Below are 912,102 nucleotides of genomic sequence, written 5' to 3' on the forward strand. Positions count from 1 at the left end.
AAGGCCGCGGCCGACGCCCACCTGCGCGACGCGGACCTCGACTGGACGATCCTCGCGCCGTCCGCGCTCACACTCGACGAGCCGACCGGCCGCATCGACGCGGCGGCGGACACAGGCACGTCGGTGACACGAGCGGACGTCGCCGCGGTCATCGCCGCGGCCCTGGCGGAGCCGGGAACCATCGGACGGACGATCTCGTTCAACAACGGCGACGTGCCGATCGGCGACGCGCTGAAGGCGTGAGGGTCAGCGACCGGCGGGAGCCGACTCGTCCTCCGTCACGGCGCCGGCGTCGGTGATCGCGCTGCGTTCGAGGAGAGCCTGCTGAAGCCTCTCGGCGAGGTAGGCGTGCCCCTGATCGGACGGATGACGCTTGCCGGCGTCGACATCGATCACGTCGAGGTAGTTGGCCGGCGTGACCCACTGCTCCTGCAGAGGAGAGATGTACCACCAGTGCCGGTCGGCTGCCGCCTTCTGCAGATCGCGATCGATCCGTGCGGTGCCCTCTTCGACCGGGAACTGGTGCGGGGTCGGACCGAAGATGACGATCTGGGCGTGCGGGTACAGCCCGGCGAAGACGTCCCAGGTCGCCTCGACCTCCTCGCGGTAGCCGCGTTCGCCCTGGAGTCGGTCGTTGATGGAGCCCTGGATGATGATGAGGTCGTAATCGGCGCGGGGGTCGAGCCACGTCGCGCGAGTGCGGAAGTCGGGACCGTCGAAGCCGGGTTTCATATAGCCCGAGCCGCGCACGCCGTCCACGGTGACGTTCCAGCCCGTCAGACGACCCAGCTGGTAGGCGTAGCCGTCGGTGGGCACCGTCGCTGCCGAGCCGTACGTCCATGAGTCGCCGAACACGAGCACGTTCGCGTCGGTGGACACCGAGAGCGGTTCGATGGCGGCGACGCCGGAGGTCGAGGTCGCGGCATCCACCGTGGGCGCAGTTCGCCACGGCTGCCAGGCGGCGAGCGCGACGATGGCCGCCACTCCCGCGGCGAGAACCCCGAGCCCCCAGGTCCTCCCACGTCGTTCAGAGGTCATGCGAAGAGGGTAAGCGATGATCCCGGGACTCGCCGACTCCGATCTTCCGCGTGCGAGGATTGCCCGGTGCAGCGTGTCGTCCGGGCGGAACTCGACCTCGAACTCGAGGGGGAGCTCGAGCTCATCCTCTCCGTCGCCGTGGCCGCCGGCACCCCCCTCGCGCACGAGCGGCTGCAGCTCCTGCGGGAGGGCGAGGAACTGCACCCCACGACCGTGACGGATGCCGCCGGCACGCGCCTGCACCGCCTCCGGGTCGCGGCAGGGCCGGTGCAGGTGCGCTACGACGCCCGCGTCGACGGTCCGCTGAACCCGGCACCGGCCTCCGATCTCGACACCGCCGTCTACCTCCGGCCCAGTCGCTACGCCCCCTCGGACTCCGTCTTCGGGCAGGCCCGCCGACAGTTCGGCGGACTTCGGGGGACCGATCTCCTCGCGGCCGTCGAGGCGTTCGTCGCCGAGACCGTCACCTACTCACCGGGGCTCTCGCTGGGGACCGACTCCGCCGTCACGACCCTCGCGACCGGTCAGGGCGTGTGCCGCGACTATGCGCACCTGGTCATCGCGCTCCTGCGGGCGATGGACGTCCCCGCACGGTACGTCGCCTGCTACGCGCCCGGGCTCGTCCCGATGGACTTCCACGCCGTGGCTGAGGCCTGGATAGACGGGCGCTGGCTCGTCGTCGATGCGACGCGGCTCTCCAACCGTCGCGGACTGGTGCGCATCGCCACAGGGAGGGATGCCGCGGACTGCGCCTTCCTCAGCTACTACGGCGCCAACCTCGCCCTGCGCCGGCTCGTCGTGGACGCGCACATCGACGGCGACGGGGAGGTCGTCGCCGCGGCATCCGATCCGCTCCGTGACGATCGGACGGCCCTCGTCTCCCTCGGGTGATTAGGGTGATCCATAGATCATGGGGGAGGAACGCGTGAAGACGGCGGATGACGTCATTCGGCGAGCGATCATCGAGGGGTACGGCGTCCTCGGCGAAGCTCCGGAAGCCGACCTGCAGGGACTGGTCCAGTTGGCCGCGACCGTGTGCGACGTCCCCACCGCCGTCATCAATCTGATCGACGATCGCTTCCAGCATCAGATCGCCGCGGTCGGCATCGAGCCGGCGGTCTGCAGCCGTGAGGACTCGATGTGCGCGGTCGTGTTCCGCAAGCCGGGGCACACCGTCGTCACCGACGCGAGCCTCGACGAGCGTTTCGCCGGCAACCCCTTCGTCACCGGTGAGATCGCGAACGTCAAGTTCTACGCCTCGAGCCCGCTGATCACGCCGACGGGAGTGCCGATCGGGACCATCTGCATCTTCGACGAGGTGCCACGCGAGCTCCCCGATGACGAGAGCGACGCCCTCGCCCTCATCGCGCGACAGATCGTGGACGTGCTGGAGCTGCGACGCATCACACGGGAGCTCGGCGAGTCCAACGAGCAGCTCGAGAACTTCGCCGCCCAGGTCGCCCACGACCTGCGGAACCCGCTCACGGCACTGACCGGCTACATCGAGCTGGCCGCGGACGTCCCCGAGGTCGCGGGCGTGCCGGCGGCGTCGCGGGCCCTGGCGCGGGCGGAGTCCGTCGCGGATCGCATGTCGGGGATGATCGCGCGACTGCTCGACTATGCGCGCGTCGGCGGCGCGCCCATCCGGCGATCCTCGGTCGACGTCGCCCCCCTCGTCGCTTCGACCATGGAGGACCTGCGCAGCGCCGGCGAGGACAACGGGGCCGAGGTGACGGTCGAGGCATCCGTCCCCGTCAACGCCGACCCGACCCTGATCGGAGTGCTGCTGCAGAACCTCGTCGGGAACGCCGTCAAGTTCGCCGGGATCGGCGGTCGCCTGCCGAAGGTCATCGTCTCGGTCGCGGCCGTCACCGCCGGCGTGCGGATCGTGGTCGACGACAACGGTCCCGGCGTCCCGCCCGCGGAGCGCGAACTCGTGCTCGAGCCTCTGGAGCGCGGGTCCAACGCCGACGCCCCCGGCTTCGGCATCGGCCTGGCCACGTGCCGCCGCATCGTCGAGTCGCACGGCGGCCGCCTCGGCATCGACGATTCGCCCCTGGGTGGTGCCCGCGTCTGGGTGGTCCTGCCGTCGGCGTGAGGACCGCCCGAAACGTAGACTTGACGGGTTATGACTCCCGAAGCGCTCTCCGCCGCCCTGCTCGCCGTCGTCACCCCGCTCGTGGAGGCGCGACGACCCGGCTCCGGTGAGGCGCTCACGCTCGCCGACTTCCCGGTCGAACGCCCGAAGAACCGCGACCACGGGGACTGGGCCTCGAACGCCGCCCTCAAGCTCTCGAAGCAGGTCGGCGCGAATCCGCGCGAGTTCGCGGCCGAGGTCGCCGAGGCGCTCGCCGCGATCGACGGCATCGCGTCGGTCGAGGTCGCGGGTCCCGGGTTCATCAACATCCGACTGGATGCCGCCGCTGCCGGCGCGCTCGCGAGGGCCATCGTCGAGGCCGGCGCAGCCTTCGGACAGGGGCGCTCGCAGGAGGGCAACACGATCAACCTCGAGTTCGTGAGCGCGAACCCGACCGGCCCCATGCACATCGGTCACACCCGCTGGGCGGCGCTCGGCGACGCGATCGCGCGCCTGCTGCTCGCCAGTGGTGCGACCCTCGTGCGCGAGTTCTACATCAACGACGCGGGCGCTCAGATGGACCGGTTCGGCCGCTCCGTGCTGGCGCGCATGAAGGGTGATCCGGCACCGGAGGACGGCTACGCCGGCGCGTACATCGACGACCTCGCGAAGCGTGTCGCCGAGGGGGAGCCGGCGATCGGCGACCTGCCCGAGGACGAGCAGATCGCCGTCGCGCGCGATCGCGCGTATGCGCTGCAGTTGGCGGAGCTCCAGGCGTCCCTCGAGAAGTTCAACGTCCACTTCGACGTCTTCTTCAGCGAGCGCACGCTGCACGCCGCCGGCGAGGACGGCGGACCGAGCCTCGTCGACCAGGCCGTCGACCGCCTGCGTGCCCAGGGCCATGTGTTCGACGCCGACGGTGCGGTGTGGGTGCGCACGACCGACTTCGGCGACGACAAGGACCGTGTCATCCGTCGCTCGAACGGTGAGTACACCTACTTCGCCGCCGACGCCGCGTACTACCTGAACAAGGGCGACCGCGGCTTCGCGCACAAGATCTACCTGCTGGGCGCCGACCACCACGGCTACGTGCACCGGCTGAAGGCGCTCGCCGGGGCGGCGGGCGACGACCCCGAGAAGGACATCGAGGTGCTGATCGGCCAGCTCGTGTCGGTCAACGGCGCCCGCTTGTCCAAGCGCGCGGGCAACATCATCGAGCTCGACGACCTGCGCGAGTGGCTGGGCACCGACGCGCTGCGTTACTCGCTTGCGCGCTACCCGGCCGACTCGCCGCTGACGCTCGACCCCGAGATCCTGCAGAAGCGCACGAACGACAACCCCGTGTTCTACGTGCAGTACGCCCACGCACGGACGCACAACGTCGCGCGCAACGCCGCCGACTCCGGCGTCTCCCGCGACGCGTTCGCCCCCGAGCTGCTGACCCACGAGACCGAGTCGGCCCTGCTGGGCGCTCTGCAGGAGTTCCCCCGCCTCGTGGCGTTCGCCGCCGAGTTGCGCGAGCCCCATCGCGTCGCGCGCTACCTGGAGGAGCTCGCGAGCCTCTACCACCGCTGGTACGACTCCTGCCGAGTGACGCCGCTCGGCGATGAGGAGGTCACCGACCTGCACCGCACCCGTCTGTGGCTGAACGACGCCACCGGTCAGGTGCTCCGCAACGGTCTCGACCTCCTCGGCGTGAGCGCGCCCGAGCGGATGTGACATGACCACCGTCACGGCGCCCCGCCGACGCCGCCGCGGCTGGATCGTCGCGATCGTCATCGTCGCGGTGCTCGCGGTGCTCGCGGTGCTGGTGGTCGCCGCCGAGTTCGCGGCGAGGGCGCTGGTGCCGCAGGTCATCCGGTCGCAGCTCGTCTCCACGCTCGGCCTGCCCGAGGATCAGCCGATCGACGTCGACATCCCCGGGCTGCTCCTGCCTCAGCTGGTGGTCGGCAACATCCCCGTGATGAGCCTGTCCGCGGACGACGTGGAGGTCGACGGCATCTCCGGCGACGTCGAGGTGACCATCGCGGATGCCCCGGTCCGCCAAGGCGGCGACTGGAGCAGCGCGCGAGCCGTGGTCGTGATGGACGAGGAGCAGGTCCGCACCATCCTCTCCCGGGTGGACGGCTTCCCGGTCGATTCCTTCCGCCTCGATCCGCCGGCGGTCGCCCTGGACACCGAGCTGAACGTGTTCGGCGCCGCCGTTCCGCTCGGTGTGCGTCTGTCGGCGGCGGCGGAGGACGGCGAGCTCGTCCTGTCGCCGACCACGTTCCGCCTCGGCGAGGTGGACGTGTCGGCCGAAGCGCTGCGGCAGCAGCTGGGCCCGCTCGTCGGGTCCTTCGTGCAGAACTGGCCGGTGTGCCTCGCGGAGTACCTGCCGCGCGCGCTCACGCTCGCCGAGGTCACCGTGGCGGAACGCGGCGTCGTCGCCTCCTTCGATATCGACAGTGCGATCCTCCGCGACAGGACCGCCCAGCAGCCGGGTTCCTGCGCCGACGCCTCGTAGCGTCACGGGGCCGGGGGCGGTTGCCGCGGTGCCCTAGACTGTGGGCACCGTCGGGGCGTGGCCACACCGCCCGGCGATCCCGTTCCCACCCCGATTGGTGCCCCTGCGTGTCCACCGCCTCCGACCGTCCCGCCGTGCCCGAGTGGCTCACGAAGCCGGACGACGCGAATGCGCTCGTCGAGGCCGTCTGGCCCGCCGGCGCCGCCCGTGACGACACCGGTGCGCTCGTGTTCGGCGGCGTCCCGGCTCCCGTGCTCGCGGAGCGATTCGGTACGCCGCTCTACGTCGTCGACGAGGACCTGATCCGGGCCCGCGCCCGCGAGGTGCTGACCGCCTTCCGGGATGCCGCGGCCCGCCACGGCGGCTCGGCTCGGGTCTACTACGCCGGCAAGGCGCTGCTGACCACCGACGTCGTCCGCTGGGTGACCGCCGAGGGTCTCGGCGTCGACGTCGCCAGCGGCGGCGAGCTCGCGGTCGCCCTGGCCGCGGGAGCGGATGCCGCACGCCTCGGGCTGCACGGCAACAACAAGCTCCCCGCCGAGATCACCCGGGCCGTCCGCGTCGGGGTCGGCTCAATCGTGATCGACTCGCTGATCGAGATCGAACGCGTCGCCGCCGAGGCCGCCGCGCAGGGCGTCGTCCAGACCGTCCTCCTCCGGGTCAACAGCGGCGTGCACGCCGAGACGCACGACTTCCTGGCGACGGCGCACGAGGATCAGAAGTTCGGCTTCGCCCTGACGGATGCCGAGGCGGCGGTCGCCCGCATCCGCGAGCTGCCCTCTCTCCGGTTCGCCGGCCTCCACTGCCACATCGGGTCGCAGATCTTCGGGACGGCCGGGTTCGCGGAGTCCGCCGCCCGCGTCGTCGAGCTCCACGCGCGCCTGCGGGAGGGCGGTGACGTGCCCCTGCTCAACCTGGGCGGCGGTTTCGGCATCGCCTACACGTCGAAGGACGACCCGACCCCCATCGCGGAGCTCGCCGACGGCATCGTCGCGGCGGTCGCCCGCGAGTGCGAGAGCCGCGGCATCCCGCTGCCCGAACTCGCCTTCGAACCCGGCCGCAGCATCGTCGGCCGCGCGGGTGTGACCCTGTACTCGGTCGGGACCGTGAAGCCCGTGCGCGTCTCAGACGAGCTCGAGCGGCTCTACGTCAGCGTCGACGGCGGAATGAGCGACAACGCGCGTCCGGCCCTGTACGGCGCCGACTACAGCGCGCGCATCGCCGGCCGACGCAGCGACGCCGAGGCGGCGCTGGCCCGCGTGGTCGGTCGGCACTGCGAGTCGGGCGACATCGTCGTCGATGCGGAGTACCTGCCGGGCGACGTGACGCCGGGGGACCTGCTCGCCGTCGCCGCCACGGGCGCCTACTGCTTCTCGCTCGCGAGCAACTACAACTATCTGACCCGTCCTCCCGTCGTCGCGGTGAGCGGCGGCGCCGCCCGGCTGATCGTCCGCGGGGAGGACGAGAACGACCTGCTGGCGCGCGACCTCGGCGTCGCACCGGCCGCATCCCGCACCACCGAGGAGTCCGCATGATCGAGCCCCGTCGCCTTCGCGTCGCCCTGCTGGGAGCCGGCGCCGTCGGGTCGCAGGTCGCCCGCCTGCTGCTCACGCACGCCGACGAGTTGGCCGACCGCGCGGGCGCCCCGCTCGACCTCGTGGGCATCGCCGTGCGCGACGTCGACGCGCCTCGCGAGGCCGACCTGCCGCGCGAGCTGTTCACGACCGACGCCGACACGCTCATCGCCGGTGCCGACATCGTCATCGAGGTCACCGGCGGACTGGAGCCCGCGCGCACGCGCATCCTCCACGCCCTCGCCTCGGGCGCCGACGTCGTCACCGCCAACAAGGCGCTCCTGGCCACCCACGGCAGCGAGATCTTCGACGCCGCCGACCAGGTCGGCGCCACGGTCGCCTACGAGGCCGCCGTCGCCGGAGCCATCCCGATCATCCGGCCCCTGCGCGACTCGCTCGCGGGCGACCGGGTGCGTCGGATCATGGGAATCGTCAACGGCACGACCAACTACATCCTCGACCGCATGGACCGCGAGGGACTCGGCTTCGACGAGGTGCTCACGGAGGCGCAGCGTCTCGGGTACGCCGAGGCCGACCCGACGGCCGATGTCGAGGGCTACGACGCCGCTCAGAAGGCCGCCATCCTGGCGAGCCTCGCGTTCCACACCACCGTCCCGCTCGAGGCGGTGCACCGTGAGGGCATCACCTCGGTGGATGCGGGTGTCATCGAGGCCGCTCGCAAGGCGGGCTACGTCGTGAAGCTGCTCGCCGTCTGCGAGCGGCTCGTCGACCAGCCCGACGCGGCGCCCAGCGGCGAGGCGATCTCGGTGCGGGTCTACCCGGCGCTGGTGCCGCGCGAGCATCCGCTCGCCTCCGTCCACGGCGCGAACAACGCCGTGTTCGTCGAGGCCGAGGCCGCGGGCGACCTCATGTTCTACGGCGCCGGCGCCGGGGGAGTGCAGACCGCCTCCGCCGTCCTCGGCGACGTCGTCTCCGCCGCACGGCGCCACGTCGCGGGTGGTCCGGGGGTCGGGGAGTCGACGCGGGCGGGCCTGCCGATCGTTCCCATCGGCCGCATCCGCACCAGCTGCCAGATCACGCTCGAGGTCGACGACCGACCGGGTGTGCTGGCCACCGTCGCGGGCATCCTCAGCGACGGGGACGTGTCCATCGCGACCGTCGAACAGACCACCTCGGGCGACACCGTCGCCCAGGGAAGCGGGGATGCCGTCGCGCACCTCGTCATCGGAACCCACACGGCCCGGGAGCAGGACCTGGCCGACACGGTCGAGCGGCTCGCTGCCACCAGCGCCGTCCGACGCGTGGTCTCGGTCCTGCGCGTAGAAGGAGACTGACATGGCACACGTCTGGCGCGGAGTCCTCCGCGAGTACGCCGATCGACTGGGCGTCACCGACGCCTCGACCGTCGTGACGCTCGGCGAGGGCGGCACGCCGCTCATCCCCGCGGCGTCGCTGTCGCAGATCACGGGCGCCGATGTCTACGTCAAGTTCGAGGGCATGAACCCGACGGGCTCGTTCAAGGACCGAGGGATGACGGTCGCGCTGTCGCGTGCCGTCGAGCACGGCGCCGAGGCGGTCATCTGCGCCTCGACCGGCAACACCTCCGCATCCGCTGCCGCCTACGCCGCGCACGCCGGGATCACCGCCGCGGTCCTCGTGCCCGAGGGCAAGATCGCGATGGGCAAGCTGAGCCAGGCGGTCGCCCACAACGGCAAGCTCATCCAGATCCGCGGCAACTTCGACGACTGCCTCGAGATCGCACGCGAGCTCGCCGGCGGCTACAAGGTGCACCTCGTGAACTCGGTCAACCCCGACCGCATCGAGGGGCAGAAGACCGCGGCCTACGAGATCGTCAGCCAGCTCGGCGACGCCCCGGACTTCCACTTCATCCCCGTCGGCAACGCCGGCAACTACACCGCCTACTCTCGCGGATACCGCGAAGAGGCCGAGCGCGGGGTCGCGACGCGCGTGCCCCGCATGCTCGGCTTCCAGGCCGAGGGGTCCGCGCCGCTCGTGCGCGGTGAGGTCGTGAAGAACCCCGAGACCATCGCCTCCGCCATCCGCATCGGCAACCCGGCGTCGTGGGACCTCGCCCTCGAGGCGCGCTCCGCGACCGACGGGTGGTTCGGGGCGATCGACGACGAGCGCATCCTCGCGGCGCAGAAGCTCCTCGCCGGCACGGTCGGCGTGTTCGTCGAGCCGGCTTCTGCGATCAGTGTCGCAGGCCTGCTCGACCGTGCCGAGGCCGGGGTCATCCCGAAGGGCGCCAAGGTCGTGCTGACGGTCACCGGACACGGCCTGAAGGACCCGCAGTGGGCGCTCCGCAACGCGGACGGCTCGCAGGTCGAGCCTCTCGTCGTGGACGCCGCGACCAGCGAGGTGGCGTCCGCGCTCGATCTCACCCGCGTGGCGGGATGACGCTCGCCGGGCGCTCCGTCGCCGTCCGCGTCCCGGCCACGAGCGCCAATCTGGGGCCGGGTTTCGACACGCTCGGACTCGCCCTGAGCGTGCACGACGAGCTCGTCGTCACCGCCCTCGACGAGCCCGGTCTCGAGATCGAGGTCACCGGCGAGGGTGCGGCGGACGTGCCGACGGATGCCTCGCATCTGGTCGTGCGCTCGATGGCGTACGCGTTCGAGGCGGCCGGCCGGCCGATGCCCGGCATCCGTTTCCGCGCGCACAACGTGATCCCGCACGGCCGGGGGATGGGGTCGTCGGGAGCAGCGGTCGTCGCCGGGCTCCTGGCGGCGCAGGGGCTCCTCGAGGGGGACGTGACGCTCGGGCCAGAGACCCTGCTGCGCCTGGCCACCGAACTCGAAGGACACCCCGACAACGTCGCGCCCGCGCTGTTCGGCGGTCTCACGATCGCCTGGATGGATCAGGACGGTCCGCAGCACAAGAAGCTCGCGGTCCACCGCGGGGTGTCACCACTCGTCTTCGTGCCGGAGTTCACGATGTCGACGTCGGTGGCCCGGGGCCTCGCCCCGCTCCACGTCACGCGTGAGGACGCGGTCTTCAACGTGTCGCGGTCAGCCCTGCTCATCGCGGCGCTCACCCAGAGCCCCGAGCTGCTCATGGCGGCCACCGAGGACAAGCTGCACCAGTCGTACCGGGCGCAGGCCATGCCGGCGACCGACGCGCTCGTGCAGTCGCTCCGCGGCGCCGGCTTCGCCGCCGTCGTCTCGGGCGCCGGCCCCAGCGTGCTCGTCCTGGCCGATGGACCGGGACGCCGCCTCGAGGCGGTCGAGTTCGCGGCGCAGTCGACGGACACGCCATGGAAACCCCTGCTGCTGGCCGTCGATGTCCGGGGTGGTACAGTGAGGGACCATACGGAGGATGCCACGTAATCACGTGAATCTGCCCTCCATCGCAATCTGCGAACCACCGCACACCCCTTCTGACGGGCCTGCGCGAATTGTGTGCCTGCGCGAACACCCCGCTGAGGAATCGGATCCGTCGTGGACGGGTCCACCTGCGGTTATGACTTTCCACATCTGAAAGGGAGAACTCGTGGAGTCCATCTCCGAGATCCAGACCGGCGACGACGTCGCCACCGACGGCACCGCCGCCGACGAGACCACTACGGACGCCGCCGCGCAGTCGGCCGCGCCCACGACCGAAGAGACCCCCGCCGAAGAGGCCCCCGTCGAGGAGGCTCCCGCTGAGGAGGCTCCCGCTGAGGAGGCTCCCGCGGAGGAGGCTCCCGCTGAGGAGGCTGCCGCGGTAGAGGCCGCCGCGCCCGTCGCCGACGAAGAGGTCGCCGCCGCCTCGCAGACGATCGACGACGCCCCCGCCGAGGAGAAGCCCGCCGAGAAGCCGGCGAAGGCCCCGCGCAAGCGCGCCCCGCGCCGTGCGAAGAGCACCGACGTGCCCGCCGCCGATGCGGCCGTCGCCGCAGACGCCGCAGAGGCTCCCGCGACCGACGCCCCCGCGACCGACGCTGCGGCCCCCGAGGCCCCGGCCGCGGATGCTCCGGCCGGCGAGGCAGCGTCCGACGAGACCCCCGCGACCGACGCAGCCCAGGCCGACGAGCCCGAGGCACCGGCCGGTGAGGCCGCGGCACCGACGGCATCCGCTGAGGACGGCGAGAACGGCGGTGAGGGCTCCGGCCGCACCCGCAGCCGCTCGCGCAGCCGCAGCCGCAACCGCAACAAGGGCGAGAACGCCCAGAACGGCGGCGCCCAGAACGGCGGCGCCCAGAACGGCAACGCTCAGAACGGCAACGCTCAGAACGCTCCGGCCGACAAGCCCGCCGTCGAGGAGAAGACCGACGACGAGCAGGGGCAGGGCCGTGGCCGTCAGCGCAACAAGCGCCGCGGACAGAACACGAACGACGAGTTCGACACCGAGATCGGCGAGGACGACGTCCTCATCCCGATCGCGGGCATCCTCGACGTCCTCGACAACTACGCCTTCGTGCGCACGACGGGCTACCTCCCCGGCCAGAGCGACGTCTACGTCTCGCTCGGTCAGGTCAAGAAGTACAACCTGCGCAAGGGTGACGCCGTGGTCGGCGCCATCAAGCAGCCGCGCGAGGGCGAGCAGTCCAGCCGCCAGAAGTACAACGCGCTCGTCAAGGTCGACGCCGTCAACGGACTGTCGGTCGAGGACGCGGCCACGCGTGTCGAGTTCGGCAAGCTGACGCCGCTCTACCCGCAGGAGCGCCTGCGCCTCGAGACGGCCCCCGAGAAGCTGACGCAGCGCATCATCGACCTCGTCGCCCCGATCGGCAAGGGTCAGCGCGGTCTGATCGTCGCGCCGCCCAAGGCCGGCAAGACGATCGTCCTGCAGCAGATCGCCAATGCGATCGCGACGAACAACCCCGAGGTCCACCTCATGGTCGTGCTCGTCGACGAGCGCCCCGAAGAGGTCACCGACATGCAGCGGACCGTCAAGGGCGAGGTCATCGCCTCGACGTTCGACCGCCCCGCGGAGGACCACACGACGGTCGCCGAGCTCGCCATCGAGCGCGCGAAGCGCCTCGTCGAGCTCGGCCGCGACGTCGTCGTGCTCCTCGACTCGATCACGCGCCTCGGCCGTGCGTACAACATCTCGGCGCCGACCTCGGGCCGCGTGCTCACCGGCGGTGTCGACGCGTCCGCGCTGTACCCGCCCAAGCGCTTCTTCGGCGCCGCGCGCAACATCGAGAACGGCGGATCGCTCACGATCCTCGCCACGGCGCTCGTCGAGACCGGGTCCAAGATGGACGACGTCATCTTCGAGGAGTTCAAGGGCACCGGCAACAGCGAGCTGCGCCTCTCGCGGCAGCTGGCCGACAAGCGCATCTTCCCCGCCGTCGACGTGAACGCCTCGAGCACCCGTCGCGAGGAGATGCTGCTCTCGGCCGACGAGGTCAAGATCACGTGGAAGCTGCGTCGCGCCCTCGCCGGCCTCGACCCGCAGCAGGCCCTCGAGGTCGTCCTCGGCAAGCTCAAGGAGACGACGTCGAACGTCGAGTTCCTCGTGCAGATGCAGAAGTCGATCCCGGCGCCCGCCGCGGGTGGCCACGGCCACGGGCACGAGAACAGCATCCGCTGATCCACCCCTCGTGTTCGAGTCCGTCCAGACGCTGATCGACGAGCACCGCGCGGTCCAGGAGGAACTCTCGGACCCCGCGGTGCACGCCGATGCGGCGCGCGCGAAGCGTGTGAACCGGCGGTACGCCGAGCTGTCGCGCATCGTCGCGGCCCACGACGCGTGGCACGCGGCCGAGGAGGACCTCTCCGCGGCCCGTGAACTCGCGAAGGAGGACGACGCCTTCGCCGACGAGGTCCCCGCGCTGGAGCAGCGTCTGGCAGAGACGCAGGAGAAGCTCCGTCGGCTCCTGATCCCGCGCGACCCGGACGATGCGCGGGACGTGATCCTCGAGATCAAGGCGGGGGAGGGCGGCGCCGAGTCGGCCCTCTTCGCCGCCGACCTCCTGCGCATGTATCTGCAGTACGCCGCGTCGCAGGGCTGGAAGACCGAATTGCTCGAGCGCAACGAGTCCGATCTCGGTGGCTACAAGGACGTCCAGGTGGCCATCAAGGGCTCCTCGAGCGACCCCGCGCAGGGCGTCTGGGCGCACCTGAAGTACGAGGGCGGCGTCCACCGCGTCCAGCGCGTGCCCGCGACCGAATCGCAGGGCCGCATCCACACCTCGACGACCGGCGTCCTCGTCTTCCCCGAGGTCGACGAGCCCGAAGAGGTGCAGATCGACCCGAACGACCTGAAGATCGACGTCTTCCGTTCCTCCGGTCCGGGCGGGCAGTCGGTCAACACGACCGACTCGGCCGTCCGCATCACGCACCTGCCGACCGGCATCGTCGTGTCCATGCAGAACGAGAAGAGTCAGCTGCAGAACCGCGAGGCGGGTATGCGCGTGCTGCGCGCGCGACTGCTCGCCAAGCAGCAGGAGGAGCGGGATGCCGCGGCCTCCGACGCCCGCCGATCTCAGATCCGCGGAATGGACCGCTCCGAGCGCATCCGCACGTACAACTTCCCCGAGAACCGGATCGCCGACCACCGCACGGGGTACAAGGCGTACAACCTGGATCAGGTCATGGACGGCGCGCTGGCCCCGCTCATCGAGTCCGCCATCGCGGCCGATGAGGAGGCGCGGCTGGCTGCCGTCGGCTCCGACGCCTGACCGTCAGATGTGGTACTCGGGCGCCGTGAGGATCGCCCGGGTGTCCTCGCCGACCGCCCGTCGCCGGGCGCGCGCCGGCACACCCACGAGCACGGAATCGGCCGGTGCGTCCTTCGTGACGACGGCGTTCGCGCCGATCACCGAGTGGGCGCCGATGACCACGGGGCCGAGGATCTTGGCGCCCGCCCCGACGGCGACGCCGTCCTCGAGGGTGGGATGCCGCTTGCCGCCGTCCCGGGTGCGCCCGCCGAGCGTCACCCCGTGGTACAGCATGACGTCGTCGCCGACCTCCGCCGTCTCACCGATGACGACGCCCATGCCGTGATCGATGAAGAACCGGCGCCCGATGCGGGCCCCGGGATGGATCTCGATGCCGGTGAGCCAGCGCGTCGCCTGCGAGAGGGCCCTGGCCGGGAACCTCCATCCCCGCCGCCAGAGCGCGTGCGCGACCCGGTGGCTCCACACGGCGTGGAGCCCCGGGTACAGCAGCGCGATCTCGACGCCGCCGCGTGCCGCGGGGTCGCGGAGCTTCGCCGCGGCGACGTCCTCGCGGACGGCGCGCACGGCGGCGACGAGGGTGCGGCGGAGGGAACGGGCGATTCCGGGCACAGCGGACCTTTCGAGACCGGACGGGATCAGTCGCGGAACTCCTCGAAGAGCGCCGTCGACAGGTACCGCTCGCCGAACGACGGGATGATCACGACGATGTTCTTGCCCTCCGCCTCGGGGCGCGCCGCGACCTGGAGGGCTGCCCAGATGGCCGCGCCCGACGAGATGCCGACGAGGATGCCCTCGCTCGTGGCGACCTTCTTGGCCGTCGCGATCGCGTCGTCGAAGGTGACGTCCTGGACCTCGTCGATGACGCCCTGGTCGAGGATCGGCGGGATGAAGTTCGGGCCGATGCCCTGGATCTTGTGCGGCCCGGGCTTGCCCTCGGTCAGCAGCGGGGAGTCCTTCGGCTCGACCGCGACGACCTTGGCGGCGGGCACACGCTCCTTGAGGACCTGGCCGACGCCCGTGATCGTGCCGCCCGTGCCGATGCCGGCGACGAAGTAGTCGACGGCGCCGTCGGTGTCGCGCAGGATCTCCTCGGCGGTGGTCTTGCGGTGGATCTCGACGTTGGCCTGGTTGGCGAACTGCTTCGCGAGCACGGCGCCGGGGGTCTCGGCGGCGATGCGCTCCGCCTCGCCGACGGCGCCCTTCATGCCGAGCGAGGGATCGGTGAGAACGAGCTCGGCGCCGTAGGCGCGCAGCAGCATCCGACGCTCGATCGACATCGACGACGGCATCGTCAGGACGACCTTGTAGCCGCGGGCGGCGCCCACCATGGCGAGGGCGATGCCGGTGTTGCCGCTCGTGCCCTCGACGATCGTGCCGCCGGGCTTCAGCTCGCCGGACGCCTCCGCGGCGTCGACGATGGCGATGCCCAGACGGTCTTTGACCGAGGAGGCGGGGTTGTAGAACTCGAGCTTGGCGAGGATGGTCCCCGGCAGTCCCTCGGACACCCGGTTCAGCCGGACGAGGGGTGTGTTGCCGAACGCGCTCGTGATGTCGGAGTGGATGCCGGTCATGGGATGCCTTCCGTGCGGGTGGGGTCGTCAGGTGCGGCTCAGGGGACCGCGATGCGCCCCAGCCTACGGTCCCGGCGACCCGTGAAGCCCTCTGTGACGCTGCGGTGGGCGGTATCCTGTGACTTCCCATGTCGACTTCACGGACTTCCGACGCGCCCGCCGGCAGCGACCTCGCCCCCCTTGTGCGCCACGCCGCAGAGCGGCTCGCCTCGGCCGGCGTCCCTTCCGCTGCCGTCGACGCCGAGCTCCTGGCCTCCCACGTCCTCGGGGTGAGCCGGGGCGAGCTCGCTGCGGCGATGATGCGCGGCGATCGGATGCCGGAGGCCGCCGCGACCCGCTTCGCTGAACTCGTCGCGCGCCGCGCCGCGCGCGAGCCCCTCCAGCACCTGACCGGAACGGCCCCGTTCCGGCACCTCGAACTCCGCGTCGGTCCCGGGGTCTTCGTGCCGCGTCCCGAGACCGAGATGGTCGCCCAGCTGGCGATCGACGCGCTGCGCGCGGCCCCGGGACCCGGACCGATCGCCGTCGACCTCGGTACCGGCAGCGGAGCGCTGGCGCTCTCGCTGGCCACCGAGGTGCCGCACGCGCAGGTGCACGCGGCCGAGAACTCCGTCGATGCGTTCATCTGGGCGAAGGAGAACTTCGCCGTGCATGCGCCGCACGCCCGGCTCGCCTTCATCGACCTCGCCGATGCGTTCCCCGAGCTGGACGGCACCGTCTCCGTCGTGGTCTCGAACCCGCCCTACGTGCCCGACGACGCCGTCCCGCGCGACCCCGAGGTGCGCTTCTGGGATCCGCCGGCGGCGCTGTACGGCGGTCCCGACGGGCTCGACGTCGTGCGCGTGCTCTCCGGGGTCGCGCTGCGGCTGCTGCATCCCGGCGGCACGCTGGTGATCGAACACGGCGAATGGCAGGGGCCCGGCATCCGCGACCTGTTGACGGCCGACGGATGGCGCGGCGCCGCCACGCACCGCGACCTCACCACCCGCGACCGCGCGACGACCGCCCTGCGGCCCTGAACCCGGGTGACGTCCTGCGCCGGTTCGCAGGCGGTCCCGAGCCCCCTCCTCGTAGAATGCTGCGGATATGTCTCCCGTCCTCGACTGCCGTGACGCCGGTCAGCTGCTTCCCGCTCTGCGCCAGGCGCGCCAGGCCATCGGCCGCGGCGAACTCATCGTGATGCCGACCGACACCGTCTACGGCGTGGCCGCCGACGCCTTCAACGCGTCGGCCGTCGCCCGCCTGCTCGCCGCCAAGGGGCGCGGTCGCCAGTCTCCGCCGCCGGTGCTCGTCTCCGGACCCGACACGATGCGCGCCCTCGTCGCCGAGGTGCCCGAACCCGTCGAGCGTCTCGTGGAGCGGTTCTGGCCGGGCGGACTCACGATCGTGCTGCCCGCGCAGCCCTCGCTGCAGTGGGATCTCGGCGAGACGCGCGGCACCGTCGCGGTGCGCATGCCGGACGACGCCTTCGCCCTCGAGCTGCTGCAGGAGACCGGTCCGCTGGCGGTGTCGAGCGCGAACCTCACGGGCAAGCCCGCCGCCCTCGAGATCGAGTCCGCGATCGAGATGCTCCGCGACAGCATCTCGGTCTACCTCGACGGGGGGCTCGTCGACACCGGCGTCGCCTCCACCATCATCGACGCGACGGGGCTCGTCGGGCGTGACCAGCGACCCGTGGCGGTGCTCCGCGACGGCGCCGTGTCGCGCGCCGACCTGCGCGAGGTGCTCGGCGACCTGCTCGAGCCGGACCCTGTCTCACCCGACGAATCCGACGCCGCGTGAGGGACTACCTGCTCGCGTTCGTGATCACCGGCGCTCTGACCTTCGCCTTCTCATGGGTCGTCTGGCGCCTGGCGATGAAGTTCGGGCTCCACCCGGCGATCCGCGAGCGGGACGTGCACAAGACCCCCACGCCGCGGCTCGGGGGAGTGGCGATGTTCATCGGCATGCTCGGGTTCTTCGTGCTGTCCTCGCAGCTCCCCGCCTTCGCCATCGTCTGGCAGGAGCCGTCCATGGTGTGGTCGCTCCTGGGCGCCGCAGCCCTCATGGTCGTGGTCGGCGTGGCCGACGACCTGTGGGACCTCGACTGGATGATCAAGCTCGGCGCCCAGTTCGTCGCCGCCTGGATCGTCGTGTCGCCCGGCGGCATCCAGATCTTCTATCTTCCCGTCGGGCAGCAGGTCGTCGTCTCCAGCTGGGTCAGCATCAGCCTGTCGATCCTGCTGATCGTGATCGTCATGAACGCCGTCAACTTCATCGACGGGCTCGACGGCCTGGTGGCGGGGGTGTGCCTCATCGCCAATGCGGTGTTCTTCGCCTACTCGGCGATGCTCGTGCGCGACTTCGACAACAGTGAGCAGAGCAACACCGGGGTGTTCATCGCCATCGTGCTGCTCGGGATGTGCGCCGGATTCCTGCCGTTCAACTGGAATCCGGCGCGCATGTTCATGGGGGATGCCGGTGCCCTCCTCCTCGGGCTGATGATGGCGTCCTCGGCGATCGTCGTCACCGGGAACCTGCCCCCGAACCTGCTCAGCGACAACGACCTCTTCGGCCGGTCGCAGCTGCTCGGTGCGTTCATCCCGGTGATCCTCCCCGTCGTCATCGTGCTGCTGCCGCTCGTCGACTTCGGACTCGCGGTCGTGCGCCGTATGGCGCAGGGGAAGTCGCCGTTCTCTCCTGACCGCAAGCACCTCCATCACCGGATGCTCGACATGGGGCACACCGACCGCAACGCGGTCTTCGTGTTCTACGCGTGGACCGCCGTCGTCTCGCTGTCGGTCCTCCTCATGTACATCGGCACCACGAAGGGCTGGCCGGGCCGCTACTGGCCGGGCGTCGCCTTCCTCGTCATCGGATGCATCGCCTGCGTCCTCGTCACCTTGCCCCCCGCGCGCCGTACCCGACCGGTGGCGCCTGAACAGAAGGCCCTCTCGTGAGCTCCCTGTCCTCCACCTCCATGCTGCGCACCGCCCTCGTGTGGTCCGGAATCGTCACCGCCGTCCTGCTCATCGCCGGGGGAGCGGTCGGACTGCTCGTGGCCGGGACGTCGGGGCTGTGGAGCGCCCTCGTCGCCGTCCTCATGGCGGCGGTGTTCCTCGCCTTCACGATCGTGTCGATCCTCATCGCCAACCGGTTCTACGGCGATCCGCTCTTCGTGCCGATCTTCTTCGGGTCGGTCATGGGTGGGTGGATCCTCAAGTTCGTGGTGTTCCTCGTCGTGCTGTTCGTCCTGCGCGATCAGCCCTGGCTGACGCCCTTGGTCTTCCTCATCTCCCTCGTCGTCAGCATCGTCGCCTCGCTCGTCGTCGACGTCGTCGTGATGCTCCGGATGCGCACCTCCGCCGTCAGCGACACGACGCTGCCCACCGCGGCCGAGGTGGAGGCCGGTGAACGCCGGCCCGGGGACTCGGCGGCGCCTCGGGACTGATAGGCTGTTCTCCGAGCCCGCCTGATCCCGACGGGAACGTCTGCGGAGTCAGCTCACCGACCATCGTCGCCCGATCCTTAGATCGACGCCCCGAAGCTGGAGCCAGCGCTGTTTACTCAAGCTGCGACCCTGATCGCTACTGCCGCCCAAGATGCCCCTGAGTTCCACGGGCCGTCCATCTCGGAGTTCTTCCCCGACGCGGTGATCCAGATCGGCGGACTCGTGATCCACCGGATCCACCTGATCCAGATGCTCTCGACGGTCGCCATCGTCCTCATCTTCTGGCTCGGCACCCGTCGCATGACGGTCGTCCCCGGTCGCTTCCAGAGCGTCGTGGAGATGGGCCTGGACTTCGTCCGCGTCAACATCGCCGAGGACCTTCTGGGCAAGAAGGACGGCCGCCGCTTCCTGCCGATCCTCACCACGATCTTCTTCATGGTGCTGTTCATGAACATCACGGGTGTCATCCCGTTCCTGAACATCGCGGGCTCCTCGATCGTCGCCGTCCCGCTGCTGCTGGCCCTCGTCGCGTACGTGACCTTCATCTACGCCGGCATCAAGGCGAGCCCCGGCAACTTCTTCCGGAACTCGCTCATGCCTCCCGGGCTGCCGTGGTTCCTCTACATCCTGATCATCCCGCTCGAGTTCCTCTCGACCTTCATCATCCGACCCGTCACGCTGACGCTGCGTCTGCTGATGAACATGATCGTCGGGCACCTCATGCTGGTCCTGTTCTTCGCAGCGACCCAGTTCTTCCTCCTCGATATCGGCGGCTGGTTCTCCGCCCTTGCTGCAGGCACGCTCGCGTTCGGGTTCGCCTTCACGCTGTTCGAGATCTTCGTCGCCTTCCTCCAGGCCTACGTCTTCGCCATCCTCACCGCGGTCTACATCCAGCTCGCGGTGGCAGAAGAGCACTAAGCGGTCCGGCGCACGCCGAACCATCCAACCGAAAGGAAACACCTCCGTGGACGCAACTACGGTTCTCGCCGCCCTCGAGGGCAACGTCGCGACGATGGGCTACGGCCTCGCCGCCATCGGTCCCGCCATCGGCGTGGGCATCGTCGTGGGCAAGACGATCGAGGGCGTGGCCCGTCAGCCCGAGCTGGCCGGTCGTCTCCAGGTCCTGATGTTCATCGGTATCGCCTTCACCGAGGCGCTCGCCTTCATCGGCATCGCGACCTACTTCATCTTCGTCTGATCCCCGAACAGATTCCTAAGGAGACAGGATGCTGAACGCTCTTGTCGCGTACGCCGCAGAAGAGGGCGAGGCGCACAACCCGCTCATTCCCGCGTGGTACGACATCATCTGGTCGGGCGTCTGCTTCGTCGTGATCCTGTTCGTCTTCTGGCGGGTCGCCCTGCCGAAGATGCAGGCTCTGCTCGACCAGCGCGCTGCCGCCATCGAAGGCAACATCGCAAAGGCCGACGAGGCGCAGCGCAAGGCGGAAGCCGCCCTCGAGCAGTACACGGCGCAGCTCGCCGAGGCTCGCAAGGAGGCCGGTGAGATCCGTGAGGCCGCCCGCGAGGACGGCAAGAAGATCGTCACCGAGGCCAAGGACACCGCTGCCGCCGAGGCCGCGCGTCTGACCGCCGCGGCGCACTCCCAGATCGAGGCCGAGCGCCAGAGCGCGCTCGTCTCGCTCCGCAGCGAGGTGGGCACCCTCGCCCTCGACCTCGCCGGCGGTGTGATCGGTGAGACCCTGTCGGACGACGCCAAGGCCCAGGCCGTGGTCGACCGCTTCCTCGCCGACCTCGAGGCATCCGAGAAGGCGGCCAAGTAATGGGCAGCGCGACCACTCAGGCCCTCGCGGCGACGACGTCGGCCCTGCAGGCCGCGCCGGGCGTCGACCTCGACGTCGCCCGCGAGCTGTTCGCCGCGGTCCGCGTCCTGGCCGGCTCGTCGCAGCTGAGCGGCGCGCTCTCCGATGCGTCGGCGCCTGCGGAGGGGCGGCAGAAGGTCGTCGCGAGCGTGTTCGGCACGTTCGCGCCGGCCACGGTCGCCGTCCTCGACGCCGCCGTGCGCGAGCGGTGGTCTTCGGCCGCCGATCTGCTCACCGGCATCGAGGAGGCGGGCATCCGTGCCGCCGCCATCGCAGCGCCGCAGGCCGACATCGAAGCCGAGCTGTTCTCGGTGGCCCGGACGATCGCGGCCAACCCCGAGCTCGAACTCGCGCTCGGCAGCCGCCTGGGTGAGGCATTTGCCAAGGGCGCCCTCATCGAGAAGCTGCTCGCCGGTCGGGCCGCCGAGCCGACGGTCATCATCGTGGCCTCGCTCGCGCAGCTCCCGCGGGAGCGGCGCTTCCGCTCGATGCTCAGCTGGGCGCTCCGCGTCGTCGCCGACCAGCGCGGACGGGCGGTGGCGACGGTGTTCGCGGCCGCCGAGCTCACGCCGGCGCAGACCGAGCGGCTCCAGCGGACGCTCGCTGCGCGCTACGGCACCGAGGTCTCGCTCAACGTCGTCATCGACCCGGACGTCGTCGGCGGCATCCGGATCGAGATCGGCGACGACGTGATCGACGCCACCGTCTCGTCCCGACTGGGCGACCTCCGCCAGCGTCTGGCGGGCTGACTCTTCCCGCTCCACCGAGGAGCGGACCCGGCAGGCCAGGTGCCCGCCACAAGACCTCACTAAGAAGGAAGACCATGGCAGAACTGTCCATCAGCCCCGACGTCATCCGTGACGCGCTGAAAGACTTCGTCGCCGCCTACGAGCCCACCGGGGCAGCGGCGACCGAGGTCGGCACCGTCGTCGACGCCGCGGACGGCATCGCCCACGTCGAGGGTCTGCCCGGCGTGATGGCGAACGAGCTCGTCCGCTTCGAGAACGGTGTCGAGGGCCTCGCGCAGAACCTCGACGAGCACGAGATCGGTGTCGTCGTCCTCGGCGACTTCGCCGGCATCGAAGCCGGTCAGAAGGTCACCCGCACGGGCGAGGTCCTCTCGGTCGGTGTGGGCGAGGGCTACCTCGGCCGTGTCGTCGACCCGCTCGGCAACCCGATCGACGGTCTCGGCGAGATCGCGACCACCGGCCGCCGCGCGCTCGAGCTCCAGGCTCCCGGCGTCATGCAGCGCAAGTCGGTGCACGAGCCGATGCAGACCGGCATCAAGGCCATCGACGCGATGATCCCCGTCGGCCGCGGTCAGCGTCAGCTGATCATCGGTGACCGCCAGACCGGCAAGACGGCCATCGCGATCGACACGATCATCAACCAGCGGGCCAACTGGGAGTCGGGCGACGTCACCAAGCAGGTCCGCTGCATCTACGTCGCGATCGGCCAGAAGGGCTCGACCATCGCTTCGGTGAAGGGCGCGCTCGAGGACGCCGGTGCCATGGAGTACACGACGATCGTCGCGGCCCCGGCATCCGACCCCGCCGGCTTCAAGTACCTCGCTCCGTACACGGGCTCGGCCATCGGCCAGCACTGGATGTACGAGGGCAAGCACGTCCTCATCATCTTCGACGACCTGTCGAAGCAGGCCGAGGCCTACCGTGCCGTGTCGCTGCTGCTGCGCCGCCCGCCGGGCCGCGAGGCGTACCCCGGCGACGTGTTCTACCTGCACTCGCGTCTGCTGGAGCGTTGCGCGAAGCTCTCCGACGACCTCGGCGCCGGCTCGATGACCGGCCTGCCGATCATCGAGACCAAGGCGAACGACGTCTCGGCGTACATCCCGACCAACGTGATCTCCATCACGGACGGCCAGATCTTCCTGCAGTCCGACCTGTTCAACGCCAACCAGCGTCCCGCGGTCGACGTGGGCATCTCGGTCTCGCGCGTCGGCGGTGACGCTCAGGTCAAGTCGATCAAGAAGGTCTCGGGAACGCTCAAGCTCGAGCTCGCCCAGTACCGCTCGCTCGAGGCGTTCGCCATGTTCGCCTCCGACCTCGACGCCGCCTCGCGTCGTCAGCTCGCCCGCGGTGCGCGTCTGACCGAGTTGCTGAAGCAGCCGCAGTACTCGCCGTACCCGGTCGAGGAGCAGGTCGTCTCGATCTGGGCCGGCACCAACGGCAAGCTCGACACCATCGAGGTGGAGGACGTCCTCCGCTTCGAGCGCGAGCTGCTCGACCACCTGAAGCGGAACACGTCGATCCTCGACACGCTGCGCGAGACGAACGTCCTCGATGACGACACCGTCGCGGAGCTCGAGAAGGCGGTCGACGCCTTCGTCCTCGAATTCCAGGGCGGCAAGGGTCAGGCACTCGGCGCGCCGGGTCACGAGGCGGTCGCCGCTGCGGAGGTCGACGACGTGAACCAGGAGAAGATCGTCAAGGGCCGCCGCGGCTGACGCCGACGGGAGACTCATAACCAATGGGCGCACAACTCAGGGTCTACAAGCAGAAGATCTCTTCTGCTCAGACGACCAAGAAGATCACGAAGGCGATGGAACTCATCGCGGCTTCGCGCATCCAGAAGGCGATGGCGCGCGTGCGCGCGTCCAACCCCTTCGCGCGGGCCGTGACGCGTGCCGTCTCCGCCGTGTCGACGCACTCGAACGTCCAGCACCCGCTGACCACCGAGCGGGAGCAGATCCGTCGGTCGGCCGTCGTCGTCTTCGGCTCCGACCGCGGACTCGCCGGCGCGTTCAACTCGCAGGTCATCCGGGAGGCGCTGCAGCTCGGTGAGCTGCTGCGCAGCCAGAACGTCGAGCCGGTCTACTACCTCGTGGGCCGCAAGCCGGTCGGGTTCTTCCAGTTCCGTCGCATCGCGACGGCGGGGGAGTGGATCGGCGACACCGACACCCCGGCCTTCTCGACGGCGGAGGAGATCTCCGCCGCGCTGATCGCCGCGTACGAGCAGGGCGGCGACGAGGGCGGCGTGGATGAGATCAACCTCGTCTACAACCGTTTCGTCAGCATGATGACGCAGACGCCGGAGACGGTCCGTCTGCTGCCGCTCGAGGTCGTCGAGGCGGAGGATGCGGCGTCCAGCCAGGTCTACCCGCTCTACGAGTTCGAACCGGATGCCGAGACGGTCCTCGACGCCCTGCTGCCGGTGTACGTGCAGAGCCGCGTGTTCAACGCGCTCCTGCAGTCGTCCGCCGCCAAGCAGGCCGCCACGCAGAAGGCGATGAAGTCCGCCAGCGACAACGCCGACAAGCTCATCACCGACTACACCCGCCTGCGCAACAACGCGCGTCAGGCGGAGATCACGCAGCAGATCGCCGAGATCGTCGGCGGTGCCGACGCGCTGGCGTCGGGCAAATAGACCACACGAAAGAAGAGAAGCCATGAGCCTCACCGCTGAGAAGACGGAGACCCCCGTCGTCGGCCGCGTCGCGCGCGTCACCGGCCCGGTCGTCGACATCGAGTTCCCGCACGACTCGATCCCCGAGGTCTACAACGCCCTCAAGACCACCATCACCATCGGCGACGAGTCGACCGAGATCACGCTCGAGGTCGCGCAGCACCTCGGCGACGACCTCGTCCGCGCCATCTCGCTGAAGCCGACCGACGGCATGGTCCGCGGCCAGGAGGTGCGCGACACAGGCGGTCCCATCACGGTCCCCGTCGGCGACGTCACCAAGGGCAAGGTGTTCAACGTCACCGGTGATGTCCTTAACGCCGCTCCGGGCGAGACCATCGAGGTCACCGAGCGCTGGGGCATCCACCGTCAGGCGCCGAACTTCGACCAGCTCGAGTCCAAGACCGAGATGTTCGAGACCGGCATCAAGAGCATCGACCTCCTGACCCCCTACGTGCAGGGTGGGAAGATCGGCCTCTTCGGTGGTGCTGGTGTCGGAAAGACCGTCCTCATCCAGGAGATGATCCAGCGCGTGGCGCAGGACCACGGTGGTGTGTCGGTGTTCGCCGGTGTCGGTGAGCGTACCCGTGAGGGCAACGACCTCATCGGCGAGATGGAGGAGGCGGGCGTCTTCGACAAGACGGCCCTCGTCTTCGGCCAGATGGACGAGCCGCCGGGGACGCGCCTGCGCGTCGCGCTGTCGGCCCTGACGATGGCGGAGTACTTCCGCGACGTCCAGAAGCAGGACGTCCTCCTGTTCATCGACAACATCTTCCGCTTCACGCAGGCCGGTTCCGAGGTGTCGACGCTGCTGGGCCGCATGCCCTCCGCAGTGGGTTACCAGCCGAACCTCGCCGACGAGATGGGTGTGCTCCAGGAGCGCATCACGTCGACCCGCGGTCACTCGATCACCTCGCTGCAGGCGATCTACGTCCCCGCCGACGACTACACCGACCCGGCTCCGGCGACCACCTTCGCGCACCTCGACGCGACCACCGAGCTCTCGCGTGAGATCGCTTCGAAGGGTCTGTACCCCGCGATCGACCCGCTGACCTCGACGAGCCGCATCCTCGACCCGCGCTACATCGGCGAGGACCACTACCGTGTGGCCACCGCCGTGAAGCAGATCCTGCAGAAGAACAAGGAACTGCAGGAGATCATCGCGATCCTCGGTGTCGACGAGCTCTCCGAAGAGGACAAGATCGTCGTGTCGCGTGCACGCCGCATCCAGCAGTTCCTCTCGCAGAACACCTACATGGCGAAGAAGTTCACCGGTGTCGAAGGCTCCACGGTCCCGATCAAGGAGACCATCGAGTCGTTCGACGCGATCGTCAAGGGCGACTTCGACCACGTGGCCGAGCAGGCTTTCTTCAACGTCGGCGGCATCTCCGACGTCGAAGAGAAGTGGGCGCAGATCCAGAAGGAGAACGGCTGACATGGCGCTGACCGTCACCCTCGTCTCCGCTGAGGCGGAGGTCTGGCACGGCGAGGCGAGCCTCGTGGTGGCCAAGACGGTCGAGGGCGAGATCGGCTTCATGTCCGGTCACGAGCCCGTGCTCGCCATCCTCGCGGAGGGCGAGGTCCGGATCACGCAGTCGAACGGCGAGAAGATCGTCGCGACGGCGGAGGACGGCTTCCTCTCGATGGAGAACGACGAGCTCACCATCGTGGCCGGGAACGCAGCCCTGCAGTCCTGACACCCCTTTCACGCAGCGCCGTCCGGTTCGCCGGGCGGCGCTGCGCTTTTCCCCGAGGTCTCTCCATGCTGATCCTGCTCCCCCCGTCCGAGACGAAACGCGCCGGCGGCGACGGGCCCACCTGGCGCTCCGACGCACTCGCCTACCCCCAGCTGTCCTCCGCGCGCGAGCAGGTGATGGACGCGCTCGTCGCGCTCAGTGGGGACGAAGACGCTGCGGCGCGCGTGCTCAAGCTGTCGACGCGTCAGCGGGGCGAGGTCGCGGTGAACGCAGCTCTTCGGGATTCGCCCACCATGCCGGCCCTCGACCGGTACACCGGCGTGCTCTTCGACGCACTCGACGCGGCCTCACTCGACGCTCCCGCGCGGGCGTGGGTGGGGGCGCACGTCGCGATCCACTCCGCCCCGTTCGGTCTGGTGGGGGCACTGGACCCGATCCCGGCGTATCGGCTGGGTGCCGGCATCCGTGTCCCGGGACTGCCGACGATGCGGGCCCTGTGGGCGGATGCCGTCGGTGCCGCGATCGCGGCATCGGCACCGTCGTTCGTCCTCGACCTGCGTTCGGAGGCGTACGAGGCGCTCGGCCCGGTCCCGAGCGGGATCCCGCAGGCGTACGTGCGTGTCGTGTCGGAGGGTCCGGACGGCGCCGTCCGCGCCCTCAACCACTTCAACAAGCACGCGAAGGGTGAGCTCGTCCGGCGGCTCTCGGCGTCCCGGCCGGAGGTCGCCGGGCAGGACGCCCTCGTGCGATGGGCGCAGGACGAAGGGATCGTCCTGCGCCCATCGGCGGCCGGCGAGCTCGAGCTCGTCGCCCTGCCCGCTACGAGATGAAGCGGAAGGTGACCGGGTAGCGGTAGCTGCCGCCGGCGTTCACCCGCACCGCGCCGAGGATCGAGAAGATGATGTTCGCGACCCACACGGCGAACGGGAGCAGGCCGCCGATGAAGCCGAGGAACGGGATGAAGGCCAGGATGCCGGCCACGATGTAGGCGACGATCATGGCGATCGTGAAGGTGATCTGCCAGTTCAGCGCCTCTTTGCCCTCGACATTCGTGCGGGGACCGCGGTCCTTGAACACGAGCCAGATGATGAGCGCCGGCAGGAAGCCGACGATGCCGCCGAGGTGGGCGAACATCGCCCACTGCTTGTCCTGGTCGGGGGTGAGCGGCGCGCCCGGCTGCGGCTGCCCGTAGCCCGGCTGCGGGTAGCCCGGCTGCCCGTACGGCTGCTGCTGCGCGTACGGCTGCTGCGGCGGCGGTGCATACCCACCGGGGTTCTGTCCCGGCGGCGGGGTCGGCGCGCCTGAGGGAGGCGGGGACGCGGGGCCGTCCTGCGGCGGCGTGTTCGGGTCTGTCATCGGTATGCCCTTCTGTCGGCGTCGCCGCGTGGCGCGGCTTCCAGCGCGCGTGCGCTGCCACACACGAAAGGTAGTGCTGCGAACTGGTCCGTGGCAACGCCCCGCACCGCGTGATGACGGGGAAGGTCGTCCACTAGAGTGTGAGGACGCTGCACCGATCAGGAAGAAGGGTGGGAGCGTGCCCGAAGCCGTCACCTCGTCCCGCGTCGTCCCCTCCGGCGCAGGCCCCATCGAGGTGCGCTGGGCCGGGGTCACCCATCAGGGCCGCCGTCGTGAGAACAATCAGGACGCCGTGCTGTCGGCCTTCCCGCTCTTCGTGGTCGCGGACGGCATGGGCGGCCACATCGGCGGCGAGATCGCCAGCTCCCGCACCGTCGAGCGCCTGTCCGCTGCGGTCGATCGTGGAACAGTCTCGCCGGAGGCCATCGAGGACGCGCTCGAGCGCGCGGTCGACGACATCGCGTCGCACGCGGAGACCACCGACGACGGCACCGGCACGACGGTGACGGGCGTCTACCTCGATCTGACCGGTGACGAGCCGACCTGGGTGACGCTCAACATCGGCGATTCCCGGGTGTACCTCCTCCGGGACGGGGCGCTGGCGCAGGTGACCACCGACCACTCCGTCGTCCAGGAGCTCATCGCCGCCGGCAGGCTCAGCCCCGAGGAGGCGGAGAACCACCCGTACGGCAATGTCATCACCCGCGCAGTGGGGCCGAGCGACGGCGTCGTCCCCGACTACGTCCGTCTCGAGGTGGTCGATCGAGACCGGTTCGTGGTGTGCAGCGACGGACTCACCAAGGAGCTCACCGACTACGGCATCCTCCATTTCCTCCTGCAGAACGAGGACCCGGCGGCCGCGGTCGACGCGATGCTCGAGGCGGCACTGGAGAACGGCGGGCGCGACAACGTCTCGATCATCGTCGTGAGCGCGCGCCACGTCCCCGCCGACGAGGACACTGCGACCGTCGAGATCTCCTCCCCGGTCACTCCCTGAGCCCCGTCGTCCCCAGGACGCCCCGGCACGCCCGAGCGCACCGGTGATGACGCGGATCCTGGATCCGTGTCCACCTTCGCCCCCGACGACCCGCTGTCCCTCCCTCGCCGCGCCGATCCCGCACCGCGGCCGCCACTGCCGCTGCTGACGGCGGTGGTCCCGGTCATCGGCGCCGGCGTGCTGTGGGCGGTGACCGGTTCCGCCTACGCCCTCCTGTTCGCTGCGCTCGGCCCTCTCATCGCGATCGCCTCGGTCGCCGACGCGGCCCGCACGTCGAAACGCGCCGCGAAGAAGGATGCCGCGACGCGCCGCCGTGAGCTGACCCTCGCCGACGCCGAGCTCGCGACACGCCACGATCACGAGCGCTCGCAGCGCTGGGCCACCCATCCCGACATCGCGCACTACCTCGAGCGCCCGGAGTCCATCTGGCGCATCGTGCCGGAGCGCGAGACCGCGCTGGTCGTCGGCTCCGGCACGGACTCCAGCACCGTCCGCACCACCGGCGGCGACGGGGATGACGCCGCCGAAGAACTCCGCCGACGCGCGTCGCGGGTCGACGGGGTGCCCGTCCTCGTCCCGCTCACCACCGGTGTGGCGGTCCTCGGTCCTCCCGCGGGGGCGGCGGCGGTGGCCCGCGCGCTCGCCCTGCAGGTGCTGCTGTGTCTCCCGCCCGGGCGCGTGCGCCTGGGCGACGACGCACCCGCGTGGGCGGATGCCGCGCCTCACCGTGCCGCCGCCGTCGGACCGCTTCTGCAGGTGCTGGAGGAAGGTGGTCTCGTCGGCGGGGATGTCGACATCCCGATCGTCGTCGTTCCCGAGGGGGCGCCTCCGCCGCCGCGGTGCGGTGCGGTCCTGCGCCTCACAGATCCCACGCACGCCCGACTCGATCTCGATGGTCGGTCCCGCGACGTGACCGTGGACGTCCTCTCCGCCGCGCAGGCGCTGCACCTCGCAGGAGTCCTGTCCGAGCGCGCGGAGCGCGCGCTCGGCCAGACGGCGGGGGACGTCCTGACCCTGCGCGAGACGCTGCGGGATGCTCCGCCCGCCCGCGGTCGCGCGCTGCCCGCGGCATTCGGCAGCGCCGGAGGAGCGGCCGTTCCCGTCGACCTCGTCGCCGACGGTCCGCACGCCGTCGTCGTCGGGATGACGGGGGCGGGCAAGAGCGAGCTGCTCACGTCCTGGGTCGTGTCGCTCTGCGCCGCACACACACCGGCGCAGCTGGGACTGCTGCTGGTCGACTTCAAGGGCGGCCGCACCTTCGACCACCTGGAGCCGCTCCCGCACGTCACCGGCGTGTTGACGGACCTCGACGAGGCCACCGCCCTGCGCGCCATCGAGAGCCTCCGGACGGAGGTCCGTTTCCGGGAGCGCACGCTCGCTGCCGTGGGCGCGCGCGACGTCGACGAGGCGGGGGAGAAGCTGGGGCGGCTCGTCATCGTCGTCGACGAATACGCGGCGCTCGTGGCGGCTCATCCGGTCCTGCATGACCTGTTCGGCGACCTCGCCGCGCGCGGCCGCGCCCTCGGCATCCATCTGGTGCTCGCCGCGCAGCGTGCGAACGGCGTCTTCCGCGACGCCGTGCTCGCGAACGCTCCGCTGCGGATCGCGCTGCGCGTCGCGGATGCGACGGACTCCCGCGCCGTCCTGGGCGTCGACGACGCCGCCCGGCTCTCCGGGCGGGCGGACGCCCGCGGCACGGCGCTCGTCCGGCGTTCCGGCGACACCGCGCCCCGACCCGTCCGCGTCGCTCTGTGCGATGCCACGGTGATCGCGGAGACGGCGGCGCGCCAGGGCGGTGCGCCTGCACGACGCCCGTGGGTGCCCGCGCTCGCGGAGCGGATCCCGCTCGACGCGGTGCGGGAGAGCGGCGTCATCGTGCTCGGGACGGCCGACGAGCCCGACCAGCAGCGTCAGCGCAGCATCGTCTGGACGGAGTCGGCGCTCGCCGTCGTGGGCGGCCCCGCGAGCGGACGGACGGGAGCGCTGCGTGTCATCGCCGCACAGACCTCTCCCGTGGTGGTTCCGGGGGACCCGGAGGGTGCCTGGGACGCACTGACCTCACTCGAACGGGTCCCCGCCGGCACGACGGTACTCATCGACGACCTGGACATGGTGCTCGCCGCCCTCCCCGGCGAATACGGCGCCGTCGCGGCGGAGGCGCTCGAACACTTCATTCGCGGGGTGCGCTCGCGCGACATCCGGATCGCCCTCACGACCCAGCGCGTCGGCGGCGGTGTCGGCAGGCTGCTCGAGCTCGTGCCGCGACGCCTCATCCTCGGCACGGGCTCCCGAGCCGAGCACGTGGCCGCGGGAGGCGAATCGAGCGACTTCCTCTCCGAACTCCCGCCCGGCCGCGGCCGCATCGGGCGCACTCTTGTGCAGCTCGCCGATGCCGGCGACATCGCGCTCGTGGGCGACGGTGACACGCCAGCGGCCTGGCAACCGGGGCGTCGTCCCGCCGCGGTCGTCGTCCCGGCCGGGGCGCGCATGCGCCGACTGACGGCGGAGTGGGAAGGGTGGGGGATCTCCGTCTGCCCGGTCGGTACGGACGCAATGCTGACCCGCGGCGGGGTGGTGATCGGACCGCCCGACGCCTGGCTCGCGCAGTGGCGGCTGCTCACCGCGGCGCGCGCCGACGCCGACCTGGTCATCGACGCGGCGTGCGCGGCCGAGTACCGCGCCCTCGTCGGCTCCCGAGACCTGCCGCCTTTCGCCGTCTCGGGCGTCGGTCGCGCGTGGCTCCACGTTCCCGACCGCCCGGTACGCCGCGTCCTGCTCCAAGGAGCATGACGAAGTGCAGTCCGCTCAGACGGTGGGGCGGATGACTCCGACGTCCCGGCCTCCGCCGGTCACCGTCAGCGGCAGATCGGCGAGCGTGCGGGCGACGTCCGCCGCCTGCAATGCGCCGGCGCGGACCAGAAGCGTGAGCGCGGTGACGGCGCCGGCGCGCGTGCTGCCGTCGAGCATCTTCAGCACGACGGTCGTGCCGTTCGGCGCGATCATCGCCATGACGCCCTCCGCGCCGTGCTTGGCGAACACGCCCAGCCGTTCGGTCACGACCGAGTCGGGCTGACCGGGGCCCTGGATCACCCACGGGTTCTCGCGGACCGCGCGGACGAGCGCGCCCGCGCTCCGGTGCAGCGCGAACGGCGACTTCTCGGACGACGCGCCGATGCGGTGGAGTGCCCGGGCCAGCGCAGCGAGCGTCATCGCGTGCACCGGCGCGCCGCAGCCGTCGATCGCCGTCGTCGTGATCTTCGTCCCGCTCAGGCGTTCGATCACTTCGCGCGTGTGTACCTGCAGCGGATGCTGCGGGTCGAGGTAGGTGGCGGTGTCCCAGCCGTTCGTCTGGCACGCCAGCAGCATCGCCGCGTGCTTGCCGGAACAGTTCATGCGCACTCGCTGCGGGCCGATGAGCTCCCGAGTCATCTCGTCGCGCGTCGCAGGATCGCCGGGCCACGACGGCGGGCACTGCAGTGCATCCTCGGCGAGGCCGGCGGCGCTGAGGATGTCGGTCACGAGGGCCACGTGACGATCGGTGCCGGAGTGGCTGGCCGTGGCGACGGCGAGGTGCGCTCCTTCGAGAGCCGCTCCCGCCGAGACGCTCGCGAGGGCCTGCATCGGCTTGAGCGTCGAGCGGGGGAGGATCGGCGCGTCGACGGCACCCAGCGATGAGACGACGCCGCCGTCCGGGTCGAGCACGATCGCCGACCCGGCGTGACGGGACTCGATGAAGCCGCTGCGTTCGACGACGGCGAGTTCGACAGCATCCGTCACAGCGAAGGTCTCAGGCACACTTCCAGCCTACCCAGCGCCCTCCCGCACCCGCGGCGGTGGCGCGTGCGAGACTGGCGACGTGCACGACGAACACCACTACCGTGTGACCACCCGTTGGACAGGCGATCGGGGCACCGGCACGAGCGGGTACCGCGACTACGACCGCGCCGTCACCGTCGAGGTCGAGGGCAAGCCCGACCTGCTCGCATCGGCTGACAAGCCGTTCCGCGGCGACCCCACCCGGTGGAACCCCGAAGATCTCCTGCTCGCGGCCCTGTCGGAATGCCACCTGTTGTCCTACCTGCACGCCTGCGTGACGTCGGGCGTCGTGGTCACCTCCTACGAGGACGACGCCACGGGCACGATGGTTCTCGACGGCAGGGGCGGTGGAGCGTTCCGCGAGGTCACGCTCCATCCCCGCGTGATGGTCGCGGACGCCGCCATGGTCGCCGCCGCCGAGGCGGCGCACCGCCAAGCCAACGAGTGGTGCTTCATCGCCAACTCGGTCAACTTCCCCGTGCACCACGAGGCGGTCGTGACCGTCAGCGACGCTCGTGCGGGAGGACCTGCTTGAGCCGTTCGACGGGATTCTGCGCGGGCACCTCGTTGTAGGCGCCCGCGAGCTCCTGGCCGGAGAGGGCGTGGATCGCGGCCATGATGTCGTCGGTCGCCTGACGGCGTGCGCGTCCGGATGACGCCGGGCCGTGGTGCGAAAGATCGATGGCTTCGCCGTAGCGGATCGTCACACGAGGCGTCATCCGCGGCCACTTGGCGCCCACCGGCATCGCGTCGTTGGTTCCCACGATCCCCACCGGAACCACTTTCGCGCCCGTCTCGAGCGCCAGGAAAGCGACACCCGTGCGGCCCTTGTAGAGGCGCCCGTCGAGCGAGCGGGTGCCCTCGGGATAGAGCGCGATCGCCTTGCCGGACTGGAGGATGCGGCGCTGCTGATCGAGCGCATCGAGGGCCGCCTGGCCCGCACCGCGCTGGACCGGGGTGGCGCCGAGGGCGCGGAAGAAGCGGTTGCTGAACCAGCCCTTGACCCCCGACCCGTCGAAGTAGCTCGACTTCGCGAGGAAGTAGACCGGGCGCGGCGCGAACAGCGGGAGGACGAACGAATCGATGAAGCTCAGGTGATTGCTCGCCAGGATGATGGGACCCGACCGCGGGATGTTGGCGACACCCTCGATGCGGGGTCGATAGATCAGCCGCGCCAGTGGCCCGAAGCCCCAGCGCACGAGGTAGTAGAGGGCCCCGGCGCGCGCGAGCTCGTCGTCGGATGACCCGGCGGAGTTCTCGGGGGGAATCGGCGCTTCGGTCACCAGATGAGGGTACTGCCAATCCCATGCGGGCCCGGACATGCCCGAGGGGGCGCGGAGGCGAGCCGAATGGCCGACTCACACCCCGGACAAAAGAAGGTGAGGGAGGATGGAGGCAATCCCTGTTCTCTGTGAGGTCTTCTCCGTGCGTCTTCGTCCCTTCGCCGCCCTGTCCGCCGTCGCCGTGGCCGCGCTCCTGCTGGCCGGGTGCGGGTCCGCCGACAACGCCGCCCCCTCCCCGTCCGGCTCGCCTGCCGCCGACCTCTGCAGCGCTGCGGCGCAGCCCGGCGAGGCATCCGATTCCGTCAAGGTCGACGGCGAGGCCGGTTCGCCCTCGACGGCGACGTTCTCCACGCCGCTGGAGCCCACGGAACTCCAGGTCACGGTGCTCGATGAGGGTGACGGTCCCGCGGTGAAGGCGGGGGAGTTCGTCTCCTACGCCATGACCGCCTACAACGCGAAGGACGGCAAGGAGCTCGCCACCATCGGCTACGAGCCCGGCCAGTTCCTGCCGTCGCAGCTGTCGCCCGACACCGTCCTCGGCCAGGTCTTCGGATGCGGACACGTCGGCAAGCGGGTCGTCGCCACCTTCCCGGCCAGCGACACCGCCCAGGCAGAGGTGTACGTGCTCGACCTCCTCGACACGGTCCCGACCGCCGCGTGGGGCGAGCCGCAGGCTGCCCCCGCCGGCTTCCCGACGGTGACCCTCGCCGACGACGGCGCGCCGACGATCGCCATCCCGGAGGGTGAGGAGCCCCCCACCGAGACAGAGGTCGCCACCATCAAGAAGGGCGACGGGTACACGGTCCAGAAGGGCGACTACGCCCTCATCCAGTACACCGGCGTCCGTTGGTCCAATGGCGAGACCTTCGACTCCACGTGGGAGAACGGGTCGCCGATCGCCTACCCGACCACCAACTACGTCGAAGGCTTCCAGAAGGCCCTCGAGGGTCAGACCGTCGGGTCGCAGGTGCTGGTCGTGATCCCGCCCGCCGAGGGCTACGGCGAGGGGGAGATCAACGAGGCCGATCTGAAGGGCGAGACGATCGTGTTCGTCGTCGACATCCTCGGTGCTCAGGCCCCGGCCGCGGGAGCCCCCGCCGAGTGACGGCTCCCCGATCGGCCCTGCCCCCGCGGGTAGGGTGAAGCGCATGCGACGCATCCTGATCCTCGGTTCGACGGGCTCGATCGGGACGCAGGCGCTCGATGTCATCCGGGCGAACCGCGACCGCTTCGAGGTCGTCGGGCTCGCCGCCGGGCGGGATTCCGAGGGCCTGCGCGCTCAGGCGCAGGAGTTCGGGGTCGCCGACACCGCGCTCGGAGCGGACGACGCCGAGCAGCTTGTGCGGAGTGTGGACGCGGACGTCGTCCTCAACGGGATCACCGGGTCGGTCGGGCTCGGACCGACACTCGCGGCCCTGGAGTCGGGGCGGGTCCTCGCGCTCGCCAACAAGGAGTCCCTCATCGTCGGCGGGGAGCTCGTCACGCGCCTCGCGGCGCCGGGGCAGATCGTTCCCGTCGACTCGGAGCACTCCGCAATCGCGCAATGCCTCCGCTCGGGCGATGCCGGCGAGGTGCGACGTCTCGTTCTGACGGCGAGCGGCGGTCCGTTCCGCGGCCGCAGTCGCGAACAGCTGGAGGGCGTCACGCCGCGCGAGGCGCTCGCTCACCCCACCTGGGACATGGGGCGGGTCGTCACCACGAACTCCGCGACGCTGGTCAACAAGGGGCTCGAGGTCATCGAGGCGCATCTGCTCTTCGACGTGCCCTACGACCGCATCGACGTCACCGTCCACCCGCAGTCGATCGTCCACTCCATGGTCGAGTTCGTCGACGGGTCGACCATCGCCCAGGCGTCTCCGCCCGACATGCGACTGCCGATCTCGCTCGCGCTCGACCATCCGCGACGTGTCGCCGGCGTCGGTACGCCACTGGATTGGACGACGGCGTCCACCTGGAGCTTCGAGCCGCTCGACGTCGACGCGTTCCCGAGCGTCTCGCTCGCAAAGCAGGTCGGGGTCGCCGGCTCCACCTATCCCGCCGTCTTCAACGCCGCGAACGAACAGGCGGTCGAGGCGTTCCACGACGGTGCGCTGCCCTTCCTGGGCATCGTCGACACCGTCGCACGTGTCGTCGACGCGCACGAGCCTCCGTCCGAGCTGACGAGGCAGACCCTCGTCGAGGCGGAGCGCTGGGCGCGCGCGACCGCCGACCGCCTCATCGCCGCCGGCTGATCCGGCTCAGGCGGGGACGGGCCACCCCGCGCGTCGCAGCGCAGCCCTGGCGGCCGCGGCGGCGTCGAACGGCGTGCGGACACCGCGGATCTCGCGGTAGTGCTGATGGCCCGGTCCCGCCCACAGGATGGCATCCCCCTCGCCGACGAGCGAGACAGCCGTCGCGATCGCCTCCTCGGGCGGAGTGACGTCGTGGATGACCGCATCCGGGCGCGCCGCGCGCGCTCCGTCGATGAGGGCTCGCCGGATGTCGGCCGGGTCCTCGGACCGGGGGTGCTGATCGGTCACGACGAGGATGTCGCTCCCGAGCGCGGCGACCGCGCCCATGTCGGCACGTTTGGTGGTGTCCCGGTCGCCGTTGGCGCCGCACACCATGACGACCCGCCCCGGGGTCACGCGGCGGACGGCGTCGAGGGTCTTCGCGAACGCATCGGGGGAGTGACCGAAGTCGAGATAGAGCGCCGGTCCGCTGTCGCCGGAGAGGCGCTGGATGCGTCCGGGGAGGTGCGCCTCGATCCGCCGGCCATCGATCATCGCGGTGAGCCCCGCCCACTCCCAGCCGGCCTCGAGCAGCATGACGATCGCGAGGGCCGCGTTCGAGGCCATGTGGGGACCGATGACGGGCACCGTCGTGGTGAGTGAGCCCGCGGGACCCGACAGTGTGAAGGTCGTCCCGTCGGGTGCCTCGTCGACGAGGTCGACGCGCCAGTCGGCATCCACCGTCGGGTCCTCGGCGATGGCGGGGGTCAGGACCGTCGTCACCGGGATCTCGGCTCGCCCGGCGATCGCCACCCCGGCCGGCTGGTCCACGCACACGACCGCGCGCCGCGCACGTTCCGGCGCGAACAGCGCCGCCTTCGCCGCGAGGTACTCCGCCATGTCGGCGTAGTCGTCGAGGTGGTCGTGCGACAGGTTCGTGAACCCCGCGACGTCGAACACGAGTCCGTCGACGCGGTGACGGGTGAGCGCCTGCGCGCTCACCTCGACGAGGATCGCATCGACGTCGCGCTCGCGCATGAGGGCGATCAGCGCGTGCATCTCGGAGGCTTCCGGGGTCGTCAGGCGCGACGGGATCACCTCGCCCGCGATATGACGTTCGGCCGTCGAGGACAGCCCCGTCGTGACACCGAGCCCGTGCAGCATGCCCTCCATGAGGTGGGTCACGCTCGTCTTGCCGTTCGTCCCGGTGACGGCCAGCAGCGGCGGGAGGTCGGCATCCGCTCCGGTCCCGTACACGAAGGCGGAGAGCCCGCCCAGGCGTGCCCTAGGGTCGTCCACCACCAGGACCGGCACGCCGAGCGCGGGGACCAGTGCGGCGCCGTCGGCATCCGTCACGATGGCGACGGCGCCCTTGGCGACGGCGTCCGGGGCGAACTCCGCGCCGTGGCGGTGCACGCCGCGGACGGCGACGAACAGCTCACCCTCGCGCAGGTCCGCGGTCGCCAGGGTCGCACCGCGCACGGACACACCCGCGAGGTCGGCCGCCGTCGTCGCTCCGAGGTGGTCGGCGACGGCCTGCAGCGGCACGGCGTGAGGGTGCGAGGGCCGGAGGACGGGGGGCGGTGCGGCGGGGTTCTGCATGGTCCCCCCATCATCGCATCCGGCCTCCGGCCGTCCGGGGTCAGACGCGTCTGCGGTTGAGCAGAGCGACGACGAGCGCCGCGGCGCCGAGGACCAAAGCGCCGCCGCCGAGCCACGTCGCGACCGGGGCGCTCTCCGCGGCGGCGGCAGCGGGTGCGGCCTCGGCCTCGGCCGCGCCGTGGTCGTCGCCGTGCTCCGACGCGGCGGCGTCCGAGGCTGCGGCGACCGCGACGATCGGCGCCGGGGACTCCAGGTCGTCCGGGTCCTGACCGTCCTCAGCGATCTGGGTCCACGCCGTCTCACCCGTCTCGCAGACCTGGGTGACGGGGAAGGCGATGTCGGTGCCGCCGACGCCGGAGGAGAACAGGGCGTCGAAGGATGCCGACGCCGCCAGACCGTCCTCGACAGGCGTCGCGGCGGTGTAGGTGACCTGCGTCGGGGTGCCGTCGTCGCCGAGGACGCGGTCGATGGTCCACACGCCGTCGACGACGGGGGTGACGTTCGCCACACCCTCGGGGACGTCGAAGACGAGTGCGGTCGTGGGGGAGCCGTCGCATCCGTGGCTGAAGGAGAACTCCAGCCGCGAGGTGGCGCCGGCGGCGGCACCGTCGGCGTGGACGTGCACATGGGCGGATGCCGCCAGGGGCGCGGCGAGGACGAGGGCACCGCCGAGGGCGACACCGGCGATGGTCAGCGCCGAGCGGCGCGCGGAACGAGTGGTCATGAGTCGAGATCTTCCGAGAGGTGTGCGGAGCGCTCCCGTGGGCGCGGCCCCGCGAGGAATGGTGAGCAGCGTGCCGCCGCGAGGCGGCCGGCTCAGCGAGGAGGTCCTCGGCGGAAGAGGTCGGTGAGGGCCAGACGGGGGCGGACGCCCCGCGGCGCTCCGTCGGGGATCGCGACGGGGCGCCGCTCGATCGCCGGGAGCTGAGGAGCGCGGATCGCCCACAGAGAGCGGATGCCTCGGGCCAGGACGCGCAGCATCCGCTCGCCGTGGCAGACGGCCACGGCGGTGACGACGGCGGCGAGAGTGTGCCCGGCGATCATGGCGCCGTCGAGTGGCATCGCGGCACCGGAGCCGGCGGCGAGCGTGAACGCGCCGTGATGATGACCGGCGGCGAGGGTCGGATGGACGTCGCCGACGAGGGCGAAGGCGGCGTGCAGAAGAGCCTGCGCCGTCGCGACGGCGATCCCCGTGCGGACCGCGGACGGACGCGACCCGACGATCGCCAGGGCGATGGGCCAGGCCAGGAGCGTCACGGTCGCCACGAGCCAGGGTGCGGGAGCGGAGCCACCGCCGAGGCTGTGTGCCGCTGCCGCCGTGAGCGTCGCGATCGCCGCTGCGCCGCCCGCGCGCACGACACGCACGCGTCGCGAGTCGGCGGGACGGGGCATCACCCTCCCAGCCTAGATCCGCGACACCAGGACGACGGCGGACGAGGTCATCGCCGCCTCATAGCGTCCGGGGGTAGCGTGTCCGCTCGTGACCGTACTCGCATTCATCATCGGTGTCGTGGTGCTCGTGGTCGGCCTCGCCGTGTCGATCGCGCTCCACGAGGTGGGACACCTCGCGCCCGCGAAGGCGTTCGGGGTCCGCGTCGGCCAGTACATGATCGGATTCGGGCCGACGGTGTTCTCGCGTCGGATCGGGGAGACCGAGTACGGGTTCAAGCTGCTGCCGCTCGGCGGCTACATCTCGATGGCGGGCATGTATCCGCCCTCGAAGGCGACGACCGGCGAGGGGGAGGGGGCCCGCCCGCGACGCCGGCGCCTGTTCGAGACGCTCATCCAGGATGCCCGCACCGCGAACGCGGAGACCCTGAAGGGCGATGGCGCGGGCCGCGCGTTCTATCAGCTGCCGGTCTACAAACGCGTCATCATCATGCTCGGCGGACCGGCGATGAACCTCGTGCTCGCCATCATCCTGTTCGCGGTCATGTTCTCGGGCATCGGCGTGCAGACGGCCACGACGACCGTCGCCGCCGTCAACGAGTGCGTCCTCCCGGCCGGAAGCGCACAGGCGACGTGCGCGGCCGACGATCCCGTGTCCCCGGCGGCGGCCGCCGGCATCCGTCCGGGCGATGTCCTCGTGTCCGTCGACGGCACACCAGTCGAGAGCTTCGCCGAGGCGTCGGCGATCATCCAGGAGTCCCCGGAGAAGACCATCCCCGTCGTCGTCGAGCGCGACGGCGCGCGGCAGACGCTCGAGGTCACGCCCGTGCTCGCGACACGCGAGATCGCGGCGGAGGACGGCACCACGAGGACCGCCGAGGTCGGCTTCGTCGGGATGTCGGCGACCGTCGCGTTCGTACCGCAGCCGATCTGGGACGGTCCGCAGGCGGCCATGGAACAGACCGGCCAGGTCGTCGGCATCATCTGGCAGCTGCCCGCGCGGGTGTATCAGACGGCGGTGGACACGATCACCGGCGCCGGCCGCGATCCGAACGGGCCGCTCTCGGTGGTGGGCGCGGGTCGCCTGGCGGGCGAGGTCGCCGCCACCGAGACGCCCATCCTCAACCGGGTCTCGGGCATGCTCGCTCTGCTGGGTTCGCTCAACATCGCCCTGTTCGTGTTCAATCTCGTGCCGCTGCTGCCGCTGGACGGCGGCCACGTCGTGGTCGCGCTGTGGGACGGGCTGAGGCGCGTCTGGGCACGGATGACCGGGCGGAGGGCTCCCGGCCCGGTGGACGCCACGAAGCTCGTGCCCATCACCTACATCGTGGTGATCGGCCTCATCATCATGGGTGGGACCCTCATCCTCGCCGACATCGTCAACCCGGTGCAGCTGCTGGGCTGACGCTCCGGATCACGCCTGGACGGGGCTCAGTGCGTGCGTCACCAGTCGCTCGAGGGTCGTGAGACCGTCGCGCGAGAGGATGGACTCGAGGTGCCCCTGCACCGACGCGTACGCCGGCCCTCGCAGCGCGTAGACGTCGCCGGTCTCGGGGTCCGCGGACACCTCGGTCGCCCCCACGACGGTCGTGCCGGGAGCGACCCGCGCGGTGAAGGTGTTGTAGAAGCCGATGGATGCCGGCGCGCCGAACACGTCGACGGTCTTCTGCAGCCCCTGGTGCGGGCTCGCCAGCGGCGCGAGTTCCATGCCCAGGCGGTGGGCGAGGACCTGATGGCTGAGGCACACCGCGAGCAGCGGAGCCCGGGCATCGAGGCGGGCCGTCACGATCTCGCGGACACGGGCGATGCGGGCGCTGTCGGCGTCCCGCGGGTCGCCCGGTCCTGGGCCCGAAACGACGAGGTCGGCCGCGGCGACGGCCGAGTCCGAGGCATCCGACCAGTGCGCGATCGTCACGTCGAATCCGAGATGCCGCAGTTGGTGGGCGAGCATCGTCGTGAAACGGTCCTCGGCATCCACGACCAGGGCGCGGCGGCCGGCGAGCGGACCGTGCCCGGGCCCGCCCTGCGGGTTCAGCCAGAACGCCGCCAGGCGGGCGTTGCGTGAGGCGAGGAGCTCGGCGATCGCGGGGTCCTCGGCGAGCGGCCGCGTGACGGGCGCGGGAGCATCCTCGTCGATCGTGCGTGCCACGACGTCGCGGGGGATCGCGCCGATGGCGCCCAGCACGCCGGCCGCCTTGCCATGGGTCTCGCCCACCTCGCCGTACGGGTCGGAGTGGCGCACGAGGGTCGCGCCGACCGGTACACGCAGCCCACCGTCGACGACGTACGCCGTGCGGATGAGGATCGGGGCGTCGAGGTCGTGCCCGCCGTCGGTGCGCGGGGTGAAGAGCGCGGCCACGCCGGAGTAGTAGCCGCGCGGGCTCTGCTCGTGACGCGCGATGACGGTGCAGGCGTTCTGCATGGGCGAGCCGGTGACGGTCGGAGCGAACATGGTCTCGCGGAGGATGTCGCGGGGATCCATCGTGCTCGTGCCGCGCAGCATGTACTCCGTGTGCGTCAGCCGCGACATCTCCTTGAGGTGCGGGCCCGTGATGCGGCCGCCGTCGCTGCAGACGGCCGACATCATCTTCAGCTCCTCGTCGACGACCATGAAGAGCTCCTCGGTCTCCTTCGTCGAGGAGAGGAACTCGGTCAGGGTCTCGGCCGTCGCCCCGCCTGCGGGGTGCCGGAACGTCCCCGAGATCGGGTTCATCGTCACGACGCCGCCCTGAGCGCTCACGTGGGCTTCGGGGCTCGCGCCGACGGCGAGGTGCGCGGGGGTCGAGACGAGGAAGGTCCAGTAGGCGCCGCGCTCGTGCTCCAGCAAGGCGCGGAACCACGTGAGCCCCGCGGTGAGCGGGTCGCCGCCGACCTGCGCGACGTAATCCCGGCGGATGACGAAGTTCGCGCCCTCACCTCGTCCGATCTCGTCGGCGATGACCCGGCGCACGATGTCGGCGTACGCCTCGTCGTCGATGTCGAATCCCGCGTCCTCGAGGGTGACGGGGGCCGTCGGCAGCTGAGCGAGGGCGTCCGCGAGGGGAAGGGCGTGCCGTTCGCCGACGACGAGGCAGCGCAGCGGTGCGCCGTCGTCGTGGCACGCGAATCCGCGCTCGACGACCTGACGGAACGGGACGAGGGCCAGGACCTCGTGCGGAGAACCCGTCGCGTCGGTGAGAGGGATGTCGGCGAGCAGCTCGACGTCGACGACGTCGCCGGTGAGCACTTCGACGGTCTCGCCGTCGCGGGCGAGGAGGGCGAAGGGCGTGCCGCTCGCGGCGAGGTCGGCGAGGATGATCGGGGTGGTGCCGGTCATGGGGGATCTTCCGTTCGGGGCGGTCGCCGGAAACGAGAAACGACCGCCGGGCTGTCAGCTCAGGCGGTCGTCGGGATGCACGCGGCGTCCGCCTCAGGCGGAGCGCCACCACGTGCGGTTCGCGAACATGGGGCCGAACCTACCACAGGCGACCCTCGCGGCATCCTCTCGGCCAGGTGCCGTGCCCGACGCTTCCCCGCGGCTTAGGCTGGAGCCGTGCCAGCTGTCAACATCGGGATGCCCCGCGTGCCGGAGGTCCTCGCCCCTCGCCGCAAGAGCCGTCAGATCAAGGTCGGGAAGGTCCTCGTCGGTGGGGACGCTCCCGTCAGCGTCCAGTCGATGACGACCACCCCCACGACGAACATCAACGCGACGCTGCAGCAGATCGCGGAGCTCACCGCCTCGGGCTGCGAGATCGTCCGCGTCGCGGTGCCGTCGCAGGATGACGCCGACGTTCTGCACATCATCGCGGCGAAGAGCCAGATCCCGGTGATCGCCGACATCCACTTCCAGCCGAAGTACGTCTTCCAGGCGATCGACGCGGGCTGTGCGGCAGTGCGCGTGAACCCCGGCAACATCCGCAAGTTCGACGACCAGGTCGGGGCGATCGCGAAGGCCGCCCAGGCCGCCGGGGTGTCGCTGCGCATCGGTGTCAACGCAGGGTCGCTCGACAAGCGCCTGCTGGAGAAGTACGGGAAGGCCACACCCGAGGCGCTCGTCGAGAGCGCCGTCTGGGAGGCCTCGCTCTTCGAGGAGCACGACTTCCACGACTTCAAGATCTCGGTCAAGCACAACGACCCCGTCGTCATGGTGAAGGCCTACCGGCTGCTCGCCGAGCGCGGCGACTGGCCCCTTCACCTCGGCGTCACCGAGGCCGGACCCGCCTTCCAGGGGACGATCAAGAGCGCGACGGCCTTCGGCATCCTGCTGGGTGAAGGCATCGGCGACACGATCCGCGTCTCGCTCTCGGCGCCCCCGGCCGAAGAGGTCAAGGTCGGGCACCAGATCCTCCAGTCCCTGAACCTGCGCGAGCGCAAGCTCGAGATCGTCTCCTGCCCCTCGTGCGGGCGTGCGCAGGTCGACGTCTACACGCTCGCCGACAACGTCACCGAGGGTCTCAAGGACATGACGGTGCCGCTGCGCGTGGCCGTGATGGGCTGCGTCGTGAACGGTCCGGGCGAGGCCCGCGAGGCCGATCTCGGCGTCGCATCGGGCAACGGCAAGGGGCAGATCTTCGTCAAGGGCGAGGTCATCAAGACCGTTCCCGAAGAGGACATCGTGGCCACTCTCATCGAGGAGGCGAACCGTCTCGCTCATGAGATGGGACCCGACGCGCCCCTCGGGACGGCGCAGGTCGTCACCTCCTGACGACCCGGTCGCCCGAGCGTCACTGCAGGCAGAACTCGTTGCCCTCGGGGTCCTGCATCTGCACGTAGTGCTCAGGCCAGGGACCCCAGGTCTGCTCGACCTCCCGGACGACGGTCGCGCCCAGAGCGATGAGCCGGTCGCGTTCGGTCGCGATGTCCGGGGTCCCGTCGGTGCGCCGTGGGGCGGTGACGTCGAGGTGGATCCGGTTCCTGCCCTCCTTCGCTCGATCCGCATGATGGAAGAAGAGCCGCGGGCCGAGTCCGCCGGGATCCTCGGCGACGGCGCGCTTCGCGAGATCCGCGTCGGTCAGCCCCGACGCGAGCAGTTCGCTCCGCAGCGGCTCGTCCCATTCCGCATACGGGTAGCCGAGGACGTCCGACCAGAATCGCGCGAGTGCAGGCGGGTCATCCGCGTAGAAGGTGATGTTGCCGAGCGCCGCCACGGGACCTCCAGGTGTGCGATGGGGCGGGATGCCGGCCACGGTACTCCTGAACGCGGTGAGCGACGAGCGTCGTATGCCCACAGCGGGATGGGCGTCATCGAATGAACGGACGGCGTGAACGTCCTCCACGTCAGCCGAGCGGATCTCGGCTTCGATGTCGACGTCGCCGAGCGCGTGCTCGCGCTCGGCGGTTCCCGACCCCGGGATACGCTGCCGGTCAGCTCCAGAGGGAGTGGTAGGCGTTGATCGCCGGCTGCCCGCCGAGGTGCGCGTACAGAACGGTCGAGTCCTTCGGGATGTCGCCGCCCTTCACGAGATCGATGAGGCCGGCGAGCGACTTGCCCTCGTAGACGGGGTCGGTGATCATCGCCTCGAGCTGCGCGCCGAGCGCCATCGCCGCCATCGTCGAGTCGACGGGGATGCCGTAGAGGTCGCCGGCCCATCCTTCGAGCACCTGGATCTCGTCGTCGCGCAGGTCGCGTCCGAGCTCGATGAGCTCCGCCGTGTTGCGCGCGATGCGGGCCACCTGATCGCGCGTCTTCTGCAGGGTGGCGGAGGCGTCGATGCCGAGGACCCGACGCCTCACTCCGGTCAGCTCCTCGAGAGCGGCGAAACCAGCGATCATGCCCGCGTGGGTGGATCCCGTCACTGTGCAGACGATGATCGTGTCGAAGAACACGCCCAGCTGCTTTTCCTGCTCGGCCACCTCGAACGCCCAGTTCGCGAAGCCCAGGCCGCCGAGGCGGTGCTCGGAGGCTCCCGCAGGGATCGGATAGGGGGTGCCACCGGCATCCTCCACCTCCTGCAGCGCCTGCTTCCAGGAGTCGCGGATGCCGATGTCGAACCCCGCGTCGTCGAGCCGCGAGTCCGCGCCCATCATCCGGGACAGCAGGATGTTGCCGACCTTGTCGTTGACGGGTTCGTCCCAGGGCACCCACTTCTCCTGCACGAGGCGGGCCTTCAGGCCCAGGTGTGCGGCGACGGCGGCGACCTGACGGGTGTGGTTGGACTGGTACCCACCGATCGACACGAGCGTGTCCGCGCCGCTGGCGAGGACGTCCGGAACGATGTATTCGAGCTTGCGGGTCTTGTTGCCGCCGAAGGCGAGTCCGCTCGAGACATCCTCTCGCTTGGCCCAGATCTCGGCTCCGCCGAGGTGCTGGGTCAGGCGCTTCAGGTGCTGCAGCGGGCTCGGCCCGAAGGTGAGCGGATGCCGGGGGAACTGGTCGAGGATCACGGGGTCTCCTGGGGGGTGGTGTCGGTCAGCAGATCGAGCCAGAGGCCTTCGGCGACGGCCGCCGCGGCGTGGGCGTCACGCGCGGCGCAGTGGAGGATGAGCTCGGCGTGGCGGGCCGCGGAGGTCTCCGCATCGCTCGAGGCGAAGCGCAGGCGCTCGGCGCGCTCGAGCACCGGGCCGTAGAGCGCGAGGACCGTGCGGACGGCGTCGTTGTCGGCACGCTCCACGGCGACGGCGTGGAACTCGTGGTCGGCCTCGAGCGCCGCAGTGGTGTCGCCGGCATCATGTGCGGCGATGAAGGCGTCGTTCGCCAGCCGCATCCGTTCGATGTCCTCGTCGGTGAGGCGGTGGGTCGCTTCCACGACCGCGATGCGGTGCATCGATGCGACGACGGCCGCAGCGTCGCGGACCTTGCGGTCGTCGACGGGGGCGACGACCGTCGATCGCCCAGGGAGCGCGAGCACGAGCCCCGAGCGTGCCAGGTCGAGAAGCGCTTCCCGGACGGGTGTCCGCGAGACGCCGAGCCACGTCGCGAGTTCGGCGTCTCGGAGCTGCTCGCCGGGCGCGAGGGTCCCGTCGACGATCGCGTCGCACAGCCGAGCGCGGACCTCGTCGCGCAGCAGACCGCGCGGCGGGAGAGAGGTGGAGGGAACCGGCATGCAATATATTGCACACTCTCGCGTCGCCCGACGCAAATCGACGCACTCAGGCGACCGCGAACTCGACCCGTCCGCCGATGACATCGGCAGCGACCAGCCGCACCTTCAGGGCCTCTCCCGGCTCCGCGTCCACCTCGGCGAGCGTCGTTTCCAGCGGCGGCGACGAGAGCGCGACGCGAGCCCCGTTCTCCCGGCGGCGCAGGACCACCGCGTCGAAGACCTCGCCTTCCCGTCCCGAGAGGACGGCCGCGGCGACGTGGTCGATGGCGGCGGCGTCCACCTGCGCGGCGACGCGCGACGAACGCTCCATCACCTCCGGCAGCTCTGCGAGCGACTGCCGGACCTCGTCCGGGACCTTCAGGCCGTTCGCCAGCGCGTGGCACACCAGGAGCGACCAGCGGTCGACCAGGCGCCGCAACGGAGCCGTCGTGTGCGCGTAAGGTGCGGCGATCGCCGCCTGTGTGGTCAGGTCGGGCAGCTCGCCGTCGAAGACGGTGTAACCCGCGCCCCGGAAGAGTCCCGCCGCCTGTTCGCGGATGGCGCGCCCGACCGGCGTGCGGGGCAGGTCGCGCAGGTAATCCCCGTAAGCGACCTCGGCAGGCCACGGCACGCCGAGCGCCACCGTCTGCGCCCGGAACGCCTCGACGTCGTCATCGGATGCCGGTGGCATCGTCCGCAGGATGCCCACCCTTCCGCCGAGCATGAGTTCGGCGGCGGCCATTCCGGTGAGGAGGGAGACCTGTGCGTTCGCGTCCTCGAGCGGCACGCCGTCGTCCACGTCGAGGTCGTAGCCGTTCGGCGTCGGGACGACGCGGATCTCGGGCAGGTTCAGACTGGCGCCGCCGCGTTCGCTCTCGCGGCGGGCGCGCTCGTCCCCGAACCACACGAGGTGCGCGATGGTCTCGGGGGCGTCGCCGCGATCGAGCGAGGCCTGTGCGTCGACGTACGACCACTGGGCGCGCGATCGGATCACCGCCCGGGTCAGCGTCGTCGTGACGGGGCGGGCACCGGCATCCAGCTCGAAGCGCCAGACGAACGCGCGACGATCACGGTCGGGCAGAAGAGAGGCGGCGTCCTCGCTGAGCACGGCGGGATGCAGCGGGATGCGGCCGTCGGGCGCGTACACCGTCTGCCCGCGCCGCCGGGCTTCGGCATCGACCGCGCCGCCGAACGGGACGAAGGCAGGCACGTCGGCGATCGCGTAGTGGAGGACACCGCCGCCGTCCGCGGTCCGCTCGAGGTGCACGGCCTGATCGAGGTCGGTCGATCCCTCGGGGTCGATCGTCAGGAACGGGATGTCGCGGAGGTCCACGAGCTCGGACGATGGGGCGACCATCACCTCGCGCGCCGACCGCTCCGCCTCCCCCTCCACGGTCGGGGGGAAGCCGGCGGGGAGATCGAACCGCTCGCGCAAGGCCGCCAGAGCCGCTCGCACGTCGGATTGAGGGGCGGAGATGAGGCGAGCGCGGCGTGAGGGCACGCGGTCAGTGTAGGCCGGGCGGTCAGGCGGCTCCTCGGATCCCTCCAGCACTTCCATAGAGCAGACGCATACCGTCATCGGCATGAGCAAATTCTCGCGACTGATCGGCATGGCCGCCAAGGCTCTCGACTCGTCCTCCTCATCGCAGTCCTCCTCGGGACGAGCCGACGGTGCGGGGGACTGGCGGGGCATGGTCCGCTCCGCTGCCGACGCCCTGACGGGGGACCGGCGGGGTGCGCCGGATGCCCGGGGAGTCGCGCCGACCTCGTCGGGATCACCGGTGGGTCTGACCCCGCCGGCCGCGGGATCCCCGACATCCGCGGAGCACGGCCGGCTGTCGGCGGCAGACCGTCAGGCGGTCGCGCGGTACGACTACCTCCTGCAGACCGCCGATCCGCATCAGGTCGAGGAGATCCATCGCGAGGCGTTCGCCCGACTGACCCCCGACCAGCGCGCGCACGTGCAGTCGAGGATGACGTCCGAGCTGCCCGCCCACGAGCAGCCCCGCTCGTCGTCGCCCGCGGACCTCGCCCGCGCGGCGGCGCGCGGCGAGGCGGCGCGACCCGGCCTGCTCAAAGGACTCCTGGCCCGTGCGGGGTCGGGTCGCGGCGCGGGTCGCCTGGCCGGGGGCGCGGTGATCGGCGCCGGTGCGGGCATCCTCGGAGCGGTGGCCGCCGGCGCCATCGTCACCTCGGTGGCAGGACCGCTGCTGGCGCAGGCCGCTGGCATGGGGGTCGACTTCGACGCGCTCGCCGAGGGTGTCGACCTCGACGGCATCGCGGGGGACGCGCTCTCGGGTGTGGGCGAGCAGGTCTCCGGATTCGGCGAGCAGGTGTCGGGCCTCGGCGACGGTCTGAGCGGCTTCGGGCTGCCGGGGCTCGACGACTTCCTGGGCCGCTGAATGCTCCTGGGCGGGGGCGTCCTGCCCTAGCACCGACATCGTGCGTGCCTGCGACTGGTCGGAGCTGACCGACTTCCGCGAACTGCAGGTGGTCATCGTGCCGGGAGCGGCGGGGATGTGCCAAGAGGTGAACGACCGGCTCGGCGGCACCGTCTGGGCGATCGACGGTGCTGACGCCGCCGAGATCGAGGAGGACGACAGGTCGCGCCTCCTCGTCCGCGGGGACGACGGCCTCATTCTGGTCGAGGGCCGTTTCAGCGATCCCGAGCGACCCGTCAACATGGATGACCTCCGCGCGGTGGCGCAGGAGCTCCTCGCCCTCAGCTGACCTCGCCGCCGGCCGCGCTGACGTCGCGCTCCGCATCGAGCGACACCCGGATGGCGACCTCGAGGGCGTCGATGAGGACACCGAGCGGCAGAGAGGGTGCGTCGGCGGGCCCGTGCCCTGCCGCCCAGGGCATGTGGATGAAACCCGCCCTGACCGGTGTGCCGTCGGTGGCGTGCAGGGCGGCGTACATCACCGCGTTGCAGACGAACGTGCCCGCCGTGTGCGAGACCGTCGACGGGATGCCGCGGTCCGTGAGGGCGGCACTGATCGCCTTGATGGGGAGGGTGCCGAAGTACGCGACCGGCCCGCCGTCGACGACGGGTGCGTCCTGCGGACGGTGACCCGCGTTGTCGGGGACGCGAGCATCGGCCAGGTTCACGGCGACGCGCTCGGGAGTGACCACCGCCCGTCCACCGGCGAGCCCGGTGGCGATCACGACGTCGGGTCGGTGCTCCTGCAGGAGTGCGGCCAGTCGTGCCGTCGCGCCGTCGAAGGTGACGGGCAGGATGTCGGTGACGAGCCGTTCCGGCCCGGCCCACCGCGCGGCGACCCCCCGGACCGCCTCCCCGGAGGGATTCACCGCGTCACCGGCGAACGGGTCGAAGCCGGTCAGCAGGACGGTGCGCATCCATCCAGGCTAAGCGCCTCACCGCCGCGGCGGGAGAGCGCGCGCACCTAGACTTGACGCTCGTGGTCACCCGTCTCTCGACATACTTCCTCCGCACGCTCCGCGAAGACCCGGCCGACGCCGAGGTCACCAGCCACCGTCTGCTGGTGCGCGCCGGCTACATCCGCCGCGCCGCCCCGGGCATCTTCACCTGGCTGCCGCTGGGCCTTCGCGTCAAGGCGAAGCTCGAGCAGATCATCCGCGAGGAGATGGCGACCGCCGGGGCATTCGAGGTCCACTTCCCCGCCCTCCTTCCGCGGGACCCCTACGAGCAGTCCGGACGGTGGACGTCCTACGGCGACGGCATCTTCCGGCTGCAGGACCGCAAGGGCGCCGACTACCTCCTCGCCCCCACGCACGAGGAGATGTTCACGCTGCTCGTGAAGGATCTGTACTCGTCGTACAAGGACCTTCCGCTGACGATCTTCCAGATCCAGGACAAGTACCGGGATGAGGCGCGGCCCCGCGCGGGCCTGCTCCGCGGCCGTGAGTTCACGATGAAGGACGCCTATTCGTTCGACTACACGGACGCGGGGCAGGATGCGTCGTATCAGTCGCAGCGGGATGCGTACGAGCGGATCTTCACCCGGCTCGGTCTCGAGTACGTGATCGTCGCCGCCGACAACGGGCTGATGGGGGGCGCGCGCAGCGAGGAGTTCCTCCACCCCATCGCGGTCGGCGAGGACACCTTCGTCCGTTCGGCCGGTGGGTACGCCGCCAACGTCGAAGCCTTCACGACCGTCGTGCCCGACGCCCTGCCGATCCCCGACGGGGCGCCGGTCGTCTTCGACTCGCCGAACACTCCGACGATCGAGACGCTCGTCGCCCACGCGAACGCCCACCTCGACGCGCCGGTCCCCGGTGTCGCCGGTCCCGCGACCGACGGCGCCCAGGCGTGGACGGCGGCCCACACCCTGAAGAACGTCGTCCTCGCGCTCACGCACCTCGACGGCACCCGCGAGCTGGTGGTCGTCGGCATCCCGGGAGACCGCGACGTCGAGGACAAGCGCGCCGAGGTCGCCTTCGCGCCCGCCGCCGTCGAGGCCGCGACCGAGGCCGATTTCGCGAAGCACCCCGGTCTCGTGAAGGGGTATATCGGCCCCTGGTCGGCGAGCGGGCCGGTCCTCGGCGAGGAGTCCGCCACAGGCATCCGCTACCTCGTCGACCCCCGCGTCGTCACGGGCACGGCATGGGTCACGGGTGCGAACGAGCACGAGAAGCACGCGCACTCTGTCGTCATGGGCCGTGACTTCGCGGCCGACGGTGTCATCGACGTCTCCGATGTGCGCGCCGGGGACCCCGCGCCCGACGGTTCGGGTCCGGTCGAACTGGCACGCGGTATGGAGATCGGGCACGTGTTCCAGCTGGGGCGGTTCTTCGCCGAGACGCTCGGGCTCAAGGTGCTCGACGAGAACGGCAAGCTCGTCACGGTCACCATGGGCTCGTACGGCATCGGTGTCACCCGCATCCTCGCGATCCTGGCGGAGCTGAACAACGACGATCGCGGGCTCATCTGGCCGGAGTCGATCGCGCCGTTCGACGTGCACGTCGTCGCGACCGGTCGCGATGCGGCGGCGTTCGAGCTCGCCGAGACGCTCGCCGCCGACCTCGAGTCCGCGGGCCGCGACGTGCTCCTCGACGATCGGCCGAAGGTCTCGCCGGGCGTGAAGTTCGGCGACGCCGAGCTCGTCGGTGTCCCGTGGATCCTCATCGTGGGACGAGGTGCCGCCGAGGGGCAGGTCGAGCTGTGGGACCGCCGCTCGGGCGAGCGCACGACGCTGGCCGCCGCCGAGGCGGTCGCGGCGCTCACCGCCTGAGCTGCAGCATCCGTCGTCATCCGTTCACCCGACGGAAGCCGGATCGTGACAGCCTGGGGAGATGTCGCCGAGTTCCGCATCCTCCCTCGACGGTGACGTCACCGACGCCGTCCGCGCCCTCCTGACGGAAGCCGGTGTGACCGACGACGCCGATCTCGTCGCCCGCATCCTCGTCACGGGGCTGGGGATGGGGGTCGACGACACCGACCGACTCGACCTGAAGATCGCGTCGGCCGCGCTCGCGGAGATGCGCTCCGCGTTCGCGCTGTTCGCGCCCTACCGGGCGAACCCGAAGGTGACCATCTTCGGCTCCGCGCGAACGCGCCCGAACGATCCGCTGTACCGGGCCGCCGCCGACATCGCCGGTGCGCTGGCGCAGCGCGGGTGGATGGTGGTGACGGGCGCCGGTCCCGGCATCATGCAGGCCGCTGCGGAAGGGGCGGGACCGGACCACTCCCTGGGGGTCTCGATCCGGCTGCCGTTCGAGGAGAAGCCGAACGCGGTGATCGCCGAGGCGGACCGCGTCGTCGCCATGAAGTACTTCTTCACGCGCAAGCTCATGCTCGTGAAGGAGTCCCGCGGCTTCGTCTGCGTCCCGGGAGGCTTCGGCACGCTCGACGAGCTGTTCGAACTGCTCACGCTGCAGCAGACGGGCAAGGCCGAGCCGACGCCGATCGTGCTGCTGGACGCTCCCGGGGGGACGTTCTGGCAGGGGCTGGAGAGGTTCGCGGCGGACCACCTGATCCCCTCGGGGGTGATCTCGCCGGATGATCTCGACCGGGTGCTCGTGACCGACTCCGTGGCGGAGGCCGAGGCCGAGATCACCGGCTTCTGGCGCAACTACGACTCGCTGCGCTGGATCGGTTCCCGTCTCGTGCTGCGGCTGTGCGCGGAGCCGACGGATGCCGAGGTCGACGACCTGAGTCGGCGGTTCTCCCACCTGCTGACCGGCGGACGCATCCAACGCACCGCACCCCTGCGCCGGGAGCGACAGGACGGCGACCGGCTGGAGCTGCCGCGGCTGCTGCTCGACTTCGACCGTCACCGCATCGGCGAGTTGCACCACCTCATCCGCGCCGTCAACGAGCTGCCCTCGGCGCCGCCCGCGAGCCCACCGATCGAACCGCACGCCGTACCCTGAGGCCATGATCCGGCTGCCGCGTCGCGTCGCCCTCGCGGCGCTGCTCGCGGCGGGATTCGCGCTTCCGGCCGGCTGCGCATCGGCACCCGTTCCCACCTCGACCCCGAGCCCTGCCGTTCGGGTCTGGTTGCATCAGGAGCGCTCCGACGAGGCGGCCCGCAGAGCACAGATCCGGATCGCGAACGACTCGCCGGACGAGCTGGACGTGCGGAGCGTCCGTCTCGTCGACGACCGCCTCGGCGACGCGGTGGAGACGGAGGGGTGGGCGCTCGGTCCTGGCGAGTCGATCGACCTGCCCGTGATGCTCCCCGAGGTCGCGTGCGAGGACGAGTCGCCCGACCGGGCGTGGGAGGTCACCCTGGAAGACGGCGAGCTGCTGCGAGGCGCGCTCGAGGACGCTCTCGGGTTCCTCGACCGGCTCCGCGCCCGGGAGTGCCTGGCTGCCGAGGTCGCCCGAGCGGTGAGGGTGTCGTGGGGTGAGGTGCGGGTGCCGGCGTCCGGTGATGCCGTGCTGCCGCTGCGGATCGAGACGATCGACGCCTCGGCCGACGTAGCCGTCGTCGCGGTCCGGTCCACGAACCTCCTCCAGTTCGGCCCTGGCGTGGCGATCTACCCGGTCGGGGGTCGCACAGGGACGTTCGAGGTCCCCCTCGTCCCGCAGCGATGCGATCCGCACGTCGTGCAGGAGGACAAGCGCGGGACCGTCTTCGGTGTCGACGTCGAGGTGCGCGGAGAGGCAGGGCGGATCGAGGTGGCGGCGGGGGAGCGCAACAGGGCGCGGATCCTCAGCTGGGTCGCCGAGATCTGCCGGTTCGGCGGGAGGTGACCGTCAGAGCTTCGCGTAGCGGGTGCGCAGGAAGCTGAAGACGGCGTAGACGACGAGGCCGAGCCCGACGAGGAAGACGAGCGCGGGCCCGATCATCTGCTCCAGCAGGGCCTCGATGGCGGCGTCGAAGCCGCCGGCGGCCGCCGAGTCCTGCTTGACCGCCGCGACGATGAGGAGGATGCCGACGATGAGCACCGACATCCCCTTCCCGATGTAGCCGAGGACCCCCGACACGGTGACGGCGGTGCCCATCGGGCCGCTCGGAATGCGGACCTGCTTGTCGAAGGACCGGCGGACGCCGATCGAGGCGAAGACGAGCGCTCCGATCACGAGGCCGACTCCGGCCGCGGCCACGACGAAGACGCCTCCGGGTGTGTCCAGCAGGCCGCGCGTGATCTCCTGAGCGGTGCGGTCGCCGTCGGGGCGGGCGCCGAGCGCGACCGTGATCGCGATGGCGCCGAGGGCCAGATAGACGAGCGACTGGCCGGCTGCCGAGCCGCGCCGTCCCCAGGCCGAGGCATCCCTGCCCTTGGTGAGGAATGCCCGCAGAGCCTGGAACAGTCCCAGGGCGGTCAGGAGGAGACCGAGGATCCACACGAGCAGCAGGCCGAGAGGAGCCTCGAGCAGGGACTTGAAAACGCCTGCCTGATCGGACTCGCCGCGTCCACCGAAGGAGATGACGATGACGACGACCCCGAAGACGAGGTGGACGACGCCGTTGGCGGCGTAGCCCCCGCGGGCCAGCGCCCGGGCGACGGGGGAGCGGCGCACACTGCGTGCGGCCTCCTCCACGGCATCGGTCATCCGTCGATCTTCTCAGGTCGCACGCGGTCCCATCGGGTAACGTTGGTGGGATGCCGCGACGCACCGGGAGACCGGGCGTGATCGCGGCGCCGTGTTGAGCAACTGAAAAGGGAGGCACCTGTGGACATCGACCTGGGGCTGCTGCGGACTGTCGAGCGCGAGCGGGAGATCCCGTTCGACGAACTGGTCCGGATCATCGAGCAGGCCATCCTGACCGCTTACGCGAAGCACACCTCTCCCGACGGTGAACTCCCCGACGGCGCGCGCGCCCGCCTCGACCGCAAGACCGGTCACGTCGCGGTCTACATCCCGCTGCGCGACGAGGAGGGCGCGGTCATCGGCGAGGAGGAGTCCACGCCCGACGACTTCGGCCGGATCGCCGCCTTCGCCGCCAAGCAGGTCATCAGCCAGCGACTGCGCGACATCGCCGACGACGCCGTGCTCGGCGAGTTCAAGGGCAAGGAGGGCGACATCGTCGCCGGTGTGGTCCAGCAGGGTCCGAACCCCCGCATGGTGCACGTCGACCTCGGCACGATCGAGGCGATCCTGCCCCCCGAGGAGCAGGTCCCCGGCGAGGACTACGCACACGGCTCACGCCTGCGTGTCTACGTGACCTCGGTGTCGAAGGGTCTGAAGGGACCGCAGATCACCGTCTCGCGTACGCACCCCGGCCTCGTCCGCAAGCTCTTCGCCCTCGAGGTCCCCGAGATCGCCTCGGGCGTCGTCGAGATCGTCTCGCTCGCGCGGGAAGCCGGCCATCGCACCAAGATCGCGGTCAAGGCGAACGATCCGGCCGTCAACGCGAAGGGCGCCTGCATCGGGGAGCTCGGTCGCCGCGTGCGCGCGGTCACGGAGGAGCTGGGCGGCGAGAAGATCGACATCGTCGACTACGACGAGACGCTGCCCAAGTTCGTCGCCAACGCCCTCTCGCCGGCCAAGGTGACCTCGAGCTTCGTGCTCGATCAGGCCACGAAGGCCGTGCGCGCGCTCGTCCCCGACTATCAGCTGTCGCTGGCGATCGGGAAGGAAGGGCAGAACGCCCGGCTCGCGGCGAAATTGACCGGCGCGAAGATCGACATCCAGCCCGACAGCATTCTCGACGAGTCCTGACGCGGTAGGATGGAACCTGTTCGAACGTGCGTGGGATGCCGCGCGCGTGCCCCCCGGTCCTCGTTGCTTCGCATCGTGGCCCGGGACGGTGCCCTCGTCATCGACGAGAAGGCCGTCCTGCCGGGAAGGGGCGCGTGGGTGCATGACACGGACAGGTGCGTGAGCACCGCCCTCACACGACGCGCATTCGGACGCGCACTACGGGCATCCACTCCACTGGACACAGCGGAACTGGATGCGCGGACCACCAGAGAATCCCTCCAGCGAAACGGCTGAACGGCTATGGACACAAAGTGAACGGCTCGAAATGAGACCCGTCCGCGAATGACGGTCCGCCCTGTCCGGGGCGGGCCCCAGACAGGAGAATTGTGGCAAAACCACGCGTGCACGAGATCGCTTCCGAGCTCGGCGTCGACAGTAAAGTCGCCCTCGCGAAGCTGAAGGAGCTCGGCGAATTCGTCAAGAGCCCCTCATCCACCATCGAGCCCCCTGTGGCTCGCAAGCTCCGCGCCGCCCTCGAGGCGGAAGGCGTGAAGGCACCTGCCGCCGCGCCCGCGAAGCCCGCGGCGAAGGCCCCGACATCCGGCGTGACCCCCGGTCCCCGCCCGTCGGCGCCCAAGCCCGCCCCGGCCCCCGAGCCCGCCGCGCCGGCGGCGCCCGCTCCGTCGGCCGCCGAGAAGCCCGCACCGTCGGCTCCCGAGGGCGGCGCGCCGAAGCCCGGCGCCCCCGCTCCCGCCAAGCCCGCCCCGCAGGCACCCCGTCCCGGTGGTGCCCCGCGCCCCGGCAACAACCCCTTCGCCAGCTCGCAGGGCATGGGTCAGCGTCCCGCCGGCCCCCGTCCCGGCAACAACCCCTTCGCGTCGTCGCAGGGCATGGGCCAGCGTCCGACCCCGGGCAACATTCCGCGTCCGCAGGCGCCGCGTCCCGGCGCCCCCCGTCCCGGCGCGCCGCGTCCCGGTGGCGCCGGTCGTCCCGGTGGCGGCGGTCGTCCCGGCGCACCCTTCCAGCAGCGTCCGGGCGGTCCCGGTCGTCCCGGTGGCGGCGGCTTCGGCGCTCCGCGTCCGGGAGCCCCGGCTGGCGGTTTCGCCGGTCGTCCCGGTGGCGGCGGTGGCCGTGGCCGTGGGCCCGGTGGTGGTACCGCCGGTGCCTTCGGTAAGGGCGGCGGCAAGTCGAAGCAGCGCAAGTCGCGTCGGGCGAAGCGGCAGGAATTCGAGATGCGGTCGGCGCCGGTCGTCGGCGGCGTCAACGTCCAGAAGGGCAACGGCGAGGTCATCCGGCTCCGCCGCGGCGCATCCATCGCGGACTTCGCCGACAAGCTCGAGGCCCTGCGCGGGTACACCGTCCAGCCCGGCACCCTGGTGACGATCCTCTTCAACCTCGGCGAGATGGCCACGGCCACCGAGTCGCTGGACGAGGCGACGTTCGAGATCCTCGGCGAGGAGCTCGGCTACAAGATCCAGATGGTCTCGCCCGAGGACGAGGACAAGGAGCTCCTCGAGGGCTTCGGTCTCGACCTCGAGGCCGAGCTGGAGGCGGAGAACGAGGACGACCTCGAGATCCGTCCTCCCGTGGTCACCGTCATGGGCCACGTCGACCACGGTAAGACCCGACTGCTCGACGCCATCCGTCAGACCAACGTGGTCGCGGGCGAGGCCGGCGGCATCACGCAGCACATCGGTGCGTACCAGGTCTGGACCGAGCACGAGGGCATCGAGCGCGCCATCACCTTCATCGACACCCCCGGTCACGAGGCGTTCACCGCCATGCGTGCCCGTGGTGCGCAGGTGACCGACCTCGCGATCCTCGTGGTCGCGGCCGACGACGGCATCATGCCGCAGACGGTCGAGGCGCTGAACCACGCTCAGGCGGCGAACGTGCCGATCGTGGTCGCGGTCAACAAGGTCGACAAGCCCGACGCCAACCCGGCGAAGGTCCGTCAGCAGCTCACCGAGTACGGCCTGGTCGCCGAGGAGTACGGCGGCGACGTCATGTTCGTCGACGTCTCGGCGCGTCAGAACATCGGCATCCAGGACCTCCTCGACGCCGTGCTGCTCACCGCCGACGCGGGTCTGGACCTCACGGCCAACCCGAACAAGGCCGCGCGCGGTGTCGCGATCGAAGCGAAGCTCGACAAGGGCCGCGGTTCGGTCGCCACGGTGCTGATCCAGTCGGGAACGCTCCGTGTCGGTGACGCGATCGTCGCGGGCACCGCCTACGGACGCGTCCGCGCCATGATCGACGAGAACGGCGATGCGGTCGAGGAGGCCTACCCGTCGCGTCCGGTCCAGGTGCAGGGTCTGAACTCCGTGCCCCGCGCCGGTGACGTCTTCATCGTCACCGAAGAGGACCGCATGGCCCGCCAGATCGCCGAGAAGCGTGAAGCGGTCGAGCGCAACGCCCAGCTGGCCAAGGCCCGCAAGCGCATCTCGCTCGAGGACTTCACCCGCGCTCTCGAAGAGGGCAAGGTCGAGTCGCTCAACCTCATCATCAAGGGTGACGTCTCGGGTGCCGTCGAGGCCCTCGAGGAGTCGCTGCTCAAGATCGAGGTCGACGACAGCGTCCAGCTGCGCATCATCCACCGCGGTGTCGGTGCGATCACCGAGTCGGACATCAACCTGGCGACGATCGACAACGCGATCGTCATCGGCTTCAACGTCCGCCCCGACACGAAGGCCCGCGAGCGTGCCTCCCGCGAGGGCGTGGACGTCCGGTTCTACTCGGTCATCTACAACGCGATCGACGACGTCGAGCAGTCGCTCAAGGGCATGCTCAAGCCGGAGTTCGAAGAGGTGCAGTCGGGTGTCGCCGAGATCCGCGAGGTGTTCCGCTCCTCGAAGTTCGGCAACATCGCCGGTGTCATCGTCCGCTCGGGCACGATCACGCGCAACGCCAAGGCGCGGGTCATCCGCGACGGCGTCGTGATCGCCGACGGCCTGGCCATCGAGTCGCTGCGCCGCTTCAAGGATGACGTCACCGAGGTCCGCACGGACTTCGAAGCCGGTATCGGCCTCGGCAAGTACAACGACATCCAGATCGGCGACGAGATCGAGACGACCGAGATGGTGGAGAAGCCGCGCGGCTGATCTGCAGGTTGCTACGGCGATGGATGCCGCCGGGATAACGGGACCCCCAAGACCCCGACTATCCCGGCGGCATCCATCGCCTCCGCAGTTCCTTCGTCGGCCGATCGCGGGCGGGGGAGAGAAGAGGAGAAGGATTATGGCCGGGGAACGGCAGGCACGGTTGGCGGACCGCATCCGCGTGCTCATCGCGGAGCGCCTCGAGAAGGGGCTGCGCGACCCGCGGCTCGGATTCGTCACGATCACCGACGTGCGCGTCACGGGTGACCTGCAGCACGCGTCGGTGTTCTACACGGTCTACGGCGACGACGAGGCCCGCGAGGGCACGGCTGCGGCGCTGAAGGCCGCGACGGGGATGCTGCGCAGCGAGGTCGGGCGTCAGCTCGGCACGCGCCTGACCCCGTCGCTGGAGTTCATCCTCGACGGGCTGCCCGAGAACGCGGGCCACATCGAGGACCTGCTGCGCGAGGCGCGTGAGCGCGACGCGGCGGTGGCCGCCACCGCGGCCGGCGGCAGCTACGCCGGCGAGGCGGACCCGTACGTGAAGCCGCGCGAGAGCGACGACGAGGACTGACGGGGTCGATCAGCGGGGAAGGTGCAGCGCGCCGCCCGTGACCTCGACGAGTCCGTCGGCGATCAACGAGTCGATGGCCCGGTCCCGCTGCACGGGATCGGGCCACTCCGGGGCCACCTCGTCCGCAGGGACGGGGTGGCCTTCGGCATCCCGCAGCACCTTCATGATCGCGCCGCGCGCCTGGCGGTCGCTGCCCTCGTACCGCGCCTGCTTGCGTCTGCCGTCACCGGTGTCGGGGTATCCCGCCGCACGCCAGGCGCACAGGTCCGTGAGCGGGCATGCTTCGCACCGGGGCGACCGCGCCGTGCAGACCACCGCGCCGAGTTCCATCGCGGCGGCGTTGACGATCGCCGCCTGCGCGTCGTCATCGGGCAGGATCGCCGTCATCGCGGCCAGATCGGCTCTCGCCGGCGGCCCCGGCTGCGACCGGCCGTCGACGGCGCGGGCCAGGACGCGACGCGTGTTGGTGTCGACGACGGGATGCCGGTCCGCGTACGCGAAGACTGCCACCGCGCGTGCGGTGTAGTCGCCGATCCCGGTGAGGGTCAGGAGCGCGTCGACGTCGCGGGGCACCACCCCGTCGTGGCGATCCCGGATCTCGGTCGCGGCGCGGTGCAGCCAGAGCGCACGGCGGGGGTAGCCGAGATTCGCCCACAGGCGCACCGCCTCCGCCGGGGGAGAGGCTGCGAGATCGGCGGGTGTCGGCCATCGTGCGAGCCACTCCTCGAGCCGCGGGATGACCCGCGCCACCGGCGTCTGCTGCAGCATGAACTCGCTGACGAGGGTGCCCCAGGCGCCGAATCCCTCTCGGCGCCACGGCAGATCACGGGCGTTCTCGCGGTACCACGCGATCAGCGGCGAGGCGAGGTCGGGCACCGCTCCAGCCTAGGCTGGAAGCCATGCAGCAGAGCCAGGGGAGCGGCGGGATCCTCCTCGTCGACAAGCCGGCCGGCGTCACGAGCCATGACGTCGTCGCCCGCGCCCGCCGCGCGCTGAACACCCGCAAGATCGGCCATGCCGGCACGCTCGACCCCATGGCGACCGGTCTGCTCGTCCTCGGCGTCGGCCACGCGACCCGGCTCCTCACGTACGTCGTCGGGCTCGACAAGACCTACGAGGCCACGATCCGCCTCGGGGTGAGCACGGACTCCGACGACGCCGACGGCGTCGAGACCGCACGGACGGATGCGGCAGGCGTGACCGACGAGGCGATCCACCGCGGCATCCGGTCGCTCACCGGGCCGATCTCGCAGGTGCCGAGCACCGTCTCCGCCATCAAGGTCGGAGGGCGGCGGGCCTACGATCTCGCTCGCGCGGGCGAGCAGGTCGAGCTGAAGGCGCGGGACGTCGTCATCAGCCGGTTCGACGTGCTCGGCATCCGACGGGAGGAACGAATCGTCGACGTCGACGTCATCGTGGACTGCTCGAGCGGCACCTACATCCGTGCCCTCGCCCGTGACCTCGGCGCCGACCTCGGCGTGGGCGGGCACCTCACGGCGCTCCGCCGCACCCGGATCGGCCCGTTCGGCGTCGCCGATGCCGTCACCGAGCTGACCGCCGAGTCGCCGCTGCAGGATCCCGCGGGTGTCGCGGCATCCCTCCTCGGCTCGTTCCCGGTCACGGCGGACGAGGCGAGAGACCTCCGCCACGGCAAGCGCCTCCTCGGGGCATCCGATCGGTTGCAGACCGAGACGCCCGCTGCGATCGCCCCCGACGGCACGCTCATCGGGATCGTCGGTCGGCGCGGCGACGACGTCAAGAGCCTGATGAACATGCCCGAGGAGCAGCCGTGATCGCCTGGTTCACCGTCGTCCAGATCGTGGTCGCGTGCGCGGCGGGGCTGCTGTGCACGGTGCTGGGCCTCGCGGGGCGCCGTCCGAGCGACCTCTCGGTCGGCACGCAGGCGCTCGTGCTGCTGCTGCTGATCGTGCAGGTCGTCATCGCGATCATCGCCCCGCTCGCGGGAAACCCGCCGACGGGCGACCTGCTCGAGTTCTGGGTGTACCTCGTCTCGGCGGTCCTCATCCCGCCGGCCGCCGTTGCGTGGGCGCTCATCGAGCGCGGTCGCTGGAGCACGGTCGTCATGGGTGTGGCCGCGTTCGCGATCGCGATCATGATCTGGCGGATGAACGTCATCTGGACGGTGCAGGTCGCCTGACCCGGGCCGACCCGTCGCCGCGGCGGTCGTAGGATTGAGGTGCCATGCCTGAGACCGCGCCGACCTCGACCGCTCCGTCGGCTGCACCCCGACGCCGGATGACGGGTGTCGGACGCGTCCTCGTGGTCGTCTACGCCATCATGGCGCTCGGGGCGACGGGACGCTCGTTCGTCCAGATCGTGCGCGAGTTCGACGAAGCCCCGCTCGCGTATTCGCTGTCCGCGCTCGCGGCCCTCGTCTACATCCTCGCCACCCTCGCCCTGATCTTCAGCGCGTCGGAGCGCTGGTACCGCGTCGCCTGGGCGGCGATCGTCTTCGAGCTCGTCGGCGTCCTCGTCGTCGGAACGCTCTCGCTGACGCATCCCGAGCTGTTCGACCACCCGACGGTGTGGTCGGGATACGGCATCGGGTACGTCCTGATCCCTCTCGTGCTGCCGTTCCTGGGCCTGTGGTGGCTCATCGCGCACCGACGCGCCCGCCCTGCGGGGGACGCCGCGTGATCGTCTTCCGCGATCCCGCCGAGGTGCCCGCCGACTTCGGGCCGAGTGTCGTCGCCATCGGCAAGTTCGACGGCGTGCACTCCGGTCACCGCGCCGTGATCGACCGTGCGCGCGTCGCGGCGATGGATGCCGCCGCGCGGGTGGTCGCGGTCACGTTCGACCGCAACCCGCTCGCCCTGCTGCGACCGGATCGCTGCCCGGAGCCCCTCGTGAGCGTCGAGCAGAAGATCGCCCTCCTCGCCGACTCCGGCGTCGACGCGGTGCTGGTCCTCAGGTTCGACGAGGGACTCGCCGGTCTCGCGCCCGAGGAGTTCGCGCAGCGGATCCTCGTCGATGCGCTGCGCTCCGTGTGCGTCATGGTCGGCGTCGACTTCCGGTTCGGGCGAGGGGGAGCGGGTGATCCCGCCTTCCTGACGTCCTTCGGCGCGGCGCACGGGTTCACCGTCGACGTCGTCGGTGACGTCCAGGGCGGGGGTCGCCGGGTCTCGTCCACCTGGGTGCGCGAGATGCTCGCGGCAGGCCAGGTCGAGGATGCGGCGCGGCTGCTCGGGCGCCCGCACGCCGTCCGTGCCGAGGTCGTCCACGGACTGCAGCGCGGGCGGGAGCTCGGCTACCCGACGGCGAATCTCGCCCAGACGGCCGAGGGGTTCATCCCCGCGGACGGTGTCTACGCCGGCTGGCTGATCGACGAGGGGACGGATGCCGGGCGCGTCCGCCCCGCGACGCGGTACCCCGCGGCGATCTCGGTCGGGACGAACCCCACGTTCGACGACGTGCCGCAGCGCCAGGTCGAGGCCTACGTCCTCGACGAGACCGGCCTCGACCTCTACGGGCACACCGTGCAGGTGCAGTTCACCGCGCGCATCCGCGGGATGGTCCGCTTCGAGGGCATCGAGGCCCTCATCGAGCGGATGGATGCCGACGTGGCAGAGGTCCGGGCCGCGTTGCAGCCCGGTACCTGAGAGACGGGAACGGGGTCAGTACGACGAGGAGTCGACGGCCCCGGTGGCCTGGTCGCCCGCGTCGATGCGGCGGGCTTCGCCGAGGATGACGGCGCTGCCGCTCGTGCCTAGCCGCGTCGCGCCGGCTTCGAGCATCGCGATCGCGTCGGCGTAGCTGCGGACACCGCCCGACGCCTTCACCTCGACATCCGCACCCACGGTGCGACGCATGAGCTCGACGTGCGGCACGGTCGCGCCGCCGCCGGCGAACCCGGTCGACGTCTTGACGAAGTGCGCGCCGCCGGCCTCGGTGAGGCGGCTGCCGCGCTCGATCTGCTCCTCGTCGAGGAGAGCGGTCTCGAGGATGACCTTGGTGACCCGGCCTCCGGACGCCTCGACGACCGCACGGATGTCGTCGACCACGACGTCGTCGAAGCCCGAACGCAGTGCGCCGATGTTCACGACCATGTCGACCTCGCTCGCGCCGTCGGCGATCGCCTGACGGGTCTCGGCCACCTTGGCCGTCGTCGAGGTCGTGCCGTGCGGGAAGCCGATGACCGTGCCGACGGCCACGCCGGTGCCGGCGAGGCGCGCCACGGCGTGGGGGATGTCGCTGGGGCGCACGCACACGCTGAAGACGCGCCATTCGGCGGCGATGTCGAGCTCGGCGTCCACGTCTGCGCGGGTGAGCTCCGGCTTCAGGATCGCGTGGTCGATGGTGGCGGCGAGTTCGCGTTCGGTGGGCATGTCACCAGCGTACGCGGCGACGTGCACGACACCGGCGAGCCCGGTCGACGGGCGACGGCGGTGACGCGCTAGAATGAGGGGGAAGGGCCCGTCCCGTCGCCGCCGCTCGCAGAAGCGAGTACCCGCAGCCGTGACGACCCGGGGACCACATTCGTGTCGCGACCGACCTCGCGGCCTCGCAGACCGTCGTCTCGTACGACGCTCGCCGGCATCTGCCGGTGTCACGCTCAGGAGGAGCATGCCGACCACGGCAGCCACCGCCCCCAAGACCGCCGCTCGGCGTCGTCGGGGATCATCGTCGCGCCGAGACGACGAGGCACCCCTCATCCCGATCCTCGCCCGGAAGGTGCGCGAGGTCGAGGCCAAGGCCCAGCGGGGCAAGCTCGGGCCGACCAACCGCGTCAAGTTCCAGGTGATCGCCTTCCTCGTGCGCGAGGAGCGCGCGCGGGTGAAGGCGGCGGCCGACATCGCCGACGGCGCTCGCGCCGAGCTTCTGAAGCGTCTGGACGGCGTGGCGACGATCCTCGCGAAGACCGCCGCCCGCGACACCTCGCTCATCCAGCTGCTCGAAGTCGACCAGGCGACCTCGCCGGTCGCGCGTCGCATGCGTCGTGACTGGCTCCTCGAGTCCGGGGCGGAGCTGCCCGAGGACGAGCTCATCATCACCGACGCGAAGCCCGTTCAGGCTCCGGTCGTCCCCGAGGCGATCGCGGACCGTCAGGTCGTGCCGCCGCAGGTCCAGGCCCGCAAGGAGGCCAACCCGTTCCTCGCCCCGGACGTCGCACTGCGCGCGCCGGTCGCGACGCCGCGACGCCGGCTCGACGGGTGGGAGCTGATGGGACCCCTCTACAAGGCGTTCGAGACCGGCGCCGGCGGCGGGTCCGCCACGATGGAGCTGCCCGCCGTCCCCGAGTTCGACCGCATCTCGCCCAAGGGTCTCGACGTGATGCCGCATCAGTCGCGGTTCCTCGAAGCCGTCCGCACCGGCCACCGCAGCTTCCTGCTGGCCGATGAGCCGGGCCTCGGCAAGACGGCGCAGTCGGTGCTCGCGGCATCCGTCGCCGACGCGTACCCGCTGCTGGTCGTCGTCCCGAACGTCGTGAAGATGAACTGGGCGCGCGAGGTCGAGCGGTGGACGCCCCAGCGCTGCGCCACCGTCATCCAAGGCGACGGCGAGACGATGGACGCCTTCGCGGACATCTTCATCGTCAACTACGAGATCCTCGACCGCCATCTGTCGTGGCTCAGCTCGATCGGCCTGAAGGGCATGGTCGTCGATGAGGCGCACTTCATCAAGAACCTCACGTCGCAGCGTTCGCGGAACGTGCTCGCCCTCGCCTCGCGGATCCGCGAGCAGGTGAGCGACCCCCTGCTGCTCGCCCTGACGGGCACGCCGCTCATCAACGACGTCGAGGACTTCGACGCCATCTGGCGGTTCCTCGGCTGGACGAACGGCGAGAAGCCAGGCCCCGAGCTGATGGCTCGCCTCGACGAGACCGGTCTGACGCCCGCCGACAAGGCGTTCTACCCCGAGGCCCGCTCCGCGGTCATCTCGATGGGCATCGTGCGACGCAAGAAGAAGGACGTCGCCGCCGACCTCCCGGACAAGCTCGTGGCCGACCTCCCCGTCGAGCTCGACGACGAGTTCGGCCGCTCGATCCGCGCCGCCGAACGCGAGCTGGGCGAGCGCCTCGCCGCGAAGTACCGCCGCATCATCGAGGCTCGCGGCGACCGCGTCATCCGCGGTGACGTCGACGAGGACATCGTGCGCCTCGTCGCGCACGGGGAGCTCGAAGAGGCCAAGGCCGCCGGCTCGGGCTCTGAGAACGTCTTCACGATGGTGCGTCGCATCGGTCAGGCCAAGTCCCACCTGGCCGCCGATTACGCGGTGCAGCTGCAGCGCTCTGTCGGCAAGGTCGTCTTCTTCGCCAAGCACATCGATGTGATGGATGCCGCGGAGGCGCACTTCGCGTCGGCGGGGCTCCGCACGGTCTCGATCCGCGGCGACCAGACCACGCCGGTCCGTCAGCAGGCGATCGACGCGTTCAACGGCGACCCGGACGTCGCCATCGCGGTGTGCTCGCTCACGGCGGCCGGCGTCGGCCTGAACCTCCAGGCCGCATCCAACGTCGTGCTCGCCGAGCTCAGCTGGACGGCCGCCGAGCAGACGCAGGCGATCGACCGCGTGCACCGCATCGGGCAGGACGAGCCGGTGACGGCCTGGCGCATCATCGCGGCGCACACGATCGACACGAAGATCGCCGAGCTCATCGACAGCAAGCAGGGACTCGCACAGCGCGCCCTCGACGGCGACGCGGTCGACCCGACCTCGAGCGACTCCGTGCAGCTGTCGGCGCTCATGCACCTGCTCCGGCAGGCGCTCGGCGCCGCCTGAGTCCGCTCGGCTGGCAGGTGATGCCGTCGCGGCGATAGTGTCGTCGAGGCAGCGTCGCCCCCAGCATCAACCCGAGATCACCTAAGGACCATCATGAAGATCGGTATCCTCACGAGCGGCGGCGACTGCCCAGGCCTGAACGCCGTCATCCGGGGCATCGTGCTGAAGGGCACGACGACCTACGACATCGAGTTCGTGGGCATCCGCGACGGCTGGCGCGGTGTGGTCGACGGTGACTTCTTCCCCCTCACCCGTCACGAGGTGAAGGGTCTGTCCAAGGTCGGCGGAACGATCCTCGGCACGAGCCGGACGAACCCCTACGAGGGTCCCCGCGGCGGCGCCGAGAACATCTCCAAGACGATGTACGGCCACCGCCTCGACGGCATCGTCGCGATCGGCGGCGAGGGCACCCTGGCTGCCGCCGACCGACTGCACAAGGACGGCATCAACGTCCTGGGTGTGCCCAAGACGATCGACAACGACCTGCACGCCACCGACTACTCGTTCGGTTTCGACACCGCCGTGAACATCGCGACCGAGGCGATGGACCGGCTGCGGACCACCGGCGACTCCCACCAGCGCTGCATGGTCGCCGAAGTGATGGGGCGCCACGTCGGCTGGATCGCGCTGCACTCGGGTATCGCGGCGGGTGCACACGTCATCTGCATCCCCGAGCACCCGATGTCCATCGACGAGATCGCCGAGCAGGTGCAGAAGGCGCACGACCGCGGGCGCGCGCCGCTCGTGGTCGTCTCCGAGGGCTTCACCCTCACGGGGATGGAGGAGGCCTACAGCGACAAGGGCCTCGACGCCTTCAACCGTCCCCGTCTCGGCGGCATCAGTGAGATCCTCGCCCCCGAGATCGAGCGGATCACGGGTATCGAGACGCGGGCGACCGTCCTCGGCCACATCCAGCGCGGCGGATCGCCCTCGGGCTTCGACCGCGTGCTCGCCACGCGGCTGGGCCTCCACGCCGCAGACGCGGTCGTCGACGGTGCCTGGGGTCAGATGGTCGCCATGCAGGGCACCGAGATCGTGCGGGTGCCCTTCGCGGAGGCGCTCGGATCGCTGCACACCGTGCCGGCGCACCGCTACGAAGAAGCCGCCGCGCTGTTCGGTTGAGTACGGCCGGCGTGACGAGCCCGCCGGCGCGGCTGGCGCCCGCTCTGCTGGGAGCGGTGTCGGTCGGCGTCCTCACGGCCGTCCAAGCGCGCATCAACGGCCAGCTCGGCGTGCGTCTTGAGCATGCGATGGCCGCCGCGGTCATCTCCTTCGGGAGCGGCCTGTTGCTGATCGCGCTCGTCTCCGTGCTGACCCCCGCGGGGCGCCGCGGTGCGGCCCTGCTTGCCCGCGGCATCCGTGAGCGCAGCATTCCGTGGTGGATGCTGGTGGGCGGGGCCGCGGGAGCGCTGACGGTCGGCACGCAGGCCGTTGCCGTCGGGATCGTGGGGGTGTCCCTCTTCACCGTCGGCATCGTCGCGGGGCAGACGGTGGGTGGTCTGATCCTCGACCGCGTCGGCTACGGGCCCGGCGGGGTGGTCGCGGTCACCGTCCCACGCCTGGTCGGCGGTGCGCTCGCGCTGGCCGCGGTGGGAGTCGTCCTGATTTCGGGGGACGGCCTCGCCGGTGTCCCCGTGTGGATGGTCGTGCTCCCCGTGGTCGTCGGTGCCGGACTCGCGTGGCAGCAGGCGACCAACGGCCGCCTGCGCGCCCGCGTCGGGACCCCCGTCACGGCGACGCTGGTGAACTTCACTCTGGGCACCGCGATCCTGGCGGTCCTGGCCGTCATCGTGACGATCGTCGAGGGCCCGCCGGCGCCGTTGCCGACCGAGCCGTGGCTGTACCTCGGCGGCGCGCTGGGCGTCACCTACATCATGCTGTCGGCCGCGCTCGTGGCACGCACGGGCGTGCTCCTGTTCGGGCTGGCGGCGGTGTCCGGCCAGCTCCTCGCGTCGCTCGCCCTCGACGTCCTGTGGCCCGCTCCGGCCGGTCCCGGCGTGGTGATCGAGGCCGTCACCGTCGTCATCGGCTTGACGTCGGTGTTCGTCGCGGCGTTCTGGCGCGTGCGCCGCTGAGGCGGGTCAGCCCGTCGGTGCGGGCGACGGCGCCTCCGGCGTCGGAGTGTCGGCCGGTTCGGGCTCGGTGACGGTGTCGTCGGTGGGCGCCGGACTCGGTTCCGTGGGGTCGGTATCGCCGCCGTCGGTGGCGCCATCGTCGGTGACCCCCTCGTCGGAACCGTCTGTCGTGCCGGTGTCCTCGGCGGGGTCGGTGGTCCCGTCGTCGGGCGTCGCCTCGTCGACGGGGGGCTCGCTGGTCTCCTCGGGTGTCGGCGTCGTGTCCTGCTCCTCGGTCGTGCCGCTGTCGCTGACCGTGTCGACCTCCTCGGCGGTGTCCTCCTCGTCGACCGGAGCGGTCGGGCTCACGCCGGGCGTCGGGTCGGTCACTGGAGGCGGATCCGCCGGAGTGCCCTCGTCGCCGCCGGCGGTGAGGGCCAGGATGCCGCCCGCCCCGGCGACGATCGCCGCCGCGGCAGCCGCGGTGACCCAGATCGTCGCGCGGCGACGTGGGCGTCGGCGGTTCCGCCGTGCGGTCGGCTCCGCTTCGGCGGGTGCCGTCCGTGACGGCACGGAGTCCGCCGCCCGTGTCGCCACGTCTGCCGGCCGGGCGCCGGAGGGGGCCGCCAGCACGCTGGTGGGGGCCGTACCCGGCGCAGACGGAGGCGGCGCGGCATCGCCCGCGGCGGTTCCGGCGGGCAGGGCCTCAGTCGCGGCATCCGCCGCCGTGCCGTCACGTGTGTCCGCCGAATCGTCGCGGACGACGCCGTCGGCCATCGCCGCGCCGATGGTTCCGGCCGCGGCCACTCCGGCGGGAAGGGCCTCGGTGGGTGCATCGGACGTCGTCGTGGCGAGCGAACGCGCTCGGATCGCGACGTCGAGGGCGGTGGGCCGCTCGGCCGGGTCGACGCGCGTCATGGCGCGCAGGAGTTCCTGCCACGCCGGGTCGAGTCCCGCGGGGATCTCCGGCGGGGCTTCGAGGCGCGCGAGCGCGGTCGCGACGCCTGCCGCGTCCGGGAAGGCCCGTGACCCCGTGAGGGATTCGATGAGGACCAGGCCGAGTGCGTAGACGTCGGCGGGCGGTGCCGGATCCACGCCCCGCACCTGCTCGGGAGCGAGGTAGGCGGCGGTGCCGATCACTTCGCCGGGATTCGTCACCCGGGCCGTGTCGACGAGGTAGGCGATGCCGAAATCGGCGAGTTTGGCGCGGAACTCGTGATCGGGCAGATGAGAGGGTGCGAGGAGGACGTTCGACGGCTTCACGTCACGGTGCACGACACCGGCCCCGTGGGCGACGTGGAGGGCTTCGCCGAGGTCGGCCGCCATGATCGCCGCCGCAGGCGGTGTCAGCGGGGATCGGGCGATGCGCGTCGTGAGGGTCGGCCCCTCGACGAGCTCCATCACGAGATAGGGCGGGTCGGCGTCGAGCTGAGCGTCGTAGAGGGTCACCAGCGACGGGTGGTTGAGCGCAGCCAGCACACTGACCTCGCCGCGCGCGCGACTGTCGGCGGCGACCCCGTCGGCGCCCGAGCGCACGATCTTGATCGCGACCTCGCGACCGAGGACGACGTCCTCGCCGCGGAAGACGTCCGCCATCCCGCCGCGTCCCAGGGTCTCGCCGAGGCGGTAGCGGCCACCCAGCAGGTCGTCGGTGGCGTCGGTGGTGTCGGGCATGTGCATCCTCCGACCGCGGCGACTCTCACCGCGCTCGTGGCCACGGTAGATGCGACAGGCCGCGGCGACACCAGGGTTGACGGTGTCGTCGCGGCCTGCAAGCGGGCGGTCGCCGCTGACGTCAGTCGTTCTTCGGTGTGAACGAGAGCGACAGCGAGTTCATGCAGTAGCGGTCGCCGGTGGGGGTGCCGAAACCGTCAGGGAAGACGTGCCCCAGGTGCGAGCCGCAGTTCGCGCAGCGCACCTCCGTGCGCACCATTCCGTGACTGCGATCCTCGATCAGCTCGACGGCCTCCGGGCGCACCGACTCGTAGAAGCTCGGCCAGCCGCAGTGCGAATCGAACTTGGTCCCGCTCTGGAACAGTTCGGCGCCGCACGCCGCACAGGTGTAGAGGCCGGCCCGGTCCTCGTCGAGGAGTTCGCCCGTCCATGCGCGCTCCGTTCCCGCCTGCCGCAGCACGGTGTACTGCTCGGGTGTCAGCTCCTCCCGCCACTGCTCGTCGGTCTTCTCCACGCGATAGCTCATGTGTTGTTCCTTCCCTCGACATATTCAACCGGACGAACCGCCCCGATGTTCCGCGATGACCGATGATGCTCGTCGTAGCGTGGGGGAGTGCCCCTCTCCGATCGCGACCGCGCCGTCCTCGACTTCGAGGCGCGCTGGCCCGGGCACTCCGGGGCGAAGGAGGAGGCGCTGCGTGCGGGCCTCTCTCTGACCCCTGCGCGCTACTACCAGCTGCTCGGGCGGATCCTGGAGTCGGCGGACGCCGTCGCCTACGACCCGGTCCTCGTGCACCGGCTGCGGCGCCTTCAGGCCGCACAGGAGCGGGAGCGCCGCTCGCGCGCCAGGATCCTCCCGGCGTCGGCCCGATAGCATTCTCGGGTGCCGTCTCCGACCTCCCCTGCCGAGCCAGAGCAGCCCACCTCCGCGGAAGCACCCGCATCGGCGGTGCGCGCTGTCGCGAAGGATCGCTTCGACGACGTGCCGCATCACCCCGCTCGGGTCGGGGCGCATCGGGCGGAGAACCCCCGGCTGCGCGTGGGCGTCATCGTGCTGTGGTCGGTGGTCGCGACCGTCGCGATCGTCGCGGTGGGTGTGCTCAGCACGATGTTCGCGACCGGTCGTCTCGATTTCGCTCCCCGCTCGGAGTCCACCGCCACATCGCAGGTGGTCGCCCCGCAGGTCGACACGTCGTATCAGGTCCTGATCCTCAACGCGACGCCGGATGCCGCTCTGGGACAGGCCGTGCGCGACGATGTCATCGCCGCAGGCTGGGCCGAGGCGGATGTCGAGGAGAGCAACGCCAGCTCGGACGACTTCCCGACCACCACCGTGTACTACGGCACCGCGGCGGACGAGGCCGCCGCCCGTGGACTGGCCGACGCGATCGGCGGCGCGGAGGTGTCGCTCGACGACACCTACCAGGTGGTCGCACCGCCCGAGACGGCGAGCGCGGAGGGCGAGACGCGCTCTCAGCTCGTGGTGGTCGTTGGGCTCGACTTCGGCTCGGAGTGACCCCTTCCGCGGCGGCTCGACCGCCGCGTGTTTCGCCGTCGTAAACACTTCGGTTCGGGGGTGTCAACAAAGCCCGGAACCGCCGGATCCGCCGTCGAGGCGTGGCTAGCATTTCGGTGTCCCACAGCTTCAGGAGATTCGCATGACCCAGGGAACCGTCAAGTGGTTCAACGCCGAGAAGGGCTTCGGCTTCATCACCCTCGGTGACGGACAGGACGTCTTCGTCCACTACTCGAACATCGAGATGTCGGGATTCCGTGTCCTCGAAGAGGGTCAGTCGGTCGAGTTCACCGTCGGGACCGGTCAGAAGGGCCCGCAGGCCGAGTCGGTCCGCGTCGTCGCCTGACACCCCGCATCCCTCCATCTCGGGCGCCGCGATCAGAGGCGCCGTCACGCGAAGAGACGTCCCGCAGTGGGCGTCTCTTCGCGGTTGTGGACGGTCGATGAGGGCTGCTGAGGCGTCCCGTCGGGAACCTCGGACCCCCGTTCGGCGCAGACGTCGTCCCGCACGCCGCGACACATCCGGTGCGGCTTGCACTCCCTAGGGTCGAGTGCCAGAATGATTTAGCACTCACTCATCATGAGTGCCAGAACTATCCCGCTCCCAGTCCCTGGGGGCACGGTACTGAACCTCACGTCCGGGAGGGACGACACACTTATGGCAAAGATCATCGCTTTCGACGAGGAGGCCCGTCGCGGCCTCGAGCGCGGCCTCAACACCCTGGCCGACGCCGTCAAGGTGACGCTCGGCCCCCGCGGCCGCAACGTCGTGCTCGAGAAGAAGTGGGGCGCCCCCACGATCACGAACGACGGCGTGTCGATCGCCAAGGAGATCGAGCTCGACGACCCATACGAGAAGATCGGCGCGGAGCTCGTCAAGGAGGTCGCGAAGAAGACCGACGACGTCGCCGGTGACGGTACGACGACGGCCACCGTCCTCGCCCAGGCGCTCGTGCGCGAGGGTCTGCGCAACGTCGCAGCCGGTGCCGACCCGATCTCGCTCAAGAAGGGCATCGAGAAGGCCGTCAAGGCTCTCTCCGACGAGCTGCTCGCCGGCGCGAAGGAGATCGAGACGAAGGACCAGATCGCGGCGACGGCGTCCATCTCTGCTGCCGACCCCGAGATCGGCGCCCTGATCGCCGAGGCCATCGACAAGGTGGGCAAGGAAGGCGTCGTCACGGTCGAGGAGTCCAACACCTTCGGCACCGAGCTCGAGCTCACCGAGGGCATGCGCTTCGACAAGGGCTACATCAACCCCTACTTCGTCACCGACGCCGAGCGTCAGGAAGCGGTCTTCGAGGACCCCTACATCCTGATCGCGAACCAGAAGATCTCGAACATCAAGGACCTTCTGCCCGTCGTCGACAAGGTGATCCAGGACGGCAAGGAGCTCCTGATCATCGCCGAGGACGTCGAGGGTGAGGCTCTCGCGACCCTCGTGCTCAACAAGATCCGCGGCATCTTCAAGTCGGCTGCCGTCAAGGCCCCCGGCTTCGGCGACCGTCGCAAGGCCCAGCTGCAGGACATCGCCATCCTCACCGGCGGCCAGGTCATCACCGAGGAGGTCGGTCTCAAGCTCGAGAACGCCACCCTCGACCTGCTCGGCCGTGCGCGCAAGGTCATCATCACCAAGGACGAGACCACCATCGTCGAGGGTGCCGGTGACGCGTCGCAGATCGAGGGTCGCGTGACCCAGATCCGTCGCGAGATCGAGAACACGGACAGCGACTACGACCGCGAGAAGCTGCAGGAGCGTCTCGCCAAGCTCGCCGGCGGCGTCGCCGTCATCAAGGCGGGCGCGGCCACCGAGGTCGAGCTCAAGGAGCGCAAGCACCGCATCGAGGACGCCGTCCGCAACGCGAAGGCGGCCGTCGAGGAGGGCATCGTCCCCGGTGGTGGCGTCGCGCTGATCCAGGCGGGCGAGAAGGCCTTCGCGAACCTCGAGCTGGTCGGTGACGAGGCGACCGGTGCGAACATCGTCAAGGTCGCGATCCAGGCTCCGCTGAAGCAGATCGCGCTGAACGCCGGTCTCGAGCCCGGTGTCGTCTCGAACAAGGTCGCCGAGCTCCCCGCGGGTCAGGGCCTCAACGCCGCCACGGGCGAGTACGTCGACATGTTCGCTGCGGGCATCATCGACCCGGCCAAGGTCACGCGCTCGGCGCTGCAGAACGCTGCATCGATCGCCGGTCTGTTCCTGACCACGGAGGTCGTCGTCGCGGACAAGCCCGAGAAGGTCGCGGCGCCGGCAGGCGACCCGACCGGTGGCATGGACTTCTGATCGACCGCTGAATCGCGAGCGAAGGGCCCCTCCTCCGGGAGGGGCCCTTCGTCGTTCCCGGCACGGTCAGCGGAACATCCCCGCGGCGGCCATCTCGGTCTGGGCATACTGCTGACCGACGGCGCCGAGAGCCGTGCTGATGTCGGCGAGGGCGGCGTCGAGTTCACGCTGCGCGGCCCGCCAGCGCTCGACCACGGACTGGAAGGCCACGGACGCACTGCCGGTCCACGATCCCTGCAGCTGGGTCAGATGCCCGAGCATCGCGGTGGTCTCGGACTGGACCCGGTCGCCGGTGGCCCGGATGGTGCTGGTGGCGGCGAGGACGGCGTCGCTGTCGACGGTGAAGGTGGACATCGCGGTTCCTTTCGATCGGATGCCGCCACGCTAGAAGCGCTCCGATCGACACCCGCCTCTCCGCACGACACCGGGGAGGGGGCGGGCGGGACGAGGCCTGGGGAGGAGGTCTCAGGCGTCGGGAAGCGAGGTGCGCGGCAGCGGCTGCGTGGACAGGTCGAGCGCGGCGCCGGCGGTGGCCCGATCGACCGCGAGAGGCAGCCAGACGGTGAAGGTCGCGCCGCCACCGGGGGTGTCGGTGACCTCGATGGTGCCCTGCAGCGTCGCGACGATGGACGCGACGATCGACAGGCCGAGACCCGAGCCGCCCGTCTCGCGGGTCCGAGAGGAGTCCGCTCGCCAGAAGCGCTGGAAGATCTTGGCGCGGATCTGCTCCGGGATCCCCTCGCCGTGATCGGCCACCGAGATCCAGCCGCGCGACGACTCGAGGTCGGCGCCCACGGCGAGCTCGATCGGCGACCCCTCCGGGGTGTAGCGGCGTGCGTTGCCGAGCAGGTTCGCCACGACCTGACGGATGCGGTTCTCATCGCCGAGCACGATCGGGGCGGCGGTCTGCGGCGTGGGCACGACGATGGGCGAGGTCACCAGGGCCGGGGGCGGGGCATCCGCTCTGCCGCGACGGCGGAGCAGACGTCCGGCGCCGGCGATGGGCCCCGGGCGCCGCTTGGGTGCCTCGGGGTCCGGCTCGGCGAGCATCGCCAGGGGGATGACCGAGCTGGCTGTGTGCCCCGTGAAGGTCACCTCGCGGTCCGGGGCGGCGGCGCGCGCGTCCAGAGCGGCATCGCGGGCGATGGGACGGAGGTCGACCGGGACGACGGCGATGTCGCGCTGCTCGTCGAGGCGCGCGAGCGCGAGGAGGTCTTCGACCAGCGCGCCCATCCGTATCGCCTCCTTCTCGATGCGCTCCATCGCCTGCGTCGTCTGCTCGGGGTCCTGGATCGCCCCCATCCGATAGAGCTCCGCATAGCCGCGGACCGTCACGAGAGGGGTGCGGAGTTCATGGCTGGCATCGCCGATGAACCGCCGCATCCGTTCCACCGTCGAGTCGCGCTCGCCGAGGGCCTCGTCGATGCGGTCGAGCATGACGTTGATGGCGGTCTTCAGGCGCCCCACTTCGGTGCCGGGGGCGATGTCGCTCATTCGCTGGCTGAAGTCGCCCTTCGCGATCGTCATGGCCGTGGACTCGACCTGGCCGAGCCCGCGGAACGCGAGGGTCACGAGGCCCCGGGTGAGAACGGCGCTGCACAGGATCGTGAAGAGGGCGAGCGCCGTGTAGATGCCGATGTAGTTGGCGACGGTGCGGTTGACGTCATTGAGAGGGAGGGCGACCAGCTGCGTGTAGTAGTCGCGCGAGCCCGGGATCGGGAGGGTGTCGACGCTCGCGCGGTAGCGCACGGTGCCGTCGGCCGAGGAGAGATCGAAGGGGGCCGTCCCGTTGAGCACGGTCTGGTCGAGGGAGAACGTCTCGGGGAACTGCGGCGGGGACAGCGAGGAATCCCCGCCGGCGACGGCGAGCAGCCGCCCGTCGCCCTTGCCGCTGTAGACCGCGACGGCGAAGTCCGTCGGTGCCGCAGCGATCGGGGTGAAGCTCGCCTCGCCGTCCTCGATCGTGACGTTCATGAGGTTGCTCGCGATGTCGGTCGTCACCGTCTGCGTGAGGGACTGGTCGACGGCGTTCAGCTGCGCGTTGCGCAGGAAGATCATGGTGCCGACACCCGCGCCGATCATGCCGAAGGCGAGCACGCTGACGGTGACACCCGTGACCTTCGCACGCAGGCTGAGGCCTCGCCACCAGCGGGTGACGCGGTCCTGCTTCTCGGTCGGGCCCAGGGGGCGCCTCCGTTCAGGCGGTGCGGTCGGCCTTCAGCATGTACCCGAAGCCGCGCTTGGTCTGGATGAGCGGCTCGGACGAGTGCGGGTCGATCTTGCGGCGCAGGTACGAGATGTAGCTCTCCACGATGCCGGCGTCGCCGTTGAAGTCGTACTCCCACACGTGGTCGAGGATCTGCGCCTTGCTGAGCACCCGGTTGGGGTTGAGCATCAGGTAGCGCAGGAGCTTGAACTCGGTGGGGGACAGGTCGATGGAGACGTCGCCGACCTGGACGTCGTGGGTGTCCTGGTCCATCGTGATCTCGCCGGCCTTGATGATGGAGTCCTCGTCGGCCTGCATCGTCCGGCGCAGGATGGCCTGGATGCGGGCGACGATCTCGTCGAGGCTGAAGGGCTTGGTGACGTAGTCGTCGCCGCCGGAGTTGAGGCCCTCGATCTTGTCCTCCGTCGCGTCCTTCGCGGTGAGGAAGAGGATGGGGGCGGTGTATCCCGCGCCGCGGAGGCGCTTCGTGACGCTGAACCCGTTCATGTCGGGCAGCATGACGTCGAGGATGATGAGGTCGGGTTCTTCCTCGAGGACGGCCGAGATGGTCTGGGCGCCGTTCGCGACGGCGCGGACCTGGTATCCGGCGAACCGAAGACTCGTGACCAGCAGGTCCCGGATGTTCGGCTCGTCGTCGACGACGAGGATTCGCGCAGCGGTCATGTGCCCATACTGGCACCGGAATCCATCGGTTTGCTGGACATTCCCGCGTCGGGTCGCCTCGGGGTACGATCCCCGTCCGGGGTGGGACAGGATGGGACGGTGACTGTTCCGCAGCCCCGACCTCCGCATCCCCTTCCCGCCGACGCGACCGGGAACGGTCTCGCGTTCCACCGTCTGGTCTTCGCGCGCGAGCGCCGCGGGTGGTGGGTGCCGCTCGTGACGGGCATCCTCGGTGTCGTCTTCTTCCTCGTCGGATCGCTGCTGATCGGTCTGCTCTTCGGCATCCTGGTGTTCGCTGCGGATCCGACAGCCGGCGCCGACGCGATGCTGCGCCGGCTGACCGTCATGGACGTCACGGACCCGATCGGGCTCGCGGTGATCCTGCTCTCGCTCGCGATCCTCTGGCCGTCGTACCTGTTCGCGTCGTGGATCGTCGCGGGCAAACGCATCGGCCACATCTCGTCCGTCGCAGGACGGCTGCGGTGGCGGTGGATGCTGCTGTGCGCCGGGGCCGCGGTCGTCGTCTACATCGTCGTCTCGGCGCTCACCTTCCTCATCCCCGTCGAGGAGGGGTCGAGCGGCGACCTCGTCGCACCCCAGGACAACGCGTCGTTCGTCGCATCGCTGCTGGTCGTCCTCCTGCTCGTGCCCTTCCAGGCGACCGCGGAGGAATACGTCTTCCGCGGCTACCTCATGCAGACGGTCGGTCGCTGGCTGCGGCATCCGGCCTGGGCGATCCTGCTGCCCGTCCCGCTGTTCGTCCTCGGCCACGTGTATGACGTGCTGGGGCAGACGAGCGTGGCGGCGTTCGCGATCGCGGCGGGCTGGCTCACCTGGCGCACGGGCGGTCTGGAGGCCGCGATAGCGCTGCACGTCATCAACAACATCGTCGCGTTCGGGTTCTCGGTGTTCGGACTCAGCGACGCCAATGCGACCGACACGACGGTGATGGGGCTGGTCTCGTCCGTCGTGATGATCGCCATCTACGTCGGGGTCGTCGAGTGGCTGTGGCGGCGTGGCGACGGTCGACGCACGCTGCGTCTGACACCGGCGCCCGAGCCCGTCTACACGCCGCCCGTCTACGGCTATGCCCCCTACGGGCAGCCCGCGTACGGCTTTGCACCCTCCGGGCAGCCGGTCTACGGCCAGCCGCCCGTCTACGGACAGCCGCCGGTGTACGGACGGCCTCCCGTCTACGGGCAGCCGCCGGTCGCGCCGGCGCCCGATCCGGCTCCCGCCGAGCCGTACTCCGGGCCGCCTCTCCAGCCGCACCAGGCTCCGCGGTGGGGCGAGTACGCACCGGCACCCGACCACTCGCGGGCGCCGGAGACCCCGACCGCCGACCCGAGCCCGGCACCGGACGGCTCCGGCTCGTCGGGTGACGGCGGGGCGTCCGGGTCGTCGTCCTCGTCGAACTGAGGCTCCCGACCTGCGCGTCGCTCAGGCGGCGCGCAGGTCGTCGGCGTCGAGGATCGTGTAGCTGTAGCCCTGCTCGGCGAGGAACCGCTGGCGGTTCTGCGCAAAGTCCTGGTCGACGGTGTCGCGGGCGATGAGCGTGTAGAAGCTCGCCTTGTGCCCGTTGGACTTCGGCCGCAGCAGACGGCCGAGGCGCTGCGCCTCCTCCTGGCGTGACCCGAAGGAGCCCGACACCTGGATCGCGACGGACGCGTCCGGCAGGTCGATCGAGAAGTTGGCGACCTTCGAGACGACGAGCACCGGGATGCGGGCATGCCGGAACGCGTCGAACAGCTCCTCGCGCTCGTCGACCGGGGTCGAACCCGTGATCTTCGGCGCACCGAGCTCCTCGGAGAGCACGTCGATCTGGTCGAGGTACTGCCCGATCACGAGGATCTGCTCGCCCTCGTGCTTGGCGACGAGGTCGCGGACGACGTCGATCTTGGCGTGCGCCGTCGCCGCGAGCCGGTAGCGCTCGTCGTCGGCGGAGGCGGCGTACTCGAGCCGGTCGGATGCCGGCAGGTCGATGCGCACCTCGTAGCAGACCGCGGGGGAGATGAAGCCCTGCGCCTCGATCTCCTTCCACGGTGCGTCGAACCGCTTGGGGCCGATGAGGCTGAACACGTCGCCCTCACGGCCGTCCTCGCGCACGAGGGTCGCGGTGAGGCCGAGCCGGCGTCGCGCCTGCAGATCGGCGGTGAGCTTGAAGACGGGCGCGGGGAGCAGATGCACCTCGTCGTAGACGATCAGCCCCCAGTCGAGCGCGTCGAGCAGCGCGAGGTGCGCGTACTCGCCTTTCCGCTTCGCCGTGAGGATCTGGTAGGTGGCGATGGTGACCGGCTTGACCTCCTTGGACTGACCGGAGTACTCGCCGATCTCCTCGGGGGTCAGGGACGTGCGCTTGAGCAGCTCGTCGCGCCACTGGCGTGCGCTGACGGTGTTGGTCACGAGGATGAGGGTCGTCGTCTTCGTGTCGGCCATCGCCGCCGCGCCGACGAGCGTCTTGCCCGCGCCGCAGGGGAGCACGACGACTCCCGATCCGCCCTCGCTGAAGATGTCGACGGCCTTGCGCTGGTAGGGGCGCAGCGTCCAGCCGTCCTCGTGGAGCTCGATCTCGTGCGGGGTGCCGGGCGTGAACCCGGCGTGGTCCTCGGCGGGCCAGCCGATCTTCAGCAGCTCCTGCTTGATCTGGCCGCGCGCCCACGCGTCGATGACGTAGGTGTCGGGGGTCGGATGCGCGATGAGAAGCGGCTGGATGCGGCGGTTCCGCGCGATCTCGGCGAGCACCGCCTTGTCGGTCGAGCGCAGGATGAGTGTGCCTTCGTCGTCGCGCTCGATGACCAGGCGGCCGTAGCGGCCGACGGTCTCGCGGATGTCGATGGACACCGACGGCGGTACGGGGAACTTCGCCCAGCGCTCCAGGGTCGCCAGCATGTCCTCGGCGTCATGCCCGGCGGCACGCGCGTTCCACAACCCGAGCCGCGTCACGCGGTAGGTGTGGATGTGTTCGGGGGCGCGCTCGAGCTCGGCGAAGATCGCGAGCTCGTGGCGCGCGTTCTCCGCGTCGGGGTGCGCCACTTCGAGCAGCACAGTGCGGTCGCTCTGGACGATGAGGGGGCCGTCAGCCATAACCGGCAAGTCTACCGGCCGCGCCGATCAGACCGGGCGGACGCTGACGATGCTCGACAGCGGCAGGGTGCGTTCGACGTCGGCGGCGCGGTCGCGGCCGCGCAGACGGCCTCCGCCCAGCCCCGCCGCTTCGAGGGTGACGTCGCGCGAGGAGCCGTCGGGCATGCGTACGGTGATCTCGATCGTCGCCCGGGTGCGGACGGCCTGATCGAGCTCGCGTTCGAGCCAGGCGGCATCCGCATCCTCCGACAGGCTCGCCCGCAGCTTCTCGATGAGGGTGCGGTAGCGCTCGGATGCCGGGGGTTCCGGCGCGGCACGGTCGCCGGTCTCGTGCCGATCGGGGGTTCGGGGTACGCCGTCGGCGTCCACCGCGAGCACGGAGTAACGGGCGTCGGCGAGCATGCGGAACGTCGTCTCGGGGCTGATGCGGGTCACGAGGTCGTCGCCGTCGGATACGAGCCCGAGCGGGCGAAGGGCCTGGTCGACGCCTATTGCCTCGAGCAGGTCGGCGTCGCCGGACACGCGCGTCCATCCCTGCCAGTCGGGCCCGACGCGCAGTCGACCGTGCCGCGCGGCGGCCCGCTCGATCTCGTAGGCCAGCGGCTGCGGGACGCCGGTGAGCGACAGGGTGTTCAGGAACTCGGTGAGGGATGCCGCGGTCTCCCCGGCGGCGAAGGCGGCGCCGATCGTCTCGGCCGTGAACCGGTAGGTCGCCGCCTGGGCGCGCGATTCCCGACGCGCCGTGGTGCGCAGGCGCTGATCGAGCCGCGGCTCCAGCGGACCGGGGGCGATCGCAGTGAGGTCGTTCTGCAGGTATACCTTGTCGACCTCGTGGGGCAGGAGCGAACGCAGGGTGCCGGTGTCGGCATCCGCCCCGCGTGCGAGCCCTGCGGCCCACCCGGGCGGCGTGCCGTCGGGGGCGGTCATCGCCCACTGCGTGAGCAGAGCGGCCAGTCGTGTCACCCGATCGGGCCAGGCCGGATCGTACGGGTGGGCGCCGGGCCATTCGGCGGCTGGGCGCCAGCCGCCCTCGAGCGTGCGCAGCGCGCGGGGGAGCCGCTCCCGCAGGCGGTGAGCGACCTCGAGCCACCGCTCGAGGGTGCGCGTCCCGAGCCACCGCATCCCGGCGTCGGAGACCGCCCACGTCCGCTCCGATCCCGACAGCAGTCCCGCCTGCGCGGCGATCGCGACGAGCGTGTCGGCGTCCTCCGGGGTCTGTGCCGCGCCGGTCTCGACGAGGCGCCGACGGTCGCCCGCGCTGAGCGCACCGGAACCGATGCGCCCGAGCGGTGTCCGGGCGGTGGCGTGGAGGATGTCGGCGAGGGATGCGACGGCGTCGAATGCCCGCTCGGCGCTCGCGGCATCCGACTCGGCTCTGCCGGCGAAAACCGCGGGTGCCACCACCGGCGTCGCGGCGGCCAACCCGGTTGCGACCGCGTCATATGGGCGGCCGTCGGCGTCGGCGAGGGCGCGAGCGACGAGGCCGTCGCGGACGGAGGGCGTGACCGCGGTGCCCTCCGTGATCGCGGCGCGGAGGGCGGTCGCCTCGAGATCGGAAAGATCCGCGAGGGCACGGTTCAGCTGTGCGGGGTCCAGCAGTGCGTCAGCGGCATCGAAGAAGTCGGTCCACGATGTGCCGGGCGAGATGTGCCGGGCGTCGAAGAGAGCGGCGAGGGCATCCGGGTCGAGCGTCGCGAGGCGGGTCGCGAGGGCACGAGCGTCGGAGGCGGTCACGTCAACGGCCCTTGTTCGCCCGTCCCCGTCGTACGAAGGTCATGATCAGCAGCGCCAGGAGGAGCGCGAAGGCCACCGGCGGGGCGACGTACACGATCAGCGTCACGACGGGCCACATCCCCGTTGCGAAGTCGGCCTGCTCCAGGCCGCCCGGACCGGACGCGATGATGATCGAGAAGAAGCAGATGACCGAGAGCACCAGCAGACCCAGGGACATGAACGCCAGGATGCGGTCGATGCGACGGACGGGAAGGTCGCCGGCCGAGGGCGGAGTGGTCATCCGATCAGAGTAGCGGCTCGCCGGGGTGCCGTAGTCTGGTGGCTGGGGCTGAGACGGTCCCACTTTTCCATGCCCGCGTGCGGGCTCGAGCAGCGAGGTTTCGACACATGCCCACCGGCAAGGTCAGGTTCTACGACGAGGCCAAGGGATTCGGCTTCATCACCGGCGACGACGGTCAGGACGTCTTCCTGCACGCGACGGCGCTCCCCGCGGGGACCACGACGATGAAGCCCGGCACGCGCCTGGAGTTCGGCGTCGCCGACGGCCGCCGCGGCCTGCAGGCGCTCGCCGTCCGCGTGCTCGACGCCCCCGTCAGCCTCAGCAAGCGCAACCGTCCGAAGGCCGACGACATGGCCGTGATCGTCGAGGACCTCGTGAAGCTCCTCGACGGCATCGGCGGGGATCTGCGCCACGGCCGCTACCCGAGCACGTCGCACGGCAAGAAGGTCGCGGCGATCCTGCGCAAGGTTGCCGATGACCTCGACGCCTGAGCACCCCGACCAGCCTGAGCAGCCCGAGGTCGCCGAGCGGTCGGAGGTCGCCGAGCAGTCGGAGGTCGCCGAGCAGCCCGAGGCCGCCGAGCAGCCGGACGTCGCCGAGCAGTCGGAGGTCGCCGAGCAGTCGGAGGTCGCCGAGCAGTCGGAGGTCGCCGAGCAGCCGGAGGTCGCCGAGCAGCCCGAGGCCGATCCGGCTCCGGAGGTCGAGGAGCCGGTGACGGAAAAGCCCGTCGTCGTCGACCCGCGCCTGTTCGACGCACATGACCTGGCACGGGCGGCGCTGCTCGAGGTGACTCCGGAGTCGACGATCGGCGAGGCCGCCGGCTACGTCGTCGAGGACGGCGGTGTCGTCTCGTTGCGGTTCGCGAACCGCATGGACGGCTACCCCGGGTGGTTCTGGACGGTCAGCGTGGCTGTCGTCGAGGGCGCCGACCCGACGGTCCTCGAGGTGGAGCTCCTCCCCGGCGACGGCGCGCTGCTGGCGCCCGAGTGGCTGCCGTGGGCGGAACGTCTCGCCGAGTACCAGGCGGCTCAGGCCGCCGCCGGCGAGGACGACGACTCCGACGAGGACGACGCGTCCGACGAGGACGAGGACGATGTCGAGGACGGCGACGACATCGATGACGCGGCCGACTTCGACAGCGACGGATCCCCGATCCTGCACGCGGGAGACGTCGACGGTGTGGACATCGACGAACTCGACGACACCGCAGCTGCAGACGACGACGATGAGTCGGACGACGATGACGAACAGTCCGACGACGAGGATGACGAAGAGTCCGAGGTTGAGGACGACGAGTCTGACGACGAGGACGACGAGTCCGACGACGACGAGGATTCGCGGGAGTCGCTGCGCGAGTACTGACGCGCAGCATCCGCTCTCACACGGACGCGCCCCCGGGGATCTCTCCTCGGGGGCGCGTTCGTCTGCGGAGGTCAGTCGGCGAGGTGCTCGACGGTGTAGTCGATGGCCCCGATGAGCGTGCGGACGTCCGACGGCTCGATCGAGACGAAAGTCGCCACACGCAGCTGGTTGCGACCGAGCTTGCGATACGGCTCCGTGTCGACGATGCCGTTGGCGCGCAGGCTCTTCGCGATCGCAGCCGCGTCGATGGACTCGTCGAAGTCGATCGTGACGACGACGGGGGAGCGGTCCGCAGGGTTCTGGACGAACGGGGTCGCGAAGGATGCGGCATCCGCCCAGGCGTAGAGCGCACCGGACGACTCCGCCGTGCGGGCGCCCGCCCACGCGAGACCGCCGTTCCCGTTGATCCACTGCAGCTGCGTGTCCAGGAGCTGCAGGGTCGCGATCGCGGGGGTGTTGAGGGTCTGCTGCAGGCGCGAGTTGTCGAGCGCGTTCTTGAGGCTCAGGAACTCGGGGATGTAGCGACCGGATGCCGAGACCCGCTCGATCCGCTCGATGGCCGCCGGCGACACCGCGGCGTACCAGAGGCCGCCGTCGGAACCGAGGTTCTTCTGCGGGGCGAAGTAGTAGACGTCCGTCTCGGTCACGTCGAAGTCGATGCCGCCGGCAGCGCTCGTCGCGTCGACGACGGTCAGCGCACCGGCGTCGCCGTGGACGCGGGAGATCGCCGTCGCGACACCGGTCGAGGTCTCGTTGTGCGGCCAGGCGTAGACGTCGACACCCTCGACCGCCTCCGGTGCGACGCTCGTGCCGGGCTCCGCCTTGCGGACATCCGGTGCCTCGAGCCACGGCGCGCCGGCGGCGGCGGCGAACTTGCCGCCGAACTCGCCGAAGACGAGGTTCTGCGCGCGCTTCTCGATGAGCCCGAACGCCGCGGCGTCCCAGAACGCGGTCGAGCCGCCGTTGCCGAGGATGATCTCGTAGCCGTCGGGAAGGCGGAGGAGTTCGGCGAGACCGGAGCGCGTGCGGCCGACGAGATCCTTGACGGGAGCCTGGCGGTGGGAGGTGCCGAAGAGGGTCGCGCCCTGCGTGACGAGCGCCTCGAGCTGCTCGGCACGGACCTTGGACGGACCGCAGCCGAAGCGGCCGTCGACGGGCAGGAACTCGGGGGGCAGGGTCACAGTCGCCATGCCGAGAAGTCTAGGGCGCCCGCCTCGGCCGCCCCGGCCCCGTGACGCCGCGTGACCCGATGCCGGATAGGCTGGGAACGCACTGTCTCCCGCGCGAAAAGGCCTCTGATGACCGACCTCATCGACACCACCGAGATGTATCTGCGCACGATCCTCGAACTCGAGGAGGAGGGCATCACGCCCCTCCGCGCCCGCATCTCGGAGCGCCTCGGGCACTCGGGCCCGACGGTGTCGCAGACGATCGGCCGGATGGAGCGCGACGGTCTCGTCGTGGTCTCGGAGGACCGCAAACTCGAGCTCACCGACCCGGGCCGTCAGAAGGCCGTCGACGTGATGCGCAAGCACCGTCTCGCCGAGCGACTGCTCTCGGACGTCATCGGTCTCGACTGGGCGTACGTCCACGAGGAGGCCTGCCGCTGGGAGCACGTCATGAGCGAGCTCGTCGAGCGCCGACTGATCGAGCTGCTCGACCATCCGACCGAGTCGCCCTACGGCAACCCGATCCCGGGACTCGACCAGCTGGGCGACGTTCCCGCGAACACGTTCGACAGCGGGGTCGTGGGTCTGGTCCGCCGGCTTACGGATGCCGGTGGCCCCCTCACGGGCAGCGTCCGTCGTCTCGCCGAGCCGATCCAGGTCGACCCCGAGCTGCTCGCGCAGCTGCGCGACGCGGGCGTCGTGCCCGGCCGATCGGGCTCGTTCCGCTTCAACGAGGGCTACGTGCTCGTCGAGATGGACGGTGCCGACGACGCCCTCGAGCTGCCCGTCGAGGTCGCCTCGCACATCTTCCTCGTCGACGTCCGCGAGCTCTGAGCCGGTCTGCCGGTTACCGGGTTCAGAGCCCGGAGCGTGACTTATTCGTTACCTTCGGGTAGCCTCGGAGGGTCCATCGGCGAGAAGCCCGCCACGGACCGCTTCGCGAGTTGCCTCTCCGGCTCGTCATTCGCGAAGTGCCCCGTACATCTGTGCCCGACACTGAGTGCCGACGAGCCAGCATCCTGCCAGCAGGGATGCGGAGGCGCCGGAGGACAGCTTGGCTGAAGAGTTCCACCCGTCGAACGAGATTTCTGAGGCGTCGACGGCCCCCCGTAAAGGTCGTCTGAGCCGCCGGGTCGCTGCGAAAGCGCCCGCGACCCGTTCGACCGCCGCTCGTCCGCACCCCGTCCGCAGCTTCGTCACCGTCGCCGCCGTCGCGGGAATGGTCGCGACGGTCGCCATCCCCGCCTTCGCGGCGGCCGACCGCGGCGATGTCGCCGAGGCGCGGACGCTGCAGCAGGTCTCCGCCGACGATGCGCAGTCGCTCGTCGTCGCCTCGGAGGGCAGCCCCGAGACCCTCGAGCGCGGCGGGTACTCCGCCACGACGCCCGAGGAGATCGCGGCGGCGAAGGCGAAGAAGGCGGCGGAGGAGGCGGCGAAGGCCGCGCTCGCCGCCCGCCTCGCCGCGGCTTCCAGCGCGTCGAGCTCGAGCTCGCGGTCGTCGAGCTTCTCGTCCGCCGTACCGCTCGTCGCGCCGGGCTCGGGCACCGTCCGTCGCCCGCTCGCGCACTTCAACAACTTCGGCCGTCCGTACGCGGGCCACAAGGGCACCGACTACATGGTCGGCCGCGGCGAGCCGATCTACGCGGTCGCCGACGGCACCGTGGTGGCCTCGTCCGAGTCCGGACCGGGCTGGGGTGTGTACGTGAAGATCGCCCACAACATCGGTGGGACGAGCGTCACGTCGCTCTACGCGCACATGGACTGGGGCACGCGACGCGTCTCGGTGGGCGACAGGGTCTCGGCCGGGCAGCTGATCGGTCAGGTCGGTGACACCGGCCGTGCCAACGGCACCCACCTGCACCTCGAGATCCGCGTCAACAACGGCTACACCAACGCCGAGTCGTGGCTGCAGGCCAACGCCGGCTGACGACACACGGCATCCGTTCGTCTGCTGTTCGCCCTCGGGCATCCCGGGGTGTATTACCCTGACCCCGACGCTCGTTCGAGCCGAGGGGAGCCGCATGGACATCCAACCCCGCATTCGCAACCGGAATGCGCTAGGTCGGCATGTGCTGCGGCATCGTGTGCACGATTGCCACGACGTCGGTCGTGCGATGAAGGCGCTGTCATCATGACAGCGCCTTTTTTCGTGCCCGCATCCCTCTCGACCCGTGCCGCGTCGACACAACGGAAGGCCGCTGAAGCCGTCACGGCAGTTCGAGAGGACACCCACATGCGCACTCTGGTGCTGAACGCAGGTTACGAACCCCTGGCCGTCGTCTCCTTCAAACGAGCTCTCGTGCTCGTCATGACGGAGAAGGCCACCATCATCGAGCGCGTCGAGGAGGACCCCGTCTGGGGCACCCGCGACGTCTACGACCGTCCGGCCGTCATCGTGCTGACGCGGTACGTGCGCATCCCCGCCGGGCGCCGCGTGCCCGTCACGCGCCGAGGTGTCCTTCGCCGCGACGGGAACCGGTGCGCGTACTGCGGGAAGAGCGCGACGACGATCGATCACGTTCTCCCCCGATCGCGCGGGGGAGCGGACTCGTGGGAGAACCTCGTCGCGGCATGCCTCCGGTGCAACAACGTGAAGGGCGACCGGACGCCTCAGGAGATGCACTGGGAGCTGCGGTGGATCCCGTCCGCCCCACGCGGCGCCGGATGGCGCGTGCGGGGGACCGAGCGCACCGACCCGGCGTGGGAGCCCTACCTGGCGCTCGCCGCGTAGGCGGTTCGGTCGGAATACTCGTGGGCGGCTCGCGTTGGGCCGTATATACCCCCAGGGGGTATAAGCGAGAGGAGTGACATGCACGCGGAACACGAGATGCACTCCGGGCACGACATGCACGCGGGTCACGATGTCCACTCCGGGCATCAGGCCCATGACATGCACGGCGGGCACGGTGACCACGTCGGGCAGTTCCGGCGGCTGTTCTGGATCAACCTCCTGATCGCGGTCCCGGTGGTCGTGACGTCCCCGATGTTCGCGATGATCCTCGGCTACGACGTGACGGGGTGGATGCGGTGGGTCGCCCCGGTGCTCGGAACCGTCATGTTCGTGTGGGGCGGGCGTCCGTTCCTGACCGGCGCTGTCGCGGAGCTGCGACGCCGCTCGCCGGGGATGATGCTCCTCATCGCCCTCGCGATCACCGTCGCGTTCCTCGCATCGTGGGGGGCGAGCCTCGGCATCCTGCATCACGAGCTCGAGTTCTGGTGGGAGCTCGCGCTGCTCATCGTCATCATGCTGCTCGGACACTGGATCGAGATGCGCTCGATCGCGCAGACCAGCTCGGCCCTCGACTCGCTCGCCGCGCTCCTGCCCGACGAGGCGGAGCGCGTCGAGGGCGATGCGGTCGTCACCGTCGCCCCGAGTGAGCTGCGGGTCGGCGACGTCGTCGTCGTGCGCCCTGGCGGCAGCGTCCCCGCGGACGGCCGCGTCGTGGACGGACGCGCCGAGATGGACGAGTCGATGATCACGGGCGAGTCCCGCCCCGTCGCGCGCGGAGAGGGCGACGCCGTCACCGCCGGCACCGTCGCGACCGACTCCGGACTGCGCGTCGAGGTCACGGCGACCGGGGACGACACGGCGCTCGCCGGCATCCGTCGCCTCGTCAGTGACGCGCAGAACTCGTCGTCGCGGGCGCAGCGCATCGCCGATCGCGCCGCGGCGCTGCTGTTCTGGTTCGCGCTCGGTGCGGCCGTCGTGACGGCGCTCGTCTGGAGTCTCATCGGGATGCCGGACGAGGCCGTCGTGCGGACGATCACCGTCCTCGTCATCGCCTGCCCGCACGCGCTGGGCCTGGCGATCCCGCTCGTCGTGTCGATCGCGACCGAGCGCGCGGCCCGGGGAGGCGTGCTCGTGACCGACCGGCCGGCCCTCGAGGCGATGCGGACGGTCGACACGGTGCTGTTCGACAAGACCGGGACCCTCACGAAGGGCGAGCCGGTCGTCGCGAAGGTCGCGGCATCCGCTCACCTCGGTGAGGCCGAGGTGCTCGCCCTCGCCGCGGCGGCGGAGGCGGACAGCGAGCACCCGCTGGCGCGCGCGATCGTGCGCGCCGCGGGGGAGCGTGGGCTGGGCGTGCCGGCGGCGACGGGCTTCTCGTCGTCGCCCGCGGTAGGGGTGACGGCATCCGTCGAGGGCGCGTCGGTGCGGGTCGGCGGTCCGCGCCTGCTCGAGGAGATCGGCGCGGGCGAGGTGGATGCCGCCGAGGCATGGCGGGCGGATGGGGCGATCATCCTGCACGTCGTGCGCGACGGCGAGGTCGTGGGCGGGCTGAAGCTCGCGGACGAGGTGCGGCCCGAGTCGCGTGCGGCCGTCGACGCGCTGCATCGCATGGGCGTGCAGGTGGTCATGATCACGGGCGACGCCGAGGCGGTCGCGCGGTCGGTGGGTGACGAGCTCGGGATCGATCGGGTGTTCGCGCAGGTGCGTCCCGAGGACAAGTCCGACGCGGTCGCCGCCCTCCAGGCGGAGGGGCGGAAGGTCGCGATGGTCGGCGACGGTGTCAACGACGCACCTGCGCTGGCGCGCGCCGACGTCGGGATCGCGATCGGCGCGGGGACCGATGTCGCGATCGCCTCGGCGGGTGTCGTGCTGGCGGGGTCGGATCCTCGCAGCGTGGTGTCGGTGATCGCGCTGTCGCGCCGGTCATATCGCAAGATGCAGCAGAACCTGTGGTGGGCGGCGGGGTACAACCTGCTGTCGGTGCCCCTCGCGGCGGGTGTCCTCGCGCCGATCGGGTTCGTGCTGCCGATGTCGGTGGGCGCGATCCTCATGTCGCTGTCGACGGTGGTCGTCGCGCTCAACGCGCAGCTGCTGCGACGGATGGACCTGCGGCCGGAGGTCAGCGTCCGCGAGGTGTGAGGCGGGGGTGGTGTGAGCGGGAGGCGATGTCGGGGGCCGTGCGTATCTTCGAACTCGACCGCTTGAGTCACTCGAACAAAGCTTCTACCATGTCGAGGTGAGATCCATCGTGCGCACCACCGCCACTGCCCAAGAGGTGCAGCGGCTGCGTGCGCAGATGGCCCAGATCCAGGGGCGCAAGCTCGATGCGCCGCCTCTTCCCACCCATCCTGCCCTGGCCGAGCTGCTGCCGGGCGGCGGACTGCGCCCCGGTTCGTCGTATGCGATCGGCGGCTCGATGTCGCTGCTGTTCGGCCTGCTGGCGCAGCCGTCGCAGACCGGCAGCTGGTGCGGGGTGGTCGGGATGCCGGGGTTCGGCGCCGAGGCGGCGGAGAAGGCGGGGGTCGATCTGTCCCACCTCGTGCTGATCCCCGAGCCGGGGCCGCGCTGGCTCGCGGTGACCGCGACGATCGCCGACGTGCTGCCGGTCGTCGCGGTGCGACCCCCGGGCAGGGCGAAGGATGCCGAGATCTCGCGACTCGCGGCGCGCATGCGCGAGCGGGGGGTCGTGCTGCTCGTGCAGGGTCCGTGGCCGCAGACCGAGGCGATGATCGACGTGACGGATGCGCGGTGGTCGGGCCTCGGCGACGGGTACGGCGTGCTCGAGGGACGCGAGCTGACCGTGACGGTGACGAGCCGGCGCTTTCCGGTGCCGCGGTCGTCGCGGATGCTGCTGCCCGCTCCGGACGGTGCGATCGCGGTGCGTGAGCAGCCCGTCGCCCCCGTGGTCGACCTGCCGATGCGGGCGGTGAGCTGATGGATCCCGCGCTCGTCGACACCGGCACCGAGCCGGTCCGCAGTCTCGTCGTGTGGGTGCCGGATTGGCCGGTCGTCGCGCTCGCTCGCGAGGGGCTCGCGGACTCCGCGCAGCCGATCGCCGTCTTCGCAAAAGGGACCGTCGCGGCGACGTCGCCCGCCGCGCGCGGCGACGGGGTGCGGCGGGGGATGCGGCGCCGCGACGCGCAGGCGCGGTGCCCGCAGCTGCAGGTCGTCGACGCCGACGACGCACGCGATCACCGCACCTTCGCCCCCCTCATCGCCCGGCTCGAGGAGATCGCCCCGGGCGTGCAGTTGCGCGAGCCGGGGCTGTGCGCGCTGCGGGTGAAGGGCCCCGCCCGGTTCTACGGCGGCGAGGCGGGAGCGGCGACCGCACTGACCGGCGCGCTCGCCGAGCTCGGTGTGCTCGATGTGCGCGCGGGGGTGGGCGACGGCCCATTCACGGCGGAGCAGGCGGCGCGGGCGACCGGCGCCGATGCTCCGCTGCGGATCGTGCCGCCGGGTGCGGCGGCTGCGTTCCTGTCGCCGCTGCCGGTGACGGCGCTCGAGGACGAGGCGGTCGCGAGCCTGTTCGCGCGTCTCGGCATCCACACCCTGGGGCAGCTCGCCGCGCTGCCGCCGCAGCGGCTCGTCGAGCGGCTCGGTCCCCGCGGGGCACGGCTGCACGCGCTCGCGTCGGGGCTCGATTCGCAGCCCGTGCAGCCGCGCACGCCGCCGCCCGAGCTCGAGCGCGAGGTCAGCTTCGAGCCGCCGCTCGAGATCGCCGACCAGGTCGCGTTCGGCATCCGGCTCGCGGCGGAGCAGTTCATCTCGGGACTCGGCGCCGTCGACCTCGTCTGCACCGAGCTGCGTGTCGCGCTGACGGGCGACCGCGGCGACCACAGCGAGCGGGTGTGGCTGCATCCGGGGGCGTTCGATGCGGCGGCCGTCGTCGACCGCGTGCGCTGGCAGCTCGCCGAGCGCGGGCTCAAGAGCGCCGTCGCCAAGGTGCGGATCGCGCCCGAGAAGGTGGACGCGGCATCCCATCACGTGAAGGGGCTGTTCGGATCGGGGCCTGAGGAGCGAGTGCACTCGGCGCTCTCGCGGGTGCAGGCGATGCTCGGGCACACCGGGGTGGTCACTCCGCAGGTCGGCGGCGGGCGCTGGCTCGCCGAGCGGCAGGTGCTCGTGCCGTGGGGCGACCGTGCCGTCATCGCCGAGCGGGCGCGGCCGTGGCCGGGGAGCCTTCCCGATCCGCTGCCGGCGACCGTGTTCCCCGAGCCCGTGCCCGTCGCTGTCATCGACCGCGACGACGACATGGTCGCCGTCGACGGTCGCGGCGAGCTGACGGCCGAGCCGGTCGCGCTGATCCTCCCCGGCGCGCCGGACGCGTCGGGGGCGCGCAAGCCTCGGCATCCGCGTCGCATCGCGTCGTGGGCGGGGCCGTGGCCCGTCATGGAGCGGGGGTGGGATGCCGCACGCGCCCGTCGCGCGCACCGGTTCCAGGTCGTCGACGAGGCGCAGACGGCCTGGCTGCTCGTGTGCGAAGAGGGTGTCTGGCACGCCGAGGGCAGGTACGACTGATGGGCTGGGGCAACAACCCGTCGGTCTCGTGGTCGGAGATGGAACGGATCCTCAGCGATCGGCGCCGTCCGGAGGGTGCGCCGGCGGGCACCGACGGCGGCGACAGCCCGGCGTGGTCGCACAAGCGAGGCAAGTACCGCGCGCCCGAGATCGAGCGACCGCGCGACGTCGTGCCGTACGCCGAGCTGCACGCGCACTCGTCGTTCTCGTTCCTCGACGGGGCGTCCTCACCCGAGGACCTCGTCGAGGAGGCGGAGCGCCTCGGCCTGCACGCCCTCGCGATCACCGACCACGACGGGTTCTACGGCATCGTCCGGTTCGCCGAGGCGGCCGAGCACCTGCAGCTGCAGACCGTCTTCGGCGCCGAGCTGTCGCTCGGGCTGCCCGGTCCCCAGAACGGCGAGCCCGACCCGCATGGCCGGCATCTGCTCGTGCTCGCGCGCGGCGAGGAGGGCTACCACCGGCTCGCCGCCGCCATCACGCACGCGCAGCTGTCGGGCGGTGAGAAGGGACGCCCGGTCTATGATCTGCACGACCTCGCCGACCGGGCGGGCGGGCACTGGCAGGTGCTGACCGGATGCCGGAAGGGCGCCGTCCGGCAGGCGCTCGCCGCCGACGGGCCGGCCGCCGCGGCATACGAGCTCGACCGGCTCGTCGACCTGTTCGGGGCGGACCGGGTCGACGTCGAGCTCATCGACCAGGGGGCGCCGACCGACTCGCGCGACAACGACGTGCTCGCCGCGCTCGCCGCCGAGCGCGGGCTCCCGGTGGTCGCGACGAACAACGTGCACTACGCCGTGCCCGAGAAGGTGCACCTCGCCGCGGCGGTCGCGGCGGTGCGCGCGAACCGCGGGCTCGACGAGCTCGACGGCTGGCTGCCCTCGCACGCGAGCGCGCACCTGCGCTCGGGCGCTGAGATGGCACGGCGGTTCCGGCGGTATCCGGGGGCGGTCGAGCGGACGGTCGAGCTCGCCGACGAGCTCGCGTTCCCGCTGCGCCGCGCGAAGCCCGCGCTGCCGAAGATGCAGGTGCCCGAGGGGCACACACCGATGACGTGGCTGCGGCACCTCGTGTGGGAGGCGGTGCCCCGCAAGTACCCGGATGCCACCGAGGCGAACCGTGCGCGCATCGAGAAAGAGCTGGGCGTCATCGAGCAGAAGGACTTCCCGGGGTACTTCCTCATCGTGCACGGCATCGTGCAGGAGGCACGGCGCCGCGGCATCCTCTGCCAGGGGCGGGGATCCGCCGCGAACAGTGCCGTCTGCTACCTGCTCGACATCACGGCGATCGACTCGATTTTCTACGACCTGCCGTTCGAGCGGTTCCTGTCGGCGCTGCGCGACGAGGAGCCCGACATCGACGTCGACTTCGACTCGGACCGGCGCGAGGAGATCATCCAGTGGGTCTACGAGACCTACGGACGCGAGCGGGCGGCGCAGGTCGCGAACGTCATCCAGTACCGCCCGAAGAACGCGGTCCGCGACATGGCGAAGGCGCTGGGGCACTCGCCGGGGCAGCAGGATGCCTGGTCGAAGCAGGTCGAGCGCTGGGGAGCGGTGCTCGACACCCCGCCCGATCACGACATCCCGGAGCGGGTGGTCGAGTACGCGGGGGAGCTGTTGAAGGCGCCGCGACACCTCGGCATCCACTCCGGCGGCATGGTGCTGACGGACCGCCCGGTCGGCGAGGTCGTGCCGATCGAGCACGCCCGCATGGAGAACCGCACCGTCATCCAGTGGGACAAGGACGACGCGGCGTGGATGGGGCTCGTGAAGTTCGACCTGCTGGGGCTCGGGATGCTCGCCGCCCTGCAGTACTGCTTCGACATGATCCAGGCGGCGACGGGGGAGACCTGGTCGCTCGACACGATGCCCAAGGAAGAGGCCGCGGTCTACGACATGCTGTGCCGTGCCGACTCGATCGGGGTGTTCCAGGTCGAGTCGCGTGCGCAGATGGGACTGCTGCCCCGCCTCCAGCCGCGGAAGTTCTACGACCTCGTGGTCGAGATCGCGCTCATCCGTCCAGGGCCGATCCAGGGCGGCGCGGTGCACCCGTTCGTGCGGCGCAAGCTCGGCGACGAGCCGATCACCTACGCGCACCCGAAGCTCAAGCCGGTGCTGGAGCGGACGCTCGGCATCCCGGTGTTCCAGGAGCAGCTCATGCAGATGGGCATGGCCGTCGGCGATCTGTCGGGGGAGGATGCCGACCTGCTGCGCCGCGCGATGGGGTCGAAGCGCGGCATCGAGCGGATCGACTCGCTGAAGAAGAAGCTGTACGAGGGGATGGCGCGCAACAACCTCACGGGCAAGGCCGCCGACGACATCTACGTGAAGATCCAGGCGTTCGCGAACTTCGGCTTCGCCGAGAGCCACTCGCTGTCGTTCGGGCTGCTCGTGTATGCGTCGTCGTGGCTGAAGCTGCACTACCCGGCGGCGTTCCTCGCCGCGCTGCTGCGTGCGCAGCCGATGGGTTTCTACTCGCCCGCGACCCTGACCGCCGACGCGCGTCGGCACGGGGTGGAGGTGCGCCGCCCTGACCTGCACGCCTCGGGGGTGGATGCCGGGCTTGAGCCGGTGGGTGCGGGCGACACGCACCGCCGCGCCCCGACCGGCCGGGACGCGTGCACCGACCGCATCCAGCCGCCCGTGCCCGAGTTCGACCGGTCGCTGCCGGACGAGTCGGCGGCGCACCGACGGGACGGGAACGTCGCGGTGCGGCTGGGGCTTGCGTCGATCACGGGGATCGGCGTGCCGTTGGCGACGAGAATCGTGACGGAGCGCGAGGCATCCGGTCCGTACCGGGATCTGCGCGACCTCGTGCGGCGGACGGGCGCGACGGCGGCGCAGCTCGAAGCACTTGCGACGGCGGGCGCGTTCGAAAGCCTCGGGATCACGCGACGCGAGGGCATCTGGTTGGCGGGGGATGCCGCGCAGGACCGCCAGGAGTTCCTCGAAGGCTCGCTCGTGTCGGTGCAGCCGCCGCTGTTCCCCGACCAGTCGAGCTACGACGTGCTCGCCGCGGACCTGTGGGCGACGGGGGTGTCGGCCGACGACCACCCGCTGACGCACTACCGCTCGCAGCTCGACGCGCGCGGGGTGATCACCTCACGCGGGATGCGCGAGCACGAGGTCGGGCGGCGCATCGAGGTTGCGGGTCTGGTGACGCACCGGCAACGGCCGGCGACGGCATCCGGGATCACGTTCCTGAACCTCGAGGACGAGCACGGCGTCATGAACGTCATCTGCTCGGTCGGAGTGTGGAACAGGTACCGCCGCATCCTGCGCGACAGTCCCGCCCTGATCGCGCGCGGCATGCTCGAGCGCTCGCCCGAGGGGGTGACGAACCTCGTCGCCGACGGGTTCGAGGACCTGCGGGTCGGGGTGCAGCACCGGTCGCGCGACTTCCGGTGAGCGGCGCACCTAGCGGGACAGGAGCTCCGCGTGGATCCTCTGCGCCACCGCTTCGCGGAGGGGGCGCACCGCATCGACGTCCCACGCCTCGGGGTTCGGGAACGACCACTCCAGGACCTCGCCCCGCGGGGCGGAGGGCAGCGCCAGCCCCGGCTTCATGAGCACGACGATGTCGGCCTCGTCGAGGTCGGCGGGCGCGACCGCCCGCGGCACGCGTGCCGAGATGTCCACGCCCAGCTCGGCGAGCGAGGCCGCGACCGCGTCGTTCACCTCGCTCGCGGGGGAGAGTCCTGCCGACGTCGCGGTGAACCGGTCGCCCGCGAGCTCCTCGAGAAGGGCGGCGCCCAGTTGCGAACGGCCGGCGTTGTGCTGGCAGATGAACAGGACGGTGGGGGCTGTGGTGCTCATGCTGTCTTTCGGGTCGGGTCAGCTCGCGGCGAGCCGGGGGGCGAGTTCGGTGATGCGACGTTCGAGCTCGTCGTAGGCGTGGTCGAACGCGTCGTCCGTCCCCACTCGCACCGGGTCGGGGATGGACCAGTGCAGGTCGCCCGCGACGTCGAGCTCCTCGTGCGCGTTGTCACACACGGTGACGACGAAGTCCGTTTTGGCGAGAACCGCATCGAGGGATCGGGGCTCCGCGTCCTGCAGGGGGAGGGCGTGCCGCGCGGCGACCGCCGCGGCCCCGGGAGCGATCTGATCGGCCGGGTGTGTCCCGCCGGATGCGGCGGGGATGCTGCTGCGCTCGGCCCACAGCGCGGCGGCGAGCTGGGATCGCGCGGAGTTGGCGGTGCACACGAACACCACCCGACTCGCCCGCGCCGTGCGCCCCGGGGTCAGCCCGGTGAGCGCGGTCGGGGTGAGGCGGACGTAGTTGCGTCGGCGGTCGCCTTCGGAGCGGGATCGCGTCACCATGCCGAGGGATTCCAGCACCTGCAGGTGGTGGGCGACCAGATTGGAGGGCAGGCCGAGCGCGACGCCGATCTCCGTCGGGGAGAGGTCGCTCAGCGTGAGCAGGTCGACGATCCGCAGGCGCGACGCATCCCCGAGGGCGGCATGGCGTGCGGCTCGCTCGGTTAGCTCTCGGTTTTGCTCAACATTCATTGACTCAATCTTGACTGAACTACCGTGATCGGGTCAAGATGATCTCGCCATGAACGTCGCCTCAGCCGTCGCCTCCCGCCCGCACCTGCTTCGTCGGGTCCTCGCGGAGTTCGTCGGCACCGCACTTCTCGTGACCGTCGTCGTCGGTTCGGGGATCGCGGCGCAGCGCCTGTCGCCCGGCGACGTCGGCCTGCAACTCCTCGAGAACAGCCTGACCACCGCGCTCGGGTTGGCCGTGCTCATCCTGATGCTCGGCCCCGTGTCGGGAGCGCATTTCAACCCGGTCGTCACACTGGCGGACTGGTTCCTGGGCCGCCGCGCGGGCACCGGGCTGCCGCTCGGTACGGCCGGCTCGTACATCGCTGCGCAGATCGTCGGCGGCATCAGCGGAGCCCTCCTCGCCGGTGTCATGTTCGACGTGGCGCCCGCCTTCTCTCAGAACGACCGGGCGACGGGTGGGCACCTCGTGGGCGAGGTGGTCGCCACGGCTGGGCTCGTGCTGCTCATCTTCGCGCTGGCGCGAAGCTCGACAGCTCCCGTGACCGCCGCGGCGGTCGGCGCCTACATCGGCGCGGCGTACTGGTTCACCAGCTCGACCTCGTTCGCCAACCCGGCCGTGACGATCGCCCGCATGTTCACCGACACCTTCGCCGGGATCGCGCCGGGCGCTGTGCCGCCCTTCGTCCTGGCGCAGGCGCTCGGCGCTGCTCTCGGCATCGCGCTGCTGCTGGCGCTGTACCCGACCGCGCGCCGCACAGCCGGCGACGCCGTCGTCCCCACCCAGCCCGACACCACCCCCTGAGAGGCACCCATGCACCTTGTCGCCATCGGCGGAAGCGACGCCGGCATCTCCACCGCCCTTCGCGCGCGCGAGCTCGACCCGTCGGTCGAGGTGACCGTCGTCGTGGCCGACGCCTATCCGAACTTCTCGATCTGCGGCATCCCGTACTACTTCTCGCGCGAGGTGCAGCCGTGGCAGTCCCTTGCGCACCGCACCCACGCCGATCTCGAGGCGACCGGCATGAACCTGCGGCTCGACACCCGTGCCACCGCGATCGACGTCGACGGTCGCCGGCTCACGGTGCGCGACGCGTCGGGCGCGGAGTCGACGATTCCCTACGACGCCCTCGTGGTGGGTACCGGCGCGTCCCCGTCGACGGCCGGCATCGCGGGGATCGACGAGCTCGGTCCCGACGACGGCGTCCACCTGCTGCACTCCATGGGTGACACGTTCGCTCTCGAGCGCTACCTCGACGAGCACGAGCCCCAGTCGGCGATCATCGTCGGCGCGGGCTACGTCGGACTCGAGATGGCCGAGGCGCTCACCGTCCGCGGGCTCCATGTCACACAGCTGCAGCGCGGACCCGAGGTCCTGTCGACGCTCAATCCCGAGCTCGGCGCGCTCGTGCGCGACGAGCTCACGCGTCACGGCGTCGAGGTCCACACCGACACCCGCGTCGAGGCCGTGCGCCGGGAGGACGGCCGCCTGACGGTGAGTGGCTCCCGTCGGGGCGCGCCCGTGATGCACTCCGCGGACCTCGTCCTCGTGGTCGTCGGGGTCCGTCCCAACACCGACCTGCTGACGGACGCGGGCGCCGCCACCGGTGCGGGCGGCGCGGTCGTCGTCGACGAACGGATGCGGACCGGTCTGCCGAACGTCTGGGCGGCCGGGGACGGGGTCGTGACGCACCACCGGCTGCTGGGCGTGACCTACCTTCCGCTCGGAACCACCTCGCACAAACAGGGGCGCGTCGCGGGCGAGAACGCGATCGGCGGCGATGCGCAGTTCGCGGGGAGCCTCGGGACCCAGGTCGTCAAGGTCTTCGATCTCGTGGCGGCACGGACGGGACTGCGGGATGTCGAGGCGTCCGCCGCCGGGTATCAGCCGCTCAGTCACACCGCCGTGGCGGACGATCACAAGCGCTACTACCCGGGGGCCACGCCCATCAGCATCCGCATCACCGGCGATGATCGGGACGGCCGCCTGCTGGGCGCGCAGCTGGTGGGGACGCGGGGCGCCGAGATCTCGAAGCGCGTCGACACCTACGCGACCGCGCTGCACCACGGCATGGGTATTGCGGCGATGAGCGAGCTGGATCTGTCCTACACGCCGCCGCTGGGGTCGCCGTGGGACGCCGTGCAGATGGCGACCCAGGCCTGGGAGAAGCAGGCCCGCGAGGCGCTCGCCGTCTGACGGGCGCCCCGCGGTGCTGCGTCAGTGCGTCGCCGCGCGCCGCCGCTGCGCCGCGTCGACCGCGACGTCGATCACGACGAATGCGGCGAGCGTCCAGCCGACGAGGGGCAGCGCGAGGCCGAGGAGCACCCCGCCGACGACGACGGCGGCGACACCCCACCAGGGCGCGCCGTCGAGGACACCGCGGCGGGGCCGCATCCCGACCCTCGCGGTCTTCGTCGGGCGGCGCTTCACCCACATCGCGTAGCCGAGCACGACCATGCCGGCGATGCCGACGGCGAGCAGCAGCATGACGATCTGGTTGGCGAGGCCGAACATCGTGCCCATGTGGATCGAGACACCCCACGACGCCAGCTTCGCCGGCAGGGAGAAGTCGGCGAAGTCCACCCGGTCGACCGGCTGCAGCGTCGCTCCGTCGATCGCCACGGCGTCGAGGTGACCCGGGAAGCCGCGGTCGATCTCCTGCACCTTCCACGCCTGGTCCGCAGCCGCCGGCGGCGTGATCTGCACGAGTCCGGTGTCGATGTTCACCTGCTGCGCCGCCGCGAGCACGTCGTCGAAGAGCGCCGAGTCCACCGCAAGAGCAGCGGATGCCGCGCCGTGAGCCGCGTGCTCGTCCTGCGCGGTCTCGGCACCGAGGCTGGTCGACACCGCGGGCGTCCCCCAGTCGAGTGCCGCGCGCAGGTCGGTCACGTTCTGCCCGCCGTAGGTCGACCAGGTGATGCCCGTCGCCGAGAGGAACACCGCACCGAGCGCGACCCAGATCCCGACTGAGGTGTGCCAGCTGAACAGGCGGCGGTACCCGGTGAGCTTCCGCGACGGCCGCACGAAGTCCTTCTTCGCCCGGGCCTTCCGGATGCGCATCACCCAGAGGATGACGCCCGCCACGACGACGATCCCGAGCCACGACGCCGCGAGCTCGCTGTACAGACGACCCGGCTCGCCGAGTCCGAGGTTGCGGTGGAACGTGCTGATCGCGGTGCGCAACGGGAGCGATCCGCTCGTGCCGTAGACGGTCTCGTCGCCGAGGATCTCGCCCGTGCCCGGGTCGACGAACACGGCGCGCGACTCGCTCGCGCCGAGCCCGTCCTGCGCGAACATCACCCGGGTCGTGTCGCCCGGTTCCGGGGCGGGACGGACGGCCGACAGCGTCGCCGCGTCGCCGACGTGCGCCTCGGCGATCTCGACCTGCTCGCCGAGCGTGAGCTGCGTGTCGGTCACCGGTGCGTGCAGCTGGCGCCCGTAGACGGCCTGCTCGATCGTCGGCGCGATCGCATAGAGCGCGCCGCTGAGGGCGGCGACGAGGATGAACGGACCGACGAGGATGCCGGCGTAGAAGTGCAGGCGTACGAGCAGCGCGCCGAACCAGGCGGGGCGGGACGCGGGTCGGGGAGGGGAGGACGGAGGGGTGGGAAGGGTGGCGGTCATGATCGCTTTCAGACGAAGAAGGATGCCGAGGCGGCAGGGGAGCGCGCCGAGGGGCGGCGCGGCGCGCCGCGGCATCCGTCGTCGAAAGCGGGGAGGCGGCGCGTGTCAGATCGTCCGCGCGCGCGGGGGTCCGCGTCGGGCGGGAACCCGGAGCACGACCGAGCGCAGCACCGGCGCGACGCCGGGCGCGGTGGGAAGGGTGGGCCGGTCGACGGCGCCGAGGGGGAGGACGGCGGCGAGGATGCGGCGGCGCGCCCACTGTGCGAGGTCCGCCGCGACGGCGAGCAGGCGCTGGGCGGCGCGCTCGCCGCGGTGCAGCACGGCGACGGTGAGGAGGGCGGCGACGCCGTGCATGACCCACATGAGGGGATCGGCGGGCATCGAGGCGGTGGAGGCCACGGCATCCGTCATCGGCAGCAGGTGATGCGCGTGCGTCGCGCCCGACGGGGTCACGGCGCCGAGGACGAACAGGGTGTGGAACAGCACCTGGCTCGCCGCGACCGCGGGCGCGAGTCGCCCGAGCGACAGGCGGCGCCCGGCGAGGGCGGTGCAGACGGCGATCGAGAGGATGAGCGGAACCGTGATGCCGAGCCATCCCGGCATCTGCCCGCCGGCCGCGACGTGCGAGAGGAGCGCCGCCCAGGTGGCCACGGATGCCGCGACTCCGCCGCGCGCGACGCGGGAGAGACGGGACGGGCGCACGGGTCCATCATCGCAGGAGTGTTCCCGTCGGGATTGCAACCCCTGGGATCACCGCGGTCAGCGCACGTAGCGTGAGGGTACGCTCAACGGTCGGAGGCCACCATGTCGAACCAGGCACAACGGAACGCAGCGATGCAGCGCAAGCAGATGGGCTCGGGTGCGTTCATCGCTATCTTCATCAGCCTCGTGTTCCTCGTCGTGGCGGCGGGCTTCGCGATCCTCGGCGTCCTGTTCATCACCAACCCGATGCCGGTAATCGTGCTGGGCGTGCTGATGCTGATCGGAGCCGTCGTCCTGCTGGCGACGAGCGGCGCCTGCATCGTTGCAAGTGTGCAGGCGATCGCGCGTCCGGCGAAGGCGAAAGCGCGCGTCGACCGCATGGCGTGACGCCGCGCACCCGATCGATGCGAGGATCGGCGGATGCTGTCTGATGTGCTCGAGTTCCTCTTCGAGGCGGTCGGGGGCGTCCGAGAAGCGCTGCGTGGCCCCCGCTTCATCCACAGTCGGTTCCGGCTGATCGACGGCGCCGCGGGTGGGATGGTGCGCGGCGAGGAGATCGCCGCGGAAGCGATCGTGGACCACCGCAGCATCACGCTGGGGGACCTCGAGCTAAGGGGTGTCGCTGTCTCGTCGCAGTCGCTGCGCATCTCGTATCTCGACGACATCGACCAGCGCGCGCAGGTCGTGCGGGTCGAGTTCGACGGCGGCGCGGGGGAGTGGACGATTCCGGCATCCGTGGATCGGCGGAGACTCCGCAAGCGGATCGGCGCCTCGCTCTGAGATCCGCGCCCCGAACGCACGAGAGCCCCGAACCGACCGGTCCGGGGCTCTCGGGAAATCTGGGGGTCAGACGGCCTGCGCGAGGGCGAAGCCGACGGAGCCGTCCTCCTCGAGACGGGCGTCGAGGACGCGGTCGCCGAGCGCGACGCTCGCGGCCTGGTCGACGAACACTCGCGCGCCGTCGCTTTCGACGACGGTGTCGCCCTCGACGGGCTCGGGCGCGAGGGAGAGGGCGTACCCGTTCTGCGGGTCTGCAGCCTCGGCGATGCGGAGTCCACCGGTCTCGGTGGGGATCTGCGAGGCGAGGCTCTTGACGGCGGTGCTGGCGTTCTCGGTGAGAGTGAGCATGGTGCTCCCTTCCGTGGATTGCGTGCGTGGGCGGGCCACGATTCCGAGAATCCGCCCGTCCTGCAACCGCTGACACACCTTGCCGCGGCACTCACACGGTTTACGGAGGTTCGTCGCCCGCTGGGAGGATGGCGGTATGCCGCTCCGTGTCGCCGCCGTCCAAGCCGAATCCGTCCCGGGCGCGGTCGAGCGCAATGTCGCCGTCGCGGCGCAGTTCGTGCGACAGGCGGCATCCGAGCGGGTCGGGCTGATCGTGTTTCCCGAGGCGTTCCCGACCGGCTACGACGCGGGTGTTCGCGGGAGCGCTGCCGATGGCGGACGACCTGAGCTGGCTCGAGCCGATGCAGCGTGCGTCGGACGAGACGGGTGTCGTCGCGGTCGTCAACGCCGCTCTCGACCACGGCACGCATCGGTCGCTGTCGAATGTGCTCGTCACGCCGGGCGCAGGGACGGCAGTCGTCTACGCGAAACAGCACCTGCACGCCGAGGAGCGCGCGGTATTCACCGCGGGGGAGCACGGCTTCTCGTTCGGGGTCGACGACGCCGAGGTGGCCATGTCGGTCTGCTACGACGCGAACTTCCCGGAGCACGCGGCGGCGGCCGCGGCATCCGGTGCGGACGTCTACGTGAACAGTGGCGCCTACTTCATCGGCGGCGAGCACCGGCGCGACCTGCACTACGCCGCGCGAGCGCTCGACAACGGCGTGTACGTCGTGTTCGCCGGGCTCGTCGGCGGCGGGTTCATCGGCGGGTCGGCCGTGTTCGATCCGCTCGGATGCCGCATCGCCGCGGTCGAGGGACATGAGGGTCTCGCGATCGCGGACATCGACCCCGAGGTGCTGGCCGAGGTGCGGTCGCAGCAGCGCATGTGGACCGATCGCCGCGCCGACCTCGGCCCGCGGCTGCGAGCGACGGCTGTCGGGTAACGCAAGGGATCATTCGCCCTGGGGACTGCAGATGGCGAGAAGTGAGCGGAGGCCGAAGCAACCGCCCGGCCTCCGCTCACCTCTGCGACGTCACTTGATCGCGACGAAGATCTTGTCCGCGATCATGCCCGGGCTGATCGCCAGGACGCCATCGACAGGCGCCGGCACCTGAATGGTGCGATTGCCGGTTGCCGAGGCTCCCTCGAAGAGCGGGCTCAAGGAATCGAGCTCGTCCGGACCCACGACGAGCTTTTCGAATGCGTCGACGGTGACACCGTCTGCCGTCACATAGTCAATCCCGACGAAGGCGGGGGACTGACCGTCGGGGTCATCGCCCGTGTACGTGATCGTCACGTTGACCGAAATGTAGACGGTTCCTTCGTCGGCGGGCTCGTTGAACTCGTTTTCCGCAGCGACCTCTTCGGTGGCGTCGAGATCGACGCTGTTGACGACGGCAGTCCACTCCTCGCCCTCGATCGGCGCACCCAGAGGTGCGGGGTTGGCGCGAGTTCCGAGCTCGTCGCCCGCGGCTTGGCCAGCGTCCGCCGGCTGCTCCTCGTCGGCTTCCTCGACGACAGTCGAGTCGCCGACCGATGATTCGGCGCCGCCGAAGGAGTCGTTGAAAGCTGTGGCCACCACGGTCACGAACACGATCACGCCGATGATCGTGCCGACGATCGAGACGATGATCGCCGTGATGGCCTGCCACTTGGGCTTGCCGGACATGAAAAGTCCCACGATGCCCATGATGAATCCGACGGGCAGCAGGATCCATCCGACGATGAGAGCGCCCGGGATGCAGGCGAAGATGAAGCCGACTGCCGCAACGACGAGGGCGATGATGCCGACCGTGTTGCGCCCCTTCTTGGCAGGTGCCTGCTGCATCGGCTGAGGAGCGGGAGCAGGTGCTCCCTGATAGGGCGGCGGAGTAGTGGTCATGAGAACCCCCAGGTGGTGCGGTGGAGCAGCACGGCGCATCGGATGCGGGCTGGACCCCCGTCCGCCACGCGTGCCATGTGAGTCTTCCAACCTATCTCATAGGGAAGACACACCGTCGTCACAGGTTGGGAACGAAGCAGCCGCGGCTGCGCCCGACGGCGGCGGGCTGACTCACGATCATCCGACCGGCGTACGCGGATCATCACGCGGGCCGATTCCGCCCGGCGGCGCAGCGGCTTGGCTGGAGTCATGTCCCACCGCACCGCATCGTCTTCGTCCCGTCGTCTTCGTCTCGCCGCTGCCGCCGGCCTCGTCGTCCCTCTCCTGGCCCTCACCCTCGCCGCGTGCAATCCGATGGACATGCTCGAGAAGGTGCACTCCGAGGAGTTCGGCAGTCGCGCCGACGCCGAGAAGGGCTGGGTCGGTGTCGCCATGCCCGAGTGGATCCCCGCGGATGCCGAGAAGATCAAGAACACCGCGACGAGCAACGAGACCAACTCCGTCATCGCCGTCGAGGGCGGCAGCGCCCCGGAGGGGTGCGAGAAGAAGGAGCGACTGGCGCTGCCGTTCGACAGCCGTTACGGCGAGTTGGGCGAGCCGCTCCCGACAGAGGTGTTCGCGTGCGAGCCGTACGAGGTCGTGCAGACCGAGACCGGCTGGCTCGGCTGGTTCAACGCGCGCGAGGAGAACCAGACCCCCGACGATCTCCGGTGAGACACTGGAGCCTCGATCTCTCGGGAGGCAACCATGGCTCGGATGAGGATGCGTGCGGCCGGCGCCTGCACCGGAGCGCTCGCCGTCGCAGCGCTGCTGCTCGCGGGCTGCGCACCCGAGCCCGTGCCGTCGCCGACGGCGTCCCTCTCTTCGCCGGCACCGACCGCGTCGGCTCCGTCCCCGACGGTCTCGGCTCCGGCCTCCCCCTCGCCGAGCGCGACCTCGACACCGACGCCGGACGGTCCGCCGGCGACGCGTCCCGTCGAGCCGCCGACCGGCACCGACCCGGATGCCGCCGGGATGACCGGCGCGCAGGCCGGGGAGCTCTGCGCCGCCGAGCAGCGGAACGGACTCGGCGCCGGCGACACGCAGGTCGGCGAGCCGACGACCTACGAGCGGACCGTCGAACCGACCTGGTACGTGACGATCCTCGCCGAGAACGAGTTCGGGCAGTACTACCAGGAGTGCGTGCTGGGCGGCTCCACCGACGCCCCGGACTGGTCGGTCGTGCAGCAGACGCCGAAGGACGAGCTGACGAAGGTTCATATAGAGCACATGCGCACCGAGAACGAGGGGTTCGACGAGGATCACTGATCCCCGGCTACGGTGAGGCATGGCCATCACCGTTTTTCCGCCGCGCGACTTCGCCCTCGAGGGGCAGCGCTGCCGCGTGCACGTGTACGACGTCGTCACGGGCACAGATCGCATCGTGTTCGAAACCGACGACATCCTGCTTGAGGCGCCGAATTGGGCGCCGGAGGGTCTGCTGCTGAACGGCGCAGGAAAGCTGTGGTCGCTCGAAGCGGATGCCGAGGCGGGTGACATCAGCGAAGTGCCGCTCACCGGCATCCCGCCCATCAACAACGACCACGTGCTGGTGCGGGGGACGGGCGACATCCTGCTGTCGGCGAACGACGGCCAGATCTACCGGGCGCCGCGGACCGGGGGAGAGGGTGTGCGGATCACGAATCCGGACGACCCGTTCATGCACTTCTTGCACGGGGTGAGCCCGGATGCCGCGTGGATCGCGTACACGGCGCTGTCGATCGACGACGGTCGGGTGCTGTCGGCCGACCTGCGCACGGCGCGGATCGACGGGTCGGAGGACGAGCCGCTGACGACGGACGAGGTCGCCGACGGCAGCGAGTGGGCGCCCGACGGGTCGTGGATCTACGTGAACACCGAGCGCTTCTCCGAGACGCCGGGTCACGCGCAGATCGCGCGGATGCGCCGTGACCGTTCGCAGGTCGAGCAGCTGACGTTCGACGACCGCGTGAACTGGTTCCCGCATCCGTCGCCGACCGGGCGGGATGCCGTGTACATCAGCTTCCCGCCGGGGACGCAGGGCCACCCGGCTGATCTCGAGGTCGAGCTGCGGCTGGTGCGGAACGGGCACTGGGGTCATCCCGAGACCATCGCGACGGTGTTCGGTGGGCAGGGCACGATCAACGTGAACAGCTGGACCTCGGACGGGTCGCGATTCGCGTACGTCGACTATCCCGTGGGGTGACGCATCCGGCAACCGTGCTGTTTTCGTTACCCGCGACGGTTCGGCCGGATGAAAGGCTGACGGTGTCGAGAGTTTCGGGGGATGGAATGGCAGTGGTGAGTGCGCGCCTGCGTGCGCGGGTCGTCGGAGTGCTGGCGCTGGGCGGCCTGCTGACGGGATGTACCGCGACCGCCACGCCGACGGCGTCGCCGTCCGCGACGACGGAGGTGTCGCCGGCGCCGACGGAGGTGTCGCCGGCGCCGAGCCCGGCAGTCTCACCCGAGTCGTCGCCGTCACCGACTCCGGATCCGACGGGGGATGCGGCGGCTATGAGCGAGTCCGAGGCGGCTGACGTGTGCAAGCAGTGGCACCTCTCCGAGCCCATCGGGGAGACGACCGTGCAGACGGGGGAGCCGGTGGCGCTTGAGCGGTACGACCGGCCCGAGTGGTACGTCTACATCCCGGCCGAGAACGAGTTCGGCCCGCTGTACCAGCAGTGCGTAGTCGGCGGGACGGCGGCGGAGCCGACGTTCCTGATGGTCAGCGAGACGTCGACCGATGACTTCGACCAGGTGATCGAGGATATGCGGTCGGCCGATCTCGAGGGCTACTGAATCGAGCGTTCTTGATAGGCAAGTGACTACTTGCCTATGCTTGCGGCATGGGCGACGTCTACAAGGCTCTCGCCGACGAGACGCGTCGGATGATCCTCGACGAGCTCGCTGAGCGCGACGAGCAGACGCTGTTCGAGCTGTGCGTGCGTCTGGCCGAGCGCGGTGTGACGCCGACCCGGCAGGCGGTATCGCAGCACCTGGCCGTCCTCGAAGAGGCGGGTCTCGTGCACAGCGAGCGTCGCGGCAAGTTCAAGTTCCACACCATCGACACCCGGCCGCTCGCGCAGATCGCGGAACGCTGGCCCCGTCCGTCAGGAGAATCATGAAGATCCAGACCGTCAGCGTGTTCGTCGACGATCAGCAGCGCGCGCTCGAGTTCTACACCGAGAAGCTCGGCTTCACGGTCGCCGCCGACGTCCCGATGGGGGAGTTCCGTTGGCTGACCGTCGTCGACCCGGCCTCGCCCGACGGCACGCAGCTGTCGCTCGAGCCGAAGGGGCACCCCGCGGTGGTGCCGTTCACCGACGCGCTGCTCGAGGACGGCATCCCGTTCTTCGTCCTCGGCGTCGACGACGTGCCGGCCGAGTACGACCGGCTACGGGGGCTCGGTGTCGAGTTCACGCAGGCGCCGATCGATCACGGACCGGTGACGACCGCGGTGTTCAGCGACACGGTCGGGAACCTGCTGCAGCTCGCGGCGTTCAAGGGCTGAGGTCACTCGGCCGGCGGAGCGCCGGTGTCGATCTCGAGGTACTGCGGCTGCAGCGGGATGACGTCGCCCGGGTGGATGACCGGGGGCTCGGCGGCCCACTCGCCTGTCAGTGAGGTCAGGTAGTACAGGTCGAAGCAGAAGCGGTCGCGGATGCTGCGCCAGTTGTCGTTCGCCGCGACGGTGTAGTCGATGAGGGTGCCGTCGGCGTCGGAGCGGCTCGTGCCCTTGGCGCCGTAGGCGACGCCGGTGTCGAGCGGCGCGCCGGTGACGTTCGCGCGGGAGACGGGGGAGTTGTACTCGATCGGCTCCCAATCGATGGACGCGACGATCGGATGACCGCTTCCGTCGGCCGGGCAGGCCGGGAAGAGGTAGCCCGACGCGCGGCGGGCGTCGGCGAAAGACTCCTTCTGCAGGGCGATGTGCTCGCCCGCGATGAGGGTAGTGGCGTTCGGATCGTAGATCTCGTAGAGCTCCTCGAGGTCGAGGCAGAACCGGTTCGCGATGCCCTGCAGGGTGTCGTTCGCAGCGAGCACGTAGATCGTGGCGAGTCCGTCGTCGTCGCGCTCGTACACCGCGCCGTCGGCGCCAGTGCGATGACCGGTGTCGGCCCGTTCCGGTGAGGCGGCGCAGGTCTCTCGGACCTTCTCCTGCTCCGCTCTCGCTTCGTTCGACACCCCGGCGACCGCCTCCGCCTCAGCCGGCGCGGCGGGCGATTCCTCGACTGGCTCCGACGTATCGACCGTGCAGCCCGCGAGACCGGTCGCCAGGATCGCGAAGAGGGCGACGGTCGCCCGAGCGGATGCCGGGCGCCGAGGTGGCGTGTTTCGCGCGGCGCTCATCCCCGCACGCTATCGGCCGGCGGGGCGATCCTCAAACGTTTCGAAGAACGCGACTCGCGAAGCGCTTGCCGATGAGGCGTTGCGCTTCGGGGCTCGGGTGGAGGCGGTCGGGGAGCGGGTGGGTGGCGGCATCCGCTTCGCCGTAGAGGGCGAGGCCGTCGACGAGGTGCAGGTGCGGGTCGTCGCGGTGCGCGTGGACGTCGGCGAGGGCGTCGCGGATGACGCGGAGCGTGAGGCGTCCGCCGGCGGTGTCGCCGGGGGTTCCGGCCGCGCCGAAGAGCAGGGTGCCGGTGGCGAAGGACTCGGGCTCGATGGTGCCGGGGCCGGGGGTGTCTTCGTGGATGCCGCACCAGATCGGCGTGATGAGGTGCAGGGGCGTGTCGGGGTGGCCGTCGCGGATCGTGTCGAGGAAGCCGTGCACCGCCGGCACGAACGCGCGCAGCCGCATGGCGTCAGCGTTGACGACGTTGATGCCGAGCGCGACGCTGATGACGTCGGCGGGGGTGTCGCGGATGACGCGGGCCATGAACGGGTCGACCTGGGCGCTGCCGCCGACGCCGAGGTTGCGCAGGTCGAGTCCGGCGCGGCGGGCGGCGAGCGAGGCCCAGGTGGCGCTCGGCTGCGTCGCGTTGGAGCCCTGGCTGATCGAGCTGCCGTGGTGCACCCAGCGCGGACGCTCGGTCGTGTCGGGGGAGGCCGGTGCGTCGGCGCGCAGCGCGATGAGCTCGATCGTCTCGTTGTGCGGCAGCCAGAGCTCGACGAGCTTGTCGCGCGGGTCGAGTCCGTCGACGGTGATGCGCTGCGCAGGTCCTTCGATGAGCTGGCGGATGCCGGTGGCCGGATCGGTGTCGAGCGTGTCGCCGCCGTCGAGCTCGACACTGTCATGCAGGGCGCCGTCGATGCGGACGTCGACGCGTCCGCGCGGGCGGGAGAGCCCGCGCAGGGTGGCGCGCGTCGAGTGCAGATCGAGCTCGAGGCGGGATGTCGCGGTGCGCACCGCGATGCGGGCGCCGGCGGGCTGCGCCTCGACGCCGAGGAGTTGCGGCTCGGGGTACTGGGTGCGGACCCACGCGGGTAGGCGGTGCGGGCGCAGGCCGCGGCTGGTGGGTTCGAGCTCGGCGAGTCCGCGGACGGTCGTGGTGTCGAGGGTGATGTCGATCATGCGGGGTCCTTCGGAGTCCAGGTGCGGAGCGCGCGGTCGAGGGCGTCGAGGGCGCGGTTCCAGGAGGCGTCGGTGGCTTCGTCGCGGTGGGCGAAGGACGAAGCGGCTTCGAGGGCGAGGTAGCCCGCGATGGTGGCGCTCGCAAAGCGCACCGCGTGGACGGTCTCGCTCTCGGGCAGGGCGTAGTCGTCGAGTGATCCGACGACGAGCGCAGAGATGCGGGATGCCGCCGGCTCGGTGATCTCGTTGCGCTCGACCGGCTGTGAAATCATCGCCCAGCGCGCCGGGTGCGCGAAGGCGTAGGCGCGCTGCGCGTTCGCGAGGTCGCGGAGGGTGGGGGCGTCGCCGATGGTGTTGGCGAGATCGTGGAAGACGGCGGACTGGACGGCGCTGCGGAGCGCGGCGAGGTCGCGGACGTGCGCATACAGGCTTGCAGTCTGCACGCCGACGCGGCGGGCGAGCGCCGACATGGACAGCGCGTCGGGTCCGTCGGCGTCGACGAGGTCGAGCGCCGCTCGGGTGAGGGCATCGGGGGAGAGGTTCGCGCGGGGCACGAGGAGTTAACCTACACCCTTTAGGTTTAGTCTTCGACCCGTAGCCTGAGGCGATGTTCCTCAGCCGGAGAGCTCGGTCGGCCACATCTCGCCGCCAGTATCGCGGGCCCAGCGATAACAGCCTTTGGAGTTCTCCTCGAGGTAGTACCCGTCGACGCCGCCATCGATGAAGGAGACATTCCGGCTGACGATGGAGATCGTGCCGTCTTCGCGGACCCAGTCGTCGTACTTGCCGAAGGAACCAGGGTCGACGTCTTTGATTCGCGAGAGGTACTCGATCGCGCGCGGCTCGTCGGCTTCGCGGTAGTAGGCGTACCAGGCGCCGTGCAGATTGGCGCACCACCACCACTTCTCCGCCGTCTCGGCACCCTGGAGACCTGCGGGGAAGCTGTAACCGTCGGGCATCGGCCGATCGAACGATGCAACGGCGTCCGTGTAAGCGTCATGTGCCGTGGACGCCTCAGAGGGCGCCGGTGTTACCGGACTCGAGGTCGTGGCCGACGGTGGAACAGCGACGACGGGGTCTTCCGCCCCGTTGAGAAGCGACACCGTGAACGCGGTCACCGACACGATCGCCACCAAACCTGCAGTCGCCAAAGCTGCGACTTTCACCCCCGTGCGCACACTGCACGCTAACCCGGCCCGCCGGAACGCGGCAATTCGGCCTCACCGCTTCGCCGCCGAACTGTGACCCCTCGCTCGACTCGTGCGCGCTACCTTCAGCGGAAGGGGATCATTCGGGCGAAGGGGCACGCATGGCCGGCAGCAGGTTGTGGTGGCAGCGGGTCGCGGTGACGGTCGGGGCGGTGCTGGGTCTGCTCGCCATTGGCGCCCCCGCTGCGTCCGCTGCCCAAGGCGACATGCCCCCCGACGTCACCGCCGCGTTCTCGATGGACACCGCGGTCGCGCTCGGTTCAGACGAGGCGAGCGGCCTTGGACTTCTGGCGGATGCGGCATCCTTCGGCACCGTGCATCGGGTGCACGCGTGGAGCTCGTCGCTGATCGCGGGGGAGGCGGGCGACCCGGTGTCGGCGATGGACGAGTGGGTGGCGCCGGTCCTGTCCGAGTCGGGTGAGGCTGTCGGTGTCTACCGAGTGTGGCGTGAGACGCCGGACTCCGACGCCACGTTCGCCGGAGTCGACGGCGATGCCGCGACCGCCGCAGCGCTCGCCGAGGTCGCTGCCGGCACGACGGTAATCCAAGACCCGACGATCGCCGCCTGGTACACGCTCGATGCCGGGATGGTGACGCCCGTGGGTTCCGCGCGGTTCGACGACGTCCGGGTGCCGACGCCGATCGATCGGGTGGCGGAGATCGTGTCGGCGCGGTTCGCGCAGAACGTGCGGGATGCCGCGCCTCCGGTGGGTCTCTCGTACGAGAGCTGGATATGGGCCGGCATCGCGCTGCTGGTGGTGGCGGCGGTCGGGGTCGGCTTCGTGGTGCGGCGGCGTCGCCTGCCGGCGTGAGGGAGGGATAGCGCGCGTGGGAGCATGACGGCATGGATCCTGAGGATGAGCTGCCGCGACTCCACCATCACGCCGTCGACCCCGCTGCGCTCGAGGGTGAGGGTGAACCGTTCGTCGACCTCGTGCGCCGGTGCGGTGCCGACCCGATTCCGGTGCCGGTGGCGCAGGGGTGGCGGATCCTTCGGCAACACGAGTCGAGCGCCGTCATCGGCGCTCCGGCGGACGCTGACCGTCAGACGTGGTGGGTGGGTACCGTCCACGAGGGCGAGAGCGTCTGGGCCGAGGAAAGCCCCGCGCGGCTTCGCGGAAGCTACGCCGAGCGGCGGCGCGGTCTGGCGCTGCGGTGGCCGGCAGGTCAGCGGACGGATGCCGGGCCCGACGGCTTCGCGATCGACATCGTCAATGAGGGCGAACGGCGGTGGGAACCCGAGGGCGACACGTTCCACGTCGTCGGTGCGGTGGCGGGGCCGGAAGAGTCGCGAACGATGATGATGTGGATGGCGACCTCCGGGACGCCGGCGGTGGCGCTCGATCCCGGTGAGTACGCGCGAGTGGCGGTCGTGATCGAGGAGGACCGGTGGGCGCGGGCCGTGCCAGGCGCCGCGACGCTGCATGCGTTACTGGTTCCCCTGCAGGTGGCGGCCGAGCCGCTGCCGATCACCGTCACCGCCGCATCCATCGACGCGGTGCAACGGACCGATACCTGGGCTCACACGGGGTGGTCGTTGCGGGAAATGGTGCAGGAGCTCCGGCAGCAGCGGGCGGTGTCGGATGCCGCATCCCGCCTCGTGGACATCGCCACCGCCCTCGACGGTACGACGACCGAGGATGAGGCGGTCGACGCGATAGCGTCGCGGCTCGACGTCGATGTTGCGGATGCAGAGGCGATCTTCAACGCATTCCTGCGGGACCTGCACCCGGCCTCGGCGGACGACCGACGAGAGCGGATCCTCGATGTGGAACGGACGATCGAGTGGCAACGCAGCGTCGTCGACTGATTCCGTCCCGCGGGGGAGGTGCTGCGATCGTCGCCAGGCCTAGCCTCGGAGCGCGGAAGGAGTGAACCATGACGAAAGAGAAGGCGGACGTACCTGTCGCGGTCTGGTACTTCATCGGAGCGACGTTCGCCGGAGTGGCGCCGGTGCTGTTCTTCAACTTCGCGGAGTGGTGGGTGAAGCTGCTGTTCATCCCCGTGGCGCTCGGTCTGATCGTGGCCGGGTTCGTGCAGCTACGACGCGAGACCGGGTGGGGCAAGAGCGAGGGCGATCAGCCTCCGACGGGATGACGCGTCAGGACTGCCCGGCCTTCCAGGGGAACGGGTTGAAGATGAAGTTCGGCTGCAGGGTGAAGTCACCCTGGCGCATGCCGCTGTAGACGCCGTCGTACCAGTCCTCTGGCGACGTGCCTGCGTAGTTGTTCGGGAACGCGTCCGACAGATAGGCATCGCGGATGACGTCGAGGTAGCCGAGGGCGGCATCCTCATCTCCCCGGCCGAAGGCGGCGCGTGCGGCGTCGACGTTGGCGTACTCGAAGTAGCTCCAGATGCGGTTGGCGGTGACGACCTCGGCCCAGTTCGGCCCGTCTTCGGGGCGGTCGTAATAGCCCGGGTCGACGGGGAAGGAGTACCCGGCGGGGAGCGGGAAGGGGAACGCCGTCGCCGCGGCGCGGTAGTACTCGAGGATGCCGTCGAGGTCGCGGTGCAGCATGTGGTGCGGGTTCGCCTGCATGTAGGTCTCGGCATACTCCGCGGGGGAGACCGGCTCGGAGGGGAGGCCCTCCCAGTAGGGGGCGTGGTGGCCGGCGGTGTCGGCTGACTCGGGCGATGCGGGGGTCGCGGCAGGCTTCTCGCTCGTCGCGACGATCTCCATTGCCGAGCACGCCGTGAGCGATCCCGCCGTGAGTAGCACCGTGGTAGCGAGGGTAAGGGTCGTCGAGGGGCGGCGCATGGGGGCAGTCTGGCAGACGGGGCGGTGGGGTGCATCGCCCGATGAGGTGAAGGCGGGCGGACCCCGTTTGGCAAGGCGACGGATGGCATCGGCGTCCTGAGAGAATGGCGCGCGAAGGACCGTCAGCTGGGCAGTGCGTCCAGCACCGTCCGGTGATCCCACGTCGCGTGCAAAACGTGGGCAAGTTCAGGGTCCGGGCTCGACGTGCATTCCGGTAGCGCATTCTCGTCTCGCGCCTCGACACGGACCGCCCGCCCTCCGAGCCCGAAGGGCGGGATATCGTTTGCGAGGATGCCGTCGATGGCGAGGCTGGCGTAGCCCGGCTCCCACCACGTGTCGTAGGCATGCCTTAGATCTTCTTGCCGCACCGCCACCCAGACGCCGAAGGTGACGGAGTACCCGTCGGTCAGCTGCACGGTGAGGAGCGCGCGCAGGAAGCATCCGACGTGTTGAACCATGAGGAACGTGGACCGCATCGGGTCGCCGTCAACCAATCCCCACGTGTCGTCGGCGTGCTCCGAGCCGGGGCGCGCGAGTACCGGGTCGGGAAGGCGGAAGCGGATGTTCCGGTCGTGCTCATCGAGTTCATGACCGCAGTGGGCGCACACGTGCTCGATCATCAGGCCTGCAACCGGAAGTTCATGGCAGGAGGCTAGCGCGACTCCGAGCTTCCGTCGCAGGTCTCGAACACATACGCAGAGTCATCCGGCGTGACGAGGTCCCGATCCCGCAGGACGACGGATGCCGGTGTCTCCGGGTCGGCACAGACCTCGTCCCACGAGCGGGGGAGGTTGTCGGTGTACTCGATGACGAGGACGTGATCGCCGTAGACCTCGGTGTAGGCGGAGCACTCCTTGTAGGCCGCGCACTCCTCCACGACGGCGAAGTCGAAGCCGGCGCGCGAGCGGAGGAGCGAGGCATCCTCGGCGGCGTTCTTCTGACCGGCTGCGAGACCGACGTCGTGGGCAGTGTCGACGAGCAGGGTCGCGAGGCCGAGCGCGTCGTCGCGGGTGAGGGCGCCGTCGGTGCGGGTGTAGGTGTCGAGGTTGTCGAACTCGACGGCGTCGAACCCGTCGGACGCGCAGTCGCGAATCCACGGTCCGACGATCTTCGCGATCTCGTCCGCCTTGCGAGTGTCGAGGATGACCTCGTCCGGCCAGTCCGGGTCGATGACCGGCTCGCCGTCGTCATCGCGTAGGAGGAGATCGTCGGGCCATGCGTCGAGTTCGCCCGGCTGCGTCTGGAAGCCGTTGACGTAGCAGACGGAGTAGAGGTCGTCGACGGATGCCGCGGCCCGGTCGCGCACCACGATGTCGACGCCGTCGGGTGGGTCGTACGCTCCGCCGAGCTGGTAGTCGAGCTGGCCTCCGACGGGCGGCAGCTGTGGTCCGGCGGGCGGGTCGTGTGGTGGCGGTTCCTGGCCGGCGCATCCGGTGAGCAGCAGCGCGGTCGCGGCGAGCAGGGGGAGTTTTCGCCGGACGGTCATGTCGCGAACCTACCGGACGCCGGGGGATCGGTAGACTCGACGGGCCAGCCTCTGTAGCTCAATGGAAGAGCAGTTCCGTCCTAAGGAAACGGTTGGGGGTTCGAGTCCCTCCAGGGGCACCGAAGCTGCCATCCTCTTTCATGCAGTCGCGCCCTCCGCGGAGACCCGCGATCATCTCAGATGTCGATGCGCGGCCCGAGTCTCACCCCAGTCGCCATCTGACAACGAGGGCGGAACGCGTTCCTGCCACGAATGGGTCAGGATGAATGAATCGCGGCCGCTCGGCCGTTCGATCTTCGAGCTCTACAGCAGGAGTGCCCACCTGTGGTGAATCACGTCGCCTTCATTTGGAATATCGCCGAGTCTCTTCGCGGCCCGTTCAAGCCCTCGGAGTACGGATCGGTCGTGCTGCCGTTCACCGTGCTCCGCCGCCTGGATGCGGTACTCGCCGACACCAAACCCGCCGTCCTCGAGGCGGCGAAGGGCATCGAGTCGCTCCCCGAGATGCTCCAGACGATCAAGCTCGCCGAGGCGGCCGGCCACCAGTTCTACAACACTTCCCCGTTCGACTTCGCCAAGCTGGTCGCCGACCCGGCCGACCTCCGTGCGAACCTCTCCGCATACCTGGCCGGGTTCTCCCCGAACGTGCGGGACATCTTCGAGCGGTTCGAGTTTGACAAGACGCTGAACAAGCTGGCGGAGAAGAACAAGCTGTTCGCGGTGACGGAGAAGTTCGCGCAGGCCGACTTCCACCCCCGCACGGTCAGCAACATCCAAATGGGTCTGGTGTTCGAGGAGCTGATCCGCTTCGCGAACGAGAAGTCGAACGAGACTGCCGGCGACCACTACACCCCCCGCGAAGTCATCAAGCTCATGGTCGAGCTGCTGTTCGCGCTCGACGACGACGCCCTGTCGAAGTCGGGGGTGGTGCGGTCCATCTACGATCCGACCGCCGGCACCGGCGGCATGCTGTCGGTCGCCGACGAGTACCTCCGAACCTTGAATCCGGGGATCCAGCTGAGCCTGTACGGGCAGGACTACAACGACGCCTCGTACGCGATCTGCAAGGCCGACATGGTCATCAAGGGCCAGGGCGTCGACAACATCGCCCTCGGCGACACCCTCACCGAAGACCACTTCGACGACAAGAAGTTCGACTACGGCCTGTCCAACCCGCCGTTCGGCGTCGACTGGAAAGACCAGCGCACCTACGTCGACGACGAACACACCAAACTCGGCTTCAACGGACGCTTCGGCCCCGGCACTCCCGCCGTCAGCGACGGCGCGATGCTGTTCCTGCTGCATCTGGTGTCGAAGATGCGCAAGCCCGAAGACGGCGGCTCCCGCATGGCGATCGTCCTCAACGGGTCGCCGCTGTTCTCCGGCGGTGCCGGCGGCGGCGAGTCGAACATTCGCAAGTGGCTGCTCGACAACGACCTCGTCGAGGCGATCATCGGGCTGCCGAAGGACATGTTCTACAACACCGGCATCTCCACCTACATCTGGGTCCTCACCAACCGCAAGGACGAAAACCGCAAGGGCCGTGTGCAGCTCATCGACGGTCGGGAGATGTTCACCAAGCTCCGCAAAGGGCTCGGCTCCAAGCGCAACGAACTCTCCCCGAAGAACATCGAGACCATTGTCGGCCTATACGCCGGGTTTGAGGAGGGCGAGCACTCGAAGATCTTCGGAAACGAGGACTTCCTCTACCGCAGCGTCACCGTCGAACGCCCCCTCAAGCTCAACTGGCACGCCACCCCCGAACGCATCGACACCGTCTTCGACACCAAGGCCATCCAGAAACTGAGCGAGGCGCATGCCGCAGCCTTGCGTGCTGCGCTCGACCGGCTCGGAACCGAAACGGTCTGGAAGAACCGGGCCGAATTCCAGAAGGTGCTGAAAGATGCCGCGAAAGCCGAGAGCCTTACCCTCCCCGCGCCGCTGCTTAAGGTCGTGACGACGGAGCTCGGCGAGCAGGACGACACCGCCGACACCTGCACCGATCCAAAGGGGAACCCGGAACCGGACGCGTCGCTCCGCGACACCGAGAACGTGCCCTGGGACGAGGATGTCGACACCTACGTCGCCCGCGAAGTCCTTCCGTACGCGCCCGACGCATGGGTCGACCACTCCAAGACCAAGGAAGGCGCGGAGATCCCCTTCGCCCGCCACTTCTACCAATACATCCCGCCGCGCCCGCTCGAGGAGATCGACCGCGACCTCGATGCCGTCATGGACCAACTCCGCACAATGCTCGTCGAGGTGGAGCGGTGAGCGAGGTTGCCTTCGGCCGTACCGTGCGGCTGGCCACTGAAAGGTCCACGATTCGGAGCGAGTTCCGGATTGGTCTCGAAGCAGTCGAGAAGGCGACCGGTCGACTGAGCTTCGACCCCGACGTGCAGTACGACGGCGACGGGATTAGCTTCCGTCGCGGCGACGTGCTGTTCGGCAAGCTCCGTCCGAACCTACGCAAGGCCTGGCTCGCGGACACGGACGGCGATGCGGTGGGCGACTTCCACGTCTACCGTCCGGTTCCAAATCTGATGACGAGCCGGTACCTCGCCTACCTGGTCCTGTCCGAGCCCTTCCTTGAGCCGGTGATCGCCTCCGTCTACGGGGCGAAGATGCCGCGGGCGGACTGGGGTGAGGTTCGGAACATCAAAGTGTGGGTTCCGGGCATCGATGCGCAGCGGGCGATTGCGGACTACCTGGATCGGGAGACGGCGCAGATCGACGCGTTCATCGCTAAGAACGAGGAACTCATCACCCTCCTCACCGAACGCCGCGCTGCTGTTACTGCCCAAGCGGTGACGCGCGGCATCGAGGAGTCCGCGGCACTAAAGGAGTCAGGATTCGGATGGCTCGGCAGGATTCCGGAAGACTGGGAAGTCGTGCGGGTCAAGTTCGCTGTTCGCTCTCTTCCCGGGTTCGCGTTCGCGAGCGGCGATTTCGTTCACGATAGCGGGGCGACGCGCTTGCTCCGCGGCATCAACGTCGGAGTGGGATCCATCTCGTGGGGGGAGACGGTCGGGGTCGACAACCCGCCACGATATGTTGAGAGCCGCTACAGGCTCAACGAAGGTGATCTCGTGCTCGGGATGGACCGGCCGGTGATCAGCGGGGGACTCCGTGTCGCCTCGGTAGGTCAAGGGGACGCCGGCGCGCTGCTCGTTCAACGAGTGCTCCGACTCAGAGGCACCCGTGTTCGCAATGACTACCTTGAGTACTCGTTGGCATGGGGTGGGTTCGCGATGTACATAGAGCCCGATTTCACCGGTGTCAGCGTGCCCCACATGAGCGAACGGCAGGTCGGCAACTTCACCATTGCCTTCCCGGACCTGTGCACGCAGGCACGCATCGTGGAGCACATTCAAGATCAACATTCAGCGATCGACACCGCTCTTAACGCCGCGCGGCGATCCATCGAGTTGATGCGTGAACGTCGTGCCGCGCTGATTTCGGCGGCGGTGACGGGCAAGATCGACGTGGGGGTGGCTGCATGAGCGGCATTGCGGGGGCACATCTGGAGTCGGTGCTGGAGAACGAGATCGCCGAGCACCTTGCAGCGAACGGCTGGCTGTACTCGCCGACCGACGCCGGCTACGACCGTGAGCTCGCGCTGTTTCCCGAGGACGTGCTCGGCTGGCTCAAGGATTCGCAGCCGACCGAGTTCGCGAAGGTCGTCCGCCCCGAAGACACCGAGGCACAGCGAAACGGCGCGGGCGACAGCATCCTGAATCGGCTCGCGAAGTCGCTGGATCTGGACCCCTTGAAGAACGGCGGGACGATCCGGATTCTGCACGAGGGCTTCTCGATCGTGCCGATGCATGGTGGTGCGGTGAAGTTCCGTCTGGCGCAGTTCCGGCCGGCGACGACCAACAACCCTGAAACGCTTGACACCTACGCGAAGATGCGGGTGCGGGTGATGCGTCAGGTCCACTACTCGGCGAAGCATCCGAACAAGGCGTTGGATCTGGTGCTGTTCGTCAACGGCATCCCGGTCGCGACAGTGGAGTTGAAGACGGACTTCACGCAGGCGATCGACAACGCGGTGGACCAGTACCGGTTCGACCGGTCGCCGACGGGTGAGCCGTTGTTCGGGTTTGCCAAGCGGTCGCTCGTGCATTTCGTAGTGTCAAATTCCGAGGTGCGGATGACGACGAAGCTCGCAGGAGCCGCGACTCGGTTCTTGCCCTTCAATAGGGGTGCGGATGAGGGAGCGGGGAACCCGGCCAACCCTGACGGCTCCGCATCCTCCTACTTCTGGGAGGAGATCCTGCAGCGCGACACCTGGTTGCAGCTGCTGGCTTCGTTCGTGCACCTACAGGTCGAGGTCGACGTCGATCCCGACACGGGTAAGAAATCGAAGTCGGAGAAGGTGCTGTTCCCCCGATACCACCAGTGGCGCGCCGTGACGCGGCTTGTCGAGGCGGCGCGGGCTGAAGGTGCGGGCAACCGGTACCTGGTGCAGCACTCGGCGGGATCGGGAAAGACGAACTCGATCTCGTGGCTCGCGCACCGTCTCTCCCAGCTCCACGACGACCACAACGCACGGGTGTTCGACACGGTCGTGGTGGTTACCGACCGGACGGTGCTGGACAAGCAGCTGCAGGATGCGATCGGCCAGTTCGAGAAGCAGGCCGGCGTGGTGCAGTCGATCACGAAGGATGCGGGGGAGTCGAAGTCGAAGCAGCTCGCCGCAGCGTTGACCGGTGGCAAGAACATCGTGATCGTGACGATTCAGTCGTTCGAGGCGCTCATCACCGCGATCCAGACCCTGCCGGAGTTGCAGGGGCGCCGGTTCGCGGTGATCGCGGACGAGGCCCACTCATCTCAGACCGGATCGACCGCCGGCGCGCTGACCAAGGTGCTCTCACCGGACGAGCAGGCCGCGGCCGCGGAAGGCGCACCGATCAACGCGGAGGCGTATCTGCAGTGGGCGATGGAGGTCACCGCAGCTGCTCCCAATATCTCTTACTTCGCGTTCACCGCGACCCCCAAGGCAAAGACCCTCGAGCTGTTCGGGCGAGTCCCGGAGGATGCGGGCCCGGATGCGACGCCGGAGCCGTTCGACCTGTACTCGATGCAGCAGGCGATCGAGGAGGGCTTCATCCTCGACGTCTTGCAGAACTACACCCCGTACAAAGTGGCGTGGAAGCTTCAGCATCCCGACTCCGACTACGACGATGGCGGCGAGGTCGACGAGTCGACGGCGGTGAAGGCGCTTGTGCAGTACGTGCGACTGCATCCAACGAACATCAGCCAGAAGGCGAAGATCGTCGTCGACCATTTCCGCACCTTCGTGCAGCCACTGTTGGACCACAAGGCGAAGGCGATGGTGGTCACAGGCTCGCGAGTGGAGGCCGTGCGGTGGAAGAAGTACCTCGACGCCTACATCGCAGATGCGGGAATGCAGGGTGTGCGATCGCTGGTCGCGTTCTCGGGCACGGTCGAGGATCCGGAGGATGTCGGTGAGGGGCTGACGGAGCGCACCCAGAACCCGGGGGTGCCGTCGGATCTCTCGGAGGCGTTCAAGCCGGCGACGTTCAACGTGATGATCGTCGCGGAGAAGTTTCAGACCGGGTTTGACCAGCCTCGACTCGTTGCGATGTACGTCGACAAGAGACTCGGTGGCGTCCAGGCCGTGCAGACTCTGTCGAGGTTGAACCGGACCTATCCGGGCAAAGACAAGACGTTTGTCCTCGACTTCGTAAACGACCCTCAGGAGGTGCTGGACGCGTTCCTGCCGTACTACAGGAAGGCGACGCTCACCGCGACGACCGACCCAAACCTGATTTACGACCTTGTCGTCAAGCTTGACTCGTCGGGGATCTATGACATGTCGGAGGTTGAGCAGGCGTTCGACGCTGCCCTCTTCGGTGGGGTCAATGCGAACTCGAAGGTGTCGGCGGCCACGAAGCCGGCCGTGGATCGGTTCCAGAAGCGCTGGGTCGCCGCGGTGCTCGATGATGACAAGGCCGAGCAAGACGAGCTGCGCCTGTTCAAGGCGGATGTAGGCAACTTTGTGAAGTTCTACGACTTCATCTCGCAGGCCCGCAACCTCGAAGACACCGACCTGCCGCGCCGGCACTACTTCTTCCGCCGCATCCTTCCGCAACTTTCGACCGCGACGCTCCTCGAACCCGTCGACATCTCGGATGTCACCCTTGTCGGCTACAAGATCAGCGCGGGCGAGTCCGTGAAGCTGAATCTCGAGCAGGGTCCGGGGCTGGATCCGATCACGGCGATCGGATCGGGCGCGATCCACGAGAAGCATCGCAGCGCACTCGAGGAAATCATCCAGAAGCTCAACGAACGCCTTGGCGATAAGTACGGCGTCGGCGTCATCGACCTGCAGATGAACCACATTGTGGGGAAGCTTGCGTTGGACGTCGATCTTGCCAACCAGGCAGCGGTGAACAGTCCGCAGCAGTTTGCCGAGTCGCCGGCGCTGCCGAAGGCGTTCACCAAGGCGCTGCTCAGCGTGCGGGACGAGACGCCGGCCTTCATCGACGACCTGTTCGGCGAAGGCGGGCTGTTCTCCGACCTGAGCAAGGCGCTGCCCGCGATGCTTTACGAGCACTTGAAAGCCAAGGCAACTTCGAGCCCCGCGGGAGGCGATGCGTGAACATCTGGGGAGTCCACAACAACACCCTCACGACCGAGCTCGTGGACGAGGGGTTCATCAGTCTCGGTTGGGACAACCTGGGTGATCTGCAATCCATTGGTGGAGGGCGTGAAGGCCTGAAGGGCGCGCTCACAGAAGCGGAGCCCGACGCCAAACCGCGCTCGATCGCGGGGCAGGCAGGTGTGCTCACCCGCTTTCGCGATGAAATGCGTGTGGGTGATGTCATCGTGGCCCCCTACAAGCCCGACTCCACCATCAACCTCGGGCTCGTGGTGAGCGAGTATTACTTCGAACCGACTGCAGAGACACACAAGCACAGGCGCCGTGTGGAATGGAAGCGCGTCGGTCTCCCGCGCACCGTTTTCTCCCAGGCTGCGTTGTACGAAATAGGTTCTGTACTCGCAGTGTTCCGCGTCCGTCGTCACGGGGATGAATTCCTCGCCGCGTTGGACAGCCCGGAGGATTCCTTGGATGAGCTCGCCAAGACAATCGACCTGGCGGCAGACCAATCGGCGAGCGATGACGAAGCCGATGAGCCGCGAGCATCCCGAATCGAGCGACACACTCGTGACTTCGTACTCGAGACTCTGCATAGGAAACTAAGCCACCAGGACTTCGAGGAGTTCACGGCGGCGCTGCTGCGCGCGGTTGGTTACCAAGCACGAGTGACTCAGTACTCCCAGGACGGCGGAGTCGACGTGATCGCGCACCGCGACCCCCTCGGAGTCGAACCACCCCAGATCAAGGTTCAGTGCAAACACCGCACAGGCACAGTGGGCGCACCTGACGTCCAACAGCTCATAGGCACGCAGGGTCCAGGCGAGCTCTCTCTGTTCGTAACTCTCGGAAGCTACTCGCGTGATGCTCTTGCGATCGAGCGGCAACGCCCTGGACTCCGACTTTTGTCCGGCGAGGATGTCGTCACGATGGTGCTCGAAAACTATTCGGAACTACCCGAGTCGTGGCGTGCCGTCATTCCCCTCACGCGAGTCCTCGTCGTAGCGGACATTGCCGAGGGCTGACATCCAACATCAAGGCGCTCAGCGCGGACGGCAGTGGTCGAAGCTCAACTCGCGCATCGCGATCAGGCTGCACATGGCCGTCAACGTCGAGGGCGATCTCGCCGCCCGCGCCGCCGTACTCGCCCGGTACAGGTACATGCTCGCCCACACCGGCGAGAACGCCCAACGCGCCTGCGTCGTCTCGCTCGTCTTGCGTTGATCGGCGCAGATCGAAGCCAACCGCGCTCGTCTGATCGCGCAGCGGTTGGCGTCGCACGGCGGCTCCCCGCCGAGCGTAGAAGTGCTGCAGCAGATCGCCCGCCGTGCGCGGGTGGTGGTGCGCCCGATCGAACCGGCCGATCTCGATAAGGTGTGGCAAGGGGCGCGCCTCCGCGACGAGACCGAAGCGATCGGTCCGAGTTCGGTCACCCGTGCGCGCATTCCATTCACTGCGACATACCCGCGAGCCCTCCACCTGGACCTGATTGCTGGCGGGCGATCGTTGACGCGGACGAGTGGTCCACATCCTGCAGCGGAAGATTCAGCGCTGCGTCGCTAAGCGGTGCCGCGTCCGCTATCGCCAGCACGGAGGGGCTTTTAAGATGACCGGTCACGCCGGCGCGGGTGGAACAAAGATGCCGCGCGTCGCGCCCGCGGCGCTGGCGTCGTGGCGGCGTCGGGTGCATCCGTCTGCGGCACATCAAACGATATCTGTGACTCGCGCGGGCCACGTGTGGACTGTCGTCAAGTTGATTCGCGAGGACGTAGTCCGGCGTCGATGAGCTCAGCCGGTGATCGCCCAGGGCGCTAGGAGACGACGCTATGCCGGCGAACCGAGAGGATGCAGAAGTCTTGGTGCAGGCCCTCAGCCGAGACGGCGCATGGAACCTGAGCTGATGTGATGGATGTGACATCGAGCATTAGCTCAGCTCCTGTGAATTCACCCTCGTCGGGACGGTATTCCTTGAGCAGGAGCTGGTCACCGACTCGGAAATCACGGTCATTGCGGCGCAACTCGTGGGTGCGAACTCCAGTTGATAACGGGCCGAAGAAGGTTGGCCAGCTCTTCAGTTCATGAAGCACCATGTCCTCCCCCCGGTTCGATGAAGCTCACTAGGTCGATATTGAGTCTAGCTTCGGCGACCGACACCGGGCGGGTTGCGAGGGACTCAAGGGAGTCACCCTCCACATCTGCCTGCGGTTGCGAATCGATCTCGTGTGAGCCCGACCAGTACTCCACGTTGGACAACGTTCGATCGGTGCGTGGCAACTCATCGAGTAGCCCGCGCAGGAACCCCTCGCAGATGACCCTAACTTCGTCGACGAGAGCGTTGTCGTCAAAAAACCCCTCGACGTAACTGTCGAGGAAGATCACGCCGACCACTGCCGACGCAGATTCCTGCAGCACTGGGATCGCCAGAAGCGACCGCACGTCGGCCGACATCGGCCGCGCCGCAGACTCCAACTCCAGGTGATCCATGTTGGCTCTCACCTCGTCCGACCTGCTTCCTGTGCGGGACTTCACTGTCCGCCGCGTTAGGAATGCCTGTCCGATCAATCCGTTCCTGGTCGGGAAGGTACGACCTGCGGTGGACTCCTGATCCTCGAGATTTAGACCCCGATAATCGCAGCACTGCTGAAGCACTGTCTCATTCCCAATCGCGACCGCTCGATGCAACGTCACGCGGAGACGTCGGGACGCATCATGCGTCTGAGCAAGGTGATCTGCGATAGCACCGCACACTCCTGCCGCGAGCACCCTCGTCACTGCCGGGAGATGCTCGCGGTTCCAATGCGCCTTCTCATCGGGCAGCGGCACCCCGAGCGGCCGGTCGAAGTAGCCTCCACCCCATCGGACGGAGTCGTCCTGTCGACACCGGGTCCGAAGGTCAGGGTCGACCGGCTCGTTGTCAGGCGTCATTACCGTTTTCCGTAGGTCGCCGCCCAACACGCGCGCAAGATTCTCAAACGGCTTGGGTCCGTGCCTGAGCACAACGTGGTCGCCGCCGATCGCCTCTGCCTCCTTGATGCCTTCCAGATCACCCGCGCGCAAATCAAATCCTCCGACGACGAACAGCATCCATGCAAGTAGCTGGTTCTGGAACGAGACACGACGCCCCTCGAAGAGTTCCACCAGCCCATAATTCTCCCGAAGCTGCATAACGGCAGCGGTGTCGTGACGCAGCCGTCGCCGCAGCCGCGACTCCGCTAGCTGTGCATCGGTCTGATGAGCTTGCCAAGCCTCCTCGAACGCGGGAATCGCGCTGGCGCCAGGTTCGAGTGTGGCTTTCACTTCGCGAAGCGCCCCCACGAAGCTCGTCATCCCCTCGAACAACTCTCCGAGAATCCTGTCTTGCCTGAAGTTCATAATCCGCAAGCGGAAGAGGTCAATCCAGCCGCCGTCTCCGTATCCAGAGACCAGATAGTCAGTCCTGGTTCTGTCTAGCGCAGGTTGGGCCAGTGTTTCGTTCCTCCAATATGAGAACGCTCCATCAACCTCGGTGCCGAACCCCGTAGCCAACACAACCAGGTCGAAGGTCTCGCGGTTGCCACTCCGTGCATCTTCGCCCTTCACCCTGGCAGGTTCGCGGACATCCCTCTCCTGACCTATCCACTCGATGACGAACTTGTCCTCAACCCGATCGACCCGACTACGGCCCACATTGCAGAACAAGCGCGCGGAGAACTCCTCCTTGACGGTGGCGAGCAATTCGCGCCAGGCAGACTCGACTTGGACTACGACATCGCTAGCTCGGGCCGCCGTCCAGTTCAGGACGGGTAGCCCAGCAGATGACGCTTGGCTCCCGGGAGCTGGCCAGTCATAGATGTGGGGATGAAGCCAACGAGAGTCCGCGCCTTGCTGCAGGGGCAGAATGGAGTCCCTTTGCTCGAGGATGGTGACGTCCGCCGGAATATCCTTGCCCGCGAGGCCGGCTACAAACGACAACCCTGCAAATCCTGCGCCGATGACGGCAATCCGAGGCCGCTTCTCCGGCGCCAGCAAGTCCGCGTGCTCGAGCGCCCACACAAGATTGAGCGCCCGGACCTGTTGGCTCAGCACGGTCACAGCGCTGTCAAACAGCCCGACGCCGTACATCTCCAGGGTTGGCACAAGTCGGTAACAGTCAAGCAATGCGCCGTCATCAGTCATTGCACTGTCTCCTGTTGCGCTGCCCACAAGTGAACGGTAGCCGCCCATGCGTCTCGCATTCGGGCATGACAAGGGGAAGAGTAGTCGAGTCGGCCACAGCCGAGTTCGACATCCGGGAGCCGCCGTCCCCCCAATACCGCAGCATCGGCTGTTCACTCCCACCGTCCGCGACGCCGTCTTCGCGCGCAGCGGAGACTCTACTACGGTACCGCTCACCGTGGTCCGCGACGGCAACCGCACCCTGCACGCCGTCGGCACCGGCGTGCGCTACCGAGGAGCGGATGCCGACAACCTGCTCGAAACTTTCGACGCGCCCCTCATGGCACCCGGCGAAGGCAGGCTCCTGACGTTCGACAACCGCCAGCCCGACCTGTCCCTCGGGTGGGATGTGAACCACCACAACGATGTGTGGGGCACGAACTTCCCCACGTGGTTCGGTGACGATGAGAGGTTTGGGTTCCGCTTCACGGGACGCGCGATGAGTCGGTGACGGATACTGGGGCCCTGCACCGGGCAGCCGTGCCGTCAATGGTTTCGCCTCATTCGCCACCCGTGTGACACTCACCCCATGCGCACCATCGTCATCACCGGAGCCAGCGACGGGATCGGGGCCGCGGCATCCCGTCAGCTCGTCGCTCGGGGTCACCGTGTCGTCCTCGTCGGGCGTTCGCCGAAGAAGACGCGGGCGGTCGCGGCTGAGCTCGGCACGCCGTACCACCTGGCGGACTTCTCCGACCTGGCGCAGGTGCGCCGGCTGGCAGGGGAGCTGCTGGATGCGTACTCGCGGATCGACGTGCTCGCGAACAACGCGGGCGGGGTGTTCGGTAAGCGGCAGCTGACGGGCGACGGGTTCGAGCAGACCTTCCAGGTGAACCACCTCGGGCCGTTCCTGCTCACGAACCTGCTGCGCGAGCGGCTGGTCGAGAGCGAGGCATCCGTCATCCAGACCGCGAGCGCGGCGGCGCGGCTGTTCTCGCGCTTCGACGTCACCGACCTCAACGCCGCGCGCCGCTACTCGGGCTGGCGGGCGTACGGCAACGCGAAGCTCGCGAACATCTTGTTCACGCGCGAGCTGCAGCGGCGGTGGGGGAGTGACGGCGTCTCGGCGGTCGCGTTCCACCCCGGCGTGGTCGCGACGAACTTCGCCGGCAACACGGGCGGCGCGCTGCGGTGGATGTACCACAGCCCCCTCGCGCGCCGTGTGCTGACGACGACGGAGGAGGGTGGCAAGCGCCTCGTGTTCCTCGCCGACGGCACCCCGCGCGAGGACTGGCTGCCCGGTGCCTACTACGAGAACGATCGCGTGACGAAGACGCACCGGCTCGCGACCGATCCGCGCCTCGCGCAGGAACTGTGGGAGCGCAGCGCGGAGATGGTGCAGCTCGGCTGAGGTGGCGTGCGGGCGCGAGCATCGCGCCGCGCGAGTCGTTAGCAGAGGAGGCTGGAGTAGAGACCGGTCGCTGCCGGTCCGGCGACGCCGATGATGCCGAGGGAGACCGCGGCGCCCCACAGCATGCGCACGCGTTTCGCGGTCACGACCTCACGCTGCAGGGCAGCGAATCCGGCTGAGTCGGTCGCGGCCGCCACTTCGCTGGTCCACGTCTCGCGGGCTCGTACCACGTCGTTCAGTGTCGATAGCTGACCCGCATCGACGCGCGGCTTCCGCCGCTTCAACCAACGGAGGAGGTCGCTCGCCTCGAGCACCGTCACGTCCTCCTGCTGTTCTCGGACGCTCACCTGCCTCGCGCCGACGATGACAACGACAGCCGCTACCGGAACAGGTCTCCCTGTCGCAGCGGTCAGGAGCTTCTCAGTCCGGCGCGCCTCGTACCGCGCGTTCCGAAGATGGTCCTTCGGCTGGCCATTGACGAACAGGCGGCGGCGTCCGAGCCCGACTCGAGCGCCCTCCTGGTGCTTCGTGTTGATGGTGAAGACGCCGGCGGCCCCGACGACGACATGGTCGATGTCACTACCGCGCGTACCCACCGGGACGGAGTGAACGACCGTCCAACCGTCGCCCAATGACGCGAGCCGACGCGCGACCTCCAACTCACCCAACGCACCGAGGTACCAGGAGCGGGATGCATCGGACAACGGAGAGCGGCCGAGCAGTCGAGCAAGCCACGAGCGTGGTCGGGCCTCCGCTTGTGTGCGAAGGCACTCCGCGATCACCGCAGCGCCAGCAACGGTGCCGAACGCAGTCGGCGGAACGGGGGTGCCGCGAACGGCACCCATCGAGGAAGCTTCCGAGGTCATCGAGCTGAGTCTAAAGATCAGTCCAGCCGGCTACCCGGTCCTACTCGGACGCCCACCCCGCCGCGATGCGGTTGCACTCCGCTCGCGTCTCGCCAAGATCGACGAGGTCCCGTTCGAAATCGGCAACCTGTGGGTCGAGGTGGTCGTCCGCTGTCCGATGCCTGGACAAGAGGTCGAGATTGGCTCGCGCCGTGTGGTTCGTGCCCTCGAGCGCCGCCCGCAGAGCCTCCACCGCGACGCGGAGATCCGCCTCGACGTGCGGATTGCCGATCTCAGACAGCAGCCGGACCTCCTCGAGAAGGGATGCCGCGACCCGGCCGACGTCCAGCGCCGACGCGACGGCATCGACCGTCGCCTCCCGGACCGCCCGCTCCCGGTCGGGACCCTGGTCCATCGCAAGAGCCGCTCCGAAGGCCGCGGACCGGACGCCGTCCTCCTCGGCGACCTCCATCGCCAGGCGCCGCTTGTCGCTGAGTCGATGCTCAGCCTGTCGAGCCTCGAGGTCGTCGGCAGTGTAGGCCGCCACCATCCCGAGCAGCCCCGCGGCGATAGCCGTCATGACGCCGCAGGCAGCGCCTCCGCCCGGCGCGCCCTTCGCCTGGGCGAGACGGTCCACCCATTCGGCGAGCGGCGTCTCTGCGGGGTCGATGTCATCGCTGGCCATGCGACGACGCTACCCGCAGCGACTCCCGGCGACGAAGCGGGCGGGATGACGGCCGGCGAGGGTACGGCCGCGGTCGCCCGCTGCAACCCTTCGAGGCGAAAAGACACCGTGCTTTACCGTGACACCATGACCCGCCCCCTGCCCTTCGACATCGCGCCGTGGAGCATCGGCCTCAGCGGCGTCGACGTCGACCGCCTGCCGCATCGCGAGTCCGTCTTCGCTCTCTCCAACGGGAACATCGGCTGGCGCGGGCTGCTCGACGAGGGGGAGCCCCACGGCGTTCCCGGCAGCTACCTCAACGGCGTCTTCGAGGAGCATCCGATGCCCTATGCCGAGGACGGCTACGGCTACCCCGAGTCGGGCCAGAGCGTCATCAACGTGCCGAACGGCCAGGTCATCCGCCTCACCGTCGACGACGAACCCCTCGACATCCGCGAAGGCACCCTCCGCGACCACGAGCAGCACCTCGACTTCCGAGCCGGCACCCTGGAACGCACGCTCACCTGGACCTCGCCCGCCGGCGGCACCGTCCGCATCCGCTCGACCCGCCTCGTCTCGCTCGCCCACCGGTCCATCGCGGCCGTCCGGTACGAGGTCGAAGCCGTCGACGGCCCGGTCGCGATCACCGTCCAGTCCGAGCTCGTCGCGAACGAACCCCTGCCCGAGCCGCACCCCGACCCGCGCGTGCAGGACATCCTCGAGACCCCGCTGCGCAGCGCGGGCAGCTTCGTCTTCGGCAGCGCCGCGACCCTCGTCCACGAGACCCGCAACAGTGGGATCGGCGTTGCCGTCAGCATGGATCACCTCGTGTCGGGCGCGACCGCCGAGGTGCGCACCGCGGCATCCGACGACCTCGCCCGCACCACCATCCGCGCACGCCTCGCAGCCGGCGAACGGGTCGAGGTCGTCAAGATCGTCGGGCACGCATGGGCTACCGGACTGTCGGCGCCCGCACTGCGCGACCGCGCCGAAGCCGCCGTCGCCGACGCGATGCGCGACGGCTGGAGCGGCCTCGCCACCGCGCAGCGCGAAGGTCTCGACGACTTCTGGGCCTGCGCCGACGTCCGCGTCGACGGGCAGCCCCGACTGCAGCAGGCGGTGCGGTTCGCGCTGTTCTCGGTGTTCCAGGCGGCCGCGCGCGCCGAGCAGCGCTCCGTCCCCGGCAAGGGGCTGACCGGCGCAGGCTACGCGGGCCACACGTTCTGGGACTTCGAGGCCTACGTCCTGCCCGTCCTCACCGCGACCGCACCGGATGCCGCGCGAGAAGCCCTCCGCTGGCGCCACGCCACCCTCGACCACGCCCGCGACCGTGCGCGCCAGCTGCACCTGCGCGGAGCGGCATTCGCGTGGCGCACCATCGACGGACGCGAGTCGTCGGGATACTGGCCCGCCAGCACCGCCGCCTTCCACATCAACGCCGACATCGCCGCCGCCGTCGTCCACTACGTCCGCGCGACCGGCGACGTCGACTTCGAACGCGACGCCGGGCTCGAGATCCTGATCGAGACCGCCCGCCTCTGGCAGTCCCTCGGCCGCACCGACGCCGACGGTCGCTTCCACATCGACGGCGTCACCGGCCCCGACGAGTACACCGCCCTCTACGACGACAACGTCTTCACCAACCTGATGGCCCGGGCGAACCTCGAAGCCGCCGCGGATGCCGCGCGTCGGCATCCGGACCTCGCCCGTGATCTCGGGGTCGACGACGGCGAGATCGGCGGGTGGGTGCGCACCGCCGCCGCGATGCATGTGCCGTACGACGAGGAACGCGGCGTGCACCCGCAGGCCGCGCGGTTCACCGAGCTGGAGCGGTGGGACTTCGAGACCGACACCCCCGGCGACGAGCTGCTGCAGGAGCGCTACCCGTACGTGCAGCTCTACCGCAAGCAGGTGCTGAAGCAGGCTGACCTCGTGCTCGCACTGTTCTTCTGCACCGACGCGTTCACGGCGGACGAGAAGGCGCGGGCGTTCCGCTACTACGAGGCGCTGACCGTGCGCGACTCCTCGCTGTCGGCGGCGATCCAGGCGGTCGTCGCCGCCGAGGTCGGGCACCTCGGGCTCGCGGCCGACTACCTCGCCGAAGCCGCGACCATCGACCTCGACGACCTGCACGGCAACGCCGAGGACGGCCTGCACATCGCGTCGCTCGGCGGCATCTGGACGGCGCTCGTCGCCGGCTTCGGCGGCATGCGCGACACGGCCGACGGACTGCGATTCGCCCCTCGGCTGCCGGAACAGTTGACGGGGCTCGCGTTCGGCATCCGCTGGCACGGCCGCACCCTGCGTCTCGAGATCGCGCCGGATGCCACGACCTATCGCATCAGCGCCGGCGCGCCGCTGACGATCCGGCACTTCGGCGAGCCGGTGGAGCTGAGGTTCGGCGCAGACGTGACGATGCCGACACCGCCGCTGCCGGACCCGGGGGAGCGCCCCACCCAGCCCAAGGGTCGCGAGCCGCGGCCGTTCGCAGAGGCGCTCGCGGAGTGACGCGCGGCGCGGTCTGATCTCGCTCGCCCGCTGTCGACCCGGCATCCGAAACCGATGTCGGAGGCCCTCACCACAATGGGAGTATGACCACCTGGCACGGCACGATCGGCACGCGGGAGCGACTCGCGCCCCTCGCCGACATCGCGCACGAGGCGGTCATGGCCGAGAAGCTGCTCACCCAGGCGCAGATCGTGCAGCTGCAGGTCCTCGCCCGCGCGGGCGAGCTCGCCGAGAAGCAGGCCGCTGATTCGCCCGCGCGTGTGCAGGCGCACGACATGGCGCTGCGTGCGATCGCCGCCGAGCTCGGCGGGCTCATGCGCCTAACCGACCGCACCGTGCAGCGCCGCATCACCCAGGCGCGCACGATCGTCGAGGACTACGCCGCCTCTCTCGAGGCCTGGCGCGCAGGCTCCATCACCCGCGCGCACGTCGACATCATCGTCGACGCCGGCGCCGACCTCCCTGCTGACGTCCGCCTGCCGTTCGAGGCTGTCGCGATCCAGCGCTGCCGTCGCGACACCCCCAACCGCGTCCGCGCCGAGATCGAGATGCTCGCGTTGCGCATGCACCCGCGCACCTTCACCGAACGGCACCAGGATGCTGCGGCCCGCCGCGCCGTCCGCCTCATCCCCGGCCGCGACGGCATGAGCGACCTCGTTGCGACTCTCCCGACCGTCATCGCCGAAGGCATCCACGACCGGCTCACCCGCCAGGCCCGCGCCATCATCGACACGCGGACCGAGCGCTCGAGCGACGTCGTCGGCACCGACGGCCGCAGCACCGACCAGGTGCGCGCCGACGTCTTCGCCGACCTCCTGCTCGCCGGAACCCCAGCCCTCGACGACACCCGCGACACCACCGCCGGCCCGCTCGGTGCAATCCGGGCCCACGTGCAGGTCGTCATCCCCGCGCTCGCCCTCTCCGGCGCCGAGGTGCCCTGCGACCTCGTCGGTCGCACCCCGATCGACGCGGCCACAGCGCGGCGCCTCGCCGGCGACACCCCCTCGTGGGAACGCCTCGTCAGCGACCCTGTCACCCACACGGTGCTCGCCGTCGACACCTACCGGGTGCCGCATCCGCTGCGCCGGCACCTGCGCGCCCGCGACCAACACTGCCGATTCCCCGGATGCCGCGTCCCCGCCATCCGCTCCGAGATCGACCACACGCACGACCACGCCCTCGGCGGGCGCACCGAGAGGTCGAACCTCGCCCATCTGTGTCAGCGACACCATTCGATGAAGCAGTTCACCGCCTGGAGAGTCCGACAACTCGGGGGTGGCGTCCTCGAATGGACCTCACCCCTCGGCAGGATCTACCGCGAAGACGCACCCACACCCGCCGTCGCGTTCGCCCCTGCCAGGCGGAAACCGCACACCCACGATCCGGCGCCGTTCTGAGAGCCGCCGTCCCGACTCACGCGAGGCCGTGCCGCGGGATCGAGCAGGACGGCGAGGCTCCGCGCGGCGTGAACCGTCCCCACACGTTCACGCCGCACGGCATCCGTCGATGTGTCGCGCGGGGCGATCCATCCCCCAGAAGTCACGCCGCGCGGCATCCATCGTCATTGTCGGGCCATGCCAGCGTAGGGATGCCGCGTAACCAATCGCGATGGGGACTCCTCCCCATTGCGCGACCAGCGCCGACCAGCTTCAGGGCAGGATGCTGTCGACGTACCCGCCGTCGACGCGCAGCGCGCCGCCGGTCGTCGCCGACGCCAGCGGCGACGCGAGGTACACGACCATGTTCGCGATCTCCTCGGGCTCGATCAGACGCCCGATCAGCGACTGCGGACGCGCGGTGCGCATGAACTCGCGCTGCGCGGCATCCCACTCCAGCGACCGGTCGACCATCTCGTACACGAAGTCCTCGACGCCCTCGGTGTGCGTCGGTCCCGCGATCACCGAGTTCACCGTCACGCCCGTCCCCGCCGCCGCCTTCGCGAAGCCGCGCGAGACCGCGAGCAGCGCGCTCTTCGACGCGCCGTAGTGGATCATCTCCTCCGGGATGACGACCGCCGAGTCGCTCGCGATGTTCAGCACGCGACCCCAGCCGCGATCCGTCATCCCGGGCAGCACCAGCCGCGTCAGTCGCGCCGCGCTCAGCACGTTCACCTCAAAGAACCGTCGCCACTCGTCATCGGTGATCTCGAGCGCCGGCGTCGAACCGAAGACGCCGAGGTTGTTGACGAGGATGTCGACACCACCGGCGGCATCCACCAGCGCCTGCGCACCCTCGGCGGTCGTCACGTCAGCGGCGACGCCCCGCACCGGAAGCCCGCTCAGCGACGCGACCGCCTGCGACACCCGCTCCTCGCTGCGCCCGTTGATCACGACGTCCGCGCCCGCTTCGGCGAGACGCCGCGCGATCGCGAGCCCAATGCCCTGCGTCGAGCCGGTCACCACCGCGGTCCTGCCGCTCAGGTCCAGCATCAGTCCGTCAGTCATGCGTCGTCCTCTCTCGTACCTCCTTCGATGCTCGCAGACCCACGCGGCCCCGGCGCCGCAATGCGATGGCACGCTGGAAGGGTGACGTCCGCACCGCCCTACCTGACCCGCATCCGCGGACGCGTGCTCACCGCCCTCGCGGGCGACCCGACCGGAATGGCGCCCTACGTCCGCGCCCTCGCCGACGGCGACGACGCCGGACACTTCGCCGAGAACGGCCCCGCCTGGACGGTCCACGCCGGCATGGGAACCCTCGTCGCCGGCATCCGTGCCCTGCTCCTGCAGGCCCTCCACCCGGGCGCCCTCGCCGGCGTCCACGACTGGTCGCGCTACCGCGACGACCCGATCGGCCGGCTCACCGGCACCGTCCGCTGGGTCATCACCCTCACCTACGGCTCGACGGAACAAGCGGATGCCGAGACGGCCCGCGTCGGCCGCTTCCACCGCCGCGTGCAGGGCGAGTACGTCGCCGGCGACGGCTCCGCCCGCACCTACACCGCCGAGCAGACCGACCTCGTGCGCTGGGTGCACCTCGCCTTCACCGACGCCTTCCTGCGCAGCCACCAGGCGTATGGCGGGCCGATCCCGGGCGGACCCGACGCCTACGTCGCCGACTGGGCGACTGCCGGCCGGCTCATGCGCGTCACCGACCCGCCTCTCACCGACGCGGCGCTGAGCGCCGAGATCGACGGCTTCCTCGACCGCGGCGAGCTCCGCCGCGACGAGCGCGTCGACGACGTCGTCCGGTTTCTGAAGAAGCCGCCGTTCACCGGGATGATGGGCGTCGCCTACCGCGTCCTGTTCGCCGCGGCGGTCGCGACCTTCCCGCCGCGCATCCGACGGATGCTGGGCCTGCGCCGCTCCTGGCTTCCGGTGAAGACGGCGACGCGGATCGTCCTGCGCGTCACCGAGCGCGCGCTGGGGTCAGGCCCTCGCGCGCAGGACATGGCGCGACTGCGGCTGCGTCGGCTGGGGCTCTGACACCGCAGGTCCTGGATGACGCGCGCCCCGTCCGATAGCGTGCCGTCCATCGACGAAGGGGATGCCGCAATGCCGCAGTACGCCGTCCTGATCTACACCGACGACTCCGCGCACGCGCTCGACGCGACCGACGAGCAGCTCACCGAACCCAACGGCCACGGCGACGAGCTCGCCGCGTCCGGAGCGATGCGAGCCGCCTTCGCCTTCACCCCGCGCGCGCTCGCCCGATCCGTCCGCGTCGGCGGAGTGAGCGGCGGGCCGTTCGTCGACGCACCCCAGGTCGTCGCAGGCGTCTACGTCATCGAGGCGCCCGACGAGGACGCCGCCCTCGCGATCGCGTCGACGAACCCCGCCATCCGCGGCGACTCCGGCGTCGAGGTCAGGCTCATCCACAGCGGCACCTGACGCCGACGCGGCGCGACCCTCCCCAGGGTCGCGCCGCGTGGCATCCGTCAGCTCTGGATGAACGCCAGGATGTCGGGGTTCAGCACATCGGCGTGCGTCGTCAGCATGCCGTGCGGGTACCCCTCGTAGATCTTCAGCGTGGAGTTCTGCAGCATCTCGGCCTGCTGCAGCGCCGCCGCCTTGTACGGCACCACCTGGTCGTCGTCGCCTTGGATGACGAACACCGGCACCGTGATCGCCGCCAGGTCCTCGCGCTGATCCGTCTCGCTGAACGCCTTGATGCCCTCGTAGTGGGCCAGCGCGCTGCCCGTCATGCCCTGACGCCACCAGTTGTCGATCACCGGCTGCGACGGCGTGACACCCTCGCGGTTGAACCCGTAGAACGGGCCGGATGCCACGGCCTCGAAGAACTCCGCACGGTTCGCCGCGAGCGCCTCACGGAACCCGTCGAACACCGAGATCGGCGTGCCCTCGGTGTTCCAGTCCGTCTGCAGCATGAGCGGCGGCACGGCGGCGACCAGCACCGCCTTCGCGACGCGCCCCTGCGGCTCGCCGTACTTCGCGACGTACCGGGCGACCTGGCCGCCGCCGGTCGAGTGACCGATGTGCACCGCGTTGCGCAGGTCGAGGTGCTCGACGACCGCGCTCACGTCGCTCGCATAGTGGTCCATGTCGTGACCCGTCGCGATCTGCGACGACCGGCCGTGACCGCGGCGGTCGCTCGCGACGACGCGGAACCCCTTGCCGAGGAAGTACAGCATCTGTGCGTCCCAGTCGTCGGACGACAACGGCCATCCGTGGTGGAAGACGATGGGCTGGGCGTCCTTATCGCCCCAGTCCTTGAAGTAGATCTCGGCGCCGTCGTCGGTGGTGATGAAAGGCATGGGCGTGTCTCCTCTATCTGTGGGTGGGTGGTCTCAGCCGAGATCGGCGATCGCGTCGGTGATCACCGTCACGACCTCGTCGGGGTGCGAACGCATCACGAGGTGCGGGGCGTCGAGCTCGACCACCGACCGCAGACCGGCGCGGGAATACCCGAAGCGCTCGACGTCGGGGTTGATCGTGCGGTCGGCCGACGACACGACACCCCAGGCCGGCTTCGTCTTCCACGCCGCGACCGGCGCGGGCTCGCCGAACGCGAGCGCCGCGAGCGGGCGCTGCGACACCGCGAGCACCTCGGCGACCTCGCGGTCGACGCCCGCGGCGAAGATCTCGGGGAACGCGTCGACGTTCACCGAGACGTCCGTGCCGGGCTCGCCGCCCTCGACGGGGAAGGGCGTGTAGATGAGGTTGGCTGCAAGGTCCGAATCGGGGAAGCCACCCTGCAGCTGGCCGAGGCTCTCACCCTCGTCGAGCGCGTAGCCCGAAAGGTAGACGAGGCCGACGACGTTCTCCGCGACACCGGCGACGGTGATGACGGCGCCGCCGTAGCTGTGCCCGACGAGCAGGACCGGGCCGTCGATCTCCTCGACGACCGAGCGAATGTAAGCCGCGTCGCCGAGCAGGCTGCGGTTCGGGACGGCGGGCACGCGGACGGTGAAGCCGCGGTCGAGCAAGAGGCGTGTGACGGGGGCGAAGCTCGCGGAGTCCGCGAACGCCCCGTGCACGAGGACGACGGTGGGAGAGGTCATGACGATGCATCCTTCCTGGGCTGGGGGTGGATGCCGCTCACGCTAGAACCGGGCGATGCGAGCTGTCGTGGCCCTCCGAGTACACGTCAGAGCGCCGACCCCCGGTGCTTCGCGAGCCGGCTCCCCGACGTCGGCGTCGACACGCCCGGTGCCGGAAGGGTGATCGTGCCGTCGACGAGCTTCTGCCGCAGCTCGACGAGCGCGCGCTCGCCGAGGCTCCCCGGGATGCCGTAGCAGATCACGGTGTAGAGACCGGGGTGCGCCTCGAGGATCTGCCACTTCATGTCGACCCACCCGTGGTCGGGGAAGTAGTTCGGCGCCGTACCCGAGGTGAGGGGGAGCGCCTCGTGCTGCTCCCACATCGCCGCGAAGTCGGCATCCTCCAGGAGCAGTCCGATGATCTCCTGCCACCGCCGGTCGGAGGGGTTGCCGTAGTACCGCACCCGCGACACCGTCGTGCGGGCGCCGTCCTGCCAGGACGCGAGCTCGCGCAGCTCCGGCGGCGCCTCGAACTGCATGAGGGCCAGGTTGTTGCCGACCTCGACGTAGCCCGGCGCGACCGCGCGGATGAGGTCGTTGACGACCACGATGTCCTGATTGCGGTCGATGATGTACGCCGCCGTGTGCTCCCAGTGCGTGATCATCTCGACGAGGTCCGGCGGCGGTTCCTCTCCCTGGTGCACCTCGTATGGCGCCTCCGAGTCCGGGAGGGCGAGCCGCAGCAGGTAGGCCGTGCCGGCACGGTCGAGGTGCAGCGCGCGGGCCAGCGAGTTGCACACCTGCAGCGACATCTGGTGTCCGCTGCCCTGCTCGAGCCGCCGGTAGTACTCGACGCTGATCCCGGCGAGCCGCGCGACCTCCTCGCGTCGCAGGCCACGCACACGGCGATGGGGCTCCGAGGGGATGCCGACGGCATCCGGCGTCAATGCGGCACGTCGCGCGCGGAGGAAGCTCGCGAGCGCGCTCTTCTCCGACGCGGGTCGATCAGTCGTCACACCCACATCCTGCATCAGACGTGTTTCGGGGAGGGGCGCGTCAGCGGTGCCGTGCGACACCTTTCAGAATGCGGTCGACGGCGTTCTTCGCGCCGTGCACGGCAACGCCGACGAGGTCGAGATCGACGCCGGCGACCGCCGCGACGACCTCCCGATTCGCGGCGTCGTGTCCGGTCGCGAACATGCCCCGGTCGTAGACCGCGACCCGCATGCCCCGATCCACCGCCCGGACACGCACGGCCGCAAGGGTCTCGCCGTCGCCCTCGTACACCATGACCGGTTGCGCCAGCAGAGGCAGGTATCGGGTGCCGTCGGCATCCTCGTACTCCTCGCCCTTCATCTCGTCTGCCGTGACGCCGCTCGCGAGGAACGCGGCGACATTGAGCGCCTGCCAGGGTGCGAGGTCGCTACGGAGTACGAGGGCGATACGGGTGGGGAAGCGAATCGGGTCGTCCATGGCTCCATCGTTCAATCCGCCGACCGTCCCGTCTTGTACGTTTCTCACATGGCTCCCGGCACCGCGCAGCGCGTCTGGAAGCCTGCCGTCCCCGGCGTCAACGAAGTCCTCCACGCGCGCATGACCACCCACGTCTACCCGGCGCACGTCCACGGCGACTGGGCGCTGATGGTCATCGACCGCGGCGCCGTCTCGTACGACCTCGGCGGCCGTCACCGCATCGCGGACGGGACATCGGCGACCCTCCTGCCACCGGGCATCGCCCACGACGGACGTGCCGCGCCCGGCAGCGGCGGCTTCGTGAAACGCGTCGCCTACCTCGATCACACCTGGCTCCACGACGCACGGGCGGGCGGTGTCGTCGACCGACCCGCGCGTCCCGCATTGCGCCGGCTCGCGCTCGCCGCACACGACGCCCTGGCTCAGCCGGGGGAGGAGCTCGCCGCCGAAGGAGCAATCCTCGCGCTCGCCGGGGTCATGGCGGGGGAGCGAGTCGGCGTGCGCGACGCCGGCGTCGCCTCATCCCTGCGCGACCTGCTCGAGGCGCACCTGACCGAACCGCTCACACTCGCTGCCGCGGGACGCGAACTCGGCGCCCACCCGAACCACCTGTCGCGCGCATTCGCGGCGGAGTTCGGCATCCCACCGCACCGCTACCTGACGTCGCGACGAGTGGATGCCGCCCGCCGATACCTCGTCGCGGGCGCGCCGATCGCTTCGGCCGCCGTCGCCGCCGGCTTCCACGACCAGGCACACCTCACGCGGCACTTCCGACGCGTGCTCGGTCAGACGCCCGGTGCGTTCGTCCGGTCGCGGCTGGGCTGAGCGGTCTGGTCAGACCAGCTTCTCGAACACCATCGTCGCCTGGATGCGGTCGCCGCCGCCGAAGCCCGTGCTTGTCGACGATGACGTCGAGATCGTGTGCAGACGATAGCCGAGCGCTGCCTGGTTGTTGATCGCGGCCTCGAGCTCGATGAGGTTGTTCGAGCCGCTGCCCCACATCTTCTCCTTGAGCACGACCTGCAGCACCACGTAGCTCATGCCCGGCGGTGCCTGACGCGGCTGCGCGCCGGCAGCGGCGTCGGTCTGCGCCTGCGCGATGAAGCCACCCAGGCCACCCTGCGGGGGAGCGGCCGGCTGCGTCTGCTCGGTCCAGGCCTTCCCGTCCCACCAGCGCATCGTGCCGGAACCGTCGTCGTACCACCCTGCTGCCGTGTCGCTCATGTCGTCACCGTAGTGGTGCGCAGAGCCCGCGGTGAAGAGTCAGGCGGAGCCAGGCGCGCCGATGAGCCACGCCATGAGGGCGATCGTCGTGATCAGCCCGGTGACAGCCGCGACCGCGCCGAGCGATCCGCCGGTCAGCGCGAGCGGCTTCGACTGGCCGCGCGTGAGGGCGAACACCCCGAGCGCGAACGCGGAGAGCCCGAGCAGCAGGCCGACCCACGGGACGAGCCCGGTGAGGAATGCGAGGATGCCCACGATCAGCGTCGTGATCGCGAGACCGTTCGTCGGCGTCGCCTGCGGCTGCGTCATCGTGTCTCCTTCTCGTCCAGCTCGACGGTGGTCAGCAGCTCGAGCTGTCGGCGCAGCGTCCCGACGATGTCGATCGCGTCGGGGTCGTGCATCCACTGCACCTGCAGGCCGTCCCACAAGGCCAGCGTAGACACCGCCGCGAACTCGGCGTCGACGCCCGGGCGCAGCAGTCCGGCATCCGCCATCTCGCGGAACGCCGCCGCGAACTCCGCACGCACGCGCGCGTATCGCAGGAAGAAGTACTCGTTGCTCGGATGCTCGGGCGTCGTCGACTCGGCGGCCAGCAGCGTGTAGAGCTCGACGATGCCCGGGATCCTCTCGTTCGCGCGCGCGAGCCGGAGGAACGCGGCGGGGATGTCGGCGGGACCCGCCGCGGCATCGGGAGCGGCGTCGCCGAGGCTCCGGGTGTCGCGGTCCTCGAGAACCCGCTGCAGCAGCACGCTCTTGTTCGCGAAGTGATGCAGGATCGTCGACGCGTCGATCCCGACCCGGTCCGCGATCTCCTTCAGCGAACCCGCGCGGTAGCCGCGGGTCGCGAACACCTCGCCGGCCGCGTCGAGGATCTCGCGCTGCCGCGCGGCGGTCTTCGCATACGGGCCGCGCTTGCTGGACGTCATGGGCACAGCCTACCGATCAAAACCCAACGCCCATGGGAATTTGCGATACCGTGAGCGCACACGACTCACGGGAGAGCACATGGCGACGTCGGCATCCGTCCGCTGGATCACCACCACCCAACACGAGCCCTGGCGGGAGCTTGCAGCGCCTTCCGTGGGAGACGTGCGCGGAATGCCCTCCGTGTTCCTGCAGACCGACGACCCGCAGCAGACGATGGAGGGCTTCGGCGCCTCGTTCAACGAGCTCGGCTGGACCTCCCTCGCCCATCTCACCGACGAGGACCGGGATGCCGTGATGCGTGAGCTGTTCGCGCCCGGCACCGGCCTCAATCTCACGCGCTGTCGGATGCCCGTCGGCGCGAACGACTTCTCCACCGACTGGTACAGCTACGACGAGACGCCGGGCGACCTCGCCCTCGAGCACTTCTCGATCGAGCACGACCACGCCACGCTCGTTCCGTTCATCCAGGCGGCGCAGGCGCATCAGCCGGACCTCGCGCTCTGGGCGTCGCCGTGGAGCCCGCCGACCTGGATGAAGGCGAACGGCCACTACGCCGGTGCGAAGGGCAGCCCGATCGCCGCGGGAGTGGACAACGGCATCCGCGACGATCAGCTCGGCGCCGAGGGCACCGACATGATGCGCCTCGACGACGAGCACCTGGCCGCCTACGCCGCCTACTTCGGGCGGTTCGTCGACGCGTACGCCGAGCTCGGCATCCCGATCACGATGGTCATGCCGCAGAACGAGTTCAACTCCGCGCAGATCTTCCCGAGCTGCACGTGGACCCCCGAGGGCCTCGCCGCGTTCGTCCGTCACCTCGGACCCGAGATGGCCCGCCGCGGCGTCGACGTCTTCCTCGGCACCCTCGAGCGCGCCGACGACGGACTCGTCGAGCGGGTGCTCGCCGACGCGGATGCCGCCCGCTGGATCACCGGCGTCGGCGCCCAATGGGCGGGCAAGGGGGCGGTCCCGTACCTGCACCGCCACCACCCGGAGCTCACGATCTACCAGACCGAGCAGGAGTGCGGCGACGGCCGCAACGACTGGCGCCTGGCGCGGCATGCGTGGTTCCTCATGAAGCACTTCCTCCTCCACGGCGCGACGGCGTACATGTACTGGAACATGTCGCTCCTGCAGGGCGGTGTGAGCCGGTGGGGGTGGGCGCAGAACTCGCTCGTCGTCGTCGATCCCGAGACGCGCTCGTACGAGTTCACGCACGAGCACCACGTGCTCAAGCACGTGTCGCATTTCGTCGCGCCCGGTGCGCGCCGCATCCCGACCCTCAGCTACACGGGCCACGAGAACCAGCTGGTGTTCCGGAACCCCGACGGCAGCCTCGTCATCGTCGTGCAGAACGACCTCGCCGAGGAGATGCCGATGTCTTTCCTGATCGACGGTCGGGCGCTCGAGGTGACCCTGCCCGCCGACTCCCTCAACACCCTCGTCGTCGACGCCTGATCTCGGGCGAGACGGACCGATGCCAGGATGGTCCGGTGGCCGAAGCCGTGAACGTCCTGCAGAACCATCCCGGTGACGTCGAGTACCCCGTCCAGTCCCGTCGCCGTTACGCGCGCATGCTCGAAGCGCGGCGCAAGGCCGACCCGGCCGAGATGCGCCGTCGCGCGCTCCCCGTGACGCTCATCGCCGCGCCGTTCGGCATCGCGGCGTTCGTCCTGTCGCTCGTCTGGGACGTCAGCGACATCGGGCTCAACTTCTTCGCTTTGTTCATCGGCGTGTGCCTCGGCCTCCTGATCGCGTCGATCGTCCTCGCCGTGAGGGATGCCGACGCTCCCCGCCGTGCGCAGCTCGCCTACGTCGCGGCATCCGGTCGCCCCTCGCTCACCGAACGCCAGCAGCAGATCCTCGCTCTCGACGTCGCGAGCGACTTCGCCGTCCGCGGCTGGAACGCCTCCCTCGCCTTCACGCCGACCTTCGCCGAGCTTCCGCAGGATCTGCGTGCCAGGCACCGCGACGGCGAGGACGGCACCCCGTGGTTCGCGCTGCCGATGACCCCGCTCAAGCAGCTGCGCGGCGCCCTCGACGAGCAGTTCAAGATCGTGACGAAGGCCGACGCCGAACTCCTCGTCGCCGACACCCTGGTCATGGGTTTCAACTCGCAGCGGTTCGTCGAGGTCGCCCACGGCGACAACGCCGAGCACATGATGTCGCGCGTCGCCGCGCTCACCGACCTGCCCGTCTTCGACATCCAGGACCTGCTGCGCGGTACCGAAGAGCGCCCGGCCCGGCTGCTGCTCGCCGCCGACATCGAGCGGGGGATCGGCGGCATCCGATACGCCTACGTGGCCGGCTACCTCACCGCCGACGAGACGTGGGCGCTCCTCGAGCCGCTCGCGGAGAAGGCGTTCAGCACCTATCGCAGCTGGGACGAGTACTGGCGCGAGGTGAGCATCGCGACGGCGTTCCGCACCGATTCGCTGCAGGCCGTGCAGAGTCAGCGCGACGCGCTCGCCGAGCTGCGCACGTCGCGGTGGCCGGCGGCATCCGTCGCCTGGCCGGCCCCGTAAGCGAGGTCTTCGCGCTCAGCGCTCGACCGGGCGACCCTCTGCGATCCACGAGCCCGTGCCGCCCTCGACGTTCGTCGTCTCGAGACCGTGGTGCTCGAGGAAGGCCGCCGCCCGCGCGCTGCGCCCGCCCGCCTGGCAGATGAGGTGCAGGTCGTCGAGCTCGCGCAGTTCGTCGACGTGGTCGGGCACCGTGGCGAGCGGGATGTTGCGCGCCCCCGGCACGTGACCCGCCGCGAACTCGTCGGGTTCGCGCACGTCGATGATGTTCGCGGGGGAGGCCTCGGCCAGCTGCGCCGTCGTGATGGAGTGCATACCTCGATGCTCGCAGATCAGAGCGGATGCCGGGCCGATAGTCTTCGCTCATGATCCCGATCGAGAACCTCCTCGCCTTCGGCCTGGCGTCGATCGTGATCATCGTCATCCCGGGGCCCGGCGTCCTGTTCGTCGTCGGGCGATCGATCGCACTCGGCCGCCGCGCCGGCATCCTCAGCGTGCTCGGCAACTCCCTCGGGAACATCCCCGCGATCCTCCTCGTCGCCTTCGGCGTCGGGGCGATCGTCGCCTCGTCTGTCGTCGCCTTCACCGCGATCAAGATCGTCGGCGCGATCTACCTCGTCTACCTCGGCGTGCAGGCGATCCGCCATCGGCGTCACCGCGTAGAGCAGGGGCGGCCGACCGCGGCATCCACCGTCACACTGCTGCGCCAGGGGTTCGTCGTCGGCCTGACGAACCCGAAGACGATCGCGTTCTTCGTCGCCGTCCTGCCGCAGTTCGTCGCGCGCGACGCAGGCCCGGTCTGGCTGCAGCTGCTGCTCCTGGGCCTGATCTTCCAGGTGCTCGCCGTCGTCTGCGACAGCGCCTGGGCGATCGCGGCCGGCACGGCGCGGACGTGGTTCGGTCGCTCGCCGCGGCGGCTCTCGGCGCTGTCGGGCACCGGCGGCATCCTCATGATCGGTCTCGGCGGCGCGCTCGCGTTCACGGGCGCGAAGAGCTGACGCGGGAATGTTCCGGCGCCCCGATGCGCTGAACCCCGCATGACGAACACCACGAAGCCTGCACAGTCGTCCGGCACGTTCCGCATCGGCGGAGACCTCGAGGTCAACCGCCTCGGCTACGGCACGATGCAGCTCACCGGCCCCGGCATCTGGGGGCCGCCGAAGGACCACGATGAGGCGATACGCGTCCTCCGCCGCAGCGTCGAGCTCGGCGTCAACTTCTTCGACACCGCCGAGTCCTACGGCCCGTACGTCGCGGAGGAGCTCCTCAAGGAGGCGCTGCACCCGTACGCCGACGACGTCGTCATCGCGACGAAGTCCGGCCTCACCCGCACCGGCCCGAACGTGTGGCCGCCGCTCGGCCGCCCCGAGTTCCTGCGCCAGGGTGCCGAGATGAGCCTGCGCCGCCTCGGCCTCGAGCGCATCGACCTGTTCCAGCTGCACCGCATCGACCCGAAGGTCCCGCTCGAGGACCAGGTGGGCGAGCTGAAGGCGCTGCAGGACGAGGGCAAGATCCGCTACATCGGCCTGTCCGAGGTCTCGATCGACGAGGTGAAGGAAGCGCAGAAGATCGCTGAGATCGTCACGGTCCAGAACCTCTACAACCTGCAGCACCGCGACGCCGAGGCGCTCCTCGACTGGTCGGAGGAACAGGGCATCGGCTTCATCCCCTGGTTCCCGCTCGCGACCGGCGGACTCACCGGTCCCGACTCGCCGCTCACCGACATCGCCGAGCGCAAGAACGCGACGCCCGCGCAGGTCGCGCTGGCCTGGCTGTTGAAGCGCTCGCCGGTCATGCTGCCGATCCCCGGCACGTCGAGCGTCGCGCACCTCGAGGACAACCTGCAGGGTGCCGTCATCGAGCTCAGTGACGAGGAGTTCACGGAGCTGTCCAAGCTCGGCAGCTGACCCCCTCGCGTCACCCGCCCGCCTCTGCAAGGGTGGGCGGGTGACGCATACCAGTGGCCAGCCCATCGTCCGGATGTGGACGGGCGTCGTCCGTGCCGAGGACGAGGACCGATACGTCCAGTACGTCGAACGCACCGGCATGGACGCGTACCGCGCGACACCGGGGAACCTCGGCGCGTGGCTGTTGACGCGGGATCTCGGCGACGGCCGGACCGAGATCACCACCCTCTCGCGCTGGGAGAACCTCGCCGTCATCGCGGCGTTCGCCGGTGACGACATCGAGAAGGCCGTGTTCTATCCCGAGGACGATGAGTTCCTCCTCGAGCGCGACGAGCGGGTGCGGCACTACCGGCAGACGTGACCCTGGGCGGGCGGCATCCGTCTCAGTGGGGCAGGGTAGAGGCGTGGCCGTCGTCTCCGAGCTCTATCGCTATCCCGTCAAGGGGTTCACGCCCGAACCCCGCGCCGAACTCCACGTGCAGGCCGACGGCCGCATCGCCGGTGACCGTGTGCTCGCCTTCCGCTTCGCAGATGCGACCGAGCCCGAGGATGCCGGTGGCCTCGAGTCGTGGCCGAAGAGCAGAGGGCTGTCGCTCATGGACTTCCCCTCGATCGCCCGCGTGCGCGCGGACTTCGATGCGGAGACCGGCCGGCTGCGTCTGAGTGAGGACGGGCGGCTCCTGGCGGAGGCGGGGCTCGACGAGACGGGGCGACACGAACTCTCGGCGGCTGTCACGGGATACGTCGAACGGTCCCCGGACGGGCGGCTGCTGCAGCGCCCGGGCGTACTGCCCCTGCACCTCGTGGGCGACGGCCGCACCGCGCGGTTCCAGGATCGCGCTCGCGGTTACGTGTCGGTGCACGGCGCGGCCACCGTTGCGGACGTGGATGCGGCGACGCCCGCGCCCGTCGACAGTCGCCGCTTCCGTTCGAACATCGTCGTCTCGGGGATCGCGCCCTGGGCCGAGCTTGAATGGTCCGGTCGCGTCCGCATCGGCGAGGTCCGGTTCGACGTGCAGCGTCCCATCGGGCGGTGCGCCGCGATCACCGCGAACCCCGACGACGGACGGCGGGATGCCCGTCTGCTGCGGATCCTGACGACCGAGTTCGGCCAGGACGAGGCGACTCTGGGGGTCCTCCTGCTACCCGCGGGCGGCGGCGGGGTCGTGCGTGTCGGCGACGAGGTCGTCGTCGAGGCGGGCTGACCGCTCGAACGAGACCGTGGCGGCCAGTGTGGCCACGGCGGCTGCACGGTCGTTCTCCCGCGCAGCGAGGTCGAGCGTCCGGGTCTCGACCGCGGCCTGTTGCGCGCGCAGATCCGTGCTGATGTCCGCGAGTCGATCGGCGAGGAAGGCCGCGAGGCCGTCGTGGAGCTCTTCGAGTGTCGTGTCGTGGATCTCGAGGCGACGGTCGGCCACCGTCAAGGTGACCGATCCGTAGCCGGCGTCCGCGAGCAGCCGCGCGGTGTCGTCGCCCACGATCTCGTCGATCTCGGCCTTGTCCGGCCGCCGGTCGAACACCGCATGGACGGTGTACCGCTCGGGTGCGGCCGCTGTCAGCAGTCCGGCGGGAAGAGACCCGACGAGGACCGAGCTGAGGCCGAGGACGTCGGCGGTGCCGCGTCCCGATTGCGTGTGTGTGCTCATCTTCGGACGATACGCCCCTCAGATGTGCGCCTCACAGGTTGGACCGGCCGGTGCGCGATAACGGGACCGTGACGGTCAGCAGCACCCGCCCGCGTCGCCGCAGCCGCAGACGGCCGCGCCGGTGTGACAGGCGCCGTGCGCCGGCGTCGGGGCCGGTACGTCGAGCGTGGGGTTCTGGTCGAAGAACCCGTGGGGCACGAGCGAGAAGCCGGTGCTGTCCACGGGCATGATGGGCCAGTCCTCGGTGCGGGGGAAGTGGGTGAGACCGAACGTGTGCCACACCACGATGTCCTGGCCGTCGATGTCGGCGTCGCGCTCGATCCACCGGTCGATCGTGCCGTGGCCGTCGTTCTGGTTCACGAGCTCACCCGAGGGGAACCGCTCGGTGGGGGAGTACCGCGTCACCCACAGGTCATGGGTCGTGAAGGCGGCCCGCCGTGCGATGGAGGACTCCGGGTCGGCGAGCAGGCTCGGCTGGCCCTCCGACCGCAGCGTGTAGCCGACCGGTTTGCCGACGATGTTCGTGACCTCGGGGTTCACGATGTGCCACACCCGGCCACGCTTGCCGTCGGCATCCCTCACGCCCTCGCGCTCGGTCCGCAGGCGCGTCGTCGAGAGCGTGAAGCCGTTGCCGTAGGGGTTCTCGGCCGAGATCGGCACCCGCTTCGCCTCGAGCTCGTCGACCGCGTTGCGCACCCCGTCGAGGGTGACGTCGAGGCGAGCCGAGAACAGGTGCTGGTGGTACGGAGCGCCGATGCCGGGGGCGATCTGCGACGCCCACGGATAGTCGCTCCCGTCGGGCTGCACGCCCGGGTATGCCGAGGCGAAGACCACACCCGTCGCCTTGCATTCCAGCTGGATGCGCCCGTCGAGGTAGAAGTGCCAGTAGAAGCCGTAGTCGTAGTTGCCGACGGTGATGAAGAACGAGACCACGAGCCGTCGGTTCCGGCGCACGTCGGTCGAGTGGTAGTACTCGTCGGTGTGCTTCCAGAGGATCGAGGCGTCCTCCTCGTGCATGCAGATCGCGTTCCGGATCGTCTGCGGACGTCCGTCGGTCGCCGCGATCGTCGCGTCGAAGTAGCGGATCTCGCCGAGGCAGTCGCATCCGAGCGCGAGCGAGTTCGCCGACTTGCCGAGGGAGTACTCGCCCGCGTCGAAGTAGTTCTGCCAGAACCGCACCGGGCTCGGGTCGCCGTAGGGGACGACCATCTCGGCCACCGACGCGCGGTACAGGATCGATCGGTGACGGTCGCCGTCCGTGAACCCCACCTCGTGCAGGGTCAGCCCTTCCACCTGGTTGAAGCCGATGCGGAAACGCCACTTCTCCCACTCGACGACGTCCCCGTCGACCGTGAAGCTCGGACCCTCCGGTTGCGTGATGACGATCGGCTTCTGCGTCGTCCGCGCCGGCGGCAGCTCGTCGGCACGGTGGAAGTTGTACGGCTCGCGCGGAACGTCGAAGAGCCGGTCGTCGATGAGGCGGATCACCTCGCCGGTGATGAGATCGACATAGGCGACCACCCCGTCGACGGGGTGCGCCCAGGCGTTGTCGTCAGCGTCGAGCTGCAGGAAGGACAAGCATCGGACGATGCGGCGACCGTCCTCGTCGGCGAGGCCGAACCGCCCGGCCGAGAGCGCCGAGATGCGCACGAGCGACACGTCGTCGATCCCGCGCTTCGCCATCGCCGCCGTCCACCCCTCGTGCGCGCGCAGCAGCTCCTCGATCCGATCGAACTCCTCGAGCACGATCGGCGGCTGCCCCTCCGTGACGACGTCGACGACGCGCTGCGAGACGAGCACCCGGGCATCCACGTCCGTCGTCACCTCGGTGACCGTCCCCTCTCGCCGGTCGAGGAGGACGTTGCCGACGAGCCGCCCACGCGCGGACCCGCCGAGCACGGCGGACTTCTCGGGCTCGATGAGGTTGACCAGCATGAACGCCGTCGCCTCCTCATCGAAACCCGCTTCGAGGACGAGCGAACGGTTCGTCTCGATCTCGGCGCTCGAGAGTCGGGTGAGGGGATGCGTCATGGTCATGCTCCTGCAGCGGTTCAGCGTCAGCGCCCGGCGAACCAGGTCGTCTTCAGTGCGGTGTAGTTGTCGAAAGCGTGGAGGGACAGGTCGCGTCCGAAGCCGGACTGCTTCATCCCGCCGAAGGGAGTCGCGACGTCGAGGGCGTCGACGGTGTTCACCGACACCGTGCCGACCCGCAGCGCCCGGGAGACGCGCAGCGCCCGGTGGATGCTGTCGGTGAAGACGGATGCCGCGAGCCCGTACTCGCTGTCGTTCGCCAACCGGATCGCCTCGGCTTCGTCGTCGAACGGCGTGATGGCCAGGACCGGGCCGAAGACCTCCTCGCGCCACAGCGTCGCATCCGTCGGGACGTCGGCGAACACCGTCGGCTCGAGGAAGAATCCGCCGTTCTGCTCGACGGCCCCGCCGCCGGCGACCAGACGTGCCACCGGTCGGGCAGCGTCGACGTAGCCGCGGACGCGCTCGAGCTGCGCAGCGCTCACGAGCGGCCCCATGCCGGCATCCGGGTCGAGCGGATCTCCCACCGTCAGGGCACGCGCACGTGCGGCGACCCGCTCGGTCAGCTCGGCCGCGATCGAGCGTTCGACGAGGAGGCGCGAATTCGCCGAGCACACCTGGCCGCTGCAGGCGAAGATCCCCGCGACGGCGAAGTCGGCGACCGCGTCGAGGTCGGCGGCATCCGCGAAGACGATGTTCGCGCTCTTCCCGCCGCACTCCAGCCACACCGCCTTGCCGTTGGACCGGCTCGAGTACTCCAGGAACTTCTTGCCGACCGCCGTCGAGCCCGTGAACGCGATGACGTCCACGTCCTCGTGCAGGCCGAGCGCCTGACCCGCCTCGTGGCCGAACCCGGGGACGACGTTGAGCACCCCGTCCGGCAGGCCCGCCGCCGCGGCGAGTTCCGCGAGGCGCAGCGCGGACAGCGGCGTGTCCTCGGCAGGCTTCAGGACCACGCTGTTCCCGGCGGCCAGTGCCGGGGCGATCTTCCAGATCGCGGTCTCGAGGGGGTAGTTCCACGGCACGACCGCGCCCACCACTCCGACGGGTTCGCGTGTGACGACCGCGAGATCGCTTCCCGCCGTCGGCGCGACCTCGCCGTAGATCTTGTCGATCGCCTCGGCGTACCACTGCAGGATCGCGGCGCTGCCGGGGGCATCGATCGCCGAGGTGTCGGCGATGCGCTTGCCCCCGTCGAGGGTGTCGAGCAACGCCAGTTCATCGGCGGCCTCGCGGATCGCAGTCGCGACCGCCAGCAGCACGCGCTTGCGCTCGCCGGGCGCGGCCTGCGACCAGATGCCGGACTCGAACGAGGCACGTGCGGCGGCGACGGCTCGGTCGATCTCCGGTCCGCGGCCACGGGCGACCTCAGCGAGCACCTCTCCCGTGGCCGGGTTCACGGTCTCGAACGTGGCGCCGTCGGCGGCGTCGGTGAACGCGCCGTCGATCCACGCCCGAGTCCGCGGAGTGATCGTCGCAGCCAGACGCGTCCAGTCAGCGTGTGTGCGCATGAGTCTCCTGTTCGGGGTGGGTGAGCGCGTCGACGATCGTCTGCGCCATGAGTGTCGCACCGTCCAGCGCCGCGCGGTCGCCCGCCGGGGTGACGGTCGCGTCGGCGAAGGCCGCCTGATGGTTGACGGCGGGCGCCGAATCGATGCCGAGGTACGGGTGGATGGCTCGGATGCGCCGCGACACGTTTCCCATGTCGGTGGACGCGGTGTTCATGCCGCCCGGGCGCCGCTCGGCGGCATCCATGTCCCGTCCCAGCGTCGCCGCCCGCGCGGCGAACGCCTGTGCCAACGGCTCGTCGTTGCGGAACTCCGAGTAGCGCGGACTCGTCTCGCGGATCTGCAGCGCGCACCCCGTCGCGAGCGCCCCGGCTTCGAAGCAGGCGCTCACGCGGCGGAACGCCTCCTCGAGTTCCTCGAGCGACGACGCACGGACGTACCAGTTGCCGAGCGCGGAGCCGGGGATGGCATTCGGTGCGGTCCCGGCCTCGCGCACGATGCCGTGGACCCGCACGCTGGGCGGAAGCTGCTGACGCAGCAGGCCGATCGCCACCTGCGCGACGGTGAACGCGTCGGCGGCGTTGATCCCGAGCGTCGGGTAGGCCGACGCGTGCGATTCGAGGCCGGTGTAGACGACGTCGAAGTGGGCGACGGCGAGCGGCCGTGCCCACAGCGCGTCGGCGGGCCCGGGGTGGATCATCATGGCGAGGTCGACGTCGTCGAACACACCGGCATCCAGCAGATGGATCTTCCCGCCCCCGCCCTCTTCGGCGGGTGTCCCGATGACCTGGACGGTCGCGTCGAGCTCGTCGGCGAGCGGCGTGAGAGCGGCCGCCGCCCCGACCGCCGCCGCCGCGATGATGTTGTGCCCGCAGGCGTGGCCGAGACCCGCGAGCGCGTCGTACTCCGCCACGAGGGCGACCGTCTGCGAGCCGGTTCCCGCGCGAGCGACGAACGCGGTGTCGAGTCCGCCCACCCCGGTCTCGACCTGCATGCCGAAGGAGGCGAGCGTCCTCGTCAGCAATCCCACGGATCGACGCTCGTGCCACGCGATCTCAGGATCCGCGTGCAGGGCGTGGCTGACGCCGAGGATCACATCGTGGCGCGCAGCGACGGTCTCTGCGACGCGTGCCGCGAGAGCGTCATTCATCGCCGGGAACGCCGTACGACGGAGCGGATGCCGGGGCGACGGCCCGCGTCAGATAGTCGGCCTTCTGGGGCGACCACAGCTCCCACAGACGCCGGAGCTCGACGATCGGCTGGTCGTGGTCGTCGACGCGCAAGTCGGTCGTGCGCCACGACGCTCCCTCGACCACGGCGAGACCCGCTGACCGGAGCGGTCCCGCCTCGCCTCCGGCGGCCACCGCGGCCTCCAGCGCGGCGAGCAGGCGATCCTCCAGCGGACCGGATGCCGTGGCGAACCCCGCGACCATCGCGTCGAGCACGTCGGCGCCGGCGAGGAGGTTGCCGGCCGCGACGCATCCGTCGCCGACCGACGCGCCGTGGATGCCGAGGGCCTGCGCCCCCGAGTGGACCGACACCCGGCCGGCCGCGTCGACGGCGGTGACCTGCCGGTAGTCGGCGTAGGCGTCCGCGGCGAGGGCGGCCGCGATCGCGGCATCCGGCCCGGCGCCCGCGGCCAGTGCGTCGAGCGTCGCCGGTCCGAGCGCGGGATTCGTGACGTTCTGCGAGGCGACCGCACCCACGCCGGGGCGCACATGTGCGCACCGGGAGGCGACGGCGGGGCTCGAGGAGGAGATGACGATGCCGAACGCGCCATCGAGATGCGCGACGAGGGAGAGCGTCACAGCGTCACCTCCGTGTCGTCCGCGGGGTCGCTGATGACCGCGGTCGCGTCGATCTCGACGAGCCACTCCGGTCGGGCGAGAGCGTCGACGACGAGACCCGTCGACACCGGATAGACGCCCTTCAACCAACGCCCCATCGTGCGGTACACCGGCTCGCGGTACCGGATGTCGGTGAGATAGACGACGACCTTCACGACGTCCTCGAGTCGGGATCCCGCCTCGCGCAGCAGCATGTCGATGTTCGCCATCGCCTTCTCGGCCTGAGCTTCGACGTCGCCGACACCGACGCTCTCCCGAGTCTCGAGGTCCTGCCCGATCTGGCCCCGGAGGTAGACGACGCCGCCGGCGACGACCGCCTGGCACAGGTCGTTGTCGAGCGACTGCTCCGGATACGTGACCTTCGTGTTGAAGGGGCGGATGCGGGTGTGCGCGGTCATCGGACTGTCTCCTTCTCACGTGCGGAGGATGCCGACTCGGTGGTCGGGCGGTATGCGGCGTACATCCGTTGGATGCCGATGTGGTCGGCGACATGCTTCGCGTCGTGCCACACGCCCCAGATGAAGCTCGAACCGCGACGGGACTGCCACGGCAGGCCGAGGAAGTAGATCCCGGCCTCCGCCGAGACACCGCGCCGGTGGGCGGGGCGGCCTGTGGCGTCGAGAGCGCCCGCCGGGAGCCAGCTGTAGTCCGATGTGAATCCGGTCGCCCAGATCACGGTGTTCACTCCGGCGGCGGCGAGGTCGAGCTCGCGGAGCGGCGCGGTCACGCAGGCCGGTTCCGGACCGAACTCGCGCGCTTCCGGCTCCTCGGGGAGGTCCAGGCCGTGGCGCTCGACGTACGCGTCCGCCTCGTCGAGCAGGTCGAGGTAGTTCGCATCGCCGGCCGCAATGTTGCGCGCCAGGTCGTCACCGAACTCCACCACCCCGTTCCGGTATCCGTTCGCCCGGCCGACGAGCGTGACCCCCTCCGCAGCGAGCCGACGGAAGTCCACCGTGTGACCCCCATCCGCGCCGCTCACGGCGATCGTGACGTGTTCGGCGCCGCGCGGGGGTGTCGCGGCATCCCACTTGTCCAGCACGCCCAGCCACCACACGAAGTCGCGGCCGCGGTAGCTGCGCGGCGGCCGGTCGTGCGGACCGACCGCCAGGTGCACATCCCGGCCCGACCGCTGCAGCTCGGCGGCGATCTGCACGCCCGAGCTGCCGGCCCCGACGACGAGGACGCCGCCCGCAGGCAGCTGCGCGGGGTTGCGGTACTGCGACGAGTGCAGCTGGACGATGTCGTCTTCCGCGGGGATGAGCGAGGGGATGACGGGGGTCTGGAACGCTCCCGTGGCCGCCACCACGTAGTCGGCTCGGTAGACACCGTCCGTCGTGTCGACCTCGAAGCCCCGCGCACCGTCGAGTCGGTGGACGCGCCGAACCTCGACGCCGCACCGCACCGGCGCGCCGAACCGCTCGGCGTAGTCGGTCATGTACCGCGCGACCTGCTCCTTCGTCGCGAAGCCGTCGGGGTCGACATCGTCGAAGGCCATGCCGGGGAACCGGTCGTGCCAGGCCGGACCGTTCGCGACCAGCGAGTCCCAGCGCTCAGACCGCCAGCGCTCCGCGATGCGTCCGCGCTCGAGGACGAGGTGACGGATGCCGGCGCGCGACAGGTGCTCGCTCATCGCGACGCCGGCCTGACCTGCGCCGACGACGATCACCTCCACGTCGCGCGGAACGGGGGCGGTGGTCGACTGGGGGGTTAACGCCATGGTGCGGATGCTTTCGATCGGGGGTGAAGTCCTCCCCGAGTCTCGGAAAGCCATCGGCGTGCGCGCAAATACCGGATCACGCGCTTTTGCATCTAAAATGCAGATGCAGACTCCATAGCAATATCTCTGAAACACATCGGAAATGTGAGCCCATGCGACCCACCTCCCGCCCGGACATCTCGCTCGCCCAGTTGCGCTATTTCGTCGCGGCGGCCGAGCACGGCAGCATGACCTGGGCCGCGGAAGAGCTCTTCGTCGCTCAGTCGGCCATCTCGACGTCGATCGCCAACCTCGAGAAGGCTCTCGGAACCCAACTGCTCATCCGCCGCCGCGCGAAGGGCTTGCAGCTCACCGCGCAGGGGATCGACCTCCTGCAGCGCAGTCGCGGGATCCTCGCGGCGGTCGACGACGCCGTGCACGCTCTGCGTCCCGAGAACACCTCGGGTCGCGTGAGCGTCGGGTGCTTCCGCACCCTCGCGCCGTTCTACCTGCCCGACATCGTGAGTGCTCTCGAAGACAGCCATCCCGAGCTGCAGCTCGACGTCACCGAGCTGCTCGCCGACGGCGTCAACGACGCGCTGCACGACCAGTCGATCGAGGTCGCGCTGAGCTACGACCTCGGCCTCGACGGGGACATCGACCGGGAGGTCCTCGCCTCCGTCCCGCTCTACGCCGCCGTCGGCGCGGAGCACCCGCTCGCTTCGCGCGACCGAGTCCGGCTCGCCGACCTGGTCGACGAGCCGATGGTCCTGCTCGATCTCCCGGTCAGTCGCGACTACTTCTTGCAGGCATTCACCGACAACGGCCTGCGGCCCTCGGTCCGTTACCGGTTCGCCAACTTCGAGGGGGTGCGTGCGATGGTCGCCAGCGGACACGGGTTCACCCTGCTGAATCAGCAGCCGAAGCTCGGCTACACGTACTCCGGCGGCGAGCTCCATCGGCTGGCGATCGTCGAACCGACCACGCCGCTGGACATCGTCCTGGCGCGGCGGGCGTCATCGACCCGGCTCACGCGCAAGGCCGAACTTTTCGCGGCGGAGGCCCGGAGCGCCGTCGCGCGCGTGCTGGGCGCGGAGACTCAATCCGCCTCGTAGACGACCTGCCCGCCGACGACCGTCCGGAGCACGCGCGCGGCGCCCAGTCCTGTCACGTCCCTCACATCTCGATCGATCCAGACGAGGTCTGCGAGCATCCCCTCGCGGAGCGCTCCCGTCGTCTGTTCGAGTCGGTTGATCCATGCCGCCTGCGACAGGTAGGCGTCGAGCGCGGTCGACAGGGGCAACGCCTGCTCGGCGAGCAGCGGGACGGCGAGCACGTCGGTGCCGATCGCGTGCGGGTCCTCCGGGACGCCCGTCCGGGTCACCGCCGTGCGCACCGACCACAGCGGGTTCGGGTCCGTCACCGGCCAGTCGCTCCCGCCGACGATGCGGCCGCCGGCTGCCGCGATGGAGGCGAAGGGGAAGTGCCTGCGAGCGCGCTCGGGACCGAGCAGGGGGAGCTTCCGCGTCACGATCTCCTCGTCGGTCCGCGCCCACAGCGCCGTCACGTTCGCCGACACGTCCAAGGCCGCGAACCTCGGGACGTCGGCGTCGTCCACGACGTCGAGGTGAGCGATGTGATGGCGGTTCGGTGTGGCGCCCCGGTGCGCGTGGATCGCCTCGACGGCGTCGAGACAGCTCCGGACGGCGCCGTCGCCCACCGCGTGATAGTGGATCTGGAAGCCCGCGGCATCGAGAGCCACGCTCAGGGCGTCGAGGTCCCCCTGCGCGATGAAGGTCACGCCTCGATCGTCGCCAAAGCCGTCGAAGGGCTCGAGCATGGCGGCCGTCCGGTTCTCGACCATCCCGTCCACCATCACCTTCACCGTGCCACCGTCGATGCGGCCCACCGCCGCCAGTCGGTCGCGGATCGCGAGGAGGTCGTCGATCTGGCCGAGGCCGCGCGCCCTGTCCCACCAGAGGGCGGCGACCACCCGCGCCGTCAACCGCCCGTCTGCAGCCGTGCGCTCGTAGGCGGGCAGGGCGTCCGGTCCGATGTCGGATGCGCCGACCGCGGCGTCCTGCCAGGCGGTGACACCCATCGAATGCAGTCGACCCTGTGCCGCGAGGAGCGCGGCGACCAGGGTGTCCGCATCGGGTTCCGGCAGCAGGTCGACGATGAGTCCGACGGCGGCTTCGACGAGCATTCCGGTCGGATGTCCGGTCTCGTCACGGAAGATGCGCCCGCCCGCGGGATCCACGGTCGCGGCGTCGATGCCCGCGGCGCGAAGCGCCGCGCTGTTGACCCAGACGCCGTGCGCGTCGTGGCTGTAGAGGACGACGGGTCGGTCCGCAACGACCTCATCGAGATCGGATGCCGAGGGGAAGCCGCCCGGGAAGACGTCGCCGAACCACCCTCCGCCGCGCAGCACCGCGGCATCCGGATGTGCGTCGTCGAACTCGGCCACGATCCGGAGGTATCCCTCCCGTGAATGCGCCGGCGTGAGATCGACGCCGATGAGTTGCAGCCCCGCGAGAACGGGATGCACGTGCGCGTCCTGAAAGCCGGGAAGCAGCGTGCCGCCCCGAAGATCGACGACCTGATCGGCGGCGGGCGCAGGTGCGGCGGCGGGGAGGACGGCGGCGATCCGGTCGTCGTCGACGAGGAGGTGGCCGGGCTCACTCCGACCATCGCCGAGGTAGAGCAGGCCGTTGGTGTAGAGCGTCGTGGACATGCTGTCCTCTCGATCGGGGGAGGCCCTCACTGTCCGGGGTCCGCGTTTCGCATTTGTAACGCCGATATTGCCGGCTAGTTGCATCACATTTTTTGATGTACCGTCACGATCTCCGCTATTTGCAGACCTCCCGCCGCGGTGCCGATCCTGGACGAACCCGCCCGACACCTGTTCCTGGAAGGACACGCATGTTCCGCTCCACCCGCTTCCCCCATACGGCCGCCGCGGTCGGGATCGCCGCCGCATCCGCCTTCGCATTCACCGCCTGCGCCTCCACCGGCGCGACCGCCGGCTCGGCCGGCGGCACCGACACCGTCGGCATGGGCATCCAGCCCTGGCTCGGTTACGGTCCCTGGTACATCGCCGACGAGAAGGGCTACTTCGCTGACGAGTCCGTCGACGTGACCATCACCAACTTCATGAACGACGCCGACATGAGCGCCGCCTTCGCGTCGGACCGGATCCAGGTCGCCAACGTGGCGAGCCACACCGCCCTGCAGCTCAAAGAGCAGGGGCTCGACATCTCGATCGTCCTGCTGCTGGACGCGTCGCTCACCGCCGACGCCATCCTGACCGACGGCAGCATCACCGATGTCGCCGACCTCAAGGGCAAGAACGTCGCCTTCGAGGAGGGCTCGGTCAGCAACCTCCTGCTCGGGTACGCGCTGGAGGAGGCGGGGCTCAGCCTCGACGACATCACGCCGGTCCCGATGGACCCTTCCGAAGCCGCGACCGCCCTCATCGGTGGCAGCGTCCCCGTCGCCGTCACGTATGAGCCCTACATCTCGGAGGCCAGCCAGGCCGGCGATTTCGAGAAGATCTTCACCGCCGCCGAGAAGACCGGACTGATCAGCGACGTGCTGATCGTCGACAACGGCTACCTGGAGGAGAACCCCGAGGCCGTCCAGAAGGTCGTGAACGCCTGGGGCCCGGCCGTCGACTTCTACAACTCCGACACCGATGAGGCTCGCTCCATCATCGCGGAGAACGTCGGCAGCGATGTCGACGCGCTCGCCACCGCGTTCGACGGTGTCGAGTTCTACTCGCTCGCCGACAACAAGGAGCGCTTCGGCGGCGACTACGCGGAGTCGGTCCTGCCCGCCGTCGAAGAGGTCGCCACGCAGATCGGCCTGCTCGAGGGCGGTGCGGACCTCGCCGCGCTCATCGACACGGAGTTCGTCGAGAACGCCCCGTGACCCTCACCTCGACCCCGGAGGTCACTCCTATGACCATCACCCCTCCGACGGCTCCCGTCGCGCGCCGGTCGCGCGCGGCGGGCGCCGCCCGGCCCGTGGTCGGCGCGCCGCTGACGCGTCGGCAGTACCTCATCACCGCGGTCATCGGCTTCGTGGCCCTGGTCGCCGTGTGGACCGCGATCACGGTGTCGGAACTGGTCAACCCGCTGTTCCTGCCCTCGCCGATCGCCGTCGTGCAGAAGCTCGGAGAGCAGGCGGCGAACGGCGAGCTCTGGTCCGACATCGGCGTGAGCACGTACCGGGTGATGGTGGGCTTCCTCGCCAGCACCGTCCTCGCGATCCCGCTCGGCCTTCTGTGCGGCGCGCTGGTGCGCGTCGAGGCAGCGGTCGAACCCATCGTCGACTTCATTCGCTACATGCCGGTGGTCGCCTTCGTGCCGCTCACGATCCTGTGGGTCGGGACCGATGACGCGCAGAAGTTCCTCATCATCTTCCTCGGCACGTTCTTCCAGCAGGTGCTGCTGTTCGCGGACGCCGTCCGCCGGGTCCCGGTGTCCTACCGCAACCTGGGGGCGACGCTCGGCCTCAGCCGCGGCCAGATCCTGCTGCGCATCGTGCTGCCGTCCGCTCTGCCGCGCATCTGGGATGCCCTGCGCATCAGCCTCGGGTGGGCGTGGACCTGGCTGGTGGTGGCCGAACTCGTCGCCGCCACGTCCGGAATGGGCTACCGCATCACGCAGGCGCAGCGCTTCCTCGAGACCGACCTCATCATCGGCTACGTCATCGTGCTCGGCCTGCTCGGCCTCGTGTTCGACCAGATCATGCGCGCGCTCGGCCGCCGCTTCTTCCGCTACCTGAAGGGACGCTCCTGATGTCCGCGACCGCCGTCCTCACACCCAAGGTCCGCATCGACGCCGTCGACAAGCGTTTCGGTGACGTCCACGCCCTCAGTGAGGTCTCGCTGACCCTCGGCGATCAGGAGTTCGTCTCAGTCGTGGGTGCCTCCGGCTGCGGCAAGAGCACGCTCCTGTCGATCATCGCCGGGCTCGAGTCGCCGACAGCCGGCGAGGCATCCATCCAGGGCACCCCCATCCAGGGGCCCGGGCGCGACCGCGGCGTCGTCTTCCAGTCCGCGACGCTCCTGCCCTGGCTGAGCGCCATCGACAACGTCGTCTTCGCCCTGCGCGGCGAGCCCGGCATGACGCGCCGTCAGCGCGTGGACCGTGCACGGGACGTTCTCGCTCAGGTCGGACTGTCGGGCTTCGAGGACTCCTATCCCGCACAGCTCTCGGGCGGCATGCAGCAGCGCGTCGCGCTGGCGCGCTCCCTCGCGTACGGTCCCGAGGTCCTCCTCATGGACGAGCCGTTCGGTGCCCTCGACGCGCTCACTCGTCGCACCATGCAGGAGCTGCTGACGACCGTCTGGGAACGCAACCGGATGACGGTCATGCTCATCACGCACGACATCGAGGAAGCCGTCTTCCTCTCCGACCGCGTCGTCGCGATGACCCCTCGGCCGGGCAAGGTCCGAGCCGAGTTCACGATCGACCTGCCGCGTCCGCGCGACCCCGAGATCATCGGCAGCCCCGAGTTCCACCGGTACTACAGCGACATCCTCGGCCTCATCCACCATGGCTGATGCCTTCGACTACGTCGTGGTCGGAGGCGGGACGGCGGGGTGCATCGTCGCCGCCCGGCTGAGCGAAGACCCCGACGTGTCGGTGTGCCTGATCGAAGCGGGTCCGAGCGACGAGCACGAGGAGCGCGCGGGTTCCATCCGCCGCTGGGCGGAGATGCTGGAGGGGGAGTACGACCGGGACTACCGCAGCGTTCCGCAGGAACGCGGCAACTCCGGCATCCGTCAGGCCAGACTCCGCATCCTCGGGGGATGCTCCACGGCGAACACGATGATCACCTGGCGACCCCTGCGCGGCGACCTCGACGAGTGGGCGGCGCTCGGCAACGAGGGGTGGGACTACGACACGGTCTCGCGCGCGTTCGACCGCGTCGTCGGACCGATCGGTCCGGTTGCCGTCCAGGATCGCAACCCGTACATCGCGGACGCGGTCGAGGCAGCGGCATCCGCTCTCGGGCTCACGCGGCGGGAATCGTGGAACGACACCGAGTTCACCGAGGGTGCCGGGTTCTTCGAGATCGGGTACGACCCGGCGACCAACCTGCGCTCATCCACCTCCCGCGCCTACCTGCACGGTGTCGAGCGCCCGAACCTCACGCTCATGCTCGACACCACGGTCGACGCCGTCGTTCTCGACGACGGGCGCGCCGTCGGCGTCCGGGTGGAGGACGGGGTCGTCTCGGCCAGGCGAGAGGTCATCGTCAGCTGCGGCGCGATCGATTCGCCCGCGCTCCTCATGCGCTCGGGGATCGGGCCCTCGCAGGTGCTCGCCGAGGCGGGCGTCGCCGTCGCGGTCGATCTCCCCGGTGTCGGTGAGAACCTGCAGGACCATGCGGAGGGTCTGATCGTGTGGGAGGCGACGGGGGAGCGCAGCGACGTGTGCGCAACGGGGTGGGACGCCGGCTACGTCTTCCGCGTCGATGCCGACAGCATTGTTCCGGATGTCTCGACACACATCCCGCTCGAATCGTGGACGGTCCACGCCGAGAATCACGGTGCGGTGATTCCGGAGAACAACGTGTCGTTCGCGCCGAACGTCGCGAAGCCGCGCAGTCGCGGCCGGGTGTGGATCACGTCCGCCGACGCCGACGCCGCTCCTCAGATCGACTACCGCGCGTTCACCGACCCTGAGGGGCGGGACGAACGGATGCTGGTCGCCGGCGTCCGTCGGGCACGCCAGGTCGCGCTGCAGGAACCGTTCGCCTCGCACGTGGTCCGCGAGGTGTTCCCCGGCCCGGGCGTCCAGACCGACGAGGATCTGTCAGCCGTCCTTCGCGCCACGCACCAGACGGTGTACCACGTCTCGTGCACCTGCCGGATGGGGGCCGACGACGACGCATTCGCCGTCGTGGACAGTGAGCTCAAGGTGCGGGGCGTGCAGGGTCTGCGCGTCGTGGATGCATCCGTGTTCCCGACCGTCACCGCCCTGAATCCGGTGGGGACGGTGATGGCCGTCGCGGAGCGCGCCGTCGACCTCATCCGCGCCGATGCGGGGTCCTGACGTCTTGGGACCGATCCCATAGACTCATCGTCGGCTCCCTCCATGGACACCGACACCCCGAACCCCGCTGCACCGCGCCGCGACGTCCAGGGCCTGCGCGCCCTCGCCGTCATCGCGGTCATCGGCGCACACGCCGCCGGGTGGCCGGCGGGCGGCGTCCTCGGCGTCGACGTGTTCTTCGTGATCTCCGGCTTCCTCATCACCGGGATGCTGCTGCGCGAGGCGGGGGAGACGGGCCGGATCTCGCTGCGCGGGTTCTACGCCCGTCGCGCTCGCCGGCTTCTGCCCGCGGCGCTCGTGGTGCTCATCGCCGTCGCGACCGCCGCGTGGCTCCTGTTCAACCGCACGCGTGGCGAGCAGACGCTGTGGGATGCCGCCTGGGCCGCCCTCCTCTCATCCAACTGGCGTTTCGCTGCGCTGGGCACGGACTACTTCGCCGACACCGGCGCGGTCTCACCGCTGCAGCACTTCTGGTCGCTCTCCGTCGAGGAGCAGTTCTACCTCGTGTGGCCCGTCCTGCTGATCGGACTGCTCGCCCTCGTGGGGCGAGGTCGACTCCGCGCCGTGGCGGCCACGCTTGCCGTCACCGTCGTCGCCGGATCCTTCGGGTGGGCTCTGATCCAGTCCGACACGCAGGCGACCGTCGCCTACTTCTCCACGCTGACGCGCGCGTGGGAGCTGGGAGTCGGTGCGGTCGTCGCCGCGTGCGCGCCGCTCCTGCGCAGGCTCCCGCGCGCCCTCGGCGGCGCGTTCCAGTGGGTCGGTCTCGGTGCCGTCGTCGCCTCCCTGCTGCTCATCGACCCCGCGGGAGGCGGGTTCCCGGCGCCGTGGGCGGCCGCACCCGTCGCCGCGACCGCGCTGGTGCTCGCCGGCGGCGTCGCGGGCGACCCCCGGCATCGCCACCTCCTGCCGCTGTCCAACCCGATCGCCGTCTTCCTCGGCGACGCCTCGTACTCGCTGTACCTCTGGCACTTCCCGGTCGTAGTCTTCGCCGAGGCGCTGCTCCCGACTTCCGAGATCCGCCTCTGGATCGTCCTCAGCGCCTCCCTCGTCCTCGGGCTCGCGTCCTACCTCATCGTCGAGCAGCCCCTCCGGTACGCGCCGTTCCTCGGTGGGATGCCGCGGGGCGCCGCGGTCCCCGGGCCGGCGCGCGCGCCGATCGAACCGCCGCGAGCGGCGACACCGGCGCGCGCCGCGACACCGGCGCCCGCCGCCACGCACCGGCCGGCTGGATGGACACCCGGGACGCGGTACTACCCCGGGCAGACCCGACCGAGCGCGCCGGCGCCGGAGCCCTCCAGGGCGATCGCGGCGCCCGCGCCGTCGACGCCCACGGCTGCTGTTGTGCCCGCGCCTTCAGTGTCGACGCCCCTGGCGGCGGCAGCAGCCCCGGCCGGATCCGCGGGGCTCGCAGCCTGGCGCGAGCGCTTCGGCGGCCAGGTCTTCCTCGCCACCGCCGGGCTCGTCATCGTCGCCCTCGCCGGCGCCCTGTGGGTCACCGCGTCGGGTCACGGCCCGCGGATCACCCTGCCTGAGACGGCGCCCGCGCCGTCCGCTCCCACCGTCGTCGGCGACCCCGGTGCCGACCTGCAGGCCGAGCTCGCCGCCGCCGTCACCGCCGACGCCTGGCCGGCGCTCGACCCGTCGCTCGATCGGGTCATGAGCGCCTCGTCCGGCGCGAACCCCGCGCATGCGTGCTTCGATCCCGGCGCGACGCCCGACCCGGCCTCGTGTTCGTGGGGGAGCGGTGCCGCGCCCCTGCACATCTGGGTCGTCGGCGACTCGACGGCCATGGCGTACGCGCCCGCCTTCCGAACGATGGCGGACGACAGCGCCGGCGGCATCCGCGTCACCGCGATGGGGATGTACGGATGCCGCTTCACCGACGTCCTGGTCGAGAACGACGACCCGCAGGTCATGGCGAGCTGTCAGGAGCGCAAGGCCGCCGTGCGGTCGATGATCCTGGCCGACCGCCCCGACCTGGTCGTCATGTCGAACGCGTTCACCCTCGGCCACACGGTCGCCGGTCAAGACCTGTCGGCTGACGCGCTGATCGCCGCGCAGAGACGCGAGGCCGCGACCTACGAGATGGGTGATCGGATGCTGTTCCTCGCCCCGCCGCCGCCGGGTGTCAGTCTCACCGCCTGCTACACGCCGTCCTCCTCGCCCCGTGCGTGCGACAGCGCCGTCGACGGCACCTGGCGCACGATGGAGGCGATCTCGGAATCGTCGGCGAAGACGGACGGCGGCCACGCGCTGTCGTCCCTGCCGTTCACCTGTGCCGACGAGGTCTGCCCGCCCTTCGCGGGGACGATTCCCACGAAGTACGACCAGACGCACCTGACGGTCGAGTACGCACAGCACATCGCCCCGGCGCTGCGGCAGGCGCTCGATGCGATGGGGCTGCTCGAGGCGCCGCGATAGACTCGGGCGCATGGGAACGATATTCGCAGCGCCGACGACGGCGTTCGTCTTCTCGGTCCGCGACCGCCGCGCCTGACGGCGCGTCGCTGGTCCCGCGTGATCGCGCCGTCTTCCGGGATGTCCTCGCACCCCGGCAGCGCGTCGTTCCCCGTACCCGCTCACCGGGGTGCTCCGATCCTTCCTTTGGAGCGCTCATGCGTACCCGTTCCGTCCACGGCGGCCGCCACGAACTCGGCCAGAACTTCCTCATCCACCAACCCACGATCGACCGGATCGCTGCGCTCGTCGCGGCGACCAACGGCGCGATACTCGAGATCGGCGCGGGTGGCGGCGCACTGACCACCGCGCTCGCCGGACTCGGCCGCGACCTCTGCGCGATCGACATCGACGAGCGCCGCATCGCCGCGCTCCGCCGGGCGCACCCGGGGGTGCGTGTCGCGCACGCCGACGCCCTGCGGCATCCGCTCGATGCGGCGGTGATCGCGGGCAATGTCCCGTTCCACCTCACGACGCCGATCCTGCGGCGACTTCTCCAGCGCCCCGTCTGGCGCGACGCCGTCCTGCTCACCCAGTGGGAGGTCGCGCGCAAACGCGCCGGCGTCGGCGGCGGCACCCTGCTCACCGCACAGGCGGCGCCGTGGTTCGAGTTCGCGCTGCACGGCCGGGTTCCCGCGCGCGCGTTCCGGCCGATGCCGAGCGTCGACGGCGGCATCCTCTCCGTCACCCGGCGTGGTTCACCGCTCGTCCCGCTCGCGGAGCGCCGCGCCTATGAACGGTTCGTCGGCGACGTCTTCACCGCGCGCGGACGGGGGATGGCCGCGATCCTCTCGACGGCGGGGCGGATGCCGCGGCCCGCAGCGCGGCGCGTGCTCGACCGAGTCGGGATCGAGCACGACTCCCTTCCGCGCGATCTCAGCGCTCACCAGTGGTCGGGTCTGTGGCACGCGAAGGACTTCTGACAGGCTCCGTTGCATCCGCACGACGAGGTCATCTCCGTCCTCGCGACCGTCGACGGGGTCCGCCGACAGATTGCCGAGGAACGATCGCGCAGGGTTAGCCTTGGTCACCATGACCATTCAGCACACCGTCGTGTTCGCCCTCCACCACGCGGAGGACTCCTCGGAAGAGAAGACGTTCCTGACGGACGCCCAGCGGTCGCTCACGGCGATCCCCGGGGTGCAGCAGTTCCGTGTCAACCGTCAGATCAGCGACGAGAGCGACCTGCGCTGGCAGTTCACCATGCTCTTCGACGACCAGGACGCGTACGACGCGTACACCGCGCATCCCGACCACGTCGCCTTCGTCGAGAGCCGCTGGCAGCACGAGGTGCGTGCCTTCCAGGAGTACGACTTCGTCGCGGGCGACTGATCCGGCTCAGCGCTCCGCGCGCACCTCGGCCAGCGACGGGTAGTCGGTGTAGCCGACGGCCCCGCCCGTGTAGAAGTACTCCGGCCGCGGCTCGTTGAGCTCGGCCCGCTGCTCCCACCGAAGGGCCAGGTCGGGGTTCGCGATCGCGGGACGGCCCACCGCCACGGCGTCGGCCCAGCCTTCGAGCACGAGCTCTTCGGCCTCCTCGCGCGCCGTGATCGTGCCGAAGCCGGAGTTCACGATCGACGGTGCGGCCGCCTCGTGCCGGATCCGCTGGACGATCGTGCTCTTCGGGTCGGCGTGCAGGAGGTCGACGAACGCGAGACCGAGCGGGGCGAGACCCTGGGCGAGCGCGGTGTAGGTCGCGAGGGCGTCCGCGTCGTCCGATTCGAGCACACCCGGGATCTGGTGCTGCGGTGAGAGACGGATGCCGGTGCGCCCCGCCCCGACCGCGTCGGCGACCGCGCGGGTCACCTCGACGGCGAAGCGTGCGCGGTTCTCCGGGGACCCGCCGTAGACGTCGTCGCGGACATTCGACTCGGCGGAGAGGAACTGGTGCACGAGGTAGCTGTTCGCCCCGTGGACCTCGACGCCGTCGAAGCCCGCGGCGATCGCGTTGCGCGCCGCCTGCACGAACTGCTCGACGACGCCGGAGACCTCCGCCGTGCTCAGCGCGTGGGGGACGGGCAGGGCGACCTTGCCGTCACGAGTGCGCCCCTCACCGGGAGAGGCGATCGCGCTCGGGCCGACGACGCGGTCGACCCCCGAGATCGCAGGGTGCGAGACGCGGCCGCCGTGCATGAGCTGCATGACGATCGTGCCGCCCTCGGCGTGCACCGCGTCGGCGACGCGGCGCCAGCCCTCGATCTGCTCGGGCGTCTCGATGCCGGGCTGCCCGAGGTACGACATCCCCTCGCGCACCGGCCAGGTGCCCTCCGAGACGATGAGACCCATGCCGGCGCGCTGCCGGTAGTACTCGACCATGTCGTTCGTCGGCACGCCGTCGTCGCCCGCACGTGTGCGGGTCAGCGGCGCCATGACGACGCGGTTGGAGAGGTCCAGATCACCGAAGACGGCGGATTCGTACAGGCTCATGCTGAGGGGGAACGACACCGGCCGACCGTCGTATTCCACGAGATTGCACCGACATTGCACGCAGTCGACGGGCCACGGATGTCGCTCGCCCGGGTCTTATCGTCGCGAGAGGACGCGATTCATGCGACGAGAGGGAGCCGATGGACCTGGAGATCGACCTGCTGGGGCCGCTGCACGTCCGCGCCGACGGGCGGGACGTCCCGCTGGGAGGCGACCATCCCCAGGCGATCCTCGCCCGATTGGCGACGACACCGGGCGAGCCCGTTCCGACACACGAGCTCATCGCCTCGGTCTGGACCGACCCACCCGCTGCCGTGGTCTCCACACTGCGTGCCCACATCTCGCGCATGCGCCTAGGCGGCCTTCGTGATGTGATCGTCGGCGAGCGCGGCGGATACCTCCTCGACGCCTCCGTCGACGACGTCGATCTCCTCCGCTGGCGGCACGCGGTGACCCAGCCGTCCACAGATGACGCCGCTCGACTGCGGACCCTCATCGCCGCCACCGCGGCGCTGGCACGGACGCCCCTGCCCGGGTTGAAGCACCATCCTCACGTGAAACGCCTGCAGCGCGAGGTCGCTGACGAGCGCGCGTTCCTCGAGGAGGAGCTCGGTGACCTCGCCCTCCGACTCGGCGACGTAGGACTCGCGACGGCCGTCCTCTCGGAGACGACGACCCGGCATCCGCTGCGTGAGCGCCCCGTCCGGACGCTCGCGATGGCGCTGGCACGCGCCGGGCGTATGTCGGACGCCGTCGCCGTCATCGACGCGCTCCGCGACCGCCTGCAGGAGCACGGCGGTATCCGGCTGTCCAGCCGGCTCGAGGAACTGCGCGCGGCCGTCATCCGTTTTGATCCCGCGGTCGTCTCGCCCTTGGCCGCCCCGGCTCCCGCCGTCCGACGAGTGGGGATCGCCATCCCGCTGACACGCTTCGTCGGACGGTCCGTGGACCTTGCGCGGCTCGCGCGCCTCGGGCACACCGACCGGCTCGTCACACTGGTGGGGCCGGCGGGCGTCGGCAAGACCCGCCTCGCGGTCGAAGCGGCCCGCCGTTCGGGGGTGGACCGCGAGCAGTACATGGTGGACCTCGCCGACATCGCCGAGCCCGACGGCGTCATCGGAGCGATCGCGACCGTCGTGCGCGCGCCGGAGACATCGGTCGACGCCATCGTCCGTCGCCTCCACGGCGCGGGCGCCCTCCTCCTGCTGGACAACGCCGACCTCGTCATCGGCGCCCTGTCGGTCGTGATCGACGCCATCCTGGCCGATCCGGACGGTGCGAGGGTCGTGGTGACCAGTCGGGAGGCGCTGCGCGCCCCCGGTGAGCGCACCGTCGTCATCCGTCCACTCGCGGGTGACCATGCCGACGAGGCGTGGCAACTGTTCGAGCAACGGGCCGTCGACGCCCGCGGTGGACGTCCCTTCACCGAGGACGAGCAGCTGCCCGCCCGCGCCCTGTGCGACTCGCTCGACGGGCTGCCGCTCGCGATCGAACTCGCCACCGCCCGCCTCGACGTCCTGGGCATCGAGGAGGTGCGGGCGGGCCTCGGAGCGGTCCCGGGGCCTCCCGGCCGGCACTCGAGCCTGCAGTCCGCGATCGGATGGACCGTCGCACTGCTCGACTCCGCCGACAGCGCCGGCCTGCACGCGGTCGCGCGGTTCGCCGGGCCTTTCACCGTCGAGGCGGTCGCGGGGATCATGCGGATGCGGCTGGCCGAGGCCGACGCCCTCGTCGACCGGCTCGTCTCCCGGTCTCTCGTCGCCGCAGACCGCACCGCAACGGGGCGGCGCCGATTCCGTGTTCTCGAGGCCATGAAGGAGGTCCTGACGCCGGAGGACGACCCCGAGCTCGCCGCGGCATGGCACGAGGCGCATCGGCGCTGGTTCTCCGACCTCGCGTACAGCACGGCCCCCACGCTGCGCGCATTCGAGGGACGCGACACCGCTGCGATCCTCGACGGCTTTCAGGCCGACCTCGACCTCGCTCACGCACACAACCTCGTGGTCGGCGACCGCCTCGGCGCCGTCCGACTCGCCGGCGGGCTCGCCCACCACCGATACCTCCGCGGGCGGCTGGCCGAGGGACGTCGGTGGATCGACGAGGCGCTGGCTCTGTCCGGCGAGTCCGACGCCGGCGCCGACGCGCTGGCGAACATCGAGCTCGCCAACCTCGCCTATCAGCTGGGCGACGCGCCCGCCGCGTTCACGGCGATCGCCGACGCGCTGCGCCTCGCGATCGCGGCGGACGACGCATCCGTCCAGATGGTCGCCCTCAGTCGTGCCGGGTACGGCCGCTCCCTGTTCGGTGACGTCGAGACCGGTGCAGGCCTGCTCGCGCAGGCCGCCACGCTCCACGAGCGGGCCGCGCCGTGGGCGGTCAGCGAGTACCGCATGTCGCACGGGCAGGTCCTGCGCGCGCAGGGACGCCTCGACGAGGCCCTGCGCGAGCTCACCGAGGCGCACCGCGTCGCCGCATCCATCGGATACACCTGGATGGTCACGTCCGCCTCGTACGTCATGGTGAAGACGCTCATCGACGCCCGGCGCCCCCGCGATGCGGTCGCGGTGGGGCGGACGGCGGTGCTGACCGCACGGGCAGACGAGGATGCCGCCGGTGCGCTCGCCGTGCTCCACGCGCTCGCCGCCGCCGCAGCGGCCGTCGAGCGGCACGAGGAGGGCGCCATGCTCCTCGGGGCCGTCGACGAACTCGGACTTCGCTACGATTACTCGACCATGACCGCCGAGGGTGAGGACGCCGCCCGGCTGCGTGCCGTCGTCTCGGCGGGCCTGCGAGCCGACGAGTTCACGCGCGCCGTGACCGCGGGGCGCCGGATGGACTGGGACGCCGTCGTCGCGATCATCGACCGGCTGCCGGGAGTGGGGCCGGCTGTGTCGATGTCGGGAGGCTGACGCATGCGCATCGGTCTCTTCGGCGGCTTCACCGTCTCGCAGGGGCCCGATCAGGTGCGTGGGGCGATTCCGCAGGCGATCGTCGCCCGGCTCGCCGTCACTCCGGGGACGCCGGTCACCACGGACGAGCTCCTCGCCGATCTCTGGTCCGCACCCACGGCATCCGTCGTCTCCAGTCTGCGGGCCCACATCTCGCGGCTGCGCGCGAGGGGGTGGGGCGACATCCTCTCGAACGGTCGTCACGGCTACCGCCTGGATGTGGCGCCCGACGACGTGGACGTCGTGCGGTACCGGCAGCTCGTCGACATCGATCGGGATCATCCCGCACGGGTCGAACGCCTCACGGAGGCGGAGGCCCTCTGGACCGGTCCGCCGCTGGCATCCCTGCGCGGTTTCCCCTTCGCCGCGCGGATCGTCCCCGACCTCGACGGGCGCCGCCGATCCGCGGTCCTCGAGCTCGCCCGGCGACGACTGACAGCCGGCGACGCCGCGATCGCGTCCGCCGTCCTCGCCGGCTACCTGTCCGAACATCCGCCCGACGAAGAGGTCGTGCGGCTTCACGCACAGGCCCTCTCGGCCTCGGGTCGCACGTCGGAAGCGCTCGACATCATCGACGCCCACCGCGACGCGGGCGACATGTCGGACCTCCGGGCGGCGATCGTGCGGCAGGAGCCGGCGCTGACCGGTGCCGGTGACCCGGACCGGCGCCGGGTAGACCGCACCGGCATCCCGATCCCGCTCACCCGGTTCGTCGGCCGCCAGGGCGAGCTCGACGCGGTCGCTCGTGGACGGGCGCAGTCCCGGCTCGTCACCCTCGTCGGTCCCGCCGGCGTCGGGAAGACACGCCTCGCCATCGAGGCCGCCCGGCGCGTGGGTCCCGAGGTCGACGACGTCCAGCGCCTCGTCGATCTGGCGGCCGTGCCGGGTCCGGATCAGGTCCGCGGCGCCGTTGCGGACGCACTCGGGGCCGCGGAGCACTCCGTCGAAGCCATGGCGCGGCTCCTCGGTGGACGCCGGGCTCTCCTGCTCCTCGACAATGCGGAGCACGTCCTCGGCGCGACCGCCGCCCTGTCGTCGGCCCTGCTCGAGCGCTGCGAGGGGCTCCACATCGTCATCACCAGTAGAGAGGCGATGCGGATGCCGGGGGAGCGCGTCATCGCCGTCGAACCGTTCGTCGGCGGCGCCGCGACGGACGCGGTGACCCTGTTCCAGCAGCGCGCGGCCGACGTGAACGGCGCCGTTTCGTGGACCGAGCCGGACCTCGCCCGGGTGAGCGAGCTGTGCGAACGCCTTGACGGTCTCCCGCTCGCGATCGAGCTCGCGGCCGCCCGTCTCGACATCCTGTCGCTCGACGACGTGATCGCCTCCCTCGAGGCGCCTACGCGTTCGGCGGGTGGACGGCACGACTCGATCGACGACGCCATCGCCTGGTCGATGCGTCTCACGACCGCGTCCGAACGCACCGTGCTCGGGCAGCTCGTGGAGTTCGCCGGTTCGTTCACGCTCGACGCGGTCGCCCGCATCTGCGCGGGGGACGACATCGACGCGCGGGAGGCGACTGCGGCCCTCGCGCGTCGCTCGCTCGTGGCCCCGCTCGCCGTCGAGTGGGGCGAGCGGCGGTTCCGGGTCCTGGACGCGGTGCGGCGTCACGTGCGTCGCAGTGCGGCGGAGGCAGACCTCGACGGGTGGCGCGACCGCCGTGCCGACTACCTCATCGGCCTCGCTGCCCAGCTGTCGGCGCGGCTGCGCACGCCGGACGTACTCCGCGCGAAGGCGACCTTCGCGGCCTGGCGCGCCGACCTCGACGATGCGCTGGCCCGGATGATCCAGAGCGGTGACCGGGCATCCGCGGTCGCCCTGCTCTCCTCGCTCGCGTGGTACTGGTACGAGCGGGGCCTCGGCGCCGACGCCGTCGCCACGATCGACCGGGTGCTCTCGCTGCCCGGCGAAACGGACCCCGACAGGGAATCGGCGATCCTCCACGCGGCGGCTTTCCTGCGTGCCGTCGGTCCCGACCCGCTCGAGACGGTCCGCATGACGCACCGCTTCGCCGGCGTCGCCGATCGCACCGCGGCGCCCCAATGGCCGGCGCTCGCGGACGTCATGCTCGCCTACCTCGCCGCCGGCGCCGGGGACGACGATGACGCCGAGGAGCACCTCGCGACCTCGCGCCGCCACGCCGACCGCATCCCCGACGACGCCGCGTGGGCCCGCTTGGACGTGCAGATGATCCGCGGGGACGCCCTTCGGCTGCTCGGCCGCCCGTCGCAGGCGCTGGACGTTCTGGCGGACGCCTACCGCACCGGCACGTCTATCGGCCATACCTGGGTGGTGAAAGGGGCGTGTTTCGTCACCGGCAAGGTGCTGACCGAGGTCGGTCGACCCGCCGACGCTGTCGCGATCCTCCGCACCGGCGCCCTGCGGTCCCTGGAATCCGGTGACGTCACGAGTGCGTTCGCCGCCATCGGGGCGACCGCGGCTGCCTTCGTCCGCCTCGACCGCGCCGAAGCGGCGGCGACCGTCCTCGGCGCGGTCGACACCGTCGGGGCTCGGCACGGCTACAACCCGGCGGGCTCCGACGGGGAGTACACGACGCAGGCGAGGACGGCCGCACGGGCCGCGCTCACCGACGTGGAATGGGACGCCGCCTACGCCGCCGGCGCGGGCATGAGCGTCCGCGCCGTCATGGAGTTCCTCGTCGCGGCATCCTGACCCGTGCACCGCCGACATTGCACAGCGATTGCACCGGCGGATCCGCCCCGAACGGGGCATCGCCGGATTCCTACCTTGGGTGATGCGCCGAGACGCGGCGCCCCACACAAAGGAACACCATGATCGTCGAATCGCTCCCCGTCCCCGCTCCGGCAGCCGCCGAGATCGCCCCCGCCCGCGACTGGCGCCCCAGCCGTCGTGCCCGCGGGATCACCCTCGCCGTCGGGGGCGCGGCCTACGCCCTCAGCCACATCCTCAACCTGTTCGGATCGACCCCCGGCCTGAACTCGCCGACGGAGATCGCCGCCAAGGTGCTCTTCGCCGCGGGCGCGCTGCTCATCATGGCCGGCCTCAGTTCGCTCCTGGCGCAGTTCCGGCGGTCGCCGCTGGGGGTGCTCGGCGTTCAGCTGACCTGGGTCGGGATGCTCTTCATCCCCCTGTCGGCCTACTCCATCCTCTTCATTTACCCCGCCTTCGGCTGGGAGGGTCTCGCCGCCATCGAAGAGAACGCCGCGCTGCTGAGCCTGCTCACGATCCCCACCGTCCTGGCGGGGCCGGTCCTCCTGTCGATCGCCGCGTGGCGGCACCGGGTGATGGCGTGGTGGAACGCGTCGCTGCTGCTCCTGTCGGTCATCGGTCTCATGGGCATGATGGCCGTCCCCGAACTCGAGCCGGTCTTCGCCATCTCGTCGACCATCGTCGCCGGGGTCGCGTATATGTTCGCCGGGGTCCGAGTCGCGCGTCGCGGCGCGTCGGTCTGAGTCGGGAAGGACGCACATCATGGCCACCGCTCTTCCCGCCACCGGCGCGACACCCTCGGCCGTCCGCTGCGACACGTCGGACATGCTGCTCGTGCACCGTCTGCTCCGCTCGCTGTACGTCGGCGCAGGATGCCTCGTCCGCACGGTCGGCGACGACCAGCCGCAGCGTCGCCGCAACGTGTCGGCGCACATCGCGATGATCGCCGGCATGCTGCACCACCATCACCACACCGAGGACACGCTCCTCTGGGACGACCTCGCCGAGCGCGCGCCGGCCTGCGGCCTGCACGTCGACGCCATGCGCCGCCAGCACGCCGCCATGGCCGTACTGCTCACCGATCTGAACGCCGGAATCGACGCGTGGGATGCCCGGGGTGGCGCCGACGACGGCACCGTGTCGGGGCTGCTGGAACGCATCCGCCTCACCCTCGATGCTCACCTGGGGCAGGAGGAGGAGCTGATCCTCCCGTTCGCCGAGCGTGTCTTCAGCCAGACTGAGTGGAACAGGCTCGGAGAGATGGGGTCTGCTCACACACCGAAGGACCTCATGTTCATACAGCTCGGTTACCTGATCGCCTCGCTTCCGGAGGATCGAGCCGCCCACTGGGTCGCGTCCAACCTGCCGCTGCCCGCTCGGGTGCTGTGGGCCTGCATCGGTCGGCGCCAATACGCGCGCTACCGTCGGGGACTGGCGGTGGCGGCATGACGCGCATCCATCTCATCGGCGGCGGACGTGAGGAGAGCGATCTCGTCCCGCTCGTCGCCCCGGCCCTCGACGCCGGCGCCGTCGGTCTCCTGCTCGTCCTCGAGCCGGACGACGCCGTCTCGGTGCTTCGCTTCTCGCGCGTCCTTGAACTCGCCGGCGCGTCGGACGTCCGGGTCGCGACGGTCGTCGAGGGGGAGCGGTTCGCTCCGGATGCGCTCGACGGCCTCGGCACCCTGATGGTCGGCGGCGGGTTGACCCCCGCCTACGCACACGCCTTCGCCGATATCGCACCGCTCGTGCGCGAGCGCGTGGCGGGCGGGATGCCGTACATCGGCTTCTCCGCAGGGTCGGCGATCGCGGCATCCTCCGCTCTGGTCGGCGGGTGGCGGCTCGACGGCGTGCCCGTGGCGAGCGAGGACGCCGCCGAGGAGGAGGACGAGCTCCTCGTCGTCCCCGGACTGGGTCTCGTGCCCTTCGCCGTCGACGTCCACGCCGCGCAGTGGGGCACCGTCACCCGGCTGACCGCCGCCGTGGCCGCCGGGCTCGTCCCGTCCGGTTACGGCATCGACGAGCACACCGCGCTCGTCGTCACCGACCCTGGCAGCACGCCGACAGTCGCCGGACTCGGCGCCGCCTGGCACGTCGCACCCGGCGGGCGGTCGGCCCTCGTCACTCGGCTGACCGCCCGCGGGTGAGACGGGCTCACTCGGTCGGCGCGTTCTCCTCGACCGGCGCGTCGACGAGATCGTCGTGCGCCTGCTCGAACTGCGATCGGTACAGGCGGTAGTACGCGCCCTGCGCTGCGATGAGCTCCTCGTGCGTGCCCTTCTCGACGATGTCGCCGTGCTCCATCACGAGGATCAGGTCGGCGTCGCGGATCGTCGAGAGCCGGTGTGCGATGACGAACGAGGTGCGTCCCTCGCGGAGCGCGGCCATCGCGTGCTGCAGCAGCAGTTCGGTGCGGGTGTCCACCGATGAGGTCGCCTCATCGAGGATCAGCACGGCCGGCTGGGCGACGAACGCGCGGGCGATCGTGATCAGCTGCTTCTCGCCCGCCGAGACGTTCGAGGCGTCCTCGTCGAGCATGGTGTCGTAGCCGTCGGGAAGCGACCGGACGAACCTGTCGACGCGCGTCGCCACTGCGGCATCCACGATCTCGTCGTCCGTCGCCGACTCGCGGCCGTAGCGGATGTTCTCGCGGATCGATCCGGCGAACAGCCACGGATCCTGCAGCACCATGCCGGTGCGGGAGCGGACGTCGTCGCGGGAGAGCTGGGCGATGTCCTGCCCGTCGAGGAGGATCCGGCCGCCGTCGAGCTCGTAGAACCGCATGAGCAGGTTCACGAGCGTCGTCTTGCCTGCACCCGTCGGCCCCACGATCGCGACCGTCTGACCCGGCTCCACCCGGAAGGAGAGGTCCGTGATGAGGGGGTGCTCCGGGGTGTAGGAGAACTTCACGTGCTCGAACTCGATGACGCCGCGGCCGTCGCCCCGGGCGGGGGCGTCGGCGGCATCCGGATCCTGCTCGTCGGCGTCGAGCAGCTCGAACACCCGCTCAGCCGAGGCGGTGCCCGACTGCACGACCGCCGCCATGCCGCCGAGCTCCGACAGCGGCTGAGTGAACTGCTGCGAGTACTGGATGAACGCCTGCACGTCGCCGAGCCGCAGCTGGCCGCTCGCGACCTGCAGACCGCCGAGGACCGCGATGCCGACGTACGTGAGGCTGCCGATGAACGTCATGCCGGGCATGATCATGCCCGACAGGAACTGCGCCTTGAACGCGGCCTGGAACAGCTCCTCGTTCTCCTCCTGGAACTTGGCCTGCGCGTCGGCCTCGCGACCGAACACCCGCACGAGCGAGTGGCCGGAGAACGACTCCTCGACGCGGGCGTTGAGGCGACCGACCTTGCGCCACTGCACCCCGAACGCCTTCTGCGACTTCGGTCCGATGATGCCGAAGATGACCGCCATGAGGGGGAGCGCGACGAGCGCGACGATGGCGAGCTGCCACGAGATCGAGAACATCATCACGAGCACACCCACGACCGTGAGGATCGCGGTCAACGCGCCCGAGAGCGACTGCTGCATCGTCTGGGTGATGTTGTCGATGTCGTTCGTGACGCGGGAGATCAGTTCACCGCGCTGCACCCGGTCGAAGTGCGACAGCGGCAGCCGGTTGAGCTTCGCCTCGACCTGCTCGCGCAGCCGCCACATCGTGCGGACCATGATCACGTTGATGACGTAGCCCTGCATCCAGGTCAGGACCGCCGAGACGACGTAGATCACGAGAACCCACGTGATGACGACCTTCAGTGCGTCGAAGTCGACGCCGGCGCCCGGGGCGTAGTTCTGCATCGCCCCCACGATGTTGGCGAAGTCGTCCTGGCCCTGAGAGCGCAGCGCGGCGACGGCCTCCTCCTGCGAGAGGCCCGCCAGCGCGGGGTTCTGCCCGAGGAAGTTCGACAGGAAGCCTTCGAAGACGATGTTGGTCGCCTCGCCCAGCACCTTCGGGGCGATCACGGCGAGCACGACGCCGATCGCGCCGGCGACCGTGACGAGTCCGAACCACCACTTGAACGGGGAGAGCAGGCCGATCATGCGGAAGAAGCTCGGACCGAACTGCGACGCCTTGCCCGGGGCGACGGAGTCCCAGCTGCCGCTGTTGAGGCGTGCCTGTTCGGCGAGCTCCGCCTCGGCGCGCTCCTCCTCGGTCATCTCCTTCTCGGGCGCGCTCATGCGTCCACCCCCAGCTGCGATTCGACGATCTCGCGGTACGTCGCGTTCGAGGCGAGCAGTTCGTCATGCGTGCCGACGCCGACCATCCGACCGCCGTCGAGCACAACGATGCGGTCGGCATCCGTGATGGTCGACACGCGCTGCGCGACGACGATCTTGGTCACCTGCGGCAATTCGCGCCACAGCGCCTGCCTGAGCTTCGCGTCCGTCGACAGGTCGAGAGCCGAGAACGAGTCGTCGAAGACGAGGATGTCGGGCTGATGCACGATCGCGCGCGCGATCGACAGACGCTGACGCTGCCCGCCGGAGACATTCGTGCCGCCCTGCGCGATGCGCGCGCCGAGACGGTCATCCATCTCCTCGACGAAGTCGCGCCCCTGTGCGATCTCGAGGGCGTGCCAGAGCTCGTCATCGGTCGCGTCCTCGCGCCCGAACCGCAGGTTCGAGGCGACGGTCCCCGTGAACAGGAAGGCCTTCTGCGGCACGAGACCGATGCCCTTCCACAGCTCGTCGAGGTCGGCATCGCGCACATCGACACCGGCCACCCGCACCGACCCGCTCGTGACGTCGAACAACCGCGGGAGGAGAGACACGAGCGTGGTCTTGCCGGCGCCGGTGGAACCGACGATCGCGACCGTCTCACCGCGTGCGGCGGAGAAGCTCACGCCCGCGAGGACCGGCTCATCGGCTCCGGGGTACGTGAAGGTGACGTCGTCGAACTCGACGGTGCCGGGCGTCGGGAACTGCGAGACCGGCTGCGCCGGCTTGACGAGGCCGCCCTCGACGGCGAGGACCTCGCCGATGCGGTCGGCCGACACCGCGGCGCGGGGGATCATGATCGTGATGAACGTCGCCATGAGCACGCCCATCAGGATCTGACCGATGTACTGCATGAAGGCGAACAGGGTGCCGATCTGCACGGACCCCTCGTTCACCTCGATGCCGCCGAACCAGATGACCCCCACGACGGTGACGTTCAGGATCAGCATGGCGAGCGGGAACATGAGGACGAACAGCGAGCCGACCTTGCGGCCGACGATCATGATGTCGGTGTTCGCGCCGCGGAAGCGCTCCTCCTCGATGCGCTCGCGCACGAAGGCCCGGACCACGCGCACACCGGTCAGCTGCTCGCGCATGATGCGGTTCACCGCGTCGAGCTTCTTCTGGTAGCTGCGGAACAGCGGCACCATACGGCTGATGATGAGGATGCCGACGACAAGCAGCGTCGGCACCGAGACGCCGATCAGCCAGCTGAGGCCGACGTCCTGCTGCAGCGCCATGATGATGCCGCCGATCGCCAGCAGCGGTGCGGTCACGAGCATCGTCGCGCCCATCATCGCGAGCATCTGCACCTGCTGCACGTCGTTGGTGTTGCGGGTGATGAGCGAGCCGGCCCCGAACTGCGTCACCTCGCGCTCCGAGAAGCCGCTCACCCGCTGGAAGACGTCGCGACGGAGGTCGCGCCCGACGGCCATCGCGGCCCGGGCGGCGAAGAAGGTGGCGATGATCGAGGCGACGATCTGCCCCAGAGCGATGGTCAGCATCAGGACACCGTGCGACCAGATGTAGCCGATGTCGCCGCGGGTGACGCCGTTGTCGATGATGTCGGCGTTCAGGCGGGGAAGGTACAGCGCGGCCATCGCGGACGCGAACTGGAAGACCAGCACGCCCACCACCAGCCAGCGATAAGTGCGCAGGTAGCGCACCAGAAGGGTTCCGAGCATACGAATCAGAGTGCCACCGGCCGCCGACATCCGCGTCCCCCTACGGGCGGATGTCCGCTGTCGGCGTAGCGGTCGTCAGCCCGCGTGCTCGAGCAGCTCGGTGACGTGCGCGACGATCTCACGCGGCCGGAACGGCTTGGCCACGACTTCGTCGACGCCCGCCCGCAGCGCCTCCTCGCGGTCCGAGGTGTGCACGCGTGCGGTGAGCATGATGATGTGCGGCTGCGGGATGTCGGCGGCGCGGATCTCCCGAGAGGCCTGGATGCCGTCGGTGCCGGGCATCATCCAGTCCATCAGGACGACCCGGGGGCGGTCGGCGACGACCCGCTCGACCGCTTCGCGGCCGTTGCCCGCGCGCCCGGCGACGATCCCGGCTCGCTCGAGACTGGAGACAAGGAGCATAGCGATGTCGTCGTCGTCGTCAACCACGAGCACGGATATGTCCACCCCCGTACTCTGACACGATCACGGGTCGCGGAAGAACCCGGGTCGCGGCGGGGGGATCGCCGGAGCTTTTCTGGTAAAAGGGGGCCGATGTGAGCAGGAAACCTCTGTGGACACCGATGCAGTCGGGGGATCTGTTCCTGCGGCTGCAACTGCCGTTCCTCGCGGGCACGCTCTTCGTCGTCGTGGCAGCGGGTCTCGCGGTGCCGAGCCTGTGGACGTCGCCGCTGCTGCTCGCCGGCGCGGGTGCGGCGGTCGCGGCATCCGTCGCCTTCGTCCCGTCACGGGGCGGCTGGCTGCTGACGCCGTGGGGCATCGTCGTCCCGCTCGTCGACGTCGTTTCGGTGGCGCTGGTCCGCGCCGAACTGTTCGGCTACATCCCGACCGTCGGTGTGCTCTGCCTCATGCCGTTCGCGTGGATCGCACTGCGGTACCGCTGGCCGGCGCTGTCCTTCGTCCTCCTCGGCGGGATCCTCATCTCCGCCCTTCCGCTGGCCATGCGGCTCGAGTCGCTCTCGACGCCGCTGATGGTCCTCAACCTGGTGACGCTGCCCGTCCTCACGACGGGCATCTCGGTCGGCATCCATCTCGCGGCGGGCAGCTTCCGCCGGAGCCGGCGAGAAGTGCAGGACACCGCCGAGTCGCTCGCGTCGACGCTCGCGCAGTCGAGGGACGACGAACTCGTGCTGCGCACCGTGCTCGACACCGTCAACGGTGCGGTCGCCTTCTACAACGCCGACGGTCGTCTGGTGCTCGCCAACCGTGCCGCGCAGAAGCTCGCCGAATCGGTCGGGTTCCGTTTCGACGATCCGCCCTACGCGGGGCCGAACGTGTGTCGGGGCGACCGGACGACACCCGTCCCGTGGGAGCAGCAGCTCGTGCCGCGCGCCCTCCGTGGCGAGGTCATCCACAATCATCTCGAGTGGTGCGGTCCGGAAAGCAACCAGACGGCGATCCTCTCGTCGTCCCGCCAGGTGCACCGGCCCGACGGAGCGCTGCTCGGCACCGTGATCGCGGCCTACGACGTCACCGACCTCGCTGACGCCGTCGAGGCGCGCGAGGAGTTCCTGACGACCGTGTCGCACGAGCTGCGGACACCGCTGACTTCTGTCGTGGGGTACACCGAGCACGTCGTCGACACGCTCGGACCGGATGCCGAGAAGCTCGGCGTCGCGCAGGCGCTGAGCGCGATCGCACGCAACGGTGAGGTCCTGCTCGAGCGGGTCTCGCAGCTGCTCACCGCGGGCAACAAGCGGATGGTGCTCGCGCCCGCGCCGGTCGATGTCGTCGCGCTGGTCGAGGAGACCGTGGCCGTCGTGACGCCCTTCGCCAGTCAAGCGGGTGTGTCCCTGTCCGTCGAACGCGAGGGCGACGGCGTCGTCGCCGACGTGGACGCGCGCCGCATCGAGCAGGCGATCGAGAACATCCTGACCAACGCCGTCAAGTTCACTCCGCGCGGCGGCTCGGTCACGGTGCGCGTCGGCGGCGAGGGCGAGCGGGCGCTGATATCGATCTCCGACACCGGTATCGGGATGAGCGCGGAGGACAAGCAGCGCGTGTTCGACCGCTTCTACCGCGCGAGCTCGGTGCGCAAGAACGCCGTCCAGGGCATCGGGGTGGGGCTGTCCATCGTGAAGTCCATCGTCGACGCGCACGGCGGCGAGGTCACGATCGAGAGCGAACCGGGCGAGGGGACGACGATCGGCCTGTCGCTCCCGCGCACGAGGGAGACGACGCCGCCGGCGGAGGAGTTCGCCCTGTCGGCATGAGGAGAGTGGATGCCGGTGCGCGCGTCGCTAGGATGACGCCGTGACAGCCTCCGGAGACGAGCCGCGGGACAGCCGGTCCTCGCGGAACACCCGGTGGCTGCGCGAAGCGACCGACCGGGTGCCGACCGCCTGGATCCCCGGCGTCCTCACCGCGGTGTTCCTCGGTGCGGCGGCCGCGTTCGGCGGCCTCGAGGCCGTCGCCGCCCCGCCCCTCGCGACGCTGCAGCCGGGCGACGAGCACCGCAACGACATGCTGTCCATCACGGTGGAGCGGGCGGTGCTGATCGACACCCTGCCCGACGCGGGGGCCTACGCCGACCCGGAGAAGGGACAGCGTGTGGTCGCTGCCGTCGTCCGCGCGGAGAACGTGTGGGACACCGCCCTGCCCGGAGGGACGTCGACGTCGACGCCGACGGGGCTGGCGGGCTCGCTCATCGCCGCCAACCTGGACGGACGGGCGCCGGATGCGGTCGCGCGACTCGACGACGCGACGACGTCGGTCTGGCTTCAGCCCGGTGTTCCCGCCGAGCTCGTCGTCGCCTGGGTCATCGACGAGGACGAGCTGTCGGCGGACGACGCACTCGAACTCGAGATCCGGGACTTCACGCTCCGGGAGGGCGCCTTGATCCTGGAGGGGCGCTGGTGGGACACCCCCATCGTCGTCGCGACGATGGACGTTCCACTGACGGATGTCGGCGCCGGGGCCGACCAGCCGCCCGCGGAGGAGTCGGAGTGAAACGTGCGGGAGTCTGGGGCGTCGGCATCCTCCTGCTCGTCGCCGCGTGGTTCGTCACCCAGGTGACCCCGGGGCAAGAGCTCACCGAGTCCTCCTTCATCCAGACCGTGGCCGTCGGGGATCACGCCGTCGGTCGCGAGATGATCGTCACCGTCACCGACGTCGGGGCAGCGGACGCACTGTCGGATGCGAACGGGTGGTCTGCGGAAGGCAACTGGGTCTTCGTCGACGCGGACGTCGAGTCGCGATCGACCGAGATCTCCGTGCGTCTCGGGTTGGCCGTGCTGGTCATCGACGGCGCGACCTACCGCGCGAGTGAGCGACCGGAGGCGTCGTTGTTGGGCCGGCAGCTCGAAGTCGGTGTTCCGACGAGCGGCAGCCTGGCGTTCGAACTGCCGGCGGACCTCCGTCGCGGTGACGCCGTCATCCGGCTCACGGTCGACGATCAGGACTGGCGGCTGGACTCCGTCGTCGAGCTCCCCGTCGAGCTGGGGCAGCTGCCCCGGGACGACGACCACGAACTGGCGGCATTGTCGGGGGGTGGCGTGTGAGCGGCTGGTGGCGACGCAATCGGGGCGCACTTCTCGCTCTCGGCATCCTCGTCCCCGTCACGGTCGGAGTCTTCTGCGGCTGGGAGTGGTGGAAGGCCGCGAGCGGGCAACCGACGTTCGCCGTCACTGCGCAGCAGGGGGAGTCCGTCGACCTCGGCGGCGTCACCTTCGGGCCCGCGCGAGTGACGGAGACCACCATCGCTGACACGGAGATCCCGGCGGGCACGAAGATCCTCGCCGTCAGGGTCCCGGTCGACCGGCACGGGGGCGTGACGGGGTGCCAGGTCTACGCGCTCCGCGAGCTCGACGGGAGGGAGCGGGTCTTCGAAGCCGACACGGCACTCGTGCCGTGGGACTACAACCGGTACACGCTGTGTCCGATGGATCCCGAGGCCGAGCTATTCCCGGCGGGCCCGTTCAGCATCGACGTCCCGTTCATCGTCCCCGACGACGTCGACGGACCGCTCGGCGTCGAGCTCCTGATCGTGGACGAGCTGCCGCGCTACGCGCGACTCGTCGTCGTGCCCTGACGCGACGACGGGGGCCCCGATGAGAGCACCCACGGTGGCGTCGTACGTGCTCGCGATCAGCACCGTGCGGAACGGTTCGATGATGAGCGGCGCGACCAGGAGGAAGATCGCCCCCCATGATCGCCAGAACTCGACAGGGCTCTGCGGTCCGACCAGGCGCGTCACCGCGAAGTCGATGTAGTCCTGGCCGAGCAGCAGCAGGACGTAGGCGAGGACGTACCCGCCGATCAGGATCGGCCCACCGCGCCACATCAGGACGAGTGCGCGCCAGACGGGCTGGAACCTCGCACCGACGCTCGCGCCGATGTCGCCCAGTCTGCGGCGCAGCCGCTGCGGGACGGTGCCGTAGCGCTGCCGCGCCCGTTCCACGAGGCGTCCGCGCCACTGCAGCCCTTGAGGAGCCACGGCCTGGCCGTAGATGACCCCCGCGACGGTCAGCCAGGCGAGGGGCACGCCGATGAGCCCCGCGGCGGCGGCGACGACGGTGGCCACGGCATCCCACGCCCATCCGAGCGGCGCGAACCAGGCGCCGACGGTCTCGCGGAGATCGCCGATCCAGGCGATCGCACGACGCGACTGCACCCAGGCCGAGACCTGCCCCAAGGCATCGCCGATGAAGTAGGCCGCCAGGAACACCCACAGGCCCTCGAGGTAGGTCGCCGCGAGGGAGCTCCAGCGAGGGAAGCGGTCACGCCAGCGGTTCCACGCCCAGCGGCCGGCGAACGCGAGGACGACCACGAGGATCGTCCACGGCTCCCACGAGAGCTTGTCCACGGCGCCGGAGGTGTCGATGTCGACGCCCGTGGCGGCGGCCGTCGCGTCGCGGCCAATCTTGACCTGCAGTGCGGTGTCCAGGTAGCTGGCGACATCCTCGGTCAGGAACCCCAGGGCCGCGTAGACGGCGATGAACGGCAGGGTCGACGACAGCATCGCGTCGCGGAAGGCCATGCGCCGCGCCCGCGGTTCCGTCGGCGGAGGGGCGATCGCCCCCAGCCGCACCATGCCGTCCCGAAGGACGAGGAACATGCCGACGTAGCCCAGGAGTTTCGCCAGGATGGCGATCGGGATCAGCAGGATGCCGCCGAGGGCCGTGTATCCGCCGACGAAGCCCGCGACCTCGAGGCCGATGTAGCGGCCCAGGGTTCCCGCGAGGTACCAGGCGAGCAGGGCCGGCCAGTGGCGCACGAGCAGCCGCCACGCCAGGCCGAGCATCGTTCGCACGGTCTCACCGTAGTGGCCCCGGCACGACGACGCCCGCCCGACCACGGGGATCGGGCGGGCGTCAGCGGATGCCGCGACTCAGCCGGCGCCGCCGTCCGAGTCGCCGGTTCCCCGCCGTCCCCGGCGCTCGCGCTTCGCGGCGGCCGCTGCGAGCTCGGCACGGATCGTGTCGGTGCGGACGTCGGTCGGGCGGTCACCGGCATCCCACATCCGGTCCACGGCCGCCTGCGGGTGGCCCTCCTCGGCGGCGAGCGACGCCTCGAGCGCGCGCTCGTAGCGGCTCTGGCGCCGCTTGAGCCACAGACCCGCGACGAGCAGCACGGCGAGCACCGAGTAGGCGACCGCGGCGAAGGGGTGCAGCACGAGGTCACCGAGGTCGCCCTGGCTCAGCTGCAGCGCCTTGCGCAGCTGCTGCTCGCCCATGGGGCCCAGGATGAGGCCCACGATCAGCGGCGCGATCGGGAAGCCGAACCGGCGCATGAAATACCCGAGCGCTCCCACGATCAGGAGGATCGCGATGTCGAGCGTCGAGAAGCTGACCGCGTACGCTCCGAGCACCGCGAAGGTGATGATGCCCGCGTACAGGTACGGCCGAGGGATCTGCAGCAGCTTCACCCAGATGCCCGCGAGCGGCAGGTTCAGGATGATCAGCAGCACGTTGCCGATGTAGAGGCTCGCGATGAGCGCCCACACCAGGTCGCCCTGGTTCTGGAACAGCTGCGGGCCGGGCTGGATGCCGTACGACTGGAACGCCGTGATGATGATCGCGGCGGTCGCCGTCGTGGGCAGGCCCAGCGTCAGCAGCGGCACGAGCACGCCGGCCGCCGCCGCGTTGTTCGCGGCCTCGGGACCGGCGACGCCCTCGATCGCGCCGCGACCGAACTGGCTCTTGTTCTTCGAGAGGCTCTTCTCGCTCGCGTACGAGAGGAAGGTCGCGACGTCCGCGCCGCCGGCGGGGATCGTCCCCACCGGGAAGCCGATGAACGTGCCGCGCAGCCACGGCTTCCACGAGCGCTTCCAGTCCTCGCGGCTCATCCAGTTGCGCCACCCGCGGGTCACCGGGATCACGGGGATCGGTCCGTGCCGCAGCCGCGCCGCGACGTAGAACGCCTCGCCGATCGCGAAGAGGCCGACGGCGACGAGCACCACGCTGATGCCGTCCGACAGAGCCAGGATGCCGAGCGTGTACCGCGCCTGCCCGGTCGTGACCTCGGTGCCGATGAGCCCGATGAGCAGGCCGATGCCCAGCGAGGCGAGACCCCGCGCGGGCGAGGACCCGAGAAGAGCGCCGACGGTGATGAAGGCGACGACGATCAGCGCCACGAAGTCCGCCGGAGCCAGGTTCACCGCGAAGCGCGCGATGATCGGGGCGAACAGCGTCAGTAGGGCCGTCGCGATCGTTCCGGCGACGAACGAGCCGATCGCCGCGGTCGCGAGTGCCGCGGCGCCCCGGCCGAGCTTGGCCATCTTGTTGCCTTCGATGGCGGTGATGACCGACGCCGATTCGCCGGGGGTGTTGAGCAGGATGCTGGTGGTCGACCCGCCGTACATGCCGCCGTAGTAGATGCCGGCGAACGTGATGATCGCCGCCGTCGGAGAGAGGGAGTAGGTCAGCGGCAGCAGCAGCGCGACGGTCATCGCCGGGCCGATGCCCGGGAGCACACCGACGGCGGTGCCGACGATCACGCCGATGAAGGCGAAGAGGAGGTACTCAGGCTGCAGCGCTGTCGCGAAGCCCGCCATGAGGGAGTTCAGAGCGTCCATGATCTCTTCCGATCAGCCGAACAGGGGACCGGGGCCGTACCACCAGTCGAAGGCCATGCCGCGGGGCAGCGACAGGCCGAGGCCCTCGCCGAACAGCAGCTGGGTGCCGATACCCAGGACGAGCCCGGCGAGGAAGGCGACCCACGGCCGCTTGGCGCCGAGGGTCCAGGCGGCGCCGCCGAAGAGGAGCGCCGCGACCATCCACCAGCCCAGGATCTCGAGGAGGACGATGACGCCGACGACGAGCCCCACGAGCTTGAGGATCGTCCACCAGTCCGTCTTCGCATCCGGGTCGATGTCCTCGCCGTCCTCAGGGGTGGCGACCCTCCCGCGCATCGCGGCGACGACCAGGAACGCACCCGAGGCGAGGAGGATCGCCGAGACCAGGAACGGGAACACCTGGGGGCCGATCACCCCGCCGGCCGGCACACGGATGGAGAATGCGCCGACCAGGGCGAAGACCCCCAAGGCGACGATCACGGCGGCGAAGATCAGGTTGCCGATGCGGTCCGCCCCCCAGCCGGGGCGCGCGGTCTCCTGCGCGCCCCGGTCCAGAGTGCTCTCGCTCATGACACGAGACCGATGTTCTTCAGCGTCCCCGTGACTTCGGTGATGTTGTCGTCGACGAAGGTCGTGAACTCGTCGCCGGTGAGGAAGGCGTCTGTCCAGCCGTTGGTCTCGAGCGCCTCCTGCCAGGCGGCCGACTCGTGCATCTCGGTGACGAGGTTCACCAGGCCCTCGGCATCCGCGTCGCTGATCCCGCCCGGGGCGAGCAGGCCGCGCCAGTTCGTGTAGGTGATGTCGAAGCCCTCGTCGATCATCGTCGGCGTCTCCGGCAGCAGCTGCGCCGGCTCCTCGCTCGAGACGGCGAGGGCGCGGAGGTCGCCGGACTCGACGTACTCCGCGAACTCGCCGACACCCGAGATGCCGGCGGCGGCGTTGTTGCCGAGCAGGAGCGAGACCGCCTCGCCACCACCGGCGTTCGGGATGTAGTTGAGCTTCTCGGTGATGCCGGCGCCGTCGAGGCCTGCCTCTTCGAGCAGGAGCCCAGCGAGGATGTGGTCCGCGCCGCCCGCGGAGCCGCCCGTGATGGTGACGGACTGCCCGTCCGCGACCACGGCGTCGACGAGATCCTGCAGGGTCTGGTACTCGCTGTCGGCCGGGACGACCACCACGAGCGGCTCCTCGGTGAGGCGAGCGATCGGGGTCGTGTCCTCCATCCGGTTCTCCGCGGCGTTCGTCTCCACGGCGCCGACCATCACGAGGCCCGTCACCATGAGCGTGTACGGATCCTTCTCGTTGGCGAGGCTCGCGAGACCGACCGTGCCGCCCGCGCCGCCGATGTTGGTAACGGCGGCCGTCCCGACGAGGTCCTCGTCGGTGAGCACCGCGGAGACGGCGCGACCGGTCTGGTCCCAGCCGCCGCCCGGGTCGGCGGGGACGATGATGCTGACGTCGTCGACCTGGGCCGCAGCCGCTTCGGATTCCGTGCCGCCGCCGCCCACGGCGGCGCCGCGGGGGTTGCAGCCCGAGAGGGCGAGGGCGGCGACACCGGCGAGGGCGACGATCGCGAGGGACTTGCGCATGGGGGACTCCTCTTCGAGTTCCGCCGAGGCATCCTCGCCTCGACGTCCGTTCGGACAGACGCTAGAGACCGCGCCGAGGGCTGTCGCGCTTGCGCAACTAAGAGCGAGTTCGGAAAGTATTGGTCCCGCTCGCGGTGGGCATGCCCGGGCGCCGCGGGGGAGAATGAGCGCGTGCCCCGAGCGATGTCGCTGAGATGGCAGCTGCTGCTGCTGCAAGCCTTCATCGTCTGCGTCGTCATCGTGATCGCCGGGGTCGTCGCGATCTCCCTGCAGGAGCGCTCCATCCGAGAGTCCTACCGGGAGCGGATGGTGGGGGTCGCCCTCTCCATCAGCCGGTTGCCCTCCATCGCCGAGGCGTTCGACGACCCCGACCCGAGCGCGACGATCCAGCCGATCGCCGAAGTGATCCGCGAGGCATCCGATCTCACCTACGTCGTCGTGACGGATGCGGCCGGCATCCGCTATTCGCATCCGAACGAGGACCGCATCGGCGAGGCGGTCTCGACGGACCCGTCCGCTCCACTGTCGGGTCAGGTGTGGTCGGGCACCGAGACCGGCACGCTCGGCGAGTCCTACCGGGTGAAGGTGCCGCTGTACGCGGGCGGAGCCGTCTCGGGGGAGATCATCGGATCGGTGTCGGTCGGTGTGCTCGAGTCCGAGCTCGCCGCCGACGTGCAGTCCCGCCTGCCGTGGCTGCTGCTCGCCCTCGGCGGCTCCGCCGTCGTCGGCGTGTTCGGCGCGGCCGGCGTGGCAGCCCTCATCCGTCGCCGGATCCTGGGGCTGGAGCCGGGTCAGATCGCCGAGCTCGTGGGAGAACGCGAGACGATGCTCCACCGCCTGTCGGAGGGCGTCGTGCGTGTCGACCGCGACGGCGTCGTCGTGAGCGCCAACGACGCAGCGGTGCGCTTGCTCGGTGCGGGCCCGCTCGTCGGAGAACGGGCCTCGGACGTGCTCGAAGGGCCCATCCACGAGGTGCTCGTCAACGGCGAACGCGAGGGGCGCCTCGTGCTCGCGGGGGAGCGGCCGCTGATCGCGCGTGCGACCGGTCTCCACGACGACGACGGCAGGCCCGTCGGCGGCACGCTGCTGCTGCGCGATCACACCGAGCTGCACCAGGCGGTCCGCGAGATGGACGGTCAGCAGTCCCTCACCGACGGCCTGCGCGCGCAGGCGCACGAGTTCGCGAACTCGATGCACGTGGTGTCGGGGCTCCTCGAACTCGGCGCCTGGGACGACGCGCGCGACTTCATCGCGCGGATGCAGCCGGGCGGTTCGCTCGACATCGGTGCCGCCGGCGAGCAGCTCGGTCCCGAGCTCGCCGCACTTCTGTCGGCGAAACTCGCGCGATCGCGGGAGCTCGGCATCACGTTCTCGATCGATGCCGAGGGTGCCGTTCCCGCCGCCGTCGCGGGCGATCTCGTCACCGTCGTCGGCAACCTCGTCGACAACGCGTTCGACGCCTGCCGTGCGGGCGACACCCTGGCGCTCGCCGTCCGCGCCGATGCCGACGGAGTCGTCATCGTCGTCGAGGACAGCGGGCCCGGCGTCGACCCGGCTCTCGCCGACCGCGTGTTCGATGAGGGTGTCAGCACGAAGGATCCGAGCGCCCGCACCCGGGGTGTGGGGCTCGCACTCGTGCGTCGCATCGCCCGCCGACACTCGGGCGACGTCGTCCTCAGCCGCTCCGAACTCGGTGGCGCCTGCTTCCGCGTCGTGCTGCCCGTCGCCGCGAGGGTGTCGTGAGCCTCCGCGTGCTGGTCGTCGACGACGCTCCTGCCGTCGCGCACCTCCACGGTCGATTCGTCGCCGCCCACCCGGAGTGCGAGCTCATCGGCACCGCGGCATCCGGTCCCGATGCCGTCGCGGCGATCCGCTCGCTCCAACCCGACCTGGTGCTCCTCGACGTCCACCTGCCAGGCTTCTCGGGCATCGAGGTGCTGCGTGCCGTCCGAGCGGATGCCGCCGTCCGCCAGCCCGAGGTCGTCGCCGTGACCGCTGCCCGCGACGTCGAGACAGTCCGCGACGCGCGGCTCATGGGCGTGCGCCACTACATCGTGAAGCCGTTCACCGCGCACGACCTGCACCAGCGGATCGACGACGTCATCGCCGAACGAGGGGCCGCGGCATCCGGTGGCACCCTCGATCAGACGCGGATCGACGCGGTCATGCGTCCGTCCGCGCGCAGGTCGCTGCCGAAGGGACTCACCCGCGAGACGCTCGACCTGGTGCACGACGCGCTGCGGCGCCTCGGCGGGGGGACGGCGGCCGACCTCGCCGCCGAGCTCGGCCTGTCACGTGTGAGCTGCCGGCGTTACCTCGAGCACCTCGCCGATGAGGGGGCTGCCCGCCGCACGATGGACTACGCGACGGCGGGTCGGCCGAGCACGCGGTACGTCGTGTAGGCGATCAGCGCGCCGCCGCGTACTCCTCGATCACCACTCCGGAATCGAACGCGCGCGCACGGCCCAGGTCGAACGACCGGGGCGTGTAGGCCGATCCGCCGAAGAGCGGGAGGCCGGAGCCGAACGTCACGGGGTTGCGCTTGAGTATCAGGCGGTCGATCTCGGGGAGCAATGACCCCGCGAGCTGACCACCGCCGCACAGCCAGAGGTCCGCGCCCGGCTCGGTCTTCAGCTCGCGCACCGTGCGCAGCGGTTCATCGGTGACGTCGAGTTCGGCGGAGAGCCCGTGCGGCCGGTGAGTCGCGACGACCTGCCGCAGATGCGGGTAGGGGCTCGGCACCCCGATCTCCAGAGCCGGAGCCAGTGTGTTGCGCCCCATGATCACGGTATCGAATCGTCCCGCGGCGAGTGGGATGCCGAGGGTCTCGGCGACGTGCACGGGAAGGGTCTCCGGGAACTCATCGAGCAGGGTGCGCATGTGATCCCCCTCGACCGGGAATGCATCCGTCTCGCCGTCAGGTCCGGCGATGAAGCCGTCCAGGCTGACGGCGACGTAGTAGACGAGTTCACGCATCACAGCTCCATTCACGACGTTTGTCGTGGTTAATGTACGACATGTGTCGTGATCGCGCTACAGTCGCCTCATGGCCCGCAACGACGAACGACGCGCCGCGCTCGCGGACGCCGGGATCCGCGTCCTCGCCGTCGAGGGGGCACGCGGGCTCACCCATCGCGCCGTCGACGCGGCCGCCGGGACTCCGCAGGGCACGGCGTCGAACTACTTCGCGACGCGGGCCGACCTCATCGCCGCCCTCGTGGCACGGATCGGACAGCGCCTCGCGCCCGACCCCACCGCCTTGGCGCCTCTGCGTGATCGGGAACCCAGCCGCGAGGTGTTCGGTGACTACATCCGTGACATCGTCCGCCGCCTGATGGCCGACCCGCACGTCGCACTCGCCCTGTTCGAACTGCGTCTGGAGGCCGCGCGTCGTCCCGAGGTCGCGGGCGCACTCGCCGAGTGGCGTCGTCAGGGCTTCGAGAACGACGTCGCCTTCAATCGCGCAGCGGGTCTGCCCGGGGATGCCCTCGAGATCGCCCTGTTCCACTACGCGGTCGACGGTCTGGTCTTCGACCGGCTGACCCAGCCGCTGGACGACGGTCTCGGCGTGGACCACGCTGTCGACGTCCTCGTGTCGCGGTTGCTGCCGTGACCGGCAGCGGCGGGACCACCTTCACCGAGGTGACCCGCGTCGCGTGCGACCCCGCGACGCTGTTCGACCTCTCGCTGTCGATCGACGCGCACCTGGACTCGATGCGTCGATCGGGCGAGCGCGCCGTGGCCGGCGTCACCAGCGGCACGATCGGGCTGGGGGAGACGGTCACCTGGCGCGCGCGTCACTTCGGGGTGATGTGGACCATGACCTCGAAGATCACCGCCCTCGACCGCCCGCGGCGATTCGTCGACGAGCAGGTGCGAGGGCCGTTCCGCGCCTTCCGCCACGAGCATCGCTTCGAGAGGGACGGCGACCTCACCCTGATGACCGACACGGTGACGCTGTGCTCGCCGCTGCTCGGACGGATCGTCGAACCGCTCCTGCTGACGCCCTACCTGCGGCGGCTGATTCGCTCCCGCAACGAGGTCCTGGTCGAGAAGGTCACCGCCAATCGGGGCGTCGACGGCCGGTGAGGCGGCGACTCTTCCCGTCCACCGGGGATTTCCGTGCGCGGCGCGATAGCGTGGGAGCGCGTCCGTCCCCCGCGAGAGGAACCCATGAGCACTGGCAGTGAACCGGCACGTGCGTTTGCGCACGTCAGCGGGGGGTCGGCACGGTTCACGACGCTCGACGGCGTCGATCAGGTGCTCGACGCCGTCGACGCGGACGGCGTCCGGCGGCTCATCGTCGATCGGGTGAGAGCGGATGCCGCGGCCACCGGCATCCCCGTCGAGCTGCACACCAGTGGCGACCGCGGTGAGCACCTCCTCGTCATCGATCCGTCCGGCGATATCGACGTCGAGGTCGACGACCGCACGGTCACGCGCGCGGAGCTGAGACAGCAGGCGTGGTGGACCACCGACCCGGCCCCCGCCGACGAGGAGGATGCGGGAGCAGAGGACGAGCAGGACGCCGCCGTCGTCGAGCCGGCCGGTGAGCCCGGCCTCGTCGACGAGGTCCCCGCGTTCTTCCCCGCGTCTCCGACGCCCGGAGACGAGACCGACGATCGCGCGCCGGTCTTCGACAGCGGCGACGACGACGACCTCGACGACGATGAGGCTCCCGCCGAGTGGGCGCCCGCCCGTGTGACCGAGATCCCCGCGGCCGCCCCTGCGACGGAAACCGGTCCCGTCGACGTCGCCCGCGAGTCCTTCGATGCCGAGGATGACGCGGTACCCGAGCCGGAGCCGGCACCTGAGCCCGACGCGACGCCCGAGCCCGACGAGACGCCCGAGCCGGATTCCCAGCCCGAGCTCGAGTCCGCGGCGGAATCCGAGCCCGCCACCGCGGAGGCGGCCCCGTCGCCGGAGACGCCGTTCGAGGGTTCCGCCGCGGACGGCGCTCGCCCGTCGTTCATCGAGCCGCCCACGAACCACCCCGCACAGGTGACCGGCTGGCGGTCCTTCTTCGTGCGGCTCGGCATCAAGATCCCTCCCTCCAAAGCCGAGCTCGAGCGCGCGGAGCGCGAGAGGACGGTCTCCCGCCAGTGGGCCGGATGCCGCGCCATCGCCGTCGCCAACGGCAAGGGCGGCGTCGGCAAGACGATGACGACGGCCGTCCTGTCGGCGGTGTTCGCCCGCCACGGCGGAGGCAACGTCCTCGCCTGGGACAACAACGACACCCGTGGCACCCTCGGGTGGCGCACCGAGCAGGGCGACTACGACACGACGATCCGCGACCTGCTCCCCGAAGCAACGCGGCTGCTCGAGGCGACGGCATCCGTCTCCGACATCGCACGATTCGTCCACCACCAGTCCGTCGACCGCTACGACGTGCTGCGGTCGAACCCCGAGCTGCTGGCCGCCGACCAGCGCATCACGACCGCCGACTTCGATCTGCTCGCACAGGTCGCGGCGCGGTACTACCGCATGGTCATCTTCGACTCCGGCAATGACGAGTCCGCCGACCGCTGGCTGCGCATGATCGACTCCGCGCACCAGCTGGTCGTCCCGACGCTGGCTGCCCCTGAGTCGGCGGAGTCGGCGGCGCTCCTTCTCGACGCGCTGCGCAAGCGGGATGAGCACTCCCGACGTCTCGCCGACGGTGCCGTCGTCGTGGTCGGTCAATCCGAACGCGCCGGCATCGGTGCCGCGCAGCGCATCGCTGCCGGGTTCGAGGGGCACGTGCGCGCCGTCGAGATCATTCCCTTCGACGATGCCCTCAAGGCGGGGCGGATCCGCTACGACGCCCTGCAGTCCCGCACGAAGGACGCCTGGATGCGCGCCGCCGCCGCCGTCGCGGACGGGCTGTAAGCCAGCGAGCGGGCCCGCGGAAGCTCTCGATCGGACGCTCGTCCCACGTCGTGAACGGATCGTCGCCCACCTCGGCCATGAGCGCGGGACGCGCGGCAGCCGCGGACTCCGCGGATTCCCACAGCGCGATCCCGACGAGGCGGCCGCCCTCGTCGTCGACCACACCCGTCCACTCGAGCCCGGGCTGCTCACGGGCGACCCGGCTGTAACGGCGCATCGAGTCGATCACCGCGTCGCGGTGTTCCGGCTTGGGTGAATGGACGGAGATCACGGCGAACGTCATGCCCGGCAGTCAATCACCCGTCGGCGGGGCGGACCACCCGTGTCGGCCGCCGCTGCAGGTCGCCGCCGCAGTTCGGGCAGACGTGTCCGGGGAATCCATCGCGGCATTCGGCGCACCACGTGCACTCGTACGAGCAGATGTACGCCTCACCCCCCGGCGGCAGATCGCACGCACAGGATTCGCAGGTCGGGCGCATCTCCAGCATCTCCCGACGATAGGACGGGCGACGAGCTCGTCGCGGGCCGACACCTGCCGCCCAGCGGCAGAATCCTGCCGATTCCGTCGCGCCCGACGTGGGGGAGGATGGGCAGATGACCGGCGAGACGGACGACACGCGGCTGATCGAGATCGCCGCGCGGCTGAGCGTGGCTCCCGCCGGTGATTTCGTCGCGTTGCGCACCGCGGCCGCGGCGGAGGCTTCCGACAAGGCTCTCGCGACGGCGATCAAGAAGCTCCGGAAGCCCGTCCTCGCCGCCTGGGTCGTCAACCTGCTCGCGTCCGATGACGCCGACGCGCTCACCCCGGCCGCCGACCTCGCAGACGAGTTCCGGGAGGCAGTGGATGCCGGCGACGCCCGCGCTCTCACCGATCTCAGCCGCCGTCGTCGCAGCATCCTCCGCGACCTCGTCGACCGCGCCGTGAAGCGTGCGGGCGAGCGCGGTGTGGAGGTGGGCGGCGCCGTCCGCATCGCGGTGGAGCAGACCCTCGACGCCGCGCTGCGGGATCCGGATGCCGCGGCCGCCGTCTCGAGTGGGCGGCTGCTGCGCCCCATCGAGGCCACGGGAATGGACGCGCCCGACCTCACCGACGCGGTCTCGGGCCCGTTCGAGGTCGGAACAGCCCGGCCGGAGCCGAACGATGAGCTCGCCGAGCGCCGCGCCGCGCGTGATGCCGCTCGCGCGGCAGCCGAGGCTCGTCGCCACGCCGAGAGCGCCGAGCGCGACCTCGCCCGTGTCGAGGAGGACTGGCGGAAGGCGCAGGAGCGCACGGCGTCGCTCGAGGATCGTCTCGCCGAACTCGATCGCGAGCGGGCTCGGCTCGAGGACGACATCGCGCGGGCCCGCGACGCTCACACCGACCTCACGGAGCAACGCCGACGCGCGCGCGAGGCGGCGAGAAAGGCGAGATCGGCTGCGGAGCGGGTGCGAGAGTGATCAGCCGCGGGCGCGGTGCTGATCGAGCGCGGTCGTCGCCGTGGACCAGACCAGGGTCTGAGCGACCTCCTCGGCACGGTCGTACCGCGGACCGCTGAGGACCACGAACACCGCTCCGACGACGTCGATGAAACCCGCCACCTCACCCGCGATCCGGACCTCGTAGCGGTCTTCCGCGATCAGGTCCCATTGGATGCGCGATGCGCGCGGCGGGGCGTCGGCGGGCCGACGAGTCGGCAATGCACGCAGCGTCTCCGAATCCACGTACATGTTCCGCACCTCATCCCGCTCGCCCAGTCGACAAAGATCCCAGGTGACCACCATGGACCGGGAGCAGGGGCGGGCAGAGGGGATTGACGACGCGCGACCCGCGCGCTACGCGATCGCCGGCGACCGCTCGGCCGCTTCTCGGACAGCGGATGTGACGGTGTCGAGCAACCGGGAGGCGAGGTTCCACCGCTGCCAGAACAGCGGAACCTCGATCGTGTCATCGGCGAGGACGACGAGGGTCCCATCAGCCACGCCGGCCTCGAACTGGCCCGGGAGCAGCATTCCCCACCCGAGCCCGATCGTGATCGCGTGCGCGAACTCGGCCGACGCACTGATGATGTGCCGGGGCGCGTCGCGTCGTGCGCCGTGCCGGCGCGCGAACGCGCCCTGCAGCGTGTCGTGGCGGTCGAAGTCCACTCTGGGCGCCGTCTCGAGCGCAGTGCGGCCGAGGCCGTCGGGGAACCAGCGATCGGCGAAGTCGCGCGTCGCCACGGCGGTGTAGCGCATCCGGCCGAGCGGTGAGGCGACGCATCCGGCGACGGGTTCGCGCTGCGAGGTGACCGCCGCCATCACCGTCCCCGCCGCGAGGAGCTGCGCCGTCCGTTCCTGGTCCTCGCGGTGGAGCTCGAATGTGACGGCGTGCTCCGCGGTGACCGCCGTCAGCGCCGGAAGGAACCACGTGATCAACGAATCGGCATTGACGGCGAGCGGCACGAGCGGCGTCCCGGTCTCGTCGCCGAGGGCAGCGCGGGCATCGTGCTCCAGGAGGTCCAGCTGGCGGGCGAGCCGCACCAGCGGTTCGCCCGCCTCGGTGGCCGTCACCGGCTTGGTCCGTCGTAGCACCACACGCCCGACGCGCTGCTCGATCACACGGATCCGCTGACTCACCGCGCTGGGGGTGATGCCGAGTCGAGCCGCCGCACGGTCAAGGGTGCCTGCGTCGACGGCGGCGGCCAGCGTGCGCAGGTGCTCGAGCGGGATGTCCATGCCCGCGAGCCTAATGAAGCTTTACTTCACATCGTGCAGAATCCTTCGCTGTACTGCATGCGCCTTCCACACCTACCGTGAGAGCTGTGACCCCCGAATTCGTCGCTCTGCTCTCCGGCCTCGGCCTCTGCCTCGGTCTCATCGTCTCCATCGGCGCCCAGAACGCGATCGTGCTGCGGCAGGGGCTGCGGCGCGAGCACGTGGGGATCGTCGTCCTGGTCTGCGTCGTGAGCGACGCGATCCTGCAGACCCTGGGCGTCGCCGGCGTCGCGACCCTCGTCACCGCGCACCCCTGGCTCGAGACCATCGCCCGATGGGCGGGCGCGGCGTTCATCGTCGGGTTCGCCGTCGTGAGCGCGCGTCGCGCATGGCGCGGCGGCGGAAGCCTCGAAGCCGCGGAGCCGGAGGCCCCGACGGATGCCGCGGCTCCGGGTGCGGTCCTCGTGCGCCCTCGGGCGGCGACCCGCACGGCGACGCTCCTCACGATCCTCGCCGTGACCTGGCTCAACCCTCACGCCATCGTCGAGACCACTGTCGTGCTCGGGTCCGTGGCGGCCACCCACGGCGATGCGCGGTGGTACTTCCTCGCAGGCGGCATCGCGGGGAGCACGCTCTGGTTCGTGCTCTTCGGTTATGGAGCGCGCTACCTCGCGCCGCTCCTGCGAACCGCACGTGCATGGCGGATCCTCGACGGCGGCATCGCCGTCGTCATGCTGGTGATCGCCGTGAGCCTCATCCTCGGCTGAGAGGGCTCGCCGCGGTCAGTGCGCGGCGTCGTACGCGTCGAGCACCTGGGCCGGGACGCGTCCGCGCTCGGACACCTGGTAGCCGTTCTTGGCCGCCCACTCGCGGATGGGCGCGTAGTCGCGCTGGCCGGCCCGCTTCTGCTGGCGACCGCCGCCGTTCGACGAGGTCGTCGTGCGGGCGGTCGTCGCGCGCGACGAGACACGGCGCGCTGCGTCGATGTAGGGAGCGAGCACGTCGCGCAGGGCGGTGGCATTGTCGTGGGTGAGGTCGATCTCGTAGGCGGTGCCGTCGAGCGAGAAGAGGACGGTCTCCCCGTCGCCGACCTCGAGGACGGTGCCGTCCAGGTCGTCGACGAGCTGATGCACGATTTTGCGAGCCATGCGCTCACCCTAGTGGCGCGGGTGCCCGCTACGGCAGAAGGCCGGCACGGCGCGCCTTGGCGACCGCGGCGTGCCGGGTCGAGGCATCCAGCTTCGCCATCGCCGCCTGCAGGTACGACTTGACCGTCCCCTCGCGCAGCGACAGCGACGCGGCGATCTCGGCGTTCGTGGCGCCGAGGGCGCAGCAGGCCAGCACGTCGAGCTCGCGAGGGGAGAGCGTCACATCCAGTGCCGCCTCGGCGGGTGCGGGCCGCGACATCCCGGCCAGACGTCGCTCGACCGCCGCGATCCGCTGCCGGAGATCCGGATCGGTGACGGATGCCGCGATGCTCCGCAACTCGGCGTAGCTCTCCCGCAGGTCCTCCTGGGCGGAGGCGGGGAGAGCGGGCTCGGCGGGCTGAAGGGCAGCGACGCGCCGGTCGACCTCTTCACGGACCCGCAGCTCGGTGGCGAGCATGTCGGCGGCGCGGAAGGCGGGTCGGCTGACGAGATCGCCGACGGGGCCGGGCGTCCACGATCCGCAGTAGACGATGCCGCGGGGACGCCCGGTGACGACCACCGGAACGGCCAGGAGGGTGGAGATGCCCTCTCCGAGGATGGCGCGGTCGTAATCGTGGGTGATCGTCCGCGCCGTCCGATAGTCGAGCGCGAGACGCGGACGCTTCTCGATCATGGCGGCCCCGCCCAGCCCTCGGCCCGCTTCGACGACGAGCCCCTCGATGCTGCGCGTGCGCGCCCCCGAGATCGCCGTCACGTGGACAGCGCCGCCGCGTTCGAGACCGCCGAAGACGACGGGGAAGCGCGTCTGACGGGCCAGATCGGACACGGCTCGGGAGACGAGCCGCGTGTCCGCGTCGCTCTCGACCGACGATCCCACGCGTACCTACTTCCGGGGGTGACGGCACCTCTGCCGCCTTCGTACGGTCGAACCTACCACGCGGCTGATTCTCAGGAACGGCCCGTGCGAGCACCGTCGCTCACCCCATGAGGCAAGGAGGCCACATGTCGTCCCAGTCACCCCACAGAGGCGTGGAGGGGAGTGCCATCGACTACGTCGCGGTCGAACGATCGCCGCGGTTCGTCGAGCTGAAGAAGAAGCACCGCAGCGTGGTCTTCCCGCTGGCCGTGCTGTTCCTCCTCTGGTACTTCGTCTACGTCCTGCTCTCGTCGTTCGCCCCGGACTTCATGGCGCAGGAGGTGTTCGGCCACATCACCATCGGCCTGCTCCTGGGTCTCGGTCAGTTCGTCACCACGTTCGCGATCACGATGGGCTACGTCGCGTTCGCGAACCGCCGGCTCGACCCGATCTCCTCCGAGATCCGCGCCGACCTCGAGAGGCAGGAAGCCCGATGAGCCCGATCCTCCTCGCCGCGGCACCCACCGGAGCGGCCGAGAACAACCCCGTCCTCAACATCTCGATCTTCGGCGCGTTCGTCGCGGTGACCCTGTTCATCGTCATCCGCGCGAGCCGCAACAACAAGACGGCCGCCGACTACTACGCGGCCGGCCGCTCCTTCACCGGCCCCCAGAACGGATTCGCCATCGCCGGCGACTACCTGTCGGCGGCATCCTTCCTGGGCATCGTCGGCGCCATCGCCATCAACGGGTACGACGGATTCCTCTACTCGATCGGCTTCCTCGTCGCGTGGCTCGTCGCCCTGCTCCTGGTCGCCGAACTCATGCGCAACACCGGCAAGTTCACGATGGCCGACGTGCTGTCGTTCCGTCTGAAGCAGCGCCCGGTGCGGCTCGCCGCCGCGATCACGACGCTCGCCGTGTGCTTCTTCTACCTCCTCGCCCAGATGGCAGGCGCCGGCGGGCTCGTCTCGCTGCTGCTGGGAATCACGGAGCAGATCGGTCAGTCGATCGTCGTCGCCGTCGTCGGCGTGCTGATGATCGTCTACGTCCTCATCGGTGGCATGAAGGGCACGACGTGGGTGCAGATCGTCAAGGCGTTCCTCCTCATCGGCGGCGCCATCGTCATGACGATCTGGGTCCTCGCGATCAACGGGTTCAGCCTCGACACGCTCCTCGAGGCGGCCGTGCAGAAGTCGACGACCGATCCGCAGGACGCGATCCTCGGTCCCGGCCTGCAGTACGGGGCCAATCCGTGGGACTTCATCTCCCTCGCGATCGCGCTCGTGCTCGGCACTGCGGGTCTGCCTCACGTCCTGATGCGGTTCTACACCGTCCCGACGGCCAAGGAGGCGCGTCGTTCGGTGGTCTGGGCGATCTGGCTGATCGGACTCTTCTACCTGCTGACGCTGGTCCTCGGCTACGGCGCCGGCGCCATCGTCGGATCCGAGACGATCAAGGCGGCACCCGGTGGCGTCAACTCGGCGGCACCGCTGCTCGCGGCGGCGCTCGGCGGGCCGGTCCTGCTCGGCTTCATCTCGGCTGTCGCGTTCGCCACGATCCTCGCCGTCGTCGCAGGACTCACGATCACCGCGGCCGCGTCCTTCGCGCACGACATCTACGCGAACGTCGTGAAGAAGGGGAACGTCCCGCCGGACGGCGAGGTGAAGGTGGCCCGTCGCACGGTGATCGTGATCGGCGTGCTGGCGATCCTCGGCGGGATCGGCGTGCAGGGACAGAACGTCGCGTTCCTCGTGGCGTTGGCCTTCGCCGTCGCGGCCTCGGCGAACCTGCCGACGATCCTGTACTCCCTGTTCTGGCGCAAGTTCACGACGCGCGGCGCCGTGTGGAGCATGTACGGCGGCCTCGCGACCGCCATCGTGCTCATCGTCCTGTCGCCGGTGTTCTGGGGCACCGAGACGAGTGTGTTCAAGAACGTCGGGACGGCGATCTGGCCGCTCAACAACCCGGGCATCATCTCGATCCCGGTGGGCTTCCTGCTCGGCTGGATCGGGTCCGTCACTTCCCGCAAGGCGGAGGACGCGACGAAGGCGGCGGAGATGGAGGTCCGCTCGCTCACCGGCTACGGCGCCGAGAAGGCGGTCGACCACTAAGCGCGCACGCCGCGGCGAGGCGGGCAGGGACGGCCTACACGTCCCTGCCCGCCTCCGTCATGTGCGGCCCGTCGAACCGGCGACCCGCTCCTCGAGGTCGAGGAGGAACCGCTTGTGCTCCGGCCGGCCGCCGTATTCGCCGAGCGACCCGTCGCTGCGGATCACCCGGTGGGCAGGCAGCACGATCGACCAGGGCGTACGGGCGCACGCGGTCCCCACCGCGCGGTGCGCCCGCGGCGACCCCGCGACCACGGCGATCTCGGCGTACGAGGCCGTCTCGCCGTACGGGACCTCGACGATGGCCTCGAGGGCCCGTCGGGTGAACCCGCCGGTCAGGCGCCAATCGAGCGGCACCGTGAACGCCCGTCGAGTGCCGGCGAAGTACTCGTCGAGCTCTTCCGCCGCCCTCGAGGACGGACCGTCGTCGGGGGTCGGCACGGCGTGCAGCAGCATGCTGAGCCGCGAGACCTCCGCGTAGGCCGGGCCGTCGAGGACCGACAACGCGACCAGGCCCGCCTCGGTCGTCACCAGGAGGGCCTCGCCGATCGGTGTCCGGTGCACCGAGTAGGTTGCGATCGTCATGACCACATCATGGCTGTCGGGTCCGCGTGTCGAGAGCGGGGGAGGGTGCGGGCGGTGACAGGCGGCATCCCGCCCCGGTTGTGGAGGAAAGTCCGCCCGCGCGGCCACCGATCCGCGAAACTCGGCCGTCGATCCCGCTTTCCCAGCCTGACGCGCCTAGTGTTTTCGGTGTGTGGCGAGCAGAGAGCGGTGCTGTGCGCGGCGAGAGTGCCGAGCAGATGCCCGCGGTGACCCCGGCGGACGTGACCCTGTCCGACCCCGAGGTGCTCGTCATGCACGCCGCGGTCCCGGAGCGCAAACGACTGCGCGAGGAGGCCGCCCAGCTGGGTGGTCCCTCGACGCTGCTGCACTACCGTGACGACGGCGATGCCGGCATCGACATCACCAAGGCGCATCCCGGCAGCCTCCCGCAGTTCATCACGGGGCGCCCGACACTGCTGTCGAACATGTTCCGAGACGAGGTGGCCCTCCGGACGGCGCGTCTGGCCGCTGAGCGCATCACGTCCAAGGACGTCGAACTGCGCACCGCGCGCGGGCTCGACACGGTGCACCTCGCGATCGGCATGGCCTCCTGGCGGATCGGCGGCGTGAGCTGCACCGCTCCCGTGCTGCTGCGTCCGCTGACGATCCGCCGGCACCACACCGATTTCGATCTGAGACTGCACGGCCCCTTCCATGTCAACCGCGAGCTGGTCACGGCCGCGCGCATCCACTTCGGCGTCGACCTGGACGGCGAGGCGCTCGCCGCGCTCGCCTACGACGGCGGGGTGTTCCAGCCCCAGCCCGTCATCGACCGACTGCGTGCCCTGACCGCGCACGTGCCCACCTTCACCGTGCAGCCGCGTCTGGTGGTCTCGACGTTCGCCGACGTCGCCTCCGACATGGAACGGGATGCCGTCGACCTCGACCACCCCGTCCTCAACGCGCTCGCCGGCCACCCGGCAGATCGCGAGCGTCTCTCGTTCGTCCGTCCCCAGCCCGACGCGGTCAGCCCCGACGATCGCACGCCCGCCTCGGATCGGCTGATCCTCGACGCGGATGCGGAGCAGGAGGCGGTTCTCGCCCGCATCACCGAGGGACAGTCGCTCGCCGTCCACACCCTTCCCGGAACCGGCGGGACCCAGACCGTCATCAACGCGGTCGGCGAGCTGGTCCGCTCAGGCAAGCGCGTGCTGGTCGTCAGCGCCCGTCGGTCGACCCTCGACGGCGTGCGTCACCGTCTCGCCGGGATCGGCCTGCCCGGCCTCGCCGTCTCGCCCACCCGGTTGCACCGCGACCTCATCCGCGCGATCGCGCGCAACGAGAAGGCGGAGCAGCCCAAGGTCGCCGAAGTGGACGACGCGCTCGTGCGCCTGCGCACCGTGCTGCGCGACTATCGCGCCGCGCTCACGCAGCGCCACGCCTCAGTGGGTGTCTCGCCGCTCGAGGCACTGCGCGAGCTGACGCGCATCGCCGAGCACGAGCCGCAGCCCACCGCGACCGCGCGCTTCGACCTCGCGACCGTGCAGCGTCTCGCGACGCGACGCGTCGAGGCGGCAGAGGCCCTCGCGGCATCCGCTCGACTCGGAGAGTTCCGGATCGGGCCCGACGACTCGCCCTGGTACGGGGTGGCGTTCTCGACGACGGACGAGGCGCGGGCCGCGCACGCCCTCGCCGGTCGCCTGCACCGCGCCGAGGTCCCCGCCCTCCTCGAGCGCGGCTACGAACTCATCGGTCAGACGCGGATGCGGCCGTTCACGACGATCGCCGAGATGGGCTCGTACGTGCAGCTGCTGCAGGGCATCCGCGCGTCGCTCGACCGCTTCAGCCCCACCGTGTTCGAGCGCCCCCTCACGGATCTGATCGCCGCGCACTCGTCGCGTCGTGACTCCGCCCAGATGACGACGGCGAACCGCCGCCGCCTGCGTCGGCTGTCGAAGGAGTACGTGCGGCCCGGCATGCACGTCACCGACATGCACGAAGCCCTGCTGCGGGTGCAGAACCAGCGCACGCAGTGGCAGCAGCTCGTCGACGCGGGGGTCGTCCCCGAGATCCCGATCGGCCTCGACGACGTCGCGGCCGCCTGGCAGCGGGCGAACGCCGACCTCGCCGACCTCGACCGGGCACTCGGGCGCTCGGAAGGGTTGGCCGGCCTGCCGATCCCGGAGCTGCTCCGCACGCTCGCCGGGCTCGCCGCGGCATCCGACGTCTTCGACAACCTCGTCGAGCGGGCGGCACTGCGCAGCGAGCTCGCCCAGCTGGGTCTCGAGCCGCTCCTCATGGAGCTGTCGACGCGGCACGTGCCGGAGTCCGAGGTCGCCGCCGAGTTCGAGTACGCCTGGTGGCGCTCCGCGCTCGAAGCCATGCTGCGGTCGGACCGAGCTCTGCTCGGCGCGAACACGACCGTCCTCGATCGGCTCGAGCGCGACTTCCGCCTCGTCGACGAAGCACACGCCTCGTCATCCGGGCCGCTGCTGGCCTCCGAGCTGGCCAAGCGGTGGCGGATCGCCATCGTCGACGAGCCGCGCGAGGCCGCCTCGCTGAAGGCCGCGCTGCGCGGCGGGACGGCATCGGCATCGGAACTGGTCGCCTCCGCGCCCACCCTCATGCGCGTCCTGGCACCCGTGTGGCTCGCCTCTCCGTACGAGGTGCCGCACGTTCCGGACCACCCCGAGTTCGACGTCGTCATCATCGCCGACGCCGCAGCTCTGTGCCTCGCCGAAGCGACCCCCGCGCTGCGCCGTGCGCGCCAGGTCGTCGTTTTCGGTGACCCGGTGACGCAGCGGCCGACCCCCTTCCGGCTGTGGTCGGGACGCGGCGACGACCTCGACACCCCGGAGGTGCCGTTCGACGAGACGAGCGTGTTCGAGCGGCTCCGCGAGCTGATCCCGGTAGAGACCCTCACCCGCAGCTACCGCGCCGGCGGGGAGGACCTCGCCGAGCTCGTCAACGACGCGTTCTACGGCGGTGCGATCGGCTCACTGCCCTGGGCGGGCTCCTACCTCGGCCGCGGCAGCCTCAGCGTCGACTACGTCGAGGGCGGCACTGGAGCGCCGGACCCCGACACGGGCGCCGTCGAGAGTCCAGACGCCGAGGTCGCCCGCGTCGTGACCCTCGTCGTCGAGCACGCGATCAACCGTCCCGCCGAGTCGCTCATGGTGGTGACGGCCTCTGCGCGGCACGCGGAGCGCGTCCGCGCCGCCGTCGCCAGCGCCTTCGCGGGCCGGTCGGACGTCGCCGACTTCGTCGGGCGAGAGACCGCCGAGCCCTTCGCGGTGCTCGGCCTCGAGGAATCCGTCGCCGAGAGCCGCGACCGTGTCATCTTCTCGCTGGGGTTCGGCCTGACCAAGCACGGCCGTGTCCTCAGCGATTTCGGCGACCTGTCGACCCCCGACGGCGAACGACTGCTGACGGTCGGCATGACGCGCGCACGCCGTTCGATGGTGATCGTCTCGTCGATCCGTCCCTCGGCCTTCGACGAAGGACGTCTCACGTTCGGCGCCGCCACCCTCATGGCGATCCTCGGTCGGATCGCCGCCCGCGGGCGAGATGCACGACTCGAGGACCTGGCGGATCCGCTCACCCTGACGCTCGCCCAGCACCTGCGGAGCTTGGGCGTCTCGGTCGATGTGCACTATCGCGGCGGACAGTTGCCGCTCGTGGCGCAGTTCAAGGGCAAGGCCGTCGTCGCCGACATCGATCCTGAGACGACCCACGACAGCCTGCGCGAGACCCTCCGGCGGCGCCCTCAGCTGCTGCGCCGCCTGGGATGGCACTACGTGCGAGTCCACGCGTTCGACGTGTACAACGACCCGGCCGCTGTCGCCCTTCGCATCGCGGGGGTCATCGGGGTCCAGCCTGAGACGCCCTCGGCGCCCGGATCCACCCAGCCGATCGATGTCGACTGATCGCCAGCGCGTCGAACGGGTCCCGGGGTCGCGTCGCGCCAAGCTGACGCCTGCGCCGGGGACGGACCCGAGCCCCGAGACGAAGAACGGGCCGGACGCGGGTGAACCCCCGGCATCCGGCCCGAACGATGCGCGCATGCGGGACGATGTCCCGCCGCACTACTGACGCGTCAGATCGACGGCGACGGCGGTTCGCTCACCCGCGTGGGTGCTCCCGTTCCGCGCTGCTGCTCGAGCAGGTCGCGGATCTGGACGAGCAGCTCGGCCTCGGTCGGGAGCTTCGCCTCTTCCTCGACCACGCCGGCCTTGGCGGCCTGACGCTCCTTCCACTTGTTCATCGGGACGACGAACACCAGGTAGACGACGATCGCCACGGCGAAGAAGCTGATGATGGCGGTGAGCAGGCCACCGAGCGGGAAGACGACCGGATCGCCGTGAAGACCGGTGAAGCTGGGCCCCACCTTGTCGGAGTTCGGGTCCGGCTTGTAGAAGAGCTCGATCAGCGGGTTGATGATGCTGTTGACGATGGCCGTCACGAGAGCAGTGAACGCCGTGCCTATGACGACAGCGACCGCCAACTCGATGACGTTGCCGCGCATGATGAAGTCTTTGAAGCCCTGGATCATGGCTGTCCTCCCTCCGCCGGCACGGAGCCGGGCTACGAACCCGCGGGAGCGGGCGAAGCGGATGCTTCGGATTTCTTCGATGATGTCGAAGAACCCGAGCCCTCGCCAGAGGACGCGGGGGAGCTGGTGCTGCGCGAATCGGTGCGGTAGAAGCCCGAGCCGTTGAAGGTGACGCCGATCGAGCCGTACTGCTTGCGGACGAGCCCGCCGCACTCGGGGCATTCGGTGAGGGCGGCGTCGGAGAACGACTGGACGGCGTCGAAGCGGTGTCCGCACGCGGTGCAGGCATAGGCGTAGGTGGGCATGAGACCTCGGTGGTTCAGCGGAGGGGGAGACGGACGGTGCGGGTGGGGGTGACGACGCCCGAGACGGGCTGGTCGTGGAGCTCGCGGGGGACCTCGTCGACCAGCTCGGAGTCGAAGATGACGGCATAGACCGGCGGGCACTTCTCCATCGACCCGATGGTCTTGTCGAAGTAGCCGCGACCCCAGCCCAGCCGCATCCCGCTCCGGTCGACGGCGGCAGCGGGGATGACGAGCAGGTCGACGTCGTTGACGGCGACGGGGCTGAGCAGTTCGCCCACGGGTTCGGGCAGACCGAACATCCCCTCGGCGATGTCGCCCTCGTGCTCGGCGACGGTCCAGTCGAGCAGGCCGTCCGCCCGGGTCACGGGCAGGAGGACGCGGATGCCGCGGCCCACGGCAGCGGCGATGAACTCGCGCGTGCCGGGCTCCGTGGTGGTCGAGAGGAAGCAGGACATCGACCGGACGCCGTGTTCGGCGACCAGAGCGTCGAGCTGCGCCCGGATGCCTGCGGCGGCCTCATCGAGAGCGGCGGCCGAGCGCTGCTGTCGGCGTTCGCGGAGTTCGGCGCGCAGGGCACGCTTCTCGGTGTCCACGGGGCCGGTCATGGTCCGATTCTAAAGGGACACGCCCACCGTCCCGCCGTGTCGTAGACAGGACACGAGTGATCTGTATGGTGAGGGTCATGTCTTCCGAGCGCATCAAAGCCGTCATCCCTGCCGCGGGCCTGGGCACCCGCTTCCTGCCCGCCACGAAAGCCATGCCGAAGGAGATGCTGCCGGTCGTCGACAAGCCCGCGATCCAGTACGTGGTCGAAGAGGCCGTCTCCGCCGGGATCGACGATGTGCTCATCATCCTCGGGCGCAACAAGAACAACATCTCGAATCACTTCGACTCCGTCCCCGAGCTCGAATCCAACCTCTCCAAGAAGGGCGACCACGAGAAGCTCAAGCGGGTGCAGGACTCGTCGGTCATGGCCGACATCCACTTCGTCCGTCAGGGCGAGCCGAAGGGCCTCGGTCACGCGGTGCTGCGTGCCCGCTCGCACGTCGGCGACAGCACCTTCGCCGTGCTGCTCGGCGACGACCTCATCGATGCGCGCGACGTGCTCCTCGAGAAGATGCTCGAGCAGAACAAGAAGACCGGCCTGACCGTCATCGCGCTCATGGAGGTCTCGCCCGACCAGATCCACATGTACGGCGCGGCCGCCGTCGAGGAGACCGGGGAGCCCGACGTCGTCAAGGTCACGGGCCTGGTCGAGAAGCCGAAGAAGGAGGACGCACCCTCCAACTACGCCATCATCGGTCGCTACGTCCTGACGCCCGGCGTCTTCGAAGTGCTCGAGCGCACCGAGCCGGGCAAGGGTGGCGAGATCCAGCTGACCGACGCGCTCGAGGAGCTCGCCTCGACTGAGGGCGTCCTCGGCGTCGTCTTCCGCGGTCGGCGGTACGACACGGGTGACCGCGCCGACTACATCAAGGCGATCGTGCAGCTCGCGGTCGATCGCGAGGACCTGGGCGCCGAGCTCCGGCCCTGGATCAAGGACTTCGCATCGGGTCTGTGAACCCGACGCGTCACTGATGGGCATGGACGGCCCGGTCGTGCGCGCGCACGGCCCGATATCGATCCGGCTCGTGCGCCCGCGTGACGCGAAGACCCTGCAGACCGAACTGGTGCAGAACCGGTCGTGGCTCAGGCAGTGGGAGGCCACGAGCCCGGACGGCCCGATCTCCCTCGACATGCGCAGCGGGGTGCGCCGGTTGCTGCAGCAGTATCGCGACGGCATCGGTGTGCCTTTCGTCATGGAGTACGACGGCGAGATCGCCGGCCAGCTGAACGTCTGGGGCATCGCCCGCGGGTCGCTGTCTTCGGCGACGATCGGGTATTGGGTGAGCGAGCGCTTCGCCGGGAAGGGAATCACGCCGACCTCGGTTGCGCTCGCAACGGACGTCTGCTTCGAGGACCTGCGTCTGCATCGGATGGAGATCTGCATCAGGCCCGAGAACACGAAGAGCCTTCGGGTCGTGCAGAAGCTGGGCTTCCGCTACGAGGGGCTGCGGCGCCGCTACATCCATATCGACGGCGACTGGCGGGACCACTACGCGTTCGCGCTCGTGCGCGAGGAGGTCCGCGAGGGGGTCCTGAACCGGTGGTTGGCCGGGCGGGCGCCGCAGGACGCGGCATCCATCCCTCCCTCCGACCGTTAACCCTCAACCAGAAGTTCAGACACGCCCAGCGGATGCCGGGTCGTGGCGCTCCGGCGACATACGGTGAGCGGCATGGGTGAGCAGGTGATGGGTGGCGGGGTGATCGTCCTCGTCGCTGTCCTCTTGTGGCTGGTGTACCTCCTGCCGTCGTGGCACGGCCGTCATCAGTATCAGGCGGCTGAGCGCAACGCCGTGCGCCTGAACCAGGCCCTCCGGGTGCTCGCCGAGACGAGCGAGACACCCGGCGAGGTCCGTCTCGAGCTGAACGCCCGCACCGCCCTCGCGCAGCAGCGCCTGGCCCGTCGCGTCCAGGCCGAGCAGGAGAGCGTCGGCCTCGAAGCCGCGCGCGCCGAGCTCGCCGCGGCCAAGGCGCAGGCCGCCCTCGACCGTGAGCTCGCCAAGGCCGAGCGGCGTCGCGCGATCGCCGACGCGGGAGCTGCCCGCGAGAAGGCGCGAGCGGATGCCGCGATCGCTCGGGAGCGTGCCGTCGCGGAGGCCGCCGCCGCCCGTGCCCTGCCCGCCGCCCGTCGTGCCCGCGCCCGTCGGCGGGTGCGACTGACCGCCTCAATCGCGGGCGCTGCGGCTGTCGTCGTCGCCGGTGTCGGCGGCTACCTCGGCGCGATCGGCGCCGGCTGGACCGTGCTCGCCGTCGCTGTCACGACGGTCGTCGCGAGCCTCCTCGTCCTCGTCCGCATGAACACCGTCGCGCGACGAGCGGCATCCCGCGTGGTACCCGCTGCCGTCGTGCGCGAGGCGGGATCCGTGCAGGACGTCGCTCTCGAGTCGGATCGCGCGGAATGGACCCCCCGCACGCTGCCGCGTCCGCTCACGGCATCCGCCGGCTCACGCGCGGCCGCCGTGCTCGACGCATCCGAGGCGCGCGAAGCGCTGCGTCACGCGGCCGTCGAAGAGGCTCTGCGCGAGCGCGCGGCGCAGGCCGCGCCGCCGTCCATCGACACCGCCCGCCGTACCCGTGCGGCAGAGGTCGCCTACGCCGGACCCGCCGACGATGAGCGCATCGAGGCACATGTGCGGGAGCTGCTCGCACGCCGCGCATCGGGGCAGTGAGAGCCCGCCTCGCGTTCGAGCGGCCCTGTCGGTCGTGGTAATGTTGAGGCTTCCGGGCCTGTGGCGCAGTTGGTAGCGCGCTTCGTTCGCAATGAAGAGGTCAGGGGTTCGAATCCCCTCAGGTCCACCACGAAAGGCCCCCGTTCGCGGGGGTCTTTTCTTCTGTCAGAGCCCACCCTTCTCGTTGACGACGGTGTCGACGAGGTCGGGGGTGAAGGCGTCCACAACCGATTCGCCGTAGCCGACTTCCTGGTCGTCACCGCGCACCGTGCAGTCGCCGTACAGCGGACCGTTCTCGTTCTCGCCCTCCATCACGACCCACCACGCACCGCCCCGGGTGAGGAACGCGTATGTCTCGCCGGTCAGGGTGGAGTCGACGTCTGCGCGGTCGTGCGCGGCCACGCATTCGGTGATGGCATCTGCGCTGCTCGTCGTCGGCGCGGCGTATGCGTCGTCGGCGACGGCGCCCGCGTCGGGCGCCGGGCTCGCTGCGGGTGTCGGCGACGCGGTGACCGTTTCGGTGACAGTGACCGTCGTGGTGGGCGCCGGTCCCGCTTGCGGCGTGCAGCCGGCGAGCACGAGCGTGGCTGCGCAGGCAGCAGACAGGGCGATGGCGGTGTTCTTCATTTCTCCCCCTCGAGCGACGGACGTGATGCGTCGTCGATGCCACTATCGCCGACACATCCGCCCTGCGGTGGTCACGACGCGCGGGCTGTCAGCGCGGGAAGAATGATGTCGTCGACGAGCTCGGTGATCTGCGCTGCGGTCAGAGCGCGGCGCCGCAGCACGACGCTGCCAAAGGCCGCGGTCGGGATGACCGAGGCGATCAGGCGAACCTTCGTCTCCCTGGGCACCCTGCCCCGATCGCGCCAGCGCTCCACCACGGCGATGAGCGTCTCGGTCGGGGGAGCGCCGATCTTCTCGTAGGCAGCGTCGTACAGCTCCCGGTCGCGGCCCATCTCGCTCAGGACGCTCGCGAGCACCGATCCGGCCCGGTCACCCGAGTCGCTGTAGTGCATCGCCGAGGCGAGGAGATCCTCCCGGAGGTCGCCGGTGTCGGGGAGCGAGGGTGAGACCTGCGTGGCCAGCACCGCAGCGACGACCAGTTCGGCCTTCGTGGCCCACCGCCGGTAGATGGCCGACTTGCCGCAGTGCGCACGCGCTGCGACTGCGGCGATCGTCGTGCCGGCGTAGCCCTCCTCGATCAGGAGGTCTTGCGTCGCCGTGAGGATGCTGCGGTCGACGTCCGGGTCGCGTGGGCGTCCGGCGGCGACGGCAGCGGAGGGAGTCGGCATCCGGTCATTATATCTACCGGTTCCCAGCGGTACCGTATCCGTATCGGTACTGATCGGAACCGATATCCACCGCCTCGCGATCGGAGACGTCATGGCCACTCTTTCCGCGCCGAAGCCCATCACGCGGTTGCGCCCGCGCACCGCCCTGCTGCTCGCGGCGGCGACGATCGTCGCCGTCCTGCTCAATGCGGGTGCGGCAGCCGTCGCGATCTCGCTGGGGGCGCCCGCCGACTTCGGCCCCCTCTCGGTTCCGGCGCAAGCGCTGTTCAGCGTCATCGGCATCACCGTGGGATGGATCGGCTGGCGACTCGTCCGCGCGCGGGCGAAGAACCCGCGGCGCGTCCTCGCCGTGCTCGTCCCCGCGGTCCTCGTCGCGTCCTTCGTGCCGGACGTGTTGCTGGTCGCCTTCCCGGTGATCCCCGGGTCGAACCCGCCGGCCATCCTGGGGCTCATGGTCATGCACGTGATCGTCGCCGCCTGCGCGGTGGCTGCGTACGTCGCGGCCGACCGGGCCGCCGCCCCGTAGCCTCAGGGAGCGTCGAGGAACGCGCTCACCCGCCGATGCGTGTCGGCGAGTCTCACCATCTGCGCCTCGAGATCGTCTCGCACCTCGGCGAGTCGTCGGCGGACCGCATCATGGGTCTCGGCCGGGACGTCCCCGATGCAGGTGAGGACCGACGCGACGACGTCGCGCGGGAAGCCCATGTCGAAGAGCAGATGGATGGCGCTCGCCCGCACGACGGCCGCGGGGTCGTACTCGCGGTAGCCGTTGTCGGCGCGGTGGGAGGTGAGCAGTCCGTGCTGCTCGTAGTACCGCAGTGAACGAGGGCTCACGCCGCTTCGGCGACTGAGTTCGCCGATACGGATCGTCTCGCTTGACCTTGACACGGTGTCAAAGTTTAGCGTGAGACGCATGACGCAGACAGATCGATCCGTGACCGCGCACCGCGACACTCTCGCCCTGGGGGATCGCGAGCGCACCTTCACCGTCGTCGGGGAGCCGCGCGCGGCATCCGGGCGAGCCCTCGTCCTCGTCTTCCACGGGTCGCGGCAGACGGGGGAGACGCACCGCCGGATGACGGGTGGCGCCCTCGACCGGCTCGCCGCCGACGGCCGAGCGGTCGTCGCGTACCTCGATGGCCATCGCGGCAACTGGAACGACGCCCGGCGCGGCAGCCGGTTCCCGGCACGGCAGCAGGACGTCGACGACGTCGGTTTCGCCCACGCGGTCGTCGAACGCCTGCACCGCACGCACGCCATCGATCCGGCGCGCGTCGTGCTCACGGGGTTCTCGAACGGGGGCCAGCTGGTCCTCCGCCTGCTGCACGACGTCCCCGAGCTCGCAGCCGGCGCCGTCGTCGTCGCGACGACGATGCCCGTGCGTGAAGACTTCCTGGCCGGGTTCTCCGAGACTGCGGCCGTCTCGGCGCCTGTCACGATCGTCGCCGGGACGGCGGACCCGATCGCCCCCTACCGCGGCGGGCGGATGGCGTGGTGGGCGCGAACGCTGTTCCGCGTCGACGGTCATTCGCTGTCCGCTCCCGCCACGGCCCAGTACTTCGCGGCCCGCGCGGGTGTCACGACCGCGCCGCGAGTGGTCCCCATCCCGCCCGCACGCGCGGGTCAGCGCACGCGCACCACGCGGACCGACTACGGCGACGGCGACGCGCCCGTGGTGTCGCTCGTCACCGTCGAGGGTGGCGGTCACACGGTTCCGGCGGCGAAGCCCGGTCCGGCGATCGTCGGAGCGACCGGACAGGACCTCACCATCGACACGCTCGTCGAGGAGATGCTCGACCGGATCTAGTCCGGCAGGCGCACCGCCGCGCGCGCGGCGTCGAGCTCGGCGCCGCGACGATCCGGGGTCCAATCGAGCTCGGTGCCGGCGATGTCCGCGGCCGCCGACAGGACGTCCTCACCCGGATCCCCGCGCCGCCCGATGCCGGTGCGGTTCAGCAGGATGTCGGTGAGGTGCTGCACCGATTCGTGCCGGGCCGCGAACGCGACGCCGGCGAGCAGCTCCCCGTCGTCGGTCGCCGGCCGTGACAGCAGGACGGATTCCGCGGCGACGGCCCGGAGGGCACCGGCATCCGATCCGTACAGGCGGTCGACGAGATCCGAGGTGCCGGTGTCGGCGAGATCGGCGCCGTCGAGCGGGACGTCGGCGGTGCGGCTCGGCGCCGCGGTCCGCCCGATCGCGTGGGCGAGTGCCGGCACGGTCTTCTCGGCGAACGCGCGCGCGGTCGTGTACTTGCCGCCCGTGGCCGTCACGATGCCGGCAACGCCGTCCTGCGCGTGGTCGACCATCTCCGATGCGCGCGAGGCGCGGTAGGTGTCGGTGCCGCTCGTCTCGGTCAGCGGGCGGAGTCCGCCGTAGGCCGCGACGACATCGGCGAACGACAGGTCGACGGGCAGGCGACCCGCCGCGTTGATCTCATCGAGGAACCGCTCGATCGACTCCCGCGTCAACCGCCACTGCGAGACCTCGCCCTGGTACGGCGTCTCGGTCGGGCCGATGAGCGTCCGTCCGCGCCACGGCGCGAAACTGAAGTGGCCGCCGGAGGAGACGGTCAGCACCATCGTCTCGGTGATCGGCCTCGTGAGGAGGTAGATGCCCTCCGAGCGCACCGCGGGGCGCGGGCCCGCGGCATCCCGCAGCAGTCCCTCCGCCGCCAGCACGTCGTGAGCCCAGGGGCCGCTCGCGTTCACCGTGATCCGCGCCCTGATCTCGTGCTGCGTCCCCGTCACGAGGTCCGTGACCCGCGCGCCGCGGACACGACCGGATGCCGCGACCAGCCCGTCGGCGCGGGCATAATTCGCGACCTGCGCGCCGTGCGCCACGGCGGACCGGACGAAGGCGAACGTCAGCCGTTCGGGGGAGAGCATCATCGCGTCGTGGAACAGGATGCCGTGTTCGAGGTGTCCGAGCCCGCGTCGGCGCAGCTCGTCGCGGCTGAGGCTGCGATGACGAGGGATGCGATGACTCTCCGGCACCCGACTGCGGTCGAACGACAGCAGGTCGTACGCCGTCAGGCCGAGGTGCTCGATCGGTCCCGGATCAGGGAGCACCATCGCGATGGGCGAGACGAGCCCCGGGGCGATGCGCGAGAGGATGCGCCGCTCGGCGAGGGACTCGCGGACAAGGCCCACCTCGAGGTTCTTCAGGTACCGCAGCCCGCCGTGGATGAGCTTGCCCGTGGCGGCGGAGGTCGCCGCGCCGAAATCCCCCTGCTCGACGAGTGCGACCGACATGCCGCGGCTCGCCGCCTCGTACGCCATCGCGGCCCCCGTGATCCCACCTCCGACGATCAGGACGTCGACGGTCTCGCCGCCGCTCGGGAGGCTGCGCCGGACGGTGGTGGTCATCGCGTGATCACCGAGCGGATGCCGCCGAGCAGCCGCTCCCGCTCGCTGGGGATGTCGAGCATGCCGAGCCGCAGGACCCGCGCAGCGGTCGCCCATCGGTCGAGTCGCGCGGTGGTGACACCCGTCACGGACAGGTACTCCGACAGGTACATCCGCCCCATCGCGCCGCGCGCCGCACCGTAGACGAGCAGTTGAGCGCGCGTGGCGCCCGGGAAGAGTTCGGCCTCGGTGAACAGCAGCCGCGTCATGGCGACGTCGGCCGCCGGGTCGCCGCACGCCGTGGACTGCCAGTCGATCGTCGCGATGCCGCCGCCGTGGCGGAAGACGTTCATCGGGTGGAAGTCCAGGTGCAGCGCACTGTCCCCGCCCGGGAGCGAGGCGAGGTGATCGAGCAGCGCGCTGCGCTCGCGCGCGGACAACGCCCCGAACGGGGCGGTGCCCACGAGTTCCGCCGCGACGTCGCGGACGTCGGGGAAGCGGTCGGTCGTGACGCGGTGGATGCGGGCGTGCTCGCGGGCGAGCGATCGGGCGACCCGTCGCATCCGCAGCGGATTCTTCTCCGCGACGGTGGTGAGCGCGACGCCGTCGATGCGGTCGAACGCGACCGCGCGGCGACCGCCGGCATCCGCTCTGCCGTGGCATCGGATGGGCGTGAGCCCGAGTTCGGATGCGGCGGTGGCGTCCTCGACCTCGCGGTCGATCGCGTCGTCCGGCCACTCGTCGTGGTACACCTTCAGGATCCGGTCGGGGGTGTAGGAGTGCACGTCGGCCGAGCGCCCGTGCGCGACGAGTCCGCCCACGCCGCTCACGCCGACACCGGCTTCGTCGCGCCGTAGCCGAGCCGGGTCGCGTGTGCGATCACGGCCCGCTGCTGCGCCTCGTCCAGCGGACGCGGAACACCCGCGGCTGCGGCGCGCAGATACAGGTCGGCGAGCCATTCGACGAGCAGGGCGTTCCCGATCGCGCCGGTGAGGTCGGGTCCCAGGGCGACGGCGCCGTGGTTCGCCATGAGTGCGGCGAGCCGGCCGTCGAGGGCTGCGCCGACGGCCGCGGCGAGCTCGGGCGTCCCGAAGGCGTGGAACGGGGCGACGCGCAGCGCGCCGCCGAGCGTGAGCTGCTGGTAATGGATCACGGGCAGCTCGTCGAGCACGAGGGACAGCGCGGTCGCGTTCGGCGCGTGGGTGTGGACGACGGCGGACACGCGCTCGGGGGGCGCGGAACGCAGGACGCCGAGATGGAGAGCGAGCTCGGACGTGGGTGCGAGGGATCCCTCGATCACCGCGCCGTCGAGATCCACGACCGTGACGTCGTCGACGGTCGCGTCCGCCAGCACCGCACCGGTGGCCGTGACGGCGACGACGTCGCCGCGCCGGGCACTGACGTTGCCGGCGGTTCCGATGAGCAGACCGTGCTCGGCGAGGGTGCGGGATGCCGCGGCCACGGACGCACGGAGATCGTGATGGTGCGACGTCGTCGTCATGCTGCTAACGTTGCCGCCACCCCTAATCAAAGTCAAGTTTGATTCGCATGGACACCCCTGACGACACGGATGCCGGCACGGCCCAGGACTGGGCGTCGATCGCGCTGCGCCGCACACCCACGCAGCAGCGCTCGCGAGAGAAGTTGACGCGCGCGATCGTCGCCGCCGAGAACCTCGTCCTCCGCGAGGGCGTCGACGTGATCACCCTGCCCCGCGTCGCTTCGGAGGCCGGCGTCAGCGTGGGCGCCCTGTACCAGTACCTGCCCGACCGGCAGGCGATCCTCGGTGCCATCGTCGCGCGCTACCACGAGCGCCTCGAACGTCTCCTCGACGAGGCGATCGACCGCATGCGGGACGATCCGCGGACGGCGGACCCCGTCGGGCGGGTGCTGCGCGCCGTGGCGGACGTGTACCTCGACGAGAGCTCGGCCCGCTCGCTCGGCACCGTGGCGATCTCGGCCGAGGCGGACGCCGCGCGGCGCCGACACAAGCGGGCGATGGCCGACCGCGTCCACAGCCTGCTGCGCCTGGCGGGGGTCCTGGACGGTGTCGAGCCCGAGCGCGGCGCCGCTGTCGCACGGGTCGCGTTCGCCTCGGCGGACGCCGTGCTGCACGAGGCGTTCGCCGCGTCCGAGGCGGAGCGGGTGCTCCTGCTCGCGGAGCTCGAGCGTGCGCTGCGCGCGTCGCTCGGCGCCTGACCGGATCAGGCGGCGGTGCGCCGCCAGGCCGGGACCGCGGCGACGAGAAGCAACGCCGGCAGGAGAAACGCGAGGCCTGATCCGGTCACGTCGGTGAGCACACCGACGCCGACGGCGCCGAGGACCGCGCCGGCGTAGTTGAAGAGGTTGACGCGGGCGATCACCTCGTCGCTGCGGGCCGGGTCGATCGCACCGGCGAGACCGAACGCGATCGGCACGAGGGCTCCGACGGCGAGACCGCTCACGGCGAAGGCCGCGATCGACACGACCGGGGAGGGCACCGCCGCGACGACGATCGCCCCGACGACGCCGAGCAGGAGGCCGGCCGCGAGCAGCCGGCCGCGGCCGAGGCGGCGGACCACGGCATCCGTCGCCAGTCGCGCCGCGAGCACGCCCCCCTGGTAGGCCGCGAGACCCACCGGCGCGAGGGCCCCTGCCGCCCCGATGGCGAGGAGGTGCACGGAACTCCACGAGCTGACAGCCGAGTCGACGGTGTAGGCGGCGAGGATCACGAGACCGACGACGGTGATCGCGCGTCCGTCGAGCCGGGGGCGGCGCGGGCCGCTCCACTCGGTGCTGCGCGCGGCCCGCTGGCGGCTGAGCAGCCGGGAGAACGCGACGACGAAGACGACCTGCAGGACCGCCGCTGCGACGAGCGCCGCGAACGCGGGCGCGCCAGCGGTGAGGATCCCGGCCATTCCGAGCGCCCCGACGATGGAGCCGGTCGTGAGGGTCGCGAAGAACCGTCCGAGCAGTGGCGTCCCGCGCCCCCGCTGGACGAGCACCCCCTGCATGTTCGACGAGGCGTCGATCAGGCCGAGCCCGAGTCCGTAGAGCAGGACGGATGCCGCGAGGGCGGCGGTCCCGGGGGAGAACGCCGTCGCGACGAGGCCCGCTGCCTGCAGCGACAGGCCGACGATGACCCCGTGGCGGCTGCTGGCGCGCCGCGCGATCACGTCGGCGGCCAACGAGCCGAGGGCGGCGGTGACGCACACGCCCAGCAGGATCACCGCGATGCCGGTCGCATCCAGTCCGGTGCGCTCCTGGAACGCCGGCAGCGCGGTCACGATGACCGCGTAGCCGAGGCCCTGCAGCCCGTACACCCCCGCAACGGCGAGGACGCCGCCGGTCGTCGCCCGCGCGATGGTGCCGGTCACCCTCACACCGCCGCGGGGTGACGCGTACGAACTGCCGCGAAAGCGTCTGCGGCGATCTCGACGGTGCGGTCGACATCCGCCTCGGTGACCGCCGCGTTCAGGAAGTGGTTGTGGTGCGAGGTGAGGTAGGCGCCGCGCCTCACGCATTCAGCGATCCAGTCCTGATGCAGCATGAGCGAATCCTCCGGATCGGTCACGCGCAGATAGAACAGCGCGGGCGCGCCCGAGGGCACGAGGGTGAAGCCCGCATCGGATGCGGCCTCGGTCAGCCCGTCCGTGAGACGTCGCCCGAGCCGGTCGAACAGCGCGGGGGCATCGAGGTCACGCAGCTTCCGCTGCGTTGCGATCCCCGCCGCGAATGGAACGGCGCTCATCCAGTAGCTGCCCGTGTAGGTGATGGAGCTCACCGCCTCCTTCAGCGAGTCCTTGCCCAGGAGCGCCGACACGTTGTACCCGTTGGCGAGCGCCTTGCAGAAGCAGATGAGGTCGGCCTCGAACCCGAAGTAGTGGTCGCTGCCGGCGAGATCGAGCCGGAAGCCCGCGCGCACGTCGTCGATGATGAGCACGACGCCGTGCTCGTCGCAGAGCTTCCGCACCGCCTGCCAGTAGCCCTCCGCCGGCAGCGCGTTGTCGACGAAGTTGCCGTGCATGTAAGGCGTGGAGATGAGGGCCGCGACTTCTCCGCGGTTCTCGGCGAGCAGGCGCCGGAGCGCGTCGAGGTCGTTCCACGGGACGTACAGGTTGTTCGCGACGTCCTCCTCGAGGACGCCGGGGTAGTCGAGCTTCTGCGTCCACGGGGCGACGCCGTGATAAAACCCCTTCACGAAGACGACCTTCTTGCGCAGTGTCGCAGCGCGGGCGGTCATGATCGCGAGCGTCGTCGTGTCGCCGCCGTTCTTGGCGAACATCGCCCAGTCGGCGCTGGCGACCTGATCGACGAGCAGTTCGGCGAAGTCGATCATCACCGTCGAGGGGAGCGAGACGACGTCCTCCTTCTTCGCCTGCTCCCGAGCCGCGGCGGCCACGTCGGGGTCGTCGTACCCGAGGACGTTGGGTCCGTAGGCACACATCCAGTCGATGAACTCGTTGCCGTCGAGATCCCAGAACCGGGTGCCCTCGGCGCGGATCGCGAACTTCGGGAACCCTTCGTGGGGGAGGTGCAGTCCCTCGGTGGGACCGAGGTGGCCGGGGATGCCGCCCGGGATCACCCGCTGGGCGCGGCGGAAGGCAGCGAGGCTCTTGTCGAAGGTGTACACGGAGGCGCTCACTTTCCGAGGTAGTGGCCGACGCGGTCGAGGATGCGGCTCGTGTTGTCGACGAGGGGGATGTAGCCGCGGATGGCGATGCGCCCGTCGCCCACGCACGCGAGCGCGCTCTCGCGACCCGCGAGGACGTCACCGGCGGTCTGCAGATCCGCGAACCGGAAGATGGCCCGCGGCGCGGTCTCCGTCACCGGAATGCGCGAGAGCCGGTGGTCCCGCACGCGCAGCCGGTGTCGCAGCGCGTCGCCGACGGCGATGTCAAGGTCGCCGTCGGTCATCTGCGCCGCGCTGAAGCGGCCCGACCGGTCGCGGTTCGCGACGACCGTGATCGCCCCGACCGCGACCTCGAGCAGCATCGTGCGGTGCGTCTCGGTGAAGACGGGATCCGCGAGGTCGGCGTCGGACGGCCGCAGGTACCGGCCGAGCAGGTCGCTGAGCGGGGTGAACGCCCGGACGAGGAAGCGGAGCCCCGCGGGGCCTGCGAGCGGGAGCGGCGAGCCGCGGCCGTCGAGGACCGCGTTCAGATGGGCGGGGGAGCGGAACACCAGGGTGGCCGCCGTCGCGCCGGCGGGGTCGCCGTCGGCGAGGCGGACACCGTCCCGCGCGAACACGAGGCGGAGGGTGTCGCCACCGACGACACGGACGGTCAGCAGCACGGGCCGTGGCAGGTCCGCGAGCAGACTCGACGCCTCGGGAGCGACGTCCGCGAGCCGCGGCAGCGCGCCGAGGACGGCGTGCAGGTTGACCGCGGCGAGGACGCGGTCGTCGATCTCAGTCAGCACGGGTGGTCCCTTCGGTCGGTGCCCCGAGCGGGGCGGATGCGGCGGCGAGGGCGGCGGCGGCGAACGCCGCCGTGCGGCGCACGGCATCCGTGTTCCCGTCGGCGAGCCACGTCGTGGTGATGCCGTCGACGACCACCACGAGGTGACGTGCGAGGTCGGCGACGGGCTGCGTCCACCGGCTGTGCGTGATCTCCGCCGCGTAGACGAGGACCTGCTCGGCGGCGCGGAGGTACGTCTGCCACTGCGCGCGCATCTGGCCGGCGGGATCGCGGCGACGCGCGACGAGGGCGAGCTCCAGGAGCGCGATCTCGTGGTCGGGGTCGCTCTCGAGCAGATCGATGTAGCCCTCGAGACCCGACCGCAGGGCGGCGGTCATCGATGTCGGGTCGATGGCCCGCGATTCGGCCGCGAAGCGTTCCTGCTCGATGACGGTGTCGATCACCGCGGACATCATCGCGTCCTGTGTGCCGAAGATGTACGTGAACGCGCCGAGCGGCATGCCCGCCTCGGCCGTGATCGCGCGGGTCGTCGCCGCAGCGACACCGCGCCGGGCGATGACGCGGATGGCCGCGGCGATCAGTTCGTCCCGACGCTCTTCGGGTGGCATCCGCCGCATCAGGCGCTCCCCACGGCGCGGGCCGCGACCCAGAGGCGCACCCGGCGGGGGGAGACCCGCGCGACCCAGCCCTGCAGACGGTTGGCCGCGCCCACCGTGCGGACCGGGGAGGGGTTCGAGGAGTCGAGTACGGCGAAGGCCTCGTCGAGTACCTCGTCGACCGACTTCGTCGCACCGACCTTGAAGGTCTCGGAGCCGGCGGCTGCGAAGAACTCCGTCTCGGTGGGGCCGGGACACAGCGCGAGGACGGTGAGGCCCGTCCCGCGGGTCTCCTGCCAGATCGCCTCGGTGAGGGAGGTGACGTACGCCTTGGTCGCGGCGTAGACGGCGAGACCGGGGAGCGGCTGGTGTCCCGCGTTGCTCGAGACGTTGACGAGCACTCCGCGCGACGAGATCAGCTGCGGGAGGAGCGCGCGGGTCAGCAGAGTCAGCGCCGCGACGTTGACCTGCACCTCGGCGGCGACGCGCGCGGCGTCTTCGTCGACGAAGGCGGATGCGGTGCCGAACCCGGCGCTGTTGACGAGGCCCGCGGCGTGGATGCCGCGCTCGGTGAGTTCGGCGGCGATGGCCGCGGGTGCCGCCGGATCGGCGAGATCCGCGGCGAGGACGGTCGCCTCGACGCGGTGGAGCCCCCGCAGTTCGTCGGCGAGCGACTCGAGGCGCTCCGCGCGGCGCGCGACGAGCACGACGTCTCTGCCTCGCGCCGCGAACCGGCGGGCGAACCCGGCGCCGATGCCCGAGCTCGCTCCGGTGATGACGATCGCTCCCGGCATGGGGCCTCCTCTGTCGAGACGCGGAAGTTGTACATATGTACAAGTCCGGTGGTGACCCAGTATGGCCGCACCCGCGCGCGACGTAAAGGGGCGGATGCCGGTGAGTCCCGGCATCCGCCCCTGTGTCGGTCCCTCAGACCGCCGCCGGCTCGCGCCTTCCGGCCGAGAGCCGCTCGGCCGCGTAGGCCTCGGCCGCGTCGAGCGGGGTGACGCCGCGCGCGGCGGCGTCGTCGAACAGGCGCCGCAGGGTGTCGCCGATGCCGTCGATGCGCGTCGCGATCTCGTCACGGTGGCCGGGAGTGCGCGCCTCGACGTCGAGGTAGATGACGCCGCCTGCGTTCGCGACGAAGTCGGGGGCGTAGAGGATGCCGCGGTCCGCCAGGCGCGCGGCACCCGCGCGCTCGGCGAGCGGGTTGTTCGCCGGTCCGCAGACCGCCCTCGCGGCCAGCGCGTCGATGACGTCGTCGTCGAGCACGCCGCCGATACCCGCGGGCACGAACACGTCCGCAGGGACGAGGTGCTCGGTGCCGGGTTCGACCCAGGTCGCGCCGAGCTCGGCGGCCAGCGACATCTTGGCGGGGTTCACATCCGTGACGGTGAGCAGTGCGCCCTCGCCCGACAGGCGGACGGCGAGGCGGCTGCCGACCTGGCCGAGCCCGGAGATCGTGATGCGGCGTCCGGCCACATCACCCGAACCGGCGATCCGCTCGAGGGTCGCACGAAGCGCGGCGTACACGCCGCGGCTCGTCGGGCCGGCGGGTTCGCCCGAGCCGCCCACCGAGTCGGGCAGACCGACCACGTGGGTCGTGCGCTCGCTGACGACCAGCATGTCGTCGGTCGTCGAGCCGACGTCCTCCGCCGTCCGGTACTGGCCGCCGAAAGACTCCACCGCGTCGCCGAGGTCGAGGAACGCCGCACGCCGACGGTCGGCGTCGAGGGTGTCGGCCTCGCCGAGGGCGATGACCGACTTCCCGCCACCGGCATCCAGTCCCGCCGTCGCGTTCTTGAGCGTCATCGCCGCCGACAGGCGCAGGGCGTCGCCCATCGCGTCCGACCAGCGCGGGTAGCGCCACAGACGGGCGCCGCCGAGGGCGGGTCCGAGCGTCGAGGAGTGGAGGGCGACGGTGATCACGAGTCCGCTGCGCCGGCCCGTCATCACCTCCACACGTTCATGGGCGAAATCGGGCAGGGGCAGGGTGTGCGACATTGCATTCCTTCTCGGCGGGCCTTGTGGGCACTGCGGTGCGGATGCCGCCGATCTGCGGCATCCGTCATCATTCTGCCTCGCATATCGCTCGCCGCCTAGGCTGTGCACCATGCAGACCGAGCGGTACTCCCACGGCCATCACGAGAGCGTGCTGCGGGCGCACACCTGGCGGACGGCGGAGAACTCGGTCGGGTACCTGCTGGCGCATCTGCGTCCCGGCGCCTCGCTCCTCGACGTCGGGTCGGGGCCCGGCACCATCACCGTCGACCTCGCGCGCCGCCTCGCGCCCGGACGCGTCGTCGGACTCGACGCGTCCGCCGACGTCGTCGCGCAAGCGCAGGCCCACGCCGCCGCCGAGGGCGTCACGAACGTCACCTTCCAGACCGCGGACGCGTACCGCCTCGACGCGGCGGACGGCTCCTTCGACATCGTGCACACGCATCAGCTCCTGCAGCACCTCGCCCGCCCCGTCGACGCCCTGCGCGAGTTCCGTCGCGTGGCAGGACCCGACGGACTCGTCGCCGCGCGCGAGGTCGACTACGCCGGCATCATCATCCACCCGCACATCCCCGCACTCGACGAGTGGCTGGACCTCCTGCTGCGGATGGGACGTAACAACGGCGGAGAGCCGTCGGCCGGGCGACGCCTGAAGGCGTGGGCTCGGGCCGCCGGCTTCGCCGACGTGACCGTCAGCGCGTCGACGTGGCTGTTCGAGACCGATGAGCAGCGAGCGTGGTGGGGCGGGTCGTGGGCCGACCGTGTGCTGCACTCCTCGTACGCCGACCACGCGCTCGAGCAGGGCCTCGCGGACCGTACCGACCTGGAGCGCATCTCGGCGGGATGGCGTGAGTGGGCGGCGTCCGAGGACGGCTGGCTGCTCATGCCCCACGGTGAGATCCTCGCGAAAGGCTGACCGATGACCGAGCACCTGAGCACCCGCAGTCGCCTCGTCCACGACGCCCTTCGCGCCGCCGGCATCCCCGGCGAGATCGTCGTCCTCCCGGACGCCGCCTCCACCGCGGTGCTGGCCGCCGCCGCCCTCGGGGTCGAGGTCGGGGCGATCGCCAACAGCCTCGTCTTCCAGTGCGACGGCGCCCCGCTGCTCGTGATGACCAGCGGTGCCCATCGGGTCGACACCGCCGCCCTCGCCGGGCGCATCGGGCGCGGGAGGATCAGCCGGGCCACACCCGAGCAGGTCCGCGAGGCGACGGGTCAGGCCATCGGAGGGGTCGCCCCCGCCGGACACCCGGCGCCGCTCGAGACCCTCGTCGACGAGGACCTCGCCCGGTATCCGCAGATCTGGGCGGCGGGCGGCACCCCCCACACCGTCTTCCCGATGACGTTCGACGAGCTCGTCCGCCTCACCGGCGGCCGGGTCGTCTCCGTGGTCTGACGAACCGCGTCGTGCTCAGGTGTGGATGAGCTCGCGCCAGTTCAGCGGCACGCGTCCCCGAGGGCCGGGGGAGGGCTGGTCGGCGGGGTGGCTCGTGGGCGGCGCCAGCTCCGGGCCCTCGAACATCGCCTCGTCGACGTAGTCCCAGTACCAGTCCTCGCCCGGTTCGAAGCTCTGGATGAGCCGGTGCCCCGTCTCGCGATAGTGCGCCGTCGCGTGCTGTCCGGGCGACGTGTCGCAGCATCCGATGTGACCGCACGACGCGCAGCGTCGCAGGTGCACCCAGAACCCGGACTGTTCGTCGCACTCGTGGCAGCCGCTGCCCGAGGGGGCGACGTTCGTGTCGATGTCGGAGCTCATCCGGTTCCTTCCGGTCAGTAGGCGAGCGCGCGGTGGACGGAGGCGACGGCGCTGGAACCCTCGCCGACCGCGGCGGCGACACGCTTCATCGACCCGCGGCGGACGTCGCCCGCTGCGAACACCCGCGGTGCGGACGTCTCGAACGGGAAGGGTTCGCGGCCGAGGTTTCGCCATTGCGCGATCGACTGCACCGCGACATCCGTCCCCGTGCGGATGAAGCCGTCCGTGTCGCGGTCGAGAGTGGGCACCCAGGAGGTCGCCGGGTCCGCCCCGATGAAGCAGAACAGGCCGCGCGCGTCCACCGCGCCGGCCGTGTCGATGGTCACCGATCCGAGGGTGCCGTCGCCGTCGAGCCCCGTCACCTGGGATGCGGTGTGCAGCCGCACCCGCGGATCCTCGGCGAGCCGGTCGGCGAGGTAGCTCGACATCCGCGCGCGCAGGTCGGTGCCGCGGACGACGAGGTGCACGGGGGAGCCGTGCGCGGCGAGGTAGAGGGCGGCTTGCCCGGCCGAGTTCGCTCCGCCGACGACGACGACGGGCTTGCCCTGCACCTGCCGGAGCTCGAGCGGCGTCGCCGCGTAGTAGATGCCCGAGCGCTCGAAGTCCTCCCAGTGGTCGAGCGCGAGGCGGCGGTAGGCGGCGCCGGAGGTGACGATCACGCTCCGCGTGCGGATGACGCGACCGTCGGCGAGGGCCACGTCGAGGAGGTCTGCGCCGACCTGGTCGAGCGCGACGGCCTCGCACGGCGCGTACACGCGCACACCGAACTTCAGCGCCTGCAGCACGGCCTGCCCGATGAGGTCGCCGCCGCTGACACCGAAGGGGAACCCCAGGAAGTTCTCGATGCGGGACGTGGATGCGGCTTGCCCGCCCGGCGCGACGGCGTCGAGCAGCACCGTGCTGAGGCCCTCGGACGCACCGTAGATCGCGGCGGCGAGTCCGGCGGGCCCGCCCCCCACGACGACGAGATCGACCACTTCGTCGGACTCGGCCTGGTAGCTGAGTCCGAGCCGCTCGGCGACGAGCCCGGGGGTGGCGCGGGGGATCGGCTCGCCCTGGATGTACGCGACCGGCAGATCCTCGGGCGACATGTCGTGACCGTCGAGCGTCGCCAGTTCGTCCGGGGCGACGGCGACCGCCTTGTGCACGAGATCGAGGCGTTCGGCGAAGCGACGCAACGAGAGGAAGTCGTTCGAGGTGGTCGTTCCGACGAACTTCAGCGTCAGCGCCGCGGGTCCCTTGCGAAGCGACTCGCGGCGGGCCCACAGCGCGTGCAGGATGAGGTCGCAGAGCTCGTCGTCCTCGCTCATGATCTCGCGCAGCGCGGCGCGGGAGAGGCGGTGCACACGACCCGCCGTCGTCACGCGCGCCGAGAGGAAGGCGGGCTGCCCGTTCAGGATGCCGAGCTCGCCCGCGAACCTGCCCGGTCCGACCGTCGTGATGACCGCCTCGCCGACCCACCGGAGGGCGTCACGGACGATCTCGACCTCGCCGGTCTCGACGAAGATCAGGTCGTACCCGGCTTCGCCGGTCCGGAAGACGTAGTCCCCGACCTCGACGTCCTGCGGCACGGCGGCGGCCGTCAGCCGGCGCCAGTGCGCGTCTGACAGGTCGGGCGACATCATGGCGTCCATCGCGAGGGGAGCGGTCTCGTCGATCATGTCGATCAACCTACCGACCCGCCGGCGCGACGGGCGCGTCGGCGTCCCACTGGAGCGCGCGGATCAGCGTCTGTGCGTCGTACGGGCCCGTGTGCCGGCGGCCGTTGACGAAGAACGTCGGCACGGAACGGATGTTCATCGCCTCGGCGTCGAACATGTCGTCGCGCACGCGACCGGCGACGTCCGGCGAGGTGAGGTCGCGCTCGAACCTCGGGACGTCGAGCCCCAGCTTCTCGGCGAGCCGCACGATGTCGGAGGGCAGCTGGTTGTCCTGGTCTGCGAACAGCCCGCGCTCGAACTCGAAGAACTTGCCCTGCTTCGCGGCGGCCTCCGAGGCCTCGGCGCCCGCGAGGGCGTTGGGGTGCTGTTCGGTGAGCGGCGCGTGCCGCCAGACGTAGCGCAGGTTCGGTCCGAGCTCGGCCATCACCTCCTGGATCGAGCCGGACGCCTTGAGGCAGAATCCGCACTGGAAGTCGCCGTACTCGACAATCTCGTAGGGGGCGTCCAGCGAGCCGAAGATGTGATCGCGACGGGGGTCGACGGGCCGCACGAGCGTCTGTCCGACCTCCTCCTCGGGGTGACGCGCGTCCGCGACGCGGAAGACGAGCGCCCCGAGTGCGAAGGCGAGGACGGATGCCGCGAGCACCCCCACCCGCGCTTCGTTCTGCGCGTCGGGGTCTTCGATCGCGAGGTCGATGATGAACAGCGAGATGGTGAAGCCGATGCCGGCGAGGGCGGCGCCGCCGGCGATGCGGTCGAGCGAGAGACCCGGGCCGAAGTCGCCGACGCGCAGCGCCTTGAGCGCCGCCGTCGACCCCCAGATGCCGGCGAACTTGCCGACGACGAGGCCGACCACGATGCCCCAGGTGAGCGGCGACACCGCGGCCGCCGCCAGGATCTGGGGACTCAGGGTGACGCCCGCGTTCGCGAGGGCGAACAGCGGCAGGATCACGTAGGCGACGTACGGGGCGTATGCCGTCTGCAGTCGCTCGTTGATCGAGATCGACTCGCGCAGGCTGTTCGCCGCCGCACGGGCGTACTCGGTGCTGGGGGACTGGCGGAACGTCCGGGCGAGCTCGAGGGCGTGCTCCACGTCGCGGCGGTCGGGGCGGTAGACCGGCACGAGGAGCGCGATCGCGACACCGGCGAGGGTCGGATGGACCCCGGAGGCGAGGAAGGCGAGCCACACGACGATCGCGAGGGTGGCGTAGATCGGCCCACGCCCGCCGCGCAGGTAGCGGACGAAGTAGATGCCGACGAGACCGACCGCGGCGATGAGCAGCGGCATCGGGGTGAATGTGTCGGTGTAGACGAGGGCGATGATGCTGAGTGCCCCGATGTCGTCGACGACCGCGAGAGCGAGGAGGAACACGCGCAGACGTCCGGACCCCCGCGGCCCGATCAGCGCGAGGGCGCCCACGAGGAAGGCCGTGTCGGTCGAGATGACGACGCCCCAGGCATCCGCGTTCCCGGTGGGACCGGCGATGAGGACGAACAGCAGCGCCGGCAGGGCGAGACCCGCCACCGCGGCGACGACCGGGACGACAGCGCGCGACCAGCTGGTCAGCTCGCCGATCGCGAACTCGCGCCGGACCTCGAGGCCGACGGTGAAGAAGAAGATCGCCATGAGGGCGTCGTTCACCAGGGCGTGCAGAGTGAAATCGAGCCGGATGTCACCGAGTCCGATGGACAGGTGCGTCTCCCAGAACCCGTGATAGGTGCCCGAGGACACGTTCGCCCACACGATGGCGGCGGCCGTCGCGATGAGCAGCAGCAGGGCGCCCGTCCGGGTGCGTCCCATCCTGCCGATGTGGTCCGCGATCGAGGCGAATCTCCGCGCCATGCGTCCTCCGGGGGATCGAGTCGGAAGTCAGTCTCCACCCGAACCGGGGGATCTGTCAGCCGGTGCGCGTGACGATCTCGTGACACACGACGGCAGCCGCCGCCGACCACGCCTGCGGACGGCACGCCGCCGGGTACGGGGCCGGCACGGCGACGTCGCTCGCGGCGTCGCCGGCGTGCAGCTCCGGCATGCGGTACCCGAACGCCTCGGCGGCGGCGAGCATTCCGTCGACGAGCACGGCGGCGTGCCGGTGCAGTCCGGCCTCCGCCATGCCGCGCGCGACGATGGCCGTGTCGTGCGCCCACACACTCCCGCCGTGATAGCTGAGCGGCCAGTAGCCACCGGCATCCGTCGACATGGTCCGCAGGCCGAAACCGGACGACATCGACGGTCCGACGAGCAGATCGGCGACGGCGCGTTCCTCTTCCGGGTCGAGGATGCCGGTGCCCAGCAGGTGTCCGGCGTTCGAGGTCAGCGTGTCCACCGGACGGCCGTCGCGATCCAGCGCGATCGCGGGGTAGCGGCCCTCGGGCGTCTCGACCCAGAAGCGATCGCGGAACCGTGTGCGCAGCTCCGCCGCCCAGGCGCGCAGCCGCTCAGCCCCGTCCTCCTCGAGCGCGTCGAGCAGGTCGGCGGCCTTCACGGCTGCCTCGTACGCATAGCCCTGCACCTCGGACAGGGCGATGGGACCGGCGGCCAGCGACCCGTCGCGCCACTGGATCGAGTCGCCGGAATCCTTCCAGCCCTGATTCGAGAGCCCGTGCCCGGTCTCGTCGACGTAGTCGAGGAAACCGTCCGCGTTGGCCGCGGCGACCATCCAGTCGAGGGCGTCGTGCATCGTCGGGAGGAGGTCTCGGACCTCGGCCTCCGGCATCCCGGCTTCGTGGGCCTCAGCCAGAAGGGTCACCCACAGCGGGGTCGCGTCGACCGTGCCGTAGTACAGGGGCGGCAGCGAGATACCCTCGCCGGGCATCGTCAGAGTGCCCGCGCGCAGCTCGTGCGCGATCTTGCCCGGCTGCTCGGCCGTCTCGGGGTCCGCCGCACTTCCCTGCAGTCGACCGAGGACGCGCAGAGTGGATGCCGCCATGCCCGGGTCCACGGGGAGGAACAGCCGCGCCGCCCACAGCGAGTCGCGCCCGAAGAGCGTGAAGAACCAGGGTGCGCCGGCGGCGAAGAACTCGTCGAGATTCCCGGGGAGCGTGAGGCGCAGCGCATCGAGGTCGCCGAGCGCCTGCGCCAGCCAGCGGTGCAGCCGCGGGTCCGCGCCCGGAGTCTCGGGCACGAGCCACTCGATGTCGCGCGCGGTACCGCGGACGACGAGCGACGGATCCTCGAGGTCGACGTGCCACGACACCGTCATCCGGGCCCGCGGCGGGCACTCCAGCCGCCAGGTGAGGACGATGTCGTCCTCGGCTGCGGCGACGTCGGCGCCGGGCGCCGACAGCTGCATCGATGCGTCGCCGGCGGTGAGCGAGGCGACGTCCCCCGCCAACGTCCGCTCGACCGCGGCCAGCGGGGCGGCTCCCGACTTCACGTCCTGCATCGAGGTCGCATCAGGGGTCACGGCCACCTCGAGGATGAGCGGGACCTGCTCGTCGAGGTGCGACACGAGGGTGAACTCCTCGGTGACGCGTCCGTCGCCGACGATCCGTCGGCGCGTCAGCCGGATCTTCGGGTCGGGTGTCCGGTCGTCCAGGCGGCGGAGCAACGCCTCGAACCGCACGTCGGATGCCGAGTCCGCCGACCTCGAGATCCATTCCGGCGCGTGGGCCGCGGCATCCGCCCCGTATCGGACACGCGTCGCGCGGACGAAGCGGGTGTCGCCGTGGAAGACCCCGTCGATCGCGCCCGCGCCGATCTCACCGTCGGGCCGCGACCACACCTGCGTGGGGGCGCGGAGGGCGACGACGGCGTCGGACAGGAAAGGCTGGAGGCCTGCGGTCATCCCTTGACTGCTCCTTCGGAGGTGTTCATGATGCGTTTCTGGAAGAGGAAGAAGACGACGGCGACGGGGATCGTCATGAGCGCCGCGGCCGCGAGCTTCAGCGGATACTGCGTGCCCTGACTCAACTGTCCCGATGACAGGCTGGCGACACCGCGAGTGAGAGTGAACAGGCCCGGGTCCTGAACCGACACGATGAAATGCGTCAGCTCGTTCCATGATCCCTGGAACGACAGGATCACGATGGTGATGAGCGCGGGGCGGGCCATCGGCAGGACGACCGACCAGTACACGCGGAACGTCCCGGCGCCGTCGATGCGCGCCTGCTCCTCGACCGAGGGCGGGATGGACTCGAAGAAGTTCTTCATGATGAAGACGCCCGCCGCATCGACGAGCAGCGGCAGGATCATGCCCGCGTACGAGTCGTACATGCCGAGCTGGTTCAGGACGAGGAAGCGCGGGATGAGGAGCACGACCGCCGGCACCGCCATGACCGCGACCACCAGCGCGAAGATGACGCTGCGGCCGCGGAAGGTCAGGCGAGCGAGCGCGTAGCCGGCGAGTGAGACGAAGAACACGCGCCCGAGGGTCACGAGGATCGTGACGACCGCCGAGTTGGCGAACCAGAGGGGGAAGTCGCTGTTGAGGAACAGCCGCTCGTACGCCGCCGTCGTGAAGGTCTGCGGGATGAGCGAGATCGGATTGGATGCCGCCTCCTGCTCGCTCTTGAACGAGGTCGCCACCTGCACGAGGAACGGATAGATGTACACGAGCGCGAGCGCCGCGAGGACCGCGTAGAGCATCACCTGACCGGGCACCGAGCGCGGGGTGGGACGCCGGCGTCGCGACGGGGCGGCGTCGATCGGGGCGTCGGTGAGCGTCTTCGTACGGGCGAGGGTCCGGCTGTCGGTCACGACCGTGCTCCCTTCGGGGTGTACGCACGGATGCGTCGCTTCGAGACGGGTCGCTCCCGCAGGATCCACCGCTGGAACAGCGTGAAGGCGATGATGATGAGGAAGAGGATGAACGCGATCGCCGCGCCGATGCCCCAGTCCTGGTTGCTGAAGGCCGACGTGTACGACAGATAGGCGGGCGTGATCGTCGTCTTGCCCGGTTGGCCCTTCGTGCCCGTGTAGATCTGATCGAAGACCTGCCAGCAGCCGATGAGACCGAGCGTGATGACGGTGAACAGGGTGGGCCGCAGCTGGGGCAGGGTGATGCGCCAGAAGCGCTGCCACGCGTTCGCGCCGTCCATCATGCCCGCCTCGGTCAGCTCGAAGCCGACGTTCTGGAGGGCGGCGATGAACAGCAGCATGAACGTGCCGCTCGTGGTGAAGACGGCCATGAGGATGAAGGCGCTCATGGCGACGGACGGGCCGGCGATCCAGTCCCAGCCCGACAGACCGAGGAACCCGGGCTGCGAGATCGCCGCGGGTGCGGCATCCACCCCGAACAGTCCGAGGAATAGGTGCACGATGCCGCGGGGGTCGTTGAACCAGTTGGGACCCTCGCCGCCGGTGACGGCGGCGATCAGGGCGTTGACGGGGCCGGCCGCGCTGAAGAGGAAGATCCACAGCACCGTGATCGCGACCGAGCTCGTGACGGACGGGAAGTAGAAGGCGGTGCGGAAGAAGCCGCGCGCCCGCATCATGCGCCGGCTAACCAGGACCGCGAGGAAGAGCGAGAGCGCGGTCTGCAACGGCACGACGAGGAACACGTACCACGCGTTGTTGCGCAGTGCCGTGCCGAAGTCGCGGCTGCGCAGTCCCTGACCCGAGGTCAGTTCGGCGTAGTTGTCGAGACCCACGAAGTTGACGTTCGGGGAGAGGGGGCTGCCCCGGCCGCCCCAATCCGAGACGCTCACCCAGAGCGCCATGAGGACGGGGAGGAAGAGGAACACCCCGAGGATGACGACGACGGGGGAGACGAAGAGCCACCCGGCGACCCCCTCGCCGCGACGCAGACCGCGGGAGCGGTGGTCGCGGCGAGGAGGCTTCTCGGGTGCCCGTTCGGTGGCGACGGGCGTCGACATGTCAGCCGACGATCGCCTCGAGGTTGCCCTGGACCGACTGCAGGATCGTCGCCGGGTCCCCGTCCTTCAGCGTCGCGAGCTGCGCGTTGAAGTCGGTGAACACATCCGAGACGCCGTCGTTGGTCGGGACGCCCTGAGCGTAGTCCGCACCGGCGAGGAAGGCGGCGAGGTCCGGGTTGTCGGCGGTCCACTGGTCGGCAGCGGACTGCACCGACGGCATGGGGCCGAACGCCTTCGAGAAGGCGAGCTGCTGCTCCGCGCTGGTGAGGTACTCGACCAGGTCGAGTGCGGCCTGCTGGTTGGGGCTGTCGGCGGCCATGCCCCAGCAGTTCGTGAACTGGAGGGTGCCCTTGCCGGCGGGGCCGGCGGGGAGCTCGACCACGAGCGGGTCGACGTCGGGGTAGTCGCCGAGCGCGCCGGTGATCCAGTTGCCCTCGATCGTCATGGCGCCCAGCTGCTTGCCGAACGCCTCACCGCCCCAGCCGGCACCCACGTCGGCGGCGTACGCGAACGTGCCGTCGGCGAGGTGCTCCTTGACGTAGGTCAGCGCGTCGATGTTCTCCTGGCTGTCGGCGACGGCGGAGGTGCCGTCCTCGGACACCAGGCGACCGCCCGCCTCCGCCATGAAGGCGCCCACGCGCTGGTACTCGCCGCTGAAGACGAGGCCCGTCGTGTCGCCCGAGGTGAGCTTCTGCGCCGCGGCGGCGAGCGAATCCCAGTCGGTGGGGATGTCGGCATCCGTCAGACCGGCCTGATCCCACAGGTTCTTGTTGATGATGAGCTGCAGCGTCGAGAAGTCCTTCGGAGCGCAGTAGAACTGATCGTCGTAGGTGAAGTTCTGCACGAGCGACGGGTAGAAGTCGTCCTTGTTCTCGAGCATGTCGCCGTAGGGGATGACGGAGCCGTTGTCGGCGTAGCCCGCGAGGAGCTCGGTGGCGAGGTAGAACAGGTCGGGCGGGTTGCCGCCGGCGAAGCCCTGCGAGAGCTGCTGCGTGAGGTCGGTGGCCGCCACGACCTCGGCGTCGACGCCGGATTCCTCCGACCATGCGGCGACGGCGTCCTTGACCGCCGTCGTCTCGGCGTCGCCGGACGAGCCGATCATGATCGTGAGCGCGTCGTCCGACGAGGTGAGCTCGCCGCCGCCTTCTCCGGCGCCACCCGAGGCGGCGGGTCCGTCGTCGAAGCCCGAGCCGCCGCATCCGGCGAGAGCGAGTGTCGCCACGATCCCGATGCCGCCGAGGGCCATCCATCTGCTGTGTCGCATGTCCGTATCTCCTTCGATCCCGGTGCCGTTCGATCGTTCCGGCCGTGCTGATCTCGGTCGACTTTGAACGATCAAATTGTGGAATGATGCCCAACGTAAGAGGCTGGGTCCGTCACTGTCAAGGGGGGGGTGCGCCGGTGAGTGAGAAGTCGATCACGATCGAGGACGTCGCCGCCCTGGCGGGTGTGTCGCGGCAGACGGTCAGCAACGTGCTCAACACTCCGACGATCGTCAGGACCGCCACCCGCGAACGGGTGCAGGACGCCATCACCCGGCTCGGCTACTCGCCGCACGCCTCGGCGCGGCGGTTGCGCACCCGCCGCAGCGCGACCATCGGCATCCACCTCGATCCCTATGCGGGCGGGATCTCGGGGGTCGTGCTCGACCGCTTCGTGCACGCGCTCACCGAGCGCGCCGGCGACCGGGGTCTGCGGGTGCTCGTGTACGCGGCATCCGATCAGGACGAGGAGATCCGGCGGATGTCCGAGCTCGTCGACGCCGGCGACGTCGAGGCCGTCGTAGTGACCGGCACCCGGTACGGCGACCGCCGACTGACCTGGCTCACCGAGCGCGGCGTGCCGTTCGTGTCGTTCGGCCGCCCGTGGGACGTCGCCGCGCCCGAGGACAGTGCGCATCTCTGGGTCGACGTCGACGGTGCCTCGGGTACCCGCGCGGCGACGCAGCACGCGCTCACCGTCGGCCCGCGCGTCGCGTTCCTCGGCTGGCCCGCCGGCTCGCCGACCGGCGATGACCGCGAGCGAGGATGGCGGGAGGCGATGACGGATGCCGGTGCCCGCCCCGACCTGCGTCTGTCCGCCGAGGAGCAGGTCGCCGAGGCCCGCGCGCAGGTGAGCACGCTGCTGGCGTCCACCGCGGTCGATGCGATCGTGTGCGCGAGCGACACCCTCGCCGTCGGGGCGCACGTCGCCGCGGTCGCGGCGCAGCGGTCGGACGTCCTCATCATCGGCTTCGACAACACCCCTGCGGTCGAGGCCCTCGGCCTCTCGAGCGTCGAACAGCTCCCCGAACTCGTCGCCGCCGGTACCCTCGACCTGCTCATGGGCGGCGGGAGCCGCATCGAGCGCCGCGCCGCGGGGGAGAGCGAGGGTCACGTGCTCGTGCAGCCGCGCCTCGTTCTGCGCTGACCGTCGGCGCGGTAGGGCTGCCGGATGCTGCGTGCGCGGCGCAGTCGGATGCTGCGGCGCTGGTGCGGGCGCGCCTGCCGCGACCGCGGCTCGATGGCCGGAGAGGAGCGCGCAACCGCCTCGAGGCTGAATCGACGGAGGAGGTACGGCGCGGCGGTCCCGCATCCGGCGCGGTCAGCGGCGTCCGATGCGGCGGGAGAGCTCGGCGGCGGCGTCCGCCGCGAGCGCGGCGAGCCGCTCCGGGTCGGCGGCGGCGTCCTCGGGCCAGGTGACGGCGATGGCCGCAGCGGGCCAGTCGGCGTGGTCCCGGACGGCGACGCCGACCGAGCGGAAGCCGAGTGTGACCTCCCCGTCCTCGCTCGCGTGGCCGGCGGCTCGGGTCTGCCGCAGCAGCTCGCGCAGCTCGGCGGGCCGTCCGGGGCCGCGTCCCGTGCGCTGGGTGGAGAGGGATGCGGCGTCCGGGAACAGCGCACGGACCTGCTCGCGGGGCAGGGCGGCGAGCATCGCGCGGCCCGTCGCGGTGAGGTGCGCGGGCAGGCGCACACCGACGTCGGTGATGAGCGCGGGCCGACGGGGCGCGCGCTCCTCGACGATGTACAGCACGTCGCGGCCCGTCATGACGGCCAGGTGCGCGCTCTCGCCCGCCCGGTCGGCGAGCTGCGCGACGATCGGGCGGCCGAGCCGGGCGAGGGGCTCCTGCCGGGCGTACCCGCCTGCGAGCTCGAACGCCGCCGTGCCCAGACCCCAGCGGCGGTCGCCCTCGAGATGCACGACGAAGCCGTGGGGTTCCATCGCCGCGAGCAGGTGGTAGACGCTCGAGCGCGGCAGGTCGAGTTGGCTCGCGATGGTCTGTGCCGCGACGGGTCCTCGCTGATGGGCGAGGAACGTGAGGATGCGGAGCGTCTGATCCGCCGCCGGGACTTTCGGCCGATCGGCCACCGGCGCCCGCGCCTTGTCTGAGATCACAGACAGAGGATGTCATGACGGACTGCGCACCACCACCCGCGGGCGCTGGAATCGGACCATGCCCGCCTCCGCCGTCCTCACCACCGTCACCCTCGGCGATGCCCCGCTCACCCCCGCCGAGGTCGTCAGCGTCGCTCGCCACGACGCACGCGTCGCCCTCTCGGACGCCGCGCTCGCCCGCACCGCGGAGACCCGCGCCCTCATCGAGCGCCTCGCAGACGACCCGCACCCGCATTACGGCATCTCGACCGGTTTCGGCGCTCTCGCGACGACGTTCATCGCCCCCGATCGGCGCCGGCAGCTGCAGGCGAGCCTCATCCGCTCGCATGCCGCCGGAACCGGACCGGAGGTCGAGCGCGAGGTCGTCCGCGCGCTTCAGCTGCTTCGCCTGCAGACCCTCGCGACCGGACGCACCGGGGTCCGCCCGGTCGTCGCCCTGACGTACGCGGCGATGCTCAACGCCGGCATCACCCCGATCGTGCACGAGTACGGCTCGCTCGGCTGCTCGGGCGATCTCGCCCCGCTCTCGCACATCGCCCTGGCCGCGCTCGGCGAGGGGCCGGTCCGCGCGGCGGACGGCACGAGACTCGACGCCGCCGAGGCGCTGGCGGCCGCCGGCATCCGTCCCCTCGTCCTCGAGGAGAAGGAGGGGCTCGCCCTCATCAACGGCACCGACGGCATGCTCGGGATGCTGTCGCTCGCCCTCGCCGACCTCGACACCCTCCTGGCGACAGCCGACCTCGCCGCCGCTCTGTCGGTCGAGAGCCAGTTGGGGACGGATGCCGTCTTCGCGGCCGACCTCATGGCGCTCCGCCCGCAGTCGGGTCAGGCGGTCTCGGCGGCGAACCTCCGCCACGCGCTCGCCGATTCACCGATCGTCGCGAGCCACCGGGACCCCGCCGTCTGCACCCGCGTGCAGGACGCCTATTCGCTGCGCTGCTCGCCGCAGGTGCATGGGGCCGCGCGCGACACCCTGGACCACGCCCGCACCGTGGCGGAGCGGGAGCTCGCCGCCGCCGTCGACAACCCGGTCGTCACGCCCGACGGACGCGTCGAGTCGAACGGCAACTTCCACGGCGCACCCGTCGCGTACGTCCTCGACTTCCTCGCGATCGCCGTCGCCGACGTCGCCTCGATCTCGGAGCGCCGCACCGATCGGGCGCTCGACCGCACCCGCAGCAACGGGCTGCCGCCGTTCCTCGCCGACGAGGTCGGTGTCGACAGCGGCCTGATGATCGCCCAGTACGCCGCGGCGGGGATCGTCTCGGAGCTCAAGCGGCTCGCGGTGCCGGCATCCGTCGACTCCATCCCCTCGTCGGCGATGCAGGAGGATCACGTCTCGATGGGGTGGGCGGCAGCGCGCAAGCTGCGCCGCGCGATCGACGGACTCGCGCGCGTGCTCGCCATCGAGGTCGTGACCGGATGCCGCGCCCTCGACCTGCGCGCGCCGTTGCAGCCCGCGCCCGTCACCGGCGCCGTGCGCGAGCTCGTCCGCTCGGTCGTCGAGGGGCCGGGGCCCGACCGCTTCGTCGCCCCCGACCTCGAGGCCGCCACGCAGCTCGTCGTCTCGGGCGACATCGCCCGCACCGCGTTCGCAACGATCGAAGGAGATCACGCATGACCGACACGACCACGCGCACCGTCCGCGCGGCGCGCGGCGCCACCAAGACAGCGAAGAGCTGGGGCGCCGAGGCCGCCAAACGGATGCTGATGAACAATCTCGACCCCGAGGTCGCCGAGCACCCCGAGGACCTGGTCGTCTACGGGGGGACAGGCAAGGCCGCCCGCTCGTGGGAGGCATACGACGCGATTGTCCGCACCCTCGACGAGCTCGAGCCCGATGAGACGCTGCTCGTCCAGTCCGGCAAGCCGGTGGGCGTCTTCCGCACCCACGAGTGGGCGCCGCGGGTGCTCATCGCGAACTCGAACCTCGTCGGCGACTGGGCGACGTGGCCGGAGTTCCGCCGCCTCCAGCACCTCGGCCTCACGATGTACGGGCAGATGACGGCGGGGTCGTGGATCTACATCGGCACGCAGGGCATCCTGCAGGGCACCTACGAGACATTCGCCGCCGTCGCCCGTTCGCTCGGCCGTGACTCGCTCGCCGGCACCCTCACCCTCACGGGCGGCGCGGGCGGCATGGGCGGCGCGCAGCCGCTCGCGGTCACGATGAACGGGGGAGCGGTCCTCGTCGTCGATGTGGACGAGTCGCGCTTGCGCCGCCGCGTCCTGCACGGCTACCTCGACGAGCAGACCGCCGACCTCGACAAGGCCGTCGAGCGGGCACTCGCGGCGAAGGCGGCAGGTGAGGCGCGTTCGATCGGCGTAGTCGGGAACGCGGCCGAGGTGTTCCCCGAGCTTCTGCGCCGCGGCATCCCGATCGATGTCGTCACCGACCAGACGAGCGCGCACGATCCCCTCGCCTACCTGCCGTCGGGCGTCGCCTTCGAGGGCTGGAAGGCCGAGGCGTCCGCCGACCCCGACGGCTTCACCGAGCGTTCCCGCGCGTCTATGGCCCGCCACGTGGAGGCGATGGTCGGCTTCCAGGACGCCGGGGCCGCGGTCTTCGACTACGGCAACTCGATCCGCCGCGAAGCCGAGCTGGGCGGGTACACCCGCGCGTTCGCCTTCCCCGGATTCGTCCCCGCGTACATCCGACCGCTCTTCGCGGAGGGCAAGGGCCCGTTCCGCTGGGTCGCCCTCTCGGGGGATCCCGAGGACATCGCCAAGACCGACCGCGCCGTCGCCGAGCTCTTCCCCGAGGACGCGGCGCTCCACCGCTGGCTCGAGAAGGCGGGCGAGAAGGTGCATTTCGAGGGGCTTCCCGCGCGCATCTGCTGGCTGGGCTACCAGGAACGCCACCTCGCCGGGCTGAGGTTCAACGAGATGGTCGCGTCGGGCGAACTGTCGGGGCCGATCGTCATCGGGCGCGATCACCTCGACGCGGGATCCGTCGCGAGCCCCTACCGGGAGACGGAGGCGATGGCAGACGGCTCCGACGCGATCGCCGACTGGCCGCTGCTGAACGCCCTTCTGAACACCGCGTCGGGCGCCGCGTGGGTGTCGATTCACCACGGCGGCGGCGTCGGCATCGGTCGCTCGATCCACGCCGGTCAGGTCACGGTCGCCGACGGCTCCGCCCTCGCCGCCGAGAAGCTCGCCCGGGTCCTCGTCAACGACCCCGGCACCGGTGTCATGCGCCACGTCGACGCCGGCTACGACCGCGCGAAGGAGGTCGCCCGCGAGCGCGGCCTGACCGTCCCGATGCTGGACGCGTGATGGCGACCCTGTTCACCGGCATCGCCGAGCTGACGACGAACGCGGATGCCGCGGCCCCCACCGCGACCATCGAGGACGCCGCGCTGCTCATCGACGCGGGCCGCGTCGCGTGGGTGGGGGCGGCCGCTGACGCCGAGACAGCAGCGGCAGCCCGAGACAGTGGTCTGTCGTCGACGTCTCGGGCTTCGGCTGCTGTCTCGCGGTCAGAGGTCGAGGTCATCGACCTCGGCGGGCGGGCGGTGATCCCGGGGTTCGTGGACAGTCACACGCATCTCGTGTTCGCCGGCGATCGTGCTGACGAGTTCGAGGCGCGGATGACCGGTGTGCCGTATGCCGCGGGCGGCATCCGGCGCACGGTCTCGGCGACGAGAGCAGCCACCGACGACGAGCTCCGCGCCCGCCTGGCCGCGCTCGTGGCCGAACTGCACGCGCAGGGGACCACGACGTTCGAGGTCAAGACGGGCTACGACCTGACGCCCCGCGGTGAGGCGCGTCTCGCTCGCCTGGCCGCGGAGGTGACCGACGAGGTCACGTACCTCGGCGCGCATGTCGTTCCTGAGGGGACCGACCACGCGGCGTACGTCGATCTCGTGTGCGACCGCATGCTCGACGCCGTCCGACCGCACGTGCGCTGGGTGGACGTGTTCTGCGAGCGGGGTGCCTTCACCGAGGCAGAGAGTGAGCGCATCCTCCGTGCCGGGGCGGAGGCCGGCCTCGGCGTCCGCGTGCACGGCAACCAGCTCGGCGAGGGCCCGGGTGTGCAGCTCGCGGTCCGAATGGGCGCGGCATCCGTCGACCACTGCACCCATCTGACGGATGCCGACATCGTGGCGCTGGCGGCATCGGACACGGTCGCGACGCTGCTCCCGGGCGTCGAGTTCTCGACGCGCCAGCCGTACCCCGACGCGCGTCGGCTGATCGACGCGGGTGTCACGGTGGCCCTCGCGAGCGACTGCAATCCCGGCTCGTCCTTCACGAGCTCGATGCCGCTCATGGTCGCGCTGGCGGTCCGTGAGATGGGGATGACGGTCGGCGAAGCCGTGTGGGCGGCGACCGCCGGTGGAGCGCGCGCACTGCGCCGCGACGACGTCGGGCACCTGGGACCGGGAGCGCGCGCCGACCTGGTCGTGCTCGATGCGCCGAGCCGGCGCCACCTGGCCTACCGGCCGGGTGTCCCGCTCGTGCACCGCGTGTACCGCGGCGGCGAGGTGCTCAGCCCTCGCTGACGTCCCGCGGGGTGTCCAGGTTCCAGCGTGCCGGCGGGGTCGCGGTCGCGACGTCCCAGTCGTCGGTGTCCCAGACGAAGGTCGCGACAGCGCAGGTCGGCATCGCACCGATGCCCCCGTCGGACAGCCGCTCGGCCAGCACCGTCATCCCGGGATCGTGGGCGACGACCACGACGTCCGACACACCGCTCGAGGCTGCGGCCGCGAGGAGCTTCGCGCCCGGTGCGCCGTACAGCGTCTCATCCGTCTCGACGGAGATACCGAGGGCGTCGGCGAACGCCTGCGCCGTCGTCCGTGCGCGCACGGCGGTGGACGACAGGATGCGGGCGGGCCGCACATCCGTCGCGGCGAGGCGGCGCGCCATCGCGGGGGCGTCCCGGCGGCCGCGGTCGTTGAGCGGACGTTCGTGGTCATCTCGACCGGTGCCCCAGTCGCTCTTGGCGTGGCGGACGAGGATGAGGGTGATCATGCGAGGGCCCTTCCGGCGAGCAGTTCCAGGACGCAGAGCGCTGCGAGACGGACGGTGCGGCCATCCGCCGCATCCGCCGTCGCGTCGACTTCGACGACGTCCGCACTCACGACCCGTCGATCCCCGGTCGCCGCACGGACGAGGGCCCGCAGCTCCCACGCCTCGAGCCCGCCGGGGACGGATGCCGGGCACCCCGGCGCGACGGCGCGGTCGCACACGTCGACGTCGATGTCGAGGTGCACGTCGCCCGCCGATCCCGCGATGGCGAGAGCTTGGATCATGACGTCCTCGGCGCCACGGCGGCGCACCTCGTCGAGGGTGATGACCGTGATGCCGAGGTCGGCGGCCCGCTGGGCATAGGCGACCGAGTTGGCGAAGTCCGCGATGCCGATCTGCACGATCCGCCGCGGGTCGAGTCCATCGTCGACCAGTCGGCGGACGGGGGAGCCGTTGGACACCCCGTCGCGCAGATCGAAATGCGCGTCGAGGGTGATGAGACCCGCGACATCCGCACCCTGCGCGGTCGCATAGGTCACGGAATTGTCGCCGCCGAGCGCGATCACGAGGTCGGACTGGTCCCGGAGGGCGCAGACGCGTTCACGCACCCGAGCCTCGCCCTCGGGGCCGTCGGGATCGTCGACGTCGCCGGCATCCGCGATCCGGAGCGCGGCGGCCAGGTCGATGGGGGGAGGACCGAGCAGGGTCGGGCTGAACCGGCGCAGCGCCTCGCGCACGGCGGCCGGCGTCGCATGAGCGCCCGTCGGCGAGAGCGATGTGCGGAAGGCGGGCAGGCCGAGGAGCACGGCATCCGCTCGTCCCTCCGGCGACGGCCAGTCGCCGGCACGGGGCCAGAGAGGATCGACGGAGAGCGCCATCTCAGGGCAGCAGCAGGTGGGCGACGGTGAAGATCGCGAGGCCCGCCAGGGCGCCGACGATCGTGCCGTTGAGGCGGATGTACTGCAGGTCGCGACCGACCTGCAGCTCGATCTTCTGACTCGTCTCGTCGGCGTCCCAGCGCTCGACGGTGTCGGTGATGATCGAGGCGATGTCGTGGCGGTAGCGGTCGACGAGGAAGACGGCGGCATCCGCGATGCGCTTGTCGACGCGCTCCTGCAGGGCGGTGTCGGTCGCGAGTCGGTCGCCGAGGTCCCCGAGCGCGGCGGTCACGCGGCGTCGGAGCGGGCTGTCCTGGTCGGCGAGGGAGCGCAGCAGGCCCGCCTTCGCGGTGTTCCACGCGTCGGCGGCGAGGGCGCGCACGCGCGGGCTGTCGAAGACGGCGCTCTTCGCCCCCTCGAGCCGGCCGATCGTCTCGGGGTCGTGCTGCAGGTTGTCGGCCAGCCGTTCGAGGTACTGATCGAGCGCCTTCCGCGCCGGGTGCTCCGGGTCGCGCTGCACGGCCGCGACGAACTTCGTCGCCTCGTGATAGACGGTGTCGTCGACGAGTCGCATCGCGACCGACGGCACCCAGGACGGCAGGCGACGCGAGACGAGCCCGTCGAACGCCTCGCGGTTCGCGTCCAGCCAGCGGGCGATGCTGTCGACACCCAGGTCGACGGCACCGCGGTGAGCGTCGGCGTCCACCACCCGCGACAGCCACGTTCCGAGCGAGGGACCCCACGACGGCGACAGCAGGTGCTCGTGGGCGAGGTCGCTGATGAGGTCCTGCACCTCGTCGTCGCTGAGGGCGGTGAGGATGCCGGTGGCCATCGTCGACGCCTCGGCCGCGACGGTCTCGGCGTGGGCGGGGTCCTGCAGCCAGGTGCCCGCGGTGCGGGCGATGTGCGTGGATTCGAGCTTCTGGCGGACGACGCCGCCTTCGAGGAAGTTCGTCTCGACGAACTCTCCGAGGGTGCGCCCGATCTCGTCCTTGCGCCGCGGGATGATCGCGGTGTGCGGGATCTTTATCCCGAGCGGATGCCGGAACAGCGCCGTCACCGCGAACCAGTCGGCGAGCGCGCCGACCATGCCGCCCTCGGCCGCCGCGCGCACATATCCCCACCCCGAGACGTCCTTCTCGAGGATGAATGCGATGACGAAGACGATCGCCATGAACAGCAGCGCGCCGAGCGCGACCGCCTTCATGGTGCGGAGCCCGCGATACCGCTGCTGATCAGCGGTGCTCAGCGAGCCGTACGGGATGCGGGCCATTCGGCCATCCTGCCACGGCGGCCCTCAGGCGCCGGGGCGACTCACGGCTCGACCGGGCCCAGCCACGCGTTCGCGAGGGCGCTGTGCACCGACTCCGGGTCCGACGGGTGGAACAGGCCGGCGAGCACGTCGCGGTAGAGCCTGCTGAGCTCGTTCCGGGTGAAGAAGGAGGACCCGCCGGCGACGAGCATGGCCTCATCGACGACCTGCTTCGCCGTCACCGCGGCGCGGTGCTTGATCGCCGACAGCTTCGGGAACCACATCGCACCGTGGTCGGCGACGGTATCGACGTCGACGGCGAGCGATTCGACCTGCACCGGCAGGGCGTCATAGGCGAGGGCCATGTCGGCGACGCGCCACCGGATGTCGGGGTCCTGGCTGTAGCTGCGGCCCGTCTTCTTCGACGTGCGCGAGCGGGCCGTCTCGACGGCCAGGTCCAGCGCACGGCGGGCGATGCCGGTGTAGACCGAGGCGAGCAGGATCTCGAACGCGCTGAAGATGCCGAACACGAGCGGGTCGGGGCTCGGCCCGACGGGCAGCCGGCGCACGATGCGGTCCGCCGGGGCGATCGCCCCATGCAGCTCCGTCGTGCGGGACTGGGTGCCCCGCATCCCCAGCGTGTTCCAGTCGTCCCGTGTGACGACGGCATCGCTGCGGGGAATGAATGCGAAGACGAGGCGCGGGTCGGTCGGGTCGGAGGAGTCGAGGCCATGGAGCCCCAGATGCGTCCACACCGGCGCGAGCGAGGTGAAGATCTTGGTCCCTGTGAAGGCGTACGAGCCGTCGGGCTGAGGCACGGCATCCGTGTCGCTTGCGAACAGAACGAGGTCGTTGCCGGCTTCGCTGATGCCGAAGGCGAACACCTCGCCCCGGGCGGCGCCCTCCTGCAGGAAGTGCAGAGCGTCGTCGCCGCGGTCCGCCATCACCTTCGCGACACCGGTCCACACCAGGTGCATGTTGATCGCGAGCGCGGTCGCCGGCGCCGCCCCCGCGAGCCGCTGCTGCATGATGGATGCCTCGCGCAGCCCGAGGCCGGCGCCGCCGAGCTCGGTGGGCACGAGGATCGCGAGGTAACCGGCCGCGCGGAGCTCGGCCAGGTCCTCGTCGGGGAAGACGTTCTCGGCATCGACGGCCGCCGCGCGCGAGCGGATGCGCTCGAGCAGATCGTCGGGCAGGTGCACCGTGGGATCGAACGTCATGCGTCGAGGCCCCATCCGCGGATCGCGTGGAGAAGCGCCGCCGCGGCGGCATCCGGATCGTCGCGGTGCGGCGAGTGCCCGGTGCCCGGGACGACGCGCATCGTCACGACGGGGTTCTGCAGGACCTCGTCGGCGAGGGCGCCCGTGAAGATCGAGTAGACGGCCGGATCTCCGCCGATGACGTGGGTCGGGACGGTGAGACGGGATGCCGCCTGCCGCACGTCCCATGTCGTGTTCTGGTCGCTCGTCTGTTCGACGGCCCACCGGCTCGCCTGTGCGGCGGCGACCGCCTTGAGCTCGATGTCCAGCTCGAGCCACTCCGGGTGCGCCGCGCGCACGGCGGCGACGGAGGTGTCGGCGAAGGCCTGCTCCTGGCTCGCGCGGACGACGTCGCGATCGGCGTCGGCGAGGTGGATCGCGGGGTCGACGAGGACGAGGTGCCGGGTCCACGCGGGGGTGTCGGCTGCTGCGACCGTGGAGGCGGCACCGCCGAGCGAGTGGCCGAGGACGAGGTCCCACGGCTCGTCACCCGCCGGCACGGTGTGGACGAGGTCGGTCGCGAAGGCGGCGATCGAGTAGTCCAGTCCACGAGGCGCCGTCCCGTGTCCCCGGAGATCGACGGCCTCCGCGCGCCAGCCGGCGTCGGCGAGTGCGACCCCGTAGCGCCACATGAGCGCGCCGTTCGACCCCAGTCCGTGGACGAGCAGGGCGCGCCGTGGCGCGCGGACATCGCCCCAGCCGAGGCGGGGGAGCGTGACGGGTGACGGCATGCTCCCAGCCTAGGACGGACCCCGCCCGGCCGAGCCGGGCCAGGATGGGGTGATGATCTCCACCGACTTGGCACGCGAGCTGCGCGCGAGTGGCCTGATCTGGCGCCCCCGTTCCGGCGATCGGTTCCAGCTCGACGAGCCGGAGTTCGAGGCCGATGTCTACACGGTCAGCGAGATGACCGTCGAGGCGCGCAGCTATCCGACCGGCGACCTGCTCGCCTTCAACGGCACGACGGAATGGGCGCTCGACTCCGTCGCCCTCGAGGATGCGCTGTGGCTGCCGTCCGAGGCGCAGCTGCGCGAGCTGCTGCGCGGCACCTTCCGCGCACTTCGTCGCCTGCCCGACACGCACGAGGTGGAGATCGAGGTGGATGCCGCGCCCCACCGCTTCCGGCATCCCGAACCCGCCGACGCCTACGGCATGGCGGTGCTGTTCCTGCTCGGACGGACGCGCTGATCCCGCTCAGGTGATGAGGGGGACCGGTTCGGTGTCGGGGATGGGACTCGCGTCGCGGCCGCGGAGGTCGGGGAAGCCCCGCACGAACACCGCGGCGACGAGAGCCCCGGCGAAGGCGAACGCCGACGCGGCGAGGAACGCGCCGACCGAGCCCATGCCGTCGATGAGGAACCCGGCGACGGCGGACCCCGCGGCGGCGCCGATGAGCTGGCCGGTGCCGATCCAGCCGTAGGCCTCGGCCGTCTCGCTGAAGCGGACGCTCGCGCTCGTGATGGCGAACATCACGGCGAGCGCCGGTGCGATGCCGAGACCGGCGACGAAGAGCGAGGCTCCCATCCACCAGGCGTTGAGGCTGACGATGACGAGGGTGACGCCGACGGCGACGATCGTGAGGCGCCGCGCCATCGCCCAGCGGCCGATCGGGATGTGCCCGAAACCGAGGCCGCCCGCGAGGCTTCCGACCGCGAAGACGGCGAGGACCAGACCTGCTTCGAGGCCACCGTGGCCGAACGTCGCGACGACGCCCGCCTCGACCGCCGCGCACGCCCCGACGAGCAGGAAGCCCGTGACGGTCGACAGCAGCACGACGGGCTTGCCCAGGACCCGCCCGAAGCCGCGACGACTGCGGGGGATGCGGACGCGTCCCACCTCGGGGGAGGCGATGAACCACGCGCACCCGCCGATGAGGATGACGACGATCAGCAGGAGCGCCGGCACAGTGCCCACCTGGGTGGCGACGAGGGTGATGACGACGGGCGCGAAGATCCAGATGATCTCCTGCAGGCTCGCGTCCAGCGAGAACAGAGGGGTGAGCTGACGGGACGTGACGATCTTCGGGTAGATCGTGCGGACGGCCGGCTGCACGGGTGGATTCGCGATGCCGGCGATGAAGCCGAACACGATGAACCCCGGCATGCCGAACGGATTGAGCGCGAGGGCGAAGACGGCGGCGGCGCAGACGGCGGCGGTCAGGGTGAGGACGCGGCGCATGCCCCAGATCCCCATCCACCGGCTCGTCACCGGTCCCGAGATCGCCTGACCGATCGACACCGCCGCGAGCACGATGCCGGCGGCGCCGTAGGAGCCCGTCGACTGCTCGACGTGGAGGAGGACGGCGAGGCTCGTCATCCCGCTCGGGAAGCGTGCCGTCAACTGTGCCGCGATGATGCGCGCGACACCCGGGACGCGCAGGAGCTCCGAGTATCCCGCCACTGCTCCATCGTACCGGCCGGCACCGTCGCCCGACGGGCCCGCCCGGGGCGGCGACACGCCGCGACACGCCCGACACGCCGACCGGTGTCGGAATCCGATGTCGGTGGCCCGCTCTAGCGTGCGACCTGTGGACAACCGTCCGAGCCCGAGCGGATTTCGGCCGGAATCCTGGCCTTTTCGATCCCGTTCCGGATGTACCGGATTGGGGATGAAACGGTGGACAACTTGTGTTGTACCTGTGGAGGACGGCGGAAAAACTACACGGATGTAACTACTACCCCTTGTGGTGCTTCCCGGTGTCGGTACCCATATGTAGTATTGAGCTCCCGGCGGGCTCCCAGCCTTCCGGCCAACGGATTCACCCCCTGATTTCACACGACGAGGACCCCGCGCGACGGGATCCGGAGGACGAGAGAGGTTCGACGAATGGCGATCACTGTGTACACGAAGCCGTCCTGCGTGCAGTGCAATGCGACGTACCGCGCGCTGGACTCCAAGGGCATCGACTACGAGGTCCTCGACCTCTCCGAGGACCCGGCCGCGCTCGAGCACGTCAAGTCGCTCGGCTACCTGCAGGCCCCCGTCGTCGTGACCGACGAGGACCACTGGTCGGGCTTCCGTCCCGACAAGATCGACGAGCTCGCCGCCCGCCTGGTCTGACCGATGAGCGCGGCCGTCATGACGAACGTGCCGCTGCTCGTCTACTTCTCGAGCGTGTCGGGCAACACGGCGCGTTTCATCGAGAAGCTCGGGATGCCGGCTCGCCGCATCCCACTCCACTCCTCCGACCCCGTGCTCCACGTCGATGAGCCGTACGTCCTGGTCACCCCCACCTACGGGGGCGGCCAGGGCCGAGGAGAGGAGAAGGGCGCGGTCCCCAAGCAGGTCATCCGCTTCCTCAACGACGAGGGCAACCGGAGCCTGCTCCGCGGAGTCATCTCCGCAGGCAACAGCAATTTCGGCGAGGCGTTCTGCCTGGCCGGAGACATCATCAGCCGCAAGTGTCAGGTGCCGCACTTGTACCGGCTGGAAGTATTCGGCACGCCCGAGGACGTCGACCGCGTGAGCGGCGGATTGGAAGACTGGTGGAAGCTGCAGTGACCGATATGGCCTTCAAGACGGAGGCACGCTTCGAGGGCATGGACTACCACGCCCTGAACGCGATGCTGAACCTCTACGGTGCGGACGGGAAGATCCAGTTCGACGCCGACAAGCGTGCGGCGCGGGAGTACTTCCTGCAGCACGTGAACCAGAACACCGTCTTCTTCCACTCGCTGAAGGAGAAGCTCGACTACCTGGTCGAGAAGGAGTACTACGAGGGCGCCGTCATCGACGCGTACCCCTTCGAGTTCATCCAGTGGCTGAACGACCACGCCTACGCGCAGAAGTTCCGCTTCGACACGTTCCTCGGCGCGTTCAAGTACTACACGAGCTACACGCTCAAGACCTTCGACGGCAAGCGCTACCTCGAGCGCTTCGAGGACCGCGTCGTCATGACTGCCCTCGCCCTCGCCGCAGGTGACCAGGAGCTCGCCACCAAGCTCGTCGACGAGATCCTCTCGGGTCGGTTCCAGCCCGCGACGCCCACCTTCCTCAACGCCGGCAAGGCGCAGCGCGGCGAGCTCGTCTCCTGCTTCCTCCTGCGCATCGAGGACAACATGGAGTCGATCGCCCGCGGCATCAACTCCGCGCTGCAGCTGTCCAAGCGCGGCGGCGGCGTCGCCCTGCTGCTCTCGAACATCCGCGAGGCAGGCGCCCCGATCAAGCAGATCGAGAACCAGTCCTCGGGCATCATCCCCGTCATGAAGCTGCTCGAAGACAGCTTCAGCTACGCGAACCAGCTCGGGGCGCGCCAGGGCGCCGGTGCCGTGTACCTCTCGGCGCACCACCCCGACATCATGAAATTCCTCGACACCAAGCGCGAGAACGCGGACGAGAAGATCCGCATCAAGACGCTGTCGCTGGGTGTCGTCGTCCCCGACATCACGTTCGAGCTCGCCAAGAACGACGAGGACATGTACCTCTTCTCGCCCTACGACGTGGAGCGGGTCTACGGCGTGCCCTTCGGCGACATCTCGGTCACCGAGAAGTACCGCGAGATGGTCGACGATGCGCGCATCAAGAAGACGAAGATCAAGGCGCGCGAGTTCTTCCAGACCCTCGCCGAGATCCAGTTCGAGTCGGGCTACCCGTACATCATGTTCGAGGACACGGTGAACAAGGCCAACCCGATCAAGGGCCGGATCAACATGTCCAACCTCTGCTCCGAGATTCTGCAGGTCAACACGCCGACGACGTTCAACGAGGACCTCTCGTACGACCAGATCGGCAAGGACATCTCCTGCAACCTCGGCTCGATGAACATCGCCCTCGCGATGGACGGCCGTGACCTCGCCGGGACGGTGGAGACCAGCATCCGCGCCCTCAGCGCCGTGAGCGACCAGAGCCACATCCGCTCGGTCCGTTCCATCGAGGACGGCAACGACAAGTCGCACGCCATCGGCCTCGGCCAGATGAACCTGCACGGCTACCTCGCCCGCGAGCACGTCCGCTACGGCTCGGAGGAGGGTGTCGACTTCACGAACATCTACTTCTACACGGTGCTGTTCCACGCGCTGCAGGCCTCGAACAAGATCGCCATCGAGCGCGGTCAGGTCTTCGACGGCTTCTGGGACTCGAAGTACGCGACCGGCGAGTTCTTCGACAAGTACACCGAGCAGGAGTGGAAGCCGGCGACGGCGCGTGTCGAGGAGCTCTTCGAGGGCATCCGCATCCCGACGCAGGAGGACTGGCTCGCGCTGAAGGCATCGATCCAGGAGCACGGCATCTACAACCAGAACCTGCAGGCGGTCCCGCCGACCGGTTCGATCTCGTACATCAACAACTCGACGAGCTCGATCCACCCGATCGCGTCGAAGATCGAGATCCGCAAGGAAGGCAAGATCGGCCGCGTCTACTACCCGGCGCCGTTCATGACGAACGACAACCTCGAGTACTACGAGGACGCGTACGAGATCGGCTACGAGAAGGTCATCGACACCTACGCCGCCGCGACCCAGCACGTCGACCAGGGTCTGTCGCTGACGCTGTTCTTCAAGGACTCCGCCACCACGCGTGACATCAACAAGGCCCAGATCTACGCCTGGCGCAAGGGCATCAAGACGATCTACTACATCCGCCTCCGTCAGATGGCGCTCGAGGGCACCGACATGACCGAGTGCGTCTCCTGCATGCTCTGACCGGCCGAGACTCGATAGAGGAAGAAGACATGACCCCCGAACCCCTGAAGCTCCTCGGCTCGGTCCAGGCGATCAACTGGAACCGCATCCAGGACGACAAGGACCTCGAGGTGTGGAACCGCCTCGTGAACAACTTCTGGCTGCCCGAGAAGGTGCCGCTGTCCAACGACATCCAGTCGTGGGCGACGCTCACCCCCGAGGAGCAGCAGACCACGATGCGTGTGTTCACCGGGCTGACGCTGCTCGACACCATCCAGGGCACCGTCGGTGCCGTCTCGCTCATTCCCGACGCGATCACGCCGCACGAGGAGGCCGTCTACACGAACATCGCGTTCATGGAGTCGGTGCACGCGAAGAGCTACTCGTCGATCTTCTCGACGCTCGCCTCGACGCCCGAGATCGACGACGCATTCCGCTGGTCGGTGGAGAACGAGAACCTTCAGAAGAAGGCCCGCATCGTCATGGACTACTACCGTGGCGACGAGCCGCTCAAGCGCAAGGTCGCCTCGACTCTGCTCGAGTCGTTCCTCTTCTACTCGGGGTTCTACCTGCCGCTGTACTGGTCGTCGAAGGCGAAGCTGACGAACACGGCCGACATCATCCGCCTCATCATCCGTGACGAGGCCGTGCACGGGTACTACATCGGCTACAAGTTCCAGCGCGGACTCGAGACGCTCGGCCAGGCCGAGCGCGACGAGCTGAAGGACTACACGTTCTCGCTGCTCTACGAGCTCTACGACAACGAGGTGCAGTACACGCAGGACCTCTACGACGGCATCGGCCAGACCGAGGACGTCAAGAAGTTCCTGCACTACAACGCCAACAAGGCCCTGATGAACCTCGGCTACGAGGCGATGTTCCCCGCGACGGTCACCAACGTGAACCCCGCGATCCTGTCGGCCCTGTCGCCCAACGCCGACGAGAACCACGACTTCTTCAGTGGGTCGGGCTCCTCGTACGTCATCGGCAAGGCGGTCGCGACCGAGGACGACGACTGGGACTTCTGAGTAGGTATCGGGCGTCAGCGAACCTGAGCTTTTCCAAGTCAAGGTGATCTCTCGTCAGCTCACTTGATCCTTTTCGAGTAGTTGAGCCATGGAAACACTGGGATCGTCTGCGGGGAGGCCTCGGAAGCGAGGCTTCCCCGCAGAAAACACCGATGGGTGGCCGCAGGCGCCGGCTTCCTCTGACGACGTCGAGGTCGCTCGATTAATCGTCGTGAATCTGATCTCTGCGATGGAGGGGCGAGGGGTGAGGGGTGTTGACCAGAAGACAGGCATCGACGAGAAGACACTCCGGCAGCTGATCGCTTGTTCGCACGCCGAACGGGAACGATTACGGCCGAGCGCTCGTTCGCGCCTATCAATCACGGTTCTGACCCACCCAGGTGATGACGCGGGCGCTCCACGAACGTAGTGAAGTGAGCGCGTTCGTAGTGACTCAGGGTGCACAGCGACGACGGAGAGAGGCTCCTGGCGCGTCTGCTCTGAATCAATGCCGGATCGGGCTGACCCAAAGCGACCGGAGGCGCCACCTCTACACCGCCGGGGCGACGGTAGTCGAAGGTCTCCCAGGCGCTACAGGAGTCGCCGCTGACGCTGTGGCGCTGCACCAGTAGGGGTTGCCGCTCGGCCTGTTACTGCGCCCGTTCGAGGCCCAGCCGAGGGCCCAAGATCGATAGAAATGCAGCCGCTATCAGGACCGCGACTCCGCCTGCTGTCGTTCCACCTGGCAGCCCCGACGTGATCGGATTATCTGCGAGAGCCGAGACGTAGATCAGAAGCGCAGCCACGATGACGACCAGGGTCAGAAGCAGACGACCCGCGCCAGGTCGCTCCGCGTCAGCCAGGACCGCTCGAGCGTCGAGCCAAGTGAGCACGATTGTAAGGGAGGTCAACGCCGCGGCGGCTACCAGGCCTACGACAACCAGCCACAGGGCATCTCCGGCAAACGCGGCCACGGCGATGTAAAGCGCTAATCCTTCCGCCGGGATGTAGCGAGCGAGCGACGCCAGCGCGTCCAAGACTGGACGTTGCGGCCCCCCAAGCTGCCGTATGACTGGCGGATAGAAGGCGCGTTCAGCGTAAGAAGAAGCGCTCATGAATCACCCCAAATGATCCGAAAGGCGTCGACTCCGACGCTTGCCACTTTGTACACACCCAAGTTCGCGTTGATCAAAGCAGCACGACTGCTTGGCGAGCACGCTCGGCTTTCGCGCGAGGCAGTCTACTGATCCGACGGGCAACTCCTGGCCGTACATCGGCGCTCAGCCCGTTCGCTCGTTGGCGGGCGAGACGAGAGGGTATCGAGGCACTTGGGCTACGGCGCGCACCGTCACCGATCGCGCCCGAAACCTGGCGGGAACGCAGTCCGGTCGATGCGCAAGGGGCGTTGCGGGTTGCGGAGCCTCCGATATGACCTCCGTATCGAAGGGAGTGTGATGACCCAGGGAGATGTCGAAACATTTTGGCAGGCGGGCAGCTGGCGCAACCGGATCGAGGGTGGCGAGGTGATGAACGGTGAATACCCCGTACGGTCGATCGCGGTCGCGGTGGGCTGCGCGATAGCACTCAGCCGACACGTGGCCCACGTCGTCTTCGATGAGAATGGTGCTGCGATCCACAGGGACGACTTCCGCCGCTTCGAAGAGTAACGATCCAGGGGCTTTAGTGAGTACCCACTAGTCCGATTCGGGGAGTGTACGAGTGTACGAGGCAGGGTTCTCTGGCATCCGCTACTTGGGAGGATTGCCCCGGATTATGGGAGCTTTGAACACCAGACGGTGAGCCCTTCGAGTCGCGTCGAACTCTGTTGTGCCGGCGATCGGGTCTCTTACCGCTGCTCGCATCGCCTCGTCCATCTTCGCCCAGCCGTAAAGCACTGGGCTGCACTCATTAGCGCCCACCGCCCGTTCATCTCGACTATTGCTCGGTCCGCGGCTCGCGGCGGGGGCCGGGGTGTCGTCGGCGCGTCGGAGCCCGTCGAGGTCAGCACCCGAGCCGGTCTGCGGGATGACGCGGCGGAGAACGGCGTCCAGTGCGAGTGCGCGAACACTCGGGCGATGTCTAGGACTGCCAGGGAGCGTGTGCGAGCGCCGGGGACGGTGACTCAACTTGAGCAAGATGCCGATTCGCTTGGGCTTGCTGCGCATACCCCGCTGGGTCACGAACGCAAGCGGGGCACCAGTGTCCCGCTGCGAGGATCAGCCGAGGGCTACCTGCGAAGACATGCTCGAGAGCGCAACGCCAGACCAACGGCGTCGCCACCGAGCCCACCTCCGTGCTGAGCAACTCGCCGCCTCGAAATCGCGCGGCGCCGGCGTAATCCTCGAGCGACCACTGTGCGGGGTCCTTCTCTTCGTCGTAACCGTGATCGAGTAGGCGGGGAACGCGCGACGGTTCGGGCGCTGTGAAAGTGCTCCAATCGCCGATCTCCTCCCACGCCTCCCGCGAACCGAATGACGCCGCTATTTCGTCAGCCTGGTTGGCTCGCACCGCCGCCATGGTGCCGCGGGGCTTGAGCGTGATCGGGCGCATCACGAGATTCTTCACGATCCACGGCGGCACCTTTCCCGCCAAGCGGACCGACGCGGGGACCGCCGCGATTGCACGGTCTAGCGCATCGGTCACGGTGTCTTGACGGAATGGGATGAGGTCATTGAGTCGATCGCTGTCGGTGTACCACTGGCCGTGGAAGTTCTTCAGCGCGAACCAGTTGCGGTCGTACCACCGGCGGATGTCGCGTACACCCAAAGCCTCGGCGATGAGGTTCTGCAGCTGCCAGTTAGTGAGCCGCCACTGCTCGCCGCCGCCGATGTTGTAGATCCCGCCCCAGAACTCGTCGGGAACGTCGACACATGCCGCGCCCACAAGCAGCCGCGCGGAATCCTCCGCGGTCGCCCACTCCATGACGCCCGCAAAGGGCGAATGCGTCATGATCGGGTCGCGGATCTCGAGCATGCCGGGGTGGAAGATGCCGGTCTGGCGCAGCCAAGCCCATCTCGGCAGTCCAGAGTCGATGAGGAGGCGCTCTGCGATGATCTTGGTCTGACCGTACTCGTCGAACTGGGACACCCGCAGCGGGTCGCCGACGCGTCCCCAGTGCACAGGCGCCTGGCGGTCGCCGGTTTCGGCGACCGAGCCGACTCCGACGATTGCGACGGCTCCAGGATTGGGCAGTTCCTTCACCGAGCGGATGAGGTTCTGCATCGCGCCGATATTCACCCGACGCGCGAGCTCGGGCCGCTCGTCCGCGAATGGCGAAACGACGGCCCCGACGTGGAGGACGACATCGACGTCTTTGATTGCCGACCGCACGTCGGTGAACCGCGTGAGGTCTCCACGTACGGTTTCCAGGTTCGGCATTCCCTTGAACTCCTCGAGAGCCGCGTCGTCGGCACGCGTGGGCAAAGCGAAGGCGCGGACTCGTATGTCGGATCGCTCGCTAAACGCACGGAGGGTCGCGCGCCCCCAATTTCCGGTTGCTCCGGTGAGAAGAACGGTGCGGGTCTGCGTCACGGTCATGCCGCCGGCGCGGGCCGTTTGCTGAGCCCGATCAGCTGCTCCAGAGCCTCAACCGGAATCGCGCCGTTCGTGAAGACCAGGAACTGTTGCATCGGCATCGATTCGACCATCTTCAAGCCGTCCGGGTTCTGCTGAGCCTGCTCCGCCTGCTCGGGGGTCATGGATGCCGTGAGCCCGGCCATGAGCTGGGGCCCAACGATGGGGTGCCCGAACCAGTCACCGACCGTCGACTCCAGCGTGAGCTCGCGCACCAGCGAGTCGCCCGCGAGAGTCACCGTCTCCTCCGCGACGACGGATGACGCGTTGTCACACACCTGCACCGCGTACGCACCGGCGGGGACCACCCAGTCGCCCACTTCGATGTCCCAGTACGCGAACGCGCGGCGGTCTAGTTGGAAGTCGACGCGACGCGACTCCCCGGGCTTGAGCACCACTTTCTCGAACGCTCGCAGCTCGCGCAGGGGGCGTCGGACAGGTCCTGTCGAAGTGGAGACGTACACCTGCACGACGTGCTTGCCGGTGCGCTCGCCGATATTGGCGACGGTCACGCCGACTCTCACGGCGTCGTCACCCTCGACCTGGACGTCCAGGGCGTCGGTGCGGAAGGTCGTGTACGACAGGCCGTGCCCGAAGGGGTATCGCACGGGCACCCCGGCGGTGGTGTAATGGCGATAACCGACGAAAACGCCCTCCCCGTACCGCACATGCCCTTGTTCGCCAGGGAAGTTCAGCCAGCTCGGGTTGTCTTCCAAGCGGAGGGGGATCGTCTCGGCGAGATGCCCTGACGGGTTCACTACGCCGAAGAGCACGTCGGCGATGGCGCCGCCACCGGCCTGCCCCAGGAGCCATGCCTCTGCGATGGCGGCGACGTCGTCGTGCCAGCCTTCGAGTGAGACGACTCCGCCATTCGAGAGTACGACGATCGTCGGTGTTCCGGTCGCGGCGACCGCGCGGATCAGCGTCACCTGCTCCTCTGGTAACAGCAGGGTCTCGCGGTCGAAGCCCTCTGACTCCTCGCGGTCGCTCAGCCCGGCAAAGACGATCGCGACGTCGGCAGCGGCGGCGACCTCAACGGCCTCGCTGCGCAACGCTTCGGCATGGCCGGCGGGAGTGTTGCCGTCGAGAGAGAATCCAGGAGCCGCCGTTACCCGCGAGTGCCGCGCCTCGCCGAGCGCGCGCATCTCTTCGAGGGCCGTGTCGACACGGGTCGGGTTGATATGCGAGCTGCCCCCGCCCTGATATCGCGGTGCGGTCGCGAAGGCGCCGACGACGGCGATCGTTGCTCCGGTCGCCAGGGGGAGGACGCCGTCGTTTTTCAGCAGCACCACCGAGTCCGCCGCGGCCCTTCGGGCGACGGCATGGTGACCGTCAACGTCGAGGTCGTCGGTCGCGTCGTGTGGGAGGTCGGTCAGCCTGAGGACTCGCCGCGCGGATGCGTCAACGAGCGCCTCATCGAGGCGGCCATCGCGCACCGCGGCGACGATCTGCGCGTCAGTCGCACCGTGGCTGCCAGGCATCTCCAGGTCCATACCTGCGCGCACACCTTCGACACGGTCGCTGACAGCGCCCCAGTCAGACACGACCGCGCCCTCAAAGCCCCAGTCGTCGCGCAGGACCTTGGTGAGCAGCCACGGGTTGTGCGAGGCGTAGACGCCGTTGACCTTGTTGTACGAGCACATGACGGTCGCCGGCTTCGCCTGGCGGACGACTCGTTCGAAGGCAGGGAGGTAGATTTCCCGGAGGGTGCGCTCATCGACGTCGGCGCTGATGCGCATGCGCTCAGCCTCTTGATTGTTCGCCGCGAAGTGCTTGACCGAGGCTCCCGGTCCGGCGCCCTGGAGGCCTTGCACGTGGGCGGCACCGAGCTCACCAGAGAGCAGCGGGTCTTCGGAGTAGTACTCGAAGTTGCGACCACATAGCGGCGACCGCTTGATATTGATGCCCGGCCCGAGAACGACCGATACGCCGAACGCTGCACCTTCATCGCCGACTGCAGCACCGACGGTGCGCGCGAGCTCCCGATCCCAGCTGGACCCGATGGCGACGGCTGGAGGGAAGCATGTGGAGGGAAGGCTGTCGTGGATGCCTAGGTGATCGGCATCGCCTGCCTGGCGACGGATGCCGTGCGGTCCGTCGGTGAGCACGATCGAGGGCACGCCCGCCTCGTCGATCTCCTTCGTTGACCAGAAGTCGCGCCCGGAGAGCAAGGAAGCCTTCTGCTCAAGGCTGAGGTGGGAGACGTCGACGGTCATGCGGATGCTCCTTCAGAGGCGCGAGCCAGGGCGGCGGCGAGGTCGTCACGCAGCTCATCGGACGCACCGGGCACGTACTCGAGCATGGTGCTGACGGTCATGAACGCCGCTTCCGGGGCGTTTCCGTCGAGGGGTACCCCGGGGAAATGGGCGGAAAAGGCACCGAAGAACTCCCGCCACGCGGCGGGGTCGTCAGCGATTTCTTTGAGGGTGGAATCGAGGTCGTAGCTGCCTCCCGCGGCCGCGGGAATCTCGTAGGTCCAGCGGTGCGTCCCGCCACCCACCTCGTGTGTCTCTCCGTCGGGGTGCGACGGGAGGACGACCTCGGCAGTGGCGCCGTCCGGAACCATTGCGATGAGCGTCATGCTCTGCCCGTCGCGCTGCCACGACACCTCCACGTCGCCGGCGACAGTCGTGTGTCGAAGCGACGCCGAGGTGAGACCGCCGCCGACCTGGGGAGCGATCCGCATATGGGTGTAGCCCGGCTCGAGCGCAGAGAGCCCGCCGATCGTCCGGTGCATCCAATCGACCACGGCGCCGAGAGCGTAATGGTTGAGCGACGTCATTCCCGAGGGGTTGATCGTGCCGTCAGGGCGCACCGAGTCCCAACGCTCCCAGATGGTGGTCGCGCCCATTGTGACCGGGTAGAGGAACGACGGGCAGCCGGTCTCCATGAGCAGGAGGTAGGCCTCCTCGAGGTGTCCGGTGCTGGATAGGGCATCTGTCACCAGGGGCGTGCCTGCGAAGCCTGTCGAGATGCGGTATCCGGCCTTCGCGACAAGGCGGGCAAGGAGATCGCCCGCGTGCGCGCGCTGCTCGTCGTCCAGGATGCCGAAAGCGATCGCTAGAGAGTACCCGGTCACGGTCTCGCCGGCGACGCGCCCTTTCTCGGTCACATACTCGCGGCGGAAGGCGGCGCGCACGCGCTCGGCGAGGGCGGCGAACTCCGCAGCATCCTGATCATGACCGAGAACGCGCGCGGTATCAGCCATCTCGCGCGTCGTCTTGCACAGGTAGGCGGACGCGACGAGGTGACGGTCGGTCTTGCCGCCGGCCGGGTTGTCGTCAGGCGCATCGGGGTCGAGCCAGTCACCGTACTGGAAACCGCTGCTCCACAGTCCATCCCCGTCGAGGAGACCTTCGACCTGACGGATGAAGGATGTCATCGATTCATAGGAGTTCTCGAGGATCGCGCGGTCGCCGTACTCCCGGTACAGCGCCCACGGCAGACTCACCGCTACGTCGCTCCACAGTGCCGTGGGAGACGACGGGGTCGAGAGGACATCGGGCACGACCCACGGGACGAATCCGGTTGCCTTTTGCTCCACGGCGAGGTCCTGAAGCCAGGAGCGGAGCACCCCCCGCACGTCATAGAGGAACGCCGCGGTGGGAGCGAAGGCATTGATGTCGCCTGTCCAGCCCAGCCGCTCATCACGTTGGGGGCAATCGGTCGGGACGCCCACGAAGTTGTCGCGCATCGACCACACCGCGTTGGAGTGCAGCTGGTTCAGCAGCGGGTCAGACGTCTCGAGCCAGCCGGTACGGCGCATGTCGGAGTGCGTGACGACGGCGGAGATGGTGGTGGGGTCGACCTCTCCGGGCCAGCCGTCGAGTTCGACGTACCGGAAGCCATGAAAGGTGAAGCGCGGCTCCCAGGTCCTGGTGCCGCCGGCGGAGATGAAGCGATCGGTCGCCTTCGCTGTCCGCAGCGTCTCGACGTCGATCTCGCCCCCGGTCATGACCTCTGCATGCCGGAGGGTGATGACGGTTCCCGCCTCGGCGGTGACCGTGAAGCGCACGCGACCCGAGAGGTTCTGGCCGAAATCGACGACTGTCTTGCCCGAGGGCGTCGTGAGGATTTCGACGGGGGGAAGAATTTCGACGCGGCGGATGGGCTCGGCGGGGGAGTCGGTGAGCGCCTCGAGCGGCCACTCGACCACCTCGACACCCTCCCATGACGAATCATCGAAACCCGCGACATCCCACCCTGCCTGCTCCAGGCGAGCGTCGAATGTTTCGCCGTCGTAAATGCTGTTGTCCCTGGTGCCACCGGTGCCGGCGCGGAATGTCGCATCGCTCCCGATGATCTCGGTGCGGTCGCCATACTCGAGAACTAGCTCGGCGAAAAGTGCGGGGCGCGTGGTGTAGTGATTGCGCTTGTTCTCCCACCCGAGGCGGCCCAACGCCCAACCTTCGCCGACGATCGCAGCGAGGACGTTTTCGCCTAGCACGAGCGCATCGGTGACATCGTGCTCGGCCACGACGAGGCGGTGACGGTACGAGGTCCACCCTGGTGCCAGGACCTCGTCGCCCACGACCGTGCCGTTCAGTCGCGCCTCCATTACGCCGAGGGCCGTGGCTCGGAGGGTTGCCCGCTTGGGCAGTGACGTGAGTGCGAAGGGGCGACGGAGGTACGCGGCGGCCTCCCCCTCTGCCCCTGTGGATGACATCGGGGTGATGAAGGCGCCGAGTCGGGATGTCGTCATTTCTGTGGAGCTCTCTGCTGCAGGGGCGGAAACGAGGGTCTTAGCGGACCGAACGGATGCGGAGCACAATCGCTCCGGCGGCCACGACGCAGACGGCGCCGATGACGTAGAGCAGCGTGTAGTTCCGAGCTTCTCCGGTGACCCCGACAAGCAGAATCCCGGAGGCCACGAGAGGTGCAACGGACTGCGGGATGGAAGTTGCGAACCCGACGATGCCCATGAAGCGCCCCGCGTTATTCTCACGCTCGGGGAGTACGTCGAGGAGGAGCGCCTGGTCGACCGCGGCGAACATTCCCAAGCCGATCGATCCCAGCAGCGAGCCCACGATGAGGAAGGTGAGGTCGGGGGCGAATCCCTGCGTGAGCATGCCGGCCGCCATGATCACCCCACCGACGAGCACGAAGATCCGGCGGCGGTGCAGGCGGTCCGAGAGGAAGCCGCCGCCCAATGCCCCGAGCGTAACCGCGAGGATTCCGCCGAGGCTGAGGGACGCGATGACCCCGGTGACCGACTCAACGGGGACGCCCATACGGTCTGCGAAGAAGAACGCGGTGTAGGTCGTACTGAGGGTGATGCCTGTGTAGAAGAGGAAGCGGCCTAGCCAGTTCCAGGAGAAGTCTGGGTGCTTGCGTGGGTTGTAAATGTACTTGGAGAGTAGCTGCGTCACCGTCATCGGGTCCTTAGGTATGCCGCGGCTATCGTCCTCGTGAACGAGCACGACGAAAAGCGTGACCAGGATCACGCCGAAGGCGCCGGGAACCAGGAAAAGCAGAAGCGGGTCGCCGGTGAAGAACTGAGCGATCACCACGCCAAATACAGGAGCTATCTGGGTCGCGAAGCTGCTGAGCCCCGCCACACGGCCGCGCTGCGACTCGGGGAGTCGGTCGGCTTGAGAGATGTTGAGGTTGCTCAGCGTTGTGCCCCATCCCCATTGCGCGAGGATCCAGCCGAAGCCGACGATGAGCACATTCGGCGCCAGTGCCATAACCAAGAGGGAGATCACGCCGACCAACATGCCGCCGATCATGAACGGGCGTCGCCGGCCGAACCGCGTGCGCGTGCGGTCGCTCCAGATACCCATGAAGGGCGAAGTGAGCATGACGAAAAGTGCGCCGGCTCCTGTGATGAACCCGAGATATTCCGGGTGCCCCGGGGCGAGCGTGTTCACGCGGATCGTCAGGGAGATCGCGAGGGGAGTAATGAATGCCATGAAGACGCCCAACTGCGCGAGCGTCATCAACCAGATGTAACGCGCGCCGACCTTCGGTAGTTCCGCTGCCGCGTCGCGATCGGTTATCAGCTCCGACGCCGCACCGGGAGCGGGTGGAACCGGATGCGGCATGGGAACGTCGGTGGCTGAGTTGTGGTCGGAGGGGGCGCTCATCGTGGAGACTCCATTGTCGGATAGCGGTCGGCGCTGAAACGTTTCAGCAGCGTCACTTGCGCGTGCAAGCGGGAAGAATCTATCAGGGGACAACTTGCGCCCGCAAGTAGAGTGAGCACATGCACGCGAAGAAGGCGATGACGTGACGACGGGTTCGCATACGCGCCGCGCTACCGCGGCCGATATCGCGCGCGTCGTTGGGGTTTCCCGCGCCACGGTGGGCTACGTGTTGAACGACACCCCCGGGCAGTCCATCTCGGCAGCGACTCGCGAGCGGGTTCTCGACGCCGCGCGGGCCCTCGGCTACCGCCCGCGTGCGGCCGCCCAGGCCCTTGCGAGCGGTCGGACACGCATCGTCCTGTTGATTCTGCCCGACTGGCCCCAGGGTTTCAGCGTTCACAACTACATCGAGGAGGCGTCACTCATCCTCGATGAGGCGGGGTACTCGCTAGTCACGTGGACGCCCCACGCCACGGGAAAGACCCGCCCGCTATGGCAACTGCTAGACCCAGACGTGGTGTTTGGGTTTCTGCCATTTGCAGAGGCAGACGTTGCGGCCATGCGCGAGCAGGGCATACGCGTGATCATCCCCGACCCGAACGACGCGACGGCTGTCGACGACGGCGACACTGGAGGCCACGGCCCGGTCCTCCAGGTCGAGCACCTAAGCGATCTTGGACACCGCCGGATTGCGATCGCCACGACACCTGACCCCCGCCTTGTCAATCTCAGCCGTCAGCGAAGCGAGGCCGCGCAACGAACAGCAGCGGCGCTTGGAGTGACATGCGAGCCGCCAACGCCCGTGACCGCTGCCAGAGAAGATCTCGAAGCGCTCGTCCGCGGCTGGGTTGCTGAAAGTGTCACCGGGGTCGTCGCTTACAACGACGACATCGCGGCGATGGTCATCGGTGCGGCAATGGCTGCCGGGGTGGACGTGCCGGGCGACCTCTCGGTGATCGGCCACGATGATTCTCCCCTCGCGTCCCTCTTCATCCCTCACCTTTCGAGCATCCGCATCGACGGGGCGGCACTCGGTCGGCTCATCGCTGACCTCGTGCTGGCGAAGCTCGAGGGGCGTGAGGCGGACGATACAGGGGGGCGCGCCTTCGAGCAGATCATCCCCCGAGCGTCGACGGGGCCAGTGAAGAGTCTGCCCCGATCAGGTGCCATCCCGGCTGACTAGAGGAGACGCGGCGAGGGGCTCACGAACATCTGACCAGTGCCGTCCTTGGAATACACCGAGGAATACGGCCGATCGCGGATGATCACTCGGTCCGGCCGCAATGGTGGTCATGACCAACCATTCATGCGCCGGGGCCGCGTTAGGTGACCGCTACCTCAAGTCGATGTCGTCACAGGCAAACGGCTGCGATCAGGCTGAACCGGAGATCCAGCCCCCGCGCTCCGCCCTGACCGGGCATTCTCTGAACCCCGAGGCCTGATGCCGCGGCGATAAGGACACGGCGAGACGGTAGCACCAAGGGCCGCGCCTCCTCGTCGGAGAGCGCGGCCCGTGGTCCGTGTTTTATTGCTGGAAGGCCGCGTCCATTTTCGACAGGACTCCGTCGACGGTGTCCTGACCGCTGAAGAGGGCCTGGACGCCGTCAAACATGGCGGGCTGGACCGTGGTGCTGGGCCAGAGCTGGTCGGGCCACGTCGAGATCTTGTTCTCGGAGACGTATCCGCTTACGAGCTCGGCGACCTGGCTGTCCTGCGTGAGGTCGCCAGGGAGGGCGGCGGTGTCGCCGTACGACGTCGCGTAGGCGATCTGCGTCTCGGGGCTGGCGAGGAAGTCGAGGAACTTCTTCGCCAAATCGAGCTTCGAGCTCTTCGAATTGACAGCGAAGGACGGACCGGTGGTCGCGGAGAGGTACGTGTCCTCCGCGTTGTCCGTCGCCGGGAACGCGGCATAGGTGAGCTGCAGACCGTCAGGGCCGGTGGAGGCGATGGCCGCTGTTTCGGCTGCGACGCTGACCGTCGCGAGCGTGTCACCGCTGCGAATGCCGTCCTGCGCCTCGGAGTACGGCGTGCCGTTTGGGGACTCGTTGAAGCACCCCGCGTCGTCCAGTTCGAGGTACTTGTCGAGAGCGTCGGCCCATGCCGAATCGGTGAACGTGGCCGTCCCGTCGACTTGCTGCTGAGCGAAATCGGGCTGGGAACCGTAGACGAGCGTCGCGGTCAGCGCGTATGGGATCAGCTGCGTGGTCCACGTGTCGGCGAGGCCCAGGCCGTAGGGCACCTTGCCGGCATCGGTTGCGGCCGAGCAGAAGTCGAGCACCTCCTGCCACGTCGTCGGGATCGCGAGGCCCAGCTCGTCCAGCTCGCCCTGGTTATAGATGCCCCCGATGGAGGAGAACGTCATCGGCACCGCCACAAGAGCGCCGTCGGAGGTGCTGAGAAGGTCGCGCGCTGCGTCAGGGATCTCCCCGGCCCACTCGGCGTCGGAGACGTCCGCGAGGAAGCCTTTGTCGCCGGCGATCTTGACGCTGACGTTGTTGCCGGTGCCGGGGAAGACCTGGACGACGTCTGGGGCCGTGTTGCCGGTGAGCTGTGTTGCGGTGATCTGCTGATAGTTCTCGGGGGAGTCGCGGATCTCGACTTTGACGCCGGGGTGGGCCGCCATGAAGTCGTCGATGACGGACTTCATCGCGTTTCCGCCATTGGTGCCGACGGTAAGGGTTTGCGCGTCCCCGCCCCCGCCGCCGGTGCCGGCGGGAGAGGTGGAGCATGCCGCGAGCGCCGTAGCGCTTACGGCGATCACGAGGGCAGCGGTGCCCGCGCGTGTTGATGTCTTCAGTGACAGCATGATGTGCCTTCCGGGTGATGGTGCAAGAGAGGCGGAACGGGAGTGTTCAGCCCTTGAGACCTGATGCGAAGCCCTGCATGATGAAGCGCTGCATCAGGAAGTAGGCGATGAGGATCGGGATGACCGAGGTGATCAGAGCCGAGAAGACGAGCGGCCAATTGGCGCTGTAGACGCTCACGAAGGTGTAGACCGACAGCGGGGCCGTCTGACTGCTGCTGCCCGCCAGGTAAAGCAGGGGCGTGAAGAAGTCGTTCCACACCGACAGGGCGGTCAGGATGCCGATCGTGCCCGTGACGGGACGGAGCAACGGAAACACGACCGACCAGAACATCCGCAGTGACCTCGCGCCGTCGAGCGTCGCGGCTTCCTCGTAGTCGCGGGGGAGGTCTCGGAGGAATGCGGAGTACAGGAAGATCGAGAACGGCAGGAACCCGCCGACGTTGATGAGGACCACCGCGAGAGGGTTCCCCACCAGGCCGAGCGAGGCGAAGCTGAGGTAGAGCGGCAGCATGGCGAGCTGGCCGGGGAAAAGGAAGCCTGCGAGGAACAGGTAGAACAGGCCGCGCGAGAGCCGCTGCAGTCTGCGGGTCAGGGTGTACGCGGCCGTCGCCGACAGGCCGATGATCAGCGCCACCGACACGGTGGTGATCACGGCGCTGTTCACGATGCTGGGGCCCATCGCCGATTCGTTCCACGCCGTCGCGAGGTTGCCGAGGTTGAGCGGCCAGGTGAAGCCGAGGAATCCCTCGGTCCCGTTCGGATCACGCAGTGCCACAGCGAGCAGCACGAACATCGGGATCATGAAGATCACGGCGACCGCGACGAGGACGACCTCCAGGGCAAGCGTGCGGGTCGTGTAGCGGTTCATCCGAGGGCCTTCCGCTGGGTGAGTCGGAACTGGGCGAATGCGATGACGCCGACGAGGACCGTGAGCACGACACCCTGCGCGAGCGCGCTCGGGTACTGCAGATAGGTGAAGGCCGTCTTGTAGACGAGTGTGGCCATCGTCTCGCTCGCGCCTGAGGGTCCGCCCTCCGACATGGAGAAGACGGTGTCGAACTGCTTAAGGTTGGCGATGAGTGTCAGCAGGAGGTTCACGACGATCGCGCCGTTGATCAGCGGGAGCGTGATCGACCAGGTCCGGCGGAACGAGCCCGCCCCGTCGATGGCGGCGGCTTCGAGAGCTTCGGCGGGTACGGCCTGGAGCCCCGCGAGGTAGATGACCATCGAGTAGCCCGCGCCCTGCCAGATGATCGCTGCGCAGATCGAGTAGATGACGATGTCGGGGTCGCCGAGCCAGTTCTGCTGCAGCGCACCGAGCCCGACGCTCTCGAGGAAGGTGTTGACGGTGCCGTTGGGGGTCAGCAGATACCGCCAGAGGTACCCGGCCACGATCGGGGTGAGCACGACGGGGAGGAAGAACACCAGGCGGAGGACGTAGCGGCTCTTGATGGGGGCGTTGAGGCCGAGGGCGAGGAGCAGACCGACGACGTTCTGCCCCACCGTCACGACGATGGTGAGCAGGAACGTGTTGACGATCGCGCGGATCGAGTTCGGGTCGGAGAGGACGCGGGTGTAGTTCTCGATGCCGACGGCGTCCCAGACCGAGCCGAGGCCGTCCCAGTTCGTGAACGAGTAGAACAGGCCCTGACCGTTCGGCCACAGCACGATGGCCGTATACAGCGCGAGGGCCGGCACGACGTACCAGAACGGCGGGCGGATGCCGGTGGCCACCGGCATCCGCTTCTTCCGCACTCCGGGCGCAGACGGTTCCGCCTGTCGTGCGGACGGCAACGAGCCCACCTGCACGGTCATGACGCGACCTGGAACGGACAGTAGATGCTTCGCACCGAATCTCCCTCGACCGGCACCACGATGGCGCGGACTAAAAACGTTTCAAGCCGCGACGATAGAACGTTCCCGAGGTGGTTGTCAACGAGAAACTAAAACCGATTTTAGGTTAGGGTGGCCACGCCTACCGCCACACGAAAGGGTGCCCTGTGACAACGACTGTCGCCACGACTCTGATGGCCGAGGTCCAGCCGTGGACAACGCCTCTTCGCCCGCATCCGATGACACCCGCCGCCTCGAAAGGCCCGGGCCTCACCAACCGCTACCTCACCCGGGACGGCGCCCCGTACTTCCCGGTGTCGGGTGAATTCCACTTCACCCGCGTCCCGCGGAGCGAGTGGGACCGGCGGCTGCGGCTGATGCGCAACGGCGGACTCACCGCCGTCGCGGCGTACATCTTCTGGAACCACCACCAGCCGCGTCCCGACAATCCGCCCGCCTTCGACGGCAACCGCGACGTCGCCGGCTTCGTCGACGCGGCCGCCCGCGCGGGGTTGGACGTCATCCTCCGCATCGGGCCGTGGTGCCACGGCGAGGTTCGCAACGGTGGGTTCCCCGATTGGGTGCAGCACGCGGAGGTCGCGCACCGGACGGACGACCCGGCCTACCTGGCGCTCGTCCGGCCGTGGTTCGAGGAGCTGGGTGCGCAGCTCGCCGGGCGCCTGGGAGAGGGAAGCCGGGTCATCGGCATCCAGATCGAGAACGAGCTCTACGATCAGCCCGGCCACATCACGACGCTGAAGGGCATGGCCGTGGAGGCGGGGCTCGTCGCCCCCCTGTACATGGCGACGGCATGGGGCGGTGCTCAGCTGCCCGCGCACGAGGTGCTGCCGATGTTCGGCGGGTACGCCGACGGCTTCTGGGTCGACGCCGATGCGCCGTGGGACGACACGTTCCGCGAGCATTTCTTCTTCAGCCACGTCTGGGACGATCCCGGTATCGGTGCCGACGTCCGCGCTGCGCACGACACGCAGGCCCCGGCGGATCGGCGACCGCCGAGTGACGAGTTCCCCGCCGTGACCTGCGAGCTGGGCGGGGGGATGGCCACGGCCTACCACCGTCGACCGGTCCTCGACGCGGCGGACATCGCCGCGGTGGCCAACGCGAAGATCGGCAACGGCTCGGCGTGGCAGGGGTACTACATGTACGCCGGGGGTTTGAACCCGGGTCCCGGGCTGCAGGAGTCGTTGGTGACCGCCTATCCAAACGACATGCCGGAGTACGATTACGACTTCCACGCTCCCATCGGTGCGGCCGGTCGACCCACCCGCACGCATGCTCTGCTGCGGACCCAGCACGCGTTCCTCCGGCACTTCGGGTCTCACCTCGTGCAGATGCCGTCGACGCTCCCCGACTCCGGTCCTCGCGATGTGCGCGACGGATCCACGCCGCGGTGGGCGGTGCGATCGGATGGCACGACCGGCGTCGTCTTCGTGAACTGGCAGCAGCCGCACGACACCCTCGATGACATCTCTTCCATCCGATTCCACATCCGCACACCCGAACGGGACATCGTGTTCCCCGATGACCCGATCGGTATCCCGCAGGGCACCGTCGCGCGCTTCCCGTTCGGTCTGTCGGCAGGGCAGACGGAAGTCGATTGGGCAACGGCGAGTCCGCTGGCCCTCCTCGACCGCCCCGGTGGCGGTTCGGTGCTGGTCCTGCTCGCGCACGAGGGTATTCCGCCTCGCGTCCAGATCGGAGGCGAGGTGCGGGAGGCGACAGGCTCGACGTGGGCGTGGGTCGTCGGCGACGACGCCGTCGTCGTCCTCGCCGCGGAGCACACCTTCGACGTCTGGATGATCGACGATCAGCTCTATCTGAGTCGCGACGAGCTCGACGTCGACGCCGAGGGAGTCATCGCGTGGTCTCGGACGGGTGACCCCGTCCGCCGGCTCGACCTCGACAGCCTCCGCGTGCGCACGCTCGAGCCCACCGGCCCGGATGTCCTCGCGGCGCGCGACTTGGCCGTCGTCGCCGGAGCGACGGGCGCGGGGCCTGCCGCGACCTACGGTGCGCGTGAGGGCCGGGCTGCGGCACCGGGCACCCAACGCGTCATCGAGGATGGCGACGAGTACACGGTGGAGGTGCCTGCGGATCTGCGCGCGCACGCGCTCGAGGCGACGATCGACTGGATCGGCGACGTCGCGGTCGTCCACGCCGACGGAGTCATCCTGAGCGATCGCTTCTGGGACGGCACGCCGTGGAACGTCCGAGTGCCGGCGGGCACGTCGCGGTTGACGCTCCACGTCCTGGGCTTCCACCCCGACGCGGCCGTCTGGCTACATCCGGTCGCCCGCCGCAGGCTGGCCGAGGCACCTTCCCACGGGGTGATGTCGGTCAGCGCGCAGGCGGCCGATCAACGACGCCGACACCGATGACGCCGCGCGCGTACGCCCTCAAAGCCGGCGGGTGGACCGATCCGGTCGGCATCCACAGTCCGACTCCGCCCCTGTCGTGGCGGGTGGGCGGCGCTGCAGACGATCTCGAGGGGTTCGTCGTTCGCCTCGCGGGTTCCCCGGACGAGTTGCCCGCCGCTGCCGAGCAACCGGTGCCGGGTGCCTTCCTCGAGTGGCCCCGGCAGCCCCTCAGCGACGGCGAGGTCGTCTACTGGCAGGTCGGCACGCGGGCGGAGGGGGGCATCGAGTGGTCGGATGCCGCACGGATCGAAGCCCCGGTGTGGGATCTGGGCGCCGCAGCCGCGATCACCCACCCCGCGTGGGTCGACCCCCGCGCGGATGTCGGGATGCCGGAGCTCGCGACATCGCTGCTGATCGAGGACACGGTCACCCGCGTGCTCCTGTCGTTCACCGGAAACGGAGTCGTCGTCCCGCTCGTCGACGGCAGGACGGCGATCGCGGGGGAGTTGGAACCCGGGTACGCGCAGCCCGGCGGGAGTACCCCCGCGGTCACGTGGGACATCACCGATGCCCTGCCGCCGGGTGCACGACGACTCTCGCTGGCACTGGGCGGCGGGATGGCCTACCTGCCGGATCTGCCGGGCCGGTACACGAAGTACCTGCGTACCGGTCAGTCGCTGTGGGTGCGGGCCCTCATCCAGATCTGGCGCGCCGACGGCACTCGGCAGACCGTCGTCACGAGCGGGGACTGGGAAGCCCGGTCGTCGGGGACGACCGTTGCGCACTGGTACGGCGGGGAAGTGGATCACGGGCCGGGCGGCGATGCATGGACGCCGGCCGTGGAGGTCGCCGCGCCGCCGCACCACTGGCGAGCCGCGCCATCGGTCAGGGTCGTGGCAGAACTCGACGGCACCCCCACCCGCGACCGGGGAGGGAAGCAGCAGTGGGACTTCGGTGTGAACACCGCCGGGCGGCCCCGGATCACCGTCACCGGCGACGAGGCGGCCACGATCACACTCATCCCCGGTGAGATCCGGGGGACAGACGGTCGGGTCGATCAGTCGACGACCGGTTCGCCCATATGGGACAGGGCCGTCCTCGGACCGGCGCGCCGGTCGTGGTCGCCCCGATTCGTCTATCACGGAGGGCGGTACCTCGATGTCGAGGGTGCTCCAGCCGGCACCACGGCGACGTGGCAGGTTCTCCGAGCCGGGAACGAGTCCCTGCTGCGGTTCTCGAGTTCGTCCGACTTCCTGAATCGCCTGCACGGTGCGGTCGATCGCGCGGTGCAGTCGAACATGTTCACCACGTTCACGGACTGCCCCCACCGCGAGAAGCTCGGCTGGCTCGAGCAGCAGCACCTCTGCTTCGACACGCTCACGTACGGCTACGACGTCCGTGCGCATCTCACCGAAGCCGTGCGGCAGATGGTCGCCGCGCAGACGCCGGAGGGGCTCATCCCCAACATCGCACCCGAGCATGTCGTCTTCGACTACTGGCCGCACAAGGGCGACATCACCGCCTTCCGCGACGACGTCAACTGGGGGCGCGCGATCGTCGAGGTGCCTCTGCGGCTGCACGAGCAGTACGGCGAGGTCGCCGCTGCGCGGCTGGCCTGGCCCGCCGCGCAGCGATACCTGTCCTACCTGCAGACCCGGGAGGAGGCGGGGCTGCTGCGCCACGGGCTCGGCGACTGGGTGGAGATCGACGAGTCGACGCCCGTCGAACTAGTGGCGACATGGGGGTACGCGAAGGCGCTCGACGGCGCCGCGGCGCTCGCGGGGCTCCTGCACTACGATGACGCCCGCCGGGCCTACTCGGCGCACGCCGACCGGGTCTGGCGCAGGTGGCGGGAGGAGTTCCGCGACGAGGATCCCGGCTCCTGGGGCTCCGGGAGTCAGGCATCCCTCGCCCTCGCTCTCGACTCGCGCGCAGTCCCTGATGAAGAGCGCGCCTCCCTCACGGCGGCGCTCCTGGCTGCCGTCCAGCGGGCCGGGAACTCGTTCACCGTGGGTGAGATCGGCCTCCCCGCGCTCGTGCGGTCCCTCAGCGCGGCGGGTCGCGACGATGTCGTGATGGACGTCATCTCACGCACCGACGTGCCGGGGTACGGTCGCCAGCTCGCGCGCGGCGCGACGGCGCTCCCGGAGTCATGGCACGGCTCCGACGGTGAGGCGGGCGTCATCTCCCAGAACCATTTCATGCTCGGAGCCATCGACGGATGGATCATCGGTCGTGTCGGCGGGCTGCGGCGGCACCCGGACGACGTCGGCTGGCGGCGGGTCGTCGTCGACCCCGCCACGGTGCCCGGGGTCGACCGAGCCGCCGTGCGCTACGAATCGCCCTTCGGGATGTACGAGGTGGCCTGGGAGAGGAGCGCGCGGGGTTCCGAGCTGACGGTGACGGCACCACCCGGCTCTAGGGTGGAGATCGCGCGCCCCTGGCAGTGGGGGGAGATCTCCACCACCAGGATGATGCAGCGGCGCTGACGGCGGGAAGGAGATGACATGACGGACCCCGTCTACACCGCACCCCGACGACGGCGGCAGAAGAACACCGTGACGATCCAGGACGTGGCGACACGCGCGGGGGTGTCGATCGGCACGGTCTCGCGTGTCCTCAACGACCGGAACTGGGTCAAGCCCGAGACCCGCGCGCGGGTCATGGACGCGGTCGCGTCGACGGGCTTCGTCCCCAATGCCCGCGCGCGGTCCCTCGTGACCCAGCGCGCGCAGAGTGTCGCGCTCGTTCTGGGTGTGGAGCCCACGAAGCTGTTCGAGGATCCCAACTACGCATTGATCCTTGAGGAAGCCACCGACGCCCTCGCGGATGCCGACTACTCGCTCGTGCTCCTGACAGCGGCGACGGGTCCCGCTCGGGAGCGGGTGTCGAGATACCTCCGTGCGGGGCACGTCGACGGTGTGCTGTTCATCTCGCCCGCGGAGCCGACGATCGACCCTCTCGTCGCCTTCTTCCAGGAAGGGCATCTCCCCGTCGTGGTCTGCGGCAATCCCTTCAGCGAGCCGGTCGGTCTGCCGATGGTCTACGCGGACGATGAGACCGGTTCCCGCGCGCTGGGCGAGCATTTCCGCGCGTCGGGGATGCGGCATCCCGCGGTCGTCGCGGCGTACCCGCACACCTCCGGACCGGCTGAACGCATCGGCGGGTTCGCCGCGGGTTACGGCGAAGGGCCGATCCACGTCCAGTCCGCGATGGAGTACTCCCGGGCTGCCGGTCGCGCGGCGGCCGTGGAACTCCTGCAGAGCGGTCGGACACTCGACAGCATCTTCGCCACCTCCGACCTCCTGGCGCTCGGCGTCATCGATGCGCTTCACGCGGCGGGTCTCGCGGTGCCCGGGGACGTCGCCGTCGCCGGCTTCGACGACTCGTCGGCGGCGACCCAGGCGGATCCCGCCCTCACGACGGTCCATCAGCCGGTGTCGAGCGTCGCCCGCGCGATGGTCGAGGAGATCCTCGGAGCCATCGAGGGTGAGACTGCTCGTACCCGGGTCCTGGCGACCGACGTCGTGCTCCGAGACTCGACGCGACGGTGAGCGGAATCCGCGCTCGGGTGGATTTCCGCTCGCCGAGCAACACCAATGCGAGTCCTCTCCTCTTCGGCGTCGCCAACGAACCGTCACGCGACCACGCCGCGGATGTATACCCGCTGCTGCAGGCGGCGGGTATCCGCTTCCAGCGGGGCACGATCCACACCAACCGTCTGTTCGCAGACACGCATCCCCGCGCGACCCTTGCGCAGTGGAGGTCGGGTGATGCGTCGCTCATCGATCCCGACACCTGGGACTGGGGCGCACTCTCCTTGCTGACGCGGGCGAAGGATGCGGGCATGCGCACGCAGCTGAACATCCTCCACACGCCCCGGTGGCTGTCCCACAACGGGCGCGAGACAGGTCTCCCCGTCGACTGGGGCGTGTGGGAGAGCATTGTCGAGCAGATCCTGCGGCGGTGGGGGACGCACATCGACGAGGTCGACATCCTCAACGAACCGCTCACACCGGCGATGATCGACATCGACGGCAGTGCGTTCGCGACGGCCGAGGACGCCGCAGTGGAGGTCTACGTCCACACGTCGCGCGCGATCCGTCGTGTCGACCACCACGTGCGGGTCGGCGGTACAGGGGAGGATCGGCGAGGCGGCGATTTCGGCAGCATCGGTCCCCTCCTGCGTGACGGACGCATCCCGGCCGGCGATCTGCAGTTCGCGAGCTACCACGTCTACGACCCACGCCCTGCCGACCACCTGCAGCTCGACGCGTTGCGCGACCTGTTCCACGAGGCCGGCCGGTCCCTGCCTGCGGTGTACCTCAACGAGTGGAACATCGATTGGCGACCGGATGCCGCGCAGCCCGAGATCGCGGGAACCGCAGCCTGCGCCTATGCCGCCGGCGCGCTGATGATGCTCGCCGAGGTGCCGGGTCTGACGGGAGCCGCTTTCATGTCCGCGCTGCCGTGCAACGTCGACCTCCACCCCGATCAGAACTACGACGGCCGGATCGTGCAGGGTATCTACGACTGGCACGGCGACCATGCGACGCTGCGGCCCCAGGCGGACGCCTTCCGCTTGCTGAGCATCGAACTGGGGCTCGGAGCCGGCGCTTTCATCACCTACGAGAGCGAGTCACCCACCGGCGTCCAGGTGCTCGGTGCCCGCAACAGCGCGGGGGAGCACGGGCTCGCGGTCGTCAACCACGGCGGGGCCGAGATCGACCTGGTCGTCGAGGTCTGCGGTCTCGCCGAAGGGAAAATCGATACCTCGACCGGGCGTCGCAGCGACGGGCGCGGCGTATCACGCGCATCGGCGGCGGAGATCTTCGCCTCGGCCGAGGGGATCCGCTTCCGGCTGCTCCCCGCGTCTGTAGCCGTCGTTCGGCTCGCCTACAGCGGCGTCGTCGCAAAGGATTGACGGGCCTGTCAGCCGCTGTTGGCGCGTCGCCGTCGGCATCCCTGGAACCCTCGTCTGGCCGGAACTCTTTATCTTCCGGTTTGACATAGGGAACGCTAAGGTTCGAGCACCCGCGGGCAATGTTGCTGCGGCCTTCATGACGACAGGTCGGGGCCTGGGTGCGTTTCTTCGGCTAAGCGGTTGATGTCTGCGGTTTCGGTGGGTTTGCTCAGCGCAGCGTTGTTGGTGGGCATCGCGGCTCCCGCGTACGCCGCGCTCCCCACCGGACCAGTCACGGTCGGGGTGACGGGATCTCGGCCGGGTGCGACCGAGATCCCGTTCCAGATCTCCGACCAGGTCGGTGTGGGGGCGGATGTCGCGACGGGAAACCTGCGCGTGTCGACTCGCAGCTTGTCGCTGGTGGGCGTGACCGGCCAGGTCGGCATTGGGCAGACGTACGACTCGTTGAGCTCCTCGGCGGGCGCGTCGAACACTGCGGTAGCGAACCGGTGGGTGTTCACCGCGCAGGGTGCCGGGTTCCTCGCGGCCTCGTACGGCGGGGGAGGGCTGACTTACACCGCCGGTGACGGGTCAACCTGGAAGTACACCACTGGGACCGGGAGCGCGTTCACGAGCCCGGCGGGGGCGAAGGCGGACCTGGTGTCGATAACGGGTGGGTACAAGCTCACCGACCGGCAGTCGCGTCAGGTGATCACGTTCAACAGTGACGGGCGCGCGACCTCGATCGCAGACCGCAACGGGAACACCACCACTCTCACGTACGACCCGTACGGGACAGTGGGGACGGTGGTCAGCAGCGCGGGCCCGACTACGGCGCGCACCGCGACGTTCACATACTCGAGCACCACCCGCACCCTGACCGCCTCACAGACGACGGGCGCGTTGTCGCGGTCGGTGAAGTGGGTGAAAGACACCTCCCAGAACCTGACCTCGATCGTCGACGGGGAGAACAAGACCACCTCGTTCGGGTACACCGGGCAGCAGCTGACCAGCATCACGGGTCCCTCCGGCGCGGTCGTGACGATCGGGTACGAGTCGTCGACGTCGTCCCGGGTGGTGTCGGTGTCGCAGGCGAACACGACCGCGGGGTCTCCGGGGACGAGTGTGACGCGGTTCGCATACCCGTCGTCGACGAGCCGGTATCTGGCTCGTCCGAACACGGATTAGGCAGCCTCGGTGGCGTCGGTTCCGCACATCTCGTACACGATCAACAGTTCCACGCGCTTGGTGACCAAGTCGGTGGATGAGATGGGCCGGGAGAAGGCGAAAACCTACACCCCTAACGGGGACACTGCCACGGCAACTTCCCGCGCCGGTTCCACCGCCGGCACCGCGACCGCAACGTATGGGGCGAATGGGGGAGACTCGCTCACCTCGCTGCAGGCACCGGGCGGGCAGACCAGCTCGCAAGCGTTCGCGAACACCGCCGCATCGACGCAGTACCTCGCGTCCTCCTCGACGGACAGCGCCGCGAACTCGTCGACGTACACGTACAACGGGGTCGGGAATCAGCTCACCAGCACCGAAGCGAACGCGGCGACCGCGACCCTGACGTACAACTCGGATGGGACGGTTGCGACGGCGTTGGCGCCGGGGAACGGGTCGAACAAGACCCTCTACGGGTACAACACCAACAAGCAGCTCACCTCGATGACCCCCGTCACCGGCTCCTCGCTCGGTGCGCGTGCGTTCGCGTACGACGACTTCGGGCGGCTCAAGACCGCGACCGATGGGGATGGCACGACCACCACGTACACGTACGACAAGCTGGACCGCCTGCTGACGACATCGTTCTCGGACGGGACCGCGACGGTCACGAACACGTACACCGACCGTGGGCTCCCGGCGACGCGCGTCGATGCGAACGGGACTACCACGTACACGTACGACCAGCTGGGTCGTCTCATCGCCAGGGTGAACAGCTTCTTCGGCGGGACGATCAGCTACGGCTACGACCAATCGTCGAACCTCGTCACCGTCACTGACAGCCGCGGCACCACCACCAACGCTTTCGACGACGCGGGAGTCCCCACCCAGATCACTTATGGCGCGGGTGACGTCCTTCGGTTCGCCGTCGACGACCAAGGCCGCCGCACAGACTCGTGGCTGCGGACCGATGCGACCAACACCACGTGGACCGCGCACACACGTCAGGTGTACGACACCTCCGGCCGGGTGTCCCGAGCGATCGGCGAAACCCGGACAAGCAACGGAACCGTCACCACTCAGTTCGACACGTCCTACTGCTACAACATCACCAGCACCTCCTCGTGCGGGACAGCCACTGCCAACGACCGGGCGAAGCTGCACTGGTCAAAGGACAACATCACGGGAATGATCAACGTCTACGGGTACGACACCGCGGCGCGGCTGACCAGCGTCACCCAGAGTGGCGGCACGAACCCCGCCACATGGACGTACACGTACGACGCGCGAGGCAACCGGCTCACCGCCAACGTCACCGGCGGCACGTCACCGTCGAGCCAGACCCTGACCTTCAACGCAGGCAACCAACTCACCACAACGGGGTACACATACGACGGGACCGGGAACCTCACCGCCGACACCGCCGGGACGTACACGTACAACGGCGCGCAGCAGATGACGAAGGTCACCAAACCGGGCGGGAACCAGTACAACTACAAGTACTCCGGCACCAGCCAGGTCGAAGTCCTCCAGCAGGAGTACAGCGCCCGCGACTACAAACTCGTCTACGGCCGCACCAACCAGGCGGGTCTCCCCGTCGTTGAGCAAGTCCAAGCCGGCACCACCATGGCGTGGATCGACAACGGCCCCGTCACCGGTGAACCCCTCATGCTCACCACCGCCGGCGGCGTCCAAACCCTGTACGTCTACGACGGACTCGGCACCCCCGTCGGCATGCTCACCGACTACGCCACCACCGCCTACTCAACACGTTCGACCCCTACGGCACTGGCGTCCTCACCGGTGGCGGGCAGGGCAACGGGTTCCTCTCCAACCCGTTCATGTTCAAGGGCGGCATCCAAGACCGCGCCACCGGATGGGTCCACTACGGCAACCGCTGGTACAACCCCACCCTCGGCCGCTGGACCCAACAAGACACCCTCGACACACCACTCGACCCCAACAACGCCAACCGATACGCCTACGCCGGCGGCGACCCCATCAACAACATCGACCCCACCGGCCAGATCTTCGGCGTAAATAGATGTGTGGCGTCCGCGGCGAGAGCAGCATTCATCGGCGGTGCGGCTGCAGAGACACTTCACCTAGGCGGCATTGCCGTAGCGGCGGGAACCGCCGCCGGGGGCCCCGCTGGGGGTGCTGCCGCAGGCGCTGCAGTGGGAGTCGCAGGGGCAGAAGTGATCGGCGCAGTTTAGTTGTCGAAGGCATAGCGGTGGCGGAATGCGCGAGCGACGTCTTCTAAGGCGGATGATCATCGCCTCGAGCCTGACGCTGGTGTTAGGAGGCGTAGGCGCGGTGTTCGGCTTTGTGGGCTACATCACTGATTCCGAAGCCGCGAAGGCCGTGATGATAGTTCTGTGGCTGGCCGGCATATGCTCCGCGATCATAGCCTCCATCCTGCGCCGTCGGATTCGTCGTGCTCCCGGGCCGCGTGACGGTTCAACCCCAACGAATGAGCGGTAGAAGGGGACCGCGTGTAGTCAAGTGCAATCCGAGCCTGTTCGTGAGCTAGGGAGGCAAGCGTGAGAGCTCCAGTCCCCGTCCTCTTCATAGGATCGTTGGTCACCTTCCTCGGCGCCGTCGCTCTCGTCATCTTTGCGTTTTCGACTGGGGCGGTAGATCCACCGCCGGGTATCGGCCTTGTTGTACTCGAGTCAAGGACACCGCGCTGGATAAGGGCGCTCATCTATGGAGCTCGGTCAGTGCGCTCTCCGCAAGGATCGTGCACCCCAAGCCTCCGCAGACCAACGGCAGGCCTCCAGCGCCACTTCGACCGACGCCGCTTTCAGACCGCGGGAGTGCACGCGGTCTCCTCGGAGTCGGCAGCGGTGATCTCGTTCTCAACGGCGACCGCAGCCTCCTCTTCCTCGGGGGCTATTCGACGGGCTTCCGCAACCGGCTGTACGTCGCAGAATCCGTGAGCGGAAGCTCACTCGTGGACGCCGATTGGGCGGTCCAGACCGATCGCAGAGGTCGGGCTCGGGCGATCGTGGCGGACCCGCCCCGGACGGCGTGGGACGGCGGCGGGATGCACACACCGTCCTACCTTCCGGCATCCGGCGCTTTCCCCGCCCGCATCTATTACGCGGGCCGCAGCGGCAGAAGCCATGTCGGGCCCACCAGTCGATACTCGATCGGCGTCCTCGAAATGGTCGAGGGTCGATGGCAGCGCAGCGGGGAGCCTCTCGTGGCGGGGGATGACGAGAGGCCGAGCGCTCTCGAGCCGCGTGTCGTCCGGGAGTCCGGTCGGCACGTGATGTGGTACCTCGCCACTCCGCATGAAGTCGCCGCCGGGGAGCTGCCGGACTACGAACTGCGCTGCACGACGAGCCTCGACGGGATCACCGGCTGGAGCGAGCCGCGGACGTTCGCCACGTCACGCGAAGGATTCTTCGACGTCGCCCTCGCCCGCATCCCCGAAGGGTGGGTGATCGTGCTCGCCCGCGGTACGAACCTGCATCGCACGTCCCCGTATCCGGCGCAGGGGCTCTGGACGATGACCGCCGCATCGGCGTCGCCGGATCGCGCCGCGTGGAGCGCGCCTCGACGTATCCTCGACACCGACGATCCGGACACCCCGGCCTGGATGAGCGCGGGGGTGTGCGATCCGGCAGTCCACATCGACACCAACGGAGGCATGACGGTCTTCGTGACGGGGACACGCCACTACCGGTCCTGGTGGGCTCTCGCCCTCGATCGCCTTCGCCACGGCCGTACGCCCCCGGTGCCCGCGCCGTTTCATCTCGCGACAGGGATACTGACCTTCCAAGACTGAGACGCGCTGCGACAACGCGAGAGGTCCCCGCCCATGAGGGCGGGGACCTCTCCGACCGACGTCAGTCGTCCTGTTCGTCGGACTCCTGCTCGTCCTTCGTGATGTCGTCGTCGCCGATGTCGCCTTCGGCCTGACTCGGCTTGTCTGCGATGGGATCGCTCATGATGTCCCTTTCCTGATCAGTTGTCGCTGACGTTGCTGCGCGCTTCCTGCGCGCGGTCCGTGACCGTCCCTGCCGCGCTGGATCCTTCATCCTTCATGGTCTCGACCGCTTCCTGCGCGCGGTCCTTGACCGCCGCGGCGGCCTCCTGGGCCGGTTCCTTCAGGTGGCTCGCGGCATCCTTCGCCACTTCACCGAGCTCGTCGACGAGAGGCTGCGCCTGCTCCTTCGCCGTTTCGGCGAGCTCCTTCTCCTTCGCAGAAGCAGGGATCAGCGAGGCAGCGAGGAGACCAGCGCCGAAGGCGATCAGGCCCACTGCGAGCGGGTTGCCCTCCGCCTTCGCCTTGACGTCGTGCGCGACGTCGTGAGCCGATCCGGCGAGATCGTGGGCGGATGAGCCGGCGCCCTCGGCCGCGCCCATGACCCTGTCGCGGACGGAGCCGACGGCACCCTTGATCTTGCTCGTCTGGCGGTCGACGATTTTGGACGGGTTGACCTTGTCGGCCAGCGCGTCCACGTCGGATCCGAGTTCGGCGCGGGTCCGCTCGATGTCGGCGCGGATGGCGTCAGGTGAATCGCTCATCGGTTCTCCTCGTTTCTCTTGAATGTCTCAGGGATCTCCTGCAGGGTCTCGACGGTCTGCGGCGCTCCCTGCACTTCCTTCAGTTGCTTGCGGCCGACCACGTACAGGACAGCCGCGACGATCGCCCACAGGACCGCGACGATCACGCCCGACCAGCCCCAGCCGACGAGGGTCGCGAGAGCGGCCCACAAGGCGAGGGACAGGAAGAGGACGACCATGGATGCCGCGTACCCGGCGCCGCCGAGCAGACCTGCGCCCTTCGCGGACGTCGTGGCGGATTCCTTCAGTTCGGCCTTCGCGAGCGTGATCTCCTGCCGCATGAGCGTCGACAGGTCGCGCGTCACCTCACCGAGCAGGTCGCCGAGAGAGGTCGTGGCGGCCTTGCGCTCAGAAGGTGTCGCGTCGCTCATCCGAGATCCTCCCGTCTGCGCCACCGAGGGTTCCCGCCGACTCGTCGTAGAGAGGCGTCTCGGACGACGGCAGTACACCGGAGGTGTCGCCCGCGATGGGGTCGAGGCTCGACGGCTCCGCTGCCGCGACCGGTGTGGTCGGAGCGGACACCGGCACCGGCGGGGCGGCCCGAGGCGGCGTCAGCGCCGAGCTGGATGACGCCGTACCCGCGTCATCATGCGATGCCAACGCGCGGACGAGCCGGCCCGCGACGACACCCACGACCGCCGCGCCCGCGATGAAGACGAGGGGGCGTCGCCGTGCGAACCTCTTGACCTCATCCAACACCGCGGCGGGGTCCCGGTCGCCCAGCCAGGCCGCAGCGCCGGTGAGACGATCGGACAGCTGCTGCACGAGGTCCGTGGCGATGCCGCCGCCGTCTGCGTTGCGAGCCATGGATCCGAGTTCTTCGCCCGCGGCTCGGAGTCCACCCGCGATGCGTTCCTGCTGCTGTGCCGCCTGGTCTGAGACCTCCGACCGGCTCTGCGCGTAAAGGTCCCTCAGCTGGGTCTTCGCCTCGGTGGCGACGGATGCGGCCTCGTCCTTCGCGGTGTGTGCGACGTCCTTGGCTGCGTCGGCTGCGGTGCCCGTGACGGCGGACGCCTCTTCCTTCACGGTCTCTGACTTCGCCGACTGAGCGTCGGCCCCGCCGGTGCCCGCGGGTCCATTTCCGACTGACATAGTTGCTCCCTTACTTCGAGGACTCGTGTCCTGGGAGCGCTACTGTGCGAGCGTTTCGGGCGGCCCGTACCGGGGTTGCGCACTGCCCTGCGAGGCGGTAAACGCGGGAGCCGAGGTGAGGTGTCCCGCATCAACCGAGCGGGGTCAGAGGTCGATGCCGTCGTATCGGGCGAATGCCTCCAGGCTCGTGCGCACCGAGTCCAGCTCGGATCCCGCGGAATAGTCCTGTTCGAGCAGCATGTACGCGAAGTTCGGGAGCTGCGAAGCCGCGTCGATGATGTCCTGGATCGGGAGCACACCCGTGCCGACTTCGGCGAACTCCTCCGCCTTCTCGAGTTCCAGGAACATCGGCATGTCGATGGATGCGTCGGGTGCGACGCTGCCGTCGTACATGTTCAGTGGGCGGGGAGAGTCTGCGGGGAAGTCCTTCTGGTGGCTCATGACGAACCGGTCCGGGTAGGTCCGGAAGAGCTCGATGGGGTCGGCGCCGCCGCGATACGCCCAGTAGGTGTCGAGCTCGAATTTCACGAGGTCGGGGTCGGTGTAGTCCATCAGGAGCTCGTACACGGTGCGGTCACCGAAGCGCTGAAACTCCATGTAGTGGTTGTGGTAGAAGAACGTCATGTCGCGTTCGGCGGCGTTGCGTCCGACCTCGTTGAAGAAGTCCGCGCGGCGCTTGACGTACTCGACGTCGCCGTACGGGTAGAACTCGATGTCGCATCCGATGCGGCGATTTCCGATCTTCTCCTGGAACTCGAGGATCGCCGGCAGGCGGTCGAGGTCGAGAGGGTTGATCTGGCAACCGATGATCTCGATCCCGCGCTCCCGCATGAGTTGCGCGAGGAATTCCGCCGGGATGCCGAAGCCGATTCCGTCCTCGGTGAGGGCGCGGTGGTTTGCTCCTTCGAGGCGGGTCAGTCCCATGTCGGCGAGGGCGTTCAATGTGCCCTCGGGGTCGGCGGCGAGGGAGTTCCGCACCGAATACAGCTGGATACCGATCTGAATGGACATGTCCGTGTCTCCTGTGATGTGGGCGTTTCAAGGGGTCTGTCGGCGCCAACGCGCGATGACACTGTCGAGGTAGTCGTCGAACGCCGCGACGAGGTCGAGTCGGCGGTCCAGCAGCCATTGGAGCTGCAGGCCGTCCATCATCGCGCTCAGCCGCTGCGCCTCGACGCGCGCTGCCGCCGGATCGATCGACGCGATCTCGCCGATGTCGGCAGCCCGGAGGATTTCCTCCTGCAGTCGGTCGGCGATGTGGGAGTAGCGGGCCACGAAGTAGTCGTGGGCCGGATGGTCGGGCGCGGTCGCTTCGGACCCGAGCGTCAGAAAGAACTCCACCCAGGTGGGGTTGTCACGGCTGTAGGCCATGCGGGTGCGCAGCTCCTCGACGTAGGCAAGCCCGTGATTCTCGCCCACGGTGACCTGTTGCGCGTCCCAGTGGTCGAGCACGGCTGTGAGGAGGCCGTCCTTGCTGCCGAAGTGGTTGACGATCTGGGATGCGGGCGCGCCGATGGTGTCCGCGATCATGCGCAGCGAGCCGCCACGGAATCCGTGTTCGCCGAACACGAGGATGGCGTTCTCGATCAGCGCCCTCCGCGTCTCGATGCCGGTGCGATACGGTCCGCGCGCGCCGGTCATGTCGACTCAATGTCGCGGAGGATCGCGGCGGCTGCGCGCACGGCGCTCGTCATCCCGATGAGCGTGGAGTTGCAGGCGAGCGCCGTGGCGATGACGCCGTTGCCGGCGACGAACAGGTTGTCGAAGCCCCAGACCCGGCCGTCGAGGTCGCACACGCTCGTGCCGTCGTCCGCGGGCCCCATCCGGACAGTCCCGGTGTAGTGCAACGAGCCGCCGGCGCCCAACGCCGCCGACTCGGTCGCCGGGTCGAAGGCTCCCATACGGGAGGCAGCCACCGCTTGGTCCGCACGCGCCGCCTCCAGGCCGGCACGGTCGGTGTCGGTGTAGTCGAAGTGAACGGTGATGCGCGGCATCCCCGTCGCATCCACCTCGGTCTCCGAGAACTCGAGTCGGTTCTCGCGCTGGATCTCGGTGCGGATGTAGTACTCGATGCCGACCGCGTAGCCGGTCGGGGTCAGATCGTCGTCGACGAGCGTCTTGGTCATGACGTGCACCTGGAAGGGCTGAGACTCGTCGCTCTGCGGCACCCAAAGGCAGTCGGATGCCCACTCGAGGTCGGTCGGCGGCACCAGCTCATCCACGGAGATCCCGAGACGATCGGGGTCTGCGATGACCTGCCCGGTGAGGAAGTAGTGCTCGTTCAGGTAGCGGCCCAGAGCGTCGGGTCGGATGCCGGATGCGAACAGCAGCTGGGGTGTGCGGATCGCGTCGGCGCAGACGACGATCCGCCTCGCGCGCACCTCGAAGGTCTCATCACTGTCGATGTCGCGGCATACCGCGCCCGTCGCGCGGCCGTCCTCGTGCAGCAGCGAGGTGCTCAGACTGTTCGCGATGAAGGTGAACGACGGGTCTGTGGCGGGCTTTGCCAGAGGCGCGAAGATGACGGACGGGCTCGTCCGCTCCTTTCGCCCGTCGTCGCGCAGGTTGACGGCCATCGGCATGTTCTGCACTTCGCGTCCCGGCGCTTGGCGGGCGTCGAAGTGGGCGCTGAGTTCGCGTGCGACGGCCTCGCCGGCCGGAGTCAGCGGGAACGGCTCCCGGTTCACGCGAAGCAGATCGGACGCGCGGTCGATGTCCCGCTGCCACTCGGCGTCGCTCAGCGCGGGATCGAGCTCCGAGCCCCAGGGCGTCGGGGTCGCCGCGGTCCAGTGGATGCCCATGCCGCCCGCGTTCCACGCGACGGAGGCGCTCGGCATCTCAGCCGCCTCTTCGCCGAGCGAGGTGAGGTGGTACATCCCGGGGGAGACGTCGCGCATGCTGCCGCCGACTCCCTGGCTGGGCTTCACGCCGGTGTAGAAGGCCTGCACGCCTGAGGACACTTTGCGGTTGTAGCGCGCCCACACCTCCGGATCCTCGACGTCATGAAGGTGCTGACCCGGGGTGTCGCCGACACTGGGACCGCCGGCGACCATCGCGATGCGGATCTGCGGGTCGGCGTCGCGGAGCAGTCGCGCCACGGCGGCTCCCATCATCCCGCTTCCGACGATGAGCACGTCGTGAGTGTCGTCGATGGTCATCCGCAGTGCTCCTCGGTGGTCGATATGCGCGTGGCTTTCGTCTTGACGTGGCCTGAGCGTATACATAATCTGTACGCCTGTAAAGAATTCGCCGCCACACACGAGGGAGACGGCATGCGCATCAGCGTCAGCGAATGGGTGCTCGGGGACCGGCCGACTGCCCTCCGGCGGGCCGTAGCGGCGGGTTTCGACGCGATCGAGCTCGATGCGATCCCAGGCGCGGACACCGTCGCCCTGCGGGAGGAACTCGCGTCTGCGGGTCTGTCGGTGCCATCGATGTGCTGGGCCTGGAACAGCGACGCGGAGCTCGGTTCCCCCGATCGGGCGTCCCGCGCTCGTGCGCAGAGCTATCTGCGCGGCGCGCTCGAGCAGGCTCACGAGCTCGGCGCGGATCAGATCGTGGTCCTGCCGGCGTGTCGCAACACGCCGTGGCAGGACGAGCCGCGGATCCGCGGTTTCGAGCGGGCAGCGTCAGCGATCGCGGAGGTGCTGCCGGACACACCCGCGGGCGTCGGGATCGCCCTGGAGGGGCTCCGACGCGTCGAGAGCTTCCTCATGAACACTCTCGATCACTCCGCCCTGATGCGATCGATGATCGGGATGGACAACCGGGTCGGGCTCCTCGCGGACTGGTACCACCTCGTCGCCGAAGAGGTCGACCCCGTGGAGGCCATGACCCGGCACGCCGACGCGATCAGCCTCGTGCATCTCGCGGCGACCGAGCGCGGTCCGCTCCTGGCCGAATCGGTCGGTGCGTCCGATCTCACGGTGCAGCTGCGCACCATGCCCGCGGTCGCGTCGTACACGATCGAGTACAACGTCGGCGACGACGATGCGGCGCTTGCGGCGAGTCTCGCGTTCGCGCGCAGCGTGTGACCGACTACGTACGGGCGGCGCGGGCGCTCCAGCCGGAGCTGGTCGCGCTGCGGCGGCGCATGCACCGCGAGCCCGAGGTCGGCCTCGCCCTGCCCGTGACGCAACGTCTCATCCTGGACGCCCTCGAGGGGCTGGACCTCGAGATCACCACCGGTGAGGCACTTTCCTCGGTGGTCGCTGTCCTCCGCGGATCACAGCCCGGCCCGACGGTGCTCCTGCGGGCGGACATGGACGCCCTGCCACTGCCCGAGGAATCCGAGGTCCACTTCGCCTCGACCAACGGCGCCATGCACGCGTGCGGTCACGATCTGCACACCGCCGCCCTGATCGGCGCCGTGCATCTGCTTGCGGAGGCGCGAGGGGGCCTCGCGGGCGACGTCGTCTTCCTCTTCCAACCCGGGGAGGAAGGAGACGACGGCGCAGCCCTGATGATCGCGGAAGGCGCTCTGACTGCTTCAGGTTCACATCCCGTGGCCGCCTACGCCGCGCACGTGATCCCCGGCCCCGCGGGACGCTTCCGCACCCGGCGAGGGCCTCTCATGGCCGGGGTCGCCGACCTCCACATCTCGATGCACGGAGCCGGAGGGCACGGCTCGCGCCCGTACGATGCGATCGATCCCGTCGCGGCCGTCGCGGAACTGGTCACCGCGCTGCACGTCATGGTCACCCGCAGGTTCTCGATGCTCGATCCGGTCGTCCTCACGGTCACGCAGCTCACCGGGAGTTCGGCGATCAATGTGATCCCCGATACCGCCTCGCTCGGCGCCACCGTGCGCGTGCTGTCGCCCGGGTCGGATGAGCGGATGCGCCGGGAGGTCCAGCGCGTGGCCGACGGCGTCGCGGCGGCACACGGGTGCCGCGCCGAGGTCGCGTTCTCCGCGGACTACCCCGTCCTCGTCAACGATGACGCCGAGGCGGAGTTCGTCCATACGATCCTCGCCGAGACGTTCGGTGCGGATCGTTCCGACCTCGGGGGAGAGGCGCTGATGGCGTCGGAGGACTTCTCGCGGGTGCTCCAAGCCGTTCCCGGCGCGTTCGTGCTGCTGTCGGCCTCACCCGCAGACGCTGACCCGGCCGAATGGAACCATTCGCCGCGGGTCCGCTTCGACGATGCCGTGGTGGGCGACCTGGCGGCCGCTCTGGCGACACTCGCTGCCCGTCGTCTCGATCGGTGACTACGGGTCGAGGCGTCCTTGCTCTGCCAGCGAGAGCGCCAGATCGAAGTCGGTGCGGTCCCGGGTCGAGGAGAGGCTTCGTCCGGTGATGTCCTCGATGAGCTGGATGCGGTGACGGAGCGTGTTCGGGTGCACGTACAGTTCGTTCGCGGCGGCGCTGAGCCGTCCGCCCGTGCGCAGGAACACCTCGAGAGTGTGGAGGAGCTGGCCTCCACGCTCGTCGTCGTAGTCCCGCAGCGGGCGCAGCAGCGCCGCCCCGGTCTCGCGGATGAGCTCTGACGCCTCCGAGTACATGATCGTCGAGGGGCTGTTGAGGTCCTCGGCCCCGACGACGGCGCCGGAGCCCGCGCGTCGGGCGAGTGACAGGGCGTGCTCGGCCTGCATGAGCGAGAGTCGCAGCCGGTCGGCCGGGCCAGCTGAGCCGCGGCCCGTAGATGAGCCCCGCGGGAGTCCGGAGACCACACGGTCCGCGACCGCGGCGCCGGCGATGCACACGAGCACCGCATCGTCGAAGCGCGCAGCCGCGGCATCCGAGCCCGCCTCACGACGGACGGCCACGAGGACCGCATCGGGATCGCGGTGCCGCACGGCGAGTACAGCGAGGTCGTCCGCTCCTGTCACTCCCAGAGAGCGCAGCCGGGCGAGAATCGTGACCGCGTCGTGGTCCTCGCTGCGCACCCACGTGAAGAGTTCGCGCGTGTAGCCGTCCACGGTCCGTCGGACCGACCGGATGCGTTCGACCTCGAGGGCGATGAACGGAACACCCACGGACAGCACCGCCTGCTGTTCAACGCTGAACGACGCGGGGTCGGTCGCGCTGTAGAGCTCGGCATCGATGACGCCCTCGCTGAGAAGCGGGATCGGGAACATCGCCTCGGTCGTGGTCACCCCCGACACCTCCCGGTCCGCGACGAGACCGATCGTGGTGCCGAGACCGCTCGACAACGAGGCGAGCATCGACGCCAGGCTGCGGTCCTCGCGCAGCGCCGCCACGAACGTCCGGTAGTAGTCGAGATGCCGTCGCAACGGGCGCTCCCAGGTGCGTCGCTCCGCCTGGACGAAAGTCTTGATGACGCTGATGAAGGGCACCTCGATCGGCACGAGGAAGAACGTCAGCCCGAGACGTTCGCACGCCTCGACCAACTGGGTCGGAAGCTCGTTCACCGTGTTCGTGAGACCGAAGCCGAGGGCGATGACGCGTGCGGCTACCAGGTCGCGCACGTAGACGTCGGCGGACACAGCGGGCCACCACTGCCCCGAGGTGAGGGCGACCTCCCCTCCCGACATGAACTCGGATGCGGGGTACCGATCGATGGCGTGCACCCACTCGATCGGGGCGTCGAGGTCGCCCGCCACAGCGAGCGTCAGGGAGAGGCTCGGGTCAGCGAGCAGCTCTCCCACGTTCATGCGGCCATTCTCGATCCTTGTGCCCTCGCCGACTCGGCGACGAGCGGGTGGGAAACACCCGCTGAGGCCCGTCGAAACGCCGTCGAAACATTGCGGCTTCTTTCGTCGCCGACGTCGGAGAAGTCTCCAACGCGACAGTCGGAGACAGGCGTTTCCTCCAATTCCGGAGGTTCCGACGCATCAACAGGATAGGCGTACACGTCCTGGATGTTCCTTTGCTCCACCCACTTCTCAGTGACACCCGAACCGAGAAAGGCTCACCATGTCCCGAAACCGCACCGCGGTCGCAGCGACGGTCGCATCCGTCGCCGCCGTCCTCGCGCTCACCGCGTGTTCCCCGTCCAGTCCCTCACCCTCCGCCGAAGCCGGATCCGGTCTGAGCGGCGAGGTCACCTTCGCCGGCTACGGCGGCGCAGGTGGCGACGCCATCACCGCCGCGTGGCTCGACCCCTTCTCGGAGGAGACCGGAGTCGACGCGATCCTCGATCCGTCGATGGACAACTCGAAGCTGCTGCAGATGATCGAAAGCGGAAACGTGACCTGGGACGTCGCCGAGGCTGGTCTGGACTTCGGGCTCACCGAGGCGAACGACGGGCTCGCCGACATCGACTGCGACATCGTCGAATGCGATGCGTTCGACGGTCAGTGGCCGGTCACCGCCAAGGGCGTCCCGATGTTCGTCTACTCGACGGTCGTGACCTACAACACCGACGCCTTCGGCGACGCAGGCCCCCAGAACTGGGCGGATTGGCTCGACGGTGACGCGTTCCCCGGGAAGCGTGCCATCAACGCGGGCGAAGGCTTCTTCGGTCTCGCCGAGGCCATCCTCCTGGCGGACGGCGTCAGCCGCGACGACCTCTACCCGCTCGACATCGACCGGGTGTTCGCCGCCCTGGCGCCGATCAAGGACGACCTCATCTTCATCACCAGCGGTGCGGAGTGCATCGACCTGGTGACGTCGGGCGAAGCGACCGTGGGAGCGTGCTACAACGCCCGCGTCACCGCAGCCGAGGCCGAGGGTTCTCCGATCGCGATGTCATGGGACGGGCAGATCCAGTCGGCCGACTACGTCACCATCCCGGCCGACAGCCCAAATCTGGACAACGCCATGGCTCTCGTCGCCTACATCACCTCGACCGAGCACTCCGGTGACCTCGTGAACTACCTCACCTACGGTCCCGGCAACCCCCACGCCACGATCCCGGACGACAAGCTCGCCGACGTCCCGACCTCGAACGAGGGCACGGGTGACGCGGCTCCGATCGTCCCCGACTTCGAGTGGTGGAACGCGAACCGCGCGGACGTCCTCGAGGCAGTGTCCGCATGGGTGGCATCCTGATCCATCACGGAGGGGGTCGACGCTGGTGGATCAGCGTCGGCCTCCTCGGCTTCCTCTTCGTCGTCCTCGCGCTGATACTCCCGCTTGCGATCGTCGTGCAGCGGGCTTTCGACGCCGGATTCGGCAACTTCGCCGACGCGCTCGCCTCGGCATCCTTCCTCCGCTCCATCGGCAACACCGCGACCCTCGCGGCCACAGTCACCCTCAGCTCCGCGGTCATCGGCTACCCCTACGCCTACGCGATGGCCCGCTCTGGACCCGTCCTGTCCCGCGTCCTGATGGTGGCTCTCATGCTGTCGTTCTGGACGAGCCTGCTCGTGCGCAGCTACGCGTGGCAGGTGCTGCTCAACGACACCGGGCTCATCAACACTTTCCTGCAGACGGTCGGTGTCATCCAGGAGCCGATCCAGCTCATCCGCACACCTCTGGCCACCCTCATCGGCATGACCCACATCCTCGTTCCCTTCTCCGTGCTCGCGATCTACGCCCAGCTGCGCGGGATCTCGCCGGACCTCGCGGTCGCGGCCCACGGGTTGGGCGCGACGCGCGCACGGGCGTTCTGGAGCGTGACCTTCCCGTTGTCGCTCCCCGGTCTCGCCGCCGGGAGCCTCCTCGTCTTCGTCCTCACGCTCGGGTACTACATCACTCCGCAGCTTCTGGGCGGCGCGGGGAACCAGGTCATCGGGCAGTCGATCGTCGAGCAGACCAACACCCTGCTCAACACAGGCGTGGGGTCGGCGATGGCCGTTCTGCTGCTGGCCGCCGTCATCGTCATCCTGGGCGTCGCGTCTCGATTCCTCGGGCTCGGGCGCGTGCTGGGTATCGCCACGGAGAGGACCTCGGTATGAGAGTCGGCATCACCGTCCGCATCGTCGGCGTCATCATCGCGGTCGTTCTGATCCTCCCGACGATCGTCATCTGCGCGACCGCCTTCACCAGCGGGACCCAGGTCACCTTCCCGCCGGACGGCGTCTCGTTGCGCTGGATCGAGGACGTCCTGGGCGATCGGCGGTGGATGAGAGCGTTCGGTAACTCCTTCGCCGTGGGGCTGCTCGCCGCGGTCTTCGCCATGGTCGGCGGCGGCGCCCTCGCGCTGGGAGCCGCACGCACCCGGGGCCCCATCGCCTCCGTCTTCACGGCGGTCTCGGTTCTTCCGATGATCCTCCCGCTCGTGGTGGGAGCCATCGGCTTCTACCTGGTCTACGTGCGACTCGGGCTCACCGGCAACGTCCTCGGGCTGGCGCTCGCACACGGCGTGCTCGGCCTGCCGTACGTGTTCGTCAACGTCCTCGCCCTCCTGCGGACGCTCGACCCTCGGGTCGAGGAGGCGGCACGCGTACACGGAGCGGGACAGTTCACAACCCTCGTCACCATCACGCTGCCTCTCATCGCACCCGCGACCATGGTGGGCGGGCTGCTGTCCTTCATCTCCTCGTGGGACGAGGTCGTCGTCGCGACGTTCCTCAGCGACGCGCGGTTCCAGACCCTCCCGGTGCTGATGTACAGCCAACTCCGCTCGGGTGTCGAGCCCTCGGTATCCGCGGTGGCGCTCATCGTCACCGTCGTCACCTTCGCGATCGCGCTGATCGTGTTCGCCATCGGGCCGATCAGCGCCCGTTTGTCCGCCCGTGCCCTGAAGAGACCGAGGAGCTCCCGATGAGTCCCACCGCACCGCCGCGCGCGCCCGGCGCCGCACTGAGCGTCCGTTCCATCACCAAGAGATACGGCGGCACGCCCGCGGTCGACGACGTGAGCCTCGAGGTCGCCGCCGGCGAGTTCGTGACTCTCCTCGGCGCCTCCGGCTCCGGCAAGACGACGCTGTTGCGGATCATCGCCGGTTTCGACGACGCCGACGAGGGATCGCTCCTGCTCGACGGACGCGAGTTGCGCTCGGTTCCCGTGCACAAGCGCGACATCGGCATGGTGTTCCAGAATTACGCTCTCTTCCCGCATCTGAGCGTGGAACAGAATGTCGCCTACCCCCTCCGCATGCGCCGGCTCTCGCGGGCCGAACGTCAGCGCCGCGTCGCGGAGGCGCTCGAGGCGGTGCGCCTCCCGACCTTCGGCAGACGTCGTATCACTCAGCTGTCCGGTGGCCAGCAACAGCGCGTCGCACTCGCCCGCGCGATCGTCAGCCGGCCGCGGCTCCTCCTCATGGACGAACCGCTCGGCGCGCTGGACCGGAACCTGCGCGACGCACTGCAGCTCGAGATCAGTCGACTCAGCCGAGAACTCGGGCTGACCGTCATCAACGTCACGCACGATCAGGAGGAGGCCCTCACCATGAGCGATCGCATCGCCTTGCTCGATCACGGTCGCCTCGTTCAGTTCGCCACGCCCGACGAGCTCTACCACCGGCCGGCTGACGACACCGCAGCGGCCTTCGTCGGCGAGTCGAACCTGTTCCGAGGAGCCGTGCGGGGTGACGGCACGCTCGAGCTCGCCGAAGGCATCGTGTTCTCCCCGCCGACGCTCGTCGATGGCTCGCCCGTCGGTGACGCGGCTGTGGCGGTGATGGTGCGACCGTCGCTGGTCGACATCGCCGAGCCCGGACGGGCGCCCGAAGCGCACTCGCGTGTGGACGGCGTCGTGCGCGGCGTCGTGTACGCCGGTGACTCGCGAAAGGTCATCGTCGTCACCGGATCGGGAGCCGAGTTGATCTCCCGCGAGGATGCCGCACGTCCCACCCGGGTCGCAGTGGATCAGCACGTGACCCTGCACTGGGATCCGCGCGCATCGGTCGTGACCCGTGTCAGCCCCGACTCCCACTCCCACGCAGAAAGCACCGCATCGTGACCAGTGCCATCGACTCCACCAAAGAGGTATCGGACGGCCGATTCCATCACCTGATGGGACCCGAGCCGCTGCCGGCATTCCATGACGAGCTGCCCGATGTGTGGGGACGTCGTTGGGGTGCGGCCGACGAGGTCGGCAGGCTTCGCTCCGTCCTGATGCGTCGGCCCAGCGCGGGTCTCGCCGCGGTGCGCGCTGAGGCGTATGAGCCGGACATGGGCGCGTTCGTCGATCCGGATCGCCGCTGGTACTGGACCGGCGAGGACCTGCCCGACCTCGACCTCGTCCACGCCCAGTACGACGGATTCCTGGACGCGCTGCGCGCGGAGTCGATCGACGTCGTCTTCGCCCCCGATCTCGACCCGAGCTTCACGAAGGCGGTCTACACGCGCGATCCCCTCATCACTGTGCCGGGCGGCGCGGTGATCGGGCGGCTCGCGCCTCGGATGCGACGGGGGGAGGAGCAGTCGATCGCCGCAACCGTGGCGGGAGCGGGCATGCCGATCCTCGGCATGATCACGGGTTCGGGGCTCGTCGAAGGAGGCAGCTTCGTCAAGGTGCGACCCGATCTCGCCTTCTTCGGGACTTCGGTGCGGTGCAATCCGGAGGGAGGGCGTCAGCTGATGCGCATCCTGGAACCGCTCGGCATCCGTGTAGAGCAGGTGAGCCTGCCCGGCTACCTCATCCACCTCGACATGTGCTCGGTCATGCTCGACGACGATCTCGCCCTCATCAATCCGCGTCTGGCCCCCTACGACTACATGGCGGCGCTCTGGTCCCTCGGTATCGAGACCGTGAACGTTCACCCTGATGAGGAATGGTCGACGAACCTCTTGGTCACCGACCGCCGACGCGTCATCCTCCCCGCCCATCTGCCGCGCACGGCCGAGATGCTCGCCGATCGGCACGGCGTCGAGGTGATCCCGATCGAATTCCGCGAGATGCTCAAGAACGGCGGGGGACTGCACTGCTCCACGATGGAGCTCGTCCGGGAGTGGGACCGATGACGCAGAGCGGCTTCCTGGACGACTTCCGGCAGATGTCCGCCTTCGGAGCAACCCCGGGCGGGGGCGTGGAGCGGCAGGCCGCCAGCGCGGCCGACGGCGAGACCCGCGGATGGTTCTCCGCGTGGCTCGCCGGCAACGGCCTCCGGGTCGAGACCGACGCCATCGGCAACATCTTCGGCCTGATGGAGGTCGTGCCCGGCGCGCCTTACGTCCTCGTGGGCTCCCATCTCGACAGTCAGCCGCTCGCCGGACGCTTCGACGGCGCCTACGGCGTGCTGGCTGCGGCGCACGCTGCGCGGACCGCCGTCGGCTCCGTGTCGCAACCGCGGTTCAACGTCGCCGTCGTCGACTGGTTCAACGAGGAGGGCAGCCGCTTCAAGCCGAGCATGATGGGGAGCGCGGTCTTCACGGGCCTCCTCGGCGTAGCCGACGCTCTGGCCACGACGGACCCGGCAGGCACGACAGTCGCGCAGGCTCTCGATGACATCGGCGGTCGCGGTGCGTTCGCGGGGCTCGACGTCGCCGCCTACCTCGAGATCCACGTCGAACAGGGTCGTGAACTCGAGGAGACGGGCACGACGATCGGTGTCGTCGCGACGACCTGGACGGCCCACAAACTCGAGATCGTCGTGAGCGGGGAACAGTCCCACACCGGTGCAGCGCCGATGGCCGATCGCAAGGACGCCCTGTACGGGGCCGCTGAGCTGATCGTCGCCGTCCGACGTCTCGTCGACGGGTTCGAGCCCGAGCAGCTTCACACGGCGGTGAGCGAGATGTACCTCGACCCGAACTCCCCGGTCGCGATCGCTCGTGAGGTCCGCATGCTCGTGGATGTCCGGTCGCCCGCCACCCACATCCTCGACACCGCGATCGATACGTTGAAGGCGCGTATCGATGAGATCAGGCGCCTCGCGCGCGTCGACATCGAGATCGTCAGGGTCACCGAATGGTCCAGCGGCCCGTTCCTCGAGGAGGGCATCGTCCTCGCCGCGGAGGAGGCGGAACGGCGGGGGCATCCGCATCGCCGTTCCGCCACCGTGGCCGGCCACGATGCGACGAACATGAAGGAGGTCGTGCCCACGATCCTCCTGTTCGTCCCGAGCGTCGACGGCATCTCCCACAACGAGCGTGAGTTCACGTCGGACGACGACATGCTCGCCGGCCTCGAGGTGCTCACCTCGGTGCTGACCCGCGTCGTCGCCGGTGAGCTCGAGGCGGCCTCGTCGTCGGCGGTGGCGCTCTCATCCGGGGTGGAGCTCGGATGACCGGTGGCAGAACCGGCGGGGACGTGGCGGTCGAGACTCTCCGTGCACTCGGCGTCGACCGCGTGGTCGGCATCCCCGGCCAGCACGCGCTCGGCCTGTTCGACGCGCTCCGTCGCGCACCGATCGAGCTGCTGCCGGCGCGCGTCGAGAACAACGCGGGCTTCATGGCCGACGGCCTCGCTCGCTGCAGCGCCACGGTCGCCCCTCTCCTCCTCTCGACGGGACCCGGTGCTCTCACCGCGCTCCCGGCCCTGATGGAGGCTGCGGGGTCATCCGTGCCGGTGCTCGCCATCTCGGCGCAGATCCCCGTCGACGGTCTGGGAGGATCGCGGCGCGGTCACCTCCACGAACTCGAGGACCAGTCGGCGGCATTCGCCCAAGTGGTCAAGGGCAGCTGGACCGTGCGTACCTCCGCACAGATCCCGTCCGCGCTCATCGAGGCGTGGGAGCTCGCTCTCTCGGTGCCGCAGGGTCCGGTCCTGGTGGAGATCCCGCAGGACATCCTGCTCGCGCCCGTCGGGAACGACGTCCCGCCCGTCGTCGACGCTCGGGTGCATCCGAGGTCCCCGCGCGTGCGTGACGAGCTGATCGCTGAGGCCGCCCGGATGCTGGACGTCGCTGAACGACCCGTGATCCTCGCGGGCGGCGGCGCCGTTCGAGCGGGAGCATCAGACGCCCTGCTCCGGGTCGCCGAGGCCATCGACGCGCCCGTCTTCTCGACCTTCAGCGGACGGGACGCGGTGCCGACCACGCATCCTCTCGCTGCAGGGACGTGGATCGAGGATATCGCCACGACCGAGTACCTCGAAGGGGCGGACGTCCTGCTGGTCGTCGGCAGCGGGCTCGGGGAGCTGTCGAGCAACTACTTCACGCTCCGCCCGCAGGGACGGGTCATCCAGCTCGACGCGGATCTCGGCGTGCTCGGGTCGAACCACTCCGGCCTCGGCCTCCACGGTGACGCGCGCGATGCGCTCGAGCGCCTCTCCGACGCCCTCGGTTCGGGGAGCGATCCGAGGCGGCGGACCGACCGCGTCGAGGAGATCGCCGCGCTGGCCGACGTGGTCCGCGCACGCCTCGACAGCCAAGGGCTGGAACTCGAACGCGGGATCCTCGCGTCGATCCGTGAAGGGCTTCCCGACGACGGAGACAGCTTCTGGGACATGACGATGATCGCCTACTGGGCGTGGTCGGCCTGGGACAGTCGCGACGGGACGTTCGCGACGGCGCAGGGCGCGGGCGGCCTCGGGTACGCCTTCCCCGCAGCGATAGGCGCGGCGTTCGCGGATCCCTCCCGCGCGGTGCTGGCCGTGACCGGAGACGGAGGCGCCATGTACGGCATCGCCGAGATCGCCACGTGCGTCCAGTTGGGTCTGGACCTCACGTGGCTCATCGTCGCCGATGGCGGCTACGGCATCCTGGCCGAGTACATGACGGGCGCGTTCGGCGCGGCGACCGCGACCGATCTCACGATGCCCGATTTCGTCGCCCTCGCGCAGTCCTTCGGCGCGCATGCCGTTGCCACGACGCCCACGACTCTGGCCGCTGATCTCCGTACCGCGTGGGAGACCCCCGGCCCGTCGGTGATCGTGCTGCCGCAGACGATCGGGCTCTTCGCGCCGACGCACACGGAGCGTTCCGCGTGAGCGTGGTGGTCATCACGGAAGTCGGCGACCTGGATCCGCGGCCGGGGATCATCCTGCTCGAGGATGCCGGGTTCGAGGTCGTGGTGCTGTGGGACGGTCTGGACGCTCCACTGCCGCCCGGCGCGGATCGGGCGACAGCGGCGATCGTGGGGTTCGCGGCTTTCGGGCAGGTGCAGCTCGATCTGTTCCCATCGCTGCGGCTCGTCTGCACGACGTCCACCGGCGTCGACATGGTCGACATCGCGGCCGCGGACGCACGAGGTGTCGAGGTGGTGGGGCTCGGGGGTGTCTCCTCGCAGGAGGTTGCCCTCCACGCCTTCGCGCTCATCCTGGCCGCGCTCCGCGAGTTACCCGCGGGTCGGCGAGTGGTGTCGGGCGGCGGATGGACGGCAGATCTGGACGTCGTCCCGCGCGCCGCGAACGACCTCGTGCTCGGCCTCATCGGCTACGGGCGGATCGGACGCGAGCTGGCGCGCCTTGCACGGCCGCTCTTCGCCCGGATCGTCGCGGCCGATCCTGCCGTCATGGAGTCCTCCGACGGTGTCGAGCTGACGGGCATGGACGACGTCCTGAGAGAGTCCGACGTCGTCTCCCTCCACCTCCCGGCGACCCCGTCGACAAGAGGCATCATCGACGCCGATGCTCTCGCCCGGATGCGTGCTGGCGCGCTGCTGGTCAACGTCTCGCGTGGCGAACTCGTCGACAGCACGGCCGCGCGCGCCGCACTCGACCGGGGCGACCTCTCCGGCTATGTCGCCGACGTCCTGGACGCCGAACCGCCCGCCGGCGACCATCCGCTTCGCACGCATCCGCGCGCCATCGTCACGCCTCACATGGGCTTCCTCTCGACGGCGTCCCTCGAGCGGTACGAACTCGACCCTGCGAGGACCGTCATCGAGCGGCTCGCCCACGCGCCCTCGGACCGAGCGGACTCCGTCCGATCACCCTCGTCCTGACCGCTCTCGCCGGCGGTGCCGCTTGCTGACGCGACAGATGCGCGCGGACACGCCGGGCTGCAGATCGCTCTCGCGGCGTGTCGGGTCGGATCCGTTGCATCCGCGGACATGCCCACGAATGAGCCGTCGACGGCGCCCTCATCCCACGGCGCGGCTCAGCCCGCGCGGCCGCACTCCGACACCGCGAGCAGGTCGAGCCCGGGGCGCCCGTCGACGGTGGACTCCGTCACATCCACAGACACGTTCGTCTCGGCGCGACTGAGCCGAACGGTCGCGATGTCGAGGTCGACGCCGGCGGGTTCGAGGGCCCACCCGTCGCCGAGGGCGACAGGAAGCTCGGTGACGGTGGTCGCGGCATCCGTCCCCTCGGGGAGGCTGACCGCGCCGTGCACCGTCGCGAAGTCGCCGGCCGCCCGTCCGCGCGGGCTCACCTCCGAGTCGCACGTCTGCGCGCGGGCTCCGCCGTCGGGGAGGAACTCGGCGCCGTCGGGAAGGGCGGCGACGATCTCCGCGACGGCATCCTCGACCTGGGCGCGCACCTCGACGTAGGACGGGCCGGAGCTCGCGGAGCAGGCGGTGAGGCCGGTGAGGAAGGTCACGAGCAGCATCGTCGCTGCGCCGGACCGGGCGCGCATCAGCCGCCGCTTCCGCGGGCCAAGGAGGCCAGAAGCAGGCGTACATCCTTCAGGACGGTTCCGTTGGTGCGTCCGTCGCCGCTGAACAGCCGATTATGGAGGTCGAGCCCCTGCATGAGCATCGCGCCGACGGAGCCCGTCGCCTGCTCCTCGGTGTATCCCGGGTCGACGATCACCACCCCGGGGATCTCCTCGGGACCGACGCCGTAGCCGATGTCGCCGACCTGGAAGCCGGCGTAGTAGCGGTTGACATCCTCCGCCGCCTGCGCCGCGTAATACGCTGTTCCGGCCACGGGCTGGTAGCCGTCCGTGGCACCGACCCCGCCCGCGAGGAACCGCACGTCGAAGCGGGCGCCGTGCACCTCGGCTGCGCTGCCGACCTGCGAGCCCGCGGAGTGCTCGTAGCTGAGCGTCGGAAGACCCGGGAAAGCGACGTCGATTCCCTTCACGATGCGAGCGTAGTCCGCGCCGGCGGCCGTCGCGATCGTGTTGTTCTGCGGTCCCGCCACCACATCGAGCGAGATCTGAGGCATCGGGGCGGCGAGCACCGTGAATGCGACGATGGGCGAGCTGGGATCGGCGTTGGCCACTTGCCAGTCGGCGAAGGAGGTGACTGGGTCGTCCACCATGAAGCTGCGCACCGACGCGTTCGTGCCCGGCACGACGAGCAGGATGCCGGTGGCCGTCGACGGATCTCCGGCCATCTCGATCATCGCGCCGCGCTCGGGAGCGTACAGGTAGAGGTGCACGTCGCCGGCGACGACCCTCGTGAGGTAGCGGCGCTCGAGCAGGAGGTCACCGAGCTGCGCGGCGTCGTCCTCGTCGTCGCCGCGGGTCAGGCGCTGGAGTCGTTCGTCGACACGCGCCAGTCGGGTGCGCGCCGCGTACCGGTTCGCCCGCACGCGATCGACGGCGTCGATGCCGTCGAGCGAACCGACGAGGAGGGGCGCGGTGCGGATGAGATCTGCGCGATGCGCGAGATCCATCCCCGTCCACCACGCCGCGGCCTCGCCGGCCGACGTCCGCGTCAGCAGGGTCGCGATCAGCCCGGGGGTCCGTTCGAGCAGATCGGCGATGCCCGCGCGATCGAGAGAGGCGAGCTCGGCGAGGGCCGCGGGGACGCTGGGGACGGCGGTATGGACGTGGTGATCCGGTACCGTCGTGGCAGCGGACGCCTCCGACACGGGAGCCACCAGGGCGAACGCCATCACCGCAGCGGCCAACGCTGCGGTGGGATGGGCGTTCGCGCGCATCATAGCGCTGATTGTATTGGCTCCCGGGGCCGGTCCCTGCCACGCAAATCACGGGCCGGCTGTCCCTTGACTCATAGACTGCTCGCGTGGCAGATACCCCGACCGAGGATGCACCGCGTTTCAGCCCGGTGATCGCACTGCTCGCCGTCTCCGCCGCGTGGGAGTCGCAGCTCGCCGCCGAGCTCCGCGACCTCGGCATCTCGACGCGGAAATTCGGTCTGCTCGGTCATATCGGCGCCGAACCCGGGATCTCCTTCTCAGAACTCGCGCGCCGGTCCCGGATCACCGTCCAGTCGGCCCATGCGGCGGTGCATGCCCTCGTCGACGACGGCCTGGTGGCCGACGCGACCGCACAGGCCGGGGCCGCCAGTGACCTCAGCGTCACCCCGCGGGGGGCGAAGGTCCTGCAGGACGCGCAGGAGCGGCTCGCCGCGCTCGACCGCGCCCTCGCGCAGGCGCACCCCAAGGTCGCCGAGTCCTTGGACGGCATCCGAGCCGGCGTGGTCGAATGACGCGACGTCGCAACCGGTCGCGGCGCGATCCGCTGCGCTCTGTTGCGCGATCGGCGCTGGCGGCCGTCCTAGTCGCCGCCGGCGCCGGTCACCTCACGACCCTCCGTCGCGGCTTCCGCGTCGCTGTGCCCGACTGGGCGACCCGTCTGCTGCGCACCGACAAGGACACCATCGTCGTCGTGTCGGGCGTGGTCGAGCTGATGCTCGGGGCGGGGCTCGTCCTCCTGCCGCGCGAGCGGCGTCGTATCGGGGTCGCGGTCGCCGCGCTGTTCGTGGCCGTCTTCCCCGGCAACGTGCACCATTGGCGCACCGGCCGTGACGTCCCGGGGCTCGACTCCGATGCCAAGCGTTTCGCTCGGCTGTTCCTGCAGCCGGTCCTCGTCGCGTGGGCACTGTGGTCGACGCGCCGCTGATCGATCACAGCTATCGCGCAGGCTCGGCGGCGTCCTTCAGGTAGCCTGAAGGGGTGTTCCGCACCCCCGCCACCCTGTATCGCGTCCTCGCCATCGGCGAGCTGATCTCCTGGACCCTTCTGATCGCCGGACTCATCGTCCGCGCCGTCGGCGGGCCGGCCGTCGCCGTCACCATCGGCGGCGGCATCCACGGCTTCGTCTTCCTCTCGTACGGGGCGACCGCCATCCTCGTCGCCCTGAACAACCGCTGGCGTCCGGGGGTCGCCCTGCTCGCCGTCGCCTCGGCGATCGTGCCGTACGCGACCCTCCCGATGGAGATCTGGCTGCGCCGCACCGGGCGCCTCGACGGGCAGTGGCGGCTCGACGAGACCGACGACCCCCGCGACCGCCGCCCGATCGACCGGCTGCTGCGGTGGTTCCTCCGCCACGCGGGCATCCTCGTCGCCCTCATCGTGGTCGCCGTCGTGGCGTTGTACGTCGCCCTGCTGATCCTCGGACCGCCGGGCGGCCGGTGAACGCTCGTCAGCGACGCGTCGACACCGTCACGGTGAACTTCGCATCGCGCGCCACCTGCCGCGTCGGTCCCACGATCCGCTCGAGCTCGCCCCGGTAGCGCAGTCCGGAGTTCCAGACGCACCACAGTTCTCCGCCGGATCTCAGGACGCGAGCCGCGTCGGCGAACATCCGCGGCGCGAGCCGATCGGTCACTGCCGCGCCGCTGTGGAAGGGCGGGTTCAGTGCGATGAAGGATGCCGAGGCCTCCGCGCGTGCCTGGAGCAGGTCGTCCCTCACCACCTCGACCCGATCGGCCACACCGTTCGCCTCGGCCGTCGCCCGGGCCGACGCGACGGCGGCAGCCGACTGATCGGACGCGTAGACGCGTCGCTCCGGGTGAGCGAGGGCGAGATGGGCGGCGACCGCGCCCGTCCCGCAGGCGAAGTCGATGAGCGGGTCGGCGGTGTCGCCGCCGGGGTCACGGGGGAGGTGGGCGAGCAGCAGACGGGTGCCGATGTCGAGCCGCGCACCCGCGAACGCGCCGCCGAAGGCGCGCAGGGCGAGACCGTCGGCCTCCCCGTGAGCCGGCACGGGATCGTGGCCGTCCTGCGGAGACCGTGCGACCAGCACGCGGGATTTCTGGCGCGCCAGCGTGACGTCGAGCTGCACGAAGGAGCGCGCCAGAACGTCGTTCATCGCGCGCGTCATGTGCTTCAGCCGTGCTCCGGCGTAGACGACGACGTCCGGGCGGGCGTGCGCTGCGATGAGCGCGGCGACGTCGTCGAGGGCGTCGAGCGAGCGGGGGAGGCGCAGCAGAACGACGCGGGCGCCCGAGACGACCTCGGCGGCCAGGGGGAGCGAGGTCACCTGCGCGGCGAGCCCGAGCGCAGCGGCGTTCCGCGCAAGCGCGCGCTCGGCGACGAGGGCGTCCTGATGGACACGGATGCCGGTGCCGCCGTCCCATGCCGCCCCCAGCGCGAGCGCGCCGTAGGCGTCGCCGATGACCGCGATCTCACCGGGCGCCGCGGCGGCCCGCGCTGCGGCCGATTCGTCGAGGATCAGCCGATCCGCGGCATCCGCCGCCACGAGCCCGGGCGCCTCGACGTCCGGAGAGCGGGACAGCCGCGCGAACGGGAAGGGCGCGAGGGAGGTCACGATTCGAGGGTATCGCCGGGCCGCGGCATCCCCCGTCGGGGGATACTCGGACGATGAAGACTCTCGCACGCTGGGTACTCGCCGGCGCCATGGTGTTCGCCGGCCTCAGCCACCTGTTCTGGGCGCGCACGGAGTTCCAGGCGCAGGTCCCCGACGTCGTCACCGATGTGCTGCCGATCGACAAGGACGGCGTCGTGGTCGCCTCGGGCGCCGTCGAGATGATGCTCGGCGCTGCGCTGGTCGCGCTGCCGAAGGAGCGGCGCCGGGTCGGAGTCATCCTGGCGACCTTCTTCATCGCGATCTTCCCCGGCAACGTCGCGCAGGCGCTCGGCCGGCGCGACGGCTTCCGCCTCGACAGCGACAAGGCCCGCTGGGCGCGGCTGCTCTTCCAGCCGGTCCTCGTCGCGTGGGCGCTGTGGTCCACGCGGGATCAGGGGTGCACGCGGGATCAGGGGTCGACGCGGGACTGACGAGATAAGAGTGGCCCCGGTCAGACGGACCGGGGCCACCCTCATCTCCGTCGCACCGTCAGGTGCGGATACCCCCGGTGCGCAGTCGCGACAGCGCGTCGACCGTGGCGGCGAGGATCAGGACGCCACCGGTGACGAGCAGGTTGAAGCCGGCATCCATCTGCAGCAGCCCCAGCCCGTTGATGATGATGGCGATGACGAGCGCGCCGATCGCGGCGTGGATGAGACGCCCGCGACCGCCGAAGAGGCTCACGCCACCCACGACAGCCGCCGCGACGCCGGAGAGGACGATGTCGCGCCCCACCGCGCCGTCGACCGAGCCGACACGCGTCTGGTTGAAGAGCAAGGAGACCACCGACAGGCCCGAGGCGATGACGAAGCACCACCACTTCACCCAGCGGACCTTGATACCCGCGCGCCGTGCCGCCTCGGCGTTGCCGCCGATCGCGTAGACGTATCGGCCGAACTTGGTGCGGTCGAGCACGAACGTCCCGATGAAGAGGATCGTGAGCACGACCGGGACGATGATCGGCACGCCCTCGATCGGGATGATCGACTGCGAGCGGTTGAGGTTGAGGACGAACACCGCCGCGCCGCCGAGGATCGCCAGCACCGCGAGCTTCGCCCACACGAGCGCGATCGGCCGGTTGGGAACGCCCGCCCGGGTGCGGCGTCGGCGGTCCCAGAACGACAGTCCGCCCGAGACCAGCAGCATCACGGCGAGCATGACCCAGCCTCCCCAGACCGGGAGTCGTCCGTTCTGCAGGGCCAGCAGCTCGGGCGCCTCGATGGGGTACAGACCGCCCGCGCCGATGATGAGCAGAGCGAGGCCCTGGTACCCGAGGAACAGGCCGAGGGTGACGACGAACGACGGGATGCCGATCCGCGCCACGAGGAAGCCGATCAAGGCTCCCGTCGCCAGGCCGATGAGCAGGCCGAGAGCGAGTGCGAGCGGCCACGGGACGTCGAGCTTGACGTTGAGGACGACGAAGGATGCGATGCCCACGCCGCCGGTGACACCCGCCGACAGGTCGATCTCGCCGAGGAGCAGCACGAACACCAGCGCCATGCCGAGGACGACGAGGGATGCCGCCTGGCTCATGAGGTTCGCGAAGTTCACGGGAGTGAAGAAGAAGCGGCTCAGGATGCTGAAGAGGATGACGAGGAGGATGAGACCGCCGACGGCCGGCAGCGCCCCCATCTCGCCGCCGCGCACACGCTGCAGCCAGGCATTGATCTGATCGCCGACGCCGCCCTCGACGCCGCTGCCGATGAGGTCGCTGACGACGGGGTCGGGTGCCGCCGCGGTCCGGGTGCTGGTGCTCATGCGTCGCCTCCGACGGGGATCGTGGATGTCCCGACGAGCTGCACGCCCGGCGGGACCTTGGTTCCGGTGATGTAGCCGACGATGTCGTCGCGGGTGGTCTCGGTGGTCGCGACCTGGGCGACCATCTGGCCGAGGTAGAGGACGGCGATGTCGTCGGCGACCGCGAACACGTCGGCCAGGTTGTGGCTGATGAGCACGACGGCCACACCCTGATCGGCGAGCCGTCGGACGAGGTTGAGGACCTGCTCCGTCTGCGCGACGCCGAGGGCTGCGGTGGGCTCGTCGAGGATGACCACACGCGCCTTCTTCAGCACCGCGCGGGCGATTGCGACCGTCTGCCGCTGGCCGCCGGACAGGCTCGAGACCTTCTGGCGGACGCTCTTGACGGTCCGCACGGACAGCGACCGCAGCGTGTCGGACGCCTCCTTCTCCATGCGCCCCTCGTCGAAGGTGCCGCCGATCACCTCCTCGCGGCCGAGGAACATGTTCTGGACGATGTCGAGGTTGTCGCACAGGGCGAGGTCCTGGTAGACGACTTCGATCCCCAGGGCACCCGCTTCGCGGGGGGTCCGGAGCGACTGCTCCTGGCCGTCGACGAGGATCTCGCCGGTGTCGTAGGGCTGCACGCCGGCGAGGCCCTTGATGAGAGTGGACTTTCCGGCGCCGTTGTCGCCGACGAGGGCGGTGACCATTCCCGGTCGGACCGTGAGGTCGACGCCCTTGAGGACGCTGACCGGGCCGAAGGACTTCGTGACGCGCCGGAGTTCGATGATGGGTTCGCTCATGCGGATTCTCCTGAGAGGTCGAGGTGTCGCGCAGACAGGGAGGGTGGGGATGCCGCGGCTCGCGGCATCCCCACCCTCGTCAGATCACTCGACGCCGTACTCGGCGCACTTGTCGGCGAGGCTGACGCCGGCGATCTCGCCGGAGCAGACGTCCGAGGCCGAGGCGTCGCCGGCGGCGACGACATCCTTGACCTCGTCGGGCCCGACGAGCTGCGGCGTCACCGCGATGTACGGCGTGCCGTCCTCGAGCTTCTGGTCGGCGCTCGGCGTCGATCCCTGGAGGAGGTCGGTCGCGACCTTGATCGCGGCCTCGGCCTCATCCTTGACCGGCTTGTAGACCGTGGCGGTCTGCCACCCGGTGAGGATGTTGCGCAGGCCCTCGACGTTCGCGTCCTGGCCCGAGACGGCGACACCGGTGAGGTCGCGGTCCTGGAGCACCTTGATGACGCCGTCCGCGTTGGTGTCGTTTGCGGCCCAGACGCCGTCGACCTTGCCGCCGTTGGCGGTGAGCGCCTGCTCGAAGTTGGTCTGCGTCTTCGCGCCGTCCCAGACTCCCGGGGGCTCCGCGACCGGCTTGATGCCGGCTGCTTCCATGACCTCGACGGCGCCCTTCTTGAACATCGCCGCGTTGCCGTCGGTCGGGTCGCCGCCCATGTAGTAGACGGCCGCGGTCGCCGGGTCCTTGCCCGCGGCCTCGAGGCCGTCGAGGACCGTCTGCCCTTCGAGCTTGCCCACCTCGACGTTGTCGAAGGAGACGTAGTAGTCGGCGCCCTGGAACGGACGGTCGTAGGCGATGACGGGGATGCCCTGGGACTTCGCCTTGGTGGCCACACCCACAGCGGCGCCGTTGTAGTCGACGAGCAACATCACGCCGCAGCCCTGGGTGAGCTGCTGGTCGCCGATGGTCGCGTACTTCGAGGTGTCGCCCTGCGCGTTCTGGATGTCGACGTCGAAGCCGGCGGCCTTGAGGCCCTCATCCAGGTACTTGCGGTCGAAGTTCTCCCAGCGGGGCGAGGACGCCGCGTCGGGGAGGATGACGCACGCGCGGCCGGCTTCGGCCGGTTCGGCGCCGCCGCTCGAGCCCGCGGGTGCCGGGGTGTTCGAGGTGGAACAGCCGGCGAGCAGGAGTGCAACGGCCCCCAGGGCTGCTGCGACGGACAGGGACTTCTTCATCGTTCGCCTTTCGACAGTGAAATCAAACGAGCGCGACATCGCGCTTGACGATGATCTTGATGCGTTCACGAAATGAAGTCAAGATGTGAACATAACGCTTTCGTCACCGCTGACGACCCGCTGCGCGGCGACCCACAGCGTCCTCCGGCGCGGGTGCGACTCGCTAGAGGGCGCCGGATCCCATCCGCGACCGCCGGGTGACGGCGTCGAGCGCGACGGCGAAGACGAGGACCGCTCCGGTGACCATGAACTGCACGGCCGAGCTCAGGTTCACGAGGGTGAGGCCGGAGGAGATCGCCTGGATCACCACGACGCCCAGCAGCGCCGCGAAGGCCGACCCTCGACCTCCGAAGAGGGACGCGCCACCGATGATGGCCGCCGCGATCGCGTTGAGGTTCGTGTCGGCGGCACCGGTGCTCTGGTTCGCCGCCGCCAGGCGAGCGGCCGCCAGCAGCCCGCCGGTGGCCGCCAATGCCGAGCACAGGACGAAGACCGAGATCACGACGCGGTCGACACGGATGCCGGCCCGCCGCGCCGCCTCGATCGAGCCGCCCGCTGCGAACACCGACCGCCCCCAGCGGGTGCGGGTCAGGGCCAGATGGGCCATCACGACGAGCACGACGAAGAGCACGAACATGACACCGACGCCGCGCGAGAGACCCAGGTACCAGCACGCGCCGACGAGCCCGGTCAGAAGCAGCACGCCGCGGATGACGATGGTGAGGGTGCGCTCGCTCTCGAGCTCGGCTGCCGCTCGCCGTCGCGCGCGGCGGAGCAGCGTCGCGGTGTAGGCGACCGCGGTGCCCACGGCGAGCGCATACGCCAGCCAATGCGGCAGGTACATCTGCTGCGCGAACTGCACGATCCACGAATCGAACGGGAGGTTGATCGACCCGGCGTCGCCGAGGACCCACAACTGGACCCCGAGGAGGCCGAGCAGCCCCGCGAGCGTCACGACGAAGCTCGGCAACCCGAGCTTCGTCCGGAGGACGCCGTAACAGACTCCTACGACGCAGCCGGCGGCGATCGCGGCCGCCACCGCCAGCGGGAGCGGCCACCGCAGCTGCACGGCTCCGACGGCGAGGATCGCGGCGGCGACACCCGACATCGAGCCCACGGACAGGTCGATCTCGCCGATGAGGAGGACCAGGACGATGCCGAGCGAGATGGTGCCGATCGCCGCGCACTGCATGAGCAAGTCGCTCAGGTGCCGACTGGTGAGGAAGACGGGGTTGAGCGTCTGGAAGACGATCGCGATCACGACCAGGGCGATGACGACCGGCATCCGACCCAGTTCGCCTGACCGCAGGCGCGCGAGCGCAAGGGCGACGACGCCGGCGTCGCGGGTCATCGATCGCCCTCCGCGCGCCGTCGGGCCTCGGCGAGAGGGATGACGGGGGCGCGTGGTTCGAGGTCATCGCGATGCGGGCGCGCAGCGTCCAGGGCGCCGGTGATCGCCGCGATCAGAACCTCGCTGGTGGCCTCCTCGGCGTCGAATTCCCCGTTGTTGCGCCCGAGGCGCAGGACGACGATGCGGTCGGCGACGGCGAGCACGTCGGTCAGATTGTGGCTGATGAGCACCACACCGTGCCCGCGGTCCCGCAGTCGCTCGATGAGGTTGAGCACCTCGGCGGTCTGCGCGACGCCGAGCGCCGCGGTGGGCTCGTCGAGGATGACGATCCGCGGCTCGCCGATGAGCGAGCGCGCGATCGCCACCGTCTGACGCTGACCCCCCGAGAGCGTCGAGACCGGCACCCGCACGGAGGGGATCTTCGCGGCGAGTTCGCGCAGCAGCATCCAGGTCCGCTCCTCCATCGCGACCTCGTCGAGCCGCCCCCGTTCGAGGAGCTCCCGGCCGAGCCAGAGGTTGGCGACGACGTCGAGGTTCTCGCACAGCGCGAGATCCTGGAAGACCGTGGCGATGCCGAGGTCCTGGGCGTCGGCGGGGGTGGAGAGCTGCACCGTCTCGCCGTCCAGCTCGATCGTGCCCGAATCGGCGGGGTGGACTCCGGCCAGCACCTTCACGAGCGTGGACTTGCCCGCGCCGTTGTCGCCGACGAGGGCGACCACCTCGCCCTCGCGGACGCGGAAGTCGACGCCGTTCAACGCGCGGACGGCACCGAACCGCTTGTCGATGCCGCGCATCGTGAGGACGTGGTCGCCGGTCCGGCGCGAGGAGACGGTCACGGGTGGCTCACTCCAATCCCGCTGCGGCGCACGCCTGGGCGTAGGCCGGGGTGCAGATGTCCTGCAGGGTCCAGAACCCGTCCGCGACGACGGTGGTGGCGATGTCGTCGACGGTGACGGCGACGGGCGTGAGGAGCGTCGCGGGGATGCCGTCGACCGTCGTGTCGCCCGTCGGCCGGTCCCCGGCCGCGAGCTGCATGGCCACGTCGGCCGCGATCGTCGCCTCGGTGCGCAGGGCCTTGTAGACGGTCATGTACTGATCGCCCGAGACGATGCGCTGGAGCGCGGTCAGTTCGGCGTCCTGCCCGGTGACGAGGGGGAACGGCGAGACGTCGGCCGCGCGGAGGGCGGCGATCGCGCCGCTCGCGGTGCCGTCGTTCGCGGCGTACACCGCGACGATCTCGTCGCCGTACTGCGCGATCTGGCCGGCGACCCAGGCTTGCGCCTTGTCGGGGCTCCAGTCCGGGGTGTCGTACTCGGCGAGGATGCGCAGACCGGCGTCGGCGATGACCCGGCGGGCGCCCTCGCGGAACTGCGCCGCGTTGCTGTCCGTCGGCGAACCGTGGACCATGAGGATGCCGCCGTCCGTCCGGCCCTCGCGCTCGAGCCCCGCGACGAGCGCCTCTGCCTGCAGCTCGCCGACCCGCTCGTTGTCGAACGACACGTAGTACGCGGGCGTCCCACCGCCGACGATCATCCGGTCGTACGAGATCACGGGGACGCCCTCGGCGGTCGCTGCGGCCAGGATCGACGCCGCGGCGCGTCCGTCGACGGGGTCGAGCACGAGCACCGCCGCGCCCGCCGCGAGGGCGGACTCCGCCTGCTGCTGCTGGCGTGCGGCATCCTGATCCGCGTTCGTGTACAGCACCTGGGCGTCGCCGAGTTCTGCGATGCGCTCCTCGAAGACCGGCCGGTCGAAGGTCTCGTACCTGGCGGTCTTCTTGTCGGGGAGGAGGAGGCCGATCGTCGTGCGGCCGGGGGAGTTGTCCGGCAGCGCGCAGCCCGACAGTGCGGCGGCCGTTGCCCCCACCACGACGAGGGCGGCGAGCAGCCGTCTCATGCGGTGAACGCGACCAGGTCTGCGTCCACCGCGACGTGATCGAGAGCGAGCGCGATGGCTCCGCGGGTCTCGGCCCATTCCGCGAAGTCCGACGCCACGATCTCGGGGACACCTCCGCCGAGGACGGAGCGCTCGAGGGCGTGACGCAGGGGCGCGAGGAGGATCTCGCCGGCGCGCGCGAGCTCACCGCCGACGACGATGCGTTCGGGGTCGATGAGGTTGCACAGGCTCGCCGCGGCGATGCCGATGTGGCGCCCGGCATCCGCGATCGTCCGCTGGGCCGCCGCGACGCCGTCACCCGCTGCCGTCACGAGGTCGCGCAGGCGGTGGATGCCGTCGGCCTCGGTGAATCCCGCGAGCAGCGCGGGGCCGGCGGCGACGGTCTCGAGGCAGCCGCGATTGCCGCAGCGGCAGCGGCCGCCGTTCTCATCGATCGTCATGTGGCCGATCTGACCGGTGCGGCCGCTCACACCGCGGAAGAGGTCGCCGTCGACGAGCAGGCCCGCGCTGATCGAGTGGCCGACGGTGATGTAGACCGAGGAGGAGGCGCCGCGGGCGGCGCCCTCGCGTGCCTCGGCCAGGGCACCGAGGTTGGCTTCGCTGTCGACGTGGACGGGGCGGCCGATGCGGGCCGACAGGCTGCGCGCGATGTCGACGCCGTCCCACCCGGGAAGGAGCCCCGGAGTCGAGATGACGGAGGTCCGCGGGTCGACCGGCGCCGGGAGGGCGAGCCCGACGGCGAGGAGGTCGGAGAGCGACCCGCCCAGGCCCTCCACCATGTCGCCGAGCAGCAGACTCAGGCGGTCGAGTTCGGCGTCGTGACGATGATCGGGCGCGAGCGGCAGCGAGGTCTCGGCGACGACCGACCGCGTGGCGTCGGCGATCGCGACGTGCAGCTTGCGAGTCGAGAAATGCGCGCCCGCGACCAGGCCCACCTGGCGGGCCAGGGAGACGAGGGTGGCGCGACGGCCGCTGCGCGAGGTGAACGAGGTGTGCAGCACCCCCGTCGCGGTGAGCTCCTTGACGATGTTGGACACCGTCGCGGGGGAGAGGCCGGTTGCTCCCGCCAGCTCGATCTGCGTCAGACGCCCATGACGCTTCAGCGAATCGAGCAGACGTGCACGATTCGCTTCTCGCAGCGAGGACTGCGAGCCGGGCGGTGTTGACCGGCGAGCCACGGGGACACCCTACCGCGCAAGGGCTGTCTCGGGCCCGCCATGTCAGACGGCGTCGACGAGCCGGACGCGCACGATGTTCGTGGTCTCGTCCAGCTCGGCGACCTTCGGATGATCCTTCACGAAGTCCGAGAACGAACGGTGACCGAGCGCCTTCTCGCTGAAGGACGGGTCCATCCGCTTCAACAGGTTCTTCACGGCCGACAGGTGCACCCACTCCTCGTCCGTGCGCTCGTGCTCCAGCCGGAGTGCCCGCGACAGGAGCTGCTCGACGGGGTCGACGGTCTTGCGGCGGCGTCGAGCCGCGGTCGGAGCCGCCTCGGGAGCGGGCTCGGGTTCGGGGACGGCCACCCCGGGGAGCGCGTCGTAGGCGTCGAACTGGTCGCAGGCGGCGGCCAGGGACTTGGCCGTCGATCCCGCGACGCCGACCGCGACGACGTAGCGCCCGAGGCGCTTGCACCTCTGCGCCAGCGGGACGTAATCGCTGTCGCCGGCGACGATGACGACGTGGGTGAGGTCCTCGAGGCGGAAAAGGTCTTCGACGGTGTCCACGGCGAGGCGGATGTCGGCGCCGTTCTTCGCGTACGCCGCCGCGGGGAACAACTGCACGAGGTCGACGGCTCGGGCGACGAGCTGCTGCCGGTACAGCGAGTTGACGGGGGAGGACCAGTCCGCGTACGCCCGGGTCAGGACGAGCGTCCCGAACGAGGCGGCGTAGTCCATGATCGCGCCCACGTCGATCATCGCCGTCGACAGGCGGTCGGCGATCTCCTTCTCGTCGGGATCCGCGGCGATCCGCTGTCGATCCCGTGAGTAGCTGTTCCGACCGTGCACCCGGTCGTACCAACTCATGACGATGTTGTCGAAATCGAGGTAGACCGCGACACGCGGGGTGGAGGAGTCCGGCATCCCCCCAGTCTTACAGTTCGCGGCGCGAAGGTGTCCCGGGAACCGTGTCGCTGAGACCGAGAACGAAGGTGAGGATGTCCCGCGCCGGTGCCGAGCGTGCCGGACCGCGGCCGAGGGACCAGCCCGCGTCCTCCGCCACGAGGGTGGCGCCCGACACGGCGGCGCGGCGCTCGAAGGGCATGCGCGTCACGGCATACAGGGCGACCGCGCCGCTGGTCGTGGCGGGCAGGTCGATGGGTCGATCGCCCGCGAGGACGAGCAGTGCGCGCGTCGCATCGACGAGGGATCGGATGCGGCGGCGCCGACCGGCGCGGATGCGCGCCGCCGCGTCGGCCAGCGGCAGCGCCCCGTCGAGGCCCGCATCGGCGAGGAACCGAGCCTCGTCGTCAGGCGAGGTGATCAGCGGGGCCGCTGAGAGGACGGCATCCGCCATCGCCTCGCGCCAGTCGCCCGTCACGGCGGACTCGTCGACGCGTTCGCGGTTGCTGAGCGGCAGATGACGCGAGAGGTCGGACATGCGGTCAGCTTAAATCGGGAATCGGCGCTCGCGTCGATGTGACAGACGCGTCTGTCACACGTGGAAGCCGTGAATCCGTGAGACATAGGGTGGGTCGAGGGGGTTCGTGTGCATAATGGCGCTGAATCCATGTGACCGTGAACATCCAGCGAGGGGCCCGATGAGCGACGATGCCGCCGGCCGGAGAGCGAGTATCCGGGACGTCGCGCGCCTCGCCGAGGTCTCGCACCAGACGGTCTCCCGCGTCTTGAACGACCATCCGAGCATCCGGCCCGAGACGCGCGACCGCGTGCTCGCGGCCATGAGAGAGCTCTCCTACAGCCCGAACCGAGCGGCGCGTGCCCTCGTGACGAGTCGGTCGCGGACGATCGGCATCCTCGCCGCCTCGGCGACGCAGTACGGACCCGCCTCCTCCATCGCCGCGATCGAGGCCGCCGCTCAGGCCCGCGGCTACTGGGTCTCCACGGCGAACATCGATCCCGGCGATCCGCAGTCGATCCCGGACGGCATCTCGCACCTGATGGCGCAGTCCGTCGAAGGCCTCGTCGTGATCGCCCCGCAGGTGCGGGTCATCCGCGCCATCGCCGCGCACGCCGTGGACGTCCCCTTCGTGACGCTGCAGTCCACCGACCAGGCCGCCGGGCATTCCGTCGCGGTCGACCAGATCACCGGCGCGCGCCTGGCCACGCGTCACCTGATCGAGCTCGGGCACCGTTCCATCTACCACCTCGCCGGTCCGCAGGACTGGATGGAGGCCGAGGCGCGCATGACGGGCTTCCTCGAGGAGATCAACGCGTGGGATCTCGCCACGACGGCGCCGATCCTGGGGGACTGGACGGCGGATTTTGGCTACTACGCGGGGCGGGAGCTCCTGCGCTACCGCGACTTCACCGCGATCTTCTCCTCCAACGATCAGATGGCGCTCGGGCTGCTCCACGCCGTACGCGACGAGGGCCTCGACTGTCCGCGTGACGTCAGCATCGTCGGGTTCGACGACATCCCCGAGGCGGGACACTTCTGGCCGCCGTTGACGACCGTTCGCCAGGACTTCGCCGAACTCGGACGTCGATGCGTCGAGGTCCTGCTCGACGACGCTGCATCCTCTCCCTCCGCAGCCCTCGCGCCGGAGCTCGTCGTGCGCTCGTCGACGGCGCCCGCGGGTCGGCTCTGACCCTCGCGGCGCGTCGTGTTTGACATCTCTGCGGCTGTGGGTGCATCATCTCCGATGTGAACGGTCACATGGCCATCACCCGAGAGGGGTGACGGCGGCCGCGCAAGACGAAGGAGTCGGGCAATGACGTCGAAGGACGAGCGGTACGTGAGCGGGGTGAAGACCGAGGTCGCCGTCGCCCGCACCCGCGAGCGCGTGGCTTCGCTCCTGATCGACCTCTCCCGCCGCGGCCTCTCTGCGGCGACGCTCTGCGAACGCGTTCCCGGCGCCGACCTGTTCGTCACCCGTCCGACGGACGTCGAGGACGATTCGACCCCCGAGAAGATGATGGTGCTGTCGCTGACCGGTCGGCCGGTCGCCGGAACGCCCGGAGAGAGCGGCATCCGTCCTGCCGATGTCGAGCTCTACGCGGCGGTCCTGCGCGAGCTCGACGGGGCGACGGCCCTCGTCCACCTCGAGACCGGTCACGCGGCGGCGTGGGCGGCGCGCGGGCGGGAGATCCCCTGCCTCACGGCGCAGGCCGCTCGCGAGTTCGGCGGAACCGTGCCCGTCCTTTCCGGTCCGCGGGTCGATCCGGTGGCGCTCATCGAGGCGCTGCGCGGCGGCGACGCACCCGCTGTCCTCGTGACGGGCCTGGGCGCCTTCTGCGTGGCCCCATCATCGCGCGAGGCGGTCCGGATCGCGCAGGTCCTGGAGGGGATCGCTCGAACCGCCACCCTCGCCGCCGTCGCCGGCGACACCGAACCCCTCTCGGCGGAGTCGATCGCGGACCTCTCCGGTCGCGCGCGACTGCTCCGGGAACCGATCACCGACGGCCGCCGGTAGCCCGTTACCGGGCGCGGCCACCCCACACAGACCCTCACGGGTCGAATGCACCACACCGGACACCACGACACCGAAGTCCACGGGAAAGGAAACACAGTGAAACTCAAGAGGATCATCTTCGTCGGCATCGCAGCCGGCGCCCTCGCGCTCACGGCGTGCGCCGGAGGCGGCAACACCGCCGGTGGCGGCGGCAACGAGGGCGGCGGCGACGGCGGCCTCATCGGCGTCGCCATGCCCACCAAGAGCTCCGAGCGCTGGATCCAGGACGGCGACGCCGTCAAGAAGGCCCTCGAGGACCAGGGCTACCAGGTCGACCTCCAGTACGCCGAGGACGACATCCCCACCCAGGTCTCGCAGATCGAGAACATGATCACCAAGGGCGCGGAGGCGCTCATCGTCGCATCGATCGACGGCACGACGCTCACCGAGGCCCTGCAGAACGCGGCGGATGCCGACATCCCGGTCATCGCCTACGACCGCCTCATCAAGGGCACCGAGAACGTCGACTACTACGCGACGTTCGACAACGAGCTCGTCGGCAACCAGCAGGCGTGGACGGTCCTGAACGGCCTCGGCCTGACCGACCTCGAGGGCAACCCCGTCGACGGCGCGCCCGAGGGCCCGTTCAACATCGAGCTGTTCGCCGGCTCGCTGGACGACAACAACGCGTTCTTCTTCTTCAACGGAGCGATGGACGTCCTGAAGCCGTACATCGAGGACGGAACGCTCGTCGTGAAGTCGGGTCAGACGAGCATCGAGCAGGCAGCGACGCTCCGCTGGGACGGCGAGACCGCTCAGAGCCGCATGGAGGACATCCTGACGGCGAACTACAGCGACGGCACCCAGGTCGACGCGGTCCTCTCGCCCTACGACGGCATCTCCCGCGGCATCATCTCGGCTCTCGCCGACGCGGGCTACTCCGTCGGGGACGAGTGGCCGATCATCTCCGGTCAGGACGCCGAGGTCGACTCGGTCAAGGCCATCCTGAGCGGTGAGCAGTACGCGACCATCTTCAAGGACACCCGCGAGCTCGCCAAGGTCGCCGCGGACATGGCCGTCGCCGTGCTGAACGACGAGGAGCCCGAGACCAACGACACCACCACGTACGACAACGACGTCAAGGTCGTCCCGTCGTACCTGCTGGCGCCGGTCCCGGTCGTCAAGGACAACGTGCAGTCGGCTCTGGTCGACACCGGCTACTGGACGGCGGAGGAACTGGGTCTCTGACCCCGCTCCACCACTGACCATCCGCGTCGGCGGCGGGGTTCGCCTCGCCGCCGACGCACCCCCATCCATCCCTCACGGAAGTCGGAGATCGTGACCGAGACCATCCTCGAGATGCGCGGCATCACCAAGACGTTCCCGGGCGTGAAGGCGCTGTCGAACGTCAACTTCGCCGTCGAGCGCGGAGAGATCCACGCCATCTGCGGCGAGAACGGCGCGGGCAAGTCGACGCTCATGAAGGTGCTGTCGGGTGTCTACCCGCACGGCACCTATGACGGCGAGATCCACTACGCCGGTGACGTCGTCGAGTTCAAGAGCCTGCGCGACAGCGAAGCGCGCGGCATCGTCATCATCCACCAGGAGCTCGCCCTCAGCCCCTACCTGTCGATCGCCGAGAACATCTTCCTCAACAACGAACGCACGGGCCCCGGCGGCCTGATCGACTGGAACAAGACCAACTTCGAAGCCGCCGAGCTCCTGAAGCGCGTCGGCCTGCGGGAGAACCCGACCGCGAAGGTCAATCAGCTCGGTGTCGGCAAGCAGCAGCTCGTCGAGATCGCCAAGGCACTGTCGAAGGAGGTCAAGCTCCTCATCCTCGACGAGCCGACCGCCGCGCTCAACGACGAGGACTCCGACCACCTGCTCGACCTGATCCTCAGCCTCCGCGAGGAGGGGATCACGTCGATCATCATCAGCCACAAGCTGAACGAGATCAAGAAGGTCGCCGACGCCGTCACGGTCATCCGCGACGGGAAGACGATCGAGACGATCGCGAAGACCGACGTCACCGAGGACCGCATCATCAAGGACATGGTGGGTCGCGACCTCGAGCACCGGTACCCCGACCACGAACCGCAGATCGGCGACGAGCTGCTGCGGGTCGAGAACTGGACCGCGCACCACCCGCAGGACCCGACGCGCGTCGTCGTCGACGACGTGTCGATCACCGTCCGTGCGGGCGAGATCGTCGGCATCGCGGGCCTCATGGGCGCCGGTCGCACCGAGTTCGCGATGAGCCTGTTCGGGCACAGCTACGGCACCCGCATCTCGGGCAGGGTCTTCATGCGCGGCAAGGAGATCCGCACTCGCACCGTGTCCGAGGCCATCGCCAACGGCTTGGCCTACGCGACCGAGGACCGCAAGACGTACGGCTTGAACCTCATCGAGGACATCAAGCGCAACATCTCGATGGCATCGCTGAAGAAGCTCGAGAAGGCCGGCCTGGTCGACGACAACGAGGAGTTCGCCGTCGCCAACCAGTACCGCAAGAGCATGAACATCAAGGCGCCGACCGTGCTCGCCAAGACGGGCAAGCTCTCCGGCGGCAATCAGCAGAAGGTCGTGCTGTCGAAGTGGATCTACTCCGATCCCGAGGTGCTGATCCTCGACGAGCCGACGCGAGGCATCGACGTCGGAGCGAAGTACGAGATCTACACGATCATCAACAAGCTCGCCGCCGCCGGGAAGGGCGTCATCGTCATCTCGTCGGAGCTCCCCGAACTGCTCGGCATCTCCGACCGCGTGTACGCGCTGTCGGAGGGCCGCATCACCGGTGAGGTGCCCATCAGCGAGGCCACCCCCGAACACGTCCTCAAGCTCATGACCATGGAGAAGCCCCGCTGACGGGGCAGGAGACACACATGTCGAACACCACCACACCCCCGGAGACGGCCGCCGGCGGCGGCATCAACCCCGCCGACAACCGCGTCACCCGCTGGCTGACGACGGTCCTGTCCGACCTCGGCCGCAACGGCATCTTCATCGCCCTCATCGCGGTCGTCGTCCTGTTCGCGATCCTCACCGACGGCATCCTGCTGCGTCCGCAGAACCTGTCGAACCTCGTCGTCCAGAACGGCTACATCCTCGTGCTGGCCATCGGCATGGTGATGATCATCATCGCGGGTCACATCGACCTGTCCGTCGGCTCGGTCGCCGCCTTCATCGGTGCGGTCTCGGGTGTCCTGGCGGTCCACTGGGGACTGCCCTGGGGCCTCGCGATCGTCCTCTCGCTCCTGATCGGCGCCCTCGTGGGCGCGTGGCAGGGCTTCTGGGTCGCCTACGTCGGCATCCCCGCGTTCATCGTGACCCTCGCGGGCATGCTCATCTTCCGCGGCCTCGCCCTCGTGGTCCTCGGCAACCAGAACATCGGCTCGTTCCCGACCGAGTACCGCTCGCTCGGCAACGGCTTCCTCGCGGGCCTGTTCGGCGAGTCCGACCCCGACCTGTTCACCCTCGTGATCGGAGCCGTGGCCATCGTCGCCCTCGCGGTGCAGCAGGTGCGCACGCGCCTCGGGCGGCAGAAGTACGACCAGGACGTCGACCCCCTTCTCTGGTTCATCGCCAAGCTCGCGCTGGTCGCGGTCGTGATCGGATGGTTCACCCTCGCACTGGCGTCCTACAAGGGCATCCCGGTCACCCTGATCGTGCTGGCCGTGCTCGTGCTCGTGTACGGGATCGTCATGAACCGCACGGTCTTCGGCCGCCACATCTACGCGATCGGCGGCAACCGGCACGCGGCGGAGCTGTCGGGCATCAAGACGCGCCGAGTGGACTTCTGGCTCTTCGTCAACATGGGCGTCCTCGCCGCTCTCGCGGGCCTCATCTTCACCGCGCGTCTGAACCTCGCCGGGCCCAAGGCGGGTGAGGGCTTCGAACTCGAGGCGATCTCGGCGGCCTTCATCGGCGGGGCCGCCGTCCAGGGCGGTGTCGGCACGATTGGCGGCGCCATCATCGGTGGTCTGATCATCGGTGTCCTGAACAACGGCATGTCCATCATGGGCATCGGCATCGACTGGCAGCAGGCCGTGAAGGGCCTCGTGCTGCTGTTCGCGGTCGCCTTCGACGTCTACAACAAGCGTCGGGCAGGTCACTGAGATGGCGAAGCAGATGTCCTCGGGAGGCGACCTCGACCGTCCCGGCCCCACGACAGCGCGGATCACGATGTGGATCTGCGGCGGCGCCGTGGGTCTCTACATGGTCGTGAGCGGCCTCATCGGTGCCCTGACCAACGGCTGAATTAGCCCGCTCGCCGGCCGACCGCATCCCCTCCTCCTCCCGTGGAAGAGGGGATGCGGTCGTTCATCGCCCGCTCATAGACTCGGGCCCATGCCCTATCTGGTCTCGCTCGTCGTCCTGGCCGGGATGATCTTCGCGCTCGTCGACATCATCACGCGGGACCAGAGTCTCGTGAAGCACATGCCCAAGACGGTCTGGATCTTCGTCGTCATCCTGCTGCCGTTCCTCGGCACCGTGCTGTGGTTCGCGATCGGCCGGGAGTACCCTCGCCGCGAGGTCAGTCGTCCGCCGCAGTTCGCCCCGTGGGCGACCGAGCCGCCGGCCGCTCCGGTGCGACCCCGGGACGCGCGTTCGACGGAGCAGCAGCTCGCCGACCTCGAACGCGAGATCGAGGAGGAGCGGCTGCGGGCCGAACTCGCCCGCCGCCGACGGGACATCGGCGACCCGGCCTGAGACCGCCGCTCAGCCGCGCGGGTACACGACGCCGATCTGCCGACGGATCTCGTCGAGCGTGCCCATGATCGCGACGCTCTCGTCGATCGGCAGGATGTCGCCGTCGGTGCGGCCCTGCGAGATGAGCTGTTCGGCGTGGAGGGCTTGGAACTGCATCCCGCGCCCCTCGATCTCGGTGCGGAACTCCTCGACGACCACTCCCTCGCGGTCGAACACGCGGAAGGTCGTGGGCGCGTAGAACACGCCGTCGATCTCGATGCGCCCCGCCGTTCCGACGATCTGCGCGGCGTTGGCGCCCGCGGCACGTGAGGACGTCAGCAAGGACGAGACGCCGCCGCCCGCGTGCACCATGGCGATCGCGACGTCGGTGTCGGCTCCCGTGCTCCCCAGCTGCGCCGTCGCGCGGATCTCGGCGGGCGCTCCGAGGACGTCCCACGCGAAGGAGATCGGATAGATCCCGAGGTCCAGGAGCGCGCCACCGCCGAGTGAGAGGTCGTTGAGCCGGTGCGTCGGGTCGTCGGTGATGTTCTGCGTGTGATCGGCGCTGACCACGCGGACCTCGCCGATGACACCGTCCGCCAGGATCTCGCGGAGGCGCACCATGTGCGGAAGGTAGCGCGTCCACATCGCTTCCATCGCCAGGAGGCCGTGGTCGGCGGCGAGGTCGCGGATCGCGACGGCCTGGTCGGCGTCGAGGGTGAGCGGCTTCTCGATGAGCACGTGCTTGCCGTGCTCGAGCGCGAGGGCGGCACCGGCGAGGTGATGACTGTGCGGTGTCGCGACGTAGACGATGTCGACCTCAGGGTCGGCGACGAGGTCCTCGTACGAGCCGTGGGCTCGGGGGATCGCGTATCTCTCCGCGAACTCCCGGGCGGATTCGAGCCGGCGCGACCCGACCGCCGTCACCGTACGGCCGGCGGTCTTCAGGTCGGAGGTGAAGGCGTGCGCGATGCCGCCGGTGGCCAGGATTCCCCAGCGAAGAGAGGTCATGTCCCGAGCCTATCGGCGTGGGCGGCGGGCCCGATCTAGAGTCGGATCGTGACCCGAACCGACGCCGCCGCCGTGGAGCGGTTCCGCGAGCTGCTGCGGATAGCGACGGTGTCGATGCCGACCGACGACCCTGCAGCCGACGACACCGCGTTCGTCGCCTTCCGCGACGCCATCGCCCGGCTCTACCCCTCCCTCCACGGCGTGCTCGAGCGCGACATCGTGGGCGGGTACTCGCTCCTCTACCGCTGGCGCGGGACGGATGCCGCGGCTCCGCTCGTGCTCATGGCCCACATCGACGTCGTGCCCGTCGTGGCAGAGGAGTGGACGCGCCCCCCGTTCGCCGCCGAGACGGTCGGGGCCGGCGAGGAGGCCGAGATCCACGCCCGCGGCGCGGTCGACGACAAGGGCTCGCTCGTCGCGATCCTCGAGGCGGTCGACGCCCTCGTCGCCGAGGGGTTCACGCCGCGACACGATGTCTACCTCGCCTTCGGCCACAACGAGGAGATCGCCGGCGACGGCGCGCAGGCGATCGTCGCGGTGCTGCGCGAGCGCGGCGTGCACCCGTCGCTCGTGCTCGATGAGGGCGGAGCGGTCGTGGAGGGCGCGATCCCCGGGGTGCAGGTTCCCACCGCGGTCATCGGTGTCGCCGAGCGCGGCGTCATGACGGTGCGCCTCACGGCCCGGGAACTCGGCGGGCACGCGTCGACACCGCCTCGCGATCCCGCGACCGCGCGACTCGCGCGTGCCGTCCTGAGACTCCACCGGCGCCCCTTCCCGACCCGGCTGGTGCCGCCCGTTCGCGCGATGTTCGAGACCGTCGCCCCGCACACCTCAGGACCCCTCCGCCCCGTGTTCGCGAGCATCGGCGTCACCGGGAGACTTCTCGCGAAGGTCTTCCCACGTCTCGGCCCCGAGCTCAACGCCCTCGTGCGGACGACCGCGGTGGTGACCGAGCTCTCCGGCGCCGCGGGGGCGAACGTGCTCGCGACCTCCGCCCGCGCCAGCGTCAACGTGCGCCTCCTGCCGGGGGACACCGCGGCGTCGGCCGCCGCCCGCATCCGTCGCGTCATCGGCGACCGTCACATCCAGGTCGAGGTCGAGTCGGCGTCGGAGCCCTCGCCGGTGTCGCCGTGGTCGGGCTCCGCGTGGGACCGCCTCGCCGCCGCGACGGCGTCCGCGCTCGGCGGAGACGTCCTCCCGACGCCCTACATCCAGCTGGGGGCGAGTGACAGCAGGTGGTTCACGTCGATCAGCGATCACGTGTATCGGTTCACACCGTTCCATCTGACGCGCGCCGAGCGGGAGGCCCTCCACTCGCACGACGAGCGCATCCGGGTCGGGTCGTGGCTGCGCGGGATCGGGTTCTACCGCGATCTCCTGCGGGCGAGCTGACCTCAGCCGCGCTCCGCGAGCGCCTTGGAGATGCGCTGCAGCGAGACGGGCTCCGCGGTGCCGAGGCGCTGGGCGAACAGACTGATCCGGAACTCCTCGAGCAGCCAGCGCGCGTGCGCGAGGTGCGCAGGAGCGCCGGACGGAAGGGGGAGCGTGCCGCCGGCATCCGCGTACAGGGCGGCGGCCCGTTCGTATTCGGTCATCCGCTGACGATCGCGACCCGGGTTGTCGGCCAGGGTGTCGACCCGCTCCTTCGCCCCCTGCAGGTATCGGGGCAGGTGGGCGAGGCGGTCGGTGCCGGTGCGGGAGAGGAAGCCCGGGTGGATGAGCGCCGCAAGCTGACCCTTCACGTCGCCGAGGGCCGCGAGCAGCGTCATCGAGTTCTGGTTCTTGACCGCGCGTTCGACGTCGCGCTGCAGGGTGAGGATGCGGGCTGCCAGCGACACCGTCTGGAACAGCTCGTCGACGATACGGCGCGAGAAGGCGTCGCGTGCGGCCTCGAACCCGGCCACCGTGCGGATGACCGTCTCGCCCATGACGGCGTCGGCCACGGCGACCCGGGCATCCTCGATCAGGGCCTTCGCCGAGGGGTAGGGCGACGCCGCGAGCGCCAGCTTCTCAGGCGAGGTCAGGTGATCCATGACGTAGGCGGTGGGGGAGGGGACGGCGAGCAGCAGCAGACGGCGGACGCCCGCCCGCGTGAGCTCGGCCGCCCGCTCGGCGGTCGCCTCGATGCGCAGCGACACCGCATCCTTCGTGTCCACGAGGGCGGGGTAGCCCCGTACGACACCGCCCGCCACCTTCGTGTCCACGACGGCGGGCAGGTCGCCGACGTCCCACGTCGTGATGCCCGTGCGCTCGATCGGCGCGCTCGCGGCCGCAACGGCTGCCGACGGGGATGCCGACGGTGCGGGCCCCTTCGTCGGGGTGAGCGACCGGGCCACCGACTCCCGGGCTCGGCCGGCGAGGCGGTCCTGGAGCGCGCGCAGGTCGCGGGACGACGCCACCGTGCGACCGCGCTGGTCGACGGCGCGGAACGAGACCGTGAGGTGCGCGGGAACCCGGTCGAGGTCGAAGTCGCGCTCGGTGACCGGCTGATGGGCGACCCGCTGGATGCGCGCGGCCAATGCCGCCCGCAGCGACGAGGCCGGGAGGCCGTCGGTGTCCTCGGGGCCCGAGCCGCGCAGCTCGTCGCCGAGGGTCGCCGCCCAGTCCGCAGCGGGGACGACGTGTCGGCGTATCGCCTTGGGGAGCGCCTTGATGAGCGCCGTGACGAGCTCGTCGCGCATGCCGGGGACCTGCCAGTCGAATCCGTCCGGCCGCAGCTGCGCGAGCAGGGCGAGCGGCACGACGATGCTCACGCCGTCGTCGGGGGCTCCGGGTTCGAAGCGATACGCGACGGAGAGCACCTGGTCGCCCTGTCGCCAGCGGGCGGGGAAGTCACGCTCGTCGGTGCGTGCGGCCTCGCCGAGGAGGTCCGCCTCCGTCATGTCGAGGAGCTTCGGGGTGCGCGGCTGGGCTTCGCGCCACCATGCTTCGAAGGAACGCACGTCGAACACGTCGTGCGGGACCCGCGTGTCGTAGAAGGCGTACACGGCCTCGTCGCCGACGAGGATGTCGCGGCGCCGCTCCCGCTCCTCGATGCGCTCGAGCTGCCGGCGGAGCTCCCCGTTGCGACGCTCGAACGCGGTCAGGCGCTTGTCGAGGTGCTGACTGTTCCACTCGCCCTCGACGAGCGCGTGACGCAGGAACAGCTCCCGCGCCAGATCGCGGTCGCGGCGGGCGAGCTGCACCCGGCGGCGGGGGATGATCTCGACGCCGAAGAGCGTCACCTTCTCCGCCGCGACGGCAGCGCCGGCATCCTTCGACCAGTGCGGATCGCTGAGGCTGCGGTGCGCGAGGTCGCCCGCGAGGTCCTCGGCCCAGGCGGGGTCGATCGCCGCAACGGTGCGACCGAACAGGCGCGAGGTCTCGACGAGCTCGGCGGCCATGACGGCGTCGGGGGAGGCCTTGCGCAGTCCCGAGCTGGGGAAGACCGCGAACGAGGCGCCCCGCGCGCCGCGGTACTGCGGCAGGGGCTTGCGAGCGTTCTTCTTGGCGGGATCGGTCGTGACCGAGCGGGTGTCGAGGATGCCGATGTGCGAGAGGAGCCCCGACAGGATCGCGCGGTGCAGCGCGTCGGGGTCGGCGGCGCCCGCGGGTTGCCGCGGGGTGTCCTTCGGCGACCCGGAACGCGACAGCGTGCTCAGCTGCCGGTGCACGTCGAACCACTCCCGGACGCGGACGTAGTTGAGGTGTTCGCTGCGGCACAGGCGCCGGAACGCGCTGGAGCCGAGCTCGCGCTGCTGCTCGCGCAGGTGGTTCCAGAGATTCAGCAGCGTGAGGAAGTCGCTCGTCGGATCGACGAACCGCGCGTGCAGCCGGTCGGCCTCCTCCCGCCGCTCCTCGGGGCGCTCCCGCACGTCCTGGATCGACAGGCCGGCGACGATCGCGAGGACGTCCCGTGAGACCCCGAGCTTCTCGGCCTCGAGCAGCATCCGTGCGAAGCGCGGGTCGATCGGCAGGCGTGCGATGCGGCGGCCGAGTCCGGTGAGCCGGAGGGCGCCCGTGCGGCCGGCGACGGCGCGCAACTCGGTCAGGAGCTCGACTGCCGCCTTCACGCCGCGACTGTCGGGCTTCGTGAGGAACGGGAACTCGGTGACGTCGCCGAATCCGAGCGAGAGCATCTGCAGGATGACGGAGGCGAGCGACGTGCGCAGGATCTCGGGCTCGGTGAACTCGGGACGAGCCGCGAAGTCGTCCTCACCGTAGAGACGGATCGCGATGCCCGCCGAGGTGCGCCCGGCGCGGCCGGAGCGCTGCTGCGCCGACGCCTGCGAGATCGCCTCGATCGGCAGGCGCTGGATCTTCGAGCGCACGCTGTAGCGCGAGATGCGCGCCGTGCCGGTGTCGACGACGTAGCGGATGCCGGGGACCGTCAGACTCGTCTCGGCGACGTTCGTGGCGAGGATGACGCGGCGCCTCACGCCCGCGACCGAGGACGGCTCGAAGACGCGGTGCTGCTCGGCGGACGAGAGCCGGCCGAACAGGGGCAGCACCTCGGTGGGGCGGGCGTCCTTCGCGTACAGGCCGCGGACGGCATCCATCGCGTCGCGGATCTCGGCCTCGCCGGGAAGGAAGACGAGCACGTCGCCGTCGGGCTCGCGGTCGAGTTCTCGGAGTGCGGCGAGGAGCCCGTCGACGTCGTCCTCGGACTCGGTGTCGTGCGGGCGGTAGCGGATCTCGACGGGGTAGGTGCGGCCCGAGACCTCGATGATCGGCGCAGGCACGCGCTCGCTGTCCGCGCCCGGCGCCGCGAAGTGCGCCGCGAAGCTCTCGGGATCGATCGTCGCCGAGGTGATGATCACCTTCAGGTCGGGACGCTCGGGCAGGAGGCGGGCGAGGTAACCCAGCAGGAAGTCCACGTTGAGCGACCGCTCGTGGGCCTCGTCGACGATGATGGTGTCGTAGCGGCGCAGCAGCCGGTCGCGGTGGATCTCGTTGAGGAGGATGCCGTCGGTCATCAGCGTGACCTGCGTGGCCTCGGTCACCTCGTCGGTGAAGCGGACCTTGTAGCCGATCGCGCCGCCGAGCGGCACCTGCACCTCGTGGGCGAGGCGCTCGGCGATGGAGCGGGCGGCGATGCGCCGCGGCTGGGTGTGCGCGATGCGGGTGCGGCCCAGTTCGAGGCACATCTTGGGCAGCTGCGTCGTCTTGCCCGAACCGGTGGCACCGGCGACGATGACGACCTGATGCTCCGCGATGGCGCGCGCGATCTCGTCCCGTGCGGCGCTGACGGGCAGCTCCGGGGGATACGAGATGACGGGGACGGGTGCGGACACAGCCTTCGATGCTATCGCGCGGCCGGATGCCGGCGGTCGCCGCCCGCCCGTCCGAGGACCGGCGGTCAGCGGTCGGCGGTCTGCGGGGCGTCGAGGAGGGGCAGGTCCGCAGCCGTCACGAGGCGCGAGAGCACGGCGTGCTCGACCAGCCGCGCGCGGCGATTGGTGGCGAGCTTGCCGGCGCCGCCGCGGAGGCCCTGGACGCCTTCGCGGTCGAACTTGTCGCACACGTTGTCGAGCTTGCGGTTGAAGGTCGTGAGCGGCCACCCCAGGCGCTCCGCCGCCTTCGCGGACGAGGGGATCTGACTGGATCCCATCATCCCGCCGCGCAGGATCGGTTCGCACAGTGCGATCAGCAGCAGGCGCTGGCTCGCCGTCATCGGGACCGCGCCGATCGTCGTGCCCCCGTCGGTGCTGTCGCCCTCGAGGGCCGAGATCCTGCCGGTGAACCGGGCGGAGCCGTTGCGGATCGTGAACTCGTACGTGTAGGCGCCCGCGGTGAACATGACGACGAGCTCGGGGAAGACCAGAGGCACCCGTGTCCCGGGACCGAGCATCGCCTGGTACGCACCGTCGGCGGTGGCGAGGGCGACCGAGATCGATCGTCCCGTGTTGGTCAGCCACCACATCCCCTGCGAGGACTCGATCTCGAGGAGCCGCCGGTGCAGGTAGGGGTTCGTGTCGATCACGAGGTCCGCATCGCGACCGATCGAGAACGTCTCGCCCGGCGTGGGATGGAACCACTCCCCGCAGAATTCGATGCCGAGCTCGGCGGCCTCCGTCTCGGCCGTCATCTCGATGTCCTCCGTCATCCGATTCCCCCCTGAACGATCACGACGATGCCCCACACGGCGGCGGCGACGATCGCCGTCCCCGCGAGGGCGACAAGCAGCAGGATGCCTCCGTGGGTCCGCCTCGGCGGCGCGGACGGCGTTAGCGGCGGCGCCGCGATGTCCGTCCGCACGATGGCGGGGCCCGTTTCGACGCGACGGGGCCTATAGACGGACTGGGACACGAGCGTGCCCGGCGCCGAGGCCGTCCGCGGGGTGTCCGCCCGCCCGTGCGCGATGGCGGTGCCCCCGGTGGTGGGCCGGGGCACGAGCGGCCTCGCCGTCGCGCGGGTCGGGTCGTCCGTGCGCCGATCGGCGATCAGCGTCTCGTCCTCGGAACCGGCCGTCGGGTCGGGAGCGGAGCCGGTGCGGCGGGCCACGATGCGCGTCGCCTCCTCGCGATCCGCACGCAGCTCGCGACGTGTGCGGGGCGCGTGACGGGTCTGGTCGTCCAGCGGGTCAGTCATGGCGTCTCCGTCGCGACGGCACGGTCTCCACCTCGATCGTGCCGGTCGCGGGCTCGCTCGTGACGAGCCCGCCCGTCGTGTCCTCGAGACGGGGGTGGATGCCGCCGCCCACCACGTCGACGACGATCGCCGTCACGTTGTCACGTCCGCCGTGAGCCAGGGCCTGGGCGACGAGCGCACCGGTCGTCTGCGCCGGCGATGCACCGCTCAGGAGTCCCGCCCGGATGGCCTCGTCCGTGATCTCCCCGGACAGGCCGTCGGAGCAGACGAGGAGGCGCTCGCCGGTGACCACCGGCAGCAGCCAGAAGTCGGCCGGACTGCGCTCGCCGCCGACGGCGCGCGTGATGACGTTGCGCCCTTCGAACGAGGACATGTCCTCGCGTGCGAGGCGCCCGGCATCCACCATCTCCTGCGCGATGGAGTGATCGATCGTCAGCTGTTCCAGCCGCTCCGCGATCAGGCGGTAGACGCGGGAATCGCCGATGTTGACGACCAGCCACCGCTGCTCGCCGTCGTGCTGCACCGCGACGATGCCGGTGAGGGTCGAGCCTGCGCCGCGGGTCGTGCCGCGCGCAATGGCCCCGACGGCGCGATGGGCGGCGTGAACCGCCTCGGCGACCTCCTCCGGCGCGACGTCGCTGCGTCCCACGAACCCACGGAATGCGTCGACCACGGCCGCGGCCGCACGGTCGCCGGCCTCATGACCGCCCATGCCGTCGGCCACGATGAAGACCGGGTAGCTCGCGAGGTGTGCGTCCTCGTTCACCCGACGTCGCAGGCCGGTGTCGGTGAGTGCGCCGCTGATGACGTCGACGTGCGGCGACCGGTCAGAAGTCATCTCGCCCCCGTGTCGAGGAACAGCTCCGCGTCGCCGAGGAGGAACCGGCCCGCGAGGGCGACCGCCGTGCCCACCGCGATCTCGCTGTCGCCGTCGCCGACGATCACGCCGTTCGTCGACGAGAGGTCGGTGATGCTCCACCCTCCGGCGTCGCGGCGGAGCAGTGCGTGGGTCTTCGAGATCGTCTTCGTGGCGTCGTCGACCGCGACGGGATGGGCACCGGGGGCCTCGGCCGGCGGACTCGGGTTCCGCCCGAGGACGACGAGATCGCCGGCGAGTGCGACCGTCTGCCCGTTCGGAAGGCGCAGCGACGCGGCCGGGCGTCGGTGCGCGGCGATGACCGTATGCTCCTCGACCTCGGTGCCGGTCGGCCAGGACGCGGCGGGGGCCGCGGGCGGCGCGGCGGGCGTGGCGGGCGCGAGCGACGGCGGCGACCAGGCCGGGGCGGGGGAGGCTGCCGGGGAGGGGGCCGAGGCGGGTGGGGCGAACGCGGCCGTGTCCGCCGGGGCCGATGCCGCCGAGCGCGCGGGCCGCGGGTCGTCGGCGAACGGTGTCGGCGGCAGGCCGGGGCGTGACAGCCCCCGCCAGCGCGCCGATCCCCAGCCGATGACGGAGGCCCAGACGGGGAGGAGTGCGACCCCGAGCAGGACGAACCCGGCGCCACGCTCGAAACCGCGGTTCAACGGTCCCATCATCCGGAGGAGGAGGACGACGGCGGCCGCGAGGAAGACGAGGAGGAGGAGGATCGGGACGAGCGTGGCGCCCAGGAGTGCGCCCGCGGCGTCGCCGCCGGAGCCGCCGAAGGCGGCGTTCTGCGCGGACGCCACGAACAACGCGTTGGTGACCGAGGCCAGGACGGCGGTGAGGAGGCCGCCGCCGATCAGCACGACCGCCCACCACCCCTTCATCCCGGCCACCTCGAACAGGATCCAGAGGTTGAGGACCGGGACCCACGCGCGGGAGGGGGGGCGGTCGACCTTGCGGAAGACCGCGCCGAGCGCCAGAGCCGTCCACACGTAGAGGCCGGCGGCCAGGATCAGCTGCACGACGGCGAACACGAGCGCGGCGACGGCGACGCCGGCCGCGGCCCCGGCCGCCTCTGCGACCTCCGCCGCGACAGGGACCTCCGTGATCACGCTCTGCATCTGTGCTCGTCCTCCGTCATCGATTCCGTCGATCCCGCACCGCACACCCTATCGGCGCCCCGCGCGTCGGCGCGGCAGCAGGGAGCGCAGCGACAGTCGCGCCCGCAGCCGCGCCCACCAGCCCTTCTCCGCGGCGAAGCGCGCGCGCTCGGCGGCCACGATCCGCCAGAACTCGTCGTTCTCGGCCGCGCTCGGTGGAGCGGCGTCGAAGGCGGACCGGTCCGCCCAGGTCGCCAGACGCACACCGGCCGCGTCCTCAGCGCCGCCGGCGAACAGGCGCGCCAGCTCCTGACGCGTCAGGTGCGCGGGCGCCGTGTAGCCGTGGTCGACCGCCGTGTCGACGTACTCCTCCCACCCGCCGGTGAACCGCGCCGCGACGTCGCCGCGCCGTCGGCCACGGCGGCGGAGGGCCTTGACGGTCAGGATCGTCACGAGGGGGCCGACGAGCACGACGAGCGCGAGGAGCGAGACGCCGCCGATCCGCAGCGCAGTCCACAGCGCCGTCAGATCGGCCTCCTGCGGGGTGGACTCGGGTTCGCTGCGCTCGCCGTCGGCGGGCGAGGCGTCGGCGGGGAGCACGGGCTCGGCCTCGTCCCGGCGCACCTGTGTCGGGTTCTCAGGGTCGCGGCGCTGCTCGAGGTCAGGGGAGGGGAAGCTCTCGTGTTGGGGGGTCACGTCGACGGGGACCCATCGCCCGGCCGCATTCGCCACCTCGATCCAGGCCGCGAGATCGCCGCCGCGGCAGACACCGTCCTCGCACACGGGCAGTCCCTCGGGGGAGGCGAGTCGGGTTCCGACCACGACGCGGGCGTCGAACCCGAGCTGGTCGGCGATGAGCATGGCCGCGACGGCGAACTGCTCGTCGTCGCCGACGGCGGCCACGAGGTCGGCGTCGGAGCCGTCCGGCGAGCTCGACTCACGCTCGATCAGCTGCGTGAAGAGCGCGCCGATGCGATCGGTGGAGTGGCCGGCGCGGGATGGCTGGAATCCCGCCTCCCCGAGGTCTCGCAACCAGGCCGGCGCATCGCCGCCCGGAAGGAGCAGCGCGTGGCTGAGATACCCCCGGCTCCGAAGTCGGTCGAGAAGCGTGTCGAGCGCCGCGCCGCCGGTTCCCGCGTTCTGCGTGTCCATCCACTCGATCAGCGAGGCGGGCACGACCTCGGCGGGCAGGGCGGGGCCGCTGCGTGACGGGGTGAGGGATGCCACCGGCTCGGCCTCCGCCGGAACCAACGCCACCAGGCGGTACGCGTCCCCGTCGGCGGGGGCCGGATCGGCGATGTCGATCGCGGCGCCCGTCGCGGCGTTGAGGAAGAAGCCGTCCGCGAGCTCGGCCGCCCGGGACCCCTCGAATGACACGGCGCGCAGGTCGCCGACCGTGGGCACCCAGATTCCCGTGCCCGCCTGGATGCGGACGGACACCGCGACCTCGCCGGGCGCGTCGGCATCGAGTCGGGACGGGACGCGGGTGAAGGCCGTCGCCGGATCGGTGAGACCGGCGTCCGGGGCGACCGCGCGCACAGTGCGTCCGTCGTAGAAGGGAAGCGTGGCGACGCGCACCCGGTCGACGCCCTGCGCGGGCGAGACCGTGAACAGCGCCTCGTCGTACCGGTCGTCGTCGAAGGACGCCCGGTACGCCGCGAGCGGGCTCGGCGCACGCTCGAGTTTGAGCACCGGCTCGACGACGCTGCGCGCCACCTCGCGCGGCCGGTCCGCCAGCGCCCATGGCCCCCACAGCGCGGCGACAGCGGTGGCGGCGATCACCATCCCCGTCGCGGTCGTCACACGTGCGGTGAGGCCACGGCGACGACCGCGCGGACCTCGCGCCACCCCCGAGGCCGCGGCCGCGGTGGCCAGTGCCCGCCGGCGATCGTGGTCGGACCGCCACACCACCGCGACGAGGGCGGCAAGGACGGCGCCGACTCCGACGAGGGTCTCGGGCTGGACGGCGAGGGTGCCCAGGCGCAGTGGAGCGGACAGGGCGCGCGCGCCGAAGGCGACTCCGAAGGCGGTGGGGAGGAGGGCGACGAGGACCGCGGGCATCCACCATCTCCTGGCTCGCCAGGCGATCGACAGTGCGGCGACGGTGCAGCCGACGAAGACGAGGAGAGCAGGAGCGAGGGTCGCCTGGTACGAACCCAGCGGGAGTTCGAGGGTGAGCAGGTCCTTCCAGCCGGTCACGGGGGCTGTCGCGACGTCCACCAGCGCGCGCAGGGCGGCGTCGGGGGAGGCCAGCGAGCCCGTGGCGGCGACCGGGACACCGATGGCGACGTAGACGGCGAGGGTGGCGAGGGCGACCCACCACGCCGACCAGCGCCACCGCGTGCCGAGGGCGGCGACGAGGTGACCGGCCGCGATCCCGGCGGTGAGCACGATGATCAGCGCAGTGCTGCGGTAGATCGGCCACGTGGCGACGGCGCCGACGGCGAGGACGAGATCGAGCACGAGCGCCTGGCCGAGCAGGAAGCCCGCACCCGACGGTGCCTGCGGGGGCCGACGAGCCGTCCGCCGAGCGCTCTGCTGCTCGATCGCGGCGCTCACGACTGGGCGCCCTTCGCGAGGAGGTGGCGGAGGTCTTCGAGCAGTCCGATGGAGACGACCGTCATGCTCCCGAGCCGCCGGATGCCCGGCTCCGCCGTCGGCGCGCAGACCAGGGCGACGACGGCCACCTCCGTCCCGAAGGCGAGCGCGGCGCTCTGCAGCTGCGACGGCGTGAGGGAGGATCCGCAGACGAGGAAGGCGATCGAGGCATCCGCGTGGCGCGCAGCCGAGAGGGACGCGACCTCGCGGAGGGGGCTCGGATTCACACCGCGGTCGATCCCGGCGAGGTCGTCGAGCAGGGTCCGTGTCGAGATCGTCGTGAGCGTGCGGAAGGTCCGCATCCGACCGCGGGCGAACTCCGGGATCTCGGCACCGGCGACGACATCGACGTCGCGTCCGTCGCGGATGCCGCGCACCCCGATGGACGCGGCGGCGCTGACCGCGAGCTCGAACTCGTCGTCGTCGGCGAACTCGTCCTGTCCGCGCGCCAGCACCAGGATCATGCGGGAGCGGCGGGTCTCCTCGTATTGGCGCACCATCATCGCGCCGGTCTTGGCGGTCGACTTCCAGTGCACCTGACGGGGGGAGTCGCCCGGGACATAGGGGCGGAGCGCGTGGAACGAGAAGTCGGCGTCGACGATCGTCCGGGACGGGCTGCCCTCGAGATCGCGGATGAGGCCGCTGGCGGTGCTCCGCAGCGGCGTCGTCACGGGGTGCACGTACAGCGTGTGGGTCTCCTGCCACGTCGCCTCGCGGGTGAGGATGCCGAGAGGATCTCCTCGGACCGTGCGGGCGGGACCGACGGTCACGATGCCGCGCCGCCGTGCGGGGATGGCGACCGTCTCGGCGATCTCGTGCCGTGGCCGCAGGAGCGGGACGTGGACGTCCACGAGGCCGTCGCCCACCGGGAGGTCGACCCGTCCGGGCAGCGCCGTACGGCGTCCGATGTTCGTGACGACGAGTCGCCCCTCGACGGTGGTCCCCGCGACGACACGGTCGTGCGCGAGGCGCAATGCGACCTCGTACGCGCGGGCGCCGAACAGGAACGGGACCGACAGCAGGAGCAGGACCCCCGCCGCCGCGCCCGCGACGGCGCACTCGAGGAGGCCGAAGGTCACGCCCCCCACGAGGCCGACTGCCGCGACCGCGACGACGACCCAGCCCGCGGGCGACACCGTGTCGGCCACGGAGCGCACGATGCCGGTGACCGCTCCCCGCAGCCGGCGCCATCCCTGCAGACCGCGGACGGCGAGCACCGTGGTGCTCCGCTCGGCCGCGAAGCCCGTGCGGATATGCCCGGTCGCCGCCGACGTCCGGGTGAGGCGCGACTCGGTGGAAGAGCTCACACGTTCTCTCGCTGACCGCGCTCCGCGGTGCGCTCCTGCTGCGTGGGGGGCACGACGTCGAGCAGGACCTGACCGACGACCGCCTCCGCCGTGACGCCGTCGAACTCCGCCTCGGGATCGAGGATCAGTCGGTGTGCCAGCACAGGGACGGCCAGCGCCTTCACGTCGTCAGGAGTCACATAGGTACGCCGGTGCGCGAGCGCCCAGGTGCGGGCGGCCTTCGTCAATGCGAGTGCTCCGCGCACGCTGACACCCAGGCGCACCTCCCGTGCCAGGCGGGTCGCCTCGACGATGCGGGCGATGTAGTCGAGCACGAGCGGGCCCAGGTGAGCGCCGCGCGCGATGTCGGCCATGCTCACGACCCCCTGCGGGGTGATGACGGGGCCGACCTCGCGCGGGCCGTCGCTGGAGCCGTCGAGGATGCGGATCGTGGCCGCACGGTCGGGGTAGCCGAGCGATGTCTTCATCAGGAAGCGGTCCAGCTGAGCCTCGGGCAGGCGGTAGGTGCCGGCCTGCTCGACCGGATTCTGGGTGGCCACGACCAGGAAGGGGACACCCACGCCGCGCGTGATGCCGTCGACGGTGACGTGACCCTCCTCCATGACCTCCAGGAGAGCGGACTGGGTCTTCGGCGACGCGCGGTTGATCTCGTCCGCCAGCACGACGTTCGCGAAGATCGGACCCTGATGGAACTCGAACTCACCGCGCCGCTGGTCGTAGACGGTGATGCCGGTGACGTCGCCCGGCAGGAGATCGGGCGTGAACTGGATGCGGGAGCTCGTCCCCTGGACCGAACGGCCCATCGCACGAGCGAGCGAGGTCTTGCCGGTGCCGGGGTAGTCCTCCAGGAGCAGGTGCCCCTCGGAGACCATCGCCGTGAACGCGAGCTCGATGACGTGCCGCTTGCCGAGCACCACCTGTTCGACGTTGTCCACGAGCTTGGTGAAGGTGTCGGCGAACCAGGCGCCCTGCTCCGGGGTGATCGTCATGGTGGTCCTCTCAGATCGCTCGGCGGGGAGGGTCATGGTCCCTCTGCGCCGGGCGGCGTGGTCTCGGTCGGGTCCGGATCATCTGTGGGGTCCGGATCCGGGGCGGGGGGAGGCTCGGTCGGCGGCGGGATCTGCTCGCAGTCGACGCCGACGGTCACCGGATCGAGCTCGCGGAGCGCGCCGGTCCATCCGATCGTGTACTCCACTCGCTGCACTCCGGATGCACCCTCGGTGACATCCTTGCGGACGGATGCCACATCGGTGCCGATCCCACTCGGGAACCAGTCGGGAGCCGCCTCGTCGGAGCGGCACGACGGCAGGTCGTTCGTCGAGACGAACACGGGCCAGTCGGCGCTCCCGCGGGCGGGGACGATCGGGGTCGGATCGGAGCACTCGACCTCGATGCCCACGAAGGTGTCGCACCACTGGGCGCTCCACTGATCGTCCGGCTCGTTGACGCGGGGGGCGAAGTCGTCGACCACCTGGCCGTTCCGGAGGTATCGCAGCCGCGCATCGTCGAAGGGCGGTCGTCCTGGATCGCTGTGCGCGCTCGCCGCGTAGGTGAACCCGGATCCCTGGTCCCCGGTCGGTGCGGCGGACACGGTGTACGTGAGTCGAGCCGGTGCGCTGACGCTCCCCGTGGGACGGGCGGTGATCTCGCCGGCCGTGACGCCGAAGCCGTCTCGTCCCTGATAGGTGCTCGTGACGCAGACGTAGACGGTCTTCGAGCGGAAGGCCTCGGCGGCGAACGTCCGGCGGGACTCGCGGGTGTCGGGCGTGCACTGCGCCGCGGACTGCTCGCTGTACCCGAACAGCGGCTCGGTGCCTTCGCTCTCCGCCGTGACCTGCACCGAGACGGTCATGGAGTCGGAGGTGGTCGACTGCGACAGCGACACGCTCGGCGCACCCACGCCGTGGGCCTGCAGCTCGAGCGAGCGCCCCTCGCTCGAGCCGCCTGCGACCCGCGGCAGCTCGAACTCCGTGAGCGGTGTCGCCGTGAGGCTCTTCGCATCGTTGGCCCCGACGAGATAGCCGGTGAAGACAGCCACCCCGTTCCGCACCGGTTGCGTCGCGCTGCCCGCGACCCCTCCGGCGAGGCGGACGCTGCCGGTCGTGTCGTCGAGACCGGTCACCGTGACGGTGGCACGTCCGCCGTCGCGCCCGTTCGGCACCGGCTCGAAGCTCGCGCCCGTCGGTCGGGAGGGTGGCCGGTAGGCCCACGCCTCGGTGCGGGCGGTGCCACGGGAGGCGCCGACCCCGTTCACCGCGCGCGCCTCGTACACGCGCTGCTCGCCGACGGGGGCGGAGATCGGTTCGCATCTGCCCGACGCGGGGCACGAGGCGACCTCGCGGCCGTTCAGCGTGATGCGGTAGCCCTCGACAGCGGGGTAGGAGGCGGTGTCCGACGTGACCCGGAGCGACACCGAGTCATCCGTGTAGGCCGTCCACTCCAGCCGCGTCGGGTCGGCGGGCAGCCCTCGCAGGTCGAGGATCACCGAGCCGTTGCGGTCCCCACTGGACTGGCGGCCCTGGGCGTCCTCGACGACGAACGTCCCCGCGCAGCGCGCGGCACCCTCGGCATCCGATCGCCAACTGGCGCGCACCGCGCGATCGCCCGCCGGCGCGAAGCTGACCCCCGCACAGGTGCCCGAGCTCGCAGCGGCCACGACCCGGAGCGGGGTGCCGGGCAGAGGGTTGACCTCGCCGTCGGCGCCGATCACCTCGATCGTGCAGGAGGAGCTGCCGTCGGATTGCGAGCAGGTCTGCACCGCCGACCCTCCGCGCGGGAGGGCGGACGGCGACGGCCCGACGGTGAGGACGAGCCCCGCGGGACTCGCATCGGGGTGGCTCGGGAGGGAGATCCTCACCTGCTCCTCGCGGCCGGGACGCGCCTCGTCGAGAGCCGTCACCGCGACGAGGGCACCGTCCGCGGCCACCTCGAACTGGTCACCGGAGTAGTCGACGTCGAAGACGAGTGCGTCCTCGTCGGCGACACCGGCCCAGCGCACCATCCGCGTCAGGTCGTAGGTCTGCGTCTGCCCGGGACGGACGCCGAGCGAGGCGCTGCGCAACGACGGCTGCGGGATCTCCGCCTCGACCTCGACGGGAAGCGTCAGGTAGGTCGGCTGCTGCTGCCCGGCGACCCGTGCGGCGACGATGCAGGAGTCCGACCACGGGGCGCCGCGCCCGGCGGTGTAGCGCACCACAGTGCCCGACACGACGCGGCATGACGCATCGGCGCGGGCACCGCCGGCCTTGGCGCCGTCGCGGTCCACGACCAGGACGGCGTCGTCCGGCAGGGCGACGAGATCCGCGACGTCCGCATCGACGCTCTCACCCTCGCGCACGCGGAGCGGGTCGAGGCCCGCACGGAGGGCGACGCGCACGTCGTCGGTGCCCGGGACGCGCAGGAACCCGTAGGTCGTCACGTCGGTGCCGTCGTAGGCCGTCCCGCTCACGGCGAAGGGGATGAGCCGCGTGCGCTCGGGGAGCGGACCCGAGATCCGCCAGCCCGACACGCGGAGGTCGCTCGGGTCGCCCCACAGGCGCAGGCTCAGGCCGGCCGGATCGCCTGCGGTCCACGACACGCGGCCGCTGAGGACGTCCACTCCGCCCGTGAACCCGTCCCGGTCCTCGATCGAGAGCACCGTGTCGGCGATGACGGGATGATCGGGGACGGGATCGCGCACGACCTTCACCACGAGGAGCCCGATCGCGGTGTCGCCGTCCGCGTTGGAGACCTCGTACGTGTAGGAGAAGGTCCCGAGCGCGGTGCCGGCGACGACGGTGACCGCGCCGTCGTCGGCCACGGTGATGCGGTCGGCCAGTGCCGCGTATTCGGGACCGTCCTCCGGAGCGTTCGGTGTGACGCCGGTGAGTTCGAGGGGGCTGTCGAACGGATCGACGTCGTTGTCGGTGGGCCGCACCACGACCGTGCTGTCCGTGCCCGCCTGCACCTGGACGTAGTCGCTGAAGGTGACGGGGCTCGGGTCGCTCTGTCGGGCGGTCACCCCGACGCGCACCTCGGCGATGCCCGTGCGACCCCGGGCATCCTTCACCCGGTATTCGAACCGCACTTGGCCGGTCGCACCCTCGCGGCTCGTGTAGACGATCGACTGACCGTCCGCGGAGATCGTCGCCGACCCGTCGGCGGGCTGGGTGGTGATGGCGTCGAGGGACACATCGTCGCCGTCGGGATCGACGCCGTATCTGTCGAAGCCGATCGTGACCGACTGGCCCGCGACCACGCGACCGACGAGCGCGCGGGGGACCGGATCGCGGTTCTCGTCGCCCCCGGTGACGGTGACCGTGACGCGGGCGGTGTCGACGATGTCGGGGAATCCGAGCCGGTAGACCGTGTACGTCAGGGCGTAGGTGCCCGCCTCGCGCGGCGCCAGGTACCGCAGCATCCGCCCCGAGGCGAAGGCGAGACCGCCGCCGGTCTCGTTCACGATCGACGACGGGTCGATCGCGATGAGGGCGCCCGCGGGTGCGTGGTCGTTGTCGAGGACGGGGATGTCGACCTGAGTCCCGCCGCGTACGGTGACCGTGTCGTCGACGGCGGTCGGCCGCTCCGCCGATCCGGTCGGCAGCAGGATGACGGTGACCTCGCCCTCCGCGAGGGGTGCTGAGCCCTCGCGGCCGTCGGTGAGCCGGTAGCGCACGACACCGAGACGGCCCGGTTCGCCGTCGTCGGTCGTCCCGCTGACCCGGAGGAGGCTCTGCCCGACGAGGTCGACGGCGAGAGAGGCCGTCGGATCGCTGTCGGGTCGGATGTCCTCGAGCAGCAGGACGACACCGGCCGGGTTCGAGGCCGCCGAGGCGACGTCGATCGTCGTGTCCTCACCCGGGCGCACGAAGGCGGTCAGAGGGGGTGTGGTCACGACCGCGTCGGCGGGATCGCGGACCGTGATGCGGGCGATGGCGGATGCCTCACCGACCCCGTCGCGCACGGAGTACTGCACGACGTACGAGCCGGCCTCCCGGGCGTCGAAGGTCATGCGCAGCGTCGCGGGGTTCGGCGTGACCGTCGTCCGCTCCGTGTCGAGGGCGACGAGGGAGCCGATGGTGAGTGCGCCGGCCGCGCCGGTGACGTGAGGCGCCAGGTCGATGTCGAGCGGCTCGCCGACGACCCCTGTCGCCGCGAAGGACTCGGCGTGGAGATCGGGTGAGGGGGTGACCCGTACCGTGACCGCCTGGGCCGCTGTCGCGCCGCGCGCGTCGGAGACGACGACCGAGACCGGGATGCTCGCAGCCTCCGTCGCGTTCGGATCCGGGTGCCGGTACGTGAACTCGCCCTCCGGCGAGGTGGTCGCGGTGCCGACCGAGGGCGCCCCGTCGATCCCGGCGAGGTACACGGGGTCGCCGTCGGGGTCGACCCAGCCGCGCAGCAGGTCGGCCGAGACGGTGCCGCCGGGGGCGACGGACAGCGCGGGCCACGTGGCGAGGCATCCATCGACTCCGCACCAGACCGGCGCCGCGTTGTCCTCCTCGGGCACGACGCGCAGGGTCACGGTCGCGTACTCGGAGAGCCGTCCGCCGGTGGACGTGCCGTCGGTGACGCGATAGCGGAAGGTCGTCGTCCCGGTCGCCTCCGGGGCGACGCTGAAGGAGATCTGCTGCTCCGCGCTCGTGACCGAGGCGGTGCCGAAAGCGCTGTCGACGCCCTCGATCCCGCCGACGTCGATGCTCAGGACGTCCTCGTTGGGGTCGTGGTCGTTCAGGAGCACGGGGAGGAGGGCGACCGATCCCGCCCGCACACCGAAGTCGTCGTCGACGGCGACGGGCGGCTTCGGGTCGAGGACGCGCTCGACCGGATCGTCGTTCTGCGGCGCGGCCTCGCTGGTGTCCTCGACCCGCCACTGCTGCGACGACGGGATGAGCGCACCGTCGGGGACGCGCCACACCCAGCCCGACGCCCGATCGTTCAGCGCCATCCGCGAGCCGTTGCCGATGAACACGGGATCGACCGCGTCGCCGATGTCGGCGCCCGCGTAGTCCAACGACGTCGTCTCGGACGGCCGGCTGCTCGACCAGAGCGTGCCCGCTCCCGCGCCGTCGCCGAGCCACGCTGCGTGGACGGTTCCGCCCGACGCCACGGGGACGGCGGGCGTCCCGAGACCGGGGGAGTCGAGGACCCGCTCTGCATCTCCCGCATCGAGCGGGATCCGCGTGATGCCGCCGGGGTCGGCGATCACGACGCCGGTCCCGCCCGTCGCGGCCCGCTGGAGGACGGCACCGCTGACCGGCTCCGACGCGACGACGTCGTCCCGATCCTCGACTACGACGTCGCCGGTCGCGACGTCGTAGAGCACCCAGCGGCCGCCGACGGCGCTCAGCTGCGCGTCGACGGGTGAGATGGGCGTCGGGTCTTGGGAGAGGATGCGGCCGGTCGCCGCGTCGGCGCGCACGATGACGCTCTCAGCCGCCGAATAGGCGTACGCGACACCGTCGGCGTCGACCGCGACGGCGGATGCCGCGAAGCTCGGTGCCTGTTCTCCCGGGGCGCGTTCGACCTCGGCATACGGGTCGATCGGCGATGCCGCCCCGTCGCCGGACAGTGTCGCACCGAAGACACCGCCGCCTTCGGTGCGGTAGACGATCGCGTCGCCGGCGGAGACGATCTCGATGGTGCCGGCCGGAGTCGGCGACGAGGCGTCCTCGTCGTCCCCGGTGAGGTCGGCGGGCTGGGCGAGGTCGACGTCGGAGAAGGCCGACCCGCCCTCGCTGAACACGAACAGACGGTCGGCGGTCTGGGCGACCTGTGTCGCATTGACCACCTGCTTGACCGTGTCGACCTCGCGGAGATCGAGGTTCACGCGGGCGTAGCCGCTTCCGGCTCCGGTCTGAAGCGCCCAGACGGTCGGGTCCTCGACGGGCGTCTGCTGCGCGTCGTAGCCCGGCCAGACGACGGCGAGCGTCCCGACCACCGCGACGATCGCGGCGACGGCACCGGCGCCGATCCAGGTCGAACGGCGGACGGGAGGGCGGTCGTCGTGCGGGCGCGCCATTCAGCCGGCTCCGCCGAGGAGGAAGAACGTCGTCGCGGCGCCCGCACCGGCGAGCACGACGCCGCCGACGACCATCGCGATCACGGTGCCCCGCCGCATCCGCTCGGCCGGCTCGGCACCCGCCAGCACCGTGCCCTCGTCGGGCCGCCGCGGCGGCGTCCGACGCCGGCGTTCCGGGCGCGCCGTGGCGCGGGTGACGGAGGAGCGGACGGGCCCGCGCGGGCGGTCGTCGCCGAAGTCCACGTGGGCTCCCGCCGAGGCCCACTCGTCGACGGCCACCTCCAGCGGGGTGTGCGGCAGTCCCATGCGGTGCTGGACGAGCTGCAGGTCGTGCGCGAGAGCGGCGGCTGAGGGGTGGCGCGCGGCAGGGTCGCGGCTGAGCGCGCGCGCCAGCACGGCGTCGAGTTCCGGCGGCACGTCCGCGCGACCGACGGGGGTGTAGACCGCCTTCCGGATGCGCGCCTTCAACTGGTCGCGCGTGTTCTGTCCGCGTCCGGGACGCTCGAACGGGCTGCGTCCCGCCAGCAGGGAGTAGACCGTGGCGCCCAGGCTCCACACCTCGGCCGCGATGGACCCCGAGACCCGCTCGTCGACGATCTCGGGCGCCGACCACGGCACCGACATGGCGAAGACCTCCTCGGCCTCGGGCCTGCCGTCGACGGCGGCGGCGATGCCGAAGTCGGACAGCACGGGCGACCCGAATGCCGTCACCAGGATGTTCGAGGGTTTGATGTCCCGGTGGAGCAGACCGGCGCGATGCGCGGTCTCGAGCGCTGAGCCGATCTTGACTCCGAGCTGCAGGACCTCGGACACCGGGATCTCCTCGCGACGGTACCGGTGGGTCAGCGAGGTCGGGCAGTACTCCATGACGAGGTACGGTCTGCCGTCGGCCGAGACGGACGCCTCGTGGATCGTGAGGATCGAGGGGTGCGCGCTCAGACGCGCCATGACGTCGGCCTCAGCGTTGAACATCCGCAGCACGTTCTCATCGACGACGTCCTCCAGCAGGACCTTCACCGCGACGGGCCGTCGCGGCAGGTTCTGCTCGAACAGGAAGACGTCCGCGAATCCGCCGGCGCCCAACGGTCGGACGTAGGTGAAGCCCGAGATCCCGGGCGGTGTCGAGGGGAGTCTGCTGGACACGCGGCCCGTCATCCCGCCGTCAGCGGCCCGGCGGTGTCGAACACGGCGGTCACACCGTCACCCAGGTCGAGTTCGGTTCCGAGGGGCACGCGTGAGGCCGCACCGCCGCGCAGGAGCGCCGCTGCGCCGGTCGGCGGACGCACGATCGTGCCGTTCGTCGAGTCGAGGTCTCGCACCACCAGGGTGTCGCCGTCGAGGACGGCCTCGAGGTGCGTCCCCGAGATCTCCTTGCGCGGCGACGGTACCGGCTCGATGCGGGCCCCCGGGTGGCGCGCGGGCCGCGGGCTGCGGCCGAGGACGACGGGGCGGTCGAGCGGCACCGTGCGGCCACCGGGCAGGCGCAGGGCGTAGCCCGTCGGGGCGGATCCGCGCCGCGAGGCGTACAGCGTCCGGTCGTCGGGTGCCTCCGTCGCTGCGGCGTCCTCGCGGAGGAAATCGGGGAGCTCGAGCTCCTCGTCGTCCCCGAACGGACGCGCGAACAGACTGCGGTCGACCGAGATGGTCTGCAGGACGTCGATCTCCTCGCCGCGGACCGGGGCGGGCGCGGGAGGCGACACGGGCGGCGTCACCGTCGGGATCGCGACGGTCACGGGCGCCGCGGTCCCCGGGGGCGCATCGCCCTCGGCGGCCGGCGTGACGTCCGCCGAGGGCTCGCGCCCGGTGGGGAAGGGACGTCCCCACGACAGTTCGTCGGCGCGCGTCACGCCGAGCCCGAGGGGCAGGAGGTCGCCGCCGGCGGGTTCTGCTCCGAGGGCCAGACGGATGCCGACGGCGCCCGCCAGCGCCGTCTCGATCCACGTCCGCGCATCGGCGCCGGAGACCCGCGTGCGGTCGGAGGTCTCGACGACCGCACGGCCGCGCACGGCGACGCGCACGGCATCGGATCCGTCGTCGGGGAATTCGGCCACGGCGAAGTCGGGGAGGTCATGGATCCCGCCGGCGACGAGGACGCTCAGCACGTCCTCGAGCACGGCGGTCTCGGCCGCGGCGGCGTTCCACAACCGGGCGATCACGCCCTCACCCACGCCGGAGCCGAGCAGGATCGCGAAGCGGTCGCCGGCGATGGCGTACCCGGCCTCGGCGGCGAGCGTCGGGGTGGGATAGCGGAACACGCCCCCAGCCTACTGACGGGTCGTCCTCAGACCCATCCCGTCAGCCAGTTGTGCAGCCAGTAGAACTCCCACGGCACCCGGATCGCCGACCAGAGCGGGTACCAGAACGCGGAGACGGCGAGGATCACTCCGAGGATCACGAGTACCGTGCGGCGCCCGGCCGCTCGACGGTGGGGGTCGGCGTGCCGGGAGCCCGCGATCGCCCGCAGCGCGAACGTCAGCGCGAGGATCAGGAAGGGGAGGATCAGCACGGTGTAGAACTGGAAGATCGTCCGGCTCGGGTAGAACAGCCACGGCACGTAGGTTGCGGCGACGCCCGCGAGGACGACGGCGGCGCGCCAGTCCCGCGTGCGCACCCCGTGGACGGCGAGCCACAGCACGGCGAGGACACCGAGCCACCAGAGCAGCGGGTTCGGCATGGAGTAGAGGATCTCGATGCAGCCGCGCGCGCTCGCGCAGCCGCCCACGCCGTCGGCCGTGCTGTTCGCGTACATCGACGTCGGCCGCAGCAGGAGCGGCCATTGCCAGGCGGGGCTCGCGTAGGGGTGGGACGAGGTGATCTCCGCCGTCGCCGTGTAGATCGTCTGGTGGTAGTGCCACAGGTTCTGCAGGGGCAGCGGCACCCATGACCAGAATCCGCGCGCGGGGTCCGCATCGACGGAGTGTCGCTCGTAGCCGCCGTCGGTGGTGAGCCACGTGGTCCAGGCGGCGAGGTAGACGAGGACCGCCACCGGCACGAGGAGCACGAAGGATGCGACGCCCTGGCGCACGGCATCCGCCGGCCAGAAGTGGATGCCGAGGCGTCGCCGCGCGAGAGCGTCGCTGACCACCGTGTAGAGCCCGAGGGCGGCGAGCACCCAGGCGCCCGACCACTTCACCCCGCACGCCGCCCCGCCGGCGATCCCCGCGGCCACCAGCCACGGGCGTCCCCAGAGCACCGGTCCCCACCAGGCGGCGCGACCGGCCGCATCCCGTCTGAGCATCGCCTCGGCCAGACGGTCGAGATGACGACGGCGGTCGATGAGGAAGAACCAGACCGACAGGAGCACGAAGAACGTGAGGAGGACGTCGAGGATCGCCACCCGGCTCATCACGATGGCGAGACCGTCGATCGCCATCAGACCTGCGGCGACCGAGCTGAAGAGCACCGATCGGGTCAGCTGCCACGCGATCAGATAGAGGACGAGGACCGCCAGCGTCCCCGCCAGGGCGACGGCGACGCGCCATCCGAACGAGGAGGTCGGGCCGAACAGGGCCATCCCCGCCCCGATGAGGAGCTTGCCGAGGGGTGGATGCACGACGAAGCTCGGCGCGTCCGTGTAGATGTCCGTCTCGCCGTCGGTGAACCGGGCGTCGGCGTCCTCGGGCCAGGTGGACGCGTAGCCCAGGTTCCACTGACTCCAGGCATCCTTCACGTAGTACGTCTCGTCGAAGACGATGGCGTGGGGGTGCCCGAGGTTCCAGAACCGCAGGATGCCGGCGAGCAGTGTGATCGCCAGCGGCGCGATCCAGGCGAGACGGCGACCGAGCACCGCGTCGACGGCGAGGCGCCGCCGCGCGGTGTCGAGACGGGCGCTCAGGGGCTGCCGCGCGGGGACCGCGGGCAGCAGCGGTTCCGCGGTCGAGCTCACGGCGACCAGCCTATGCTGGGGCGGTGCTGATCCTCGCCGCGACCCCGATCGGAAATCTGGGTGACGCGACCGGGCGGCTGCGCACCGCACTCGAGCAGGCGACCGTCGTCGCCGCCGAGGACACCCGCACCACGCAGCGGCTGCTGCAGGCACTCGGGATCGACAATCGGCCGCGTCTGATCGCCCTGCACGACCACAACGAGAAGCAGCGCGCCGCGGAGCTCGTCGCGCTCGCCGCGAGCGAGGACGTGCTGCTGCTCAGCGACGCGGGGATGCCGACGGTCAGCGACCCCGGCTACGCGGTCGTCGCCGCCGCCGTGGAGCAGGGCGTCGACGTCACGGCGCTGCCCGGTCCGAGCGCGGTCATCACGGCGCTGGCCCTGGCGGGGCTGCCGACCGACCGGTTCACCTTCGAGGGATTCGCGCCGCGCAAAGCGGGGGAGCGCCGGGCGGTGTTCGGCGCGCTCGCGTCCGAGGCGCGCACGATGGTCTTCTTCGAGGCGCCGTCTCGCCTGGCCGACACCCTCACGGCGATGGAACAGGCTTTCGGGTCCGGGCGTCGCGCGGCGGTCTGCCGCGAGCTGACGAAGCTCCACGAGGAGGTCGTGCGCGCTCCGCTGGGGGAGCTCGCGGAGTGGGCTCGGCAGGGCGTGCGCGGCGAGATCGTCGTCGTCGTCGAGGGCGCGAGCGTCCGAGCGGTGAGCGAGGATGACGCGCTCGCGCAGGTGCAGGCGCTCGTCGCGTCGGGGATGCGGTTGAAGGATGCCGCCGGCGAGGTCTCGCGGGAGACCGGACTCCCCTCGCGAGACCTCTACCGTGCCGCGGTCGCGGCGAAGAAGCCGCTCAGCCCTTGACGGAGCCCGCGGTCAGACCTCCCACGATGTAGCGCTGCAGCGACAGGAACAGCGCCAGCACCGGCACCGAGGCGAGGATCGCCCCCGCGGCGAAGAGTCCCCAGTTGCTCGCGAGCTGGTTCGACACCCACTGGAACATCCCGACCGCGAGCGTCCAGTTGTCCTCCGAGACGAGCACGATCTTGGCGATGATGTAGTCGCCGAAGGCCGCGATGAACGCGAGCAGGCCGACGACGGCGAGGATCGGCGTCACGAGCGGCATGATGAGTCGCCAGAAGATCTGCGCGTGGGTCGCGCCGTCGATCTTCGCCGACTCGTCGATCTCCATCGGGATCGTGTTGAAGAACCCGTACATGAGGAAGGTGTTCACCCCGAGCGCACCGCCGAGGTAGACGCAGATGAGCGCGATCTTGGAGTTCAGCCCGAGCGCCGGGAACACCTCGCCGAGGGTGAGCAGCATGAGGAAGATCGCGACGAAGGCGAGCGCCTGCGGGAACATCTGCACGATGAGCAGCGCCGTGAGGCTCACGCGTCGACCCGCGAAACGGAACCGCGAGAACGCGTAGGCGGCCGCCGCCCCCATGAGGACGGCTCCCGCGGCCGATGCGCCGCCGACCAGCAGGGTGTTGCCGTACCAGGCCCAGTAGCTCGTGCCGCCGAGGGCGGTGTAGTTGCCGATGTCGACGACGGAGAAGAGGGCATTCGCCGCCGACAGGGTCCCGTTCGGATTGAACGACGCCGACAACACGTAGACGAGCGGGAACATCGCGTAGAAGAGGATGCCGGCGGCGACGAGGTACTTCCAGCCGACCTCCAGCACCCAGCGCTTGCGCTGCGCGGGGCGCAGCGTCGCCGGACGAGCGGGGCGGGCGGATCCGGTCGTGATCGTCGCGGTGTTCGCGGCGGCGGGGGAGGGAGCGGACATCACTGGTACTCCTCGAGCTTCTTGGTCTGACGGAAGGCGATCGCCGACACGACGCCGACGACGAGGAACACGAGGATCGACAGGGCGCTCGCGAGGCCATAGTCGGCCGCGCCGCCGGAGACACCCGAGATGTCGTAGATCGCGGAGATGAGGATGTCGGTGTATCCGAGTGCGTACGGTGCGCCGGGGATCGCCGGCCCGCCGTTGTTGAACATGTAGATGATCGTGAAGTTGTTGAAGCTGAACGCGAAGGACGAGATCAGCAGCGGCGCCGTCGAGACGAGCACGAGCGGCAGGATGATCGCGCGCAGCTGACGGAACCGGCCCGCCCCGTCGATCGAGGCCGCTTCCAGCGCATCCTGCGGAAGTGCCTGCAGGGCGCCCGTGCAGACGAGGAAGTAGTACGGGTAGGTCAGCCAGACGTTCACGAAGAGGACGGCCCCTCGTGCGAGCCACGGGTCGCCGAGCCAGTCGATGTTCGCGCCGCCGAAGAAGAACTCGTTGATGACACCGAACTCCGCGTTGAACATGCCGCGGAACAGCAGTGCCGACATGAAGGCCGGGAACGCGTAGGGGAGGATGAACAGCGTCCGCAGGACCTTGCGTCCCCGCACGCGGGGATCGTTGAAGATCAGGGCGAACACGAGACCCATCGCGAAGGGGATGAGGACCGAGAGGACGGCCCACGCGAAGGTCCAGCCCGTCACGAGACCGAGGGGTTCGAGGATCGCCGGGTTCGTGAACAGTTCGACGAAGTTCGCGAAGCCGACGTTGACGACCCAGCCGGTCGGGAGGGCGGTTCCGTCGTCGGCGACGAAGTTGCCGGTGGGGGTCGCGTGGTAGACGAGGCCCGTCGCGCTGTCGGTGATGGTCTGCGTCTCGGCATCCCACGTCATCGTCGACAGGTAGACCGCGCCGCTCGACCCGTCGCGCGTGCGGATCGATCCCTCGTTGGGGTCGTCGGACACCGGCACGCGCAGGTCGATGACCGCCTGCTGCGTCGCCTGGTCGCCGATGATCTGGTTGCGCGGGACGACGTTCCAGCCCGGCACCTGGGTGGCAGCGCCGGATGCCGGGGCGGGGCCGACCGCGCTCAGCGGGTCGTCGGCGGATCCCGCCAGGACCTGGCCGTCCTCGACGACGGCGAAGCCGAGCTCGCCGCCGCGCTCGACGACGGTGAGAGGAAGGGTCGGAGCGCCTTCGACACGGCGCTCGCCCTGCGCGAGCGAGGAGGTGACGGCCTGCTCCTGCGAGCCGATGTGGCCCGCGCCGTAGTTCGTGAAGGCGATGTAGCCGGTGTACAGGAAGATGAAGACCTGGAAGACCAGGAGGAACGACAGTCCCGGGAGCAGGTACTTCAGGGGCAGCGCCCGCTTCGTGAAGTACACGACGTCGGCGGCGAGCAGCAGCGCGACGGCGACGCCGAAGACGATCCAGGACTCCGCCTGGAATGCGGCGACGATGCCGAGCAGTCCGACCGCGTTCACGAGGCCCATGAGGACCAGCTTGACCAGGAACCCCCAGCCGGGCCCGGACCAGCGTCTGGCGTGCGACTCGGCCGGCGCGGGCGCCTCTTCCGGCAGGGTGGGGCTCTGCAGAGCCGTCATGTCGTCTCCCTCTCGAGGAAAATGGTGCCCGGGGGCGGGGGCGATGCGCCCCGCCCCCGGACGACTGTCAGCCGATCGTCGCCTCGAGGTCGGAGACCATCTTGGTCCACGTCCCCGCCGGGTCGGCGCCCTTGATGATCTGCACCTGGGCGGCGTTCCAGAGGTCCCAGACCGAGCCCATCTGCGGGATGTTCGGCATCGGCACACCGTTCTGCGACGACGCGACGAAGCCGGCGATCACGGGGTCGGAGGAGACCTCCTCGGCGAGCTCGGACCACGCCGGGATGCGCGGGTCGGCCTCGTACAGAGCCTTCTGCGCGTCGTAGGTGGCGAGGTACTTCGTCAGGAACTCCTGCGCGACGAGCGCGTTCTTGCTCTCCGAGGAGATGTAGAAGCCCTGCACGCCCACGAACGGCGAAGCCGTCTCGCCGCCGGCGGACGGGATCGGGTTGACCTTGATGTTCGCGCCCTGCGCCGTGAGCGTCTCGACGGCCCAGGGGCCCTGGATCGTGTACGCGGCCTTGCCGGAGGCGAAGAGCTCGTTGTTGGTGTCGTAGTCGATCGTGGTCGAGATCTCGCCCGAGCCCTTCTCGCCGTGCTCGCCGAGCCAGGTCGCGAACGCAGTGCCGGCGTCGCCGCCCATGCCGACCTCGCTCGTGTACGAGCCGGAGTCGTCCTGGACGAAGACCGGCGCACCGAACGACGTCTGCAGGCCGTACATCGTGTAGGCGTCACCGGTCTGGCCCGCCGTGTTGATGACGAACGGCCGCTCCGCGCCGGACTCGGTGCCCGCGGCGATCATGTCGTCGAACGTCGCCGGTGCGTCCTCGCCGACGAGATCCGTGTTCTGGATGAGCGCGATCGTCTCGAGCGAGTACGGCAGCGCGTAGGTCTGACCGTCGTAGGTGAACGCGTCGGTGGCCACCTTCTCGAAGTCGGATGCCGACTCGCCCAGGTCGACCGTCGAGACGACACCGGCCTGGACGAGGCTGCCGAGCCAGTCGTGCGCGCCGATCGTGATGTCCGGGCCCTCGCCGGTGGGCACCTGGTTGGTGAAGTCGTTGCGGATGTCCTCGAAGTTCTTCTGGACGAGCTCGATCTTCGCGCCGGTCTCGTCCTCGAACGTCTTCGCGGCCGCCTCGATCGCCGGCTTGCGGTTCTCGTCGGTCCAGACGGTGAGGGTGACGCCGCTGGCATCGATCGGAGCCTCGGACTCCGCCGGGGCGGGGGTCGTGCCGGTGCCGCTCGCGCAGCCGGCGAGCAGGAGGGAGCCCGCCGCCAGTGCGGCGAGGCCGATACCCATCTTGCGCATGGATCTTCCTTCCGGATGTGGTCGGTCCGGCGGCCTCTGGCGAGGTCGCGCCGTCACGACCGGGGTGTGATCGTCGTGGCCGGGTGGCCACGACGGCTTCTCTCTCAGTGCGGTCGACGGTGTCCCGTCGTGGGGCGATCGGTCATCGATCGCCCCGTGGAGCTGTGTGCGCCACACGGACGACGGCGACGTCGCCCCCGGGGAGCACCAGCGTGTCCCGGACATCGGCCTGCGTGAGCAGATCCGTGCCGGAGGTCGTGAGCGACACCTCGTCGGTGCCGTGGTTGATCGCCACGAGGTAGTCCGCCGCGTCACCGCGCCGGAGGATCGTCTCGACGCCGTCGGGCGTCGGCGGCAGGTCGATGCCGGCGTCCGCGTAGACCTCGCGCATGATCGCGCGCAGGCCCTCGGCATCCGGTCGCGTGCTGATGTACCAGCCGACACCTCCACCGTGCACGTTCCGCGTGACGGCGGGCCGCCCCTCGGCGGGACCGTCGGTGTACACGGCGCGCACATCGGCGCCCGTCACCACGAGGTCCTCCTGCCAGACGTCGGCGGCGAAGCGCTCGTCGCCGAGTGCGATCCCTGCAACGTCCCCCTGTCGCAAGGGCAGGTGCTCCTCGACGCGGACTCCGAGCGCGTCCTGCAGCGGCGCGCCGTACCCACCGGGGTGGACGGCGTCGTTCTCGTCGACGACCGCCGAGAAGAAGGACACGACGAGCGTGCCGCCGCGCGCGACGTAGGCCGTGAGGTTCGCGGCATCCGCTGCGGACAGCAGGTACTGCGACGGGACCACGACGAGGCGGTAGGGCGAGAGGTCGTGGCCGGGGAGGGCGAAGTCGACCGTGATGTCGTCGCGCCAGAGTCGCTCGTAGAAGGCGCGGATGCGCTCGTCGTGGCTGACGTCCTCGGAGGGGCGCCACTCGAGGTCCTGCGCCCAGAAGGACTCGAAGTCCCACAGGACCGCGACCTCGGCCTCGACGCGTGATCCCTGCACCTCGGAGAGCCGGCCGAGCTTCGCGCCGAGGTCGACGACCTCGCGGAAGACGCGCGATGCGGTGCCCGCGTGGGGGAGCATCGCGGAGTGGAACTTCTCCGCGCCCGACCGTCCCGCCCGCCACTGGAAGAAGAGGATGCCGTCGGCCCCGCGTCCGAAGTGGCTGAGGGAGTTGCGCGCCATCTCGCCGGGGCGCTTCGCGACGTTCCGCGGCTGCCAGTTGACGGCCGAGGTCGAGTGCTCCATGAGGATCCAGGGCTTCCCGCCCCCGACCGACCGCGAGAGGTCCGCGGCGATCGCGAGTCCGATCTCGCCCTCCTCGTCGGCCGCCCACAGGTAGTGGTCGTCCGAGACCACGTCGACCTCGTCGGCCCAGGCCCAGAGGTCGACGCCGTGGTGCTGGTTCGCCATGAAGTTCGTCGTGATGGGCTGGGACGCGTGCGCGCGGATCGCGGCCTTCTCGATGCGGAAGCACTCGCGGAGCATGGCGTCGGTGAACCGCGCCCAGTCGAGCTTCTGCGCCGGGTTGATCGTCGAGGGGGCCGCGGCGGGGGCCCCGACGTGGTCCCACTCCTCGTAGTGCTGTCCCCAGAAAGCCGTTCCCCAGGCGGCGTTGAGGCCCGCGATCGAGCCGTACTTCTCCTCGAGCCAGCGCCTCCAGGCGCGGACCGCGTGAGGCGAGAAGTCCTCGCCCACGGGGACGCCGTACTCGTTGTGGATGTGCCACAGGACGACGGCGGGGTGGTCGCCGTACCGCTCGGCGAGGGCGCCGGCGATGCGGGCGATCGCGGCGCGGTACTCGGGCGCCGAGTGCGACACCATGCCGCGGGCGCCGAAGCCCATCGATACGCCGTCCTTGGTCACGGCGCGGGCGTCGGGATACTGCGCGAAGAACCAGGCCGGGGGAGAGGCCGTGGGCGTGCCGAGGTCGACGGCGATGCCGTTCGCGTGGAGCAGGGCGATGACGTCGTCGAGCCAGCCGAAGTCGAACTCGCCCTCACGGACCTCGAGGAGGCCCCACGAGAAGATCCCGATGCTGACGAGGTTCACCCCCGCCTCGCGCATCAGACGCACGTCCTCGTCCCAGACCTCGCGCGGCCACTGCTCCGGGTTGTAGTCACCGCCGTAGGCGATGCCCTCCAGTCGCGGCCAAGCGGGGCTCGTCATGCTCCGGTGCCATCCTCATCGATCGGGCGGTGTCGCGGTGCCGCGCCCTGGAGAGGGCTGGGACCGGTAACAGGTTCGATCGGAGTCTATTGCGGATGCCGTGCGTCACCCGGCTCCTGTTATCGAACTGTGACCGGTCCCAGACCGCGTCGGGGCCTGTGCCGAGTCGGGTATAGAGTCAGCGCGTGGTCCTCCCCTCCGAGCGCAGACGTCCCACCATCCGGGACGTCGCAGAGGTCGCCGGCGTCTCCCATGGCACCGTCTCGCGCGTGATCAACGGCGGTCGGTGGGTGTCGGAAGCCTCCCGCGTCGCCGTCGAGGCGGCGATCCAGGCGACCGGCTACACCGTCAGCCACGCCGCGCGTGCGCTGGCGACCGGCCGGGCGAACTCGGTCGCGTTCCTCCTCACCGAGCCGCAGCACCTGCTGTTCGCCGATCCCACGTTCGCGCTCCTGCTGCGCGGGGCGACCGAGGCGCTCGCGGCTCGCGACACGACGCTGGTCCTCCTCATCGCCGAGCACCCCTCGCAGTACGCGAACATCGAGCGCTACGTCCGGGCCGGTCACGTCGACGGCGTCCTGCTCATCTCGTCCCACGAGTCCAATCCGCTGCTGGCCGCCCTCACCGGTGCAGGGGTGCCCACCGTGTGCACCGGCGTCCCGCTCGGCGACCGCGCGCACGTGCCCACGGTCTCCGTCGACGAGGAGGGCTCCGCGCGGGAGATGACCCGACATCTGCTCGACCGCGGCTACCAGCGCATCGCGATCATCACCGGTCCCGACGACACCCCGGGCGGGCGGTACCGCCTCATCGGGTTCCGCGACGAGATGGGCGACCGCTTCGACCCCGCGCTCGTCGAGCAGGACGTCTATTCCAGCGAGGCGGGCGAGGCGGCGATGACCCGCCTGCTCCAGCGGGCGCCCGACATCGACGCCGTGTTCGCGGCATCCGACATCATGGCGGTCGGAGCGATCGCCGCGCTCCGCCGCGCGGGTCGTCGCGTCCCCGAGGACGTCGCGGTGGCGGGATTCGACGACTCCGGCCTCGCCGCGACGACCGATCCGCCCCTCACGACCATGCGACAGCCGTGGTCGGAGATCTCGCGACGGATGGTGGAGGTCCTGCTCGAGGTCATCGACGGCGGCCCGGGAGAGTCGATCGTGCTCCCCACGACACTCGTCCCGCGCGCGAGCGCCTGAGCCGTCATGAACGGCGTCGCCCGCGCCGTCGCCCGTAGAATCTCCTGGTGACTTCCGGCGGCTCCTTCTACATCACCACCCCCATCTACTACCCGAGCGATCTGCCCCACATCGGGCACGGGTACACCTCGGTGGCGGTGGACACGCTCGCGCGCTGGCACCGGCAGGCAGGCGATGACACCTGGATGCTGACCGGCACCGACGAGCACGGGCAGAAGATGCTCCGCGCCGCGACCGCGAACGGCGTCACCCCGCAGGAGTGGGTCGACAAGCTCGTCGAGGAGAGCTGGTTCCCGCTGCTCACGACGCTCGACGTCGCCAACGACGACTTCATCCGCACGACGCAGCCCCGCCACGAGGAGCGCGTCAAGAAGTTCGTCCAGGCGCTCTACGACAGCGGCTACATCTACGCCGGTGAGTACGAGGCGCTGTACTGCGTGGGCTGTGAGGAGTTCAAGCCCGAGGCCGAGATCGTCGACGGCACCGGTCCGTTCGAAGGACTGAAGGTCTGCGCCATCCACTCCAAGCCCCTCGAACTGCTGCAGGAGAAGAACTACTTCTTCAAGCTCAGCGAGTTCCAGGATCGGCTGCTCGAGCTCTACAAGACCCAGCCCGACTTCGTGCGCCCGGACTCGGCGCGCAACGAGGTCGTCTCGTTCGTGCGATCCGGCCTCAAAGACCTGTCGATCTCGCGTTCCGCGTTCGACTGGGGCATCCGCGTGCCGTGGGACGAGTCGCACGTCATCTACGTCTGGGTGGACGCGCTGCTGAACTACGCGACCGCGGTCGGCTACGGCGACGACCCGGCGGAGTTCGAGCGGCGCTGGCCTGCCTACCACGTCGTTGGCAAGGACATCCTCCGCTTCCACGCCGTCATCTGGCCCGCGATGCTCATGGCTGCCGGTCTCGAGGTGCCGAAGGGGATCTTCGCCCACGGCTGGCTGCTCGTCGGCGGCGAGAAGATGTCCAAGTCGAAGCTCACCGGCATCGCGCCGACCGAGATCACGGATGTCTTCGGCTCCGATGCCTACCGGTTCTACTTCCTCTCGGCGATCGCGTTCGGACAGGACGGGTCGTTCTCGTGGGAGGACCTGTCGGCGCGTTACCAGGCCGAGCTCGCGAACGGTTTCGGCAACCTCGCGTCGCGCACCATCGCCATGATCGGACGCTACTTCGACGGTGTCGTCCCCACCCCGGGCGACGCCACGGACCTCGACCTCCGCGTGCAGTCGACGGTGGCGGATGCCGCGGCCGCGGCCGACGCTGCGATGACCGCGTTCCGCCCCGATGAGGCGATCGCCGCGATCTGGACGATCGTCGACGAGCTCAACGGCTACATCACCGAGAACGAGCCGTGGGCGCTGGCGAAGGACGACGCGAACCGCGGTCGCCTCTCGACGGTGCTGTACACGGCGGCGGAGGGTCTGCGCGCGCTGGCCGTGCTGCTCTCGCCCGTCATGCCGACGTCCACCGCGACGCTGTGGGACGCCCTCGGCGCTCCGGGCGAGCTCACGGCGCAGCCGCTGCGTGAGGCGGGCGCCTGGGGACAGCTGCCGGCCGGCACCCGCGTGGGGGCGCTCGCGCCGCTGTTCCCGCGTGTCGAGCAGACGGCATGACGACCGATCCCAGCACCTACGTCCGTCAGCGGGAGCAGTCGGCCCGCGACGTCCGCTGGCCGGAAGCGCCCGATCCGCTCCCTGTCGCCGTCTACGACAACCACGCTCACCTCGAGATCGAGGACGGCGACGAGCCGCGGGGCCTCGATGACCAGCTCGCTCGCGCGGCCGAGGTCGGTGTGGTCGGCGTGGTGCAGGCCGGCGGCGACATCGAGTCGTCCCGGTGGTCGGCGTGGGCCGCGGCATCCCATCCGGCGGTGCTCGCCGCCGTCGCCATCCATCCGAACGAGGCCCCCGCCTACCACGCCGCCGGTCGGCTGGACGAGGCGATCTCGGTCATCGACGAGCTGGCGGCGCAGCCGCGGGTGCGCGCGGTGGGGGAGACCGGGCTCGACTTCTTCCGCACCGAGGACGAGGGCATCCCGGCTCAGATGCTGAGCTTCGAGGCGCACATCGACATCGCCAAGCGTCACAGGATCGCGATGCAGATCCACGATCGTGACGCGCATGCGGCGGTCCTCGAGACCCTGGACCGCGTCGGAGCCCCGGAGCGGACCGTCTTCCACTGCTTCTCGGGCGATGCCGACATGGCGCGGTACTGCGCCGACCGCGGCTACTGGCTGAGCTTCGCCGGGAACGTGACCTTCAAGAACGCCCAGAACCTGCGGGACGCCCTCGCCGTGACCCCGCGCGAGCGGATCCTCGTGGAGACGGACGCGCCTTTCCTCACACCGACTCCGCACCGGGGGCGCCCCAACGCCCCGTACCTCGTGCCGGTCACCGTGCGGTTCATGGCCGATGAGCTCGGCATCCCCCTCGAGGAACTCTGCGCACAGCTCGCGCAGAACACCCTCGAGGTCTACGGCGCCTTCACGGACTGAGCGAGCGCGGCCGGCACCGGCGGACGCGTCGTCGACCCCGGTACGAGCTCCCACGGCAGGTCCACGACCCGCGGGCCGTCGTCGAGGAGCGCGGCCGGGAGCGTGTCGAACATCGCCTCCGCCGCGAGGTCCGGCCGGATGCAGACGTGCGTCACGCCCAGGCGGCGGTTGACGGCGCAGTCGGTGGAGCAGAGGGCGACGAGCTGGACGTCGCGGGGGATGACGAGCCGCATCTCCTCGAGCTGCAGATAGACGTCCGGCCCGTCCTCCGCGCCGGCGAAGATCGCGTCCGCGCCGTCGGCGAGGACATCGGTGATGAGGCGGGGGAGGGTGCGCCGCGAGGCGTCGACTGCGCGCACGAGAGGCTCGCGGCCGCGCACGGAGCTCCAGATCTCGTACGCGGCCCGCCCGATCTCATCGCGGGGAGCGCCGCCGTCCTCCGTCAGGAACGCGATCCGCCGAGCGCCCGCGCGTGCGAGCTCGTCGAGTCCCGCGCGTACCGCGGCGTCGTAGCCGGTGCGGATGCTGAGACCCCGGGAGCCGTCGACGAACTGATCGTCCGCGACGATCGGGATGCCGCGGGCGATGGCGGCGAGCAGCAGCTCGCGGTTGCCGCGGGCGTCGGGGACGTAGAGGGCGTCGAGGGTCGTGCCCGCGAGGAGGTCGGGGTTCGAGTCCGGCAGCACCGTGACGGTGAACCCGTGCGCCGCGGAGGCGCGGACGAGGGAGGTCAGCTTGCGCACGCGCCGGAGTTCCCCCCGCCGATCGCCGTCGGGATCGTCGCCCATGACGAAGCCGACCGTCATGGTGCGACCGCTGCGCAGCGCCGTCGCATGCCGATTGGGGACGTACCCGAGTTCCGCGGCGATCGCTTTGATGCGTTCGCGCGTCTCGGGACGCATGCTGCCGCGATCGTTGAGCGCCTGACTGATGGCCGCCGTCGACACGCCGGCGGCGCGCGCGATGTCCTTCAGAGTGACGCTCGGAGTCACGGCTGCTCGCCCTCGTCCGGTGAACCGCCGTGGCGCGGCTCGGGCAGCACGGTGCGTATCGCCTCGGCCCACTCCGGCCCCGATCCCGACGAGGCCAGCGTGTGGCCGCGAGCGATCAGCTGGTGCAGCAGGACTCCGGAGAAGTGCCGCAACGCGGTCTCGACCTCGGCCGAGTCGCCGCGCCGTCGTGCGCGGGTGAGTTCCTCATCGAGCACGGTGTGCACGAAGCCCCGGAGGTCGACGACCGACGGAGACACCTCGTGCACACGTCGCGCCGCAGCGTGCCGCTTCGCGGCGGCCTCGACGATCTCGCGCGCCTGCCCGACGGTCTCGGCCTCGTCGACAGGGGCGTGCAGTCGGATGGTCTCGAGGTCGAGCAGTTCGACGCCGGGGAGCAGGGCCACCTCAGGGTCGACGTTGCGGGGCAGGCCGAGGTCGATGACGACCTGGGCGCGAGTGCTGCCCGCACGGGCGGTCGCGTGCGAGAACGCGTCGAGGGCGAAGGTGTCGGTCGTGGCCGTGCAGGTCACCACGACGTCGGCGGCAGCGGCCTCGGCGGCGTAGTCCGCCACACTCACGTGCACGAGGTGCTCGCGGTTCGCGAACTTCTGGCGGCCCGAGCGGGAGTGCACGCGGATGTCGGCGGCCCCCACAGCGCGCAGCGCCGCCAGGGCAGCGGCCGCGTAACGGCCCGTTCCGACGAGGAGCACACGGGACGTGGCCCAATCGACGCGGGGGCTGACGAGATCGACGGCGAGGCGTACGAGGGAGCGGCCGGACTCGCCGAGTCGCGTCGTGTTCTTCACGGCGCGCGAGGTCTCCGTCGCGCGCTGGAACAGGTGCTCGAGGGGCGCCGTGGTCAGTCCCCGTCCGCGCGCCGCCTCGAGGGCGCGACGGACCTGCCCCGCGATCTCGTCCTCGCCGACGGCCACGGAGTCCAGGCCCGACGCGACGGTGAACAGGTGATGGGCGACCTGGTTGCCGTGGGCGAAGTCGACGTTCTCGCGCAGCGACCGGTAGTCCATGTCGGCGGCGCCGGCGATCTCCTCCATGGCGGCATCCATGGCGGGGACGGGGGAGGCGAGGTCGGGCTCCTCGGCGAGGTCGAAGTACGCCTCGAAGCGGTTGCAGGTCGCCAGGACCACCGCGCCCCGGATCGAATCGTGGACCGCGGACAGACGCTCGGCCAGGTCGTCGCCGACCGTCGACAGCCGCTCGAGGGAATCGAACGGCGTGGAGCGCTGATGCGCGGTGAGGCAGACGAGCACGGTGCGGAGAACCCCCTTGGATCGCGACTAGTATATCGATTAACCGATTCGAGGAGCTCATCATTCCCGGCATCAGCCACCCCCTCATCGCCGCGCGCACCCGCGAGTCCCGTCTTGTCCGCGCGCTGCTGGGCGACCGCCCCCGGACGACGCCGGTCTGGTTCATGCGGCAGGCGGGCCGGTCCCTGCCCGAGTACCGCGCGCTCCGCTCGCAGGGCTCGATGATCGACGCCTGCCTCGACCCGGCCCTCGCGAGCGAGATCACGATGCAGCCGGTGCGCCGGCACGGCGTCGACGCCGCCATCTTCTTCAGCGACATCATCGTGCCGCTGGCTCTCATCGGCATCGACGTGGAGATCGTCGCCGGTCGCGGCCCCGTCTTTTCGCAGCCGTTGCGCACCCCCGCCGACATCGCCCGGGCCGTCGCGATCGACCCGGCGCTCGTCGTCGAGCGTGGCGGCGTCATCGCGGATGCCGTCGGTCGCACGACGGCGATGCTCGCCGAGCTGTCCGAGGAGCGCGGTGAGCCGCTGCCCCTCATCGGCTTCGCCGGCGCGCCCTTCACGCTCGCGGCCTACCTCGTCGAGGGGGGTCCCTCGAAGGATCACCTCGCCGCGCGGCGCCTCATCCACGAGGACGCCGCTGCGTGGGAGGACCTGACGATGTGGCTCGCCGAGGTCACCGGGCGCTTCCTCGCTCTGCAGATCGACGCCGGTGCCAGCGCGGGGCAGCTGTTCGACTCGTGGGCGGGCGGACTGCACCCGGACGACTACCGCGCGTCGGTGCTCCCGGCATCCGTCGCCGCGCTGCAGCATGCCCGCTCGCTGCCGCTGCCAGAGGGAGTCGATCGTCTGCCGCTCGTGCACTTCGGCGTCGGGACGGGTGAGATCCTCGCCGACATGGCGACGCCCGACATCGACGCGCTCGGCGTCGACTACCGCGTGCCCCTCGACGAGGCGCGCCGCCGCATCGATCGCGACCTGACGATCCAGGGCAACCTCGACCCGGCGCTGCTGTTCGCCCCCGAGCCGGTGCGGACCGCGGGTGTGCACCGCGTGCTGGAGTCGGGACTCGCTGCCCGTGCGCATGTCTTCAACCTCGGGCACGGTGTGCCCATGGAAGCGGACCCCGACGCGATCTCGGCGGTGGTCCGGGCGGTCCACGACTGGCGCGCACCGTGACCGGTTCCCCTGCCGTGCACGACGTCGTCGTCGTCGGAGGCGGCGTCGCCGCGCTGACCGCGGCGTGGGAGCTGGCCGGCGCCGGGCGGGACGTGGTCGTGCTCGAGGCGGGGGATGCCGTCGGAGGGATGCTGCGCCGCGGCACCGTCGCCGGGGTCGCCGTGGACCTCGGAGCCGAGTCCTTCGCCACCCGCACGACCGGGGTCGCCGACCTCGTGGCCGACGCGCGCCTCGCCGTGCAGCTCGTCGAGCCCCGCCCCGGCGGGGCGCACGTCGCGTTCCGCCGGCGGATGGGACGCGTCGGACGGGCGCCGCTCCCGCGGCGGGCCCTCATCGGGATGCCGGCGGATGCCGCCGCGGCCGATGTCGTCCGTGTGATCGGCCGCGCCGGTGCGCGCCGGGCGGCGCGGGAACGCCATCTCCCCGTCGATCCGGCCGTCTTCGAGGGTGTCGAGCCGAGCCTCGCGGAGCTCGCGACGGCACGGTTCGGCGCCGCCGTCACGGCTCGCCTCGTCGAGCCCCTGTGCGCGAGCGTGTACTCGCAGCGCGCCGATGCGGTGACCCTCTCGGCTCTTCATCCGGCCCTGTGGGGGCGTTTCCAGGAGCTCGGCTCGCTGACGGCGGCCGTCGACGCCCTCGCGCCGCACGCGCGTGCCGGCTCCGCCGTCCGCGGCGTGGAGGGGGGGCTCTGGCGTCTGGCGGCGGAACTCGAGATGGCAGCGCTGCGCGCCGGCGCCGTCATCCGCACCGGAGCGACCGTCCGCGAGATCCGCACGACGAGCGCCGGCGCGGACGTCGTCCTCGACGGCGAGACGCTCGTCGCCCGCGAGGTCGTGGTCGCGACCGGACCTGCATCCGCGTCGCGTCTGCTCGGCGTCGCGGCGCCCGCGGCCGCACCCGTGCGTCTCGTCGTCGCCGAGATCGCCTCGGCGGCGTTCGACCGCCACCCGGTCGGGTCCGGCGTCATCGCCGCCCCGGACGTGCCCTCGGCCGCCAAAGCGCTCACCCACGTCGACGCCAAGTGGGAATGGGCCGCCGCGGCGCTGCCGGCGGGTGCGCACGTCATCCGGCTGTCCGCACGGGACGCCGCCGCCGGCGGCCTCGAGACGCCCGCCGAGATCGCCGCCGCCGTCCGCACGCTGACCGGTGTCTGTGTCAACCCCGCTGACGTCCGGGAGATCACGCCGGTGTCATGGTCGGACGCCGTCGTCACCCCCGAGGTGAAGGTCGCCGCTGCGGCCGCGGCCGCGAGCCGCGGCATCCGGCTCCTCGGTGCGGTCGCCTCGGGGACCGGTCTCGCCTCCGTCATCCCTCACGCTCGCGCCGTCGCGGCGGAACTGCTGTCCCACCCCACCCCCTCCGAAGGAGTACGTCATGTCTGCTGACGATCTGTCAGCCCCCGGCCTCGGCTACACGCTCTTCTCGATCCTGGCCGGCCCCCGCCCGCGCGTCGCCGCATCGAGCGCCGACCTCGACGCACTGCGCACGGCCGTCGACGCGCTGCCCGCCTCCGAGGTGACCCTCCGCGGGTTCTACGACGTCACCGGGATGCGAGCCGAGGCCGACGTGATGGTGTGGCTCCACGGAGAGGACCCGGCAGCTCTCCAGAAGGCGTTGCGCGGCCTCCGCCGCACCCCCGTGCTCGCGGCCTTCACGAACGTGTGGAGCGCGATGGGCGTGCACCGCGAGGCCGAGTTCAACAAGCGTCACGTCCCCGGGTACCTGCGCGGCGAGCACGCCCGCGGGTGGCTCTGCCTCTACCCCTTCGTCCGCAGCTACGAGTGGTACCTGCTGCCCGAGGAGGAGCGCTCCCGCATGCTCGCCGAGCACGGCCGCAAGGGCGCCGCCTTCCGCGACGTCGTCGCCAACACCGTCTCGACGTTCGGCCTCAGCGATTACGAGTGGCTCCTCCCGCTCGAGAGCGACGACCCGATCAGCCTCGTCGACATGATGCGTGAGCTGCGTGCCACCGACGCGCGTCGTCACGTGCGCGAGGAGGTCCCGTTCTACACGGGACGGCGCGTGGAGATCGACGAACTGGCGGAGGTGCTGTCGTGAGCGCGCAGAACATCGGGTCCCCGGGCGCGGGGTTCCGCCCGAAGCCACCCCGCGCATCGGGGGTGGTCGTGGCCGACGGCTGCGTCATCCCGAACGCGACGGAGGGGACCTGCGCGGGAGAGCCGCACGCCACCACGCCGGTGGCCTACGACGGCATCCTCCTGCTCGGATTCGGCGGCCCCGAGGGACAAGACGACGTCATCCCGTTCCTGCGCAACGTCACCGCCGGCCGCGGCATCCCCGACGAGCGTCTCGAGGAGGTCGCCCACCACTACCGCCACTTCGGCGGGGTGTCTCCCATCAACGAGCACAACCGCGAGCTCAAAGCCGCCTTGGACGCCGAGCTCGCCTCGCGCGGACTCGACCTGCCGGTCTACTGGGGCAATCGCAACTGGATGCCGTACGTCACCGACGCGATCGACTCCGCCGTCGCCGACGGCCGGCGCACGCTCCTCGCGATCGCCACGAGCGCGTACAGCTCGTACTCGTCGTGCCGTCAGTACCGCGAGGATCTCGCGGACGCCGTCGAGGCCACCGGCCACCAGAAGGACGTGCAGATCGACAAGGTCCGCCAGTTCTTCGACCACCCCGGGTTCGTCGCGCCGTTCGTCGAGGGCATCCGTGCGGGGATCGCCGAACTCGCCGAGCGCGGTGTCACCGACCTCGCGAACGACGTCGAGATCCTGTTCTCGACGCACTCGATCCCGACCTCCGACGCCGACCGCTCCGGCCCGCCGGAGCGAGGCTTCGGACCCGGCGGGGCGTACGTCGCCCAGCACCTCGCGGTCGGTGAGGAGATCATCTCGCGGCTCGGTTTCCCGGGCGCCTGGCAGCTGGTCTTCCAGAGCCGCTCCGGCCCGCCGCAGGTGCCTTGGCTCGAGCCCGACATCAACGACGCGATGCAGGAGCTGCCGGGTCGGGGACGCAAGGCCGTCCTCATCGTGCCGCTCGGGTTCGTGAGCGACCACATGGAGGTCATGTGGGACCTCGACACCGAGGCGATGGAGACCGCGGAGGATCTGGGGCTCATCGCCGTCCGCACCGCGACCCCCAGCACGCACCCGGGCTACGTCGCGGGTCTGGTCGACCTCGTCGAGGAGCGCCTGAACGGCACCCCCGCCGCCGAGCGCCCCGCCGTCACCGACCTCGGCCCCTGGTACGACGTGTGCCGCCCCGGATGCTGCGAGAACAAGCGTCTCGGCTTCCAGCCGGCACTCTCGGGGGTGGCACCGTGACCTCGGCGCTCCGCTTGGGCACCCGGGCGAGCCTGCTGGCGACGACCCAGTCGCAGCACGTGGCGGATGCTGTGGCGGCGGCATCCGGTCGGAGCGTGGAACTCGTGCCGATCACGAGCGAGGGCGACGTCCTCACCGGCCCGCTCGCGCAGATGGGCGGCACGGGCGTGTTCGCGACGGCGCTGCGGGATGCCCTCCTGCGCGGCGAGTGCGACTTCCTCGTGCACTCGATGAAGGACCTGCCGACCGCGCCGTACCCCGGCATCGTCGTCGGCGCCGTCCCGGAGCGGGCCTCGCAGCGCGACGTCCTGCACTCGCGCGACGGGCTCGCCCTCGACGCGCTGCCCGCGGGATCCCGCGTCGGCACCGGCTCACCGCGCCGCGTCGCCCAGGTGCGGGCGCGTCGCCCCGACCTCGTGGTCGAGGGCATCCGCGGCAACGTGGACAGCCGGCTGCGGAAGGTCGCCGAGGGGCAGTACGACGCGATCATCCTCGCCGAGGCGGGCCTCCGGCGCATCGGCCGCGATGCCGCCATCACCGAGGTGCTCGACTGGCCCACCTCGGCCGCGCAGGGCGCGCTCGCCGTCGAGGTCCGTGACGGCGACACCGCCGTCGCCGAGGCGGTCGCGCTCATCGAGGACGCCCAGACCGCGCACGCCGCGCATCTGGAGCGCGCCGTGCTGCGACGCCTCGAGGCCGGGTGCGCCGCACCGGTCGCGATCGACGCCGTCCACCACCGCGACGTGGTGACCCTGGTCGCGCACGTCTACGCCGAGGACGGTACGCGGTCGGTCACGGCCGAGCGTCGCCTCGACCCGCACGTCGACCTCGCCGCCGCCGCCGCCGACGTCGTCGCCGAGCTCCTCGAGGGCGGTGCCGCCGACCTCGCCGATCTGGCGGGCACCTCCCGATGACCGGGGGAGGCCTGCGCGGCGCCCACGTCCTCGTGCCGCGCGGCGGTGGGTGGGGCGACCGGGTCGCCGCCGACCTGCGCGCCCGTGGTGCCCAGCCCGTCGTCGCTCCCGTCATCTCCTCGGCCCCGCCCCGCGACACCGCGGCGCGTGATCGGGCCTTCGCGGCCCTGTCGGACGGAACCTACGCCTGGCTGTTCGTCACGAGCGCGGCGAGCGTCGATCAGCTGCGACAGCACGGGGTCCGCATCCCGGAGACGACCCGGATCGCCGCCGTGGGTCGCGCCACGGCGCGCGCGGTCGCCGAGGCCGGTTGGGAGGTGGACTTCGTGCCCGCCGGACCGTCGTCGGCCGCGGCGCTCGCTGCGCAGTGGTGCGCGGACCGGACGCCCGCGTCGACCGGCCGTTCCCTCGTCGTGCGCAGCGACCTCGCCCAAGCGGTCGTCAGTGACGAGCTCGAGGTGCGCGGCTTCGCCGTCGACGTCTGCATCGCCTACCGGACCGTCGGCGTGGACCTCGAGCCCGAGGTCGCGGGCGGTCTCCGCTCCGGCGCGATCGACGTCGTGCTGCTGACCTCGCTCAGTGTCGGCCGGGAGCTGCGCCGCCAGGTGGGGCGCTTGCCGGCATCCACACTCGTCGCCTCCATCGGACCGGGGACGACGCGCGATGCGGCTGTTCTCGGATTCACCGTCGCCCACACCGCACAGACCCAGAGCATCGACGCGTTGATCGCCGAGCTCGACGCCCATCTCCCCGTCAAGGAGTCGTCATGACCTCGTTCCCCACCCGTCGCCTGCGCCGTCTGCGCGGCACGCCGGCTCTGCGCCGCCTCGCGGCCGAACACCACCTGGTGCCCTCGCAGCTCGTGCTCCCGGTCTTCGTCAAGGAGGGCATCACCGAGGCCCAGCCGATCGCCAGCATGCCCGGGGTCTCGCAGCATCCGCTCGACGCGATCGCCGACGTCGTCGATGAGGCCGCGGCCGCGGGGATCGGCGGGATCATGCTGTTCGGCGTCCCCGCCGTGCGCGACGCGGTCGGCAGCGGCGCTACGGACCCGGAGGGCATCCTCAACCGCGCGATCGCCGTCGCGGCGCGCGCCGCGGCCGGGCGGCTGACGGTGCAGGCCGACCTGTGCCTCGATGAGTTCACCGACCACGGCCACTGCGGTCTGCTGGCCGCCGACGGCTCGGTCGACAACGACGCGACGCTCGAGGTGTACGCCGAGATGGGTGTCGCGCAGGCTCGCGCCGGCGCCGACGTGCTCGGCCTGTCGGGGATGATGGACGGCCAGGTCGCCGCGGTCCGCGCGGGACTGGATGCCGCCGGGTTCGCGCACGTGGCGATCCTCGCCTACTCCGCGAAGTACGCCTCCGCGTTCTACGGCCCGTTCCGCGACGCCGTCGAGTCGACCCTCCAGGGCGACCGTCGGACCTACCAGATGGACCCCGCCAACGCCCGCGAGGGCGTGGAGGAGGCACTCGTCGACATCGCCGAGGGCGCCGACGTCGTCATGGTCAAGCCCGCCATGCCGTACCTCGACGTGCTCACCCGTGTCTCGGACCGCTCGAGCGTGCCCGTGTGGGCCTATCAGGTCTCGGGGGAGTACGCGATGATCGAGCACGCCGCCGCCGCCGGCCTCATCGACCGCGAGCGCGCGATCGGCGAGAGCCTCGTCGGCATCCGCCGTGCCGGTGCCGACGTCATCCTCACCTACTGGGCCGTCGAGGTCGCGCACTGGCTGCGCGCCGGGAAGGAACTCGCATGAGCCGCAACCAGGAGCTGTTCGACCGCGCCCGCGGAGTCATCCCCGGCGGCGTCGACTCGCCCGTCCGCGCCTACGGTTCCGTCGGCGGCACGCCGCGGTTCATGGTGTCGGCGCAGGGCGCCTACGTGACCGATGCCGACGGCCGCGACTACGTCGACCTCGTCGCCAGCTGGGGCCCCGCCCTCCTGGGCCACTCGCACCCGGCCGTGATCGAGGCTGTCGTGCAGGCGGCGCAGCGCGGGCTCTCGTTCGGCGCGCCCACATCCGCCGAGACCGAGCTGGCCGAGGAGATCCGCGCGCGCGTCCCCGCCGCCGAGAAGATCCGTCTCGTCTCCACCGGCACTGAGGCGACCATGACGGCGATCCGTCTCGCGCGTGCCGCGACCGGTCGCGACCTGCTCGTCAAGTTCGCCGGGCACTACCACGGTCACTCCGACGGGCTCCTCGCGCAGGCCGGTTCGGGTCTCGCGACCCTCGCGCTGCCGGGGTCGGCGGGGGTCCCCGCACCGATCGCCGCGCAGACCCTCGTCATCGGCTACAACGACCGGGCCGCGGTCGAGGAGGTCTTCCGCGCCCACGAGGGACGGATCGCCGCCATCATCACCGAGGCCGCGGGCGCCAACATGGGCGTCGTGCCCCCGGCACCCGGCTTCACGGCCTTCCTGTCCGAGATCGCGCACCGGAACGGCGCCCTCCTCATCAGCGACGAGGTGCTCACGGGCTTCCGCTCGTCGCGCTCGGGCTACGCGGGTGTGCTCGAGGCCGCGGGGGAGCATGTCGTCCCCGACCTCATCGCCTTCGGCAAGGTCATCGGCGGGGGTCTCCCCGTCGCCGCCGTCGCCGGGCGCGCCGACATCATGGACCTCCTCGCGCCGACCGGTCCCGTCTACCAGGCGGGCACGCTGTCGGGGAACCCGGTCGCCGTCGCAGCGGGTCTTGCAACCCTGACCCACGCCGACGACGCGGTCTACCGCACGCTCGATTCCGTCGCGCGCACCGTCGCGGACGCGGCATCCGCCGCTCTGACGGATGCCGGTGTCCCGCACGTCGTGCAGTGGGCGGGAACCCTTTTCAGCATCTTCTTCGGCGAGGCCGTCGTGAACGGCGTGCCCGATTACGCGACCGCGACCTCCCAGGATGCGGATGCGTACGGGCGGTTCTTCCACGCGATGCTCGAGGGCGGCGTCTCGATGCCGCCGTCCGCGTTCGAGGCGTGGTTCGTCACGGCCGCGCACGACGCCGCCGCCATCGGCCGCATCGTCGACGCCCTGCCCGCGGCGGCGCGGGCGGCCGCCGGCTGAGGAGGCGTGCGGCTAGGGTGAGCCGCATGCCTCGTCGCGTCATGCTCGCCGTGGCCGCAGCCGTCCTGGTGCTCGGACTCCCCGGGTGCGCGACGGCGGCAGCGGCCACGCCCGACGAGATCGCGGAGCGCGTCTCGCACCTCGGTGTCGACCCCGTCCTCGTGGTGACCACCACGATCGACGGGTACGACCTGGCCCCGCAGTCCGTGAACGAGACGGACGAGGGCGGGATGACCGCGACGTGGTCGAAACCGGGCACCGGCGACATGATCACCGTGCGCAGCGGGCCGGGGGAGATGGACGCCGCGGCGTGCGCCGCCCAGCAGATGTGGGGCGGTGGTGACGCCACGTGCGTGCAGGACGGCGGAACCTGGCGACGGTCCGCGGGAGGGATCGAGGAGTACGCCGTCGTCGAGCCCGGCCGGACGGTGCTGATCGTCGGCGGCGACGGCTATGGCGCCCCGTCCGCGGATCTGAGAGAGGCGGCCGCGGGCCTTCGTGCGCCGACCGTCGCGGAGACCGATCGGATGTTCGCCGAGCTGCAGCGGCGGGCCGACCGCGGAGGTCCCGTGGAACGCGGCGACCTGCCCGACGGCTGGGACGGGGCACCCATCGACCCGGGTGGCGAGGGCGGCTGAGCCGCCCGCACGGATCGGTCAGGACGTGCGTGACCGACCGATGAGAGCGAGGAGACTCTCGAGGCCCGTCCCCGTCCCCGGCCAGTGGCGCTCGATGGCGTCCCGGCCCGCATGCCGCAGCGCGAAGCGCAGGGCGATCACCACGACGACGGCATCATCCGCGTATCCGAGCACGGGGATGACGTCGGGGACGAGATCGATCGGCGAGAGCAGGTAGACGAGGAGCCCCGCGAGCCACCAGCGGGCGCCGCGAGGCACCGCGCGGTCCGCGACGAGCCGGCGGATCAGGCGGATCACGTCCGGGACGAGTCGCACCGCCTCGCGCCACTCGATCGCTCCGCCGGCACGCCGCACCTGCAGGGCGAGGACCACGAGCAGCGCGACCCACAGCAGGACCAGGCCGCCGGCAACGCTCACCGCGATCGCCCAGCCATCCGTCATCCGCCCATCATCCCCTGATCGGCGGGGCGAACCCCGGCAACTAGGCTGGAACCCATGCCCGTCACCCTCCTCGGAGCCGCCGAGATCCGCGCGCTCGCCGCCGACCTCGACGTCACGCCGACCAAGAAGCTCGGGCAGAACTTCGTCGTCGACGCGAACACCGTGCGCAAGATCGTGCACGCCGCGCGGGTCACCTCCGCCGACCGGGTGGTCGAGGTCGGACCGGGCCTCGGCTCGCTGACCCTCGCGATCCTCGAGACCGGGGCGCCCGTCACCGCGGTCGAGATCGACCACCGCCTGGCCGAGCGTCTGCCGGTCACCGCCGCCGCACACGGCGTCCCGGATGGCGCCCTCACCGTCGTCGCGCAGGACGCGCTGCGTGTGAGCGAACTCCCCGGCGAACCCGATGTCCTCGTGGCGAACCTGCCCTACAACGTCAGCGTGCCGGTGCTCCTCCACTTCATGGAGCACTTCCCGTCGATCCAGCGCGGCGTCGTCATGGTCCAGGCCGAGGTGGGGGAGCGGCTCGCCGCGCCTGCGGGGTCGAAGGTCTACGGGGCGCCGAGCGTCAAGGCGGCCTGGTACGGGCCGTGGCGACTGGCCGGGACCGTCTCGCGCCAGGTCTTCTGGCCGGTGCCGAACGTCGACAGCGTTCTCGTCGGGTTCGAGCGTGACACCGATCCTCGCGGCACCGAGGAAGAGCGCCTGCGCACCTTCGCCATCGTCGACGCGGCGTTCCAGCAGCGTCGCAAGATGCTCCGCCAGGCGCTCTCGGGGGTGCTGGGCGGCTCGTCCGCATCGGCGACCGAGGTGCTCGAGCGCGCCGGCGTCGCACCGACCGCCCGCGGCGAGGACCTGACGATCGAGGACTACGTCCGCATCGCACGCGCCTGAGCCGGCGGCATCCGTCGATCCCTCCGGAGCCGATGCGTCAGCACAGAGTTTCCGATGACTTCGTGCGTCGTTCACCGCGCGTTCCCGAAACATGCCGGTAACATTCCAGGGCAAGGCGGAGGCACCCGAGTCCCCGCACCGACGGAAGAAGTGACCATGCGCCGCGCCGAGCATCCGGCCGCCGAACGGATCCTGCTCCACCTCAGCGACACGCATCTGCGCGGTCCTGGCCCCCGGCTGTTCGACAGCGTCGACGGCGAGGCCTCGCTCACCGCGGCGCTCGCCGCCATCGAGTCCAGCGGCATCGCCCCGGACGCCGTCGTCTTCACGGGCGACCTCGTCGACCTCGGCGAGGCGGCCGCCTACGACGCGATCCGCGCGCTCGTGGAGCCCTTCGCCGAGCGGCTCGGCGCGCGTCTGCTCTGGGTCATGGGCAACCACGACGACCGCGGTGCGTTCCGAGCGCGTCTGCTCGACCAGACCCCCGCCGACCCGACGGCGCCGTACGACCGCGTGGACGAGCTCGACGGTCTGCGCATCGTGACGCTCGACACGAGCGTGCCGGGGCACCACCACGGCGAGCTCTCCGACGCGCAGCTGCGCTGGCTCGCGGACGTGCTCGCCACCCCAGCGCCGCTCGGCACCGTGCTGGCCATGCACCATCCGCCGGTACCCAGCGTCCTGCCGCTGGCGTCGAGCGTCGAGCTGCGCGACCAACGACGACTCGCCGACGTCGTCCGCGGGACGGACGTTCGCGCGATCATCGCGGGACACCTTCACTACTCGACCTTCGCGACCTTCGCGGGCATCCCCGTCTCGGTCGCGTCGTCGACATGCTACGCGCAGGACCTCACGGTGCCCGTCGGCGGCACGCGGCCGCAGGACGGCGCACAGGCGTACAACATGGTGCACGTCTACGACGACACCGTCGTCCACTCGGTGGTCCCGCTCGACGTCTCGACGCCGCTGGAGTACATCGACCCCGATGAGGCTCAGCGCCGCCTTCGCGTGGCGGGAGTGACCGGTTCGGTCACGCGTGCAGCTCGACCGAGCGTACCGGCGCTGCGCTGAGCGCCGGGTCCTCCCACGGCGCGCGGACCGGGAAGAGCCGCTCGAGCAGTCCCGTGACCGCGCGTACGCGCACCGGTTCGGGGACCTCGTGGTCCCCGCCGTCGTTCAGGCAGAACATGTCGACGTCGCTGCGCTCGGCGAGCTTCTCCATGCGGCGCAGCGACGCGGCCTGCGTCGTCTGGAAGTACCGCACGCGCGGCGCCGTCGAGGCGATCGCACGACCGGTGAACTGCGCGTAGTAGTGGTAGAGGCAGTTGGTCACCGACACGTCGGTGGCGGAGCGGAAACGGGATGCCGCGGTGCGCCGGATCTCCTCGGGGAACTCGCGCTCGAGTTCGAACATCACCGAGCGGCGCAGGGGAGCGGCGCAGTGCTCGAGGTCGCGGACGATCGTGCGTCCGAAGCGCTCGCGCAGCAGCTCGCGGTTGAGGCGCAGGGCGTTGTCGTGGCCGCTGCGGGCGACGCGGCGCGGGCCTGTCCCGATGCGGACGTCGCACTCGACGAACGACGAGACGCCGGCGGGCGAGAAGAACAGCTCCGGTGAGAGCGGACGCCCGAAGAACATGTCGTCGTTCGAATAGAGGAAGTGCTCCGACAACCCCTCGATGCGGTGGAGCTGGGCCTCGACGGCGTGGGAGTTGTGCGTCGGGAGGACGGACGGGTCCTCGAAGAACTCCTCGCTGCGCACGATCGTGACCTTCGGGTGGTCGAGCAGCCACGCGGGGGCGGGGGAGTCGGTCGCGATGAAGATGCGGCGCACCCATGGGGCGTACATGTGGACGCTCCGCAGCGCGTAGCGCAGCTCGTCGACATGGCGGTAGCGGGCGGGACCGTCGTCGCCGTCGCCGACGACGTACTCGGACAGCTGCGCGGCCCGCTGGCGCTGGAACTCGGAGGACGAGCCGTCGACCCAGGAGAAGACCATGTCGATCTCGTGGGTGACCTCGCCCGGGTGCGGGTCGAACATCCCGTTCACGGTCTGCCAGGTGCGGCCGTAGCGCTCCACGGTGGCCGGCTCGACGTCCTCCGCGGCGAAGGTGCGTCGCGTGAGGTCGTTCGCGTGCGGCGCCTCGACCAGCTCCTCGCCGAACCGCCAGAACTCGACGCGCACGCCGCAACCGGCTCCGTAACGGAGCTCGCCGGCCACGCGGGGCCGGAAGACGCGCACGGAGGACGGGCCGGAGGCGCGCAGGCGCAGTTCGCCGAAGGGCACCGGCGTGCCGCCTTTCGCCTTCGCGTAGATCGGTTCGGTGAGGGCCCGACCGGACAGAGCCGTCAGGGCACGCGACCGGTGGGCGAGGTCGACGACGAGCCCGGGGACCGAGCGCGAGTGACGGATGAGGAGATGGGGGATCCCGGCATCGGCGAGCGTGTCGGCGATCAGCAGCAGATCGGCGATGCGGGCCTGCTCGGGGGTGGTGTCGTCATGGCGCAGGTGCAGCATGCCTCCGATGAGGACGATGTCCTCGCGCTCGAGAAGAGCGGTCCAGGAACCACCCTCGGACGGCAGTGCGGTCAGTCGCGCCATATGTTCTCCCTCGATGTGTCTGTCCCGTCGGGCAAGACTAGGTCTCCGTCGTTTCGCCGACGTTTCGGGTGCCTGCGATCGATAGCCTGGGGTGATGACCGATTACGCGGACCGTTTCCCCTCGTCGCGCAATGGCGACACCCACCGCCCCTATCAGGCGGCGTCCTCCCGCTACGATGCGGGGGCTTTCCGCCAGGTCGGTTCGAGCGGCCTGTATCTGCCGGCGATCTCGTTGGGACTCTGGTGGAACTTCGGGGACAACATCCCCTTCGACAACCAGCGTACCCTGCTGCGTCACGCCTTCGACCGTGGTGTCACGCACTTCGATCTGGCCAACAACTACGGCCCGCCCTTCGGGTCGGCCGAGACCAACTTCGGCCGCATGATGCGCGAGGACTTCGCGCCCTATCGCGATGAGATCCTCATCTCGTCGAAGGCGGGGTACGACATGTGGCCCGGTCCGTACGGCAACAACGGGTCGCGGAAGTACCTCATCGCGAGCGCCGAGCAGTCACTCAAGAGGATGAGCGTCGACTACGTCGACATCTTCTACTCGCACCGCGCGGACCCCGTGACGCCCATCGAGGAGACCATCGGCGCCCTCGACACGCTCGTCCGGCAGGGCAAGGCGCTCTACGTCGGCATCTCGTCGTACAGCGCGGAGCGCACCGAGGAGGCGGTCGCCGTCGCGCGGGATCTCGGGACCCCGCTCGTCATCCACCAGCCCTCGTACTCCATCCTCAACCGCTGGGTCGAGGACGGGCTGACCGAATCGCTCCGCACGGCGGGGATGGGGGCGATCGCCTTCACGCCGCTCGCGCAGGGCCTGCTCACCGACAAGTACCTCGGCGACGGTACGGCCGACCGGGCGCAGAGCCGCTTCTCGTTGCCCGACGGTCAGCTGAACAAGAAGGCGCTCGACACGCTGCGGGGCCTCGACGACATCGCGCAGCAGCGCGGCCAGACCCTTGCGCAGATGGCGATCCAGTGGGTCCTCCGCGACGAGGTCGTGACCTCTGCGCTCATCGGGGCCTCGCGGCCGGAGCAGCTGGACCAGAATCTCGCCGCCACCGAGGGTGCACCGTTCGACGACGACGAACTCGCCCGCATCGACGCGCTCTCGGGCGCGATCGACGTCGACCTCTGGGCCGACTCGGCGAACGCGTGAGCCTGAGCATCGACCCCGCTCGGCGCGTGCACGTGCGCGCGCCGGGCAAGCTCAACCTCTTCTTCGACGTGGGCGCCGTCGGCGACGACGGCTATCACGAGGTCGCCTCGGTCTATCAGGCGGTCTCGCTGTACGAGGACCTCTGGGCCTCGCACGACGAGGGGTTCCATCTCGCGGTCACGGGCGATGTCGACGTCTCGGGCGTTCCGCTCGACGAGCGCAACCTCGCCCTTCGTGCCGCCCGCCTGGTGACCGACGCGGTCGGGTGGGAGGGCGGCATCCGTCTGCAGATCCACAAGGGCGTACCGGTGGCCGGCGGTATGGGCGGGGGATCCGCGGATGCCGCGGCCGCCCTCGTCGCCGTCAACGAGCTGATCGAGGCCGGGCTCTCCACGTCCGAGCTGCACGAGCTCGGCGCGGGCCTCGGTGCGGACGTCCCGTTCGCGCTGCTCGGCGGCACCGCCGTCGGCACCGGTCGCGGCGACGAGCTCGCCCCGGCGCTCGGTCGGGGCCGATTCTCGTGGGTGCTGGTCACCGACGGCGACGGACTCTCGACGCCCGAGGTCTACGGCACGCTCGACCGCCTCCGCGACGTCGCCGACATCGGGCCCGGTCGCCTGATGCCCGAGGTCGACCCGGCGGTGCTGCGTGCCCTGCGGTCGGGGGATGCCGCGGCCCTGGCGGCCGTCATCCGCAACGACCTGCAGCTCGCCGCCGTGCACCTGCGCCCGGCACTGGCCGAGGTGCTGGACGCGGGCATGGCCGCCGGCGCCCTCGGCGGACTGGTCTCGGGTTCGGGCCCGACGGTCGCGTTCCTCGCGTCCGACGACGACCACGCGCGAGAGATCGCGGCGCAGTTGTCGGATGCTGGTCGCACCGCCCACACGGTCAGCGGACCGGTCGCCGGCACACGGATCGTCTGACGCACGTCGGCGGCTCCCCCTAGCCTGGAGGGCATGACCTCACTCGGCGACGCCTTCCACTCCGCTCCGCTCGACGAGACCCTGCGTGCCGCGATCGAGGCCGACGGCCTCCGCATCGACCGCGTCGGCGACGAGGACCGTGCCGCCTCGGACCGGTGGACGGATGCCGTCGCCCGCGGCTTCCTCGACGGGGAGCGCAACGACGTGCAGCGCGGGGAGTCCTTCGTCCGCAGCCGGTACCGCCGGAAGATCGGCGTCTACGACCCCGCTGCCGTGCAGCCGGACGAACCCGTCACCACCTTCGCGTCGTGGATCGCCGACCTCACGCTCCCGGGCGCGGCCACGATCCCGATGTGCGCGATCAGCGCGGTCACCGTCGCGCCCACGCACCGTCGGCGGCGGCTGCTCTCGCGTGTGATGGCCGGCGAGCTGCGCACGGCGGTGGCGCAGGGCGCCCCGATCGCGGGTCTGACCGTCAGCGAATCGGGCATCTACGGGCGGTTCGGATTCGCGCCCGCGGCCGCAGCCGCGTCGTGGGAGATCCAGACCCGGCGAGCGGGGTGGATCGGTCCGATCGCTCCGGGCCGGCTCGACTACGTGACGCGCGAACAGGCGCGGGAAGCCGCGACCGCACTGCACGAGCGCACCCGCCTGACGTCTCCGGGTGAGATCGCGATGCCCGGCGGTCACTGGGACCGCACCTACGGCACACGTCCCGACGCCGAGAAGGCCGACCGGCTGCGTGCGGTCCAGTACCGCTCGCCGGAGGGCGAGGTCGAGGGTGTCGCCCTGTACTCGGTCAGCGAGAACGACGACGACTGGGCCGCGTCGATCGCGACCGTCCATCAGCTCCTCGCGGTGACGGATGCCGCGTACGCGGGCCTCTGGCGCTTCCTCCTGTCGCTCGATCTCATCGGCACCGTGCGAGCGAGCGAACTGTCGGTCGACGAGCCGCTCTGGTGGATGATCGCCGATCAGCGTGCCGCCCGCATCCGGATCGCCGACCACCAGTACCTGCGGATCCTCGACGTGCCCACGGTGCTCGCAGCGCGCGGGTACGACGTCGACGACGTGGTGGCTCTGGAGGTCGCCGATCCGCTCGGGATCGCCGAGGGCACGTTCGTCCTGTCGGCCGGTGAGGAGCCGGGCGTCGACGTGGTCGACGAGGCGCCGCTCGGCGTCCCGCTCGCGAAGCTCGGTGTCGCCGAGCTGTCGGCGATCCTGCTCGGCGGCGTCTCGCCCGTGACGCTCGCTCGCGCGGGACGCATCGAGACGGACGATCCGCACCGCCTCGCCCGCGTGTTCGCCTCGACGACGACACCGCGCCTGAGCTTCTGGTACTGAGCGGGCACCCTCCCCGCGCCGCGTAGCCTGGAGGGGATGGCACATCTTCTCGGGGCCGAGGCCCTGCACCTGGAGTACCCGACCAAGGTCGTCTTCGACGGCGTCTCGCTCGGTGTCGACGAGGGCGACCGCATCGGCATCGTCGGCCGCAACGGCGACGGCAAGTCGAGCCTCATGGCGATGCTCGCCGGGCGCCGCGAGCCGGACTCGGGGCGCGTGACGGTTCGCGGTGGCGTCACCATCGGGGTGCTGGAGCAGACGGACGTCCTGCCGGACGACCTGACCGTCGGTCGCGCCGTCGTCGGCGACGGACCCGCGCACGAGTGGGCCGGCGACCCCCGGGTCCGCGACGTGATCGCCGGGTTGCTGTCCGACCTGGATTGGGATGCCGCCATCGGCACGCTCTCGGGTGGTCAGCGCCGTCGCGTCGCCCTCGCGCAACTGCTCGCGGGGGACTGGGACGTGCTCGCGCTCGACGAGCCCACCAACCACCTCGACGTGGAGGGCATCGCGTGGCTGGCCGAGCATCTCAAGCGACGCTGGTCGGCGACCTCGGGTGCGCTCATGGTCGTGACGCACGACCGGTGGTTCCTCGACGAGGTCTGCACGAAGACGTGGGAGGTGCACGACCGCATCGTCGAGCCTTTCGAGGGCGGCTACGCCGCGTACATCCTGCAGCGCGTCGAACGCGACCGGCAGGCCGCGGCCATCGAGGCCCGTCGGCAGAACCTCGCCCGCAAGGAGCTCGCCTGGCTGCGCCGCGGTGCACCGGCCCGCACGAGCAAGCCGAAGTTCCGGATCGACGCCGCCAACGAGCTCATCGCCGACGTCCCCGAGATCCGCGATCGGGTCTCCCTCCAGTCGCTCGCCGTCGCCCGCCTCGGCAAGGACGTCGTCGACCTGCTCGACGCGGGGGTGTCCTACGACGGCCGCGAGATCATCCGGGGCGTCGAGTGGCGCATCGCCCCGGGTGAGCGCACCGGCATCCTCGGCGTCAACGGCGCCGGGAAGTCCACCCTCCTGGGACTCGTCTCCGGCGTCGTGCAGCCCACCGCGGGGCGCGTGAAGCACGGCAAGACCGTGAAGGTGGCGACCCTGACGCAGCGCATGGACGAACTCGACCCCCACCTCGACGAACCGGTGCGCGTGGTCGTCTCGCGCCTGCGGACCACCTACACCTTCGGCGCGGGTTCGAAAGCGCAGGAGCTCACGCCCGGGCAGCTGCTCGAGCGCATGGGCTTCTCGTCGGCCCAGCTGTCCACGCCCGTGAAGGACCTCTCCGGCGGGCAGAAGCGCCGCCTCCAGCTCCTCCTGATCCTCCTCGACCAGCCGAACGTCCTCATCCTCGACGAGCCCACGAACGACCTCGACACCGACATGCTCGCCGCGATCGAGGATCTCCTCGACTCGTGGGCGGGCACCCTCATCGTCGTCTCCCACGACCGCTACTTCATGGAGCGGGTCACGGACCAGCAGTACGCCGTCATGGGCGGCACGCTGCGCCACCTGCCCGGCGGCATCGAGGAGTACCTGCGCCTGCGGGCCGCCCAGCCGCAGGCGACAGGGGCGGCGACCACCGGTGGCCAGAAGGCGGATGCGGCAGCGCCGACGGCATCCGCTCTCACCGGAGCCGAGCGACGCGCGGCCGAGAAGGAGCTCACGAGCCTCGAGCGGCGCATCGAGAAGCTCAGCGCCCAGATCGGAGCCGCCCGCACCGCCCTCGCCGACCACGATCAGGCAGACTACGTCGGGCTCGGGGAGGAGATGCAGCGCATCGGTGCCATGGAGGCGGAGGTCGCCGAGGCCGAGGAGCGGTGGTTCGAACTCGGCGAGCAGCTCGCGTGATCAGTCGGAGGGCGCCTCGCGCAGACGCAGCCCCGTCGTGAACTCGCGGGCGTGCCCCGTCAACGGGTCGACGAACCGCAGTTCTCGCGCCAGCAGCTGAAGCGGTCGCTCCGGGTCGTCCGGGGCCTCGTCGAGGAGGTCCGGATAGAACCGGTCGCCGAGGATGCCGAGTCCGATGCCGGCGAGGTGAGTGCGGAGCTGGTGCATGCGACCGGTCCGCGGGAAGAGCCGGAGGTGCGCCCGTTCGGCGGTGACCCGGATCGCCTCGACGCGCGTCTCGGCGTTCGGCTCCCGGTCCTCGTGGACGATCGCGCGGAGGCTGCCGCGCGAGCTCGTCAGGTGCGAGCGCACGACGAGGGGGAGATGCGGCATCCCGTCGGCGGGCACTGCGGTGACCGCCTCGTAGACCTTCTCGACCGCCCGGTCGGCGAACAGCGTCTGGTACGCGCCGCGGGTCGCGGGTCGCACGGAGAACATCACGAGCCCCGCCGTCGCGCGGTCCAGACGGTGGATGGGGGTGAGGTCGGGGTTCTCGAACCGTTGACGCAGCCGGACGAGGGCGGAGTTGTACAGGAATCCGCCGCCGGGGGTGGTCGGCAGGAAGTGCGGCTTGTCGACCACGAGGAGGTCGTCGTCGAGGTGGCGCACCGTCACCTCGTAGGGGACGCGGGGCTCGTCGGGCGGCTCCCGGTAGTACCAGATGAAGTCCTCCGCCCCGAGCGGCGTCTCACGCGTCAGTCGGGTGCCGTCGATCGCGACGACCTCACCGCGGTCGAACCGGGTGAGGAGGATGTCGGGGTCGATGTGCGCGAACCGTCCCGTCACGTAGTCGGCGATCGTCGCCCACGGTCCCGTGCGCGGCACCCGAAGGCGTGTGGGACCGACCCCGTCGCGGACGGGCAGCGGAGCGCGCATCGCCATCGCGGGTCAGACGTCGAAGCCGAGGCTGAGCTTGCGCAGCAGAGCGGCGAGACGGTCGCGGTCGGCCCGGGATATCTGGCCGAGCAGCTCCGCCTCCGCGTCGACGAGGCGGGTGATCGCGGCGTCGACGCGATTGCGACCCTCCTCCGTGAGGGTCACGAGCACTCCGCGGCCGTCACCGGGGTCGGCTGCGCGGACGACCAGTCGGCGATCGACGAGCCGGTCGATGCGGTTGGTCATGGTGCCGCTGGAGACGAGCGTCTGCTGCAGGAGCTGCTTCGGGCTCAGCGTGTACGGCTCGCCCGCGCGCCGCAGCGCGGACAGGACGTCCCACTCCCACGGCTCGAGGTCGCTCCGGTGGAACGCCTCACGGCGGGCACGATCGAGGTGGCGCGACAGCCGGTCCACACGCGAGAGCACCTCGAGCGGGGAGAAGTCCAGATCGGGCCGCTGCGCGATCCAGGCGCTCACGATCCGGTCGACCTCGTCGTGTTCGGGAGCCATCCCCTCATCATCGCAGAGCGGCTGCGGCGCCCCGTCGTCCTCGCCCGCCCCCGCTCGCATGGCAGACTTGACGGGCGGCCGCCGGGACCCCGGAGCGCCGCGGTCCGCCGTGGTGTAATGGCAGCACGACAGCCTTTGGAGCTGTGAGGTCTAGGTTCGAGTCCTGGCGGCGGAGCATGACCGAGAACGCGCTCGACTCCCGCCTCGCCGTCGTCATCCTGGCCGCCGGCCAGGGCACGCGGATGAAGTCCTCGCTCCCGAAGGTGCTGCACCGCATCGGCGGGCGTCCCCTCGTCGGACATGTCCTCGACACCGCGCGCGACCTCGCTCCCGCTCACGTCGTGGTCGTCGTGCGGCACGAACGCGAGCAGGTGGCCGCCGCCGTCCTGGGCGTGGCGCCCGAGGTCGTCGTCGTCGACCAGGACGAGATCCCCGGCACCGGCCGCGCCGTCGAGGTCGCCCTCGACGCCCTCGAGGGGTTCGACGGCGATCTGCTCGTCCTCAGCGGCGACTGCCCGCTCGCCGACGCCGACACCCTCGGCGCCTTCGTCTCGGAGCACCGCACGGCGCAGGCGGACGCGACCCTCATGACGGCGGTCATCGACGACCCGACCGGCTACGGTCGCATCATCCGCGAGAGCGACGGCAGTGTCGCCCGCATCGTCGAGCAGAAGGATGCCTCGGCCGAGGAGGCCGCCGTCACCGAGGTCAATGCCGGCATGTACGTGTTCGCGGCCACCGCCCTCCGCGAACATCTCCCGCAGGTGGGCACCGCGAACGCGCAGAACGAGAAGTACCTCACCGACACCGTCGCGCTGCTGCGTCGCGCCGGGCGACGGGTCGCGGCATCCGTCGCCGAGGACGCCACCGTCACCTACGGCGTCAACGACCGCGTGCAGCTGTCCGAGGTGGGGCGCCTCCTCAACGCCCGCACGGTGCGCCGGTGGCAGCTGGAAGGCGTCACGGTCCTCGACCCGGCGACGACGTGGATCGACGTGACGGCGACCCTGGCTCCCGACGTGACCGTGCTTCCCAACACGCACATCCTCCGGTCCACCAGCGTCGCCGAGGGGGCGACGATCGGTCCCGACACGAGCCTCGTGGACTGCGAGGTCGGCCGGGGCGCCACCGTGACCCGCACCGACGCGACCCTCGCCGTCATCGGGGCGGAGGCCACCGTCGGCCCGTTCGCCTACGTCCGTCCGGGCACGGAGCTGGGCGAGCGCGGGAAGATCGGCACGTTCGTCGAGACGAAGAACTCGACCATCGGCGAGGGCAGCAAGGTCCCTCACCTGTCGTACGTCGGTGACACGACCATCGGACGCAACGTCAACCTCGGCGCGGGGGCGATCACCGCCAACTACGACGACCTCACGAAGCACCGCACCGAGATCGCCGACGAGGTGCACGCCGGCTCGCACAACGTGTTCGTCGCGCCCGTTAGGATCGGTGAGGGCGCGAAGACGGGTGCGGGAGCCGTGATCCGCAAGGATGTTCCGGCCGGCGCCCTCGCCCTCAGCATCGCCCCCCAGCGGAACATCGCCGGGTGGGTCGAGAACAATCGACCGGGAACGGGAGCGGCAGAAGCCGCCGCTCGCGCCCGGTCCGCACAGGAAGCTGGCGATGGGTCGCAAGAAGCAGCACACGGTTGACCTCGACACCGAGCGCGGCATCGCGCCGGGCCTGGTGGCCAAGACCAAGAAGCGGCTCGTCGTTGCGTCCGGTCGCTCGCACGAAGAACTCTCGGCCGAGGTCGCCACGGCCCTCGGCACGCAGCTGGTGCCGACCGAGCACCGCACGTTCGCCTCGGGGGAGATCCTCACCCGCTTCGAGGTGTCGATCCGCGGCTGCGACTTCTTCCTCATCCAGAGCTTCGGGCCGCCCGTCAACGAATGGCTGATGGAGACCCTCATCATGCTGGATGCCGCCAAGCGCGCATCCGCGAAGCGCATCACCGTCGTGGCGCCGTACTTCCCCTACTCCCGACAGGACAAGAAGGGCCGCGGTCGTGAGCCGATCAGCGCCCGCCTGGTCGCCGATCTGTTCAAGACCGCCGGGGCGGACCGCGTCATGAGCGTCGACCTCCACGCCGCGCAGATCCAGGGCTTCTTCGACGGTCCCGTCGACCACCTCTTCGCCAAGCCGGTCCTGCTCGAGCACTTCGAGAACACGCTCTCGGCGGAGGATCGCGCGAAGCTCACGGTGGTCTCGCCCGATACGGGTCGCGTCCGTGTCGCCGACACCTGGTCCGACAGCCTCGGGGCACCGCTCGCGATCATCCACAAGCGCCGCGACCCGAATGTCGCCAATCAGGTCACGGTCAACGAGATCGTCGGTCAGGTCGACGGTCGCGTCTGCCTGCTCGTCGACGACATGATCGACACCGGCGGCACGATCGTGAAGGCGGCCCAGGCCCTCAAGGCCAACGGCGCCGAGCGGGTCATCGTCGCCGCGACGCACGCGATCTTCAGCGACCCTGCCGTCGAGCGTCTCCAGGACCCCTCGATCGACGAGGTCGTCGTCACCGACACCGTGCCGCTCCCCCCCGAGAAGCGGTTCCCCGCCCTCACGATCCTGCCGATCGCTCCGCTGCTGGCACGGGCGATCCGCGAGGTCTTCGAGGACGGTTCGGTCACGAGCATGTTCGACGGCGCCGCCTGAGGCCCCGCGTCCCGATCCGGTTCGCAGGAGATCCATAGACTTCTGCAAGCACCGCCCTGTCGGCGACCGCTTTCCTGGAGTCATCGCCCCGCGCCCCCGACCGGGCGGGCACGACAGAAGGAGGACCTCTCATGATCCGCACCACCGCCGTACCCCGACCGATTCGCGTCGGCGCCGCCGCCGCCTCCGTTGCGGGGCTCGCCCTGCTCGCCGGGTGCGCCGGCCAGACGACGACCGGCGGCGGCGAGTCGTCGCAGCCGTCGGCGGATGCCGGCAGTGGTTCGTCCTCGGGGACCTACGAGGACGGCACGTACACCGCCGAGGGCTCGTATCAGACCCCCGAGACCGTCGAGACGATCAGCGTCACGCTGACGCTCGAATCGAACGTCGTCACGGCCGTCGAGGTGACCGGCGATCCGCAGGCGCGGGAGAGCGAGCAGTACCAGAGCGAGTTCATCGGCGGCATCCAGGACGAGGTCGTCGGCAAGAACCTCGACGACCTGTCCGTCGATCGGGTGGGCGGATCGTCCCTGACCAGCGGCGGGTTCAACGCAGCGGTCGCCGAGATCCGGACCGAAGCCGCGTCATGATCACGGCCGGCCCGCTCGTCCACACCTGGACGTTCGAGGCGATCGGCACCGTCTGGCGGATCGAGACCGCCGACCCCCTGGACGATGGCGTCCGTGACGAGATCACGGACGCCATCGCCGCGTTCGATCGCGAGTGGTCGCGGTTCCGCTCGGACTCCCTGGTCGCACGGCTGGGGGAGCGCGGAGGCGAGGTCGCCGCACCCGCCGACACCACCGCGATGCTGGATCTCTACGACGCCCTCGACACCGCGACCGGTGGTGCGGTGAACCCGCTCGTCGGAGAGAGCATCGCCCGCCGCGGGTACGACGCGGCGTACTCGCTGACCGATCGGGGCGCCCTGGCCGCTCCGCGGGAGTGGCGCGGCCTCCTGAGCTGGTCGGACGGCATCCTGCGTCTGACCGCACCCGCGGTCATCGACGTCGGCGCCCTCGGCAAGGGGCGGCTCGCCGATGTCGTCCTCGCTCGCGTGCCCGGCGCGGCGGTGGTGGATGCCGGCGGTGACGTCGCGATCCGGGGCGTCACTCAGCGGATCGCCCTCGAGCACCCGTACGACGCGTCCCGTGCCATCGGTGTCTGGACGGTGACAGATGCCGCGCTCTGCGCGTCCGCGGTCAACCGGCGCGCGTGGGGTGACGGTCTCCACCACGTGCTCGACGCGCGCACGGGCGAACCGGTGCGCGCCTACGCGGCGACGTGGGCGGTGGCATCCGACGCCATGACGGCGGATGCGGTCGCGACGGCCTTGTTCTTCGACGGCGGCCCGCAGCTGGCCGCAGAATGGGGAGTCGCCTGGGTGCGCATGCGCACCGACGGCTCCGTCGAATGGTCCCCCCGATGCGAAGCGGAGTTGTTCTCGTGATCACGTCCCTCAATGCCGCATGGAGCCGTGCCTTCGGCGTCCTCGGCCGGCTGTCCATGTACCGTCTCGTGCTCCTCGCGCTCGCGGCGCTGGCCTTGATCACCTTCGCCCTCTCGCTCGGCGGCGGGGTCTCGGTCACCCCCGTGGAGTTCCTCGCCACGCTCGCCGTCCTGGTTGTCGCCATCGCCCTCGTCGACGCGGTCGCCCAGCGGATCGTCCGGCGCTCCTGGCGCATCGAGTCCGCGCTCATCACCGCATTGATCCTCGTGTTCGTGCTGCGCCCGACGCTCGAGCCCCTTCCGCTGATCGGTGTCGCCGTCGCGGGGGCACTCGCCTCTGCATCCAAGTACCTCCTGGCCTGGCAGGGACGGCACATCTTCAACCCCGCCGCCGTGGGGGCGACGGCCCTCACGATCCTCAGCATCTGGGCGCCGGACCTCGGCGCGGCGGCGTGGTGGGTCGGCACTCCGATCCTGGCGCTGCCCGTGCTGCTCCTCGGACTCGTCGTGCTGGTGCGCACCGAGAAGGTCCGCGTCGTGGGGCTCTTCCTCCTCGTCGCGATCGCCGTCGCGCTCGTGCGCACCATCGTGCAGGCGCAGTCGGCAGGGTTCGCTCTCGACCCCGGCATGACGTTCTCGGCGGTCGTGCTGTCGTCGCCGTTCCTGTTCCTCGGCGCCTTCATGCTGTCCGAGCCGCTCACGCTCCCGCCGCGCCGCTGGCAGCAGTTCGTCGTGGCCGCAGTCGTCGGCGTGCTGGCGGGTTGGCCGATCTCGCTCGGCGAGATCACGCTCGGCCAGGAGCGCGCCCTGCTGGTCGGCAACCTCGTCGCCTTCGTGTTCGCGATGCGCACTGCTGTGCGCCTGACGATCGTCGAGCGCACGCCCCTCACTCCGAGCGTCCGCGAGTACAGCTTCCGAGCGGAACGCCCGGTGCGATTCGCCCCCGGGCAGTACCTCGAGCTCGAGGTGCCTCACGCGCACCCCGACTCCCGCGGGACGCGCCGCGAGTTCAGCATCCTCTCCTCTCCGGCCGAGCTGCCGCTGGTCAAGATCGCCATGCGCGAGGGATCGCAGTCGAGTTACAAGAAGGCGCTCGCCACGGTCGAACCCGGCGACGAGTTGGCCATCACGGGGATCTGGGGCGACTTCGTCCTGCCGCGCCGTGCCGACGCCCCGGTGCTGATGGTCGCCGCCGGGATCGGTGTGACGCCGTTCGTCTCGCACCTGCGCCACCTCCGGCTGACGCAGGACCGCCGGGACGTCGTCTTCGTGTACGTCGCGTCGGGCAGTGAGGAGCTCGCGTTCCGCGACGATCTCGAGGCCGCCGGCATCCCGGTCATCGTCGTCACCCGTGACGAGCCCGAGGACCTCCCCGCAGGCTGGGTCTGGGCCGGCGGTGCGCGCCTCGACGCCGACGGGCTGCTGCGCCTCGTGCCCGACATCGCCCGGCGTCACGCCTACGTCTCCGGGCCGCCCGCGCTGATCGCGACCCTCACTCCCGCCCTCGAGAGGGCGAAGTCCCTCACGACGGACGCGTTCAGCGGCTACTGAGCGGGGGAGTCGGGCCGGGCGGGCATCCGGACCTCGAAGGTCGTCGCGCCCGGCTCGGACGTCACCGAGATGCGCCCGCCGTGACCCTCCACGATCGCCTTCACGATCGAGAGGCCGAGACCCGTGCCGCCGGTCTGCCGGGCGCGGGACGAATCGGCGCGGCTGAACCGCTCGAACAGCTCGTCGACGACGGAGGGGTCGATGCCGGGTCCGTCGTCGTGGACGCGCAGGACCGCGTCGCCGTCCTCGGTCGCCACGGTCGCCGTCACGCGCGTACCGGCGGGGGTGTGCACACGGGCGTTCGTGAGCAGGTTCGCGGCGACCTGATGCAGTCGGCCGGCGTCGCCGGCGACGATGACGGGCTCGTCGGGGACCTCGAGCACCCAGTCGTGGTCCGTTCCCGCGACACGCGCATCGGAGACGGCCTCCACGGCGAGGCGGCTGAGGTCCACCGCGCTGTAGACGAGCTCGGTGCCTTCGTCGAGTCGTGCCAGCAGGAGCAGGTCCTCCACGAGCGCCGTCATCCGCAGGGACTGCGCCTGGATCCGTTCGAGCGACTCGCGAGTCGTCTCGGCGACTGCTCCGGCGGTTGCGCCGCCGCCGGCCTCGGCCTGACGGATGCCGCGCAGCGAGAGCTCCGAGTAGCCGCGGATGGACGCCAGGGGCGTGCGCAGCTCATGGCTCGCGTCGGCGACGAATGCGCGCATCCGCTCCTCGTTGCGCTGTCGCGCGGCCAGGGAGGTCTCGACATGGTCGAGCAGGGTGTTGAGTGCGTGCCCCACCTGGCCGACCTCGGTGTGGGTGTCGGTGTCCTCTTCGGGGACTCGCTCGCTGATCGTGACGGCACCCTCCGCGAGGGGCTGCGCCGCGACCCGCGAGGCCGTCGACGCCACGGATCGCAGCGGTGCGAGGGCGCTGCGGATGAGGAGCGCGATGACCGCGGCGAGGACGAGGAGGCCGCCCGTGGTCAGGAGGGCGACGGTGGTGACGATGCGCGCACTCACACTCGTGACCTCGGAGGTCGGGAGGCCGATGATGCTCGAGTAAGGACCGATGCGCAGTCGGTAGTCGCCGAGGCCGGCGATCGTCGCGTCCGCCCAGCTGTTGCCGTCCGGCGCGCTGACCTGGATCTTGCGGGTGTCGAGTGTGCGCACATCGCCGTCGCCGTCGACGTAGGCCGCCGTGGGGCCGGCGAGGTTGTTGACGACGAGCAGTGTGCCCCGCTCCTGACGACTCGCACCCAGGATCTGGTCCGCGCGGTGGTTGTAGTCGAGCGCGATCGTGTCCTGCACCCGCGTGACCTTCGCGTCGAGGTTCTCGCGGAGGATGGACTCGAGCACCGTCCCCGTGCCGAGGCCGACGGTGATGAGGATGACGGACACGAACGAGACGACCGCCGTGATCAGCCGCGCCTGCAGGCTCCAGCGGTGCCGTCGACGACGGGGGGTCGTGCTCACTGGCTCGCTTTGATCATGTAGCCCACACCGCGGACCGTGTGGATGAGCGGCTCCTTGCCGGCGTCGATCTTCTTGCGCAGGTAGGAGATGTACAGCTCCACGACGCTCGATCGGCCGCCGAAGTCGTAGTTCCAGACGCGGTCCAGGATCTGCGCCTTGGACAGCACGCGGCGCTGGTTGCGCATGAGGTAGCGCAGCAGCTCGAACTCCGTGGCGGTGAGCTCGATCTCGTCGTCGCCCCGGAAGACCTCGTGCGAGTCCTCGTTGAGCGTGAGGTCGCCCACCCGCAGGATCGGGTCGGCGGCACCGGCGGATGCTCCGGCGCGGCGCATGAGCCCGCGCAGACGTGCGACGACCTCCTCCAGGCTGAACGGCTTCGTGACGTAGTCGTCGCCGCCCGCGGTGAGCCCGGCGACCCGGTCGCTCACGGAGTCCTTCGCGGTGAGGAAGAGCACCGGGACGTCGTCGCCCCCCTGGCGCAGACGCTGCAGCACCGCCATCCCGTCGAGGTCCGGCATCATGATGTCCAGGACCATCGCGTCGGGGGCGAAGTCTCGCGCGGCCGTGAGCGCATCGAAGCCCGACGCGGCGGTCCGCACCTCCCAGCCCTCCATGCGCAACGCCATCGAGAGCAGGTCGGTCAGCATCTGCTCGTCATCGACGACGAGGACGCGCAGGGGGGAGCCGTCGGGGCGCTGGAGGAGGGGGGCTGGCATGGTCATGATTCCATTCTCATGACCTTCCTATGACCGCGCTATGTCCCCGCTTCGGTCATGCTCGGTATTCCTGCTGCCGCCGTGGATGCGGGGGAGAGAGCAAGAACGCCAGCAGCAGCATGAGGCACATCCCGACGACCGAGCCCAGCGTGTTGGCGATCACGTCGCGGACATCGGCGACCCGGCTGTCGAGCAGGAGCGCCTGCAGGGTCTCGATGGCCGCACTGGCGAGCGCCCCGAGGATCGGCGCCGTCCACCACCCGCGCACCCCGAACCAGAGCACGGCGATCACGCCGAGGGGGACGAACATCGCGACGTTCGCACCGAACTCGACGCGGTCGAAGGTGATCCAGGCGGTGGACTGCCGCTGCGCGAACCACTCGAGCAGCCGGTTGAGACCGGACGCGATGTCGGACCCGTACGGCGCCGCGCGCAGCGTCATCCAGCCGACCATCCACGCGTAGAGCGCGGTCAGGATCGCCAGGACGATGCGCGCGGCGGCACGGTGGACGCGCAGCGCGGTGTCGCTGCGGCTCAGTGGGTGTCCTCCGCCTCGACCTCGCTGCGGTCGCCCGACCACAGGGTGTGGAAGGTGCCGTCCTTGTCGATGCGCTTGTAGGTGTGGGCGCCGAAGAAGTCGCGCTGCCCCTGGATGAGGGCGGCGGGCAGGCGCTCGGCGCGCAGGCCGTCGTAGTAGGCCAGCGAGGAGCTGAAGGCGGGCGAGGGGATGCCGGCGGCCGAGGAGATCCGCACGACCTCGCGCCATGCATCCTGCGTACGGCCGAGCGCCTCCACGAAGTACGGGGCGGTGAGGAGGACGGGGAGGTCCGCTTCGGCGTCGTACGCGTCGGCGATGCGGTTGAGGAACTGGGCGCGGATGATGCAGCCGCCGCGCCAGATCTTGCTCACGGCGCCGAGGTCGATGTTCCAGTCGTACTGGGCGGCGCCGGCGCGGATCTCGTCGAAGCCCTGGCTGTACGCCACGATCTTGGAGGCGTAGAGGGCGAGACGGACCTGCTCGATGAACGCGTCGGCGTCGTCGACGGTGAAGTCCTCGGGGGAGGGGCCGGGGAGGCCGCCCGCGACATCGCGCTGCTCGCGGTGGCTGGAGAGCGACCGGGCGAAGGTGGCTTCGGCGATGCCGGAGACGGGCACGCCCAGGTCGAGCGCGGTCTGCACCGTCCACGCGCCGGTGCCCTTGGCGCCGGCCTGGTCGACGATCACGTCGACGAGGGGCCGGCCGGTGGCGGCGTCCGTCTGGCGGAGCACCTCGGCGGTGATCTCGATGAGGTAGGACTCCAGCTCGCCCTTGTTCCACTCGGCGAAGATGTCCGCGATCTCCACGGGGGACTTTCCGGTGCCGCGGCGGATGAGGTCGTAGGCCTCGGCGATGAGCTGCATGTCGGCGTACTCGATGCCGTTGTGCACCATCTTGACGAAGTGTCCGGCACCGTCGTGCCCGATGTGCGTGACACACGGCTCGCCCTCGGCGACCGCGGCGATGGACTTCAGGATCGGGCCGAGGGTGACCCACGCCTCGTCGGGTCCGCCGGGCATGAGCGACGGGCCGTTGAGCGCACCCTCCTCGCCGCCGGAGACGCCCATGCCGACGAAGTTGTAGCCGGCCTCAGAGACGGCCTTCTCGCGGCGGATCGTGTCGGTGAACAGGCTGTTGCCGCCGTCGATGATGATGTCGCCCGGCTCGAACACGCGCATCAGCTCGTCGATGACCGCGTCGGTCGGCTTGCCGGCCTTGACCATGATGATCGCGGTGCGCGGCTTCTGCAGCGAGGCGGCGAACTCTTCGTACGTGAAGGCGGGGACGAACTCGGCCTCGGGGTGCGCCTCGATCAGCTCGTCGGTCTTCGACCGGGAGCGGTTGAACACGGCGACCGTGTTGCCCTCGCGCGAGGCGAGGTTGCGGGCCAGGTTCGACCCCATGACCGCGAGACCGACCACACCGATGTTCGCCGGACCCTCCGAAGCGTTCGTCGACGCCGCCTCGGGGTGGGTGGGACGTTCGACCTCTTCGGGCTGCGGCGCCCCCTCGTGCTGCAGCGTCGCCTCGTGCGGAGCCTGATCCTGATCCGTCGAGGGGCCGGTGGGAGAGGGGGTCGACGACATACGGGGCTCCAGGTCTACGTGAGGTGTGAGCGTGATTGGGGTGGGTGATGGGACCCTCCGGTCACTGTAATCGCTGGACCGGGAGGGGCGATCGCGTGTGACGCGTCAGTCCTTGTAGGCGCGGCCCATCGAGTAGAAGGCACCCACGAGGCACACGGCGGTCGCGGCACTCAGAGCTCCGACGAACCAGAGCAGTGCGTGCGACATCCATCCGTAGTCCATGGGTCCTCCGTGTCTCGGGGGTGAGGGGCTGAGATTCCATCGTATCCGTCGCGCTGATAGACTCGTCCCGAACTTCGGCGAGGGATGCAGCGCATCCGTGATCGACGCGGTGAAGCAGGCTTCGCGGCTTTCCTCACGCGCACGCGTTCGAGTCGAACCACAGACCACGTCTGGGCCGTATCGGCCCCGACTCTTGACGAGGCCGCACCGGCCCCGCACGACTGGGCCGTGATGGCCCGCAAGGAGAACACTCATGTCGACTGAGACCGACACCAAGGTCGTCGCCGAGCTGCGCGAGCAGTTCGGCAAGGGCTTCGCCCGCCGTCTGCGCGCCGCCGGCAAGATCCCCGCCGTCATCTACGGTCACGGCACCGATCCCGTGCACGTCGCGCTTCCCGGTCACCAGGTCTCGCTGCTCATCCGCCGCGCCAACGCGCTGCTCGAGCTCGAGATCGCCGGCAAGCAGCAGCTGACGCTGGTCAAGGACGTCCAGAAGGACCCCGTGCACCAGATCATCGAGCACATCGACCTCCTCGTCGTGAAGAAGGGCGAGAAGATCCAGGTCGACGTCCCCGTTTCCGTCGTGGGCGAGCCGTTCCCCGGCACGATCGCCAACCTCGAGAACACCACGGTGTCGCTCGAGGTCGAGGCGACCCACATCCCGCAGAACATCGAGGTCTCGGTCGAGGGCCTCGAAGACGGCACGCACATCACGGCCGGCGAGCTGACGCTGCCCCGTGGCGCCACGCTCGTGACGGAGGCCGACACCCTCGTCATCGGTGTCGCGCTGCCGCCGGCTCCCGTCGAGGACGAGGCGGAGGAGTCCGAGGAGGGCGCCGAGGCCGAGGCCGGCGAGGCACCTGCTGCCGAGGAATCCGCCGAGTAAGTCGGACACGATCGAAGCCCGTCGCCGCTGTCGCTGCGACGGGCTTCGTCGTCAGAAGGGACGGTCATGGCCGACACCTGGTTGATCGTGGGCCTCGGGAACCCCGGTCCGCGCTACGAACCGACGCGACACAACGTCGGGCAGATGGTCATCGACGAGCTCGCCCGGCGCCGCTCGGAGACACTGCGCTCGCACAAGGCCAACGCGCGCGTGGCCGAGACCTGGCTGCGCCCGGGCGGCCCGAAGCTGGTGCTCGCCAAGCCGAATTCGTTCATGAACGTGTCGGGCGGCCCGGTGTCGGCCTTGGCGCAGTTCTACGGCATCCCGGCGGAGCGCATCGTCATCGTGCACGACGAGCTCGACATCCCGTTCGACTCCCTGAAGCTGAAGGTGGGCGGCGGCCACGGCGGCCACAACGGCGTCCGCGACGTCGCGAAAGCGCTCGGCTCGCCGGACTTCCCGCGCGTGCGCGTGGGCATCGGCCGCCCGCCGGGACGACAGGATCCCGCGGATTGGGTGCTCGACCCCTTCGGCGCGGCGGAACGTGCGAACCTGCCGATCGCGATCGCCGATGCGGCGGATGCCGTGGAGCAGCTCGTCGAGGAGGGGCTCCTCGCCGCGCAGCAGCGCCATCACGCGCCGCGCACCTGACGCCCGCCCGCGCCGACCGGCGCCGGTGTCCGGCGCGCCGCGTAGACTTCCCCGGTGACAATTCCCGGGATCGTGCGCGCCCTCGAACAGGCTGACAGCTTCCGGGAGGCCCTCGACGGCGCCGACTCGGACGTCGACTTCTCGGCGGTGACCGGCCTCGACGCCCCGTTGCTCGCCGGGCTCCTCGAACGACGCGCCGCGTCGGGACGGCCTCCCGTGCTGCTCCTCGTCGCGCCCACCGGACGGCGTGCCGAGAGCATCGGCGCAGCCCTGCAGTGCCTGCTCCCCGACGCGGTCGTGCGGCATCTGCCGGCGTGGGAGACCCTGCCGCATGAACGCCTCAGCCCCAGCGCCGAAACCGTCGGGCGCCGGTTGAGCGTGCTCCGCGAGGCTGCCGACTGGGACGGTCGCACGCCTCTCGTGGTCACGGCATCCGTCCGCGGCGCCCTGCAGCCGATCGCGGCGGGACTGACGGATGCCGGTGTGGTCCGCCTCGAACTCGGGACCCGCGGTCAGGAGCTCGACGACGTCGTGCGCCGGCTCGTGGACCTCGCCTACCACCGCGTGGACATGGTCTCGCGGCGCGGGGAGTTCGCGGTGCGCGGCGGCATCCTCGACGTCTTCCCGCCGGTCGCGGACCACCCCTACCGCGTGGACTTCTTCGGCGACGAGGTCGACCAGATCCGGGCCTTCTCCGTCGCCGACCAGCGGTCGCTCCCCGGAGATGTCCGTGACGTGACCCTCCTTCCGAGCCGCGAGCTGCTGCTGACCGAGGCGGTCCGCGAGCGCGCCGCCGCGCTGCGGGATCGGATGCCGGGACTCGGCACGATGCTCGAGAAGATGAGCCAGGGAATCCCGGTCGAGGGCATGGAGTCTCTCCTGCCCGCCGTGGCGGACGCCGTCCTTCCGCTCGTCGACTACCTCCCCGAGGGCGCCGCCGTCGCCGTCGTCGACCCCGAGCGCGCCGTCACCCGCGCGATGACCCTCGCCGAGACCAACCGTGAGTTCCTCGAGGCCGCGTGGAGCGCGGCGACCGCCGGAGCCGAGAGCCCCGTCGACCTCGGTGCGGGCGACTTCCTCACGCTCCCCGAACTGCGCGAAGCCGCCTCGTCCCGTCGAGGCGTCTGGTGGACGCTGAGCACGTTCGACTCTGGCGCCGCGGACGCGGCGGACGAGGGGCTCATCGACAGCACCGGTGCCGCCGTGCGGCTGCCCGCCGCCGCCGTCCCGTCCTTCCAGGGCAACGTCGACGGCGCCACCGCACACATCGCCGGGCTGCTGGGCGACGGCTGGCGGGTGGTGGTCGCGGCATCCGGCTCAGGTCTCGTCGAGCGCTCGCGCGATGTCCTCGCCGAACGCGGGCTGGCCGCACGCTCTGCCGACGCCCTCAGCCAGCCCCCTGAGACGGGGATCGCGGTGGCGACGGTCGCGACCCTCGAGGCGGGGTTCCTTTTCGCCGACGCGAAGCTCGCCGTCTTCACCGAGAGCGACTTCTACGGTCGGACCATCGGCGCGGACTCGCGTGTCGTCAAGAAGCTCGCGTCGCGCCGCCGCAACGTCGTGGACCCGCTGCAGCTCAAGCCCGGCGACCACGTCGTCCACTCCACCCACGGCATCGGTCGGTTCGTGGAGCTCGTCCAGCGGGAGGTGTCCTCGGGCGGTCGCAACGCGGTCAAGAGCAAGCGCGAGTACCTGGTCCTCGAATACGCCCCCTCCAAACGCGGGCACCCCGGAGACAAGCTGTTCGTGCCGACCGACCAGCTCGACCTGCTCTCGCGCTACGTCGGCGGCGAGGCGCCGCAGCTGTCGAAGATGGGCGGGTCGGACTGGGCCGCCGCCAAGGGCAAGGCACGCCGGGCCGTCCGCGACATCGCGGTCGAGCTCGTCAAGCTGTACTCGGCGCGGATGGCCTCGAAGGGGTATGCGTTCGGGCCGGACACGCCGTGGCAGCGCGAGCTCGAAGAGGCGTTCCCGTTCGCGGAGACCCCCGACCAGCTGCAGACGATCGACGAGATCAAGGCCGACATGGAGAAGCCGATCCCGATGGACCGACTGCTCTCGGGCGACGTGGGCTTCGGCAAGACCGAGGTCGCCGTCCGCGCTGCGTTCAAGGCGATCCAGGAGGGCAAGCAGGTCGCGATGCTCGTGCCCACCACGCTCCTGTCCAAGCAGCACCTCGAGACGTTCACGGAGCGGTTCGCGGGCTTCCCCGTCAAGGTGCGGCCGCTGTCGCGGTTCCAGACCGCCAAGGAGGCGAAGGACACCATCGCCGGACTCGCCGACGGCACGGTGGACATGGTGATCGGCACCCACCGCATCCTCACCGAGAAGGTCGTGTTCAAGGACCTCGGTCTCATGATCATCGACGAGGAGCAGCGTTTCGGCGTGGAGCACAAGGACGCGCTGAAGAAGCTCAAGACCAACGTCGACATCCTGGCCATGAGCGCGACCCCCATTCCGCGGACGCTCGAGATGGCGGTCACGGGGATCCGTGAGATGTCGACGCTCGCGACGCCGCCTGAGGAGCGGCATCCGATCCTCACCTACGTCGGACCGCGCAGCGACAAGCAGATCGCGGCCGCCATCCGTCGTGAGCTGCTGCGCGAGGGGCAGGTCTTCTTCGTCCACAACCGGGTCTCGTCGATCCAGCGGGTCGCGGCGCAGCTCGCCGAGCTCGTCCCCGAGGCGCGCATCGTCGTCGCCCACGGGCAGATGGGCGAGCACGCCCTCGAGCAGGTCGTCGACGATTTCTGGGAGCGGCGGGCGGACGTCCTCGTCTCCACGACCATCATCGAGACGGGCCTCGACATCGCCAACGCGAACACGATCATCATCGACCGCGCGGACAAGTACGGTCTGTCTCAGCTGCACCAGTTGCGCGGTCGCGTCGGACGCGCCCGCGAGCGCGCCTACGCGTACTTCCTCTACGACGAGAACAAGCCTCTCAGCGAGACCGCGGCCGACCGTCTGGAGACGATCGCCGTCAACAACGATCTCGGGTCCGGCATGCAGGTCGCCCTCAAGGACCTCGAGATCCGCGGCGCGGGCAACCTCCTCGGCGCCGAGCAGGCGGGTCACATCGCCGGCGTCGGCTTCGACCTGTACCTCCGCATGATCGGCGAGGCGGTCGCGACCTTCCGCGGCGAGGACACTGAGGGTCCCACGGAGCTCCGCCTGGAGCTCCCGGTGCAGGCCCGCATCCCCGAGTCGTACATCGACAGCGAGCGGCTGCGCCTCGAGGCCTATCAGAAGCTCTCGGCCGCGGCATCCGTCACCGCGGCGGACGATGCCATCGACCTCGTCCTGGAGGAGCTCACCGACCGCTACGGCGCGCCGCCGGCCGAGGTCGACGGGCTCATCTCCATCGCACGGCTGCGGCGCCGCGCGGCGCAGTCGGGGCTGTCGGACGTCGTCGCGATGGGACCGAACCTCCGGATCGCCCCCGCGCACATCCCGGACTCCATCCGCGTGCGCCTGCAGCGTCTGCACCCCAAGGCGAAGGTCGTCTCCGGTGGCGAGGCGATGGTCGTCCCGCTGCCGGCCGCCGGCGGCGAAGCGCTCGCCGATGCGGACCTCATCGCGTGGACGGCGCAGCTCCTCGACCAGATCTTCCCGCTGCCGGTGCCGGTGACCCAGGACGCCTGAGCCGCACGGCAACGCCCCGGCGCTGCGACGCCGGGGCGGGACGCGTGTCAGCGGATGCCAGGGCTCAGCCCGTGTTCTGCAGTCCGGCTGCGACGCCCGAGACCGACAGCAGGAGGAGGCGCTGGAGGTCCGGATCGACCTGCCCGCCCGCCTGCGTCTCCCGGAGGCCGCGCAACGCGCGCAGTTGCAGCAGCGACAGCGCGTCGACGTAGGGGCTCCGCATCTTGACGGCGCGACCGAGCACCGGACGGTTCGAGAGCAGCTCGGTGCCGCCCGTGAGCGTCACCACCCATTGGCGGGTGAGGGCCATCTCCTCCCGGACGAGCGCGGCGAGATCGTCGCGGTCGCCGAGCTCGAGGTAGTGGCGTGCGATCCGGTCGTCGGTCTTGGCGAGACTCATGGCGACGTTGTCGATGAGAGTGCGGAACAGCGGCCACTCCTCGTAGGCACGGCGCAGGGTCGCTTCGTCCCCGACCGCCTCGAGCGCCGTGCCGAGCCCGAACCATCCGGCGAGGTTGATCCGTGCCTGCGTCCACGCGAACACCCACGGGATCGCCCGGAGGTCGGCGAGGGACTCGACCGACAGTCCGCGACGGGCGGGGCGCGAACCGAGCGCCAGGAGACCGATCTCCTCCATCGGCGTGACCTGGGCGAACCACGGTGCGAAACCGGGCGCCTTCACGAGGGAGAAGAACCGCTCGCGCGAGGCCGCGTCCATGGTCGCCGCGACCGAGGCGTACCGCTCGGCGGCGCTCCGGTTGCGGTCCTCGATGGAGGGAGCCGAGGCGAGCAGGGTCGCCGCGGCGACCTGGTCGATGTGCCGCATCGCGATGGCCGGGTCGCCGTAGCGGGCGAAGATGACCTCCCCCTGCTCGGTCAGCTTGAACCGGCCGTCGACGGAGTGGGGCGGCTGCGCCAGGATCGCGGAGTTGGCGGGTCCGCCGCCGCGCCCGAGCGCACCACCGCGACCGTGGAAGAGGGTCAGCTCGATCCCTTGCTCCACCGCCCACGCCGAGATCTTCGCCTGCGCCTCGTACAGGGCGAGGTTCGCCGCGACCGGGCCGACGTCCTTCGACGAGTCGGAGTAGCCCAGCATGACTTCCAGACGTCGGCCGGTCGCCTCGAGCCGCGACGCGAACGCCGGGTGGTCGACGATCTGCGCCAGGATGCCGGGGGCGGCCTGCAGATCGGCGAACGTCTCGAACAGCGGGATCACGTCGAGGACCGGGGGAGTGCCGTCGGGGCCGACCGCGTACCGCGCCAGGGTGTGGACGGCGGCGAGGTCGTCCGCGGACTGGGTGAAGGAGACGATGTAGCGGCCGGCGGCGCGCGGGCCGTAGCGGTCCTGCAGGAAGGCGATGGTGCGGAAGACTTCGAGCACCTCGTCCGTCAGCTCCGATCGCGATCCGCCCGCCTCGAGCTCGGCCAGCACCTTCGCGTGCACGGCCGAGTGCTGGCGCACCTCGAGTTCGGTGAGGTGGAAACCGAAGGTCTCGACCTGCCAGATGAGGTGCTGCAGGTGTCCGTACGCCTGACGGGGAGCGCGCGCCGCGACGAGGGAGTCCTGCAGGACGCGCAGGTCGGCGAGCAGGTGCTCGGGATCGCGATAGGCCAGGTCGGCGTTGCGGGTGCGCGTCGCGGCGATCTTGCGGGCGAGCAGCAGCATGATGCGCCGGTAGGGCTCGTTGGGGGAGCGCTTCGCGATCTCCGCTGCCGCCTCCTCGTCGGCATCCTTCAGCCGCTGCCAGAGGGACAAGAGTTCAGCGGTCGGCGGCGTCGACTCGGCGTCGAGGGTCAGCGTGCGCCCGACGCGGCCGGCGGTGCGCTCGAGACCGAGAAGGACGTGCTCGCTCGCGATCGCGGCGGCCTTTCGCGTGGTCTTCGCCGTCACGAACGGGTTGCCGTCGCGGTCGCCTCCCACCCAGGAGCCGATGCGCATGAACGGCCGCACGAGGGGCGCCCGGGACCCCGCATCCTCGCCCTGCAGGACGTCGTCGATGCGGCGGTAGACGTGGGGGATCGACGTGTAGAGGGTCTCGTCGAAGATCGCCATGACGGCGCGCACCTCGTCGGTGGGCGAGGGCTTCTCGGCGCGCAGCGGAGCGGTGCGCCACAGGGTGTCGACCTCCTCGAGCATGCGACGCTCGGCGCGACGTCGGTCGGGGCTCTCGGTCTCGGCGGCGTCGCGCTCGCGCAGGAGGTCGGCCAGGCGACGGATGCTGTTCGACACCGCACGGCGCCGCGCCTCGGTGGGGTGCGCCGTGAAGACGGGGTGGAAGCGCAGCCCCTGCAGACGGTCGAGCGCCGCCTCCCCTCCGATCTCGTCGGAGAGCCGACGGTACGCCGAGACGATCGAATCGCCGGCATCACTCGCGTCGCCGCGACCGCTGCGCTCGCGCAGCACCCGCACCCGCTGGTGTTCCTCGGCGAGGTTCACGAGGTGGAAGTAGCAGGTGAAGGCGCGGGCGACTTCCTCGGCGCGCTCGAGGGTGAACGCGTCCGCGATGGATGCTGCCCGCGCGAACGCCTCGGGCGTCGGGTCGGTGTAGGCCTGGATGGTCGCGACGCGGAGCCGTTCGACGTCCTCGAACAGGCCGGGCGAGCCGCTCTCGCGCAGCACGCGCCCGAGCAGCGCGCCGAGCGTGCGCACGTCGGCGCGCATCCGCTCGGGGATCTCCTGCTCGGCTTCATAGCGGCCGACGAGGTCGATGGCTTCGGTGGGGGTCGGTTCGTGCACCGTTTCACGTTAGCGAGGATTGCGAGCGACATTCTCCGCGTGACGGCGGATGCCGGCACTCGCCACCCTCACACGGCGATGACGCCCTGTGCGATGAGGACGACGGCGACCACGGCGCCGATCGTCGCCAGGGCGAACAGCGCCGCCTCGGGGGGTGTGAACACCCGCGCCCGCTGCTGGCGACGACCGATCACGAACAGGATCGTGCCGGGAACGATGATGACCAGGCACAGCAGCAGATAGGTCGCCCCCGCCGCCCACAGCAGGTACAGCGTGTAGAGCGTCGCGAGCACCGCGACGATCCCATCGCCGAGACGACCCCGGCGGCCGTCCTGCACGGCGAGCTTGAGTGCATACGCGGCGGAGAGGAAGAAGGGGATGAGCGCCAGCGCGCTCGTGAGCTCGAGGGCGGCGTCGAAGGCATTCTGCGCGAACAGGACGACCACGAGCATCGCCTGCGCGAGCAGCGACGACATGGTGAGTGCGCCGGTGGGGGTGTCCTTCGCGTTGGTGCGCCGCAGGAAGCGCGGCAGATCGCCCGCGCGGGCGGCGGACAGCAGCACCTCGGCGGCCATGAGGGTCCACGCCAGGTAGGCGCCGAGCACCGCGACCACGAGAGCGACTCCGATGAAGGCCGCACCCCATCCGCCGACCGCGGCCTCGAGCACGCCGCCCATCGAGGGCTGACGCAGCCCTGCGATCTCCTCCCGCGGGATCACGCCGTAGGAGACCACCGTGACCGAGGCGAACACGGCGAGCACGCTGAGGAAGCCGAGCACGGTGGCGCGTCCGACATCCGACCGGCGCCGCGCGTGCCGGGAGTTCACCGTCGCACCCTCGATGCCGATGAACACGAAGACCGTCACGAGCATCGTCGTCCGGATCTGCTCGCCGAGACCGGTCGCGGCGTCGCCCGACCAGTTCGCGGCGAACACCGCTGGATCGAAGACCGTCAGGCAGAGGACGACGAACACGACGATGGGCACCGTCTTCGCGATGGTGACGATGCGGTTGAGTGCCGCCGCCTCGCGCACGCCTCGGCGGATCAGGACGTAGAACAGCCAGATCCCGACCGACGAGATCACCACCGCGATCGGGGTGTTCCCTTCGCCGAGGGCGGGGAAGACCGCGCCGAGGGTGCCCGTGATGAAGACCCAGTAGAAGACGTTGCCCACGCAGGCGCTCGCCCAATAGCCGAAGGCGGCGAAGTAGCCGACGTAGTTTCCGAACCCCTCTTTCGCGTAGCTGAAGATGCCGGCGTCGAGGTCGGGGCGTCGCACCGCGAGACGCTGGAAGACGAGGGCGAGCATCAGCATCCCGCCGCCCGCGATCGCCCACGCGATGAGCGTGCCCGCGACGCCGGTCGACTCCGCGAAGGTCGCCGGGAGCGAGAAGACGCCGGCGCCGATCATGGATCCGACGACGAACGTGCTGAGGGTCAGCAGGGAGACGTGGGTCGCGCTCGCGGGCGCGGCGGGACCCTGTGCGGAGGTGGCGGGGGTCACCGTCCCACCCTATGCGCGCCGCCCGGACCGGACCGCCCGGTGTGCGGAACCGGAGCACCCGGCATCCCTCGTATCGTGTCCCTCATGACGGACCATGCCCGCGAATCCCACCGCGACCCCTTGCGGGAGGCCGTGGAGACCATGCACGCCGTGCGCGACCGCTGCGTGTGGACGCAGCAGATCGACCACGCCGACCTCGTGCCCTACCTGCAGGAGGAGGCGGCCGAACTCGTCGACGCCGTCGAGGCGGGCACCCGCGCGGACCTCAAGGAGGAGCTGGGCGACCTGCTGTGGCAGGTGCTCTTCCACGCCGAGATCGCCTCGCGTGACCAGACGGATCCCTTCGACATCGACGACGTCGCCGCGGCGCTCGCCGAGAAGATGGTGCGCCGGCATCCGCACGTGTTCGGCGACGCGGTCGCGACCACGCCCGAGGACGTGCTCGTCCACTGGAACGCCGCCAAGGCGGCCGAGAAGCGCACCCGCACGAGCGTCCTCGACGGGGTGTCGATGCACATGCCGTCGCTCGCTCTCGCGCAGAAGATGCTGGGCAAGGCCCGGCAGGTGGGAGTGGCGCCCGAGCCTCCGTCGACGCCCCCCGCCGACGAAGCCGGGCTCGGTGACGCGCTGCTCGCACTCGTCGTCCGGGCGCGCGAGGAGGGGTGGGATGCCGAACGCGCCCTCCGACAGCGGTTGCGCACGCTCGCCGGGGAGGTGCGTCAGGCGGAGTCCCGCTGATCGCGCGCGCCGGACCGGGGAGCGGTGTTCTGAGAGACTAGGACGGTGCCCTCCGTGAATCCGCCGCGCGGCATGCGCGATTTCCTCCCCGCAGACAAAGCCCGCCGCGAGCGGGTGCTCGCGGTCATCCGCGACCGTTACCGTGCGCACGGGTTCGACGAGATCGAGACCCCCGTCGTCGAGGATTACGAGCGGCTCCACGCGGGGATCGGCGGCGACAACGAGAAGCTCGCCTTCAACGTCCTGCGTCGCGGGCTCGACGCCGATGCCATCCGCGAGGCGGCGGAGGACCCCGCCGCGTTGTCGGACCTGGGTCTGCGGTACGACCTGACCGTTCCGCTCGCCCGCTTCTACGCCACCAACCGAGCGCAGCTGCCCGCGGTGTTCCGGGCCGTTCAGATCGCCCCGGTGTGGCGGGCGGAACGGCCCCAGAAGGGGCGTTACCGGCAGTTCGTCCAGTGCGACATCGACATCATCGGCGACGAGACCGCCCGCGCCGAGGTGGAGCTGCTCACCGCGAGCCTCGACGTGCTGGACGCGCTCGGCCTCGAGGGCGGCACGATCCGCATCAACGACCGTCGCGCCCTCGATGAGATGCTCGCCGCCTTCGGTTTCACCGCCGGTGACCGAGCCGGGGTCCTCATCACGATCGACAAGCTCGACAAGGTGGGACCGGTGGGCGTCGTCGCGGAGCTCCGCGACCGTGGCGCCGACCAGGGTGCGGTGGACGCGTTGGAGGCGTTCCTGAGCCGTCCGCAGACCCGCGAGTACCTCCCGTTCGGTGAGGCGCAGATCCGCAAGGCGCTTCCCGCAGGCGTGTCCGATGAGGTCGTCGCCCACCTCGTCGGCATCGGCGAGGCGGTCGCCGCCGCCCGGGGCACCGCAGAGGTACCGCTGCACTTCGATCCTTTCCTCGTGCGCGGCATGGGCTACTACACCGGCACCATCTACGAGCTCGCTCACCCGTCGGTCTCCTACTCGCTGGGTGGCGGTGGGCGCTACGACGGCATGATCGGGCGGTTCCTCGGTCAGGATGTCCCGGCGGTGGGGTTCTCGATCGGCTTCGAGCGGATCGTCGACCTGATCGGCGCCGGGGAGGATGCGGCATCCACCGCGGTCGTCCTCATCGCCGATCGCGACGTCCCGCTCGCGGAGTTGGCGGCGCACAAGGCCTTCTTCGTCGGGCAGGGTTCCCGCGTGCGCCTGGAGCAGCGGACCAAGAATCTCAAGGCGCTGCTGGAGCGGTCGGCGGCAGACGGCTACACCTCGTTCGGCACCGTGTCGACGGGCCTGTCGTCCGCCGCGATCGAGCTGCGCCCGCTCGGCTGACAGCCTGGGTCACGACTGCTAGCGTTCGGCGCATGACGCTGCATGTCCGTACGGTGCTGCCCGAGAACGGCCCCGCCACCGCGATCGAGTTAACCGACGAGCAGGTCGAGGCGCTCGGCGGGGGCAAGCGGGCGGCGGTCCGCGTGACGATCGCCGGGCGCACGGTGCGCCTGCGCCTCGGCGTCATGGGCGGGCGCAACCTCGTCGGCATGTCGAAGGCCGCGCGCGCCGAGCTCGGGGTCGAGATCGGCGACGAGGTCGACGCCACGATCGAGCTCGACACCGATGACCGCGAGGTGGAGGTGCCGGAGGAGCTCCTCACGGCCCTCGACGGCGAGCCGCAGGTGCGCGCCGCTTTCGACGCCCTCGCGCCGTCGCGTCGCAAGGAGATCGTGCGTTCCGTCGTCGACGCGAAGAAGGCGGAGACCCGCGAGAAGCGCATCGCCGCCGCGGTGGACTCCCTCCGGGCACCGGCCACGACCTGATCTCGGGCGTCACCCCCGCGTCGCCCGGTGTTCACCGGGTCGCGGTGGAATGCGCTCGTGCCACTCTCGTCCCGCATCCTCCTGCCTGTCGCTGCCGCCGCCGTCGGGGTCGCGGGCGCCATCGGTCTCGGCATCCGCGTCGGCCTCGCGCGCCAGGCGGCGATCGCCCGGCGCCGGATCGGCAAGCCGTTGGGGGAGACGGCCCCGTCGGCGGACCGCGTGTGGCGAGCCGGTCTCGGCGGCGCGCCCCTCGACCTTCTGATGCTCGGCGACTCCATCGCCGCCGGTCTCGGGGCCCAGCATCGCAAGGAGACCCTGGGTGGACGCCTCGCGAAGGGTCTGGCCGGAGAACTCGACCGTCCGGTGCGCCTGCGCACAGGGGCGGTCATCGGGGCGGAATCGGCCGACCTCGCCGGCCAGCTGGACGCGCTGCCGTCCGACTACCGTGCCGACGTCGCCGTGATCATCGTCGGTGGCAACGACGTGACGCATCGGGTGCCCGTGCCCGTCGCCGCCGGGCACCTGGCGGAGGCGATCCGCCGCTTGCGCGCCGACGGCACCGCCGTCGTCGTCGGCACGTGCCCGGACCTCGGCGCGCTCCGCGCCGTGCCGCAGCCGTTGCGGAGCATCGGTTCCCGGGTGTCTCAGCAGCTGGCCACGGCTCAGGCCGACCGCGCCCGCGCCGAGGGCGCGGGGGTCGTCTCCCTGCGGCGAGCCGTCGGGCCCTTCTTCCGCATCGATCCCGACGGCATGTTCAGCCTCGACCGCTTCCACCCGAGCGCTCTCGGCTACCGGCGGACCGCCGAGGCGCTCCTCCCGGTCGTCCGGGACGCGGTCACGGCCGGCGCCGGCGCCGGAGCACCCGGTACGCGAGGCCCAGCACCAGGACGCCGAGGCCGACCGGCACCGACGGCCACGGCAGGGTGACGACGAGCACGACGCATCCGATCCCGCCGACGATCTGCAGGAACCGCGGGTAGCGCCGCGCCTCGCCCCGCTGGCGGAAGGCGGCGAGGTTGGCGACCGCGTAGTAGATCAGGACCCCGAAGGACGAGAACCCGATCGCCCCGCGGATGTCGCCGAGCGCGACGATCGCGACGACGACGGCGACGACGGCGATCTCGGCGTTGCGAGGGACCTGCCAGCGTGCGTCGACGGCGGCGAGGGCGCCGGGCAGATCCCCCTCCCGAGCCATCGCGAAGGTGGTCCGGCCGACGCCGGCGATCAGAGCCAGGAGTGCACCGAGGGATGCCGCGGCCGCTCCGATCCGGACGATCGGGGTGGCGGCATCCCAGCCGGCGGCCTGGACGGTGGCCACCAGCGGGGCCGACGCGGCGGCGAGCCCGTCGGGACCGAGGGCATGAAGGGCGACCACGCCGATGACGGCGTAGACGACCAGGGCGCCGCAGAAGGCGAGGACGATTGCGCGGGGGATCGTGCGGGCGGGATCGCGCACCTCCTCGCCGAGGGTGGCGATGCGCGCGTAGCCCGCGAAGGCGAAGAACAGCAGTCCGGCCGACTGCAGGACGCCGAGCGGACCAGAGGCGAAGGCCCCCTCCCCCCAGAACGGCATCGGCGCGCTCGGAGCCGACGAGCCGGCCACCACCACGACCGCCAGAACGACCAGGACGACGGCCACCAGAACGCGTGCCACCTGCGCGGTCCGGGTGATGCCGAACAGATTCACGGCCCCGAGTGCCATCGCGGCGACCGCGGCGACCGGACGTTCCCATCCGGGCGGGGCGACGTACGCGGCGAAGGTCAGTGCCATGGCGGCGCAGCTGGCGGTCTTGCCGATCACGAAGCCCCACCCGGCGAGGAAACCCCACCACGGCCCGAGCTCGGCACGTCCGTAGGCGTAGACGCCTCCCGACGTCGGATGCACGGCGGCGAGCTGCGCCGTCGAAGTCGCGTTCCCGAAGGCGATGACGGCAGCGAGGGTCAGACCGACGAGAAGGCCGGAACCGGCGGCCTGCGCGGCCGGGGCGAAGGCCGCGAAGACGCCGGCGCCGATCATCGCCCCGAGTCCGATGACGACGGCATCGCCCAGCCCGAGTCGTCGCGACAGGCCGGGGGAGGACACGGCGAGAGCGTAGCGGACCTACGCGAATGGAGATGTTAGTTATAGTTGCGCTATAATTAACGCATGCTCATCCGTGTCGATCCTCAGAGCGCCGTTCCGCTGTTCACGCAGATCGCGGCGGCGGTGCGCGGCGAGATCACGTCCGGCCGGCTGGCGGCGGGAGAGCGGCTTCCCGCGGCGCGCGACGTCGCGGGCGCGCTCGAGGTCAACCTCCACACCGTGCTGCACGCCTACCAGGATCTCCGCGACGAGGGTCTCGTCGACCTGCGGCGCGGGCGAGGGGCGGTCGTCACCCCGGCAGGTGCGGCCCTCGGCGGGCTGCGCGCCGAGATCGCCGCGTTGGTCGACAAATCCCGGGCACTGGGCGTCTCGCCCGACACCCTGTCCGCTCTCGTCAAGGAGGCCGCTCGTGACCACTGACATCCACACCCTCGCCCGCCGACGGTTCACCCTCGTCGCTGTCCTGCTGCCTGCGCTCGTGACCGTCGTCGCGCTTGTCGCGCAGGTGCTGCTTCTGCCTCTGGTGCCGGACGTCGTCGCGACGCACTGGGGGTGGACCGGCACGCCCGACGGGTTCGCGCCCTCCTGGGCCGTGCCGTTGATGACGGCGCTCCTCGGCCTGGGGCTCCCCGCCCTCCTCTTCGCTGCCGCCATCGGGGGGCTCCGCCGCGGCGACCACGGCGCCTCCTACCGTCTGCTCGGCGCGGTCGCGTTCGGCCTCGCCGTGCTCATCGCCGCGCTGGGGGTCGCGACCCTCGGCATCCAGGTCGGACGGACCGACCCCGGGGTCCCCCTCCCCGTGCTGCTCCTGCCGGGCACCCTCCTCGCGGCCGCCGCGGCCGGTCTGGTCGGATGGGCGGTTCAACCCCGCCTGCCGTGGCGTCCCACCCCGAGGGCGACCGCCGCCCCCGTCCCCGTCCGCGCGGGGGAGCGCGTGGTCTGGATGCAGGGGGTCACCCTCGCGCGTGCCGGTGCCGTCGTGCTCGGGATCGCGTTCGTGATCGGATGCCTCGCCGTGCTGCCGGTGCTGTTCTTCGGCGACCCCGTCGCAGCGATCATCTCCGGCCTCGTCGTCGTGGTCCTGTTCGTCGTCGTCGCCACGACCCTGCGCTTCCACGTCCGCGTCGACGCGGAAGGTCTCACGGTCGTCTCCGCCGCGGGGTGGCCGCGCGTCCACATCCCGACCGAGGACGTCCTCTCGGCCGAGGTGGTCGAGGTCTCGCCCTTCGGTGAGTTCGGCGGGTGGGGCGTCCGCTGGTCCGGCGGCGGACGGCAGGGCGTCGTGCTGAGGGCGGGGGAAGGGATCCTCGTGCGCCGGCGCGACGGAGGCACCCTCACCGTCACCGTCGACGATGCCGCCGCCGCGGCGGGGCTGCTGACCACGTATGCCGCGTTGACGTCGGGGCGCCGGGGCGATTGAGTGGCGACATGGTGCATCCTCATCCGTACGATCCGGTCCCCGCTCGCTGGAACGACGTCGACGACTACCTGACGACGACACTCGTCGCCCACGACGACGCGCTCGCCGCCTCGGTCGCCTCGCTGGCCGAGGAGGGGCTGCCCGAGATCGAGGTCGCGCCGCTGTCCGGCAAGCTGCTGCACCTGCTGGCGCGGATCAGCGGTGCGCGCCGCGTGCTCGAGATCGGGACCCTCGGTGCCTACTCGACCATCTGGCTCGCCCGCGCGCTTCCTGCCGGTGGCCGGGTGGTCTCGATCGAGGCCGAACCCCACAACGCCGCCGTCGCGCGGCGCAACCTCGAACGCGCCGGCGTCGCCGACAGGGTGGAGGTGCGGGAGGGGCGCGGCGAGGATGTCCTGCCGACCCTCGAGGGCGACGAGCCTTTCGACCTCGTCTTCATCGACGCCGACAAGGAGTCCAACGCCCTGTACCTCGACTGGGCGGCGAGGCTCGGCCGACCGGGCACCGTCGTCGTCGTGGACAACGTCGTCCGGTCCGGCCGTGTGGTGGAGACGGATGCCGGGGCGCAGGTCGACGGCGTGCGCGCCGGCCTCGCGATGCTCCGGGACGATCCGCGGTTCGAGGCGACGGCGCTGCAGACGCTCGACCGGAAGGGGTGGGACGGCATCGCGATCGCGCTCGTCGTGTGACGGCCGGTCCTGTGCGGCATCCCGCGCGTCACTAGACTCGTCTGCGGACCGACGACGCTCCCGTTCCATCCTCCACAAGCAAGGAGACACCCCCGTGGCATTGATCGAGGCAGTAGGCGCACGCGAGATCCTGGACTCGCGCGGCAACCCGACCGTCGAGGTGGAGGTTCTGCTCGACGACGGCATCGTCCAGCGCGCAGCCGTCCCCTCCGGAGCATCGACCGGCGCCTTCGAGGCGTACGAGCTGCGTGACGGCGACAAGAGCCGGTACGGCGGCAAGGGCGTCCTCAAGGCCGTGAACGCCGTCATCGACGAGCTCGGCCCCGCCATCGAGGGCATCGACGCCAGCGAGCAGCGCGTCATCGACGAGATCCTCATCGCCACTGACGGCACCGAGAACAAGTCGCGCACCGGCGCGAACGCCATCCTCGGCGTCTCGCTGGCTGTCGCGAAGGCGGCCGCCGACAGCGCCGACCTGCCGCTCTACCGCTACCTCGGCGGACCCAACGCCCGCGTGCTGCCCGTGCCGCTGTTCAACGTCATCAACGGTGGCGAGCACGCCGACAACGGCATCGACATGCAGGAGTTCTTCCTCGCTCCGATCGGTGCGGAGAGCTTCTCGGAGTCGCTCCGCTGGGGTGCGGAGGTCTACCAGGTCCTGAAGAAGGAGCTGCAGGCCGCCGGCTACGCGACGGGCCTCGGCGACGAGGGCGGCTTCGCCCCGGATCTCCCCAGCAACCGCGAGGGCCTCGACTTCCTCGTCAAGGCGATCGAGAAGGCCGGTTTCACGCCCGGTTCGCAGATCGCCCTGGGCCTCGATGTGGCCGCGACGGAGTTCTTCAACGACGGCGTCTACCGCCTCGAGAACAAGGACTGGACCGCCGAGCAGCTCACCGACTACTACGCCAACCTCGTCGACTCGTTCCCGATCGTCACGATCGAGGACGCGCTGGCCGAGGACGACTGGGAGAACTGGACCGCGCTCACCGAGCGTCTCGGCAAGAAGGTGCAGCTGGTCGGCGACGACCTCTTCGTCACCAACCCGAAGCGACTCGCGGACGGCATCGCGCGTGGCGCGGCGAACTCCCTCCTCGTCAAGGTCAACCAGATCGGCACACTCAGCGAGACGCTCGACGCCATCGACGTCGCCCACCGCGCCGGCTACACCACGATGCTCTCGCACCGTTCGGGCGAGACCGAGGACACGACGATCGCGGACCTCGCGGTGGCGGTCAACTCGGGTCAGATCAAGTCGGGCGCGCCCGCTCGGAGCGAGCGGGTCGCGAAGTACAATCAGCTTCTGCGCATCGAGGAAGACCTGGGCGAGGCTGCGGAGTTCATCGGCGCCGCCGCGTTCCCGCGCTTCAGCGCCTGACGGGCGAGCGCACCGCACACTGACCGACGAGAAGGGGGAGCCGTGGACAGACCATCGGCTCCCCCTTCCCGTGCGGCCCGGAGCTCGCGTGAGCAGTCACCTACTGAGCGCGGGGGTCGTCGGGTCGACGTACGCGACTGGGTCGGCGGCATCCGGATGTCCGGGTTCATGGGGATCATGCTCGGACTCGTCGTGCTCGCCGCCTTCGTCCTCGTGCCCACGATCGGCACCTATGTCGACCAGCGGCAGCAGATCGCCGCGCTCACGCACGACGTCGAGGCCACGAAGGACGAGATCACCGAGCTGACGACCGAGCGCGAGCGGTGGCGTGACGAGGCCTACATCGTCGCCCAGGCCCGCGAGCGGCTCTACTACCGTCGGCCGGGCGAGGTGGTCTACCTCGTCGCCGACGACCTCCCCACCGACCTCATCGAGCCCTCGCAGCGACCTGTCAGCGACGACGTCCAGGAGACCCAGCGCGACTGGATGACGCAGTTCCTGCGCTCGGTGACCGAAGCCGGTCTCGCTGAGACGGTCGCCCCGGGCTAACGCCCACCTCCCGGACCCGGGGCCGGGTACCCTTGACCGGTGCCTCATCCGACCCTCTCGCCCGCCACCGCCGCCGATCACGACACCATGCGTGAGCAGCTCGGACGGCCCATGCGCGGCGTGATCGGCATCGCCGCGCGGTGCGTCTGCGGCAACCCGACGGTCGTCGCCACCGAGCCGCGGCTGCCGGACGGCACCCCCTTCCCGACCTTCTACTACCTGACCCACCCGGGCGCGACCGCCGCCATGTCCGCGCTCGAGGCGACGCAGGTCATGAGGGAGCTGAGCGACGACCTCGCCGCGGACGAGGAGCTCGCTGCGGCCTACGCACGCGCCCACGCCGCGTACCTCTCGGACCGCGAGGTCCACGGCACCGTGCCCGAGATCGCGGGTGTGTCCGCCGGCGGGATGCCGACCCGCGTGAAGTGCCTCCACGCCCTCGCGGCGCACTCCCTCGCCGCCGGCCCCGGCGTGAACCCCATCGGCGATCGCGCTCTCGCGCGCGGGTCGTGGTCGCCCGAGCGCTGCACCTGTGCGACACCGAGGGTGGCCGGATGACGCGGGTCCGCACCGCCGTTGCCGTTGCGCTCGTGGCCGTCGCCGCGCTGCTCACCGCCGCCGCGCCGGGCCCGACCACCACTCCGCCGCCCGTCGACCCGGTGCGCAACATGGAGTATTGGCTGAAGGAGTACGGCATCGCCGACGCGTGGAAGACCACGAAGGGCGCCGGCACGACCATCGCCGTCATCGACACCGGCATCGGCAAGGGGCCGAAGGAACTCGATGGGGCCGTGACGGGCGGCGCGGACTTCTCGGGCGTCGGCAAGGCGGACGGACGCACCCCCGTCGGGGACAGCGATCGCAACCACGGCAGCTGGGTAGCCTCCCTGGCGGCCGGGCGCGGTACCGCAGCGGACAAGGGGATGATCGGTGTCGCCCCCGAGGCGGACCTGCTCTCGCTCTCCATCGGGTTCGGTGACTCGGCCAGTGTCCCCTTCGTCGACCAGGTCGCCGAGGCGATCCGGTGGGCGGTCGACCACGGCGCGGACGTCATCAACCTCTCCTTCACGACCAACACCCTCGATTGGGACAGGTCGTGGGACGACGCGTTCCTCTACGCCTTCGACCACGACGTCGTGATCGTCGTCGCCGCCGGCAACCGCGAGAGCGGCACCGAGGAGGTCGGCGCTCCCGCGACCATCCCCGGGGTCTTGACGGTGGGCGGCGTGGACCGGGAGGGGCGGGCGAGTCGCACCGCGTCGACGCAGGGGATCGTCATCGGCATCTCCGCGCCGAGCGAGGAACTGCTGGGTGTCTCCGCCAACGGCGACCTCGTCATCTGGGACGGCACGAGCGGTGCGGCGCCGATCGTCGCCGGAGTCGCCGCGCTCGTGCGGTCGGCTCATCCGGACCTGGACGCCGCGAACGTCATCAAGCGGATCATCGCCACCGCGACGCCGAGCGATCGCGCCGAGAAGGTCCCGGACCCGCTGTACGGCTACGGGCTGATCAACGCCGCGCGAGCGGTCTCGGCGCCCGTGGCGAAGGTCTCCGCGAACCCGATGGGGGACCTTCGCGAATGGATCCGGCTCTACCGCCGCGCCGAGTCGACCCCCCAGGCCAGCCCCACGCCGACGCCGTACACGGTCGCGCCGCTGCCCGAGGCGGAGCCGCCCAGCGACGCGGTCTCGCCGCTGCTGCCCAGCAGCGATACGCTGCGCTACGGCACCGTGCCGCTCGTCGTGGTCAGCCTGGGGACTATACTGGTCGTGCTCGGGGTCACCGCTGCTGCCCGGCGCATCCGATCGGCGCGCACCCCGCGACCGCCGAGCCGTTGAATCAAGGAGTTCTTCCGACTGTGACTACCACTGTGCCCAAGATCCTGGTCGTCGGAGGCGGCTACGCAGGTTTCTACACCGCGTGGAAGCTCGAAAAGCACCTCCGCAAGGGTGAGGCCGAGGTCACGATCGTCGACCCGCTTCCGTACATGACGTACCAGCCCTTCCTCCCCGAGGTGGCAGCGGGCGGCATCGAGGCGCGCCACGTCGTGGTCGGTCTGCGTCGCCACCTGAAGCGCACGCGCATCGTCATCGCCAAGGTCACCGGCATCGACCACGCGACCAAGACCGCGACGATCACGCCCGAGCTCGGCGAGCCGTGGCAGGAGCAGTACGACCAGATCGTCGTGACCGCCGGCGCGGTCTCACGCACCTTCCCGATCCCCGGCATCGCCGAGAACGCGATCGGACTGAAGACCATCGAAGAGGCCGTCGCGATCCGCGACCGCATCCTCACCAACTTCGACCGCGCCGCCAACCTGCCCCCCGGGCCGGAGCGCGACCGTCTGCTGACCGTCGTCGTCGTCGGCGGTGGCTTCGCCGGCATCGAGGTGTTCGCCGAGACGCGCGCCTTCGCGAGCGCGCTGCTGAAAGACTACCCGACGATCTCGTTCGACGAGACGCACTTCCACCTGATCGAGGCGATGGGGCGCATCATGCCCGAGGTGTCGCTGAAGACGAGCGAGTGGGTCCTGAAGGACCTCGCCAAGCGCGGCGCCAACGTCCACCTCGACACCCAGGTGAAGGGTGCCGTCGACGGCAACGTCGAGCTCTCGACCGGTCAGGTCATCCCGACCGATCTGATCATCTGGACTGCCGGTGTCATGGCCAACCCCACCGTCGTCCGCGGCAGCGACCTGCCCGTCGAGGAGCGCGGGCGTCTCCGCACCCGCGCGGACCTGCGAGTGGGCACCCCGGAGGAGTTCGTGGAGGGTGCATGGGCAGCCGGTGACGTGTCCGCCGTGCCGGATCTCTCCGGTGGCGGTGTCGGCGGCTTCTGCGTCCCGAACGCCCAGCACGCGGTTCGTCAGGGCAAGCTGCTCGCGAAGAACATCGTGGCCGTCCTCCGGGGCGAGGAGCCCAAGGAGTACTTCCACAAGAACCTCGGCGCGGTCGCCGGGCTCGGCCTCTACAACGGCGTCTTCCAGTCCGGCAAGATCGCGGTCAAGGGCTTCTTCGCCTGGATCGCCCATCGCGGCTACCACGGGCTCGCCATGCCGACCTTCGAGCGCAAGTTCCGCGTCGTCGGCGACTGGTGGCAGAACTTCTGGCTCGGCCGGGACAACGTGTCCATGGAGACGCTGCAGAACCCTCGCTACGTCTTCGAGGAGTTCGCCGCGCGTCCGCGCCCGGCCGCTCCCGAGACCCCCGCGATCGACCCGAAGACGGTCGCCGCGGAGAAGGCCGGCAAGGTCGCCGCAAGCTGACCACGCGTCCGTGAGACCCCCGTTCCGGCTTCCGCCGGGGCGGGGGTCTTCTGGTGTTCCGGGATACCCTGACGGAGGCCCCCGTAGCCCAATGGCAGAGGCAGGCGACTTAAAATCGCTTCAGTCTGGGTTCGAGTCCCAGCGGGGGCACGGCCTTTCGGTCAGTGCGGCAGGATGCTGGGCGGGTCCGCATCCCGCCATCGTTCGATGGTCTGGGCCGTCCAGTACACGGCGAACGCGCCCAGGGCGACCGCTTCGCCGATCAGCACGCCCACCGTGTCCGGGTTCGCGATCGCCGCGCCGACCGTCGTGACGAGGGCCGCCGCGATGACGACGGACACCGCGAGGTAGACGCGGCGATACCCCGCCGCAGGGGGATCCTCGCCGAAGGACGTCACCCAGGGGATCGCCGCGAACATCGCGAAGAAGCAGACCGTCGCGACCAGGTGAAGGTTGATCCCACCGGGAAACGGGAACACAGCCGCAGGACCCGGGGCGAATGCGAGGGTCGCGAGAGCGATGACGACCGCGGACGCGGTGCCCCCGACGATCGCCACCCGCCGCCAGGCCAGGTCCCCGCGTGCCGCGAGGACGATGCCCAGGGCGACGAGGATCGTCACCATCGTCAGGTACACGCCGACCCCGTTCCGGACGGTCGGCAGGACGTCCGACGGGACGGACGGCTCACCGCGGTAGCCGGTGGGGACGATGGCGATCAGCGGGGCGAACACGGCGGCGATGTCGAGGAGCATGGACTCCGCGTCGCGGCCCGAGAGGACCAGCAGGGCGACGCCGGCAGCGGTCAGCGCGCCGACGAAGACGCCGCCCGCGGGGGAGTAGTAGTAGTCGCTGATGGACGGGAGGGGCCGCCCGCCGCTGCGTATCAGCTCGATGAGAACGGATGCCGCCACGGCCACCACGATGCCCACGAGGGCGAGTCGGAGGTACCGGTGTGTGCGCAGACCCGTCACACCTGCGACCCTACAAGCCAGGCCCCGTGTGCAACGCCTGAGAAGTGCGGCCGGGCATCCGCATCCATCGGGCCCGCCTCGTTAGGATGATCAGGCTATCGATCGGAGACTCATGGAAATCCTCATCGCGGTCCTCGTCGTCGTCGCCCTCCTTGTCATCGTCGGCGTCTACCTCTGGGCCACCTACAACTCGCTCGTCGCCCTGAACGTGCGCGTCGATGAGGCGTGGAGCGACATCACCGTGCAGCTCAAGCGCCGCGCGGACCTGCTGCCCAATCTGATCGAGACGGTCAAGGGATACGCGGCGCACGAGAAGGCGGTCTTCGAGAACGTCACGCAGGCGCGCGCCGAGACCCTGACCGCGACCACTCCGGCCGATGCGGGTGTCGCCGAGGGGCACATGCAGCAGGCGCTGAAGTCGCTGTTCGCGGTCGCCGAGGCCTACCCGCAGCTCCAGGCGAGCCAGAACTTCCTCCAGTTGCAGCAGGCCGTCGTCGACACCGAGGACAAGATCCAGGCCTCGCGACGGTTCTACAACGGCGGCGTCCGCGAGCTCAACACCAAGATCAAGGTCTTCCCGAACAACCTCTTCGCGCGTCGGCTCGGATTCGGCGAGCGGGAGTTCTTCGAGGTGGTCGACGGCGCGGCGATCGCCGAGCCGCCGCGGATCCAGTTCTGACCCGCCGCGCCCGCAGAGGCGCACGTCCTAGGATGGCCCAGTGAGCGGCACCGACGACAAGCACCGGAACGGGTTCCTCGACGTGCTGCGCTCACGCACGGTCTCCACCGAGGTGTCGGGGACGGTGCCGCGCGGACTGAAGGTCGCCACCGCCTACGCGTGGCGGTTCCTCGTGCTCGCCGCGGCGATCGCGGTGCTCGTGTGGATCGTCATCCAGCTGCGGCTGCTGATCATCCCCCTCCTCGCGGCCATCCTCCTCACGGCGCTCGTGTGGCCGCTGTTCTCGCTCCTGCTGCGACGACTGCCGCGATGGCTCGCCCTGATCCTCACCCTGCTGTTGACGATCGCCGTCGTGGTCGGGCTCCTCTGGGTCGCCATCTGGCAGATCACGCGGGATGCCGCATCCGTCCGCGACCGCACCATCCAGGGCATCGCGCAGTTCCGCGACTACCTCATCGAGGGCCCGCTGCATCTGACGGGCGGGCAGATCGACGACGCCGTGCGGCAGGCCTTCGAGATCCTTCAGGAGCAGGCCCAGCTGCTGTGGTCGGGGGCCCTCGCCATCGGGTCCACCCTCGGCCACGTCGCCACCGGCATCCTGCTGACGCTCTTCATCCTCATCTGCACGCTCGCGGACGGCGGCGGGATCTGGCGGTGGACGGTACGGCTGTTCCCGACGCGCGCCCGCGCCGCGGTCGACGGGGCCGGCCGGGCGGGATGGCGCACGGTCATCAACTACGCGCGGACCCAGCTCCTGGTCGCGACGATCGACGCCATCGGCATCGGTGTCGGTGCGGCGCTGCTCGGTGTGCCGCTCGCGGCCCCGATCGGCGTACTCGTCTTCCTGGGCGCCTTCGTGCCGTTCGTCGGCGCCGTCCTGACCGGCGCACTCGCCGTGTTCCTCGCGCTCGTCTACAACGGGCCGTGGATCGCACTCTGGATGCTCGTGATCGTTCTGGGCGTGCAGCAGCTGGAGGGCCATGTCCTGCAGCCGCTGCTCATGGGGTCGGCGGTCAAGGTGCACCCGCTCGCGGTCGTGCTCGCCGTCGCCGGGGGAGCGATGATCGCCGGGATCGCGGGCGCGGTGTTCGCCGTCCCGCTGGCCGCATTCGTCAATGTCGTCTGGCTCTACCTCTCGCGGCGAGGGTGGGAGCAGCCGGTGGACCCCGGACCCGACGACCTCATCTGGAGTACCGTGCCGCGACGCAGGAGGATGACCGCGTGACCGAACAGGCGAAGATCGCCGCCCCGACCCTGGCCGAGTTCGAGGCCGCCGCGACCGAGCTGGCCGGCGTCGTCTCGCGCACGCCCGTCGAGGATTCGGAGTTCCTCTCGAGCGTCCTCGGCGCCCCTGTGCACCTGAAGCTCGAGAACCTCCAGCGCACCGGATCCTTCAAGATCCGCGGGGCCACCTACCGTCTCTCGCGCCTGACCGAGGAGGAGCGATCCCGCGGCGTCGTCGCCGCCTCGGCGGGCAACCACGCCCAGGGTGTCGCACTCGGTGCGCAGACCCTCGGCATCCCGGCCACGATCTTCATGCCGCTCGGTGTCCCCGTCCCCAAGCTCCTGGCCACACGCGGCTACGGAGCGGACGTCATCCTCGAGGGCGCGACGGTCGAAACACCCCTGCGATTGGCCCAGGAGTTCGCGGAGCGGACCGGGGCGGTCTTCATCCCGCCCTACGACAACCACGACATCATCCTGGGGCAGGGCACCCTCGGGCTCGAACTCATGGACGAGATCCCCGGCCTCGAGACGATCGTCGTCGGGATCGGTGGCGGGGGACTGGCCGCGGGCGTCGCCGCGGCGACGAAGGCCCGCGCGGCGGCCGAGGGACGGACCATCCGGGTCATCGGCGTGCAGGCGGAGAACTCGGCGGGATACCCCGGTTCGCTCCTCGCGGGGCGCCCGATCGACGCCGAGCACACCTCGCCGACGATCGCGGACGGCATCGCCGTCAAGCGTCCCGGGACGATCCCCTTCGACATCATCCGCGACCTCATCGACGAGGTCGTCACCGTGAGCGACGACGACATCGCTCGCGCGATCCTCGTCCTCATCGAACGTGCGAAGCAGGTCGTCGAGCCCGCCGGCGCGGTCGGGGTGGCAGCGATCCTCACCGGCAAGGTGACCGCGTCGGGTCCGACGGCGGCGATCCTCTCCGGCGGCAACATCGACCCGCTCCTCCTGCAGCGCGTCGTCGCGCACGGATTGGCGGCATCCGGTCGGTACATGACTCTGCAGATCCCGCTGCCCGACCGTCCCGGTCAGCTGGCCCGCGTGTCCGAGCTCCTGTCGGTGGTGGGGGCGAACGTCATCGAGGTCCTGCACACCCGCCACGGCCAGGGACTGCAGATCAGCGAGGTCATCCTGCAGCTGAGTGTCGAGACGCGCGGTGAGGAGCACCGGACGCAGGTGCTCGCGATCCTGCAGGACGCCGGCTACGCGCCGACGGTCGTCCCCAACTGAGTCCGCTCGCCGGCCGGTCGCCTCACCGACACGTGAGGCTCACTGACCGGAGTAGGTCTCGACCTTGACGATCTCGACGGCGATCTCGCGACCGTTCGGAGCGGTGTAGCTCGTCTTCTCGCCCTCGCGCAGACCCATGATGGCCTCGCCGAGGGGGGAGGCCTCGCTGTAGACGTCGAGCTCGCTGTTCGCGCCGATCTCGCGGTTGCCCAGGAGGAACACCTCTTCGCCGCCGGCGACGACCGCGGTGACGACGGTGCCGGACTGCACGGTGCCGTCGGACTCCGGCGCGACGCCGACCTTGGCGTCCTTCAGGAGCTGCTGCAGGGTGCGGATGCGGGCCTCCTGCTTGCCCTGCTCGTCCTTGGCCGCGTGGTAGCCGCCGTTCTCCTTGAGGTCTCCCTCTTCGCGGGCGGCCTCGATGCGCTTGGCGATCTCCTCACGGCCGGTCGTCGAGAGCTCTTCGAGCTCGGCGGCGAGGCGGTCGTAGGCCTCCTGGGTCAGGAACGTCTCGGACACGTGATCTCCCGGTGCGGTCGATGGGTAAGCCAAACGCCCCGGCAGGTCCACCGGGGCGCGAGAACCTTCAGCTTAGATGATCCAGCAGGAGCGGACAAAACCCGTCGTCGCAGGCGCTGTCGTGGGGATCTGCGCGGTGACGATGCGGGAATGGTCGTCGGATGCCGGCACCTCGACGATCTTCCACCCCACGATCCCGTGCTCAGCGTCCTGCGCTTCGAGCGAGCAGGCCACCCGTGTCCCCGGGTTCACCGTCACCTGCACGCGCACCTCGACGGTGCGCTCGTCGGGGAGGGTGAAGCCCGTCGTGTCGGCGTCGACCGAGTTGAGCGCGTTCGACACCGTGGTCCACCCCAGCAGTCCCGTGGCGGCGACCGCCACGGCCCCGATCGCGACCCACGTCCAGCGGCGCGACGCCGCGGATCGCGTCCGGCCGTACCGATCCGCGAGCTTGCGGTCGACGTCGGTCAGGGTCATGCGGCATCCGTTCTAGGCTGGAATCCCAGGCTATTCGCTCTGGCTGAGGAATGAGGTCACATGCCGGATCTGCGATGGCTCGCCGTCTCGCCGAGCCCCACCCCGACGACGCCGCCCCCCGAGGCCGTCACCCCCGGGGTCGCCGGCTTCATCGCGATCGCGGTCGTGGCGATCGTCATCGTGCTCCTCGCGATCGACATGCTGCGCCGCATCCGTCGCGCACAGTACCGCTCGGACGTCAACGAGATGCTCGACGCGGAGGAGGCGGCCGCGCGCGGTGAGCGCGCGGAGGATGAGGGCGGGGACGCCCCCGACGGGCTCAGCCCGGGAGGCCCAGCGAAGGGCTGAGCGGATCGATCGAGATCAGCAGGCACGCACTCCAGTGGCACAGGAAGGCGAGCACCGTGCAGACGTGGAAGATCTCGTGGAATCCGAAATGCCCCGGCCAGGGGTTGGGGCGCTTCAACGCGTAGACGATCGCGCCGCCGGTGTACAGCAGTCCGCCGACGATGACGAGCACCATCATCGCGACGCTGGCCCGCAGCAGGTCGCCGAGGTACATGACGGCGGCCCAGCCGAGCAGCAGGTAGAGCGCCACGTAGAGCCACCTCGGCGCGTGGATCCAGAAGACGCGGAACAGGATGCCGAGGAGGGCACCCGACCAGACCAGGATCAGCAGCAGCGTGCCCTGACCGGGCGCGAGGGCGAGTGTCGCGATGGGGGTGTACGTGCCCGCGATGAGCAGCAGAATGTTCGCGTGGTCGATGCGCTTGAGGACGACCTTGGTGCGGGGGCTCCAGTCGAACCGGTGGTACAGCGCGGAATTGCCGAACAGCAGCAGCGACGTGGCCATGAAGACCGCGGCCGCCCATTTCCCGGGGGTCCCCTGGGCCAGCACGATCAACACCACGCCGGCGGCGATCGCCACGGGGAACGTCCCGGCGTGGATCCAGCCGCGCCAGGTCGGCCGGACCTCGACCTGACTGCCGACCACGCCGGCCTCGAGAAGCGGGAGCTGAGGCATCTCGGGGCCGTCGTGGGAGTCGTGTCGTGTCACGCTGTGAGCCTACGCGGGCTGTCATGCGTGACGCTGAATACGCGCCCGGCTCACCGCCGGCGTCCTGCCGGAGTAGCGTAGCGGTGTGACCCGCGCCTCCTCGACTCAAGGACGGGGGCTGCTGTACCGCCTGTACAGCTCCCGGCTGCGGCGCGAGATCGAGGCCGGCACCGTGCCTCATCACGTCGCGATGATGATCGACGGCAACCGCAGGTGGGCGCGGCAGCTCGGGTACACCACGGTGTCCCACGGGCACCGTGCCGGCGCGGCGAAGATGCACGAGTTCCTGCGGTGGTGCGACGAGCTGGGCATCCAGGTCGTCTCGCTCTACCTGCTCTCCACCGACAACCTCGTGAAGCGGGACTCGCAGGAGTTGACCGATCTGATCGAGATCATCGCCGACCTCGCCGACACCCTCTCGCAGGAGCCGGGGTGGCGGGTCAAGCACGTCGGTCGGGCCGAGATCCTGCCGCCCGAGCTCGCCGCTGGCCTGCGGACGGCCGAGGAGCGCACCCGCGAGAACACGGGCCTGCATGTCAACCTCGCCGTCGGGTACGGCGGGCGTGGCGAGATCGTCGACGCGGTCCGCAGCATCATCTCGAAGCATCAGGGCAAGGGCGGCTCGCTGGAGGAGCTCGCCGAGAGCCTCACGCCCGAGCAGATCGGCGAACACCTCTACACCGGCGGACAGCCCGATCCCGATCTCGTCATCCGCACGTCGGGCGAGCAGCGACTGAGCGACTTCCTGCTGTGGCAGTCCGCGCACAGCGAGTTCTACTTCGTCGAAGCCCTCGGGCCGGACCTCCGCGAGGTCGACTTCCTCCGCGCGATCCGCGACTTCGGTGACCGGGACCGGCGCTTCGGCGGCTGAGGTCCTCGCCCGGGTCCATGGGACAATCCATCGGTGAGTGATCTGGAGTCGTATCTGGCCGGTTTCGACGTGGACACCGGCTACCTCAACTGGGCATCGTTCGGTCCGCTGTCGGTCGCTGTCCGGGAGGAGGCGCGGGCGGACGAGGAGCTCTCGGCCACCGGGAGGCCCTCGGGGATCGAGCTCGTCGCCGGCCACGTCGACGAGGCACGCGCGCTGGTGGCGGGCGCGCTGGGCGCGGCCGTCGACGACGTCACCCTGGTGCCGTCGACGACGGATGCCCTGTTCCACGCGCTGTTCGGCCTGGCGGGGACGGTCCTCCTGTCGCCGCATGAGTATCCGTCGATCCCCGTCGCCGCGCGCCGGGCGGCCGATGCGCGCGGCCAGCTGACGGTCCGGGAACTCGACGCCGGGATCACCCGCGTGACGCCCGAGGCGGTGCAGGACACGCTCACCGACGATGTGACCGCGGTGGCCGTGAGTCTCGTGGACTACCGGACGGGGTACCTCGTGGATCTGCCCGCCCTGCGGGAGGTCGTGGGCGATCGCCTGCTCATCGTCGACGCGATCCAGGGATTCGGCGTCGTCGACGTCGATTGGGCGGCAGCCGATGTCGTCGCCGGTCACGGCTACAAGTGGCTGCGCGCGGGCCGGGGCACCGGCTTCGCCCGGTTCTCCCCGCGCGCCCGTGAGCGCATCGCGCCCGTGCTCGCCGGAGTCGCGGGGACCGAGGCCGAGCTCGGCGACCTCGACGTGGGACCGCTGAAGGCCGGCGCAGCCGCCTATGCCGTCTCGCGACCGGATCCGCAGGCGGCGGGCCGGCTGCGTGCGGCCCTGCGGGAGATGACGGATGCCGGCATCCCCTCGATCGCCGCCCTCGTCGCCGAGAACGCGCGTCGCGTCATGGCCATCGCGGACGCCCACGGCATCCCGGTCCTGACAGATCGTGACCGGCATGCGGGGATCGTCACGCTGGCACCGGACACCGGGCGAGCAGGGCTCATCGCCGCCGAGCTGACGAACGCGGGGGTGACGGCGACGGTGCGCGGCGGGGTGATCCGGATCTCACCGCACGCGGGAACCCCGGACGCCGCGTTCGAGCTCCTGGACGCCGCATTCGCCGCCGCCCGCGTCGGTCCGATCCTCTCGACGCCGACGCCGGCGCCCCTCCTGCCCGGCTGACACGGAGAGTTCACGCATCCGACGCATCCGGCGGCGTGTCGTGGCGCCGCGGTGTCGCCGGCGACGCCTACGTTCATCCCAACGGGCAAAGCGCCTGTTCGAGTCGGCCTCTCACGACTCGTGACCCCAGGTCGACTCGTGACTGCCGGGTGGGTTCCACCCGGGGCGGGAGTGGGTTGTGGCCACACGAGCACCTGAGACGCAGCAGCACCAGCACGAGTCCGCGGGAGCGACTCCGGACCAGGATCTCCGCACGTACGTGCTGGACACCTCGGTCCTGTTGAGCGATCCGCGCGCACTGTTCCGCTTCGCCGAGCACTCGGTCGTGCTGCCGGTCGTCGTCGTCACGGAACTCGAGCGGAAACGGCACGATCCGGAGATCGGCTACTTCGCCCGCCAGGCTTTGCGTCACCTCGACGAGCTGCGGGTGGAGCACGGACGGCTCGACTTCCCCGTGCCCGTCGGCGCCGACGGCACGCTGCGTGTCGAACTCACCAACACCGACCCGACCGTCCTCCCGGCCGGCATGCGGCTGGGGGACAACGACACCCGCATCCTGTCGGTCGCGATGCACCTGAGCCAGGAGGGCCAGTCCGTCACGGTCGTGTCAAAGGATCTTCCGATGCGTGTGAAGGCCGCCTCGCTGGGCCTGCACGCCGAGGAGTACCTGGCTGAGCAGGCCGTGGATTCGGGCTGGACCGGCATCGCGTCGATCGACCTCTCCGGAGACGAGGTCAGCGACCTCTACGACAGCGAGGTCGGCGTGAGCGAGGACGTGCGCGGCCTGCCGGTGAATACGGGCCTCGTGATCCACTCCGAGCGCGGCTCGGCCCTCGGGAGGGTCACCGGCGACGGCTCGTACCGTCTCGTCCGCGGGGACCGGGACGTCTTCGGACTCCACGGTCGCTCCGCCGAGCAGCGCATCGCCATCGACCTCCTGCTCGACCAGGAGGTCGGCATCGTCTCACTGGGCGGGCGGGCCGGCACCGGGAAGTCGGCGCTCGCCCTCTGCGCGGGCCTCGAGTCCGTGCTCGAGAAGCAGCAGCAGAAGAAGATCATCGTCTTCCGCCCGCTGTTCGCCGTCGGTGGTCAGGAGCTCGGCTACCTGCCGGGCGACCAGCAGGAGAAGATGAACCCCTGGGGGCAGGCGGTGTTCGACACGCTCGGGTCCGTCGTCACCGGCAACGTCCTCGAGGAGGTCGTCGCACGGGGGATGCTGGAGGTCATGCCGCTGACGCACATCCGTGGTCGTTCCCTCCATGACGCGTTCGTGATCGTGGACGAAGCCCAGTCGCTCGAACGGAACGTCCTGCTGACCGTCCTCAGCCGCATCGGTCAGAACTCGCGCGTCGTGCTCACCCACGACGTCGGTCAGCGCGACAATCTCCGCGTCGGCCGTCACGACGGGATCGCCTCGGTCATCGAGACGCTCAAGGGACACGACCTGTTCGGACACGTGACCCTCGTGCGCTCCGAGCGGTCCGCAATCGCCGCCCTCGTGACCGACCTCCTGGAGGCGGGCGAGCTGAGCTGATCCGGCAGTGGAAGGACGACGCCCCCGACCGAGCGGTCGGGGGCGTCGCCGCGTCAGGGACTCACTCCCAGCGGTAGCCCTCGCCACGGACCGTCACGATGCGGTCGGAGCCGAGCTTCGCGCGGAGGTAGCGCACATAGACGTCGACGACATTGGAACCCGGGTCGAAGTCGAGACCCCAGACCCGGCTGAGCAGCGCCTCGCGGGTGAGCACGTCGCCGGAGTGGCGGAGGAACTGCTCGGCGAGGGCGAACTCCCGCGAGGAGAGCTCCACGTCGCGGCCGTCGACGGTGGCGCGGCGAGCCAGGATGTCGAGCGTGACTCCGCCGCGGGTGAGCGAGGTCGGTGCGCTCGCGGCGCTGTCACGCAGGCGCGAGCGCACGCGCGCCATCAGCTCGGCGACCGCGAACGGTTTGGGGACGTAATCGCTCGCTCCGGCATCCAGCCCTTCGATCGTGTCGCTCGTCCCGCTGCGTGCGGTCAGCATGATGACAGGGGTCGTGTGGCCGGCCCCCCGCAGTTCGCGGAGCACGTCGAAGCCGTCCATCGTCGGCAGGCCGACGTCGAGCACGATGAGGTCGATGTCACCCGCGAGCGCGATCTCGAGGGCGTCCGGGCCGTCGTCGGCGCCGACGGCCTCGTAGCCCTCGGCGTGCACCGCGCGCGAGACGAGCGAGACGATGTGCGGTTCGTCGTCGACGATGAGGATGCGGGTCATTCAGTGGCCTCTCGCTGCAGGAGGACGTCGCCGGCACGGATCGGGGACGGCAGCGCCCCCCGGGTGCCGATCGGGATCTCCAGGGTGAACGTAGCACCGCCGCCGGGGGTGTCCGCGACGGCGCAGTGGCCGCCGTGGGCCTTCGCGATGGCGTCGACGATCGCGAGTCCCAGGCCGGACCCGCCGATGCGGCGCTTGCCCGCGCCGCGGTCGAAGCGGCGGAAGATGCGGTGCCGCACCGCCGGGGGGATGCCGGGGCCGTGATCACGGACCCAGAGCTGCGCACCGCCGGCGTGGACCGCGCTGCCGATCTCGATCGCCGTTCCGGTCGGCGTGTACTTGGTCGCGTTGTCCGCGAGTTGCAGCCATGCCTGCAGCAGGCGGTCGCCATCCGCGCGGATGACGCCGTCGGCGCTCTGCTCCACCCGCCACGTGTGGTCGCCGATGACGCCGACCATCTCGAAGACGCGCTGCGTGAGGGCGGCGAGATCGACGTCGCCGCGGGAGAGCTGCCCGCCCTCGACCGCGGCCAGCACATCGATGTCGCCGATGAGGCGCGTCATGCGGTCCAGCTCGGCGATCCCGAGGGAGCGGATCGACTCGACGTCGTCGGGGTCGGCGGCATCCATCATCTCGAGGTGACCGCGGACGATCGTGATGGGGGTCTTCAACTCGTGGCGCACGTCGTCGAGAAGGCGGCGCTGCGTCTCGAACGCTCCCTCGACGGTGTCGCCGGCCGGCAGCGAGGCGACGCTGCGGCGCTCGAGGATCGCCCACCCCACGACACCGACGCCGGCGAGCGCGGGGACGGCGGCCGCGGCCCAGACGAGCGCGGTCCAGCCGGCCGTCTCGGGCGCGGTCAGCACGGCGACGGCGAACGCCGCCGCACCCACGCCGACGAGGCCCGCCGCAGCGACCGCGAGAAGGATCCCGAGGCCCGGCGTGCCCCGTCGCGGTGGTGCGGCGGCGCTATTCACGCTCCGATTATCAACCCGGGTGGGTCATCGAGAGGAGGTCGAGCTTCTCGTCGAGCTGCTGCTCGGTGAGTTCGCCCCGCTCGACGTACCCGAGGTCGATCACGGCGTCGCGCACCGTGATCCCCTTGGCGACCGAGTGCTTGGCGATCTTGGCGGCCGCCTCGTACCCGATGAGCTTGTTCAGAGGGGTGACGATCGAGGGCGACATGCCGGCGTAGGCGGCCGCACGCTCCTCGTCGGCTTCGAGGCCGGCGACGGTCTTGTCGGCAAGGACCCGCATCGCGTTGGACAGCAGCCGGATCGACTCGAGGAGTGCCGTGCCCATGACGGGGATCGCGACGTTGAGCTCGAAGGAACCGGATGCCCCGGCCCACGCGACCGTCGCGTCGTTGCCGATCACCCGCGCGGCGACCATGAGAGTCGCCTCCGGGACGACCGGGTTGACCTTGCCGGGCATGATCGACGACCCCGGCTGCAGGTCGGGGATGTGCAGTTCGCCGAGACCCGTGTTCGGCCCCGAGCCCATCCACCGGATGTCGTTGTTGATCTTCGTGAGCGATACCGCGATCGTGCGCAGCGCACCCGACGTCTCGACGAGGCCGTCGCGGTTCGCCTGCGCCTCGAAGTGGTCCTTCGCCTCGGTGATGGGCAGCTCGGTCTCGGCCGCAAGGAGCGCGATGACCTTCTGCGGGAACCCGAGGGGGGTGTTGATGCCGGTGCCGACGGCCGTCCCGCCGAGGGGCACCTCGCCGACGCGGGGGAGCACCGACTGCACGCGCTCGATGCCCAGACGCATCTGACGCGCGTAACCGCCGAACTCCTGGCCGAGGGTCACCGGGGTGGCGTCCATGAGGTGGGTGCGGCCGCTCTTGACGACGCTCTTCCAGGTATCGGCCTTCTCCTCCAGCGCCACCGCGAGGTGGTCGAGCGCCGGGATGAGGTCGTCGATCAGCGCCTGCGTGACGGCGATGTGGACGGAGGTGGGGAACACGTCGTTCGAGGACTGCGATGCGTTCACGTGGTCGTTGGGATGCACCGGCGACCCCAGCCTGCGGGTCGCGAGGGTCGCGAGGACCTCGTTCATGTTCATGTTCGAGGACGTGCCCGAGCCGGTCTGATAGGTGTCGACGGGGAAGTGCTCGTCGTACGCCCCGGTCACGACCTCGTCGGCGGCCCAGGCGATCGCGTCCGCGATCGCGCCGTCGAGCGTCCCGAGCTCCTTGTTGGCGAGGGCGGCTGCCTTCTTGATGCGCGCCAGCGCCGCGATCTGGGTCGACTCGAGGCCGGAGCCCGAGATCGGGAAGTTCTCGACGGCGCGCTGGGTCTGTGCGGCGTAGAGGGCGTCCTTCGGTACGCGCACCTCGCCCATCGTGTCGTGCTCGATGCGGTACTCGGTCGGCTCAGTCATGGTCGTTCACGTCCTCGTTTCAGGTGACTGTCGTGGGGGAAGGGGTGCTCAGGCGACGTCGCCGACGACCACGTCGGGGACGGCCGTGCCGTCGGCGAGGCGGTAGTTCGCGCCGACGATCGCGACGCGACCCTCGGCGACCGCCTCGCTGATGAGCTCGGACGCGCGGAGGATGCCCGCGACGGTGTCGCGGAGATGCTCGCGACCGACTTCCTCGGCATCCACCGTCTCGGCGGTCGTCCCGTCCTTCGCCTTCAGGACGCGACGTACGGCCGGGACGATCGGTGCGACCTGGCGCCAGATGTTCGCGGGGAGAGCGGGCGCGTCGACACCGGTCGAGTCGATGGCCGCGCGGACGGCACCGCATTCGTCATGGCCGAGCACGACGATGAGCGGGACGTTGAGCACCGCGACGGCGTACTCGAGGCTGCCGACGACCGAGTCGGAGACGACCTGGCCGGCATTGCGGATCACGAACAGGTCGCCGAGACCCTCGTCGAAGATGATCTCCGCGGCCAGTCGCGAGTCCGAGCACCCGAAGAGGGCGGCACTCGGGCGCTGCGCGTGCGCGAGCTCGTGACGGCGTTCCGCGTCCTGGCGAGGATGCCGCGGCTCACCGGCGACGAATCTCCGGTTCCCTTCCAACATCGCCGTCCAGACGTCTGCGGGGGTCGTCGTGCTCAACGGAGCTCCTCTCTCAGGGTGCGGATCTGGTCGCCCAGGCTCTCGGCGACGGTCTCGGCGGCGCCGCGGTCGGTCGATGCGGCCAGGCCGATGACGACGGTGTCGGTGCCTGCCGTGGTGGCCAGGGCGTAGTCGATGGTGTCGACCGCGCTGGGGAGGTCGTAGACGTCCCACTCGATGCCGTCGATCGTCGTCGTCGCAGTGGGGGCGTAGCCGCCGAGCTGCCGGGCGACCCAGCCCTCGGGGGGAGCGAAGGCCTGCGTCACCTCGACGTACCCGGTGGCGGGGGCGTACACGATGCGCCATTCGCCGCCCTCGACCTCCGCCGAGTTCACTCGCCAGGCGTCCGGGGCGCCGGGCACGACCACACCGTGGCCCGCCGTGCGCTCGGCTGCGGCGGCGGCCGCCGGGACGTCGGCCTCCGGGGTCTCGGCAGGGGTCCCGCGGGGGACACCCAGGTAGACCACGGCCATGATCCCGACGCAGACGATGAGGGCCGCGATCAGGTTCCGGAAGGTCTTGCTGGACCGGTAGCGCTCGGATGCCGCGGCCTTGCGTGCGGCGGTCTCCTCCGGGGTCTCGGGCCTGCCGAGCTCCGCGACGATGCGGGGCCGGGCCATCAGGAGGCGGTCCCGCCGTCGGGGCGCGCCTCGTCGAGGCGCCGCTTGGCGCCGAGCAGCCATTCCTCGCACCGGGCCGCGAGCGCCTCGCCGCGGGTCCACAGGGCGAGGGACTCCTCGAGGGTCGGCGAGCCCTGCTCGAGCTGGGCGACCACGTGCACGAGTTCGTCGCGGGCCTGCTCGAAGGAGAGGGTCGACACATCCCCCGCGTCGGTCGTCATGGCTCCCATCCTAGATCGCGGCCGGCGGGCCGTCCGCCGCGGACTCCGCCACCTCGCCGGTCGAGCGCGCGGCGAACGAGCCGCGTCCGACCGTGACGACGACGTCCGTGCCGCGGGGTGCCTGCTCGGCGTCGCGGACGATCGCGCCCCCGGGGAGATGGGCGATCGCGTAGCCGCGGTCGAGGGTCGCGCCGGGGGAGAGGGCGCGCAGCGACGCGCGCAGCTCTGCCGTCGTGCGGGCCGCGGCATCCCATCGTCGTCTCATGACGTCACGAGCACGGGAGGACAGCGCGACGACCTCCTGGACGCGGCCGGTCAGCATCGACTCGGGGTCGCGCAGCACCGGACGCGAGCGCAGCTGGGCCAGCGCAGCGATGTCATGCGAGACGCGTTGCGTGAGCCGCGAGCGGGCGCGGCTGCGCAGCTGCTGCACCAGGGCGCGCTGCTCGGACACGTCGGGGACGACCCGCTTGGCGGCATCCGTCGGCGTCGAGGCCCGCAGATCGGCCACCTCGTCGAGGAGCGGGTGGTCGTTCTCGTGACCGATCGCCGAGACGATCGGAGTGGATGCCGCGGCCACCGCCCGCACGAGGCGCTCATCGCTGAACCCCAGCAGCGACTGCGGGTCGCCGCCGCCGCGGGCGATGATGATCACGTCGACCTCGGGATCCGCGTCGAGGGTCCGCAGAGCGGCGAGCGTCTCCGGGACGCAGCGGTCGCCCTGAACGGCCGCGTAGACGGTGCGGAAGGCGACGTGGGGCCAGCGGAGCTCGGCGTTGCGGTGGACGTCCTTCTCGGCGTCGCTGCGCTCACCCGTGATGAGCCCGATCACGTGGGGGAGGAAGGGAAGGGGCTTCTTGCGGGCCGGGTCGAACAGGCCCTCGGCACGCAGCGCAGTGCGCAGCCGCTCCAGGCGCTCGAGCTGGTCGCCGAGGCCTGTATGACGCATCGCCGAGACCGTGAAGCTGAAATCGCCCGTCTTGGTGAAGTAGTCCGCTTTCACGCACGCGATCACCCGGTCGCCGACCTTGAGGTCGTCCGGGGTGCGCTGCAGGGTGGACGACCACATCCGGAAGGAGAGCATTCCGTCACCGCCGGCATCCTTCAAGCGCCCGAACACGTGACCGCCGCGGAGGTTCCACGCCGTGATCTCGCCCTCGACCCAGACAGAGCCCCACTTCTGCACGAAGTCGCGGATCGTCTCGTTCAGGCGGGAGACCGACGTCGGCGCGTCGGGCGAAGAGTCCCGCGGGTGCACCGCGTCCGGGGGAGCTGCGGCGCCCGGCTCGGTCTGGAAAGTCGTCACGGACACCCATCTTGCTGCACACGTCCCCCACACAGTCGGGGGTTCGTACAATCGAGGGGTGACTTCTCCCGCCGTTTCGCTGCCGATGCCCCGTATCCCGGGAGCCCGCGGGCGGCTCGTCGACCTCCCCGTCCAGGGCTCCAAGCGTGTCCTGCTCGCTGCGCCCCGCGGCTACTGCGCCGGCGTCGACCGTGCCGTCATCGCCGTCGAGAAGGCGCTGGAGCGCTACGGCGCTCCGGTGTACGTGCGCAAGCAGATCGTGCACAACATCCACGTCGTCACGGAGCTCGAGTCCCAGGGCGCCATCTTCGTCGATGAGGTCGACGAGGTTCCCGAGGGCGCCCACGTCGTCTTCAGTGCGCACGGCGTCTCTCCGGCGGTGGTCAACGCCGCCGCCGACCGCGGACTGCAGGCCATCGACGCCACATGCCCGCTCGTCACCAAGGTGCACCGCGAGGCCGTGCGTTTCGCCCGCGACGATTTCGAGATCCTCCTCATCGGGCACGACGGTCACGAGGAGGTCGAGGGGACGGCCGGTGAGGCCCCCGATCACGTCACCGTCGTCAACTCGCCCGACGAGGCGGACACGGTCGTCGTGAAGGATCCCGACAAGGTCGTCTGGCTCTCGCAGACGACGCTCTCCGTCGACGAGACGATGGACACCGTGCGCCGCCTGCGTGAGCGATTCCCGAACCTGCAGGACCCGCCCTCGGACGACATCTGCTACGCGACGCAGAACCGTCAGGTCGCGATCAAGAAGGTCGCGAAGGATGCCGACCTCGTCATCGTGGTGGGATCCGCCAACTCCTCCAACAGCGTCCGACTCGTCGAGGTCGCCCTCGAGTACGGCGCGAAGGCGGCGTACCGCGTCGACTACGCCCACGAGATCAAGCAGGAGTGGCTCGACGGCGTCGAGACGGTCGGCGTCACCTCCGGTGCGTCGGTGCCCGAGGTGCTCGTGTCGGAAGTGCTCGAAGACCTGGCCGGTGCGGGTTACCGCGACGTCGCCGAGGTCAAGACGGCTGAGGAGGACCTCATGTTCTCGCTCCCGAAGGAACTGCGCCAGGACCTGTCCGGTCGCCGGGACGACCGTGCTCTCGGGGGACGGAACCGCTCGTGAGCGACGACCCCCGGCCGCGACCGCAGTACGGGGAGTACGCGACGCCCGAGCAGCAGCGCGCGGCGATCCATCACCCGGAGCCGTCACCCGCGGCATCCGTCGATCCGCCTCACCCGCCCACCGCTCCCGCGACGACCGTGGCGGCCCGGCCCACCCGGATGGCCGACCGCATCATCACGGTCGCCCTGCTGGCCTACGGGTTGGTCACCGTCGTCGGCGCGATCCCGCAGCTGGTGGACTTCCGCTCCTTCGCCGACACGTGGATGGAGGTCGCCGGCGTGGACGGCGAGTTCACGAACACGGCGCAGGGCGCACTGTGGGGCGGCATCGGCGCGGCCGTCTTCGCCGTCGGCTGGCTGGTCACCGCCGCCTGGGCATGGCGGTCGCTGGCGCGCGGACGGGTCAGCTGGTGGATCCCGCTCGTGGGGGCGATCGCGACCTTCGTGATCGTGAGCGTCTGCCTCGTGATCCCGATCTTCGGAGATCCCGGGCTTGTCCGCGGCCTCGCCATCGGCTCATAGCACCTGGTACTTTTACGGCTGCTGCGGGTGTTCCCTCGCGTGCATCATCTCGGGAGGGGAATCGTGACCGGCACACTCCGGAGGATCGCCTCCGCCACCGTCGCTCTGACGGCCATCGTCGGCCTGCTGCTCGCGGGGGGCCCCGCCACGGCCGCCACCTCACCGACACCGTCGGCCACCACGGCAAATCCTGCGACCGCGCCTGCGCTGACCGCAGGGACCGTGCGTGTCACCGGGACCGCGGCCGTGGGCGCGAAGCTCACCGCCTCCGTCGCCGGTTTCGGCCCCGCTCCCGTGTCGGTCGCCTACCAGTGGCTGCGCGGGGGGACGGCCCTCGCCGGTGCCACGGCGGCGTCGTACACGCCGGTCGCCGCCGACGGCGGTGCGACCCTCTCGGTCCGCGTCACGGTCACCAAGACGGGATATGCGCCGCTCGTGCGCACGAGTGCGGGTGTCGTCGTCGGGCGAGTCATGTCCCCGCCGCCCTCCGTCACGATCACGGGCACGGGTACGGTCGGGGCGACTCTCACGGCGGTCCCGGGCACGTGGGTCCCTGCGGGGGTCAGCCTGACGTATCAGTGGTTGCGCGGCGGAGCCCCGATCACCGGAGCGACGGCGCGGACGTACCGCCTGGTCGCGGCCGACGCCGGGACCAGCGTCTCGGTGAGGATCGCGGGCACGAAAGCCGGATACACGACCGCCGTCCGCACCTCCTCCGGCGTCGGCGTGCTCGCCACCTTCACGGCGACGCCCACACCGACCATCAGCGGGACGGCAGCGGCAGGCAAGGTCCTGACGGTGAACCCAGGAGCGTGGCGGCCGACCCCGGACCAGGTGCGTGTCCAGTGGCGGGTGGACGGGACAGCTGTCGACGGCGCGACCGGGACGAGCTGGGAGGTGCCGACCTGGGCGGCGGGACGATCGATCAGCGTCGCGGTGACCGGCGTCAAGAAGAGTTACCGGAGCGTGGCGACGACGTCAGCGGGCAAGAGCGTCGCCTGGTCGCTCGGATCGGTGATGACTCCCGGCACGACCCTGCGCCCCGGGGTGCAGCTGGCCTCACCCGACGGCCGGTACACGTTCGGGCTGCGTGGTGACGGCAACGTCGCGCTCACGCGCGACTACACGCTCCTCCGCACCGCTCGGACGACCGGAACGCTCGACGCCAGCCTGCTCTTCTCCGGCGATGGCGAGCTCCTCCTGCTCGATGAGCGCGGCGTCTCGGTGTGGTCGTCGCAGACGGCCGGACTCGAGGTGCGAGCCGCGACGCTCGGCAATGACGGCATCCTGCGGCTGCTGGACGCTGAAGGTGACAGTATGTGGACGAGCGCTGCGATGTCGGCTGATCCCGGTGCCACCGCCGCGGGGCCGTCGGTGCCGGGGCGGTACGGATGGGCGTACCCGTTGCGGCCGAATGGCAGATTCACGACGTACTCGGGCCACAGCGGTGACGACATCGCCGCCCCGACCGGGACTCCCGTCTATGCGATGCGCGGCGGGACCGTCTCGGTCCGAGAGGTGTGGATCAGGACCGGGTGCCCGTCGTGGGCTCCCAACAACACCAAGCAGAAAGAGGTCGTCGTGACCTCGACGGTGGACGGGATGCGACTGGAGCAGGTGTACGCCCACCTCAGCGCGTTCTCGGTGAAGACCGGACAGGTCGTCGCGGCGGGCCAGCGCGTCGGCTCGGTCGGCTCCACGGGGTGCTCCACCGGGCCCCACCTCCACACCGCATTCGCGGTCGACGGAGTCCGGTACGCCCTCTACCCGCGCGATGTCCTCGGCACCGCGTCCTACTGACTCCTCACACGACGAAGCCCCGGTCCGCGCGGACCGGGGCTTCGTCGTATGGAGCCGTAGGCTCAGACGCCGAGCGACTTGCCGGCGGAACCGAGCTGCTGCGTCGCGGCGACGACGCGCTCGGCCATCGCGGATTCGGCGATCTTGCCCCAGGCGCGCGGGTCGTACTGCTTCTTGTTGCCGACCTCGCCGTCGAGCTTCAGCACACCCTCGTAGTTCGAGAGCATGTAGCCGGCCACCGAACGGGTGAAGGCGTACTGGGTGTCGGTGTCGATGTTCATCTTGACCACGCCGTTGCTGACCGCGAGCGCGATCTCCTCGTCCGACGAGCCGCTGCCGCCGTGGAACACGAGGTCCAGGGGCTTCGGGCCGGTGCCGAAGCGAGCCGCGATGCCCTCCTGGATCTCGCCGAGGAGCTCGGGACGCAGCTTCACGCCGCCCGGCTTGTACACACCGTGGACGTTGCCGAAGGTCAGGGCGGAGATGTAACGACCGTTCTCGCCGAGACCCAGCGCCTCGACGGCCTTGGTGACGTCGGCCACCGTCGTGTACAGCGCGTCGTTCGACCCCTCGTGCGCGACGCCGTCCTCCTCGCCGCCGACTACGCCGACCTCGATCTCGAGGATGGCGCTGATGTTCTTCATCCGGGGGAGGAGCTCCTGGGCGATCTCGATGTTCTCGTCGAGGGGCACGGCGGAACCGTCCCACATGTGCGACTGGAAGATCGGGTTGCGGCCGGCCTTGACCTCGGCCTCGGACGCTTCGATGAGGGGGAGGACGAAGCCGGGAAGCGCGTCCTTCGGGCAGTGGTCGGTGTGGAGCGCGACCGTGATCGGGTAGTTCTTCGCGACCTCGGTGACGTATTTCGCGAAGGCGAGGGCGCCGGTGGCGCGGCCCTTGACGGTGTGGCCCGCGAAGTAGTCCGCGCCGCCTGTGGTGACCTGGAGGATGCCGTCGGATCCGGCCTCGGTCAGGCCCTGGAGGACCGCGTTGATGGTCTGCGAGCTCGACACGTTGATCGCGGGGTAGGCGAATCCGCCTGCCTTCGCGCGATCCAGCATGTCGGCGTACTGGTCAGGGGTGGCGACGGGCATGTGAGCTCCTCGGGAAGGGGTGTGGATTCAGCCCAACTCTATCGAAGCCGCCGCGTCGGCCTTGCGGGTCCACGGGCTCGAGCTCGACGCGCGAACAGACTCTTCACGCACGGAAAGATTCGGCATTCCTTCGGGCTGGGTGCCGCGGAATCCGCGGACGCCCGCATCGAGCGGATCTAGGCTGAGCCCATGGTGAGTCTGACTGCCGACATGAGTCCGCTGCATCCCGATCGCAACCTCGCTCTGGAACTCGTCCGTGCGACGGAAGCGGCGGCGATCCGTTCCGTCCCCTTCATCGGGCGCGGCAAGAAGGAACTCGCCGACGGGGCGGCCGTCGACGCGATGCGGGCGTTCCTCACCACGGTCAACTTCGACGGCGTGATCGTGATCGGCGAGGGCGAGAAGGACAACGCCCCCATGCTCTTCAACGGCGAGCGCGTGGGAACCGGACGCGGACCTCAGTGCGACATCGCCGTCGATCCGATCGACGGCACGACCCTCACCGCCGAAGGCCGCAACAACGCGCTCTCCGTCATCGCCGTCGCGGACCGAGGCGCCATGCTCGACGCCTCATCGGTCTTCTACATGGACAAGATCGTGACCGGCCCGGCGGGTGTCGGTGTCGTCGACATCCGGTTGCCGATCGCAGAGAACATCCGCCGCCTGGCGAAGGCGCTCGACAAGCCCGTCGACGAACTCGTCGTCTCCGTCCTCAACCGACCGCGTCACGCGAAGCTCATCGAGGAGATCCGCGAAGCGGGCGCCGGGACCCGCCTGATGAGCGACGGCGACGTCGCCGGCGGCATCAACGCCGCCCGCCACAACGCCCGCACCGACATGTGCGTGGGTGTCGGCGGCAGCCCCGAGGGCATCGTCACCGCGTGTGCGATCAAGGCGCTCGGTGGTCACATCCAGGGCCGGCTGTGGCCCCGCGACGACGACGAGAAGCAGCGGGGGATCGACGCGGGGCTCTCCCTCGACGACCACGTCTACGAGGCGGACGATCTGGTGCGGGGCAACAACACGCTCTTCGTCGCGACAGGTGTCACCAATGGCGAACTCGTCGCCGGTGTGCGTCGCGTCGGGGATTTCGTCTACACCGAGAGCGTCGTCCTGCGCGGTGCATCGGGGACCCTTCGGCGGATCTCCTCGGAGCACCTGACCTCCAAGTGGCTCTGACCGGATCTCACGCAGCGGGCCTTAGCGGACACGCGCGCTGAGCGTCAACCCAGGATGCGGGCCGGCCCCTCTGGCACAATGGTCGGTGGTGTCAGCTGTCCCCGGCACTCGCCACCGCCCCCAGGAGTCCACATGTCGACCGCATCCAGTGACCCGCGCACCGGCCAGCTCTCGCTCACGGGTCACCTCCCCGTCACGCCGACGGGCCAGATCCCGATCGTGGGTCAGGCGAACGGTGGTGTGCGCCCCGTGACGGCGCCCGTCGCCGTGGTCGATGACCCGGCCCGGCGTCCGGACGTCCTGTTGCGGCGTCGGATGCCCCCTGGGCACGAGGTGAACGCGTGGTGGCTGATCGGCGCCTTCCTCGCGGTGTCGGTGGGTGTCGTGGGCCTCATGACGTTCTTCCCGTCCTGACGCGTCACTGTTCCGCGAGGCGCCCTCGCAGGTCACCCAGGTCGGCGGGAAGCCGGGCCTCTTCGAGGAGCTCGGGAGCCGTCAGGCGGCGGGTCGTCGCATCGATCGTCACCGGTGAGGGGAGCGCCTCGAGCTGCGTGTCGTCGATCCCGGGGAACCGCCTCGCGCTGACCAGCACGCGGGTCTCGAGAGACCCGGCGAAGCGGTTGTAGCTGTCGACGGTGCGTTCGATCGCGCGTCGCAAGTCGTCGGCGTGGCCCGCGAGCGATCCGAGCCGGTGGTACAGCTCGTTGCCGAGGTCGAAGAGCCGACGGGCCTCGGTCGACACGTCCTGCTGCGTCCACGTATAGGCGACGGTCTTGAGAACGGCCCACAGATTGACAGGGGAGGCCAGGGCGACGCGTCGGCCGAACGCGTACTCGAGGAGGGCCGGATCCTCCGCCAGCGCCGCTGCGAGCAGCGACTCGCTGGGGATGAAGCAGACCACGAACTCGGGGCTCGACGGCATCCCGGCCCAGTAGCGCTTCTTCGCCAGGGCGTCGATGTGACCGCGCACGGCGGCGACGTGCCGGGCGAGGAGCCTCCCTCGGCGGGCGGCCTCCTCGCCGACGGCGGTGACGGGGATGGCGCTCGCCTCGAGATAGGCGTCGAACGGCACCTTCGCATCGATCGCGAGCGCCTTGTCGCCCGGGAGCCGGACGATCATGTCGGGGCGGCCCGCCCCGGCATCGGTGGAGATCGAGGTCTGCGTGTCGAAGTCGACGTACCGCGTGAGTCCCGCCGACTCGACGATCCGGCGCAGCTGCGTCTCGCCCCACACGCCGCGCGCGCCGTTCGAACGCAGGGCGCCCGCCAGCGACTCGGTCGTCGCCCGCAGCGCCTCGTCGGATTCCTGCGCGCGCCGCAGCTGCTCGGCGAGCGACCCGTACTGCTCCTGCCGATCGCGCTCGAGGTGATCGACCTTCTGCTGCATGGTCGCGAGGGTCTCCTGCACGGGGGCGAGGGCGCGCAGCACGGTCTGCTCGCGACGTTCCCGTTCGTCGCGCGCCGCCTGCTCGGCGTGGATGCGCGCGGTGACGTCGCGGTGGAGGGCGCGCTGCTGGTCGAGCTGAGTCTGCAGGGCGTCTCGCGCCGCCTCCGCCGCGGATGCCTGGGCGTGCAGCGCACCGCGTCGTCCGACTTCGCGGGCCGAGACGACCGCACCCGCCGCGAGGGCGCCGACGGCGAGACAGATCACGGCGAGAAGGACGGAGAAGACGGCATCCATGTGTGTCATGGTGCCCGAGGGCTCCGACATCGGGCCCGCGCCGCGCGGACCGTGTCGCCTCAGGCGGCTGTGGCGGGGGCGGGTGCCGGGATCTGCGGGATGCGGACCCCGAGCAGCATCGCGAGCTCGACGAGGTCGCCCGCGCCGGCGCGCGCGGCAGCGTCGATGACGATCTGCGCGCACGCGAGCGCGTCCGCGGTCGCGTCGTGATGGGCGAAATCGAGGTGCCCTGCCGCTGCCGCGACGAACGGGAGCCGGTACGACGGCAGATCGTAGGTCTTGCGCGCGACGTGCAGGCTGCAGAGGTAGCGGGCCTCGGGAGCGAGGTGCCCCGTCACCTCGCACGCGCTGCGCAGGACACGCATGTCGAAGCCGGCGTTGTGTGCGACGAGGATGTCCTCGCCGACGAAGTCGAGCAGGCGGGGCAGCTGTTCGGACCAGGTCGCCGCCGTCGCGACGTCGCTCTCACGGATGCCGTGGATGCCGACGTTGATCTCGAAGAAGCGGTCGTGCCCCTCCGGGGGGCGGATCAGCCACCCCTCCGACGCGACCACCCTGCCGCCACGGACGCGGGCGAGTCCCACGGCGCACGCGGAGGCGTTGGAAGGATTCGCCGTCTCGAAGTCGATCGCGGTGAAGTCCAGGGGCATGCCTTCACCCTCGCCGCCGGTGGGGCGGGCGGGGCGGAGGCGCGCCGCCGGTCGCGCGGACCCGTTCCGGCGCGCAGCCGCACGACCGCCGCGTAGAGTGGATGCCCGTGGCTCTCACCATCGGAATCGTCGGACTGCCCAACGTCGGCAAGTCCACCCTCTTCAACGCCCTCACCAAGAACGACGTGCTCGCGGCGAACTATCCGTTCGCGACGATCGAGCCGAACGTCGGCGTGGTGAACCTGCCGGACCCGCGCCTCGACGCCCTCGCGGAGATCTTCTCGTCGGAGCGCATCCTGCCCGCCACCGTGTCGTTCGTCGACATCGCCGGCATCGTCCGCGGCGCCAGCGAGGGCGAGGGCCTCGGCAACAAGTTCCTCGCGAACATCCGCGAGGCCGATGCGATCGCGCAGGTCGTCCGCGGGTTCGCCGACGACGACGTCGTCCACGTCGACGGTGCGGTCGACCCGAAGAGCGACATGGAGACCATCAACGCGGAGCTCCAGCTCGCCGACCTCGAGACCCTCGAGAAGGCGATCGTGCGCTACGAGAAGGAGGTGCGCGGCAAGAAGCTCGACCCCTCGGTGCTCGAGACGGCCAAGGCCGCGCAGGAGGCGCTGCAGCGCGGCGAGCTCCTCTCGGCATCCGGAATCGACCTCTCGCCGATCCGCGAACTCGGGCTCCTCAGCGCCAAGCCGTTCATCTTCGTCTTCAACGTCGATGAGGCCGTCCTGACGGACCCCGCCCGCAAGGCGGAGCTCGCGGCACTCGTCGCGCCCGCGCAGGCCGTCTTCCTCGACGCGAAGATCGAGTCCGAGCTCGCCGAACTCGACCCGGAGGATGCCGCGGAGCTGCTCGCCTCGACGGGACAGGACGAGTCCGGTCTCGACCAGCTCGCCCGCGTCGGCTTCGATACCCTCGGTCTGCAGACCTACCTCACCGCCGGTCCCAAGGAGGCCCGGGCCTGGACGATCGGCAAGGGCTGGAAGGCGCCGCAGGCCGCGGGCGTGATCCACACCGATTTCGAGAAGGGCTTCATCAAGGCCGAGGTGATCTCGTTCGAGGATCTCGTGGCGACCGGCTCGGTGCAGGAGGCGCGCGCCAAGGGCAAGGCGCGTCTCGAGGGCAAGGACTACGTCATGCAGGACGGCGACGTCGTCGAGTTCCGCTTCAACAACTGAAGGACCCTTCCATGACACAGATCCAGCGCCAGGTGTTCGACGCCGAGGCTCGTGCCATCCCGTTCATCGACGAGGGTGACGGCCCCGTCCTCATCCTCCTCCCCGCGCAGGGCCTCGACGTCGCCTACCTCGGCGGACTCGCGAGCATCCTCGAGGAGGAGGGATTCCGCATCGTGCGGATCGGATCGCGGCGTCCGGGCCCGGCTCCCGTCTCGATGCATGAGCTCGCCCAGGACGTCGTGGACGTGCTCGACCACCTCGGCATCGGTGCGTCGTGGATCGGCGGTCATGCCTTCGGCGGCGCCGTGGCGCGCACCGTGGCCCTGGATCACCCCGGCCGGGTCAGCGGCGTGCTGCTGCTCGGTGTCGAGGCGACGCGGGCGCTGCACGACGATGCGGCCCGAGCCCTCCAGACGGTGTTCGCCACGCCCGTCGACGCTCCCGACGACGGCGCTGTGCGCACTCTCGTGGGCCCGGGTGTGGACCTCGCCCTCGCGTGGGATGTGTTCGCGCGCTCGCGCGACCTGGTGGTCGAGGACCTGCAGAGCGCGGCCCTCGCATCGACGCCCGCAGCCGAGTGGGCGACGTTGGCGGCGTCGCTGCCGATTCTGATCATCCAGGGCGCCGAGGACGCGATCACTCCTCCGGCCAACGGCGACGACCTCCAGGCGACTGCGGCGGACCGCACGAGTGTCGTCCGTCTTCCCGGCGCCGGACACCTCTTCCCGATGACGCACCCCGGGGAGACGGCCTTCCAGATCGAGGATTACCTCGGCTGGGACTGATCAGCGACCGCGCCTGAGCGTCTCGCTCGGCTGCTCGCCGAACTGCTCGCGGTAGTGCTTCGCGAAGCGTGGCAGGTGCGCGAAGCCCCACCGTCGCGCGATCTCGGCGACGGTCGCCCCCGACGGCCCCGCCTCGGCGAGCTCCGCATGCACGGCGCTCAGACGTGTCGTCCTCACGTACGCGGCCGGTGTGGTGTCGAGCACACGGGCGAACGCCGACTGCAGTCCACGGACGCTCAGCCGCGCCGCGCGAGCGATGTCGCCGACGCTGAGCGGCTCACCCAGGCGTTCCTCGATGAACACCGTCGCCCGGCGGACGGCATCCGACCCGGCTCGCGCGTCCGTCCGCTCCGCGTCGGACCGGATGTCGAAGGCGTGCACCGTCGCCGCGAAGACGGCGTCGACCGCGGCTTGGCGGATGAGGGGATTGTGCAGCAGCTCGCTGTCGCCGAGCACCCGCGTCACGTGGTCGATCGTCAGGTCCCAGTGACGTTGCAGGTCGGGGGAGAGGGCACTCGTCGCGCCGAAGTGCAGGATGGATTCGTCGAACCCGGTGAAGGCGCCGACGGCCGACAGGTCGAGGCTGACGAGGTCGGCCGTGAGGTTCTCCGACCACGATTCCGCTGTGCCCGGCCGGAGAAGGAACGGACGACTCGCGTCCACTTCCTCTCCATTGGTGACGGCCCGGAGGACGCCGTTCCGCCGGCGCGCGATGCCGATCGCGCCGGAGACGCCCGACTCGAAATGCAGCCCGGGCGAGATCGTGAAGGACGTCAGGAGCAGGCGATCATCGCCCACGGTGCGCTGCCGGAGTCGGAACGGCGTGCCGGTCTCGTGGATCACGACGTCGGATGCCAGCTGCGCGAGAGCGGCCCGGGCGCCTGCGGCGTCGGTCGCGATGACCGTCTGATCCCGGACGCCCTCGCGGAGGTCAGCGCCCATGCGGCATCCGTCCGCCCGAGGGGCGGAACATCAGCCGATCCGCTCCGACGAGCCGACACCGGCGGCCGCGCCGCCCTGCGGCTCCGGCACGAGATACAGTCCTGACGGCGAGTTGGCGACGTAGCTCAGCGCGTCGAGCCAGGCCGGGTTGAGAGTCGGCTGTCGGCTCCCGAAGTACTGGAAGTTGAGGTCGGCGCCGGCGTGCAGCCAGACCACCTGGCGGCCGTCTCCCAGACTCTGATCGTTGCGCCACATGAAGGTGAACGACTCGCCGCGGCGCAGCTTGGTCGTGATGACCACCTGCAGGTGGGCGAGCACCCGATCCTCGAAATCCACACGGATGCGGTCGTTGTAAATGAACTTTCCCACGGGACTCCTTCTGCGGCGGTCTATCCATTATGCGCATTAGTATCCATTTCCCGCACATTCATCGATCCGCTCCGCGTCGTCGTGCGCCACGTAAAATGGCAGGCGGGCACCGGTGTGAGGAGACCCATGACCGTGATCGAGGAGCACTTCCGATCCGCAGATCTCGGCGAGGCCGAGGAGTACATCCGACGCAGCTACGGCAATGTCCAGCTCGACGCCGACGACCTCGTGTTCGAGGAGTCCAGCACGGGCGATGAGCGGTTCGGGCTGCGTCGCCTGAATGTCGAAGGCGGCTACAGCGCCTCGTGCGACCTCGAAGCCGTCATCGTCGTGCAGAGCGACGATGGATACGAGTGGGAGGTCGGGGGTGTCCGCGGCACCGCGCAGTCGCCGGTGCTCTTCCAGCCGGGAACGCTCGACTGCCGGCTCCAGGACGCCCGCGTGCGAGTCGTCGCGCTGCCGGTCGACGTCCTGACCGATGTGGCCCGGACGGTCTACAACGACGACACCCTGACGCTGTCGTTCGACGGTGCGTCGGCGCTATCACCGGCTCTGTCCATGGCATGGCGGTCGACCACGGCGATGGCGTTCGACGCAGAGCCGTTGTTCGGCAACGACCTCGTGCGGGCATCGGTCTTCCGCTCGCTCGCGGTCTCCACCTTGGAGACCTTCGCCACGGTCGATGGGACGCGCTCACGCCGAGAGACGGTGGAGCAGCAGCAGACCGCCTATCGTCGGGCGGTCGCCTTCCTGGAGGATCACGCTTCCCTGCCCATCACCATCGACGATGCCGCAGCAGCGGCCGGTGTCGGCGCTGCCGCGTTGGCCCGCGCGTTCCGGACGCATTCCCTCGCGGGGCGCACACCCGAAGAGCACCTGAGCGCGGTCCGACTCGATGCCGCGCACGCCGACCTCGTCCGTGCTCCGCTGGGCGGCTCGGTGACGGTCGCCGAGATCGCGGCACGATGGGGGTTCGCCGAAGCTGCCTTCGTCCGCCTCCACCGGCGGGCCTACGGCGTCACTCCTGGCGAGCTGCTCGGGGTCTGAGCCGCCTCCTCAGTCCTCGTCGGCTTCGGGCTGGCCGGGTCCGGGTCCGGGTCGCGCGACGGCCCCGTCCGCGATGTCGATGCGGGTGACACCGTCATGCTCGCTCACCCGCACGTCGTACTCGGCGCTGGGCGCGCCACGGTCCTCGGGCCGTTCCACTCCCTCAGGCTGCTCCGTCATGGTCGGTCCTTTCGTCGCGTCGTCCGGGGGAACCTTAACGCTCCCCGGTCCGGCGGAAGGCTCACCTTGCGTCGACGTCGACCCACCGCTAGACGGCGGCTCCGACCTCGTACACAGCGGATCGCGGCAGACTCGAGGGATGCGTGTCCTCTCGTCCGTCCCCGCTGCGCTCCGCGCCGTTCTCGCCGGCGTCCTTCTGGCGCTGGCCGCCGTCCTCACCGTCGCCAACCCGGCCGCGGCGCACGATGAGCTCGTGGGCAGTTCACCGGCCGTGGGCGCCGACCTCGCCGAGGCGCCGGCGGAGATCACCCTCACCTATTCGGCGGCCATCATGACCGAGGGCGCGACGGTCGCTGTGTTCGACGCTTCGGGGCGCGACTGGGCAGAGGGCGCGCCGGCCATCGACACGAACACGCTCACCCTTCCTGTCGCCGACCTGCCGGCAGCCGGATACGTCGTCGAGTGGCGTGTCGTCTCCAGCGACGGTCATCCCATCAGCGGGACCATCCCGTTCACGGTCGGCGGCGGCGCCCCCATCACCTCCGACGACGTCGCCGGCGCGGCCATGCCCGAGGACGAGGGAGCCGTGGTCCCGGTCGTCGTCGGAGCCGTGATCGCGGTCGCCGTCATCGGGATCACGCTGTGGATCGTGCTCTCGCGTCGCCGGTCGGGCGCAGCGGAGCGCTGAGACGACGGATGCCGCGCGCCCGCGTGTGTGCGGGTGCGCGGCATCCGGTCGGTCAGACGGTCTGGGCGGCGTGACGTCCCTCCGCGATCTCCTCGACGAGCTTCGCATCGAAGGCGGGCAGGTCGTCGGGCGTGCGGCTCGAGACGAGGCCGGCGTCGACCACGACCTCCTCGTCCTGCCAGGTCGCGCCCGCATTGACGAGGTCGGTCCGCAGACTGGGGTAGCTCGTGAGCGTGCGGCCGCCGAGGACGTCGGCTTCGACGAGGAGCCACGCCGCATGGCAGATCGCGCCCACCGGCTTGTGCTGCGCGAAGAAGTCGCGCGCGAAGCGGACGGCTGCCTCGTCGAGGCGCAGGTCGTCGGCGTTCACGACTCCGCCGGGGAGCACGAGGGCGTCGAACTCCGCCGCCTCCGCGTCGGCCGTCGTCATGTCGACGGGCTGTTCGTGGCCGTTCTTGCCGGTGATGGTTCCGGACTCGGGCGAGATGAGGACCGCGGTCGCACCGGCATCCGTCACCGCCTGCCACGGCGAGGTCAGCTCGCTGTCTTCGAATCCGTCGGTCGCGACGAACGCGACACGCTTACCGCTGAGGGTTCCGTTCGAGGTGCTCATGCCCGGCACGCTACGCCGCGACCGGGACCCGTCGCGGGCCCTTGACCGCGGCCCTGACCGGGTTTATGCGGCGTAGGCTGATCGTCATGGCGACTTCGAACCTGCCGACCCCGATCCTGCAGCCCGTCCCGACGACGCCGGATGCCGCAGACGAGAAGCCGACGCTGCAGATCATCGACCAGAGCGCGTCGTGCTGCGGCGGCGGCGGCGCCTGCAGCATCGACTGACGGCTCCCGCCCAGCGGCCTCGGCTTCGCCGGCGGCGTCCTCCGCTCACGCCGCGCAACGCGGCGATCGCACGGCGGCGTGCCGGCGGTCAGTGCGCGGCGGCGGGGAGGTCGGCGTCGTCCTGATCAGCCGGCTTGCGGACGAACAGGGCGAGCGCGACTGCTGCCGTGGCGACGATCGCGCCCACGAGGAATGCGGCGTGGATGCCGTCGGCCTTGGCGATGACCTCGTCGCTGCCGCCGGCGATGGCACCGGCCGTGACCACGGTCATGATCGCGACGAACACGGCGGTGCCGGCGGCGCCCGCGACCTGCTGCAGCGTGCCCACCGTCGCCGAACCGTAGGGGTAGAAGCGGCGGGGGAGCGAGCCGAGTGCGGATGTCATGAGCGGGGTGAAGGTGAGTCCCAGCCCGAGGCTCAGCGTGAGGTGCACAGCGATGACGAAGGCGACACCGGTGTCCGGACCGAAGAACGTCATGCCCCACAGAGCTGCGGCAGCCAGCACCATCCCCGGGATCACGAGGGGGGTCGGCCCGAAGCGGTCGAAGGCATTGCCGACGAACGGCGCCATCGCGCCCATGAGGATGCCGCCCGGGAGCAGTACGAGGCCCACCCCGAGCACGTCCAGGCCGAGGACCTGCTGGAGGTAGATGGGCAGCAGGATGATCGACCCGAACAGCGCCATGAACACGATGACGACGAGCACGATCGCGAGTGAGAATGCCGGCGTCTGGAACGTCCGGAGATCGAGGAGGGCGCTGTCGGTCTTCTGCAGGTGGAGTTGGCGCAGGACGAAGAGGACGAGGGATGCGGCGCCGACGGCGAGGGGGATCCAGACGGGCACAGGGGTGTGACCGGATGCCGACTCCCCGATCGCGCTGAAGCCGTAGATGAGTCCTCCGAAGCCGAATGCCGAGAGAGGGACCGAGAGCAGATCGAAACGTGCGTCGGGTCGCGTCGTGGTGACGTTCTTGACCCACACCGCTCCGAGTCCCAGGGCGATGAGGGCGATGGGCAGCATGACCCAGAAGATCGCGTGCCAGGTCAGCGTCGACAGGATCACGCCGGAGACCGTCGGGCCGATCGCGGGGGCGACCGCGATGACGACGGAGATGAGGCCCATCATCCGTCCGCGGTGCGACGGCGGAACGATGTTGAGGACCGTCGTGAACAGGAGCGGCAGCATGATCGCGGTGCCGCTGGCCTGCACGATGCGTCCCACCAGGAGGAAGCCGAAGCCGGGGGCGAGGGCGGCGATGAGTGTGCCGACGGCGAACAGGCTCATCGCCGCGAAGAAGACGGCGCGCAGCGGGAAGCGCTCGAGCAGGAAGCCGGTCAACGGGATGACGACGGCCATCGTCAGCAGGAAGCCGGTGGTCAGCCACTGACCCGAAGCGACGGTGATGTCCAGGTCCGCGACGATGTCGGTGAGGGCGACCGACATGGTCGTCTCGTTCAAGATGACGACGAATGCGGCGACGACGAGCAGCGCGATGACCGGACCGGTTCTCGCGGTTCGCGAATCGGCCGGGACGACGGGAGTGGAAGCGGTGTCCGAAAGGGGCACGGGAATCCTTCGAGTGGGGCGGGAGGCGGCGGAGGTGCCGAGCCCGAGACGAGCCGTTCAGCTTAACGGATGCTGTGAGCGCGGCATTCCCGCGACGGCGCCCCGATCCTCGCGCGGGGTTATGGTGACGGGATGAGCATGGGCGGACCCGGCGGCGGACGGGGCGGGTTCCGGGCTGTCGACGAGGAGGCCCAGCGGCGCCGCAACGCCTCGGCGCCCCGGGTCCCCGACCTCGGTCGGCGCGTCGTGGCGCTGTTCCGTCCGTACCGTCGTCGGCTGGTGGTGACGGCCGTCCTCGTCATCCTGGGGGCGGCGGTGGGGGTGATCCCGCCGCTGATCGTCCAGCGGATCTTCGACGACGCGCTCTTCCCCGTCGACGGCTCCGCGCCCCGGATCGGGCTGCTCGGCATCCTCGTCCTGACGATGATCGCCCTGTTCGTCCTCGGGGCCGGGCTCGGCATCGCGCAGACCTGGCTCACCTCGACGGTGGGCAACCGCGTCACGGGCGACCTCCGGGTGAGGATGTTCGAACACCTGCAGGCGATGGACCTCGGCTTCTTCACCCGGACGAAGACCGGGGTCATCCAGTCGCGGCTGCAGAACGACGTCGGCGGCGTCTCGGGAGTGCTGACCAACACGGTCACGAGCATCCTCGGCAACACGGTGACCGTCATCTCCGCGCTCGTCGCGATGGTCCTGATCGACTGGCGCCTCACGCTCATCGCGGTCGTCATGATGCCGGTCCTCGTCCTCGTGCAGCGCCGAGTCGGCCAGGTGCGCGCGCGCATCGCGGGTCAGACGCAGGAATCGCTGTCGGAGCTCAGCGCCATCACCCAGGAGACCCTGAGCGTCTCCGGCATCCTTCTGTCGAAGTCCTTCAACCGCCAGCGCGCCGAATCCGCCCGCTACGCCGCCGAGAACCGCACCCAGATCGGTCTGCAGGTGCGGCAGGCGATGAGCGGGCAGGGCTTCTTCGCCGTCGTGCAGATCATCATGTCGTCGGTCCCGGCCATCATCTACCTCGTCGCCGGCCTGTTCATCAGCGGCGGGGGTCCCGCGATCACGGCGGGCGCCGTCGTCGCGTTCACCACGGTGCAGGCGCGCCTGTTGATGCCGCTGATGGGCCTCATGCGGGTCGCGCTGGACGTCCAGACCTCGCAGGCGCTGTTCGCGCGCATCTTCGAGTACCTCGACCTGCGCCCCGCCATCACCGACCGCGCGGACGCGATCGAGGTCACCTCCGCTCCGGGGCCGCTCGGACGCATCGAGTTCCGCGACGTGTCCTTCCGCTATCCGGATGCCGGTCCGCAGAGCCCTGCGACGCTCGACGGCGTGTCCTTCGTCGCCGAGCCCGGCCAGCATGTCGCGTTCGTCGGCCCGTCGGGGGCCGGCAAGACCACGATCCTCTACCTGGCTCCCCGGCTCTACGAACCCGGGGCGGGGACCGTGCTGTTCGCGGGCGCGGACGTGCGGAGCCTCACCCACGCCTCGATCATCGACCGCATCGGGATCGTGTCGCAGGAGACCTATCTCTTCCATGCATCGATCCGTGACAACCTGCGCTACGCCCGGCCGGAGGCGACGGATGCCGAGATCGAAGCCGCCTGCATCGCCGCCAACATCCACCACGTCATCTCGGGCTTCGAGGCCGGCTACGACACGGTCGTCGGCGAACGTGGCTATCGGCTCTCCGGCGGGGAGAAGCAGCGCATCGCGATCGCGCGCGTGCTCCTGAAGGACCCGCCCGTCCTGCTGCTGGACGAGGCGACCTCGGCGCTCGACACCGTGTCGGAGCGCGTGGTGCAGGAGGCGATCGACGAGGCCGCCCGCGGGCGCACGACGCTGTCCATCGCGCACCGACTCTCGACGGTGGTCGGCGCCGACGTCATCCATGTCGTCAGCGGCGGACGCATCGTCGAATCCGGCACGCACGCCGAGCTCCTCGCCCGCGACGGGCTGTACGCCGAGCTCGCTGCCCAGCAGATCGCCGCGAGCCGGATCGAGGGCGCCGTCTAGGAGGCCGCGGCGCTCACCAGGCGAGGGCGGCGGCGCGGAGTGCTGCGGAGTCGGCGTCGAGGTCGAGCCCCTCTCGCGCCGCGCGGTCGGACAGGTCGCGGGTGAACGCTCCGAGGAGCCGGCGGTAATCGTCGTCGGGGTGGTGCTCGGCGACCCGCACCAGGGCGGGCACGTCCATACCGAGGATGAGCCGGACGCGTGACTGCGCCGCGGCGGAGTAGCCGCCCGCGTCGAGGACCGCGAGGCCGCCCCGCATCCCGTCCAGATAGTCCTGGAGCACGGGGACGGCGTGCCGGCGCTGCGTGATGGAGGTGCCGTCGGCGCGCTCGCGCCACTGCACGACGACGTCCGGGACGACATCGATGGCGCGCGCCGCGGTGTACAGCTGCTGCGCCACCACCTGGTCCTCGTACGCCCGCTCCTCGGCGAAGCGCAGGCCCTCGCGGCGCCACAGGTCGGTGCGGCTGACCTTCGACCAGGCGACGATGTTGCCCGAGACGTCGGGGTGCTCGGCGAGCGTCGTGCCCTGCCGCGCGGGAGCGGTCGACGCAGCGACCCACGGTTGGACGACACCGGGGGCGTAGTGACCGGCGGCATCCGCTCGCAGCCGGACGTACGCGCCGACGGCGACGTCGCTGCCGGAGTCCTCGAGGCTCCCCACGAGCGTCTCGAGGGCGCGCGGCGTCATGACGTCGTCGGCGTCGAAGAATCCGACGAACGGGGTCGCCACGAGCTCGAGCGCCTCGTTGCGGGACGCGCCGAGGCCGCGCGCGACCTCGTGACGGAGCAGCCGGAAGCGAGGATCGGCGGCGGCGACCTCGGCGAAGACCTCCGCCGTGCGATCCCGCGAGGCGTCGTCGACCAGGATCACGCGGAAGTCGTCGCGGGTCTGGGCGCGGAGGGAGGTCACGGCTTCGTCGACGTAGGCGCCCACATCGCGTCCGGGCACGATGATGGTGACGGTCGAGGAGGTCATCACCGCGATCGTACCGCCGCGACGGATGCCGCGACCGCGTCGGCGATCGGTGCGGGGTCACCGCTGAAGTGATGGCCGAAACTGAACCGCACCGAGGTCTGGGCGACCTCCGGCGCGACACCCAGGGCGACGAGGACGTGCGACGGCTCGTCGCTGCCCGCGGCGCAGGCCGATCCGCTCGAGGAGACCACACCCCGCCGCTCGAGTTCCAGCAGGATCGCCTCGCCGCTCACTCCCGCGAAGGTGAAGCTCGCCGTCCCGGGCAGGCGTCGCGTGGGGTGGCCCGTCAACGATGCCTCGGGGACCAGCTCGCACACGCGGCGGATGAAGACGTCCCGCAGTGCGGTGGCGCGCGCCGCCGCATCCGTTCGTTCCCGCTCGGCGAGCTCGAGCGCGACGGCGAAGCCGACGGCGCCCGCGACGTTCTGCGTGCCGCTCCGGCGGTCGCGTTCCTGCCCTCCGCCGTGGAGCAGGGGCTCGAGCGGCACGCGGCCGCGGATGGCGAGCACGCCGATCCCCTGCGGGGCGCCGATCTTGTGGCCCGCGAGCGACAGCGCGTCGGCGCCGGTCCCGGCGAGCGGCAGCCATCCCGCCGCCTGGACCGCGTCGAGGTGGAACGGGATGCGGCGGGGCGCCGTGACGGCGGTGAGGGCCGCGGCATCCTGCACCGTCCCGATCTCGTTGTTGGCGTAACCGACCGAGACGAGCACGGTGTCGTCCCGCAGGGCGTCCGTCAGTGCCGTGGGGGAGAGGAGACCGTCCCCGTCGACCGGGACGTGCGTGACGGCCACGCCGTGCACGCGCTGCAGGTACTCGGCCGACGAGAGGACCGACTCGTGCTCGATCGCGGTGGTCACGACGTGGCCCGGGCGTCCGCGACGCAGGAGCGCAGCCACAGCGATGCCCTTGATGGCCAGGTTGTTCGCCTCCGTCGCCCCGGAGGTGAAGATCACGTCGCCGGGGCGCATCCCGAGCACGCCGGCGACGCGGCGGCGGGCGTCCTCGAGGGCCTGTGCGACATCCTCACCGACCGTGTGATGGCTCGACGGGTTGCCGAAGCGGTCGCCGAGGAAGGGCGACATCGCCTCCCGCGCCTCCGCGCGCACGGGACCGGACGCGGCGTGGTCGAGGTAGAGCACGTCAGGCCTCGTCGATGCGGACGTCGAGCCCCAGGTCGAGCGCGCGCGCCGAGTGGGTGAGGGCACCGACGGAGATGACGTCGACGCCGGTCTCGGCGATGGCGCGGACGGTCTCGAGGGAGACACCGCCGGATGCCTCCACGGTCGCGCGCCCGGCGACCTGTCCGACCCCGGTGCGCAGGTCCTCCAGGGAGAAGTTGTCGAGCATGATCGTGCCGATCCCCGCGGCGAGGACGGCCTCGATCTGGTCGAGGCGGTCGACCTCGACCTCGATGTGCGTCGTGTGCGGGAGTCGTGTCTTGGCCTCGCGGAGGGCCTCGGTGACCGACAGCCCCGAACGGAGCAGGACCGCGAGGTGGTTGTCCTTGGCCATGACGGCGTCCGAGAGCGAGTATCGGTGGTTCGCGCCGCCGCCGCTGCGGACGGCGTGACGCTCGAAGGCGCGGAGCCCCGGTGTGGTCTTGCGCGTGTCGGTGATCCGCACCCCGGTGCCGGCGACCGTATCGACGTACTGCGCGGTCAGCGTCGCGACCCCCGACATCCGCTGAGCGAAGTTCAGCCCGATGCGCTCGCCCGTCAGGACGGCCCGCGCCGGGCCGGAGACCGTCGCGAGCACGTCGCCGGGCGCGAAGCGGGTGCCGTCGGACGCATGGACGAGCGCCTCGACCCTCGGATCGGTCAGGGTGAAGGCGGCGGCGAAGACCTCGCCGCCGCTGAGCACACCGCTCTCGCGAGCGACGAGCTCCGCCGTCGCGGTGGCGGATGCCGGGATCAGCGCCTCGCTCGTGAGGTCGCCCCACGGGGCGTCCTCGGCCAGGGCGGCGCGGACGGTGTTCTCGATGACGACGGCGGAGAGCATCATGCGGCCCCTTCCAGGTCGGTGCGGGCGCCACCGTGGGCGGACGCGGCGGGGTCGTCGGTGCGCAGGTGCGATCCGACGGAGCCGGTGCGCGCGCTCGCCGCGGCGACGACGAGCTGGGCGACCTGGAGCAGGCCTGCGTCCTCGTGCTCGCGGACGCTCACGGGAGCGGGCATCTCCGCCCGCCACGCGGCGAGGGTGCGGCCCGCGTGCCTCAGCCCGGCGCCGTCGCGGGCGACACCGGCATCCGCCCACATGAGCTCCTGCAGCGCGCGGCGGGAGAACGGCGGATGCGGGATGCCGACGGCCACCGTGTCGGCGTCCGGCGGCGTCGATGCGCCGGCGGCCACGGGCCAGGCTCGGACGGCATCGGCCGCTGCCGCGGCACCGGCGCGGGCGCCGAACACGGCGCCCTCCAGCAGGGAGTTGGAAGCCAGGCGGTTCGCTCCGTGGACGCCCGTGCGGGCGACCTCACCGACGGCGTAGAGCCCTGGGACGTCGGTCCGTCCGTCGAGGTCCGTCACGACTCCACCCATGAGATAGTGCGCGGCCGGGGTGACGGGGATCGGCTCGCGCGCCCAGTCCAGACCGCGGTCGCGGACGGCCGCGTCGATCGTCGGGAACCGGGCCGCGAGGAACGCTGCCCGCTGATCCGGGTCGGGGCTGTGGACGGCGGTCGCGTCGAGCAGGACGGGGCGCCCGCCCTGGCGTGCCATGGCACCCGCGATCGCGCGCGCCACGACGTCCCGCGGGGCCAGCTCGCCGTCGGGGTGAGCCTCGAGCGCGAAGCGCCGTCCGCGCTCGTCGCGCAGGACGGCGCCCTCGCCGCGCACGGCCTCGGAGACGAGGAAGGCGTCGCCGACGGCCAGCACCGTCGGGTGGAACTGGACGAACTCGAGGTCGCGGACGGCGGCGCCGGCGCGTGCGGCCAGCGCGATACCGTCACCCGTCGCGACGGCCGGGTTGGTGGAGTGCGCGAACAGCTCGCCCGCACCACCGGTGGCGAGGATCACGGCGTCCGCCGCGATGCGCTCGCCGCCGTGCAGCTCGACGCCGACCACACGGCCTCCCCGGCGGACGAGGTCGGTGACGAAGGCGTGCTCCCGCAGCCGTACGCCGCTCGAGCGCAGGCGCGCGATGAGCGCGCGCTCGATCTCGGCCCCGGTCGCGTCACCGCCCGCGTGGAGGATGCGGGGGAAGGAGTGCGCACCTTCCAGACCGCCCCGCAGAGCGCCGTGCTCGTCGCGGTCGAAGGCGACGCCGGCCGCGATGAGGTCGCGAATCCGGTCGGGGCCTTCCTCGACCAGGACCGTCACGGCCGCGGGATCGGCCAGACCCGCCCCCGCCACGAGGGTGTCGCGGGCGTGGTCGTCGGTGCGGTCAGCAGGGGAGAGGGCTCCCGCGATGCCGCCCTGTGCGTAGCGGGTGTTCGCCTCGGCGACCGTCGCCTTCGTCACGAGCGTGACGTCGCACCCCGCCCCGTGGGCGTGCAGGGCCGCGGTGAGGCCCGCGATCCCCGATCCGACGACGACGACCGTGGTCACGGCTTGGCCGCCAGCATCCGCTCGAGCGCGACCCGCGCAGGAACCGCGACGTCCGACGGGACCTGGATGCGGTTGCGCACCTCGCCGGCCACGAGGCCCTCGAGCACCCACGCGAGGTATCCCGGGTGGATGCGGTACATCGTCGAGCACGGGCAGACGACGGGGTCGAGGCAGAAGATCTCGTGCTGCGGGAACTGGGCCGCGAGGCGCTGGACGAGGTTGATCTCCGTGCCGATCGCGAACGTCGTCGGTTCGGTCGCGGCGGCGATGGCCTTGCGGATGTAGTCCGTGGACCCCGCCTCGTCGGCGGCGTCGACGACGTCCATCGGGCACTCGGGGTGGACGATCACGCGGACGCCGGGGTGCTCCGCGCGCGCCTGGGCGATCTGGTCGACGGTGAAACGGCGGTGCACCGAGCAGAACCCGTGCCAGAGGATGACCCGGGCGTCCTCGAGATCGGCCTCGGTCGAGCCGCCGAGGGGCTTGCGCGGATTCCACATCGGCATCCGCTCGAGCGGGACCCCCATCGCCTTCGCGGTGTTGCGCCCCAGATGCTGGTCGGGGAAGAAGAGGACCCGCCGGCCGCGGGCGAACGCCCACTCCAGCACCGTGCGGGCGTTCGAGGACGTGCAGACGATGCCGCCGTGACGACCGACGAAGCCCTTGATCGCCGCGGAGGAGTTCATATAGGTCACCGGGATGACGGGGAGCAGCCCCTCGGCATCCGGGGTGTCCATGTCGCCGTAGACGTCGGCGAGCTGCTCCCAGCACTCCTCGACCTGGTCGATGTCGGCCATGTCGGCCATCGAGCAGCCCGCGGCGAGGTTGGGGAGGATGACGGACTGCTCGGGACGGGAGAGGAGGTCGGCGGTCTCGGCCATGAAGTGGACGCCGCAGAAGACGATCGCCTCCGCCTCGGGGTGTTCGAGCGCCGCGTTGGCCAGCTGGAAGGAGTCGCCGACGTAGTCCGCGTGGGTGACGACCTCTTCGCGCTGGTAGAAGTGCCCGAGCACCACGACGCGGTCGCCCAGGGTCGCCTTCGCCGCGACGATGCGGGCGGCGAGCTCCTCCTCGGCCGCCTCCCGGTACTCGGCGGGCAGTTGGCCCTGGCGCGGGGCGCCCGTCGGGATCACGTCGCCCATCGACGATCCGGGTCCGTATCCCGGGCGGGTGTCGAAGGTCCACGGGCCGGCGGCCAGATCCGTGTTGCACGTCTCGGTGGTCAGGTCGCCGGCGACGATCGCCTGGATCTCATGGTCGACGCTGGGGTCGAGCGGGCGGGGCTGGAGGGTGACGGGGGTGGCGCTCATGACGGGTCGGGTCCTTCACTGCGGGAGCGGGCCGCGATCGGCCAGCTCGACGTCCTGGTTGTAGCGGTAGAGCCGCGCCGGGCGGTGGCTGCCCGTGCGGAAGTCGTCTGTCGGGATGAGGGTGCCGGACCCCTCGACCTGACGCCGGAAGTTGGCGGGATCCAGGCGGCGCCCCAGGATGGCCTCGTTGACCTCCCGGAGCTCGGCGAGCGTGAAGCGGTCGGGGAGGAAGCCGTGCGCGATGCGGCTGTAGCCGACCTTGTTGCGCAGTCGCCAGAGGGCGTAGTCGACGATGTGGTTGTGGTCGAAGGCGAGGGTCGGCAGCGCCGTCGCATCGAACCACGCGACGTTGTGCTGCTCGGTCGCCTGCGCGACGTCCTCGCGGACGAGGGCCCAGTACACGATCGACACGACCCGTCCGGGCGAGCGGCCGACGTCCCCGAAGGCGTACAGCTGCTCGAGATAGCTGGGCGCGAGTCCGGTCGTCTCCGCGAGGGTGCGCGATGCGGTGGCTTCGAGGTTCTCGACGGGATCGACCCATCCCCCGGGGAGGGCCCACTGGCCTTCGTGCGGATCGCGCGTCCGGCGGACGAGGGGAAGCTCGATGCGCGCGTCGTCGGCCTCGCGCCGCAACCGGAAGATGACGGTCGAGACGGCGACGCCGATGGGGGGAGGGGAGGATGTTCGTGTCATGGTGACCTTAACTGCCGGATCGATCTTATAGTCGAACTGACCAGAACCGCAACACGAACCGATTTCCCAGCAGCCGCGGCCTACGCTGATCCAGAGGAACCGCCGGCTCTCCCGGGCGGACTCGTCAAGGGAGGCCCGTCGTGCTCGTCGTCGACATCATTGTCGTGCTCGTGCTCATCGCCGCGCTGTTCGGCGGCCTTCTGCGCGGGCTCGTGGCCACCGCCGGCACCCTCATCGGTATCGTCCTCGGAGCGGTCCTGGCCGTCTGGCTCACCCCCGTCATCGCGCCCGCCTTCACCGGGTGGGAGTACCGCAGCCTCGTGCTCGCGATCATCGCGCTTGCCATCGTCATCCTGCTCGCCGCGCTCGGGACGGCGGTCGGCAGGCGACTGCGCCGGGGTGTCGACAGGGCCCGCCTCGCACCGCTCGACCGCATCCTCGGGGGAGTGGTGAACACCGCCGCCGCGGCCGTGGTCCTCCTGCTCACGAGCGGCGCGATCGTCGGATCCGGGATGCCGGTGGTCGCCCCCGCGGTCGCGTCCTCACGCGTCCTCGGCGCGATCGATGCGCTCACGCCGCCGGGGGTCGACTCCGCGCTCGCCGAGTTCCGCGGCTTCATCGTCTCGGAGGGGATCCCGCGCGTCGGCGAGCTGCTGGCCCCCGAGGTGGAGCCCACAGCACCCCCGGTCGCGCTCGACGATCCGCAGCTGGAGCGGGCCGCGGCATCCGTCGCCCGCATCAGCGGCAACGCGTACGCGTGCGGTGCGTCGCTCACGGGTTCGGGCTTCGTCGTCGCCGAGGACCTCGTCGTCACGAACGCCCACGTCGTCGCCGGCGTGGACGCCCCACTGGTGGAGCTGCCCGGAAGGGATGCCGAGGAGGGGCGGATCGTCTACTTCGACCCGATCGACGACCTCGCCGTCATCAGCGTCGACGGGCTGGATGCCGCGCCGCTGACGATCGTGGACCCGGTCGCGGCCGGCACCCCGGTCGCGGTGCAGGGCTATCCGCTGGGCGGACCCTTCACGAGCAGTGCCGCCTACGTGCTGTCGGTCGGCAGCGCGGTCGTCTCCGACATCTACGAGGACGCCTCGCAGCCCCGCGAGATCTACGCGCTGGAGGCGGACGTGCGTCCGGGCAACTCCGGCGGTCCGCTCCTCACGGAGGACGGCGAGGTGACCGGTGTGGTGTTCGCCCGCGGCCAGGACGACGCGTCCCGCGGCTACGCGATGACGACCAACGAGCTGCGTCCGGCGCTGGAGGCCTCGCCCGACGACGAGACCGTCTCGTCAGGGGCATGCGCCACCGACTGACCGGGTCGTATCGGCGCGACGGGCCCCGGTGATAGGCTCGCGCTCACAACCGCACACCGGACCATCGCGTCTGCTCGGGAGAAGCCCTCGCGGCTGCCGAAGGAGCAATCCCTCCCCGGAATCTCTCAGGCCCCCGTACCGAGCCGACATGGTCACTCTGAAAAGCGGCACCCGTGTGGTGCCCGCCGACGGGGCAAGCGGGCATGGCCCGCGAAATCTCTCAGGCCGATGACAGAGGGGGAGGAACTCACCCGCATCCCGCTGCGCCGTCAGGAGTTCCGTTGACCCCCTTCCTCTCTCCCTCCGCTCGATCGACGCGATGTCCATGAGCATCGGCGTGTTCGACCTCTTCACCGTGGGTATCGGTCCATCGAGTTCCCACACGGTGGGGCCGATGCGCGCCGCCGCCGACTTCGTCTCCCGCATCGACACGCGACGCGCCGCGCGCGTACGGGTCGACCTCTACGGATCGCTGGCGGCGACCGGGCGCGGCCACGGCACACTGACGGCCGTCCTCCTCGGACTCGAGGGGTGTCAGCCGGAGGAGGTCCTCCCCGCCGAGGTCGAGGAGCGGACCGTCGCGATCTCGTCGGAGCGCCGCGTGCGGCTGGGTGGTGACGGTGACGTGCCGCTGTGCGAGGACGACATCGTCCTCCACCCCCTGACCGTCCTGCCCGCGCACACCAACGGGCTCCGGCTGCAGGCCTGGGATGCTGACGACGTCCTGCTGGACGATACCGTCTACTACTCGATCGGCGGCGGCTTCATCGTCCGCGACGGCGAGGGCAGCGCTGAGACCGCCTCGGACCCGGTGCCCTTCCCCTTCGAGACGGCCGCCGAGCTCCTCGCCCATTGCGAGCGCGAGGACCTGTCGATCGCGGAGGTGCAGCAGCGCAACGAGCGGGTCTCGCGCGCCGATGACGACATCGCAGCCGGCATCCTCCACCTCGCCGACGTGATGGCGGCCAGCGTCGCGTCCGGCGCCGCGCGTGAGGGGATGCTGCCGGGCGGCCTGCGGGTCGCACGCCGCGCGCCGGCGTGGCACGAGCGTCTGCTGCGCGACGACCCGGCGGGAAACGACCCGGCGCTCTGGCAGGAGTGGGTGAACTTCGTCGCCCTCGCCGTCAACGAGGAGAACGCGTCGGGTGGACGGATCGTGACGGCACCCACGAACGGCGCAGCCGGCATCATCCCTGCTGTGCTCCACTACGCGATCCACTACGCGGCGCCGACGCGCCCCCGTGACGAGGTCGTGGTGCCGTTCCTGCTGACCGCCGCGGCCATCGGCGTCCTCTACAAGGCGCGCGCGTCGATCTCGGGTGCCGAGGTCGGGTGCCAGGGGGAGGTGGGTTCGGCCTCCTCGATGGCCGCCGCCGGACTCGCCGAGGTCCTCGGCGGAACCCCGCGGCAGGTCGAGAATGCGGCCGAGATCGCGATGGAGCACAACCTCGGTCTCACGTGCGATCCGATCGGCGGGCTCGTGCAGATCCCGTGCATCGAACGTAACGCGATCGCCGCGGCGAAGGCGATCAACGCCGCCAAGATGGCGCTGTGGGGAGACGGCACCCACCGCGTCTCGCTCGACGAGGTCATCGCGACCATGCGCGAGACGGGGCGCGACATGAGCAGCAAGTACAAGGAGACGGCGCTCGGCGGCCTTGCGGTCAGCGTCGTGGAATGTTGAGCGGAGACGGCATGACCGACACCACGACCGACGCGCGGCGATCGCCGCTGCACGAGCTGCACGAGCGGCTCGGGGCATCCTTCACCGACTTCGGCGGCTGGCTGATGCCGGTCCGCTACACGTCCGATCTGGCCGAGCACCACGCGGTTCGCCGGGCGGCCGGGATCTTCGACATCTCGCACATGGCCGAGTTCCGCATCGAGGGGACGGATGCCGGGGGGTTCCTCGACCGTGCCCTCGCCGGCCGCATCTCGTCGATGAAGGTCGGCAAGGCGAAGTACTCGCTCGTCCTCGCCGCCGACGGCGGCATCGTCGACGACGTGATCGTCTACCGGATCACCGACGAGGAGTTCCTCGTCATCTCCAACGCCGGCAACCGCGATGAGGTCGCGGCGGCCCTCGGGGCGCTGGACGCAGGTGACGCGCGGATCGAGGACATCACCGACCGGATGTCACTCATCGCCGTGCAGGGTCCGGCGGCGCGCGGCATCCTCGAGTCCACTGCCGGCATCGAGGACGTCGAACCCGCCCTCGCCGACATGACCTATTACTCCTGGGCGGCCGGATCATTCCAGGGGCACAGCCTCTTCGTCGCCCGCACCGGTTACACCGGTGAGGACGGCTTCGAGCTGATGATCCCGACCGAGGTCGCCGCGAGCCTCTGGGAGGCCGTCACCGATGCGGGTGCCGACCGCGGACTCGTCCCCGCCGGACTCGCCGCGCGCGACACGCTGCGTCTGGAAGCCGGGATGCCGCTCTACGGACACGAGCTCTCGCGCGACATCGTGCCGTCGCAGGCGGGGCTCGGCCGCGTCGTCGCCCTCGACAAGGCGGACTTCGTCGGCAAGGGCGGCCTCGCGGCGCGTGACGTGACCGACGCTCCCGTCCTGGTCGGACTCGTCGCGGACGGCCGTCGCGCGGGGCGCGCCGGCTACGCGGTGCTCGCCGGCGACGACACCGTCGGCGAGATCACCTCGGGAGCGCTCAGCCCGACCCTCGGCCATCCCGTCGCGATGGCACTCGTCCACCCCTCGGCATCCGCTGAGGGCACTGCCCTGACCATCGACGTCCGGGGGACCCGCATCCCCGCGACCGTCACCGCCCTGCCCTTCTACCGGAGACAGAAATGACCGATCTGACCGCCCTGTCCTACACCGCCGAGCACGAGTGGATCGCCTTCGACGGCGACGTCGCGACCGTCGGCATCACCGACTACGCCGCCGAGAAGCTCGGCGACGTCGTCTTCGTCGAGTTGCCCGCCGTCGGCACGACCGTCACCGCGGGGGAGACCTGCGGTGAGATCGAATCGACCAAGTCGGTCGGCGAGCTCTATGCCCCGCTGACCGGTGAGGTCGTCGAGGTGAACGACGCCGTCGTGGACGACCCCTCGTCGGTCAACGCCGGCGCCTTCGATGCGTGGCTCGTGAGGATCAAGACCGACGGCTCGCCCGCCGGCGACCTCCTCGACCGCGACGCCTACGTCGCGCTGACGGGCGGCGACGCGTGAGTTCGGCTTTCCGCGACCGTCACATCGGGACCGACTCGGCCGCGCAGGCCGAGATGCTGCGGGTCCTCGGGCGAAAGTCCGTCGAGGCGCTCGTCAACACCGCCGTCCCGGACGCGATCCACGTCGCCGAGCGCGCGAGCATCATCCCGCCCGCGGCGACCGAGGCGGAGGCACTGGCTGAGCTCCGCGACCTCGCGGCCCAGAACCGCTCGGCGCGCGCGATGATCGGCCTGGGCTACTACGACACCCTCACGCCGTCGGTCATCCAGCGGAACGTGCTGGAGAACCCGTCCTGGTACACGGCCTACACGCCGTATCAGCCCGAGATCTCGCAGGGCCGGCTTGAGGCGCTCATCAACTTCCAGACGATGGTGACCGACCTGACCGGACTGGCGACGGCGAACGCGTCGATGCTCGACGAATCGACCGCGGTCGTCGAGGGGATGCTGGTGGCCCGCCGCGCCTCGAAGTCGGCGTCGAACGTGTTCCTCGTCGACGCGGACGCACTCCCGCAGACGAAGGCGCTCCTGCATCACCGGGCCGCGGCCGTCGGGGTCGAGATCCGCGAGACCTCCTACGGCGACGATGTCCCGGAGGCGTTCGGCGCGTTCGTCCAGTACCCCGGCGCGACCGGGCGCGTCTGGGACCCGACCGCGGTGATCGCCGCCGTCCAGGCGCAGAAGGGACTCGTCGTCGTCGCGGCGGACCTGCTCGCCCTCACCCTGCTCCGCTCGCCGGGCTCGATGGGCGCCGATGTCGCCGTCGGGACCACGCAGCGTTTCGGCGTGCCGATGGGCTTCGGCGGTCCGCACGCCGGGTACATGGCGGTGCGGGCCGGCCTCGAGCGCCAGCTCCCGGGGCGCCTGGTGGGCGTCTCGATGGACGCGTCCGGCGCGCCGGCCTACCGCCTGTCGCTGCAGACGCGCGAGCAGCACATCCGTCGCGAGAAGGCGACCTCCAACATCTGCACGGCGCAGGTGCTCCTCGCCGTCATGGCGTCGATGTACGCGGTCTACCACGGTCCCGACGGGCTGAAGCGGATCGCCGAGGAGACGACCGCCAAGGCGTCCCTCCTGCACGACTGGCTCGTCGAGGCCGGTGCCGACGTCATGCACGAGGCGTTCTTCGACACGCTGGTCGTGCGCACGCCCGGCCGCGCCGAGGACGTGATCGCCGATGCCCGCCGCCGTGGGTACCAGCTGTGGTTCCGCGACGCGGACTCCGTCGGGCTGTCGGTCGACGAGACGACGACCGTGGCCGACCTCCAGGCCGTGGCATCCGTTTTCGGCGTCGATTCGTCGAAGGTGTTCGTACCGCTGCGCGATCGACACGCGCACCTTCCCGAGGCCGTCCACCGCACGGACGAGTACCTGACGCACCCGGTCTTCAACACGCACCGCTCCGAGACGGCCATGATGCGCTACCTCAAGCAGCTCGCGGACCGTGACTACGCGCTCGATCGCGGGATGATCCCGCTCGGGTCCTGCACGATGAAGCTCAACGCGGCGACCGAGATGGCGGCGGTGTCGTGGCCGGAGTTCGCCCGGGTCCACCCGTTCGCCCCGGCGGACGACGTCGCCGGCTACCTCGTGATGATCGACCAGCTCGAGGCGTGGCTCGCCGAGGTGACCGGGTACGACGCGGTCTCGCTGCAGCCGAACGCGGGGTCGCAGGGTGAACTGGCGGGTCTCCTCGCGATCCGCGGGTACCACCACTCGCGCGGCGACGTGCACCGCGACGTCTGCCTCATCCCGTCGTCGGCGCACGGGACGAATGCGGCATCCGCGGTCCTCGCCGGCATGCGGGTGGTCGTCGTGGCGTGCGACGAGGCGGGCAACGTCGATCTCGACGACCTCCGGGCCAAGGTCGCGGCGCACGCCGAGAACCTCGCGGCGCTCATGATCACCTACCCGTCGACGCACGGCGTCTACGAGCACGACGTCATGGACATCACCGGCGCCGTGCACGAGGCCGGCGGCCAGGTCTACGTCGACGGGGCGAACCTGAACGCCCTGCTCGGGTTCGCCCGCTTCGGCGATCTCGGCGGCGACGTGTCGCACCTCAACCTGCACAAGACGTTCGCGATCCCGCACGGCGGCGGTGGCCCCGGTGTAGGTCCGGTGGCGGCGAAGGCGCATCTCGCGCCGTTCCTGCCGTCGCACCCGATGGCGCAGCGCGCCGAGCACGCCGGCGGTCACGTCTTCGACGGCGGTCCGGTCTCGGCGGCGCCCTACGGCTCGGCGTCGATCCTGCCGATCTCGTGGGCGTACGTGCGGATGATGGGGGCCGAGGGCCTGCGTCAGGCGACGGCGGCGGCGGTGCTGGCGGCGAACTACGTCGCCCGGCGGCTCGAGGGTCACTACCCGGTGCTGTACGCGGGGGAGGGTGGACTCGTCGCGCACGAGTGCATCCTCGACCTCCGCCCGCTCAAGGAGGCCACCGGCATCACGGTCGACGACGTCGCGAAGCGGCTCATCGACTACGGCTTCCACGCGCCGACGATGTCGTTCCCGGTCGCGGGCACGCTCATGGTCGAGCCCACGGAGTCCGAGGACCTCGCGGAGCTGGACCGGTTCGTCGAGGCGATGATCGCGATCCGCGCCGAGGCCGACGCGGTCGCGGCAGGGGAGTGGCCGGCGAACGACAACCCGCTCGTGAACGCGCCGCACTCGGCGGCATCCGTCATCACGAGCGAGTGGGCCCACCCCTACCCCCGTGAGATCGCGGTCTACCCCGTGCCCGGCATCGTCCGCACGAAGTACTGGCCGCCCGTGCGCCGCATCGACAACGCCTACGGCGACCGCAACCTGGTGTGCGCCTGCCCCCCGATCGAGGCCTTCGCCTGACGGGGGCCGGGGCCCGTTTCGCGAGACTGCACGTGGCCGCCGAGACCGCGGGGTGAAACTCCGGTCTCGGCGCGGGAGTGCAGTCTCGCGGCGGGACGGCGCGGGGCGAGCGCGATCCGGGCGGTCGCGAGGCAGTAGGGGTCGGGGAGTGCGACCCGAGGCACGCCCGCGCCGCGGAGGATACCGTCCAGAGCGTCGGGGTCGACCAGGTCGGACCAGCCCCAGTGCACGACAGAGCGGATGCCTCGCGACCGGAGTCGGTGATCCCGTTCCCGGCGGCCGCGCAGCAAGGACGCGGGGTCGCCGTACCGGCCGTCGTACTTGAGGTCGCCATCAGCCTCTCCCGCGATCCCCGATCCCGGCCACCAGAAGTCGGTGCGGTCGGTCGCGACCGGCCCGCTCCACTCGGTCTGGAGCTCGGGTTCCTCGTAGCCGAGCAGCTCGATGATCGCTCGGCTCGCGGACTCGAGCGTGGACTCCGCCTCCGCCCTGGCACGATGCAGAGGCCACCGGGCGATGCGGCGTCCGCGCGAACTCGGTCTCTGCTCGTTCTGTGCGACGAGCGACTCCACGGATGCTGCGGAATCCAGGCGGAGCGCGGCGTCGGCTGCGATGAGCCCCACCACCACGTGCCTCGCTCGCGCGAGATCGACGGCACAGTCCGAGGGTGCGACGGCGGCGAACCCGCCGAGGTCGACGACGTCCCGCGCGCCCGTCGTGGTGTGCATGCGCAGGCCGGCGTGCAGGCGCGAGGTGCGGGTCGGGTCGCCCAGGGCATGGACGACACCGGGGTCGTCGAGGACCGGCATCCCCCAGACGGCCGCAGCCGACTCGTGACTGAGGACGAGCCCGGAGTGAGTGAGGATCGTGGCGTGGACGCGGGCCAGGTAGCGATCCCACGCAGGGAGCTGCCGCCACGACGCGGAAGGCGAATAGACCCCGCGCACCACGGACACGAGCTCGCCGCGTGCCGCCGCACGTGCGGCGTGCGGCACGTCCCGCGCCCGCAGAAGCGGCACGGGGCAGGCGACGGGGGCCTGGCGCAGGACGGGCGAGGAGGCAGCGATCGCGGGCATGGCTCCGAGGGTTCCCGCCCTGCGCCGCCCCGAGCGCATCGCGCGACTCTGGTGTGGACGCGGTCACCCCCGCCAGCCCGGGGGAGGAACCCGTGCCCATCCCCGATCCCGCCGCGAGACTGCACCGGGGTTACGAGACCTCATCGCGCATCCGCTTTCTCGGCGCGGACGTGCAGTCTCGCGAGACGGAGCCGCGCGCCCGCGCGTCAGCCTGCAGGCGGGGCGAACACGCCGGGCCACCAGAGCGCCGCGAGCGGGTAGCCCACGAACGCGATGATGTCGATCAGGACGTGCGCCACCACGAGGGGCATGACACGACCCCAGCGCGAGTAGACCCATCCGAACACGACGCCCATCGCCATGTTGCCCACGAGTGGGCCGAAGCCCTGGTACGCGTGGTAGCAACCGCGCAGGGCCGCGGTCGACAGGATGATCGTCCACGTGTTCCATCCGAGCTGCCGCAGTCGGTCGAAGAGGTAGCCGACCATGATGACCTCCTCGAGCAGGCCGGCGCGCAGCGCGGCCAGCAGCAGAAGCGGCACCGTCCACCACGACGAGTCGAGCGGCGAGGCATCCACTTGGACAGTGATGCCCAACTCGCGTCCGACGGCGTAGAGGAGGAGACCGGGCACACCGATGACGAGGACGAGCAGCGCGCCGCCTCCCACATTCCGGCCGAACCGCTCGAAGGTCAGTCCGATCTTGGCGAAGCCCGACCGGGCGGGCTCCCAGAGCAGATAGATCGCGAGGGCGACCGGCGCGAACCCGAACACCGCGTTCAACAACTGGCCGATGACGTCCCACACCTCCGACGGTGCGGCGCCCGGGTTCAGCGACGTCTGCTGGTCGGCGAGCGGCGCGCGCGTCAGCGCCTCGATCAGCGACAGCACGGAGTAGACCGCCGACCGCCCCAGCGACAGGGCGAGGACGATCCCGATCTCCCACCACAGGCGCGCTCGGCGACGCGGGGCAGGATCGACGGTGAGAGCGGTCGGGGTGGCCATCCGGTCAGGATGCCACGGCATCGTATGAGTGGGATGCCGATGGCCCCACCGATCAGACTGCTTCATCGTCGGCTTGCCAAGTAAAGGCTGTGTAACGGTCTTCTGAGGGATTTGTCGCATTGCGCTCAACGTGCTTAGTGTGCTTGTCATCACGCCTGGGTCGCGAAGCCTCGACCCGGGCTTTCATTAGGTCTCATGGAGGACACTTTGAAGCGCAACAAGATCGGCGTCGCAGGGCTCGCCCTGCTCGGCGCCACCAGCCTGGTTCTCGCCGGCTGCGCCAGCTCCGGCGGCGGCACGGGCACGGAGACCGAGGGCACCGGCGGTTCGACCGACGCGGTCATCACGACCAACGGCTCCGAGCCCCAGAACCCGCTCATCCCCACGAACACCAACGAGACCGGTGGCGGCAAGATCGTCGACTCGATCTTCGCCGGCCTCATCTCCTACGAGGCCGATGGCTCGGTCGTCAATGACGCCGCCGAAGAGATCACCACGGACTCGCCCACGCAGCTCACGGTCAAGATCCGGGACGGCCTGACGTTCACCAACGGAGAGGCGGTCACGGCCGACAGCTTCATCAACGCCTGGAACTACGGTGCCCTCGCATCGAACGCGCAGAACGCCTCCTACTTCTTCGAGGACATCGAGGGGTTCAGCTACGAAGAGGACTCCGAGCTGACCGGCCTCAAGAAGGTCGACGACCTGACGTTCACCATCACGCTGAACAAGCCGGCCTCCGACTTCGCGCAGCGTCTCGGCTACTCGGCCTTCTACCCGCTCCCCGAAGCCGCCTTCGACGACATGGAGGCCTTCGGCGAGAACCCGATCGGCAACGGCCCGTACAAGCTGGCCGAGGAGGGCGCGTGGCAGCACGACGTCCGCATCGACCTGGTTCCCAACGAGGACTACGACGGCCCCCGTGCTGCGAAGAACGGTGGCCTGGACATCGTCTTCTACGCAACGCAGGATGCCGCGTACCAGGACCTGCAGGCCGGCAACCTCGACGTGCTCGACGCCATCCCGGACAGCGCGCTCGAGACCTACGAGTCCGACCTGGAAGGCCGTGCGGTCAACCAGCCCGCGGCGATCTTCCAGTCGCTGACGATCCCGGAGTGGCTCGACGGCTTCCAGACCGACGAAGAGGGCAAGCTGCGTCGCGCCGCGATCTCGCACGCGATCAACCGCGACCAGATCACCGAGGTCATCTTCAAGGGCACGCGTACCCCGGCGAAGGACTTCACGTCGCCCGTCATCGACGGCTGGAGCGACTCGGTCCCCGGCAACGAGGTCCTGGAGTACGACCCCGAGCTCGCCAAGGAGCTGTGGGACCAGGCCAACGCCATCCAGCCCTACAGCGGCGAGGACTTCACGATCGCCTACAACGCCGACGGTGGTCACCAGACCTGGGTCGACGCGGTCGCGAACTCGATCTCGGGTGCGCTCGGCATCACCGCGGTGGGCCAGCCCTTCCCGGACTTCGCGAGCTACCTCGACGCCCGTGACAACGAGAAGGTCGGTGCGTTCCGCGCCGGTTGGCAGGCCGACTACCCCGGTCTGTACAACTTCCTCGGCCCGCTCTACGCGACCGGCGCCGGATCGAACGACGGCAAGTACTCGGACCAGGCGTTCGACGACCTGCTGGCCGAGGGCATCAGCGAGACGGATGAGGCCGCACGCAACGCGACCCTCCTCGAGGCGCAGTCGGTCCTGTTCGAGGACCTCCCGGCCCTTCCGCTCTGGTACTCCAACGTGAACGGTGGCTGGGCCGACGGCGTGCAGAACGTCGAGTTCGGCTGGAACTCGGTGCCGCTCTACTACGAGATCACCAAGTAACCCGCACACAGCATCACCTCGCACGAGGCGGTGACGGTCACCCGTCACCGCCTCGTGGCGTGACCCGCCTGTCTCACCGTTCTCACAGGGGACGGGCAGAGGATGGATGAACAGGGGCGCCGCAGAGCGGGGCCCTTCTTCGTGCGTCAGCACTGATACGTCTTTTCCCTGAAAGGGGGCCGAGGGTGGCCTATTACATCCTCCGACGGATCCTTCAGGTCATTCCGGTCTTCATCGGCGCGACCCTGTTGATCTACTACATGGTCTTCGGACTCCCGGGCGACCCGATCGCCGCGCTCTTCGGCGACAAGCAGCCGCCGCAGGCGGTCATCGACGCGATCCGTGACCAGTACAAGTTGAACGAGCCGTTCATCGTCCAGTACGCGAACTACCTCGGCGGCGTCCTCCGCCTCGACTTCGGGAACACCTTCTCCGGTCAGAGCGTCAACGACGTCCTCGCGCGGACCATCCCGGTCACCATGCGCCTGGCCATCATGTCCGTCGCGATCGCCTTCGTGCTCGCCCTGGTCATCGGTGCGCTGTCTGCGGTGTGGAAGGGCTCGATCTTCGACAACGGCGCCCTCGTGACGGCGCTGATCTTCATCGCCATCCCGATCTTCGTCCTCTGCTTCCTCGCGCAGTACTTCTTGGGTGTGCAGCTCGGCTGGTTCAAGCCGACCGTCGGCGGTCAGAACGACTGGGGCGACCTGTGGCTGCCCGCGATCGTCCTCGGTCTCAGCATCTACGCGTCGAGCATGCGTCTCACGCGTGCGTCCATGATCGAGTCGCTCGGGCAGGACTGGGTCCGCACCGCCTACTCGAAGGGCCTGCCGCGTCGCCGGGTCATCCCCGTCCACGTGCTCCGCAACTCGATGATCCCCATGGTGACCGACACGGCGACCCAGTTCGGTGTCCTCATGGTCGGCGCCACCGTGACGGAGGGCATCTTCAACGTCCCCGGCGTCGGCAACACCCTCTTCAACGCGATCATCCGCCACGAGACCCCGACGGTCGTCTCCTTCGTCACGATCTTCGTCGTCATCTACGTGCTGGTGAACCTGGCCGTCGACCTTCTCTACGGCCTGCTCGACCCGAGGATCCGCTATGTCAAGTAACTCCACGCACTATGTGGCGCCGACCCGCACCGAGACGGTGGTGGTCGACCAGCTGCGCCTGTCCGAGAAGAAGAGCAATCTCTGGCTGGATGCCTGGCGCGACCTGCGTCGTCGTCCGACATTCTGGATCTCGATCGTCTTCTCGCTGCTGATCATCGTCATGGCGGTCGCGCCGAATCTCTTCACCTCGGTCGCCCCGTCGGGCGGTGCGTGCGACCTCGCGAAGAGCAACGGCGGCCCGGAGGCGGGGCATCCGCTCGGCTTCACCTACCTCGGCTGCGACATCTGGTCGCGTGTCGTCCATGGCACCGGCGTGTCGATGTCGGTGGGTGTCCTGGCCACCGTCATCTCGACGGTCATCGGCCTGATCATGGGGACGCTGGCCGGCTTCTACGGCGGTTTCCTCGATTCGCTGCTGTCGCGCGTCGGCGACGTCTTCTTCACGATCCCCTACATCGTCGCTGCCGTCGTCGTGATGTCGGTCCTGGCGGAGTACAAGAACGTGTTCGTCCTCGCCCTCGCGATCGGTGGTTTCTCGTGGGCGAGCACGGCCCGTATCGCCCGGGCCGAGGTGCTGCGGGTGAAGCAGTCGGATTACGTGACGGCGTCGATCTCCATCGGTCTGTCGCGCTTCCGCACACTGCTCAGCCACGTCATCCCCAATGCGATGGCTCCCGTGATCGTCGTCACGACCCTCGGTCTCGGCACCGCGATCGTCGCGGAGGCGACCCTGTCCTTCCTGGGCGTCGGCCTCGGTGGCGTGTCGTGGGGTGCGGACATCAGCCAGGCGCAGTCCTCGATCCGCACCGCACCGTTCGCCCTCCTGTGGCCGTCGCTCGCCCTGACGATCTCGGTGCTCGCGTTCATCACCCTCGGTGAGCTTCTGCGCGACGCCGTCGACCCGAAGTCGAGGGCCCAGCGATGACCGACACCACTGGGATCCCGTCGAGCCGCGCCTCGCTGCGCGGCAGCAACAAGGAGAGCGCCGTGTCGCAACCCCTTCTGCAGATCCGCGACTTGAAGGTCGCCTTCTCCACCGGGAAGAAGGAGCGAGAGGTCCTCCACGGCGTCGACCTCGACGTCTTCCCGGGAGAGACCGTCGCGATCGTCGGCGAGTCCGGTTCGGGCAAGTCGACGACCGCCGCGGCTGTCATCGACCTGCTGCCGGGCACCGGGAAGGTCACCGCCGGGTCGATCATGCTCGACGGGGTCGACCTGACGACGGCGAGCCGCCGCGACATGGAGTCGATCCGCGGTCGCGACATCGGCTACGTTCCGCAGGACCCGATGTCGAATCTCAACCCCGTCTGGTCGATCGGCTTCCAGGTCGAGGAGGCCGTTCGGGCGAACGGTCTGGCGTCCAGCCGCAAGCAGGTGCGACAGCGCGCGATCGAGGTGCTGAAGCAGGCCGGTCTCGCCGATGCCGAGCGACGTATGCACCAGTTCCCGCACCAGTTCTCTGGCGGGATGCGGCAGCGCGCCCTCATCGGCATCGGTCTCGCCGCCGACCCGAAGCTCCTCATCGCTGACGAGCCCACCAGCGCGCTCGACGTGACGGTGCAGCGGGTCATCCTCGACCACCTCGCCTCGCTGACGCGCGAGAAGGGGACTTCCGTCCTCTTCATCACGCACGACCTCGGTCTCGCCGCAGAGCGCGCGGACCGGATCGTCGTGATGAATCAGGGCGAGATCGTCGAGGCGGGTCCGAGCCGGGTCATCCTCGAGAATCCGCAGCACCCCTATACCCAGCGACTGGTCGCCGCGGCTCCGAGCCTCGCTTCGCAGCGCATCCAGGCCGTCGCCGAGCGGCGCGGCGTGGAGCACCTCGACGCGGTCGCCGACACACAGCCGGTCGTGGAGGTGCGCGACCTCGTCAAGGAGTACAAGATCCGTTCCGGCGGGTTCCGCAGCGAGCCCTTCCGTGCGGTGGACGGTGTGTCGTTCCAGATCCCCCGGGGCAAGACGCTCGCGCTCGTGGGTGAGTCCGGGTCGGGCAAGTCGACCGTGGCGAAGATGGTCCTCCAGCTCGAGCAGCCCACGAGCGGTGCCGTGATCGTCGACGGCGCCGACACGTCGGGCATGAGCCGCAAGGAGATCTTCGCACTGCGGAGCCGCATGCAGCCGGTCTTCCAGGACCCCTACGGGTCGCTCGATCCGCTGCGCAGCATCGGCGCGCTGATCGCGGAGCCGCTGCGCGTGCACGGTGTGGGCGACGAGAAGTCCCGGCGCGATCGGGTGTTCGAGCTGCTCGAGCAGGTGTCGCTTCCGCGGGAGGTCGCCTGGCGATACCCGAACGAGCTGTCGGGTGGCCAGCGGCAGCGCATCGCGATCGCGCGGGCGCTCGCGCTCAAGCCCTCGATCGTCGTCCTCGACGAGGCGGTCTCCGCGCTCGACGTGCTCGTGCAGGACCAGATCCTGCGCCTGCTGGCCGAACTGCAGTCCGAGCTCGACCTGACCTACCTCTTCATCACCCACGACCTCGCCGTCGTCCGTGTCGCGGCCGACCTGGTCTGCGTCATGGAGCAGGGCCGCGTCGTGGAGCAGGGCACGGTGGACGAGATCTTCGCGTCGCCGACGCAGGAGTACACCCAGCGTCTTCTCGACGCCATCCCCGGTGCGGACATCCCGCTCGGAGGGCGTGCATGACGACGCCTTCGGGTGGCGGAGGGGGCGGGCAGGATGCCCGCTTCCTCCGCCCTCGAGTGTTCCGCGCGTCCTCGACGATGGTCTCCTTCTGGGTCGTCGTGGCGATGCTCGCCTTCTTCATCGGCGACGCGGCGGTCCGGGGCAGCTGGGTGTTCCTGGCGAAGTGGACGGCGCCGATGCTCCTCATCGGGTGGGGTGCGTGGCTGCTCTTCTGGCGGTCGCAGGTCCGGGCGGATCGTGACGGTGCGGTGATCGTCAACGCGCTGCGCATCCACGAGCTGCCCTGGTCCTCGGTCGAGGAGGTCGTCCAGTCCGCGCAGCTGCGTGTCGTGCTCGTCGGAGGGCGCCGCATCGACTGCTGGGGCGGGCCCTTCCCTGCACGTCGGAGGATGACCCGGACGCCGGAGGCGGCCACGGATGCGGCCCTCATCATGGAGGCGCTGCGGGAGGCGGCCACGCCGTCCGAGCGGGTGGCGACATCGCGCTGGGACGTTCCCGCGCTGCTCGTCGGCGCCGTGCTCGGGGTCCTCACGATCGCCTCTGTGACACTTGTGCATCCGTGAAGTAAAGATCGTGAAACGAACTGTTCACCGTTTGGTCGGATCGATGGGCATGTTTGTTAGCGTTGTGCGGACGGGGCAGCGAAGCCCCGATTGGCAAGGCGTCCTCGACGCCGGAACGGCCGGAGAGGACACCCGAGACGCGTGACGCTGTATCTGATCAGGAGAATCCTGAATTACGCGATCCTCACCCTCGTAGCGACCTCGATGGCCTACGTGCTCGCGAGCATCGGACTGGTCCCCGAACGCCGGTTCCTTCAGCGGAACCCTCCGGTGCCGCAGTCGACCATCGACGGGATCCTGGACCGTTGGGGTGTCAATCCCGAGGACCCGCTGCTGCTCCGGCTCTTCCGCTGGCTCGGCAACCTCTTCACGCAGGGATCCCTCGGTCTGACCACGGGTAATCAGCCGGTCGTCGAGCAGATCTTCACGCGTGCGGGAGTCAGTCTGCAGCTGCTGTTGGTGGGCTCGATCATCGGAGCGATCCTCGGCGTGGTCCTCGGCGTGTGGGGCGCCGTGCGCCAGTACCGGACGAGCGACCGCATCGTCACTGCAGCGTCCTACCTGCTCTTCGCAACGCCGACGGTCGTCATGGCCATCCTGCTCATGATCCTCGCCACCTATTTCAATCAGGCGGCGGGATCGCAGATCATCCGGTTCACGGGTCAGTACTCGCCGGGCATCCCGAACGAGTTCTGGCCGCAGCTGGGGGATCGGCTCTCACACCTCCTGCTGCCCACCCTGGTCCTCATCCTCGGCGCCGCCGCGTCGTACAGCCGGTACCAGCGCAGCGCGATGCTCGACGTGCTCGGTGCCGACTACATCCGGACCGCGCGGTCGAAGGGCCGCACGCGCGGCTCGGCTCTGGTCCGGCACGGTGTGCGCGTCGCCCTCATCCCGATGTCGACGTTCTTCGCCTACAGCTTCGGCACCCTCGTCGCGGGGGCGACGATGCTCGAGATCATGTTCGGCTGGCACGGGATGGGCGAGCTGACGATCCAGGCGGTGCAGCAGGACGACGTCAACGCGGTGGCCGGCTCGACGATGTTCGTCGCCGTCCTCATCCTCTGCTCGTCGACGCTCTCCGAAATCTTGTACGCCGCCCTCGACCCGCGCGTGCGGAGGTAATCATGGTCATCCCTCTCGAACAATCGGCCGAGGTCGCCGAGCTCTCGGTCTCCGCCGACCAGAAGCCTCGCAAGCCGCTCACCCGTTCACGCCTGATCTGGCAGCGGCTGCGCTCGTCGAAGCAGTTCTGGATCGGCTCCACGGTGCTCGTGGCGATCATCCTGTGGGCGGTCATCGGGCCGCTCGTCTGGCCGATCTCGCACACGACGCGCGACTACTTCTCCCTCAACCAGGGGCCGAGCCCGGCGCACCCGTTCGGCACCGACACCCTCGGCTACGACCTGTTCGCTCAGACGATGGCCGGTCTGCGCATCTCGCTGATCGTCGGATTCGTCGCCGGTCCGCTCGCGACGCTCATCGCCGGTTTCGTCGGCGCCATCGCCGGCTACGTCGGCGGCTGGAGCGACAAGGTCATCGCCTGGTTCATCGACCTGCTGCTCGTGCTGCCCGCCTTCTTCATCCTGGTGCTGCTGTTCCCCTTCTTCCGGGAGTCCGGCTGGATCGTCATGACCTTCTTCCTCGCCCTGTTCGGCTGGATGATCATGGCGCAGGTGATCCGTTCGCAGACACGCTCGCTGCGCGAGCGTGAGTTCGTGAAGGCCGCGCGCTACATGGGCTTCGGCACGTGGTCCGTCGTCACCCGCCACGTCGTCCCGAACGTCGCCTCGCTGCTCATCATCGACGCGACGCTGGGTGTGGGCGCGATGATCCTTGCCGAGACGAGTCTCAGCTTCTTCGGGTTCGGTGTGCAGGCGCCCGAGGTGTCCCTCGGCACGCTGATCGCCGCCGGCAACACGGCGGCCGCGACCCGCCCCTGGCTGTTCGTCTTCCCCGCCGGCACGCTCGTCGTCCTGCTGTTGAGCCTGAGTCTCGTCGGCGACGCTCTGCGCGACGCCATCGATCCCACGTCTGGAGCCAACCGTGGTTGACGAATTGCTGCGTTCGGTCGAGGAGTCCGCTCGCGACAAGCGACGCCCGATCCTCGAGGTCCGCAACCTGTCGGTGACCTTCCCCCAGCGCGACGGGGCGCCCGTGCGCGCCGTGCGCGATGTGAGCTACACGATCCACGAGGGCGAGTTCCTCGGCATCGTCGGGGAGTCCGGGTCCGGAAAGTCGGTGTCCTCCCTGGCCGTCATGGGTCTCCTGCCCGACACGGCGCAGGTCGAGGGCGAGATCCTGTTCCAGGGACAGAACTTCCTCACCCTCGACGACCGGCGACTCTCCGGCATCCGCGGCCGTGAACTGGCGATCATCTTCCAGGATCCGCTGTCTGCGCTGACCCCCGTCTACACCGTGGGCGACCAGATCGCCGAGGCGCTGCGCCTGCACGACTCCGCCCTCAGCAAGCAGGCGGCCGCGGCGCGCGCCGTCGATCTGCTGAAGGTCGTCGGCATCCCCGATGCCCCACGTCGAGCCAAGGCGTTCCCGCACGAGTTCTCCGGCGGCATGCGTCAGCGGGCGATGATCGCCATCGCGATCGCCAACAACCCGCGCCTGATCATCGCGGACGAGCCGACGACCGCCCTCGACGTCACGATCCAGGCGCAGATCCTGGAAGTCCTCGAGGAGGCGAAGCGCATCACGGGCGCAGCCGTGTCGCTCATCACCCACGACCTCGGTGTCGTGGCCGGTCATGCCGACAACGTCGGCGTGATGTACGCCGGCAAGATGGTCGAGTACGGCAGCGTCGAAACCATCTTCCGCGAGCCGGTCATGCCGTACACGGTCGGTCTGCTCCGGTCTGTGCCGAACATCCGCACCGCGGGGACCGAGCGACTCGTTCCGCTCGAGGGGCGTCCGCCGTCCCTCGCATCGCTTCCGAAGGGCTGTCCCTTCGCGGCGCGTTGCCCCGCCGCGATCGCGGTGTGCCATGAGGTCGAGCCCGAACTCGTCCCCGCCGGGCGTGCGGTCGGTCAGTTGGCCGCCTGCCACCGCTCCGATGAGCTGGCGGAGGGGACGTTGCGGCGCTCCGAGATCTTCCCCCGTCCCGAGCCCTTGCCGGCCGAGGTCGTGGCGGAGACCACAGAGGCGCCCATTGTCGAGGTACGCGACCTGAAGCGGCACTTCCCGCTCTACCGCGGCGGCGTGTTCCGTCGCCGGGTGGGCGACGTCAAGGCCGTCGACGGCGTCTCCTTCGACCTGCGGGAGGGTCGCGTACTCGCCCTGGTGGGGGAGTCCGGATGCGGCAAGACGACCACCATCCTCGAGATGATGGAGCTCACCGCCCCGCAGGGCGGTCGGATCACCTTCGACGGGAAGGACGTCGCGTCGCTGACCCGCAAGGGTCGACGCGACCTGCGACGCGACATCCAGATCGTCTTCCAGGATCCCGCCGCCGCCGTGGACCCGCGCCTTCCGATCGGCGAGGTCATCGCGGAGCCGCTCCTCGTGCACGACGTCCCCAAGGCTCAGCGCGACGAACGGGTCGTGGAGCTCCTCGAACTCGTGGGACTCGACCCCGCCATGGCCGACCGCTATCCGCACGAGTTCTCGGGCGGTCAGCGGCAGCGGATCGGCATCGCGCGAGCACTCGCGACGAACCCGAAGGTGCTCGTCCTCGATGAGCCCGTCTCGGCCCTCGACGTGTCGATCCAGGCAGGTGTCATCAACCTGCTGCAGGACCTGCGCGACCGCCTGGGGCTGTCGATGGTCTTCGTCGCACACGACCTGGCGGTGGTCCGTCAGCTGGCCGACGACGTGTCGGTCATGTATCTGGGTCGGATCGTCGAGTCCGGCCCGATCGCCGAGGTCTTCAGCAACCCCCGGCATCCGTACACCCAGGCGCTCATGTCGGCGGCTCCCATCCCGGACCCGCACATCGAGCGCACCCGGGAGCGCGTGCTGCTGGACGGCGACCTGCCGAGCCCGGCCGTCGAGATCCAGGGATGCCGCTTCCGCACCCGGTGCCCGCTGTTCCGACTCCTTCCCGAAGAGGACCAGCGGCTCTGCCTGGGGGAGTACCCCGAGCTGGCGCGGCACGGCCGCGTCGAGGTCTCCTGCCACCACGTCGACAAGAACGTCCTCGTCGTCACCTGACCCCTGAACTCCGTCCTTTCCGGCGGACCCAAGAAGAAAGTAGATGCACATGATCCGTAAGACAGCACTTGCGGGTCTTGCTGTGCTCAGCGCGGGAGCTCTCATGCTCACCGCCTGTGCTGGCGGGACCACGTCGTCGCCGTCGCCGTCCTCGTCGGCGTCGCCCGAATCGCTCCCCCTGGTCGGTTACGAGGAGGTGTCCTACGGCGACCTCACCGACGGCGGCAACCTCAACCTGTCCGTCACCAGCAGCCCGACCGATGAGGGCAGCTGGAACCCGAACCACGCCCTGGCGGCCAACGTCGACGTGCAGAAGCTCCTCGAGCCGACGCTCTCCTCGATGTGGGTCATCGCCGAGGACGGCAGCTGGACGGCGAACCCCGACTACGCGACCTCGATCGAACTCACGAGCGAGGAACCGCAGGTCGTCACCGTCAAGCTGAACGAGAGCGCCGTCTGGCCCGACGGCAGCCCGATCACGGCCGAGGACTACGCCGCGACCTACGCGGCTGCCGGCGGCGCGGAGGAGGGCTACGAGGTCGTCCCGTCGTCGGTCTTCGACGCGATCGACTCCGTCGACGTCGTGAGCGACTTCGAGTACACGGTCTCCTTCACGGGTGCGTACGCCGACTGGCCGAGCCTGTTCAGCACCCCGGTCCTCCCCGCTGACATCGCGAACGACAAGGAGGCCTTCAACAGCGGCTTCGCCTCCGAGGCCGTTCCCTCCGCGGGTCCCTACGTCGTCGACGAGATCGACAACAGCGCGAAGATCTTCAAGCTGGTTCCGAACCCGAACTGGTGGGGCGCCAACGCTCCGAAGCTCGACAGCATCACCTTCAAGGTGATCGCGCAGGAGACGCTCCCGCAGGCGTACGCCAACGACGAGATCGACTCGATCGAGATCCAGACTCCCGACGCCCTCGAGACCGCCAGCGGCAAGGAAGGCGCCGTCGTCGGTCGCTCGGGTGGCGTCACCTGGTCGCACCTGACCTTCAACGCGACCGCCGCGCCGTTCGACGACGTCAACGTCCGCAAGGCCGTCGGCATGGCGATCGACCGCGAGCTGATCGCGCGCGTCGCCAACGAGCCGCTGGGCGCCCCGGCTACCACGCTCGGCGACTGGATCTTCATGCCCGGTCAGGCCGGCTACAGCGACGTCTTCGGTGAGGTCATCGGCAGCGACACCGACGCGGCGGAGAGCCTGCTCGAGGAGGCCGGCTGGACCAAGGGCGACGACGGCTGGACGAAGGACGGCGAGACCCTCACCTTCGCGATCACCGTCCCCGCGGGCACGCAGTCGAACATCAACCGCGCGCTCGGTGTCCAGGACTCCCTGGCTCGCATCGGTGTCGAGGTCACGCTCAACGAGGTCCCGAGCGAGAACTACTTCACCAACATCGACGCCGGTGACTTCCAGGCGGTGACGTTCGGTTGGCAGGGCACCCTGTTCCCGATCTCGTCCGCTGAGACGATCTACACCCCCGCCGACTCCCCGCAGAACTACTCGGGCGTCACGGACGACCGTCTCGCCGGCCTCTGGGAGCAGGCGAACGCCGAGCTCGACGAGGACGCGCGTCTGGGCATCGCCAAGGAGATCAACGAAGTGATCGCCGACTTCCTGCCGAGCGTTCCGATCTACCCCTACCCGGAGGTCGTCGCGACCGACGAGGGCCTCGCGAACTACGGCACCGCCACGTTCAAGAACACGGACTGGACCCTGGTCGGCTACACCGAGTGATCCGAGCATCGCTCACCTGCATCACCTGAACACCGGCGGGGCGGGGACCGAAAGGTCCTCGCCCCGTCGGCGTGTCACGGGCTGCGGTAAAGTGGACTGCCGGCATCCCGGCAACACCCTCTCTGCAAGGAACTCCCTTCATGGCGCACGCCCTCCGTCCTGACCTCCGCAACGTCGCGATCGTCGCGCACGTCGACCACGGCAAGACGACGCTCGTCGACGCCATGCTGCGCCAGACCGGCTCGTTCGGTGAGCACGCGCATGTCGAAGAGCGCGCGATGGACTCGAACGACCTCGAGCGCGAGAAGGGCATCACGATCCTCGCCAAGAACACGGCGATCACCTACAACGGCGTCCACACCGATCAGCCGATCACGATCAACGTGATCGACACCCCGGGGCACGCGGACTTCGGCGGGGAGGTCGAGCGCGGCCTGTCGATGGTCGACGGCGTCGTCCTGCTGGTGGATGCCTCCGAGGGCCCGCTCCCGCAGACGCGATTCGTCCTGCGCAAGGCGCTCGAGGCCAAGCTCCCCGTCATCCTGCTCGTGAACAAGACCGACCGTCCCGACGCCCGCATCGCGGAGGTCGAGGAGGAGGCGCACGACCTGCTGCTGGGCCTCGCGTCCGACCTGCAGGACGATGTCCCCGACCTCGACGTCGACGCACTGCTCGACGTTCCGGTCGTCTACGCCTCCGGTCGCGCCGGCGCCGCCTCGCGCACCCGCCCCGACAACGGCTCGCTGCCCGACAACGACGACCTCGAGCCGCTGTTCGAGGCGATCCTCGAGCACGTCCCCGCGCCGTCGTACGACGACGAGGCCCCGCTGCAGGCCTGGGTCACGAACCTCGACTCGTCGCCGTTCCTCGGGCGTCTCGCGCTCCTGCGCGTGTTCAACGGCACGCTCAAGAAGGGCCAGACGGTCGCGTGGGTGCGCTCCGACGGCTCGACGAGCAACGCCCGCATCACCGAGCTGCTCATGACGCGCGCGCTCGAGCGCTATCCCGCCGAGTCGGCCGGTCCCGGCGACATCGTCGCGATCGCCGGCTTCGAGAACATCACGATCGGCGAGACCATCGCCGACCCCGAGGACATCCGTCCCCTTCCCGCCATCACGGTGGACGACCCGGCCATCTCGATGACGATCGGCACGAACACCTCGCCGCTCATGGGCAAGGTCAAGGGGCACAAGCTCACGGCCCGGATGGTGAAGGATCGCCTCGACCGCGAGCTCATCGGCAACGTGTCCCTGAAGGTCGTCGACATCGGCCAGCCGGACGCGTGGGAGGTCCAGGGTCGCGGCGAGCTCGCCCTTGCGATCCTCGTCGAGAACATGCGCCGCGAGGGCTTCGAGCTCACCGTCGGCAAGCCGCAGGTCGTCACGCGTCGTGACGAGAACGGCAAGCTCACCGAGCCGTTCGAGCACCTCACGATCGACGCCCCCGAGGAGCACCTCGGCGCGATCACGCAGCTCATGGCCGGCCGCAAGGGCCGCATGGAGACGATGACGAACCACGGCACCGGCTGGGTGCGCATGGAGTTCATCGTCCCCTCGCGCGGTCTCATCGGCTTCCGCAGCGAGTTCCTCACCATCACGCGCGGCACGGGCATCGCCAACGCGATCTCGCACGGCTACGACGAGTGGGCGGGTGCGATCTCGACCCGTCAGAACGGCTCGATCGTCGCCGACCGCGCCGGTGTCGTCACCCCCTTCGCGATGATCGCGCTGCAGGAGCGCATGAGCTTCTTCGTGCAGCCGACCGAGGAGGTCTACGAGGGCATGGTCATCGGCGAGAACTCGCGCGCCGACGACATGGACGTCAACATCACGAAGGAGAAGAAGCTCACGAACATGCGTTCGTCGACGTCGGACTCCTTCGAGTCGATGACGCCGCCGCGTGTGCTCACGCTCGAGGAGAGCCTCGAGTTCGCCCGCGACGACGAATGCGTCGAGGTGACCCCTGAGAAGGTGCGCATCCGCAAGGTCGTGCTCGACGCGACCGAGCGCGGCCGCGCCGCCTCGCGGCTGAAGCGCCAGGACGCCGGCTCCTGACGCGGTGACGGGGGAGGAGCAGCCTCCGACGCGGCGGGCGTGGCGCGACTCCCTCGGAGTCGCGCTGGCGACGAGCGCGTACGGGGTCTCTTTCGGCGCCCTCGCCGTGGCCTCCGGGCTCGATGTCTGGCAGACCTGCGTCCTCAGCCTGTTCATGTTCACGGGCGGATCGCAGTTCGCCTTCGTCGGTGTGATCGGCGGCGGAGGACTCCCGGGCGCGGCGATCGCGTCGGCGGGACTTCTCGGCATGCGCAACGTGGCCTACGGGCTGCGGATGTCGCCGGTCGTCGGGTCGGGCTTCTGGCGGCGGGCCGCGGCATCCCACTTCACCATCGACGAGTCCACGGCGGTGGCCCTTGCGCAGACGGATGCCGGTGCGCGCCGCATCGGCTTCTGGGTGACCGGCGTCGGCATCTACCTCGGCTGGAACCTCACCACCCTCGCCGGCGCGTTGCTGGGTGACGTGCTCGGGGACGTCCGCGCCTACGGATTGGATGCCGCGGCCGCGGGAGCGTTCCTCGCTCTGCTGTGGCCGCGTCTGCGCCGTCGTCAGGCGATCGCGGTGGGCGTCGCGGCGGCGGTCGTCGCGGCGATCTCGACGCCGCTTCTCATGCCGGGCCTCCCGGTCCTCGTCGCCGCGGTCGTCGCGCTCGTCGTCGGGTGGGCGAACTGGCTGGGTGCCCGTGAGACCACCTCGGAGGTCGCGTCGTGACGCTGTGGCATTCCATCCTTCTCGCCTCGATCGTCTGCGTCGCGCTGAAGACCGTGGGCTATCTGGTGCCGCCGGCGTGGTTCGATGCGCCGCGACCGTCGCGCACGATCGACCTCCTCACGGTCGCCCTGCTCGCGGCGCTCGTCGTCGTCCAGACCCTGGGTGCAGGTCAGGCCGTCGTCGTCGACGCCCGGCTGCCTGCCGTCCTGGTCGCGGCCGGGCTGCTGGTCATCCGTGCACCCTTCCTCGTGGTGGTGGTCGCGGCCGCCGCGACCGCGGCTCTGCTGCGACTGTGGGGCTGGGCGGCATGAGCGGCCCGGAAGCGCGCGCCTAGACTGTGCAGGTGAACGCACTGCTCGCCCGGATCGCCACGTGGGTCCTCGCCGCCGTCATCGGCGTCGTCTACGGGGTGGCCGGCACGATCGGCCAGGCGGTCGTCTGGGGAGTGGTGCCGGTCGGCCTGCTCGTCGCGGCCACGGGGTTCACCGCGCTCCTGATCGCGGTGCGCACCCTGACGGGGGAGCGCGCGTCGGCCCTCGCCTGCGGCCTCGGTGCGATGGTCGCGACCCTGCTGTTCGCCAACGAGGGACCCGGCGGCTCCGTCGTCGTGCCCGCCCCGCCGGAGGGTGCGGCGATCACGCCCGGCCTGATCTGGACCTTCCTCGTGCCGCTGGTCGCCGCGCTGGTCGTGGCGTGGCCGTCGGCATCCCGCCTCCGATCCACGAACTAGACTCGATCCCGTGACGTATGTGATCGCCCTCCCGTGCGTGGATGTCAAAGACCGAGCCTGTATCGACGAGTGCCCCGTCGACTGCATCTACGAAGGCGAGCGGTCGCTCTACATCCACCCGGACGAGTGCGTCGACTGCGGCGCCTGCGAGCCGGTCTGCCCGGTCGAGGCCATCTACTACGAGGACGACCTCCCGGCGGAGTGGCAGGACTACTACACCGCGAACGTGGAGTTCTTCGAGGACATCGGCTCGCCCGGTGGTGCCGCGAAGGTCGGGGTCATCGCGAAGGACCACCCCGTCATCGCGGTGCTTCCGCCGCAGGCGCACTGACCTCCCATGAGCGTCCGCGACCTCGCCGACTACCCATGGGACGCCGTCGCCCCGTACGCGCAGCGCGCGAGGCAGCATCCTGACGGCATCGTCGACCTCTCCATCGGCTCACCGGTGGACCCCACTCCCGACGTGGTCGCCGACGCACTCCGGCGGGCGACCGACGCGCATGCCTACCCGCAGACGGTCGGCACCCCGGCGCTGCGCGAGGCGATCGCCGCCTGGTACGCGCGCCGACGCGGCGTCCCCGGGCTCACGTCCGCTCACGTGATCCCGACGGTCGGTTCGAAGGAGCTCGTGGCGCTGCTGCCGCTGCTGCTCGCGCTCGGGCCCGGCGACACCGTCGTCCATCCCCGGGCGGCCTACCCGTCCTACGAGGTGGGTGCGCGTCTGGTCGGCGCCGACGCGCTCGCGTCCGACGACCCCGACGAATGGCCCGCGGGGACCCGCCTGGTCTGGCTCAACTCGCCCGGCAACCCCGACGGTCGTGTGCTGGGCGTCGACGACCTGCGCCGCGCCGTCCACCGTGCGCGCGAACTGGGGGCGGTGCTCGCCTCGGACGAGTGCTACGCCGAGCTCGGGTGGGACGGTCCGTGGGCGGATGCCGCTGTGCCGAGCGTCCTCGACCCGCGGGTGACAGACGGGCACCTGACGGGCCTGCTGTCGGTCTACTCGCTCAGCAAGCAGTCCAACCTCGCCGGGTATCGCGCCGCGTTCCTCGCCGGCGACGCCGACCTGGTGGCGGGACTCGTGACCGCGCGGAAGCACCTGGGCCTGATGGTGCCGGGTCCCGTGCAGGACGCCATGGTCGCGGCGCTGGCCGACGACGCCCATGTCGAGCACCAGCGGGCGCTGTACCGGGCGCGTCGCGACGTCCTCAAGCCGGCCGTCGAGGCGGCGGGCTTCCGGATCGATCACAGCGAAGGCGGGCTCTACCTGTGGGCCACCGCGGGGGAGGATGCGTGGGAGTCGATCGCGCGGCTCGCCGAGCTCGGCATCCTCGCGGGTCCGGGACACTTCTACGGCTCGCACTACCCGCAGCACGTGCGGTTCTCGCTGACCGCGACCGACGAGCGCATCGCCGCGGCGGCCCGGCGGCTGACCGCATCCTCGTAGCATCTTCGTAGGTTTCCTCTCACGGATGCCGCGATCCGTTGGGCGCGTCAGGAGAGGCGCCATCTCCCCGTTAGGCTGTAAAGACCGCTCCCGACGACCGCAAGGAGGCTTCGTGACCAACGCGGACACCCCTCAGAAGGCCACCGTGACCATTGGTGACACGACCGCGGAGCTTCCGCTCGTCGCCGGGAGCGAAGGGGTGCCGAGCGTCGACTTCTCCTCGTTCACGAAGCAGACCGGGTACACCTCGCTCGACTACGGCTTCGTGAACACGGCGTCGACGAAGTCCGCCATCACCTACATCGACGGCGATCAGGGCATCCTGCGCTACCGCGGGTACCCGATCGAGCAGCTCGCCCAGCACAGCACCTACCTCGAAGTGGCATGGCTCCTGCTGTACGGCGAGCTCCCCACCGCAGACGAGCTGGCGGGCTGGGACGAGAAGATCCGTCGGCACACCCTCCTCCACGAGGACCTCAAGCACTTCTTCTCGGCCCTGCCGCACACCGCGCACCCCATGTCGGTGCTCTCGGCTGCGACGGCCGCGCTCTCGACGTACTACGAGGGTCAGAGCGACCCTCACAACCCCGAGCACGTCGAGCTCAACACGATCCGGATGCTGGCGAAGCTCCCCGTGATCGCGGCGTACGCGCACAAGAAGAGCATCGGACACGCGTTCCTCTACCCGGACAACTCGCTCAGCTTCGTCGACAACTTCCTGAAGCTGAACTTCGGCAACAACGCCGAGCCCTACGAGATCAACCCGGTCATGTCCCGCGCGCTCGAGCGGCTGCTCATCCTCCACGAGGACCACGAGCAGAACGCCTCGACCTCGACCGTCCGCCTCGTCGGATCGACGGGCGCCAATCAGTTCTCGTCGATCTCGGCGGGCATCAACGCTCTCTACGGCCCTCTTCACGGCGGCGCGAACGAGGCCGTCCTCGACATGCTCGCGCGCATCCGCGATTCGGGCGAGAGCGTCCAGCGCTTCGTCGAGCGGGTGAAGAACAAGGAGGACGGTGTCAAGCTCATGGGCTTCGGACACCGCGTCTACAAGAACTACGACCCGCGGGCGAAGCTCGTGAAGGAGTCCGCCGACGAGGTGCTCCGCGAGCTCGGGGTCGAGGATCCGCTCCTCGCCCTCGCCAATGAGCTCGAGGAGATCGCGCTCAACGACGACTACTTCAAGGAGCGTCGCCTCTACCCGAACGTGGACTTCTACACCGGCGTCATCTACAAGGCGATGGGCTTCCCGACGCGGATGTTCACGCCGCTGTTCGCGATCGGCCGCCTCCCCGGGTGGCTCGCGCACTGGCGCGAGATGCAGAACGACCCGCAGACCAAGATCGGTCGCCCGCAGCAGCTGTACACCGGGGCGACGGAGCGGGACTACCCCGTTTCCCGCTGACGCCCCGGCGGCATGCCGCTATGGTGTGCCCATGGGGTGGATGCCGGAAGTGGCGATGTCGTCCGACGACGGCGAGTACGTCGATGACGGCGTGGTGGTCGTCCCGCCGGGGATCGACGACGGTGGTCTCATGGGGACCGGCATGGATGGCATGGCGTCGGGGTTCTCCGCCGTCTTCGGGCTGATCCTCGTCCTCGGGATCGGCGCCGCGATCTTCGGACTCGTGATCCGGGCACGGAAGTACCGCATCCTGCAGGACGCCGGCATCGATCCGCTGACGGTGGACGCGCAGATCGCGGCGCGGGTCCTCCGCAGCGACGTGCTCGCCCCGGCGGAACCCGTCGCCGCCGCACCGGCTGCGCAGCCGTCGATCGAGCAGCGACTGGTCGAGCTCGACGACCTCCGCGCGCGCGGCATCATCAGCGACGAGGAGCATCGCGAGGCGCGCGCCGCCGTCCTACGGGGCTGATCCGCTCAGGCGTGCAGATCGGCGTTGAGGGTGACGCCCACACCCTCGCGCCGGACGGCTTCGACGGCGCCGGTCAGTGAGTTGCGACGGAAGAGGATGCCGCTGCGCCCCGACAGCTCGGCGGCCTTCGCCGTCGGGACCGTGCCGTCGGCCCGCGGGGTCTCGCCGGAGAGGATCACCTTCGTGCCGGCCGTGATGTACAGGCCCGCTTCGACGATGCAGTCGTCTCCGAGGGAGATGCCGATGCCGGCATTGGCGCCGAGGAGGGTGCGCGCTCCGATGGAGACCCGGTGACTGCCGCCGCCGGACAGCGTGCCCATGATCGATGCGCCGCCGCCGATGTCGCTGCCGTCGCCGACGACGACACCCTGGGAGATGCGCCCCTCGACCATCGAGGCGCCGAGGGTTCCGGCGTTGAAGTTCACGAACCCCTCGTGCATGACGGTGGTCCCGGGGGCGAGGTGCGCACCGAGGCGCACGCGGGAGGCGTCGGCGATGCGCACGCCGGTGGGCACGACGTAATCCGTGAGCCGCGGGAACTTGTCGATGCCGGCGACCTGGATGCCGGCGCGCTGGAGCGCGGGCCGCAGGCGGGTCAGGTCATCGGGGTGCACCGGGCCGGCATTCGTCCACGCGACGTTCGGCAGGTGGCCGAAGATCCCGGTGAGATCGAGCTCGTTCGGTGCGACGAGACGGTGGGAGAGGGCGTGCAGTCGCAGGTAGGCGTCGGATGTCCCGGCGGGCGGGGCGTCGAGGTCGATCTCCACGACCACGACTCCCACCGCGACGGCGCGGCGGTCATCGGCACCGGCGTAGGCGTCGAGCGCTGACGTGTCCACGTCGGCGGGTGCGCGGCCGAAAGCCGGCGCGGGGTACCAGGTGTCGAGGACGGTGCCGTCCTCGCTCGTCGTCGCCAGACCGATACCCCAGACCCACCGCGCGTCACTCATGATTCCAGGCTATCGGGCCGTCGTTAGACTCGACGTCATGCCCCGGCTCGACCTCCGCTCCTCCGCCGTCGACCTGACCCGGACCATCTGCGACATCCCGAGCGTGTCAGACGACGAGACCGTCCTCGCCGACGCGATCTTCGAGGCCGTCTCGGAGCTCCCGCACCTCGAGGTCCACCGCGACGGCGACACGATCGTCGCGCGGACGCAGCTCGGGCGCGCGCAGCGCGTCGCGATCGCAGGGCACATCGACACCGTCCCGATCAACGGCAACGTCCCCACGCGCGACGTGGACGTGGACGGTGAGGCGTTCCTCTGGGGGCGCGGCACGGTCGACATGAAGGCCGGGGTGGCCGTCCAGCTGAAACTCGCGGCGGAGCTCACCGACCCTCGGGTGGACATCACGTGGATGTGGTACGACCACGAGGAGGTCGCCGCCGAGTTCAACGGGCTGACCCGGCTCGCGGCATCCCGTCCCGATCTCTTCGCGGCGGATTTCGCGATACTGGGTGAGCCGTCGAACGGTCAGGTCGAGGGAGGCTGCAACGGCACCCTCCGTGCGGTCGTCCGCACCGCGGGCGTGCGTGCGCACAGTGCCCGGGCGTGGGTCGGCGAGAATGCGATCCACAAAGCCGCTCCGATCCTCTCCCGCCTCGCCGAGTACCGGCCGCGCGAGATCGAGGTCGACGGACTGCTCTACCGCGAGGGACTCAACGCCGTCGCCATCCGCGGCGGCATCGCCGGCAATGTCATCCCCGACGCCTGCGAGGTCGAGGTCAACTACCGCTTCGCTCCGAGCAGGGACGCCGCAGCCGCAGAGGCGCACGTGCGCGACGTCCTCGCAGGCTTCGAGGTCGAGATCGTCGACCTGTCCGAGGGAGCCCGGCCGGGGCTCGACGCGCCTCTCGCTCAGGACTTCGTGGCGGCGGTGGGCGCGGTCCCGAAACCGAAGTACGGCTGGACCGACGTCGCGCGCTTCTCGGCGATGGGTGTGCCCGCGGTCAACTACGGTCCCGGTGATCCGCACCTCGCCCACCACGACGAGGAGCGCGTGCCTCTCGCTCAGATCGAGGACGTCGAGCGGGGCCTGCGGGCATGGTTGAGCGGCGACTGAGGTCCGCAGCCTCCGTCGCCGGCACCGTCGCCGCCGTCTACCTCTCGGCCCGCCTCGTCACCACCCTGTTCTTCTGGGCCGCCGCCACCCTGTCGGGTCCCACGTCGCGTTTCGGAGCGGACGCGACCATCCCGTCGCTGGCCATGGGATGGGACGCCCAGTGGTACTGGGTCATCGCGGATCGCGGCTATCCGTCGGTCCTGCCGGTGACGGACACCGGGCAGGTGACGGAGAACGCGTGGGCCTTCCTGCCGCTCTACCCGTGGCTCGCGCGTGCCCTCGGGACCGTCCTCGGGGGCTACCCGGCGGGAGCGGTCGTGCTGGCGCTGGTCGCCGGCTACGCGGCATCCGTGGTCCTGTTCCTGATGCTGCGCGAACGGATCGGCGAGACGGCAGCGCTGTGGGCGGTCGTCCTGTTCGCCAACGGCCCCCTCGCGGCGCTGTTCCAGATGGGCTACGCCGAGTCCCTCGGCCTGCTCTGGCTCCTCCTCGCCCTGTGGGCCCTCATGCGGCGGCGCTTCGGCTGGCTCTATCCGCTCATCGTGCTGATGGGGTTCACCCGGCCGGGCGTCCTCGCCTTCGCGCTGCTCCTCGGCCTCTACGGGATCCATCGATGGATGCATCGGCGGGTCGACCCGCTGCCGACACGGCAGATCGTGCACATCGTCGCAACGGGTGCACTGGCGACGATCGTGGGCTTCGCGTGGCAGGTGATCGCCGGCGTGGCGACGGGCGACCCGTCTGCGTACCTGGAGACCGAACTGGCGTGGCGGCGCAGTTGGGTCGGGTCGGAGGAGCAGTTCGTCCCGTTCTCGGGATTCCTGACGGCCGCCTCGGTCTGGTTCGGGATCTGGGGTCTGCCGCCCATGCTCGGCCCGGTCGCCCTCGTCATCCTGGTCATCGGGGTCGCCGTCGTCCTGGCGCGCGCCCCGCAGGTGCGCCGTCTGGGCCCGGAGGTCCGGCTGTGGGGCGCGAGCTACCTGGTCTACCTGCTCGCGGTCTTCTTCCCGCAGTCGAGCACCTTCCGGCTGCTGCTTCCCCTCACCCCGGTGGCGGCGGCCGTCGCCGTGCCGCCGTCGCGGTGGTGGCGGATCGGGGTGCTGGTGCTGTGCCTGGGCGGGCAGTGGCTGTGGATCCACGAGATGCTCGCCTTGGGCGACACGTTCTTCCGGATCCCGTGACGATAAGCGTCCGCTGAGAGGCGCGCGCGCCGAAGGCGATCACCCCATTGGGTAGACTAATGGGGAAGGCCGAAGACGAAAGGGAGCCCCACAATGGCAGCCATGAAGCCGCGCACCGGAGACGGACCTATGGAGGCCGTCAAGGAAGGCCGCCTCATCATCGTGCGTGTTCCGCTCGAGGGGGGCGGTCGACTCGTCGTCTCGGTGAACGACGACGAGGCGAAGGAACTGCACAGCGTCCTCAGCGGGGTCGTCGGCGCCGCCTGACCCTGACTCGATGCGAAAGGCCGGTCTCCACGGGGACCGGCCTTTCTGCATCCTCGGACGCGGTGCGAGCGCTCAGGAGCCGTCGGCGACGGTGGTCAGCTGCAGCAGACCCTCGCCGACGATCGACAGGGCTCCGATCACGGCGGGTGAGGCCTGCGTCTCCTGGATCAGCGATCGGTAGGCGGTCTCGAGGGGGCCACGGCGGACAGGGTCGGCGACGGCGCCGCCGGCGAGGACCCGGGGGACGAGGACCGTGCCCCCGGCTCGGACCAGGCGCAGTCCGTGTTCGACGTACTCGATGACGCCGTCGGGGTCGGCGTCGATGAGGACGATGTCGTAGGAGGCCTCGTTCATGCGGGGAAGGACGTCGGCGGCGCGCCCCGTGATGAAACGCACGCGTGCGGCCGGGACACGGGCATCGGTGAAGGCCTTGCGTGCCACGGCGAGGTGCTCGGGCTCTTTGTCGATCGTGGTGAGGGTCGCCCGCGGTGAGCCGTGCAGCAGCCACAGGCCCGAGACGCCGCCGCCCGTGCCGATCTCGACGATGTTGAGGGCGCGGCTCGCGCCGGCGATGACCGCGCACTGCGCTCCCACCTCGGGGCTGACCGGGCCTGCGCCGATCTCGAGAGCGTGAGCGCGCGCCCGAGCGATGGCATCGGGCTCGACCGTCGACTCGGCGGCGAATCTGCGTACGGCCTCGTGATCTCCCATGTGGTGAACCTCCGTGGCCCAGCCTAAGCGGGGGCGGATGCCGTGACCCTCAGGCGCACGGGTAACCTGGGAAGCATGTCGAACGGGCTCGATCTGGAGAAGATCCTCCTCATCGCGCTCATCGCCGCACTCCTGCTCGGACCCGAGCGGCTGCCGGGTTATGCCGCCTCGCTCGCGCGGCTGACCCGCCGCGTCCGCGACTGGCTCGACGGCGCCCGCACGCGGGTGAAGGAGGAGATGGGCGACGACTTCGACGAGATCGAATGGCGCAAGCTCGACCCGCGCCAATACGATCCCCGGCGCATCATCCGCGAAGCCCTCATCGACGACGCGCCCGTCAAACCTGTGGCGGCGGGTGCCGCGGCCATGGCCGCCGCCGCGGTCGCCTCCCCGCCGGCAAGCGACCCGGTGAGGTCCGCGGATGCCGAGACGGGCATCGTCCCGTTCGATTCCGAAGCGACCTGACGCGCGGCATCCGCCGCCGGTGATCCTCAGGCGGGGGAGACCGGCAGGGCGCGCCCGGCCAGTGATGGTCGTGTCGTCGTCAGCGCGTCGGCGACAGCCGAGATCGCGCGAGCGGCGGGGTCGCCGGGGTCGGAGAGCACGACGGGCGCACCGGTGTCACCGCCCCGGCGCAGGGCCGGACTCAGCGGAACGGACCCGAGGAGGGGGACCGAGTCACCCGCGGCGGAGAGCGCGGAGGCGACCGCTTCGCCGCCGCCGGCACCGAACACGTCCACGACCGTCCCGTCGGGGAGTGCGAACGCCGCCATGTTCTCGATGACCCCGATGATGCGTTGACCCGTCTGGCGAGCCACGATCCCGCTGCGGACCGCGACGTCGGCCGCCGCCGCCTGAGGCGTCGTCACGACGAGCACCTCCGCATGGGGCAGGAGCTGACCGACGGAGATCGCGACGTCGCCGGTGCCCGGCGGCATGTCGATGAGCAGGACGTCCAGGTCGCCGAAATGGACGTCGGTGAGGAACTGCTGCACGGTGCGGTGCAGCATCGGACCGCGCCACGCCACCGCGGGGGAGGCGCCCTCGGCGAGGAACATGCCGATCGAGATCGTCTTCACCCCGTGCGCGACGGGCGGCAGCATCAGGTCGTCCAGGCGCGTGGGCTGCGGCGGGCGGCCGTCCTCGCCGACCAGACCGAGCAGACCCGGGATCGAGAAGCCGTGCACGTCCGCGTCGATGAGTCCCACGGCGAGCCCGCGCGCCGCCAGGGCGACCGCGAGGTTGGCGGTCACCGTGGACTTGCCGACGCCTCCCTTGCCGCTCGTGACGGCGATGACCCGTGTCAGCGCGTCGGGGGTGAACGGCATGCTCCGCACGCCGCGGATCCGTTCCACGAGCCCCGCTCGCTCGGAAGGCGTCATGACCCCCACGTCCACGCGGACGTCCTCCACGCCGGTGACGGATGCCGCGGCTTCGCGGACCTCGCGTTCGATGCGCTCCGCGGCGGGGCATCCGACGATCGTCAGCGCGATCCCGACGCGCGCCGTGCCGTCGCTGACGGCGATGTCCCGGACCATGTCGAGCTCGCCGATCGGACGTCGCAGCTCGGGGTCGACGACCGCGGACACGGCCCGGCGGACGTCATCCACCGTCGAGGGCGTGCTCACGACGATCGCGCGCCGTCGCCCGGCTGCTCGCGCTCGTCCAGCCGCTCGAGGAGTGCCTTGAGCTCCTGTCGGAGCACGTCGCGACTGATCATCTCGTCCTGCATGTCCGTGAGGGCCATCCGCAGGGCCACGACCTCGCGGGCCAGGTACTCGGTGTCGGCGAGGTTGCGCTCGGCGCGCTGGCGATCCTGTTCGATCTGCACGCGGTCGCGATCGTCCTGTCGGTTCTGCGCGAGGAGGATGAGGGGCGCGGCGTAGGAGGCCTGCAGCGAGAGCATCAGCGTGAGGGCGGTGAAGCCGAGTGCGGCGTCGTCGAACCGCAGCCCCTCCGGCGCCGCGGTGTTCCACACGATCCAGGCGACGCAGAACAGCGTGAGGATCAGCAGGAACGCCGGAGTGCCCATCGCTCGCGCGATCCATTCGGTGAAGCGCCCGAACCGGTCGCGCGAGGGCTGCGCCGGTCGGCTGAGGACGCGGCTGCGTCGACCCCGCGGCGCCTCGAACCCCGACTTGGGAGCGCGTGCCATCATCGCCGCACCTGCGGCGTCTCGCGCGGGGTGTCCTGCGAACGCCAGTCATCCGGCAACAGGTAGTCGATGACGTCGTCGACCGTGACGGCACCCACGAGGTGGCGGGCCTGATCGACGACGGGCAGCGAGACGAGGTTGTAGCTCGCGAGGAGGCGCGCGACCTCGGCGGCGCTGGCCGAGACGGTGATCGGCTCGACGGTGTCGTCGATGATGGCACCCAGTCGCTCGTGGGGCGGGTAGCGCAGCATCCGCTGGAAGTGGACCACGCCCAGCAGACGCCCCGTCGGCGTCTCATACGGCGGCAGCGTCACGAAGACGGCGGCGGCGAGCGCCGGGTGCAGCTCGTGGCGACGGATGAGGGCGAGAGCCTCGGCGACGGTCGCATCGGCGGAGAGCACGATGGGCTCGCTCGTCATGAGGCCGCCGGCGGTGTCGGGCCCGTGCTCGAGGAGGGCGCGGACGTCCTCCGCCTCCTCGGGCTCCATGAGGTCGAGCAGCTGGCCGGCGCGGGCGTCGGAGAGCTGGCCGAGGACGTCGGCGGCGTCGTCGGGTTCCATGGCGTCGAGGATGTCGGCGGCGCGCTCGTCTCCGAGGGCCTCGAGGATGTGCACCTGCTCGTCCTCGGGCATCTCCTCGAGCGCGTCGGCGAGGCGGTCGTCCGGCAGCTCCTCCGCGACTTCGAGCAGGCGCTCCTCGGGGAGGTCGAGGAGTGTGTTGGCGAGGTCGGCGGGCTTGAGTTCGGAGTACGACGCGACCAGGAGCTCGGCGGACTGCGTCTGCCCCGCCACCTGATCGTCGCGTACGTCGTTCCACTGCGCGAAGGTCGTCGGTCCCTTCGCGAACGGCGATGCGCTGGTCTTCGGGCGGCGCAGGAACAACTGTCCGACCTGCCAGTCGCCCAGTCGATCGCGTTCGATGGCGACGTCCTCGATCACGGCCGAACCCGACCCGTCGGTGAGGTGGACGTTGCGGCCGATCAGCTCGGTCATGACACGGACCTCGCCGCCCCGCTGCTCGAAGCGGCGGACGTTGATGAGTCCTGTCGTGATGACCTGACCGGTGGCGATCGAGGTCACCCGTCCGATGGAGAGGAACACGTTGCGTCGGCCGGGGATCTCGACGACGAGACCGACGACTCTCGGAGGGTCGTCCTTGCGGTAGATCACGACCACATCGCGGACCTTACCCAGACGGTCGCCCGCGGGGTCGAAGACGGCGCACCCGGTCAGGCGCGCGACGAAGACCCGTTGCGTATTCACCAGACCAGCGTAGTCGGCGGATCCCTCGCCCTCACTGCGCCCACGCAAAGGCGGGCATGGGAGACTGAGCGCATGAGCATGATGGGCGGGGCCCCGAAGGAGCACGGCGCGACGGTCGCCGAATACACGTCGTACGAGGCGGCGCAGAAGTCGGTGTCGACCCTCATCGGCTCCGATGTGCCGGCACAGGACATCGCGATCGTCGGTCGGGGCCTGCGCTCGGTCGAGCGCGTCACGGGCAGGCTCGGCTACGCGACCGCAGCGCGGTCGGGCGCGATCAACGGCGTCCTGCTGGGCCTCCTGTTCGCCGCCATCTTCGTGCTCGGCAGCCCGGGCGCCGCTCTGCAGCTGTTCGTCGGCGTGATGCTCGTCGGTATCGCCCTGGGCATGCTCATGAGCATCATCAGCTACTCGATCCTCCGCCGTCGCCGGGACTTCACCTCTGTCACCCAGGTGATCGCCGACCACTACGACGTGACCGTGCTGCCGCGGAGCTTCGGCCGTGCCAAGGAACTCCTCGGGGCGGGCGCCGCGCCCACCGCGCCGCAGGCACCGCGAGAGGACCTGTCCGCTCCGCCCCGCTATGGCGAGCGCGTGGACCCCGCCGCCCCCGCCCCCGCATCCGGGGAGCGCGTCGATCCCGCGCCCGCCCCGGTCCAGGGCGAGCGCGTCGACCCCGTTGCCCCGCCGCGCTACGGCGAACGCGTCGACCCGGCGCCTGCGCCGCCCGTGATGCCGCCGCAGGACGGCGACGCACCCGCGCAGCCGCCGGCCCCCGACGCTCCGCGATGATCCCCGTCGCCCTGCCGACCGGCAGGGCCGAGGTGACCGCGGCGGTCGACGTCGCCGACGATCCGATCGCCGTCGTGGCCCTCGCCCACGGCGCCGGAGCCGGGCACGAGCACCCCTTCCTCGCGGGCGCGGCGCGGGCGTGGGCCGCGGCCGGCTTCACGACGGTGCGCTTCGACTTTCCGTACCGGCAGGCGGGACGACGGATGCCGGGCCCCGCCGCACACGCCGTCGAGACGTGGGCCGCGGTTCAGGATTTCAGCCGCCGGCTGGCCCCCGGCATCCCGTTCGTCGCGGCGGGCAAGTCCTACGGCGGGCGGATGGCGTCGATGGCCGCCGCCGAAGGGCGCATCGCGCCCGGCGCCCTTCTGTATCTCGGCTACCCGCTCCACCCGCCGGGCAAGCCCGAGAACGCCCGCACCGCGCACCTGCCGGCCGTGCCCGCGCCGCAGCTGTTCCTCTCCGGTACCCAGGATCCGTTCCTGCAGCCCCTGGCCGACCTGGAGGTGGCCGTCGCGTCCTGCCGGGACGCGGAGATCCTGTGGTTCGAGGGTGCCCGGCACTCCTTCGAGGTCGCGGGGCGGGCCCTCCCCGCTGTGCAGGTCGGGGCGGCGACCGCGTCGGCTGCGCTGCCGTGGCTTCGCGAGCGGCTTCAGCGCCCCGCCGCGTAGCCCTGCACACCGCGGGGATTCGCTGCCGCCCAGAGGATGCCGGTGGCACGGTCCGCGCCCACCGCCGACAGCCTGCCGAGCGCCCAGTCGCCGGCGCGGGTGACGGTGTGTCCGAGGGCGGAGAGACCCCGGAGGACCTCTTCGCCGAGACGGTCCTCGGCGACGACGCCGGTCGGATCCCAGGTTCGAGGCCAGAACGAATCGACCATCGCCGTCGTGTGGAGGGTGGGGGCGTCGATCGCCTGCTGCGCGGTGTAGCCGCCCACGAACATCCGCAGCAGCATGGGGAGCTGCCACTGATCCTGCTGGTCGCCGCCGGGCGTCCCCAGGGCGATCCGGGTGTCGCCGTCGTGCACGAGAGTCGGCGACAGCGTCGTACGGGGCCGCGCACCGGGTCGGAGCGCCGCGGGCGAGTGCTCGTCCAGCCAGCACATCTGCAGGCGGGTTCCGAGGCAGAAGCCCAGTGAGGGGATGGTCGGGGACGACTGCAGCCACCCGCCCGACGGCGTGACGGACACGACGTTGCCCCACCGATCGGCGACGTCGATGTGGCACGTGTCGCCTCGCGTCGAGCCGGACCGGTCGACGGTCGGCTCGCCGGTGCCCGCGGCCGCGGCGACGTCGCGACGGAGCGGCGGTGTCCAGGGGTCGGTGTCCGCACGTCGCGCGGGGCGCCACTGCGACGAGGCCCGCGCGCCCAGGTCGGCGCGCCGATCGGCGGCGACCTCGTCGGTGAGGAGGGCACCGGCATCCGCTCCGTCGCCGAAGGACGCGTCGCGATCGGCGAGGACGAGCTTGAGCGTCTCGACGAGGGTGTGGGCTCCCGCCGTGGTCGAGGGGTCGAGCAGGTCGTCGGGAAGGGGCACCATGATCCGCAGCGCGGCGAGGAGCGCGGGACCCTGCGACCAGGCATCCGCTTTGAACACCCTGCGCCCGCGGAAGGCGACCGACAGCGGCTGCTCGTACCGGGCAGGTGCCTCGACGAGGTCCTCGCGGGTGAGGACGGCGGCGTGATCGGTGCCGCTCGAATGACGGTGCGGATCTGCGAGGACCTCGCAGGCGTCACCGAGGAGCTCGCGCCACTCCGAGCGGGCCGCGTCGATGGCGGCGACACGGTCGCCCCTGTCCGCGCCGGCCGCCGCGAGACGGCGCAGCACCGCGGCATAGGCGGGGTTGCGGTGCAAGGTTCCCGCGGCCGCGGGGGAGCCGTCGGGCATCCACAGCTCGGCGGAGGCGGGCCAGTGATCCCGGAACAGGTCCGCGACCCGTCCGATCGTCGCCGACGCCGCAGGAAGCAGCGGATGCCCCGCCTCGGCGTAGTCGATCGCGAACGACAGCACGTCGGCGACCGACCAGGTGCCGTGGTCGCGGAGGAGGAGCAGCCACGCGTCGACCGCGGCCGGGATCGCCGCGGCGAGTCCGCCGGCACCCGGGACGAGGTCGAGGCCCTCGCGTCGGAAATGCGCGATGGTCGCGCCGGCCGGCGCGGCACCCTGGCCCATGAGGACGGTGGGGGTCGGGGCGTCCGCCGGTTGGAAGAGCCCGACCAGGTCGCCGCCGGGCCCGTTCAGGTGCGGCTCCACGATGTGCAGCACGAACCCGCCGGCGCAGGCGGCGTCGAAGGCGTTGCCGCCGCGTTCGAGCACCGCCATCGCCACGGCCGTCGCCGTGGCGTGCGTCGACGCGGCCATGCCGAAGGTCCCGGTCAGCTGCGGGCGCGTCGTGAACGCCGACGGCGCTGTGTATCCGGCGGTGGTCATCGAGCGGATCTCAGGCGCGGCCGCGTGCGATCCAGGCCTCGACCTCGTCCGCGGTCCGAGGGATGTCGGCCGACAGGTTCACCGGGCCGTCGGCGGTCATGAGGATGTCGTCCTCGATGCGCACCCCGATGCCGCGGAACTCCTCGGGCACGGTGAGATCGTCGATCTGGAAGTACAGCCCGGGCTCGATCGTGAAGACCATCCCCGCCTCGAGCTCGCCGTCGTAGTACATCTCGCGGCGGGCCTGCGCGCAGTCGTGCACGTCGATGCCGAGGTGGTGGCTCGTCCCGTGGACCATGTAGCGGCGGTGCTGGCCGCCGCGGTCGGCGTCGAGCGCCTCCTCCGCGCTCACGGGCAGGAGACCCCATTCGGCCGTGCGGGCCGCGATGACGGCCATGGCCGCCTCGTGGATGGTGCGGAACTTCACGCCCGGTCGCGCGGCGGCGAAGGCCGCGTCGGCGGCCTCGACGACGGCGTCGTAGATGCGTCGCTGCACCGCGGAGAAGGTCCCCGACACGGGAAGGGTTCGCGTGATGTCAGCCGTGTAGAGGCTGTCGACCTCGACGCCCGCGTCGATGAGGACGAGATCGCCGGGCACGACGGCGCCGTCGTTGCGGGTCCAGTGCAGGTAACAGGCGTGGGGACCCGAGGCGGCGATGGTGTCGTAGCCCTCGCCGTTGCCGTCGGTGCGCGCGCGCAGATGGAAGACCCCCTCGATCGCCCGCTCGCCTCGCGGTGTGTCGACGATGCGCGGGAGCTCGGCGATGATGTCGTCGAAGCCGCGGCCGGTGGCCTCGACCGCGAGACGCATCTGGGCGATCTCGTACGGATCCTTCACGAGACGCATCTCCGACACGAACCGCGTGAGTTCGTCGTCGACGTCGACCGAGCGGTCCTCAGCCGTGCTCTCGAAGGCATCGATGTGGGCCGTCGGGATGCCGAGATCCGCCGCGACGGCGTCGAGTGCGGGCCGCGGGCCGATCCAGAACTCGCCGATCGTCGCGTCGGCGTAGAACTCCGTCGTCGTCCGGTCGGCACGCTCACGGAGGTAGAGCGTCACGTCGTGTCCGTCACCCGTCGGCTCGAACACGAGGAGCGAGTCGGGCACGGCGTCGGCGCCCCACCCGGTCAGGTGCGAGAAGGCGGAGTGGGCGCGGAACGGGTAGTCGGTGTCGTTCGAGCGCTGCTTGTACGAGCCCGCCGGGATGACCAGCCGTGCGCCGGGGAACGCGGCGGAGACCCGTGCGCGCCGCGCTGCGGTGTAGGCGGCCTCGGGCCGCTGCGCAGGCAGCGATGCAGGGCGCTGCGCCCAGCCTGTCGAGATCGAATCCAGGAACCCGGCGGGGAAGGGCTGCTTGCGGTTGGTGGTCGCCGCAGCCGCGGTCTCGGTGGTCTCCGGTGCGATGGTGTCGCGATCGTCGGTGGTCATCGTCCCAGTCTCGCACCGACTGTGCGGGACGTCAGCCCGCCCGCTCCAACTGCACGATCACCGGACGGTGGTCGCCGCCCGAGCCGTCGAGCGAGGTGACGACCACGGAACCGCTGGCGCGCCACGCATCCGTCGTCATCACGTGGTCGATCGGCGTCCCGATCAGAGCAGGCCAGGCGGTGTCCCACGTGCCGACGGCTCCGTTGCCGGTGGCCGAGGCGGCGTCGTGGCAGCGGCCCATCGTGCCGCCGCCGGTCCCCAGACGGCTCATGTGGTCGACGGTCGCGTTGAAGTCGCCCGCCATGATGACGTCGTCGCTCGCGCACTGGTCCGCGATCCAGCGGAGGTCGCTGCGCCACTGGTCCATGTCGCCCTGGCGCGGGGCGACGGCGTGGACGGCTACGACGATCGGCCCGTCCCCGTTCACGGGCATCGCGACGACGCTCGGGACGACCGAGGTGTTCGTCGTCCCCGACGCATCCGATTCGACGACCGCGTAGTCGCCGAGGTCGGGGGAGATGAGCAGCGTCGTGTAGGTGGCGTCCCAGCCCTGGTAGTTCTCCTCGTGCACCCACATCGGGTTGCCGCGGTCGCGCATCGCGATCGCGATCGCCTCACCCGTGTCGTCATTGGTCTCGGGGAGTGCCACGATGTCGACGTCCATCGCGATCGCCGTCGTGACGACGGCGTCGACGTCGGTGGCGGGACCGGCGGTGTTCCACGTCATGACGCGGATGCTGTCCGCGGTCTTCTCGGGGAGTCCGGTCGTGCCGACACCGCGGACCACCAGGATGCCGACGTTCGCCCCCGCGGCCAGGACGCCGATCATCGCGAGCCCGGCGCCGAAGCCGCGCGAGCGCCGCCCCAGGCAGATCAGCAGCCCGACGAGCGCGAGGACCGCGAAGGCGAGCGCGACCACCGGGCGCAACGACACCAACTGCGCGATCGGGAAGGTCTGTTCGAGACGGAAGAACTGCGGCCAGGTCAGCACGGCGGCGACGATGGCGGTGGCGATCGTGAAGAGGATCCCCGTCAGTCGCAGCACACCACGACATTAGGCGGGCAGGCTGGGGAGTTTCTGCGCGCGGTACGCTCGAGATCATGTCCGCCGGGTCCGTCGCTCCCTCGGGCCCGCTCGCGCCCGGCGACCTGCACCTGCACTCGGATCACTCCGACGGGACCGAGCCCCCCGCCGCAGTCATGGCGGCGGCCCACCGGCACGGCATCCGCACCGCGGCGCTCACCGATCACGACACGACGTCGGGGTGGGCCGAGGCGGCCGATGCCGCCGTCTCGCTCGGCATGTCCTTCCTGCCGGGGATGGAGCTCTCGGCGCGCCATGAATGGCGGAGCGTGCACGTGCTCGCCTACCTCATCGATCCCGACGACGCGGGTCTGCGGGCACTGACCGACCGCATCCGGGAATCCCGGCTCACCCGAGCCCGGACGATGGCCGACCGGATCGGCCGCGATTACGCCCTCACGTGGGAGGACATCGAGGCGCAGACGGCCGAAGGGGCGACGGTGGGGAGGCCGCACATCGCCGACGCCCTGGTCGCCCGCGGTCACGTCCGCGACCGCGGCGAGGCGTTCAGCGGCATCCTGTCACCGCGCAGCGACTACTACGTCGCGCTGTACGCACCCGACCCGGTCACGGCCGTCGCGGCCGTCGCGGGCGCCGGCGGCGTGCCCGTCATCGCGCACCCCGCCGGTCGGGCGGGGCTGCTGCCCGACCGCCTCGTTCGCGGCATGCTCGATGCGGGCCTCGCCGGGTTCGAACTCGGGCACCGTGAGAACACGGAGCCCGCCCTCGGGACGCTCCGCAGACTCGTCGTGGAGCACGATCTCATCGCGACGGGCTCGAGCGACTATCACGGTCGCGGCAAACCCAACGTCCCCGGGGAGAACACCACGCCCGAGGCCGCGATCGCGCGGATCGTCGCCCTCGGGACGGGGAGCTCGCTCGTCACGCCTTAGCGCGACGACAGGTGATCAGGCGCCGGCGACCGGCGCCCCGGCGCCGGATCCGCCGCGACGACGGCGGCGCCGGCGTGCCGGAGCGGGCTTGCCGTCGTGGTGCTCCTTGCCGGCTCCGTCGTGCGTGCCGGCCCCGTCGGCGGTGCGGTCCTGCGTGTCACCCGAACCCGCGGACGAGTCGGATGCCGCGGCATCCGCCCCCTCGGCGAACGTCGAGCCGACCTTCGCCTCGCCGCCACCGGAGCGCCGCCGGCGACGACGGCGCGTGCCGGCCTCGCCGGACTGGTCGGCCGCCGCGTCAGCAGCCCGCTCCGGTGCGGCCGATGAGCGTGCGGGGGCCGACTTGGGCGCCGTGGCGATGCGTCCCTTCGTGCCCGCCGGGATGTCGAGGTCCGTGTAGAGGTGCGGGCTCGACGAGTAGGTCTCGACGGGCTCGGGCTGACCGAAGTCCAGCGCACGGTTGATGAGGGCCCACTTGTGCAGATCGTCCCAGTCGACGAACGTCACGGCGATACCGGTCTTCCCGGCACGGCCGGTGCGGCCGGCGCGGTGCAGGTAGGTCTGCTCGTCGTCGGGGATCGTGTGGTTGATCACGTGCGTGACGTCGTCGACGTCGATTCCGCGGGCGGCGACGTCGGTGGCGATGAGGACATCGCGCTTGCCGGCCTTGAACGCGGCCATGGAGCGCTCGCGCGCCTCCTGGCTCATGTCGCCGTGCACGGCGCCGGCGCTGAAGCCGCGGTCGTTCAACTCGTCGACGAGACGCTGCGCGGCCCGCTTGGTACGGGTGAAGATGACCGTCTTGCCGCGACCCTCGGCCTGCAGGATGCGGGAGATGACCTCGTCCTTGTCGAGCGAGTGCGCGCGGTAGACGAGGTGCTTGATGTTCGCCTGCGTGAGGCCCTCGTCGGGGTCGCTCGCGCGGATGTGGATGGGGTTCGACATGAACCGGCGGGCGAGGGCCACGATGGGGCCGGGCATGGTCGCCGAGTAGAGCATCGTGTGCCGGACCGGCGCGACCTTCTGGAAGATCTTCTCGATGTCGGGGAGGAACCCGAGGTCGAGCATCTTGTCGGCCTCGTCGAGGACGACCTCGGTCGCGTTCGACAGGTCGAGCAGCCGCTGGTTGTTCAGGTCGATGAGGCGGCCGGGGGTGCCGACGACGATCTGCGCGCCGGCCTTCAACTGGTCGATCTGACCCTCGTAGGCCTTGCCGCCGTAGATGGCCACGACACTCGTCGCGCGGCCCGAGGTCAGCATGTCCATGTCTTCGTAGACCTGGACCGCGAGCTCACGGGTCGGAACGACGATGAGGGCCTTCACGCCCGGCTCGGGGTTCAGGCCCAGACGCTGGACGACGGGGATCCCGAAGCCGAACGTCTTGCCGGTGCCCGTCTTGGCCTGGCCGATGATGTCCTGACCCGGCAGGCCGAGGGGGATCGTCTGCTCCTGGATCGGGAAGGTGTCGACGATGCCCTTGTCGGCGAGGGTGTCGACGATGTCCTGGTCGACTCCGAGGTCTGCGAACGTGGTCATGACTGCTTCCGTGCCTGTCTGGCGGTGAGACGCCGCCGTGATGAGGGTCCACGCCCTTCACTCAGCCCCAGGCGCGGGGTCCCGATCCGACGCCGGGACGCATCCACCCTACCGGAGGGGTGCGCCCGGCCCCGTAGGCTGGTGCCGTGGTGAGGTGGTTCTGGCAGCGGCGGCCCCCCGGTCGCATCCTACGGCTGCGCTCGCGCGACGAGGCGAGCGACGTCCGTCGTGTGGACTTCGAGCAGCTCGCGCCCGACGTCGCCACCTACCTGGGGCAGGCGGCCTACCTGCAGCTGGGGTACGTCGAGACGCTCAGCTCCGTCATCGAGCGCAGCCCGGAGCTCGCTCACAAGGAATCCCTCTCGCGGGCCGCAGGGGCGGCGCTGTCCAAGCACCAGGCGCTCGTCGCTCTCATCCGCGATCGCGGCGAGGATCCCCTCGAACTCATGCTGCCGTTCCGCGAGCCGCTCGACGCGTTCCGCCGGGCCACTCACGGCGCGCGAGCTCTCGAGACGATGCTGTCGGTCCACCTGACGGCGGGCCTGCTCGACGACTTCTACCTGTCGCTGTCCGGCAGCTACGGCGAGACGGGACGCCGCGCGGCGGCGATCCTCCGAGCGGATGCCGACCGGTCGCCGCTCGTGGGCATCATCACCGACGCCATCTCCGCCGACGATGAACTGCGTTCGCTGTTGAGCCTGTGGGGGAGGCGCCTCGTCGGAGACACCCTCCTCGTCGCCCGGGCCGCACTGCGACCGGGTACCTCCGAACGACCGGGCGCCCTCGACCGGGACGACGAGAAGCAGGTGGAGCCCGTGTTCACCCAGCTGCTGGGGGCGCACTCGCGCCGCATGACGAGCATCGGCCTCGACGCCTGACCGGGGCCGCCTGCGGGGAACTCAGGCGATGCCGAGCTCGCGGCGGGTGCGCGCGTCGCGCGAAGCGCGCGAGCGCGAGACGAGGGTGAGCGCCGCGGCGGTCAGCACGATGGGGAGGAGGATGCTGGCGAGCCAGATCCATCCCGCATCGGGACCGAGGCCCGCCCAGGTCAGCGCGGTCCAGGTAGCGGTGCCGGAGGACGCACCCAGCAGAGGGCCGACTGCGACACCCCGCAGCGCGCGCTGCGGGAGCGCGAAGTGCACGGCCGTCCCCCCGATCGCCCCGAAGACCAGCGCCAGGACGATCAGCATGTCAGGCGACGAAGCCGACGCGGCGCGACTGGTCGGTGCCGACCTCGACGAATGCGATGCCGGCGGTGGGGATGACGTAGGTGGCGCCCTTGGAGTCGGTGAGGGTCACGTAGGTCGCGCCGCTGTCGAGAGCGGCGGTGACGGTCTGCTTCACGGCGTCGGCCGTCTCGTTCGAGTCGAAGCCGAGCTCGCGCGAGTTCGCGATGCCGATGCGGATCTCCACGGTGGTGCCTGCCTTTCCCGGCCCGGGTCTCCGGGCGCGTCTCGAGCCTACGACACCGGCTCGGGGCGGGACGCGCGCAGCCGCTCGCTGTCGGCGAACGTGCCGACGTGCGACGCGCGGTCCGCTGCGCGACGGGTGTCGGCGGTGCCGATTACCGTGGATCGCATGCCCGCACCGCCGTTCGTCCTCGATGCGGCGCAGCAGGCGGTGGTGCAGCTCGATCCGATGACGTCGGGTGTCGTGATCGGTGCGCCGGGGGCAGGCAAGACGGCGACCCTCGTCGCCCGTGTCGTCGCCCTCATCGACGACGGGATGCGTCCGGACGAGATCATCGTGCTCACGCCGACACGGTCGGCGGCGACCGCGCTGCGCGATCGACTCGCCGTCGGCGTCGGCGTCGCGACGAGTGGGCCGCTCGCCCGGTCCGTGCCGGCGTTCGCCTACCAGGTGGTGCGGTCGCACGCTGTCCACGCGGGGGAGGAGCCGCCGCAGCTGCTCACCGGGCCCGATGAGGACCGCATCATCGCGGACCTGCTGATGGGAGACGCGGAGGACGAGGCCACGGGCCCGTCGCGATGGCCCGATTGGCTTCCGGCAGACATCCGGGGCACGTCCGGGCTGCGTGCCGAGATCCGCGCCTTCCTCGCGGAGATGACGACGCTCGGCATCGAGCCCGACGAACTCGCGGCGCGTGCCGCGGCCACGGATCGCCCGGTGTGGGCCTCGCTCGCGTCTTTCGCACGCGAGTACCGCGCCGTCCGCGCGCGGATGCGCGGCGCGCACCGGGACGCGGCGGGACTCGTTCGTGAGGCGGTCGGACTGCTGCGCGACGCGCCGGTGGGCTCGCCGGCGCTCGGGGCGGTGTCGGGTCTGCGCGTGATCCTCGTCGACGACGCGCAGGAGCTGACGCTGGGCGGCGTGGAGGTGCTCGAGGCCTGTCGGGCGCGGGGGGTCGCGGTGCTCGCGTTCGGCGATCCCGATGTCGGCTCCGGCTCCTTCCGCGGCGCGCGCCCAGAGAACTTCGCCCGCCTCGCGACGCAGACCCACGTCCTGGACCGCGTCCATCGCGGCACCGCCGCTCAGCGGGACATCGTCGCTCAGATCACCTCGCGCATCGGCGCTGCGGGCCTCGTGGCCCACCGGCATCCGCCCGCCGGCGTCGACCCGGACGACAGCGTGCGCGCCTTCTCTCTCCGCTCGGGGGCGGAGGAGTTCGATCTCATCGCCCGCGCGCTCCGCGAGCGGCACGTTCACGACGGTGTGCCCTGGGAGCAGCTGGCCGTCATCGCCCACGACTCCCGCCAGGTGAACGCACTGGAGGCGGAACTGTCGGCGCGGGACGTGCCGACGGCGGCCGTCGGTCCGGCGCGCGCCCTCGCCGAGACGCCGATCGTCCGGGACCTCCTTCGGGCCGTCGACCTCGCAGCGGTGACCGAGGAGGTCCGCACCGACGACGACGTCCTCGACGTGCTCGTCGGCGGCGGTCTCGACCCGGTCGAGCTCCGGCGGCTGCGCGCGGCGCTGCGTCATGCGGAACTCCGCGGCGGCGGCGAGCGGTCCGCGCGCGAGCTCCTCGCCTCGGGTGTGCGTCACCCCGTGGAGTTCGATGTCATCGACACCCCCGAGGCCCGGCGGGCCGCCCGTCTCGCTCGGACGTTGGCCGACGTGGCCGAGCAGATCCGGTCCGGTGCGACGGCGCACGAGCTGCTGTGGACGGTGTGGGAGCAGCGCGGGCTCGAGCGCCAGCTGCGCACGCTCGCCGACGGACAGGGGCCCTTGGCCGATCAGGCGCGCCGCGACCTCGATGCGGTGGTCGCCCTGTTCGAGGCGGCGAAGCGCCACGGCGAGCGGGAGGATGGCACAGCCCCCGTCGACCACCTGCGGGCGCTCCTGCACTCGGAAGTGGCCGAGGACCGCCTGCGTACGGGTACCGTCGCGACGGGCGTGCAGATCTCCACGCCCGCTGCCGCGCTCGGACTCGAGTTCGACACCGTCGTCGTCGCCGGGGTGCAGGACGGTGTGTGGCCGAACCTCCGACTGCGGGGCAGCCTGCTCGAGACGGCGCGATTGGCCGAGGAGGACACGGAGCTCGACACGGCGGATCGCCGCCGGAGTGTGCTGCACGACGAGCTCCGGCTGTTCGCGCGGGCGGTGTCGCGAGCGCGCTCACGACTCATCGTCACGGCCGTGGACGACGACGACACCGGACCGAGCGTCCTGTTCGACCTCCTGCCGCCCGCCTCGCCGGCACCGCGATCGGCGGAGCACCCGCTGACCCTCCGCGGCCTCGTCGCCGCTCACCGGCGACGCCTGACCGACCCACGGTCCTCGGACGCGGATCAGGCGGATGCCGCGGGTCAGCTCGCGCTCCTGGCGGCGGCCGGTGTGCCCGGAGCAGACCCGGCCCAGTGGTACGGCCTCGCCGATCCCACGAGCACCGCGGCGCTGCGAGACCTCGACGCGGCGCCGTTGCGCGTCTCGCCGTCCCGTATCCACGCGCTCGAGCAGTGCCAGCTGGATTGGGCCATCGGTGACCTGGGCGGAGACCCCGGAACCGCCGTCGCGGGCCTCGGCACCCTGCTCCACGGCGCCCTCGAGCACGTCGCCACCGCAGATGAGGATGCGCTCTGGTCGTACGTCGAGGCCGGCTGGGCGCAGCTGGAGTTCGAGGCGCCGTGGATCGACGAGGCCGAGCGCCGTCGTGCGCGCGATCTGGTCTCGCGCCTGGCCGCGTATCTGCGCGACACGGAGCGGGCGGGCACGACCCTGGTGGGCGCCGAGCCGCACTTCGAGGTCGAGCTCCCGGTTCCGGATGCCGCCCACCCGGCGATCCTCTCGGGCTACATCGACCGCGTCGAGCGGACCAGCGACGGTCGCGTCGTCATCGTCGACCTCAAGACGGGGCGCAGTGAGGCGACCAGCGATCGTGCGGCGACCGACAACCCGCAGCTCGCCGCCTACCAGCTCGCATTCGAGCGCGGCGCGATCCCCGCGGCGGTGGGTGCAGAAGCCGGCGGTGCGAAGCTGCTGGTGCTCAAAGGGACACGCAACGGACCCTACGCCGAGCCGCGGCAGGAGCCGTTCGACGACGAGACGCGTGCTGCGTTCCTCGGCCGGGTCGACGACGCGGTGCGGATCATGCGCGGCACCACCTTCATCGCCCCCTTCGAGGAGCACTGCCGCGACGACCACACACGGGGGCTGTGCCGCATCCATACGATCGGGCCGGTGAGCTCCGCGTGATCCCGGCCGTCCTCAGCCCCGAGGCCGTCGCCGCGGCCCTCGGGCAGTTCCCTCCCACGCCAGAGCAGTCAGCTGTCATCTCGGCGCCCTTGTCGCCTGCGCTCGTCGTCGCGGGCGCTGGCAGCGGCAAGACCGAGACGATGGCCGGTCGCGTCGTGTGGCTCGTTGCGAACCGGCTGGTGCGCCGCGACGAGGTGCTCGGGCTGACCTTCACGCGGAAGGCCGCCGGCGAGCTCGCGGAGCGCATCGGATCACGTCTGCGACGGCTTGCGGAGTTCGAACAGCGCGGCCTGCTGCCGCACCTGGGGCGCCTTCACGCCGAGGGCCGCCTCGACGTGTTCGGCGAGCTCGAGCGGACAGGCGCGCCTGAGTCCGCACGGCGTGCGGCTCTTGATGCACTCGCCCCGCCCCCGGCGGCACCGGATGGGGCGGACGGCCTCCTGGAGCGGCCGGCGGTCTCGACCTACAACAGTTTCGCCGACGCCATCGTGCGCGAGAACGCCGTTCGGATCGGTCGCGACGCCGAAGCGGTCGTACTGAGTGAATCCGCGGCATGGCTGCTCATGCGGCAGGTCGTCCTGTCCTCCGATGATCCCCGTCTGCCCGATCGCGCGGAACGTCCGTCCACGATCATCGACGCCGCGCTGCGCCTCGCCCGCGACAGCGTCGACAACCTCGTCGATCCGACGGACATCGAGGCCTTCGCCGCCGAGTTCCAGGACGTGTTGGAGCGGCCGAGCCAGCGGGCCGGGACCACCGTCTACACCGACGTCCGCACGGCGGCCGAGAAGGTCTCGGGACTTTCCGTCCTCGTCGAGCTCGCCCGGACCTACGAGGCGGAGAAGCGTCGTCGGGGGCTCATCGACTTCTCCGACCAGGTCTCCGGCGCCCTGCAGGTCGTGCGGTCGCATCCGGCCGTCGCCGCGGAGCTCCGCGAACGCTACCGGGTCGTGCTGCTCGACGAGTACCAGGACACGTCGGTCGTGCAGACCGATCTCCTCGCGACGCTCTTCGGGGGCACCGCCGTCATGGCTGTGGGCGACCCTCATCAGTCGATCTACGGATGGCGCGGAGCGAGCGCCGGCAACCTCGGCGACTTCGCTCGGACGTTCGACCCGCATGCGGAGGGACGCACCTATGCGCTGCTCACCAGCTGGCGCAACGGCGTCGACGTGTTGCGCGCGGCGGGCGCGGTGCTCGCTCCTCTCGACGCCCCTGTCGACGTGGGATCACTCCGTCCGCGTCCGGGCGCTCCCGACGGCAGGGTCGACATCGTCGTCCGCGACGATGTCGACGCCGAGGCGGATGCGGTCGCCGAGTGGTTCGGGGTGGTGCGGGAGGAACGTCGCCGCATCGGACGGGCGACGACAGGCGCCGTCCTCCTGCGCAGCAAGAAGCACATGCTGCGTTTCGCGGAAGCCCTCGGACGGTGCGGCATCCCGCATCGCATCCTGGGGCTCGGCGGACTGCTGTCGACACCGGAGGTCGTGGATGTCGTCTCGGCGCTCCGGGTCATCAGCGACCCGCGGGCCGGTTCCGCCCTGATCCGCCTGCTCGGCGGACCCCGCTGGTCGATCGGCCTCGCCGACCTGCGAGAGCTCGCGCAGGTGGCGGCACGCCTGGTCCGCCATGACACCGCCCTGCAGCCTCTTCCGCCGGAACTGGCGGAGATCATCCGCGGATCCGCGGGCGACGAGGGTGGCTCGCTCGTCGCCGCGCTCGACTTCGTCGCCCGCCAGAAGGCCGATCACGGGTGGCTGAGTGGCTTCACGCCCGCCGCGCGCGAGCGACTGCGTGAGGCCGGTGCCGTCTTCGCCGGGTTGCGGCGGGCGGCCGCCTTGCCGATCCCGGAGCTCGTCCGGCTCATCGAGAACGAACTCCGGCTCGACATCGAGCTCGCGGCCAACGAGTCACGCGGTCCCGCGCGCACGGCATCCGATCAGCTCCGGGCCTTCGTCGACGAGTTGCACGGCTTCCTGCAGACCGACGAGCGGGGATCGCTGCCCAGCCTGCTCGCCTGGCTGGACCGCGCCGAGCGGATCGACGAGTTCGCCCCCCGCACCGAGCCCCCCGAGGACGATGTCGTCCAGCTCCTCACGATCCACGGATCGAAGGGCCTGGAATGGGATGCCGTCGCCGTCGTCCGCGCCGTCGAGGACGAGCTGCCCGCGGCACTCCGGGACGCACAGGGATGGCTCGGCTTCGGTGTGCTGCCGTACTCGTTCCGCGGCGACCGGGAGTGGCTGCCGGAGTTCCTCTGGCGCGCACACGACGCCCCGACGCAGCAGGACCTGAAAAAGGAGCACGGGGTGTTCAAGGACGGCATCCGCGAGCGGCATCTCGCCGAGGAGCGCCGGCTCGCTTACGTCGCGGTGACCCGCGCGAGGGAGCACCTGTTGATCTCTGCGGCGCCGTGGGCGGGGACGAAGAAGCCGCGAGAGGTCAGCCGTTTCGTGCGTGAGATCGCCGAGGAGCTCGGGACCCCGCTGCCGGAGTCCGACCTGACGGACAACCCCTACGAGGGTGCGCGGGCGACCTTGGCGTGGCCCATCGACCCGCTCGGCGCGCGGGCGACACGCGTGCGGGATGCCGCGGTGCGAGTGCGAGAGGCGATGTCGCTGCCGCCCGCGACGCCGACGCGCGACCTGGAACTCCTGCTCGCCGAACGTGCGGCACGCGCGGCCGGGCGCGCTCAGCCCGCTCCCACGCGCATCCCGGCATCCCGGTTCAAGGACTTCGTGGCCGACTACGCGGCCGCCGCGACCGCCGCTGCGCGGCCGCTGCCGGAGCGCCCGTACCGCCAGACCCGCCTCGGAACCCTCTTCCATGCGTGGGTCGAGCAGCGCTCGGGCCTCGTGGGGCGCGGACGTTCGGCGGACGACGTCCTGTGGGATGACGACGATGATGCGGTGTCGTCGACCTCGCCTGCGGATGCGGAGGCGCTGAACCGGCTCCGGCAGGCGTTCCTCGCGTCGGAGTGGGGAGACCTGCAGCCGATCGAGGTCGAGACGGAGATCGACTTCGTCGACCCCGACGCGCTGGGGGACGGTCGCCCGCACGTCGTGATCTGCAAGCTGGACGCCGTCTACCGCCGCGGCGACCGGATCGAGATCGTCGACTGGAAGACCGGGCGCCCGCCTCGCACCGAGACGGAGCGGACGGAGCGGATGCTGCAGCTCGAGCTCTACCGCCGTGCGTACCACGCGAAGCACGGCGTGCCGATGGAGCAGATCGACGTCGCGCTCTATTACGTGGCCGACGGCATCATCCTCCGCGGCTGACGACGAAACCCTCAGGCGGTGCCCGTCCACCGGCGCAGCGCGTTCTTCGCGGCGTCGTCGGGGTCGCGCTCGTCCGCGGCGGGGGCCTCGTCTGCACCAGGCCAGTCGCTGAACTCGATCGGTTCGGTCTCCTGGTCGAGGGTGCCGGCAGCGGCGGGCTCCGAGGGGGCGTCGTCATCGACGAGGTCGTCGATGAGTCCCGGATCGTACGCATCGGTGTGCATCGACGTGTCGACGGCGTCGGTGGCCCCTGCGGGCACCCGCCCCAGCGCCGCGATGGCGTCGTCGACGCTGACCGTCCCGCTGCCGATCGGCGGCTCGTCGCGCACACTCTCGTCCAAGGACTCGAGCAGCGTCACGGCGTCCGCCATGACGGACTCGGAAGCCGAATCGTGGCCGTGCACCAGCCACTTGGCGAACTCGAGCTCAGCGTGCAGGCGGGCCCGTTCGGCGAGCATCGGGTCGGGGGAGCGGCCGGCGGCGGAGCTGTACGCGACGATGACGTCGGATGCCGCATCGGGCGCGCTCGCGATCCACCGCAGGTCCTCGGCGGGATCGCCGATGCTCACACCGCCCCAGGTGAGCAGGCCCGCGACCGTGGGAACCCCGTCGACGTCGGTCACGGTGAATGCGGACGGGTCCACTCCGCCGAGGGTCACCGTGGGTTCGACGTGCCAGAGGGCGTCCAGGGCGACGGCGCGGCTCCACCGACGGAGGAGTCCGAACGGCAGGCGACCGGTCGCCTCGGCGCGATCGAGGAGTCGCTCCGTGTCCGCGCGGACCTGCGCGGCCGTGCGCACGGGGAGGCCCGCCCCCTGCACGATCGACGCAGGCAGATCGTGGATGCCGGCGATCGCTGCGGCGATGGCCGTGGCGACACCGCGTCCGGGCGGGATCTGGGTGGCGTCGACGCGATAGCCGGGCAGGTGGGTCTGCACGCGCGCGGTGCGCGAGCCCAGACGCGTCTGGCCGATGTGCTCGGGGGCGCGGAACGGGATCATGGCCCGGACACCCGCCGTCAGTGCGGCCAGCGCGGTCGTCTCGCGGACGGCCTCCGCCTCGGCCTCGTCGCTCTCGGGCACCCGCACCACCAGACGGGTCCCGTCGTCGAGGTGCACCACGGCGCTGTCGAACCGCCCGCCGGCGCCCTCGGTGAGGGTCGCGGCACCCGTGATGCTCGTGCGCACACCCGTCGCCTGCGAGAGGACCGCCGTGGCAGCCGCGGCTAGAGTGAGAGGAGAGCGTGCCATGCCCCCCAGGGTAGGCGGGGCGCGCCCCGGCGCACCGGCGCCACGCCCGCAAGAGAGGTCCTCGATGACGACGAAGGACGTCCCGCCGCCACTGGCCCGCGCAGTCATCGACCGCGCGGCCGAGGAGCGGCTCGACGAGAATCTGCTCGAGCGCATCCGCGCCGATGCGAACACCCGCGTTCTCCTGCTGCACGGCGACCGTGCCCCCGTGGCGCCGTCGAACGCCCTGCGGTGGGTGGCACCCGATGTCGTGCCCGAGGGGGCACGGTGGGCGTTCCTCGGTCGTGACGACGCGCATCGTGCCCTCGCGGTCGCTGCACTCCCGTCATCCGCCGACGAGCCCGCGATCGCGGACGTCGAGTGGGGCGGCCTGCGTGCCCTGGGCGGCGACCTCGATCCCGATGAGGCCGGCCGCTTCGTGCAGGGTCTGAGCATCGGACGGTGGCTCATCGACGCGCCGTTCTGTCCGGCGTGCGGGGGAGAGACGCGCATCGAGCAGGCCGGGTGGTCCCGCCGCTGTCTGCAGTGCGGTCGGCAGCACTTCCCGCGGACGGACCCCGCCGTGATCGTCGCCGTCGCCAGTGCCGACGGCGAGCGGCTGCTCCTCGGCCGGAACGCCGCGTGGGGGGACATCCCCACGTATTCGACCTTCGCCGGATTCGTCGAGGCGGGCGAATCCCTCGAGACGACCGTCGAGAGGGAGGTCGCGGAGGAGGCGGGGGTCCGGCTCGATCGCGTCGTCTACCGCGGGTCGCAGGCGTGGCCGTACCCGCGATCGCTCATGCTCGGGTTCACGGCCCACGCGGTCGCCGACGACGAGGCGCGCGCCGACGGCGAGGAGATCCTCGACGTCCGATGGTTCAGCCGCGACGAGATCCGCGACGCCCTCGCCGGTCGAGGGGAGATCCGCCTGCCGGGCCGCGCGTCCATCGCGCGGAGCCTCATCCTCCGGTGGGTGGGGGAGTGAGCGTCGACCCCCTCGCGGACCTCGACGAGCGGCAGCGCGAAGCCGCATCGACCCTGCGCGGCCACGTGTGCGTGCTCGCGGGCGCCGGGACCGGGAAGACCCGTGTCATCACGCATCGGATCGCGCACGGCGTCGACACCGGCGCCTACTCCCCGCAGCGGGTCATGGCGGTGACGTTCACGACGAAGGCCGCGGGGGAGCTGCGCGGGCGTCTGCGGGCCCTCGGCGTCGAGGGTGTCGCCGCGCGGACCTTCCACGCTGCCGCCCTCGCCCAGCTGAACTTCTTCTGGCCGCAGGTCGCCCGTGACACCGCGCCCGCCATCGTCGACAGCAAGGTGCGGCTTCTTTCGCACGCCGCGGACGGGATCGGCCTCCGGCTGGACGCCTCCACGCTGCGCGACGTCGCCTCGCAGATCGAGTGGCGCAAGGTCACCATGCGGTCGATCGAGCAGTACGCGATCGACCGTCCCGGCGGCATCCCGGGTCTGGCCCTCGACCCCCTTCTGGCGCTGCAGCGCACCTACGAGAAGCTGAAGGACGAACGCCGGCAGCTCGACTTCGAGGACGTCCTGCTCGCGTGCGCGGGGATGATCGAGTCGGAGCCGCGAGTCGCCGCAGCCGTGCACGAGCAGTACCGGCATTTCACCGTCGACGAGTTCCAGGACGTGTCACCGGTGCAGAACCGGCTCCTGGAGCTGTGGCTCGGCGACCGGCGTGACCTGTGCGTCGTGGGTGACGCCAGCCAGACCATCTACTCGTTCGCGGGCGCCGACCCCCGGTATCTCCTCGACTTCGCCTCGCGCGAGGACGATGTGACCGTCGTGCGGCTGGAACGCAACTATCGATCGGATGCCGCGGTCCTCGCCGTCGCGAACGAGCTCATGCGCGGTCGTCCCGGCGCTCTGCAACTGGTCACCTCGGCACCGGCGGGGCCCGCGCCCGAGGTGACGGCGTACGACGACGACGCCGCCGAGGCCGACGGCATCGCGAACCGGATCGCGGCGCAGATCGCCGCCGGGGTCGATCCGCAAGAGATCGCCGTCCTCTATCGGTTGAACGCCCAGTCGGCCCCGCTGCTGTCCGCGCTGTCGTCGCGCGGCATCCCGGCCACGGTCCTCGGCGGGAAGAGGTTCTGGGACCTTCCCGAGGTCCGCCAGGCTCTGCTGGCCCTTCGCGGTGCCTCCGTCGCGCCACTGTCGGGATCGTTCCTCGCGACCGTCCGGGACGTGCTCCGCTCACTCGGGCTGACGGATGAAGCGCCACCCGCGGGCGGGGCGCTTCGCGATGCGTGGGAGGCGCGCGCCGCCGTGCTCCGTCTGGCCGAGGAGGCCTCCGACGGCACGACGCTTCGAGCGTTCACGGACGAGCTCACCGCGCGGGCGAAGGCGCAGCACGAACCGACGATGCGGACGGTGACCCTCGCGACACTGCACGCCGCGAAAGGCCTCGAATGGCCGCACGTGCACCTCATGGGGCTCAGCGAGGGTCTGCTCCCGATCTCGTACGCGACGACCTTCGAGCAGATCGACGAGGAGCGCCGTCTGACCTACGTCGGGGTCACGCGGGCCGCGCGTACGCTGTCGCTGTCGTGGGCCCGGCGTTCCGGGAATCGTGAGCGTCAGCGCTCCAGATTCCTTCAGGAGATCGGCAGAGGCACGCTGCGTGAGGGCGGTGCACGCGGGTCTCGCGCTGTCCGCCGGCCGCGGTGAGGACGACCGACCTCCCCGCGTCCCCGGTGCGCAGGATGCGTGCGGCGAGCGCCGCCGCCTCGACCGCGAGGAGCGGTTCGGTGGGCACGGACGGTCGCGCGAGCAGCTGAGCCGCCACGAGCGGCCAGTCCGGATCGCTGTCCCGCCGGTCGGCGTGCAGGCACGCGATGCAGGCCGAGGTGCCCGGGACGACGAAGGGGCCGACGACGACTCGATCCCCGGCCAGTTCGACGGGGAGGTGCGGGGTGTCCTCTGCGGTGAGACGCGCGGCGCGGTGCGGGTCGATGAGATGCGCGGCGACGACCACGACGGGGCCCCTGCCCGGCGGCAACGGCCACCGTTCGCACGCGTCGATCTCGAGGCCGGCACCGGCGAGGCCCGCCAGCAGCGTCCGCTCGTCGTCGTGTCCGAGATCGGCGGGCAGCTCGACGCGCACCGGCGGCACCGGCTCGGCCTCGGTGACCAGGGCGTCCGCGATCTGCGTGAGGAACGCCCGCGCCTGCTCCGGGCTCGCTCCGAGCTCGCGAGCGAGCGGGACGAGCCGGCCGTCCGGGATGCCGCTCACCAAGGCGTCGAGCAGACGCTCCTGCCACGGCTGCACGCCGGTCAGGGGGCGTCGATCGTCGATGCCGAGCTGCACACTGCTGGGGGTGCGCCACAGCGGGGGATGGGAGGCAGCCAGTCGGAGCATGGGGCGATTCTGACCGGGATGTGCCCGGCCGCCGCCCTGCCGTCCACAGATCCTCCGCCGCGCGGCCGCGGCTGTCGCCTGTGGAGGAGGCGGGCCTCAGACGGGTCGAGGTCCGCCGGGGGCGGTGTCCCCGTCGTGCGGGTCGTCGGACGACGACGTGTCGTCCTGCCCGCCGGTCTCCTCCTCGAGCAGCGCCTCGAGGGCGTCGTCGAAGGCGTCCCGCTCGGGCGCCTCGCCGCGCTCCCGCGCTTGAAGCCGGGCGACGAGTCCCGCGGGGTCGTCGAGGTCCTCGGCGCTGGGCATGAGGTCGGGGTAGTCCCAGAGACCATCGCGCACCGCGGGGCCCACGGCATCCGTCACGGCCCGCCACATCGCCGCAGCCTCGCGCAGGCGGCGCGGGCGCAGCTCGAGACCGACGAGCGACGCCATCGCCTGCTCGCCGGGACCGCCGACGGCACGTCGGCGACGCACCGCTTCGGCGATGCGATCTGCGGAGGGGACCCGGGTGGTCGCATCGGCGGTGACGACGTCGACCCAGCCCTCGATGGTCGCGAGGAGGTTCTCGAGCCGGGTGAGGGCCGCGACCTGAGCCTCGGACCGCTGCGGCAGGAGTGCGCCGCTCTCGATCGCGGCCCTCAGCTCCTCGGGGGAGGAAGGATCGAAGCGCGAGGCCAGGTCCTCGAGGGCGTCCGTGTCGACGTGCACTCCACGGGCGAAGTCGGTCACCTGCGAGATGACGTGCAGACGCAGCCACTTCGCGTGACGGAAGAGCCGCGCGTGAGCGAGTTCACGGGTCGCGAGGACGAGCGCCAGCTGATCCTCCTCGATCTCGAGGTCGCGTCCGAAGTCGGCGAAGTTCTGGGGGAGGATCGCGGCCTCGCCGGTCGGCATCAACGGGATGCCGACGTCGCCGCCGCTCACCACCTCGAGCGAGAGCTTGCCGATGACCGCGCCCAGCTGACCGGCGAACAGGGCGCCGCCGACGCGCCGCATGAGGCGCCCGGCGCCTTCGATGGCGGGACGCATCTCCTCGGGGGTCTGCGACTCGAGCGCCGCCGTCAGGGCATCGCTGATCGAGCTCGCGACCGGTTCGGCGAGCTCCTGCCACACAGGGAGCGTCGCCTCGACCCACTGACCCCGCGTGATCGGGCGCGGTGTCTGCGCGAGTTCGCCGATGGACGTCGCCTCGCTGAGCCATAGGGCTGCCAGGGCGAAGGCCTGATCGAACTCCGTCCGTGCGCCCGCGGTGATGCCGAGCCCGTCGCGGTTCGCGATGTGCAGCGCCTGCGTCCTCGCTGCCGACCAGTCGACTCCGTCGTCTCCGCCGTCGCCCGCCATGGCGGCCTGGAGCTGCTGCATGATCGTCCGCATCATGGCCGGGTCGATGCCCATGGCCGACAGCTGACGCAGCTGCTCCGGGTCGATCCCGCCCTGACCGCCCAGCATCCGCCGCAGCATCTCGGCGAGGTCGTCGTCGCCCGGCAGATCGTCGCCGGTCTTGTCCGCGTCATCGGTCATGTCAGGCGCCTTTCAGCAGGGGGGAGACGTCTCGTTCTACGCTAATGGCAGGTTTTCTCCGCCCGGTCCGAGCGGGAGACATCCCGTGTACGCCGGTCGCGAACGAGCGCCGGAGGAAGGACCCGTGTGTCGCTCTTCGAGGACGCCGATACCCCCGTCGCACCGCGATCATCCCGTCGCTCCCGTCGCTCCCGCCGCTTCTCCGGCGGTGTGTGGGCGCTCGTGATCGCCCTGGTGGCGCTCCTCGTGCTGAGCTTCCTGCCCACGGGGTTCGTCATCCAGCGCCAAGGACCCGTCGTCAACACCCTCGGTTCGGTCGAGAACGCCGATGGTGACGACGTGCCCCTCATCTCGGTCCGCGGTGCCGAGACGTATCCGACGGCCGGCGCCCTCGACCTCACCACCGTGCAGATCGCGGGTACCCGGGAACGCACGCCGTCGTGGTTCGAGCTCGCAATGGCGTGGTTCGACGCGTCCGAGGCCGTGCTGCCGATCGACCAGGTGTTCCCGGCCGGGACGACCACCGAGCAGCGCAACGAGGAGAACGCAGCGCTCATGGTCGACTCGCAGAAGGAGGCCACGGCTGCCGCTCTCACGGAGCTGGGCTACACGGTGCGCGCCCATGTCGGCGTCGGCGCGCTCACCGAGGACTCTCCCGCCACCGGCATCCTCGAGGTCGGTGACGAGATCGTCTCCGCAGACGGAACCTCGATCGAGGACACGGCGCAGCTGCGCTCCGTCATCAACGCGGGGCAGGGGGACCCCGTCGAGCTCGTGATCCGCCGCGACGACGCCGAACGCACGGTCCGCGTCACGCCCGTGCAGACCGAGTCGACGGACGGCCCGGTGTGGATCATCGGCATCACCACGGCGCGCGACTTCGAGTTCCCCATCGACGTCACGATCCAGCTCGACCGCATCGGCGGCCCCAGCGCCGGCCAGATGTTCGCACTCGGGATCATCGACACCCTCACTCCCGGCGAGCTCAACGGCGGTGAGCAGGTCGCGGGGACCGGGACGATCGACTCGGCGGGGACGATCGGTCCTATCGGCGGCATCCGTCAGAAGCTGTACGGCGCTCTGGATGCCGGCGCCGAGTACTTCCTCGCTCCGGAGAAGAACTGCGACGAGGTCGTGGGACACATCCCGGGCGACCTCCGGGTCATCCCCGTGTCGACGTTGGACGACTCGCTCGCCGCGCTCGACGCGATCCGCACGGGCGACGGCGTCGACGACCTCCCGGTCTGCAGCGCCGGCTGAGCACCCCCGCGCTCTGCCCCTGCGATTCCGCCCAGAGCGGAGCCGGCCCGGCCGTGCCCGTGACGACCCCCGCCTAGGATGAGGGGGTGACCTCGACACCTGCCGGACCGGCCACGTCCACTCCTCCGAATCCCGTCCGTCGCACGATCGCCATCACCGTCGGCGTGCTCGTCGTCCTGGTGATCGCGTTCTTCGCGTTCGCTGGGCTGTACACCGACTGGCAGTGGTACCGGCAGCTGGGCTTCGACGGCGTCCTCGTGACGCAGTGGACTGCCCGCGTCATCATGTTCCTCGTCGGATTCGTCGCCATGGCGGCCCCCGTGTTCGCGGCCATCCAGCTCGCCTACCGGCTCCGACCGGTCTACGCACGGCTGAGCTCGCAGCTCGACCACTACCAGGAAGTGGTCGAGCCCCTCCGCCGTCTCGCGATGTGGGGCATCCCCGTCTTCTTCGGGTTCTTCGCCGGTTTCGCCGCGTCGGCGCAGTGGGAGACCGTCTGGCTGTGGGTCAACGGGGTCCCCACCGGCATGACGGACCCCCAGTTCGGTCTCGACACCGGGTTCTACCTGTTCCAGATGCCGTTCTACAGCGTGGTGCTCGGGTTCGCCTCCGCCGTCCTCCTGATCTGCCTGTTGGTCACCGCCGTCGTCTCGTATCTGTACGGCTCGGTGCGCGTCGGTCAGCGCGAGCTCCGCATCTCGAAGGCCGCCCGCATCCAGCTGGCGATCGTCGCCGCGCTGTACCTCGCCGTGCAGGCGGCGAGCCTGTGGCTCGACCAGTACAAGACCCTGACCACGCAGGGCGACCGCTTCACGGGTGCGAGCTACGTCGACGTCAACGCGGTCATCCCCGGCCTCGGGATCCTCTCCGTCGCGGCAGCCATCGTCGCAGCCCTGTTCGTCGTCACGGCGATCATCGGTCGTTGGCGGTTCCCGCTCATCGGCACCGCACTGCTCATCGTCTCCTCGCTCGTCGTCGGCGTCGCCTACCCCTGGGCCGTCACCCAGTTCCAGGTGGCGCCGAACCTCGAGACGTACGAGGCGCCGTACGTCGAACGCAACCTGGAGGCGACGAAGTTCGCCTACGGCATCGACGGCCTCGACAAGACCGAGTACGAGGCCGTCACCACCGCGGAGCAGGGCCAGCTGCGTGCAGACGCCGAGACCACGGCATCCCTCCGGATCATGGACCCCGCCATCATCGGCCCGACCGTCCGCCAGCTCGAGCAGTACCGCTCCTACTACCGGTTCACGGACCCGCTCGACGTCGATCGCTACGAGATCGACGGCGAGACGCAGGACGCCGTCGTGTCGGTGCGGGAGCTCAACCTCGACCAGCTCGGCAACGCGCAGTCCTGGTACAACAACACGCTCGTCTACACGCACGGGTACGGCATGGTCGCCGCGAAGGGCACCGATCGGACCGCCGACGGCGATCCCGTCTTCCTCGAGCGCGGCATCCCGACCTCGGGCGACCTCACGACCGAGTCCGACTACGAGCCGCGCATCTACTTCGGCGAATCGTCGCCGACGTACTCGATCGTCGGTGCGCCCACCGACAGCGACCCGGTCGAGCTCGACTACCCGCGCGGTGAGGACGGTGCCGGTCAGACCCGGTACACGTTCACCGGTGACGGCGGGCCTGACGTGGGCAATCCCTTCAACCGTCTGCTGTACGCGCTGAAGTTCCAGTCGACGGACATCCTCTTCTCGGACGGCATCAACGACCAGTCCCAGATCCTGTACGACCGCAACCCGGTCCAGCGCGTCGAGAAGGTCGCTCCCTACCTCGAGCTCGACAGCGACCCCTACCCGAGTGTCGTCGACGGCCGCGTGGTGTGGATCATCGACGGCTACACACTGAGCAACAACTACCCCTACTCCTCGATCGTCAGCCTGCGAGACGCCATCTCGGATTCCACGAACACGCAGCCGCGAGTCGCTCTCGACGACGTCAACTACATCCGCAACTCGGTCAAGGCGACGGTCGACGCGTACGACGGCTCGGTGACGCTCTACGCGTGGGACGACCAGGATCCGCTCCTGCAGGCGTGGCAGAAGGTCTACCCCTCGACGCTGAAGCCCGTCAGCGAGATGTCCGCGGAGCTCATGAGCCACGTGCGCTACCCGACGGATCTGTTCAAGGTGCAGCGTGCGATGCTCGGGATGTACCACGTCGATGACGCGCAGTCCTTCATCCGACGCGACAACGCGTGGCGGACCCCGCAGGACCCCGTGACCGAGACGAACCTGCAGCCGCCGTACTACCTGACGATGCAGATGCCGGGCCAGGACGACCCGACGTATTCGATGTTCACGTCGTTCATCCCGGCCGCCGAGGGGGACAACGCGCGCAACGTCCTCATGGGGTACCTCGCGGTCGACTCGAACGCAGGGAACACCGCGGGCGAGAAGAGCGCGGACTACGGCAAGCTCAGAATGCTCGAGATCAGTGCCGACGTCTCCGTGCCGGGTCCGGGCCAGGTGCAGAACACGTTCAGCTCGAACGAGACCATCGCGCAGCAGGTCAACCTGCTGCGACAGGGTCAGTCGCAGGTGCTTCCCGGCAACCTGCTGACGCTGCCCGTCGGTGGCGGTCTGCTGTACGTGCAACCGATCTTCGTCCAGGCCTCCAGCGGCACGCAGCTGCCGCAGCTGCGCAAGATCCTGGTCGCCTTCGGTGATGAGGTCGCCTTCGAGGACACGCTGCAGGAGGCGCTCGACCAGCTCTTCGGCGGCGACTCCGGTGCAACCGCGGGCGACGACGGCACCACGCCCACACCCTCTCCGACCGAATCCGCGGGACCGACGCCGACGCCGACGCCCACCGATGACGGCGGCGGGACCGACGCCCCGGGCACCGGCGACGAGTTCGCGCGACTGCTCGACCAGGCGCAGCAGGTGATGATGGACCGCAACGAGGCGCTGCAGTCCGGTGACTGGGCGACCTACGGCCAGCTCGACGAGCAGCTCACGAACATCATCAACCGGCTCATCCAGCTCGAAGGGGAGTGACCCCGCACCGATCCGAGTGGTGGCTGCTCAGCGACTGAGCAGCCACCACCAGATCAGGATCAGCGTCACGAGGAACCCCGCGATCTGATTCAGCCACAGGAAGCGGTCCCAGCCTCGGGTGGCTGCCGCGGCATCCTCGTCCCGGATGGAACGGTACGGCCACACCGTCACGAGGTAGGGGATCACCACGATCGCGGCGAGAGGGCCCGGCCACGAGGTCGCGAGCATGAGCATCCCGGCGGCGCCGTACGCGACGAGGGCGAATCGCACGGTCCAGGCGGCGCCGCGCGCCGTTGCGATGGAGGAGATCGCTGCCTCGCGGTCGGCGACGACATCCTGGACCGCGCCGAACGCATGGGATGCCACACCCCACAGGGCGAAGGCGACGATCACGATGACGAGCTGCGGCGTCCAGGTCGCGCCTGTGAGGACGAGGGCGTACACGGCGGGTGAGAAGAAGTGGATGCTGCTGGTGACGGAGTCCGCGAAGGGACGCTCCTTGAGTCGCAACGGCGGTGCGCTGTAGAACACGACGGCGAGCAGGCTCAGAGCGAGGACGAGCCAGGATGCCGGGGGACCTGCGACGATGAGGAACACGGCGAAGGGGGCGCACAGGAGCCCCGACGTCCAGAGGACGGCCGAGTGCAGCCCCTTGTCGAGGATGGCGCCGTGCGCACCGCCCTTCCGGGGATTGCGCAGGTCGGATTCGTAGTCGAAGACGTCGTTGATCCCGTACATCGCGACGTTGTAGGGGATGAGGAAGAAGAGCGTGCCGATCACGAGCACGAGGTCGACCTCACGCGCGCTGAGCAGGTAGGCCGCAGCGAACGGGTAGGCGGTGTTGATCCAGCTCACCGGGCGCGACGAGACGAACAGCTGACGGGCGAACATGAGCGGACTCATGCGGTCTCCGTCCGCGAAGGCAGGAGCGCGCCGATCGCCGGCAGCAGGAATGCGGCGCAGAGCGGATACGAGAAGTCCTCGATCGGCGCGAGGCCGACGCGGATGCCGCTGATGTGCTTTTCCGGGTAGGTGAACAGATCGGCGGCGATCATCAGATTGTCGAAGACCGCGGTGAAGGCGATGAGCACCAGCGCGGTCCACAGCGAGGCGACGAAACGCTCACGGGCGCCCGGGCGTCGGAGCGAGACGAGGGTCACGATGACAGTGACGGCCGCGAACGGGACGATGAGCAGCGGATAGGTCACGCCGCCTCCCGCCGGTCTCGCCGGCGCGCTGCGATCCGTGTGGCGAGCGCGTGCACCACGAGGGTCAGGTGGCAGAGGAACGCGAGGAAGACGGGCTCCTCGAGCGGCAGGTGCGGGGCGAGGTCCACGCCGAGCAGGAGCGGACTGTCGCCCCGCACGAAGACACCGGTCGCGATCCCCGCGATGTCCCAGATCAGCAGGAAGACGGTTCCGCAGGCGACGAGGAGAAGCGTCCTGCCGGGCGCGGCCCCGAGAGCGAGCCGGTGCCGCAGGTCGACGGTCAGCACTCCGAGTGCCGAGACGACCAGGGCGACGAGATACAGTCCCGTCACCGCGTTCAGCTCTCCGCGTGTGCCGGTTCGGCGAGCTGACCCGTGGACGCGTCCCCGTCGAGCAGCTTCACGACGAGCTCCGCCGAGATGAGGCACATCGGCAAGCCGACTCCGGGGAGGACGGTCTGGCCGGCGTACAGCAGGCCGTCGACCTTCGACCGCAGGCCGGGGCGGAACATCGCCGACTGACGGAGCGTGTGCGCGAGCCCGAGCGCGCCCCCGCGGAACGAACCGAAGTCCGCGGCGAAGTCGCCGGGGGTGATGGTCCGCCGGACACGGATCCGATCGGCGAGGTCGGCGACCCCCGTCCAGTCGGCGATCTGGGCGATCACGGCATCGGCGGCCGCCTCGATGCGGGCGTCCCCGGCCCCGTCGACCCCTCCGCGTCCCATCTCCGGCGCCGGGGGCATCGGAACGAGCACGAACAGGTTCTCGTGGCCGGCCGGAGCCACGTCGCCGTCCGTCGCGCTCGGCTTGCAGACATACAGCGACGCCGGGTCCGGGATGCCGGCCGACGCGGCCTCGCCGAAGATCGCGTCGAAGTTGGCCTTCCAGTCCTTCGTGAACAGCAGCGTGTGGTGCTCGAGCTCGGGGAGGTCACCCTCGACGCCGAGCAGGATGAGGAGCGCGCCGAACGACGGCGTGCGCTTGTCCCACCACGCCTCGGTGCGCGACCGCGACTCCGGCTCGAGCAGCGCGGTCTCGGTGTGGTGCATGTCCGCGGTCGAGATGACATGGTCGGCCGTGACGACGGTGCCGTCGGAGAGGCGGATGCCGGTGGCCCGCCCGCCTTCGGTGAGGATGCGCTCGACCCGGCTGCCGGTGCGGATCTCCGCGCCGCGGCCCTCGGCCAGACGCGCGATCGCACGGATGACCTGCACCAACCCGCCGCGCGGGTAGAGGACGCCGTCGTCGAGGTCGAGGTGGCTCATGAGGTGGTACAGGCTCGGAGCGTCGTAGGGCGAGCCGCCGAGGAACACCGCCGGGTAGCCGAGCACCTGCTGCAGGACCGGGTCGGCGAACCGGCTCTCGACGTGCGCCGAGAGCGGACGCAGCAGCAGCGGGATGAGGGTTCCGAGCTTGCGGAGAACGTCGGGGTGGACGAGGCCCTTGAGCGACACGTAGGGGTCGTACAGGAATCGGGAGACCGCGAGGTCGTAGATCTCCGCGGCCGAGTCGAGGTAGGTCGCGAGCTTCGCGCCGGCGCCGGGTTCGCGGCCCTCGAAGGCGGAGACGGCGGCATCCCGCCCGGACACGACATCGAAGGGGGCGGGCTCGCCCTCGTGGTAGACGCGGTAGGCCGGGTCCAGTCGGACGAGATCCAGTTGCTCGTGGGCGCTCGTCCCGAGAAGCGCGAAGAAGTGGTCGAACACCTCGGGCATGAGGTACCAGCTCGGGCCCGTGTCGAAGCGGAAACCGTCCTTCTCCCAGCTGCCGGCGCGTCCGCCCACGTCGTCCAGGGCTTCGAAGACGGTCACGTGATCGCCTCGGTCGGCCAGGAGTGCGGCGGTGGCGAGGCCCGTGATGCCGCCGCCGATGATCGCGATGCTCCGGCTCATTCGGAAGGTCTCCGGTTCTGTCGTGTCGTGTGGCGGGAAGACGTGCGACGGTGTGCGACCGCGGCGCGAGCCGCGATGGCGGCCTTGACCGGCGTGGGGACGCGGACGCGGACGCTCAGGTCCTCCGTCTTGCGGAGCCGTTCGGTCAGCTCCGCGAACAGCCCGTGCGCGGTGGCCACCGCGACACGGCAGTCGGGGGGCAGGAGCGGGATCGTCGCGGCCGCGGCATCCAAGTCGCGGTCGATGCGGGCGAGGACCTCGCGCCGGCGTGCGGCACCGTCGGCCACGCCGAGGTAGTCCCGCCCGAGCCGTCCGGCGTCGTCGGCGTGGTCGCGGAGGAAGTTGATGTCCTGGAAGGCGGCGCCCAAGCGGCGCGCGCCGGTGACGAGGACGGGCTCGGGGTCGCGCGGTGCGGGCGCGCCCGCGTTCACGAACACCTGCAGGCACATCAGGCCGACGACCTCGGCGGATCCGTAGACGTAGTCGTCGTGCGAGGCGTCGTCGTGCTCGGCGCGCTCGAGATCGGTGCGCATGGACGAGAAGAACGGTTCGATGTGCCGCCGGGCGATGCCGCATTCGCGGGCCGTCCGTGCGAAGGCGTGGACCACGAGGTTGGCGCTGAATCCGCGATCGATCGCCGCGTAGGTCTCGGTCTCGAGGGCATCGAGGACCTCGCGCTGCTCGTCCTCCGGCACGCCCGCCGCCGACGCCGCACCGTCGACGATCTCGTCGGCGACGCGCACGAGCGCGTAGACGTTGCGCACGTGGGGCCGCACTCGGGGACCGAGGAGGCTCGTCGCCAATCCGAACGAGGTCGAGTAGGCACGGATGACGGATGCGGCAGCCGCGACGGCCGTCTCGTCGTAGAGCGTGTCGGTCATCGCGGGATGCGATCCTCCACGGCGGCGGCGAGTGCGGCGAGGAGGACGACGGCGTCCCGGGGGAGCGCGGCGTCCGCGGCGAGGTTGCGTGCGGAGCGGAGGGTCTGCGCGATCATCTCGACGGTCCGCTCGCGCGCACCGCTCGCGGTGAGCTCGCGCTGAGCCTGCTCGATCGCGATCGGGCCGGTGGGAGCCAGGGCGAGGGCGGACGCGACCTGCGGCCACGCCTCGGTCTCGGCCGCCATCGCGATCAGCGGGGTCCGCTTGGATGCGCGCAGGTCCGCGCCGGGCTCGCGCCCGGCTTCGGCCCGCGTGCCGAAGGTTCCGATCAGGTCGTCGGCCAGCTGGAAGGCGACGCCGATGGCGGAACCCGCCGATTCCAGGGCGGCGCGCTCGTCGTCGCTCGCACCGGCGAGGAGGGCACCCGCGGCCAGGGGGGCCTGGAACGAGTAGAACGCCGTCTTGTCTCGCGCCGTCCGCAGCAATGAGTCCGTCGGCGGCAGGTCCGCGCCGATGGACTGTTCGACATCCGCCAGTTCCCCTGCCGCCGAGACCAGGATCGCGTCATCGAGCAGGACGAACAACGCCGCTCGCTGGGGTGCCGTCACGGGCGCCGTCGCGATCAGTCGCGTGGCCTCGAACAGCAGCAGATCTCCGGCGAGCACCGCTGCAGCCGAGCCGAGCAGGCGCGACTCGTCGGCGTCGCCGCCTCGGGCACGGGCCCGTTCCTGGAAGCGCCCGACGACGTTCGGGATGCCGCGCCGTTCGACGTCGCCGTCGATGAGGTCGTCGTGCACGACGAACGCGGCGTGCAGCAGCTCGAAGGCGGCGGCGACCCGCCAGAGGCCGGGGGAGCGACCGGTGTCGCCGCCGAATGCCTCGAACGCGGCGACGACGAGCGCGGGCCGGAGGCGCTTGCCCCCCGTGGCCGAGGCCGCGGTGGCGTCACCGAGCGCGGCGGAGGCCTCGCCCAGTGCCGCCGATCGCACCCGCAGTCGCTCGAGGGCGACGTCCAACGCGTCGTCGATCTCGCGCCAGGTAGACGACGGCAGGGCGATCACGAGGCCCTCCGTTGCTCGTGCGGAGCGAACAGCTCGAGCTGCTGTGCCTGCAGGACGAGCCACGGGCTGAAGGCCCACGGTGTCGTCGTGATCGAGGCGTCCAGGTCGGCGGGGTCCACCCAGCGAGCCTCGGCGACCTCGTCGGGGTTCAGGTGCGGTTCGTCATCGGTGTACGCGACGTACACGGGGCAGATCTCGTGCTCGACGATGCCGGAGGCGTCGGTGGCGCGGTAGCGGAAGAGGGGGAGCGCGAGGGAGACGTCGCGCAGAGTGAGTCCCACTTCGAACGCGGCGCGGCGGTGGACGGCATCGATCACGGGCTCGGCGGGGGCGGGGTGTCCGCAGAACGAGTTCGTCCAGACCCCCGGCCATGCGGCTTTGCCCAGTGCGCGGCGCGTCACGAGCAGCTCCCCGCGGGTGTTGTAGACGTGGCAGGAGAATGCCAGGTGCAGTGCGGTGTCCGTACCGTGGACGCTAGCCTTCGGAGCCGTGCCGATCTCGCGTCCGTCATCGTCCAGCAGAACGACGTATTCGATGTCCGACACGATTCCTCCCGTAGTTTGCTAGATTATCTAGCAATCACTCGACATGCTACAGACCGACCGGAAAGGTGTCCAATGGTGGCGGAACCATGGATTCCGAGCAATGAACGCGATGCCGTGGTGCTCGGTGCCCTGGAGGCCGTCCGCGCCTTCTCGGACGCCTTGGACCGAATGTACGCCTCGATGCGCGGCGACATGGACATGAACACGACCGACCTGGCGGCCCTGCGGATGCTGATCATCCGCGAGCAGCACGGCGAGGTGGTCAAGCCGCACGATCTTGCGACGCATCTTGCGATCTCGACGGCATCGACGACGAAGCTCCTCGATCGCCTCACGGCGGACGGATACCTCACGCGCAAGCCGCACCCGCACGATCGCCGTGCACGTGTCGTCGCCTTGACCGACGAAGCGCGTTCCACCTTCCGCCGCCATTTCGGCGAACGCCTCCGGCGCATGAAGGAGGCGACCGGACCGTACTCCGATGACGAGCTCCGCACCATCGTGCGCTTCCTCGCCGACATGGAGCGAGCGATGCTGCCCGACTGACGCAGGCCTGGATGACCCGGAAAGCGAAGAAGGCGCCCCCTCCGGAGAGGGAACGCCTTCTTCTTTTTGTTGCGGGGACAGGATTTGAACCTGCGACCTCTGGGTTATGAGCCCAGCGAGCTACCGAGCTGCTCCACCCCGCGGCACAAGAGAAAACTCTAGCACGGCTTCTGGCGGTGCGCGAATCGGTCCGGTGAACGGCCACGCCGTCGGCAGGATGGGTTCATGGTCCGCCTTGACACCGATGCCACCGCCGATGCCCGGCCCGACGGTCGCGATGAGACGCGCGACGAGCGCGCCGACCGCAACTGGAGCGAAGTCCTCCAGGAGTTGCGGGTGCTGCAGACCGGCACGCAGATCCTCACCGGGTTCCTTCTCGCTCTGGCGTTCCAGCCGTCGTTCGCCGATCTGGGATCCGCGCAGCGACTCGGCTACCTGGTCCTCGTCGTCCTCTCCGCCCTCAGCGCCGTCGTGGCGCTGGCACCGGTCTCGGTGCATCGGCTCCTCTTCGCCCGTGGCGCCAAGCCGGTGATCGTCCGGTTCGGGCACGTCTGCATGATCGGAGCCCTCGTGCTGGTGTCCGCTCTGCTCGTCGGGGTCGTCGCCTTCGTGTTCGACGTCGTGGTCGGCGGTGCGGCATCCTGGATCTCGGGTGTCGCCCTCGCCGGCGTGATCCTGGCGCTGTGGCTGCTCGTCCCGCTCATCACGCGCCGTCGTTCGGAAAGGACTCCATGACCGTCGCTCCGCTCGGCCTCGCCGTCGCCCAGTTCGCCCCGTCCGCCGACGAGGCGGCCAATCTCGACGCCATCGCCGACCTCGTCTCACGTGCGCGCAACCGCGGGGCTGGGGTGGTCCTGTTCCCCGAGTACTCCAGTTACTTCGTGGACCCGTTCGACGCGTCCCTCGCGGCCCACGCCCAGAGCCTCGACGGTGCGTTCGTGAGCGCCCTCGCCGGACTGGCCCGCCAGCACGAGCTCCACATCGTCGCCGGTCTCGTCGAGCGCGCCTCGAGCGGTGATCGCGTCCGCAACACGGTCGTCGCGGTCGGTGCGGACGGCGTCGTCGCGCGCTACCGCAAGCTGCACCTCTACGACGCCTTCGGCCAGCGCGAGTCGGACTGGGTGGAGCCGGGCACGATCGAGGCGCCCGAGACGTTCGAGGTCGGCGGCATCCGTTTCGCCCTCATGACCTGCTACGACCTGAGATTCCCCGAGGTCGCCCGCACCCTCGCCGACACCGGTGCACAGGTCGTCCTCGTGGCTGCCGAGTGGGTGCGGGGGCCGCTGAAGGAAGATCACTGGCGCACGCTCCTGCAGGCACGTGCCATCGAGAACACGCTTTACGTCGCGGGCGCCGATCATCCGCCCCCGCTCGGCGTCGGTCACTCCCTCGTCATCGACCCGCTGGGGGTCCCGGTGGCGTCGATCGGAACCGCGACCGACGTGGCGGTGGCCTACATCGACGCCGGAGTCGTCGACCGGGTGCGACGAGTGAACCCCGCACTCAAGCTGCGGCGGTACACGGTCGCCCCCCGCGCCTGACGGTGCTTGGACGGTGCGCGGTCAGCCTGCGGAAGCCGCCAGGCGACGCGCGGCCTCGGCGATGACGTCCGTCCGCTTGCATGCCGCGAAACGGACGAGACTCGCGTATTCCGCGCGGTGGTCGTCCGACACGAAAGCCGTGAGCGGGATCGCGGCGACGCCGGCCCGCTCGGGGAGGGCACGGCAGAAGTCCGCCGCATCTTCGCCCGACTCGAGCGCAGGCCGGACGTCGGCGACCGTGAAGTACGACCCCGCCGGAGTGGAGACGTCGAAGCCGGCGGCGATCAGGCCGCTGCCGAGGAGATCGCGCCGTTCGCGTTGCGTCGCGGCGAGATCCTCGAAATAGACGTCGGGCAGTCCGAGCCCCACCGCGATTGCGGGCTGAAACGGAGCGCCGTTCACGTATGTCAGATACTGCTTCACCGCCAGGACGGCGTCGATCAGATCGGCCGGACCGCTGACCCAGCCCACTTTCCAGCCGGTCGTCCGGAACGTCTTGCCGCCGGACGAGATCGTCAGGGTGCGCTCGGCGGCGCCGGGCAGAGTGGCGATCGGGGTGTGCGTCCCCTCCATGATCAGGTGCTCGTACACCTCATCGGTGACGATCAGGGCGTCGTGAAGCTCGGCGAGGCGCAGGATCTCGCCGCGCACCTCGGCGGAGAAGACCGTGCCCGTCGGGTTGTGCGGGTCGTTCACGAGGATCACCCGCGTCCGGTCGCTCACCGCCGCCTGGAGATCCCCGAGGTCGGGCTCCAGGGCCGGCCACCGGAGCGGAACGGGGACGAGTCGCGCGCCGGCGAGAGCTATCGCTGCGGCGTACGAGTCGTAGTACGGCTCGAAGACGACGACCTCGTCGTCGGGGCCGTCGAGAAGGGCGAGAAGGGTCGCGGTCAGCGCCTCCGTGGCGCCGGCGGTGATCAGTATCTCCCGCTCAGGATCGAGGTCGATTCCGTAGAACCGGCGCTGGTGATCCGCGACGGCCTCGCGGAGGACCGGCATGCCGCGGCCCGGCGGGTACTGATTCATCCCTGTGCGGATGGCACGGATCGCGGCGTCCAGGACCTCGGCGGGTCCGTCCTCGTCAGGGAAGCCCTGACCGAGGTTGACGGCGTCATGGCGGACAGCCGCGGCGGTGATCTCGGCGAAGATCGTCGGGGCCAGCATTCCGTCGGGGGCGAGGAGGCCGGCGCCGCGGGCTGCGCGTTGCCAGGCACCGGGGATGTGCAGCACCGGCCCAGCGTACCGTCCGCTCGCGCCGACGACACCCGGTACGACCCCGGGCGTCATCCACTCCCATAGGCTGATCGGAGGGTCGGCATAGCTGGCCCACAGACTCCGGGAGCACTCTGAAGTCGCCTCGAAGAAGGAGCAGTCCCATGAGCGATTCGAACACCCCCGACCCGAACACGTCCGGCGCCTCTGTGCCGCCGCGTCCGCCGCTGCCCGACTCGGGTGCCACCGGTCACCCCGCTCCCGGCACGGCCGGCCAGCCGGAGACCGGCGCCCCGTACCCGGGGAACGGGTGGTTCGCCCACGCGCCGCAGACGACACAGCACCCCCAGACGTCCGGCCACCACGCCGCGGGCGCCGGCTTCGGTGCGCAGCCGACCGACACGCACGCCTCCCGCACCACTGAGGCGAAGGTCGGCTCCGGCAAGATCGTCGCTGTCCTCGTCGCCGCCGCCATCGTCGGCGCGGTCTCCGGGCTCGGCGGCGCGGCCATCGGCAACGACATGTTCGCCGCCGACGGCGGCTCCGTGGTGTCGCAGGGATCGACGACGGTCACCGTCAACGACCCCGACACGGTCAACCAGACCACCGGCATCGCAGCCAAGACCCTCCCGAGCGTCGTCACGATCAGTGCGACGTCCTCGAACGGCGGCGGCACCGGCTCCGGGGTGGTCCTCACCTCCGACGGCTACATCGTGACCAACACCCACGTGGTGACGCTGGACGGCGCGAGCTCCGACGTCGCATTGCGCGTGACCACCTCCGACGGGAAGGTCTACGACGCGAAGGTCGTCGGGACCGACCCGATCTACGACCTCGCGGTGATCAAGCTGACGGGCGCGAGCGGGCTCACGCCCATCACCTTCGCCGACTCGGGCAAACTCAATGTGGGCGACACGACGGTCGCCGTGGGCGCCCCCCTCGGCCTGGCGAACACCGTGACCACGGGTATCGTCAGCGCGCTGAACCGCTCCATCCAGATCGCCTCCTCCGCCGTGCCGGACTCGGGCGAGCAGCAGCAGGACCAGGGGCAGAACGGAGAGTCACCCTTCCAGTTCGACTTCGGCCAGGGCCAGCAGGGCGGCTCGGGGTCGTCGGGCACGATCTCCATCGCGGTCATCCAGACGGACGCCGCCATCAACCCGGGCAACTCCGGCGGCGCACTCGTCGATGACAAGGGCGACCTCATCGGCATCAACGTGGCGATCGCGACGGCCGGCGGCGGATCCTCCTCCTCGAGCGAGGCGGGATCGATCGGTGTGGGATTCTCCATCCCGTCGAACATCGTCAAGCGCGTCACGGACGAGATCATCGCGGACGGCTCCGCCACACACGGCCTGCTCGGCGCGATGGTCGGGAACGCCGCGGACGCGCAGGACAGTGACATCGCCGGCGCCCTCATCAGTGACGTCACCTCGGGAGGCGCCGCGGCCCAGGCTGGACTGAAGTCCGGCGATGTGGTCACCGAGTTCGACGGCGTCCCGGTGCGGGACGCGACCGACCTCACGGCGCAGGTGCGCGCATTGGCCGCCGGCGCGAAGGCGAGTCTCGTGTACGTCCGGGACGGCAAGACGCTGAGCGCCGACGTGACACTCGGCGAGCTCACCGAGTAGCAGCATCCGGAGCACGACCCCACCCCGCGATAGGCTCGCGGGGTGGGGTCGTTCTCTTTCGCGTCGGGCAATGCCGCCCAGGTGATGAGGCTCCCGCTGCACGTCCTGGGCGTCGTGGCCACCCGGGTGATCCCGCGCTCGCGCGATCTGTGGGTGTTCGGTTCCTCGATCGGGATCGGGGAGGGTGCCCTCGCGCTGTGGCAGGTTGCCAGCGCCGCGGGAGAACGCGCCGTCTGGCTGACCGGGACGGAGAAGGATGCCGACGCTGCGCGACGTGCCGGGATGCCCTCGGCGCCCAAGCGCGGACTTCGTGGCTTCTGGCTCACGGCGCGCGCCCGCGTCGTCGTCATCACCCACGGTTCCGGTGACGTGAACCGTTACGCCACGTCCGGGTCCTACCTGGTCCAGCTGTGGCACGGCATCCCGCTGAAGCGGCTGGGACTCGATTCCCCGGTCACGGCGCGCGCTCCGTTCCCCGTGCCGGGACTGAGCCGACTCCTGCAGATCGCCTACCGGCGCACGCAGCGGCGCATCCGCGTGCTCCCCGCCGCGTCGCACCTGGTCCGCGGCCGACTGGAATCGGCCTTCGGCCTCGGTCACGAGCAGGTCCTCGTCACGGGCGAGCCTCGCGTGGACGTGCTGTCGAGCGGTCGCGAGACGGCAGAGGCACGGGCCGATGTCGAGGGGCTCGTCGGCCCGCTCGACGGCGCGAGGATCGTGCTCTACGCGCCGACCTGGCGCGACGGGGAGACGGACCCGGCGGTTCCGTCCACCGCCGAATGGGACATGATCGGCGCGGCGCTGGAGCGTCTCGATGCCGTGCTGCTGGTGCGATCGCATCCGCTCGGCGCAGGGGAGTACCGCTCCGGGACGTCGAACCGACGCATCCGTCTTCTGGGGTCGGACCTGCTGGCCGACGTGACCCCCGCGCTTCCCGCCCTCGACGTGCTCATCACGGACTATTCGTCGCTGGCGTACGACAGCGCGCTCATTCCGCTGCCGGTCGTCTTCTTCGCACCCGACGAGGACCGCTACGCCGTGGAGCGCGGCTTCTACGGGCGATACCGCGACGTGGCCGGGGAAGACGTCGCGACGGACTGGGCAGGGGTCATGACGCAGGTCGCCACCGTCCTCACCGATGACGTCGAGCGCGCGCGCCGGCTTGCCCGCGCCGAGGCACTGAGCGCACGCGTGCACGCGTTCCGCGACGGATGCAACGCGGAGCGCGTCTACGGCGCCATCCGGCGTGGGCTTGCGACGACGACCCGGACGAGGAGGCAGCCGTGATCGAGGTATCCCTCCTCCCCGGCGGCCGACTGGCCCTCGACGGTACCGGCGCCGTCCCCGCCGGCGTGCGCGCGGTCGGCCCTCGAGCGTCGTCCGACGCGGTCGTCAGCCGTACGGATGCCGGGTGGCGCGCCGTGCTGCCGCTGCGGGTGTCGCGGTGGGGAGGAGCGGAGCGCGCCCTCCCGAGCGGAAACTACCGCCTGGAACTCGACCTCACAGGGTCGTCCGCGCCGGAACTCGCGCCAATGCGACGCACTCTAGGGGAGGACGTCGCCGTCGAGATCCGAGGTCGAGAGCTGATCGTGGGCCCGCCGCTGTCGGACGTGGACGGAACCGCCGCGGGTCAGGCTGCGCTCGAGCGCGCGTATGCGGAGGGCACCGGCGACCTCGAGAACGCGGTCTTCTTCGAGAGCTTCTACGGACGCAACGCGAGCTGCAACCCTCGCGCGATCGACGAGGAGATCGCGCGGGTCGCCCCGACCGTCACCCGCTACTGGAGCGTCGTCGACCGATCCGTAGAGGTGCCGACGGGTGGGGTGGCGGTCGTCGAGGGGTCACCGGAATGGTGGCGTGCGCGCGGCGCGGCGAGGCTGCTCGTCGTCAATGATTGGCTGCGTCGTCGTTTCGTCCGGCGACCGGGCCAGCACGTCCTGCAGACGTGGCACGGCACACCGCTCAAGCGGCTCGCACTGGACCGGCCGGGGTTCGACCCCCGTCGGGTTCTCGCCGTCCTCCGGGAGAGCCGGCGGTGGGACGTGCTGCTCGCGCAGAACCCCTATGCCGCCCGCATCCTGAGCGCGGCATACGCCTTCCGTCGCCGTCCCGTCTGGGTGGAGGGGTACCCGCGTAACGACGTCCTCCTCACCGGCGATCGAGCCGCGATCCGTCGCGGACTGGGTGTCGCCGAACAGGAGAGGGTGATCCTTTACGCCCCGACGTGGCGGGACGACAGGGATCAGATGGTCGACTTCCTCGACCTGCAGGCGTTGGCGCGGGATGCCGAGGCCACCGTCCTCGTCCGCGGACACTCCCGGACGCTCCTACCGGGCTCGGACGCGAGCGGTCATCGCGTCATCGACGTGACCGGGTACCCCGACATCTCGGCGCTCCTGCTCGCGGCGGACGCGCTCATCACCGACTACTCCTCGGTCATGTTCGACTTCACGGCCACCGGGAAGCCGGTCTACTTCTTCGTCCCGGATCTCGAGCACTACCGCGGTCGGCTGCGAGGGTTCTACTTCGACCTGGCCGAGCGTGCGCCGGGGCCCGTCGCCATGACGCAGGAGGATCTGACGGCGGCTCTCACAGACCCCGCTGTGCCGGAGCGGTTCGCGGACCGGTACGAGTCGTGGTCAGCCCGCTTCAATGCCCGCGACGACGGGCGCGCCGCCGAGCGTGTCGTCGCACGTCTGCTCGATCAGGGGATGATCGCGCGGGACTGAGACCGCACCGGTCAGGGGAGCGGAGTGTTGCGATCGAGCCGCGACGTGTCGATCGTGTCCTTCGCCCCCCGCACCAGACCGACGAGGAACCCGGCGCCCCACGCGAGGTGCATCGTGGGCAGGACGACCAGGAGCCAGCACCGCTCCCGCAGTGCTCGACCCGCGATGAGGCTGACGGCGACGATGCCGAGGACGTAGAGGGCGAGCGGAAGGTGGAACACGGACAGGACCGCCGAGAGTGCGCCTCCCACGATGCCCGCACCCTGCAGCACACCCACCACGACGCTCGCGACGACGGCGAGGACCAGCGCCGGCGGAGCGAAGAACCGCAGCGAGTTCGACCGCCCGAAGCGGCGCACGAGCTCGCCGCGCCACGTTCCGGTCGCGAGGAACTGCCGAGCCAGTCGCACCCAGCTCTCCCGCGGCCAATAGGTGACGGCGAGCTCCGGATCGAACCAGACGCGGTACCCCGCGCGCCGGATGCGGAGGTTCAGCTCCCAGTCCTCACCACGGCGGATGGTCTCGTCGAACAGCCCGACCTGCTGGAGTACCTCGCGCCGCATGACCCCGAGGTACGCGGATTCGGCGGGACCTTCCGGTGCGCCGACGTGGTACGCCCCCCCGCCGAGACCGATGGGGGAGTTGTAGGCGATCGCGACGGCGCGCTGGAACGGCGTGCGTCCGTCGGCACGCATCACCCCTCCGACGTTCGCGGCGCGGGCGCGTTCCAGGGTGGCGAGCGCACGACGGGTGTACCCCGGCGCGAGCTCGGAGTGGGCGTCGACGCGCACGATCGTGGGGTGGTGGGCAGCGCGGATCGCGAGGTTGAGGGCGACCGGGATGTCCGCACGCGGGTTGTCGACGAGTCGGATGCGGTCGTCCTCGTCCGCAAGTCGCCGGGCGAGCTCCGTGGTGCCGTCCGTCGACGGACCCAACGCGAGGATCAGCTCCGCAGGTCCGTCCACATCCTGCTGCAGGACGGTCTGCACGGCGCGCTCGAGGTAGTCCCGTTCGTTGAGCACGGGCATCACGAACGTGACACCCGATCCGGGCACGGGAACGGGCGCGTCGACTGTCACGGAGTGCCCGAGGATCGCGCGGCAGAGCCGTGGGACGCAGGCGCGCGGGGGACCAGGGTGTCGAACTGCGCGAGGACCTCGGAGGTGTAGGTCCCGACATCGAGGGATGCCGGGGCGACCCGACCCGCGAGGAAATCCGCCATGCCCGCGGCGAGGGCCGAGTCGTCGCGGTCGACGATGTGCATGTCGTCCCCGGGGAGGGCGCCGCGAGCCGAGCCGAAGGCGGTCGACACGATCGGCAGCCCGAGTTGAGCGGCCTCGATCAGCACCATCGGCTGGCCCTCGTAGTCGCTCGAGAGGACGAAGCAGTCGCAGCGCCGCATGACGGATGCCGGATCGCGCAGCGGTCCTGTCAGGATCACGCGACCGGTGAGGCCGGCGTCACGCACCTGCTGCTCCAGCTCCGTCCGGAGGGGGCCGCCACCGACGATGAGCAGCTGCGTGTCGGGGTCGGTGGCGGACAGCATCGCGAAGGCCCGGATCAGTCGGGCATGGTTCTTCTCGGTCGAGAGCCGCCCGACGGTGATGAATCGGCGGATGCCGGGCACAGCGAGCGCGGCGTCCAGCGTCTCGCCCAGCGCGGCGTCCTCCTCGGGCTCCTCGCCCTCCTCATCACGTTCGTCGAGCGCCGGCGTGGAGACGAGGTCGGGCAGGTTCCGGAGGGTGACGAAGCGGTCGCTCGGGGCGTACTCCGCCAGCTCGGCCCGGTTGAGGTCGGTGAGAGCGGGCGAGACCGAGACGAGCTGATCGTAGGCGCGGTACATCGCGAAGACGCGACCGAGCGAACGGCGGAAAGGCTGCTTGCCGTTCACGGTGCGATCGCGGTCGGCCGCCATTTCGTTGTGCAGCCAGATCGCCCGCACCGCGCGCGGTGAGTGCAGCATCAGGTGCGCCCAGAAGGGGCTGTATCCGCTGAAGTCGGCCACCCAGTCGAACTTGGCGGACCCGAAGATGCGCGTCCATTCGTCCCGCCACAGCGTTCGGTGCCCGAGCCGCCGGTGCGCACGGAGCGGGTCGGTGCTGACGTCGGCGACGCGACGCATGATCTGTCGAGCCTTCGATCCGTTCATCCCGCCGAGGCGGAAGACCTGCCGGATGCCGGGGTCCAGGCGGGACTGGTTGTGCTTCGTCGTCCCTCCTCGGGGGAACGCCATCAGCGCCGTGACGTCGTATCGCTCGGGGTCGAGGGAATTGAGGAGGTTCACGGCAGCGGTCGTGATCCCGTTCAGGCGCATCCCTCCGAGGTAGAAGAGCAGGCGAGGGCGCTCATCGCGCCGCACGGGGCGGACGCGGCGGTCGGCTGTGCGCCCGCGGAACACGATGTCGACGACCCGGGAGGTGGCCGAGCCGTCCTCGTAGGGTACGAAGCGACGGGCCCACTCCGCGTACCGCGGGTGCGCGTCGGCTCCCGTTGCCATCAGCGGTGCGAGGTCGCGTCCGAGCGCCTCGGCGGCGGTGTGCACGGGACCGGGGAGCTGGTCGAGCGGCATGTAGGTCCCCCGCTCGGCGCCGTAGGCGTCGCCGTCGGGGACGAGGAAGCCGATCGGGCGATCCGTCGCGAGGAAGTCGAAGAAGATCGACGAGTAGTCGGTGACCAGTGCATCCGCGAGGCCGAGGAGGACGTTCGTCGGAGTCGTGTTCGGTACCAGAAGGCGACGGAGCGCGGGGATGCCGCTCGCCGCGCGGTGCACCACCTGGTGCGTCTTCAGGAGCACGATCGAGTCATCGCCCAGGGCGCGCTGCAGTCCAGCGGCCTGATCGGCCAGGTGCGCGAGATCGGCGTCCGGAGCCTGGAAGGAACTCCCGCGCCAGGTGGGTGCGAACAGCACGATGCGCTTGCCGGTCAGGTCGACCCCGAGAGCCGCGCCGAGGTCGGCAATGCGCTGCCGACGATCGACGTCGGACATCCGCTGCCGATCGATGCGCGGATAGCCTTCCTCGATGATGGCGCCGCGGTACACGTTGCGCAGCTGATAGGCGTCCTCGTACATCGTCTCGGCCATGAACGGGTTGGCGGCGAGGAGATAGTCGGCGTTCAACAGGTTGCGGAGGGTGTTGGCGGATTCCCGCGCGCCCCCCGGCATGTCGAAGCCCATCAGCTTCAGCGGCGTGCCGTGCCACGTGTTCAGGTACACCTGTCCGACCCGCTTGCTGAACGCGGGAGGGAAGGTCGCGTTGTTGATGAGGTAGCCGGCGGTCGACACCGCGCGCCAATAGGCGCCGCTGCCGCGACGGACGATCACGACGCGCCGGTCCCCCTCGAACTCCGCACGGAGCGCGGCTGCGGCGTCCGCGTCACTGATCGCCCAGATGTGCGTGAGATCGGCGAACTCCGGGTCAGCGAGGAGGGCCCGGAAGATCGCCTCCGGATTGCAGAGCGCGCCGTTGCCTGCGAACGATTCGTACAGGACGGTCCGGGACTGGATGGGTCGCGACCGTGCCCAGGCGATCAGTTCGGAGGTCGGCACGCGCTTCGCGCGGGTGAGCAGCGATCGGACGGCGCGGGTGACGGCGGGCGGAAGGGGCGAACGCATGAGGGGTGCTGTGCTCTCGTCGACGGCAGGTCAGGGCGCGACTTCTCCGGCCCGGCGACGCGCTCGCGCCGCAACTGCTCGGTGAACGCGTCGCGCCGCCTTGTGCATTCTAGCTTCGACCGCCTCGTAGAACCCCCAGGCGACGAGCAGGCTGAGGGGTACACCGAGCGCGCCGACGAGGGCCCAGGCCTCGGAACCGAAGGCGAATGCGAGTGTGGCGAGCACGGGGACGTGGACGAGGTAGAGGCTGAAGGAGATCTTGCCGAGCCACTGGATCGGGCGCGTCTCGAACAGTCGGATGGCCGGCCCCCACGCGAGGGCGACGAGGACGATCCCGGCCGCGCCCGGCGCGGCGAAGGCCCACAGGAGATGGTTGAGGTCGGTCCCGCTGGGGAAGATCGGCCGGGCGAGCCAACTGCCGATCAGCATGAGGACGCTCACGACGGTGAACAGGGGCATGAACCACCGCGGCCTCGGGCGCTCGACCCAGGCGAGCAGGTCGGGCATACGCGCCGCCATGATGGTGCCGATGACGAAGACGGGGAAGTAGAGCAGCTCGCTCTGTTCGAAGAGGCGCCCGACGACGCTCAGCGCGCAGCAGACGATGACAGCCGTGAGGGCGTGTCGACGCACCAGGAGCGCGAGCGCGGTGGCCAGCGGTAGCACGATCGAGTAGAGCAACTCCCAGTGCAACGACCACAGGGGGTTGTTCAGGGGATACTGTCGCGGCACGAGCGACGCCTGAGAGAGGAACGACCCGACCGCGACGCTGTCTGCGTGGGTCTCCGCCATCCAGGACCCCTCCGGCATGCTCGAGCGGTCGCGCGGCACCAGCAGGATGAGGATCGCGCTGAGTGCGAGGGACGCGATGACCGGGCCGTAGAGACGGACGACGCGGGCCGAGAGGAACCCCATCCAGGAGAAGTTCTCACGGAAGACCGGGAGGACGACCACCAGTCCGGAGAGAACGAAGAAGACCAGCACAGCCTCGTTCCCCGCGGTCAACAGCTTCACCGGGGACTGGGAGATCACCGCCCAGCTGACCGTTCCTTCGAGGAGCGGTTCGGCGATCAGCAGCCAGTGGTGCAGGAGGACGACGAGCGCAGCGACCCCGCGGAGCCCGTCCAGGCTCTGGATCCGGCCGGACGGCTGCTGCGGGGGAGTCGTGACCACTCGTCAACGCTAGTCACTGTTCGCCGGCCGTCCACACCACTTGCGCGCCGCGGGCCCGGTGTGCAGACCCGCCCGGCTCAGGCGCCGACGCCGGCCGCGGCGAGGATCGCGGCGATCGAGGAGGCCACCGCGAGAAGGAGGGCGACACCGATGAGGACCGCGTGCACGATCAGGAACCTGGTGGGGCGACCCTGCGAGTCGCGGGCCCGGGCGTCGCGCGCGACACGACGGAAGAAGGTCGGCCAGACGAGCAGGTTGAACAGCGCGTTGATGATGAGGAGCGTGATGAGGAGCGCGAGCACGCGGCCACGCTACCGGTCGAGGTCGGGTTCGGCGCCGCGCGCCTTCCGGCGGACGCGCAATGACCGGCGCGGCTCGACCGTCGCCAGCTCGGCGGGGAAGCTGACCGGCGCCGGCCCGAAGGCGCGCCGGGAGCCCACGATGACTCGGCGTCCCAGGAGGTGATTGCCTCCGCCGCCGATGACAGCTCCGATTCCGAAGGGCAGGGCCCGTCCGAGGAGCGACGCGCTGCCCTGAGCGGCGAACCGTCGGAGGAACGCTCCTTTGAGACGGTCGATCAGCGGTCCGACCGCCGCACGTGGCAGAGAGGTCGTGATCATCTGCCCCCAATACGCGTCGCGGGTGGGGCCTGTGCCGCTGACCTGGCGGGCGAACTGGCTCACCAAGTCGACGCCCTCGCGCCCGACCATCATCGTCAGGACGAGTGCACGCGCCCGGTCGGGGTCGTTGACGCGGATGCCGTGAACCTCGGCGAGTGATTGAGCGAAGAGGGCCGTCGCCTCGAGGAAGCCAACGGTCTCAGCCCCGCTGAGCGCGAGTGTCACCCCGGTGCCGATGCCCGGGACAACGGCCGTGGCGCCGACAGCGGCTCCCCCCGTCGTGACGGCGGCGAGATAGCGACGCTCGAGGATGCGCGCGATCTCCGCCGGCCCTGCCTGCGGGTGTCGAGTGCGGATCGCGCGCAAGTGGGCGAGGACGGCCGGCCGCTGGACGGCGAGCACCCGGTCCAGCACGCGGATCATCCACGGATGCTCCGGGGAGCCTTCGGGAGGAAGACCGCCCACCCACGGCGCGTCATCGGGGAGTGAGTGTATGCGCGGCACATCGCTCATGGCGGATCTGACGACGCGGTCGGACGCGTCGTTCCCTGTCTCAGACGTAGAGGTTCGCCCGGTCGAGGTCCTCTGCGAAGTCGACTTCGACAGCGTAGAGGTCGGAGATGTCGAGCGGGCGCAGCTTCAGACCGTTGTCGGCGATCGCCAGCTCGAGGCCGCGCTCGAAGTAGTCCTGGTTGTCGACCTGCGTCAGCTGAGCGATCAGCGCGGGCTTGTCAGCGCGAGAGATGAAGTTGATGCCGACAGCCTCGCCGAGGCCGCCGACCACGGTCTTGGAGAGCTCGGCGATGTCGCCGTTCTGGTCGACCGTGTACTTGACCTCTTCGTCGCTCACCTTGGAGGTGTTGACGGTGACGAAGGACTGCTCGGCCTCGATCAAGGCGAGTGCGCGTCCGAGGACACGCGGATCGAAGACGACGTCACCGTTCATCCAGAGGACACCCGACTTGCCGGTGGCTTTGAGCGCGCGCAGAAGGCTCTTCGAGGTGTTGGTCTGGTCGTACCGGTCGTTGTACACGTAATCGACGTCGGGGAACGCTTCGACGATCGTCTCCGCGCGATAGCCGACGACCGTCGTGATGTGCGCCTTCGGGCCGAAGGCAGCGTGGATGTTGTCGTGCTGCTGACCCATGATGCTGCGACCGTCGCTCAGCGCGGTCAGCGGCTTGGGCAGACTCCGGCCGAGCCGCGAGCCCATACCGGCTGCGAGGATGACGATCTTGGTCACGTGGTGCTCCTGACGATGTGGTCACTGTCCGTACATCGGAAAGACACATCTTCGTGCCGTCTGAAATGCTATCGGTGTCACCTGAAAAGGGCCCGTATCCTGGCCTGCCGTTGTGCATTCGTGATAGTGCGACGTCGGGGATAACGCCTGAGGGTCGGCCAGTCCGGCTTGCTAGGTTTAAGGGGTGACGCCTCCCAAGACACGACCGCCCCGCAAGAAGGCTCCCGTGTCCGGCGCCGCCACTGCGGTTCCGTCGCCGCCTCCCGTTTCGACCGACGAGACGACGCCGCTTCCCCCCAAACCCGACGTGCCCGCGGCGGTTGCGGCGGCCCGCCTAGAAGAAGGCCTCCCGGTCGTCGAGCCTTCTTCGCACGCGCCGTCGTCCGATCCGGTCATCACCTCGGATGCCGCGGTCCCCGACGTCGAAGACCCAAGGGGCGATCCGGCCCTCGACGACAGAGACGCCGCTGTGGCGCCCGGGTCGGACCTCGACGTCGCGCCCCCGGCAGTCGACCCGGAACCCGCCCCGGACCCTGAGCCTGTGCCTGCCCCGCAGCCGGAGCCGGAGCCTGAGCCTGAGCCGGAGCCGGAGCCGGAGCCGGAGCCGGAGCCTGAGCCTGAGCCTGAGCCTGAGCCTGAGCCTGAGCCTGAGCCGGAGCCGGAGCCGGAGCCGGAGCTCGAGCCTGAGCCTGAGCCTGCCCCGGAGCCGGAGCCGGAGCCTGAGCCTGAGCCTGAGCCTGATGCAGATCTCCCGCCGGCTGAGGAGCCGGCGACAGCGGTCCTCGCCGTCGACGAGGTCGCGGATTCCGACGACGCTCCTGCGCCGGCGTTGCTTCTGACGCAGGTGTCGAAGTCGTTCGGTCGGACTCGAGCGGTCGACGCGGTGGATCTGGAGATCCCCGCGGGCACCTTCTACGGCTTGGTGGGGCCGAACGGTGCGGGCAAGACGACGACTCTGTCGATGATCGCCGGTCTGCTGCGACCGGACGCGGGGTCGATCGTGGTCGGCGGGGTCGACCTGCAGCGCAATCCCCGGGCCGCGAAGGCGCTCATGGGTGTCCTGCCGGATCGCCTGCGGACGTTCGATCGCCTGACCGGTCGGCAGCTTCTCCACTATTACGGCGTCCTGCGCGGTCTCCGCCCGGCCGTCGTCGCCGAGCGCACCGAGGACCTCGCCCGCGCCTTCGATCTGACGGCCGCACTCGTCCGGCCCGTGTCCGACTACTCCGCCGGCATGACGAAGAAGATCATGCTCGCCGGCGCGATGATCCACGCGCCTCGACTCCTCGTGCTGGACGAGCCCTTCGAAGCCGTCGACCCGGTCTCGAGCGAGGTCATCCTCGACATCCTGACGGCTTATGTCTCGCGAGGCGGCACCGTGATCCTGTCGAGTCACGGGATGGAGCTCGTCGAGCGCGTCTGCGACGGCGTCGCGGTCATCGTGGCCGGGCAGGTGCTCGCTCAGGGTTCCGTGGACGACGTGCGCGGCGATCACACCCTTGCGGAGCGCTTCGTCCAACTCTCCGGCGGTCTCAGCGACGTGGAAGGCCTGGAGTGGTTGCACACGTACTCCGACTGAGGTTGGCGCTGCTCGCGGGGTCGCTCAATGCGCGTCCGATGGTGCTCGTCCGTCGTCTTGCGGCCTTCGGCGTCCTCGCGGTCGCGGTGGCGGCGGTGTGTGTCGCGCTCGTCCGACTCGATCGTGTCCCGGATGCCGATGCGGCGACGCTCATCGTCGTGGGCGGCTCGCTCTTGGTGGGCGGCTTCCTCCTCGTCCCGCTCTTCACCGGTGCCGATGACCCCCTGGATCCGCGCCGATTCGTCGTGACGGGAGCGGATCCGCGCACGGTCGCGTGGTCGGTGATGGCGGCATCCCCTCTCGGACTTCCCGGGCTCGTCGTGATCGCCGTGGCCGTCGCGATGATCGTCGCGTGGACCGGTCACGGAGCGCCGGCGGCCCTCGCGGTCCTCGCCGCGCTCCTGCTGGTCGCCACGACGGCGCTTGCGGCTCGGTGCGCGATGGCGGTCTCCGCTGTCGCGCTCCGCGATCGCCGGTCGCCGCAGCTCACGGGGCTGATGGTGACGGCGGCGGCCATCGTCGTGATCCCGGTGGCGGTGTTCGCGTTCTCGCTCGAGTGGTCCGGCGGGCTGCCCTCGCAGCTCGCTGAGGCGGCTCAGGTGCTCGCCGTCACGCCGTTCGGGGCGGCGGCGGCGATCCCGCTTCGTTCCGGCGGCGCCCTGATCGTCTCGATCCTCGTCGCGCTCGCGACGATCATCGCTCTGGCCGCGACGTGGCGGCTGCTCGTCGGCGTCATGATGAGCGCCACGGAGCGAGAGGTGTCGATGCGCGAACGTCGCGGCCTCGGGTGGTTCGCGGTCATGCCGGGAACTCCGGGCGGCGCGGTCGCCGCACGCAGCATCGTCTACTGGTCGAGCGACCCGCGGCATCTCGCGAACGTGGTGATCGTCCCGATCGCCTCCGTCCTGATCGTGCTCCCGTTGCTGGTCGTCGGAGTACCGCTGCAGACGGTGGCGCTCATCCCGCCGCCGATCCTCGCGCTCTTCCTCGGCTGGCTGGTGCACAACGACGTCGCCTACGACTCGACGGGCGTCTGGCTGCACATCTCGGCCGGCGTCCGAGGTGTGGCCGACCGTGCCGGCCGGCTCGTGCCGGTGCTGCTCATGGGAGTGCCGTTGCTGGCACTCGCGGTGACGGCTGCGGTCTGGGTGCATGGACGATGGGCGGTCCTCCCCGCTCTCGTCGGTGTCTGTGTGTCGCTGTTCGCCACGGGGCTGGGGCTGAGCTCGATCGCATCGGTTGCGGCGCCGTACGCGGTGTCCCGTCCGGGGGAGGGGCCGTTCGAGCAACCCCAGCGCACGGGGGGTTCCGCCGCGCAAGCCGCGGTCCTGTTCGGCGCCATCGTCCTGTCGATGCCTGCTCTCTGGACGGCGTGGCTTGCCCTGGGCGGAGACGAACAGGCTGCCTGGACATCCTTCTGGAGCGGAATCGTCGTCGGAACCGTTGTCCTGGCAGCGGGAATCGTGATCGGCGGGGTGGTCTTCGAGCGTCGCACGAGCCGGATCATGGAGTTCGCAGAAACCCTCTGACGCCCCGCCGTGCCCGCCCGACCCGCAGTACACTCGGGGGAATGAGCACGCCGATCGACAGCCCGGATCAGGGCGGCCTCGCCACACTCGACCGCGAACTCGAGGAGCTGATCCGCGAGGAGTCCATCGAGCCGGGTGACCATGAGCGGTTCTCGCACTATGTGAAGAAGGACAAGATCCTCGAGTCGGCGATCACCGGGAAGCCGGTCCGCGCGCTGTGCGGCAAGAAGTGGACTCCGGGGCGGGACCCGGAGAAGTTTCCGGTGTGCCCCACGTGCAAGGAGATCTACGCCTCGCTGACCTCGTAGACCGTCGGCAGAGCCGGGTCGGCCCGGCTGAGAGCGAGGGCGGTCACCGGGAGCTCCTCCCGGACACGGAGGTGGTGCTCCCGCGCGGCGGTCACGCCCGACGGGCCCAGGGCGGCGGCATCCGCTGACCCCTCCCCGACGAGAAGGACCTGCAGAGGTCGGGCGTCCGGGTGCGCAGCGGGCGTGTCGAGGTCGTCGAAGCCGGCGGCGATCGCCACGAGCTCGCCGGTCGCGACGCCGTCGACGCGCGTGCGGAACGCCGCCTTGCGGCCCCCGACCGACGCCTTCGAGGTGGACGCCTTCGCGACGGAGACCCATCCGCCGTCCTGTCCCTGGCGGGCGACGAGCTTGTAGACCATCCCCGCCGTCGGCGTGCCCGACCCCGTGACGACCGACGTCCCGACGCCGTAGGCATCGACGGGGGATGCCGCCAGCGCGGCGATCGCGAATTCGTCGAGGTCGCTCGTCACGGTGATGCGAGTGCTCGTCGCACCGAGCTCGTCGAGCTGTTCGCGCACGGACGCGGCGACGGTGGGAAGGTCACCGGAATCCAGGCGCACGCCGCCGAGGCCGGTACCCGCGACACGGATCGCGGTCTCGACGCCCTGGCGGATGTCGTACGTGTCCACGAGGAGGGTCGTGTCGGTCCCGAGAGCCGCGATCTGGCTGCGGAAGGCGTCCTCTTCCGTGTCGTGAAGCAGGGTCCACGCGTGGGCGGCGGTGCCCATCGTCGGGATTCCCCACGTACGCCCCGCCTCGAGGTTGCTCGTCGCGGAGAAACCCGCGATGTAGGCGGCGCGGGCAGCGGCGACAGCGGACCGCTCGGCGGCGCGTCGCGAGCCCATCTCGGCCAGAGGACGGTCACCCGCGGCGATGCTCATGCGGGCTGCCGCGGTGGCGACGGCGGAATCGTGGTTGAGGATGCTCAGGGCGAGGGTCTCGAGGATGACCGCCTCGGCGAACGAGCCCTCCACCGTGAGGATGGGCGAGCCGGGGAAGTAGAGCTCGCCCTCGCGGTACCCGCTGATCGTCCCGCGGAATCGGTAGTCCTCGAGGTAGCGGACGGTCTCGGCGCTGACGATGCGGTTGTCCCGGAGGAAGGCCAGCTCCGCCTCGTCGAAGCGGAAGTCGGCGAGCTCGGAGAGCAGTCGCCCCGTTCCCGCGACCACTCCGAATCGGCGCCCGCCGGGCAGTCGACGACCGAACAGCTCGAACACACAGCGCCGGCTGGCGGTGCCGTCGCGGAGCGCGGCGTCCAGCATGGTGAGCTCGTAGCGATCGGTCAGCAGCGCCGTGGAGATGCCCATGCGGTCACTCTATCCACGCGCGAACGCGCCCCCGCGCGAGACTAGGCTGGACGATCGTGACGGACGCACCGATCGGGATCTTCGACTCCGGAGTGGGCGGTCTCACCGTCGCCCGGTCCGTCTCGCAGCTGCTGCCGAGGGAGTCGGTCCTCTACATCGGCGACACCGCACACTCGCCCTACGGGCCGAAACCGATCGCCGACGTGCGACGCTACGGCCTCGAAGTGCTCGACGCCCTGGTCGCAGAGGGCGTCAAGATGCTCGTGATCGCCTGCAACACGGCGTCGGCGGCGTTGTTGCGCGATGCCCGCGAGCGCTACGACGTCCCCGTCGTCGAGGTCATCGGTCCCGCCGTCCGCACCGCCATCTCGACGACGCGCAACGGTCGGATCGGGGTCATCGGCACGGCGGGGACGATCGGTTCGGGCGTCTACCAGGACATGCTCGGCGTCAATGAGCGGCTGAGCGTCTTCGCGCAGGCGTGCCCGCGTTTCGTGGACTTCGTGGAGGCGGGCATCACCGACACGCCGGACGTGCTGCGCGTCGCCGAGGAGTATCTCGCGCCGCTGCGTCACGCCGGGGTGGACACCCTGGTGCTCGGCTGCACCCACTATCCGTTCCTCGAGGGTGCCATCAGTTACGTGATGGGCCCCGACGTGTCGCTCGTCTCGAGCGACACCGAGACCGCCAAGGACGTCTACCGTCAGCTCGTCTCGCGCGACCTGCTGGCAGGGGCGGACGCCGAACCCACACACGTGTACGAAGCGACGGGGGACTCCGCAGAGGACTTCCTCCGCCTCGCCGACCGGTTGATGGGACGCGGTGTCAGCACCGTCCGTCTCGTCCAGACCGGCGCCATCGACCTACCCAAGGAGACCTCATGACCGAGACGACACGAGCGGACGGCCGCGCCGTCGACCAGCTGCGCCCCGTCACCATCGAGCGCGGCTGGAGCGCGCACGCCGAAGGATCCGCCCTCGTCTCCTTCGGCGGGACGAAGGTGCTGTGCACGGCATCCTTCACCAACGGCGTGCCGCGCTGGCTGACCGGCAAGGGCAAGGGGTGGGTCACCGCCGAGTACGCGATGCTCCCCCGAGCGACGAACTCCCGCAACGACCGCGAGTCGATCAAGGGGAAGGTGGGTGGTCGCACCCACGAGATCTCCCGCCTCATCGGTCGTGCGCTCCGCGCCGTCGTCGACACGAAGGCGCTGGGCGAGAACACGATCGTCATCGACTGCGACGTCCTCCAGGCCGACGGCGGCACCCGCACGGCGGCGATCACGGGTGCCCACGTCGCCCTCGCCGACGCGATCGAGTGGGGTCGGGCGAAGGGCTTCGTCGGCAAGAACGCCAAGGCGCTGCTCGACTCGGTCTCGGCGGTCTCGGTCGGAATCATCGACGGGGAGCCCATGCTCGATCTCGCGTACGTCGAGGACGTGCGTGCCGAAACCGACATGAACGTCGTCGTCACCGGGCGCGGTCTGTTCGTGGAGGTGCAGGGCACGGCGGAGGGCGCGCCGTTCGACAAGCGCGAACTCGACGCGCTGCTCGAGCTCGGAGTGAACGGATGCGGCGACCTGCGCGACATCCAGCTCGCCGCGCTGGCGGAGGAGCGTGCGTGAGCCGCATCGTCCTGGCGACCCACAACGCGCACAAGGTCGAGGAGTTCGGCGCCATCGTCGCGGCGACGCGGCCTGACCTCGAGGTCGTCGGGTACGACGGACCGGAGCCCGTCGAGGACGGGGTGACCTTCGCGCAGAACGCGCTGATAAAGGCGCGCGCTGCCGCCGCCCACACCGGCCTGCCTGCCATGGCGGATGACTCCGGCATCAGCGTCGACGTGCTCGGCGGCTCGCCCGGTGTGTTCTCGGCCTATTGGGCGGGGCATCGCAAGGACGGCGTCGCGAACTACGAACTGCTCCTCGACCAGCTCTCCGACATCGCGAGCCCGCATCGCACGGCGCAGTTCGTCTCGACGATCGCCCTCGTCGTACCGGGCGGTGACGAGCACGTCGTCGAGGGCGTCTGGCCGGGCCGTCTCGCCCAGGCTCCCGCGGGAGAGAACGGATTCGGGTACGACCCCGTGTTCCTGCCCGACGACGCGCAGGGACGCACAGCTGCGCAGCTGACGGCCGCCGAGAAGAACGCGACGTCGCATCGCGCCCGCGCGTTCGAGGCGCTGGTTCCTCTGCTCGCCGCCCTCTAGGAGGCCACCGGCGTCGCGCTGAGCCTGAGAATCGGATTCATTCCCGAGTTGCTCGGCATCGCCGTGACGGCGTCGGCCGCGTCCTACCCTCGAGGTATGCACGATCACGCGCCGAGCGGCATCCGGGGAGGCCATCCCCGTCGGCTGCTCGCCGTCTCGCTCGGCATCACCGCGACCGTCCTCGTGATCCAGCTCGTGGGGGCGATCCTCACGGGATCGCTCGCGCTGCTGGCCGACGCCGGGCACATGTTCACCGACAGCTCCGGCCTCGTGATCGCTCTGATCGCGGCATCCGTCGCCGCGCGACCCGCCGACGAACGCCAGACGTACGGCTACCAGCGTGCCGAGGTGTTCGGAGCGCTCCTCAACGCCGTCATCCTCATCGTCCTCGGCGCATGGATCGCGGTCGAGGCGGTCGGACGGCTCATGGACCCGGCGGACGCTGAGGTCCAGGGTCTGCCGATGCTCGTCGTCGCCGTGATCGGCCTGATCGCGAATGGTGTCTCGCTCTACGTGCTGAGCGCCGCCCAGCGCACGAGCATCAACGTGCGCGGCGCCTACCTCGAGGTCATGGGGGACCTCCTCGGCTCCGTGGTCGTGATCATCGCGGCGGGGGTCATCTGGCTCACGGGCTGGATGCCGGCGGACGCCGTGGCATCCCTCCTCATCGCCGCGCTCATCGTGCCCCGAGCCGTCAGCCTGCTGCGCGAGGTGTTCGCCGTGTTGGGCGAACGAGCGCCCGCGGGGACGAAGGTCGCCGACATCCGCGATCACATCCTCGGGACGGAGGGCGTCGTCGATGTGCACGACGTCCACGTCTGGCAGCTGACGCGCGGCGCGCCGGTATTCACCGCACACGTCGTGGTCGCGCCGGACCACTTCGCCGACGATCGCGCGGGCGCGCTGCTGTCCCGTCTGCAGTCGTGCCTGTCCCGGCACTTCGACGTCGAGCATTCGACCTTCCAGCTCGAGCCCGCCGGTCACGTCGAACACGACGCCCACGCCTGAACCGGGAGGACCGACGCATGACTGATCTGGCGACCCCGAATCTGCCATCGCGGGACTTCGACTCCACCTTGTCGTTCTACGGTCGCCTGGGATTCGCCGCCGCGTACCGCGACGAGGGATGGCTCATCCTCCGTCGCGACGGTGTGCAGCTCGAGTTCTTCCCAGCGCCCGACGTCGACCCGCTCTCGAGCTCGTTCATGTGCTGCCTCCGGGTCGACGAGCTCGACGAATGGTACGAGCGACTCGTAGAGGCGGGTGTGCCGGAGACGACGACCGGCTTCCCCCGCCGTCATCCGCCGCGGATCGAGCCCTGGGGAGGGAGCGTCGCGTTCCTCGTCGACCCCGACGGAACGCAGCTCACCCTCATCCAGAACCGCTGAAACCCGGTCAGTTCTCCATACGAACGTCGTCCGGCGTCTTGTCGGGCCGCAGCCCCCGCCAGCGCGCGTGCCGGAGTGTGCCGTTCGGCGTCGCCTCGGCGTACTCGACCTCGCCGACGACCTCCGGGCGTACCCAGAGCGCATCGGATGCCTCGGCCCGGCCGACGTCGACGAACGGGTTCTCATCGGTCCGCAGCGGGGTGAGAGCCGCGTCCAATCGGGCCAGGGTCGCGTCGCCGAATCCGGAGCCGACGCGGCCGACGTAGTGGAGACCGTCCGGAGTCGGGATGCCCATGAGCAGCGATCCGATCTCGCCCGTTCGTCCGCCTTTCCCTGGACGGATGCCGCCGATCACCACCTCCTGCATCAGGGTGAGCTTCACTTTCAGCCACTGCTCGCTGCGCTGGCCCCGTCGGTAGCTCGACGAGGGGTCCTTGACGACGATCCCTTCCAGGTCGAGGCCACGGGCCGTGGCGAGGGCGTCGTCGACGTCGTCCGCGACGGGCGGCAGGACGATCGGCTCGTCCACGCCGGCAGCGAGCTGTTCGAGGAGTTCCCGCCGCTGTGCGAGCGGCAGTGGCGCGGCATCCGTCCCGTCGATCTCGAGAAGATCGAACAGCATGAACTGCACCGGGATCCGCCGCGATTCACGCTCGATCTCGGCCGCCTTCGTCAGATGCATGCGGTGCTGCAGGAGCGAGAAGCTCGGACGCCCGCGCTCGTCGAGCGCGACGATCTCGCCGTCCACCACGCACGGTGCGGGGCCCAACCCCGGCGCGGCGGTCAACTCGGGGTAGCGCGCCGTGATTTCGGTGCCGCTGCGGGCCCGCAGTCGCAGCTGCTGACCGTCCCAGAGCCCGAGGGCGCGCACCCCGTCCCATTTGAATTCGACCCAGGCCCCCCAGCGCTCCGCCGCGCGGCGCGCCAGGGGAGGGGTGGATGACGTCGCGAGCATCGGCGCCGGGGCGGGCGGCGTCGAGGCGGTCGGCGTCGGCGCGGGCGTTCGCCGAGCGGATGCGGCGGGTGCGGCATCCGTCTTCATCCGGTGGAGGAGCCACTGGGACTTCTCTCCCTCGCCGCTCGTGCGGATGAGGGCAAGGCGCACGGAACCGAGCGGGCCGTCGTCGCGCCCCCTCGCGGTGAAGATCACCTCGTCGGCGCGCCACTTCTCGAGATCGAAGGTGCCGGTGTCCCAGATCGACATCGACCCGGCACCGTACTCACCGGCGGGGATCTCGCCCGCGAAGTCCAGGTACTCCATGGGGTGCGGCTCGGTCATGACGGCCAGATGGTTGGTCGAGGGGGAGTCCGGGATGCCGCGCGGCACCGCCCAGCTGACGAGCACGCCGTCGCGTTCGAGGCGCAGGTCATAGTGCAGGCGGCGGGCGTGGTGCTCCTGGATGACGAAGCGGGCGGTGCCGACGGACGGCGCACCGGCGGGGGAGTCCGGCACGGGTTCGGGCGTCTTCGCCGCGGAGCGTTTCGCGATGTACGAGGTGAGAGGCCCCGCGTCGGTCGGCGCGAGCGGCGCGAACAGGTCGCCGAGGTCCGCGACCCGGTCGAGGACCTCGTCGAACAGCAGATGGCGCAGGTCGGGGTCGTCGAGCTCGTCCCAGCTGCGGGGCGCCGCGACGGTCGGTCGTTCCCGGCCGCGGAGCGAGTAGGGCGCGATCGTCGTCTTCTTGCCGTTGTTCTGGCTCCAGTCGAGGAACACCTTGCCCGGCCGCGCCGCCTTCGACATCTGGCTGACGACGAGGTCGGGGTGGTCGGCTTCGAGCAGGCGTGCGAGCTCCTTGGCGAAGGCGCTGATCTCGTCGCTCGTGCGGGATCCGTCGAGGGGCGCGTAGAGGTGGATGCCTTTGCTGCCGCTGGTGACGGGCAACGGGTCCATCCCCAGGTCGGTGAGGATGGTGCGCGCCCAGCGCGCGACCTCTGCGCACTCGGCGAGCCCTGCGCCGGGGCCCGGGTCGAGGTCGAGCACAAGGCGGTCGGGATTCCTCCGCTCGCCGGTCGCGTCGAACCGCCATTGCGGGACGTGCAGCTCGATCGAGGCCACCTGCGCGAGATAGACGAGGGTCGGTATCCCGTCGACGAGCGGGTAGTCCTTGGCGCCTGTCGAGTGCTCGATCGGGAGGCGGCGCACCCACGACGGCGCACCCGCCTCGAGGTGCTTCGCGAAGAACGAGCCCTCGCTGGTCCCGTCGGGCCAGCGGATGCGGGTGACGGGCCGATCGGCGAGGTGAGGCAGCATCGCCGGCGCGATCCGGGTGAGGTAGTCGATGACCTCGCCCTTGGTGGTCCCCGTCTCGGGGTACATGACCTTGTCGAGATTCGTCAGCCGCAGACGCCGTCCGTCGACGACGACCTCCTGCGGTGCGGCTGGCATGGGCCCAGAGTAGTGCGCAAGCCCTGTCGGAACCGGCTGTGACGGGTGTCTACTGGTGTGATGCGAGCGATCTGGAAAGGCGCCCTGACTTTCGGCCTGGTCAACGTCCCCGTCAAGGTGTACTCCGCGACGGAGGACCACGACGTGTCCCTGCATCAGGTGCATGCGGCCGACGGCGGCCGCATCCGTTATCAGCGCATCTGCGAGATCGACGGGGAGGTCGTTCCGTACGCCGACATCGACAAGGCGTACGACGACGGCGAACGCACCGTGGTGTTGACCTCGGACGACTTCGCGGCGCTCCCGAGTGAACGCAGCAGGGAGATCGAGGTGGTCGAGTTCGTGCCGACCGAGCAGATCGACCTGCTGACGCTCGACAAGGCGTATTACCTCGAACCGGACTCGAAGAGCCCGAAGGCCTACGTCCTGCTGCGCCAGACGCTCGAACAGACCGATCGCACCGCGATCGTCCGCTTCGCGCTCCGGCAGAAGACGCGTCTGGCCGCCCTCCGCGTGCGGGGCGACGTCCTCGTGCTGCAGACGCTGCTGTGGGCGGACGAGGTGCGGGAGGCGTCGTTCCCGGTGCTGGACGAGCCGGTGAAGATCTCGAGCAAGGAGCTGGAGCTCTCGGCATCCCTCGTCGACAGCTTCTCGAGCGACTTCGACCCGACCGAGTTCGCCGACGAATACCAGCAGGAGTTGCGCACGCTGATCGAGGCGAAGCTCGAGAAGGGCGACGCCTTCGACACGGCGGAGACCTTCGGCGAGAAGACGGATGCCTCCGGTGGCGAGGTCATCGACCTGATGGAGGCGTTGCGGGCGAGCGTCGAGAAGAGTCGCGCCGCCCGAGCGGGTTCGGGTTCCGGGAAGAAGGATGCCGCCGCCGACGAGAAGCCGGCGGCGGCGAAGAAGAAGCCCGCGAAGAAGAAGGCGTCCTGATCAGGGGCGCCGGGTCTCGCCGTCGGGGCGCTCGTCGAACGCCTCGGGCTCGAGGACGAGCTGCTGCGCCTCGGCCTGGTCGGTGACGCCGTCGGGTCCGGCGGCCATCTCGCGCTTGACCTTGCGCTTCTCGGCGAAGTAGTGCCACACGATGAAGATGATGGTGCCGGCCACCGCCACCAGCAGGATGACGTCGATGTACTCGGCGACGAACTCGCCGACGCCCGGGATGAGGCTCACGAGGTAACCGACGACCGTCAGACCGAAGCCCCAGATCACGGCGCCGATCAGGTTGTAGAGCGAGTACTTGTGCCATGCCATCTTGCCGACGCCGGCGGCAACCGGGGCGAAGGTGCGCACGATCGGCACGAAACGGGCGAGGATGACCGTCACGCCACCGTAGCGCTCGAAGAACGCATTCGTCCGCTCGACGTTGCTGCGACTGAAGAGGCCGGACTCCTTGCGTTCGAACACGGCGGGTCCGCCCTTGCGACCGATCAGGTATCCGACCTCACCGCCGAGGAACGCCGCGAGACCGATCAGCAGGCCGACCACCCAGACGTTGATCCCGAAGACGCCGTTCGGGGCGTGGGTGACCGGGTTCGACAGCAGGCCCGCCATGATCAGCAGGGTGTCACCCGGCAGCAGGAAGCCGACGAGCAGGCCGGTCTCGGCGAAGACGATGAAGCAGACCACGACGAGGGCCCACGGGCCGGCCGCGTTGATGATGGTCTCGGGATCGAGCCAGGGAAGCAGTGCGAAGGGGTGCACGGAGGTCCTTCGATTCGCGGCGGTGGGCCCGCCGACGGATGGGCGCAAGGTGTGAGGCACGCGGGTGCCTCGTGCGGAAGGGGGGACTTGAACCCCCACGCCCGAAGGCACAGGAACCTAAATCCTGCGTGTCTGCCGATTTCACCACTCCCGCTGGTGCGTTCAGTCTAGGGCGCGCGGTGGGAGACACCTGAGAGGGATATCCCGACTCCTGGCGGCGGTCGGATCAGCTCGGGGTCGTCCAGCAGGGGCGCCCGGAAGTCGGCGTCCACGTGGGGACCTGGGCGAAGTAGTGGAGGATCCCTTCGCCCGCGTGGGGGGGGCGCCGCTCCACGCAGGAGTCGTGGCGTGTGGATAACTCCCGCGCGGCTCCGGGCGGGGTTGCGAGGATCCCAGGCCATGAGCTTCGCGTCCTCCACGACTTCGCCCCGTGGGCAGTCCGCGGTCGCCGAGCGGGTGCGCGAGCGGTTGCGAAGCGAACAGGTCGATCCCTCCCGCGACCCGGACCGCGCGGCGTACATCGCCCGAGCCGAGGTGCGCCGGCACAACGATTTCGCGCTCGCTCGTGGCGTCGACGTCATCGAAGACGAAGCGGCGTCCGTCCGCGACATCCTCTCCACTGTCGCAGGGTACGGGCCGCTGCAAACGCTGCTGGATGACCCCGAGGTCGAGGAGATCTGGGTCAACGCCCCCGACAGGGTCTACATCGCTCGAGAAGGCCGCAGTGAGCGCGCGCCGATCGTCCTGACCGACGCGGCCGTGCGCGACCTCGTCGAGCGGATGCTGCACGCCACCGGCCGACGCGTGGATCTGAGTCAGCCCTTCGTCGATGCATCCCTGCCGGACGGCTCACGGCTTCACGTCGTCATCCCGGACATCACGCGCCGCCACTGGGCGGTCAACATCCGGAAGTTCCTCGCCCGCTTCCGCACCCTCGACGACCTCGTCGCCGCCGGTTCGGTCCGTGCGGAAGCAGCAGCGATCCTGCGGGAGGCGATGCGCGACGGCACGAGTGTGATCGTCTCGGGTGCCACCCACGCCGGCAAGACCACCCTCCTCGGTGCGCTCATCGCCGCCGCGCCCGGGCATCACCGGATCGTGACGGTCGAGGAGACGTTCGAGCTGAACGCGCAGGCGCCCGATCTCGTGGCGCTGCAGGGCCGCCAGTCCAGCCTCGAGGGAACCGGTGAGGTGTCCCTGCGCCGCCTCGTGAAAGAAGCGCTGCGCATGCGGCCCGACCGGCTCGTCGTGGGCGAGGTGCGCGACGCCGAGGCGCTCGATCTGCTCCTCGCCCTCAACACCGGCGTGCCCGGGGCCGCGACGATCCACGCCAACTCCGCGAGGGACGCGCTCCGCAAGCTCGGCTCGCTGCCCCTTCTGGCCGGGCGAAACATCGACCGGGACTTCCTCCTCCCGGCGATCGCCGCGTCCGTCGGACTCGTCGTCCACTGTCGACGGGATGCTGACGGTCGCCGCGCGGTCGTCGAGATCGCCGCTCCGACAGGTCGGGTCGTCGACGGCGTCGTCGAGACCCGGTCGTTGTTCGGCGGTGACGACGGATGACCACGCTCCTCGGCATCACCCTGGCCGCCGGGATCCTGCTCGCTCTGGCGCCGTGGCTCTGGCCACCGCGCTCCGCAACCCCCGCGCCCGGACGACGGGACGGCGCATCCGCTCGGCTGCTCCAGAACGCCGGATTCGGGCACGCCACACCCGGTCACCTCGTCGCGACCTCGTGCGCTGCGGGAGCCCTGTCGGGCGCGGTCGTGTGGCTCGTCACGGCACTGCCCGCGTTCGCTGCGGTCGCCGCAGCTGCGGGATCCTTCGCACCGGCAGCATGGCTGCGCGGCCGAGCCCGCCGCCGCCAGAAGAGCCGTCGACAGCTCTGGCCCGACGTGTGCGATCTGCTGGTCGCATCCGTGCGATCCGGGATGTCGCTGCCCGATGCGGTCTCGGCGCTCGGGGAGGTCGGTCCGCCGCCCCTCCGTCCGGCCTTCGCCGCCTTCGCCTCCGACGTCTCGGCGTCAGGACACTTCGACTCGAGCGCACTGCGCCTGAAAGCCCGGCTCGCAGATCCCGTGGCTGACCGCATCCTCGAGGCTCTCCGCATGGCACGACAGGTGGGTGGTACCGAACTCACCAGCGTGCTCCGCGCGTTGTCCGCATCCGTCCGGGCGGAGGCGGCACTTCGCGCCGAGATCGAAGCGCGTCAGTCGTGGATCCGCGGCGCCGCTGTGCTCGGAGTGGTCGCGCCCTGGGTGATCCTCGGACTGCTCGCTCTCCGCCCCGAGGGTGCGACGGCCTACAGCAGCCCCGACGGGGTTGCCGTGATCTTGCTGGGGGCTGCGGTGTCGGTCGTCGCCTTCCGGCTCATGCTCGGCATCGGCCGGCTGCCGGAGCCGCGGCGGTGGTTCGCATGAGCGGGCTCACGGAGGTGGCGATCGCCATCGTGCTCGGCACCGCGTTCGCCGCGGGCATCGTGCTCGTCGCCACGCGGGTGCCCCGCTTGGCCGCCCCGACGCTGTCGCGGCGTATCGCGCCGTACCTTCGGGACATCGCAGATCCGCGTGGTCTCACACCCCTGGATGCGGCCGGATCGGAATGGCGGACGCGACGCGACCGTCTGATGGCCGCACTGGGCGGCGCGGCCCGACTGGAACAGCGTCTGCGCCAGGCTGGATGGACGCAGGATGCCGCGGCTTTCCGCGCTCGCCAGCTCACCTGGGTCGTGCTGGGGTCTCTCGCCGGCGGGATCGTGCTCGTGGCGTTGGCGCTGATCGGTCGCATGAGCCCGGGCGCCGTCGTGCTCCCGCCGGCAGCGGCGGTCGCGGCTGCCGCCTTGCTGGATCTGCGGCTGACGTCGGCGGGACGCAGACGTCGAGCCCGTGTCGAAGAGGAACTGCCGACGCTGCTGGAGTTCCTCGCGCTCTGCCTGGCCGCAGGCGAAGGGCTCCGTGATGCCCTGCGGCGGGTGGGGGAGCTCGGCTCGGGGGAGCTCGGCTCGGGGGAACTGACGGTCGAGATCCGCCGAGCGGTCCTGGACAGCGGCACCGGCTCGAACCTCTCCGACGCGCTCGTCGATCTCGGTCGACGACTCGACGTGCCCGCCCTCGCGCGGGCGCTGGAACACCTCGTCGCGGCGATCGACCGCGGCGCGCCGCTGGCAGGCGTGTTGCAGGCGCAGGCCGGCGACGCGCGCGAGGACGCCAAACGTTCCCTCATCGAGAGCGCCGGCAAGAAGGAGATCGCGATGCTGTTCCCGATCGTGTTCCTCCTGCTGCCGATGAGCGTCCTCTTCGCCGTCTTCCCGGGCATCGTCATGCTGCGGCTCGGGGTCGGCTGACTCATGTTCGAAAGGAGAACACCATGATCCGTTCCACACTCTCCCGACTGCGCACAGTCTGGGGTGCCGTCGTCACGGACGTCCGCGACGACGAGAGGGGCGACGTGCCCGGCTGGGTGCTCATCACGTTGATGACCGCCGGACTCGTCGTCGTGATCTGGGCCCTCGCGGGGCCTGCGCTGGCTCAGCTGTTCGAGCGGGCGATCGACCAGGTCTCGAGTTTCTGAGAACCTCGAATGCGGCGGCTGCTGTCTGACGAACGCGGATCGACTCCGGTCGAATTCGTGCTCGTGGGAGTGCTGTTGACCGTGCTGACGCTCGGCGTCCTGCAGCTCGGACTGGCCGTGTACGTCCGCAATGTCGTCCATGACGCCGCAGTCGAGGGCGCGTACCACGCGGCTCTCGCCGACGTCGAGACCGCGGCCGGCGCGCAGCGGGCCCGCGAAGTCGTCGAACGGGCCGTGGGGGATGGGTTCGTCGAGACCGCGACGGCCGCGGACTCGACCGCGCTGGGCTACGACACGGTCGCGGTGACGCTCACGACGCGGCTCCCACTGATCGGACTGCTCGGCGTGCCGCACGGATGGGAGGTGACGGTCCATGCCGCGGCTGAGGTTCTCGAGTGAGGCCCTCCGCGACGACGAGCGCGGGTCCGCCGCACTCGAGTTCATCGTCGGCGGAGTGGTCCTCCTGGTGCCCATCGTGTACCTCATCGTGGCGCTCGGGACCATCCAGTCGCATGCCCTCGGCGTCGAGTCGGCGTCACGACACGTCGCGCGGGCCGTGTCGCTTGCGGAGGGCGCCCGGGATGCCGACGCCCGCGCGGTAGCGGTCCTCGACTCGATCGTTCGGGAGTACGACCTCGACCCCGACACGATCGAGGTCGACGTCTCGTGCGTGGGGGAGTCGGCGGCGTGCCCCGGGGCGGGGGAGACCGTCCGGGTGACGGTCGCGGCGTCCGTCCCCCTGCCTCTCGTGCCGCCGGTGCTGGGACTCCAGGATGCGGCCCGCGTCGGTGTCGAGTCCTCCGCCGTGCAGAAGGTGTCGCGGTACTGGAGGGACGGATGACGGCGCGCGACGACGACGGCAGCGTCCTCCTGCTGACCATCGGCTACGCACTGCTCGCACTGGTCCTCGTCTTCGTCTGCGTCGACGCGACGAGTCTCTACCTGGCGCAGAAGCGGACGCAGGCGGCAGCGGATGCCGCGGCCCTGGCGGGCGCGGACGGTTTCACTCTCGAGGTGCGGGACGGTGAGCCGCGGGCGCAGCTCACCGATGCGGGAGTCCGCGAGCAGGCGGAGGCGCTCATCGAGGTGGACGGTGGGGTGAGGTTGATCTCGGCGGTGACACCCGACGGCGTCTCGGCGCGCGTGACCGTCTCGGCGACGTGGCATCCGCCGATCTCGTCGGTCTTCGTCCCCGCTGGTGTCGCACTCGACGCGACGGCGACGAGCCGCACCTCGCTCGACTGACGAAACGAAGGGAGACCGTCAGCGGCTCACATGCGGCAGGAACCGCGGCAGCCAGCGCACGAAGGCGACGGCTCCCAGCAGGCCGATCACGCCGACCGCACCGGCGGCGAACGACAGCGACGAGATCGCCGTGATGCCGGTCACGATCAGCGGGGTCGTGGCGCCACCGGCATCCGTCAACGTCCGCCACGATCCGAGGAAGGGGGCGGGGTCGTCCTTCGGGGCCAGATCCGCGCCGATGGTCAGGAGGATGCCGCTCGAAAGACCGTTGCCGACGCCGAGGACCGCCGCGAACAGTGCGAACCACATCTCGGCGGATTCTCCGTCGTGGGTGAACGACAGCGCGAGGAAGCCGCTGCCCATCAGGATCATGGCGGGCAGCGCGGCCCACAGGCGCCCGAAGCGGTCCATGACCTGACCGCTCGCGTAGAAGAGGGCGAAGTCGATCGCGCCGGAGACACCGACGACGAGCGCGATCGACTGGGCGTCGAGGCCGATCGAGACGCCCCAGAGGGGAAGCACCACCTGTCGCGCGGAGCGCACGGCCGACAGGCACGCCGCCGCGAGACCGACGCGTGACAGGACCCGGCGATGCCGCCACATGGTGCGGAAGACGCCGACGCGCTCAGCCACCGGAATGGACCCCGTGACGGGTTCACCGGAGTCCTCGGCATCGTGGCTGCGCGCGGGCGCCGCGACGAACTGCTTCTCCGGGTCAGGACCGAACGTGACCAAGGCGATGAGCGCGACGAGGCAGACCGCGAAGAACCAGATCGTGGCGCGCTCGTCTCCGAAGAGGCCGATGAGCGCGGCAGCGATGAACGGCCCGGTGAACATTCCGAGGCGGAACGTGCCGCCCAGGAGCGACAGCGCCCGCGCCCGGAACATGACTGGCACGCGCGTGGTCATGAACGAATGGCGCGCGAGACCGAACGCGGCAGCGCACGAGCCGATGAGGAAGACCGCAGCAGCGAACACGGGGAGCGCGGGCACGAGAGCGGCGGCGAGGGAGACCGCCAGCGCGAGCGCGCCGGCGGCGATCATCGTCACCCGTTCGCCCACGCGGGCGACGGCCCACCCGGCCGGAAGGTTGCCCACCAACTGGCCGACGACGAGAAGAGAGGCGATCAGCGCGGACAGGGCCACATCAGCGCCGAGACCACCGGCGAGGATCGGGATGAGGGGGATCACCGCGCCCTCGCCGATCGCGAAGAGCACCGTCGGCGCGTAGACCATGGGTCCGAATCGCCAGAGCACCTCTCGGGCGCTGGGGGAGTCGGGGCGGTCGGTCATCGGCATCCACGTTACTCTGGAGTGTCATGCTTGAATTCGATCCGTCTGCGGACATCCAGGCCCTCCGTTCCACCTTCGGTGAGATCAAGGCGGTCGTCGATGTCGACGCACTCTCCGCCGAGATCGCCCGTCTGTCCGACGAGGCGGGTGCTCCTGACCTCTGGGACGACGTCGAGAAGGCGCAGAAGGTCACCAGCGCGCTCAGCCACCGGCAGTCCGAGCTCAAGCGCATCACCGAGGTCGAGCAGCGCCTCGACGACCTCGAGGTGCTCGTCGAGCTCGCGCAGGAGATGGACGACGAGGATTCCGCGGAGGAAGCGCGTCGCGAGATCGCCGACCTCGAGAAGGTCATCAGCCAGCTCGAGGTGCAGACGCTCCTCGACGGCGAGTACGACGACCGCGGTGCGGTCGTGACGATCCGCTCCGGTGCCGGTGGGGACGACGCCACCGACTTCGCCGAGATGCTCATGCGCATGTACCTGCGCTGGGCCGAGCGCCACAAGTATCCCGTCAAGGTGATGGACACCTCCTACGCCGAAGGCGCGGGCATCAAGTCCGCCACCTTCGAGGTCGACGCCCCCTACGCCTACGGCACGCTGTCGGTCGAAGCCGGCACGCATCGCCTCGCACGCATCAGCCCGTTCGGCTCCGCCGACAAGCGACAGACGAGCTTCGCGGCCGTCGAAGTCATCCCCGTCATGGAGGAGGCCCAGGAGGTCGACATCCCCGAGGGCGACATCCGGGTCGACGTCTTCCGGTCGTCCGGTCCCGGTGGCCAGTCGGTCAACACGACCGACTCGGCTGTTCGCCTGACGCACATCCCGACGGGCATCGTCGTCTCGATGCAGAACGAGAAGAGCCAGATCCAGAACCGCGCGGCCGCCATGCGCGTCCTGCAGACGCGCCTCATGCTTCTGCAGAAGGAGGAGGAGGCCGCGAAGAAGAAGGAACTCGCCGGCACTATCACCGCGAGCTGGGGCGACCAGATGCGCTCCTACTTCCTGTACGGCCAGCAGCTCGTGAAGGACCTGCGCACCGGGCATGAGGTCGGCAACCCTGCCGTCGTCTTCGACGGCGACCTCGACGGGTTCATCGCGGCCGGCATCCGCTGGCGCAAGCGCAAGGACGACGACTGAGTCGATCCGGAGAGATCCGGCGAACTTTTTCCATCCAGCTGCATCCATAACTGGACGACGCACGGAATACCTCTGCAACAGCGCGAACACCTCGCGCCGAATCAGAAGGAGTTCCCATGCGCAAGACACTCTCCGCGGGCGTCGCCCTCGGTGCCGCCGTGGCATTCGCTGCATTCGCCCCGGCATCCGCTGCCACCTCCGACACCGCCGACCTGGCGGTCCTGCACGCGATCCCGGACACGCCTGTCGACGTGTACGTCGACGGTGAGCTGACGATCGACGATTTCCAGCCCGGCGACCTCGGCGGTCCCCTCGAGCTGCCCGGCGGGACGTACTCAGTGGCCCTGACCGCCGCTGACGCCACCGACGACTCCGACCCGGTCCTCGGACCCATCGATCTCGCGCTCGAGGCCGGCATGAACTACACCGCGGTCGCGCACCTCGACGCCGAGGGCACCCCGACCGCCAAACTGTTCACCAACGACACCTCCGAGACGGCCGCAGGCGAAGGGCGGCTGACCGTCCGCCACGTGGCCGCAGCGCCCGCCGTCGACGTCCTCGCCGGCGGCGAAGCGGTCATCACGAGCCTCACCAACCCCAACGAAGACTCGCTCGATCTGCCGGCCGGGACCGTGAGCGCCGCCGTCGCGCTCGAGGGCACGACCGACCCCGTGATCGGTCCGGCCGACGTCGAGATCCAGGAGGGCGTCCTGACGATCGCCTACGCCTGGGGCTCGGCGGAGGACGGCAACCTCGCCCTCGCCACGCAGACCGTCGACGGCCTGCACTCGGGTCCTGACGGCGTCAACACGGGTTCCGCGGGTCTGGTCGCCGAGAACGGCGCGAACGGCTGGCTGATGGCCGGGGGTGCCGCGCTCATCGCCGGTCTCGTCGCCGGCGGCGTGTACGCGGCCCGGGCCTCGGCTGCCCGTCGCTGAGTTCCCGACATGCGCCGCCCGTCGCTCATCGCCGTCGCGCTGACGGCCCTGATGCTGGCGGCCTGTGCACCGGTGTCGGGGGTGGGGTCATCCCCCTCCGGCACCGGTTCGGGCGCGGCCGGGACGGTCTCCCCTCAGCCTGCGGCTCCCACACCGCGGGCCTCCGTCCCGGTCGCTCCCGCCACTCCGCAGGCCGTCGTCCGCGTTCCGGCACCGGAGCGCATCGCCATCTCGTCTCTGGACGTCGACATGCCCGTGGAGTCCGTCGGAGTCGAGGACACCGGCGAGATGGAGATCCCGGAGCGCCCCTCGATCGCCGGGTGGTACCGCTTCGGCAAGGCTCCGGCTGACGCGGAGGGAACCACCGTGATCGCCGCCCACGTGGACGACCGGGAGTACGGGGTGGGTCCCCTCGCGAAGCTGCGCAATGCGCGGGAGGGGGACGAGGTCACGGTGACGGATGCCGACGGCACGGTCACGACCTATGTCACCCAGTCCGTCACCTACATTCCCCGCGCGGAGCTTCCCGTCGACGAGCTGTTCACCCGCGAGGGTCCCCGCACCCTCGCCGTCATCACCTGCGGTGGTGATTTCGATCGGCAGACCCGCACCTACAGCGATAACGTGGTGCTCATTGCGAGGGCGCAGTCGTGACGATCACGGTGCCCCGGCTCGCTGCACGGAAGGAGCAGGCCGTAGACGACGACGCGCACCTCGCTGAACGGTTCGCCGCCGGCGACGAGACAGTGGTGAAGGCGATGTACGACCGCTGGTCGAGGATCATCTACACGCTCGCCGTCCGATCCCTCGGTGACACGACCGAGGCGGAGGATGTCACGCAGCGGACCTTCGTCTCGGCGTGGACGTCCCGCTCGTCCTACCGCGTGGACGGCGCCCCCCTGGGTGTCTGGCTGATCACGATCGCCCGGCGCCGTATCGCCGATGCGCACGAAGCGCGGGCGCGGGCCGCCCGTCTCGAGGAAGCGTTGAAAGCCGTCGTCCCCGAGGCGGTGGCCGAGCACGACGTGTCGGATGCGATGCTCGTGGCCGACGAGGTCGCGCAGCTCGAGCCCGACGCCCGTGCCGTTCTCGCGCTCGCGTTCTACGAGGATCTCACCCACCAGCAGATCTCCGACAGACTGGGGATGCCGCTGGGCACCGTCAAAAGTCACATCCGACGAAGTCTCACTCGCCTGCGAGCCCGATTGGAGGCGCACCGTGTCACATCTTGACCCCGAGGTCGCCGCCCTCCTCGCGATGGGGGAGCAGGTCTCCGACGATGATCAGCGTCACCTCGACTCCTGTCCGGAGTGTGCGGCGGAAGTCGCCTCGTTCGCTCGTGCGGTCGAGGCCGGACGTGCGACGCGCACCGGTGAGGAGTTGCTGACACCGCCGGACCGCGTGTGGGAATCGATCCGGACCGAACTCCATCTGCCGAACGAGCAGGCCGGCGACGACGAGACGCCGGTCTCCTCCGACGTCCCGTCGGCAGCGACGCGGCACGTGGCGCGCCGGCGCCGAGTGAGTCGCCGCCCGGTCTTCTTCGTCATGGTGGGTGCCGCCGTCGCTGCCGTCGCCATCATCGCCGGCGTGTGGCTGTCGGGCGGCATCGTGCCGCGCCCCGAGCTCATCTCGGAGGCCCGTCTGGACGGCTTCCCGACCTGGGCAGGCGCCCGGGGCGAAGCGATGCTGGAACGCGTCGACGGGCACGACCGCGTCGTCGTCGACCTGACGGCGTCCCTTCCCGCCGACGGGTACCGCGAGGTCTGGCTGCTCACCTCGGATGCGTCCGACCTGATCAGCCTCGGCGTGCTCGACGGAGACACGGGCACGTTCGACGTGCCCGCAGACGTCGACCTGAGCCGCTTCACCGTCGTCGACATCTCGCAGGAGAGCGTCGACGGCGACCCGGGTCACTCGGGCGACTCCATCGCGCGGGGAACCCTGGCAGCCCCCTGAGTGCGCGGGAGTGTCGCTGACGGGTGCGGCGCCCCCGCCGCTTAGGCTCGTCTGGCCATGATCCGCTTCGAAAAGGTCTCCAAGAAGTACCGCGGCACCAGCAAACCCGCTCTCAGCGACGTCGAGTTCGACGTCCAGCGCGGAGAGTTCGTGTTCCTCGTGGGCGCCTCGGGCTCGGGGAAGTCCTCCTGCCTGCGCCTCATCCTCCGCGAGGACACCGCATCCGACGGCCGGGTCGTCGTCCTGGGTCGCGACGTGCGCGGCCTCAGCACCCGCAAGGTCCCGTACTTCCGTCGCCACATCGGCTCCGTCTTCCAGGACTTCCGGCTCCTGCCGAACAAGACGGTGTTCCAGAACGTCGCCTTCTCGCTGCAGGTCATCGGCTCGAGCCGTGCGTTCATCCAGCAGTCCGTGCCCGAGGCCCTCGCCCTGGTCGGGCTCGCGGGCAAGGAGAAGCGTCTGCCCCACGAGCTCTCCGGCGGTGAGCAGCAGCGCGTCGCGATCGCACGGGCCATCGTCAACCGCCCGCAGATCCTCCTGGCCGACGAGCCGACGGGAAACCTCGACCCCGGCACCTCGATCGACATCATGCAGCTGCTCGCCCGAATCAACGCCGGCGGCACGACGGTGGTCATGGCCACCCACGAGGCCGGCTTCGTCGATCAGATGCAGCGGCGCGTCATCGAGCTGCGCGGCGGGGTGGTCGTGCGTGACGAGCGCCACGGCGGGTACGGCGACACGTCGGGGCTGCCCGTCCTGACTCCCGAGACCGTCAAGGGCGCCGCCGCGACGGCCGCGCTGACGGCTGTCCTCGAACTGCAGAAGCAGATCGCGCACGACACGGGCGCGGTCGAGCCTCTCCCGGAACCCATCGCCCCTCCCGCGCCCCAGCCCGAGACCGTACTGCCCGCCGTCCCCGTCGTCGACGACCCGCCGCCCGTCACCGAGGTGCAGACGGATGCCGGGACCCGGGTCGCGGCATCCGAGCCCGACACGGGCACTCGAGGCATCCCGATCGCACCCGCCGAGATCGACCTCGGTGAGATCGACGGGCTCGGGGCGGCCGACCGTCTCGGCCTCGGGCGCCGCGACGACGACGAAGTGGGGCCGACCGCATGAGGGTCCGCCTCGTCCTCGGCGAGGCCCTGACGGGTCTGCGTCGCAACGCATCGATGGTGATCTCGGTCATCCTCGTCACCTTCGTCTCCCTCACGTTCGTCGGAGCTGCTCTACTCATGCAGATGCAGATCGCCAAGATGCAGGGCTACTGGCCCGAACGCGCCCAGGTCGCGATCTTCATGTGTCGGGACGGGTCCACTCAGACCACCTGCAGCGACGGCCAAGCCACCGATGAGCAGCTCGCCGCCGTGAAGCAGACGCTCGAGAGCCCCGCACTGGACGGCATCGTCCGGAGTGTGCGTTTCGAGACGCGCGAGGAGGCGTATCAGAACGTCCTCGATCTGATGGGCGAGGACTACGCGGACTTCATCACACCGGAGCAGCTCAACGAGACCTACTGGGTGAACCTCGACGACCCGACGCAGACGGACGTCATCGACGAGGCGTTCTCGGGTGTCCAGGGCGTCGAGGAGGTGACGGACCAGATGGAGTACCTGCAGCCCCTCTTCTCGGCTCTCACGATCGCGACCTATTTCGCTGTGGGCATCGCGGGGCTCATGCTCGTGGCGGCGGTGCTCCTCATCGCCACGACCATCCGCCTGTCGGCGTATGCGAGACGCAAAGAGCTCGGCATCATGCGTCTGGTGGGTGCGTCCAACCGGTTCATCCAGACGCCGTTCGTCCTCGAGGGTGTCTTCGCGGCCTTCATCGGCTCGGCGCTCGCCAGCGTCGCGGTCTGGTTGGGTGTGCAGTACGGCGTCCACGGATACCTCGTCGACGAAATCGACTTCGTCACGACGTGGATCGACGGACGGGACGCTCTCCTCGTGATCCCGGTGATCGTGGGTCTGGGCCTCGTCCTGGCGGCGTTGTCGGCGAGCTTCGCCATCCGCCGCTGGCTGCGCACCTGAACGCGCGCCTCCGTTAGACTGGCAGGCCGGTCGCGCGCGGAGTGCGGCCTCGTCGAGGAGTCATCATGCCCAGGGAACGCGGGGAACAGGTCATCGCGACCAACCGTCGCGCGCGCCACGAGTACGCCATCGAGAAGACCTACGAGGCCGGTCTCGTGCTGACCGGCACGGAGGTCAAGTCCCTTCGGCAGGGGCGGGCGAACCTCAGCGACGGGTATGCCTTCATCGACCGCGGCGAGGCCTGGCTGGACGCCGTCCACATCCCCGAGTACTCGCAGGGCCACTGGACCAACCACGCCTCCAAGCGCACGCGGAAGCTGCTGCTCCACAAGGACGAGATCGTGAAGCTCTCGCACGCGGTGGCGGCGGGTGGGTACACCCTCATCCCGCTCAAGCTCTACTTCTCGGACGGTCGGGCGAAGGTCGAGATAGCCGTCGCGAAGGGCAAGCGCGAGTACGAGAAGCGGCAGACGATCCGCGAACGCGAGGACAAGCGCGAAGCCGAGCGGGCGATGCGCAGCCGCAACCGACTGGGGGAGTGACCTTCAGACCGTGCCCCTCCGGGCCCGGGGCTCCGGCGGCGGCGGGACGGCCTTCGCGGCGATGACGGTGGCGCGACCGATCCGTTCGAGTCCGCGCTTGCCGTCGACGACGATCACGTCGGGCTCCACCGTCACCAGTTCGCCGAGGGCATCCGTCGCCTGTCCGTCGGGCAGCAGGTACCGCACCACGACCCGGGTCCCGGGTGCGGGGAACGCGATCACCATCGACCCGGCGCGTAGTCCTTGAGGAAGACGCCGAAGACGTCCTCACCCGCCTCGCCGCGAACGATGGGGTCGTACACCCGGGCTGCGCCGTCGACGAGGTCCAGCGGCGCGTGGAAGCCTTCCTCGGCGAGACGGACCTTCGTGGGGTGGGGGCGCTCATCGGTGATCCACCCGGTGTCGACACTCGTCATGAGGATGCCGTCGCTCTGGAACATCTCCCGCGCACTCGTCCTCGTGAGCATGTTCACGGCGGCCTTCGCCATGTTCGTGTGCGGATGCCCGGGGCCCTTGTAGCCGCGTTCGAACACGCCCTCCATGGCACTGACGTTGACGATGTAGGTGCGCCGGGCAGGGCTCGCCGCCAGCGCGGGCCGGAGTTTCGAGACCAGGAGGAAGGGGGCGGTGGTGTTCGCGAGCTGCACCTCGAGCATCTCGAGAGGGTCCACCTCCTCGACGCGCTGCACCCAGGAGTTCGTGCGGTCGAGGTCGGGTATCAGCCCGCCCGCGTCGATCGCGGTCCCGTCCGCGAGCCGGTCGAGCGAGGTCGATCCTGCCGCCATCGCCTCGCGGGTGAGGGCGTCCGCCCGGTCCGCCGCGGCGGCGAGGATCGGATGCGCGCTGACGGATCGCTCCAGTGCCTCGGGGTGACGGTCGTTGGTGTGTCCGAAGGTGACGAGCTCGGGAAGCACGCCGTCGGGGAGAGGTGCCAGCTCGGCCTCGACGAGCGGCTGATAGGCCCCGGGGGATCGTCGCACCGTTTGCGTGGCGTTGTTGATCAGGATGTCGAGCGGGCCGGCTGCGGCGACGTCGTCGGCGAGGGCGATGACCTGGGCGGGGTCGCGCAGGTCGATACCGACGATCTTCAGGCGGTCCATCCAGTCGGCGGAGTCCGGAAGTGCGCGGAACCGGCGCACCGCGTCCCGGGGGAATCGGGTCGTGATCGTCGTATGGGCGCCGTCGCGCAGCAGCCGCAGCGCGATGTACATGCCGATCTTCGCGCGACCGCCCGTGAGGAGCGCCCGCCGACCGGTGAGGTCGGTCCGGGCGTCCCGCTTCCCGTGGCTGAGGGTCGCGCACTCGGGGCACAGCTGGTGGTAGAAGGCGTCCACGATCGTGTAGGGCTGCTTGCAGATGTAGCAGCCGCGAGCCTTCTTGAGGACGCCTGCGATGGGAGCTGCGGTGCGGGTGGCGATCGGGATGCCGCGGGTCTCGTCGTCGATGCGGTCGGGCGCGCCGGTCGCCGTCGCATGGACCACGGCGCGGTCCGCGGTCGCGACGGCCTCGCGGATCTCGCGCCGGCGCTCCTTCTTCGCCGCCTTGAACATCGCGGCGCTCGCCTGCCGCACGGCGATGAAGTCGGGGTGCGTGCGGGGGAGGGAGGGCAGGGTCGTCAGCACCCGGAGAGTGGTGGCGAGATCGGCAGGATCGATCGCGGCGTCGGAGGTCGGGGTGTCGGGAAGCACACGAGATTCTACGTCGAGTCGGATGCGGGGCCTGTTAGCGTTCTGGCGTGACCGTCTCCGACATCGCCTCCGCGCCCTCCATCCGGGTCTCGGCCGCCGTCATCCGCGACACCTCGGGGCGACTGCTGCTGGTGCGGAAGGCGGGCACGACGGCCTTCATGCAACCCGGTGGAAAGCCGGAACCCGGTGAGAACCCGGCCGAGACGCTCGTCCGGGAGCTCCGGGAGGAGCTCGGGGTCGAGGTCGCCGTCGACGATCTCCGGCCGCGGGGCGTCTTCCGGGCCGTCGCCGCGAACGAGGCCGGGCACACCGTGATCGCCGACGTCTTCGACGTCCCGCTGACCGGCCAGGAGCCGCGGGCCGCCGCCGAGATCGCTGAGCTCCGATGGGTCGGGGAATTGGAGGCGCAGACGCTGCAGGTCGCCCCGCTCGCGCGCGATCACTTCCTCATCGACTGACGTGGCCGTCCGGGTGGTATTCTGGGATGCTCGGACGCTACGGCATCCGACACATGACAACTCCACAGTGTGACAACGGTCCACACGCCGTCAGGCGTCTCGGGGATGATCGGTTTCGACATCGCCTGTGACTCTGCGAGAAGCGGGCCGAGGATGCAGGGTTATCTCGTTAACGATCTCTGCGAACCAATAACTGCCAATAAGAAGCAGTCCGACTTCGCCCTCGCTGCGTAAGCAGCGAGCCCGAGTCCGTCAGTCCGTGAGTGATCCCCTCACGGTCCCTGGCGTCATCTAAGGGATCTTGCTGCGTGACGTCGCCTGAGCGTCACGCGGGACTCTTCTCAGGCTGGGCTCGTCGACTTATGTGTCTGTACTAAAGGTCGGAGCCGAGCAGAACGCCTCTTACAGACTGCGCCCGGAGAAGACGCCGTCTCTCAGCGATGGACGGGGGTTCGATTCCCCCCATCTCCACGAACCGTTGTCACGGAGCGAAGCCCCCGGTGTCCGATGGATGCCGGGGGCTTCGTCGTGTCGCCGGTCGGTGTCAGCCGAGCTCGATCAGATCCAGGCCCTGACGCGTGTCGGAGACCTTCACCCAGCCGTCGCCGAAGAGGTAGGTGACGCCGTAGCCGTCGTCATCCACGCGCAGCGCGAGGTCGGGGTCCTCGGTGATCAGCACACCCCGGTCGTCGTCCTCGCGCAGCCACCCCTCGGCTTCCAAGGCCGCCTCGGTAGCGTCCGCGTCGGCCGTCGAGATCGGCGACCATCCGAAGAGGACGAGGTCGTCGTTCGTCGGAGAACTGAAGTCTCCCCACGTGCAGGCGGTGCCCTCGGGGAGCTCGAGGTCCAGGATCACGAACGGGTCCTCACGCACCGTCCAGCCGGTCGCGGTGAAGCTGTCGACGGTCTCCGGCGAAAGCATGTTCTCGCAGGTGACGTCGGCGGCGTCGATCGTCGGCGGAGCAGACGCGGCAGGCGCCGACGCACCGGGAGCGGGAGCCGTCGCCGTCCCGAGGCCCGGGCCACCGGTCGGGGCGCACGCCGCCGCGAGGAGGACGACCACGGCGCCGGTCGCCAGGACGGTGGCGACACGCGTGGTGCGTCGGCGGAGGATCACGCGCGCAGCACCCCGAGGAAGTCGTCGTGGAGGATGCCGTTGGTCGCCAGCGACGAGCGCGCATCGAGTCGCTCGTCCCCGTCGATGTCGGTGAAGCGCCCCCCGGCCTCGAGGATCACGGGGACGTGCGCGGCGATGTCGTACTCGCGGACGCCGAACTCTGCGACGAACTCGAGCCGGCCCTCGGCGAGCAGCATGTACGGCCACGCATCGCCGTACCCTCGATCCCGCCAGACGGCGCGGGACAGCCGGAGGAGGTCGTCTGCACGTCCCACTTCGTCCCACTGGGCGATGCTCTGGAAGCTCACACTCGCGTCGGCGACGGCGCCCACGTCGGACGTGTGGATCCGTCGGGGTCGCCCGTCGGCGGCGTTCGTCCACGCGCCCGCTCCGGTCGCGCCCCACCAGCGGCGGGAGATCGCCGGCTGGCTGACGACGCCCACACGCGGCACGCCGTCGATGACCAGGGCGATCAACGTCGCCCACATCGGGATGCCCTTCAGGTAGTTGGCGGTGCCGTCGATCGGATCGATGATCCACTGCCGCTGCGTCTCGCCGCTGGTGCCGAACTCCTCGCCGAAGATCCCGTCCTCGGGACGATCCTTCGCGAGGATGTCGCGGATGGCGCGCTCGGTAGCGAGATCGGCCTCGGTGACGTGGGTCGCGTCCGACTTCGTCCGGACGTCGAGATCAGGAGCGTCGAAGCGCTGCATCGAGACCTGATCCGCAGCATCCGCGAGGCGCAGCGCGAGGGCGAGATCGTCGCTGAGGTCGCCGTCGAAAGGGGCGGTCCAATCCGTCGCGGAAGGCAGTGGCGTCACGGGTCCAGGATACGTCGTGCGCCTGACGCCCTCGTGAGTGCCGGGGGTGTCCCGATTGGCGGAGGAGTCGATCGTGATGCTAGTGTTGTCCCTCGGTTCGAGTTCTTCGAATCACGCACCTCTAGCTCAATCGGCAGAGCAACTGACTCTTAATCAGTGGGTTCTGGGTTCGAGTCCCAGGGGGTGCACGGACGGCCCCGGTCACTCTCGCCAGTGACCGGGGTCTTCTGCTTCTCCGCGACGATGTCCCCGCTCAGAGCCACTTCTTCCGCTTGAACACGACGTAGAGGACCACGGAGCTCGCCACCATCAAGCCGAGAGCCATCGGGTACCCGAAGGTCCAGTGCAGTTCGGGCATGTAGTCGAAGTTCATGCCGTAGATCGTTCCCACGAGGGTCGGTCCGAAGAGGATCGCGGCCCATCCCGAAATCTTCTTCACCTGTTCGTTCTGCTCGAGTGAGGTGTCGGTCTGGCGCTGCGTGACGAGCGTCGAATGCACGGTCAGGGCGTTGTCGAGGATCGATCGGAACGCCACGATGCGTTCGTTGAGGCGGATGACGTGGTCGAGGACGTCCCGGAGAGATCGCTGGAGTTCGATGTCGACCTTGTACTTGTCGGAGCCGTCCAGCAGCCGCTGAAGCATGTCCTCCAGCGGCAGCGTCGACTTGTGCAGGGCGATGACCTCGCGCGCCAGCGTGTAGATCCGCTGGGACAGGCCGGCATCCGATCCGCTGAACAGCGTCTCCTCGATCCCGTCGATGTCGCTCTCCACGCCCGCCAGAACAGGCGCATACTCGTCGACCACCTGGTCGAGGATCGCGTAGAGCACCGCTTCGGGACCCATGCGAAGGAGTTCCGGCTGCTGTTCCATCCGGGACCGTACCTGTGTGAGGTCGGGGGAGTCGGCGTGTCGGATCGTCACGACGAAGTCCGGGCCGACGAACACGTGCAGCTCGCCGAAGTCGACGGTGTCCGACGTGGCGTCGTACCGTGCCGGTCGCAGCACCGTGAACAGCACATCGCCATACCGTTCCAGCTTCGCCCGCTGATGGCCGGCCAGAGCATCCTCGACGGCGAGCGGGTGGAGCGAGAACTCCGCCGCCACCGCCGCCACCTCCTCCTCGGTAGGCCGGTACAGGCCTATCCAGGCCATGCCGTGGTGATCCCGGGTGTGCTCGAACGTCTCACTCAGGTTCGCGGGATCTTGGATGCGGCGGCCGTCCACGTACACGGCGTTGTCGACGATGGGCATGCGACGATTCTGCGCTCATCCGGGGGTGGGATGCCGCGCCGCGCCGCGCGGTGCGGCGGCGTCGAGGTGCCTCAGGACGAGAGCTTCGAGAGCGCGGATCCCTTGTGAGCGGCCTTCGCGCCCGTCTTCTCCGATTCCACGATGAAAGACGGTTCCTCCGTCGACGCGGTGAAGTCCTGACCGTCGAACGTGAAGTCCTTCGTCTTCCGCTCGACGATGGTGCCGCGCGTACGCCCCTGCGAGGTGTTCCAACTCACCCGGTCGCCCTTTTTCAGATCGGCCATGATGCTTCCTTTCTGTCCGCCGCATGATGCGCGGCTCGTTCGATGCGGACTCGTGCGAGCGCGAAGCCCATCAGGAGCGCCCCCGCGCCGCCGACGGCCATGTCGCCGATCGTGTCCTGGTAGGTGACGAAGATGTCCGGGGCGACGAAGGTCTTGCCTGCCCACTCGACCATCTCCCACACGGCGCTGATGGCGAGGCCGATGACGGGGAGCAGGATGATGGCGCTGCGACGCCGTGTCGGATTCGGGACGACGTCGCACCGATGCAGAGCGACGAGTCCGACGGCGGCGATCGCCGCGGTCGCCAGGAAGTGGATCAGAAGATCCCACCAGGCGATAGACGTATACAGGTCGAGCACATTGCTCCATGCGGCGACGCTGACCGTCACCCCGTAGAAGACGTCGAACCCGGGGACGATGCCGAGCAGGCGCGGGAGGAGGAGCGCGGGGAGAGCGAGCGCCAGGATCCCGGCATCCGTCGGGGTCCACCACACGAAAGCAGCCACCACGCTGACAAGACCGAGGAATCGGATGCCGTCGGCGATCCATTCGAGGGCCGAGGACGGCGGTCGCACGAAGTCCTCCCTCACCGCGGTACCTCGATGGCGGCATGGACCGGCAGGTGATCGGACGGCGCCACGCCGTCGTCGAGCCGTGGATCGATCCCGATGCGTTCGACCGTGATCTCCGCTGTCGTGAGGATCCAGTCGATGCGGGTGCCGTCCCGGACGGGCGCACGGTATCCGGTGTACGTACCCCACGCGGGCGTCACGCGCTCGGCGGCGGCGCCCCAGGCATCCGTCAACAGATCTCCCGCGCGCAGCGCTCGCAGCGCCGCCGAATCCGCGCCGGCGTTCAAGTCTCCGAGCACGACCGTCGGAAGGCCCCCGCGTCGGACTTCGCCGCGGAGGGCCTCCGCCGAGCGCACCCGGGACCGCGGTGAGAAGGGATCGAGATGCGTGTTGATGACGGCGAAGCGCGCGCGTGTGACGTGATCCCGGAACACGCCGATCGTCATGGTGCGCGGGACGGGATTCCCCCATGACCGGGAGCCGGCAACCTCCGGGGTGTCCGACAGAGCGCACTGACGGTGATCGAGGAGCTCCAGCCGGCGGCTGTCGAAGAAGAGGGGACAGCCCTCGCCGCGCCCGGCCGCGTTCCGGCCGACGCCGATCCTCGTGTAGGACGGGCCGAGTGCCTCGGCGATGTCCGCAGCGGGCCCGGGGAACACCTCCTGAGTCCCCAGGACTGCGGGGCGTTCACGCCCGAGCATCCGACGCAGCGCGGGCCTGCGACGAGACCATCGGTCGGCGGCCCGGCTGAGCAGGGCCGGCATCGGACGACGGATGTTCAGGGTCGCGATGTGGAGGAACGGCGGTTCGATCGAGCCCAGGAGCGGGTTCACGCGATCACCCCCCGAGGGTCGCGCAGGGGGCGCAGCCGTCTCGCTCGGAGTCGAGCGAGACGCGCCCAGCGCAGCGGAGGGAAGTCGGCCGGCCAGTGGAGCAGCACCGTGCGCATCCCGCGCCGGAGCCTCCGCCGGAACGAGGTTGCGGACGCGAAAGGTCGCATGGACATCCCCATCGCCGCGCCAGGCACGAGTCGGATCCGGTGATGCTCCCCGAGGTGGAAGGAGAGATCGAGGTCGTCGTGCAGCTCGGGGTCGTCGCGGTGGACGGACTCACTCACCGAGCGCCAGGCGTCACGGCGGATCCCCAGGTTCGAGCCGAAGAGCGGGAGGTGACCGAGCGTCGGGGTCAGCACCAGGGCGTACGCCCCGAGGTAGAGGGCGGCGAGCGGGGTCCTCAGCCACCGCGGGCCGTCGACGAAGCGCGCGACACCCGCGAACACCGCGGCGTCCGGCCGGCGAGCAGCGAACGCAGCCATGGCGGCGATCCAGGTCGCCGACGGGAGACAGTCGGCGTCCAGTCGGAGGATGAGATCCGATGCGGCGGCGTCGTATCCGGCCGCCGCGGCCGCGGGGATGCCCGGGTGCTCGCACCGCACGACGGTGGCACCGGCGGACCGGGCGACGTCGACGGAATCGTCGCGCGATCCGTTGTCGACCACGACGATCTCGTCCGCCGTCCGCGACTGGAGCGCGAGAGCCCGCAGGCACCGCCGGAGTCCGTCCGCGTCATCCTTCACGGGGATCACGACGCTGACGGATGCGGCGGCCTGCGGGCCCTCGATCGTCACTGCTCAGCCGAGGTTGTCGGCGATCCAGTCCGCCGCGATGTCCTCGGTGTTCCGCTGATCGACCGACGACTCCACGTTCATCGCGACGAGCTCCTCCGGCGACATGGCGGCGCTCACCTCGTTGATGACGTCGGCGATCTCGTCCGCGATGTCGGAGCTGGCGATCGGGACGACGTTGGAGGCCAGGAACAGCCCCTCCGGGTCCTCGAGCGTGACCAGGTCGTCCGTCGCGATGCGCGGGTCGGCGCTGTAGACGTTGGCGACCTGGATGTTGCCGGCGACGAGCTCGTCGACGGTGGTGTCAGCGGTCGCCTCGAAGGCGACGTCGACGCCGTAGACGTCCTTGAGGCCCTTCGGACCGTAGGGGCGCTGCTCGAGCTCGGGGGCACCGCCGAGCGTGAGGCCCTCGATGCCGGCGAGGTCGCCGATCTCGGTGAGGTCGTTCTCCGACGCGAAGGCCGCGGTCACGTTGTAGGAGTCCTGGTCGGTCGCGGGGGAGTAGTCGAGCGCCGTCAGGTTGTCCGGGAGCGCCTCCTGGAGCGCGGCGTAGACGTCGTCGGGCGTCGTCGCGGTCGCGGACTGGTCGAAGTACTGGAGCAGGTTGCCGGTGTACTCGGGGAAGAGGCTGATGGATCCGTCCTCGAGCGAGGGCATGTAGGCGTCGCGCTGGCCGATGGAGAAGTTCCGCTCGACGGTGAAGTCCGCGGCTTCGAGCGCCTGCGCGTAGATCTCGGCGACGATCTCGTTCGAGTAGTACTGCTGCGAACCGATGACGATCGTCGACGACTCGCCGGCGCCGGCGCTCTCGCCGTTTCCGCCGGAACCGCCCCCCTGCAGCGACTCGCTCGACCCGCAGGCGGAGAGGGTCAGTGCGGCGACGGCGGCGAGGCCGAGGGCGGGCAGGATGCGTGTGCGGGTGATGGACATGGATGCCTCCGGGTGCTGTGGGGTCGTGGTGCTGTGGGTCAGGCGGGTTGGGGCGAGAGGCGTCGACGGCGTCGGCGTTCGGGCGCCGAGCGCTGCACCGTGACGCCTCGCGGGACGAGGACGCGCTGCAGGAGCGCGAAGACGGCGTCGAGGACGAGAGCGAGGACGACGACGACGATCGACGCGCCGAGGATCTGGGCGGGGTTGCGGGTCTGAATGCCCTGGATGAGCGCGAAGCCGAGTCCGCCGAGGCCGACGTAGGCCGCGATGGTGACGGTGGCGACCACCTGCAGGACGGCGGAGCGGATGCCGCCGATCAGCAGCGGCAGACCCAGCGGGACCTCGATCCTCCAGAGGACCTGCATCGGCGTCATCCCCACGGCGCGCCCCGCTTCGATCGTCGTCCGCTCGATCGCCTCGATGCCCGCGTAGGCGCCGGCCAGGATCGACGGGATGGCGAGGAGGACGAAGGCCACGACGGCGGCCTGCTCCTTGAAGTTGACGCCGATCACGAGGTACAGCAGGACGACCAGGCCCAGTGACGGGAGCGAACGCGCGGCTCCGGACAGGAAGACCGCGATCTCCCGCCCGCGTCCGGTGTGGCCGATGGCCCATCCGGCCGGGACGGCGATGAGCGCGGCGATCAGGACGGATCCGAAGGTGAACCCGAGGTGTTGCAGGATCGCCTCCCCCAGCGGAAGGTAGCCCGTGGTCCGGTCCGGCGAGAAGATCCATGCGAACGCGTCGAGGAAGACGTTCATGCGACCGCCTCCCGGAGCTGTGGAGCCGAGCGGGTCGGTGTGGTGCGCCGGGTCCACGGCATGAGGGCGCGTCCGGCCAGGAGGAGAAGGGCGTCGATCACGAGGGCGATCACCACGACCGCGAGGACACCCGCGAAGACCTCCGGCAGGATGCGGCGCTGCGAGCCGTTCGTGAAGAGGTAGCCGAGGTTCTGCACACCGATGAGCGCGCCGACCGTCGCGAGGGAGATCGTCGAGACGGCGGTGACGCGGAGGCCGGCCAGCATGACCGGACCCGCGAGCGGGAAGTCGACCGTCCAGAACCGCCGCCATGGCCCGAAACCGACGGCGATCGCGGCGCTGCGGACGGCGGCGTCGACGGAGGCGAGGCCGTCGGTGACAGAACGGGTCATGATGGCGACGGCGTAAATCGTGAGGGCGACCACGAGGTTCGTCTCGGACAGCAGGGGGATTCCGCTCGTCGCGCTGATGAGGGCGAACAAGCCGAATGACGGGATCGTGTACAGGATGCCGACGATGCCGAGAACGGTGCCCCGCAGACGAGTGAAGCGGAAGGCCGCCCACCCGATGGGGACTGCGATGGCGAACCCGACGAGGATCGCGACGATGCTCTGCCGCAGGTGCGCCACGGTGAGCCGGCCGATGAGGTCGAGGTTGTCGAGGACCCAGTTCACGGCGAGGTCACCTCGACGTCTCCGCCGCATCCGCCACCAGCACACCCTGCGTGCGACCCGCCTCATCCACCAGCACGGTGCCGCGGGCGGTCTGCTTCGCGCGGAAAGCGCGCGCGCCGCGGTCGGTTCCGATGAAGGTGGCCACGAAGTCGTCGGCCGGGTTCTCGATGATCTCGGACGGCGTGCCTCGCTGTGCGATGTGCGCGCCCTTCTGCAGGATCACGACCTGATCCCCGAGGAGGAAGGCTTCGTCGATGTCGTGGGTGACGAAGACGATCGTCTTGTCGAGCTCGCGCTGCAGCCGGATGACCTCGGCCTGCAGTTCTTTGCGCACGATCGGGTCGACGGCGCCGAAGGGCTCATCCATGAGCAGGATGTTGGGGTCCGCGGCCAGGGCCCGGGCGACGCCCACGCGCTGCTGCTGCCCACCGGAGAGCTGGGCGGGATAGCGGTCCGCGAACGCCGAGTCGAGGCCGACGACCTCCATCAGCTCCAGCGCGCGACGCCGCGCCGCCGCTTTCGTCTGCCCCGTGAGCACGGGCACGGTCGCAATGTTGTCTGCCACCGTGTAGTGGGGGAGCAGCCCGGCGTTCTGGAGGACGTAGCCGATGCTCCGGCGCAGCTGGACGGCGTCCTTCGACCGGATGGACTCGCCGTCGATCGTGATGTCGCCCGAGGTCGGCTCGATGAGGCGGTTGATCATGCGGAGCAGCGTGGTCTTGCCGCAGCCCGATGACCCCACCAGGACCGTCGTCTTGCGCGCGGGCATCTCGAGGGTGACCTCGTCGACGGCCGCGGGGCCGTCGCCGAATCGCTTGGTGACGGATCGGAACTCGATCGCCATGGAGGGGTCCTTTCGGCCGGTGTTTCAGCCAACCACACACGCCGGACATCCCGGCAGTCCGGGTCGACTATTGACGTCACATACGGGTTATGGCAGACGATCAGGGTCGATCCGACCTCCGACCGCTGCGTTGTCACTAGCGTGAGGACATGAGCACACGCGAATACGACCTCATCGTCATCGGAGCGGGACCCGTCGGCGAGAATGTCGCCGACCGCGCGGTACGAGGGGGTCTGACCGCGGCGATCGTCGAGAGCGAACTCGTAGGAGGCGAATGCTCCTACTGGGCCTGCATGCCCTCGAAGGCGCTGCTGCGCGCTCCGGCGGCGCTCCGCGCGGCCCGGGACGTCGCGGGTGCCGCGGAGGCGGTCACCGGCGGCGTCGACGTGGCCGCCGTGCTCGCGCGCCGGGACCGTATCGTCCACGACTACCAGGACACCTCGCAGGTCGAGTGGCTCCAGGGTGCAGGCATCGACCTCGTGCGCGGCCACGGACGCCTCTCCGGGGAGCGGGAGGTGACCGTCACCGCGGCCGACGGCGGGACGACGACGCTGCGGGCTCGGCACGCCGTCGCCGTCTGCACCGGCTCCGCGGCGCTGATCCCGGATATCCCCGGGTTGCAGGATGCCGCACCCTGGACCAGTCGCGAGGCGACCGGGGTCCGCACGGTCCCGTCCTCGCTCATCGTCCTGGGCGGCGGCGTCGTCGGGCTCGAGATGGCGACGGCCTTCACGGCGCTCGGCTCGGACGTGACCGTCATCGCCCGCTCCACCCTTCTCGGTGGGCTCGAGGACTTCGCCGGCGAGGCCGTCGGCGCTGCGCTGTCGGCCGCAGGCGCGACCGTGCTCACAGGGCGCGGTGTGGAGAGCGTCTCGCGCTCCGCCGAGGGAGTCAGCGTCACGCTCGACGACGGCAGGGTCGTCCACGCGGCGGAGATCCTGGTGGCGACGGGACGCGTGCCCCGCACTCAGGACGTCGGCCTCGAGCACGTCGGGCTCGAGGCGGGCTCGTGGATCCGGGTCGACGACACGATGCGGGTCCCGGGCAACAACTGGCTGTACGCGGTGGGTGATGTCAACCACCGCGCCCTGCTGACCCACCAGGGCAAGTATCAGGCGCGTGTCGCCGGCGACGTCATCGCGCGGCGCGCCTCGACCAGCGATGTCGACACGTCCGCCTGGAGTCCGCTGGCCGCCACCGCTGACCACAGCGCCGTTCCTCAGGTCGTGTTCACCGAGCCCGAAGTCGCCGCAGTCGGCCATACCGAGGCATCCGCCCGTGAGGCCGGCATCGACGTCAAGGTCGTCGACTACGACCTGTCGTGGGTCGCGGGGGCGAGCACTCACTCCGATCGGTACGAGGGGAACTCGCGGGCGATCATCGACGCGGAACGGGGCGTGCTGGTGGGCGCGACGTTCGTGGGGCCGGACGTCGCCGAGTTGCTGCATTCGGCGACGATCGCGATCGTGGGCGAGGTGCCGCTCCACCGGCTCTGGCACGCCGTCCCGGCGTACCCCACGGTCAGCGAGGTCTGGTTGCGCTGGCTCGAGACCGCGGGCCTGTGACAGCTGCCGTCACCGACGGCGGACGGACTGGATGCGGGTGGTCAGCTGGTGCGCGTGCGCGAGCAGCAGCCGACCCAGGTCGGGGAGGCGGTCCGGGCCGAACCGGAACTCGACCCCGGTGAGGCTGAGGGCCCATTCCGGCCGCCCGTCCTGGTCGAACACGGCGGCTCCCAGACCCCAGGATCCCGCCACGATGAGCCCTGGGTTGAGCGCGTACCCGCGGTCCCGCGTCTCGGCGATGCGCGCTCGCAGGGGATCCGCATCGTGGACATCGCCCCATCGCGCGGCCAGTTCGGGGTGGCGGACGAGGTAGGCGTCGACCTCCGACTGCGGCAGGAACGACAGGATGGCCAACCCGGCTGAGGCCACACCCAGCGGGAAGCGGACGCCCTCGCTGAGAACGAAGGAGCGGATCGGGAACGACCCCTCCTCGCGCATGAGGCAGACCGTCTCGTCGCCGCGCCGGACCGAGAGGAACGCACTCTCCTCGGTCTTCACGGCCAGGGAGCGGACGATGTCGCCGGCGATATGAGTGACGTCGTAGCGCGGCGCGGCTGCCGCGCCCATGAGGAACAGCTCGGGGCCTGCGAGCCACCGTGCGGTCCGCTCGTCCTGGTCCACGAGGCCCTCGGCCCGCAGGGCGGTCAGCAGACGGTGGGCCGTCGATCGCGAGAGCGACGCCTCGTGCGCGAGCTCACCCACGCCCCTGCCGTCCGCGCCCGCGGCACTCACCAGTCGCAGCAAGCGGGCCGCACGCGCGATCGCCTGGGCGCCGGGCACGATCGGCGAAGAGTCCACGATGTGGACACTAGACGCGCTCCGTTCCACATGGCAACCGCACGCTGGGCGGTCGGGCTCCGCACGGGGATGCTGGAGGGAACGACACGAAGGAGTGCACCGTGATCGACAAGACAGTGTCCTCGGCGGCCGACGCGGTCGCCGACATCCCCGACGGCGCGAGCATCGCCGTCGGCGGCTTCGGCCTCTCGGGCAACCCGATCGCCCTCATCGAGGCGCTGCTCGCGCAGGGAACGAGCGACCTCTCGATCGTCTCGAACAACTGCGGCGTCGATGACTGGGGTCTCGGCGTGCTGCTCCGCGCGCGCCGCATCCAGAAGATGACCTCCTCGTATGTCGGCGAGAACAAGGAGTTCGAGCGTCAGTTCCTCTCCGGCGAGCTCGAGCTCGAACTGACCCCGCAGGGGACGCTGGCCGAGAAGCTGCGGGCGGGCGGGGCGGGGATCGCGGCCTTCTACACGCAGACCGGTGTGGGAACGCAGGTGGCGGAGGGCGGTCTGCCGCGCCGATACGACGGCTCGGGCGGCGTGGCCGTGGCATCCGCTCCGAAGGACGTCCGTCGATTCGACGTCGGCGGACAGTCCCGCGAGTTCGTCCTGGAAGAAGCGATCGTCACCGACTACGCCCTCGTCCACGCCCTGCGCGGCGATCGTCACGGGAACCTCGTCTTCAACAAGGCCGCCCGCAACTTCAATCCGCTGGCCGCGATGGCGGGACGCGTCTGCATCGCACAGGTCGAGGAGCTGGTCGAACCCGGCGAGTTGGACCCTGACGCCGTGCACCTGCCCGGCGTCTTCGTGCACCGCGTGGTCGAGGTGGGCACGGGGATCGAGAAGCGCATCGAGCGACGCACCGTCGCGACGGAGGGGGAGTGAGATGGCACTGACCCGCACGCAGATGGCCGCCCGCGCGGCGGCGGAGCTGCCCGACGGTGCATACGTCAACCTCGGGATCGGGCTTCCCACTCTCGTCCCCAACCACATCCCCGACGGGGTGACGGTCGTCCTCCAGTCGGAGAACGGCATCCTCGGCGTCGGGCCCTACCCGAGCGAGGACGGCGTCGATCCGGACCTCATCAACGCGGGCAAGGAGACGGTGACCACCCTCGCAGGAGCGGCGTTCTTCGACTCGGCGCTCAGTTTCGGGATGATCCGCGGTGGGAAGATCGATGCCGCGATCCTGGGTGCCATGCAGGTGTCGGCCCGCGGGGACCTCGCGAACTGGATGATCCCGGGGAAGATGGTGAAGGGCCCCGGTGGAGCGATGGATCTCGTCCACGGCGCCGCGAAGGTGATCGTCCTCATGGAGCACACCGCCCGCGACGGGTCGCCGAAGATCGTCTCCGACTGCTCCCTGCCCCTCACCGGCCGTGGCGTGGTCGACCGGATCATCACCGACCTCGCCGTCATCGACGTGACGGAGGAGGGTCTCGTGCTCGTGGAGACCGCCCCCGGGGTCAGCGTGGAGGACGTGAAGGATGCGACCGAGCCCGAGCTCGTCGTCGCACAGGATGTGAAGGTGGGAGCATGACCGACGACATCGTCATCGTGGCGGCCGCACGAACGCCGCAGGGGCGCCTGAAGGGGCAGCTGGCCTCGTTGACCGCTCCGGAGCTGGGCGCTCTCGCCATCCGCGGCGCACTGGAGCGGGGCGGCGTCGCCCCGGCATCCGTCGACGCCGTCATCATGGGGCAGGTGCTTCCGGCGGGCGCCGGGCAGAACCCCGCTCGCCAGGCGGCGGTGGGCGCGGGCCTGGGCTGGGATGTTCCCGCGACGTCGGTGAACAAGGTCTGTCTGTCGGGGCTGACCGCGGTCATCGACGCGAAGCGGATGATCGCGGTGGGCGATGCGTCGGTCGTCGTCGCCGGCGGGATGGAGTCGATGACCCGCGCACCCCATCTGCTGATGGGCTCCCGCGACGGCTGGACGTACGGGTCGGTCGAGGTGCTCGACCACATGGCCGTCGACGGACTCACCGACGCCTACGACAAGGTGTCGATGGGACTGTCCACCGAACGACGCAATCCGGAACTCGGGCTGTCGCGCGCAGACCAGGATCACGTGGCCGCTCTGTCGCATCAGCGCGCCGCGGCGGCGGCCGATGCGGGCGTCTTCGACGCGGAGATCGTCGAGGTCGAGGTGCCCCAGCGCAAGGGCGAACCGCTGAGGCTCACCCGGGACGAAGGGATCCGCCCCGACACGACCGTCGACACGCTCGCCCGCCTCCGCCCCGCCTTCTCGTCCGACGGCGACATCACGGCCGGCAACGCATCACCCATCTCGGACGGTGCCGCCGCGGTCGTGGTGACCACACGCTCCCGAGCGGATGCCGAGGGCTGGGCGGTCCTCGCGGTGGTCGGTTCGGCGGGCCAAGTCGCCGGCCCCGACAACTCGCTGCACTCCCAGCCGGCGCGTGCACTGACGCAGGCCCTGGAACGGCAGGGGATCGCGCCCTCGGACCTCGACCTCATCGAGATCAACGAAGCGTTCGGCGCGGTCGTCGCGCAGTCGCAACGGGAGCTCGGCGTCGATGAATCCGTCGTCAACATCCACGGCGGCGGCATCGCGATCGGTCACCCCATCGGGGCCTCGGGTGCGCGCCTGGTCGTCCACGCCGTACACGAGCTGGCCAGACGCGGCGGGGGCGCAGCCGGAGTCGCGCTGTGCGGCGGCGGCGGTCAGGGGGAGGCGCTCATCCTCACGCGGTGAGCGCCGTGACGGTCAGCGCCGACGTGAGACGCGCTTCTTCAGGAGCTTCTTCTTGTCGTCGGCGCGCGGCGAGTCCAGGGGGATGAGCTTCCCGCGGGATGCGCGGCGCGTGTCGACGACAGACCCGACGGCGAGGGCCATCGTGATACCCCAGCTGAGCCACGCCAGAGCGGTGCGCCAGGTGAACTTCTCCTCGCTCCGTGCAGAGCGCAGCAGGGTGACGCCTCCGGTGAGTGCCGACAGGAGCCCGGTGCCGAAGAGGTATTTGCGCATACCACCCACGCTAGTGGCGTGAGTGCGCCCCACGGCGGTTGTTAGCCTGAAGTCACCCATCGAGAGGAACTCCGTGACCGTGGCTTCTGACTTCGTCGTCGTGTCCAATCGCCTTCCGGTCGACCGGACGGATGACGAGAACGAGCCGTGGCGTCGTTCCCCGGGGGGACTGGTCACGGCGGTCGACCCCGTCATGCGTCGCAACAACGGCGCGTGGATCGGGTGGCCCGGGCAGCCGGGGGTCGAACTCGATCCCTTTGAGTTCGACGGGCTGCAGCTCGTCCCCATCGCCCTCAGCGTCGATGACGTCCAGCTGTATTACGAGGGCTTCTCGAACGACACCATCTGGCCCCTGTATCACGACGTCATCGCGGCGCCCACCTACCACCGCGCGTGGTGGGACGCGTACGTGCGGGTCAACCGACGCTTCGCCGAGGCGGCGTCGACGCACGCCGCCGAGGGTGCGACGGTGTGGGTCCACGACTACCAGTTGCAGCTCGTGCCGAAGATGCTCCGGGACCTGCGACCCGATCTCACGATCGGATACTTCCACCACATTCCATTCCCCGCATACGGCCTGTACGCCCAGCTCCCGTGGCGGCGACAGGTGCTCGAGGGTCTTCTGGGCGCCGACGTCATCGGATTCCAGCGCGTTGCGGACGCCGGCAATTTCGCTCGAGCGGTGCGGCGCCAACTCGGCTTCGACACGAAGGCGGGAGCGATCTCGGTGCCGACCGAGGACGGCGGTGTCCGCAAGGCCATCGCCCGGGCGTACCCCATCTCGATCGACGCGTCGGAGTACGAGGAGCTGGCGAACCGTCCCGACATCCGGGCTCGCGCGGCGGAGATCCGCTCGAGCCTCGGCAATCCCAAGGCGATCCTCCTCGGCGTCGACCGCCTCGACTACACGAAGGGCATACGCCACCGCCTCAAGGCCTACGGCGAGCTGCTCGCCGACGGGAGGCTGTCCGTCCACGACGTCACTCTCGTGCAGGTCGCCAGTCCCAGTCGCGAACGCGTGCAGACCTACATGGAGCTCCGCGACGAGATCGAACTCACGGTCGGCCGCATCAACGGCGATGCCGACGAGCTCGGCTACACCGCGATCCAGTACCTGCACAACTCCTATCCGCGCGAGGAGATGGTCGCCCTCTACCTCGCCGCGGACGTCATGCTGGTCACCGCGCTCCGCGACGGCATGAACCTGGTGGCGAAGGAATACGTCGCCAGTCGTGTCGACGGCGGGGGAGCCCTCGTCCTCAGCGAGTTCACCGGTGCCGCGGACGAGCTGACGCAGGCCATCAAGGTCAATCCTCACGACATCGCAGGGTTGAAGGACGCGATCATGCAGGCGATCGAGATGCCGGAGCGACAGCGCGAGCGCCGGATGCGGGCCCTGCGTCGCCGGGTGCGCGAGAACGACGTCGCTCGGTGGTCCCAGCGGTTCCTGGCGGATCTGACCGAGTCGCGGGAGGCAGGGGCGTGACCGACCTCGGTGAGGTCGCAGCGACCGACCGGCTCCTCGTCGCCCTCGACTTCGACGGCACGCTGTCGCCTCTCATCGACCAGCCGATGGAGGCGCGGATGACCGCGGCGGCGCGAGACGCGGTCGCAGCACTTCTGGCTGCGCCCGATACCTCCGTGGCGTTCGTCTCCGGGCGGACGCTCGCCGACCTCCGGGTCATCGCCGAGCATGACGACGACTCGCCGATCCTGCTCGCCGGCTCCCACGGTGCCGAGTACTGGATTCCGGGCGCACCCGCCACTGACATAGCCGGCGAGGCGGATCTCGCGCTGCGCGACCGGCTCCGGAGCGAGACCGAGCTCCTGGCCGAGGGGGTCCCCGGCGCCTGGGTCGAGCCCAAGACCTTCGGCTTCGGCGTCCACCTCCGTACGGTCGCCGACGAGGAGGACGCCGAGCGGCTGCGCGCCGGCGTCGACCGGCTGATGGCGGATGCCGCGCCGGGCTGGCGCCGGCGCCAGGGCCACGACATCGTCGAGTACGCCTTCACCGATGCCGGGAAGGACGCCGCCGTCGCGCACCTCCGCGAGGTCGTGCAGGCCACAGCCGTCGTGTTCGCCGGCGACGACGTCACCGACGAAGACGCCCTCCGCTCCCTCGAGCCGGACGACCTCGGGATCCGAGTCGGTGCGGGAGAGACCGCGGCCTCCGTGCGTGTGCGCGACATCGAAGAACTGGCCGGTTTGCTGTCGACTCTCGCACGCGAGCGGGTCGCCGCTCGGCAATAGACTTCGAGAATGCCTTCACCCGACGAGACGATCGACATCAAGCCCCGCAGCCGCGCGGTGACCGACGGCATCGAAGCCACCACGTCACGCGGCATGCTCCGCGCCGTGGGCATGGGCGACGAGGACTGGGACAAGCCCCAGATCGGCATCGCATCCAGCTGGAACGAGATCACGCCCTGCAACCTCAGCCTCGATCGGCTGGCGCAGGGGGCCAAGGAGGGCGTGCACGCCGGCGGCGGCTACCCGCTCCAGTTCGGCACGATCTCGGTCTCGGACGGCATCTCGATGGGCCACGAAGGGATGCACTTCTCCCTCGTGAGCCGCGAGGTCATCGCCGACTCCGTCGAGACGGTCATGATGGCCGAGCGTCTCGACGGGTCGGTCCTGCTCGCCGGCTGCGACAAGTCGATCCCCGGCATGCTCATGGCGTCCGCCCGGCTCGACCTCTCGAGCGTCTTCCTCTACGCGGGGTCTATCGCCCCCGGCTGGGTCAAGCTCAGCGACGGCACCGAGAAGGACGTCACTATTATCGACTCGTTCGAAGCGGTCGGCGCGTGCCTGGCCGGCAAGATGAGCGAGGCCGACCTCAAGCGCATCGAGTGCGCCATCGCTCCCGGCGAAGGCGCCTGCGGCGGCATGTACACCGCCAACACGATGGCCTCCGTCGCCGAGGCGCTCGGTCTGAGCCTCCCCGGTTCCGCCGCGCCGCCGTCCGCCGACCGCCGCCGGGACTACTTCGCGCACCGCTCCGGCGAGGCCGTCGTGAACCTCCTCCGCCAGGGGATCACGACCCGCGACATCCTCACGAAGGAGTCCTTCGAGAACGCGATCGCCCTCGCGATGGCGCTCGGCGGGTCGACCAACGTCGTCCTGCACCTCCTCGCGATCGCCCGCGAGGCCGACGTGGACCTCACGCTCCACGACTTCAACCGGATCGGCGACAAGGTCCCGCACGTCGCCGACATGAAGCCGTTCGGGAAGTACGTCATGAACGACGTCGACCGGCACGGCGGCATCCCGGTCATCATGAAGGCGATGCTCGACGAGGGTCTTCTGCACGGAGACGCGCTGACCGTGACCGGCAAGACGCTCGCGGAGAACCTCCGCGACCTCGACCCGGACCCGATCGACGGCACCGTCATCCATACCTTCGACGACCCGATCCACGCGACCGGCGGCATCACGATCCTGCACGGCTCGATGGCCCCCGAGGGCGCCGTCGTGAAGACGGCCGGTTTCGACGCCGCGGTCTTCGAGGGTCCTGCGCGGGTCTTCGAGCGCGAGCGTGCCGCGATGGACGCGCTCGAAGAGGGGCGCATCGCCGCCGGCGACGTCGTCGTCATCCGTTACGAGGGCCCGAAGGGCGGTCCCGGCATGCGCGAGATGCTCGCGGTGACGGCCGCCATCAAGGGCGCTGGCCTCGGAAAAGATGTACTACTCTTGACGGACGGACGATTCTCAGGCGGCACAACCGGCCTGTGCATCGGCCACATAGCACCCGAAGCGGTGGACGCAGGTCCCATCGCCTTCGTGCGCGATGGTGATCTGATACGGGTCGATATCGCGGCTCGCTCTCTCGACCTACTCGTCGATGAGGCTGAGCTGAACTCCCGCCGTGACGGCTGGGAGCCCCTTCCCCCGCGCTATACCCGTGGCGTGCTGGCCAAGTACTCGAAGCTCGTGCGCTCCGCTGCGGAGGGCGCGACGACGGGCTAGGCCCCACACACTCCGTCATCCATCACCGCAGAGGTATCACTCATGTCTTCTGACACCGTCGCCGCTGTGCCTCGGCCACCGGCCGGAGGCTCGTCCACGCCCGTGCTCACCGGAGCGCAGGCCGTCGTCCGCTCGCTCGAGCTCCTCGGGGTCACGGATGTCTTCGGCCTCCCCGGCGGGGCCATCATCGAGGTCTACGACCCGCTGATGGACTCGACCGATCTGCGCCACATCCTCGTGCGCCACGAGCAGGGTGCCGGCCACGCCGCCGAAGGGTACGCCGCGGCATCCGGTCGCGTCGGCGTCGCGATCGCGACGTCCGGCCCCGGTGCCACGAACCTCGTCACGGCCATCGCGGACGCCTACATGGACTCGATGCCCATCGTCTGCATCACGGGCCAGGTGTACTCGACCCTGATGGGGACGGATGCCTTCCAGGAGGCCGACATCGTGGGCATCACGATGCCGATCACCAAGCACTCGTTCCTCGTGAAGGACCCCGCCGACATCCCGGGCGCCATCGCGGCCGCCTTCGAGATCGCGTCGACGGGACGACCGGGACCCGTCCTCGTGGACATCACGAAGGACGCCCAGCAGGCCAAGGCGCCCTTCGTCTGGCCTCCGAAGATCGAGCTGCCCGGGTACCGCCCGGTGACCAAGGCGCACGGCAAGCAGATCCAGGCCGCGGCGCAGCTCATCTCCGAGGCCAAGAAGCCCGTCCTCTACGTCGGCGGCGGCGTGGTCCGCGCGGGGGCAGCAGCCGAGCTGCGCCAGCTGGCCGAGGCGACCGGTGCGCCCGTCGTCACGACCCTCATGGCGCGCGGTGCGTTCCCCGACTCGCACCCGCAGCAGCTGGGCATGCCGGGGATGCACGGCACGGTGCCGGCGGTGCTCGCCCTGCAGGAGTCCGACCTGATCGTCGCCCTCGGTGCACGGTTCGACGACCGTGTGACCGGCAAGGCGGCCCTGTTCGCGCCCCACGCGAAGGTCGTGCACGTCGACATCGACCCCGCGGAGATCTCGAAGATCCGCACGGCGGACGTCCCGATCGTGGGCGACCTGAAGGACGTGCTCGTCGACCTGGAGGCCGCCTTCGCCGGCGTCGAGAAGCCCGACATCTCGGAGTGGTGGTCCTACCTCGACGGTCTCCGCACCGAGTTCCCGCTCGGCGCGGCACCCACCAGCGACGGGCTCCTCTCTCCGCAGCACGTCATCGCGCGCATCGGCGAGCTCACCGGGCCGGAGGGCGTGTTCGCCGCCGGCGTCGGTCAGCACCAGATGTGGGCCGCCCAGTACATCGGCTACGAGCGTCCCAACGCGTGGCTCAACTCCGGCGGCGCCGGCACGATGGGCTACGCGGTCCCGGCGGCGATGGGCGCGAAGGTCGCGCAGCCCGATCGCACCGTGTGGGCGATCGACGGCGACGGCTGCTTCCAGATGACCAATCAGGAGCTCGCCACCTGCGCGATCAACAACATCCCGATCAAGGTCGCGATCATCAACAACTCGTCGCTGGGCATGGTGCGCCAGTGGCAGACGCTGTTCTACGACGGCCGTCACTCGAACACGGATCTCAACACGGGTCACGACACCATCCGCATCCCCGACTTCGTCAAGCTGGCCGAGGCCTACGGGTGTCTCGCGATCCGCGTCGAGAAGGAAGAGGACGTGGATGCCGCGATCCGCACCGCGCTCGAGACGAACGACCGACCGGTCGTCATCGACTTCGTCGTGAGCGCCGACGCGATGGTCTGGCCGATGGTGCCGCAGGGCGTGAGCAACAGCTACATCCAGTACGCGCGTGAGCACGCGCCGGCTTTCGAGCAGGGGGAGTGACGATGAGCAAGCACGTTCTGAGCCTCCTCGTCGAGGACAAGCCCGGTCTCCTCACGCGCGTCGCGGGCCTGTTCGCGCGTCGCGGCTTCAACATCGACTCCCTCGCCGTGGGCGTCACCGAGGTGCCGGGACTCTCGCGCATCACGGTCGTCGTCGACGTCGAGGAGCTGCCTCTCGAGCAGGTGACCAAGCAGCTGAACAAGCTGGTAAACGTCATCAAGATCGTCGAGCTCGACTACTCGACCTCGGTACAGCGCGAGCACATGCTCGTGAAGGTCCGCGCCGACAACCAGACGCGCTCGAACGTCATCGAGGTCGTGAACCTCTTCCGTGCGTCCGTCGTGGACTACGCCACCGATGCGCTCGTGGTCGAGGTCACCGGCGACCGTGGCAAGGTCGACGCCTTCCTCAAAGCCCTCGAACCGTTCGGCGTGAAGGAGCTCGCACAGTCCGGCATGGTCGCCATCGGCCGTGGCGGCAAGAGCATCACCGAGCGCGTCCTGCGCGGCTGAACCCGAACTTCTCTACCGACATCTACAAGGAGACACACACGAACATGGCTGAGATCCTCTACGACGCCGACGCCGACATCTCGCTCATCCAGGGCAAGAAGGTCGCCATCGTCGGGTACGGCTCGCAGGGCCACGCCCACGCCCAGAACCTCCGCGACTCCGGTGTCGAGGTCGTCATCGCCCTCAAGGAGGGCTCGAAGTCCGCGCCGAAGGCGTCGGAGGACGGCTTCGAGGTCAAGTCCGTGGCGGATGCCGCCGAGTGGGCCGACCTCATCATGATCCTCGCGCCCGACCAGCACCAGCGCGGGATCTTCAACGACGAGATCAAGCCGCACCTCGCCGCCGGCAAGACCCTCGCCTTCGCCCACGGCTTCAACGTGCGCTTCGGCTACATCGAGGTCCCCGACGACGTCGACGTCATCCTCGTCGCCCCGAAGGCCCCCGGCCACACGGTGCGCCGCGAGTTCGTCGCGGGCCGCGGTATCCCCGACATCATCGCCGTCGAGAAGGACGCCTCCGGTCAGGCCTGGGACGTCGCCCTCTCGTACGCGAAGGCGATCGGCGGCACCCGCGCCGGCGTCATCAAGACCACCTTCACCGAGGAGACCGAGACCGATCTGTTCGGTGAGCAGGCCGTCCTCTGCGGTGGTGTGTCGCAGCTCGTCCAGTACGGTTTCGAGACGCTGTCCGAGGCGGGATACCAGCCCGAGATCGCCTACTTCGAGGTGCTCCACGAGCTGAAGCTCATCGTCGACCTCATGTGGGAGGGCGGCATCGCCAAGCAGCGCTGGTCGGTTTCCGACACGGCCGAGTACGGCGACTACGTGTCGGGCCCGCGCGTCATCGACCCGCGTGTCAAGGAGAACATGGCCGCCGTCCTCGCCGACATCCAGTCCGGCGCGTTCGCGAAGCGTTTCATCGACGACCAGGACAACGGCGCCGCGGAGTTCCAGGAACTCCGCTCCAAGGCCGCGGCCCACCCGATCGAGGCGGTCGGCAAGGATCTGCGCGCGCTGTTCGCGTGGAAGCAGCAGGACGCCGACTACACCGAAGGATCCGCCGCGCGCTGACCTTCGGCATCCAGCCCTCGGCGCATCCGCCGGGACCGGCTTTTCGTGAGCCACGGAGGCCCGACCCTTACAAGGGGTCGGGCCTTCGGCGTCGGTAGACTCGGAGCGTGGCTTCCGACCCTCACGACGACGAGGACGCCTTCCGCTGGGAGGGCGACGATTCGCCGACGCGTCCGGCGCGTCACGAGCGCACCGGCGCTGCGCTCCCCGACGGGTGGCGTGCGGTCGGGAAGGGGAGTGAGACCACTCCCGGCGACGACGTCGCCCCCGCGCCGGAGGCGGTGACGACGGCGGACGAGGATGCGGAGCCGGCACCCCTCGGCAACGTCGCCCTCGTGTCCCTGGGGCTCCTCGGCGGCATCTACCTGCTTTACACCGTGGGGTGGCTGCTCGGGAGCTCGCGGCTGGCGGCGGCGACGTCGTTCTGGCTCGAACCGGCGGCCGTCGTGCCGGCGCTGTGGGTCGCGGTCGCGGCCCCCGCCCTCTGGTTCGGCGGCGTCATGCTGCTCACCCGCGCGTCCGCCGCGTGGGTGAGGTTCGCGTGGCTGGTCGTCGGCGTGTTCCTGCTCCTGCCGTGGCCCTTCGTGATCGGAGTCTGATCGTGACGACCTCGAACCAGGCGGTGCGCCGCGGTCCGTCCTGGCTGCCCGCCGCTGTCGCCGGTCTCTTCGGACTGTTCTACGCGTACGCGGTCTGGACGGCCGTCGCCTTCCTGCTCGCGCAGGCCACGGGCGTCGAGGGCCTGAACGGCGGCGGATGGGCGATCCTGCTGTTCTCCGTCGTCTTCCCCATCATTGTGTTCGTCGCCGGAGTCGTCCTCGCGCGGCGACGCCCGGTGCTCCACCTCGCGGTCGTCCTCCTCGTGGGGCTCGGTCTCGTCGCCGTGTTCTGGCTGAACATCCTCACCTACGCGATCACGAACGGGAACTCGCTCGTCGGATCGTGACGGGTGTCACACGGTCCGGGGCGGTCGTGGGTCTTCGCTAGGCTGGGCAAGCCGCGTACCGTCGTCGGTCACCTCTCGGCCGGCTCCGTGGCGATCCACCCCCGCGTACCCGAAGGTCTGCCGTGCCCAAGCCTGTCGTCCTCATCGCCGAAGAACTCTCTCCCGCCACGATCGAGGCCCTCGGCCCCGACTTCGAGGTCCGATCCGTCGACGGAGCCGACCGTGCGGCACTCCTCCCGGCGCTCGCGGACGCCGACGCGGTCCTCATCCGCTCGGCCACGAAGATGGATGCCGAGGCGATCGCCGCCGCGCCGTCGCTCAAGGTCATCGCGCGCGCCGGTGTCGGCCTCGACAACGTCGACATCAAGGCGGCCACCAGCGCCGGCGTGATGGTCGTCAACGCCCCGACGTCGAACATCATCTCCGCCGCCGAGCTCACCGTCGGCCACATCCTGAGCCTCGCCCGTCACATCCCGGCGGCGCACTCGTCCCTCGCCGCCGGCGCCTGGAAGCGCTCGTCCTTCACGGGCACCGAGCTGTACGAGAAGACGGTCGGCATCATCGGCCTCGGGCGGATCGGCGCACTCATCGCAGCCCGCGTGCAGGCCTTCGGGGTCTCCGTGGTCGCCTACGACCCCTACGTCACGCCGACGCGTGCCCAGCAGCTGGGTGTGCAGCTCGTCACCCTCGACGAGCTGCTGCGGACGAGCGACTTCGTCACGATCCACATGCCCAAGACCCCCGAGACGACGGGCATGATCGGGGCCGCGCAGTTCGAGATCATGAAAAACTCCGCCTATGTCGTGAACGTCGCCCGCGGCGGCCTCATCGACGAAGAGGCGCTGTACACCGCGCTGACGACGGGTCAGATCGCGGGAGCCGGACTCGACGTCTTCACGAGCGAGCCGCCCGCGCAGGACGGCACAGCCTTCCCGCTGCTGTCGCTCCCGAACGTCGTCGTGACCCCGCACCTCGGGGCCTCGACGGAGGAGGCGCAGGAGAAGGCCGGCGTCTCGGTCGCCAAGTCCGTCAAGCTCGCCCTCGAGGGCGACCTGGTGCCCGACGCCGTCAACGTCGCCGGTGGCGTCATCGACCCCTTCGTGCGCCCCGGCATCGCGCTCGTCGAGCAGCTCGGCCAGATCTTCACCGGGCTCGCACCGAGCGCACTGACGAGCCTCGACATCGAGGTGCGCGGCGAACTGGCCGACTACGACGTGAGCGTCTACCGCCTGGCCGCGCTCAAGGGCATCTTCACCAACATCGTGAGCGAGAACGTCTCGTACGTGAACGCGCCGCTCTTCGCGGAGCAGCGCGGCATCGAGACCCGCCTCATCGTGGAATCCGAGAGCCCGCTGTACCGCAACATCACGATCCTGCGCGGCACGCTGTCCGACGGCACCGTCCTCACTGTCGAAGGCACCCTCGCCGGCACACGGATGGTGCCCAAGGTCGTCGGCATCAACGGCTACGAGGTCGAGGTCCCGATCAGCCGGTACCACGTCGTCATGCGCTACGCCGACCGCCCGGGCATCGTCGCGATCTACGGCCAGAAGCTGGGCGAGGCGGGCATCAACATCGCCGGCCTGCAGGTCGCGCGGCCGGACGCGAGCGGCCGAGCACTGTCCGTGCTGACGGTCGACTCGCCGATCCCCGAGACGATGCTCGACGAGCTGCGCGACGCCGTCGCCGCCGACCTGTTCCGGCAGATCGAGCTCAGCGAGGTCTGACCCGCCTCGGCATCCGCTCATCCCCTGTCACGACGCGCCGTGCGCGCTGGCGGTTCGCGACGGGGGAGCGGATGCGGTGGCCCGGTGTCGCGTTCCCCTGTCACGACACGCCGCGCGCGGTGGTCGTTTGTGGCAGGGGAGCGGATGCGGCTAGCGCGCGGCGCGCTCGACGAGCGCGATCAGCGCGTCGAGCTCGGCGCCGCGGGGGAGAGGGCCGGGGAGCGCGCCCGTCGCGAGCGCGCTGTTGAAGTACAGGCCGTCGCTGACGAGCAGCACGAGCTGCAGCGCGGTCTCGTCGCGGGTGTGGGGGCGGAGCGCCTCCTCCCAGAGCTCCCGCACCCGACGCAGGGCGTCGGAGGCCTCGGCGTGGCCGGTCTGCGCCAGGCGGGACGCGGCGATGATGGCTCGATCCAACGGCGACCCGGTGTGCACCGACGTCCGCACGAAGGCCGCGATGACGCCTTCGGGAGCCCGGAGCATGTCCTCCACGTCGATCTCGACGAGGCGCCTCATCCGTTCCAGGAGCGCGGCTTCGAGCGCGTCCTTCGACGCGTAGTGGTAGAGCAGTCCGCCCTTGGAGACCCCGGCGGCGGCGGCGACGGCATCCATCGTCGCGCCGCGGGCGCCGCCGTCGATGAGCGCCGCCTCGAACGCGCCGAGGACGCTCTCCTTGGCTTTCGGTGGTCTGCTCATGCTCCGATCCTCTCGCGGATGAGCGCCTGACTCTGTTACTATACCGGCTGGACGGTGTACTAATGATGACGTTGACGGAAGAGATCCGAACGGCCGACGCGGCGGGCACGCGGCAGGGATGGCGCGGGTGGGCGGCGCTGGCCGTGCTCATGCTGCCCGTGCTCCTGGTGTCGGTCGACAACACGGTGCTGAGTTTCGCGCTGCCCGAGATCGCGCGCGACCTGACCCCGACGAGCGCGCAGCAGCTGTGGATCATCGACGTCTACCCGCTCGTGCTCGCCGGCCTCCTCGTGACGATGGGATCGCTGGGCGACCGATTCGGCCGCCGGCGCATGCTGATGATCGGTGCGACCGGGTTCGCCGCCGTCTCGGCGCTGGCCGCTTTCGCCCCCTCGGCCGAGCTCCTCATCGCGGCGCGCGCGACGATGGGCCTGTTCGGCGCGATGCTCATGCCGTCGACCATGTCGCTGCTGCGGAGCATCTTCACCGACCGCGACCAGCGGCGCCTCGCGATCGCCGTGTGGGCGTCGATGTTCTCAGCCGGATCCGCGCTGGGGCCGATCGTCGGCGGTGTGCTCCTCGAGCACTTCGCGTGGGGTTCGGTGTTCCTGCTCGCCGTGCCGGTCCTCATCCCGCTGCTGGTGCTCGCGCCCCTCCTCGTGCCCGAGAGTCGCGACCCGCGTCCCGGTCGCATCGACCCCGTCAGCATCGTCCTCAGCATGGCGACGATGGTGCCGGTCGTCTACGCGATCAAGGAAGTCGCCGTCCACGGTCCGGGGCCGCTCCCGCTGGTGCTCGTGCTCGTCGGGCTGGCCTTCGGGTGGATCTTCGTGCGCCGTCAGCTGCGCTCCGAGAGCCCCATGCTCGACATGCGCCTGTTCCGTCGCGGCGCGTTCACCGGAGCGCTCCTCGTGAACCTGCTGAGCGTGGTCGCCCTCGTCGGCTTCCTCTACTTCGTGACGCAGCATCTGCAGCTGATCGTCGGGTTGAGCCCGCTGCAGGCGGGCCTCGCCCTCGTCCCGGGACTCGCGCTCATGATCGTGTCGGGTCTCGCCGTCGTGCCGGTCTCCCGCCGGGTGTCGCCCCGGGTGGTCGTCCCCGTCGCCCTCGCCCTGTCGATCGCGGCGTACGTCGTGATCGCGGTGTCGACGGATGCCGCGGCCCTCGGCATCCTCATCGGCGCCTTCGCGCTGCTCGGCATCGGCATCGGTGCGGCCGAGACGGTGTCCAACGAACTCATCCTCGCCACCGCGCCGCCCGCGAAGGCGGGAGCGGCGAGCGCCGTGTCCGAGACTGCGTACGAGCTCGGTGCCGTGCTCGGGACCGCGGTGCTCGGCGGCATCCTCACCGCCCTCTACCGTGCCGGAATCGTCCTCCCGGACGGTGTGCCGGCGGGCGCGGCTGCGGCGGCGCGCGAGACCCTCGGCGGGGCGGTCACCGTCGCGGACGGACTCCCGGGCGCAATGGGCGACCGCGTCGTCGAGGCCGCGGCATCCGCCTTCGATGCGGGCGTGGGTGTCACCTCGATCATCGGGGCCGTCCTCGTCGTCTGCGCGGCCGTCATCGCGGCCACTACGCTGAAGGGAACCCGCACCCCGCGCGTCGAGGACTGATCGCGCGGGTCCCCCCGAGAACGAGGAGAGCGATGTCGCGCGTCGTGAAGCTGGCCGTCATCCCCGGAGACGGCATCGGTCCGGAGGTCGTCGCAGAGGCCGAGAAGGTGCTCGACGCCGTGACCGAGGGAGCCGAGGTGACGTTCGAGAAGACCCGGTTCTCCCTGGGCGCCGCCCGCTACCTCGAGACGGGTGACACCCTGACCGACGAGGACCTCGCCGCGATCGCCGCGCACGACGCCATCCTCCTCGGTGCCGTCGGCGGGATGCCGGGGGACCCCCGTCTGAAGGACGCGAACATCGAGCGGGGCCTGCTGCTGAAGCTGCGTTTCGCGCTGGACCACTACGTCAACCTCCGCCCGTCGGTCCTGTACCCGGGCGCCTCGGGTCCGCTCGCGGAGCCGGGGGAGATCGACTTCGTCGTGGTGCGCGAGGGCACCGAAGGCCCCTACGTGGGCAACGGCGGCTCGATCCGCACCGGCACGCCGCACGAAATCGCGAACGAGACCTCCGTGAACACGGCGTTCGGGGTCGAGCGGGTCGTCCGGTTCGCCTTCGCGCAGGCGCAGAAGCGCCGTCGGAAGCTGACCCTCGTGCACAAGACCAACGTGCTCATCCACGCCGGCGGCATGTGGAAGCGGATCGTCGACGAGGTGGCCGCGGAGCACCCGGACGTGGCCGTAGACTACCTGCACGTCGACGCGGCGACGATCTTCCTGGTCACGAACCCGGGCCGCTTCGACGTGATCGTCACCGACAACCTCTTCGGCGACATCCTGACCGACTTGGCCGGCGCCGTCACCGGAGGCATCGGCCTCGCCGCTTCGGGGAACATCAACCCCGACGGCGCGTTCCCGTCGATGTTCGAGCCCGTGCACGGTTCCGCGCCCGACATCGCCGGACAGCAGATCGCCGATCCCACCGCTGCGATCCTCTCCGTCGCCCTGCTGCTCGACCACCTCGGACTGCAGGGCGAGGCCGAGCGCGTCACCCGCGCGGCCCGCGAGGACATCGAGAGCAGGGACGGCTCCGCCCGCACGACCGCGCAGGTCGGCGACGCCATCACCGCACGCCTCCGGGCGTAATCTGAGTGGATGCGCGCCGCGCAGACGCCGCGCGAGGAACAGGACTGACATGACCCTCACCGACTCGACCGCAGCCCCCCTCACCTTCTCGGTGACGAAGAACCTGGCTGCGGCATCCCCTCCCGCCCGCGAGGAGATCCTCGCGAACCCCGGCTTCGGCACGAACTTCACCGACCACATGGTCGACATCTGCTGGTCGTCGAAGGGCGGCTGGCACCGGCCCCGCGTCCAGCCCTACGGGCCGATCTCGCTCTCACCGGCGGCCGCTGTGCTGCACTACGGCCAGGAGATCTTCGAGGGCATCAAGGCGTACCGTCACGCGGACGGCTCGATCCACACGTTCCGCCCCGAGGAGAACGCTCGTCGCCTGCAGCGCTCCGCCCGCCGCATGGCGCTGCCCGAGCTCCCCGCCGAATACTTCCTCCAGTCGCTGCGCGAGCTGATCGCGGTGGACGGTGACTGGGTGCCCTCCGGCGCCGACCAGAGCCTGTACCTGCGTCCGTTCATGTTCGCGAAGGAGGCGTTCCTCGGTGTCCGTCCCGCGGAGAAGGTCGCCTACTACCTGATCGCGAGCCCGGCGGGTGCCTACTTCAAGGGCGGCGTCACCCCGGTGAAGATCTGGCTGAGCGAGGACTACGCTCGCGCGGGCAAGGGCGGCACGGGAGCGGCGAAGACCGGTGGCAACTACGCCGCGAGCCTGCTGCCGCAGGCGGAGGCGTACGAGAAGGGCTGCGACCAGGTCGTCTTCCTCGACGAGGACGGCAACGTCGAGGAGCTCGGCGGCATGAACGTCGTCTTCGTCATGAAGGACGGCACCCTCGTGACGCCGGAGTCGGAGTCGATCCTCGCCGGGATCACCCGCGACTCGATCCTCCGTCTCGCCGAGGACCGGGGGCACCGGGTCGAGCGGCGCGCGGTCTCGCTCTCCGAGTGGCGCGACGGGGTCGCCTCGGGTGAGATCGTCGAGGTCTTCGCCTGCGGAACCGCCGCCGTGGTGACCCCGATCGGAGCACTGAAGGCCTCCGGTTTCGAGGACGCGCAGCCCACCGGAACGCTCGCGCTCGAACTGCGACAGCACCTGACCGACATCCAGTACGGCCGCGCCGAGGACGTCCACGGCTGGCTCACCCGGCTGGACGGCTGACCCGTGCGGATCGTCCGGTACAGCCGCAACGAGGCCATCCGCTACGGCATCATCGACGAGAAAGAGGTCGTCGAGCTCGCCGGCGACCCGATGTTCGCCGGGTTCGAGACGACGGGGGAGCGGATCCCCCTCGCGGAGATCACCCTTCTGGCGCCGTCGATCCCTCGTTCGAAGATCGTCTGCGTCGGCAAGAACTACCGCGACCACGCTGCCGAGATGGGGGGCGAGGCGCCCAGCGAGCCCCTGCTGTTCCTCAAGCCCAACACGTCCGTGATCGGACCCGACGACGCGATCGTGCGGCCGCCGCAGTCACAGCGCACCGATTACGAGGGTGAGCTCGCCGTCGTCATCGGTCGTGTCGCGAAGAACGTCTCGGCCGACAAGGCGCTCGACTACGTCTTCGGCTACACGATCGGCAACGACATCACGGCTCGCGACCTGCAGCGTTCCGACGGCCAGTGGTCCCGCGCCAAGGGCTTCGACACGTTCTGCCCGCTCGGGCCGATCATCGAGACGGAGTTCGACCTCGACGGTGGTGCGCGGATCGTCTCGCGGGTCAACGGCGAGGTCCGGCAGGACGGTCCGATCTCGGACATGGTCCACTCGGTCCCCGACATCATCGCCTACGCGTCGGCCGCCTTCACGCTCCTGCCTGGCGACGTCATCCTGACGGGCACACCGGCAGGGATCGGGGAGTTCCACGCCGGAGATGTGCTCGAGGTGGAGATCACGGGTCTCGGCATCCTGCGCAACACGGCGCGGAATGCCTGACGGAGGAGAACTCTCCGCCACGGCGTCGGACGTCGCACGCATCCAGCGACGCACCGTCACGGTCCTCGCTGCCGGTCAAGTGCTCGGCGGTGTCGCGTTCGGCGCGACCGTGTCGCTCGGCGCTCTCCTGGCGGCGGATCTGTCGGGTGAGGAGTCGCTGTCGGGGTTCGCGACGGCATCCGTCACCCTCGGTGCCGCGCTCTGCGCGATCCCGCTCGCCCGTCTGGCCTCGGCGCATGGGCGACGGCGGGCGCTGACACTGGGGAACCTTCTGGCGCTGGTCGGGATCGCCGTCGTGATCACCTCGGCCGCGCTGCGATCGTTCCCTCTCCTGCTTGCGGGCGTCATCCTCATCGGCGCCGGGAACGCGGGGAACCTGCAGTCGCGGTTCGCCGCGACCGACCTGTCGGGGCAGGGGCGCCGCGGACGCGACCTCGGCACCGTGGTCTGGGCGACGACCGTCGGCGGTGTGGTCGGCCCACTCATGCTGACACCCGGCGAGGCCGTCGGCCGGTGGCTCGGGATGCCGCCCCTCACCGGGTCGTACGCGTTCTCGATCGTCGCGCAGACGCTCGCCCTCGTGCTCTACGTGGCGGCGCTGCGCCCTGACCCGCTGAGGGTCGCGCAGCAGATCGCCCGCTCCCGAGATCCCGGGGCGCCGCGGGTGGACGAGCCCGATCGCCCCGTCGTCGCGCGGTACGCCGTGTTCGCCGTGGCGGGATCCCATGTGACGATGGCGTCGGTGATGGCGATGACGCCGGTCCATCTGTCCCACCTCGACCCCCGGAACGTCACGACCATCGTGGGCGTCACGATCGCGCTGCACGTGTTCGGCATGTACGGACTGTCACCGGTGTTCGGCATCCTCGCCGACCGCTGGGGGCGGCTGCAGACGATCCTCCTCGGTCAGGGGATCCTCGCCGCGTCGCTCCTGACCGCGGCCGTCGCCCCCGACTCGCCGGCCGCGGTGCTCGTCGCCCTCCTGCTCCTGGGCCTCGGCTGGAGTGCCGCGACCGTCGGCGGTGCGGCGCTGCTGACCGAGGCCACCCCGACCGAACTGCGACCGCGGCGACAGGGCCGCAGCGACACCGCGATGACCCTGTCCGCAGCGATCGGCGCCGTCCTCGCCGGCGGCATCCTCGGTCTCATCGGCTACGGCGGGCTCGCCCTCGTCGCCCTCGCGATCGTCGTCGCGATCACGGTCCTGTCGCCCTACGCACGCCGCTGAGCGCGGGGCGGGTGCGGCGCCGGTCGTAGACTTGAGGGCGATGTCCACTGCACCGCACCCCCTCACCACGACCGCCTCCGGCTCCGACGTCCGCGTCCGGTTCTGCCCCTCGCCGACGGGGCTCCCCCACGTCGGGATGGTCCGCACAGCCCTGTTCAACTGGGCCTACGCGCGGCACACCGGCGGCAAGATGATCTTCCGCGTGGAGGACACGGATGCCGCCCGCGACAGCGAGGAGAGCTACCGCCAGCTCGTCGACGCGTTGACCTGGCTCGAGATCGACTGGGATGAGGGAGTCGAGAAGGGCGGTCCGCACGAGCCGTATCGGCAGTCGCAGCGCCATGACATCTACCGCGAGGTCCTCGACACGCTGATCGCGAGCGGCGCCGTATACGAGTCGTACTCGACGGCCGAGGAGATCGACGCCCGCAACGAGGCGAACGGTCGCGCGAAGCAGCTCGGCTACGACAACTTCGACCGCACGCTGACGGACGAGCAGAAGGCCGCGTTCCGCGCGGAGGGGCGCGAGCCCGCCTGGCGTCTGCGCGTGCCGGACGAGGACGTGACCTACGTCGACCTCATCCGCGGCGAGGTCACCTTCCCGGCCGGCTCGTTCCCCGACTTCGTCGTCGTCCGTGCCGGCGGCATCCCGCTCTACACCTTCACGAACCCCGTCGACGACGCGCTGATGGGCATCACCCACGTGCTGCGCGGCGAAGACCTCATGCCGTCGACCGCTCGTCAGCTCGCTCTCTACAGCGCGCTGATCGACGCCGGTGTGACGACCTTCGTCCCGCGGTTCGCGCACATGCCGCTCGTGTTGGGGGAGGAGGGCACGAAGAAGCTCTCCAAGCGCGACCCCAAGGCCGACCTCTTCCTGCAGCGGGAGAAGGGCTTCATCCACGAGGGCCTCCTGAACTACCTCGCCCTCCTCGGCTGGTCGATCGCGGCCGATCGCGACGTGTTCTCGCGTCAGGAGCTCATCGAGGCGTTCGACATCGTCGACGTCAACCCGAACCCGGCCCGCTTCGACCAGAAGAAGGCCGAGTCGATCAACGGCGACCACATCCGGATGCTGGAGCCCGCCGACTTCGCGTCACGCCTGGTGCCCTACCTGGTCGGCGCCGGTGTGGTCAGCACGCCGCCGACGGATGCGCAGCGCGAGATGCTCGCGAAGGCGGCGCCGCTCGTGCAGGAGCGCATGCAGATGCTCGGCGATGCGCCTGGACTGCTCGGCTTCCTGTTCCGCGACGTCGAGTCCTACGACGAGGACGCGCTGAAGGGGTTGCCGGCGAACGCCGCGGAGGTGCTCGCCGGGTCGATCGAGGCGCTCCAGGCGCTGCCGGAGGGCGACTTCGTCGCCGACTCGATCCAGGCGGCACTCGCGGCATCCCTCATCGACGGGCTGGGCCTCAAGCCGCGCGTCGCGTACGGCCCGGCGCGCGTGGCGCTGAGCGGTCGTCGCGTCTCGCCGCCGCTGTTCGAATCGATGGAGCTCCTCGGCAAGCCCGTCACCCTCGAGCGTCTCGAGCGGCTGCGGGCCGCGCGCAGCTGAGCCCGACGCGCTCGGGATGCGCGTCCGGTTTGGCCGGGGCCGTGCCGTGGGCTAAGCTTGATCCTCGGTACGACTCCGGTTGAAACCCGGTGGGGTATGGTGTAATTGGCAACACGGCTGATTCTGGTTCAGTTGTTCTTGGTTCGAGTCCAGGTACCCCAGCAAGAAGAAAACCCCCGCTCCGGCGGGGGTTTTGCTTTTGCTGGAACCGGTGCGCGGTTCAGCGCATCAGGCGCACAATGGTCGCATGGGACTCTTCACGCAGCGACCCGAAGAACCGTCGGAATGGGCAGGGCTCCCCGCCGAACCAATGGAGCCACGAAACCCCGTGGAGCGGCTGGGGGACGGGCCCGCGGTCTCGGACTGGTCTCCGGACCTGCTCTCCGTGTCGCCCACCACGGCGACGTGGATCGAGATCCCGGTCGATCCCGTTCCGGCTCCGGACGGCGGGGACGGTGCCGACGGAGACTGAGGCTCAGCGCATCGCGTCGCCGATGTAGGAGTACTTGACGAAGACCTCCGACGCCCAGCCGGCCTCTTCGAGCACGCCCTGCACGGCAGTCAGCATGTACTTCGAATCCCAGCCGAGATAGAGGTACTGACCTTCGCCCAGCTGATCCCATTGACCGTTCCACGCCATCGCCGGGTAGACGGGGCCGCCCTGGCGCGCGCTGTAGTCGATGACGCTCTGACGCGAGTCGGCCCAGAGGCGGGCGAAGACGCGGTTGAACAGGTACCGGACGTCCCGCACGTCCCAGTGCTCGCCCCGGTACTCGACGTAGTCGAATTCGCGCTGCCAGCCCCGCGGCCACCCGCGTCGCTTCTTCGCGTCGAGGATGGGTGTCAGGTTGTCATCGTCGATCGCCACGACACCGGGTCGGCGCCAGGTCGCCATGAAGCGTGCGGTCAGCTCCTCGGTCCGGGCGGTGATCTGCGCAGTCGACCATGCGTCGGCCGCCGCGATCCGACGCGTGGATCCCACGCCGCTCGAGGCGTACGCGGATCGCTTCTCGGGGAACGAGGCGTCGAACACGCGATCGGCCGCGTCCTCCTCGAGGAGCGTCAGATTGCCGAGCGTGTTCACCAGCGCGCGGTGAGCGTTCTGCTCGTCGTCGCTCAGGTCCGCCCACCGGCGCACGCCGTCTCCCGTCCAGTCGTCCGAGGGCGCGACGGGCAGGACGTGCTCGAGGACGACGTCGGCATCCGCGTCGACGCCCGCCAGGCGGGCGAGGACGAAGCCTGCGTGAGGCAGATCGCCGTAGCGCAGACCGACCCGGGTGCGTTCGTCCGATGGAGTGATCCGGGCGATGGCGAGCGTGAGAGCGTCCATGCCCTCGTCGGCCGCGCGGCAGAACCTCGCGACGAGCCGATCGATGGGCAGGCCCACCACGGTCCGACGCAGCAGCAGGGACTCCACGTGGGTCAGCGCGAGTGACAGATCGGATGCCGGCAGCTCACCGTGCAGGCGGTCGCGGTACAGCCGCATCGCGAGAGGGTACATGCCGCGGCCCAGGGTGTTGATGGCCTCGAAGTGTCGGGAGGCAACGGCATCCGTCGCCTTCGCGGGCTCGAGGAGCAGCCTGTAGATCTCCGACAGCTCGCGCCATTGGTGCGCGCGCGTACGGAGGGTGTCGCGATCGAGGCGGGGGAACTCGTGACGGAACGCGTCGTAGACGCCGCGCTCACCCTCCACGAGGACCTCCCGACCCGTCAGCATCACGAGGTAGTCGCGCCAGAACGCCCCGATCTGCTCGCCGGTGTTGCGTTCGATGGGGAGCCAGAACTCGTTCTCGATCTCGCTCTGTTCGGCGTGCGTCAGTCCCATGAGGACGTAGTTGTGGATGAGCTCGTGGTCCCGAAGCGGTTCGCCGGTGGAGTTCAGGCTCTCGAAGATCTGCTGAGCGTTCGCGCCCGCACCGAGCGTGATGGACACGTGCTCGAGCTTGCGCAGACCGCGCCAGATGTCGGCGGCCTCGTCACGGCGGATCTGACTCCGGAAGAACGCGTAGTTGTCGTCGAAGCGCGACGATCGCTCCTCGTCAGCGGGGGAGCGGCGGTCCAGGACGACGCTCTCGAACACGTCTGCCCACGCCGCGTGAGGACGCAGCTTGGTCCGCGTCGGATGGTCGCGGCGCACGAGGACCGACTCGAGCTCGGCCGCGAGTGACGGGTCGTCGTCCCGGAGGGTGTGATGGAGGGCGGCGACCAGCAGCATCAACGTCGTCACGCGCTGCTGCCCGTCGATCAGGACGAGGTGGGCGTCGTCGTGCGCCGAGGTGCTCGCCGTCGAGAGGATGGAGCCGATGAAATGCGTCTGACCGTCGCCGGTGGCCGCGACGGACCGGATGTCACCGAGCAGCTGCTCGCACCCGCCGATGTCCCAGCGGTACTGCCGCTGGTAGACCGGCACGACGATCGTGGTGTCCGAGGCGGAGAGCCAATCGATCGTGTTGACGGCGGTCGCATCGACGTTCGTGGCGCTGCTCATGTTCTCCGAATCGCTCCTCGAAATTCCCGGTCGAGTCTACTGAGGCTCTCGGAGCGGCTAGGTAGGCTTGCCTAAGTCGGGCCTGTAAAAACTTCGCTCGCCCGACAGAAAGGTTGATCCGCATGGGTTACATCAAGAGTGCTCTGCTCGAGGAGACCGGCTACGCCGTCCTCGACATGTACGGCAAGGACATCGACCCGAAGGAGTGGCTCGACGTCGAGTACGTCGACTGGAAGTCCTCGGGCGACACCCGGTTCGCGCCGCTGGCCTCGGCCAAGGGCGAGATCGAGTGCAACGGCTTCTGGAACCACCAGCCGCCGCGCACCGACAAGGACGGCGTCTGGATCCCGTCGCAGACGGAGAAGGCCCCCACGCTCACCGAGCGCGCCCTCGAGCCCGGCTCGAACGTCGGACGCTGCCGCATCATCGAACTGCAGCCCAACACGTACGCCGACGCCCTGTACAACCTGCACCAGGACGACAACAACCGGCTGAATCCGGACGGCACGGGCTGGGTCGTCCGCAGCTTCTTCAACCTCACCGACGACAAGGACAGCTTCTTCGTGCTGCGCGACAACCGCACCGACCCGAGTGGTGAGACCCGTATCGCTCTGCCCGCCGGCGCGCAGCTCGTCATCGACACGCAGCGCCTGTGGCACGCGGCGTACCACCCGGGTGACGCGCCCCGCTACTGCCTCATCACCTCGTGGGAGTCCGGCCCCGAGCTCGACGCCTACCTGGCGAAGTACAACGGCGTGAACAAGGTCGAGAGCGTCCCGCTCGACCAGGAGACGATCGACGCCGCCCAGGCCGAGCAGGAGCGCCGGATCGCCGCACGTGCCGCGGCGCTCGCGGCACGCGGCCAGCGCGAGGTGCTCGCGATGAGCGAGGCCTGACCTCGACGTAGTCCCACCGCCGACGCCCCCGGCCGACAGTCGGGGGCGTCGGCGCATATCGCAATCTTGTTTCGTGTTGGTTTCTGTTGTAGCGTGTGGACTTGTTCGAGGAGGACCACATGTACGCAACGGAGCGCCAGCAGCAGATCGAGCAGCTGATCGCCACGGATGGCCGCGTCGCCGTGCTCGACCTCGCCGACCGCTTCGGAGTGACCACCGAGACGGTCCGTCGTGATCTCGCCGCCCTCGAGCGCGTGGGGCTCGTCCGTCGGGTCCACGGTGGGGCGGTCCATCGCGCTCGCGCCAGCACGGCCGAGGTCTCGGTGGCCGAGCGATCGGGTCAGCGCAGCGGCGCCAAGCAGGCCATCGCCCGCGCCGCCGTCGAACTCCTCGGCGCTGAGCTCGACGGTGCCGTCTACCTGGACGCGGGCACGACGACGGGAGCCATCGCACAGCTGCTCGCGACGGGACCGCACCCGGCCGGCGACCTCGAGGTCGTGACGCACTCCATGTCCGTCGCGCACATCCTGGCCGGTGCACCCGCGGTCGGACTGACCGCCATCGGCGGCCGTGTGCGCGGCTTGACCGCCGCCGCGGTGGGTGCGCAGACCGTCGAGGCGATCAGTCGACTCCGCCCGGACATCGCCTTCCTGGGGACGAACGGCCTCTCGGCCGCCTTCGGCCTCAGCACGCCGGACCCCGACGAAGCCGCTGTGAAGCGTGCGATCGTCGCCTCGGCCCGCCGCATCGTGGTGGTCGCCGACGGCGACAAGTTCGACGCCGAGCTCCTCGTCTCGTTCGCATCGCTGAGCGAGGTCGACGTGCTCCTCACCGATATCGCCCCCGCGGGCACCCTCTCGGGCGCGCTGCGTGACGCCGACGTGGAGGTGCAGGTCGCATGATCGTCACCGTCACGACCAACCCGTCCCTCGACCGCGCCGTCTCGCTCGCCGCGCCCCTGCAGCACGGCGAGGTCCAGAGCGCACTCGGCGTCCGGGAGGATGCGGGCGGCAAGGGGATCAACGTCGCGCGAGTGGTCGCCGCGGCATCCCGCCCCACCCTCGCGGTCCTTCCCCTCGACACGGCCGACCCCTTCGCGACCGCGCTGGGGGCGACCGCCGTTCCGGTCCGCACCGTGCCGCACGACGGCGCCACACGCGCCAACATCACGATCGCCGACCCCGACGGAACGACGACGAAGCTCAACCTCCCCGGGGCCGAGTTCAGCGAAGCGGATGCCGCCGCCCTCACCGCGGCGGTCGTCGCCGCATCGGAGGGCGCCTCGTGGCTCGTCCTCGCCGGATCGCTCGCGCCGGGCCTTCCCGTGGACTACTACGTGACCGTCACCGAGGCCGTCCGGTCCGCGTGGGGGACCGCCGCTCCCCGCGTCGCGGTCGACACGTCCGGACCCGCACTGGCGGCCGTCGTCGCGGCGGGACGCCCCGACCTCATCAAGCCCAACGACGAAGAACTGGTGGAGCTCGCAGGTCGCGACCTCGACGCGTCGCTCGCGCTCCCCGACGCGGTCGCGGCCATCGCTGAGGAGCTCGTGCCGGCATCCGTCGGCGCAGCGCTCGTGACGCTCGGCGGCGACGGGGCGGTGCTGGTCACGCCCGACGGCGCCTGGCACGGGACGCCGCCGCCGACGCGCGTGCGCAGCACCGTGGGTGCCGGCGACAGCTCGCTCGCCGGGTACCTCCTCGCCGAGACCGCCGGTGCCGCACCCGAGGAGCGGTTGCGCTCCGGCATCCGCTACGGATCGGCGGCCGCATCGCTCCCCGGCACCCAACCCCCGACCCCGAACGACCTGTCGACCGGCGACGTGCCGGTGCGACGACTCTCGACGAACAACCCGACCACTGGAGGTCACCGTGACTGAGATCATCACCGCGGAACTCGTCAGTATCGACGAGCCGCTCGGCGCCGACAAGCGCGCCGTCATCGACGCGCTCGCCCAGCGCGTCGCCGCGCAGGGGAGGGCCACCGACGGCGCCCGCCTCGCGGACGACGCGTGGGCCCGTGAGGAGAAGGACGAGACCGGTCTGCCCGGCGGGATCGCCATCCCGCACGCGAAGAGCGCCGCGGTCACCCAGGCGTCGCTCGCCTTCGCGCGGCTGAACCCCGGCGTCGACTTCGGCGCGGAGGACGGCGGGGCGGACCTCGTCTTCCTCATCGCCGCCCCCGACACGGCTGCCGAGGAGCACCTCGCCGTCCTGTCCAAGCTCGCCCGCAGCCTCATGCGCGATGACTTCACCGCGGGTCTGCGCGCCGCCCGGAGCCCCGAGGAGGTCGTCGCCATCGTCCGCGAGGCCATTTCGGACGCGCCCGCGGCGCAGGCTCCTGCGTCCCGCGCCGAGGCGCGCGCCGCCGCGCCGACGCCCGCGTCCGCCGACGAAGCCCTCCTCATCGACGGGCGCCCTGCGCGCATCGTCGCGGTGACCGCCTGCGCCACCGGCATCGCCCACACCTTCATGGCTGCCGACGCCCTGACGGCGACCGGCCAGAAGGAGGGCGTCGACCTCACCGTCGAGCCCCAGGGATCGAGCGGTTACAAGGCGATCGACCAGCGCATCATCGACGAGGCCGATGCCGTCATCTTCGCCGTCGACGTCGATGTCCGCGAGCAGGCGCGGTTCGCCGGCAAGCCGGTCGTCCGCGCCGGCGTGAAGCGCGGGATCGAGCAGCCCGCGCAGATGATCCGCGAGGCCGTCGCCGCCGCGAAGAACCCGAACGCCGCGCGCGTGTCGGGTTCGGCGACGGCGAGCACGGCGTCCGCGGCCGCACCGACCTCTCTGGGCGGGGCGATCAAGCGCTCGCTCCTCACCGGTGTCAGCTACATGATCCCGTTCGTCGCCGGCGGCGGTCTGCTGATCGCGCTGGGTTTCGCGATGGCCGGCTATGAGATCGCCAACACCGCCGACGGTCAGACGGTGAACAATGCGGTGTACACGCTGCAGAACTTCACACTCGCGAATCTGCCGCCGGAGGGGCTGCTGTACTACCTGGGAGCGGTGGCGTTCCAGATCGGTGGTCTGTCCTTCGGCTTCCTCGTGCCGGCCCTCGCGGGCTACATCGCCTACGGTCTCGCCGACCGTCCGGGCATCGCGCCCGGGTTCGTCGCGGGTGCGACGGCGGTGTTCATGGGCGCCGGCTTCATCGGTGCCATCGTCGGCGGTCTGCTCGCCGGCCTTGCGGCGTGGTGGCTGAACCGCCTCGACGTACCGCGCTGGCTGCGTGGCCTCATGCCGGTCGTCATCATCCCGCTGCTCGGGTCGATCTTCGCCTCCGGGCTCCTGCTGCTCGTGTTCGGCGGACCGATCGCCGCACTCACGGTCGCGCTGAACGGCTGGCTCGCGGGGCTCACCGGGGCCGGCGTCATCCTGCTCGGCATCATCCTCGGTCTCATGATGTGCTTCGACCTCGGTGGCCCGGTCAACAAGGTCGCGTACGGTTTCGCGACGGCGAACCTCGCGGCGGGCATCGCCGGCGACGAGCGTTACTTGCAGATCATGGCCGCGGTCATGGCGGCCGGAATGGTCCCGCCCCTCGCGATGGCACTCGCGTCGACCGTCCTCGGCCGGAAGCTCTTCACGGCTCCCGAGCGCGAGAACGGCAAGGCTGCCTGGCTGCTCGGCGCGGCGTTCATCTCGGAGGGCGCGATCCCGTTCGCCGCAGCGGATGTCTTCCGCGTCATCCCGGCGATGATGCTCGGAGGCGCGGTGACCGGCGCCCTGTCGATGGCCTTCGCGGTCACCTCCCGGGCCCCCCACGGCGGCGTGTTCGTCTTCTTCGCCATCGACAGCTTCTGGCTCTGGCTGGTCGCGATCGCCGCGGGCACCGTCGTCAGCGGTGTCGCCGTCGTGCTCCTCAAGCGCTTCGTGCGCCGTCGTCCGGTCGACGCCGATGTGCCTGCCGTGGCCGTGACGGCATAGTCTCGATACACCGACTCAAGGAGGAAGATCCACCATGGCCGAACGGACCGCAACCGTCGCGAGCAGCTCCGGACTGCACGCCCGCCCCGCCAAGCTCTTCGTGCAGGCGGTCAAGGAGACGGGCGTTCCCGTCACGATCGCCGTTCCCGGTGGCCCCGACCAGAACGCCGGCAGCATCCTGACCCTGATGGGTCTGGGCGCGACGCAGGGAACGGTCGTCACGCTCAAGGCCGAGGGAGAGGGCGCCGAGGAGGCGCTCGACAAGCTCGTCGCCTTCATCGAGACGGATCACGACGCCGAGTGAGTCTCGACCCCCACGAACGACGGATGCCGCGGAGCGAAAGCCCCGCGGCATCCGTCGTTCGTGCGTGCGATGTCAGAGGTCGGTCGATTCTCCCGGATCGAGGGTGACGAACTCGCCGCCGTTCTGCTCCGTCGCCCACTTCAGCCGGTCACGGTGCATCGCGAGACCCGCGCGGGAAAGCGTCATGTCGTGCGTGCCGAAGGCGCGGCGCGGCTTCACGGCGAGCACGTAGTCCATCGCCTCGCCGATCTTCAGCCACGGTGCGCCGATGGGCGCCGCGAGCAGACCGACCTCGACGCCCTCGGGGACGGCGTAGGAGTCGCCCGGGTAGTAGAAGTCGTCGTTCACGAGGACGCCGAGGTTGTCGATGACGGGGATCGACTCGTGGATCACGCTGTGGGTGCCGCCGAAGAAGCGGAGTCGGAAGGGACCCAGCTCCAGTTCGTCGCCGACTTCCACCGCGGTGACGTCGTAGTCGGATGCGGCGGCCACGACACCCGCAGGCCCGAAGATCGGCACACCCGGCGCCTGGGAGAGGACGGCGTCGAGCTGGGCGGGGGTCCAGTGGTCCGGGTGCTCGTGGGTGAGGATCACGCCGACCAGATCGTTCAGATCGTCGAGGGGCAGGGTGAAGGAACCGGGGTCGATGAGGAGGCTCTTACCCTCGCTGTCGAGGCGGAGGCAGGCATGTTCGTGCTTCGTGACGCGCATCGTCCCAGTCAACTCACGAAGGGGGGCGTGAGGCAAGGGGGCGCCGATTTTGCACGGCTGTGAACGTCATGCATAATTGAACGGTTGCCTCCGCAGGGAGGGAACGAAAAAGTACGGCCCCATCGTATAGCGGCCTAGTACGCCGCCCTCTCACGGCGGTAACGCGGGTTCGAATCCCGCTGGGGTCACCACGGTGACGACACCCCCGACCGACACGGTCGGGGGTGTCGTCGTTTCAGCGTGCCGCGGGCTGTCCGTCCTCCAGCGGTTCTGCGCGCCGTCGTGCGCGGCGACGAGCACGACGCACGAGCTGGACGACGGCGACGACGATGCCGGCGACTGCCAACCACGGGAGCAGGAATCCCAGGCCGATGACGATCCCGTTGAGGGTCGCGACGAGCGCACTCCATCCCGTCGAGAACCCGTCCCCGAACCCCTGCGGGTCGGCGGCGACGACCTCGCCCGGCTCGACGACCGTGACGGTCGCACTCGACAGGGCGACCTCGTCCGCGAGCGCCTCGGACTGCGCCAGGAGCGAATCGAGTTCCGCCTGACGCTGCGACAGCGCCTCCTCGGCGGTCAGCAGGTCCGCCGTGGTCGCGGCATCCGAAATGAGCCCCTCCAGCCGGTCGACCGAGGTCTGCAGCGCCGAGATGCGGGCCCGCAGATCGGTCGACTGCGCGGTGACGTCCTCGCGGGTGATCTCGGACGACGTGACCTCGCCGAGGTCGTCGAGGCCGGTGAGGAACGTGGTGAGCCCGTCGGCCGGGACACGCACGGTGACCCAGGTGCCGCCCGGGGACGACACGGCATCGGCTCCCGTCGTCTCGGCAGGCGCGGCGGCCGACACGTTCATCGACTCGACGTAGCCGCCGGATGCCTCGGCCCGGTCTCCGATCTCGGCGACGGCGGCAGCGGGATCCGACGCCTCGAGAACCGTCGAGGCGGTGGCGACCACCTCACGACCCGCCGTGGATGCCGTGCCGCTCCCTTCCTGGTCGCCGCCGGAATCCCCGCCGAGATCGCCGCCCGATTCGGGCGCGACGGCGCCGCCGGCGCTCTGGTCGTACACGCTGACGGATTCGCCCGCCGTCGGGCCGCCGAGGGCGGGCCCGACGAAGCCTGCGACGACGATGACGGCGGCCGCCGCGCCGGTGTAGGCCCACCCGCGGCGCCGTCGCCGTTGCGAGGAAGCACGGGATCGCGAGACCTCTTCGCGGATCTCGGCGAGGAGTGCGGCCTCGATGTCGTCCTGTCTCTCCTGCGTGAGGTCGGGGAGCTCGATCTCGTGCCGGGTCATGATCCCTCCGATCCCACGACGGTGCGCAGCCGTGTCCGCACCCGTGAGAGGCGGTTGCGGACGACCGCGTGCGAGATGCCGAGCTCCGCCGCCGCGGCCGCGTAGGCGTATCCCTCCGTGGCACAGAGACGGAAGATCTGCTGGTCCAGGGGCGAGAGGGTCCCGAGCTCCGCCAGGACGCGTTCCGCGAGATCCGTGCCGATCACCTGGTCCTCGACGTCGACGGCGGCGGGGATCGTCTCCTCGACGGCCCCGGCGGTGTGGAGCCGATCGCGGCGCTGGCGCCGCATCCGGTTCGCGCTCTGGAAGCGGCAGATGGTCACGAGCCACGGCAGCAGCGACTCGCTCACCAGGTCCAGGGCCGGCAGTCGCCGCCACGCGACGAGGAAGGTCTCCTGCATGACGTCCTCCGCATCGGCTGTGTTCCCGAGGAGGCCGTGAGCCAGCCAGTACACCGGCTTCGCGTAGGCGCGATAGAGCTCGCGGAAGGCCTGCTGGTCGCCACGCCCGGCGGCGGCCACCAGGTCCGCGTCACGCCTCGCGAGCGGGTCGGCCATGGCATCCTCGTTCGTTCTGTCGATGGGGGAGTGTCGCGTCACGGAGCATCGTCTCAGGCACCTCAAAAGGTACTCTGGGGGTCGCCCCCCGCATGAAAGGCCCTCATGGAGCTTCCCCTCTGGTTCGAGGTCGGCTCGCTGGTCGTCCTGACGCTCATCCTCGTCGCCGACCTGCTGCTGATCATCAAGCGGCCTCACGTGCCGTCGACGAAGGAATCGACGCTCTGGGTCGTCTTCTACGTCGCTCTCGCGCTCGTGTTCGCGCTCATCATGCTCGTGGTCACGAACGGCGAGTACGCGGGTCAGTTCGTCGCGGGGTGGCTCACGGAGTACAGCCTGTCGATCGACAACCTGTTCGTGTTCGTCCTCATCATGAGCCAGTTCTCGGTGCCCCGAGCGGCGCAGCAGAAAGTGCTGATGGTGGGCATCATCATCGCGTTGATCCTGCGCGGCATCTTCATCCTGCTGGGCGCGGCGATCATCGAGCAGTTCAGCTGGGTCTTCTACCTCTTCGGGCTCTTCTTGATCTACACGGCCTGGAAGCAGGCCTTCTCGAGCGAGGACGACGACGAGGAGGAGAAGAAGGAGAGCTTCATCGTCCGGGCGCTGCGTCGACGCATGTCGATCAGCGAGGAGTACGACGGCGCGAAGGTGCGCACCGTCATCGACGGCAAGAAGGTCTTCACCCCGATGGTGATCGTCTTCGCCGCGCTGGGCATGACCGACCTGCTCTTCGCGATCGACTCCATCCCGGCCATCTTCGGCATCACCCAGAGCGCGTTCATCGTCTTCACGGCGAACATCTTCGCCCTCATGGGCCTGCGTCAGCTCTACTTCCTCCTGGGTGGTCTGCTCGACCGCCTCAAGTACCTGCACTTCGGCATCGCCTTCATCCTCGCCTTCATCGGCGTGAAGCTCGTCCTGCACGCGATGCACGAGAACGAGCTGCCCTTCATCAACGGCGGCGAGCACATCGAGTGGGCGCCGGAGATCTCCACCTGGGTCTCGCTCGGGGTGATCATCGCCTCGATGGTCGTCGCGACCGTCGCGAGCCTCATCGCCGCGCGCCGCGAAGGGTTGCGGGAGCCGATTCCGGCGACGGGGCCCACCCCGGTCCACCACGCGGAGGATGTCGCCGACGAGCAGGGCACGCCCTCGACGGTCGACCCCCGCCCGTCCGAGAAGGACTGACGCGCCGCCTCAGAACGGGCGGAGATTCGCCCGGAGGGTGGGTTCATACTCCCGTCGCAGGATGCCCCGACGACGCAGGATCGGGACGAGCTCGTCGAGCGTGCGGTGCACCGTGACCGGGTGGAGGTCGCCCCACAGAAGCACGCCGTCGTTGCCCCAGGAGCCGTACTCGTCGATGCGGTCGGCGAGTTCCTCGGCGGTCCCGACCCAGCCGGAGCCGTCGTGCAGACGACCCTTCCTCGCGTGCGCGGCGAGGATCCGCCGCAGCGGCGCATCCTCGTCGTGCTCGCCGAGGAGGCGGCGGATGCTGCCGTGCGAGACGTGCTCGCCGAAGATCCCCCGATCCAGCGGTCGATCGAGATCGAGGCCCGTGAGGTCCGTCTCGAGGTCGCTGGACTGGTGCTCGGCGATCCAGCGGAGGGTGGCCTCGTCGGGGTCGAGCGACGCCGCCACGATCCGGTCCGCTTCCTCCGCGGAGGACACGACGACGGGTTGGATCGCGAAGAGGATCGTGATGTCCTCGGGCCGACGGCCCGCCGCGGTCGCGGCCTCGTGGATGCGGCGCCGGTAGCCGCGGACGGACTCCTCCGTCATCGGGGCGAGTGCGAGCTGCACGTCCGAATTGGCGCCCGCGAAGCCGAGGCCGCGGGGCGAACCGCCGGGCGAGACGATGACGGGTTCGCCGTCCGTGAACGGGATCGCATTGAGCGGACCGTCGAAGGCGAAGTAGTCGCCGCGGTGGACCGTCGGGCGGAGCTTCGTCCCGTCGGCATAGCGACCCGCCGCGGCATCGGCGATGAGCGCGCCCTAGGGCCAGCTGCGCCAGAGATCGCGCACCGCCGTCATCCATTCCTCCGCGCGGTCGTACGCCGCGTCGTGCCCGAGCTGGGCCGCGGTGGAGAAGTGACGTGCGCTGCCGGTGTCGGTGACGACGTTCAGCCCGAGCCGATGGCCGCTGAGATGCTGCAGCGTCGCGAACTGCCGGGCGACGGTGTAGGGCAGGGTCGCGGCGGGGTTCACCGTCGGGACGATGCCGATGCGCTCGGTGGCGGCGAAGAGGTACGGCGCCAGCAGGAGAGGGTCGAGCTTCGGGCCGCCGAACGCCTGCCGCACGCGCAGATCGATGGTCTCCGCGGATCCGAGCGAAGGGGCGTCCTCGATGATGAGCAGATCGAATCCGGCCTGCTCGAGCGTGCGGACGGCGTCCTGGTACAGCGCCGGCGATGTCCAGTCGTAGTCCCAATCGAGGTACGGGTGGCCCCACCCGTGCGGCCCGAAACCGCGCGCGAGGAACCATCCGAAGTGCTGCGGTCGGCTCATGCGACCACCGCCACGTCCGCGGTCAGAGCGGATGCCGCGGCCGTGAGCCCGCGCGCGAGATCCGCGAGCAGGTCGTCGACGTCCTCGATGCCGATCGACAACCGGAGGGTGCCGGGGTGGACGCCCAGGGCCGCACGCTCGGCGGGGGAGCGTCGGGCATGGCTGGTCGTACCCGGGTGCAGGACCAAGGACCGTACGTCGCCGAGGTGGGTCATGTGGGTGATGACCGACACCTCCTCGACGAAGGAGCGGGCAGCGGGGAGTCCGCCCCGCAGCGTCACGGTGAAGACCGAGCCGTACCCGCCGCGGAGGTAGGACCGGGCGAGGTCGTGGGTGGGGTGCGACGCCAGACCGACGTAGTCGACCGACTCCACCTCGGGGTGTTCTGCGAGCCACCGGGCGACGGCGAGCGCGTTCTCGGACTGCCGCTGCACACGCAGGCTGAGCGTCTCGACGCCCTGGCCGATGAGGAACGCGGTGAGCGGCGACGGTGTGGGACCGAAGCGGGGTGCGACGCTCTCTCGCAGGTGCGCGATGCGGGCGCGTCCGCCATGGCGATCCCAGACGCTCGGCGCGACCGCGGAGCCCTCGACGAGGTGCGGGAAGAGGTGGCCGGAGCGGGACGCGTCGAATCGCCCGTCGTCGACGATGACACCGCCGAGGACGGCGCCCTGCCCGGCGAGGAACTTGCTCGCGGAGTGGACGACGATGGCGGCGCCGTGCTCGAGAGGACGGAGCAGGTAGGGCGTCGCGAACGTGTTGTCGACGATGAGGGGGATCCCGACCTCCTCGCCGACCGCGGCGACGGAGGCGACGTCCAGGACGTCGTTGCGGGCGTTCGCGATCGATTCGCCGAGCAGCACACGGGTCTCGGGCCGGATCGCGCGACGCCAGGCATCCGGGTCGCGGATGTCGTCGACGAAGGTCGTCTCGACACCGAGCCGGGCGAGGTTGTCGACGAGGAGCCCCCGCGTCCCCTCGTAGATGTGCGTGGAACTGACGATGTGCGAACCGGCGGTGACGAGTCCGAGCAGCGCCACCGCGAGCGCCGCCTGTCCGGACGCGAGCAGAACGGCCTCTGCGCCGCCCTCCAGCGACGCGAGCTTGCGTTCGACGGCGTCGACCGTCGGGTTGCCCGTACGGGTGTAGCCGAAGCCGTCACCCGCCCCGAAGTGGGCGGCGGCCTCGTCGAAGGAGTCGAAGGTGAACCCCGCCGTGAGATGGATCGGCACGGCGCGCGGGGTGGCCGCCGCGGCATCCGTCCCCACGTGGACCTGTCGCGTCGTGAACCCCTCGGCGGTTCGCTCCGTCATCGTCGTCTCCTGTCCCTCAGGCCACACAGCGTGCCACGTCGCGGGCGGCGGGCGGAGTCCGTGAGACGTGGTGTTACGCGCCGGGAGCGACTCGCCCCGGCGGACCCGGTGGTAGTCTGACGCGGTGCGGACCGCTCGACTCCTTATCGGCCGCGACGAGACCTCGCTCTGAGCCCTCTCTCGTCGCGGAGGCTGTCGCGGGCGCCATCCGACATCAGGAGACACCATGAGCACGATTCCCGACCGTCCCCGGACCCTCGCCGAGAAGGTGTGGGACGACCACCTCGTCGTGAAGGGTGAGGACGGCAGCCCCGACCTCATCTACATCGACCTCCACCTGGTCCATGAGGTGACGAGTCCGCAGGCGTTCGACGGCCTCCGCGCCGAGGGCCGCCCCGTGCGCCGACTCGACCTCACGATCGCGACGGAGGACCACAACACCCCGACGCTCGAGATCGACAAGCCGATCGCCGACCTGACGAGCCGCACGCAGATCGAGACTCTGCGACGCAACGCCGCGGAGTTCGGTTTGCGGCTGCACTCGCTGGGGGACAAGGAGCAGGGCATCGTCCACGTCGTCGGCCCGCAGCTCGGTCTGACCATGCCCGGCATCACGGTCGTCTGCGGCGACTCGCACACCTCGACGCACGGTGCGTTCGGCGCCATGGCGTTCGGCATCGGGACGAGCGAGGTCGAGCACGTCCTGGCCACCCAGACCCTGCCGCTGAAGCCGTTCAAGACGATGGCCATCACCGTCGAGGGGACGCTCAAGCCCGGCGTGAGCGCGAAGGACATCATCCTGGCGATCATCGCGAAGATCGGCGCGAACGGCGGGCAGGGCTACGTGCTCGAGTTCCGCGGCTCCGCCATCCGTTCCCTCTCGATGGAGGGCCGGATGACGATGTGCAACATGTCCATCGAGGCGGGCGCCCGGGCGGGCATGATCGCGCCGGACGAGACCACCTTCGCCTACGTCAAGGACAAGCCGCACGCTCCCCGGGGCGCGGACTGGGACGAGGCGGTCGCCTACTGGCGCACGCTCCCCTCCGACGAGGGCGCCGTGTACGACGCCGAGGTATTCCTCGACGCCGACGAACTCGAGCCCTTCGTGACCTGGGGCACCAACCCCGGTCAGGGGGTCAACCTGAACGGCGTCGTCCCCGACCCCGCCGAGATGAGCGACCCGAACGAGCGCGCCGCGGCCGAGCGGGCACTCGAGTACATGGACCTGGCTCCTGGCACCGCCCTGAAGGACGTGGCGGTGGATGCCGTCTTCATGGGCTCCTGCACGAACAGCCGCATCGAGGATCTGCGGCAGTTCGCCTCAATCGTGCGCGGACGCACCAAAGCGGAGGGGGTGCGCGTCATGGTGGTCCCCGGATCGGCACGCGTCCGCCTGGAAGCCGAGGCGGAGGGGCTCGACAAGGTGTTCACCGACTTCGGGGCGGAATGGCGCTTCGCCGGCTGCTCGATGTGTCTCGGGATGAATCCCGATCAGCTCGCTCCCGGTGAGCGGTGCGCCTCGACCAGCAACCGCAACTTCGAGGGTCGCCAGGGCAAGGGCGGTCGCACGCACCTCGTCTCGCCTCAGGTCGCCGCCGCGACCGCCGTGCTCGGCCGGCTCGCCAGCCCGAGCGATCTCGACGCACTGGCTCTGACGGAGGTCTGACATGGAGAAGTTCACCCGCCACACCGGCGTCGGCGTGCCGCTGAAGCGTTCCGCCGTCGACACCGACCAGATCATTCCGGCCGTCTACCTCAAGCGCGTCACGAAGACGGGCTTCGACGACGCCCTGTTCGCCAACTGGCGGCAGGACCCGTCATTCATCCTCAACCAGGACGCCTACCGCGAGGGTTCCGTTCTCGTCGCGGGTCCCGACTTCGGCACCGGGTCGAGCCGTGAGCACGCCGTGTGGGCGTTGCGCGACTACGGCTTCCGCGTCGTCCTCAGCACGAAGTTCGCCGACATCTTCCGCGGAAACGCCGGCAAGCAGGGACTGGTCACGGGAGTGGTGACGGAAGAGGTCCTCGAGGCGATCTGGGCGGCACTGGAGGCCGAGCCCGGGCGCGAGGTGACCGTCGACCTCGAGACACGCACGGTGCAGGTCGGCGACGTCCAGGCCCCCTTCGACATCGACGATTACACTAGGTGGCGGCTTCTCGAGGGGCTCGACGACATCGGGCTCACCCTGCGCAACGAAGACAAGATCGCGCAGTTCGAGGCGCGCCGCGAGGCGTGGCGGCCGCGGACGATCCCCGTCCGCTGATCGGCCTGCGCCCCGCACAACGGGGCCGCTCACGCTTCCTCCCCACCACAGACGAGGTCCCACCCATGAAGACACTTCTCAGCGACTCCGCGTCCTTCCCGGCCGGCGGCAGCGCCGGTCAGACGCTCCGGATCCGCGGCGGTCGTCCGCTGCGCGGTCGGGTCGAGGTGAAGGGGGCGAAGAACCTCGCCACGAAGGCGATGGTGGCCGCTCTCCTGGGTGAGACCGCGAGCATCCTGCGGGACGTGCCCGACATCAGCGACGTCCACGTGGTCCGCTCGCTCCTCGAGGTCCACGGCGTCCGCGTCGAGGACCTCGAGGACGGCGTCCTCCGCCTCGACCCGAGCGGCGCCGTCTCGGCCCACATGGAGGAGATCGACGCGCACGCGGGGGCCTCCCGCATCCCGATCCTCTTCTGCGGTCCGCTCCTGCACCTGCTCGGTCAGGCGTTCATCCCGGACCTGGGCGGATGCCGCATCGGCGACCGCCCGATCGACTTCCACCTCGACGCCCTGCGCTCGTTCGGAGCCATCGTCGACAAGCTGCCCAGCGGCATCCGCCTCTCCGCTCCCGGAGGCCTGCACGGCGCCAACATCGAGCTGCCCTACCCGAGCGTCGGTGCGACGGAGCAGGTGCTCCTGACCGCAGTCCGCGCCAAGGGCACCACCGAGCTGCGCAACGCGGCCATCGAGCCCGAGATCATGGACCTGATCGCGGTGCTGCAGAAGATGGGCGCGATCATCTCCTACGAGCCCAACCGGGTGATCTTCATCGAGGGTGTCGAGTCGCTCCGGGGCTACGACCACCGCGCGATCTTCGACCGCAACGAGGCCGCATCCTGGGCCGCGGCAGCCCTCGCCACCGACGGCGACATCTTCGTCGGCGGTGCCAAGCAGCAGGAGATGCTCACCTTCCTCAACGTCTTCCGCAAGGTCGGCGGCGACTTCGACATCGCCGAGGACGGCATCCGTTTCCGTCGCGGCGGCCCGCTGAAGCCCGTCATGGTCGAGACCGACGTCCATCCCGGCTTCATGACCGACTGGCAGCAGCCCCTCATCGTCGCGCTGACGCAGGCCGAAGGCGAGTCCGTCGTCCACGAGACGGTGTACGAGAACCGTCTCGGCTTCACCCGCGCGCTCGTCCAGATGGGCGCGGACATCGTCGTGCACCCCGACGGCATCGCGAGCTCGGACCGCCGCGTGCCGCGGCGTGCCCTCGAGCAGGCGGCCGTCATCAACGGGCCGACGCCGCTCCACGGAGCCGACGTCGTCGTCCCGGACCTCCGGGGCGGCTACTCCTACGTGATCGCCGCCCTCGCTGCCGAGGGCGAGTCGACGGTGCGCAACATCGGGATCATCCGGCGCGGCTACGAGAAGTTCCTCGAGAAGCTGACCGATCTCGGCGCCGACTTCGACGTCACGGAGTGACGGCGGTGGCTCCCCGTCGCCGCGCGTCCCCGGAGAAGACCCGACCGAGTGTCTTCTGGCCGGCGGCGATGGTCGTCGTGCCGGCGACCGGCTGGTTCGCGAAGATCGAGATCGAGGGCGGCGAGCACCTTCCCCGGGAGGGCTCGTACGTCCTCGCCCCGAACCACTACAGCGAATTCGACCCCGTGATCATCGCCGTCGCGACATGGCGGCTGGGGCGCGCGCCGCGCTTCATGGCCAAGGAGAGCCTGTTCCGGGTGCCCGTCCTCGGCTGGCTGCTGCGGGCGACCGGCATGGTCCCCGTCGCGCGGGCATCCACGTCCGCCGCGGCGAAGCAGACCCTCGCGCAGTCGAACGCGCTCGTTGCGGCGCAGCGCGGTGTCATCGTGTACCCGGAGGGATCGCTCACCCGCGACCCGGACATGTGGCCGATGCGCGGCAAGACGGGCGCCGTCCGCCTCGCCCTGGCCGCCCCCGAGCCGCTCCCGGTGATCCCCGTGGCGACGTGGGGCGTGCAGGAGATCCTGCCGCGATACGGGCGACTGCGCCTGTGGCCCCCGCGCCGCCGTGTGCGTGTGCTCCTGGGCCCTCCCGTCGACCTGTCCGCCTACACCGACACGACGCCCGCGACCCTGACGGCGGCGACGGATGCCGTCATGCGCGACATCTCGATCCTGCTGGGACGGCTGCGCGGCGTCGAGCCTCCGGCGCAGCGGTGGAATCCGGCTCAGCACGGGCAGAGGGAGACGGGTCGCCTTGACTCCTAGGGAAGCGTCGCGTCGCGAGACCCCGGCTCCCCGTGTCGCAGTCCTCGGCTCCGGCAGTTGGGGGACGACCTTCGGCAAGGTGCTCGCGGACGGCGGCGCCGACGTCGTCATGTGGGCGCGCCGAGCGGAGCTCGCGCACGAGATCCGCGAAGGCAAGCGCAACTCGCAGTACCTGCCCGGGATCAACCTCCCGCGCGGGCTGTCCGCGACGCACCACCTGGCGGAGGCCCTCGACGGAGCCACACAGGTCTACATCGCCATCTCCAGCCAGGCGCTGCGCCAGAATCTGAAGGCCGTCCGGCCCCTCGTGGACGGGAGCGACGTCCCGATCGTCTCGCTCATGAAGGGCGTCGAGAAGAAGTCCGGGCTTCGTATGAGCCAGGTCCTCGAGCAGGAGCTGGGCTGCGAACCCGCGCGTATCGCCGTGGCATCCGGCCCCAACCTCGCGCTCGAGATCGCGCGCGAGCAGCCGACAGCGGCGGTCATCTCGTCGTCGAGCCAAGAGACGGCCGAGGCCGTCGCCCGCATCTCGCGCAACCGGTACTTCCGGACCTTCGTCAACACCGACGTGATCGGCACGGAGTTCGGGGGTGTGCTGAAGAACCTCATCGCGGTGGCCATCGGCATCGTCGACGGCGTCGGCTACGGCGAGAACACGAAGGCGTCGATCATCACGCGAGGGCTCGTCGAGATGACGGACTTCGCCGTCGCGCAGGGTGCGCAGCCCGAGACCCTGCAGGGTCTGGCGGGGCTCGGCGACCTGATCGCGACGTGCCAATCCCCGCTGAGCCGCAACAACACAGCAGGACGGCTCCTCGGTCAGGGCTACAGCTTCACCGAAGTCGTCAAGCAGATGGACCAGACCGCGGAGGGACTGGCCTCGGTCGCGCCCGTCCTTCAGCTGGCCCGCGAGGCCGGCGTGCACATGCCCATCGTCGAGCAGGTCAAGATGGTCCTCGACGGCGCGATGAATCCGCGCGACATCGCACCGCATCTCACGACGGATGACGATGAGCCCACCGAGGAGAGGACTCAGAATGGTTCAGGCGGCAGTGGTTCTGCTCTTCGGCGGGCGTTCCAGCGAACACTCGATCAGTTCCGCCACGGCGGGCGGCGTCCTTCGCGCGATTGACCGCGACCGCTACCGGGTCATCCCGGTCGGCATCACCCGCGAGGGCGCGTACGTGCTCGAGGACGACGATCCCGACAAGTTCGCACTGAACGCCGACCGCCTTCCCGAGGTCGTCGACAACGGCACCCGGGTCATCTGGCCGGAGTCCACCGTGGAGCGGGGACTGTCCGTGCGCCACCCCGACGGCACGGTGGAGTCGCTGGGCGACATCGATGTGGTCTTCCCGATCCTCCACGGTCGATTCGGCGAGGACGGCACGGTGCAGGGCTTCCTCGAGCTCCTCGACCTCCCGTACGTCGGCGCGGGGCTTCTCATGTCCGCGATCGGGATGGACAAGCACACCACCAAGAGCATCCTGCAGGCCGCCGGTGTGCCCGTCGTGCCGTGGGTCACGGTGACGCGCGCGGGACTCGATCGCGACGGAGACCTGTGGCGGCGCCGCATCCGCGGTCTCGGCCTGCCCGTCTTCGTGAAGCCGGCGCGGGCGGGCTCGAGTGTCGGGGTGTCGAAGGTGTCCGGGTGGGACGAGTTGGACGCCGCCCTCGACACCGCCTTCGCCGAGGACTCGAGCGTGCTCGTGGAGCAGGCGGTCGTCGGCCGCGAGGTCGAGTGCGGCGTGCTGCAGGGGCGCGACGGAGCAGACCCGCGGGTGAGCGTGGCGGGGGAGATCGTCGTCAGCGGGCGCGACTTCTACGATTTCGAGGCGAAGTACCTCGGCGCGCCGGGCATCGACCTCGTCTGCCCGGCGGAGCTGCACGACGGCGAGCTGCGGGAGATGCAGCGGATCGCGGCCCGCGCGTTCGAGGCCGTGGGCGGTCAGGGGCTGTCCCGGGTCGACTTCTTCTACACGGGGACCGAGTTCTTCGTGAACGAGGTCAACACGATGCCCGGATTCACGCCGATCTCGATGTTCCCCACCTGCTGGATCCAGAGCGGTCTCAGCTACCCGGAGCTCATCACCGAGCTCATCGAACTGGCGCGCTGACGCCGATCACGGGACGACGTCGGATGCCGCGACGCACTGCCCGGTGACGTCGAAACGCTGGGTGATGAGGCGGCTGACCGCGCTCACCGGACCGCTCGAGCTCACCTCGTCGTAATCGACGATCAACTGGACGGCCGGCTCCCGTCCGTAGGTCGTGATCCGGTACAGCGGCGCGCGGGAGTCGTCGACCACCCAGTCCACACCGTCCACGGTGACGCAGGGGAGCTCGGAGGGGCCGAGCGGTGGCACACCGCACGCGAACTGCACCGTCGTCGGGTCCCCCCATGCGGCCGTCGACTGCGCGTCCGTCCAGCGGCGGTGCTGATCGCCGAGATCGTCGGGCAGCCGCACCATGACCTCCGCGCAGCGCGGATCGTCGGCGTTCGGGGCAGCGTCGACGGCGACCGTCGACGAGCATCCCGCCAGCGCCGCGACACCGGCGATCAGGAGGGTGAGCGCGACGATCGATCGGGTCCGAGCCATCCCTCCAGGCTACCGTGGAGCCATGGGTGAGCTCCGTGTGCGCGACGTCTCCGAGGGCGAGCTGCTGAGCCGCATCCTGCGCATCCTGCGTCCCCTCTCTCGGGCCGAGGTCGGACCCGGGGACGATGCGGCGGTGCTCGCGGCCCCGGGCGGTCGCATCGTCGCCACGACGGACACCCTCGTCCACGGCCCGGATTTCCGCCTCGCCTGGACCTCACCGCACGACCTCGGCTTCAAAGCCGCCGCGGTCAACCTCGCGGACGTCGCGGCGATGGGCGCCCGTCCCACGGCGCTGCTTGTCGCGCTCGCCCTGCCGGACGCGCTCCCGGCATCCTTCGTCGACGAGCTGGCCGCCGGATTCCGCGACGCGCTGGAGCAGTTGGCGCCCGGGTGCGCGGTCGAGGGCGGCGACCTCACGGTCTCCGACACCCTCACGGTCGCCGTCACCGCCATCGGGGTGCTGGACGGTGTCGCGCCCGTCCTGCGATCGGGGGCCCACCCGGGTGATGCGGTCGCGGTCGCGGGAGAGCTCGGCGCGGCGTCCCGAGGGCTGCGGCTGCTCTTCACGCGATTCCGTGGCCCTGAGGGGACGCCGGCGCCCGTTGATGCGGACGGGCTGACCGATGCCGAGCGACGGGACCTCGCCGCCCAGTTGCGTCCACGGCCCCCCGTCGCCCTGGGTGCCGTCGCCGCGCGGGCAGGGGCGACGGCGATGATGGACGTCTCGGACGGGCTGATCCTGGACGCGACACGTCTCGCGGACGCGTCCCGGGTGACTCTGGCGCTCGACGCGGCCCTCGACGACGACGCGCTCTCGGGCGGCGAGGACCACGCCCTGCTGGCCTGCTTCCCGGCGGGTCGCGTGCCGGAGGGGTTCGCAGTGATCGGTCGCGTCCTCCAGCGTCAGGACGCTCCCGTCCTCGTCCGGGGCGCCCCGCCGGCGGGCCGTGGCGGCTGGGACCCCTACGCGGACTGGGATTCCGCCAAAGGCTGATCCGGTGCGGAGAGCGCGAGCCACCAGAGGGTGGTGTCCCCGTACTTCTTCGAGCGGTCGAGGACGAGGTGCTCCGGGAGGAGGGGCGCGCCGGAGCGTGTCGCGCGCTCGACGATCACCGTCGCGGTGGCGGCCAGCCGCGGGACGAGCAGCCCGAGGGTCGTCGACAGCTCGGCATCCGTCATGTCGTACGGCGGATCGACGAAGACGAGGTCGAATCCCGGTCCGCCGCTGCGCAGGAAGGCGTCCGCGGCGGCGCGGTGAACGGTGACCCTGCGCCCGGGAAGGCTGCGCGCGACGGCTTGCACGTTGCGGTCGATGACGGATGCCGCGCGCGGCGCCCGCTCGACGAGGTCGGCCGAGGCCGCGCCGCGGCTGACCGCCTCGAGCCCGAGCGCGCCGGATCCCGCGTACAGGTCGAGGACCGCCGCACCCGTGAGGATCCCCGCGGCCTCGAGCGCGCCGAACATCGATTCGCGCACCCGCTCGCTCGTCGGCCGGGTGCCGGCGCTCGGCACCGCCAGCGGCAGCGAGCCGGCGTCTCCCGCGATGATCCTCGTCACCCCGCCACGATAGCGGCGTCCGCGACCGCTCCTAGACTCGAGGCATGCCGTCGTACACCCTCGCCACACCTCTCCCCGAGGCGGTCGGCGACACTCTGGCGAAGGGGCTGCGGCGGGCCTTCCAGATGACGACGGTCGGCGACCTGCTCGGTCATTACCCGCGCCGCTACGCGAGCCGTGGTCAGCTGACACCCATCGCCGAGCTCCCGGTGGGGGAACTGGTGACGATCGTCGCCGAAGTGCTGTCCGCGACGACCCGCCCGATGCGCGGCCGCCGCGGCGAGCTCGTCGAAGTGCTCATCGGCGACGGCAACGGCACCATGTCCCTCACGTTCTTCGGTCAGGCGTGGCGTGTGAAGGATCTGCGAACGGGTCGGCAGGGCATCTTCTCCGGCAAGGTGGGGGAGTACCGCGGCCAGAAGCAGCTGACCCATCCGGACTACGAGCTCTTCGACGATGAGGGGACCGCGCGGTTGAGCGCGGAGGCGTGGCACAACGTCCCCATCCCGATCTACCCCGCGACGAGCACGTTCTCGAGCTGGCAGGTCAAGCGCTGTGTCGACCAGGTGCTGACCGGTCTCGGCGACGTGCCCGAGCCTCTCCCCGACGGATTCCGCACCGCGCAGGGGCTCCTCGATGCGCGGACGGCTCTCGTCCGCATGCACGCACCCGAGACGTTCGACCAGGTGGGGCCTGCGCGCGAGACGCTGCGCATGCACGAGGCGTTCGTGCTGCAAGCAGCCCTCCTCCAACAGCGGCAGTTCGTGCGGATGATGTCGGCCACCGCACGCCCCGCGGGCGAGCTCCTCACGCGCTTCGACGCCGCGCTGCCGTTCGAGCGCACCCCCGATCAGCTGACGGTGGGCGAGCGCATCGCCGCAGACCTCGTCGGTGCGTGGCCGATGAACCGGCTCGTCCAGGGCGAAGTCGGCTCCGGCAAGACGCTCGTGGCGCTCCGCGCCATGCTGCAGGTGGCGCAGTCCGGTGGGCAGTCGGCGCTCATCGCTCCCACCGAGGTGCTGGCCGGTCAGCATGTCCGCTCCATCGCTCGCATGCTCGGACGGGACCTCGCGCCGGAGCTGATGCCGACCCTCCTCACCGGGCAGCAGCCGGCCGCAGAACGTCGGCGGGCGGCGCTGCGCGTCGCGTCGGGGCAGGCGCGCATCGTCGTCGGAACGCATGCCCTGCTCAGCGAGTCGACGACGTTCGCAGACCTGGGTCTCGTCGTCGTGGACGAGCAGCACCGTTTCGGTGTCGATCAGCGCGAGACGCTGCGCGCGAAGGGAAGTTCGCCGCACGTCCTCGTGCTCACGGCTACCCCCATCCCGCGGACGGTCGCGATGACCGTCTTCGGCGATCTCGACGTCTCGACCATCCGGACGATGCCCGGAGGGCGAGCGGGGATCTCCACCTATGTCGCCCCGGTGGGGGAGAAGCCGGCGTGGTTCGCGCGGGTGTGGGAACGGGTCGCCGAAGAGGTGCGGCTCGGCAGGCAGGCCTTCGTCGTGTGTCCCGCGATCGATGCCGCGACCGACACCGACGAGGACGACGCTGCGGAGGATGCCGAACCCGGCCGGACGCGCTGGGGCGTCGTGCAGGCAGCGGCGCTGCTCGAGGGACACCCCGACTACCGCGACATCCGCGTCGAGATCCTCCACGGCAAGATGCCGGGGGAGGAGAAGGACGCCGTCATGCAGGCCTTCGCCCGCGGGGACATCGACGTCCTCGTGGCGACCACGGTGGTGGAGGTGGGCGTCGACGTGCCGAACGCGTCGACCATGGTCATCCTCGAGGCGGACCGCTTCGGGGTGTCGCAGCTGCACCAGCTGCGCGGGCGTGTCGGGCGCGGGTCGGTCCCGGGGCTGTGCCTGCTCGTCACCGAAGCCGACCCGTACACGCCGGCGCGGGCACGGGTCGAGGCGGTCGCCGCCACCACCGACGGATTCGAGCTCGCGGAGATCGATCTCGACCTCCGCGGTGAGGGCGACGTGCTGGGCGACGCGCAGTCCGGCGTCCGATCGTCGTTGCGTCTGTTGCGTGTGGTGGCCGACGCGGACCTGATCGCCACGGCGCGCGCCGAGGCGGAGCGCCTCCTTGCCGAGGATCCGAGCCTCGACCGGCATCCGGGCCTCGCTGCAGCCATCTCCGGTCGCGTCAGCCAACGGGAGCGCGCCGCCCTCGCGAAGAACTGACGCCGTGCGCGCCTGAAGCATCGTTAGGCTCGGGTGCTATGAACAACCGGATCGCGGTCGTGCCCGGCTCCTTCGACCCCCCGACGCTCGGTCATCTCGACGTGATCCGGCGCGCAGCATCCCTCTACGACCAGTTGCACGTCCTCGTCGTCCACAATCCGGGCAAGGAGGCGATGCTGCCGATCGCGCAGCGGCTGAGCCTGCTCGAGCAGTCCATCGCCGAGAGCGGCATCGAGGGCGACGTGGTCGTCGCGGCGTGGAGCGTGGGGCTGTTGGTGGATTACGCGACCGACGTGGGTGCGGGCGTCCTCGTCAAGGGGATCCGCTCGCAGGTGGACGTCGCTTACGAGACGCCCATGGCGATCGTGAACCGCCACCTCGCTCATGTCGAGACGGTGTTCCTGCTCCCCGATCCCGCGCACGCGCTGGTGTCGAGCTCACTCGTGCGCCAGGTGGCATCGCTGGGCGGAGACGTGTCGCCGTTCGTCCCCGGTCCGGTCGCGCGGTTCCTCGACACGGGAGCACAGCGGGGCTGACGCGGCCCCAAGGAGTCCACGCACGCGTACGATGGACGACCGTGGTCAGAAAGCGTGTGAGCGGTCCGTTCGTCCTTCCCGTGCGTGACATCGTCCGTGCACCGGGCGAGATGCGTGAGTTCGAGATCCGCGTCCCTGCACCGGAGAAGTGGGGCGAGGGATTGGCCTGGGTCGACGCCGGCGAAGACGTCGATGTCGACGTGCGTCTGGAGTCGGTGCACGAGGGCATCCTGGTCACCGCCGAGATCTCCACCACCTACGACGGCCAGTGCAGCCGGTGCCTCGTCGACCTGACACACCCCCTCCAAGTCGAGTTTCAGGAGCTCTTCGGGTATTCTGGGGACGAAGCGACTGACTTCGAGGTTCAAGACGACCACGTGGATCTTGAAACTCCTGTCAGGGATGCGATCGTCCTGTCGCTTCCGTTCCAGCCGGTGTGTCAGCCGGATTGCCCCGGACTCGATCCGTCCACGGGCGAGAGGCTGACCGGAACACCGGTCCCGGAGACCCAGATCGACCCGCGCTGGAATGCGCTGGCCGCCTTGTCGGCCCGAACCCCAGACCACGACGACGAGGCGCCGCGCCCCGCCGCCGACGACACAGAGAAGAGCTGACCATGGCAGGTAACCCCCCGAAGCGGAAGGTCTCCCGCTCCAACACCCGTTCGCGCCGCGCGCAGTGGAAGGCCGAGGCCCCCACGCTCGTCAAGACCATCGAGAACGGCAAGGTCGTCTACAGCCGTCCCCACCAGGCGAAGGTCGTCACCGACTCGCAGGGCACGGAGCTGTTCCTCGAGTACAAGGGCCGCAAGGTCGCCGACATCTGATCGTCGCGTCGTGACAGACGCAGCAACCGATCACTCGGTGCTCACACACAAGCTCGGGGTCGACATCGACCCCGAGCTTGTGTCGCTTGCGCTGACCCATCGTTCGTACGCCTATGAGCACGGGGGTATCGCGCACAACGAGCGGCTCGAGTTCCTGGGGGACTCGATCCTCGGGATGGCGGTCACGGTGCACCTGTACCGGACGCACCCCGAGCTCGACGAAGGTTCCCTCGCCAAGCGCCGCGCGAGTGTCGTCTCCACCGTCGCCCTCGCCGAAGTCGCCCGCGGCATGGGCTTGGGCGCCCATCTGCGACTGGGGCGCGGCGAGGACCAGACCGGTGGGCGCGACAAGGACTCGATCCTGGCCGACACCACGGAGGCGTTGATCGGCGCCGCCTACCTGTCGGCCGGTACCGAGGAGGCGACCGCACTCGTCCTACGGCTCGTGTCCCCGCTGATGGACGACCCCGAGCGCTACGGCGCGGCGATGGACCCGAAAACGAGCCTCCAGGAGCTGGCCGCGCGTCTGGGTCACGCGGCGCCGACGTACAGCGTGGAAGCAGCGGGTCCCGATCACCACCGCGTCTTCACCGCCACGGTCACCGTCGGCGACGTCGCCCGGATGGGCAGTGGGTCGAGCAAGAAGCAGGCCGAGATGGCTGCCGCACTGTCGGTCTGGCGCGAACTGTCCGCGCGGGTCTAGACCTCCGTGCCCGAACTCCCCGAAGTCGAGGTCGTCCGCGCCGGCCTCGTCCCCGCTCTCGCCGGCGCTCGGTTGGATGCGGTCACCGTGCTCGACGCGCGATCCCTCACTCGTCACGTCGGGGATTCCCGCGACTTCGAGACGCGCCTCGCCGGACGACGTGTCGACGCCGTCGTGCGTCGCGGCAAGTTCCTCTGGATGCCCCTCGCCGAGGCGGATGCCGCTGCGCCGGAGGCGATCGTCGGTCACCTCGGTATGAGCGGACAGATGCTGCTGCGCGAGCCGGGGACTCCGACGTTGCGTCACGAGCGCATCCGCTTCGAGGTGCGGCATCCGATCCACGGCGAGATCCTGATGGTCTTCGTGGATCAGCGAACCTTCGGCTCTCTCGCTATCGACCGGCTGCTACCGACCGGCGACGGCGCCGCCGCGGGCCGCGGAAGTGACGCCGCTCTCGTCCCGAGTCAGGTGGCGCACATCGCGAGGGACCCCCTCGATCCCGCCTTCGACGACCGTGCGTTCCGGGCAGCGCTCGGCCGAACCCGTTCCGCGATCAAGCGCGCACTCCTCGATCAGACGGTCGTGAGCGGTATCGGCAACATCTACGCCGACGAGGCGCTGTGGGCGGCGCGCCTGCACCCGGACCGACCGGCGAACGAGCTGTCGACGCGCGCCGTCCGCCGCCTGCTCGGCGAGGTCCGGGCCGTGCTGGACCGGGCCCTCGCCGAGGGCGGTACGAGTTTCGATGCGCAGTACGTCAACGTCAACGGACAGGCGGGCTACTTCTCCCATTCCTTGAACGCGTACGGTCGGACGGGACAGCCCTGCCCGCGATGCGGCACCCCGATCGTGCGGGTCAGCTTCACGAACCGGTCCAGCCACTACTGCCCTCGGTGCCAACGGCGCGCTTAGTCCACGACTTTCTTCCAGGCACCGATGTAGGCCGCCGGTACGAAGCCGATCGCCTCGTTGATGCTCAGCATCGGACGGTTCTCCTCCGCGTTCCAGGTGACGATGCGGGAGGACTGCGGCATGAGCTCACGCCACCGCAGGATTCCGGCGCACTTCACCAACTGCCCGAGGCGATGGCCTCGGTGCTCGCGGAGGACCAGCGTGTCCATCTGCTGGGTCGCCGCCGCCGGATCCACACCGGAGCACAGCTCGTTGAAGGCGACGACCGTGCCGGTCGCCTCGTGGACGGCGACCGTGACCAGCACGGTCTGTCCGCCCGCCACGAAGCGGGCGTCGTGGCGGGCGAGTCGCTCGACATCCCACGTCTCCTCGTCGATCTCGAGCCCGGCTGCCGGGGCATCCGTCGACATACGCGACTTGGCCCACGCGAAGCTCTCGCGATACGCCTCGGGGGTGGGCAGCATCCATTGCTCCACGCGGTACCCGTCGGCGTGGGACTCGGCGTCGGCGAGGAGGGCTCGCACGGTCGCGAGCGCCGGTTCGATCTCGAGCACGCTCTTGCGGTCGACCTGCTCGAGGGTGTGACCGTGGCGCCGGAAATAGCGCGCCGGACGGTCGAGCGGGATCTCGCCGAACCCGGTCGGCGCGGCGAGCCGCTCCGACGGCGACCCGGGAACCGGTTCGGGATGCTCGGCCCACGCCTGCAGGATGGAGCGCCCTGCGTCGCGGGCGGTCTCCACGACGACGGCGTGGAGAGCGCTGCCGATGCCCCTGCCCTGCACCCGCTCGAGGAGTTCGACGGTCCAGTAGGCGACCAGCGACCCCTCCTCGGCGGGGAGGTCGACGATCACCCGTCCGACGACCTCGTCTGCGACGAGCACGATCCAACTGCGCTTGTCGTTGTCGGGGTCCGGCTGGAAGTGGGGGAGGAGCTGGGCAGGAGTGACTGCTTCGTCGTCGTTCGCGCTGATCTCACGGTAGATCTCGTTGCGCACCTCGACCATGGCGATGAAGTCGGCGGCCTCGGGCGCGTCGACGGAGGTCGGGACGGTGAGCGGCCGGAGATCGAAGGGGGCTGCGGTGGTCATGATGGTCTCTTTCAGGCTGGGGCCGGGGGCCGCGAGCGGGTCGCGGCCCCCGGATATGTCATCGGCGCGGAGCGAGGAGCGCACGGCGGCGTTCCCACTCCGCCTCGCGCGCCTCGCGTGCGAGACGCTGAGCGCGACGGGCGTGGATGGCTTCGCGGTCCGGACCGGGACGCGTGCTCCAGATGAGGAGAGCGACGGCCACTCGGAGCGCGATCCGGTCGATGATCGTCTGACGGACGGGCAGGTCCGTCGAGGTGGGATGCTGCAGCGCGGCGAGGACCGCCGAGGTGCGCTGCGGCGCGGTGGATGTGGACATGAGATATCTCATTTCGATGGGAGGGATGGGTGCCGCAGGGGGCGGCGGAGGATCGTGCCGCAGCACGAGGAGACGCAGAGAAGGACGGGGCAGCGAGGCCCGGCATCCGAAGGGGACGGACGGAGTCCGCCCTCAGGGCGTGGAGACGTTCACCGTCCGGGGACGGGATGTTCGGCGGCTGTCAGTGGCCGGAACGGATGCGGTCTGCCGCCGCGGCGCCGAAGGAGACGGTCCCCAGCGCGCACGGGAACGCGGTGAACGCGACTCCGGTGGGTGTCATTTCGATGATCATGTCAGGGGACCTCCTTTCTCAGACTTCTGACGCGAGCACTGACACTAGACCCGCCCTGGGCGCGGCGTCAAGTGGAGAATGCGGATCGTCCGCTAGCGTGGACGGGACGTCGATCCCGGAGGCCCCCATGCACCTGAAGAGCGTGACGCTCAAGGGGTTCAAGTCCTTCGCGCAACCGACGACCTTCGCGCTCGAGCCCGGCGTGACGTGCATCGTCGGCCCCAACGGGTCGGGTAAGTCCAACGTCGTCGACGCGCTGGCCTGGGTCATGGGGGAGCAGGGCGCGAAGACGCTGCGCGGCGGGAAGATGGAGGACGTCATCTTCGCCGGCACGGCCACGCGCGGCCCGCTCGGTCGCGCCGAGGTGCAGCTCACGATCGACAACTCCGACGGAGCGCTGCCGATCGAGTACAGCGAGGTGACGATCAGCCGGACCCTGTTCCGCAACGGATCGAGCGAGTACGCGATCAACGGTGAGACCTGCCGGCTCCTCGACGTGCAGGAGCTGCTGAGCGATTCCGGCCTGGGCCGCGAGATGCACGTCATCGTCGGCCAGGGTCGCCTCGACACCGTGCTGCAGGCGAGCCCGGAGGACCGCCGCGGATTCATCGAGGAGGCCGCCGGCATCCTGAAGCACCGTCGCCGCAAGGAGAAGACGCTCCGCAAACTCGAGGCGATGGAGGCCAATCTCACTCGGTTGAGCGACCTCGCCGGCGAGCTGCGCCGACAGCTGAAGCCGCTCGGCAAGCAGGCGGAGATCGCCCGCGAGGCGGCGACGATCGCCGCCGTCGTCCGGGATGCCAAGGCCCGTCTGCACGCCGACGAACTGGCTCGGCTTCGCGGGGAGCTCGCCGACCACGCACGGGCCGAGCACGAACGGCACGCCGAACGGCTCGTGCTTCAAGATCGCGCCGACGGGCTCCGCCGACGCATCGAGGAACTCGAGAACGATCAGCGCGCGGAGGCCGTCGATCGAGCGCGCGCGGTGACCTTCGAGCTCGGCCGGGTGCAGGAGAGGCTGCGCGGGCTGTATTCGCTCGCCGGTCAGCGCCTGGCTCTGCTCGACGACGACAGCGATCAGCCCGACGTCGGAACCACGGTCACCCAGGGGGCCATCGACGAGGCCCGTGCGGACATCGATCAGATCGCATCGGGTCTCGGCGATGCTCAGGATGCCGCTGCCGCCGCAGCCCGCGACGTCATCCGCGCACGCGCCGAGCTCGACGCGCTGGACACCGACATCGCCGCGCAGAGCGCGCTGGTCTCCGAACACGACATGCGTCTCGCCTCGCTTCGGGGCCGCGCCGAGGCGGCTGCGTCCAAGGCGGAGGCGCTCCGGACAGCCCTCGAGCGCCAGCAACGCGCACTCGACGCGGCCGAGCAGCGTCGAGCCGAGGCCGAGGACGCACTGGCATCGATCGCGCCGGCGTCCGAGGACCCGGCTGACACGTCGACCGTGTTCTCGGCGGCGTACGAGCGCGCACAGCGCGAGGCGTCGGATTCGGAGACAGAGGTCGGATCCATCCGCGATCGCCTCCATGCCGCGGAGCGCGAGCGCGAGTCGCTTCTCGCGGAGACCGCGGCCCTCGGGCGCGCCCTCGACATCCGCAACGCAGCAGCGGCGATCGTCGATCGCGGCGGGGACGGGGTCCGCGGCATCGTGAGTGACGCCATCCGCGTCTCGTCCGGGTTCGAGGCTGCCGTCGCGGCCGCGCTCGGTGCACTCGCCGAGGGCGTCCTCGTGGACGACATCGCCACGGCGCGAGAGGTGATCGCGACGGCTCGTGAGCACGAGCTCGGTGTCGTCGACATCGCGGTGAGTCGGGGGCCGGCTGTGTCGAAGCCCGCGCTCGAGGGGGAGTGGACCTGGGCTGCGGACGTCGTCGACGCGCCGGAGGGTCTGCGGGCCGTGCTGGCCGGCGTCGCCATCGCCGCCGATCTCGACGCGGCTCACGCGGCGGCGGTCGCCGCGGCCGATGCGGGAGAGCGGATCGTGGTCGTGACCCGCGCGGGAGAGACGGTCACCGCCAGCACGCTGAGCGCCGGCTCGGGTCAATCGCGGTCTCGACTCGAGCTCGCCGCCGAGCGCGACGCTGCTCGCCTGCGGCTCGACGAGGTCTCAGTGATCGCGGATTCCCTGCGCGAGGCGCTCACCGATGCGCAGGCGGGATGGGATGCCGCCCGTCAGCGAACGCGCGATGCATTGGCTGCGCTCCGAGAGCACGACTCCGCCCTCGCCGCTCACGCGGAGCAGCTCAACCGTGCGACGGTTCGCCTCGAATCCGCCGGTGCCGAATGCGACCGGCTCCGCGCCGGCCTCGGGCAGGCCGAGGCCGCGGCTCGAGACGCGGAGAACGCCGCACGCGCGGCGGCGGACGCGTTCAGTGCCGCCGAGGAAGCGCCCCGTCCGATCCTGGATGCGTCAGCCCGCGACGGGCTCCTCGACGCTCTGGAGTCGGCTCGCGCGCGGGAGATGGACACCCGGCTCGATGTGGAGACGCTGCGCGAGCGCGTCCGCGCGGCCGAGACCCGCGTCGGACAGCTCGAGCGGCAACGGGAGAAGGAACGCGCGGCGGCGGAGGCCGCGGCGCGTCGTGCGGTCATCCGCCGTGCCCAACGTGCCGTCGCAGCGGACGTCGTGGCGGCGCTGCCGCCTGTCCTGGACTCCATCGACCGTTCGACGGTGCAAGCCCGCGTCGAGCTGGAGCATGCGGAGCAGACCCGCACCGCGCTGACTGCGGAGCTCGCGGAGCTACGCCGCGACGACGCGACCACCCGGGAACGATTGAACCGGCTCACTGAATCGGTCCATGGCCTCGAACTCCAGATGCACGAGAAGCGTCTGCACGTGCAGAGCCTGCTTGACCGGGTGCAGTCGGAACTCGGCCTCAGCGAAGATATTCTCCTGGCGGAATACAGCCCGGACGTCCCCATTCCGGTCGACGACGACGAGGACGTTCCGTTCGATCGCACCGCGCAGATGCGCCGACTGCAGGAGGCCGAACGCAAGCTCGCCCAGCTCGGACGGGTGAACCCGCTCGCCCTCGAGGAGTTCGCCGCTCTGGAACAGAGGCACGCATTCCTCACGGAGCAGCTCGACGACCTCGTCCGCACACGAGCCGACCTGCGGACGATCATCGAGGAGCTCGACGAGCGGATGCAGACCATCTTCCTCGCCGCGTTCGAGGACACGAGGGTGGCCTTCGGGGAGGTGTTCCCGATCCTCTTCCCCGGCGGGACCGGGTCGATCTCGCTCACCGATCCCGACAACCCGCTGACGACGGGGATCGAGGTCGCCGTGCGGCCGGTGGGCAAGAAGATCGAACGCCTCTCGCTGCTCTCGGGCGGTGAGCGGTCGCTCGCCGCGGTGGCGCTCCTCACCGCGATCTTCAAGGCCCGCCCGAGCCCCTTCTACATCCTCGACGAGGTCGAGGCCGCCCTCGACGACGCCAATCTGGGTCGCCTGCTGGGCGTGTTCGAGCAGCTCCGCGCATCGAGCCAGCTCATCGTCATCACCCACCAGAAGCGCACGATGGAGATCGCGGACGCCCTGTACGGGGTGTCCATGCGTCAGGACGGCGTCTCCGCCGTCGTCGGGCAGCGCGTGCGCGAACGCGCCGGGGTATGACCGCCAGAGTGCGCTAGCGTGTGCGCAGCGCGGTCATCGGCGACTGTGCCTGGACACTAGGGGTGGGGATGAAGGGTGCTGCGCGCGTGAATGCGGTGCGACGGAGTGTGGCGGCCATGGTGATCGCGGGCGCGCTGGTCGGCGCCCCACTGACCGCCGGCGCGGCGGTGGCCGCGCCCGCGATCTCCGCGAGCGACGTCCGGGCGATCATCCCGGCGGCCAAGCCGCCGATCACGACGTTCAAGAACTGCACGGCGCTGAACAAGAGCTACAAGGGCGGGGTGGCGCGGTCCGGTGTGACCCACAACACCGTCAACGGCAAGAAGAAGCCGTTCAAGGTCAAGCCGTACATCTCGACGGCGCTCTACAACGGCAACAAGAAGATGGACCGCGACAAGGACGGCATCGCCTGCGAGAAGGGCTGACGCCGTCAACTAGCCTGGGATCATGGCGGAGAGCTCCTGGTCCCTCGGCCGCGCGCTGCGCGGCATGTTCGTCAAGCCGACGATCGATGAGAACACGTGGGATGACCTCGAGACGGCTCTGCTGACCGCGGACTTCGGGCCCGACATCACCGAGCGGATCGTCGATGAGTTGCGCGAAAAGGTCGAGCGCTTCCGCACGACCGATCCGAAGGATCTCCAGCGGATGCTGCGCGAGACGCTTGAGGAGCACTTCGCGAAATTCGACACGACCCTCCGGCTGACCGAGCGTCCCGCCGTCGTGCTCGTCGTCGGTGTCAACGGTGTCGGCAAGACGACCACCATCGGGAAGTTCGCGAACTACCTCAGGCGCTTCGGGCGCTCGGTCGTCGTCGGCGCCGCCGACACGTTCCGTGCGGCCGCCGTGGATCAGCTCGCCACCTGGGCCGAGCGCGGGGGCGCGGCGATCGTCCGTCCCCAGCAGGAGGGGCAGGACCCGGCATCCGTCGCGTTCCAGACCATCGAGCATGCCATCCGCACCGGTACCGAGATCGTCCTGGTGGACACCGCCGGGCGGCTGCACACCAAGGGTGGCCTGATGGACGAGCTGACGAAGATCCGGCGCGTCATCGAGAAGCAGGCTCCCATCAGCGAGGTCCTGCTCGTGCTCGATGCGACCACCGGTCAGAACGGCGTGATGCAGGCGCAGGCGTTCCTGGAGCACGCGGGTGTCACCGGGCTCGTGCTGACCAAGCTCGACGGCTCGGCTCGCGGCGGCTTCGTGCTCGCGGTGCAGGAACGCACCGGCATCCCGGTCAAACTGCTCGGGCAGGGCGAGGGAATCGGCGATCTGACCGGTTTCACCCCTCATGTGTTCGCCTCGGCGCTCGTCGATTGACCCAGGCGGTCGCGCGCGACCTCCAAGGCTGGTTTCATTGATGCATGGCGATCGAGCACGACTACTTCGGACTCCTCGAGTCCGGACCCGACGGGTCGATCTTCTGGTCGGAGGTCGTGGACTTCGGTGATCAGCGGGTGACCGTCGATCTCACCGCGCCCGACCAGGACGATGTCTCCATCGACGCGCTCGACGTGGCGGCCGCGATGATCGCCGCCCTGGAGACCATCGATCTCCGCGCGCGGAACGCGATGGTCTCCGAGCTGGACGACCGCACGAGCGAGGTGACCGAGTTCATCCTCCAGCAGCAGGAGATGCTGGGCGAGGATCTCGACGACCTCCTGGTCGACGTGTCCGGGGACACCCACATGGACGTCATCCGGTCCCTGCAGCTGATGAGCATGACGATCCTGGCCGACGAGCACGGTGGCAAGGATCCGTTCGCCGTCCTCGAGTACGCCCTCGATCCGGACTCCACCGACGACGTCCTCCTCGTGAACCTCGACGTCTCCGGCGCCGTGCAATCGGTGACCAGCGCCGACTGAGGAGCCGTCAGCCGCGTGGGGCGTTCGCCCAATCGAGCGCGTCCCGCAAGACGGCGAGGTCTCGGTACCAGGTGCGCACCTCCGTGCGGCAGCGCACCCGCTCGATGCGGGTGTCGTACTCCCCGCACTCGGCGAGGGCCTCGGAGTCGGTGGGCGGGAAGTCGGCCGACCCGTCGTAGTAGCTGATGTCGAACCCGTTGGCAGCGTCTCCGGTGACCGCGACCACCGTGTCGGGCGCGGGCTCGGTGACGGCTCCGGGGGTCGATACCGCCGCCGCGTGCGGCAGCAGGGCGGCGAGTGCAGCGGCCGCAGCGACAGCGGTGGCGAGCGGAAGTGACGTGCGCATGGGGCTCCTTCGATCGGGCCGGGACATCCGGCATCCCGACGGTAGGAGCGTGGAGCAGCGCCAGGCCGCGGCCCGCCTGTCGCCGGGGAGGAGCGATCCGGAGCGCGGGCTGGGGAGGAGGCGTCACACGGCCTGTGCGAACCCCTCCGCCTCCGCCTCATCGGCGAGGTGCGCGAGTGCTGCGGGGATCTCCCGACCCTTCGACCGCATCGAGCGGGCCCAGAGCCGACCCGCACGGTACGACGAGCGCACGAGCGGCCCGGCGAGGACGCCGAGGAACCCGATGGATTCCGCGAGTTCCTTCAGCTCGACGAACTCCTGAGGAGTCACCCAGCGTGCGACCGGCAGGTGACGCGGTGTGGGTCGCAGGTACTGCGTCAGGGTGATGATGTCCGTCCCGGCGGCGTACAGGTCCCGCAGGGCCTCCTCGATCTCGCCTCGCTCCTCGCCCATGCCGAGGATCAGGTTCGACTTCGTGATCAGGCCGGCATCCCGCGCCCGCGTCAGCACTCCGAGAGAGCGGTCGTATCGGAACGCCGGGCGGATCCGCTTGAAGATCCTCGGAACCGTCTCCACGTTGTGGGCGAAGACCTCGGGCCGCGACGCGAACACGACGTCGAGCAGCTCCGGATCCCCGTTGAAGTCCGTGGCCAGCAGCTCCACGCCGGTCCCCGGGTTGTCGGCGTGGATGCGGCGTACCGTCTCCGCGTTGAGCCAGGCGCCACCGTCCGCGAGATCGTCGCGCGCGACGCAGGTCACCGTCGCGTAGCGCAATCGCATGCGCGTGACGCTCTCCGCGACCCGGCGCGGCTCATCCGTGTCGTAGTCCGCGGGCTTGCCGGTGTCGATCTGACAGAAGTCGCATCGCCTGGTGCACTGCGAGCCACCGATGAGGAAGGTCGCCTCGCGATCCTCCCAACATTCGAAGATGTTGGGGCATCCGGCCTCCTGACAGACGGTGTGCAACCCCTCGTCCTTCACGAGACCCTGCAACTCCCGGTACTCGGGCCCCATCTTCGCCTTCGTCCGGATCCATTCCGGTTTGCGTTCGATGGGCGTCTGCGCGTTGCGGACTTCGAGGCGCAGCATCCGTCGCCCCTCCGGTGCGGCGGGCGAGCTCACGCGGCGACCTCGCTCCCGTACTCGGCCGCGAACGCTTCTGCGACGGCGGGCAGGATGTCGGCGGGGGTGATCCGTCGTCCCGACCGGTCGCTGAGCGTCGTGACTCCGGCATCCGTGATCCCGCACGGGATGATGCGCTCGAAGGGCTCGAGCGTGTTGTCGCAGTTCAGCGCGAAGCCGTGCATCGTCACACCGCGCTGCACGCGAACCCCGATCGCGGCCACCTTCGAGAAGACACCGTCCACGTCGACCCACACACCGCTGCGTCCATCGACGCGGACACCGGCGACGCCGACCGTCTCGGCGACGGCGATGAGGAGATCCTCCAGACGACGCACGTGAGCGACGACGTCGACCGGTTCCGGGAGGCGCACGAGCGGGTAGCCGACGAGCTGGCCCGGTCCGTGCCACGTGATCTTCCCGCCCCGGTCGACATCGACGACCGGCGTCCCGTCCACCGGACGCTCGTGACGCGCGGTGCGCGCCCCCGCGGTGTAGACGGCTTCATGCTCCAGGAGCAGGAGGGTGTCGCGGCGGGTCCCGCCGGCGATCTCGGCGTGCAGCTCGCGCTGCAGGTCCCAGCCCTGCCGGTAGGGGACGAACGTCGGCGCCATGCCGACGGTGAGGATGTCGATCACAGATACTCCTGATGGCTTTGTTGGACTCCGTGCAACAATACGCCGAGGATAGGATCTCCGCATGACGACCGGCCGTCCCCGCGCGTCCTCGCGGGAGGTGCTCTCCGAGGCTGCGTGCGAACTCTTCCTCGAGCGCGGGTACCACGCGACATCCGTCACCGACATCGCGGGACGCGCGAGCGTCAGCCGGTCCAGCTTCTTCAACTACTTCGAGTCGAAGGAGGCGATCCTCTGGTCGTCCCTCGATGAGAGGATCGAACGCCTCCGCGCTCAGGTGCCGCTCGCGGATCCCGTTCGCGGGGTGGCGGAGCTCTGCTCAGGCTTCACGCCGGACAGTCTCGCGCTGGCGCTGGTCCACGCCGAAGCGATGGGGGTGGAGGACGAGCTCGAGCGCGCGGCGGCGGTGCGTCAGGCGCGCATCGCGCAGGCCGTCGCGGTGTCCCTCCGGTGGGCCGGAGTCGCGCCCGTCCGGGCTGCAGTGGCGGGAGCCGCCCACGCTGCGGCCGTGATGATCGCGATCGAGCGATGGGCTCGGGGCGGGCCCGGTCGACGACCGCTGTCGGATGAGCTCGACGGCGCGCTGAGGGTCGCCGCGGTCACCCTCCCCGCCGACGGCGGGACCGCGCGCGGTCTCGACTAAACTCGAGCCATCATGGCTACCTTCGGCACGCTCTCAGATCGTCTCACCGAGACCTTCCGCAACCTCCGCACGAAGGGCAAGCTCTCGCCTGCCGACATCGACGGAACCGTGCGGGAGATCCGACGGGCTCTCCTCGACGCGGACGTCGCGCTCCAGGTCGTCAAGGACTTCACCGGCAAGGTGCGCGAGCGCGCTCTCGGTGACGAGGTGAATCGCGCGCTCAACCCCGCGCAGCAGGTCGTGCAGATCGTCAACGAGGAGCTCGTCGCGATCCTGGGCGGCCAGCAGCGGCGTCTGCAGTTCGCTAAGCAGCCGCCCACCGTCATCATGCTCGCGGGACTTCAGGGCTCGGGAAAGACCACCTTCGCCGGCAAGCTTGCGAAGCAGCTCGAGAAGGACGGACACACCCCCCTTCTCGTGGCTTGCGACCTGCAGCGGCCCAACGCCGTCAACCAGCTCACGGTCGTGGCGGAGCGCGCCGGAGCGGCGATCTACGCGCCGGAGCCGGGGAACGGCGTCGGCGACCCGGTGAAGGTCGCTCGCGAGGGAGTCGAGTACGCCCGCCGGCAGCAGTACGACACCGTCATCATCGACACCGCGGGTCGCCTCGGCGTGGATGCGGAGCTCATGAAGCAGGCCGCGAACATCCGCAAGGCGACCGATCCGGACGAGGTGCTCTTCGTCATCGACGCGATGATCGGTCAGGACGCCGTCAACACGGCGAAGGCGTTCCAGGACGGCGTCGACTTCACCGGTGTCGTGCTGTCCAAGCTCGACGGAGACGCGCGCGGTGGTGCCGCATTGTCGGTGGCATCGGTGACGGGCCGTCCCATCATCTTCGCCTCGACCGGCGAGGGCCTCGACGACCTGGAGGCCTTCCACCCCGACCGGATGGCGAGTCGCATCCTCGACCTCGGCGACATCCTCACCCTCATCGAGCAGGCGCAGCAGGCGTTCGACGAGGAGGAGGCGCAGCGCGTCGCGCAGAAGCTCGCGACCGAGCAGTTCACCCTCGAGGACTTCCTCGAGCAGCTGCAGCAGGTCCGCAAGATGGGCTCGATGAAGAAGATGCTGGGGATGCTGCCCGGTATGGGGCAGATGAAGCAGCAGATCGAGAGCTTCGACGAGCGCGAGATCGATCGCACCGAGGCGATCATCCGTTCCATGACCCCCGGGGAGCGTCGCAATCCGAAGGTCCTCAACGGATCCCGCCGACTCCGGATCGCGCGCGGCTCGGGCATGACGGTCACCGACGTCAACCAGTTGGTGCAGCGGTTCGACCAGGCGGCGAAGATGATGAAGACGGTGGCGCGAGGCGGCGTGCCTTCGATGCCGGGCATGGGTGCGATCGGCGGCAAGCCCGGCGCCTCGAGCAAGCGCGGCAAGAAGCAGAAGAGCAGCGGCGGGTCCCGATCGGGGAACCCTGCCAAGCGCGCCGCGGAGAATGCGGGGCTCGCGGCGGCGAACTCGGCTCCCTCCGGGTCGGGCTTCGGCCTGGGCGGTGCGCCGCAGCCGACGGAGGCCGACCTCGCCGAGATCCAGAAGCTCTTCGGGAAGAACTGAGGATTCAGCCGACCGACACGAACTCCCGCAGTGTCGGTCCGGCTCGGAACTCGCGGATGAGGTGGTGGACGACCTCGCGGAGGTCTCCGTCGGCGGCATCCGCGACGCGGATCTGGCGTTCGTAGCTCGCCCCCTGATCGAGGATCTGGGCCACGCCGGCGAACTCCTTCGCGCAGTGCAGCTCCGCCGCGATGGGGGAGAGCGCTTCGATGATCTCGCGGAGGTGATCCGCGACCGGGCGCTGCCGTCCGTCGCGATCCACGATGATCTCGGTGTCCAGGCCGTACCGAGCGGCCCGCCATTTGTTCTCCCGCACGAACCACGGCTGGATGGTGGGAAGCGGTCGGCCCTCGTCGAGCATGCGGGAGAAGTGCTCGGCCAGCACCTGGACGAGTGCGGCGACGGCCGCGAGCTCGGGCAGGGTCGACATGCCGTCGCAGGCGCGGATCTCGATGGTGCCCCACCGCGGCGCAGGTCGGATGTCCCACCGGACCTCGGTGGCATCCGCCATGACGCCGGTGCGGACCATGTCATCCAGGTACGCCTCGTACTCCGACCAGGACTCGAGCCGCCATGGAAGCCCGGCCGTGGGGAGCTGTTGGAAGACGAGGGCGCGATTGGATGCATACCCGGTGCGTTCCCCGGCCCAGAACGGGCTCGACGCGGACAACGCCTGCAGGTGGGGGAGGTAAGCCGAGAGCGCGTTGATCAACGGGAACACTTTGGAGACGTCCTCGACTCCCACGTGGACGTGGATGCCCCAGATCATCATGTTCCGCCCCCACCACTGCGTCCGCTCGATGAGCGTGTGGTAGCGCGTCTTGTCGGTCACCTGCTGGTCGTACCACCGCGCGAACGGGTGGCTCCCGGCGCACAGGAGTTCGATATCGCGAGCATCCGTCACCGTTCGGATGAGGTCGATCGCATCGGCGACGTCGTCGACCGCCGCAGCGACGGTGTCGCCGACGCCGCTGGTGACCTCGATGGTGTTGGTGAGCAGTTCGCCGGTCACGGTGTGTCGTTCATGGCGCGTCTGGTCCTCGATCCGGTCGAGGATGCTCGGGGCGGCCGGGACGAGGTCGCCGGTCGAACGATCCGCCAGCATGAGCTCCCACTCGATCCCCACGGTCGAACGAGCGGATGTGGCGAAGGTCACCGTCATGCGGCCCAGTGTGTCACGCCCGTTCGGCGGTTCGCGGCATCCTCCCGCATCTGGCAGAATGGACGGTTGGACCGCCTTGCCCGACCCTCTATCCGGCTCGGAGGTCCACCGCAGAGCTCCCGCCGGGTGTGCACCCCACGCTCCAGGCGACGTTCATCATCATTCGCAACACCATTCAGGAGAATTGTGGCTGTCAAGATCCGTCTGAAGCGTCTCGGCAAGATCCGTGCGCCCTACTACCGCATCGTCGTCGCCGACTCGCGCACCAAGCGCGACGGTCGCGTCATCGAGGAGATCGGCAAGTACCACCCGACCGAGCAGCCCTCGTTCATCGAGGTCGACTCGGAGCGCGCGCAGTACTGGCTCTCCGTCGGTGCTCAGCCGACCGAGCAGGTCGCCGCCATCCTCAAGCTGACCGGCGACTGGGGCAAGTTCAAGGGTGACAAGGACGCCGTCTCGACCGTGAAGACGGCCGAGCCGAAGGCGCCGTTCGAGCTCGACTCGTCCAAGAAGTCGGTCATCAAGCCGAAGGCGGAGAAGAAGGCCGAGGCGCCCGCCGCCGAGGCCGAGGCCGCCGACGACGCGACCGAGTCCGAGTAAGACCTTGCTGGCCGCCGCGCTCGAGCACATCGTCAAGGGGATCGTCGATCACCCGGACGACGTCGCCATCGCCTCCAGCACGTCGCCCCGCGGCGAGGTGCTGGAGGTGCGTGTGCACCCCGATGACCGGGGTCGTGTGATCGGGCGCGGCGGACGCACGGCGAAGGCCCTGCGCACCCTCATCTCTGCTCTGGCCGACGGTAAGCGCGTCCGCGTCGACGTCTCGGACGACTGACGTGTCCGCGAAGTCGGCCCGCACGCAGCTCCGCGTCGGACGCCTGGTCAAGGCGCACGGTCTCAAGGGCGCCCTCAAGCTCGAGCTCTACACGGACGATCCGGACGGACGCTTCACGCCGGGCGCGGAGTTCACTCTGCAGGTGCCGGAGTCATCGCCCTGGCACGGTAAGACCGTCACGGTCCGCGAGTTCAAATGGATGAATTCGCACCCGGTCGTCTTCCTGGAGGGGATCGACGACCGCACGGCTGCCGAGTCCATCGTCCGCGCGATCCTCTGGATCGATCAGGATGCCACCGAACCGGTCGTCGAGGATGACGCCTGGTACGACCATCAGTTGGTGGGCCTCGACGTGGTCCGTGACGGGGGTGTGATCGGGCGCGTCACGCGCGTGGATCACTTCCCTGCACAGGATCTGCTGGGCGTGCAGCTGACGGGGGAGGACCGCGAGGTCCTGGTTCCCTTCGTCAAGGCCATCGTCCCCGAGGTCGACATGGCGGCCGGCCGACTCGTCGTCACTCCTCCCGCCGGCCTGTTCGAAGACCTCCCCGCCGAGGAGGAGGCTCGTCCGGAGGACGGCGACGAGGGCGCTTCCGGGTCCTGACGTGCGCATCGACGTCGTCACGATCTTCCCGGACTTCTTCGACGTCCTCGAAGTCTCGCTCCTGGGCCGCGCTCGAGGCGCGGGTCTGCTGGACATCCGCGTCCACGACCTGCGCGATCACACGACCGATCGACACCGGACCGTCGACGACACCCCCTACGGAGGGGGCGCGGGAATGGTCATGAAACCCGAACCCTGGGGCCGGGTCCTCGACACCATCGCCGCAGACGGCGAAGACGGAACGGATGCGGAGTCGGGTCCCCTCGTCGTCTTCCCGTCGCCCGCGGGGGAGCGGTTCACGCAGTCCCTTGCACGCGAGTGGAGCACGGAGCGGCACATCGTCTTCGGGTGCGGGCGTTACGAAGGCATCGACGAGCGAGTCTTCGCGTACGCCGCGACCCTCGGGCGCGTCCGACTGGTGAGTCTCGGCGACTACGTGTTGAACGGCGGCGAGGTCGCCGCGATGGCCATGATCGAAGCCGTCGGACGCCTTGTTCCCGGCGTCGTGGGCAACCCGGAGAGTCTCGTCGAGGAGTCACACGAGGACGGCCTCCTCGAGTACCCGTCCTATACCAAGCCGGCATCCTGGCGCGGCCACGACGTCCCCGATGTGCTCCTGAGCGGTCACCATGGACGCGTCGCGCAGTGGCGGCGCGAGCAGCAGATCGAGCGGACGCGTCTACGACGACCGGACCTGCTCAGCGACTGATCCGCTGACGCCGATTCCCTCGGGCGCGGGGCGGCGTAGCATCAGAATATGGCCCTGCGTCGCGGATTCTTCTTCTGGCTCCTGCCGAGTGCGGTGGTTCTCCCGCTGTGGCTGGTCGTCGGGTGGATCGTGTCGGATGCCGGTGGCTGGGCCCTCGCCTGGGTCCTGATCATGGCGATCCCATCCGTGCTCATCGGCCAGCTCATCCTGACGCTGCTGATCCGCTCGCGGGGCACCGTGCGGCACACCCGGACGGTCTCGTGGTGGGACGTCGCCGGAGTGGGCGTGTGGCACATCCTGACGATCGCCGTCGGCTTCTTCTCGGAGGTCTGGTTCTGGCCGCTGCTCATCGCAGCGACGCTGGTCTACCTCGCCGTCTTCTGGCTCTCCCTCCGGCAGCTGTTCCAGGAGGCGCGCCCGTCCGTGATCCTCCGGAGGTACACGGCGCCGGCGCAGACGCCCGACAGGGTCGTCGTGGTCGAGGAGCACCGCGACCCGCTCACGTGAGTCGGTAGAGCGCGGTTTGGCCGGGGTCGGCATCCATGGCAGAATGACCCTTTGTGCCGTGACAGTTCTCTGCCTCGGGGGAGTTCGGAACCTCATCGGATCCGACCGGCACCGCATCCTTTTCTCCTCTTACTCTCGCGATCGACCTGAGGCGGTCGCAGGAAGTGACGATCATGCAGATCCTCGACTCCGTCGACGCAGCCTCGCTGCGTTCGGACATCCCCGTCTTCAACGCCGGCGACACCGTCAAGGTGCACGTCAACATCACCGAAGGCAACCGCTCGCGTATCCAGGTCTTCCAGGGTGTCGTCATCGGTCGCTCGGGCGACGGCGTGCGCGAGACCTTCACCGTCCGCAAGATCAGCTTCCAGGTGGGCGTCGAGCGGACCTTCCCGGTCCACAGCCCGGTGATCGACCACATCGAGGTCGTCACGCGTGGTGACGTCCGTCGTGCGAAGCTCTACTACCTGCGCGAGCTGCGCGGCAAGAAGGCCAAGATCAAGGAGAAGCGCGACAACTGATCGCGCTCCTCGACGGATGCCCCGGGACCCGGTCCCGGGGCATCCGTCGTTCCCGGGCGTTTCGATGCTCCGCACGCGCGCGATGTGCGACGCTGGTGGATGGTCGCCGAACCCCGGCACCGGTGAAGGACAGCATGACGACCGACTCTTCGTCGCCGACGCTCGGCAGCGACGCGCGTTCCCGGCCCCGACGCGGGCCCTGGCCCTTCATCCGGGACGTCCTCGTGATCCTGCTGGTCGCAGTGCTGGTGTCGTTCCTCGTGAAGACATTCCTCGTGAGGTCCTTCTACATCCCGTCGGGATCGATGGAGCGCACGCTGCTGGAGGGCGATCGGATCCTGGTCGACGAGCTGACTCCGCGCTTCAACGGTTACGAGCGAGGTGACGTCGTCGTGTTCCGGGATCCGGGTGGCTGGCTTCCGACCACGTACGAGCCGCCGCAGCCTCCTCTGACGGCGGCCCTCGATTGGCTGGGGTCGCTCGTCGGACTCACGGCGTCGGACAGCGACGATCACCTCATCAAACGCATCATCGGCCTGCCGGGTGACCACGTCGTCTGCTGCAACGCGCTCGGGCAGGTGACGGTGAACGACGTGCCGATCGACGAGACCCCCTATCTGGACCTGGGACCCTCCCAGTCGGCGCCCGACGAGTTCGATTACGACGTCACGGTTCCCGACGGGTCGATCTGGGTGCTCGGCGACAATCGGGACAATTCGCAGGACTCGCGCTATCAGCAGGAGCAGCCCGGTCACGGTTTCGTGCCCACGGACAACATCGTCGGGCGCGCCTTCCTCATCACCTGGCCGTTCGATCGGTTCGGTGTGATCGACTCGCATCACGACGTCTTCCGCGGGGTGCCGGCGCCGTGATGGCGGTGGTCGCTCCGACGCTCTCCGTCGAGCGGAGGCTGCTCCGCGAGCACCCCCTGATCATCGCGTGCGACGAGGTCGGGCGGGGATCTCTGGCAGGCCCCGTCGCCGTCGGCGCGGTGGCAGCGGACGCCGCCTTCAGCCGGCGTCGCGTGCCCGAGGGCCTGCGGGACTCCAAGCTGATCGTCGAACCGCGCCGTGCGGCGATCGCCGAACGCGCCCGCGCGTGGGTCCCGGCACACGCTGTGGGGTGGGCATCAGCGGCCGAGATCGATCAGGTGGGGATCATGCGGGCCCTGGGTCTGGCCGCGGCTCGCGCCATCGAGGGCCTCCGCACACAGGGCGTCGACATCTCCGACGCGCTCGTCGTCCTGGACGGCAATCACGACTACATCACCCCGGTCGCGCCCGTCGGCCGCGGAGTGCTCCCGATCATCAAGGCCGACCGGGACTGCGCGTCGGCGTCAGCAGCATCCGTCATCGCGAAAGTCGCGCGAGACGAACACATGACCACCCTGGACGCGGAGGCCCCGATCTACGGGTGGATCCGGAACAAGGGGTACGCGAGCGCGGAGCATCGGGTGGCGATCGAGGAGCACGGTCTCAGCGGGCATCATCGTGCGTCGTGGGCGATCGCCGCTGCGCCCACCCTCTTCTAGGTCCGAGGGCGGCAGCTGCCCGCCTAGGATGGAGTCACCATGGATGACGAAGTCTTCGAGGACTACGACCGCGAACTCGAGCTGGCCCTGTACAAGGAGTACCGCGATGTCGTCGGCCAGTTCCAGTACGTGATCGAGACGGAGCGTCGGTTCTACCTCGCCAACGAGGTGAACGTCGTACGTCGGGACACCGAGCACGACTTCTACTTCGAGATCTCGATGAACGACGTCTGGGTGTGGGACATCTACCGCGCAGACCGCTTCGTGAAGTCGGTCCGTGTGCTCACGTTCAAGGACGTCAACGTGGAGGAGCTGCAGCGACGCGACTTCCAGTTGCCGGAAGAGCTCTCGCTCGACGGCTGAGCCTTCTCCCCAGACCGCGGCAGCTGCCTCTTCTCCACGGGACGCCGCTCGCGCGGGTGCTGAACCGCACGCGCCTCGGACAGTGGGTCCATGGCAGCGAAAGACGACCTCGGCCGCGCCGGTGAGGAGCGTGCCGAGAGGCATCTCCGACACAGCGGCTATCGCATCCTCGACCGGAACTGGCGTACGCACAGCGGTGAGATCGACATCGTCGCCGCGCGAGGCGACGAGCTGGTGGTCGTGGAGGTCAAGACCCGCCGAGGAGAGTGGTTCGGGCATCCGTTCTCCGCGGTCCACGCGCGCAAGCGCGACCGGCTGTGGCGATTGGCCGCAGCCTGGATCGTCGCTCATCCGGACGCCGCGCGCGGCCGTCGCCTTCGGCTCGACGTCATCGGGATCACGGGCGCGGACCCCGACACCGCGGTGCTCGAGCACCTCGAGGATCTGCGATGAGCCTCGGCCGCACATGGTCCGTCGTCCTCACCGGACTGGTGGGCGACATCGTCGAGGTGGAGGCCGACCTGTCCAACCAGATCCCCGGGTTCTCGATCATCGGGCTCGCCGACAAGGCGATCGGTGAGGCGCAGCAGCGTGTCCACAACGCCTGCGCCAACAGCGACCTTCCCCTGCCGCGCCGCCATGTGACGGTCAATCTCTCCCCGGCGAACCTCCCCAAGCGCGGTTCGGCTCTGGATGTCGCCGTGGCCATCGCAGCTGTCGCGACGGAGGCTCCTCTGGACCGGCAGTCGCTGGCGGAGACGGTGCACCTGGGGGAGCTGGGGCTGGACGGCAGGCTGCGTCCGGTCGTCGGCGTGCTGCCGGCCGTCGTCGCGGCGGCTCGGGCGGGCTTCCGCCGGGTCATCGTGCCCCACGGGAACCTCCCCGAAGCCGAGCTGGTCGAGGGCATCGAGGTGAGAGGTGCGATCAGTCTGCGCGATGTCGCCCGCGCGCATGGGCTCGATGTCCCGGACGTCGTCACCGAGCCCGTCCCCGCGCCCGTGACCGGCTCGGGGGAGGCCGAGGACACGCCCGACCTGGCGGACGTGATCGGACAGAGCGACGCGGTGGAGGCGCTGATTGTCGCGGCGGCCGGCGGTCACCATCTCCTCATGAGCGGCCCACCTGGCGCGGGCAAGACGATGCTCGCCCGACGCCTTCCCGGGTTGCTTCCCGATCTGGACGACCCGACAGCGCTACAGGTCGCGTCGATCCGATCATTGGCCGGCCTCCCGGTGACGACGCTCCAGCGGCGGCCGCCCTTCGAAGCGCCGCACCACACCGCCTCCGCAGTCGCCTTGGTCGGCGGTGGAAGCCGCGTCCTGCAGCCGGGCGCCATCGCTCGGGCGAGCGGGGGTGTCCTCTTCCTCGACGAGGCGGGAGAGTTCAGCGGGCATGCCCTCGACGCGCTGCGGCAGCCGCTCGAGTCGGGGCGGATCGAGATCCACCGGGTGGGGTTCCGCGCCGTCCTCCCGGCGCGCTTCCAGCTCGTCGTCGCGACCAACCCGTGTCCGTGCGGGAACTACGGCGTCCCCGGCGGCGCATGCGCCTGCCCGTCCCTCGCCATCCGCCGCTACCTCGGGCGGCTGTCGGGTCCGCTGATCGATCGCATCGACATCGAGCTCGGTCTGCAGCGCGTCTCGGCGACGCAGGGCGTGTTACCCGGGGTCACGAGTGCCGCGGCACGCGAGCGTGTCGCGGATGCGCGTGAACGAGCCCGGCGCAGGCTCACCGAGACTCCCTGGACCACGAACGGCGAGGTGGACGGATCGTGGCTGCGATCAGGGCCGCTCCGTCTCCAGCCCCAAACGACCCGACCGCTCGACGACGCGCTGCATCGCGGGGCGCTCACCCTCCGCGGATACGACCGGGTCCTCCGCGTCGCGTGGACGCTGGCCGATCTCGCGGCGAGGAATCGACCTGAGAACGCCGACATTGGCGGAGCGTTGTTCCTCAAGCGCGGGACGTCGTCGTGCTGACGGTCAGCGCCGCGCGGCAACGGGAGCGGCTGGCGGGTCTCGTTCCCGATGACGTCCTGTCGGATGCGGATTCCCTCGCCGTGCATCACGCGCATGCGGTGTGGTCGTGTCTCACCGAGCCAGGGGACGGAGTGGCCGGCTCCCTCATCGCCGAACTCGGTCCCGTCCACGCGCTGGAGGTCGCCCGCGGGGCGGGAGGCAGCACATCGGCGGCACTCGAAGCGGGACGCAGAAGATGGCAGGCCAGGGCCGACACCATCGACGACGCCGTCGATCGCGCGAGGCGTGTGCAGGCGCGGCTGATCGTGCCCGGCACCAGCGAATGGCCGTCGACCGTCGACGGTCTCGGCGTCCATGGGCCGCGCGCGATCTGGACGCGGGGCGACCTCGACGCCCTCGGCGGCGGACGGCCGGCGGTCGCCCTGGTCGGGGCGCGAGCCTCCACGTCCTACGGGGAGCATGTCACCGCCGATCTGGCGACCCAGCTCGCTCGCACCGGCGTGACCATCGTCTCCGGCGGCGCGTACGGCATCGACGGAATCGCTCACCGCGCGTCCCTCTCTGCGGGCGGCGTGACCGTCGCGGTCCTCGCGGGAGGTGTCGATCGGGCCTACCCGGCGGGTCACGCGGAACTTCTCGCCAGGATCGCCCAGGGTCCCGGCGTCGTGGTCGCCGAAGTCCCCTGCGGGACCGCGCCGACGAAGTGGCGGTTCCTGCAGCGTAACCGTCTCATCGCGGCGCTGTCCGGCGCGACGGTGGTGGTCGAAGCAGGGTGGCGCAGCGGATCTCTCAACACCGCAGGACATGCGGCGGCGCTCGGGCGGCCCCTCGGTGCCGTCCCCGGTCCCGTCACGAGCGCCGCATCCGCCGGATGCCACCGACTCCTGCGTGAGTACGACGCGCGGTGCGTCACTTCTGCCGATGAGGTGCGGGAGCTGCTGGGCGGTGAGGGTCCCGACCACCGGTCGACAACGGATCGTGTCGATGACACCACCCGGATCCTGGACGCCCTGAGTCCGCGCAGTCCGCGATCGGCGGACGACGTCGCGCGCCGCGCGGGGTTCGCCCCCGCCGAGGCCCGCGGGATGCTGGCGCTCCTCGAACTCGAGGGTCGCGCATACCGCGGACCGGACGGATGGCGACGCGGCTCGACGGCGCGCTGACCGGCATCCGCCCCGTTCCTCCGCACGCCTCGGGGCCGGGCAGCCCCGCGAGGGGCATCCTTGACGCATGAGGATGTCCGACGCGGTGGAGCGCTACACCGAGCACGTGGCCAAAGTGCGCCGACTGTCACCCGCGACGGTGCGCGCGTACCGTGCCGACCTCTCCGACCTCGTCGCCTCGACGGCGGACCCCGATGTGGCGGAAGTGGACGTCGAGCATCTCCGCGAGTGGCTCTGGTCAGCCACGCAGCGCGGGATCTCCCGGGCGAGCCTCGCACGCCGCACCGCGTCGGTGCGCGGCTTCTTCGGCTGGTCATCCGCGGAAGGTCTTCGCACGGACGACCCCACGCTCCGGCTCGTGACGCCCAAACGCGGCCGGACACTCCCGACCATCGCGGCTGCGCCGGCTCTCGGCACTGTTCTCGACGCCCGACGGACCGACGCCGATGACACCGGGGATCCGATCGCGCTCCGCGACGCCGCCCTGCTCGAGCTGCTCTACGGCGCCGCGCTGCGCGTCTCCGAGGCGTGCGGACTCGACGTCGACTCCCTCGATCGGACGACGGCGACCGTGCGCGTCTTCGGGAAGGGGGCGAAGGAACGCGTGGTGCCCTACGGCGCGCCTGCTGCGCAGGCGGTGGACGCCTGGGTGGTCCGCGGCCGGCCGGCCCTGCTGCGCGAGGGCGACACGTCGGCGCTGTTCCTCGGCGCCCGCGGGGGACGCCTCGGCGTCCGAACGGCATACGACATCGTTCGACGGGCCATCGGCCCGGTGATCGGAACGGATGCCGTCGGTCCCCACGCCCTCCGCCATTCGGCGGCGACGCACCTGCTCGACGGGGGAGCCGACCTCCGTGCCGTGCAGGAGATGCTCGGCCACGCGAGCCTCGGGACGACGCAGGTCTACACGCATGTCTCCACGGAGCGCCTCACCGCCGCCTACCGACTGGCCCATCCCCGGGCCTGAGCCTCGGGGACATCAGCAGCAGGGCAACAGGACCGCCCGCGGAACCCGGCCGAGAAGCAGCAGCGGGTTGACGTACTTGCCGTTCAGCCTCACTCCGACGTGGAGTGTCCCCGGCGTCGCGTGCCCTCCCGTGGCGAGAGAGCCGACTTCCTCTCCCGCTTGCACGACATCGCCGACGGCGACCGACGCCATGACCGGCTCGACGCTCGTCACCCAGCCGGCACCGTGGTCGATCGTGACGACACCGCGATCGACGACGGTGCCTGCGAAGGTGACGACCCCGGCTGCAGGCGCGAGGACGACGCCGTCGACGGGTCCGACGTCGATGCCGCGGTGCCCGGCGGCGTAGTCGTGCGCCGGCGCCTCGAAAGGGACGATCACGTTCGCCCCTGCCGCGGGAAGACGCCACTCCGGGCGACCGTCCGTCGCCGCATCGACGCGGACCGGTGTCAGCGAGATCACCGTCACCACGGCGGCGACGGTCAGCATCATCCGGCGAGACCAGGTCATGGCGCCATCATGATCCGCGGTGACGCGGAGAGGTGGGCGTGCAGAACGGGTGGGGACATATCCGGGGCGGAGACGGCGGGGGAGGAAGCCGCGTTGTTGCTATGCTGGTGGAGCACCCCGCACGTCGGGGTGACTACGCGTGCCCACAGCGGCTCGGTCCGACACCGTCGATCGACATCGCGGCATCCCACCCAACGGTCTCCTCCGGGAGCGGGTGCGTGCCGGGCACCAGGCTCGCCGCGACCATCCGTCCGGCGCGATCAACCACAACGAACAGGAGAACGGCCATGGCCGTCGTCACCATTCGCCAGCTGCTCGACAGCGGCGTTCACTTCGGACACCAGACCCGCCGGTGGAACCCGAAGGTCAAGCGCTTCATCCTCACCGAGCGCAGCGGCATCCACATCATCGACCTGCAGCAGTCGCTCGGGTACATCGACAAGGCGTACGAGTACGTGCGTGAGACGGTCGCCCACGGCGGCACGATCCTCTTCGTCGGCACCAAGAAGCAGGCGCAGGAGATCATCGCCGAGCAGGCCACCCGTGTCGGTCAGCCCTTCGTCAACCAGCGCTGGCTGGGTGGCCTCCTCACCAATTTCTCGACGGTCTCCAAGCGCCTCGCGCGCATGAAGGAGCTCGAGGAGCTCGACTTCGAGAACCCGGCCGAGAGCGGCTTCACCAAGAAGGAGCTTCTCCTCAAGAAGCGCGAGCTCGACAAGCTGCACAAGTCGCTCGGCGGTATCCGCAACCTGCAGAAGACGCCGTCGGCCATCTGGGTCGTCGACGCCAAGCGCGAGCACCTCGCCATCGACGAGGCCAAGAAGCTCGGCATCCCCGTCATCGGCATCCTCGACACGAACGCCGACCCCGACGAGTTCCAGTTCCCGATCCCGGGCAACGACGACGCGATCCGCTCGGTCAGCCTGCTGACGCGCATCATCGCCGACGCCGCCGCCGAGGGTCTCATCCAGCGTCACAACCCGACCGACGAGTCGGCCGAGGCCGAGCCGTTGGCCGACTGGGAGCGCGAGCTGCTCGAGTCCGCCCCGGCCGAGCAGGCTGAGGCTCCGGCCGAGGCCCCCGCGGCCGAGGAGACCGCCGAGGCTCCCGCCGCTGAGGAGACCACCGAGGCGAAGTCCGCCGAGTGATCGTCCCGCCTGGGCCCCGCCACCCGCGGGGCTCAGGCGACTCGAAACACACCCCCAACTACTGAGGAGCCGCCACCCATGGCAAACTTCACCATCGCCGACATCAAGGCGCTGCGCGAGCAGCTCGGCACGGGAATGGTCGACACGAAGAAGGCGCTCGAGGAGGCCGACGGCGACCTCGAGAAGGCCGTCGAGATCCTCCGCCTCAAGGGCGCGAAGGGCAACGCGAAGCGTGCCGACCGCTCGACGAGCGAGGGCCTCGTCGCCGCGAAGGAGCAGGACGGCAAGGTCACGCTCATCGAGCTGAACACCGAGACCGACTTCGTCGCCAAGAACGACCGGTTCATCGCCCTGTCCGAGAAGGTCCTCGACGCGGCCGCTGCCGCAGGCGCCGATTCCGCCGAGGAGGCTCTCGCGGCCGACGCCGGTGGCAAGAGCGTCGCCGACCTCATCTCGGACGAGGCCGCGATCATCGGCGAGAAGGTCGAGCTGCGCCGCGTGCGCACGCTCTCCGGCGACGCCTTCCAGGTCTACCTCCACAAGACCAGCAAGGACCTGCCGCCGCAGGTCGGCGTGGTCGTCGCCTATTCGGGCGACGACGCCGAGACCGCTCGTTCGATCGCGCAGCACATCTCGTTCGCGAACCCGACGTACCTGTCGCGCGACGAGGTGCCCGAGGCGGATGTCGAGAAGGAGCGCGAGATCGTCACGGAGATCTCCCGGAACGAGGGCAAGCCCGAGGCTGCCCTCCCGAAGATCGTCGAGGGTCGCGTGAACGCGTTCTTCAAGCAGGTCGCCCTGCTCGACCAGGATTACGCCAAGGACAACAAGCTGTCCGTCGCGAAGGTCGCGTCCGACGCCGGGATCACGGTCACCGGCTTCGCCCGCTTCAAGGTCGGCGCGTAAGCACATGAGAGAGGGGTTCGCATCACACGATGCGAACCCCTTTTCCATGCCGTTCGATAGTCTCCCCTAGACGAGAGGAATCCCGCGTGATCGACGAGAACACCGGACGCCGCCGCGTCCTCCTGAAACTGTCCGGCGAGGCGTTCGGCGCAGGTCAGCTGGGCGTCAATCCCGATGTCGTCAGCCAGATCGCCCAGGAGATCGCCGCGGCTGTGGACCGGGTCGAGGTCGCCGTCGTCGTCGGCGGTGGCAACTTCTTCCGGGGCGCCGAGCTGAGCCAGCGCGGCATGGACCGCGGACGCGCCGACTACATGGGCATGCTCGGCACCGTCATGAACGCCCTCGCCCTCCAGGACTTCCTCGAGCAGGCCGGGGCTGCCACCCGCGTGCAGTCCGCGATCTCCATGACCCAGGTCGCTGAGCCGTACATCCCGCGTCGAGCGGAGCGTCACCTTGAGAAGGGACGCGTCGTGATCTTCGGTGCCGGCGCCGGTCTGCCGTACTTCTCGACCGACACGGTGGCTGCGCAGCGCGCGCTCGAGATCGGTGCGGTCGAGGTCCTCGTGGCCAAGAACGGGGTGGACGGTGTGTACACGGCCGACCCGAGGACGGATGCCTCCGCAGAGAAGCTCGACACGATCACCTATCGGGACGCGCTGCAGCGCGGTTTGAAGGTCGTCGATTCGACGGCGTTCAGCCTGTGCATGGACAACGGCATGGGTATGCGGGTGTTCGGCATGGAGCCCGGTGGCAACGTGACCCGCGCGCTGCTCGGAGAATCGATCGGCACCCTCGTCAGCGTCTGAGGCAGGGGGCGCCGCCGACTAGACTGGATCGGACGTACCGACGAATGGAGAGACCGTGATCGCCGACATCCTGGCCGACACGAAGACCCGTATGGACCGCGCCGTCGAGGCCGCCAAGGAGGACTTCTCGACCGTCCGCACCGGACGGGCGAACCCGCAGCTCTTCCAGAAGGTCCAGGTCGAGTACTACGGCACGCCCACCCCGCTCGCACAGCTCGCCTCGCTCAACGCGCCGGAGGCGCGCACGCTGGTCATCACGCCGTACGACAAGTCGGCGCTGAAGGCGATCGAGCAGGCGATCCGCGACATGCCGAACCTCGGCGCGAACCCCACGAACGACGGGAACATCGTCCGCGTGACGATGCCCGAGCTCACCGCCGACCGCCGCAAGGAGTACGTCAAGCTCGTCAAGAGCAAGGCGGAGGACGCGAAGGTGCACGTCCGCGGCATCCGTCGTAAGTCGAAGGACGAGCTCGACGCACTCAAGGGCGAGGTGAGCGATGACGACCTCGCTCGGGCCGAGAAGGAGCTTGACGCGGTGACCAAGACGCACGTCGAGCTGATCGACGACGCGTTGAAGCGCAAAGAGGCAGAACTCCTCGAGGTCTGACAGCGCCATGTCCGAAGACGCATCGGGGAGCGCGGTCGGACCGGATACGCCCCCGAGCCGATCCGATCTGAGGCGTGGGAGCCAGGTCTCGGGCGACCCGTCCTCTTTCCAGTCCCATGTGAGAGCTGCGCGGAGCGAGTTCGAGAGTCAGATCGAGCGCGCCCGGGTCGAGTTCGAGGAGGCCAACGACCGCATCAATGCGCGGTCGGGCCGCAACCTCATCATGGCGACACTCATCGGCCTCGGCATCGGCGCTATCGTGCTCGGTTCGCTCCTGTTCTGGAAGTGGGCGTTCATCGCGTTCGCGGTGCCGTTGTGTCTTCTCGGCGCCTTCGAATTCACCCGCGCGCTGCAGGCGTCGGGTCGCAGAGTCGATCTCGCGCCGCAGCTCGTCGGCGGTGCGCTGGTCCTCAGTGCCGCGTTCGTCGGATACCTGACCCAGTGGTTCGTGCTCTTCGCCGCCGTGGTCCTCGTCGTGGTGTGGCGTCTCATCGCCCAGATGGCCGCCGGAGACGGCCGCCGCTACGGCGACGTCGTCACCGACGTCCTGGCGAGCGGACTCGTCCAGGTCTACGTCGTCTTCCACGGGAGTCTCGCCCTGGTCATCCTGCGCCAGGACCACGGTGAGCTGTGGTTGCTCGCCGTCCTGATCATCGCCGTCTCGGTGGACACCGGCGCTTACGCCAGCGGGGTCGCCTTCGGTCGGCATCCGATGGCGCCGCGCATCAGCCCCAACAAGACCTGGGAGGGTTTCGCCGGGGCCGTCGTCGTCAGCCTCGTCGCCGGTGGTCTGCTCGGCGTCCTCATGCTGCAGATCCCGCTGTGGGCGGGTCTGGTGCTGGGCCTCGCGATCCTCGTCTCGGCGACCGTGGGCGATCTCGGCGAGTCTCTCATCAAGCGCGATCTCGGAATCAAGGACATGAGCTCGTTCCTGCCCGGTCATGGGGGAGTGCTCGACCGCCTCGACTCGATCCTCCCCTCGCTCGTCCCGGGTCTGGCCCTGTACATCCTCCTGACCCCCTTGAGCGGACTGGCATGACCGACCTGACCTCACCCGCCGCCTTCCCGAGGACCGCCGGACGACGCAAAGGGTATGCACCCCGTGCGGTCGACGACTTCCTCGCATCGGCCCGGACGGCCTTCGAGTCCGACGATGTGTCGCTCACTTCGGGCGATGTCCGCGCCGTCGCGTTCCCCCTCGTGAGGGACGGTTACGCGATCGAGGCCGTCGATGCCGCCCTCGCCCGGATCGAGGACGCGTTCGCGCAGCGCGAGCGAGTGGCGGCCATGACGCAGCGCGGCGCTCGCGCGTGGGTGGGCGCGTCCCGGGCGCTGGCGCAGGAGATCCTCGATCGCCTGTCCCGGAAGCCGCGTCACCGTTTCCGTCGGGTCTCGCCGCTCCGCTTCGGTTATCGCGTCGACGAGGTCGACCTGGTCGCGGGCAGGATCGCCCGCTACCTCGAATCGGGGGAGGGCCTCACGATCGAGCAGGTCCGTTCCGTTGCGTTCCGCATGCAGCTCCGCGGGTACGACGAGGCGCAGGTGGACGCCGTCCTCGACGCCGTCGTCGACGTCATGCAGTCCGTCGGATGACGGCGTGGCGAGTGTTTCGCGACGTCGATATGATCGGGACACTGTGACCACCGGCAACGAGATCCTTCCATCGCGCGCCGGCGTCGCGACGCGATCCGTCCGACGCTCCCGGCGGTCGGCCCGTGCCGCCCGATGGTCCCGCCGCCGCGGCGTGCTGGCCGCGTTCTCGGTGCTGGCCACCGCGGGTTTCGTCGGTGCGACCTTGGTGCCGCTCGTCTCCTTCCCGAACCCTGCCGAGGCGACCGAACTCGACCCGCTGTCCCTGTACGCGTCGGCCGTGCAGGATGCGCAGCGGTATCAGGCGGGTGACGCACCCGCCGTCGAGTTGGAGCGCGCGAGCGAGTACACGGTCTACGTCACCCCGACTCCCACCCCCACGCCGACGCAGAGTCGGTCGTCGGCCTCGACGCGTTCCTCATCCTGGTCGCCGCCGTTCGTGTCCCCGAACCCCGGGAGCGCGCAGGCCATCGCGTACGACATGGTGACGGCCCGGGGCTGGGGAGATTCCGAGTTCGCGTGCCTCGTCGCGCTGTGGAAGAAGGAATCCGGCTGGCGAGTGAATGCCTACAACGCCTCGAGCGGTGCGTACGGCATCCCGCAGGCTCTGCCTGGACGCAAGATGTCCTCGGTCGGTTCGGACTGGGAGACGAATCCCGCCACGCAGATCACGTGGGGGCTGGGGTACATCCAGGGTCGCTACGGGACTCCCTGCGGTGCGTGGGGGAAGTCGCAGCGTTCGGGCTGGTACTGACTCGTGCCGCGGTCCAACCGGCGCAAGCCCAGCGCCCCTGACGCCTCCTTCGACCGTCTGCTCGCCGGCTGGAAGCGCACCGAGCAGCGGCGGGGCGTGGAATGGACGGTGCAGCCGGTGTCCGCGCAGCAGGCGCAGAAGGACTACGTCTGTCCGGGATGCGGTCGCACGGTTCCGGCCGGCACGGCCCACGTCGTCGTCTGGCGTGCCGACGGTGTGCTGGGGGACGCCGCCGATCTCGCCGCGCGGCGCCATTGGCACACCGCGTGCTGGCGGATCGCCTGATCAGAGTTCGTTCTGGCGGGGGATCAGCACCTGGCGATAGATGATCAGGACGCTCGCCGCGACCGGGATGGCGATGAGCGCTCCGAGCAGGCCGAGCAGTGACCCGCCGGCGAGCGCCGCGATGACGACGACCGCGCCGGGTACCGATACCGCACGGCTCATGATCCTCGGCGAGAGGAAGTAGGCCTCGAGCTGCATGTAGACGAGGTACCAGATGAGCGCGACGAGGGCCGTGAGCGGCGACGCCAGACCGAGACAGGCGAGCACGATGATGGCCGACCCCGTCAGGGTCCCCACGAGCGGTATCAGCGAGAAGAAGAACGCGATCACCGCCAGCACGGCGGGGAACGGCGCCTTGATGATGGTCAGGAAGATCGCGCTGAGGATGCCGTTGATCGCCCCGAGCACGACCTGGCCCATCACGTAATAGCCGACGGACGCCGTGATCTGCTCGGAGAGGTTGACGAACCGCTCCCGCTTGGAGGCCGGCGCGAGTTGATAGACCGAGCGCTTGAGGGAGCGCATCGAGGCGGTGAAGTAGATGGTCAGGATGAGCACGATGATCGTGCCCGTGGCCGTCGCCACGATGCCTGCGCCGAAGGACAGCAGGCCCGTGCCCAGCGAGGCGCCGATGTCCGCGAAGTCGAGTCCGTTCCACCAGTCGTTGACGTAGCCGAGCACCATGTCGACCTGCAGGAGCGGGAAGGTGTGCGACAACCAGTCGCGCGCGACGGTCACCGGATTCCATTCCTGGTCGATGGCGCTCTCCACCAATTTCTGGATCTGCTGGACGAGCTTCGCGATCTGATCGACGAGGACGGGTACGACGATGAGCACGAGTGCCGTCGCCACGGCCAGCAGGGCCGCGAACGTCGCCAGCAGAGCGCCCCAGCGCGGTAGCCCGCGTCGCTCGAAGAAGGAGACGACCGGATCGAGGCCCAGGGCCAGGAACAGCGCCGTGCCGATGTAGAGGAGCACGGTCGAAAGGGTCTGCACACCGGTGAGGATGAGGATGCCGACACCCACGCCGAGCGTGGCGATCAGCGCAGTGCGGAACGGATGCTGGATCTTCACGATGCCCTTTCCCAGGTCTGCACTCACCCTAGTTCGCGGACGGTGCTCGATGCGGGAGCGACGCCCTCCCACGCGTTTGCCAGCACCGTTCGCTAGGCTGGAATGTCGAATGATCGGCCGCGCACCCCGATGCCGGCTGGAGGAGGGCGACGGTTCGTGAGATTCGTGTGGGCGATCATCGCCTTCGTACTTGCCACGCTGATGATCGGTGCAGGCGTCGCCCAGCGCACGATCCTCGAGGCGCCCGCGACGGAGACGACGACGATCACCACGGATGCCGACGCTCCCTTCGTCCTCATCGACGGCGCTGTCCTCGCGAGCCGCGCGGGCGCGCAGACGCTCCGGGTCGACGGCGACGGACCGGTCTTCGCCGCCTACGCCAGGACGCAAGACGTCACGGCGTGGCTGGCCCCCACCGAGTACGTCCACGTGACGCTCGGCGCGGAGGGGCAGGCGGTCTCCGAGGACGTGGCGGCGACCGCGCCCGTCGAGGCCGGCTCGCCGACGGCAGCTCCCGCCGGCTCCGATCTCTGGCTGGACGAGTTCGAGCAGGACGGCTCCCTCGCCACGACGCTTCGTCTGCCGGATGACATGAGCGTGCTGGTCGCCTCCGACGGGACGTCAGCCGCTCCCGCGGCGATGAGCATCACCTGGCCCACCGGGGTCACGACGCCGTGGGCGGGACCGCTCTTGGCGGGCGGCATCCTCATGGCGGTCGTCGGCCTCGTGCTGTACGTCCTCGCTCTGCGTCACGTTCGTCGCTCCCGGGGTCCGCGGCGGAAGGGCCTTCCGATCACGGCCACGCAGCCGATCGACCTGTCGGTCGAGGAAGCGGACAAGGGCGTGATCGCCGCAGCCCCGGCCCGTCGCCGTCTCGGACGCGGTCGGCGGTCCCTGGTGGCGATCTCCGCGCTCCTGGTCGGAGGGATCGCCCTGACCGGATGCTCGCCGGACGCGTGGCCGGACCTTCAGCCCGACGCGACCCCGTCGCCCACGGCATCCGTCATCGTCCCGGAAGGGCAGGGCGCACCCGCGGTCACGAAGACGCAGGCCGAGCGGATCCTCGGCAGGATCGCCGAGCAGGTCGCCGCCGCGGATGAGGCGAAGGACCCGAAGGCGGCGGCGGAACGCCTCACGGGGCCGGCGCTTGTGGAGCGGGAGACCAACTACCGGCTTCGCACCGAGCTCCCCGACGCGGACGCGCTGCCGGCCATCCCGGCCGGGAAGATGACGGCGCTCCTGCCGCAGGCGAAGAACGATTGGCCGCGCATGTTCATGGCGGTCGTCGAGGACGCGGACGGCGTCGCCACGGTGGTGACCGCGACGCAGAGCGACCCGTGGGCCGAGTACAAGGTCGCCTACATCTCCAGCCTCCGCGCCGACGCCACGATGAACCTCGCCGCGGAGTACGTGGGCGCCGTCGCCGTCGAGCCCAATTCGCCCTTCCTCCTCATGCCCCCCGAGAATCTGGCCGCCGCTTACGCGGACGTCCTGGACAAGGGGGACAAGAGCGAGTACGCCGCCCTGTTCGACAAGGAGACGGACACGTTCCGTTCTCTCGTCGCCGAGAACCGCGCGGCGGTGCTCAAGAAGTTCAACGAGACGGGCGAGGAGACCGGCCGGGTGTCGTTCCTCGCCGAACCGGGCGACTCGGAGCCGTTGTCGCTCGTGACCCTCGACAGCGGCGCCATCGTCGCCGTCACTGTGACGGAGAACGAGACCGCCGTACCGACCAACGACGACGCCGTCATCAAACTGGGGGAGAACGTCGTTGTGAAGGCCCTGTCCGGCGTCTCGCAATCGAGCACCGGGTTCCAGACCCGCTACACCGATCAGCTGTACTTCTTCGTCCCCGCTCAAGGGTCCAACGACAAGATCCAGCTGCTCGCATCCCGTTCCAACGTCCTCGACGCCAAGGTGGTTGAAAAAGAGTGAGCACCCCCGCACCCGGAGCCGTCCTGCGCGGCGCCGTCGACCTCTCGTCCCTCCGCAACCGGCCGACCGCCCCGCCCGACGCAGGCGCACCCGCGGCCGGACAGCCCCCCGCATCCCGTCTGGTCTTCGACGTCACGGATGCTGATTTCGGACAGGTCCTCGAACTCTCTCGGACCGTTCCCGTTGTCGTCGACCTGTGGGCGGAGTGGTGCGGTCCCTGCAAGCAGCTGAGCCCGATCCTCGAGAAGCTCGTCGACGAGCTCGGCGGACGCCTCGTGCTCGCCAAGGTGGACGTGGACGCGAACCCGCAACTGGCTCAGAGCTTCCGCGCGCAGTCCATCCCGCTCGTCGTCGCGCTCGTCGCCGGGCAGCCCGTCCAGCTCTTCACGGGGGCGGTGCCCGAGGCTCAGGTTCGCGAGGTCTTCACGCAGCTGCTCCAGTTGGCCGCACAGCACGGTGTGACCGGTACGGTGCCCGTCGAGGGCGCCGAGACGGACGGCGAGGCGTCGGCTCCGGCCCTCCCGCCGCTGCACCAGGCTGCTTTCGACGCCATCGAAGCGGGCGATTACGACGCCGCCGCGCGTGCGTACGAGCAGGCGCTGAGCGAGAACCCCCGCGACGAGGACGCGAAGGCGGGCCTCGCGCAGGTGCACCTGCTCTCGCGTGTGCAGCACCTCGACCTCGCCGCGGCCCGGGCCGCGGCCGCGGCCGGTCCGCGGGACGTCGACGCACAGTTCGCCGTCGCCGATCTGGACCTTGCCGGAGGCCACGTCGACGACGCATTCGGCCGCCTGCTCGACCTCTTCGCGGCGCTTCCGTCGGAGGAGCGCGCCCCCGTCCGGGAACGACTCCTGGAGCTCTTCGGCGTCGTCGGGGACGCCGACCCGCGGGTCATCCGCGCCCGCGGCCGGCTCGCCAGCCTGCTGTTCTGACGCCCTTCCGGGTCCGGGCCGCAGCCCGGACCCGGAACGTCAGTCGCCGTGACGGTGGCGGAGCCAGAGCACGCCGAGCGGCGGCAGCACGAGGGTGGCGGTGCCGTCGGCATCCGTCGTCACCCCGCCGAAGTTGCCGACACCGGACCCGCCGAACTCCTGCGCGTCGCTGTTGAGGATCTCCGCCCAGGCACCCGCCTCGGGCAGTGTCACCCGCACGTCGTGACGGGGAGCCCCCGCGAAGTTGCACAGGACGACGACGGTGCCGCCGTCGTGGTCGCGCCGTGCGAAGCCCAGGACGCTGCTGTCGGGCGTGTGCGGCCACACGCGGGAGAAGGCCGCCCCGTCACTGTCGCGCGACCACAGGGGGGCCTCGTCCCGATACGTGTAATTGAGCGCGGCGACGAAGTGCTGCAACTGCTGGTGAGCGGGCTGGTCCAGCATCCACCAGTCGAGGCCGCGACCCTCGGACCACTCCGACATCTGACCGAACTCCTGCCCCATGAACAGGAGCTGCTTGCCCGGGTGCCCCCACATGTACGCGAGGAACGCACGCATGTTGGCGAGCTGCTGCCAGTGATCGCCCGGCATCCGGGTGAACAGCGACCCCTTGCCGTGCACGACCTCGTCGTGGCTGATCGGCAGGACGAAGTTCTCACTGAACGCGTAGACGAACGAGAACGAGAGCTCGCCCTCGTGGTGCGACCGGTACAGCGGGTCGCGGCCCATGTAGACCAGGGAGTCGTTCATCCACCCCATGTTCCATTTGAACCCGAAGCCGAGCCCGCCTTGACTGGTCGGAGCGGTCACACCGGGGAAGCTCGTCGACTCCTCGGCGATCATCGCGATGCCGGGATGCCGCTTGTACGCGGTCGCGTTCACCTCCTGCAGGAAGCGGATCGCCTCCAGGTTCTCGCGGCCGCCGTGGATGTTGGGCTCCCACTGCCCCTCTTCGCGGGAGTAGTCCAGATAGAGCATCGAGGCCACGGCGTCGACCCGCAGACCGTCGACGTGGAATTCCTCGAACCAGTAGAGGGCGTTCGCGACGAGGAAGTTCCGGACCTCGTTGCGGCCGTAGTCGAAGATGTAGGTGCCCCAGTCGCGGTGCTCGCCGCGGCGGGGGTCCGGGTGCTCGTACAGCGGAGCCCCGTCGAACCGGGCCAGGGCGAACTCGTCCTTGGGGAAGTGCCCAGGGACCCAGTCCATGATGACGCCGATGCCGGCCTGGTGGAGGCGGTCGATGAGGTAGCGCAGGTCGTCGGGGGTGCCGAACCGGCTCGTCGGGGCGTAGTAGCCCGTGACCTGGTAGCCCCAGGACCCGCCGAAGGGGTGCTCGGCCAGGGGCAGGAACTCGACATGCGTGAAGCCCTGCGCTCCGACGTACTCGACGAGCTCGTCGGCGGCCTCGCGATAGCCGAGACCGGGACGCCATGATCCCAGGTGCAGCTCGTACGTCGTCATCGGCTTGTCATGCACGGAGCCCGACGCGCGGGCGGCGATCCACTCATCGTCGGACCACGTGTACTCGCTGTCGGTGACGACGGACGCTGTCGCCGGCGGCACTTCGGCACGACGCGCCATCGGGTCCGCCTTCATGACCCAGTGCCCCGCAGCCGTGAGGATCTCGAACTTGTAGGCCGAGCCCACACCGATGCCCGGAACGAAGAGTTCCCAGACGCCGCTGGAACCGAGCGAGCGCATCGCGTGCTGCGTCCCGTCCCAGCCGTTCAGATCCCCGACGACGCGGACGGCCCGGGCGTTGGGAGCCCACACGGCGAACGAGACGCCGCTGACGGCGTCGTAGTGGCGCACATGCGCGCCCAGGACCGTCCACAACTGCTCGTGACGACCTTCGCGGATGAGGTGCAGATCCACCTCGCCGAGTGTCGGCAGGTGACGGTAGGGGTCGTCGACGCGGTAGTCGGGGGCGCCTTCGTAGGTGGCGACGATGTCGTAGGCGGTCGGCTGCGCCGCAGCGGATCCCTCCCATACGCCCGCGTGGAGGTGCTCGAGCTCGACGCGCGTGCCGTCGGCGAGGACAGCGGTCACGGTCTGCGCGAAGGGGCGGCGTGCCCGGATCGCCCAGTGGTCGCCCTCGGCGTGCGGGCCGAGAATGTCGTGCGGCGCATGGTAGGCGCCGGCACCCACGGCATCCAGGATCGAGTCAGCGGGACGGGTCATGAGCGTGCCTTCACGTGGAGGATGTGGACGGGTTCGGCGAACGCGTCGAGTCGGACGTAGTTGTGTTCGTTCCACGTCCAGTGCGCCCCGGTGATGAGGTCCTCGACGTCGTAGTCGTGCCCGCGGGGCAGACCCCAGATCTGCGAGTCCACGTGGACGGTGGTCTCGCGCGTCGAGTGCGGGTCGACGTTCGCGACCACGATGATCGTGTCGGATGCGCCGGAGGCGGACAGCGCACCCGGGAGGTGCTTCACGTACGCGAGGATCGCGTCGTCGTCGGTGCCCTGCAGGTGCAGTCCACGCAGCTGACGAAGCGCGGGGTGGGCCCGGCGGATCTCGTTCAGTCGCCGCAGGTAGGGCGCCAGCGAATCGCCCGCGGCCTCTGCCGCGGTCCAGTCGCGGAACTTGTACTCGTACTTCTCGTTGTCGATGTTCTCCTCGGAGCCGGGGCGGGCGACGTTCTCGTAGAGCTCATAGCCCGCGTAGACCCCGTAGTTCGCCCCCGCTGTCGCCGCGAGAGCGGCGCGGATGCGGTACGCCGGGCGACCTCCGAACTGCAGGTACTCGGTGAGGATGTCGGGGGTGTTCACGAAGAGGTTCGGCCGCATGAAGTCGGCCGTCTCATCCGAGATGGACGCGAAGAACTCCTCGAGCTCGGTCTTCGTGTTGCGCCAGGTGAAGTAGGAGTAGCTCTGTTGGAAGCCGCTTTGCGCGAGCGCTCGCATCGGAATCGGGCGGGTGAAGGCCTCCGCCAGGAAGACCACGTCCGGGTGCTCCGCGTTCACTGTGCGGATGAGCCACTCCCAGAACTGCAGCGGTTTCGTGTGCGGGTTGTCGACGCGGAAGATGCGCACACCCTGACGGAGCCAGCGCTGCACGATGCGCAGCACCTCCGCTCGAATGCCCACCGGGTCGTTGTCGAAGTTGATGGGATAGATGTCCTGGTACTTCTTCGGCGGGTTCTCCGCGAACGCGATCGACCCGTCGGGGAGGGTCGTGAACCACTCCGGGTGCTCGGTCACCCACGGGTGGTCGGGTGCGGCCTGAAGGGCGAGATCCAAGGCGATCTCGAGCCCGAGCCTGTTCGCGGCGTCCACGAACGCGCGGAAGTCCTCGAGCGTGCCGAGGTCGGGGTGGACGGTGTCGTGCCCGCCGTCGGCGGAACCGATGGCCCAGGGGGAGCCGGGCTCGCCCGGGCCCGCCTCGAGCGTGTTGTTCGGACCCTTGCGGTTGACCTCGCCGATCGGATGGATCGGCGGGAGGTAGACGACGTCGAACCCCATGTCGGCGACAGCCGGCAGCCTGTCGATCGCGGTGCGGAAGGTGCCGCTCCGCACGCCCCCGTCCGGGAGACGGACGGCACCCTCGGAACGCGGGAAGAACTCGTACCAGGCTCCGACGCCGGCACGTTCGCGCTCGACGAGCAGCGTGTTCTCCTCGTGCAGGGTGTGCAGGGACGTCGCCGGACGATCGGCGAAGGCACGGGCCAGTCCTGGATCGCGGACGACGATCAGTGCGGCGGCGTCGTCCACCGCGTCATCCCGCAGCGCCTGTGCAGCTGTCGTCAGCGCAGTGCGCTCGTCCGCAGGACGCGTCTTCTCGGCGGCGGCCCGCTCGAACAGTCGGGCGCCAATCTCGCGCATCAGGATCGGATCGACGCCGGCTGCGATCTTCAGCTCTGCGGCGTGCCGCCAGGTCGCGTAGTCGTCACCGAAGGTCTCGAAGCGGAACTTCCACGTGCCCTGCTCGAGGGGAGCGACCACGACACGCCACGTGTCGAACCCGTCGTCCAGGGGTGTCAACCGGTGGAGGGTGACGGCTCCCGACGGTGCGGTCAACCGCAGATGCACGCCGATGCGATCGTGCCCCTCGCGGAAGGCGGCGACCGTGAAGGGCACGGCTTCGCCCACGAAGGCGGTCGGGGCGAATCGCCCGCCGGGCACGCTCGGTCGATGGGAGGCGATCGGGATGCGGCCGTTCCGGATGCCGGCGTCCTTCCTGGACGCCTTCACCGGCCGGACCGGGATCTCTGCGGAGCTGCGGACGGAAGCGGGGGAGATCTGTGTGGCCACGTTCCGAACCTACCGGTGGCGGACGAGGGTCGAAACGGCCTGGATCACTCGGCCCGGAACAGGTACATTGACGGCCCCGTCGCCGTGAACCCGTCGCCGGGGGAGAGCGGGACGGTATCACTCTGCGGTCGCTCGTCGACGCTGGACCACAGCGGGACGAACCGGGTGACCCCCTCGAGCGACGGCAGGGTGATGTCCAGGTCGCTCTCACGGCCGTGGACGACCAGCAGGGTCCGGTTGGCCGCCTCGTTCTCCGGGGTCGAGCGGGCGTCGTACTGCAGTGTCCGGTGGGAAGGGTCGGTCCATTGCTCGACCGACATCGTGTGCCCGCCCTCGTCGTACCAGTCGATGACGGACGCCCCGGGGACCGTCTTCTCCGCGTGCGCGAATCGGACCGGTCGCAGCGCCGGGTTCTCGCGGCGGATGCGGGTGAGCACCTCGACGTGGGCACGGAGGTCCTCCTGCCAGGGCTGCAGCGACCAGTCGTACCAGGTGAGAGCCGAGTCGTGGCAGTACGCGTTGTTGTTGCCGTTCTGCGTGCGTCCCGTCTCGTCGCCGGCCGTCAGCATCGGGACACCCGCGGACAGCAGAAGGGTGCCGAGGAGGTTGCGCATGGCTCTCCGGCGCGCGGCGAGGACGCCCTCGTCGTCGGTGGGTCCCTCGAACCCGTGATTGAACGACCGATTGGTGTCGGCGCCGTCGCGCCCGTGCTCGCCGTTGGCGTCGTTGCGCTTCGAGTCGTACGACACCAGGTCGTGGAGTGTGAAGCCGTCGTGCGCCGTGACGAAGTTGACGCTCGCGAGGGGACCACGTTCCGAGCTGAAGGTGTTCGCCGAGCCGGCCAGTCGGGTCGCGAATCCGCCGATGCCGACGGGGGTGATGTCCGCGCGTCGGGAGTAGTCGATGTCGCTCAGCCAGAAATTGCGCACACGATCCCGGTAGCGGTCGTTCCACTCGCTCCACCCGGGCCCGAATCCGCCCGTCTGCCATCCGCCCATGCCCACGTCCCAGGGCTCGGCGATCATCTTGACGCCCTCGAGCGCCGGGTCCTCGATGATCGCCTGCAGGAGCGGATGCTCCGGCGTGAAGGTGTGCGCACGGTCCCGACCGAGGACGGGCGCCAGGTCGAACCGGAAGCCGTCGATCTGCACGTCGTTCGCCCAATAGCGCAGCGAATCCAGGACGAGTCGGGCCGCAGCATCCGTCGAGGTGTCGAGCGAGTTGCCGCAGCCGGTCACGTCGATGTAGGTGCCGTCCTGCGCCTGCCGGTAGTACGAGCGGTTGTCGAGGCCGCGGAAGCTCGACCGCGGCTCACCGAGACCCTGTTCCGAGGTGTGATTGAAGACGACGTCGAGGATGACCTCGATGCCGGCCGCGTGCAGCAGCTTCACCATCCCCTTGAGTTCGCGCAGGACGGAGGTCGGCCCCTCGGCCTGCGCCGTGGCCGTCGCGTACGCCGCGTGCGGCGCAAAGAAGCCGACCGAGTTGTAGCCCCAGTAGTTCGTCAAGCCCAGCTGCAGCAGGCGGGGCTCGCTCGCGAACGCATGGATGGGAAGCAGCTCGATCGCCGTGACTCCCAGGCTCCGGTAGTGCTCGATCATCGCCGGGTGCGCCACGCCCGCATACGTGCCGTGCAGCGCTGCGGGGACGCCCGGATGCCGCTTCGTCAGTCCTCTGACGTGCGCCTCGTACACGACGGTGCGATCGAGCGGGGTCGCCGGCTTGCGCACGTCCCCCCAGTCGAAGCACTCGTCGACCACGACCGAACGCCATGAATGGATGCCGGGGGAGGACAGCCCGCGCGCGTAGGGGTCGATGAGGAGCGTGGCCGGGTTGAAGGTCATCCCGGGTCCGTGCGGCCCGTCGACCCGCACGCTGTAGGTCACCCCCACCCGCAACGCGGGCGTCGTCGCCTCCCACACGCCCCCGCCCACGGCGGTCAGCGGAACGGTGTCGACGATCCAGTCGGGGTCGTCGTCGTCGAAGACGACGAGCTCGAGTTCCGTCGCGTGCTCCGACCAGACACGGAGCGTCCCGCCGCCGTCGTGCAGGCGCACGCCGAGGTCGTCGTACACGTCCGAGAGCAGCCCCGCGGTGGGGGTGTCGGACGCCGCGGTCGTCGGGCCGGCCGGAGCGGAGGTCATGCGTCCTACAGTAGTAACCAGGCGATGTAGGTCAGCGGCAGGCGGAGGGTGATGGCGGTCTATCTCGACCACGCGGCATCCACTCCGTTGCGGCCCGAGGCGCGCGACGCTTGGCTCGCTGCCTCCGAGGTCACCGGGAACGCGTCGTCGGTGCACGGCGCGGGCCAGGCGGCCAGACGGGTGCTCGAAGACGCGCGCGAACGGATCGCGGCCGTGCTCGGGTGCGACCCGATCGAGGTGGTGCTGACCTCGGGTGGCACGGAGTCGGTGAACCTCGCGCTCAAGGGGTCCTGGTGGGCGCGCGACCCGGAGCGGGCTGCGGTCGTCCTGCCCGACGGGGAGCATCACGCGACCCTCGACACGGTCGCGTGGCTGGCCTCTGCCCAGGGCGCAGAGGTGCGACCCGTGCCGATCGACGAGAGCGCGGCGATCGACGTCGCAGCGTTCGAGGCGGCACTGCCCGGCGCAGCCCTCGCGACGGCCCTCGTCGCGAACAACGAGGTCGGGACCGTATCGGACGTCACCGCCCTGAGCGCATCCGCCGCGGCCGCGGATGTCCCCCTGCATCTGGACGCGGTGGGCGCGATCGCCCATGTCGCGCTCGACTTCGCCACGCTGCGCGGGCCAGGTGCGGGCCGCGGCGGACTCATCGCGCTGAGTGTGGCGGGACACAAGGTCGGCGCACCGGTCGGTACCGGCGCCCTCGTGGTCTCCCGTCACGCCCGCATGGGCGCGGTCCTCCATGGCGGAGGGCAGCAGCGGGGACTCCGTTCGGGGACGCCGGACGTCGCGGGTGCCGCCGCCCTCGCCGTCGCGCTGGAACTGACCGCCGCGGAGCGGGATGCCGAGACGGTGCGACTGCATCTGCTGTCCGAACGTCTGCGGGCCGGTGTCCACGCCGTCGCGCCTCAGGTGCGTCTGCTCGGCTCGCCCGATCGGCGGCTGCCGGGTCACCTGCACCTCCTGTTCCCCGACGCGCTCGGCGAGACGCTCCTCTTCCTGCTCGACTCCGCCGGCGTGCAGGTCTCCACCGGATCGGCGTGTCAGGCGGGGGTCGCCGAGCCGAGCCACGTCGTGCTCGCCCTCGGCCGCACCGACCGGGAAGCGCGTTCGGTCCTGCGGGTCACCCTGGGGCGTCCCACGACGGACGCGGACGTCGATGCCTTCATCGCGGCACTCCCTGAGGCGTACCGTCGGGCGGCGGCATCCAGCGCCCGCGCGGCAGCACGCTCGTAGACTGGAACGATGCGCGTACTTGCAGCCATGAGCGGTGGGGTGGACTCGGCCGTCGCCGCGGCTCGCGCCGTCGAGGCGGGGCACGACGTCGTCGGCGTCCACCTCGCTCTCTCGCGCGCCGGTGGCACGCTGCGCACCGGGAGCCGAGGCTGCTGCACGATCGAAGACGCGCTCGACGCCCGACGGGCGGCGGACCTGCTCGGCATCCCCTTCTACGTCTGGGACTTCTCGGAGCGCTTCCGCGACGACGTCATCGACGACTTCGTCAGCGAGTACCGGGCGGGTCGCACACCCAACCCGTGCATGCGCTGCAACGAGAAGATCAAGTTCGCAGCGCTCCTCGAACGCGCCCTGGAGCTCGGCTTCGACGCCGTCTGCACCGGCCATTACGCGACTCTCGTCGACGGGCCGGACGGCCGCGAGCTTCACCGCGCGTCGGACGAGGCGAAGGATCAGTCGTATGTGCTCGGCGTGCTCACGGCCGAGCAACTCGCGCACACCTACTTCCCGCTCGGGACCACGCCGTCCAAGGCGGTCGTGCGTGCCGAGGCGGCGGAGCGCGGGCTGACCGTCGCGCAGAAGCCCGACAGCCACGACATCTGCTTCATTCCCGACGGCGACACCCGCGGATGGCTCGCCGAGAAGGTCGGTGCCGAACAGGGCGACGTCGTGGACCGCGACGGCACGATCGTCGGACGTCACGAAGGTGCCCACGCGTTCACCGTCGGTCAGCGTCGGGGGCTGCAGCTCGGCATCCCTGCTGCGGACGGCAAGCCGAGGTTCGTCCTCGAGGTGCGGCCCGTCTCCAACACCGTCGTGGTGGGTCCCAAGGAGGCCCTCGCGACGGCCGAGATCTCGGGAGAGCGTCACAGCTGGGCCGGACGCCCGCCCGCAGAGGGCGCATTCGCCTGCGACGTGCAGATCCGCGCCCACGCCGAACCCGTCCCCGCCCGCGCGACCGTCGCGGACGGCTCGATCACCGTCGTCCCCGACGCACCGTTCGATGGCGTCGCGCCCGGTCAGACGGCGGTGCTGTACGACCGGACCCGGGTCATCGGGCAGTTCACGATCGCGCGGACCGTCTCGGCCGTCCCGCAGACCGTCTGAGTCGTCGCTCGCGTTCGACCCCGTCGAGCGCGGCGCGCAGATCCGTGTGCGCGAACCGGAATCCGGCGTCGAGCAGCCTGGCCGGTGCGACCCACCGGCTCTTGAGGATCAGTTCCGGCTCGGTCCGGAGCACCCACATCGCGATCTCGAGCATCCAACGCGCCGACGGAAGGCCCACCGGCATCCCGACCACGTGGCGCAGGGTGCGCATGAGGCGGCGGTTGTCGGATGCCTCCGGCACCGCCACGTTCACGACCCCGGCGATGTCCTCCCGTTCGATGAGGAAGCGGACCGCGCTCAGCACGTCGTCGATGTGGACCCAGCTGAAACGTTGCCAACCTCGGGTGCGATACCAGGGAGGCCGTCCGCCTGTGGGTTCGTCGCCGATTCCCCGGTACCGGCGGTGGGGCGGCACCCACCCGTCGTGCTGCGCGCCGCCGAGCCCGGTGCGGGCGAGCGTCAGCAGCAGGCGGGTGGCGGGTCCGTCGCCGACGACGATCGCCAGACGCAGCGCGACCCGCCGGGTGTGCGGCAGGTCTCCCGCGAAGAACACGCGCTCCCAGGACCGCGCCACGTCGACGGAGAAGCCCTGCCCGAGCGCGCCGTCCGACTCGGTGTTCGGACGGTCCATCGCGTGACGGTAGATCGTCGCGGTCGAGGCGTTGATCCAGAGCCGCGGCGGGGTGGATGCTGCGGTCACCGCTTCCCGCAGTGCGCGCGTGGTGTCGACGCGCGAACGGAGGATCTCGTCGCGATTGCGGTCGGTGTACCGGCAGTCGACCGACTTTCCCGCGAGGTTCACGAGCAGGTCCGCACCGTCGACCGCGCGTGCGAGCGAGCCGGGGTCGTCCCAGCCGACAGGGGCGGTGCGTCCGACCGTGACGACGTCGTACCCGTCGCCCGCCAGTGCGGAGACCAGGGCCTGGCCGATGAACCCGCCGGCACCGGCGACGACGGCACGGGGGCGGGGCATGCCTCGACGCTACCGGACAGCGGCCCGGGTAGATTGCCGAGATGACCTCCGGCGAGCGGGATGCTGCCCTCTCCGTCTACGAGCGTGTCCTCGGGGCCGAGGTGGAGACCCTCCCTCCGGTACTGCGCCGGTACTTCGGTGCGATCCTCGACGGCCACGTCGGCGTGGGCGAGGGGGTCTACTCGGTGGTGGGGTCGCGCTATCGTCGCGTCGCCGGTGCCCTGCTGCGCTGGTCCGCGCGGCACGATGTGCTCTTCCCCGAAGGCGGCCGCGACGTGCCGTTCGTGGTCGAGAACCGGATCGGCCCCGACGGTTCGCTCGAAGGGACCCGGTGGTTCGGATTCCCGCGTGTGACGCGGGTCATGCGGGACACGATGCGGGCGGACAGGGGCGCGATCGTCGAGCGGCTGGGCCGACGCGGTGGTCTCGAGGTCAGGCTGTCGGCGAGTGCGACACCGCGGGGCATGGTGCTGCGCTCGCGGCGACTGGCCTGGTGGGTCCGCGGCATCCGGGTCCCGCTCCCTCCGCTCGCCGGGGTCGAGGTCCGCGAGTCGGACGCCGGGGGAGGCCGGCAGGGGGTGGATGTCCGGCTCCGGATGCCGCTGGTGGGCGAGGTGTTCCGCTACTCCGGGACGTTCGCCTACCGCATCGTGCGCGAGAGCGACAGCGGCCCGGCGGTGTCGCCGGGCCTCCCTACACTGTCGATGTGGCTGACGCAGAACTCCCCGAACTGACGCTCGATGAGGCCCGCGAAGAGGCGGCTCGCCTGACCGAGAAGATCCTCGGTGCGCGTGAGGCGTACTACGGCGGCGACGTGGGCCTCGTCGACGATGCGACCTACGACGAGTGGATGCACCGTCTCGAGGCCCTCGAGCGCGCGCACCCGGAGCTGCAGGGGCAGGACTCGCCGACGCAGACGGTGGGTGCCGCCGAATCGTCGATGTTCGCGCCGGTGGAGCACGCCGAGCGGATGCTGAGCCTCGACAACGTCTTCTCTCCCGAGGAACTGCGCGAGTGGTGCGCCAAAGCCGAGGCGGCGGCGGGGCGGAAGGTGCGGTGGCTGACGGAGCTCAAGATCGACGGGCTCGCCATCTCGCTCCGGTACGAGAACGGTGTGCTGACCTCCGCTGCGACCCGCGGCGACGGTCGGATCGGCGAGGACGTCACCGTCAACGCGGTGCGCGTCTCCGGCATCCCCGAGCGACTGTCGGGGGAGGGACATCCGGCTCTCGTCGAGGTGCGTGGCGAGGTGTTCATCCCGGTCGCCGCCTTCGAGGAGCTCAACGCTCTGCAGGCGCGGCTGCGGGACCGGGTGGTGGAGGACGCCGCCTCCCGGCCGCGCTACGACGAGGAGAAGGCGCAGAAGAGCGCGGCCCGTCGGTTCCCGGCGTTCGCCAACCCCCGCAACGCGGCCAGCGGCGGTCTGCGTCAGCAGCTCGATAAGAAGTCCGGGCTCGAACTCGAAGCCGGCGAGGCGCGGTTGTCGTCGCTGCGGATGTACGTGCACGGCATCGGTGCGTGGCCCGATCCGCCGGTGGCGGCGCAGAGCGAGGTCTACGGCCTTCTGGCCGAGTGGGGGCTGCCTGTCAGCCCTTACCCCCGGACGTTCGACGACATCGACGGTGTCCTCGCCTTCGTCGCCGAGTATGGCGAGAAGCGTCACTCCGTCGCGCACGAACTCGACGGCATCGTCGTGAAGGTCGACGAGCTGTCGCTCCACGACGAGCTGGGCGCGACGAGCCGTGCGCCGCGCTGGGCCATCGCCTACAAGTACCCGCCCGAGGAGGTGCAGACCCGCCTTCTCGACATCATCGTCTCGGTCGGTCGGACCGGCCGGGCGACGCCGTACGCCCAGATGCAGCCGGCGCTCGTCGCGGGCAGCGTCGTGCGCCAGGCGACCCTGCACAACCAGGAGGTCGTCAAAGCCAAGGGCGTGCTGATCGGGGACATGATCGTGCTCCGGAAGGCGGGAGACGTCATCCCCGAGGTGCTAGGGCCGGTCGCCGAACTCCGCGACGGGAGCGAGCGCGCATTCGTCATGCCGACCGCGTGCCCGGAGTGCGGGTCGACCCTCGCCCCCGCCAAGGAGGGCGACATCGACCTGCGCTGCCCCAACACGCGCGGCTGTCCCGCCCAGGTGAGGGGCCGCGTCGAGCACATCGGCTCGCGTGGCGCGCTCGACATCGAGGCGCTGGGCGAGGTCACGGCGGCGGCACTGACGCAGCCGCTGGCACCGCAACAGCCTGCGCTCGACACCGAAGCCGGGCTCTTCGAGCTGACGGTCGACCGGCTTGTTCCCATCGAGGTGATCGTCCGCGACGCCGAGACGGGAGAGCCGCGCGTCGACGAGAGCACCGGAGAGGTCGTCCGTCGCGCGCCGTTCCGCCGAAACCCCTCGGCCGCCGAGAAGAAGGAGGGTCTCACCGGACCGCAGCCGTCGGCGCAGGCGCTCACCCTCATCGACGAGCTCGAGAAGGCCAAGACGAAGGACCTCTGGCGCTTCCTCGTCGCGTTGAACATCCGGCACGTCGGTCCGGTGGCCGCCCGCGCACTCGCACAGTACTTCGGCTCTCTCGATGCGATCCGTGCCGCGTCGCGGGAGGAGCTCGCCGCCGTGGACGGTGTCGGCGGCATCATCGCCGACGCCCTCACCGACTGGTTCTCCCTCGACTGGCACGTCGAGATCGTGGACCGCTGGACGGCCGCGGGGGCGCGGCTGTCGACCCCCGGGCATCCCGGTCCCGGCGCCGCCGCGGCGGCGGGCGGTGTGCTCGAGGGCGTCACGGTCGTCGCGACGGGATCCCTCGAGGGCTACACCCGCGAGGGCGCGCAGGAGGCGATCATGCAGGCCGGCGGCAAGGCGGCGTCGAGCGTCTCCAAGAAGACGGACTTCGTCGCTGCCGGACCCGGTGCCGGGTCGAAGCTCGCGAAGGCGGAAGCCCTGGGCATCCGGATCATCGACGCCGCCCAGTTCCACGTCCTCGTCACCGAGGGACCCGCCGCGCTGGGCGAGGCGCCGGCGGCGGAGTGAGGCTCAGGCGCCCTTCGCGAGCAGCGCGTCGCGCACCTGCCGACGCAACACTTTGCCGATGAGCGAGCGAGGGAGCTCATCCACGGTCTCGATCCGCTTCGGGACCTTGTAGGGGGTCAGCCGCGTGCGGGCGAAGGCGCGGACGTCGTCGACGTCGATCTCGCTGACGCCGGGGGCGGGGATCACCACGGCGACGACCTGCTCGCCGCTGTGTGCATCGGGCAGCCCGACCACCGCGGCATCCGCCACCAGAGGGTGCTGCCGGAGGGTGGCCTCCACCTCGGAGGGCGAGACGTTGAATCCGCCGGTGACGATCAGCTCCTTGAGGCGGTCGACGACCCGGAAGAATCCGTCGGCGTCGCGTTCGACGATGTCGCCGGTGTGGAACCATCCGTCGACGAGCACCTTCTCGGTCTCCTCCGGCTTGCCGTAGTACCCCGAGAACACCTGGGGTCCGCGCACGGCCAGCTCGCCCGGCTCGCCGTCGGCGAGGATGCGGGACGGGTTCTCCGGGTCGACGACTCGTGCGTCCGTTCCAGGGATGGGGATGCCGATGGTCCCCGCCTTCCGGTTGTCGGCCGGTGGGTTGACCATCAGCACGGGGGAGCACTCGCTCAGCCCGTAACCCTCGATGAGATACCCGCCGGTCGCCTCCTCGAACGGTTCGACCAGCGCAGGGGAGAGGGCCATCGCGCCGGACACGCCGATGCGGATGCCGCGGATCGACGCCCCGCGTTCGCGGGCCCGTGCCAGCAGGCGCTCGGCGATCGGGGGGACGAGGGGCAGGACCGTGGGCGGGTGCTTCTTGATCGCGTCGATCACCATGTCGGCGTCGAACTTCGGGAACAGCACGAGACGCGCTCCCATGGACATCGCGAAGGTGAGGCACAGGGTGAGCCCGTACGCGTGGAACATCGGCAGGACGGCGTAGAAGACGCATCCGTCGCCCCGCTGCACCGCGGGGATGAACGCCTGGCTCTGCCGGGCGTTGGCCAGCAGGTTGCGGTGGCTCAGCATCGCGCCCTTCGGTGTGCCCGTCGTGCCCGAGGTGTACTGCAGGACCGCGAGGTCGTCAGTCTGCGGACCGGGGTGGGATGCCGGGAGTGCCGGCGTCCCCACGAGGTCGTCCCACGACAGCGCACCGCGGGCGGGCGACGTCAGGGCCGCGCGTGCTTCTCGCGCCTTCTTCACCGGAAGCCGCAGTGCGAGCCGCGTGTGCAGCGGCAGCGCTCGGGTGACGTCCACCGCGATGAGGGCGTCGACCCGGAGGTCTGCCGGAAAGCCCTGCACGGTGGGCGCGACCTTGTCCCACACGATCGCGTGGCGGGCGCCGTGGTCCTGGAACTGAGTCCGCAGCTCCCGCGGTGTGTACAGGGGATTGTGCTCCACGACGACCGCGCCCAGGCGCAGGACGGCGTAGAACGCGACGATGTGCTGCGGGCAGTTGGGCAGCACGATCGCGACGCGGTCGCCCTTCTTCACGCCCAGGTCGCGCAACCCCGCGGCGGCCCGGTTCACGGCGTCGTGCAGCGCGGCGTAGGTCGTCTCGCGCCCGAAGAACTGCAACGCCGGGGCATCCGGGTAATCGCGGGCGGACTCGTCCAGCAGGTCCATCAACGATCCGTCGATCGGGGACAGGTCGAGAGGGACGCCCTCAGCGTACGAGGAGAGCCACGGGCGATCGGCGGAGAGCGAATCGGTCACGTCCCCAGCCTAGGGTGCGGGCTCGGGAGGGCGAGCGGCCCGAACTAGACTGTCCGGGTGTCTGAAATCACCCCCGATCTCGTGCGCCATCTCGGCGTGCTCGCCCGGATCCAGCTGAGCGACGAGGAGGTGGAGCGTCTCACCGGTCAGCTCGATGCGATCGTCGACAACATCGCCAAGGTGTCCGAGGTCGCGACTCCCGAGGTCGCCGCGACGAGCCACCCGATCCCCCTCCGCAACGTGTTCCGCCCCGACGTGCCCGGCGACATGCTGACCGTCGACGAGGTGCTCCAGAACGCACCGGATGCCGCCGACGGCCGCTTCCGCGTGACCGCGATCCTGGGGGAGGAGCAGTGAGCGACATCCTCAAGCTGACCGCCGCCGATCTCGCCGCCCAGCTGCGCGCGGGTGAGCTCTCGAGCGTCGAGGCCACACAGGCCCATCTCGACCGGATCGCCGCCGTCGACGGCGACGTGCACGCCTTCCTCCACGTCTCCGACCACGCGATCGAGGTCGCCCAGGACATCGATCGTCGCCGCGCCGCCGGCGAGGAGCTCGGCGAACTCGCCGGCGTGCCACTGGCCATCAAGGACGTCCTCGTGACGACCGACATGCCGTCCACGAGCGGGTCGAAGATCCTCGAGGGCTACATGTCGCCGTACGACGCCACCGTCGTCGCGCGTTCCCGCGCCGCGGGTCTCGTCCCGCTCGGCAAGGCGAACATGGACGAGTTCGCGATGGGGTCGTCCACCGAACACTCCGCGTATGGTCCCACGCGCAATCCGTGGGATCTCGATCGCATCCCCGGCGGCTCCGGCGGCGGGTCGGCGGCGGCTGTGGCGGCCTTCGAGGCGCCGCTCGCCCTCGGTTCCGACACCGGCGGATCGATCCGCCAGCCCGCGCACGTGACGGGCACCGTCGGCATGAAGCCCACGTACGGCGGGGTCAGCCGCTACGGCGCCATCGCCCTGGCCTCGAGCCTCGACCAGGTCGGCCCCGTGTCGCGGACCGTCCTCGACTCGGCGCTCCTGCACGACGTCATCGGCGGGCACGACCCGCACGACGCGACGTCTCTGACCGACGCGTGGCCGTCCTTCGCCGCCGCCGCGCGCGAAGGGGCGACCGGCGAGGTCCTCAAGGGCCTCAAGGTCGGCGTCATCCGCGAGCTCGACGACAGCGGATTCCAGGCCGGTGTCTCGGAGTCGTTCCGGGCGTCGCTCGCGGCGATGGAGGCAGCCGGCGCCGAGATCGTCGAGGTGAGCGCACCGCACTTCGAGTACGGTGTCGCCGCCTATTACCTGATCCTCCCGGCCGAGGCATCGAGCAACCTGGCGAAGTTCGACTCGGTCCGCTTCGGCATGCGCGTGAACGTCCCCGGCGGCACCGTCGAGGACGTCATGGCCGCGACCCGCGACGCCGGCTTCGGCGACGAGGTCAAGCGTCGTGTCATCCTCGGCACCTACGCGCTGTCCGCGGGCTACTACGACGCCTATTACGGCAGTGCGCAGAAGGTCCGCACCCTCATCCAGCGCGACTTCGACCAGGCGTTCGCACAGGTCGATGTCATCGCGACGCCGTCCGCCCCGACGACGGCGTTCCGGCTCGGCGAGCAGCTCGACGATCCGCTGCAGATGTACCTCAACGACGTGACGACGATCCCGGTGAACCTCGCCGGCGTCCCCGGGATCTCGATCCCCTCGGGTCTCGCGGCCGAGGACGGACTTCCGGTCGGCATCCAGTTCGTCGCCCCGGCGCGCGAGGACGCTCGTCTCTACCGCGTCGGCGCGGCACTGGAAGCCCTGCTCATCGACAGCTGGGGCGGTCCGATCCTCGACCGCGCCCCGATCCTCGGAGGTGCCCGCTGATGGCCAAGGATGCGCTGATGGACTTCGACGAGGCACTCGAGCTGTTCGAGCCCGTTCTCGGCTTCGAGGTCCACGTCGAGCTCAACACCGAGACGAAGATGTTCTCGCCCGCCGGCAACCCGGCCAACGAGGCGAACCACGACGCGGCGCCGAACACGCTGGTCGCGCCCGTCGACATGGGTCTCCCCGGGTCGCTGCCCGTCGTCAACGAGACGGCCGTGCGGTACTCGATCAGTCTGGGCCTCGCCCTCGGCTGCTCGATCGCCCCCTCGTCGCGTTTCGCGCGGAAGAACTACTTCTACCCGGACCTCGGCAAGAACTATCAGATCTCGCAGTACGACGAGCCCATCGCCTTCGAGGGCAGCGTCGAGATCGAGCTGGAGGGCGGCGACGTCGTCCAGATCCCGATCGAGCGCGCTCACATGGAGGAGGATGCCGGCAAGCTCACACACATGGGCGGGTCGACCGGTCGCATCCAGGGCGCCGAGTACTCCCTCGTCGACTACAACCGCGCCGGCGTGCCGCTCGTCGAGATCGTCACGAAGCCGATCTTCGGTGCGGAGCACCGCGCGCCCGAGGTCGCGAAGGCCTACGTCGCGGCGATCCGCGACATCGTGCGCTCGCTCGGCATCTCGGAGGCCCGCATGGAACGCGGCAACCTCCGCTGCGATGCGAACGTGTCGCTGCGGCCGCGCGGGCAGGAGAAGCTCGGCACGCGCACCGAGACGAAGAACGTCAACTCGATGCGCTCGGTCGAGCGTGCGGTGCGGTACGAGATCCAGCGTCAGGCCGCGATCCTTGCCGCCGGCGGCACCATCACGCAGGAGACGCGTCACTGGCACGAGGACACCGGCCGCACGTCGCCCGGCCGTCCGAAGTCGGATGCCGACGACTACCGCTACTTTCCCGAGCCCGATCTCCTGCCGGTCGAGCCGTCCACCGAGCTGATCGAGGAGCTGCGCGCTGCTCTTCCTGAACCGCCTTCGGTGTACCGTCGGCGGCTGAAGACGGAGTGGGGTTTCACCGACCTCGAGTTCCAGGACGTCGCCAACGGCGGCCTGCTCGCCGAGGTGGAGGCGACGATCGCCGCCGGCGCCTCACCGTCATCCGCCCGCAAGTGGTGGACGGGTGAGATCACCCGCGTCGCGAACGCACAGGGCGCCGAGCCCGCCGCTCTCGTGTCGCCGGAGTCGGTGGCCGAGCTCCAGAAGCTGGTGGATGCCGGCACGCTCACCGACAAGCTCGCGCGCCAGGTTCTCGAGGGTGTCATCGCGGGGGAGGGGACCCCGCAGGAGGTCGTCGACGCCCGCGGGCTCGCGGTCGTGTCGGACGACGGCGCGTTGATCGCCGCGATCGACGAGGCCCTCGCCGCCCAGCCCGACGTCCTCGCGAAGATCCAGGACGGCAAGGTCCAGGCCGCCGGTGCCGTGATCGGCGCCGTCATGAAGGCGATGAAGGGCCAGGCGGATGCCGCACGCGTCCGGGAACTGATCCTGGAGCGCGCCGGCCAGGCCTGAGCCCGGTCCGATGATGCCGCCGCACCGACGTCCGATCAGGGCGCGGTGTCGGCGGCATCGTCGACAATGGAGGTATGGGACGCGGTGACGGGACGGGACGCGTCGTCTCGCAGGACGACGCGGACGACACCGGTACCCGCATCCTCCACGTCGACATGGACGCGTTCTACGCGTCCGTCGAGGTCCTCTACGACCCGTCGCTGGCTGGGAAGCCGCTCATCGTCGGCGGGATGGAGGGGCGCGGCGTCGTCTCGAGCGCGTCCTATGAGGCGCGGCGGTTCGGTGTGCGGTCCGCGATGTCGGTCGGAAGGGCGCTGCAGCTGTGTCCCCAGGCGATCGTCGTCGTCCCCCGGTTCGAGCGCTACTCCGAACTCTCGAAGAAGGTCATGTCGATCTTCCGCGACATCACGCCGCTGGTCGAACCGCTGTCGATCGACGAGGCGTTCCTCGACGTCAGCGGCGCGCGGCGGCTGTGGGGGAGCCCGGGGGAGATCGCCCGGATGGTGCGCCGTCGGGTCCTCGAGGAGACCGGGCTCACCTGCAGTGTCGGCGTCGCCGCGACGAAGCACGTCGCCAAGATCGCTTCCACGGTCTCGAAGCCCGACGGCCTCCTCATCGTCAGCGAACCCGACACCCAGGCGTTCCTCGCCGCACGGCCGGTGGGAGCGCTGTGGGGCGTCGGACCCAAGGCGGTAGAGGCCCTCGAGGCCCGCGGCATCCGTATGGTGTCGGACATCCTGCACAGCCCTCGGAGCGTCCTCGACCGGGCGCTCGGCCGGGCGATGGGAGCACGGGTGTTCCAGCTGGCTCGAGGCATCGATCCGCGATCCGTTCAGACCGAGCACACGGAGAAGAGTGTCGGGCACGAGGAGACCTTCCTCGAGGACGTGTCCGACGTCGCCACCCTCCGCAGCGAGTTCCGGCGCCTCGCCGACCGGGTCGCGTCCCGTCTGCGAGCCGGTGGCTGGGAGGCCCGGACGATCGCGGTCAAGGTGCGCTTTTCCGACTTCACGACATTGTCGCGGTCGGTCAGCGTGCCCGAGCCGACCAACGTCGGACAGCGGATCGGCGACGTCGCGCTCGATCTCTTCTCGAAGATCGACCTCGTGCAACCGGTCCGACTCATCGGTGTGCGGGGAGAGCGGCTCACCGGCGACGGTTTCGGGGGCCTCGCGCTGTGGGACGACGACGCGGAGTGGCGGCGGGTGGATGCCGCGCTCGACGACGCACGATCGCGCTTCGGACGCGGGGCGGTGACACGGGCGAGCACCCTCGGTCCGAGACGCGACGTCAACGCCCTGCCCACGAACCCGCGCCCGCCTCGGGAGCAGTGATCGACCGGACGCAAGCCCCTGTGCGGCGACGCACGAACGGCTAGCGTAGACGCATGGCGAACGTCCCCCTCGAACTCGGCAAGCAGTTCGCGTCCCTCGGCGTGACGACTGTCTACGGCGAGCAGCAGGACGTCGACGGCATCCGGCTCATCCCCGTCGCGCTCACCTGGTCGGGCTTCGGCGCCGGGGAGGACCCCAACGGGGGAGGCGGGGGAGGCGGCGGAGCCGCGATCCCCGTCGGCGCGTACATCCGCAAGGGCGACGACCTGCGCTTCGAGCCGAACCTCGTCTCGCTGCTCGCGGTCGGGATCCCCTTCGTGTGGGTCGCCGGGCGCGCGCTCAGCCGCGTCATTCGTGCCCTCACGCGCTGACACGGAGCTCACCGCCGCGATGGCGGCGGGGATCGACCGGGTGGCCGACGCGGTGCGCAGAGTCGGCCGTGTCCCGAGCATCGTCCTCATCGACGGCCGCTCGGGCGCCGGGAAGTCGACGTTCGCCGACGCGCTGGCGACGCGGCTCGTCGACGCGGCGATCGTGCGGCTCGACGACGTGTACCCGGGATGGGACGGTCTCCACGCGGGAGCAGAGACGGTGCGGGAGCGCATCCTGCGCCCGCTCCGTGAGGGCGGAACCGCCCGGTGGCCGCTGTGGGACTGGACGGCCGATCGGCCGTCGGGGCGGGAGGCTGTCGTGCCCGACGCATCGATCGTGATCGTCGAAGGCGCCGGGGTGCTCACGCCGGAGTCGGCGGGGCTGGCCGAGGTCACGGTGTGGCTGAATGCGCCGGATGCCGCACGGAAGGCACGCGCGCTCGGACGGGACGGCGACACCTACCGCCCGCATTGGGGTCGATGGGCTGCTCAGGAGGACGCACACCTGCACGAGCATCGACCGACCGAGATCGCACAGATCGTGGTGACGCTGCCGTGACGGGCTCTCAGCCGTCGAGCACGCGGACGAGCAGGTCGAGCCGATACCCGACCCACTCGTAGACACCGAAGCGGGGGTCGTCCTCCTCGCCCTGATCCTCCTCCGTGACACCGAGGCGTTCGGCGAGGACGAGCCGCAGCGCGGCGAGGGTGCGAAGCCAGGCTCCGGCGACCTCAGCGGTCAGCTCCACGACGAGGGCGTCCTCGGCGTGCGCGCGGTCGAGCTCCGCAGGATCGAGGTCGCGCCCGCCACGGCGCAGTGAGGCTCGGACCACACCGGCATCCGTGAGGCGGCGTTCCAGCAGATCGTCCTGGGTGAGCCGGCGGAACTCCGCCGCGGCGTCGTCGTCATCGCGGTACGCATCCGGGAGGAGGCGTCGGAGCGCAGGATCGCCGCTGTCGCGGCCGGCGACGACCTCCTCGAACTGTCCGACGAGATCGGACAGGTGCGCCGCCTCGAGCAGGGTCAGTTCCAGCGTCGCGCGCGCGGCAGTCACGACCCCGCCTCACGGACCGTGGCCCAGAGTCCGTAGTCGTGCATCGCCTGGGCGTGGAGCTCCATCTGCTCCCGTGAACCCTCCGCGACGACGGCGTGCCCGTCGTGGTGAACGGCGAGCATCAATCGGTGCGCCTTCTCGCGGGAGAGGCCGAAGTACTCACGGAACACGTGCACGACGTAGCTCATGAGGTTGACGGGATCGTTCCACACGACGGTCTGCCACGGTCCGGAGGTGGATGCCCGCAGGTCCACCTGTTCGTCGAGGTCGGGGTCCGCGATGCTCATCGTCAGGCCCATCCCAGCTCGTGCAGACGCCGGTCGTCGATGCCGTAGAAGTGCGCGATCTCATGCACGAGCGTCGTGTGCACCTCATCGCGCAGCCGATCCTCGTCGTCGCACGCGTCGAGGTGCGGCTCGCGATAGACGATGATGCGATCGGGGAGATCGCCCATCCCGTACCGGTCGCGTTCGGTGAGCGCCAGACCGTCGTAGAGGCCGAGAAGATCCAGCGATCCGTCCTCGGGCCGGTCCTCGACCACGAAGACGACATTGTCGAGACCGGCCACCATCTCATCGGGCAGGGCATCGAGCTCGGACGCCACGAGGGCCTCGAAGGCCTCGGCATCCATCTCGATCATGATCGCGCCTCATGAGGGGAAAGCATGGGGTGAGTAACGGGACTCGAACCCGCGACCCCCTGGACCACAACCAGGTGCTCTACCAACTGAGCTATACCCACCATGTGCCCGTTCCCGGGCAACCACACAAGTGTATTACAGACCCGAGGCGAACGATGACACGGTCGCCGCGGCGGCGCTGCGCGCATCGTCGCTCGTCGGCCCGGGAGCGGGGACGAACACGGTCTGGCGGTAGTAGGCGAGTTCACGGATGCTCTCGCGGATGTCGGCGAGGGCACGGTGGCCGCCGTCCTTCGCCGGCGCGTTGAAGTACGCGCGCGGGTACCAGCGCCGGGCGAGTTCCTTGACGCTCGAGACATCGACGTTCCGGTAGTGCAGCCAGCGGTCGACGCGCGGCATGTATCGGGCGAGGAACATCCGGTCGGTCCCGATCGTGTTGCCGGCGAGCGGCGCCTTGCCCTCGGGAACGAAACGCTGGATGTACTCCAGGACCTGAAACTCCGCGTCCGCCAGGCTGACGCCGTTCGGGATCTCGGTGAGGAGCCCCGAGCTCTCGTGCATCTTGGTGACGAAGTCGTTCATGTGGGCCAGCGCTGAGTCGTCCGGCTTGATGACGATCTGGAATCCCGGGTCGAGGACGCGGAGGTCGAAGTCGGTGATGACGACGGCCACCTCGACGAGCTCGTCGACCGACAGGTCGAGTCCCGTCATCTCGCAGTCGATCCAGACGAGGCGGTCGTTCTCCGCAGCGGACACGTGGTCTCCTCCCACAGGAGTCGGCGTGGTCACGGCGACTCGGAGCCCCTCCAGGAGGATTCGAACCCCCGACCTGGCGGGTAGAAACCGCTCGCTCTATCCACTGAGCTATGGAGGGAAGGATGCTCGCCGTCCAGGCTACCGCTCAGACCGCGATGGCCGCGCGGCGCGCACGCAGCGCCCGCCAGCGCGCCGACATGTCGAGCGCGAGGTGCACGCCTGGTCCGATCAGCACCGCGAACAGGACCGTTCCGAGCCCGACCGTCCCTCCCAGCAGCCACCCCGTGACCAGCACGCTGCCCTCGACCGCGAACCGGCAGACCCAAATCGGCCAGCCGAGGCGGGCGTGGAGACCCGTCATGAGCCCGTCGCGGGGACCTGGTCCCAAGTCCGCACCGAGATAGATCCCGGATGCCGCGGCGATGAGCGCGATGCCGAGGAGGAAGACGACGATCCCCCAGACGTAGTCGTCGACCGCCGGGATGACCGCCAGCGCGCCCTGCATCACCGTGCCGACGATGAGGATGTTCGCGAGGGTCCCGATGCCCGGCTTCTGCCGCAGCGGGATCCATGCCAGCAGCACGATCGCTCCCGTGATGACGACGAGCCAACCGATGCCGATCCCGGTCTGCAGCGCGAGCCCTTCGGCGAGCACGGTCCACGGGTCGAGTCCGATGCCGGCTTGGACCAGGACGGCGCAGCCGATGCCGAACAGGGCGAGCCCGATCACGAGACGAAGGAGTCGGAGAGTCATGGCTCCATCTCAGCGTACGATTGGCCTTCTGCATACAGTCCAATCTCGGATCGGTGGACCATGGATTCACGTATCGGCGCCCGCGCCCTCGCAGGCGCCCTCGGCGGGTGGCGGACGCGAACGCCCACGTACGAGGCCCTGGCCGACGGCATCCGACTGCTCTGCCTCGACAACCGCATCCCGGCGCACACCGCCCTCCCCGCCGAGCGAGAGCTGGCCGTGACCCTCGGACTGAGCCGGGCGACCGTCGCCGCCGCCTACCGCTCGCTCCGCGACAGCGGCCACATCGAGAGCACGCGCGGCTCGGGGAGCGTCACCCTTCCCCAGGTGCGCCGAGGGACCGGTCGTGTCTTCGACGACGGGAACGGGATCGATCTCCAGCAGGCGAGTCCCGCCGCGTGGCCGGGCCTTGCCGGCATCATCGCCGAGGTCGGTGCCGACGCGGCCTCCCTCGTCGGCCGTCCGGGCTACGACATCGTCGGCAGCAGCGAGCTGCGCACGGCCATCGCGGACCGCTACACGGCGCGCGGGGTCCCGACGGCGCCGGACGAGATCCTCGTGACCAACGGAGGTCAGCACGCGATCCACCTCGTCACCTCTGCGCTCCTGCGCCCGGGGACGACGGCCCTGCTCGAGACCCCCACCTATCCGCACGCCACCGAGGCGATCAAGGCGACCGGTGCCCGCGTGACGGGCACCCCGGTCACCGTCGATGACGGATGGGACCTCGACCGCGCGGTGCAGGCGTTCCGGCATGCCCGCCCGACGCTCGCCTACCTCATGCCGTGGTTCCAGAACCCGATCGGTCGGAGCATGACCCTTGCGGATGCCGCGACGTTCCGCTCCGCCGCCGACAGCGTGGGCACCGTCCTCGTGATCGACGAGACGACCGCCGAGCTCGCGATCGACGAGGTCGAGCCCATCATCCTCGACTTCGGACCGCGGGCGGTGCGCATCGGGTCGCTCGGCAAGACCGTGTGGGGCGGACTCCGCGTCGGGTGGGTCCGCGCGGATCGCGCGTTCATCCGACGTCTCGTCGCCTCGCGCCCTCGACGAGACCTCGGCACCGCCGAATTCGAACAGGCCGTGGCGACGCGACTCGTCCGGACGATGCCGGAGATCCTCCCGCAGCGGGCCGAGTTGCTCGGGCGCGGGAGGGATGCGGCCGTCGCCGCCCTGCGCGACGCGATGCCGGCGTGGAGCGTACCGATCCCGCGGGGCGGCGTCTCGCTCTGGGTCGGCCTCGACGCGCCGCGCAGCGGTGGACTGGTCCTGGCGGCGCGGCGAGAGGGTGTCCTGCTGTCCGCAGGTCCGCGCTTCTCGGTCGACGGCGGATACGACGCGCACCTGCGACTGCCCTTCACCGCACCACCGGAGCAGATCCGACAGGCGGTCGCGGTACTCGCGCGCGTGTGGCCCGAGGTGAGCGGGCGATCCTCGCTCCAGGGCGTCGACGAGCGCGAGGCGGTCGCCGCCATCGTCTGATCGGCTCAGCGGGAGTCGTGCAGGGCGGCCACGGCGTCCTCGAGGTGCCAGAACCCGCCGAGATCGACGAATCCGCCCGACGTCGCGCGGAAGCGACGTGCACGGAACCGGGCGTCGTCGCCGTCGCCCGCCCGAGCGACGTGGCCGATGACCCGTCCCGACCCGTCGACCACCCGGGAGACGCGATCGGACACCACCACCAACCGGTAGCCACGCAGCCGCTGGATGGTCGTCGAGTCGATCGTCGTCATGGTCCCTCCTCCGCCTCCCGCACACGGTACGCTCGGCCACCGACACTCCTCCCGCCGGGAACAGCCCGGGCGCCGCACGCGTTGTGACGGGTGACGATCCAACAGTGAAAGGAAGGTCTCGCATGCAGACCTATGTGCTCGCCGGAGGCTGCTTCTGGTGTCTCGACGCCGCTTACCGTGCCCTCGACGGAGTGTCCTCGGTGGAATCGGGTTACGTCGGCGGCTCCGTGCCCTCGCCGTCCTACGAGCAGGTGTGCACGGGTGCCACCGGACACGCCGAAGCGGTCAAGGTGACCTTCGACGAGGACGTCATCCCGTCGGACGTGATCCTCGACGCGTTCTTCACGATGCACGACCCGCGCCAGTTGAACCGGCAGGGCAACGACATCGGGACCCAGTACCGTTCGGCGATGTTCCCCGCCGATGACGCGCAGCGCGCGGAGTTCCAGCGCGCCGCCGAGCGTGCGGCGGACTGGTGGGGCGGCGGACTCGTGACGACGATGGAGCCTCTGTCCGAGTGGTACCCGGCGGAGGACTACCACCAGGACTTCTTCGCGAAGAACCCGGGCCAGGGATACTGCCTCGCCGTGGCGGTCCCCAAGGTGAACAAGGTGCGCGCACGGTTCAGCGAGTACGCCCGCAGCTGAGTCTCCTCCACAACGCGTCGGCCCCCGATCGGATCCCCCGGTCGGGGGCCGATGCGTTCCCGCCCCCGGCCGCCGCACGATCCTGAATCTGCTCCGACGCCCGCCGGGCACGCGGGCGTCGGAGCGTCCATCGGGCACGCCGTGCCCCCGAGCTCCCAAGGAGTCGCCATGAAGGATCACATCACCATCGTCGGCAACGTCGGCGCCGACCCCGAGTTCCGTCGTCTGCCCGACGGCACACCGGTGGTGTCGCTGCGCGTCGCGAGCACCGACCGTCGCTACGACGCGAAGGCCGGCGCCTGGGTCGACGGCCTGACGAGCTGGTACCGCGTGTCGGTGTTCCGCACGCTGGGCGAGCACGTCGCGGCATCCGTCCGTCGCGGCCAGCGCGTGGTGGTGCACGGCACCCTCGCGATCAAGCGGTGGGAGGCGGGCGAGAAGTCGGGAACGGATGCCGAGATCGACGCCGTCGCCGTCGGTCACGACCTGGCGTTCGGCACGACGGTCTTCACCGGCACGTCGCGTCCGCGCGACGAGGGGCAGGCGCCGACGTCGGAATGGGCGCCGGCCGAGGATGCAGCCGAAGACGTCGGGGCGGACAGCCGGGAACCCGAGCCCGCCGGGACACCCTTCTGACCCGACCCAGCCGGCTCGGAGGTCGCACGCCCTAGACTCTGGCCCGTGCGCAGACACCAGCCCCTGCGGGGAATCAGCCTGCTCCTCCTCGTGCTCACCCCCGTCGTGGTCGTGTCCCTCGCCGCGTGCGCGCCCGAGTCCGCGCCGCAACCTTCCGAGCCGGCGATCGCCTCGTCGTCGGTGCCGTCCTCGCCGGCCCCGACGCCGACGGGAACGCCGGGCCCGCCTGAAGGGTCGGCAGAAGCGCTCCTGCCTGACTTCACCTCCGTCGTCGACGGCGTCTGGAGCGCGACGACGTCGGTGAAGGGCCGCGACTACATCGACGCCCTCGTCGACGCCGGGTTCTCGAAAGACGCCATGCAGGTGACCTTCGACGAGACATCGGTGAATCTTCCCGCCGACAGCGTCCAATTTTCGGTGCGGGTGGGTGATGAGTGCCTCGTGGGCCAGGTCGGCCCGTCGGTGCCCGGTCCGACGGCACGTGTGTTGCCCGGCCTGGCCGACGGCGAATGTCTCATGGGGGAGACCCGCTCGATCGACTGGTGAGCGGTCGGCGGTGCCGCGCGGAGCGGGAGTCGCCCGTAGACTTGGGGCGTTATGGCCGAATACATCTACTCCATGGTCCGTGCCCGCAAGGCGGTCGGCGAAAAGCTCATCCTCGACGACGTCACGATGGCGTTCCTCCCCGGGGCGAAGATCGGCATGGTCGGCCCCAACGGCGCCGGTAAGTCGACGATCCTGAAGATCATGGCGGGCCTCGACACCCCGTCCAACGGCGAGGCGAAGCTGTCGCCCGGGTACTCCGTGGGCATCCTGATGCAGGAGCCCGAGCTCGACGAGAGCAAGACGGTTCTGGAGAACATCCAGGACGGCGTAGCGATCAAGCCCAAGCTCGACCGGTTCAACGAGATCTCCGCCCTCATGGCCGACCCGGACGCCGACTTCGACGCCCTTCTGGCCGAGATGGGGACGCTCCAGGAGGAGATCGACGCGGCCGACGGCTGGGACCTGGATTCTCAGCTCGCGCAGGCCATGGACGCACTGCGGACGCCCCCCGCCGATGCCGCCATCGCCCCCCTCTCCGGTGGTGAGAGGCGGCGCGTCGCGCTGGCGAAACTCCTCCTCCAGAAGCCCGACCTGCTCCTGCTCGACGAGCCCACCAACCACCTCGACGCCGAGAGCGTTCTCTGGCTCGAGCAGCACCTGCAGGCCTATAAGGGCGCGGTCATCGCCATCACCCACGACCGCTACTTCCTCGACAACGTCGCGGAATGGATCGCCGAAGTCGACCGCGGTCGCCTCATCGGCTACGAGGGCAACTACTCGACCTACCTGGAGAAGAAGGCCGAGCGCCTCGACATCCAGGGCAAGAAGGACGCCAAGCTCGCCAAACGCCTCAAGGACGAACTCGACTGGGTCCGCTCCAGCGCGAAGGGCCGCCAGACGAAGTCGAAGGCCCGACTCGCCCGCTACGAGGAGATGGCTGCCGAGGCCGAGCGCACGCGGAAGCTCGACTTCGAGGAGATCACGATCCCGCCCGGCCCGCGCCTGGGCAACGTCGTGATCGAGGCGAAGAGGCTCCAGAAGGGCTTCGGCGACCGCTCGCTCATCGACGGCCTCAGCTTCAGCCTGCCGCCGAACGGCATCGTCGGGGTCATCGGCCCCAACGGCGTCGGAAAGACGACGCTCTTCAAGACGATCGTGGGTCTCGAGCCCCTCGACGGCGGTGACCTGAAGATCGGCGAGACGGTCAAGATCAGCTACGTCGACCAGTCGCGCGCGAACATCGACCCGAACAAGACGCTGTGGGAGGTCGTGTCGGACGGTCTCGACATCATCACGGTCGGGAAGACGGAGATCCCCTCGCGCGCCTACGTCTCGAAGTTCGGCTTCAAGGGCCCGGACCAGCAGAAGAAGGCCGGTGTGCTCTCCGGTGGTGAGCGCAACCGCCTGAACCTCGCCCTCACCCTCAAGGAGGGCGGCAACCTGCTGCTCCTCGACGAGCCGACGAACGACCTCGACGTCGAGACGCTCAGCTCCCTGGAGAACGCCCTCCTGGAGTTCCCGGGCTGCGCCGTGGTCATCACGCACGACCGGTGGTTCCTCGACCGCATCGCCACCCACATCCTCGCCTACGAGGGCACGGCGGAGAAGCCTGACCAGTGGTACTGGTTCGAGGGCAACTTCGAGGCGTACGAAGCCAACAAGATCGAGCGCCTCGGTGCGGATGCCGCCAACCCGGCGAAGTCGACGTACCGCAAGCTCACGCGTGACTGAGGCCCGCATCCGTGTCCCCATCCACCTGCGATGGGGGGACCTCGACGCGTACAACCACGTCAACAACGCGTCGATGCTGAAGCTGCTGGAGGAGGCGCGCGTGCGCGCCTTCTGGCTGCCGGGGGCGACCGAGCGTGCGGTGCCGACCGCGGTGATCGACGCGAGCCACGGCGCAGCGCAGCTGACCCTGATCGCGCGGCAGGAGATCGAGTACCTCGCGCCTGTGCCCTATCAACGCGAGCCGATCGACGTCCAGATGTGGTTCGGCAAGATCGGCGGCTCGAGCGCCGAGGTGAACTACGAGGTCTTCACGCCCGCCGGCCAGGAGCCTCGGACGCTCTACGCCCGGGCATCCACCGTCATCGTGCAGGTCGACGCCGGGACCGGGCGCCCGGTCCGGCTGTCGCCCGAGACGCGCGTCGCGTGGGAGCCCTACTTGGGCGAACCGCTTCCTCCGCTCGGACGTCGCTGACGCGGCTCACGCGGGAGCGGGCACCCGGACCATGATCTCCTGGGCGACCGAGGCGATCAGCTCGCCCTCGCGGGAGAAGATCCGCCCGGTCGCGAGGCCGCGACCACCCTGCGCGCTCGGGGATTGCTGCACATAGAGCAGCCAGTCGTCGGCGCGAGCGGGACGGTGCCACCACATCGCGTGGTCGAGGCTCGCGACCTTCAGCCCGGGTGTCGCCCACGACGTGCCGTGCGCGCGGAGGACCGACTCCTGGATCGTGAGATCGCTCATGTAGGCGAGCGCGGCCCGGTGCAGTCGGGGATCGTCCGGCAGATCGCCGCGCGTGCGCACCCACACCGACTGCTGCGCGACCTGCTCGTCGCCGGCGGTCGCGTAGATGGGCTGCTCGACGTGACGCACCTCGATGGGACTCTGGTCGAAGTGCCGCTTGCTCATCGGGTGGAGGCCCGCGAGGACGGCGTCATCGGACAGGTCATCAGGTCCCGGGATGCCGTCCGGCATGCGGTCCTGGTGTTCGAGACCCGTCGCATCCGTCTCGAATGAGGCGATCATCGAGAAGATGGGCACACCCTCCTGAAACGCCTGTGTCCGGCGTGTCGAGAAGGACCGGCCGTCATGGATGCGGTCCACGGAGAACGTCATCCCTCGGGTGGAGTCACCCGGGCGCAGGAAGTAGCCGTGCATCGAGTGCGCGGCCCGATCGTCGGCCACCGTGCGCTCGGCGGCGATGACCGCCTGCGCGAGGACCTGCCCGCCGAACACCCGACCCAGCGGCATCGTCTGCGACACCCCCGTGAAGATGTCCTCGGTCGTCCGTGCGTCGCTGGAGGCCAGATCCAGCACCGCCAGCAGACCGTCGATGTGGCCTGATTCGCCCACGACGCCCCCTCCCGGACAGCAGGATGCGCTGCCCGCTTGGTAGTTTAGGTCGGATGGCCGCGCAGCTCGTTTTCCCCGACTCCCGCACGGCGACGGACCTCCTCACCTTCGCCCGCCGGGCCGCCCGACTCGGTGACCCCGCGGTCCGCCTGCGTGCGGCCGGCGGCACCCTGGCGGTCTCGGCGGCGCCTCTGTCGCCGCGTGGATTCGGCGAGGACACCCCCACCGTCCTCGGCATGAGGTTCCTCCGGATCGACCCCGAGCTCGCCTGCGATCTGGTGGTGGATGCCGGGGCTCTGCGCACCGGCGACGATGCGTCCCGCGTCGGCCTTCCGGACAGCGGCGTGTCCGCGGCGTGGGCGGGCATATCGCCGCCGCGGACCGGATGGATCCCGAGCGAGCCGGTCCCGGTGCAGAACCTGACGCGCGCCGTGCGCCGCGGGGTCGATGCGGTCGCGCGCGCGCTGCCGGCCTCGCCCGGCGAGGATCTCGTGCGCACGGTCCGGGCTGCGGTCTGGGGGAGTCCCGACGACGACCTCGGGGGCCTCATCGCAGGGGTCGCGTTCGCCGCCGACGCCCTCGGGTTCCTCCCGGAGGATGCGGGGGATGCGGCATCGGTGCTGCGCACCGGCACGTGGACGCGCGTCACGCTCGCCCGCGGCCATGTTCTCGTGCGCGCGGGGAATCCGACGGGACTGACGGCCGTCCGCGCCACCGGCGGGCGATGACGGGTCAGGACTCGGGGTGCAGCGGCAGCGCGGCTCCACCGTGCGGCTTCGCTGTCGGGCCGATCCCCGTCGGCTCGAAGGTGTTCACCATGGCGTGGGCGGCGCGCTGCAGGTAGTCCCACAGTGTCGCCTCGTGCAGCGGTGACAATCCGGCTTCGTCGACGGCGATGCGCATGGCCCGAAGCCAGCGGTCGCGGGCGTCGGGGTTGACGTGGAACGGCATGTGCCGCATCCGCAGACGGGGGTGCCCACGCGTCTCGCCGTAGGTCGTCGGCCCGCCCCAGTACTGCTCGAGGAACAGCAGCAGGCGCTCGGCAGCGGGGCCCAGGTCCTCCTCCGGATACATCGGCCGGAGCACGTCGTCGGCCGCCACCTCGCGGTAGAACACGTCGACGATGCGTCGGAAGACCTCGTGGCCCCCGACCTCGTCGTAGAAGCTCACGGGTTCGGTCACGGTGCGGCGCTCCCCTCGGGAGCGTCCCCGTCGGTTCGCCCACGCTTCTTCGGTCGCCAGGCGAGCCGCGGCGGTGCCGAAGGCGCGACCTGCTGCGGCTTGGTCTTGGGCGGATTTGCCCCGCGGATGCTCTGGACGGCATCCGCGCCCTCCAGGAGGGTGGACTGCAGCTGGGGGAGCGGCACACCGAGGGCGTCGAGGGCGGACTTCAGGCGCTTGCGGAGCGCTCGCGCGACGTCGTCCTTCGCGTTCGGACGGGTCTTGAGCACGAGACGCGTCACGAGGGTGTCGCCGCCGATCGACTCCAGCCCCCAGATCTCGGGCTTGTCCAGGATGCGGGTGCGCCACTTCGGTTCGCGGACGAGGTCCTTCGCGGCGGTCAGCATGGCGTCCTCGACGGCGTCGATGTCCGCGTCCACGGGGACGCCGACGTCGATCACGACCCGCGCCCAGCCCTGCGACATGTTCCCGATGCGGGTGATCTCGCCGTTGCGGACGAACCAGAGGGTGCCGTTCACGTCGCGGACGTGCGTGACACGGACGCTGACGTATTCGACGATCCCGGTTGCCAGTCCCAGGTCGACGACGTCGCCGATGCCGATCTGATCCTCCGCGACGATGAAGATGCCATTGAGCACGTCCTTGACGATGTTCTGAGCGCCGAAACCGAGGCCGGCGCCGATGGCCGCCGAGAGGAGGGCGAAGGAGCCGAGCACGCCCTGGTTGATGATCGAGACGATCGTCAGGACGGCGATGATCACGATCGCGACGTTCACGATGTTCGTGAGGATCGAGCCGAGAGTGCGCGTGCGCTGCACGATGCGCACCTGCGCCAGTGGCGACATGTCGATCGCGCGCGTGTCCTCGGCGGCCGCACGGGACTTCGCCCCCGTGACGATGCGGTCGACGACCCGGGCGATGAGCCGCCGCATCAGCCACGACGCGGTAAGGGCGACCACCACGGTGACCGCGACCCACAGGATGTTCCACCCGGCCTCCATGAGGAAGCGGAGGAAGTCGTCGCGAACGGTCTCCCAGTTCACAGCACCCGGTTCAGTCATCCTCTCGATCCTATCGAGCCTGCCCTGGACCGACCTGAGCGAGCGCGGGGTCAGGCGTCGCCCGGGTCGGCGAGACCGTGCGCGATGAGGACCGCGTGGACGCGGTCGCGCGCCGGGAGCTTCGCGAGGATGCGGCCGACATGGGTCTTGACCGTGGACTCGCCGAGGAACAGGGCCGCAGAGATCTCCGCGTTCGTCATCCCGCGCGCCATGGCGTCGAGGACCTCCTGCTCGCGCGCCGTCAGCGTCGGACTGCGGTGCGGGCGGGGCGCCGGGTGCCCGTCCGTCGTGACGAGCTCGATCATCCGGCGCGTGACCCGGGGAGCAAGCGTGGCTTCACCGGCCGCAACGGCACGGACGGCGGCGACGAGCTCCTCACGCCCGGCATCCTTCAGCAGGAAGCCACCGGCGCCGGCACGAAGGGCGCCGAAGGCGTACTCGTCGAGGTCGAAGGTGGTCAGCACCAGCACGCGGGTGTCCGGGTGCTCGTGACGGATGCGGCGGGTCGCCTCGATGCCGTCGACCCCCGGCATCCGCACATCCATGAGGACGACGTCCGGCGCGAGCGCCGCCACGGCCTCGACACCCGCGGATCCGTCTCCGGCCTCGCCGACGACCTCGATGTCGTCGGCGGCGTCGAGGACCATCCGGAACCCCAACCTGATGAGCGACTGGTCGTCGACGATCACCACACGGATCGGGCGGTCGGTCATTCCTGTTCCTTCCGTGGCAGCCACGCGTGCACCGCCCATCCTCGCGTCTCACCCGGACCTGCCGTGACGGTCCCGCCCACGAGTTCGACGCGCTCCCGCACGCCTCGCAGCCCGAACCCGCCACCAGCGGGCGCGGACAGGACGCCGCGGCCGTCGTCGATCACCGAGACAGTCACGCCCTCGTCGGTGTACCGGATCTCGACGGCGATGCGGGTGACGGCCTGCGCGTGACGCAGGACGTTGGTCACGCCCTCCTGCACGATCCGCGACACCGCCAGGCGGGTGGCCGACGGCACATCGGGCTCGCCGACGACGGTCAGGTGCGTCTCGAACCCTGCGGCGCGGGCGGACGCGACGGTCGCCTCCGTCGTGTCGCGGGCCAGGGGTGCCAGAGGAGCGGCATCCGTGTCGCGGAGGATGCCGAGCGTCGCCCGCATGTCTCGCAGGGCCTCCCGGCCTGTGGCGGAGATGGCCTCCGCTCCGGGACGGGCGTGCGCGGCGTCCTTAGACGCGGCAACCCCCTCGGCGAGGGCGACCATCACCGTGAGGGAGTGCGCGACGATGTCGTGCAGTTCGCGGGCGATCCGCTCCCGCTCGGCGGACGCGGCGAGCTGGGCCTGCTGGTCGCGTTCGACGACGAGGCGACGCGAATGCTCGATGAGGGCCTCGACGTAGCGCTTCCGCCCGCCGACGTTGGCCCCGATGAGTCCGCCGATCACCATCATGAGCGCCTCGCTGATCAGGACGTTCCAGGCGATGTCGGCGGCGATCACGCCGCTGAGACCGAGCCCGCCCGCGACCACGAGAAGCATGGAGAGACCGGCCCCGACGGCGACCAGACACGTCCGGTTCCCGCGGTAGACCGCGACGGCGTACGTGGCGATCCCCACGAGTGGTCCGCCCAGCGACACCGGCGAGAACAGGTAGGCGGCTGCGACGACGACCGTGATCGCGAAGACCGCCACGGGGTTCCGGCGGCGTGCGAGCAATGCGAAGCAGCCCAGGACGACGACCGTGGCCAGCACCGGCCAGACCCGGTCCCAGGTCTCCGGATCGAGCCGACTGTCCTCGGGCGCCCGGTCCGGGAGGGCGATGACGGGCGCGACCGACAGGAGCAGGCAGAACCCGGCGATCATGATGTCGGCGAGGACCGGATGACGGGACCAGAACCGCCGGAGGACACCCGGGGGACGTGGAAGCCGTGGCTCGGCCTCGGGAGAGGCTCCGCCACGACTTCCGGTGATCACCCGACGACCTTACGCGTCGCGGGTGCGGAGGACTGCCCACCCGAGCAGGAGGGTGCCTGCCGGCCAGGCGATCGCGGCGACGAGCGAGGGCCAGAAGTCCGCACCGTCGACGTTCGTGAGTGCAGCGGTCGCGTTCGAGGGGAGCCACCGGCCGAGCTCGACCACCCACTGCCACGACTCGCCGAACATCATGAACAGCTGCAGGACGATGGGCAGCACGAACAGGATCCCGACGGTCGTCGCGATGGCTCCGGCACCGTTGCGGATCACGAAGCCCCAGCCGAGGCCCAGGAGCCCGAAGGTCGCCATCGCCAGCAGGCTGAGCACGAGCGGCAGCCACAGTTCCTTCACGTCGCCCCACGCGTAGGCGTCGGCCCCGAGGATGGGCATGACCACGAGCCCCGCGATCACGGTGGTCACGGCGGCGAGGAGCACGAGGGTGACGGCCACGACGACGGCCTTGGCCAGGAGGACGCGGCCACGACGCGGCTCGGCGGTGAGCGTCGAGCGGATCATCCCCGTCGAGTACTCGCCGGTGATGGCCATCGCCCCGAGGATGCCGGCGACGAGCATCGTGAACTGGATGGGCAGCGTGATGGCTGCGACCGGGCTCAAGCCCGGCCCGAAGGTCGACGAGGCGCCTGCGATGAGGGCGGCGAGTCCCACCGTGAGCGCGCCGGTGATCGCGAGGGACCACCAGGTCGAGCGCAGGGTGAGCAGCTTCAGGAACTCGCTGCGCACGACGCGCCCGAACGACAGTCGTGTCGTCGGAGACGTCGTGGCAGCGGCACGGGTCGGGGGAGCGGACGGGGCGATGGCGGTCATCGCGCGACCTCCTTGGTCTGGTACTCGACAGCACCCTCGGTGAGGGCGAGATAGGCCTCTTCGAGCGAGCCGCTGCGCGGTGTCAGTTCGTGGAGCGGGATGCCGGTTTGCGCGGCGGTGTCGCCGATGGCCGCGGCGGTCAGGCCGGTCACATCGAGCACGCCGTCCGCGCCCGAGGACACGGTGACGTCGGGGGCGGCCAGCGCGGTGGCGAGCTCGGCGGCACGAGGGGATCGCACGTGGACCGTGGTGCGGGTCCAGGAACGGACGATCTCGTCGATCCCGGCGTCGGCGAGGACTCGGCCTCGACCCAGGACGATGACGTGGTCAGCCGTCTGCGACATCTCGCTCATCAGGTGGCTCGACAGGAGGACGGTCCGTCCTTCCGCGGCCTGGGCGCGCACGAACTGGCGGACCCACCTCACGCCTTCGGGATCGAGTCCGTTGACGGGCTCGTCGAGGATGAGGGTCCGCGGGTCGCCGAGGAGCGCGGCGGCGATGCCGAGGCGCTGCCCCATGCCCAGCGAGAAGCCGCCGGCGCGTTTGCCGGCGACGCTCTGCAGGCCGGTGATCTCGATCACCTCGTCGACACGCGAACGAGGGATGCCGTGGGTCGCCGCCATCGCGCGGAGGTGGTTGCGAGCGCTGCGCCCGGTGTGCACCGCCTTCGCATCGAGGAGGATGCCGACCTCGGTCAGGGGCGAGCGCATCGAGCGGTACTCGCGCCCGTCCAGCGTCACGCGCCCCGCGGTCGGCCGGTCGAGCCCGACGATCATCCGCATGGTGGTCGACTTGCCGGCACCGTTCGGGCCGAGGAAACCGGTCACCTTGCCCGGTTGGACGGCGAAGCTGATCCCGTCGACGGCGGTCTTGTCTCCGTACCTCTTGGTGAGGCCTTCTGCAACGATCATGGCTTCGACGCTACGGACCGGCGCGGAGCCGCGCGTCCCCCGAGAGGGCGATATCGCAGGAGGGGCGTCGTACCGTGGTACGACGCCCCTCCTGCGGGTCCGGACTCAGTCCTGCTGGTCCCGTTCCTGCACCGACAGAGCGCGCTCGACGCCGGCGAGGTTCTCGTTCACCAGGCGGCGCAGAGCCGCGGGCGCGTCACGGTGCTCGGCGAGCCACGCGCGGGTCGCGTCGCGCAGCGCGGCGTCCGCGAGGGGCGCCGGGTAGAGCCCCACGATCAGGTACTGCGCGATCTGATAGGTCCGCGACTCCCACACCGGCAGGAGCATGTCGAAGTAGGCCCCGACGAACTCGCGGAGCGCGTTCACGCCGGCCGGGTGCACGAAACCGGCCGCCGCGGAGCGGACGACCGTGTTGGGCAGGTCGGCGCTGTCGACGAGCGACGCCCACGCCGCCTGCTTGGCCTCGACGGAAGGCAGCGCCGCGCGCGCCTGCGCGGCGAACTCGCCGCCCTTCGCGGTGTTGTCGGACGCGAGGGCCTCATCGATCTCGGCTGCCGTGACGACACCGCCGGCGGCGAGCGAGACGAGGAGGGCCCATGACAGGTCCGCGTCGATCTCGAGCCCGGGGAGCGTCAGTGCGCCCGACCGCAGCTGCGCGACACGATCCCACTGCGCGGGGGTGGATGCCGCCGACGCGAAGGCCGTGACGAACTGGAGCTGACTGTCGCCACCGGCCTCGGCCTCGTGGGCGAGCTTCCAGAGGCCCTCCGCCACGCGCTCACGCGCCGCAACCCGCGTATCGGGGGAGACGTAGGAGTTCGCGGCCAACTGCAGCTGCGCAAGGGTCGTGCGGACCGTCGTCGACTCGGTCTCCGTTCCGATGTTCTGCAGCACCAGATCGAGGTACTCGGTCGCCGAGGCCTCACCGTCGCGCGTCTGATCCCAAGCGGCGCCCCAGACGAGCGATCGCGCGAGCGGGTCGCTGATCTTGCTGAGGTGCGCGGTCGCGGTACGGAGCGATCTCTCGTCGAGCCGGATCTTCGCGTAGGCGAGGTCGTTGTCGTTGAGGAGCACGAGGTCCGGTTGACGGTGACCGGTGAGATCCGGCACCTCGGTCAGGTCGCCGTCGACGTCGAGCTCGAGATGGTGCGTCCGGACGAGCTCCTCGCCCTGCAGGCTGTAGAAGCCGACACCCAAGCGGTGCGGACGGATCGTGGGATAGTCCGCCGGGGCGGTCTGGACGATCGCGAACCGGGTGATCACGCCGTCGCCGTCGATGCGGATCTCGGGAGCCAGGGTGTTGACGCCGGCTGTCTCGAGCCACTTCTTCGACCACGTGGTGAGTTCGCGCCCGCTCGTGCTCTCGAGTTCGACCAGGAGGTCGCTGAGCTCGGTGTTCCCCCACGCGTGCTTCTGGAAGTAGGCCGAGACTCCCGCGAAGAAGGCTTCGATACCCACCCATGCGGCGAGCTGCTTGAGGACCGATCCGCCCTTCGCGTAGGTGATGCCGTCGAAGTTGACCTGGACGTCCTCGAGGTCGTTGATCTCGGCGAAGACGGGGTGCGTCGACGGGAGCTGGTCCTGCCGGTACGCCCAGGTCTTCTCCATGGCGTTGAACGTCGTCCACGCCTCGGTCCACTCCGTCGCTTCGGCGGTCGCGATGGTCGAGGCCCACTCCGCGAACGACTCGTTCAACCAGAGGTCGTTCCACCACTTCATGGTGACGAGGTCGCCGAACCACATGTGCGCGAGCTCGTGGAGGATCGTGACGACGCGGCGTTCCTTGACGGCGTCGGTCACCTTGGACCGGAAGACGTAGGTCTCCGTGAAGGTGACGGCGCCCGCGTTCTCCATCGCCCCGGCGTTGAACTCGGGGACGAACAGCTGGTCGTACTTCGCGAAGGGATAGGGGACGCCGAACTTGTCCTCGAAGTAGGCGAAGCCCTGACGGGTCTTCTCGAAGACGTAATCGGCGTCGAGGTACTGCCACAGACTCTTGCGCGCGTAGACGCCGAGCGGGATCGTGCGGCCGTCCGCGCTCGTCAACTCCGAGAACGTCTGCTCGTATGGACCGGCGACGAGGGCCGTGATGTACGACGAGATCCGCGGGGTCGGCTCGAACGCCCACGTCGCACGGCCCTGACCCGCCGGTACGGGCTCGGGGGTGGGGGAGTTGGAGACGACCTTCCACGCGTCGGGGGCGGTCACCGTGAATCGGAACGTCGCCTTCAGGTCGGGCTGCTCGAAGACCGCGAAGACACGGCGAGAGTCGGGCACCTCGAACTGGGTGTACAGGTACACCTCGCCGTCGACGGGGTCGACGAAGCGGTGCAGGCCCTCGCCCGTGTTGGTGTACTCGCAGTCGGCGACGACGATCAGCTCGTTCTCGTCGGTGAGGCCGTCCAGGGCGATCCGTGAATCGGCGTAGACGGCGCCGGGGTCGAGCGAGCGGCCGTTGAGGGTGATCTCGCGGATGCCGCGAGCGATCAGGTCGACGAAGGTCGCCGCTCCTGCGGTCGCCGCGAAGCGGATGACGCTTCGCGACGCAAAGACCTCGTCACCGGTCGTCAGATCGAGGGCGACGTCGTACGAGTGCGTCTCGACGGTCGCGCGGCGCTCCTGCGCTTCGATGCGGGTGAGGTTCTCTCCAGGCACGTTCGTGTCTCCCAGGGGTGAGGGTGGGGTGCCGTGGACGGGCGCTGCTGGCGCCGACGGCAACCGTCCCAGCCTACGCCGAAGGCTCGCCGGAACGGGGGATCCGCCTCCCTAGAATCGTCACATGCGCATCCACATCGCGACCGACCACGCGGGCATGGAGTTCTCGACCCGCCTGCAGCACCACCTGGCCGAAGCCGGTCACGACGTCGTGGACCACGGTCCCGTCGAGTACGACCCCCTCGATGACTACCCTGCCTTCTGCATCCGCGCCGCCCAGGCCGTCGCGGAGGATCAGGCCCGCGGCATCCAGACGCTGGGTGTCGTGTTCGGCGGGTCCGGCAACGGCGAGCAGATCGCGGCGAACAAGGTCCGCGGCATCCGCGCAGCCCTCGTGTGGAGCATCGCGACCGCGGAGCTGGCGCGTGAGCACAACGATGCCAACGTCATCGCGATCGGCGCACGGCAGCACACCTTCGACGAGGCCGTCGGATTCATCGACCGCTTCATCGCGACCCCGTTCCCGGGCGAGGAGCGCCACGCGCGTCGCATCGCCCAGCTGGCCGCCTACGAGACGGACGGCTCGCTCGAAGCCGATCCCCGTGCGGTGAAACCCGACGTCCTCGATGCGTCGGAGACCTTCGACCCGGAAGCGGGCTGATGCCCGAGGGACATTCCGTCCACCGCATCGCGCGCCAATTCGACCGCAACTTCGTCGGGCGGACCGTCTCGGCGTCCAGCCCCCAGGGCCGGTTCGCGGAGGGCGCGGCGGTTCTCGACGGACGCACGGCGATGCAGGCGCGCGCGGTCGGCAAGCAGATGTTCCTCGAGTTCGACGGCGACGTGTGGCTGCGCGTGCACCTCGGGATCTACGGCGCGTGGGACTTCGCCGGTGAGATCCTCCTGGATCCCACGATCGCATCGGCCAACGGACGCATGGGTCAGACGAATCAGCGCGGGGTCGACCCCGTCTTCGACGATGCGGGCGAGAACTCGCTGGCCTCGATCGGGGCCCCGCGACGCGCACGCGGGGCGGTACGCATGAGCGAGCAGACCCGCGGGTTGACGGATCAGACGGATGCCGAGTGGCCGCCGCCCGTCGTCGGACAGGTGCGCCTGCGGCTGCTCACCGGATCCACCTGCGCGGACCTGCGTGGCCCGACGGCGTGCGAGCTCCAGACCGTGGACGAGATGCTCGCCACCGTGGCCGCTCTGGGGCCCGACCCCCTGGTCGACGACGTGGCGGAGGGGGAGGAGCGCTTCGTCGCCGCCGTGCGGCGCAAACCGACCCCCATCGGGCAGCTGCTCATGGATCAGAAGGTCGTCAGCGGCATCGGCAACGTCTACCGGGCTGAGATGCTCTTCCGCGCGAACCTCAACCCGCACACGCCCGGTCGAGAGGTACCCGAGGACACCGTCCGGGCACTGTGGCGCGACTGGGTGCGGCTGCTCGCGATCGGTGTCGAGACCGGCCAGATGATGACGATGGACGACCTCGATCCGGAGGCCTACCGTCGTGCGATGGCGCATCGCGACGACCGGCACTGGGTGTATCACCGCGCCGGTCTTCCCTGCCGAGTGTGCGGGACGGCGATCGTCCTCGAGGAGATGGCCGCCCGCAAGCTCTATTGGTGCCCGCGCTGCCAGGCGTGAACGGCGAGGAGGACCGCCCGACATGAGACAGAACCCGAGCTTCGCGATGACGGATGTCGCCGAGCTGCGCCGTGTCATCGACCAGAACCCCTGGGTCACGATCATCAGCGACACCGAGTCGGGGCTCGTTGCGTCGCACTACGCCGTCCTGCTCGACCCGGATCGAGACGACCTGACCATCGTCGGGCACGTCGGCCGGCCCGACGACCTCGTCCACGGGCTGGGGGAGTCCGAGCTCCTCGTCGTCGTGCAGGGGCCGCACGGATACATCTCCCCGGGCTGGTACGGCGAAGGGCCGGCGGTCCCGACGTGGAACTTCGTGTCCGTCCATCTGCGCGGAGTGCCGGAGATCCTCTCGCCAGAGGAGAACCTGGAGGTCCTGGACCGCCTCGTGAACAGGTTCGAGTCCGCCCTCCCCGCACCTCGACGGATGTGGGAGGCGCCGAACGATGAGGAGTTCGTCCGACGCCTCGAACGCGGCACCGTCGGCTTCCGCCTCACCCCGACACACGTCACAGCAAAGCGCAAACTGAGCCAGAACCGGCCTGGTGAGGTCGTCGACACGATCATCGACCGCCTGGACGCCGGTGCGAGCCCCTACGCGGACCCCCGGCTGGCCGACGAGATGCGACGCGCCCGCGACGCGATGCGTGCGGCGCGGACGGTGCAGCCGTGACCGCGGCGCGCGGCGAGAGCGTCGACGTCGTCACGGGGGTCCGGCTGACCGGCGCGGGCCGGCTCGACCCCTTCGGCGACGAACCGGTGGATGTTCACCTGCGCGGCGGGATCATCCGGGACATCGCTCCGGCGGGCGCCCTGCCTCGCCGCGGCGTGGTCGTGGACGGCACCGGCGGCTGGCTCGTCCCGGGACTGTGGGATCACCACGTCCACACGGTGCAGTGGGCGCTCGTCGCCCAGCGCACGCCGCTCGGCGATGTGACGGATGCGGTGGAGGCGGCATCCGTCATGGGTCGCGCTCCCGTACTCGACGACGGCCGCCGGATCGGGACGGGTTTCCGCGACGCGCTCTGGCCCGATGCTCCCTCGCTCCGCCTGCTCGACGAGCAGACCGGCGAGGTCCCGACCTACCTCATCAACGCCGACGTCCACAGCGTCTGGCTCAACAGCGCCGCCTTCCGCCGAGAGTCCATCGCGCCGACGGCCGACGGCGTGCTCCGCGAGCAGCCGGCCTTCGAGATCTCCCGCCGGCTCAACGACGTCGATCCCACGGTGTCGGACCGGTTCGTCCGCGAGGCGCTCGATCGCGCCGCCTCGCGCGGGATCACCGGGATCGTCGACTTGGACATGGCGTGGAACGCGGATGCGTGGGCGCGGCGTCTCGACGCGGGTTTCGACAGCCTGCGGGTCGCCTTCGGGGTGTACCCCGACCTGCTCGATCGGGCCATCGCCCTGGGACTCGCGACGGGTGACGCGGTGGACCCGGAGGGCCTGGTGCGGGTGGGTTCCCTCAAAGTCATCACCGACGGCTCCCTCGGCACCCGGACAGCCGCATGTTCGCATCCGTATCCGGGCGACCCCACCAACACCGGGCTGCTGACGGTCGCACCCGACGAGCTGCGAGATCTCATGATGCGCGCCACCGCAGCGGGCCTCTCCTGCGCGATCCATGCCATCGGCGACGTCGCCAACTCCCACGCACTGGACGCCTTCGCCTCGACCGGGGCCACCGGCACCATCGAGCACGCGCAGCTCGTCGCGCACGCCGACATCCCGCGCTTCGCCCGGCTGGGGGTCGGGGCCAGCGTGCAGCCCGAGCACGCCGTCGACGACCGCGATCTGACGGACTCCGTGTGGGCGCAGCAGACCGCCTTGCCCTATCCGCTTCGAGCCCTGGCCGACTCCGGTGCCAATCTCCTGTTCGGGTCGGATGCCCCGGTGTCGCCGCTCGACCCGTGGGCCGGCATGGCGGCCGCGGTCCACCGCACGCGCGGCGGTCGGCCGGCGTGGCGTCCCGAGCAGGGTCTCGACGCGGCAACGGCCCTCGCGGCATCCACCGCGGGCGGCTCCGCCACCGGCAGCGCTCTCGAGCCGGGGATGACCGCAGACCTCGCCCTGCTCGATCGAGACCCGCTGGCGTCCGACGACGCCGACCTCCGCGCGACGCGGGTGGCCGCGACGACGGTCGCCGGCAGGCTCACCCACATCGCCCTCTGAGGAGCTCTCCGATGCCCGTGTCCGAAGACGCCACCCTGCTCACCGTCGGGGATGCCGCGCCCCGCGTCGCCGACACCGCATTCGTCGCGGCGGGCGGTCGCATCGTCGGCGACGTCACCCTCGGTGACCGCGCCAGCGTCTGGTACAACGCGGTGCTCCGCGGCGACAGTGCTCCCATCTCTGTCGGCGCGCGCAGCAACGTCCAGGACGGCGTCGCCGTCCACGTCGACGCCGCGCACGGCGTCGAGATCGGGGAGGACGTCTCGATCGGGCACAATGCCGTCGTCCACGGCTGTCGGATCGGGGACGGCACGCTCGTCGGGATGGGCTCGGTCATCCTGTCGGGCGCGATCGTCGGTGCGGGCTGTCTGATCGCCGGGGGAGCAGTCGTCCTCGAAGGTGCGATCATCCCCGACGGCTCGCTCGTGGCCGGTGTCCCGGCGAAGGTGCGGCGCGCCCTCACCGACGAGGAGAAGGCCGGCATCCTGCGCAACGCGAGGATCTACCTCGATCACTCGGCACGTCACGGCGCGGAGGCGTGAGGCCCACCCTCAGCGCCGCCATAGCGCGGCTGATCTAGGCTTCCCCCCGTGCGCGTCCGCCCCCTCCTCCCGCTCTGGCTCGCTCTCCCCGTCGCGGTCGCCGGCGGTGCCGTGCTCGATCTCGCGTTCCCCGACGTCGGCATCTGGCCGCTCGCCTTCGTCGGTACCGCGATGACGCTCGTGACGCTCATCGGACGCTCGGCATGGGGCGCCGTCGCGGTCGGTGCCGTGTTCGCGGCGACGTTCTATCTGCTCCACATCGACTGGATCACGCGATACCTCGGTGTCGTCCCGTGGTTCGCACTCGCAGGTGTCGAGACGGCCTTGAACGCCGTGGGCGCCATCCTCATCACGCTGTCCTACCGCTGGCTCCCGCGGGTCCTGCCGGGCTCCTGGGCCCGTGTCATCGCCCTGCCGGCCCTGGTCGCTGCGGCCTGGACGGCGCGCGAGCAGTTCGTCGGCTCCTGGCCCTACACGGGCTTTCCATGGGCACGGCTCGGCATGAGTCAGTCCGACAGCCCCCTCGCCGAGCCCGCGTCCTGGCTCGGAGTGAGCGGTCTCAGCTTCGTCATGGTGTTCTTCGTCGCGGCGGTCATCGAGGCTGTTCGCCTCAAGGTGTGGCGCCGCGCGCGGCTCGTGGCGCCCGGCGCGATCGCAGCGGTCCTGCTCGTCCTCGTCCCGCAGTTCCCGACGACGGATGCCGGAACGATGCGTGTCGGCGCGGTCCAAGGCAACGGGCCGTCCGGCTACTTCGATCGACGCGAGCCATACGACGTGTTCCGCGCCCAGCTCGCGGCCACTCAGCCGCTCGTGGGTCAGGACCTCGACCTGCTGCTGTGGCCGGAAGGCGGCGTCGACGCCGATCCGATTAACAACACGTCTATCGCGGATGCGCTGGACGACCTCTCGACCGAGGTCGGCGCCCCCCTTCTCGTGAACGCCGCGACCGAGCGCGGCGACAAGGTCTACAACACCTCGATGCTCTGGGAGGCCGGTGCGGAGAACCCCCTGGCGCTCCATGACAAGACGCACCCCGTCCCGATGGGGGAGTACGTTCCGGACCGCTGGTTCTTCGAGGCGCTCGCCCCCGATCTGATCGGACTCATCCAGCGCGAGTACACCCCCGGGACGAACCCGCCCTTCTTCGATGTGAACGGAGTCGGTGTCGGCCTCGCCATCTGCTTCGACGTGATCTACGACGATGTCATCTGGGACGGCGCTCGAGACGGCGCGGAGGTCTACATGTTCCAGACCAACAACGCCGACTTCCGCGGTACCGACGAGAATCTGCAGCAGCTCGGTTTCGCCCGCATGCGCGCCATCGAGACCGGCCGAGCTGTCGTCAACATCTCGACCGTCGGAACGAGCCAGGTGATCGCGCCCGATGGATCCGTCATCGACGGCCTCGCCGCGGACACCGCCGGCTCACTGCTCGTGGACGTCCCCCTGCGCACCGGCCTCACACCCGCCGTCGTCGTGGGGCCCGCCGTCCAATGGCTGCTGGGCTGGTCGGCGCTGCCCGTCCTCGCGGTGCTGGGGCTCGTCGTGCGCAGGCGCACGAAAGCGGCGCCGCCCACGGAGGACGGCGCCGCTGGAGTGTGAGGGTCAGGCGCTGAGCTTGTCCGAGCTGCCACCACGACGTGCGCGCAGCAGAGCCAGGCGCTCCTCGAGGAGTTCCTCGAGTTCGGGGATGGTGCGGCGCTCCATCAGCATGTCCCAGTGGGTACGTGCGGCCTTGTCGCCGGAGTGGTCGACCACGGCGACCGTGTCGCCGATGCGTCGGACGGCCTCGGAACCGCAGGTGCGGCACTCCCAGGCCTCGGGAACCTCGGCATCTGCCGCGAACGTGAGAACTGTCTCGCGCTCGCACTGGGTGCAGACGTAGGTGTGGTTGGTGCGCTCCACGAACACGACGCCCTCTTCGCTCTGTAGGCTCGAAGCGCCGAGACGCATGCCGCGCAGGCTGCGATCTGCCATTGTGTGGTCCTCTCGTCGTCGTCCTCAGGTATAACGAACTCACCTGTGCGGATCATCCGAGAAGACCTCAGCGAGTGTGCTATTCACAGCCGATCTCCAGGACCGGCGGTTATAGGCGAGACAGCCTCGCGGCGATGGCTATGTCCGTCCGGTCCGTGACGACACCATCGACACCCGTGTCCCAGAGTCGCCGCATCCGTACCGGGTCGTCGACGGTCCAGACGTGCACCTCGACGCCGGCCGAATGAGCGACATCGATGAGACGTCGCGACAGCACCCGTATGCCGCGGTGCCGCTCGGGGATCTGCAGCGCGTCGATCCCCGAGAGGCGACGCGCAGCCAGACGGGGGAGACGTGCCGTCACAGCGGCGAGGACCCGCGCGAGCGTTCCGGTGCCGGCCGAGGTCGCAGGTTCACCGCCGCGTGCCCTCGAGGCGGCCAGGGCGACGCCGCGGCGCGTGTCGGAGAAGCTCGTGAGGAGCACACGGTCCGACTCGCGGGCGGTGAGCGTGCCGACGGCTGCGGCGGCGGCATCCGCCTTCACGTCCAGGTTGAAACGCGCGTCCGGAAACGCGTGAAGTACGTCGGGCAGCACGGCGAGCCCGCCCCGTGTGGACATGATCTCCGCCAACTCGCGCGTGCGCACGGTGGCCACAGGGCGAGGGTCCCCGGTGATCCGGCGCATATCCCGATCGTGGAAGAGCACGACATCTCCGTCGGCCGTGACGTGGCAGTCGGACTCGAGGTACACCGTACCGGCCGCGCGGGCGGCGGCGAGGGCGGCGACGGAATTCTCCACGACGTTCTCGGAGTCGGAGGGGACGAAGCCGCGATGGGCGAGGACCCTCGGCACTTCCTCGCCAAGGAACCACGGATGCGTCATGACGCGGGGGTCGTCCCGTCCGGGCGCGTGTCGGCGCCCCCGAAGGCCGTGCTGAAGGACTTCAGCGCGTCGGTGAACTCGCTCGGGATGATCCAGAGTTTGCTCGAGGAGCTCTCGCTGATCTTCGGCAGCATCTGCAGGTACTGGTAGGCGAGAAGCTTCTCGTCGGGGTCGCCCTTGTGGATGGCGTCGAAGACCGAATGAATGGCTTCGGCCTCGCCTTGGGCGCGCAGCACGGCGGCCTGCTTGTCGCCCTCGGCGCGGAGGATCTCCGCCTGTCGACGCCCCTCGGCCTCGAGGATCTGCGACTGCTTGGACCCTTCCGCGGTGAGGATCGCCGCGCGCCGGTCGCGCTCCGCGCGCATCTGCTTCTCCATCGAGTCCTGGATCGACACCGGCGGGTCGATCGCCTTGAGCTCCACACGCGAGACGCGGATGCCCCACTTGCCGGTCGCCTCGTCGAGCACGACCCGGAGCTGGGTGTTGATGTTGTCACGGCTCGTCAGGGCCTCTTCGAGGTTGAGGCCACCCACGACGTTGCGGAGCGTCGTCGTGGTGAGCTGTTCCACCGCACCGAGATAGTTGTTGATCTCGTAGGTCGCCGCGCGCGCGTCCGTGACCTGGAAGTACACCACCGTGTCGATGGAGACGACGAGGTTGTCCTCGGTGATCACCGGCTGCGGCGGGAAGGACACGACCTGCTCGCGCATGTCCACGAGCGGCAGCAGCCGGTCGATGAACGGGATCAGGAGATTGAGGCCGGGGGAGAGGGTGCGCTGGTAGCGGCCCAGTCGCTCGACCACTCCCGAGTAGGCCTGCGGGATGATGCGAATGGATCGGAAGAGCACGACGACCACGAAGATCGCGACGACGACCAGCAGGACGACGATGAAGATCTGGCCGACGAACGCGCCGACGTCGACGCGGGCGGGGAGGGTCATGCGGGGTTCCCTTCTTCGGGTGCCACCAGGACGGTGGCGCCGCGGACGGCGGTGACGGTGACGCGTTGACCGGGCACGACGGATGCCGAGGCATCGATGAGTCGCGCGGTCCAGGTCTCGCCGTTGTCGAGCTTGACCGAGCCGTCACCGTCGGTGAATGCCGCGACGACTCTGGCGGACATCCCAGTGAGGGCGTCGACATTCGTGGGGATGTGCTGACTCGACCGGTGGAGGGCACGCAGGAGGAGCGGACGGATGGTGAACAGCAGGAGGGCCGACACCGCAGCCGCCGCGAGCACTTGGAGCCACCACACGCCGCCCGCGAGATTCACTCCGAGACCGCCGACGAGAGTGCCGGCGGCGAGCATCAGGAACGTGAACTCGAGCGTCAGCAGCTCGATGATGACGAAGAGGACCGCGAGCACGAGCCATCCGATCCACAGGTACTGGATGAGATCGGGGAACATCGTCGGCTCCTTCGGTGCGCGTGTCCTCGCACCCTACCAACCGCTGTCGAGGCCCAGGCGGAACCGCCTCGATTGATAGGCTCGAGCTCGACCCATCCGTCTCGCGCACCCGCCGAGAAGCCCGCAGGAGTTCCCCATGTCGCAGCCCGTTCCCGCCGCATCCCTGACCGGCAAGACCGCCCTCGTCACCGGATCGTCCCGCGGGATCGGCGCCGACACCGCGCGGTACCTCGCCCAGGCGGGCGCGAACGTCGTCATCAACTTCCGCAACAAGGCGCCGCGAGCCGAGAAGCTCGCGACCGAGCTGCGCGCGCTCGGGGTCGACGTGCTGACGGTCGGGGCGGACCTCACGGATGCGGCATCCGTCGCGGAGATGTTCTCGGCTGTGAAGGAACGCTTCGGTTCGCTCGACATCCTCGTGCTGAACGCCTCCGGAGGCATGGAGGGCGGCATGGCCGAGGACTACGCGCTCACCCTCAACCGTGACGCTCAGGTGGGCGCGCTCGAGGCGGCGCTGCCGCTCATGGCCGCAGGCAGCCGCGTCGTCTTCGTCACGAGCCACCAGGCGCACTTCATCGAGACCACGCCCACGATGCCCGAGTACGAGCCCGTCGCGAAGTCCAAGCGCGCCGGTGAGGACGCCCTGCGGGAGCGGATTCCGGCGCTCACGGAGCAGGGCATCGAGTTCGTGGTCGTCTCGGGCGACATGATCGAAGGCACGATCACAGCGACCCTCCTCGAGCGCGCCAACCCGGGAGCCATCGCGGAACGCCGCGAGAGCGCCGGGAAGCTCTACAACGTCTCGGAGTTCGCGGCGGAGGTCGCCCGCGCGGCCGTCGAGCCGGTCCCGGCCGACCACACCCGACTCATCGGCGACACCAGCTCGTTCGGCGTCTGAGGGCGTCTGACGCTCAGGCTCCCGGACCGAGCAAGAGCACGACGAGGAAGAGCACGGGGACGCATCCGAGCGTCGTCAGGAACACGGTGTCGCGCGCGATCGTCCGGCCCGTGTCGTATCGCTGTGCGTAGTTGAACACGTTCTGCGCCGTGGGGAGTGCGGCGAGGACCGTGACGACGAGCACCTCGGCGGGGGAGAGCCGGAACAGCAGCGCGGCCACCGCCCAGGCGACGGCGGGCATGGCGACCAGTTTCAATCCGGTGGCCAGGAGGATGTCCCGACGACGTCCCGACGGGCCCAGGACGCGCTGGCCGTTCAGTGAGATGCCGTAGCTGATCAGCAGGATCGGGACGGCGGCGTTCGCGACCAGCTGCAGGGGATCGAGAACGATCGGCGGGAGCGGGATGCCGGTCGCCGACGCGATCGTGCCCAGGAGCGAACCGACGACGATCGGATTGGTGACCGTTCGCCGAAGGATCGGCCATGGTCGTCGCCCGGTGGGGGAGGCGAGAGCTTCGAAGATCGCCATCGTGATGGGGGTGAGGACGAGGAGCTGGAAGAGGATTACCGGGGCGGGGAACGCCGCGCTTCCGAGGACGTAGAGCGAGAGCGGGATGCCGATGTTGTTGGAGTTCACCTGTCCGGCGGAAAGGGCACCGATCAGCACCTCCCCGGCGGGGCGTCGCCAGACGAAACGCGAGACGAACACGAAGATCGCGAAGATCACGACTGCGGCGATCGCCGAGACGGGAAGCAGCGACGAGAACAGCGTGCGGACGTCCGCCTGGGACAGCACGACGAACAGCAGGAACGGGCTCAGCACGAAGAACGTCAGCCTACTGAGAACCTGACCGCCGGTCGGCCCGAGCAGGTCGATGCGCCCGATGACCCAGCCCACGGCGATGGCGACGCCGATGACGACGAATCCCGTGAGAACTGCGAGCACATGTCGAGCCTAGGACGCCGCGGCGGTTGCGTCTGACGCGGGGGAGTGGGTATCGTTTTTCGATAGATCATTATCGAAAGGCGATCATGAGTCGCACGACCATTCTCACTCTGCGCGTCATTCTCGTGGTGTCGCTGGCAGGCTCCCTGCTCGTACAGGTCGGCATCCTCCCTCTGATCTGGAGGGACCTCGCATCGAGCGCCGCGGGGTGGCGGGTCACCGCCGTGGTCATCCTCGGACTCTGGGTGTTGTGTCTGCAGGTCGTGGCGATCTGCATCTGGCGGCTCGTGTCCATGGCCGCCGTCGACGTCGTCTTCTCCGCCGGCGCCTTCCGATTCGTCGATGTGGTCATCGGTGCGATCAGCGTGGCTGCCGTCCTCACAGCCGGCCTCGCCACCCTCCTCGTACCCGGTGGCATCGCTCCCGGCGTCGTCGGTCTCATCTACGGCGCCGCGGTCGCGACCGGGGGAGTCGCCCTCGTCGTCGTCGTGATGCGGTCGCTCCTGCGCAAGGCGATCGAGATGCGCACGGAACTGGACGAGGTGGTCTGATGCCGATCGTCGTCGACATCGACGTCATGCTCGCGCGGCGCAAGATGGCCGTCGGCGACCTCGCCGCTCGTATCGGGATCACTCCCGCCAATCTCGCCGTCCTGAAGAACGGGCGCGCGAAAGCGGTGCGGTTCACGACGCTCGACGCCTTGTGCGAGGCACTGCAGTGCCAGCCGGGGGATCTCCTGCGGTGGGAGCCGGATCGACCGCACGCCGAACCCTGATGGCAGCAGGGCACACAGCCGAGACCCTCTGCCAGGATGACGCCGTGGACAGCATCGAGGTGATCGTCGCGCACGCGGAGCGGGCCACGCTGCGTGTCGGCGACATGTTCGTGAAGATCGACGCGGATGCGGCGCGGTCGGAACGAGAGGCTCGCGCCATGGCCTTAGCACCGCTACCGACACCGCCGATCCGCTGGCACCAGCCGCCCGTCCTGGCGATCGAGATGGTCCGAGGAACGGCCCTCGGGGTCCTGGGCGAGCCGTCCACGGCGTCACGGGCGGCGTGGACGGCGACGGGCGCGTCGATCCGGCGCATGCACGACGCGCCACTGCCGCCATGGCCCGGGGCCGCCGTCGCAGACGTGTCTGCCGAGCTCGCACGGGAGTGCGCCTGGCTGCGCGGGAACGCTGTGCTTCCCGCCGAGGTGATCGACCGCAATCAGGCGATTGCCGAGATGGCGCTCCGACCGTGGAAACCCGCGTTCATCCACGGCGATCTCCAGATCACCCACGTGTTCGTCGACGGCGATGAGGTGACCGGGGTGATCGACTGGTCCGAGGCGGCTCCGGGCGATCCGATGTTCGATCTGGCCATCCTGACGCTCGGGCACGAAGAGTGTCTGGACGACCTGCTCGCGGGATACGGCGAGGACGACGTCGACAGATCCGTCATCCGAGGCTGGTGGTCCTTCCGGAGCTTGACCGCAGCGAGGTGGTTGATCGAGCACGGATTCGATCCGGATGCGGCAGGATGCGAGTTCGATGTCCTCCGAGCTCGCATGCTCGACCGATGACATCCGATAATGCACATTATGTCAACTCGGTGACCACCGGACGACGGTGAGCAACGCGTCCGGCTCCCCTCGCCGGCGCCATGGCCGAACGCCCGGCGGTCAGAGCGCCAGCGGCAAACGGGTCGTGGACAGCCCGACGTCGCCGAGGAACCGCTCGAAGGCGAGCGTCGCCATGCCGATCGCGACGGAACTGCCTCGGACCGTCGAGACGCCGAGCTCCACGGCCGCCGTCGCTCCCGCCGGCGCGCGCCGCTGCAGCTCGGCCTTCGTCGGGTCCACCAGGTCTTCACCGAGCGCCCACGCGGTCCATCCCGTGAGCATCATCACCTCGGGATCGATGATCGACGCGAGGTCCCCGAGAGCCACGCCGAGGTAGTGCGCGGTGCGCGTGAGGACCTCCTCGACGACCGGATCTCCCCCGGACGCGCGGTGCGTGCGAGCGAGCCCATCGATGAACTCGCGTTGCGGCACGCGTGCGAGATCGTGTTCCGGTGCGATCTCGCGGAGCGTCTGCTGGATGCCGGGAGCACCGACATACGCCTCCACGCAGCCGAGCCGACCACAGCGGCAGGAACGACCGTCGAGGACGAGGACCGCGTGCCCCCACTCCCCTGCGCTGTGTGTGGCGCCGCGGAGGATCTTGCCGTCGAGCACGATGCCGGCTCCGACGCCGGTACCGAGGTTCGCGATCACCATCGACGACGCCGTACGGCCCCGGCCGAACCACAGCTCGGCTGTGGCGATCGCCTTCAGCGGATTCTCGACGACGAGCGGAAGGCCGATGCGCTGCCGCAAGCGGTGGAGCACCTCCACGTTGCGCGCGGCCCATCGGGGCGCGACGGCATCCGCCGACTCCTCGGCGCTGATCAGCCCCGGCAGCGCGACACCCGCCCCCAGGACGCGCGCCCGGTCGACGTCGGTCTCACTCAGCGCACGGTCGACGGCGCGGACGATGCTCTCGGTGACGCTGCTCACCGACGGCAGCGAGTCGTCCATCGGCACCTCGACGGATCCCACCTCCTCGAGGGCGGCGTCGAAGACGATGGCGCGGACGTACGTCTCCGCGACGTCGATGCCGAGGATGCGGCCGCGGTCGCCGTTCACACGGAGCATCGTGGTGGGCCTGCCAGCCCCGAGGGCGGAACTGCCGGCATCCGCGACCAGCCCCTCCCCTCGAAGCTCCTGGACGATCGTGGCCACGGTGGCGACGCTCAGCCCGGTTGCCTGCGCGAGCTCCCCGCGCGTCGAGGTGCCGGAGGACAGCAGGGCATGCAGGACGTCGAGCCGCGACTCGCTGCGGATGTCACGCGACGATCTCTTACCCACGCTGGTGCCCTCTTCCGTATCCACGGTCGATCCCGCGAATGTCTGCCTGAATACTGCCAGAGTCCGAACCGTTATCGGATTGGGGGTAGACCACCCCTTCTTTTAAGCATTAGATTAATGCCGATCGGTGCGACGGCGGACCGATCAGACTCCCGTATCGCCGTCACCATCCCGCAGAGAGGCGAGAAGGATGACATCACCCACGCGACGCAAGCTCGCAGTCACAGCAGCATTCCTCGGCGCATCCGCGCTGTTGATCTCCGGTTGCTCCAGCAACGCTGGCGGCGGCGCGGACGGACCGATCACGCAGTTCTACCACCAGTACGGCGAGGAGGGCGTCCAGGAGGCGGTCAACCGCTGGGCGGACGACTACGAGGACGCCGAGATCGACCTGCAGTGGGTCGAGGGCGACTATGCGCAGCGCGTGAACGCACTGCTCGCCTCCGGCAAAGGCATCGACCTGTTCGAATACAACGCGATCAACGTCGAGGCGGCGCGCCAGGGCCAGTACGCCGACCTGACCGATCTCGTCGAGCCCATCAAGGACCAGATCCTCCCGATCGCACTCAAGCCCGTGACGATCGACGGCAAGTACTACGGCATCCCGATGATCACGGACGCTCAGCTGTTCATCTACCGGCCCTCCATGTTCGAAGAGGCCGGCGTCGAGGTCCCCGAGACGTGGGACGAACTGGTCGAGGCGGCGAAGAAGCTCACGAATGCCGACCACAAGGGCCTCTTCCTCGGCAACGACGGCGGAGCCGGCATCCTCGCCGCCAACCTTCCCCCGGCAGCGCCCGGCGGCATCATCGACGACGGCAACACGACCGTGTCGCTCGAGTCGCCCGAGCTCGCCGAGGCGCTCACGTCCGCCCACGAGCTCTACGACTCCGGCTCGCTGCTCATGGGTGCACCGACCGACTGGTGGGACCCGACCTCCTTCATCGCCGGTGATGTCGCCATGAGCTGGCAGGGCCTGTGGGCCATCCCCGCCATCAAGGAGGCACTCGGGGACGACGTCGCTGCCTTCCCGGTACCCGCGCTCGAGGGCGGCCAGCCCATCGTCGGCGTGTCCCAGTGGAACGAGGTGGTCGCCGGCAAGTCCGGAAAGATCGAGAAGGCCAAGGAGATCGCCAAGCAGCAGTGGATCGACGACACCGACTGGCAGATCGAGTTCAGCACCACGTACGGCTTCCACATCCCGCCGCTGAAGGACGCCCGCGACCAGGCGGAGACCCTCGGTGACGGTGTGGCGAAGCAGATCGTCGACCTGACGACCGAGTACGGCTGGACCGGCGGCCCCTACTACACGCCCGCGATGAGCACGGCCCTGACCGACGCGGTCACCCGCATCGTCGTCGACGGCGCGGACGCGAAGTCCGAACTGTCGGCAGCGCAGTCCACGATGCAGGGCATGCTGGACACACTGCAGTGACTCAGCTCACGCCTCCGGTGGCCCGGGTCTCAGACCCGGGCCACCGGCCCACTCCCCCGCCCACCGTGCCGCGCGCGCGCCGCCCGATCCGCGGCACGCGACGTGCGTTCTGGCTCTTCGTCGGCCCCTTCTTCATCGGCCTGGTGATCTTCAGCATCATCGCGCTGTTCTGGGGCTTCTACCTGAGCTTCACCCGCGCGGTCGCGACCATCACGCCGACCGACTTCGTCTGGTTCGACAACTACGTCGCCCTGCTGACCGACCCGAGCTTCCTGTCGTCGCTCCTGTCGTTCACGATCTTCGCGATCCTGGTCGTCCCCACCACGCTGATCGTGTCGCTGCTGCTGGCGATGCTGGTCGCGAACCTCCCGGTCGCACGCGCCTTCTTCCGCTCCGTGTTCTTCCTGCCGACGGCGTTCTCGTACGTGATCGCCTCTCTCATCTGGAAGCTCGGCATCTTCAGCGGGTCGACTTCCTCGGTCGCCAACTCGATGCTGCAAGCGTTCGGGCTCGAGCCGGTGACCGCGTGGCTGACGCAGTCCCCGTACTACTGGGTCGTCATCGTCAGCGTGCGCCTCTGGCTGCAGGTCGGCTTCTACATGCTGCTGTTCATCGCGGGCCTGCAGCGGATCCCCGACACGCTGTATGAAGCGGCAGCCCTCGACGGGCTCTCCCGCGGGCCGCGTCGGTTCTTCGCCATCACCTGGCCGCAGCTGCGGCCCACCACCGCGGCCGTCATGCTGCTCCTGCTGGTCGCCGCCTTCCAGGCATTCGACGAGTTCTACAACCTCGTGCGGACCATCCCGTCCGTGCGTCCTCCTCTGCTGTACATCTACAATCTGTCGTTCCAGCAGCTGGACTACGGCAAGGGCGCAGCCGGCGCGTTCGTCGTGACGGCGGTCGTCGTTCTGGTCGCCCTCCTGCAGTCCCGCTTCTTCGGATTCGGATCTGCGGATGAGACGAAGGCGCCCCGCCGGGGCGCACGGAAGGAGCGTGCATCATGACCGTCGTCGGAAACCCCGTGCGCCGGCGTGTGGAGCTGACGCTGCGCTACATCGTGCTCGTCGTCCTCGCGATCCTGTTCCTGCTGCCTCTGTACGTGATGGTCAAGACGGCGGTGTCGCAGCCGTCCGATGTCACGTCGAAGCAGTTCGTCTGGTGGCCCGCCGACCCCAACTGGGGCAAGTTCGCCGAGATCTTCGCGGACGAGCGATTCGGGCAGTCGCTGATCACCTCGACCATCATGGCGGTCTCGATGACGGTCGGCCAGATCGTCATCGGCGCCCTGGCCGGGTACGGGCTCGCCCGCATCCCGAACCGGGCGTCGAAGTTCCTGCTCGCGGTGACCGTGACGATGCTGCTGATCCCCAGTGCCACCACCTTCCTGCCCAACTACCTCATCGTGTCGTGGCTGGGCTGGACCGAGACGCTCCAGGGCATCGTCGTCCCGACGCTGTTCACGGCGTTCAACGTCTTCCTGTTCCGACAGTTCTTCCTGTCCTTCCCCAAAGAACTGGAGGAGGCCGGCAAACTCGACGGGCTCGGCTACATCGGCACGTTCGTCCGCGTGGTGCTGCCGAATTCGCTGACGTTCGCCGCCGCGCTGACCGTGCTCGGATTCCTCGGTGCGTGGAACGCATTCCTCTGGCCCCTGGTGGTGGCGGGGACCGGCTTCGGAGCGCTCACGGTCCAGGTCTACCTCTCGTCGTTCATCACGGCGCAGACCTTCGACTACACCGGACTGTTCGCCGCCGGGTTCCTGGCGTCGATCCCCGTCCTGCTGGTCTTCATCCTGCTGCAGCGGTGGCTGCTGCGCGGTGTCGCCGAGACCGGCCTCGGTGGCGCCTGAGCATCAGCTCGGGTCCCGGCCCCGCGACGACATGACCCGCACCCGTTCCTCGAGTGAGATCCGCGACGCCTCACGGCGGGAGCTCGTCCGAGCTCTCGCCGTGGGCGGGACCGCGACCCGCACGGATCTCGCCCGGGCGACCGGACTGAGCGCGGCGACCGTGTCGAACCTCGTCACGGAGCTCCGCGACGACGGCCTGATCGCGGATGCCGGCGTCGACAACGGGGGCGCGGGACGTCCCACCACGCTGTTGCGCATCGACGGGGCCGGTGGGGCGCTCCTCGGGATCGACGTCGCCGAGACCTACATCCGGGCTGTCGTGTTCGACGCCGCTCTCAGCGAGATCGCCGCAGCCAACATCGACGTGGACGAGGCGTGGGACTCGACCGATCGGATCGCCGAAGCGATCCTGCACGCCGTCTCGCAGGCGCTGCAGCGCAGCGGACGGCATGCGGATCACCTCCTCGGCGCGGGGCTGGGGCTGCCGGGTCTGACCTCGACCGACCCCCGAGGCACGGCATCCACCCCGGCGTGGGCCACCCACACTCGAGACCTCGAAGACCGTCTGCGTCCTCACCTGCCGAGCGCACTCGTGACCGCCAACCCGCTGCAGGCGGTGGGGCACTCCGAGGTCTGGTTCGGAACCGCACGCGGACGCTCGACCGCCGTCGTCGTGAACCTCGGCACCGGCGTGGGAGCCGGCATCATCGTCGAGGGTCGCGTTCTGCGCGGCGCGACGCGCAGTGCCGGCGAATGGGGGCACACGGTGCTCGAGCTCGACGGCCGCACCTGCCGCTGCGGGCGGCGTGGCTGCGTCGAGGCGTACGTCGGCGTCCCCGGCATCCGGCAGACCCTGCGGGACATCGCCGGAACCCATGACCTGCTGGGACTGCACCAGCGCGAGTTCATCCAGGGCCTGGGTGAGGCCGCGGACGACCCGGCAGCCTCCGAAACCCTCGCGCGCACCGCGCGCTATCTCGGCATCGCACTGTCCGACATCGTCGCGGTGCTCAACCCGGAGGTGCTCACCCTCACGGGATGGACGGCGTGGGCGCTCGGCGACGTGCTGCTCCCCGCCACCCGCGCAGCGCTGGCGGAGCGCGCGCCCGAACTGACCGCCGCCCGGCTCGCGCTCGACGTCTCGCCCGTGCGGGTCAACAGCGTCGCGACAGGGATGGCCGTCCTCGCCTTCGAGCAGTACCTCGACACCCGAGCACTGGCCCGCCGCATGCGCCCGCGTGTCGAGTCGCCCGTCACTCCCGCTCTCGTCGGCGCGGCGCCGGCGGCATCCGCCCCTCAGGCCGTCGCCGGCTGAGCACGACGACAGGAGATCCATGGTCCTCGCACGCCCGAACCGCCCGCCGATGGGATGGAACAGCTGGGACTGCTACGGCACGACGGTGACCGAGGCCGAGGTCCTCACCAACGCCCGCTTCATGGCCGAGCACCTGCGCGACGCCGGGTGGGACACGATCGTCGTCGACGCCGACTGGGCGGACCCGGACGCGCGTTCGCACGGCTACAACGACGATGCACGTCTGCACCTGGACGGGGCCGGTCGCCTGCAGCCCGATCCGGGACGCTTCCCGTCCTCAGCGGGTGGCCTCGGGTTCGGACCGCTCGCGGAGCAGATCCATGCCCTCGGCCTGAACTTCGGATTGCATGTGATGCGCGGCATCCCGCGGCGGGCGATCGCCCACGGCCTGCTGGTCCACGGCACGGAAACGCCGCTCGCCGACCTCGCCGACCCCGCCAACGACTGCGAGTGGAACCCGCACTTCGTGGGGATCGACCACGACCACCCGGATGCCGCCGGGTACTACCGCTCCACTGTGGCGCTCTACGACCAGTGGGGCGTGGACCTCATCAAGGCCGATGACATGCTGTGGCCGTACCAGGAGCGCGACATCGCCGCCTACAGCGACGCCGTCGCCGCCGCGAACCGGCAGATCGTGCTGAGCCTCTCCCCCGGCCGCGACCTCTCGGCCGCGCACCTGGATCACCTGACGGTCCACGCCAGCATGTGGCGCATCTGCGACGACGTCTGGGACCGCTGGGAGGACGCAGCGGACAATCTCGGCCGTATGGCGCGGTGGGCGCCGCACGCCGGGCGCGGTGCCTGGCCGGACGCCGACATGCTGCCGCTCGGCCGGATCGGCATCCGCGCGGAACGCGGCGAGCCCCGCGAAGACGCGCTGAGCCCCGACGAGCGGCGCTCGCTCCTCACCCTCTGGGTGATCGCCCGCTCTCCACTGATGTTCGGCGGCGACCTCCCCACGACCGACCCGGGAACGATCGCGATGCTGAGGAACCCCGGGATCCTCGACCTGCTCACCCGCGCGGACAGCAGCGGCGAGATCCGCCGGGAGCATGGACTGGTGCTGTGGCGCGCCATCGGCGGCGGGACGACGTGGATCGCCGGCGTCAACACGACCGAGGCGCCGCTCACGGCGACGCTCGATTCTCGCGACCTCGGCTTCGGTCGCACCCCGCACGCCGTGATCGACGTGTGGACCGGCGCATCCGTCCCCACGCGGCCCGCGCGCGCCGGCGACTCCACCGTCCGCGGAGTCGCCCCGGACTCCCGGGCGTTCGACGTCGCACTCCCGCCCCACGGATGCGTGTTCTGGCGATTCGACGGATGACCCGGCGCGCGGCGCGGACTACCCGAGCCGCGCGCTCATCATCCGCACCTCGGTGAGCCGAGGAGTGCCCTCCGCGCCGCCGATGGCGAGCGCCCACAGCACCCTGCCATCGGCGTGTGCGCTGAGGTCGAAGTCGAGCACCGGCTCGTCCAGCGGATCGATCGTCCGGTCCAGCAGCAGGTGGCCGTCGAGCGTGACGGCGATCCTGCGCGGGACATCGTCGGCGAGCCACGCGATCCGCAGACTCACCGCGGTGGCACTCCAGTCCTGCAGCGTGAATGCACCCTCGGCGCGGAAGCGACGCCAGTGCGCGCCCTCGTCGTAGCCGGACTCGGAATCCACGAGGGCGAGTCCATGGTCGGATTCGGGCTGCTGCTGACCGAAGGCGATCACATCGAGCGTCCGGGCGTCGAGGGCGTCGGCACGGGCGTCCTCGGCGACCAGCTCGGCACGCCGACGCCCGGCATCCGCCTCTGACGCCACCGGGAACGAGAGGACGTAGCGGTCGTCGTGGAGCGCGGCGAAGGGCTCGAGGACGACCTCATCGTGCGCGGATGTCGGCGGGAGGACGACGATCCCCCCGTCGCGCCGCTCGGCACGGATGAGGTCATCCGGCGCGAGGATCGGCGTGTCCGCGAGCGGGAGGAGTGCGCCACGGGCGATGTGCCCCATCCGGGCATCCGTTCCCCGCGGATCCACGGCGGGCTCCGGCAGCCGTTCTGCGAGAACCCTCGGGCCGTCGACGATCCAGCCCCACCCCTCGACGCCCGGCGGGCGCTCCCAGCGCAGCACGGGCGGCAGCTCCACCTCCACGGTGCTGCGCCCCTGCCATTCCCGGTCGAGTTCGAGCCATCCCTCGCTCGACGGGTGCACGGTGTCGCCGCCGACACGCGCGACGGCGCACCCGGGCACGACCCCGTCGGGCACACGGACGCGCAGTGCCAGACGCCGGGGTGCGGTCGTCGTGACGGTGATGATCGCATCGTCCCCGAACGGACGGGACGTCCCGACCTCGACGACAATGCCGTCGTCCTCGAGCCGGGCCGCGATGAGGACCTGCACGTCGATGCGGCGGGGCGCTCTTCCGAACACCGAGAGCGCGTAGCGGGAGGGCGCCTCCAGACCGGTGCCCATGCAGCACCAGAACCCGGCCTCGGGTCGCGAGGAGACACGGTGGTGCCCGGGGCGGTGCGACGTGAAGTAGACGATGCCGCCGTGCTCGGGATGCTGCGCCGAGAGGAGGTGCGCGCTGAGGGCGCGTTCGATGTAGGCGAGGTGAGCGGGGTCGCCCGAGCGGCGGTACATCTCGCGCGCCAGCTCCACCATGTTGACGGTGTTGCAGGTCTCCGGCCCCTCGCGCGCGGTGAACATGCTCGACCAATCGTCGCGGGGAGGGAAATGCTCGCTGACGCTGTTGCCGCCGATCGACGTCGTGCGATGCCCGACGACACTCTCCCAGAACGTGTCCGCCGCGCGGCCGTACTCGGCCGGCGCACCCATCCGCGCGAGGACCGCATAGCCGACGGCAAGCGGGATGTGCGCGTTCGCATGTCGGCCGTCGAGCGGATCCGAGCCCGCCGCGAGCGGCTCGAGGAAGGACCGGACCGCGAGTCGCTGCGCCAGCTCCCACGCCGCGGTGTCGCCGGTCGCCTCGGCCCATCGCGCGAAGGTCGCTGTCAGTCCACCCGGCTCCGTGCGCAGCACCTGCTTGACCCGCGCGTCCGTCAACGCGGCGAACGTGCGCACCCACCACCGGACGTGCTCCTCGGCGATCACCCGGGCCGATCCCGAACCCGCGTACACGACGGCGTCGACGAGCCCTGTCAGCGTCTTGTGCAGGTTGTAAAGGGGCGCCCACCGCCCGTCGAGGTCGAACGTCTGCGCCTCGACGCGACCGTCGGCGATCTCGTCCCAGAGCGCGACCCCGTCCGGGACGCCGCCGATGTAGCCGGTCCCGAGGGCGAGCTGACACTCGCGGAGGGCTCCCAGGATCTGCTCCATGCGCGCTCGCGCCGCAGCGGATCCGCTCGCGGCGTGCGCCGCCAGGGCGCTGAGGGCGTGTCCGAGCGTGTGGCCGTCCAGGCCGTCCGCCTCCCAGCCGCCGTATCCCGGCCCGGTCGGGAGGCCCGACTCACGGCGGAACGGCGCGAGGAGCCTGTCGGGGTCGAGCTGCAGCGCGGACTGCAGCGCCAGCTCCTTCGCCCGCGCGAACGGTCCCGCGGTGAGCGTGACCGCCCCGAGGGGGAACGGCTCCACTCCCCCTCGGCCCGCGGTCGTCGTCATCCGGCAGCCCGGACGCGCACCGTGACGATGCTCCGCGGCGGAACGGCGAGCCGCAGGTCGCTCCCCTGGACGACCGCCCCGGTGAAGTCGACGGGTGCGACGGCCTCCGGCTCGTCGAAGGTGTTGTGAGCGGATGCCGCGGCGTGCAGCATCCGTGCGCTGACCACCTCGCCGACGCGTTCCGGCAGCCGCAGCACGAGCTCGGACTCCGCGTTCAGGTCCCAGTTGACGACACTGACGGTGTAGACGTCGTCCTTCACGCTGACGGTGTGGTCGAGATGCGCCGCAGCGGGGCCCTCGGCACGGCCCGCGGCATCCGTCGTCGCGACGAACTCGGCGTCCTGGTGGTCGACGTACAGCCCGAACGCGTGGAACGTGGGCGTCTTCACCATGCGCGGGCCGTCGGTGAGGAGCATCGCCTGCAGCACGTTGACCATCTGCGCGATGTTCGTCATCCGCACCCGCGCGGCGTGGCGGTGGAAGATGTGGAAGTTCACCGCCGCGACGATCGCGTCACGCATCGTGTTCTGCTGGTAGAGGAAGCCGGGGTTCGTCCCCTGTTCGACGTCGTACCACGTGCCCCACTCGTCGACGAAGAGCCCCACGCGGCGGGCGGGGTCGTGCCGGTCCATGATCTCGCCGTGGCGGCGCAGCAGCGTGTCCATCATCCGCGTGCGGTGGATGGTGTCGTACCACGCCGCGTCGTCGAAGGACAGTGCCGCGCCCTTCACGTCCCACTCTCCCGTGGGGAGCGTGTAGTAGTGCAGGCTCAGCGCGTCCATGTGCCCGGCGGCACGCGCCATGAGGACATCGGTCCACTCGTAGTCGTCCGCGTTGGCCCCGCAGGCGACCTTGGCGACGTGGCTGTCACCGTAGTCGCGCACGAACGTCTGGTATTGGCGGTACAGGTTGGCGTAGTGGAGCGGGAGCATGTTGCCGCCGCATCCCCAGCTCTCGTTGCCGACCCCGAAGAACTGCAGCTTCCAGGGCTGTTCACGTCCGTGGGCCCGGCGGAGCTCGGCCATCGGGGTGTGCCTGTCGAGTGTCATGTACTCGATCCAGTCCTGCATCTCGGCGACGGTGCCGCTGCCGACATTGCCGTTGACGTATGCTTCGGCGTCCAGCTGATGTAGGAGCTCGAAGTACTCGTGCGTGCCGAAGGTGTTCGGGTCGACGACCCCGCCCCAGTGCGTGTTGACCATCGCTCGGCGCTGCTCGGTCGGGCCGACACCGCCGAGCCAGTGGTACTCGTCGGCGAAGCAGCCGCCGGGCCAGCGGACCACGGGGACTCTGATCTCGCGGAGTGCGGAGATCGCGTCCGTGCGCAGCCCGTTCTTGTGGGCGATCTCGTCCTGCTCCCCGACCCACAGGCCTTCATAGATCCCGCGTCCGAGGTGTTCGGCGAACTGCCCGTAGATCCGGCGGTCGATGCGGTGGGCGCGGGTGGTGGCGGTGATGATGCTCATGGATGCTCTCCGTCGAGTCGTGGCGGCTTCAGGGGTGGGGAAGGTCGGGGAGATCGGCGAGTCGCGCGAGCGCCCGGCCGACGCGCCCGCCCCGGTGGAAGATCGGGATGGATGCGAGGGGGGCGTCCACGGTGACCGTCTGACCGCCCGAGTGGACCTCGCCGGTCCGCGCATCGGTCCACTCCGGTCCCGCCGGCAGGTACACGTCCCATCGGGTGGCGCCGGGCTCGGTGACGGGGGCGACCAGGATGTCGGGGCCGAAGAGGTACTGTCCGGGAGTCGTCCAGGCGGCCTCGTCGTCCGGGAACTCGAAGAACATGCCCCGCATGACCGGCGAGCCCTCGTGGTGGGCGTCCGCCATCGCGGCTCGCGTGTAGTCGCGGAGGTCCTCTCGCAGGCGGATGTAGGCGACGAGCACCGCTTCGATCTCCGGGCCGAAGCTCCACACCTCGTTGTCGGCACCCGTTCCGACGCGCGCGACACCTTGCGGATCGACGATCGGCGTGCCGGGCACGCGGTCGCCGTGCAAGCGCATGACGGGACTGAACGCGCCGAACTGGAACCAGCGGATCAGCAGCTCGTGGAAGGCCGGTTCCCGCACGTCTCCACCCGTGAAGCCGCCGATGTCCGTCGTGAACCAGGGGATGCCGGCGGCGCCCATGTGGATGCCTGCGGCGATCTGCGCTCGCAGGTCCGCGAAGGTCGAGTGCACGTCCCCCGACCACACCAGCGCACCGTGCCGCTGCGACCCTGCCCAGGCCGCGCGGACCAGCGAGACCGGCTGCTCGTTGCCCTCCGAGCGCAGGCCGTCGGCGATCGCGCGGGTGAATTCCCGCGGGTAGAGGTTGGCGACCTGCGCGCTGGGGCCCGCGGCGAGCCGGTAGTTCTCGAAATGGTAAGCGCCGTACTCAGGCTCGGCCTCGTCGAGCCAGAACGCGGAGATTCCGTAGGCACCGTAGTTCTCGGCCAGCTTGCGCCACAGGAACTCCCGCGCACGCGGCTCGGTGACATCGAGGAACCTGGTGTACTGCCCGTCGAAGTAGTACTGGACGTCGATGCCACGTCGTGTGCGCACGAGCATGTTGCCGTCGCGGAGCTCTGCGAAGTTCTCCGACTCCGCGGCCACCTGCGGCCATACCGACACCATGAGCTCGATGCCGAGTTTCCGCAGCTCTGCGGTCATCGCCGCCGGGTCCGGCCAGTATTCCTCCTCGAAACGCCAGTCCCCCATCCACCGCCAGTGGAAGAAGTCGGCGACGATGACGTCGATCGGGATGCCGCGACGTCGGTACTCCCGCGCCACGCTCAGCAGCTCCTCCTGCGTCGAGTACCGCAGCTTGCACTGCCAGAAGCCGAGCCCGTACTCGGGCATCATCGGCGCGTGGCCGGTCGCTTCGGCGTAGGCGGCGGCGATCTGGGCCGGGCGCGGATCGGCGCACACCCACCAGTCGAACTGGGTGGCGCTCTCGGCCTCCCACTCCGTCCGGTTTGTGCCGAAGACGGCGCGCCCGACCGCGGGGAGGTTCCAGAGGAAGCCGTACCCCGCGCTGGAGACCACGAAGGGGACGGAGGTCTGCGAGTTCCGGTGCGCGAGTTCGAGCACCGATCCCTTCAGGTCGACGACGTCCTGCTGATATAGGCCCATCCCCACGAGGTGCTCGTCCGCCGGGGTGGCGAGGCTGAGCCGCAGTCGGTGGTCGCCGCCCTCGGTGGGACGGAATTCGCGCGCGGCGAGCTTGAGTGCGCCGCCGTCGGTGATCTCCTCGAACAGCAGCCGACCCTCGGCATCCTGCACTCGCAGCCGCAGCCGGGTCGTGTAGAACCCGGTCGACCAGTCGTTGTAGTCGTCTTCCTCAGCCACGACACGCACCCCGCCGGCGGCGACCGTCGCGACGGCCCCGTCGACGGTCACAGCCGCGCGGGTGTCCGAGACCTCGACGAGTGCGCCCGGCGCGTCGTCGACGGCGCCGAGCGACGCGCGGACTCGGACGCCGCGCCCCCATGCCTGGATGGACACGGTCTGCCCGTCCCCGCGCCAGAGGACGCCGGTGTCGGAGGTGTGGAACGTCATGGGGTCGCCTTTCGAAGGACGGGGGCCGTGCTGCCTCGCACGACCAGTCGGGTGGGCACGAGCAGACGGCGGACGGCCGCCGCGTCGTCGATGCGGGTGAGGAGGACGTCGACGGCGGCGCGGCCGACCTCGTCGAACTCCTGGTGGACGGAGGTCAGCGGCGGCCAGAACTGCGCCGCCTCGGGCATGTCGTCGAATCCCACGACGCTGACCCGAGCCGGCACGGCGACGCCCGTCTCGTGGAGTGCGCGAAGGACACCGAGCGCCATCTGATCGTTCGCCGCGAAGACGGCGGTCACGTCCGGGCGGTCGCGCAGCCGGCAGCCCGCGGCGTAGCCGGACAGCGCGCTCCAGTCGCCGCGCTCCACCCCCGGCACGTCGCGGCCCGCCGCGGCCAGGGCGGTCCGCCAGCCGTCCTCGCGGCGCACTGCGGAGTACGAGTTGACAGGCCCCGCGACGTGGTGGACCGTGCGGTGACCGAGCGCGAGCAGGTGCCCGACGGCTTGGCCGGCGCCCATCGTCTGATCGGTGTCGACGAAGGAGCGATCCTCGAGGGCCGAGGCATCCACGACGACGACGGGGATGTCGTCCGGCAGCGGAAGGTCCTCCCCCGCCGAGAGGTGATCGCCGATCGCGATGACGAGGCCGTCGACGGCCTGATCGCGGGCGCGCTCGATCGCCTCGGTCACCGCCGCGCGATCGAAGCGCGCCGTCGGCACGAGCGCGACCGCGTATCCGGAGGCGGCGCCCGCCCGCGAGATCGCCTCCCATGTCCGAACGCTGCCGTACGAGGTGAGGTCACTCATGACCACGCCGATGCTGCGGTAGCGGGCGGAACGCAATGCGCGGGCGGCACGGTTGGGCCGGTAGCCGAGCTCGCGCATGCTCGCGAGGACGCGTTCCCGGGTCGGCTCGTCGACCCGCGCAGCACCTGTCACGACGCGCGACACCGTCTGCGCCGAGACGCCCGCATGCCGTGCGACGTCGGCCTGCGTCGGCCCGCCGTGCGGGGTACCGCCCCGACGCACCGCGGGTTCGGCGGCGGGGGTGACGACGCCCTCGTCGGGAGCCGGTCGCGTGCTACGCTGAGGCGACATGATTGCGTAAACATAGCAGTTCACGCGACGACGCGGCACCTCCGTCACGCGAACGCCGGACCGCAGGCCCCCGAGCGGAGATCACATGAGCACTTTCGCCATCGGCGACCGCGACTTCCTGCTGGACGGCCGGCCGCATCGCGTCATCTCGGGCGCGCTGCACTACTTCCGGGTCCACCCGGGAGACTGGGCCGACCGCATCCGCAAAGCCCGCCTCATGGGTCTCAACGCCATCGAGACCTATGTCGCCTGGAACGCTCACGAACCCGTCGAGGGCCAGTGGACCGAGACCGGCGGGCTCGACCTCGGCCGGTTCCTCGACCTCATCGCCGCCGAGGGCATGCACGCCATCGTCCGACCCGGACCATACATCTGCGCCGAGTGGCACAACGGCGGATTGCCCACGTGGCTGACGGCGACACCCGGCATCCGGCTGCGGCGGACGGATGCCGTGTACCAGGCTGCGCTCGAGACGTACCTGCGCCGCGTGTACCGCGTCGTCGCTCCCCGGCAGATCGACCGCGGCGGCAACGTGATCCTCGTTCAGATCGAGAACGAGTACGGCGCCTACGGGTCGGACAAGGACTACCTCGCCGAGCTCGTCCGGGTCACGCGCGACGCCGGCATCACCGTGCCGCTCACGACGGTCGATCAGCCCGAGGACGACATGCTGGCTGCGGGTTCCCTCCCCGGACTGCACCTCACCGGCTCCTTCGGATCCCGGGCGCACGAGCGGCTCGCGACGCTGCGGGCCCATCAGCCGACGGGCCCCTTGATGTGCTCGGAGTTCTGGGACGGCTGGTTCGACTGGTGGGGCGGGCAGCATCACACGACGGATGCGGCGACCGCCGCCCGTGAGTTGGACGACCTCCTGGCCGCCGGCGCCTCCGTCAACATCTACATGTTCCACGGCGGCAGCAACTTCGGCACCACCAACGGTGCGAACGACAAGGGTCGCTACCTGCCGATCACGACGTCGTACGACTACGACGCGCCGCTCGACGAGGCAGGCGATCCGACCGAGAAGTTCCACGCCTTCCGTGAGGTCATCGCGAAGTACGCGCCCGTCCCCGCCGAGACGCCGGCGGCCTCCGCACGCCGCCCGCAGTTCGACGTGGATCTTGTCGCGGCCCCCGCGACATCCGCGTCATCCTCGGCGCTGGCGGGGATCGTCACGTTCGAGGATGCCGGGCACACCGGCACGCTGCTGCGCTACGAATGCTCGCTGGCGGAGGGCTTCACCGGCGGCACCCTCGAGATCGGAGAGGTACGGGACCACGCCTGGGTGTCGGTCGACGGCATCCGCGTCGGCTCGCTCTCGCGCACCCGCCACGAACACGCGCTGCGCCTGCCCGCCGGGCGGCACCTCTCGATCCTCCTCGAGGAGCAGGGCCGTGTGAACTACGACGAACGGCTGGGTGAGGTCAAGGGCCTGATCGGGCCGGTCACGGTCGACGGCGTCGAGCTCGCCGGCTGGACCACCGCGCCCGTCCTCTTGGCGGAGGCGGCGGCGGCGCCCGAGCTGTTGGTGGCCGACGGCGCCTTCGATCTCGATGCTCCGACGGACCTGTTCCTCGACACGACCGGATGGGGCAAGGGATACGCCTTCGTGGGCGACTTCCTCCTCGGTCGGTACTGGTCCAACGGTCCGCAGCGAACGCTCTACGTGCCCGCTCCGGTCACGCGCGCCGGGCGGAACAGGATCACGGTCGTCGAACTCGAGCAGCCGCGCCCCGTGACGGCGCGATTCGTCGCCGCCGCCGAGCTCGGCCCGCTGCACGAGTGAGGCCGACGGCGCGTCAGGCTCGGACAGTGACCCCCGGCGAGAACGCGACGTAGCCCGAGAAGTCCTTCCCCACCCTCTCGAAGGCGGAGGGGTACGGGTTCGGGTAGGACCACGCGCCGTCGGCGAGTCGTTCCGAACCGGCTTCGATGTGGAAGTACTGGCACTCTCCCTTCCACGGACACGTGTACGGGGTGGGACTCTCGACCAGCGCCCCCTCCTTCACGGACGACGGGGGGAAGTACGCGTTCCCCTCGATGCGGATGATCTCGTCGTCATCCGCCTCTGCGATGACCGTGTCGCCGATGGTGGCCTTCATGTCGTCCTCCGTTCGCCCGGGTGGGGTGGAGCCAGCGTACGCCCGCCGCAGAGTAGCGTGGGCGGGGTGAGGGGAACCGGTCCGGGCGTGCGTGCGTGGATCATCTGGGGCACGGGCGTGGCGGCCTACGTCCTCGCGGTCACCAATCGCACGTCCCTGGCTGCCGTCGGCGTCGACGCCGCGGACAGATTCCAGGCCGACGCCGCGACGCTGTCGCTCTTCGCCGTCGTCCAGCTCGCGGTCTACGGCGGCATGCAGATCCCCGTCGGGATCCTCCTCGACAGATTCGGCTCTCGGCCGATCATGACGATCGGCATGCTTCTCATGGCGGTCGGCCAGCTGACGATGGCCCTCTCCCCCAGCGTGGGTGTCGCCATCGTCGCGCGCATGCTCCTCGGTGCCGGCGACGCGGCCGTCTTCCCGGCCGTCCTCCGTCTCGTCGCCACCTGGTTCCCCGCCCAGCGCGGACCGTTGATGGTGCAACTGACCGGAATCCTCGGGCAGGCGGGACAGCTGGTCGCCGTCATCCCGATCGCCACGATCCTGCACGCCACGTCGTGGTCGGTCACCTTCGGCGGCATCGCCGGGCTGTGCGTCCTGTTCGCGGTCCTCGTCTTCGCCCTCGTCCGCAACCGGCCGCCCGACCGCGTCCGCGATGTGAGCGTCGACACGGACACCGGCGCGATCCGCGTCGTCACCTCGACGATCGACACGGGCGTCGGCATCCGCGCCGCGCTCGCTCACCCCGGCACACGCCTCGCGTTCTGGTCGCACTTCACGACGCCCTTCGCCGGGACGGCCTTCATCCTGCTGTGGGGCTTCCCTTATCTCACGGCGGGCGAGGGGAGAACGGTCGCCGAGGCCGGCGCCCTCACGTCGCTCTACGTGTTCGCCGGGATGGCCCTCGGCCCCGTTCTGGGCGAGCTCTCGCGCCGCGCCCCGCTCCACCGCTCCCGCGCGCTCGTGCTCCCTGCGGTCGGGTTCCAGATCGTCGCCTGGTCGGCCGTCATCGTGTGGCCGGGTCCTGCGCCGCTCTGGCTGCTCATCATCCTCCTCGTGGCCCTGGCGATGGGCGGTCCCGCCTCCATGATCGCGTTCGACCACGCCCGCACGCACAATCCGTCGCATCGACTCAGCACCGCGACCGGCGTCACGAATGCGGGGGGATTCCTCGCCGCGCTTCTGGCGATCTTCGCGATCGGCTTCGTGCTCGACCTCCAGGGTGCCGGCACGCCCGACACCTACCGGCTCGAGGCCTTCCGCATCGCCTTCCTGGTCCAGATCCCGCTGTGGATCCTCGGAGCGACGTTCATCAGCATCGAGCGTCGACGCACCCGCATCCACATCGGAATGGATCCGCCCCGTCGGCCTCGTCGCTGACGGCACACACGACGAAGGCCCGTCTCACAGACGGGCCTTCGAGGTCCTGCAGCGTGTCAGAACGTGCCGTCTCCCGACGTGCGCGTCTCGGAGCGGGTGACCCGCTCCCCCGCGACAGGGTCGACCGTTCGGACGGTCGACTCGCTGGAACGCCGCCGCAGCATCAGCACGAGACCGATGATGAAGACGACAGCGCCGGCGACCATGAGGATGTAGCCGATCATGTCGAGGTTGACGTACTGGACGTCGACATTGACGGCGAACACCAGGATGGCCCCGATGACGAACAGCACGATTCCGGTTCCGATGCTCATGCGCACACTCCCTTTCTAGGCTGTGTGCTCCGATCATCCCGGACCCTCCCAGATTCCTGGATCCTCTTGACAGGACGCCGATCCAGGGGTCAGCGCGGCTCGACGGGGATCCAGTCGGCGAACTTCGGCTCGCGCCCGTCCCCGGACGAGGTGCCGGTCAGACGCCGCCGCAGCCAGGGTCCGAGGTGCTCGCGGAAGTAGCGGCCACGGCCGAGCGCGACCGCAGTGTCCTCCTCCTCGAGCCGCCACCATCCGTCGGGGGCCCGCTCCCCCAGCGCCTCGAGCACGCGCGCCGCCACCCGGTGGTGCCCGCGGGAGTTCATGTGCAGCCGGTCGTCGGACCAGAACGAGGGGTCAGAGAGCTCCCGGTCCGGCCAGTTCAGCGCGACGACGAGGTCGTCCCTCCCCCGGATGCGGTCGACCACGGCCCGCGACAGCTCGTCGCCCCGCCGCTGGATCAGTCGCGGCAGGGGCAGCTGCGCAGAGGGGTTCGCACCGGAGAGGACGATCATCGTCACGCCCTCCTCGTCGCACCGGCGCAGGACATGGGTGAACGCGTCCGCGATGCGGGAGATGGGCGTCCGGGGCCGCAGCATGTCGTTGCCGCCCCCGTTGAACGAGAGGTGCGTCGGGTGCAGGGCGAGCGCTCGCTCCAGCTGCTCCTCCACGATCGGCTGCATGAGCTTGCCGCGGATCGCGAGGTTCGCGTACGAGATCGGGGCGCCGCGTGAGTCCGCCCATCCCTGCGCCACGAGGTCCGCCCACCCGCGGACGGTCCCATCGGGCAGCTCATCGCCGACGCCTTCCGTGAACGAATCCCCGATCGCGACGTAGCGGATGTCCTGCGGCATCCCTCCAGCGTAGGAGCCACTCACTCCGCGAGGCTCCGCCCGCGGGATTCGGCGAGACCCCACGTCGCCGCCGCGGCCACGGCGAAGAAGGCACTCAGGACGATGAAGACCGCGGGGATGCCGCCCATGGCCTGCAGGGCGGGAACAGCCGGTGGCGCGAGGATCGACGCGATGCGACCGACGCCGGCGGCCCATCCCGCTCCCGTCGCGCGCAGCGACGTCGGATACGTCTCGGGGGTCACGGCGTACAGCGCACCCCACGCGCCGAGGTTGAAGAAGGACAGCGCCATCCCGGTCGCGAGGATCGCGGGGACGGACGTCGCCTGCCCGAAGAGGATCGCAGCGACAGCCGAACCCGCGAGGAAGACGGACAGGGTCGCGCGGCGACCCCACACCTCGATGAGCCAGGCGGCGACCGCATATCCGGGCACCTGCGCGAGCGTGATGATGAGCGTGAACTCGAAGCTGCGCACCAGGCCGAACCCCTGCGACACGAGCAGCGTCGGAATCCAGATGAAGGCGCCGTAGTACGAGAAGTTGACGCAGAACCACACCACCCAGAGGGCCGCGGTCCGGACGCGGACCGCGGGCGCCCACAGTCCCCGCAGGCGCGCCGCGACGGTCGTGGCGGGAGCGACCCCCGGGTCGGGTGCTTCCGCGACCGACGGAGCGACGCGACCGAACACGGCGGGCGAGGACTCGAGCCCCGTCACCACGCGGTCGGCGTCCGTCACACGTCCGCGGGAGGAGAGCCAGCGCGGCGACTCGGGGAGGGCCCAGCGGACGACGAGCGCATAGACGGCGGGGATCGCGCCGATCGCGAGCGCCCATCGCCACCCCTCCGGAACGGAGGGGATCACGAGGTACCCGATGAGCGCGGATGCGGTCCATCCGACCGCCCAGAAGGCCTCGAGCACGACGATGATGCGCCCCCGCATCCGCGCCGGCGCGAACTCGCTCACGTACGTGCTCGCCACCGGCAGCTCGGCACCGAGCCCCAGTCCGACGAGGAACCGCAGCGCGATGAGGGCGACGAGCCCGCCCGCGAGCGCGCTCGCGCCCGTCGCGACGCCGTACACGAGCAGCGTCAGGGCGAAGACCGATCGCCGGCCGATCCGGTCGGCCAGGAGCCCGCCGACGGTGGCGCCGATCGCCATGCCGGCGAAGCCCGCGGACGCGATCCACGACGTCTCCGCCGTCGTCAGCTGCCACTCGTTCACGAGGGCGGCGATCACGAACGAGATGAGCCCGACGTCCATGGCGTCGAGCGCCCATCCGGCGCCGGATCCGGTCAGCACCCGGAGGTGTGTGCGCGTGAACGGCAGCCGGTCGAGTCGCTGGATCAGCGTGCGCGTCGGGGTCGCGGTCATCCCTGCATCGTATGAGGCGCTCGGCCCTCCGCGGGTCACTCGCCGAGCATCTCGCGCACGAGCGGGATGACCTTCGTTCCGTACAGTTCGACCGAACGCAGGAGCTTGTCGTGCCCGAGCGTGCCGTTCGCGTACTTGAGGTCGAAACGCCCCGCGCCGAGGGTCGTGATCGTGTCGGCGATCTTCCGGGCGACCGTCTCGGGCGATCCCGCGTAGATGGATCCCTCGGGTCCGATCTCGTGCTGGAACCGCATCCGGCTGTACGGCGGCCACCCGCGGTCGCGCCCGATCGTGTTGTTCTGCGCCTCGAACCCCGGGTAGGCCTCCTCCCACGCCTGCTCATCGGTGTCGGCGATGTGGCCGGGTGAGTGGATGCCGATGGGCTGCGCCTCGGTGCCGAGCTCGCCGATCGCGCGGTGGTACAGGTCGACGTAGGGCCGGAATCGCGCCGCCGGACCGCCGATGATCGCGAGCATGAGGCCGTACCCGTAGCGCGCGGTGCGGATGACGGACTCCGGCGAACCGCCGACGCCGACCCAGGCGCGGATCCCGTTCTCCGTCTTCGGGAAGACATCCGCCCCCTGCAGCGCGGGACGGGTGGTCCCCTGCCAGGTGACGGGCTTCTCCTGACGCAGCAGGGAGAAGAGCTCGAGGCGCTCCTCGAAGAGCGTCTCGTAGTCGGAGAGGTCGAACCCGAAGAGCGGGAAGGACTCGATGAAGGATCCGCGCCCGAGGATCACCTCTGCCCGGCCCTCCGAGATCGCCGCAAGCGTCGCGAATCGCTCGTACACGCGCACCGGATCGTCGCTCGAGAGCACCGTGACCGCCGTGCCCACCCGGATCCGCTCGGTGCGTGCGGCGATCGCGGAGAGGACGATCTCGGGACTGGAGACCGCGTACTCGGCTCTATGGTGCTCGCCCACGCCGATGAAGTCGACGCCCACCTGGTCGGCGAGAGTCGCCTGGGCGAGGAGGTTCCGGATCGCCTGCGCGCTGGACACCCTCTCCCCGTGCTCGTCCACCGTGATGTCCCCGAAGGTGTCGAGCCCGAGCTCCACTGCGGTCATGTCCGTCCCTTTCATTCAGCTGAATGAACGATAACGGGGATGCCGGGTATTCCCGGCATCCCCGTTACGTCCGAGCGAGCCTCGACCCGCTCAGCCCTCGCGCAGTGCGGCGCGCAGGGTGTCGAGTCCGACTCCGCCCAGCCGCAGCGCCCGCATGTGGAACTGCTTGATGTCGAAGTCCGCACCGCCTCGCTGAGCGGCCTCGTCGCGGATCTGCTCCCAGATGCGCTGACCAACCTTGTACGACGGCGCCTGCCCCGGCCACCCCAGGTAGCGGTTCACCTCGAACTGGATGAACTCGTCCGACATGTTGACGTTGCGGCGCATGAACTCCAGCGCGTAGTCGGCATCCCAGATCCCGGTGCCGTCGAGCCGCGGCTTGCCGAGGTGCACTCCGATGTCGAGGACGACACGCGCAGCACGCATTCGCTGACCGTCCAGCATCCCGAGGCGGTCGGCCGGGTCGTCGAGATACCCGAGCTCCGCCATCAGCCGCTCCGCGTAGAGCGCCCACCCCTCGGCGTGACCGCTCGAGCCCGCGAGCAGGCGACGCCACGAGTTCAGCTCGGCCCGGTTGTAGACGGCCTGGGCGATCTGCAGGTGATGCCCGGGCACACCCTCGTGGTAGACGGTCGTGAGTTCCCGCCAGGTGTCGAAGGAGTCGACGCCCTCGGGGACCGACCACCACATGCGCCCGGGTCGCGAGAAGTCGTCCGTCGGCCCGGTGTAGTAGATGCCGCCTTCGTTCGTCGGGGCGATCATGCACTCGAGGCGGCGGATCGGCTCGGGGATGTCGAAGTGGGTGCGGCCGAGCTCCTGGACGGCGCGATCGCTGGTCTCCTGCATCCACTTCTGCAGCGCCTCGGTCCCGTGGAGCTTGCGGCTCTCGTCCTGCTCGAGGAAGGCGACGGCCTCTTCGACGGTGGCGCCGGCCTTGATCTCGTTCGCGATCGCCTCCTGCTCGGCGACCATCCGGGAGAGCTCCTCGACCCCCCACTCGTAGGTCTCGTCGAGGTCGATCGTCGCACCGAGGAAGCTGCGGGAGTGCAGCTCGTAGAGCTCGCGGCCGACGGCGTCGGTCTCGGACGCCGTCGGCGCCAGCTCGTCGCGCAGGAACGCGGCGAGCTGATCGTAGGCGACCCGGGCCGCCCCGGCGTTGTCGGCCAGGTCACGCGCGAGGGAGGCGGGCAGGTGTCCTTCGGCGGGCGCCGCCTCGCCGACGAACGACGCGAAGAAGCCGGTGTCGCTCGTGTAGCGCGCGATCTGCGTCACGACCTCGCGCACCTGCCGCCGCGCGGGGACGACTCCCTCGGAGATCCCCTGCCGGAGTGTCTCGACGTAGCCGGAGAGGGCGGCCGGAATCGCAGCGAGCCGGGTGGCGACGACGGACCAGTCGTCGACGGTGTCGGTGGGCATCAGGTCGAAGACGGCGCGGATGTCCTGCGAGGGAGAGGCGATGACGTTGAGGTCGCGCAGGTGAGCCTTCACCTCGTGGAGGTCCAGGTGCAGACCGAGCTCCGCAGAGAGGTCCATCTTCGTGACCTCGTCGACGTCGTCGACCGTCTCTGCCGCTTCCAGTGCCCGGAGCGTGTCCGCCGCCGCCGCGGCGAGGCGGTCGTGGCCGGCGGGCGAGTAGTCGTCCAGTCGCCCGTTGTGCTCCGTGCGCCCGATGTAGGTCGCGAGGCCCGGCGAGAGTTCGGCGAGAGTGTCCACCCAGCGGTCCGCGATCGTGTCGATCGGAGTGGGTGTGCGTTGTGCGTCGGTCATCCTCCGAGCGTAGAGCGTCGCGCGCTCCGCGTCAGTGAGCGGCCTCGTCCCAGTCGCCACCGCGGCCGATCTGCACCTCGAGCGGCACCGACAGGTCGGCAGCGTCGCCCATCCGCGTGCGGACGATCTGCTCCACGGCATCCCACTCCCCCGTCGCGACTTCGACCACGAGTTCGTCATGGATCTGCAGCAGCACGCGCGAACCGAGGGCCTGATCGAGCAGATCCTGGTGGATCTCGACCAGGGCGATCTTCATGATGTCAGCGGCGCTGCCCTGGATCGGGGCGTTCAGCGCGGCGCGCTCGGCGTTCTCGCGCAGGACGCGGTTCGGGCTCGTCAGGTCGGGGAACGGCCGTCGACGCCCGAAGATCGTCTCGGTGTACCCGTCGATCCGGGCCTGTTCGACGGACGAGCGCAGGTAGTCGCGCACCGCGCCGAAGCGGGCGAAGTACTCGAGCATGAGCTGCTTGGCCTCAGCCTGCTCGATGCGCAGCTGCTTCGACAGCCCGAACGCGCTCAGCCCGTAGACGAGTCCGTAGGACATCGCCTTCACCTTCGTGCGCATGGGCGCCGTCACCTCGGACGGCTCCACACCGAAGACGCGCGCTCCGACGAAGCGGTGCAGGTCCTCGCCGGAGTTGAACGCCTCGATGAGGCCGGGGTCGCCTGAGAGGTGCGCCATGATGCGCATCTCGATCTGCGAGTAGTCAGCGGTGAGAAGGGTCTCGTACCCTTCGCCGACCTCGAACGCGGCGCGGATCCGACGTGACTCCTCGTTGCGGATGGGGATGTTCTGCAGGTTCGGGTCGGTGCTGGAGAGGCGCCCCGTCTGGCTTCCGGTCTGGACGTACGTGGTGTGGATGCGACCGTCGTCGGCGATGCCGACCGTGAGGGACTCGATGATCTGTCGCAGCTTGGTCGCCTCACGATGCTGCAGCAGGAGTCCGAGGAACGGATGCGGGTTCGTGTCCTGCAGGTCGGCGAGGACGGCGGCATCCGTCGAGTAGCCCGTCTTGGTCTTGCGCGTCTTCGGCAGCTCCAGCTGGTCGAACAGGACCTCCTGCAACTGCTTCGGCGAACCGAGGTTCACCTCGCGCCCGATGATCGCGTACGCGTCCTGCGCGATCGCGTCGGCGCGTGCCGCGAGCTCGCCCGAGAAGCCCGACAGCTTCTCGCGCGAGACCGAGACGCCCGCGAGCTCCATGTCGGCGAGGGCGTCGAGAGTGGGCAGCTCGATGTCGGCGAGCACGGCGGAGACGGATGCCGGCAGCTCGGACCGCTCGGCGGCGGCGACGCGCAGGGAGAACCATGCCAGCTGCCCGGGGGTCGCTCCCTCGGTCTCGGGCACCAGCTGCGACGGATCCGCCTCGGGAAGCTTCTCGTCGAGGTAGCGGTCGACGAGGTCGGCGAGATTCTTGTCGGGCAGGCTCGGGCGCAGCAGCCACCCGGCGAGCAGCACATCGAAGGAGAGCCCGCCCAGACGCACGCTGGCGCGACGCAACGCCTTCACCTGCGGCTTCGCGTCCGTCATCACCTTGGGCGCGTCCCCCTCGAGCCACGACGCGAGCGCGACGCGCGCCGCATCGTCCCACGCGGTCTCGCGCACGGCGTCCGACGTCGCCACCCCGATCCGGGTCGGCAGCCCACCGGCGACGGTCACGGTGAGGGCGAGTTCCCCGGTCTGCTCCGCCAGCCACGCGGCGAGGGTCGCGGCATCCGTCTCCTGCGGTTCGGGAGCAGCGACCTCGGGCGCCGGCGGCTCGGCATCCGCCCCGAAGGCGTCGAAGACACGAGGGAGAAGGGTGCGGAACTCGAGGCGGGCGAAGATGTCGCGCACCGCCTGCGTGTCCATCGGCTGGACGGCCAGATCCTCCGGGGTGAGGTCGAGCTCGACGTCGCGCAGGAGGGCGTTCAGCTGCCGGTTGCGTCGGACGTCGTCGAGGTGCTCGCGGAGGTTGCCGCCGACGACTCCCTTGATCTCGTCCGCGCGGTCCAGCAGGGCGTCGAGCGAGCCGAACTGGGTGAGCCATTTCACGGCGGTCTTCTCGCCGACCTTCGGCACACCCGGCAGGTTGTCGCTGGTCTCTCCGACGAGGGCCGCGATGTCGGGATAGTTCTCCGGCGGGAGACCGTACTTCTCGACGACCGCGTCGGGGGTGTAGCGCTTCAGCTGCGACACACCCTGGACGCTCGGGTAGAGGAGGGTGACGTCGTCGGTGACGAGCTGGATGGTGTCGCGGTCGCCCGAGCACACGAGCACCTGGAAGCCGCTCGCCACACCCTGCGCGGCGAGGGTGGCGAGGATGTCGTCGGCTTCGACGTCCTCCTTCGTCAGCACAGGGACACCCATGGCCGCGAGGCAGTCCTGGAGGAGCGGGATCTGCCCCTTGAACTCTGCCGGCGACTCGGACCGGTTCGCCTTGTACTCCTCGTAGACGCGGGTGCGGAACGACTGCCGCGACGTGTCGAAGGCCACCGCCAGGTGAGTCGGACGCTCGGCTTTGACCAGGTTCACGAACATCGACAGGAAGCCGTAGATGCCGTTGGTGTGCTGGCCGTCCTTGGTCGAGAAGTTGTCGACCGGCAGCGCGAAGAACGCCCGGTAGGCCAGCGAGTGGCCGTCGACGACGAGCAGAGTAGGCTGTGCGGAGTCGCTCACCCAGCCAGCCTAGTTCGGGCGTGCGACATCGACTCCCCTGCAGCGGTGCCGGGTCGGCGCCACCCGAAGCCGAGGTTTGAGCCATGCCCGAGACTTTCCCCTCCGCCGACGCCCTGGACTGGGCTGCCGAACGCGGACTGGGCGCCCTCGCCGAGAAGATGGGCATCGAGCTCGTGGAGTTCACCCTGGAGAGGGCAGTCGCACGGATGCCGGTGGCCGGCAACACCCAACCCGTGGGACTCCTCCACGGCGGTGCCTACGTCGTCCTCGGTGAGTCGCTGGGCTCGATGCACGCCAACCTCCACGCGGGACACGGGCGCCTCGCCGTCGGCATCGACATCAACGCCACCCACACCCGTTCCGCGACCGAGGGCTGGGTGACCGGCGTCTGCACGCCGCTGCACCTCGGTCGCAGCCTGACGGTCCACGAGATCGTCGTCACCGACGATCAGGGCCGGCGGTGCTCGACGGTGCGCATCACGAACATGGTGCGCGACCGGGCCGCATCCTGACCGGCGGTCAGTCGGCCACGCGGTATTTGAAGCCGACGTGGGAATCGGCGAACCCCAGCCGGGTGTAGAACCTATGCGCGTCGGTGCGCGCGGCATCCGATGTCAACTGGACGAGGGAGGCACCGACCGCCGGCGCCACGATGTCCATCACCCAGCGCATCGCTGCCGCCCCGATGCCTGCGGAGCGCTCCGCCGCCGCGACGCGGACAGCCTCGACCATGAGGCGGGTGCTCCCCCGCCGCGCCATGCCCGGCACGACCGTGAGCTGCAGCGTGCCCACCACGCGCCCTTCGCGCTCCACGACGACGAGGTCGTTTCCCTCGGCGTCGAGGATGCGGCACAGCCCTCGCAGGTAAAGTGCACGGTCGTCGGGCGCACCGACATCGCCCCGGCCCGCGCTGACGGGGTCGTCGGAGAGCAGCGTCATGATCGCGTCGAGGTCATCCTCGGTCGCGCGGCGCAGACAGACCTCTCTTGCGCGACTGACGAGGCCCACCGGGAGATCGAGCTCGCCGATCACGGAGACCGCGTCAGGACTTCTTGGGTGCGAGCTGCTCGATGATCGCCTTGGCGACGTCCTGCATGGTCAGGCGGCGGTCCATGGAGGCCTTCTGGATCCAGCGGAAGGCCTCGGGCTCGGACAGGCCCATCTTCTCGTTGAGGAGGCCCTTGGCGCGGTCGACGAGCTTGCGGGTCTCGAAGCGCTCGACCATGTCGGCGACCTCGGCCTCGAGCGTGATGATCTGCTCGTAGCGTGCGAGGGCGATCTCGATCGCCGGCAGCAGGTCGTTCGGTGTGAACGGCTTGACGACGTAGGCAAGGGCGCCCGCCTCGCTCGCCCGCTCGACGAGCTCCTTCTGGCTGAAGGCGGTCAGGAGCACGACCGGGGCCACGTGGTTCTTGCTGAGCTTCTCGGCGGCGCTGATGCCGTCGAGGATCGGCATCTTCACGTCCATGATGACGAGATCGGGACGCAGCTCGGTGGCCAGCTGGACGGCGGTCTCACCGTCGCCCGCCTCACCGACGACATCGAAGCCGCTGTCACGCAGGATCTCGACGATGTCGAGGCGGATCAGCGACTCATCCTCCGCGACGACGACGCGTCGGGGAGCCGGAGCTGCCTGGGGGGCGGTGGAGGGTTCCTGCTCAGTCACCCGTCCATCCTAGGCCAGGGCGCACCCTCATCCTGCGGTATCGTCGTTGAGGCCCACGCCGGTGTGGCGGAATGGCAGACGCGACCGACTCAAACTCGGTTGCCCGAAAGGGCGTGTGGGTTCGACTCCCACCACCGGCACCACGACGAAACGGCGCCCCCGCGAGGGCGCCGTTTCGTCTGATGGTGGTCAGGTCGTGCGACGACGGCCGACGATGAGACCGTAGATCAGCAGGACGATGAGCGAGCCGCCGATGGCGAGCAGCCACGTCTGGATGCTGAAGAACTCCTCGAGCGGCGCGTTGAACAGCACGCTGCCGAGCCATCCGCCCAGCAGCGCGCCCACGACGCCCAGGATCAGCGTGACGAACCAACCGCCACCCTGCTTGCCCGGAAGGATCAGCTTCGCGATGGCGCCGGCGATGAGACCCAGAATCAAGAACCCGAAGAAACCCATGATGACCTCCTGTTGCCGCGTGTCGGATACCCCGAGACGGTACGCCGGGCGACGCCTCGGGAGGCAGGACCTTCCCCTGCGCGACCGCGAGTGCTAAAGGGCGGGCACCCAGAGGATGCCCGCCCTTTCAGCGACGTGGATGGCGACTCAGCTCTCCGCCTTGTAGATCGGCGCCTTGCCGTGCACGGCGTCACCGATCTTGTGGATGCGGATGTCGTTGGTCGCCCCGATGATCCCCGGAGGGGACCCGGAGATGACCACGACCTTGTCCCCTTCCTCGAGGAGACCGCGCGAGAGGAAGTAGTCGTCGACCTGCAGGAACATGAGGTCGGTGTGCGCGACGTGCTCGACGAGCGCCGACTGCACGCCCCAGGTGATCGCCATGCGCCGGCGGATCGCGGGGTCGATCGTGAACGCGAGCATCGGGATGCCGGGGCGCAGCCGCGACATGCGGCGCGCGGTGTCGCCCGACTCCGTGAAGAGGCAGATGAACTTCGCCTCGACGAACTCGGCCACCTCGTTGGCAGCGAGGGTGATGATGCCACCCTGCGTGCGGGGCTTGGCCGTCAGCGGCGAGATGCGCTCGAGCCCGTGGGTCTCGGTGGCATCGATGATGCGCGCCATCGTCTCGACGACGCCGACCGGGTGCTTGCCGACGCTCGTCTCACCCGAGAGCATGACGGCGTCCGCACCGTCGAGGACGGCGTTGGCGACGTCACTGGTCTCGGCGCGGGTCGGGACGGGGTTCTCGATCATGGTCTCGAGCATCTGCGTCGCGACGATGACGGGCTTGGCCATGCGACGGCAGAGCTCCACCGCGCGCTTCTGCACGATGGGCACCGCCTCGAGCGGCAGTTCGACGCCGAGGTCGCCGCGGGCGACCATGATGCCGTCGAAGGCGTCGATGATCTCCTCCAGCGCGTCGACCGCCTGGGGCTTCTCGATCTTGGCGATGACGGGGACCTTGCGGCCTTCCTCCGCCATGATCTCGTGCACCCGTGTGACGTCGGCGGCGTTGCGCACGAACGAGAGCGCGATGATGTCGGCACCGGCCTGGAGACCCCATCGGAGGTCCGCCTCGTCCTTCTCGGAGAGGGCGGGGACGTTGACGGCGACACCCGGCAGGTTGATGCCCTTGTTGTTGGACACGTAGCCGGCGACGATCACCTCGGTCGTGACGACGGGACCGTCGACACCGGTCACCTGGACGCGGACCTTGCCGTCGTCGATCAGCAGGAAGTCACCCTCGCGCACGTCCTCCGGCAGGCCCTTGAAGGTCGTCGAGACGATCTCCTTCGTCCCCGGGATGTCCTCGGTGGTGATCTTGAAGACGTCGCCCACGGCGAGGAAGTGGGGACCCTCGGCGAAGCGGCCGAGCCGGATCTTCGGGCCCTGCAGGTCGACGAGGACGGCGACGGCGCGGCCGGCGTCGTCGGATGCCTTCCGAACGTTGGCCAGTCGGGCGTCGTGATCGGCGTAATCGCCGTGGCTGAGGTTGAAGCGGGTCACGTCCACACCGGCGTCGATGATGGCACGGACCATCTCATAGCTCTCGGTGGCGGGACCCAGCGTGGCGACGATCTTCGCGCGTCTCACAGAAATAGCTCCGTCGGGTAGTGAATCGGGATCTGGGATCGGTTCCAGCCTAGGCGTGCTGAAGGCCGATCGCGACGTCGGTCGGACGGACCGGCGCCGGCAGGCTGGTCGAGCCCATGAGGTATTCGTCGACCGCCGAAGCGGCGGCGCGTCCCTCTGCGATCGCCCAGACGATGAGGGACTGGCCGCGGCCGGCATCCCCCGCGACGAACACGCCGGGGGCGGTCGACTGCCAGTCATCGGCCCGCTCGACGTTGCCGCGAGAATCGAACACGGCACCGAGCTGCTGCTCGAGGGCCGTACGCTCGGGGCCGGTGAAGCCCATGGCGATGAGCACCAGGTCGGCGGGGATCTCGCGCTCGGTGCCGCTCTTGGGGACGCGGCGGCCGTCGACGAACTCGGTCTCCGCGACACGCAGAGCCCGGACCTCACCCGCCTCGTTCCCGAGGAACTCGACCGTGGACGCGAGGTACGCCCGCTCGCCCCCCTCTTCGTGCGCAGAGGCGACCTCGAACACCGTCGGCATCATGGGCCAGGGCTGGTGGTCGGGGCGCGCCTCGGGCGGCTGCTTGCCGATGGCGAGGTTCGTGACGCTGAGAGCGCCCTGGCGGTGGGCGGTGCCGATGCAGTCGGCGCCGGTGTCGCCACCGCCGATCACGATGACGTGCTTGCCCTCGGCGTGGATCTGGTGCGGCACCTGGTCCCCCGCGACCGCCTTGTTCGACTCGACGAGGTATTCCATCGCGAAGTGCACGCCGTCCAGGTCACGACCGGGGATGGCGAGGTCGCGCGGCACGGTGGCGCCGGTGGCGACGACGACCGCGTCGTAACGGGCGCGCAGATCCGCCCACGACAGGTCCTTGCCGATCTCGACGCCGGCGCGGAAGCGGGTGCCTTCGTCCCGCATCTGGCGCAGGCGCGTCTCGAGGTGACGCTTCTCCATCTTGAAGTCCGGGATGCCGTAGCGCAGCAGGCCGCCGATGCGGTCGTCCCGCTCGTACACGGCCACGGTGTGACCGGCACGTGTCAGCTGCTGTGCGGCGGCGAGACCGGCTGGTCCCGATCCGACGACGGCCACCGTCTTGCCGGTGAGGCGCCCGGGGGGCTCCGCCTCGACCCACCCGTTGGCGAACGCCTCATCGATCGTCGAGACCTCGATCTGCTTGATCGTGACGGGAGGCTGATTGATGCCGAGGACGCAGGAGCTCTCGCACGGCGCAGGGCACAGCCGCCCGGTGAACTCCGGGAAGTTGTTCGTGGCGTGCAGACGCTCGATGGCCGCGCGGCCCTCGCCGCGCCACGTGAGGTCGTTCCACTCCGGGATGAGGTTGCCGAGAGGGCAGCCCTGGTGGCAGAACGGTACGCCGCAGTCCATGCAGCGGCCGGCCTGACGGCGGAGCACGGCCTGGTCGCCCTGCTCGTACACCTCCTTCCAGTCCATGATGCGGACGGGAACGGGCCGGCGCGGCGGCAGCTCGCGCTCGGTGACTTTGAGGAAGCCCTTGGGATCAGCCACCGGTCACCTCCAGGATGCGGGTCCAGACGACGTCGCTGTCGGGGTCGAGCCCCTCGGCGGCCGCCTCCTGGCGGGTTTTCAGGACGGCCGCGTAGTCCCGCGGCAGGACGCGCGTGAAGTTCGCGATCTCGGTGTCGAGGTTCGCCAGCAGACGCTCGGCGAGGTCCGAGCCGGTCTCCTCGACGTGCCGGGTCAACAGGTCGCGGAGGATCTCGACGTCGCCCGCGCCGAGCTCCAGGAGCTCGAGCTCACCGGTGGCGAGGGCCTCGCGGTTGATGAGCGCGCGGTCGAGGCGGTGGATGTAGGCGGAACCACCCGACATCCCCGCACCGAGGTTCCGCCCCGTGGGCCCGAGGATGACGGCGAGCCCGCCGGTCATGTACTCGAGTGCGTGGTCGCCGACACCCTCGACGACCGCGGTCGCGCCGGAGTTGCGGACCAGGAACCGCTCACCGACGACTCCGCGCAGGAACATCGATCCTCGCGTCGCGCCATAGCCGATGACGTTGCCGGCGATGACGTTCTTCGATGCGTCGAAGGCCGCGTCGCGCGGCGGTCGCACGACGATCTCGCCGCCCGAGAGACCCTTGCCGACGTAGTCGTTCGAGTCACCCTCCAGGCGCAGCGTGATGCCCGACGGCAGGAACGCGCCGAACGACTGCCCCGCGGAGCCGGTCAGATTGATCTCGATCGTCCCGGACGGCAGGCCGTTCTCGCCGTGCGCCTTGGTCACGTGGTGGCCGAGCATCGTGCCCACGGCGCGCTCGGTGTTGCGCACCGGCAGATCGATGACGAGGTGACCACCGTGCTCGATGACATCGCGCGCCCGGTCGAGCAGGGCGACGTCGAAATGCTCCTCCAGCTCATGGTCCTGTTCGTGCACCCGACGACGGGGAGCGTCGTCGGAGAACGCAGGGCCGCGGAGGATCGGCGAGAGGTCGAGCCCGTGCGCCTTCCAGTGGTCGACGGCGGGCTGGACGTCGAGGACCTCGGTGTGTCCGACAGCCTCATCGATCGAGCGGAACCCGAGCTCCGCAAGGTACTCGCGCACCTCCTGGGCGATGAACTCCATGAAGTTCACGACGTGCTCCGCCTTGCCCGTGAACCGCTTGCGCAGCTCGGGGTTCTGGGTCGCGACGCCGACAGGGCAGGTGTCGAGGTGGCAGACGCGCATCATGATGCAGCCCTCCACGACGAGTGCGCTCGTCGCGAATCCGAACTCCTCCGCTCCCAGCAGAGCGGCGATCAGGACGTCGCGCCCGGTCTTCAGCTGACCATCGGCCTGCACGACCACACGGCCGCGCATGTCGTTGATCATGAGCGTCTGCTGCGTCTCGGCGAGGCCGAGCTCCCACGGCGTGCCCGCGTGCTTGAGCGAGTTGAGGGGGCTCGCACCCGTGCCGCCGTCGTGACCGGAGACGAGGATGACGTCGGCCAAGGCCTTCGCGGTACCCGCCGCCACCGCGCCGATGCCGGACTGGCTCACGAGCTTGACGTGCACGCGAGCCGACGGGTTCGCACGCTTGAGGTCGAAGATGAGCTGCTTCAGGTCTTCGATCGAGTAGATGTCGTGGTGCGGCGGCGGCGAGATGAGCCCGACACCTGGGGTGCCGCCGCGCGTGCGGGCGATCCAGGGGTAGACCTTGCCGGGCGGCAGCTGGCCGCCTTCGCCGGGCTTCGCGCCCTGGGCGAGCTTGATCTGGATGTCGTCCGCGTGCGTCAGGTACATGCTCGTGACGCCGAACCGACCAGAGGCGACCTGCTTGATCGCGCTGCGACGCTCGGGGTCGAGCAGGCGGTCGACGTCCTCGCCGCCCTCACCCGTGTTGGACTTCGCGCCCAGACGGTTCATCGCGATGGCGAGCGTCTCGTGCGCCTCCTTCGAGATCGAGCCGTAGCTCATCGCGCCGGTGGAGAAGCGCTTCACGATCGAGGACACCGGCTCGACCTCGTCGATCGGGACGGCCGGCCGGACGCCGGTCTTCAGCCGGAAGAGACCGCGCAGCGTCTTCAGCTCGGCCGCCTGCTCGTCGATCAGATGCGTGTACTCGCGGAAGATGTCGTACCGGCGGGTCCGCGTCGCGTGCTGCAGACGGAACACCGTGTCGGGGTTGAAGAGGTGCGGCGACCCGTCACGGCGCCACTGGTACTCGCCGCCGGTCCAGAGGCGCTCGTGTGCACGGACAGCCTGGTCGGCGGGATAGGCGAACTCGTGCCGGGCGAGGTTCTCACGCGAGATCTCCTCGATCCCGATGCCGCCGAGTTTGGTCTCGGTCCCGGTGAAGTAGGTGTCGACGAACTCCTGCGACAGACCGACCGCCTCGAACACCTGCGCGCCCGCGTACGAGGAGACCGTCGAGATGCCCATCTTGGACATGATCTTGAGCACGCCCTTTCCGAGCGCGTAGATCAGGTTCCGGACGGCCTTCTCGGGCTCGACACCGGTGATGTATCCGGCGCGGACGAGGTACTCGACCGTCTCCATCGCGAGGTACGGGTTCACTGCGGACGCGCCGTAACCGATCAGCGTGGCGACATGGTGGACCTCGCGCACATCACCGGCCTCGACCACGAGACCGACCTTCATCCGGTTCTCGTTGCGGATGAGGTGGTGGTGCACCGAGGAGAGCGTCAGGAGGGACGGGATCGGCACGAGGTCCGACGTCGAGTCGCGGTCGCTGAGGATGATGAACTCGACGCCGTCGGCGATCGCGGCATCCACTTCGGCGTTGATCTCGTCCAGACGAGCGCGGAGCGAGTCGGCGTCGTCGTCGGCGCGGTAGAGCCCGCGGATCGTGATGGACCGGCGGCCGGGCAGCGCGCGGTCGATGTTCTGCAGCTTCGCGAGCTCGTCGTTGTCGATCACCGGGAAGTCGAGCGTGATGACGCGCGTGTGATCGGGACCCGACGCCAGCAGGTTGCGCTCGGGACCGAGTCCGAGCCCGAGCGAGGTGACGACCTCTTCGCGGATCGAGTCGAGCGGAGGGTTCGTCACCTGCGCGAACTGCTGCACGAAGTAGTCGAAGAGCAGACGGGGGCGTTCGCTGAGCACCGCGATGGGAGTGTCCGATCCCATGGCGCCGAGGGGTTCGGCGCCCGTCTGCCCCATCGGGGTCAGAAGGATGCGAACCTCCTCCTCGGTGTACCCGAAGGTGCGCTGACGCCGGGTGATCGAGGCGATCGGGTGCACGATGTGTTCGCGCTCGGGCAGGTCCTTCAGGCGGACTCGGCCCTCGTCGAGCCACTCCTGCCACGGGTGAAGGGCGGCGAGGTCGCGCTTGATCTCCTCGTCCTCCACGATGCGCCCCTGGGCGGTGTCGACGACGAACATGCGTCCGGGCTGCAGACGACCGCGACGCTTGATGCGCTCGGGCGCGAAGTCCAGGACGCCGGTCTCACTGCCGATGACGACGAGCCCGTCCGTCGTCTCGGTCCAGCGGCCGGGGCGCAGGCCGTTGCGGTCGAGGGTGGCGCCGACGAGGGAGCCGTCCGTGAAGATGAGGGCTGCGGGCCCGTCCCACTGCTCCATCTGCATCGAGTGGTACTCGTAGAAGGCGCGCAGGTCGTCGGGGATGTCGGCCTGCTTCTCGTAGGCCTCGGGGACCATCATCATGATGGCGTGCGGCAGGCTGCGACCGGTGAGGGTCAGCAGCTCGAGGACCTCGTCGAACGACGCCGAGTCGCTCTGACCCGGGCTGCAGATCGGCAGCAGAGGACGGATGTCGCCGAGCAGCTCCGATTCGAGCTGCGACTGACGCGCCCGCATCCAGTTGCGGTTGCCGTTGACGGTGTTGATCTCGCCGTTGTGCGCCAGCATCCGCAGCGGCTGCGCGAGGGGCCACGACGGGAAGGTGTTCGTCGAATACCGCGAGTGCACGACGGCGAGCTCGGTGGCGAAACGCTCGTCCTGCAGGTCGGGGTAGAACGGCTCGAGCTGCAGGGTCGTGACCATGCCCTTGTAGCCGAGGGTGCGGCTCGAGAGCGAGACGAAGTAGGCGTCGAGTTCGTGCTGGGCCCGCTTGCGCAGCCGGTAGGTCCGGCGGTCGAGCGCGATACCCGACAGCGCCGGCGCGTCGCCCACCGCGGGGCGCGAGACGAACAGCTGCTCGAACGCGGGGCGTGCATCGAAGGCGAGCTTGCCAAGGTTCTCATCCGCGGTCGGCACCGCACGCCAGCCGAGCACCGTCAGGCCCTCGGTCGCGGCGATCTCCTCGATGGCGGTCTTCTGCGCGAGGCGCTCGTCGTGATCGGTCGGCAGGAAGGCCAGACCCACCGCGTACTCCCCCACCGGGGGCAGATCGAACTCGACGACGGCCCGCAGGAACGCGTCGGGCATCTGCGTCAGGATCCCCGCACCGTCGCCGGTGCCGGCATCCGACCCGATGGCGCCGCGATGCTCGAGATTGCGCAGGGCGGTCAGGGCGAGGTCCACGATGTCGTGGCCCGCCGTGCCCCGCAGGGTCGCGACCATCGCCAGTCCACAGGCGTCCTTCTCGAACGCCGGGTTGTACATCCCCTGCTTCGCAGGGAACGAACCACCGGTGATGGTCCCGGCCGGCCGGGTCGTGGTGTCTTCGTGACGGGAGCTCGAGGGCATGCCTACCGTCCTCACATGGGTGCTCAACCTGGGACGACGTCGGCCCTGCGGTGCTATCGGGTGGTGACTGAGCTTGTGGCCGAGTCGGAGGATTCTTCGGACGCGGGGGGTGCGCTCACGTCGACGAAGTCATCGGTTCCCTGTGAGTGTACCGCGCCCGGGGGCGTCCATTCGCGTCCCGGCTGATACGGCGACGGCTCGAAGCCCGGGTGCCGGCGCTTCTGCACGATCATGATGACCAGACCCACGACGACACCCAGGATCGACGCCCACACGTTCGTGCGGAGGCCGAGGAAGACCTCGCTCGGGTCGATGCGGATGGACTCCCAGACGATGCGGCCGGCGGAGTACCAGATCAGGTAGAGGCCGAACAGTCGACCCCACTGCAGCCGGAACCGGCGACCGGCGGCAGCGATGATGATGACACCCATGACGTTCCAGATGACCTCGTAGAGGAAGGTCGGGTGGAAGAGCGTGCCTTCGGGCAGACCGGCGGGCCACGCGGGGTTCGGGTAGCTGATCTCGAGGCCCCACGGCAGATCGGTCGGCAGACCGTAGAGCTCCTGGTTGAACCAGTTGCCGAAGCGGCCGAACGCCTGCGCCAGCAGGAGGGCCGGAGCCAGCGCGTCCGCGAAGGTCCAGAAGCGGATGCCGCTCCACTTGCAGCCCAGCCACGCGCCGACCGCGCCGCCGATCAGGGCGCCGAAGATGGCGATGCCGCCCTCCCAGATGCGGAAGATCGCCCAGAGGTCCTTGTCCTCCCCGAAGTAGAAGCCGGGGTGGGTGACGACGTGGAAGATGCGTGCGCCGATGATCGCGAGCGGGACCGCGAGCAGGGCGATGTCGATGACGACCCACGGCTCCGCGCCGCGCTTGGTGAGGCGGCGGTTGGTCCAGAACGTGGCCACGACGATGCCCGCGAGGATGCACAGGGCGTAGAAGTGGATCGTCAGCGGGCCGAGCTGGAACGAACTGATCGGCGGGCTGGGGATGCTCGCGACGACGGAGAGGGCTGCAGAAGTCACGACGGCGAGTCTACGCGGTGACCGGCTGGGGTCCCGCGCCGCGGGACAGCTCCCGCGTCGTGGCGGCCAGGCCGTCCACCCCGCCGTCGCGGAGCGCGCGCACCAGGGCCGTGCCCACGATCGCGCCGTCGGCGTAGTCGAGGACACCGTCGACCTGATCGGCGGTCGAGATGCCGATGCCCACGCAGGCGTTCTCCACCCCGTGCGCACGGAGACGCTCGACGAGGGCGCGCGCCGCGGCATCCAGTTCGGCCCGCTCCCCCGTGATGCCCATCGTCGAGACGGTGTACACGAATCCGGTGGAGTGCTCGGCGATCATCTTGATGCGATCGTCCGTGGACGACGGGGCGGCGAGGAAGATGCGGTCGAGCCCGGTCCGCTCGGAGGCCGCGATCCAGTCAGCCGCCGCGTCGGGCGTGATGTCGGGGGTGATGAGCCCCGCGCCGCCGGCGGCCGCGAGGTCGTCGGCGAAACGGTCGACGCCGTACTGGAACACGGGGTTCCAATACGTCATGACGACGATCGGCACGTCGACGCGCTCGGCGATCGCACGGACCGCGGTGAAGGTGTCGCGGAAGCGGAACCCCGCGGCCAGCGCAGCCTGCGTCGCCTCCTGGATGACGACCCCGTCCATCACCGGGTCGGAGTAGGGCGGACCCAGCTCGATGATGTCGGCGCCGTTCTCCGCGAGGGCGACGGCGGCGTCGATGCTGGTCTGCAGATCCGGGTAGCCGATGGGCAGGTAGCCCACGAACGCTCCGCGACCGGACTCCTTGGCCGCGGCGATCGCGGCGGCGACCCGCGAGGTCACAGCTCCACTCCCTCACCGCTGCCGTGCTCGGGATCGGCCGGGACCTCGACCGGCTCCTTGTCGGCGTCGTAGAGCTCGAACCAGCGCGCAGCGGTGTCCATGTCCTTGTCGCCCCGTCCGGAGAGGTTGACGGCCAGGACCGCGTCCGGACCGAGCTCGCGACCGATGCGGAGCGCACCCGCCAGGGCGTGGGCGGATTCGATCGCAGGGATGATCCCCTCGGTGCGGCTGAGCAGACGCAGGGCTTCCATCGCCTCGGTGTCGGTCGCGGGGATGTACTGCGCGCGGCCGATGCTCGCGAGCCACGCGTGCTCCGGGCCGACGCCCGGGTAGTCGAGCCCGGCCGAGATCGAGTGCGACTCGGTCGTCTGCCCGTCCTCGTCCTGCAGCACGAACGTCTTCGCCCCGTGGAGGATGCCGGGTCGGCCGCGCTCGATGGATGCCGCATGCTTGGGCGTGTCGACGCCGTCGCCGGCCGCCTCGACGCCGTACAGAGCGACGCCCTTGTCGTCGAGGAACGCGTCGAACATGCCGATCGCGTTCGACCCGCCGCCGACGCACGCGATGACCGCGTCAGGGAGGCGCCCGGTCTCATCGAGGAGCTGCTGACGCGCCTCCTCACTGATGACCTTCTGGAAGTCGCGCACCATCGCCGGGAACGGGTGCGGGCCGGCCGCGGTGCCGAAGATGTAGTTCGTCGAGTCGACGGAGGCGACCCAGTCGCGGTACGCCTCGTTGATCGCGTCCTTGAGCGTGCGCGACCCGGTCGTGACCGGCACGACCTCGGCACCGAGGAGCCGCATCCGCGCCACGTTGAGAGCCTGTCGCTCCGTGTCGACCTCACCCATGTAGATCGTGCACTCGAACCCGAAGAGCGCGGCCGCCGTCGCGGTGGCGACGCCGTGCTGACCCGCGCCGGTCTCGGCGATGACCCGGTTCTTGCCGAGCTTCTTCGTGATGAGCGCCTGGCCGAGCACATTGTTGATCTTGTGGGACCCGGTGTGGTTGAGGTCCTCACGCTTGAGGAAGACGCGCGCGCCACCGGCGTGCTCGGCGAACCGCGGCACCTCGGTGAGCGCGGACGGACGCCCCGCATAGACGTTGAGCAGCCGTGCGAACTCGGCGGCGAAGGCGGGGTCGGTCTTGGCGTCCTCGTAGACCGCTGTCAGCTCGTCGATCGCGGCGATGAGCGACTCGGGCATGTACCGCCCGCCGAACTCGCCGAAGAAGGGACCGTTGGCTTCGCGGAGACTCATGAGCCTGCTTCCAGGAACGCGGCGAGGGTCGACACGGGGTCGCTCGTGACGAGGGCCTCGCCGATCAGGACGACGTCGGCGCCGGCGCCGCGGTAGTGCGCGACGTCGGCGGGTGAGAGCACGGCCGACTCGGCGATCTTGATGACGCCGTCCGGGAGCTCGGGAGCGAGTCGGCCGAAGAGGTCCCGGTCGAGCTCGAACGTGGAGAGGTTGCGTGCGTTGACGCCCACCAGGCGTGCGCCGATGTCGTTCGCACGAGCGACCTCGTCGGCGGAGTGCGTCTCGACGAGCGGCGTCATGCCGAGCTCGACGACGAGGTCGTACAGCTCGGCGAGCACCCGCTGCTCGAGACCGGCGACGATGAGGAGGACGAGGTCGGCGCCCGCCGCCCGGGCCTCGAACACCTGGTACGGCGTCGCGATGAAGTCCTTGCGGAGCACCGGGAGGGTGACGGCCGCGCGGACAGCTTCCAGGTCGGCGAGCGAGCCCTTGAACTTGCGCTGCTCGGTCAGCACCGAGATCGCGGACGCTGCGCCGTCCTCGTATCGGCGCGCCTGGAGCGCGGGGTCGGGGATGTCGGCGAGGTCGCCACGCGACGGGCTCGCACGCTTGACCTCCGCGATGATCTTGACGCGGTCGGCGGGGGCGAGGGCGGCCAACGCATCGATGGCCGCGGGCTGCGCGAGGGCGAGCTTCTCGACCACGGCCAGGGGGCGGACGGACTCCCGCTCCCGTGCATCCTCCACCGCGCCGGCCGTCAGGTCGGCGAGCACGTCAGTGCTGCTTCGAGACGGTCTTGGATCCGCCGACGCCGTAGCCCGCCTTGGTCATGATGTAGCCGACGACGAGGCCGATGACCAGCAGGACGACTGAGAGCCAGACCATGAGCGGCATCTCGAGGAAGAAGAAGACGGTGCCGATCGTCAGCGCGATGAGCATGATGACGACCGTCGTCCATGCCGCCGGGGAGTGTCCGTGGCCGGGGTCCTCGATGCCGCTCATTTTTCTCCTTCGCATGCAGGTTCGGGGGCGACCGGAGCCGCCTCATCAGTCTAGCGGGGTGGACACGCTCCCCCGCCCCGGACGCTCAGCTGGTCGGGTCCTCGCCGCGGGACAGATCGTCCCAGGAGTCGATGCTGTCCCGAGGGCCGGTCCCGGCGGTGCGCTCCGTGCGGTATCTGCGCCCGGATGCGCTCCAGCGGTGGGCGGTCGCGAGGACGACCATGCCGCCCAGCACGATGAGGACGGATGTTGCGGCCGTCACCGCAGGCCACGGAGTCGCCGTGATCTCGGACACGATGCCGGCGATGCCCTGCTCACCACTGAGACCGGTGGCATCCGTCACCGGTCCCGCCACGGCGTCGACGGGACGCTGCGACGCGATGCGGAACGAACTCCAGCCGAGGCCGGCGCCCAGCCCGATCGCGATGACCGCGAAGGCGTACCGGAGCACCCGCCCGACGATCGTGAGCGCGAGACCGAGGGCGAGCGCGGCGAGGCTCAGCGGAGCGAGCACAGCGAGGGCGTCCGCCCCGGGGACGGGGACCGCGAGCTCGGAGCCGTCGTTGAGCGTGGCGTTCAGCCAGGTCTGGGTCGACCCGATGATGCCGACAGCGCCGCCGAGGAGGATCGCCAGCACGGCGGACAGCCGCATCCGCCGGGCGGAGGCGTCGGTCACGAGAACTCGCCGACCACGGGGTCGAGGTCGTCGGCGTCGAAGCAGGTGCGGTCGCCGGTGTGGCAGGCAGCACCCACCTGCTCGACGGACACGAGGAGCGTGTCGCCGTCGCAGTCGAGGCGCAGGCCGCGCACGTACTGGGCGTGCCCCGACGTGTCGCCCTTGCGCCAGTACTCCTGTCGCGAGCGGGACCAGAACGTCACGCGTCCTTCGGTGAGCGTGCGACGGAGGGCTTCGGCGTCCATCCACCCCAGCATGAGCACCTCGCGCGTGTCGTGCTGCTGCACGATCGCGGGCACGAGTCCGTCCGCGTTGTAGACGACGCGTGCCATGCGCTCCTCGATCGACCGGGTCATCGCCGCACCTCCACACCCGAGGCCGTCAGGGCCTCTTTGACGTCTCCGACCGTCAGCTGTCCCGAGTGGAAGACGGATGCTGCGAGCACCGCATCCGCCCCGGCTTCGATCGCCGGCGCGAAGTGCGCCGCGTCACCCGCGCCGCCCGAGGCGATGACGGGAACCGACGAGACCTCGCGCATGAGGGCGACGAGCTCGAGGTCGAAGCCGTCCTTCGTGCCGTCCGCATCGATCGAGTTCACCAGCAGCTCCCCGGCGCCGCGTTCGATGGCCTCGCGCGCCCAGGCGAGGGCGTCGAGGTCGGTGAGCGTGCGGCCGCCGTGGGTCGTGACGGCGAAGCCGGACGGCGTGTGCGGCGCGCGCTTCACGTCGAGGGAGAGGACGAGGACCTGGGCGCCGAAACGGTCGGCGATCTCACCGAGGAGCTCGGGGCGGGCGATCGCGGCGGAGTTCACGCCGACCTTGTCAGCACCCACGCCGAGCAGTCGCGCGACATCCTCCGCGGATCGCACGCCGCCGCCGACGGTCAGCGGGATGAAGACCTGCTCCGCCGTGCGCTGGACCACGTCGTACGTCGTGTCGCGGGCGTCGACCGTCGCGGTGACGTCGAGGAAGGTGATCTCGTCCGCGCCCTGCTCGTAGTAGCGGCGCGCGAGGTCGACGGGGTCGCCCATCTCGCGCAGGTTCTCGAAGTTGACGCCCTTGACCACCTTGCCCGCGGCGACGTCGAGGCACGGGATGACCCGGCACACGAGCGACACGTCAGAGCCTCGCGTTGTGGATCGCCGTCACGAGGATCGCACGGGCGCCGATCTCGTACAGCGCGTCCATCACCTGGTTGACGGTCTTCCGCGGGCTCATGACGCGCACCGCCACCCATTCCGGGTCCCGCAGCGGCGAGATGGTCGGCGACTCGATGCCCGGCGTGAGCGCGACGGCCTGGTCGACGAGGTGCGCCGGGAGGTCGTAGTCGATGAGGACGTAGCGACGGGCGACCATGACGCCACGCAGGCGCCGCAGCAGTGTCTCGGTGCCGGGCGCCTCGGTCGGGGCGCCGATGAGGACCGCCTCGGATTCGAGCAGGACCGGGCCGAAGATCTCGAGCCCCGCCTGCCGGAGCGTCGTCCCCGTCGAGACGACGTCGGCGACGGCATCCGCCACCCCCAGCTGCACGGCGGACTCGACCGCGCCGTCCAGGGGCACGAGGTCCACGGCCACACCGTGTTCGTCGAGGTATCCGTCGACGAGGCCCGGGTAGGCGGTCGCGACGCGCAGGCCGTCGAGGTCGGCGAGCTCCGTGAAGCGTCCGGGAGGACCGGCGAAACGGAAGGTCGAGCCGCCGAAGCCGAGCTGCTCGATCTCGCGGGCACCCGGCATCCGCGCGTCCAACAGCAGGTCGCGGCCGGTGATCCCGACGTCGAGGGCACCCGAGCCCACGTAGGTGGCGATGTCTTTGGGACGGAGGTAGAAGAACTCGACGTCGTTGACGGGGTCGATGACGTGGAGGTCCTTGGGATCGCGTCGACCGGTGTACCCGGCTTCGGCGAGCATCCCCGCCGTGGTCTCGGCGAGCATGCCCTTGTTGGGGACGGCGATGCGCAGCATGGGACGTCTTTCGGTGTGGAGGTGTGCGGACGGCGGGAGGGACCGATCAGAGATGTCGGTACACGTCCTCGAGCGTCAGTCCCTTCGCGAGCATCAGCACCTGCAGGTGGTAGAGCAGCTGCGAGATCTCCTCGGCCGTCTCGGCATCCGACTGGTATTCGGCGGCCATCCAGACCTCTGCGGCCTCTTCGACGATCTTCTTGCCGATGGCGTGGACGCCCCGGTCGAGCTGTGCGACGGTTCCGGATCCCTCGGGACGGGTCGCCGCCGTCTCGGTCAGCTCGGAGAACAGTCCGTCGAAGGTCTTCACACCCTCCAGGGTACCGGGCCGCCGCCCGCCGCCGGTACCCGTGACGACGTGGTCAGTGCCGGTGAGCGGATGCCGCAGCAGAGCGGAGCGCGCTGATCGCCGCGCCGGGGTCGTCGGCCCCGAAGACGGCGGAGCCCGCCACGAAGGTGTCGGCACCGGCCTCCGCGGCCTGCGCGATCGTCGCCTCGCCGATGCCGCCGTCGACCTGCAGCCAGACCTGCGAACCGCGGCGGCGTGCCTCGTCGGCGAGCCGGCGGAGCTTCGGCATCTGGTCCGCCATGAAGCTCTGCCCACCGAAACCGGGCTCGACCGTCATGACGAGGATCTGGTCGAACTCGTCGAGCACGTCGAACAGCTGCTCCACCGGGGTCGACGGCTTGACCGCGACCCCGGCACGGGCACCGATGTCGCGCAGTCGTCGAGCGAGAACCACCGGCTCAGCGGCGGCCTCGAGGTGGAAGGTGACGGATGCCGCGCCGAGCTCGGCGTACCCCGGCGCCCACCGGTCGGCGTCACTGATCATGAGGTGGACGTCGAGCGGGACCGGGCTCGTCGCCTGGATGCGCTCGACCATCTGCGGGCCGAACGTCAGGTTGGGGACGAAGTGGTTGTCCATCACGTCGACGTGGACGAAGTCCGCAGAGGCGATGCGGGCGAGCTCCGCCTGCATGTTGACGAAATCGGCGGCGAGGATGCTGGGGTTGATGCGTACGTCGGAATCGGCCACGTGAGCCATTATCCCGGCGCGGGATCACGTTCGACGCCGGGTCAGGAGCGACGCAGCAGCCAGATGGACATGGCGTCGGTCGCGTGACGGTGCGGCCACAGCTGCGCGCGGCCCGACCCGTCGGCCGGGACGGCGAGGTCGATGTCGCCGCCGGAGATCCCCCGGATCACCTCGCGCGCGTCGAGCTGGGTGAGGCCGGTGCCGAAGCGGCGCTCGATATCGGCGACCACGCCCGCCGTCTCGGCGAGGTGCGGGGAGCACGTGACGTACGCGACGACGCCGCCCGGAGCGAGCGCCTCGACCGCAGCGGAGAGGAGTTCGGCCTGGAGCTGGGTGAGCTCGGAGACGTCAGCCGGAGCCTTGCGCCAGCGCGCCTCGGGCCGCCGTCGGAGTGCGCCGAGTCCGGTGCACGGCGCGTCGACGAGGATGCGGTCGTAGACTCCCCGGCCGGCGCGCGTGCGGCCGTCCTCCTCGGACACGGGCACGTCGATCGGAACCGCCGCGACGGACTGGCGGACGAGTTTCGCCCGCGCAGGCGAGAGCTCGTTCGCCTCGAGCTGCGCCCCGTGGGCGGCAGCCTCTGCGGCGAGGACCGCGGTCTTGCCGCCGGGCGCCGCGCACAGGTCGAGCCAGCGCTCCCCTGCGCGTACCGGCACCGCGCGCGACAAAGCGAGGGCCGCGAGCTGAGAGCCCTCGTCCTGCACGCGGACGGCGCCGCCCGAGGCGCGCACGACGCGGTCGGGATCGCCGCCCGCGAGCCGGAAGCCAAGCGGGGAGAAGGGTGTGCGCGCGGCGTCCGCCGGGATCTCGCCGACACCGGGAAGGGCCGACAGGGTGACGGTGGGAGCGGCGTTGTCCGCCGACAGCAGACTGAGCAGCTCCGCCGCACGCCCTTCGGCCGCCAGCGCTCGCCGGAACGCCCGGATGATCCAGACGGGGTGCGCATACCGCACCGACAGTTTCTCGTCGTCGGACCGTGCGGCATCCTCGATGCGGGTGAGCCACTCCTCCTCGTCGCGCTCCGACACACGCCGCAGGACGGCGTTGGCGAATCCGGTCGCCCGACGCCCGGCAACCCGCCCCACCAGGTCCACCGTCTCGTGGACCGCGGCGTGCGCAGGGACCCGGGTCGCGAGGAGCTGATGGGTCCCGAGACGAAGCGCGTCGAGGACGGCGTCGTCGATCGTGGACACGGGGCGGGACGCGGCGATCTCGATCACAGCGTCGTACGTTCCGACACGGCGGAGGGTGCCGTACGTCAGCTCGGTGGCGAGGGCAGCGTCCGCAGTCGACAGCCGGGCACGCTCCACTTCCCGAGGCAGCAGGAGGTTGGCATACGCATCGTCCGCTCCGACGGCGTGGATGACGGCGTAGGCGACATCGCGCGCCGCGGTCACGACGACGCCCCCGGCAGGTCGGCGCGCGGATCATCGGCCCGCAGGCCCCGCCACCAGTCCGCGGCGGGCATGGCGCCCTTCCCCGCGGGCTGCACGGTGCGCAGGAGAACCGTCCCCTCCCCCGTCCCGACGAGGACGTCGCGTCCGACGAGCGCCAGTCTGCCGGGCTCGAGGTCGGTGTCGGGCCCACGCAGCGCGGAATGGACCTTGACCCGGGCCCCGGCGACGCTGAGATGCGCCCCCGGCTCGGGTGTCGTGCCCCGGAAGCGGTCCACGACGCGGTCGGCGGGCTGCGTGACGTCCAGGGCGCCGTCCGCCTGTGTGAGCTTCGGCGCCAGGGTGGGCTCGCCGTGCTGCGGGGCCGCGACCGCCGTGCCGTCCGCGATCGCGTCGACGACACCCGACACGAGCTCCGCGCCGGAGACTGCGAGGTCGGCGAGCACATCGCCGGCGGTCGCCCCGCGCGGCACGTCGTACCGGAGCTCGGCGAAGACATCACCGGCGTCGAGGGCCGGCACCAGCTGGAACACCGCGGCGCCCGTGACTCGGTCCCCCGCGATCAGTGCGTGCTGGACGGGCGCCGCCCCGCGCCACTTCGGGAGCAGCGAGAAATGGAGGTTGATCCAGCCGTGCCTCGGCGCAGAGAGCAACGGCTCGCGCACGAGTCCTCCGTACGCGACGATGACTCCGAGCTCGGCGTCGAGCGCGGTGATCGCGGCCGTCGCCGCGTCGTCCAGGCGATCGGCCTTGATGACCGTCAGACCCAGTTCCTCTGCCGCGACCGCGACGGGCGAGGGCGTCAGAACGCGCTTGCGGCCGAGAGGCGCGTCACGACGGCTGACGACTCCGACGACCTCGTGGGACGAGGCCGCGAGGGCGCGGAGCGAGGGGATGGCCGGTTCGGGTGTTCCGGCGAAAACGACGCGCATGGAGGTCCTCACAGATCGAGCTCGGGCACATCGAGCCGAACCCTGAGTGTAGTCCGCGGCCCCGGCCCGCGACGCCGACCGCGCACGGCGTCGGCGACGACCGAGGCGCGCAGCTGCTCGGCTGCAGCGCGCCCGTGCGCGTAGTCGACCCGCACGAGCGCCCGGGCGCCGTCGTCGGTCGGCACCGGCCCCAGCACGGTCATCGGGCCGAGCTCGGGGACCGCGTCGCGCAGCTCGGCGAGGGCGCGGTCGACGGATGCCGGGGCGCCCTCGACCGCGGCGATGCGGACGGTCGGCGGCATCATCAGCGGCGCACGGTCGGCGAGCTCCGCGCGGGCGTAGGCGGCCTGGGTCCAGGTCGCGAGGGCCCGCGCGACGGGCCCGGTGACACCGACCAGGTGCACGGGCGCCCCCGGGGCGGCGAGGGCCGCGGCGTTCGACCACCAGCGCAGGCACGACTCCCCGATCCGTAGCTGCTCAGCCATGAGCATCTTGTCGCCGTCGAGCAGGATGACAGCGCGGTAGCCACCCTCGGCGGGCGGCTCCGCGCCCCGGGTCGCGATGACGAGCGCCGGCCGCGCGTCGACCGAGGCGACGGGGTGGTCGCCGTCCGCGACGATGACACGGACGCCGGGGAAGGCCCGGCCGAGCTCGTCGGCGGTACGCTCGCTCCCCGAGGATGCCATGCGGAACCGCGTCCCCTGACAGTGCGCGCACGTCCAGTTCGGGGCCGATCGTCCGCACCAGCCGCAGTCGGGAGTCGCCCCGGGCCGACGGGCGCGGAGCGGACCGGAGCAGTGGCGACAGCGCGCCGGATGACGGCACTCGGCGCAGACGAGGACGGGCGAGTAGCCCGGACGCGCGACCTGGACGAGCACCGGACCGTGCTGCAGAGCCTCGCGGGCGGCGGCGAACGCCGCCGACGGCACTCGCGCGCCGCGGTGCTCCGCCTCGTGCGTGGCCGACAGGACCACGCGGGGGCTGGCACGACGCTGCGCGGTCACCTCGCGGACCCACCCGACCTGCACCAGGCGTTCGACGTCCGAGGTGCGCGTGTGCCCCGAGAACACGAGCGACGAGTGTTCCTCCTCCTGGCGGACGAGGGCGGCATCCCGCGCGTGCACTCCAGGGCTGAGCGGCTCTGCAAGCAGCGGGTCGCCGTCATCCCACACCAGGACCGCGCCGACGTCGTGCGCCGGCGCGTAGACCGTCGACCGGTTGCCGACCACGATGCACGGCGCGGGGCTCAACAGTCGGAGGTAGGTGGCGAACCGCTCGGGTCCGGAGCGTCGCGCGTCGTCGCGGATGACGGCATCCGCCGGGACGAGCGCAGCGAGGGCCTCGAGGATCTGCGACTGATCGCGATGGTCCGGCACCACGATGAGCGTGCTGCGGCCGGTGTCCAGGACGAGAGTCGCCAGAGACGCGAGCAGGTCCGCCCACGCGCCGCGCAGGCGACCGGGCGACGGATGCGGCGGCGCGTCGACGGCCAGCCGCTCCCCCGACAGGACGGCGTCGGCGAGCCCCGGATAGACGTCGGCCGTCGCTCTGGCGCGGGTCGCGGCATCCGGATCCACCGTCGGCACCTCGGGCGGATCGGCGGCCACCCACGCCTTCTCGGCGCGGACCATCCGCTTGGGGACCGCCAACCGCAGGATGTCACTGGCCGAGCCCGCCGCACGGTCGGCCACCCGCCGCGCGAGACGGTACAGTGCGCCGGGAAGGATCGGGACGGCGGAGACCACCGAGGTCACCTCGGACAGAGGCCGTCCGCCCGGCTCGACCTCGGCACGCTCGATGATCCACCCCTCGACCGTGCGGCCGGCGCTGCGCAACGGCACCTTGACGCGCACGCCCGGAAGGGCCGTGTCGCGGAGGGCGTCGGGGACCGCGTAGTCGAAGAGCCGGTCGAGCTGGGGCAGCGGCGAGTCGATGAGGATCCGCGCGACGTCGATCACGGCGAGAGTCAGAGACCGGCGGCGGCCCGCAGCAGGTCGACGCGGTCGGTCCGCTCCCAGGTGAACTCCGGCAGCTCGCGCCCGAAGTGTCCGTAGGCCGCTGTCTGCGCGTAGACGGGACGCAGCAGATCGAGGTCGTCGATGATCGCCTGCGGACGCAGGTCGAACACGTCGCGGATCGCGGCGGTGATCGCCTCGTCGGAGACGTGGCCGGTGCCGAAGGTCTCGACGTAGAGGCCGACCGGCGCGGCGCGCCCGATCGCGTAGGCCACCTGCACCTCGAGGCGGTCGGCGAGTCCGGCGGCGACGGCGTTCTTGGCGACCCACCGCATGGCGTACGCGGCGGAGCGGTCGACCTTGGAGGGGTCCTTTCCGCTGAACGCGCCACCGCCGTGACGGGCGGCGCCGCCGTAGGTGTCGATGATGATCTTGCGACCGGTCAGGCCCGCGTCGCCCTTCGGCCCGCCGACGACGAACGGGCCGGCGGGGTTGATGACGTACCGCACGTCCGAGACGTCGAGCCCCGTCTGCGCGAGCACGGGGTCGATGACCTCCGCCTGCACCGCCGCGCGAAGGGCCGGCAGCGAGATGTCGGGGTGATGCTGCGTGGACAGGACGACGGTGTCGACCGTGCGGGGCGTCGTGCCGTCGTACCCGAGGGTCACCTGCGTCTTGCCGTCGGGGCGCAGGAACGGCAGCGCACCGCTGCGGCGCGCGTCCGTGAGTCGCTCCGCGAGACGGTGAGCGGTCCAGATCGCGGTCGGCATGTACTGCGGCGTCTCGTTCGTCGCGTAGCCGAACATGATCCCCTGGTCGCCCGCGCCCAGCGCGTCGACCGGGTCCACGGAGCCCCCTTCGCGGTGCTCGAGCGCGTTGTCCACGCCGGCGGCGATATCACCGGACTGCTCGCCGATCGAGACCGTGACGCCGCAGGAGTCGCCGTCGAATCCGGTCTCCGAGGAGGTGTATCCGATGCGGTTGACGACGCGACGGACGATGCCCGGGATGTCGACGTAGCCGTCGGTGCGCACCTCGCCCGCGACGTGGACCAGTCCGGTCGTCACGAGCGTCTCGACGGCGACGCGGCTGCCGCGGTCGACCTCGAGGAGGGCGTCGAGGATGCTGTCGGAGATCTGGTCGCAGATCTTGTCGGGGTGACCTTCGGTCACGGACTCCGACGTGAACAGGCGCAGCGCGGTCATCGGTCCTCCAGAGGGCGGATCGGGGGTGTGCAAACCATCATGCCCGCGGTCCCCGACACGGGGGACTCGCGGGCATGAGGATGACGCCGTATGGCGTCAGGGGTCACGACGTCGAGGTCACTCGGCCGCGCGCAGGCGCAGCTTGTCCTCGTGGATCTCGTGCAGAGCGATCGTCAGCGGCTTGTCCTCGACGTTCGAGTCGACGAGCGGGCCGACGTTGTCGAACAGATTCCCCTCGTGGAGGTCCGAGTAGTAGTCGTTGATCTGACGCGCACGCTTGGATGCGTAGATGACGAGCTGGTACTTCGAGTCGACCTTGTCGAGCAGTGCGTCGATGGGCGGGTCGATGATGCCCTGGTCACGGTTGGCCATGGTGGTCCTCCAGGATCGGTGAGGCGAGAAGTCTGCACGGGCGCGTGTGCGCGCGGCCCGGCATCCCCCCAGTCTACAGGGCGCGCAGTCGCTCCGCCGCGCGCGCTCAGCGGCTGAGCAGCTGACGCTTCGAGCTCAGAACCCCGGTGTCGAAGCCGGCGAGGTGGAGGCCGCCGTGGAAGCGGGCGTGCTCGATCTTCACACAGCGGTCCATCACGACCGACAGCCCCGCGTCGGCGGCGATCTCGGCGGCGCCCTCGTGCCAGGAGCCCAGCTGCAGCCAGAGGGTCGAGGCCCCGGCATCCACCGCCTCCTGCGCGACGCCGGGCAGGTCGTCGTGCTTGCGGAAGACGTCCACGATGTCGGGGGCCACCGGGAGCTCGGCGAGCGAAGCGTAGGCGGGCCGGCCGAGGATCTCGGTCGCACGCGGGTTGACGTAGTAGACGTCGTAGGGCGAACTCCCCCGCAGGTACGTCGCGACGAAGTAGCTCGCCCGCGCCGGGTTGTCGGAGGCGCCGACGATCGCGATCGTCTTCGCCCGGCGGAGGATCTCGAACCGCTCCTGCGCGCCGGCCGACGGCCAGGTTCGGGTCTGCTCACGGTGGGGCGCCGCGGCAGGGGCCGGGAGGGCGCACGCGTTCGGATCGCTCATCGGCTGACTCCTGTCGCTCGGGTGAGGGCCTGGTCGAGGTCCCAGATGATGTCCTCGGGGTCTTCGAGACCCACCGAGATGCGGATGAGGTCGGCGGGCACGCCCGCCGCGATCAGCTGCTCCGTACTCAGCTGCTGGTGGGTGGTCGAGGCGGGGTGGATGACCAAGGTGCGGGCGTCGCCGATGTTGGCGAGGTGGGAGGCGAGCTGCAGGGAGTCGATGAGGACCTCGCCCGCCCGCCGACCCGCGGCCACCCGTTCGGCCTCGGTCGATGCGTCGTCGCCCGCCCTCACACCGAAGGCGAACACCGAGCCCGACCCCAGCGGCAGGTACTTCTGCGCGCGGGCGTGGTGCGGGTGTCCCGGCAGTCCCGCCCAGGTGACGAACGACACGCGCGGGTCCGCGTCCAGCCACTCCGCGACGATGCGCGCGTTCGCGAGGTGCGCATCGATCCGCTGCGGCAGCGTCTCGACGCCCTGCAGCAGCAGGAACGCCGAGTGGGGGCTGAGCGCCGCACCGATGTCGCGCAGCTGCTCGCTGCGGAGCTTGGTGAGGAAGCCGTACTCGCCGAAGTTGTCCCACCAGCGGATGCCGCCGTACGAGGCGACCGGCTCGGTCATCTGCGGGAACTTGCCGTTCCCCCAGTCGAACGTCCCCTTCTCGACGACGACGCCGCCGAGGGTCGTCCCGTGCCCGCCCAGGAACTTGGTCACGGAGTGGATGACGATGTCGGCGCCGTGCTCGAGCGGGCGTGCGAGGTACGGCGTCGCGAGCGTCGAGTCGACCACGAGCGGGATGCCGGCGGCGTGGGCCACCTCGGCGAGGCCCTCGATGTCGGCGATCTCGCCCGACGGGTTGCCGATCGTCTCGACGTAGAGGACCTTCGTCTCGGGCCGGATCGCCGCGGCGTAGTCGGCGGGATCGCTCGAGCCGACGAACGTCGTGTCGACGCCGAATCGGCGCAGGGTCACGTCGAGCTGCGTCACCGTGCCGCCGTAGAGCTGCGCCGAGGCGACGACATGGTCGCCGACACCGACGAGCGCGGCGAACGTAATGAACTCCGCGCTCATCCCGGACGCGGTCGCGACCGCGCCGATCCCGCCCTCGAGCGAGGCGAGCCGCTCCTCGAGTGCGGCGACGGTGGGGTTGCCGATCCTGGAGTAGATGTTGCCGTACTTCTGCAGCGCGAACAGGTTGGCGGCATCCGTCGCGTCGTCGAAGACGAACGAGGACGTCTGGTAGATCGGCACGGCGCGCGCGCCCGTTGCGGCGTCGGGGGTCCCCCCGGCGTGCAGGGCGCGCGTGCGGAAGCTGAAGCGGTGTTCGTCAGTCATGTGTTCTCTCTCGGCAGGGTGATGCAGCGGGTCAGGCCGCGGCGAGGGCGGCGGCGATGCGCGCGACGGCGTCGGGGTTCTGCAGCGACGTCGTGTCGCCCAGTGGTGCGGGTTCTCGGCCGGCACGACGGTCCTGTTCGGCCTCCCACAGCTGGGCGAGCAGCCGCCGGAGGATCTTGCCGGAGCGCGTCTTCGGAAGGTCGGGGACGATCACGACGTGACGCGGCTTCGCGACCGGTCCGATCTCGCGCGCGACGTGTGCGCGGAGTTCGTCGGCGGCAGGCTCCACGGGACCGGACGGGACGACGAACGCGGCGACGGCGTGGCCGGTGACCGGGTCGGCGACGCCGGTGGTCCCCGCCTCCCCCACGGACCCGTGTGCGACGAGGGCGGACTCTATCTCGATCGTCGAGAGGCGGTGACCCGAGACGTTCACGACATCATCGAGACGACCGAGGATCCAGATGTGCCCGTCCGCGTCCCGTGTCGCGCCGTCGCCGGCGACGTAGTAGCCACCGTGCTCGCCGTGACCCGCGTAGGCCGACCAGTACGAGTCCCGGTAGCGCGCCGGGTCGCCCCAGACGGTGCGGGCCATCCCGGGCCACGGCCGCCGGACGACGAGTGTGCCGGAGCGTCCCGGCTCGACCTCGCGGCCCTCGGCGTCGACGACGGCCGCGTCGATCCCCGGCAGCGGGACGGTCGCCGAGCCGGGTTTGAGGGTCGTCACGCCGGGCAGCGGTGCGATCATCGCCGCACCGGTCTCGGACTGCCACCAGGTGTCGACGACGGGAACCTCGTCGCGGCCGAACGCACGGCGGAACCAGGCCCACGCTGCCGGGTTGATCGCCTCGCCCACCGTGCCCAGGAGGCGGATGCTCGAGAGGTCGTGCCCGGCGGGCAGGTCCTCCCCGAACCACGTCATGAAGGTGCGGATGAGGGTGGGCGCCGTGTAGTACACCGTGACGCCGTAGCGCTCGATGATCTCGAGGTGACGCTCACGGTGCGGTGCGTCGGGCGTGCCCTCGTAGATCACCTGCGTGAGTCCGTTCGAGAGCGGACCGTAGATCTCGTAGGTGTGCGCCGTCACCCAGGCGAGGTCGGCGGTGCACCAGTGCACGTCGTCAGGCTTCGCGTCGAAGTGCGCCCAGTGGGCCCAGCTCGCATGGGCGAGGTAGCCGCCCGAGGTGTGGACGAGGCCCTTCGGCTTCCCCGTCGTCCCCGAGGTGTAGATGATGAAGAGCGGATGCTCCGCCTCGAACGCTGGCGCTTCGTGGACGGGCGAGGCGGTGTCGACGAGCCCGTGCCACCAGACGTCGCGACCGGGGACCCACGCGACGTCGTGGCCGGTGCGCCGCACGACGAGGACGTGCTCGAGGGCGGAGAGGCCGCTTGCGGCGGCATCCGCGGCGGATTTCACCTCGACCGCTCCCCCGCGACGGAACTGGCCGTCGCTGGTGACGAGGAGCTTGGCGCCCGTGTCCTCGAGACGGAAGCGCAGCGCTTCGGCCGAGAAGCCGCCGAATACGAGGGAGTGGACGGCGCCGACCCGTGCACAGGCGAGGGTGATCACGACCGTCTCGACGAGGACCGGCAGGTACACCACGACGCGATCGCCTGGACGGATGCCGAGGGCGACGAGTGCGTTCGCCGCCTGCGAGACCCGACGCTGCAGGTCCGCGTAGGTGACGCTCGTGCGGTCGCCGGGCTCGCCCTCGAAGTGCAGGGCCACCTTGTCACCGCGGCCGGCATCGACGTGACGGTCGACGCAGTTGACGGCGACGTTCAGGGTGCCGCCGTCGAACCACCGGGCAGCCGGCACGGTGAGTTCACCGTCGGCGGAGCGGACGGGCGGCCGCCAGTCGAGCGCGGTGTGCCAGGGGGTCGCCCACTCGAGGCGGTGGGCCGCAGCCTCCCAGAAGCCGACGGGGTCTGCCGCCGCATCCGCGTAGGCCGAGGCGGTCACGTTGGCGTGGGCCGCGAACGCAGCGGGCGCGGGGTAGGTGCGTGTCTCGACGAGACGCAGCTCGTCTATCCCCGGCGCCGTCACGACCATCTCCGCAGCACTCGACGCTGAAGAAGGGTGACGACGGCGTTCGAGAGGACGCCCAGGCCCGCGAGGACCACGATCGCGAGGAAGATCCGGTCGACGCGCCCCGTGCTCTGCGAATCGGTCAGGAGGTAGCCGAGCCCCATCGAGGCGGAGATGAGCTCGGCGGCGACCAGGAACAGCCACGACTGCGCCAGCGCGAGACGCAGGCCCGAGACGAGCGAAGGGACGGTCGCGGGCAGCTGCACGGTGCGGAAAAGCTCCCACCCGCGCAGACCGAAGGATCGCGCCATCTCGACGAGATGCGGGTCGACATGACGAAGGGCGCCGGCAACGGTGGTGAAGACGGGGAAGAAGGCGCCGATCGCCACGAGGGTCACCTTGGGCTCTTCCCCGATACCCATCCACAGCAGCAGCAGCGGCACGAGTGCCAGCGATGGGATGGCGCGGAACGCCGCGAGGATGGGACTCAGGAGCACGTCGCCGGAACGGGTGAGGCCGACGACTGCTGCGACGGCGAGTCCGACGATCGACCCGGCCGCGAAGCCGAGGACCACCCGCTGAACAGAGATGGCGACGTGACGCCAGAGCGTGCCGTCCTCGGCCAGACGGACCGCCGCATTCACGACGTCGAGCGGCGCGGGAAGCCGGTAGGTCGGGATCAGCCCGAACGCCGTGACCGCCTGCCAGAGTCCGAGGAGCGCGAGCGGGACGACGAGACCGCCGAGGACCCGGACGCTCGTGCGGGACCAGAACGGCCGCACCGCCGCCGCGCCCGGGGGCGCCGCGGCGGTGGAGGTCGCCTCTGCGGAGGCCGTCATGATCAGCCCGCGGCCTTCTCGGCGAACGTCGGCTCGACGATCGTGTCGAGTGCCTCATCGACGGCGGCCTGCCCGCCGGTCACCGCGTCGGAGTCGACGAGGACCGGCGCGATCTTCTTCAGCACGGTCAGCTGCGCGTCACCGGGGATGCCGCTGACGTCGAGGTTCGAGCGCTCGGTGATCACGGTCGTGGCGACCGCGGGGTCGACGCCCGCCACATCGGCGAGGAGCGCGGCGGTCTCGTCGGGGTTCGCGAGTGCCCACTCGCGGGCGTCTTCGTACGCGTCGACGACGACCTGGGCGACGTCGGCGTGGTCGGTGAGGAACTCCTCCGTGGCGTTGAGGAAGCCGTAGGAGTTGAAGTCGACGTTGCGGTAGATCAGCTGGTCACCCGACTCAACCTCTGCGGCGGCCATGATCGGGTCGAGACCCGCCCACGCGTCGACGGAGCCGCCGTCGAGGGCGGACCGCCCGTCGGCGTGCTGCAGGTTCTGGACCTCGACGTCCGAGACGCTGAGTCCCGCCGTCTCGAGGGCCTGCAGGAGGAAGAAGTAGGGATCGGTGCCGCTGGTCGCGGCGACCTTCTTGCCCTTGAGGTCGGCTACTGACGTGATGTCACTGTCGGGGCCGACCACGATCGCCGACCACTCGGGCTGAGAGTAGACGTCGATGACCTTGATCGGCGAGCCGTTGGCGCGGGCGAGCAGCGCGGCGGAGCCGGCGGTGGAGCCGACGTCGAGCGAACCGGCGCGCAGCAGTTCGTTGGCCTTGTTGGACCCCGCGGACTGCGTCCACTCCACGTCGACGTCGTCGCCGAGCGCCTTTTCGATCAGACCCTGATCCTTCACGACGAGGCTGAGCGGGTTGTACGTCGCGAAGTCGATCGAGAGCGTGTCGGTCGACCAGTCCCCCGTCTCCTCGGACGTGGATGCGGCGTTCTCGCCCGCGAGGCAGCCCGTGGCCATGAGCATCACCGCTCCCGCCACGACGATCGTGGGGGCGGTGCGGCGGATGACGGTGCTCATCGGGTCTCCTGGAGGGTCGTGCGGTGGGTGACGACGCCGAGTCCGTCGAGGAGCTCGGCGCGGAGGTCCGTGAAACCGTGGTCGGCACGGTCACGGGGGCGGGTGCCGGGGACGTCGATGACGCGGGCGACAGAGGACTCCGCGGAATCGGCGTCGATCGCGCGCAGCTGCAGCACGCGGTCGGCGAGGTAAAGGGCTTCTTCGACGTCGTGCGTCACGAGGACGACGGTCGTCGGTTCGGCGGAGTGGATGTCGAGAAGGAGGTCCTGCATGCGCAGTCGGGTGAGCGCGTCGAGGGCGCCGAACGGCTCGTCGAGCAGAAGCACCTCCGGTCCACGGGCGAGGGCGCGCGCGAGCGATGCGCGCTGCGCCATGCCGCCCGAGACCTCGCGGGGGCGACGCGCGGCGGCGGAGGTCAGACCCACGAGGTCGAGGAGCTCGGCCACACGGGCCTTCGCCGCAGCACGAGCGGTGCCGCGCGGCATCCCGAGCTCGACGTTCTCGGCGATGGTGCGCCACGGCAGCAGACGCGGCTCCTGGAACGCGACCGCGGTGCGCTCGTCGGTGTCGCGGAGCGGTGTGCCGTCGACGGTCACCGTTCCGGCGGTCGGCGTGTCGAGACCCGCCAGCAGACGGAGGAGGGTCGACTTGCCGCACCCGGAGGGGCCGACGACGGCGACGATCTCACCCGGCTCGAGCGTCAGGTCGATGCCGCGGAGCACCGGAACCGGGCCCTTCGCCCCCGCGAAGGTCCGGTCGACGCCCGACAGCGAGACGGCACCGCGCGGAGCCGGCGGCGTCGACGCACGCTCGGCGGCGGTCAGGACGGGGGACATGCGTCCAGCTTCCCGGACCGCCGTCGTCCCGCCTCATCGGCTGTAACGGTCTGAAACGAACCGCACCCTGCGGGTGTCAGCGGGCGAGGGTCGCGACCTCGGCTGCCGCCCGAGCGACGTCGTCATTCACGACCCGGTAGTCGAACTCGCCCTGCGAGGCGAGCTCGACGCGGGCGGTCTTCAACCGTCGAGCACGCTCCTCCTCGCCCTCGGTGCCCCGACCGACGAGGCGGTTCACGAGCTCGTCCCAGCTCGGCGGCAGGAGGAACACGAGCGTCGCGTCCGGCGCCGCCGCCCGCACCTGACGGGCGCCCTGGAGATCGATCTCGAGGAGGACCGTGCGACCCTCGGCGAGGGCGGCGTCGATGGGGCGCCGCGGCGTCCCGTACCGATAGGCGTTGTGGACGGTCGCGTGCTCAAGCAGCTCGTCGTCCCGGACCATGCGGTCGAACTCCGCGTCGTCGACGAAGAAGTAATGCTCGCCCTCGACCTCCCCCGGCCGCGGCGGACGCGTTGTCGCCGACACGGACAGCAGGATCTCGGGGTGGTGCTCCTTGATGTGCGCGGCGACCGTCCCCTTGCCGACGGCCGTAGGGCCTGCGAGAACGATCAGCCGGCTGCGCTCGCCGCGGGCCCGGGGCTCGGGCAGGCGCCGATCGAGGTAGTCCTGGAGGACCTGCCGCTGACGGATGCCGAGACCGCCGATCTTCTTCACCGGCGCGATCTGCAGGTCGGCGAGGATGCGGTCCCGCTTGCCCTCGCCGATCGCGGGGATCGCCGTCAGGAACTCCGTGACCCGCATCGCCGCGGCCGCGGACTGGGGCTCCGCCCACGCGCGCCGCAGCAGATCCTGCGGACTGATGACGCGCGTCGACACGTCGCGCTTGAGCGCGGCGCGCTCGCGGCGGGCGGCCACGGCGCGTCGCGACGCGGCGGCGCGATCGACCTCGGGAGGGGTACGGGAGTCAGGCATGTCGGGCGTCCTGGAGTTCGGAGTTGTGGGTGTCGATGGCCGCGCCGATCCCGTCGGGACCGGCACCGAGGATGCTGCGGCTCGCGCTGGCAAGCACCTGGGAGGCGAGCGGACCGAACCGTTCGCCGAGGTCGCGCAGGCGGGCGCCCTGCGCGCCGAATCCCGGTGCCAGGATCGACGCGCGGAGCAGCGAGGCATCCGACAGGCCGAGATCGGCGCGTTCCACTGTAGCCCCGACGACGAACCCGACCGGTCCGAAGCGGTCGTCCCCGACGACCGCCGACGAATTGACGGATCCGGCGCGCTGCGCGACCCAGTCCGCGACCGTCTGGCCCCGCTCCGCGTCGACCACGGTCACCTCGGCGGACTGCAGACCCGCCGCCTCCGGATTGCTCGTGGCGGCGAGGACGTACACGCCTTTGCCCTCGCGGACGGCCGTCGCGATCGTGCCTCGCAGGGAATCCGGGCCCAGGTACGGGCTCACGGTGACGGCATCCGACTCGAGCGGCGATCCCGCTGCGAGCCACGCCTCGGCGTACCCGTCCATCGTCGTGCCGATGTCGCCGCGCTTGGCGTCCGCGATCACGAGGAGCCCCGCGGCGCGAGCAGTGCCGATGACTTCCTCGAGTGCCGCGAACCCCGCGGACCCGTACCTCTCGAAGAACGCGACCTGCGGCTTGACCACGCCGACTCGGCTGCGCGCGGCATCCACGACACGCAGGCCGAACTCACGGACGCCCTCAGCGGATGCCGGGAGCCCCCACGCGTCCAGGAGGGACGCGTGGGGGTCGATCCCGACGCACAGCCGGCCGCGGGCGTCGACCGCCGCGGCCAGCCGCGACCCGAATGAGGTCACACCGCCGCCTTCCGGTCCGCGGTGTACTCCTGCAGACTGCGGACCGCGAACCCTTCGCGCAGCACCGGCATCGCCGAGACGGCGGCGCCGAGCACGGCCATCGTGGTGAACAACGCCTTGTCGGCGGCCACGGCGGCGGCGCGGATCTCGTACCCGTCGGCGCGGGCGATGCCGCCCGATGGGGTGTTCACGACGATGTCGATCTCCCCCGCGTTGATGAGGTCGACGACGTTGGACTCGCCGGAGTCCTGCGTCTCGGAGTACTTCGACACGACCTCCACCCGGATGCCGTTGCGCGCGAGGATCTCGGCTGTCCCCTCGGTCGCGACGAGGGTGTAGCCGAGCTCCTGCAGCCGGTGGGCGGGGAGGATGACGGCGCGCTTGTCGTCGTCGGCCACGGAGAGGAATACCGTGCCCGAGGTCGGCATCCCGCCGTACGCCGCCGCCTGGCTCTTGGCGAACGCGGTCGGGAAGTCGCGGTCGATGCCCATGACCTCACCGGTGGAGCGCATCTCGGGGCCGAGGACCGAGTCGACGGTCCGGCCGTCGGCGGTGCGGAACCGCTTGAACGGCAGCACGGCCTCCTTGACCGCGACGGGGGCGTCCAGCGGGACCCGCGAGCCGTCCTGCTCCGGCAGCAGCCCCTCGGCGATGAGCTCGGCGATCGACGCGCCCGCCATGATGCGGCTCGCGGCCTTGGCCATCGGGATGCCGAGGGCCTTGGACACGAACGGCACGGTGCGCGACGCGCGCGGGTTCGCCTCGATGACGTACAGCACGCCGGCCGAGACCGCGAACTGCACGTTCAGCAGCCCGCGTACGCCGACTCCCTCGGCGATCGCGTGCGTCGCCGTGCGGACCCGGTCGATCTCGCCGCGTCCGAGCGACATCGGCGGCAGGGTGCACGAGGAGTCGCCGGAGTGGATACCGGCCTCCTCGAGGTGCTCCATGACGCCGCCGATGTAGAGCTGCTCGCCGTCGAAGAGAGCGTCGACGTCGATCTCGACGGCGTCGTCCAGGAAGCGGTCGACCAGCAGCGGCGCGTCGTCGCGGATGATCGCCTGGTCGGCGATGCGGACGAAGTAGTCGCGCAGGCTCTCGGTGTCGTACACGATCTCCATGCCGCGACCGCCGAGCACGAAGCTCGGGCGGACGAGCACCGGGTATCCGATCTCCTCGGCGATCGCGATCGCACCGGCCTCGTCGGTGGCGGTGCCGTGACGCGGCGCCATGAGACCGGCGCGCTCCAGCAGCTGCGAGAACTGCTCGCGCTCCTCCGCGATGTCGATAGCGGCCGGCTTGGTACCGAGGATGGTGTAGCCGGCGGCCTCGATCCCCTTCGCGAGCCCGAGGGGGGTCTGACCGCCGAGCTGGCAGATGACGCCGACGATCTCGCCGGACTGCGCCTCGGCGTGCAGGACCTCGAGCACGTCCTCGAGTGTCAGCGGCTCGAAGTACAGCCGGTCGCTCGTGTCGTAGTCGGTCGAGACGGTCTCGGGATTGCAGTTGACCATGATGGTCTCGAAGCCGGCATCCGACAGCGCGAAGGACGCGTGCACGCACGAGTAGTCGAACTCGACGCCCTGGCCGATGCGGTTGGGCCCCGAGCCGATGATGACGACCTTCCGTCCCGCGCTGGGCGTGACCTCGGTCTCACGGTCGTACGAGGAGTAGTGGTACGGCGTGAGCGCCGGGAACTCGCCCGCGCACGTGTCGACCGTCTTGTACACGGGGCGCAGTCCGAAGCCGTGGCGGATGCCGCGCACGTCCGCTTCGCCGAGCCCGCGGAGCTCCGCGATCTGGGCGTCGCTGAAGCCGTGGTCCTTGGCGAGTCGCAGGACGTCCTCGGTGAGCTCGTCGGCCTCGCGGATGTAGTCGGCGACCTCGTTGATGAGGATCATCTGGTCCAGGAACCACGGGTCGATCGCGGTCGCGTCGAAGGCCTGCTCGAGCGTCGCCCCCTTGCGGAGAGCCTGCTGCAGCACGACGATACGACCGTCGGTCGGCGTCTTCGCGATCTCGAGCAGCTCGTCGACGGAGCGCGCCTCGGGTCCCCAGTGGAAGCTGGAGCCGCGCTTCTCGAGCGACCGGAGTGCCTTCTGCAGCGCCGTCGTGTAGTTGCGACCGATGGCCATCGCCTCGCCGACCGACTTCATGGTCGTCGTGAGGGTGGTGTCGGCGGCGGGGAACTTCTCGAAGTTGAACCGCGGCACCTTCACGACGACGTAGTCGAGGGTCGGCTCGAAGCTGGCCGGCGTCGCCTTCGTGATGTCGTTGGGCACCTCGTCGAGGCGGTACCCGATCGCGAGCTTGGCGGCGAGCTTGGCGATCGGGAAGCCGGTCGCCTTCGAGGCGAGCGCCGACGAACGCGAGACGCGCGGGTTCATCTCGATGACGATGATCCGGCCGGTCGCCGGGTCGACGGCGAACTGGATGTTGCAGCCACCGGTGTCGACACCCACGGCGCGGATGATGTCGATGCCGATGTCGCGGAGCTTCTGGTACTCGCGGTCGGTGAGCGTCAGCGCGGGTGCGACGGTGATCGAGTCGCCGGTGTGGACGCCGACCGGGTCGACGTTCTCGATGGAGCACACGACGACCGTGTTGTCGGCGGTGTCGCGCATGAGCTCGAGCTCGTACTCCTTCCAGCCGAGGATCGACTCCTCCAGGAGCACCTCGGTCGTCGGGGAGTCACGAAGACCTGCGCCGCCGATGCGACGGAGGTCCTCCTCGTTGTACGCGAAGCCCGAACCGAGCCCGCCCATCGTGAAGGAGGGACGGACCACGAGCGGGTAGCCGAGCTCGGCGGCACCGGCGAGCAGGTCGTCCATCGTGTGGGCGATGACGCTGCGGGCGACATCGGCGCCGGACTCCAGGACGAGCTCCTTGAAGACCTGCCGGTCCTCGCCCTTGCGAATGGCGTCCACCTTGGCACCGATGAGTTCGACGCCGTACTTCTCGAGGATGCCGCGGTCGTGGAGGGCCATCGCCGCGTTCAGAGCGGTCTGGCCGCCGAGGGTCGGGAGGATCGCGTCGGGCTTCTCCTTCGCGATGATCGTCTCGATGACCTCGGGGGTGATCGGCTCGACGTAGGTGGCGTCGGCGAAGTCGGGGTCGGTCATGATCGTGGCCGGGTTCGAGTTCACGAGGATGACGCGCACGCCCTCCTCGCGGAGCACCCGGCACGCCTGGGTGCCGGAGTAGTCAAACTCGCAGGCCTGACCGATGACGATCGGGCCGGAGCCGATGACGAGGACGCTGTTGATGTCGTCGCGCTTAGGCATTCTGGGTCGTCTCCTGAGTGGCGATCACGAGGTCGCGGAAGCGGTCGAAGAGGTAGTTGGCGTCGTGCGGACCGGCGGCTGCCTCGGGGTGGTACTGCACGCTGAACGCCGGGATGTCGAGGGCGCGCAGGCCCTCCACGACGTCGTCGTTGAGGCCGACGTGGCTCACCTCGACGCGTCCGTAGCCGTTCGGGCTGTCGACGACGCCCTCGATCGGCGCGTCGACGGCGAAGCCGTGGTTGTGCGCGGTGATCTCGACGCGGCCCGTCGTCTTGTCGAGGACGGGCTGGTTGATGCCGCGGTGGCCGAACGGCAGCTTGTAGGTGCCGAAGCCCAGCGCGCGGCCGAACAGCTGGTTGCCGAAGCAGATGCCGAAGAAGGGCAGGCCGGCGTCGAGCACCTCGCGCAGCAGCGCGACGTGTCGATCGGAGGCCGCCGGGTCACCGGGACCGTTCGAATAGAAGACGGCGACGGGGTCGATCGCCTGGACGTCGGCGAAGGTGATCGACTGCGGCAGGACGTGGACCTCGAACCCGCGGGCCGCGAGGTTGTTCACGGTCGCCTGCTTCACCCCGAGGTCGAGGATCGCGAGGTTGCCGATCTTCTCGCCGACGGCGGGGGTCACCTCCGCGGCGAGCACCGAGACGTCGGCGGACAGGTTCTGCCCGCTCATCTCGGGTGCCTCGCGCACGATGCGCAGCTGCTCGTCATCGGCGAGGGCTGCGGCATCCCCCGAGAAGACGCCGCCGCGCATGGAGCCGGCCGAACGGAGGACACGGGTCACGGCGCGGGTGTCGACACCGCTGATGCCGACGATTCCGTCTCGGACGAGGGCGTCCTCGAGCGAGTGGTCGGCGCGCCAGCTGGAGACGATGCGCGAAGGGTCGCGCACGACGTAGCCCGACACCCAGATGCGGCGGGACTCGTGGTCCTCGCCGTTCATGCCGGTGTTGCCGATGTGGGGTGCGGTCTGCAGGACGATCTGACCCGCGTAGGACGGGTCGGTGATCGTCTCCTGGTAGCCGGTCATCGCGGTGGCGAAGACGACCTCGCCGAGGGTGGTGCCGCGCGCCCCGTAGGCGTGGCCGGGGTGTCGGGAGCCGTCTTCGAGGACGAGGACGGCGGGTTCGGGAGCCTGGAATCTCTGAATGCTCATGCGTCGCTTCCGGGAGTCTGCTGGGGGGAGGTGGGAGTGGGGGTGGCGGGGAGGACCTGGACGATCGCGTCGGCGAGCGAGCGGGCCGAGGTGTCCTGCGGGCGGAGGTAGCTGTCGACGAGGGTGCCTTCCGGCGTCGTCCACGCGACCCGGACGAGCCCGTCGCGCTCGACGACCCGGTCGATCGCGACCGTGGCCTGTCCTGCGGCGACGAGGCGGTCCGCACCGAGGAAGACCCGCGGCTGGCCGGTGAGGTCGAGGGCGACGCCGCGGTCGGTGACGGTGACGTCGACGCGGGACCGGAAGGCCAGCCCGCGGATGGCGAGCCGCTCGAGCGGCTCGTCGTGACGCGTCGTCGCGACGTACAGTCCCTCGGACTGAAGCCGCGTCACCGCGCCGGCCGGAGCCTCGCCGACGGGAGCGGTCAGGCCCGCATCCCGCCGGGATCGTCGTCGCCACGCGAGGAGCCCCGCGAGGATCAGCACCGCGGCGACCGCCGCCATGACGAGGACGGCGGCCTCGCGGCTCACGAGGCGACCTCGTCGACGACGGCGCCGTCGGTCACGGTCTGACGACCGCGGAAGAACGTCGCGCGGACCTCGCCCGGCAGTTCCCTGCCGAGGTACGGCGAGTTGACGCTGCGGCCGCGCAGGTCATCCGTGCCGAACGCCCGGACCGGGGCCGCGTCGTAAAGGGTGAGGGATGCCGGCGCTCCGACGGCGAGCGGGGTGCCGGCCTCGGTGAGCCGGCCGATCCGCGCCGGGGCGGTCGACATGACGCGCGCGACGTCGGCCCACTCGAGCAGGCCGGTCTCGATCATGGCGGCGTGCACGACGCGGAGCGCGGACTCGAGTCCGACCATGCCGTTCGCGGCGGCCTGCCACTCGCACGTCTTGGCCTCGGCCGGGTGCGGTGCGTGGTCGGTGGCGACGATGTCGATCGTGCCGTCGGCGAGGCCCTCGCGGACGGCGAGGACGTCCTCGTCGCGCCGCAGCGGCGGATTCACCTTGAAGCGCGGGTCGTACCCGCGCACGAGGTCCTCGGTGAGAAGGAGGTGGTGGGGCGTCACCTCCGCGGTGACGTGGATGCCGCGCTTCTTCGCCCACCGGATGAGGTCGACCGATCCCGCGGTGGAGAGGTGGCACACGTGCAGGCGGGAACCGACGTGCTCGGCGAGCAGGACGTCGCGCGCGATGATCGACTCCTCGGCGACGGCCGGCCACCCGGTGAGCCCGAGCTCGGCCGACACGGTGCCCTCGTTCATCTGCGCACCCTCGGTGAGCCGGGGGTCCTGTGCGTGCTGAGCGACGACGCCGTCGAAGGACTTCACGTACTCCAGCGCACGCCGCATGATGAGCGGATCGAACACGCAGAAGCCGTCGTCGCTGAAGACGCGGACCCGGGCGCGTGAGGACGCCATCGCCCCGAGCTCCGCCAGACGCTCGCCCCTCTGCCCGACGGTGACCGCACCGATCGGCTGCACGTGGACGTACCCGGCCGCTTCGCCGAGGGCGAGCTCCTGCTCCACGACACCGGCGGTGTCGGCGACGGGCGAGGTGTTCGGCATCGCGAACACCGTCGTGTAGCCGCCCGCGGCGGCCGCACGCGAGCCGGTGAGGATCGTCTCGGACGCCTCGTAGCCGGGCTCGCGGAGGTGGGTGTGCAGGTCGACAAGTCCCGGCAGAGCGATCAGGCCGTCGGCATCCACGGTCCGTGCTCCCGCGGCGCTGAGTCCGGACCCCAGCTCGGCGATGACACCGTCCCGGATCAGGATGTCGGCGGCGATGCCGCCGTCGATCCGCGCTCCGCGGATGAGGATGGTCTCGCTCATCGGGCCTCCTCCTGTGCGTGGTTCGTGGACCGCTCCCCCGCCAGGAGCAGGTAGAGCGCCGCCATGCGCACCGACACCCCGTTCGCGACCTGTTCGAGAACGGTCGAGCGTGGCGAATCGGCGGCGTCGGCGGAGATCTCCAGACCCCGGTTCATGGGCCCGGGATGCATGACAATGCTATCGGTCGGAAGCGCGGCCATCCGCGCGACATCCAATCCCCAGCGACGCGAATACTCCCGCTCAGTCGGGAAATAGGCCGCGCTCATGCGCTCGAGCTGGATGCGCAGCATCATGACCGCGTCGGGGGCGTCGGCGATCGCCTGATCGAGGTCGTAGACGACCGTGACCGGCCAGGCCGACACGTCCTGCGGGACGAGGGTGGGCGGCGCCACGAGGGTGACGCGGGCCCCGAGGGTCGTCAGGAGCCACACATTCGACCGCGCGACGCGGGAGTGGAGGATGTCCCCCACGATCGCGACGTGCAGGCCCGACAGATCGCGTCCCCGGCTGTCGTCGCCGAAGAAGCGCTTGCGGATCGTGAAGGCGTCGAGCAGCGCCTGCGTCGGGTGCTCGTGCGTCCCGTCGCCGGCGTTCAGGACGCCGGCGGAGATCCAGCCGCTCGTGGCGAGCGTGTGCGGGGCACCGGACGCGCCGTGGCGGATGACGACCGCATCCGCCCCCATGGCCTGCAGGGTCTGCGCCGTGTCCTGGAGCGATTCGCCCTTCGAGACCGACGAGCCCTTCGCCGAGAAGTTGATGACGTCGGCGGAGAGCCGCTTGGCCGCCGCCTCGAACGAGATCCGGGTGCGCGTCGAGTCCTCGAAGAAGAGGTTGACGACCGTCTTGCCCCGGAGCGTCGGCAGCTTCTTGATCTCGCGGGACTGCGTGTCGCGCATGTCCTCCGCGACGTCGAGGATGCGGAGGGCGTCCTCGCGCGCGAGGGTACGGGTGTCGAGGAGGTGCCTCATGAGGCGATGGTCACCTCCTCGGCGCCGTCGACGTCGGCGAGGCGGACGTTCACACGCTCGTCGCGCGAGCTCGGCAGGTTCTTGCCGACGAAGTCGGGGCGGATCGGCAGCTCGCGGTGGCCGCGGTCGACGAGGATCGCGAGCCGCACGACGCCGGGACGGCCGATGTCCTGCAGCGCGTCCAGCGCGGCGCGGATGGACCTGCCCGAGAAGAGCACGTCGTCGACGAGGACCACGGTCTTCGCGTCGATGCCGTCAGCCGGGATCTCGGTCGGGCGGGGCGTGCGCGTCGGGTTCCGGTGCAGGTCGTCGCGGTACATTGTGACGTCGAGCGAGCCGACCGGGACGGTCACACCCGTGAACGAGGCGATGAGCGCTGCGATCCGTTCGGCGAGGGTGACGCCGCGGGTGGGGATCCCGAGGAGCACGAGCCCGTCGGGGCCCTTGTTCGACTCGAGGATCTCGTGAGAGATGCGCGTGAGTGCGCGGGCGATTTCGCTGTCGTGCAAGACGATGCGCGAGGTCATCCGCCGCTCCCTTCTCCGCCTCACAGGACGGTGTTAAAGGTTGCTTGTGTGCGTCCAGTCTAGCGGCGCGCGGGCGACCGCCGCGCCCACATGTCAGGATGAGCCGGGGGGATGAGATGGCACGTGGGCGTGAGGCGATCCTGGTGACCGGGACGGTGCTCGTCGTCCTCTACGCGCAACTCATGTACCTCGTCACGCAGGTCCTGACGCCGCTGTCCACGACGCCGGGGAAGACCCTCGCTGAGATCGCCGCGGCCGCGGACGCCGCAGGCGAGCCCGTCTTCACCCCGCTCGCCGTCGCTCTCCCGCTCGGCGGGGTCGCGCTCGCGGTGGCCGTACTCGTCACCGCGCTGCGGAGCCGGGCGTTCCGGTCGGAGTGGGTCGCCCTGGCGTACCTCACACTGGTGGCCTGCGGCCTGCCCGTCTACTTCGCCCTGGCCTTCGGCGTCGGCATGTCGCTGGCCGATCTGGGCGGCGTCCTGCCCGTCACAGGTGGCGACTCCGACGTCTGGCTCGTGCTCGCTAACGCGAGCTTCGCCGCCTTCTTCCTGGCGCTGGGCGTCAGTGCCGGACTCGTCGTACGGCGCGCCGGGCGCGGCACGAGAACCCTCGTCGGCCCGCGCCCCGCGCGGTGATCCGACGGAGCGGGCTCAGCTTCGTGCGATGCGCGCCAGGACGCCGTGGACGAACGAGCCGGAGTCGTCGGTCGAGAACTCCTTCGCGAGTTCGACGGCCTCGTCGATCGCGACCGCCGTCGGAACGTCGTCGTTGTGAAGGATCTCCCACACACCGATGCGCAGGATCGCGCGGTCGACCGCCGGCATCCGCTCGAGCTTCCAGTCACGGGCGTGCGTGACGATCTGCTCATCGATCTCGCTCTGCGTGTCGATGACACCGTCGACGATCTCGCGGGCGTACAGCCACGACGCCTCACGCGCAGGCTCGCTGGCCGCGCGCTTCGCTTCGGCGGCGAGGGTGACGGCGAGGTCGTCGCCGCGGATGTCCGACTGGTACAGGATGTCGAGGGCGCGCTTGCGCGCCTTGCTCCGTGCGCTCATCGGTCGGTCAGTTCACGCGGCCGAGGTAGTCCCCGGTGCGCGTGTCGACCTTGACCTTGGTGCCCTGCTCGACGAAGAGCGGGACCTGGATCTCGTAGCCGGTCTCGAGGGTGGCGGGCTTCGTGCCGGCCGACGAACGGTCGCCCTGCAGGCCCGGCTCGGTGTAGGTGACCTCGAGGACGACCGACGCAGGCATCTCGACATACAGCGGGTTGCCGTTGTTCAGCGCGATCTGGACCTGCTGGTTCTCGAGCAGGTAGTTCGCGGCGTCACCGACGACCGTCGAGGACACGCTCAGCTGGTCGTAGTCCGACACGTCCATGAAGACGTAGCTGTCACCGTCGTTGTAGAGGTAGGTGAAGTCGCGGCGGTCGACGTTCTCGATCTCGATCTTCGCGCCCGCGTTGTAGGTGCGGTCGACCACCTTGCCCGAGACGACGTTCTTGAGCTTGGTGCGGACGAAGGCACCGCCCTTGCCGGGCTTCACGTGCTGGAACTCGACGACGCTCCAGAGCTGTCCGTCGATGGACAGGACGACGCCGTTCTTGATGTCTGCAGTGGATGCCATGAGAGTGCGGTTTTCCGTTCGATGAGTTCAGGGCCAGAGCGGCCGACGATCGATTCTACGGGATGCCGCGGCATCCGCCCCGGGAAGCGGTCAGTCCCCGAGCCGCGCGACGAGCGCGCGCGTGGCCTCCGCGTACCCCGCGACGCCACGCCCGACGACATGGACCACCGCGACGTCGGCGATGTACGAGTGGTGCCGGAACGTCTCCCGCGCCATCACGTCGGAGATGTGCACCTCGGCGACGGGCAGCGCGACGCCCGCGAGCGCGTCACGGAGCACGACCGAGGTGTGCGTCAGTCCCCCTGGGTTGATGACGATGCCCGCACAGTCGGTGCGTGCGGCGTGGATCGCGTCGATGAGCACCCCTTCGTGATTGCTCTGCACGGCGCGCACCTCGTAACCCGCCTCTTCGGCGGTCCGCTGCACGAGGTCCTCGACGTCGGCGAGCGTCTCCGTTCCGTAGACCTCGGGTTCGCGGACGCCGAGGAGGTTCAGGTTCGGTCCGTTGACGAGCAGCAGGCGGCGGGGGGACGACACGTCAGCACCCTATCGGGCAGGCCGGTGCATCCGGATCTCGACACCGACCTCGACCTCGGTCTCGAGGCCGGTGGGCGCGAATCCGAGCCGGGCGTAGGCCGCGCGGGCGCGCGCGTTGTCCGCGTGCACGTCGAGCGTCAACCCGTTCACCCCGGCAGCTTCCGCCCACGCGGATGCCACGTCCACCAGCGCGTCGATGACGCCGCGCCCACGGTGGTCGGCGTCGACGAAGACCCCGACGAGGTCGGCCTGCGGAACGTCGACGCGGCGTCCGAGCGTGTCGGTCTCTCCCGCCGCGCGCAGAAGCACCGTGACCGAGCCCACCCAGCGGTTCGCCACGACGGCGACGAACTGAGCGGCTCCCTCACCCATCGCGGCATCCGCTGTGCGCTGCTGCCAGAAGGCGTCGTCCTGACCGAGCGCCTCCTCGACGGTGGACAGGAACGCGATGGGGGCAGCGGGATCGCGCAGTGCGCGGAGGCGGAGGTCGCGGACCTCGCGCCACTCCTGCAGGCGCACCCGCCGGATGACGGCCTCGGTCACCCGGCGATCTCCTGGTACGCCGCGAAGAGCAGGGACTCGTCGGGAGCCTGCATCACGGTCGGCTTGCCGACCGCGTCGAGGACGATGAATCGGAGCATCCCGCCGCGGGCCTTCTTGTCGCGCTGCATGACACCCAGCAGGTGCTGCCAGCCGTCCATGCGGTAGCTCGTGGGCAGACCGAGGACGTCGAGGATGCGGCGATGACGCGCGACGTCGTCGTCCGAGAGACGCCCGGCGAGTCGCGACAGTTCGGCGGCGTACATCATGCCGATCGAGATGGCCGCCCCGTGGCGCCAGCGGTATCGCTCAGCGTGCTCGATGGCGTGCCCGAGCGTGTGACCGTAGTTGAGGATCTCGCGGAGCCCCGCCTCGCGGAAGTCCTCGCTCACCACCCGCGCCTTCATCTCGGTGGCGAGTTCGATGCAGCGGCGGAACTCGGGCGTCGTCGGGTCGACGGCGGCCTCGGGGTCGCGCTCGACGATCTCGAGGATCTCGGGGAACCAGATGAAGCCCGCCTTGACGACCTCGGCGAAGCCGGCGACGGTCTCGTTGCGCGGCAGCGTGTCGAGGACGTCGAGGTCGCAGATCACCGACCGGGGCGCCCAGAACGCACCGACGAGGTTCTTCCCCTCGGCGGTGTTGACGCCGGTCTTGCCGCCGACGGCGGCATCCACCATCCCGAGCACGGTGGTGGGGATCTGGACGATCTGCACCCCGCGCAGCCAGGACGCCGCGACGAACCCGGCGAGGTCGGTGACGGCACCGCCGCCGAAGCCGATCACGGCGTCGGAGCGGGTGAAGTCGGCCTGTCCCATCACCTGCCAGCAGAAGGCCGCCACCTCGATGCGCTTGCCGTCCTCGGCATCGGGCACCTCGGCGGTGAGCACCTCCAGCGTCCCGTCGGCGAGGAGCGTCTCGCGCAGGTCCGCAGCCTTCGCGCCGAGCCTTGGCGTGTGCACGATGAGCACCTTCTTCACCGTGGGCGCGAGGTGGTCGCGGACGCCGGCGAGAAGGCCGCGACCGACGTGGATGTCGTAGGGCGTGCTGCCGGTGACGCTGATGGTGGTGTGGCTCATGCGCGGGCTCCGGGAAGGTCGGCGGAGGGGACGGCCCACTCCGCGATGGCGGTCACGATGTTCTCGAGCGGTCCGGACGAGGTGTCGAAGGTCACGTCGGCCACCGACTCGTAGACGGGTCGCCGCTCGGCGTAGATGCGCTCCCAGCGGGCGATCGGGGTCTCGTCCCCCGCGGTCAGCAGGGGGCGCGTGGCCGCCTCGCCCAGTCGTCGTGCGACGACGCGCGGCGCGACCGTGAGCAGAGCGACACGGTGCGGTCGCAGTCTCTCCCGAATGGTCTCGTCGAGGACGGCTCCCCCGCCGAGCGAGACGACCCCGCCCGTCTCGAGCGCCACGGCGACCGCGTCCCGCTCGAGCGCCCGGAAATGCGGTTCGCCGTGCTCAGCGAAGATGTCGGCGATCGGACCGTGCACACGGACGATCGCGGCATCCGTGTCGGTGAACGTACGGCCGAGACGCTTGGCCACACGACGCCCGACACTCGTCTTGCCGGCCCCCATGGGACCGATGAGCACGATCGCCTGGGGGTCAGGCGAGGTCATGTGCGAGAAGTGCCGCCTCCGACGCGGGAGTCGTCTTCAGCGTCTCCGGGATCGCCGCGAGGTAGGTCTCGAGGTTGCGCCGCGTCTCGCGCACGCTGTCGCCGCCGAACTTCTCGAGCACGGCGTCGGCCAGCACGATGGCGACCATGGCCTCGGCGACGACCCCCGCTGCGGGGACGGCGCAGACGTCGGAACGCTGGTGGTGGGCGGCCGCGGTGTCGCCGGTGGCGACGTCGACGGTGCGCAGCGCGTGCGGGACCGTGGCGATCGGCTTCATGCCCGCGCGCACGCGCAGCACGGTGCCGGTGGACATGCCGCCCTCGGTGCCGCCGGCGCGGTCGGAAGCCCGGGTGATGCCGTCGGCGGTCGCGAACAGCTCGTCGTGGGCGGCGGATCCGCGACGGCGGGTCGTCTCGAAGCCGTCGCCGACCTCGACGCCCTTGATGGCCTGGATGCTCATCAGCGCCTGAGCGAGCTTGCCGTCGAGACGACGGTCCCAGTGGACGTGGGACCCGAGGCCCGGCGGCAGGCCGTAGGCGAGCACCTCGACGATGCCGCCGAGCGTGTCGCCGTCCTTCTTGGCGGCATCGACCTCCGCGACCATGCGCTCGGAGGTGGCAGCGTCGAAGCAGCGGAGCGGGTCGGCATCGAGCGTGTCGACGTCGTCCGGACCGGGGAGCACGGCACCCTCGGGCACCTGCACGGGACCGATCGACAGCGTGTGGCTGACGAGGCGGATGTCGAGCTCCGACAGGAACCCGCGGGCGATCGCGCCGAGCGCGACGCGGGCCGCCGTCTCGCGCGCACTGGCGCGCTCGAGGATCGGGCGAGCCTCGTCGAAGTCGTACTTCTGCATGCCGACGAGGTCGGCGTGGCCGGGGCGGGGACGCGTCAGTGCGGCGCCGCGGCCGCGCGACCGCTCCGTCATCTCGACCGGCTCCGGGTTCATGACCTCGACCCACTTCGGCCACTCGGTGTTGCCGATGCGGAGGGCCACCGGACTGCCGAGCGACAGCCCGTGCCGCACGCCACCGGAGAGGTGGAGTTCGTCCTCCTCGAACTTCATCCGCGAGCCGCGGCCGTAGCCGAGCTTCCGGCGGGCGAGGTCGGCGCGGATCGCGTCGAGCGAGACGGGTACGCCGGAGGGCAGACCCTCCATGATGGCGACGAGTTCGGGGCCGTGGGATTCGCCGGCGGTGAGCACGCGGAGCATTGCTCTAGTCTCCCACGAGCGCGCGCCGCATGACGGCCACCACCGCGTCCTCCCGGGGCAGCGGCTCGTCGACGTCGCCGGAGGCGAAGGCGCGGATCTGCAGGACCGCCTGGTGCAGCAGCATCCCCGCCCCGCCCTGCGCGGGTGCGCCGGTGCGATCCCACGCGCGCGACAGATCCGTCGGCCAGTGGCCGTACACGACGTCCATGAGGGCGCCGCCGGCGGCGGCGAGGCGATCGGCGACGCTCTCATCGACCGTCGCCCCGCCGGGCAGGGTCGCGATCGTCACATCCACCGGAGGGAGATGGGCGGCGTCGAGTAGGACGGCGTCCACGTCGAGGTTCAGCCTCGCTCCCAGGTCGCGCAGAGCTGCGGCCGCGTCGGGACGGCGCGCGGCGACCTGCACCTGCTGTGCGCCCATCTCCGCCAAGGCGACCAGGGCAGCGGATGCGGTCGCCCCGGCACCGACGATGCGCGCCCGCTCCGCGGCCACGACACCGGCCTCCGCCCACGCGGCGACGATGCCCCCGGCATCCGTGTGGAAGGCCTGCCAGCCCGCGGACGTTCGGACGAGGGTGTTCGCCGCGCCCGTGAGGGTGGCGCGGGCGTCGCGCTTCTCGGCGGCCGCGAAAGCCGCGTGCTTCAGCGGCATCGTCAGAGACAGCCCGCGGTACTCGGACCCCAAGGACGCGAGCTCGGCCGGGAACGATGCCTCGTTCACGCGACGTCGGCCGTACGTCCATTCCCAGCCGAGCAGAGCGTAGGCCGCCGTGTGCATCGCCGGCGACAGGCTGTGCTCGATCGGATCGCCCCAGACTTCCAGGGCGACCGGCATCAGGAGCAGCCTCCGTCGGGGTTGTCCCGGCACCACTGCTGGTACTGCGCGACGGCCTTCTCATGCTCGGCGAAGGTCGCGGAGAACACCGTCTCGCCCGTCTCGAGGTTCACGGTCACGAAGTACTGCCACGGCCCCTCGGCGGGCTCCACCGCCGCCTTGATGGCGAGTTCACCGGGATTGGCGATGGGCGTCACCGGCAGGCCGGGGTTGACGTAGGTGTTCCACGGGTTGTCGTCCTCGAGCTCCTCGGCGCGCGAGCTCGTGCCGCCCTCACGGTCGGCGAACGGGTACTGCGCGGTGGAATCCATCTGCAGCTTGCCGTTCGTGTCGCTGATCGACGGGTCGAGGCGGTTCTCGATGACGCGCGACACTTTGTAGAAGTCGTCCTCGTAGCGGGCTTCCTTCTCGATGATGGATGCGACGGTGAGGATGCGCTCCCGCTGGTCCACCGGGACGCCCGCGTCATCGAGGGCTTTCACCGTGCGGTCCACCATCGCCTGGACGACCTGCGTCGCCGTAACGTCAGGGTCGAAGGTGTAGGTCGCCGGGAACAGCCAGCCCTCGAGGCTCTGCGCCGTCACACCGTAGGCGGCCGGATCCTTCACGGCGGCCTCGACGTCCTCCACGGGCAGCCCGATCCCCTCCGCGATGCGCGGGACGGACTGCGCGACGGTGAGACCCTCGCGCAGCTGAGCCGTGTACTCCTGCTTGTTCGCGGGGTCCAGAAGCGCCGAGAACGCCGCTTCGGAGGTCATCTTCTGCTGCAGCGAGTAGACGCCGGGCTTGAGGACGTTCGGGTCCTCGCCGCTGTCGATCAGGAAGGAGTAGAACGCGCCGGAGGTCTTGGTGACGCCCGCGTCGAAGAGCGTCTGCGAGATGTCGGCGCCCGTCTGACCCGAGACGATCGTGACGCTCGCCTCGCCCTCGGCGAGGCCGGCATCGAAGTCCTTCGGCTCCTCCCAACCCATGACGGCGCGGATCTGGTCCTCGTAGGTGTTCCAGACGTAGAAGCCACCTGCGGCCAGTCCGCCGAGGATCGCGAGGATCACCACGAAGACACCCCAGGCGGCGACGCGGCTCTTGCGTCGGTCACGATCGTGTCGCTTCGTGGAGCTGGAGGGCGCTGCCAGACCCCTCTCCTCGAAGAGGGCGTCGATCGGTGCCGTGGAGGAGACGGGTGCGCGCGGGGGCGTCTGCGGACGAGTCGGGGCGGGGCCGACCGTCGGTGCGACCCCGCTCGCCCCCTGCTGCGCCTGACGCGCAGCCCTGCGCGAGGCGGGTGCGCCGTTCGGACCGGCCGCGGGAGCTCCGTCCGCGGGGGCGCCGGAATGGTCGTCGCGCGAAGGCGTCTCGGGCATCAGTGGACTCCTGCGTCTCCTACAGCGCCGCACCGGCCGGGTTACCGGTGCTCTTCTCGACGTCGATCGCCTGCTGGAGGAGGACGACCGCGGCTATCTGGTCGACAATCCTACGAGATGACTTCTGCGAACGCCCGTTCTGCCGCAGGACGGCGTTCGCCGACACGGTGCTGAGGCGCTCGTCGACGAGGCGTACGGGCACCTCCAGCGCGGACTCGAGCGCGGTCGCGAACTCTCGGGCGTCCGTCGTCGACGCGGTCTCCGCGCCGCCGAGGCTGATCGGCAGACCCACGAGCACCTCGATCGCGTCGTACTCCCGCGCGATCTCGACGATGCGGGCGACCGAGGTCTCGGAACGCGGCACGGTCTCCACGGGAACCGCGAGCAGGCCGTCGGCATCGCAGCGGGCGACACCGACCCGGGCCCGACCGACATCGATTCCGAGGCGTACCCCGCGACGGAATCCGCTCACGCGGTCGCGCCCTCCAGCGCCGACACGATGCTCTGCAACGCCGCGGGCAGAGCCGAGGCATCCGTCCCACCGCCCTGCGCGACGTCATCGCGGCCACCGCCGCCACCGCCCAGGACACCGGCCGCGGAGCGTGCCAGCAACCCGGCCTTGGCGCCGGCGGCGCGGGCCGACTCGTTCGTGGCGACGATCACGACGGGTCGTCCGCCCACCTCGCCGCCGAGGGCCACCACCCCCGCATCGCTGCCGAGACGCTCCCGCACCTGCAGCGCGAGCGAGCGCAGATCGTCGGCGGACCCGACGGTGCCGACGGACTCCGCCACGACCCGGTGGGAACCGGCCTGGACGGCGGATGCCGCCAGCGTCGGCACACGCTCGCCGAGCGCCTTCGCCTCGAACTGCGCGATCTTCTTCTCCGCGGCTTTCAGGCTCGCCTGCAGTTCGGCGATGCGGGCAGGGAGCTGGTCCCGGGGGATCTTCAGGCCCGAGGTGAGCTGCGAGACGATCGCGCGCTCGGCCGCGAGCTCACGGAAGGCGTCCTGCCCCACGAGGGCCTCGACACGTCGGTTCGAGGCGCCGACGGAGGACTCCCCCACCAGATTGATCAGCCCGACCTGTGCACTCGAGGACACGTGGGTGCCCGCGCACAGCTCGCGCGACCAGGGCCCGCCGATGTCGACCATGCGCACGCGGTCGCCGTACTTCTCGCCGAACAGCGCCATGGCGCCGGCAGCCTTCGCCTCGTCGAGCGAGAGGACACGCGTGGTCACCTCGAGGTCATCCCGGACGGCGTTGTTCGCGATCTCCTCGATCTCGCTGCGCGTCTCGGGCGAGAGCGCCTGACCCCAGGAGAAGTCGAAGCGCAGGTAGCCGGCGCGGTTGAGCGAGCCCGCCTGCGTCGCGCCCTTTCCGAGTGTGTCGCGGAGGGCGGCGTGGACGAGGTGGGTAGCGGAGTGCGCCTGCGCGGCCGCGCGGCGGTTCGCGGCATCCACCACCGTCGTCGCGGCGTGGCCGACGGCGACCTCGCCCGTCGTGACCTCGACGGTGTGGCTCACGAGGCCCGGGACGGGCTTCTGGACGTCGAGGACCTCGAGCTCGTAACCGGGACCCACGATGACGCCCTTGTCGGCGACCTGGCCACCGGACTCGGCGTAGAGCGCCGTCTCGGCCAGGATCACCTCGGCGATCTGACCCTGCGACGCACGGTCCGCCGGGGCACCGCCGACCAGGATGCCGAGCACACGGGACTCGGTCTCGAGGTCGGTGTACCCCGTGAAGACCGTCTCGCCGAGCGCACGGAAGTCGCGGTACACACTCGTGTCGGCCAGCTGACCCTTGCGGGAGCGGGCGTCGGCCTTCGCGCGCTCGCGCTGCTCCTTCATGAGCGTGTCGAAGCCGACGCGATCGACGCTGAGACCGGCCTCCTCGGCGATCTCGAGGGTCAGATCGATCGGGAACCCGTAAGTGTCGTGCAGCAGGAACGCCTGTGAGCCGCTGAGCGAGGTCGACTGCGTCGCCTTCGCGGACTCGATCGAGGTGTCGAGGATCTCGGACCCGCTCGCGAGGGTCCGGAGGAAAGTGGCCTCCTCGGCGAGGGCGTACTGCGACAGGCGCGCGTAATCCGCCTCGACGACCGGGTAGGACTCCTTCATCGCGTCGCGCGAGACGGCAAACAGCTCGGCGAAGGTCGGCCCCTCCACGCCGAGCAGACGCATGGAGCGGATCGCGCGACGCATGAGGCGCCGCAGGATGTAGCCGCGGCCGTCGTTCGCCGGCGTGACACCGTCCGAGAGAAGCATCAGCGACGAACGGATGTGGTCGGCCACGACCCGGAAGCGCACATCGTCGTCGTGGTCGTCGCCGTACCGCTTGCCCGAGAGTTCGACGGCCTTGTCGAGCACCGGCCGGACCTGATCGGTCTCGTACATGTTGTCGACGCCCTGCTTGATGAAGGCGACGCGCTCCAGACCCATACCGGTGTCGATGTTCTGCGCCGGCAGATCGCCCACGATGTCGAACTCGTACTTCGAGCGGACATTCGTGATCTCGTACTGCATGAAGACGAGGTTCCAGATCTCCACGTACCGGTCGTCGTCGGTCGCAGGACCGCCGTCGACCCCGTACTCGGGTCCGCGGTCGAAGAAGATCTCGGAACAAGGACCGGCGGGTCCCGGGAGACCCGTCGTCCAGTAGTTCGTGTCCTTGCCGAGGCGCTGGATGCGCTCCTCCGGAAGCGTGGAGTGCTTCAGCCAGAGCTGGATGGCCTCGTCGTCCTCTTCGTAGACGGTGACCCAGAGATCCTTGGGATCGAAGCCGAGCCCACCCTCCTCCTCAGAGGTCGTCAGCAGCTCCCAGGCGTAGCGGATCGCGCCTTCCTTGAAGTAGTCGCCGAAGGACCAGTTGCCGAGCATCTGGAAGAAGGTGCCGTGACGCGGCGTCTTGCCGACCTCTTCGATGTCGTTCGTGCGGATGCACTTCTGGTTGTCCGCGGCACGCTTGTAGGGGGCGGGGACGTCGCCGGAGAGGTAGGGGATGAAGGGGACCATGCCGGCGACCGTGAACAGCAGGGCCGGGTCGTCGCTGACGAGGGATGCCGAGGGCACGATCGTGTGCCCCTTCTTCTCGAAGTAGTCCAGGTAGCGCCGGGCGATCTCAGCGGTCTTCATCGTGTGTCCTCAACTGCATGCGGGATCGGTCGCGTCCGCACGGGCGCGACCGGGAGATGTGGGGGTGGTCAGTCGTCGAGCTTGGCGGCCGCGGAGCGACCCGCGGCGGCGACGCCGTCGACGAGGTCGGATGCGGCATCCTTCACGTCGCCTGCGACGTCCGTGGCGACGTCCTTCGCGTCGGCGACGATGCCGTCGATCTTCGCCTCCTGCGCCCGGTAGGCATCCGCCATCCGGTCGGTGAACTCGGAGATCCGCAGGTCGACCTCGGAGAGGAGCTCCTGACCTCGAGGGTCCTTGTTGACCAGGTGCGCAGCGACGAAACCGCCGGCGATGCCCAGCAGGAACCAGAGGACGTTCTTCATGGGATCCATGTTAGGTGCAAAGCAGAAGGGGCGCCGGGTGAACCCGACGCCCCTTCTGGCGATGCTCCGCCTCGCTCAGCGCGCGGCGTAGTACTCGACGACGAGCTGGACTTCACAGGTCACGGGGACCTCGGCGCGCTTCGGGCGACGCTCGAGACGTGCCTGCAGCTTGTCGAGCTCGACCGAGAGGTAGCCCGGAACCGGGGGCAGAACCTCGGCGTGACCGCCGGCGGCTGCGACCTGGAACGGCTCGAGAGCCTCGCTCTTGGCCTTGACGTGAATCGTCTGGCCCGGCTTCACGCGGAAGGACGGGCGGTCGACGAGCTGGCCGTCGACGAGGATGTGACGGTGCACGACGAGCTGGCGCGCCTGTGCGGTCGTGCGGGCGAAGCCCGAACGCAGCACGAGGGCGTCGAGACGCATCTCGAGGAGCTCGACGAGGTTCTCACCGGTCAGGCCCTCGGTGCGGCGGGCCTCGTTGAAGGTGTTGCGCAGCTGCTTCTCGCGGATGCCGTACTGCTCGCGCAGACGCTGCTTCTCGCGGAGGCGGACGGCGTAGTCGCTGTCCTGCTTGCGCTTGGTGCGGCCGTGCTCACCCGGAGCGTAGGGACGCTTCTCGAGGTAGCGGGCGGCCTTGGGGGTCAGTGCGACGCCGAGGGCGCGCGAGAGGCGCACCTTGCGGCGGTCCTGGGACTTCGTTGCCACGAAATCTTCCTTCCATGACGTGGCCATGTCTTTCACGGCTCACGGGCGTATCGCCTTCTCTCGCCCTTTCGGACTGCACGCCGGGGCACGCCGGAAGGTGGGAAAGAGAGAAGAGGATGCCCGAAAACACGGTTTCGAGCCGGTCAAGTCTAACAGACGAGCCGGATCATCCCCGGTCACGTGCCAGGTCGAGGGCACCAGGAGGGTAGAACGGCATCGACTCCCGCGCCGCGTCATCCACCGGGTACCACCCGACGCTCGTCTCACCGTCGAGCACCGGCAGTCGACCGCCCCGCGGGAGTGCCTCCAACTCCGCGCTCCGGGCGGCGAAGACATAGGCGATCTCGTTCCCGGTACGGCCTTCGTTGTCGAAGATGTTCTCGAGCACGCCGAGGAGCCGGGTCTCGGTGACGGTCGCGCCCAGCTCCTCGAGGATCTCGCGACGGACGGCGGCTTCCGCGGTCTCCCCCGGTTGCACCCCTCCGCCCGGGGCGCGCAGGAAGGCAGGGCGCGCCGATGTGGCGGCATACTCCTCCGCGAGGACCCGACCGTCCTGGATCACGACCGCGACCGCGATGACCCGGATGCGGGGGCGCGTGTGGAGCTCATCGGCGCAGGCGCGCAGGGCGCGACCGTACAGAGGCAGGTCGCCTGCGAGCGCTCCGAGCGCGGTGCGGAGGGCACGCGCAGGTTTGTCGTCGTCGAAGAGCGCGAGCGCCTCGAATCCTCGGGCGGCGGGGGCCAACGGGTCAGACGGATCGATGGCCTTCAGCACCGCGATCGCGCCGGACGGGTCACCCACGTTCCGGAGCGAACTCGCGAGCTGAATGAGGGCTTGAGTGCGGAAGGGGGCACCCAGACCGGCATCCAGAGCCCGCCGGTAGAGCGGGACAGCCGCCGCCTCCTCGCCGAGGAAGTCTTCGACCGACGCGCGCTCGAACAGCGCTCGCGGGTCATCGGCCGCACGGTGGGACAGGACGTCCTCCATCGCCGCGCGCAGTGCCTCGGGCTGCTCGTCGGCGGCGGCGTCCCACACATCCTGGACGCGCCGCTCCCACGCATCAGGCGCTTCCGGGCCCGTGGGAGGGCTGATCAGGAGCGCCCGGACGCGACGCTGCAACTGGGAGAGCCGCGCATCGTCGAGAGGAGCACGGACGAATGCGCTCATGCCGCGGAGTGCGACGCCTGCATCGCTGAGCTCACCCGTCAGCAGGTGCTCGAGGAACTCCGCATCCGGCACCTCTCTCACCGTGCCTGACTCGCCCTCCCCCCACTCCGCCGGGCCTGCGGGGGCACAGTCGGCCGCGATGAGCACATGCTTCCGGCGCGTGGAGTTGGCTCCGCTCCACTCGGAACCCGCATGGAAGACCGCCGCGGGGGCGTACCCGGTCTCCTCCCGCAGTTCGCGAAGACCCGCCTCGCGAGGCGTTTCACCAGGGTCGACTGCGCCGCCCGGGATCTCAGCAAGCATCCGGCGAGGACCGACACGGAACTGCTCGAAGAGGACCACGGTCCCGTCCGCGGTGAATGCGACGACGGCGACGGTGTCATGCTGTTCGAGGATGTCCCACTGGGTCTGCGTGCCATCCGGCATCCGATAGGCGTCGCGTCTGATGCGAGCGAAACCCTCGTACGCGACCTGACTCGACTCGCGGGTCCATTCTCCTTCAGTCACCGAGGATCTTCCGGATCTTCTCGAGACGGGCGGAGATGTCGCGCTCGACGCCGCGCGAGGTCGGTTCGTAGTAGCGCCGGCCACGCAACTCGTCGGGCAGGTACTGCTGCGTCGCGACCCCGACATCGAGATCGTGCGGGTAGACGTAGCCTTTGCCGTGACCCAGTCGTTTTGCGCCCGCGTAGTGCGCGTCGCGCAGGTGCACCGGGACACGACCGAAGCCGCCGGCGCGCACGTCGGCGATGGCGGCGTTGATCGCGGTGTAGGCGGCGTTCGACTTCGCCGTCGTCGCGAGATACGCCGTCGCCTCCGCGAGCGGGATCCGACCCTCGGGCATCCCGATGAACGCCACCGCGTCCGCGGCGGCGACCGCGATCTGCAGCGCCTGCGGGTCGGCGAGACCGATGTCCTCCGCGGCCGAGATCACCAGGCGGCGGGCGATGAAACGCGGGTCCTCCCCCGCTTCGATCATGCGGGCGAGGTAATGCATCGCGGCGTCCGGATCGGATCCACGGATCGACTTGATGAAGGCGCTGATGACGTCGTAGTGCTCATCGCCCTGCCGGTCGTAGCGGAGGAGCGCTCGGTCGACGGCCTGCGCGACGTGTTCCGCGGTGATGACAGGCGGATCGCCGCCCGGTTCGGCCATGGCCGCAGCGGCCTCCAGCGAGGTCAAGGCGCGACGCGCGTCCCCGGACGCGAGATGGACCAGGGCGGCACGGGCCTCATCGGAGAGCTCGACGGCGCCGGCGAGACCGCGGGGGTCAGTCACCGCGCGATCGATGAGCATGCCGAGGTCCGCGTCGGTGAGCGGCTGCAGCGTGAGGAGAAGGGAGCGGGACAGCAGCGGAGAGATCACGGAGAACGAGGGGTTCTCCGTCGTGGCCGCGATGAGGATCACCCAGCCGTTCTCGACACCGGGCAGCAGGGCATCCTGCTGCGCCTTCGTGAAGCGGTGGATCTCGTCGAGGAAGAGGATCGTCGACGTCCCGTACAGATCTCGTTGGGTCATCGCCTCCTGCATGACCTCGCGCACGTCCTTGACCCCGGCGGTCACGGCGGACAGTTCCACGAAGCGGCGACCCGACGTGCGCGCGATGGCCTGAGCGAGCGTGGTCTTACCGGTCCCCGGCGGCCCCCAGAGGATGACCGACACGGCACCGGTGGTCGCGCGTCCCGGGTCGGCGAGGGCGACCAGCGGTGAGCCGGGACGCAGGAGGTGCGTCTGTCCGGCCACCTCGTCGAGAGACGCAGGACGCATCCTCACAGCCAAGGGCGTCGCTCCACGGAAAAGCGCGTCACTCGGGGCCATCCTCCCAGGCTAATCGCCACCACCGACATCGTGACCGCGTCGGTTTGGAACGGATGCCGCGAACTGAATAATGTGCAGGGGGCTGCGCGGCAGAGCGCGGCACGGACGAAAGGGTCGCCGTGGCAGCGGGTAGGAGCAAGGGGCGTGACAGCGCGCAGGCGCGCGAGCGCGCCCGCGTGTACGAGGCTCGCCGCCGATTCCACGCATCCGTCGATCAGCGGCGGCGACGCGACAACCTGATCGCGGGCGTCGCGGGCGGTCTGCTCATCGTCGCTTTGCTGGGTGCTCAGGTCGCGTACTACACCGTCGGACCCGGTACCCCGGAACCCGCACCGACACCCACCGCGCCCGCTTCTCCGAGCGGGACACCCAGCCCCGACGTCAGCGGATCGCCGACGCCGTCCCCCTCGCCGTCGGACACACCGACCGCCTCTCCCACTCCGTGACCGCCGTACTAGGCTGAGTCACTAATCCGACCCCCATGCGGCGCATGCCGCCGACGAGGTGACCCCCGTGAGTTCCGCCACCCCTGAATCCGCCGAGACCCAGCCGTGGGGCCGCGTCGACGACGACGGCACCGTCTCCGTCCGCGAGGGCGACCAGTGGCGTGTCGTCGGACAGTACCCCGACGGCACGTCCGAAGAGGCGCTGGCCTACTTTGAGCGCAAGTTCGCCGACCTCGCATCCGAGGTCACCCTGCTCGAAGTGCGTCACCGTCGCGGCGGGGCGTCGGCCTCCGACCTCCGTGCCACGGCCCGAGCGATCCGCGAGCGCCTGGACGGCGCCGCCGCTGTCGGTGACCTGACCTCGCTGGAGGCTCGAGTGACCGCCTTGGAGGGTGCCCTCTCGGAGGCGAGCGCGGAAGAGGCGCAGGCGCAGCGCGCTGCGGTGGATGCCGCCGTGGCCGAGCGCGAGTCGATCGTCGCGGACATCGAGGCGATCGCCGCCAAGGACCCGCGCTCCATCCAGTGGAAGCAGACGACGGCCGACGTGGCGGCGCTGTTCGCGCGCTGGCAGGAGCACCAGAGCACCGGCCCCCGCCTGCCGAAGTCGGTCGGCCAGCAACTCTGGAAGCGGTTCCGCGACGCTCGTGCCGTCATCGACAAGAACCGTCGCGAGTTCTACTCGAGCCTCGATGAGCAGCACAAGAGCGCCCGCGACGCGAAGACGCGCCTGGTGGAGCGCGCGGAAGCCCTCGCCCCTCAGGGCGAAGACGGCATCGCCGCCTATCGATCCCTGCTCGACCAGTGGAAGTCGGCCGGCCGCGCGGGCAAGAAGGCCGACGACGCGCTGTGGGCTCGATTCAAGGCGGCCGGTGACGTCCTCTACGGTGCCCGCATCGAACGTGAGAACGCCGACGTCGAGGCATCCAAGGAGAAGATCGAGGCCAAGCGCGCCCTCCTCGAGGAGGCTGCCGGGGTCGCGAAGGAGAAGGACAACACCAAGGCGCGCACCCTCCTCACGAACATCCAGCGTCAATGGGATGAGATCGGGCGGGTCTTCCCTCGCGAGACCGAGCGGGGGCTGGACGACCAGCTGCGCAAGGTCGAGAACGCGCTCAAAGCGCGCGAGGACGAGGACTGGAAGCGGAACAACCCCGAGACCAAGGCGCGTCAGAACGACATGACGAGCCAGCTCCAGGATGCGATCTCCAAGCTGGAGGACGAGCTCGCCGCCGCGGAAGCCTCGAAGGACAAGGCGGCGATCGCGAAGGCCAAGGACGCGCTCGAGGCTCGCAAGGGCTGGCTGCGCGCCCTGGGCGGCTGAGCACTCTCCGCACATCGCCGGAGAATGACGCGTTCTCCACAGAACGCCGGCACTGCCGTTCGGTCACGCCTGGTTGTCGCAGACTGCCGTCATGTGGCCGTTCCTGTACTTCTCGGGCGACCGTCTGTCGACCGCGGAACTGTCAGCGGCACGGCTCGACGGCCACGTCGTCGAGATCGGTGAGGCGTACATGCCCGCCGACGCCGTCGAGACCCGCGAACTGCGCGCGGCCTCGTTCCGCGGACTCACCGGCGCCCACCGCGCCGTCACGCATGCCAGCGCGGCTTGGGTTCATGGTGCGATCCCCGATCCTCCCCTCATCCACGCCCTGCAACGCGCAGGGCGGACCCGTGGCGCCTTCCCCGTGGACGCTCGGATCCGCTTCCGGGACGTCGAGCTGCCGGCATCCGATGTCGAGATGATCAGCGGCGTCGCGGTGACGACCCCCGTGCGCACCCTCGTCGACCTCGTCCGCGACGCCGTCACCGTTGCCGCGCCGTCACGCGTGGTCGACGACGTGCTCGCGTGGCGGCCCAAGCTTCTGGGCGAAGCGATCGCATGGCTCGAGGCCGCCGGGCCGGTCCACCACAAGCGAGCCGCCGCCGCGGAGCTGCGCCGCCGTCAGGAGGACGTGACGCGGTAGACGTCGTACACCGCGTCGATGCGCCGAACCGCGTTCAGCACACGGTCCAGGTGCACGGTGTCACCCATTTCGAAGACGTATCGGCTGAGCGCGAGACGGTCGTTCGTCGTCTGGACGGATGCCGAGAGGATGTTCACATGGTGCTCGCTGAGCACACGCGTGATGTCGCTCAGGAGGCCCGACCGGTCGAGGGCTTCGACCTGGATGTGGACGAGGAAGACGCTCTTCGACGTCGGCGCCCACGAGACCTCGATCATCCGATCGGGCTGGTCACGGAGCGCGGCCGCGTTGGTGCAGTCCGCACGGTGGACGGACACGCCGCTGCCGCGCGTGACGAAGCCCACGATCTCGTCGCCGGGCACCGGTGTGCAGCACTTCGCGAGCTTGACCAGGATGTCGGGGGCGCCGCGGACGAGCACACCCGAGTCGCCGCCTCGCGGTGCCTTCGAGCGGCCGACGGCAGGCAGGTCGATCGGACCGGTGGAGGTGTCCTCCTCCTCCGAGCGCACCAGGGCCGTGACCTTCTCGATCACCGACTGGGTCGATACGTGCCCCTCGCCGACGGCGGCGTACAGGGCGGTCACGTCCTCGTAGCGCAGCTGGTGCGCCACCGCGGTGAACGAGTCCTGGTTCATCAGCCGCTGCAGCGGCAGGTTCTGCCGACGCATCGCGCGCGCGATGGCGTCCTTGCCCTGCTCGACCGCCTCGTCGCGGCGTTCCTTCGTGAACCAGCCGCGGATCTTGTTGCGCGCACGGGTGCTCTTGACGAACGCCAGCCAGTCCTGGCTCGGCCCGGCATCCGGGTTCTTCGAGGTGAACACCTCGACGACGTCGCCCGAGTGCAGCTCGGACTCCAGCGGGACGAGCCGGCCGTTCACCTTGGCGCCCATCGTGCGGTGACCGATCTCGGTGTGCACGGCGTAGGCGAAGTCGACGGGCGTCGCACCGGCGGGAAGTCCGATCACACGCCCCTTGGGCGTGAAGACGTAGACCTCCTTCGCGCCGATCTCGAAGCGCAGCGAGTCGAGGAATTCGCCGGGGTCGGCGGTCTCGGCCTGCCAGTCCGAGATGTGGGCGAGCCACGCCATGTCCTGGTCGATGGCTTTGGAGTCCGCCTTGCCGCCGGCGATCTGCTCCTTGTACTTCCAGTGCGCCGCGACGCCGTACTCGGCCTGCTGGTGCATCTCGTGAGTACGGATCTGGATCTCGACCGTACGCCCGCCGGGGCCGATGACGGTCGTGTGCAGCGACTGGTACAGGTTGAACTTCGGGGTGGCGATGTAATCCTTGAACCGGCCCGGGATCGGCGTCCAGCGCGCGTGGATCGCGCCGAGCACCGCGTAGCAGTCACGCACCGTGTTGACCATGACACGGATGCCGATGAGGTCGTAGATGTCGTCGAACTCGCGACCGCGGACGACCATCTTCTGGTACACCGAGTAGAGCTGCTTGGGACGACCCATGACCCGCCCGCGGATCCGAAGATCGCGCAGATCGGTCTCCACGGCGTCGATGACCGTGTGCACGTACTGCTCGCGCTGCGGCGTCCGCTGCTTCACGAGGGAGTCGATCTCGGCGTAGAGCTTGGGATGCAGCACCGCGAACGACAGATCCTCGAGCTCGCTCTTCGCGGTCTGGATGCCGAGACGGTGCGCCAGCGGTGCGTAGATCTCGAGAGTCTCGCGCGCCTTCTTGGCCGCCTTCTCAGGGGGCACGAAGCCCCAGGTGCGCGCGTTGTGGAGTCGGTCCGCGAGTTTGATGAGAAGGACGCGGATGTCCTTGGACATCGCCACGATCATCTTCCGGACGGTCTCAGCCTGCGCCGCGTCGCCGTACTTGACCTTGTCGAGCTTCGTCACACCGTCGACGAGCATGGCGACTTCGTCACCGAAGTCCGCGGTCAATTGGTCGAGCGAGTAGTCGGTGTCCTCGACCGTGTCGTGCAGCAGCGCGGCAGCGATCGCGCGCGGACCGAGACCGAGCTCCGCGAGGATCTGCGCGACGGCGAGTGGATGCGTGATGTACGGCTCGCCGCTCTGACGCTTCTGCGAGGCGTGCGCCTTCGCCGCGGTCCGATAGGCGCGCTCGACGATGGCGATGTCGCCCTTGGGATGGTGCACCCGCACCGTCCGCATGAGCTCCTCGAGCGCATCCCTCGACGGGGCGCGGGAGAAGATCCGCGGCACCAACCGCCGCAGCGATTGACCGCCCGTCGCGGTTCCCGTGGGAGTGACCGCTTCAGCCATGCGATCTCCTCCCCTCTGTCCGCACGCGCGTGGAACTGGAGGTCAATCCTACGCCCGCGCGCATCCGGCTCAGACCGCGGCGACGGCGGCCGAGCGGGCCTCGACCACGCGCTGATCCCGTGCCTTCAGCTCGGACTCGTTCTCCCGCAGCAGCGAGTAGAGCGGGGCTGCGACGAACAGCGTCGAGTAGGCGGCGACGATCGTGCCGACGAAGATCGAGAGGGAGATGTCGGTCAGCGTCTGCGCCCCGAGCCACAGGGCACCGATGAACAGGATCGCACCGGTCGGCAGGACGGCGACGACGGTGGTGTTGATCGAGCGGACGAGGGTCTGGTTCACCGCCAGGTTGACCGATTCGCCGAAGGTGCGACCCGACTTCTCGCCGTCTTCGAACGTGTTCTCGCGGATCTTGTCGAACACGACGGTGGTGTCGTACAGCGAGTAGGACAGGATCGTGAGGAAGCCGATGACCGCCGCGGGCGAGATCTCGAACCCGAACAGCGCGTAGACCCCGACGGTGACGACGAGCACGTCGACGAGACCGATCATCGCGGCGACGGACATCTTCCACGTCCGGAAGTAGAGCGCCAGGATGAGGAACGTCAGAACGAGGAAGATGACGAGGCCCCAGAGGGACTGCCGCGTCACGCTCTCGCCCCAGCTCGGGCCGATGAAGGACGAGCTGACGCTCTCCTCAGACACCCCGAACGTCGACACGAGCGCATCGGTGACTTCGCGCGTTTCCAGCTCACCCAGCTGGTCGGTCTGGATGCGCAGGCTGTCGTCGCCGACCGTCGTGACGCGGGTCGCGGCATCCGGGACCACTGACTGCACCGCATCGGTCGCGCGCAGCTGATCCGGAGAGGCGACGTCGTTGACGGTGAACTGCGATCCACCGGTGAACTCGATCGAGAACTGGATGGGACGGAAGACCGGAACGAGCGCCGAGCCGATCACGAGGATCGCGGCGATGAGGAACCACAGCCGCCGGCGGCCGACGAACGGGAAGGAGACCTTCCCGGTGTACAGGTCGTTGCCGAAATCGTTCATGGAACGCATCAGTCGTCCCCCTCCCCTGCCGAGCGGGTATCGCCGCTCTGCTGCGCGAGCTTGCGCTCGGCGATCGTCTGACGGCGCACCGCCTCGCTCCGCGATCGCGAGGACCGCTTCTCGGCCTGCGACTTGCCGACGGCGGCGACCGGTGCGCGGAACTGCGCACGACCGCGGTACACCGCGCCGAGAGCGGTCGGGTCGAGCCCGGACAGCTTGTGCCCGCCGCCGAAGAACTTCGTCCGGGCCAGCAGCTGCAGGACCGGGTGCGTGAAGAGCACGAAGATGAGCACGTCGATCACGGTCGTGAGACCCAGCGTGAACGCGAAGCCCTTCACCGTCGCGTCGGCGAGGATGTAGAGCACGACGGCGGCGAGGATGTTGATGGACTTGGAGATGTAGATGGTCCGCTTCGCCCGCGCCCACCCGTCCTCGACGGCGCTCGTGATCGACTTGCCATCGCGGAGCTCGTCGCGGATGCGCTCGAAGTAGACGATGAACGAGTCGGCGGTGAAGCCGATCGTCACGATGAGGCCCGCCACACCCGCGAGGGACAGCCGGAAGCCCATCCGCCACGCGAGGATGCAGAGCGTGATGTACGTGAGGATGCCCATCACCGCGAGCGACGCGATGATGACAGAACCGAGCGCGCGATAGACGACGAGCGAGTACACGGCGACGAGCGCGAGACCGATGAGGCCCGCGACGAGACCGATGAGCAGCTGCTGTGAACCCAGAGTGGCGGAGATCGCGTTGCTGCTCTGGACCTCGAAGCTCAGCGGAAGGGCACCGTACTTGAGCTGGTCGGCGAGCGTCTTCGACGTGTCCTGATCGAAGTTGCCGGTGATCTGCGGCTTGCCGTCGGTGATGACGGCGTTCATCGAGGGAGCGGAGATGACCTCGCCGTCGAGCACGAAGGCGAACTGGTTCTGGGGCGACTGCAGGTTGAACAGGCGCTGGCTGATCTCGCCGAAGGTCTCGGTCCCGGCGCTGTCGAAGACGATGTTGACGGCCCACTGACCGTTCTGCGAGTTCAGACCGTTCGTCGCGTCGGAGATCGCCGACCCATCCAGCTCGACGGGGCCCAGGAGGTACTTCGCCGAACCGTCGGCGTCACACGTGATGAGCGGCTCGCCGGCCGGCTGCTGCGCAGGGTCGTTCGCGGGATTCGCACAGTCGTATGCGAGGAACTCGGCCTGGACCTCTTCGGTCGCCCAGGACAGGTCGCTGCCATCGGTCGGCGACGGTGTGGGCGTCGCGTTCAGTGAGGGGCCCGGGGTCGGATACGGCGTCTCGTTGCCGTCCTCGCCCACGAAGGTGTTGCTCGGGGCGGCCGTGTACAGCACGGCGCGCAGCTGCATCTGCGCCGACCGGCCGATCCGGTCGCGCGTCTCCTCATCCGCGATGCCCGGGAGCTGCACCACGATCTGGTTGCCCGCCTGCGTGGTGATGTCGGTCTCGCCGACACCAGAGGCATCCACTCGCTGACGGATGATCGAGACGGCCTGCTGCATCTGATCGGCGGTGGGCTGTGCGCCGTCCTCCGTCTGCGCCTGGAGGATGATCTGCGTGCCGCCCTGCAGATCGAGCGCCAGTTCCGGGACCCAGGAACTCCGCTCGAAGAGGTACACGCCGGCGGCGTTCACGCCGAAAAGGACGGCCGTGAGGGCCAGGAGTCCGATCAGAGCGCGCCACGCGCGGCGGACGGGAGTGGATGAAGCCACGGAGGGAACTTTCGTGAGGGGCCGCCGGAGCGGGGAGGTCAGGCCTTGGGCTTGTCGTCCGTGTCGGGCGTGCCGTCGACGGGACGGATCTCCGCATCGGTCTCGTCGCGCGAGACGATCACGTCGTCGCCGGGAACCTGCTCGGTCTCATCGACCTCCGGCTCCTCTTCTTCGACGGCGCGCAGGATCGCCTGGCTGTGGACCTCGACGACCGTTCCCGGGGCGAGCTCGACGTGGGCGGGCTTGGAGAGGTCGGTCGGGTCGTACTCGACGATCGTGCCGTAAAGACCGCCCTGAAGAAGGACCTTCACGCCGGGCACCATCTGCAGGGCCTTCTTCTCCTGCTCCTCCTTCATCCGCTTCGTGCGACGACGCGAGCTGATGAACATGAAGACGAGCAGACCTGCCAGCAGGATGAGCAGGCCGTAGTCCGTGAAGAAGTTGCCTCCGGTTGCCTGCGTGGTGTTCTGCTGGGAGAGAAGCAACATGAACGGGTGTCCGCCTTTCGGGTGGGCACGCCGCAGCGATGCGGCGAAGAGGGTGGGAGGCCGAAGCCTTCAGCGATTATAGGTCATCGAGGGTCAGCGCCCCGTCGTGGCGGGGGATGCCCAGGTGAGCGTAGGCCTCGGGGGTCGCGACCCGACCACGGGGCGTGCGCCCCATGAACCCGATGCGGACGAGGTAGGGCTCGACGACGGACTCGATCGTGTCGGCCTCCTCCCCCACCGTGAACGCGAGGGTGTTGAGCCCGACGGGACCGCCGCGGAAGCGTCGGACCAACGCGTCGAGGACGGCGCGGTCGAGTCGGTCCAGCCCCAGGTCGTCGACGTCGTAGAGGTCGAGCGCCGCTGACACGTCCGTCGTGGTCGCCTGGGTCGACGACCCCCCGTGCACGACGACGTAGTCGCGCACCCGGCGGAGCAGCCGGTTCGCGATGCGCGGTGTGCCCCGCGACCGGCGCGCGATCTCCGCACGGGATGCCGCCGGCAGATCGACATCGAGCATCACCGCTGACCGGGCGATGACCTGCTCGAGTTCGATCGGCTCGTAGTACTCGAGGTGGGCGGTGAATCCGAAGCGGTCGCGCAGGGGGTTCGGCAGCAGCCCCGACCGCGTCGTGGCACCGACGAGCGTGAACGGTGCGAGATCGAGCGGGATGCTGGTGGCCCCGGCTCCCTTGCCGACCATGATGTCGACGCGGAAGTCCTCCATCGCGAGGTACAGCATCTCCTCGGCCGAGCGCGCCATGCGGTGGATCTCGTCGATGAAGAGCACCTCGCCGGGCACCAGGCTCGACAGAAGGGCCGCGAGGTCGCCCGCGTGCTGGATCGCCGGACCGCTCGACATCCGCAACGGACGCTCGCTCTCGTGCGCGACGATCATGGCGAGGGTGGTCTTGCCGAGACCCGGAGGCCCGGAGAGCAGGATGTGGTCCGCGGGCCGCTGCTGGATGCGAGCGGCGTCCAGCAGCAACTGGAGCTGTCCGCGCACCTTCATCTGGCCGATGAACTCGGCGAGCGATCCGGGGCGCAGCGCGCCTTCGACGGCGAGCTCGGTCTCGTCCTCGGGCAGACGCTGGTCGCGGGCGTCAGACACCGGTGCGCTCCGCCCGCGCCGGGCCGAGGTGGGCGAGCGCCAGCTTCAGCAGCGCCGGCACGGAGGCACCCCCCGGCGCCTCCGACAGCACGTTCTCCGCAGTGTCGCTCGCGACGCGCTCGCTCCATCCCAGGGCGACGAGCGCGGCGGTGAGCTGGACGCCGAGTCCCGGAGCCGCGGGCGCGCCCGGCGTCGTGCGGGTCGGCGCCGTGAGCTTGCCCGCGAGTTGCACGACGATCAGCTTCGCGGTCTTCGGGCCGATACCCGAGACACGACGGAAGGGAGCGTCGTCCTCGTCGGCGACCGCGCCGGCGATCTGATCGACCGTGAGCGCCGAGAGCACGCCGAGCGCGGACTTGGGACCCACCCCGGACACGCTCAGCAGGTGCCCGAACACGTCGAGCTCGGATCGGTCCTCGAACCCGAACAGCAGCATGGCGTCCTCGCGGACGATCATCGAGGTGTGGACGAAGACCTCGTCACCGAGGTGGAGCTGACGCGCGTGCTGCGCCGTCACGGCGACCGAGTACCCGACCCCGTGCACGTCGATGACGACCGAGTCCGGTTCGAGGTGCAGCACACGGCCGCGCAGCGAGGAGATCATGGGTCGAGCCTAGACGAGCGTTCGGACCTATGTTCGAGCGACACACCCGACACGGAGGACCCCCGCCGCGTCCGCCCTCAGCGACGCGACGCCTTCTCGGCGGCGGCCCACGCCCGCTGGGCCGGAGTGAGGGTCGCTGTCGCGGGCGCGGCGGACGCGCCGCGTCGCCAGGCGTGGCACAGGGCGAGCGCGAGGGCGTCGGCGGCATCCGCCGGCTGCGGCAGAGCGTCGAGCCGGAGCACGCGTGCCACCATCGTCTGCACCTGGAGCTTCTCGGCGTTGCCGTAGCCCGTGATCGCCGCCTTGACCTCCGAGGGTGTGTGGGTCGCGGCAGGCAGGCCGTGTTCGGCTGCGAGCAACAGGGCGATGCCGCTGGCCTGCGCCGTGCCCATCACGGTGCTGCGGTTCTGCTGGGCGAAGACGCGCTCGACCGCGAGCACGTCGGGACCGTGCTCGGCGATGACCGAGCGGATGCCCGCCGCGATGCTCGCCAGCCGCTGCTCGATCGGCGCATCCGGGGATGACCGCACGACACCGACGTGCACCAGCGACGCGGACCGGTCGGCGCGCACGTCGACGACCCCCACGCCGCAGCGGGTGAGTCCCGGGTCGACCCCGAGGACGCGAAGAGCGGATGCCACTCCCCCACGCTAGGCGGGAGGTGCGGCATCCGCTCGTCGGCGCGCCTGTGTCGTCAGTCCTCGTCGTCGGTCTCGAGCTCGGCCTGGACCTCCGACGTGAGGTCGAAGTTGGCGTACACGTTCTGCACGTCGTCGCTGTCCTCGAGTGCGTCGATGAGGCGGAAGATCTTGCGCGCGGTCTCGGCGTCGATCTCGACCTTGAGGTTCGGGACGAACTCGACGTCGGCCGAGTCGTATTCGATGCCGGCGTCGGTCAGCGCGGTGCGCACCGAGACGAGGTCGGATGCCTCGGTCACGACCTCGAAGCCTTCGGCGCGCGGCTCGATCTCCTCGGCGCCGGCCTCGAGGGCCGCCATCATGAGGTCGTCCTCGGTCGTCCCCTCGCCGGCGACGACGATGACGCCCTTGCGCGTGAAGTTGTAGGCGACGGAGCCGGGATCGGCGAGCGTGCCGCCGTTGCGGGTCAGCGCGGTGCGGACCTCCGCAGCGGCTCGGTTCTTGTTGTCGGTCAGACACTCCACCATGAGCGCCACGCCGTTGGGCCCGTAGGCCTCGTACATGATCGAGGTGTACTCGACCGACTCGCCGCCGATGCCTGCACCGCGCTTGATCGCGCGGTCGATGTTGTCCTTCGGGACCGACGTCTTCTTCGCCTTCAGGACGGCGTCGAACAGGGTGGGGTTGCCCTGCAGGTCGGCCCCGCCCAGCTTGGCGGCGACCTCGATGTTCTTGATGAGCTTCGCCCACGACTTCGCACGGCGGGCGTCGATGACGGCCTTCTTGTGCTTCGTGGTGGCCCACTTGGAATGTCCGCTCACGGGACTCCTCTCGGAAAAAGCGCAGGTGCCAGTCTACGACCGCGCCGACCGAGGGCCGCTACGCGTCACGGATGCTCGCCAGGAACATCTCGTGGAAACGCGTCTCGGCGTCGAGTTCCGGGTGGAAGGACAGACCGATGACTGCGCCCTGTCGGACGCCGACGACCCGCCCGTCCGACAGGGTGGCGATCGCCTCCGCGGCAGGTCCGACGTCTTCCACCACGGGGGCCCGGATGAAGGTCGCGCGCACCGTCGGCTCGCCGATCGACGGCACGTCCAGCTCCGTCTCGAACGACTCGACCTGACCACCGAAGGCATTCCGGCGCACCGTCACATCCAGACCGCCGAACGTCTGCTGCCCCTCGATCCCGTCGACGAGTCGGTCGGCGAGGAGGATGAGGCCGGCACACGTGCCGAGGACCGGCATCCCTGCATCGATCGCGGATCTCAACGGCTCACGCACGCCGAAGGCCCGTGAGAGCTTGTCGATGACGCTCGACTCGCCGCCGGGGAGCACGACCCCCTCGACCAGAGCGAGCTCCTCCGGCCGACGGATCGGGACGACGTCGGCGCCGAGCCCCCTGAGCACGCGGGTATGCTCCCGCACGTCGCCCTGAAGCGCGAGGACGCCGACGCGCGGCGCGGTCACCAGCCCCGCTCGGCGAGGCGGTGGGGCGCGGCCAGGTCGGACACGTTGATCCCGACCATCGCCTCACCCAGGCCGCGCGACACGTCCGCGATCACCTTCGGGTCGTCGTAGAACGTCGTCGCCTTCACGATCGCGGCTGCCCGCTCCGCAGGATTGCCGCTCTTGAAGATGCCGGAGCCCACGAACACCCCGTCGGCGCCGAGCTGCATCATCATGGCGGCATCCGCGGGCGTCGCCACACCGCCGGCGACGAAGAGGACGACGGGCAGGGCGCCCGTCTCCGCGACCTCGGCCACGAGCTCATACGGCGCCTGCAGCTCCTTGGCCGCGACGAACAGCTCGTCCTTGGGCAGGGCCGCGAGGGCGGCGATCTCGCCGCGGATCTTGCGGATGTGCTTCATCGCCTCCGAGACGTCGCCCGTGCCCGCTTCGCCCTTGGAGCGGATCATCGCAGCGCCCTCGGCGATGCGTCGCAGGGCCTCACCGAGGTTGGTCGCGCCGCAGACGAACGGAACCGTGAAGCCCCACTTGTCGATGTGGTTCACGTAATCAGCGGGCGAGAGCACTTCGGACTCGTCGATGTAGTCCACCCCGAGCTCCTGCAGCACCTGGGCCTCGACGAAATGCCCGATGCGCGCCTTCGCCATCACGGGGATCGAGACCGAGGCGATGATGTCGTCGATGAGGTCGGGGTCGCTCATGCGCGCGACACCGCCCTGGGCTCGGATGTCGGCCGGCACGCGCTCGAGCGCCATGACGGCGACGGCGCCGGCGTCCTCCGCGATCTTCGCCTGATCGGCGGTGACGACGTCCATGATGACGCCGCCCTTGAGCATCTCTGCGAGGCCGCGCTTGACGCGTGCGGTCCCCGTCGTGTTCGTTGGCATAGGCCAAAAGTTACCATGACTCGGACATAGACTCGTCCCTATGGCAGACGGTGTCCTGACGATCGGCGGCGAGACCGCTGCGGAGATCGCCGACAGCATCCGCGCCCTCATCGACCGGGGTGATCTCGCACCCGGGGACGCACTCCCCTCCGTCCGCGCGCTCGCCGAGATCGTCGGCGTCAACCGCAACACGGTCGTCGCCGCCTACCGTCAGCTCGCGGCCGCAGGGGCGGTCGAGACCGCGGGGCGCGCCGGCACGCGCGTCTCGCCGCGATCCGATCCGGCGCAGGAGGGCTTCGCGGCCGACACGGTCCTGCGCGACATCGGAACAGGCAACCCGGATCCGACGCTCATCCCGGACCCCTCGCACGCCCTGTCGAGCCTCGCGGGACGCCCGGTGCTCTACGGCGAGCCGACGATCGACCCGGATCTCTACGCGTGGGCGTCGCACTGGATCGGCACGGACCTCCCGGGACGCGACGACCTCCGCCTCACCATCACGGGTGGCGCCGTCGACGCGCTCGAGCGTCTCTTCGCCGACGCGTTGACCCGTGACGACGCCGTCGGGCTCGAGGACCCCTGCTTCCTTTCCGCGCTCCGCACGGTGCGGATCGGCGGGTACCGGCCGGTCCCCATCCCGGTCGATGAGCAGGGGATGACCGTCGCGGGCCTCCGTGCCGCGCTCGAGGCCGGTGTGCGCGCCATCGTCTGCACACCCCGCGCGCAGAATCCCACCGGCGTCAGCCTCACCGCCGAGCGCGCGGCGGAGCTGCGCGCGGTACTCGAGCGGCATCCGTACGTCCTCGTGATCGAGGACGACCACTTCTCCATGCTGTCGAGGGAGCCGTACCACTCGATCATCGGACCGAGCCACCATCGATGGGCCCTGATCCGATCCGTGTCGAAGTTCCTCGGTCCCGACATGTGCCTGGCCGTCACGGCGAGCGACTCCGAGACCGCGGAACGCCTCGCCCGCCGGCTCAGTCCCGGATCCACCTGGGTGAGCCACCTGCTGCAGCGCCTCGTGCTCACGCTCGTCTCCGACGACGCCGTGCTGACGCGGGTCCAGGACGCCGCGCGTCACTACCGGTCGCGCAACGAGGCCTTCGCGGCGGAATTGTCGCGCGTCGGTCTGCCGACGACCGCCGGTGACGGGCTGAGCGTCTGGGTGCCCCTCCCCGCACCGGCGCGCGCCGTGGCGGAGCAGCTCATGCGTCGCGGCTGGCTCGCCCGTCCCGGAGACGAGTTCGTCCTCGCCGACCAGGACGCGACCCATCGGCTGCGGCTGACCGTCCACGACCTGTCCGACCTCGACCTCGCGCGCCTGGCCGCCGATGTCGCCGCCTCGGCGCGAGCGATCGCGCCCTCACCGGAAGCGAGCACCGCCCCGTGAAGATCCTCTCCATCCAGTCCGCCGTCGCCTACGGGCACGTCGGGAACTCCGCCGCCGTGTTCCCCCTGCAACGCATCGGCGTCGAGGTGTACCCCGTCTACACCGTCAACTTCTCGAACCACACCGGGTACGGCGCGTGGCGCGGCCCGCTCATCAGCCCGCAGGACGTCGCCGATGTCATCACCGGGATCGAGGAACGCGGCGCGTTCGGCGAGATCGACGCAGTCCTCTCCGGCTACCAGGGCGGCGAGGGGATCGGCGACGTCATCCTCGACGCCGTCGCGCGAGTGAAGGCCGCGAACCCCTCCGCCATCTACGCGTGCGACCCCGTGATGGGCAATGCGAAGAGCGGATGCTTCGTGGCCCCCGCCATCCCGATCCTGCTCCGCGAGCGCGTCGTCCCCGCCGCGGACCTCATCACGCCGAACCAGTTCGAACTCGGTTTCCTCACCGGCACGGAGCCCTCCGACCTCGCGTCGACCCTCGAGTCGGTGGATGCGGCACGGGCCATGGGTCCGTCGACCGTGCTCGTCACGAGCGTCGAGCGACCCGACCGTCCCGAGGGCACGATCGAGATGCTCGCGGTCACCGACGACGGTGCGTGGATCGTCCGCACACCCCACATCCCGATGAAGGCGAACGGCTCGGGCGACGTCACAGCGGCACTGTTCACGGCGCACTTCCGCCGAAGCGGCGACGCGGCCGACGCCCTCGCGCGGACGACGTCGAGTGTTTTCGACCTGCTGCAGCAGACCTACGACGCCGGTTCGCGCGAGCTGCAGCTCATCGAGGCCCAGGAGGCCTACGCCCACCCGCGCATGCAGTTCGAGGTCACGCAGGTCCGCTGACGAGGCTGGACGGCCGGCTCGTCAGATGACGGGCCAGCCGTCGGCCACGGCCTGCCGAACCTCGCCGAGCAACTGCGGCAGCGCCTTCGTCTTGGCGATGATCGGGAAGAAGTTCGCGTCCGTCGCCCAGCGCGGCACGACATGCTGGTGCAGGTGCTCGGCCACACCGGCGCCGGCGACCGTGCCCTGATTCATGCCGAGGTTGAACCCGTCGCACTTCGCGACCGTCCGCAGCACTCTCATCGCCACCTGGGTCAGCGCGCCGATCTCGGCGACCTCCTCCGGGGTCGCGTCGTCGTACGTCGCGAAGTGACGGTACGGGCAGACCAGCAGGTGTCCCGAGTTGTACGGGAACAGGTTCAGAAGGACGTAGGCGGTCTCGCCGCGCGCGACGATGAGGCCTTCGTCGTCGGTCTTCCCCGGAGCAGCGCAGAACGGGCAGTCGTGCTTCAGCGGCTCGGGGCCCGCCTGGATGTACGCCATCCGATGCGGCGTCCACAGTCGCTGGAACTCGTCAGGCACGCCTGCCAGCTCGGCGGAGTCCTCGACCCGGCGGTTGTCGTCCGTCATGTCAGGTCCGCGGCGGTGTTGACGAGGGTGTGGTCCGCGATCGCCGCGACGATCTTGTCGATCGCCTCGTCGACGGGGATGCCGTTGGTCTGGGAGCCGTCGCGGAATCGGAACGAGACGGTGCCGGCCGACCGGTCCTGCTCTCCCGCGATCAGCTGCACCGGCACCTTCTGGGTGGTGTGCGTGCGGATCTTCTTCTGCATGCGGTCGTCGGAGTGGTCGACCTCGGCTCGCACGCCCCGCGCACGCAGCCGACCGACGATCTCGTCGAGGTATTCGCCGTACTGCTCGGCGACGGGGATGCCCACGACCTGCACCGGAGAGAGCCACACGGGGAACGCCCCTGCGTAGTGCTCGAGCAGGATCGCGAAGAAGCGCTCGATCGAACCGAACAGGGCCCGGTGGATCATGATCGGGCGGTGCTTCTCGCCATCCGGTCCGGTGTACTCGAGCCCGAAGCGCTCGGGCAGGTTCGGGTCGACCTGCACCGTCGACAGCTGCCAGGTGCGTCCGATCGCATCCTTCGTCTTCAGGTCGATCTTCGGGCCGTAGAAGGCCGCCTCGCCGGGAACCTCCGTCAGCTTCAGACCACTCGCGAGGGCGACGTTGCGGAGCGCATCGGTCGAGTACTGCCAGAACTCGTCGCTCCCGATCCACTTCTCCTTCTCGTCGTCACGCATCGACAGCTCGAGCTCGAAGTCCTCGAGACCGAAGTCGCGGAGCATCGAGATGACGAACTCGAGGACACGGGTCGCCTCCGCCTCCAGCTGGTCGGGAGTCACGAACAGGTGCGAGTCGTCCTGGGTGAACCCGCGAACGCGGGTGAGCCCGTGCAGGGCACCGGAGAGTTCGTTGCGATATACGGTGCCGTTCTCGGCGAACCGGAGGGGCAGGTCCCGGTAGCTGCGCGCACGCTCCTTGTAGATGAGGATGTGCATCGGGCAGTTCATGGGCTTCAGGTAGTAGTCCTGGCCCTGCTTGGTGACGTTCCCGTCGGCATCCCTCTCCTCGTCCATGACGATCGGAGGGAACATGCCGTCCTTATAGGTCACGAGGTGGTTCGAGGTGAGGAACAGGTCCTCCTTCGAGATGTGCGGGGTGTACACGTAGGTGTACCCGCCCTCGATGTGGCGGCGGCGCGCATGCTGCTCCATCTCACCGCGGACCACACCGCCACGGGGGTGCCAGACGCTCAGGCCCGAGCCGATCTCGTCAGGGAACGAGAAGAGGTCGAGTTCCTTGCCGAGCTTGCGGTGATCGCGCTTGGCGGCCTCCTCCAGGCGGTGCTGGTAGGCCCGCAGCTCGTCCTTCGACGGCCACGCAGTGCCGTAGATGCGCTGCAGCTGCGGGTTCTTCTCGCTGCCGCGCCAGTAGGCGCCGGCCATCCGGGTCAGATCCCATCCGTTGCCGACCATCCGCGTGTTCGGGACATGCGGTCCGCGGCAGAGATCCTTCCACGCGGTCTCGCCGTCCCGGGTGACGTTGTCGTAGATCGTGAGCTCACCCGCGCCGACTTCGACGGACGCGCCCTCGGCTGCCTCCTTCGTGCCGCCCTTGAGCCCGATGAGCTCGAGCTTGAACGGCTCGTCGGCGAGCTCAGCGCGCGCCTCGTCGTCGGTGACGACACGACGGACGAAGCGCTGCCCCTCGCGGACGATGCGCTCCATCTCCTTCTTGATGGCCTTGAGGTCCTCCGGAGTGAACGGCTCCTCGACACCGAAGTCGTAGTAGAAGCCGTCGGTGACCGGCGGACCGATGCCGAGATTCGCCTGGGGGCGCACGCGCTGCACGGCCTGCGCGAGGATGTGGGCCGTCGAGTGGCGCAGGATGTTCAGCCCGTCGGGGCTCGACACGGTGACCGGCTCCACGCCCTGAAGCGTGTCCACGACCGTGGCGAGGTCCTTCAGCTCGCCGTCGACGCGCAGGGCGACGACGGAGCGGTCGGGGAACAGGGCGAAACCGTCGGCGGGGAGGGCGACGTCCGCCGGGGCGATCGGATCAGACAAGGAGGATCTCCAGAAGGTGGCTCGGATCGAGGTGACTCAGCTTCGAGCGCTGTACGCGCTCCGCCCGCTCAGGCCCGCGGCGTTCGCGTGCCGGTGATGTGGGACACCCGGCTGTTCTGCATCCTGCGAGTCTACTGGCCCGCCAGGAGGGGCGATGATGGATGCCGTGAAGCTCGCTCTCGCGGGGGTCGTCCTGCTCGTGGGCGCGATCGTCGCCGCCGCCACCGGCATCCTGCCTCTCTCAGACCTCGGCACCGTCGCCGAGCGCGTCCTGCCGATCCTCGCGTTCGTCGTCGCCGTGACGGTGGTGGCCGAGCTCGCCGCCAAGGCCGGGGTGTTCGACGTGACGGCGTCCTGGCTCGCACGACTGTCCCGGGGCCGCACCGCCGTCCTGTGGCTCCTCGTCGTCGCCCTCGCGATCGTCACCACCGCTTTCCTCTCGCTCGACACGACGGCGGTGCTCCTCACCCCCGTCGTGATCGCCGCCGCCCGCGCGAACGGCCTCCCACCCCTCCCCTTCGCCCTCACCACCGTGTGGCTCGCGAACACGGCGTCCCTCCTGCTGCCGGTGTCGAATCTCACGAACCTGCTCGCCCTGGCGCGGATGCCGGGTGCCGCCGATCCGGCATCGTTCGTCCTCCTGCTGGGCCCGTCAGCGGCCGTCGCCGTCCTCGTCACCGTCGCCCTCCTGTGGGCCTTCCACCGGCGCTCGCTGCTCGGCACCTTCCCGGTCGCGCCGCCGCCACGGGTGAGCGACCGCCTGCAACTCATCGCGGCATCCGTCATCGTCGTCGCCCTGCTGCCGCTCCTGGTCAGCGGGGTCGAGCCGTGGATCCCCGCGACAGCGGCCGCGCTCGCGCTGATCGGACTGTTCGCGTGGCGCTCGCCGAAGGCGCTCGGGCTCCGACTGGTGCCGTGGTCGCTGCTCGTCTTCGCGGCGGGGTTGTTCTCGGCGGTGGCCGCCCTCGAGGCGTGGGGCTCGGGGCAGGTCGCCACGGCGGTCGCCGGTGCCGGGTCGCAGCCTTTCGACCTGCTGCGGATGTCAGGGACGGCGCTCGTGACCGCGAACGCCCTCGACAACCTGCCGGCGTACCTCCTCCTCGAATCCGCCGCCGGAACGCCGGAGCGGCTCGCGGCGCTGCTGATCGGTGTCAACGCCGGGCCGCTGATCACCCCGTGGGCGTCTCTGGCCACGCTGCTGTGGCACCAACGGCTCGTCGCCGCAGGCATACACCTCCCGTGGCGCCGATTCGTCGTATGGGGGCTCGTCGGGGCCCCGCTCGTGGTCGCCGCCGCCACGGTCCCGCTGCTGCTGCGCTGATCAGAGGTGCTTCAACGCCTCGCGGCGGCTGAGCGGGCTGAGCGCGTGCGCCGACACGTACGCCGACACCCACTCCGGGTAGGCCCGCGCGGCGTCTCGGAGGGCCCACCCGATCGCTTTCCGGATGAAGAACTCAGGGTCGTGGAGGTTCTGCTCCAAGACATCCGACAGAAGGCGGAGATCAGTCCGCTCGCGGCGACCGAGCTGACTGAGGACGGCGAGGCGTCGCAGCCACAGCTCCTCGCTCACGCACCACCCGCGTACGAGCGCCTCACCGTCACGCGGATGCTCGTCGAGGAGCTCCCGGATGCGCCCGCTCAGCTCGTCGGTGATGTCCCACCAGCGCCCCGTCCGCACCATGTGTTCGACGAGCGGCACGATCCGAAGGTCCGCGCGAGCGGGCGGGACGGCGAGCAGCATCATGGCCGCGTACCGCTCCTCGCGATGGGATGCCGCATCCCACAGCTCCCTCGCGTCGGCGAGGACGCGCGCGGCATCGGCTTCCCCCGCGACCGCGGCGCGTGCGATCCGACGGGTCTCCGGGACGCGCACCCCGAGAAACGGGAGGGTCGACTTCATGTAGGCCTCCTGGCCGGCGGCCCGCTCCGGATCTGCGGCGGCTCGCAGCCGCGCACGGATCTCGTCGAGGTGGAGCACGTCAGGCGACGGTGAGGTCCACCTGGATCTCGCCGGCGAGCTCCTCCAGCGCGGCCGTCACCGGTGCGGCATCCGCCCCGGCCGGCACGCGGAACGCGACAATCGCCTCGAACAGCGTCCCACCCGCCATGGGCGCGTCGAGCGTGCGACTGCGGAACGTGTCGATGCTGAGCGCGTGCGCGGCGATCGCCGCCGTCACGTCGCGGACGATCCCGGGGCGGTCGTTGCCGAGAACCGTGACCTCCATCGACCGCTCGACAGGCTCCCGTGCGGCGGCGAGTCGCCCGCCGTGGACGGTGACGCGCAGCATCCCGTCGAGTCCTTCGAGCGCCGCGACGAGATCCGCTTCGCGGTCGTCGTCGATGGAGACGAGCACGATGCCGGCGAAGGCCCCTGCCAGCTCGGCGAGTTCACTGCGCTCCCAGTTGCCGCCGGAGGCCGAGACCTGCTCGGCGAGAGCGTTGACGAGACCGGGACGGTCGTCACCGACGACAGTGAGGACGAGGTGGGCCATGGCGGGATCCTATCGCCCGGGTCGCCGGCCCGCAGGGGCCTGCCGCGGGGGGTCCGTAAGGCGTAGCGTGCCGCACATGAAGGCACTTCAATACACGCGCATAGGTTCCCACCCCGAGGTCGTCGAGATCGAGAAGCCGGTGCCCGGGCCGGGTCAGGTGTTGCTCAAGGTCACCGCAGCGGGAGTCTGTCACTCGGACGAGTTCGTGATGGGTCTCAGCGAGGAGGAGTACACCGCCGCCGGGTACCCGCTGCCGTTGACGCTCGGGCATGAGGGAGCGGGGATCGTGGAGGAACTCGGCGAGGGCGTCGAGCACCTGCAGATCGGGGACGCCGTCGCCGTCTACGGACCCTGGGGATGCGGGCGGTGCCGCAACTGTGCGCAGGGCAAGGAGAACTACTGCACGAACGCGCAGGCCGAGGGCATCATGCCTCCCGGCCTGGGAGCCCCGGGGTCGATGGCGGAGTACATGATCGTCGACAGCGCGCGTCACCTCGTGCCGCTCGGAGACCTCGACCCCGTGAGGAACGTCTCGCTGACGGATGCCGGTCTGACCCCGTATCACGCCATCAAGACCTCCTTGCCGAAGCTGGGCGCCGGCACGACCGCTGTCGTGATCGGGACGGGCGGTCTCGGCCACGTCGCGATCCAGATCCTGCGCGCGGTGTCGGCGACGACGGTCATCGCGCTGGACGTGAACGACGAGAAGCTGGCGCTGGCGCGCGAGGTCGGCGCGCACCACGCCGTCCTGAGTGACGACCGCGCAGTCGACGCCATCCGCGACCTCACCGGCGGGCTCGGCGCGAACGCGGTGTTCGACTTCGTGGGTGCGGAACCCACCATCGCCACGGCGGTCGCCGCCGCGGCCGTCGACGCCGACGTCACCATCGTCGGGATCGGCGGGGGCACCGCCCACGTCGGCTTCGGATCCATTGCGTATGACGCCGCCTTGCGAATCCCGTACTGGGGCTCGCGCAGCGAGCTGATCGAGGTGCTCGAGCTCGCCCGGTCGGGTCAGGTGTCCGTCGAGGTGCAGCGTTACTCCCTCGACGACGGCCCTGCGGCCTACGAGGCGCTCGCCGACGGAAAGGTCCGGGGACGCGCGGTCATCGTCCCCTGAGACCTCCCGGGGTCGCGGTCATCCGTCGACGGCGTCGGTCACCACCGGCGCGAAGATGATGATTGCGGCCCCGATCAGGGTGACACCCGAGCCGACGTAGTCCCAGACGGTGGGCCGGAGGCCGTCGACCACGATCCCCCAGGCGAGCGACCCGGCGACGAACACTCCCCCGTACGCCGCGAGCACGCGTCCGAAATGCGCATCGGGTTGCAGCGCGGCGGCGAAGCCGTAGGCACCCAGCGCGACGATCCCGAGCAGCGCGAGCCACCAGCCGCGGTTCTCGCGCACCGCCTGCCAGATGAGCCACGCACCGCCGATCTCAGCGACGGCGGCGAGCACGAAGAGGACAATGATCCGCGCGGTGGTCATGCCCGCATTCTCTCAGCGGGCTATGACGACCATATGACACGTCCGGATGCTGCACAGAGAAGCTGCACACGGATGAGATGATGAGCGTGGAGACCGCAGCTCCGCCCTTTTGTACGCCTCGACCAGGGTCGGTTCCATGGGACTCCTCGCCTACAACAGCACGACGCGATTCGACATCGACGATCGCACTCTCGCTCACCTCGAAGCCGTCATCTACGCGAAGCTCCGGCGGGGTGAGGCGTTCCTCTTCACCTGGTCTCGTGCCGCGGGTGAAGGCGCGGGCCGCACGACCGTTTGGATGAACCGCGCTTCGAGCCTCGCGTTCCGCCGGCGCAGCGACACCCGCATCGCGCTGAACCACGCGTGGGTCGAGCGGCTCATGTCCGCCGCCAACTCCCCTGCCGGCCTCCACGAGGTACCTGAGTCGGAGACGGTCGCTGCCGCCGGCTGACCCCCGGGGGCAGGTGATCTTTTCCCGCCATTCGGTCGGACCGCCGGCACGCGCGACCGCGCGCGCAGTGGTCAAGAACGATATTTCGACACGGTCAAGGACTCAACGCTCCTTCGCCTGCGGATCGAAGAGGGCATCTCGATCACGCGGTCGATCCTCGAGGACGACCCATCACCGCCAGCCATTCAGCCTCAACACAGTTTCATGCACCCGCATTGGTCTAGCGTGTTGACTATGTCTTCGGGGGAACGACACAGGGGTTCGGTGGTCCGCGCGATGGTGGATGGCGGCGACGCGACATGGGCGTCCGTTTTACACGCAACCTCCATGGATCCATCGATCCCTCTGCTCACAGCGCTTGCGATCATCGGGGTGCTGCTCATCCGCGCGGAGCGGGCCCGTCGCCGCGACTAGGCCCCGACGGGAGCAAGACGCTTCGATCCCTCCGATCCGCGCTCACAATCGTGCCCAGAGGCCGGCCGCAGGTTCTCGCTATGGATTCGCCGGGGCAGGGCTGTCACAGTAGCTGCACGAAGGGTGCTCACATGAAGACGACGCTTCTCATGCGTTCGGACGGCAGCTACAGCGGCAGCGGTTCCGCGGCGGACTATGAGGCTTGGGTGACGTACACAGACTCGCTCAAGGCAGCGGGCGTGTACGTGGCCTCAGGTCAATTCGAGGATGGAACCGGTCGTTCGATCGTGACCGACCTTGCAAGAGGTCCGGCCAGCGCCACGTCCTCGACGGACTCCGTGACCGACCACCAGGACACGGTCGTCGGTTACTACCTGATCGAGTGCGCCGACGCAGACGAAGCGGCACGGCACGCGCGGCGCGCTCCCCTCTATGGAGCTGTCCAGATCCTGCCCTCCAGGCAATGTGACCGCCATGCCCATTGACCCATTTGCGGACGGCCGAGCCGAGCGGCCCCGCAAGCGAATCGGCTTGACGTAGCCGACGCCACCGGCTTCGTTGACGTTTCGTTCCGGGGACAGCGGAGCGAACACACAATCTGCACGATGTTCCGAATCGGCCCCCGCACCCACCTTCACGGCCGCCCTCGGAAAACAAAAACCCCCGGATGACCGGGGGTTTGTCTGTGCGCGATACTGGGATCGAACCAGTGACCTCTTCCGTGTCAGGGAAGCGCGCTACCGCTGCGCCAATCGCGCCTGTGAAGGCTGTTGAGTTGTGGAGTGGAGGTGGCGACGGGATTCGAACCCGTGTGGACGGCTTTGCAGGCCGCTGCCTAGCCACTCGGCCACGCCACCGTGTGTGGTTTGACCCACGTGACGCGATCTCCCCGGAGGAAGATCCCCACACTCGAGCGGATGACGAGATTCGAACTCGCGACCCTCACCTTGGCAAGGTGATGCGCTACCACTGCGCTACATCCGCATTTCGTTCCGGATCTCTCCGGCACTCGTTAAACATTAGACGATTCCGGCGCCAGCGCAAAACCGAGCACGCCCCGCGCGTGTCACCCGAGTGGGCGTCCAGCGGTTCGGCTGGAGCCTCGGGATCCGGTATGCTCGGACATCGGCCCGAGTGTCATTCGGGCGATTGGCGCAGTTGGTAGCGCGCTTCCTTCACACGGAAGAGGTCGTCGGTTCGAGTCCGGCATCGCCCACCGAACAAGCCCCGGCAGGTCTCAGACCACCGGGGCTTCGCTCTTGTCCGGATCAGTGTGGACCGACGACCCGGGCCCGTCGAGCAGCTGAGGCGATCCCCGAGATCCACGGGTCCCCATGCCCCGTCAGCACCACGCCCGCCTCGGTCGCCTCGAGCGCGTCGAGGGAGCGCAGCGCGGTCGCTGCATCCTTCGTCGCCGCATTCGCGACGATCTGCGGACCGCGCTTGCCGGTATACGGATCCAGCGTGACGAGCGCGTCGCCCGACAGCAGGACGCCACGCGTCGCAAAGAAGAAGGCGCAGTGCCCATCGGTGTGACCAGGTGTGTGCACAACGCTGGGACGGCCAGGCACGTCCAGGACTCCGCGGGACGGAATGGACGACTCCGCCTCCACGCCGCGCACGGCCAGCGCGCCCGCCGCGGCCATCCGACCGATCACAGGAAGCCCGCCGGGGTGGGTGAGGAGATACGGGATCCGAGCGACCGACGGACGATAACGGTACGGATGCCGCGCCAGCCGACGATCCCCCGGGTGAACACGCACGGGGACCCCCGTCGCCCGCAGTCCGCGGGCGAGCCCGACGTGGTCGAAGTGCGCGTGCGTGAGGAGGACGGCATCTATGTCGCGGCGTCGCAGGCCCAGGTCGCCCAGGAGGGCGTCGAGGACCTTCCCCGTCGCCGGCAGTCCGGCGTCCACGAGTGTCACGCCGTCGGCATCCCGGATCACGTAGCAGTTCGTGGCCGCCACTGTCATCCGGAAGAAGCCGGGACGATCCTCGACCCAGTGCGTCGAGGTCCTCATCCCTCCGGCCCCCGACCCGCGTCGAACTCGCCGCGGTAGCGGTCCTCCGCTTCCTGCAGCAGTTGCTCGTCGAGGATCGCGACCGCTTCGGGATCCGAAAGCAGCGGCTCACAGTCGGGACCCCGACCGGCGAACTCACCCCGCAGGATCCACGCGAAGCGGTCCGGGTTCTCGTCCTGCAGGTGCCGATACTGCGACAGCTGGCGCGCGAGCCAATCCTCGAGCGGGCGGGTCCACCAGCCTTCGGCGTCCAGCGGATTGGCCGAGAGTCCCGGCAATCGGAGCCCGCTCTCGGCGTCGATGCTCGTGCGCTCCGCATCCTGCCCGGGCCCTTCGGACCATCGCACGTGAAGGCCTGGGCTGGAACGCACCAGTGCGGCGAGTTCGGCCAGGCGGTGGATGACGAGCAGGGTGGAGGTGGGACGATCGGCGGCCGCGGACATGCGACGCAACGTACGGATCGGCGTGCACCGCCCGGAGGGCCTTGACATCGCCGGTACGCGCCGTCGCCGTGTCGACGGCGCGGACCGGCGATGCAGTTCCTCAGTTGGCGAGGATCACCTCCGCCTCGGCGAAGAACTCGCTCACCGCGGCATCCACGGTCTTCGTTCCGAGGCCGAGCTCCTTTCCGAGATCCCAGAACTTCTGCTCGAGGGAGCCGTAGCCCACCACGGCCGCCGGGGGCGCGTCACCGATGCGGTCCGACACGGACTCGATGTAGTCGGCGACCTGCTGGTCCGGGCCCTCGAGCGTCGCACCCTCGAGCTTGCTGGTGGATGCCGGGAACCCCAGGGTGGTGCCGAAGATCTCACCCGCTTCGGGGCTGTTGACCACGTAGTCGAGGAACAGGGCGGCGGCTTCGGGGTGCTCGGTGCGCGAGGAGATCGCAACCTGAAGACCACCCTGCCGGTACAGGTCCTTCGCACCGGGCTCCGCGGTCGGCGGGGCGACGATCGCGATGGACGACGCTCCCGAATCCGCGAGGTAGCCGCCCAGGAAGTTGCTCCAACTCATCTCCGAGATCGTGCGTGTCGCCCCGAAGCCGGAGACCGGACTGATCTCCTCGAGCTGTTGCTGCGGGATGGTCACTCCGTCCCGCAGACCCGCCCCCGACTGCCAGAAGTCGCTCAACTCCTCCTCGGTGAAGCCGAGCTCGCCCTCCGGTGTGTAGAGCGATTTGCCTGCCGCGCGCAGCTGGAGCTCGAATACCTGGATGCGCTGCGTGTAATCGGTGCCACCGAACGGGTCGCCCCCTGTCTTCTCGGTGACCTCCGCAAGCCAGTCGTCGAACTCCTCGAAGCTCGAACCCGCCTCTGGAAGGTCGAGCCCCTGCGCGTCGAGCAGATCCTGGTTCACGAAGTTCGCCCACAGGCTGTACCCGGTCGGGAGCGAGTACTGCACGCCCTCCAGGCGGCCCGTGCCCAGGAGCGAATCCTCGAACGTCGTGAAGTCGATCTGGTCAGCGACTTCGGCCAGGTCGAGGATCGCGCCGCTCTCGCCGTACTGACGGAGGTAGCTGTCGGAGAACTGGAAGACGTCCGGAAGACTGCCGCTCGCCGCCTCGACCTGCCGCTGCTCCCAATAGCTCGGGAAGTCCGTGAACGTCGTCTTCACCGTGATGTTCGGGTACTCCTCGTTGAACGCCGCGATGAGCTCGTTGTACCGAGCGGCACGGTCGTCGTTCCCCCACCATGCGAAGTCGAGGGACACCTTCTCGTCCGGGTCGTATTCTGCCTGCTCACCGGAGCCGGCGGAGCCGCACCCGGTCAGGATCAGGACGAACGCGGTGGCGGCGCCCCAGACTGTGGTCGTGCGGATGCGGGACATCCTCGTCCTCTCTCGTCCTCCATCGGACGCGTCGACATGCGCAGGAAAGCGCTTCCCCGCCAACCTAGGGCCGACGGCGCCCACGCGCAAGGATCGTGTCGCGACGCGACGAAGGGGGCGCCGCGGATAATCCGCGACGCCCCCTTCGGGACGATCAGATCGTCGTGATCACTCCTTGGCGTCGGCCAGGACGTAGCCAGCCTCACCGTGCACGACCGTGTCGATACCGGCGATCTCATCCTCGTTCTTGACGCGGAAGCCGATCGTCTTCTCGATCGCGAACCCGATGATGTACGCCAGAACGAACGAGTAGATCAGCACCGCGAAGGCGGCGATGGCCTGGACGATCAGCTGCGAGGCATCCCCACCCATGAACAGGCCGGTGCCGCGGGCGAAGAACCCGAGGTACAGCGTCCCGATGAGACCACCGACCAGGTGGATGCCGACCACATCGAGGGAGTCGTCGAATCCGAGCTTGAACTTCAGCTCGATCGCGAGGGCGCAGACGGCACCGGCGATGAGGCCGAGGACGATCGCCCAGATCGGGTCGAGCGATCCGCAGGCGGGGGTGATCGCGACGAGGCCCGCGACCGCACCCGACGCCGCGCCGACGGACGTCGGCTTGCCGTCCTTGATCTTCTCCACGAGAAGCCACGCGAGAAGAGCAGCGGCGGGAGCGGCGATGGTGTTCACGAAGGCCAGGGCAGCGGTGTTGTCCGCGGCGAGCTCGGAGCCCGCGTTGAAACCGAACCAGCCGAACCAGAGGAGCCCCGCGCCGAGGAGGACGAACGGCGGGTTGTGCGGGACGTGCACACCCTTCTGGAAGCCGACGCGCTTGCCCAGGACCAGAGCCAGCGCGAGAGCAGCAGCACCCGCGTTGATGTGCACAGCCGTTCCACCGGCGAAGTCGATCGCACCGACGCCGAACACGTCCTGCAGACCGTGGGTGATCCAGCCGCCGTACGCGAACGATCCGTCCTCGGCGAGGCCGAAGTTGAACACCCAGCTGGCGACCGGGAAGTAGACGACCGTGGCCCAGACGGCCGCGAAGATCATCCATGCACCGAACTTGGCGCGGTCGGCGATCGCACCGGAGACGAGGGCGACCGTGATGATCGCGAATGTGGCCTGGAAGGCGACGAACGCCAGCGGCGGGTATCCGGCGCCCTCAGCGGGCTCGAGGACGTTGGTGAGTCCGGTGGCGCCCCAGTCGATCGTCCACGGGGCCAACGTGCCCTCAGCGCCCGGGAATGCGATCGCGTAGCCGTAGAGAACCCACAGGACGCCGATGAGGCCGAGCGCACCGAACGACATCATCATCATGCTGATGACGCTCTTCGCCTTGACGAGTCCGCCGTAGAAGAACGCCAGACCGGGAGTCATCAGCAGGACTAGTGCCGCCGCGATGAGTATGAATGCGGTGTTGCCTTGATCCATCTCGAAAGGGAACCTCTCTGCAGGGACGCAGGTGTAGCGTCGGGTGTCCCCAGTGTCGACGCGCCCAGTTTCGCCGGGCGGTCCATCTGTGTTTCGCGCTGGTTACGAGCGGGTCGGGCAGGTAAACATCAGGTTTCCCGGCTCTGCGAGTGAGGCGTGATGCGCCTTATGAGTGGGTGAGAGCCACCAGGCGGGAGACGGCGCGGAGGTACTTCTTGCGGTATCCGCCGGCGAGCATGTCCTCGCGGAACACGGAATCGAGCGACGCGCCGGTGGCGCGGATCGGGATCTGCGCGTCGTATGCGCGGTCGACGAACGCCACGAAGCGCAGGGCGGCGGACTGGTCGTCGAATCCGACCACGTTTCGCAGACCGATGGTCCCGATCCCCTCGATGAGGCGGATGTACCGCGACGGATGCACGGAGGCGAGGTGCCGGATGAAGGCGCCGAAGTCGTCATCGGACACGAGAGCGGATGCCGCGGCATCCGTCATCGCGCTCTCGTAGGCGGCGTCGTCGAGGACGACCGCGTGACCGTCGACGGCGCGCTGCCGGTAGTCCGTGCCGTCGATCCGGATGGTCTGGAAGTGTTCGGCCATCGCATGGATCTCGCGGAGGAAGTCCTGCGCGGCGAACCGCCCCTCCCCCAGTGCGTTCGGCGGCGTGTTCGAGGTCGCGGCGAGCTTCGTGCCGGTGGGGACGAGTTCCGCGATGAGTCGCGTCATGACCATCGTGTCGCCCGGATCGTCGAGCTCGAACTCGTCGATGCACAGCAGGTCCGCGCCGCGGAAGAGTTCGACGGTCTTCTGGTAGCCGAGCGCGCCGACGAGCGCCGTGTACTCGATGAAGGAGCCGAAGTATTTCCGGCGGGCCGGCATCGCGTGGTAGATCGCCGCGAGCAGGTGGGTCTTTCCGACGCCGAAGCCGCCGTCGAGGTAGACGCCCGGCTTCATGGGCGCCTCGCGCTTGGCGCGCCGGAAGAATCCACCCCGGGCGGCAAGCGCGCGCCGGCCCGAGCTGAAGACCTCGAGCAGGTCCTTGGCCGCCTGCTGCGACGGGTACGCGTCGTCTGCACGGTAGGTCGCGAAAGTCGCCTCGTCGAACTGCGGCGGGGGCACGAGCGCGGCGACCATCTCGGCGCCGCTCACCTTTGGATCGCGTTCGCTCAGGTGCGTGGTTCCGGAGGAGGTGAGGGGCACGCGATCAGCCTAGTCGCCGCGCAGAGCCCCTTCGCTGCGCGTGCGCCGTGCGAGGATGGCCGCGTGTGGCTGACCGAGGTGGTGCCGTCGACCGGCGAACGAGTGGATGCCTCGACCCCCGAAGGACGTGCGTGGCTCGCCGAGCGCTACGCGCCCGCGGGCGAGGAGTGGGTCCGGCTGAACATGATCACCTCGCTCACGGGGTCCGCGGTCGGGCCCGACGGCACGAGTGACACGCTGACGAACCGCGCCGATCGCACCATCCTCGGCGTGATCCGCACCGGCGCCGACGCCGTCGTCGTCGGTGCCCAGACGGTGCGCGCAGAGGGATACCTCCTTCCGAGGCGCTCCCGCCTCGTGATCGTCTCGCGCTCGGGTGATCTCGACGGCCATCGCGTCGAGCCCGCCGCCGACGGCCCGGACGATCAGGTGATCCTCGTCCTCCCGACCGGCGCCGCCGCTCCTCCGCCCGTCCGCGGTGTCACGATCATGCACGTCGACCCCGAGGGTGAGCGGATGAGGGTGGACGTGATCCTCGCCGCGCTGGAGGATCGTGGCATCCGCCGAATCGTGTGCGAGGGCGGCCCTTCGCTCGCCGCACAGTTCGCCGCCGCGGACGTCATCGACGAGTACTGCGTGACCGCGGCGCCGCGCCTCGTGCCGAGTGCCGGCCCGTTCCTCCCCGTCACCCGTGCCGTCGACACGACGCCCGCGGGCGTGCTCGTCGACGAGGACGGATTCAGCTACCTGCGCCTGCGTCGCCGGTGAGCCCCTGCGCGGTCAGCCAATCTCGGATGTCCGAGGTCCACCGCTCTTCGTCGTAGTTCCAGAGCTTCGTGTGGCGAGCTCCCTCGAACTCGTCGAGCGTGACGAGGTCCGGGCGTCGATCCCGCAGAGCGCGGGACGCATCCGGCGGGACGAAGTCGTCCCCGGAACTGTGGAGGATGAGCATCGGTGCCACCAGTTCGTCGGCGCGGGTCAGGACGTCCAGCCGGCCCCACGGGATCGGATCTGCGGCCCCGGTCAGGGTAGAGGCCCATGGCCGGGTCAGCGCAGCGAGGGCCAGGCGCGTGAGCGGTCGCGGGATGCGGGTGAGGTCCGCATGATGCGTCAGTACGCGACGCCAGTCCACGACGGGTGAGTCGAGGATGACACCGACGATGAGGTCGCGATGGGCGGAGCCCACGGCCAACTGCAGGGCGATCGCCCCGCCCATCGACCAGCCCATGAGCACGATCCGCCGGGCGCCCGCGCGGCGCGCGTACCCGATGGCGCGATCCACGTCCCGCCACTCGGTGGCTCCGAGGGCCGAACTCCCTCCGCGGCTGCGAGGCGCGTCCGCGTCGTTGCGATACGAGGTGAGGATCGAGGTGATCCCCGCGGCGTGGAGGACCGGAACGGCCCGCAGCGTCTCCGCACGCGTCGTCCCCCGGCCGTGGATGTGTACCGCCCAGACGTCGCTCGGGTCATCCGCGGGGAAGAGCCATGCGGGGCACGGACCGAGCGAGGTGGTGATCGCGACATGCTCGAACGGCAGGTGCAGTTCTGCAGGGTCGGAGAAGTACCACCCGCTGAACGTCGCCGCCGCGTCCAGGCGATCCGACGCGTCGATCTCCGTCAGCAGTTTGCGGGTGACCGTCTCGGGCCCGGCCGTCAGAACGGTCCCGAGCTTGATGTAGCTCTGGGTCCCGGTCGTGAACAGGCCGTAGCGGCCCGGCAGGGCTGTGTCGTCCGAACGCGAGAGGGTGATCGTCTGCGCTGCGACGTCAACGTCGAGGAGCGTGGTGTCCGGCACGCGAGCCGACAGTGTCACGACGCGTCGCGCGACGCGTCCGGCGAGCAGCGCGAACAGTCCTGACGCGCTCACGAAGGCCGTCGCGAGTGCGACGATGATGCTCCGTGCCGCGACCAGAGACCCCGGCCGGGCCGCGTCGGGGACGGCGCGCCTGGAAGCCTTCATGGTGCCCTCACTCTAGTCTGTCGCCGTGACCGAATCCCCGACCGGGACGCCGGAGTTCCTTGCCGTGAGTGACGCCCTTCGCGCCCTGCGCTTTCGAGAGGACTTCGTGGTGCGCGAGATCGCCGCACCGTCGTCGCTCGCCCCTGAGGCGATCGCCTTCGCGGGCGACGTGCGACCGGACGACGACGGCGAATCCCCTTTCGGGACGGGTCGCATCGTCATCCTGCACGATGAGGAGGAACCGGATGCCTGGGGCGGCGCGTGGCGCATCGTCTGCTTCGCTCAGGCCCCCCTCGAACCGGAGATCGGCACCGATCCCCTCCTGGCCGACGTAGCCTGGTCATGGCTGGTCGACGCCCTGGCCGCACGTGGAGCGACGTTCCATGCGGCATCCGGTACAGCGACCAAGACACTCTCCAAGGGTTTCGGGACGCTGGCCGCGGAGGGTGACGGCGCGCAGATCGAGCTCCGCGCATCGTGGTCCCCCGACGGCGACCCGACCAGTCATATGGACGCCTGGGGCGAGCTGGTCTGCATGTTGGCAGGGCTCCCCCCGGGCTCGGAGAACATCGCCGTGTTCGGCGGACACCGGAGTACACGTGGCTGAATACGAGGTCATCGCCGATAAGGATGCGGCGGCGGCCGCAGCGTCGCGCCTGGCGGCGGGTCACGGGCCCGTCGCGGTCGACGTCGAGCGGGCATCCGGTTTCCGGTATTCGCAGCGCGCCTACCTCATCCAGGTGTTCCGACGCGGGAGCGAGGTGTTCCTCTTCGATCCGCCCGCCATCGGCGATCTCTCCGCCCTGCAGGCGGCGATCGGTGACGAGGAGTGGGTCCTCCACGCCGCCAGCCAGGATCTGCCCTCGCTCCGCGAGGCAGGCCTCGAGCCTCCTCGCATCTTCGACACCGAACTCGCCGCACGCCTCCTGGGTCACGACCGGGTCGGTCTCGGTGCCGTCGTGGAGGACACGCTGGGGATCACCCTCGCGAAAGCGCACTCCGCGGCCGACTGGTCCACCCGCCCGCTCCCCCAGGGCTGGCTCGAGTACGCCGCTCTCGACGTGCTGCACCTCATCGACGTCCGCGACGCGCTCGCGACCGAGCTCGAGGAGCAGGGCAAGACCGCTTTCGCCGCGGAGGAGTTCGAAGCGGTCCGCACCAGAGCCCCCAAGCCGCCACGCGAGGAGCCCTGGCGTCGCCTCAGCGGACTCCACACCGTGCGCGGCCGCCGCGCGCTCGCCGTCGCCCGTGCCTTGTGGTCTGCACGCGAGGAGTTCGCCCGCGACGAAGACGTCTCCCCGGGCCGCCTCGTCCCCGACCGATCACTGGTCGCGGCCGTCATCGCGGATCCGGCCACGAAGCAGGACCTCGCTCGCGTGAAGGAGTTCACCGGACGAGCGAGCCGGAGCCAGCTCGACCGCTGGTGGGCGGCCATCGAGGCCGGTCGCAGCGATCCGGCACTGCCTGCCGAGCGCGGTCCCGGTGATGGGATGCCGCCCCCTCGCGCCTGGGCTGATCGCAACCCCGCCGCGGACGCCCGGCTGAAGGCCGCGCGTCCCCTCGTGGAGGCACGCGCGGAGGAGTTGCGCATGCCGACGGAGAACCTGCTCACCCCCGACCTGCTCCGCCGCGTCGCCTGGCACCCTCCCGCGGAAATCACCGCCGAGACCATCGGCGACGCCCTGCGGGAGCTCGGTGCTCGTCCGTGGCAGATTGCACAGACCGCACAGGCGATCGCCACGGCCTTTGTTGATTCCGTGCAGGCGCCCGACGCGGCATCCGAGAGCGCTTCGTAGGTTCGACCCAACCGATTTTCGCGGTCTCGCGGCCTCCTTAGGCTGGGTGGGAACCCAATCATTGGAGGCAGTGTGGCCGAGCTTTCGGACGTCTATTTCGTCGACGGAATGCGCACCCCGTTCGGGCGTGCCGGCGAAAAGGGCATGTATTGGAACACGCGCGCCGACGACCTCGCCGTCAAGGCGACGATCGGCCTCATGGAGCGGAACCGCGACGTTCCGGCGGACCGCGTCGACGACGTCGCGATCGCCGCGACGAGCCAGACCGGAGAACAGGGCTTGACGCTCGGCCGTTCGGTCGCGATTCTCGCCGGACTCCCGCAGACGGTGCCCGGCTTCGCCATCGACCGGATGTGCGCGGGCGCGATGACAAGCGTGACGACGATGGCCGGTGCCATCGGTGTCGGGATGTACGACATCGCGCTCGCGGGCGGCGTCGAGCACATGGGGCACTATCCCATCGGGGGCAATGCCGACCCCAACCCGCGATTCGTCGCCGAGCGGATGGTCGACCCGGGCGCCCTCAACATGGGCGTGACGGCGGAGCGCATCTTCGACCGGTTCCCGCAGCTCACCAAGGAGCGCTCCGACCGGTTCGGCATGCTGAGCCAGCACAAGGCCCAGGCCGCCTACGAGGACGGCAAGTTCCAGCCCGACCTCGTCCCCGTGGCGGTGAAGGATGCCGACGGCGCCTGGGGCCTCGCGACCGAGGACGAGGGTCGTCGCCCGCAGACGACCATGGCGGACCTCGCCGCCCTCAAGACGCCGTTCCGTCCGCACGGCCGCGTGACAGCCGGCACATCCTCTCCGCTCACCGACGGCGCGACGATGTCGCTCCTCGCCGGCGGCGGCGCAGTCAAGGAGCTCGGCCTCACCCCGAAGATGCGGATGGTCTCGTTCGCCTTCGCGGGAGTGCAGCCCGAGATCATGGGCATCGGCCCCATCCCTTCGACCGAGAAGGCGCTGAAGAAGGCGGGGCTCTCGATCGACGACATCGGCCTGTTCGAGCTGAACGAGGCGTTCGCTGTGCAGGTCATCTCGCTCCTCGACCACTTCGGCATCGCCGACGACGATCCGCGGGTGAATCCCTGGGGTGGCGCGATCGCGCTCGGACATCCGCTCGCGGCATCGGGTGTCCGTCTGATGATCCAGCTGGCGGCGCACTTCGCCGAGCGTCCCGACGTGCGCTACGGGCTCACCGCCATGTGCGTGGGCCTGGGGCAGGGCGGCTCGGTGATCTGGGAGAACCCGCACTACAACGGCAAGAAGAAGAAGTGAGGCAGCCGACGATGACGAACTACGACCAGATCGACTTCTCGCCCCTGCTCGCCCTGTCGGACAGCGAGGTCGTGACGCACTCGCCCGTCCGCGACGTCACGCTCGGCAGCGGCAAGGTGCTCGCCCTCGTCACCCTCGACAACGGCCGGGACCACACTCGCCCCAACACGCTGGGACCCGCCACGCTCACCGAGCTCGGCGCAACCCTCGACACCCTGGCGACACGCGCGGCCGCCGGCGAGATCGCCGCGGTCGGCATCACCGGCAAGCAGTACATCCTCGCTGCCGGAGCGGATCTCAGCGAGGTCAGCAATGTGGGGTCGGTGGAGAACGCGCGCCTCATCGCGCAGCTCGGTCACCACGTCCTCGGCAAGCTGTCCGATCTCGGTGTGCCGTCGTTCGCATTCGTGAACGGGCTCGCCCTCGGCGGCGGGCTCGAGATCGCACTCAACTCGACGTATCGGACGGTGGATGCCTCCGCCGCGGCGATCGCACTTCCCGAGGTCTTCCTCGGCATCATCCCCGGCTGGGGTGGCGCCTACCTGCTCCCGAACCTCATCGGCATCGAGAACGCCCTCGAGGTGGTGGTCTCCAACCCGCTCAAGCAGAACCGGGTTCTCAAGCCGCAGCAGGCCTACGACCTCGGCATCATGGACGCGATCTTCCCCGCATCGAATTACCTCGAGGCGTCCCTGCGCTGGGCCGATGACGTCCTGACGGGCGCCGTCAAGGTGGAACGGAAGAACGCGCCGGGCAAGATCGAACGACTCACGAAGTGGCCCATCGCGATCAAGGTCGCACGAGGCATGCTCGAGTCCAAGATCGGGACTGTGCCCCGCTCCCCCTACGTGGCGCTCGAACTGCTCGACAAGGCCAAGAGCGGGACCAAGGCGGAGGGGTTCGCGCGTGAGGACGAGGCTCTCGCCCAGCTCGTCACGGGCGATCAGTTCGCGGCATCCATGTACGCGTTCGATCTCGTGCAGAAGCGAGCGAAGCGGCCGGTCGGCGCGCCCGACAAGGCGCTCGCGAAGAGGGTGACCAAGGTGGGCATCATCGGCGCGGGCCTCATGGCGAGCCAGTTCGCGCTCCTGTTCGTCCGGAAGCTGCAGGTGCCCGTCCTCATCACCGACCTCGATCAGGCGCGTGTCGACAAGGGTGTGGCGTACATCCACGAGGAGATCGGCAAGCTCGAGTCCAAGGGGCGGCTCGACGGCGACACCGCCAACAAGCTGCGCTCCCTCGTGACCGGGACGACGGACAAGTCGCAGTACGCGGACTGCGACTTCGTCATCGAGGCCGTCTTCGAGGAGGTCGGCGTCAAGCAGGCCGTCTTCGCCGAGATCGAGGCGGTGGTGGCTGAGGACGCCATCCTCGCCACGAACACCTCGTCGCTCTCGGTCGAGGAGATCGGGGCGAAGCTCGCGCACCCCGAGCGGCTCGTCGGCTTCCACTTCTTCAACCCGGTCGCGGTCATGCCGCTCATCGAGGTCGTGAAGACGCCGACGACGTCGGATGCCGCACTGTCGACGGCCTTCGTCGTCGCCAAGGGCCTCGGCAAGAACGCCGTCCTCACGGCGGACGCCCCGGGATTCGTCGTGAACCGTCTGCTCGCCAAGGTCATGGGCGAGGCGGCGCGCGCCGTGTACGAGGGGACACCGGTGGTCGATGTCGAGAGGGCCTTCGCTCCGCTCGGGCTGCCGATGGGGCCGTTCCAGCTCATCGACCTCGTGGGCTGGAAAGTCGCCGCGCACGTGCAGGACACGATGGTCCGCGCGTTCCCCGACCGGTTCTACGCGAACGAGAACTTCCATGAGCTCGCCGCGCTGGACGAGGTCGTCGAGAAGGACAAGGGCGGCCGGGTCACCGGCTTCACCAAGGCTGCCGAGAAGGTCGCGAAGAAGGCGACCGGCTCGACGCCGACCCCCGGCGACGAGATCCTCCGCCGCGTGCAGGACGGTCTCGCGCACGAGATCAAGCTCATGCTGGACGAGGGCGTGGTGCCCGAGGTCGAGGACATCGACCTGTGTCTCATCCTGGGTGCCGGCTGGCCCTTCATCGACGGCGGAGCCACCCCGTACCTCGACCGGGAGGGCGCCAGCGACCGGGTGTTCGGCGACACGTTCCACCACCCTCCGATCCGCGGCATCGCCTGATCGAGCGCGCATGACGACGGCCCCGGGGTGCTTCCCCGGGGCCGTCGTCGGGTGTCACCGCTGCTCGAGCTCCGACTGCGCGGCGCGGACTCGCAGATCCCGTTCCAAGTGGTCGCGCTGCTCGATCACGATCCGACGCAGCGACCCCGGCGCGTCGGGATGGGCGTCGAGCCAGGCGTCGACGCGCGCCGTGTCCTCAGCGGCGGGGAACAGACCGCGCACGAGTCGAGCGGCGATCTCGATGCTCCGCGACCGCCACACCGGCAGGATGCGGGCGAAGTAGTCGTCGTCGAACCCACCGATGAACAGCCGGCTCTCACCGGCACGGACGCCGCGGATGGTGGCATCCAGGTGATCGTTCGTCAGGGTCTCGTCGTCCCACGCCGCGAGCCACCCGTTGTGACGAACGGATGCCTCCGGGCGGGCCGCGAGGGCTGCGAGGCGCGCCGTCCGGCCGGAGGAGGTGACGTCCCGAGTCGCCTCCGCCTCGATCTTCGCCGCATCGAGACGTCCCCCCGCGGCGAGACCGAACACCCACCCCCACCGGAGCTCGGGATCCAGTGATAGACCCTCCGGCGGCGCGGCCTCGCCGTCGAGGATCGCCGTCATCCGGTCGGCGCACCCGTTCGACAGCTCGGCGGCCACACCGACGGCACGTGCCCAGATCAGCTGCGCGTCCGAGCCGGGAGCCGCGGCATCCATCGCGGTCCAGGCGGTGTCGAGCCAGGCGTCCGCGGCTGAGGCACGCACCCCGGCCGGGAGGTAGTGGCGGATCGCGAAGGCCGCGTGAGCGAGGACGTCCGCGAGCAGAGCGGGGTGCGACTCGTCGGGCGCGTGCCGGGTCGCGATGGCGAGATAGGCGGATGCCGAGAGATCCCCGTCCCGGGCGGCGTTCCACAGCGCCGCCCACACGACACCGCGGGCGACGGCGTCCGGCATGGTCGACAGGCCCTCGCGGACGGCGCCCAGCGAACGATCGTCGAGCCGCACCTTCGCGTACGACCGGTCGTCGACGTTCGCCACGACCAGCGCCGTGTCGGGCAGGACGGGGGCGCTCACGAGCGTCCGCTCCTCGAACAGATCGACCGCGACATCGCCGCGCGCGACGAGGCGGCCGGCCTCGGGATCCCAGAGCCCGACACGGACGGCGTGGGGCCGCGCGACGTCCTGCGTGATCGCGAGAGGTCCTCGCTCGACCGTGAGGGTGGGCAGGCCGGTGGTCTCGAGCCAGGCCGCGCTCCACGACCGGAGATCGCGGCCCGAGGCGTCCTCCAGCGCTTCGAGCAGGTCCTCGAGCGTCGTGTTGCCGTAGGCGTGACTCGCGAAGTACCGCTGCGCACCGCGGAAGAACGCCTCCTCGCCGACGAACCCCACGAGCTGCTTCAGGACCGATGCCCCCTTCGCATACGTGATGCCGTCGAAGTTGAGCTTGGCCGCTTCGAGGTCGGGGATGTCGGCGACGATCGGATGCGTCGTCGGCAGCTGGTCCTGCACGTAGGCCCACCCCTTCCGCCGGCTCGCGAAGGTCACCCAGGCATCCGGGAACAGACCGGTCGCGACGTTCGCGTGCGTTCCCATGAAGTCGGCGAACGACTCCTTCAGCCACAGGTCGTCCCACCACCGCATGGTCACGAGGTCGCCGAACCACATGTGCGCCATCTCGTGCAGGATCGTGTTCGACCGGGCCTCGTGCTGCGCCGCGGTGGCGGCGCCCCGGAAGACGTAGGCCTCGGTGAACGTGACGAGGCCCGGGTTCTCCATCGCGCCCAGGTTGTACTCGGGCACGAAGATCTGGTCGTACTTGCCCCACGGATAGTCCTGATCGAACGCCGTCGTGAAGAAGCCGAGTCCGCGGCGGGTGATGTCGAGGATCTCCTCGCCGTCGAGATGCTCCGCGAGCGAGGCGCGACAGAGCACGCCGAGCTCGACGCTCTGCCGCTCGCCGCGCCAGACCCCGTCCACGCGGTGGTAGGGCCCCACCGCGATGGCGGTGACATAGCTCGACAGCGGCGGCGTCGCGCGGAACGAGACCCGCACACCGCCGTCGACCTCTTCCCGGGACGTCTCCGCACCGCCGGAGAGGACGACATCGTCGCCCGCGGCGGTGACGTGGAAGGTCCACCGCGCTTTGAGGTCGGGCTGCTCGAAACACGGGTACACACGCCGGCTGTCCGCCGGCTCGTACTGTGTGTACAGGTAGACGGCGTCGTCGACCGGGTCGGTGAAGCGGTGCAGTCCCTCCCCGGAGCGGCTGTAGCGGCCGCGCGCACGGATCCGCACGACATTGCTGCCGGCGAGCCCCGTGAGCCGGATGCGGGCGCCATCCCACTCGACCTCGCGCGCCTCACCGTTGACCTCGACCTCGTCCACCGAGAGCCCGAGGAAGTCGACCCAGGTCTCCGTGGCCGTGGCGCCGAAGCGGAGCACGCTCTGGGTGACGAAGTCCTCGCGTGCCGCGTCGATGGCCGAGCGCACGTCGAGGTCGACCTCGATCGTGTCGAGCGTGATGACGGATGCCCGCGCCGCGGCATCCTCTCGACTCAGGTTCTCATCGCCAGGATGCTGCGGTGTCTGCATCCCTCCATGCTGTCACGCAGCGACGGGGTCAGTCCGAGCCCGCGTCGGCGGGGCCGCGCAGTTCGACGTCCTGCGAGGACCACACCGCGTCATCGCTCGACTGCCGGGCGATCGGCACGCGGGTGCCGAGGACCTGCGCGACCACGTCCTGCGCGATCTTCGGTGCCGTGAGCCCCGCATCCGCGAGGATCTGCTCCCGGCTGGCGTGGTCGATGAACTCGTCGGGCAGCCCGAGCTCGTCGACGGCCGTCGACACACCCGCTTCTCGCAACACCTGGCGCACACGCGTCCCCACCCCGCCGACGCGGATGCCGTCCTCGATCGTGATCACGAGTCGGTGGGACGCCGCCAGGTCGACGATCGCCGGCCGGATGGGCACAGCCCAGCGCGGATCGACCACTGTGGACCCGATGCCCTGGGCGCGCAGCCGCTCGGCGACCTCGACGGCGAGATGCGCCATGGGGCCGATCCCGACGAGCAGCACGTCCTCCGCGCCGCTGCGGTAGAGCACGTCCGTCCCGTCCTCCAGACGCTCGATCGCCTCCAGCGCGTCGGGGACGGACCCCTTCGGGAACCGCACGACCGTCGGGGCGTCCTCGACCGCGATCGCCTCGTCGAACAGCTCGCGCAGGCGTTCGCCGTCGCGCGGAGCCGCGAGGCGGATACCGGGAACCAGCTGGAGCATTGCAAGATCCCAGATGCCGTGGTGGCTCGGCCCGTCGGGGCCCGTGACGCCCGACCGATCGAGGACGAACGTGACACCCGCCTTGTGGAGGGCGACGTCCATCATGACCTGGTCGAAGGCGCGATTCATGAAGGTCGCATAGATGGCGACGACGGGGTGCAGGCCCCCGAAGGCGAGGCCGGCCGCCGACGTGACGGCGTGCTGTTCGGCGATGCCGACGTCGTAGACCCGGTCGGGGAACCGTTGGGCGAACGGCTGCAACCCCGTGGGTCGCAGCATGGCCGCGGTCATCGCGATGATGTCCTCGCGCCGGTCGCCCGCGTCGACGAGGGCGTCCGCGAAGACGTCCGTCCAGGCGACGGCATCCGAGGTTCCGATCGGCTCCCCTGTGACGGGGTCGATCTTGCCCACAGCGTGGAACTGGTCGGCCTCGTCCCGTCGCGCAGGCTCGAAGCCACGTCCCTTGTCGGTGATCGCGTGGACGATGACCGGGGCGCCGTACTCCTTCGCGAGCCGGAGCGTCTCCTCCATCGCATCGAGGTCGTGCCCGTCCACCGGGCCGAGATACTTGATGTCGAGGTTGGAGTAGAGCGCGATGTTGTTGGTGAACCGCGACAGGAATCCGTGCGTCCCGCCTCGGACGCCGCGGTAGACGGCGCGTCCGATCGGGCCGAACAGTCGCGAGACGTGCGCGGAGCTGCGGCGCAGCGTCTGGTAGCTGTCCGCGGTACGGACGCGGTTGAGGTAGCGGGCCATGCCGCCGATCGTCGGCGCGTACGACCGGCCGTTGTCGTTGACGACGATGACGAGGTTGCGGTCGTTGTCGTCGGAGATGTTGTTGAGCGCCTCCCACGTCATGCCGCCGGTGAGCGAGCCGTCGCCGACGACCGCGACGACGTGGCGGTCCTTGCGGCCCGTACGGGTGAGTGCCCGGGAGACGCCGTCCGCCCAGCTCAGCGAGCTCGAGGCGTGGGAGGACTCGACGACGTCGTGCGGGCTCTCCGACCGCTGCGGGTACCCGGCCAGGCCGCCGCGCGAGCGGAGCTTCGAGAAGTCCTGACGGCCCGTCAGCAGCTTGTGGACGTAGGACTGATGCCCGGTGTCGAAGATGATCGGGTCGTTCGGCGAGTCGAACACCCGGTGCAGCGCGATCGTCAGCTCGACGACGCCGAGGTTCGGTCCGAGGTGCCCGCCGGTGCGCGAGACGTTCTCGACGAGAAAGGTCCGGATCTCGTCAGCCAGGACGTGCAGCTCCTCGCTCGAGAATCGGTCGAGGTCACGCGGCCCGGTAATTCCCTCGAGAAGACTCATGTCGAGAGTCTACGTGGCGCTACGCGAGAGGACCCCGACTCCACGCGGAGCCGGGGTCCTCTTGACAACGGGCGTCAGACGAGCGAGCGCAGCACGTACTGCAGGATGCCGCCGTTGCGGTAGTAGTCCGCCTCACCGGGGGTGTCGATGCGCACGACCGCGTCGAACTCGACGGTCTCCTTGCCCTCGGGCGAGAACTCGCTGGGCTCCGCGACGACCTTGACCGTCTTCGGGGTGACACCCTCGTTCAGCTGCTCGAGGCCGGTGATCGACACGATCTCGGTCCCGTCGAGGCCGAGCGAGGCCCAGCTCTCCCCGGCGGGGAACTGGAGCGGGACGACACCCATGCCGATCAAATTCGACCGGTGGATCCGCTCGAAGCTCTCGGTGATGACCGCCTTGACGCCCAGCAGGCTCGTGCCCTTGGCCGCCCAGTCACGCGACGACCCCGAGCCGTACTCCTTGCCGCCGAAGACGACGAGCGGGGTGCCCTGCGCCTGGTAGTTCTGGCTCGCGTCGTAGATGTAGGACTGCGGGCCGCCGGGCTGCGTGAAGTCGCGCGTGAACCCGCCCTCGACGACCTTGCCGTCGTTGACCGCCGCCACGATCTCGTTCTTGAGCCGGATGTTGGCGAACGTCCCGCGAATCATGACCTCGTGGTTCCCGCGGCGCGAGCCGTAGGAGTTGAAGTCCTTCTGGGCGACGCCGTGCTCGGTGAGGTACTGCGCGGCGGGGGTGCCCGCCTTGATGTTCCCGGCCGGGCTGATGTGGTCGGTGGTGACCGAGTCGCCGAGGGTCGCCATCACGCGCGCACCCGAGATGTCGGTGACGGGGGCCGGGGTGCGCTCCATGCCGTCGAAGTACGGCGCCTTGCGGACGTACGTCGAGTCCTCGTCCCATTCGAAGACGGGCCCGGTCGGCGTCGGGAGGTTCTTCCAGCGCTCGTCGCCGTCGAAGACGGTCGAGTACTGCTTGATGAACTGCTCGCGCGAGATCGAGTGGTCGATGACTTCCTGGACCTCGTCGGGCGAGGGCCAGATGTCCTTCAGGAACACGTCGTCGCCGTTCGCGTCCTTGCCGAGCGCATCGGTCTCGAAGTCGAAGTTCATCGAGCCGGCGAGGGCGTAAGCGACGACCAGCGGCGGCGACGCGAGGTAGTTCATCTTCACGTCGGGGCTGATGCGGCCCTCGAAGTTGCGGTTGCCCGAGAGGACCGCGGTGACCGCGAGGTCGTTCTCGTTGATGGCCGCCGAGACCTCGTCGATGAGCGGACCGGAGTTGCCGATGCAGATCGTGCAGCCGTACCCGACGGTGTAGAAGTCGAGGGCCTCGAGCGCCTTGTCGAGGCCGGACTTCTCGTAGTAGTCGGTGACGACCTTCGAGCCCGGGCCGAGCGTGGTCTTCACCCAGGGCTTGCGCTTCAGGCCCTTGTCGGTCGCCTTCTTCGCGAGAAGGCCCGCGGCGATCATGACCGACGGGTTCGACGTGTTCGTGCACGACGTGATGGCGGCGAGTGTCACCGCGCCGTTGTCGAGCATGTAGGACTGCCCATCGGGCGTCGTGACCTTGACCGGCTTGGATGCCGCGTGGCGCGGGCCGCTCGAGATCATCGAGGGCACGTGCTCGTGCTCGTGCTGGTGCGAGACACCCTCGGCCGACACCGTCTCGTGCTCGACACCGGGAGCGGTGCCCGGGTCGGACGCCGGGAACGTTCCCTCGATCTCGACGGAGTCCTCCTCGGCGGCATCCGCGTAATTGAGGATGTCCTTCTCGAACTGGTTCTTCGCCTCGGACAACAGGATGCGGTCCTGCGGACGCTTCGGCCCGGCGATGGAGGGGACGACGGTGGAGAGGTCGAGCTCCATGAACTCGCTGAAGCTGAGGTCGCGGGCCGGGTCGTGCCAGAGCGACTGCGCCTTCGCGTAGGCCTCGACGAGGGCGACGGTCTGCTCGTCGCGGCCAGTGAGGCGCAGGTAGTCCAGCGTGACGTCGTCTACGGGGAACATCGCTGCCGTCGAGCCGAACTCGGGGCTCATGTTGCCGATCGTGGCGCGGTTGGCGAGCGGCACCTGGGCGACGCCCTCGCCGTAGAACTCGACGAACTTGCCGACGACACCGTGCTTGCGGAGCATGTCCGTGATGGTGAGGACGACGTCGGTCGCGGTCACGCCCGCGGGGATCTCACCGGTCAGCTTGAAGCCGACCACGCGAGGAATGAGCATGGAGACGGGCTGGCCGAGCATGGCGGCCTCGGCCTCGATCCCGCCGACGCCCCAGCCGAGCACTCCCAGACCGTTCACCATCGTGGTGTGCGAGTCGGTGCCGACGCAGGTGTCGGGGTAGGCGCGCAGAACGCCGTCGACGGTGCGGTCGTAGACCACCTTGGCGAGGTGCTCGATGTTGACCTGGTGGACGATGCCGGTGCCCGGCGGGACGACCTTGAAGTCATCGAAAGCCGTCTGGCCCCAGCGCAGGAACTGGTAGCGCTCACCGTTGCGCTCGTACTCGATCTCGACGTTGCGCTCGAGGGCGTTCTCGCTGCCGAAGAGGTCGGCGATGACGGAGTGGTCGATGACCATCTCGGCCGGCGACAGCGGGTTGATCTTGTTGGGGTCGCCGCCGAGGGCCGTGACCGCCTCGCGCATGGTCGCGAGGTCGACGATGCAGGGGACACCCGTGAAGTCCTGCATCACGACGCGTGCGGGTGTGAACTGGATCTCGGTGTTCGGCTCCGCGTCGGGCTGCCAGTTGCCGAGAGCCTCGATCTGCTCCTTGGTGACGTTGGCACCGTCCTCGGTGCGCAGCAGGTTCTCGAGGAGGATCTTGAGGCTGTACGGAAGCTTCTCGTAGCCGGGAACGGTGTCGATGCGGAAGATCTCGTAGTCGGTGTCGCCGACCGTGAGTGTGCTCTTCGCACCGAAGCTGTCAACAGTGGACACGTGTGCTCTCCTTCGTCGGCGGGCGCGGCGTGAGCCGGCCCTCCCATCTTCGCCCCGCCCGGTCCCGGCGGCTAGTGAGGTCTGCCTTACCGCCGCGGGCGAAATTTATCTTGATATCAAGATACCTCACCGAGGCGCCGAACGCGTGTTCTCAGGCCTCGTCGTCATCCGTGTCGGCATCCGCGGCTCGGGCGATGAGGACCGGCTCCTCGTCCAGGCACATCTGTCGCAGCATCCCGATCAGTCCCTCGAGAGTGGTCGCGCCCAGCAGGCGGAAACGGTCGTACTCCCCCAGCGGTGCCATGGCGGCGAGCTGCCAGGTCGAGGCGACGGGGTCGTCGGCGAGTTCGGCATCCGGATCCCACCGAGCCTCGTCGAGGACCGACGCCAAGGTCGCGACCCGGCGGACGATGCGCTCGACCTCCCGCCGCAGCGGAAGCAGCGCGTCGTCCCACTCCAGCGGCGGTACGGGCGACAGATCGGCGATCGGATGCGGGTCGTCGTCGCCCCACCGGTCCACGGCGACGCGCTCGTCGCCTACCGCGATGACGAAGAGGTCTGCGGCCCCCGCCTCGACACGGACGATGCGCGCCATCGTCCCGAGCATGGCCCGCTCGTCGCCGCCGCCGGCTTCAAAGCCGCGCTCGATGAGGACGACGCCGAACGAAGGGTCCTCTGCGTCGAGGAGCCGGCCGATCATCGTCAAGTACCTCGGCTCGAAGACCCGCAGCGCGAGCGGCGTGTGCGGAAAGAGCACACTGCCGAGCGGGAACATCGGGACCGCGTCCATGGGCTCAGTCAACCAGGCCCTGGGCCCGAACGGGGCGGTTCCTCAGCTCTCGTCGAGCCGGGTACCGCGGGGCGGGTACAGGGCGCGCACGGCGAGCCACGTGACGGCGACCATGGGTGCGAACAGCGGCAGGCCCATGATGAGCTTCAGCGTTCCCAGCGCAGCCACCTCGCCCGCCAGGTACAGCGGCAGTTGCACGGCGAGCCGGGCGTAGAACAGCGCCGCCCAGGCGATCGTGAGCCAGAAGAAGGCGCGCCGCTTGCGGCGGTCGGCGCGCCACGCGGTTCCCTCGTTCATGAGGAAGCCCACGGCGAGGCCGATGAGGGACCAGCCGATGAGCGCGGACACCAGCAGGCCCGTGCCGTACGCGGCGTTGGTGATCAGCCCGGGGACGAAATTATCCTCGCCCCGGCCGGTGAACAGCGCCAGAGCGGCGGCGACACCGGTCGCGACCAGACCGCCGAAGGCGGCTGCCGCGGGCGACCGTTGGACGAGCCGGATGATCGTGAAGACGGCTGCGAGCCCGACCGACGCCACGAGGGAGAGCACCAGGTCCTGGCCGGTGATGGTGAAGAGGACGACGAACACGAGGCCGGGGAGGACGGACTCGGCGATCCCGCGCCAGCCGCCCATCGCCCGCCATACGACGTGCCCCGTCGTCGCATCCTCCGCCGGATCCAGGCCGGCACGCTTGGCCGCACCGCCCAGCGCCTGTCCGAGCAGTTCTGATGCCGTTGGGGAGTCGGACGCCGCCGGTGGCACCAGGTCGGGGCGCTCTGCCGAAGGGTCCTCGGCTCCGGCGCGGTCCTGCGGGGTCGTCATGCGCTGCCGGGCGAGGCGGGCATCTTCAGCGGGATGAGGTCGCGCGGCGGCATGGGCGTCGCGCCCCGCACCACCACGATCGACCGGAAGAGGTCCTCGACCTGCGCGGCGGCGTCGATGTCGCTCGCTGCGGCACCCCCGATCACTCCGCGCAGGAACCAGCGGGGGCCGTCGACGCCGACGAATCGCGCGAGACGCTTGCCCGCGGCGCCGTCGGCGCCGGCCACGGGGACCTCCGCGAGCAGTTCGGGACCGAGCGGCCCCTCGCGCTCCTCCACGCGACCGCCCTGCTGACGGATCTGCTGGCGGATCTGCTCGCGGGTCTCCTCCCAGAGACCGCTCGAGCGAGGTGCCGCGAAGGGCTGGACCTGCAGCGTCGAACCGGCGTAATCGAGGCCGACGGCGACGATGCGCTTGGTCTGCTCCTCGACCTCGAGCCGGAGGTTGAGCCCCTCTCGGGGCAGCACCTTCACCCCGCCGAGATCGATGTAGGGACGGACGGGGTTGGCTTCCGCCTCGTCGAAGGGACCGTTGCTGGCACGATCGCTCGGTGCCGACTTGGGTGCGAGCTCGTCGCTCATGCGGAGTGTCCTGTCGTGTAGCCGGTGGATCCGAATCCCCCGTCACCGCGCACGCTGTCGGGAAGCGTGTCGACGGGGAGGAAGGTCGCCCGCGAGACGGGCATGACGATGAGCTGCGCGATGCGGTCGCCGGGGGCGACGTCGAAGGCCTCGGCGGCATCCGTGTTCAAGAGCGTCACCTTGATCTCGCCCCGGTAACCGGCGTCCACCGTCCCCGGGGAGTTGACCACGGTGATGCCGTGCTTGGCCGCCAACCCGCTGCGCGGCACGACGAAGGCGACGTAGCCGTCGGGCAGGGCGATGCGCACACCGGTGCCGATCAGGGCGCGCTGTCCGGGGGCGAGTCGTACCTGCTCCGTCGCGACGAGGTCGGCGCCGGCGTCGCCCGGGTGCGCGTAGACGGGAACCTGAGCCGAGATAATGGGAACGTCCACGGTATCCATCACCCCCCGAGGCTAATGCACAACATCGACCGCACCGCTCCGCCCTCCTATCGTGAGCGGCTGAGCCCGTCGTTGTGGCTCCTGGTCAGCGCTGCCGTGTGCGCGCCGATGGCCGCCGTGGCCTTCTCCCCCATCGACACGACACTCGCGCTCGTGGTCGGTCTGGCCGTCGGTGTCGGACTCGTCTCGGCCCTCATCGTCGCCGCCCCGGTCGTGTCCGTCAGCGAAGGGGAGCTGCGCGTCGGACGCGCCCACATCCCGGTGGACGAGCTCGGCGAGCCCGAGATCCTCGCCGGCGAGGCGGCCCGCTCGGCACGCGGCGGCGAACTGCGACGCGACGACTGGCACCTGCTCCGCGGCGGCATCGACGGCGTCGTCCGGGTTCCGGTCACAGACGACGACGACCCCACCGCACGCTGGGTGTTCTCGTCCCGCACACCCGAGCGGGTGGCGGCGATGATCACCCGCGCACAGCGGGGTCGCTGATATCGGGCGGCTCAGGCCGCGCACTCGGTGCAGATGGCACCCATCGAGGTCTGGTGGTCGATCTGGGTGCGGTGCTTCACCAGGAAGCACTCGACACACGTGAACTCGTCCTCCTGCGGAGGCAGGACGACGACGTCGAGGTCGACATCGGAGAGGTCGGCACCGGGCAGTTCGAAACCGCTCGGGTTGTCGGAGTCCTCGACGTCGACCGAGCCGGACATCTTGTCCGGGACGCGTTCCTTGAGAGCCTCGATCGACTCGCTGTCGTCTTCGGTCTTGCGGGGGGCGTCGTAATCCGTGGCCATTCGGGAACGTCTCAACTTTCGGGTGTTGCAGTGGGGTGCGGCCCGTTCGGGCGGCCATAGTTTGCATCACGCACCGGTGAATCGCAAATGGGCCGCCGGGTCGCCGCCGCCTTTCGGAGGGGCCTCACCGCAAACTCGCGGCACGCCCCGGATATTCCCGTCGCCGGGCCCCCTCCGTGACACCATGGGCGCACACGCTGGATCTGGAGGACGTCCGCATGGAACAGCTCAAAGTGATCGGCACCGAGGACGGTCGCCTCATGCTCGCGACCGACGCCGGCGACCGGTTCTCGCTCGCCGTCGACGAGGCGCTGCGCACGCAGTTGCGCCGCCTGCAGCGCGACGCGGAGCCCCGCCTCGCGCGCCCCAATCCCCGCGACATCCAGGCGCACATCCGGGCCGGCATGTCGGCGGAGGACGTCGCGCAGCTCCTCGGCGTCCGCGTCGAGGACGTCCAGCGCTTCGAGGGCCCCGTCCTCGCGGAGCGCGAGCACATCGTGGGCCAGGCCCTCGCCGTCACCGTCCTGATCGGAGGTGAGCTCGATCCCGGCGCGCAGCCCACCTTCGGCAACGCGGTCCGCGCGAAGCTGACCGAGGCGGGTGCCACGGGCGAGCGCTGGACGAGCTGGAAGGACCAGAACGGCTGGACGGTCAAGCTCGAGTTCACCGTGGGCGAGGTGGAGCACGACGCACGGTGGTCGTTCGACCCGCGCCGCTCGTCGCTCGCACCGCAGAACTCCGACGCGAGCCAGCTCTCCCGCCAGGGATCCCTCCCGGAGGGCCTCATCCCGCGTCTGCGCGCTCTCGACACCAGCCCGCAGAAGGACGCCACACGGTTCGACAGCGAGTCCTTCGGTCCTCGCGGTGTCGTCACATCCGACACCTCCGCAGATCCCGCTGATGACCGGGCGGCCTCGTCCCCGGCAGTCCAGCAGGCGGCGATCAAGCGCGCCCCGGACGCTCCCGTGACGTCGGCCGAGACCGCCGATCTCCTGGAGGCGTTGCGTCGCCGGCGCGGACAGCGCGAACCGATGCCGAGCGAGCAGACCGAACAGAGGTCGTCGACCCCGGTCGCTCTCTTCGACACGTTCGAGACCACGGAGGACGCCGCTCCGGCCGACCCCGCTCCCGCAGAGCCCGAGGCGTCGCCCGAGGCACCGGCGGAGCAGACCCGCCGTCGCGGACGCACCTCGATGCCCTCCTGGGATGAGATCGTCTTCGGCGCCCGCACCGAGGACGGCTGAGCTTCAGGCGAACGCGCCCAAACGCACCAGCGGGACGACGCGTTCCTGATCGGTCAGTGAGCCGTGCTGCCCGATCATGCCCTGCGGCCTCTTGTCGCTCTCCCGGTCGTCGTAGTAGGCGACGGTGGCCCGCGCCGCGACGAGGACGTCCCCGATCCGCGGGAGCACCTCGGGGTCCACGATCTCACCGAAGAGCCCTGCAGCGACCGCTTCGTCGCGTGACACCACCCACGATCTGCCGGCCTCGGCTTCCCGCCACCGGCGCAGCACATCGGCGGCCCGCCCGTCTTCCGTGTACAGATGCAGCATCCGCGGTTCGCCGCCGACGATCCGGACGTCCGCCACGAGAGGACTGCCGTCCTGCAGGAGCAGGTGCCGGTGCCGAGGCACGTCGACGATGCCGTGGTCGGCGGTCACCACCGCGCCGGCGTGGGAGCCGATCGCCTCGTCGAGTCGTCGGGCCGCGGCATCCACCGTCTCGAGTCCCGCCGACCACTCGTCGCTCTCCCATCCGCGGGCGTGAGCGATGGTGTCGAGCTCCGGGATGTAGGTGTACACCAGTGCCCCCGGATGCTGCAGGGCGAGGTCTGCGGAACGTTCCATCCGGTCCGCGATCGTCGGTGCGCCCACGAACTCGGCGCCGCGCTGCAGCGCATGGGTGAACCCGGTCGCGGCGTACCGCGGCGACGAGACGACGAAGCACGGCCTCCCCGCCGCCGTCTCGCGTTCGAGGATCGGAGCACTCCGCTGCCAGGTCAGCGGGTCGAGACCGTCGCTCTCCCACCCCTTCAGCTGGTTCGGCGCCACGTCGGTTCCCGGGACCCGAACGCGATAGCCGACCAGACCATGGCGGCCGGGTGACTCCCCCGTGAGAAGACTCGTCAGCGCCGCCGCCGTGGTCGCAGGGAAGACGGTGCGGGCGGCATCCTTCTTCGTCATCCGCCCTGCGAGGAAGCGCGCGTACCCGGCGCGGGCGGTGAGGTTCGCCCGGCCCAGTCCGTCGACCATCACGACGATCGCCGATCTGGCCGGCGTGAACCAGTCGCCACGACCCTGCAACGACGCCAGGATCTGCGGCACGACACCGGTGAGGCTCCGGGCCGACGGCGGGTCCGCGGGTAGGCTGGCAGTCATCCGGGTCAGTCTCCCACACGGTGCTCAGACGCCGTCCCGACCCCTGGCAGCATCACCGCAGCATCTCCCGAGGACCGATCGAGGCCATGGCATCGCGTACGCCCCCACCCCCGCCCGCCGCTGAACGCATCGAGGACGTCGACCTCGCCGACGAGATGCAGGGCTCGTTCCTGGAGTACGCCTACTCGGTCATCTACTCGCGCGCGCTGCCGGATGCGCGCGACGGCCTCAAGCCGGTACAGCGCCGCATCCTGTTCCAGATGTCCGAGATGGGGCTGCGGCCTGATCGCGGGCACGTGAAGAGCGCCCGCGTCGTCGGCGACGTCATGGGGAAACTCCACCCGCACGGCGACTCCGCCATCTATGACGCCCTCGTCCGCCTCGCTCAGGACTTCGCGCTGCGGGTTCCGCTCGTCGACGGCCACGGCAACTTCGGCTCACTCGACGACGGACCGGCGGCGGCGCGGTACACCGAGGTCCGACTCGCGGCATCCGCTCTCGCACTCACGGAGAACCTCGACGAGGACGTCGTCGACTTCATCCCCAACTACGACGGACAGTTCCAGCAGCCCGAGGTGCTGTCCGCGGCCTTCCCGAACCTGTTGGTGAACGGCGCGACCGGCATCGCTGTCGGCATGGCGACGAACATGGCGCCCCACAACCTCATCGAGGTCGTGTCCGCCGCCATCCACCTGCTCGAGCACCCGGACGCCACTCTCGATGAGCTCATGGAGTTCGTGCCTGGACCCGACCTGCCCGGCGGTGGCGTCATCGTCGGACTCGACGGCATCAAAGAGGCCTACGAGACCGGGAGGGGTTCGTTCCGCACGCGGGCGAAGACGTCCATCGAGTCCCTCGGTCCGCGTCGCACCGGCATCGTCGTCACCGAACTCCCGTACATGGTCGGGCCGGAGCGCGTCATGGAGAAGATCCGCGACGCCGTCACCGCGAAGAAGCTGACCGGCATCTCCGACCTCACCGATCTGACCGATCGCAACAACGGACTGCGTCTGGTCATCGGCGTCAAGACGGGGTTCGACCCGAACGCCGTGCTCGAGCAGCTCTACCGTCTGACGCCGCTCGAGGACTCCTTCGGCATCAACAACGTCGCCCTCGTCGCCGGGCAGCCGCAGACGCTCGGGCTCAAGGACCTCCTCCGGGTGTACCTCGACCATCGCATCCAGGTCGTCACACGCCGGAGCCGGTACCGCCTGGCCCGCAAGCAGGAACGCCTGCACCTCGTGGAGGGCCTCCTCATCGCGATCCTCGACATCGACGAGGTCATCCAGGTCATCCGGACGTCGGACGACAGCGACCAGGCGCGGACGCGACTCATGGACGTCTTCGACCTGTCGCAGCCGCAGGCCGAGTACATCCTCGAGCTCCGCCTGCGCCGGCTGACGAAGTTCTCGCGCGTCGAGCTCGAGAGCGAGCGCGACACCCTGAAAGCCGACATCGCCGCGCTCGAGGAGCTGCTGGCCAGCGATGTGCTGCTGCGTCGCCAGGTCGCCGAGGAGTTGGATGCCGCGGCTGACGCCTTCGGCACGCCGCGGCGCACGCTGCTGATGAACGGCGGTCCGGTCGCGCCGCGCGGTCGCGCCGCCGCGCCCACCGACCTCCAGATCGCCGACGCACCGTGCCGTGTCTTCCTGTCCGCGACGGGCCGCATGGTCCGCGCCGAGCTCGTGCCCGATGTGCCGGGAGGGGGCATCGTTCCTCCCGCCCGACGCTCGAAGCACGACGCCATCCGCTGCGCGGTGGATGCGACGACGCGCGGCGATCTCGGCGCGGTGACGACCGCGGGCCGCCTGGTGCGGTTCACGCCCGTCGATCTCCCCTCCGTCCCGGCGAACTCGGTGCAGCTCGCGGCGGGCACGCGCGCCGACCAGTACCTGAGCCTCAGCGCGAACGAGCACGTCGTGGCGATCGTCCCGCTCACGGGCGACGCGCCGATCGCGCTGGGCACCGCCCACGGTGTCGTGAAGCGGGTCGCCGCGACGGAGCTGCCGGCGGGCAAGCCGGACGTGGAGATCATCGCGCTCAAGCCCGGCGACACGGTGGTGGGCGCCGCTCTCGCGGCGGACGACGTCGAGCTCGTCTTCGTCGCGAGCGACGCGCAGCTGCTCCGTTTCGACGCCACCGCCGTGCGCCCGCAGGGACGCTCGGCCGGTGGCATGGCCGGGATCCGGCTCTCGGAGGGCGCCCGCGTGATCGCTTTCACCGCGGTCACCGCGTCGGAGGACACCGTCGTCGCGACCGTCGCGGGCTCGACCGCCGCGCTGCCGGGCACCGATGCCGGGTCTGCCAAGGTCTCGGCCTTCAGCGAGTTCCCCGCGAAGGGACGCGCGACGGGCGGTGTGCGCGCACAGCGCTTTCTCCGCGGCGAGGACTCGCTGATGCTCGCCTGGATCGGCGGTGCACCTCGCGCCGTGGGTGCCGACGGCGCCGTGCGCCAGCTGCCGGACCCCGGCGCGAAACGCGACGCGTCGGGACAGACCCTCGATGCGGTCATCGGCGCCATCGGCACCGCGGTGTCCTGAGAGCCGCAGATGCGTCGGCGCGGCATTCACGTGGAGATCGACATCGCGGCGCCCATGGAGCGCATCTGGACGCTGACGCAGGACACCGATCTGCACCCGCGATGGGACGTGCGGTTCTCGCGCATCACCCCCACCGAGACGGATGCCTCCGGAGCGAGACGGTTCACCTACGAGCGCGCGACTCCGCTCCACACCGTCCGCGGGACGGGTATCAGCCTCGGCGAGCGGCGGCGGCCCGACGGCTCCCGCACGTCAGCCCTGCGTTTCTCCACACGCGACCGGCTCTCCCCGATTCGTGGTGGCCGCGGGTACTGGCGCTACCTCCCCCTCCCCGACGGCCGCGTCCGCTTCGTCACGGGATACGACTACGACGCGGGCTGGGGACTCCTCGACATCCTCGTGCGTCCGCTCATCGGCTGGGCGACCGCGTGGAGCTTCGACCGCCTGCGCATCTGGGCCGAGACGGGAGTGCCGCCGGAGCGTTGGCCCCTTCGAACGGTCTTCGCCTGGAGCCGTTCGGACCGGCCGCGTGCGGCACGCTGCGGTCGTCGGCCGGCCGGGCGACACGCTCTCGACGGCGCACCCGCGACCCTCGCCACCCTGCGGGATCCGTCATGACCTCGCTCTTCCGCACTGCCATGGGCGACGGGTTCGACCGCCTGCACCCCCAGCTGCAGCGCCGCTTCGACATCGGTGTGACGAACGCCGAGGCCTGCGTGGGTCGCGGCGTGATGACCGAGATCAGGCGCGGGCCGTGGTGGACGGTGCCGTTCCTGCAGATCGGGCGACTCCGCAACATCCTCGTCCCGGACGTGGGATCGGATGTGCCTTTCACCATCGCGAACTATCCCTATGTCGATCCCTTCGGACGGGAGACCGTCACGTTCGTCCGCCACTACCGGGTCGGTGCAAGAGACCGCCGCTTCGACGCGACGATGGTGGCGGGTCCTCAGGGGATCGTCGACTACCTGGGCACGCATCAGCACCTCGCCGTCGACCTCGACGTGACCGCGGAGCCCGACGGGTCGTTGCTCCTGCGCAGTGGCGCGCAACGTTTCTACGAAGGCCCCATCGCCTTCCGCTTCCCGATGCTCTTCAGCGGCCGCGCGACGCTCCGGGAGCGGTTCGACGAGTCCGATGGCCGCTTCCACGTCGACCTTCGCGTCATCAACGACCGCTTCGGCTTCCTCTTCGGCTACCGCGGCTCGTTCACGTGTGAGTGGGTGCCGGCTTCCGATGCCCCGGCTCATCTCAAGCCGCGACGGCACGAGCGGCGTCTGTGACTCAGGCCTTCAGCTTGGCCTTGACGTAGGCGACGATCGCATTGGCGTGGCCGTGACCCAGCCCGTGCTCGTCCTTGAGAAGACCGACCGCCTCCATGTGGGTCTTCGTGTCGAGCGCGTCCGCTGCGATGTCCAACCAGTGCTGGACAGGCTGTCCGTAGGTCTTCTCGATGCTCGGGAAGTAGGACGCCGGACCCTTCGGCTTCTCGCCTGCGGCGATCACGGGCGCGACGACACGGTGGGAGCTCATGCGCCCACGCTATTGCCGCACGACCCCATGGTCACGCGTCGATGCGCTCGCGGTCGAGACGTTCGCTCGATGTGACGATGAAGTCGCGGCGCGGCGCCACCTCCGACCCCATCAGCAGCTCGAACACCGTCGACGCCACCTCGGCGTCCTGCACACGCACCCGGCGGAGGGTCCGCCCGGCGCGGTCCATCGTGGTCGTGGCGAGCTGATCGGCGTCCATCTCGCCGAGGCCTTTGTAGCGCTGCACCGGCTCCTGCCAGCGCTTGCCCGCCTTCGTGAGCTTCGCCAGCAACGTATGGAGTTCCTGCTCGCTGTAGGTGTAGATCGTCTCGTTCGGTTTCGATCCCGGATTGATCACGACGACGCGGTGCAGCGGCGGCACGGCCGCGTACACCCGGCCCTCCTCGATGAGGGGGCGCATGTACCGGAAGAACAGGGTGAGCAGCAGCGTACGGATGTGCGCGCCGTCGACGTCAGCGTCGCTCATCAGGATGATCTTGCCGTAGCGCGCCGCCTCGAGGTCGAACGAGCGACCGGAGCCCGCGCCGATCACCTGGATGATCGCCGCGCACTCGGCGTTGGACAGCATGTCGCTGATCGACGCCTTCTGGACGTTCAGGATCTTGCCGCGGATCGGCAGGAGCGCCTGGTACTCGCTGTTGCGCGCGTGCTTGGCCGTCCCGAGCGCCGAGTCACCCTCGACGATGAAGAGCTCCGACTCGGCGACGTCATTCGTCCGGCAATCGGCGAGTTTGGTCGGCAAAGAGGACGACTCGAGGGCGTTCTTCCGGCGTTGCGTCTCTTTGTGCGTACGCGCCGAGATGCGCGCCTTCATCTCGGAGACGATCTTCTCGAGCAGAAGCGCCGTCTGCGCCTTGTCGTCACGCTTGGGCGAGGCGAACTTCGCGGCCAGCTCCTTCGACACGACGGACGTCACGATGTTGCGGACGGCGGGGGTGCCCAGGATCTCCTTGGTCTGGCCCTCGAACTGCGGCTCCGGAAGACGCACGGTGAGGACCGCGGACAGGCCTGCGAGGATGTCGTCCTTCTCGATCTTGTCGTTCGCGCCCACCTTCAGCTTGCGGGCGCCTGCCTCGATCTGACCGCGGAGGGTCTTCATGAGTCCCTGCTCGAAGCCCTGCTGATGCGTGCCGCCCTTCGGCGTCGCGATGATGTTCACGAACGAGCGGGTCACCGTCTCGTACCCCGTGCCCCAACGCAGCGCGATGTCGACCTCGCACTCGCGCTGCACCTCGGTGGGCACCATCGCTCCGGAGGCCTGCAGGACGGGCACCGTCTCGGTGAACGTGCCGGTGCCGGTCAGGCGCCACGTGTCCGTGATCGGAGCGTCTGGGGCGAGGAAATCGGCGAACTCCGAGATGCCGCCGTCGAAGCGATAGCTGGTCTCGACGGTGTCCGCCGTCCGCTGGTCGACGATGACGATCTCGAGGCCGGGGACGAGGAACGCGGTCTGACGCGCGCGCTGCTCGAGCTCGCTGAGATCGAACGCTGCGTCCTTCGTGAAGATCTGCCGATCCGCCCAGTAGCGGATGCGCGTACCCGTGACACCCTTGGCCGCCTTGCCGACGACGCGCAGCTCGCTCGACTTCTCGAACGGCCGGAATCCGGACGACGGCGAATCGCCCTCGAACACACCCGGCTCGCCCCGGTGGAAGGACATCGCGTACGTCTTGCCGGCGCGGTCGACTTCGACGTCGAGTCTTTCCGAGAGCGCGTTGACGACGGACGCGCCGACGCCGTGAAGACCGCCGGATGCCGCGTACGAGCCACCACCGAACTTGCCGCCGGCGTGCAGCTTCGTGAAGACGACCTCGACACCGGTGAGACCGGTGCGCGGCTCCACGTCGACCGGGATGCCACGGGCCCGGTCACGGACCTCGACGCTCCCGTCGGCGTGCAGGATGATCTCGATGCGGTCGCCGTACCCGCCGAGGGCCTCGTCGACGGAGTTGTCGATGATCTCCCACAGGCAGTGCATGAGCCCGCGGGAGTCCGTCGATCCGATGTACATGCCGGGCCGCTTGCGCACGGCCTCGAGCCCTTCCAGGACCTGGAGATGATGGGCGGAATACTCGGCTGTCACGATCTCCCATCGTATGCGGCGCCCCCGACACGACTCCGACCGACACACACGCCGTCACGAGGTCGTCACGCACAGCGGGCGCATACCGTACGCGCACAGCGAAATGTCATGCAATGGCGGCATACCGGCAACATCCGCGTGGTTGTATTGCCTGACAGTTCACCCGTCTTGAGCAGTACGAGGAGGCACCTGACATGAGCACGTCGACCACCACCGAGCCCGGAGCCGTCCTCGAACACCGCCTGACGGCGATGGATCGCTGCGACTCCTGCGGAGCCCAGGCCTACATCGCCGCCGAGGTCAACGGGAGCGAGCTCCTGTTCTGCGCCCACCACGGCCGCAAGTACGAGGAGAAGCTCCGGGCCGTCGCCACCTCGTGGCACGACGAGACAGCCCGCTTGACCGAATCGGTCTGAGCCGCGGCATCCCGATCACGACGAAGGCCCCCTGCAGTGCAGGGGGCCTTCGCGTACGTCCGGATCAGAACCCGACGGCAGCCTGGTAGACGGGGAGCAGGCCGGTGCGCACGCCCGACGCCGACGGCTTCGGCTGGAACACGCTCGAATTGTGGTTGCCCTCGATGACGACGGGGCCGTTCGCGGTGATCGCGATGTCCCAGCCGACGTAGGGCGCCTCGGGTGTGCGGCGCGCGAGGGCGGCGACGAGGTCGAGGACCTCGCTGTAAAGCGGGACCTGAAACCCGACGATCGGCGTCCCCGTCGCCGGATGCTCCCGGTAGACGTTGCTGTTCTTGTCGACGCCCGGATACAGCGCGACACCCTCGTCGTCGAGCATCGTGAACATGCCGCCCGAGGCGAAGTTGTCGATCACGTCGCCGTTGCCGATGCGCAGGACGGCAGCGAGCAGGTGCACACGGTCCTCCCCGTCGAGGAACGTGATCAGGCGCACGGTGTTCACCGCGTCCGGATAGAGCGCCGACATCTCGGGGTGCTGCACGATGAACTCGTCGAGCACCGTCTGCCCCTTCGCGGTGACCTCGGCGCGGAACCGCGCCGCGTCGACGTCCGAGGTCACCTCGTGGAGCTCGATACCCCCGCCCCCGTGACCCTCGTTCGGCTTCGCCAGCACGCGTGGATGCCGCGAGAGGAAGGCAGCCAGCTGAGCGTCGTCGACGTCGCGCAGGTCGACCGTCTCGCGACCGAGCAGGTCGGCGTATTCCCGCGCGAAGCGCCGCTTGTCCTCGAGCTTCGACCGCCCCTCGGGCGTGTTGTACATCTTCGTGATGCGGAACGACTTGGGGTGCGTCATCCAGGTCTTGCGCTCGCGGGCGTTCAGGAGCCGGATATCCCACACCGCGTAGTCGCGGAAAGCCATGTCATAGCGCACGGAGCACCAGAGCATGTCGGCGATGATCACCGGCAACGGCGCCTTCGAGACCCGCTGCACGGTGCGGGCGAACTCGACGAGGTTTCCCGGCCGGAGCTTGCGGGCGCGTCGGAGGAGGTACTGCAGGCGGACACGGATGCGACGCATGACGGTCCCTTCGGTTCGGGTCGGTCAGAAGCGCATCGCGGCGCGGTAGCGGGGCAGCAGACCGCGGCGGATGCCGGAGACCGAGGGCTTCGACTGGAAGACACCGGAGTTGTGGTTGCCCTCGATGACGACGGGGCCGTCGGGGGTGATGGCGATGTCCCATCCGATGTAGGGGAATGCGGGGACACGACGAGCGAGGCGGTCGACGAGCTCGAGCACCTCGCCGTACAGCGGCACCTGGAACCCCGTGATGGGTGTTCCCGTCGCCGGGTGCTCGGCGAACGGCCGCCCCTCCTCGTCGCTGGCGGCGTGGAGAGCGCGACCGCTCTCGTCGAGCATCGTGTACATGCCGCCGTTGCTGAAGTTGTCGATGACGCCGCCGTTGCCGATCTTCAGGACGCCCGCGAGCACGTGCACCTCGCCGTCGGGGTCCAGGTAGGACACCATGCGGAGCGAGTTGACGCTTCCCGGGTAGAGGGCAGCCATGTCGGGGTGCTGCACGAGCACTTCCTCGACGAGGGTCTGCCCATCGGCGAGCAGCCGCTGACGAAACTCCTCGACGTCGTCGATGTCCACCGAATCCACCAGGGTGATCCCGTTTCCGCCGACGCCGCCCGGGTTCTTGGCGATGATGCGAGCGTGGCGATCGACGAAGGCGGCGAAGGCCGCGGCATCCGTCGTTCCCAGGTCGATCCACTCGCGACCCAGTTCGGGGCCGAAGCGGGTCGCGAACTGCAGCTTGTCGTCGAAGATCGCGCGCTGTGCGTTGTCGTTCAGCCGACGCGACAGGTGGAACGACTTCGGGTCGGTCATGTACGTCTTGCGTTCACGAGCCGTGAGGATCCGGAAGTCCCACTCCGAGTAGTTCTCGAACGTCGTCTCGTAGCGGACCGAGCACCACGCCATGTCCACCACGACCCACCACAACGGCGCCTTCGAGAGGCGTGCGGCCTGCCGCGCGAACTGCAGGACGCGCTCGGTGTCGAAGTTCGCGACGCGGCGCACGAAGAAGCGGGCACGGCGATAGAGCCTGTGGACGGCACCCACGATCAGGCCTTCGACGGACGGATGATGCCGAGCGGCGTGGACTGATGCCCCTGGCCGAGCGGGTTGTCCGAGAGGATGCGGACGAGCCGCTGCTCCCCTGCCTTGTCGAGCGTCGATCCGAGGATGTTGCCGCCGATGTCGTTGATGTCGACCACGGCGACCTCGTGGGCGCCTCCGAGGCGGTCTTTCAGACGCGCAGCCACCGCTGCCGGATCCTTCGGTCCCAGCACGACCGCCTTGTTGTAAGGCGGGATCGTGTGCGGTGTCGGACCGTCGATCGACCGGGCCTTGTCGCCGGCGATGCGGTAGAAGTCGCCGCGTCGTCCGAAAAGCTTCGTGATCGCAGCGACACCGGCGGCGAAGAGGATGCGGGGCGTCCCGCATTCCCGCAGCGCCATCTCCATCGTCTCGGGCATGCCCAGACCGATGCCGTACTTCGTCTTCACGACGTACCGCGACAGGAAGCGGGCCAACGGGCGCGGCGTGATGTCGTCGACCAGGAAGGACCGGCCCTGTGTGATCGCGACGATCTTCTCCGTCACGAACAGCAGGTCACCGGGCTGCAGCTCGGGTGAGGCGTACGTCGCGACGATCTCGTCGATGTCCTCGCCCGGCATGACGACGTGCGTCCGGATCGGGATCCGGGCGAACGTCGCGCCGTCGACCGCTCGCGTGAGCTCCTTGCCCTCGTTCGCGGCGCCGCTCATTCGAGGTAGTCCCGGAGCGACTGCGACCGCGACGGGTGCCGCAGCTTCGCCATCGTCTTGGACTCGATCTGGCGAATGCGCTCGCGCGTGACGCCGAAGGTGTCGCCGATCTGGTCGAGCGTCTTCGGCTGGCCGTCGCCGAGGCCGAAGCGCATGCGGATCACGCCCGCCTCACGCTCGCTCAGGGAGTCCAGGAGCGACTCGAGCTGACGCTGCAGCATCGTGAAGCCGACCGCGTCGGCGGGCACGACCGCCTCGGTGTCCTCGATGAGGTCACCGAACTCGCTGTCGCCGTCCTCACCGAGGGGCGTGTGCAGCGAGATGGGCTCGCGACCGTACTTCTGGACCTCGATGACCTTCTCGGGAGTCATGTCGAGCTCGCGGCTGAGCTCCTCGGGGGTGGGCTCACGACCCAGGTCCTGGAGCATCTGCCGCTGCACGCGCGCCAGCTTGTTGATGACCTCGACCATGTGGACCGGGATACGGATGGTCCTCGCCTGGTCGGCCATGGCACGAGTGATGGCCTGTCGGATCCACCAGGTGGCGTAGGTCGAGAACTTGAAGCCCTTGGTGTAGTCGAACTTCTCGACGGCGCGGATGAGGCCGAGGTTGCCCTCCTGGATGAGATCCAGGAACTGCATCCCGCGACCGGTGTACCGCTTCGCCAGTGAGACCACCAGACGCAGGTTCGCGCCGAGCAGGTGGCTCTTCGCGCGCTGCCCGTCACGGGCGACCCACTGCAGGTCCAAGCCGAGCTGCGACGACTTCTCGGCCGCCGTCATGTGCGAGAGCTTCTCCTCGGCGAACAGGCCCGCCTCGATGCGCATCGCGAGCTCGACCTCTTCGGCCGCGTTCAGCAGCGGAACCTTGCCGATCTGCTTCAGGTAGTCCTTGACCGGGTCGGCCGTGGCGCCGGTGATCTGCGTCGAGTAGACCGGCACCTCGTCGTCGTCGGAGGAGGAGATGACGATCGCGCCGGTCGGCAGCGGCTCGGTGAACGCCGGCTTCGCCGGCTCGTCCTCGTCGTCCGGCTTATCGGCATCCTTCTTCACGTCGTCGTCCGAGGCATCGTCACCGGCGTCGGTGTCGAGCTCGGCCTCGTCGATCTCTTCCTCGTCGTCCTCGTCGTCATCCGACTTCTTGGCGCGCGCCTTCGCCGGGGACGCCTTCGTCGCGGCCGGCTTCTTCGCCGCGGCCTTGCGAGCCGGGGCCTTCTTCGCCGTGGTGGTCGTCGCCTCAGGCTCGACCGCGTCGGCGTCGTCGATCGCCTCGGCCGCTCGTGTACGGGTGGTCCTCGTGCTCGAAGTCACGTTTCGCCTTTCACCGACGGCACTCCGCCGGGTTTCGGACACTAGTAAGACCCTTGTCAAGTCCTGCGGACTCGCACGGAAGCGATTCCACGGGCCCGACAACGGGTCATTTCGTCCATTCTCTCATACGTCTCGGATGCATGAAGGACGTACCGGTGTCAACACCGAATACCTTGTGCGCATTCCCCCGCGGAATGCCGCCGGGGCGGATGAGGCGCGCGGTTCAGCCGAGGCCGGGGCGGCGGTCGTCGTCCCCGGACGGACGATTGGCGAGGAACCGTTCGAGCTCCGCGGCGAGCTCGTCCGCGGACGGCAGGTCGCCGGTGTGGATGATCGGCTGGGCCTGTGTCGACCCCGCCATGTACGCGTCGTAGCGGTTCTCGAGGTTGCCCAGCATCGCGGTGAGCTCTTCGCTGGCGGAGACCTGATCGTCGACCTTCTCGAGGTACTCGCGATTCTCCTCGCGCAGGGTGTCACTGTCGAAGACGAGGCCCGTCGCGACGGAGACGCTGTCGAGAGCCGCGATGGCGGCGGCCGGGAAATCCGTCTCCGCGAGGTAGTGGGGCACCAGCAGCGCGAAGCCCGACACCGACACACCCGCGTCGGAGAGCCGGTACTCGAGGAGGTGTCCCGCGGTCGACGGGACCTGCGTGCGCGGCTTCCACACGGAGTGCGCCTCGGTGAGCTCGGCGCGGTTGCCGCTCACGGTGGTCCCGAGCGGGCGCGTGTGCGGGACGGGCATCGGGATCGCGTGCACCCAGGTCACCGATCGCACCTGCAGTCCCTCGGCGAGCCCGACCACCGTGTCGACGAAGGCCTCCCAGGCGAAATCGGGCTCGTAGCCCGACAGGAGCACGAAAGGCTGACCGAGCGAATCGTGCACGAGGGCGAGGTCGAGGCGCGGCGGCTGATAGTCCTCGAGGTGGTCGCCGTTGAAGGTGATGAGGGGACGGCGGGCGCGGTAATCGAACAGCACGTCCGGATTGAAGGTGATCACGGGCTGCGGGTCGAGCTCGGTGTGCAGGTGGTCGACCACGCGCGAGACGGCGGACCCGGCATCCGTGAAGCCGGTCAACGCGACCACCAGCGGCAGACCCGCCGGCACGGGCGGCGCGGTCGTGATGCGCTCGTAGAGGGGACCAGACAGGGGCATGACTCCACTGTAGGAGCACGTCCCGAGGGCTCGGCGCGCCCACCGTCCCGCTCTGAGCGAACGCACCCGTCCATAGGATGGAGACCATGCCGTACCCCGAGCTGACCGTGTCCACCTCTTCTGCACGCGACGGCGACGCCGACGCGATCGTCCTGGTCCTCCCTCCGCTCGACGAGGCATCCGCAGTCCTCGCCGACTGGCCCGGCGTCGAGGAGGCGCTCCGTGGCGTCGGCTTCACCGGAGCCGTCGGCACGACGACGCGGGTCTTCGCACCCGCCTCCACGGACGTCCCCCTCTTCGTCGTCGGCACGGGCGCCGCCCCCTCCCCCGACGCGGTGCGGGATGCCGTCGGTGCGGCGGTCCGCACGACGACGGGTCACACGCGACTCGCCGTCGCGATCCCGTACGCCGAAGGGCACTGGCGCGCCGCCGCGGAGGGCGCCGTCCTGGGGGGATACCGCTTCGCGGGCTACAAGTCGTCCGACGCCGCGAAGTCCCGCGCGTCGCAGGTGGTCCTGCATCTCGACGCCGAGGTCGCCGACGCCGAGCTGCACGCCGTCGACGTCGTCGGCTCCGCCGTCGCCCTCGTGAAGGACCTCGTGAACATCCCCGCCGAATGGCTGGGCCCCGCTGACCTCGCCGAACGAGCGATCGAGGCTGTGGCGGGCCTCCCCGTCGACGTCGAGGTGCTCGACGAGGCGGAGCTCGAGGCGCAGGGCTACGGCGGCATCCTGGGTGTCGGCAAGGGGTCCGACCGGCCGCCGCGGCTGGTGCGCCTCAGCTACGCACCCGGAAACGCCGCCCGTCACATCGCGCTGGTGGGCAAGGGCATCACGTTCGACACCGGCGGCCTGTCACTGAAGCCCCCGGCATCCATGGTGGGTATGAAGTTCGACATGGCGGGCGCGGCGACCGCGCTCGCGGTGGTGCGGGCCGCCGCCCAGCAGGAGTTGCCGGTGGCCGTGACCGCGTGGATGTGCATCGCCGACAACATGCCCTCCGGTCGCGCGACGCGTCCCGGTGACGTGCTGCGGATGCTCGACGGCCAGACCGTCGAAGTGCTGAACACGGATGCCGAGGGTCGCCTCGTCATGGCCGATGGACTCGTCGCCGCAAGCCGGACCCACCCCGACGTCATCGTCGACATCGCGACGCTGACGGGCGCCGTCATCGTCGCCCTCGGCAACCGGCACACCGGTGTCATGGGCGATGATGCGACCGTGGCCCGCTACCTCGAGGCGGCGGCGTCGGTCGGCGAGGCGGCATGGCAGCTGCCCCTCCCCGACCACATGGAGGACGAACTCGACTCCCCCATCGCCGACCTCCGGAACGCGAAGGTCGGCGACCCGGCGGGCGGCACGATGTTCGCGGGCCTGTTCCTGCGCCGCTTCGTGGGACGCGCCGGGGAGGATGCCGACGCCCCGCGGATCCCCTGGGTGCACCTCGACATCGCCGGCAGCGGCGAGAACAAGGCGGCGCCGTTCGGCCCGACGGACAAGGGCCCCACCGCTGCGACCGTCCGGTCGTTGCTCGCCTTCCTCGAGGCGGAGACCCGATGAGCCGCCACGAATTCGACCTCGTCGTCCTCGGCGGCGGGAGCGGGGGCTACGCGGCAGCGATCCGGGCGAGCGAGCTCGGCAAGAAGGTCGCTCTCATCGAGAAGGACAAGGTGGGGGGGACCTGCCTGCACCGCGGATGCGTCCCCACGAAGGCACTGCTCCACACCGCCGAGATCGCGGATCACGTCCGTGAGGCTGCCTCGGTCGGTGTCGACGCGTCGCTGACGGGATTCGACGCGGCCCGGATGGCCGCCTACCGCGAGGGCATCGTCGCGAAGAAGTACCGCGGCCTGCAGAGTCTGCTGTCCTCGCGCGGGATCACGGTCGTCACGGGCGCGGGTCTCCTGACCGCCGACCGAACCGTCGTCGTGAGCGGTGACGAGTACGCCGGCACGGACGTGGTCCTCGCCACGGGCTCGCAGACACGGTCGCTGCCCGGCATCGAGATCGGCGGTCGTGTCCTCACGAGCGAGACGGCACTGACGCTCGAGACCGTCCCGAACAGCGTCGTCGTCCTCGGCGGCGGCGTCATCGGGGTCGAGTTCGCGAGTGCCTGGCGGTCGCTGGGAACCGATGTCCTCATCGTCGAGGCGCTCGATCGGCTCCTGCCCGCGGAGGACGCGGCCTCGAGCAAGGCGCTCGAGCGCGCGTACCGCAAGCGCGGCATCCGAACGGCCCTGTCGACGCGTTGCGAGGGTGTCGAGCAGCGCGAGGACGGCGTCGCCGTCACGCTGTCTGACGGACAGGTAGTGCAGGCGGACTACGTCCTCGTCGCCGTCGGCCGGGGTCCCGTCACGGACGGGCTCGGGCTGGACGAAGCGGGCGTCCGCCGCGACCGCGGTTTCGTGGTCGTCGACGACCACCTGCAGACGTCGGCCGCCCACGTCTGGGCTGTCGGTGACATCGTGCCCGGACTCCAGCTCGCCCACCGCAGCTTCCAGCAGGGGATCTTCGTGGCGGAGCAGATCGCCGGGCTCACGCCGGTGTCCGTGCCGGAATCGACCATCCCGCGTGTCGCCTACTCGCACCCGGAAGTCGCCTCGGTGGGCCTCACCGAAGCCCAGGCGCGCGAGGCGCACGGCGATCGTGTCGCGACGTACGAGTTCAACCTCGCCGGCAATGCGAAGAGCGAGATCCTGGGCACCGCGGGGTTCGCGAAGGTCGTCCGCGTGGTCGACGGTCCCGTCATCGGCGTGCACCTCGTCGGCGACCGCGTCGGCGAACTCATCACCGAGGGGCAGCTCGCGATCGGGTGGGAAGCACATCCGGAGGACATCGCTCCGTTCGTCCACGCGCACCCCACGCAGAGCGAGGCCCTCGGCGAGGCGTTCCTCGCCCTCGCGGGCAAGCCCCTCCATACCATCTGACCCCGTCGCACGGGCGACACTAAGCTAGACAGCACATCGCACTTTCTTGAAGGAGACACAGTCATGAGCACATCCGTGGTCCTCCCCGCGCTCGGTGAGAGCGTCACTGAGGGAACGGTCACCCGCTGGCTCAAGAAGGTCGGTGATTCCGTCCAGGCCGATGAGGGTCTCCTGGAGATCTCGACCGACAAGGTCGACACCGAGATCCCCTCGCCGGTGAGCGGCGTGATCGAGGAGATCCTCGTCCAGGAGGACGAGACCGTCGAGATCGGCGCCGTCCTCGCGAAGATCGGTGACGGCTCGTCCGCGCCGGCCGAGTCCGCGCCGGAGCAGTCGGCACCCGCAGAGGAGCCCGCTCCGGAGCCCGCAGCGGAGGAGTCGACCCCGTCGGAGCCCGCCGCTCAGGAAGCCCCCGCGGAGTCCGCGCCGGCACCCGCCGCATCCGGCGACGCGAAGGACGTCGTTCTCCCCGAGCTCGGCGAGAGCGTCACGGAGGGTACCGTCACCCGCTGGCTGAAGCAGGTCGGTGACGACGTCGCCGTCGACGAGCCGCTCCTCGAGATCTCGACCGACAAGGTCGACACCGAGATCCCCTCGCCCATCGCCGGCACCCTGACCGAGATCCTGGTCCAGGAGGACGAGACCGTCGAGGTCGGCGCCGTCCTGGCCCGCGTCGGTTCCGGTGCCGCCGCGGCTCCCGCGCCCGCTGCTGAGCAGCCCGCGGCCGAGGAGCCCAAGGCCGAAGAGCCCAAGGCCGAGCAGCCGCAGCCCGAGGCACCCAAGGCCGAGGAGCCGAAGGCTGAGCAGCCCAAGGCTGAAGAGCCCAAGGTCGAGCAGCCCGCACCTGCCGCCGAGAGTGCCTCCGACGAGGACGGCGTCACCTACGTGACCCCCCTGGTCCGCAAGCTCGCCCAGCAGCACGGCGTCGACCTCTCGTCGGTCCGCGGCAGCGGTGTCGGCGGACGCATCCGCAAGGAGGACGTGCTGAAGGCCGCCGAGGCGCCCAAGGCCGAGGCTGCACCCGCAACGGCGCCGGCCGCTGCGCCCGCACCGGTCGAGGTCTCGCCGCTGCGCGGCACGACGCAGGCCATGTCGCGTCTGCGCAAGGTGCTCGCCAGCCGCGCCGTCGAGTCGATGCAGCAGACCGCTCAGCTCACCACGGTCGTCGAGGTGGACGTCACCAAGCTCGCGAACTACCGCGACTCGGTGAAGAACTCGTTCCTCGAGAAGACCGGCGACAAGCTGTCGTTCCTGCCGTTCTTCGCGCTGGCGGCCGCGGAGGCCCTGAAGGCGTTCCCGATCATCAACGCGACCGTCGACGGCGACCAGATCGTCTACCCGGCGAGCGAGAACGTCTCGATCGCGGTCGACACCGAGCGGGGTCTCCTGACCCCCGTGCTGCGCGACGCCGGCGACAAGAACATCGCCCAGATCGCTCACGAGATCGCCGACCTCGCCGACCGCACCCGCAACAACAAGCTGAAGCCGGACGAGCTCGCCGGCGGTACGTTCACGCTGACCAACACCGGTTCGCGTGGCGCACTGTTCGACACGCCGGTGGTCTTCCTGCCACAGTCGGCCATCCTCGGCACGGGTGTCGTCGTGAAGCGCCCCGGCGTCGTGACGGTCGACGGCAAGGAAGCGATCAGCGTCCGCTCGTACGTCTACCTGGCACTGTCCTACGACCACCGCGTCATCGACGGCGCCGACGCCGCCCGCTTCCTCGGCGCAGTGAAGGCCCGTCTCGAGGCCGCGCAGTTCGAGGGTCAGCTCGGCGCCTGACACTCCCCCACAGGGATCATGGCTGGTCCGCGAGGTCGTACACCTCGCGGACCAGCCATCGCTTTTCCACCCGCACCATGACGAGCACCTGGGTCACCTCCGGCGCGACGATCCGCACCGCTGCCGCGCCGCCGTACTCGTCGACCACCTCGACGGCGTAGTCCGCGTCGGCCGCTGCGATCGATCCTGCTGCGGCGGGATCCTCCCACCACTGGGCACGGCACGGCAGGTCATCGCACCGCGCGAGGTTACCCAGCAGCATCCGCGCCGCATCGACGATCTCCTGCGGTCCTTCGTCCTCGGACCCTGCATCCGGCTGTGCGACCTCGACCGCCGGTGTCTCAGCAGCGGATGCCGACGCCCGCGGCGGCGCCGTGTGCCCGACGGATCCCGTAGTGGCTGCGGCCGGTCCGTCTGCGTCACCCGAGGGCCAGAGCACCCCGACGACGATGACGACGGTCGCCACCGCGGCGGCCACCACGACGGCTCGGCGCCGACCCGGCGCGGACGCACGACCCTGCCGTCCGTCGGCCGGTCCCTTACGCCGGGGCCGGTCGACAACCGAGCCCCACGCTCGGCTGATCCTGTCGGCGACCCCCGCGTCGACGAACCGAGCGAGCAGGTCGTTCACGAAACCGCTGACACCGCGGCTGCCGACTGGCGGCGCGGTGACCCGCTCGCGGCGCTGCGGCACGACCTGCTCCGGCGAACGCTCCGTCGGAATCGGTTCCGGATCGGCCGCTGCGAAGAGCGCGTTCTCGATCGCCTCGCCGTCCACCCGCAGCAGCCGCGGATCGTCGATCGCGTCAGCGGCGCTGTCGAGTGCGCGCCGCAGCGCGTGGTCCTGGGCATCGGCGCTTCTGAGCATCGCGATCGTGTCTTCGCGCCAGCCCACCGTGCCGGTCAGGGCGAGGACGGGTCTGCCGTCCGCGGTCACCCACCAGCATCCCGCTGTCGCGCGCAGCTTGTCCGCCTCGGCGGCGCCGCGCAGAGCGCTCACCGCCAGCGTGACGACTGCGCCCGGCGCGACGTCGCCGGCACCCAGCACCTCGCGGAGCCGAGCAGGACAGTGAGGAAGGACGACGACGGGGCCGTCCGGCGTCGCTGCGGCATCCAGCGGCATCAGGAGGTGTTCGGCACCGTCGGTCGCCCACGCGGGTGAGTTCGAGAAGACATCGGCATCGACCCAGACGGTGGGCGGGTCGCCGGCGCGCAGCACCCCGGCGAACGGGGCGTCCGTCGCCGTCACCTCGCGCAGTGCCGGCGGGACAGCCAGAACAATGGGATCCATCCGCCTACTCTCGGCGGGTTCGCGCCGACGTCAGCGCACACGCGGCGGGTGGTGGAAAGCGGCAGAGCGGCGATGACGTGTGAAGAAGTCGCCGGGTCGCGAAGGTAGGCTGAGCACATGGCATCCCGCAGTACCGCACCTGAGAAGCGCCCCGGTTTCTTCTCGCAGATCCGCTCGCTCTACACCTTCACCCAGAGCGAGTTCAGGTGGCTGCCGTGGGCTCTCATCGGCGCTCTGCTCGTGGGTGTCCTGCTGGGCGTGGGCATCGGGTTCCTCATCCCGCCCGTGCAGATCTGGAGCGTCATCCTCTGGGGCGTCAGCGGCGTGCTCCTGGGCATCCTCTTCGCGATGATCCTGCTCACGCGACTGTCCACGCGGGTCATGTACAAGAAGCTCGACGGGATGCCGGGTGCCACGGGCCACATCCTCTCCACCGGCCTCGGCCGCAGCTGGGTCACGTCGGACATGCCCGTCGGCGTCAACCCGCGCACACAGGATGCCGTCTATCGCGCCGTCGGGCGCGGCGGCGTCGTCATCATCGGCGAGGGCGCGCGCGGCCGCCTGACGCGTCTCGTGAACGACGAGAAGAAGAAGGTCGCCCGGGTCGCCTCCGGCGTCAACATCGAGGTGCTCTACGTCGGCGACGGCGATGACGACGTCCACATCTCGAAGCTCGCCAAGACGATCAAGTCGCTGCCCAAGACGGTCGACCGCGCGACGCTCGCCGCCGTCGTCAAGCGCATCGACTCGGTGTCTCAGTCGGTGACGTCGCTGCCGATCCCGAAGGGCATCGACCCGACGCGTGCGCGCGCTCCGCGGCCCCGGTAGGACCGCGGTCAGCTTCTGACGAGGACCGTTCCGACGGCCTTGTCGTGGAGTCCGCGCTGATCGGCGTCCCAGATGACCGCCGGCACGACGACCAGCAGCAACGCAGTGCGGACGATGGGTCGCCAGAGGCCCGGCCACCCACCGCGGACGAGCTCGACCCGCATCCCGAGGATTCGGTGTCCCGGGCTTCCGCCGATGGTCGGGATGAAGACGATCTGCAGAGCGGCGAACACGATCATCGGCGCGAAGAGGGTCCAGCCCGCCTGCTCGGGAAGCGCGAACTGGTCGTACCCGAAGAACGCGGTCGCCAGGATCGTCGCCGCGGCGTAGTCGATGAACAGGGCCCCGATACGGCGACCGGGACGGCCGATGCTGCCGCGGCCGGTGGCGGGGCGGCCCAGCCGCTCGCCGGGATAGTCGGGCAGAGTCGATGACACGGTCTCAGCGTAATCCGGGGCACGTAACATCCCCGAAACATCGGGGACACTGCCGGGCAACTGCGTCCCGATAGGTTCGAGGGGCGCCTGATCCGACAGGCGACGACATCGCACCCGATCTTGGAGACTCCATGTTCAAAGATTCTTCCGAGGTGCTCGCGTTCATCAAGGACGAGGACGTCAAGTTCCTCGACATCCGTTTCACGGATCTTCCTGGTGTGCAGCAGCACTTCAACATCCCGGCCTCGACCGTTGACGAGGAGTTCTTCACGGTCGGCCAGCTCTTCGACGGCTCCTCGATCCGCGGCTTCGCGAACATCCACGAGTCGGACATGCAGCTGATCCCGGATGTCACCACCGCCTACCTGGACCCGTTCCGCGAGGCGAAGACGCTGATCATGGTCTTCGACATCTACAACCCGCGCACCGGCGAGATCTACGCCAAGGACCCGCGCCAGGTCGCCAAGAAGGCCGAGAAGTTCCTCGCGTCGACCGGCATCGCCGACACCGCGTTCTTCGCCCCCGAGGCCGAGTTCTACATCTTCGACGACGTCCGCTACGACGTGAAGCAGAACCAGAGCTTCTACTTCGTCGACTCCGAGGAAGGCGCCTGGAACACCGGTCGCGTCGAAGAGGGCGGCAACCTCGCCAACAAGACCCCGTACAAGGGCGGCTACTTCCCCGTCTCCCCCGTCGACAAGCAGGCCGACCTGCGCGACGACATCTCGCTCAAGCTCATCGAGGCCGGTCTCAAGCTCGAGCGTGCGCACCACGAGGTGGGCACCGGCGGCCAGGCGGAGATCAACTACCGCTTCGACACCATGGTCCACGCGGCGGACGACATCCTGAAGTTCAAGTACATCGTCAAGAACACCGCCGAGGAGTGGGGCAAGGTCGCGACCTTCATGCCCAAGCCGCTCTTCGGTGACAACGGCTCCGGCATGCACACCCACCAGTCGCTGTGGAACGGCGGCGAGCCGCTCTTCTACGACGAGAAGGGCTACGGCGGGCTCTCGGACATCGCCCGCTGGTACATCGGCGGCATCCTGGCCCACGCTCCGGCGGTGCTGGCCTTCACCAACCCGACCCTCAACAGCTACCACCGCCTGGTGAAGGGCTTCGAGGCTCCGGTCAACCTGGTGTACTCGGCGGGTAACCGCTCGGCCGCCATCCGCATCCCGATCACCGGCTCGAACCCCAAGGCCAAGCGCATCGAGTTCCGCGCGCCGGATGCCTCGGGCAACCCGTACCTCGCGTTCGCCGCGCAGCTGATGGCCGGCATCGACGGCATCATCAACCGCATCGAGCCCCACGAGCCCGTCGACAAGGACCTCTACGAGCTCCCGCCCGAGGAGGCCAAGGGCATCCCGCAGGTGCCGAACTCGCTGCTCGACTCGCTCGAGGCGCTGCGCGCGGACCACGAGTTCCTGACCCGGGGCAACGTCTTCACGCCCGAGCTCATCGAGACGTGGATCGAGTACAAGATCGAGAACGAGATCCAGCCGCTGGCCCAGCGCCCGCACCCCTTCGAGTACGAGCTCTACTTCGGCGTGTAATCAGATCACGCGGGATTCCGGGACCTCGTCCGCAGAATCCCAGAGAGAGCCCGTCAGCGTCCGCGCTGGCGGGCTCTTCTCGTCCCCCGCCGAGTGGGGACGAGGAGCGAATGCATGATCGACTCGGCGGGCGCCACTGCGGCGGTAGCCCGCTATCGCAGCGATAGCCTCCCGTCGTATTCACCTCAGCGATCCAGGTCAGCTTGGGCAGCGGGCGCATCTCCACGTGGATCCACCCCGCGAGTGATATGGACGGGTCAACCCTTCCTGGGTGGAGGCGCTGATGCCGGCGGCGAACTCACCCGGCGGGCTGCGCCACGTACCCGACCCTGCGGCGGGCGAACTGCTCGACGAGGCTTAGCCGTCGGCCCTAGCCAGGTGCTCGGCGGACTTCATCTCCAAGAAGTCGCAGAGTCGTGCGACCATCTGCAGCTCAACGGCCATCGTGTGCACCTGAGAGCTGCTCATGATCGCCTCGTGGTCGCGCGGTTCGAAATGGACCCGCCACCGGGAATCGCCGTCACGGATCGGTTCGATGTGGACGCTGGTCGTGCCTCCACCGAGGGGAAACACGATCAGGCCGATGTCCGTATCCTCTTCTCCGACCAGCGGTACGACACGAACGAGGCCGCCCAGGGAGACAGACGCCTGGTACTCCGTCAGCCAGCTCTCCAGCACAGCGATACGGCGGTACGGCATCGGGATATCCGTTCTTGCTGTCGAGCGCACAGAGGAAGCAGTTCACCTCGAACGCTACCATCAGCGCGACGGAACGCCCGGTCGAGGCGTTGTCACATCGAGACCGCCGATGCGTCGTACGATGAACCAACGGCGGGCCACCCGCCACTCGGCTTCCCGAAAGGCTGGATATGGGTCACCTCATCTACGGGGTCGCGCCCGCCATCAACATCGACGACTGGACCTTGCACCACCTGCGATCGGTCATCGTCACGAAGTTGCGCCGCGACGAGAGCTTCGTGTTCAGTTGGGGCGACGAGCCCACCGTGCATGGCGATGACGCCGCGGGCGGCGCAGCCACCGGCCAATACGGGAGCGTGTGGATCTCGAAGGCGAGTTCTCTCTACTTCAGCTTCGAGCGCCCGCTCGACCGTCCGCTCAACCGGCGCTGGTTGACGGAGTTGGCCGAGCTGGCCGCGAGCTCGGGCGGACTGCGTCCGGTCGACGAACCCGCCGACGATTGACGCATCCAGGGACGCGCCACATCCGCTCTTGTCAAGAGCGATCGGGAGCCGGAGCCGTGGGGCTACGATCCCGCAATGAGTGAGCCGCACTCGCTGTTCCGCATCGTCATCCGGGTGAATGACGAGCGCTTCGAGCTCGCCCAGGACGACACCGTCCAGGGCTTGACCGGGCGGGTCCTCAGCGCCGTGCGAGCGGGCGGCGACTTCATCGAACTGATCCTTCTCGATGGCACGGCGATCCATGTCCTGATCACCGCCGCATCTCAGGTCGTCGTGACCACTGAAGCCGTCAGTCACGGCCCGGCGGACCCGTCCGCTTACGAGGCGGGCTTCGAGTTCGACCCGGACCTCCACCTGGGGCTGGATCAGTACTGAGCCACCGACACGAGCGATCAGTCCACCGACAGCCGCCGAGCGGGAACGTGAAGTCGAAGTCGGCACCGGCGTGCAGCCGAACGGATCGCCGGCCGGCTCCGATGCCGGCATCTCGCCGCGTGAAGAAGAAGCTTCGGCTCGGTGCCCGTCGTCGTGCAGGTGTAGGGACATTCCGCCAGCTCGTCAATGCCCACCGTCACGAGCAGCCCGAATCGCTACCGTGCGCACATGGGCGCGAAGAAGACGATGATCCGGTCGACGATCTCCATCGACGAGGCCACCTTCCCTCTCGCGCAAGGCGACATCGTCGACGAACTCAGCCTGCGTATCGAGGATGCTCTCCATGCGGGAGGCGGATTCGTCCGATTCACCGTCGTCGGCAATCGCGAGGTCCGCGTTCTCATCACTGCGCACAGTCGCGTCTCCATCGCCAGCGAGCCGGTGCACTTCGACGAGCGAGACGACGGTGACCTCGAACGACCATTCGGCGCGCACTACGACGACTACTCCTGAGGCAGGAGAGCGCGAGCCGAGAGGCTCAGCCCTGCTTCGGTCCGAAGCCGGCCGGCAGGCGACGATACGTCAGAATCCGGGCAGATTGATGTCCTTCGGGTCGACGTCGACCTCACCGACGTCGTCGGGTCCACCGGTGCCCGGGGCGACCTGGACCTGGTCCTCGTCGATGTCGCCCGAGACCTCGTCCGAGACGTGCTCGTCCTGCTTCTGCTGCGTCTCGGTCTCACTGCCAGGGCTGTACGCCGTGTCGTGATCGATCTGGTCGTCCTGCGAGTGTGCCGTGTCGGTCGCCTCGGTGGGTTCGCCCGTCGGGGTGTTCTGATCGCTCGTCATGCCTGGACGCTACGCGTCCGCGTCGCGTCGAGCCTGCCCCTTGACAGGCTCAGTGGTCGGTCGCGGGCCGCTTCTCGCCGCCCACGCGGTGGCCGCCACGGAGCCGACCGATGAGCACGACCACCCCGACGATCAGCAAACCGAGCAGGAGACCCGCGATCGCGGAGACCAGTGTCTCGCCGATCCAGACCACAACGGGACCGGCGACCTCGAGCAAGTGCTCGACACCGTGAAGCAGGTCGGTGGTCCAGTGCCAGCCGACCTTGCCCACATTCTCGAGGACCAAGTGTCCGCCGACCCACAGCATCGCGACCGTTCCCAGGATGCTGATGCCCCGGAACACCGCCGGCATCGATCGCACGATGCGGGCACCGTTGTGACGGACCCGTCTGACCGGGCTCTTGGCCATCCTGAGGCCGATGTCGTCGATCTTGACCAGAAGGGCCACCGCCCCGTAGACGAGCAGGGTCATCATGAACCCGATGACAGCAAGGATGGCGAGGGTCTGCCAGATGCCGAGTCCCTCGTCGAGGCTGTCGAGGGAGATGAGCATGATCTCGCTCGACAGGATGAGGTCGGTGCGCACCGCGCCGAGGACGAGCTTCTTCTCGTCACGCTCCGCCTCCTCCTCCGCATGGAGGTGGAAACCGAACCACTCGAGCACCTTCTCCGCACCCTCGAAGCAGAGGAACGCCCCGCCGAGGATCAGGAGGAAGGGAAGCACCTCCGGAGCGAATGCCGTCAACACGAGCGCGATCGGGATGATGATGAGGAACTTGTTGACGAGCGAACCCAGCGCGATCTTGCCGACGATCGGCAGCTCGCGTGCGGGCGTCACCCCCTGCACGTACTGCGGCGTCACGGCGGCGTCGTCGATGACGACGCCGGCCGTCTTGGAGGACGCCTTCAGGGCGGCGCTCAGGATGTCGTCGACGACGGCCAGCAGTCCAACGGACATGGGGTGAAGCCTTTCGGTCGGTCGGCGCTCAGCCGTAGAAGAGATTCTCGAAGGCGCGACGGGCACGGCGCGCGGTCCGCAGCCAATCCTCCTCCACCTGGGTGGCCGAGCGCGGCTCGTACTCGAGGAGTCGTCCGATCCCGTCGAGTTTGCCACGGTCGCTGGGCAGGACGTCACTCGTCTGGCCCGACAGGAGAGTGTTCGCCGATCGGAGCCGGCTCGCGAGCCACCATGCCGCAGCGAGCCGCTCCGCTGCGGCATCCGGAACCAATCCGGCGCCCTCCGCGGCCGCCAGCGCCGCCGTGGTGGACGTCGTCCGAAGTCCTTCGACCTGCGCGCCGTGCCGCAGCTGCAGCAACTGGACGAGCCACTCGACGTCGCTCAACCCGCCCGGGCCGAGCTTGAGGTGACGCGACCGGTCCACGCCCTGCGGCAGACGCTCGTTCTCCACGCGGGCCTTGATGCGTTTGATCTCGCGCAGCCCCTGGGGTTCCGGGTCGAGCGGATACCGCAGGTCATCGGCCAGCGCCATGAACCTCGCGATCAGTTTGACGCTGCCGGCGACGCCGCGCGCGCGGAGCAGCGCCTGCGCCTCCCACGAGAGCGACCAGCGCCGGTAGTACTCCGCATAGGCGTCGATCGACCGCGCCATGGGACCGTTCCGGCCCTCGGGACGGAGCCCGGCGTCGAGGTCGAACGGCGCCCGGTGATCTTCGGAGTGCGTGCGCAGGCCCTGCACGATCTTCAGCGCCAGCTCATGCGCGCGCTGCGCCGGCACCCCGTTCGGGTCGTAGACGTACATGACGTCCGCATCGGATCCGAACCCGAGCTCACCGCCGCCGAAACGCCCCATCGCGATCACCGCGAAATCGAGCGCGTCATCCTCGGGCGGGACCACCTCGCGCCAGACCGCGCGCAGAGTCGCCTGTATCGTCACCTCGCTGATCGAGGTCAGCCCCTCCGCCAGTTCGGCGATCGTGAGCTCTCCCAGCAGCGCACCGAGAGCGAGGCGGAGCAGCTCGCGGCGTCGCAACGCCCGCACCGAGCGCATCGCGTCGCCGATCGACTCATGGCGCGCCTGGATGGCCCGCGCCTCCTGCTGCAGGGCGAACCCCGATCGCGGACGCAGCTGCTCCGACGAGTCCAGCCATGCGACCGCCTCAGGGATCCATTCCATGAGATCCGCGGCGTACCGCGAACCGGACAACACGTGCGTCAGCCGCTCGGCCGCTCCGGACGAATCGCGGAGCATGCGCAGGAACCAGGGCGTGTCGCCCAGGCGCTCACTGATCCGACGGAACGACACCATGCCGTAGTCCGGGTCCACACCGTCGGCGAACCAGCGGATCATCACCGGCATGAGGTGCCGCTGGATCGTCGCCTTACGGCTCAGGCCGCTCGTCAGCGCCCCGATGTGACGGAGGGTTCCCGCCGGGTCGCGGAAGCCGATGGCGGCGAGACGATCATGAGCCTGCGCAGACGAGAGCGCCCCCTGCTCGTCCGCCGGCAGTGCCGCGACAGCCGACAGGAGCGGGCGGTAGAAGAGGCGGATGTGGATCTCTCGCACCTGCATCTTGATGCGCTCCCACACGGCACTGATGCCGGAGGCGTCCGTCGCGAGGCCGCTCGCCCGGGCCAGGACCCGCAGCTCGTCATCCGTCGTCGGCATGAGGTGCGTGCGCTGGAGACGCCGCAGCTGCAGGCGGTGCTCCATCACGCGCAGGGTGCGGTAGTGCTGTCCGAAGGCGGCGGCATCCGTCCGCCCGATGTAGCCCTCGCCGACGAGCGCGACCAGGGCGCCCAGTGTGCTCTGCTGACGGATGCCTTCGTCCGCCAGACCGTGGACGAGTTGCAGCAGCTGCACCGTGAACTCGATGTCGCGGATGCCGCCCGGTCCGAGCTTCAGCTGACGGGAGACCTCGTCGGCGGGGATGTGCTCCGTCACCCGCTCGCGCATCCGCTGGACGCTGTCGACGAAGTTCTCTCGCGCGCTGCTCGTCCAGACCTGCGGCTGCACGGCGGCGCGGTACTGCTCCCCCAGCTCCAGGTCCCCCGCGAGCGGGCGGGCTTTGAGGAGGGCCTGGAACTCCCAGCTCTTGGCCCACCGCGCGTAGTACGACAGATGCGAGTCGAGCGTGCGCACGAGGGCACCCTGCTTGCCCTCGGGACGGAGATTGGGGTCGACCTCCCACAGCGGCGGTTCGATCTCGACGTCCGAGATGCCGCGCATCGTGAGGGTGGCGAGGCGGGTCGCGATGTCGATCGCGCGTCCCTCCGCGAGCTCGGCCCCCTGGGCGACTCCCCCCACGAAGATGACGTCGACGTCGCTGACGTAGTTCAGCTCGCGCGCGCCGGTCTTCCCCATCCCGATGACCGCCAGGCGTGTGGCCGCCACCTGCTCGCGCGGGAACATCGCCACAGCTGCCCGCGTGCGCGCGGCGCAGAGCGAGGCATCCAGGGCGGCTCCCGCCGCATCGGCGAGGGCGGCTGCGACCTCGGGGAGCACCTCGGTGGCATCGTCCGCCGCGAGGTCGTAGGCCGCGATGAGGGCGACGATCCGGCGGTAGCGGACCCGCAGGGCGACCCACGCCGACTCATCGGATGCCGCCGCGAACCCGTCGGCATCCGCTCCTACTGCCTCGAGAAGACTCTCGCGCATGCTCTGCGGCGACGGCAGCATGTTCCCGGCGCCGACGAGGTGGATGAGCTCCTCGGGATGGCGGAGGAAGAAGTCCGCGAAACCGGAGGACGCCCCCAGAAGCGACCACAGGACGGTGCTCGCATCCGTCAGGGCGGAGCAGACAGCTCCCGCGTCGCGCCGACCGATCCGTACGCAGGACTGCACCGCCCCGTCGGGGTCGGCCGCGCGCCGGGCACCCTCGACGAGTTCGTCACGATCCACACCCGTGAGGGAGCTCAGTTCGTCCAGCGCGTCGGACGACGCTTCGAGGTCGGAGAAGCCCGCACGGGCCAGGTCGGTGAGGGCGGCCCGTCGCTCGGTGGAGGCCATCGCCTCAGAGCATCTCGAGGTTCTTCTGCAGCTCGAAGGGCGTCACCTGCGACCGGTACTCCTGCCACTCGCGACGCTTGTTCAGAAGCACGTAGTTGAACACCTGCTCGCCGAGGGTCTCGGCGACGAGCTCGGACTCCTCCATGTACTCGAGGGCGTGATCGAGGCTCGACGGAAGCGGTCCGTAGCCGAGAGCGCGGCGCTCGGCATCCGTCAACGACCACACGTTGTCCTCGGCCTCGGGCGGCAGCTCGTACTCCTCCTCGATGCCCTTGAGGCCGGCGGCGAGCATCAGCGCGTACGCCAGGTAGGGGTTCGCGGCGGAGTCGAGCGCTCGGTACTCGACGCGGGTCGACTGCCCCTTGTTGGGCTTGTACATCGGCACGCGGACCAGCGCGGAGCGGTTGTTGTGGCCCCAGCAGATGAAGCTGGGCGCCTCATCGCCACCCCAGAGCCGCTTGTACGAGTTCACGAACTGGTTCGTGACGGCGGAGATCTCGTTGGCGTGACGCAGCAGACCTGCGATGAATTGACGGCCCGTCTTGGAGAGCTGATACTGCGCACCCTCCTCGTAGAACGCGTTCATGTCGCCCTCGAAGAGCGACATGTGCGTGTGCATCCCACTGCCCGGCTTGCCGCTGAGGGGCTTGGGCATGAACGTCGCATACACGCCCTGCTCGATCGCCACCTCCTTGACGACCGTGCGGAACGTCATGATGTTGTCGGCCGTCGCGAGCGCGTCGGCGTACCGGAGGTCGATCTCGTTCTGGCCCGGGCCGCCCTCGTGGTGGCTGAACTCCACCGAGATGCCGAGGTCCTCGAGCATCCGCACCGAGCGACGGCGGAAGTCGTGCGCCGTCCCGCCGGGGACGTTGTCGAAGTAGCCGGCGGAGTCCACCGGCTCCGGACCCTCGGGACCGAAGGACGACGACTTCAGCAGGTAGAACTCGATCTCGGGGTGCGTGTAGAACGTGAAGCCCGCGTCGCCCGCCTTCGCGAGGGCCCGCTTCAGCACGTTGCGGGGATCGGCGACGGCCGGCTGACCGTCCGGCGTCGTGATGTCGCAGAACATGCGCGCCGTGGGGTCGATCTCACCGCGCCACGGCAGGGTCTGGAACGTGGACGGATCGGGGTGGGCCAGCAGGTCGGACTCGTACGAGCGGGTCAGACCCTCGATCGCGGAGCCGTCGAACCCGAGGCCCTCGGCGAATGCGCCCTCCACCTCCGCGGGGGCGATGGCGACCGACTTGAGGGTTCCGGTCACGTCCGTGAACCACAGCCGGATGAACTTGACCCCCCGCTCCTCGATCGTCCTCAGAACGAAGTCACGCTGCTTGTCCATCGCATCCTTCCCGGTGCCGAGCCGACTGCCAGACTATCGGTCTCCCGCCGCGCTGCACTCACGCGACGCGACCCCACTCACCCGTTTTCGGCCGCGTCCTCCTCCGCCCACGCCCGGGATCGTTCGCGCATGATCTCGGGCGCGCGCGCCGCCTCCTCAGCGGTGTCGAACGGGCCGGCACGGTCGACGGCCGGAGCCTCGAACCCCCGCTGCACCTCGCCCGTCTTCAGGTTGTACCAGTACTTGTCGGCGTCGCTCATGGGTCCTCCTCGGCCTCGTCTGCTTCATCCTACGAACGCCGCGGCCGGCATCCTACGAATCCGTCTCCGCGGTCGCAGTAGGCTCGGTGGCATGACTGGGACCGCCACCACCGCCGTCGGCATCGACATCGGAGGGACGGGCATCAAGGGTGCCCTCGTCGACCTCTCGCAAGGAACGCTCCTCACTGACCGGATCAAGGTCCCGACGCCGAAGGGTGCGGAACCCGACGACGTGCTCACCGCCGTCCGCGAGGTGCTCGAGAAGCTCGAGGTGACGGACGCCGACGTCCCACTCGGCGTCGCCTTCCCCGCGATCGTGAAGAACGGCCGCACCCTGTCCGCGGCCAACGTCGCGCACACATGGATCGACTTCGAGGCGGAGGCGTTCTTCGAGAAGGGCCTCGGCCGCCAGATCCACTTCGCGAACGACGCGGACGTCGCCGGTGTCGCCGAGATGCGCTACGGCGCAGCGAAGGACCGGAACGGTCTCGTCCTGCTCACGACCCTCGGCACCGGCATCGGCACGGCGATGATCTACAAGGGTGTCCTGGTGCCCAACACCGAGCTCGGTCACCTCCACCGTCCGGGGCACAAGAAGGACTTCGAGCACTACACGGCCTACTCCGCGATGGAGCGCGAAGAGCTGTCGTGGGATGCCTGGGCCGACCGACTGCAGCAGTACTACAGTCACCTCGAGTTCCTCTTCACCCCCGACCTGTTCGTCGTGGGCGGCGGTGTCTCCAAGCACGCCGACAAGTTCCTGCCGCTGCTCGACCTGAAGACCGAGATCGTCCCCGCCGTGCACCGCAACAACGCGGGCATCATCGGCGCGGCGGCGCTCGCTCTCGCGGGCGAGCGCGACGACGTCCCCGCCGACCAGGGCGGCGACCTCGCGGACACCACCGCCCGCTGAGGCGTCTCCCGCAAGAGGGCGAATGGGCCGGCCTGTACGCCGGGTTCTGTCCGGGGGTCCTCGCGGACCCCGTGGACGGTCATCTCTCTCGGCGACACGTTGCCGTGCCGCTCCAGCGGTCTACCCGGGGACTCGGCGGGCCGCGTCGACATCCCCTGTCTGACCTTGCTCCGGGCGAGGTTTACCGTGCGGGTCGTGTCACCACGACCCCGGTGGTCTCTTACACCACCCTTTCACCCTTACCCCGGTCGGAACCGGGGCGGTCTGCTCTCTGTGGCACTGTCTCGCGGATCACTCCGGGTGGGTGTTACCCACCGCCCTGCCCTGTGGAGCCCGGACGTTCCTCGGTGCGCCTGCGCGCCACGCGACCGTCCAGCCGACCCATTCGCGGCCTCGAGTCTATCCGGACGCAGCATCACTCCTTCGCGGCGTCGACACGCACCTGCAGGTCGAGGCGGAAGTCCAGCGGGATGTCGCCGAAGAGGAGCCGCGTGGCCGCGTCCGCGGCGAGGCAGACCGCCTCGGCCGCTTGCGCCGCCTGCGCGGCGGGCGTGTGGACGATCACCTCGTCGTGCAGGAAGAACGCCAGATGTGCCTGGCGGGCGTGGAGCGGGCCCGACCGCGGCGCGGCATCCCCGTCGTCGACGAGCGGCAACGCCGCCAGCCGGGCGCGCAGGTCCCCCAGCCACGCCAACGCCCACTCGGCCGCCGTGCCCTGCACGACGAAGTTGCGGGTGAATCGCCCGCGGTCGCGGGCGGCGCGTCGCGCGCGGGTGCGGTCGGCCTCGGTCGCGTCGGGATCGCCCGCCCGCCCCTGCAGTGCGCGCCACCCGGCAGAGGGCGGCGGACTCGAGCGACCCAGCCACGTCGTGACGACACCGCCTTCCTCGCCGACCCCGGCGGCGTCGTCGACGAGTCCCATGGCCCGCGGGTAGGCCCGACGCAACGCCGGCACGAGCCGGCCGCTGTCGCCCGTCGTCGCGCCGTACATCGCCCCGAGCAGCGCGAACTTCGCCTCCGACCGGGTGCTCACGACCCCGCGGGAGACGATGCCCTCGTAGAGGTCGCTGCCGCGGGCGCTCTCGGCGAGAGCGGCGTCCCGCGACATCGCCGCGAGCACCCGCGGTTCGAGCTGTGCGACGTCGGCGACGACGAGCGACCAGCCGGGGTCCGCCCGCACCGCAGGACGCAGCTGACGCGGCAGCTGCAGCGCGCCACCGCCGGAGGAGGCCCACCGGCCCGTGACGACGCCGCCGGGCACATAGACCGGACGAAATCGTCCGTCGGGGGCCCACTCGTCGCGCCAGGCCCACCCGTTGGCGGTGAACATGCGCATGAGCCGCTTGTACTCGAGCAGGGGCGCGATGACGGGGTGGTCGTACTCGCGCAGCTCCCACTTGCTCGTCGACGTCGCGGCGACCCCCACGCGATGGAGTGCGCGCAGCAGCTTGGGCTGCGAGTCGAGACTGACACCGGGATCGCCCAGCAGCTCCCGGATCTCGGCGCCCAGGCGCTCGATGCGAGTCGGCTGTCTTCCGCCGGGATCGCGTGCGCCCAGCATCCCCGTCAGGATCACGTCGTGCACCTCGCCGTCCCACGGCACCCCTGCTGCGTGCATCTCGGTGGCGACGAGCGCGCCGGCCGACTCGGCGGCCACCAGCAGGCGCAGCCCCGCCGCGCTCCCGGCGACGACCTCGCGCTGTCGGATGAACTCCGCGACCGCCGAGTCGACGTCGTGCGGCACTTCGCGGATGCCGGGGTCGATCTCGAAGAGCGCGCTCGGACCGTCGTTGACGACGGATGCCGCGGCATCCCACTCGGTCGCGGAACGAAGCCCCTCCGCGCCGACCGAACGGGCGCTGTCGCGCAGGATCGCGTGCGACAGCCGCAGGTCGTGGCAACGCGCTACCCGAACCCCCTCGGCCAGGAGCGCCGGGTACCAGGCGGTCGTGTCGCTCCACACCCAGCGGGTCGTGTCGTCGGCCCGCCGCACCCGAGCGGCGAAAGCCGCTCGGTCGAGGACCGCGGGCTCGCCGCGGGTGCCGTCGGCGGTCACCGGGACGACGGCGACGCCGTCGCCAGACGTGCCCACGACGGTCCAGGGGACGGCGTCCCCGACGGGAGCACCCGGATCGGTCAGAGCCCGGAATCCTCGCCGCGCACCAGGATGCAACCGCACTCCGGGCACGTGACGACGTCGTCCTCGGCTGCGGCGCGCACGACGTTCAGGTCGGTCCCGGACAGGACCATGCGGCATCCCCCGCAGGTCCGATGCTGCAGCAGCCCCGCGCCGATGCCGCGTGCGGCGAGGCGGTCGTACATGCCGACCAGGTCCGCAGGAAGAGACGCGGCGATGGCGGCGCGGTCCCGGGTGGCGGCCTCGAACCGAGCGGTCGCCTCCGCGACGACGTCCTTCGCCTCGGTGCTCAGCCGAGCACCCTCCGCGTTGACCGACGCGATCAGCGCCTCCTGCTCGGCGACGGCGGCCTCCGCCTCCTCGAGGCGCTCCATCACCTCGAGCTCGGCGTCCTCGAGGTCGGACTTCCTTCTGGCCAGTGAAGCGATCTCGTGCTCGAGCCCCTGCGCGTCCTTCGCGCTCGACGTCGAGGCCAGACGCTCGTTGTCGCGCGCGGTGCGGGCATCGACGACGGCGACGTCGGACTGGATGCGGGCGAGTTCCGTCTTCGCGTCGTCGCGCGCGCCGAGGCGCCGCGTCAGTTCGGTCGAGTGCGTCGCGCGCTCGGCCAGCAGCTCCTTCACGCGGGCCGCCTGCGCGGGGTTGCGACGAGCGTGGTCGGCCTGCTGCGCGGCGAGATCCGCATCGGCGAGATCGAGGAGGCGGCGCTGGTCGGCAAAGCTGGCTTTCACGCCCTCCAACCTACCCTCGCCGTACGCGCCGACGGGGCGTCGCCTTCAGTCGCGATGGCGAGACGCACTAGCATGACGTGCCGGAATCGCGCGGGAGGAGATCAGCATGAGCATGCTGCGCACCAAGACGGTCGAGCAGTCGATCGCCGACACGGAGGAGCCGGAGTTCCGGCTCAAGAAGTCGCTCTCGGCGCTCGACCTAACGGTCTTCGGCGTCGGTGTCGTCATCGGTGCGGGCATCTTCACCCTCACGGGGCGGGCGGCGCACGAGGTCGCCGGACCCGCGATCGTCATCAGCTTCGTCGTCGCCGCCATCGCGTGCGGTCTGGCCGCGATGTGCTACGCCGAATTCGCGTCGACGGTCCCGGTCTCCGGCTCGGCCTACACCTTCTCGTACGCGTCGCTCGGCGAACTGTTCGCGTGGATCATCGGCTGGGACCTGATCCTCGAGATGTTCCTCGGCGCGAGTGTCGTCGCGCAGGGATGGAGCGCATACCTCGGCTCGCTGATGGAGCAGCTCGGCGCCCCGATCCCCGCCGCCATCGGATACGGCGGGACGGTCGACGTGATGGCCATGCTGCTCGTGGTCGTTTTGGGCGTGCTCATCACCGTCGGCATCCGTGAATCGCTTCGGGTGAACCTCGTCCTCGTGGCGGTCAAGCTCTTCATCGTCCTGTTCGTGATCATCGCCGGTCTCATGTTCGTGAACCCGGCGAACTACTCGCCGTTCATCCCGGATGCCGCGCCGCGCGAGACGGCGTCGGGTCTGACGCAGCCGCTCCTGCAGTTCTTCTCCGGCATCGAGCCGACCGCCTTCGGCGTGGGGGGCATCTTCGCCGGCGCCGCTCTCGTGTTCTTCGCGTACATCGGCTTCGACGTCGTCGCGACGACGGCGGAGGAGACCAAGCGTCCCCAGCGCGACCTGCCGATCGGCATCATCGCCTCGCTCGTGATCTGCACGATCCTCTACGGCGCCGTCGCGCTGGTCGTCACCGGCATGGTCCCCTACCAGGACCTCGATCCGGCTGCGGCCCTCGCGAACGCGTTCGCCTTCCACGGCCAGACCTGGATGGCGACGGTCATCTCGGCCGGCGCCGTCGCCGGCCTGACCACCGTCGTCCTGACGCTCATGATCGGCGCGACGCGCATCATCTTCGCCATGTCGCGTGATGCCCTCCTCCCCCGGGGTCTCGCCAAGGTGCACCCCCGCTTCCGCACCCCGTGGGTCATCTCGCTGATCGTGACGGTCATCGTCGCCGTGGTCGCCGGGCTCACACCCGTCGGCGTTCTGGAGGAGATGGTCAACATCGGCACGCTGTCGGCGTTCGTGCTCGTCTCCTTCGGCGTCATCGTGCTGCGCCGCCGCCGCCCCGATCTGCCGCGCGGCTTCCGGGTTCCCCTCAACCCGTGGCTGCCCGCGCTCTCCGCCGCCGTCTGCATCTACCTGATGCTGAACCTCACGGTCGAGACCTGGCTCCGGTTCCTCATCTGGCTCGCCCTCGGGTTCGTCATCTACTTCGCCTACTCGCGTCGACACTCGCGGCTGGCGCCGGGCGGAGACCTCCACACGGAACCCGCGGCGCGGTGACCGCGCACCGGGTCGAGGGCGCACGCCCGTAGACTCGGTGCCCCAGGGCCTTTAGCTCAGCTGGTAGAGCGCCACGTTTACACCGTGGATGTCGTCGGTTCGATCCCGGCAGGGCCCACTCCCGGCATCCGTCCTGGCCTGCCTCATCGAGCCGTCCCGAGCGGCGAACACCGTCGAACGGAATGGGTAGGCTGAGGACAAGCGAGTTGTGCGCGGCGAACAAGCGCGCCCTCGCTCGAACCCTCCTTCCTGGCACGATCTGCCAGGCGACGAAAGGCCTCTTGTGACTGTCAACGATCAGGATCCGTACTCGCAGGGCCCGCAGGACAGCGACCCGGAAGAGACGTCGGAGTGGCAGGAATCCCTGCGGCAGCTCGTCGACGCCCGAGGCGCGAGTCGCGGCCGCGAGATCATGCTGAGCCTGCTGCAGAGCTCGCGTGAACTGCACCTGAATGTCCCGCAGGTCCCGACCACGGACTACATCAACACCATCCCCGTCGACAGCGAGCCCGAGTTCCCGGGTGACGAAGAGGTCGAGCGTCGCTACCGTCGCTGGATCCGCTGGAACGCCGCCCTGACGGTGCACCGTGCGCAGCGTCCCGGCATCGGTGTCGGCGGCCACATCTCGACGTACGCCTCCTCGGCAGCGCTGTACGAGGTGGGTTTCAACCACTTCTTCCGCGGCCCGGATCACTCCAGCGGCGGCGACCAGGTCTTCTTCCAGGGCCACGCCTCCCCCGGCATGTACGCCCGATCGTTCCTCGAGGGCGGACTCACGAGCCAGCAGCTCGACGGCTTCCGCCAGGAGGCATCCGCGGCTCCGAACGGCCTTCCCTCCTACCCCCACCCGCGCCTCATGCCGGACTACTGGCAGTTCCCGACCGTCTCGATGGGTCTCGGACCGATCAACGCCATCTACCAGGCGATGACGAACAAGTACCTCACCAACCGTGGGATCAAGGACCTCTCCGACTCGCACGTCTGGGCCTTCCTCGGCGACGGCGAGATGGACGAGGTCGAGAGCCGCGGTCAGCTGCAGGTCGCGGCGAACGAGGGACTCGACAACCTCACCTTCGTCGTCAACTGCAACCTGCAGCGCCTCGACGGCCCGGTCCGCGGCAACGGCAAGATCGTCCAGGAGCTGGAGAGCTTCTTCCGCGGCGCCGGCTGGAACGTCATCAAGGTCGTCTGGGGGCGCGAGTGGGACGACCTGCTCTCCCGCGACGCCGACGGCGCCCTGCTGAACCTCATGAACAGCACGCCGGATGGCGACTTCCAGACGTACAAGGCCGAGAACGGTGCCTACGTACGTGAGCACTTCTTCGGGCGCGACGAGCGCGCCGCCGCCCTCGTCAAGGACTACTCCGACGAGCAGATCTGGAACCTCAAGCGCGGTGGGCACGATTACCGCAAGGTCTTCGCGGCGTACAAGGCCGCCATCGAGCACAAGGGGCAGCCGACCGTCATCCTCGCGAAGACGGTCAAGGGCTACGGCCTGGGGCCGCACTTCGAGGGTCGCAACGCGACCCACCAGATGAAGAAGATGACCCTCGACGACCTCAAGCTGTTCCGCGACCAGATGCACATCCCGCTCACGGACGCGCAGCTCGAGGAGAACCCCTACGAGCCGCCGTACTACCACCCGGGTGCGGACGACGAGACCATCGAGTACATGGTCGAACGCCGTCGCACGCTCGGCGGCACGCTCCCGCAGCGTCGCAGCAAGTACACGTCGCTCAGCCTTCCCGACGACAGCCTCTACGCGCTGCCGAAGAAGGGCTCGGGGACGCAGGAGGTCGCCACGACCATGGCGTTCGTCCGACTGCTGAAGGATCTGCTGCGCACGAAGGACTTCGGCCACCGCATCGTGCCGATCATCCCCGACGAGGCGCGCACGTTCGGCATGGACGCGTACTTCCCGACCGCGAAGATCTACAACCCGAACGGGCAGAACTACACGTCCGTCGACCGCGAGCTGCTCCTGGCCTACAAGGAGAGCCCGCAGGGCCAGATCATGCACGTCGGCATCAACGAGGCCGGCGCCCTCGCCGCCTTCACGGGTGTCGGCACGTCCTACGCGACGCACGGCGAGCCGCTCATCCCGGTCTACGTCTTCTACTCGATGTTCGGCTTCCAGCGCACGGGCGACGCCCAGTGGGCAGCGGGCGACCAGATGGCGCGCGGCTTCATCATCGGCGCGACGGCCGGTCGGACGACGCTGACCGGTGAGGGCCTCCAGCACGCCGACGGCCACTCGCACCTGCTGGCGTCGACCAACCCGGCGACGGTCTCCTACGATCCCGCCTACGGCTACGAGATCGCGCACATCGTGCAGTCGGGCCTCGAGCGCATGTACGGCGGGGAGCACGAAGACCCGAACGTCATGTACTACATCACCGTCTACAACGAGCCGATCGTGCAGCCGAAGGAGCCGGAGGACGTCGACGTGGACGGCATCGTCCGCGGCATCCACCGCGTCGCCACCGGCTCGGGTGAGGGCCACCGCGCCCAGATCCTCGCCTCCGGCGTCGGTCTGCCGTGGGCGCTCGAGGCGCAGGAGCTGCTGCAGAAGGACTGGGGCGTGAGCGCCGACGTCTGGTCGGTCACGAGCTGGACCGAGCTGCGCCGGGACGGCCTCGCCGCCGACGAGCACAACTTCCTGCACCCGACCGAGGAGGCCAAGACGGCCTACGTCACCGAGAAGCTCCGCGACTCGGAGGGCCCGATCGTGGCGGTCAGCGACTTCATGCACGCGGTGCAGGACCAGATCCGCCAGTGGATCCCGCGTCGCTACGCCACGCTCGGCGCCGACGGCTTCGGATTCTCGGACACCCGCGCAGCCGCACGACGCCAGTTCAAGATCGACGGCCCGTCGATCGTCGTGCGCACCCTGCAGGCACTCGCCGAGGACGGTGTCGTCGACCGCGGCCTGTCGGCTCAGGCGATCGAGAAGTACCGTCTGCACGACGTCAACGCCGGCACCTCCGGCAACGCGGGCGGCGAAGCCTGACCCGCACGATGACCGAACGGCCGACCGCCCAGGAGAAGGCGGAGACACTGGCGTGGCTCCGTCGGATCTCGGGTGATCTCGCGACCACCACGCTGCGCAGGCTCGAAGAGTCCCTGCCGTGGTACGCCGAGATGCCCCCCGGGCGGCGGTCGGCCGTCGGCCTCGTCGCGCAGTCCGGCATCTCGTCATTCGTCGAGTGGTATGACAACCCGAACTCGACGCCGTGGATCGCGGCCGACGTCTTCGCGTCCGCGCCGCGCGAGCTGCTGCGGAGCATCAGCCTCACGCAGACTCTCCAACTCATCAAGGTGACGGTCGAGACGACCGAAGAACGCGTCGCCGGACGCGGGAACGGGCTCCGCGAGAGCATCCTCCTGTATTCGCGAGAGGTCGCCTTCGCCGCCGCCGACGTCTACGCCCGCGCGGCCGAGGCTCGTGGACTCTGGGACGCACGTCTCGAAGCCCTCGTCGTCGACTCGATCCTCACGGGAGAGGCCGACGAGGAACTGCCCAGTCGCATCGCCGCCCTCGGCTGGCACGGTCACGGCGAGGTCGCGGTCCTCGTCGGCACGACGCCGCCGCAGCTCGACGTGGACCAGGTGCGCCGCACGGCGCGCAAGCTCGGTGTCGACGTCCTCATCGGCGTGCAGGGGTCCCGTCTCGTGCTGGTGATCGGACGAGCCGATCAGGCGGGACGGGACGACGCCGAGGAGCTCCCCTTCCCCGAGATCGCCACCCGGCTCGAGCCGGGCTTCGGCAGCGGTCACCTCGTGCTCGGCCCGACCGCGCCTGCCCTGCTCGATGCGGGTCTCAGCGCCCGGGCCGCGCTTGCGGGTTTCGCGGTGGCGAAGTCCTGGCGCCACGCTCCCCGCCCCGTTGAGGCCGACGACCTGCTCCCCGAGAGGGCGCTCGCCGGTGACCCGCTCGCGAAGGCGACCCTCATCGAGAAGATCTACCGGCCGCTGCAGGCGCACTCCACCGACCTCGTGACGACGCTCTGGAGCTATCTCGACAACGGGCGCTCCCTCGAAGCGACGGCCCGCGAGCTCTTCGTGCATCCCAACACGGTCCGCTACCGCCTGAAGCGGGTCTCGGACGTCATCGGGTGGGATGCGACCGGTCCCCGGGAGGCGCTCATCCTCCAGACGGCGCTCATCCTCGGGTCGATCGGCGCCGAAGTGACACGCCGACGCCCCACGCGCCGCGCCTGACCTGTACGACACGAACAAACGAATCGCACTTTCTTGTGCGCCGACCGACAGCACGTCCGACCTGAACTTGCAAGGATGGAAACCGTGATCATCGCCGTCTTCCCGGGCCAGGGTTCGCAGACCCCCGGGTTCCTCGCCCCGTGGCTCGAGACCGAAGGCACCCGCGAACTGCTCGAGCAGTACTCCGCGTACGCCGGGGTCGACCTCGTCGCCGCGGGGACCGAATGGGATGCCGACCGTATCCGCGACACCAAAGTGGCCCAGCCGCTCATCGTCGCAGCCAGCCTGCTCTCATGGCGCTCCCTCATCGCCGCCGGCCACCGCCCCGACGGTGTCGCCGGCCACTCGGTCGGCGAGATCGCGGCGCTCGTCGCCTCGGGAGTGCTCTCCGAAGAGGACGGCATGCGTCTGGTCGGCATCCGCGGGCGCGCAATGGCCGAGGCCGCCGCACTCGAGGAGACCGGCATGAGCGCCGTCGTCGGCGGAGACGAGTCGACCGTGCTCGGGCGCCTCGAGGAGCTCGACCTCACGCCGGCGAACTACAACGGCGGCGGTCAGATCGTCGCCGCCGGTGCGCTTTCCGCCCTCGCCGAACTCGGCGCGGACGCACCGCGCGGAAGCCGTGTGATCCCCCTGCAGGTCGCCGGCGCGTTCCACACGCGGTACATGGCCCCCGCCGTCGAGACGCTCCGCCCCGCTGCAGCCGACGTGGCGGCATCCGATCCCTCCCTCACGCTCTGGAGCAACCGCGACGGGGGCACCGTCTCGGATGGGCGCGCAGCGCTCGACCTCCTGGTCGCACAGGTCGCGAACCCCGTCCGGTGGGATCTGTGCATGTCCTCCTTCGCGGAGAACGGTGTCGCGGGCATCATTGAGCTGGCCCCGGCGGGGACACTCGTCGGACTCGCCAAGCGCGGACTGCGCGGCGTACCGTCTGTTGCGGTGAAGACGCCCCAGGACCTCGCCGCAGCGAACGCCCTCTTGACCGGAGAGAACGCATGACCCCCCAGCTGATCCAGCCGACCGGTGCCGCCCACACCCGCATCTACGCCTACGGCGCCGCGCGCGGCGAGAAGGCGGTCCCGAACGAGGACCTCATCGGTCCGATCGACTCGAGCGACGAGTGGATCCGCCAGCGCACCGGCATCGTCACCCGCGTCCGGGCCGAGGCGGACACGACGGCGATCGATCTCGCCGCGGATGCCGCCGCCGAGGCCATCGAGCGCTCGGGCGTCCCCGCCGACGAGATCGACGCGGTCATCGTCGCGACGATCTCGAACCCCAAGCAGACTCCGTCGGTGTCGGCGATCGTCGCCGACCGCGTCGGCGCCAACCCCGCAGCCGCGTACGACCTGAACGCAGCCTGCGCGGGCTTCGCCTACGGCGTCGCGCAGGCGGACGCCCTCATCCGCGCAGGGGCGGCCCACTACGCGGTCGTCATCGGCACCGAGAAGCTCAGCGACATCGTCGATCCGAGCGACCGCTCGATCTCGTTCCTCCTCGGTGACGGAGCGGGCGCCGTCGTCGTCGGCCCGAGCGAGACCCCGGGCATCGGTCCGACGATCTGGGGCTCGGACGGATCCAAGGCGGATGCCGTGGGCATGAACCACACGCTGACCGAGTTCCGCGACGGTGCCGCGCCGTGGCCCACGCTGCGCCAGGAAGGCCCGACCGTCTTCCGCTGGGCGGTCTGGGAGATGGTCAAGGTCGCGCGTCAGGCCATCGAAGCGGCGGGCATCACCCCCGACGACCTGGCCGCCTTCGTGCCGCACCAGGCCAACATGCGCATCATCGACGAGTTCGCGAAGCAGCTGAAGCTCCCCGAATCCGTCGTCATCGGCCGCGACATCGAGACCACGGGCAACACGTCGGCGGCATCCATCCCGCTGGCGACGCATCGTCTGCTCGAGGAGCACCCGGAGCTCAGCGGCGGTCTCGCCCTGCAGATCGGTTTCGGCGCCGGACTCGTGTTCGGCGCACAGGTCGTCGTCCTCCCGTGACGGCGACTCTCCCCCACCTAAACTGACTACCGGCCCGGCTGGGCCCGATACCCACAGAAGGAGCAATCCCATGGCATTCACCAACGACGAGGTCCTCGCCGGCCTGGCCGAACTCATCACCGACGAGACCGGCATCTCGGCCGACGAGGTCGCGCTGGAGAAGTCGTTCACGGACGACCTCGACATCGACTCCATCTCGATGATGACGATCGTCGTCAACGCCGAGGAGAAGTTCGGCGTCACGATCCCCGACGACGAGGTCAAGAACCTCAAGACCGTCGGCGACGCCGTCACCTACATCTCGTCCAACCAGGCCTGATCCGCGCGTCCGGTGGGGGTCCGCCCCCACCGGAGCAGCACGAGGGAACCATGAGCAACAAGCGAATCTTCGTCACCGGCATCGGTGCGACCTCCCCCATCGGCGGTACCGCCGGCGAGAGCTGGGACGCCCTCCTCGCCGGTGAATCGGGTACCCGCACGCTCGAGCACGAGTGGGTCGAGCAGTACCAGCTGCCCGTCACCTTCGCCGCAGAGGCGAAGGTGCGCCCCGAGACCGTCCTGGAGCGCCCGGTCGCCAAGCGCCTCGACCCGTCGTCGCAGCTGGCGATGGTCGCGGCCAAGGAAGCGTGGGAGGACGCCGGCTCGCCCGAGGTCGACCCCGAGCGTCTGGGCGTCGAGTTCGCCACCGGCATCGGCGGCGTGTGGACGCTGCTCGACGCATGGGACACCCTGCGTGACAAGGGCCCGCGCCGCGTCATGCCCATGACGGTGCCCATGCTCATGCCCAATGCCGCGGCGGGCAACCTGTCCCTGCACTTCGGTGCCCGCGCCTACGCCCGCACGTTCGCGAGCGCATGCGCCTCGAGCACCGAGTCGATCGTCAACGCCCTCGAGCACATGCGCGCCGGCCTCGCCGACGTCGTCATCGCAGGTGGCACCGAATCGGCGATCCACCCCATCACGATCGCGTCGTTCGCCTCGATGCAGGCGCTCTCGCGACGCAACGACTCCCCCGAAACAGCCTCCCGTCCCGGCAGCATCGACCGTGACGGCTTCGTCATGGGCGAGGGCGCCGCGGTCCTCATCCTCGAGACCGAGGAGCACGCGAAGGCGCGCGGTGCCAAGATCTACGCCGAGCTCGTCGGCGGTGGCGTCACGGCGGATTCGTACCACATCACGGCCAACGACCCGGAGGGCACCGGCGCCGCGCGTGCGGTGCGGCTCGCGCTGGAGATGGCGGATGCCGCGCCCGCCGACGTCACGCACGTCAACGCGCATGCGACCTCGACCCCCGTCGGCGACCCCAACGAGTACGTCGCTCTGAAGTCGGTCTTCGGTGACCGCGTGGACGAGATGCCGGTGTCGGCCACGAAGGCGTCCACCGGCCACCTTCTGGGCGGCACGGGAGCCCTCGAGGCGATGTTCACGGTCCTCGCGCTGCGCGACCGTGTGGCTCCGCCGACCATCAACATCACCGAGCCCGACCCGGCCGTGCCGTTCCGTCTCTCGGGCGACGCCGTGCCGCTCGGCGACGGTGACCAGCTGGCCATCAGCAACTCGTTCGGATTCGGCGGCCACAACGCCGTCGTCGCGTTCCGCTCGGTCTGACTCCGACCACGACAGACGCCCCCGGGAAGCCACCGGGGGCGTCTGTCGTCTCGCTCAGGCGGGGCCGAGGCCGCCCCGGTCTCCGGGAAGCCGTCCGCAGCCGGTCGAGGCTCTCCTGCCCCGCCTGACATCCTTTCCGATCGTGAAGTGTCCTGACCCCCCCCGACCGTCTCAGCCGACCTTGTGCAGCCACACGACCGGAGCGTCGTCGCTCGCGTGCCGGAACGGTTCGAGTTCGTCATCCCATGCAACCCCGAGCGCGACGTCCAGCTCCCGCTGCAGCTCGGCGATGTCTCCCGCCGCGATCTCCATCGCGTACCGGAGGCGATCCTCGCCGATGACGACATTGCCCGCCGTATCCGTCTGCGCATAGTGGATGCCGAGGCTCGGCGTGTGGAGCCAGCGGCCGCCGTCGCTGCGAGGCGTCGGATCCTCGCTCACCTCGTAACGCAGGTGCTCCCACCCACGCATGGCGGTGGCGAGGGCGGCGCCGGTGCCGGCGGGTCCCTCCCAGTAGAACTCCGCGCGCCGGCTGCCGTCGAGGACGGGCTGGTCCGCCCACTCGAAGTTGACGGCATGACCGAGGGCGCGTCCGGCCGCCCACTCCAAGTGGGGGCACAGCGCGCGTGGCGCGGAGTGGATGAAGATCACTCCGCGCGCCTGAGGTGTGGCCATCGATCTCTCCGTTTCGTTCAGGTACGTCTTCCCCTACGACCTGATGGAGAGTGCTGGCCGGATATCCGGTTGTGCCGCCATTATCGCCCACGACGAGCTCGAATCACAACCGTGTAACACTCACGAGTTGCGTCGCCCGTCAAGCCCGTACGTGGATCGGGGCACCGGCGAGAGGGTGAGACCCTGGACGGAAGGAACACCATGAGCGACAACACTCCGCACCACCGCGACGCCGAGGACGCGCACGCCGACGACGCGCCGCCCACGGATGCGGCGAGCGACGAGGTCAAAGCTGACGCGGCGCGCGCCGGTCAAGGCGAGTCGGAGCACGACGACACGGCGTCCACGCAGATGTCTTGATCAGCGCGATCGGGCGCGTCCTCGCGCGCGTCTTCACGGTTCTCCAGCACCTGCGCCGTCCTCGCCCGATCCATTCGCGAGGGCTTCCGCTCACGGGGTCCGTGCACTGGCTTCCACGAACGTCACCTTCAGGCATCCGGTGGATCGACGATGCGGCGCCGGGTGAACGTCAGATGCTGACGGCGCGGTTCTCGCGATCCCTCGGGCTTCCCGCGCCGTTCCCCGACGTCCTCGGACTGGCGCTTCGGGTGGAGACGCCGGAGGGGACTGCCGACCTCGAATTCGCATCGACGGGCTCCGGTGTCCCACTTCGCTTCGCCCTGCTTCTGCGCGTGTCCCCGTCGCCCGGCGTCTACGGCACGCTGCTGCCGTACCAGGGCGCGCGGGGCTCGATGGTGCTGCGGGCCCGTTCACTGAGTCCTCGTCTGCCCGCCGACCGGACAGGTCTCCAGGTCGCGCTGCGCGCGGCGTCGTGGTGGCTCGAGCTCTCACACGCGACGCCGCGAGGGCCCTGGCATCCGTTCGCGCTGGTGGAGCTGCGGAGTGTCGACGCCCCTGACGAGATGAGGGCGGACGCAGGCCGACGCCTCATTCCCGGCGCCCGGATGCCGCGTTGGGTACGCGCCCTGCGGCAACCCTCGTACGACGCCGTCCAGCGCGGAGCCGCGGGGCCGACGCCCCCGTACCACCGCTCAGCGGCACCGGGAAGATGTTGACGGCTCGCGTCGCCGGGCGCTGTCCTTGACCCATGTCCACGGGCGACGTGTTCCCCGCTGTGTACCTGGCGGAGATCATCAATGAGCGCGACGCAGCGCGCCGTGGCGCAGCCATCGAACGCTTGATCCACCCCGACATCTGCCTCGTGAGCTTCGACCGTCCGGTGTACGGTCGTGCGGCGTTCGAACGCCGGGTGGCGGCCATGGTGGCGTCCCTGACGCCGGGTATGAAGGCCTCTCTGCGCGATGCACCCCGCGTCGAGAGGGACACCGCCTTTTTCCGATGGCAGCTGAGCGAAGACGGTAACCGCCCCGTCGCGGCGGGTGGTGCGTTCGTCGTCCTCACCGCCGGCGTGGCCACCTGGTTCTACGCGACCCACGACCGGATGGACTTCGAGCCGATCGAGTCGCGGCATCGGTAGGGCGGGTGGGACTTGAACCCACGATCGTCGGGTTATGAGCCCGCTGCCTTGACCAGCTTGGCCACCGCCCCCTGTGGGAACGAGCCTATCGTTTCGGCCGTTCCTCGTCCTTCACGGGCGGGTCCGGCCAGACCTTCGAGACGGTCTCCGTGAGGCGAATGGATCCCGTCGTGGGCTTCTTCCCGTCGGTGAACTCGCTGCTGCCGCGCGCGATCGGGATCTCCTGGCTGTCGCTGATCACCTGCGGGTGATAGCGAGCGAGCTGGAAGACGCCGATGATCGCAAGTGCTCCTGCGATGGCGAAACCGATGTACGCCCAGAACGGCGCCCCGCGAGCCTCGTCCAGGACGGCGAGTCCGATGACGATCGCGACGATCGGGTCGATGACGGTGAGCCCCGCGATGACGAGGTCGGGCGGGCCCGACGAGTAGGCGGTCTGGACGAAGTACGCGCCCATGGCGGTGCCGGCGAGCAGCGCGACGATGCAGAGGACCGTGAGCCACTCGAAGTCGCCGTTCGAGATGCGGTTGATGACGACCTTCGCCAAGGTCGCGACGAAGCCGTAGACGATGCCGGCGGCCACGATGTAGAACAGCGCCCGCATCCGCTTGCGCAGCGTGACCCACAGCACGCTCAGCACGACGACGACGCCGAGGAGGATCCAGAGGACCGTGAGCAGCTGCGGGTCGCTGATCGGTCGTTCCGTCGCGTACAGCGCCGCGACCGTCACGAAGATGAAGATGCCGCCCACGCACAGCGCGATCGAGGTGATCGAACGGCGAGTCGGCTTGTGTCCGCTGACTCTCGCGTTGAGGAGCGTGGTGATGACCAGGGAGATCGCCCCGATCGGCTGGACGAGGATGAGCGGCGCGAACGAGAGCGCAGCGAGCTGGCAGAGGATCGCGAGCCCGAGCATGACGGTGCCGAGGACCCACGACGGCCGACGCAGGAGCCGCAGCAGCTGACCGCCGGTCAGGCCGGAGACACCTGCCTGCGCCGTCAGCCGCTCGACTTTCTGGACACCCCGGTGCTGGTACTGCGCCCCGAACGACATGAACACGGCGCCGATCACAGCGAGCGGGATGCCGATGAGGATCGCCGGGTTCCCGAAGACGCCGACGAGCTCGTCGGTGAGGTCGTCGATCGGCGTCCCGGGGAGAATCACGCCTCGACGATACCGGGCCGGGGCCTCGTTAGGCTTCTGACGTGGCCGTACTTCCGATTCGCATCATGGGCGATCCCGTCCTCCATTCCGTCGCCGCTCCCGTCGACGAGGTGACCGACGACATCCGCACGCTCGTGGCAGACATGTTCGAGACGATGGACACGGCGCCCGGGGTCGGACTGGCTGCTCCGCAGGTCGGTGTGGGTCTGCGGATCTACACGTACTCGTACCAGGACGACGAGGGTCAGCCGTGGCGCGGCGTCCTCATCAACCCGGAGCTCTGGATGAGCCCACCCGAACCCGGCTCCCCCGATCCCGACGACGAGTCGGAGGGCTGCCTCTCCTTCCCCGGCGAGCGGTTCCCGCTGCGTCGCGCCGACGCCGTGCTCGTGACCGGCACCGACCTCGAGGGGGCACCCGTCGAGATCCGTGTCGACGGGTGGCGCGCGCGCATCATGCAGCACGAGTTCGATCACCTCAACGGCATCCTCTACATCGACCGCCTGTCGGACTCGGACTGGAAGACGACGCAGAAGATCGCCCGCAAGCGCGGGTGGGGCAAGCCAGGGCACAGCTGGTTGCCGGGCGTCGACGACCTCGACGCCTGATCGGCGCCTTTCTCACGTGGAGCCCTGGGAACTGCACGCGTGGTTCGACGAGTTCGTCGACACGTGCAACAGGCATGACCTCGCCGCGGTTCGGGCGCTCCTGGACCCTGGGGTCCGGCGCGCGCATCTCCCCGCCGGCGCCGACGCGTGGATCGACGATCTCGCGGACCTGTTCCACGGATTCCCCGACTGGCGGTGGAAGACCATCCAGGTCGTCGCGGAAGACGGGCGCATCGCTGCGCACCTGCGCGCCGGTGGCACGCACACCGGAGTGTGGCGCGGCATCGCCCCCACCCGCCGGCACCTCAACGTCGCCGAGTTCGTGTTCCTCCGCGTCGAGGCGGACCGTATCGTCGCGATGAGCGGTTCCGGCGACGCGGAGATGCGGGATCAACTCACGGTCTGAGCGGATGTCCGCGGTCCTCCGTACGCTCTCGATGTCGGCCGGAGAGAGGGATGCCGGTTGGGTTCGAACAGGCGCTACGCGGCGAGCATCGACGCCCGCATGGACGACCGCATCCTGCACCGGGTCGCCTCTGGCGGCCGTCTGCAATCGCTGTCGAGCGAGGAGCTGGATCTCGACCGCAGACCGGTCACGACCGATCCTCGCCCACGACGCGTGCGGGTGTGGGTGCGCTTCGGTGCGGAGCCTGTGCTCGTCGATGCGGACCTGTGCATGTGGACCGACCGGGCGGCGGCGATCCGGTTCCGGATCGGAGACGACGAGCGTCGGTGCTGGGTCTGGGCGGGCGCGGTGCTCGACGAGGGGTGAGGCGCACGTCAACCGCGCTGCGCTGCCCGTCGGGCGCGACCCCACGTGCCTCGGGCGGCCTGGAGGTTCCGTCGCGGGTTCCGCACTGCGAGCACGAGGCCGCGATATCCCCGGAACCGCGGCACGCGGAACCCGGCGAGAAGCCGGCCGAGAGAGCGTCCCACCTGCACGCGACGGCGCTCGGACTGCAGCGGCTGCACGCGTGCGACGTCGTCCAGATCGATCGGTGACAGTGCCAGGACACCCGCCGAGACCGCTCGTTCGATGAGGGCAGCGCCGCGACTCGTGCGGGCGATGACGACGGACGACCCCTCACCCTCGTCGAACGTCGGGAAGCCCCGTTCATCGGTGGCCCAGTAGTCGCCCACGGCGATGTCCGCGTGCTCGCCCGTGCCGTCGGGGCAGATCTTGCAGCGGGACTGGAGCTGCCGACCGAGGTGGTGGCCCCAGGACTCGTTGTAGTCCTCCGACCCGCTGCTCGGGCCCGTGAAGGCGAACCGCCCCGGCCACCCGTCGCCTCGATAGCGCAGGGACGTGATCCGATCGGGATCGCCGCCCAGTTTTCGGATCAGGCTTTCGGTCGCGTGCTGACTCGGGGTGCCCGCACAGAAGAACGACAGCAGGATCGGGTCGCCGGCGGAGGTGGCGTCGAGGTACTGCCGCAGCCCGGCCACCTCGCACGGCTTGCCGACCAGCGCGCCGCCGTTCCATGAGGACGGCACGCTGACGGGGGCGTAGCGCGACCCGGCGGCACGCAGAGCCTCTTCACGGGTCGTGATCGTGACCGGGACGGTCCGGCTCGGCCGGGCAGCGTCCTGGGCGGCGCCGACGACGGTCGGGCTGTCGCCGGACTCGCCGATGAAGGCGACCAGGGCCGTCAGGACGCCCCCGCTGCTGCCCGCGCGGCGAACTGCGGGGTCGGCTGCGTGACCCTCCCAGGCGCGCATCACCCGACCGAAGAGCCAGTGCGTCGCCGCCTCGGCGGCGGGCGCACGAAGGATCACCCCGGGGCAGGATGCCCGGAACGTGCGAGTCTCCTCCTGGGCGGCGTCATCAGCGCTAGGGGTGACGGTCGGTCGCATGAAGCCGTCTGCGGAGAGCCCCATCGACACACGATCGGACACGAGCGCGCACACCCCGCATCCCGTGCAGTTGTCGTTACGGACGACCGCATCGACGGCCTCGGCGAGAAGATCCCTGTTCGCGCGCACGCGATCCCCGTTTCCTTCGGTCGGCCCCGCTCCTCAGAGCCCCCAGAGGGTCGACGTCCCGACCTGTCTATCAGAAACTGCTGACAGGCGTCGCATGGTCGGTCGTTCAGATCGCGACGGTCACCGCGGGGATCTCCTCGAGTGACGAGTAGACCGGGATGCCGCGCTGCCGAGCGATCGCCACATCCTGGTCGGCACCCCTGGACTCGCCGGGAAGCCGCAGCACGGCATCGCAGTGCTGCAGCAGGCGCTCTGCGGTCGGATACATGACCCGCTCCGCGAGCGGGTCGAGCGGCCCGCTTGCGCCGGCGCTGCGGAGGACGGGGAGTGCCACCCACTCCCCGATCATCGGGACGTGCCCGGCGCGGAAGATGGGCCAGGCGGCCTCCTCCAACCGCTCGAGGTTGCGTCGCATCAGTTCGGGGTCGCCACCGGTTCCCGAGGCGTAGGGTCCCGCGATGAGGATGAGAAGGGGGCGTGGATCGTCGTTCGTCGTCATGACGCTAGAATAGACACAAACGTGCACAAACGTGAAGGAGCATGAATGCTTGCTGCAGCCCGGAAGCAGTTGCTGCTCGATCGACTCCGCGCGGACGGACGCATCGTCGCGAAGGAGCTCGCTGCAGAACTGGGGCTTTCCGAAGACAGCATCCGCCGCGATCTCCGTGAGCTGGATGCCGCGGGGCTCGCCGTCCGCGTGTACGGCGGAGCGCTGCCGGCATCACCCGCAGTAGCGGACTACGGCGTGCGCGAGAGCGTGGCCACCGACAGCAAGACGCGGGTCGCTCGGCGGGCGGCACAGTTGATCGAACCGGGCAGCACCGTCATCCTCGACGGCGGGACCACCGCGCTCGCGACGGTGCGCGCGCTCGATCCCGAACGGGAGTGCACGATCATCACGCACAGCCCGACCGTCGCTGCGGCCCTGCTGAACCATATCGCAGAGGTCATCATCCTGGGGGGCCGGCTCTTCAAGCACTCGGCCGTGGCGTCGGGGGCGGCCGCCGTCGAAGCGGCGATGACCGTCTCCGCCGACAGATTCCTGCTGGGAGTGACGGGCATTCACGAGGACGCCGGCCTCACGACGGGCGACCCCGACGAGGCGGCGATGAAGCGAACCCTGGCCGGCCGGGCGGCCGAGACCTTCGTCCTGGGCAGCGCCGAGAAGATCGGCGCTGCCTCGCGCTACCGGGTGTTGACCTGGGATGCGGTCGACGGGGTCGTGGTCGACGCGGAGGACACCGCCGGCTCCACGACATTGGCGAGCCTCGAGGAGCGCGGCGTCACCGTCCTGCGGTGAGGCGTAGACGTCCGGGCATCACTCGCGGGAGCGCGCCTGACGCCGGAAGCGGGCCTCTCTCGCGGCGACGTGGACACCCAACCCCGTGATTCCGAGCACGAGCGCTGCGAACAGGGCGAAGAACGCGACGTCGTACCCGGCGCCGTACTGGAACGCCGCCCAGAACAGCAGGACGACGGACGCGGCCAGCACGATCATGCCCGCGCGCTCACTCCAGCCCCAGGCCGCCCATCCCCCGTTGACGCTGTTCATGCGCACAGCATGGACTCGCGGAGCCTTCGGGACAAGCAAACCCTGAGCGAACGGATGCGGCGGCCGCCGGCATCCGCTGTCGACAAAACGGAAACCCCCGGCCGGACCGGGGGTTTCGATGAGTGGCTCCCCGGCTTGGACTCGAACCAACCCTGACGGAAATGTCATCTGCGGTTCGGTCTGCCGGCGCGGTCTGAGAGTCGGCCCTCCCGCAGCGGCGGCACGCACACCCGGCCGTGGCGCGACATACCAGCCCTGCTCACTACGTGAGGGGGGTTCTGGTTTCTCCGGCTCGGAGGAGATCAGATCGTCGCCGTGCGCGGCCCCAGCGACGCGGACCCGCAGGCTCAGCTCACCGCGCGATCGTCAGCGCGTCGCTGGCTCCATCGCATCGGTCGCGCGAATGAGGATCAGGATGGCGAGCGAGGCCGCAGCGATTGAGAGGAGCTCCCCCAACAGCGACGTCGACATCACGGCCGGGTAGTCCGCGAGGGTACTGGCGTTCCACGACAGCCTGCCGGAGATGGATACGAATGCCGTCGAGGCGATCCAAAGGCCCCACCAGGTGCCGAGGATTCCACGGGTCAGGTTGGCACGGGAAGCCACCACGAGGTCCTTCACGTTCTGGAACGGGAACCACAACGCGACAACGGGGATGAACCAGGACACGACGTGCCACACCGGCGTACGACGTGTGGCGGTCGAGGTGATCGCGCGGACGCGCACAGCGGCGCGGTACTGCCAGACGACCCAGCAGATTCCCGTCGCCAGCATCAGCCCCGCTGACGTCAAGGAGATCGGTGCCGAGAGCGTGTCGTAAAGCTCGAGGTCCGACAATGGCGCGGTTCCTCGAGTGAAGCCGTCGACGGCGGCGAGTCCCCAGCCCTCGACGAGGACGGTGAGGAACGAGACGACCGCTCCGACGATGAGGAGGATACGGGTGGCTCCGGCGATGCTGCGAAGAGGGCGGATGACCGGCGGTGCGGACACCGGATTGTCAGCGTGTTGCCCCGGGGTAGTCCCCGCGGGCACCGGCCATGCCGATGCGGCCGGGGGCGTCGCCGCCCACTCCGCGCCGTCCCAGTAGCGCAGCTCGTTGCCCGCATGCGGCGCCGGGTACCATCCCGCAGGCGCGCTCGTACGATCCGTCATCATGATCCCCCTTGTGTTCTGCTGACATCCGCTCTGCACGCTATCGGGTCCGTGATCCAGCGTCGAAGGCGTCTGATGTACTTCTCAATGGGCGGCACCTCGGCTGTGGTGGTCCCGCCGAAATCGATCATTTTCGGCGCTCGACCCGAAGCGGGCCAGCAGTTGTGTGCCATGCTGCTCGATCGAACACTGCCTGGGTGCGGTCACGACTCCTGATCCCCAAGGGAAGCTACGGGTCGCGCCTCCGGTCTCTCCGCGGAAGGTGATCGAAAGTCGCCGGCGAGCATTCTCCGGACTGCGCTCAGCACGAGAGCACCCACGAGGCTGATGAAGCCCAGCGCCATAACGGCGGCTCCCCAGAGCACATGGGACGCTCGCCTAGGCCCCTCGTCCGGCGAGTCGTCCCAGCCGGGCGACGCATCGATGAGGCCCAGCAGCAAGAGGATGAGACCCACGATGAAAGCCACTGCGGTGATGCCGAGGAGCAGACCGAGCTCCTCGCTTCGTGGCGAAGCTTGCTGATCACCTTGTTTCTCGCTCATGCGCTGACGCTACTGGTGTACCGCTGTCGCGTCACGCGTTCGCGGAGGAGACCCGGTGGACGTGGACGGGAGCTGGCCGTTGCAGGTTCCGGGAAACCGCCGGGACCGATCGTCTTCGGAAAGGCGAGGCAGTAGCACCGTTTCGCTCCACAAGAATGATCCGCTTGCGTGATGGCCCTATCTTTGGCGCATGACCGAGTCCGTCCGTCGAGCAAGCGCAGCCTGCCTTCGTCTGCTGCCTTGGGTTGCTATCGGATTCGCCGTCGGTGCGCTGCTCGGCGTCATGTGTGTACTTATTGGCTGGTTCCCTGAGGCAATGGCGACCTTCGCGGACAACCCAAAGCTTGTCGATCCGCGCACTCTGTTGCTGGGATGGAGCGGCGTCTTCGGGGCCGCAGTCGGGTTGTCTGCGGCACTCATGGGCCTGGGGTTTGGGGTCATCTCACTGGGCTCTGAAGGTGTGTCAGGACGGAAATCCGCCTAGCGGCGACTCCCCGGGGCAGCTGCTGCTCTCGCGCCGGAAGCGATCGTTCACAGTCGGAGCACGACGAAACCTGACCTCCAGGCTCAAGCGGTCCTTATCGTGACGTCATGGCGGATCACTCGCGCGATCACCTGTTTCTTTTGATCGTCCCTGCACCTCTCGCTATCGTCACCATTTCGCTCGCAACCTCCGCCTTCTGGCCGATCGCACTCGCGACGGGCGCCGCCGCCATCGGAGCGACAGTCTGGGGAATCCGCAACTACCGGAACGAGCAAGCCGATGAGGCGCTCAGTAGAGCCCGCGACGAGACGGAGACCGACCCGGACACGACCCGCTGATCACTCGTCGGCGGCCCGCGTTGTCCAGTCTCGCGGCCGGGGAGGACAATCGGTTTCGGCGCACAGCGCACGCGAGGCCACCGGCGTAAATTGCTCGGATAGGTGGAGCGAAGCGGCCGAGTCTGAACCTGGCGCCATGCACAAGTTGGAAAGAATGCGGTCGCAACTACGAGCTCATCGAGTACGACCCGTCGGCCGGGACCTCGCGGCGCGACGTTTCGCGCTTCCCCGTGCTGGGCATCTCCACACGCTAGGTGCTCTGATCGAGCAATGAGGCCGCGATAGCTGCGCAAAGTCGAGCGCAGTCGAGTCGCCCACTAGCCTCTGGCTATGCCCGAACGCATCATGTACGTCCAGCTGAAGACCGGCTTCGACATCGACGCTGGTCCCGCCTGGATCTCCCGCGTGCGCTTCAGCAAGACATGGCGGACCGCGTACTTCCAAGACCGGACACTCCACCGCGTGACAGGTACGGCGTTCGCGAACAACGACGCGAACTTCTATGACGTCGAGACGGGAGACCGGTTCTGGCTGTCCGGCCCCAAACGCGACCAGACCGACGCGCGTTATCGCCACCACGCCCCAACGATCGAAGATGACGCGCGCGAGGCCTACGAGGCATTCCTTCGCGGCGCGGCACTCCCTGGCCGTGAGAACGGCTGAACACGTCTCCAGCTCGCGCCAAGCGACACCCATGCGAAGAGCGCTGAGATCGTTCGCCGAAACCAGATTCTCACTCGCGTTTCCGGCATGCATCTCAGCAGCCTTCCCGCGATTTGACCGATCACGATCGTCTCCTGTTGCAGCTCGCCGGAGGCCTGATGTGGCGAAGCACAACCGCCACTCGCTCCTAGGTTTGGGCAGACGCTTCTGGTGAGTCGACTACCGCGGTAGGGACAGGATCGCCCGTGTTCCGACTACGCCCAGCGCCGTGGCGACCAGTATCACCCACCCCTTATGGTCGACCTGCTGCTGAGGGGAGGCCGGTCATCCTCGGTGCCCGACCGTGTCCTGGTCTCGGTAGCTTCCTTCTCGAGTGCTTCGCGACGGTCGATATGGCCGTGGTCGGGTGTGTCGGCGACCCCCGCGAGGTCGAGGACTACCTCGCGGATCTGTTGGACAACGCACCGGACGCCGTGCCTACGCGATAGGTGCTTTGACGCCGTAGGCCATGCGTATGCCAGCCGCAACGGTGGTCGCATCTGCACTCGGAGTCGAGCTTGCCGCTCGTCTACTCGGTCACTCGGATCCGGCCCTAATCATCCGACACCACGTCGAGGTGAGGCGAGACGTGCCTGCGGTACACACCGACGCTCTGGGGACGCTTTCGACGATCTGACGCCACCCGAGCCGAGCTCATGAGATGACGATCGAGCTTCGTTCTTCGGACAGTAAACCGATGGTTTCCCCTCGACTGACCAAGAAACCCGCGCAGATCCTCGAATCAGCTTTCCGGTATATGCGAGAGGCCCCCTGATTCGGGGGCCCTAGCAATCATTTGGCTCCCCGGCTTGGACTCGAACCAAGAACCTATCGGTTAACAGCCGATTGCTCTGCCAATTGAGCTACCGAGGATCAGTCACCCGTCACCGGGCAACCACACAATCGTAGCAAAGCCCGAGGGGTGCTCGTGACATCAGCCCCCGATGCGTGTCGCCTCGTCCGGGGTCCACAGCACCTCATCCAGGCTGCGACCGACCCCGATGGGGTGGCCCGCTCGCAGGACGAGCACCTGCGCTGCGAGGTCCGCGACCAGCTCGCGCTCATTGGTGACGACGAGTAGGGCCATCCCGTTGTCGACTCTGCGCATCAGTGCATCCAGCACGGCGGGACGGACGTCGACGTCGAGGTTGGCGTACGGCTCATCCGCGATCAACACGGCGGGATCAAGGACAAGGCTGCGAGCGATCGCGACACGCTGACGCATGCCGGAGCTGAGCTCGTACGGGTATTTCTCCGATGCGCCGATCGGCAGCTGCAGCTCGTCCAGGAGCGCGGCGACGCGGAGGGCGAGCGCACGCTCGTTGACCTTGCGATCGCGTGCCGTGATGGGCTCGGCGACGATCTCTGAAATGGTGTGTCGCGCTGGCAGTGCGGAGTTGGCACCCTGCGGCAGGTGGCCGGTGCGGTACGTGAGGACGCGGCGGACGCGGCCGCGTGCGCGGAGCGAGATACCGGCGGTCTCGCCCACTCCCCCGACGATCCGCAGGTCGCGGTGCTCCGCTCCCGCGAGGCAGGAGGCCAGGCTCGACTTGCCGGCACCCGTCGCCCCCATGACCGCGACGACCTCACCGCGCTTCACGTGCAGGGATACGCCGTCGACGACGCGGGTGTCCGCCGAGGCGCGTGCGATCGACAGGTCGGAGCAGAAGATCGCGGCATCCGGTTCGATCACTCGAGGCATGCGTCCCATCCTCATCGGTCACGGGGATGTGCGCCAGTCGGAGAGGCCGCCATGCCGTGCTTGCGGCGATGGACCACGGATGAGGGACTTCTCATTCTCGAGGTGTTCGTAACGTGTGTTCTCGACCGGTTTTGCGAGGGTGGATGTCGGTGGCCGGTGGCAGAGTGCAGGTATGACGGACGCGACGGAAACCCCCGATGGCGAGGACTATCTCGCCACGTTGGCGGGCATCGTCGCGGACGTCGGGGATGTGGCCGTCGAGTTGGCTCGGGTGCAGATCCGCGAGCTGCGCGCCTTGGCTGCGGCGGGGCGGTTGGCGGAGGCGCAGACCGCGCAGCGCAACGCCCGCGTGCAGGTGCACGACATGGCCCTTCGATCGATCGCGGCGGAAGTCGGCGGGGTGATGCGTGTCACCGACCGGACCGTGCAACGCCGCATCGGAGAAGCGCGGACGCTGATCGAAGGGTTCCCCGCGACGGTCGAGGCGTGGGAGCAGGGCCGGATCGTCCGCGGGCACGCGTTCCTGATCCTCGAGACCGGGACGTCGCTGCCAGCGGAGGTGTGGGCGGAGTTCGAGCAAGCCGCGATCACCCGGTGCGAACAGGACACCCCCAACCGGGTGCACGGCGAGCTCGAGATCCTCGCGCACCGGATGCACCCCCGGTCGTTCGCGGAACGACACGAGGAAGCCGCCGCCGGGCGCTGCGTCCGGCTCGTGCCCGGACGGGACGGGATGAGCGACCTGATCGCCACACTCCCGACGGTGATCGCCGAGGGGATCCATGACCGGCTGACGCAGCAAGCGCGAACGATCATCGACACCCGCGACGAACGCGCCGCTGCGCGCGCCGGGAACGCCGACGCCGCCGCCGTGATCGCGACCGACACCCGCTCCACCGACCAGGTCCGCGCGGACGTGTTCGCCGACCTGCTCCTGGCTGGAACGCCCGCGCTCGATGACACCCGCGACACCACCGCAGGGCCTCTCGGCGCGATCCGCGCCCGCGTGCAGATCCTCGTCCCCGCGGCGACGTTGACGGGTGAGGATGACGGACCCTGTGACCTCGCCGGCCGCTCCCCCATCGACCCCGCCACCGCCCGCACCCTCGCGGGCGGCACCGGGATGTGGGAGCGGCTGTTCCACGACCCGAACACCGGGGTCACGATCGCCACCGACTCGTACCGGGTGCCGTCGGGGATGCGACGGTTCCTGCAAGCCCGTGACCAGCACTGCCGGTTCCCCGGATGCCGGGTCGCCGCGATCCGCTGCGAGATCGACCACACCCACGACCACGCCCTCGGCGGACGCACCGAACTGTCCAACCTCGCGCACCTGTGCCAACGCCACCACTCGATGAAGCAGTTCACCGCCTGGAGAGTCCGACAACTGGAGGGTGGCGTCCTGGAATGGACCTCACCCCTGGGCAGGACCTATCGCGAAGACGCACCCGCTCCGGCCGTCGCCTTCAGCCCTGCCGCACCACCACCACCGCCCGCCGTGACAGAACCTGCACCCTTCTGACCACAACTCCGGTCGTGAGTCGATCGCGGGGCGCCGCGATCGCACTCCGGACTAGACGAGCTCCGCCAAGGCCCGTCGCCGCTGATCGAGATCGCGCAAAGCCACGCGGACTGAGCGGCCCTCCTCGGAGTCGGCCGGCACGCGCTGCACCGCACCGAGCAGCTCTGCCTTCTCCCGATCCATCGCCCTCAGCCGCAGCCGTCGGCAGAGCGCACGTGCCGACGTCGTCGCCTCCGCCTCCGTGAGCGCCGGGAAGGATGCGGTGAGCAACTCGGCCGCGAGCCCGCGATACGGCTCGCGCGTGGCATCCACCGCGGCCGTCGACCACCCGACACGTGAGCGGTCCGGCTGGGCGGCGACAGCCTGACGGACCGCATCCAGAGCGGGATGCTCCATCGGGATCTGCAGGGCGGCATCCACCTCGTCGGCGTCGATGACGTGCCCGTACTGCAGCACACCCATCAGCGCGTCGCGCTCCAGCGTCACACTCGCCGTCCGCGGCAGACTCGCCACCGTCACGCGCAGCGAAGGCGACGCGACCTCCGTCGCCTCGACGCGGGACGGCTCGGAATCCCGCGGTCCACGCGGGCCGCGCGCCGCGCGCTCGACCGCCGGCGTCACCTCGCCCAGGTCCATTCCGAGCTTGCGCGCGAGCACTCGCGTGTACCCCGGCCGCAGCGAAGAGTCCCGGATCTCCGCGACGATCGGTGCTGCGGCGCGCAGCGCGCCGACCCGCCCCTCGACGCTGCCGAGATCGAACCCGGCCAGCTTCTGGTCGATGACGAACTCGAACATCGGCGCCTTCGCATCCATCAGCGCGCGCACAGCGCCGTCGCCGCGGTTGAGCCGCAAGTCGCACGGGTCGAGCCCGTCCGGAGCCACCGCCACGTACGTCTGGGCCGCGAACCTCTTCTCCTCCGAGAACGCGCGCAGCGCCGCCTTCTGACCCGCGGCATCCGGATCGAAGGTGAAGATCACCTCGCCCGCCGCACTGTCATCGCCCATCACCCGCCGCAGCACGGTGATGTGGTCCGATCCGAAGGCCGTGCCACAGGTCGCGATCGCCGTCGTCACGCCCGCCAGGTGACACGCCATGACATCCGTGTAGCCCTCCACCACGACGACGCGGTGCGAGCGCGAGACGTCCTTCTTCGCGAGATCGAGGCCGTACAGGACCTGCGCCTTCTTGTAGATCGGCGTCTCGGGCGTGTTCAGGTACTTCGGGCCCTGATCGTCCTCGTACAGCTTCCGGGCACCGAACCCGATCGTCTGACCCGTCAGATCCCGGATCGGCCAGACCACCCGTCCACGGAACCGGTCGTACACACCGCGCTGCCCCTGCGACACCAACCCTGCCGTCGCCAGCTCCTCGTCGGTGAAACCCTGCGCGCGCAAGGCGTCCCGCATGTTGTTCCAGCCCTTCGGCGCGTAACCGACACCGAAGTGCGCAGCCGCGCCGGCATCGAATCCCCGTTCGCCGAGGAACCGGCGGCCCGCATCCGCTTCCGCCGTAGCGAGCTGCGCGCGGAAGTACTCCGCCGCGGCGGTGTTCGCCTGGTACAGCCTCGTCCGTCCGCCGGTCTCGGGAGCGGCCCCGCCGTCCTCGTAGTGCAGCTGATACCCGATACGACCCGCGAGACGCTCGACCGCTTCCGTGAAGGACAGGTGATCCATCGCCCGCAGGAACGAGTAAACGTCGCCCGACTCGCCGCATCCGAAGCAGTGGTAGTACCCCGCCTGCGGGCGCACGTTGAAACTCGGGCTCCGCTCGTCATGGAACGGGCAGAGTCCCTTGAGGGAGCCCACTCCCGCCGACTTCAGAGCGACCCGCTCGCCCACGATGTCGGCGATGTTCGTCCGGGCCTTCACCTCGTCGACGTCGGACTGACGGATGCGGGCCATCACAGACCTTCGATCGGCTCAGGCAGGGCGAAGCTCGCGTTGGCGACGACACGCGACCCCGCCGGCCACAGACCCAGCTCCCGCAGGTCGACCGGGCCGACCAGGGCGGAGTGCCACTCGATCGCGAAGCGGTCGGTGAGCGTCGCCACCTGGTCGACGACGACTCGCTTGCGCTCGGCATCCGTCGACGCGGCCGCGAAGTCCACCGCGTGCACGCGGTCCAGGTGCTCCGGCCGCTCGAGCAACGCGGATGCCAACCGCTTCAGCACGCGACGCTGCTCCTTGTAGAGCCCCTTGCGACCGTCGATCGACACGACGAACGCGCCGATCGTGCCCTTCAGCACCGCCATCTCGGCCTCGATCACCCGCGGGACGATCATCCGACCCCGGTAACGGGTGAGCGCGGGGGTGTCGTAGTGCTCCCGCGTCGCGGCCGTCGCCGCGCGCGCGAACCGCCCGATGAAGTCGGACGTGAGGTTCTTCAACCGGGCCACCGACGCGCGTGTGCCATCGAAGTCGGTCATCCACTCCGGCAGGCGCACGAGACGGTAGAGCGCGTCGGCGAGCTCATCCCGGCTGAAGCCGAGACCGACCCACGACTGGATCGCGGTCAGCAGCGCCTCGCGCTCGCGGGCGTCCGCGAGCCGGCGCGGATCGAGGTAGCCGTTGAGGACCGCGTCCTCGAAGTCGTGCACCGAATAGGCGATGTCGTCGGAGAGGTCCATGACCTCGGCCTCGATACAGCGGACCCGACCGGGCGCACCCTGCCGCATCCACCGGAAGATCGCCTCATCCTCCGCGTAGACGCCGAACTTCTGCCGACCGCCGGGATCGGGGATCGCGTGGTCCGCCGTCCACGGGTACTTGCACGTCGCGTCGAGACTGGCCCGCGTCAGGTTCAGACCGAAGCTCTGACCGTCGTCGTCGACCACCTTCGGCTCGAGACGCGCGAGGATCCGCAGCGACTGCGCGTTGCCCTCGAACCCCCCGATGTCCTCGGCCCATTCGTTGAGCGCCCGCTCGCCGTTGTGCCCGAAAGGCGGATGCCCGAGGTCGTGACTCAGGCACGCCGTGTCGACGACGTCGGGCGAGAGCTCCAGCGCGATCGCGAGCTCACGTCCCACCTGCGCGACCTCGAGCGAGTGCGTGAGGCGATTACGGGCGAAGTCGTCGGGACTCGCGGGGCTAAGTACCTGCGTCTTCGCCGCGAGACGCCGGAACCCCGCGGAATGAAGCACTCGGGCGCGGTCGCGGGCGAACCCGTCGCGGAGGGAGCGGTGGCGCTCGGGGTGGAACCGCTCGGCGTCGTGGTCGTCGTATCCCGACGGTCGTCCCGCGGCGACCCCTACGCTCGCGCCCACCACCGACTCAGCCGCCACTGGTGTCGAGCTCCGCATCGGCGAGGGCCGTGGATGCCGCCTGCCCGATCTCGCGCGAGTCCAGCCAGCCGTCGGGCAGAGCCGGTCGCTTCGGCGTGCCCGCACGCCCGCGCTGACCCTCGGCGGCCGCACCCGGGTAGGGCGCATCGAGGTCGAGCGTGGCGAGCATCTCGTCGATCTCGTCGAGGCTCGACACCGTCGCCAGCCGCGCCCGGAGGTCGCCGCCCACGGGGTACCCCTTGAAGTACCACGCGACGTGCTTGCGGATGTCTCGGCAGCCGCGGTCCTCATCCTCGAAGAAGTCGACCAGCAGTTCGGCGTGCCGACGGAACGCCGCGGCGACGAACCCGAGGGTCGCATCGACGGACGGGGCGGCATGACCGGTGCCGAGCTCGCGCGCGAGGTCACCGAAGAGCCAGGGGCGGCCGAGGCATCCGCGGCCGACGACGACACCGTCGCAACCGGTCTCTGTCATCATGCGGCGCGCGTCGTTGGCCGACCAGATGTCGCCGTTGCCGAGGACGGGGACGCCGGTCACCGTCTCCTTCAGCTTCGCGATGGCCGACCAGTCGGCGTGCCCCGAGTAGAACTCCGACGCTGTCCGCGCGTGCAGCGCGACGGCGGCGACACCGGCGCCTTCGGCGATGCGACCCGCCTCGAGGTACGTCAGGTGGTCCGAGTCGATGCCCTTGCGCATCTTCACGGTCAACGGGATGTCGCCCGCGGCCTTCGCGGCGCGCTCGACGATCTCGCGGAAGAGCTCCGTCTTCCACGGCAGCGCCGCACCGCCGCCCTTGCGGGTCACCTTGGGCACCGGACATCCGAAGTTCAGGTCGACGTGGTCCGCGTGGTCCTCATCGACGATGATCCGCACGGCCGCCTCGACAGTCGCCGGATCGACACCGTAGAGCTGGATCGACCGAGGAGTCTCGGACTCGTGGTGACGGATGAGACGCATCGTCGTGGCGTTGCGCTCGACGAGCGCGCGCGTCGTGATCATCTCGCTCACGTAGAGACCTGCTCCGTACTCGCGGCAGAGGCGACGGAAGGCGGTGTTCGTGATCCCCGCCATGGGCGCGAGGACGACGGGCGCATCGAGGGTGATCGGCCCGATACGCAGGGGCGCGGGAGGAGCGAGGGTCGAGGACATATCCTTCCCATTCTCCCAGACGGCGAGCGCTCGCGGCAGCGACGCGCGTCCTATCGTGGAGACATGACCGACGCCCCCTCCCTGCGCGAGATCCCGTTCACGACCGCTGACGGCAAGGAGGCGACACTGAGCGACTTCGGCGACAAGGCGTTCCTCATTGTGAACGTCGCGTCCAAGTGCGGCCTCGCCCCGCAGTACGAGCAGCTCGAGGAGCTGCAGAAGACGTACGGCGACCGGGGCCTTCAGGTCGTCGGCTTCCCGTGCAACCAGTTCATGGGGCAGGAGCCCGGGTCCATGGAGGAGATCCTGGACTACTGCGCGGTCAACTGGGGCATCACCTTCCCCATCATGGACAAGATCCGCGTGAACGGCTCACACGCGGCCCCGCTGTACAAGGCGCTGAAGAAGACTCCGAACGCGGAGCGCGCCAAGGGACCCATCATGTGGAACTTCGAGAAGTTCCTCGTGACACGGGACGGCGAGCTTCACCGGTTCCGCCCGCAGACCAAGCCGAACGAGCCCGAGGTGATCGCTGCGATCGAGGGCGCCCTCGCCTGATCAGCTCGCTGCGGTCTGTGCGCGCTCGGCCCAGACCTGACGCGCGATCTGCGCGAACGCCTCGGCGGGCTGGGCGCCGCTGACCCCGTACTTGCCGTCGATGACGAAGAACGGCACACCCTGGATGCCGTAGGCCTGCGCCTGCGCCTGGTCTGCCCGCACCGCCTCGAGATGGCGTCCCGACTCGAGGGCGTCGCGTGCGGCATCCCGGTCCAGGCCCGCCTCGACGGCGAGCTCGACGAGGTCATCGATGCGGCCCACATGACGACCCTCGGTGAAGTACGCGGACATGAGCCGCTCGGTCATCTCCTTCTGCCGTCCCTGCTCCTTCGCGAAGTGGAGCAGCTCGTGCGCCTTCACCGTGTTGGTGTGCTTCAGGAGATCGAAGCGGTACTCGAGACCCGCCTCGGCGGCGACGCCGGTCACGCGGTCGAGCATCGGCTTCACCTGCTCGGGCGCCATGCCCTTGTGCTGCGACAGGAACTCGACCTCGTTCCCGTCGAAGTCGACGGGCGTGTCCGGGGACAGCTCGTACGAGTGGAAGGTCACCTCCACGCGCGGGGCGTCGGCGTCATCAGCCGTCGCGGCGAGACCCTTCTCCAGGTTGCGCTTGCCGATGTAGCACCAGGGGCAGGCGATGTCGCTCCACACGTCGATCTTGATGGCATCCGTCACATCCGCTGCAACAGCTCGGGTGCTCGCATCTATTCCCGTGCCCGTCCTACGCTGGTCCGATGCTCTCCGCCGGCGACCCTCTCCCGCACACGCCTCGCCGCGTCGTGATCGCCGGCACGACGGGGGTGGGCAAGTCGACCCTGGCAGCCCGTCTCGCCGCTCTCTGGTCGTTGGAGTACACCGAGCTCGACTCCCTCTTCCACGGATCGGGCTGGACGCCCCGACCCGAGTTCCTCGATGACGTGCGGCGGGTCGCGGCGAGCGAGCGGTGGGTGTCGGAGTGGAACTACTTCGGTGTGGGCGGCGGCCAGCTCCTCGGCGAGCGCGCCGACCTCGCCGTGTGGCTCGACCTGCCCCGTCGCGTCGCGCGGACCCGACTGCTGCGACGCACGGTGCGGCGCAGCGTCCTGCGTCAGCCCCTGTGGAACGGCAACGTCGAACCGCCGCTGTGGACGGTGTTCCGCGACCGGGACCACATCCTGCGCTGGGAGATGCGCACGCACGGCACCTGGAAGGAACGGATGCCGCGGGTCGCCGCCGAGTACGACCTGCCGGTCGTGCACCTCCGGCACCCCCGTGAGGTCGATCGTTGGCTCGCGGGACCCGCGGCCGACGCGGCGCGCTGAGCTCAGGAGGTCGTCGGCGCGTCCTTGGCCCCGCCGAAGCGGCGGTCCCTGGAGAGGAACAGCTCGATCGCGCCCCACAGATCGGTGCGGGAGAAGTCCGGCCACAGCGTGTCGAGGAACACCATCTCGGCGTAGGCCGCCTCCCAGAGCAGGAAGTTCGACGTCCGCTGCTCACCGCTCGACCGCACGAAGAGGTCGACGTCGGGCATGTCCGGCACGTACAGGTGACGCCGCAGCGTCTTCTCGGTGATGGCCGACGGCTTGAGGCGTCCCCGGGCGATCTCCTCGCCCATCGCACGCATCGCGTCGATGATCTCGAGGCGCCCGCCGTAGTTGATGCACATGGTGAGCGTCAGCCCGGTGTTTTTCCGCGTGAGCTCCTCGGCGTACTGCAGCTCCTTGATCACGGAGCCCCACAGGCGCGGCTTCCGACCCGCCCAGCGGATGCGCACGTCCCACTCGTTGAGCTGGTCCCGACGGCGGTGCAGCACGTCCCGGTTGTAGCCCATGAGGAAGCGCACCTCCTCGGGCGAGCGCGCCCAGTTCTCGGTCGAGAAGGCGTAGACGCTGAGGTGCTTCACCCCGGCTTGGATCGCGCCGGCGACGACATCGAGCAGCACCTCCTCCCCCGCACGATGCCCCTCGATGCGGGTCAGGCCGCGGCGGTTGGCCCACCGGCCGTTGCCGTCCATCACGATCGCGACGTGCGCGGGCACTGCGCCCTTGGGGAACGCGGGCGGATACAGGCCGGTCCAGTCGAGCGGTCGATAGGGCACCGCGTCGCGATGCGTGTACGGCTTGGGACTCACCGAGGCGCCTCCAGGTGGGACAGGGAACGGATGCCGCGCTCGGTGTGCCACTGCGCGTAGGCGGCGATCAGGCCGGACGATGCCGCCGTGGCGCCGGGAGACGCGGCATCCACCACGTCCCACTCCCCCGCCAGCAGTGCACGCAGCAGACCACCGGTCTCGGCGCTCACGCGCGGCGACCCCGCCGGGGCGCAGGCGGAGCAGACGATGCCGCCCAGCTGCGCGACGAACCACTCGTGCGGGCCTGGCGCGCCGCACCGGGCACACTCCTGCAGCGACGGCGCCCATCCCGAGAGCGACATGACACGCAGGAGGTACGAGTCGAGCACGGCGCGCGGCGCGTGATCCCCTCGGGCGAGGGCACGGAGACCACCGACCAGGAGCAGGTATTGCTGCGGTGTCGTCTCCGCCTCGTTCAGGCGGTCCGCGGTCTCGGACATGGCGGATGCCGCGGTGTAGCGGTCGTAATCAGTCGCGATGTCTGCGCCGTACGCGCCCAGGGACTCCGCCTGCTGCACGATGTCGAGCGAGCGTCCCTTGTACATCTGGACGTCGGCGACCATGAACGGCTCGAGCCTGGCGCCGAACTTCGAGGACGTCCGGCGCACCCCCTTCGCGACGGCGCGCACCTTGCCGTGACGACGGCTCAGCATCGTCAGGATGCGGTCCGCCTCTCCCAGCTTGTGGGTGCGAAGGACCACGACTTCGTCGCGGTAAGTGGGCACCCCTCGATTATCCCGTGACCGGGCACAATGAAGGCGTGACCGAGCCGCAGTTCCTCATCCCCCTCTGGGCCGATCTGACCGCCGTCGGGCTCGGCGGCGTGCAGGGTGCCCTGTTCGCCTCGGGGTTCCAGGGACAGCGCCGGCTCGACCTGCTCGGGGTCGCGATCATCGGTGTCGTCATGGGGCTCGGCGGCGGCATGATCCGCGATCTGCTCCTGAACACGACGCCCGTCGCGCTCCAGAGCGACGGCTACCTCATCACCGTGACCGCCGCGGCGCTGGTCGGGATGCTGCTCGCGAACCTCTTCCAGCGCCTCAACGCCGTCATCGTCGCACTCGATGCGGTCGCGATCGGCATGTTCGGCGCACTGGGCACCACCAAGGCGCTGGCGCTCGGCCTGCCCCTCATCCCGTCGGTGTTCGTCGGGGCGTGCGCGGCCGTCGGCGGCGGTCTGCTCCGCGACGTGTTCATGGGCCTGCCCGTCGCGATGATGCACGTCGGCTCGCTCTACGCCGTCGCCGCGGCGGTCGGGTGCGCCGTCCTGGCCGTGCTCGATCTCCTCGGTGTCTCGGCGGTGCCCGCCGCGATCACCTGCATGGCGGTCACCGCCGTCATCCGGGTCCTCGCCGTCGCGTTCGACATCTCCCTGCCGGAGCAGCGTGCGCTCTACCGGCGCAAGGTCGCCGTCGAGACCTCGACGATCCCGATCATCAGACCGTGACGAGGTCCCGACGGCGGCCGCGCGGACTCAGACGCTCGCGAGTTCGCCCTCGGAGACCCGGCTGCGGATGGCGCGGTTGACGGCCGAGACGACGGCCTTCAGGCTCGCGGTGGAGATGTCGCCGTCGATGCCGACACCCCAGAGGCGCTGATCGCCGACCTGCAGCTCGACGTACGCCGCCGCGTGGGCGTCACCGCCGGCGCCCAGGGTGTGCTCGACGTAGTCGTACAGGGAGATGTCGAACCCGCGCTCGCTCAGCACCTTGAGGAACGCCGCGATGGGACCGTTGCCCGCCCCGGTCGCCGCGACGCGGTCGTCCCCGTCGCGCAGGGTCACCTCGAGCGCGACCTCGCCGGACATGTCGCTCTGCGTGCGGGTCGACAGCAGTTCGAAGCGACCCCACTTCTCGTCGGCGGATGCGGCGGGCAGGTACTCGTCGGAGAAGATCGACCAGATCTGACCGCTCGAGACCTCGCCGCCCTCGGCATCCGTCTTCGCCTGGACCACACCGGAGAACTCGATCTGCAGCTTGCGCGGCAGGTCGAGCGCGTGGTCCGTCTTCAGGAGATACGCGACACCGCCCTTGCCCGACTGCGAGTTGACGCGGATGACCGCCTCGTACGACCGGCCGAGGTCCTTCGGGTCGATGGGCAGGTACGGGACGGCCCACTCGATCTCGTCGACCGAGACGCCCGCGGTCTGCGCGCGGGCCTCCATAGCCTCGAAGCCCTTCTTGATCGCGTCCTGGTGCGATCCGCTGAACGCGGTGAAGACCAGGTCTCCCGCCCACGGGCTGCGCTCGGGCACGGGCAGCTGGTTGCAGTACTCTGCGGTGCGCTTGACGTGGTCGATGTCGCTGAAGTCGATCTGCGGGTCGATCCCCTGCGTGAGCAGGTTGATCCCCAGAGCGACCAGGTCGACGTTCCCGGTGCGCTCGCCGTTGCCGAAGAGGCATCCTTCGATCCGGTCGGCGCCCGCCATGTATCCCAGCTCCGCCGCAGCGATCGCGGTACCGCGGTCGTTGTGGGGATGCAGCGACAGGATGACGTTCTCGCGGTGGGCCAGGTGGCGGCTCATCCACTCGATCGAGTCGGCGTAGACGTTCGGGGTCGCCATCTCGACGGTGGCCGGGAGGTTGATGATGACCTTGCGCTCGGGGGTCGGTTCGAAGACCTCGATGACCTGGTTGCAGACGTCCACGGCGAACTCGAGCTCGGTGCCGGTGTAGCTCTCGGGCGAGTACTCGTAGTAGACGGTCGTCTCGGGGATCGTCTTCTCGTACTCGCGGCAGAGCCGGGCACCCTCGAGGGCGATGTCGATGATGCCCTGCTTGTCGGTGCGGAAGACGACCTCGCGCTGCAGCACGCTCGTCGAGTTGTAGAGGTGCACGATCGCCTGCTTGGCACCCGCGATCGACTCATAGGTGCGCTTGATGAGGTGGTCACGAGCCTGCGTCAGCACCTGGATCGTGACGTCCTCGGGGATGAGGTCCTCTTCGATCAGCTGCCGGACGAAGTCGAAATCGGTCTGACTCGCGCTCGGGAAACCGACCTCGATCTCCTTGTAGCCCATGCTCACGAGCAGCTCGAACATGATCCGCTTGCGTTCGGGGCTCATCGGGTCGATGAGGGCCTGGTTTCCGTCGCGCAGGTCGACGGCGCACCAGCGGGGCGCGACCTCGATGCGTTTGCTCGGCCACGTCCGGTCGGGCAGATCGACACGGATCTGCTTGTGAAACGGGCGGTACTTATGGATCGGGGCGCCCGAGGGCTTCTGGGTGTTTCGCATGATGGGTGCTTCTTCTCTCGTCACTGGTGCGGACCCACGACAACCTCCGCGACGAGTTGGTCCTAGATCGAGGACTCGTCGCGGCGACGAAGAAGGAGGCCGCAGAAGCGCATACCGACACGTTACACCCCGATCCCAGACCGACGGCATCCGAGACGGATGCCGCGTCCGCGACACTCCCCGGGCATGACCATCCGTCGCTCCGCCCCCTCCGTGCTCGCAGGCTCCGCGCTGCTCGCGGGCGCCGCTCTGCTCCTCACCTCCTGCGCACCGGGCGCAGCGGATGCCGGTGGGGACTCAGCGCCGCCCGGATCGGCTCTGGCCGCCCTCACGCCGGAGCCCCCGACCGGCGAGGTGCTCGGCCAGGGGACGGTCCTCGACGACGGGTCCTCGGCGAAGCTCTGCCTCGGCGCGGTCGCCGAGTCCGCCCCGCCGCAGTGCGCCGGCATCCCCCTCGCCGGATGGTCCTGGGAGGGCGTAGCCGACGCCGCCGTCATGTCGGGGTCGACGTGGGGCACGTACGCGGTGTGGGGCACCTACGACGGCGACACGCTCACCGTGACGCGGGCACCGGTCCCCCTCGCCCTCTTCGACGCGATGCCCCTCCCCGACCCGACACGGGGTGAACCCGGGACGGCCACCGCCGCCGACATCGACACCGTCCAGTCGATCGTCCCCGACGCGATCGGTGCCGCCTACCTCGGATCGTACGACCAGGATGGCTGGATCCACGTCGACGTGATCTGGGACGACGGTACGTGGCAGCGTGCGGCCGATCAGGACTTCGGCGCCGGGAAGGTCATCGTGCGATCGGCACTGCGACTCGTCGAGTGAGGCGCTAGCTCAGGGGATGAGCGCGAGCTTTCCGCCCGGGTGGCCCGTCATGAGGTACTCCGCGGCATTGCGCGCCTCGTTCAACGGGTACGTCCGTGCAACGGGAACCTCGAGCAGGCCCTGTGCGGCCAGATCGACCAGCGGACCGCGGACACCGTCGCGGAAGACCGCGCTGGCCCGCATCATCCCGCCGATCGCCACGATGCCATCGGGCTCCACGCGGTCGGGCCGGACGATCGTGATGATCCGCTGGCGGTCCGCCACGAGTTCGAAGGACGCCTCCAGCGCCTCGTCCGTGCCGACGCCGTCGAGCGCTGCCACGAAGGGCGCGCCCGAAGCCGCCTCTCTCGCCCTCTCGACGAGGCCCTCGCCGTACTCGACGGCGACGCCTCCGTAGCGCCGGACGACGTCGAGGTTGGCGGGTCCCGCCGTCCCGACGACGCGCACCCCGCGCGTCCGCGCCTGCTGCAGGAAGCTGACCCCGACCGCACCGGATGCCGCGTGGAACAAGACGAGGTCGCCCTCGCGCGCACCGCTGCGGTCGAGAAGCTCCGCCGCCGTGGCCCCCGCGAGCAGCAGATTCGCCGCCTCGGGATGTGTCAGGGTCGACGGCTTGTGGAACGCCTTCTCGGCAGGGATCGTCAGCTCGGTCGCATATCCGCCGCTCACGCGGAACGCCAGGACCTCGTCTCCCACCCGGGCCACGCCGGAACCGATCGCTGTATCCGGACCGATCGCCGTGATCTCGCCCGACACCTCGTAGCCCAGCGGGACGGGGAAGGACGCCCCCGGTCGCGCCGAATGCTTGACGTCGGCGGGATTCATCCCCGCGGCGTGGATGCGGATCGTCACCTCACCCGGGCCGGGCGCCGGCACCTCGACGTCCCGCAGCTCCCACTCGCCGATACCACCGGGACCCGTCGCGAACCATGCCTGAGCCATGCGTCGTCCTTCCTGTCTCGCCGGCGCCCTCGCCGGTCAGAATCCGAGGCGCCCCAGTTGCTTGGGGTCGCGCTGCCATTCCTTGGCCACCCGCACGTGGAGCGACAGATACACCCGCCCGCCGACCAGCGGCTCGATCCCCGCGCGGGAGCGAGCGCCCACGTCGGCGAGGCGTGAGCCCTTGCGGCCGATGATGATCGCCTTCTGGCTGTCGCGCTCGACGACGATGTTCGCGTAGACGTCGGTGAGGTCGCTGTCTTCGCGGGGACTGACGTCCTCGACCGTGACGGCGATGGAGTGCGGCAGCTCGTCGCGGACGCCGTCCAGTGCCGCCTCGCGGATGATCTCGGCGATCCGGTCCTCGAGGCTCTCGTCGGTGACGACGCCCTCGGGATAGAGCGCGGGCCCCTCGGGCATGAGTTTGAGCAGTTCGTCGGCGAGGACGTCGAGTTGCTCGTCCGTCACGGCGGACAGCGGGATCACGGCGTCCCAGTCCTCGCGCAGCGAATCGACCTCCATGAGCCGCTCGGTGATCTCCTCGCGGGACGCGATGTCGACCTTCGTGACGATGGCCACCTTCTTGGCGCGCCCGTACCCATCGAGGGACGCCGCGATGCGGCGGTCGCCGGGACCGACCTTCTCTGTCGCCGGCACGAGGAAGCCGATCGCGTCGACGTCGCCGAGCACCTGTTCGACGAGGTCGTTGAGGCGTTGACCGAGCAGGGTGCGCGGCTTGTGGATGCCGGGGGTGTCCACGATCACGAGCTGCCCCGTCGGGCGGTTGAGGATGCCGCGGATCGCCTTGCGGGTCGTCTGCGGTTTGTCGCTGGTGATCGCCACCTTCTCGCCGACGAGCGCGTTGGTCAGGGTGGACTTGCCGACGTTGGGGCGCCCCACGAACGTCACGAAGCCGGAACGGCTGGTCATGGTCACTCCGATCCCCGCGAGACGCGGACCTCTCCGGTGGTGGGCGAGAAGGCGCTCTCGGCGGCGTCGAGACTCTCGGAGCGTTCGACGAAGACGGTCGCGAGGCCGCGGCCCCGGCCGAGCGAGGTTCCGCCCGTGAGGACCAGACCGCTGTGCTCGACACGGGCGCCGGGAACGGGGACGCTGCCGAGTGCCTTGCCGAACAGGCCGCCGATCGAGTCGACGTCGTCGTCCTCGAGCTCGATGCCGAACAGGTCGCCGACCTCGTCGAGGCCGAGGCGGGTCGACACGCGGAACCGACCGTCGCCGAGGTCCGTGACCTCGCGGGTCCGCAGGTCGTACTCGTCGGAGATCTCCCCCACGAGCTCCTCGATCAGGTCCTCGAGCGTGACGAGGCCCGAGACGCCGCCGTACTCGTCGACGACGAGGCACACGTGCACGGCCTCGCGCTTCATCTGCTGGAGGAGCGTCTCAGCACGCATCGACTCCGGCACGAACACCGCGGGGCGTGCGATCTGCGCGACCGGCACTCCGCGCCACGCGGTCTCGTCCCGGTAGGCGAACTGCACGAGGTCCTTCAGATAGACGACACCGGTGATGTCGTCAGCCTCACCGTCGGCGATCGGGATGCGCGAGACGCCCTTGTCGAGGAAGAGCGTCATCGCCTGCTGCGTCGTGGCCGCGGCATCCATCGTCACCATGTCGGTGCGCGGCACCATGACGGCGCGCACGAAGCGGTCGGTGAAGTCGAACACCGAGTGGATGAGGTCGCGGTCGTCGGCCTCGATGAGGTCCTGCGACGCGGCCTCGTCGACCATGCTGAGCAGCTGCTCCTCGGAGGCGAACGAGGCGCCTCGGTGGATGCCGGGCGTCAGTCGGTCGCCCACGAGGACGAGCAGGTGCGCGAGCGGGCCCAGCACGATGCGCGCGCCGCGGATCAGCGGGGCGCAGAACCGGAGGAAACCCTTCGCGTGCTGGCGCCCCACCGCGCGCGGTGAGGCGCCGACGAGCACGAACGACGCGATCGTCATCAGCACGACGGCGGCGAGCATCGCCCACCAGATGTTGTCGAAGATCAGCGTCAGCGCGACCGTCACGAGGACCGCGGCGGCCGTCTCGACGAGGATGCGGATGAACACGACGGCGGTGCGGTGCGCGTCGGGGTCGGCCGCGATGCGTCGCAGCGCCGTTCCCGACCGGGCCTCGTCGGCGAGGTCGGCGAGATCGGCACGACCGGTCACATCGAGAGCTGCCTCGAGCGAGGCCATGAGACCGCCGAGCGCGACGAGGAGTCCGGCGGCGACGAGGAGGAGGACCTCGGTCATGCGCGTCGGCGGCGCTCGCTCGAGTGGAACGCGCCGATGAGCTCCTTCTGGAGCCCGAACATCTCGCGCTCCTCCTCGGGCTCGGCATGGTCGAAACCGAGCAGGTGCAGAAGGCCGTGCGTCGTCAGGAGGATGAGCTCGTCCATCGTGGAGTGCTTCGCCGCCTGCGCCTGGGTCTCGGCCACCTGCGGGCAGAGCACGATGTCGCCGAGCAGGCCGGGAGGTGTGGGCGCCTCCTCCGTGCCCGGGCGCAGCTCGTCCATCGGGAAGCTGAGCACGTCGGTCGGCCCCGGCTCGTCCATCCACTGCACGTGCAGGGCCTCCATCGCGCCCTCGTCGACGAGGAGGATCGCGACGTCCGCGTCGGGGCTCACGTGGAGCTCGGCGAAGTTGTGCTCGGTCAGGCGCAGCAGGACGGTCTCATCGACCTCGACGCCGGACTCGTTGGTGATCTCGATGGTCATGATCGTCCTCGTTTGGGCTGGCGGTCACGGGGGCCGGCGGGGCGCAGGCCGGCTCGGCGCTCCGCGCGGTTCGCGAACTCGCTCGCCTCGTCGCGCTCGCGGCGCGCGGCGAGCTTCTCCTCGTCGTACGCGCTGTAGGCGTCGACGATGCGGCCCACCAGGGTGTGGCGCACGACGTCGTCGCTCGTGAGCCGCGCGAAGTGGATGTCGTCGATGTCCTTGAGCACCCGGGTGACCAGGCGCAGACCCGATGCACCCTGGGGCAGGTCGACCTGCGTGATGTCACCGGTCACGACCATGCGTGTCCCGAACCCGAGACGAGTGAGGAACATCTTCATCTGCTCGGGCGTCGTGTTCTGCGCCTCGTCGAGCACGACGAACGAGTCGTTGAGCGTGCGTCCGCGCATGTAGGCCAGCGGCGCGACCTCGATGGTGCCCGACGCCATGAGCTTCGGGACGAGCTCGGGGTCCATCATCTCGTTGAGCGCGTCGTAGAGCGGCCGCAGGTAGGGGTCGATCTTGTCGGTCAACGTTCCCGGCAGGAATCCGAGGCGCTCGCCCGCCTCGACGGCGGGACGGGTCAGGATGATGCGGCTGACCTCCTTGCGCTGCAGCGCCTGCACGGCCTTCGCCATCGCGAGGTAGGTCTTGCCGGTACCCGCGGGGCCGATGCCGAACACGATCGTGTTCTCCTCGATCGCGTCGACGTACTCCTTCTGACCGAGCGTCTTCGGGCGGATGACCTTGCCGCGCGACGAGAGGATCGCCTCGCCCAGCACCTCGGAGGGACGCATCCCGCCGTTGTCTCGGAGGATGCGGTTCGACTGGGTGACGTCGCTCGGGTCGAGGCCCTGCCCGGCACGGGCCATGCCGATCAGCTCGTCGACGAGCTCGCGGGCGCGGGCGACGGCGCCGGTCTCACCCGTGAGGGTGATCTCGTTGCCCCGGACGTGCACCTGCACATCGGGGTGCTCGTGCTCGACGGTGCGCAGCAGCCGGTCCTGGGGACCCAGCAGCTGCACCATCGCGACGCCGTCCGCATAGATGCGGTCGACGGTGGGTTCGGTGCTGTCAGCCACCGAGGCTCCCTTCGCTGAGCCCGCCGCCCAGCACGTGGGCGTGGACGTGGAAGACGGTCTGGCCCGCTCCCGGACCGGTGTTGAAGATCAGGCGGAAGTCGCCGTCGGCATGCTCCGCCGCGATGCTGTTCGCGAGCCCCACGAGCTCGGCGAGGAGAGCGGGGTCGCCCGCCGCGAGCTCGACGACGTCGCGGTAGCGCTCGCTCTTGGGGATGACGAGCAGGTGCACGCGGGCCTGGGGGGCGAGGTCGCGGATCGCGAACGCGTTCTCGGTCTCCGCGATGATCTCGGAGGGGATCTCACCCCGGAGGATGCGGGTGAACACCGATGGCTCGCTCATCCCTTCAGTCTAGTCAGCGGCTCCCGGCGTCGGCCGGTGCCGACTCACCAGCGACCGAGTGCCCGGTTGACCAGCGCAAGCGCCGCGGGACCGGCGGTCGAGGTGCGCAGCACCGTGTCACCGAGCCGCACGAGCGCGGCACCCGCGCCCTGCAGGAGGTCGAGCTCCTCCGGGGCGATGCCGCCCTCCGGTCCCACGACGAGGAGCACGTCCCGGATGTCGGACGCGTCGAGCTCGACGCTCGAGAGCGCAGCGGATGCCGTCGGCTCGAGCACCAGCATCCGTGCAGACTCCGCCTGAGCGACGAGCTGCCGCGTCGTCACAGGATCGGCGACCTCGGGCAGCCACGGGCGGTGCGCCTGCTTCGCCGCCTCGCGGGCGATGGACTCCCAGCGCGCGACGCCTTTCGCGACCTTCGCGCCGTCCCAGCGCGAGACGGATCGCCCGGCCTGCCAGGGAAGGATCGCATCGACGCCCAGCTCGGTCGCCGCCTGCACGGCGAGCTCGTCACGGTCGCCCTTTGCGAGCGCCTGCACGAGCACCGTGCGGGGCGACGGCTGCGGATGCTCGGCGCGTTCCACGACCTCGACCACGACCTCCTTCGGGGCGACCGAGGAGGCCGTCCCGGTGAGCCAGAGGCCGCGGCCGTCGCCGACGGTCACGCCCTCGCCGACCCGGATGCGACGCACGGCGGCGGCGTGGTGGGCCTCGGCCCCGGTCAGCCGCACGACATCGCCGGGGCGGGCGGCACGGGCATCCTCGGTGAGGAAGTGCAGGGCCACGGTCAGCGCTTGAACTTGTCGCGGAGCTTCGAGAACAGCCCGGGGTGGAACTCGGCGAGGTGCGGCGGCGCGGGCCGCGTGCGCTTCGCGAGCTCCTGCACGAGTGCACGCGACTTCGGGTCGAGGTGGGAGGGCGTCACGACCTGCACCGCGACCCGGAGGTCGCCACGCTGCTCACCGCGCAGGGGCGTGATGCCACGACCGCGGATCGTGAGCTCGTCGCCGGCCTGCACGCCCTGACGGATCTCGAGGTCGACGGGGCCGTCGAGCGAGTCGATCGTGACGCCGGTGCCCAGGATCGCGTCGATCATCGACACCTCGAGGGTCGCGAGCAGGTCGTCGCCGTCGCGGCTGAACACGTCGTGCGGCGCGACGGTGACCTCGAGGTACAGGTCGCCGTTCGCGCCGCCCGCGGGACCGACCTCGCCCGAGCCGGGCAGCTGCAGCCGGAGCCCCGTCTCGACGCCCGCGGGGATGTCGATCGACACGGTGCGGCGGGCGCGGACACGACCCTGCCCCTGGCAGGTGGAGCAGGGGTAGGGGATGGTCGTGCCGTACCCCTGACAGGTCGTGCAGGGCTGTGACGTGACGACGTTGCCGAGGAGGCTCCGAACCGTCCGCTGGATCTGCCCGGAACCGTGGCAGATGTCGCACGTGACGGGCTGAGTGCCCGGCTGGCAGCAGGAGCCCTGGCAGGTCTCGCACAGGACCGCGGTGTCGACCTCGATGTCGCGGTGGACACCGAACACGACGTCGCCGAGGGTGAGGTCGACGCGAACGAGCGCATCCTGACCGCGCTCGCGACGCGATCGCGGACGACCCGCTCGGGTCCCGCCGCCGCCTCCGCCGAAGAACGTCTCGAAGATGTCGCTGAAACCGCCGAAGCCGGCACCGGCGCCGCCGAAGGCACCCGCGTCGCCGCCCAGGTCGTAGCGCTGGCGCTGGTCCGGATCGCTCAGGACGTCGTACGCGTGCGTGACGAGCTTGAAGCGCTCCGCCGCATCCTCACCCGGGTTGACGTCGGGGTGGAGCTGGCGCGCCAGTCGGCGGTACGCCTTCTTGATCTCGTCCGGGCTCGCGTCGCGCGCGACGCCCAGGACCTCGTAGTGGTCAGCCACAATCACCTCTCCGGCCCGGAGGCCGATTCGTTCAGCGCGACTTCTCGTCTTCTTCGAGCAGACGCGTCAGATAGTGCGCGACGGCACGGACCGCCGCGAGATTGGTGGGATAGTCCATGCGGGTCGGCCCCAGGACGCCGACGCGTGCCTGCGAACCGCCGGCGTCGTAGTCCCCCGCGACGACGGATGCCTCGGCGAGCCCGAACGGCTCGTTCTCGCGGCCGATGCTGGTCGCCAGACCACGGTCGTCCGCGACCATCTCGCCCATGAGGCGGAGGAGCGTGACCTGCTCCTCGATCGCCTCGAGCAAAGGATAGATGCTGCCGCGGAAGTCGGCCTCCCGACGTGCGAGGGTCGCCGACCCGGCCATGACCATGCGGTCCGAGCGGAACTCGTCCAGTTCCTCGCCGATCGCTCGCAACACGATCCGACGGTTCTCCTCACGCGGCGCAGGGGCCTCGTCCTCCAGGGTGCGGGCGATGGCCGCGGCACCGTCGCGGACGCTCTTGCCGGTCAGCAGCGCGGCCATCGCGAGCTTGAGCTGCTGCGCCTCTTCGGCGGTGGGCTCGGTTGCGAGGAAAGTCACCCGCTGCGAGACGCGTCCGGTGTCAGTCACGACGATGATGACGACACGGGTCCCGCCGAGGTGCACGACCTCGATGTGCGACACGTTGGCTCGGGCGAAGGAGGGGTACTGCACGATCGCGACCTGGCCGGTGAGGCGCGTGAGCGTGCGCACGGTGCGCACGAGGAGGTCGTCGAGGTCGCCGGTGTCCTCGAGGAAGGCGCCGATCGCGGACCGCTGCGCGGACGTCAACGGGCGCACCTCGGCGAGGTGATCGACGAAGACCCGGTAGCCCTTGTCCGTCGGCACACGGCCCGACGAGGTGTGCGGGGCGGTGATGAGCTCCTCGTCCTCGAGCAGCGCCATGTCGTTGCGGATCGTGGCGGCGGACACCCCGAACTGGTGGCGATCGACGATCGCCTTGCTCCCGACGGGCTCGCGCGTGTCGACGTAGTCCTGCACGATCGCACGCAGCACCTGCAGACCGCGTTCCGAGACCATCACCCCTCCTCCGCTGGCACTCTCGATCTTGGAGTGCCAATTCTACCGCGCGTGAAGCGATCTGCTCGGATCACGCGGTCAGCGCGCGGACGACCGCGTCGGCCAGGAGCCTCCCCCGCCGGGTCAGCACGATCGTGCCGCGCACGGCGGCGGCGCCCTCGACGAGTCCGTCGGCGATGAGGGATGCCACGTTCCGCCGTCCCGCGACCGTCACCTCGTCCACTGCGACGCCGTCGGCGATGCGCGAGCGCAGCAGGATGTCCTCGAGGCGGCGGGCCTCGGCATCCGGTCGCTCCCGTCCCGCGGCCGGGGACTGCCCGGCGGCCAGACGCTGCGCGTAGGCCGCGGGGTGCTTCACGTTCCACCACCGCAGCCCGCCGATGTGGCTGTGCGCGCCGGGGCCGAAGCCCCACCAATCCTGACCCCGCCAGTACGAGAGGTTGTGCCGCGACCGCTGGGCGCGGCTCGTGGACCAGTTCGAGACCTCGTACCATTCGTAGCCGGCCGCGGCGAGCAGCTCGTCGGCCAGCTCGTACATGTCGGCCTGCAGGTCGTCGTCGGGTGCGACCACCTCGCCGCGACGGATCTGACGCTCGAGTTTCGTGCCGTCCTCCACGATGAGCGCATAGGCCGAGACGTGGTCGGGCGCGAGCGCCGTCGCCGTCTCGAGCGAGGCGCGCCAGTCCTCGAGCGACTCCCCCGGCGCGCCGTAGATGAGGTCCAGGCTCACGGCGAGCCCGGCGCGCCGTGCCGCGGCGACGGCCGTCGCGATGTTCGCCGGGTCGTGCGTCCGGTCGAGGGCGGCCAGGACGTGCGGGACGGCGGACTGCATGCCGACCGAGAGACGCGTGACGCCCGCCTCCGCGAGCGTCCGAGCCACGGCATCCGTCATCGTGTCGGGGTTCGCCTCGACCGTCACCTCCGCACCCTCGGCCAACCCGAAGGTGTCGCGGACGCCGTCGAGCATCCGCGCCAGATCACCCGGCGGCAGGAGGGTCGGGGTGCCTCCGCCGAAGAACACCGTCTGCGCGGGGCGGAGCGGCCCGCGGTCGCCGAGGACGCGGCGGGAGATCTCGATCTCGCGCAGGACCTCGTCGGCGTACGCGTCCTGGCGGGCACCGCGCAGTTCGGTGGCGGTGTACGTGTTGAAGTCGCAGTAGCCGCAGCGGACGCGGCAGAACGGGACGTGCAGGTAGACGCCGAAGTCGACGTCGTCCGAGACGGTCACGTCGGCGGGAAGAGCGCCGTCGGCCGGTGCGGGATCGCCGAGGGGAAGAGCGGACCCCATCAGGAGCCGGTGGCGTACATGGGCGACATCGCCTGCAGGTACCCCTGGAACAGCGCGCGCCGGCGTCGCCTCACGAGCGGGCGCCAGACGCGGTACAAGAGACCGGTCGGCTTGTCGAAGGCGCGGACTGTGAACCAGACCTCGTCGTCGTCGCGCCACTCGAGGAGGAAGGACTCCTCGCCGCTGACGACCGAGCCGCCGACCGTGCCGAGGGAGAACCCGACGCGTCGCGGCTCGTCGACGACGGAGATCACGCGGAGCTCGGCATCCGCCCGCATCCCGCCGACCCGGCCGCGCAGGTGCACCGTCGTCCCCGCACCGGCGAAGGGCACACCGTCGGCGTCGAACCGCTGCTCGTCGTCGAGGCGGCTCGGCTGGACGGCATTGCCGTCCGCGTCGAAGCCCACACCCGAGTACATCGGACCGGGTGCCGGGCGCACGTCGCTCACCTGAAGGCCCGCCCCGCGCTGCGCACCCCAGCCGAGCAGCGACTCGCTCGAGGTGACGAAGCGGCTCTCACCGCTGCCGAGACGCCAGGACTCCTCCGCCGGGGTCGTGCCCTTCGGCGGATAGCCCATGAGATCCGGTGCCTGCGTCGCCCCGACGGCGGCGTAGTCGACGGTTCCTGCCTGGAAACTTCCGCGGCGCATCGTGCCAGCCTACTTCTTGTCCTTGCCCTCGACGTCTCCCGACAGCGCGGCGATGAACGCCTCCTGGGGGACCTCGACGCGGCCGACCATCTTCATGCGCTTCTTGCCCTCCTTCTGCTTCTCGAGCAGCTTGCGCTTACGCGTGATGTCGCCGCCGTAGCACTTGGCGAGCACGTCCTTGCGAATGGCGCGGATGTTCTCGCGGGCGATGATGCGCGCACCGATCGCTGCCTGGATCGGCACTTCGAACTGCTGGCGCGGGATGAGCTTGCGCAGCCGCTCGGTCATCATCGTCCCGTAGGAATAGGCCTTGTCGCGGTGGACGATCGAGCTGAACGCGTCGACCTTCTCGCCCTGCAGGAGGATGTCGACCTTCACGAGGTCCGCCGTCTGCGAGCCGGCCGGCTCATAGTCGAGGCTCGCGTACCCCTGAGTCTTGGACTTCAGGTGGTCGAAGAAGTCGAAGACGATCTCGCCGAGGGGCATGTTGTAGCGCAGCTCGACGCGGTCCTCGCTGAGGTAGTCCATGCCCAGCAGCGTCCCGCGACGCGACTGGCAGAGCTCCATGACGGTGCCCACGTAATCCTTCGGCAACAGGATGCCGACCTTCACGACGGGCTCGGAGACCTCGGCGACGCGGCCGTCGGGGTACTCGGACGGGTTGGTGACCGTCACGGTCTCGCCAGTGTCGGTCATGACCTCGTAGGTGACCGAGGGCGCCGTTGTGATGAGGTCGAGCCCGAACTCGCGGGCGAGACGCTCGGTGATGATCTCGAGGTGCAGCAGGCCGAGGAATCCGCACCGGAAGCCGAAGCCGAGGGCGACGGAGGTCTCGGGTTCGTACTGCAGCGAGGCATCCGACAGCTTGAGCTTGTCGAGCGCCTCACGCAGCTCGGCGTAGTCGCTGCCGTCGATCGGGTAGATGCCCGAGAAGACCATGGGCTTGGGATCGGTGTATCCCGCGAGCGCCTCGGATGCGGGCTTCCGGTGGTTCGTGATCGTGTCGCCGACCTTGGACTGGCGGACGTCCTTCACACCGGTGATCAGATAGCCGACCTCGCCGACGCCGAGTCCCTTCGTCGGGACCGGTTCCGGGCTCGACACTCCGATCTCGAGGAGGTCGTGGGCCGCCTTCGACGACATCATCTGGATGCGCTCACGCGGCTCGAGCTTGCCGTCGACCATGCGGACGTACGTGACGACGCCCCGGTACGCGTCGTACACCGAGTCGAAGATCATCGCCCGCGCGGGAGCGTCGGCGTCACCGACCGGAGCCGGGATGCGCTCGACGATGCGGTCGAGCAGCGCCTCGACGCCCATGCCGGTCTTGCCGCTGACCTTGAGCACGTCGGCCGGGTCGCCGCCGATGAGGTTCGCGAGTTCGGCGGCGTACTTGTCGGGGTCCGCGGCGGGGAGGTCGATCTTGTTGAGGACAGGGATGATCTCGAGATCGTTCTCGAGGGCGAGGTAGAGGTTGGCGAGGGTCTGCGCCTCGATGCCCTGTGCCGCGTCGACGAGGAGGATCGCTCCCTCGCAGGCGGCGAGGGAGCGGCTGACCTCGTAGGTGAAGTCCACGTGCCCGGGGGTGTCGATCATGTTGAGCGCGAATGTGCCGTCGGCGGTGGCCCACGGCATCCGGACCGCCTGGCTCTTGATCGTGATGCCGCGCTCCCGCTCGATGTCCATCCGGTCGAGGTACTGCGCCCGCATGTCGCGGTCGGCGACCACGCCGGTGATCTGCAGCATGCGATCGGCCAGGGTGGACTTGCCGTGGTCGATGTGAGCGATGATGCAGAAGTTGCGGAGCTGCGCGGGCGGCGTGGCCGCGGGCTGCAGGGGCTGAAGGGCGCGGGGTGACATGACCAGGCGAGTCTACCGGCGCGGGGCCGGGCGCCAGCCCCGACGATCGGGCACCATAACCCGCCACGGCGGCGACACGCCAGTGGCCCGCCGCATGAGAAAGAGTTAACCGATTTGACACTTGCGGGGCCGCGAAACCGACCGAATGCTCAATGTGGCGGTCGGTTCCTGCGCGATAAGCCCCGCGCCCGTGCCGCTTCGGGAGATCCCACGTGTCGAACCCACCCGTTCCTGCGCACGCGTCACCGTCCTTCCTCCGCCGCACCGGCGCCCTGCTCACGGTCACCGCCGTGACGGCTGCCGGTCTGACCCTCGTGCCGAGTGCGGCGAACGCCGCCGTGTCGGCCGACTCGCCCCTCGTGATCTCCGAGGTCTACGGCGGTGGCGGCAACAGCGGCGCCGCCTTCAACCGGGACTTCGTGGAGCTCGCCAACACCGGCGACGCGGCGATCGACCTGAGCGGCTTCAGCGTGCAGTACGCCTCCGCGACGGGAGCCACGTGGCAGGTCACGAAGCTCGGCGACATCGACCTCCCTGCGGGCGAGAACCTCCTCGTCGGACAGGCGCTGGGCAGCAACACCTCGCTGCCCGCCTTCGAGGCGGACGTCGAGGGCACGATCGCCATGAGCGGCAGCGGCGCGAAGGTCGCCCTCGTCTCCAGCGAGACGGCCCTCACAGGCGGCACCGGCATCGCCGATCTCGAGCAGGTCGTCGACCTCGTCGGCTGGGGCAGCACCGCCACGGCTTTCGCCGGCTCCGCGCCCGCTCCCGGCACGTCGAATGCGACGAGCGTCTCGCGCGACGAGGACGCCACGAACACGGCTGACAACGCGGCGGACTTCACCGCCGGCACACCGACGCCCACGGGTCTCGGCGCCGATGTCGATCCCGAGCCGGAGCCCGACCCCGAGCCGCAGGCGGCGACGATCGCCGAGATCCAGGGCACGACGGATGCGTCCCCGCTGGCCGGCCGCACCGTCACCACCACCGGCGTGGTCACCGCGCACTATCCGACCGGCGGCTACAACGGCTACGTCATCCAGACCCCCGGTGCGGGCGGTGCACTGGATCTCGAGACGCACACCGCGTCGGACGCCGTCTTCGTCTACGCCCCGGGCGCCGTCCGCGAGGTCGCGCTCGGCGACACGGTCACGGTCACCGGTGTCGTGTCGGAGTACAACGGGCTCACCGAGATCACCGTCGAGCCGGGCGACGCCCGGGTGATCGAGGACGCGGAGGCGCCGACGCCGGCGACCGTCGCGTGGCCGACCACCGCCGCGCAGCGCGAGTCGCTCGAGTCGATGCTGATCTCCCCGCAGGGCGAGTTCACCGTCAGCGACACCTACAGCACCAACCGCTTCGGCGAGGTCGGCTTGGCCGCCGGCGACGCACCGCTGCGCCAACCCACCGACGCCGCCCGACCCGGCAGCGACGAGGCGGCAGCCGTCGCCGCCGACAACGCCGCCCGGGGTGTGCGCCTCGACGACGGCGCGGGTCTCGACTACACGTCGGCCGCCAACCAGGCGCTGACCCCCGCCTACGTCTCGCTCACCGAGCCGGTCACGGTCGGCGCGGGCGTCACCTTCTCGGCGCCGCTCATCGTGGACTACCGCAACGACGCCTGGAAGCTGAATCCGACCGAGCCGGTCGTCGGCGACGGGACGGGCGCCGATGACGTCGTCTTCGAGAACGTCCGCACCGACGCACCCGAGGAGGTCGGCGGGGATCTGTCGATCGCCTCGTTCAACGTCCTGAACTACTTCACGACGCTCGGCACCGACTCGGCGACCTGCGAGGCCTACTCCGACCGGTTCGGCGACGGCGTCACGGTGCGCGACGGCTGCGCTCAGCGCGGCGCGTGGGACGCCGTCGACCTCGAGCGCCAGCAGGACAAGCTCGTCGAGGCCATCACGTCCGTGGATGCCGCCGTCGTCGGTCTCATGGAGATCGAGAACTCCGCGGCGCTGGGCGAAGACGCGGACGAGGCGACATCGACGCTCGTGGCCGCACTCAACGCCGACGCGGGTGCCGGCACGTGGGCGTTCGTCCCGTCGTCGGAGGATCTGCCCCCGGCATCCGAGCAGGACGTCATCACGAACGCGATCATCTACCAGCCGGAGCTCGTCTCCCCCGTCGGCGCCGCGCGCGCCCTCGGTGACCAGAGCGCCGACGGCGAAGCGTTCGGCAACGCGCGCGAGCCGATCGCGCAGGTGTTCGAGCCCGCCGCGGGAGGCGACCCGTTCCTGTTCGTCGTCAACCACTTCAAGTCCAAGGGCTCCGCGGGTCCGTGGCCCGGCGACGCCGACACGGGCGACGGTCAGGGATCCTCGAACGAGTCGCGGGTCCGTCAGGCGACCGCACTGCGCGACTGGGTCGCGGAGATCCAGGGCGACGTGGACGCCGTGGCACTCGCGGGCGACTTCAACTCGTACAGCCAGGAGGACCCGCTGCAGGTGCTCTACGAGGCCGGCTACGCCGATGCCGAGCAGGCGTTCGACGTCGACTCGTCGTCCTACAGCTTCTCGGGGCTCTCGGGCTCGCTCGACCACATCCTCCTGAACAAGGCGGCACTGGCCCGCTCGACCGGCGCGGACATCTGGAACATCAATTCGGGCGAGTCGATCGCGTTGGAGTACAGCCGCTTCCGCACCCACGGCACCGAGTTCTACTCGGCCGACCCGTTCCGCTCGAGCGACCACGACCCGGTCATCGTCGGCATGGACGCGGACGCCGCCCCCGTGCAGCTCACCCTGCTGGGCATCAACGACTTCCACGGGCGCATCGACACCAACACGGTCGCCTTCGCCGGGACGGTCGAAGAGCTCCGGAAGGCAGCGTCGGGACCGACCCTGTTCCTGTCGGCCGGCGACAACATCGGCGCCTCCCTGTTCGCCTCGTCGGTGTCCCAGGATCAGCCGACGATCGACGTGCTGAACGCCATGGGGCTGCAGGCCAGCGCCGTCGGCAACCACGAGTTCGACCGCGGCTTCGCCGACCTCTCCGGGCGGGTGTCGGACGCGTTCGACGCTCCGCAGCTCGGAGCGAACGTCTACGAGAAGGGCACGACGACGCCGGCACTCGACGAGTACGCACTGCTGGAGGCCGACGGTCTCACGGTCGGCGTCATCGGCGCTGTGACCGAGGAGACACCCACGCTCGTCACCCCCACGGGCATCGAGTCCGTCGACTTCGGCGACCCGGTCGAGGCGGTCAACCGCGTCGCCGCGCAGCTGACCGACGGCGACCCGTCCAACGGTGAGGCCGACGTCATCGTGGCGCTCTACCACGAGGGCGCCGGGGCCGGCACCCCGGACGGCGCGACCCTCGAAGAGGAGGTCGCCGCGGGCGGCGCCTTCGGGGCGATCATCGAGGACACCTCGGCCGAGGTCGATGCGATCTTCACGGGCCACACGCACAAGGAGTACGCGTGGTCGGCGCCGATCCCCGGCACGGACCGCACACGTCCCGTCGTGCAGACCGGGTCGTACGGCGCGAAGATCGGTGAGATCACGCTGACGGTGGACGCCGCGACCGGCGAGGTCTCGGCGCACACCGAGCGCAATGTCGCCCGTACGACCACGCCCGCCGCCGACCTCGTCGCCGCCTACCCGCGGGTGGCGGAGGTCGACCGGATCACGAAGGCCGCGCTCGCGAACGCGGCCGCCATCGGCAACACCGAGGTCGGTCAGGTGTCCGGCGACATCACGACCGCCTACAGCGGTGGCTCCTACGTCGACGGCGTGTACACCGGCGGCTCTCGCGACAACCGTGCCGCCGAGTCGACCCTCGGCAACACGGTCGCCAACATGCTGCGCGACAGCCTCGCCGACCTGCCGAACGGCGCCGTCATCGGCGTCACCAACCCCGGCGGTCTGCGCGCCGATCTGTTCGACACGCAGGCGGAGTTCGGTGCCACCGCGGTGCCGGGGCTCGCGGACGGCTCGATCTCGTTCAGCCAGGCCAACGCCGTGCTGCCGTTCAACAACACGCTCGCACTCGTCACCCTGACGGGCGAGGAGTTCACGACGATCCTCGAGCAGCAATGGCAGCGGGATGCCGCGGGCAACGTCCCCGCGCGTCCGTACCTGCAGCTCGGGCTCTCGGATAACGTGTCGTACACCTACGACCCGGCGCTGCCGGAGGGTGAGCGCATCACGTCGGTGACGGTCGACGGGGCTCCGATCGACCCGGCCGGGACCTACCGCATCGGGACGTTCTCGTTCCTCGCCGCCGGTGGCGACAACTTCCGCGCCTTCACCGAGGGCGACGACTACGTCGACACAGGCCTGCTCGACTATGAGGCCTGGGTGGACTATCTCGCCGAGGGCTCGCCTGTGGCCCCCTCGTTCGCCAAGCACGGTGTGCAGGTCTCCGGCGTTCCCGAGACGGTCGCCGCAGGCGACACGGTGTCGTTCCAGGTGGCCGGACTCGACCTCACCAGCAAGGGCGCCCCGGCCAACACGGAGATCTCGGTGAGTCTCGGCGACCAGGTGCTCGGCACGGCGCCGGTGTCGGAGGGCGCGGCATCCGTCAGCGTCACCCTGCCTGCCGGAACGCCCGCGGGCGCTGCGCAGCTGACCGTGACCGCCGCCCCGAGCGGGACCGTGGTGCAGGTTCCCGTCACCGTCGAGGAAGCGGCCGAGCCCGCCGCGACGACGAAGACGCGTTTGGTGGCCGTCCCTCCGGTGCACATCAACCGGTTCCTGCCGACGACGCTCGTCGCGATCGTCACCCAGGAGGGAGGCCGTGCCGAGGGCGTCGTGGAGTTCCGCGAGGGCGACACGGTGATCGCGACGGCGGAGGTCAGCCGAGGCACCGCGACGACGACGCTCGGTCGGCTGTCGCGCGGGACCCACACCTACACGGCGACCTTCGTCCCCGACGACCCGACGGTCGCCCAGGGTTCCGAGAGCAAGCCGGTGAAGGTCCGCGTCCTGTTCTGATGGGACGCAGCCGGAACGGGGGCGGGTCCTGTGGAGCCGCCCCCGTTCCGCGTCCGCGGGCCGATGATTCGTAGGCTGGAGGCATGACGCCTCAGGTGGTGTTCGTCCACGGCATCCGCACCTCCGCGACCATGTGGCGCGCTCAACTCGAGCACCTGTCCGCGCTCGGCGTCGGCGCCACCGCGGTGGATCTACCTGGTCACGGCACTCGCATGAGCGAGACCTTCACGCTGGACGGTGCGTTCGAGACGATCGACGCCGCAGTGACGGATGCGGCGACCCGCGGACCCGTGCTCCTCGTCGCCCACTCGATGGGCGGGCTCGTCTCGATCGAGTACATGGGCAGGGAGCAGCCGCCGCCGGTCGGCGCGTTCATCGCCGCGGGCTGCACGTCGATCCCGCGCGGCGCGGGTCTCGCGCTGTATCGGACGCTGGCTCGGGGTTTCGACCGGCTCCCCAGGCGCGGTCAGCCCCTCACCGACATCGTGCTCGACCGGACGCTCCCGCCCGAGACCCGTGCGGACTTCGGCGCCGGCGGCTACGCGTACGACGCCCAGGACGTCGCCCTGCGGAGCCTGTCGGTGCTCGACCTCGTCACGTCGCTGAAACGGATCTCGGTGCCGATGTGGTTCGTCAACGGGCAGTGGGATCAGCTGCGGCTCAACGAACGCCTGTTCACGAGACTCACGCCCGAGGCCGAGCTCATCGTCGTGCCCCGGACATCCCATCTCGTCACCGCCATGCGGCCCCGCGTGTTCAACGCGATCGTCGACCTTGCCCTGGCGACGATGGCGCGCGAGCGGTCGACTTCGGGATGAGGCGCTCACCTGATAGAATCGGTTTTTGGCTTGCGTGTGGGTTCCTCCCTCACACGACCGCTGCGTGACAGCCCTCTTCTGTCGCCGGCACTTCCAACCGATAACTCCGAACGAAAGATACGTCGAACGTGGCGAACATCAAGTCGCAGATCAAGCGCAACAAGACCAATGAGAAGGCTCGCGAGCGCAACAAGGCCGTGAAGAGCGAGCTGCGGACCGTCGTCCGTCAGACCCGTGCGGCCATCTCGGCCGGCGACAAGGCTGCTGCCGAGAAGGCGCTGCTCAAGGCCACCAAGAAGCTCGACAAGGCCGTCAGCAAGGGCGTCATCCACGAGAACCAGGCGGCCAACCGCAAGTCCTCGATCGCCAAGCAGGTCGCCGCTCTCTGAGCCGCAACGTGTGACCAAGGCCCGTCCCCCTGGGGGCGGGCCTTCGTCGTTACCGGCGCGCTCAGGCGCCGTACGGCGCGCGGGTCGCGACGACGGTGACGAGGCGCTCCACCGCGAACACGGCATCACGGGACGCGCCCTTCACCTCGGCATCCGCGCGAGCGGCCGCCTGGATCGCGACACCCAGAGACGACTCGGTCCAGCCGGCGAGGTCGCGGCGGGCCCGGTCGACCTGCCAGTCCTTCATGCCGATGCGCGCGGCGAGGGCACCGGAGGGCTCGCGCGAACCGGCGACGCGCGCCATGGTGCGCAGTTTCGAGGCGATGGCCGCGACCATCGGGACCGGGTCGGCGCCCGAGGCGAGGGCGTGTCGGAGGGTGATCAGGGCGTCGCCGTAACGCCCGGCGATCGCGGTGTCCGCAACGGCGAAGGCGGTCGTCTCGACGCGCCCGCCGTAGTAGCGCGTGACGATCTGCTCGGTGATGTCACCGTCGACGTCGGAGATCAGCTGCTGGCAGGCCGCGGCGAGCTCGGTGAGGTCGTCGGAGAACGCCGAGACGAGCGCGCGGAGGGCGGGCGGGGCGATCCGACGCTTCGCGGCCTGGAACTCCCCCGCGGCGAAGTCGAAGCGGTCGGAGTCGCGCTTGACGGCGGGGCAGGCGATCTCGATACCGCCGCCGACGCCGGATCGGAGGGTGTCGAGGAGCTTCTTGCCGCGGACGCTGGCACCCGTGTGACGCAGCACGATCGTCGCACCGTCCTGGGGTGCCTCGAGGTAGCGGATCGCCTCGGCGAGGAATGCGTCGGAGCATTTCTCCACGCCCGACACGCGGACGAGTCGCGGTTCGCCGAACAGCGACGGCGACGACACCGCCAGCAGAGTGCCGGGGGCGTAGTCGTCCGCGCGGATGTCGGTGACTTCGAGGCTCGGATCCTCGGCGCGCAGGTAATCACGGATGCCGGCGGTCGCCCGTTCCGCGCAGACCTCCTCGGGCCCTGAGACGAGCACGACGGGCGCCGGCTGGGGCGCGCGCCACGAGATCTGCGGGATCGTCGACTTCGTCGTCTTCGCGGCGGGACGACGGGGGCTCGGCATGCGATCCAGCCTACCGAGGGCGGCGGACGGTGACGGGCGCCCCCGTCACCCTTCTCGTGAGCGCCAGAGGCGGAGGCCGTCGTCGTCGCGCCAGAGGACGAGGTCCCCGGCGGTGTCGGTGCGCGCGACGGTGGCGCGCTCCTCCTCGAGGAGATCGAGGATCTCCGCGCGGGGGTGCCCATAGGGGTTCTCCCCCACGGTGACCAGCGCGATGCTCGGGTTGAGCCTGCGATAGAGCTCTCCGTCCTGGTCGGCACTGCCGTGGTGAGCGACCTTCACGACGGCGTAACCGCGGTCGACGGCTCCCGTCGCGACGAGCGAGCGCTGCGCCTGCGCGGAGAGGTCGCCGAGGAAGACGGCGTCGGGGACGCGGCATCCGGTGACGTCGACGATGACACTCGCGTCGTTGCCGGCGGGATAGACGGCGTCGTCCTGCTTCGGCCAGAGCGACCGCCACCGGCACTCCCCCAGCTCGCCGCCCTGACCGGCCGACACCTGTTGCGTCCGAGCGCCGGCGGAGGCGAGCCGTGCGACCACGGCGGCGGCGTCGGCGTCGGGGACGGGACCGTGCAGGACGAGATCCGCCCGCCCCGCGACGGCGTCGGCACCACCACGGTGGTCCAGATCGAAGTGGGTCAGCACGAGGATGTCGATGCGGTCGATCGCGAACCGGTCCAGGCACGCCGTCAGCGCAGCCGGCTCGGGTCCGGCGTCGATGAGCATGACCGCGTCGGCGGAGCGCACGAGGACGGCATCTCCCTGACCGACCTCACAGGCGGCGATGGCCCAGTCGGTGGGCACCCGCGTGCGGTCGAGCAAGGTCCGGACAGGGCCGGAGGCGGCGACGACGAGGACTGCCGCGGCCAATGTCCACGCCGCCGCTCGGCGCAGCCGGTGCCGGCGCGCCGCGATCGCCGAACCGATCGCGGCGCCGGTGATCGCCAGCGCGAGCAGGCCGGGCAGCCCCTCGAGCCACGGGAGGGATGCCCCCGGCAGCCGGGCGGCGAGGTCCGCCGTGCCCGCGATCCACGCGGCCGGCAACCACGCGAGCGCGGACAGTCCTTGCGCCAGGACGGGCACCGGCAGGGCGAGGCACGCCAGCAGTCCGAGCACCGTCGCCACAGGTGCCGCCGGTCCCGCGAGCAGATTCGCGAGCACGCCCACCAGCGGCACGGTCGGCTCGATGAGCACGAGCAGCGGACCACACGCCAATTGCGCGGCGAGAGGCACCGACAGCGCGAGGGCGGCGGGCGACGGCATCCATCTGGACAGGCCGTCGGCGAGAGGGCCAGCGAAGAGCAGGAGCGATCCCGTGGCGACCGCGGACAGGGCGAAGCCGAGCGACGCCGCGAGCCACGGATCGAGGATGAGGCGCAGACAGACGGATGCCGCGAGCACCGACACACCCGCACCGATGCGTCCGAGCAGCAGACCGAGCATCGCGATCGCCGCCATCGCGCCCGCCCGGACGACGCTCGGTTCCGGCGACACGAGGACGACGAAGGCGACCAGGGTTCCGAGCCCGGCGGCGACGCGGATGCCGCGTCTCGCCCTGCACAGGGCAGCGATACCGAAGGCGATACCGACGACGAGCGCACAGTTCGCCCCGGAGACCGCGGTGAGGTGAGACAGCGAGGACGCTGTCATCCGCTCGTCGAGCTCGTCGGTGACGGCGGACGTGTCGCCGACGGCCAACCCCGGCACGAGCCCGGCACCGGGGTCGGGTAATCCCTCGATCGCGGCCACGAGTCCTGTCCGCAGGCTCGCAGCGACGGCGAGAGGCCCCTCCGGCGCTCGCTCGACCGCGAGCTCGGACGCCTCGACCACGAGCACGGCGCGGTCGGTCGCATCGGCGCGGAACGCCGTCCCGAGCGCCGTCGCACGCGCACCCAGATCGAGCCCGGGTGGACGGTCGGATGCGCGGACCAGCACGGGTGCCGAGAGCGCCAGGGTCTCGTCACCGATGGTCACCGATCGCGTGATCGCGTCGAAGCGGAAACCCGTCGCGGAGCGCTCGACCTTCCCGACGACGTCGACCTCGAAGGCGACGCTGCGGCCGCCGTCGATCCTCAGATCGGCCGCCGCGTCCCTGGCCGGCTGGACGACGGCGACGTGGGATGCGGCGGCCCCCGCGACCGCCATCGAGACCGCGACGGGGGTCAGCAGGGTCGGTCGTGCGCGACGCACCGCGGCCACCAGCAGCGAGACCGCTGCGAGCCAGAGGACGACGGCGGACGCCGCCGCCTGCTGCGGGAAGGCGATCGCCGCGCCGGCGCCCGCCCACGCCGTGACGGCCACGGGGAGCAGGCGGAGATCGCGACGACGGGCGGTCCGGATGCTCACACGGTCACCAGGTCGCGGAGTGAGGCCAGCATCTTCTCGCCGATCCCGGGGACGGCCATGAGGTCGTCCACGCTCGTGAACCGACCGTTGGCCTCGCGCCAGTCGAGGATGCGCTGCGCGATCGCCGGTCCGATCCGCGGCAGGGTGTCGAGCGCGGCGAGGTCGGCGGTGTTGAGGTTCACGCGGCCGTCGCCCTCGGACGCTGCCGGAGCCGCGGCATCCGTGCCCTCGGCGCCTTCGGCGGGGACGACGAGCTGCTCGCCGTCGCTGACCGGTCGCGCGAGGTTGACCGCCTCGCGCGACGCCTGGGCGGTGAAACCGCCCGCCGCGGCGACGGCGTCGACGACGCGCGCACCCTGGTCGAGTCGGTACAGCCCCGGGTCAGCGACCTCTCCCGACACGTGCACGTAGACGGTCGCCGGGGCCACCGTCTCCGAGGCGACGTCCGGGACCGTCTCGATCGCCGCGTCGGCGCCGGTGCGGACGATGCCGATCGCGATCGTGACCGCGGCGACGGCGACGACCAGGGTGACCGCCGCGCCGATCCCCAATCGGCGACGCGAGCCCGGCACCGTCTGCGCACCCATGACCCCGATCCTCCGACCGGGCGCGAGCCACAGCGCCCGCGCCCCGGCATCCGTGGAAGACCTGGGTCACCGGGCCGGAGGTGGAGGAGACGCCGCGGTCAGCCCGCGGCGTAACTCACGCGACGGTGAAGCTGACGACCTTCGGTGCACGCACGACCGCGCGGGTGATCTGCTTGTCGCCGATCGCGCGACGCACCTTCTCGTCCGCGAGCGCGAGCTGCTCGAGCTCCTCGCCCGAGACCTTCGCCGAGACAGAGAGGGTGCCGCGCACCTTGCCGTTGATCTGGACTACCGCCGTCACGGACTCCTCGACGAGCAGCGTCGGGTCGGCCTGACGCCAGGGGACGACGCCGACGAACGGCTCGTACCCGAGGATCTCCCACATCTCCTCGGCCGTGTGCGGCGCGAACAGGTCGAGGACCATCGCGACGGCCTCGGCCGCCTCGCGGACCGCGGGGTCGGCGGCACCGGCGCCCGAATCGATCGTCTTGCGCGTCGCGTTCACGAGCTCCATCAGACGCGCGACGACGACGTTGAACTTCGACTGCTCGACGAGACCGACCACATCCGCCCACAGGCGGTGCGTGACGCGGCGGAGCGCGGTGTCACCGTCGGCCCACACGACATCGGTCGGACTCGCGACGTCCGCGGCGACGCGCAGGGCGCGCGCCAGGAACTTCTGGGCACCCGTCGTCGAGACGTCCTCCCAGTTGATGTCGTCCTCGACCGGTCCGGCGAAGGCGATCGCGACGCGGACGGCATCCGCTCCGGGGTCCTCCATGCTCGAGGCGAACTCGACCAGGTTGCCCTTCGACTTCGACATCTTCGAGCCGTCGAGGAGCACCATCCCCTGGTTGATGAGGCTCGTGAAGGGTTCGGTGAAGTCGACGAGGCCCATGTCGAAGAGGACCTTCGTGATGAAGCGCGCGTACAGCAGGTGCAGGATCGCGTGCTCGACACCGCCGATGTAGGAGTCGACGGGAGCCCACTTGGATGCCTCGGCCGTCGGGAACGGCTCGGTCGCCCCATTCGGGGCCAGGAAGCGGAGGAAGTACCACGAGCTGTCGACGAAGGTGTCCATCGTGTCGGGGTCGCGGAGTGCCGGCTCACCGGTCTCGGGGTCGACCGTCGACATCCACTCGGTCGCGCCGCCCAGCGGCGACGTGCCCTTCGGCTTCAGGTCCAGGCCCTTCGCATCGGGCAGCACGACGGGCAGCTGCTCGTCGGGAACAGGGACGATCCGGCCGTCCTCGGTGTGGATCATCGGGATGGGGGTTCCCCAGAAGCGCTGACGCGAGATCAGCCAGTCACGCAGGCGGTACGTCTTCGCGGCGCGACCGGTGCCGGCTGCGGTGAGCTCCTCGATGGCACGCGCGATCGCGTTGCGCTTGGACAGACCGTTGAGCGAGCCCGAGTTGATGAGGCGTCCGTCTCCCGTCAGCGCGGTCCCCGTGCGAGCGGGATCGATCGATTCCAGGTCATCCCCGACGGGCACGCCGTCCTCGTCGACCTCGATGACCGGGATGGCACCGGTGACCGGCGCCGTCGTGTCGACGACGACCTTCACGGGCAGGTCGAAGGCGCGCGCGAAATCGAGGTCGCGCTGGTCGTGGGCGGGCACCGCCATGACGGCACCGTGACCGTAGTCGGCCAGGACATAGTCCGCGGCCCAGATCGGCAGGCGCTCGCCGTTGATCGGGTTGATGGCGAAGCGGTCGAGGAACACACCCGTCTTGGGACGGTCGGCGGTCTGCCGCTCGATCTCACTCGTCTTCTGCACGGTCTCCAGGTAGTCCTGGAACCGCATCCGCACGTCCGGCGACGACCCCGCGGCCAGCTCGGCGGCCAGGTCGGAGTCCGGCGCGACGACCATGAAGGTGGCGCCGTGCAGGGTGTCGGGGCGCGTGGAGAACACCGTGATCTTCTCGTCGCGTCCCTCGATCTCGAAGTCGATGTCGGCGCCGATGGACCGGCCGATCCAGTTGCGCTGCATCTGCAGCACCTTGTGCGGCCAGAACCCCTCGAGCTGGTTGAGGTCGTCCAGAAGACGGTCGGCGTACTCCGTGATCTTGAAGTACCACTGCGTCAGCTTCTTTTTGACGACCTCGTAGCCGCACCGCTCGCAATGGCCATCGACGACCTGCTCGTTCGCGAGCACCGTCTGGTCGTTCGGGCACCAGTTGACGGCGCTCTGCTTGCGGTACGCGAGGCCGCGCTCGTAGAGACGCTGGAACAGCCACTGGTTCCAGCGGTAGTACTCGGGGTCGCTCGTGTGGAGCACGCGGCTCCAGTCGTAGGACGACCCGAACGCGCGGAAACTCGTCTTGTGCTGGGCGATGTTGTTGTACGTCCACTCGCGCGGGTCGGAACCGGCGCCACCCTTGATGGCGGCGTTCTCGGCCGGGAGGCCGAACGAGTCCCACCCGATCGGGTTCAGGACGTTGTAGCCGCGGTGCCGCCAGAAGCGGGCCACCGCGTCGACGTACGCGTAGTTCTCCGCGTGACCCATGTGCAGGTCGCCCGACGGGTACGGGAACATGCCGAGCACGTACTTGCGCGGACGTGTGTCCTCGTCACCGCCGGCCTTGAACGGGTCGGCCTCCGCCCAGCGGGTCTGCCACTTGGTCTGAATGGCGCGGGGGTCGAAGCTCGTCTGCTCGGGAGTCGATGCGTCGTGGGAGGTGCTGGTGGACACGGTGAACCAATCGTGCAAAGTCGGGAGGGCGCGCGAAAGCGCCTTTTCAGCCTAGCGGACCGGGACTTTCACCAGCCCGGGGGCAGCTCCGCGCCCAGAGCGGCGAGCGGTGCGCGGGCCTTGATGCCGACCTCCGCGACCTCGTCCGCGGCGACGGAGCCCCACGTGATCCCGCCGCCGGCGCCGACGTACGCCCCCTGCGGATGGACCACGATCGAGCGGATGACCATCGCGAGATCGAGACCCCCGTCATCCCCCACCCACCCGAAGCAGCCCGCGAACACCCCTCGCGGCGCCCCCTCGAGGCGATGGAGGATCTGCATCGCCGAGAGCTTCGGCGCTCCCGTCATGCTGCCGGCGGGGAATGCGGCCTCCCACAGCTCGCCGACGGTCGTGCCGGCTCGCAGCCTTCCCGCGACGGTGCTCACGAGCTGGTGCACCGCA

Annotated in this window: 868 protein-coding genes, 19 tRNA genes, 2 other RNA genes, 4 pseudogenes and 2 riboswitches (2 of these 895 cut by a window edge); of the genes and pseudogenes, 464 read left to right on the forward strand and 429 right to left on the reverse strand. The window is 70.1% G+C overall.

Features of this window, described 5'->3' with window-relative positions:
* Positions 1-243, forward strand: partial view of an NAD(P)H-binding protein gene (locus AB0259_RS01340; protein WP_251579222.1) — the 3' end only. It extends 402 nt beyond the left edge of the window; 243 of the gene's 645 nt are visible here — the last part of the coding sequence; its start codon lies off the left edge, out of view; it ends in the stop codon at positions 241-243.
* 3 nt (positions 244-246) lie between these two features.
* On the opposite strand, the gene AB0259_RS01345 is transcribed toward AB0259_RS01340, so the two are convergent.
* Positions 247-1,038, reverse strand: coding sequence for an SGNH/GDSL hydrolase family protein (locus tag AB0259_RS01345; protein ID WP_366221100.1), 792 nt, complete (start codon positions 1,036-1,038; stop codon positions 247-249).
* Positions 1,039-1,104: 66 nt separating this feature from the next.
* Between AB0259_RS01345 and AB0259_RS01350 the strand changes: the two genes are divergently transcribed.
* The 10 genes from AB0259_RS01350 (at position 1,105) to prfA (ending at position 13,784) form a co-directional block, all read left to right on the forward strand.
* Positions 1,105-1,929, forward strand: coding sequence for a transglutaminase-like domain-containing protein (locus tag AB0259_RS01350; protein ID WP_366221098.1), 825 nt, complete (start codon positions 1,105-1,107; stop codon positions 1,927-1,929).
* Positions 1,930-1,948: 19 nt separating this feature from the next.
* Positions 1,949-3,136, forward strand: a complete 1,188-nt coding sequence (locus AB0259_RS01355; RefSeq protein ID WP_251579228.1) for an ATP-binding protein — start codon at positions 1,949-1,951, stop codon at positions 3,134-3,136.
* A gap of 30 nt (positions 3,137-3,166) precedes the next feature.
* A complete protein-coding gene (locus tag AB0259_RS01360; protein ID WP_366221097.1) occupies positions 3,167-4,834 on the forward strand; it encodes an arginine--tRNA ligase in 1,668 nt (555 codons plus the stop codon).
* Between the two features lies 1 nt (position 4,835).
* Positions 4,836-5,621, forward strand: a complete 786-nt coding sequence (locus AB0259_RS01365; protein ID WP_366221095.1) for an LmeA family phospholipid-binding protein — start codon at positions 4,836-4,838, stop codon at positions 5,619-5,621.
* Positions 5,622-5,728: 107 nt separating this feature from the next.
* Positions 5,729-7,156, forward strand: a complete 1,428-nt coding sequence (gene lysA / locus AB0259_RS01370) for a diaminopimelate decarboxylase (protein WP_366221093.1) — start codon at positions 5,729-5,731, stop codon at positions 7,154-7,156.
* Positions 7,153-8,490: a homoserine dehydrogenase gene (locus AB0259_RS01375; protein WP_251579236.1), complete on the forward strand. Its 1,338-nt coding sequence runs from the start codon at positions 7,153-7,155 to the stop codon at positions 8,488-8,490. The genes lysA and AB0259_RS01375 overlap by 4 nt, the downstream gene beginning before the upstream one ends.
* Position 8,491: 1 nt before the next feature.
* Positions 8,492-9,574, forward strand: a complete 1,083-nt coding sequence (gene thrC, locus AB0259_RS01380; RefSeq protein WP_366221091.1) for a threonine synthase — start codon at positions 8,492-8,494, stop codon at positions 9,572-9,574.
* Positions 9,571-10,503 carry a homoserine kinase gene (gene thrB / locus AB0259_RS01385; RefSeq protein ID WP_366221089.1) on the forward strand — a complete coding sequence of 311 codons (933 nt, stop codon included), beginning with the start codon at positions 9,571-9,573 and terminating at the stop codon, positions 10,501-10,503. Before thrC ends, thrB begins: the two co-directional genes overlap by 4 nt.
* Positions 10,504-10,666: 163 nt before the next feature.
* The gene (gene rho / locus AB0259_RS01390) at positions 10,667-12,694 is read left to right on the forward strand and encodes a transcription termination factor Rho (protein ID WP_366221088.1); all 2,028 of its coding nucleotides are present in this window, start codon (positions 10,667-10,669) and stop codon (positions 12,692-12,694) included.
* 10 nt (positions 12,695-12,704) lie between these two features.
* On the forward strand, positions 12,705-13,784 hold the full coding sequence (gene prfA, locus AB0259_RS01395; RefSeq protein ID WP_251579245.1) for a peptide chain release factor 1: 1,080 nt from the start codon (positions 12,705-12,707) through the stop codon (positions 13,782-13,784).
* A gap of 3 nt (positions 13,785-13,787) precedes the next feature.
* Here prfA and epsC read toward each other — a convergent pair whose 3' ends face one another.
* A complete protein-coding gene (gene epsC / locus AB0259_RS01400) occupies positions 13,788-14,393 on the reverse strand; it encodes a serine O-acetyltransferase EpsC (protein ID WP_251579247.1) in 606 nt (201 codons plus the stop codon).
* A 26-nt stretch (positions 14,394-14,419) separates the two neighbouring features.
* Positions 14,420-15,355, reverse strand: coding sequence for a cysteine synthase A (cysK, locus tag AB0259_RS01405; protein ID WP_251579256.1), 936 nt, complete (start codon positions 15,353-15,355; stop codon positions 14,420-14,422).
* Positions 15,356-15,483: 128 nt separating this feature from the next.
* Here cysK and prmC point away from each other — a divergent pair, with 128 nt between their 5' ends.
* The 13 genes from prmC to AB0259_RS01470 all read left to right on the forward strand — a co-directional run bounded on the left by prmC (position 15,484) and on the right by AB0259_RS01470 (position 26,552).
* Positions 15,484-16,374, forward strand: coding sequence for a peptide chain release factor N(5)-glutamine methyltransferase (prmC, locus tag AB0259_RS01410; RefSeq protein ID WP_366221087.1), 891 nt, complete (start codon positions 15,484-15,486; stop codon positions 16,372-16,374).
* A 67-nt stretch (positions 16,375-16,441) separates the two neighbouring features.
* Positions 16,442-17,137, forward strand: a complete 696-nt coding sequence (locus tag AB0259_RS01415) for an L-threonylcarbamoyladenylate synthase (protein WP_251579266.1) — start codon at positions 16,442-16,444, stop codon at positions 17,135-17,137.
* On the forward strand, positions 17,134-18,294 hold the full coding sequence (locus AB0259_RS01420; RefSeq protein WP_366221086.1) for an MraY family glycosyltransferase: 1,161 nt from the start codon (positions 17,134-17,136) through the stop codon (positions 18,292-18,294). The genes AB0259_RS01415 and AB0259_RS01420 overlap by 4 nt, the downstream gene beginning before the upstream one ends.
* A complete protein-coding gene (locus AB0259_RS01425; protein ID WP_366221084.1) occupies positions 18,291-18,785 on the forward strand; it encodes a hypothetical protein in 495 nt (164 codons plus the stop codon). The genes AB0259_RS01420 and AB0259_RS01425 overlap by 4 nt, the downstream gene beginning before the upstream one ends.
* A 201-nt stretch (positions 18,786-18,986) precedes the next feature.
* Positions 18,987-19,703, forward strand: a complete 717-nt coding sequence (gene atpB / locus AB0259_RS01430) for a F0F1 ATP synthase subunit A (RefSeq protein WP_251579272.1) — start codon at positions 18,987-18,989, stop codon at positions 19,701-19,703.
* A 46-nt stretch (positions 19,704-19,749) separates the two neighbouring features.
* Complete coding sequence (gene atpE, locus AB0259_RS01435) at positions 19,750-19,983, forward strand: ATP synthase F0 subunit C (protein WP_064001481.1); 234 nt, start codon at positions 19,750-19,752, stop codon at positions 19,981-19,983.
* A gap of 28 nt (positions 19,984-20,011) precedes the next feature.
* Positions 20,012-20,566, forward strand: a complete 555-nt coding sequence (locus AB0259_RS01440) for a F0F1 ATP synthase subunit B (RefSeq protein WP_366221082.1) — start codon at positions 20,012-20,014, stop codon at positions 20,564-20,566.
* On the forward strand, positions 20,566-21,354 hold the full coding sequence (locus AB0259_RS01445) for a F0F1 ATP synthase subunit delta (RefSeq protein ID WP_366221081.1): 789 nt from the start codon (positions 20,566-20,568) through the stop codon (positions 21,352-21,354). Before AB0259_RS01440 ends, AB0259_RS01445 begins: the two co-directional genes overlap by 1 nt.
* A 74-nt stretch (positions 21,355-21,428) precedes the next feature.
* Complete coding sequence (gene atpA / locus AB0259_RS01450) at positions 21,429-23,069, forward strand: F0F1 ATP synthase subunit alpha (protein WP_366221080.1); 1,641 nt, start codon at positions 21,429-21,431, stop codon at positions 23,067-23,069.
* A gap of 23 nt (positions 23,070-23,092) precedes the next feature.
* Positions 23,093-23,989 carry a F0F1 ATP synthase subunit gamma gene (locus AB0259_RS01455; protein WP_366221079.1) on the forward strand — a complete coding sequence of 299 codons (897 nt, stop codon included), beginning with the start codon at positions 23,093-23,095 and terminating at the stop codon, positions 23,987-23,989.
* 22 nt (positions 23,990-24,011) lie between these two features.
* Positions 24,012-25,460: a F0F1 ATP synthase subunit beta gene (atpD, locus tag AB0259_RS01460; protein WP_251579281.1), complete on the forward strand. Its 1,449-nt coding sequence runs from the start codon at positions 24,012-24,014 to the stop codon at positions 25,458-25,460.
* A 1-nt stretch (position 25,461) separates the two neighbouring features.
* Positions 25,462-25,722 (forward strand): F0F1 ATP synthase subunit epsilon, encoded by a 261-nt coding sequence (locus tag AB0259_RS01465; RefSeq protein ID WP_064001487.1) that lies wholly within the window; start codon positions 25,462-25,464, stop codon positions 25,720-25,722.
* Positions 25,723-25,787: 65 nt separating this feature from the next.
* Complete coding sequence (locus AB0259_RS01470; RefSeq protein ID WP_366221077.1) at positions 25,788-26,552, forward strand: peroxide stress protein YaaA; 765 nt, start codon at positions 25,788-25,790, stop codon at positions 26,550-26,552.
* Here the strand turns inward: AB0259_RS01470 and AB0259_RS01475 are convergent.
* Positions 26,542-27,078, reverse strand: coding sequence for a DUF4870 domain-containing protein (locus AB0259_RS01475; RefSeq protein ID WP_251579285.1), 537 nt, complete (start codon positions 27,076-27,078; stop codon positions 26,542-26,544). The genes AB0259_RS01470 and AB0259_RS01475 overlap by 11 nt on opposite strands.
* A gap of 178 nt (positions 27,079-27,256) precedes the next feature.
* Between AB0259_RS01475 and AB0259_RS01480 the strand changes: the two genes are divergently transcribed.
* Together AB0259_RS01480 and AB0259_RS01485 are read left to right on the forward strand one after the other, a co-directional pair.
* On the forward strand, positions 27,257-28,075 hold the full coding sequence (locus AB0259_RS01480; RefSeq protein WP_251579287.1) for a protein phosphatase 2C domain-containing protein: 819 nt from the start codon (positions 27,257-27,259) through the stop codon (positions 28,073-28,075).
* Between the two features lie 66 nt (positions 28,076-28,141).
* Positions 28,142-30,865: an FtsK/SpoIIIE domain-containing protein gene (locus AB0259_RS01485; protein WP_366221076.1), complete on the forward strand. Its 2,724-nt coding sequence runs from the start codon at positions 28,142-28,144 to the stop codon at positions 30,863-30,865.
* 15 nt (positions 30,866-30,880) lie between these two features.
* On the opposite strand, the gene AB0259_RS01490 is transcribed toward AB0259_RS01485, so the two are convergent.
* Positions 30,881-31,870, reverse strand: coding sequence for an asparaginase (locus AB0259_RS01490; protein ID WP_251579291.1), 990 nt, complete (start codon positions 31,868-31,870; stop codon positions 30,881-30,883).
* Between the two features lie 61 nt (positions 31,871-31,931).
* Here AB0259_RS01490 and AB0259_RS01495 point away from each other — a divergent pair, with 61 nt between their 5' ends.
* Positions 31,932-32,426, forward strand: coding sequence for an OsmC family protein (locus AB0259_RS01495; protein ID WP_251579293.1), 495 nt, complete (start codon positions 31,932-31,934; stop codon positions 32,424-32,426).
* Here the strand turns inward: AB0259_RS01495 and AB0259_RS01500 are convergent.
* Positions 32,395-33,174: a lysophospholipid acyltransferase family protein gene (locus AB0259_RS01500; protein WP_251579295.1), complete on the reverse strand. Its 780-nt coding sequence runs from the start codon at positions 33,172-33,174 to the stop codon at positions 32,395-32,397. The two genes, AB0259_RS01495 and AB0259_RS01500, sit on opposite strands and share 32 nt — an antisense overlap.
* A 142-nt stretch (positions 33,175-33,316) precedes the next feature.
* Between AB0259_RS01500 and AB0259_RS01505 the strand changes: the two genes are divergently transcribed.
* Positions 33,317-34,279, forward strand: coding sequence for an FKBP-type peptidyl-prolyl cis-trans isomerase (locus AB0259_RS01505; protein ID WP_251579297.1), 963 nt, complete (start codon positions 33,317-33,319; stop codon positions 34,277-34,279).
* Between the two features lie 43 nt (positions 34,280-34,322).
* Complete coding sequence (gene dxr, locus AB0259_RS01510; RefSeq protein WP_366221074.1) at positions 34,323-35,405, forward strand: 1-deoxy-D-xylulose-5-phosphate reductoisomerase; 1,083 nt, start codon at positions 34,323-34,325, stop codon at positions 35,403-35,405.
* A gap of 6 nt (positions 35,406-35,411) precedes the next feature.
* On the opposite strand, the gene AB0259_RS01515 is transcribed toward dxr, so the two are convergent.
* The 3 genes from AB0259_RS01515 to AB0259_RS01525 all read right to left on the reverse strand — a co-directional run bounded on the left by AB0259_RS01515 (position 35,412) and on the right by AB0259_RS01525 (position 38,378).
* Complete coding sequence (locus tag AB0259_RS01515) at positions 35,412-36,986, reverse strand: UDP-N-acetylmuramoyl-L-alanyl-D-glutamate--2,6-diaminopimelate ligase (protein WP_366221073.1); 1,575 nt, start codon at positions 36,984-36,986, stop codon at positions 35,412-35,414.
* A gap of 40 nt (positions 36,987-37,026) precedes the next feature.
* Positions 37,027-37,710: a DUF1775 domain-containing protein gene (locus tag AB0259_RS01520; RefSeq protein ID WP_366221072.1), complete on the reverse strand. Its 684-nt coding sequence runs from the start codon at positions 37,708-37,710 to the stop codon at positions 37,027-37,029.
* Between the two features lie 92 nt (positions 37,711-37,802).
* Positions 37,803-38,378 carry a hypothetical protein gene (locus AB0259_RS01525; protein ID WP_366221416.1) on the reverse strand — a complete coding sequence of 192 codons (576 nt, stop codon included), beginning with the start codon at positions 38,376-38,378 and terminating at the stop codon, positions 37,803-37,805.
* Positions 38,379-38,466: 88 nt separating this feature from the next.
* Here AB0259_RS01525 and AB0259_RS01530 point away from each other — a divergent pair, with 88 nt between their 5' ends.
* Complete coding sequence (locus AB0259_RS01530; protein WP_366221070.1) at positions 38,467-39,780, forward strand: M50 family metallopeptidase; 1,314 nt, start codon at positions 38,467-38,469, stop codon at positions 39,778-39,780.
* Positions 39,781-39,789: 9 nt separating this feature from the next.
* On the opposite strand, the gene AB0259_RS01535 is transcribed toward AB0259_RS01530, so the two are convergent.
* Positions 39,790-41,691 (reverse strand): chorismate-binding protein, encoded by a 1,902-nt coding sequence (locus AB0259_RS01535; protein WP_366221068.1) that lies wholly within the window; start codon positions 41,689-41,691, stop codon positions 39,790-39,792.
* A gap of 216 nt (positions 41,692-41,907) precedes the next feature.
* Here AB0259_RS01535 and ispG point away from each other — a divergent pair, with 216 nt between their 5' ends.
* Positions 41,908-43,059, forward strand: coding sequence for a flavodoxin-dependent (E)-4-hydroxy-3-methylbut-2-enyl-diphosphate synthase (gene ispG, locus AB0259_RS01540; protein WP_251579309.1), 1,152 nt, complete (start codon positions 41,908-41,910; stop codon positions 43,057-43,059).
* A 19-nt stretch (positions 43,060-43,078) separates the two neighbouring features.
* Here ispG and AB0259_RS01545 read toward each other — a convergent pair whose 3' ends face one another.
* The 4 genes from AB0259_RS01545 to AB0259_RS01560 form a co-directional block, all read right to left on the reverse strand.
* Entirely contained in the window at positions 43,079-43,540 is a 462-nt protein-coding gene (locus AB0259_RS01545; protein ID WP_251579311.1) for a VOC family protein, read from the reverse strand.
* Between the two features lie 178 nt (positions 43,541-43,718).
* Positions 43,719-44,738: a 1-aminocyclopropane-1-carboxylate deaminase gene (locus AB0259_RS01550; protein ID WP_366221067.1), complete on the reverse strand. Its 1,020-nt coding sequence runs from the start codon at positions 44,736-44,738 to the stop codon at positions 43,719-43,721.
* Positions 44,735-45,397, reverse strand: coding sequence for a GntR family transcriptional regulator (locus AB0259_RS01555; RefSeq protein ID WP_366221065.1), 663 nt, complete (start codon positions 45,395-45,397; stop codon positions 44,735-44,737). Before AB0259_RS01555 ends, AB0259_RS01550 begins: the two co-directional genes overlap by 4 nt.
* 46 nt (positions 45,398-45,443) lie before the next feature.
* Entirely contained in the window at positions 45,444-46,877 is a 1,434-nt protein-coding gene (locus AB0259_RS01560; protein WP_366221063.1) for an RNB domain-containing ribonuclease, read from the reverse strand.
* Positions 46,878-46,959: 82 nt separating this feature from the next.
* Here AB0259_RS01560 and AB0259_RS01565 point away from each other — a divergent pair, with 82 nt between their 5' ends.
* Positions 46,960-47,778, forward strand: a complete 819-nt coding sequence (locus tag AB0259_RS01565) for a cation-transporting ATPase (protein WP_366221061.1) — start codon at positions 46,960-46,962, stop codon at positions 47,776-47,778.
* Positions 47,779-47,818: 40 nt separating this feature from the next.
* Positions 47,819-48,106 (forward strand): hypothetical protein, encoded by a 288-nt coding sequence (locus tag AB0259_RS01570; protein ID WP_366221059.1) that lies wholly within the window; start codon positions 47,819-47,821, stop codon positions 48,104-48,106.
* Here the strand turns inward: AB0259_RS01570 and pcp are convergent.
* Positions 48,099-48,734, reverse strand: a complete 636-nt coding sequence (pcp, locus tag AB0259_RS01575; protein ID WP_366221058.1) for a pyroglutamyl-peptidase I — start codon at positions 48,732-48,734, stop codon at positions 48,099-48,101. The two genes, AB0259_RS01570 and pcp, sit on opposite strands and share 8 nt — an antisense overlap.
* Before the next feature lie 62 nt (positions 48,735-48,796).
* On the opposite strand from pcp, the gene AB0259_RS01580 reads away from it, so the two are divergent.
* From AB0259_RS01580 to AB0259_RS01590, 3 genes are all read left to right on the forward strand, one after another.
* Positions 48,797-50,590, forward strand: a complete 1,794-nt coding sequence (locus tag AB0259_RS01580; RefSeq protein ID WP_366221056.1) for a proline--tRNA ligase — start codon at positions 48,797-48,799, stop codon at positions 50,588-50,590.
* Between the two features lie 61 nt (positions 50,591-50,651).
* Positions 50,652-51,731: a TIGR00730 family Rossman fold protein gene (locus tag AB0259_RS01585; RefSeq protein ID WP_251579327.1), complete on the forward strand. Its 1,080-nt coding sequence runs from the start codon at positions 50,652-50,654 to the stop codon at positions 51,729-51,731.
* Between the two features lie 4 nt (positions 51,732-51,735).
* Positions 51,736-52,557, forward strand: a complete 822-nt coding sequence (locus AB0259_RS01590) for a hypothetical protein (RefSeq protein ID WP_366221054.1) — start codon at positions 51,736-51,738, stop codon at positions 52,555-52,557.
* 3 nt (positions 52,558-52,560) lie between these two features.
* Here the strand turns inward: AB0259_RS01590 and AB0259_RS01595 are convergent, their stop codons facing one another.
* Complete coding sequence (locus tag AB0259_RS01595) at positions 52,561-53,361, reverse strand: DUF1206 domain-containing protein (protein ID WP_251579331.1); 801 nt, start codon at positions 53,359-53,361, stop codon at positions 52,561-52,563.
* Between the two features lie 120 nt (positions 53,362-53,481).
* On the opposite strand from AB0259_RS01595, the gene nusA reads away from it, so the two are divergent.
* The 4 genes from nusA to rbfA all read left to right on the forward strand — a co-directional run bounded on the left by nusA (position 53,482) and on the right by rbfA (position 58,125).
* Positions 53,482-54,471 carry a transcription termination factor NusA gene (gene nusA, locus AB0259_RS01600; protein ID WP_251579333.1) on the forward strand — a complete coding sequence of 330 codons (990 nt, stop codon included), beginning with the start codon at positions 53,482-53,484 and terminating at the stop codon, positions 54,469-54,471.
* Positions 54,472-54,480: 9 nt separating this feature from the next.
* Positions 54,481-54,747, forward strand: coding sequence for a YlxR family protein (locus AB0259_RS01605; RefSeq protein WP_251579335.1), 267 nt, complete (start codon positions 54,481-54,483; stop codon positions 54,745-54,747).
* Between the two features lie 92 nt (positions 54,748-54,839).
* On the forward strand, positions 54,840-57,554 hold the full coding sequence (gene infB / locus AB0259_RS01610) for a translation initiation factor IF-2 (protein ID WP_251579337.1): 2,715 nt from the start codon (positions 54,840-54,842) through the stop codon (positions 57,552-57,554).
* A 136-nt stretch (positions 57,555-57,690) separates the two neighbouring features.
* Complete coding sequence (gene rbfA / locus AB0259_RS01615; RefSeq protein WP_251579339.1) at positions 57,691-58,125, forward strand: 30S ribosome-binding factor RbfA; 435 nt, start codon at positions 57,691-57,693, stop codon at positions 58,123-58,125.
* A 9-nt stretch (positions 58,126-58,134) separates the two neighbouring features.
* Here the strand turns inward: rbfA and AB0259_RS01620 are convergent, their stop codons facing one another.
* Entirely contained in the window at positions 58,135-59,001 is an 867-nt protein-coding gene (locus AB0259_RS01620) for an A/G-specific adenine glycosylase (protein WP_366221051.1), read from the reverse strand.
* A gap of 23 nt (positions 59,002-59,024) precedes the next feature.
* On the opposite strand from AB0259_RS01620, the gene truB reads away from it, so the two are divergent.
* From truB to AB0259_RS01640, 4 genes are read left to right on the forward strand one after another with little or no spacing between them, the layout of a single operon-like run.
* A complete protein-coding gene (gene truB / locus AB0259_RS01625; RefSeq protein WP_366221049.1) occupies positions 59,025-59,918 on the forward strand; it encodes a tRNA pseudouridine(55) synthase TruB in 894 nt (297 codons plus the stop codon).
* A complete protein-coding gene (locus tag AB0259_RS01630; protein ID WP_251579346.1) occupies positions 59,915-60,283 on the forward strand; it encodes a hypothetical protein in 369 nt (122 codons plus the stop codon). The genes truB and AB0259_RS01630 overlap by 4 nt, the downstream gene beginning before the upstream one ends.
* A gap of 44 nt (positions 60,284-60,327) precedes the next feature.
* Positions 60,328-60,783, forward strand: a complete 456-nt coding sequence (locus tag AB0259_RS01635) for a hypothetical protein (RefSeq protein WP_251579348.1) — start codon at positions 60,328-60,330, stop codon at positions 60,781-60,783.
* The gene (locus AB0259_RS01640; RefSeq protein ID WP_251579350.1) at positions 60,780-61,745 is read left to right on the forward strand and encodes a bifunctional riboflavin kinase/FAD synthetase; all 966 of its coding nucleotides are present in this window, start codon (positions 60,780-60,782) and stop codon (positions 61,743-61,745) included. Before AB0259_RS01635 ends, AB0259_RS01640 begins: the two co-directional genes overlap by 4 nt.
* A 15-nt stretch (positions 61,746-61,760) precedes the next feature.
* Here AB0259_RS01640 and deoC read toward each other — a convergent pair whose 3' ends face one another.
* Complete coding sequence (deoC, locus tag AB0259_RS01645; protein ID WP_251579352.1) at positions 61,761-62,471, reverse strand: deoxyribose-phosphate aldolase; 711 nt, start codon at positions 62,469-62,471, stop codon at positions 61,761-61,763.
* A gap of 238 nt (positions 62,472-62,709) precedes the next feature.
* Between deoC and AB0259_RS01650 the strand changes: the two genes are divergently transcribed.
* The 3 genes from AB0259_RS01650 (at position 62,710) to AB0259_RS01660 (ending at position 66,941) form a co-directional block, all read left to right on the forward strand.
* Positions 62,710-64,866 (forward strand): DEAD/DEAH box helicase, encoded by a 2,157-nt coding sequence (locus AB0259_RS01650; RefSeq protein WP_366221047.1) that lies wholly within the window; start codon positions 62,710-62,712, stop codon positions 64,864-64,866.
* A 93-nt stretch (positions 64,867-64,959) separates the two neighbouring features.
* Positions 64,960-65,988, forward strand: a complete 1,029-nt coding sequence (locus AB0259_RS01655) for an ATP-dependent 6-phosphofructokinase (protein ID WP_251579357.1) — start codon at positions 64,960-64,962, stop codon at positions 65,986-65,988.
* A gap of 11 nt (positions 65,989-65,999) precedes the next feature.
* Positions 66,000-66,941, forward strand: coding sequence for a DMT family transporter (locus AB0259_RS01660; protein WP_366221045.1), 942 nt, complete (start codon positions 66,000-66,002; stop codon positions 66,939-66,941).
* A gap of 6 nt (positions 66,942-66,947) precedes the next feature.
* On the opposite strand, the gene AB0259_RS01665 is transcribed toward AB0259_RS01660, so the two are convergent.
* Complete coding sequence (locus AB0259_RS01665) at positions 66,948-68,594, reverse strand: protein kinase (protein WP_366221044.1); 1,647 nt, start codon at positions 68,592-68,594, stop codon at positions 66,948-66,950.
* Positions 68,595-68,715: 121 nt separating this feature from the next.
* Positions 68,716-69,120 carry a peptide-methionine (R)-S-oxide reductase MsrB gene (msrB, locus tag AB0259_RS01670; RefSeq protein WP_251579374.1) on the reverse strand — a complete coding sequence of 135 codons (405 nt, stop codon included), beginning with the start codon at positions 69,118-69,120 and terminating at the stop codon, positions 68,716-68,718.
* Between the two features lie 87 nt (positions 69,121-69,207).
* Here msrB and AB0259_RS01675 point away from each other — a divergent pair, with 87 nt between their 5' ends.
* The 4 genes from AB0259_RS01675 (at position 69,208) to groL (ending at position 72,388) form a co-directional block, all read left to right on the forward strand.
* Positions 69,208-69,468: a DUF3263 domain-containing protein gene (locus AB0259_RS01675; RefSeq protein ID WP_251579376.1), complete on the forward strand. Its 261-nt coding sequence runs from the start codon at positions 69,208-69,210 to the stop codon at positions 69,466-69,468.
* Between the two features lie 9 nt (positions 69,469-69,477).
* Complete coding sequence (locus AB0259_RS01680) at positions 69,478-70,110, forward strand: LytR C-terminal domain-containing protein (protein WP_366221043.1); 633 nt, start codon at positions 69,478-69,480, stop codon at positions 70,108-70,110.
* A gap of 142 nt (positions 70,111-70,252) precedes the next feature.
* Positions 70,253-70,456 (forward strand): cold-shock protein, encoded by a 204-nt coding sequence (locus tag AB0259_RS01685; protein ID WP_251579381.1) that lies wholly within the window; start codon positions 70,253-70,255, stop codon positions 70,454-70,456.
* Between the two features lie 312 nt (positions 70,457-70,768).
* Positions 70,769-72,388, forward strand: coding sequence for a chaperonin GroEL (groL, locus tag AB0259_RS01690; RefSeq protein ID WP_366221042.1), 1,620 nt, complete (start codon positions 70,769-70,771; stop codon positions 72,386-72,388).
* A 66-nt stretch (positions 72,389-72,454) separates the two neighbouring features.
* Here groL and AB0259_RS01695 read toward each other — a convergent pair whose 3' ends face one another.
* The 3 genes from AB0259_RS01695 to AB0259_RS01705 all read right to left on the reverse strand — a co-directional run bounded on the left by AB0259_RS01695 (position 72,455) and on the right by AB0259_RS01705 (position 75,278).
* Positions 72,455-72,742 (reverse strand): WXG100 family type VII secretion target, encoded by a 288-nt coding sequence (locus tag AB0259_RS01695; protein WP_064001530.1) that lies wholly within the window; start codon positions 72,740-72,742, stop codon positions 72,455-72,457.
* A gap of 111 nt (positions 72,743-72,853) precedes the next feature.
* Complete coding sequence (locus tag AB0259_RS01700; RefSeq protein WP_251580409.1) at positions 72,854-74,470, reverse strand: HAMP domain-containing sensor histidine kinase; 1,617 nt, start codon at positions 74,468-74,470, stop codon at positions 72,854-72,856.
* Positions 74,471-74,585: 115 nt separating this feature from the next.
* Positions 74,586-75,278 (reverse strand): response regulator transcription factor, encoded by a 693-nt coding sequence (locus tag AB0259_RS01705; protein ID WP_036311868.1) that lies wholly within the window; start codon positions 75,276-75,278, stop codon positions 74,586-74,588.
* Positions 75,279-75,377: 99 nt separating this feature from the next.
* On the opposite strand from AB0259_RS01705, the gene AB0259_RS01710 reads away from it, so the two are divergent.
* Positions 75,378-76,697, forward strand: coding sequence for a CPBP family glutamic-type intramembrane protease (locus AB0259_RS01710; protein WP_366221041.1), 1,320 nt, complete (start codon positions 75,378-75,380; stop codon positions 76,695-76,697).
* A gap of 21 nt (positions 76,698-76,718) precedes the next feature.
* On the opposite strand, the gene AB0259_RS01715 is transcribed toward AB0259_RS01710, so the two are convergent.
* From AB0259_RS01715 to AB0259_RS01725, 3 genes are read right to left on the reverse strand one after another with little or no spacing between them, the layout of a single operon-like run.
* Positions 76,719-78,362, reverse strand: a complete 1,644-nt coding sequence (locus AB0259_RS01715) for a DNA repair helicase XPB (protein ID WP_366221039.1) — start codon at positions 78,360-78,362, stop codon at positions 76,719-76,721.
* A 27-nt stretch (positions 78,363-78,389) separates the two neighbouring features.
* On the reverse strand, positions 78,390-80,096 hold the full coding sequence (locus AB0259_RS01720) for a helicase-associated domain-containing protein (RefSeq protein ID WP_366221038.1): 1,707 nt from the start codon (positions 80,094-80,096) through the stop codon (positions 78,390-78,392).
* 1 nt (position 80,097) lies between these two features.
* Complete coding sequence (locus AB0259_RS01725) at positions 80,098-80,376, reverse strand: multidrug ABC transporter ATPase (RefSeq protein ID WP_251579398.1); 279 nt, start codon at positions 80,374-80,376, stop codon at positions 80,098-80,100.
* 107 nt (positions 80,377-80,483) lie between these two features.
* Between AB0259_RS01725 and AB0259_RS01730 the strand changes: the two genes are divergently transcribed.
* Together AB0259_RS01730 and AB0259_RS01735 are read left to right on the forward strand one after the other, a co-directional pair.
* The gene (locus AB0259_RS01730) at positions 80,484-80,867 is read left to right on the forward strand and encodes a cold shock domain-containing protein (RefSeq protein WP_251579400.1); all 384 of its coding nucleotides are present in this window, start codon (positions 80,484-80,486) and stop codon (positions 80,865-80,867) included.
* Positions 80,851-81,738, forward strand: a complete 888-nt coding sequence (locus AB0259_RS01735) for a DUF3027 domain-containing protein (protein WP_366221036.1) — start codon at positions 80,851-80,853, stop codon at positions 81,736-81,738. Before AB0259_RS01730 ends, AB0259_RS01735 begins: the two co-directional genes overlap by 17 nt.
* Before the next feature lie 71 nt (positions 81,739-81,809).
* On the opposite strand, the gene serC is transcribed toward AB0259_RS01735, so the two are convergent.
* Positions 81,810-82,928: a phosphoserine transaminase gene (gene serC, locus AB0259_RS01740; protein ID WP_251579401.1), complete on the reverse strand. Its 1,119-nt coding sequence runs from the start codon at positions 82,926-82,928 to the stop codon at positions 81,810-81,812.
* A 108-nt stretch (positions 82,929-83,036) separates the two neighbouring features.
* Here serC and AB0259_RS01745 point away from each other — a divergent pair, with 108 nt between their 5' ends.
* The 7 genes from AB0259_RS01745 to AB0259_RS01775 all read left to right on the forward strand — a co-directional run bounded on the left by AB0259_RS01745 (position 83,037) and on the right by AB0259_RS01775 (position 93,566).
* Entirely contained in the window at positions 83,037-83,741 is a 705-nt protein-coding gene (locus AB0259_RS01745) for a metal-dependent transcriptional regulator (RefSeq protein ID WP_251579403.1), read from the forward strand.
* 220 nt (positions 83,742-83,961) lie between these two features.
* Positions 83,962-84,834, forward strand: coding sequence for a M23 family metallopeptidase (locus tag AB0259_RS01750; protein ID WP_251579405.1), 873 nt, complete (start codon positions 83,962-83,964; stop codon positions 84,832-84,834).
* A 306-nt stretch (positions 84,835-85,140) separates the two neighbouring features.
* A complete protein-coding gene (locus tag AB0259_RS01755) occupies positions 85,141-85,638 on the forward strand; it encodes an HNH endonuclease (RefSeq protein ID WP_251579408.1) in 498 nt (165 codons plus the stop codon).
* A 114-nt stretch (positions 85,639-85,752) separates the two neighbouring features.
* Entirely contained in the window at positions 85,753-87,777 is a 2,025-nt protein-coding gene (locus AB0259_RS01760) for a heavy metal translocating P-type ATPase (protein ID WP_366221414.1), read from the forward strand.
* A gap of 109 nt (positions 87,778-87,886) precedes the next feature.
* Positions 87,887-88,573, forward strand: coding sequence for a hypothetical protein (locus AB0259_RS01765; protein ID WP_251580412.1), 687 nt, complete (start codon positions 87,887-87,889; stop codon positions 88,571-88,573).
* A complete protein-coding gene (locus tag AB0259_RS01770; protein ID WP_251579410.1) occupies positions 88,573-90,156 on the forward strand; it encodes a DNA polymerase Y family protein in 1,584 nt (527 codons plus the stop codon). The genes AB0259_RS01765 and AB0259_RS01770 overlap by 1 nt, the downstream gene beginning before the upstream one ends.
* Positions 90,156-93,566: an error-prone DNA polymerase gene (locus AB0259_RS01775; RefSeq protein WP_366221034.1), complete on the forward strand. Its 3,411-nt coding sequence runs from the start codon at positions 90,156-90,158 to the stop codon at positions 93,564-93,566. Before AB0259_RS01770 ends, AB0259_RS01775 begins: the two co-directional genes overlap by 1 nt.
* A 9-nt stretch (positions 93,567-93,575) precedes the next feature.
* Here the strand turns inward: AB0259_RS01775 and AB0259_RS01780 are convergent, their stop codons facing one another.
* Both AB0259_RS01780 and AB0259_RS01785 read right to left on the reverse strand, forming a co-directional pair.
* Positions 93,576-93,974 (reverse strand): low molecular weight phosphatase family protein, encoded by a 399-nt coding sequence (locus AB0259_RS01780; protein ID WP_366221033.1) that lies wholly within the window; start codon positions 93,972-93,974, stop codon positions 93,576-93,578.
* Positions 93,975-93,992: 18 nt separating this feature from the next.
* Positions 93,993-94,667, reverse strand: coding sequence for a MarR family transcriptional regulator (locus AB0259_RS01785; RefSeq protein WP_366221032.1), 675 nt, complete (start codon positions 94,665-94,667; stop codon positions 93,993-93,995).
* A gap of 49 nt (positions 94,668-94,716) precedes the next feature.
* Between AB0259_RS01785 and AB0259_RS01790 the strand changes: the two genes are divergently transcribed.
* Together AB0259_RS01790 and AB0259_RS01795 are read left to right on the forward strand one after the other, a co-directional pair.
* Complete coding sequence (locus tag AB0259_RS01790) at positions 94,717-95,469, forward strand: MIP/aquaporin family protein (RefSeq protein WP_366221030.1); 753 nt, start codon at positions 94,717-94,719, stop codon at positions 95,467-95,469.
* A 9-nt stretch (positions 95,470-95,478) separates the two neighbouring features.
* Positions 95,479-96,861 (forward strand): FAD-dependent oxidoreductase, encoded by a 1,383-nt coding sequence (locus tag AB0259_RS01795; RefSeq protein ID WP_366221029.1) that lies wholly within the window; start codon positions 95,479-95,481, stop codon positions 96,859-96,861.
* 21 nt (positions 96,862-96,882) lie between these two features.
* Here the strand turns inward: AB0259_RS01795 and AB0259_RS01800 are convergent, their stop codons facing one another.
* Complete coding sequence (locus AB0259_RS01800; RefSeq protein ID WP_366221028.1) at positions 96,883-98,289, reverse strand: PepSY-associated TM helix domain-containing protein; 1,407 nt, start codon at positions 98,287-98,289, stop codon at positions 96,883-96,885.
* 105 nt (positions 98,290-98,394) lie between these two features.
* Positions 98,395-98,991 carry a hypothetical protein gene (locus tag AB0259_RS01805; RefSeq protein ID WP_366221027.1) on the reverse strand — a complete coding sequence of 199 codons (597 nt, stop codon included), beginning with the start codon at positions 98,989-98,991 and terminating at the stop codon, positions 98,395-98,397.
* Positions 98,992-99,093: 102 nt separating this feature from the next.
* On the opposite strand from AB0259_RS01805, the gene AB0259_RS01810 reads away from it, so the two are divergent.
* Both AB0259_RS01810 and AB0259_RS01815 read left to right on the forward strand, forming a co-directional pair.
* Positions 99,094-99,378 (forward strand): hypothetical protein, encoded by a 285-nt coding sequence (locus AB0259_RS01810; RefSeq protein WP_064001545.1) that lies wholly within the window; start codon positions 99,094-99,096, stop codon positions 99,376-99,378.
* Positions 99,379-99,411: 33 nt separating this feature from the next.
* Positions 99,412-99,771 (forward strand): hypothetical protein, encoded by a 360-nt coding sequence (locus AB0259_RS01815; RefSeq protein ID WP_366221026.1) that lies wholly within the window; start codon positions 99,412-99,414, stop codon positions 99,769-99,771.
* A gap of 66 nt (positions 99,772-99,837) precedes the next feature.
* Here the strand turns inward: AB0259_RS01815 and AB0259_RS01820 are convergent, their stop codons facing one another.
* Entirely contained in the window at positions 99,838-100,119 is a 282-nt protein-coding gene (locus tag AB0259_RS01820; RefSeq protein ID WP_366221024.1) for a Fe-S cluster assembly protein HesB, read from the reverse strand.
* A gap of 136 nt (positions 100,120-100,255) precedes the next feature.
* On the opposite strand from AB0259_RS01820, the pseudogene AB0259_RS01825 reads away from it, so the two are divergent.
* Positions 100,256-100,345 (forward strand): annotated as a pseudogene (locus AB0259_RS01825) (carbon-nitrogen hydrolase family protein); the annotation flags it as partial.
* 85 nt (positions 100,346-100,430) lie between these two features.
* A complete protein-coding gene (locus AB0259_RS01830) occupies positions 100,431-101,045 on the forward strand; it encodes a carbon-nitrogen hydrolase family protein (RefSeq protein WP_366221022.1) in 615 nt (204 codons plus the stop codon).
* A gap of 90 nt (positions 101,046-101,135) precedes the next feature.
* Here AB0259_RS01830 and AB0259_RS01835 read toward each other — a convergent pair whose 3' ends face one another.
* The gene (locus tag AB0259_RS01835; protein WP_366221020.1) at positions 101,136-101,792 is read right to left on the reverse strand and encodes a hypothetical protein; all 657 of its coding nucleotides are present in this window, start codon (positions 101,790-101,792) and stop codon (positions 101,136-101,138) included.
* A 441-nt stretch (positions 101,793-102,233) separates the two neighbouring features.
* Between AB0259_RS01835 and AB0259_RS01840 the strand changes: the two genes are divergently transcribed.
* The 7 genes from AB0259_RS01840 to AB0259_RS01870 all read left to right on the forward strand — a co-directional run bounded on the left by AB0259_RS01840 (position 102,234) and on the right by AB0259_RS01870 (position 105,513).
* A complete protein-coding gene (locus AB0259_RS01840; RefSeq protein WP_366221018.1) occupies positions 102,234-102,698 on the forward strand; it encodes a hypothetical protein in 465 nt (154 codons plus the stop codon).
* 42 nt (positions 102,699-102,740) lie between these two features.
* Entirely contained in the window at positions 102,741-103,292 is a 552-nt protein-coding gene (locus AB0259_RS01845) for a hypothetical protein (protein WP_366221017.1), read from the forward strand.
* A gap of 19 nt (positions 103,293-103,311) precedes the next feature.
* The gene (locus AB0259_RS01850; protein ID WP_366221016.1) at positions 103,312-104,208 is read left to right on the forward strand and encodes a hypothetical protein; all 897 of its coding nucleotides are present in this window, start codon (positions 103,312-103,314) and stop codon (positions 104,206-104,208) included.
* A 157-nt stretch (positions 104,209-104,365) separates the two neighbouring features.
* The gene (locus AB0259_RS01855; RefSeq protein ID WP_366221015.1) at positions 104,366-104,539 is read left to right on the forward strand and encodes a hypothetical protein; all 174 of its coding nucleotides are present in this window, start codon (positions 104,366-104,368) and stop codon (positions 104,537-104,539) included.
* On the forward strand, positions 104,517-104,801 hold the full coding sequence (locus tag AB0259_RS01860) for a hypothetical protein (protein WP_366221013.1): 285 nt from the start codon (positions 104,517-104,519) through the stop codon (positions 104,799-104,801). The genes AB0259_RS01855 and AB0259_RS01860 overlap by 23 nt, the downstream gene beginning before the upstream one ends.
* 47 nt (positions 104,802-104,848) lie before the next feature.
* Positions 104,849-105,127: a metalloregulator ArsR/SmtB family transcription factor gene (locus AB0259_RS01865; RefSeq protein ID WP_366221012.1), complete on the forward strand. Its 279-nt coding sequence runs from the start codon at positions 104,849-104,851 to the stop codon at positions 105,125-105,127.
* Positions 105,124-105,513 (forward strand): VOC family protein, encoded by a 390-nt coding sequence (locus AB0259_RS01870; RefSeq protein WP_366221011.1) that lies wholly within the window; start codon positions 105,124-105,126, stop codon positions 105,511-105,513. The genes AB0259_RS01865 and AB0259_RS01870 overlap by 4 nt, the downstream gene beginning before the upstream one ends.
* Before the next feature lie 2 nt (positions 105,514-105,515).
* Here AB0259_RS01870 and AB0259_RS01875 read toward each other — a convergent pair whose 3' ends face one another.
* The 4 genes from AB0259_RS01875 to AB0259_RS01890 are packed head-to-tail and all read right to left on the reverse strand — an operon-like array spanning position 105,516 to position 108,473.
* Entirely contained in the window at positions 105,516-106,352 is an 837-nt protein-coding gene (locus AB0259_RS01875) for a hypothetical protein (protein WP_366221010.1), read from the reverse strand.
* A gap of 31 nt (positions 106,353-106,383) precedes the next feature.
* Positions 106,384-107,514: a GDSL-type esterase/lipase family protein gene (locus tag AB0259_RS01880; RefSeq protein WP_366221008.1), complete on the reverse strand. Its 1,131-nt coding sequence runs from the start codon at positions 107,512-107,514 to the stop codon at positions 106,384-106,386.
* Complete coding sequence (locus AB0259_RS01885; RefSeq protein ID WP_366221006.1) at positions 107,511-108,068, reverse strand: WHG domain-containing protein; 558 nt, start codon at positions 108,066-108,068, stop codon at positions 107,511-107,513. The genes AB0259_RS01880 and AB0259_RS01885 overlap by 4 nt, the downstream gene beginning before the upstream one ends.
* Positions 108,069-108,128: 60 nt before the next feature.
* Positions 108,129-108,473, reverse strand: a complete 345-nt coding sequence (locus AB0259_RS01890; protein ID WP_366221005.1) for a hypothetical protein — start codon at positions 108,471-108,473, stop codon at positions 108,129-108,131.
* 350 nt (positions 108,474-108,823) lie between these two features.
* On the opposite strand from AB0259_RS01890, the gene AB0259_RS01895 reads away from it, so the two are divergent.
* The 3 genes from AB0259_RS01895 to AB0259_RS01905 all read left to right on the forward strand — a co-directional run bounded on the left by AB0259_RS01895 (position 108,824) and on the right by AB0259_RS01905 (position 110,819).
* A complete protein-coding gene (locus tag AB0259_RS01895; protein ID WP_366221004.1) occupies positions 108,824-109,534 on the forward strand; it encodes a hypothetical protein in 711 nt (236 codons plus the stop codon).
* A 32-nt stretch (positions 109,535-109,566) separates the two neighbouring features.
* On the forward strand, positions 109,567-110,532 hold the full coding sequence (locus AB0259_RS01900; RefSeq protein WP_366221002.1) for a PqqD family protein: 966 nt from the start codon (positions 109,567-109,569) through the stop codon (positions 110,530-110,532).
* A 68-nt stretch (positions 110,533-110,600) separates the two neighbouring features.
* The gene (locus AB0259_RS01905) at positions 110,601-110,819 is read left to right on the forward strand and encodes a hypothetical protein (RefSeq protein ID WP_366221001.1); all 219 of its coding nucleotides are present in this window, start codon (positions 110,601-110,603) and stop codon (positions 110,817-110,819) included.
* Between the two features lie 4 nt (positions 110,820-110,823).
* On the opposite strand, the gene AB0259_RS01910 is transcribed toward AB0259_RS01905, so the two are convergent.
* The 3 genes from AB0259_RS01910 to AB0259_RS01920 form a co-directional block, all read right to left on the reverse strand.
* Complete coding sequence (locus AB0259_RS01910) at positions 110,824-111,480, reverse strand: hypothetical protein (protein ID WP_366220999.1); 657 nt, start codon at positions 111,478-111,480, stop codon at positions 110,824-110,826.
* Positions 111,481-111,602: 122 nt separating this feature from the next.
* On the reverse strand, positions 111,603-112,100 hold the full coding sequence (locus AB0259_RS01915; protein ID WP_251579460.1) for a DUF2199 domain-containing protein: 498 nt from the start codon (positions 112,098-112,100) through the stop codon (positions 111,603-111,605).
* A gap of 32 nt (positions 112,101-112,132) precedes the next feature.
* Positions 112,133-112,966, reverse strand: a complete 834-nt coding sequence (locus tag AB0259_RS01920; RefSeq protein ID WP_366220997.1) for an endo alpha-1,4 polygalactosaminidase — start codon at positions 112,964-112,966, stop codon at positions 112,133-112,135.
* A gap of 47 nt (positions 112,967-113,013) precedes the next feature.
* Between AB0259_RS01920 and AB0259_RS01925 the strand changes: the two genes are divergently transcribed.
* The 6 genes from AB0259_RS01925 (at position 113,014) to AB0259_RS01950 (ending at position 120,815) form a co-directional block, all read left to right on the forward strand.
* Positions 113,014-113,085 (forward strand) — tRNA-Arg (locus tag AB0259_RS01925).
* A gap of 205 nt (positions 113,086-113,290) precedes the next feature.
* Positions 113,291-115,240, forward strand: coding sequence for a class I SAM-dependent DNA methyltransferase (locus AB0259_RS01930; RefSeq protein WP_366220995.1), 1,950 nt, complete (start codon positions 113,291-113,293; stop codon positions 115,238-115,240).
* Complete coding sequence (locus AB0259_RS01935) at positions 115,237-116,469, forward strand: hypothetical protein (protein WP_366220994.1); 1,233 nt, start codon at positions 115,237-115,239, stop codon at positions 116,467-116,469. Before AB0259_RS01930 ends, AB0259_RS01935 begins: the two co-directional genes overlap by 4 nt.
* Positions 116,466-119,594, forward strand: coding sequence for a DEAD/DEAH box helicase family protein (locus tag AB0259_RS01940; protein WP_366220993.1), 3,129 nt, complete (start codon positions 116,466-116,468; stop codon positions 119,592-119,594). The genes AB0259_RS01935 and AB0259_RS01940 overlap by 4 nt, the downstream gene beginning before the upstream one ends.
* On the forward strand, positions 119,591-120,616 hold the full coding sequence (locus AB0259_RS01945; protein WP_366220992.1) for a restriction endonuclease: 1,026 nt from the start codon (positions 119,591-119,593) through the stop codon (positions 120,614-120,616). Before AB0259_RS01940 ends, AB0259_RS01945 begins: the two co-directional genes overlap by 4 nt.
* Before the next feature lie 73 nt (positions 120,617-120,689).
* On the forward strand, positions 120,690-120,815 hold the full coding sequence (locus tag AB0259_RS01950; RefSeq protein WP_366220991.1) for a hypothetical protein: 126 nt from the start codon (positions 120,690-120,692) through the stop codon (positions 120,813-120,815).
* Positions 120,816-121,402: 587 nt separating this feature from the next.
* Here the strand turns inward: AB0259_RS01950 and AB0259_RS01955 are convergent.
* Both AB0259_RS01955 and AB0259_RS01960 read right to left on the reverse strand, forming a co-directional pair.
* Positions 121,403-121,681, reverse strand: a complete 279-nt coding sequence (locus AB0259_RS01955) for a DUF3850 domain-containing protein (RefSeq protein WP_366220989.1) — start codon at positions 121,679-121,681, stop codon at positions 121,403-121,405.
* The gene (locus AB0259_RS01960) at positions 121,668-123,746 is read right to left on the reverse strand and encodes a hypothetical protein (protein WP_366220988.1); all 2,079 of its coding nucleotides are present in this window, start codon (positions 123,744-123,746) and stop codon (positions 121,668-121,670) included. Before AB0259_RS01960 ends, AB0259_RS01955 begins: the two co-directional genes overlap by 14 nt.
* Positions 123,747-123,963: 217 nt before the next feature.
* Between AB0259_RS01960 and AB0259_RS01965 the strand changes: the two genes are divergently transcribed.
* Together AB0259_RS01965 and AB0259_RS01970 are read left to right on the forward strand one after the other, a co-directional pair.
* A complete protein-coding gene (locus AB0259_RS01965) occupies positions 123,964-124,236 on the forward strand; it encodes a hypothetical protein (RefSeq protein ID WP_366220987.1) in 273 nt (90 codons plus the stop codon).
* 78 nt (positions 124,237-124,314) lie between these two features.
* Complete coding sequence (locus tag AB0259_RS01970) at positions 124,315-125,136, forward strand: SDR family NAD(P)-dependent oxidoreductase (RefSeq protein WP_366220984.1); 822 nt, start codon at positions 124,315-124,317, stop codon at positions 125,134-125,136.
* 38 nt (positions 125,137-125,174) lie between these two features.
* Here AB0259_RS01970 and AB0259_RS01975 read toward each other — a convergent pair whose 3' ends face one another.
* Complete coding sequence (locus AB0259_RS01975; RefSeq protein WP_366235752.1) at positions 125,175-126,002, reverse strand: nuclease-related domain-containing protein; 828 nt, start codon at positions 126,000-126,002, stop codon at positions 125,175-125,177.
* Between the two features lie 40 nt (positions 126,003-126,042).
* Complete coding sequence (locus AB0259_RS01980; RefSeq protein ID WP_366220983.1) at positions 126,043-126,666, reverse strand: cyclodeaminase/cyclohydrolase family protein; 624 nt, start codon at positions 126,664-126,666, stop codon at positions 126,043-126,045.
* 126 nt (positions 126,667-126,792) lie between these two features.
* Here AB0259_RS01980 and AB0259_RS01985 point away from each other — a divergent pair, with 126 nt between their 5' ends.
* Positions 126,793-129,153 carry a glycosyl hydrolase family 65 protein gene (locus AB0259_RS01985; RefSeq protein ID WP_366220982.1) on the forward strand — a complete coding sequence of 787 codons (2,361 nt, stop codon included), beginning with the start codon at positions 126,793-126,795 and terminating at the stop codon, positions 129,151-129,153.
* An 83-nt stretch (positions 129,154-129,236) separates the two neighbouring features.
* Complete coding sequence (locus tag AB0259_RS01990; protein ID WP_366220981.1) at positions 129,237-130,550, forward strand: DUF222 domain-containing protein; 1,314 nt, start codon at positions 129,237-129,239, stop codon at positions 130,548-130,550.
* A gap of 252 nt (positions 130,551-130,802) precedes the next feature.
* On the opposite strand, the gene AB0259_RS01995 is transcribed toward AB0259_RS01990, so the two are convergent.
* A complete protein-coding gene (locus tag AB0259_RS01995; RefSeq protein WP_366221408.1) occupies positions 130,803-131,585 on the reverse strand; it encodes an SDR family oxidoreductase in 783 nt (260 codons plus the stop codon).
* Positions 131,586-131,678: 93 nt separating this feature from the next.
* Between AB0259_RS01995 and AB0259_RS02000 the strand changes: the two genes are divergently transcribed.
* Together AB0259_RS02000 and AB0259_RS02005 are read left to right on the forward strand one after the other, a co-directional pair.
* Entirely contained in the window at positions 131,679-132,578 is a 900-nt protein-coding gene (locus tag AB0259_RS02000; protein ID WP_366220980.1) for an oxygenase MpaB family protein, read from the forward strand.
* A 69-nt stretch (positions 132,579-132,647) separates the two neighbouring features.
* Positions 132,648-132,983, forward strand: a complete 336-nt coding sequence (locus AB0259_RS02005) for a YciI family protein (RefSeq protein ID WP_366220979.1) — start codon at positions 132,648-132,650, stop codon at positions 132,981-132,983.
* Positions 132,984-133,030: 47 nt separating this feature from the next.
* On the opposite strand, the gene AB0259_RS02010 is transcribed toward AB0259_RS02005, so the two are convergent.
* From AB0259_RS02010 to AB0259_RS02025, 4 genes are all read right to left on the reverse strand, one after another.
* Positions 133,031-133,867 (reverse strand): alpha/beta hydrolase, encoded by an 837-nt coding sequence (locus AB0259_RS02010; protein WP_366220978.1) that lies wholly within the window; start codon positions 133,865-133,867, stop codon positions 133,031-133,033.
* Between the two features lie 33 nt (positions 133,868-133,900).
* The gene (locus tag AB0259_RS02015) at positions 133,901-134,614 is read right to left on the reverse strand and encodes an alpha/beta hydrolase (protein WP_366220976.1); all 714 of its coding nucleotides are present in this window, start codon (positions 134,612-134,614) and stop codon (positions 133,901-133,903) included.
* A gap of 86 nt (positions 134,615-134,700) precedes the next feature.
* Positions 134,701-135,609: a helix-turn-helix transcriptional regulator gene (locus tag AB0259_RS02020; protein ID WP_366220975.1), complete on the reverse strand. Its 909-nt coding sequence runs from the start codon at positions 135,607-135,609 to the stop codon at positions 134,701-134,703.
* A 40-nt stretch (positions 135,610-135,649) separates the two neighbouring features.
* Positions 135,650-136,066 (reverse strand): DUF2000 domain-containing protein, encoded by a 417-nt coding sequence (locus tag AB0259_RS02025; RefSeq protein ID WP_366220973.1) that lies wholly within the window; start codon positions 136,064-136,066, stop codon positions 135,650-135,652.
* 48 nt (positions 136,067-136,114) lie between these two features.
* Here AB0259_RS02025 and AB0259_RS02030 point away from each other — a divergent pair, with 48 nt between their 5' ends.
* Positions 136,115-136,891, forward strand: a complete 777-nt coding sequence (locus tag AB0259_RS02030) for an AraC family transcriptional regulator (RefSeq protein WP_366220971.1) — start codon at positions 136,115-136,117, stop codon at positions 136,889-136,891.
* Positions 136,892-136,900: 9 nt separating this feature from the next.
* On the opposite strand, the gene AB0259_RS02035 is transcribed toward AB0259_RS02030, so the two are convergent.
* From AB0259_RS02035 to AB0259_RS02045, 3 genes are read right to left on the reverse strand one after another with little or no spacing between them, the layout of a single operon-like run.
* Positions 136,901-137,290, reverse strand: a complete 390-nt coding sequence (locus AB0259_RS02035) for a DUF2510 domain-containing protein (protein WP_366220969.1) — start codon at positions 137,288-137,290, stop codon at positions 136,901-136,903.
* Positions 137,291-137,329: 39 nt separating this feature from the next.
* The gene (locus AB0259_RS02040; protein WP_366220968.1) at positions 137,330-137,599 is read right to left on the reverse strand and encodes a hypothetical protein; all 270 of its coding nucleotides are present in this window, start codon (positions 137,597-137,599) and stop codon (positions 137,330-137,332) included.
* Entirely contained in the window at positions 137,596-138,216 is a 621-nt protein-coding gene (locus AB0259_RS02045; protein ID WP_366220966.1) for a TetR/AcrR family transcriptional regulator, read from the reverse strand. Before AB0259_RS02045 ends, AB0259_RS02040 begins: the two co-directional genes overlap by 4 nt.
* A gap of 172 nt (positions 138,217-138,388) precedes the next feature.
* Here AB0259_RS02045 and AB0259_RS02050 point away from each other — a divergent pair, with 172 nt between their 5' ends.
* The gene (locus tag AB0259_RS02050; protein ID WP_366220964.1) at positions 138,389-139,675 is read left to right on the forward strand and encodes a glycoside hydrolase family 30 beta sandwich domain-containing protein; all 1,287 of its coding nucleotides are present in this window, start codon (positions 138,389-138,391) and stop codon (positions 139,673-139,675) included.
* Between the two features lie 35 nt (positions 139,676-139,710).
* On the forward strand, positions 139,711-140,742 hold the full coding sequence (locus AB0259_RS02055; RefSeq protein WP_366220962.1) for a DUF1266 domain-containing protein: 1,032 nt from the start codon (positions 139,711-139,713) through the stop codon (positions 140,740-140,742).
* Between the two features lie 15 nt (positions 140,743-140,757).
* On the opposite strand, the gene AB0259_RS02060 is transcribed toward AB0259_RS02055, so the two are convergent.
* On the reverse strand, positions 140,758-141,054 hold the full coding sequence (locus AB0259_RS02060; protein ID WP_064001585.1) for a rhodanese-like domain-containing protein: 297 nt from the start codon (positions 141,052-141,054) through the stop codon (positions 140,758-140,760).
* Positions 141,055-141,104: 50 nt separating this feature from the next.
* Here AB0259_RS02060 and AB0259_RS02065 point away from each other — a divergent pair, with 50 nt between their 5' ends.
* From AB0259_RS02065 to AB0259_RS02080, 4 genes are read left to right on the forward strand one after another with little or no spacing between them, the layout of a single operon-like run.
* A complete protein-coding gene (locus tag AB0259_RS02065; RefSeq protein WP_366220960.1) occupies positions 141,105-141,737 on the forward strand; it encodes a LysE family translocator in 633 nt (210 codons plus the stop codon).
* Between the two features lie 39 nt (positions 141,738-141,776).
* Positions 141,777-142,646 carry an aldo/keto reductase gene (locus tag AB0259_RS02070; protein ID WP_251579546.1) on the forward strand — a complete coding sequence of 290 codons (870 nt, stop codon included), beginning with the start codon at positions 141,777-141,779 and terminating at the stop codon, positions 142,644-142,646.
* A 40-nt stretch (positions 142,647-142,686) separates the two neighbouring features.
* Positions 142,687-143,007 carry a hypothetical protein gene (locus AB0259_RS02075; RefSeq protein ID WP_251579548.1) on the forward strand — a complete coding sequence of 107 codons (321 nt, stop codon included), beginning with the start codon at positions 142,687-142,689 and terminating at the stop codon, positions 143,005-143,007.
* A 43-nt stretch (positions 143,008-143,050) separates the two neighbouring features.
* Entirely contained in the window at positions 143,051-143,851 is an 801-nt protein-coding gene (locus AB0259_RS02080; protein WP_251579556.1) for an MOSC domain-containing protein, read from the forward strand.
* Here the strand turns inward: AB0259_RS02080 and AB0259_RS02085 are convergent.
* The 7 genes from AB0259_RS02085 to AB0259_RS02115 form a co-directional block, all read right to left on the reverse strand.
* Complete coding sequence (locus tag AB0259_RS02085) at positions 143,789-144,292, reverse strand: hypothetical protein (RefSeq protein WP_366220958.1); 504 nt, start codon at positions 144,290-144,292, stop codon at positions 143,789-143,791. The two genes, AB0259_RS02080 and AB0259_RS02085, sit on opposite strands and share 63 nt — an antisense overlap.
* Positions 144,293-144,367: 75 nt before the next feature.
* A complete protein-coding gene (locus AB0259_RS02090; protein ID WP_366220957.1) occupies positions 144,368-146,323 on the reverse strand; it encodes a primary-amine oxidase in 1,956 nt (651 codons plus the stop codon).
* 26 nt (positions 146,324-146,349) lie between these two features.
* Positions 146,350-147,834, reverse strand: coding sequence for an aldehyde dehydrogenase family protein (locus AB0259_RS02095; protein WP_366220956.1), 1,485 nt, complete (start codon positions 147,832-147,834; stop codon positions 146,350-146,352).
* Complete coding sequence (locus AB0259_RS02100; protein ID WP_366220955.1) at positions 147,818-148,981, reverse strand: amidohydrolase; 1,164 nt, start codon at positions 148,979-148,981, stop codon at positions 147,818-147,820. The genes AB0259_RS02095 and AB0259_RS02100 overlap by 17 nt, the downstream gene beginning before the upstream one ends.
* Positions 148,974-149,639: a DUF1028 domain-containing protein gene (locus AB0259_RS02105; RefSeq protein WP_366220954.1), complete on the reverse strand. Its 666-nt coding sequence runs from the start codon at positions 149,637-149,639 to the stop codon at positions 148,974-148,976. Before AB0259_RS02105 ends, AB0259_RS02100 begins: the two co-directional genes overlap by 8 nt.
* Positions 149,636-150,076 carry a RidA family protein gene (locus AB0259_RS02110; protein ID WP_366220953.1) on the reverse strand — a complete coding sequence of 147 codons (441 nt, stop codon included), beginning with the start codon at positions 150,074-150,076 and terminating at the stop codon, positions 149,636-149,638. Before AB0259_RS02110 ends, AB0259_RS02105 begins: the two co-directional genes overlap by 4 nt.
* The gene (locus AB0259_RS02115) at positions 150,073-151,395 is read right to left on the reverse strand and encodes an NAD(P)/FAD-dependent oxidoreductase (RefSeq protein WP_366220952.1); all 1,323 of its coding nucleotides are present in this window, start codon (positions 151,393-151,395) and stop codon (positions 150,073-150,075) included. Before AB0259_RS02115 ends, AB0259_RS02110 begins: the two co-directional genes overlap by 4 nt.
* A 152-nt stretch (positions 151,396-151,547) precedes the next feature.
* Between AB0259_RS02115 and AB0259_RS02120 the strand changes: the two genes are divergently transcribed.
* The gene (locus AB0259_RS02120) at positions 151,548-152,489 is read left to right on the forward strand and encodes a LysR family transcriptional regulator (protein WP_251579579.1); all 942 of its coding nucleotides are present in this window, start codon (positions 151,548-151,550) and stop codon (positions 152,487-152,489) included.
* Here the strand turns inward: AB0259_RS02120 and AB0259_RS02125 are convergent.
* The gene (locus AB0259_RS02125) at positions 152,474-154,108 is read right to left on the reverse strand and encodes an amidohydrolase (protein ID WP_366220951.1); all 1,635 of its coding nucleotides are present in this window, start codon (positions 154,106-154,108) and stop codon (positions 152,474-152,476) included. The two genes, AB0259_RS02120 and AB0259_RS02125, sit on opposite strands and share 16 nt — an antisense overlap.
* A 188-nt stretch (positions 154,109-154,296) precedes the next feature.
* Here AB0259_RS02125 and AB0259_RS02130 point away from each other — a divergent pair, with 188 nt between their 5' ends.
* The 7 genes from AB0259_RS02130 to AB0259_RS02160 all read left to right on the forward strand — a co-directional run bounded on the left by AB0259_RS02130 (position 154,297) and on the right by AB0259_RS02160 (position 162,233).
* Complete coding sequence (locus AB0259_RS02130; protein ID WP_366220950.1) at positions 154,297-155,304, forward strand: ABC transporter substrate-binding protein; 1,008 nt, start codon at positions 154,297-154,299, stop codon at positions 155,302-155,304.
* A gap of 29 nt (positions 155,305-155,333) precedes the next feature.
* Complete coding sequence (locus AB0259_RS02135; protein ID WP_366220949.1) at positions 155,334-156,176, forward strand: ABC transporter permease; 843 nt, start codon at positions 155,334-155,336, stop codon at positions 156,174-156,176.
* Positions 156,176-156,943, forward strand: coding sequence for an ABC transporter ATP-binding protein (locus AB0259_RS02140; protein ID WP_251579588.1), 768 nt, complete (start codon positions 156,176-156,178; stop codon positions 156,941-156,943). Before AB0259_RS02135 ends, AB0259_RS02140 begins: the two co-directional genes overlap by 1 nt.
* The gene (locus AB0259_RS02145) at positions 156,936-158,441 is read left to right on the forward strand and encodes an FAD-dependent oxidoreductase (protein ID WP_366220948.1); all 1,506 of its coding nucleotides are present in this window, start codon (positions 156,936-156,938) and stop codon (positions 158,439-158,441) included. Before AB0259_RS02140 ends, AB0259_RS02145 begins: the two co-directional genes overlap by 8 nt.
* A 42-nt stretch (positions 158,442-158,483) precedes the next feature.
* Positions 158,484-160,865, forward strand: a complete 2,382-nt coding sequence (locus AB0259_RS02150; protein WP_366220946.1) for an acyltransferase family protein — start codon at positions 158,484-158,486, stop codon at positions 160,863-160,865.
* Positions 160,866-161,059: 194 nt separating this feature from the next.
* Positions 161,060-161,824 carry a 23S ribosomal RNA methyltransferase Erm gene (gene erm / locus AB0259_RS02155; protein ID WP_366220945.1) on the forward strand — a complete coding sequence of 255 codons (765 nt, stop codon included), beginning with the start codon at positions 161,060-161,062 and terminating at the stop codon, positions 161,822-161,824.
* A gap of 109 nt (positions 161,825-161,933) precedes the next feature.
* Complete coding sequence (locus AB0259_RS02160; RefSeq protein WP_366220944.1) at positions 161,934-162,233, forward strand: Dabb family protein; 300 nt, start codon at positions 161,934-161,936, stop codon at positions 162,231-162,233.
* A gap of 6 nt (positions 162,234-162,239) precedes the next feature.
* Here AB0259_RS02160 and AB0259_RS02165 read toward each other — a convergent pair whose 3' ends face one another.
* On the reverse strand, positions 162,240-163,346 hold the full coding sequence (locus AB0259_RS02165) for an alkene reductase (protein WP_366220943.1): 1,107 nt from the start codon (positions 163,344-163,346) through the stop codon (positions 162,240-162,242).
* A 122-nt stretch (positions 163,347-163,468) separates the two neighbouring features.
* Here AB0259_RS02165 and AB0259_RS02170 point away from each other — a divergent pair, with 122 nt between their 5' ends.
* The 5 genes from AB0259_RS02170 to AB0259_RS02190 all read left to right on the forward strand — a co-directional run bounded on the left by AB0259_RS02170 (position 163,469) and on the right by AB0259_RS02190 (position 171,111).
* On the forward strand, positions 163,469-166,237 hold the full coding sequence (locus tag AB0259_RS02170; RefSeq protein WP_366220942.1) for a BTAD domain-containing putative transcriptional regulator: 2,769 nt from the start codon (positions 163,469-163,471) through the stop codon (positions 166,235-166,237).
* 3 nt (positions 166,238-166,240) lie between these two features.
* Positions 166,241-168,949 (forward strand): BTAD domain-containing putative transcriptional regulator, encoded by a 2,709-nt coding sequence (locus tag AB0259_RS02175; RefSeq protein WP_366220940.1) that lies wholly within the window; start codon positions 166,241-166,243, stop codon positions 168,947-168,949.
* Between the two features lie 119 nt (positions 168,950-169,068).
* Complete coding sequence (locus AB0259_RS02180) at positions 169,069-169,710, forward strand: hypothetical protein (protein ID WP_366220939.1); 642 nt, start codon at positions 169,069-169,071, stop codon at positions 169,708-169,710.
* Positions 169,711-169,729: 19 nt separating this feature from the next.
* The gene (locus tag AB0259_RS02185) at positions 169,730-170,416 is read left to right on the forward strand and encodes a hemerythrin domain-containing protein (RefSeq protein WP_366220937.1); all 687 of its coding nucleotides are present in this window, start codon (positions 169,730-169,732) and stop codon (positions 170,414-170,416) included.
* Positions 170,413-171,111 (forward strand): Type 1 glutamine amidotransferase-like domain-containing protein, encoded by a 699-nt coding sequence (locus AB0259_RS02190; RefSeq protein WP_366220935.1) that lies wholly within the window; start codon positions 170,413-170,415, stop codon positions 171,109-171,111. Before AB0259_RS02185 ends, AB0259_RS02190 begins: the two co-directional genes overlap by 4 nt.
* Before the next feature lie 7 nt (positions 171,112-171,118).
* On the opposite strand, the gene AB0259_RS02195 is transcribed toward AB0259_RS02190, so the two are convergent.
* From AB0259_RS02195 to AB0259_RS02205, 3 genes are all read right to left on the reverse strand, one after another.
* Complete coding sequence (locus AB0259_RS02195) at positions 171,119-173,152, reverse strand: ABC transporter ATP-binding protein (RefSeq protein ID WP_366220933.1); 2,034 nt, start codon at positions 173,150-173,152, stop codon at positions 171,119-171,121.
* A complete protein-coding gene (locus AB0259_RS02200; protein WP_366220931.1) occupies positions 173,149-174,876 on the reverse strand; it encodes an ABC transporter ATP-binding protein in 1,728 nt (575 codons plus the stop codon). Before AB0259_RS02200 ends, AB0259_RS02195 begins: the two co-directional genes overlap by 4 nt.
* A 75-nt stretch (positions 174,877-174,951) precedes the next feature.
* The gene (locus tag AB0259_RS02205) at positions 174,952-175,323 is read right to left on the reverse strand and encodes a response regulator transcription factor (protein ID WP_308222239.1); all 372 of its coding nucleotides are present in this window, start codon (positions 175,321-175,323) and stop codon (positions 174,952-174,954) included.
* An 89-nt stretch (positions 175,324-175,412) separates the two neighbouring features.
* Between AB0259_RS02205 and AB0259_RS02210 the strand changes: the two genes are divergently transcribed.
* Genes AB0259_RS02210 through AB0259_RS02220 form a run of 3 tightly spaced genes read left to right on the forward strand, consistent with a single transcriptional unit; the run spans position 175,413 to position 178,376 of the window.
* Positions 175,413-177,089 carry an ATP-binding protein gene (locus AB0259_RS02210; RefSeq protein WP_366220929.1) on the forward strand — a complete coding sequence of 559 codons (1,677 nt, stop codon included), beginning with the start codon at positions 175,413-175,415 and terminating at the stop codon, positions 177,087-177,089.
* Positions 177,090-177,129: 40 nt separating this feature from the next.
* Positions 177,130-177,825 (forward strand): hypothetical protein, encoded by a 696-nt coding sequence (locus AB0259_RS02215; RefSeq protein WP_366220927.1) that lies wholly within the window; start codon positions 177,130-177,132, stop codon positions 177,823-177,825.
* Complete coding sequence (locus AB0259_RS02220; protein ID WP_366220925.1) at positions 177,822-178,376, forward strand: hypothetical protein; 555 nt, start codon at positions 177,822-177,824, stop codon at positions 178,374-178,376. The genes AB0259_RS02215 and AB0259_RS02220 overlap by 4 nt, the downstream gene beginning before the upstream one ends.
* A 398-nt stretch (positions 178,377-178,774) precedes the next feature.
* Here AB0259_RS02220 and AB0259_RS02225 read toward each other — a convergent pair whose 3' ends face one another.
* The 4 genes from AB0259_RS02225 to AB0259_RS02240 form a co-directional block, all read right to left on the reverse strand.
* Positions 178,775-180,118 (reverse strand): hypothetical protein, encoded by a 1,344-nt coding sequence (locus tag AB0259_RS02225; protein ID WP_366221406.1) that lies wholly within the window; start codon positions 180,116-180,118, stop codon positions 178,775-178,777.
* Positions 180,119-180,205: 87 nt separating this feature from the next.
* The gene (locus AB0259_RS02230) at positions 180,206-181,891 is read right to left on the reverse strand and encodes a tripartite tricarboxylate transporter permease (protein WP_366220924.1); all 1,686 of its coding nucleotides are present in this window, start codon (positions 181,889-181,891) and stop codon (positions 180,206-180,208) included.
* 12 nt (positions 181,892-181,903) lie between these two features.
* A complete protein-coding gene (locus AB0259_RS02235) occupies positions 181,904-182,461 on the reverse strand; it encodes a tripartite tricarboxylate transporter TctB family protein (protein WP_251579637.1) in 558 nt (185 codons plus the stop codon).
* The gene (locus AB0259_RS02240; RefSeq protein WP_366220923.1) at positions 182,458-183,477 is read right to left on the reverse strand and encodes a tripartite tricarboxylate transporter substrate binding protein; all 1,020 of its coding nucleotides are present in this window, start codon (positions 183,475-183,477) and stop codon (positions 182,458-182,460) included. The genes AB0259_RS02235 and AB0259_RS02240 overlap by 4 nt, the downstream gene beginning before the upstream one ends.
* 171 nt (positions 183,478-183,648) lie before the next feature.
* On the opposite strand from AB0259_RS02240, the gene AB0259_RS02245 reads away from it, so the two are divergent.
* Positions 183,649-185,220: an ATP-binding protein gene (locus AB0259_RS02245; RefSeq protein WP_366220921.1), complete on the forward strand. Its 1,572-nt coding sequence runs from the start codon at positions 183,649-183,651 to the stop codon at positions 185,218-185,220.
* On the forward strand, positions 185,217-185,879 hold the full coding sequence (locus AB0259_RS02250; protein ID WP_366220920.1) for a response regulator: 663 nt from the start codon (positions 185,217-185,219) through the stop codon (positions 185,877-185,879). Before AB0259_RS02245 ends, AB0259_RS02250 begins: the two co-directional genes overlap by 4 nt.
* A 4-nt stretch (positions 185,880-185,883) precedes the next feature.
* On the opposite strand, the gene AB0259_RS02255 is transcribed toward AB0259_RS02250, so the two are convergent.
* A complete protein-coding gene (locus tag AB0259_RS02255; protein ID WP_251579646.1) occupies positions 185,884-186,453 on the reverse strand; it encodes a dihydrofolate reductase family protein in 570 nt (189 codons plus the stop codon).
* A 70-nt stretch (positions 186,454-186,523) separates the two neighbouring features.
* Here AB0259_RS02255 and AB0259_RS02260 point away from each other — a divergent pair, with 70 nt between their 5' ends.
* The 3 genes from AB0259_RS02260 (at position 186,524) to AB0259_RS02270 (ending at position 189,345) form a co-directional block, all read left to right on the forward strand.
* Positions 186,524-187,090, forward strand: a complete 567-nt coding sequence (locus tag AB0259_RS02260) for a TetR/AcrR family transcriptional regulator (RefSeq protein WP_366220918.1) — start codon at positions 186,524-186,526, stop codon at positions 187,088-187,090.
* Positions 187,087-187,566 carry an SRPBCC family protein gene (locus AB0259_RS02265; protein ID WP_366220917.1) on the forward strand — a complete coding sequence of 160 codons (480 nt, stop codon included), beginning with the start codon at positions 187,087-187,089 and terminating at the stop codon, positions 187,564-187,566. The genes AB0259_RS02260 and AB0259_RS02265 overlap by 4 nt, the downstream gene beginning before the upstream one ends.
* 84 nt (positions 187,567-187,650) lie before the next feature.
* Positions 187,651-189,345, forward strand: coding sequence for an AAA family ATPase (locus AB0259_RS02270; protein ID WP_366220915.1), 1,695 nt, complete (start codon positions 187,651-187,653; stop codon positions 189,343-189,345).
* Here the strand turns inward: AB0259_RS02270 and AB0259_RS02275 are convergent.
* Together AB0259_RS02275 and AB0259_RS02280 are read right to left on the reverse strand one after the other, a co-directional pair.
* Positions 189,254-189,628 carry an antibiotic biosynthesis monooxygenase gene (locus AB0259_RS02275; RefSeq protein ID WP_366220913.1) on the reverse strand — a complete coding sequence of 125 codons (375 nt, stop codon included), beginning with the start codon at positions 189,626-189,628 and terminating at the stop codon, positions 189,254-189,256. The genes AB0259_RS02270 and AB0259_RS02275 overlap by 92 nt on opposite strands.
* A 13-nt stretch (positions 189,629-189,641) precedes the next feature.
* The gene (locus AB0259_RS02280; RefSeq protein ID WP_366235757.1) at positions 189,642-189,833 is read right to left on the reverse strand and encodes a DUF1272 domain-containing protein; all 192 of its coding nucleotides are present in this window, start codon (positions 189,831-189,833) and stop codon (positions 189,642-189,644) included.
* A 106-nt stretch (positions 189,834-189,939) separates the two neighbouring features.
* Between AB0259_RS02280 and AB0259_RS02285 the strand changes: the two genes are divergently transcribed.
* Complete coding sequence (locus AB0259_RS02285; RefSeq protein ID WP_366220911.1) at positions 189,940-190,782, forward strand: hypothetical protein; 843 nt, start codon at positions 189,940-189,942, stop codon at positions 190,780-190,782.
* On the opposite strand, the gene AB0259_RS02290 is transcribed toward AB0259_RS02285, so the two are convergent.
* Both AB0259_RS02290 and AB0259_RS02295 read right to left on the reverse strand, forming a co-directional pair.
* Positions 190,783-191,052, reverse strand: a complete 270-nt coding sequence (locus AB0259_RS02290; RefSeq protein ID WP_366220910.1) for a hypothetical protein — start codon at positions 191,050-191,052, stop codon at positions 190,783-190,785.
* 105 nt (positions 191,053-191,157) lie between these two features.
* Complete coding sequence (locus AB0259_RS02295; RefSeq protein ID WP_366220908.1) at positions 191,158-192,039, reverse strand: LysR family transcriptional regulator ArgP; 882 nt, start codon at positions 192,037-192,039, stop codon at positions 191,158-191,160.
* 77 nt (positions 192,040-192,116) lie between these two features.
* Between AB0259_RS02295 and AB0259_RS02300 the strand changes: the two genes are divergently transcribed.
* Positions 192,117-192,785, forward strand: a complete 669-nt coding sequence (locus AB0259_RS02300) for a LysE/ArgO family amino acid transporter (RefSeq protein WP_366220907.1) — start codon at positions 192,117-192,119, stop codon at positions 192,783-192,785.
* 15 nt (positions 192,786-192,800) lie between these two features.
* Here the strand turns inward: AB0259_RS02300 and AB0259_RS02305 are convergent, their stop codons facing one another.
* Together AB0259_RS02305 and AB0259_RS02310 are read right to left on the reverse strand one after the other, a co-directional pair.
* Positions 192,801-193,166 (reverse strand): Lsr2 family protein, encoded by a 366-nt coding sequence (locus AB0259_RS02305; protein WP_251579665.1) that lies wholly within the window; start codon positions 193,164-193,166, stop codon positions 192,801-192,803.
* Between the two features lie 28 nt (positions 193,167-193,194).
* Entirely contained in the window at positions 193,195-194,043 is an 849-nt protein-coding gene (locus tag AB0259_RS02310; protein ID WP_366220905.1) for a LuxR C-terminal-related transcriptional regulator, read from the reverse strand.
* A gap of 125 nt (positions 194,044-194,168) precedes the next feature.
* Between AB0259_RS02310 and AB0259_RS02315 the strand changes: the two genes are divergently transcribed.
* Complete coding sequence (locus AB0259_RS02315) at positions 194,169-194,519, forward strand: DUF485 domain-containing protein (protein ID WP_251579669.1); 351 nt, start codon at positions 194,169-194,171, stop codon at positions 194,517-194,519.
* Entirely contained in the window at positions 194,516-196,135 is a 1,620-nt protein-coding gene (locus tag AB0259_RS02320) for a sodium/solute symporter (RefSeq protein ID WP_366220903.1), read from the forward strand. The genes AB0259_RS02315 and AB0259_RS02320 overlap by 4 nt, the downstream gene beginning before the upstream one ends.
* A gap of 57 nt (positions 196,136-196,192) precedes the next feature.
* Here the strand turns inward: AB0259_RS02320 and AB0259_RS02325 are convergent, their stop codons facing one another.
* A complete protein-coding gene (locus AB0259_RS02325; protein WP_366220901.1) occupies positions 196,193-196,717 on the reverse strand; it encodes a methylated-DNA--[protein]-cysteine S-methyltransferase in 525 nt (174 codons plus the stop codon).
* A gap of 194 nt (positions 196,718-196,911) precedes the next feature.
* Between AB0259_RS02325 and AB0259_RS02330 the strand changes: the two genes are divergently transcribed.
* The gene (locus AB0259_RS02330) at positions 196,912-200,604 is read left to right on the forward strand and encodes an AAA family ATPase (protein WP_366220899.1); all 3,693 of its coding nucleotides are present in this window, start codon (positions 196,912-196,914) and stop codon (positions 200,602-200,604) included.
* Positions 200,594-200,770 carry a hypothetical protein gene (locus AB0259_RS02335; RefSeq protein ID WP_251579677.1) on the forward strand — a complete coding sequence of 59 codons (177 nt, stop codon included), beginning with the start codon at positions 200,594-200,596 and terminating at the stop codon, positions 200,768-200,770. Before AB0259_RS02330 ends, AB0259_RS02335 begins: the two co-directional genes overlap by 11 nt.
* Positions 200,771-200,774: 4 nt before the next feature.
* On the opposite strand, the gene mscL is transcribed toward AB0259_RS02335, so the two are convergent.
* The 3 genes from mscL to AB0259_RS02350 are packed head-to-tail and all read right to left on the reverse strand — an operon-like array spanning position 200,775 to position 202,140.
* Positions 200,775-201,230 carry a large conductance mechanosensitive channel protein MscL gene (mscL, locus tag AB0259_RS02340; protein WP_251579685.1) on the reverse strand — a complete coding sequence of 152 codons (456 nt, stop codon included), beginning with the start codon at positions 201,228-201,230 and terminating at the stop codon, positions 200,775-200,777.
* A gap of 32 nt (positions 201,231-201,262) precedes the next feature.
* A complete protein-coding gene (locus AB0259_RS02345; RefSeq protein WP_251579687.1) occupies positions 201,263-201,535 on the reverse strand; it encodes an FmdB family zinc ribbon protein in 273 nt (90 codons plus the stop codon).
* Positions 201,536-201,549: 14 nt separating this feature from the next.
* Positions 201,550-202,140 carry a 5-formyltetrahydrofolate cyclo-ligase gene (locus tag AB0259_RS02350; protein WP_366220897.1) on the reverse strand — a complete coding sequence of 197 codons (591 nt, stop codon included), beginning with the start codon at positions 202,138-202,140 and terminating at the stop codon, positions 201,550-201,552.
* Between the two features lie 77 nt (positions 202,141-202,217).
* Here AB0259_RS02350 and galU point away from each other — a divergent pair, with 77 nt between their 5' ends.
* The 4 genes from galU (at position 202,218) to AB0259_RS02370 (ending at position 204,937) form a co-directional block, all read left to right on the forward strand.
* Entirely contained in the window at positions 202,218-203,096 is an 879-nt protein-coding gene (gene galU / locus AB0259_RS02355) for a UTP--glucose-1-phosphate uridylyltransferase GalU (protein ID WP_251579703.1), read from the forward strand.
* 22 nt (positions 203,097-203,118) lie between these two features.
* Positions 203,119-203,739 carry a GNAT family protein gene (locus AB0259_RS02360; RefSeq protein ID WP_366221403.1) on the forward strand — a complete coding sequence of 207 codons (621 nt, stop codon included), beginning with the start codon at positions 203,119-203,121 and terminating at the stop codon, positions 203,737-203,739.
* Between the two features lie 72 nt (positions 203,740-203,811).
* A complete protein-coding gene (locus AB0259_RS02365; protein ID WP_251579705.1) occupies positions 203,812-204,807 on the forward strand; it encodes a large exoprotein in 996 nt (331 codons plus the stop codon).
* Positions 204,808-204,861: 54 nt separating this feature from the next.
* A tRNA-Ala gene (locus AB0259_RS02370) sits at positions 204,862-204,937 on the forward strand.
* Between the two features lie 35 nt (positions 204,938-204,972).
* On the opposite strand, the gene AB0259_RS02375 is transcribed toward AB0259_RS02370, so the two are convergent.
* Together AB0259_RS02375 and AB0259_RS02380 are read right to left on the reverse strand one after the other, a co-directional pair.
* Entirely contained in the window at positions 204,973-205,434 is a 462-nt protein-coding gene (locus AB0259_RS02375) for a hypothetical protein (protein ID WP_366220895.1), read from the reverse strand.
* Positions 205,435-205,505: 71 nt separating this feature from the next.
* Positions 205,506-206,102, reverse strand: a complete 597-nt coding sequence (locus tag AB0259_RS02380; protein WP_366220894.1) for a TetR/AcrR family transcriptional regulator — start codon at positions 206,100-206,102, stop codon at positions 205,506-205,508.
* Positions 206,103-206,193: 91 nt separating this feature from the next.
* On the opposite strand from AB0259_RS02380, the gene AB0259_RS02385 reads away from it, so the two are divergent.
* Positions 206,194-206,628 (forward strand): DUF6069 family protein, encoded by a 435-nt coding sequence (locus AB0259_RS02385; protein WP_366220893.1) that lies wholly within the window; start codon positions 206,194-206,196, stop codon positions 206,626-206,628.
* Between the two features lie 2 nt (positions 206,629-206,630).
* Here the strand turns inward: AB0259_RS02385 and AB0259_RS02390 are convergent, their stop codons facing one another.
* On the reverse strand, positions 206,631-207,017 hold the full coding sequence (locus AB0259_RS02390; protein WP_366220891.1) for a MerR family transcriptional regulator: 387 nt from the start codon (positions 207,015-207,017) through the stop codon (positions 206,631-206,633).
* Between AB0259_RS02390 and AB0259_RS02395 the strand changes: the two genes are divergently transcribed.
* Positions 207,016-207,909, forward strand: a complete 894-nt coding sequence (locus AB0259_RS02395; RefSeq protein ID WP_366220889.1) for an alpha/beta hydrolase — start codon at positions 207,016-207,018, stop codon at positions 207,907-207,909. The genes AB0259_RS02390 and AB0259_RS02395 overlap by 2 nt on opposite strands.
* Here AB0259_RS02395 and AB0259_RS02400 read toward each other — a convergent pair.
* The 3 genes from AB0259_RS02400 to AB0259_RS02410 are packed head-to-tail and all read right to left on the reverse strand — an operon-like array spanning position 207,906 to position 210,948.
* Complete coding sequence (locus tag AB0259_RS02400) at positions 207,906-209,468, reverse strand: glycerol-3-phosphate dehydrogenase/oxidase (RefSeq protein WP_366220887.1); 1,563 nt, start codon at positions 209,466-209,468, stop codon at positions 207,906-207,908. The two genes, AB0259_RS02395 and AB0259_RS02400, sit on opposite strands and share 4 nt — an antisense overlap.
* Positions 209,465-210,277, reverse strand: coding sequence for an aminoglycoside phosphotransferase family protein (locus AB0259_RS02405; protein ID WP_366220885.1), 813 nt, complete (start codon positions 210,275-210,277; stop codon positions 209,465-209,467). The genes AB0259_RS02400 and AB0259_RS02405 overlap by 4 nt, the downstream gene beginning before the upstream one ends.
* Positions 210,274-210,948 (reverse strand): class II aldolase/adducin family protein, encoded by a 675-nt coding sequence (locus AB0259_RS02410; protein ID WP_366220883.1) that lies wholly within the window; start codon positions 210,946-210,948, stop codon positions 210,274-210,276. Before AB0259_RS02410 ends, AB0259_RS02405 begins: the two co-directional genes overlap by 4 nt.
* Positions 210,949-210,995: 47 nt before the next feature.
* On the opposite strand from AB0259_RS02410, the gene AB0259_RS02415 reads away from it, so the two are divergent.
* A complete protein-coding gene (locus AB0259_RS02415) occupies positions 210,996-211,646 on the forward strand; it encodes a TetR/AcrR family transcriptional regulator (RefSeq protein ID WP_251579723.1) in 651 nt (216 codons plus the stop codon).
* Between the two features lie 5 nt (positions 211,647-211,651).
* On the opposite strand, the gene AB0259_RS02420 is transcribed toward AB0259_RS02415, so the two are convergent.
* From AB0259_RS02420 to AB0259_RS02445, 6 genes are all read right to left on the reverse strand, one after another.
* Entirely contained in the window at positions 211,652-212,803 is a 1,152-nt protein-coding gene (locus tag AB0259_RS02420) for an MFS transporter (RefSeq protein WP_366220882.1), read from the reverse strand.
* 2 nt (positions 212,804-212,805) lie between these two features.
* Positions 212,806-214,071 (reverse strand): aminotransferase class III-fold pyridoxal phosphate-dependent enzyme, encoded by a 1,266-nt coding sequence (locus AB0259_RS02425; RefSeq protein WP_366220880.1) that lies wholly within the window; start codon positions 214,069-214,071, stop codon positions 212,806-212,808.
* Entirely contained in the window at positions 214,068-214,847 is a 780-nt protein-coding gene (locus AB0259_RS02430; protein WP_366220878.1) for a hypothetical protein, read from the reverse strand. Before AB0259_RS02430 ends, AB0259_RS02425 begins: the two co-directional genes overlap by 4 nt.
* Positions 214,837-215,454 (reverse strand): TetR family transcriptional regulator, encoded by a 618-nt coding sequence (locus tag AB0259_RS02435; RefSeq protein ID WP_251579732.1) that lies wholly within the window; start codon positions 215,452-215,454, stop codon positions 214,837-214,839. The genes AB0259_RS02430 and AB0259_RS02435 overlap by 11 nt, the downstream gene beginning before the upstream one ends.
* An 8-nt stretch (positions 215,455-215,462) precedes the next feature.
* Positions 215,463-216,236 (reverse strand): SDR family NAD(P)-dependent oxidoreductase, encoded by a 774-nt coding sequence (locus AB0259_RS02440; protein ID WP_366220876.1) that lies wholly within the window; start codon positions 216,234-216,236, stop codon positions 215,463-215,465.
* Positions 216,237-216,369: 133 nt separating this feature from the next.
* Positions 216,370-217,443: a Glu/Leu/Phe/Val dehydrogenase family protein gene (locus AB0259_RS02445; RefSeq protein ID WP_251579742.1), complete on the reverse strand. Its 1,074-nt coding sequence runs from the start codon at positions 217,441-217,443 to the stop codon at positions 216,370-216,372.
* Positions 217,444-217,552: 109 nt separating this feature from the next.
* Between AB0259_RS02445 and AB0259_RS02450 the strand changes: the two genes are divergently transcribed.
* Together AB0259_RS02450 and AB0259_RS02455 are read left to right on the forward strand one after the other, a co-directional pair.
* Positions 217,553-218,356, forward strand: a complete 804-nt coding sequence (locus AB0259_RS02450; protein ID WP_366220875.1) for a methyltransferase domain-containing protein — start codon at positions 217,553-217,555, stop codon at positions 218,354-218,356.
* A gap of 3 nt (positions 218,357-218,359) precedes the next feature.
* Positions 218,360-218,836: a YbaK/EbsC family protein gene (locus AB0259_RS02455; RefSeq protein WP_251579746.1), complete on the forward strand. Its 477-nt coding sequence runs from the start codon at positions 218,360-218,362 to the stop codon at positions 218,834-218,836.
* A 15-nt stretch (positions 218,837-218,851) separates the two neighbouring features.
* Here AB0259_RS02455 and AB0259_RS02460 read toward each other — a convergent pair whose 3' ends face one another.
* Genes AB0259_RS02460 through AB0259_RS02490 form a run of 7 tightly spaced genes read right to left on the reverse strand, consistent with a single transcriptional unit; the run spans position 218,852 to position 227,938 of the window.
* The gene (locus AB0259_RS02460) at positions 218,852-219,196 is read right to left on the reverse strand and encodes a UBP-type zinc finger domain-containing protein (RefSeq protein WP_251579748.1); all 345 of its coding nucleotides are present in this window, start codon (positions 219,194-219,196) and stop codon (positions 218,852-218,854) included.
* Positions 219,197-219,210: 14 nt separating this feature from the next.
* On the reverse strand, positions 219,211-220,857 hold the full coding sequence (locus AB0259_RS02465; protein WP_251579757.1) for a cyclic nucleotide-binding domain-containing thioredoxin-disulfide reductase: 1,647 nt from the start codon (positions 220,855-220,857) through the stop codon (positions 219,211-219,213).
* A gap of 10 nt (positions 220,858-220,867) precedes the next feature.
* Positions 220,868-222,700: a Na+/H+ antiporter NhaA gene (gene nhaA / locus AB0259_RS02470; RefSeq protein WP_251579759.1), complete on the reverse strand. Its 1,833-nt coding sequence runs from the start codon at positions 222,698-222,700 to the stop codon at positions 220,868-220,870.
* A 55-nt stretch (positions 222,701-222,755) separates the two neighbouring features.
* Entirely contained in the window at positions 222,756-224,645 is a 1,890-nt protein-coding gene (locus AB0259_RS02475; RefSeq protein WP_366220872.1) for a glycogen debranching N-terminal domain-containing protein, read from the reverse strand.
* Positions 224,642-225,556, reverse strand: coding sequence for a carbohydrate ABC transporter permease (locus AB0259_RS02480; protein WP_251579763.1), 915 nt, complete (start codon positions 225,554-225,556; stop codon positions 224,642-224,644). Before AB0259_RS02480 ends, AB0259_RS02475 begins: the two co-directional genes overlap by 4 nt.
* Entirely contained in the window at positions 225,553-226,674 is a 1,122-nt protein-coding gene (locus AB0259_RS02485) for a sugar ABC transporter permease (RefSeq protein WP_251579765.1), read from the reverse strand. Before AB0259_RS02485 ends, AB0259_RS02480 begins: the two co-directional genes overlap by 4 nt.
* Position 226,675: 1 nt before the next feature.
* Positions 226,676-227,938: an extracellular solute-binding protein gene (locus tag AB0259_RS02490; RefSeq protein WP_366220827.1), complete on the reverse strand. Its 1,263-nt coding sequence runs from the start codon at positions 227,936-227,938 to the stop codon at positions 226,676-226,678.
* 137 nt (positions 227,939-228,075) lie between these two features.
* Between AB0259_RS02490 and AB0259_RS02495 the strand changes: the two genes are divergently transcribed.
* Positions 228,076-229,083, forward strand: coding sequence for a LacI family DNA-binding transcriptional regulator (locus AB0259_RS02495; RefSeq protein WP_366220826.1), 1,008 nt, complete (start codon positions 228,076-228,078; stop codon positions 229,081-229,083).
* Positions 229,084-229,257: 174 nt separating this feature from the next.
* Here AB0259_RS02495 and AB0259_RS02500 read toward each other — a convergent pair whose 3' ends face one another.
* A complete protein-coding gene (locus AB0259_RS02500) occupies positions 229,258-230,049 on the reverse strand; it encodes an IclR family transcriptional regulator (RefSeq protein WP_366220824.1) in 792 nt (263 codons plus the stop codon).
* Positions 230,050-230,107: 58 nt separating this feature from the next.
* Between AB0259_RS02500 and hutH the strand changes: the two genes are divergently transcribed.
* The 3 genes from hutH to hutI are packed head-to-tail and all read left to right on the forward strand — an operon-like array spanning position 230,108 to position 234,554.
* Complete coding sequence (gene hutH / locus AB0259_RS02505; protein ID WP_366220822.1) at positions 230,108-231,670, forward strand: histidine ammonia-lyase; 1,563 nt, start codon at positions 230,108-230,110, stop codon at positions 231,668-231,670.
* Positions 231,667-233,328 (forward strand): urocanate hydratase, encoded by a 1,662-nt coding sequence (gene hutU, locus AB0259_RS02510; protein ID WP_366220821.1) that lies wholly within the window; start codon positions 231,667-231,669, stop codon positions 233,326-233,328. Before hutH ends, hutU begins: the two co-directional genes overlap by 4 nt.
* The gene (gene hutI, locus AB0259_RS02515; protein WP_366221402.1) at positions 233,328-234,554 is read left to right on the forward strand and encodes an imidazolonepropionase; all 1,227 of its coding nucleotides are present in this window, start codon (positions 233,328-233,330) and stop codon (positions 234,552-234,554) included. The genes hutU and hutI overlap by 1 nt, the downstream gene beginning before the upstream one ends.
* Here the strand turns inward: hutI and AB0259_RS02520 are convergent.
* From AB0259_RS02520 to AB0259_RS02540, 5 genes are read right to left on the reverse strand one after another with little or no spacing between them, the layout of a single operon-like run.
* Positions 234,541-235,023 carry a histidine phosphatase family protein gene (locus AB0259_RS02520; protein WP_366220819.1) on the reverse strand — a complete coding sequence of 161 codons (483 nt, stop codon included), beginning with the start codon at positions 235,021-235,023 and terminating at the stop codon, positions 234,541-234,543. The genes hutI and AB0259_RS02520 overlap by 14 nt on opposite strands.
* Entirely contained in the window at positions 235,020-235,898 is an 879-nt protein-coding gene (locus tag AB0259_RS02525; protein WP_366220818.1) for an arginase family protein, read from the reverse strand. Before AB0259_RS02525 ends, AB0259_RS02520 begins: the two co-directional genes overlap by 4 nt.
* 1 nt (position 235,899) lies before the next feature.
* Entirely contained in the window at positions 235,900-237,171 is a 1,272-nt protein-coding gene (locus AB0259_RS02530) for a DUF445 domain-containing protein (protein ID WP_366220816.1), read from the reverse strand.
* A 41-nt stretch (positions 237,172-237,212) separates the two neighbouring features.
* Positions 237,213-238,370 carry an acyl-CoA dehydrogenase family protein gene (locus AB0259_RS02535; RefSeq protein ID WP_366220814.1) on the reverse strand — a complete coding sequence of 386 codons (1,158 nt, stop codon included), beginning with the start codon at positions 238,368-238,370 and terminating at the stop codon, positions 237,213-237,215.
* Entirely contained in the window at positions 238,367-239,140 is a 774-nt protein-coding gene (locus AB0259_RS02540) for an alpha/beta hydrolase (protein WP_366220812.1), read from the reverse strand. Before AB0259_RS02540 ends, AB0259_RS02535 begins: the two co-directional genes overlap by 4 nt.
* A 52-nt stretch (positions 239,141-239,192) precedes the next feature.
* Between AB0259_RS02540 and AB0259_RS02545 the strand changes: the two genes are divergently transcribed.
* On the forward strand, positions 239,193-239,597 hold the full coding sequence (locus tag AB0259_RS02545) for a pilus assembly protein CpaE (protein WP_251579788.1): 405 nt from the start codon (positions 239,193-239,195) through the stop codon (positions 239,595-239,597).
* A gap of 6 nt (positions 239,598-239,603) precedes the next feature.
* Here the strand turns inward: AB0259_RS02545 and AB0259_RS02550 are convergent, their stop codons facing one another.
* Complete coding sequence (locus AB0259_RS02550; protein ID WP_251579790.1) at positions 239,604-240,809, reverse strand: MFS transporter; 1,206 nt, start codon at positions 240,807-240,809, stop codon at positions 239,604-239,606.
* A 426-nt stretch (positions 240,810-241,235) separates the two neighbouring features.
* On the opposite strand from AB0259_RS02550, the gene nrdH reads away from it, so the two are divergent.
* The 5 genes from nrdH (at position 241,236) to AB0259_RS02575 (ending at position 246,701) form a co-directional block, all read left to right on the forward strand.
* On the forward strand, positions 241,236-241,469 hold the full coding sequence (gene nrdH, locus AB0259_RS02555; protein ID WP_251579792.1) for a glutaredoxin-like protein NrdH: 234 nt from the start codon (positions 241,236-241,238) through the stop codon (positions 241,467-241,469).
* Between the two features lie 3 nt (positions 241,470-241,472).
* Entirely contained in the window at positions 241,473-241,910 is a 438-nt protein-coding gene (nrdI, locus tag AB0259_RS02560; protein ID WP_251579802.1) for a class Ib ribonucleoside-diphosphate reductase assembly flavoprotein NrdI, read from the forward strand.
* A 5-nt stretch (positions 241,911-241,915) separates the two neighbouring features.
* The gene (nrdE, locus tag AB0259_RS02565; RefSeq protein WP_366221401.1) at positions 241,916-244,048 is read left to right on the forward strand and encodes a class 1b ribonucleoside-diphosphate reductase subunit alpha; all 2,133 of its coding nucleotides are present in this window, start codon (positions 241,916-241,918) and stop codon (positions 244,046-244,048) included.
* A 29-nt stretch (positions 244,049-244,077) separates the two neighbouring features.
* A complete protein-coding gene (gene nrdF, locus AB0259_RS02570; protein ID WP_064001665.1) occupies positions 244,078-245,055 on the forward strand; it encodes a class 1b ribonucleoside-diphosphate reductase subunit beta in 978 nt (325 codons plus the stop codon).
* A gap of 1,433 nt (positions 245,056-246,488) precedes the next feature.
* A complete protein-coding gene (locus tag AB0259_RS02575; protein WP_366220809.1) occupies positions 246,489-246,701 on the forward strand; it encodes a hypothetical protein in 213 nt (70 codons plus the stop codon).
* Positions 246,702-247,113: 412 nt separating this feature from the next.
* Here AB0259_RS02575 and AB0259_RS02580 read toward each other — a convergent pair whose 3' ends face one another.
* The 4 genes from AB0259_RS02580 to AB0259_RS02595 are packed head-to-tail and all read right to left on the reverse strand — an operon-like array spanning position 247,114 to position 254,693.
* Positions 247,114-248,571, reverse strand: a complete 1,458-nt coding sequence (locus AB0259_RS02580) for an NAD(P)-dependent oxidoreductase (RefSeq protein WP_366220808.1) — start codon at positions 248,569-248,571, stop codon at positions 247,114-247,116.
* Complete coding sequence (locus tag AB0259_RS02585) at positions 248,568-250,823, reverse strand: glycoside hydrolase family 3 C-terminal domain-containing protein (protein WP_366220806.1); 2,256 nt, start codon at positions 250,821-250,823, stop codon at positions 248,568-248,570. Before AB0259_RS02585 ends, AB0259_RS02580 begins: the two co-directional genes overlap by 4 nt.
* Positions 250,820-253,309, reverse strand: a complete 2,490-nt coding sequence (locus AB0259_RS02590; protein ID WP_366235760.1) for a family 78 glycoside hydrolase catalytic domain — start codon at positions 253,307-253,309, stop codon at positions 250,820-250,822. The genes AB0259_RS02585 and AB0259_RS02590 overlap by 4 nt, the downstream gene beginning before the upstream one ends.
* A 40-nt stretch (positions 253,310-253,349) precedes the next feature.
* Positions 253,350-254,693: an MFS transporter gene (locus tag AB0259_RS02595; RefSeq protein ID WP_366220803.1), complete on the reverse strand. Its 1,344-nt coding sequence runs from the start codon at positions 254,691-254,693 to the stop codon at positions 253,350-253,352.
* A gap of 142 nt (positions 254,694-254,835) precedes the next feature.
* Between AB0259_RS02595 and AB0259_RS02600 the strand changes: the two genes are divergently transcribed.
* Positions 254,836-255,876 carry a LacI family DNA-binding transcriptional regulator gene (locus AB0259_RS02600; protein WP_366220801.1) on the forward strand — a complete coding sequence of 347 codons (1,041 nt, stop codon included), beginning with the start codon at positions 254,836-254,838 and terminating at the stop codon, positions 255,874-255,876.
* 342 nt (positions 255,877-256,218) lie between these two features.
* Here the strand turns inward: AB0259_RS02600 and AB0259_RS02605 are convergent, their stop codons facing one another.
* The 3 genes from AB0259_RS02605 to AB0259_RS02615 are packed head-to-tail and all read right to left on the reverse strand — an operon-like array spanning position 256,219 to position 259,233.
* Positions 256,219-257,499, reverse strand: coding sequence for an extracellular solute-binding protein (locus tag AB0259_RS02605; protein ID WP_366220800.1), 1,281 nt, complete (start codon positions 257,497-257,499; stop codon positions 256,219-256,221).
* A 46-nt stretch (positions 257,500-257,545) separates the two neighbouring features.
* On the reverse strand, positions 257,546-258,367 hold the full coding sequence (locus AB0259_RS02610; protein ID WP_366220798.1) for a carbohydrate ABC transporter permease: 822 nt from the start codon (positions 258,365-258,367) through the stop codon (positions 257,546-257,548).
* Positions 258,364-259,233, reverse strand: a complete 870-nt coding sequence (locus AB0259_RS02615) for a sugar ABC transporter permease (RefSeq protein WP_366220797.1) — start codon at positions 259,231-259,233, stop codon at positions 258,364-258,366. The genes AB0259_RS02610 and AB0259_RS02615 overlap by 4 nt, the downstream gene beginning before the upstream one ends.
* Before the next feature lie 266 nt (positions 259,234-259,499).
* On the opposite strand from AB0259_RS02615, the gene AB0259_RS02620 reads away from it, so the two are divergent.
* The 4 genes from AB0259_RS02620 to AB0259_RS02635 are packed head-to-tail and all read left to right on the forward strand — an operon-like array spanning position 259,500 to position 266,634.
* On the forward strand, positions 259,500-261,731 hold the full coding sequence (locus AB0259_RS02620; RefSeq protein WP_366220796.1) for a beta-galactosidase: 2,232 nt from the start codon (positions 259,500-259,502) through the stop codon (positions 261,729-261,731).
* Positions 261,728-264,199: a family 78 glycoside hydrolase catalytic domain gene (locus AB0259_RS02625; RefSeq protein WP_366220794.1), complete on the forward strand. Its 2,472-nt coding sequence runs from the start codon at positions 261,728-261,730 to the stop codon at positions 264,197-264,199. The genes AB0259_RS02620 and AB0259_RS02625 overlap by 4 nt, the downstream gene beginning before the upstream one ends.
* An 18-nt stretch (positions 264,200-264,217) precedes the next feature.
* Positions 264,218-265,264, forward strand: coding sequence for a LacI family DNA-binding transcriptional regulator (locus tag AB0259_RS02630; RefSeq protein ID WP_366220790.1), 1,047 nt, complete (start codon positions 264,218-264,220; stop codon positions 265,262-265,264).
* Complete coding sequence (locus tag AB0259_RS02635; protein WP_366220789.1) at positions 265,261-266,634, forward strand: hypothetical protein; 1,374 nt, start codon at positions 265,261-265,263, stop codon at positions 266,632-266,634. Before AB0259_RS02630 ends, AB0259_RS02635 begins: the two co-directional genes overlap by 4 nt.
* Positions 266,635-266,768: 134 nt before the next feature.
* Here AB0259_RS02635 and AB0259_RS02640 read toward each other — a convergent pair whose 3' ends face one another.
* Entirely contained in the window at positions 266,769-267,107 is a 339-nt protein-coding gene (locus AB0259_RS02640; protein WP_366221434.1) for a hypothetical protein, read from the reverse strand.
* 214 nt (positions 267,108-267,321) lie between these two features.
* Here AB0259_RS02640 and AB0259_RS02645 point away from each other — a divergent pair, with 214 nt between their 5' ends.
* The 4 genes and pseudogenes from AB0259_RS02645 to AB0259_RS02660 all read left to right on the forward strand — a co-directional run bounded on the left by AB0259_RS02645 (position 267,322) and on the right by AB0259_RS02660 (position 271,576).
* Entirely contained in the window at positions 267,322-267,801 is a 480-nt protein-coding gene (locus AB0259_RS02645) for a hypothetical protein (RefSeq protein WP_366235788.1), read from the forward strand.
* Positions 267,802-268,284: 483 nt separating this feature from the next.
* Positions 268,285-269,091, forward strand: a pseudogene (locus AB0259_RS02650) (hypothetical protein); the annotation flags it as partial.
* A 524-nt stretch (positions 269,092-269,615) separates the two neighbouring features.
* A pseudogene (locus AB0259_RS02655) lies at positions 269,616-269,996 on the forward strand (RHS repeat-associated core domain-containing protein); the annotation flags it as partial.
* A gap of 722 nt (positions 269,997-270,718) precedes the next feature.
* Positions 270,719-271,576, forward strand: coding sequence for a hypothetical protein (locus tag AB0259_RS02660; protein WP_366220788.1), 858 nt, complete (start codon positions 270,719-270,721; stop codon positions 271,574-271,576).
* Between the two features lie 179 nt (positions 271,577-271,755).
* Here the strand turns inward: AB0259_RS02660 and AB0259_RS02665 are convergent, their stop codons facing one another.
* From AB0259_RS02665 to AB0259_RS02690, 6 genes are all read right to left on the reverse strand, one after another.
* Positions 271,756-272,319: a DUF3618 domain-containing protein gene (locus tag AB0259_RS02665; protein ID WP_366220786.1), complete on the reverse strand. Its 564-nt coding sequence runs from the start codon at positions 272,317-272,319 to the stop codon at positions 271,756-271,758.
* On the reverse strand, positions 272,316-272,729 hold the full coding sequence (locus tag AB0259_RS02670; RefSeq protein WP_251579811.1) for a phage holin family protein: 414 nt from the start codon (positions 272,727-272,729) through the stop codon (positions 272,316-272,318). Before AB0259_RS02670 ends, AB0259_RS02665 begins: the two co-directional genes overlap by 4 nt.
* Positions 272,707-273,384: a hypothetical protein gene (locus AB0259_RS02675; RefSeq protein WP_366235761.1), complete on the reverse strand. Its 678-nt coding sequence runs from the start codon at positions 273,382-273,384 to the stop codon at positions 272,707-272,709. Before AB0259_RS02675 ends, AB0259_RS02670 begins: the two co-directional genes overlap by 23 nt.
* Before the next feature lie 210 nt (positions 273,385-273,594).
* Positions 273,595-274,461 carry a sugar phosphate isomerase/epimerase gene (locus AB0259_RS02680; RefSeq protein ID WP_366220784.1) on the reverse strand — a complete coding sequence of 289 codons (867 nt, stop codon included), beginning with the start codon at positions 274,459-274,461 and terminating at the stop codon, positions 273,595-273,597.
* Positions 274,462-274,488: 27 nt separating this feature from the next.
* Positions 274,489-275,091 carry a TetR/AcrR family transcriptional regulator gene (locus AB0259_RS02685; protein ID WP_251579817.1) on the reverse strand — a complete coding sequence of 201 codons (603 nt, stop codon included), beginning with the start codon at positions 275,089-275,091 and terminating at the stop codon, positions 274,489-274,491.
* Positions 275,088-276,608: a GMC oxidoreductase gene (locus tag AB0259_RS02690; RefSeq protein WP_366220782.1), complete on the reverse strand. Its 1,521-nt coding sequence runs from the start codon at positions 276,606-276,608 to the stop codon at positions 275,088-275,090. Before AB0259_RS02690 ends, AB0259_RS02685 begins: the two co-directional genes overlap by 4 nt.
* A 114-nt stretch (positions 276,609-276,722) precedes the next feature.
* Here AB0259_RS02690 and AB0259_RS02695 point away from each other — a divergent pair, with 114 nt between their 5' ends.
* Positions 276,723-277,484, forward strand: a complete 762-nt coding sequence (locus tag AB0259_RS02695) for a sugar phosphate isomerase/epimerase family protein (protein ID WP_366220781.1) — start codon at positions 276,723-276,725, stop codon at positions 277,482-277,484.
* Positions 277,481-278,659 (forward strand): M20 family metallopeptidase, encoded by a 1,179-nt coding sequence (locus tag AB0259_RS02700; protein WP_366220779.1) that lies wholly within the window; start codon positions 277,481-277,483, stop codon positions 278,657-278,659. Before AB0259_RS02695 ends, AB0259_RS02700 begins: the two co-directional genes overlap by 4 nt.
* Here the strand turns inward: AB0259_RS02700 and AB0259_RS02705 are convergent, their stop codons facing one another.
* A complete protein-coding gene (locus tag AB0259_RS02705) occupies positions 278,660-280,066 on the reverse strand; it encodes a helix-turn-helix domain-containing protein (protein WP_366220777.1) in 1,407 nt (468 codons plus the stop codon).
* 262 nt (positions 280,067-280,328) lie between these two features.
* On the opposite strand from AB0259_RS02705, the gene AB0259_RS02710 reads away from it, so the two are divergent.
* The 8 genes from AB0259_RS02710 to AB0259_RS02745 are packed head-to-tail and all read left to right on the forward strand — an operon-like array spanning position 280,329 to position 289,069.
* Positions 280,329-281,405, forward strand: a complete 1,077-nt coding sequence (locus tag AB0259_RS02710) for an extracellular solute-binding protein (RefSeq protein ID WP_251579824.1) — start codon at positions 280,329-280,331, stop codon at positions 281,403-281,405.
* Positions 281,390-282,253 carry an ABC transporter permease gene (locus AB0259_RS02715; RefSeq protein ID WP_366220775.1) on the forward strand — a complete coding sequence of 288 codons (864 nt, stop codon included), beginning with the start codon at positions 281,390-281,392 and terminating at the stop codon, positions 282,251-282,253. Before AB0259_RS02710 ends, AB0259_RS02715 begins: the two co-directional genes overlap by 16 nt.
* Positions 282,250-283,065 carry an ABC transporter permease gene (locus AB0259_RS02720; protein WP_366220774.1) on the forward strand — a complete coding sequence of 272 codons (816 nt, stop codon included), beginning with the start codon at positions 282,250-282,252 and terminating at the stop codon, positions 283,063-283,065. Before AB0259_RS02715 ends, AB0259_RS02720 begins: the two co-directional genes overlap by 4 nt.
* Complete coding sequence (locus tag AB0259_RS02725; RefSeq protein WP_366220773.1) at positions 283,062-284,201, forward strand: ABC transporter ATP-binding protein; 1,140 nt, start codon at positions 283,062-283,064, stop codon at positions 284,199-284,201. Before AB0259_RS02720 ends, AB0259_RS02725 begins: the two co-directional genes overlap by 4 nt.
* Positions 284,198-285,205, forward strand: coding sequence for an arginine deiminase family protein (locus tag AB0259_RS02730; protein WP_366220772.1), 1,008 nt, complete (start codon positions 284,198-284,200; stop codon positions 285,203-285,205). Before AB0259_RS02725 ends, AB0259_RS02730 begins: the two co-directional genes overlap by 4 nt.
* The gene (locus AB0259_RS02735) at positions 285,202-286,470 is read left to right on the forward strand and encodes a M20 family metallo-hydrolase (RefSeq protein ID WP_366220770.1); all 1,269 of its coding nucleotides are present in this window, start codon (positions 285,202-285,204) and stop codon (positions 286,468-286,470) included. The genes AB0259_RS02730 and AB0259_RS02735 overlap by 4 nt, the downstream gene beginning before the upstream one ends.
* A complete protein-coding gene (locus AB0259_RS02740; protein ID WP_366235763.1) occupies positions 286,467-288,113 on the forward strand; it encodes a thiamine pyrophosphate-binding protein in 1,647 nt (548 codons plus the stop codon). The genes AB0259_RS02735 and AB0259_RS02740 overlap by 4 nt, the downstream gene beginning before the upstream one ends.
* Entirely contained in the window at positions 288,110-289,069 is a 960-nt protein-coding gene (locus tag AB0259_RS02745) for an NAD(P)-dependent oxidoreductase (protein WP_366220767.1), read from the forward strand. Before AB0259_RS02740 ends, AB0259_RS02745 begins: the two co-directional genes overlap by 4 nt.
* Positions 289,070-289,224: 155 nt before the next feature.
* Here AB0259_RS02745 and AB0259_RS02750 read toward each other — a convergent pair whose 3' ends face one another.
* Both AB0259_RS02750 and AB0259_RS02755 read right to left on the reverse strand, forming a co-directional pair.
* Complete coding sequence (locus AB0259_RS02750; protein WP_251579847.1) at positions 289,225-289,704, reverse strand: hypothetical protein; 480 nt, start codon at positions 289,702-289,704, stop codon at positions 289,225-289,227.
* Positions 289,704-290,960 carry a hypothetical protein gene (locus tag AB0259_RS02755; RefSeq protein ID WP_366220765.1) on the reverse strand — a complete coding sequence of 419 codons (1,257 nt, stop codon included), beginning with the start codon at positions 290,958-290,960 and terminating at the stop codon, positions 289,704-289,706. The genes AB0259_RS02750 and AB0259_RS02755 overlap by 1 nt, the downstream gene beginning before the upstream one ends.
* Positions 290,961-291,043: 83 nt before the next feature.
* On the opposite strand from AB0259_RS02755, the gene AB0259_RS02760 reads away from it, so the two are divergent.
* Genes AB0259_RS02760 through AB0259_RS02770 form a run of 3 tightly spaced genes read left to right on the forward strand, consistent with a single transcriptional unit; the run spans position 291,044 to position 292,397 of the window.
* Complete coding sequence (locus tag AB0259_RS02760; protein WP_251579858.1) at positions 291,044-291,469, forward strand: MarR family transcriptional regulator; 426 nt, start codon at positions 291,044-291,046, stop codon at positions 291,467-291,469.
* Positions 291,466-291,882, forward strand: a complete 417-nt coding sequence (locus AB0259_RS02765) for a hypothetical protein (protein ID WP_366220763.1) — start codon at positions 291,466-291,468, stop codon at positions 291,880-291,882. The genes AB0259_RS02760 and AB0259_RS02765 overlap by 4 nt, the downstream gene beginning before the upstream one ends.
* A 53-nt stretch (positions 291,883-291,935) precedes the next feature.
* Positions 291,936-292,397, forward strand: a complete 462-nt coding sequence (locus AB0259_RS02770) for a DUF3817 domain-containing protein (protein ID WP_366220762.1) — start codon at positions 291,936-291,938, stop codon at positions 292,395-292,397.
* A gap of 7 nt (positions 292,398-292,404) precedes the next feature.
* Here the strand turns inward: AB0259_RS02770 and AB0259_RS02775 are convergent, their stop codons facing one another.
* The gene (locus AB0259_RS02775; RefSeq protein ID WP_366220761.1) at positions 292,405-293,532 is read right to left on the reverse strand and encodes a methyltransferase; all 1,128 of its coding nucleotides are present in this window, start codon (positions 293,530-293,532) and stop codon (positions 292,405-292,407) included.
* Between the two features lie 53 nt (positions 293,533-293,585).
* On the opposite strand from AB0259_RS02775, the gene AB0259_RS02780 reads away from it, so the two are divergent.
* Complete coding sequence (locus tag AB0259_RS02780) at positions 293,586-294,002, forward strand: hypothetical protein (protein WP_366220759.1); 417 nt, start codon at positions 293,586-293,588, stop codon at positions 294,000-294,002.
* A gap of 58 nt (positions 294,003-294,060) precedes the next feature.
* Here AB0259_RS02780 and AB0259_RS02785 read toward each other — a convergent pair whose 3' ends face one another.
* The 9 genes from AB0259_RS02785 to AB0259_RS02825 all read right to left on the reverse strand — a co-directional run bounded on the left by AB0259_RS02785 (position 294,061) and on the right by AB0259_RS02825 (position 303,135).
* Complete coding sequence (locus AB0259_RS02785) at positions 294,061-295,329, reverse strand: ABC transporter permease (RefSeq protein WP_366220757.1); 1,269 nt, start codon at positions 295,327-295,329, stop codon at positions 294,061-294,063.
* Positions 295,326-296,114 carry an ATP-binding cassette domain-containing protein gene (locus AB0259_RS02790; RefSeq protein ID WP_217530515.1) on the reverse strand — a complete coding sequence of 263 codons (789 nt, stop codon included), beginning with the start codon at positions 296,112-296,114 and terminating at the stop codon, positions 295,326-295,328. Before AB0259_RS02790 ends, AB0259_RS02785 begins: the two co-directional genes overlap by 4 nt.
* An 84-nt stretch (positions 296,115-296,198) precedes the next feature.
* Entirely contained in the window at positions 296,199-297,287 is a 1,089-nt protein-coding gene (locus tag AB0259_RS02795) for a substrate-binding domain-containing protein (RefSeq protein WP_251579872.1), read from the reverse strand.
* A gap of 163 nt (positions 297,288-297,450) precedes the next feature.
* Positions 297,451-298,638 (reverse strand): sugar ABC transporter permease, encoded by a 1,188-nt coding sequence (locus AB0259_RS02800; protein ID WP_366220755.1) that lies wholly within the window; start codon positions 298,636-298,638, stop codon positions 297,451-297,453.
* A complete protein-coding gene (locus AB0259_RS02805; protein ID WP_366220753.1) occupies positions 298,635-299,474 on the reverse strand; it encodes an ATP-binding cassette domain-containing protein in 840 nt (279 codons plus the stop codon). Before AB0259_RS02805 ends, AB0259_RS02800 begins: the two co-directional genes overlap by 4 nt.
* 7 nt (positions 299,475-299,481) lie before the next feature.
* Positions 299,482-300,534 (reverse strand): substrate-binding domain-containing protein, encoded by a 1,053-nt coding sequence (locus AB0259_RS02810; RefSeq protein ID WP_251579884.1) that lies wholly within the window; start codon positions 300,532-300,534, stop codon positions 299,482-299,484.
* Positions 300,531-301,712 (reverse strand): ROK family transcriptional regulator, encoded by a 1,182-nt coding sequence (locus tag AB0259_RS02815; RefSeq protein ID WP_251579886.1) that lies wholly within the window; start codon positions 301,710-301,712, stop codon positions 300,531-300,533. Before AB0259_RS02815 ends, AB0259_RS02810 begins: the two co-directional genes overlap by 4 nt.
* Before the next feature lie 42 nt (positions 301,713-301,754).
* A complete protein-coding gene (locus AB0259_RS02820) occupies positions 301,755-302,618 on the reverse strand; it encodes an NYN domain-containing protein (RefSeq protein WP_251579888.1) in 864 nt (287 codons plus the stop codon).
* A gap of 10 nt (positions 302,619-302,628) precedes the next feature.
* Complete coding sequence (locus AB0259_RS02825) at positions 302,629-303,135, reverse strand: hypothetical protein (RefSeq protein WP_366220751.1); 507 nt, start codon at positions 303,133-303,135, stop codon at positions 302,629-302,631.
* 160 nt (positions 303,136-303,295) lie between these two features.
* Here AB0259_RS02825 and AB0259_RS02830 point away from each other — a divergent pair, with 160 nt between their 5' ends.
* The 7 genes from AB0259_RS02830 to AB0259_RS02860 all read left to right on the forward strand — a co-directional run bounded on the left by AB0259_RS02830 (position 303,296) and on the right by AB0259_RS02860 (position 309,823).
* The gene (locus AB0259_RS02830) at positions 303,296-304,306 is read left to right on the forward strand and encodes a LacI family DNA-binding transcriptional regulator (RefSeq protein WP_251579891.1); all 1,011 of its coding nucleotides are present in this window, start codon (positions 303,296-303,298) and stop codon (positions 304,304-304,306) included.
* A 123-nt stretch (positions 304,307-304,429) separates the two neighbouring features.
* Positions 304,430-305,131, forward strand: coding sequence for a class II aldolase/adducin family protein (locus AB0259_RS02835; RefSeq protein ID WP_366220749.1), 702 nt, complete (start codon positions 304,430-304,432; stop codon positions 305,129-305,131).
* A gap of 96 nt (positions 305,132-305,227) precedes the next feature.
* The gene (gene chvE, locus AB0259_RS02840; protein WP_251579895.1) at positions 305,228-306,358 is read left to right on the forward strand and encodes a multiple monosaccharide ABC transporter substrate-binding protein; all 1,131 of its coding nucleotides are present in this window, start codon (positions 305,228-305,230) and stop codon (positions 306,356-306,358) included.
* 90 nt (positions 306,359-306,448) lie between these two features.
* Positions 306,449-307,978 (forward strand): multiple monosaccharide ABC transporter ATP-binding protein, encoded by a 1,530-nt coding sequence (mmsA, locus tag AB0259_RS02845; RefSeq protein WP_251579897.1) that lies wholly within the window; start codon positions 306,449-306,451, stop codon positions 307,976-307,978.
* A gap of 17 nt (positions 307,979-307,995) precedes the next feature.
* A complete protein-coding gene (gene mmsB / locus AB0259_RS02850; protein WP_251579899.1) occupies positions 307,996-309,228 on the forward strand; it encodes a multiple monosaccharide ABC transporter permease in 1,233 nt (410 codons plus the stop codon).
* Position 309,229: 1 nt separating this feature from the next.
* Positions 309,230-309,370: a hypothetical protein gene (locus AB0259_RS02855; RefSeq protein WP_366220744.1), complete on the forward strand. Its 141-nt coding sequence runs from the start codon at positions 309,230-309,232 to the stop codon at positions 309,368-309,370.
* Between the two features lie 90 nt (positions 309,371-309,460).
* Positions 309,461-309,823, forward strand: coding sequence for a PLD nuclease N-terminal domain-containing protein (locus AB0259_RS02860; protein WP_251579903.1), 363 nt, complete (start codon positions 309,461-309,463; stop codon positions 309,821-309,823).
* Between the two features lie 9 nt (positions 309,824-309,832).
* Here the strand turns inward: AB0259_RS02860 and AB0259_RS02865 are convergent, their stop codons facing one another.
* Positions 309,833-310,813 (reverse strand): Gfo/Idh/MocA family oxidoreductase, encoded by a 981-nt coding sequence (locus tag AB0259_RS02865; protein WP_251579905.1) that lies wholly within the window; start codon positions 310,811-310,813, stop codon positions 309,833-309,835.
* Between the two features lie 48 nt (positions 310,814-310,861).
* Here AB0259_RS02865 and AB0259_RS02870 point away from each other — a divergent pair, with 48 nt between their 5' ends.
* Positions 310,862-312,205, forward strand: coding sequence for a M20/M25/M40 family metallo-hydrolase (locus AB0259_RS02870; RefSeq protein ID WP_366220742.1), 1,344 nt, complete (start codon positions 310,862-310,864; stop codon positions 312,203-312,205).
* A gap of 2 nt (positions 312,206-312,207) precedes the next feature.
* On the opposite strand, the gene hrpA is transcribed toward AB0259_RS02870, so the two are convergent.
* The 12 genes from hrpA to AB0259_RS02930 form a co-directional block, all read right to left on the reverse strand.
* Positions 312,208-316,086, reverse strand: coding sequence for an ATP-dependent RNA helicase HrpA (gene hrpA / locus AB0259_RS02875; protein WP_366220740.1), 3,879 nt, complete (start codon positions 316,084-316,086; stop codon positions 312,208-312,210).
* A gap of 65 nt (positions 316,087-316,151) precedes the next feature.
* A complete protein-coding gene (locus tag AB0259_RS02880; protein ID WP_366221399.1) occupies positions 316,152-316,880 on the reverse strand; it encodes a hypothetical protein in 729 nt (242 codons plus the stop codon).
* Between the two features lie 14 nt (positions 316,881-316,894).
* Complete coding sequence (locus AB0259_RS02885; RefSeq protein ID WP_366220738.1) at positions 316,895-317,383, reverse strand: hypothetical protein; 489 nt, start codon at positions 317,381-317,383, stop codon at positions 316,895-316,897.
* Positions 317,376-318,221 carry a protein phosphatase 2C domain-containing protein gene (locus AB0259_RS02890; RefSeq protein WP_366220737.1) on the reverse strand — a complete coding sequence of 282 codons (846 nt, stop codon included), beginning with the start codon at positions 318,219-318,221 and terminating at the stop codon, positions 317,376-317,378. The genes AB0259_RS02885 and AB0259_RS02890 overlap by 8 nt, the downstream gene beginning before the upstream one ends.
* Entirely contained in the window at positions 318,218-319,366 is a 1,149-nt protein-coding gene (locus AB0259_RS02895; protein WP_366220735.1) for a DUF5684 domain-containing protein, read from the reverse strand. Before AB0259_RS02895 ends, AB0259_RS02890 begins: the two co-directional genes overlap by 4 nt.
* Before the next feature lie 48 nt (positions 319,367-319,414).
* Complete coding sequence (locus AB0259_RS02900) at positions 319,415-321,904, reverse strand: transglutaminase domain-containing protein (RefSeq protein ID WP_366220734.1); 2,490 nt, start codon at positions 321,902-321,904, stop codon at positions 319,415-319,417.
* A complete protein-coding gene (locus tag AB0259_RS02905) occupies positions 321,901-323,250 on the reverse strand; it encodes a DUF58 domain-containing protein (protein WP_366220732.1) in 1,350 nt (449 codons plus the stop codon). The genes AB0259_RS02900 and AB0259_RS02905 overlap by 4 nt, the downstream gene beginning before the upstream one ends.
* Entirely contained in the window at positions 323,247-324,239 is a 993-nt protein-coding gene (locus tag AB0259_RS02910) for a MoxR family ATPase (protein WP_366220730.1), read from the reverse strand. Before AB0259_RS02910 ends, AB0259_RS02905 begins: the two co-directional genes overlap by 4 nt.
* A 32-nt stretch (positions 324,240-324,271) precedes the next feature.
* Entirely contained in the window at positions 324,272-330,250 is a 5,979-nt protein-coding gene (locus AB0259_RS02915; RefSeq protein WP_366220728.1) for an Ig-like domain-containing protein, read from the reverse strand.
* Entirely contained in the window at positions 330,251-331,393 is a 1,143-nt protein-coding gene (locus tag AB0259_RS02920) for a serine/threonine-protein kinase (RefSeq protein WP_251579936.1), read from the reverse strand. It abuts the gene before it with no gap.
* Positions 331,394-331,401: 8 nt separating this feature from the next.
* On the reverse strand, positions 331,402-332,505 hold the full coding sequence (locus AB0259_RS02925) for an FHA domain-containing protein (protein ID WP_366220726.1): 1,104 nt from the start codon (positions 332,503-332,505) through the stop codon (positions 331,402-331,404).
* A 26-nt stretch (positions 332,506-332,531) separates the two neighbouring features.
* Positions 332,532-334,136 carry a phospholipid carrier-dependent glycosyltransferase gene (locus AB0259_RS02930; protein ID WP_366220725.1) on the reverse strand — a complete coding sequence of 535 codons (1,605 nt, stop codon included), beginning with the start codon at positions 334,134-334,136 and terminating at the stop codon, positions 332,532-332,534.
* 23 nt (positions 334,137-334,159) lie between these two features.
* On the opposite strand from AB0259_RS02930, the gene rsmI reads away from it, so the two are divergent.
* Positions 334,160-334,990: a 16S rRNA (cytidine(1402)-2'-O)-methyltransferase gene (rsmI, locus tag AB0259_RS02935; RefSeq protein WP_251579953.1), complete on the forward strand. Its 831-nt coding sequence runs from the start codon at positions 334,160-334,162 to the stop codon at positions 334,988-334,990.
* Here the strand turns inward: rsmI and AB0259_RS02940 are convergent.
* The 4 genes from AB0259_RS02940 to AB0259_RS02955 form a co-directional block, all read right to left on the reverse strand.
* Complete coding sequence (locus AB0259_RS02940; RefSeq protein WP_251579955.1) at positions 334,980-335,915, reverse strand: sugar ABC transporter permease; 936 nt, start codon at positions 335,913-335,915, stop codon at positions 334,980-334,982. The two genes, rsmI and AB0259_RS02940, sit on opposite strands and share 11 nt — an antisense overlap.
* Positions 335,915-337,522 (reverse strand): ABC transporter permease subunit, encoded by a 1,608-nt coding sequence (locus AB0259_RS02945; protein ID WP_366220722.1) that lies wholly within the window; start codon positions 337,520-337,522, stop codon positions 335,915-335,917. The genes AB0259_RS02940 and AB0259_RS02945 overlap by 1 nt, the downstream gene beginning before the upstream one ends.
* A 67-nt stretch (positions 337,523-337,589) precedes the next feature.
* Positions 337,590-338,834 (reverse strand): extracellular solute-binding protein, encoded by a 1,245-nt coding sequence (locus AB0259_RS02950; RefSeq protein WP_251579959.1) that lies wholly within the window; start codon positions 338,832-338,834, stop codon positions 337,590-337,592.
* 142 nt (positions 338,835-338,976) lie between these two features.
* Positions 338,977-340,998 (reverse strand): beta-galactosidase, encoded by a 2,022-nt coding sequence (locus AB0259_RS02955; protein ID WP_366220719.1) that lies wholly within the window; start codon positions 340,996-340,998, stop codon positions 338,977-338,979.
* 185 nt (positions 340,999-341,183) lie between these two features.
* On the opposite strand from AB0259_RS02955, the gene AB0259_RS02960 reads away from it, so the two are divergent.
* The 3 genes from AB0259_RS02960 to AB0259_RS02970 are packed head-to-tail and all read left to right on the forward strand — an operon-like array spanning position 341,184 to position 344,694.
* Positions 341,184-342,197: a LacI family DNA-binding transcriptional regulator gene (locus tag AB0259_RS02960; RefSeq protein ID WP_251579965.1), complete on the forward strand. Its 1,014-nt coding sequence runs from the start codon at positions 341,184-341,186 to the stop codon at positions 342,195-342,197.
* Between the two features lie 47 nt (positions 342,198-342,244).
* On the forward strand, positions 342,245-343,813 hold the full coding sequence (gene metG, locus AB0259_RS02965) for a methionine--tRNA ligase (RefSeq protein WP_366220717.1): 1,569 nt from the start codon (positions 342,245-342,247) through the stop codon (positions 343,811-343,813).
* Complete coding sequence (locus AB0259_RS02970; RefSeq protein ID WP_366220715.1) at positions 343,810-344,694, forward strand: TatD family hydrolase; 885 nt, start codon at positions 343,810-343,812, stop codon at positions 344,692-344,694. The genes metG and AB0259_RS02970 overlap by 4 nt, the downstream gene beginning before the upstream one ends.
* Here the strand turns inward: AB0259_RS02970 and AB0259_RS02975 are convergent.
* Complete coding sequence (locus AB0259_RS02975; protein WP_251579977.1) at positions 344,673-345,686, reverse strand: LacI family DNA-binding transcriptional regulator; 1,014 nt, start codon at positions 345,684-345,686, stop codon at positions 344,673-344,675. The genes AB0259_RS02970 and AB0259_RS02975 overlap by 22 nt on opposite strands.
* The gene (locus AB0259_RS02980) at positions 345,683-346,954 is read right to left on the reverse strand and encodes a glutamyl-tRNA reductase (RefSeq protein WP_366220713.1); all 1,272 of its coding nucleotides are present in this window, start codon (positions 346,952-346,954) and stop codon (positions 345,683-345,685) included. Before AB0259_RS02980 ends, AB0259_RS02975 begins: the two co-directional genes overlap by 4 nt.
* Positions 346,955-347,013: 59 nt before the next feature.
* Here AB0259_RS02980 and hemE point away from each other — a divergent pair, with 59 nt between their 5' ends.
* The 9 genes from hemE to AB0259_RS03025 are packed head-to-tail and all read left to right on the forward strand — an operon-like array spanning position 347,014 to position 356,043.
* Positions 347,014-348,135: a uroporphyrinogen decarboxylase gene (gene hemE, locus AB0259_RS02985; RefSeq protein ID WP_366221397.1), complete on the forward strand. Its 1,122-nt coding sequence runs from the start codon at positions 347,014-347,016 to the stop codon at positions 348,133-348,135.
* A complete protein-coding gene (locus tag AB0259_RS02990) occupies positions 348,132-349,520 on the forward strand; it encodes an FAD-dependent oxidoreductase (RefSeq protein ID WP_366220711.1) in 1,389 nt (462 codons plus the stop codon). The genes hemE and AB0259_RS02990 overlap by 4 nt, the downstream gene beginning before the upstream one ends.
* Positions 349,510-350,193, forward strand: a complete 684-nt coding sequence (gene hemQ / locus AB0259_RS02995; protein ID WP_251579985.1) for a hydrogen peroxide-dependent heme synthase — start codon at positions 349,510-349,512, stop codon at positions 350,191-350,193. The genes AB0259_RS02990 and hemQ overlap by 11 nt, the downstream gene beginning before the upstream one ends.
* Positions 350,190-351,428, forward strand: a complete 1,239-nt coding sequence (locus AB0259_RS03000) for a ferrochelatase (RefSeq protein ID WP_366220709.1) — start codon at positions 350,190-350,192, stop codon at positions 351,426-351,428. Before hemQ ends, AB0259_RS03000 begins: the two co-directional genes overlap by 4 nt.
* Entirely contained in the window at positions 351,425-352,342 is a 918-nt protein-coding gene (hemC, locus tag AB0259_RS03005; protein WP_366220707.1) for a hydroxymethylbilane synthase, read from the forward strand. Before AB0259_RS03000 ends, hemC begins: the two co-directional genes overlap by 4 nt.
* Positions 352,339-353,112 carry a uroporphyrinogen-III synthase gene (locus AB0259_RS03010; RefSeq protein ID WP_366220706.1) on the forward strand — a complete coding sequence of 258 codons (774 nt, stop codon included), beginning with the start codon at positions 352,339-352,341 and terminating at the stop codon, positions 353,110-353,112. The genes hemC and AB0259_RS03010 overlap by 4 nt, the downstream gene beginning before the upstream one ends.
* Entirely contained in the window at positions 353,109-354,104 is a 996-nt protein-coding gene (gene hemB / locus AB0259_RS03015; protein WP_366220704.1) for a porphobilinogen synthase, read from the forward strand. Before AB0259_RS03010 ends, hemB begins: the two co-directional genes overlap by 4 nt.
* Positions 354,101-355,405, forward strand: coding sequence for a glutamate-1-semialdehyde 2,1-aminomutase (hemL, locus tag AB0259_RS03020; protein WP_366220702.1), 1,305 nt, complete (start codon positions 354,101-354,103; stop codon positions 355,403-355,405). The genes hemB and hemL overlap by 4 nt, the downstream gene beginning before the upstream one ends.
* Positions 355,406-355,431: 26 nt before the next feature.
* On the forward strand, positions 355,432-356,043 hold the full coding sequence (locus AB0259_RS03025; RefSeq protein WP_366220700.1) for a hypothetical protein: 612 nt from the start codon (positions 355,432-355,434) through the stop codon (positions 356,041-356,043).
* 18 nt (positions 356,044-356,061) lie between these two features.
* Here the strand turns inward: AB0259_RS03025 and AB0259_RS03030 are convergent, their stop codons facing one another.
* Positions 356,062-356,484 carry a DUF1232 domain-containing protein gene (locus AB0259_RS03030; protein WP_366220699.1) on the reverse strand — a complete coding sequence of 141 codons (423 nt, stop codon included), beginning with the start codon at positions 356,482-356,484 and terminating at the stop codon, positions 356,062-356,064.
* A gap of 54 nt (positions 356,485-356,538) precedes the next feature.
* Between AB0259_RS03030 and rsmA the strand changes: the two genes are divergently transcribed.
* The gene (rsmA, locus tag AB0259_RS03035) at positions 356,539-357,378 is read left to right on the forward strand and encodes a 16S rRNA (adenine(1518)-N(6)/adenine(1519)-N(6))-dimethyltransferase RsmA (protein ID WP_366220698.1); all 840 of its coding nucleotides are present in this window, start codon (positions 356,539-356,541) and stop codon (positions 357,376-357,378) included.
* 156 nt (positions 357,379-357,534) lie between these two features.
* A complete protein-coding gene (locus AB0259_RS03040; RefSeq protein WP_366220696.1) occupies positions 357,535-358,449 on the forward strand; it encodes a phosphodiesterase in 915 nt (304 codons plus the stop codon).
* Here AB0259_RS03040 and AB0259_RS03045 read toward each other — a convergent pair.
* On the reverse strand, positions 358,409-359,977 hold the full coding sequence (locus AB0259_RS03045; RefSeq protein ID WP_366220694.1) for a stealth conserved region 3 domain-containing protein: 1,569 nt from the start codon (positions 359,975-359,977) through the stop codon (positions 358,409-358,411). The two genes, AB0259_RS03040 and AB0259_RS03045, sit on opposite strands and share 41 nt — an antisense overlap.
* A 94-nt stretch (positions 359,978-360,071) precedes the next feature.
* On the opposite strand from AB0259_RS03045, the gene AB0259_RS03050 reads away from it, so the two are divergent.
* Genes AB0259_RS03050 through AB0259_RS03065 form a run of 4 tightly spaced genes read left to right on the forward strand, consistent with a single transcriptional unit; the run spans position 360,072 to position 365,257 of the window.
* Positions 360,072-361,145, forward strand: coding sequence for an aldo/keto reductase (locus AB0259_RS03050; RefSeq protein ID WP_251580031.1), 1,074 nt, complete (start codon positions 360,072-360,074; stop codon positions 361,143-361,145).
* Positions 361,142-362,068, forward strand: coding sequence for a 4-(cytidine 5'-diphospho)-2-C-methyl-D-erythritol kinase (locus AB0259_RS03055; protein WP_366220692.1), 927 nt, complete (start codon positions 361,142-361,144; stop codon positions 362,066-362,068). Before AB0259_RS03050 ends, AB0259_RS03055 begins: the two co-directional genes overlap by 4 nt.
* 33 nt (positions 362,069-362,101) lie before the next feature.
* The gene (locus tag AB0259_RS03060; RefSeq protein ID WP_366220690.1) at positions 362,102-363,412 is read left to right on the forward strand and encodes a GNAT family N-acetyltransferase; all 1,311 of its coding nucleotides are present in this window, start codon (positions 362,102-362,104) and stop codon (positions 363,410-363,412) included.
* A 36-nt stretch (positions 363,413-363,448) separates the two neighbouring features.
* Entirely contained in the window at positions 363,449-365,257 is a 1,809-nt protein-coding gene (locus tag AB0259_RS03065; protein ID WP_251580037.1) for an ABC-F family ATP-binding cassette domain-containing protein, read from the forward strand.
* Here AB0259_RS03065 and AB0259_RS03070 read toward each other — a convergent pair whose 3' ends face one another.
* Together AB0259_RS03070 and AB0259_RS03075 are read right to left on the reverse strand one after the other, a co-directional pair.
* Complete coding sequence (locus AB0259_RS03070) at positions 365,258-366,178, reverse strand: pseudouridine synthase (RefSeq protein ID WP_366220688.1); 921 nt, start codon at positions 366,176-366,178, stop codon at positions 365,258-365,260.
* 6 nt (positions 366,179-366,184) lie between these two features.
* Complete coding sequence (locus tag AB0259_RS03075; protein ID WP_251580052.1) at positions 366,185-366,682, reverse strand: MarR family transcriptional regulator; 498 nt, start codon at positions 366,680-366,682, stop codon at positions 366,185-366,187.
* A gap of 103 nt (positions 366,683-366,785) precedes the next feature.
* Between AB0259_RS03075 and AB0259_RS03080 the strand changes: the two genes are divergently transcribed.
* The 6 genes from AB0259_RS03080 (at position 366,786) to AB0259_RS03105 (ending at position 372,343) form a co-directional block, all read left to right on the forward strand.
* Positions 366,786-366,857, forward strand: a tRNA-Gln gene (locus tag AB0259_RS03080).
* Between the two features lies 1 nt (position 366,858).
* Entirely contained in the window at positions 366,859-368,334 is a 1,476-nt protein-coding gene (gene glmU, locus AB0259_RS03085) for a bifunctional UDP-N-acetylglucosamine diphosphorylase/glucosamine-1-phosphate N-acetyltransferase GlmU (protein ID WP_251580060.1), read from the forward strand.
* Positions 368,306-369,343 (forward strand): ribose-phosphate diphosphokinase, encoded by a 1,038-nt coding sequence (locus AB0259_RS03090; RefSeq protein WP_251580069.1) that lies wholly within the window; start codon positions 368,306-368,308, stop codon positions 369,341-369,343. The genes glmU and AB0259_RS03090 overlap by 29 nt, the downstream gene beginning before the upstream one ends.
* Positions 369,344-369,474: 131 nt before the next feature.
* The gene (locus tag AB0259_RS03095) at positions 369,475-369,933 is read left to right on the forward strand and encodes an FMN-binding protein (protein WP_366220687.1); all 459 of its coding nucleotides are present in this window, start codon (positions 369,475-369,477) and stop codon (positions 369,931-369,933) included.
* Complete coding sequence (locus tag AB0259_RS03100; RefSeq protein WP_366220685.1) at positions 369,930-370,793, forward strand: FAD:protein FMN transferase; 864 nt, start codon at positions 369,930-369,932, stop codon at positions 370,791-370,793. The genes AB0259_RS03095 and AB0259_RS03100 overlap by 4 nt, the downstream gene beginning before the upstream one ends.
* Positions 370,790-372,343, forward strand: coding sequence for a flavodoxin reductase (locus AB0259_RS03105; RefSeq protein ID WP_366220684.1), 1,554 nt, complete (start codon positions 370,790-370,792; stop codon positions 372,341-372,343). The genes AB0259_RS03100 and AB0259_RS03105 overlap by 4 nt, the downstream gene beginning before the upstream one ends.
* Here the strand turns inward: AB0259_RS03105 and AB0259_RS03110 are convergent.
* The 4 genes from AB0259_RS03110 to gndA are packed head-to-tail and all read right to left on the reverse strand — an operon-like array spanning position 372,337 to position 376,640.
* Complete coding sequence (locus tag AB0259_RS03110) at positions 372,337-373,800, reverse strand: ATP-binding protein (protein WP_366220683.1); 1,464 nt, start codon at positions 373,798-373,800, stop codon at positions 372,337-372,339. The genes AB0259_RS03105 and AB0259_RS03110 overlap by 7 nt on opposite strands.
* A complete protein-coding gene (locus tag AB0259_RS03115; RefSeq protein WP_366220682.1) occupies positions 373,797-374,522 on the reverse strand; it encodes a response regulator transcription factor in 726 nt (241 codons plus the stop codon). The genes AB0259_RS03110 and AB0259_RS03115 overlap by 4 nt, the downstream gene beginning before the upstream one ends.
* A gap of 49 nt (positions 374,523-374,571) precedes the next feature.
* Positions 374,572-375,096 carry a VanZ family protein gene (locus AB0259_RS03120; RefSeq protein ID WP_366220680.1) on the reverse strand — a complete coding sequence of 175 codons (525 nt, stop codon included), beginning with the start codon at positions 375,094-375,096 and terminating at the stop codon, positions 374,572-374,574.
* Positions 375,051-376,640: an NADP-dependent phosphogluconate dehydrogenase gene (gndA, locus tag AB0259_RS03125; protein ID WP_366220678.1), complete on the reverse strand. Its 1,590-nt coding sequence runs from the start codon at positions 376,638-376,640 to the stop codon at positions 375,051-375,053. Before gndA ends, AB0259_RS03120 begins: the two co-directional genes overlap by 46 nt.
* Positions 376,641-377,115: 475 nt before the next feature.
* Here gndA and AB0259_RS03130 point away from each other — a divergent pair, with 475 nt between their 5' ends.
* The 3 genes from AB0259_RS03130 (at position 377,116) to mfd (ending at position 382,044) form a co-directional block, all read left to right on the forward strand.
* The gene (locus AB0259_RS03130; RefSeq protein WP_366220677.1) at positions 377,116-377,748 is read left to right on the forward strand and encodes a 50S ribosomal protein L25/general stress protein Ctc; all 633 of its coding nucleotides are present in this window, start codon (positions 377,116-377,118) and stop codon (positions 377,746-377,748) included.
* A gap of 66 nt (positions 377,749-377,814) precedes the next feature.
* Positions 377,815-378,399 (forward strand): aminoacyl-tRNA hydrolase, encoded by a 585-nt coding sequence (gene pth, locus AB0259_RS03135; RefSeq protein ID WP_366220675.1) that lies wholly within the window; start codon positions 377,815-377,817, stop codon positions 378,397-378,399.
* Between the two features lie 54 nt (positions 378,400-378,453).
* Positions 378,454-382,044, forward strand: coding sequence for a transcription-repair coupling factor (gene mfd, locus AB0259_RS03140; RefSeq protein ID WP_366220673.1), 3,591 nt, complete (start codon positions 378,454-378,456; stop codon positions 382,042-382,044).
* Positions 382,045-382,108: 64 nt separating this feature from the next.
* On the opposite strand, the gene AB0259_RS03145 is transcribed toward mfd, so the two are convergent.
* On the reverse strand, positions 382,109-384,781 hold the full coding sequence (locus AB0259_RS03145) for a phosphoenolpyruvate carboxylase (RefSeq protein WP_251580099.1): 2,673 nt from the start codon (positions 384,779-384,781) through the stop codon (positions 382,109-382,111).
* Between the two features lie 68 nt (positions 384,782-384,849).
* Positions 384,850-386,286 carry a basic amino acid/polyamine antiporter gene (locus AB0259_RS03150; protein ID WP_366220672.1) on the reverse strand — a complete coding sequence of 479 codons (1,437 nt, stop codon included), beginning with the start codon at positions 386,284-386,286 and terminating at the stop codon, positions 384,850-384,852.
* Between the two features lie 84 nt (positions 386,287-386,370).
* On the opposite strand from AB0259_RS03150, the gene AB0259_RS03155 reads away from it, so the two are divergent.
* The 4 genes from AB0259_RS03155 to AB0259_RS03170 all read left to right on the forward strand — a co-directional run bounded on the left by AB0259_RS03155 (position 386,371) and on the right by AB0259_RS03170 (position 389,765).
* Positions 386,371-387,024: a MazG family protein gene (locus tag AB0259_RS03155; RefSeq protein WP_366220671.1), complete on the forward strand. Its 654-nt coding sequence runs from the start codon at positions 386,371-386,373 to the stop codon at positions 387,022-387,024.
* Between the two features lie 72 nt (positions 387,025-387,096).
* Complete coding sequence (locus AB0259_RS03160) at positions 387,097-388,353, forward strand: ATP phosphoribosyltransferase regulatory subunit (RefSeq protein ID WP_366221396.1); 1,257 nt, start codon at positions 387,097-387,099, stop codon at positions 388,351-388,353.
* A gap of 32 nt (positions 388,354-388,385) precedes the next feature.
* Complete coding sequence (locus AB0259_RS03165) at positions 388,386-388,838, forward strand: YdeI/OmpD-associated family protein (protein WP_366220670.1); 453 nt, start codon at positions 388,386-388,388, stop codon at positions 388,836-388,838.
* Between the two features lie 57 nt (positions 388,839-388,895).
* The gene (locus AB0259_RS03170; RefSeq protein WP_366220668.1) at positions 388,896-389,765 is read left to right on the forward strand and encodes an SGNH/GDSL hydrolase family protein; all 870 of its coding nucleotides are present in this window, start codon (positions 388,896-388,898) and stop codon (positions 389,763-389,765) included.
* Here the strand turns inward: AB0259_RS03170 and AB0259_RS03175 are convergent.
* On the reverse strand, positions 389,674-390,921 hold the full coding sequence (locus tag AB0259_RS03175; protein ID WP_366220667.1) for an APC family permease: 1,248 nt from the start codon (positions 390,919-390,921) through the stop codon (positions 389,674-389,676). The two genes, AB0259_RS03170 and AB0259_RS03175, sit on opposite strands and share 92 nt — an antisense overlap.
* A gap of 63 nt (positions 390,922-390,984) precedes the next feature.
* On the opposite strand from AB0259_RS03175, the gene AB0259_RS03180 reads away from it, so the two are divergent.
* The 9 genes from AB0259_RS03180 (at position 390,985) to AB0259_RS03220 (ending at position 398,369) form a co-directional block, all read left to right on the forward strand.
* Positions 390,985-391,341, forward strand: coding sequence for a GntR family transcriptional regulator (locus AB0259_RS03180; RefSeq protein ID WP_251580115.1), 357 nt, complete (start codon positions 390,985-390,987; stop codon positions 391,339-391,341).
* Positions 391,331-392,341, forward strand: coding sequence for a DUF1648 domain-containing protein (locus tag AB0259_RS03185; RefSeq protein WP_366220665.1), 1,011 nt, complete (start codon positions 391,331-391,333; stop codon positions 392,339-392,341). The genes AB0259_RS03180 and AB0259_RS03185 overlap by 11 nt, the downstream gene beginning before the upstream one ends.
* Before the next feature lie 8 nt (positions 392,342-392,349).
* The gene (locus AB0259_RS03190; protein WP_366220664.1) at positions 392,350-393,030 is read left to right on the forward strand and encodes an O-methyltransferase; all 681 of its coding nucleotides are present in this window, start codon (positions 392,350-392,352) and stop codon (positions 393,028-393,030) included.
* Between the two features lie 94 nt (positions 393,031-393,124).
* The gene (eno, locus tag AB0259_RS03195; protein WP_366220663.1) at positions 393,125-394,405 is read left to right on the forward strand and encodes a phosphopyruvate hydratase; all 1,281 of its coding nucleotides are present in this window, start codon (positions 393,125-393,127) and stop codon (positions 394,403-394,405) included.
* A gap of 168 nt (positions 394,406-394,573) precedes the next feature.
* Entirely contained in the window at positions 394,574-394,954 is a 381-nt protein-coding gene (locus AB0259_RS03200; RefSeq protein ID WP_366235766.1) for a septum formation initiator family protein, read from the forward strand.
* 87 nt (positions 394,955-395,041) lie between these two features.
* On the forward strand, positions 395,042-395,512 hold the full coding sequence (locus AB0259_RS03205) for a DUF501 domain-containing protein (RefSeq protein ID WP_251580423.1): 471 nt from the start codon (positions 395,042-395,044) through the stop codon (positions 395,510-395,512).
* A complete protein-coding gene (locus AB0259_RS03210) occupies positions 395,509-396,792 on the forward strand; it encodes a S8 family serine peptidase (protein WP_366220660.1) in 1,284 nt (427 codons plus the stop codon). The genes AB0259_RS03205 and AB0259_RS03210 overlap by 4 nt, the downstream gene beginning before the upstream one ends.
* Positions 396,793-396,824: 32 nt before the next feature.
* Positions 396,825-398,219 carry an FAD-dependent oxidoreductase gene (locus AB0259_RS03215; RefSeq protein ID WP_366220657.1) on the forward strand — a complete coding sequence of 465 codons (1,395 nt, stop codon included), beginning with the start codon at positions 396,825-396,827 and terminating at the stop codon, positions 398,217-398,219.
* 77 nt (positions 398,220-398,296) lie between these two features.
* A tRNA-Leu gene (locus AB0259_RS03220) sits at positions 398,297-398,369 on the forward strand.
* Positions 398,370-398,380: 11 nt separating this feature from the next.
* Here the strand turns inward: AB0259_RS03220 and AB0259_RS03225 are convergent.
* Positions 398,381-399,190 (reverse strand): hypothetical protein, encoded by an 810-nt coding sequence (locus AB0259_RS03225; protein ID WP_366220656.1) that lies wholly within the window; start codon positions 399,188-399,190, stop codon positions 398,381-398,383.
* A gap of 112 nt (positions 399,191-399,302) precedes the next feature.
* On the opposite strand from AB0259_RS03225, the gene AB0259_RS03230 reads away from it, so the two are divergent.
* Genes AB0259_RS03230 through ilvA form a run of 3 tightly spaced genes read left to right on the forward strand, consistent with a single transcriptional unit; the run spans position 399,303 to position 402,338 of the window.
* Positions 399,303-399,869, forward strand: a complete 567-nt coding sequence (locus AB0259_RS03230; protein WP_251580131.1) for a LemA family protein — start codon at positions 399,303-399,305, stop codon at positions 399,867-399,869.
* Positions 399,870-399,909: 40 nt separating this feature from the next.
* On the forward strand, positions 399,910-401,094 hold the full coding sequence (locus AB0259_RS03235; protein WP_366220655.1) for an AI-2E family transporter: 1,185 nt from the start codon (positions 399,910-399,912) through the stop codon (positions 401,092-401,094).
* Positions 401,091-402,338 carry a threonine ammonia-lyase gene (gene ilvA / locus AB0259_RS03240; protein ID WP_366220654.1) on the forward strand — a complete coding sequence of 416 codons (1,248 nt, stop codon included), beginning with the start codon at positions 401,091-401,093 and terminating at the stop codon, positions 402,336-402,338. The genes AB0259_RS03235 and ilvA overlap by 4 nt, the downstream gene beginning before the upstream one ends.
* Positions 402,339-402,377: 39 nt before the next feature.
* Here ilvA and greA read toward each other — a convergent pair whose 3' ends face one another.
* Positions 402,378-402,857 (reverse strand): transcription elongation factor GreA, encoded by a 480-nt coding sequence (gene greA, locus AB0259_RS03245; protein ID WP_251580137.1) that lies wholly within the window; start codon positions 402,855-402,857, stop codon positions 402,378-402,380.
* 72 nt (positions 402,858-402,929) lie between these two features.
* Positions 402,930-403,334 carry a DUF4307 domain-containing protein gene (locus AB0259_RS03250; RefSeq protein ID WP_366220653.1) on the reverse strand — a complete coding sequence of 135 codons (405 nt, stop codon included), beginning with the start codon at positions 403,332-403,334 and terminating at the stop codon, positions 402,930-402,932.
* Between the two features lie 60 nt (positions 403,335-403,394).
* Here AB0259_RS03250 and AB0259_RS03255 point away from each other — a divergent pair, with 60 nt between their 5' ends.
* Positions 403,395-403,682 carry a hypothetical protein gene (locus tag AB0259_RS03255; protein WP_251580142.1) on the forward strand — a complete coding sequence of 96 codons (288 nt, stop codon included), beginning with the start codon at positions 403,395-403,397 and terminating at the stop codon, positions 403,680-403,682.
* Here AB0259_RS03255 and AB0259_RS03260 read toward each other — a convergent pair.
* Positions 403,654-404,358: a hemolysin III family protein gene (locus AB0259_RS03260; RefSeq protein ID WP_366221395.1), complete on the reverse strand. Its 705-nt coding sequence runs from the start codon at positions 404,356-404,358 to the stop codon at positions 403,654-403,656. The genes AB0259_RS03255 and AB0259_RS03260 overlap by 29 nt on opposite strands.
* A 118-nt stretch (positions 404,359-404,476) precedes the next feature.
* Here AB0259_RS03260 and AB0259_RS03265 point away from each other — a divergent pair, with 118 nt between their 5' ends.
* The 3 genes from AB0259_RS03265 to AB0259_RS03275 all read left to right on the forward strand — a co-directional run bounded on the left by AB0259_RS03265 (position 404,477) and on the right by AB0259_RS03275 (position 407,978).
* Positions 404,477-405,262, forward strand: coding sequence for an isoprenyl transferase (locus tag AB0259_RS03265; RefSeq protein WP_366220652.1), 786 nt, complete (start codon positions 404,477-404,479; stop codon positions 405,260-405,262).
* A gap of 33 nt (positions 405,263-405,295) precedes the next feature.
* Positions 405,296-406,444, forward strand: a complete 1,149-nt coding sequence (locus tag AB0259_RS03270) for an aminotransferase class V-fold PLP-dependent enzyme (protein WP_366220651.1) — start codon at positions 405,296-405,298, stop codon at positions 406,442-406,444.
* A 259-nt stretch (positions 406,445-406,703) separates the two neighbouring features.
* Positions 406,704-407,978, forward strand: coding sequence for a PhoH family protein (locus AB0259_RS03275; protein ID WP_366221394.1), 1,275 nt, complete (start codon positions 406,704-406,706; stop codon positions 407,976-407,978).
* A gap of 61 nt (positions 407,979-408,039) precedes the next feature.
* Here AB0259_RS03275 and AB0259_RS03280 read toward each other — a convergent pair whose 3' ends face one another.
* The 7 genes from AB0259_RS03280 to xseA are packed head-to-tail and all read right to left on the reverse strand — an operon-like array spanning position 408,040 to position 413,912.
* Positions 408,040-408,696, reverse strand: coding sequence for a response regulator transcription factor (locus AB0259_RS03280; protein ID WP_251580148.1), 657 nt, complete (start codon positions 408,694-408,696; stop codon positions 408,040-408,042).
* Positions 408,693-409,673 carry a HAMP domain-containing sensor histidine kinase gene (locus AB0259_RS03285; protein ID WP_366220650.1) on the reverse strand — a complete coding sequence of 327 codons (981 nt, stop codon included), beginning with the start codon at positions 409,671-409,673 and terminating at the stop codon, positions 408,693-408,695. The genes AB0259_RS03280 and AB0259_RS03285 overlap by 4 nt, the downstream gene beginning before the upstream one ends.
* Before the next feature lie 10 nt (positions 409,674-409,683).
* A complete protein-coding gene (locus tag AB0259_RS03290) occupies positions 409,684-411,081 on the reverse strand; it encodes a class II fumarate hydratase (RefSeq protein WP_251580152.1) in 1,398 nt (465 codons plus the stop codon).
* Between the two features lie 48 nt (positions 411,082-411,129).
* A complete protein-coding gene (locus tag AB0259_RS03295; protein ID WP_366221393.1) occupies positions 411,130-411,729 on the reverse strand; it encodes a carbonic anhydrase in 600 nt (199 codons plus the stop codon).
* Positions 411,730-411,761: 32 nt separating this feature from the next.
* On the reverse strand, positions 411,762-412,385 hold the full coding sequence (locus AB0259_RS03300) for a DUF4245 family protein (protein ID WP_251580154.1): 624 nt from the start codon (positions 412,383-412,385) through the stop codon (positions 411,762-411,764).
* Positions 412,385-412,606, reverse strand: a complete 222-nt coding sequence (locus AB0259_RS03305) for an exodeoxyribonuclease VII small subunit (RefSeq protein ID WP_251580156.1) — start codon at positions 412,604-412,606, stop codon at positions 412,385-412,387. Before AB0259_RS03305 ends, AB0259_RS03300 begins: the two co-directional genes overlap by 1 nt.
* Before the next feature lie 10 nt (positions 412,607-412,616).
* Entirely contained in the window at positions 412,617-413,912 is a 1,296-nt protein-coding gene (gene xseA / locus AB0259_RS03310) for an exodeoxyribonuclease VII large subunit (protein WP_251580163.1), read from the reverse strand.
* An 85-nt stretch (positions 413,913-413,997) separates the two neighbouring features.
* On the opposite strand from xseA, the gene AB0259_RS03315 reads away from it, so the two are divergent.
* From AB0259_RS03315 to AB0259_RS03325, 3 genes are all read left to right on the forward strand, one after another.
* On the forward strand, positions 413,998-415,032 hold the full coding sequence (locus tag AB0259_RS03315) for a 4-hydroxy-3-methylbut-2-enyl diphosphate reductase (RefSeq protein WP_251580427.1): 1,035 nt from the start codon (positions 413,998-414,000) through the stop codon (positions 415,030-415,032).
* Positions 415,029-415,553: a DUF6264 family protein gene (locus tag AB0259_RS03320; protein ID WP_366220649.1), complete on the forward strand. Its 525-nt coding sequence runs from the start codon at positions 415,029-415,031 to the stop codon at positions 415,551-415,553. Before AB0259_RS03315 ends, AB0259_RS03320 begins: the two co-directional genes overlap by 4 nt.
* A 63-nt stretch (positions 415,554-415,616) precedes the next feature.
* Positions 415,617-417,353 (forward strand): peptidoglycan DD-metalloendopeptidase family protein, encoded by a 1,737-nt coding sequence (locus tag AB0259_RS03325; protein WP_366220648.1) that lies wholly within the window; start codon positions 415,617-415,619, stop codon positions 417,351-417,353.
* Between the two features lie 62 nt (positions 417,354-417,415).
* Here the strand turns inward: AB0259_RS03325 and fbaA are convergent, their stop codons facing one another.
* Entirely contained in the window at positions 417,416-418,447 is a 1,032-nt protein-coding gene (gene fbaA / locus AB0259_RS03330; protein ID WP_366220647.1) for a class II fructose-bisphosphate aldolase, read from the reverse strand.
* A 189-nt stretch (positions 418,448-418,636) separates the two neighbouring features.
* Between fbaA and glpX the strand changes: the two genes are divergently transcribed.
* Together glpX and AB0259_RS03340 are read left to right on the forward strand one after the other, a co-directional pair.
* Entirely contained in the window at positions 418,637-419,626 is a 990-nt protein-coding gene (glpX, locus tag AB0259_RS03335; protein ID WP_366220645.1) for a class II fructose-bisphosphatase, read from the forward strand.
* 132 nt (positions 419,627-419,758) lie between these two features.
* Positions 419,759-420,040 carry a hypothetical protein gene (locus tag AB0259_RS03340; protein WP_251580177.1) on the forward strand — a complete coding sequence of 94 codons (282 nt, stop codon included), beginning with the start codon at positions 419,759-419,761 and terminating at the stop codon, positions 420,038-420,040.
* Between the two features lie 4 nt (positions 420,041-420,044).
* Here AB0259_RS03340 and AB0259_RS03345 read toward each other — a convergent pair whose 3' ends face one another.
* Complete coding sequence (locus AB0259_RS03345) at positions 420,045-421,307, reverse strand: DNA recombination protein RmuC (RefSeq protein WP_366220643.1); 1,263 nt, start codon at positions 421,305-421,307, stop codon at positions 420,045-420,047.
* Between the two features lie 59 nt (positions 421,308-421,366).
* Positions 421,367-421,957 (reverse strand): 3'-5' exonuclease, encoded by a 591-nt coding sequence (locus AB0259_RS03350; RefSeq protein ID WP_366220641.1) that lies wholly within the window; start codon positions 421,955-421,957, stop codon positions 421,367-421,369.
* A gap of 107 nt (positions 421,958-422,064) precedes the next feature.
* On the opposite strand from AB0259_RS03350, the gene ychF reads away from it, so the two are divergent.
* On the forward strand, positions 422,065-423,138 hold the full coding sequence (ychF, locus tag AB0259_RS03355; protein WP_366220639.1) for a redox-regulated ATPase YchF: 1,074 nt from the start codon (positions 422,065-422,067) through the stop codon (positions 423,136-423,138).
* Positions 423,139-423,149: 11 nt separating this feature from the next.
* Entirely contained in the window at positions 423,150-423,923 is a 774-nt protein-coding gene (locus tag AB0259_RS03360) for an alpha/beta fold hydrolase (RefSeq protein ID WP_366220637.1), read from the forward strand.
* Here the strand turns inward: AB0259_RS03360 and AB0259_RS03365 are convergent, their stop codons facing one another.
* A complete protein-coding gene (locus AB0259_RS03365) occupies positions 423,924-424,865 on the reverse strand; it encodes a helix-turn-helix transcriptional regulator (protein WP_366220635.1) in 942 nt (313 codons plus the stop codon).
* 30 nt (positions 424,866-424,895) lie between these two features.
* A complete protein-coding gene (locus AB0259_RS03370) occupies positions 424,896-425,234 on the reverse strand; it encodes an ATP-dependent DNA ligase (RefSeq protein WP_251580197.1) in 339 nt (112 codons plus the stop codon).
* Positions 425,235-425,360: 126 nt separating this feature from the next.
* On the opposite strand from AB0259_RS03370, the gene AB0259_RS03375 reads away from it, so the two are divergent.
* The gene (locus AB0259_RS03375) at positions 425,361-426,281 is read left to right on the forward strand and encodes a helix-turn-helix domain-containing protein (RefSeq protein ID WP_366220633.1); all 921 of its coding nucleotides are present in this window, start codon (positions 425,361-425,363) and stop codon (positions 426,279-426,281) included.
* 9 nt (positions 426,282-426,290) lie between these two features.
* Here the strand turns inward: AB0259_RS03375 and AB0259_RS03380 are convergent, their stop codons facing one another.
* Positions 426,291-426,461, reverse strand: a complete 171-nt coding sequence (locus AB0259_RS03380; protein ID WP_366220632.1) for a hypothetical protein — start codon at positions 426,459-426,461, stop codon at positions 426,291-426,293.
* 139 nt (positions 426,462-426,600) lie between these two features.
* On the opposite strand from AB0259_RS03380, the gene AB0259_RS03385 reads away from it, so the two are divergent.
* A complete protein-coding gene (locus tag AB0259_RS03385; RefSeq protein WP_366220630.1) occupies positions 426,601-427,149 on the forward strand; it encodes a copper resistance CopC family protein in 549 nt (182 codons plus the stop codon).
* Between the two features lie 52 nt (positions 427,150-427,201).
* Here AB0259_RS03385 and AB0259_RS03390 read toward each other — a convergent pair whose 3' ends face one another.
* The gene (locus AB0259_RS03390; protein WP_251580205.1) at positions 427,202-427,762 is read right to left on the reverse strand and encodes a type 1 glutamine amidotransferase domain-containing protein; all 561 of its coding nucleotides are present in this window, start codon (positions 427,760-427,762) and stop codon (positions 427,202-427,204) included.
* 86 nt (positions 427,763-427,848) lie between these two features.
* Between AB0259_RS03390 and AB0259_RS03395 the strand changes: the two genes are divergently transcribed.
* Complete coding sequence (locus tag AB0259_RS03395; protein ID WP_366220628.1) at positions 427,849-427,989, forward strand: hypothetical protein; 141 nt, start codon at positions 427,849-427,851, stop codon at positions 427,987-427,989.
* Between the two features lie 88 nt (positions 427,990-428,077).
* On the opposite strand, the gene AB0259_RS03400 is transcribed toward AB0259_RS03395, so the two are convergent.
* Positions 428,078-429,556, reverse strand: a complete 1,479-nt coding sequence (locus AB0259_RS03400; protein ID WP_366220627.1) for an MDR family MFS transporter — start codon at positions 429,554-429,556, stop codon at positions 428,078-428,080.
* A 132-nt stretch (positions 429,557-429,688) separates the two neighbouring features.
* Between AB0259_RS03400 and AB0259_RS03405 the strand changes: the two genes are divergently transcribed.
* A complete protein-coding gene (locus tag AB0259_RS03405; protein WP_366220626.1) occupies positions 429,689-431,572 on the forward strand; it encodes an ABC transporter ATP-binding protein in 1,884 nt (627 codons plus the stop codon).
* Positions 431,573-431,585: 13 nt separating this feature from the next.
* On the opposite strand, the gene AB0259_RS03410 is transcribed toward AB0259_RS03405, so the two are convergent.
* From AB0259_RS03410 to AB0259_RS03435, 6 genes are read right to left on the reverse strand one after another with little or no spacing between them, the layout of a single operon-like run.
* Positions 431,586-432,548: a glycosyltransferase family 2 protein gene (locus tag AB0259_RS03410; RefSeq protein WP_366220625.1), complete on the reverse strand. Its 963-nt coding sequence runs from the start codon at positions 432,546-432,548 to the stop codon at positions 431,586-431,588.
* A complete protein-coding gene (locus AB0259_RS03415) occupies positions 432,548-433,687 on the reverse strand; it encodes a cysteine desulfurase family protein (protein ID WP_366220623.1) in 1,140 nt (379 codons plus the stop codon). The genes AB0259_RS03410 and AB0259_RS03415 overlap by 1 nt, the downstream gene beginning before the upstream one ends.
* Before the next feature lies 1 nt (position 433,688).
* Positions 433,689-434,546 (reverse strand): carboxylating nicotinate-nucleotide diphosphorylase, encoded by an 858-nt coding sequence (nadC, locus tag AB0259_RS03420; protein WP_366221391.1) that lies wholly within the window; start codon positions 434,544-434,546, stop codon positions 433,689-433,691.
* A complete protein-coding gene (gene nadB / locus AB0259_RS03425) occupies positions 434,546-436,090 on the reverse strand; it encodes an L-aspartate oxidase (RefSeq protein ID WP_366220621.1) in 1,545 nt (514 codons plus the stop codon). The genes nadC and nadB overlap by 1 nt, the downstream gene beginning before the upstream one ends.
* Complete coding sequence (gene nadA / locus AB0259_RS03430) at positions 436,087-437,400, reverse strand: quinolinate synthase NadA (RefSeq protein WP_366220619.1); 1,314 nt, start codon at positions 437,398-437,400, stop codon at positions 436,087-436,089. The genes nadB and nadA overlap by 4 nt, the downstream gene beginning before the upstream one ends.
* A 15-nt stretch (positions 437,401-437,415) precedes the next feature.
* Entirely contained in the window at positions 437,416-438,093 is a 678-nt protein-coding gene (locus tag AB0259_RS03435; protein WP_251580222.1) for an NUDIX domain-containing protein, read from the reverse strand.
* Between the two features lie 140 nt (positions 438,094-438,233).
* On the opposite strand from AB0259_RS03435, the gene AB0259_RS03440 reads away from it, so the two are divergent.
* The 5 genes from AB0259_RS03440 (at position 438,234) to gcvP (ending at position 445,443) form a co-directional block, all read left to right on the forward strand.
* Positions 438,234-439,406, forward strand: a complete 1,173-nt coding sequence (locus tag AB0259_RS03440; RefSeq protein ID WP_366220618.1) for a MarP family serine protease — start codon at positions 438,234-438,236, stop codon at positions 439,404-439,406.
* Between the two features lie 65 nt (positions 439,407-439,471).
* A riboswitch (glycine riboswitch) is annotated at positions 439,472-439,557 on the forward strand.
* Positions 439,558-439,651: riboswitch (glycine riboswitch) on the forward strand.
* A gap of 80 nt (positions 439,652-439,731) precedes the next feature.
* The gene (locus AB0259_RS03445) at positions 439,732-441,090 is read left to right on the forward strand and encodes an L-serine ammonia-lyase (protein ID WP_366220617.1); all 1,359 of its coding nucleotides are present in this window, start codon (positions 439,732-439,734) and stop codon (positions 441,088-441,090) included.
* An 11-nt stretch (positions 441,091-441,101) separates the two neighbouring features.
* On the forward strand, positions 441,102-442,220 hold the full coding sequence (gene gcvT / locus AB0259_RS03450) for a glycine cleavage system aminomethyltransferase GcvT (protein ID WP_366220616.1): 1,119 nt from the start codon (positions 441,102-441,104) through the stop codon (positions 442,218-442,220).
* Positions 442,217-442,597 carry a glycine cleavage system protein GcvH gene (gene gcvH, locus AB0259_RS03455; RefSeq protein ID WP_251580243.1) on the forward strand — a complete coding sequence of 127 codons (381 nt, stop codon included), beginning with the start codon at positions 442,217-442,219 and terminating at the stop codon, positions 442,595-442,597. Before gcvT ends, gcvH begins: the two co-directional genes overlap by 4 nt.
* On the forward strand, positions 442,594-445,443 hold the full coding sequence (gene gcvP / locus AB0259_RS03460; RefSeq protein WP_366220615.1) for an aminomethyl-transferring glycine dehydrogenase: 2,850 nt from the start codon (positions 442,594-442,596) through the stop codon (positions 445,441-445,443). The genes gcvH and gcvP overlap by 4 nt, the downstream gene beginning before the upstream one ends.
* Here the strand turns inward: gcvP and AB0259_RS03465 are convergent.
* Positions 445,389-446,519: a hypothetical protein gene (locus AB0259_RS03465; RefSeq protein ID WP_366220614.1), complete on the reverse strand. Its 1,131-nt coding sequence runs from the start codon at positions 446,517-446,519 to the stop codon at positions 445,389-445,391. The two genes, gcvP and AB0259_RS03465, sit on opposite strands and share 55 nt — an antisense overlap.
* 206 nt (positions 446,520-446,725) lie before the next feature.
* Positions 446,726-447,523, reverse strand: coding sequence for a CPBP family intramembrane glutamic endopeptidase (locus tag AB0259_RS03470; RefSeq protein ID WP_366220613.1), 798 nt, complete (start codon positions 447,521-447,523; stop codon positions 446,726-446,728).
* Positions 447,524-447,718: 195 nt separating this feature from the next.
* On the opposite strand from AB0259_RS03470, the gene AB0259_RS03475 reads away from it, so the two are divergent.
* The 17 genes from AB0259_RS03475 (at position 447,719) to AB0259_RS03555 (ending at position 466,402) form a co-directional block, all read left to right on the forward strand.
* Positions 447,719-449,359, forward strand: a complete 1,641-nt coding sequence (locus AB0259_RS03475; RefSeq protein WP_366220612.1) for an ABC transporter substrate-binding protein — start codon at positions 447,719-447,721, stop codon at positions 449,357-449,359.
* Positions 449,360-449,544: 185 nt separating this feature from the next.
* Positions 449,545-450,474, forward strand: coding sequence for an ABC transporter permease (locus tag AB0259_RS03480; RefSeq protein ID WP_251580251.1), 930 nt, complete (start codon positions 449,545-449,547; stop codon positions 450,472-450,474).
* Positions 450,464-451,399: an ABC transporter permease gene (locus AB0259_RS03485; protein WP_251580253.1), complete on the forward strand. Its 936-nt coding sequence runs from the start codon at positions 450,464-450,466 to the stop codon at positions 451,397-451,399. Before AB0259_RS03480 ends, AB0259_RS03485 begins: the two co-directional genes overlap by 11 nt.
* The gene (locus AB0259_RS03490; RefSeq protein WP_251580255.1) at positions 451,396-453,120 is read left to right on the forward strand and encodes an ABC transporter ATP-binding protein; all 1,725 of its coding nucleotides are present in this window, start codon (positions 451,396-451,398) and stop codon (positions 453,118-453,120) included. Before AB0259_RS03485 ends, AB0259_RS03490 begins: the two co-directional genes overlap by 4 nt.
* A complete protein-coding gene (locus tag AB0259_RS03495) occupies positions 453,117-453,683 on the forward strand; it encodes a hypothetical protein (RefSeq protein ID WP_366220611.1) in 567 nt (188 codons plus the stop codon). Before AB0259_RS03490 ends, AB0259_RS03495 begins: the two co-directional genes overlap by 4 nt.
* A gap of 141 nt (positions 453,684-453,824) precedes the next feature.
* Entirely contained in the window at positions 453,825-454,808 is a 984-nt protein-coding gene (locus AB0259_RS03500; RefSeq protein ID WP_251580259.1) for an ABC transporter permease, read from the forward strand.
* 2 nt (positions 454,809-454,810) lie between these two features.
* Entirely contained in the window at positions 454,811-455,737 is a 927-nt protein-coding gene (locus AB0259_RS03505) for an ABC transporter permease (RefSeq protein WP_251580261.1), read from the forward strand.
* Positions 455,730-457,844, forward strand: coding sequence for a dipeptide ABC transporter ATP-binding protein (locus AB0259_RS03510; RefSeq protein ID WP_366220609.1), 2,115 nt, complete (start codon positions 455,730-455,732; stop codon positions 457,842-457,844). The genes AB0259_RS03505 and AB0259_RS03510 overlap by 8 nt, the downstream gene beginning before the upstream one ends.
* 49 nt (positions 457,845-457,893) lie before the next feature.
* Positions 457,894-459,582, forward strand: a complete 1,689-nt coding sequence (locus AB0259_RS03515) for an ABC transporter family substrate-binding protein (RefSeq protein ID WP_251580264.1) — start codon at positions 457,894-457,896, stop codon at positions 459,580-459,582.
* Between the two features lie 140 nt (positions 459,583-459,722).
* On the forward strand, positions 459,723-461,636 hold the full coding sequence (gene typA / locus AB0259_RS03520; RefSeq protein WP_251580272.1) for a translational GTPase TypA: 1,914 nt from the start codon (positions 459,723-459,725) through the stop codon (positions 461,634-461,636).
* 4 nt (positions 461,637-461,640) lie between these two features.
* The gene (locus AB0259_RS03525; protein ID WP_366220607.1) at positions 461,641-462,348 is read left to right on the forward strand and encodes an AzlC family ABC transporter permease; all 708 of its coding nucleotides are present in this window, start codon (positions 461,641-461,643) and stop codon (positions 462,346-462,348) included.
* Positions 462,345-462,659 (forward strand): AzlD domain-containing protein, encoded by a 315-nt coding sequence (locus AB0259_RS03530; RefSeq protein ID WP_251580276.1) that lies wholly within the window; start codon positions 462,345-462,347, stop codon positions 462,657-462,659. Before AB0259_RS03525 ends, AB0259_RS03530 begins: the two co-directional genes overlap by 4 nt.
* 32 nt (positions 462,660-462,691) lie before the next feature.
* The gene (locus AB0259_RS03535) at positions 462,692-463,078 is read left to right on the forward strand and encodes a DUF6113 family protein (RefSeq protein ID WP_366220605.1); all 387 of its coding nucleotides are present in this window, start codon (positions 462,692-462,694) and stop codon (positions 463,076-463,078) included.
* 10 nt (positions 463,079-463,088) lie between these two features.
* On the forward strand, positions 463,089-463,409 hold the full coding sequence (gene fdxA / locus AB0259_RS03540) for a ferredoxin (protein ID WP_366220603.1): 321 nt from the start codon (positions 463,089-463,091) through the stop codon (positions 463,407-463,409).
* Positions 463,410-463,415: 6 nt separating this feature from the next.
* Positions 463,416-464,525, forward strand: coding sequence for a succinyldiaminopimelate transaminase (gene dapC / locus AB0259_RS03545; RefSeq protein ID WP_251580280.1), 1,110 nt, complete (start codon positions 463,416-463,418; stop codon positions 464,523-464,525).
* 112 nt (positions 464,526-464,637) lie between these two features.
* On the forward strand, positions 464,638-465,933 hold the full coding sequence (locus tag AB0259_RS03550) for a citrate synthase (protein ID WP_251580288.1): 1,296 nt from the start codon (positions 464,638-464,640) through the stop codon (positions 465,931-465,933).
* A gap of 31 nt (positions 465,934-465,964) precedes the next feature.
* Entirely contained in the window at positions 465,965-466,402 is a 438-nt protein-coding gene (locus tag AB0259_RS03555; RefSeq protein ID WP_366220602.1) for an SHOCT domain-containing protein, read from the forward strand.
* Between the two features lie 5 nt (positions 466,403-466,407).
* On the opposite strand, the gene dapD is transcribed toward AB0259_RS03555, so the two are convergent.
* On the reverse strand, positions 466,408-467,352 hold the full coding sequence (gene dapD, locus AB0259_RS03560) for a 2,3,4,5-tetrahydropyridine-2,6-dicarboxylate N-succinyltransferase (protein WP_251580292.1): 945 nt from the start codon (positions 467,350-467,352) through the stop codon (positions 466,408-466,410).
* Between the two features lie 37 nt (positions 467,353-467,389).
* Between dapD and dapE the strand changes: the two genes are divergently transcribed.
* The 3 genes from dapE to AB0259_RS03575 all read left to right on the forward strand — a co-directional run bounded on the left by dapE (position 467,390) and on the right by AB0259_RS03575 (position 469,914).
* Complete coding sequence (gene dapE, locus AB0259_RS03565; protein WP_366220601.1) at positions 467,390-468,466, forward strand: succinyl-diaminopimelate desuccinylase; 1,077 nt, start codon at positions 467,390-467,392, stop codon at positions 468,464-468,466.
* Entirely contained in the window at positions 468,448-469,647 is a 1,200-nt protein-coding gene (locus tag AB0259_RS03570; protein WP_366220600.1) for a hypothetical protein, read from the forward strand. The genes dapE and AB0259_RS03570 overlap by 19 nt, the downstream gene beginning before the upstream one ends.
* Positions 469,648-469,740: 93 nt before the next feature.
* Complete coding sequence (locus AB0259_RS03575; protein ID WP_064506455.1) at positions 469,741-469,914, forward strand: DUF3117 domain-containing protein; 174 nt, start codon at positions 469,741-469,743, stop codon at positions 469,912-469,914.
* Positions 469,915-469,986: 72 nt separating this feature from the next.
* Here the strand turns inward: AB0259_RS03575 and AB0259_RS03580 are convergent, their stop codons facing one another.
* Positions 469,987-470,625, reverse strand: coding sequence for a class I SAM-dependent methyltransferase (locus AB0259_RS03580; protein WP_251580299.1), 639 nt, complete (start codon positions 470,623-470,625; stop codon positions 469,987-469,989).
* A gap of 75 nt (positions 470,626-470,700) precedes the next feature.
* Here AB0259_RS03580 and AB0259_RS03585 point away from each other — a divergent pair, with 75 nt between their 5' ends.
* The gene (locus AB0259_RS03585) at positions 470,701-471,090 is read left to right on the forward strand and encodes a Sec-independent protein translocase TatB (protein WP_251580301.1); all 390 of its coding nucleotides are present in this window, start codon (positions 470,701-470,703) and stop codon (positions 471,088-471,090) included.
* Positions 471,091-471,116: 26 nt separating this feature from the next.
* Here the strand turns inward: AB0259_RS03585 and AB0259_RS03590 are convergent, their stop codons facing one another.
* From AB0259_RS03590 to AB0259_RS03600, 3 genes are read right to left on the reverse strand one after another with little or no spacing between them, the layout of a single operon-like run.
* Positions 471,117-472,253 carry an Mrp/NBP35 family ATP-binding protein gene (locus tag AB0259_RS03590; RefSeq protein WP_366220598.1) on the reverse strand — a complete coding sequence of 379 codons (1,137 nt, stop codon included), beginning with the start codon at positions 472,251-472,253 and terminating at the stop codon, positions 471,117-471,119.
* A complete protein-coding gene (locus AB0259_RS03595) occupies positions 472,250-472,780 on the reverse strand; it encodes a DUF1003 domain-containing protein (protein ID WP_366220597.1) in 531 nt (176 codons plus the stop codon). The genes AB0259_RS03590 and AB0259_RS03595 overlap by 4 nt, the downstream gene beginning before the upstream one ends.
* Positions 472,780-474,042 carry a CBS domain-containing protein gene (locus AB0259_RS03600; protein WP_366220596.1) on the reverse strand — a complete coding sequence of 421 codons (1,263 nt, stop codon included), beginning with the start codon at positions 474,040-474,042 and terminating at the stop codon, positions 472,780-472,782. The genes AB0259_RS03595 and AB0259_RS03600 overlap by 1 nt, the downstream gene beginning before the upstream one ends.
* A gap of 72 nt (positions 474,043-474,114) precedes the next feature.
* Between AB0259_RS03600 and AB0259_RS03605 the strand changes: the two genes are divergently transcribed.
* Together AB0259_RS03605 and AB0259_RS03610 are read left to right on the forward strand one after the other, a co-directional pair.
* A complete protein-coding gene (locus AB0259_RS03605; RefSeq protein ID WP_251580315.1) occupies positions 474,115-474,834 on the forward strand; it encodes a general stress protein in 720 nt (239 codons plus the stop codon).
* On the forward strand, positions 474,831-475,502 hold the full coding sequence (locus tag AB0259_RS03610) for an alpha/beta family hydrolase (protein ID WP_366220595.1): 672 nt from the start codon (positions 474,831-474,833) through the stop codon (positions 475,500-475,502). Before AB0259_RS03605 ends, AB0259_RS03610 begins: the two co-directional genes overlap by 4 nt.
* Here the strand turns inward: AB0259_RS03610 and AB0259_RS03615 are convergent.
* Genes AB0259_RS03615 through AB0259_RS03625 form a run of 3 tightly spaced genes read right to left on the reverse strand, consistent with a single transcriptional unit; the run spans position 475,484 to position 479,736 of the window.
* Positions 475,484-477,262: a gamma-glutamyltransferase gene (locus tag AB0259_RS03615; RefSeq protein ID WP_366220594.1), complete on the reverse strand. Its 1,779-nt coding sequence runs from the start codon at positions 477,260-477,262 to the stop codon at positions 475,484-475,486. The two genes, AB0259_RS03610 and AB0259_RS03615, sit on opposite strands and share 19 nt — an antisense overlap.
* A gap of 10 nt (positions 477,263-477,272) precedes the next feature.
* Complete coding sequence (locus AB0259_RS03620) at positions 477,273-478,691, reverse strand: aminopeptidase P family protein (protein WP_366220592.1); 1,419 nt, start codon at positions 478,689-478,691, stop codon at positions 477,273-477,275.
* Positions 478,692-478,722: 31 nt separating this feature from the next.
* The gene (locus AB0259_RS03625) at positions 478,723-479,736 is read right to left on the reverse strand and encodes an endonuclease/exonuclease/phosphatase family protein (protein ID WP_366220591.1); all 1,014 of its coding nucleotides are present in this window, start codon (positions 479,734-479,736) and stop codon (positions 478,723-478,725) included.
* A gap of 56 nt (positions 479,737-479,792) precedes the next feature.
* Between AB0259_RS03625 and AB0259_RS03630 the strand changes: the two genes are divergently transcribed.
* On the forward strand, positions 479,793-480,668 hold the full coding sequence (locus tag AB0259_RS03630; RefSeq protein ID WP_366220590.1) for a PHP domain-containing protein: 876 nt from the start codon (positions 479,793-479,795) through the stop codon (positions 480,666-480,668).
* Positions 480,669-480,683: 15 nt separating this feature from the next.
* Here the strand turns inward: AB0259_RS03630 and AB0259_RS03635 are convergent, their stop codons facing one another.
* Positions 480,684-482,204, reverse strand: a complete 1,521-nt coding sequence (locus AB0259_RS03635; protein WP_251580327.1) for a DEAD/DEAH box helicase — start codon at positions 482,202-482,204, stop codon at positions 480,684-480,686.
* A 146-nt stretch (positions 482,205-482,350) separates the two neighbouring features.
* Between AB0259_RS03635 and AB0259_RS03640 the strand changes: the two genes are divergently transcribed.
* Positions 482,351-483,082 carry a ferritin-like fold-containing protein gene (locus AB0259_RS03640; RefSeq protein ID WP_251580329.1) on the forward strand — a complete coding sequence of 244 codons (732 nt, stop codon included), beginning with the start codon at positions 482,351-482,353 and terminating at the stop codon, positions 483,080-483,082.
* 21 nt (positions 483,083-483,103) lie between these two features.
* Here the strand turns inward: AB0259_RS03640 and AB0259_RS03645 are convergent, their stop codons facing one another.
* Both AB0259_RS03645 and AB0259_RS03650 read right to left on the reverse strand, forming a co-directional pair.
* The gene (locus AB0259_RS03645) at positions 483,104-483,394 is read right to left on the reverse strand and encodes a hypothetical protein (RefSeq protein ID WP_366220588.1); all 291 of its coding nucleotides are present in this window, start codon (positions 483,392-483,394) and stop codon (positions 483,104-483,106) included.
* A gap of 1 nt (position 483,395) precedes the next feature.
* Complete coding sequence (locus AB0259_RS03650; protein WP_064001825.1) at positions 483,396-483,617, reverse strand: DUF3107 domain-containing protein; 222 nt, start codon at positions 483,615-483,617, stop codon at positions 483,396-483,398.
* Between the two features lie 165 nt (positions 483,618-483,782).
* Between AB0259_RS03650 and AB0259_RS03655 the strand changes: the two genes are divergently transcribed.
* On the forward strand, positions 483,783-486,860 hold the full coding sequence (locus tag AB0259_RS03655; RefSeq protein WP_285875932.1) for an ATP-dependent DNA helicase: 3,078 nt from the start codon (positions 483,783-483,785) through the stop codon (positions 486,858-486,860).
* Positions 486,857-490,141 (forward strand): ATP-dependent DNA helicase, encoded by a 3,285-nt coding sequence (locus AB0259_RS03660; protein WP_366220585.1) that lies wholly within the window; start codon positions 486,857-486,859, stop codon positions 490,139-490,141. Before AB0259_RS03655 ends, AB0259_RS03660 begins: the two co-directional genes overlap by 4 nt.
* 11 nt (positions 490,142-490,152) lie before the next feature.
* On the opposite strand, the gene AB0259_RS03665 is transcribed toward AB0259_RS03660, so the two are convergent.
* Positions 490,153-491,391, reverse strand: a complete 1,239-nt coding sequence (locus tag AB0259_RS03665; RefSeq protein WP_366220584.1) for a phosphotransferase — start codon at positions 491,389-491,391, stop codon at positions 490,153-490,155.
* Positions 491,392-491,455: 64 nt separating this feature from the next.
* On the opposite strand from AB0259_RS03665, the gene nudC reads away from it, so the two are divergent.
* On the forward strand, positions 491,456-492,358 hold the full coding sequence (gene nudC, locus AB0259_RS03670; protein ID WP_366220582.1) for an NAD(+) diphosphatase: 903 nt from the start codon (positions 491,456-491,458) through the stop codon (positions 492,356-492,358).
* Positions 492,355-494,067, forward strand: coding sequence for an ATP-dependent helicase (locus AB0259_RS03675; RefSeq protein ID WP_366220581.1), 1,713 nt, complete (start codon positions 492,355-492,357; stop codon positions 494,065-494,067). The genes nudC and AB0259_RS03675 overlap by 4 nt, the downstream gene beginning before the upstream one ends.
* 787 nt (positions 494,068-494,854) lie before the next feature.
* Here AB0259_RS03675 and AB0259_RS03680 read toward each other — a convergent pair.
* A complete protein-coding gene (locus AB0259_RS03680) occupies positions 494,855-496,276 on the reverse strand; it encodes a zinc-dependent metalloprotease (RefSeq protein WP_366220579.1) in 1,422 nt (473 codons plus the stop codon).
* A 126-nt stretch (positions 496,277-496,402) separates the two neighbouring features.
* Between AB0259_RS03680 and AB0259_RS03685 the strand changes: the two genes are divergently transcribed.
* Both AB0259_RS03685 and AB0259_RS03690 read left to right on the forward strand, forming a co-directional pair.
* Positions 496,403-497,536 carry a S16 family serine protease gene (locus tag AB0259_RS03685; protein ID WP_366220577.1) on the forward strand — a complete coding sequence of 378 codons (1,134 nt, stop codon included), beginning with the start codon at positions 496,403-496,405 and terminating at the stop codon, positions 497,534-497,536.
* 86 nt (positions 497,537-497,622) lie between these two features.
* Positions 497,623-500,550, forward strand: a complete 2,928-nt coding sequence (locus AB0259_RS03690; RefSeq protein ID WP_366220576.1) for a UPF0182 family protein — start codon at positions 497,623-497,625, stop codon at positions 500,548-500,550.
* Between the two features lie 27 nt (positions 500,551-500,577).
* Here the strand turns inward: AB0259_RS03690 and AB0259_RS03695 are convergent, their stop codons facing one another.
* From AB0259_RS03695 to idi, 7 genes are read right to left on the reverse strand one after another with little or no spacing between them, the layout of a single operon-like run.
* A complete protein-coding gene (locus tag AB0259_RS03695; RefSeq protein ID WP_366220575.1) occupies positions 500,578-501,453 on the reverse strand; it encodes a prenyltransferase in 876 nt (291 codons plus the stop codon).
* On the reverse strand, positions 501,450-501,758 hold the full coding sequence (locus tag AB0259_RS03700; RefSeq protein ID WP_366220574.1) for a lycopene cyclase domain-containing protein: 309 nt from the start codon (positions 501,756-501,758) through the stop codon (positions 501,450-501,452). The genes AB0259_RS03695 and AB0259_RS03700 overlap by 4 nt, the downstream gene beginning before the upstream one ends.
* Positions 501,755-502,090, reverse strand: a complete 336-nt coding sequence (locus AB0259_RS03705; protein WP_366220573.1) for a lycopene cyclase domain-containing protein — start codon at positions 502,088-502,090, stop codon at positions 501,755-501,757. The genes AB0259_RS03700 and AB0259_RS03705 overlap by 4 nt, the downstream gene beginning before the upstream one ends.
* Positions 502,091-502,095: 5 nt before the next feature.
* Positions 502,096-503,649, reverse strand: a complete 1,554-nt coding sequence (gene crtI / locus AB0259_RS03710; RefSeq protein WP_366220572.1) for a phytoene desaturase family protein — start codon at positions 503,647-503,649, stop codon at positions 502,096-502,098.
* Positions 503,646-504,530 (reverse strand): phytoene/squalene synthase family protein, encoded by an 885-nt coding sequence (locus AB0259_RS03715; protein ID WP_366220571.1) that lies wholly within the window; start codon positions 504,528-504,530, stop codon positions 503,646-503,648. Before AB0259_RS03715 ends, crtI begins: the two co-directional genes overlap by 4 nt.
* On the reverse strand, positions 504,527-505,591 hold the full coding sequence (locus AB0259_RS03720; protein WP_251580346.1) for a polyprenyl synthetase family protein: 1,065 nt from the start codon (positions 505,589-505,591) through the stop codon (positions 504,527-504,529). Before AB0259_RS03720 ends, AB0259_RS03715 begins: the two co-directional genes overlap by 4 nt.
* Complete coding sequence (idi, locus tag AB0259_RS03725) at positions 505,588-506,136, reverse strand: isopentenyl-diphosphate Delta-isomerase (RefSeq protein ID WP_251580347.1); 549 nt, start codon at positions 506,134-506,136, stop codon at positions 505,588-505,590. Before idi ends, AB0259_RS03720 begins: the two co-directional genes overlap by 4 nt.
* A gap of 72 nt (positions 506,137-506,208) precedes the next feature.
* On the opposite strand from idi, the gene AB0259_RS03730 reads away from it, so the two are divergent.
* Positions 506,209-506,682 (forward strand): MarR family transcriptional regulator, encoded by a 474-nt coding sequence (locus AB0259_RS03730; RefSeq protein ID WP_366220569.1) that lies wholly within the window; start codon positions 506,209-506,211, stop codon positions 506,680-506,682.
* 69 nt (positions 506,683-506,751) lie between these two features.
* On the opposite strand, the gene AB0259_RS03735 is transcribed toward AB0259_RS03730, so the two are convergent.
* Positions 506,752-506,825: transfer RNA gene (locus tag AB0259_RS03735), tRNA-Met, on the reverse strand.
* 82 nt (positions 506,826-506,907) lie between these two features.
* Between AB0259_RS03735 and AB0259_RS03740 the strand changes: the two genes are divergently transcribed.
* Together AB0259_RS03740 and AB0259_RS03745 are read left to right on the forward strand one after the other, a co-directional pair.
* A complete protein-coding gene (locus tag AB0259_RS03740; RefSeq protein WP_366220567.1) occupies positions 506,908-507,417 on the forward strand; it encodes a DUF6328 family protein in 510 nt (169 codons plus the stop codon).
* On the forward strand, positions 507,414-508,223 hold the full coding sequence (locus AB0259_RS03745; RefSeq protein WP_366220566.1) for a carbon-nitrogen hydrolase family protein: 810 nt from the start codon (positions 507,414-507,416) through the stop codon (positions 508,221-508,223). The genes AB0259_RS03740 and AB0259_RS03745 overlap by 4 nt, the downstream gene beginning before the upstream one ends.
* Positions 508,224-508,244: 21 nt before the next feature.
* On the opposite strand, the gene AB0259_RS03750 is transcribed toward AB0259_RS03745, so the two are convergent.
* Positions 508,245-509,453 (reverse strand): aminotransferase class I/II-fold pyridoxal phosphate-dependent enzyme, encoded by a 1,209-nt coding sequence (locus AB0259_RS03750; RefSeq protein ID WP_366220565.1) that lies wholly within the window; start codon positions 509,451-509,453, stop codon positions 508,245-508,247.
* 146 nt (positions 509,454-509,599) lie between these two features.
* Here AB0259_RS03750 and AB0259_RS03755 point away from each other — a divergent pair, with 146 nt between their 5' ends.
* Genes AB0259_RS03755 through AB0259_RS03765 form a run of 3 tightly spaced genes read left to right on the forward strand, consistent with a single transcriptional unit; the run spans position 509,600 to position 513,795 of the window.
* The gene (locus AB0259_RS03755) at positions 509,600-511,066 is read left to right on the forward strand and encodes a trypsin-like peptidase domain-containing protein (protein WP_366220564.1); all 1,467 of its coding nucleotides are present in this window, start codon (positions 509,600-509,602) and stop codon (positions 511,064-511,066) included.
* Positions 511,067-511,108: 42 nt separating this feature from the next.
* Positions 511,109-512,353, forward strand: a complete 1,245-nt coding sequence (locus AB0259_RS03760) for a CDP-glycerol glycerophosphotransferase family protein (RefSeq protein ID WP_366220562.1) — start codon at positions 511,109-511,111, stop codon at positions 512,351-512,353.
* Positions 512,350-513,795, forward strand: a complete 1,446-nt coding sequence (locus tag AB0259_RS03765; protein ID WP_366220560.1) for a CDP-glycerol glycerophosphotransferase family protein — start codon at positions 512,350-512,352, stop codon at positions 513,793-513,795. Before AB0259_RS03760 ends, AB0259_RS03765 begins: the two co-directional genes overlap by 4 nt.
* 11 nt (positions 513,796-513,806) lie before the next feature.
* Here the strand turns inward: AB0259_RS03765 and AB0259_RS03770 are convergent, their stop codons facing one another.
* The 6 genes from AB0259_RS03770 to AB0259_RS03795 all read right to left on the reverse strand — a co-directional run bounded on the left by AB0259_RS03770 (position 513,807) and on the right by AB0259_RS03795 (position 520,444).
* Positions 513,807-514,874: a glycosyltransferase family 2 protein gene (locus AB0259_RS03770; RefSeq protein ID WP_366220559.1), complete on the reverse strand. Its 1,068-nt coding sequence runs from the start codon at positions 514,872-514,874 to the stop codon at positions 513,807-513,809.
* Entirely contained in the window at positions 514,871-517,408 is a 2,538-nt protein-coding gene (locus AB0259_RS03775; protein WP_366220557.1) for a glycosyltransferase, read from the reverse strand. The genes AB0259_RS03770 and AB0259_RS03775 overlap by 4 nt, the downstream gene beginning before the upstream one ends.
* A 30-nt stretch (positions 517,409-517,438) precedes the next feature.
* Entirely contained in the window at positions 517,439-518,581 is a 1,143-nt protein-coding gene (locus AB0259_RS03780) for an acyltransferase (RefSeq protein ID WP_366220556.1), read from the reverse strand.
* Between the two features lie 77 nt (positions 518,582-518,658).
* Positions 518,659-518,883: an SCO4848 family membrane protein gene (locus AB0259_RS03785; protein ID WP_251580358.1), complete on the reverse strand. Its 225-nt coding sequence runs from the start codon at positions 518,881-518,883 to the stop codon at positions 518,659-518,661.
* A 9-nt stretch (positions 518,884-518,892) separates the two neighbouring features.
* Positions 518,893-519,714 carry a hypothetical protein gene (locus AB0259_RS03790; RefSeq protein WP_251580359.1) on the reverse strand — a complete coding sequence of 274 codons (822 nt, stop codon included), beginning with the start codon at positions 519,712-519,714 and terminating at the stop codon, positions 518,893-518,895.
* Positions 519,715-519,754: 40 nt separating this feature from the next.
* Entirely contained in the window at positions 519,755-520,444 is a 690-nt protein-coding gene (locus AB0259_RS03795) for a phosphocholine cytidylyltransferase family protein (RefSeq protein ID WP_308222245.1), read from the reverse strand.
* A gap of 184 nt (positions 520,445-520,628) precedes the next feature.
* Between AB0259_RS03795 and AB0259_RS03800 the strand changes: the two genes are divergently transcribed.
* Genes AB0259_RS03800 through AB0259_RS03810 form a run of 3 tightly spaced genes read left to right on the forward strand, consistent with a single transcriptional unit; the run spans position 520,629 to position 523,860 of the window.
* Positions 520,629-522,023 carry an ABC transporter ATP-binding protein gene (locus tag AB0259_RS03800; protein ID WP_366220554.1) on the forward strand — a complete coding sequence of 465 codons (1,395 nt, stop codon included), beginning with the start codon at positions 520,629-520,631 and terminating at the stop codon, positions 522,021-522,023.
* Complete coding sequence (locus AB0259_RS03805) at positions 521,999-523,552, forward strand: hypothetical protein (protein ID WP_366235769.1); 1,554 nt, start codon at positions 521,999-522,001, stop codon at positions 523,550-523,552. Before AB0259_RS03800 ends, AB0259_RS03805 begins: the two co-directional genes overlap by 25 nt.
* 41 nt (positions 523,553-523,593) lie before the next feature.
* Positions 523,594-523,860, forward strand: a complete 267-nt coding sequence (locus AB0259_RS03810) for a DUF3039 domain-containing protein (RefSeq protein ID WP_064001855.1) — start codon at positions 523,594-523,596, stop codon at positions 523,858-523,860.
* Here the strand turns inward: AB0259_RS03810 and AB0259_RS03815 are convergent.
* The gene (locus tag AB0259_RS03815) at positions 523,839-525,167 is read right to left on the reverse strand and encodes a nicotinate phosphoribosyltransferase (protein WP_366220549.1); all 1,329 of its coding nucleotides are present in this window, start codon (positions 525,165-525,167) and stop codon (positions 523,839-523,841) included. The two genes, AB0259_RS03810 and AB0259_RS03815, sit on opposite strands and share 22 nt — an antisense overlap.
* A gap of 56 nt (positions 525,168-525,223) precedes the next feature.
* Here AB0259_RS03815 and murI point away from each other — a divergent pair, with 56 nt between their 5' ends.
* The 5 genes from murI to AB0259_RS03840 all read left to right on the forward strand — a co-directional run bounded on the left by murI (position 525,224) and on the right by AB0259_RS03840 (position 528,763).
* Positions 525,224-526,051: a glutamate racemase gene (murI, locus tag AB0259_RS03820; RefSeq protein WP_251580363.1), complete on the forward strand. Its 828-nt coding sequence runs from the start codon at positions 525,224-525,226 to the stop codon at positions 526,049-526,051.
* A complete protein-coding gene (rph, locus tag AB0259_RS03825) occupies positions 526,048-526,791 on the forward strand; it encodes a ribonuclease PH (RefSeq protein WP_366220547.1) in 744 nt (247 codons plus the stop codon). Before murI ends, rph begins: the two co-directional genes overlap by 4 nt.
* Complete coding sequence (gene rdgB / locus AB0259_RS03830) at positions 526,737-527,375, forward strand: RdgB/HAM1 family non-canonical purine NTP pyrophosphatase (RefSeq protein ID WP_366220545.1); 639 nt, start codon at positions 526,737-526,739, stop codon at positions 527,373-527,375. Before rph ends, rdgB begins: the two co-directional genes overlap by 55 nt.
* Before the next feature lie 96 nt (positions 527,376-527,471).
* Positions 527,472-528,383, forward strand: coding sequence for a cation diffusion facilitator family transporter (locus AB0259_RS03835; protein ID WP_366220543.1), 912 nt, complete (start codon positions 527,472-527,474; stop codon positions 528,381-528,383).
* A gap of 17 nt (positions 528,384-528,400) precedes the next feature.
* On the forward strand, positions 528,401-528,763 hold the full coding sequence (locus tag AB0259_RS03840) for a bleomycin resistance protein (protein WP_251580367.1): 363 nt from the start codon (positions 528,401-528,403) through the stop codon (positions 528,761-528,763).
* A 7-nt stretch (positions 528,764-528,770) separates the two neighbouring features.
* On the opposite strand, the gene AB0259_RS03845 is transcribed toward AB0259_RS03840, so the two are convergent.
* Positions 528,771-531,149 carry an ATP-dependent DNA ligase gene (locus tag AB0259_RS03845; protein ID WP_366220541.1) on the reverse strand — a complete coding sequence of 793 codons (2,379 nt, stop codon included), beginning with the start codon at positions 531,147-531,149 and terminating at the stop codon, positions 528,771-528,773.
* A gap of 60 nt (positions 531,150-531,209) precedes the next feature.
* Between AB0259_RS03845 and AB0259_RS03850 the strand changes: the two genes are divergently transcribed.
* Positions 531,210-532,088, forward strand: a complete 879-nt coding sequence (locus tag AB0259_RS03850; RefSeq protein WP_366220539.1) for a Ku protein — start codon at positions 531,210-531,212, stop codon at positions 532,086-532,088.
* On the opposite strand, the gene AB0259_RS03855 is transcribed toward AB0259_RS03850, so the two are convergent.
* Together AB0259_RS03855 and AB0259_RS03860 are read right to left on the reverse strand one after the other, a co-directional pair.
* Complete coding sequence (locus AB0259_RS03855) at positions 532,089-532,859, reverse strand: VTT domain-containing protein (protein ID WP_366220537.1); 771 nt, start codon at positions 532,857-532,859, stop codon at positions 532,089-532,091.
* 72 nt (positions 532,860-532,931) lie between these two features.
* Positions 532,932-533,013 (reverse strand) — tRNA-Leu (locus AB0259_RS03860).
* A gap of 245 nt (positions 533,014-533,258) precedes the next feature.
* Here AB0259_RS03860 and AB0259_RS03865 point away from each other — a divergent pair.
* From AB0259_RS03865 to AB0259_RS03895, 7 genes are read left to right on the forward strand one after another with little or no spacing between them, the layout of a single operon-like run.
* Positions 533,259-534,422 (forward strand): ATPase, T2SS/T4P/T4SS family, encoded by a 1,164-nt coding sequence (locus AB0259_RS03865; RefSeq protein ID WP_366220535.1) that lies wholly within the window; start codon positions 533,259-533,261, stop codon positions 534,420-534,422.
* Positions 534,419-535,279: a type II secretion system F family protein gene (locus AB0259_RS03870; RefSeq protein WP_366220533.1), complete on the forward strand. Its 861-nt coding sequence runs from the start codon at positions 534,419-534,421 to the stop codon at positions 535,277-535,279. Before AB0259_RS03865 ends, AB0259_RS03870 begins: the two co-directional genes overlap by 4 nt.
* Positions 535,276-536,202 (forward strand): type II secretion system F family protein, encoded by a 927-nt coding sequence (locus tag AB0259_RS03875; RefSeq protein WP_366220531.1) that lies wholly within the window; start codon positions 535,276-535,278, stop codon positions 536,200-536,202. The genes AB0259_RS03870 and AB0259_RS03875 overlap by 4 nt, the downstream gene beginning before the upstream one ends.
* A gap of 23 nt (positions 536,203-536,225) precedes the next feature.
* Complete coding sequence (locus AB0259_RS03880) at positions 536,226-536,429, forward strand: hypothetical protein (protein ID WP_366220529.1); 204 nt, start codon at positions 536,226-536,228, stop codon at positions 536,427-536,429.
* A gap of 9 nt (positions 536,430-536,438) precedes the next feature.
* Complete coding sequence (locus tag AB0259_RS03885; protein WP_366220528.1) at positions 536,439-536,828, forward strand: TadE/TadG family type IV pilus assembly protein; 390 nt, start codon at positions 536,439-536,441, stop codon at positions 536,826-536,828.
* Positions 536,803-537,270, forward strand: a complete 468-nt coding sequence (locus AB0259_RS03890; protein WP_366220524.1) for a TadE family protein — start codon at positions 536,803-536,805, stop codon at positions 537,268-537,270. Before AB0259_RS03885 ends, AB0259_RS03890 begins: the two co-directional genes overlap by 26 nt.
* Entirely contained in the window at positions 537,267-537,674 is a 408-nt protein-coding gene (locus tag AB0259_RS03895) for a pilus assembly protein TadG-related protein (protein WP_366220522.1), read from the forward strand. Before AB0259_RS03890 ends, AB0259_RS03895 begins: the two co-directional genes overlap by 4 nt.
* 18 nt (positions 537,675-537,692) lie before the next feature.
* Here the strand turns inward: AB0259_RS03895 and AB0259_RS03900 are convergent, their stop codons facing one another.
* Entirely contained in the window at positions 537,693-538,967 is a 1,275-nt protein-coding gene (locus AB0259_RS03900) for an MFS transporter (protein ID WP_366220520.1), read from the reverse strand.
* A gap of 26 nt (positions 538,968-538,993) precedes the next feature.
* Here AB0259_RS03900 and prfB point away from each other — a divergent pair, with 26 nt between their 5' ends.
* The 8 genes from prfB to smpB all read left to right on the forward strand — a co-directional run bounded on the left by prfB (position 538,994) and on the right by smpB (position 545,572).
* Positions 538,994-540,103, forward strand: coding sequence for a peptide chain release factor 2 (prfB, locus tag AB0259_RS03905; RefSeq protein ID WP_251580379.1), 1,110 nt, complete (start codon positions 538,994-538,996; stop codon positions 540,101-540,103).
* A 116-nt stretch (positions 540,104-540,219) separates the two neighbouring features.
* Positions 540,220-541,041, forward strand: a complete 822-nt coding sequence (locus AB0259_RS03910) for a DUF4397 domain-containing protein (RefSeq protein WP_366220518.1) — start codon at positions 540,220-540,222, stop codon at positions 541,039-541,041.
* A 9-nt stretch (positions 541,042-541,050) separates the two neighbouring features.
* Positions 541,051-541,695 carry a class F sortase gene (locus tag AB0259_RS03915; RefSeq protein WP_366220516.1) on the forward strand — a complete coding sequence of 215 codons (645 nt, stop codon included), beginning with the start codon at positions 541,051-541,053 and terminating at the stop codon, positions 541,693-541,695.
* Complete coding sequence (locus AB0259_RS03920) at positions 541,692-542,273, forward strand: sigma-70 family RNA polymerase sigma factor (protein ID WP_251580382.1); 582 nt, start codon at positions 541,692-541,694, stop codon at positions 542,271-542,273. The genes AB0259_RS03915 and AB0259_RS03920 overlap by 4 nt, the downstream gene beginning before the upstream one ends.
* A complete protein-coding gene (locus tag AB0259_RS03925; RefSeq protein ID WP_366220514.1) occupies positions 542,260-543,000 on the forward strand; it encodes an anti-sigma factor in 741 nt (246 codons plus the stop codon). The genes AB0259_RS03920 and AB0259_RS03925 overlap by 14 nt, the downstream gene beginning before the upstream one ends.
* 57 nt (positions 543,001-543,057) lie before the next feature.
* Positions 543,058-544,119: a cell division ATP-binding protein FtsE gene (ftsE, locus tag AB0259_RS03930; protein ID WP_366220512.1), complete on the forward strand. Its 1,062-nt coding sequence runs from the start codon at positions 543,058-543,060 to the stop codon at positions 544,117-544,119.
* Positions 544,116-545,030, forward strand: a complete 915-nt coding sequence (gene ftsX / locus AB0259_RS03935; RefSeq protein ID WP_366220510.1) for a permease-like cell division protein FtsX — start codon at positions 544,116-544,118, stop codon at positions 545,028-545,030. Before ftsE ends, ftsX begins: the two co-directional genes overlap by 4 nt.
* Before the next feature lie 65 nt (positions 545,031-545,095).
* Positions 545,096-545,572 carry an SsrA-binding protein SmpB gene (gene smpB / locus AB0259_RS03940; RefSeq protein ID WP_251580386.1) on the forward strand — a complete coding sequence of 159 codons (477 nt, stop codon included), beginning with the start codon at positions 545,096-545,098 and terminating at the stop codon, positions 545,570-545,572.
* 3 nt (positions 545,573-545,575) lie between these two features.
* Here smpB and AB0259_RS03945 read toward each other — a convergent pair whose 3' ends face one another.
* Together AB0259_RS03945 and AB0259_RS03950 are read right to left on the reverse strand one after the other, a co-directional pair.
* Complete coding sequence (locus AB0259_RS03945; RefSeq protein WP_366220509.1) at positions 545,576-545,797, reverse strand: hypothetical protein; 222 nt, start codon at positions 545,795-545,797, stop codon at positions 545,576-545,578.
* A complete protein-coding gene (locus AB0259_RS03950) occupies positions 545,791-547,260 on the reverse strand; it encodes an SDR family oxidoreductase (protein WP_251580388.1) in 1,470 nt (489 codons plus the stop codon). Before AB0259_RS03950 ends, AB0259_RS03945 begins: the two co-directional genes overlap by 7 nt.
* 47 nt (positions 547,261-547,307) lie before the next feature.
* On the opposite strand from AB0259_RS03950, the gene AB0259_RS03955 reads away from it, so the two are divergent.
* Together AB0259_RS03955 and ssrA are read left to right on the forward strand one after the other, a co-directional pair.
* Positions 547,308-547,718: an NUDIX domain-containing protein gene (locus AB0259_RS03955; RefSeq protein ID WP_366220508.1), complete on the forward strand. Its 411-nt coding sequence runs from the start codon at positions 547,308-547,310 to the stop codon at positions 547,716-547,718.
* A 101-nt stretch (positions 547,719-547,819) separates the two neighbouring features.
* Positions 547,820-548,192: a transfer-messenger RNA gene (gene ssrA, locus AB0259_RS03960) on the forward strand.
* 70 nt (positions 548,193-548,262) lie between these two features.
* On the opposite strand, the gene AB0259_RS03965 is transcribed toward ssrA, so the two are convergent.
* On the reverse strand, positions 548,263-548,835 hold the full coding sequence (locus AB0259_RS03965) for a hypothetical protein (protein WP_366220506.1): 573 nt from the start codon (positions 548,833-548,835) through the stop codon (positions 548,263-548,265).
* A complete protein-coding gene (locus tag AB0259_RS03970; protein WP_251580391.1) occupies positions 548,832-549,656 on the reverse strand; it encodes an inositol monophosphatase family protein in 825 nt (274 codons plus the stop codon). Before AB0259_RS03970 ends, AB0259_RS03965 begins: the two co-directional genes overlap by 4 nt.
* 115 nt (positions 549,657-549,771) lie before the next feature.
* On the opposite strand from AB0259_RS03970, the gene AB0259_RS03975 reads away from it, so the two are divergent.
* Positions 549,772-549,844, forward strand: a tRNA-Lys gene (locus tag AB0259_RS03975).
* A gap of 65 nt (positions 549,845-549,909) precedes the next feature.
* On the opposite strand, the gene corA is transcribed toward AB0259_RS03975, so the two are convergent.
* From corA to AB0259_RS04020, 9 genes are all read right to left on the reverse strand, one after another.
* Entirely contained in the window at positions 549,910-550,908 is a 999-nt protein-coding gene (gene corA, locus AB0259_RS03980; protein ID WP_366220504.1) for a magnesium/cobalt transporter CorA, read from the reverse strand.
* A 71-nt stretch (positions 550,909-550,979) separates the two neighbouring features.
* Positions 550,980-551,192 carry a DUF2945 domain-containing protein gene (locus tag AB0259_RS03985; RefSeq protein ID WP_251581214.1) on the reverse strand — a complete coding sequence of 71 codons (213 nt, stop codon included), beginning with the start codon at positions 551,190-551,192 and terminating at the stop codon, positions 550,980-550,982.
* The gene (locus AB0259_RS03990; protein WP_366220503.1) at positions 551,180-551,767 is read right to left on the reverse strand and encodes a hypothetical protein; all 588 of its coding nucleotides are present in this window, start codon (positions 551,765-551,767) and stop codon (positions 551,180-551,182) included. Before AB0259_RS03990 ends, AB0259_RS03985 begins: the two co-directional genes overlap by 13 nt.
* A gap of 11 nt (positions 551,768-551,778) precedes the next feature.
* Positions 551,779-552,597, reverse strand: coding sequence for an endonuclease/exonuclease/phosphatase family protein (locus AB0259_RS03995; RefSeq protein ID WP_366220502.1), 819 nt, complete (start codon positions 552,595-552,597; stop codon positions 551,779-551,781).
* A complete protein-coding gene (locus AB0259_RS04000) occupies positions 552,594-553,391 on the reverse strand; it encodes a glycosyltransferase family A protein (RefSeq protein ID WP_366220501.1) in 798 nt (265 codons plus the stop codon). Before AB0259_RS04000 ends, AB0259_RS03995 begins: the two co-directional genes overlap by 4 nt.
* A 3-nt stretch (positions 553,392-553,394) precedes the next feature.
* Positions 553,395-554,318, reverse strand: coding sequence for an ABC transporter substrate-binding protein (locus tag AB0259_RS04005; RefSeq protein ID WP_251581206.1), 924 nt, complete (start codon positions 554,316-554,318; stop codon positions 553,395-553,397).
* Positions 554,319-554,356: 38 nt separating this feature from the next.
* On the reverse strand, positions 554,357-555,079 hold the full coding sequence (locus AB0259_RS04010; RefSeq protein WP_366220499.1) for an ABC transporter permease: 723 nt from the start codon (positions 555,077-555,079) through the stop codon (positions 554,357-554,359).
* Positions 555,076-555,753: an ABC transporter permease gene (locus AB0259_RS04015; protein WP_366220497.1), complete on the reverse strand. Its 678-nt coding sequence runs from the start codon at positions 555,751-555,753 to the stop codon at positions 555,076-555,078. Before AB0259_RS04015 ends, AB0259_RS04010 begins: the two co-directional genes overlap by 4 nt.
* A gap of 7 nt (positions 555,754-555,760) precedes the next feature.
* The gene (locus AB0259_RS04020; protein WP_251581200.1) at positions 555,761-556,597 is read right to left on the reverse strand and encodes an ATP-binding cassette domain-containing protein; all 837 of its coding nucleotides are present in this window, start codon (positions 556,595-556,597) and stop codon (positions 555,761-555,763) included.
* 149 nt (positions 556,598-556,746) lie between these two features.
* Here AB0259_RS04020 and AB0259_RS04025 point away from each other — a divergent pair, with 149 nt between their 5' ends.
* Positions 556,747-558,162, forward strand: coding sequence for an NAD(P)/FAD-dependent oxidoreductase (locus AB0259_RS04025; protein ID WP_366220495.1), 1,416 nt, complete (start codon positions 556,747-556,749; stop codon positions 558,160-558,162).
* 9 nt (positions 558,163-558,171) lie between these two features.
* On the opposite strand, the gene AB0259_RS04030 is transcribed toward AB0259_RS04025, so the two are convergent.
* Complete coding sequence (locus AB0259_RS04030; protein WP_366220494.1) at positions 558,172-558,960, reverse strand: IclR family transcriptional regulator; 789 nt, start codon at positions 558,958-558,960, stop codon at positions 558,172-558,174.
* A 101-nt stretch (positions 558,961-559,061) separates the two neighbouring features.
* Between AB0259_RS04030 and AB0259_RS04035 the strand changes: the two genes are divergently transcribed.
* The 3 genes from AB0259_RS04035 to AB0259_RS04045 are packed head-to-tail and all read left to right on the forward strand — an operon-like array spanning position 559,062 to position 561,668.
* Positions 559,062-559,835 carry a CoA transferase subunit A gene (locus AB0259_RS04035; RefSeq protein WP_366220493.1) on the forward strand — a complete coding sequence of 258 codons (774 nt, stop codon included), beginning with the start codon at positions 559,062-559,064 and terminating at the stop codon, positions 559,833-559,835.
* A 1-nt stretch (position 559,836) separates the two neighbouring features.
* Positions 559,837-560,490 carry a CoA transferase subunit B gene (locus AB0259_RS04040; protein WP_251581193.1) on the forward strand — a complete coding sequence of 218 codons (654 nt, stop codon included), beginning with the start codon at positions 559,837-559,839 and terminating at the stop codon, positions 560,488-560,490.
* Positions 560,487-561,668, forward strand: a complete 1,182-nt coding sequence (locus tag AB0259_RS04045; protein ID WP_366220490.1) for an acetyl-CoA C-acetyltransferase — start codon at positions 560,487-560,489, stop codon at positions 561,666-561,668. Before AB0259_RS04040 ends, AB0259_RS04045 begins: the two co-directional genes overlap by 4 nt.
* Positions 561,669-561,680: 12 nt before the next feature.
* Here the strand turns inward: AB0259_RS04045 and AB0259_RS04050 are convergent, their stop codons facing one another.
* Positions 561,681-561,941: a hypothetical protein gene (locus AB0259_RS04050; RefSeq protein WP_064001906.1), complete on the reverse strand. Its 261-nt coding sequence runs from the start codon at positions 561,939-561,941 to the stop codon at positions 561,681-561,683.
* Positions 561,942-562,014: 73 nt separating this feature from the next.
* Here AB0259_RS04050 and AB0259_RS04055 point away from each other — a divergent pair, with 73 nt between their 5' ends.
* The 9 genes from AB0259_RS04055 (at position 562,015) to serA (ending at position 571,998) form a co-directional block, all read left to right on the forward strand.
* Positions 562,015-563,427, forward strand: a complete 1,413-nt coding sequence (locus tag AB0259_RS04055) for a trehalose-6-phosphate synthase (protein ID WP_366220489.1) — start codon at positions 562,015-562,017, stop codon at positions 563,425-563,427.
* Positions 563,424-564,191: a trehalose-phosphatase gene (gene otsB, locus AB0259_RS04060; RefSeq protein ID WP_366220487.1), complete on the forward strand. Its 768-nt coding sequence runs from the start codon at positions 563,424-563,426 to the stop codon at positions 564,189-564,191. Before AB0259_RS04055 ends, otsB begins: the two co-directional genes overlap by 4 nt.
* A 9-nt stretch (positions 564,192-564,200) precedes the next feature.
* Positions 564,201-565,907 (forward strand): dihydroxy-acid dehydratase, encoded by a 1,707-nt coding sequence (ilvD, locus tag AB0259_RS04065; RefSeq protein WP_064001909.1) that lies wholly within the window; start codon positions 564,201-564,203, stop codon positions 565,905-565,907.
* Positions 565,908-565,949: 42 nt separating this feature from the next.
* Positions 565,950-567,743, forward strand: a complete 1,794-nt coding sequence (locus tag AB0259_RS04070; protein WP_366220485.1) for an acetolactate synthase large subunit — start codon at positions 565,950-565,952, stop codon at positions 567,741-567,743.
* A gap of 2 nt (positions 567,744-567,745) precedes the next feature.
* A complete protein-coding gene (gene ilvN, locus AB0259_RS04075) occupies positions 567,746-568,255 on the forward strand; it encodes an acetolactate synthase small subunit (RefSeq protein ID WP_065570402.1) in 510 nt (169 codons plus the stop codon).
* A 44-nt stretch (positions 568,256-568,299) separates the two neighbouring features.
* Positions 568,300-569,325, forward strand: coding sequence for a ketol-acid reductoisomerase (ilvC, locus tag AB0259_RS04080; protein ID WP_366220484.1), 1,026 nt, complete (start codon positions 568,300-568,302; stop codon positions 569,323-569,325).
* A 107-nt stretch (positions 569,326-569,432) separates the two neighbouring features.
* Entirely contained in the window at positions 569,433-569,924 is a 492-nt protein-coding gene (locus AB0259_RS04085) for a DNA polymerase III subunit gamma/tau (RefSeq protein ID WP_366220483.1), read from the forward strand.
* A 2-nt stretch (positions 569,925-569,926) separates the two neighbouring features.
* On the forward strand, positions 569,927-570,271 hold the full coding sequence (locus AB0259_RS04090; protein WP_366220482.1) for a hypothetical protein: 345 nt from the start codon (positions 569,927-569,929) through the stop codon (positions 570,269-570,271).
* Positions 570,272-570,393: 122 nt separating this feature from the next.
* Positions 570,394-571,998: a phosphoglycerate dehydrogenase gene (gene serA, locus AB0259_RS04095; protein ID WP_366220481.1), complete on the forward strand. Its 1,605-nt coding sequence runs from the start codon at positions 570,394-570,396 to the stop codon at positions 571,996-571,998.
* 150 nt (positions 571,999-572,148) lie between these two features.
* Here the strand turns inward: serA and AB0259_RS04100 are convergent, their stop codons facing one another.
* On the reverse strand, positions 572,149-572,691 hold the full coding sequence (locus AB0259_RS04100; RefSeq protein WP_366220480.1) for a TetR family transcriptional regulator: 543 nt from the start codon (positions 572,689-572,691) through the stop codon (positions 572,149-572,151).
* Between the two features lie 65 nt (positions 572,692-572,756).
* On the opposite strand from AB0259_RS04100, the gene AB0259_RS04105 reads away from it, so the two are divergent.
* From AB0259_RS04105 to AB0259_RS04140, 8 genes are all read left to right on the forward strand, one after another.
* The gene (locus AB0259_RS04105; RefSeq protein WP_366220479.1) at positions 572,757-574,304 is read left to right on the forward strand and encodes an MFS transporter; all 1,548 of its coding nucleotides are present in this window, start codon (positions 572,757-572,759) and stop codon (positions 574,302-574,304) included.
* A 32-nt stretch (positions 574,305-574,336) separates the two neighbouring features.
* A complete protein-coding gene (locus AB0259_RS04110; protein WP_366220477.1) occupies positions 574,337-575,389 on the forward strand; it encodes a 3-isopropylmalate dehydrogenase in 1,053 nt (350 codons plus the stop codon).
* Positions 575,390-575,438: 49 nt separating this feature from the next.
* Positions 575,439-576,533 (forward strand): branched-chain amino acid aminotransferase, encoded by a 1,095-nt coding sequence (locus tag AB0259_RS04115; RefSeq protein ID WP_366220476.1) that lies wholly within the window; start codon positions 575,439-575,441, stop codon positions 576,531-576,533.
* Between the two features lie 3 nt (positions 576,534-576,536).
* Positions 576,537-577,304 (forward strand): fumarylacetoacetate hydrolase family protein, encoded by a 768-nt coding sequence (locus tag AB0259_RS04120; protein WP_251581150.1) that lies wholly within the window; start codon positions 576,537-576,539, stop codon positions 577,302-577,304.
* Complete coding sequence (locus AB0259_RS04125; protein WP_251581148.1) at positions 577,297-578,532, forward strand: MFS transporter; 1,236 nt, start codon at positions 577,297-577,299, stop codon at positions 578,530-578,532. Before AB0259_RS04120 ends, AB0259_RS04125 begins: the two co-directional genes overlap by 8 nt.
* Before the next feature lie 40 nt (positions 578,533-578,572).
* Positions 578,573-580,087: a glutamate--tRNA ligase gene (gene gltX, locus AB0259_RS04130; protein ID WP_366220475.1), complete on the forward strand. Its 1,515-nt coding sequence runs from the start codon at positions 578,573-578,575 to the stop codon at positions 580,085-580,087.
* 90 nt (positions 580,088-580,177) lie between these two features.
* Positions 580,178-580,249 (forward strand) — tRNA-Gln (locus AB0259_RS04135).
* Between the two features lie 85 nt (positions 580,250-580,334).
* Positions 580,335-580,559 carry a hypothetical protein gene (locus AB0259_RS04140; protein WP_366220474.1) on the forward strand — a complete coding sequence of 75 codons (225 nt, stop codon included), beginning with the start codon at positions 580,335-580,337 and terminating at the stop codon, positions 580,557-580,559.
* 3 nt (positions 580,560-580,562) lie between these two features.
* Here the strand turns inward: AB0259_RS04140 and AB0259_RS04145 are convergent, their stop codons facing one another.
* The gene (locus tag AB0259_RS04145; protein ID WP_366220473.1) at positions 580,563-582,575 is read right to left on the reverse strand and encodes a DUF262 domain-containing protein; all 2,013 of its coding nucleotides are present in this window, start codon (positions 582,573-582,575) and stop codon (positions 580,563-580,565) included.
* A gap of 122 nt (positions 582,576-582,697) precedes the next feature.
* Here AB0259_RS04145 and AB0259_RS04150 point away from each other — a divergent pair, with 122 nt between their 5' ends.
* The 5 genes from AB0259_RS04150 (at position 582,698) to AB0259_RS04170 (ending at position 587,707) form a co-directional block, all read left to right on the forward strand.
* Entirely contained in the window at positions 582,698-583,471 is a 774-nt protein-coding gene (locus tag AB0259_RS04150; RefSeq protein ID WP_251581140.1) for a hypothetical protein, read from the forward strand.
* A 119-nt stretch (positions 583,472-583,590) separates the two neighbouring features.
* Positions 583,591-584,373, forward strand: a complete 783-nt coding sequence (locus tag AB0259_RS04155) for a DeoR/GlpR family DNA-binding transcription regulator (RefSeq protein WP_366220472.1) — start codon at positions 583,591-583,593, stop codon at positions 584,371-584,373.
* Positions 584,370-585,350, forward strand: a complete 981-nt coding sequence (locus AB0259_RS04160; protein WP_366220471.1) for a 1-phosphofructokinase family hexose kinase — start codon at positions 584,370-584,372, stop codon at positions 585,348-585,350. The genes AB0259_RS04155 and AB0259_RS04160 overlap by 4 nt, the downstream gene beginning before the upstream one ends.
* A complete protein-coding gene (locus AB0259_RS04165; RefSeq protein ID WP_366220470.1) occupies positions 585,343-587,403 on the forward strand; it encodes a fructose-specific PTS transporter subunit EIIC in 2,061 nt (686 codons plus the stop codon). The genes AB0259_RS04160 and AB0259_RS04165 overlap by 8 nt, the downstream gene beginning before the upstream one ends.
* Positions 587,404-587,437: 34 nt before the next feature.
* Positions 587,438-587,707, forward strand: a complete 270-nt coding sequence (locus AB0259_RS04170) for an HPr family phosphocarrier protein (RefSeq protein WP_064001929.1) — start codon at positions 587,438-587,440, stop codon at positions 587,705-587,707.
* Between the two features lie 72 nt (positions 587,708-587,779).
* On the opposite strand, the gene AB0259_RS04175 is transcribed toward AB0259_RS04170, so the two are convergent.
* Entirely contained in the window at positions 587,780-588,418 is a 639-nt protein-coding gene (locus AB0259_RS04175) for an MBL fold metallo-hydrolase (RefSeq protein WP_366220469.1), read from the reverse strand.
* 115 nt (positions 588,419-588,533) lie between these two features.
* Here AB0259_RS04175 and AB0259_RS04180 point away from each other — a divergent pair.
* Positions 588,534-588,609, forward strand: a tRNA-Glu gene (locus tag AB0259_RS04180).
* Positions 588,610-588,653: 44 nt separating this feature from the next.
* On the opposite strand, the gene AB0259_RS04185 is transcribed toward AB0259_RS04180, so the two are convergent.
* Together AB0259_RS04185 and AB0259_RS04190 are read right to left on the reverse strand one after the other, a co-directional pair.
* Entirely contained in the window at positions 588,654-589,718 is a 1,065-nt protein-coding gene (locus AB0259_RS04185) for a DUF4349 domain-containing protein (protein ID WP_366220467.1), read from the reverse strand.
* Positions 589,715-590,275 carry a sigma-70 family RNA polymerase sigma factor gene (locus AB0259_RS04190; protein WP_366221389.1) on the reverse strand — a complete coding sequence of 187 codons (561 nt, stop codon included), beginning with the start codon at positions 590,273-590,275 and terminating at the stop codon, positions 589,715-589,717. Before AB0259_RS04190 ends, AB0259_RS04185 begins: the two co-directional genes overlap by 4 nt.
* A 105-nt stretch (positions 590,276-590,380) precedes the next feature.
* On the opposite strand from AB0259_RS04190, the gene AB0259_RS04195 reads away from it, so the two are divergent.
* Complete coding sequence (locus AB0259_RS04195) at positions 590,381-591,466, forward strand: TerC family protein (RefSeq protein ID WP_366220465.1); 1,086 nt, start codon at positions 590,381-590,383, stop codon at positions 591,464-591,466.
* Between the two features lie 9 nt (positions 591,467-591,475).
* Here the strand turns inward: AB0259_RS04195 and AB0259_RS04200 are convergent.
* Positions 591,476-592,786 (reverse strand): annotated as a pseudogene (locus tag AB0259_RS04200) (LLM class flavin-dependent oxidoreductase).
* The gene (locus AB0259_RS04205) at positions 592,783-594,099 is read right to left on the reverse strand and encodes a PLP-dependent transferase (protein ID WP_366220463.1); all 1,317 of its coding nucleotides are present in this window, start codon (positions 594,097-594,099) and stop codon (positions 592,783-592,785) included. Before AB0259_RS04205 ends, AB0259_RS04200 begins: the two are co-directional and overlap by 4 nt.
* A gap of 226 nt (positions 594,100-594,325) precedes the next feature.
* Here AB0259_RS04205 and leuC point away from each other — a divergent pair, with 226 nt between their 5' ends.
* From leuC to AB0259_RS04235, 6 genes are all read left to right on the forward strand, one after another.
* Positions 594,326-595,768 carry a 3-isopropylmalate dehydratase large subunit gene (leuC, locus tag AB0259_RS04210; RefSeq protein WP_366220462.1) on the forward strand — a complete coding sequence of 481 codons (1,443 nt, stop codon included), beginning with the start codon at positions 594,326-594,328 and terminating at the stop codon, positions 595,766-595,768.
* A gap of 1 nt (position 595,769) precedes the next feature.
* Positions 595,770-596,366 (forward strand): 3-isopropylmalate dehydratase small subunit, encoded by a 597-nt coding sequence (leuD, locus tag AB0259_RS04215; protein WP_366220460.1) that lies wholly within the window; start codon positions 595,770-595,772, stop codon positions 596,364-596,366.
* Positions 596,367-596,431: 65 nt separating this feature from the next.
* Complete coding sequence (murA, locus tag AB0259_RS04220; protein ID WP_366220459.1) at positions 596,432-597,793, forward strand: UDP-N-acetylglucosamine 1-carboxyvinyltransferase; 1,362 nt, start codon at positions 596,432-596,434, stop codon at positions 597,791-597,793.
* Positions 597,790-598,560 carry a lysophospholipid acyltransferase family protein gene (locus tag AB0259_RS04225; protein WP_251581115.1) on the forward strand — a complete coding sequence of 257 codons (771 nt, stop codon included), beginning with the start codon at positions 597,790-597,792 and terminating at the stop codon, positions 598,558-598,560. Before murA ends, AB0259_RS04225 begins: the two co-directional genes overlap by 4 nt.
* On the forward strand, positions 598,550-599,692 hold the full coding sequence (locus tag AB0259_RS04230; protein WP_366220457.1) for an NAD(P)H-dependent glycerol-3-phosphate dehydrogenase: 1,143 nt from the start codon (positions 598,550-598,552) through the stop codon (positions 599,690-599,692). The genes AB0259_RS04225 and AB0259_RS04230 overlap by 11 nt, the downstream gene beginning before the upstream one ends.
* Complete coding sequence (locus AB0259_RS04235; protein ID WP_366220455.1) at positions 599,598-600,677, forward strand: D-alanine--D-alanine ligase family protein; 1,080 nt, start codon at positions 599,598-599,600, stop codon at positions 600,675-600,677. Before AB0259_RS04230 ends, AB0259_RS04235 begins: the two co-directional genes overlap by 95 nt.
* Before the next feature lie 6 nt (positions 600,678-600,683).
* Here AB0259_RS04235 and AB0259_RS04240 read toward each other — a convergent pair whose 3' ends face one another.
* On the reverse strand, positions 600,684-601,160 hold the full coding sequence (locus AB0259_RS04240; protein ID WP_366220453.1) for a DUF3515 family protein: 477 nt from the start codon (positions 601,158-601,160) through the stop codon (positions 600,684-600,686).
* Between the two features lie 22 nt (positions 601,161-601,182).
* Here AB0259_RS04240 and thiL point away from each other — a divergent pair, with 22 nt between their 5' ends.
* Complete coding sequence (gene thiL, locus AB0259_RS04245; protein WP_366220452.1) at positions 601,183-602,154, forward strand: thiamine-phosphate kinase; 972 nt, start codon at positions 601,183-601,185, stop codon at positions 602,152-602,154.
* Here thiL and rsmD read toward each other — a convergent pair.
* Complete coding sequence (gene rsmD / locus AB0259_RS04250; protein ID WP_366220450.1) at positions 602,124-602,717, reverse strand: 16S rRNA (guanine(966)-N(2))-methyltransferase RsmD; 594 nt, start codon at positions 602,715-602,717, stop codon at positions 602,124-602,126. The genes thiL and rsmD overlap by 31 nt on opposite strands.
* A gap of 44 nt (positions 602,718-602,761) precedes the next feature.
* Here rsmD and AB0259_RS04255 point away from each other — a divergent pair, with 44 nt between their 5' ends.
* From AB0259_RS04255 to mutM, 6 genes are read left to right on the forward strand one after another with little or no spacing between them, the layout of a single operon-like run.
* The gene (locus tag AB0259_RS04255; RefSeq protein WP_366220449.1) at positions 602,762-604,909 is read left to right on the forward strand and encodes an ATP-dependent DNA helicase RecG; all 2,148 of its coding nucleotides are present in this window, start codon (positions 602,762-602,764) and stop codon (positions 604,907-604,909) included.
* Positions 604,910-604,947: 38 nt separating this feature from the next.
* Positions 604,948-605,445, forward strand: coding sequence for a pantetheine-phosphate adenylyltransferase (gene coaD, locus AB0259_RS04260; protein WP_251581101.1), 498 nt, complete (start codon positions 604,948-604,950; stop codon positions 605,443-605,445).
* 56 nt (positions 605,446-605,501) lie between these two features.
* Positions 605,502-606,059 (forward strand): YceD family protein, encoded by a 558-nt coding sequence (locus AB0259_RS04265; protein ID WP_251581264.1) that lies wholly within the window; start codon positions 605,502-605,504, stop codon positions 606,057-606,059.
* Between the two features lie 2 nt (positions 606,060-606,061).
* Complete coding sequence (gene rpmF / locus AB0259_RS04270; protein ID WP_018188062.1) at positions 606,062-606,271, forward strand: 50S ribosomal protein L32; 210 nt, start codon at positions 606,062-606,064, stop codon at positions 606,269-606,271.
* A gap of 10 nt (positions 606,272-606,281) precedes the next feature.
* Positions 606,282-606,974: a ribonuclease III gene (gene rnc / locus AB0259_RS04275; RefSeq protein WP_366220448.1), complete on the forward strand. Its 693-nt coding sequence runs from the start codon at positions 606,282-606,284 to the stop codon at positions 606,972-606,974.
* Positions 606,975-606,980: 6 nt separating this feature from the next.
* On the forward strand, positions 606,981-607,886 hold the full coding sequence (mutM, locus tag AB0259_RS04280; protein WP_366220447.1) for a bifunctional DNA-formamidopyrimidine glycosylase/DNA-(apurinic or apyrimidinic site) lyase: 906 nt from the start codon (positions 606,981-606,983) through the stop codon (positions 607,884-607,886).
* Here the strand turns inward: mutM and AB0259_RS04285 are convergent.
* Both AB0259_RS04285 and AB0259_RS04290 read right to left on the reverse strand, forming a co-directional pair.
* The gene (locus tag AB0259_RS04285; RefSeq protein WP_366220446.1) at positions 607,883-608,974 is read right to left on the reverse strand and encodes a GNAT family N-acetyltransferase; all 1,092 of its coding nucleotides are present in this window, start codon (positions 608,972-608,974) and stop codon (positions 607,883-607,885) included. The genes mutM and AB0259_RS04285 overlap by 4 nt on opposite strands.
* Before the next feature lie 58 nt (positions 608,975-609,032).
* Complete coding sequence (locus AB0259_RS04290) at positions 609,033-609,290, reverse strand: hypothetical protein (protein ID WP_366220444.1); 258 nt, start codon at positions 609,288-609,290, stop codon at positions 609,033-609,035.
* Positions 609,291-609,709: 419 nt separating this feature from the next.
* Here AB0259_RS04290 and smc point away from each other — a divergent pair, with 419 nt between their 5' ends.
* The 4 genes from smc to AB0259_RS04310 all read left to right on the forward strand — a co-directional run bounded on the left by smc (position 609,710) and on the right by AB0259_RS04310 (position 615,075).
* Positions 609,710-613,210, forward strand: a complete 3,501-nt coding sequence (smc, locus tag AB0259_RS04295; RefSeq protein ID WP_366220442.1) for a chromosome segregation protein SMC — start codon at positions 609,710-609,712, stop codon at positions 613,208-613,210.
* Between the two features lie 68 nt (positions 613,211-613,278).
* Entirely contained in the window at positions 613,279-613,635 is a 357-nt protein-coding gene (locus tag AB0259_RS04300; protein WP_366220441.1) for an excalibur calcium-binding domain-containing protein, read from the forward strand.
* Positions 613,636-613,657: 22 nt separating this feature from the next.
* Positions 613,658-614,530 (forward strand): signal recognition particle-docking protein FtsY, encoded by an 873-nt coding sequence (ftsY, locus tag AB0259_RS04305; RefSeq protein ID WP_366220440.1) that lies wholly within the window; start codon positions 613,658-613,660, stop codon positions 614,528-614,530.
* Between the two features lie 44 nt (positions 614,531-614,574).
* Positions 614,575-615,075, forward strand: a complete 501-nt coding sequence (locus AB0259_RS04310) for a DUF2004 domain-containing protein (protein ID WP_251581071.1) — start codon at positions 614,575-614,577, stop codon at positions 615,073-615,075.
* Positions 615,076-615,082: 7 nt separating this feature from the next.
* On the opposite strand, the gene AB0259_RS04315 is transcribed toward AB0259_RS04310, so the two are convergent.
* The 3 genes from AB0259_RS04315 to lipB form a co-directional block, all read right to left on the reverse strand.
* Positions 615,083-615,421, reverse strand: coding sequence for a hypothetical protein (locus AB0259_RS04315; RefSeq protein ID WP_366220439.1), 339 nt, complete (start codon positions 615,419-615,421; stop codon positions 615,083-615,085).
* Positions 615,422-615,544: 123 nt separating this feature from the next.
* Entirely contained in the window at positions 615,545-616,510 is a 966-nt protein-coding gene (lipA, locus tag AB0259_RS04320) for a lipoyl synthase (RefSeq protein WP_366220438.1), read from the reverse strand.
* A gap of 29 nt (positions 616,511-616,539) precedes the next feature.
* Positions 616,540-617,181 carry a lipoyl(octanoyl) transferase LipB gene (lipB, locus tag AB0259_RS04325; RefSeq protein ID WP_251581065.1) on the reverse strand — a complete coding sequence of 214 codons (642 nt, stop codon included), beginning with the start codon at positions 617,179-617,181 and terminating at the stop codon, positions 616,540-616,542.
* A 61-nt stretch (positions 617,182-617,242) separates the two neighbouring features.
* Between lipB and AB0259_RS04330 the strand changes: the two genes are divergently transcribed.
* Both AB0259_RS04330 and ffh read left to right on the forward strand, forming a co-directional pair.
* Positions 617,243-617,821: a TetR/AcrR family transcriptional regulator gene (locus AB0259_RS04330; RefSeq protein ID WP_366220437.1), complete on the forward strand. Its 579-nt coding sequence runs from the start codon at positions 617,243-617,245 to the stop codon at positions 617,819-617,821.
* Positions 617,822-617,833: 12 nt separating this feature from the next.
* A complete protein-coding gene (gene ffh / locus AB0259_RS04335; RefSeq protein ID WP_366220436.1) occupies positions 617,834-619,384 on the forward strand; it encodes a signal recognition particle protein in 1,551 nt (516 codons plus the stop codon).
* Between the two features lie 4 nt (positions 619,385-619,388).
* Here ffh and AB0259_RS04340 read toward each other — a convergent pair whose 3' ends face one another.
* Positions 619,389-620,546, reverse strand: coding sequence for a glutamate--cysteine ligase (locus AB0259_RS04340; protein WP_366220435.1), 1,158 nt, complete (start codon positions 620,544-620,546; stop codon positions 619,389-619,391).
* A 186-nt stretch (positions 620,547-620,732) separates the two neighbouring features.
* Between AB0259_RS04340 and rpsP the strand changes: the two genes are divergently transcribed.
* The 13 genes from rpsP (at position 620,733) to AB0259_RS04405 (ending at position 629,722) form a co-directional block, all read left to right on the forward strand.
* On the forward strand, positions 620,733-621,146 hold the full coding sequence (rpsP, locus tag AB0259_RS04345; protein ID WP_366220434.1) for a 30S ribosomal protein S16: 414 nt from the start codon (positions 620,733-620,735) through the stop codon (positions 621,144-621,146).
* A gap of 4 nt (positions 621,147-621,150) precedes the next feature.
* A complete protein-coding gene (locus tag AB0259_RS04350; protein WP_251581037.1) occupies positions 621,151-621,381 on the forward strand; it encodes an RNA-binding protein in 231 nt (76 codons plus the stop codon).
* 1 nt (position 621,382) lies between these two features.
* Entirely contained in the window at positions 621,383-621,985 is a 603-nt protein-coding gene (gene rimM, locus AB0259_RS04355; protein ID WP_366220433.1) for a ribosome maturation factor RimM, read from the forward strand.
* 1 nt (position 621,986) lies between these two features.
* Positions 621,987-622,694 carry a tRNA (guanosine(37)-N1)-methyltransferase TrmD gene (gene trmD / locus AB0259_RS04360; protein WP_366220432.1) on the forward strand — a complete coding sequence of 236 codons (708 nt, stop codon included), beginning with the start codon at positions 621,987-621,989 and terminating at the stop codon, positions 622,692-622,694.
* Between the two features lie 48 nt (positions 622,695-622,742).
* Complete coding sequence (locus AB0259_RS04365; RefSeq protein WP_251581031.1) at positions 622,743-623,201, forward strand: MFS transporter permease; 459 nt, start codon at positions 622,743-622,745, stop codon at positions 623,199-623,201.
* A gap of 173 nt (positions 623,202-623,374) precedes the next feature.
* Entirely contained in the window at positions 623,375-623,722 is a 348-nt protein-coding gene (gene rplS, locus AB0259_RS04370; protein ID WP_064002469.1) for a 50S ribosomal protein L19, read from the forward strand.
* A 134-nt stretch (positions 623,723-623,856) separates the two neighbouring features.
* Positions 623,857-624,594 carry a signal peptidase I gene (gene lepB / locus AB0259_RS04375; RefSeq protein ID WP_251581029.1) on the forward strand — a complete coding sequence of 246 codons (738 nt, stop codon included), beginning with the start codon at positions 623,857-623,859 and terminating at the stop codon, positions 624,592-624,594.
* On the forward strand, positions 624,594-625,253 hold the full coding sequence (locus tag AB0259_RS04380; protein ID WP_366220431.1) for a ribonuclease HII: 660 nt from the start codon (positions 624,594-624,596) through the stop codon (positions 625,251-625,253). Before lepB ends, AB0259_RS04380 begins: the two co-directional genes overlap by 1 nt.
* Before the next feature lie 39 nt (positions 625,254-625,292).
* Complete coding sequence (locus AB0259_RS04385) at positions 625,293-625,616, forward strand: DUF2469 family protein (RefSeq protein WP_036309185.1); 324 nt, start codon at positions 625,293-625,295, stop codon at positions 625,614-625,616.
* Between the two features lie 90 nt (positions 625,617-625,706).
* Complete coding sequence (locus AB0259_RS04390; RefSeq protein WP_251581025.1) at positions 625,707-626,069, forward strand: YraN family protein; 363 nt, start codon at positions 625,707-625,709, stop codon at positions 626,067-626,069.
* Positions 626,066-627,592, forward strand: coding sequence for a YifB family Mg chelatase-like AAA ATPase (locus tag AB0259_RS04395; RefSeq protein ID WP_366220430.1), 1,527 nt, complete (start codon positions 626,066-626,068; stop codon positions 627,590-627,592). The genes AB0259_RS04390 and AB0259_RS04395 overlap by 4 nt, the downstream gene beginning before the upstream one ends.
* Positions 627,586-628,755 carry a DNA-processing protein DprA gene (gene dprA, locus AB0259_RS04400; protein ID WP_366220428.1) on the forward strand — a complete coding sequence of 390 codons (1,170 nt, stop codon included), beginning with the start codon at positions 627,586-627,588 and terminating at the stop codon, positions 628,753-628,755. The genes AB0259_RS04395 and dprA overlap by 7 nt, the downstream gene beginning before the upstream one ends.
* 67 nt (positions 628,756-628,822) lie before the next feature.
* The gene (locus AB0259_RS04405; protein ID WP_366220427.1) at positions 628,823-629,722 is read left to right on the forward strand and encodes a tyrosine recombinase; all 900 of its coding nucleotides are present in this window, start codon (positions 628,823-628,825) and stop codon (positions 629,720-629,722) included.
* A 12-nt stretch (positions 629,723-629,734) separates the two neighbouring features.
* Here AB0259_RS04405 and AB0259_RS04410 read toward each other — a convergent pair whose 3' ends face one another.
* On the reverse strand, positions 629,735-630,232 hold the full coding sequence (locus tag AB0259_RS04410; RefSeq protein WP_366220426.1) for a M23 family metallopeptidase: 498 nt from the start codon (positions 630,230-630,232) through the stop codon (positions 629,735-629,737).
* A gap of 287 nt (positions 630,233-630,519) precedes the next feature.
* Here AB0259_RS04410 and rpsB point away from each other — a divergent pair, with 287 nt between their 5' ends.
* From rpsB to AB0259_RS04450, 8 genes are all read left to right on the forward strand, one after another.
* Complete coding sequence (gene rpsB, locus AB0259_RS04415; RefSeq protein ID WP_251581015.1) at positions 630,520-631,380, forward strand: 30S ribosomal protein S2; 861 nt, start codon at positions 630,520-630,522, stop codon at positions 631,378-631,380.
* 78 nt (positions 631,381-631,458) lie between these two features.
* Entirely contained in the window at positions 631,459-632,286 is an 828-nt protein-coding gene (tsf, locus tag AB0259_RS04420) for a translation elongation factor Ts (protein ID WP_366220425.1), read from the forward strand.
* 86 nt (positions 632,287-632,372) lie between these two features.
* Entirely contained in the window at positions 632,373-633,092 is a 720-nt protein-coding gene (gene pyrH, locus AB0259_RS04425) for a UMP kinase (RefSeq protein WP_251581010.1), read from the forward strand.
* Between the two features lie 55 nt (positions 633,093-633,147).
* Positions 633,148-633,702 carry a ribosome recycling factor gene (frr, locus tag AB0259_RS04430; protein WP_366220424.1) on the forward strand — a complete coding sequence of 185 codons (555 nt, stop codon included), beginning with the start codon at positions 633,148-633,150 and terminating at the stop codon, positions 633,700-633,702.
* Between the two features lie 118 nt (positions 633,703-633,820).
* A complete protein-coding gene (locus AB0259_RS04435; protein WP_251581006.1) occupies positions 633,821-634,741 on the forward strand; it encodes a phosphatidate cytidylyltransferase in 921 nt (306 codons plus the stop codon).
* Positions 634,738-635,295, forward strand: coding sequence for a DivIVA domain-containing protein (locus AB0259_RS04440; protein WP_366220423.1), 558 nt, complete (start codon positions 634,738-634,740; stop codon positions 635,293-635,295). The genes AB0259_RS04435 and AB0259_RS04440 overlap by 4 nt, the downstream gene beginning before the upstream one ends.
* Positions 635,296-635,338: 43 nt before the next feature.
* The gene (locus AB0259_RS04445) at positions 635,339-636,046 is read left to right on the forward strand and encodes a lytic transglycosylase domain-containing protein (RefSeq protein WP_366220422.1); all 708 of its coding nucleotides are present in this window, start codon (positions 635,339-635,341) and stop codon (positions 636,044-636,046) included.
* A gap of 3 nt (positions 636,047-636,049) precedes the next feature.
* Complete coding sequence (locus tag AB0259_RS04450; RefSeq protein ID WP_251581000.1) at positions 636,050-636,331, forward strand: hypothetical protein; 282 nt, start codon at positions 636,050-636,052, stop codon at positions 636,329-636,331.
* Here AB0259_RS04450 and AB0259_RS04455 read toward each other — a convergent pair whose 3' ends face one another.
* Complete coding sequence (locus tag AB0259_RS04455; RefSeq protein ID WP_251581262.1) at positions 636,332-637,405, reverse strand: AI-2E family transporter; 1,074 nt, start codon at positions 637,403-637,405, stop codon at positions 636,332-636,334.
* Between the two features lie 156 nt (positions 637,406-637,561).
* On the opposite strand from AB0259_RS04455, the gene AB0259_RS04460 reads away from it, so the two are divergent.
* Complete coding sequence (locus tag AB0259_RS04460) at positions 637,562-639,340, forward strand: glycosyl transferase (RefSeq protein ID WP_366220421.1); 1,779 nt, start codon at positions 637,562-637,564, stop codon at positions 639,338-639,340.
* Positions 639,337-640,272 (forward strand): tetratricopeptide repeat protein, encoded by a 936-nt coding sequence (locus AB0259_RS04465; protein ID WP_251580996.1) that lies wholly within the window; start codon positions 639,337-639,339, stop codon positions 640,270-640,272. The genes AB0259_RS04460 and AB0259_RS04465 overlap by 4 nt, the downstream gene beginning before the upstream one ends.
* Positions 640,273-640,311: 39 nt before the next feature.
* Here the strand turns inward: AB0259_RS04465 and glgB are convergent, their stop codons facing one another.
* The 3 genes from glgB to glgX are packed head-to-tail and all read right to left on the reverse strand — an operon-like array spanning position 640,312 to position 646,669.
* Positions 640,312-642,453 (reverse strand): 1,4-alpha-glucan branching protein GlgB, encoded by a 2,142-nt coding sequence (glgB, locus tag AB0259_RS04470; RefSeq protein ID WP_366220419.1) that lies wholly within the window; start codon positions 642,451-642,453, stop codon positions 640,312-640,314.
* Complete coding sequence (locus AB0259_RS04475; RefSeq protein ID WP_366220418.1) at positions 642,450-644,525, reverse strand: maltotransferase domain-containing protein; 2,076 nt, start codon at positions 644,523-644,525, stop codon at positions 642,450-642,452. The genes glgB and AB0259_RS04475 overlap by 4 nt, the downstream gene beginning before the upstream one ends.
* Positions 644,526-644,569: 44 nt before the next feature.
* Positions 644,570-646,669, reverse strand: coding sequence for a glycogen debranching protein GlgX (gene glgX, locus AB0259_RS04480; RefSeq protein ID WP_366220417.1), 2,100 nt, complete (start codon positions 646,667-646,669; stop codon positions 644,570-644,572).
* Positions 646,670-646,720: 51 nt separating this feature from the next.
* On the opposite strand from glgX, the gene AB0259_RS04485 reads away from it, so the two are divergent.
* Both AB0259_RS04485 and mnmA read left to right on the forward strand, forming a co-directional pair.
* Entirely contained in the window at positions 646,721-647,905 is a 1,185-nt protein-coding gene (locus tag AB0259_RS04485) for a cysteine desulfurase family protein (protein ID WP_251580988.1), read from the forward strand.
* A 9-nt stretch (positions 647,906-647,914) separates the two neighbouring features.
* Positions 647,915-649,012 carry a tRNA 2-thiouridine(34) synthase MnmA gene (gene mnmA / locus AB0259_RS04490; RefSeq protein WP_251580986.1) on the forward strand — a complete coding sequence of 366 codons (1,098 nt, stop codon included), beginning with the start codon at positions 647,915-647,917 and terminating at the stop codon, positions 649,010-649,012.
* Here mnmA and AB0259_RS04495 read toward each other — a convergent pair.
* A complete protein-coding gene (locus tag AB0259_RS04495) occupies positions 648,969-649,985 on the reverse strand; it encodes a DUF1731 domain-containing protein (RefSeq protein WP_251580984.1) in 1,017 nt (338 codons plus the stop codon). The two genes, mnmA and AB0259_RS04495, sit on opposite strands and share 44 nt — an antisense overlap.
* 41 nt (positions 649,986-650,026) lie before the next feature.
* Between AB0259_RS04495 and AB0259_RS04500 the strand changes: the two genes are divergently transcribed.
* Both AB0259_RS04500 and ligA read left to right on the forward strand, forming a co-directional pair.
* The gene (locus AB0259_RS04500; RefSeq protein WP_366220414.1) at positions 650,027-650,719 is read left to right on the forward strand and encodes a DUF4166 domain-containing protein; all 693 of its coding nucleotides are present in this window, start codon (positions 650,027-650,029) and stop codon (positions 650,717-650,719) included.
* Entirely contained in the window at positions 650,692-653,016 is a 2,325-nt protein-coding gene (ligA, locus tag AB0259_RS04505; RefSeq protein ID WP_366220413.1) for an NAD-dependent DNA ligase LigA, read from the forward strand. The genes AB0259_RS04500 and ligA overlap by 28 nt, the downstream gene beginning before the upstream one ends.
* Positions 653,017-653,019: 3 nt before the next feature.
* On the opposite strand, the gene AB0259_RS04510 is transcribed toward ligA, so the two are convergent.
* Positions 653,020-654,720 carry a long-chain-fatty-acid--CoA ligase gene (locus AB0259_RS04510; protein ID WP_366220412.1) on the reverse strand — a complete coding sequence of 567 codons (1,701 nt, stop codon included), beginning with the start codon at positions 654,718-654,720 and terminating at the stop codon, positions 653,020-653,022.
* Positions 654,721-654,777: 57 nt separating this feature from the next.
* On the opposite strand from AB0259_RS04510, the gene gatC reads away from it, so the two are divergent.
* From gatC to AB0259_RS04540, 6 genes are all read left to right on the forward strand, one after another.
* The gene (gene gatC / locus AB0259_RS04515; RefSeq protein WP_251580976.1) at positions 654,778-655,077 is read left to right on the forward strand and encodes an Asp-tRNA(Asn)/Glu-tRNA(Gln) amidotransferase subunit GatC; all 300 of its coding nucleotides are present in this window, start codon (positions 654,778-654,780) and stop codon (positions 655,075-655,077) included.
* Positions 655,074-656,585 (forward strand): Asp-tRNA(Asn)/Glu-tRNA(Gln) amidotransferase subunit GatA, encoded by a 1,512-nt coding sequence (gene gatA / locus AB0259_RS04520; protein ID WP_366220410.1) that lies wholly within the window; start codon positions 655,074-655,076, stop codon positions 656,583-656,585. The genes gatC and gatA overlap by 4 nt, the downstream gene beginning before the upstream one ends.
* Positions 656,585-658,102 carry an Asp-tRNA(Asn)/Glu-tRNA(Gln) amidotransferase subunit GatB gene (gene gatB / locus AB0259_RS04525; RefSeq protein WP_366220408.1) on the forward strand — a complete coding sequence of 506 codons (1,518 nt, stop codon included), beginning with the start codon at positions 656,585-656,587 and terminating at the stop codon, positions 658,100-658,102. The genes gatA and gatB overlap by 1 nt, the downstream gene beginning before the upstream one ends.
* A gap of 74 nt (positions 658,103-658,176) precedes the next feature.
* A complete protein-coding gene (gene dinB, locus AB0259_RS04530) occupies positions 658,177-659,436 on the forward strand; it encodes a DNA polymerase IV (protein WP_366220406.1) in 1,260 nt (419 codons plus the stop codon).
* A 53-nt stretch (positions 659,437-659,489) separates the two neighbouring features.
* Positions 659,490-659,807, forward strand: coding sequence for a hypothetical protein (locus AB0259_RS04535; RefSeq protein ID WP_366220404.1), 318 nt, complete (start codon positions 659,490-659,492; stop codon positions 659,805-659,807).
* A complete protein-coding gene (locus tag AB0259_RS04540; protein WP_366220402.1) occupies positions 659,791-660,366 on the forward strand; it encodes a hypothetical protein in 576 nt (191 codons plus the stop codon). The genes AB0259_RS04535 and AB0259_RS04540 overlap by 17 nt, the downstream gene beginning before the upstream one ends.
* A gap of 7 nt (positions 660,367-660,373) precedes the next feature.
* Here AB0259_RS04540 and AB0259_RS04545 read toward each other — a convergent pair whose 3' ends face one another.
* The 7 genes from AB0259_RS04545 to AB0259_RS04575 form a co-directional block, all read right to left on the reverse strand.
* A complete protein-coding gene (locus AB0259_RS04545; RefSeq protein ID WP_366220401.1) occupies positions 660,374-660,862 on the reverse strand; it encodes a DUF2017 family protein in 489 nt (162 codons plus the stop codon).
* Positions 660,859-661,161, reverse strand: coding sequence for an ATP-dependent Clp protease adapter ClpS (clpS, locus tag AB0259_RS04550; protein WP_366220399.1), 303 nt, complete (start codon positions 661,159-661,161; stop codon positions 660,859-660,861). The genes AB0259_RS04545 and clpS overlap by 4 nt, the downstream gene beginning before the upstream one ends.
* The gene (locus AB0259_RS04555) at positions 661,152-661,502 is read right to left on the reverse strand and encodes a metallopeptidase family protein (RefSeq protein WP_251580952.1); all 351 of its coding nucleotides are present in this window, start codon (positions 661,500-661,502) and stop codon (positions 661,152-661,154) included. Before AB0259_RS04555 ends, clpS begins: the two co-directional genes overlap by 10 nt.
* 25 nt (positions 661,503-661,527) lie before the next feature.
* Positions 661,528-661,603, reverse strand: a tRNA-His gene (locus tag AB0259_RS04560).
* A 34-nt stretch (positions 661,604-661,637) separates the two neighbouring features.
* Positions 661,638-662,258 (reverse strand): oligoribonuclease, encoded by a 621-nt coding sequence (gene orn, locus AB0259_RS04565; protein WP_366220397.1) that lies wholly within the window; start codon positions 662,256-662,258, stop codon positions 661,638-661,640.
* Positions 662,259-662,303: 45 nt separating this feature from the next.
* A tRNA-Arg gene (locus AB0259_RS04570) sits at positions 662,304-662,376 on the reverse strand.
* A gap of 27 nt (positions 662,377-662,403) precedes the next feature.
* On the reverse strand, positions 662,404-663,012 hold the full coding sequence (locus AB0259_RS04575) for a hypothetical protein (protein ID WP_366220395.1): 609 nt from the start codon (positions 663,010-663,012) through the stop codon (positions 662,404-662,406).
* A gap of 60 nt (positions 663,013-663,072) precedes the next feature.
* Between AB0259_RS04575 and AB0259_RS04580 the strand changes: the two genes are divergently transcribed.
* Positions 663,073-664,497, forward strand: coding sequence for a PLP-dependent aminotransferase family protein (locus AB0259_RS04580; RefSeq protein WP_366220393.1), 1,425 nt, complete (start codon positions 663,073-663,075; stop codon positions 664,495-664,497).
* Positions 664,498-664,502: 5 nt separating this feature from the next.
* Here AB0259_RS04580 and AB0259_RS04585 read toward each other — a convergent pair whose 3' ends face one another.
* On the reverse strand, positions 664,503-664,748 hold the full coding sequence (locus AB0259_RS04585) for a hypothetical protein (RefSeq protein ID WP_251580946.1): 246 nt from the start codon (positions 664,746-664,748) through the stop codon (positions 664,503-664,505).
* Between the two features lie 122 nt (positions 664,749-664,870).
* Here AB0259_RS04585 and msrA point away from each other — a divergent pair, with 122 nt between their 5' ends.
* From msrA to AB0259_RS04610, 5 genes are all read left to right on the forward strand, one after another.
* A complete protein-coding gene (gene msrA, locus AB0259_RS04590; protein WP_251580944.1) occupies positions 664,871-665,395 on the forward strand; it encodes a peptide-methionine (S)-S-oxide reductase MsrA in 525 nt (174 codons plus the stop codon).
* 168 nt (positions 665,396-665,563) lie between these two features.
* Positions 665,564-666,031 carry a single-stranded DNA-binding protein gene (gene ssb, locus AB0259_RS04595; RefSeq protein WP_366220391.1) on the forward strand — a complete coding sequence of 156 codons (468 nt, stop codon included), beginning with the start codon at positions 665,564-665,566 and terminating at the stop codon, positions 666,029-666,031.
* Positions 666,032-666,076: 45 nt separating this feature from the next.
* The gene (locus AB0259_RS04600; protein ID WP_366220390.1) at positions 666,077-666,577 is read left to right on the forward strand and encodes a hypothetical protein; all 501 of its coding nucleotides are present in this window, start codon (positions 666,077-666,079) and stop codon (positions 666,575-666,577) included.
* 51 nt (positions 666,578-666,628) lie between these two features.
* Positions 666,629-668,308 (forward strand): energy-dependent translational throttle protein EttA, encoded by a 1,680-nt coding sequence (ettA, locus tag AB0259_RS04605; RefSeq protein WP_366220388.1) that lies wholly within the window; start codon positions 666,629-666,631, stop codon positions 668,306-668,308.
* Positions 668,301-668,780 carry a thioesterase family protein gene (locus AB0259_RS04610; protein ID WP_366220387.1) on the forward strand — a complete coding sequence of 160 codons (480 nt, stop codon included), beginning with the start codon at positions 668,301-668,303 and terminating at the stop codon, positions 668,778-668,780. The genes ettA and AB0259_RS04610 overlap by 8 nt, the downstream gene beginning before the upstream one ends.
* Positions 668,781-668,786: 6 nt before the next feature.
* Here the strand turns inward: AB0259_RS04610 and AB0259_RS04615 are convergent, their stop codons facing one another.
* On the reverse strand, positions 668,787-669,659 hold the full coding sequence (locus AB0259_RS04615; RefSeq protein ID WP_366220386.1) for an acyl-CoA thioesterase II: 873 nt from the start codon (positions 669,657-669,659) through the stop codon (positions 668,787-668,789).
* Positions 669,660-669,712: 53 nt separating this feature from the next.
* Between AB0259_RS04615 and AB0259_RS04620 the strand changes: the two genes are divergently transcribed.
* Positions 669,713-670,387, forward strand: a complete 675-nt coding sequence (locus tag AB0259_RS04620; RefSeq protein WP_366220384.1) for a hypothetical protein — start codon at positions 669,713-669,715, stop codon at positions 670,385-670,387.
* 4 nt (positions 670,388-670,391) lie between these two features.
* Here AB0259_RS04620 and AB0259_RS04625 read toward each other — a convergent pair whose 3' ends face one another.
* The 7 genes from AB0259_RS04625 to pepN (AB0259_RS04655) form a co-directional block, all read right to left on the reverse strand.
* A complete protein-coding gene (locus AB0259_RS04625) occupies positions 670,392-670,841 on the reverse strand; it encodes a globin (protein WP_366220382.1) in 450 nt (149 codons plus the stop codon).
* Positions 670,838-671,902 carry a mechanosensitive ion channel domain-containing protein gene (locus tag AB0259_RS04630; RefSeq protein ID WP_251580927.1) on the reverse strand — a complete coding sequence of 355 codons (1,065 nt, stop codon included), beginning with the start codon at positions 671,900-671,902 and terminating at the stop codon, positions 670,838-670,840. Before AB0259_RS04630 ends, AB0259_RS04625 begins: the two co-directional genes overlap by 4 nt.
* Before the next feature lie 50 nt (positions 671,903-671,952).
* Positions 671,953-672,615: a response regulator transcription factor gene (locus AB0259_RS04635; RefSeq protein ID WP_251580925.1), complete on the reverse strand. Its 663-nt coding sequence runs from the start codon at positions 672,613-672,615 to the stop codon at positions 671,953-671,955.
* On the reverse strand, positions 672,612-673,862 hold the full coding sequence (locus AB0259_RS04640; RefSeq protein WP_366220379.1) for a sensor histidine kinase: 1,251 nt from the start codon (positions 673,860-673,862) through the stop codon (positions 672,612-672,614). Before AB0259_RS04640 ends, AB0259_RS04635 begins: the two co-directional genes overlap by 4 nt.
* Positions 673,863-673,871: 9 nt before the next feature.
* Positions 673,872-674,687 (reverse strand): ABC transporter permease, encoded by an 816-nt coding sequence (locus AB0259_RS04645; RefSeq protein ID WP_366220378.1) that lies wholly within the window; start codon positions 674,685-674,687, stop codon positions 673,872-673,874.
* Positions 674,684-675,598 carry an ATP-binding cassette domain-containing protein gene (locus AB0259_RS04650; RefSeq protein WP_366220376.1) on the reverse strand — a complete coding sequence of 305 codons (915 nt, stop codon included), beginning with the start codon at positions 675,596-675,598 and terminating at the stop codon, positions 674,684-674,686. Before AB0259_RS04650 ends, AB0259_RS04645 begins: the two co-directional genes overlap by 4 nt.
* A gap of 105 nt (positions 675,599-675,703) precedes the next feature.
* A complete protein-coding gene (gene pepN, locus AB0259_RS04655) occupies positions 675,704-678,253 on the reverse strand; it encodes an aminopeptidase N (protein WP_366220375.1) in 2,550 nt (849 codons plus the stop codon).
* A gap of 124 nt (positions 678,254-678,377) precedes the next feature.
* On the opposite strand from pepN (AB0259_RS04655), the gene AB0259_RS04660 reads away from it, so the two are divergent.
* Genes AB0259_RS04660 through lnt form a run of 6 tightly spaced genes read left to right on the forward strand, consistent with a single transcriptional unit; the run spans position 678,378 to position 684,225 of the window.
* Positions 678,378-678,914: a ribose-5-phosphate isomerase gene (locus tag AB0259_RS04660; RefSeq protein ID WP_251580907.1), complete on the forward strand. Its 537-nt coding sequence runs from the start codon at positions 678,378-678,380 to the stop codon at positions 678,912-678,914.
* Positions 678,914-679,906, forward strand: a complete 993-nt coding sequence (locus AB0259_RS04665) for a DNA-formamidopyrimidine glycosylase family protein (RefSeq protein ID WP_366220374.1) — start codon at positions 678,914-678,916, stop codon at positions 679,904-679,906. The genes AB0259_RS04660 and AB0259_RS04665 overlap by 1 nt, the downstream gene beginning before the upstream one ends.
* Positions 679,907-679,928: 22 nt before the next feature.
* Positions 679,929-680,582: an FMN-binding negative transcriptional regulator gene (locus tag AB0259_RS04670; RefSeq protein ID WP_366220373.1), complete on the forward strand. Its 654-nt coding sequence runs from the start codon at positions 679,929-679,931 to the stop codon at positions 680,580-680,582.
* Positions 680,579-682,081 (forward strand): amidohydrolase family protein, encoded by a 1,503-nt coding sequence (locus AB0259_RS04675; protein ID WP_366220372.1) that lies wholly within the window; start codon positions 680,579-680,581, stop codon positions 682,079-682,081. Before AB0259_RS04670 ends, AB0259_RS04675 begins: the two co-directional genes overlap by 4 nt.
* Before the next feature lie 11 nt (positions 682,082-682,092).
* The gene (locus tag AB0259_RS04680; RefSeq protein WP_366220371.1) at positions 682,093-682,623 is read left to right on the forward strand and encodes a gamma carbonic anhydrase family protein; all 531 of its coding nucleotides are present in this window, start codon (positions 682,093-682,095) and stop codon (positions 682,621-682,623) included.
* Positions 682,624-682,671: 48 nt separating this feature from the next.
* A complete protein-coding gene (lnt, locus tag AB0259_RS04685) occupies positions 682,672-684,225 on the forward strand; it encodes an apolipoprotein N-acyltransferase (protein WP_366220370.1) in 1,554 nt (517 codons plus the stop codon).
* A gap of 3 nt (positions 684,226-684,228) precedes the next feature.
* On the opposite strand, the gene AB0259_RS04690 is transcribed toward lnt, so the two are convergent.
* From AB0259_RS04690 to AB0259_RS04705, 4 genes are all read right to left on the reverse strand, one after another.
* Complete coding sequence (locus AB0259_RS04690; RefSeq protein WP_064002015.1) at positions 684,229-684,600, reverse strand: RNA polymerase-binding protein RbpA; 372 nt, start codon at positions 684,598-684,600, stop codon at positions 684,229-684,231.
* Between the two features lie 109 nt (positions 684,601-684,709).
* Entirely contained in the window at positions 684,710-685,483 is a 774-nt protein-coding gene (locus AB0259_RS04695) for a glycerophosphodiester phosphodiesterase family protein (RefSeq protein WP_366220369.1), read from the reverse strand.
* Positions 685,480-686,424, reverse strand: a complete 945-nt coding sequence (locus tag AB0259_RS04700) for an SPFH domain-containing protein (protein WP_251580893.1) — start codon at positions 686,422-686,424, stop codon at positions 685,480-685,482. The genes AB0259_RS04695 and AB0259_RS04700 overlap by 4 nt, the downstream gene beginning before the upstream one ends.
* Positions 686,421-686,891, reverse strand: coding sequence for an NfeD family protein (locus tag AB0259_RS04705; RefSeq protein ID WP_251580890.1), 471 nt, complete (start codon positions 686,889-686,891; stop codon positions 686,421-686,423). The genes AB0259_RS04700 and AB0259_RS04705 overlap by 4 nt, the downstream gene beginning before the upstream one ends.
* Positions 686,892-687,027: 136 nt before the next feature.
* On the opposite strand from AB0259_RS04705, the gene AB0259_RS04710 reads away from it, so the two are divergent.
* Positions 687,028-687,789 (forward strand): SDR family oxidoreductase, encoded by a 762-nt coding sequence (locus AB0259_RS04710; protein WP_366220368.1) that lies wholly within the window; start codon positions 687,028-687,030, stop codon positions 687,787-687,789.
* A gap of 13 nt (positions 687,790-687,802) precedes the next feature.
* Here the strand turns inward: AB0259_RS04710 and AB0259_RS04715 are convergent, their stop codons facing one another.
* Positions 687,803-688,735 (reverse strand): AEC family transporter, encoded by a 933-nt coding sequence (locus AB0259_RS04715; protein WP_366220366.1) that lies wholly within the window; start codon positions 688,733-688,735, stop codon positions 687,803-687,805.
* Between the two features lie 86 nt (positions 688,736-688,821).
* Here AB0259_RS04715 and AB0259_RS04720 point away from each other — a divergent pair, with 86 nt between their 5' ends.
* Genes AB0259_RS04720 through AB0259_RS04730 form a run of 3 tightly spaced genes read left to right on the forward strand, consistent with a single transcriptional unit; the run spans position 688,822 to position 690,304 of the window.
* Entirely contained in the window at positions 688,822-689,286 is a 465-nt protein-coding gene (locus AB0259_RS04720; protein ID WP_366220364.1) for a DUF2975 domain-containing protein, read from the forward strand.
* A complete protein-coding gene (locus AB0259_RS04725) occupies positions 689,286-689,510 on the forward strand; it encodes a helix-turn-helix transcriptional regulator (protein ID WP_366220362.1) in 225 nt (74 codons plus the stop codon). The genes AB0259_RS04720 and AB0259_RS04725 overlap by 1 nt, the downstream gene beginning before the upstream one ends.
* 44 nt (positions 689,511-689,554) lie before the next feature.
* Entirely contained in the window at positions 689,555-690,304 is a 750-nt protein-coding gene (locus AB0259_RS04730; RefSeq protein WP_366220360.1) for an aminoglycoside phosphotransferase family protein, read from the forward strand.
* A gap of 99 nt (positions 690,305-690,403) precedes the next feature.
* Here the strand turns inward: AB0259_RS04730 and AB0259_RS04735 are convergent, their stop codons facing one another.
* Entirely contained in the window at positions 690,404-691,630 is a 1,227-nt protein-coding gene (locus AB0259_RS04735) for an ROK family transcriptional regulator (RefSeq protein WP_251580878.1), read from the reverse strand.
* Positions 691,631-691,820: 190 nt separating this feature from the next.
* Here AB0259_RS04735 and AB0259_RS04740 point away from each other — a divergent pair, with 190 nt between their 5' ends.
* The 5 genes from AB0259_RS04740 to AB0259_RS04760 all read left to right on the forward strand — a co-directional run bounded on the left by AB0259_RS04740 (position 691,821) and on the right by AB0259_RS04760 (position 697,559).
* A complete protein-coding gene (locus tag AB0259_RS04740; RefSeq protein WP_251580876.1) occupies positions 691,821-693,065 on the forward strand; it encodes an extracellular solute-binding protein in 1,245 nt (414 codons plus the stop codon).
* 65 nt (positions 693,066-693,130) lie between these two features.
* On the forward strand, positions 693,131-694,069 hold the full coding sequence (locus AB0259_RS04745; protein ID WP_366220358.1) for a sugar ABC transporter permease: 939 nt from the start codon (positions 693,131-693,133) through the stop codon (positions 694,067-694,069).
* Complete coding sequence (locus tag AB0259_RS04750; RefSeq protein WP_251580872.1) at positions 694,066-694,914, forward strand: carbohydrate ABC transporter permease; 849 nt, start codon at positions 694,066-694,068, stop codon at positions 694,912-694,914. Before AB0259_RS04745 ends, AB0259_RS04750 begins: the two co-directional genes overlap by 4 nt.
* Before the next feature lie 31 nt (positions 694,915-694,945).
* Positions 694,946-696,229: an ROK family transcriptional regulator gene (locus AB0259_RS04755; RefSeq protein WP_366220355.1), complete on the forward strand. Its 1,284-nt coding sequence runs from the start codon at positions 694,946-694,948 to the stop codon at positions 696,227-696,229.
* A gap of 19 nt (positions 696,230-696,248) precedes the next feature.
* Positions 696,249-697,559: a glycoside hydrolase family 27 protein gene (locus AB0259_RS04760; protein WP_366220354.1), complete on the forward strand. Its 1,311-nt coding sequence runs from the start codon at positions 696,249-696,251 to the stop codon at positions 697,557-697,559.
* Positions 697,560-697,577: 18 nt separating this feature from the next.
* Here AB0259_RS04760 and AB0259_RS04765 read toward each other — a convergent pair whose 3' ends face one another.
* The 4 genes from AB0259_RS04765 to AB0259_RS04780 are packed head-to-tail and all read right to left on the reverse strand — an operon-like array spanning position 697,578 to position 704,476.
* Positions 697,578-699,842 (reverse strand): beta-L-arabinofuranosidase domain-containing protein, encoded by a 2,265-nt coding sequence (locus AB0259_RS04765; protein ID WP_366220352.1) that lies wholly within the window; start codon positions 699,840-699,842, stop codon positions 697,578-697,580.
* Positions 699,839-701,308: an alpha-L-arabinofuranosidase C-terminal domain-containing protein gene (locus AB0259_RS04770; RefSeq protein ID WP_251580864.1), complete on the reverse strand. Its 1,470-nt coding sequence runs from the start codon at positions 701,306-701,308 to the stop codon at positions 699,839-699,841. Before AB0259_RS04770 ends, AB0259_RS04765 begins: the two co-directional genes overlap by 4 nt.
* A gap of 28 nt (positions 701,309-701,336) precedes the next feature.
* Complete coding sequence (locus AB0259_RS04775) at positions 701,337-703,379, reverse strand: TIM-barrel domain-containing protein (protein WP_366220350.1); 2,043 nt, start codon at positions 703,377-703,379, stop codon at positions 701,337-701,339.
* Positions 703,376-704,476, reverse strand: a complete 1,101-nt coding sequence (locus tag AB0259_RS04780; RefSeq protein ID WP_366220348.1) for a substrate-binding domain-containing protein — start codon at positions 704,474-704,476, stop codon at positions 703,376-703,378. The genes AB0259_RS04775 and AB0259_RS04780 overlap by 4 nt, the downstream gene beginning before the upstream one ends.
* An 85-nt stretch (positions 704,477-704,561) precedes the next feature.
* Here AB0259_RS04780 and AB0259_RS04785 point away from each other — a divergent pair, with 85 nt between their 5' ends.
* Entirely contained in the window at positions 704,562-706,262 is a 1,701-nt protein-coding gene (locus tag AB0259_RS04785; protein WP_366220347.1) for a beta-galactosidase family protein, read from the forward strand.
* Positions 706,263-706,275: 13 nt separating this feature from the next.
* On the opposite strand, the gene AB0259_RS04790 is transcribed toward AB0259_RS04785, so the two are convergent.
* Positions 706,276-706,578, reverse strand: coding sequence for a DUF427 domain-containing protein (locus AB0259_RS04790; protein WP_251580856.1), 303 nt, complete (start codon positions 706,576-706,578; stop codon positions 706,276-706,278).
* A gap of 66 nt (positions 706,579-706,644) precedes the next feature.
* Between AB0259_RS04790 and AB0259_RS04795 the strand changes: the two genes are divergently transcribed.
* On the forward strand, positions 706,645-707,958 hold the full coding sequence (locus AB0259_RS04795; protein WP_251580854.1) for an MFS transporter: 1,314 nt from the start codon (positions 706,645-706,647) through the stop codon (positions 707,956-707,958).
* Between the two features lie 56 nt (positions 707,959-708,014).
* Here the strand turns inward: AB0259_RS04795 and AB0259_RS04800 are convergent, their stop codons facing one another.
* The 6 genes from AB0259_RS04800 to polA all read right to left on the reverse strand — a co-directional run bounded on the left by AB0259_RS04800 (position 708,015) and on the right by polA (position 715,986).
* Positions 708,015-708,272: a DUF6458 family protein gene (locus tag AB0259_RS04800; RefSeq protein ID WP_366220344.1), complete on the reverse strand. Its 258-nt coding sequence runs from the start codon at positions 708,270-708,272 to the stop codon at positions 708,015-708,017.
* Between the two features lie 89 nt (positions 708,273-708,361).
* Positions 708,362-709,123 carry an SGNH/GDSL hydrolase family protein gene (locus AB0259_RS04805; RefSeq protein WP_251580850.1) on the reverse strand — a complete coding sequence of 254 codons (762 nt, stop codon included), beginning with the start codon at positions 709,121-709,123 and terminating at the stop codon, positions 708,362-708,364.
* A gap of 20 nt (positions 709,124-709,143) precedes the next feature.
* Positions 709,144-710,493: an MFS transporter gene (locus tag AB0259_RS04810; protein ID WP_366220343.1), complete on the reverse strand. Its 1,350-nt coding sequence runs from the start codon at positions 710,491-710,493 to the stop codon at positions 709,144-709,146.
* 35 nt (positions 710,494-710,528) lie between these two features.
* On the reverse strand, positions 710,529-711,560 hold the full coding sequence (locus tag AB0259_RS04815; protein WP_366220342.1) for an LLM class flavin-dependent oxidoreductase: 1,032 nt from the start codon (positions 711,558-711,560) through the stop codon (positions 710,529-710,531).
* 90 nt (positions 711,561-711,650) lie between these two features.
* Positions 711,651-713,327, reverse strand: a complete 1,677-nt coding sequence (locus AB0259_RS04820) for a DUF885 domain-containing protein (protein ID WP_251580837.1) — start codon at positions 713,325-713,327, stop codon at positions 711,651-711,653.
* 31 nt (positions 713,328-713,358) lie between these two features.
* Positions 713,359-715,986, reverse strand: a complete 2,628-nt coding sequence (polA, locus tag AB0259_RS04825; RefSeq protein ID WP_366220341.1) for a DNA polymerase I — start codon at positions 715,984-715,986, stop codon at positions 713,359-713,361.
* 83 nt (positions 715,987-716,069) lie between these two features.
* On the opposite strand from polA, the gene AB0259_RS04830 reads away from it, so the two are divergent.
* Positions 716,070-716,498 (forward strand): hotdog fold thioesterase, encoded by a 429-nt coding sequence (locus tag AB0259_RS04830; RefSeq protein WP_366220340.1) that lies wholly within the window; start codon positions 716,070-716,072, stop codon positions 716,496-716,498.
* A gap of 7 nt (positions 716,499-716,505) precedes the next feature.
* On the opposite strand, the gene AB0259_RS04835 is transcribed toward AB0259_RS04830, so the two are convergent.
* Together AB0259_RS04835 and AB0259_RS04840 are read right to left on the reverse strand one after the other, a co-directional pair.
* Positions 716,506-717,018, reverse strand: a complete 513-nt coding sequence (locus AB0259_RS04835) for a GNAT family N-acetyltransferase (RefSeq protein ID WP_366220339.1) — start codon at positions 717,016-717,018, stop codon at positions 716,506-716,508.
* A gap of 10 nt (positions 717,019-717,028) precedes the next feature.
* Entirely contained in the window at positions 717,029-717,652 is a 624-nt protein-coding gene (locus AB0259_RS04840) for a response regulator (protein WP_064002042.1), read from the reverse strand.
* A 57-nt stretch (positions 717,653-717,709) separates the two neighbouring features.
* On the opposite strand from AB0259_RS04840, the gene AB0259_RS04845 reads away from it, so the two are divergent.
* A tRNA-Leu gene (locus AB0259_RS04845) sits at positions 717,710-717,795 on the forward strand.
* Positions 717,796-717,841: 46 nt separating this feature from the next.
* Here the strand turns inward: AB0259_RS04845 and AB0259_RS04850 are convergent.
* The 34 genes from AB0259_RS04850 to pyrR form a co-directional block, all read right to left on the reverse strand.
* Positions 717,842-718,108 carry a GlsB/YeaQ/YmgE family stress response membrane protein gene (locus AB0259_RS04850; protein ID WP_064002043.1) on the reverse strand — a complete coding sequence of 89 codons (267 nt, stop codon included), beginning with the start codon at positions 718,106-718,108 and terminating at the stop codon, positions 717,842-717,844.
* 147 nt (positions 718,109-718,255) lie between these two features.
* A complete protein-coding gene (gene pyk / locus AB0259_RS04855) occupies positions 718,256-719,704 on the reverse strand; it encodes a pyruvate kinase (protein WP_251580829.1) in 1,449 nt (482 codons plus the stop codon).
* A gap of 49 nt (positions 719,705-719,753) precedes the next feature.
* Complete coding sequence (locus AB0259_RS04860) at positions 719,754-721,220, reverse strand: glutamate synthase subunit beta (protein WP_251580827.1); 1,467 nt, start codon at positions 721,218-721,220, stop codon at positions 719,754-719,756.
* Entirely contained in the window at positions 721,213-725,733 is a 4,521-nt protein-coding gene (gene gltB / locus AB0259_RS04865) for a glutamate synthase large subunit (RefSeq protein WP_251581257.1), read from the reverse strand. Before gltB ends, AB0259_RS04860 begins: the two co-directional genes overlap by 8 nt.
* A gap of 137 nt (positions 725,734-725,870) precedes the next feature.
* Positions 725,871-726,842 carry a prolipoprotein diacylglyceryl transferase gene (lgt, locus tag AB0259_RS04870; protein WP_251580825.1) on the reverse strand — a complete coding sequence of 324 codons (972 nt, stop codon included), beginning with the start codon at positions 726,840-726,842 and terminating at the stop codon, positions 725,871-725,873.
* A 10-nt stretch (positions 726,843-726,852) separates the two neighbouring features.
* Positions 726,853-727,653 carry a tryptophan synthase subunit alpha gene (gene trpA, locus AB0259_RS04875; RefSeq protein WP_366220338.1) on the reverse strand — a complete coding sequence of 267 codons (801 nt, stop codon included), beginning with the start codon at positions 727,651-727,653 and terminating at the stop codon, positions 726,853-726,855.
* The gene (gene trpB, locus AB0259_RS04880) at positions 727,650-728,909 is read right to left on the reverse strand and encodes a tryptophan synthase subunit beta (RefSeq protein WP_366220337.1); all 1,260 of its coding nucleotides are present in this window, start codon (positions 728,907-728,909) and stop codon (positions 727,650-727,652) included. The genes trpA and trpB overlap by 4 nt, the downstream gene beginning before the upstream one ends.
* Entirely contained in the window at positions 728,906-729,682 is a 777-nt protein-coding gene (gene trpC, locus AB0259_RS04885) for an indole-3-glycerol phosphate synthase TrpC (protein WP_366220336.1), read from the reverse strand. Before trpC ends, trpB begins: the two co-directional genes overlap by 4 nt.
* Position 729,683: 1 nt before the next feature.
* A complete protein-coding gene (locus AB0259_RS04890) occupies positions 729,684-729,911 on the reverse strand; it encodes a DUF6704 family protein (protein WP_251580811.1) in 228 nt (75 codons plus the stop codon).
* A gap of 85 nt (positions 729,912-729,996) precedes the next feature.
* Complete coding sequence (locus AB0259_RS04895) at positions 729,997-730,587, reverse strand: Trp biosynthesis-associated membrane protein (protein WP_366220335.1); 591 nt, start codon at positions 730,585-730,587, stop codon at positions 729,997-729,999.
* Positions 730,584-730,943, reverse strand: a complete 360-nt coding sequence (gene hisI / locus AB0259_RS04900) for a phosphoribosyl-AMP cyclohydrolase (RefSeq protein ID WP_251580807.1) — start codon at positions 730,941-730,943, stop codon at positions 730,584-730,586. The genes AB0259_RS04895 and hisI overlap by 4 nt, the downstream gene beginning before the upstream one ends.
* Positions 730,940-731,704 carry an imidazole glycerol phosphate synthase subunit HisF gene (gene hisF / locus AB0259_RS04905; RefSeq protein ID WP_251580805.1) on the reverse strand — a complete coding sequence of 255 codons (765 nt, stop codon included), beginning with the start codon at positions 731,702-731,704 and terminating at the stop codon, positions 730,940-730,942. Before hisF ends, hisI begins: the two co-directional genes overlap by 4 nt.
* Before the next feature lies 1 nt (position 731,705).
* The gene (gene hisG / locus AB0259_RS04910; RefSeq protein WP_064002054.1) at positions 731,706-732,548 is read right to left on the reverse strand and encodes an ATP phosphoribosyltransferase; all 843 of its coding nucleotides are present in this window, start codon (positions 732,546-732,548) and stop codon (positions 731,706-731,708) included.
* A 46-nt stretch (positions 732,549-732,594) separates the two neighbouring features.
* The gene (locus tag AB0259_RS04915) at positions 732,595-732,858 is read right to left on the reverse strand and encodes a phosphoribosyl-ATP diphosphatase (protein WP_251580803.1); all 264 of its coding nucleotides are present in this window, start codon (positions 732,856-732,858) and stop codon (positions 732,595-732,597) included.
* 52 nt (positions 732,859-732,910) lie between these two features.
* Positions 732,911-733,594 carry a ribulose-phosphate 3-epimerase gene (gene rpe / locus AB0259_RS04920; RefSeq protein ID WP_366220332.1) on the reverse strand — a complete coding sequence of 228 codons (684 nt, stop codon included), beginning with the start codon at positions 733,592-733,594 and terminating at the stop codon, positions 732,911-732,913.
* Between the two features lie 32 nt (positions 733,595-733,626).
* On the reverse strand, positions 733,627-734,982 hold the full coding sequence (locus AB0259_RS04925; RefSeq protein WP_366220331.1) for a transcription antitermination factor NusB: 1,356 nt from the start codon (positions 734,980-734,982) through the stop codon (positions 733,627-733,629).
* Positions 734,979-735,911: a methionyl-tRNA formyltransferase gene (gene fmt / locus AB0259_RS04930; protein WP_366220329.1), complete on the reverse strand. Its 933-nt coding sequence runs from the start codon at positions 735,909-735,911 to the stop codon at positions 734,979-734,981. The genes AB0259_RS04925 and fmt overlap by 4 nt, the downstream gene beginning before the upstream one ends.
* A gap of 8 nt (positions 735,912-735,919) precedes the next feature.
* Entirely contained in the window at positions 735,920-737,869 is a 1,950-nt protein-coding gene (locus AB0259_RS04935) for a primosomal protein N' (protein ID WP_366220327.1), read from the reverse strand.
* 8 nt (positions 737,870-737,877) lie between these two features.
* Positions 737,878-739,071, reverse strand: coding sequence for a methionine adenosyltransferase (metK, locus tag AB0259_RS04940; protein ID WP_366220325.1), 1,194 nt, complete (start codon positions 739,069-739,071; stop codon positions 737,878-737,880).
* A gap of 117 nt (positions 739,072-739,188) precedes the next feature.
* Positions 739,189-739,443 carry a DNA-directed RNA polymerase subunit omega gene (rpoZ, locus tag AB0259_RS04945; RefSeq protein ID WP_064002061.1) on the reverse strand — a complete coding sequence of 85 codons (255 nt, stop codon included), beginning with the start codon at positions 739,441-739,443 and terminating at the stop codon, positions 739,189-739,191.
* Between the two features lie 106 nt (positions 739,444-739,549).
* The gene (locus tag AB0259_RS04950) at positions 739,550-740,095 is read right to left on the reverse strand and encodes a CoA-binding protein (protein WP_366220323.1); all 546 of its coding nucleotides are present in this window, start codon (positions 740,093-740,095) and stop codon (positions 739,550-739,552) included.
* Positions 740,092-741,429, reverse strand: coding sequence for an O-acetylhomoserine aminocarboxypropyltransferase/cysteine synthase family protein (locus AB0259_RS04955; RefSeq protein ID WP_366220321.1), 1,338 nt, complete (start codon positions 741,427-741,429; stop codon positions 740,092-740,094). Before AB0259_RS04955 ends, AB0259_RS04950 begins: the two co-directional genes overlap by 4 nt.
* A gap of 31 nt (positions 741,430-741,460) precedes the next feature.
* Positions 741,461-743,482: an acetate--CoA ligase gene (gene acs / locus AB0259_RS04960; RefSeq protein WP_366220319.1), complete on the reverse strand. Its 2,022-nt coding sequence runs from the start codon at positions 743,480-743,482 to the stop codon at positions 741,461-741,463.
* Entirely contained in the window at positions 743,473-744,297 is an 825-nt protein-coding gene (locus tag AB0259_RS04965; protein WP_366220317.1) for an ABC transporter permease, read from the reverse strand. The genes acs and AB0259_RS04965 overlap by 10 nt, the downstream gene beginning before the upstream one ends.
* Positions 744,298-744,299: 2 nt before the next feature.
* The gene (locus tag AB0259_RS04970) at positions 744,300-745,322 is read right to left on the reverse strand and encodes an aliphatic sulfonate ABC transporter substrate-binding protein (RefSeq protein ID WP_366220315.1); all 1,023 of its coding nucleotides are present in this window, start codon (positions 745,320-745,322) and stop codon (positions 744,300-744,302) included.
* Positions 745,319-746,158 (reverse strand): ABC transporter ATP-binding protein, encoded by an 840-nt coding sequence (locus tag AB0259_RS04975; protein WP_366220313.1) that lies wholly within the window; start codon positions 746,156-746,158, stop codon positions 745,319-745,321. The genes AB0259_RS04970 and AB0259_RS04975 overlap by 4 nt, the downstream gene beginning before the upstream one ends.
* Positions 746,159-746,234: 76 nt before the next feature.
* The gene (gene gmk, locus AB0259_RS04980; protein ID WP_366220312.1) at positions 746,235-747,131 is read right to left on the reverse strand and encodes a guanylate kinase; all 897 of its coding nucleotides are present in this window, start codon (positions 747,129-747,131) and stop codon (positions 746,235-746,237) included.
* Entirely contained in the window at positions 747,124-747,987 is an 864-nt protein-coding gene (pyrF, locus tag AB0259_RS04985) for an orotidine-5'-phosphate decarboxylase (RefSeq protein ID WP_366220309.1), read from the reverse strand. Before pyrF ends, gmk begins: the two co-directional genes overlap by 8 nt.
* Positions 747,984-751,271 carry a carbamoyl-phosphate synthase large subunit gene (carB, locus tag AB0259_RS04990; protein WP_251580776.1) on the reverse strand — a complete coding sequence of 1,096 codons (3,288 nt, stop codon included), beginning with the start codon at positions 751,269-751,271 and terminating at the stop codon, positions 747,984-747,986. The genes pyrF and carB overlap by 4 nt, the downstream gene beginning before the upstream one ends.
* Positions 751,264-752,427 carry a glutamine-hydrolyzing carbamoyl-phosphate synthase small subunit gene (gene carA / locus AB0259_RS04995; protein ID WP_366220304.1) on the reverse strand — a complete coding sequence of 388 codons (1,164 nt, stop codon included), beginning with the start codon at positions 752,425-752,427 and terminating at the stop codon, positions 751,264-751,266. The genes carB and carA overlap by 8 nt, the downstream gene beginning before the upstream one ends.
* Positions 752,424-752,957 (reverse strand): hypothetical protein, encoded by a 534-nt coding sequence (locus AB0259_RS05000; RefSeq protein ID WP_251580764.1) that lies wholly within the window; start codon positions 752,955-752,957, stop codon positions 752,424-752,426. The genes carA and AB0259_RS05000 overlap by 4 nt, the downstream gene beginning before the upstream one ends.
* Positions 752,954-754,258, reverse strand: a complete 1,305-nt coding sequence (locus AB0259_RS05005; RefSeq protein WP_366220302.1) for a dihydroorotase — start codon at positions 754,256-754,258, stop codon at positions 752,954-752,956. Before AB0259_RS05005 ends, AB0259_RS05000 begins: the two co-directional genes overlap by 4 nt.
* Positions 754,255-755,226: an aspartate carbamoyltransferase catalytic subunit gene (locus AB0259_RS05010; RefSeq protein WP_366220301.1), complete on the reverse strand. Its 972-nt coding sequence runs from the start codon at positions 755,224-755,226 to the stop codon at positions 754,255-754,257. The genes AB0259_RS05005 and AB0259_RS05010 overlap by 4 nt, the downstream gene beginning before the upstream one ends.
* Positions 755,223-755,753, reverse strand: a complete 531-nt coding sequence (gene pyrR / locus AB0259_RS05015) for a bifunctional pyr operon transcriptional regulator/uracil phosphoribosyltransferase PyrR (protein ID WP_366220300.1) — start codon at positions 755,751-755,753, stop codon at positions 755,223-755,225. Before pyrR ends, AB0259_RS05010 begins: the two co-directional genes overlap by 4 nt.
* A gap of 143 nt (positions 755,754-755,896) precedes the next feature.
* Between pyrR and AB0259_RS05020 the strand changes: the two genes are divergently transcribed.
* Complete coding sequence (locus AB0259_RS05020; RefSeq protein ID WP_366235774.1) at positions 755,897-756,388, forward strand: hypothetical protein; 492 nt, start codon at positions 755,897-755,899, stop codon at positions 756,386-756,388.
* 15 nt (positions 756,389-756,403) lie between these two features.
* Here AB0259_RS05020 and nusB read toward each other — a convergent pair whose 3' ends face one another.
* The 15 genes from nusB to AB0259_RS05095 form a co-directional block, all read right to left on the reverse strand.
* Positions 756,404-756,811, reverse strand: coding sequence for a transcription antitermination factor NusB (nusB, locus tag AB0259_RS05025; protein WP_064002078.1), 408 nt, complete (start codon positions 756,809-756,811; stop codon positions 756,404-756,406).
* Positions 756,812-756,818: 7 nt separating this feature from the next.
* Complete coding sequence (gene efp / locus AB0259_RS05030; protein WP_366220296.1) at positions 756,819-757,379, reverse strand: elongation factor P; 561 nt, start codon at positions 757,377-757,379, stop codon at positions 756,819-756,821.
* Positions 757,380-757,469: 90 nt separating this feature from the next.
* Positions 757,470-757,916, reverse strand: a complete 447-nt coding sequence (gene aroQ, locus AB0259_RS05035; protein WP_251580759.1) for a type II 3-dehydroquinate dehydratase — start codon at positions 757,914-757,916, stop codon at positions 757,470-757,472.
* 9 nt (positions 757,917-757,925) lie between these two features.
* Positions 757,926-758,459 carry a GNAT family N-acetyltransferase gene (locus AB0259_RS05040; RefSeq protein WP_366220295.1) on the reverse strand — a complete coding sequence of 178 codons (534 nt, stop codon included), beginning with the start codon at positions 758,457-758,459 and terminating at the stop codon, positions 757,926-757,928.
* Entirely contained in the window at positions 758,456-759,535 is a 1,080-nt protein-coding gene (gene aroB, locus AB0259_RS05045) for a 3-dehydroquinate synthase (protein ID WP_366220293.1), read from the reverse strand. Before aroB ends, AB0259_RS05040 begins: the two co-directional genes overlap by 4 nt.
* Positions 759,532-760,077 (reverse strand): shikimate kinase, encoded by a 546-nt coding sequence (locus AB0259_RS05050; protein ID WP_366220291.1) that lies wholly within the window; start codon positions 760,075-760,077, stop codon positions 759,532-759,534. Before AB0259_RS05050 ends, aroB begins: the two co-directional genes overlap by 4 nt.
* Entirely contained in the window at positions 760,064-761,290 is a 1,227-nt protein-coding gene (gene aroC / locus AB0259_RS05055) for a chorismate synthase (RefSeq protein WP_366220289.1), read from the reverse strand. Before aroC ends, AB0259_RS05050 begins: the two co-directional genes overlap by 14 nt.
* 4 nt (positions 761,291-761,294) lie before the next feature.
* Positions 761,295-762,125, reverse strand: coding sequence for a shikimate dehydrogenase (locus AB0259_RS05060; protein WP_366220288.1), 831 nt, complete (start codon positions 762,123-762,125; stop codon positions 761,295-761,297).
* A complete protein-coding gene (gene mltG, locus AB0259_RS05065; RefSeq protein WP_251580753.1) occupies positions 762,125-763,486 on the reverse strand; it encodes an endolytic transglycosylase MltG in 1,362 nt (453 codons plus the stop codon). The genes AB0259_RS05060 and mltG overlap by 1 nt, the downstream gene beginning before the upstream one ends.
* A 19-nt stretch (positions 763,487-763,505) precedes the next feature.
* Positions 763,506-763,958 carry a Holliday junction resolvase RuvX gene (gene ruvX / locus AB0259_RS05070; RefSeq protein ID WP_251580752.1) on the reverse strand — a complete coding sequence of 151 codons (453 nt, stop codon included), beginning with the start codon at positions 763,956-763,958 and terminating at the stop codon, positions 763,506-763,508.
* A complete protein-coding gene (gene alaS / locus AB0259_RS05075) occupies positions 763,955-766,621 on the reverse strand; it encodes an alanine--tRNA ligase (protein ID WP_366220287.1) in 2,667 nt (888 codons plus the stop codon). Before alaS ends, ruvX begins: the two co-directional genes overlap by 4 nt.
* Before the next feature lie 68 nt (positions 766,622-766,689).
* Entirely contained in the window at positions 766,690-766,986 is a 297-nt protein-coding gene (locus AB0259_RS05080) for an ATPase (RefSeq protein WP_251580750.1), read from the reverse strand.
* Between the two features lie 75 nt (positions 766,987-767,061).
* Complete coding sequence (rpsD, locus tag AB0259_RS05085; protein ID WP_251580749.1) at positions 767,062-767,691, reverse strand: 30S ribosomal protein S4; 630 nt, start codon at positions 767,689-767,691, stop codon at positions 767,062-767,064.
* 166 nt (positions 767,692-767,857) lie between these two features.
* Positions 767,858-769,366, reverse strand: coding sequence for a tetratricopeptide repeat protein (locus AB0259_RS05090; protein WP_366220285.1), 1,509 nt, complete (start codon positions 769,364-769,366; stop codon positions 767,858-767,860).
* Entirely contained in the window at positions 769,359-770,678 is a 1,320-nt protein-coding gene (locus tag AB0259_RS05095; protein ID WP_251580747.1) for a replication-associated recombination protein A, read from the reverse strand. The genes AB0259_RS05090 and AB0259_RS05095 overlap by 8 nt, the downstream gene beginning before the upstream one ends.
* A 119-nt stretch (positions 770,679-770,797) precedes the next feature.
* Between AB0259_RS05095 and AB0259_RS05100 the strand changes: the two genes are divergently transcribed.
* From AB0259_RS05100 to AB0259_RS05110, 3 genes are all read left to right on the forward strand, one after another.
* Positions 770,798-771,124 carry a dioxygenase gene (locus AB0259_RS05100; RefSeq protein WP_366220283.1) on the forward strand — a complete coding sequence of 109 codons (327 nt, stop codon included), beginning with the start codon at positions 770,798-770,800 and terminating at the stop codon, positions 771,122-771,124.
* 67 nt (positions 771,125-771,191) lie between these two features.
* Complete coding sequence (locus AB0259_RS05105; RefSeq protein WP_366220281.1) at positions 771,192-772,445, forward strand: DUF349 domain-containing protein; 1,254 nt, start codon at positions 771,192-771,194, stop codon at positions 772,443-772,445.
* Between the two features lie 91 nt (positions 772,446-772,536).
* Positions 772,537-773,088 carry a type IV toxin-antitoxin system AbiEi family antitoxin gene (locus AB0259_RS05110; RefSeq protein WP_366220279.1) on the forward strand — a complete coding sequence of 184 codons (552 nt, stop codon included), beginning with the start codon at positions 772,537-772,539 and terminating at the stop codon, positions 773,086-773,088.
* Here the strand turns inward: AB0259_RS05110 and AB0259_RS05115 are convergent.
* From AB0259_RS05115 to pdxS, 10 genes are all read right to left on the reverse strand, one after another.
* Positions 773,067-775,334, reverse strand: a complete 2,268-nt coding sequence (locus tag AB0259_RS05115; protein WP_251580743.1) for a bifunctional (p)ppGpp synthetase/guanosine-3',5'-bis(diphosphate) 3'-pyrophosphohydrolase — start codon at positions 775,332-775,334, stop codon at positions 773,067-773,069. The genes AB0259_RS05110 and AB0259_RS05115 overlap by 22 nt on opposite strands.
* 69 nt (positions 775,335-775,403) lie before the next feature.
* Positions 775,404-776,393, reverse strand: a complete 990-nt coding sequence (gene secF, locus AB0259_RS05120) for a protein translocase subunit SecF (protein WP_366220277.1) — start codon at positions 776,391-776,393, stop codon at positions 775,404-775,406.
* The gene (secD, locus tag AB0259_RS05125; protein ID WP_366220276.1) at positions 776,393-778,108 is read right to left on the reverse strand and encodes a protein translocase subunit SecD; all 1,716 of its coding nucleotides are present in this window, start codon (positions 778,106-778,108) and stop codon (positions 776,393-776,395) included. Before secD ends, secF begins: the two co-directional genes overlap by 1 nt.
* Before the next feature lie 38 nt (positions 778,109-778,146).
* Positions 778,147-778,596 (reverse strand): preprotein translocase subunit YajC, encoded by a 450-nt coding sequence (locus AB0259_RS05130; protein ID WP_366220274.1) that lies wholly within the window; start codon positions 778,594-778,596, stop codon positions 778,147-778,149.
* A 76-nt stretch (positions 778,597-778,672) separates the two neighbouring features.
* Complete coding sequence (gene ruvB / locus AB0259_RS05135) at positions 778,673-779,704, reverse strand: Holliday junction branch migration DNA helicase RuvB (protein WP_366220273.1); 1,032 nt, start codon at positions 779,702-779,704, stop codon at positions 778,673-778,675.
* On the reverse strand, positions 779,697-780,308 hold the full coding sequence (gene ruvA, locus AB0259_RS05140; RefSeq protein WP_366220271.1) for a Holliday junction branch migration protein RuvA: 612 nt from the start codon (positions 780,306-780,308) through the stop codon (positions 779,697-779,699). The genes ruvB and ruvA overlap by 8 nt, the downstream gene beginning before the upstream one ends.
* Positions 780,309-780,385: 77 nt before the next feature.
* Positions 780,386-780,949, reverse strand: coding sequence for a crossover junction endodeoxyribonuclease RuvC (gene ruvC / locus AB0259_RS05145; protein WP_251580737.1), 564 nt, complete (start codon positions 780,947-780,949; stop codon positions 780,386-780,388).
* Between the two features lie 53 nt (positions 780,950-781,002).
* The gene (locus AB0259_RS05150) at positions 781,003-781,767 is read right to left on the reverse strand and encodes a YebC/PmpR family DNA-binding transcriptional regulator (RefSeq protein ID WP_366220269.1); all 765 of its coding nucleotides are present in this window, start codon (positions 781,765-781,767) and stop codon (positions 781,003-781,005) included.
* A gap of 58 nt (positions 781,768-781,825) precedes the next feature.
* On the reverse strand, positions 781,826-782,416 hold the full coding sequence (pdxT, locus tag AB0259_RS05155) for a pyridoxal 5'-phosphate synthase glutaminase subunit PdxT (RefSeq protein ID WP_366220267.1): 591 nt from the start codon (positions 782,414-782,416) through the stop codon (positions 781,826-781,828).
* The gene (pdxS, locus tag AB0259_RS05160) at positions 782,413-783,303 is read right to left on the reverse strand and encodes a pyridoxal 5'-phosphate synthase lyase subunit PdxS (protein ID WP_366220265.1); all 891 of its coding nucleotides are present in this window, start codon (positions 783,301-783,303) and stop codon (positions 782,413-782,415) included. Before pdxS ends, pdxT begins: the two co-directional genes overlap by 4 nt.
* 40 nt (positions 783,304-783,343) lie before the next feature.
* Between pdxS and AB0259_RS05165 the strand changes: the two genes are divergently transcribed.
* Positions 783,344-784,696, forward strand: coding sequence for an aminotransferase class I/II-fold pyridoxal phosphate-dependent enzyme (locus AB0259_RS05165; RefSeq protein ID WP_366220264.1), 1,353 nt, complete (start codon positions 783,344-783,346; stop codon positions 784,694-784,696).
* A complete protein-coding gene (gene pdxY / locus AB0259_RS05170) occupies positions 784,693-785,544 on the forward strand; it encodes a pyridoxal kinase PdxY (protein WP_366220262.1) in 852 nt (283 codons plus the stop codon). The genes AB0259_RS05165 and pdxY overlap by 4 nt, the downstream gene beginning before the upstream one ends.
* Before the next feature lie 21 nt (positions 785,545-785,565).
* Here pdxY and AB0259_RS05175 read toward each other — a convergent pair whose 3' ends face one another.
* Both AB0259_RS05175 and thrS read right to left on the reverse strand, forming a co-directional pair.
* Complete coding sequence (locus AB0259_RS05175; RefSeq protein ID WP_366220261.1) at positions 785,566-786,114, reverse strand: HIT domain-containing protein; 549 nt, start codon at positions 786,112-786,114, stop codon at positions 785,566-785,568.
* Positions 786,111-788,120: a threonine--tRNA ligase gene (gene thrS, locus AB0259_RS05180; RefSeq protein WP_366220260.1), complete on the reverse strand. Its 2,010-nt coding sequence runs from the start codon at positions 788,118-788,120 to the stop codon at positions 786,111-786,113. Before thrS ends, AB0259_RS05175 begins: the two co-directional genes overlap by 4 nt.
* 154 nt (positions 788,121-788,274) lie before the next feature.
* On the opposite strand from thrS, the gene AB0259_RS05185 reads away from it, so the two are divergent.
* Positions 788,275-789,441: an SLC13 family permease gene (locus AB0259_RS05185; RefSeq protein ID WP_366220258.1), complete on the forward strand. Its 1,167-nt coding sequence runs from the start codon at positions 788,275-788,277 to the stop codon at positions 789,439-789,441.
* Here the strand turns inward: AB0259_RS05185 and AB0259_RS05190 are convergent, their stop codons facing one another.
* Complete coding sequence (locus AB0259_RS05190; protein WP_366220257.1) at positions 789,442-790,098, reverse strand: DNA alkylation repair protein; 657 nt, start codon at positions 790,096-790,098, stop codon at positions 789,442-789,444.
* A 1-nt stretch (position 790,099) separates the two neighbouring features.
* Positions 790,100-790,612 carry an ACT domain-containing protein gene (locus AB0259_RS05195; protein ID WP_366220255.1) on the reverse strand — a complete coding sequence of 171 codons (513 nt, stop codon included), beginning with the start codon at positions 790,610-790,612 and terminating at the stop codon, positions 790,100-790,102.
* Between the two features lie 76 nt (positions 790,613-790,688).
* Between AB0259_RS05195 and AB0259_RS05200 the strand changes: the two genes are divergently transcribed.
* On the forward strand, positions 790,689-791,732 hold the full coding sequence (locus AB0259_RS05200) for an NAD(P)-dependent alcohol dehydrogenase (protein ID WP_251580726.1): 1,044 nt from the start codon (positions 790,689-790,691) through the stop codon (positions 791,730-791,732).
* Between the two features lie 18 nt (positions 791,733-791,750).
* On the opposite strand, the gene AB0259_RS05205 is transcribed toward AB0259_RS05200, so the two are convergent.
* Positions 791,751-792,101: a YnfA family protein gene (locus tag AB0259_RS05205; protein WP_366220253.1), complete on the reverse strand. Its 351-nt coding sequence runs from the start codon at positions 792,099-792,101 to the stop codon at positions 791,751-791,753.
* A 136-nt stretch (positions 792,102-792,237) separates the two neighbouring features.
* On the opposite strand from AB0259_RS05205, the gene AB0259_RS05210 reads away from it, so the two are divergent.
* Together AB0259_RS05210 and AB0259_RS05215 are read left to right on the forward strand one after the other, a co-directional pair.
* Positions 792,238-792,552, forward strand: coding sequence for a hypothetical protein (locus AB0259_RS05210; protein WP_366220251.1), 315 nt, complete (start codon positions 792,238-792,240; stop codon positions 792,550-792,552).
* Between the two features lie 545 nt (positions 792,553-793,097).
* Positions 793,098-793,451, forward strand: a complete 354-nt coding sequence (locus AB0259_RS05215) for a YciI family protein (protein ID WP_366220250.1) — start codon at positions 793,098-793,100, stop codon at positions 793,449-793,451.
* A gap of 201 nt (positions 793,452-793,652) precedes the next feature.
* Here AB0259_RS05215 and AB0259_RS05220 read toward each other — a convergent pair.
* The 3 genes from AB0259_RS05220 to AB0259_RS05230 all read right to left on the reverse strand — a co-directional run bounded on the left by AB0259_RS05220 (position 793,653) and on the right by AB0259_RS05230 (position 793,950).
* A tRNA-Val gene (locus AB0259_RS05220) sits at positions 793,653-793,724 on the reverse strand.
* Positions 793,725-793,749: 25 nt separating this feature from the next.
* Positions 793,750-793,823 (reverse strand) — tRNA-Cys (locus AB0259_RS05225).
* Between the two features lie 55 nt (positions 793,824-793,878).
* Positions 793,879-793,950: transfer RNA gene (locus AB0259_RS05230), tRNA-Gly, on the reverse strand.
* A gap of 159 nt (positions 793,951-794,109) precedes the next feature.
* Here AB0259_RS05230 and AB0259_RS05235 point away from each other — a divergent pair.
* Positions 794,110-794,182 (forward strand) — tRNA-Val (locus tag AB0259_RS05235).
* Between the two features lie 52 nt (positions 794,183-794,234).
* On the opposite strand, the gene AB0259_RS05240 is transcribed toward AB0259_RS05235, so the two are convergent.
* From AB0259_RS05240 to zapE, 5 genes are all read right to left on the reverse strand, one after another.
* Positions 794,235-794,987: an MBL fold metallo-hydrolase gene (locus tag AB0259_RS05240; protein ID WP_366220249.1), complete on the reverse strand. Its 753-nt coding sequence runs from the start codon at positions 794,985-794,987 to the stop codon at positions 794,235-794,237.
* Complete coding sequence (locus AB0259_RS05245) at positions 794,984-795,430, reverse strand: DUF6098 family protein (protein WP_366220247.1); 447 nt, start codon at positions 795,428-795,430, stop codon at positions 794,984-794,986. Before AB0259_RS05245 ends, AB0259_RS05240 begins: the two co-directional genes overlap by 4 nt.
* A gap of 100 nt (positions 795,431-795,530) precedes the next feature.
* Entirely contained in the window at positions 795,531-796,814 is a 1,284-nt protein-coding gene (locus AB0259_RS05250; protein ID WP_366220246.1) for an ABC transporter substrate-binding protein, read from the reverse strand.
* Positions 796,815-796,982: 168 nt separating this feature from the next.
* Positions 796,983-798,251, reverse strand: coding sequence for an ammonium transporter (locus AB0259_RS05255; protein WP_251580719.1), 1,269 nt, complete (start codon positions 798,249-798,251; stop codon positions 796,983-796,985).
* 166 nt (positions 798,252-798,417) lie between these two features.
* Positions 798,418-799,449 (reverse strand): cell division protein ZapE, encoded by a 1,032-nt coding sequence (gene zapE / locus AB0259_RS05260; RefSeq protein WP_251580718.1) that lies wholly within the window; start codon positions 799,447-799,449, stop codon positions 798,418-798,420.
* A 63-nt stretch (positions 799,450-799,512) separates the two neighbouring features.
* Here zapE and AB0259_RS05265 point away from each other — a divergent pair, with 63 nt between their 5' ends.
* Entirely contained in the window at positions 799,513-800,217 is a 705-nt protein-coding gene (locus AB0259_RS05265) for a dihydrofolate reductase family protein (protein ID WP_366220244.1), read from the forward strand.
* Here AB0259_RS05265 and AB0259_RS05270 read toward each other — a convergent pair.
* Positions 800,189-801,409: an alpha/beta fold hydrolase gene (locus AB0259_RS05270; RefSeq protein WP_251580716.1), complete on the reverse strand. Its 1,221-nt coding sequence runs from the start codon at positions 801,407-801,409 to the stop codon at positions 800,189-800,191. The genes AB0259_RS05265 and AB0259_RS05270 overlap by 29 nt on opposite strands.
* Positions 801,410-801,434: 25 nt before the next feature.
* Here AB0259_RS05270 and AB0259_RS05275 point away from each other — a divergent pair, with 25 nt between their 5' ends.
* The 4 genes from AB0259_RS05275 (at position 801,435) to AB0259_RS05290 (ending at position 806,636) form a co-directional block, all read left to right on the forward strand.
* A complete protein-coding gene (locus AB0259_RS05275) occupies positions 801,435-802,016 on the forward strand; it encodes a DUF3000 domain-containing protein (RefSeq protein WP_251580715.1) in 582 nt (193 codons plus the stop codon).
* On the forward strand, positions 802,009-803,205 hold the full coding sequence (locus tag AB0259_RS05280; protein ID WP_366220241.1) for a ribonuclease D: 1,197 nt from the start codon (positions 802,009-802,011) through the stop codon (positions 803,203-803,205). Before AB0259_RS05275 ends, AB0259_RS05280 begins: the two co-directional genes overlap by 8 nt.
* A 72-nt stretch (positions 803,206-803,277) precedes the next feature.
* Positions 803,278-804,483 (forward strand): thiolase family protein, encoded by a 1,206-nt coding sequence (locus tag AB0259_RS05285; RefSeq protein ID WP_366220239.1) that lies wholly within the window; start codon positions 803,278-803,280, stop codon positions 804,481-804,483.
* Between the two features lie 11 nt (positions 804,484-804,494).
* Positions 804,495-806,636 (forward strand): 3-hydroxyacyl-CoA dehydrogenase NAD-binding domain-containing protein, encoded by a 2,142-nt coding sequence (locus AB0259_RS05290; protein WP_251580712.1) that lies wholly within the window; start codon positions 804,495-804,497, stop codon positions 806,634-806,636.
* Between the two features lie 54 nt (positions 806,637-806,690).
* Here the strand turns inward: AB0259_RS05290 and pepN (AB0259_RS05295) are convergent, their stop codons facing one another.
* The 7 genes from pepN (AB0259_RS05295) to dut all read right to left on the reverse strand — a co-directional run bounded on the left by pepN (AB0259_RS05295) (position 806,691) and on the right by dut (position 816,787).
* Positions 806,691-809,213, reverse strand: a complete 2,523-nt coding sequence (pepN, locus tag AB0259_RS05295; RefSeq protein ID WP_366220238.1) for an aminopeptidase N — start codon at positions 809,211-809,213, stop codon at positions 806,691-806,693.
* 28 nt (positions 809,214-809,241) lie between these two features.
* The gene (gene dxs / locus AB0259_RS05300) at positions 809,242-811,209 is read right to left on the reverse strand and encodes a 1-deoxy-D-xylulose-5-phosphate synthase (RefSeq protein ID WP_251580710.1); all 1,968 of its coding nucleotides are present in this window, start codon (positions 811,207-811,209) and stop codon (positions 809,242-809,244) included.
* A gap of 74 nt (positions 811,210-811,283) precedes the next feature.
* On the reverse strand, positions 811,284-814,148 hold the full coding sequence (locus AB0259_RS05305; protein WP_366220236.1) for an aconitate hydratase: 2,865 nt from the start codon (positions 814,146-814,148) through the stop codon (positions 811,284-811,286).
* Between the two features lie 151 nt (positions 814,149-814,299).
* Entirely contained in the window at positions 814,300-814,938 is a 639-nt protein-coding gene (locus tag AB0259_RS05310) for an LON peptidase substrate-binding domain-containing protein (protein ID WP_366220234.1), read from the reverse strand.
* Positions 814,939-814,980: 42 nt separating this feature from the next.
* Complete coding sequence (locus AB0259_RS05315) at positions 814,981-815,760, reverse strand: DUF3159 domain-containing protein (protein ID WP_366220233.1); 780 nt, start codon at positions 815,758-815,760, stop codon at positions 814,981-814,983.
* Positions 815,757-816,341 carry a DUF3710 domain-containing protein gene (locus AB0259_RS05320; protein ID WP_366220231.1) on the reverse strand — a complete coding sequence of 195 codons (585 nt, stop codon included), beginning with the start codon at positions 816,339-816,341 and terminating at the stop codon, positions 815,757-815,759. The genes AB0259_RS05315 and AB0259_RS05320 overlap by 4 nt, the downstream gene beginning before the upstream one ends.
* Positions 816,338-816,787: a dUTP diphosphatase gene (gene dut / locus AB0259_RS05325; protein ID WP_251580706.1), complete on the reverse strand. Its 450-nt coding sequence runs from the start codon at positions 816,785-816,787 to the stop codon at positions 816,338-816,340. Before dut ends, AB0259_RS05320 begins: the two co-directional genes overlap by 4 nt.
* Positions 816,788-816,799: 12 nt before the next feature.
* Here dut and AB0259_RS05330 point away from each other — a divergent pair, with 12 nt between their 5' ends.
* Positions 816,800-817,270, forward strand: a complete 471-nt coding sequence (locus AB0259_RS05330; RefSeq protein WP_251580705.1) for a DUF3093 domain-containing protein — start codon at positions 816,800-816,802, stop codon at positions 817,268-817,270.
* 11 nt (positions 817,271-817,281) lie between these two features.
* Here the strand turns inward: AB0259_RS05330 and AB0259_RS05335 are convergent, their stop codons facing one another.
* Complete coding sequence (locus AB0259_RS05335; RefSeq protein ID WP_366220230.1) at positions 817,282-817,575, reverse strand: DUF4193 domain-containing protein; 294 nt, start codon at positions 817,573-817,575, stop codon at positions 817,282-817,284.
* Between the two features lie 218 nt (positions 817,576-817,793).
* Here AB0259_RS05335 and sepH point away from each other — a divergent pair, with 218 nt between their 5' ends.
* A complete protein-coding gene (sepH, locus tag AB0259_RS05340) occupies positions 817,794-818,819 on the forward strand; it encodes a septation protein SepH (RefSeq protein WP_251580704.1) in 1,026 nt (341 codons plus the stop codon).
* Between the two features lie 3 nt (positions 818,820-818,822).
* Here sepH and AB0259_RS05345 read toward each other — a convergent pair whose 3' ends face one another.
* Positions 818,823-819,953, reverse strand: a complete 1,131-nt coding sequence (locus tag AB0259_RS05345) for a nucleotide pyrophosphatase/phosphodiesterase family protein (protein ID WP_366220228.1) — start codon at positions 819,951-819,953, stop codon at positions 818,823-818,825.
* A gap of 86 nt (positions 819,954-820,039) precedes the next feature.
* Between AB0259_RS05345 and AB0259_RS05350 the strand changes: the two genes are divergently transcribed.
* The 3 genes from AB0259_RS05350 to AB0259_RS05360 are packed head-to-tail and all read left to right on the forward strand — an operon-like array spanning position 820,040 to position 823,776.
* On the forward strand, positions 820,040-822,493 hold the full coding sequence (locus AB0259_RS05350; RefSeq protein WP_366220227.1) for a DNA topoisomerase IV subunit A: 2,454 nt from the start codon (positions 820,040-820,042) through the stop codon (positions 822,491-822,493).
* Positions 822,494-822,523: 30 nt separating this feature from the next.
* Complete coding sequence (locus AB0259_RS05355; RefSeq protein WP_366220225.1) at positions 822,524-823,111, forward strand: SRPBCC family protein; 588 nt, start codon at positions 822,524-822,526, stop codon at positions 823,109-823,111.
* Positions 823,108-823,776 (forward strand): DUF4166 domain-containing protein, encoded by a 669-nt coding sequence (locus AB0259_RS05360; RefSeq protein ID WP_366220223.1) that lies wholly within the window; start codon positions 823,108-823,110, stop codon positions 823,774-823,776. The genes AB0259_RS05355 and AB0259_RS05360 overlap by 4 nt, the downstream gene beginning before the upstream one ends.
* A 1-nt stretch (position 823,777) precedes the next feature.
* Here AB0259_RS05360 and AB0259_RS05365 read toward each other — a convergent pair whose 3' ends face one another.
* Both AB0259_RS05365 and AB0259_RS05370 read right to left on the reverse strand, forming a co-directional pair.
* Positions 823,778-824,026, reverse strand: a complete 249-nt coding sequence (locus AB0259_RS05365; RefSeq protein WP_366220222.1) for a DUF4287 domain-containing protein — start codon at positions 824,024-824,026, stop codon at positions 823,778-823,780.
* Positions 824,027-824,057: 31 nt separating this feature from the next.
* Positions 824,058-826,133, reverse strand: coding sequence for a DNA topoisomerase IV subunit B (locus tag AB0259_RS05370; protein ID WP_251581255.1), 2,076 nt, complete (start codon positions 826,131-826,133; stop codon positions 824,058-824,060).
* A gap of 191 nt (positions 826,134-826,324) precedes the next feature.
* On the opposite strand from AB0259_RS05370, the gene AB0259_RS05375 reads away from it, so the two are divergent.
* Positions 826,325-826,546 (forward strand): hypothetical protein, encoded by a 222-nt coding sequence (locus AB0259_RS05375; RefSeq protein ID WP_018186680.1) that lies wholly within the window; start codon positions 826,325-826,327, stop codon positions 826,544-826,546.
* A 64-nt stretch (positions 826,547-826,610) separates the two neighbouring features.
* Here AB0259_RS05375 and AB0259_RS05380 read toward each other — a convergent pair whose 3' ends face one another.
* The 5 genes from AB0259_RS05380 to AB0259_RS05400 all read right to left on the reverse strand — a co-directional run bounded on the left by AB0259_RS05380 (position 826,611) and on the right by AB0259_RS05400 (position 831,841).
* Entirely contained in the window at positions 826,611-827,624 is a 1,014-nt protein-coding gene (locus AB0259_RS05380) for a sugar-transfer associated ATP-grasp domain-containing protein (protein WP_366220220.1), read from the reverse strand.
* 24 nt (positions 827,625-827,648) lie between these two features.
* Positions 827,649-828,671, reverse strand: a complete 1,023-nt coding sequence (locus tag AB0259_RS05385; RefSeq protein WP_251580697.1) for a sugar-transfer associated ATP-grasp domain-containing protein — start codon at positions 828,669-828,671, stop codon at positions 827,649-827,651.
* 2 nt (positions 828,672-828,673) lie between these two features.
* Positions 828,674-829,378: a coenzyme F420-0:L-glutamate ligase gene (locus tag AB0259_RS05390; protein WP_366220219.1), complete on the reverse strand. Its 705-nt coding sequence runs from the start codon at positions 829,376-829,378 to the stop codon at positions 828,674-828,676.
* Entirely contained in the window at positions 829,375-830,688 is a 1,314-nt protein-coding gene (locus AB0259_RS05395; protein WP_366220217.1) for an RNA polymerase sigma factor, read from the reverse strand. The genes AB0259_RS05390 and AB0259_RS05395 overlap by 4 nt, the downstream gene beginning before the upstream one ends.
* A 223-nt stretch (positions 830,689-830,911) precedes the next feature.
* Positions 830,912-831,841, reverse strand: coding sequence for a PAC2 family protein (locus AB0259_RS05400; protein WP_251580694.1), 930 nt, complete (start codon positions 831,839-831,841; stop codon positions 830,912-830,914).
* Between the two features lie 86 nt (positions 831,842-831,927).
* Between AB0259_RS05400 and AB0259_RS05405 the strand changes: the two genes are divergently transcribed.
* The 3 genes from AB0259_RS05405 to sucB all read left to right on the forward strand — a co-directional run bounded on the left by AB0259_RS05405 (position 831,928) and on the right by sucB (position 836,549).
* Positions 831,928-833,400 (forward strand): leucyl aminopeptidase, encoded by a 1,473-nt coding sequence (locus tag AB0259_RS05405; protein WP_366220215.1) that lies wholly within the window; start codon positions 831,928-831,930, stop codon positions 833,398-833,400.
* Positions 833,397-834,767 (forward strand): dihydrolipoyl dehydrogenase, encoded by a 1,371-nt coding sequence (gene lpdA, locus AB0259_RS05410; protein ID WP_366220213.1) that lies wholly within the window; start codon positions 833,397-833,399, stop codon positions 834,765-834,767. The genes AB0259_RS05405 and lpdA overlap by 4 nt, the downstream gene beginning before the upstream one ends.
* 63 nt (positions 834,768-834,830) lie before the next feature.
* Positions 834,831-836,549, forward strand: coding sequence for a 2-oxoglutarate dehydrogenase, E2 component, dihydrolipoamide succinyltransferase (gene sucB, locus AB0259_RS05415; RefSeq protein ID WP_366220212.1), 1,719 nt, complete (start codon positions 834,831-834,833; stop codon positions 836,547-836,549).
* A gap of 16 nt (positions 836,550-836,565) precedes the next feature.
* On the opposite strand, the gene AB0259_RS05420 is transcribed toward sucB, so the two are convergent.
* On the reverse strand, positions 836,566-837,840 hold the full coding sequence (locus AB0259_RS05420) for a hypothetical protein (RefSeq protein WP_366220211.1): 1,275 nt from the start codon (positions 837,838-837,840) through the stop codon (positions 836,566-836,568).
* 117 nt (positions 837,841-837,957) lie between these two features.
* On the opposite strand from AB0259_RS05420, the gene AB0259_RS05425 reads away from it, so the two are divergent.
* Positions 837,958-838,668, forward strand: coding sequence for a DUF4191 domain-containing protein (locus AB0259_RS05425; RefSeq protein WP_366220209.1), 711 nt, complete (start codon positions 837,958-837,960; stop codon positions 838,666-838,668).
* 8 nt (positions 838,669-838,676) lie between these two features.
* Here the strand turns inward: AB0259_RS05425 and AB0259_RS05430 are convergent, their stop codons facing one another.
* Positions 838,677-839,135, reverse strand: coding sequence for an RDD family protein (locus AB0259_RS05430; protein ID WP_251580688.1), 459 nt, complete (start codon positions 839,133-839,135; stop codon positions 838,677-838,679).
* 101 nt (positions 839,136-839,236) lie between these two features.
* On the opposite strand from AB0259_RS05430, the gene glnA (AB0259_RS05435) reads away from it, so the two are divergent.
* Positions 839,237-840,661, forward strand: a complete 1,425-nt coding sequence (gene glnA, locus AB0259_RS05435) for a type I glutamate--ammonia ligase (protein ID WP_251580687.1) — start codon at positions 839,237-839,239, stop codon at positions 840,659-840,661.
* A gap of 357 nt (positions 840,662-841,018) precedes the next feature.
* Here glnA (AB0259_RS05435) and AB0259_RS05440 read toward each other — a convergent pair whose 3' ends face one another.
* Positions 841,019-841,360 (reverse strand): hypothetical protein, encoded by a 342-nt coding sequence (locus tag AB0259_RS05440; RefSeq protein WP_366220206.1) that lies wholly within the window; start codon positions 841,358-841,360, stop codon positions 841,019-841,021.
* A 170-nt stretch (positions 841,361-841,530) separates the two neighbouring features.
* Between AB0259_RS05440 and AB0259_RS05445 the strand changes: the two genes are divergently transcribed.
* The 3 genes from AB0259_RS05445 (at position 841,531) to AB0259_RS05455 (ending at position 842,751) form a co-directional block, all read left to right on the forward strand.
* Complete coding sequence (locus tag AB0259_RS05445) at positions 841,531-841,863, forward strand: hypothetical protein (protein WP_366220205.1); 333 nt, start codon at positions 841,531-841,533, stop codon at positions 841,861-841,863.
* Positions 841,864-841,938: 75 nt separating this feature from the next.
* Entirely contained in the window at positions 841,939-842,238 is a 300-nt protein-coding gene (locus AB0259_RS05450; RefSeq protein ID WP_366220204.1) for a hypothetical protein, read from the forward strand.
* Positions 842,239-842,466: 228 nt separating this feature from the next.
* The gene (locus AB0259_RS05455) at positions 842,467-842,751 is read left to right on the forward strand and encodes a hypothetical protein (protein WP_366220202.1); all 285 of its coding nucleotides are present in this window, start codon (positions 842,467-842,469) and stop codon (positions 842,749-842,751) included.
* A 69-nt stretch (positions 842,752-842,820) separates the two neighbouring features.
* Here the strand turns inward: AB0259_RS05455 and AB0259_RS05460 are convergent, their stop codons facing one another.
* The 5 genes from AB0259_RS05460 to AB0259_RS05480 form a co-directional block, all read right to left on the reverse strand.
* Complete coding sequence (locus AB0259_RS05460) at positions 842,821-843,087, reverse strand: hypothetical protein (protein WP_366220200.1); 267 nt, start codon at positions 843,085-843,087, stop codon at positions 842,821-842,823.
* A gap of 49 nt (positions 843,088-843,136) precedes the next feature.
* A complete protein-coding gene (locus AB0259_RS05465; RefSeq protein WP_366220198.1) occupies positions 843,137-844,045 on the reverse strand; it encodes a DUF808 domain-containing protein in 909 nt (302 codons plus the stop codon).
* 28 nt (positions 844,046-844,073) lie between these two features.
* Positions 844,074-847,055 (reverse strand): bifunctional [glutamine synthetase] adenylyltransferase/[glutamine synthetase]-adenylyl-L-tyrosine phosphorylase, encoded by a 2,982-nt coding sequence (locus AB0259_RS05470; protein WP_366220196.1) that lies wholly within the window; start codon positions 847,053-847,055, stop codon positions 844,074-844,076.
* 4 nt (positions 847,056-847,059) lie between these two features.
* Positions 847,060-848,397, reverse strand: a complete 1,338-nt coding sequence (gene glnA, locus AB0259_RS05475) for a type I glutamate--ammonia ligase (RefSeq protein ID WP_064002148.1) — start codon at positions 848,395-848,397, stop codon at positions 847,060-847,062.
* Between the two features lie 77 nt (positions 848,398-848,474).
* Positions 848,475-848,657, reverse strand: a complete 183-nt coding sequence (locus tag AB0259_RS05480; RefSeq protein WP_251580679.1) for an SPOR domain-containing protein — start codon at positions 848,655-848,657, stop codon at positions 848,475-848,477.
* Positions 848,658-848,748: 91 nt separating this feature from the next.
* On the opposite strand from AB0259_RS05480, the gene ppgK reads away from it, so the two are divergent.
* Positions 848,749-849,570, forward strand: a complete 822-nt coding sequence (ppgK, locus tag AB0259_RS05485; RefSeq protein WP_251580678.1) for a polyphosphate--glucose phosphotransferase — start codon at positions 848,749-848,751, stop codon at positions 849,568-849,570.
* A gap of 19 nt (positions 849,571-849,589) precedes the next feature.
* On the opposite strand, the gene rnpB is transcribed toward ppgK, so the two are convergent.
* The 3 genes from rnpB to AB0259_RS05500 form a co-directional block, all read right to left on the reverse strand.
* Positions 849,590-849,954, reverse strand: an RNA gene (rnpB, locus tag AB0259_RS05490) — RNase P RNA component class A.
* A gap of 31 nt (positions 849,955-849,985) precedes the next feature.
* The gene (locus AB0259_RS05495; RefSeq protein WP_366220194.1) at positions 849,986-851,749 is read right to left on the reverse strand and encodes a bifunctional 3'-5' exonuclease/DNA polymerase; all 1,764 of its coding nucleotides are present in this window, start codon (positions 851,747-851,749) and stop codon (positions 849,986-849,988) included.
* Positions 851,707-852,438 carry a C4-type zinc ribbon domain-containing protein gene (locus AB0259_RS05500; protein WP_366220192.1) on the reverse strand — a complete coding sequence of 244 codons (732 nt, stop codon included), beginning with the start codon at positions 852,436-852,438 and terminating at the stop codon, positions 851,707-851,709. Before AB0259_RS05500 ends, AB0259_RS05495 begins: the two co-directional genes overlap by 43 nt.
* A gap of 106 nt (positions 852,439-852,544) precedes the next feature.
* Between AB0259_RS05500 and AB0259_RS05505 the strand changes: the two genes are divergently transcribed.
* The 8 genes from AB0259_RS05505 to AB0259_RS05540 all read left to right on the forward strand — a co-directional run bounded on the left by AB0259_RS05505 (position 852,545) and on the right by AB0259_RS05540 (position 861,855).
* On the forward strand, positions 852,545-854,026 hold the full coding sequence (locus tag AB0259_RS05505) for an amino acid permease (RefSeq protein ID WP_366220190.1): 1,482 nt from the start codon (positions 852,545-852,547) through the stop codon (positions 854,024-854,026).
* A gap of 45 nt (positions 854,027-854,071) precedes the next feature.
* A tRNA-Val gene (locus AB0259_RS05510) sits at positions 854,072-854,144 on the forward strand.
* Between the two features lie 165 nt (positions 854,145-854,309).
* The gene (gene aceE, locus AB0259_RS05515) at positions 854,310-857,036 is read left to right on the forward strand and encodes a pyruvate dehydrogenase (acetyl-transferring), homodimeric type (RefSeq protein WP_366220188.1); all 2,727 of its coding nucleotides are present in this window, start codon (positions 854,310-854,312) and stop codon (positions 857,034-857,036) included.
* Between the two features lie 8 nt (positions 857,037-857,044).
* A complete protein-coding gene (locus tag AB0259_RS05520; RefSeq protein ID WP_251580673.1) occupies positions 857,045-858,247 on the forward strand; it encodes a helix-turn-helix domain-containing protein in 1,203 nt (400 codons plus the stop codon).
* Positions 858,248-858,331: 84 nt separating this feature from the next.
* On the forward strand, positions 858,332-859,249 hold the full coding sequence (locus tag AB0259_RS05525; RefSeq protein ID WP_366220186.1) for an ACP S-malonyltransferase: 918 nt from the start codon (positions 858,332-858,334) through the stop codon (positions 859,247-859,249).
* Positions 859,246-860,247, forward strand: coding sequence for a beta-ketoacyl-ACP synthase III (locus tag AB0259_RS05530; RefSeq protein ID WP_366220185.1), 1,002 nt, complete (start codon positions 859,246-859,248; stop codon positions 860,245-860,247). The genes AB0259_RS05525 and AB0259_RS05530 overlap by 4 nt, the downstream gene beginning before the upstream one ends.
* 70 nt (positions 860,248-860,317) lie before the next feature.
* A complete protein-coding gene (locus tag AB0259_RS05535; protein ID WP_065570643.1) occupies positions 860,318-860,566 on the forward strand; it encodes an acyl carrier protein in 249 nt (82 codons plus the stop codon).
* A 50-nt stretch (positions 860,567-860,616) separates the two neighbouring features.
* Entirely contained in the window at positions 860,617-861,855 is a 1,239-nt protein-coding gene (locus tag AB0259_RS05540) for a beta-ketoacyl-[acyl-carrier-protein] synthase II (protein WP_366220183.1), read from the forward strand.
* 171 nt (positions 861,856-862,026) lie between these two features.
* Here the strand turns inward: AB0259_RS05540 and AB0259_RS05545 are convergent, their stop codons facing one another.
* Complete coding sequence (locus AB0259_RS05545) at positions 862,027-862,530, reverse strand: DUF3145 domain-containing protein (RefSeq protein ID WP_251580669.1); 504 nt, start codon at positions 862,528-862,530, stop codon at positions 862,027-862,029.
* Between the two features lie 201 nt (positions 862,531-862,731).
* Here AB0259_RS05545 and AB0259_RS05550 point away from each other — a divergent pair, with 201 nt between their 5' ends.
* The 3 genes from AB0259_RS05550 (at position 862,732) to AB0259_RS05560 (ending at position 864,028) form a co-directional block, all read left to right on the forward strand.
* A complete protein-coding gene (locus tag AB0259_RS05550; RefSeq protein ID WP_366220182.1) occupies positions 862,732-862,890 on the forward strand; it encodes a hypothetical protein in 159 nt (52 codons plus the stop codon).
* Positions 862,891-863,063: 173 nt separating this feature from the next.
* Positions 863,064-863,606, forward strand: a complete 543-nt coding sequence (locus AB0259_RS05555; protein WP_366220181.1) for a hypothetical protein — start codon at positions 863,064-863,066, stop codon at positions 863,604-863,606.
* 32 nt (positions 863,607-863,638) lie between these two features.
* Positions 863,639-864,028, forward strand: coding sequence for a hypothetical protein (locus AB0259_RS05560; protein ID WP_366220179.1), 390 nt, complete (start codon positions 863,639-863,641; stop codon positions 864,026-864,028).
* Here the strand turns inward: AB0259_RS05560 and AB0259_RS05565 are convergent.
* Positions 864,026-864,099, reverse strand: a tRNA-Ile gene (locus tag AB0259_RS05565). The genes AB0259_RS05560 and AB0259_RS05565 overlap by 3 nt on opposite strands.
* A 14-nt stretch (positions 864,100-864,113) precedes the next feature.
* A complete protein-coding gene (locus AB0259_RS05570; RefSeq protein WP_251580665.1) occupies positions 864,114-865,193 on the reverse strand; it encodes a DMT family transporter in 1,080 nt (359 codons plus the stop codon).
* Positions 865,194-865,234: 41 nt separating this feature from the next.
* Here AB0259_RS05570 and def point away from each other — a divergent pair, with 41 nt between their 5' ends.
* From def to AB0259_RS05585, 3 genes are read left to right on the forward strand one after another with little or no spacing between them, the layout of a single operon-like run.
* Positions 865,235-865,801 (forward strand): peptide deformylase, encoded by a 567-nt coding sequence (def, locus tag AB0259_RS05575; protein ID WP_366220175.1) that lies wholly within the window; start codon positions 865,235-865,237, stop codon positions 865,799-865,801.
* Positions 865,802-865,817: 16 nt separating this feature from the next.
* Positions 865,818-866,207 (forward strand): ester cyclase, encoded by a 390-nt coding sequence (locus AB0259_RS05580; protein WP_366220170.1) that lies wholly within the window; start codon positions 865,818-865,820, stop codon positions 866,205-866,207.
* Between the two features lie 57 nt (positions 866,208-866,264).
* Positions 866,265-866,573 (forward strand): hypothetical protein, encoded by a 309-nt coding sequence (locus AB0259_RS05585; RefSeq protein ID WP_366220168.1) that lies wholly within the window; start codon positions 866,265-866,267, stop codon positions 866,571-866,573.
* 8 nt (positions 866,574-866,581) lie between these two features.
* Here the strand turns inward: AB0259_RS05585 and AB0259_RS05590 are convergent, their stop codons facing one another.
* Both AB0259_RS05590 and AB0259_RS05595 read right to left on the reverse strand, forming a co-directional pair.
* On the reverse strand, positions 866,582-867,679 hold the full coding sequence (locus AB0259_RS05590) for a Coenzyme F420 hydrogenase/dehydrogenase, beta subunit C-terminal domain (protein ID WP_366220166.1): 1,098 nt from the start codon (positions 867,677-867,679) through the stop codon (positions 866,582-866,584).
* A 211-nt stretch (positions 867,680-867,890) separates the two neighbouring features.
* The gene (locus AB0259_RS05595; protein WP_366220164.1) at positions 867,891-868,283 is read right to left on the reverse strand and encodes a DUF4406 domain-containing protein; all 393 of its coding nucleotides are present in this window, start codon (positions 868,281-868,283) and stop codon (positions 867,891-867,893) included.
* Positions 868,284-868,328: 45 nt separating this feature from the next.
* Between AB0259_RS05595 and AB0259_RS05600 the strand changes: the two genes are divergently transcribed.
* On the forward strand, positions 868,329-869,084 hold the full coding sequence (locus AB0259_RS05600) for a DeoR/GlpR family DNA-binding transcription regulator (protein ID WP_366220162.1): 756 nt from the start codon (positions 868,329-868,331) through the stop codon (positions 869,082-869,084).
* An 18-nt stretch (positions 869,085-869,102) separates the two neighbouring features.
* On the opposite strand, the gene AB0259_RS05605 is transcribed toward AB0259_RS05600, so the two are convergent.
* The 3 genes from AB0259_RS05605 to AB0259_RS05615 form a co-directional block, all read right to left on the reverse strand.
* Positions 869,103-869,336: a hypothetical protein gene (locus AB0259_RS05605; protein ID WP_366220161.1), complete on the reverse strand. Its 234-nt coding sequence runs from the start codon at positions 869,334-869,336 to the stop codon at positions 869,103-869,105.
* A gap of 366 nt (positions 869,337-869,702) precedes the next feature.
* The gene (locus tag AB0259_RS05610; RefSeq protein ID WP_366220159.1) at positions 869,703-870,488 is read right to left on the reverse strand and encodes a DUF4328 domain-containing protein; all 786 of its coding nucleotides are present in this window, start codon (positions 870,486-870,488) and stop codon (positions 869,703-869,705) included.
* A gap of 203 nt (positions 870,489-870,691) precedes the next feature.
* Positions 870,692-871,030, reverse strand: a complete 339-nt coding sequence (locus tag AB0259_RS05615) for a hypothetical protein (RefSeq protein ID WP_366220157.1) — start codon at positions 871,028-871,030, stop codon at positions 870,692-870,694.
* A gap of 190 nt (positions 871,031-871,220) precedes the next feature.
* Here AB0259_RS05615 and AB0259_RS05620 point away from each other — a divergent pair, with 190 nt between their 5' ends.
* The 3 genes from AB0259_RS05620 to AB0259_RS05630 all read left to right on the forward strand — a co-directional run bounded on the left by AB0259_RS05620 (position 871,221) and on the right by AB0259_RS05630 (position 872,515).
* Positions 871,221-871,514 carry a hypothetical protein gene (locus AB0259_RS05620; protein ID WP_366235778.1) on the forward strand — a complete coding sequence of 98 codons (294 nt, stop codon included), beginning with the start codon at positions 871,221-871,223 and terminating at the stop codon, positions 871,512-871,514.
* Positions 871,515-871,621: 107 nt separating this feature from the next.
* Complete coding sequence (locus AB0259_RS05625) at positions 871,622-871,852, forward strand: hypothetical protein (RefSeq protein ID WP_366220156.1); 231 nt, start codon at positions 871,622-871,624, stop codon at positions 871,850-871,852.
* A gap of 330 nt (positions 871,853-872,182) precedes the next feature.
* Complete coding sequence (locus AB0259_RS05630; RefSeq protein WP_366220154.1) at positions 872,183-872,515, forward strand: hypothetical protein; 333 nt, start codon at positions 872,183-872,185, stop codon at positions 872,513-872,515.
* An 836-nt stretch (positions 872,516-873,351) separates the two neighbouring features.
* On the opposite strand, the gene AB0259_RS05635 is transcribed toward AB0259_RS05630, so the two are convergent.
* Positions 873,352-873,427: transfer RNA gene (locus AB0259_RS05635), tRNA-Asn, on the reverse strand.
* 61 nt (positions 873,428-873,488) lie between these two features.
* Positions 873,489-874,256 (reverse strand): ATP-binding cassette domain-containing protein, encoded by a 768-nt coding sequence (locus AB0259_RS05640; RefSeq protein WP_366220153.1) that lies wholly within the window; start codon positions 874,254-874,256, stop codon positions 873,489-873,491.
* Between the two features lie 172 nt (positions 874,257-874,428).
* Between AB0259_RS05640 and AB0259_RS05645 the strand changes: the two genes are divergently transcribed.
* Complete coding sequence (locus AB0259_RS05645; protein ID WP_366220151.1) at positions 874,429-875,778, forward strand: DUF222 domain-containing protein; 1,350 nt, start codon at positions 874,429-874,431, stop codon at positions 875,776-875,778.
* Positions 875,779-875,829: 51 nt separating this feature from the next.
* Here the strand turns inward: AB0259_RS05645 and dnaG are convergent, their stop codons facing one another.
* Genes dnaG through dusB form a run of 3 tightly spaced genes read right to left on the reverse strand, consistent with a single transcriptional unit; the run spans position 875,830 to position 880,209 of the window.
* Positions 875,830-877,680 (reverse strand): DNA primase, encoded by a 1,851-nt coding sequence (gene dnaG, locus AB0259_RS05650; RefSeq protein WP_366220150.1) that lies wholly within the window; start codon positions 877,678-877,680, stop codon positions 875,830-875,832.
* Positions 877,680-879,077, reverse strand: a complete 1,398-nt coding sequence (locus tag AB0259_RS05655; RefSeq protein WP_251580654.1) for a deoxyguanosinetriphosphate triphosphohydrolase — start codon at positions 879,075-879,077, stop codon at positions 877,680-877,682. Before AB0259_RS05655 ends, dnaG begins: the two co-directional genes overlap by 1 nt.
* Positions 879,049-880,209 (reverse strand): tRNA dihydrouridine synthase DusB, encoded by a 1,161-nt coding sequence (gene dusB / locus AB0259_RS05660; RefSeq protein WP_366220148.1) that lies wholly within the window; start codon positions 880,207-880,209, stop codon positions 879,049-879,051. Before dusB ends, AB0259_RS05655 begins: the two co-directional genes overlap by 29 nt.
* Positions 880,210-880,272: 63 nt before the next feature.
* On the opposite strand from dusB, the gene AB0259_RS05665 reads away from it, so the two are divergent.
* A complete protein-coding gene (locus AB0259_RS05665; protein WP_366220146.1) occupies positions 880,273-880,767 on the forward strand; it encodes a glutathione peroxidase in 495 nt (164 codons plus the stop codon).
* Here the strand turns inward: AB0259_RS05665 and AB0259_RS05670 are convergent, their stop codons facing one another.
* Positions 880,768-881,442 carry a DsbA family oxidoreductase gene (locus AB0259_RS05670; RefSeq protein WP_366220145.1) on the reverse strand — a complete coding sequence of 225 codons (675 nt, stop codon included), beginning with the start codon at positions 881,440-881,442 and terminating at the stop codon, positions 880,768-880,770.
* A gap of 59 nt (positions 881,443-881,501) precedes the next feature.
* Here AB0259_RS05670 and AB0259_RS05675 point away from each other — a divergent pair, with 59 nt between their 5' ends.
* Positions 881,502-882,068, forward strand: a complete 567-nt coding sequence (locus tag AB0259_RS05675) for an AAA family ATPase (RefSeq protein WP_251580650.1) — start codon at positions 881,502-881,504, stop codon at positions 882,066-882,068.
* A gap of 2 nt (positions 882,069-882,070) precedes the next feature.
* Here the strand turns inward: AB0259_RS05675 and AB0259_RS05680 are convergent, their stop codons facing one another.
* Positions 882,071-882,877: an isoprenyl transferase gene (locus tag AB0259_RS05680; protein ID WP_366220143.1), complete on the reverse strand. Its 807-nt coding sequence runs from the start codon at positions 882,875-882,877 to the stop codon at positions 882,071-882,073.
* Positions 882,874-883,602, reverse strand: a complete 729-nt coding sequence (gene recO / locus AB0259_RS05685) for a DNA repair protein RecO (protein WP_251580648.1) — start codon at positions 883,600-883,602, stop codon at positions 882,874-882,876. The genes AB0259_RS05680 and recO overlap by 4 nt, the downstream gene beginning before the upstream one ends.
* A 35-nt stretch (positions 883,603-883,637) precedes the next feature.
* On the opposite strand from recO, the gene AB0259_RS05690 reads away from it, so the two are divergent.
* On the forward strand, positions 883,638-884,324 hold the full coding sequence (locus AB0259_RS05690) for a TRIC cation channel family protein (RefSeq protein WP_133399523.1): 687 nt from the start codon (positions 883,638-883,640) through the stop codon (positions 884,322-884,324).
* 27 nt (positions 884,325-884,351) lie between these two features.
* On the opposite strand, the gene leuA is transcribed toward AB0259_RS05690, so the two are convergent.
* The gene (gene leuA / locus AB0259_RS05695) at positions 884,352-886,112 is read right to left on the reverse strand and encodes a 2-isopropylmalate synthase (RefSeq protein WP_366220141.1); all 1,761 of its coding nucleotides are present in this window, start codon (positions 886,110-886,112) and stop codon (positions 884,352-884,354) included.
* A gap of 186 nt (positions 886,113-886,298) precedes the next feature.
* Between leuA and AB0259_RS05700 the strand changes: the two genes are divergently transcribed.
* On the forward strand, positions 886,299-886,946 hold the full coding sequence (locus AB0259_RS05700) for a hypothetical protein (RefSeq protein ID WP_366220139.1): 648 nt from the start codon (positions 886,299-886,301) through the stop codon (positions 886,944-886,946).
* A gap of 9 nt (positions 886,947-886,955) precedes the next feature.
* Here AB0259_RS05700 and AB0259_RS05705 read toward each other — a convergent pair whose 3' ends face one another.
* The 12 genes from AB0259_RS05705 to lepA all read right to left on the reverse strand — a co-directional run bounded on the left by AB0259_RS05705 (position 886,956) and on the right by lepA (position 898,787).
* Positions 886,956-887,888 (reverse strand): NADP-dependent oxidoreductase, encoded by a 933-nt coding sequence (locus tag AB0259_RS05705; RefSeq protein WP_366220137.1) that lies wholly within the window; start codon positions 887,886-887,888, stop codon positions 886,956-886,958.
* A gap of 36 nt (positions 887,889-887,924) precedes the next feature.
* Entirely contained in the window at positions 887,925-888,815 is an 891-nt protein-coding gene (gene era / locus AB0259_RS05710; RefSeq protein ID WP_251580643.1) for a GTPase Era, read from the reverse strand.
* Positions 888,816-888,817: 2 nt separating this feature from the next.
* Positions 888,818-890,140: a hemolysin family protein gene (locus AB0259_RS05715; RefSeq protein WP_251580642.1), complete on the reverse strand. Its 1,323-nt coding sequence runs from the start codon at positions 890,138-890,140 to the stop codon at positions 888,818-888,820.
* Positions 890,137-890,604 carry an rRNA maturation RNase YbeY gene (gene ybeY / locus AB0259_RS05720; RefSeq protein WP_064002183.1) on the reverse strand — a complete coding sequence of 156 codons (468 nt, stop codon included), beginning with the start codon at positions 890,602-890,604 and terminating at the stop codon, positions 890,137-890,139. The genes AB0259_RS05715 and ybeY overlap by 4 nt, the downstream gene beginning before the upstream one ends.
* Positions 890,601-891,629 (reverse strand): PhoH family protein, encoded by a 1,029-nt coding sequence (locus tag AB0259_RS05725; protein WP_251581253.1) that lies wholly within the window; start codon positions 891,627-891,629, stop codon positions 890,601-890,603. The genes ybeY and AB0259_RS05725 overlap by 4 nt, the downstream gene beginning before the upstream one ends.
* Before the next feature lie 46 nt (positions 891,630-891,675).
* Entirely contained in the window at positions 891,676-892,023 is a 348-nt protein-coding gene (locus AB0259_RS05730) for an HIT domain-containing protein (RefSeq protein WP_366220136.1), read from the reverse strand.
* A gap of 44 nt (positions 892,024-892,067) precedes the next feature.
* On the reverse strand, positions 892,068-892,805 hold the full coding sequence (locus tag AB0259_RS05735; protein ID WP_366220135.1) for a 16S rRNA (uracil(1498)-N(3))-methyltransferase: 738 nt from the start codon (positions 892,803-892,805) through the stop codon (positions 892,068-892,070).
* Positions 892,806-892,807: 2 nt separating this feature from the next.
* Complete coding sequence (gene dnaJ, locus AB0259_RS05740) at positions 892,808-893,923, reverse strand: molecular chaperone DnaJ (protein WP_366220133.1); 1,116 nt, start codon at positions 893,921-893,923, stop codon at positions 892,808-892,810.
* 31 nt (positions 893,924-893,954) lie between these two features.
* Positions 893,955-894,989, reverse strand: a complete 1,035-nt coding sequence (gene hrcA / locus AB0259_RS05745) for a heat-inducible transcriptional repressor HrcA (protein WP_366220132.1) — start codon at positions 894,987-894,989, stop codon at positions 893,955-893,957.
* A 70-nt stretch (positions 894,990-895,059) separates the two neighbouring features.
* The gene (gene hemW / locus AB0259_RS05750) at positions 895,060-896,277 is read right to left on the reverse strand and encodes a radical SAM family heme chaperone HemW (RefSeq protein WP_366220130.1); all 1,218 of its coding nucleotides are present in this window, start codon (positions 896,275-896,277) and stop codon (positions 895,060-895,062) included.
* Positions 896,277-896,927, reverse strand: coding sequence for a DUF1990 family protein (locus AB0259_RS05755; protein WP_366220128.1), 651 nt, complete (start codon positions 896,925-896,927; stop codon positions 896,277-896,279). Before AB0259_RS05755 ends, hemW begins: the two co-directional genes overlap by 1 nt.
* A 9-nt stretch (positions 896,928-896,936) precedes the next feature.
* Positions 896,937-898,787 (reverse strand): translation elongation factor 4, encoded by a 1,851-nt coding sequence (gene lepA, locus AB0259_RS05760; protein ID WP_366220126.1) that lies wholly within the window; start codon positions 898,785-898,787, stop codon positions 896,937-896,939.
* Between the two features lie 212 nt (positions 898,788-898,999).
* Between lepA and AB0259_RS05765 the strand changes: the two genes are divergently transcribed.
* The 3 genes from AB0259_RS05765 to rpsT all read left to right on the forward strand — a co-directional run bounded on the left by AB0259_RS05765 (position 899,000) and on the right by rpsT (position 904,937).
* Positions 899,000-903,730: an ExeM/NucH family extracellular endonuclease gene (locus AB0259_RS05765; RefSeq protein WP_366220124.1), complete on the forward strand. Its 4,731-nt coding sequence runs from the start codon at positions 899,000-899,002 to the stop codon at positions 903,728-903,730.
* An 83-nt stretch (positions 903,731-903,813) separates the two neighbouring features.
* Positions 903,814-904,548, forward strand: coding sequence for an alpha/beta hydrolase (locus tag AB0259_RS05770; protein WP_366220122.1), 735 nt, complete (start codon positions 903,814-903,816; stop codon positions 904,546-904,548).
* Positions 904,549-904,676: 128 nt separating this feature from the next.
* On the forward strand, positions 904,677-904,937 hold the full coding sequence (gene rpsT / locus AB0259_RS05775; protein WP_036308757.1) for a 30S ribosomal protein S20: 261 nt from the start codon (positions 904,677-904,679) through the stop codon (positions 904,935-904,937).
* Positions 904,938-904,998: 61 nt separating this feature from the next.
* Here rpsT and holA read toward each other — a convergent pair whose 3' ends face one another.
* The 5 genes from holA to AB0259_RS05800 all read right to left on the reverse strand — a co-directional run.
* Positions 904,999-906,033, reverse strand: a complete 1,035-nt coding sequence (gene holA / locus AB0259_RS05780) for a DNA polymerase III subunit delta (RefSeq protein WP_251580632.1) — start codon at positions 906,031-906,033, stop codon at positions 904,999-905,001.
* Between the two features lie 45 nt (positions 906,034-906,078).
* A complete protein-coding gene (locus AB0259_RS05785; protein ID WP_366220120.1) occupies positions 906,079-908,376 on the reverse strand; it encodes a ComEC/Rec2 family competence protein in 2,298 nt (765 codons plus the stop codon).
* Positions 908,373-908,963, reverse strand: coding sequence for a helix-hairpin-helix domain-containing protein (locus tag AB0259_RS05790; protein ID WP_366220118.1), 591 nt, complete (start codon positions 908,961-908,963; stop codon positions 908,373-908,375). Before AB0259_RS05790 ends, AB0259_RS05785 begins: the two co-directional genes overlap by 4 nt.
* 115 nt (positions 908,964-909,078) lie before the next feature.
* Entirely contained in the window at positions 909,079-911,658 is a 2,580-nt protein-coding gene (leuS, locus tag AB0259_RS05795; protein ID WP_366220116.1) for a leucine--tRNA ligase, read from the reverse strand.
* Between the two features lie 68 nt (positions 911,659-911,726).
* Positions 911,727-912,102, reverse strand: the end of a protein-coding gene (locus tag AB0259_RS05800) for an anthranilate synthase component I family protein (protein WP_251580628.1). The gene runs 911 nt beyond the window's last position; 376 of the gene's 1,287 nt are visible here — the last part of the coding sequence; its start codon lies beyond the right edge, outside the window — the gene reads right to left on this strand; it ends in the stop codon at positions 911,727-911,729.

Source organism: Microbacterium sp. NPDC080005 (assembly GCF_040702445.1).
Lineage (GTDB): Bacteria > Actinomycetota > Actinomycetes > Actinomycetales > Microbacteriaceae > Microbacterium > Microbacterium oleivorans_D.

Bases quoted from the DNA above. Each gene is read 5' to 3' on its own strand.
- AB0259_RS03755 (WP_366220564.1), top strand. From the start codon at position 509,600: ATGAGCGATTCGAACACCCCCGACCCGAACACGTCCGGCGCCTCTGTG.
- AB0259_RS04810 (WP_366220343.1), bottom strand. From the start codon at position 710,493: ATGACCGCGACCCCGACGCGCACGCTGATCCAGCGACTCGACCGGCTG.
- AB0259_RS04830 (WP_366220340.1), top strand. From the start codon at position 716,070: ATGCCCGAGACTTTCCCCTCCGCCGACGCCCTGGACTGGGCTGCCGAA.
- rph (WP_366220547.1), top strand. From the start codon at position 526,048: ATGACCGAGACGACACGAGCGGACGGCCGCGCCGTCGACCAGCTGCGC.
- AB0259_RS01595 (WP_251579331.1), bottom strand. From the start codon at position 53,361: ATGACCGATGCCGTGGAGGAGGCCGCACGCAGTGTGCGCCGCTCCCCC.
- thrC (WP_366221091.1), top strand. From the start codon at position 8,492: ATGGCACACGTCTGGCGCGGAGTCCTCCGCGAGTACGCCGATCGACTG.
- AB0259_RS03870 (WP_366220533.1), top strand. From the start codon at position 534,419: ATGACCACGCTCCTCGGCATCACCCTGGCCGCCGGGATCCTGCTCGCT.
- AB0259_RS02135 (WP_366220949.1), top strand. From the start codon at position 155,334: ATGACCATCACCCCTCCGACGGCTCCCGTCGCGCGCCGGTCGCGCGCG.
- AB0259_RS03605 (WP_251580315.1), top strand. From the start codon at position 474,115: ATGAGCATGATGGGCGGGGCCCCGAAGGAGCACGGCGCGACGGTCGCC.
- AB0259_RS03365 (WP_366220635.1), bottom strand. From the start codon at position 424,865: ATGGGCGCTGACCTCCGCGAGGGCGTCCGGGATCAGACGGTCATCGCG.
- AB0259_RS04700 (WP_251580893.1), bottom strand. From the start codon at position 686,424: ATGACCCTCCCCGCCCGCGTCGACGTCGGCGCGTTCGTCGGCCAGATC.
- atpD (WP_251579281.1), top strand. From the start codon at position 24,012: ATGAGCCTCACCGCTGAGAAGACGGAGACCCCCGTCGTCGGCCGCGTC.
- gatB (WP_366220408.1), top strand. From the start codon at position 656,585: ATGGCCAAGGATGCGCTGATGGACTTCGACGAGGCACTCGAGCTGTTC.
- AB0259_RS04285 (WP_366220446.1), bottom strand. From the start codon at position 608,974: ATGACCACCGCAGCCCCCTTCGATCTCCGGCCGCTCACCGTCCCGACC.
- AB0259_RS01920 (WP_366220997.1), bottom strand. From the start codon at position 112,966: ATGACCGTCCGGCGAAAACTCCCCCTGCTCGCCGCGACCGCGCTGCTG.
- AB0259_RS01960 (WP_366220988.1), bottom strand. From the start codon at position 123,746: ATGACTGATGACGGCGCATTGCTTGACTGTTACCGACTTGTGCCAACC.
- AB0259_RS01795 (WP_366221029.1), top strand. From the start codon at position 95,479: ATGCACCTTGTCGCCATCGGCGGAAGCGACGCCGGCATCTCCACCGCC.
- AB0259_RS04395 (WP_366220430.1), top strand. From the start codon at position 626,066: ATGAGCCTCGGCCGCACATGGTCCGTCGTCCTCACCGGACTGGTGGGC.
- AB0259_RS01870 (WP_366221011.1), top strand. From the start codon at position 105,124: ATGAAGATCCAGACCGTCAGCGTGTTCGTCGACGATCAGCAGCGCGCG.
- AB0259_RS01440 (WP_366221082.1), top strand. From the start codon at position 20,012: ATGCTGAACGCTCTTGTCGCGTACGCCGCAGAAGAGGGCGAGGCGCAC.
- AB0259_RS02035 (WP_366220969.1), bottom strand. From the start codon at position 137,290: ATGAGCGACACGGCAGCAGGGTGGTACGACGACGGTTCCGGCACGATG.
- hutI (WP_366221402.1), top strand. From the start codon at position 233,328: ATGGCGACCCTGTTCACCGGCATCGCCGAGCTGACGACGAACGCGGAT.
- AB0259_RS04185 (WP_366220467.1), bottom strand. From the start codon at position 589,718: ATGACCCGGCACGAGATCGAGCTCCCCGACCTCACGCAGGAGAGACAG.
- AB0259_RS01915 (WP_251579460.1), bottom strand. From the start codon at position 112,100: ATGATCGAGCACGTGTGCGCCCACTGCGGTCATGAACTCGATGAGCAC.
- AB0259_RS03010 (WP_366220706.1), top strand. From the start codon at position 352,339: ATGACCGGGGGAGGCCTGCGCGGCGCCCACGTCCTCGTGCCGCGCGGC.
- AB0259_RS02145 (WP_366220948.1), top strand. From the start codon at position 156,936: ATGGCTGATGCCTTCGACTACGTCGTGGTCGGAGGCGGGACGGCGGGG.
- typA (WP_251580272.1), top strand. From the start codon at position 459,723: ATGGCGCACGCCCTCCGTCCTGACCTCCGCAACGTCGCGATCGTCGCG.
- AB0259_RS01525 (WP_366221416.1), bottom strand. From the start codon at position 38,378: ATGCCCCGTCCCGCCGACTCGCGACGCGTGCGTGTCGTGCGCGCGGGC.
- AB0259_RS03410 (WP_366220625.1), bottom strand. From the start codon at position 432,548: ATGACCTCCTCGACCGTCACCATCATCGTGCCCGGACGCGATGTGGGC.
- AB0259_RS03060 (WP_366220690.1), top strand. From the start codon at position 362,102: ATGACCTCACTCGGCGACGCCTTCCACTCCGCTCCGCTCGACGAGACC.
- AB0259_RS02200 (WP_366220931.1), bottom strand. From the start codon at position 174,876: ATGCTCGGAACCCTTCTGGTGCGCTACCTGCGCACTTATCGCTGGCTG.
- AB0259_RS05645 (WP_366220151.1), top strand. From the start codon at position 874,429: ATGACGGACGCGACGGAAACCCCCGATGGCGAGGACTATCTCGCCACG.
- dapE (WP_366220601.1), top strand. From the start codon at position 467,390: ATGCCCCGGCTCGACCTCCGCTCCTCCGCCGTCGACCTGACCCGGACC.
- efp (WP_366220296.1), bottom strand. From the start codon at position 757,379: ATGGCATCCACTGCAGACATCAAGAACGGCGTCGTCCTGTCCATCGAC.
- AB0259_RS02190 (WP_366220935.1), top strand. From the start codon at position 170,413: ATGACGCGCATCCATCTCATCGGCGGCGGACGTGAGGAGAGCGATCTC.
- AB0259_RS05420 (WP_366220211.1), bottom strand. From the start codon at position 837,840: ATGGATCCCATTGTTCTGGCTGTCCCGCCGGCACTGCGCGAGGTGACG.
- hemB (WP_366220704.1), top strand. From the start codon at position 353,109: ATGACCTCGTTCCCCACCCGTCGCCTGCGCCGTCTGCGCGGCACGCCG.
- smc (WP_366220442.1), top strand. From the start codon at position 609,710: ATGCACCTGAAGAGCGTGACGCTCAAGGGGTTCAAGTCCTTCGCGCAA.
- AB0259_RS04890 (WP_251580811.1), bottom strand. From the start codon at position 729,911: ATGAGCGGCATCGAGGACCCCGGCCACGGACACTCCCCGGCGGCATGG.
- AB0259_RS03070 (WP_366220688.1), bottom strand. From the start codon at position 366,178: ATGGCGATGCGCGCTCCGCTGCCCGTCCGCGACGGGGTCGGTCCCACA.
- AB0259_RS04390 (WP_251581025.1), top strand. From the start codon at position 625,707: ATGGCAGCGAAAGACGACCTCGGCCGCGCCGGTGAGGAGCGTGCCGAG.
- AB0259_RS05480 (WP_251580679.1), bottom strand. From the start codon at position 848,657: ATGAGCGACGCCGACAAGTACTGGTACAACCTGAAGACGGGCGAGGTG.
- AB0259_RS02830 (WP_251579891.1), top strand. From the start codon at position 303,296: ATGAGCGACGATGCCGCCGGCCGGAGAGCGAGTATCCGGGACGTCGCG.
- AB0259_RS01770 (WP_251579410.1), top strand. From the start codon at position 88,573: ATGGATCCCGCGCTCGTCGACACCGGCACCGAGCCGGTCCGCAGTCTC.
- AB0259_RS01875 (WP_366221010.1), bottom strand. From the start codon at position 106,352: ATGAGCGCCGCGCGAAACACGCCACCTCGGCGCCCGGCATCCGCTCGG.
- aroB (WP_366220293.1), bottom strand. From the start codon at position 759,535: ATGAGCCACACCACCATCAGCGTCACCGGCAGCACGCCCTACGACATC.
- AB0259_RS01685 (WP_251579381.1), top strand. From the start codon at position 70,253: ATGACCCAGGGAACCGTCAAGTGGTTCAACGCCGAGAAGGGCTTCGGC.
- AB0259_RS01455 (WP_366221079.1), top strand. From the start codon at position 23,093: ATGGGCGCACAACTCAGGGTCTACAAGCAGAAGATCTCTTCTGCTCAG.
- trpB (WP_366220337.1), bottom strand. From the start codon at position 728,909: ATGAGTCTCCGCGAAGCCAACGGTCCCTTCTTCGGCGAGTTCGGCGGG.
- dxr (WP_366221074.1), top strand. From the start codon at position 34,323: ATGCGACGCATCCTGATCCTCGGTTCGACGGGCTCGATCGGGACGCAG.
- AB0259_RS05455 (WP_366220202.1), top strand. From the start codon at position 842,467: ATGGGCGCGAAGAAGACGATGATCCGGTCGACGATCTCCATCGACGAG.
- coaD (WP_251581101.1), top strand. From the start codon at position 604,948: ATGAACAACCGGATCGCGGTCGTGCCCGGCTCCTTCGACCCCCCGACG.
- AB0259_RS04310 (WP_251581071.1), top strand. From the start codon at position 614,575: ATGGCGATCGAGCACGACTACTTCGGACTCCTCGAGTCCGGACCCGAC.
- AB0259_RS03810 (WP_064001855.1), top strand. From the start codon at position 523,594: ATGAGCACGCCGATCGACAGCCCGGATCAGGGCGGCCTCGCCACACTC.
- AB0259_RS02455 (WP_251579746.1), top strand. From the start codon at position 218,360: ATGACCGAGCACCTGAGCACCCGCAGTCGCCTCGTCCACGACGCCCTT.
- AB0259_RS01815 (WP_366221026.1), top strand. From the start codon at position 99,412: ATGCTGTCTGATGTGCTCGAGTTCCTCTTCGAGGCGGTCGGGGGCGTC.
- AB0259_RS03405 (WP_366220626.1), top strand. From the start codon at position 429,689: ATGAGCATGGGCGGACCCGGCGGCGGACGGGGCGGGTTCCGGGCTGTC.
- AB0259_RS03290 (WP_251580152.1), bottom strand. From the start codon at position 411,081: ATGACTGAGCCGACCGAGTACCGCATCGAGCACGACACGATGGGCGAG.
- AB0259_RS03340 (WP_251580177.1), top strand. From the start codon at position 419,759: ATGTCGACCGCATCCAGTGACCCGCGCACCGGCCAGCTCTCGCTCACG.
- AB0259_RS01700 (WP_251580409.1), bottom strand. From the start codon at position 74,470: ATGATCGGCGCGGGTGTCGGCACCATGATCTTCCTGCGCAACGCGCAG.
- AB0259_RS03090 (WP_251580069.1), top strand. From the start codon at position 368,306: ATGGGTCGCAAGAAGCAGCACACGGTTGACCTCGACACCGAGCGCGGC.
- nadA (WP_366220619.1), bottom strand. From the start codon at position 437,400: ATGAGCGCCACCCCCGTCACCCTCCAGCCCCGCCCGCTCGACCCCAGC.
- AB0259_RS01810 (WP_064001545.1), top strand. From the start codon at position 99,094: ATGTCGAACCAGGCACAACGGAACGCAGCGATGCAGCGCAAGCAGATG.
- AB0259_RS02270 (WP_366220915.1), top strand. From the start codon at position 187,651: ATGAGCACTGGCAGTGAACCGGCACGTGCGTTTGCGCACGTCAGCGGG.
- AB0259_RS04050 (WP_064001906.1), bottom strand. From the start codon at position 561,941: ATGCGCAAATACCTCTTCGGCACCGGGCTCCTGTCGGCACTCACCGGA.
- AB0259_RS05530 (WP_366220185.1), top strand. From the start codon at position 859,246: ATGACCCCCCAGCTGATCCAGCCGACCGGTGCCGCCCACACCCGCATC.
- AB0259_RS04410 (WP_366220426.1), bottom strand. From the start codon at position 630,232: ATGACCTGGTCTCGCCGGATGATGCTGACCGTCGCCGCCGTGGTGACG.
- lepB (WP_251581029.1), top strand. From the start codon at position 623,857: ATGACGACCGACTCTTCGTCGCCGACGCTCGGCAGCGACGCGCGTTCC.
- AB0259_RS02890 (WP_366220737.1), bottom strand. From the start codon at position 318,221: ATGACTTCTGACCGGTCGCCGCACGTCGACGTCATCAGCGGCGCACTC.
- AB0259_RS02860 (WP_251579903.1), top strand. From the start codon at position 309,461: ATGCCCTATCTGGTCTCGCTCGTCGTCCTGGCCGGGATGATCTTCGCG.
- lipA (WP_366220438.1), bottom strand. From the start codon at position 616,510: ATGCTGCGCCTCGAAGTCCGCAACGCGCAGACGCCCATCGAACGCAAA.
- AB0259_RS04665 (WP_366220374.1), top strand. From the start codon at position 678,914: ATGCCCGAGGGACATTCCGTCCACCGCATCGCGCGCCAATTCGACCGC.
- AB0259_RS05365 (WP_366220222.1), bottom strand. From the start codon at position 824,026: ATGAGCTCCCACCGTGTCGTCGCGCCCGTGATCGCCGCAGGCGAGAAG.
- AB0259_RS01785 (WP_366221032.1), bottom strand. From the start codon at position 94,667: ATGAATGTTGAGCAAAACCGAGAGCTAACCGAGCGAGCCGCACGCCAT.
- AB0259_RS05250 (WP_366220246.1), bottom strand. From the start codon at position 796,814: ATGTCCCGCATCCGCACGACCACAGTCTGGGGCGCCGCCACCGCGTTC.
- AB0259_RS05640 (WP_366220153.1), bottom strand. From the start codon at position 874,256: ATGCCTCGAGTGATCGAACCGGATGCCGCGATCTTCTGCTCCGACCTG.
- AB0259_RS03130 (WP_366220677.1), top strand. From the start codon at position 377,116: ATGTCGACTGAGACCGACACCAAGGTCGTCGCCGAGCTGCGCGAGCAG.
- AB0259_RS05605 (WP_366220161.1), bottom strand. From the start codon at position 869,336: ATGAACAGCGTCAACGGGGGATGGGCGGCCTGGGGCTGGAGTGAGCGC.
- AB0259_RS03255 (WP_251580142.1), top strand. From the start codon at position 403,395: ATGCCGGATCTGCGATGGCTCGCCGTCTCGCCGAGCCCCACCCCGACG.
- AB0259_RS01845 (WP_366221017.1), top strand. From the start codon at position 102,741: ATGAGGATGCGTGCGGCCGGCGCCTGCACCGGAGCGCTCGCCGTCGCA.
- AB0259_RS02460 (WP_251579748.1), bottom strand. From the start codon at position 219,196: ATGAGCTCCGACATCGACACGAACGTCGCCCCCTCGGGCAGCGGCTGC.
- mltG (WP_251580753.1), bottom strand. From the start codon at position 763,486: ATGCCCGAGACGCCTTCGCGCGACGACCATTCCGGCGCCCCCGCGGAC.
- AB0259_RS03095 (WP_366220687.1), top strand. From the start codon at position 369,475: ATGATCCGCACCACCGCCGTACCCCGACCGATTCGCGTCGGCGCCGCC.
- AB0259_RS04970 (WP_366220315.1), bottom strand. From the start codon at position 745,322: ATGAGCACCGTCATCCGCCGCACCGCCCCCACGATCGTCGTGGCGGGA.
- AB0259_RS02125 (WP_366220951.1), bottom strand. From the start codon at position 154,108: ATGTCCACGACGCTCTACACCAACGGCCTGCTCTACCTCGGCGATGGT.
- AB0259_RS01695 (WP_064001530.1), bottom strand. From the start codon at position 72,742: ATGTCCACCTTCACCGTCGACAGCGACGCCGTCCTCGCCGCCACCAGC.
- AB0259_RS04290 (WP_366220444.1), bottom strand. From the start codon at position 609,290: ATGTCCACATCCACCGCGCCGCAGCGCACCTCGGCGGTCCTCGCCGCG.
- AB0259_RS02585 (WP_366220806.1), bottom strand. From the start codon at position 250,823: ATGACCGTCGACGTCTCCCACCTCAGCCTTGAGCAGAAGGCTTCCTTG.
- AB0259_RS02710 (WP_251579824.1), top strand. From the start codon at position 280,329: ATGTCCCGAAACCGCACCGCGGTCGCAGCGACGGTCGCATCCGTCGCC.
- AB0259_RS02225 (WP_366221406.1), bottom strand. From the start codon at position 180,118: ATGCTCGGCCTGGCGTGGCGGCTGCTCGTGCGCCACTGGCCGGCCCTG.
- AB0259_RS03190 (WP_366220664.1), top strand. From the start codon at position 392,350: ATGGTGCATCCTCATCCGTACGATCCGGTCCCCGCTCGCTGGAACGAC.
- ppgK (WP_251580678.1), top strand. From the start codon at position 848,749: ATGACTGGGACCGCCACCACCGCCGTCGGCATCGACATCGGAGGGACG.
- pepN (WP_366220238.1), bottom strand. From the start codon at position 809,213: ATGCAGACACCGCAGCATCCTGGCGATGAGAACCTGAGTCGAGAGGAT.
- AB0259_RS04555 (WP_251580952.1), bottom strand. From the start codon at position 661,502: ATGATCGAGATGGATGCCGAGGCCTTCGAGGCCCTCGTGGCGTCCGAG.
- hisG (WP_064002054.1), bottom strand. From the start codon at position 732,548: ATGCTGCGCATCGCCGTCCCCAACAAGGGCATGCTCGCCGAGACCACG.
- secF (WP_366220277.1), bottom strand. From the start codon at position 776,393: ATGCGTTCCATGAACGATTTCGGCAACGACCTGTACACCGGGAAGGTC.
- nrdI (WP_251579802.1), top strand. From the start codon at position 241,473: ATGAGCGCGGCCGTCATGACGAACGTGCCGCTGCTCGTCTACTTCTCG.
- AB0259_RS05465 (WP_366220198.1), bottom strand. From the start codon at position 844,045: ATGTCCGTTGGACTGCTGGCCGTCGTCGACGACATCCTGAGCGCCGCC.
- AB0259_RS02045 (WP_366220966.1), bottom strand. From the start codon at position 138,216: ATGACGTCCAGCAAGCGCGGCCCGTATGCGAAGACCGCCGCGCGGCAG.
- AB0259_RS03635 (WP_251580327.1), bottom strand. From the start codon at position 482,204: ATGACCACGTTCGCAGACCTCGGAGTCGACCAGGACATCGTCGACACC.
- AB0259_RS03495 (WP_366220611.1), top strand. From the start codon at position 453,117: ATGACGACGCCTTCGGGTGGCGGAGGGGGCGGGCAGGATGCCCGCTTC.
- gcvH (WP_251580243.1), top strand. From the start codon at position 442,217: ATGACCGATCTGACCGCCCTGTCCTACACCGCCGAGCACGAGTGGATC.
- AB0259_RS02140 (WP_251579588.1), top strand. From the start codon at position 156,176: ATGTCCGCGACCGCCGTCCTCACACCCAAGGTCCGCATCGACGCCGTC.
- AB0259_RS01880 (WP_366221008.1), bottom strand. From the start codon at position 107,514: ATGATCGACATCACCCTCGACACCACGACCGTCCGCGGACTCGCCGAG.
- AB0259_RS03485 (WP_251580253.1), top strand. From the start codon at position 450,464: ATGTCAAGTAACTCCACGCACTATGTGGCGCCGACCCGCACCGAGACG.
- AB0259_RS02475 (WP_366220872.1), bottom strand. From the start codon at position 224,645: ATGACCGCAGGCCTCCAGCCTTTCCTGTCCGACGCCGTCGTCGCCCTC.
- AB0259_RS01790 (WP_366221030.1), top strand. From the start codon at position 94,717: ATGAACGTCGCCTCAGCCGTCGCCTCCCGCCCGCACCTGCTTCGTCGG.
- AB0259_RS02580 (WP_366220808.1), bottom strand. From the start codon at position 248,571: ATGACCGTGACGCAGACCCGCACCGTTCTTCTCACCGGAGCAACCGGA.
- AB0259_RS05755 (WP_366220128.1), bottom strand. From the start codon at position 896,927: ATGCGCCGCGGAAGTTTCCAGGCAGGAACCGTCGACTACGCCGCCGTC.
- galU (WP_251579703.1), top strand. From the start codon at position 202,218: ATGTCTTCCGAGCGCATCAAAGCCGTCATCCCTGCCGCGGGCCTGGGC.
- AB0259_RS05600 (WP_366220162.1), top strand. From the start codon at position 868,329: ATGCTTGCTGCAGCCCGGAAGCAGTTGCTGCTCGATCGACTCCGCGCG.
- dnaG (WP_366220150.1), bottom strand. From the start codon at position 877,680: ATGGCCCGCATCCGTCAGTCCGACGTCGACGAGGTGAAGGCCCGGACG.
- AB0259_RS05330 (WP_251580705.1), top strand. From the start codon at position 816,800: ATGCACAACATCGACCGCACCGCTCCGCCCTCCTATCGTGAGCGGCTG.
- AB0259_RS01910 (WP_366220999.1), bottom strand. From the start codon at position 111,480: ATGCGCCGCCCCTCGACGACCCTTACCCTCGCTACCACGGTGCTACTC.
- AB0259_RS03445 (WP_366220617.1), top strand. From the start codon at position 439,732: ATGAGCATCGGCGTGTTCGACCTCTTCACCGTGGGTATCGGTCCATCG.
- AB0259_RS05315 (WP_366220233.1), bottom strand. From the start codon at position 815,760: ATGACGACCCCGCAGGACCGCGCCGGAGCCGAGGACCCTTCGGCAGAG.
- AB0259_RS04235 (WP_366220455.1), top strand. From the start codon at position 599,598: ATGGTTCAGGCGGCAGTGGTTCTGCTCTTCGGCGGGCGTTCCAGCGAA.
- AB0259_RS04660 (WP_251580907.1), top strand. From the start codon at position 678,378: ATGCGCATCCACATCGCGACCGACCACGCGGGCATGGAGTTCTCGACC.
- dxs (WP_251580710.1), bottom strand. From the start codon at position 811,209: ATGAGTCTTCTCGAGGGAATTACCGGGCCGCGTGACCTCGACCGATTC.
- AB0259_RS01840 (WP_366221018.1), top strand. From the start codon at position 102,234: ATGTCCCACCGCACCGCATCGTCTTCGTCCCGTCGTCTTCGTCTCGCC.
- AB0259_RS05655 (WP_251580654.1), bottom strand. From the start codon at position 879,077: ATGCGGAGCTCGACACCAGTGGCGGCTGAGTCGGTGGTGGGCGCGAGC.
- AB0259_RS01775 (WP_366221034.1), top strand. From the start codon at position 90,156: ATGGGCTGGGGCAACAACCCGTCGGTCTCGTGGTCGGAGATGGAACGG.
- AB0259_RS02765 (WP_366220763.1), top strand. From the start codon at position 291,466: ATGACGCGACGTCGCAACCGGTCGCGGCGCGATCCGCTGCGCTCTGTT.
- AB0259_RS02320 (WP_366220903.1), top strand. From the start codon at position 194,516: ATGAGCCCGATCCTCCTCGCCGCGGCACCCACCGGAGCGGCCGAGAAC.
- AB0259_RS02465 (WP_251579757.1), bottom strand. From the start codon at position 220,857: ATGATCGACGAGACCGCTCCCCTCGCGATGGACGCCATGATGTCGCCC.
- AB0259_RS03315 (WP_251580427.1), top strand. From the start codon at position 413,998: ATGCCCCGTATCCCGGGAGCCCGCGGGCGGCTCGTCGACCTCCCCGTC.
- ftsX (WP_366220510.1), top strand. From the start codon at position 544,116: ATGAGGGTCCGCCTCGTCCTCGGCGAGGCCCTGACGGGTCTGCGTCGC.
- AB0259_RS02150 (WP_366220946.1), top strand. From the start codon at position 158,484: ATGGACACCGACACCCCGAACCCCGCTGCACCGCGCCGCGACGTCCAG.
- dinB (WP_366220406.1), top strand. From the start codon at position 658,177: ATGGGACGCGGTGACGGGACGGGACGCGTCGTCTCGCAGGACGACGCG.
- AB0259_RS05700 (WP_366220139.1), top strand. From the start codon at position 886,299: ATGACCATCCGTCGCTCCGCCCCCTCCGTGCTCGCAGGCTCCGCGCTG.
- AB0259_RS02750 (WP_251579847.1), bottom strand. From the start codon at position 289,704: ATGCGCGCCCGGTCCGGCGCAGCGACGATGCTGCTCGTGACCTTCCTC.
- AB0259_RS04850 (WP_064002043.1), bottom strand. From the start codon at position 718,108: ATGGGTTTCTTCGGGTTCTTGATTCTGGGTCTCATCGCCGGCGCCATC.
- AB0259_RS05615 (WP_366220157.1), bottom strand. From the start codon at position 871,030: ATGAGCGAGAAACAAGGTGATCAGCAAGCTTCGCCACGAAGCGAGGAG.
- AB0259_RS02630 (WP_366220790.1), top strand. From the start codon at position 264,218: ATGACGGACCCCGTCTACACCGCACCCCGACGACGGCGGCAGAAGAAC.
- AB0259_RS05545 (WP_251580669.1), bottom strand. From the start codon at position 862,530: ATGGCCACACCTCAGGCGCGCGGAGTGATCTTCATCCACTCCGCGCCA.
- AB0259_RS02605 (WP_366220800.1), bottom strand. From the start codon at position 257,499: ATGCTGTCACTGAAGACATCAACACGCGCGGGCACCGCTGCCCTCGTG.
- AB0259_RS01745 (WP_251579403.1), top strand. From the start codon at position 83,037: ATGACCGACCTCATCGACACCACCGAGATGTATCTGCGCACGATCCTC.
- AB0259_RS05610 (WP_366220159.1), bottom strand. From the start codon at position 870,488: ATGACGGATCGTACGAGCGCGCCTGCGGGATGGTACCCGGCGCCGCAT.
- AB0259_RS05550 (WP_366220182.1), top strand. From the start codon at position 862,732: ATGAGCGACAACACTCCGCACCACCGCGACGCCGAGGACGCGCACGCC.
- AB0259_RS04145 (WP_366220473.1), bottom strand. From the start codon at position 582,575: ATGAGCAGCGCCACGAACGTCGATGCGACCGCCGTCAACACGATCGAT.
- AB0259_RS03910 (WP_366220518.1), top strand. From the start codon at position 540,220: ATGCGCAAGACACTCTCCGCGGGCGTCGCCCTCGGTGCCGCCGTGGCA.
- AB0259_RS03715 (WP_366220571.1), bottom strand. From the start codon at position 504,530: ATGACCGACACGCTCTACGACGAGACGGCCGTCGCGGCTGCCGCATCC.
- AB0259_RS02865 (WP_251579905.1), bottom strand. From the start codon at position 310,813: ATGACCTCTCTTCGCTGGGGAATCCTGGCCACCGGCGGCATCGCGCAC.
- AB0259_RS02065 (WP_366220960.1), top strand. From the start codon at position 141,105: ATGATCCCGATCGAGAACCTCCTCGCCTTCGGCCTGGCGTCGATCGTG.
- AB0259_RS05595 (WP_366220164.1), bottom strand. From the start codon at position 868,283: ATGACGACGAACGACGATCCACGCCCCCTTCTCATCCTCATCGCGGGA.
- hisI (WP_251580807.1), bottom strand. From the start codon at position 730,943: ATGACCCGGTCGATCGAGGAGCGCATGGCACGCGTCGTCTACAACGCG.
- AB0259_RS02740 (WP_366235763.1), top strand. From the start codon at position 286,467: ATGACCGGTGGCAGAACCGGCGGGGACGTGGCGGTCGAGACTCTCCGT.
- AB0259_RS05060 (WP_366220288.1), bottom strand. From the start codon at position 762,125: ATGCCGGTCGCCCTGGAAGTCTGGGGCGATCCGATCGAGCACAGCCTG.
- AB0259_RS01590 (WP_366221054.1), top strand. From the start codon at position 51,736: ATGATCCGGCTGCCGCGTCGCGTCGCCCTCGCGGCGCTGCTCGCGGCG.
- nrdE (WP_366221401.1), top strand. From the start codon at position 241,916: ATGGCCTTCAAGACGGAGGCACGCTTCGAGGGCATGGACTACCACGCC.
- AB0259_RS02940 (WP_251579955.1), bottom strand. From the start codon at position 335,915: ATGTCCGCTCCCTCCCCCGCCGCCGCGAACACCGCGACGATCACGACC.
- AB0259_RS03385 (WP_366220630.1), top strand. From the start codon at position 426,601: ATGCGTGTCCTCTCGTCCGTCCCCGCTGCGCTCCGCGCCGTTCTCGCC.
- AB0259_RS04635 (WP_251580925.1), bottom strand. From the start codon at position 672,615: ATGACCGACCGCCCGATCCGTGTGGTGATCGTCGACGACCAGTCGCTC.
- AB0259_RS05350 (WP_366220227.1), top strand. From the start codon at position 820,040: ATGGCATCGCGTACGCCCCCACCCCCGCCCGCCGCTGAACGCATCGAG.
- thrB (WP_366221089.1), top strand. From the start codon at position 9,571: ATGACGCTCGCCGGGCGCTCCGTCGCCGTCCGCGTCCCGGCCACGAGC.
- AB0259_RS03160 (WP_366221396.1), top strand. From the start codon at position 387,097: ATGCGCGATTTCCTCCCCGCAGACAAAGCCCGCCGCGAGCGGGTGCTC.
- AB0259_RS03790 (WP_251580359.1), bottom strand. From the start codon at position 519,714: ATGAGCGATGTGCCGCGCATACACTCACTCCCCGATGACGCGCCGTGG.
- AB0259_RS04780 (WP_366220348.1), bottom strand. From the start codon at position 704,476: ATGTCGCCTCAGCGTAGCACGCGACCGGCTCCCGACGAGGGCGTCGTC.
- AB0259_RS04955 (WP_366220321.1), bottom strand. From the start codon at position 741,429: ATGACTGACGAACACCGCTTCAGCTTCCGCACGCGCGCCCTGCACGCC.
- AB0259_RS04790 (WP_251580856.1), bottom strand. From the start codon at position 706,578: ATGAAGGCCACCATCGGCGACACGGTCATCGCAGAGGCGGATGACGAC.
- AB0259_RS02400 (WP_366220887.1), bottom strand. From the start codon at position 209,468: ATGACCACCACCGTCCGGCGCAGCCTCCCGAGCGGCGGCGAGACCGTC.
- AB0259_RS01520 (WP_366221072.1), bottom strand. From the start codon at position 37,710: ATGACCACTCGTTCCGCGCGCCGCTCGGCGCTGACCATCGCCGGTGTC.
- AB0259_RS04190 (WP_366221389.1), bottom strand. From the start codon at position 590,275: ATGGCCGACCCGCTCGCGAGGCGTGACGCGGACCTGGTGGCCGCCGCC.
- AB0259_RS04100 (WP_366220480.1), bottom strand. From the start codon at position 572,691: ATGAGCAGACCACCGAAAGCCAAGGAGAGCGTCCTCGGCGCGTTCGAG.
- AB0259_RS01900 (WP_366221002.1), top strand. From the start codon at position 109,567: ATGGATCCTGAGGATGAGCTGCCGCGACTCCACCATCACGCCGTCGAC.
- AB0259_RS03360 (WP_366220637.1), top strand. From the start codon at position 423,150: ATGACACAGATCCAGCGCCAGGTGTTCGACGCCGAGGCTCGTGCCATC.
- AB0259_RS04785 (WP_366220347.1), top strand. From the start codon at position 704,562: ATGAGCACTTTCGCCATCGGCGACCGCGACTTCCTGCTGGACGGCCGG.
- AB0259_RS04485 (WP_251580988.1), top strand. From the start codon at position 646,721: ATGGCGGTCTATCTCGACCACGCGGCATCCACTCCGTTGCGGCCCGAG.
- AB0259_RS01605 (WP_251579335.1), top strand. From the start codon at position 54,481: ATGGAACCTGTTCGAACGTGCGTGGGATGCCGCGCGCGTGCCCCCCGG.
- AB0259_RS01445 (WP_366221081.1), top strand. From the start codon at position 20,566: ATGGGCAGCGCGACCACTCAGGCCCTCGCGGCGACGACGTCGGCCCTG.
- AB0259_RS05725 (WP_251581253.1), bottom strand. From the start codon at position 891,629: ATGGTGCAGCTGCTGGGTCCCCAGGACCGGCTGCTGCGCACCGTCGAG.
- cysK (WP_251579256.1), bottom strand. From the start codon at position 15,355: ATGACCGGCATCCACTCCGACATCACGAGCGCGTTCGGCAACACACCC.
- nrdH (WP_251579792.1), top strand. From the start codon at position 241,236: ATGGCGATCACTGTGTACACGAAGCCGTCCTGCGTGCAGTGCAATGCG.
- glgX (WP_366220417.1), bottom strand. From the start codon at position 646,669: ATGACCTCCGCTCCGGCCGGCCCGACGACCGCGGCGTCCGACACCCCC.
- hutH (WP_366220822.1), top strand. From the start codon at position 230,108: ATGCCCGCCTCCGCCGTCCTCACCACCGTCACCCTCGGCGATGCCCCG.
- AB0259_RS04025 (WP_366220495.1), top strand. From the start codon at position 556,747: ATGAGCACACGCGAATACGACCTCATCGTCATCGGAGCGGGACCCGTC.
- AB0259_RS02610 (WP_366220798.1), bottom strand. From the start codon at position 258,367: ATGAACCGCTACACGACCCGCACGCTTGCCCTGGAGGTCGTCCTCGTC.
- ilvC (WP_366220484.1), top strand. From the start codon at position 568,300: ATGGCTGAGATCCTCTACGACGCCGACGCCGACATCTCGCTCATCCAG.
- AB0259_RS01800 (WP_366221028.1), bottom strand. From the start codon at position 98,289: ATGACCGCCACCCTTCCCACCCCTCCGTCCTCCCCTCCCCGACCCGCG.
- AB0259_RS02040 (WP_366220968.1), bottom strand. From the start codon at position 137,599: ATGACGCAGCCGCAGGCGACGCCGACGAACGGTCTCGCGATCACGACG.
- AB0259_RS05005 (WP_366220302.1), bottom strand. From the start codon at position 754,258: ATGAGCGAGACCATCCTCATCCGCGGAGCGCGGATCGACGGCGGCATC.
- glnA (WP_064002148.1), bottom strand. From the start codon at position 848,397: ATGGACAAGCAGCGTGACTTCGTTCTGAGGACGATCGAGGAGCGGGGG.
- AB0259_RS04070 (WP_366220485.1), top strand. From the start codon at position 565,950: ATGTCTTCTGACACCGTCGCCGCTGTGCCTCGGCCACCGGCCGGAGGC.
- AB0259_RS04710 (WP_366220368.1), top strand. From the start codon at position 687,028: ATGTCGCAGCCCGTTCCCGCCGCATCCCTGACCGGCAAGACCGCCCTC.
- AB0259_RS03075 (WP_251580052.1), bottom strand. From the start codon at position 366,682: ATGGCTCCCGAACACGACGAGGTCGACCGGATCGTGAGCGCCTGGATC.
- AB0259_RS03115 (WP_366220682.1), bottom strand. From the start codon at position 374,522: ATGACCATGCCAGCCCCCCTCCTCCAGCGCCCCGACGGCTCCCCCCTG.
- AB0259_RS03205 (WP_251580423.1), top strand. From the start codon at position 395,042: ATGCGTGAGCAGCTCGGACGGCCCATGCGCGGCGTGATCGGCATCGCC.
- AB0259_RS02255 (WP_251579646.1), bottom strand. From the start codon at position 186,453: ATGCGTGAACTCGTCTACTACGTCGCCGTCAGCCTGGACGGCTTCATC.
- fmt (WP_366220329.1), bottom strand. From the start codon at position 735,911: ATGCGCGTCGTTTTCGCCGGAACACCCGAACCGGCCATCCCCTCGCTC.
- AB0259_RS05445 (WP_366220205.1), top strand. From the start codon at position 841,531: ATGGGTCACCTCATCTACGGGGTCGCGCCCGCCATCAACATCGACGAC.
- AB0259_RS05010 (WP_366220301.1), bottom strand. From the start codon at position 755,226: ATGAGGCACCTCCTCGACACCCGTACCCTCGCGCGCGAGGACGCCCTC.
- AB0259_RS02160 (WP_366220944.1), top strand. From the start codon at position 161,934: ATGACCATTCAGCACACCGTCGTGTTCGCCCTCCACCACGCGGAGGAC.
- AB0259_RS05790 (WP_366220118.1), bottom strand. From the start codon at position 908,963: ATGGGTGCGCAGACGGTGCCGGGCTCGCGTCGCCGATTGGGGATCGGC.
- AB0259_RS05335 (WP_366220230.1), bottom strand. From the start codon at position 817,575: ATGGCCACGGATTACGACGCCCCCCGCAAGACCGAAGACGACAGCGAG.
- AB0259_RS02185 (WP_366220937.1), top strand. From the start codon at position 169,730: ATGGCCACCGCTCTTCCCGCCACCGGCGCGACACCCTCGGCCGTCCGC.
- AB0259_RS03585 (WP_251580301.1), top strand. From the start codon at position 470,701: ATGTCGAACGGGCTCGATCTGGAGAAGATCCTCCTCATCGCGCTCATC.
- AB0259_RS02295 (WP_366220908.1), bottom strand. From the start codon at position 192,039: ATGGACATCCCGCTCGAGCACCTGCGCACGCTGGCCGCCGCCGTCGAC.
- AB0259_RS02950 (WP_251579959.1), bottom strand. From the start codon at position 338,834: ATGCGCAAGATGGGTATCGGCCTCGCCGCACTGGCGGCGGGCTCCCTC.
- AB0259_RS01760 (WP_366221414.1), top strand. From the start codon at position 85,753: ATGCACGCGGGTCACGATGTCCACTCCGGGCATCAGGCCCATGACATG.
- AB0259_RS04045 (WP_366220490.1), top strand. From the start codon at position 560,487: ATGACCGACGACATCGTCATCGTGGCGGCCGCACGAACGCCGCAGGGG.
- groL (WP_366221042.1), top strand. From the start codon at position 70,769: ATGGCAAAGATCATCGCTTTCGACGAGGAGGCCCGTCGCGGCCTCGAG.
- AB0259_RS02545 (WP_251579788.1), top strand. From the start codon at position 239,193: ATGATCTCCACCGACTTGGCACGCGAGCTGCGCGCGAGTGGCCTGATC.
- AB0259_RS02060 (WP_064001585.1), bottom strand. From the start codon at position 141,054: ATGCACTCCATCACGACGGCGCAGCTGGCCGAGGCCTCCCCCGCGAAC.
- AB0259_RS01975 (WP_366235752.1), bottom strand. From the start codon at position 126,002: ATGACCTCGGAAGCTTCCTCGATGGGTGCCGTTCGCGGCACCCCCGTT.
- leuD (WP_366220460.1), top strand. From the start codon at position 595,770: ATGGAGAAGTTCACCCGCCACACCGGCGTCGGCGTGCCGCTGAAGCGT.
- gmk (WP_366220312.1), bottom strand. From the start codon at position 747,131: ATGCCTGACTCCCGTACCCCTCCCGAGGTCGATCGCGCCGCCGCGTCG.
- AB0259_RS03840 (WP_251580367.1), top strand. From the start codon at position 528,401: ATGACTGATCTGGCGACCCCGAATCTGCCATCGCGGGACTTCGACTCC.
- AB0259_RS02520 (WP_366220819.1), bottom strand. From the start codon at position 235,023: ATGATCACCCTCATCCTCGTCCGCCACGCCAAGAGCGACTGGGGCACC.
- ftsE (WP_366220512.1), top strand. From the start codon at position 543,058: ATGATCCGCTTCGAAAAGGTCTCCAAGAAGTACCGCGGCACCAGCAAA.
- AB0259_RS04105 (WP_366220479.1), top strand. From the start codon at position 572,757: ATGACGTTGACGGAAGAGATCCGAACGGCCGACGCGGCGGGCACGCGG.
- hrcA (WP_366220132.1), bottom strand. From the start codon at position 894,989: ATGGTCTCGGAACGCGGTCTGCAGGTGCTGCGTGCGATCGTGCAGGAC.
- AB0259_RS05210 (WP_366220251.1), top strand. From the start codon at position 792,238: ATGGGACTCCTCGCCTACAACAGCACGACGCGATTCGACATCGACGAT.
- AB0259_RS02825 (WP_366220751.1), bottom strand. From the start codon at position 303,135: ATGTCCGACCTCTCGCGTCATCTGCCGCTCAGCAACCGCGAACGCGTC.
- AB0259_RS02780 (WP_366220759.1), top strand. From the start codon at position 293,586: ATGAAGACTCTCGCACGCTGGGTACTCGCCGGCGCCATGGTGTTCGCC.
- AB0259_RS04720 (WP_366220364.1), top strand. From the start codon at position 688,822: ATGAGTCGCACGACCATTCTCACTCTGCGCGTCATTCTCGTGGTGTCG.
- AB0259_RS04205 (WP_366220463.1), bottom strand. From the start codon at position 594,099: ATGACGGAGCGAACCGCCGAGGGGTTCACGACGCGACAGGTCCACGTG.
- AB0259_RS01735 (WP_366221036.1), top strand. From the start codon at position 80,851: ATGACCTCGACGCCTGAGCACCCCGACCAGCCTGAGCAGCCCGAGGTC.
- AB0259_RS05520 (WP_251580673.1), top strand. From the start codon at position 857,045: ATGACCGAACGGCCGACCGCCCAGGAGAAGGCGGAGACACTGGCGTGG.
- AB0259_RS04805 (WP_251580850.1), bottom strand. From the start codon at position 709,123: ATGCCGCAGGACATCCGCTACGTCGCGATCGGGGATTCGTTCACGGAA.
- AB0259_RS05535 (WP_065570643.1), top strand. From the start codon at position 860,318: ATGGCATTCACCAACGACGAGGTCCTCGCCGGCCTGGCCGAACTCATC.
- AB0259_RS03615 (WP_366220594.1), bottom strand. From the start codon at position 477,262: ATGACCACCGCCGGATACACAGCGCCGTCGGCGTTCACGACGCGCCCG.
- ilvD (WP_064001909.1), top strand. From the start codon at position 564,201: ATGCCTTCACCCGACGAGACGATCGACATCAAGCCCCGCAGCCGCGCG.
- AB0259_RS02525 (WP_366220818.1), bottom strand. From the start codon at position 235,898: ATGGCGCTCTCCGTCGATCCTCTCTGGCCCCGTGCCGGCGACTGGCCG.
- AB0259_RS04585 (WP_251580946.1), bottom strand. From the start codon at position 664,748: ATGACGACGATCGACTCGACGACCATCCAGCGGCTGCGTGGCTACCGG.
- AB0259_RS03730 (WP_366220569.1), top strand. From the start codon at position 506,209: ATGGTGGCGGAACCATGGATTCCGAGCAATGAACGCGATGCCGTGGTG.
- AB0259_RS03835 (WP_366220543.1), top strand. From the start codon at position 527,472: ATGCACGATCACGCGCCGAGCGGCATCCGGGGAGGCCATCCCCGTCGG.
- gndA (WP_366220678.1), bottom strand. From the start codon at position 376,640: ATGTCGTCGACCCCCTCTCCCACCGGCCCCTCGACGGATCAGGATCAG.
- AB0259_RS03305 (WP_251580156.1), bottom strand. From the start codon at position 412,606: ATGACGACCGACGCGGGGGATGTGTCGACCCTCTCCTTCGAGCAGGCC.
- AB0259_RS04175 (WP_366220469.1), bottom strand. From the start codon at position 588,418: ATGCGCGTCACGAAGCACGAACATGCCTGCCTCCGCCTCGACAGCGAG.
- AB0259_RS04125 (WP_251581148.1), top strand. From the start codon at position 577,297: ATGCCTGACGGAGGAGAACTCTCCGCCACGGCGTCGGACGTCGCACGC.
- AB0259_RS03260 (WP_366221395.1), bottom strand. From the start codon at position 404,358: ATGCCTCAGCTCCCGCTTCTCGAGGCCGGCGTGGTCGGCAGTCAGGTC.
- ruvA (WP_366220271.1), bottom strand. From the start codon at position 780,308: ATGATCTCCTCGCTGCGCGGCCGTGTGCTGCACCTCGAACCGGACTCG.
- atpA (WP_366221080.1), top strand. From the start codon at position 21,429: ATGGCAGAACTGTCCATCAGCCCCGACGTCATCCGTGACGCGCTGAAA.
- nadC (WP_366221391.1), bottom strand. From the start codon at position 434,546: ATGCTCTCCGCCGTCGTCATCGAGAACACCGTCCGCGCCGCCCTGGCC.
- AB0259_RS04140 (WP_366220474.1), top strand. From the start codon at position 580,335: ATGGGACTCTTCACGCAGCGACCCGAAGAACCGTCGGAATGGGCAGGG.
- AB0259_RS05165 (WP_366220264.1), top strand. From the start codon at position 783,344: ATGGCAGACGGTGTCCTGACGATCGGCGGCGAGACCGCTGCGGAGATC.
- AB0259_RS02030 (WP_366220971.1), top strand. From the start codon at position 136,115: ATGGCTCCCGGCACCGCGCAGCGCGTCTGGAAGCCTGCCGTCCCCGGC.
- AB0259_RS02435 (WP_251579732.1), bottom strand. From the start codon at position 215,454: ATGCCACCCGAAGAGCGTCGGGACGAACTGATCGCCGCGGCCATCCGC.
- mnmA (WP_251580986.1), top strand. From the start codon at position 647,915: ATGCGCGTACTTGCAGCCATGAGCGGTGGGGTGGACTCGGCCGTCGCC.
- mmsB (WP_251579899.1), top strand. From the start codon at position 307,996: ATGTCGAACACCACCACACCCCCGGAGACGGCCGCCGGCGGCGGCATC.
- AB0259_RS02790 (WP_217530515.1), bottom strand. From the start codon at position 296,114: ATGAGCGAACCCATCATCGAACTCCGGCGCGTCACGAAGTCCTTCGGC.
- AB0259_RS05200 (WP_251580726.1), top strand. From the start codon at position 790,689: ATGAAGGCACTTCAATACACGCGCATAGGTTCCCACCCCGAGGTCGTC.
- AB0259_RS03030 (WP_366220699.1), bottom strand. From the start codon at position 356,484: ATGACGGATGGCTGGGCGATCGCGGTGAGCGTTGCCGGCGGCCTGGTC.
- AB0259_RS03580 (WP_251580299.1), bottom strand. From the start codon at position 470,625: ATGGGAGATCACGAGGCCGTACGCAGATTCGCCGCCGAGTCGACGGTC.
- AB0259_RS02855 (WP_366220744.1), top strand. From the start codon at position 309,230: ATGGCGAAGCAGATGTCCTCGGGAGGCGACCTCGACCGTCCCGGCCCC.
- AB0259_RS02440 (WP_366220876.1), bottom strand. From the start codon at position 216,236: ATGCCGGGAGCGATCGTCATCACCGGAGCGAGCTCGGGCATCGGCGCC.
- alaS (WP_366220287.1), bottom strand. From the start codon at position 766,621: ATGAAGACCGCTGAGATCGCCCGGCGCTACCTGGACTACTTCGAGAAG.
- AB0259_RS03470 (WP_366220613.1), bottom strand. From the start codon at position 447,523: ATGGCCACCCCGACCGCTCTCACCGTCGATCCTGCCCCGCGTCGCCGA.
- AB0259_RS03915 (WP_366220516.1), top strand. From the start codon at position 541,051: ATGCGCCGCCCGTCGCTCATCGCCGTCGCGCTGACGGCCCTGATGCTG.
- AB0259_RS04300 (WP_366220441.1), top strand. From the start codon at position 613,279: ATGAAGGGTGCTGCGCGCGTGAATGCGGTGCGACGGAGTGTGGCGGCC.
- AB0259_RS02485 (WP_251579765.1), bottom strand. From the start codon at position 226,674: ATGTCGACGCCCGTCGCCACCGAACGGGCACCCGAGAAGCCTCCTCGC.
- AB0259_RS02120 (WP_251579579.1), top strand. From the start codon at position 151,548: ATGCGACCCACCTCCCGCCCGGACATCTCGCTCGCCCAGTTGCGCTAT.
- AB0259_RS04405 (WP_366220427.1), top strand. From the start codon at position 628,823: ATGAGGATGTCCGACGCGGTGGAGCGCTACACCGAGCACGTGGCCAAA.
- rpmF (WP_018188062.1), top strand. From the start codon at position 606,062: ATGGCAGGTAACCCCCCGAAGCGGAAGGTCTCCCGCTCCAACACCCGT.
- ilvN (WP_065570402.1), top strand. From the start codon at position 567,746: ATGAGCAAGCACGTTCTGAGCCTCCTCGTCGAGGACAAGCCCGGTCTC.
- AB0259_RS05050 (WP_366220291.1), bottom strand. From the start codon at position 760,077: ATGACCTCGCCTGACCCCCAGGCGATCGTGCTCATCGGTCCCATGGGG.
- AB0259_RS02590 (WP_366235760.1), bottom strand. From the start codon at position 253,309: ATGACGACATCCCGACTCGGCGCCTTCATCACCCCGATGTCATCCACA.
- aroC (WP_366220289.1), bottom strand. From the start codon at position 761,290: ATGCTCCGCGTGCTCACCGCCGGCGAATCCCACGGCCCCGAACTCGTC.
- AB0259_RS03210 (WP_366220660.1), top strand. From the start codon at position 395,509: ATGACGCGGGTCCGCACCGCCGTTGCCGTTGCGCTCGTGGCCGTCGCC.
- prfB (WP_251580379.1), top strand. From the start codon at position 538,994: ATGCTTGAATTCGATCCGTCTGCGGACATCCAGGCCCTCCGTTCCACC.
- AB0259_RS01555 (WP_366221065.1), bottom strand. From the start codon at position 45,397: ATGCCGGTTCCCTCCACCTCTCTCCCGCCGCGCGGTCTGCTGCGCGAC.
- AB0259_RS04670 (WP_366220373.1), top strand. From the start codon at position 679,929: ATGAGACAGAACCCGAGCTTCGCGATGACGGATGTCGCCGAGCTGCGC.
- AB0259_RS01565 (WP_366221061.1), top strand. From the start codon at position 46,960: ATGAGCAAATTCTCGCGACTGATCGGCATGGCCGCCAAGGCTCTCGAC.
- AB0259_RS02090 (WP_366220957.1), bottom strand. From the start codon at position 146,323: ATGACGCATCCCCTCACCCGACTCTCGAGCGCCGAGATCGAGACGAAC.
- AB0259_RS04240 (WP_366220453.1), bottom strand. From the start codon at position 601,160: ATGGCTCGGACCCGATCGATCGTCGCGCTCACCCTCCTGATCGCCGGT.
- AB0259_RS02755 (WP_366220765.1), bottom strand. From the start codon at position 290,960: ATGATGCGCGCGAACGCCCATCCCACCGCAGCGTTGGCCGCTGCGGTG.
- AB0259_RS05430 (WP_251580688.1), bottom strand. From the start codon at position 839,135: ATGTTACGTGCCCCGGATTACGCTGAGACCGTGTCATCGACTCTGCCC.
- AB0259_RS05560 (WP_366220179.1), top strand. From the start codon at position 863,639: ATGTCCACGGGCGACGTGTTCCCCGCTGTGTACCTGGCGGAGATCATC.
- era (WP_251580643.1), bottom strand. From the start codon at position 888,815: ATGACCAGCCGTTCCGGCTTCGTGACGTTCGTGGGGCGCCCCAACGTC.
- AB0259_RS02665 (WP_366220786.1), bottom strand. From the start codon at position 272,319: ATGAGCGATTCACCTGACGCCATCCGCGCCGACATCGAGCGGACCCGC.
- AB0259_RS02180 (WP_366220939.1), top strand. From the start codon at position 169,069: ATGATCGTCGAATCGCTCCCCGTCCCCGCTCCGGCAGCCGCCGAGATC.
- AB0259_RS05215 (WP_366220250.1), top strand. From the start codon at position 793,098: ATGAAGACGACGCTTCTCATGCGTTCGGACGGCAGCTACAGCGGCAGC.
- AB0259_RS03040 (WP_366220696.1), top strand. From the start codon at position 357,535: ATGCGCCGCGCCGAGCATCCGGCCGCCGAACGGATCCTGCTCCACCTC.
- AB0259_RS05730 (WP_366220136.1), bottom strand. From the start codon at position 892,023: ATGAGCGAGCCATCGGTGTTCACCCGCATCCTCCGGGGTGAGATCCCC.
- leuA (WP_366220141.1), bottom strand. From the start codon at position 886,112: ATGCGAAACACCCAGAAGCCCTCGGGCGCCCCGATCCATAAGTACCGC.
- AB0259_RS05505 (WP_366220190.1), top strand. From the start codon at position 852,545: ATGAGCATGCTGCGCACCAAGACGGTCGAGCAGTCGATCGCCGACACG.
- lpdA (WP_366220213.1), top strand. From the start codon at position 833,397: ATGAGCCGCCACGAATTCGACCTCGTCGTCCTCGGCGGCGGGAGCGGG.
- sucB (WP_366220212.1), top strand. From the start codon at position 834,831: ATGAGCACATCCGTGGTCCTCCCCGCGCTCGGTGAGAGCGTCACTGAG.
- AB0259_RS04160 (WP_366220471.1), top strand. From the start codon at position 584,370: ATGATCGTCACCGTCACGACCAACCCGTCCCTCGACCGCGCCGTCTCG.
- AB0259_RS01985 (WP_366220982.1), top strand. From the start codon at position 126,793: ATGACCCGCCCCCTGCCCTTCGACATCGCGCCGTGGAGCATCGGCCTC.
- AB0259_RS02115 (WP_366220952.1), bottom strand. From the start codon at position 151,395: ATGGCGTTAACCCCCCAGTCGACCACCGCCCCCGTTCCGCGCGACGTG.
- AB0259_RS01990 (WP_366220981.1), top strand. From the start codon at position 129,237: ATGACCACCTGGCACGGCACGATCGGCACGCGGGAGCGACTCGCGCCC.
- AB0259_RS04775 (WP_366220350.1), bottom strand. From the start codon at position 703,379: ATGACGTTCCACACCTCCGACACCGGCGTCCTCTGGCGCGGGGACGGG.
- AB0259_RS02705 (WP_366220777.1), bottom strand. From the start codon at position 280,066: ATGAACGTGGGAGAGCTGCTCGCTGACCCGAGCCTCTCCCTGACGCTC.
- leuC (WP_366220462.1), top strand. From the start codon at position 594,326: ATGAGCACGATTCCCGACCGTCCCCGGACCCTCGCCGAGAAGGTGTGG.
- dusB (WP_366220148.1), bottom strand. From the start codon at position 880,209: ATGTCCTCGACCCTCGCTCCTCCCGCGCCCCTGCGTATCGGGCCGATC.
- glgB (WP_366220419.1), bottom strand. From the start codon at position 642,453: ATGACCCGTCCCGCTGACTCGATCCTGGATGCCGTGGGTGCCGGCGCC.
- AB0259_RS01475 (WP_251579285.1), bottom strand. From the start codon at position 27,078: ATGACAGACCCGAACACGCCGCCGCAGGACGGCCCCGCGTCCCCGCCT.
- AB0259_RS02095 (WP_366220956.1), bottom strand. From the start codon at position 147,834: ATGCGCACACACGCTGACTGGACGCGTCTGGCTGCGACGATCACTCCG.
- AB0259_RS03845 (WP_366220541.1), bottom strand. From the start codon at position 531,149: ATGCCAGCCGCACCGCAGGAGGTCGTCGTCGACGGACGGCGTCTGCGG.
- AB0259_RS04150 (WP_251581140.1), top strand. From the start codon at position 582,698: ATGGGTTACATCAAGAGTGCTCTGCTCGAGGAGACCGGCTACGCCGTC.
- AB0259_RS01465 (WP_064001487.1), top strand. From the start codon at position 25,462: ATGGCGCTGACCGTCACCCTCGTCTCCGCTGAGGCGGAGGTCTGGCAC.
- murA (WP_366220459.1), top strand. From the start codon at position 596,432: ATGAAGACACTTCTCAGCGACTCCGCGTCCTTCCCGGCCGGCGGCAGC.
- AB0259_RS02410 (WP_366220883.1), bottom strand. From the start codon at position 210,948: ATGACGACGACGTCGCACCATCACGATCTCCGTGCGTCCGTGGCCGCG.
- AB0259_RS02175 (WP_366220940.1), top strand. From the start codon at position 166,241: ATGCGCATCGGTCTCTTCGGCGGCTTCACCGTCTCGCAGGGGCCCGAT.
- AB0259_RS04950 (WP_366220323.1), bottom strand. From the start codon at position 740,095: ATGAGCGATCCGAACGCGTGCGCCCTCCCGGCCCCTGCCGCGGCGCCC.
- AB0259_RS03025 (WP_366220700.1), top strand. From the start codon at position 355,432: ATGCCTCGTCGCGTCATGCTCGCCGTGGCCGCAGCCGTCCTGGTGCTC.
- AB0259_RS03555 (WP_366220602.1), top strand. From the start codon at position 465,965: ATGGGGTGGATGCCGGAAGTGGCGATGTCGTCCGACGACGGCGAGTAC.
- AB0259_RS04535 (WP_366220404.1), top strand. From the start codon at position 659,490: ATGGCGAACGTCCCCCTCGAACTCGGCAAGCAGTTCGCGTCCCTCGGC.
- AB0259_RS04975 (WP_366220313.1), bottom strand. From the start codon at position 746,158: ATGTCCCCCGTCCTGACCGCCGCCGAGCGTGCGTCGACGCCGCCGGCT.
- AB0259_RS02070 (WP_251579546.1), top strand. From the start codon at position 141,777: ATGACGAACACCACGAAGCCTGCACAGTCGTCCGGCACGTTCCGCATC.
- AB0259_RS01730 (WP_251579400.1), top strand. From the start codon at position 80,484: ATGCCCACCGGCAAGGTCAGGTTCTACGACGAGGCCAAGGGATTCGGC.
- AB0259_RS03575 (WP_064506455.1), top strand. From the start codon at position 469,741: ATGGCAGCCATGAAGCCGCGCACCGGAGACGGACCTATGGAGGCCGTC.
- ssb (WP_366220391.1), top strand. From the start codon at position 665,564: ATGAAGGATCACATCACCATCGTCGGCAACGTCGGCGCCGACCCCGAG.
- hemQ (WP_251579985.1), top strand. From the start codon at position 349,510: ATGTCTGCTGACGATCTGTCAGCCCCCGGCCTCGGCTACACGCTCTTC.
- AB0259_RS02390 (WP_366220891.1), bottom strand. From the start codon at position 207,017: ATGCGTCTCACGCTAAACTTTGACACCGTGTCAAGGTCAAGCGAGACG.
- AB0259_RS01980 (WP_366220983.1), bottom strand. From the start codon at position 126,666: ATGGCCAGCGATGACATCGACCCCGCAGAGACGCCGCTCGCCGAATGG.
- gltX (WP_366220475.1), top strand. From the start codon at position 578,573: ATGTCCACTGCACCGCACCCCCTCACCACGACCGCCTCCGGCTCCGAC.
- AB0259_RS02715 (WP_366220775.1), top strand. From the start codon at position 281,390: ATGGGTGGCATCCTGATCCATCACGGAGGGGGTCGACGCTGGTGGATC.
- AB0259_RS03850 (WP_366220539.1), top strand. From the start codon at position 531,210: ATGCGAGCGATCTGGAAAGGCGCCCTGACTTTCGGCCTGGTCAACGTC.
- AB0259_RS05665 (WP_366220146.1), top strand. From the start codon at position 880,273: ATGACCGACGCCCCCTCCCTGCGCGAGATCCCGTTCACGACCGCTGAC.
- AB0259_RS02680 (WP_366220784.1), bottom strand. From the start codon at position 274,461: ATGTCCATTCAGATCGGTATCCAGCTGTATTCGGTGCGGAACTCCCTC.
- pcp (WP_366221058.1), bottom strand. From the start codon at position 48,734: ATGCGCACCGTCCTGCTGACCGGCTTCGACCCGTTCGCCGGTGACGCG.
- corA (WP_366220504.1), bottom strand. From the start codon at position 550,908: ATGCCCATCGTCGACAACGCCGTGTACGTGGACGGCCGCCGCATCCAA.
- AB0259_RS04705 (WP_251580890.1), bottom strand. From the start codon at position 686,891: ATGTTCCCCGATCTCATCCAGTACCTGTGGATCGGATGGCTCGTGCTC.
- AB0259_RS01890 (WP_366221005.1), bottom strand. From the start codon at position 108,473: ATGCCCGACGGTTACAGCTTCCCCGCAGGTCTCCAGGGTGCCGAGACG.
- AB0259_RS01955 (WP_366220989.1), bottom strand. From the start codon at position 121,681: ATGGTGCTTCATGAACTGAAGAGCTGGCCAACCTTCTTCGGCCCGTTA.
- AB0259_RS02955 (WP_366220719.1), bottom strand. From the start codon at position 340,998: ATGACGAGCCCCGCTTGGCCGCGACTGGAGGGCATCGCCTACGGCGGT.
- AB0259_RS02690 (WP_366220782.1), bottom strand. From the start codon at position 276,608: ATGACCATCGACGACACTCACGACGTGCTCATCGTCGGAAGCGGGATG.
- AB0259_RS01585 (WP_251579327.1), top strand. From the start codon at position 50,652: ATGTCGCCGAGTTCCGCATCCTCCCTCGACGGTGACGTCACCGACGCC.
- AB0259_RS01365 (WP_366221095.1), top strand. From the start codon at position 4,836: ATGACCACCGTCACGGCGCCCCGCCGACGCCGCCGCGGCTGGATCGTC.
- metK (WP_366220325.1), bottom strand. From the start codon at position 739,071: ATGACCGCGCTGCGCCTGTTCACGTCGGAGTCCGTGACCGAAGGTCAC.
- AB0259_RS01345 (WP_366221100.1), bottom strand. From the start codon at position 1,038: ATGACCTCTGAACGACGTGGGAGGACCTGGGGGCTCGGGGTTCTCGCC.
- AB0259_RS05675 (WP_251580650.1), top strand. From the start codon at position 881,502: ATGCTCTCCGCCGGCGACCCTCTCCCGCACACGCCTCGCCGCGTCGTG.
- AB0259_RS05715 (WP_251580642.1), bottom strand. From the start codon at position 890,140: ATGACCGAGGTCCTCCTCCTCGTCGCCGCCGGACTCCTCGTCGCGCTC.
- AB0259_RS02100 (WP_366220955.1), bottom strand. From the start codon at position 148,981: ATGAATGACGCTCTCGCGGCACGCGTCGCAGAGACCGTCGCTGCGCGC.
- AB0259_RS04115 (WP_366220476.1), top strand. From the start codon at position 575,439: ATGACCCTCACCGACTCGACCGCAGCCCCCCTCACCTTCTCGGTGACG.
- AB0259_RS05320 (WP_366220231.1), bottom strand. From the start codon at position 816,341: ATGAGCGACGAGCTCGCACCCAAGTCGGCACCGAGCGATCGTGCCAGC.
- AB0259_RS02260 (WP_366220918.1), top strand. From the start codon at position 186,524: ATGGCCCGCAACGACGAACGACGCGCCGCGCTCGCGGACGCCGGGATC.
- AB0259_RS03865 (WP_366220535.1), top strand. From the start codon at position 533,259: ATGAGCTTCGCGTCCTCCACGACTTCGCCCCGTGGGCAGTCCGCGGTC.
- nudC (WP_366220582.1), top strand. From the start codon at position 491,456: ATGACGACGAAGGACGTCCCGCCGCCACTGGCCCGCGCAGTCATCGAC.
- AB0259_RS05115 (WP_251580743.1), bottom strand. From the start codon at position 775,334: ATGGCTGAAGCGGTCACTCCCACGGGAACCGCGACGGGCGGTCAATCG.
- lepA (WP_366220126.1), bottom strand. From the start codon at position 898,787: ATGTCACCCCGCGCCCTTCAGCCCCTGCAGCCCGCGGCCACGCCGCCC.
- AB0259_RS02895 (WP_366220735.1), bottom strand. From the start codon at position 319,366: ATGCAGAGCGTGATCACGGAGGTCCCTGTCGCGGCGGAGGTCGCAGAG.
- rdgB (WP_366220545.1), top strand. From the start codon at position 526,737: ATGCGGCGACCTGCGCGACATCCAGCTCGCCGCGCTGGCGGAGGAGCG.
- AB0259_RS04725 (WP_366220362.1), top strand. From the start codon at position 689,286: ATGCCGATCGTCGTCGACATCGACGTCATGCTCGCGCGGCGCAAGATG.
- AB0259_RS04630 (WP_251580927.1), bottom strand. From the start codon at position 671,902: ATGACTGAACCGGGTGCTGTGAACTGGGAGACCGTTCGCGACGACTTC.
- AB0259_RS04365 (WP_251581031.1), top strand. From the start codon at position 622,743: ATGGCCCTGCGTCGCGGATTCTTCTTCTGGCTCCTGCCGAGTGCGGTG.
- AB0259_RS01355 (WP_251579228.1), top strand. From the start codon at position 1,949: ATGGGGGAGGAACGCGTGAAGACGGCGGATGACGTCATTCGGCGAGCG.
- AB0259_RS02360 (WP_366221403.1), top strand. From the start codon at position 203,119: ATGGACGGCCCGGTCGTGCGCGCGCACGGCCCGATATCGATCCGGCTC.
- AB0259_RS04680 (WP_366220371.1), top strand. From the start codon at position 682,093: ATGCCCGTGTCCGAAGACGCCACCCTGCTCACCGTCGGGGATGCCGCG.
- AB0259_RS05425 (WP_366220209.1), top strand. From the start codon at position 837,958: ATGGCATCCCGCAGTACCGCACCTGAGAAGCGCCCCGGTTTCTTCTCG.
- AB0259_RS03465 (WP_366220614.1), bottom strand. From the start codon at position 446,519: ATGCCCGCGATCGCTGCCTCCTCGCCCGTCCTGCGCCAGGCCCCCGTC.
- smpB (WP_251580386.1), top strand. From the start codon at position 545,096: ATGCCCAGGGAACGCGGGGAACAGGTCATCGCGACCAACCGTCGCGCG.
- AB0259_RS02685 (WP_251579817.1), bottom strand. From the start codon at position 275,091: ATGACCGGCGCGCGCGGACCGTATCGCACCGGCATCGAGACGCGGAGG.
- AB0259_RS01515 (WP_366221073.1), bottom strand. From the start codon at position 36,986: ATGCAGAACCCCGCCGCACCGCCCCCCGTCCTCCGGCCCTCGCACCCT.
- ettA (WP_366220388.1), top strand. From the start codon at position 666,629: ATGGCCGAATACATCTACTCCATGGTCCGTGCCCGCAAGGCGGTCGGC.
- AB0259_RS05590 (WP_366220166.1), bottom strand. From the start codon at position 867,679: ATGGGGCTCTCCGCAGACGGCTTCATGCGACCGACCGTCACCCCTAGC.
- AB0259_RS05540 (WP_366220183.1), top strand. From the start codon at position 860,617: ATGAGCAACAAGCGAATCTTCGTCACCGGCATCGGTGCGACCTCCCCC.
- AB0259_RS02315 (WP_251579669.1), top strand. From the start codon at position 194,169: ATGTCGTCCCAGTCACCCCACAGAGGCGTGGAGGGGAGTGCCATCGAC.
- AB0259_RS01635 (WP_251579348.1), top strand. From the start codon at position 60,328: ATGCCTGAGACCGCGCCGACCTCGACCGCTCCGTCGGCTGCACCCCGA.
- AB0259_RS02970 (WP_366220715.1), top strand. From the start codon at position 343,810: ATGACGACCGATCCCAGCACCTACGTCCGTCAGCGGGAGCAGTCGGCC.
- AB0259_RS03435 (WP_251580222.1), bottom strand. From the start codon at position 438,093: ATGACACGAACATCCTCCCCTCCCCCCATCGGCGTCGCCGTCTCGACC.
- AB0259_RS03100 (WP_366220685.1), top strand. From the start codon at position 369,930: ATGATCACGGCCGGCCCGCTCGTCCACACCTGGACGTTCGAGGCGATC.
- AB0259_RS04005 (WP_251581206.1), bottom strand. From the start codon at position 554,318: ATGTCCATCACCCGCACACGCATCCTGCCCGCCCTCGGCCTCGCCGCC.
- AB0259_RS04695 (WP_366220369.1), bottom strand. From the start codon at position 685,483: ATGACGCATCCGTGGTTCCTTGGCGAGGAAGTGCCGAGGGTCCTCGCC.
- AB0259_RS05245 (WP_366220247.1), bottom strand. From the start codon at position 795,430: ATGTCCGCGGCCGCCGATCGTCCCACCTCCACCCTGCTCGTCATCCAC.
- AB0259_RS02880 (WP_366221399.1), bottom strand. From the start codon at position 316,880: ATGACGGCCGAGACGGAGGCCGCCGAGCTCGGCATCGAATTCTGCGGG.
- AB0259_RS05705 (WP_366220137.1), bottom strand. From the start codon at position 887,888: ATGGCTCAGGCATGGTTCGCGACGGGTCCCGGTGGTATCGGCGAGTGG.
- AB0259_RS03610 (WP_366220595.1), top strand. From the start codon at position 474,831: ATGATCCCCGTCGCCCTGCCGACCGGCAGGGCCGAGGTGACCGCGGCG.
- AB0259_RS05470 (WP_366220196.1), bottom strand. From the start codon at position 847,055: ATGGCCTCCACCGAGCGACGGGCCGCCCTCACCGACCTGGCCCGTGCG.
- AB0259_RS04500 (WP_366220414.1), top strand. From the start codon at position 650,027: ATGACCTCCGGCGAGCGGGATGCTGCCCTCTCCGTCTACGAGCGTGTC.
- AB0259_RS02540 (WP_366220812.1), bottom strand. From the start codon at position 239,140: ATGCCGTCACCCGTCACGCTCCCCCGCCTCGGCTGGGGCGATGTCCGC.
- AB0259_RS02015 (WP_366220976.1), bottom strand. From the start codon at position 134,614: ATGACCTCTCCCACCGTCGTCCTCGTGCACGGGGCGTTCGCGGACTCC.
- AB0259_RS01835 (WP_366221020.1), bottom strand. From the start codon at position 101,792: ATGGGCATCGTGGGACTTTTCATGTCCGGCAAGCCCAAGTGGCAGGCC.
- AB0259_RS02275 (WP_366220913.1), bottom strand. From the start codon at position 189,628: ATGACGTTCGCCGTGATCTCCGTCCATTCACCCAAGCCGGAACACCGC.
- AB0259_RS04750 (WP_251580872.1), top strand. From the start codon at position 694,066: ATGACCGTCGTCGGAAACCCCGTGCGCCGGCGTGTGGAGCTGACGCTG.
- AB0259_RS02335 (WP_251579677.1), top strand. From the start codon at position 200,594: ATGTCGACTGATCGCCAGCGCGTCGAACGGGTCCCGGGGTCGCGTCGC.
- AB0259_RS04155 (WP_366220472.1), top strand. From the start codon at position 583,591: ATGTACGCAACGGAGCGCCAGCAGCAGATCGAGCAGCTGATCGCCACG.
- AB0259_RS05375 (WP_018186680.1), top strand. From the start codon at position 826,325: ATGAGCACGTCGACCACCACCGAGCCCGGAGCCGTCCTCGAACACCGC.
- rsmA (WP_366220698.1), top strand. From the start codon at position 356,539: ATGCCCGTCACCCTCCTCGGAGCCGCCGAGATCCGCGCGCTCGCCGCC.
- AB0259_RS05625 (WP_366220156.1), top strand. From the start codon at position 871,622: ATGGCGGATCACTCGCGCGATCACCTGTTTCTTTTGATCGTCCCTGCA.
- AB0259_RS04495 (WP_251580984.1), bottom strand. From the start codon at position 649,985: ATGCCCCGCCCCCGTGCCGTCGTCGCCGGTGCCGGCGGGTTCATCGGC.
- AB0259_RS04765 (WP_366220352.1), bottom strand. From the start codon at position 699,842: ATGACGACGACCGCGGGCCGAGGGGGAGTGGAGCCGTTCCCCCTCGGG.
- truB (WP_366221049.1), top strand. From the start codon at position 59,025: ATGCAGCAGAGCCAGGGGAGCGGCGGGATCCTCCTCGTCGACAAGCCG.
- AB0259_RS01705 (WP_036311868.1), bottom strand. From the start codon at position 75,278: ATGACCGCTGCGCGAATCCTCGTCGTCGACGACGAGCCGAACATCCGG.
- AB0259_RS02195 (WP_366220933.1), bottom strand. From the start codon at position 173,152: ATGAGCGCGCCCGAGAAGGAGATGACCGAGGAGGAGCGCGCCGAGGCG.
- AB0259_RS05270 (WP_251580716.1), bottom strand. From the start codon at position 801,409: ATGAAGGCTTCCAGGCGCGCCGTCCCCGACGCGGCCCGGCCGGGGTCT.
- AB0259_RS01850 (WP_366221016.1), top strand. From the start codon at position 103,312: ATGGCCATCACCGTTTTTCCGCCGCGCGACTTCGCCCTCGAGGGGCAG.
- AB0259_RS02380 (WP_366220894.1), bottom strand. From the start codon at position 206,102: ATGCCGACTCCCTCCGCTGCCGTCGCCGCCGGACGCCCACGCGACCCG.
- AB0259_RS02285 (WP_366220911.1), top strand. From the start codon at position 189,940: ATGACCGGCGAGACGGACGACACGCGGCTGATCGAGATCGCCGCGCGG.
- AB0259_RS04770 (WP_251580864.1), bottom strand. From the start codon at position 701,308: ATGAGCATCATCACCGCCACCACCCGCGCCCACCGCATCGACCGCCGG.
- AB0259_RS01470 (WP_366221077.1), top strand. From the start codon at position 25,788: ATGCTGATCCTGCTCCCCCCGTCCGAGACGAAACGCGCCGGCGGCGAC.
- AB0259_RS02910 (WP_366220730.1), bottom strand. From the start codon at position 324,239: ATGACGATCACCCCGGAGCAGGGCGCCTGGTTCGCCGACACCTTCACC.
- carA (WP_366220304.1), bottom strand. From the start codon at position 752,427: ATGAGCATTCAGAGATTCCAGGCTCCCGAACCCGCCGTCCTCGTCCTC.
- AB0259_RS05310 (WP_366220234.1), bottom strand. From the start codon at position 814,938: ATGGACGCGGTCCCGATGTTCCCGCTCGGCAGTGTGCTCTTTCCGCAC.
- AB0259_RS03890 (WP_366220524.1), top strand. From the start codon at position 536,803: ATGCCGCGGCTGAGGTTCTCGAGTGAGGCCCTCCGCGACGACGAGCGC.
- AB0259_RS04690 (WP_064002015.1), bottom strand. From the start codon at position 684,600: ATGGCAGATCGCAGCCTGCGCGGCATGCGTCTCGGCGCTTCGAGCCTA.
- pyrR (WP_366220300.1), bottom strand. From the start codon at position 755,753: ATGACCTCGCGCATCGTCTTGCACGACAGCGAAATCGCCCGCGCACTC.
- AB0259_RS01820 (WP_366221024.1), bottom strand. From the start codon at position 100,119: ATGCTCACTCTCACCGAGAACGCCAGCACCGCCGTCAAGAGCCTCGCC.
- gcvT (WP_366220616.1), top strand. From the start codon at position 441,102: ATGACCGACACCACGACCGACGCGCGGCGATCGCCGCTGCACGAGCTG.
- prmC (WP_366221087.1), top strand. From the start codon at position 15,484: ATGTCGACTTCACGGACTTCCGACGCGCCCGCCGGCAGCGACCTCGCC.
- AB0259_RS03680 (WP_366220579.1), bottom strand. From the start codon at position 496,276: ATGACCGATGACGCGGACAAGACCGGCGACGATCTGCCGGGCGACGAC.
- AB0259_RS04195 (WP_366220465.1), top strand. From the start codon at position 590,381: ATGGAGCTTCCCCTCTGGTTCGAGGTCGGCTCGCTGGTCGTCCTGACG.
- AB0259_RS04800 (WP_366220344.1), bottom strand. From the start codon at position 708,272: ATGAGCATCGGAACCGGAATCGTGCTGTTCGTCATCGGGGCCATCCTG.
- AB0259_RS02025 (WP_366220973.1), bottom strand. From the start codon at position 136,066: ATGGACGACCCGATTCGCTTCCCCACCCGTATCGCCCTCGTACTCCGT.
- AB0259_RS03945 (WP_366220509.1), bottom strand. From the start codon at position 545,797: ATGGTGATCGCGTTCCCCGCACCCGGGACCCGGGTCGTGGTGCGGTAC.
- AB0259_RS01970 (WP_366220984.1), top strand. From the start codon at position 124,315: ATGCGCACCATCGTCATCACCGGAGCCAGCGACGGGATCGGGGCCGCG.
- AB0259_RS02450 (WP_366220875.1), top strand. From the start codon at position 217,553: ATGCAGACCGAGCGGTACTCCCACGGCCATCACGAGAGCGTGCTGCGG.
- AB0259_RS04380 (WP_366220431.1), top strand. From the start codon at position 624,594: ATGGCGGTGGTCGCTCCGACGCTCTCCGTCGAGCGGAGGCTGCTCCGC.
- AB0259_RS02885 (WP_366220738.1), bottom strand. From the start codon at position 317,383: ATGACTGACCCGCTGGACGACCAGACCCGTCACGCGCCCCGCACACGT.
- AB0259_RS02345 (WP_251579687.1), bottom strand. From the start codon at position 201,535: ATGCCCACCTACGCCTATGCCTGCACCGCGTGCGGACACCGCTTCGAC.
- AB0259_RS04740 (WP_251580876.1), top strand. From the start codon at position 691,821: ATGACATCACCCACGCGACGCAAGCTCGCAGTCACAGCAGCATTCCTC.
- AB0259_RS02670 (WP_251579811.1), bottom strand. From the start codon at position 272,729: ATGAGCGACGCGACACCTTCTGAGCGCAAGGCCGCCACGACCTCTCTC.
- AB0259_RS03375 (WP_366220633.1), top strand. From the start codon at position 425,361: ATGACCGTGATCGAGGAGCACTTCCGATCCGCAGATCTCGGCGAGGCC.
- AB0259_RS03880 (WP_366220529.1), top strand. From the start codon at position 536,226: ATGATCCGTTCCACACTCTCCCGACTGCGCACAGTCTGGGGTGCCGTC.
- acs (WP_366220319.1), bottom strand. From the start codon at position 743,482: ATGGTCGTGACGGCGCCGGGGATAGACGAGCTGCGTCTCGTCGAGACA.
- AB0259_RS03985 (WP_251581214.1), bottom strand. From the start codon at position 551,192: ATGGCCGATCTGAAAAAGGGCGACCGGGTGAGTTGGAACACCTCGCAG.
- AB0259_RS04255 (WP_366220449.1), top strand. From the start codon at position 602,762: ATGCCGTCGTACACCCTCGCCACACCTCTCCCCGAGGCGGTCGGCGAC.
- AB0259_RS02325 (WP_366220901.1), bottom strand. From the start codon at position 196,717: ATGACGATCGCAACCTACTCGGTGCACCGGACACCGATCGGCGAGGCC.
- ftsY (WP_366220440.1), top strand. From the start codon at position 613,658: ATGGCGGAGAGCTCCTGGTCCCTCGGCCGCGCGCTGCGCGGCATGTTC.
- AB0259_RS02240 (WP_366220923.1), bottom strand. From the start codon at position 183,477: ATGCGCAAGTCCCTCGCGATCGTCGCCCTCGCCGGTGTCGCCGCCCTC.
- AB0259_RS01715 (WP_366221039.1), bottom strand. From the start codon at position 78,362: ATGGCTGACGGCCCCCTCATCGTCCAGAGCGACCGCACTGTGCTGCTC.
- AB0259_RS02800 (WP_366220755.1), bottom strand. From the start codon at position 298,638: ATGACCCGCGACGCCGGCGTCGTCGCCCTTGCGCTCGCGCGCCTGCGG.
- holA (WP_251580632.1), bottom strand. From the start codon at position 906,033: ATGCCGAGCCCCCGTCGTCCCGCCGCGAAGACGACGAAGTCGACGATC.
- AB0259_RS03395 (WP_366220628.1), top strand. From the start codon at position 427,849: ATGGCGACTTCGAACCTGCCGACCCCGATCCTGCAGCCCGTCCCGACG.
- AB0259_RS01950 (WP_366220991.1), top strand. From the start codon at position 120,690: ATGGCCGTCAACGTCGAGGGCGATCTCGCCGCCCGCGCCGCCGTACTC.
- nrdF (WP_064001665.1), top strand. From the start codon at position 244,078: ATGACCCCCGAACCCCTGAAGCTCCTCGGCTCGGTCCAGGCGATCAAC.
- AB0259_RS03775 (WP_366220557.1), bottom strand. From the start codon at position 517,408: ATGCGTTCGCCCCTTCCGCCCGCCGTCACCCGCGCCGTCCGATCGCTG.
- AB0259_RS05770 (WP_366220122.1), top strand. From the start codon at position 903,814: ATGACGCCTCAGGTGGTGTTCGTCCACGGCATCCGCACCTCCGCGACC.
- carB (WP_251580776.1), bottom strand. From the start codon at position 751,271: ATGCCTAAGCGCGACGACATCAACAGCGTCCTCGTCATCGGCTCCGGC.
- AB0259_RS02595 (WP_366220803.1), bottom strand. From the start codon at position 254,693: ATGAGCGCCCCCTCCGACCACAACTCAGCCACCGACGTTCCCATGCCG.
- AB0259_RS03645 (WP_366220588.1), bottom strand. From the start codon at position 483,394: ATGCTGATCGTCCTGGCGCTGGTCTTCGGGGCGATCGGGGGGACGGCC.
- AB0259_RS01865 (WP_366221012.1), top strand. From the start codon at position 104,849: ATGGGCGACGTCTACAAGGCTCTCGCCGACGAGACGCGTCGGATGATC.
- AB0259_RS05405 (WP_366220215.1), top strand. From the start codon at position 831,928: ATGCCGTACCCCGAGCTGACCGTGTCCACCTCTTCTGCACGCGACGGC.
- AB0259_RS04575 (WP_366220395.1), bottom strand. From the start codon at position 663,012: ATGACTCTCCGACTCCTTCGTCTCGTGATCGGGCTCGCCCTGTTCGGC.
- AB0259_RS02050 (WP_366220964.1), top strand. From the start codon at position 138,389: ATGCCCTCCGTGTTCCTGCAGACCGACGACCCGCAGCAGACGATGGAG.
- AB0259_RS01535 (WP_366221068.1), bottom strand. From the start codon at position 41,691: ATGACCGGCACCACCCCGATCATCCTCGCCGACCTCGCCGCGAGCGGC.
- AB0259_RS02720 (WP_366220774.1), top strand. From the start codon at position 282,250: ATGAGAGTCGGCATCACCGTCCGCATCGTCGGCGTCATCATCGCGGTC.
- glpX (WP_366220645.1), top strand. From the start codon at position 418,637: ATGGTGAGTCTGACTGCCGACATGAGTCCGCTGCATCCCGATCGCAAC.
- AB0259_RS03895 (WP_366220522.1), top strand. From the start codon at position 537,267: ATGACGGCGCGCGACGACGACGGCAGCGTCCTCCTGCTGACCATCGGC.
- dapD (WP_251580292.1), bottom strand. From the start codon at position 467,352: ATGAGTGACGCGCGGTGGGTCTGGGGTATCGGTCTGGCGACGACGAGC.
- AB0259_RS04815 (WP_366220342.1), bottom strand. From the start codon at position 711,560: ATGACCGCAGTGGAGCTCGGGCTCGACACCTTCGGGGACATCACGGTG.
- AB0259_RS01375 (WP_251579236.1), top strand. From the start codon at position 7,153: ATGATCGAGCCCCGTCGCCTTCGCGTCGCCCTGCTGGGAGCCGGCGCC.
- AB0259_RS04755 (WP_366220355.1), top strand. From the start codon at position 694,946: ATGACCCGCACCCGTTCCTCGAGTGAGATCCGCGACGCCTCACGGCGG.
- AB0259_RS03695 (WP_366220575.1), bottom strand. From the start codon at position 501,453: ATGAGTCCGCTCATGTTCGCCCGTCAGCTGTTCGTCTCGTCGCGCCCG.
- AB0259_RS02385 (WP_366220893.1), top strand. From the start codon at position 206,194: ATGGCCACTCTTTCCGCGCCGAAGCCCATCACGCGGTTGCGCCCGCGC.
- AB0259_RS02005 (WP_366220979.1), top strand. From the start codon at position 132,648: ATGCCGCAGTACGCCGTCCTGATCTACACCGACGACTCCGCGCACGCG.
- AB0259_RS02695 (WP_366220781.1), top strand. From the start codon at position 276,723: ATGCGCATCAGCGTCAGCGAATGGGTGCTCGGGGACCGGCCGACTGCC.
- AB0259_RS02575 (WP_366220809.1), top strand. From the start codon at position 246,489: ATGACCCAGGGAGATGTCGAAACATTTTGGCAGGCGGGCAGCTGGCGC.
- clpS (WP_366220399.1), bottom strand. From the start codon at position 661,161: ATGGGCCTGACGATGAGCATCGCGGACCCCGACCTCGACGAACAGGTG.
- AB0259_RS04440 (WP_366220423.1), top strand. From the start codon at position 634,738: ATGACCGACCTGACCTCACCCGCCGCCTTCCCGAGGACCGCCGGACGA.
- deoC (WP_251579352.1), bottom strand. From the start codon at position 62,471: ATGCCCACCGAACGCGAACTCGCCGCCACCATCGACCACGCGATCCTG.
- AB0259_RS05360 (WP_366220223.1), top strand. From the start codon at position 823,108: ATGACCTCGCTCTTCCGCACTGCCATGGGCGACGGGTTCGACCGCCTG.
- AB0259_RS02535 (WP_366220814.1), bottom strand. From the start codon at position 238,370: ATGACGTTCGATCCCACGGTGCACCTGCCCGACGATCTGCTCGAGCGC.
- AB0259_RS03200 (WP_366235766.1), top strand. From the start codon at position 394,574: ATGGGGATCATGCTCGGACTCGTCGTGCTCGCCGCCTTCGTCCTCGTG.
- AB0259_RS05555 (WP_366220181.1), top strand. From the start codon at position 863,064: ATGCTGACGGCGCGGTTCTCGCGATCCCTCGGGCTTCCCGCGCCGTTC.
- AB0259_RS04760 (WP_366220354.1), top strand. From the start codon at position 696,249: ATGGTCCTCGCACGCCCGAACCGCCCGCCGATGGGATGGAACAGCTGG.
- AB0259_RS04620 (WP_366220384.1), top strand. From the start codon at position 669,713: ATGGCCGCGCAGCTCGTTTTCCCCGACTCCCGCACGGCGACGGACCTC.
- AB0259_RS05400 (WP_251580694.1), bottom strand. From the start codon at position 831,841: ATGCCCCTGTCTGGTCCCCTCTACGAGCGCATCACGACCGCGCCGCCC.
- ybeY (WP_064002183.1), bottom strand. From the start codon at position 890,604: ATGACCATCGAGATCACCAACGAGTCCGGCGTCGAGGTCGATGAGACC.
- AB0259_RS02305 (WP_251579665.1), bottom strand. From the start codon at position 193,166: ATGGCTCGCAAAATCGTGCATCAGCTCGTCGACGACCTGGACGGCACC.
- AB0259_RS05255 (WP_251580719.1), bottom strand. From the start codon at position 798,251: ATGGATCAAGGCAACACCGCATTCATACTCATCGCGGCGGCACTAGTC.
- AB0259_RS02290 (WP_366220910.1), bottom strand. From the start codon at position 191,052: ATGTACGTGGATTCGGAGACGCTGCGTGCATTGCCGACTCGTCGGCCC.
- AB0259_RS01895 (WP_366221004.1), top strand. From the start codon at position 108,824: ATGGCCGGCAGCAGGTTGTGGTGGCAGCGGGTCGCGGTGACGGTCGGG.
- AB0259_RS04110 (WP_366220477.1), top strand. From the start codon at position 574,337: ATGTCGCGCGTCGTGAAGCTGGCCGTCATCCCCGGAGACGGCATCGGT.
- AB0259_RS01860 (WP_366221013.1), top strand. From the start codon at position 104,517: ATGAGCGAGTCCGAGGCGGCTGACGTGTGCAAGCAGTGGCACCTCTCC.
- AB0259_RS03490 (WP_251580255.1), top strand. From the start codon at position 451,396: ATGACCGACACCACTGGGATCCCGTCGAGCCGCGCCTCGCTGCGCGGC.
- AB0259_RS05290 (WP_251580712.1), top strand. From the start codon at position 804,495: ATGACGAACTACGACCAGATCGACTTCTCGCCCCTGCTCGCCCTGTCG.
- hemW (WP_366220130.1), bottom strand. From the start codon at position 896,277: ATGGGGTCCGCTCTTCCCCTCGGCGATCCCGCACCGGCCGACGGCGCT.
- rplS (WP_064002469.1), top strand. From the start codon at position 623,375: ATGCAGATCCTCGACTCCGTCGACGCAGCCTCGCTGCGTTCGGACATC.
- AB0259_RS01655 (WP_251579357.1), top strand. From the start codon at position 64,960: ATGAAGATCGGTATCCTCACGAGCGGCGGCGACTGCCCAGGCCTGAAC.
- AB0259_RS04315 (WP_366220439.1), bottom strand. From the start codon at position 615,421: ATGCGCACGTCACTTCCGCTCGCCACCGCTGTCGCTGCGGCCGCTGCA.
- AB0259_RS05450 (WP_366220204.1), top strand. From the start codon at position 841,939: ATGAGTGAGCCGCACTCGCTGTTCCGCATCGTCATCCGGGTGAATGAC.
- AB0259_RS05080 (WP_251580750.1), bottom strand. From the start codon at position 766,986: ATGAAGAACGTCCTCTGGTTCCTGCTGGGCATCGCCGGCGGTTTCGTC.
- rpe (WP_366220332.1), bottom strand. From the start codon at position 733,594: ATGGCTCACGTGGCCGATTCCGACGTACGCATCAACCCCAGCATCCTC.
- AB0259_RS03570 (WP_366220600.1), top strand. From the start codon at position 468,448: ATGGTTGAGCGGCGACTGAGGTCCGCAGCCTCCGTCGCCGGCACCGTC.
- AB0259_RS01665 (WP_366221044.1), bottom strand. From the start codon at position 68,594: ATGCCCGACACCACCGACGCCACCGACGACCTGCTGGGTGGCCGCTAC.
- AB0259_RS03745 (WP_366220566.1), top strand. From the start codon at position 507,414: ATGACCGTCGCTCCGCTCGGCCTCGCCGTCGCCCAGTTCGCCCCGTCC.
- AB0259_RS02795 (WP_251579872.1), bottom strand. From the start codon at position 297,287: ATGAAGAAGTCCCTGTCCGTCGCAGCAGCCCTGGGGGCCGTTGCACTC.
- AB0259_RS05130 (WP_366220274.1), bottom strand. From the start codon at position 778,596: ATGTTGCTTCTCTCCCAGCAGAACACCACGCAGGCAACCGGAGGCAAC.
- AB0259_RS03595 (WP_366220597.1), bottom strand. From the start codon at position 472,780: ATGGCACGCGCTCCCAAGTCGGGGTTCGAGGCGCCGCGGGGTCGACGC.
- AB0259_RS04340 (WP_366220435.1), bottom strand. From the start codon at position 620,546: ATGACGGTGACCTTCGCCACATCCGCTCGTTCGACCGTGGGGATCGAG.
- AB0259_RS02280 (WP_366235757.1), bottom strand. From the start codon at position 189,833: ATGCTGGAGATGCGCCCGACCTGCGAATCCTGTGCGTGCGATCTGCCG.
- AB0259_RS02170 (WP_366220942.1), top strand. From the start codon at position 163,469: ATGGACCTGGAGATCGACCTGCTGGGGCCGCTGCACGTCCGCGCCGAC.
- AB0259_RS04170 (WP_064001929.1), top strand. From the start codon at position 587,438: ATGGCCGAACGGACCGCAACCGTCGCGAGCAGCTCCGGACTGCACGCC.
- AB0259_RS01725 (WP_251579398.1), bottom strand. From the start codon at position 80,376: ATGACCACTCCGCCCTCGGCCGGCGACCTTCCCGTCCGTCGCATCGAC.
- nhaA (WP_251579759.1), bottom strand. From the start codon at position 222,700: ATGGCGCGGAGATTCGCCTCGATCGCGGACCACATCGGCAGGATGGGA.
- hemL (WP_366220702.1), top strand. From the start codon at position 354,101: ATGAGCCGCAACCAGGAGCTGTTCGACCGCGCCCGCGGAGTCATCCCC.
- AB0259_RS01360 (WP_366221097.1), top strand. From the start codon at position 3,167: ATGACTCCCGAAGCGCTCTCCGCCGCCCTGCTCGCCGTCGTCACCCCG.
- AB0259_RS04965 (WP_366220317.1), bottom strand. From the start codon at position 744,297: ATGACGGCCTCCGCAGAGGCGACCTCCACCGCCGCGGCGCCCCCGGGC.
- AB0259_RS04020 (WP_251581200.1), bottom strand. From the start codon at position 556,597: ATGGCGATCGAGTTCCGATCCGTCACCAAGCGATTCGGCGACGGCCCC.
- AB0259_RS01940 (WP_366220993.1), top strand. From the start codon at position 116,466: ATGAGCGGCATTGCGGGGGCACATCTGGAGTCGGTGCTGGAGAACGAG.
- rpoZ (WP_064002061.1), bottom strand. From the start codon at position 739,443: ATGGCCAACCGTGACCAGGGCATCATCGACCCGCCCATCGACGCACTG.
- AB0259_RS01855 (WP_366221015.1), top strand. From the start codon at position 104,366: ATGTACCGCGACCGCCACGCCGACGGCGTCGCCGTCCGCGACGACGGA.
- AB0259_RS03740 (WP_366220567.1), top strand. From the start codon at position 506,908: ATGGTCCGCCTTGACACCGATGCCACCGCCGATGCCCGGCCCGACGGT.
- AB0259_RS03390 (WP_251580205.1), bottom strand. From the start codon at position 427,762: ATGAGCACCTCGAACGGAACCCTCAGCGGTAAGCGTGTCGCGTTCGTC.
- AB0259_RS02490 (WP_366220827.1), bottom strand. From the start codon at position 227,938: ATGCGACACAGCAGATGGATGGCCCTCGGCGGCATCGGGATCGTGGCG.
- AB0259_RS01650 (WP_366221047.1), top strand. From the start codon at position 62,710: ATGCCGACCACGGCAGCCACCGCCCCCAAGACCGCCGCTCGGCGTCGT.
- AB0259_RS05620 (WP_366235778.1), top strand. From the start codon at position 871,221: ATGACCGAGTCCGTCCGTCGAGCAAGCGCAGCCTGCCTTCGTCTGCTG.
- AB0259_RS03350 (WP_366220641.1), bottom strand. From the start codon at position 421,957: ATGCCCCTGGACTTCACCGCGATCGACTTCGAGACGGCGAATCCTTCC.
- AB0259_RS02010 (WP_366220978.1), bottom strand. From the start codon at position 133,867: ATGCCTTTCATCACCACCGACGACGGCGCCGAGATCTACTTCAAGGAC.
- AB0259_RS03630 (WP_366220590.1), top strand. From the start codon at position 479,793: ATGTCCGCCGGGTCCGTCGCTCCCTCGGGCCCGCTCGCGCCCGGCGAC.
- AB0259_RS02820 (WP_251579888.1), bottom strand. From the start codon at position 302,618: ATGCCGGACTCCTCCACCCCGCGTGTCGCGGTCTACCTCGATTTCGAC.
- AB0259_RS03505 (WP_251580261.1), top strand. From the start codon at position 454,811: ATGGTCATCCCTCTCGAACAATCGGCCGAGGTCGCCGAGCTCTCGGTC.
- fbaA (WP_366220647.1), bottom strand. From the start codon at position 418,447: ATGCCCGTCGCCACCCCTGACCAGTACGCCGACATGCTGGATCGCGCG.
- AB0259_RS03475 (WP_366220612.1), top strand. From the start codon at position 447,719: ATGGAGGACACTTTGAAGCGCAACAAGATCGGCGTCGCAGGGCTCGCC.
- AB0259_RS02915 (WP_366220728.1), bottom strand. From the start codon at position 330,250: ATGGCGCGCCCGCACGACGACCGCCCTCCCGTCCGCCGTTCGACCTGG.
- AB0259_RS03875 (WP_366220531.1), top strand. From the start codon at position 535,276: ATGAGCGGGCTCACGGAGGTGGCGATCGCCATCGTGCTCGGCACCGCG.
- glmU (WP_251580060.1), top strand. From the start codon at position 366,859: ATGACCGAGAACGCGCTCGACTCCCGCCTCGCCGTCGTCATCCTGGCC.
- AB0259_RS02785 (WP_366220757.1), bottom strand. From the start codon at position 295,329: ATGAGCACCAGCACCCGGACCGCGGCGGCACCCGACCCCGTCGTCAGC.
- msrA (WP_251580944.1), top strand. From the start codon at position 664,871: ATGCAGACCTATGTGCTCGCCGGAGGCTGCTTCTGGTGTCTCGACGCC.
- AB0259_RS02625 (WP_366220794.1), top strand. From the start codon at position 261,728: ATGACGCCGCGCGCGTACGCCCTCAAAGCCGGCGGGTGGACCGATCCG.
- rpsB (WP_251581015.1), top strand. From the start codon at position 630,520: ATGGCCGTCGTCACCATTCGCCAGCTGCTCGACAGCGGCGTTCACTTC.
- AB0259_RS04650 (WP_366220376.1), bottom strand. From the start codon at position 675,598: ATGATCGTTGCAGAAGGCCTCACCAAGAGGTACGGAGACAAGACCGCC.
- AB0259_RS05440 (WP_366220206.1), bottom strand. From the start codon at position 841,360: ATGCCGTACCGCCGTATCGCTGTGCTGGAGAGCTGGCTGACGGAGTAC.
- AB0259_RS03665 (WP_366220584.1), bottom strand. From the start codon at position 491,391: ATGGCACGCTCTCCTCTCACTCTAGCCGCGGCTGCCACGGCGGTCCTC.
- AB0259_RS02395 (WP_366220889.1), top strand. From the start codon at position 207,016: ATGACGCAGACAGATCGATCCGTGACCGCGCACCGCGACACTCTCGCC.
- rbfA (WP_251579339.1), top strand. From the start codon at position 57,691: ATGGCCGGGGAACGGCAGGCACGGTTGGCGGACCGCATCCGCGTGCTC.
- AB0259_RS03295 (WP_366221393.1), bottom strand. From the start codon at position 411,729: ATGTTGGAAGGGAACCGGAGATTCGTCGCCGGTGAGCCGCGGCATCCT.
- msrB (WP_251579374.1), bottom strand. From the start codon at position 69,120: ATGAGCTATCGCGTGGAGAAGACCGACGAGCAGTGGCGGGAGGAGCTG.
- AB0259_RS02130 (WP_366220950.1), top strand. From the start codon at position 154,297: ATGTTCCGCTCCACCCGCTTCCCCCATACGGCCGCCGCGGTCGGGATC.
- AB0259_RS05205 (WP_366220253.1), bottom strand. From the start codon at position 792,101: ATGACCACCGCGCGGATCATTGTCCTCTTCGTGCTCGCCGCCGTCGCT.
- AB0259_RS04330 (WP_366220437.1), top strand. From the start codon at position 617,243: ATGACGACCGGCCGTCCCCGCGCGTCCTCGCGGGAGGTGCTCTCCGAG.
- AB0259_RS02835 (WP_366220749.1), top strand. From the start codon at position 304,430: ATGACGTCGAAGGACGAGCGGTACGTGAGCGGGGTGAAGACCGAGGTC.
- crtI (WP_366220572.1), bottom strand. From the start codon at position 503,649: ATGAGCCGGAGCATCGCGATCATCGGCGGCGGCATCACGGGCCTCGCC.
- AB0259_RS01780 (WP_366221033.1), bottom strand. From the start codon at position 93,974: ATGAGCACCACAGCCCCCACCGTCCTGTTCATCTGCCAGCACAACGCC.
- AB0259_RS01755 (WP_251579408.1), top strand. From the start codon at position 85,141: ATGCGCACTCTGGTGCTGAACGCAGGTTACGAACCCCTGGCCGTCGTC.
- AB0259_RS03250 (WP_366220653.1), bottom strand. From the start codon at position 403,334: ATGACCCTGACCGACGTCGACCGCAAGCTCGCGGATCGGTACGGCCGG.
- AB0259_RS03380 (WP_366220632.1), bottom strand. From the start codon at position 426,461: ATGACGGAGCAGCCTGAGGGAGTGGAACGGCCCGAGGACCGTGGCGCG.
- AB0259_RS05345 (WP_366220228.1), bottom strand. From the start codon at position 819,953: ATGACTGCCAGCCTACCCGCGGACCCGCCGTCGGCCCGGAGCCTCACC.
- pdxS (WP_366220265.1), bottom strand. From the start codon at position 783,303: ATGCCAACGAACACGACGGGGACCGCACGCGTCAAGCGCGGCCTCGCA.
- thiL (WP_366220452.1), top strand. From the start codon at position 601,183: ATGGGTGAGCTCCGTGTGCGCGACGTCTCCGAGGGCGAGCTGCTGAGC.
- AB0259_RS04385 (WP_036309185.1), top strand. From the start codon at position 625,293: ATGGATGACGAAGTCTTCGAGGACTACGACCGCGAACTCGAGCTGGCC.
- AB0259_RS03300 (WP_251580154.1), bottom strand. From the start codon at position 412,385: ATGGCCCGGCCCCGCATCGTCGCGGAGCTCGGCAGGCCCGAGACCCCG.
- AB0259_RS03345 (WP_366220643.1), bottom strand. From the start codon at position 421,307: ATGGATGCCGTCTTCTCCGTCCTTCTCGCCGTGATCTGTCTCGCCGTC.
- gltB (WP_251581257.1), bottom strand. From the start codon at position 725,733: ATGTACAACCCGGCGTTCGAGAAGGACGCCTGTGGACTGGCGATGGTC.
- AB0259_RS01905 (WP_366221001.1), top strand. From the start codon at position 110,601: ATGACGAAAGAGAAGGCGGACGTACCTGTCGCGGTCTGGTACTTCATC.
- serC (WP_251579401.1), bottom strand. From the start codon at position 82,928: ATGGCGACTGTGACCCTGCCCCCCGAGTTCCTGCCCGTCGACGGCCGC.
- tsf (WP_366220425.1), top strand. From the start codon at position 631,459: ATGGCAAACTTCACCATCGCCGACATCAAGGCGCTGCGCGAGCAGCTC.
- AB0259_RS05380 (WP_366220220.1), bottom strand. From the start codon at position 827,624: ATGCGTCGCATCCGTGTCCGCCTGCAGTACCTCCTCCGACGCGCCCGC.
- AB0259_RS03155 (WP_366220671.1), top strand. From the start codon at position 386,371: ATGACGGACCATGCCCGCGAATCCCACCGCGACCCCTTGCGGGAGGCC.
- AB0259_RS03655 (WP_285875932.1), top strand. From the start codon at position 483,783: ATGCCCGCACCGCCGTTCGTCCTCGATGCGGCGCAGCAGGCGGTGGTG.
- AB0259_RS03065 (WP_251580037.1), top strand. From the start codon at position 363,449: ATGGCACATCTTCTCGGGGCCGAGGCCCTGCACCTGGAGTACCCGACC.
- ffh (WP_366220436.1), top strand. From the start codon at position 617,834: ATGGCTACCTTCGGCACGCTCTCAGATCGTCTCACCGAGACCTTCCGC.
- AB0259_RS03165 (WP_366220670.1), top strand. From the start codon at position 388,386: ATGACGCTGCATGTCCGTACGGTGCTGCCCGAGAACGGCCCCGCCACC.
- AB0259_RS05460 (WP_366220200.1), bottom strand. From the start codon at position 843,087: ATGACGAGCGATCAGAACACCCCGACGGGCGAACCCACCGAGGCGACC.
- AB0259_RS05630 (WP_366220154.1), top strand. From the start codon at position 872,183: ATGCCCGAACGCATCATGTACGTCCAGCTGAAGACCGGCTTCGACATC.
- AB0259_RS03050 (WP_251580031.1), top strand. From the start codon at position 360,072: ATGACCGATTACGCGGACCGTTTCCCCTCGTCGCGCAATGGCGACACC.
- sepH (WP_251580704.1), top strand. From the start codon at position 817,794: ATGGAACAGCTCAAAGTGATCGGCACCGAGGACGGTCGCCTCATGCTC.
- nusB (WP_064002078.1), bottom strand. From the start codon at position 756,811: ATGAGCGCACGGAGCAAGGCGCGCAAGCGCGCCCTCGACATCCTGTAC.
- AB0259_RS03230 (WP_251580131.1), top strand. From the start codon at position 399,303: ATGGAAATCCTCATCGCGGTCCTCGTCGTCGTCGCCCTCCTTGTCATC.
- AB0259_RS05110 (WP_366220279.1), top strand. From the start codon at position 772,537: ATGTGGCCGTTCCTGTACTTCTCGGGCGACCGTCTGTCGACCGCGGAA.
- AB0259_RS05175 (WP_366220261.1), bottom strand. From the start codon at position 786,114: ATGACGGACGACAACCGCCGGGTCGAGGACTCCGCCGAGCTGGCAGGC.
- AB0259_RS02945 (WP_366220722.1), bottom strand. From the start codon at position 337,522: ATGACGGCTCTGCAGAGCCCCACCCTGCCGGAAGAGGCGCCCGCGCCG.
- AB0259_RS01415 (WP_251579266.1), top strand. From the start codon at position 16,442: ATGTCTCCCGTCCTCGACTGCCGTGACGCCGGTCAGCTGCTTCCCGCT.
- pth (WP_366220675.1), top strand. From the start codon at position 377,815: ATGGCCGACACCTGGTTGATCGTGGGCCTCGGGAACCCCGGTCCGCGC.
- AB0259_RS02445 (WP_251579742.1), bottom strand. From the start codon at position 217,443: ATGTCGCACACCCTGCCCCTGCCCGATTTCGCCCATGAACGTGTGGAG.
- AB0259_RS03815 (WP_366220549.1), bottom strand. From the start codon at position 525,167: ATGGGCATCTCCACGGCGCTGCTGACCGATCGCTACGAGCTCACCATG.
- AB0259_RS03620 (WP_366220592.1), bottom strand. From the start codon at position 478,691: ATGACCACCGACGATCGCGACACCATCGCACCGGAGACCACCGAGACC.
- AB0259_RS05240 (WP_366220249.1), bottom strand. From the start codon at position 794,987: ATGAGGACCTCGACGCACTGGGTCGAGGATCGTCCCGGCTTCTTCCGG.
- AB0259_RS02810 (WP_251579884.1), bottom strand. From the start codon at position 300,534: ATGAGACGGCTGCTCGCCGCCCTCGTCGTGGTGGGGGCAACGGCCGCC.
- AB0259_RS05095 (WP_251580747.1), bottom strand. From the start codon at position 770,678: ATGGCCCCGAGTGACGCGCTTTTCCGTGGAGCGACGCCCTTGGCTGTG.
- AB0259_RS02350 (WP_366220897.1), bottom strand. From the start codon at position 202,140: ATGACCGGCCCCGTGGACACCGAGAAGCGTGCCCTGCGCGCCGAACTC.
- AB0259_RS02235 (WP_251579637.1), bottom strand. From the start codon at position 182,461: ATGAGCGAGAGCACTCTGGACCGGGGCGCGCAGGAGACCGCGCGCCCC.
- AB0259_RS02415 (WP_251579723.1), top strand. From the start codon at position 210,996: ATGGACACCCCTGACGACACGGATGCCGGCACGGCCCAGGACTGGGCG.
- AB0259_RS04820 (WP_251580837.1), bottom strand. From the start codon at position 713,327: ATGACCGACGCACAACGCACACCCACTCCGATCGACACGATCGCGGAC.
- AB0259_RS03280 (WP_251580148.1), bottom strand. From the start codon at position 408,696: ATGACCCGCATCCTCATCGTCGACGACGAACCGCACATCGTCTCGCTC.
- AB0259_RS02085 (WP_366220958.1), bottom strand. From the start codon at position 144,292: ATGAGCACACACACGCAATCGGGACGCGGCACCGCCGACGTCCTCGGC.
- AB0259_RS03180 (WP_251580115.1), top strand. From the start codon at position 390,985: ATGCTCATCCGTGTCGATCCTCAGAGCGCCGTTCCGCTGTTCACGCAG.
- AB0259_RS02365 (WP_251579705.1), top strand. From the start codon at position 203,812: ATGGGTGAGCAGGTGATGGGTGGCGGGGTGATCGTCCTCGTCGCTGTC.
- AB0259_RS01830 (WP_366221022.1), top strand. From the start codon at position 100,431: ATGGCGGACGACCTGAGCTGGCTCGAGCCGATGCAGCGTGCGTCGGAC.
- AB0259_RS04580 (WP_366220393.1), top strand. From the start codon at position 663,073: ATGGATTCACGTATCGGCGCCCGCGCCCTCGCAGGCGCCCTCGGCGGG.
- AB0259_RS04010 (WP_366220499.1), bottom strand. From the start codon at position 555,079: ATGAACGTCTTCCTCGACGCGTTCGCATGGATCTTCTCGCCGGACCGG.
- AB0259_RS03045 (WP_366220694.1), bottom strand. From the start codon at position 359,977: ATGGCGCGACTGACCGCACTGCCGTCCGAGGGTGGTTCCTGGACCGCT.
- AB0259_RS04645 (WP_366220378.1), bottom strand. From the start codon at position 674,687: ATGACCGCCATCGCCCCGTCCGCTCCCCCGACCCGTGCCGCTGCCACG.
- dapC (WP_251580280.1), top strand. From the start codon at position 463,416: ATGAGCGTCCGCGACCTCGCCGACTACCCATGGGACGCCGTCGCCCCG.
- mscL (WP_251579685.1), bottom strand. From the start codon at position 201,230: ATGATCCAGGGCTTCAAAGACTTCATCATGCGCGGCAACGTCATCGAG.
- hutU (WP_366220821.1), top strand. From the start codon at position 231,667: ATGACCGACACGACCACGCGCACCGTCCGCGCGGCGCGCGGCGCCACC.
- AB0259_RS02735 (WP_366220770.1), top strand. From the start codon at position 285,202: ATGACGCAGAGCGGCTTCCTGGACGACTTCCGGCAGATGTCCGCCTTC.
- AB0259_RS02110 (WP_366220953.1), bottom strand. From the start codon at position 150,076: ATGACCGCGCACACCCGCATCCGCCCCTTCAACACGAAGGTCACGTAT.
- erm (WP_366220945.1), top strand. From the start codon at position 161,060: ATGCGTACCCGTTCCGTCCACGGCGGCCGCCACGAACTCGGCCAGAAC.
- AB0259_RS02530 (WP_366220816.1), bottom strand. From the start codon at position 237,171: ATGGCCCGCATCCCGTACGGCTCGCTGAGCACCGCTGATCAGCAGCGG.
- AB0259_RS02725 (WP_366220773.1), top strand. From the start codon at position 283,062: ATGAGTCCCACCGCACCGCCGCGCGCGCCCGGCGCCGCACTGAGCGTC.
- AB0259_RS02230 (WP_366220924.1), bottom strand. From the start codon at position 181,891: ATGGACGCTCTGAACTCCCTCATGGCGGGCTTCGCGACAGCGCTGCAG.
- AB0259_RS03515 (WP_251580264.1), top strand. From the start codon at position 457,894: ATGATCCGTAAGACAGCACTTGCGGGTCTTGCTGTGCTCAGCGCGGGA.
- AB0259_RS02375 (WP_366220895.1), bottom strand. From the start codon at position 205,434: ATGAAGAACACCGCCATCGCCCTGTCTGCTGCCTGCGCAGCCACGCTC.
- AB0259_RS05390 (WP_366220219.1), bottom strand. From the start codon at position 829,378: ATGAGCGGCGCCGCGAACGAGGGCAAGGAGCTCACGCGAGCGGTCGAC.
- AB0259_RS05195 (WP_366220255.1), bottom strand. From the start codon at position 790,612: ATGGCCCACCTCGTCCTCACTGTCGTCGGTGACGACCGTCCCGGTCTC.
- AB0259_RS04040 (WP_251581193.1), top strand. From the start codon at position 559,837: ATGGCACTGACCCGCACGCAGATGGCCGCCCGCGCGGCGGCGGAGCTG.
- AB0259_RS03900 (WP_366220520.1), bottom strand. From the start codon at position 538,967: ATGACCGACCGCCCCGACTCCCCCAGCGCCCGAGAGGTGCTCTGGCGA.
- AB0259_RS05185 (WP_366220258.1), top strand. From the start codon at position 788,275: ATGATGGATGCCGTGAAGCTCGCTCTCGCGGGGGTCGTCCTGCTCGTG.
- glnA (WP_251580687.1), top strand. From the start codon at position 839,237: ATGTTCAAAGATTCTTCCGAGGTGCTCGCGTTCATCAAGGACGAGGAC.
- AB0259_RS03885 (WP_366220528.1), top strand. From the start codon at position 536,439: ATGCGGCGGCTGCTGTCTGACGAACGCGGATCGACTCCGGTCGAATTC.